This is a genomic window from Peptostreptococcus porci (assembly GCF_009695815.1).
In the GTDB taxonomy this organism is placed as follows: domain Bacteria; phylum Bacillota; class Clostridia; order Peptostreptococcales; family Peptostreptococcaceae; genus Peptostreptococcus; species Peptostreptococcus porci.
In genome coordinates this window covers 115,343-927,117 of the sequence record NZ_VUNE01000001.1, presented here as the reverse complement: position 1 = coordinate 927,117, position 811,775 = coordinate 115,343, and the positions used below count along the sequence as shown (strand labels likewise).

The 811,775-nt window shown below is 33.2% G+C and carries 720 protein-coding genes, 1 tRNA gene, 1 other RNA gene, 4 pseudogenes, 1 riboswitch and 7 other annotated features (1 of these 734 cut by a window edge); of the genes and pseudogenes, 135 read left to right on the top strand and 591 right to left on the bottom strand.

Annotated features, from left to right (window positions below):
• The 3 genes from FYJ71_RS04065 to FYJ71_RS04055 all read left to right on the top strand — a co-directional run.
• Positions 1 to 1,461, top strand: a 1,461-nt coding sequence (locus tag FYJ71_RS04065; RefSeq protein WP_195836888.1) for a cell wall-binding repeat-containing protein, incomplete at its 5' end; no start/stop codon positions are given.
• Positions 1,462 to 1,798: 337 nt separating this feature from the next.
• Positions 1,799 to 3,649 (top strand): hypothetical protein, encoded by a 1,851-nt coding sequence (locus tag FYJ71_RS04060; protein ID WP_154537499.1) that lies wholly within the window; start codon positions 1,799 to 1,801, stop codon positions 3,647 to 3,649.
• A gap of 155 nt (positions 3,650 to 3,804) precedes the next feature.
• Positions 3,805 to 4,049 (top strand) — a binding site (T-box leader).
• 71 nt (positions 4,050 to 4,120) lie between these two features.
• Positions 4,121 to 4,669, top strand: coding sequence for a tryptophan transporter (locus FYJ71_RS04055; RefSeq protein WP_154537498.1), 549 nt, complete (start codon positions 4,121 to 4,123; stop codon positions 4,667 to 4,669).
• 211 nt (positions 4,670 to 4,880) lie between these two features.
• Here FYJ71_RS04055 and FYJ71_RS04050 read toward each other — a convergent pair whose 3' ends face one another.
• Positions 4,881 to 7,058: a YhgE/Pip domain-containing protein gene (locus tag FYJ71_RS04050; RefSeq protein ID WP_195836887.1), complete on the bottom strand. Its 2,178-nt coding sequence runs from the start codon at positions 7,056 to 7,058 to the stop codon at positions 4,881 to 4,883.
• Positions 7,059 to 7,325: 267 nt separating this feature from the next.
• Here FYJ71_RS04050 and FYJ71_RS04045 point away from each other — a divergent pair, with 267 nt between their 5' ends.
• The 5 genes from FYJ71_RS04045 to trxA all read left to right on the top strand — a co-directional run bounded on the left by FYJ71_RS04045 (position 7,326) and on the right by trxA (position 13,196).
• Positions 7,326 to 8,492, top strand: a complete 1,167-nt coding sequence (locus tag FYJ71_RS04045; RefSeq protein ID WP_154537496.1) for an iron-containing alcohol dehydrogenase — start codon at positions 7,326 to 7,328, stop codon at positions 8,490 to 8,492.
• Between the two features lie 47 nt (positions 8,493 to 8,539).
• A riboswitch (Lysine riboswitch) is annotated at positions 8,540 to 8,709 on the top strand.
• Between the two features lie 89 nt (positions 8,710 to 8,798).
• Positions 8,799 to 10,559, top strand: a complete 1,761-nt coding sequence (locus FYJ71_RS04040) for a Na+/H+ antiporter NhaC family protein (RefSeq protein ID WP_154537495.1) — start codon at positions 8,799 to 8,801, stop codon at positions 10,557 to 10,559.
• Between the two features lie 349 nt (positions 10,560 to 10,908).
• Positions 10,909 to 11,580 carry a response regulator transcription factor gene (locus FYJ71_RS04035; protein WP_091993494.1) on the top strand — a complete coding sequence of 224 codons (672 nt, stop codon included), beginning with the start codon at positions 10,909 to 10,911 and terminating at the stop codon, positions 11,578 to 11,580.
• Positions 11,570 to 12,811 (top strand): sensor histidine kinase, encoded by a 1,242-nt coding sequence (locus FYJ71_RS04030; protein ID WP_154537494.1) that lies wholly within the window; start codon positions 11,570 to 11,572, stop codon positions 12,809 to 12,811. Before FYJ71_RS04035 ends, FYJ71_RS04030 begins: the two co-directional genes overlap by 11 nt.
• A gap of 67 nt (positions 12,812 to 12,878) precedes the next feature.
• Positions 12,879 to 13,196, top strand: coding sequence for a thioredoxin (gene trxA / locus FYJ71_RS04025; RefSeq protein WP_154537493.1), 318 nt, complete (start codon positions 12,879 to 12,881; stop codon positions 13,194 to 13,196).
• 264 nt (positions 13,197 to 13,460) lie between these two features.
• Here trxA and malQ read toward each other — a convergent pair whose 3' ends face one another.
• Together malQ and FYJ71_RS04015 are read right to left on the bottom strand one after the other, a co-directional pair.
• Complete coding sequence (malQ, locus tag FYJ71_RS04020; RefSeq protein WP_154537492.1) at positions 13,461 to 14,963, bottom strand: 4-alpha-glucanotransferase; 1,503 nt, start codon at positions 14,961 to 14,963, stop codon at positions 13,461 to 13,463.
• Positions 14,964 to 15,167: 204 nt separating this feature from the next.
• On the bottom strand, positions 15,168 to 17,021 hold the full coding sequence (locus FYJ71_RS04015; RefSeq protein ID WP_154537491.1) for a glycoside hydrolase family 13 protein: 1,854 nt from the start codon (positions 17,019 to 17,021) through the stop codon (positions 15,168 to 15,170).
• A gap of 238 nt (positions 17,022 to 17,259) precedes the next feature.
• On the opposite strand from FYJ71_RS04015, the gene glgB reads away from it, so the two are divergent.
• From glgB to FYJ71_RS03965, 10 genes are all read left to right on the top strand, one after another.
• Positions 17,260 to 19,191 carry a 1,4-alpha-glucan branching protein GlgB gene (glgB, locus tag FYJ71_RS04010; RefSeq protein ID WP_154537490.1) on the top strand — a complete coding sequence of 644 codons (1,932 nt, stop codon included), beginning with the start codon at positions 17,260 to 17,262 and terminating at the stop codon, positions 19,189 to 19,191.
• Between the two features lie 40 nt (positions 19,192 to 19,231).
• Positions 19,232 to 20,407, top strand: coding sequence for a glucose-1-phosphate adenylyltransferase (locus FYJ71_RS04005; RefSeq protein WP_154537489.1), 1,176 nt, complete (start codon positions 19,232 to 19,234; stop codon positions 20,405 to 20,407).
• Positions 20,408 to 20,419: 12 nt separating this feature from the next.
• Positions 20,420 to 21,526, top strand: coding sequence for a glucose-1-phosphate adenylyltransferase subunit GlgD (gene glgD / locus FYJ71_RS04000; RefSeq protein WP_154537488.1), 1,107 nt, complete (start codon positions 20,420 to 20,422; stop codon positions 21,524 to 21,526).
• A gap of 30 nt (positions 21,527 to 21,556) precedes the next feature.
• Positions 21,557 to 22,981: a glycogen synthase GlgA gene (gene glgA / locus FYJ71_RS03995; protein ID WP_154537487.1), complete on the top strand. Its 1,425-nt coding sequence runs from the start codon at positions 21,557 to 21,559 to the stop codon at positions 22,979 to 22,981.
• A 144-nt stretch (positions 22,982 to 23,125) separates the two neighbouring features.
• Complete coding sequence (locus FYJ71_RS03990) at positions 23,126 to 25,513, top strand: glycogen/starch/alpha-glucan phosphorylase (protein ID WP_154537486.1); 2,388 nt, start codon at positions 23,126 to 23,128, stop codon at positions 25,511 to 25,513.
• Between the two features lie 204 nt (positions 25,514 to 25,717).
• Positions 25,718 to 27,079 carry a GTP pyrophosphokinase gene (locus tag FYJ71_RS03985; protein ID WP_154537485.1) on the top strand — a complete coding sequence of 454 codons (1,362 nt, stop codon included), beginning with the start codon at positions 25,718 to 25,720 and terminating at the stop codon, positions 27,077 to 27,079.
• 14 nt (positions 27,080 to 27,093) lie between these two features.
• Positions 27,094 to 27,981: a radical SAM protein gene (locus FYJ71_RS03980; protein ID WP_154537484.1), complete on the top strand. Its 888-nt coding sequence runs from the start codon at positions 27,094 to 27,096 to the stop codon at positions 27,979 to 27,981.
• Positions 27,982 to 28,137: 156 nt separating this feature from the next.
• Positions 28,138 to 29,766: a Na/Pi cotransporter family protein gene (locus FYJ71_RS03975; protein WP_154537483.1), complete on the top strand. Its 1,629-nt coding sequence runs from the start codon at positions 28,138 to 28,140 to the stop codon at positions 29,764 to 29,766.
• Positions 29,767 to 29,944: 178 nt separating this feature from the next.
• Positions 29,945 to 31,012 (top strand): adenosine deaminase, encoded by a 1,068-nt coding sequence (gene add / locus FYJ71_RS03970; RefSeq protein WP_235899055.1) that lies wholly within the window; start codon positions 29,945 to 29,947, stop codon positions 31,010 to 31,012.
• Positions 31,013 to 31,047: 35 nt separating this feature from the next.
• A complete protein-coding gene (locus tag FYJ71_RS03965) occupies positions 31,048 to 31,881 on the top strand; it encodes an Mrp/NBP35 family ATP-binding protein (RefSeq protein WP_154537482.1) in 834 nt (277 codons plus the stop codon).
• A 74-nt stretch (positions 31,882 to 31,955) separates the two neighbouring features.
• On the opposite strand, the gene FYJ71_RS03960 is transcribed toward FYJ71_RS03965, so the two are convergent.
• Complete coding sequence (locus FYJ71_RS03960) at positions 31,956 to 32,231, bottom strand: hypothetical protein (RefSeq protein ID WP_154537481.1); 276 nt, start codon at positions 32,229 to 32,231, stop codon at positions 31,956 to 31,958.
• Between the two features lie 112 nt (positions 32,232 to 32,343).
• On the opposite strand from FYJ71_RS03960, the gene FYJ71_RS03955 reads away from it, so the two are divergent.
• The 8 genes from FYJ71_RS03955 to FYJ71_RS03920 all read left to right on the top strand — a co-directional run bounded on the left by FYJ71_RS03955 (position 32,344) and on the right by FYJ71_RS03920 (position 39,030).
• A complete protein-coding gene (locus tag FYJ71_RS03955; protein ID WP_154537480.1) occupies positions 32,344 to 32,955 on the top strand; it encodes an NUDIX hydrolase in 612 nt (203 codons plus the stop codon).
• Positions 32,956 to 32,981: 26 nt separating this feature from the next.
• Positions 32,982 to 33,272 (top strand): GIY-YIG nuclease family protein, encoded by a 291-nt coding sequence (locus tag FYJ71_RS03950; RefSeq protein WP_154537479.1) that lies wholly within the window; start codon positions 32,982 to 32,984, stop codon positions 33,270 to 33,272.
• 181 nt (positions 33,273 to 33,453) lie between these two features.
• Positions 33,454 to 33,885 carry a GntR family transcriptional regulator gene (locus tag FYJ71_RS03945; protein ID WP_235899053.1) on the top strand — a complete coding sequence of 144 codons (432 nt, stop codon included), beginning with the start codon at positions 33,454 to 33,456 and terminating at the stop codon, positions 33,883 to 33,885.
• The gene (locus FYJ71_RS03940) at positions 33,851 to 34,570 is read left to right on the top strand and encodes an ABC transporter ATP-binding protein (protein ID WP_154537478.1); all 720 of its coding nucleotides are present in this window, start codon (positions 33,851 to 33,853) and stop codon (positions 34,568 to 34,570) included. The genes FYJ71_RS03945 and FYJ71_RS03940 overlap by 35 nt, the downstream gene beginning before the upstream one ends.
• Positions 34,563 to 35,402 (top strand): hypothetical protein, encoded by an 840-nt coding sequence (locus tag FYJ71_RS03935; RefSeq protein WP_154537477.1) that lies wholly within the window; start codon positions 34,563 to 34,565, stop codon positions 35,400 to 35,402. Before FYJ71_RS03940 ends, FYJ71_RS03935 begins: the two co-directional genes overlap by 8 nt.
• A gap of 14 nt (positions 35,403 to 35,416) precedes the next feature.
• Positions 35,417 to 36,292, top strand: a complete 876-nt coding sequence (locus FYJ71_RS03930; RefSeq protein WP_154537476.1) for a hypothetical protein — start codon at positions 35,417 to 35,419, stop codon at positions 36,290 to 36,292.
• Entirely contained in the window at positions 36,293 to 37,774 is a 1,482-nt protein-coding gene (locus FYJ71_RS03925) for a hypothetical protein (protein WP_154537475.1), read from the top strand.
• Positions 37,775 to 37,926: 152 nt separating this feature from the next.
• Positions 37,927 to 39,030 (top strand): DUF3810 family protein, encoded by a 1,104-nt coding sequence (locus tag FYJ71_RS03920; RefSeq protein WP_195836886.1) that lies wholly within the window; start codon positions 37,927 to 37,929, stop codon positions 39,028 to 39,030.
• A 137-nt stretch (positions 39,031 to 39,167) separates the two neighbouring features.
• Here the strand turns inward: FYJ71_RS03920 and FYJ71_RS03915 are convergent, their stop codons facing one another.
• Positions 39,168 to 39,764: a chromate transporter gene (locus FYJ71_RS03915; protein ID WP_235899052.1), complete on the bottom strand. Its 597-nt coding sequence runs from the start codon at positions 39,762 to 39,764 to the stop codon at positions 39,168 to 39,170.
• Positions 39,758 to 40,324 (bottom strand): chromate transporter, encoded by a 567-nt coding sequence (locus FYJ71_RS03910; RefSeq protein WP_154537473.1) that lies wholly within the window; start codon positions 40,322 to 40,324, stop codon positions 39,758 to 39,760. Before FYJ71_RS03910 ends, FYJ71_RS03915 begins: the two co-directional genes overlap by 7 nt.
• A 156-nt stretch (positions 40,325 to 40,480) precedes the next feature.
• Between FYJ71_RS03910 and FYJ71_RS03905 the strand changes: the two genes are divergently transcribed.
• From FYJ71_RS03905 to FYJ71_RS03890, 4 genes are all read left to right on the top strand, one after another.
• Entirely contained in the window at positions 40,481 to 42,331 is a 1,851-nt protein-coding gene (locus tag FYJ71_RS03905) for an SEL1-like repeat protein (protein ID WP_154537472.1), read from the top strand.
• 21 nt (positions 42,332 to 42,352) lie between these two features.
• Complete coding sequence (locus FYJ71_RS03900) at positions 42,353 to 43,288, top strand: magnesium transporter CorA family protein (RefSeq protein ID WP_154537471.1); 936 nt, start codon at positions 42,353 to 42,355, stop codon at positions 43,286 to 43,288.
• Between the two features lie 141 nt (positions 43,289 to 43,429).
• Positions 43,430 to 44,101 carry a class I SAM-dependent methyltransferase gene (locus FYJ71_RS03895; RefSeq protein WP_154537470.1) on the top strand — a complete coding sequence of 224 codons (672 nt, stop codon included), beginning with the start codon at positions 43,430 to 43,432 and terminating at the stop codon, positions 44,099 to 44,101.
• Between the two features lie 140 nt (positions 44,102 to 44,241).
• On the top strand, positions 44,242 to 45,939 hold the full coding sequence (locus FYJ71_RS03890) for a phospho-sugar mutase (protein ID WP_154537469.1): 1,698 nt from the start codon (positions 44,242 to 44,244) through the stop codon (positions 45,937 to 45,939).
• A gap of 41 nt (positions 45,940 to 45,980) precedes the next feature.
• Here the strand turns inward: FYJ71_RS03890 and FYJ71_RS03885 are convergent, their stop codons facing one another.
• Positions 45,981 to 46,859 carry a YihY/virulence factor BrkB family protein gene (locus FYJ71_RS03885; RefSeq protein ID WP_154537468.1) on the bottom strand — a complete coding sequence of 293 codons (879 nt, stop codon included), beginning with the start codon at positions 46,857 to 46,859 and terminating at the stop codon, positions 45,981 to 45,983.
• Between the two features lie 177 nt (positions 46,860 to 47,036).
• Here FYJ71_RS03885 and FYJ71_RS03880 point away from each other — a divergent pair, with 177 nt between their 5' ends.
• From FYJ71_RS03880 to FYJ71_RS03820, 13 genes are all read left to right on the top strand, one after another.
• Entirely contained in the window at positions 47,037 to 48,512 is a 1,476-nt protein-coding gene (locus tag FYJ71_RS03880; protein WP_154537467.1) for a 3'-5' exonuclease, read from the top strand.
• Positions 48,513 to 48,628: 116 nt separating this feature from the next.
• Positions 48,629 to 49,363 (top strand): alpha/beta fold hydrolase, encoded by a 735-nt coding sequence (locus FYJ71_RS03875; RefSeq protein ID WP_154537466.1) that lies wholly within the window; start codon positions 48,629 to 48,631, stop codon positions 49,361 to 49,363.
• 108 nt (positions 49,364 to 49,471) lie between these two features.
• A complete protein-coding gene (locus FYJ71_RS03870; protein ID WP_154537465.1) occupies positions 49,472 to 49,786 on the top strand; it encodes a hypothetical protein in 315 nt (104 codons plus the stop codon).
• Between the two features lie 5 nt (positions 49,787 to 49,791).
• Entirely contained in the window at positions 49,792 to 50,448 is a 657-nt protein-coding gene (locus FYJ71_RS03865) for a TIGR04282 family arsenosugar biosynthesis glycosyltransferase (RefSeq protein ID WP_154537464.1), read from the top strand.
• A gap of 8 nt (positions 50,449 to 50,456) precedes the next feature.
• Entirely contained in the window at positions 50,457 to 51,596 is a 1,140-nt protein-coding gene (locus FYJ71_RS03860; protein WP_154537463.1) for a phosphotransferase, read from the top strand.
• Between the two features lie 29 nt (positions 51,597 to 51,625).
• Complete coding sequence (locus FYJ71_RS03855; RefSeq protein ID WP_154537462.1) at positions 51,626 to 52,339, top strand: TIGR04283 family arsenosugar biosynthesis glycosyltransferase; 714 nt, start codon at positions 51,626 to 51,628, stop codon at positions 52,337 to 52,339.
• Positions 52,340 to 52,527: 188 nt separating this feature from the next.
• On the top strand, positions 52,528 to 52,998 hold the full coding sequence (locus tag FYJ71_RS03850) for a YbaK/EbsC family protein (protein WP_154537461.1): 471 nt from the start codon (positions 52,528 to 52,530) through the stop codon (positions 52,996 to 52,998).
• A 515-nt stretch (positions 52,999 to 53,513) separates the two neighbouring features.
• Entirely contained in the window at positions 53,514 to 54,140 is a 627-nt protein-coding gene (locus FYJ71_RS03845; RefSeq protein ID WP_235899051.1) for a YitT family protein, read from the top strand.
• Between the two features lie 245 nt (positions 54,141 to 54,385).
• Complete coding sequence (locus tag FYJ71_RS03840; protein ID WP_235899050.1) at positions 54,386 to 56,992, top strand: cell wall-binding repeat-containing protein; 2,607 nt, start codon at positions 54,386 to 54,388, stop codon at positions 56,990 to 56,992.
• 259 nt (positions 56,993 to 57,251) lie between these two features.
• Positions 57,252 to 58,334 (top strand): threonine aldolase family protein, encoded by a 1,083-nt coding sequence (locus FYJ71_RS03835; protein ID WP_154537459.1) that lies wholly within the window; start codon positions 57,252 to 57,254, stop codon positions 58,332 to 58,334.
• 139 nt (positions 58,335 to 58,473) lie between these two features.
• Positions 58,474 to 59,325 carry a DegV family protein gene (locus FYJ71_RS03830; protein ID WP_154537458.1) on the top strand — a complete coding sequence of 284 codons (852 nt, stop codon included), beginning with the start codon at positions 58,474 to 58,476 and terminating at the stop codon, positions 59,323 to 59,325.
• A 263-nt stretch (positions 59,326 to 59,588) separates the two neighbouring features.
• Positions 59,589 to 60,551, top strand: a complete 963-nt coding sequence (bioB, locus tag FYJ71_RS03825) for a biotin synthase BioB (RefSeq protein WP_154537457.1) — start codon at positions 59,589 to 59,591, stop codon at positions 60,549 to 60,551.
• Between the two features lie 154 nt (positions 60,552 to 60,705).
• Entirely contained in the window at positions 60,706 to 61,047 is a 342-nt protein-coding gene (locus FYJ71_RS03820; RefSeq protein WP_207707212.1) for a DeoR family transcriptional regulator, read from the top strand.
• Positions 61,048 to 61,279: 232 nt separating this feature from the next.
• On the opposite strand, the gene FYJ71_RS03815 is transcribed toward FYJ71_RS03820, so the two are convergent.
• The 5 genes from FYJ71_RS03815 to nrdD form a co-directional block, all read right to left on the bottom strand.
• Positions 61,280 to 62,128: a hypothetical protein gene (locus FYJ71_RS03815; RefSeq protein WP_154537456.1), complete on the bottom strand. Its 849-nt coding sequence runs from the start codon at positions 62,126 to 62,128 to the stop codon at positions 61,280 to 61,282.
• Positions 62,125 to 62,889 (bottom strand): tRNA (guanosine(46)-N7)-methyltransferase TrmB, encoded by a 765-nt coding sequence (gene trmB / locus FYJ71_RS03810; protein WP_154537455.1) that lies wholly within the window; start codon positions 62,887 to 62,889, stop codon positions 62,125 to 62,127. The genes FYJ71_RS03815 and trmB overlap by 4 nt, the downstream gene beginning before the upstream one ends.
• An 80-nt stretch (positions 62,890 to 62,969) precedes the next feature.
• Complete coding sequence (locus tag FYJ71_RS03805) at positions 62,970 to 63,287, bottom strand: iron-sulfur cluster assembly accessory protein (protein WP_091993560.1); 318 nt, start codon at positions 63,285 to 63,287, stop codon at positions 62,970 to 62,972.
• 182 nt (positions 63,288 to 63,469) lie between these two features.
• On the bottom strand, positions 63,470 to 63,976 hold the full coding sequence (gene nrdG, locus FYJ71_RS03800) for an anaerobic ribonucleoside-triphosphate reductase activating protein (protein WP_154537454.1): 507 nt from the start codon (positions 63,974 to 63,976) through the stop codon (positions 63,470 to 63,472).
• A 25-nt stretch (positions 63,977 to 64,001) separates the two neighbouring features.
• The gene (gene nrdD / locus FYJ71_RS03795) at positions 64,002 to 66,122 is read right to left on the bottom strand and encodes an anaerobic ribonucleoside-triphosphate reductase (protein ID WP_154537453.1); all 2,121 of its coding nucleotides are present in this window, start codon (positions 66,120 to 66,122) and stop codon (positions 64,002 to 64,004) included.
• A 609-nt stretch (positions 66,123 to 66,731) separates the two neighbouring features.
• On the opposite strand from nrdD, the gene FYJ71_RS03790 reads away from it, so the two are divergent.
• On the top strand, positions 66,732 to 67,229 hold the full coding sequence (locus FYJ71_RS03790) for a prolyl-tRNA synthetase associated domain-containing protein (protein ID WP_154537452.1): 498 nt from the start codon (positions 66,732 to 66,734) through the stop codon (positions 67,227 to 67,229).
• 204 nt (positions 67,230 to 67,433) lie between these two features.
• Here FYJ71_RS03790 and FYJ71_RS03785 read toward each other — a convergent pair whose 3' ends face one another.
• The 21 genes from FYJ71_RS03785 to FYJ71_RS03685 form a co-directional block, all read right to left on the bottom strand.
• Entirely contained in the window at positions 67,434 to 68,183 is a 750-nt protein-coding gene (locus tag FYJ71_RS03785; RefSeq protein ID WP_154537451.1) for a 2-keto-4-pentenoate hydratase, read from the bottom strand.
• A 274-nt stretch (positions 68,184 to 68,457) separates the two neighbouring features.
• A complete protein-coding gene (locus FYJ71_RS03780) occupies positions 68,458 to 69,939 on the bottom strand; it encodes an IdeS/Mac family cysteine endopeptidase (RefSeq protein ID WP_154537450.1) in 1,482 nt (493 codons plus the stop codon).
• A 161-nt stretch (positions 69,940 to 70,100) separates the two neighbouring features.
• The gene (locus tag FYJ71_RS03775; protein ID WP_154537449.1) at positions 70,101 to 71,240 is read right to left on the bottom strand and encodes an IdeS/Mac family cysteine endopeptidase; all 1,140 of its coding nucleotides are present in this window, start codon (positions 71,238 to 71,240) and stop codon (positions 70,101 to 70,103) included.
• Positions 71,241 to 71,488: 248 nt separating this feature from the next.
• Positions 71,489 to 72,235, bottom strand: a complete 747-nt coding sequence (locus FYJ71_RS03770) for a DNA methyltransferase (protein WP_154537448.1) — start codon at positions 72,233 to 72,235, stop codon at positions 71,489 to 71,491.
• 8 nt (positions 72,236 to 72,243) lie between these two features.
• Positions 72,244 to 73,104 (bottom strand): type II restriction endonuclease, encoded by an 861-nt coding sequence (locus FYJ71_RS03765; protein WP_154537447.1) that lies wholly within the window; start codon positions 73,102 to 73,104, stop codon positions 72,244 to 72,246.
• Between the two features lie 14 nt (positions 73,105 to 73,118).
• Positions 73,119 to 73,952: a DNA adenine methylase gene (locus FYJ71_RS03760; protein WP_154537446.1), complete on the bottom strand. Its 834-nt coding sequence runs from the start codon at positions 73,950 to 73,952 to the stop codon at positions 73,119 to 73,121.
• Between the two features lie 84 nt (positions 73,953 to 74,036).
• Positions 74,037 to 75,311, bottom strand: coding sequence for a methionine gamma-lyase family protein (locus FYJ71_RS03755; RefSeq protein ID WP_154537445.1), 1,275 nt, complete (start codon positions 75,309 to 75,311; stop codon positions 74,037 to 74,039).
• A 101-nt stretch (positions 75,312 to 75,412) separates the two neighbouring features.
• Positions 75,413 to 76,345 carry a tRNA (adenosine(37)-N6)-dimethylallyltransferase MiaA gene (gene miaA, locus FYJ71_RS03750; protein ID WP_154537444.1) on the bottom strand — a complete coding sequence of 311 codons (933 nt, stop codon included), beginning with the start codon at positions 76,343 to 76,345 and terminating at the stop codon, positions 75,413 to 75,415.
• 67 nt (positions 76,346 to 76,412) lie between these two features.
• Entirely contained in the window at positions 76,413 to 78,380 is a 1,968-nt protein-coding gene (gene mutL, locus FYJ71_RS03745; RefSeq protein ID WP_154537443.1) for a DNA mismatch repair endonuclease MutL, read from the bottom strand.
• 31 nt (positions 78,381 to 78,411) lie between these two features.
• Positions 78,412 to 81,069 carry a DNA mismatch repair protein MutS gene (gene mutS / locus FYJ71_RS03740; RefSeq protein WP_154537442.1) on the bottom strand — a complete coding sequence of 886 codons (2,658 nt, stop codon included), beginning with the start codon at positions 81,067 to 81,069 and terminating at the stop codon, positions 78,412 to 78,414.
• Positions 81,070 to 81,303: 234 nt separating this feature from the next.
• Positions 81,304 to 83,505: a YSIRK-type signal peptide-containing protein gene (locus FYJ71_RS03735; protein WP_154537441.1), complete on the bottom strand. Its 2,202-nt coding sequence runs from the start codon at positions 83,503 to 83,505 to the stop codon at positions 81,304 to 81,306.
• Positions 83,506 to 84,021: 516 nt separating this feature from the next.
• Complete coding sequence (locus FYJ71_RS03730) at positions 84,022 to 84,837, bottom strand: ABC transporter ATP-binding protein (RefSeq protein WP_154537440.1); 816 nt, start codon at positions 84,835 to 84,837, stop codon at positions 84,022 to 84,024.
• Positions 84,815 to 85,828: an ABC transporter substrate-binding protein gene (locus tag FYJ71_RS03725; RefSeq protein ID WP_154537439.1), complete on the bottom strand. Its 1,014-nt coding sequence runs from the start codon at positions 85,826 to 85,828 to the stop codon at positions 84,815 to 84,817. Before FYJ71_RS03725 ends, FYJ71_RS03730 begins: the two co-directional genes overlap by 23 nt.
• Positions 85,829 to 85,996: 168 nt before the next feature.
• The gene (locus FYJ71_RS03720) at positions 85,997 to 86,770 is read right to left on the bottom strand and encodes an ABC transporter permease (RefSeq protein WP_154537438.1); all 774 of its coding nucleotides are present in this window, start codon (positions 86,768 to 86,770) and stop codon (positions 85,997 to 85,999) included.
• Positions 86,745 to 87,035, bottom strand: a complete 291-nt coding sequence (locus tag FYJ71_RS03715) for an MTH1187 family thiamine-binding protein (protein ID WP_154537437.1) — start codon at positions 87,033 to 87,035, stop codon at positions 86,745 to 86,747. Before FYJ71_RS03715 ends, FYJ71_RS03720 begins: the two co-directional genes overlap by 26 nt.
• 404 nt (positions 87,036 to 87,439) lie before the next feature.
• Positions 87,440 to 88,141, bottom strand: a complete 702-nt coding sequence (locus tag FYJ71_RS03710; protein WP_235899049.1) for an NUDIX hydrolase — start codon at positions 88,139 to 88,141, stop codon at positions 87,440 to 87,442.
• Positions 88,142 to 88,236: 95 nt separating this feature from the next.
• Positions 88,237 to 88,812 carry a recombinase family protein gene (locus tag FYJ71_RS03705; RefSeq protein ID WP_321055937.1) on the bottom strand — a complete coding sequence of 192 codons (576 nt, stop codon included), beginning with the start codon at positions 88,810 to 88,812 and terminating at the stop codon, positions 88,237 to 88,239.
• Between the two features lie 415 nt (positions 88,813 to 89,227).
• Positions 89,228 to 90,847: an ABC-F family ATP-binding cassette domain-containing protein gene (locus tag FYJ71_RS03700; RefSeq protein ID WP_154537435.1), complete on the bottom strand. Its 1,620-nt coding sequence runs from the start codon at positions 90,845 to 90,847 to the stop codon at positions 89,228 to 89,230.
• Between the two features lie 169 nt (positions 90,848 to 91,016).
• A complete protein-coding gene (locus FYJ71_RS03695) occupies positions 91,017 to 92,390 on the bottom strand; it encodes an NCS2 family permease (protein ID WP_154537434.1) in 1,374 nt (457 codons plus the stop codon).
• 18 nt (positions 92,391 to 92,408) lie between these two features.
• Positions 92,409 to 93,446 (bottom strand): sensor histidine kinase, encoded by a 1,038-nt coding sequence (locus FYJ71_RS03690; RefSeq protein WP_154537433.1) that lies wholly within the window; start codon positions 93,444 to 93,446, stop codon positions 92,409 to 92,411.
• Positions 93,439 to 94,110, bottom strand: coding sequence for a response regulator transcription factor (locus FYJ71_RS03685; protein WP_154537432.1), 672 nt, complete (start codon positions 94,108 to 94,110; stop codon positions 93,439 to 93,441). Before FYJ71_RS03685 ends, FYJ71_RS03690 begins: the two co-directional genes overlap by 8 nt.
• A gap of 335 nt (positions 94,111 to 94,445) precedes the next feature.
• On the opposite strand from FYJ71_RS03685, the gene FYJ71_RS03680 reads away from it, so the two are divergent.
• Positions 94,446 to 94,733, top strand: coding sequence for a Dabb family protein (locus FYJ71_RS03680; RefSeq protein ID WP_154537431.1), 288 nt, complete (start codon positions 94,446 to 94,448; stop codon positions 94,731 to 94,733).
• Positions 94,734 to 94,896: 163 nt separating this feature from the next.
• On the opposite strand, the gene FYJ71_RS03675 is transcribed toward FYJ71_RS03680, so the two are convergent.
• Positions 94,897 to 97,173 carry a heavy metal translocating P-type ATPase gene (locus tag FYJ71_RS03675; RefSeq protein ID WP_331468016.1) on the bottom strand — a complete coding sequence of 759 codons (2,277 nt, stop codon included), beginning with the start codon at positions 97,171 to 97,173 and terminating at the stop codon, positions 94,897 to 94,899.
• A gap of 183 nt (positions 97,174 to 97,356) precedes the next feature.
• Here FYJ71_RS03675 and FYJ71_RS03670 point away from each other — a divergent pair, with 183 nt between their 5' ends.
• Positions 97,357 to 97,560 carry a hypothetical protein gene (locus FYJ71_RS03670; RefSeq protein WP_154537429.1) on the top strand — a complete coding sequence of 68 codons (204 nt, stop codon included), beginning with the start codon at positions 97,357 to 97,359 and terminating at the stop codon, positions 97,558 to 97,560.
• Between the two features lie 145 nt (positions 97,561 to 97,705).
• Entirely contained in the window at positions 97,706 to 99,544 is a 1,839-nt protein-coding gene (gene typA, locus FYJ71_RS03665) for a translational GTPase TypA (RefSeq protein WP_320640738.1), read from the top strand.
• A gap of 244 nt (positions 99,545 to 99,788) precedes the next feature.
• On the opposite strand, the gene FYJ71_RS03660 is transcribed toward typA, so the two are convergent.
• From FYJ71_RS03660 to FYJ71_RS03650, 3 genes are all read right to left on the bottom strand, one after another.
• Positions 99,789 to 101,453, bottom strand: a complete 1,665-nt coding sequence (locus FYJ71_RS03660; RefSeq protein ID WP_154537428.1) for a glutamine--tRNA ligase/YqeY domain fusion protein — start codon at positions 101,451 to 101,453, stop codon at positions 99,789 to 99,791.
• 93 nt (positions 101,454 to 101,546) lie between these two features.
• Positions 101,547 to 102,125 (bottom strand): hypothetical protein, encoded by a 579-nt coding sequence (locus FYJ71_RS03655; protein WP_154537427.1) that lies wholly within the window; start codon positions 102,123 to 102,125, stop codon positions 101,547 to 101,549.
• A gap of 96 nt (positions 102,126 to 102,221) precedes the next feature.
• Positions 102,222 to 102,563, bottom strand: coding sequence for a helix-turn-helix domain-containing protein (locus FYJ71_RS03650; protein ID WP_154537426.1), 342 nt, complete (start codon positions 102,561 to 102,563; stop codon positions 102,222 to 102,224).
• 435 nt (positions 102,564 to 102,998) lie between these two features.
• Between FYJ71_RS03650 and miaB the strand changes: the two genes are divergently transcribed.
• Positions 102,999 to 104,447 carry a tRNA (N6-isopentenyl adenosine(37)-C2)-methylthiotransferase MiaB gene (gene miaB, locus FYJ71_RS03645; RefSeq protein ID WP_328597739.1) on the top strand — a complete coding sequence of 483 codons (1,449 nt, stop codon included), beginning with the start codon at positions 102,999 to 103,001 and terminating at the stop codon, positions 104,445 to 104,447.
• A 154-nt stretch (positions 104,448 to 104,601) separates the two neighbouring features.
• On the opposite strand, the gene FYJ71_RS09920 is transcribed toward miaB, so the two are convergent.
• From FYJ71_RS09920 to FYJ71_RS03630, 4 genes are all read right to left on the bottom strand, one after another.
• Positions 104,602 to 104,748 carry a hypothetical protein gene (locus tag FYJ71_RS09920; protein ID WP_207707211.1) on the bottom strand — a complete coding sequence of 49 codons (147 nt, stop codon included), beginning with the start codon at positions 104,746 to 104,748 and terminating at the stop codon, positions 104,602 to 104,604.
• 354 nt (positions 104,749 to 105,102) lie between these two features.
• The gene (locus tag FYJ71_RS03640) at positions 105,103 to 105,447 is read right to left on the bottom strand and encodes a type II toxin-antitoxin system HicB family antitoxin (RefSeq protein ID WP_154537425.1); all 345 of its coding nucleotides are present in this window, start codon (positions 105,445 to 105,447) and stop codon (positions 105,103 to 105,105) included.
• A 51-nt stretch (positions 105,448 to 105,498) separates the two neighbouring features.
• Entirely contained in the window at positions 105,499 to 106,365 is an 867-nt protein-coding gene (locus FYJ71_RS03635; protein WP_154537424.1) for a YitT family protein, read from the bottom strand.
• Positions 106,366 to 106,388: 23 nt separating this feature from the next.
• Positions 106,389 to 107,807, bottom strand: coding sequence for a VanW family protein (locus tag FYJ71_RS03630; RefSeq protein WP_154537423.1), 1,419 nt, complete (start codon positions 107,805 to 107,807; stop codon positions 106,389 to 106,391).
• A gap of 253 nt (positions 107,808 to 108,060) precedes the next feature.
• On the opposite strand from FYJ71_RS03630, the gene FYJ71_RS03625 reads away from it, so the two are divergent.
• On the top strand, positions 108,061 to 108,738 hold the full coding sequence (locus FYJ71_RS03625; protein ID WP_154537422.1) for a LexA family transcriptional regulator: 678 nt from the start codon (positions 108,061 to 108,063) through the stop codon (positions 108,736 to 108,738).
• A 227-nt stretch (positions 108,739 to 108,965) separates the two neighbouring features.
• On the opposite strand, the gene FYJ71_RS03620 is transcribed toward FYJ71_RS03625, so the two are convergent.
• From FYJ71_RS03620 to FYJ71_RS03585, 8 genes are all read right to left on the bottom strand, one after another.
• Positions 108,966 to 109,304, bottom strand: coding sequence for a hypothetical protein (locus FYJ71_RS03620; RefSeq protein ID WP_154537421.1), 339 nt, complete (start codon positions 109,302 to 109,304; stop codon positions 108,966 to 108,968).
• 125 nt (positions 109,305 to 109,429) lie between these two features.
• Complete coding sequence (locus FYJ71_RS03615; RefSeq protein ID WP_154537420.1) at positions 109,430 to 110,158, bottom strand: ribonuclease H1 domain-containing protein; 729 nt, start codon at positions 110,156 to 110,158, stop codon at positions 109,430 to 109,432.
• Between the two features lie 112 nt (positions 110,159 to 110,270).
• On the bottom strand, positions 110,271 to 111,023 hold the full coding sequence (locus tag FYJ71_RS03610) for a TVP38/TMEM64 family protein (protein ID WP_154537419.1): 753 nt from the start codon (positions 111,021 to 111,023) through the stop codon (positions 110,271 to 110,273).
• A gap of 117 nt (positions 111,024 to 111,140) precedes the next feature.
• A complete protein-coding gene (locus FYJ71_RS03605; RefSeq protein WP_154537418.1) occupies positions 111,141 to 111,716 on the bottom strand; it encodes a zinc dependent phospholipase C family protein in 576 nt (191 codons plus the stop codon).
• Between the two features lie 10 nt (positions 111,717 to 111,726).
• Complete coding sequence (locus FYJ71_RS03600; RefSeq protein ID WP_154537417.1) at positions 111,727 to 112,713, bottom strand: TIGR01212 family radical SAM protein; 987 nt, start codon at positions 112,711 to 112,713, stop codon at positions 111,727 to 111,729.
• Positions 112,714 to 112,813: 100 nt separating this feature from the next.
• Positions 112,814 to 113,368, bottom strand: coding sequence for a DUF308 domain-containing protein (locus FYJ71_RS03595; RefSeq protein ID WP_235899048.1), 555 nt, complete (start codon positions 113,366 to 113,368; stop codon positions 112,814 to 112,816).
• A 29-nt stretch (positions 113,369 to 113,397) separates the two neighbouring features.
• Positions 113,398 to 114,198: a Cof-type HAD-IIB family hydrolase gene (locus FYJ71_RS03590; protein ID WP_154537415.1), complete on the bottom strand. Its 801-nt coding sequence runs from the start codon at positions 114,196 to 114,198 to the stop codon at positions 113,398 to 113,400.
• A 58-nt stretch (positions 114,199 to 114,256) separates the two neighbouring features.
• The gene (locus tag FYJ71_RS03585) at positions 114,257 to 115,519 is read right to left on the bottom strand and encodes a competence/damage-inducible protein A (protein WP_154537414.1); all 1,263 of its coding nucleotides are present in this window, start codon (positions 115,517 to 115,519) and stop codon (positions 114,257 to 114,259) included.
• Between the two features lie 332 nt (positions 115,520 to 115,851).
• On the opposite strand from FYJ71_RS03585, the gene FYJ71_RS03580 reads away from it, so the two are divergent.
• Positions 115,852 to 116,748: a D-alanine--D-alanine ligase gene (locus FYJ71_RS03580; RefSeq protein ID WP_154537413.1), complete on the top strand. Its 897-nt coding sequence runs from the start codon at positions 115,852 to 115,854 to the stop codon at positions 116,746 to 116,748.
• Between the two features lie 84 nt (positions 116,749 to 116,832).
• Here the strand turns inward: FYJ71_RS03580 and FYJ71_RS03575 are convergent, their stop codons facing one another.
• From FYJ71_RS03575 to FYJ71_RS03530, 12 genes are all read right to left on the bottom strand, one after another.
• Entirely contained in the window at positions 116,833 to 119,031 is a 2,199-nt protein-coding gene (locus FYJ71_RS03575; protein WP_154537412.1) for an AMP-binding protein, read from the bottom strand.
• A 1-nt stretch (position 119,032) separates the two neighbouring features.
• On the bottom strand, positions 119,033 to 120,547 hold the full coding sequence (gene glpK, locus FYJ71_RS03570) for a glycerol kinase GlpK (RefSeq protein WP_154537411.1): 1,515 nt from the start codon (positions 120,545 to 120,547) through the stop codon (positions 119,033 to 119,035).
• A gap of 33 nt (positions 120,548 to 120,580) precedes the next feature.
• Complete coding sequence (locus tag FYJ71_RS03565; RefSeq protein WP_154537410.1) at positions 120,581 to 121,483, bottom strand: alpha/beta hydrolase; 903 nt, start codon at positions 121,481 to 121,483, stop codon at positions 120,581 to 120,583.
• A gap of 244 nt (positions 121,484 to 121,727) precedes the next feature.
• A complete protein-coding gene (asnS, locus tag FYJ71_RS03560) occupies positions 121,728 to 123,128 on the bottom strand; it encodes an asparagine--tRNA ligase (RefSeq protein WP_154537409.1) in 1,401 nt (466 codons plus the stop codon).
• A 40-nt stretch (positions 123,129 to 123,168) separates the two neighbouring features.
• Positions 123,169 to 123,391 (bottom strand) — a binding site (T-box leader).
• Between the two features lie 147 nt (positions 123,392 to 123,538).
• A complete protein-coding gene (locus tag FYJ71_RS03555) occupies positions 123,539 to 125,098 on the bottom strand; it encodes a fibronectin type III domain-containing protein (protein ID WP_154537408.1) in 1,560 nt (519 codons plus the stop codon).
• A gap of 180 nt (positions 125,099 to 125,278) precedes the next feature.
• Positions 125,279 to 125,674, bottom strand: a complete 396-nt coding sequence (locus tag FYJ71_RS10045; protein ID WP_268878332.1) for an asparagine synthase C-terminal domain-containing protein — start codon at positions 125,672 to 125,674, stop codon at positions 125,279 to 125,281.
• Positions 125,671 to 127,131, bottom strand: a complete 1,461-nt coding sequence (gene asnB / locus FYJ71_RS03550) for an asparagine synthase (glutamine-hydrolyzing) (RefSeq protein WP_268878331.1) — start codon at positions 127,129 to 127,131, stop codon at positions 125,671 to 125,673. Before asnB ends, FYJ71_RS10045 begins: the two co-directional genes overlap by 4 nt.
• A 95-nt stretch (positions 127,132 to 127,226) precedes the next feature.
• Positions 127,227 to 127,442 carry a hypothetical protein gene (locus FYJ71_RS03545; protein ID WP_154537407.1) on the bottom strand — a complete coding sequence of 72 codons (216 nt, stop codon included), beginning with the start codon at positions 127,440 to 127,442 and terminating at the stop codon, positions 127,227 to 127,229.
• A 295-nt stretch (positions 127,443 to 127,737) separates the two neighbouring features.
• Positions 127,738 to 128,439: a hypothetical protein gene (locus tag FYJ71_RS03540; protein WP_154537406.1), complete on the bottom strand. Its 702-nt coding sequence runs from the start codon at positions 128,437 to 128,439 to the stop codon at positions 127,738 to 127,740.
• A 227-nt stretch (positions 128,440 to 128,666) separates the two neighbouring features.
• Positions 128,667 to 128,795, bottom strand: a complete 129-nt coding sequence (locus tag FYJ71_RS10040) for a hypothetical protein (protein WP_268878330.1) — start codon at positions 128,793 to 128,795, stop codon at positions 128,667 to 128,669.
• A gap of 120 nt (positions 128,796 to 128,915) precedes the next feature.
• A complete protein-coding gene (gene fsa / locus FYJ71_RS03535; RefSeq protein WP_154537405.1) occupies positions 128,916 to 129,569 on the bottom strand; it encodes a fructose-6-phosphate aldolase in 654 nt (217 codons plus the stop codon).
• A 35-nt stretch (positions 129,570 to 129,604) separates the two neighbouring features.
• Positions 129,605 to 130,177: a xanthine phosphoribosyltransferase gene (locus FYJ71_RS03530; RefSeq protein ID WP_154537404.1), complete on the bottom strand. Its 573-nt coding sequence runs from the start codon at positions 130,175 to 130,177 to the stop codon at positions 129,605 to 129,607.
• Positions 130,178 to 130,348: 171 nt separating this feature from the next.
• Here FYJ71_RS03530 and FYJ71_RS03525 point away from each other — a divergent pair, with 171 nt between their 5' ends.
• A complete protein-coding gene (locus FYJ71_RS03525; RefSeq protein WP_154537403.1) occupies positions 130,349 to 131,848 on the top strand; it encodes an IMP dehydrogenase in 1,500 nt (499 codons plus the stop codon).
• A gap of 152 nt (positions 131,849 to 132,000) precedes the next feature.
• On the opposite strand, the gene FYJ71_RS03520 is transcribed toward FYJ71_RS03525, so the two are convergent.
• Positions 132,001 to 133,644 (bottom strand): M3 family oligoendopeptidase, encoded by a 1,644-nt coding sequence (locus FYJ71_RS03520; protein ID WP_154537402.1) that lies wholly within the window; start codon positions 133,642 to 133,644, stop codon positions 132,001 to 132,003.
• Positions 133,645 to 133,912: 268 nt separating this feature from the next.
• On the opposite strand from FYJ71_RS03520, the gene FYJ71_RS03515 reads away from it, so the two are divergent.
• The gene (locus FYJ71_RS03515) at positions 133,913 to 135,052 is read left to right on the top strand and encodes a PTS transporter subunit IIC (protein ID WP_154537401.1); all 1,140 of its coding nucleotides are present in this window, start codon (positions 133,913 to 133,915) and stop codon (positions 135,050 to 135,052) included.
• A 161-nt stretch (positions 135,053 to 135,213) separates the two neighbouring features.
• The gene (locus FYJ71_RS03510; protein WP_154537400.1) at positions 135,214 to 136,080 is read left to right on the top strand and encodes a class A sortase; all 867 of its coding nucleotides are present in this window, start codon (positions 135,214 to 135,216) and stop codon (positions 136,078 to 136,080) included.
• A gap of 163 nt (positions 136,081 to 136,243) precedes the next feature.
• On the opposite strand, the gene FYJ71_RS03505 is transcribed toward FYJ71_RS03510, so the two are convergent.
• From FYJ71_RS03505 to FYJ71_RS03445, 13 genes are all read right to left on the bottom strand, one after another.
• Positions 136,244 to 137,638 carry a peptide MFS transporter gene (locus FYJ71_RS03505; RefSeq protein WP_154537399.1) on the bottom strand — a complete coding sequence of 465 codons (1,395 nt, stop codon included), beginning with the start codon at positions 137,636 to 137,638 and terminating at the stop codon, positions 136,244 to 136,246.
• A gap of 243 nt (positions 137,639 to 137,881) precedes the next feature.
• Positions 137,882 to 139,111, bottom strand: a complete 1,230-nt coding sequence (locus tag FYJ71_RS03500; RefSeq protein WP_235899047.1) for a transglycosylase domain-containing protein — start codon at positions 139,109 to 139,111, stop codon at positions 137,882 to 137,884.
• 18 nt (positions 139,112 to 139,129) lie between these two features.
• Positions 139,130 to 139,669 (bottom strand): 3'-5' exonuclease, encoded by a 540-nt coding sequence (locus FYJ71_RS03495; RefSeq protein WP_154537398.1) that lies wholly within the window; start codon positions 139,667 to 139,669, stop codon positions 139,130 to 139,132.
• A 3-nt stretch (positions 139,670 to 139,672) separates the two neighbouring features.
• Positions 139,673 to 140,542, bottom strand: a complete 870-nt coding sequence (locus tag FYJ71_RS03490; RefSeq protein WP_154537397.1) for a tRNA 2-thiocytidine biosynthesis TtcA family protein — start codon at positions 140,540 to 140,542, stop codon at positions 139,673 to 139,675.
• The gene (locus FYJ71_RS03485) at positions 140,543 to 142,768 is read right to left on the bottom strand and encodes a type IA DNA topoisomerase (RefSeq protein WP_154537396.1); all 2,226 of its coding nucleotides are present in this window, start codon (positions 142,766 to 142,768) and stop codon (positions 140,543 to 140,545) included. It abuts the gene before it with no gap.
• A 310-nt stretch (positions 142,769 to 143,078) separates the two neighbouring features.
• Complete coding sequence (gene purF, locus FYJ71_RS03480; protein ID WP_154537395.1) at positions 143,079 to 144,497, bottom strand: amidophosphoribosyltransferase; 1,419 nt, start codon at positions 144,495 to 144,497, stop codon at positions 143,079 to 143,081.
• A gap of 11 nt (positions 144,498 to 144,508) precedes the next feature.
• Positions 144,509 to 145,213 carry a phosphoribosylaminoimidazolesuccinocarboxamide synthase gene (purC, locus tag FYJ71_RS03475; protein ID WP_154537394.1) on the bottom strand — a complete coding sequence of 235 codons (705 nt, stop codon included), beginning with the start codon at positions 145,211 to 145,213 and terminating at the stop codon, positions 144,509 to 144,511.
• Positions 145,214 to 145,598: 385 nt separating this feature from the next.
• Positions 145,599 to 146,759 carry an N-acetylglucosamine-6-phosphate deacetylase gene (gene nagA / locus FYJ71_RS03470; RefSeq protein ID WP_154537393.1) on the bottom strand — a complete coding sequence of 387 codons (1,161 nt, stop codon included), beginning with the start codon at positions 146,757 to 146,759 and terminating at the stop codon, positions 145,599 to 145,601.
• A gap of 58 nt (positions 146,760 to 146,817) precedes the next feature.
• Positions 146,818 to 147,654 (bottom strand): MurR/RpiR family transcriptional regulator, encoded by an 837-nt coding sequence (locus FYJ71_RS03465; RefSeq protein WP_154537392.1) that lies wholly within the window; start codon positions 147,652 to 147,654, stop codon positions 146,818 to 146,820.
• 88 nt (positions 147,655 to 147,742) lie between these two features.
• A complete protein-coding gene (locus tag FYJ71_RS03460) occupies positions 147,743 to 148,192 on the bottom strand; it encodes a YhcH/YjgK/YiaL family protein (protein WP_154537391.1) in 450 nt (149 codons plus the stop codon).
• Between the two features lie 13 nt (positions 148,193 to 148,205).
• The gene (locus FYJ71_RS03455) at positions 148,206 to 149,717 is read right to left on the bottom strand and encodes a sodium:solute symporter (RefSeq protein ID WP_154537390.1); all 1,512 of its coding nucleotides are present in this window, start codon (positions 149,715 to 149,717) and stop codon (positions 148,206 to 148,208) included.
• A 13-nt stretch (positions 149,718 to 149,730) separates the two neighbouring features.
• Positions 149,731 to 150,651 (bottom strand): dihydrodipicolinate synthase family protein, encoded by a 921-nt coding sequence (locus tag FYJ71_RS03450; RefSeq protein WP_154537389.1) that lies wholly within the window; start codon positions 150,649 to 150,651, stop codon positions 149,731 to 149,733.
• 71 nt (positions 150,652 to 150,722) lie between these two features.
• Positions 150,723 to 151,421, bottom strand: a complete 699-nt coding sequence (locus tag FYJ71_RS03445) for an N-acetylmannosamine-6-phosphate 2-epimerase (RefSeq protein WP_154537388.1) — start codon at positions 151,419 to 151,421, stop codon at positions 150,723 to 150,725.
• Positions 151,422 to 151,719: 298 nt separating this feature from the next.
• On the opposite strand from FYJ71_RS03445, the gene nagB reads away from it, so the two are divergent.
• The gene (nagB, locus tag FYJ71_RS03440) at positions 151,720 to 152,460 is read left to right on the top strand and encodes a glucosamine-6-phosphate deaminase (protein ID WP_154537387.1); all 741 of its coding nucleotides are present in this window, start codon (positions 151,720 to 151,722) and stop codon (positions 152,458 to 152,460) included.
• Positions 152,461 to 153,220: 760 nt separating this feature from the next.
• Here nagB and gltX read toward each other — a convergent pair.
• From gltX to FYJ71_RS03405, 7 genes are all read right to left on the bottom strand, one after another.
• Positions 153,221 to 154,882, bottom strand: coding sequence for a glutamate--tRNA ligase (gltX, locus tag FYJ71_RS03435; protein WP_331468014.1), 1,662 nt, complete (start codon positions 154,880 to 154,882; stop codon positions 153,221 to 153,223).
• 18 nt (positions 154,883 to 154,900) lie between these two features.
• Positions 154,901 to 155,137, bottom strand: coding sequence for a D-alanine--poly(phosphoribitol) ligase subunit 2 (gene dltC / locus FYJ71_RS03430; protein WP_091994245.1), 237 nt, complete (start codon positions 155,135 to 155,137; stop codon positions 154,901 to 154,903).
• Between the two features lie 134 nt (positions 155,138 to 155,271).
• Positions 155,272 to 156,426, bottom strand: a complete 1,155-nt coding sequence (dltB, locus tag FYJ71_RS03425; protein WP_154537386.1) for a D-alanyl-lipoteichoic acid biosynthesis protein DltB — start codon at positions 156,424 to 156,426, stop codon at positions 155,272 to 155,274.
• Positions 156,427 to 158,022, bottom strand: a complete 1,596-nt coding sequence (dltA, locus tag FYJ71_RS03420) for a D-alanine--poly(phosphoribitol) ligase subunit DltA (protein WP_154537385.1) — start codon at positions 158,020 to 158,022, stop codon at positions 156,427 to 156,429.
• Between the two features lie 121 nt (positions 158,023 to 158,143).
• On the bottom strand, positions 158,144 to 158,332 hold the full coding sequence (locus FYJ71_RS03415) for a hypothetical protein (RefSeq protein ID WP_154537384.1): 189 nt from the start codon (positions 158,330 to 158,332) through the stop codon (positions 158,144 to 158,146).
• Positions 158,333 to 158,388: 56 nt separating this feature from the next.
• Positions 158,389 to 159,588 (bottom strand): D-alanyl-lipoteichoic acid biosynthesis protein DltD, encoded by a 1,200-nt coding sequence (gene dltD / locus FYJ71_RS03410; protein WP_154537383.1) that lies wholly within the window; start codon positions 159,586 to 159,588, stop codon positions 158,389 to 158,391.
• Between the two features lie 167 nt (positions 159,589 to 159,755).
• Positions 159,756 to 161,312 (bottom strand): SH3 domain-containing protein, encoded by a 1,557-nt coding sequence (locus tag FYJ71_RS03405; RefSeq protein ID WP_408634610.1) that lies wholly within the window; start codon positions 161,310 to 161,312, stop codon positions 159,756 to 159,758.
• A gap of 298 nt (positions 161,313 to 161,610) precedes the next feature.
• Here FYJ71_RS03405 and FYJ71_RS03400 point away from each other — a divergent pair, with 298 nt between their 5' ends.
• Positions 161,611 to 162,366: an NAD-dependent protein deacylase gene (locus tag FYJ71_RS03400; RefSeq protein ID WP_154537381.1), complete on the top strand. Its 756-nt coding sequence runs from the start codon at positions 161,611 to 161,613 to the stop codon at positions 162,364 to 162,366.
• 222 nt (positions 162,367 to 162,588) lie between these two features.
• Here FYJ71_RS03400 and FYJ71_RS03395 read toward each other — a convergent pair whose 3' ends face one another.
• From FYJ71_RS03395 to FYJ71_RS03375, 5 genes are all read right to left on the bottom strand, one after another.
• Positions 162,589 to 163,029 carry a MarR family winged helix-turn-helix transcriptional regulator gene (locus FYJ71_RS03395; RefSeq protein WP_154537380.1) on the bottom strand — a complete coding sequence of 147 codons (441 nt, stop codon included), beginning with the start codon at positions 163,027 to 163,029 and terminating at the stop codon, positions 162,589 to 162,591.
• Positions 163,030 to 163,486: 457 nt separating this feature from the next.
• A complete protein-coding gene (gene scpB / locus FYJ71_RS03390; protein ID WP_154537379.1) occupies positions 163,487 to 164,008 on the bottom strand; it encodes an SMC-Scp complex subunit ScpB in 522 nt (173 codons plus the stop codon).
• Positions 164,009 to 164,399: 391 nt separating this feature from the next.
• Positions 164,400 to 165,122: a segregation and condensation protein A gene (locus tag FYJ71_RS03385; RefSeq protein WP_154537378.1), complete on the bottom strand. Its 723-nt coding sequence runs from the start codon at positions 165,120 to 165,122 to the stop codon at positions 164,400 to 164,402.
• Between the two features lie 22 nt (positions 165,123 to 165,144).
• The gene (locus tag FYJ71_RS03380) at positions 165,145 to 165,750 is read right to left on the bottom strand and encodes a site-2 protease family protein (RefSeq protein WP_154537377.1); all 606 of its coding nucleotides are present in this window, start codon (positions 165,748 to 165,750) and stop codon (positions 165,145 to 165,147) included.
• Between the two features lie 67 nt (positions 165,751 to 165,817).
• A complete protein-coding gene (locus tag FYJ71_RS03375; protein ID WP_154537376.1) occupies positions 165,818 to 167,485 on the bottom strand; it encodes a ribonuclease J in 1,668 nt (555 codons plus the stop codon).
• 161 nt (positions 167,486 to 167,646) lie between these two features.
• Between FYJ71_RS03375 and FYJ71_RS03370 the strand changes: the two genes are divergently transcribed.
• Positions 167,647 to 168,402, top strand: a complete 756-nt coding sequence (locus tag FYJ71_RS03370) for a metal-dependent hydrolase (protein WP_154537375.1) — start codon at positions 167,647 to 167,649, stop codon at positions 168,400 to 168,402.
• Between the two features lie 198 nt (positions 168,403 to 168,600).
• Here FYJ71_RS03370 and FYJ71_RS03365 read toward each other — a convergent pair whose 3' ends face one another.
• The 20 genes from FYJ71_RS03365 to FYJ71_RS03270 all read right to left on the bottom strand — a co-directional run bounded on the left by FYJ71_RS03365 (position 168,601) and on the right by FYJ71_RS03270 (position 195,730).
• Positions 168,601 to 169,038 (bottom strand): Fur family transcriptional regulator, encoded by a 438-nt coding sequence (locus tag FYJ71_RS03365; protein ID WP_091994271.1) that lies wholly within the window; start codon positions 169,036 to 169,038, stop codon positions 168,601 to 168,603.
• A 68-nt stretch (positions 169,039 to 169,106) separates the two neighbouring features.
• Complete coding sequence (ruvX, locus tag FYJ71_RS03360) at positions 169,107 to 169,529, bottom strand: Holliday junction resolvase RuvX (protein WP_154537374.1); 423 nt, start codon at positions 169,527 to 169,529, stop codon at positions 169,107 to 169,109.
• 153 nt (positions 169,530 to 169,682) lie between these two features.
• Positions 169,683 to 171,953, bottom strand: a complete 2,271-nt coding sequence (locus tag FYJ71_RS03355) for a hypothetical protein (RefSeq protein ID WP_154537373.1) — start codon at positions 171,951 to 171,953, stop codon at positions 169,683 to 169,685.
• Positions 171,954 to 171,966: 13 nt separating this feature from the next.
• A complete protein-coding gene (locus tag FYJ71_RS03350; RefSeq protein ID WP_154537372.1) occupies positions 171,967 to 172,227 on the bottom strand; it encodes an IreB family regulatory phosphoprotein in 261 nt (86 codons plus the stop codon).
• Between the two features lie 267 nt (positions 172,228 to 172,494).
• Positions 172,495 to 175,131 (bottom strand): alanine--tRNA ligase, encoded by a 2,637-nt coding sequence (alaS, locus tag FYJ71_RS03345; protein WP_154537371.1) that lies wholly within the window; start codon positions 175,129 to 175,131, stop codon positions 172,495 to 172,497.
• 65 nt (positions 175,132 to 175,196) lie between these two features.
• Positions 175,197 to 175,400, bottom strand: a binding site (T-box leader).
• A gap of 228 nt (positions 175,401 to 175,628) precedes the next feature.
• The gene (gene mnmA / locus FYJ71_RS03340; protein WP_320799137.1) at positions 175,629 to 176,720 is read right to left on the bottom strand and encodes a tRNA 2-thiouridine(34) synthase MnmA; all 1,092 of its coding nucleotides are present in this window, start codon (positions 176,718 to 176,720) and stop codon (positions 175,629 to 175,631) included.
• A 102-nt stretch (positions 176,721 to 176,822) separates the two neighbouring features.
• Positions 176,823 to 177,272 (bottom strand): RrF2 family transcriptional regulator, encoded by a 450-nt coding sequence (locus FYJ71_RS03335; RefSeq protein WP_277088015.1) that lies wholly within the window; start codon positions 177,270 to 177,272, stop codon positions 176,823 to 176,825.
• Between the two features lie 133 nt (positions 177,273 to 177,405).
• Positions 177,406 to 178,668 (bottom strand): replication-associated recombination protein A, encoded by a 1,263-nt coding sequence (locus tag FYJ71_RS03330; RefSeq protein WP_154537370.1) that lies wholly within the window; start codon positions 178,666 to 178,668, stop codon positions 177,406 to 177,408.
• 61 nt (positions 178,669 to 178,729) lie between these two features.
• Positions 178,730 to 179,509, bottom strand: a complete 780-nt coding sequence (gene codY / locus FYJ71_RS03325; RefSeq protein WP_091994284.1) for a GTP-sensing pleiotropic transcriptional regulator CodY — start codon at positions 179,507 to 179,509, stop codon at positions 178,730 to 178,732.
• Positions 179,510 to 179,831: 322 nt separating this feature from the next.
• Entirely contained in the window at positions 179,832 to 181,922 is a 2,091-nt protein-coding gene (gene topA, locus FYJ71_RS03320; protein ID WP_320797942.1) for a type I DNA topoisomerase, read from the bottom strand.
• Positions 181,923 to 181,936: 14 nt separating this feature from the next.
• The gene (gene dprA, locus FYJ71_RS03315; protein WP_154537368.1) at positions 181,937 to 183,118 is read right to left on the bottom strand and encodes a DNA-processing protein DprA; all 1,182 of its coding nucleotides are present in this window, start codon (positions 183,116 to 183,118) and stop codon (positions 181,937 to 181,939) included.
• A 264-nt stretch (positions 183,119 to 183,382) separates the two neighbouring features.
• Complete coding sequence (locus FYJ71_RS03310) at positions 183,383 to 184,981, bottom strand: YifB family Mg chelatase-like AAA ATPase (RefSeq protein WP_154537367.1); 1,599 nt, start codon at positions 184,979 to 184,981, stop codon at positions 183,383 to 183,385.
• Positions 184,978 to 185,352 carry a YraN family protein gene (locus FYJ71_RS03305; protein ID WP_154537366.1) on the bottom strand — a complete coding sequence of 125 codons (375 nt, stop codon included), beginning with the start codon at positions 185,350 to 185,352 and terminating at the stop codon, positions 184,978 to 184,980. The genes FYJ71_RS03310 and FYJ71_RS03305 overlap by 4 nt, the downstream gene beginning before the upstream one ends.
• Before the next feature lie 217 nt (positions 185,353 to 185,569).
• Positions 185,570 to 185,938, bottom strand: coding sequence for a VOC family protein (locus tag FYJ71_RS03300; RefSeq protein ID WP_154537365.1), 369 nt, complete (start codon positions 185,936 to 185,938; stop codon positions 185,570 to 185,572).
• A 19-nt stretch (positions 185,939 to 185,957) separates the two neighbouring features.
• Positions 185,958 to 186,995 (bottom strand): alpha-hydroxy-acid oxidizing protein, encoded by a 1,038-nt coding sequence (locus FYJ71_RS03295; protein ID WP_154537543.1) that lies wholly within the window; start codon positions 186,993 to 186,995, stop codon positions 185,958 to 185,960.
• A 65-nt stretch (positions 186,996 to 187,060) separates the two neighbouring features.
• On the bottom strand, positions 187,061 to 187,969 hold the full coding sequence (locus FYJ71_RS03290) for a ribonuclease HII (protein ID WP_154537364.1): 909 nt from the start codon (positions 187,967 to 187,969) through the stop codon (positions 187,061 to 187,063).
• Positions 187,970 to 188,039: 70 nt separating this feature from the next.
• Complete coding sequence (gene ylqF, locus FYJ71_RS03285; protein ID WP_154537363.1) at positions 188,040 to 188,948, bottom strand: ribosome biogenesis GTPase YlqF; 909 nt, start codon at positions 188,946 to 188,948, stop codon at positions 188,040 to 188,042.
• A 63-nt stretch (positions 188,949 to 189,011) separates the two neighbouring features.
• Positions 189,012 to 189,365, bottom strand: a complete 354-nt coding sequence (rplS, locus tag FYJ71_RS03280; RefSeq protein WP_154537362.1) for a 50S ribosomal protein L19 — start codon at positions 189,363 to 189,365, stop codon at positions 189,012 to 189,014.
• Positions 189,366 to 189,505: 140 nt separating this feature from the next.
• On the bottom strand, positions 189,506 to 194,047 hold the full coding sequence (locus FYJ71_RS03275) for a Cna B-type domain-containing protein (protein ID WP_154537361.1): 4,542 nt from the start codon (positions 194,045 to 194,047) through the stop codon (positions 189,506 to 189,508).
• Between the two features lie 243 nt (positions 194,048 to 194,290).
• Positions 194,291 to 195,730 carry a hypothetical protein gene (locus tag FYJ71_RS03270; RefSeq protein ID WP_154537360.1) on the bottom strand — a complete coding sequence of 480 codons (1,440 nt, stop codon included), beginning with the start codon at positions 195,728 to 195,730 and terminating at the stop codon, positions 194,291 to 194,293.
• Positions 195,731 to 196,042: 312 nt separating this feature from the next.
• Between FYJ71_RS03270 and tyrS the strand changes: the two genes are divergently transcribed.
• Positions 196,043 to 197,269 carry a tyrosine--tRNA ligase gene (gene tyrS, locus FYJ71_RS03265; protein ID WP_154537359.1) on the top strand — a complete coding sequence of 409 codons (1,227 nt, stop codon included), beginning with the start codon at positions 196,043 to 196,045 and terminating at the stop codon, positions 197,267 to 197,269.
• 116 nt (positions 197,270 to 197,385) lie between these two features.
• Here the strand turns inward: tyrS and trmD are convergent, their stop codons facing one another.
• From trmD to FYJ71_RS03195, 14 genes are all read right to left on the bottom strand, one after another.
• Complete coding sequence (gene trmD, locus FYJ71_RS03260) at positions 197,386 to 198,069, bottom strand: tRNA (guanosine(37)-N1)-methyltransferase TrmD (RefSeq protein ID WP_154537358.1); 684 nt, start codon at positions 198,067 to 198,069, stop codon at positions 197,386 to 197,388.
• Complete coding sequence (rimM, locus tag FYJ71_RS03255; RefSeq protein WP_154537357.1) at positions 198,069 to 198,587, bottom strand: ribosome maturation factor RimM; 519 nt, start codon at positions 198,585 to 198,587, stop codon at positions 198,069 to 198,071. Before rimM ends, trmD begins: the two co-directional genes overlap by 1 nt.
• A gap of 38 nt (positions 198,588 to 198,625) precedes the next feature.
• Positions 198,626 to 198,859, bottom strand: a complete 234-nt coding sequence (locus FYJ71_RS03250; RefSeq protein WP_154537356.1) for a KH domain-containing protein — start codon at positions 198,857 to 198,859, stop codon at positions 198,626 to 198,628.
• A 20-nt stretch (positions 198,860 to 198,879) separates the two neighbouring features.
• Positions 198,880 to 199,152 carry a 30S ribosomal protein S16 gene (rpsP, locus tag FYJ71_RS03245; RefSeq protein ID WP_091994301.1) on the bottom strand — a complete coding sequence of 91 codons (273 nt, stop codon included), beginning with the start codon at positions 199,150 to 199,152 and terminating at the stop codon, positions 198,880 to 198,882.
• Between the two features lie 69 nt (positions 199,153 to 199,221).
• Entirely contained in the window at positions 199,222 to 200,580 is a 1,359-nt protein-coding gene (ffh, locus tag FYJ71_RS03240) for a signal recognition particle protein (protein WP_154537355.1), read from the bottom strand.
• Position 200,581: 1 nt separating this feature from the next.
• On the bottom strand, positions 200,582 to 200,953 hold the full coding sequence (gene ylxM, locus FYJ71_RS03235; RefSeq protein WP_154537354.1) for a YlxM family DNA-binding protein: 372 nt from the start codon (positions 200,951 to 200,953) through the stop codon (positions 200,582 to 200,584).
• 106 nt (positions 200,954 to 201,059) lie between these two features.
• Positions 201,060 to 202,046 carry a signal recognition particle-docking protein FtsY gene (ftsY, locus tag FYJ71_RS03230; RefSeq protein ID WP_154537353.1) on the bottom strand — a complete coding sequence of 329 codons (987 nt, stop codon included), beginning with the start codon at positions 202,044 to 202,046 and terminating at the stop codon, positions 201,060 to 201,062.
• 107 nt (positions 202,047 to 202,153) lie between these two features.
• A complete protein-coding gene (gene smc, locus FYJ71_RS03225; protein ID WP_154537352.1) occupies positions 202,154 to 205,699 on the bottom strand; it encodes a chromosome segregation protein SMC in 3,546 nt (1,181 codons plus the stop codon).
• Between the two features lie 11 nt (positions 205,700 to 205,710).
• A complete protein-coding gene (locus FYJ71_RS03220; protein WP_154537351.1) occupies positions 205,711 to 206,808 on the bottom strand; it encodes an elongator complex protein 3 in 1,098 nt (365 codons plus the stop codon).
• Between the two features lie 17 nt (positions 206,809 to 206,825).
• Entirely contained in the window at positions 206,826 to 207,533 is a 708-nt protein-coding gene (gene rnc / locus FYJ71_RS03215; RefSeq protein WP_154537350.1) for a ribonuclease III, read from the bottom strand.
• A gap of 66 nt (positions 207,534 to 207,599) precedes the next feature.
• On the bottom strand, positions 207,600 to 208,160 hold the full coding sequence (gene efp, locus FYJ71_RS03210; RefSeq protein ID WP_091994312.1) for an elongation factor P: 561 nt from the start codon (positions 208,158 to 208,160) through the stop codon (positions 207,600 to 207,602).
• A gap of 83 nt (positions 208,161 to 208,243) precedes the next feature.
• Positions 208,244 to 209,458, bottom strand: a complete 1,215-nt coding sequence (locus tag FYJ71_RS03205; protein ID WP_154537349.1) for a dicarboxylate/amino acid:cation symporter — start codon at positions 209,456 to 209,458, stop codon at positions 208,244 to 208,246.
• A 228-nt stretch (positions 209,459 to 209,686) separates the two neighbouring features.
• Positions 209,687 to 213,994: a PolC-type DNA polymerase III gene (locus FYJ71_RS03200; RefSeq protein WP_154537348.1), complete on the bottom strand. Its 4,308-nt coding sequence runs from the start codon at positions 213,992 to 213,994 to the stop codon at positions 209,687 to 209,689.
• Positions 213,995 to 214,116: 122 nt separating this feature from the next.
• Complete coding sequence (locus FYJ71_RS03195; RefSeq protein WP_154537347.1) at positions 214,117 to 214,803, bottom strand: MBL fold metallo-hydrolase; 687 nt, start codon at positions 214,801 to 214,803, stop codon at positions 214,117 to 214,119.
• Positions 214,804 to 215,060: 257 nt separating this feature from the next.
• Here FYJ71_RS03195 and FYJ71_RS03190 point away from each other — a divergent pair, with 257 nt between their 5' ends.
• The gene (locus FYJ71_RS03190; RefSeq protein ID WP_154537346.1) at positions 215,061 to 216,290 is read left to right on the top strand and encodes a flavodoxin family protein; all 1,230 of its coding nucleotides are present in this window, start codon (positions 215,061 to 215,063) and stop codon (positions 216,288 to 216,290) included.
• Positions 216,291 to 216,413: 123 nt separating this feature from the next.
• Here FYJ71_RS03190 and rnfB read toward each other — a convergent pair whose 3' ends face one another.
• The 11 genes from rnfB to polA all read right to left on the bottom strand — a co-directional run bounded on the left by rnfB (position 216,414) and on the right by polA (position 228,095).
• Positions 216,414 to 217,292 (bottom strand): RnfABCDGE type electron transport complex subunit B, encoded by an 879-nt coding sequence (rnfB, locus tag FYJ71_RS03185; RefSeq protein WP_154537345.1) that lies wholly within the window; start codon positions 217,290 to 217,292, stop codon positions 216,414 to 216,416.
• Between the two features lie 15 nt (positions 217,293 to 217,307).
• Positions 217,308 to 217,883 carry an electron transport complex subunit RsxA gene (gene rsxA / locus FYJ71_RS03180; protein WP_154537344.1) on the bottom strand — a complete coding sequence of 192 codons (576 nt, stop codon included), beginning with the start codon at positions 217,881 to 217,883 and terminating at the stop codon, positions 217,308 to 217,310.
• Positions 217,884 to 217,896: 13 nt separating this feature from the next.
• Complete coding sequence (gene rsxE, locus FYJ71_RS03175) at positions 217,897 to 218,487, bottom strand: electron transport complex subunit RsxE (protein WP_154537343.1); 591 nt, start codon at positions 218,485 to 218,487, stop codon at positions 217,897 to 217,899.
• Between the two features lie 11 nt (positions 218,488 to 218,498).
• On the bottom strand, positions 218,499 to 219,065 hold the full coding sequence (locus FYJ71_RS03170) for an RnfABCDGE type electron transport complex subunit G (RefSeq protein ID WP_154537342.1): 567 nt from the start codon (positions 219,063 to 219,065) through the stop codon (positions 218,499 to 218,501).
• Complete coding sequence (locus tag FYJ71_RS03165; RefSeq protein WP_154537341.1) at positions 219,065 to 220,039, bottom strand: RnfABCDGE type electron transport complex subunit D; 975 nt, start codon at positions 220,037 to 220,039, stop codon at positions 219,065 to 219,067. Before FYJ71_RS03165 ends, FYJ71_RS03170 begins: the two co-directional genes overlap by 1 nt.
• A gap of 23 nt (positions 220,040 to 220,062) precedes the next feature.
• Positions 220,063 to 221,400 carry an electron transport complex subunit RsxC gene (rsxC, locus tag FYJ71_RS03160; protein WP_154537340.1) on the bottom strand — a complete coding sequence of 446 codons (1,338 nt, stop codon included), beginning with the start codon at positions 221,398 to 221,400 and terminating at the stop codon, positions 220,063 to 220,065.
• Between the two features lie 617 nt (positions 221,401 to 222,017).
• Complete coding sequence (locus FYJ71_RS03155; RefSeq protein ID WP_235899046.1) at positions 222,018 to 223,418, bottom strand: C40 family peptidase; 1,401 nt, start codon at positions 223,416 to 223,418, stop codon at positions 222,018 to 222,020.
• A 345-nt stretch (positions 223,419 to 223,763) separates the two neighbouring features.
• A complete protein-coding gene (locus tag FYJ71_RS03145) occupies positions 223,764 to 223,982 on the bottom strand; it encodes a heavy-metal-associated domain-containing protein (protein ID WP_154537339.1) in 219 nt (72 codons plus the stop codon).
• Positions 223,983 to 224,128: 146 nt separating this feature from the next.
• Positions 224,129 to 224,674: a lytic transglycosylase domain-containing protein gene (locus FYJ71_RS03140; RefSeq protein ID WP_154537338.1), complete on the bottom strand. Its 546-nt coding sequence runs from the start codon at positions 224,672 to 224,674 to the stop codon at positions 224,129 to 224,131.
• On the bottom strand, positions 224,661 to 225,287 hold the full coding sequence (gene coaE / locus FYJ71_RS03135; protein WP_154537337.1) for a dephospho-CoA kinase: 627 nt from the start codon (positions 225,285 to 225,287) through the stop codon (positions 224,661 to 224,663). Before coaE ends, FYJ71_RS03140 begins: the two co-directional genes overlap by 14 nt.
• Positions 225,288 to 225,446: 159 nt before the next feature.
• Entirely contained in the window at positions 225,447 to 228,095 is a 2,649-nt protein-coding gene (polA, locus tag FYJ71_RS03130) for a DNA polymerase I (RefSeq protein ID WP_154537336.1), read from the bottom strand.
• Positions 228,096 to 228,230: 135 nt separating this feature from the next.
• Here polA and FYJ71_RS03125 point away from each other — a divergent pair.
• Positions 228,231 to 228,314: transfer RNA gene (locus FYJ71_RS03125), tRNA-Leu, on the top strand.
• A 183-nt stretch (positions 228,315 to 228,497) separates the two neighbouring features.
• On the opposite strand, the gene FYJ71_RS03120 is transcribed toward FYJ71_RS03125, so the two are convergent.
• Together FYJ71_RS03120 and FYJ71_RS03115 are read right to left on the bottom strand one after the other, a co-directional pair.
• On the bottom strand, positions 228,498 to 229,691 hold the full coding sequence (locus FYJ71_RS03120; RefSeq protein ID WP_154537335.1) for an iron-containing alcohol dehydrogenase: 1,194 nt from the start codon (positions 229,689 to 229,691) through the stop codon (positions 228,498 to 228,500).
• 267 nt (positions 229,692 to 229,958) lie between these two features.
• A complete protein-coding gene (locus tag FYJ71_RS03115) occupies positions 229,959 to 231,776 on the bottom strand; it encodes a cell wall-binding repeat-containing protein (RefSeq protein WP_154537334.1) in 1,818 nt (605 codons plus the stop codon).
• Between the two features lie 326 nt (positions 231,777 to 232,102).
• Between FYJ71_RS03115 and FYJ71_RS03110 the strand changes: the two genes are divergently transcribed.
• Complete coding sequence (locus FYJ71_RS03110; protein ID WP_154537333.1) at positions 232,103 to 232,936, top strand: thymidylate synthase; 834 nt, start codon at positions 232,103 to 232,105, stop codon at positions 232,934 to 232,936.
• Positions 232,937 to 232,945: 9 nt separating this feature from the next.
• Complete coding sequence (locus tag FYJ71_RS03105) at positions 232,946 to 233,449, top strand: dihydrofolate reductase (RefSeq protein WP_154537332.1); 504 nt, start codon at positions 232,946 to 232,948, stop codon at positions 233,447 to 233,449.
• A 311-nt stretch (positions 233,450 to 233,760) separates the two neighbouring features.
• Here the strand turns inward: FYJ71_RS03105 and FYJ71_RS03100 are convergent, their stop codons facing one another.
• The 36 genes from FYJ71_RS03100 to FYJ71_RS02925 form a co-directional block, all read right to left on the bottom strand.
• Positions 233,761 to 234,840 (bottom strand): glycerol dehydrogenase, encoded by a 1,080-nt coding sequence (locus tag FYJ71_RS03100; RefSeq protein WP_154537331.1) that lies wholly within the window; start codon positions 234,838 to 234,840, stop codon positions 233,761 to 233,763.
• A gap of 249 nt (positions 234,841 to 235,089) precedes the next feature.
• Entirely contained in the window at positions 235,090 to 235,776 is a 687-nt protein-coding gene (locus tag FYJ71_RS03095) for a Crp/Fnr family transcriptional regulator (RefSeq protein ID WP_195836885.1), read from the bottom strand.
• 282 nt (positions 235,777 to 236,058) lie between these two features.
• The gene (locus tag FYJ71_RS03090) at positions 236,059 to 237,153 is read right to left on the bottom strand and encodes a YkvI family membrane protein (protein WP_154537329.1); all 1,095 of its coding nucleotides are present in this window, start codon (positions 237,151 to 237,153) and stop codon (positions 236,059 to 236,061) included.
• A gap of 48 nt (positions 237,154 to 237,201) precedes the next feature.
• Positions 237,202 to 238,497, bottom strand: a complete 1,296-nt coding sequence (locus FYJ71_RS03085; protein ID WP_154537328.1) for a glycine/betaine/sarcosine/D-proline family reductase selenoprotein B — start codon at positions 238,495 to 238,497, stop codon at positions 237,202 to 237,204.
• Between the two features lie 13 nt (positions 238,498 to 238,510).
• Positions 238,511 to 239,797 (bottom strand): glycine/sarcosine/betaine reductase component B subunit, encoded by a 1,287-nt coding sequence (locus FYJ71_RS03080; RefSeq protein WP_154537327.1) that lies wholly within the window; start codon positions 239,795 to 239,797, stop codon positions 238,511 to 238,513.
• 22 nt (positions 239,798 to 239,819) lie between these two features.
• A complete protein-coding gene (locus FYJ71_RS03075; RefSeq protein WP_154537326.1) occupies positions 239,820 to 240,197 on the bottom strand; it encodes a GrdX family protein in 378 nt (125 codons plus the stop codon).
• Between the two features lie 356 nt (positions 240,198 to 240,553).
• A complete protein-coding gene (ppdK, locus tag FYJ71_RS03070) occupies positions 240,554 to 243,199 on the bottom strand; it encodes a pyruvate, phosphate dikinase (protein WP_154537325.1) in 2,646 nt (881 codons plus the stop codon).
• A 23-nt stretch (positions 243,200 to 243,222) separates the two neighbouring features.
• Positions 243,223 to 244,062 carry a pyruvate, water dikinase regulatory protein gene (locus FYJ71_RS03065; protein WP_154537324.1) on the bottom strand — a complete coding sequence of 280 codons (840 nt, stop codon included), beginning with the start codon at positions 244,060 to 244,062 and terminating at the stop codon, positions 243,223 to 243,225.
• A gap of 45 nt (positions 244,063 to 244,107) precedes the next feature.
• Positions 244,108 to 244,746, bottom strand: coding sequence for a helix-turn-helix transcriptional regulator (locus FYJ71_RS03060; protein ID WP_277087505.1), 639 nt, complete (start codon positions 244,744 to 244,746; stop codon positions 244,108 to 244,110).
• Positions 244,747 to 244,984: 238 nt separating this feature from the next.
• Positions 244,985 to 245,884 (bottom strand): class C sortase, encoded by a 900-nt coding sequence (locus FYJ71_RS03055; RefSeq protein WP_154537323.1) that lies wholly within the window; start codon positions 245,882 to 245,884, stop codon positions 244,985 to 244,987.
• Positions 245,885 to 245,958: 74 nt separating this feature from the next.
• A complete protein-coding gene (locus FYJ71_RS03050; RefSeq protein ID WP_320640643.1) occupies positions 245,959 to 246,876 on the bottom strand; it encodes a class C sortase in 918 nt (305 codons plus the stop codon).
• Between the two features lie 6 nt (positions 246,877 to 246,882).
• Entirely contained in the window at positions 246,883 to 247,755 is an 873-nt protein-coding gene (locus tag FYJ71_RS03045) for a class C sortase (RefSeq protein ID WP_154537322.1), read from the bottom strand.
• A 17-nt stretch (positions 247,756 to 247,772) separates the two neighbouring features.
• The gene (locus FYJ71_RS03040) at positions 247,773 to 248,753 is read right to left on the bottom strand and encodes a SpaA isopeptide-forming pilin-related protein (RefSeq protein WP_154537321.1); all 981 of its coding nucleotides are present in this window, start codon (positions 248,751 to 248,753) and stop codon (positions 247,773 to 247,775) included.
• 462 nt (positions 248,754 to 249,215) lie between these two features.
• Positions 249,216 to 251,279: a glycine--tRNA ligase subunit beta gene (glyS, locus tag FYJ71_RS03035; protein ID WP_154537320.1), complete on the bottom strand. Its 2,064-nt coding sequence runs from the start codon at positions 251,277 to 251,279 to the stop codon at positions 249,216 to 249,218.
• The gene (gene glyQ, locus FYJ71_RS03030) at positions 251,272 to 252,156 is read right to left on the bottom strand and encodes a glycine--tRNA ligase subunit alpha (RefSeq protein ID WP_154537319.1); all 885 of its coding nucleotides are present in this window, start codon (positions 252,154 to 252,156) and stop codon (positions 251,272 to 251,274) included. The genes glyS and glyQ overlap by 8 nt, the downstream gene beginning before the upstream one ends.
• An 85-nt stretch (positions 252,157 to 252,241) precedes the next feature.
• Positions 252,242 to 252,823 carry a DUF4342 domain-containing protein gene (locus tag FYJ71_RS03025; protein WP_154537318.1) on the bottom strand — a complete coding sequence of 194 codons (582 nt, stop codon included), beginning with the start codon at positions 252,821 to 252,823 and terminating at the stop codon, positions 252,242 to 252,244.
• A 15-nt stretch (positions 252,824 to 252,838) separates the two neighbouring features.
• Positions 252,839 to 253,576, bottom strand: coding sequence for a DNA repair protein RecO (gene recO, locus FYJ71_RS03020; RefSeq protein WP_154537317.1), 738 nt, complete (start codon positions 253,574 to 253,576; stop codon positions 252,839 to 252,841).
• A 54-nt stretch (positions 253,577 to 253,630) separates the two neighbouring features.
• A complete protein-coding gene (gene mgtE, locus FYJ71_RS03015) occupies positions 253,631 to 255,004 on the bottom strand; it encodes a magnesium transporter (RefSeq protein WP_154537316.1) in 1,374 nt (457 codons plus the stop codon).
• Positions 255,005 to 255,021: 17 nt separating this feature from the next.
• Positions 255,022 to 255,924: a GTPase Era gene (gene era, locus FYJ71_RS03010; protein WP_154537315.1), complete on the bottom strand. Its 903-nt coding sequence runs from the start codon at positions 255,922 to 255,924 to the stop codon at positions 255,022 to 255,024.
• A 72-nt stretch (positions 255,925 to 255,996) separates the two neighbouring features.
• Complete coding sequence (locus FYJ71_RS03005) at positions 255,997 to 256,731, bottom strand: diacylglycerol kinase (RefSeq protein ID WP_154537314.1); 735 nt, start codon at positions 256,729 to 256,731, stop codon at positions 255,997 to 255,999.
• Positions 256,712 to 257,197 (bottom strand): rRNA maturation RNase YbeY, encoded by a 486-nt coding sequence (ybeY, locus tag FYJ71_RS03000; RefSeq protein ID WP_154537313.1) that lies wholly within the window; start codon positions 257,195 to 257,197, stop codon positions 256,712 to 256,714. Before ybeY ends, FYJ71_RS03005 begins: the two co-directional genes overlap by 20 nt.
• Positions 257,198 to 257,207: 10 nt before the next feature.
• Complete coding sequence (locus FYJ71_RS02995) at positions 257,208 to 258,206, bottom strand: PhoH family protein (RefSeq protein ID WP_154537312.1); 999 nt, start codon at positions 258,204 to 258,206, stop codon at positions 257,208 to 257,210.
• 199 nt (positions 258,207 to 258,405) lie between these two features.
• A complete protein-coding gene (hpf, locus tag FYJ71_RS02990; RefSeq protein WP_154537311.1) occupies positions 258,406 to 258,957 on the bottom strand; it encodes a ribosome hibernation-promoting factor, HPF/YfiA family in 552 nt (183 codons plus the stop codon).
• A 199-nt stretch (positions 258,958 to 259,156) separates the two neighbouring features.
• Positions 259,157 to 260,386 carry a TDT family transporter gene (locus FYJ71_RS02985; protein WP_154537310.1) on the bottom strand — a complete coding sequence of 410 codons (1,230 nt, stop codon included), beginning with the start codon at positions 260,384 to 260,386 and terminating at the stop codon, positions 259,157 to 259,159.
• A 247-nt stretch (positions 260,387 to 260,633) separates the two neighbouring features.
• Positions 260,634 to 261,077 carry a GatB/YqeY domain-containing protein gene (locus tag FYJ71_RS02980; protein ID WP_091992501.1) on the bottom strand — a complete coding sequence of 148 codons (444 nt, stop codon included), beginning with the start codon at positions 261,075 to 261,077 and terminating at the stop codon, positions 260,634 to 260,636.
• Positions 261,078 to 261,098: 21 nt separating this feature from the next.
• Positions 261,099 to 261,278, bottom strand: coding sequence for a 30S ribosomal protein S21 (rpsU, locus tag FYJ71_RS02975; protein ID WP_002844447.1), 180 nt, complete (start codon positions 261,276 to 261,278; stop codon positions 261,099 to 261,101).
• A gap of 115 nt (positions 261,279 to 261,393) precedes the next feature.
• Positions 261,394 to 261,738: a histidine triad nucleotide-binding protein gene (locus tag FYJ71_RS02970; RefSeq protein ID WP_154537309.1), complete on the bottom strand. Its 345-nt coding sequence runs from the start codon at positions 261,736 to 261,738 to the stop codon at positions 261,394 to 261,396.
• Positions 261,739 to 261,762: 24 nt separating this feature from the next.
• On the bottom strand, positions 261,763 to 262,083 hold the full coding sequence (locus FYJ71_RS02965; RefSeq protein ID WP_154537308.1) for a putative heavy metal-binding protein: 321 nt from the start codon (positions 262,081 to 262,083) through the stop codon (positions 261,763 to 261,765).
• Positions 262,084 to 262,232: 149 nt separating this feature from the next.
• Positions 262,233 to 262,955 carry a CPBP family glutamic-type intramembrane protease gene (locus FYJ71_RS02960; RefSeq protein ID WP_154537307.1) on the bottom strand — a complete coding sequence of 241 codons (723 nt, stop codon included), beginning with the start codon at positions 262,953 to 262,955 and terminating at the stop codon, positions 262,233 to 262,235.
• A 209-nt stretch (positions 262,956 to 263,164) separates the two neighbouring features.
• A complete protein-coding gene (gene mtaB, locus FYJ71_RS02955) occupies positions 263,165 to 264,469 on the bottom strand; it encodes a tRNA (N(6)-L-threonylcarbamoyladenosine(37)-C(2))-methylthiotransferase MtaB (RefSeq protein WP_154537306.1) in 1,305 nt (434 codons plus the stop codon).
• A 30-nt stretch (positions 264,470 to 264,499) separates the two neighbouring features.
• On the bottom strand, positions 264,500 to 265,288 hold the full coding sequence (locus tag FYJ71_RS02950; RefSeq protein ID WP_154537305.1) for a 16S rRNA (uracil(1498)-N(3))-methyltransferase: 789 nt from the start codon (positions 265,286 to 265,288) through the stop codon (positions 264,500 to 264,502).
• A 10-nt stretch (positions 265,289 to 265,298) separates the two neighbouring features.
• Entirely contained in the window at positions 265,299 to 266,243 is a 945-nt protein-coding gene (gene prmA / locus FYJ71_RS02945) for a 50S ribosomal protein L11 methyltransferase (protein ID WP_154537304.1), read from the bottom strand.
• A gap of 236 nt (positions 266,244 to 266,479) precedes the next feature.
• Complete coding sequence (gene brnQ / locus FYJ71_RS02940) at positions 266,480 to 267,781, bottom strand: branched-chain amino acid transport system II carrier protein (protein ID WP_154537303.1); 1,302 nt, start codon at positions 267,779 to 267,781, stop codon at positions 266,480 to 266,482.
• A gap of 290 nt (positions 267,782 to 268,071) precedes the next feature.
• Positions 268,072 to 270,678 (bottom strand): ATP-dependent chaperone ClpB, encoded by a 2,607-nt coding sequence (clpB, locus tag FYJ71_RS02935; protein WP_154537302.1) that lies wholly within the window; start codon positions 270,676 to 270,678, stop codon positions 268,072 to 268,074.
• A gap of 17 nt (positions 270,679 to 270,695) precedes the next feature.
• Positions 270,696 to 271,292 carry a hypothetical protein gene (locus tag FYJ71_RS02930; protein WP_154537301.1) on the bottom strand — a complete coding sequence of 199 codons (597 nt, stop codon included), beginning with the start codon at positions 271,290 to 271,292 and terminating at the stop codon, positions 270,696 to 270,698.
• Positions 271,289 to 271,708 (bottom strand): replication/maintenance protein RepL, encoded by a 420-nt coding sequence (locus FYJ71_RS02925; RefSeq protein ID WP_154537300.1) that lies wholly within the window; start codon positions 271,706 to 271,708, stop codon positions 271,289 to 271,291. The genes FYJ71_RS02930 and FYJ71_RS02925 overlap by 4 nt, the downstream gene beginning before the upstream one ends.
• A gap of 433 nt (positions 271,709 to 272,141) precedes the next feature.
• Here FYJ71_RS02925 and FYJ71_RS02920 point away from each other — a divergent pair, with 433 nt between their 5' ends.
• From FYJ71_RS02920 to ispG, 3 genes are all read left to right on the top strand, one after another.
• Entirely contained in the window at positions 272,142 to 273,320 is a 1,179-nt protein-coding gene (locus FYJ71_RS02920) for a 1-deoxy-D-xylulose-5-phosphate reductoisomerase (protein ID WP_154537299.1), read from the top strand.
• A gap of 62 nt (positions 273,321 to 273,382) precedes the next feature.
• Positions 273,383 to 274,396 carry an RIP metalloprotease RseP gene (gene rseP / locus FYJ71_RS02915; protein WP_154537298.1) on the top strand — a complete coding sequence of 338 codons (1,014 nt, stop codon included), beginning with the start codon at positions 273,383 to 273,385 and terminating at the stop codon, positions 274,394 to 274,396.
• An 18-nt stretch (positions 274,397 to 274,414) separates the two neighbouring features.
• Complete coding sequence (gene ispG, locus FYJ71_RS02910) at positions 274,415 to 275,470, top strand: flavodoxin-dependent (E)-4-hydroxy-3-methylbut-2-enyl-diphosphate synthase (protein ID WP_154537297.1); 1,056 nt, start codon at positions 274,415 to 274,417, stop codon at positions 275,468 to 275,470.
• A 124-nt stretch (positions 275,471 to 275,594) separates the two neighbouring features.
• Here ispG and FYJ71_RS02905 read toward each other — a convergent pair whose 3' ends face one another.
• The 8 genes from FYJ71_RS02905 to FYJ71_RS02870 form a co-directional block, all read right to left on the bottom strand.
• A complete protein-coding gene (locus tag FYJ71_RS02905) occupies positions 275,595 to 276,521 on the bottom strand; it encodes a DUF4846 domain-containing protein (RefSeq protein ID WP_154537296.1) in 927 nt (308 codons plus the stop codon).
• A gap of 28 nt (positions 276,522 to 276,549) precedes the next feature.
• Positions 276,550 to 277,335, bottom strand: coding sequence for a phosphatidate cytidylyltransferase (locus tag FYJ71_RS02900; protein ID WP_154537295.1), 786 nt, complete (start codon positions 277,333 to 277,335; stop codon positions 276,550 to 276,552).
• 10 nt (positions 277,336 to 277,345) lie between these two features.
• The gene (locus FYJ71_RS02895) at positions 277,346 to 278,077 is read right to left on the bottom strand and encodes an isoprenyl transferase (protein ID WP_154537294.1); all 732 of its coding nucleotides are present in this window, start codon (positions 278,075 to 278,077) and stop codon (positions 277,346 to 277,348) included.
• A 193-nt stretch (positions 278,078 to 278,270) separates the two neighbouring features.
• Positions 278,271 to 278,828: a ribosome recycling factor gene (frr, locus tag FYJ71_RS02890; protein ID WP_154537293.1), complete on the bottom strand. Its 558-nt coding sequence runs from the start codon at positions 278,826 to 278,828 to the stop codon at positions 278,271 to 278,273.
• A gap of 106 nt (positions 278,829 to 278,934) precedes the next feature.
• Entirely contained in the window at positions 278,935 to 279,639 is a 705-nt protein-coding gene (gene pyrH / locus FYJ71_RS02885; protein ID WP_154537292.1) for a UMP kinase, read from the bottom strand.
• A 68-nt stretch (positions 279,640 to 279,707) separates the two neighbouring features.
• Positions 279,708 to 280,616, bottom strand: a complete 909-nt coding sequence (gene tsf, locus FYJ71_RS02880; RefSeq protein ID WP_154537291.1) for a translation elongation factor Ts — start codon at positions 280,614 to 280,616, stop codon at positions 279,708 to 279,710.
• 99 nt (positions 280,617 to 280,715) lie between these two features.
• Positions 280,716 to 281,480: a 30S ribosomal protein S2 gene (rpsB, locus tag FYJ71_RS02875; RefSeq protein ID WP_154537290.1), complete on the bottom strand. Its 765-nt coding sequence runs from the start codon at positions 281,478 to 281,480 to the stop codon at positions 280,716 to 280,718.
• 162 nt (positions 281,481 to 281,642) lie between these two features.
• The gene (locus FYJ71_RS02870) at positions 281,643 to 282,770 is read right to left on the bottom strand and encodes a protein kinase domain-containing protein (RefSeq protein WP_328597738.1); all 1,128 of its coding nucleotides are present in this window, start codon (positions 282,768 to 282,770) and stop codon (positions 281,643 to 281,645) included.
• A 256-nt stretch (positions 282,771 to 283,026) separates the two neighbouring features.
• Between FYJ71_RS02870 and FYJ71_RS02865 the strand changes: the two genes are divergently transcribed.
• A complete protein-coding gene (locus FYJ71_RS02865; RefSeq protein WP_154537288.1) occupies positions 283,027 to 283,608 on the top strand; it encodes a hypothetical protein in 582 nt (193 codons plus the stop codon).
• A gap of 230 nt (positions 283,609 to 283,838) precedes the next feature.
• On the opposite strand, the gene FYJ71_RS02860 is transcribed toward FYJ71_RS02865, so the two are convergent.
• From FYJ71_RS02860 to FYJ71_RS02825, 8 genes are all read right to left on the bottom strand, one after another.
• The gene (locus FYJ71_RS02860) at positions 283,839 to 284,150 is read right to left on the bottom strand and encodes a hypothetical protein (RefSeq protein WP_154537287.1); all 312 of its coding nucleotides are present in this window, start codon (positions 284,148 to 284,150) and stop codon (positions 283,839 to 283,841) included.
• Between the two features lie 15 nt (positions 284,151 to 284,165).
• On the bottom strand, positions 284,166 to 285,395 hold the full coding sequence (locus tag FYJ71_RS02855) for an alanyl-tRNA editing protein (protein WP_154537286.1): 1,230 nt from the start codon (positions 285,393 to 285,395) through the stop codon (positions 284,166 to 284,168).
• 54 nt (positions 285,396 to 285,449) lie between these two features.
• A complete protein-coding gene (gene msrB, locus FYJ71_RS02850) occupies positions 285,450 to 286,391 on the bottom strand; it encodes a peptide-methionine (R)-S-oxide reductase MsrB (protein ID WP_154537285.1) in 942 nt (313 codons plus the stop codon).
• A 20-nt stretch (positions 286,392 to 286,411) separates the two neighbouring features.
• Entirely contained in the window at positions 286,412 to 287,578 is a 1,167-nt protein-coding gene (locus FYJ71_RS02845) for an AI-2E family transporter (RefSeq protein WP_154537284.1), read from the bottom strand.
• Positions 287,578 to 289,422: an ABC transporter ATP-binding protein gene (locus FYJ71_RS02840; protein ID WP_154537283.1), complete on the bottom strand. Its 1,845-nt coding sequence runs from the start codon at positions 289,420 to 289,422 to the stop codon at positions 287,578 to 287,580. Before FYJ71_RS02840 ends, FYJ71_RS02845 begins: the two co-directional genes overlap by 1 nt.
• Positions 289,409 to 291,574, bottom strand: a complete 2,166-nt coding sequence (locus FYJ71_RS02835) for an ABC transporter ATP-binding protein (protein ID WP_154537282.1) — start codon at positions 291,572 to 291,574, stop codon at positions 289,409 to 289,411. The genes FYJ71_RS02840 and FYJ71_RS02835 overlap by 14 nt, the downstream gene beginning before the upstream one ends.
• 364 nt (positions 291,575 to 291,938) lie before the next feature.
• Positions 291,939 to 292,703: a peptidylprolyl isomerase gene (locus FYJ71_RS02830; protein WP_154537281.1), complete on the bottom strand. Its 765-nt coding sequence runs from the start codon at positions 292,701 to 292,703 to the stop codon at positions 291,939 to 291,941.
• 73 nt (positions 292,704 to 292,776) lie between these two features.
• A complete protein-coding gene (locus tag FYJ71_RS02825; protein ID WP_154537280.1) occupies positions 292,777 to 293,214 on the bottom strand; it encodes a hypothetical protein in 438 nt (145 codons plus the stop codon).
• A 100-nt stretch (positions 293,215 to 293,314) separates the two neighbouring features.
• On the opposite strand from FYJ71_RS02825, the gene FYJ71_RS02820 reads away from it, so the two are divergent.
• Entirely contained in the window at positions 293,315 to 293,770 is a 456-nt protein-coding gene (locus FYJ71_RS02820) for a hypothetical protein (RefSeq protein WP_154537279.1), read from the top strand.
• A gap of 166 nt (positions 293,771 to 293,936) precedes the next feature.
• Here the strand turns inward: FYJ71_RS02820 and FYJ71_RS02815 are convergent, their stop codons facing one another.
• On the bottom strand, positions 293,937 to 294,341 hold the full coding sequence (locus FYJ71_RS02815; RefSeq protein WP_154537278.1) for a CBS domain-containing protein: 405 nt from the start codon (positions 294,339 to 294,341) through the stop codon (positions 293,937 to 293,939).
• Between the two features lie 291 nt (positions 294,342 to 294,632).
• On the bottom strand, positions 294,633 to 294,833 hold the full coding sequence (locus FYJ71_RS02810) for a cold-shock protein (RefSeq protein ID WP_154537277.1): 201 nt from the start codon (positions 294,831 to 294,833) through the stop codon (positions 294,633 to 294,635).
• Positions 294,834 to 295,028: 195 nt separating this feature from the next.
• On the opposite strand from FYJ71_RS02810, the gene FYJ71_RS02805 reads away from it, so the two are divergent.
• Positions 295,029 to 295,853: a pyridoxamine kinase gene (locus FYJ71_RS02805; protein ID WP_154537276.1), complete on the top strand. Its 825-nt coding sequence runs from the start codon at positions 295,029 to 295,031 to the stop codon at positions 295,851 to 295,853.
• 178 nt (positions 295,854 to 296,031) lie between these two features.
• On the opposite strand, the gene FYJ71_RS02800 is transcribed toward FYJ71_RS02805, so the two are convergent.
• The 3 genes from FYJ71_RS02800 to FYJ71_RS02790 all read right to left on the bottom strand — a co-directional run bounded on the left by FYJ71_RS02800 (position 296,032) and on the right by FYJ71_RS02790 (position 299,832).
• A complete protein-coding gene (locus tag FYJ71_RS02800; RefSeq protein WP_154537275.1) occupies positions 296,032 to 297,933 on the bottom strand; it encodes a type I glutamate--ammonia ligase in 1,902 nt (633 codons plus the stop codon).
• Between the two features lie 159 nt (positions 297,934 to 298,092).
• Positions 298,093 to 298,845, bottom strand: coding sequence for an exodeoxyribonuclease III (locus tag FYJ71_RS02795; protein ID WP_154537274.1), 753 nt, complete (start codon positions 298,843 to 298,845; stop codon positions 298,093 to 298,095).
• Positions 298,846 to 298,869: 24 nt separating this feature from the next.
• The gene (locus FYJ71_RS02790) at positions 298,870 to 299,832 is read right to left on the bottom strand and encodes a galactose-1-phosphate uridylyltransferase (RefSeq protein ID WP_154537273.1); all 963 of its coding nucleotides are present in this window, start codon (positions 299,830 to 299,832) and stop codon (positions 298,870 to 298,872) included.
• Between the two features lie 316 nt (positions 299,833 to 300,148).
• Here FYJ71_RS02790 and FYJ71_RS02785 point away from each other — a divergent pair, with 316 nt between their 5' ends.
• Positions 300,149 to 301,348 carry a pyridoxal phosphate-dependent aminotransferase gene (locus FYJ71_RS02785; protein WP_154537272.1) on the top strand — a complete coding sequence of 400 codons (1,200 nt, stop codon included), beginning with the start codon at positions 300,149 to 300,151 and terminating at the stop codon, positions 301,346 to 301,348.
• A gap of 107 nt (positions 301,349 to 301,455) precedes the next feature.
• Here FYJ71_RS02785 and FYJ71_RS02780 read toward each other — a convergent pair whose 3' ends face one another.
• Positions 301,456 to 301,914 carry a MarR family winged helix-turn-helix transcriptional regulator gene (locus FYJ71_RS02780; RefSeq protein ID WP_154537271.1) on the bottom strand — a complete coding sequence of 153 codons (459 nt, stop codon included), beginning with the start codon at positions 301,912 to 301,914 and terminating at the stop codon, positions 301,456 to 301,458.
• Between the two features lie 288 nt (positions 301,915 to 302,202).
• Between FYJ71_RS02780 and FYJ71_RS02775 the strand changes: the two genes are divergently transcribed.
• Complete coding sequence (locus tag FYJ71_RS02775) at positions 302,203 to 303,012, top strand: undecaprenyl-diphosphate phosphatase (RefSeq protein WP_154537270.1); 810 nt, start codon at positions 302,203 to 302,205, stop codon at positions 303,010 to 303,012.
• A gap of 202 nt (positions 303,013 to 303,214) precedes the next feature.
• Here FYJ71_RS02775 and FYJ71_RS02770 read toward each other — a convergent pair whose 3' ends face one another.
• From FYJ71_RS02770 to FYJ71_RS02625, 30 genes are all read right to left on the bottom strand, one after another.
• Positions 303,215 to 305,008, bottom strand: coding sequence for a UvrD-helicase domain-containing protein (locus FYJ71_RS02770; RefSeq protein ID WP_154537269.1), 1,794 nt, complete (start codon positions 305,006 to 305,008; stop codon positions 303,215 to 303,217).
• Between the two features lie 220 nt (positions 305,009 to 305,228).
• A complete protein-coding gene (ileS, locus tag FYJ71_RS02765; protein ID WP_154537268.1) occupies positions 305,229 to 308,354 on the bottom strand; it encodes an isoleucine--tRNA ligase in 3,126 nt (1,041 codons plus the stop codon).
• A 75-nt stretch (positions 308,355 to 308,429) separates the two neighbouring features.
• Positions 308,430 to 308,641: a binding site (T-box leader), on the bottom strand.
• Between the two features lie 126 nt (positions 308,642 to 308,767).
• Positions 308,768 to 309,418 carry a DivIVA domain-containing protein gene (locus FYJ71_RS02760; RefSeq protein ID WP_154537267.1) on the bottom strand — a complete coding sequence of 217 codons (651 nt, stop codon included), beginning with the start codon at positions 309,416 to 309,418 and terminating at the stop codon, positions 308,768 to 308,770.
• 26 nt (positions 309,419 to 309,444) lie between these two features.
• Positions 309,445 to 310,230, bottom strand: coding sequence for a YlmH family RNA-binding protein (locus tag FYJ71_RS02755; protein WP_154537266.1), 786 nt, complete (start codon positions 310,228 to 310,230; stop codon positions 309,445 to 309,447).
• A gap of 14 nt (positions 310,231 to 310,244) precedes the next feature.
• Positions 310,245 to 310,502 (bottom strand): YggT family protein, encoded by a 258-nt coding sequence (locus tag FYJ71_RS02750; RefSeq protein ID WP_154537265.1) that lies wholly within the window; start codon positions 310,500 to 310,502, stop codon positions 310,245 to 310,247.
• A gap of 27 nt (positions 310,503 to 310,529) precedes the next feature.
• A complete protein-coding gene (locus tag FYJ71_RS02745; protein WP_154537264.1) occupies positions 310,530 to 311,018 on the bottom strand; it encodes a cell division protein SepF in 489 nt (162 codons plus the stop codon).
• 56 nt (positions 311,019 to 311,074) lie between these two features.
• Entirely contained in the window at positions 311,075 to 311,773 is a 699-nt protein-coding gene (locus tag FYJ71_RS02740; RefSeq protein ID WP_154537263.1) for a YggS family pyridoxal phosphate-dependent enzyme, read from the bottom strand.
• Between the two features lie 159 nt (positions 311,774 to 311,932).
• Positions 311,933 to 312,943, bottom strand: a complete 1,011-nt coding sequence (locus tag FYJ71_RS02735) for an NAD(P)H-dependent glycerol-3-phosphate dehydrogenase (protein WP_154537262.1) — start codon at positions 312,941 to 312,943, stop codon at positions 311,933 to 311,935.
• Between the two features lie 34 nt (positions 312,944 to 312,977).
• The gene (plsY, locus tag FYJ71_RS02730; RefSeq protein ID WP_154537261.1) at positions 312,978 to 313,613 is read right to left on the bottom strand and encodes a glycerol-3-phosphate 1-O-acyltransferase PlsY; all 636 of its coding nucleotides are present in this window, start codon (positions 313,611 to 313,613) and stop codon (positions 312,978 to 312,980) included.
• 15 nt (positions 313,614 to 313,628) lie between these two features.
• On the bottom strand, positions 313,629 to 314,954 hold the full coding sequence (gene der / locus FYJ71_RS02725) for a ribosome biogenesis GTPase Der (protein WP_154537260.1): 1,326 nt from the start codon (positions 314,952 to 314,954) through the stop codon (positions 313,629 to 313,631).
• Between the two features lie 2 nt (positions 314,955 to 314,956).
• Positions 314,957 to 315,736, bottom strand: coding sequence for a peptidoglycan editing factor PgeF (gene pgeF / locus FYJ71_RS02720; protein ID WP_154537259.1), 780 nt, complete (start codon positions 315,734 to 315,736; stop codon positions 314,957 to 314,959).
• Complete coding sequence (nrdR, locus tag FYJ71_RS02715; RefSeq protein WP_091992550.1) at positions 315,726 to 316,196, bottom strand: transcriptional regulator NrdR; 471 nt, start codon at positions 316,194 to 316,196, stop codon at positions 315,726 to 315,728. The genes pgeF and nrdR overlap by 11 nt, the downstream gene beginning before the upstream one ends.
• A 75-nt stretch (positions 316,197 to 316,271) precedes the next feature.
• Positions 316,272 to 317,432 (bottom strand): cell division protein FtsZ, encoded by a 1,161-nt coding sequence (gene ftsZ / locus FYJ71_RS02710; RefSeq protein ID WP_154537258.1) that lies wholly within the window; start codon positions 317,430 to 317,432, stop codon positions 316,272 to 316,274.
• A gap of 145 nt (positions 317,433 to 317,577) precedes the next feature.
• Entirely contained in the window at positions 317,578 to 318,693 is a 1,116-nt protein-coding gene (gene murG / locus FYJ71_RS02705) for an undecaprenyldiphospho-muramoylpentapeptide beta-N-acetylglucosaminyltransferase (protein WP_154537257.1), read from the bottom strand.
• Between the two features lie 4 nt (positions 318,694 to 318,697).
• Positions 318,698 to 320,071 (bottom strand): UDP-N-acetylmuramoyl-L-alanine--D-glutamate ligase, encoded by a 1,374-nt coding sequence (gene murD / locus FYJ71_RS02700; RefSeq protein ID WP_154537256.1) that lies wholly within the window; start codon positions 320,069 to 320,071, stop codon positions 318,698 to 318,700.
• Positions 320,072 to 320,403: 332 nt separating this feature from the next.
• Positions 320,404 to 320,868 (bottom strand): hypothetical protein, encoded by a 465-nt coding sequence (locus FYJ71_RS02695; protein ID WP_154537255.1) that lies wholly within the window; start codon positions 320,866 to 320,868, stop codon positions 320,404 to 320,406.
• Positions 320,852 to 321,505, bottom strand: coding sequence for a HEAT repeat domain-containing protein (locus FYJ71_RS02690; RefSeq protein WP_154537254.1), 654 nt, complete (start codon positions 321,503 to 321,505; stop codon positions 320,852 to 320,854). Before FYJ71_RS02690 ends, FYJ71_RS02695 begins: the two co-directional genes overlap by 17 nt.
• A gap of 8 nt (positions 321,506 to 321,513) precedes the next feature.
• Positions 321,514 to 322,038, bottom strand: a complete 525-nt coding sequence (locus tag FYJ71_RS02685) for a PadR family transcriptional regulator (protein WP_154537253.1) — start codon at positions 322,036 to 322,038, stop codon at positions 321,514 to 321,516.
• Between the two features lie 346 nt (positions 322,039 to 322,384).
• Entirely contained in the window at positions 322,385 to 322,570 is a 186-nt protein-coding gene (locus FYJ71_RS02680) for a hypothetical protein (protein WP_154537252.1), read from the bottom strand.
• Between the two features lie 290 nt (positions 322,571 to 322,860).
• On the bottom strand, positions 322,861 to 323,826 hold the full coding sequence (gene mraY, locus FYJ71_RS02675; protein WP_154537251.1) for a phospho-N-acetylmuramoyl-pentapeptide-transferase: 966 nt from the start codon (positions 323,824 to 323,826) through the stop codon (positions 322,861 to 322,863).
• Positions 323,819 to 325,237 carry a UDP-N-acetylmuramoyl-tripeptide--D-alanyl-D-alanine ligase gene (locus FYJ71_RS02670; protein WP_154537250.1) on the bottom strand — a complete coding sequence of 473 codons (1,419 nt, stop codon included), beginning with the start codon at positions 325,235 to 325,237 and terminating at the stop codon, positions 323,819 to 323,821. Before FYJ71_RS02670 ends, mraY begins: the two co-directional genes overlap by 8 nt.
• Before the next feature lie 58 nt (positions 325,238 to 325,295).
• Positions 325,296 to 326,231 carry a 16S rRNA (cytosine(1402)-N(4))-methyltransferase RsmH gene (gene rsmH, locus FYJ71_RS02665; protein ID WP_154537249.1) on the bottom strand — a complete coding sequence of 312 codons (936 nt, stop codon included), beginning with the start codon at positions 326,229 to 326,231 and terminating at the stop codon, positions 325,296 to 325,298.
• Positions 326,221 to 326,958 carry a prolipoprotein diacylglyceryl transferase gene (gene lgt / locus FYJ71_RS02660; protein ID WP_154537248.1) on the bottom strand — a complete coding sequence of 246 codons (738 nt, stop codon included), beginning with the start codon at positions 326,956 to 326,958 and terminating at the stop codon, positions 326,221 to 326,223. Before lgt ends, rsmH begins: the two co-directional genes overlap by 11 nt.
• Before the next feature lie 26 nt (positions 326,959 to 326,984).
• Positions 326,985 to 328,280 (bottom strand): EF-P 5-aminopentanol modification-associated protein YfmH, encoded by a 1,296-nt coding sequence (gene yfmH, locus FYJ71_RS02655; RefSeq protein WP_154537247.1) that lies wholly within the window; start codon positions 328,278 to 328,280, stop codon positions 326,985 to 326,987.
• Positions 328,281 to 328,304: 24 nt separating this feature from the next.
• Positions 328,305 to 329,564, bottom strand: coding sequence for an EF-P 5-aminopentanol modification-associated protein YfmF (gene yfmF / locus FYJ71_RS02650; protein ID WP_154537246.1), 1,260 nt, complete (start codon positions 329,562 to 329,564; stop codon positions 328,305 to 328,307).
• 20 nt (positions 329,565 to 329,584) lie between these two features.
• Positions 329,585 to 330,037: a leucine-rich repeat domain-containing protein gene (locus tag FYJ71_RS02645; protein WP_154537245.1), complete on the bottom strand. Its 453-nt coding sequence runs from the start codon at positions 330,035 to 330,037 to the stop codon at positions 329,585 to 329,587.
• Positions 330,038 to 330,340: 303 nt separating this feature from the next.
• A complete protein-coding gene (locus FYJ71_RS02640) occupies positions 330,341 to 330,730 on the bottom strand; it encodes a hypothetical protein (RefSeq protein WP_154537244.1) in 390 nt (129 codons plus the stop codon).
• A gap of 7 nt (positions 330,731 to 330,737) precedes the next feature.
• Positions 330,738 to 331,436, bottom strand: a complete 699-nt coding sequence (locus FYJ71_RS02635) for a YdjY domain-containing protein (protein ID WP_154537243.1) — start codon at positions 331,434 to 331,436, stop codon at positions 330,738 to 330,740.
• A gap of 155 nt (positions 331,437 to 331,591) precedes the next feature.
• Positions 331,592 to 332,290 carry an ABC transporter ATP-binding protein gene (locus FYJ71_RS02630; RefSeq protein ID WP_154537242.1) on the bottom strand — a complete coding sequence of 233 codons (699 nt, stop codon included), beginning with the start codon at positions 332,288 to 332,290 and terminating at the stop codon, positions 331,592 to 331,594.
• On the bottom strand, positions 332,283 to 333,500 hold the full coding sequence (locus FYJ71_RS02625) for an ABC transporter permease (RefSeq protein ID WP_154537241.1): 1,218 nt from the start codon (positions 333,498 to 333,500) through the stop codon (positions 332,283 to 332,285). The genes FYJ71_RS02630 and FYJ71_RS02625 overlap by 8 nt, the downstream gene beginning before the upstream one ends.
• Before the next feature lie 159 nt (positions 333,501 to 333,659).
• Between FYJ71_RS02625 and FYJ71_RS02620 the strand changes: the two genes are divergently transcribed.
• On the top strand, positions 333,660 to 334,049 hold the full coding sequence (locus tag FYJ71_RS02620) for a DUF4418 family protein (protein WP_154537240.1): 390 nt from the start codon (positions 333,660 to 333,662) through the stop codon (positions 334,047 to 334,049).
• 153 nt (positions 334,050 to 334,202) lie between these two features.
• On the opposite strand, the gene FYJ71_RS02615 is transcribed toward FYJ71_RS02620, so the two are convergent.
• Entirely contained in the window at positions 334,203 to 334,997 is a 795-nt protein-coding gene (locus FYJ71_RS02615; RefSeq protein ID WP_154537239.1) for a TVP38/TMEM64 family protein, read from the bottom strand.
• A gap of 406 nt (positions 334,998 to 335,403) precedes the next feature.
• On the opposite strand from FYJ71_RS02615, the gene FYJ71_RS02610 reads away from it, so the two are divergent.
• On the top strand, positions 335,404 to 335,868 hold the full coding sequence (locus FYJ71_RS02610; RefSeq protein ID WP_154537238.1) for a hypothetical protein: 465 nt from the start codon (positions 335,404 to 335,406) through the stop codon (positions 335,866 to 335,868).
• 135 nt (positions 335,869 to 336,003) lie between these two features.
• Here the strand turns inward: FYJ71_RS02610 and FYJ71_RS02605 are convergent, their stop codons facing one another.
• The 17 genes from FYJ71_RS02605 to FYJ71_RS02525 form a co-directional block, all read right to left on the bottom strand.
• Positions 336,004 to 337,233 carry a BaiN/RdsA family NAD(P)/FAD-dependent oxidoreductase gene (locus FYJ71_RS02605; RefSeq protein ID WP_154537237.1) on the bottom strand — a complete coding sequence of 410 codons (1,230 nt, stop codon included), beginning with the start codon at positions 337,231 to 337,233 and terminating at the stop codon, positions 336,004 to 336,006.
• A gap of 75 nt (positions 337,234 to 337,308) precedes the next feature.
• The gene (locus tag FYJ71_RS02600) at positions 337,309 to 338,094 is read right to left on the bottom strand and encodes an HAD hydrolase family protein (protein WP_154537236.1); all 786 of its coding nucleotides are present in this window, start codon (positions 338,092 to 338,094) and stop codon (positions 337,309 to 337,311) included.
• Between the two features lies 1 nt (position 338,095).
• Positions 338,096 to 338,620, bottom strand: a complete 525-nt coding sequence (hpt, locus tag FYJ71_RS02595) for a hypoxanthine phosphoribosyltransferase (protein WP_154537235.1) — start codon at positions 338,618 to 338,620, stop codon at positions 338,096 to 338,098.
• 32 nt (positions 338,621 to 338,652) lie between these two features.
• Positions 338,653 to 339,657 carry an aspartate--ammonia ligase gene (gene asnA, locus FYJ71_RS02590; protein WP_154537540.1) on the bottom strand — a complete coding sequence of 335 codons (1,005 nt, stop codon included), beginning with the start codon at positions 339,655 to 339,657 and terminating at the stop codon, positions 338,653 to 338,655.
• 151 nt (positions 339,658 to 339,808) lie between these two features.
• Positions 339,809 to 340,987 (bottom strand): DUF3798 domain-containing protein, encoded by a 1,179-nt coding sequence (locus FYJ71_RS02585; RefSeq protein ID WP_154537234.1) that lies wholly within the window; start codon positions 340,985 to 340,987, stop codon positions 339,809 to 339,811.
• A 12-nt stretch (positions 340,988 to 340,999) separates the two neighbouring features.
• The gene (locus FYJ71_RS02580; protein ID WP_154537233.1) at positions 341,000 to 342,106 is read right to left on the bottom strand and encodes a DUF3798 domain-containing protein; all 1,107 of its coding nucleotides are present in this window, start codon (positions 342,104 to 342,106) and stop codon (positions 341,000 to 341,002) included.
• A 71-nt stretch (positions 342,107 to 342,177) separates the two neighbouring features.
• Positions 342,178 to 343,200 (bottom strand): UDP-glucose 4-epimerase GalE, encoded by a 1,023-nt coding sequence (gene galE, locus FYJ71_RS02575; RefSeq protein ID WP_154537232.1) that lies wholly within the window; start codon positions 343,198 to 343,200, stop codon positions 342,178 to 342,180.
• Positions 343,193 to 343,405: a hypothetical protein gene (locus FYJ71_RS02570; RefSeq protein WP_154537231.1), complete on the bottom strand. Its 213-nt coding sequence runs from the start codon at positions 343,403 to 343,405 to the stop codon at positions 343,193 to 343,195. Before FYJ71_RS02570 ends, galE begins: the two co-directional genes overlap by 8 nt.
• 8 nt (positions 343,406 to 343,413) lie before the next feature.
• Positions 343,414 to 345,402 carry a hypothetical protein gene (locus tag FYJ71_RS02565; RefSeq protein WP_154537230.1) on the bottom strand — a complete coding sequence of 663 codons (1,989 nt, stop codon included), beginning with the start codon at positions 345,400 to 345,402 and terminating at the stop codon, positions 343,414 to 343,416.
• Between the two features lie 38 nt (positions 345,403 to 345,440).
• Entirely contained in the window at positions 345,441 to 348,497 is a 3,057-nt protein-coding gene (locus tag FYJ71_RS02560; RefSeq protein WP_154537229.1) for an SPOR domain-containing protein, read from the bottom strand.
• 309 nt (positions 348,498 to 348,806) lie between these two features.
• Positions 348,807 to 349,138, bottom strand: an RNA gene (gene rnpB, locus FYJ71_RS02555) — RNase P RNA component class A.
• Positions 349,139 to 349,220: 82 nt separating this feature from the next.
• Positions 349,221 to 350,276, bottom strand: coding sequence for an ABC transporter substrate-binding protein (locus FYJ71_RS02550; protein ID WP_408634616.1), 1,056 nt, complete (start codon positions 350,274 to 350,276; stop codon positions 349,221 to 349,223).
• A 21-nt stretch (positions 350,277 to 350,297) separates the two neighbouring features.
• Positions 350,298 to 350,990 (bottom strand): ABC transporter permease, encoded by a 693-nt coding sequence (locus tag FYJ71_RS02545; RefSeq protein WP_408634615.1) that lies wholly within the window; start codon positions 350,988 to 350,990, stop codon positions 350,298 to 350,300.
• Positions 350,991 to 351,096: 106 nt separating this feature from the next.
• Complete coding sequence (locus FYJ71_RS02540) at positions 351,097 to 351,969, bottom strand: ABC transporter permease (RefSeq protein WP_154537227.1); 873 nt, start codon at positions 351,967 to 351,969, stop codon at positions 351,097 to 351,099.
• A gap of 3 nt (positions 351,970 to 351,972) precedes the next feature.
• Positions 351,973 to 353,016: a spermidine/putrescine ABC transporter ATP-binding protein gene (gene potA / locus FYJ71_RS02535; RefSeq protein ID WP_320641552.1), complete on the bottom strand. Its 1,044-nt coding sequence runs from the start codon at positions 353,014 to 353,016 to the stop codon at positions 351,973 to 351,975.
• A gap of 25 nt (positions 353,017 to 353,041) precedes the next feature.
• Positions 353,042 to 353,581, bottom strand: a complete 540-nt coding sequence (locus FYJ71_RS02530) for a helix-turn-helix domain-containing protein (protein ID WP_091992579.1) — start codon at positions 353,579 to 353,581, stop codon at positions 353,042 to 353,044.
• A 358-nt stretch (positions 353,582 to 353,939) separates the two neighbouring features.
• Positions 353,940 to 355,391, bottom strand: coding sequence for a cell wall-binding repeat-containing protein (locus FYJ71_RS02525; RefSeq protein ID WP_154537226.1), 1,452 nt, complete (start codon positions 355,389 to 355,391; stop codon positions 353,940 to 353,942).
• Between the two features lie 322 nt (positions 355,392 to 355,713).
• On the opposite strand from FYJ71_RS02525, the gene FYJ71_RS02520 reads away from it, so the two are divergent.
• Entirely contained in the window at positions 355,714 to 356,457 is a 744-nt protein-coding gene (locus tag FYJ71_RS02520) for a threonine/serine exporter family protein (RefSeq protein WP_154537537.1), read from the top strand.
• Between the two features lies 1 nt (position 356,458).
• Positions 356,459 to 357,025 carry a threonine/serine exporter family protein gene (locus FYJ71_RS02515; RefSeq protein WP_154537225.1) on the top strand — a complete coding sequence of 189 codons (567 nt, stop codon included), beginning with the start codon at positions 356,459 to 356,461 and terminating at the stop codon, positions 357,023 to 357,025.
• A gap of 123 nt (positions 357,026 to 357,148) precedes the next feature.
• Here FYJ71_RS02515 and FYJ71_RS02510 read toward each other — a convergent pair whose 3' ends face one another.
• From FYJ71_RS02510 to scfB, 13 genes are all read right to left on the bottom strand, one after another.
• The gene (locus FYJ71_RS02510; protein ID WP_154537224.1) at positions 357,149 to 357,559 is read right to left on the bottom strand and encodes a VOC family protein; all 411 of its coding nucleotides are present in this window, start codon (positions 357,557 to 357,559) and stop codon (positions 357,149 to 357,151) included.
• A 105-nt stretch (positions 357,560 to 357,664) separates the two neighbouring features.
• Positions 357,665 to 358,633: a phosphate acetyltransferase gene (gene pta, locus FYJ71_RS02505; RefSeq protein WP_154537223.1), complete on the bottom strand. Its 969-nt coding sequence runs from the start codon at positions 358,631 to 358,633 to the stop codon at positions 357,665 to 357,667.
• A gap of 91 nt (positions 358,634 to 358,724) precedes the next feature.
• A complete protein-coding gene (locus FYJ71_RS02500) occupies positions 358,725 to 359,201 on the bottom strand; it encodes a SoxR reducing system RseC family protein (RefSeq protein WP_154537222.1) in 477 nt (158 codons plus the stop codon).
• A 5-nt stretch (positions 359,202 to 359,206) separates the two neighbouring features.
• Positions 359,207 to 360,994 carry an aspartate--tRNA ligase gene (gene aspS / locus FYJ71_RS02495; protein WP_154537221.1) on the bottom strand — a complete coding sequence of 596 codons (1,788 nt, stop codon included), beginning with the start codon at positions 360,992 to 360,994 and terminating at the stop codon, positions 359,207 to 359,209.
• 107 nt (positions 360,995 to 361,101) lie between these two features.
• Entirely contained in the window at positions 361,102 to 362,364 is a 1,263-nt protein-coding gene (gene hisS, locus FYJ71_RS02490) for a histidine--tRNA ligase (protein ID WP_154537220.1), read from the bottom strand.
• Positions 362,354 to 363,946 carry a coproporphyrinogen dehydrogenase HemZ gene (gene hemZ, locus FYJ71_RS02485; RefSeq protein ID WP_154537219.1) on the bottom strand — a complete coding sequence of 531 codons (1,593 nt, stop codon included), beginning with the start codon at positions 363,944 to 363,946 and terminating at the stop codon, positions 362,354 to 362,356. Before hemZ ends, hisS begins: the two co-directional genes overlap by 11 nt.
• Positions 363,946 to 364,572, bottom strand: coding sequence for an MBL fold metallo-hydrolase (locus FYJ71_RS02480; protein WP_154537218.1), 627 nt, complete (start codon positions 364,570 to 364,572; stop codon positions 363,946 to 363,948). Before FYJ71_RS02480 ends, hemZ begins: the two co-directional genes overlap by 1 nt.
• Positions 364,573 to 364,580: 8 nt before the next feature.
• The gene (gene dtd / locus FYJ71_RS02475) at positions 364,581 to 365,030 is read right to left on the bottom strand and encodes a D-aminoacyl-tRNA deacylase (RefSeq protein WP_154537217.1); all 450 of its coding nucleotides are present in this window, start codon (positions 365,028 to 365,030) and stop codon (positions 364,581 to 364,583) included.
• 8 nt (positions 365,031 to 365,038) lie between these two features.
• The gene (locus FYJ71_RS02470; RefSeq protein WP_154537216.1) at positions 365,039 to 367,288 is read right to left on the bottom strand and encodes a RelA/SpoT family protein; all 2,250 of its coding nucleotides are present in this window, start codon (positions 367,286 to 367,288) and stop codon (positions 365,039 to 365,041) included.
• Between the two features lie 33 nt (positions 367,289 to 367,321).
• The gene (locus tag FYJ71_RS02465) at positions 367,322 to 367,843 is read right to left on the bottom strand and encodes an adenine phosphoribosyltransferase (RefSeq protein WP_154537215.1); all 522 of its coding nucleotides are present in this window, start codon (positions 367,841 to 367,843) and stop codon (positions 367,322 to 367,324) included.
• Positions 367,844 to 368,041: 198 nt separating this feature from the next.
• Positions 368,042 to 370,501, bottom strand: a complete 2,460-nt coding sequence (gene recJ / locus FYJ71_RS02460; protein ID WP_154537214.1) for a single-stranded-DNA-specific exonuclease RecJ — start codon at positions 370,499 to 370,501, stop codon at positions 368,042 to 368,044.
• 92 nt (positions 370,502 to 370,593) lie between these two features.
• Positions 370,594 to 372,258 carry an ABC1 kinase family protein gene (locus FYJ71_RS02455; protein ID WP_154537213.1) on the bottom strand — a complete coding sequence of 555 codons (1,665 nt, stop codon included), beginning with the start codon at positions 372,256 to 372,258 and terminating at the stop codon, positions 370,594 to 370,596.
• 3 nt (positions 372,259 to 372,261) lie between these two features.
• Positions 372,262 to 373,635, bottom strand: coding sequence for a thioether cross-link-forming SCIFF peptide maturase (gene scfB, locus FYJ71_RS02450; RefSeq protein ID WP_154537212.1), 1,374 nt, complete (start codon positions 373,633 to 373,635; stop codon positions 372,262 to 372,264).
• Positions 373,636 to 373,798: 163 nt separating this feature from the next.
• Here scfB and FYJ71_RS02445 point away from each other — a divergent pair, with 163 nt between their 5' ends.
• Together FYJ71_RS02445 and FYJ71_RS02440 are read left to right on the top strand one after the other, a co-directional pair.
• Entirely contained in the window at positions 373,799 to 374,794 is a 996-nt protein-coding gene (locus FYJ71_RS02445; protein WP_154537211.1) for a hypothetical protein, read from the top strand.
• Between the two features lie 275 nt (positions 374,795 to 375,069).
• Positions 375,070 to 375,543 carry a hypothetical protein gene (locus FYJ71_RS02440; protein ID WP_235899045.1) on the top strand — a complete coding sequence of 158 codons (474 nt, stop codon included), beginning with the start codon at positions 375,070 to 375,072 and terminating at the stop codon, positions 375,541 to 375,543.
• On the opposite strand, the gene FYJ71_RS02435 is transcribed toward FYJ71_RS02440, so the two are convergent.
• The 3 genes from FYJ71_RS02435 to FYJ71_RS02425 form a co-directional block, all read right to left on the bottom strand.
• Positions 375,459 to 375,752, bottom strand: a complete 294-nt coding sequence (locus tag FYJ71_RS02435) for a hypothetical protein (RefSeq protein WP_154537210.1) — start codon at positions 375,750 to 375,752, stop codon at positions 375,459 to 375,461. The two genes, FYJ71_RS02440 and FYJ71_RS02435, sit on opposite strands and share 85 nt — an antisense overlap.
• 154 nt (positions 375,753 to 375,906) lie before the next feature.
• On the bottom strand, positions 375,907 to 376,899 hold the full coding sequence (locus tag FYJ71_RS02430; RefSeq protein WP_154537209.1) for an N-acetylmuramoyl-L-alanine amidase family protein: 993 nt from the start codon (positions 376,897 to 376,899) through the stop codon (positions 375,907 to 375,909).
• A 39-nt stretch (positions 376,900 to 376,938) separates the two neighbouring features.
• Positions 376,939 to 377,727: a Cof-type HAD-IIB family hydrolase gene (locus FYJ71_RS02425; RefSeq protein WP_154537208.1), complete on the bottom strand. Its 789-nt coding sequence runs from the start codon at positions 377,725 to 377,727 to the stop codon at positions 376,939 to 376,941.
• Between the two features lie 162 nt (positions 377,728 to 377,889).
• On the opposite strand from FYJ71_RS02425, the gene FYJ71_RS02420 reads away from it, so the two are divergent.
• Complete coding sequence (locus FYJ71_RS02420) at positions 377,890 to 378,942, top strand: LCP family protein (RefSeq protein WP_154537207.1); 1,053 nt, start codon at positions 377,890 to 377,892, stop codon at positions 378,940 to 378,942.
• A gap of 217 nt (positions 378,943 to 379,159) precedes the next feature.
• Complete coding sequence (locus FYJ71_RS02415) at positions 379,160 to 380,137, top strand: LCP family protein (RefSeq protein WP_154537206.1); 978 nt, start codon at positions 379,160 to 379,162, stop codon at positions 380,135 to 380,137.
• Between the two features lie 183 nt (positions 380,138 to 380,320).
• Here the strand turns inward: FYJ71_RS02415 and FYJ71_RS02410 are convergent, their stop codons facing one another.
• From FYJ71_RS02410 to FYJ71_RS02320, 19 genes are all read right to left on the bottom strand, one after another.
• Positions 380,321 to 381,667, bottom strand: coding sequence for an alanine/glycine:cation symporter family protein (locus FYJ71_RS02410; RefSeq protein ID WP_154537205.1), 1,347 nt, complete (start codon positions 381,665 to 381,667; stop codon positions 380,321 to 380,323).
• A 90-nt stretch (positions 381,668 to 381,757) separates the two neighbouring features.
• Positions 381,758 to 383,923 (bottom strand): family 10 glycosylhydrolase, encoded by a 2,166-nt coding sequence (locus FYJ71_RS02405; protein WP_154537204.1) that lies wholly within the window; start codon positions 383,921 to 383,923, stop codon positions 381,758 to 381,760.
• 300 nt (positions 383,924 to 384,223) lie between these two features.
• Positions 384,224 to 385,714: a C40 family peptidase gene (locus tag FYJ71_RS02400; protein WP_154537203.1), complete on the bottom strand. Its 1,491-nt coding sequence runs from the start codon at positions 385,712 to 385,714 to the stop codon at positions 384,224 to 384,226.
• Between the two features lie 116 nt (positions 385,715 to 385,830).
• A complete protein-coding gene (murJ, locus tag FYJ71_RS02395) occupies positions 385,831 to 387,396 on the bottom strand; it encodes a murein biosynthesis integral membrane protein MurJ (RefSeq protein WP_154537202.1) in 1,566 nt (521 codons plus the stop codon).
• Position 387,397: 1 nt separating this feature from the next.
• Positions 387,398 to 388,855 carry a polysaccharide biosynthesis protein gene (locus tag FYJ71_RS02390; protein WP_154537201.1) on the bottom strand — a complete coding sequence of 486 codons (1,458 nt, stop codon included), beginning with the start codon at positions 388,853 to 388,855 and terminating at the stop codon, positions 387,398 to 387,400.
• A gap of 135 nt (positions 388,856 to 388,990) precedes the next feature.
• A complete protein-coding gene (locus FYJ71_RS02385; RefSeq protein ID WP_154537200.1) occupies positions 388,991 to 390,103 on the bottom strand; it encodes a glycosyltransferase in 1,113 nt (370 codons plus the stop codon).
• A 7-nt stretch (positions 390,104 to 390,110) separates the two neighbouring features.
• The gene (locus FYJ71_RS02380) at positions 390,111 to 391,406 is read right to left on the bottom strand and encodes a UDP-glucose dehydrogenase family protein (RefSeq protein WP_154537199.1); all 1,296 of its coding nucleotides are present in this window, start codon (positions 391,404 to 391,406) and stop codon (positions 390,111 to 390,113) included.
• Entirely contained in the window at positions 391,406 to 392,191 is a 786-nt protein-coding gene (locus tag FYJ71_RS02375; protein ID WP_154537198.1) for a glycosyltransferase family 2 protein, read from the bottom strand. Before FYJ71_RS02375 ends, FYJ71_RS02380 begins: the two co-directional genes overlap by 1 nt.
• Before the next feature lie 130 nt (positions 392,192 to 392,321).
• Complete coding sequence (locus tag FYJ71_RS02370) at positions 392,322 to 393,446, bottom strand: hypothetical protein (protein WP_154537197.1); 1,125 nt, start codon at positions 393,444 to 393,446, stop codon at positions 392,322 to 392,324.
• A gap of 40 nt (positions 393,447 to 393,486) precedes the next feature.
• Complete coding sequence (locus tag FYJ71_RS02365; protein ID WP_154537196.1) at positions 393,487 to 394,674, bottom strand: CDP-glycerol glycerophosphotransferase family protein; 1,188 nt, start codon at positions 394,672 to 394,674, stop codon at positions 393,487 to 393,489.
• 14 nt (positions 394,675 to 394,688) lie between these two features.
• Positions 394,689 to 395,501: a glycosyltransferase family 2 protein gene (locus FYJ71_RS02360; protein ID WP_154537195.1), complete on the bottom strand. Its 813-nt coding sequence runs from the start codon at positions 395,499 to 395,501 to the stop codon at positions 394,689 to 394,691.
• 22 nt (positions 395,502 to 395,523) lie between these two features.
• Positions 395,524 to 396,294 (bottom strand): glycosyltransferase family 2 protein, encoded by a 771-nt coding sequence (locus FYJ71_RS02355; RefSeq protein ID WP_154537194.1) that lies wholly within the window; start codon positions 396,292 to 396,294, stop codon positions 395,524 to 395,526.
• A 13-nt stretch (positions 396,295 to 396,307) separates the two neighbouring features.
• The gene (locus FYJ71_RS02350) at positions 396,308 to 396,970 is read right to left on the bottom strand and encodes a sugar transferase (RefSeq protein WP_154537193.1); all 663 of its coding nucleotides are present in this window, start codon (positions 396,968 to 396,970) and stop codon (positions 396,308 to 396,310) included.
• A 35-nt stretch (positions 396,971 to 397,005) separates the two neighbouring features.
• Positions 397,006 to 398,127, bottom strand: a complete 1,122-nt coding sequence (locus tag FYJ71_RS02345) for a cell wall-binding repeat-containing protein (RefSeq protein WP_154537192.1) — start codon at positions 398,125 to 398,127, stop codon at positions 397,006 to 397,008.
• Between the two features lie 215 nt (positions 398,128 to 398,342).
• The gene (locus tag FYJ71_RS02340; protein ID WP_195836882.1) at positions 398,343 to 400,193 is read right to left on the bottom strand and encodes an N-acetylmuramoyl-L-alanine amidase; all 1,851 of its coding nucleotides are present in this window, start codon (positions 400,191 to 400,193) and stop codon (positions 398,343 to 398,345) included.
• A gap of 96 nt (positions 400,194 to 400,289) precedes the next feature.
• Positions 400,290 to 401,612 (bottom strand): glycerophosphodiester phosphodiesterase family protein, encoded by a 1,323-nt coding sequence (locus FYJ71_RS02335; RefSeq protein ID WP_154537190.1) that lies wholly within the window; start codon positions 401,610 to 401,612, stop codon positions 400,290 to 400,292.
• A 9-nt stretch (positions 401,613 to 401,621) separates the two neighbouring features.
• Positions 401,622 to 402,983: a hypothetical protein gene (locus tag FYJ71_RS02330; protein WP_154537189.1), complete on the bottom strand. Its 1,362-nt coding sequence runs from the start codon at positions 402,981 to 402,983 to the stop codon at positions 401,622 to 401,624.
• 110 nt (positions 402,984 to 403,093) lie between these two features.
• Positions 403,094 to 405,448 (bottom strand): preprotein translocase subunit SecA, encoded by a 2,355-nt coding sequence (gene secA / locus FYJ71_RS02325; RefSeq protein ID WP_154537188.1) that lies wholly within the window; start codon positions 405,446 to 405,448, stop codon positions 403,094 to 403,096.
• A 305-nt stretch (positions 405,449 to 405,753) separates the two neighbouring features.
• Positions 405,754 to 406,305: a hypothetical protein gene (locus FYJ71_RS02320; RefSeq protein WP_154537187.1), complete on the bottom strand. Its 552-nt coding sequence runs from the start codon at positions 406,303 to 406,305 to the stop codon at positions 405,754 to 405,756.
• 596 nt (positions 406,306 to 406,901) lie between these two features.
• Between FYJ71_RS02320 and FYJ71_RS02315 the strand changes: the two genes are divergently transcribed.
• The gene (locus FYJ71_RS02315) at positions 406,902 to 408,215 is read left to right on the top strand and encodes an AAA family ATPase (protein WP_154537186.1); all 1,314 of its coding nucleotides are present in this window, start codon (positions 406,902 to 406,904) and stop codon (positions 408,213 to 408,215) included.
• Positions 408,205 to 408,966 (top strand): HEPN domain-containing protein, encoded by a 762-nt coding sequence (locus FYJ71_RS02310; protein ID WP_154537185.1) that lies wholly within the window; start codon positions 408,205 to 408,207, stop codon positions 408,964 to 408,966. The genes FYJ71_RS02315 and FYJ71_RS02310 overlap by 11 nt, the downstream gene beginning before the upstream one ends.
• A 147-nt stretch (positions 408,967 to 409,113) precedes the next feature.
• On the opposite strand, the gene FYJ71_RS02305 is transcribed toward FYJ71_RS02310, so the two are convergent.
• From FYJ71_RS02305 to pheS, 16 genes are all read right to left on the bottom strand, one after another.
• On the bottom strand, positions 409,114 to 409,962 hold the full coding sequence (locus tag FYJ71_RS02305) for a CvfB family protein (protein ID WP_154537184.1): 849 nt from the start codon (positions 409,960 to 409,962) through the stop codon (positions 409,114 to 409,116).
• Between the two features lie 2 nt (positions 409,963 to 409,964).
• Entirely contained in the window at positions 409,965 to 411,161 is a 1,197-nt protein-coding gene (locus tag FYJ71_RS02300; RefSeq protein ID WP_154537183.1) for an NAD(P)-dependent malic enzyme, read from the bottom strand.
• A gap of 53 nt (positions 411,162 to 411,214) precedes the next feature.
• Complete coding sequence (locus FYJ71_RS02295) at positions 411,215 to 411,739, bottom strand: Fe-S-containing hydro-lyase (RefSeq protein ID WP_154537182.1); 525 nt, start codon at positions 411,737 to 411,739, stop codon at positions 411,215 to 411,217.
• A gap of 47 nt (positions 411,740 to 411,786) precedes the next feature.
• Entirely contained in the window at positions 411,787 to 412,626 is an 840-nt protein-coding gene (locus tag FYJ71_RS02290; protein ID WP_154537536.1) for a fumarate hydratase, read from the bottom strand.
• A 40-nt stretch (positions 412,627 to 412,666) separates the two neighbouring features.
• Positions 412,667 to 413,152 carry a Cys-tRNA(Pro) deacylase gene (gene ybaK / locus FYJ71_RS02285; RefSeq protein ID WP_154537181.1) on the bottom strand — a complete coding sequence of 162 codons (486 nt, stop codon included), beginning with the start codon at positions 413,150 to 413,152 and terminating at the stop codon, positions 412,667 to 412,669.
• Complete coding sequence (locus FYJ71_RS02280) at positions 413,153 to 414,583, bottom strand: DUF3329 domain-containing protein (RefSeq protein ID WP_154537180.1); 1,431 nt, start codon at positions 414,581 to 414,583, stop codon at positions 413,153 to 413,155.
• 66 nt (positions 414,584 to 414,649) lie between these two features.
• The gene (locus tag FYJ71_RS02275; RefSeq protein WP_154537179.1) at positions 414,650 to 415,909 is read right to left on the bottom strand and encodes a 30S ribosomal protein S1; all 1,260 of its coding nucleotides are present in this window, start codon (positions 415,907 to 415,909) and stop codon (positions 414,650 to 414,652) included.
• Between the two features lie 183 nt (positions 415,910 to 416,092).
• Positions 416,093 to 417,595, bottom strand: a complete 1,503-nt coding sequence (locus FYJ71_RS02270) for a DUF1846 domain-containing protein (RefSeq protein ID WP_154537178.1) — start codon at positions 417,593 to 417,595, stop codon at positions 416,093 to 416,095.
• Positions 417,596 to 417,885: 290 nt separating this feature from the next.
• Positions 417,886 to 418,248, bottom strand: coding sequence for a DUF6483 family protein (locus FYJ71_RS02265; RefSeq protein ID WP_154537177.1), 363 nt, complete (start codon positions 418,246 to 418,248; stop codon positions 417,886 to 417,888).
• Between the two features lie 124 nt (positions 418,249 to 418,372).
• Entirely contained in the window at positions 418,373 to 419,368 is a 996-nt protein-coding gene (locus FYJ71_RS02260) for an SPFH domain-containing protein (RefSeq protein ID WP_154537176.1), read from the bottom strand.
• Between the two features lie 17 nt (positions 419,369 to 419,385).
• Positions 419,386 to 419,832, bottom strand: a complete 447-nt coding sequence (locus tag FYJ71_RS02255; protein WP_235899044.1) for an NfeD family protein — start codon at positions 419,830 to 419,832, stop codon at positions 419,386 to 419,388.
• Between the two features lie 54 nt (positions 419,833 to 419,886).
• A complete protein-coding gene (locus tag FYJ71_RS02250; RefSeq protein WP_154537174.1) occupies positions 419,887 to 421,431 on the bottom strand; it encodes an NAD(P)H-hydrate dehydratase in 1,545 nt (514 codons plus the stop codon).
• A gap of 17 nt (positions 421,432 to 421,448) precedes the next feature.
• Complete coding sequence (locus tag FYJ71_RS02245) at positions 421,449 to 424,016, bottom strand: U32 family peptidase (RefSeq protein WP_154537173.1); 2,568 nt, start codon at positions 424,014 to 424,016, stop codon at positions 421,449 to 421,451.
• A gap of 76 nt (positions 424,017 to 424,092) precedes the next feature.
• The gene (locus FYJ71_RS02240; protein WP_154537172.1) at positions 424,093 to 424,668 is read right to left on the bottom strand and encodes a cell division protein ZapA; all 576 of its coding nucleotides are present in this window, start codon (positions 424,666 to 424,668) and stop codon (positions 424,093 to 424,095) included.
• Positions 424,669 to 424,769: 101 nt separating this feature from the next.
• Positions 424,770 to 427,166: a phenylalanine--tRNA ligase subunit beta gene (pheT, locus tag FYJ71_RS02235; RefSeq protein ID WP_154537171.1), complete on the bottom strand. Its 2,397-nt coding sequence runs from the start codon at positions 427,164 to 427,166 to the stop codon at positions 424,770 to 424,772.
• Between the two features lie 32 nt (positions 427,167 to 427,198).
• A complete protein-coding gene (gene pheS, locus FYJ71_RS02230; RefSeq protein WP_154537170.1) occupies positions 427,199 to 428,230 on the bottom strand; it encodes a phenylalanine--tRNA ligase subunit alpha in 1,032 nt (343 codons plus the stop codon).
• Between the two features lie 45 nt (positions 428,231 to 428,275).
• Positions 428,276 to 428,499 (bottom strand) — a binding site (T-box leader).
• A 215-nt stretch (positions 428,500 to 428,714) separates the two neighbouring features.
• On the opposite strand from pheS, the gene FYJ71_RS02225 reads away from it, so the two are divergent.
• Genes FYJ71_RS02225 through FYJ71_RS02210 form a run of 4 tightly spaced genes read left to right on the top strand, consistent with a single transcriptional unit; the run spans position 428,715 to position 431,433 of the window.
• Complete coding sequence (locus FYJ71_RS02225) at positions 428,715 to 429,368, top strand: LexA family transcriptional regulator (RefSeq protein ID WP_091992644.1); 654 nt, start codon at positions 428,715 to 428,717, stop codon at positions 429,366 to 429,368.
• Positions 429,369 to 429,372: 4 nt separating this feature from the next.
• A complete protein-coding gene (locus FYJ71_RS10205; protein ID WP_154537169.1) occupies positions 429,373 to 430,785 on the top strand; it encodes a Y-family DNA polymerase in 1,413 nt (470 codons plus the stop codon).
• Positions 430,782 to 431,135 (top strand): hypothetical protein, encoded by a 354-nt coding sequence (locus FYJ71_RS02215; RefSeq protein WP_154537168.1) that lies wholly within the window; start codon positions 430,782 to 430,784, stop codon positions 431,133 to 431,135. The genes FYJ71_RS10205 and FYJ71_RS02215 overlap by 4 nt, the downstream gene beginning before the upstream one ends.
• Positions 431,128 to 431,433 (top strand): DUF5960 family protein, encoded by a 306-nt coding sequence (locus tag FYJ71_RS02210; protein WP_154537167.1) that lies wholly within the window; start codon positions 431,128 to 431,130, stop codon positions 431,431 to 431,433. Before FYJ71_RS02215 ends, FYJ71_RS02210 begins: the two co-directional genes overlap by 8 nt.
• A 144-nt stretch (positions 431,434 to 431,577) precedes the next feature.
• Here FYJ71_RS02210 and FYJ71_RS02205 read toward each other — a convergent pair whose 3' ends face one another.
• The 12 genes from FYJ71_RS02205 to ruvC form a co-directional block, all read right to left on the bottom strand.
• Positions 431,578 to 432,360 (bottom strand): TrmH family RNA methyltransferase, encoded by a 783-nt coding sequence (locus tag FYJ71_RS02205; protein ID WP_154537166.1) that lies wholly within the window; start codon positions 432,358 to 432,360, stop codon positions 431,578 to 431,580.
• Between the two features lie 11 nt (positions 432,361 to 432,371).
• Positions 432,372 to 433,040 (bottom strand): potassium channel family protein, encoded by a 669-nt coding sequence (locus FYJ71_RS02200; protein WP_154537165.1) that lies wholly within the window; start codon positions 433,038 to 433,040, stop codon positions 432,372 to 432,374.
• Between the two features lie 26 nt (positions 433,041 to 433,066).
• Positions 433,067 to 434,443, bottom strand: coding sequence for a TrkH family potassium uptake protein (locus FYJ71_RS02195; protein ID WP_154537164.1), 1,377 nt, complete (start codon positions 434,441 to 434,443; stop codon positions 433,067 to 433,069).
• A 72-nt stretch (positions 434,444 to 434,515) separates the two neighbouring features.
• Positions 434,516 to 436,504 (bottom strand): LTA synthase family protein, encoded by a 1,989-nt coding sequence (locus tag FYJ71_RS02190; RefSeq protein WP_154537163.1) that lies wholly within the window; start codon positions 436,502 to 436,504, stop codon positions 434,516 to 434,518.
• A gap of 18 nt (positions 436,505 to 436,522) precedes the next feature.
• Positions 436,523 to 437,482 (bottom strand): cell wall-binding repeat-containing protein, encoded by a 960-nt coding sequence (locus tag FYJ71_RS02185; RefSeq protein WP_154537162.1) that lies wholly within the window; start codon positions 437,480 to 437,482, stop codon positions 436,523 to 436,525.
• Between the two features lie 75 nt (positions 437,483 to 437,557).
• A complete protein-coding gene (gene scfA, locus FYJ71_RS02180) occupies positions 437,558 to 437,701 on the bottom strand; it encodes a six-cysteine ranthipeptide SCIFF (protein WP_007789995.1) in 144 nt (47 codons plus the stop codon).
• 84 nt (positions 437,702 to 437,785) lie between these two features.
• Positions 437,786 to 438,103 carry a preprotein translocase subunit YajC gene (yajC, locus tag FYJ71_RS02175; RefSeq protein WP_154537161.1) on the bottom strand — a complete coding sequence of 106 codons (318 nt, stop codon included), beginning with the start codon at positions 438,101 to 438,103 and terminating at the stop codon, positions 437,786 to 437,788.
• A gap of 96 nt (positions 438,104 to 438,199) precedes the next feature.
• Positions 438,200 to 439,318 (bottom strand): tRNA guanosine(34) transglycosylase Tgt, encoded by a 1,119-nt coding sequence (gene tgt / locus FYJ71_RS02170; protein WP_154537160.1) that lies wholly within the window; start codon positions 439,316 to 439,318, stop codon positions 438,200 to 438,202.
• A 22-nt stretch (positions 439,319 to 439,340) separates the two neighbouring features.
• Positions 439,341 to 440,366, bottom strand: coding sequence for a tRNA preQ1(34) S-adenosylmethionine ribosyltransferase-isomerase QueA (gene queA, locus FYJ71_RS02165; protein WP_154537159.1), 1,026 nt, complete (start codon positions 440,364 to 440,366; stop codon positions 439,341 to 439,343).
• A gap of 23 nt (positions 440,367 to 440,389) precedes the next feature.
• The gene (ruvB, locus tag FYJ71_RS02160; RefSeq protein WP_268878335.1) at positions 440,390 to 441,376 is read right to left on the bottom strand and encodes a Holliday junction branch migration DNA helicase RuvB; all 987 of its coding nucleotides are present in this window, start codon (positions 441,374 to 441,376) and stop codon (positions 440,390 to 440,392) included.
• A 53-nt stretch (positions 441,377 to 441,429) separates the two neighbouring features.
• Entirely contained in the window at positions 441,430 to 442,041 is a 612-nt protein-coding gene (gene ruvA, locus FYJ71_RS02155; protein WP_154537157.1) for a Holliday junction branch migration protein RuvA, read from the bottom strand.
• Positions 442,042 to 442,064: 23 nt separating this feature from the next.
• Positions 442,065 to 442,562 (bottom strand): crossover junction endodeoxyribonuclease RuvC, encoded by a 498-nt coding sequence (gene ruvC / locus FYJ71_RS02150; protein ID WP_154537156.1) that lies wholly within the window; start codon positions 442,560 to 442,562, stop codon positions 442,065 to 442,067.
• A gap of 407 nt (positions 442,563 to 442,969) precedes the next feature.
• Here ruvC and FYJ71_RS02145 point away from each other — a divergent pair, with 407 nt between their 5' ends.
• Entirely contained in the window at positions 442,970 to 443,539 is a 570-nt protein-coding gene (locus tag FYJ71_RS02145) for a helix-turn-helix domain-containing protein (protein WP_091992657.1), read from the top strand.
• Between the two features lie 235 nt (positions 443,540 to 443,774).
• Here FYJ71_RS02145 and FYJ71_RS02140 read toward each other — a convergent pair whose 3' ends face one another.
• Positions 443,775 to 444,449 carry a 3D domain-containing protein gene (locus tag FYJ71_RS02140; RefSeq protein ID WP_154537155.1) on the bottom strand — a complete coding sequence of 225 codons (675 nt, stop codon included), beginning with the start codon at positions 444,447 to 444,449 and terminating at the stop codon, positions 443,775 to 443,777.
• A gap of 480 nt (positions 444,450 to 444,929) precedes the next feature.
• On the opposite strand from FYJ71_RS02140, the gene FYJ71_RS02135 reads away from it, so the two are divergent.
• Together FYJ71_RS02135 and FYJ71_RS02130 are read left to right on the top strand one after the other, a co-directional pair.
• Complete coding sequence (locus FYJ71_RS02135) at positions 444,930 to 445,337, top strand: YtxH domain-containing protein (protein ID WP_154537154.1); 408 nt, start codon at positions 444,930 to 444,932, stop codon at positions 445,335 to 445,337.
• A 16-nt stretch (positions 445,338 to 445,353) separates the two neighbouring features.
• Positions 445,354 to 445,695 carry a hypothetical protein gene (locus tag FYJ71_RS02130; RefSeq protein ID WP_154537153.1) on the top strand — a complete coding sequence of 114 codons (342 nt, stop codon included), beginning with the start codon at positions 445,354 to 445,356 and terminating at the stop codon, positions 445,693 to 445,695.
• A 168-nt stretch (positions 445,696 to 445,863) separates the two neighbouring features.
• On the opposite strand, the gene FYJ71_RS02125 is transcribed toward FYJ71_RS02130, so the two are convergent.
• The 10 genes from FYJ71_RS02125 to FYJ71_RS02080 form a co-directional block, all read right to left on the bottom strand.
• Complete coding sequence (locus FYJ71_RS02125) at positions 445,864 to 446,520, bottom strand: TetR/AcrR family transcriptional regulator (RefSeq protein ID WP_154537152.1); 657 nt, start codon at positions 446,518 to 446,520, stop codon at positions 445,864 to 445,866.
• A 187-nt stretch (positions 446,521 to 446,707) separates the two neighbouring features.
• A complete protein-coding gene (locus FYJ71_RS02120) occupies positions 446,708 to 448,189 on the bottom strand; it encodes a glycine betaine uptake BCCT transporter (protein WP_154537151.1) in 1,482 nt (493 codons plus the stop codon).
• 25 nt (positions 448,190 to 448,214) lie between these two features.
• Entirely contained in the window at positions 448,215 to 449,522 is a 1,308-nt protein-coding gene (locus FYJ71_RS02115) for a glycine/betaine/sarcosine/D-proline family reductase selenoprotein B (RefSeq protein WP_154537150.1), read from the bottom strand.
• Positions 449,523 to 449,536: 14 nt separating this feature from the next.
• Positions 449,537 to 450,862: a glycine/sarcosine/betaine reductase component B subunit gene (locus FYJ71_RS02110; protein WP_154537149.1), complete on the bottom strand. Its 1,326-nt coding sequence runs from the start codon at positions 450,860 to 450,862 to the stop codon at positions 449,537 to 449,539.
• Positions 450,863 to 451,130: 268 nt separating this feature from the next.
• The gene (rplT, locus tag FYJ71_RS02105; RefSeq protein WP_091992662.1) at positions 451,131 to 451,484 is read right to left on the bottom strand and encodes a 50S ribosomal protein L20; all 354 of its coding nucleotides are present in this window, start codon (positions 451,482 to 451,484) and stop codon (positions 451,131 to 451,133) included.
• 24 nt (positions 451,485 to 451,508) lie between these two features.
• Positions 451,509 to 451,706: a 50S ribosomal protein L35 gene (rpmI, locus tag FYJ71_RS02100; protein WP_091992663.1), complete on the bottom strand. Its 198-nt coding sequence runs from the start codon at positions 451,704 to 451,706 to the stop codon at positions 451,509 to 451,511.
• A 26-nt stretch (positions 451,707 to 451,732) separates the two neighbouring features.
• Positions 451,733 to 452,251 (bottom strand): translation initiation factor IF-3, encoded by a 519-nt coding sequence (gene infC / locus FYJ71_RS02095; protein WP_277087735.1) that lies wholly within the window; start codon positions 452,249 to 452,251, stop codon positions 451,733 to 451,735.
• A 342-nt stretch (positions 452,252 to 452,593) separates the two neighbouring features.
• Entirely contained in the window at positions 452,594 to 453,610 is a 1,017-nt protein-coding gene (locus FYJ71_RS02090; protein ID WP_154537148.1) for an MBL fold metallo-hydrolase, read from the bottom strand.
• 146 nt (positions 453,611 to 453,756) lie between these two features.
• Positions 453,757 to 454,392, bottom strand: a complete 636-nt coding sequence (locus tag FYJ71_RS02085) for a DUF3841 domain-containing protein (RefSeq protein WP_154537147.1) — start codon at positions 454,390 to 454,392, stop codon at positions 453,757 to 453,759.
• 32 nt (positions 454,393 to 454,424) lie between these two features.
• Positions 454,425 to 455,291 (bottom strand): methionyl aminopeptidase, encoded by an 867-nt coding sequence (locus FYJ71_RS02080; protein ID WP_154537146.1) that lies wholly within the window; start codon positions 455,289 to 455,291, stop codon positions 454,425 to 454,427.
• A gap of 301 nt (positions 455,292 to 455,592) precedes the next feature.
• On the opposite strand from FYJ71_RS02080, the gene FYJ71_RS02075 reads away from it, so the two are divergent.
• Both FYJ71_RS02075 and FYJ71_RS02070 read left to right on the top strand, forming a co-directional pair.
• The gene (locus FYJ71_RS02075; RefSeq protein ID WP_154537145.1) at positions 455,593 to 456,198 is read left to right on the top strand and encodes an ECF transporter S component; all 606 of its coding nucleotides are present in this window, start codon (positions 455,593 to 455,595) and stop codon (positions 456,196 to 456,198) included.
• 293 nt (positions 456,199 to 456,491) lie between these two features.
• Positions 456,492 to 458,171 carry a MutS-related protein gene (locus FYJ71_RS02070; RefSeq protein ID WP_154537144.1) on the top strand — a complete coding sequence of 560 codons (1,680 nt, stop codon included), beginning with the start codon at positions 456,492 to 456,494 and terminating at the stop codon, positions 458,169 to 458,171.
• Positions 458,172 to 458,765: 594 nt separating this feature from the next.
• Here the strand turns inward: FYJ71_RS02070 and thrS are convergent.
• From thrS to xseA, 38 genes are all read right to left on the bottom strand, one after another.
• The gene (gene thrS / locus FYJ71_RS02065) at positions 458,766 to 460,691 is read right to left on the bottom strand and encodes a threonine--tRNA ligase (RefSeq protein ID WP_154537143.1); all 1,926 of its coding nucleotides are present in this window, start codon (positions 460,689 to 460,691) and stop codon (positions 458,766 to 458,768) included.
• 83 nt (positions 460,692 to 460,774) lie between these two features.
• Positions 460,775 to 460,991 (bottom strand) — a binding site (T-box leader).
• A gap of 64 nt (positions 460,992 to 461,055) precedes the next feature.
• Positions 461,056 to 461,664, bottom strand: a complete 609-nt coding sequence (locus FYJ71_RS02060) for a DUF445 domain-containing protein (protein ID WP_154537142.1) — start codon at positions 461,662 to 461,664, stop codon at positions 461,056 to 461,058.
• Positions 461,665 to 461,807: 143 nt separating this feature from the next.
• The gene (locus tag FYJ71_RS02055) at positions 461,808 to 462,608 is read right to left on the bottom strand and encodes a DUF6873 family GME fold protein (protein WP_154537141.1); all 801 of its coding nucleotides are present in this window, start codon (positions 462,606 to 462,608) and stop codon (positions 461,808 to 461,810) included.
• A gap of 105 nt (positions 462,609 to 462,713) precedes the next feature.
• Positions 462,714 to 463,946 (bottom strand): glycosyltransferase family 4 protein, encoded by a 1,233-nt coding sequence (locus FYJ71_RS02050; protein ID WP_195836881.1) that lies wholly within the window; start codon positions 463,944 to 463,946, stop codon positions 462,714 to 462,716.
• Positions 463,947 to 463,958: 12 nt separating this feature from the next.
• Entirely contained in the window at positions 463,959 to 464,831 is an 873-nt protein-coding gene (locus FYJ71_RS02045) for a hypothetical protein (protein WP_154537139.1), read from the bottom strand.
• Positions 464,832 to 464,852: 21 nt separating this feature from the next.
• Positions 464,853 to 465,014 carry a hypothetical protein gene (locus tag FYJ71_RS02040; RefSeq protein ID WP_207707210.1) on the bottom strand — a complete coding sequence of 54 codons (162 nt, stop codon included), beginning with the start codon at positions 465,012 to 465,014 and terminating at the stop codon, positions 464,853 to 464,855.
• A gap of 447 nt (positions 465,015 to 465,461) precedes the next feature.
• Positions 465,462 to 466,661 carry a hypothetical protein gene (locus FYJ71_RS02035; RefSeq protein WP_154537138.1) on the bottom strand — a complete coding sequence of 400 codons (1,200 nt, stop codon included), beginning with the start codon at positions 466,659 to 466,661 and terminating at the stop codon, positions 465,462 to 465,464.
• Entirely contained in the window at positions 466,658 to 467,848 is a 1,191-nt protein-coding gene (locus FYJ71_RS02030) for a hypothetical protein (RefSeq protein ID WP_154537137.1), read from the bottom strand. Before FYJ71_RS02030 ends, FYJ71_RS02035 begins: the two co-directional genes overlap by 4 nt.
• A complete protein-coding gene (locus FYJ71_RS02025; RefSeq protein WP_154537535.1) occupies positions 467,838 to 468,695 on the bottom strand; it encodes an ABC transporter ATP-binding protein in 858 nt (285 codons plus the stop codon). The genes FYJ71_RS02030 and FYJ71_RS02025 overlap by 11 nt, the downstream gene beginning before the upstream one ends.
• 358 nt (positions 468,696 to 469,053) lie before the next feature.
• Positions 469,054 to 469,659 carry a response regulator transcription factor gene (locus tag FYJ71_RS02020; protein ID WP_154537136.1) on the bottom strand — a complete coding sequence of 202 codons (606 nt, stop codon included), beginning with the start codon at positions 469,657 to 469,659 and terminating at the stop codon, positions 469,054 to 469,056.
• On the bottom strand, positions 469,631 to 471,217 hold the full coding sequence (locus tag FYJ71_RS02015) for a sensor histidine kinase (protein ID WP_154537135.1): 1,587 nt from the start codon (positions 471,215 to 471,217) through the stop codon (positions 469,631 to 469,633). The genes FYJ71_RS02020 and FYJ71_RS02015 overlap by 29 nt, the downstream gene beginning before the upstream one ends.
• A gap of 320 nt (positions 471,218 to 471,537) precedes the next feature.
• Positions 471,538 to 475,071 (bottom strand): pyruvate:ferredoxin (flavodoxin) oxidoreductase, encoded by a 3,534-nt coding sequence (gene nifJ, locus FYJ71_RS02010; RefSeq protein ID WP_154537134.1) that lies wholly within the window; start codon positions 475,069 to 475,071, stop codon positions 471,538 to 471,540.
• A gap of 325 nt (positions 475,072 to 475,396) precedes the next feature.
• The gene (locus FYJ71_RS02005) at positions 475,397 to 477,172 is read right to left on the bottom strand and encodes a SpoIIE family protein phosphatase (RefSeq protein ID WP_154537133.1); all 1,776 of its coding nucleotides are present in this window, start codon (positions 477,170 to 477,172) and stop codon (positions 475,397 to 475,399) included.
• Positions 477,173 to 477,241: 69 nt separating this feature from the next.
• Complete coding sequence (gene folK / locus FYJ71_RS02000) at positions 477,242 to 478,048, bottom strand: 2-amino-4-hydroxy-6-hydroxymethyldihydropteridine diphosphokinase (RefSeq protein ID WP_154537132.1); 807 nt, start codon at positions 478,046 to 478,048, stop codon at positions 477,242 to 477,244.
• A complete protein-coding gene (gene folP / locus FYJ71_RS01995; protein ID WP_154537131.1) occupies positions 478,036 to 478,854 on the bottom strand; it encodes a dihydropteroate synthase in 819 nt (272 codons plus the stop codon). Before folP ends, folK begins: the two co-directional genes overlap by 13 nt.
• A gap of 102 nt (positions 478,855 to 478,956) precedes the next feature.
• Positions 478,957 to 479,436, bottom strand: coding sequence for an HD domain-containing protein (locus tag FYJ71_RS01990; RefSeq protein WP_154537130.1), 480 nt, complete (start codon positions 479,434 to 479,436; stop codon positions 478,957 to 478,959).
• 39 nt (positions 479,437 to 479,475) lie between these two features.
• Positions 479,476 to 480,033 (bottom strand): GTP cyclohydrolase I FolE, encoded by a 558-nt coding sequence (gene folE, locus FYJ71_RS01985; RefSeq protein WP_154537129.1) that lies wholly within the window; start codon positions 480,031 to 480,033, stop codon positions 479,476 to 479,478.
• A gap of 30 nt (positions 480,034 to 480,063) precedes the next feature.
• Complete coding sequence (locus tag FYJ71_RS01980; protein ID WP_154537128.1) at positions 480,064 to 480,738, bottom strand: Crp/Fnr family transcriptional regulator; 675 nt, start codon at positions 480,736 to 480,738, stop codon at positions 480,064 to 480,066.
• Between the two features lie 184 nt (positions 480,739 to 480,922).
• Positions 480,923 to 481,411, bottom strand: a complete 489-nt coding sequence (locus FYJ71_RS01975) for a hypothetical protein (protein WP_154537127.1) — start codon at positions 481,409 to 481,411, stop codon at positions 480,923 to 480,925.
• Positions 481,412 to 481,460: 49 nt separating this feature from the next.
• Complete coding sequence (locus tag FYJ71_RS01970; protein ID WP_154537126.1) at positions 481,461 to 481,982, bottom strand: pilus assembly FimT family protein; 522 nt, start codon at positions 481,980 to 481,982, stop codon at positions 481,461 to 481,463.
• A gap of 94 nt (positions 481,983 to 482,076) precedes the next feature.
• Positions 482,077 to 482,613, bottom strand: coding sequence for a hypothetical protein (locus FYJ71_RS01965; protein WP_154537125.1), 537 nt, complete (start codon positions 482,611 to 482,613; stop codon positions 482,077 to 482,079).
• On the bottom strand, positions 482,597 to 482,977 hold the full coding sequence (locus FYJ71_RS01960; RefSeq protein ID WP_154537124.1) for a hypothetical protein: 381 nt from the start codon (positions 482,975 to 482,977) through the stop codon (positions 482,597 to 482,599). The genes FYJ71_RS01965 and FYJ71_RS01960 overlap by 17 nt, the downstream gene beginning before the upstream one ends.
• A gap of 124 nt (positions 482,978 to 483,101) precedes the next feature.
• Positions 483,102 to 484,340: a peptidase U32 family protein gene (locus tag FYJ71_RS01955; RefSeq protein ID WP_154537123.1), complete on the bottom strand. Its 1,239-nt coding sequence runs from the start codon at positions 484,338 to 484,340 to the stop codon at positions 483,102 to 483,104.
• 24 nt (positions 484,341 to 484,364) lie between these two features.
• Positions 484,365 to 485,018, bottom strand: a complete 654-nt coding sequence (locus tag FYJ71_RS01950) for an O-methyltransferase (RefSeq protein ID WP_154537122.1) — start codon at positions 485,016 to 485,018, stop codon at positions 484,365 to 484,367.
• A gap of 138 nt (positions 485,019 to 485,156) precedes the next feature.
• Entirely contained in the window at positions 485,157 to 486,308 is a 1,152-nt protein-coding gene (gene mltG / locus FYJ71_RS01945) for an endolytic transglycosylase MltG (protein WP_328597737.1), read from the bottom strand.
• Between the two features lie 18 nt (positions 486,309 to 486,326).
• Entirely contained in the window at positions 486,327 to 487,139 is an 813-nt protein-coding gene (locus FYJ71_RS01940; RefSeq protein WP_154537121.1) for a purine-nucleoside phosphorylase, read from the bottom strand.
• A 27-nt stretch (positions 487,140 to 487,166) separates the two neighbouring features.
• Positions 487,167 to 488,258 (bottom strand): DUF3866 family protein, encoded by a 1,092-nt coding sequence (locus FYJ71_RS01935; protein WP_154537533.1) that lies wholly within the window; start codon positions 488,256 to 488,258, stop codon positions 487,167 to 487,169.
• Positions 488,248 to 489,090: an MraY family glycosyltransferase gene (locus tag FYJ71_RS01930; RefSeq protein WP_154537120.1), complete on the bottom strand. Its 843-nt coding sequence runs from the start codon at positions 489,088 to 489,090 to the stop codon at positions 488,248 to 488,250. Before FYJ71_RS01930 ends, FYJ71_RS01935 begins: the two co-directional genes overlap by 11 nt.
• Before the next feature lies 1 nt (position 489,091).
• Positions 489,092 to 489,781 (bottom strand): glycosyltransferase family 2 protein, encoded by a 690-nt coding sequence (locus FYJ71_RS01925; protein ID WP_154537119.1) that lies wholly within the window; start codon positions 489,779 to 489,781, stop codon positions 489,092 to 489,094.
• A 27-nt stretch (positions 489,782 to 489,808) separates the two neighbouring features.
• Positions 489,809 to 490,672 (bottom strand): copper transporter, encoded by an 864-nt coding sequence (locus tag FYJ71_RS01920; RefSeq protein WP_154537118.1) that lies wholly within the window; start codon positions 490,670 to 490,672, stop codon positions 489,809 to 489,811.
• Positions 490,673 to 490,713: 41 nt separating this feature from the next.
• Positions 490,714 to 491,835 (bottom strand): putative cytokinetic ring protein SteA, encoded by a 1,122-nt coding sequence (steA, locus tag FYJ71_RS01915; RefSeq protein ID WP_154537117.1) that lies wholly within the window; start codon positions 491,833 to 491,835, stop codon positions 490,714 to 490,716.
• 20 nt (positions 491,836 to 491,855) lie between these two features.
• Positions 491,856 to 493,544: a DNA repair protein RecN gene (gene recN, locus FYJ71_RS01910; RefSeq protein WP_154537116.1), complete on the bottom strand. Its 1,689-nt coding sequence runs from the start codon at positions 493,542 to 493,544 to the stop codon at positions 491,856 to 491,858.
• A 13-nt stretch (positions 493,545 to 493,557) separates the two neighbouring features.
• Entirely contained in the window at positions 493,558 to 494,460 is a 903-nt protein-coding gene (locus FYJ71_RS01905) for a TlyA family RNA methyltransferase (RefSeq protein ID WP_154537115.1), read from the bottom strand.
• 10 nt (positions 494,461 to 494,470) lie between these two features.
• Complete coding sequence (gene dxs, locus FYJ71_RS01900) at positions 494,471 to 496,411, bottom strand: 1-deoxy-D-xylulose-5-phosphate synthase (protein ID WP_154537114.1); 1,941 nt, start codon at positions 496,409 to 496,411, stop codon at positions 494,471 to 494,473.
• Positions 496,412 to 496,427: 16 nt separating this feature from the next.
• Entirely contained in the window at positions 496,428 to 496,859 is a 432-nt protein-coding gene (locus FYJ71_RS01895; protein ID WP_154537113.1) for a divergent PAP2 family protein, read from the bottom strand.
• 23 nt (positions 496,860 to 496,882) lie between these two features.
• Positions 496,883 to 497,773, bottom strand: coding sequence for a polyprenyl synthetase family protein (locus tag FYJ71_RS01890; protein WP_320798672.1), 891 nt, complete (start codon positions 497,771 to 497,773; stop codon positions 496,883 to 496,885).
• A gap of 65 nt (positions 497,774 to 497,838) precedes the next feature.
• Positions 497,839 to 498,057, bottom strand: coding sequence for an exodeoxyribonuclease VII small subunit (xseB, locus tag FYJ71_RS01885; RefSeq protein ID WP_154537112.1), 219 nt, complete (start codon positions 498,055 to 498,057; stop codon positions 497,839 to 497,841).
• A 31-nt stretch (positions 498,058 to 498,088) separates the two neighbouring features.
• A complete protein-coding gene (gene xseA / locus FYJ71_RS01880) occupies positions 498,089 to 499,279 on the bottom strand; it encodes an exodeoxyribonuclease VII large subunit (RefSeq protein ID WP_154537111.1) in 1,191 nt (396 codons plus the stop codon).
• 293 nt (positions 499,280 to 499,572) lie between these two features.
• Here xseA and FYJ71_RS01875 point away from each other — a divergent pair, with 293 nt between their 5' ends.
• From FYJ71_RS01875 to FYJ71_RS01865, 3 genes are all read left to right on the top strand, one after another.
• Positions 499,573 to 500,031, top strand: coding sequence for a low molecular weight protein-tyrosine-phosphatase (locus FYJ71_RS01875; protein WP_154537110.1), 459 nt, complete (start codon positions 499,573 to 499,575; stop codon positions 500,029 to 500,031).
• A gap of 69 nt (positions 500,032 to 500,100) precedes the next feature.
• Positions 500,101 to 500,625: a dCTP deaminase gene (dcd, locus tag FYJ71_RS01870; RefSeq protein WP_154537109.1), complete on the top strand. Its 525-nt coding sequence runs from the start codon at positions 500,101 to 500,103 to the stop codon at positions 500,623 to 500,625.
• A gap of 235 nt (positions 500,626 to 500,860) precedes the next feature.
• On the top strand, positions 500,861 to 502,405 hold the full coding sequence (locus FYJ71_RS01865; protein ID WP_154537108.1) for an AlbA family DNA-binding domain-containing protein: 1,545 nt from the start codon (positions 500,861 to 500,863) through the stop codon (positions 502,403 to 502,405).
• Between the two features lie 148 nt (positions 502,406 to 502,553).
• Here the strand turns inward: FYJ71_RS01865 and FYJ71_RS01860 are convergent, their stop codons facing one another.
• The 4 genes from FYJ71_RS01860 to FYJ71_RS01845 form a co-directional block, all read right to left on the bottom strand.
• The gene (locus FYJ71_RS01860) at positions 502,554 to 503,561 is read right to left on the bottom strand and encodes an SH3 domain-containing protein (protein ID WP_154537107.1); all 1,008 of its coding nucleotides are present in this window, start codon (positions 503,559 to 503,561) and stop codon (positions 502,554 to 502,556) included.
• A gap of 35 nt (positions 503,562 to 503,596) precedes the next feature.
• The gene (locus FYJ71_RS01855; protein WP_154537106.1) at positions 503,597 to 504,661 is read right to left on the bottom strand and encodes an NADPH-dependent oxidoreductase; all 1,065 of its coding nucleotides are present in this window, start codon (positions 504,659 to 504,661) and stop codon (positions 503,597 to 503,599) included.
• A 64-nt stretch (positions 504,662 to 504,725) separates the two neighbouring features.
• Entirely contained in the window at positions 504,726 to 505,214 is a 489-nt protein-coding gene (locus FYJ71_RS01850; RefSeq protein WP_154537105.1) for a DUF1097 domain-containing protein, read from the bottom strand.
• A 36-nt stretch (positions 505,215 to 505,250) separates the two neighbouring features.
• Entirely contained in the window at positions 505,251 to 505,508 is a 258-nt protein-coding gene (locus tag FYJ71_RS01845) for a TM1266 family iron-only hydrogenase system putative regulator (RefSeq protein ID WP_154537104.1), read from the bottom strand.
• 155 nt (positions 505,509 to 505,663) lie between these two features.
• On the opposite strand from FYJ71_RS01845, the gene FYJ71_RS01840 reads away from it, so the two are divergent.
• Positions 505,664 to 506,149: a GAF domain-containing protein gene (locus FYJ71_RS01840; RefSeq protein ID WP_154537103.1), complete on the top strand. Its 486-nt coding sequence runs from the start codon at positions 505,664 to 505,666 to the stop codon at positions 506,147 to 506,149.
• 117 nt (positions 506,150 to 506,266) lie between these two features.
• Here FYJ71_RS01840 and FYJ71_RS01835 read toward each other — a convergent pair whose 3' ends face one another.
• A complete protein-coding gene (locus tag FYJ71_RS01835; RefSeq protein WP_320799342.1) occupies positions 506,267 to 506,689 on the bottom strand; it encodes a winged helix-turn-helix transcriptional regulator in 423 nt (140 codons plus the stop codon).
• Between the two features lie 220 nt (positions 506,690 to 506,909).
• Between FYJ71_RS01835 and FYJ71_RS01830 the strand changes: the two genes are divergently transcribed.
• From FYJ71_RS01830 to FYJ71_RS01820, 3 genes are read left to right on the top strand one after another with little or no spacing between them, the layout of a single operon-like run.
• Positions 506,910 to 507,305: a pyridoxamine 5'-phosphate oxidase family protein gene (locus FYJ71_RS01830; RefSeq protein ID WP_154537102.1), complete on the top strand. Its 396-nt coding sequence runs from the start codon at positions 506,910 to 506,912 to the stop codon at positions 507,303 to 507,305.
• A gap of 17 nt (positions 507,306 to 507,322) precedes the next feature.
• The gene (locus FYJ71_RS01825; RefSeq protein ID WP_154537101.1) at positions 507,323 to 507,736 is read left to right on the top strand and encodes a PaaI family thioesterase; all 414 of its coding nucleotides are present in this window, start codon (positions 507,323 to 507,325) and stop codon (positions 507,734 to 507,736) included.
• Between the two features lie 35 nt (positions 507,737 to 507,771).
• On the top strand, positions 507,772 to 509,034 hold the full coding sequence (locus tag FYJ71_RS01820) for an MFS transporter (RefSeq protein ID WP_154537100.1): 1,263 nt from the start codon (positions 507,772 to 507,774) through the stop codon (positions 509,032 to 509,034).
• Positions 509,035 to 509,137: 103 nt separating this feature from the next.
• Here the strand turns inward: FYJ71_RS01820 and FYJ71_RS01815 are convergent, their stop codons facing one another.
• The 3 genes from FYJ71_RS01815 to FYJ71_RS01805 form a co-directional block, all read right to left on the bottom strand.
• On the bottom strand, positions 509,138 to 510,133 hold the full coding sequence (locus FYJ71_RS01815) for an asparaginase (RefSeq protein WP_154537099.1): 996 nt from the start codon (positions 510,131 to 510,133) through the stop codon (positions 509,138 to 509,140).
• A complete protein-coding gene (locus FYJ71_RS01810; protein WP_154537098.1) occupies positions 510,134 to 510,550 on the bottom strand; it encodes a hypothetical protein in 417 nt (138 codons plus the stop codon). It lies immediately after the preceding gene.
• Positions 510,551 to 510,760: 210 nt separating this feature from the next.
• Positions 510,761 to 512,437, bottom strand: a complete 1,677-nt coding sequence (locus FYJ71_RS01805; RefSeq protein ID WP_154537097.1) for a formate--tetrahydrofolate ligase — start codon at positions 512,435 to 512,437, stop codon at positions 510,761 to 510,763.
• Between the two features lie 375 nt (positions 512,438 to 512,812).
• Between FYJ71_RS01805 and FYJ71_RS01800 the strand changes: the two genes are divergently transcribed.
• The 4 genes from FYJ71_RS01800 to FYJ71_RS10200 all read left to right on the top strand — a co-directional run bounded on the left by FYJ71_RS01800 (position 512,813) and on the right by FYJ71_RS10200 (position 514,982).
• Positions 512,813 to 513,223 carry a TnpV protein gene (locus FYJ71_RS01800; protein WP_456299527.1) on the top strand — a complete coding sequence of 137 codons (411 nt, stop codon included), beginning with the start codon at positions 512,813 to 512,815 and terminating at the stop codon, positions 513,221 to 513,223.
• Positions 513,224 to 513,363: 140 nt separating this feature from the next.
• Positions 513,364 to 513,927, top strand: coding sequence for a TetR/AcrR family transcriptional regulator (locus FYJ71_RS01795; RefSeq protein ID WP_154537096.1), 564 nt, complete (start codon positions 513,364 to 513,366; stop codon positions 513,925 to 513,927).
• Positions 513,927 to 514,670 carry a CPBP family intramembrane glutamic endopeptidase gene (locus FYJ71_RS01790; protein ID WP_154537095.1) on the top strand — a complete coding sequence of 248 codons (744 nt, stop codon included), beginning with the start codon at positions 513,927 to 513,929 and terminating at the stop codon, positions 514,668 to 514,670. Before FYJ71_RS01795 ends, FYJ71_RS01790 begins: the two co-directional genes overlap by 1 nt.
• A 9-nt stretch (positions 514,671 to 514,679) precedes the next feature.
• Complete coding sequence (locus FYJ71_RS10200) at positions 514,680 to 514,982, top strand: cysteine-rich KTR domain-containing protein (RefSeq protein ID WP_456299526.1); 303 nt, start codon at positions 514,680 to 514,682, stop codon at positions 514,980 to 514,982.
• On the opposite strand, the gene FYJ71_RS01780 is transcribed toward FYJ71_RS10200, so the two are convergent.
• Together FYJ71_RS01780 and FYJ71_RS01775 are read right to left on the bottom strand one after the other, a co-directional pair.
• Positions 514,902 to 516,338 carry a MobA/MobL family protein gene (locus FYJ71_RS01780; RefSeq protein ID WP_154537094.1) on the bottom strand — a complete coding sequence of 479 codons (1,437 nt, stop codon included), beginning with the start codon at positions 516,336 to 516,338 and terminating at the stop codon, positions 514,902 to 514,904. The genes FYJ71_RS10200 and FYJ71_RS01780 overlap by 81 nt on opposite strands.
• A 247-nt stretch (positions 516,339 to 516,585) precedes the next feature.
• A complete protein-coding gene (locus FYJ71_RS01775) occupies positions 516,586 to 516,801 on the bottom strand; it encodes a helix-turn-helix domain-containing protein (RefSeq protein WP_154537093.1) in 216 nt (71 codons plus the stop codon).
• Positions 516,802 to 516,976: 175 nt separating this feature from the next.
• On the opposite strand from FYJ71_RS01775, the gene FYJ71_RS01770 reads away from it, so the two are divergent.
• The 3 genes and pseudogenes from FYJ71_RS01770 to FYJ71_RS01760 form a co-directional block, all read left to right on the top strand.
• Entirely contained in the window at positions 516,977 to 517,663 is a 687-nt protein-coding gene (locus FYJ71_RS01770) for a helix-turn-helix domain-containing protein (RefSeq protein ID WP_195836880.1), read from the top strand.
• Positions 517,664 to 517,750: 87 nt separating this feature from the next.
• Positions 517,751 to 519,049: a tyrosine-type recombinase/integrase gene (locus FYJ71_RS01765; RefSeq protein WP_154537092.1), complete on the top strand. Its 1,299-nt coding sequence runs from the start codon at positions 517,751 to 517,753 to the stop codon at positions 519,047 to 519,049.
• A 122-nt stretch (positions 519,050 to 519,171) separates the two neighbouring features.
• Positions 519,172 to 519,303 (top strand): annotated as a pseudogene (locus FYJ71_RS01760) (helix-turn-helix domain-containing protein); the annotation flags it as partial.
• Between the two features lie 208 nt (positions 519,304 to 519,511).
• On the opposite strand, the gene FYJ71_RS01755 reads toward FYJ71_RS01760, so the two are convergent.
• Together FYJ71_RS01755 and FYJ71_RS01750 are read right to left on the bottom strand one after the other, a co-directional pair.
• Positions 519,512 to 519,940: a flavodoxin gene (locus tag FYJ71_RS01755; RefSeq protein WP_091992686.1), complete on the bottom strand. Its 429-nt coding sequence runs from the start codon at positions 519,938 to 519,940 to the stop codon at positions 519,512 to 519,514.
• Positions 519,941 to 519,954: 14 nt separating this feature from the next.
• The gene (locus FYJ71_RS01750; protein WP_154537091.1) at positions 519,955 to 520,539 is read right to left on the bottom strand and encodes a DUF3793 family protein; all 585 of its coding nucleotides are present in this window, start codon (positions 520,537 to 520,539) and stop codon (positions 519,955 to 519,957) included.
• 369 nt (positions 520,540 to 520,908) lie between these two features.
• Here FYJ71_RS01750 and FYJ71_RS01745 point away from each other — a divergent pair, with 369 nt between their 5' ends.
• Positions 520,909 to 522,135: an aspartate kinase gene (locus tag FYJ71_RS01745; RefSeq protein WP_334296320.1), complete on the top strand. Its 1,227-nt coding sequence runs from the start codon at positions 520,909 to 520,911 to the stop codon at positions 522,133 to 522,135.
• Positions 522,136 to 522,230: 95 nt separating this feature from the next.
• On the opposite strand, the gene FYJ71_RS01740 is transcribed toward FYJ71_RS01745, so the two are convergent.
• From FYJ71_RS01740 to FYJ71_RS01675, 14 genes are all read right to left on the bottom strand, one after another.
• Positions 522,231 to 524,099, bottom strand: coding sequence for a C39 family peptidase (locus tag FYJ71_RS01740; protein WP_154537089.1), 1,869 nt, complete (start codon positions 524,097 to 524,099; stop codon positions 522,231 to 522,233).
• 96 nt (positions 524,100 to 524,195) lie between these two features.
• Positions 524,196 to 524,636: an RrF2 family transcriptional regulator gene (locus FYJ71_RS01735; RefSeq protein WP_154537088.1), complete on the bottom strand. Its 441-nt coding sequence runs from the start codon at positions 524,634 to 524,636 to the stop codon at positions 524,196 to 524,198.
• A gap of 18 nt (positions 524,637 to 524,654) precedes the next feature.
• Positions 524,655 to 525,581, bottom strand: a complete 927-nt coding sequence (locus FYJ71_RS01730) for an AEC family transporter (RefSeq protein WP_154537087.1) — start codon at positions 525,579 to 525,581, stop codon at positions 524,655 to 524,657.
• Positions 525,582 to 525,831: 250 nt separating this feature from the next.
• Entirely contained in the window at positions 525,832 to 526,695 is an 864-nt protein-coding gene (locus tag FYJ71_RS01725; protein WP_195836879.1) for a sigma-70 family RNA polymerase sigma factor, read from the bottom strand.
• A 407-nt stretch (positions 526,696 to 527,102) separates the two neighbouring features.
• The gene (locus FYJ71_RS01720) at positions 527,103 to 529,322 is read right to left on the bottom strand and encodes a heavy metal translocating P-type ATPase (protein ID WP_154537085.1); all 2,220 of its coding nucleotides are present in this window, start codon (positions 529,320 to 529,322) and stop codon (positions 527,103 to 527,105) included.
• A 12-nt stretch (positions 529,323 to 529,334) separates the two neighbouring features.
• Positions 529,335 to 529,793: an ArsR/SmtB family transcription factor gene (locus FYJ71_RS01715; RefSeq protein ID WP_154537084.1), complete on the bottom strand. Its 459-nt coding sequence runs from the start codon at positions 529,791 to 529,793 to the stop codon at positions 529,335 to 529,337.
• Positions 529,794 to 530,100: 307 nt separating this feature from the next.
• Complete coding sequence (locus tag FYJ71_RS01710; RefSeq protein WP_154537083.1) at positions 530,101 to 531,858, bottom strand: ABC transporter ATP-binding protein; 1,758 nt, start codon at positions 531,856 to 531,858, stop codon at positions 530,101 to 530,103.
• Entirely contained in the window at positions 531,845 to 532,309 is a 465-nt protein-coding gene (locus FYJ71_RS01705) for a hypothetical protein (RefSeq protein ID WP_154537082.1), read from the bottom strand. Before FYJ71_RS01705 ends, FYJ71_RS01710 begins: the two co-directional genes overlap by 14 nt.
• An 11-nt stretch (positions 532,310 to 532,320) precedes the next feature.
• Positions 532,321 to 534,009 carry a phosphoenolpyruvate carboxykinase gene (locus tag FYJ71_RS01700; RefSeq protein WP_154537081.1) on the bottom strand — a complete coding sequence of 563 codons (1,689 nt, stop codon included), beginning with the start codon at positions 534,007 to 534,009 and terminating at the stop codon, positions 532,321 to 532,323.
• Positions 534,002 to 534,808: a TatD family hydrolase gene (locus FYJ71_RS01695; RefSeq protein WP_154537080.1), complete on the bottom strand. Its 807-nt coding sequence runs from the start codon at positions 534,806 to 534,808 to the stop codon at positions 534,002 to 534,004. The genes FYJ71_RS01700 and FYJ71_RS01695 overlap by 8 nt, the downstream gene beginning before the upstream one ends.
• On the bottom strand, positions 534,798 to 535,316 hold the full coding sequence (locus FYJ71_RS01690) for a transcription repressor NadR (RefSeq protein WP_154537079.1): 519 nt from the start codon (positions 535,314 to 535,316) through the stop codon (positions 534,798 to 534,800). Before FYJ71_RS01690 ends, FYJ71_RS01695 begins: the two co-directional genes overlap by 11 nt.
• Before the next feature lie 55 nt (positions 535,317 to 535,371).
• Positions 535,372 to 535,764, bottom strand: a complete 393-nt coding sequence (gene mscL / locus FYJ71_RS01685; RefSeq protein ID WP_154537078.1) for a large conductance mechanosensitive channel protein MscL — start codon at positions 535,762 to 535,764, stop codon at positions 535,372 to 535,374.
• 102 nt (positions 535,765 to 535,866) lie between these two features.
• Positions 535,867 to 537,663 (bottom strand): vWA domain-containing protein, encoded by a 1,797-nt coding sequence (locus FYJ71_RS01680; RefSeq protein WP_154537077.1) that lies wholly within the window; start codon positions 537,661 to 537,663, stop codon positions 535,867 to 535,869.
• An 18-nt stretch (positions 537,664 to 537,681) separates the two neighbouring features.
• Positions 537,682 to 538,620 (bottom strand): AAA family ATPase, encoded by a 939-nt coding sequence (locus FYJ71_RS01675; protein WP_154537076.1) that lies wholly within the window; start codon positions 538,618 to 538,620, stop codon positions 537,682 to 537,684.
• Between the two features lie 301 nt (positions 538,621 to 538,921).
• On the opposite strand from FYJ71_RS01675, the gene FYJ71_RS01670 reads away from it, so the two are divergent.
• Positions 538,922 to 540,103 (top strand): amidase domain-containing protein, encoded by a 1,182-nt coding sequence (locus FYJ71_RS01670; RefSeq protein WP_154537075.1) that lies wholly within the window; start codon positions 538,922 to 538,924, stop codon positions 540,101 to 540,103.
• A 102-nt stretch (positions 540,104 to 540,205) separates the two neighbouring features.
• Here FYJ71_RS01670 and FYJ71_RS09875 read toward each other — a convergent pair whose 3' ends face one another.
• Positions 540,206 to 540,481 carry a hypothetical protein gene (locus FYJ71_RS09875; RefSeq protein ID WP_195836877.1) on the bottom strand — a complete coding sequence of 92 codons (276 nt, stop codon included), beginning with the start codon at positions 540,479 to 540,481 and terminating at the stop codon, positions 540,206 to 540,208.
• 197 nt (positions 540,482 to 540,678) lie between these two features.
• On the opposite strand from FYJ71_RS09875, the gene FYJ71_RS01660 reads away from it, so the two are divergent.
• The gene (locus tag FYJ71_RS01660) at positions 540,679 to 541,278 is read left to right on the top strand and encodes a hypothetical protein (protein WP_154537074.1); all 600 of its coding nucleotides are present in this window, start codon (positions 540,679 to 540,681) and stop codon (positions 541,276 to 541,278) included.
• A gap of 161 nt (positions 541,279 to 541,439) precedes the next feature.
• On the opposite strand, the gene FYJ71_RS01655 is transcribed toward FYJ71_RS01660, so the two are convergent.
• Positions 541,440 to 542,564 (bottom strand): (Fe-S)-binding protein, encoded by a 1,125-nt coding sequence (locus tag FYJ71_RS01655; protein ID WP_328597736.1) that lies wholly within the window; start codon positions 542,562 to 542,564, stop codon positions 541,440 to 541,442.
• A gap of 19 nt (positions 542,565 to 542,583) precedes the next feature.
• On the bottom strand, positions 542,584 to 543,333 hold the full coding sequence (locus tag FYJ71_RS01650; RefSeq protein WP_154537073.1) for a TVP38/TMEM64 family protein: 750 nt from the start codon (positions 543,331 to 543,333) through the stop codon (positions 542,584 to 542,586).
• A gap of 540 nt (positions 543,334 to 543,873) precedes the next feature.
• Here FYJ71_RS01650 and FYJ71_RS01645 point away from each other — a divergent pair.
• Both FYJ71_RS01645 and FYJ71_RS01640 read left to right on the top strand, forming a co-directional pair.
• Positions 543,874 to 545,301: an alanine/glycine:cation symporter family protein gene (locus tag FYJ71_RS01645; RefSeq protein WP_154537072.1), complete on the top strand. Its 1,428-nt coding sequence runs from the start codon at positions 543,874 to 543,876 to the stop codon at positions 545,299 to 545,301.
• Positions 545,302 to 545,622: 321 nt separating this feature from the next.
• Entirely contained in the window at positions 545,623 to 547,662 is a 2,040-nt protein-coding gene (locus FYJ71_RS01640) for a cell wall-binding repeat-containing protein (RefSeq protein WP_154537071.1), read from the top strand.
• Between the two features lie 85 nt (positions 547,663 to 547,747).
• On the opposite strand, the gene FYJ71_RS01635 is transcribed toward FYJ71_RS01640, so the two are convergent.
• The 35 genes from FYJ71_RS01635 to FYJ71_RS01465 form a co-directional block, all read right to left on the bottom strand.
• Positions 547,748 to 549,643 (bottom strand): ABC transporter ATP-binding protein, encoded by a 1,896-nt coding sequence (locus FYJ71_RS01635; protein WP_154537070.1) that lies wholly within the window; start codon positions 549,641 to 549,643, stop codon positions 547,748 to 547,750.
• A complete protein-coding gene (locus FYJ71_RS01630; protein WP_154537527.1) occupies positions 549,603 to 551,339 on the bottom strand; it encodes an ABC transporter ATP-binding protein in 1,737 nt (578 codons plus the stop codon). The genes FYJ71_RS01635 and FYJ71_RS01630 overlap by 41 nt, the downstream gene beginning before the upstream one ends.
• A gap of 402 nt (positions 551,340 to 551,741) precedes the next feature.
• Positions 551,742 to 552,302 carry a nitroreductase family protein gene (locus tag FYJ71_RS01625; RefSeq protein WP_154537069.1) on the bottom strand — a complete coding sequence of 187 codons (561 nt, stop codon included), beginning with the start codon at positions 552,300 to 552,302 and terminating at the stop codon, positions 551,742 to 551,744.
• Between the two features lie 617 nt (positions 552,303 to 552,919).
• The gene (locus tag FYJ71_RS01620; protein WP_154537068.1) at positions 552,920 to 553,765 is read right to left on the bottom strand and encodes a pirin family protein; all 846 of its coding nucleotides are present in this window, start codon (positions 553,763 to 553,765) and stop codon (positions 552,920 to 552,922) included.
• Positions 553,766 to 554,060: 295 nt separating this feature from the next.
• Positions 554,061 to 555,110 carry a YeiH family protein gene (locus tag FYJ71_RS01615; RefSeq protein WP_235899042.1) on the bottom strand — a complete coding sequence of 350 codons (1,050 nt, stop codon included), beginning with the start codon at positions 555,108 to 555,110 and terminating at the stop codon, positions 554,061 to 554,063.
• A 273-nt stretch (positions 555,111 to 555,383) separates the two neighbouring features.
• On the bottom strand, positions 555,384 to 556,358 hold the full coding sequence (locus FYJ71_RS01610; RefSeq protein ID WP_154537067.1) for a papain-like cysteine protease family protein: 975 nt from the start codon (positions 556,356 to 556,358) through the stop codon (positions 555,384 to 555,386).
• A gap of 118 nt (positions 556,359 to 556,476) precedes the next feature.
• The gene (locus FYJ71_RS01605) at positions 556,477 to 556,917 is read right to left on the bottom strand and encodes a MarR family winged helix-turn-helix transcriptional regulator (RefSeq protein WP_154537066.1); all 441 of its coding nucleotides are present in this window, start codon (positions 556,915 to 556,917) and stop codon (positions 556,477 to 556,479) included.
• Positions 556,918 to 556,936: 19 nt separating this feature from the next.
• A complete protein-coding gene (locus FYJ71_RS01600; protein WP_154537065.1) occupies positions 556,937 to 557,476 on the bottom strand; it encodes a glutathione peroxidase in 540 nt (179 codons plus the stop codon).
• Between the two features lie 368 nt (positions 557,477 to 557,844).
• Positions 557,845 to 558,306 (bottom strand): hypothetical protein, encoded by a 462-nt coding sequence (locus tag FYJ71_RS01595; protein ID WP_195836876.1) that lies wholly within the window; start codon positions 558,304 to 558,306, stop codon positions 557,845 to 557,847.
• Between the two features lie 213 nt (positions 558,307 to 558,519).
• Positions 558,520 to 559,947 (bottom strand): sensor histidine kinase, encoded by a 1,428-nt coding sequence (locus FYJ71_RS01590; protein WP_207707209.1) that lies wholly within the window; start codon positions 559,945 to 559,947, stop codon positions 558,520 to 558,522.
• A gap of 36 nt (positions 559,948 to 559,983) precedes the next feature.
• Entirely contained in the window at positions 559,984 to 560,676 is a 693-nt protein-coding gene (locus FYJ71_RS01585) for a response regulator transcription factor (RefSeq protein WP_154537062.1), read from the bottom strand.
• A gap of 190 nt (positions 560,677 to 560,866) precedes the next feature.
• A complete protein-coding gene (locus FYJ71_RS01580; protein WP_154537061.1) occupies positions 560,867 to 563,527 on the bottom strand; it encodes a cell wall-binding repeat-containing protein in 2,661 nt (886 codons plus the stop codon).
• A 130-nt stretch (positions 563,528 to 563,657) separates the two neighbouring features.
• The gene (locus FYJ71_RS01575) at positions 563,658 to 565,409 is read right to left on the bottom strand and encodes an ABC transporter ATP-binding protein (RefSeq protein ID WP_154537060.1); all 1,752 of its coding nucleotides are present in this window, start codon (positions 565,407 to 565,409) and stop codon (positions 563,658 to 563,660) included.
• 1 nt (position 565,410) lies between these two features.
• Entirely contained in the window at positions 565,411 to 567,207 is a 1,797-nt protein-coding gene (locus tag FYJ71_RS01570; RefSeq protein WP_154537059.1) for an ABC transporter ATP-binding protein, read from the bottom strand.
• Between the two features lie 60 nt (positions 567,208 to 567,267).
• On the bottom strand, positions 567,268 to 568,047 hold the full coding sequence (locus FYJ71_RS01565; RefSeq protein WP_328597735.1) for an ABC transporter ATP-binding protein: 780 nt from the start codon (positions 568,045 to 568,047) through the stop codon (positions 567,268 to 567,270).
• Positions 568,044 to 569,069 carry a FecCD family ABC transporter permease gene (locus FYJ71_RS01560; protein ID WP_154537058.1) on the bottom strand — a complete coding sequence of 342 codons (1,026 nt, stop codon included), beginning with the start codon at positions 569,067 to 569,069 and terminating at the stop codon, positions 568,044 to 568,046. The genes FYJ71_RS01565 and FYJ71_RS01560 overlap by 4 nt, the downstream gene beginning before the upstream one ends.
• Positions 569,070 to 569,151: 82 nt before the next feature.
• On the bottom strand, positions 569,152 to 570,135 hold the full coding sequence (locus FYJ71_RS01555; RefSeq protein ID WP_154537057.1) for an ABC transporter substrate-binding protein: 984 nt from the start codon (positions 570,133 to 570,135) through the stop codon (positions 569,152 to 569,154).
• Between the two features lie 23 nt (positions 570,136 to 570,158).
• Positions 570,159 to 570,365 (bottom strand): hypothetical protein, encoded by a 207-nt coding sequence (locus FYJ71_RS01550; protein WP_154537056.1) that lies wholly within the window; start codon positions 570,363 to 570,365, stop codon positions 570,159 to 570,161.
• A gap of 222 nt (positions 570,366 to 570,587) precedes the next feature.
• Positions 570,588 to 571,139 (bottom strand): DUF2812 domain-containing protein, encoded by a 552-nt coding sequence (locus tag FYJ71_RS01545; RefSeq protein WP_154537055.1) that lies wholly within the window; start codon positions 571,137 to 571,139, stop codon positions 570,588 to 570,590.
• Complete coding sequence (locus tag FYJ71_RS01540) at positions 571,114 to 571,455, bottom strand: PadR family transcriptional regulator (protein WP_154537054.1); 342 nt, start codon at positions 571,453 to 571,455, stop codon at positions 571,114 to 571,116. Before FYJ71_RS01540 ends, FYJ71_RS01545 begins: the two co-directional genes overlap by 26 nt.
• A 225-nt stretch (positions 571,456 to 571,680) precedes the next feature.
• Entirely contained in the window at positions 571,681 to 572,736 is a 1,056-nt protein-coding gene (locus FYJ71_RS01535) for a uroporphyrinogen decarboxylase family protein (protein ID WP_154537053.1), read from the bottom strand.
• Positions 572,737 to 572,869: 133 nt separating this feature from the next.
• Positions 572,870 to 573,709: a DUF169 domain-containing protein gene (locus FYJ71_RS01530; RefSeq protein WP_154537052.1), complete on the bottom strand. Its 840-nt coding sequence runs from the start codon at positions 573,707 to 573,709 to the stop codon at positions 572,870 to 572,872.
• A gap of 14 nt (positions 573,710 to 573,723) precedes the next feature.
• Positions 573,724 to 574,473, bottom strand: a complete 750-nt coding sequence (locus FYJ71_RS01525) for an ABC transporter permease (protein WP_154537051.1) — start codon at positions 574,471 to 574,473, stop codon at positions 573,724 to 573,726.
• A gap of 10 nt (positions 574,474 to 574,483) precedes the next feature.
• The gene (locus FYJ71_RS01520; protein ID WP_154537050.1) at positions 574,484 to 575,428 is read right to left on the bottom strand and encodes an ABC transporter ATP-binding protein; all 945 of its coding nucleotides are present in this window, start codon (positions 575,426 to 575,428) and stop codon (positions 574,484 to 574,486) included.
• Positions 575,425 to 576,600 carry an ABC transporter permease gene (locus tag FYJ71_RS01515; RefSeq protein WP_154537049.1) on the bottom strand — a complete coding sequence of 392 codons (1,176 nt, stop codon included), beginning with the start codon at positions 576,598 to 576,600 and terminating at the stop codon, positions 575,425 to 575,427. Before FYJ71_RS01515 ends, FYJ71_RS01520 begins: the two co-directional genes overlap by 4 nt.
• Before the next feature lie 108 nt (positions 576,601 to 576,708).
• Positions 576,709 to 577,671, bottom strand: coding sequence for a glycine betaine ABC transporter substrate-binding protein (locus FYJ71_RS01510; protein ID WP_154537048.1), 963 nt, complete (start codon positions 577,669 to 577,671; stop codon positions 576,709 to 576,711).
• 165 nt (positions 577,672 to 577,836) lie between these two features.
• Positions 577,837 to 578,367 (bottom strand): MATE family efflux transporter, encoded by a 531-nt coding sequence (locus tag FYJ71_RS01505; RefSeq protein WP_154537047.1) that lies wholly within the window; start codon positions 578,365 to 578,367, stop codon positions 577,837 to 577,839.
• Positions 578,355 to 579,092 carry an MATE family efflux transporter gene (locus FYJ71_RS01500; protein ID WP_154537046.1) on the bottom strand — a complete coding sequence of 246 codons (738 nt, stop codon included), beginning with the start codon at positions 579,090 to 579,092 and terminating at the stop codon, positions 578,355 to 578,357. The genes FYJ71_RS01505 and FYJ71_RS01500 overlap by 13 nt, the downstream gene beginning before the upstream one ends.
• A 182-nt stretch (positions 579,093 to 579,274) precedes the next feature.
• Complete coding sequence (locus FYJ71_RS01495; protein ID WP_154537045.1) at positions 579,275 to 579,778, bottom strand: SDR family NAD(P)-dependent oxidoreductase; 504 nt, start codon at positions 579,776 to 579,778, stop codon at positions 579,275 to 579,277.
• 243 nt (positions 579,779 to 580,021) lie between these two features.
• Positions 580,022 to 580,801 carry a PhzF family phenazine biosynthesis protein gene (locus FYJ71_RS01490; RefSeq protein ID WP_154537044.1) on the bottom strand — a complete coding sequence of 260 codons (780 nt, stop codon included), beginning with the start codon at positions 580,799 to 580,801 and terminating at the stop codon, positions 580,022 to 580,024.
• 80 nt (positions 580,802 to 580,881) lie between these two features.
• Entirely contained in the window at positions 580,882 to 581,643 is a 762-nt protein-coding gene (locus tag FYJ71_RS01485) for a nuclear transport factor 2 family protein (RefSeq protein WP_154537043.1), read from the bottom strand.
• A gap of 12 nt (positions 581,644 to 581,655) precedes the next feature.
• Positions 581,656 to 583,167: an ABC transporter permease/substrate-binding protein gene (locus FYJ71_RS01480; RefSeq protein WP_328597734.1), complete on the bottom strand. Its 1,512-nt coding sequence runs from the start codon at positions 583,165 to 583,167 to the stop codon at positions 581,656 to 581,658.
• A 4-nt stretch (positions 583,168 to 583,171) separates the two neighbouring features.
• Entirely contained in the window at positions 583,172 to 583,915 is a 744-nt protein-coding gene (locus FYJ71_RS01475) for an ABC transporter ATP-binding protein (protein WP_235899041.1), read from the bottom strand.
• A 106-nt stretch (positions 583,916 to 584,021) separates the two neighbouring features.
• The gene (locus tag FYJ71_RS01470) at positions 584,022 to 584,375 is read right to left on the bottom strand and encodes an SdpI family protein (protein WP_154537042.1); all 354 of its coding nucleotides are present in this window, start codon (positions 584,373 to 584,375) and stop codon (positions 584,022 to 584,024) included.
• A gap of 74 nt (positions 584,376 to 584,449) precedes the next feature.
• Positions 584,450 to 584,947, bottom strand: coding sequence for a GNAT family N-acetyltransferase (locus tag FYJ71_RS01465; RefSeq protein WP_154537041.1), 498 nt, complete (start codon positions 584,945 to 584,947; stop codon positions 584,450 to 584,452).
• Positions 584,948 to 585,450: 503 nt separating this feature from the next.
• Here FYJ71_RS01465 and FYJ71_RS01460 point away from each other — a divergent pair.
• Both FYJ71_RS01460 and FYJ71_RS01455 read left to right on the top strand, forming a co-directional pair.
• Positions 585,451 to 585,738: a hypothetical protein gene (locus tag FYJ71_RS01460; protein WP_154537040.1), complete on the top strand. Its 288-nt coding sequence runs from the start codon at positions 585,451 to 585,453 to the stop codon at positions 585,736 to 585,738.
• A 16-nt stretch (positions 585,739 to 585,754) separates the two neighbouring features.
• Positions 585,755 to 585,907 (top strand): hypothetical protein, encoded by a 153-nt coding sequence (locus FYJ71_RS01455; protein WP_154537039.1) that lies wholly within the window; start codon positions 585,755 to 585,757, stop codon positions 585,905 to 585,907.
• Positions 585,908 to 586,069: 162 nt separating this feature from the next.
• Here FYJ71_RS01455 and FYJ71_RS01450 read toward each other — a convergent pair whose 3' ends face one another.
• From FYJ71_RS01450 to FYJ71_RS01415, 9 genes are all read right to left on the bottom strand, one after another.
• Complete coding sequence (locus tag FYJ71_RS01450) at positions 586,070 to 586,666, bottom strand: conjugal transfer protein (RefSeq protein WP_154537038.1); 597 nt, start codon at positions 586,664 to 586,666, stop codon at positions 586,070 to 586,072.
• On the bottom strand, positions 586,663 to 587,337 hold the full coding sequence (locus FYJ71_RS01445) for an ATP-binding cassette domain-containing protein (protein ID WP_154537037.1): 675 nt from the start codon (positions 587,335 to 587,337) through the stop codon (positions 586,663 to 586,665). The genes FYJ71_RS01450 and FYJ71_RS01445 overlap by 4 nt, the downstream gene beginning before the upstream one ends.
• Positions 587,338 to 589,506 (bottom strand): hypothetical protein, encoded by a 2,169-nt coding sequence (locus FYJ71_RS01440; protein ID WP_154537036.1) that lies wholly within the window; start codon positions 589,504 to 589,506, stop codon positions 587,338 to 587,340. It lies immediately after the preceding gene.
• Between the two features lie 96 nt (positions 589,507 to 589,602).
• Positions 589,603 to 589,977, bottom strand: coding sequence for a lactococcin 972 family bacteriocin (locus tag FYJ71_RS01435; protein WP_235899040.1), 375 nt, complete (start codon positions 589,975 to 589,977; stop codon positions 589,603 to 589,605).
• A gap of 291 nt (positions 589,978 to 590,268) precedes the next feature.
• A complete protein-coding gene (locus tag FYJ71_RS01430) occupies positions 590,269 to 591,354 on the bottom strand; it encodes a sensor histidine kinase (protein WP_154537034.1) in 1,086 nt (361 codons plus the stop codon).
• Positions 591,347 to 592,045, bottom strand: a complete 699-nt coding sequence (locus FYJ71_RS01425) for a response regulator transcription factor (protein WP_235899039.1) — start codon at positions 592,043 to 592,045, stop codon at positions 591,347 to 591,349. The genes FYJ71_RS01430 and FYJ71_RS01425 overlap by 8 nt, the downstream gene beginning before the upstream one ends.
• On the bottom strand, positions 592,042 to 592,182 hold the full coding sequence (locus FYJ71_RS09960; protein ID WP_456299525.1) for a hypothetical protein: 141 nt from the start codon (positions 592,180 to 592,182) through the stop codon (positions 592,042 to 592,044). Before FYJ71_RS09960 ends, FYJ71_RS01425 begins: the two co-directional genes overlap by 4 nt.
• Positions 592,183 to 592,202: 20 nt before the next feature.
• Positions 592,203 to 592,358 (bottom strand): DUF5680 domain-containing protein, encoded by a 156-nt coding sequence (locus FYJ71_RS01420; protein ID WP_235899038.1) that lies wholly within the window; start codon positions 592,356 to 592,358, stop codon positions 592,203 to 592,205.
• An 81-nt stretch (positions 592,359 to 592,439) separates the two neighbouring features.
• Positions 592,440 to 593,297: a MerR family transcriptional regulator gene (locus FYJ71_RS01415; RefSeq protein WP_154537032.1), complete on the bottom strand. Its 858-nt coding sequence runs from the start codon at positions 593,295 to 593,297 to the stop codon at positions 592,440 to 592,442.
• Between the two features lie 215 nt (positions 593,298 to 593,512).
• Here FYJ71_RS01415 and FYJ71_RS01410 point away from each other — a divergent pair, with 215 nt between their 5' ends.
• Positions 593,513 to 593,653 carry a protein phosphatase gene (locus FYJ71_RS01410; protein WP_154537031.1) on the top strand — a complete coding sequence of 47 codons (141 nt, stop codon included), beginning with the start codon at positions 593,513 to 593,515 and terminating at the stop codon, positions 593,651 to 593,653.
• Positions 593,654 to 593,756: 103 nt separating this feature from the next.
• Here the strand turns inward: FYJ71_RS01410 and FYJ71_RS01405 are convergent, their stop codons facing one another.
• The 8 genes from FYJ71_RS01405 to FYJ71_RS01365 form a co-directional block, all read right to left on the bottom strand.
• Positions 593,757 to 594,290 (bottom strand): glutathione peroxidase, encoded by a 534-nt coding sequence (locus FYJ71_RS01405; protein WP_154537030.1) that lies wholly within the window; start codon positions 594,288 to 594,290, stop codon positions 593,757 to 593,759.
• Between the two features lie 134 nt (positions 594,291 to 594,424).
• Positions 594,425 to 595,099 carry a nitroreductase family protein gene (locus FYJ71_RS01400; protein ID WP_154537029.1) on the bottom strand — a complete coding sequence of 225 codons (675 nt, stop codon included), beginning with the start codon at positions 595,097 to 595,099 and terminating at the stop codon, positions 594,425 to 594,427.
• A gap of 354 nt (positions 595,100 to 595,453) precedes the next feature.
• Entirely contained in the window at positions 595,454 to 596,011 is a 558-nt protein-coding gene (locus FYJ71_RS01395; protein ID WP_154537028.1) for a GNAT family N-acetyltransferase, read from the bottom strand.
• A 59-nt stretch (positions 596,012 to 596,070) separates the two neighbouring features.
• The gene (locus FYJ71_RS01390; RefSeq protein WP_207707208.1) at positions 596,071 to 596,250 is read right to left on the bottom strand and encodes a hypothetical protein; all 180 of its coding nucleotides are present in this window, start codon (positions 596,248 to 596,250) and stop codon (positions 596,071 to 596,073) included.
• Between the two features lie 46 nt (positions 596,251 to 596,296).
• Complete coding sequence (gene tndX, locus FYJ71_RS01385; protein ID WP_002324544.1) at positions 596,297 to 597,898, bottom strand: site-specific resolvase TndX; 1,602 nt, start codon at positions 597,896 to 597,898, stop codon at positions 596,297 to 596,299.
• Between the two features lie 96 nt (positions 597,899 to 597,994).
• Complete coding sequence (locus FYJ71_RS01380; protein ID WP_002324545.1) at positions 597,995 to 598,135, bottom strand: hypothetical protein; 141 nt, start codon at positions 598,133 to 598,135, stop codon at positions 597,995 to 597,997.
• Between the two features lie 380 nt (positions 598,136 to 598,515).
• Positions 598,516 to 598,746 carry a helix-turn-helix domain-containing protein gene (locus tag FYJ71_RS01370; protein WP_002334012.1) on the bottom strand — a complete coding sequence of 77 codons (231 nt, stop codon included), beginning with the start codon at positions 598,744 to 598,746 and terminating at the stop codon, positions 598,516 to 598,518.
• Entirely contained in the window at positions 598,743 to 599,105 is a 363-nt protein-coding gene (locus tag FYJ71_RS01365) for an RNA polymerase sigma factor (protein WP_456299524.1), read from the bottom strand. Before FYJ71_RS01365 ends, FYJ71_RS01370 begins: the two co-directional genes overlap by 4 nt.
• Before the next feature lie 564 nt (positions 599,106 to 599,669).
• On the opposite strand from FYJ71_RS01365, the gene FYJ71_RS01355 reads away from it, so the two are divergent.
• The gene (locus FYJ71_RS01355) at positions 599,670 to 600,023 is read left to right on the top strand and encodes a helix-turn-helix domain-containing protein (protein WP_002324548.1); all 354 of its coding nucleotides are present in this window, start codon (positions 599,670 to 599,672) and stop codon (positions 600,021 to 600,023) included.
• Positions 600,024 to 600,081: 58 nt separating this feature from the next.
• On the opposite strand, the gene FYJ71_RS01350 is transcribed toward FYJ71_RS01355, so the two are convergent.
• The 27 genes and pseudogenes from FYJ71_RS01350 to FYJ71_RS01220 form a co-directional block, all read right to left on the bottom strand.
• Entirely contained in the window at positions 600,082 to 600,249 is a 168-nt protein-coding gene (locus FYJ71_RS01350; protein ID WP_002319681.1) for a cysteine-rich KTR domain-containing protein, read from the bottom strand.
• Between the two features lie 122 nt (positions 600,250 to 600,371).
• Complete coding sequence (gene tet(M), locus FYJ71_RS01345; RefSeq protein ID WP_002364936.1) at positions 600,372 to 602,291, bottom strand: tetracycline resistance ribosomal protection protein Tet(M); 1,920 nt, start codon at positions 602,289 to 602,291, stop codon at positions 600,372 to 600,374.
• Between the two features lie 15 nt (positions 602,292 to 602,306).
• Positions 602,307 to 602,360 (bottom strand): annotated as a pseudogene (locus FYJ71_RS10170) (hypothetical protein); the annotation flags it as partial.
• 215 nt (positions 602,361 to 602,575) lie between these two features.
• Complete coding sequence (locus tag FYJ71_RS01335) at positions 602,576 to 603,508, bottom strand: conjugal transfer protein (RefSeq protein WP_002324550.1); 933 nt, start codon at positions 603,506 to 603,508, stop codon at positions 602,576 to 602,578.
• Positions 603,505 to 604,506 (bottom strand): bifunctional lytic transglycosylase/C40 family peptidase, encoded by a 1,002-nt coding sequence (locus FYJ71_RS01330; RefSeq protein WP_002324551.1) that lies wholly within the window; start codon positions 604,504 to 604,506, stop codon positions 603,505 to 603,507. Before FYJ71_RS01330 ends, FYJ71_RS01335 begins: the two co-directional genes overlap by 4 nt.
• Entirely contained in the window at positions 604,503 to 606,614 is a 2,112-nt protein-coding gene (locus FYJ71_RS01325) for a CD3337/EF1877 family mobilome membrane protein (protein ID WP_231300444.1), read from the bottom strand. Before FYJ71_RS01325 ends, FYJ71_RS01330 begins: the two co-directional genes overlap by 4 nt.
• Before the next feature lie 56 nt (positions 606,615 to 606,670).
• The gene (tcpF, locus tag FYJ71_RS01320) at positions 606,671 to 609,118 is read right to left on the bottom strand and encodes a conjugal transfer ATPase TcpF (RefSeq protein WP_002324553.1); all 2,448 of its coding nucleotides are present in this window, start codon (positions 609,116 to 609,118) and stop codon (positions 606,671 to 606,673) included.
• A complete protein-coding gene (locus tag FYJ71_RS01315; RefSeq protein WP_002324554.1) occupies positions 609,102 to 609,494 on the bottom strand; it encodes a conjugal transfer protein in 393 nt (130 codons plus the stop codon). Before FYJ71_RS01315 ends, tcpF begins: the two co-directional genes overlap by 17 nt.
• Positions 609,495 to 609,581: 87 nt before the next feature.
• Positions 609,582 to 610,079 carry an antirestriction protein ArdA gene (locus FYJ71_RS01310; protein ID WP_002324555.1) on the bottom strand — a complete coding sequence of 166 codons (498 nt, stop codon included), beginning with the start codon at positions 610,077 to 610,079 and terminating at the stop codon, positions 609,582 to 609,584.
• 116 nt (positions 610,080 to 610,195) lie between these two features.
• The gene (locus FYJ71_RS01305; protein WP_001009056.1) at positions 610,196 to 610,417 is read right to left on the bottom strand and encodes a hypothetical protein; all 222 of its coding nucleotides are present in this window, start codon (positions 610,415 to 610,417) and stop codon (positions 610,196 to 610,198) included.
• Positions 610,418 to 610,459: 42 nt separating this feature from the next.
• Positions 610,460 to 611,656 carry a MobT family relaxase gene (gene mobT / locus FYJ71_RS01300; protein WP_425520455.1) on the bottom strand — a complete coding sequence of 399 codons (1,197 nt, stop codon included), beginning with the start codon at positions 611,654 to 611,656 and terminating at the stop codon, positions 610,460 to 610,462.
• Between the two features lie 185 nt (positions 611,657 to 611,841).
• A complete protein-coding gene (locus tag FYJ71_RS01290; protein ID WP_002324557.1) occupies positions 611,842 to 613,227 on the bottom strand; it encodes an FtsK/SpoIIIE domain-containing protein in 1,386 nt (461 codons plus the stop codon).
• Positions 613,228 to 613,260: 33 nt separating this feature from the next.
• The gene (locus FYJ71_RS01285; RefSeq protein ID WP_025186486.1) at positions 613,261 to 613,650 is read right to left on the bottom strand and encodes a YdcP family protein; all 390 of its coding nucleotides are present in this window, start codon (positions 613,648 to 613,650) and stop codon (positions 613,261 to 613,263) included.
• Positions 613,651 to 613,668: 18 nt separating this feature from the next.
• Positions 613,669 to 613,983, bottom strand: a complete 315-nt coding sequence (locus FYJ71_RS01280) for a YdcP family protein (protein ID WP_002324559.1) — start codon at positions 613,981 to 613,983, stop codon at positions 613,669 to 613,671.
• Positions 613,984 to 614,252: 269 nt separating this feature from the next.
• Positions 614,253 to 614,975 (bottom strand): Fic family protein, encoded by a 723-nt coding sequence (locus FYJ71_RS10145; protein WP_235899037.1) that lies wholly within the window; start codon positions 614,973 to 614,975, stop codon positions 614,253 to 614,255.
• A 128-nt stretch (positions 614,976 to 615,103) separates the two neighbouring features.
• Positions 615,104 to 615,478: a DUF4180 domain-containing protein gene (locus FYJ71_RS01270; RefSeq protein ID WP_154537027.1), complete on the bottom strand. Its 375-nt coding sequence runs from the start codon at positions 615,476 to 615,478 to the stop codon at positions 615,104 to 615,106.
• Positions 615,479 to 615,529: 51 nt separating this feature from the next.
• Positions 615,530 to 616,459: a site-specific integrase gene (locus tag FYJ71_RS01265; protein WP_154537026.1), complete on the bottom strand. Its 930-nt coding sequence runs from the start codon at positions 616,457 to 616,459 to the stop codon at positions 615,530 to 615,532.
• Positions 616,460 to 616,608: 149 nt separating this feature from the next.
• Positions 616,609 to 619,830, bottom strand: a complete 3,222-nt coding sequence (locus tag FYJ71_RS10165; protein ID WP_408634613.1) for a type I restriction endonuclease subunit R — start codon at positions 619,828 to 619,830, stop codon at positions 616,609 to 616,611.
• 27 nt (positions 619,831 to 619,857) lie between these two features.
• Positions 619,858 to 620,922: pseudogene (locus tag FYJ71_RS10160) on the bottom strand (restriction endonuclease subunit S); the annotation flags it as partial.
• 243 nt (positions 620,923 to 621,165) lie between these two features.
• A complete protein-coding gene (locus tag FYJ71_RS01255; protein ID WP_154537521.1) occupies positions 621,166 to 622,395 on the bottom strand; it encodes a restriction endonuclease subunit S in 1,230 nt (409 codons plus the stop codon).
• Position 622,396: 1 nt separating this feature from the next.
• Entirely contained in the window at positions 622,397 to 624,970 is a 2,574-nt protein-coding gene (locus FYJ71_RS01250) for a type I restriction-modification system subunit M (protein ID WP_154537024.1), read from the bottom strand.
• Between the two features lie 373 nt (positions 624,971 to 625,343).
• Positions 625,344 to 625,862, bottom strand: a complete 519-nt coding sequence (locus FYJ71_RS01245; RefSeq protein WP_154537023.1) for a hypothetical protein — start codon at positions 625,860 to 625,862, stop codon at positions 625,344 to 625,346.
• A 22-nt stretch (positions 625,863 to 625,884) separates the two neighbouring features.
• A complete protein-coding gene (locus tag FYJ71_RS01240) occupies positions 625,885 to 626,763 on the bottom strand; it encodes an SPL family radical SAM protein (RefSeq protein ID WP_328597733.1) in 879 nt (292 codons plus the stop codon).
• A gap of 15 nt (positions 626,764 to 626,778) precedes the next feature.
• Positions 626,779 to 626,838: a hypothetical protein gene (locus FYJ71_RS10140; RefSeq protein WP_328597741.1), complete on the bottom strand. Its 60-nt coding sequence runs from the start codon at positions 626,836 to 626,838 to the stop codon at positions 626,779 to 626,781.
• 500 nt (positions 626,839 to 627,338) lie between these two features.
• Positions 627,339 to 627,773, bottom strand: coding sequence for a GNAT family N-acetyltransferase (locus FYJ71_RS01230; protein WP_154537022.1), 435 nt, complete (start codon positions 627,771 to 627,773; stop codon positions 627,339 to 627,341).
• A 431-nt stretch (positions 627,774 to 628,204) separates the two neighbouring features.
• Positions 628,205 to 628,390: a hypothetical protein gene (locus FYJ71_RS09870; protein WP_195836874.1), complete on the bottom strand. Its 186-nt coding sequence runs from the start codon at positions 628,388 to 628,390 to the stop codon at positions 628,205 to 628,207.
• A 202-nt stretch (positions 628,391 to 628,592) separates the two neighbouring features.
• Positions 628,593 to 628,889, bottom strand: a complete 297-nt coding sequence (locus FYJ71_RS01220; protein WP_235899036.1) for a putative DNA binding domain-containing protein — start codon at positions 628,887 to 628,889, stop codon at positions 628,593 to 628,595.
• 5 nt (positions 628,890 to 628,894) lie between these two features.
• On the opposite strand from FYJ71_RS01220, the gene FYJ71_RS01215 reads away from it, so the two are divergent.
• Positions 628,895 to 629,284, top strand: a complete 390-nt coding sequence (locus FYJ71_RS01215) for a hypothetical protein (protein WP_235899035.1) — start codon at positions 628,895 to 628,897, stop codon at positions 629,282 to 629,284.
• 53 nt (positions 629,285 to 629,337) lie between these two features.
• Here the strand turns inward: FYJ71_RS01215 and FYJ71_RS09915 are convergent, their stop codons facing one another.
• The 3 genes from FYJ71_RS09915 to FYJ71_RS01205 all read right to left on the bottom strand — a co-directional run bounded on the left by FYJ71_RS09915 (position 629,338) and on the right by FYJ71_RS01205 (position 631,478).
• On the bottom strand, positions 629,338 to 629,766 hold the full coding sequence (locus tag FYJ71_RS09915) for a hypothetical protein (protein ID WP_207707206.1): 429 nt from the start codon (positions 629,764 to 629,766) through the stop codon (positions 629,338 to 629,340).
• A 102-nt stretch (positions 629,767 to 629,868) separates the two neighbouring features.
• Complete coding sequence (locus FYJ71_RS09910; RefSeq protein ID WP_207707205.1) at positions 629,869 to 630,591, bottom strand: hypothetical protein; 723 nt, start codon at positions 630,589 to 630,591, stop codon at positions 629,869 to 629,871.
• 62 nt (positions 630,592 to 630,653) lie between these two features.
• A complete protein-coding gene (locus tag FYJ71_RS01205; RefSeq protein WP_207707204.1) occupies positions 630,654 to 631,478 on the bottom strand; it encodes a hypothetical protein in 825 nt (274 codons plus the stop codon).
• A gap of 128 nt (positions 631,479 to 631,606) precedes the next feature.
• On the opposite strand from FYJ71_RS01205, the gene FYJ71_RS01200 reads away from it, so the two are divergent.
• The gene (locus tag FYJ71_RS01200) at positions 631,607 to 633,004 is read left to right on the top strand and encodes an ISLre2 family transposase (RefSeq protein ID WP_024397229.1); all 1,398 of its coding nucleotides are present in this window, start codon (positions 631,607 to 631,609) and stop codon (positions 633,002 to 633,004) included.
• Here the strand turns inward: FYJ71_RS01200 and FYJ71_RS01195 are convergent.
• From FYJ71_RS01195 to FYJ71_RS01100, 22 genes and pseudogenes are all read right to left on the bottom strand, one after another.
• On the bottom strand, positions 633,001 to 633,420 hold the full coding sequence (locus FYJ71_RS01195) for a hypothetical protein (protein ID WP_154537021.1): 420 nt from the start codon (positions 633,418 to 633,420) through the stop codon (positions 633,001 to 633,003). The genes FYJ71_RS01200 and FYJ71_RS01195 overlap by 4 nt on opposite strands.
• Positions 633,421 to 633,798: 378 nt before the next feature.
• Entirely contained in the window at positions 633,799 to 635,757 is a 1,959-nt protein-coding gene (locus FYJ71_RS01190; protein ID WP_207707203.1) for a hypothetical protein, read from the bottom strand.
• Positions 635,754 to 636,155, bottom strand: a complete 402-nt coding sequence (locus tag FYJ71_RS01185) for a 23S rRNA methyltransferase (RefSeq protein ID WP_235899034.1) — start codon at positions 636,153 to 636,155, stop codon at positions 635,754 to 635,756. Before FYJ71_RS01185 ends, FYJ71_RS01190 begins: the two co-directional genes overlap by 4 nt.
• A 6-nt stretch (positions 636,156 to 636,161) precedes the next feature.
• Complete coding sequence (locus tag FYJ71_RS01180) at positions 636,162 to 637,916, bottom strand: DUF262 domain-containing protein (protein ID WP_154537019.1); 1,755 nt, start codon at positions 637,914 to 637,916, stop codon at positions 636,162 to 636,164.
• A 13-nt stretch (positions 637,917 to 637,929) separates the two neighbouring features.
• Positions 637,930 to 638,145: a helix-turn-helix domain-containing protein gene (locus tag FYJ71_RS01175; RefSeq protein ID WP_154537018.1), complete on the bottom strand. Its 216-nt coding sequence runs from the start codon at positions 638,143 to 638,145 to the stop codon at positions 637,930 to 637,932.
• A gap of 232 nt (positions 638,146 to 638,377) precedes the next feature.
• On the bottom strand, positions 638,378 to 639,307 hold the full coding sequence (locus tag FYJ71_RS01170; RefSeq protein ID WP_154537017.1) for a DDE-type integrase/transposase/recombinase: 930 nt from the start codon (positions 639,305 to 639,307) through the stop codon (positions 638,378 to 638,380).
• A 64-nt stretch (positions 639,308 to 639,371) separates the two neighbouring features.
• Entirely contained in the window at positions 639,372 to 640,019 is a 648-nt protein-coding gene (locus tag FYJ71_RS01165) for a hypothetical protein (protein ID WP_195836873.1), read from the bottom strand.
• Positions 640,020 to 640,064: 45 nt separating this feature from the next.
• Positions 640,065 to 640,481 carry an RES family NAD+ phosphorylase gene (locus FYJ71_RS09950; protein ID WP_235899033.1) on the bottom strand — a complete coding sequence of 139 codons (417 nt, stop codon included), beginning with the start codon at positions 640,479 to 640,481 and terminating at the stop codon, positions 640,065 to 640,067.
• Between the two features lie 66 nt (positions 640,482 to 640,547).
• Positions 640,548 to 641,048 (bottom strand): hypothetical protein, encoded by a 501-nt coding sequence (locus FYJ71_RS09945; protein ID WP_235899032.1) that lies wholly within the window; start codon positions 641,046 to 641,048, stop codon positions 640,548 to 640,550.
• Positions 641,049 to 641,347: 299 nt separating this feature from the next.
• On the bottom strand, positions 641,348 to 642,904 hold the full coding sequence (locus FYJ71_RS01155; protein WP_154537016.1) for an ApeA N-terminal domain 1-containing protein: 1,557 nt from the start codon (positions 642,902 to 642,904) through the stop codon (positions 641,348 to 641,350).
• Between the two features lie 159 nt (positions 642,905 to 643,063).
• Entirely contained in the window at positions 643,064 to 643,276 is a 213-nt protein-coding gene (locus tag FYJ71_RS01150; protein ID WP_154537015.1) for a helix-turn-helix domain-containing protein, read from the bottom strand.
• A gap of 161 nt (positions 643,277 to 643,437) precedes the next feature.
• Complete coding sequence (locus FYJ71_RS01145; protein WP_154537014.1) at positions 643,438 to 645,003, bottom strand: recombinase family protein; 1,566 nt, start codon at positions 645,001 to 645,003, stop codon at positions 643,438 to 643,440.
• Complete coding sequence (locus tag FYJ71_RS01140) at positions 644,996 to 645,457, bottom strand: recombinase family protein (protein ID WP_235899031.1); 462 nt, start codon at positions 645,455 to 645,457, stop codon at positions 644,996 to 644,998. The genes FYJ71_RS01145 and FYJ71_RS01140 overlap by 8 nt, the downstream gene beginning before the upstream one ends.
• A 53-nt stretch (positions 645,458 to 645,510) precedes the next feature.
• Positions 645,511 to 646,101, bottom strand: coding sequence for a zinc ribbon domain-containing protein (locus FYJ71_RS10110; RefSeq protein WP_331467991.1), 591 nt, complete (start codon positions 646,099 to 646,101; stop codon positions 645,511 to 645,513).
• A 39-nt stretch (positions 646,102 to 646,140) separates the two neighbouring features.
• On the bottom strand, positions 646,141 to 646,965 hold the full coding sequence (locus FYJ71_RS10105; RefSeq protein WP_331467990.1) for a recombinase family protein: 825 nt from the start codon (positions 646,963 to 646,965) through the stop codon (positions 646,141 to 646,143).
• Positions 646,966 to 647,024: 59 nt separating this feature from the next.
• Positions 647,025 to 647,252: an SHOCT domain-containing protein gene (locus tag FYJ71_RS01130; RefSeq protein ID WP_154537012.1), complete on the bottom strand. Its 228-nt coding sequence runs from the start codon at positions 647,250 to 647,252 to the stop codon at positions 647,025 to 647,027.
• Between the two features lie 53 nt (positions 647,253 to 647,305).
• Entirely contained in the window at positions 647,306 to 649,291 is a 1,986-nt protein-coding gene (locus FYJ71_RS01125) for a DNA polymerase (RefSeq protein WP_331467989.1), read from the bottom strand.
• An 80-nt stretch (positions 649,292 to 649,371) separates the two neighbouring features.
• Complete coding sequence (locus tag FYJ71_RS01120) at positions 649,372 to 649,935, bottom strand: DUF2815 family protein (protein WP_154537011.1); 564 nt, start codon at positions 649,933 to 649,935, stop codon at positions 649,372 to 649,374.
• 12 nt (positions 649,936 to 649,947) lie between these two features.
• A complete protein-coding gene (locus FYJ71_RS01115) occupies positions 649,948 to 651,069 on the bottom strand; it encodes a DUF2800 domain-containing protein (RefSeq protein ID WP_154537010.1) in 1,122 nt (373 codons plus the stop codon).
• 64 nt (positions 651,070 to 651,133) lie between these two features.
• A pseudogene (locus FYJ71_RS01110) lies at positions 651,134 to 651,889 on the bottom strand (SNF2-related protein).
• Between the two features lie 61 nt (positions 651,890 to 651,950).
• A complete protein-coding gene (locus FYJ71_RS01105) occupies positions 651,951 to 652,202 on the bottom strand; it encodes a VRR-NUC domain-containing protein (RefSeq protein WP_331467988.1) in 252 nt (83 codons plus the stop codon).
• Between the two features lie 167 nt (positions 652,203 to 652,369).
• Positions 652,370 to 653,875, bottom strand: coding sequence for a phage/plasmid primase, P4 family (locus FYJ71_RS01100; protein ID WP_328597732.1), 1,506 nt, complete (start codon positions 653,873 to 653,875; stop codon positions 652,370 to 652,372).
• Between the two features lie 178 nt (positions 653,876 to 654,053).
• Here FYJ71_RS01100 and FYJ71_RS09940 point away from each other — a divergent pair, with 178 nt between their 5' ends.
• On the top strand, positions 654,054 to 654,275 hold the full coding sequence (locus tag FYJ71_RS09940; RefSeq protein WP_235899068.1) for a hypothetical protein: 222 nt from the start codon (positions 654,054 to 654,056) through the stop codon (positions 654,273 to 654,275).
• A gap of 337 nt (positions 654,276 to 654,612) precedes the next feature.
• On the opposite strand, the gene FYJ71_RS01095 is transcribed toward FYJ71_RS09940, so the two are convergent.
• The 3 genes from FYJ71_RS01095 to FYJ71_RS01085 all read right to left on the bottom strand — a co-directional run bounded on the left by FYJ71_RS01095 (position 654,613) and on the right by FYJ71_RS01085 (position 656,426).
• On the bottom strand, positions 654,613 to 655,065 hold the full coding sequence (locus FYJ71_RS01095) for a DUF7768 domain-containing protein (RefSeq protein ID WP_154537007.1): 453 nt from the start codon (positions 655,063 to 655,065) through the stop codon (positions 654,613 to 654,615).
• Position 655,066: 1 nt separating this feature from the next.
• Positions 655,067 to 655,852, bottom strand: a complete 786-nt coding sequence (locus FYJ71_RS01090) for a phage antirepressor KilAC domain-containing protein (RefSeq protein WP_154537006.1) — start codon at positions 655,850 to 655,852, stop codon at positions 655,067 to 655,069.
• A gap of 79 nt (positions 655,853 to 655,931) precedes the next feature.
• Positions 655,932 to 656,426, bottom strand: a complete 495-nt coding sequence (locus tag FYJ71_RS01085; RefSeq protein ID WP_195836872.1) for an RNA polymerase sigma factor — start codon at positions 656,424 to 656,426, stop codon at positions 655,932 to 655,934.
• 516 nt (positions 656,427 to 656,942) lie between these two features.
• On the opposite strand from FYJ71_RS01085, the gene FYJ71_RS01080 reads away from it, so the two are divergent.
• Genes FYJ71_RS01080 through FYJ71_RS01055 form a run of 6 tightly spaced genes read left to right on the top strand, consistent with a single transcriptional unit; the run spans position 656,943 to position 662,880 of the window.
• Positions 656,943 to 657,776 (top strand): hypothetical protein, encoded by an 834-nt coding sequence (locus tag FYJ71_RS01080; protein ID WP_154537004.1) that lies wholly within the window; start codon positions 656,943 to 656,945, stop codon positions 657,774 to 657,776.
• Between the two features lie 23 nt (positions 657,777 to 657,799).
• The gene (locus FYJ71_RS09935) at positions 657,800 to 660,595 is read left to right on the top strand and encodes an ATP-dependent DNA helicase (protein ID WP_154537003.1); all 2,796 of its coding nucleotides are present in this window, start codon (positions 657,800 to 657,802) and stop codon (positions 660,593 to 660,595) included.
• Positions 660,592 to 660,795: a helix-turn-helix domain-containing protein gene (locus FYJ71_RS01070; RefSeq protein WP_154537002.1), complete on the top strand. Its 204-nt coding sequence runs from the start codon at positions 660,592 to 660,594 to the stop codon at positions 660,793 to 660,795. Before FYJ71_RS09935 ends, FYJ71_RS01070 begins: the two co-directional genes overlap by 4 nt.
• A 9-nt stretch (positions 660,796 to 660,804) precedes the next feature.
• Positions 660,805 to 661,263, top strand: a complete 459-nt coding sequence (locus FYJ71_RS01065) for an 8-oxo-dGTP diphosphatase (RefSeq protein WP_154537001.1) — start codon at positions 660,805 to 660,807, stop codon at positions 661,261 to 661,263.
• A 15-nt stretch (positions 661,264 to 661,278) separates the two neighbouring features.
• Complete coding sequence (locus FYJ71_RS01060) at positions 661,279 to 662,103, top strand: MspI family type II restriction endonuclease (protein WP_154537000.1); 825 nt, start codon at positions 661,279 to 661,281, stop codon at positions 662,101 to 662,103.
• Positions 662,104 to 662,118: 15 nt separating this feature from the next.
• Complete coding sequence (locus tag FYJ71_RS01055) at positions 662,119 to 662,880, top strand: DNA-methyltransferase (RefSeq protein ID WP_207707202.1); 762 nt, start codon at positions 662,119 to 662,121, stop codon at positions 662,878 to 662,880.
• Positions 662,881 to 662,927: 47 nt separating this feature from the next.
• Here FYJ71_RS01055 and FYJ71_RS01050 read toward each other — a convergent pair whose 3' ends face one another.
• The 20 genes from FYJ71_RS01050 to FYJ71_RS00955 all read right to left on the bottom strand — a co-directional run bounded on the left by FYJ71_RS01050 (position 662,928) and on the right by FYJ71_RS00955 (position 690,316).
• The gene (locus FYJ71_RS01050) at positions 662,928 to 664,319 is read right to left on the bottom strand and encodes a DNA cytosine methyltransferase (protein WP_195836871.1); all 1,392 of its coding nucleotides are present in this window, start codon (positions 664,317 to 664,319) and stop codon (positions 662,928 to 662,930) included.
• A complete protein-coding gene (locus FYJ71_RS01045) occupies positions 664,312 to 664,542 on the bottom strand; it encodes a helix-turn-helix domain-containing protein (protein WP_328597731.1) in 231 nt (76 codons plus the stop codon). The genes FYJ71_RS01050 and FYJ71_RS01045 overlap by 8 nt, the downstream gene beginning before the upstream one ends.
• Positions 664,543 to 664,909: 367 nt before the next feature.
• Positions 664,910 to 666,274: a 23S rRNA (uracil(1939)-C(5))-methyltransferase RlmD gene (gene rlmD, locus FYJ71_RS01040; RefSeq protein WP_154537516.1), complete on the bottom strand. Its 1,365-nt coding sequence runs from the start codon at positions 666,272 to 666,274 to the stop codon at positions 664,910 to 664,912.
• A 366-nt stretch (positions 666,275 to 666,640) separates the two neighbouring features.
• Positions 666,641 to 668,398 (bottom strand): pyruvate kinase, encoded by a 1,758-nt coding sequence (gene pyk / locus FYJ71_RS01035; RefSeq protein ID WP_154536997.1) that lies wholly within the window; start codon positions 668,396 to 668,398, stop codon positions 666,641 to 666,643.
• Positions 668,399 to 668,434: 36 nt separating this feature from the next.
• On the bottom strand, positions 668,435 to 669,406 hold the full coding sequence (pfkA, locus tag FYJ71_RS01030; protein ID WP_154536996.1) for a 6-phosphofructokinase: 972 nt from the start codon (positions 669,404 to 669,406) through the stop codon (positions 668,435 to 668,437).
• A 621-nt stretch (positions 669,407 to 670,027) separates the two neighbouring features.
• The gene (locus FYJ71_RS01025) at positions 670,028 to 673,714 is read right to left on the bottom strand and encodes a DNA polymerase III subunit alpha (RefSeq protein WP_154536995.1); all 3,687 of its coding nucleotides are present in this window, start codon (positions 673,712 to 673,714) and stop codon (positions 670,028 to 670,030) included.
• A 46-nt stretch (positions 673,715 to 673,760) separates the two neighbouring features.
• On the bottom strand, positions 673,761 to 674,726 hold the full coding sequence (gene whiA, locus FYJ71_RS01020; RefSeq protein ID WP_154537515.1) for a DNA-binding protein WhiA: 966 nt from the start codon (positions 674,724 to 674,726) through the stop codon (positions 673,761 to 673,763).
• 7 nt (positions 674,727 to 674,733) lie between these two features.
• Positions 674,734 to 675,150, bottom strand: a complete 417-nt coding sequence (locus FYJ71_RS01015; protein ID WP_154536994.1) for an NUDIX hydrolase — start codon at positions 675,148 to 675,150, stop codon at positions 674,734 to 674,736.
• A gap of 36 nt (positions 675,151 to 675,186) precedes the next feature.
• On the bottom strand, positions 675,187 to 676,338 hold the full coding sequence (locus tag FYJ71_RS01010; protein WP_154536993.1) for a gluconeogenesis factor YvcK family protein: 1,152 nt from the start codon (positions 676,336 to 676,338) through the stop codon (positions 675,187 to 675,189).
• A gap of 12 nt (positions 676,339 to 676,350) precedes the next feature.
• Positions 676,351 to 677,214 carry an RNase adapter RapZ gene (gene rapZ / locus FYJ71_RS01005; protein WP_154536992.1) on the bottom strand — a complete coding sequence of 288 codons (864 nt, stop codon included), beginning with the start codon at positions 677,212 to 677,214 and terminating at the stop codon, positions 676,351 to 676,353.
• 27 nt (positions 677,215 to 677,241) lie between these two features.
• Entirely contained in the window at positions 677,242 to 677,979 is a 738-nt protein-coding gene (locus FYJ71_RS01000; protein ID WP_154536991.1) for a PHP domain-containing protein, read from the bottom strand.
• 2 nt (positions 677,980 to 677,981) lie between these two features.
• Positions 677,982 to 678,896 (bottom strand): UDP-N-acetylmuramate dehydrogenase, encoded by a 915-nt coding sequence (gene murB, locus FYJ71_RS00995; RefSeq protein ID WP_154536990.1) that lies wholly within the window; start codon positions 678,894 to 678,896, stop codon positions 677,982 to 677,984.
• A 127-nt stretch (positions 678,897 to 679,023) separates the two neighbouring features.
• On the bottom strand, positions 679,024 to 679,965 hold the full coding sequence (gene hprK / locus FYJ71_RS00990) for an HPr(Ser) kinase/phosphatase (protein ID WP_154536989.1): 942 nt from the start codon (positions 679,963 to 679,965) through the stop codon (positions 679,024 to 679,026).
• Between the two features lie 3 nt (positions 679,966 to 679,968).
• Positions 679,969 to 681,783, bottom strand: a complete 1,815-nt coding sequence (gene uvrC, locus FYJ71_RS00985) for an excinuclease ABC subunit UvrC (protein ID WP_154536988.1) — start codon at positions 681,781 to 681,783, stop codon at positions 679,969 to 679,971.
• 1 nt (position 681,784) lies between these two features.
• Entirely contained in the window at positions 681,785 to 682,453 is a 669-nt protein-coding gene (locus FYJ71_RS00980) for a hypothetical protein (protein ID WP_154536987.1), read from the bottom strand.
• Between the two features lie 401 nt (positions 682,454 to 682,854).
• The gene (gene sstT, locus FYJ71_RS00975; RefSeq protein ID WP_154536986.1) at positions 682,855 to 684,117 is read right to left on the bottom strand and encodes a serine/threonine transporter SstT; all 1,263 of its coding nucleotides are present in this window, start codon (positions 684,115 to 684,117) and stop codon (positions 682,855 to 682,857) included.
• Between the two features lie 233 nt (positions 684,118 to 684,350).
• Entirely contained in the window at positions 684,351 to 687,176 is a 2,826-nt protein-coding gene (gene uvrA, locus FYJ71_RS00970) for an excinuclease ABC subunit UvrA (RefSeq protein ID WP_154536985.1), read from the bottom strand.
• Between the two features lie 27 nt (positions 687,177 to 687,203).
• On the bottom strand, positions 687,204 to 687,779 hold the full coding sequence (locus tag FYJ71_RS00965; RefSeq protein WP_195836869.1) for a nitroreductase family protein: 576 nt from the start codon (positions 687,777 to 687,779) through the stop codon (positions 687,204 to 687,206).
• Between the two features lie 126 nt (positions 687,780 to 687,905).
• The gene (gene uvrB, locus FYJ71_RS00960) at positions 687,906 to 689,882 is read right to left on the bottom strand and encodes an excinuclease ABC subunit UvrB (protein WP_154536983.1); all 1,977 of its coding nucleotides are present in this window, start codon (positions 689,880 to 689,882) and stop codon (positions 687,906 to 687,908) included.
• A gap of 38 nt (positions 689,883 to 689,920) precedes the next feature.
• Positions 689,921 to 690,316 (bottom strand): hypothetical protein, encoded by a 396-nt coding sequence (locus FYJ71_RS00955; RefSeq protein ID WP_154536982.1) that lies wholly within the window; start codon positions 690,314 to 690,316, stop codon positions 689,921 to 689,923.
• Positions 690,317 to 690,521: 205 nt separating this feature from the next.
• On the opposite strand from FYJ71_RS00955, the gene FYJ71_RS00950 reads away from it, so the two are divergent.
• Entirely contained in the window at positions 690,522 to 691,616 is a 1,095-nt protein-coding gene (locus FYJ71_RS00950; protein WP_154536981.1) for an AI-2E family transporter, read from the top strand.
• 447 nt (positions 691,617 to 692,063) lie between these two features.
• Here the strand turns inward: FYJ71_RS00950 and FYJ71_RS00945 are convergent, their stop codons facing one another.
• The 26 genes from FYJ71_RS00945 to FYJ71_RS00820 all read right to left on the bottom strand — a co-directional run bounded on the left by FYJ71_RS00945 (position 692,064) and on the right by FYJ71_RS00820 (position 731,312).
• The gene (locus FYJ71_RS00945) at positions 692,064 to 693,248 is read right to left on the bottom strand and encodes a pyridoxal phosphate-dependent aminotransferase (RefSeq protein WP_154536980.1); all 1,185 of its coding nucleotides are present in this window, start codon (positions 693,246 to 693,248) and stop codon (positions 692,064 to 692,066) included.
• A 250-nt stretch (positions 693,249 to 693,498) separates the two neighbouring features.
• The gene (gene brnQ, locus FYJ71_RS00940; RefSeq protein WP_154536979.1) at positions 693,499 to 694,824 is read right to left on the bottom strand and encodes a branched-chain amino acid transport system II carrier protein; all 1,326 of its coding nucleotides are present in this window, start codon (positions 694,822 to 694,824) and stop codon (positions 693,499 to 693,501) included.
• A gap of 48 nt (positions 694,825 to 694,872) precedes the next feature.
• On the bottom strand, positions 694,873 to 695,865 hold the full coding sequence (locus FYJ71_RS00935) for a 2-hydroxyacid dehydrogenase (protein WP_154536978.1): 993 nt from the start codon (positions 695,863 to 695,865) through the stop codon (positions 694,873 to 694,875).
• A 341-nt stretch (positions 695,866 to 696,206) separates the two neighbouring features.
• Positions 696,207 to 697,214, bottom strand: a complete 1,008-nt coding sequence (locus tag FYJ71_RS00930) for an electron transfer flavoprotein subunit alpha/FixB family protein (RefSeq protein WP_154536977.1) — start codon at positions 697,212 to 697,214, stop codon at positions 696,207 to 696,209.
• Positions 697,215 to 697,267: 53 nt separating this feature from the next.
• Positions 697,268 to 698,059 carry an electron transfer flavoprotein subunit beta/FixA family protein gene (locus tag FYJ71_RS00925; RefSeq protein WP_154536976.1) on the bottom strand — a complete coding sequence of 264 codons (792 nt, stop codon included), beginning with the start codon at positions 698,057 to 698,059 and terminating at the stop codon, positions 697,268 to 697,270.
• A 16-nt stretch (positions 698,060 to 698,075) separates the two neighbouring features.
• A complete protein-coding gene (locus FYJ71_RS00920; protein WP_154536975.1) occupies positions 698,076 to 699,206 on the bottom strand; it encodes an acyl-CoA dehydrogenase family protein in 1,131 nt (376 codons plus the stop codon).
• 27 nt (positions 699,207 to 699,233) lie between these two features.
• The gene (locus tag FYJ71_RS00915) at positions 699,234 to 700,352 is read right to left on the bottom strand and encodes a 2-hydroxyacyl-CoA dehydratase subunit D (RefSeq protein ID WP_154536974.1); all 1,119 of its coding nucleotides are present in this window, start codon (positions 700,350 to 700,352) and stop codon (positions 699,234 to 699,236) included.
• A complete protein-coding gene (locus FYJ71_RS00910; protein ID WP_154536973.1) occupies positions 700,352 to 701,587 on the bottom strand; it encodes a 2-hydroxyacyl-CoA dehydratase subunit D in 1,236 nt (411 codons plus the stop codon). The genes FYJ71_RS00915 and FYJ71_RS00910 overlap by 1 nt, the downstream gene beginning before the upstream one ends.
• A 13-nt stretch (positions 701,588 to 701,600) precedes the next feature.
• The gene (locus tag FYJ71_RS00905; RefSeq protein WP_154536972.1) at positions 701,601 to 702,389 is read right to left on the bottom strand and encodes an acyl-CoA dehydratase activase; all 789 of its coding nucleotides are present in this window, start codon (positions 702,387 to 702,389) and stop codon (positions 701,601 to 701,603) included.
• A 135-nt stretch (positions 702,390 to 702,524) separates the two neighbouring features.
• Positions 702,525 to 703,769 (bottom strand): CaiB/BaiF CoA transferase family protein, encoded by a 1,245-nt coding sequence (locus FYJ71_RS00900; protein WP_154536971.1) that lies wholly within the window; start codon positions 703,767 to 703,769, stop codon positions 702,525 to 702,527.
• 102 nt (positions 703,770 to 703,871) lie between these two features.
• Positions 703,872 to 705,458: a class I adenylate-forming enzyme family protein gene (locus FYJ71_RS00895; RefSeq protein ID WP_154536970.1), complete on the bottom strand. Its 1,587-nt coding sequence runs from the start codon at positions 705,456 to 705,458 to the stop codon at positions 703,872 to 703,874.
• 400 nt (positions 705,459 to 705,858) lie between these two features.
• Positions 705,859 to 706,527: a GntR family transcriptional regulator gene (locus tag FYJ71_RS00890; RefSeq protein WP_154536969.1), complete on the bottom strand. Its 669-nt coding sequence runs from the start codon at positions 706,525 to 706,527 to the stop codon at positions 705,859 to 705,861.
• Between the two features lie 227 nt (positions 706,528 to 706,754).
• On the bottom strand, positions 706,755 to 708,140 hold the full coding sequence (locus FYJ71_RS00885; RefSeq protein WP_154536968.1) for an aminopeptidase: 1,386 nt from the start codon (positions 708,138 to 708,140) through the stop codon (positions 706,755 to 706,757).
• Positions 708,141 to 708,240: 100 nt separating this feature from the next.
• A complete protein-coding gene (locus FYJ71_RS10075) occupies positions 708,241 to 709,056 on the bottom strand; it encodes a DsrE/DsrF/DrsH-like family protein (RefSeq protein WP_154536967.1) in 816 nt (271 codons plus the stop codon).
• A 17-nt stretch (positions 709,057 to 709,073) separates the two neighbouring features.
• Positions 709,074 to 710,807, bottom strand: a complete 1,734-nt coding sequence (locus tag FYJ71_RS00875; RefSeq protein WP_154536966.1) for a CoA-disulfide reductase — start codon at positions 710,805 to 710,807, stop codon at positions 709,074 to 709,076.
• A gap of 143 nt (positions 710,808 to 710,950) precedes the next feature.
• Positions 710,951 to 711,241 (bottom strand): ArsR/SmtB family transcription factor, encoded by a 291-nt coding sequence (locus FYJ71_RS00870; RefSeq protein ID WP_154536965.1) that lies wholly within the window; start codon positions 711,239 to 711,241, stop codon positions 710,951 to 710,953.
• 219 nt (positions 711,242 to 711,460) lie between these two features.
• A complete protein-coding gene (locus FYJ71_RS00865) occupies positions 711,461 to 712,303 on the bottom strand; it encodes a class C sortase (protein WP_195836868.1) in 843 nt (280 codons plus the stop codon).
• A 5-nt stretch (positions 712,304 to 712,308) separates the two neighbouring features.
• Positions 712,309 to 713,268, bottom strand: a complete 960-nt coding sequence (locus FYJ71_RS00860; protein ID WP_235899030.1) for a class C sortase — start codon at positions 713,266 to 713,268, stop codon at positions 712,309 to 712,311.
• Positions 713,269 to 713,614: 346 nt separating this feature from the next.
• Complete coding sequence (locus tag FYJ71_RS00855) at positions 713,615 to 714,469, bottom strand: class C sortase (RefSeq protein WP_154536963.1); 855 nt, start codon at positions 714,467 to 714,469, stop codon at positions 713,615 to 713,617.
• Positions 714,470 to 714,526: 57 nt separating this feature from the next.
• On the bottom strand, positions 714,527 to 715,582 hold the full coding sequence (locus FYJ71_RS00850) for a prealbumin-like fold domain-containing protein (RefSeq protein ID WP_154536962.1): 1,056 nt from the start codon (positions 715,580 to 715,582) through the stop codon (positions 714,527 to 714,529).
• Between the two features lie 26 nt (positions 715,583 to 715,608).
• Complete coding sequence (locus FYJ71_RS00845; protein ID WP_154536961.1) at positions 715,609 to 717,753, bottom strand: pilin N-terminal domain-containing protein; 2,145 nt, start codon at positions 717,751 to 717,753, stop codon at positions 715,609 to 715,611.
• A 283-nt stretch (positions 717,754 to 718,036) separates the two neighbouring features.
• Positions 718,037 to 725,974 (bottom strand): SpaA isopeptide-forming pilin-related protein, encoded by a 7,938-nt coding sequence (locus FYJ71_RS00840; protein ID WP_154536960.1) that lies wholly within the window; start codon positions 725,972 to 725,974, stop codon positions 718,037 to 718,039.
• A gap of 633 nt (positions 725,975 to 726,607) precedes the next feature.
• The gene (gene ilvB / locus FYJ71_RS00835) at positions 726,608 to 728,284 is read right to left on the bottom strand and encodes a biosynthetic-type acetolactate synthase large subunit (protein ID WP_154536959.1); all 1,677 of its coding nucleotides are present in this window, start codon (positions 728,282 to 728,284) and stop codon (positions 726,608 to 726,610) included.
• Positions 728,285 to 728,295: 11 nt separating this feature from the next.
• On the bottom strand, positions 728,296 to 729,945 hold the full coding sequence (gene ilvD, locus FYJ71_RS00830; RefSeq protein WP_154536958.1) for a dihydroxy-acid dehydratase: 1,650 nt from the start codon (positions 729,943 to 729,945) through the stop codon (positions 728,296 to 728,298).
• 12 nt (positions 729,946 to 729,957) lie between these two features.
• Positions 729,958 to 730,953, bottom strand: a complete 996-nt coding sequence (gene ilvC / locus FYJ71_RS00825) for a ketol-acid reductoisomerase (protein ID WP_154536957.1) — start codon at positions 730,951 to 730,953, stop codon at positions 729,958 to 729,960.
• A gap of 113 nt (positions 730,954 to 731,066) precedes the next feature.
• Positions 731,067 to 731,312, bottom strand: coding sequence for an ACT domain-containing protein (locus tag FYJ71_RS00820; protein WP_091993029.1), 246 nt, complete (start codon positions 731,310 to 731,312; stop codon positions 731,067 to 731,069).
• 118 nt (positions 731,313 to 731,430) lie between these two features.
• Positions 731,431 to 731,677 (bottom strand) — a binding site (T-box leader).
• Positions 731,678 to 731,910: 233 nt separating this feature from the next.
• Here FYJ71_RS00820 and hpt (FYJ71_RS00815) point away from each other — a divergent pair.
• A complete protein-coding gene (hpt, locus tag FYJ71_RS00815) occupies positions 731,911 to 732,456 on the top strand; it encodes a hypoxanthine phosphoribosyltransferase (RefSeq protein WP_154536956.1) in 546 nt (181 codons plus the stop codon).
• A 203-nt stretch (positions 732,457 to 732,659) separates the two neighbouring features.
• On the opposite strand, the gene FYJ71_RS00810 is transcribed toward hpt (FYJ71_RS00815), so the two are convergent.
• The 3 genes from FYJ71_RS00810 to pepF all read right to left on the bottom strand — a co-directional run bounded on the left by FYJ71_RS00810 (position 732,660) and on the right by pepF (position 736,093).
• Complete coding sequence (locus FYJ71_RS00810; RefSeq protein WP_277087145.1) at positions 732,660 to 733,967, bottom strand: L-cysteine desulfidase family protein; 1,308 nt, start codon at positions 733,965 to 733,967, stop codon at positions 732,660 to 732,662.
• Positions 733,968 to 733,994: 27 nt separating this feature from the next.
• The gene (locus tag FYJ71_RS09865; protein WP_177187350.1) at positions 733,995 to 734,150 is read right to left on the bottom strand and encodes a hypothetical protein; all 156 of its coding nucleotides are present in this window, start codon (positions 734,148 to 734,150) and stop codon (positions 733,995 to 733,997) included.
• Positions 734,151 to 734,305: 155 nt separating this feature from the next.
• Positions 734,306 to 736,093 carry an oligoendopeptidase F gene (gene pepF / locus FYJ71_RS00805; protein ID WP_154536955.1) on the bottom strand — a complete coding sequence of 596 codons (1,788 nt, stop codon included), beginning with the start codon at positions 736,091 to 736,093 and terminating at the stop codon, positions 734,306 to 734,308.
• 248 nt (positions 736,094 to 736,341) lie between these two features.
• On the opposite strand from pepF, the gene FYJ71_RS00800 reads away from it, so the two are divergent.
• The gene (locus FYJ71_RS00800) at positions 736,342 to 736,878 is read left to right on the top strand and encodes a Gx transporter family protein (RefSeq protein WP_154536954.1); all 537 of its coding nucleotides are present in this window, start codon (positions 736,342 to 736,344) and stop codon (positions 736,876 to 736,878) included.
• 96 nt (positions 736,879 to 736,974) lie between these two features.
• On the opposite strand, the gene FYJ71_RS00795 is transcribed toward FYJ71_RS00800, so the two are convergent.
• From FYJ71_RS00795 to FYJ71_RS00715, 17 genes are all read right to left on the bottom strand, one after another.
• The gene (locus tag FYJ71_RS00795; RefSeq protein ID WP_154536953.1) at positions 736,975 to 738,978 is read right to left on the bottom strand and encodes a cell wall-binding repeat-containing protein; all 2,004 of its coding nucleotides are present in this window, start codon (positions 738,976 to 738,978) and stop codon (positions 736,975 to 736,977) included.
• Between the two features lie 244 nt (positions 738,979 to 739,222).
• The gene (locus FYJ71_RS00790; RefSeq protein ID WP_154536952.1) at positions 739,223 to 740,299 is read right to left on the bottom strand and encodes a S1C family serine protease; all 1,077 of its coding nucleotides are present in this window, start codon (positions 740,297 to 740,299) and stop codon (positions 739,223 to 739,225) included.
• A 78-nt stretch (positions 740,300 to 740,377) separates the two neighbouring features.
• Positions 740,378 to 741,727: a glucose-6-phosphate isomerase gene (locus FYJ71_RS00785; protein ID WP_154536951.1), complete on the bottom strand. Its 1,350-nt coding sequence runs from the start codon at positions 741,725 to 741,727 to the stop codon at positions 740,378 to 740,380.
• 161 nt (positions 741,728 to 741,888) lie between these two features.
• On the bottom strand, positions 741,889 to 743,487 hold the full coding sequence (locus FYJ71_RS00780; protein ID WP_154536950.1) for an NAD(P)/FAD-dependent oxidoreductase: 1,599 nt from the start codon (positions 743,485 to 743,487) through the stop codon (positions 741,889 to 741,891).
• Between the two features lie 110 nt (positions 743,488 to 743,597).
• Positions 743,598 to 743,969 carry a hypothetical protein gene (locus FYJ71_RS00775; RefSeq protein WP_154536949.1) on the bottom strand — a complete coding sequence of 124 codons (372 nt, stop codon included), beginning with the start codon at positions 743,967 to 743,969 and terminating at the stop codon, positions 743,598 to 743,600.
• A gap of 11 nt (positions 743,970 to 743,980) precedes the next feature.
• Positions 743,981 to 745,054: an SEC-C domain-containing protein gene (locus FYJ71_RS00770; RefSeq protein ID WP_154536948.1), complete on the bottom strand. Its 1,074-nt coding sequence runs from the start codon at positions 745,052 to 745,054 to the stop codon at positions 743,981 to 743,983.
• 198 nt (positions 745,055 to 745,252) lie between these two features.
• Entirely contained in the window at positions 745,253 to 745,714 is a 462-nt protein-coding gene (locus FYJ71_RS00765; protein WP_154536947.1) for a hypothetical protein, read from the bottom strand.
• A 47-nt stretch (positions 745,715 to 745,761) separates the two neighbouring features.
• On the bottom strand, positions 745,762 to 747,267 hold the full coding sequence (locus FYJ71_RS00760) for a hypothetical protein (RefSeq protein WP_154536946.1): 1,506 nt from the start codon (positions 747,265 to 747,267) through the stop codon (positions 745,762 to 745,764).
• 82 nt (positions 747,268 to 747,349) lie between these two features.
• Complete coding sequence (locus FYJ71_RS00755) at positions 747,350 to 747,766, bottom strand: type II secretion system protein (RefSeq protein ID WP_154536945.1); 417 nt, start codon at positions 747,764 to 747,766, stop codon at positions 747,350 to 747,352.
• Between the two features lie 19 nt (positions 747,767 to 747,785).
• Positions 747,786 to 748,838 (bottom strand): type II secretion system F family protein, encoded by a 1,053-nt coding sequence (locus tag FYJ71_RS00750; protein ID WP_154536944.1) that lies wholly within the window; start codon positions 748,836 to 748,838, stop codon positions 747,786 to 747,788.
• On the bottom strand, positions 748,807 to 750,045 hold the full coding sequence (locus FYJ71_RS00745) for a GspE/PulE family protein (protein ID WP_328597730.1): 1,239 nt from the start codon (positions 750,043 to 750,045) through the stop codon (positions 748,807 to 748,809). The genes FYJ71_RS00750 and FYJ71_RS00745 overlap by 32 nt, the downstream gene beginning before the upstream one ends.
• 303 nt (positions 750,046 to 750,348) lie before the next feature.
• Positions 750,349 to 750,963 carry a ribosome biogenesis GTP-binding protein YihA/YsxC gene (yihA, locus tag FYJ71_RS00740; protein ID WP_154537511.1) on the bottom strand — a complete coding sequence of 205 codons (615 nt, stop codon included), beginning with the start codon at positions 750,961 to 750,963 and terminating at the stop codon, positions 750,349 to 750,351.
• Between the two features lie 40 nt (positions 750,964 to 751,003).
• Positions 751,004 to 753,445, bottom strand: a complete 2,442-nt coding sequence (gene lon / locus FYJ71_RS00735; RefSeq protein WP_235899059.1) for an endopeptidase La — start codon at positions 753,443 to 753,445, stop codon at positions 751,004 to 751,006.
• A gap of 392 nt (positions 753,446 to 753,837) precedes the next feature.
• Entirely contained in the window at positions 753,838 to 755,292 is a 1,455-nt protein-coding gene (locus FYJ71_RS00730; protein WP_154536942.1) for a carbon starvation CstA family protein, read from the bottom strand.
• A 270-nt stretch (positions 755,293 to 755,562) separates the two neighbouring features.
• A complete protein-coding gene (gene argS, locus FYJ71_RS00725) occupies positions 755,563 to 757,263 on the bottom strand; it encodes an arginine--tRNA ligase (RefSeq protein ID WP_154536941.1) in 1,701 nt (566 codons plus the stop codon).
• A 164-nt stretch (positions 757,264 to 757,427) separates the two neighbouring features.
• Positions 757,428 to 757,880 (bottom strand): DUF523 domain-containing protein, encoded by a 453-nt coding sequence (locus tag FYJ71_RS00720; RefSeq protein ID WP_154536940.1) that lies wholly within the window; start codon positions 757,878 to 757,880, stop codon positions 757,428 to 757,430.
• A 43-nt stretch (positions 757,881 to 757,923) separates the two neighbouring features.
• Positions 757,924 to 760,347, bottom strand: a complete 2,424-nt coding sequence (locus tag FYJ71_RS00715) for an endonuclease MutS2 (RefSeq protein ID WP_154536939.1) — start codon at positions 760,345 to 760,347, stop codon at positions 757,924 to 757,926.
• Between the two features lie 321 nt (positions 760,348 to 760,668).
• On the opposite strand from FYJ71_RS00715, the gene FYJ71_RS00710 reads away from it, so the two are divergent.
• Entirely contained in the window at positions 760,669 to 762,114 is a 1,446-nt protein-coding gene (locus FYJ71_RS00710) for an aminoacyl-histidine dipeptidase (protein ID WP_154536938.1), read from the top strand.
• Positions 762,115 to 762,195: 81 nt separating this feature from the next.
• Here FYJ71_RS00710 and FYJ71_RS00705 read toward each other — a convergent pair whose 3' ends face one another.
• From FYJ71_RS00705 to FYJ71_RS00630, 16 genes are all read right to left on the bottom strand, one after another.
• The gene (locus FYJ71_RS00705; protein ID WP_154536937.1) at positions 762,196 to 763,050 is read right to left on the bottom strand and encodes a DegV family protein; all 855 of its coding nucleotides are present in this window, start codon (positions 763,048 to 763,050) and stop codon (positions 762,196 to 762,198) included.
• A 34-nt stretch (positions 763,051 to 763,084) separates the two neighbouring features.
• Positions 763,085 to 763,555, bottom strand: a complete 471-nt coding sequence (gene trmL / locus FYJ71_RS00700) for a tRNA (uridine(34)/cytosine(34)/5-carboxymethylaminomethyluridine(34)-2'-O)-methyltransferase TrmL (protein WP_154536936.1) — start codon at positions 763,553 to 763,555, stop codon at positions 763,085 to 763,087.
• 63 nt (positions 763,556 to 763,618) lie between these two features.
• Positions 763,619 to 764,263, bottom strand: a complete 645-nt coding sequence (gene nth, locus FYJ71_RS00695; protein WP_154536935.1) for an endonuclease III — start codon at positions 764,261 to 764,263, stop codon at positions 763,619 to 763,621.
• A 33-nt stretch (positions 764,264 to 764,296) separates the two neighbouring features.
• Positions 764,297 to 765,952, bottom strand: coding sequence for a nucleoside kinase (locus FYJ71_RS00690; protein ID WP_154536934.1), 1,656 nt, complete (start codon positions 765,950 to 765,952; stop codon positions 764,297 to 764,299).
• 54 nt (positions 765,953 to 766,006) lie between these two features.
• A complete protein-coding gene (gene lepB, locus FYJ71_RS00685) occupies positions 766,007 to 766,609 on the bottom strand; it encodes a signal peptidase I (RefSeq protein WP_235899029.1) in 603 nt (200 codons plus the stop codon).
• Between the two features lie 38 nt (positions 766,610 to 766,647).
• Positions 766,648 to 768,081 carry an RsmB/NOP family class I SAM-dependent RNA methyltransferase gene (locus FYJ71_RS00680; protein ID WP_154536933.1) on the bottom strand — a complete coding sequence of 478 codons (1,434 nt, stop codon included), beginning with the start codon at positions 768,079 to 768,081 and terminating at the stop codon, positions 766,648 to 766,650.
• Positions 768,068 to 768,661: a DUF3867 family protein gene (locus FYJ71_RS00675; protein ID WP_154536932.1), complete on the bottom strand. Its 594-nt coding sequence runs from the start codon at positions 768,659 to 768,661 to the stop codon at positions 768,068 to 768,070. The genes FYJ71_RS00680 and FYJ71_RS00675 overlap by 14 nt, the downstream gene beginning before the upstream one ends.
• Positions 768,662 to 768,801: 140 nt before the next feature.
• Positions 768,802 to 769,827, bottom strand: a complete 1,026-nt coding sequence (locus tag FYJ71_RS00670) for a hypothetical protein (RefSeq protein ID WP_154536931.1) — start codon at positions 769,825 to 769,827, stop codon at positions 768,802 to 768,804.
• 20 nt (positions 769,828 to 769,847) lie between these two features.
• Positions 769,848 to 770,672 carry a carbon-nitrogen hydrolase family protein gene (locus FYJ71_RS00665; RefSeq protein ID WP_154536930.1) on the bottom strand — a complete coding sequence of 275 codons (825 nt, stop codon included), beginning with the start codon at positions 770,670 to 770,672 and terminating at the stop codon, positions 769,848 to 769,850.
• Between the two features lie 213 nt (positions 770,673 to 770,885).
• On the bottom strand, positions 770,886 to 772,310 hold the full coding sequence (gene purB, locus FYJ71_RS00660; protein ID WP_154536929.1) for an adenylosuccinate lyase: 1,425 nt from the start codon (positions 772,308 to 772,310) through the stop codon (positions 770,886 to 770,888).
• 105 nt (positions 772,311 to 772,415) lie between these two features.
• The gene (locus FYJ71_RS00655; protein ID WP_154536928.1) at positions 772,416 to 773,693 is read right to left on the bottom strand and encodes an adenylosuccinate synthase; all 1,278 of its coding nucleotides are present in this window, start codon (positions 773,691 to 773,693) and stop codon (positions 772,416 to 772,418) included.
• Positions 773,694 to 774,063: 370 nt separating this feature from the next.
• The gene (gene trxB, locus FYJ71_RS00650) at positions 774,064 to 774,990 is read right to left on the bottom strand and encodes a thioredoxin-disulfide reductase (RefSeq protein ID WP_154536927.1); all 927 of its coding nucleotides are present in this window, start codon (positions 774,988 to 774,990) and stop codon (positions 774,064 to 774,066) included.
• A 112-nt stretch (positions 774,991 to 775,102) separates the two neighbouring features.
• Positions 775,103 to 776,467: a glucose-6-phosphate dehydrogenase gene (gene zwf / locus FYJ71_RS00645; protein WP_154536926.1), complete on the bottom strand. Its 1,365-nt coding sequence runs from the start codon at positions 776,465 to 776,467 to the stop codon at positions 775,103 to 775,105.
• Positions 776,457 to 777,890: an NADP-dependent phosphogluconate dehydrogenase gene (gndA, locus tag FYJ71_RS00640; RefSeq protein ID WP_154536925.1), complete on the bottom strand. Its 1,434-nt coding sequence runs from the start codon at positions 777,888 to 777,890 to the stop codon at positions 776,457 to 776,459. The genes zwf and gndA overlap by 11 nt, the downstream gene beginning before the upstream one ends.
• Before the next feature lie 392 nt (positions 777,891 to 778,282).
• A complete protein-coding gene (locus FYJ71_RS00635; RefSeq protein WP_154536924.1) occupies positions 778,283 to 778,747 on the bottom strand; it encodes a dCTP deaminase/dUTPase family protein in 465 nt (154 codons plus the stop codon).
• A 15-nt stretch (positions 778,748 to 778,762) separates the two neighbouring features.
• Positions 778,763 to 779,965 carry an FprA family A-type flavoprotein gene (locus FYJ71_RS00630; protein WP_154536923.1) on the bottom strand — a complete coding sequence of 401 codons (1,203 nt, stop codon included), beginning with the start codon at positions 779,963 to 779,965 and terminating at the stop codon, positions 778,763 to 778,765.
• 420 nt (positions 779,966 to 780,385) lie between these two features.
• Here FYJ71_RS00630 and cbiQ point away from each other — a divergent pair, with 420 nt between their 5' ends.
• From cbiQ to FYJ71_RS00605, 5 genes are read left to right on the top strand one after another with little or no spacing between them, the layout of a single operon-like run.
• Positions 780,386 to 781,243: a cobalt ECF transporter T component CbiQ gene (gene cbiQ / locus FYJ71_RS00625; RefSeq protein ID WP_154536922.1), complete on the top strand. Its 858-nt coding sequence runs from the start codon at positions 780,386 to 780,388 to the stop codon at positions 781,241 to 781,243.
• Between the two features lie 14 nt (positions 781,244 to 781,257).
• Entirely contained in the window at positions 781,258 to 782,082 is an 825-nt protein-coding gene (locus FYJ71_RS00620) for an energy-coupling factor ABC transporter ATP-binding protein (RefSeq protein WP_154536921.1), read from the top strand.
• Between the two features lie 27 nt (positions 782,083 to 782,109).
• A complete protein-coding gene (locus FYJ71_RS00615) occupies positions 782,110 to 782,868 on the top strand; it encodes an energy-coupling factor ABC transporter permease (RefSeq protein WP_195836866.1) in 759 nt (252 codons plus the stop codon).
• Entirely contained in the window at positions 782,865 to 783,191 is a 327-nt protein-coding gene (locus FYJ71_RS00610; protein WP_154536920.1) for an energy-coupling factor ABC transporter substrate-binding protein, read from the top strand. Before FYJ71_RS00615 ends, FYJ71_RS00610 begins: the two co-directional genes overlap by 4 nt.
• A 22-nt stretch (positions 783,192 to 783,213) precedes the next feature.
• Positions 783,214 to 784,140, top strand: a complete 927-nt coding sequence (locus FYJ71_RS00605) for a diacylglycerol/lipid kinase family protein (protein WP_154536919.1) — start codon at positions 783,214 to 783,216, stop codon at positions 784,138 to 784,140.
• Between the two features lie 216 nt (positions 784,141 to 784,356).
• Here FYJ71_RS00605 and FYJ71_RS00600 read toward each other — a convergent pair whose 3' ends face one another.
• From FYJ71_RS00600 to FYJ71_RS00590, 3 genes are all read right to left on the bottom strand, one after another.
• Positions 784,357 to 785,808, bottom strand: coding sequence for a TrkH family potassium uptake protein (locus FYJ71_RS00600; RefSeq protein WP_154536918.1), 1,452 nt, complete (start codon positions 785,806 to 785,808; stop codon positions 784,357 to 784,359).
• A gap of 135 nt (positions 785,809 to 785,943) precedes the next feature.
• Complete coding sequence (gene trkA, locus FYJ71_RS00595) at positions 785,944 to 787,302, bottom strand: Trk system potassium transporter TrkA (protein WP_154536917.1); 1,359 nt, start codon at positions 787,300 to 787,302, stop codon at positions 785,944 to 785,946.
• A gap of 706 nt (positions 787,303 to 788,008) precedes the next feature.
• Complete coding sequence (locus FYJ71_RS00590; RefSeq protein WP_154536916.1) at positions 788,009 to 788,332, bottom strand: hypothetical protein; 324 nt, start codon at positions 788,330 to 788,332, stop codon at positions 788,009 to 788,011.
• A gap of 501 nt (positions 788,333 to 788,833) precedes the next feature.
• Between FYJ71_RS00590 and FYJ71_RS00585 the strand changes: the two genes are divergently transcribed.
• A complete protein-coding gene (locus FYJ71_RS00585; protein WP_154536915.1) occupies positions 788,834 to 789,571 on the top strand; it encodes a PepSY domain-containing protein in 738 nt (245 codons plus the stop codon).
• Positions 789,572 to 789,579: 8 nt separating this feature from the next.
• Positions 789,580 to 790,152: a manganese efflux pump MntP gene (locus FYJ71_RS00580; protein ID WP_154536914.1), complete on the top strand. Its 573-nt coding sequence runs from the start codon at positions 789,580 to 789,582 to the stop codon at positions 790,150 to 790,152.
• An 81-nt stretch (positions 790,153 to 790,233) separates the two neighbouring features.
• Here FYJ71_RS00580 and FYJ71_RS00575 read toward each other — a convergent pair whose 3' ends face one another.
• On the bottom strand, positions 790,234 to 790,830 hold the full coding sequence (locus tag FYJ71_RS00575; RefSeq protein WP_195836865.1) for an NfeD family protein: 597 nt from the start codon (positions 790,828 to 790,830) through the stop codon (positions 790,234 to 790,236).
• A 297-nt stretch (positions 790,831 to 791,127) separates the two neighbouring features.
• Here FYJ71_RS00575 and FYJ71_RS00570 point away from each other — a divergent pair, with 297 nt between their 5' ends.
• Both FYJ71_RS00570 and FYJ71_RS00565 read left to right on the top strand, forming a co-directional pair.
• Entirely contained in the window at positions 791,128 to 792,450 is a 1,323-nt protein-coding gene (locus tag FYJ71_RS00570) for a sensor histidine kinase (protein ID WP_154536912.1), read from the top strand.
• Positions 792,431 to 793,054, top strand: coding sequence for a response regulator transcription factor (locus FYJ71_RS00565; protein WP_154536911.1), 624 nt, complete (start codon positions 792,431 to 792,433; stop codon positions 793,052 to 793,054). The genes FYJ71_RS00570 and FYJ71_RS00565 overlap by 20 nt, the downstream gene beginning before the upstream one ends.
• A 60-nt stretch (positions 793,055 to 793,114) precedes the next feature.
• On the opposite strand, the gene FYJ71_RS00560 is transcribed toward FYJ71_RS00565, so the two are convergent.
• The 10 genes from FYJ71_RS00560 to FYJ71_RS00520 all read right to left on the bottom strand — a co-directional run bounded on the left by FYJ71_RS00560 (position 793,115) and on the right by FYJ71_RS00520 (position 801,635).
• Positions 793,115 to 794,353 (bottom strand): shikimate kinase, encoded by a 1,239-nt coding sequence (locus tag FYJ71_RS00560; protein ID WP_154536910.1) that lies wholly within the window; start codon positions 794,351 to 794,353, stop codon positions 793,115 to 793,117.
• Between the two features lie 42 nt (positions 794,354 to 794,395).
• Entirely contained in the window at positions 794,396 to 795,472 is a 1,077-nt protein-coding gene (gene aroC / locus FYJ71_RS00555) for a chorismate synthase (protein WP_154536909.1), read from the bottom strand.
• Complete coding sequence (aroA, locus tag FYJ71_RS00550; protein WP_154536908.1) at positions 795,469 to 796,701, bottom strand: 3-phosphoshikimate 1-carboxyvinyltransferase; 1,233 nt, start codon at positions 796,699 to 796,701, stop codon at positions 795,469 to 795,471. The genes aroC and aroA overlap by 4 nt, the downstream gene beginning before the upstream one ends.
• On the bottom strand, positions 796,698 to 797,513 hold the full coding sequence (locus tag FYJ71_RS00545; protein ID WP_154536907.1) for a prephenate dehydrogenase: 816 nt from the start codon (positions 797,511 to 797,513) through the stop codon (positions 796,698 to 796,700). Before FYJ71_RS00545 ends, aroA begins: the two co-directional genes overlap by 4 nt.
• 1 nt (position 797,514) lies before the next feature.
• Positions 797,515 to 798,525 (bottom strand): 3-deoxy-7-phosphoheptulonate synthase, encoded by a 1,011-nt coding sequence (gene aroF, locus FYJ71_RS00540; RefSeq protein WP_154536906.1) that lies wholly within the window; start codon positions 798,523 to 798,525, stop codon positions 797,515 to 797,517.
• Positions 798,526 to 798,597: 72 nt separating this feature from the next.
• Complete coding sequence (locus FYJ71_RS10035) at positions 798,598 to 798,729, bottom strand: hypothetical protein (RefSeq protein ID WP_268878329.1); 132 nt, start codon at positions 798,727 to 798,729, stop codon at positions 798,598 to 798,600.
• A 101-nt stretch (positions 798,730 to 798,830) separates the two neighbouring features.
• Entirely contained in the window at positions 798,831 to 799,667 is an 837-nt protein-coding gene (locus FYJ71_RS00535) for a hypothetical protein (protein WP_154536905.1), read from the bottom strand.
• The gene (gene rsmA, locus FYJ71_RS00530) at positions 799,660 to 800,541 is read right to left on the bottom strand and encodes a 16S rRNA (adenine(1518)-N(6)/adenine(1519)-N(6))-dimethyltransferase RsmA (protein ID WP_154536904.1); all 882 of its coding nucleotides are present in this window, start codon (positions 800,539 to 800,541) and stop codon (positions 799,660 to 799,662) included. The genes FYJ71_RS00535 and rsmA overlap by 8 nt, the downstream gene beginning before the upstream one ends.
• 4 nt (positions 800,542 to 800,545) lie before the next feature.
• Positions 800,546 to 801,100: a ribonuclease M5 gene (rnmV, locus tag FYJ71_RS00525; protein WP_154537508.1), complete on the bottom strand. Its 555-nt coding sequence runs from the start codon at positions 801,098 to 801,100 to the stop codon at positions 800,546 to 800,548.
• A gap of 16 nt (positions 801,101 to 801,116) precedes the next feature.
• On the bottom strand, positions 801,117 to 801,635 hold the full coding sequence (locus tag FYJ71_RS00520) for a DUF1836 domain-containing protein (protein WP_154536903.1): 519 nt from the start codon (positions 801,633 to 801,635) through the stop codon (positions 801,117 to 801,119).
• Between the two features lie 249 nt (positions 801,636 to 801,884).
• Here FYJ71_RS00520 and FYJ71_RS00515 point away from each other — a divergent pair, with 249 nt between their 5' ends.
• Together FYJ71_RS00515 and FYJ71_RS00510 are read left to right on the top strand one after the other, a co-directional pair.
• Entirely contained in the window at positions 801,885 to 802,469 is a 585-nt protein-coding gene (locus tag FYJ71_RS00515) for a TetR/AcrR family transcriptional regulator (RefSeq protein ID WP_154536902.1), read from the top strand.
• Positions 802,470 to 803,138, top strand: a complete 669-nt coding sequence (locus FYJ71_RS00510) for a hypothetical protein (protein WP_154536901.1) — start codon at positions 802,470 to 802,472, stop codon at positions 803,136 to 803,138.
• A gap of 94 nt (positions 803,139 to 803,232) precedes the next feature.
• On the opposite strand, the gene clpX is transcribed toward FYJ71_RS00510, so the two are convergent.
• From clpX to FYJ71_RS00475, 7 genes are all read right to left on the bottom strand, one after another.
• Complete coding sequence (clpX, locus tag FYJ71_RS00505; RefSeq protein WP_154536900.1) at positions 803,233 to 804,504, bottom strand: ATP-dependent Clp protease ATP-binding subunit ClpX; 1,272 nt, start codon at positions 804,502 to 804,504, stop codon at positions 803,233 to 803,235.
• Between the two features lie 26 nt (positions 804,505 to 804,530).
• Positions 804,531 to 805,115, bottom strand: a complete 585-nt coding sequence (gene clpP, locus FYJ71_RS00500) for an ATP-dependent Clp endopeptidase proteolytic subunit ClpP (RefSeq protein WP_154536899.1) — start codon at positions 805,113 to 805,115, stop codon at positions 804,531 to 804,533.
• Positions 805,116 to 805,176: 61 nt separating this feature from the next.
• Positions 805,177 to 806,460 (bottom strand): trigger factor, encoded by a 1,284-nt coding sequence (gene tig, locus FYJ71_RS00495; RefSeq protein WP_154536898.1) that lies wholly within the window; start codon positions 806,458 to 806,460, stop codon positions 805,177 to 805,179.
• 138 nt (positions 806,461 to 806,598) lie between these two features.
• Positions 806,599 to 807,090 (bottom strand): metallophosphoesterase family protein, encoded by a 492-nt coding sequence (locus FYJ71_RS00490; protein WP_154536897.1) that lies wholly within the window; start codon positions 807,088 to 807,090, stop codon positions 806,599 to 806,601.
• A 71-nt stretch (positions 807,091 to 807,161) separates the two neighbouring features.
• Positions 807,162 to 808,586, bottom strand: a complete 1,425-nt coding sequence (rph, locus tag FYJ71_RS00485) for a ribonuclease PH (protein ID WP_154536896.1) — start codon at positions 808,584 to 808,586, stop codon at positions 807,162 to 807,164.
• Positions 808,586 to 810,592, bottom strand: coding sequence for an NAD-dependent DNA ligase LigA (gene ligA, locus FYJ71_RS00480; RefSeq protein WP_408634612.1), 2,007 nt, complete (start codon positions 810,590 to 810,592; stop codon positions 808,586 to 808,588). The genes rph and ligA overlap by 1 nt, the downstream gene beginning before the upstream one ends.
• Positions 810,593 to 810,807: 215 nt before the next feature.
• Positions 810,808 to 811,775 carry the 3' portion of a glutamate synthase-related protein gene (locus FYJ71_RS00475; RefSeq protein ID WP_154536895.1) on the bottom strand. Its footprint extends 463 nt past the window's final position, so 968 of the gene's 1,431 nt are visible here — the last part of the coding sequence; its start codon lies off the right edge, out of view — the gene reads right to left on this strand; its stop codon occupies positions 810,808 to 810,810.

Below are 811,775 nucleotides of genomic sequence, written 5' to 3'. Positions count from 1 at the left end.
AAGAAATCAGATGCTGCGACAAACAATCCAGTGGCACCAGATAATAAAGTTCCAGTAAGTGATCCAAAAGCATTAACACCAGAAGAAAAGAAATCTGTAGAGGATGCAATAAAGAAAAAGAATCCAATATTGCCAGAGAACACAGAAGTATCTGTTGGAGATGACGGAACAGTGACTGTAAAATATCCAGATGGATCAACAGACACAATACCAGGAACAGACGTAGTAAAGAAATCAGATGCTGCGACAAACAATCCAGTGGCACCAGATAATAAAGTTCCAGTAAGTGATCCAAAAGCATTAACACCAGAAGAAAAGAAATCTGTAGAGGATGCAATAAAGAAAAAGAATCCAACATTGCCAGAGAATACAGAAATAACAGTTGGAAATGATGGAACAGTAACAGTTAAGTATCCAGATGGAACAACAGATACAATACCAGGAACAGACGTTGTTAGAAAATACTATTATAACCCATCAAGCTCTGGTTCTAGCTCTAATTCAAATACTAGTAATAGTGACAGACTAAATGGTAAAGATAGAGTCGAAACAGCAGTAAAGGTTAGTAGGGCTTCGTATCCGTATGGAGCGAGAGCAGTTATTCTTGCAAATAAGGACAAGTTCCCTGACGTATTGACAGCAGTTCCATTCTCAGTGCAGATAGGAGCACCAATATTGTTTACAAACACTGATTCACTTCCAAAGGAAACAATTGATGAAATAGCAAGATTAAATCCATCAATGGTTTATATAAATGGTGGAGAGCATTCTGTATCAATGTCTATTGAGCAATTGATGAAGAAACAAGGTAGATCAGTACACAGATTTAATGGTGTTGACAGATACGATACTGCTAGATTAATTGGTGAAAAGATAAGAGAAAGAGGAAATAAGAAGGTAGTAGAAATAGCTTCAGGAGAAACTTTCCCAGATGCATTATCAATATCTTCATTAGCAGTAAAAGAAAATGCACCAATCCTTCTTTCTAAAAGAAATGATTTGACAATATCTACAAAATCTGCATTGGCATCATGGGATGTTGAAAAAGTAACTATTGCAGGTCAAACTGCGACAATATCAAACGAAGTTGAGTCATCAGTGATTAATGGATTTAATACTGGTATTGCAAACACTGACAGCATATTCTCTGGCTCAAAAAACACAAGGAGAATAGGTGGAGCTGATAGATACGAAACATCTGCATTGATAGCAAAATATGCAGTTCCAGAATCAAAACTTGGTGTCTATACAAGTGGTGAAGTATTTGCTGATGCGCTTGTTGCTGGTCCATATGCAGGCTTGAAGAATGCACCAGTATTATTGGTTAGCAAAAATAATGTGCCAAGCTCAATAGCAAATTATACAAAAACATCAAAAATAGACAGAGCAGTAGTAGTTGGTGGTGCAAGCACTGTATACGACTCTACGTTTGATATGATAAAGTCTTTAATTAAAAGATAATAAGATTTATAAGTGTCAAAACTAATAAGTATAATTTTAAAAAAGAATATTTATCAAGTTAGGATATAAATATTTTTTGTTTTTCAAACAAAGAGTTGACTAAATCAAAATAAAAATAATTTCATTTTTAAGCTATAGTTTCAAGCCCATTTTGTGGTGGGCTTGGAAACTGTAGCTTATTTTTTTAAAAAAATATCTTTTCTCAATGAAGGATATCACCTTATTTTCAAGATAAAAATATCAAAATTTGTTAACAAAATATTTAATTTTTATTTATTGACTTTAATATTATATTTTGTTAGAATATCTAAATAAAATGATTTTCAGGAGGAAATATATGCTAATAAAAAAAATGAAAATAAAGAAATTGGTTGTAATATCCTTTCTATTGTCAATTTTTGCTTACGGAAGCATAGCAGATATATTCGCAGAGGAAAATGATGGAATTACAACCACAATATCAAATACTGATAATAATACTGTAGTTGAATCTTTATCAGAAAAGAAAGTGGATAATAGTGCTATATATAATAATACTTTTTTAGACAATCCAACTGAACCACAAAATAATGCTGGTTTGGAAAGTACATTAAACCTAGTGGCTACAAATAAGGAGAATCAAAGTGAAGAGACATCATCAAATGTGTCTGATAAAACAAATCCTTTTAATAAAGATCTTAATGATGGTGGACAAAGCTCTAGAGTCTCAAACTATGCAGATATTATTAATGCGGATAAGGCAGAAAATTTAAAAGAGGTGGCGGTATTTAAAAATACAACTACAAGTGATTTCAAGTTTAGCTCAATAATTGATTTTCCATTATCTTGGAACCCTAAGACTGATATAAAAGCGAATGTACCTGTTTTGTCTGGAACTGATATAAATTCAATATTCGATTTCGGGGGAAATAATAGTTCGAATTTTAGTTTTAAATATGCCCTTAGTGGAGAGAATGGATCAAACACTGTTGAAGATTGGGGGGATAGGTTTGATATTAGTAAATTGACATCAATGGTAATATCAGGAACGCTAAAACCCGACACATACTTGAAAGTAAGTGTACCATTAGATATTTCAAATGTTGAATTGGAAAACAAGAATACAATCAGGATAAGTAAAAGGATCACTTTACCTGAAAAGGCAAGTCGTCTGGATCTGTATGCTATACTAAACAAACCTTTATACTACGTTGATGATATGATATATGGAAAGTATGCAGGAGCTTATAGAGTTACAGAGAATGGTAAAAATATATACTCTGCAGTTCCAGAAAAAATACAAAAACTACTTCCAGATGTAGAAAAAGATGACTTAATTTACAATATGTTTGATTCGATGTATAGAGAAGGCAATCAAGCTGATCTAAGTGTTACCAGTGATAATGTGGCATTTAATTCAAGTATGTTTTTGATAAAGACGGAAAGAATTTTCAATGCAGTAAAAGACAATGGATATACTGTTTATGCAGACGATATTAGAGGATTGTGGAATAGTTATGCTTATACTATGACAAGTGGTCTTGTATTTACTGACTCAAATGGAAAGCCTGTAAAGTTGGGGGAAAAAAACTCCGATGGTATTTTGTTGTCTCCCTACTATGTTGAACTTCACAAAATATTTGATACTAAGGATATAGAAATTTTTGTTGGAGATAATTGGGATAAGTTTGATAATCTGACATATAGAAAAGGAATAATACCTCGTGGAAGCAACTCTGCTACAGATTTGACTGACGATCAAATAGTTGTCGAGCATAATGTTGACAACAAAAAAGTAGGGGTTTACAATGTCAAATATCTATATGAGGTTTCAACAGGAAAGTTTGTTACAATAACTGGCAAAGTAACAGTAAAAAATAGACCAAATCCTGATAAACCTACACCACCAAGTATACCAGAAATTGATGACAAACCCGTTGTCCCTAATAATCCGACTACACCGGATAAACCTGTAATACCTGATGAACCTATGATACCCGACAAGCCTAAAACTCCAGACAATCCGGCTATTCCAAGCAAGAATATTATATCAAATAAACCAGTTGTTTTAAATAATACACTACCACAAATGGGTAGTGAAATAAAGATAGTAAACAATATTATTGGTGGAATATTTGCAATAACTTCATTTGCTGTAGCAAGAACTAATAGGCGTAAAGGAAACAAAATTAAATCAAATAATAATTAGATGAGATGCAATGTTCGGATTACACTATAATAATCTGTAACATTGCTTTTTTTTATACTATAAAATAAGATTTAACGTTATTAAAAAAACTAAAAAAAAATATTAAAAATATATTGACAATAGTAAATTAATAAACTATAATTATTTTCATAAATAGAAATCCAGTGATAAGAGATAGTAACTTATATATGAATTTATAGAGAGTTGATGATGGTGGAATATCGACAAGGAGTAGTAAGTGAATGGGTCTTAGAGGAGTGAATCGAAATCGTAAGAGAGTAGTCTTCACCGTGGGCTGCACGTTATAGCGGATAGGGAATCATGTGTTCCTGAAAATGAGATGTACGATTATTTTGTCGTATAATTTAGGTGGCAACGCGGATATTACTTCGCCCTATGTATTTAGGGCGGAGTTTTTTTATTGGATTGATATTTAATAATTTATATTATTAATTTTCGGAGGAAGAAGAAATGAAAACATCAAAAACAAAAAAAATGGTATTGAATGCAATTTTATTAGGATTAGGTCTTGTACTTCACCAAATATTTCCAGCAATAGCGGGGATTACACCAGACGTTGCCTTGGTAATGCTGTTCTGTATAATGATATTGAACAAAGATGATTATAAAACTTGTTTAGTCGCTGGTATTGTTACAGGAATTTTTACAGCGATGACTACAAAGTTTCCAGGAGGACAAATTCCTAATTTAATAGATAAAGCTATAACTGTGAATGTAATGTTTCTTATTATGAGAGCTGTTTATTTATCACCAATTGAAGCAAAACTAGGAAGAAAGGCAAATTCAATAGTAGTAGCTGTGATGACTTTATTTGGAACAGTATTGAGTGGCGTAGTTTTCCTTGGGTCAGCGTCACTAATAGTGGGATTACCTGGAGAATTTTTCGCATTATTTACAGCAGTGGTATTGCCAGCTACAGCGGTTAATATAATTTTATCTGTTCTGATGATAAATGTAATAGCGTCTTCATTAAAAAAGACTAGCTTTCAAATTAGTTAATAAAGAATTATTGTAATTTTTTACATATAATAAACCATCCAAAATAAATTATAAAAAAGATATTCGTAAATTAGAAAAATTTGTGAATGTCTTTTTTATTCATTATTCCAATAATAAAAAATAATTATTAATACAAGAATAGCTACTACATAGTCAATATAATGGCTTTGTAGTAGCTAATTTTTATATACTCAATCTAGCAGTTATTTTATCAATGTCCAATAATAAAGCTATTTTCGAATATTTTCTTTAATGGCTTTGACAATCTATTAATCGGTTCTTTTAAGAAAATAGCAAATACCAACGCCACTAACATCATAATAAACAATATCACATAATCCTTTATTAAGTTTGGCATATAGATACCACCCACAGTTTCTCTACAGGCTTCAATTCCATATGTGAATGGAACGAGTGAGTTTATTGCCCTAAAAAAGCTAGGAGTCATTTCAACGGGGAAAGTACCACCAGATCCACCAATTTGAATTACGAGTAGAAAAACTCCAATACCTTTTCCGACAGTTCCAAAAATGGAGACGATGGAATAAATTATCGTTACAAAAACAATGCTACAATAAATTAGTGTCGCAGTAAATATCCATGGGTGTTTTGCTGTCACACCTAATATCAAAAAATCACCAAAGCTTATTATCATAGCTTGAATTATAGCCAGTAATATAAATAGGAAGTACTTTGAAAAATACTCATCTATGGCTCGGTCTTTATTTCCAAGATTTGTTGACAATATAGAAATTAGTATCAATCCTCCAACCCATGATGCTAGAATACTGTAAAACGGAGTCATGGCAGATCCGTAGTTTTCAATCTTATAAATTTTTTTCGCATTTATCTCTACAGGTGTTTTGAAAAAATCAACTCTATCCATAATATTTGATTTGATGACATTATTAAAATCTTTATAGTTTTCATTATTTTGAATGGCGTCTATTGCATCAATAGCATCTCTTATTTGACCTTGAAGAACATCTATTGATGATGATGTGACGCTTATAGTTGTTTTAAGACCTGTATTGATATTATTGGCACTGTTTATCAAACTATTTATATTAGGGTATATATTATCGGTTTTGCCTAGTATACTGTTAATATCATCAGTAATTTTCGCACTACCTGATGTTATTTTTTCAATTGGTTGCTTTATGTTTTCATCAAAGCTCGATAGTAGCTGAACCGATCTTCTATTTAGTTCGTTGCTTATGGATTTCATGTTACTAATGGCTACATCGGAAACTCTTTGTCCGTTATTCATAAGAGTTATCGTATCGCTTAGCATTCTGTCCAAATTATTCATGGAAGATTGATATGATTCCAAGTTTTCTATTGCGTTATTTAATAGTGGCAAATTGATGATGTTAATTCTCTTTATAACCTTAATAATGCTATCGTTTATTTTCATTGCAGTATCAATTTTTGACCTTGAATTCTTTAGTATGACAATTGAATCACTCGCAACTAAAGACATATCTCCTGAAAGCGACTCTATCATATCAGTCGACTGCATTATCAAGTTACTCATGGAATCAATGTCCTTTTTTATAGTAGGAGAGAGGTTGTTGAAATTTGAATTAGCTTCTCTCAATGTGCTACTGATATCATTACTTAGTTTTTTTGAATCATCAACAGACTGTTTTATCAATGGCAACATGCTTTTATTATTATCAAGAGTTTTTTGTATTTCTGTAATACCTTTAACTCCAGAATCTGTCAATTTTTTTGTGTTGCTTAGCTGAGTATCCAGTTTTTTCAGTGTTGATTTCATCTCTTCAAGTTTTGGATTGACATCACCTAGTGTATTTGAAATTCCACCTATTGAATATATTGAAGTTTTTGCCACCGATTCGATAAATGTTTTCGAAATATTTTCTTGTATTGTACTGGCTCCCTTGTCTGTAATTTTCGGAGCAATCGCATTTGTTTTTTCATTTACCGTATAGTTTATTTTGGCTTTTTTAACATTTTCCTTGGTTACCGATAACATATCCTTTGAAAATGTTTCAGGAATTTCAATGATTGCAAAGTATTCGCCACTCAATATACCTTTTTCTGCTCGAGACATATTGACAAATTGCCAGTCAAGTGAGTCATTTTCTTTAAGTGTATTGATGACCTTTTCTCCCAAATCTATATCCTGATTTTTGAAGGAATATCCCTTGTCATGGTTTACGACGGCAATTTTAAGATATTTTGTATTTCCGTATGGATCCCAAAATGCTTTTATATTAAACCACGCATATAGTGACGGAATTACCAATAATCCAATTATTATAACGAGTACTGGAATATTATTTTTTATTTCCTTTAAATCTTCAATAAATTTACTAAAAACATATTTCCAATCAGGAATATATTTATCGAAATTTCTCTTCATATGTATCACCTCAAACCAGTAATCTATTAATTTTAAACAGATTAACATTTAACTTGCTAATAGTAAATAATATTACTATCGACTATATGATTATATTACTTTAGTATGTATATGTAAACCCAAAATTTAAATTATTTCTAGTTTATATGTTTATATGCTTAATTTCTCATATATTGATATCTAGTTTATTGCTTATATATATGTTATCATATATATTAAATAGATATAAGATAATAAACAAAAAATTTTTGATAGGAGAATGAGATTATGTATAATTTTATTTTTAATGTGGATACAAAGGTACTATTTGGTAGAGGTCAGATTGACAAGCTTGGAGAGGAAATAAAAAAATACTCTAATAATGTGTTGTTAGTTTATGGCGGAGGAAGTATAAAGAAGAATGGAATTTACGATGCCACATTAAAGACTTTGAGTGACAATAATATTGAAGTATTTGAAATTTTAGGTGTTGATCCAAATCCAAGAATAGAAACAGTTAGAGAAGGCGTTGGTATTTGTAAGAAAAATAATATCGGTGCTGTTTTGGCTGTGGGAGGTGGAAGCTCAATTGATTGTGCGAAAGTTATTTCTGCAGGAACGAAATACGACGGTGATGCGTGGGATATTGTGCTGAACAACAAACTTATTACATCTGCTTTGCCTGTATTTTCTGTGCTGACATTATCTGCTACTGGATCAGAAATGAATGGTAATGCTGTGATATCAAATATGTCTCAAAATTTAAAGTTGGGTACAAGATCTCCTCTTTTAATACCAAAGGCATCTGTCTTGAATCCAGAATATACATTTTCAGTTCCAAAGCACCAGACATCAGCAGGTGTTGCCGATATTATGAGCCATACCTTTGAAAACTATTTTACAAATGAAAAGGGTGTTTACCTTCAAGAGCGATTTGCAGAATCTATACTAAAGACCTGTATTCACTATGGTCCTATTGCGTACAATGAGCCTGAAAACTATGATGCTCGTGCCAATATGATGTGGGCTTCATCCTGGGCGATAAATGGACTGATTTCTGCAGGATCTTCAAATAACTGGTCTGTTCACCCAATGGAGCATGAACTAAGTGCATTTTACGATATTACACATGGTGTTGGACTTGCAATTCTGACACCGGCTTGGATGAAATATGTATTAGATGATAGTACTGTTGACAAATTTGTCGAATATGGAATCAATGTCTGGGAAATAGATTCTTCGTTGGATAAGTATGAAATAGCAAATCTAGCTATAGAGAAAACAAAGAATTTTTTCTGTAATGATCTACATATACCATGCTCATTACGTGAAGTTGGAATTGATGAGGAATATCTTGACATTATGGCAAAGCAAGCTGTTAGAGGTGGTAAATTACAGGGCTACAAGGAGCTTGATGAAAATGATGTAAAAAATATTTATATTAATTGTCTATAAAGTATTGAAATATTTTTGATATTGTTATATACTTTAATGTATATTTAATAAAAGGTAGAGGCGCAGAAATTATCAGTATCTGGATTAAAGATTAAAGCATCTCCAGAGAAAGGAATTTTTGCCGAAGCGTATAACTTGCTTTAGGGTTATACTGCTGGGGGTACACAGAATATGTGTATCACTGTCACAAGTTATCTTGTGTTGGGCTATCATTGAGTTGCATTTTTTATGCCTCGGAGTCCATCCGGGGCATTTTTATTTGTCACGTTATATGATATCCATTTATTTTATAGGAGGAATTTTTTAATGAGAAGGTTTAATTTTAGGTTGGTGTTGACGACATTTGTATTGTTTATGTTGACGATAGTACCGACATTTGCGGAAGATATTGATAAGGTGGCACAGGCAAATGCTACAAAGTTTGGATTGATTACAATAATTCCGCCATTATTGGCGATTGTATTGGCTTTTATAACAAAAAATGTTGTCGTTTCATTATTTTTAGGTGTACTATCAGGTTCATTGATACTACAGCTAGGTAATGGAGAAAATATTTTTTCGGCGATAGTGTTATCATTTTTAGACTTTATATCTAGGGCATTGAATGCTCTTGCCGATCCTTGGGATGCTGGTATTATTCTTCAGGTTTTGGCAATAGGTGGTGTTATCAATCTTGTAGGTAAGATGGGTGGTGCAAAGGCAATAGCCGAAGCACTTGCAAAGAGAGCGAAAACTTCAAAGGGTGCCCAGTTGATTTCTTGGTTCTTGGGAATTTTAGTATTCTTTGATGATTATGCGAATTCTTTAATAGTTGGTCCAATTATGAGACCGGTATTTGATAAATTGAATATTTCAAGAGAAAAATTGTCGTTTGTTATTGATGCAACTGCTGCACCAATTGCAGGTTTGGCTATTATTTCAACTTGGATAGGTCTTGAAGTTGGATTGATTCATGATGCATTTGGAAGTATAAACGTTGATGTTGATGCATTTGGTGTATTTCTTCAAACAATACCTTATAGATTCTACAATATCTTGATTCTTGCTTTTATTGTACTTAGTGCAATAATGGTTAGAGAATTTGGTCCGATGAGAAAGGCAGAATATCTTTCATATAGAAATAAAAGTTCAAAGCAATTTTTGGATAATGGGGTAGAAGAGTTAGATGATATGGCTCCAAAGGATGGCGTTAAATTGAGTGTGTGGAATGCGATAATCCCGATTGGAGTATTGATATTGAGTTCATTGGCAGCTTTTTACTATAGTGGATATTCATCAATAATGGGTGGAGAAGATGCTGCATTGATTTCAGCAATTAATGCCAGTCCGTTTTCTTTTAATTCGATAAAAGAATGTTTTTCAGCATCTGATGCATCTGTTGCCCTTTTCCAATCTGCTATTTTTGCAACAATAGTTGCGATATTGATGGCAAAGATTAAGAAGATATATACAATATCAGAAGCGATAGAGGTTTGGGTAGATGGAACAAAGACACTAATGATTACAGGAGTAATCTTAATATTGGCATGGTCATTGAGCTCTGTTATCAAGGAAGTTGGTACTGCGAAGTTTATGATTAATTACTTGTCAGGTGCGATTCCGGCATTTTTATTACCATCAATAATATTTGTTTTGGGGTCAATTATATCATTCTCAACAGGTACTGCATATGGTACGATGGGAATTTTGATGCCATTAGCAATACCTTTGGCACATTCTATTAATCCTGAAATGGGATATGTTGTTGTTTCAACATCTGCTGTTCTTACTGGTGCAATTTTCGGCGATCATTGTTCTCCGATTTCGGATACAACAATTCTTTCATCAATGGGAGCTGGTTGTGATCATATTGAACACGTTAAGACTCAGATGCCTTATGCTATTTACGTTGCATCATGCACAATACTATTTGGATATATTCCTGCTGGTTTCGGATTGCCAGTGTTTATCGTCTTGCCATTGGCGATATTTGCTGTAGGATTTGGTCTTAGATTTATTGGAAAAAGAACAGATGTTGATGATCCTGCATTGGAAGCAAAACTAAAGAAAGATGGCTATGAATTTTAGAAGAGTGGTAATCTTTGAAGAACATTAGTAAACAACAAGTAAATAATGTAGAGTAGTATTAAATATATAATGCTCTGTTGAAATTTAAGAGTAATTAAAATATAAAAGACGTTAGGTAATGCAGTTATCTGTTAAACCTAACTCTTTTTATTTTTTTGTATTTAGTTTTAACTTTTATAGATAGTAACCACCCAATGACTATAAGATTTTAAACGATATAATATCACAAAACATATTGTTTTAACCTGTAACTAGTGATAATATTAAATAGAGAATAGCATTTTTTAAGGTTAATAAGTAATAATATATAGTGAAATGTTTTATATTTTTTATAAAATAGGGAGGAAATATGAAAATATTAATAGTTGAAGATAATAAAATATTGCAGGATGATATGCAAAAAGCATTGAGTAAATATTTTGAGGTGGAAACCTGTACTGATGGTGAAGATGGATTATACCAAATTTCTCAAGCTATTTACGATTTAGTAATACTAGATCTTATGCTGCCAAATATGAATGGAATTGAGATACTAAAAGAGACAAGAAAACTAGGTATTGATACTCCTATATTGATTTTAACGGCAAAGGAATCCTTAGATGACAAGATGGAGGCGTTTACATTGGGTGCAAACGACTACTTGACAAAGCCTTTTTATATGGATGAATTGATTGCGAGAGCTTTTGCGATTTTGAGAACAAACGGCCGAATAAAAGACAACAAATATCTTGAATTTAAGGATTTGAAGATAGATTCAGAAAAAAAGACAGTGTATATTTTTGATGATGAGATAGAATTACAGAACAAGCAGTTTAAGCTTTTGGAATATTTTGTTCTAAACAAGGGATCAATCTTGCTTAAAGAACAAATTTATGATAGAATCTGGGGTATTGACTCTGATGCCACTATTGAAATTGTTGAGGTGTATGTAAGCAATCTAAGGAAAAAACTTTCAAAATATGACTACGACAAATATATAAAAACCAAGAGAAAGGTCGGATATATTTTAGATGATAAATAACAATGTTTTTCATAAAACTAGATTAAAACTTATATTTATGATATTGTTGGTCGTAGAGATATTTATGATTGGAATGAGTATATTTATCTATACTTATTATAAGTCAAATACGTATAAGACTGTCGATAGATCGCTTCTTGATGAGTATCATTTTATCAGTAATCAATTTGATGGTGATTCAATTTTAGATAAGATAATTCTTCAAGATCCAAAGGACATAGTGTATATATACAAGGGTAATACTGTTAAGTACTATACTCAAAATAGGTATTTCAGCGATAAATATCCAACAAACGGAAAGATTGAAAATGGATTCTATTGGGAAAAATTTAATGGGTATAATTTCAGAACGATTTATTTTTCGGAAAATGAGTATGATTTTAGAATAATGAGAAATATTGACTCTGAAAAAGAAGGGCTGAGCCATATGGTGGCGTTGTTGATTATGACTGATATGCTTGCGATAATTCCGGGATTTTTTATCAGTAAATTTTTGTCAAATAAAGCACTAAAGCCAATTGAAAATTCATGGAATAATCAGGTGAAGTTTGTTCAGGATGCTTCTCATGAGCTGAGAACTCCGGTTTCAATTATACAGTCGAAGTTAGAATATTTATTGAAATCACCGAACTCAACGATTGAGAGTGAAGCAGAAACTGTAGCTGTGGCAATGAGAGAAACTCGACAACTTAAAAAGATGATTTCGGAGCTTCTATCTTTGACAAAAGAAGAGTCAATAGTTAAGATCAATAAAGAGCAATTTGAAATAGAATCAGTGCTTAAAGAACTTTCTGAGAGCTATACAGAGATAGCAGAATATCAGAACAAAGTATTCTCTTACGGAATTAATACGAAAAGCAAATATATCTCAACAGATAGAAATAAGCTTACTCAATTGCTTAGAATTTTTGTCGACAATGCATTCAAGTATACGAATGAAGGTGATTCAATCGATGTTTCAATCTATGATAGAGGAAGAGATAAGGTCCAGATTGTGGTTTCCGACACTGGTATTGGTATATCAGAAAAAGATCAAAAGCATATATTTGAAAGATTTTTCAGAAGTGATTCGGTAAGAGCAACTGATATTGAAGGCTCTGGTATTGGATTGTCAATATCGCAAATAATAATCAAGACAATTGGTGGAACCATCAAAGTGAAATCAAAGCTAGGTGAAGGCACAAAATTTTTTATTGAGATTCCAAAGGGGAAAATAGCAAAAAAATTATAATATGTTTAAAATGTTGTTTTATTGGTATCAATATAGTATAAATAAGAATTTTAGGAGGAAAAATAAAATGGCAAACGTAATTAATGGGCAAGAATTTGTAAAAAATGTAAAGGAAACTAATGGAGTAGCGGTAATAGACTTTTTCGCAACTTGGTGTGGACCTTGTAATATGCTAGGACCTGTATTTTCAGAGGTTGCAGATGAAATGAGTGGAGATGCATATTTTGCAAAAATCGATATAGACCAGAGTATGGAAATAGCACAGGAGTACAGAGTTACAACTGTACCAACTGTAATATTCTTCAAAGATGGTGTAGAAGTTAAGAGAGAAATTGGTTTTATGCCAAAAGAAAAGATAGTTGCAGGAGTGAATTCTGTTAAATAAATTTGATTATAAGGTTAAATATTGTTAAACAATAATATGAATACTAAAATAATTGAAATATAATAACTGTTTATGATGATGTTATAAAGAAAATGGAGGAGAACATTATTTATCAATGATAGATGTTCAACCTCCATTTTTACTTTTATTAATTATTATATTATTATTTTCTGTTTTGTTTTATCTTACCATATCTTAATCTGTGCATATTTAATCTATTCGTATATCTTATTATATTATCCTATCAAATCAAATCAAATTATCTTATCTATTTTTATATCTACCGTACAAGCCTGTAATGTAGCTGATATAATTTTCTAATTCATTTGTAAAATCACTATGCACAAGTCTGATTCTCCAGTTGTTTTCGTCTGTCGATGGAGTATTGATTCTAGCCCAACCATCAAAATCCAACCAATCCTGCATTGGTACTATTGCCATGTTTGATGCAGAGCCAACAACTGCTCTAATCAAGCCTTCAGTGTATCTTTCATAGGTATTTAGTCTTAGATATTGTTTTGCATATTCAAGAGTTTCATGTGGTGCAGTTTTTAACCATTGAGCCAAAGGCATATTATCATGAGTTCCAGTATATGACACAGTGTTTTCGACAAAGTTGTGCGGAAGATTCATATTGTCTGCATCTGTACTAAATCCAAATTGAACTATTTTCATGCCAGGGAAGCCAGTATATTCTAAAAGTTCAATAACTTCCTTTGTAATCAATCCAAGATCCTCTGCGACAATTTTGGCATCGGGAACTTCTTTTTTTATTTTATCAAAAAATTCCTTTCCAGGCGCCTTTTCCCAGTACCCGTTCATTGCGTCTTTTGTAGCTTTGTCGATACAATAATAGCTTTCAAGTCCTCTAAAATGGTCAATACGCAAAATATCATATAGCTCGAATGATTTTTTTACTCTATTTATCCACCAATCGAAGCCATTCTTTTCCAAGTATTTCCAATTGTATAATGGATTTCCCCAATATTGTCCAGTTGCTGAAAATTCATCAGGCGGAACTCCAGAAACAAGCTTTGGTTCACCATCTTGATCTGTCAAGAAAATCTCTTTGTTAAAATAGAAGTCAGAGCTATCTTGAGATATATAAATCGGTATGTCACCAAATATTTCTATTCCTCTGTCATTCGCATATGATTTCAATCTAAACCACTGGTCATAGAATAGATACTGCAAGAATTTATTGTATTCAAGTGACCATCTATACCAATTTATAATATTGCTATCCTTAGATTTTTTTACTTCCTTCTCAGTTTTGATTTTCCAGTCCCAATATGGATTATCTCCGTTGATTTCTCTCAATGCCATATAACTAGAGTAGTCATCTAACCAGTACTTGTTTTCTTTCAAGAACTCTTTATATGATTCACTTGAATTTATGTCAAATCTATTGAAAACCTCAGTGAAAATAATCCTTTTAAATCTTCTCACCTTGCCATAGTCAACATATCTAGGATCTGCATCAAATTCGGAATAGTTGATGGAATTGATGAAATTGTAATCAATATAGCCATCTGAAACTAGTAGATCTATATCTATCAAGTCATAATTACCAGAAAATGCACCATTCGATTTGTATGGTGAATATCCGTCTATTGAGCTAGTAGACGTTATAGGTAGAATCTGCCAGACGCTCTGACCAGTTCTTACTAGGAAGTCTACAAAATTGTATGCCTCGTTTCCCAAGCTTCCGATTCCATATTTTGATGGAAGTGAAAATATAGGCATTAATATACCAGATTTTCTCATAAAATACCTCTTTTCAAATTTATTTTAAATATCAACTTGCAAATTTTATATCAAGTTATATTTTAATACTAATGAATGTCTGACATATCAATTATGTCTTATTATCATTATAATATTATTTTTTGTGTTGAAATGTTATGACATAACGCCATTTGTTTATTTTGAAATATTATTTCTCAAAGCTATTCGTATGCTATTCATAAACTATTCGTTTATATTGATAGCTGTGTATGATTGTGGTCCGATGACTATTCCATAATCGGTAAAAAATGGCTTTTTATTTCCAAAAACCCACTCGCCATATGTTTTATCCTCGAATATTATCGGATCGTTACACATATTCACTATACATAATATATTGTTTCTGTAGTATGAAATAACATTTCCTTCGTGAAATGCCATGGCGAATCCAGATTTAAAGTCATGCCTGTATCTTCTTCTGAAATCGCAAAGTTTTCTGTAGTGATCCAATAGCTCAATATCTCCATTGTCCTTATCAAAACAAGCTCTGTTAAATGGATCAGAGAAGCCCTGCATTCCTATTTCGTCGCCATAGTAGATTGATGGTATGCCAGGGAGTGTAAACTGCAAAAATGATGCGAATTTTTCAAGGATTTTTGCTTTTTCATAGTCACTTTCCTCAAGCCTAAAATCCTTTTTTAAATGGTTGTCAACTAGACCGATGTCTTTTCCAAGAACTGTGATTATTCTCTCTGTGTCATGAGTGGAAAGTATATTCATTAGACAGTCGAGTGCAGGCTTTGGATAGTTATTTATCAGTGTCATCACCCTTGAAGCGAATAGGTCTGCATTCTTATTTTTCATAAAGTCTATAATCGCAAATTTCCATGGATAGTTCATAACAGAATCCAATTGATCTCCAAGTAAATATTTCCTTCTGTATCCATAAGAGAATTTGTTTGATGCATCCTCCCAAACCTCTCCAATCAAAAAAGAATCAGGATCTTTTTCCTTCATGGAGGCTCTAATTTCGTCGACAAAAATATCTGGAAGCTCGTCCACGACATCCAATCTCCATCCCTTTATTCCTTTATTTTGCCAATAATTGAGTACACCATCTTCAGGTTTACAGATGAAATCTCTAAAATCCTTATTTTCCTTGTTGACCGTTGGAAGATTATCAAATCCCCACCACGAATCGTATTTATCTGGATATTCTATAAACTTAAACCATGGATAATACTTTGATTCCAATGAATTGTATGCACCTATATCTGAGTAATGACTTTTTTTATTGAAGTATTTGCTATCAGATCCAGTGTGGCTAAACACACCATCAAGTATAATATTAATATTGCTTTTTTTAAACTCTGAACATAGATGCTCAAAAATGTCATTAGTACCCAAATATGGATCGATATTATAGTAATCTGCTGTGGAGTACCTGTGGTTCTCTGAGCTTTCAAATACGGGATTTAAATAAATCATGTCGATATTCAAAGACTCAAAATATTCCTTTTCAGAAAGAATACCATCAAGATTACCTTTGTAAAAATCTCTTGCTGCATAATTTTCTGTGTCAAATGAAGAGTTTGGAATGTCGTTCCAATTGGAATGAATAATTCTTTCATCCTCGTTGATAGTTTTCGAAGGAATATAGCTATCATCTTTTTTAAATCTATCTGGAAAAATCTGGTACATTATGCCACCTTTTACCCAGTCTGGAGTTTTGTAGCCTTTATCAAAAACTGTCAGCTGCCATGGAATTATTCTATCGCTAATCTCTGCATTGTAATCGAAGTTTGAAATATATGATACATTGTTTTCTCCAAACTTGACTTCAAAATAGTAATAGTAAATTCCAACTTCAAATTTGTCCAAATAAACTGTATATTTAATGTATGAACCGATTTCACCAACCTTTTTCATATGCGTTTTCATAATAAATGTTTCATTCTGATCACTGTATATACAAAAATTGATACCGGTTTCGTAAAGTCCTTTTCTCACTAAAACGTCTAAGACAGATGACTCACAATTGTTTATTGAGCCACTCGGAGTCTTGAACGTCAATGGATTGTATATTATATCTTTCATTTTTTACCTCTGCTTTATCAATGTTATTCAAAGTAATTATTTATATTATATAATAAAAACCAATATAATGGTAGTGATACCGCATTATTATTAAAAAAGAATTTTCTTTAAATTCAAATAAAGTTTTTATTTTATGATGGAAAATGTAGGTAAATGTGATAATATAAATATAAGATAATCATTACTTAGTTTAATGTTACTTCTTAATGAGTATTTTAATATGTAAGTGAGGTGAATTATGGTTATGGTAGACAAGAAAAATGAATTGGCAGAATATTTGTTTCATGAGGGAACAAATTTTAAGTCCTACGATTTTCTGGGTTCATTTTTGAAGGAGGGTAAGTGTACCTTTAGAGTATGGGCTCCAAATGCTCATCGAGTATATGTGACAGGAGATTTTTGTGAGTGGAATCCGACCTCTCATGAAATGAAAAAGATCACTGATGGTGGAGTTTATGAGGTTGAAATTGAGGGTGTAAAGAAATATGATTGTTACAAGTTCGTATTTGAAACCGAAAATTCGAAATTTTTATACAAATCAGACCCTTATGCCAAACATTTTGAAACTAGACCGAGTACTTCATCAAAAGTATATCCAATAGGAGAGTACGAATGGTCGGATAAAAATTGGATGAAAAAGAGGGAAATCCCTTATGAAAAACCTATGAACATATATGAGGTTCATCTTGGTTCATGGCGAAAAAAATATGATGGAAATTTTTATTCTTACAGAGAATTAGCTCAGGAGCTTGTAAAATATGTGAAGTCAATGAATTATACACATATTGAAATATTACCAATACTTGAGCACCCTTTTGATAAATCTTGGGGGTATCAGGTTACTGGATATTTTGCTCCAACGTCAAGATATGGACTTCCAGAAGATTTCATGAATTTTGTTGATGAATGCCATAAAAATGGAATAGGAGTAATATTAGACTGGGTTCCTGGACACTTTCCAAAGGATGAATCAGGGTTGTGTGAATTTGATGGTGGCTATGTGTATGAGTATTCTGATCCAAACAAAATGGAGCATAAGGAGTGGGGCACAAGAGTGTTCGACTATGGTAGAAAGGAAGTAATATCTTTTCTTGTCTCAAACGCATCGTACTGGCTTGACAAATATCATATCGATGGTCTGAGAGTAGATGCTGTTTCATCGATGCTTTATCTCGATTATGGAAGAAATGACGGACAATGGACTCCGAATAAATATGGTAAAAATGAGAATCTTGAGGTAATAGATTTCTTTAGAATACTAAATGGACATATCAAATCTAAATTCAAAGGTGCTTTTATGGTTGCCGAAGAATCAACAGCTTGGCCAAAAGTTACCCATTCCATAGAAGACGGTGGGTTGGGATTCGATTTTAAGTGGAATATGGGTTGGATGAACGATTCATTAAAATATTTAGAGTCAGATCCATTTTTTAGAAAAGATATGCATAATAACCTAACTTTTTCACTTACCTATGCATTTTCAGAAAACTACATATTGCCACTTTCACATGACGAGGTGGTACATGGAAAAAAATCTATTCTCGATAGGGCAATGGTAGAATTTGATGACAAGTTTTCAAGCTTAAAGGCGTATCTGGGATATATGTATGCTCATCCTGGAAAAAAATTGACTTTTATGGGTACTGATTTGGCTCAGGTGATTGAGTGGGATGAGTCAAAGGAGTTAGATTGGATGTTGCTTCAATATGAAAATCATTCAAACAATCAAAGATTCATTAAGGAGTTGAATAAGGTTTACAAAGATAATCCAAGTCTATGGGAAAGCGACAATGATTGGCAAGGATTCACTTGGAATACTGTCGACGATATGAGAAACAATGTGTTTGCATTTACAAGAAAATCGAAAAATGATGATAGAGTAATGGCAATATGCAATTTTTCATCTCAATTGTTGAAAGAGTATAAAATCGGTGTTGACACTGATAAACCTTTTAAAGTACTGATTAATTCAGATGCAAAGAAATACGGCGGAAGTGGTCTAATCAATAGAAATATTTTACCTGTGGATGAAGGATTCAATGGATTCAGATACCATATTTCTATTTCAATTCCACCATTTTCAGCTATTTACTTGATAAACAAAGAGAAAAAAGCCACTCTGAGCAAAGTGAAGAATAAGGTTAAAAGTAAAACGACAAATAAACGCTAGCAAAAAATATTTATAAGGTCTAAATTTTGAGAGGTGTATTATGAGATTAAAGAAAGAAATTGTAGCCATGTTATTGGCTGGTGGACAAGGAACTAGACTTCATGCTTTAACAAAGAATATGGCAAAGCCGGCAGTTCCTTTTGGTGGTAAATATAGAATTATCGATTTTCCTCTTTCAAATTGTGTGAATTCAGGTATATCGACAGTGGGTGTACTGACTCAATTTATGCCTCTGGAGTTAAATTCGTATATCGGAAATGGATCTCCTTGGGATTTGGATAGAATGGATGGCGGGCTATCAATACTTCCTCCATATACAGGTGGTGAAACAGGTGATTGGTACAAGGGCACTTCAAATGCAATATATCAGAACTTGAAATACATTGAACAATATGATCCAGAGTATGTATTAATTTTGTCTGGAGACCATATATATAAAATGAACTATAATGATATGCTTGAATTTCATAAAAAAAGAGGTGCAGATTTAACAATTGCTCACATCAATGTGACATTGGAAGAGGCGAGTAGATTTGGAATACTAAACACGCTCAATGATCTTTCTGTATCTGAATTTGTTGAAAAGCCAGCAAAACCAATTTCTACAAAGGCTTCCATGGGAATATATATTTTTAAATGGTCTGAGCTAAAAAAATATTTGTCTTTAGTTGAAGATCTTGAAAATACAAGCTATGACTTTGGTAAGGATATGATACCAATGATGCTAAATGATGGGAAGAAAATATTTGCTTATCCTTTTGAAGGATATTGGAAAGATGTCGGAACTATTGAGAGTTTATGGCAGGCAAATATGGATCTTCTTCATAATGTTGATGAGTTCAATATTTTCGATCCGCTTTGGAGAATATATTGTAGACATTATGAATCAATGCCTCAATACATTGGTGCCGATGCCAAATTATCAAATTCTATGATATCAGAGGGATCAATAGTGAATGGAAAAGTTGTAGAATCTGTAATTTCTTCTGGAGTAATTATTGAAGAAGGAGCTGAGATTTACAATAGCGTTATCATGAAAAATGCATTTGTCGGAAAAGGCGCAAAAATATACAACTCCATTGTGGCTGAAGAAGCGAAAATTGAGTCTGGTGCAAAGGTCGGTCACGAAAAAATTGTTTCTGGTAAGGATATGATTACAGTAGTTGGAAACAGCGATATTATTAATAGCAATTCTGAAGTTAAAAAACAGTTGTAGGAGGTAACCAGTATGAATGCGTTTAGTATATTATTTTCAGATATTTTTCAAAATTATGATATAGGAGGGTTTGTAAAAAACAGAACACTGGCATCGCTTCCAATAGGTTGTAGATACAGAATGGTGGATTTTATGCTTTCTTCATTGGTCAAGGCTAATATTCCAAATATAGGTATATTGGCGACAAATAATTACAATTCACTGATGGATCATGTTGGATGGGGTAAGGATTGGGATTTGAATAGAAAAAATAGTGGACTTAAAATAATTCCACCTCTTGCTATAACAGATTCAGGTGTTGCCAGAAGTAAGTTTGAAGCATTAAATCATGCACTGCCGTATATAAACTCTATGTTGCAAAAGTATTGTATCGTTGCTGATTCAAATATTATCGCAAACATCGACTTCAAAGAGATGCTTAAATTCCATGAGGCAAATAATGCAGACTTTACGGTTGTTTGTGTGAGAAGAAAGCCAAGAAATGGTGAGATTGAAATGCTTGTCGACTCGAAAAATAGAGCATATGACCTATTGTATCATCAGACAGGTGCAGACTATGAATGCGACACCTTGATAAAGGTAACGTTGATGAGCAAGGAAATGCTGATCGACATAATAAAAAAGGGAAATTCAAAAGGTTGGCAAGATATTGTAAGGGATTATATATCTAAGAATTTTAACAGACTAAATGTTTATGTTTACAAATTTGATGGGTATTGCAAAGTGATAGATAGCTTGGACAGTTATTATAATATGAATATGGATCTGCTAAATGAAGATGTGAGCAAGGAATTATTCCTATCTGATACAGAAATACTTACGAGAGTTAAGGACAGTGTGCCAACTCTTTATGGTGAAAAGGCAAAAGTCAAAAATTCGATGCTGGCTGATGGGTGCAAGATAAATGGAGAAGTTAAAAATAGTATCATATTTAGAGATGTGATTATCGAAGAAGGTGCAGAGGTCAAAAATAGTATTTTGATGTCTGGAACTGTAGTGAGAAAGGATGCAAAACTTGATTATGTGATTACAGATAAGTGTGTGTCTATAGGCGAAAAAAAGGATCTAAGAGGAGATAAAAATCGTCAGTTTACGGTGCCAAAATACATGGATATATAATGCTAAGTAAAAATATGAGGAGGTGAAAATATGAAGGTCTTATTTATTGCAGCAGAAGGTGCTCCTTTTGTTAAAACCGGTGGACTGGGAGATGTTATCGGCTCTCTTCCAAAAGAACTAAATGACGATAATGTTGATGCCAGAGTAGTATTGCCACTATACAGTAGTATAGACAGAGAAAAATACAACATCAAATTTATAAAATACATTTACATTACTTTGGGATGGAGAAACCTTTATTGTGGTATTTTTGAAACAGAATTAAAAGGTGTCAAGTACTATTTTATTGATAACGAACAATATTTTAAGAGAGGAAATGTATATGGAGAGATGGATGATGGTGAGAGATTTGCATTTTTCTCAAAGGCGGCTCTTGAAATACTTCCACATATCGATTTTAAGCCGGATATCATCAACTCCAATGATTGGCATACATCAATGTCAATAGTTTATGTGGATTTATTCAAGAAATTGGGATTCGAATTTTTTAAGGATATAAAAACTGTGTTGTCAATTCATAATATAGAATTCCAGGGAAAATTCAATCCATATATTTTAGGAAATCTATTTGGTTTGGATAATGATTATCTTCCAATCATGACCTTTGATGGGGATATCAATCTACTAAAGGCAGGAATTCAGTTGGCTGATAAGGTTAATACAGTTAGTAAAACCTATGCTGAAGAAATTCTTCAACCATATTTTTCGTTTGGACTTGATCCAGTACTCAACAATGAAAAATGGAAATTGAGGGGAATTGTAAATGGTATCGACTATGAAAAGTTTAATCCTCAAAAAGACGATGTGATATATAAAAACTATACTTATGAGACAATCGACAAAAAAGTGAAAAATAAGCTGGCTCTGCAAAAAGAATTGGCGCTTGAGGTAAATGAGGAGATTCCCCTTGTTGGAATGGTAACTAGACTAACTGATCAGAAAGGAATAGATTTAATCATAGATGTTGCAGAGGAAATTGTCAATATGGGAACTCAACTGGTAATCTTAGGAACTGGCGATCCAAGATTGGAGTCGAGTCTAAGGTGTTTGGAAAATACAAGACATGATAGAATTAGGTCCTTGATAATGTTCTCCAATGAACTATCGTCAAAAATATATTCATCATCAGATCTATATTTGATGCCTTCAAAATCAGAGCCATGTGGTCTGTCACAACTGATAGCAATGAGATACGGAACAATTCCAGTTGTCAATAGAGTTGGTGGATTAAGAGACACTGTAGTTCCATATAATCCTTTATCTGGTGAAGGAACAGGCTTTACGTTCGAGTCGTATAATGCATATGATATGCTGAATGCTGTAAGACGTGCATTGGAGGTATTTAATACAGACCAAGAAGCTTGGAAGAAAATAATGCACAATGCAATGAATTATGATTCAAGTTGGGTGAAATCATCAAAAGAATATATTGAAATGTACAAAGAAATACTGTAAAATATAACGAAAAAACACTATTGCGATAAAGCTTATCTTAGTATTAATTTTATTATTAACCATATTATTAATTTAAGTTTTATCGTTTATAGTGTTAATAGCAATAAAAAAGTGATTTGGTAGAAGTGAAGTAAGGAGAAGATAATGGTAGGATTTACTGATGAGATAGGAAGATATCTCGAAACAAAATTTGGAAACTCGATTGATGAAGCGAGTGAAAGACAAGTTTATCAGGCTTTGATGGTAAAGACAAGAGATAAACTATCTGAAAAAAGGTTTGATTACAACAAAAAATTAAAGGATTCAAAACAGAAACAGGCATTTTATATGTCTATGGAGTTTTTGGTAGGTAGAACTTTGAGAAATAATCTTTTTAATCTTGGATTGGAAAAAGAAGTAAAGGATTATTTGGAAAAAAATGGATTTACTCTTGATAAAATATATGATATAGAACCAGATCCTGGTCTTGGAAATGGTGGTTTGGGGAGATTGGCATCATGCTATATGGATGCTCTTACAAGCCAGGATTATCCAATGACTGGATTTTCAATTCTATATGAGTTTGGAATTTTTAAACAAGTTATACATGATGGATGGCAGCAAGAATATCCTGACAATTGGCTAGATTTGGGTTCATATGGGTTGGCATATAGAAGTGATGAGGAAGTTGAGATAAAGTTTTACGGTAGCACAAGAGAAGAGTGGACTGATAAAGGTTTAAAAATCACTCATAACGATTATACTTCTGTAATAGCAGAACCATATGATTTGTTGATATCTGGTTATCATAGTGAAGCTGTCAACACCTTAAGACTTTGGAGAGCAAAAGCTAACAAGGGATTCAATATGAAGCTTTTTGAAAAGGGAGAATATGCGAGATCTGTTGAATCTGATGTTATTGCGGAGTCAATTTCAAAGCTTCTGTATCCGGCAGATGACAACGATACTGGTAAAGCACTTCGAATAAAGCAACAGTACTTCTTTACAAGTGCCTCTCTACAGCAGATAGTGAGAAATCACTACGCAACTTATTCAACATTGGATAATTTGGCTGAAAAGGTGGTAATTCATATAAATGATACTCATCCAGCAATGTGTATTCCAGAGCTTATGAGAATACTATTGGATGAGTACGAATACTCATGGGAAGATGCTTGGAACATTGTTACAAAGACTTTTGCATATACAAACCATACTATAATGGCAGAAGCACTTGAAAAGTGGTCGGTAGACCTATTCAAGCCTATATTACCGAGAATATATTCTATTATCGCAGAAATAAACAACAGATTTTGTGAATGGTGTAAGAGAATTGGCGCATTGTCTGAGCTTGAAACTATGTCGATAATACATAACAACATGATAAAAATGGCAAATTTATGTATTGTAAGTAGCTACAACGTAAATGGTGTTTCAAAGCTACATTCAGATATACTTGTTGAAGATACATTCAAGTCATTTAACAGAATTTATCCGGGCAAGTTTAACAATGTAACTAATGGAATCGCTCACAGAAGATGGATAGCACAATCTAATCCTGAATTGACATCATATTTGAATGATCTATTGAAGGTGGATTTTGTAAAAGATTTATCTAAAATTGAAAAACTATATGATTATAAGGATGATAGATCTGTAATTGAAGATCTGGAAAAAATAAAATTGCTAAAGAAGGCTCAGCTTTCAAAATACATAAAGGAATCTACTGGAATAAATGTCGACAATGAATCTATTTTCGATGTACAGGTTAAGAGACTACATGAATACAAAAGACAGCTATTAAACGCACTTCATATTGTATATCTGTACAGAAAGATTAAGTTTGATGGATTAAGACCTGTACCTAGAACATTTATTTTCGGTGCAAAGGCATCATCAGGATATGCAATGGCAAAAAATATTATCAAATTTATTTGTACGTTGTCTGAGATGATTGAGGCAGATCCTGTTGTTAGAAACTATGTGAAGGTTGTATTTTTAGAAGACTACAGAGTGACCTTGGCTGAAAAGATCATTCCAGCTGCAAATGTCAGTGAACAGATTTCACAAGCCGGAAAAGAGGCTTCTGGAACTGGAAATATGAAGCTGATGTTAAACGGTGCTTTGACTTTGGGGACAATGGATGGAGCAAATGTTGAAATTCACGAGGCAGTTGGAGATAAAAATATTTTTATTTTTGGTCTATCAACGCCAGAAGTCAATGAATTAATCAAAAACGGTTACAGACCGATTGATTATTATAGAAGCTCAAGTGAAATCAGAGATACCTTGGAGTTTATAAGAACAATCAATTTGAATGGATCTAACTTCAATAATATTGTCGATTACTTGATAAATAGTGATCCATATATGTGTTTGGCTGATTTCCATAGTTATGTTGAAAAGCAAAAAGAAGTTGAAAATACATACTTGGATAAGAACAAGTGGGGATCTATGAGTCTTGTGAATATAGCGAAAGCTGGTATATTCTCAGCAGATAGATCGACAGAGGAATATGCGAAAAATATTTGGAATATTGATATTGTCAAATAAAAAATTCGTTACAAAAGGGTGTATTAAAAGATATGCAAAGAACATATAAAAGAATACACACAATAAGTTATATAAATACATGATAAAATTATTTAGAGCTGTTTCTTTTGAAATGGCTCTTTTTGCATATTCTTGTTTTTTTATTTTACAATTATATGTATTTTTTGTTATAATTAAGAGTAAACTAAATTACTGGAGGAAGCTATGAGGTTAAAAGAATTTGAGTTTATCGAAGAAGCGACATCGATACTGGCTGAACAAAGACCAGCTTTGGAAGTAATTGAAGATGAACTTGTTAAATTTTTTGCATCCATTCCACTAAATGATACTGAATTAATCGCTGTTACTTCGAGAATAAAATCTGAAAACAGCTTGAAGGAAAAGATAATACGAAATAGATACCTTAGCACATATTCTGAGCCAAAGGAATTGATATCGGATATACCAGACTTGATTGGTATTAGGATGGAATGTAAATTCACAAAGGAAGAAAAAGATATATTCTTAATTTTAAAGAAATACTTTAAATGTACTGATGACAGAAAATATTTCTATTCCAAATCTAATAAAAATATAAGGTTATATCTATATGATAAACAGCCTCTTCGACAAAAAAACGGTTTTGAAATATATAAAATTGACGGAGAATATACTTTTTTGAATAGAAGAATTAAGTTCGAACTTCAGATCAAATCACTGGTAAACGTGTTCTGGAGCGAAATCGAACACAAAATCATCTATAAAAATACGACTTATCTGTTGGAGGATGCATTCCTAAAAGACATGATGGTGTCAATAAAAAATAGTCTAACTATGATTGACGATCAGCTATTGAATATTTATACCAACTTTAAGTCTAAGGATAAAATAGATGGAAATACGGGTAGAGTTGAAATGGAAAAGATTTTTGCGAAAATACTTTATGATACGATAATGTATAAAATGAAAAAGCAATTGTATTTTTCTATTGATTTCAAAAAGCCTTGTGAAACCATCATTAGTTATTCGATGAACAAGTACAGCGACTCGCTGGAAGGATTAAGCAATTTTCTTACAGATGAATATAGCAAAATAAATGACTTTATCAACAAGGATATCGATTTTGATAATGAGATACATATGGAGAATGAGGTTGTGTTTGAGGATGAGTTTTCTCAGAATGTGGCAAACTTTTTTCTGAAAAAGATGAATTCTGAAGTTCCTTGGAATTTGTTTTTCAAGATAATTTTTGAATTAGAGCCAGAAAATAACGTGGACGATTTTATGAATTTCATTAAATTTTTCAAATCATCACTAGTTTCTGAAGAAAGTATTTATAACACTATAGAAAAATATGGAGAATATAGTAATAAGATAATTTCGGATTTATACGAATGTATATACAAAATGATCGAAAAAGTAGGAAGAATAGACATATTCTACGACAATAATATTGAAAAAATAAACAAACTGGCGTCTGAGGGATTGGATTATGTATCTTATGAATTTGATACATATTTCGATTATATGGAGATGAAAAGGGTTATTTCAAAAACCATAACTGATAGCTTGATAAAAATTTTTTAAGGAGTGGTGAATAAATGGATGACAAATTATCCTATTTAAGAGTAATATTAACCGAAGAAAGCAATTTTTCTTTGCTATATTTAAAGTCTAATGTTGGTTCAGTTGTTATTGAACAGGATAGGCAAGCGATGAAAATTGACGATTTCAAAAAAGTAATCGAGTATTTCGTTAAGCGTGGTTTGAAAAAGATAAAATTTGTTGGTGGAGAACCACTACTTTATAGGGGATTATCGGAATTAGTCGAATACTCAAGGGAGCTTGGGATTGAGGAAATTGGCATTACGACGAATGGAATTGGATTGGCTACAAGGATAATCGAGTTAAAAGCAAAAGGGCTTACAAATGTTAATATTTCATTGGACTCATTAAAAGAATACAGATATCAAGCATTGACAGATGGTGGCAATTTGAAGGAAGTGTTTTTGTCGATTGATGCTTGCATTGCTGCAGGTATCAATTTAAAAATAAACTGTGTTGCCATAAAAGGGTTCAATGATGATGAGCTACTTGATTTTATGAAAATGACAATAAACAACGATATTGATATAAGGCTAATTGAGCTTTTGCCATACGGGCTTGACAAGGGAGTTTTTGAAAGAGGATATTTGGATATTAGACAATTTCTTGAATACAACGTTGAATCAGTCTTAAAAGACAAAAAAGATGATCTTAGCATTTCTGAATATTTTAGAATTGAAGGGGCAAAGGGAAGAGTTGGAATAATCACAAAAGATTCAAGAGAACATAAGGACGATTTACGAAGAATTAATGTCAGCAATAGAGGGTACATGAATATCGGACCGGTTCAGAGGAATGAGTATTTTATAAAGAATATACTTGAAGACAAAGAGCTGCTTGATGATTTGATTTATAAAGCGGCTTCAGAAATTACTATAAAGTGACTTTAGAAATAGAATATCACAAATACTGTGAAAATAAAAACGAAAAATATTTTTTGTTTTTATTTTTATGTTTTCATGTTATTATAATATTAAGGCTTTATTTATTGATAAGAAAATATAAAAAATGTAAAAAATAATTTAAGTTGAGGTGTAAATATGGATGTAGCTGTTTACCTAGTCGGAGGGTTAGGTATGTTCCTTTATGGGATGAATGTGATGGGCGACGGTCTGCAAAAAGTTGCAGGTGAGAAACTTAAGCGTATTATAGAGATGTTGACTACCAACAGGTTGATGGGTGTTTTGGTTGGGACAATCGTAACTGCTATTATACAAAGCTCTAGTGCAACTACTGTAATGACGGTTGGTTTTGTTAATGCTGGAATAATGACATTAAAGCAAGCAGTCGGTATAATTATGGGTGCAAATATTGGTACGACGGTAACTGCACAATTGGTATCATTTAGTATTGAAAAATATGCACCGATTGCAATTGGATTGGGTATGATTATGTGGTTCTTTACAAAAAAGAAGCATGTAAAGGACTTGGCAGAAATACTTATAGGATTTGGTATCCTATTCGTCGGTATGTCGTTTATGAAGGATGCGGCTGCTCCAGTATCAGAAATGCAAAAAGTACATGATGCAATTTTGATGTTGAGTAGAAATCCGATTTTGGGAATCGTTGCTGGATTTTTGATCACAGGTACAATCCAGAGCTCAAGTGCATCAATTGGTATTTTGATAGTTTTGGCATCTCAGGGATTATTGCCAATAACTGCAGCATTGCCAATTTTATACGGTGACAATATAGGTACTTGTGTGACATCTCTATTGTCAACAATTGGTGCGAGCAGAAATGCGAGAAGAGTTGCTATTGTCCATCTTATTTTTAACGTTATGGGTACGTTGTTATTTATTGTTGTGTTGAGTAAACCAATTATCTCTCTTGTTACAACGATGGATCCTACAAATGTTCCTAGACAGATAGCAAATGCACATACTTTGTTTAACTTGGTAAATGTTTGTATTTTGTTTCCGTTTTCCAATTATCTGCTAAAGCTTGCATATAAATTGGTTCCTGTTTCAGTTGATGAGGAAGAAGAACGAATAAATACAACAAAATTCCTTGATGAAAGAATATTGGAAACACCATCAATTGCACTTTCAAATACTGTTGATGAAGTTATAAGAATGGCAAGCAGATCTACAAGATCATTAAATGCTTCTTATGAGTCAATTAAAAATAAAGATATGGATTTGGTGGCGAAATCATTTGAATATGAGAAAATTATCAATAAGCTACAAATTGATATTACGAATTTCTTGTTCAAATTGACTACAAGAAATCTTAGCGATATAGAAAGAATAAAGACTGATGTATTGTTCCATATTGTCAATGATATTGAGAGAGTTGGGGATCATGCTGAAAACCTGGCTGAAATTTCAGGATTCCTAAATGAAAAGAAGCTAAGCTTTTCTGAAGAGGCTAGCAGGGAGCTGGATATACTATTTGATATAGCTTCTAGAAACTTCTACGATAGTATTACAGCAATCAAAACATATGATGAAGAGCTAGCAAAGGAAATCATTGAAAGAGAACGTGAGTTTGGAAGACTTGAAAAAGAATATAGAAAAACTCATATGGATAGACTTCGCAGTGGAGATTGTACTGTAGAGGCAGGAATATATTTCTTGGATATTATTACGAATTTAGAAAGAATTTCCGACCATTCAATCAACATTATTGATGAAATGAATAGGATGAGGGGAAATATAACTATATAATCAATCATAAGAAAGAGGTTTGGAGCATTCAAGTCATATGAATAGGAGTGTTCCGAGCCTTTTTTGATTTAAGGAAAGTTCTGATTTAAGATTTTAAAGAGAAGCTCTGATTAAAAAGAGGAGCATTGATTTGAGAGGGGGTTTATTTTGAATAGACTGTCAAATTTTGGAGGTAATTATGAGTAAGAGAACAACCGATAAAAAAGATATGATAACAAACAAGACTGATTACAAAAAAGCTCCAAAGATAGAGCTACATTGTCATTTAGATGGCTCGTTAAGACCAGAAAGTGTGTTAGATGAATTAAAAGTAATTGAATCTGAAAATGCTGATTTGAATGTGGATAAGATAACAGAATTACTTACCGTTCCAGAAAATTGTAGTTCATTGGTTGAATACCTAAGCTGCTTTGAGCTTCCACTCATGGTAATGCAGACAAGAAGATCAATTGAGAGATTCACGTATGAGGTATTTCAAGATGCCAGCGAGGAAAATGTCAAGTATCTCGAGTTGAGGTTTGCTCCAATTCTCCACACAAAATTGGGGCTATCCTTGCACGAGGTTATAGAATCATCAATAAATGGTATGAATAGGGCAAAAGCTGATTTTGGCATCGAGGGTGGTATTATTTTATGTTGTATGAAGAATTATTCGGAAAAAGCTGCCATCGATACGATAAAAGCTGGAGAAAAATTCATAGGCAAGGGAATAGTCGGTATAGATTTGGCAGGTCCAGAGGACGAGGGCTTTGCAAAAAAATTTATTGAGGCAATGAAGCTTGCACGCACGCTCGGCTACAACATTACTGTTCACGCAGGTGAAGCAGCATCAGGAAAGAATGTATATGATGCCATTACATTGCTGGGTGCTCAGAGAATAGGTCATGGAATAAGGATAAACGATAGTCAAAATGCATATGATATCGTAAAGAAAAATAATATTTTGCTAGAAGTTTGCCCGACTAGCAATGTAGATACAAATACTATAGTAAATATTAATTTACACCCTGTAATTGACTATTTGAAGGATGGAATAGGTATTTCAATAAACACTGACAATAGAACGGTGTCAAATACGACCATGACGAAAGAATTGAATTTGATAGACTCTGTATTTGGACTTGATATGGACTCATATAAAAAAATATACTATAATACAGTGGAGAGTTCATTTGCTTCAGATGAAGTTAAGTGTCGATTAAAACGGAATTTTGAAGAATATTACCATGAGTTTTTGGGTATCTAAGTAATAAAAATCATATTAAAATTGGAGGTAGTTTTATGAGTGAAGTAAACGAAAATGCAGCTATAGGTAACAGCAGTTCACCTAATAACGGCAATTCTAATAAAATAAAAAATATCATCGGTGTAATGAGTGGTAAAGGTGGAGTGGGAAAATCGACTGTAACAACTCTAATTGCAAGAGAATTAAACAATAAGGGCTATAAAGTTGGAATACTAGATGCAGATATAACTGGACCAAGTATTCCAAGATTGATGAACATGGAGGATATTAGAGCATTCTCTTCAAACAATTCAATAATACCTGTCGTTTCAGATGAGGGAATAAAGATGATTTCTCTAAATTTTTTGATTGAAGATGAAAATTCACCAGTAATTTGGAGAGGTCCAATGATCGGCAATATAGTTCAGCAGTTTTATAACGACGTATTATGGGAGGAGCTAGACTATTTGTTGATCGATATGCCTCCTGGCACTGGAGATGTCGCATTGACAGTTATGCAATCAATACCATTGACTGGGATAGTGATGGTATCAATACCTCAGAATTTGGTTTCTATGATTGTTGCAAAGGCTGTTAATATGGCAAATCAATTAAAGGTTCCAGTAATTGGACTGGTACAAAATATGAGCTATGTTAAATGTCCTGGATGTTCAGAAAAAATTGAAATATTTGAAGCACCCGAAATGGAAGCATTCCTTAGTGAAATGAATTTGGAATTACTTGGTGAGCTTCCTATGACAAAAGAAATAATTAATTACAGCAGAACTAATGATAGTCTAAGTGAAGACGTAAGAGGTACAGTTGAAGCTATGACTGAGAAGATTGAGGTATTTTGCAAGAAAAATAAACTCAGAATGTTTTTGAGATAGAATAATTTTCTGCAGAAAATAAAAGCTATAATGGATGGTATTGACCATCCATTATAGCTAAATAGTTAACAGTACTATAGTTTTTTGATCGATTTTATCGAGCTAACAGGAATATAAAGCATTTCCTTTCTAGTATCATTTTTACCGCCGATAGCATCTTTCTTTTCCTTGTCCAAGCGTGTCACAGAAAGCGTTAGAGAGATATTATCATAATCAGCAATTACACCATAAAGCTTTGATTTTGTTAGATATGTATTCACTTCTACAAAATCATCTAAATGATCCTTGATAAATTCGTGAAATGTTACATTTGCGACTGTTTTTCTTAATTTTTGTGTTTGATTACGCATTAACGATCTCTCCCTTCAAAAACAAATAATTTCAAATAAAATATAAAACTATATATTCCTATTTCAATTATATACCCACTGGAAGAATATGTAAATAATTTAAGGAGAAAAAATGAAATCAGAAAATAAAAAAAATGAAATAATAAATGTCGAGGTCATCTTTGAATCAAAATTTCTTAATTTATTTAAGGTGATATACAAAACATACTTAGGAAATGAAAAATACTGGATAGTTGCATCAAGAAAGACTATCGATTCATATAAAAAACTTATTTTCGAGAAAGATAATTATGCATCTGATGCAGTCGTAATTGTAGGGTATGATGATGCAGAGGATAGGCTATTGCTTATTAAAGAATTTAGAATACCGATAAACGACTATATTATATCACTTCCAGCAGGCTTGGTGGATGCAGGTGAAGATATTGAAAAAGCTGCAAGAAGAGAGCTTTTTGAAGAAACGGGTCTTGAGCTTTATGATATTGATAGGGAAAGGTCATCAAAGCGAACGTATCCATCAGTGGGAATGTCTGACGAATCTATCTCGATGCTGTTTGGTAGAGTAAGAGGTGTGATAACTGAGAAAAACCAAGAAGAAAGTGAAAATATCAAACCTTTTTTTGTAACGAAAGATGAAGCAAAAAAATTGCTCTTGGAAAATCATAATTTTGATACAAAAGCATGGCTGGTACTGAGAAGCTTTGTTGATGGAAATAAGCTTTAAACAATGTTAAGGCATGGAATGTACCTATGTTTACGTATATAATAAGATGTATGGACGATTCTTTGTACTGTGGATATACAACGGATATTGATAGGAGAATAGATGAACATAAATGCTCAATCGGATCAAAGTATGTCAGAGCAAGGAAGTATAAAAAAACAGAAATTGTTTTTCAGCTCAAGTCGAAAAGTGATGCTATGAAATTGGAAAAGAGAATAAAAAAGCTAAAAAAACAGGAAAAGGAAAAGCTAATAACAGGAGATTTGTCATTGATTTCTAGCTTTGAAATTGATTTTTCTGTATACTTTTTAGGGTAGTGACAATGAGAAGTATATAACAAGTTTAGAACAAGTTTATATCGAGCTTGTCACTGATTTATAAAAAAATTTCTATAAAAAATAAAAAAACAATATTGACATTTTGAATGTACTATAGGTATAATACACTTAAAGGTGTACTACATCTATAGTACATTTTTGTTTGAGAGGAGGGAAGGTTTTGTATAAATCAATCATATTTAATAATAATTCACCTATATATTTACAAATAACTAAAAACTTTGAAGCGATGGTTTTTGTAGGCAAGCTTGTATGTGGTGACGTAATTCCTTCGAGAAGAGAGTTGGCAGCTGAGCTTAAGGTAAATCTAAATACAGTTCAAAAGGCATATTCATATATGGAGGATATTGGATTAATATGTACGGAAAAGAATAGACTCAGTAAAATTACTAGTGATCTTTCTGTAATTTCGGAATTGAAGAAACAGTATATTAAAGAACCAGTAATCGATTTTATTAGAACAATGAAATCAATAAATACAGAAAAGAAAGAAGTGATTCAATTAATAGATTATTATTATGACAATTTTGATGAAATATATGAAGGGGGAGAGATAGATGATACAAGTAAAAAACTTGACGAAAAAATATAAAAAGCCATTGATAAATAAAAGAAAATACGTCGATTATGCGCTGGATAACGTTAGCTTAAATATAGCTGAGGGCAAGATTACTGCTATTTTAGGTATTAATGGTGCTGGTAAATCGACTTTGTTAAAATGCTTGGCAGGTATAATAAAACCAAATTCTGGCTCAATAATCATTGATGACAAGCCAATCAACAGATTTGTAAATAGTCATTTAATCTTTGTTCCTGATACGGAGACACATTTTCCAGGATTTACAGTAGGACAAATGATATCGTTTTACAAGGATTTCTATCCGAGCTGGAATGATGAAAAGGCAGAGGATATGATGGAGTTTTTCAATATAAAAAGAGAGGATATTATTGACAATCTTTCAAGGGGAAATATCGCTAAAGTCAAATTAATGCTCGCTTTTTCACTTGATTTGAAGTATATACTTCTCGACGAGCCTTTTAGTGGGATAGATATATTCAAAAGGGAAGAGTTTGTAAGCTTAATAGCAAAATATATGAACGAAAACCAATCAGTTGTATTCACTACTCATGAAATAAGTGAAATAGAATCAATTGTTGACCATGTATTCATTTTAAGTGATGGAAGGATTGTCAGCAGCTTTGACGCAGAAGAAATGAGATATTTAGAGGGCAAATCGATACTTCAAAAATTGAGAGAGGTGACTTTAAATGAGTAACTTCTATAAGCTTATTGCAATTAACCTTAAAAGAGATAAAGCTTTGCTGGCATTTGCATCTATGCTGGGGTTTTTAATTTCAGGGATGTCAACCCTTATTATATGTCTTATTTCAAATCACAATATGCAAAATTTTTTGGCAAAGAGTGAGTCGCTTGCAAATGAGAAGAATGTCGGTCAACTTATTATGCCAAGTTTTTTAATTGGTTTGGTACCATTCATACTTGTATTTCTTTGTATTTTGTTTATTATTATAGCAAGCTATAATAGATTGTACAACGATGACGGATCGACATATATAATGATTCAGCTTCCTGTCAGAAGGGAATACCATTGTATTATATTCTTTTTGGAAGTTACTGCCTTTATGATAATACAATATATCGTTGCATACTTATGCTTGTTTATTTACTTTAAATATTTGATGCATCTTTTGGCACAATATGGGGCATTTTATCAATTTACATTATTTGATGATGTTTCAAACTTTGGCGATTTTGTTATGCGAATAAAAAATTACAATACAATTTTTTTCGTGCTTGAAGATTTTGCATACAGAATATTGGTAACAATACCAGCCTTGGTTGCATTTTTAATGTTTATGATGATAAATGTTTATAGATTTGGAAAAAAGTTCCTAATAGTATTGTTTATAATAATATTATTTGCCATCGTCTTTTCTCCAGTGTTAGATTTGACGAAAATAATATATTATGGCTTGGTAGTATTGGTTGAGCCTTTCAGTAGGTTGAGCCTAATAAACTCGATAGCTTTATTGATTGGATATTCGTTTTATTCAATGTATTTCTACAATAATAAACTGGATTTTTAGTAGGGGGTAATAATATGAATGAGATAATGAAGCTTTATTATTACGAATTAATGAAAAATAAAAATAAGATATTTGCTGTACTAGTAGCCGTTTTGATGTTCAACATTTTTATGGTATCGAGTGTATATTTACCGATATTTTATGAATTACCTATTGGTGAATTTAGGAATATTGTAAATATTTTTGTTAATAATACTTCAACTCCAGAGTCTTTGAAAATATTATTGGAGCAATATGCGGTCAACACTATTGATTATCAAAAGATTGGATCTATTTCATTTGTTTTGATATATTATTACGGTGGTAGCCTATTTTGCGTGTTGATGTCGATAGATATAGTAGCAAGAAGCTACAAAAAGAAAAACAAAAGCTTCTATATTGAGTATTTAATGCCAGTTAAAATAGCAAAGCTTAAAATTTCAAAAATACTGTGTGGCTTTAGCTTGTACCTATTGTTTCAAGTTCTGATGAATATTTCGGCTATTGCTATAAACTTTGTATTGGGTCAAGTGTATAAAAACACATATAACTCTAGTCTGGCGTTGTTATCAAAGGTCAACTACAATACTTTTTTCCCGACAGACTTTTCTAGGGTTATGATCGTTACATTTGTGATTATGTTTGCGAGCGTAGTCTACACGCAGACAATCACAAGCATTGTTTACATAAATGAAAACAAGAGTGCATTTAAAAACAAGATTTTATTTTGCTTGCTGTTATTGTTCTTCTGTGCAATAATGGGTGGTTTAATAGTTTTGACTGAAGACATTGGGTTTAGATTCTTTTATAATAATGAAGCTCTGATAAATTCTTTAGTTTTAGCAATTGCTGCTGTATTATTTTTCGTAGACTGTATTATGACGAAAAATAGAGTGAGGGGAGGAATTTAGATGAAAAATAAAGCATATTTAGGCTATGCGATAATCATTTCACTTATAGCAACCTTTATATTTGTGTCAGCAAAAATTTCATCGGCTTCCAACGAGATAGTAGTCGATACAATAAAGGGTGACGAAAGGATATTAGATGAGGTGAAACTAATTCATGTAAATGTTGATGATGCTCTTGAACTTTCAAAGGATAGAAATATAAAATACAACCCAACTATCTATGAAATGAGAGGAAAAAAAACATACTCAATAAATTCGCTTCAGCTTTGCTCATCTAAGCCCAAGGATTTTAAATTGGAGTATGGAAAAGATTTTATAAAGCTAAATGATAAGGAAAAATACGAGATAAAGCTTGATGATTCGTTAGAGAAGCTTTCAGATGGAAGTACGAATGCGGATAAAATAATTACATCAAATAGCAAATTCCTTATAGAAAAAAATACCGAAGAAAAAAAGGTGACAATTTCTTTATTTAGTAATGGTTATTATGATGGAATAGATCTAAAAAAAATAGATTTGGATAGTAACTCAAAGCTTTATAAGTCAATCAATCCCAAGAGGTATACATCAGAGGTTCTTGACTACAGTGTCGATGGAAATAAATTGAGTCTTGTTGTAAGCGTAAATGATTTTGAGTATAGTAATGAATACGATAAAGAAGCTTTGGAGAAAAAGGAGTATAGTAGAAATATATTCTTTATTGAGTATGATCTTGAAAAAAAATCATATTCTGAAAAAGAATTATTGAATTACAGAAGGAAATATAATGAGAAAGACGATATCTTTGCTGTCACAACATCTGAAAAGACTTTTATCTTTTCAAAGTCGAATAGTATAAAGCAAGTATTTACAGTAGATAATAAAACTACCAAAATCACTACTGAAGAAATTGGAAAAATTGACAAGAAAAAAGAAGAAAACTACCTGAAGTTTTTTGATACTATTCAGATTCGTAATGGATTTCTTGAAAAAAAATATGATGATAAAGAGAAAAAACTTACTTTGGCTGTTATCAATAACGACAACTTTCTCAATTTGCTAGAAGTTTCCTTAAAGGACGGAGAGTTTATAGTTTTGTCGAACAAAAATACTGAAATAGTATTCAATGATTTCTCGTATAAAATATCAGATAGCAATTTGAAGGTCAAGGAGATGAACAAAAAATACTATAACAGTAACGAGTATATGATTGATGACTACGGTTTTAAATACAGTATTCAAAATTATATGGATAAGAAGATGGTGATGACAATTGACGACTATCTAGTTTGTATATCAAATAATAGAATGCACGCAATAAAAGACGAAAGTTTAGGGCAAAATCCTCAAAACTTGCATAATAGCTATGTTTATTTCGATATAATAACCATATTTGATAAAAAGAAAGGAAAGATCGTCTATCAGGGGAGAATTCTCGACGGAGCAAATGAAGACCTTGGCATTTTCAGGAAATATTATTTGCTAAAAAATAAGGACAGTTAGTTTATGTTATTATAGTAAATTCGAATACTTTATTATAAATTAGTATAGTTTATTATTAATTCGTATAGTTTATTATAAATAACAAAATTATCCTTCTTCTTTAATAATCATAATATTTATGGTATAATACTATTGCCATGGAGGTGATTGTATTGTTTAAATTTAGAATATGGACTGTGTTATTGGCGATAATATCTGCAATATTGTTGGGATTATCGGCAAAATACAAGGGCATAAATGCTTTTGTTTACACAGAATTGATAAATAAATTTGTTAGAGAAAAAATGAGTGTTACTAGCAACAAAACTGCTCTTCCGATAAGTGAGATCATCCTTATAATTATCGTCATAATGTTGCTAATTGTGTTTATCAACTTTATTAGAAACTTGTTCTCGCCAAAAAAATGGATTGTGTATGTAGCTAGATTGTTTTGGGGAACGTTTAACATTTTCAGCATCTTATTATTCATATATATTGTTGTATTCGGCTTGAATTATCAGACACCAACTCTCGGTGACGAATTAGTTCAGAAATACAATACGAGATTCTCGACAAATGTGAATGTGAATATCGACAGCTCCAAAAGAATGGATTTGTTTAAACAACTATCTGAGAAAGCATCGGAGTCAAAAAAGGTGTTTGTAAGCTCAGAAAAAAAATATTTTGATAACTTGGATGAAATGTATTTGCAGGCAGAGGTTGGATACAATGTTATATCTGAGGCTTTTCCAAAACTTTCAGGTAAATACTCAAGACCAAAGGAATCACTATCCAATGATATGTTAAATTATTTTGGATTGGATGGAACGTATTCTATGCTTATGAATGAAATTGTTATCAATACATCTATACCAAAAGAATATATGCCGTTTATACTTTGCAAATACATGGCATATCAGAGAGGTGTGGCAAGAGAGGATGAGGCGTCGTTTTATGCATATCTATCGTGTATAAACAATCCGGATATCAGATTTAAATATGCAGGATATTTGGCTATGACAGAGATGATTATTGAGTCGCTGAGATCTAATGATAAAATAGATTTCAATCTATCATTCAATACCCTTGATAAGGAAATAAAGAGTGATATACTAAAGTTTGAAGCCTATAAGGGCGATTTTGGCTCAGGTAAAAAGATCACATATGGATATAAGTTCTATTTTAAAAGAATTAATGGCGACGTAAGAGTGGATTCTGTTGCAAATCAGGCGACGAATCTGGTTTCAATATATTATTCACTATTTCCGACAGTCTAACTATAAGACAGTTGATGAATGCTATATCCTATAAAGCATTGGATATAAAAAAATACTAAGATATTGGATATAAAGAAGGGGCTTGTGTCATTCATTTTGAAAAATGAGTGGTTGAGCCTCTTCTTATTCTATTTCCATTATCTTAGTATTAATCCTGCTAAAAGTCCTATTACAGCCGTTACTGCAATAATTTTTATAACGCCAAAATCTTTTTTTCTAAGGAGAAATATTCCCACACAAAATCCAATCACTCCAACAATTTTCAAATTTGATAAGGCGATAATGCTGGTCAAATTGTTTATATCATCAAACTTTGAATTTTTAAATATAGACGAAGTGAATAAATCTAGTGTTGTAACAAAAATAAGACCACAAATCGCTGGCTTAAGTCCATTTAATATATAGTCTATTGCCTTTATTTTTCTTCCACTAAATATGAGTTTTCCGAGAATCAGCATTAAAATACAGCTAGTAGTAACCTCTGCAATTGTGGCAATAATTCCACCTGGAATACCAGCGACCTTAACACCAATAAATGTTGCTGAATTAATCGCAATAGGACCCGGCGTAATCTGAGAAAGTGAGATTAAATCGTTTAGTTCCTTGATTGTCAACCAATGTGTATTATCTACAATATATTTTTTTATAAGAGGAATTACAGCATATCCACCACCAAATGCGAAGGAGCCAATTGCCAAAAAGTTAATGTATAATTTCATCAGTAAATCTAGCATATTTTATCCTCCTCAACAATTGAAAATACTATTAATCCAATCAAACCGGCAAACAATATTATCAGAACAGTTGATATCTTTGTAAAAAAGGCCAGCAAAATAGATACAATTAGAAGGCTTGCACCGAACTTTCTATGCTTTGACAAGGCTTTTTTCGACATATTGAAAACAGTAAATCCCAAAATTGCACTCATCGCACCTGCCATACACTCCATAATGGTTTGAATCAGCTTTATGTGAATAACACTTGAGTAAACATAGTACAATAATGAAATTACAATCAGACAAGGCAATACTGATGCAAATAAGCAAGTAAATGCCCCACACATTCCTCTCATTCTATATCCAGCCAAAATCGACGTATTTATTGCCATTGGACCTGGTCCAGATTGCGCTATTGCAACTATATCAATCATTTCTTCTTCAGCAATCAAATCCTTTTTCTTTGAAAATTCATCGATAATGACAGGTACAATTGTATATCCACCACCGAAAGTGAACATATTTATCTTGAAAAAAATGAAAAACAGTTCTCGCAATCTAACATCTTCATTTTTCATAGAATATCACCTCTTTTTAAATTTGTGTATTTATATATACATTTTATAACAAAAAAAAGGAAATATCAAAATTATTACGCACTTTACATAAGTTTTTAAATAATATATAATGATATAAGGAATGCTATGCAAAGATTAAAACAGGAGGTGACTCATATGCCGCAGAATCCCAAAATGGATTATCTAAAGGGAAATTTTTATGAAAAAATTGGTAAGTCTGAACTGGCTGTTGAAAAATTCATAGATGCTGCGGAAGCTGGATATGATAGGGCCCAACTAATACTTGGACAATTATATGATAGCGAAGGCGAGCTTGAAAATGCAGAGAACTGGTATAAGTCTGCGTTTAATAGTGGAATCGACTATGCAGCTTTTAATTTAGGAAATATGTACTATAACAATGAAATATATGATACGTCTTTATATTGGTACGAAAAAGCTGCTGAAAAGGGAATATTATCAGCAAAAAACAATATGGGTGTAATTTATTATATATTGGAAGATTATGATATGGCTGAACAAATGTTGGCTTCGGCAGCAGATGAAGGCTTTGCCAAATCGTTCTTCAACCTCGGTCTATTGTATAGCGAGCTTGGAAACGAAGAACAATCCAAGATAATGTACGAAAAAGGTGTTGCACTCAATGATGAGGATGCAACCTACAATATGGCTGTTATCGAAATGGAAGAAGGTAACTTTAATAGGTCTATTGAACTGTTTAAAAAATTGATAAAAAAGAAAAATATCAATGCTTGTATAAATTTGGGACTGCTGTATGAGTTGTCTGAAAACTATTTAGAAGCAGAAAAAACATATACGGTAGCCGCTGATGCTGGAAACCCAATAGCACAGTACAGATTGGCTTATTTGCTTGACAAGATGAAAAAGGAGTCTGATGCGATTCATTATTATGAGCTGGCAATTGCTCAGAATCACACACTTTCAAAATATAGATTGGCGAATTTGTACAATAGAAATAACGACACAGACAATGCCAGAGTTTACTATAAGCAGGCAGCAGATGATGGCATAAAGGAAGCAAAAAATAATCTAGCAGGAATATATTTTGAAGACAACAACTTGAAAGAAGCTGGGATTTATTTTAAGCAAGCCATTGACGACGGTTGTTACAATTCTTCAGAAAATATGGGGGATTTGTGTAGAGTTCTAAAGGACTATGATTTGGCAATTCACTATTATAAAATGATGCCGAGTAACATCACCAGTCAGATAAAGCTGGCAAATATGTACGAGAAAAAGAATGATATTGAAAACATGACTACCTGGTACAAGAAAGCTGCGGATAATGGCGATATTGAATCCTGCTTTAAACTTGGTACAATTTACGAAAAGCTTGGAAATGAAAAGGGAGCATTAAGGTATTACAAAATAGCATCTGAGTACGGTCACGATATTGCGAAAATGCACGTTGGAAAACTACTGTTTACAATTGGAGCATATGAGGAGGCATTAAAATACCTAACAGATCCTGCCGAGCTGGAAAATATATACGCCTTAAATACTATAGGAGTTATGTACGATAATTTTTTCAACGATACAAAAAAAGCAATTGAGTATTATGAAAAAGCAATAAAGCTAAATTGTACGGAATCAATGTACAATCTTGCCCAGCTATTGTTGAGAAACTACGAATATGACAATGCAGAAAAATATTTAAAAATGGGAGCTGACAAAGGCAATAAAAGATGTGAATATTTCTTGGCAGCCTTTTATTTCAGAAAGTCCTTTGAAATGTTCAAATCCTTGGCTAATATAAACTATGAAAACACACAGCAGCTCGTATATGAGATAAGAAATCTAGACTTTATCAGCGATCATTTACTTATTTCAGATTTTGATATAGAACCATTGAAATATGAGGTAATAAAGGAAGATGTTGAGCCTTTGTATATATTAGATGTAGAAGAAGATGTCACTGTTTATTTTCTAGGTAGAGAAACCAGAATGGCTGTTGATCAAGGTGAGGTAGAGAATATTGACGTATAGATAATTGGAAGGAGGGGTAAGATGATAAGATACTACAAATCAATAAACTTAAAGCTTGAAAAGTTAAATGAATACGAACGGAGTTGTTGGATAAATCTTACCGAACCCACTTCTAATGAAATAGATGAAATATGTGAGCTTTTAGAATTGGACAGGGATGTAATTACTGCTGCATTAGACGATGAGGAAAGCTCTCGTATTGAATATGATGAGGACTACACATTAATATTGATTGATATACCTTTCGATATGTCTGACTCCAGAACTTCAAACTATATAACTATCCCACTTGGCATTATACTTGCAAAGGATAGCATAATAACGATATGCTCAAAACAAACGAGAATAATGAATGACTTTATAGTTGGACATGTCAAGGATTTCTACACCTTTATGAGAACTAGATTTATCCTTCAGGTATTATACAGAAATGCAAATTATTACTTGTTGTATTTGCGAAGAATCAACAAGACTACCAATGACATAGAGCAGGAAATCTATAAATCCATGAAAAACAAAGAATTGCTTCAGTTATTGCAGCTTGAAAAATCTCTGGTATATTTTTCAACCTCACTTACTGCAAATGAAGCGACGCTAGATAGACTTTTGAAACAAAATATCGTAAAGCAATATCTGGAAGATCAGGACTTGTTAGAAGATGTAATTATTGAAAACAAACAAGCCCTACAGATGTCAAAGATTTATGGAGATATCTTGAGTCGAATTATGGATGCATTTAGTGCAATTATAAGTAATAATCAGAATAATGTCATGACATATTTGACAATCGTTACTATTATCATGGCAGTGCCAACGATTATATCAGGTCTTTGGGGCATGAACGTAGGGGGAATTCCTTTTGCAGAATCACCAATGGGATTTTGGTGGGTCGTAATACTTACTATGCTAGTAGTCATTCTGTCTACAATATATCTAATAAGACAGAAGCTGCTATAAAATAATTCAAATAAATAAAATTAAATTTATTTAAAATATTTGTTTTTTGAATATTTTATTGATATTTATTTATTAGCAATTGCTAAAAATTATTAGAAATTATTAGAAATACACTCGATAATTAGAGGAAAGAGGCATTATATGAATGAATCTTACTTTGAAAACTTATTAAGAATAGATACCTCAAAATTTGAGTACAGTGGGAATGGTTCATTTGAAACGTCCTATGAACCAACTCCTTATAATTCAATTATAAAATTGTTTAAAAAATACACCCCACTTGAGAATCCTCATTTTGTGGATTTTGGTTCTGGAAAAGGCAGGTTTTCATTTATAGTAAATTATTTTTTTGATGTTGGATGTACTGGAGTAGAGGTTCGAACAGAATATCATAAAAAATGCTTGGAAAATCTAGCCAGTTATGGAGAAAAATATACAGAGAAGGCTAAAAAAATTTTCTTTGTTAATTCAAGTGCAGAAAAATATGCGATTTCGAGTTTTGAAAATGTATTTTATTTTTATAATCCATTTTCTGCGAAGGTTTTTTACAAAGTGGTTGGAAACATACTTGATTCAGTAAAGGATTATGAAAGAAATGTCGATATAATACTGTATTTTCCAACTGATGAATTTACGTATTTTTTAGATACAAAAACACCTTTTTATCACTTACTAGAGGTTTATCCAGAGGGAAAATACTCAAATCCAAAAGATAAATTTGTGGTTTATAGATATGGAAAAACGACTGAGGTACTGACGATAGAGATGCAGACAACGTGCAAATCTTGTGTGGAAATATGCTCTTGCAAGTAGTTTAACAAGACTACCAGCAAGAGCTTTTTATTTAAATCATTGAATATTTAGATATTATTTTTTATGAGTATTTTCACATATAATTAAAAAGATATGTTATAATTGATTTAATTAATCAATTATTAATAGGTGGTGATTTTATGGGTTACATGGAAAAATATAACGAGTGGTTAAATTCTCCATATTTTGACGAAAAAACAAAACAGGAGCTATTATCTATCAAAGATAATGACAAGGAAATAGAGGACAGATTTTATAGAGAATTAGAATTTGGTACAGCTGGATTAAGAGGAATAGTTGAAGCTGGTACCAATAGAATGAATGAATACGTTGTTAGAAAGGCATCATATGGATTGGCAAAATATTTTTCAAAGCACTATTCCGATGCGAAGAGTAGGGGTATAGTAATTGCTCACGACAATAGAAATATGTCAAGAGAATTTTGCATGGTAGCAGCTCAAACAATTGCAGCTACGGGATTGAAGGTTTATTATTTCAATGATTTGAGAACGACTCCGATGTTGTCATTTTCTGTAAGAAATTTAAACTGTGTAGGTGGAATCGTTATTACAGCTAGCCATAATCCACCAAAATATAACGGTTATAAGGTATACGGTGAAAATGGTGCTCAGGTTATGCCAGATGTAGCAAAGGCAATTCTGAATGAAATCGACAATATCAACGATTTTTCTGAAATTCCAAAATACGAAGAGAAAAACTGTTCAGACCTTATGGTACTATTGGGTTCAGATATAGATGATAAATTTTTAGAAGCAGTTAAAGCAAACATAATAAGAGATGATGTAATCAATCAATTTTCGAGTGATTTTAAAGTGATCTACACACCTCTTTGTGGTACTGGTAGAGTTCCTGTACTAAGAGTTCTCAAAGATTGTGGATTTGAAAATGCTTTTGTAGTTCCAGAGGAAGAGATGCCTGATCCAAATTTTGCCGGTATAAAAACTCCAAACCCTGAAGAAAGTGTCGCACTAGCCAGAGGAATTGAATTATTGAAGGAAAAAGACGCTGATATTTTAATAGCAACTGATCCTGATTGTGATAGAGTAGGTGTGGCAGTGAAAAATTCTGCTGGGGAAATAGAATTGCTTACAGGAAATCAAATTGGTGGTCTGCTGACAGAATATATTATTTCTGGTCTTAAAGAAAAAAATAGATTGCCAGAAAATGCTTGCATGATAAAAACAGTTGTTACATCTGAATTTGGGGCGGATATAGCAAAATCATTTGATGTCGATGTTGTAAGTATTTTGACAGGGTTCAAATTTATGGGTGAAAAAATCACTCAGTACGAAAAAGATAATTCAAAATCATTTATCATGGGTTATGAAGAAAGCTATGGATATCTTGTTGGTACGCAGTGTAGAGATAAAGATGGTGTTGTTGCAACGTTATTAATCTCAGAAATGGCACTTTATTATAGAAGTAAAGGACAGACTTTGTATGAAGCTCTATTATCCCTTTATGAAAAATACGGCTATTACAGAGAAAAAACTATTTCTATAATGCTAGAAGGAAAAGAAGGTGGAGAAAAGATAGCTAGAATAATGACACATCTGAGAAATTCAAACTTGAAGGAAATATCCAACAAAAAAGTTGTTGAATTATTGGATTTTGAAAAGGGTGTTGAAGGCTTTACAAAATCAAATGTGTTAAAATATGTTTTAGAGGACGGCTCATGGGTTGCATTGAGACCATCAGGTACCGAACCAAAAATAAAAGTATATATAGGAACAAAAGATTCTGTTGATAATATGGCAATCGAGAAAGTATCAGAAATAGAAGAGTATTTCTTGAGAGAAATCAACGCAGTAAATTAGTTAATATCATTAAATAAAAAAAGCAGCTCGTATACTACTCATTAAAAAGGAGTATGCGAGCTGTTTTTAAAAGCTTCTTGAAGTGAATTCTTCTTTTGAATTAGAAAGATAATGGAATTTATTTTATAGCCGATGGTTATTGCCATACTACATAAATAAATCCAAGTCATCAAGACTATCATCGTCGAAATACTTCCGTAAATTTGATTTATTCCACTAAAATTATTTGCATAGAACGAATACAAAATGGAAAATACTATCCAAAGCATGGTAGTAATACAAGCTCCAGGTAAACCTTGTTTGGCCTTCATTCTGACACTAGGTCCAAGTGTAAACAGGCTTGTAAAAATATAAATCATATACATCACAGGAATAAAAAATCTAATCACATTGAATATAAGCTCTAATAAAAAATAGTCACTTATAATCTTTTCAATCAAAAATCCTATTTTTTTACCGTATACCAGCAGGAAAATACTCAATAAAGTCAATAGGAAGAAACCGATAGCGAACAATATGCACAGAGTATTTAGCTTTACGAAACCTCTTAACTCTGCAAATCCATAGGCTATATTTTGACCTTTAACTACAGATTTAACTGCCTTTGAAAATGTCCATGTTGCTAAAATAAAAGAGAGTATTACCAAGGCAAAGCTTCTATTTTTTACCGCTGATTCAATCAAGCTATTTATAATCATATATGCGTCATCTGGAATGATTTGCAATAAAAATTCTCCAGAGGTTACAAGATTGATACCTGGAATATAAGCCATGGCAGCAATTAGAAAAATGAGTGATGGAAACACAGAAATAGTTAGGTAAAATGCTGTTTCGGCACTTCTTGTGTACATATCTGGCACATTGAAAAAGTTTATAAATATTTTAATTGATGACACCAATTTTTTCATCTTATCCAACATAATAATTCTCCCATAAAAATAATATGCAGATTTTCTGCGACCATATTATATATAATACCATAATCTAAAAAAATTAACAAAAATATTAAATCTAATTCATTGCATATTTTGATTATTTACAGAAGAAAGTGTTATAATATTAGTAGTATCTTAAGTTTAAGGAGGATATTTTTAAATATGTCATTTATAATTGGGCCAAGCAAATTTTCTACATATTTGCCAAATAAGTATGTGGTAATTGATTTGGAGGCAACAGGAAATTCAAAATTTAACTACATAATTGAATTGTCTGCGATAAAAATTGTTAACAACGAAATAATCGACGAGTTTAATCACTTGATCAAACCACCTGATTTTAGATATATTGACGATACAAGTAAGGTTAGCTCTTTTTCTATAAAAAATGGCAAGAAGATTTTCTATATTGATTCATTTATTGAAAAACTTACAGGAATTGACAATAAAATGATTGATAATGCGATTCAGGAGTCGATTGTGATAAAAAAATTCCACAGCTTTATTCAAGACAATGTTATCGTAGGACATGGAATGGCAAACGATATAAATTTGCTCAACAAGGCATATAATAGAGTTCTCGGTATTGATTTTGTATGTTCATTTGTCGACACATTTGAATTGGCATTAATTATTGACAATGCAGAGTATTCACTTGTAAATCTATGTAATAAGTTTGGTATTGACAATAAAATTGTTCATAGAGCGAGGTCTGATGCCTATAGAACGTATCTTTGTTATGAAAAGCTGAAAAAAATTATAAACGATGACTCAGTGGCTATATTTAGAGAAGGCTTTGATAATAAAATAAATTCAATGATTGCATCGCAGAAGAATAATATGAATCGAAAAAGAATTAAAAAATTTAATGGTATGAATTGGAGTAGAGTGAAAAATTTCCTCGAATCAGTTGGAAACCTTGAAGATATTTTATATGAAGAAAATATCTTTGTGTCAAATTTCATAAACGATAGAGATAGAAAAAAAATTGAAGATATCGTCGAGTATTGTGGTGGCAATATAAGCAATACTATTGATGATAACACTGGCTTTTTTATCTCAAATTTCAACGTAGATATGGATTCTATAGATTTCTTTACTCAAGTATACCGAAATGTATTTGAATGTAATAGTTCGTCATTCGAGCATAAAGAAAAAAATATTGAATCTGAATTGAATAGTGAAATCGAAGCCAATATCGAAGCTGGCAAAATATACGACTCAAATTCACAAAAATACGATGAATTTTACCTTATTTATTCATCTATTTTGAAGCATAATAGGATAAAGGTGATGTCCTTTGAAGAAATGATAAATTCATACGATTTGGGATATAATCCTAATCTTGTATTTGATGAAAGCCTTTCAAGTATGATATATGATAATACAAATAATTTTTATCTATATCTTGATGGAATAAATGAATCAAATGTAGATATTATCAAAAAAAATATTATTGATAAGGGAGGGCATATTAAAGAGACTCTTGATGAATCGGTTGAATATATAGTTCTTGGGAAGAAAGATAACACATTTATTAATTCAAATGAGTTTATAAAATTTATTTTTCTTATTTCCACAGGAAGTAGTATTTTTATAGTCAATGAGGCACGTTTCGAAAAAAAATCAATGGAGTAAATTTTTGGATTTTTGCAAGAAAAAAAATTCTAAAACCATTATCGTCACTTGAATTGACAATTAATGTCTATAGTTGTATATTATTTTGTAGGAAAGCAAAAAAATGGAGGCTATATATGAAGATTGATACTTACGGAGATCCTAAAAATCCCGTTGCATTACTTATTCATGGTATTTTTTATCCTGGGGTAACTAGTTACAGGTCGATATTGCCAATTCTAGAAAAAAAATATTATATAATCGTACCAAATTTAGATGGGCTTTCATACCCAAAAACAGACTTTGTTTCAGCTAGAAAACAAGGTGAAAGAATTGTAGAATGGCTCAAGGAAAACAATATAAATCATATTCATTTTCTGTTGGGGTCTTCATTTGGATCATCTGTTGCCTTTGAGATACTAAAAGATGTATCTTTAAACATCGACAAGGCAGCGTTAGATTCACCAGCACTTAAAGAGAGTAAGCTACATGGTATGATTTTATATTTCGAGATGAAGAAAACGGCGAAGGACTTTAGAAAGAACGGTATTAATGCATTTAAGCATTTTGATAAATATAGATATTTCGATAACTTTGACAAGGAATACTGCTTGAAGGTTTATAATACGATGGATGACAAAACTTTGAAGGAATTAGCATTTTCATGCTACAAATATAGATTACCTTCTGAATTATATAGAGATGATACGGAAATTAAATTTATTTTTGGTGAGAAGGACAAGTCAAAAGCGAATCTACCAGAAGTTAAGGAATTGAAATCTGGAGAGATAAAGATTGTTGAAGGTATGAGTCATTTACAGTATATGTTTGAAAAACCGACGGAGTTTTTACATGAGTGTGGAGTGTTATAATCTTTCACTGTAAAAACCTTTAAAAGTCTGATATAATAGTGATATAGGTATACGTTGCGAGAGACTTTTTGTCAGTAAAATTTGTGTACAGACCAGAGGAGGTTAGTTATGAAAAAAATTTTAATAGGTGCTATTGCTGGTGCTGCAGCTATTGCAGTTGGTTATAAGTTGGTAAAAGACAACGAGGAAGAGGTAAAATCATTTATAAGTAATCACTTTGGAAATGATTTAGAGGTAGATATCGAAGATCTTGATATTGAAGAATTAGAAGAGCTTCGTAGGTATGTTGATGAAATAATAGAAGAAAAAGATATAGCCAGAAGCATTGACTACAGTGATTATGTTCCTGACTATTATACTGATGGCGAAAATAATGATTACGAAGAATATATAGATTTAAGTAATCTAAGTCCAGAGAAGTAGGAAAAGTGAAAAGAGCTTTTATCTTATTTACTAGGCTTCCCATACCAGGTCATACTAAAACAAGACTTGAAAAATATATCTCGAAGGATAAATGTGCAGATTTACACAGATCTATGCTGATGGATATAGATTTAACTTTATCTAATGTGGATGCAGATATATTCATTTTTCATACGCCAAATGGAACTTCAACTGAACTAAAGCATATTTTTAATGAAAAATATAGATATATAATCCAAAAAGGCGATGATATTTGGGAGAGAATGGCAAATGCGTTTTTGGATATATTTTCACTTGGATACGAAAGTGTGATTTTGATAGGTGCTGATATACCATCAATAGATTCTGAGCATATCAACAACTCTTTCAAGTTGCTTGAAAAATCAGATATTGTAATTACACCGACTTTTGACGATGGATATTGCTTAATAGGTATGAATTTCTTTTGCCCAGATATTTTTGATATAGAAAGCAATGTAGACTCATTAGGAGTTTTTGGAGGTACATTAAAAAAAGTTTACGAAAATAATTTGGTAGCATCCATTAATAGCAAAATTCTTGATATTGACGAGGAGGAAGATATTCTCTCGATTATATCTTTATACTATGATATGGAAAATTGCAGAAATACCATCAAATATCTAAAATCGATTGGGTACTAGGGGGTAATATGTCTGATATTTTAACAAAAGAAAACGTAGAAAAGTCAATAAATAATCGTAATTTTGTCGAAAAGCTTGCCAAGGGGAAAAATCTTCCTCTTGGCTTTGATGAATTTAGAGTAAATGTTTGTGAACTTGCAAATGGCGAATACAATTATAATTTTAAAATATCCGTCCTTTTTGTATACAATAACTCTTCTCAGATTTCCGAAGATGCTGTATTACGAATTAATTACGGAAGTCAAATGCATTTAAGCAAACAGATAGAATATGAATATCGTTCACTCGAGCTACTTAAAAACACAGGAGTCACACCTGTACCAATTTTTTTTGACGACACAAAAACGCTTTTGCGAAAGGACTATCTTGTCATGGAATTTGTAAATGGAACGCAGATGTCATACTCCGAGGATATGAAGCTTGCTGCAAATGTTCTTGCCAAAATACATTCTGAGAAAATTCCAGAAAACAACCATCTAATAAAGCCATCTAATTTGATATCGTCAATGATTGATGAGTGTAAAACTATGTATAACAAATACAAAAATAGTGAATTCTTTGATGTGAATATAGATAAGAAAGTATCCAAGCTATTTGAAAAATGTGAAATGTTGGAAAAAAATGAAATCGAAAATATCGGAAATAGTTCTAAAAAAACAGATTTTCTTGATAAAGCGAACGATTTTAACGACAAATGCATGATAAACACCGAATTAAATTCCTCAAACTTTTTAGTTGACGGAGATTTATGTTTTTTGGTAGATTGGGAAAAGCCAATCTTGGGTGAAAAAGAACAGGATTTAGGACATTTTTTGGCGCCGACGACATCTTTCTGGAAAACTGATGTAGTTTTGAATAAAAAGGAAATTGATGCTTTTTTAAGAGATTATTTGACATATTTAAATAATAACACTGGAAATAATAACATTGAAAATAACAATGAACTTGAGGTATTAAAGGAAAAGGTAAATAAATATATTATTTTGAACTGTTTAAGGGGTCTCACATGGTGTGCCATGGCATGGGTTGAGTATAATTCAGAGGATAAAGCAATATTAAATGAATTTACGTATAACAAGCTAAAGCAATATCTGGACTATAGCTTTCTGGATCAGGTGCTTGATATTTGTGGTTTAAACGATATATAGACGAGTGATAAAAATATAGTGGTGAAAGTATGAAAAAAGTTAGTGTTGTCGTTCCAATCTATAATGAGGGTAGCAATGTAAGTAAATTAATAGACATACTCCTTGAAACAGATGATATTTACGAGGTGATTTTTTCTGATGCTTCAGATGATGGTGATGCAAAAAAAATAATTGAAGCTAATGGATTCAGTTATATTAAATCACCTAAAGGAAGGTCATTTCAAATGAACGAAGGATTCAAACAATCTTCTGGAGATATTGTGTTTTTCCTTCATTGCGACAGTAAAATCGAAAAAAACTGCATATCATCAATAATTAAAGCCTCTGAAAATGGAGTTAATTTTGGATGTCTTACAATCGCATTTGACGACACAAGACTACTGATGAAAATATGTGGCTTTATGTCAAATTTCAGGGTAAATCATAGAAAAATTGCATTTGGAGATCAAGGTATGTTTTTTTCAAGAGAGTTATTTACCAAACTCAATGGATTTGCTGAAATTCCAATAATGGAAGACTATGATATTTCGATTAGAGCCAAAAAATTTGAAGCTGTAACGAAGTTGGATGATAGAATAATCACCTCATCAAGAAAATATTATAAGGGGTATGGTAGATTTAACTATGGAAAACTGAGCTTCATAGGAATATTATTAAATATGTGGGATATGCAGGTCTATCAGCATAAATTTAGAGCAGGAAGCTCATTGGAAGATATAAACAGAATGTATTATAAAAAATAAACAGAATATATTATAAAAAATAAATAGCAATTATTCATATTTTAAATAAATATAAAGGAAATAATTTTAATAATAATTTGAATAACAATTTTAGGAAAAATAGAAAATAATAGCTTAAATAGCAATAAAAAAATATTTTAAATATAAAAGTGAAAATTTGAATATAAAAGAAAGTGCTGAGGTGTATTATGAGTATAGCAAATGTAAGAGAATACTTTAGACAATATAACAAAGAAAATGATGTAATTGAATTTGAAACTAGTAGTGCTACTGTGGAGTTGGCTGCGAAAGCTGTTGGGACTGAAGAAGCCAGGATAGCCAAAACGCTTAGCTTTATGACTTCAGAAGGTCCAATTCTAATCGTTACTGCAGGAGACACAAAAATAGACAATAAATCATATAAAGCACAGTTTTCATGCAAGGCAAAGATGCTGACAATGGAAGAGGTTGAAAATCTAGTTGGACATAAAGTAGGTGGAGTTTGCCCATTTGCAATCAAAGATGGTGTAGATGTATATCTTGATAATTCAATGAAAAGATTTGAATCTGTATTTCCAGCCGCTGGTAGCTCAAATTCAGCTATCGAACTAACTTGTGAAGAGCTTGAAAAATTTTCTCAAAACTTTAAATGTTGGGTTGATGTTTGTGTAGTTAGATAATTTTTTCAAGCCTTGTTGTAGTATGACTTGGTAAGGGAAGCAGAGTAGATTACTTGTATGATTATAATAACTCCTGATAAATAAGAATTTGATTTAGATTTAATTTAGGAAAACAATATGTGAATGCTACTGCGTTCGTGTTTAGTAAAACTAAACAAATAAAAAAATTTTAAAAACATGAGTTCATTTATACTAAGAAAATATATTATATTAATAAATTTCAAGATTTTTTGTACTCGAAAATTCGTTGATATTAAGCCAAATATTCAAATTATAATTTGATATACTAAAAAACCTTAAAAATGATGTTAAAAACTTATCTAAAAAAACGCCAATTTTAAAACAGGAAAACACTGTTGAAAATTGGTTTTTTTTTAGGTATAATAACTATATCAGTTAAGCTTAACAATTAAATAGTTTATAAAACGAGGGCGCTCCAGAATAAATGATTTGGTAAACGACGATATGCCAAGTCGCAAATGAAAAGGAAGGTAATTTTTATGGACAAACGGTGTATGACTAAAAAGTTATTACAAATGGCTATTGGAACTTTAATATTATCGTTTGGTATTTACAACTTTTATTATCAAAATGGAATAACAGAAGGTGGAGTTCTGGGTTTATTGTTAATATTTAAGAATGTGTTTAACGTAGATGTTTCGTTATCGAATGTTTTTATAGATGGGCTTTTAATCCTATTGGGATTTAGATTTTTCGGAAAGAAATTCTTTGGTTATACGATTTTCTCAACAGTTGTTTTTTCAATTGTTTATGGTATTTTCGAAAAATTTGGTTTCTTAGTTACAGTAGACAATAATATCATTGCAGCTATACTAGGTGGAGTTTGCGTGGGAGTCGGCTGTGGAATTATTATTAATGCCGGTGGTGCAGCTGGTGGAGATGATATAGTGGCACTTATATTCTCAAAAATGTCAAATGTAAGTATTGGTAAAGTATATTTAATAACTGACGTTACAGTTCTTGCATTATCTTTATCATATTTGCCAGCATCTAAGATAATATATTCTATTATAGCCGTTGTCGTAAGCGGACAGGTTATAAACATCATGTATAAGTTTAATGATTCAATAGAATTAGTACCAGATTTAACTCCTGTAGCTGATGGAAAGTTAGCAGCATAAAAAACAACATATAAGAATTAATAAAATATCCTAAGTTTGCTTATAGCAACTAGGATTTTTTTTTATCAAAAAAATCAAAATTAAAGATTTTTTATGGTAATTGAATAAAAATTATGTTACAATGTATAATAATTCAAAAAAAAAAATAAGATTATATAACTATAAAATATTTTATAGAGTTTATTCTTGAATATCTCTATATGTATTTAATAAATATTTTAATAAAATCAAAAAGGAGATTAAAAATGAAAAGTATTAAAAAATTTATTTCAGTGCTACTTGTAGCAATAATGTTCATCTCCATTGTGCCTACTATTAACGTTAAAGCAGAAGGAAATTATAATGGTACTATAACAAGAGTAGGTCAATGGACAGGTGAATCAACTGTTATTAAAAATGATACTATCAATGTATCAAGTGGTTCTGATAAACTTGGTACACCCATTCCAAATTATGGATTACTTAGAGGACTTGCAAAAACTTTTTTGGGATGGTCAGACAAAGAACCAGTTGGCAATGGTGAAATAGCAGAAGGTGCAAGATTATTTTCTCCAGAAGATACAGTATCAAAAGTATTTCCAAATGGTATTGATGCAGATTCTAAGATTTATGCTGTATATTTTAGTTTAAATGATCCAAAGAGTCCTTTGCCACCTTCAAATATTCAGCTAGGTTTTGCTCTTTTAAGTGGGGTTAAAAAGATAAAAATTGATGGAAAAAAAATTGATATTGATAGAAATACTAGCAATGAGGACATATTACCGTACACTAAAAATATATCTTCAGAAAGATCTGACAATACAATATCAATAGTTGACCATTACAAAGCAGCTGACGATAGCAATTCCGTTCACGAAATCGTATTGAAATCAGAGTTTGAAATGACAGACAATATACATATGGTAACATATAAAAATCCAGGTGGATATAAACCTGTACTTTCTTATAATTATAGTGATTTGAGAAATACAGAATTTAGCAAAAAACAAAGAGAAGATATGAGTCCTCAAGAGCAATACACTTTCGTAGACCTAACTGTTGAGTTGGATCAGCAAATGAATATTCCAGAAACTCTTTATATGGACTTTAAAAGCTATCCTTGGAGACCTCTATATGTGTTAGACGAGCAAGGAAATTCGTTAAATATTATTAGTCCAGTAGATGGAAATGATTTGGGAAATGATATGAACGCTTTCAGTACACTTATCAGTAATACAAATCCTAGCACAACTTTTGGTTTTAAAACCACTGGAAAGAAAAAGTTTACAATAAGAACTATTTTAAGAGATGGAGTTAACGAAAGAATCCCTGAGAACAATGTTGTTCCTACTGGTGATAATACTATAGCTGAAGAAATAATAGAAAATATGACATTGAAGTTTCTTTCTAGTGATGAAATAATGACTTTGACTGGAAAATCAAAAGAAGAAAGTTATAAGTCTGTAGTAACTATAAAAGATTCTGTAGCTAAAAGTATTGCTGATATAACAGGTAGCCAGAAATTAAAGGCAGTTGGATCTGTAAAAGGGTTGGCAGTAGCAAATGCAGGAAGCGTTAGTTCTCCCCTTGGTCCTATTGACTTAAGATCAGCAAATAATATTAATACGCCAAGTACTGGAACTCTTAATATAGGTTATACAATTAATCCTGTGGTTACATTTGTTAAAAACTATGGAGACGAAAATGCTTCTGACTACAAAATATCTGAAGTAGAAGTCGAAAAAGATCAATCTATCAATGGTGATTCGCTTGTTAATCAAAATATGCCATCAAATCCAACAAGAAGTGGATATAGGTTTGTTGGTTGGAGTACCAATAAAGATGCAAATTCTTCAAACATTGCAAATACAAAATTTGATGGGGATACTGTAGTTTCTGATAACGTAACAGTATATGCAATTTGGGAAAAAAATTCAAATGGTGGTGGAGGTAGCAATAATCCAACACCAAACCCAGACAAAGATAAAGATAGAGTAAGTGGCAATGATAGAATTGAAACAGCAGTAAAAATATCTGAAAAGTACTTCGGTAAATCTAAAACAGTTATTGTTGTAAGGAGTGATTTATTCCCTGATTCTATGACAGCAACAGTTCTTTCTAAACAATTAAATGCACCAATACTTTTGACAAATACAAATATACTAGACCAAAAGGTAAAAGATGAAATAAAAAGGCTAGGTGCTGAAGAAGTTATTATTGTTGGAGGTCCTCATTCAGTTTCTGAAAAAGTTAGAAATGAATTAAAAGAGCTAGATAGCGACAAATATGTTGAAAGAATATCTGGTGAAGATAGATATGGTACTTCTGAAATGGTTGCTAGGAGAGTTGTTGGATTAACTGGAAAATTGAACAAGGCTGTAGTAGCAAGTGGAGAAGTATTCCCTGATGCACTTTCTGTGAGTTCATTTGCTGCACAGAATGGATATCCTATATTATTAGTAACTAAAGAAAATATCCCATCTCGTATTAAACATTCCATATCTGACTTAGATATAAGGTATACATATGTTGTTGGAGGTGTAGATACAATATCACAAAAAAATGTTACAAATCTTCCAGGTGTATTGGAAAGAATGGGTGGAGTTGATAGATACCAAACTTCCGTTGAGATCGCAAAATCAAAGTTTAAAACATCAGATACTGCATTTTTAGCAAGTGGAGAAGTGTTCTCTGATGCTCTAGTAATCGGTCCTGTTGCTGGAAAATATGCGTCACCAATCTTACTAACACCTTCTAAAAATGTTTCTAAATTTGTGGTTGATTATGTTACAAATTCAAAAATAAAAAGAATGACAATAGTAGGTGGACAACGATACATACCAGACTCTGTTGTTAATCAAATAATCAAATAATAATTTATTTTAAAAAATGGGTTGAGTATTCAAATGAATATTTAACCCATTTATTCTAAATTTAATGTATACATACTCTTATTATCACTTTTATATTTATTTAGAGCAATTGAATTAATTTACAGCGATTCATCTCAATATAATATTTGATTTATTTAAAACTTCATAATATAAATATGTTGACATTTAGTACAAAGAACTATATTATATAGTATATAAAAAATCGTTATCATAAGAATGTTTTGAAGGAGGGATATTTATGATTAGGTTTGAAAATGATTACTTAGAAGGATGTATTCCAGAAATTTTAGAAAAACTGGTCAATACTAATTACGAGCAAATGCCAGGATATCGTCTTGACGATTATTGTGAAACCGCTTCTCGTAAAATCAAAGATAGCTGTAATGCAAATTATCTAGATGTGCATTATCTTGTCGGTGGTACTCAGGCGAATATGACGGTTCTTGATGCTATTCTCAGACCACATCAGGGGGTCGTTTCAACAATATTGGGACATATTAATGTTCATGAAGTAGGGGCCATAGAAGGTCGTGGACATAAGGTTTTGGCATTATATAATACGGATTATATGGATGAAGATAATATTGAATTGGCACAGCAGTTCGATGAAGAATCTAAATTATCTCCTCAAACACTAAAAAATTATCTTGATGATTATTTCAAAAAAGATGATTGGCATACCGTTCAACCTGGAGCAGTCTATATATCACATCCGACAGAGCGTGGAGCTTTATATACGAAGGATGAATTAATTCAATTAAAGACGATATGTGATGAGTATGAAATGCCACTTTATCTTGACGGTGCGAGGCTTGCATATGCATTGGCGGCTGAAGAGAATGATATAGAGCTAGAAGATCTTGCAAAATATTGCGATATTTTCTATATTGGAGGAACAAAATGTGGAGCATTATTTGGTGAAGCAGTTTGTTTTTCTAATAAAAAATATAACAAGGACTTTAGAAATATCACAAAGCACAATGGAGCAATAATCGCCAAAGGAAGACTTTTAGGTCTACAGTTTGATGTCCTTTTTACTGATAATACATATACTGATAAATGTAGGGATGCATATATGTTTGCAATGAGGATAAAGAGAGCATTTGAAAATAAAAATATCGATTTTATCGCAAATTCGTTTACCAATCAGCAATTTCCAATACTTAGCAAAGAGCAGCAAAGCTACATAAAATCATGTGGTATCAATTTTAATTATGAAACTAAAATTGATAATGATTATGATGCTGTTAGATTTTGTACTGACTGGGCAACAAAAAAAGAAAATATTGAATATCTAGAAAGCGTAATATCAAAATTATAATATGCTATTATACAGAAAGGATAGGCAATTTAGCACACTAAATAATAACTATTTAATAATAGAAATATTGTTTTAGATAAATACTATTTTATGATATAATTAAATTGATAGAAAAGATAAATATTGTTTGGAGGAAAAAATGGGTATAAAATTAGTAGTTGATTCTTCTTCTGAAATCACTCAGGAAGAATCCAAAGAAATGGGAGTTTACTGTCTACCTCTTACAGTTTCGTTTGAGGAAGATATGTTTAGAGATGGTGTTGATTTGAGTTATGATGAATTTTATGACAAACTTAGTGAATATGAAAGTTTACCAAAAACTAGCCAAGTAACACCATACCTATATGAAGAAGCTTTTAAAGAAATACTTTCAAATGGGGATATACCAGTAGCAATCACACTGTCTTCTGAGATTTCTGGTACGTATAATAGCGCTATATTGGCTTCAAATCAATTTGATGAGGAAATTCATATCATCGATAGCCTTACAACATCATGTGCTTTAAAGCTGATTATAAAGTACGCATTGAGTATTATAGATAAATATGATGATCCGGTTGAATTTGTAAACGAAATCGAAAAAATAAAGAAAAAAGCTAAGATTTTCTATTTGTTGGATACACTTGAGTATCTATACAAAGGTGGACGCCTTTCTAAATTTTCAGCATTGGCTGGTTCAATACTATCGATTAAACCGATTATATCTTTTGACGATAGCGGTAAGGTAGTCATGGTATCAAAATCTAGAGGTTGGAAAAAAGGTATTTCTCTATTAAGTGATCTTGTCAAAGAATCAGGAGAAATTGACGAAAAATTAGGTGTGATTTTATCATATTCTGGAAAAGATTCGTCAATAGTAGACCCACTTAAACAAAAATCTGAATCTCTTTTCAGTCTTGATGTAAATGCGATTCCAGTAACGCAGATTGGTTGCACAATAGGTACACATGCCGGACCAGGAACAATTGGAATTTCTTATTTTACAAAATAAAAAAAGCATTAAAAAGCACCCGATGAGGTGCTTTTTTGTATATATGAAAATCCTCAAGTATACGTGTGTGGTGCTTTTAGCTTTATCGCAAATAAAACTTTGTTGAAATACGGTATAATATATATTCATTCTCATACATATCGTAAACCATTTTTTATATATGTTTACAATATATCTATAATATGATACTATAAAAGATATAAAATACCTTATATTATGGGAGTATGAAACTAAAAAATTATATTGGAGAGTAAATATTTGATATGAGTAAAATAAAAAATGCTGATTTAGAGATATATTTAGATAAAATTTTAAACGGTTATTTGGTAACAAAGGAAGATATTTTTTTAATAATGAATTGTGATCTAGAGAAATTAGAAGAAATGGCAAGAGCAATCAGAAATAAATTCATAGGTAAAAAATTTGACCTTTGTACAATAATAAATGGCAAGAGTGGAAAATGCTCTGAAAACTGTAAATTCTGTGCTCAGTCTTCTCATTATAGCACTGGCGTTGAAGAATATGGACTATTAGACAAGGATACAATATTAGAAAACGCCATTCAAAATTATAATAATGGAGTAAATAGATTTTCCATAGTTACTTCAGGTAGAAAGCTGAGTAAGGCTGAATTAGAGCATATATCAGAAGCCTATGATTTAATCAGAAATAACTGTGATATAAAGTTATGTTCGTCAAATGGCTTATTGGATTATGATGATTTCGTAAAGTTAAAAGAGTTCGGTGTTAGCCGATATCACAACAATTTGGAAACTTCGAGAAGTTTTTTCCCAGCGATTTGCACAAGCCATACCTATGATGATAAAATTAAAGCTATCATTGATGCGAAAAAGGCAGGCTTGGAGGTCTGCTCTGGAGGTATTTTTGGAATGGGAGAAAATCTTGAAGATAGAATTGATATGGCATTTACCTTGAGAGAGTTAAAGGTTGATTCAATTCCGTTGAATATGCTTAATCCTATAAAAAACACTCCACTGGAAAATATGCCTATAATGTCTTACTCTGAATACAGACGCTCGATTGCTTTATTTAGAATAATACTTCCTAGTACGAGTATCAGACTAGCTGGAGGAAGGGGATTACTTGAAGACAAGGGAAGAGCTGCAATCAATGCAGGTGTTGATTCCATGATATCAGGTGATATGCTAACTACTGATGGAATTAATACAAAAACTGATTTGGAAATGATTAAAGATATTATTTAAAATAAAAATTCCTTTAATATATTTACAATATCAATAGTAAATGATAGAATCAAGATAGAAATCTTTTTATTTTATATTGTAACTCTAGTTACAGCTAAGAATGCGATATTTTCTTGTTTTTTCAGAAAAATGTATTTAAGAAAGGCGACATATTATGGAAAACAGTCAATTGGAATACAAATCAGATATTCATAAAAAACCAGAGTATAAAATCTCGGATAATGGTGTAATACTAACTTTATACAACAGGAATTATATAAATGTCCCAAAGAATGTCCCAAAGAATGTCCCAAAGAAATTTACTGCTAATGAAAGACAGATATTCATTATAGAGGAAATGGAAAATAATCCAAAAGTTACGATTATGGAATTGAGCAACAAGTTTAACGTATCCGAAAAGACAGTAAAAAGAGATTTAGAAAAACTAAAAAAAGAAAATAAAATTTACAGGCAAGGAAGTTTAACTGATGGAAGCTGGATAGTTATAAAGGAATGATTTGGCAAAGTATGATTTTATACTTTCAACGTACATATTATTATTGATAACAAGCAACTATTCCCTAAATATACATTTAAAGAATAGTTACTTATTACACTATTACAAATTGATTTGTAGCAACTGAACATTATATTATCGAAATCAATATCTCGATGGCAATACTACAATACCAAAAATAGTATTAAAAAAGGAGATCCAAACAGATCCCCTCCTATTATCTAAATAAAGTTTAGGAAAAAAAGAATTCTATCACCAGCGATATTACCATTGTAAATATTGCAAATGACAAAGATACTGTAAGAAACGAAATCGTCGTTATTACTATTTTTAGGTATTCTATCATAAACATATTTCCCAAATTTAAAAATACAAAGTTTATCAAAAACACCAGTAAAAAGAATAAAAGAAATCCAGATCTGCTGTTTTTCAAATCCTCAACGCTTAAATCCATATGAGTCGTTATTGAGTAAATAATATAAACAACTATAATATAAGCGATTATATTACTTGCTTTAAATGGATTCAGCACTGAAATTATAGCAAAAACTAGGTTGACATATATATTAAACGAATCGACGATATTGTTTATATTAGACATATACACCATGTTTTTGTTAAATGTATCCTTTACGATTTCAAATTCAGATGGCATCAGTATCCACATACTTATTATCATAGACAATGTCCCAAATATTATCGGTGCAATACCAATGAAGAAATTTCCAATTCTTTGATACGGATTATTTATATTGCATCTGTGATTGACATATCCCATTATTCCGTCATATTTGCTTTTTATTGGTCTAAACAACGAAAAATCTACAATCTGATGGCCGAATATAACACAGAACAACATATGGCTAAATTCATGGACCACAGTTCCGATTACTCCGGTGATTATCAATCCAGTTCTGCCAAAAACATTATTTATAGCTCTCGAATTGATACGCTCAATCACACTGAAGAAGACTCCAAAAAAGAACAAGAGTAAAATCAAAACAACTGTATATACAAGGCTGTTTTTTAAATTAAGCATCTGGACATCAATATTTGCCAATTTATTGAAGACGCCAATCATAAGGTATAGGCCTCCAACCTATATATGGGCATTCCCAATTCCATAAATTTTTCTTCATATTCAGTCGTCACATTTTCCTTTGAAAAATCGCTTTTAACGAGATTCAAAGAAATATTTTTAAATGTCCATCTATTTTCACTCATTTCATTCAAGCTAAATTCAAATAATCTTTGATTGTCAGTTTTAAAATGAATTCCAGAGGATGGCTTTGAATTTAATTTTTTTCTATATAGCTCCAAAAATTTTTCGGAAGTTAGCCTTCTCTTGGAATTTCTCTTTTTTGGCCATGGATCACAAAAATTTATATAGATTCTGTCAAGCTCATTATCTGAGAAATAGTGCTCAAAAAACTCAACTTCTCCCCAAAGAAATTTTATATTAGAAATATTTTTGTCAAATACTTTCTCTACTCCACGTATCAAAACCTCTTCTTTTATTTCCAAAGCAATATAGTTAATATCTGGATTTTTTAAAGCCAATGTAGTGATAAATTTGCCTCTCCCACTTCCGACTTCAACATGGATTGGATTATTATTTCCAAATACTCTACTCCATTGTCCTCTGTAATTGTTTACGATATCATCGTATGTTTTGTCGCTCACGACTTCCCTATTGTCAAAGTTTGTGTGATTGGAAATATGTGTATTAATGGAATCCAATGCATTAAAAGTTGGAGGAACCTGATTTAATTTACCATTTACAACATAATTTTCATATGAAAGGAGTTTTTCATCTGAACCTTTTCTTTTTCTTCTTCTCATATAACACCTCAATTTCAAAAAAAGTGTAGTATGGATTTAAAATCCACCCTACACTTTTTAATTTTAATATTATCTCGCTATTAGTGGCATCCTGAACAACTTCCACAACCACTCTGCATATCTTTAAGCTTTTCTGGAATAACTCTAAATCCACCACCCAAGTCCTGAATCAACATATCACCAAATTGTTCATATTCTTGAGCATCCATAATAAACTCTATATCTTCAACTGAACAAGAAACATCACTTGGTTTCTTTTCATCTAAAGCCAAACCAAAAGATGGACCTGAGCAAGCAGCACCTGCAAAGTACATTCTAACAGATGTTGGTTGATCAGTCTGTTCTGATATTATTTCTCTCAATACTTCTAAAGCCGTATTAGCTGCATCTACTTTCATATTATTAACCTCACTAAAATATTTATTATTATCTGTCACATCCGACAATTGTATTATACCATATATATTTAATTAATAAAAGCATCACTTATACTCAAGCATATATAGTCTTATGCCTTATATTTACAAATTTACACTATTAAATCTATAAAAATAACTCTAATCTATATAATATAACTTACTTAGTCAACGTCAAAGGTAACAGTCGTACCAGTTTCAAGGCTTTTTAAAACATCTATAACTCTTTGATTCTTTGAACCTCTATATTTTAGCTTTATATTCCTGTTTTCCAATTCAAATTTGCCATCAATTATGACATCACAATATTTGATAATCTTGAATTTTTTTTCGTTCAAGATGGCATCTTCAAATGTATCTCCAGTCCATAACCAGATACTTTTATCTGGAAATTTCGTTTTTAACTTTTCTAGCAAATTGACCAAAGAATCATCCATAGTCTGTTGTAAAGGTTCGCCACCTAGTATATTTACACCTACAACAACTGGATTTTCCACAAATGAGATAAATTCCTTTTCAGCTTTCAAATCCCATTCAGTACCATAATCAAAGCTTTGAAGATCTTCATTGAAGCACCCCTCGCAGTTATGCGTACAGCCAGATACAAAAATCGTACTGCGTATTCCAGGACCATTTGTAACATCAAATTTTCTCATTAAACTATATTTCATAATGTTTTACATCTCCCTGGATTTTTTATAAATGTAGGACTCTATCCCCTATTTCCTGAGTACGCCCCTTGTTCCAAAAATTAGTACCAATATATCCACAAGTACGTCTCATAACTTGCATTTCATCTCTATCCTTATTTCCACAAGAAGGACAATACCATTCAAGATTTTCGTCTAATTGTATTTCTCCAGTATAACCACATTTGTAGCATACGTCAGGTTTTGTGTTGATTTCTGCATATTGAATATTGTGATAAATAAAGTTAATCAATTGCTCGACAGCCTCAATATTTTTTGTCATATCAGGCACTTCTACATAAGAAATACAACCACCTGTAGACAAGTCGTGGAATGGAGCCTCGAATTTTAGCTTTGCAAAAGCATCTATCTCTTCACATACATTTACATGGTAAGAATTCGTGTAGTACAGCTTATCTGTAACACCTTCTATTTCACCAAAACGCACCTTGTCTATTCTACAGAATCTGTAAACTAATGATTCTGCTGGAGTTCCATAAAGACTGAATCCCAATCCAGTATCATTTCTCCATCTATCGCAAGAGTCTTTCATATGCTTCATAACATCCATTGCAAATCTATGCCCTTCTGGAGTTGTATGACTAACACCAAGCATTGCATACACCATCTCAAAAATTCCTACATAGCCCAAAGACAACGTAGAATAGCCATCACGTAGAAGCTTGTCTATCGTTTCACCCTTTTCCAATCTCGCAATTGCACCATGTTGCCAGTGAATTGGAGATACATCAGATAATGTTCCCAAAAGCATATTGTGTCTACAAAGTAAAGCATCTCTACAAAGCTCTAATCTTTGATCCAGAATATTCCAAAACTGTCCCATTTTGCCCTCTGACAAAATTGCAATTTGTGGAAGATTCAAAGATACGACACCTTGATTGAATCTACCATACCATTTATATTCATCGTTTTCATCCTTCCAGGGCGATAAGTGAGATCTACAGCCCATTGGAGGAAATGCATTACCTTTGTAATTTCTTTTCATTATCTTAGAACTCTGATAATCAGGCACCAATCTCTTTGCAGTACATTCTGCTGATAATCTAGTGATATAGTCATATTTTCCACCCTCTAGACAATTGTGTTCATCAAGCAAGTAAACTAGCTTAGGGAATGCTTCACCAATATTTTGTCCTCTGTAGTTTTTCATACCTTCTAATCTCTGTCTTATCATTTCTTCACAGATTAGAGCCATTTCTCTTTCGTATTCGCTGTTTGTATCTATTTCAAGATAAATTGTGGCAAAAGGAGCCTGTCCATTTGTAGTCATTAGAGTTGAAAGCTGATATCTTATAGTCTGAACTCCATCCTTCAAATCCTTTAACATCATATCTTCAGAAATCTCTTCAGCAAGCTCTTCATTTGAATATTTTTCCAAGTAGAACTTGTAAAACTTCTCCTTAGTTTTTCTTAAATAAGGAGCCAAATGCTTGATTGTGATACTCTGCCCACCGTACTGATTGCTGGCAACCTGTGCCATAATTTGTGTCGTAACTGTACAAGCAGTTGAAAATGATTTTGGAGATTCAACCATCTTCTCATTGATTACAGTTCCGTTATCCAGCATATCTTCAATATTTATTAGACAACAATTAAATATAGGTTGTAGAGTGTAATCCATATCATGCCAGTGTATAGCACCTTCGTCATGAGCCTGTACGATATGAGGAGGTATCAGCTTTCTTCTGGCGATATCTTTTGAAACCTCACCAGCAATCAAGTCTCTTTGTGTAGAACAGATAACAGCATTCTTATTTGAATTTTCATCCATAAGATCTACATTTGCCTTTCTCATCAGTTCAAGAATAGAATCATCTGTAGTATTAACTTGTCTTTTAAACTGCTGAACAGCTCTGTAACCTTCATATGCACGAGCCGTTTCACTGTGATTATAGTGAATCAATCTATCGTAAACTATACCCTCTATTTTGTAAATGGTAGGTTTTTCATCAGTTTCCAAAAAGTGATTTTCACAATCTCTAGCAACCGCTTCAGCTATATCAGGATGGTAAATACCACTTCCGTTCTTCATAGCTTTTTCAACCGCAATTCTTATTTTGGAACGATCAAAAGGAACCTCTGTTCCGTCTCTTTTTATAATAAGCATAAATATCTCCTCTTTCTTTATTTATAAATCTAATCATATATTCCATATATACCCAATTTTTTAAGTGATAAATAAATAAAAATAATTACACATAAAGCATAGATTTCAATCCCAAAATCTATAAAATATTCACTCAAAAAATTTTAAAATATATGATAAACATAACCATTACAACAGTTTCGTCATTATTAAAAAAAATAATTCACAATACAATATATAGGGGATTAATTCGAAATCCCATACAACATATTGTATCTTCGTTATTTAGTATAAGGTATTTTGAGAAATAAAACAAGAGTAATTTTTTTATAAAAAAACATGATACTTTATGAAATAATGTAGCTATCGGTTTCAATAATATCATAACATATAGCTTTTATATTTATTACACTTATGACAATTGTAATAATTTAATAAAAGTCGCAAAATTTTTTCAAAAACTTTTTTTATTTTAGAGATTAAAAAGTAATTATGGATAAAAGTTAAATTAAAATATGTAATTTTTGATTTTTAAAGACTTTAAAAAATAGATTTTTCAAGGATTACATGGTATAATTTACATATGCAAAAGCTTGAATCAATTTCTTGTAGCATAAGGAGGATAATAATATGGAAATATTAGAAAATGAAAAGAAAGTATATGATAAACTTGATGAATTAGGTATTGAATACAGTGTTTTGGAACACGAACCACTATATACCGCAGAGCAACTAAACCAGATAAAAGATAAGACTGAAGGACTTCACTGTAAAAATCTGTTCTTGAGAAATGCAAAGGGCGATAAATACTATTTGATTACAACAAAGGATGATGCCGAAGTCGATTTAAAACTTATCAAGGACAAAATCGGATCATCTAGACTGTCATTTTCATCACCAGAAAGATTGATGAAGGTGCTTGGATTGGTTCCAGGATCTGTTAATCCATTTTCTCTTATAAATGATAACGAAAAAGAGGTAACTTTTTTCTTGGACAAAAATGTAATGACTGGAGAATTGCTTAACTTTCATCCCAATGTAAACTATAAAATGGTAACAATTTCGCTTGATGACCTAAAAAAATACCTTGATTCTATAGGTGTTGTTATAAATCCAGTTGAGATATAAAGCTAGGATTAATAAATAAGCAAATAAATTAGTAAATAAATTGATAAAAAAAATAAATTAATGAATGATGAGCAATATAAATAAACAAAAAAGTATAATAAAGAGTGAAAAAATGTAATAAAAAATAATAAAATGTAATAAAAAATGATAGTTGTATTTACTTCATGTTTAAAGGAAGTAAACACTGCTATCATTTTTTTATTGCTATATCACTTCAAGCTTTACAGAGCCAAGATTTTCATAAATTGCTTCATAGCTACCAACCTGTAATCTTTCTGGCAATACAAACGTTCCAGTAGAGATGAAAAGACCTTTACTCAATTTTTTACCCTGCTCATTTAATATCTTCGCTAGCCATTTAACTGAATTTACAGGATGGCCTAGTACCTCTGATGATTTTCCTTCTTTCACAAACTTGCCATTGAATATTAAGCTACCTTTTATATCATCTATATCATCATATGAGACTTTTTGTGGCTCCCCTATTACAACAGCACCATTTACTGCACCATCTGCCAAGATTTCATATAAATTCGTGTTCGGAAACCAGTTTTTATATCTTCCATCTGGAACCTCAATTCCAGGTGCAACCCGACATTTCTTCATTATTATCTCATCAGTATCGTCTATTTCGATATCTTCATCTACCAAAAATACAAGCTCAAGCTCCAGTAATGGTTCATTATAGTCTGAAAGCAACACCTTGTCCTTGATTGTGACATTTGTCATTCCACCGTACAGTGGAGAATCACATATAAACATATCCTGAGTTGTCTTGCTCGTCAAACTAATTTTATATCCTGCTAAATGTTCATTTAATTCTGACTTTTTTAAATCCAAAATCATATCCTGAACATTATATGCCTCTTCTTTTGTCTTAAAATCAAATTGGTTTAATTCTATAGGAGAATTGCTCCTATATGCTTCAAATAGCTTGTTTACTGCTGTTTCCATATTATCACCTCAATCAAATACTTTTAATAATTAATTAATGTGGCTATACTACAGAACTTAACAGAATCACTTAACATGATTTGTTTAAATAATATAGCAAAATAATTAATTTAAGGAATATTATAAAATATAACTCCCCATAATGCAAGCATTAATGAGGAGTTATAGAATTAATTTATTGAGTTATTTATTGAAGTGAATTTATGTTAATTTGTTACAATTGATTTTAACTTGTTTTAGCTTAATTTAGATTATCAAAATTTATCTTAGTTTGTTATCTTAGTTTGAAGTATCTATTAAATAAGCTTCTTGATATTTTAGGAATTCTTTTTTTGCCAGTAGATGGCTTTGCTATGTCTATTCTTTTTCTTATGAACGTAGATTTTAAGGCTCTAGGCTGAATTTGAGACTCTGACATTCTTATCTTTCCGCCATACTCTCTCAAGTAATTGTCCCAATCATCCGTTGCTAATGATAGAGTTTGAATATCAACGACATTTGTACCTTTTCTTTCTTCACGATATACATTATTTATCATTGGCATATCATATTTATTTTGAATTCTGTATCTCTTTAAACCAACAACTTCAATCTCACCAGAATTCTTATCTTTGTATTTTGTTTCTCCGTCGTCAGAATCAGAAACATATATTGCTACAATATTGTCGTTTTTATCTAAATCAACTCCCCATACATTGATAACATGAGCAGTTCTATATGCAGAATTATATGCGATACCAAGTGCTTTTCCAGATCTCATAGCATCCTTTATCATGTAGTTGAAAGTATCATAGCTTCTAATCCAAGTACCAGTGTAAATCTGCTTATCTTCCAATAAATCTGCGAAGAAACCACCTCTTTTGTCTTGAACCTTGTGTTCACTAGCGTTACGATATTTTTTCCAAGTATCAACATCTATTTCTCTTTTTGTATTGCCACTATATCCATTAAAAAATAATGCGCTTGTTGAATGTGCCCACACACAACCATGCGGGAAATACAGTCTATACAAATCAAATATACTACTCTTATGCTTATTAGTGTCAAATCCCTCTTGAATAAGCTCTCTTAAATCAAATCTATTTTTATATTTTCCAGTTTCTGGTATATATGCTCCCTGACCATTCGTTATTGCAACTCCGTTCATTGGATCTACTTTAAGATATTTTTCTACTTTATCTTTGTTCATATTTAACCACCAGTGGATCATATTTGCTGATACTGCGGCACTACATAGCTTATCATCTATACCATCAAATCTTTTATTTACATCATACCAGTTTTTTCCATATCTATGTGAAGCCGTCATATATTCATGAGTATCGTCTTTAAACCATGTAAAGTCTTCTATTTTTGGTCCCTCAACACCCTTGACCCACTCAGTCCTATATTCGCCACTTTTGAATTTTTGTAAAAGCTCTTTTTCGTATAGATTTTCGCCAGGTTTTTCTTCATCTTGATTCTTTTGATTATTTTTGTTTATACCATAGAAGTTATTAAAACGCTCCTGATCAGATTCACTATTGTTTCTGTTTATTCCATAGAATCTATTAAATCTTTCTCTTTCAGATAAATTATCAATGCTTGAATTACGATTATTGTTTTCAACATTGATTGCTTCATTCTTTATCGTTTCCGGATTTATTGTTTCATTGTTGTAAAAATCAGCATTTGATACAGTTGTAGCCACCGGTGCAACAACATTAACTGCGGCAGCAGTTGCAAGTGCAATATGAGCATATTTCTTTTTTGACATAGAATTCTCCCCTCAAAACAATTAAATTTTTATTATTTAATCCTCTTATTTATTTTTATTTAACCCTTATTTTTTTAATATATTCATTTTTTGTGTTTTTTAATACTTTTTTCTTTTTTTCTATATCCTTATAACTTAAATGGCATTTTTAGTTTTAAGTATTACTCATTATGTCCATTTTCTCTAAAATAATTATTCCAGTATTCAGTTCCTAATGAAAGTGTATGAATATTATTTATTTTGGCTCCATTTGAATCACTATCATAGACATTGTTAATTCTGGCTTCTCCATTTTTATTTACAATTCTATATCTCTTCATTGCAACTAATTCATTTTTACCAGATATTTTATCTCTGTATTTTGTATTGATATCATCAGAATCAGTTACATATACAGCGACTACATTACCTGATTTATCATAATCTGCACCCCACACATTGATAATATGCCCCATTCTGTACGTACTTTTATATACCATACCTATGGCTTGATCATTATCAAGAGCAGATTTTATTTTGTTGTTAAATTCATCATAGCTATTAATATAGTTAAAATAAGATATCTGATTTCCTTCAAAAACATCAGTCAGATATCCACCTCTTTTATCGACAACACCCTTACCCTCGCTACGGTATTCGTTCCACTGGTTTACATCTGTATATATGCTTTTATTGCTAAATCCATTGATGAAAAGTCCATTAGTTGAGCTTGTCCATATCCCTTTGCGAGGAAAATATAAACGATATAAATCAAATATACTACTTTTGTGCCTGTCCTTATCAAATCCGACCTTGATTAAATCTCTTAAATCAAAGCTTTTCTTTGTTTCAAGAGTTTCTGGCACTATTACGCCATTACCATCCAAGTTGACGACCCCATGCTTGTCGTTCATTTTCAGATAACGTTCGACATTATCTTTATTCATATTAAGCCACCAATGTAGCATATTTGCTGATGCTGCACCACTACAAAGGATATTATCAACACCGTCAAATCTCTTATTAGCGTCGAACCAGTTATCTCCATACCTGTGAGAAACTGTCATATATTCTTGAAAACCATCCTTGAACCATGTAAATTGATTTGTTGCAGGAGCTTGAACGCCTTTTAACCATTTTGTTTTATATTCACCATTTTCAAATTTTTTAAGTGTTTCACTCTCATATTTACTACCAGAGTTTGAGTTGATAGTTTCATTGATATATGAATCAGCATATGAAACCGTTGTTGTTACTGGAGCTACAGCATTTGTGACCGCTACAGTCGCAAGTGCAACATGAGCATATCTTCTTTTAGACATAAAATTACCCCTCCCCCTAATTTTATTAATTAAAAATCGTATTTTATGTTATTAATCAAAATAATAACGTTTCCACAAATTAATGTTAACATATTTTGTAATTAAGAGTCAATTTAGTTTACATTAAGATTTTCTAAATATTTTAAAAAAATTAATATAGTAATATAAAAAAGCGTTGAGTATAAATTTCCAAAATCATGCAATATGAAATCTAAAAATTTATATTCAACGCTAAATATTAATTGATTTTATTTCTTAAATATAAACAAATATTCGTGTGCAATTAATAAAAAATTATACTTAATACTACTAGTTTTCCAATATCCAGTTGCTTTACAGTTATGCTGCTCTTTAATAATAATTTCCTTTAACGTGAATCCATTGTCTATAAATATATTCATTACATTAAATGACATGGGTATCATAAGCCCTTTTTGCCTTGTATCTCCCATTAATACAGCACAAAATTTATCTTTTTTTAAAACTCTAAAAGATTCTTTTGCAACCTTGTCAATCTCAGCATAAAAATCTTTTATTTTTAGAAGAGATAAATCTTCTTTAATATCTTCGCTATATTTTATTATATTTGCATATGGAGGATGAGTACAGATTAGGTCTATTGATTCGCAATTAATAAATGATAAATTTCTTGCATCACCCTTTAATATTTGAACATTACCAGAATTTGGATATTCAAAATCAATTTTTTCTTTACATCTTTCTAATGCAATATCGTTTACATCTACACCTATTATATTTCTATTTAATAATTTTGCTTCAACTAGTGTCGTTCCTCCACCAACAAATTGATCAAGAATAAGATCCCCTTCATTGGAATATCTTAATATAATATTTCTTGGAATGTATGGAGACCAATTTCCTCTCCATTTTGCATCATGTGTAGCCCAATCGCCACGAATTGGAAAAGACCAATGTGTAGTCATCTCTAATTCAAAATTATCTGGCTCCCACTTTTTTATTTTCTTTTTCACCATGTCATCACCTATATGAATAGAGTTTTCATAATTCCATCTTTTAAATCATTAATATTATAAATATTTTCTGTTACATCAAATGTTTCTTCGAGATTATTTTTTGCTCTTTTCCAGCCCTTTCCATCTGTAAACCAAACAAAAGTAAACCCTTCAATTTCATCAGACTCTAAAAAAAGAGTTTTATAACTTCTTGCTGTTTCATTCAATTTTGAACCACCACTGCTATAGAAATTTGTTTCTATGGCATAAATCATGTTATCCGTTTTTATTACAAAATCAAATCTTTTCTCTGATTTTCCTTTATTTGATATTGACGATAAATCAATATTCCAATTGTTTGATACTTCACTGATATACATCTCTTTAAAATAATCAAATTTCTTATAACATTTTAGTTCCTTAATATAACTTTCAACAAGATTCTCCATCAAATGTCCACCACGATTTTTTCTAGCATTAGAGTCTAAACCTGTTTCTACACCCGTAACATAATCAAATAAATTGCTTATTTTTTTATCTTGAATCAATTTAAATAATCCAGTTTTTCTCATAAAAACAGTATATTCTTCAATTGGTAAATTCAAATTCGAAAAATTAAATATCTTATCATGATTATTATCTAGTATACTAATTTCATTACTTCTTACTGCCAGTAATATAGGAATACATTTCAGCGTTTCAGGGTATTTTATTACAATTTCTTTAAATTCATCTTCAATATTATCAGAACCAATAAGTGAATTTAATATATTTAGTTCAATCTTAATATTTTCGACATTTAAAAAAACCTTATTAAAATCGACATAATAATCATATGTTGATATACTATCTTTAAAGCTTGATAACCACACATTAAAATCTCTTTTCATTTTACCTCCAACAACTAATAGTTACAAATAATTATTTCTTCGCCTTTTCTATTACTTGAATCAGAATTAATAAATCTTTTTACTTTAACAACTTCCAGATTATATCCCTTGTTAGAATACAAGTTATTGATTAAATCTGTATTATGATTTGTTAACATACAAAAACAACCTCTTTCAGTCAATTCATCAAATAATTCAGCCAATCTAATATGCTCGTCTATTTCAAAACCTTCCTTTGTATAAGAATCAAATGACGATGTATTTAATGGCGCATATGGACTATCAAAGAAAATGAAATCCCCTTCATTAGCATCAACACAACAATCTTCAAAATCACCATTCATAATAGTTATTTTTTTCAAATACTCTGATATTTCAATAATGTTATCTCTATTAACTGATGGTTTTATACTCTTGTTATATGGCACATTGAATAATCCTTTTGAGTTAACTCTATATAATCCATTAAAACAGTGTTTGTTTAAAAAAACAAACATGGATGCTAACTCAGTATCGAAATTTTTTTCGAAAAGTTTGCTATTATACAAATCTCTTATATAGTAATAGTATTCTTTATTCCCATTAATTATTCTTGCATCTAAATCATTGATATATTCTAGAAAAAGTTCTACATTATCTCTTATTTGCGTATAAGCATTAATTAGGGATAAATTTATGTCATTAATGATTGCTCCATCTTTTTTCAATTCAAATAACAAAGCACCACCTCCGACAAATGGCTCATAATAAGTTTCAAATCTTTCTGGTAATAGTTCCTTTATTTTTGGTAGAAGTTGCCTTTTTCCACCGGCCCATTTTACAAATGGAGTAATAGTATCATTTTTCATATTTTATTTAATCCTCTTCATGTTCTATAATATTTATAGGAAATATTTCAAAAAAATAACCCAATAAATTAAAAACATCTTATTTTATAGTACACCCATTCTCTGTAGTGCCTTCAAACTACCCATCTTAGAGTGGTCATATGTCAATCCACCTTGGAAATACACATTATACGGCTCTCTGATAGGTGCGTCTGCTGATAATTCAATTGAAGACCCTTGTACAAACGCTCCTGCTGCCATGATTACCTGATCTCCATACCCTGGCATATCCCATGGTACTGGTCTTACAAATGAATCCACTGGTGCTGCTTCCTGAACACCTTCGCAGAATTTAACCACTTCGTCAGCATTTTTCAACTGAACTATCTGTATAATATCGCTCCTTTGATCGTCGTATCTAGGATTAACCTTATATCCCAACTTTTCAAACAATCTAGAGCAATATACTGCACCCATCACTGCCTGAGAAACGATATAAGGTGCTAGAAATAGACCTTGAATAATTGTTCTTGTCGTACCAAACATCAAACCACATTCTTTACCAATTCCAGGTGCTGTCAATCTATATGAAATCAATTCGATAATGTCTTTTTTTCCGACTATATAACCACCTGCAAGAGCAAGACCTCCACCAGGATTTTTGATCAAAGAGCCAGCTATTACATCAGCACCAACATCTGTCGGCTCTAATTCTTCCAAAAACTCACCATAACAGTTATCAACCATTATGATTACATCGTTTTTTACTGATTTCACAGCTTCTATTGCTTCCTTGATATCATTTATACTCAAAGATTTTCTCCAAGCGTATCCTTTGGATCTCTGAATCATTATCAGCTTCGTTTTTTCGCTGATGGCTTTCTTTGCACCATCTATATCTATATTTCCATCTGGTAGAAAATCAACCTGCTTGTATGTTATACCAAATTCTTTTAAGCTTCCTTTTTCTTCTCTTATCCCAATTACCCCTTGCAAAGTATCATAAGGGGCATTTGTTATAGAAAGAATTTCGTCACCAGGTCTTACTATACCCTGAATTGTTAGTGATAGGGCATGAGTTCCATTAACTATTTGAGGTCGCACTAATGCATCTTCAGCATTGAATACCCTTGCATATATTTCTTCGACCTTTTCTCTGCCTATATCATTGTATCCATATCCAGTAGTCCAGTTAAAATGATTATCGCTCAAATGAGATTCCTGCATGGCATTTAGAACCTTTAATTGATTAAACTCTCTTATTTCTCTAATTCTATCAAATTGACCGCTTATCTCATTATCAACTGATTTCGACAACTCTAAAATGTCGCCATCTATGCCATACATTTTGCTCAGTATCTCTTCTGTTTCCTTTAACATAACTCCTCCATTCATAAAAAAATCACAAAAAATCTTTACAGTTTTACAAATTTATCAATCGATTTAATCAGTAAATCTATAATACATATTTATCAAATAGTTTATTTTGAAAAATGCACATATTTGTCAATTATCTTAATCTGATCTTCAACTTCGCTGCATTTGTCCATATCCAACCACAGTGCATCATCATATTTTTTAAACCATGTTATCTGTCTTTTTGCGTAATTTCTTGATTTCTGTTTTATCAGATTTTTGGCAGATTCCATATCTGTTAATCCATCAAATACATCAAGTATTTCCTTGTATCCAATTCCCTTCATGGATACCAAATCTTTGGAATATCCCATATTATGTAATCGCTCTACTTCCTCAACCAACCCAGCCTCAAACATAAGGTCAACCCTCATATTTATCCTATTGTACAAAACGTTCCTATCTCTGTTTAACACCACGACTTTTACATCAAAGTCATCATTAGGTTTCAAGTCGTTTGAAAAATCTCCAAAATCTCCGCCCAATTTAAACACCTCGATAGCTCTAATCACACGCTTTGTATTATTTGGATGTATTCGTGATGCCACATCAGGAGAATATGATTTTAATATATCGTGCAAATATTCAATTCCATTTTTGTTTAAAATATCCCTCAGTTCATCTCTAATAGATTCATCTGAAAAAGTATTTCCAAAATCCATATCATAAATAAGGGAATTCAGATAAAGTCCAGTACCACCAGTTACTATCGGTAGCTTTCCCCTACTATGAATTTCTCTTATTTTTTCAGTAGCCAAAGCTTTAAACTCCGAAACTGAAAAATCCACATCTGGCTCAATAATATCGATCATATGGTGTGGAATATTCTCCATTTCTTCAGTAGTTACCTTTGCACTTCCTATATCCATATATTTGTAAATTTGCATTGAATCTGCTGAAATAATCTCTGCATCATACTTTTTTGCCAATTCAATCGATAGCTTTGTCTTTCCAACAGCAGTTGGACCAGTTAATATCAATATTGGTATTTTATTCATACTACTATACCTCTATACCTCTTTTTTTCATACAATAAATCTTTTAATATAATTCTATAATATTTTTCTATGCATTTTTTCTTTTAAACATCTTTTCTATTTCATATTTTGTTATTTTCGTCATTATAGGTCTACCATGAGGACAAGTATATGGATTTTCGCATTTTTCTAGCTGCGATACCAATTCTCTCGCTTCATTGTAGCTTATTTTGTCATTTGCCTTTATTGCAGATTTACAAGCTATTTCAGCAATATCATCATATTTTGAGTCGTAAGGATTCTCTATTTTTTCGATATTGTCAATTATCTCAAAAATAAATTTTTCGCTCTCAGGAATGCCAAAGGTATTTGGTACTCCCAAAATTCTAATATTTCTCAGACCATACTCCTCAACAATAAAGCCAAACTTTTGAAAACTATCTATATTTGTTCTGACTATGTCTATGTCATTTACTGATAATTCCATAATTATTGGGTCAATCAGCAATTGAGTATTGACGCTACTTTCCCTAAAACTTTTCATATACATTTCAAATCTAACTCTTTCATGAGCAGCGTGCTGATCCATCAGTATCATTTCACTTCCACGTTGAAAAATTATATAAGTATCAAAAATTATACCTATAATATTCAAGTTTCTGAAATCACTTAGTCTGCAATCTTCTTCATCATCGAAAAAAGATTTATTCCCTACATTGCAATCAAGCTTATCATCAATTTTTCTATTTATATCATAGCCAGTTGGAGATTCTGCTTTATCATCTTTATAACTTTCTTTATCGTCTACTTTATAACTCGCTTTATCATCAATTTTATAACTTATACTATCGCCTACTTTATAACTCGCTTTATCATCAATTTTATAACTTATACTGTCGTCTACTTTATAATCTACTTCATCATTCAGTTTATTTTCTAGTTTATCGTTCAAAGCACTTTTTGTCGTAGCGAAACTAGAATTATTTTCGTATGTGAACGAATTAAAATGCCTCATACTACTATCTTCATCATAAAGTTTTTTACTCGGTGTATATCTTCCAATCAAGCTTTTTTTCATCAACATACCACGAACATAATCGCCTATTTCATTTAATATAGCTGCTTCTTCATCAAACTTTACCTCAAGCTTGCTCGGATGAATATTGACATCTATTTTTGATGGATCAATTTCAAAGTTTAAAAAATATACCGGATATTTGTTAATAGGAATAATCGCTTTATATGATTCATTAATTATATTCATAAGGTTGGAGCTTTTTATATATCTTCCGTTTATATAAATATACTCAAAATTTCTATTCGATCTGTACACATTGTTGTTGGCTATATATCCCGAAACAGAAAAATATGGTGATTTATACGATATTTCTATTAGGTTATCAACGATATCTCTTCCTTGAATAACTCTTATCGCATTGATGGTGCTTCCGTCACCAGTTGTTTCAAATATTGTTTTTTTGTTGTTGATATACTTAAACCTAATACTCGGATTTCCGATTGCCAGCTTGTTTATTAAATCAGTAATAGCCATTGTTTCGGCTTGATTCGATTTTAGAAACTTTCTCCTCGCTGGTGTATTGTAAAATAGCGAGCTGACTATTAGCTGAGTTCCAGTATTTCCAGAGGTTGGATTTTTTGAAATGATATTACCACCATTTATGATTATTTCAGTTGCTGTCAGCTCATCAGCAGTCTTTGTTATCATCTTTACCTTTGAAACAGCAGCGATTGATGCAAGTGCTTCACCTCTAAACCCCAACGAATTTAAGGTATTTAGGTCTTCAACCCTCTCTATTTTACTCGTTGCATGTCTCATAAAAGCCTTGTTCACATCATCATGAGGAATACCTCTACCATTGTCCACAATCTTTATCAGGTCTTTTCCACCATTTTCTATTTCAATAGTAATATATGAGGAAGAGGCATCTATTGAGTTTTCAACTAATTCTTTGACAATCGAAGCAGGTCTTTCAATAACCTCTCCAGCTGCAATCTTGTTTATTGTAGAATCATCTAGTATATTTATTCTGGACATAATACCTCCTCATTAAATAAATTTTGTTCTTTTAAAAAGATTTTGCTTTTTTTTGAAGCTCATAAAGCTTGTTTACCATATCAATCGGTGTCGAATTCATCAAGTCGAAGCTAATAATATCGTCGATAAACTCCTTATATTTATTATTCAACTCTTGTGTAATGCTATCTTCTTGTATTGTATTATTTTGTAGTTCAATATTGTCTACTTGTTTAATATTATTCTCACTACTCGTCATATCAGAAGATTTTTCAATGCTATTCGAATTGTACATATGGTTTTTTTCCAACTCAAGCAGAATATTTCCAGCACGATCTATTACCTCATCTGGAAGCTTTGCGAGCTTTGCAACATAAATTCCATAACTCCTATCTGCAGCAGAAGGAATAATCTTTCTCAGGAAAATAACATCATCTCCATCTTCTTTTACCTGTATAGAATAGTTTTTTATGTTTTCATACTTGTTTTCAAGTTCAGTCAATTCATGATAATGAGTTGCAAAAAGGGTCTTTGCCTTGATATTGTCATGTATGTATTCGACTATTGACCATGCAAGGGATATTCCGTCATATGTGCTAGTACCCCTACCGATTTCATCCAATATTATCAAGCTGTCCTTTGTTGCATTCGATAAAATCAAGCTAACCTCATTCATTTCAACCATAAATGTCGACTGCCCTTGTGCCAAATCATCACTCGCACCTACTCTTGTAAATATTCTGTCCATTATAGGTATCTCTGCAAGCCTTGCTGGTACGAATGTACCAATATGTGCCATCAGACAAATAAGTGCTGTCTGACGCATATATGTAGATTTACCTGACATATTTGGACCTGTTATAATATTTATCGAATTTTCATTGTCTATATTCGTGTTGTTAGTAATAAAATTCTCAGTTCCAATAATCTGTTCAATAACAGGGTGTCTACCGTCTTCGATTGACAACCTTCCGACTTTGTTCATCATCGGCTTTACATAATCATATTTCCCAGCGACAATTGAGTGCGATAAATATACATCAAGCTCGGCGATGACGTTTGCGACATCTTGTATTCTTTTAATATTCTTGTAAATGCTATCACGAACAGATACGAAAATCTCGTACTCCAGATTTTTTATTTTATCCTCAGCGTTTACAATCTTGTCCTCTATTTCCTTTAACTCAGACGTAATAAACCTCTCAGCATTTACCAAAGTCTGCTTTCTTATGTATCTATCATCTAGCTTTGCCTGAGTCAATGCTACTTTGGTAATCTCAATATAGTATCCGAAAACCTTGTTGTAGCCTACTTTTAACGTCTTTGCACCAGTTAATTCCTTCTCTTTTTTCTCTATTTCCTGTACCAAATACGCTCCATTTGACGAAATCTCTCTCAATTCAGCCAACTCACTAGAATACTCTGACTTAATGATATTTCCATCCTTGATGTTGTTTGACGGCTCTTCTAATATGGAGCGTTCAATCAATTCCCATATATCAATTAATGGATCAAGCTTTGAAATTTTTTGCTTTAATCTATTAGAATCAGATAAATTGATTATTTCAATTACCTTTGGTATGACTTCTATACTGTTTTTTAAGTATACCAAATCCTTTGGTGTAACTCTCTCATAAGCAATCTTTGAGCATATCCTCTCCAAATCATATATCTTTGAAAAATATGACTTCAAATCAGTTCTCAATACAAAATTGTTGAATAATTCATCGACTATCGAAAGCCTATCTTCAATTATCCTAATATTCGTCAATGGCTGTTCAATGTGTTTTTTTAGCATCCTCGCCCCCATTGGAGTTGAAGTGAAATCCAACACCTTTAACAAAGAGCCTACTTTATTTCTACCTCTAATCGTTTCAGTCAATTCTAGATTTACCCTTGTGAACAAATCCAGCTTCATAAAATCACTATTTCTCTGTATATTGACGGAATTAATATTTGAGGTTTCTATCATCTGCGTTATTTTGATATAGTTTAAAACCATTGATATTGATTTAGTCAATATTTCATCATCTTTTATATTGTTTGTAGCTAGATATTCATCATCAAATCTTTCAAGCAAAATACCTTCATCCATCAAGGCATCATCAACGACATCATTCAGATAAATCCTTGCCAGCTTGGAAATCATTTCAAGATCTGAGATGATAGCTTGGCTATTTGAAATTATCTCTTTTGGACATATTTTTGATACCTCGTCCTTCAGATTAATTTTCGATATTTTAGATGCATTTAACTCACCTGTCTTGATATCGTAATATGCGACACCTATATCATCAGATTCATTGGAATATATAGACATCAAATAGCTATTTGACGATTCTCCCTCATCTGTTTCAAGTAGTGTACCAGGAGTAACGATTTTGATGACTTCTCTTCTGACCAATCCATTGGCAGTTGCCGGATCTTCAACTTGCTCGGCGATTGCGACCTTGTACCCATCCTCAACCATTTTTGCAATATATGAATCCACAGAATGGAATGGAACACCACACATTGGGGCTCTCTCTTCCAAGCCACAGGATTTTCCTGTCAATGCAATATTCAGCACCTTTGACGCAAGCAACGCATCATCAAAAAACATTTCGTAAAAATCTCCCAATCTATAGAAAAGTATACAATCTGAGTATTCTTCCTTTGTTTCAAGATATTTTTTCATCATTGGTGATAGTTTTTGTTTATCTATTTTCATAAGCACCTCCCAAATACACTCTAACACTTTATTATATCATGAAGATATGTAATATACCATACAAAGAGAGAGTATAAATTGATTAACTTTGTAATGTTATGCTTTCAAAATCATATTACGATTAGTTTTAAATATTATATTTTCAAAGAAGTAAAACTGCCACACTCATCATATGATGAATGTGACAGTTTCTTGAATTTATACTTTTTTAGAAAAAATATAATGTATCAAATTTTAGTTTTCTTCTTTACGCTTTGAAGTTCCTGCAACTCCTATAGCACCAGCTAATGCAACTGCTCCAATAGCTGCAAAGTTATTTGTATCTTCATTACCCATCTGAGGTAATTTGTCAACATTTGTTTTATTCTTTTTAACTACTTTTCTGTAGTTTTCTCTTCCACCATTATTTCCTGGAGTTCTATTGCCATTTCCATTGTTATTGGCGTTTTCATTGTTGTTTCCGTTTCCATTGTTGTTTCCATTTCCGTTGTTGTTTCCGTTTCCGTTGTTGTTTCCGTTTCCGTTGTTGTTTCCGTTTCCGTTGTTGTTTCCGTTTCCGTTATTGTTTCCGTTTCCGTTTCCGTTGTTTGGATCTGAAGTTCCTGGAATACCGCTACCTGGAACATCAGGTTTTGGTGATGGCTGTTTTTCAGCATAATAGTATACTGCTTCTTCTGATGCTGGTAAATACGAATTTATCAATTGAATAAATTGACCTCCAATCTGAACTCTATCATTACCAGTAAGGCGATTCCCCTTAAAATCGATTGGATTACCATCTTGATCTACTAACTCAAATTGTCGAATAAGCCAGTCTTTATCAGTTTGTTGATTATCGAAAAATTTAAGACTGGCACTTATAGTATTCGTAGGAGGTTGCTGGGTTTCACCCTCAATCGGAAGTTGCTTCCAAAGTCTTTTTGACTCATATGACCACGATTCTTCTCCAGTTAAAAAGTCTGGTCCACTACTAACCTTATTTGGTGCAACATCATTCGATATAAACATAAGTAAATATGGTGCATTTAAACCTTTGATTTCTTTTACTTTTTCATCATTTGAAAGTGTTGTATTGTTAATAATATCAATTATTTCATTCAATTTTAAGTCATCTGCTGTTAAATTGTCTTTTTTGTAGTAATTTTCTACATCTGTATGGTCTGGATTTAAAACGAAAGTCATAAATTTTGATGTTCCATCAGATTTTGTTATAAGCTGAACTTTTGCTAAACTCTTTGTTGGCAATGTTCTTATAGTAAATGAATCCTTTACATATGATGGAGAAAGAATACCCTCATTAACAGCGGGAGACTCTATCAAAACATATTTATCAAAATCAGCAGCACCTGGAATTGTATAGTTATCACCACTCATCCCACCACTTTGTGTATATGATGCTAACTCTTTTTCTTTTACTGTATCAGTTCCCTTCAATACATATTTTGTGACTTGATCTAATGCCTTCACTGGAATAATTGATGAAAAGTCATTAGATACAACCCCCACTCTCTCTGGTGTAACAGTGGAATATACTGTTCTGCCTAATGCACTACCTCCAACACCAGCTAAAACCTCTAAATTTCTAATAGTTGATGTTTTTCCATCCTTACCTGTAAAATTGTGTTGTCTATTTTTCATCTCATATTTAAAACTCTTGTTAGCGTCAATAGTTGATCCAGCGACAAGATTTTTTATTGTATCAAACTGGACGCTTGTTGGACTTGTTGAAGGCAACAATTCTTTTTCTTCTAATACTTTATTGTTGTCATTTTTATCTACAAGTTCTGCCAGTACTTTTCCACTATCTGTTACAACATCTGTTGAAAATCTGATGTACCAATCCTTATCAAAACGATGATTGAAAGAGCCTGTAGTTTTGTCAGTCTTATCGGCTGGTTCTTGATTTCCGGATAAACTAAGTATCAAGAAGGTTCTAAAATCTGCTTTTTCTGTCAACTTGTATCCATCTGGTGCTTTTTCTTCATTTCGTGTTATAGTTGCGTCTTTTTCTGCCGCATCTTTGTTAAGAACTGGTTCATTTTCAGTCCATTTTCCATCCGTCTTAACGTTAATTGCAGTAGCTGCTGGTTTTGCTTCAGTAGTGGCAGCCTCTGGTGCTGCAACTACTTCTGGTTTTGCCTCAGTAGTACTAGCCTCTGGTGCTGCAGTTGCTTCTGGTTTTGCTTCAGCAGTACTAGTCTCTGGTGCTGCTACACTTGCCTCTGGCTCTGCTGCAGTAGCTGCACTCTCTTCTGGTGCCTTTTCTACAATTGCAGCTGGTGCTTCTGTATTTGCTACCTCATCGGCACTTGCTACCTGGTTTCCTGCTATAAAAGCAAAGGACAACCCTAATAATACACTTACAACACCTACATTACACTTACGTATTGAAAAGCGTTGTTTACTTTCAGATGTTTTAAATCTGTTATTTCTCATATTTTTCACTCCTTTTCACTAACTTTTACTTTATGAAAAATTTTTTTGCCATATTAATATTTATAAATACTAAATCGTATTAAATATATTTATCAATTAACTTATTATAGTACTAAATCACTTTTTTTTCAAGTCATTTTTCAATTTTTTTAACTTATTTTATTTTTTTATAAATATGTCACATCTATTCGTTGAATAGGTGAAAAATTTCTGTACTTCATTAGATATAAATAATATCTATTAGCAAACACTCATAAGTATATTTCCTAGAATATACTTATTCAAACATTTTTTTATTTTTTTATATTTTTTTTACATAAAGTGAAATCATCAAAATATTTTTTAAAAAAGTTTTTTTCGATTAGACCAAGAAATAAATTAATAAAATAAGTTTTTTGTATAAAAAAACAAACTATTTGCATACGATTTTCGGTTTCTACATTATAGTTTGTTTTTTCTAGATTATTTCATATTTATTTTTCTTTATTTGAATTTTTTGAGTTTTTTTAGCTTTTGCTAATTTCTATTATCTTTGATTGTCTTCATTACTTCCTTCTTTACTGTAGACAGTTCCAAAATATCTCTACTCTTGTCATATCTACTCAAATCTATTTCTTCCAGTACTACTGTTGGCTTGTTTGATAGCACATATATTCTATCTGACATCGCTATTGCCTCATCAATATCGTGTGTTATCAGCATAACTGTCGGTTTTAGTTTTTTTCTTATCTCCAAAAACCACTCTATCAGGCTCATTTTCGTTATCGAATCCAATGCTCCGAACGGTTCATCCAAAAGCATAATATCGTTTGAGTGAACAAATGTCCTCATAAAGTTCGCTCTCTGCTTCATTCCACCTGATAATTCATTTGGATACCGATTTTCATAGCCCTCTAGTCCAAATATCTCGAAATACCCAGAGACCTCTTTATGTGCCTTCTTTTTTTTGACACCTTTGACAGTCAATGGTAGACATACATTGTCTATAATGGTTTTGTATGGTAATAACAGATTCTTTTGATACATATAGCTTATTTCGCCATATACATCGCAAATTCCAGAGTCTTGCTTTACCAAATCAGCAATTATATTGAATATCGTACTTTTTCCACATCCACTCGGACCTATCAGAGATACTATTTCTCCTTTTTCTACATATATATTGACGTCCTTCAATGCAAATTCGCCATCAAAATGTTTTGATATAGCCTTAAGGTTTAGCTTTATTTCTTTTGCTTCCTTTTTTTCTATTGGGACTGTATCATTTTTTTTTCCTATTAGGTCTATATTCTCTTTACTTGAGATTTTTTTATTTTTTTGGAAGGAATTCATTTGTAAATGCCTCTTCTACATTTAAGTCTTTTTTTATCAAACCGTTCGATTTCATAAATTTGGCATAATTTTCCCAAACCGATGACTTCATTTCTCCCCATTTTGGTGCATCTGATTGATATTCTTTTGATAGGTATTCTTGGCTTGCAATTACCAGATTTTTGTCTAACTCTGGAACAGCCTTAATCAATACTTCAGCAGATTCTTTCGGATTGCTGATGGCGAAATCATACCCCTTTGCTGTGGCTTCCATAAATTTCTTTACAAGCTCTGGATTTTCCTTTATTGTCTTGTTGTTTGTTATCAGTATAGGTGTGTAATAGTCCAATGAAGTATCAATATCTTTTATTGGTATATAGTTTATCTTTTCCTTAAGTAGCTGTGCCTGTATACCATCCCATCCGTAGAACACCCACGCAAAATCAATATTTTTCTTTGTCGCTGTAAAGAAGTCATCCTGACCGATATCTACTCTATTTAACTTGGAAAAATCTGCACCGTTTTTTTCCATCGCCAATTTTATTATTGCTTCCTCTGATGGTGATCCCCATCCGCCATATGTCTTTCCTTCAAAATCCTTTGGTGTTTTTATGTTCTTTGATTCAGGCGACGCAAATCCAGATGTATTGTGCTGGATAATTGTAGCTATTGCCTTTACAGGAAGTGGGTCTTTCTCCTTAGTCAAGGCATATGTAACGTCTTCTTGATAGCTGACGCCAAAATCTGCCTTTTCTGTTGCAACCAAGGTCGCCGAATCTCCCTCTGATGGTTGAACAATTTCAAGGTCAATTCCAAGTTCCTTGTAGAAACCCTTTTCTTTTGCCACATATATGCCAGTGTGATTTGTGTTTGGTGTGTAGTCCAACATCAAGGTTACCTTTTGAAGCTTGTCGGAGCTTGTAGTTTCACTGTTTTTCTGTGAGCAGCCTACCAATACAGAAGTAGCCAGTGCTAGAGTAAGGGAAATTGATGCAATTTTTTTTATCTTCATATTATCCTCCAATTTATTTTTGTTCTTTTTATTTATACTTTTGTATAGTTTTTATTTATATTTGTTCTAATTATTTTTTATTCCATCTATATCATTATTTTATTATTTATTTATAATGCTTTTTTATTGATATTCATTCACTATTTTTTTGCAATTTTTGCATTTTTATCAATGCTTATGATTATCTCTAACCACAATATCTCTCAAAATATTGATAACACCTACAAATATCAAACTAAACAGAACGACTAGAATAGTACAGGCAAATACCTTGTCAAGTGCGTATGAGCTTTTGGCTCTAACCATATATACTCCCAATCCAGAAGTACCTCCAAGCCATTCTGCAACTGTTGCAGCAATAAATGCATATGTGCTGGATATTTTCAGACCTGTAAAGAGATCTCCCAACGCCATCGGAAATTTCAAGTGGATGAACGTTTTCAATCTACTTGATTTCATCAGCCTGAACATATTGAGAAAGTCTGGATCAACTTTGTCTATTCCATCTGCAAAATTGACAAGAATCGGGAAAAAACAGGTCAAAACAACTAATAGAACCTTGGATTTTATTCCGAACCCAAACCAAATAACAAGCAATGGAGCAATTGTTATAGTGGGAATCATCTGTGTAACGTACATCAATGGGTATAGACATTTTTTTATTATTGTTACAAAATCCATTAGAGTTCCGATAAATAACGCCAGCAAAACTGAAATCATCAATCCTAGTAGAGTTTCAATCAGTGTCACCTTGCTATGCACCAACAATACCCGCCAATCCTCTTTAAATTCAATCAATATATCACTTGGGCTTGGAATTAAATATGATGGTATTTTGAGCATATTTATCGTCAGCTCCCAAACCAATATCAAAATCAACAGGGTCACCAATGGATAAATTCCATTTTTTATTTTTTTATCTATGGTTTTTAAGCTTTTCATCTATAGTAATTCCACCTTGTTTTTGATCTATTCTAAAAATAGTAATCACTCTCTCACAATTTAATTCAAATGGAAGTGAATGGACTCTTTTTGCCAATTCAAATACTGAATCCAAGTCACCCTCTACAGTCGTGGAATTTGCACTGATTTCGTATTTCATTCCACTTTCTTTGATAAGCTCTATACACCTATCTACTACTTTGTACATTTCCTCCTCAGAACCATATGGTCTAAGAGGCATAACGGCAATGTCAGCAATTACCATAAAATCATCTCCTTTTCATTAGTTTTTATTATGCTTATTCACTTTTTATCATGCTTATCTTTATTATACTCATTCACGTTTTATACCGATTCACATTTATCTTCCAGCTTTGTTTTTTGGTAATAAAAAAATCCCACAGCGTGGGATAAACATTTCCTACACTGGCATTATCCAATGTGTCTAAGGGTCGAAATAATTCCTCTCAGCAAAAAGCTCCCCTGTATATATTTTGTTTGTATAATTAGATTATATCACAATAAAATTTTCTGTAAAGAACTATCTAAAAAGAACTATCTAAAAAGAACTATTTAAAAATAACCATCAATGAATAACAATCTATGAATAGCCATCTATAAATAATCATCTAAATGCAACCAACTATGAATAATCATTATAAAAAACAGCTATAAATTGATTTTACTCACAAAATCTCTTATGATATATGCTGTTATCCCCCAGATTATTTCATTTTCGTATTTATAGAAAATAACCTCATTATCTACTTTAAAATCGAAATAGTCTTTTGGTATTCTCATTTCCTCAAATGGAAAATCGTCAGCTGGTTCAAAGCTCACCTTATTCATAATAACAGTCGGCTGTTCTGTCTTGAAAAATGATATTGGAACTGGAAGCAATCGCTCCACTTCATCATTTGATATTCCTAAATCTATGTCCTTCACTCTTCCTAAAAATGTGTAAATAATCCCCTTGTTTGGAGCTATATATTGATTTAGTCTTGAAATGATATCAATGCTATCCTCGCCACACATCAACTCCTCGCAAAACTCTCTAACTGCTGTATCGATTGGTCTTTCATGTGCTTCCATCTTTCCTCCAGGAAAAGATATTTCACCTGGCTGATGCTTTAGCTTATTGCCTCTAACCTCTAAAAGAATATTATCTACTCCATCGATATTTATTACCGGAATGACAACTGACGACAGCATTATCCTTTGAGAAGAAATAATATCCGGACAATGATTTGAGAATATGGCTTCCAAATCTATGTTTTTGTATCGTTCTATGTGCTTCTCAATGTTTTCATGATGATCAATATTTTTGTGACAGTCTATATTTTCATTAAAATCTATAGTTAAATTCTCCAACTCTTTACCTCATTTCTTATATATTTCTTATATTACAAAAAAAGAGCCTAATCAAAAGCTCTTTTCATTTTGCATATCCTATCTAACCATAACTATTATTTTGATAATTCCTTTTTCGCTCTAATCAGTGTACTTTTTGAAATACCTGTCTGTTCTTCTACCTTTTTGTATGAGTATAATTCCAACATTTTCAAAGCTTCTTCTATCTGACTTTGAGTATATTTCTTTGGTCTTCCTTCTTTGAACCCCTCAGTTTTCTTTGCTTTGTTCTTACCTGATTGTATTCTTTCAACAAGTAGTGCCTTTTCAAATTCGTTTATGGATAATATTGTCGAATATAGTAGCTTTCCCATTATAGAGTCATCTAATAATCCGATATCTAAAATATGGATTTTTGCACCTCTGTCAATAACTGACTGGATAATTTCACAGGCATCGCTAAGCGATCTGGCAAATCTATCCATCTTTGTAACAACAATAGTATCCCCAACCATTAATTTATTCATTATCAAATCGAAGTCTGGCTTTACATTCATATCCAGCGACGCTTCTTTTACAATAATACAACCAAAATACCGTTCAGTAATCGATTTTTCTTGTTCATCTAAATATCCATTTTCAACTTGCTTTGAAGTTGTTGCTCTACAGTAGCCATAAATCAAAAGACACACCTCCTATCATCTCATAAAAAAGTAGCAAAACTATTATCTATAAAAAAGAATAGCACCTATTCACGTTTCTAATTTTTTATACAAACATTATATCACACTAACTATTAAAAAAACAATAACTAATATTCAAAAATAAGAAAATATTTTTGGACATTATAATTGATAAGACAATTTTGTAAAAAAATGGTATCAATACCCTATTTAGAGATTGATACCATATTCAAAAATTTTATTTAAAATTAAGCTGAAATTTTCTCTGAAAAAAGGCAATATTTTTCAATTACTTTTGATATAACTTTTGGCTATGCTCTATTAATAAGACTCAAAAACCGTACTATAACTTATACCAATAAATATTCGCAATGATTTTCTTGAATTTTGTTAATAATATTGTCAGTTTTCATTTTTTTATTTCTTATGATTGAACTATTTTCTTCAATAGTTCTTGTATTTCATCACTTTCGATAAATTCTTCAAAGTCCATTTTTCTATCGACAATTCCGTTTTCTCCAATGAATATTATTCTATTTGCTATAGAGGAAATAAATTGATGGTCATGTGAGCTAAATAGTAAAACTCCTTTGAAATCTTCTAATGCCTTGTTTACGGATGTTATTGATTCTAGATCAAGGTGGTTTGTCGGATCATCCAATATTAGAACATTGGAATTTGACAACATCAGCTTGGACAACATACATCTGACCTTTTCTCCACCTGACAGTACATTTGCTTCCTTCAACGCTTGATCGCCACTAAAAAGCATTCTTCCCAAAAATCCTCTGATATAACTCTCGCTCTTTTCCTCAGAGAATTGTCTTAGCCAATCAACCAAAGATAATTCGCATCCGTCAAAATATTCATTGTGATTTTTTGGCATATAGTCATTTGATGTAGTAACGCCCCATTTGAAGCTACCTTCAAAGTTTTCATCTTTTCCTGATAGTATATCGAAAAGTGCTGTTGTTGCGATATCATCTCCCAAAAATACTACCTTATCATCGTTATCAAGTCTAAAGCTAATATCATTTAATACCTTTACTCCGTCTATTTCCTTTGTTATATTGTGTAATTCCAATACCTCGTTTCCGATTTCTCTCTCGGGCTTAAAAGCGACGTATGGGTATTTTCTTCTAGATGGCTGTATTTCTTCAATGTTAAGTTTTTCAAGCTGTTTTTTTCTAGATGTAGCCTGTTTTGCCTTTGATGCATTAGAGCTAAATCTAGCAATAAATTCCTTTAGCTGAGCGATTTTTTCTTCTGCTTTTTTGTTTTGATCCTTCATAAGCTGTAGTGCAAGCTGACTTGATTCATACCAGAAATCGTAGTTACCAGTGTAAAGCTTTATCTTACCAAAGTCGACATCGACGATATGTGTACAAATTGTGTTTAGAAAATGTCTGTCATGCGATACAACGATCACTATGGTCTCGTCTAAGTTTATTATAAATTCATTTAACCATTTTATCGAAGCATAATCCAAATGGTTTGTAGGCTCGTCTAGCAGCAATATTTCAGGTTTTCCGAACAAAGCCTGTGCAAGTAATACTTTAACCTTTTCTCCACCTGATATTTCATTCATCAAAGAATAATGTAGATCCTTTTCTATTCCCAATCCCATAAGTATTTTTTCAGCATTTGTCTCTGCATCCCAGCCGTCTAATTCTGCAAATTCGCCCTCAAGCTCTGCCGCCTTGATACCATCTTCATCGCTAAAGTCTTCTTTCATATATAGGGCATCTTTTTCCTTCATTATTTTCCACAGTCTTTCATGCCCCATTATTACTGTATCTATTACTGGAACTTGATCGTATTCAAAATGGTCCTGCTTTAGTACGGACATTCTCTCTTTATCAGTTATTGAAACGCTACCTGTATTTGGCTCAATCTCACCAGACAATATTTTCAAAAATGTACTTTTTCCAGCTCCATTTGCTCCTATTATCCCGTAGCAGTTTCCTTTTGTAAATTTGATATTTACGTCTTTATATAGTTCCTTATCTCCAAATCTTAATCCAACATCTGTTACTTGTAACATTAATTCCTTCCTTTCACTATTACTTCATAAAAAAAGGACCATTGAATTGATTATTAAACATTAATAATAATTCAATCAATAGTCCATAATGTACTATACTACTATATTAACCAAAATAGAGCAATATTTCAATATATATTATTATTTTCTTATAAAAATGCCTGTTTTCCTATAAAAATGCTAGCTTTATGAAGAATAAAATAGCCAACACGACCATTACAGGTGAAATTTTTTCCTTTTCCTGTTTTGATGCAAATAAATTGTACAATAGGTTAATCAATACATATGACATTATACCAATTGTCAAACCATCACCTATACTATAAGTAAGAGCCATTCCCACTACTGTAATAAACGCTGGTAATCCTTCTGTAACATTGTGTATATCAATATTGTGTATAGAACTCAACATCAAATATCCTACATAAATCAGTGCAGGTGCTGTTGCACAGGCTGGAATTGCTATAAATATTGGTGAGAAGAACATCGCCAAAAGGAATAGAACTCCTACTGTGATAGCTGTATAACCTGTTCTACCACCTTCCATAACACCTGTTGATGATTCTACATAAGTAGTTACAGTTGAAACACCAAGAGTAGCACCTATAGTTGTTGCAAATGCATCTGCAAGCAATGCTCTTCCGACATTTGGCACATTTCCATTTTCATCAAGCATATTTGCTTTTGATGCAACACCTACAAGAGTACCAACTGTATCGAAGAAGTCGACGAAAAGCAACGTTGCAACTACAACGAAGAAGTTACCTACATCTTTTGGATGTGCTAAAAATCCAAAATCTACCTTTCCAGCGACTGGCTTGATGGATTCGTATTTAAAAATTCCATTAGGTAAGTAAATTCCAAGCTCAGTAGCCTGCTTTGGATCAATCATTGCAAATCCCCATGCAAGTATTGACGATACAGCTATACCAGCCAAAATAGATCCCTTTAGTCCTTTTTTATCAAATACTGCTATTACTATAAGTCCGATAAACGCAAAGATTACAGTTGGTGTTATATGATTCATACTTACCAATGTCGCTTCATTGGCAGTTATCAATCCACAACCCTTTAGTCCGATAAATGCTATAAATATACCAATACCTGCTGTAACAGCGTGCTTCATATTTATAGGGATTGAGTTGACAACAGCCTCTCTAACCTTGAAAAGAGTTAGTAAAATAAATATAATACCTTCAACGAATACAGCTGTAAGAGCAACCTCCCAAGGAACTCCACCTTTTAATACAACAGTGTAAGCAAAGAATGCGTTAAGCCCCATACCTGATGCCAATGCAAAAGGTAGATTTGCCATAAAGCCCATTATAAAGCAACCAATTGCAGCTGCCAAGCAAGTTGCAGTTACCAATGCTCCAGCATCCATCCCTGCAGCAGAAAGCGTATTTGGGTTAACAGCTATGATATAAGCCATTGTCAAGAAAGTTGTCACACCAGCAACCATTTCTTTTCTTAAGTTGGTATCTTTTTCGGCTAATAAAGGAAATAGCTTTTTAATACCGCTTAATTCTTGATTTGAATTCATTTAAAACCTCCGTAAAAATTATTTTGTACATAAATTTATGTTATTAGATTCAAACTCTATCTTAAAAACTGTAGAGTTTTCTCTACTAAACATCTCATATTTGAAACCGTAGTTTTCTAGAATCTGACTGACAAAAAACAATCCAAATCCACTACCACCACTATTTCTATTTCGTGACGAATCCACTCGGTATAGTGGATCAAAAATCTTTGCCAGATGCTCTTTTGATACTGTAACTCCAGTATTTTCAACAGTTAAAACAACAGTATATCCAGAAAGAGTATGTCTTTCCTCGTTTGCTGTTATTATGACAGTGTTGTATTCTGGTGAATACATAATTGCATTGCCAATGATATTGTTTAAAACACTTTCTATATCAGTCTCATTTGCAAAAATCTTCTTTGATGTTCTAATGTTTTTTATCAATCTCATATTTTTTTTCTCATATAGAAATTTATGCTTTTCTATAGATTTTTCAATCAGTTTGTCAATCCGTATGTATTCGGAAGCCTCACGCTTGTTTAGTATTTCATTTTTGGAGATTTCCATCATTTTATCTACTAACTGCTTCATCTCTTGAGTAGCATCATAGCACTTCTTTAGATACAGATCTCTGTCCTTGAATTTTCCAACATTGTATATCATACCTTCAAGCTGACCACTTATGACTGTAATCGGTGTCTTTAAATCATGGGATATCGCTCCTATAAACTCCTTTTTCCTAGTCATTTGAAATTTGTCATAGTCAATGATTCTTATCAGTGGTTCTGTTACGATACCAGAAAGCAAGTACGAGCCTATAAGTGAAAATAATGAAATAATAACAAGCAGTCCAGGAAACAGAAATATATCCGACTTGATTTCATTTTGTAAAATCAGTAATAGGTCTGGTTGGCTTAATTTTTTTGACTCGATAATAGCCGGAATAAGCAGATAAATAGCTACAACGGTCGTAAATGCGAATATAATCTCCAGTACAAATGTCATAACAAAAATTTTCGTTCTTAATTTTTTTATATTTTTTTCTGATATATTTTCTTTCAATTTATTAAACATTTTTCTCCAGTGTGTACCCTATCCCCTTAACAGTCTTAATACATGGAACACCAATTTTTTTTCTGATATTTTTGATATGAGCATCGACTATCCTAGTATCTCCATAGAAATCATATCCCCATATACTATCCAACAAGTTTTCTCTAGTTACGATATGAGGGTATTTTTCTATCAACTCTTTCAAAATATTAAATTCCTTCAAGGTAAGCTCAACATCCCTATCTTCAACCTCGATCGAATATGTGTTAAGATTTAGCCTTAAATTATCAAAGCTTAAAAACTCTGATGATACGCTATTGCTACTCCTTCTTAGAACAGCTTCCACTCTCTTTATCAAAATATTAAATGAAAACGGCTTTGTGATATAATCATCTGCACCAATATCAAATCCGTTCATCTGATTGCTTTCCTCATTCAGTGCTGTAAGAAAAATTATCGGAACATTTGATGTATTTCTTATCATTTTACAGGTAGTATAACCATCAAGATTTGGCATCATTATGTCTAATATAATCAGGTCATAGTCCTTCTCTTTGAATTTATGCATACATTCGACACCATCAGAAACGGCATCTACGTTATAGTTATTGGCATTAAGAAATTCTACCATAAGCTCTTGTATATCCAGATCATCTTCAGCTACAAGTATATTGTATTGATTCATAATATTCCTTCTTTCGATATAATAAAGTCCATATTACACTTCGGATTTTTGCGAACATTTATTGTAATATAAATCTGATTATAACATATTTTTAATGAATTAGCAATTTTTTGATGAATTTTTTGTCTTTTTTTGTGATAATTTTATGATATATAACGAAAAATACAAACATTTTTTATTTTCATCGAGCAGAACGCATTACAATTGCCGAACAAAGCTTTTTATGATTGATTATGTTTATTAAATTATTGTATAATGGAAATGATGATAGATTTCGTACGGTGAATCGTCTTATTTGTTCTATATTGTAATATAAAAATTGATTGGAGGAAGTTATGAAACATATCGTATTATTTAAGTTTGAGGATAAATCAAATGTACAGGAAGCTGGAAGCCTGTTGAAAGAGGTTTATGAAAAGCTAAAAAATGAGCATAGAGTAATTGTAGATTACGACTTTAAAGCGAATTGTCTTGATAATGATTCGAACATGGACATAATACTTTTTGTCGAGCTTGTATCTGAGGCTGCTCTACCAGTGTATATCAACCATGATGAACACAAGTTATTCCTTGAAAGGTTTAAAGGGCTTGGATTAATCGCCAAATCCGTAATCGACATTTAATCAAATATAATACCGACTCCCAAAGGCTAGAACAAGATTCTAACGCTTGGAAAGTCGGTATTTTTTCACGTTGTACGTCGTTATTACGCACTATATATTATACATCGTATCATCTTATATACATATGTCTTTATTATACATATGTTTTTATTATGCATGTGTCTTAATATATCTTAAAATATTTTAATCTAAGAGCATTTGTAACAACACTAACAGATGAAAAACTCATAGCAGCGGCTGCTATCATCGGATTAAGAAGAGGACCACCAAAAATATGAATTATTCCTGCTGCAAAAGGTATACCTATGATATTGTATCCGAATGCCCAGAATAGATTCTGTTTAATATTTCTAATAGTTTCCTTACTCAACTTTATTGAATTGGCAACATTCATAAGGTCATTTCTCATCAATACAATGTCTGCTGATTCAATAGCCACATCAGTACCATTTCCAATCGCAATACCCAAATCTGCTTGAGCCAACGCTGGGGCATCATTGATTCCATCTCCAACCATGGCAACAAATTCGTTTTCAAATTGGAAGGATTTAACTGCATCCGACTTTTCATGAGGAAGAACCTCTGATTTGACAAGGTCAATGCCAAGCTCCATCGCTATATTGTCGGCTGTTTTCTTGTTATCTCCTGTAATCATGGCAACCTTAACTCCCATGCCATGCAATTTTTCGATAGTTTTTTTTGAACTTTCTTTGATTACATCCTCGACCTCAATCAGTGCACGTAGTTTTTTATCGATTGCAACAAACATTACTGTTTTTCCAAGCGAACTTTGTCTTTCTGCCAGATTAGATATTTCATCTGAAATTTCAATATCAAATTCATCCATCAGCTTTCTATTACCTATTGAAATTTTCATGTTGTCTATTTCAGAATAGATTCCTCTACCTATTATATTTTCAAATACGCTTACATCTACCAAATCGACGTTTTTTTCTTCGGCAAATTCCACAATAGAATCTGCAAGTGGATGCCCTGATTTTTTCTCTGATGATGCCACAAGAGTTAATAGCTCTTCCATTGAAATATCCTTCTCTATTAGCTTTATATCTGTTACTCTGGGCTTGCCCTCTGTCAAGGTTCCAGTTTTGTCAAATGCCACAAGTGTAATCTTGTGTGCCAATTCAAGAGAATCTCCTCCCTTGATAAGTATTCCATTGCTCGCTCCCATACCTGTTCCCACGAGAATTGCAGTCGGTGTGGCAAGTCCAAGTGCACATGGACAAGCAATGACAAGTACAGAAACGAAAATTGTAAGTGCAAATTCAAATGTTGACTTTCCAATAAAGTACCAACCCAAGCCTGATACAAATGCTATTGCCATGACGACTGGTACGAATACACCAGAAACTCTATCAGCCAGATTCGCAATTGGAGCTTTTTTATTCTGTGCATCTTCAACTAGCCTTATGATTTGTGCTAGTACAGTATCTTTACCAATTTTTTCTGCCTTAAATTTGATATATCCATTTTTATTTATGCTAGCTCCAGTCACTCTATTACCAATGTTCTTTTCTACCGGAATACTTTCCCCTGTCAACATTGATTCGTCAACTGACGAGTTACCCTCAATTACAATGCCATCAACGGGAATCTTTTGTCCTGGCTTCACTATAACTATGTCGCCGATATTTACATTCTCCACAGCTATTTCCTTCTCGACTCCATCAATCTCTATTATTGCAGTTTTTGCCTGTAGACTCATCAGAGATTTGATAGCATCAGAAGTTTTTGCCTTGCTTCTCGTTTCCAAATATTTTCCAAGCATTATCAGTGCAATAATCACTGCGACACTTTCGTAATATAGTGGTAGATGATTATGACTCTGCATCATACTGTGATGAAAATCATGGTCGAAACCCAATCGATATGTATTAAATGCACTGAATACAAATGCAGCCGTTGTGGAAACCGCTACAAGTGAATCCATATTTGGGCTGGCGTTGAATAATGACGTAAACCCCTTTGTATAAAACTTATTTCCAGCAATCATAACTGGTATGACCAACGCCAATTGTAACAAAGCATGGTTAAATGGATTTTCCCTGTCACTGATTATTTGTGGTAGTTTAAAACCAACCATCGGTCCCATTGAAATCAACAAAAGTAACGAGGCGAAGATTATCGCCAGCAAAAATCTATTGAATGATATACCGTTTTCGGTTTCCTCATCATAACTCTTTTCCATTTCAATTGTAAATCCAACCTTTTTTACAGCATTTTCCAAATCATCTATACCTACAAGTATTGGATCATATTCAACAATAGCTTTTTCAGTCGCTATATTTACACTTGCCGAAATGACTCCATCAACCTTTTTTAATGAACGTTCTGCTGATTTGGAGCAAGCAGCACAGCTCATTCCCTTTACCACAAAGTCAATTTGCTTGAAGCCATCACTATTGAAATTATTTTTATTCAATTTAACACCCCTCCTCAATTGAAATTTATTATATGTATAATTATACCCCATTTTTAAAAAAATATCTAAATCTAATCTTATTAATCTTTATTTGAATTATCGGCTACAATCTAATATAATATAGTTATAAAAATTATCTTTTTACTAAAGGTATCCTAGAATAGAATAATACGGGAGGAAAAAATGAGTAAAGCTACTAAAACTCTAATGATGTTTATTGCACTTTTTTCAATAGTTACTTCATCAGGAGCCTTGGCATACAAATTGGTATTTAACCCCAAAATGCCATGGTTTGTAATTATTGGTGGATTGTTTTGTGGATTGGCGCTGACATACCTTGTAAAATCATATGATTCGGATGACGATTTCATGCCAAAGAACAAATAAAAAGCTATACATATAGCTTTTTTTTTGTTATACTTATTAAGTTATATCTATATACAGAATAGTATTTATTCTCGACTTAGTTTTGAGATACTATTTCTGTAAAAAATTACTAATAAAAAAATGAAAGAATTAAGGAGCGTTTTAAGTGACAAGTACACACAATAAAATTATTAATATAGCAGTAATTGCCCACGTTGATGCTGGGAAATCTACACTTGTAGATGCATTTCTAAATCAGAGTGGAGTTTTTAGAGAAAATGAAGTTGTAAAAGACTGTGTTATGGACAGTAATGATTTGGAACAGGAAAGAGGGATTACTATTTATTCAAAGAACTGTTCTATTAGACATGGTGATTATAAAATCAACATAGTAGATACTCCAGGACATAGTGACTTCTCCTCTGAGGTTGAGAGAGTTTTGAAAACAGTTGATACAGTTATTCTACTGGTTGATGCAACTGAAGGACCAATGCCTCAAACGAGATTCGTGCTTCAAAAATCATTAGAACAAGGTCTTAGACCGATACTATTTATAAACAAAATCGACAAAAATGACCAGAGAGCCGAAGAAGTCGTTAATGAGGTTTTCGATTTATTTGTTGAGCTTAATGCGACTGATGAGCAATGCGACTTCCCTATTGTCTATGGTATTGCAAAGCAAGGAATTGCAAAATTAGAAATGGAGGATGAAAGCACTGACTTATCACCGCTTTTCGAAACAATAACAAACCATGTTGAAGCATATCCAGATTATGACGAAGAACCACTTCAGGTACAGATTTCAGCATTGGCATATGATGATTATATCGGTAGACTTGGTATAGGTAGAGTTTTCAAAGGTAGGCTTGATTCTTCTGAGCAAATAAATATTTGTTCTGAGGGTGAAGAGCCTAGAAAAGGAAAAATCTCAAAGCTTCAGGTTTATGAAGGCTTAAAAACTGTTGAAACAAAGGAAGCATCAAGTGGCGAGATGGTCGTTATTGCTGGTATTCCTGATATTTCAATTGGAGAAACAATTTGTGACTCAGATTCTAATCTGCCAATGGGTAAAATATTAATTGAAGAGCCTACTCTATCAATGAACTTTATGGTAAATGATTCTCCATTCGTTGGTAGAAGTGGAAAATTTGTAACTACAAGACATATCAAGGATAGGTTGGAAAAAGAACTTGAAGTCAATGTCGGTTTGAAAGTAGAGCCTTTGGATACGACAGATGGATACAGAGTTAGTGGACGTGGAGAGCTACATCTATCAATTCTTATCGAAAATATGAGAAGAGAGGGCTATGAGCTTGGAGTATCAAAGCCACAGGTATTGTTTAAGAAGGATGAAAATGGAAATACTATCGAACCAATCGAAAGAGTAACAGTAAGCTGCCCTGAGGAGTATTCTGGTACTATTATCAACGACTTAAATATTAGAAAAGGTATGATGGAATCTATGGATCTTATAGAGGGCTATGTAAAAATTCAGTATCTAGTGCCTACTAGAGGCTTGCTTGGATACAGAAGTGACTTTATAAACTCAACTAGAGGTGAAGGTACTCTTCTTACATCATTTGAAAGATATGAGGAATATAAGGGCGAAATACCTTCTAGATTAAACGGAGTATTGATATCACAGGCAAATGGAAAAACGATGGGATATGCACTGAATGCACTTTCATCACGTGGAGTTTTATTTGTAGATCCAGGTGTTGATGTGTACGAGGGTATGATTATCGGTATGAACTCGAGAAAAGAAGATATGGTGGTAAATCCAACAAAGAACAAAAAAATGAGTAACGTTAGAGCTTCTGGCTCAGATGACGCTATTAAGCTTTCTCCACCTAGAATATTTACCCTTGAAGAGTCTTTGGAATTTATTGAAGATGATGAATTGGTTGAAGTTACACCTGATTCAATAAGACTTAGAAAAAAAATATTGAACGAAAATGATAGAATAAAATACAATAGATCTATATCTAATAAGGTTGTAGAATAGAATACATTAGATTTATATCTAATAGCATTATAGAATAAAGTACAACAGTTCTTAATACAATATATCTATACAATATATATTACAGAATAATTGATACGGAACAATCTGGCAAAATAATTAGTCAAAAAAGGTATGTAAGAATTTTTTCCTACATACCTTTTATTACTTATTGTTTATACGTTTTTCATTGTCTGTACTTAGTTATTATTATTTACTTAGTTATTATTATGTATTTAACTTATATTTATTTATTTGGTTTAAACGAACTCTTCAAAGGCACTATTCTATTGAATACTAAATTGTCCTCTGTAGTATATTTTGAATCAACACAGTAGAATCCATTTCTGATAAACTGGAATTTGTCGTTTTTCTTTGCATTCTCAGTTGCTGAAGTTTCTACAAATCCGGTCTTTACAATCAATGAATTGCTATTTATCTGTTCTAAGAAGTGCTTGCCTTCATTTTCTGGTTCATCATCTAAAATTAATGGCTCATATAATCTAAATTCTGCAGGCTTGCAGTTGTTTGCGTCTACCCAATGGATCGTAGCTTTGACTTTTCTACCTTCAAATCCTGAACCACTCTTCGTAGCTGGGTCATAAGTACAATGAATCTCGATAACTTCTCCATTTTCGTCTTTTATTACATCGTTACATTTGACATAATATCCACCCTTTAGTCTAACTTCATTTCCAGGGAAAAGTCTAAAATATTTTTTTACTGGAACTTCCATAAAGTCATCTCTCTCAACATACAATTCTCTAGAAAAAGAAACAAATCTTTTACCCATTTCTTCATTTTTGGCGTTGTTTTCTATTTCTATAAGCTCAGATTCACCCTCAGGATAATTTGTGATAACCAGCTTTAATGGATTGATTATAGCCATTGCCAAAGGAGCCTTCATCTGAAGATCTTCTCTCAAGAAATAATCAAGCATCTGACTGTCTACAGTAGAGTCAGCCTTTGAAATTCCGATTTCAGAACAGAAGTTTCTTATCGATTCAGGAGTATATCCACGTCTTCTCAAGCCTGAAATAGTAGGCATTCGAGGATCATCCCATCCGTCAGTTATTCCTTCATCTACAAGCTGCTTTAATTTTCTTTTAGACATAACGGTATTCGTCATGTTCAATCTTGCAAATTCTATCTGTCTTGGAATTGCTTCCATTTCACATTCTCTAACAGTCCAATCATAAAACGGTCTTTGATCTTCAAATTCAAGTGTACAAATAGAGTGTGTAATCTTTTCAATTGCATCTTCAAGTGGGTGAGCAAATGCGTACATAGGATAAATACACCACTTATCACCAGTATTATGATGAGAAGAATGGGAAATTCTATATATAACAGGATCTCTTAGGTTTATATTTGGAGATGCCATATCAATTTTCGCTCTAAGAACCTTCTCTCCATCCTTAAATTCACCAGCTCTCATTCTCTTGAATAAATCTAAGTTTTCTTCTATCGTTCTATTTCTATATGGACTTTCTTTACCAGGTTCTTTTAAAGTTCCTCTATACTCTCTGATTTCATCAGCACTCAAATCATCAACATATGCCAAACCCTTCTTTATCAAAAGAACTGCCCTATCATGCATTTCTTCAAAATAGTTAGATGCAAAATGTAGTTCATCCCAACCAAAGCCCAACCATTCCACATCATTTTTTATCGATTCAACATATTCAACGTCCTCTTTAACTGGGTTTGTATCATCAAATCTCAAATTCACTCTTCCATCAAACTCCCTTGCAAGACCAAAATTTAGACATATACTCTTTGCGTGACCAATATGTAGATATCCATTTGGCTCTGGCGGAAATCTAGTTATTATACTATCATGTTTCTTATTTTCTAAATCGTCTATCACTATATTTCTAATAAAATTTGAATTTTCTCTTTCAAACGACATAGGAAACCTCCATTCTTTTTATTCTAGTAATATTTTATAGCATATTTAAGAAAAAATAAAGTATTTTCAACAACTTTAAGATTGCAATTTTATTTAAGATTGCATTATTATTTCATTGTCGAATATTTCTATTGTTTTTTTCTGAATTTCTTTAATCTGCATCAAATCATTTTCATCATACTGTCCATCTTTTCCCAATTCCAAGCCAGTTTTGATATTTGATAAGATTTCGACCATATTTTGCATATTGCTCTCAATATTTTTCTCGTTATTCTTTACTCTTTCAAAATAAGCCTTGTCATTTTTATCCTTTTTTGAAAGTTCATCCTTGTTGAATTCCATCTGCTCTATAACCTTGCTCACCTTGATATTTTTTATCTCTTCAATCTTTATTTCAATTTTATCTATCTGATTTGATACTACTTTTTCACTCACTTTGTAGTTATTATCTTTAATAGCTATCAAAAAATCACCCAAGAATTCAGAGTACCAGTTATATCCTGAATTAAGTAAACCATTGTTATAGATAGAATACTCAATCTCATTTTCTTTATTAGATCCTGTATTCATTCTTTGATCTTGATAAACCTCTTCAGCACACCCCGTCAAATATCCCGATATAAGAATTATGGATAGCAAAAGAAAAAACGACTTTTTATTTATTTTTTTCATATATAACTCCTCTAACAAATTATTGATAAATATTTCCTTAAAGCTATTATACATCATTTGACAAATTGTTTCCACAAAACAATCATTAAGTATCTATTACTTGTTTTTTTCTTCGTTGATTAACTCTCTAATTAAATTCTTTAACTCCTCGATATCTTCAATACTTTTGTTGTTTCCTTTTGTCTGATGTACAGCTATTACTTCCATATTGCTTTTTTCAATGTCTGTTCTACCTAAAAGATAATCCGTAGATACATCAAAAAAATCAGTCCAATAACTCAATAATGCTACATCAGGAATTCTTTTGCCATTTTCATACTGAGATAAGGTAGATTTATTAAAAGATGTATGAAATTTTTTATTGAACAATTCTGCTAAGTCGTCATGTGTATAATCGTATCTTCTTCTAAGTTCCCTTAATCTAGTACCAAACTTCATATATAAACACTTCCTTCGTATATTTTAAATTATACAACTTTTTTATCATATATTCAAACTAAGTTAACATTTAGATAAAATAATTTTTTTAAATATGGAAAAAAGTTATAAATAATAAGAATAAAATAATATATATCATTGTTAACTAATATATGAAAAAAGTTTTGATAAAGAAAAACAGTGTCGTTTAATATTAGCAATAACAAGTTGAAAATACAATTAACAACAATTAATAGAAAAAAGTAGTATTATGTGATAAAATAAAATAGTTAAATAGAAAAGCACTGCTGTAATCAGTGCTTTTTTGGTTAATCCAATCAAGCTTGAAAAAATTGATGTAGGAATAAACTAGTAAAGCTGTAAGTAATAAAAAAATCAGTAAAGATTCTTTACATTACAGATAGATATTAAATAGCAAAGAAGAGGAGAAATAACGTGTCAAAGAGAAAACAAGTAGAAGTACCAAAAGAGAAAATTGAAGCTCAAGAAGAATTTATTGAGCGTATACATAGAATGAATGAAGATGAATTTAATAAAACAGGCAAGAAAAAATCGTGGCTATGCCATACAATCGGATGTCAGATGAATGAGCACGACTCAGAGATGCTAATATCGATGTTAGAAGCAATGGGGTATTCTCAGGGGATTTCAGAGGAGCAAGCTGATATAGTAATATATAACACTTGTGCAGTTAGAGAAAATGCAGAATTAAAGGTTTATGGAAATCTAGGGCATCTAAAAAATATTAAAAAAAGAAATCCAGATATGAAGATTATTGTTTGTGGTTGTATGATGCAGCAACCTCATGTTGTTGAAGAAATAAAGACAAAATACAGTCATGTGGATTTAATTTTTGGGACTCACAATCTGTACAAATTTCCAGAACTTTTATCCGAAACTTTTTCTGGTGACAGTATGCTAGTCGATGTTTGGGATGTTGATGGCGAAGTCGTTGAGGGATTAAAAAGTAATAGAAAATTCTCAGTAAAAGCATTTGTAAACATTATGTATGGCTGTAACAATTTCTGTACATATTGTATTGTACCGTATACTAGAGGAAGGGAAAGAAGTCGACATTACAATGATATAATCAATGAAATAAAAGAATTGGTCGCAAGTGGTGTTAAAGAGGTAACTCTTTTGGGGCAAAATGTAAATTCTTATGGAAAGACTTTGGATGAAGACGATAGAATAGATTTTGCAACTTTGCTTAGAAAAGTGAATGAAATTGATGGATTAGAGAGAATTAGATTTATGACATCTCATCCAAAAGACATTTCTGATGAGGTTATTTATGCGATTAGAGATTGTGAAAAGGTGTGTGAATTTCTACATTTACCATTCCAATCTGGGTCAACGTCACTCCTAAAAAAAATGAACAGGCATTACTCAAAGGAAGACTATTTGAAAATAATAGAAAAGGCGAAAAAAGAAGTTCCTGATATGGCTTTTTCAACTGATATAATGATAGGATTTCCAGGAGAAACTGAGTCAGATGTAGATGATACTATAGATATCGTAGAAGCTGTGAGATATGATTCTGCGTTTACATTTATTTACTCAAAGAGACGTGGAACTCCTGCTGCGACAATGGAGAATCAAATACCAGAAGATGTTAAACATCAAAGGTTTGACAGAGTATTGGAAGCTGTGAATAGAATTTCAGGAGAGATGAATGCGAAATATATGGGTGAAATAGTTGAAGTTCTAGTAGAGGGTGCATCTAAAAAAGTGTCTGATATTTATTCTGGAAAGACTAGACAAAACAAAACTGTTAATTTCTCAGGTGGTGATGAAAGTATGATTGGGAAATTGGTAAATGTGAGAATAACCGATCCAAAATCTTTCTCATTAAATGGAGAGCTTGTCGAGGTTTTAAGATAAGGTGCGTAATGATTAACTGGTAAAAGCATATAAACCACTGTACAAATTTTACAAATAATGGCACACAAGAGAATAAATATATATTTTATATACAAACGATGCTGACATATAAGTTAGCTAATATTATGCTTAATTTAATTAAATATTTTACCCACTACATATGGGTACTGTAAAAGATTTGAGCTTTATGCTTATTAACACCACTTGTTTTCCGGTGGTGTTTTTTTATTATCTGAAAATATTTCATACACTCTCTGTGTCTTTCTCTTCCCATCAAGTTTGTCTTATGCTTTTCACTCATTCTATCATAATTTTTATACAATCCATACTTGCCCCTTTTTTATTGTAATTGTGGTTACATTACACCGTAAGGTAAATATAATTTCAACATTAATATTTCTACTTCTCTCTTTATAGCTTTATTCCTTATCTTCATCAGCATATGAGTCATTAGCAAATATTTCACAACAAAAAAGCACCTCAACTATTATTGTTAAAGTACTTTTTTTATCTATATTCTCACAACATCTTGTCATGCTACAAAATACACATTCAACATAACTTGGGCTATTTTAAGTTAGTCTTCAATGTCAAATTCCTGTTTTAAAGCATCTTGCAATAGTTGTGAAAAATTAATGCCTCTGCTCTTAGTCATTTAATTCAAATAACTTGGTATTGTTAAGGTTTTTCTTACTGTCTTTTTATCTACTTTTTTTACATAATCAACAATATCAAGACCTACAAGAGTCTTAAAACTTTTATTGGCGTTCCAATAATCTTCATCGACAATACTAATTTCTTCTATAGAAGATGCTTTTGGAAACTCTTTTTGTTCTACAAAGTAATCATAAAGTACGCACCCTAGCCAATCTTGTGCAGAACACATAGCATCATTTTCATCTTCACCTTGAGTTGCTCCCTCTTCAAAATCAGGAAAAACAACTACATAACCTTTTGAATCTATATCTTTATAAAATATTGCTGGATAAGTTACAAACATATTAAAACCTCTTAAATTAAAAGTAAGGAGAGGGCTATAAAAGCCCAGCTTCTAAATATCCTTTGATTTAAATCCACGACCTCTTACTTCATTTATCTCATTAATTGTAATAAATGCGTTAGGATCGTGTCTAAACACAATTTCCTTTATCTCTGGAATTTCATCATATGAAATTGTTGTGTATATTATCTTTTTTTCTTGTCCCGTATACGCTCCTGTAGCATGTATATACGTTACTCCTCTAATCATCTCTTTAATAATATCGTCAGCTATCACTTCTGGATGATCGGATATTATTATAAGTGACCGTTGATAATTCATGGCATCCTTTATAAAACCAAGTGCCATAGAACTAATATAGAAACCAATAAGCGTATACAGTCCTAATGTGATATTAAAAAACAAGCAACCCACCAAAACTACAACAATATTAAATGCAAGAGATGTGTTTTTAACCTCGATATTTCTCTTCATTTTTAGTATTGCAGAAATTATATCTGTACCACCAGCAGAGGCTTTTGCCCTAAATATCAATCCGATACCAAGACCGTTTAAAAAACCTCCAAATACAGTTTGTAGCAATATATCGTGTACAGGAATAATTTTACCCAAATCTTGAGTCAAACCCAAAATCAAAGAGTATATTATCATGTTGAACATACTGAACAAACAAAAATCTTTTTTCAAGTATATAAATCCAAGTATAAATATCGGAATATTTATCAAAAATGTCACAAAACCAACATTTAGACCTGTCAAGTAGTTTATTGCAGTCGCAAAACCGGTTACTCCACCACTCAACAGATGAGCTTGTCTCAAAAATCCGTTTACTCCAACGGCAGAAATAAACAACCCCAAAATCATTATCAATATTCTAAGACTCGGATGTTCTTTAAATTGATCTCTTACCTGACTCATAAATACCTCCGAGAATTATAATATTATTGCGTTGACAACGTAGAGTTTGCTCCTGTAGTACCAGTTGTCGCACCTCCAGCTGGTTTCTGTGTTGCTGGCTTCGTTACAGGTTTTGCTCCAACTCTTACAATACCCATCTTTGCTGGATAGCTACTAATTCCAATTTTTTCAGTTTTAGTAGTTTTTCCACTTGCATCTTTGTATATTCTATAAGTTGCTACTGTATATCCTGGACTGGCATATTTTTCAACTACCTTTTTTCCAGCAGGCAATGTTGGGTCTGTTATAGTTTTTGAACCAGCTCCAGTATAACCAAGCATTTGAGTTGTCACATCTATATTTGAAAAGTCTTCCTTATTTCCAAATATCTGTGAGTATATTTTTCCGTTTGCTGTAAAATTCTTAATATATATATTGTGTTTATATGGATTTTTGAATTTGAAATCTTGTCCTGGATTACCATCATAAACTGTTGCATCTCTACCTAATGCTACATAATCAGAAGGAATTGTGTGATTTCTCCTAGTAGTTATTTCCATACCTGATAGCAATGCAGCATTAAAAATTGTCGATGACGTCTGGCATACTCCACCACCAACGCCCATAGTTAACTTTCCACTTTCAATTACCGGTGCATACTTGTATCCACTACTGATAGTCTTTTCCCCTGTTAAGCCATTAAATGAAAATTCATCATTAGGCTTAAGTATGATTCCACTGGAGTCCTGAGCAGATTTTCTAATATTGAAATCTCTTCCAGGCATACCTCCATAGTTTGTAGAAAATCCTCCTAACAATGTATCAATGCCCTTTAAATCATCAGCCTTTAACTTTGCTTTTTCAAGTTTTACGACCAACGATATATCGAACTTATCATTTTTTATTTCCCCATCAATCTTCTTCTTTGACTCGGCAACGTTCATTTCTCTACCATCTTCATCTGGTACAACAGAAGTTTTTTCATCTTTATAAAGCAAGGATGCATTTTTCACTGGGGCATCTAGCTCGCCCTTTATTGATGTTAGTTTCTTTTCTAGCTTGGCGACATCATAAGTTGTAGCCAATGATATGTTAGTTTTAGATCCAAAATCAGACTTTAATGTTGTAAATATATTCGATATAAAGCCACCACTACGATTTACGTTGAAGGCATTATCGACCGTCTTTTTGAAATCTATTTTCATATCTAAATCTGAAGGAGAAATTTGCCACTTCATATCTTTGTGGTTCAATGTTATGTTGTCAAATTTTTTACTGTCTTCAAGCTTTGATATTGCCTGAGATTTCGTCAAATTCTGAATATTAATACCAGCAACATACACATTTTTTGCAATTTTGTCGGAACTGACCTGATATCCCAGTACGCTAGTCCCAACAACTAAAATCCCCAAAATTATACCCACAGGTATAACCACCTTTTTATTCTCTTTTAAAAAGCTCATAAAATATCTCCTTTTTTAATACAAAAAATAAATCCAAATTTTCTTTCATTAAAAAGCAATTTTAAGTAATTGCCTTTATTTAATATCTAATTAGAAATAAGTTCTATCAATATTATATCACAAATTATTGATTTTCAAACAAATAAATACTAACCAGAAAGAAAAAAATAAAATAAAAAATATAGGTTGCGTTTTCTAAACTATTCTGTTATAATTATCATTAGATAAGATATTTTATTGGAGGAACTAATATATGAATAAAGAACTCTTTATTAGCAGATTGAATTTTGCTATTAAAACAAGAAATTATACTCAATACTCACTTTCAAAAAAAACAGGAATAAATAAGGGATCACTGAGTTCATATATGAGTGGAAAATACCTTCCAAAACAAGATAAGATTTACATTTTGTCTGATGCTCTTGATGTTAATCCAGAATGGTTGATGTGTAGCTCGGATGATATGGAGCTAAACCTCCCAAATGAATTTGGATTCGACGAGGATTCAGAAGTCGGCTCATATCCATTTATTGAAGATTCTGTATCAGCCGGTGTACCCAACCTTATTTCTGGATATAACTATCTCAACCATATTCAGATACCTGATTTTTTTCTTGGTAGATATGCTGGAAGAAAAGATATTGTTGTATTGAAGGTTAATGGTGACAGTATGAATAAGATAATTCCTGATGATTCGATTATTGTCGTATTACAGGATGTTCCTTTATCTTCTCTATCAACTGACGATATTGTCGTTTTCAGTTATAATTATGAATATGGAGTAAAAAAGCTAATAAAGGACAAATCCAATAATAGACTTATATTTAGACCTGAAAGCCATGAGAGTTGTTTTGAAGATTTGATTGTTAATTACGGTGATACCAATCTTCAAATTATCGGTAAAGTAATTATGTATAATGTCATGCTATAAGTATAAAGCCGTCACAAAATATAAAGCAATCATATATAATGTTTGATGTAAGGCAATCATATATAATATATAATGTTAGATGTTATGTATAAGCCAATCATTTATAAGTGCTATGCTGTAGATATAAAGAAAACAGAAATAAAAAAGACACAACAAAATGTTGTGTCGAAATTTCAAAACTAAGCTTATTAAGCTGTCGTATCAGAATTTATGACGCTAGAAGTCTATTAAGATGCTCTGTGATTTGTTCTCTTTCTTCTGTTGAACTCTCTAGCTCTTTCAACTTCTTCTTCATTAAGCTTCTTGATAAGCTTTCTGTTGATAGGAACAAATAATTTATGACTGTTGTAGAAGCATATCAAAAATGAAAGTGCCAAATCGAAAACCAAGAACAACAACATATAAAATGATAATGACACAACAACGCCAGCAAAAAGATTTGCCAAAATTATTATGAAACCTACTCCAAAAGTGACCATTGTTGAAAATACGAAATATCTCAAAGATCTATTAAAGAAACTATGCAATTTTAGACCCAATTCTCTCATATTCTCACCCACTTTCATCGATATTTGGCTCCATATATTTTTGGATAATAACCAAAACTTTTTACTGTATTTCAAAAATTATACTCAACCTAAATATATAATAACAAATTATGACACTAATATCAATACAAAACGACAAATTATTATAAATTTATTTTTATCGATTTTTTTGCGAGCTCGTCTGCTAGTTCATTATACTTGTTTCCGCTGTGTGCTTTGACTTTTACAAATTTAATTTTTATCCTTTCACCATAAAAATTCGATATTTTTTTGTACTCCTGAGTTCCTTTTTTGTTTGCCTTCCATTCTCCAGTGAACCATTTTTCGATACCATTATAATCATAATAAATAGTTAAATTGTCATAATTATTGTCATAACAGTACTTCATTGCGATTATTGATGCATTTATTTCTCCTGCAACATTTCTCATACTTGTAAATTCATCATTATCACCTTTAATTGAAAATTGTTCGATTACAACATCATTCTTGAGAATTACGACACCGGAGCCATATGTGTTAAAAGTAGAATCAAAACTACCATCAACATATGCTTCAATAATGTCATTATTACCATAAATTGTATCTATATGTTGATTTCTATCAATACTTTCATCAATACTTTTATTAACACTTTCATCAATATTTTCATCAACGTTTTCATTACAATTTTCAACAAATTTCTCTCTATTTTTTATATTAACATCTCTATTAGTATTTTTTAACAGAAAATCCATTGCTTCATATGGTTCTTCAAAAGATTTGTATGAGGCATTTGAAAATCCCTGAATCATTTCTTTACAATCATTCCAATTTAAAAAAATACCATTTATCCTACCATTTAAAACTACATAGTATTTTTGTTTTTTCATACACATATCTCCTTACCAATAATATTGTTGTTTTATCAAATATTTTTTGATTTGATACTAGTCATTACTACATAATAAATTTGCCCTATTACAAAATAGGACAAAATTTATTTTACTTTTTTCTAGCTTTTAGTATATCATAGATAATTCTAAAAATCATCTTTATCAATTCTCTCATATAGTATTGCTTCACTAAAAAGTTTTTCGTTTTAGTTTCCATCATATATTTGTCTTTTATATCCTCTTTTGATGAAATGTACTTCACATATTCTTGCTTGACATTATCCTCGCTCTTTTCTAAGTCTTTCTTAAGAATATTTGCAATATAGTAAGTAGCGATTGTAATTAACGTAACCACAACAATTTTTACAGGACTATGAATAAATCCTTTAATATCACTCCCAACATAGCTTATTAGAAACATCATCAAAAATTTCCCAAACATCATAGGTGGAATAAATATCTTGTAGCTAATATTGCATAATGATGATGCAACAGTTAGCAATGAGCTAGGTAAAAAGGGGAATGTGTAAAATGCAAATATCCCCAAAAATCCTTTTTCTTCAAGAATTTTTGATGCCTTGAAAAATTTGTCTGATTCAAGTTTTTTTCTTAGCTTGGCAAACATCTCAATCTTTAATAGCTTTTTTAAAAATATAAATACGCATATTGTTCCTACTGAGGAGCCTAGCCACGTTGCAACAAATCCAGCTACTAATCCATTAACAGCTGCACTCGTAGCTACAATTGCCAACAGTGGTAGTGCAGGTATAAAACTTTCCAAAAATGCTGCAAAAAAACTAATCAGAATTGATATAATGAAATAGTCTTTTGCCAAATATAGTATATTGTTTATTAAATCCAAAATTATCACCTCTAATTATTAACTTAACTAATGATAACATAGTATCCTAAATAAACACATAATAATCAAAAAAAGAAAAACTTTATCTTAGATAAACTTATATCTAAAATAAAGCTTTTATGCCACAGAATGAGACTTTATCGTGTTATTCAAAATATTTTCAAGAATGTAGTTTGTCACTGTATTGCAAATATATGTCGAGAATCTTAAATCATTTACTTCAAAATTGCCATTTGTCTTGTACTCCTCATACAAGGTTTCAATAAATGAATCGATATCATCCAAATACTGGATTCTATTATTTTTTATCTTGAAATCCTCAGCTACTTTTGTCAAACCCTTTTCGTACTTAATATGAATAATCATACTATGCTTGAACTCCCATCTTTCACTATGAGCAACACAGAAAAAATCTGCCAAAAAGTGACAAATCACACCTATCTCTTGAGAAAATTCTTTCTTAGTAAATATTTTTTCCATTTTGTCTAAATCAAGTTTCTTTAAAAAATCTATTTTCCTTAAAATCATCTCATAGGATTCATCCATATAATGCTTTTTTAATTTATACTTTGAAATAATATCTGGTTTGACATTGCCATATATAAAATTTTTATCATCTATCAAAAACCGCTTGTTACTATCAGTGTGTTCTATTAATGAATTAGCAATTATTATATGCGTCTTCATCATCATCAAAAACCACCTACTCCCTAAAAAAATACTTGCCTTGCCAGCTATCTCGTCTTTTGAGTTCATCATCAATTGCATTTAAGACTTCCCATTTTTTCAGACTCCATAGTGGCCCCACCAATTCTTCTTTTTTCCCATCGCCGGTCAGCCTATGTATCACAATATCTTGTGGTATAATCTCCAACTGATCACATATCAATTCGATGTATTCATCAAATTCCATCAGTCTAACCATATTTTTATTATACATCTTTTCCATTGCTGTGTCACGAATTATATGTAATAGGTGTATCTTTATACCTTGAATATCCAATTTGCACACCTTTTTCACAGTATCCATCATCATTTCCTTTGTTTCACCAGGAAGCCCATTTATTATGTGAACTACTACATCTATTCCATTTTCTCTCAGACGCATCACACAATCTTCAAAAGCTTTGTAATCATGTCCTCTATTAATAAGCCTTGATGTATTATCATGAATGGTCTGTAATCCCAGCTCCACCCATAAATTTGTACGAGTGTTTAATTCTGACAAATATTCCAACACATCATCCTCGATGCAGTCTGGTCTTGTCGAAATTGACAATCCAACAACATCATCCAAACTTAATATAGTTTCATATTTTTCCCTCAATACTTCAACTGGTGCATATGTATTCGTAAATGCCTGAAAATATCCGATATATTTTGCATTTGACCACTTTTTTTCCATCATTTTTTTTATGCTATCAAATTGTGATACCAGGTTTTCCCTTGGATTCCCAGCAAAATCACCAGACCCCTCCTTGCTACAATATGTACATCCACCTGTCGATATTTTGCCATCAATATTCGGGCATGTAAAACCAGCATTTATGGAAACCTTAAAAACCTTTGAATCAAACCTTTCCCTTAGATGATAGTTCCAAGTGTGATATCTTTTGTTTTCAATTTTGTATTTAAAGGCATTTTTCTGTTCAATTTCTTTTTTAATCTTTGAATCTTTACTTTTTTTCATTCCAAATAATAAACCCCTTTTTTTAAGCATGGCATAGATTAATACCAGTTTGTGTTGAATTTTTCAGATTTCATAAACTTATTACAATTTACTGCAAATATTATCTATTGCCTTCTCTATTTATAATGTTTATTCCCACAACTATAAAATATACTCCGAAAATTATTACTATACCAGATAGTATACTCACTAAGAATCTACTCAAAAATAGTGGAGAAACTATCAATAATATTCCGACCAATAGTTTTAATACATTTGATGTACTAAAGTAAACAGTCGAAAATCTTCTGTAGTTCATATAATTTTGCAACTCTCTAACCAATAAAAATAATCCTATTGAAATTGATAGCAGCATATTTACTTGCCTCGGAAAAATGAATAATAAAATGGCGGTTACAAATAATCCCATGCACTTCATTCTGGCTTTGTTGATTTCTTTTTTGTCAGAGTATCTTGTAAGCTCGTTTAAATTTTTTAGACTTAACCAAGCACCATACAGAAAGGCAATCCCCATTCCCCATGAAAATACATTAATTCCAATATTTTTTCTCGAAATGCAATAAGTTCCTATTGCCAATAGTATAACTCCAAGCACGATAAATTTTTTGCTATTTTTACTATCAAATATTCCACTAAAATTAAAATTACTAATCATACTACCACCAACCATTCATTCAACAAATATTATTTTAAGACTGAGTTATAATCTATTATCATGTTAATCGCATCAGCAACCGATGGAGTTTCGTAAGTAGCTGAAGATTTCACAGCTTCAACAGATTTTGACATTGCGAAGCTCATTTTAACGCCACCTAGCATACTTATATCGTTTGGAGAGTCGCCAATAGTCGCTACCTCGTCCAAAGTTATATTATTCATTTTACAAACCTGTTTAATAGCATCAAACTTTGATATAAGTTTTGGTACTATATTCATAGTATACTCGCTTGAAATATAGACCTCGCACTCATGACCTATTTTCTTTTTGAAATCCTCAACTAGCATATTCAGCTTATCGCCATCTAGTGAAGAAATTCCAATATTGCCAACGTTTGAATCATAGGTTATTTTTGACATTATTTCTGGATCAATTTTGTAACCACTTTTGAAATAGCCAGATTTAGATCCATCATTTGGCATAATCACTTCACCGTCATATTTGAAATAAATAACGTCTTTATCAAAGTCTATATAATCAATTGAACTGTAAACCTCAATAATTCTTTTTATCTGCGTATCCGACAAAACCCCCTTGAATATGCACTGATTGTCCCTATCGTATATATAAGAACCATTTTCACATATAAGATATCCATTAAAGCTGATATTTTCTATAATATTCTGAGCGTGAGTATACACTCTTCCTGTTGCAATATTGAATTGAATACCCAAGCTCTCAGCAAGCTCAATAGCTCTAATATCTCTCTCAGAAATAGAATCATTATATAAAGTTCCATCTAAATCACAGAAAATATTTTTTATCATAAAGCCTCCATCATACGTTTTTTTCTGAATCTATATAATTCAAATTTTTACATAAAAGCTATTTTTTCAATAGCAGTCTAATTTCATTAAGAGCAAATTTTGTTGCTCTATTTCTTACCATATTTCTATCACCTGTAAAAATTCGTTTTATAGAATATACTTCTCCTCTATTATATACACCAAAATACACCAATCCAATCGGTTTTTCTTCACTTTCCCCATTTGGACCTGCAATTCCAGTCGTAGAAATACCAATATCGACTCCTAGAGATTTGGCTATTCCTATTGCCATCTCCATTGCAGTTTCTCTGCTCACAGCACCAAATTTGTCCAGAGTGTCCTTATTTACACCCAATCTATGAATCTTCGCCTCGTTCGAATATGTAACACATCCTTCCATTAGTGATGAAGAAATACCTGGATAACTTATTAAAGATGAAGCTATCAGTCCGCCAGTACATGATTCGGCTATTGAAATCTTTAAGCCACTTTCAACCAACATCCTTGCGACGACAGTATCTAATTCCGATTGACTATCTGAAATGCTTTCATCACCTATTAGATATATGTATTCTCCACAAATTTCTTCGACTTTGGACACTAACCCATCTATTAGCAAGTCACATTCCTCGCTCGTCTTACATTTTGCTGTTACCCTAATCAAAACTTCGCCTTCCTTTGCATATAGCGCCATAGTCGGATTGGTTTGACTATTTAGTAGATCGATTAATTTGAGCTCAAGTGACGATTCACCTATTCCAAAGAATCTAATGTATTTTGACTTTATTATTTCTTTAGATTCAGAAATCAATAACGGCAATACATTTTCTCTAAACATCGCTTTCATTTCTCTTGGTGGTCCAGGTAAAACAATTATCTTTTTACCATCCTTGGCAAAAATTGCTCCGGGCGCAGTTCCATTATTGTTTGGAATTATTGTTGATTCTTCAGGAAACATAGCTTGTCTGATATTATTAGCTGGAACCTTACTTATGTCACCACTGAACTTTGCACATTTTTCAAGAATAATTTTCCAATAGTGTTCGTTTAACCTTAGCTCTTGATTAAAATATTTTGCTGCGCCTTCCTTTGTTATATCGTCAGTTGTAGGACCTAATCCACCTGTAGTTATGACAATATCAGCCCTTCTAAATGCGAACTCAAAACAGTCAACCAACCTGTCAATATTATCACCAACAGTCATTTGTGTATACACATTCATTCCCAAATTTGCTATTTCTCTTGAGAGAAATTGAGCATTGGAGTTTAAAATATCTCCCAATAGCAGTTCTGTACCAACAGAAATTATTTCAATGTTCATAATATACTCCTTCTTTTACCCATATATTCGAGGTAAATTTTTGACATAGAAAATATCTCTACATCGAAATATTTTTTTAATTTATATACTATAATACTATCAGAAAAATAGATTTTATTCAAGGTTTACCCGCTATTTTAATCTATTTTGCTTGTTTTTATTATGCCATTTTATTTATTAGTCTTTTTTTATTAGAAAATTATGCTAAAACAATGACATTTTTCTTACAAAATAAAGTATTGAATTGTTTTTATCAGTCAATAGTATTGCAATATTGGTGTGTTTACGTGTATAATTATCATATATCATAAATGACTAAAAGGGGGTACATTATGAAAGTTGCTGTAATATATGGTGGAATCTCTTCAGAGAGAGAGGTTTCATTAAAATCAGGTAAAGCTATGGTTGAAAATCTAAAGAAAGATAAATATGATGTATTAGATTTTAAGATAGACAACAAGACTGATGTTTTCAATCTCGATAAAGACGTCGATTTGGTAATATTGGGTCTACACGGAAAATTTGGAGAAGACGGTTGTATTCAATCTATTCTTGATTCAATGGACATAAAATACTGTGGATGTAGTCCACTTACTAGTGGAATATTGATGGATAAGAATTTTACCAAGACAATAGCAAGACAAAATGACATCTTGACTGCAGATTGGCTGACAGTAAAGAGTGTAGATGAAATAAATTATGACGATATCGATAGACTTGGATATCCAGTTTTTATCAAGCCTAATTCAGGTGGTTCGAGCGTGGCTACTTTTTTTGTTAAGGATAAAGAAGATGTAGAAAATGCAGTAAGAGAAGGCTTAAAGTACGATGAGATTGTCATGATCGAAAAATATATCAAGGGTGTCGAATATACATCATTTGTATTGAATGGTGAAATATACCCAACTATCAAAATAACGTCTGAGCAAGAGTTTTTTAACTATGAAGCAAAATATTCCACTACCAATGGTGCGAAGGAAGTTGTTGTCGAATTACCAAAAGAATTGGACGAAAAGGTTTTATCGACTTCATCAAAGTGTTGGAATGCATACAATTGCAAAGGATATGTCAGAGTCGACTATATAATAACTGACGATGGAGATGTGTACTTGCTTGAATTAAATACTTTGCCAGGAATGACAGAAACAAGTCTTATTCCGAAAAGTGCTGCAGCAAGAGGCCTTTCATATTCTGATTTGCTGGATAAGCTTATTGAAACATCAATGTAGCAAGCGTCAATATAGCACATAATTTTTAAATTTATATATTAAAAGGAGCCAAATGGCTCCTTTTAATATATAAAATAACAATAACTACAACTTTGGCAGTGATTTTTTATCCACCTTTCCAATCGGTGTGACTGGCAACACACACAACCTGGCAATGTTTCGTGGAATCATATGGGGAGGTAGGTTTTCCATTAGAAAGCCTTCAACTTTTTTTTCTTCATAATAATCCTCATATGGTACAAAATAAGCGTCTAAATAGTTTTCGCCATTTTCGTCTTCCCTTTTCACCACTACACTATTTTTTATCTCTGGAATCATATTTATCATATTTTCAATTTCGAAGATCTCTATTCTTATTCCATTTATTTTTATCTGAGAATCCATTCTTCCCAAAACAGAGATGGTGCCCTCATCATCAATCCACTTCGCCAAATCACCTGTTCTATACATAATCTGAGAATTTTCGTCATGGGCAAATGGATTTTTTACGAAGGACGATTTATTTTGTTCTTCATTATTCAAGTATCCGTTTGCAATCTGAATACCAGAAAGGCACAATTCACCTGGCATACCAACGGAACAAATATTGTCATACTTATCTAAAACATATATTTCAGTATTGTACACAGCCTTTCCCACTGGAACTTGTTCATAGTATTTATCCACGTGAAACTGAGTACACAAAACAGTGAACTCTGCTGGACCATATTCGTTATAAATTTCATAGTTTCTTTTCCTATAGCCCTTAAATTTATCACCACCGACCTGTAAAACTCTCAAGGTAGGACAAGAGCAATTCATAACAAATAGCTTGCCCAATATTGAAGGCAATGCCAATATAGTGATCCCTTTAAGCATACAATAGCTTTCAAGGGAGTATTCGTCAACTCTTGAAATTTCTGGTATGACATCCACAGAAGCTCCAACCAATAAATAAGGAAATATCTGCTTCATAATGGCATCAAAACTAAAGCTCAAATATATTCCGCACTTATCTTTTTCAGTTGCTTTTATATAGTCTATTGAATAGTAGCACATATTCATTAGGCTTTCGTGCCTGATACTAATACACTTCGGTCTACCAGTAGTTCCAGAGGTAGATATTCTATAAGCCTCCCCTTTAGGATTGTATTTGTTTATTTTAAGCTCGAAATCATTGTTTCTGACTGTTTCATCATCCATACTCACAATATCATATTTCCAGCCACAGCTCTTAATTCTTTCCAACAGAGAATCACAGGTAAGTATAACCTTTGCTTGTCCATCTTCCAAAAGATACCCCAATCTCTCATCTGGATTTGCTCTATCTATTGGAAAAAAGACTGCTCCAGCCTTTATCACAGAAATTGCAGCCAAAGGAACATAAATTGTTCTCTCCTGCAAGACTGCAACCGTATCTCCTACTCCAATGCCAATATGGTTTAAATATGCTGCTATTCTATCAGTAATTTCGTCCATTTCTCTATATGTAATGCTCTTATTTATATCGCATATGGCAATATTTTCAGGTGTTTTTTCTATCTGTTCCTTCAATTTATTCAAGTAACCAACTGTCTTATCAAATTCGTATATATTGGATTCATTCGTCTTTGTAAACAAATCTCTATGCTCTTCTTTCATATTCTGAATTTCTCTCAAGCGAATTCCAGGATTCGATATAATCTGCTGAAGAATGTATTTGAAAAGATAAACCACACTTCTAGCTGTATTTTTATCGTAATAGGATTGTCTGTACATCAGCTTAATTTTTAATCCGTCATGCACACTTACCCTCATGTACATATCGAGCTTATCGAGCTGTTCATCAGAATTGCTGTTATCATCAAATACGTTGAATAGAAACGCTGTATTTATAAGCTTGTCGTTTACAGCGTTCTTAAAGGTACTGGAGCATCCAACGTAATAACTGTACTCATGAGATTCAATTGTTTGATTCATAATACTTCTACAGAAATCGATAAACCTCATATTGTAGTTATTTGTGTTGATTCTTATTGGAAGCAGATTGCTATTTTTTCCGAAAACTACGTCATCTTCATGGGTAAATTTTTGCAAAACTATTCCAAAAACAGTATCCAAAAGTGAATCCAAATTTATTGAGTTTTTCTCACAATATGACAGCATATTTCTAAACGCCGTTTTCTTAATTGATTTTTGAATCATACTAAATTTTTTTGATTCATTATTATAAAAATCATTTGGAAATCGAGCCAGCGTTATATAACCGGACAAAAGATTGTTCCAGTATTTTTCTGCCAAATTATGATGTTTATTTTTCACCATTCTAATCACTTTCCTTTTTCCAATTAAGAGATCTATTTACAGCTCTTAACCAATTATTATAATATTCCTCGTATTTTTCTCTATTTTTGTCAGGGGAATATTTTTTTTCGTCAAATAACATACTTCTTACTTCGGATAAATCATCGTATACTCCACATCCCAAGCCTGCCAATAACGCTGCTCCAAGTGCCGTACTTTCAGACAAATATGATTTTTTTACTTCAATCCCCAGTATATCGGCTTGAAACTGCATCAAAAAACTATTATTGCTGGCACCGCCATCGACCTTTAGTTTTTTTATAGGAGAATTTAAATCCTTTTGCATATCCAAAATAACATCCTTACTTTGATATGCTATAGATTCCAAACATGCTCTGATAATATGTTCCTTTGTTGCCCCTCTTGTCAAGCCCACGATTGTACCTCTTGCATACATATCCCAATATGGTGCTCCAAGCCCTGTAAAAGCTGGTACAACATAAACTCCATTGTTATCTTCAACTGCTGTGGCATATTTTTCACTCTGTTCGGAAGTTTTCAGCATTCTTAGACTATCCCTAAGCCATTGAATCAGTGATCCAGCAACAAAAATACTTCCTTCAAGAGCATATTGAACCTTGTCACCAATCCCCCATGCAATAGTAGTTATCAAGCCATTGTTAGACCTTATAATATTTTCTCCTGTATTCATCATTACGAAGCATCCAGTTCCATAGGTATTTTTCACATCACCTATATCGAGACATTTCTGCCCAAACAAGGACGCCTGCTGATCTCCTGCACAGCCTGAAATAGGAATTTGAGAGCTTGCAAGCATTTCCTTATCAGTGTGACCGAATATGGAATTAGAAGGCATTGGAGTTGGCATCATGCTTTTCGGTATTCCAAAAAGCTCTAATAGCTCGTCGTCCCATGCCAATTCATTTATATTGAACAGCATGGTTCTTGAAGCATTTGAGTAGTCAGTTACGTGTTCCCTTCCTCTCGTAAGATTCCAAATTAACCAAGTATCTATAGTTCCAAACAACAGCTCTCCATTATTTGCCTTTTCCATTGCTCCATCAACATTATCTAGTATCCATTTTATTTTGCTGGCTGAGAAATAGGCATCTATAGGAAGCCCTGTTTTTAGCCTTATCATTTCTCCAAGCCCTTTTTCTTCAAATTCCAAACACATTTGAGCAGTTCTTCTACACTGCCAAACTATGGCATTATAAATCGGTTTGCCGGTATTTTTGTCCCAGACAACAGTTGTTTCTCTTTGATTTGTTATCCCTATGCAATGAATTTCTTTCGGCGATATACCAGAGAACTCTATAACTTCTCTCATCACTCCCATCATAGTTCCCCAGATTTCAAGTGCATCATGCTCCACCCAAGCATCATCAGGATAATATTGCTTAAATTCCTTTTGTGACAATTTGTGGATTGTTCCATCTACGTTGAATAGAATCGCTCTACAGCTTGTTGTACCAGCGTCAAGTGCCATAATATATTTCTTTTTAATATCTTCCATAAAACCACCTCCAGCAAAGAGTGTATTTTTTATTTATTTTTGTGAATTAATATTTTCAATAAATTTTTGAACCTGCTCAACTACCTGATTTTGCTGTTCTTCGTTTGATATATTTGCATTGTTGTCTTTATTTAGCAATTGTATGTCTGCAAAATTGGAATTGTTTCCTCCGACAATCTCATGGAAAAATGTCTTTTCCGGCAGATTTTTCTTAAACTCATTAAACTTTGAAAAATCAAGTATTCCATCATTAGTTCCCCAAATCAACAATGATGGTTTATTTATTAGCTTTAAATCATCGCCTATCACATATGATCCTAAAAATACAGCACCTATTACCTTTTTTTCATTTGCAGCAATCTTCAGTGCCGTGTTGCCACTATCTGAATGTCCAATCACAATCCATTTTGTTATATCCTCATGCCTTTTAAATATTTCCTCTATTTTACTTTTCGAAAACATTGCGGAGTTCAATGTCAATTTTGGTACGAAAACTTGATGATTCTTCCTTGCCAGACTTTTTGAAAACCTCGCATATGACTTTTGTTCAACCCTTTCTGCAGGAATAATGATAATGCCGATATCCCCTTTATTTGAATTGTTGGTAAAAAGCAAGGCAGAGTCCTCCAATTTTTGAATATCTACACCATAACTCGAAATCATCGCATGGTTGGCATATTCATTGACCTTGTATGTCTTGTTTAACCATATTATATACCCAATACTTGAAATTATTGAAAGCACAACAACTAGAGCGAGAACAATCTTTAATGCAAATCGCTTTCTCTCTCTTTTCATTTTTTCTCTTTCTAATTCCAAGGTCTGATTTATATTTAATGTCTTTTCTAGCTCCATAGTAATATTCAAGGTATCTATACTACTATCCTTCTTATTCTTTCTAATCCTTAGTTTTGATTCTTTTATTTCCCTCAACAAATCTCACCACCATATTATATTTATAAAATTCATTATATTAATCTTATCTAATTATACCATAAATACTACTCTTAATATCTTAAAAATTCCATAACAGTGAGAATACTTAATAATCGTTAAATGTTAACAGTAAAAAAGCATTGACAACACACTTTATGCTCAAGTATCATCAATGCTTTATGTATTATTAAATTATCATTCCATTCCACAATTAATGAAAAGCAGATGGAACTATGTCTAAAACCTAGAACTCAGCATTTTTTGGTGTTCTTGGGAATGGTATCACATCTCTAATGTTAGAAACACCTGTCAAATACATTATAATTCTTTCAAATCCTAATCCAAAACCTGAATGAGTTGCTGTTCCGAATTTTCTAAGTTCAAGATACCACCAATAGTCCTCTTCCTTTAGACCCATTTCCTTTATTCTATCCATCAATACTTCATATCTTTCTTCCCTCTGAGAACCACCAATTATTTCCCCAACACCTGGTACTAAAAGATCCATGGCTCTAACTGTTTTTCCGTCATCATTGGCTCTCATGTAAAATGCCTTGATATCTTTTGGATAATCAGTTACAAACACTGGAGCATTGTATATCTGTTCTGTAATATATCTTTCATGCTCAGTCTGAAGATCACATCCCCATTCTACAGGATATTCAAAAGTATGATCTGACTTTAATAACAAATCTATAGCTTCCGTATATGTTATTCTAACAAAATCGGAGCTTACTATATTATCAAGTCTGTCTAGTAGTCCCTTATCAATGAAGCTATTGAAAAATGCCATTTCTTCAGGGCAATTTTCTAGAACAAAATTTATTATATATTTAATTAAATCTTCAGCCAATTCCATATTATCTTCCAAATCAGCAAAGCTTATTTCAGGCTCAACCATCCAAAACTCAGATGCGTGTCTGGCAGTATATGAGTTTTCAGCTCTAAAAGTAGGTCCAAAAGTGTATATATTTCTGAAAGCAAGTGCCATAATTTCACCGTTCAGCTGACCAGAAACTGTAAGATTTGCCTCTTTACCAAAGAAATCTTGGCTAAAATCAATGCTTCCGTCTTCATTTAGCGGAGGATTTGTCATATCCAAAGTCGTTATTCTAAACATTTCCCCTGCACCCTCTGCATCACTTCCTGTTATAATTGGAGTGTGTGCATAAACAAAATTTCTTTCCTGGAAAAATTTATGTATTGCATATGCAACCACTGATCTTACTCTAAATACTGCAGAGAATGTATTACTTCTCGGTCTTAGATGAGCTATTGTTCTCAAATACTCAAAGGTATGCTTTTTCTTCTGTAGTGGATATGATGAATCTGATTCTCCTTCAACCACCACTTTTGTAGCATGAATCTCTATTGGATTTTTTGCATTGTCTACCTTAACTAATTCTCCCTCTATCAATAATGATGAAGATATCGGTAGCTTTGATATTTCAGCAAAATTATCAATCTTATTTTCATCAACCACTATTTGAAGATTTTTAAAAAATGAACCATCGTTCAATTCAATAAACCCAAAACTTTTTGAAATTCTAGACGTTCTTATCCATCCAGCAACGCTTACACTTTTACCCAAATACTCATCACTATTTCTATATAGCGATTTTACTTCTAAAAATTTCTTTTGCATTTCTTATTCCTCCTCAATATAAAAAAACACACAACATCCTCAAAGGGACGATGTGTGTTAAATCGCGGTACCACCCTAATTATCGATAAATCGATCTCTTAGTCAGACTATAACGTGTCCAAACGTCAAATCCTAATAAGCAAAATGCCTTTCAGACTGAAACTCCGAGATGTTCTTCACTATTGATATTACACTAGACTCTCACCACAACTAGCTCGCTGTAAAAATTGATCAACAACTACTCTTCTCTTCACAGTAATATTGTATTTATGCTTTGTTTTTGTAGGAACCTAAAAACAGTACCTACATCTTTGAAATATACTTAATACATACACTATAGTATATCAACGAATAAAATTACTGTCAACTATAAAATATAATAAATTTGACGAAGAAAATATCTTTTTTTCTTAATCACTTAAACTTGTATACACTGGTAAGGCTTTGCTGAAATCGGACACTTGCCCCTTTGAATTAATCGCTACGACAAAGAATTCATAATTAATACTTCCATCCTTCAATTTCAATGTAACATTGTTTTTCTCAATATTTTTAGCATACAATATGTATTTTTCCTCCTGAAGCTTCTTGTTCACATAATAAACTCTGTATTTATATTTTTGCTTATTGTCAAGATGCCTCCATTTTAGATGAATTGTTTTCTTTTCAAAGTCTATATTATAGTCAAGCCCCTTGACTTTTCTATTCTGAAATTCTACATTTAGATCCTTTCCAATAGTTACAATATTGCTAGGCTTTGTTTCTTTGACACCATTATATCCCACAACATATATTTGATAGTCTTGATTTTTTTCCAACTTTAATATTGTTGAGACTCTATTTCCTACTGGAACACTTCTCTTATATGCTTTAATATTTGTAAATGCCTCAAATTCGCCATCGCCTTTTTTTAGATAAACTCTATAAGTATTTACATATTCAGAAAAGTCCCATCCGATTTCAAGTGTGCTACTATCCTTGTCATTGCTCAATCTGTATTGTAGGTTCTTTATTTCGATATTTTCAAATTCGGGCTTTACTACAGAAATAGATGTGTACGTTTTTTTATTTCCAGAATTAATTTCTACTTGGTATGTACCAATTCTATTGGCGTTGACTCTTCCGTTTGCATCAATTGTAATACCATAGCTAGTTTCTATTCCAGAATCTCCATTTATAATTCTTTTATTTTCATCATACTTCGACTGGTCAACATTGTCTAGTACAGAATATTTAACCTCTGATTTTTCATTGTTTGGAGATGTTTTAATACTTGGATTCAAATCAACACTTTGATTTTGTTCAAGCTCAAAGTATTTATCTATACTCAACTCATCGACCCTAGGATATATCTTTATTGTTTTTTGGATCTCTTTCCTATCATACCTTGAAATCAATTTTGCTTCTCCAGTTCCAACTGCTTCAACATAATCGTTCTCTATCTTTAATATTTTCGGATCTGTAGTCGAATAATTAAATTTGTACCCTTTTTCCAATTTTTTATACTCTTCAATGTCAACTACACTTTGTATTTTTGATCTATCTCCGTAATAGTTTAAATCTGATCCGAGATTGATTTTTAAATCATTTATTTTCGGATTTACTACCATTATTGTCGCTTTTCTCAAAACACGATTTTTATTCATTATTCCAATCGTGGAATAGCCCTCTCTCAATGCTTTTATCTTGTTGTTTTTCATGGTTAGTACATTTTTCTTATCCAATATTACAAACTTTAGATCGGGTTTCTTCGCAAAGGAAGGTACAACGATGTAGTCTCCTGCCGATACATTTACCTCATCTCCAACCTTAATAACGTACTTATTAAGATTTGTAATAAATGTTCCACCGATTATTCGTATATCAATACCTTTAATCATAGGCATGACATATCCATGCTTTAATCCAATCGACAATAAAATAAACAAAATAGGAAGGATAAAAATTAATATGTTACTTTTCTTCTTCATAAAAATTTCTCCTTCCTAAAATATTAATATCTTTAATTGACTAAATATTAGCCTTACTTTTTTATATTTCTTTTATTATTTTGTATTAATCTTATTTTTGTATATTAGCTTTTCTTTTTTATATTGGCTTTTCTTTTGTATATTAGCTTTTCTTTTGTATATTAGCTTTTCTTTTGTATATTAGCTTTCCTTTATAAAATATCTTTCGTACCACACCAAGAATACCAATATAGTATAAATTTTTCTGGCATTATTTGATATACCATTGTAGTGTTCATCAAGTATTTTATTTATTTTTTCTTCTTCAAAGAATTCAGCTACATATGGCTTATTGAAATAGTCTTTGACAAAATTATAATACTTTTCTTCTCTAAACCAATGCTTGATAGGCACTGGGAATCCTTTTTTCTTTCTCTTATACCATTCTTCAGGTAGCTTCTGTTCGGCAGTTTTTCTAAGAATATATTTTGTCGTACCATTCGCAATTTTTTGCTCAGTACCAATTTCTTCACCGACACGCATTACCTCTTTATCAAGGAATGGTACTCTAAGCTCTATAGAATGTGCCATACTCATCTTATCCGCTTTTTGAAGAATATCCCCTTCCATAAAAACAGCTTTATATCTATCATCTGTTTTTTTGTTACATCATCCTTGCCCTTTACCATATCGTAAATCGGTTGAGTGATTTGTCTAACAGTTCTAGAATTTTGGAATCTCGGCTTAAGTATTGATTTTGCCTCTCCTTCATCAAATATCAAAGCCTCTCCTATAAATGTTTCCTCAACAGGTCTTCCTGCTCTCAACAGCGTAGTTTTTCCTCTAAATTCAGGTAATCCCTTGGCTATTGCAGCTGCTGGCTTTAAAATAAAGTTCGGCAATTTTTTCAGTTTTTTCTGTCCGGCATCATCGTCATACCACTCATATCCACCAAATATTTCGTCAGCACCTTCTCCAGAAAGAACAACTATTACACCATTATCCCTTACAAGCTTTGATAAGAAATACAGTGGCAAAGTCGAAGGGTTTGACTGTGGCTCATCCATATGATATTGAATTGTTTCAAGATTTCCAAGACAATCATCTCCTGTAATAGTTTTTCTTATGTTCTTTATTCCCAATATTTTCGATAATTCAGCTGCATAGATTGACTCATCAAAATTTTCCTGCATAAAACCTATCGAAAAAGTAACATCTGGCATCAAACACGCTGTAACGTAACTTGAGTCTATACCTCCAGATAAAAATGAACCAAATGGAACATCAGTATGGCTGTGAAGCTTAATAGACTCTTCCATAACTGATTGAATTTTTTTGATATTTTCATCAACTGTGTGATGTTTGTCATTAAAGCTGACATCCCAATATTTTTCAATTTTCATTTCTCCATTTTCAAAGACAAAGAAATGCCCAGGTTTTAATCTTTCAACCCCCTTGAAAAATGTTTCATCAGCCTGAGATGAATATTGGAAAGTCAAATACGGTTTTAATGCCTTTTCGTTCAACTCTTTCTTAAACAATGGGTGTTCCAAGAAGCTCTTAATTTCAGAGCCAATCAACAAGCCATTTTCATTCCCATTTTTGTATTTGTAAAAATAATATGGCTTTATACCAAAGTGATCTCTGGCTCCAAAAACTCTTTTATTCTGCTTGTCCCATATACAAAAAGCAAACATACCTCTAAGTCTATTTACCAAGTCAGTTCCATATTCTGTATATCCATGAATAAGTACCTCACTATCTGTTTCACTTATAAAGTGATATCCTTTGGCTATCAAATCATCCTTAATATCCTGATAATTATATATTTCACCGTTGAATACGAGAATTTTGTTACCATCCTCACTGTACATTGGCTGAGCACCCGATTCAGATAAGTCAAGTATGCTCAATCTAACAAATCCCATTGCTGCATTATCATCTATGTACTTACCTGACATATCAGGACCTCTATGCCAAATCCTTTTATTCATATTGTCAATTATTTCATTTTTGTTTTCAACAGTATCAAAAAATGCTGTAAATCCACACATATAATTAAATTCTCCTCACTTAAATTTATTATCTTATATTTTTTATTTATTCTAAACCATACCAATTGATAAATGAAGATAAACACCATCAGTGTCTATTTTCTATTATTCATTTTCTTTATTTTTTCAAAAACTATTTCACAAAGTACAAATGTCACAATAAATAATAGCACATAGTAAACAATAGCTTTGCCAATATCTTCTTGAAATAGTTTTTCAAAATTGCCATTAGAGTTTTTTATCATGTAGTCTATCCCTGAAACTCCAACAGCAAATAGAAAAGAGTTTAAATGCTGTTTTTTATTTTTCATATCTATCTCCTTTTTCAATACTAATATTATATCACAAGAAGTTAGTTTTTCCCACACATTAACAAACATTAAGACTACAAAAAAGAATAACTCTTTAGCCAGAAACTGCTCAAAAGTTATTCTTTAATTCTATTACCATCTTCTTAATTCTATTATAATCAGTATGTCTTGATTTTATTGTTCTCTTAAAATCAAACTTATATAACTATTCATCACTCATTGAAATTTGAGATATTAATATTAACTTTCATTAAATCTTAAAATATCAATTTAAGTATCAATCTAGAGTATTTTTTTATTCATATATATCCATATATCCTGATGGATGGAAATAATACATCTCTTTTGTGTTCTTATCTACAAATACACCCATATCAGTAGGAACATCAGGTAGGTATACGTAGCCTTCATGACCTTTTTCTTTTAGAACACTAAAATCTTTTTCATCTCCCATGTAATTATAATCGACACTTGAATTTTTTGATTTAAGTGCTTCCAATGCCTGTGACTTTGTCAACGCAGTACCTTCATTATTATTTGGTACACTATCTACTGAGGAATCAATCTTTTTAGCCTCAACAGTAGCCTCCGCATTTTCATTATTGCTTTTTGAAGCCGTATTTTGGATATTCTCATTCTTTACAGAATTTTTGACATCATTTACAGCTTTTTTATCGTATTTCACATTTCTGTAAGTCTTTTTATTAGTCTTTTTTAATGTTGTTTTTTCACCCAAATCATTGTTGTTATATTCTTTATCAACCTTTTCTTCAACTTTTTGAACTACCACACTACTCTGATTATCCAATAGCTCAGGAGCTTCATTACTACTTTCTCTGCTATTGACAACATTACTATCAGATACTGTGACATACATAACATCGTCTTTAATATTTGCATTATTAAGTTTTTTATTTGTATTCACTGCCCCAGAAATAGGACTAACCAAAGCCAAACCAGTAACTAAAATTCCAATTGTAAATAACCTTTTTTTCATAATATCACATCCTTTACTTCTATATTTATATCATACCACTTTTTATAAAAAATATTGATTACAGTGGTGTTATTTAGCATTACATTTTAGTTACAAAGGTTACATATTGTAATAAGTTCACTACCTACAACTTCTGACTCCAAATAACACTGCTTTCAAAAAATATCAGATGCATCATTAAAAAATATTTAAATAATTATTCTACTATTAGAATAATTGTATTAACACTATTTTTTCATTTTTCTCAGCATTTTTATTCCATTTTTTAATACTTCTTCAAATGTTATCTCTTTAGCATATATATTTTTTCTTGAGTATGCTTGCCATCTTTTTAGAAAAGCTTCATTTGTTTTCAAATTTTCAAGCAGATCAATTATTTTGTCAATATCAAACTATCACAATTTCGTACTTCAAAATGAAAAAGGGATCGCTTCTAATTAATAATAGTTGCAATCCCTTTGTAGTGTCTTAATATTTTATTTTATATTTAAAGATGCCTTTTCAATATCCTTGTTAAATGCTTCTATACCTCTATCAGTCAGTGGGTGGTTGATCATCTGCTTGATTACCTTGTATGGTACAGTGGCGATATCAGCTCCCATTTTTGCTGCATCTATAACGTGTAGAGGATTTCTAACACTTGCAACTATTATTTCTGTATCTATAGAATTTATTGCAAAAATTTCTGTTATTTCGTCAATTAAGCTAAGTCCGTCAAATGATATATCATCTAATCTTCCTACAAATGGACTTACATAAGTTGCACCAGCTCTAGCTGCTAACAAAGCCTGACTTGCTGAGAAGATCAATGTAACATTTGTCTTAATTCCTCTCTTTGTAAACTCTTTTACAGCCTTTAAGCCTTCTTCACACATTGGAACTTTGATAACGATATTTTTGTGAATTGCTGCTAGCTTTTCACCTTCCTTAATCATTTCAGCATGATCCATGCTAAGTACTTCTGCACTTATTGGTCCATCAACTATGCCAACTATTTCATTTACAACATCAGTAAAGTCTCTTCCTTCCTTTGCTATCAATGATGGATTTGTAGTAACCCCACAAATTACACCTAATTCATTTGCTGCTTTGATTTCTTCGATATTAGCGGTATCAATAAAAAATTTCATTTTTTCCTCCTAAATAATTAATAATATATAAATTTTTATTTAAACTTTATCATTTTATTCTCCAGCGACTCAATACACGCCAAAGATTCAACTCTTATCCCCTTATCCTCTAAAAGTATGCTTCCATCCTGATATGACTTTTCTATTACTATTCCTACTCCAACGAGCTCTGCACCTGCTTGAGTAATGATGTCAATTAAGCCCATCACTGCTCCGCCTTTCGCCAAAAAATCGTCAACAATCAATATTTTCTCTCCACTAGAAATATATCTCTTTGAGACCATGACATCATATAGCTTGTTCTTTGTATATGAGAAAACCTTGGATTTATAAACATCTTCATCCAAATTACTAGACTCATTTTTCTTTGCGAAAACTACTGGAACATAATCAAAATACTGTGAGGTGGCAGTAGCAATAGCAATGCCTGATGATTCTATAGTCAAAATCTTATCTATTTCCACATCGTAGAATCTCTCTCTAAACTCTTTGCCTATCTCGTTTAAAAACTTAACATCAATTTGATGGTTTAAAAAATTGTCTACCTTTAAAATCTCGTGACTATTTACCGTACCATCTGTTAAAATTTTATGTTTTAGGGACTGCATATTAATTCCTTTCGTTTTTTATTCCATTTTTCAGTTCTATTTATAATTCATTATCCAATTATATTATAAACTATTTGAAGTTTTTTTTCTATCTTATTTTTTTATTTGAAACTAAATATAATATTTGATATAATATAGGACAACACTATTTTAAAAGGAGATGAAAATTTAATGGCTTTTTATTTTGATACACCTTCGAGAACTTTTAGTGAATACCTATTAGTTCCAGGGTATTCTTCTGCTGATTGTATACCAGCAAACGTTAGTTTAAAGACACCGGTAGTTAAATTTAAGAAGGGTGAAGAACCTACTCTTACTATGAATATACCACTAGTTTCGGCAGTTATGCAAGCCGTTTCTGATGATAGAATGGCAGTTGCTCTAGCAAAAGAAGGCGGGATTTCTTTTATATATGGCTCTCAAACAATTGAGAATCAGGCTGCCATGGTTACTAGAGTTAAAATGCACAAGGCTGGATTTGTTGTCAGTGATTCAAATTTAACACCTGAAAATACATTATATGATATTTTGGACCTAAAGGAAAGAACTGGGCACTCTACAGTTGCCATCACTGATGATGGGACAAGCACTGGAAAATTACTTGGTATAGTTGCAAGTCGTGATTACAGAGTTAGTAGGATGGATAAAAATACAAAGGTTAGCGAGTTTATGACTCCAATCGAAAAAATTGTCTATGCAAATAAAAATGTTACTCTAAAGGAAGCTAACAACATTATCTGGGATAACAAGCTGAACTCCCTTCCTGTTTTAGATGACGAAGGTAAGCTTATGTATATGGTATTTAGAAAGGACTACGATTCTCACAAGGAAAATCCTTTGGAATTGCACGACTCTCTAAAAAGATATGTAGTGGGTGCAGGTATCAATACAAGAGACTATGAAGAAAGAATACCGGCATTGGTCGATGCTGGAGTTGATATTCTATGTATAGACTCATCTGAGGGATATTCAGAGTGGCAGGCAAGAACTATAGCATGGGTAAGAGAAAAATATGGCGATACTGTGAAAATTGGAGCTGGTAATGTTGTTGACAGAGATGGCTTTAGATTTTTGGCAGAGGCTGGTGCAGATTTTATCAAGATAGGTATCGGTGGTGGATCAATATGTATCACTAGAGAACAAAAAGGTATAGGAAGAGGTCAGGCAACTTCAGTTATTGATGTAGCAAAGGCCAGAGATGAATACTTTGAAGAAACTGGTATTTATATCCCAATTTGTTCAGACGGTGGAATAGTATACGATCATCACATTACATTGGCCCTTGCCATGGGAGCAGATTTCGTAATGCTTGGAAGATATTTCTCTAGATTTGATGAATCACCTACAAACAAGGTAAATATAAATGGCGTATATATGAAGGAGTATTGGGGTGAAGGCTCTGCAAGAGCGAGAAACTGGCAAAGATACGACCTTGGTGGAGACAAAAAACTTTCTTTTGAGGAAGGTGTTGATTCATATGTTCCATATGCGGGTTCATTGAAGGATAATGTTGGCATGACTCTTTCAAAAGTTAGGTCTACAATGTGTAACTGTGGTGCATTGTCAATACCAGAGCTACAGAAAAACGCAAAGCTTACATTGGTTTCTTCGACTTCAATCGTTGAAGGTGGAGCTCATGATGTAATGCTTAAAGATAATAGAAATCTATAAAAGATAATATAACGGAAAAATGATAAAGTGATATAATCAAAAAAATAGCTAACTTCAAAAATCGAATTACTGAAGTTAGCTATTTTATCTATAATCATATTATTTACATATTATTTGTTGTTATAATATCAAATAATATTTTTAACCAAGCTCTATTCACACGTAGTCTTATAGTTTAATGGATTTTTCAATCCAGCTATTTCGACAATATCTAAAAATGAATATTTTCCTCCTACTCTACATATATCAATGTATTTTTTCCATGCTTTTTCGTAGTCTAATTTAGACAGTTCATAGAATTGCAGAGCACAAAGCTGTGCCAATACATAATCTATATAATAGAATGGATCTTTAAAGATATGTCCCTGCCTAAACCAATATCCACCATTTTCCAAAAATGCCAGATCAGAATAGTCTCTATGTGGCAAATACTTCTTTTCCAATTCTCTCCAAATACTTTTTCTTTCACTAGGACTAAGGGTTGGATTTTCATATATTATATGCTGAAAATGATCAACCAAGGTTCCATATGGTATGAATTTCAATGCGGAATCGTGATGGTATTTCTTATATTTTTCTTCGTCGTCACCAAAAAATAAATTCATCCATGGATATGTAAAAAATTCCATACTCATGGAATGTATTTCACAGCTATCTAACGTTGGAAACGCAATTTCCGGCATATCGATATCTCTAGATAAGTACATTTGTAATGCGTGTCCTATTTCATGTGTCAAAACGTCAATATCATCAACAGTTCCATTGAAGTTTCCAAAAATAAATGGATCTTTAAATTCCGACAAAAGAGTGCAATATCCACCCATGGCTTTATTTGGTCTTGGTTTGACATCGAACAATTCATTATTTACCAAATATGTATAAAATTCACTTGTCTCAGGAGAAAGTTCATTATACATTTTTGCACCATTTGAAATAATATATTTACCATTCCCAATTAATCTTGCATTTCCATCAGAAAAATGAACTCCTTCATCGTAATAATCGAATTTTTCAGAGTTTAGCCTATTTGCCTGCTCCAAATATATTGAGTTTGCCAAAGGAACATATTTTTCAATCACTAGCTTTCTTAAGTTTTCTATATCCTTCATGGAGTAATCAGTTCTCAACATTCTCATATAGCCAAGCTCAATAAAATTATCATATCCTAGCTTATTAGCCATTTCATGCCTAATTTCAACTAATTTATCGAAAATCACATCGAACCTTTCTTCGTTTTTTTCAAAAAAATCAGTATGAAGCTTAATCGCTCTCATTCTCAATTCTCTATCAGACGAGCCCATATACGGTGCCATATCAGAAAGATTACACACTCGCCCATCAAATTCAATCTTTGCAGAAGATAACAATTTTGTATATTCGCTCATAAGCGAATTTTCTATTTGCAACAGCTCAACAATTGATTCTGAAAAAGCTTTTGCTTTTAACTCAACAATAGAATAAAATTGCTTTCCAAATTCAGCAACAAGCTCCTTTTTAATATTTTTTTCAAGTAATGTCTTGTAGAAAACATTATCGAGCTTTTTAAAATATGGGTCATACTCATCCCAATAATTATTTTCCTCACAAAATAACTCATCTGTAGTATCTATTGAATACCTTATAGAAGCATATTCTTTCATAGTATCTGCATGATTCCTAATTCGATTAATCTCATTTATAAATATTAATATTTCTTCAAAATCATTGCAATGTCTTATTTTCTCAATTAATCCTAAAAATTTAAGTTCAACATCCTCATAAGACACTCTTTCATATTTAATATCAGAAAATTTCATCTCATCCTCCTAAAATACTGCTCTGTGTTTGATAATTAGCATACCGTTCAAATAAAATCCAGTATAATCATATAACTTATTTTATTGCTTTCGCCCCAAATAATCATGCTAATACTATTCTATTATACCATATTTAATTTTCATACTTGATTATTTATCATAAAAGATTTATAATATATATGTCATGACACTTGTAAATGTTTAATGTAAAGTTATTTCTTTAATATGTCAGGTCATGTTATAATATTTCAATTTAATAGGGGGAAAGATGAAAAATATTGATAAAAATAATATTGGTAAAAATGATATCGAAAATAGAATAATTGCAGAAAAATCCAAATCGCCTACTCTGAGAAAGTTTTTCCATAGGTACTTTATTCAGGCGTTAAATGGAATGGCTTTAGGATTATTTTGTACATTGATTATAGGACTTATTATTAAGCAAATAGGAATAAGCATAAGTGGACCAATTTCAACCTTTATGATCACTATTGCTACAGTCGCTATGTCCTTGACTGGAGCTGTAATAGGTATTGGCGTTGCCCATGCACTTAAATCTCCAAAGCTGGTAATTCTCGCCTCTGGAGTAAGTGGTATGGTGGGTGCATTTGGTGCTGCTTTTAATTCAGGGAAGCTGCTAAACGAAACAGGTCAGTTTGTTATTTCTGGTGCAGGTGATCCACTTGGTGCCTTTATCGCTGTCGTTATTGGTGCCGAAATAGGAAGATTAGTTTCTGGAAAAACTAAAATTGACATTATTGTCACTCCCTTTGTAACGATTATGGTTTCATCTATTGTTGCATTTACACTCGGACCAATCCTAATGAATGCTATGACAGCATTAGGTCATTTTATTATGATTTCCACAGAGCTACAGCCATTTTTAATGGGAATAATAGTATCAGTAGTTATGGGTATTGTTTTGACACTTCCAATAAGCTCAGCAGCTTTATCTATAATACTCGGTCTTTCTGGGATTGCATCTGGAGCAGCGACAATCGGATGTTGTTGCCAAATGGTTGGATTCGCTGTAATTAGCTTTAAAGAAAACGGATGGAACGGACTTTTGGCACAAGGTTTAGGTACATCAATGCTACAGGTTCCAAATATTATGCGCAAGCCTGTCATCTGGATTCCGCCAATCATTGCTAGTGCGATATTGGGACCAATATCTACAGTAGTTTTGAAGCTTCAAAATAATCCTGCTGGTGGTGGTATGGGAACATCTGGCTTGGTTGGACAACTTATGACATGGCAGACGATGTCCTCACATTCAAACAATGCCATACTTCTCGTGGAAATAATAGTCTTCCATTTTGTTTTGCCAGCAGTAATCTCATTAATCGTATCGAAATATATGAGAAGTAAAGGTATCATAAACTACGGAGATTACAAATTAGATTTATAAGATAAATTTTTTATTGATTAATCTTTTTTGTAAGTTCAGTTATGAATAAATCATGCTATTTTTGGTATAAATAAGGTAGCATGATTTTTTATGTGTAAAAGTCATTGTGAATAAAGCAATATTGTAACTAATTAATAATATAGATTCAAGGAGGAAATTTGATGGATAAAAAAAGTAATAAAAAATTGGATGGTAGAAAGAAGGCTTCTATTGCTCTGCTGATATTGGCTATTGTATTTTTTTCAATAAATCCAATAAAAACACATTTACTCAGCACAAATCTCAAGGAAAATGACTCTGATAAAATAAAAATAATAACTGAGTCCGCAAAATTAAAAAAACAAGCGAAAGTCAAAAATGTCAGCAGTACTACTAAACCAACATCTGGCAATTCAGCTCCCGCTTCAAATTCTAATCAGGAAACTTCAACTGAAAATAAAGCTACAGTAGGATCAGCTTCAAATGAAAATAACTCAAGCAATACAGGTGGTGAAAAAAACAGCTCAAACGAGCCCATAAACTTTGAAAGCGTTCAATCGCTAAATCTTGATATGGTGAGGGATGCAAAAGGTAATGTCGATTATTCATCTGCAATCGGAGCTATCTCCATACCGAATATAGATTTGCTATTACCAATTTTTAAAGGTCTTGACAATCACTATCTAACTTATGGTGCAGGAACACTAAAAGCCAACCAAAATATGGGTCAAGGAAATTACACATTGGCAGCTCATAACTATCCAGATTATCCAAAGATTTTGTTTTCGCCATTGCCAAAAATAAAATCCAACGATCGCATCTACATTACTGATTTTGGTAAAATTTATGAATACAAGACTGAATATATTAAGCTGATTGAAGCTACTGACACATTTGTAATAAATGATACTCCAAATAAGACAGAGCTAACTTTAATAACTTGTAATAACGATGGAAGCAAAAGATATCTTGTGAAAGCAAGCTACATTGGACAATCATCTTTTACTGACAATACCAATGAAACAAAATCTCTATTCCAGCTAAACTAGAGAGCTATTATGAAGTAGAATAGCTAATAAGGCAAATATTTAGATTCACATAAAAAATGAATCTATCAGATTATATCTTAAACATAAAAAGCGTTGATGGTTTTGAAACTTTTTAAAAATAGTTCATTTCCAACAACGCTTATTGTTTTTTATTAATAAAATTTTACTCTTCTTCCAATTCTTGGATTGACATCAGTTTTTCAAGTGTAGGAGTAATAAAGAACATTATTATTCCAGAAACAACCAAAACTCCACCTATTAAAATAAGTATTTTTGAGTATCCCCAAGTTCCAGTTACACCTAGTAGCTTACCTGAAGCTATACTAGAGAAGAAATAACATAAATACCAAGCACTCATTCCTAGTGATGAATACCTAACTGGTGTAAGCTTACTAAACAAAGCCATTCCAACTGGAGAAACAAGCAATTCTCCTATTGTCAAAACGAAATATGATACAAGCATAAACATAATGTTCATCTTGGCACTTCCGTCCACTACACCATTTAATGTTCTCAAGCCCATTAATAGTATGAAAAATGCAATACCTGTTATTATCATACCAGAAGCCATCTTATTTGAAACTTTCCAATCTCCTTTTGGAGATTTTGCTCTTTTCACCCAGTACATACCTAGTAATGGAGAGAAGATAATACATAAAATACCATTAAATGAAATCAACCAAGAAACAGGAATTGCGAATCCAAAAACATGAAGGTCTACTAGATCATATGCAAAAACTGTTATAGTCGACTGAGTCTGGAAATATGCTGACCAATAGAACACTACGAAAACGAATATAATTCCCATTGCGATAATTCTCTTCTTGTCAGTATTTGTAAGCTTTGCTTTTTCAGAGTTGCCTTCTTCTTTGCTTACCTTTGCCTGTGGGTATTTACCTACTTCCTTTAACCATTTTGGAGAAAAGAAAAGAATAAATAAAAATGTTAGGAACATACCGATTGCAGCCATTAAATACACATATTTGTATCCGTAAGAAACAATTGTACCATCTGCAGCAGTAACAGCCATCCATTTGTCAGAAATCAGACCACCAATTATCGGTCCAAACATTGACCCTATATTTACCGCCATATAGAAAATACTATATGCAGCATCCTTTTTTGTCAGGTCTTTGTTTGAATACAGCATACCTACTATTGCAGTGATATTATTATTCATAAAAGCACCAGCAGCAATGTTTATTGTCAAACCTACCATAATCATCGTTACGTTTGGTGCAAATAAGTAATAAAATAAATATCCTATTCCAGATAATAAAAATGATAGCAGCATTCCTTTTTGAATACCTAGATACCTATCTGTGATTACAGACCCTAGCAGTGGTATTACAGATCCAACTGAACCTGATACAGCAATAATCATACCAGCAGTTTCACGATCTAATCCCAAACCTCCCTGCTTAACACTTAATGTGTAAAACAATACGGTGAACCCAGCAATTGCATACTTCAAGTAACTACTCATTCCAGTGGCAATACTTGCTAGCAATAAGCCCTTCGGATGTCCACCAAATCCTTTTTTTTCAACCTCTGTCATTAAAAAACCCCCCTTATCATTTTTCTCAATAATTGCAAATATTTTGAGATTAATGATATTTTATCATAATGATAATTCATAATCAAGGTTAACTTTAGAAAATTAAAGATTCTATCAAACAATCTTGATTATATTTAAAAATAACGGTAAATTAATGACAGATTTTATCACAAAAAACTTTATAATAATAAAAAAACAAGCTAATATCAAAATGATTTTTAATATAATAGCTTGTTTTACATTTTATTTATCTATCTCTGATTTAAATGGCGTATCTCTATACAATTGTGCTTTATATACGTTTTCTTTTATATATCCAAGCTCGTACATCTTGTAGAGAACAATGGCCTGTCTCTTCTTTGCCTGCTCATAGTTTTGATATAAATTAGGATTGTTCGTAATACCCGCCAACATTGTCGATTGTCCGAAATTCAATTCATTTACATTTTTCCCAAAATATAATTTTGCTCCAGCTTGAACGCCGTAAGTCGATTTTCCAAGATAAATATTGTTAAGATATGCTTCCAAAATTTCATTTTTTGTCATGATTTTGTTTAACACTGTTGCATTATACATATCTTGTATTTTTCTTTTCAAAGTTTTTTCATTACTCGTCAACAAATTTTTTGATACCTGCATATCAATCGTACTTCCACCTTGAGTCATATTCCCTGTAAGGTTATTAACAAAGGATCTCACCAATGATTTATAATCAATGCCCTTATGACTATAAAATCTTTCATCTTCAATTGATATTACAGCATTTTGCAAATTTTTCGGTATTTTTGATAGTGGTACTGGTTCCTTATTTATATAGCTTTCTAGCACCATTTTCTTAGTTAACACTGGCATATCATTTATTATGCTCTTAACATAAATAAAACTGGCACTACCACCGACAACCATTATAATAAGAAGAAAGGCAATTATCTTTTTCAAAAGACGAAATCTCCACGATCTCACATCGTATTCATCATCATAATACTCTTCATCGTCATCTATGTCTTCAACATCAACAGCTCTTTTTTGTCTCCAATTATTTCGTCGGTTTTCTCTTTCTCTCTCTCTTTCGATATAGGAATTGTCCTTTTTATATGTAAATCTTTCTCCAGTCATAAAATTTCTAGATTTTTTTTCATTTTCAAAAGTTAGTGTATTAGATCCACTCGTCTGTTGCTTTTTTATTCTAATTTTAGAATTTTTATTTTCCGATTTTGTTCTCATAGATCTGGAATCACTAGGTTGATTACTTTTGTTGATATCGTAGTGTCTCATATCCGAATCGTCTTTTTTTTCTTCCATCGAAAAATTAAGAGTGTCTTTTCTATTTTCAAAAGATGCTCTTTTAAGCTTATATGTTTTTATGTCATCATAGATTTCCTCTTCAAGCCTGTTTCTGCTTCTTCCACCTATGTTATTATCATTTCTATTTCTGTTATTCGTATTATTATTGTTATCGAAAACATCAGACATAAAATCGTCCCCCTCAATTTATTTTAGTAACTGTTCCCTAATCTTTAAGAATAGCTTTGCAGTCGCCAAGGTATCCGCATCTGCTCTATGTGCATTTTCTAGAACAATATCATAAAACTCACAAGCAGTTGCCAGCTTATTGTTGTTACCAGTGTATATCTTTCTCGATTTTAATATTTTTAACATTTCCAAAGTGCAAATATAGTTGTCTATCGGAGTTAAATCATATTTTTGCAAATAAAAATTCAAAAATGACAAATCGAATTTTGCATTGTGTGCAATCAATACCCTGTCACCTATATAATCCCTAAACTTAGGCAATACTTCATCAATTTTTAATTCACCTTCAACCATCTCATTTGTAATGTTTGTGATATCTGTAATAGCTGTCGGTATTATTGAGTTCGGTTTTATCAGCCTTGAATAGTTTAAGGCAATTTTATTCTTTTTAATTTCTGTTACACCTATTTCAATAATTTCATGACCCTTATATGGACTAAGACCAGTAGTTTCAAGATCCACAACCACAAATTCATCTTTTCTCAACAAAAAATCCATCAATTACTCCTCCCATTTTTCCATAAAACTATGTTTCTCCCCATCAATTTGCCATCCCAATATTGAATCAACATTTACATTTTCGGCAGCTTTAAAAATTGATTTCTCAACGTTAACAAAATCATTCGATAAATTTTTTATTAAATCCTTAATTTCATATCTTTTATTTCCAGTTTTCTTTGCAGCCACCATACAGGCACAGTTTAGAGGCCATATTCCACTAAATGAAATCCATCTAATAATATCTTCTTCCCTTATATAGTATAGTGGTCTGATAAGCTCAATGCCTTCAAAGTTTGTAGATTTTAGCTTTGGTAACATCGTCTTAAAATTACCAGCACACAATAAATTAAGCATTGTAGTCTCTATTACATCATCGAAGTGATGCCCCAGAGCTAACTTATTACAGCCTAACTCCTCTGCCTTACCATATAGTGCCCCTCTTCTCATTCTCGCACACATATAACACGGATAGTCACTTGCTATTCTATCAGCAACTTCAAAAATCTGAGAATCAAATATTTCCAAATCGATATCTAGGTATTCACAGTTCTCCAAAAGTAGCCTTCTGATACTAGAGTGGTAGCCTGGATCCATCGCCAAATATACAACATCAAAGTTTACAGGGGAATGACGTTTCAGCTCCTGAAATAGCTTCGCCATCAATAAACTATCTTTTCCACCAGAAATTGCAACAGCTATTTTATCTCCTTCTTCCACTAGGTTATATGTCTTGATCGCTTTTATAAATTTGGACCATATTCTTTTTCTATATCTTTTAGTAATACTTTTTTCTATATCTTTTAACTCTTTTCTATCTTCTTCGGGAACTAAAGCCTTACACCCAGCACCCGCCAAATTATTATCTGACATCTATTTCTCCTGTATTTTTAATTCCAATTTTTTATCAGCATTAATAAAGTAGTTTACGGTAGCATCAAATTTTCTGTCGTTTTCGTCTTTTAGACCCTTCAACGTTGCACCTTTTCCTTTAGAAAATGCTTTAATCATAGTTTTTGTTGGCTTTTTACTGTACTTATTTAAAACTGGATCGTTTTTCCAAACAGTAAATCCACAATTACTATAGTTCTTACAAGCAAAAGCTTTTTTAGATTCTACAATATCTCCACCACATTCCGGACATTTTGAAATAATTTCAAAGCCTGTCTGATCGTCAACAATACTATTATTACTTTTTTTTGGTTTGCTTTGCTTGTCCGTTTTTTTCAGCTTTCCTTCTATACTTGTATTTTTTAGTTGACTTTCCTTGACGAATTTTTTTGTTTTTGGATTGTACACAATTTTTTCTGTATTTATATTTTTATTTGGTCCCATCTTTATATTATTAACATTGTCATAGATAAATTTGCAAATATTATTTAGATAGTCCTTTCTACTAAACTCGCCTTTTTGTATATCAAATAAATTCTTTTCCAATTTTCCGGTAAAGTCAACATCGAATAAGTTTTTTACTGGAAATATTTCAACTAGATTAATACCCAAATCAGTAATTGAATAATTTTTTCCTTTTTTCTTAACGTACCCGACCTGAGAAATTTTCTTTAATACATCTGCTCTTGTTGCAGATGTCCCAATCGAATATCCAGAAAGGACTGTCGTGTCATCTTCTGAAACATTCTTTCCGCAGTTCTTCATAGCCTTTAACAAAGTGTCTTCCGTATATGGCTTTGGTGGTGTTGTATTTTTTTCAATTGGATTAATTCCCAATACATCTACACTTTCACCTTTTTCTACGTATGGAAGCAGGTTTCCCTTTGAGTCCTTTTCATAAATTTCAAGATATCCCTTTACCGTCAAAACCTTCCCCTTAGAAATAAAGCTATACTCATCAACATCCGTTATTATTTCAGTATTTTCATACTCGGCTGGGGGCATAAAATTTGCCAGAAACCTATCCTTTATAGCATTGTATACTATCCACTCATCCTCATTCAAATTTCTTGGAATAATGTAAGTTGGAATAATGGCACTATGGCTCTCAACTTTTGATGAATCGAATACTCTCTTTGTCTTTGAAAACTTTATGTTTTTTTCAGCAGGATGACCTTTTTTTATCGTTTCAAGTGTCGATTTTACTTTATCTGCCAAGCTTTCTTCCAAAAAAACTGAATCAGTTCTCGGATATGTGATAAATCCACCACTACCCTTTCCTTCATATAGGCTTTGGCACACACTAAGTACCTTATCAGAAGTAAATCTGGAGTACTTAGAGGTTATATATCCCTGCAATGAAGTCAGTGAGAATAATTTTGGGGCATACTCCTTCGAATTTGTCACCTTCTTGTCTTTAATAGTACCCTCTTTTGAAGAAATCTTATCAACAATTAGGTTTGCCTCTTCCTTTGTATCGAATTTGCTGTTCTTACCTTTTTGATATTTTCCAGTATATTCTCCGTTTTTGCTCTCGAACTTGCCCTCTATTTCATAGTATATCTTTGGGACAAAATTTCTTATTTCCATATCTCTATCATAAACTAGCTTTACAGTTGGAAGTATTACTCTCCCAATATTTAGCATTTTTCCATTCCCATATTTTAGAGTGGCTGCACAAGTAAAATTAATCCCTATTAGCCAATCGGTAATAAGTCTTGTATATCCAGCAGCTTGGAGATTTCTCATTTCAGAATCGTCCTTCAAATTTGATAGACCTCTAGTTATGTCTTCAGGAGTCCACTCATTTACCAAAATACGTTTAACTGGTTTTTGGTTTTTCGACATCATAAATATCAGGAACGAAATTAATTCACCCTCTCTATCATTATCGGTAGCATTGATAATATACTCGACATCATCTCTTTTTATTAGATTATCAATAATATTAAATTGTTTTTTCTTATCGTCGTCTATCTTAAACCCAAATTTGCTTGATGGAATAAATGGATAATTTTCCATTTTCCAAGAGCCTGAATATTTTTCTTTGTCGTAATCCTTCATATCATAAAGCGATACCAAGTGACCAACTGCATATGTAACTATATATCCATTACCCTCATAATAGCCATCTTTCCTTGAATTTGCCTTTAAGAAAGATGCAATAGTTCTTGCAACAGACGGTTTTTCAGCCAATATCAATATCATTTTACTCATCCATTCTAAAATTAAATTCATATAAGTGATTATTGAGAATCATTCAATAACCATCATAATATTATACCACAAAACAAAGTATTTATAAATATCAAAAGAACACGTTAAAATTAATCGATTTGAAACAGTGGCTTAAGTAATAGATTGAAACAGTGTATAAAGTAATAGATGGAATAATTGATGAAAAAGTACATATACAAAAAGTATCACACATTCTATAAAAATTGTGAATGTGTGATACTTTTTGTATATGGTCAACCTTCAAGTCGACTAAAACATTAAACTAATTATTATATATTTTTTAACAGCAAGTAAAGTCCTCTGTTTCCTTTGGAATACCACCCTTGTGATTTCCTGTAAAGCAAGCATCACAGAACGACAAGCCTGGACATAACTTTGGTAAATCATCAATCTCTAAAAAACCAAGTGAGTCTGCATTTATACTCTCTCTAATTTCTTCTAATGAGTTGTTTACTGCAACCAAATTTTCTCTACTAGGAACATCTGTTCCATAATAGCATGGGAATTTAAATGGTGGTGAACTCACTCTTACATGAACTTCAAGTGCACCTGCATCTTTAAGCATCTTTACAATATTTCTAATGGTAGTTCCTCTAACTATCGAATCATCTACCATTATGACTCTTTTTCCTTTTACAACATCTCTTATCACATTCAATTTTACTTGAACTCCAGATGTTCTCTCGTTTTGTTTTGGCTTTATAAAGGTTCTTCCAACATAGCTATTCTTATAAAACGCCATTCCATATGGTATACCTGATTCCTGAGAATATCCTACTGCAGAAGCCAGTCCCGATTCTGGTACACCTACAACCAAATCTGCTTCAACTGGAAATTTCTTTGCCAATATTCCGCCTGCTTCTACCCTTGATTTGTAAACACTTACACCATCAATAAAGCTATCGGTTCTTGCAAAATATATATACTCAAATATACATCTTGCTGTTTCAATCCTTTCAGAAAATCTATCTGATATTATTTCGCCATCAGCAATTGTTACTATCTCTCCTGGCTCTACATCTCTGATAAACTCTGCTCCTATTGTATCAAGTGCAGCAGATTCAGAACTCAAGAAAAATGTATTATCCTTCCTACCGATACATAGAGGTCTAAAACCCAATGGATCTCTCGCTCCTATCAATTTCGATGGACTTCCTACCACAAGAGAAAACGCACCTTTTAGTTTTTTTGCAGCACTTTTCACTGCATCCTCAATAGAAAGTGTATGTAACCTTTCCCTCGCTATCAAGTATGCTATTACCTCTGAATCGGTTTTAGTCTGGAATATTGCACCTGTTGTAGCCAATTCATTTTTTAATTCGGATGTATTTGTCAAATTTCCATTGTGGGCCATCGACAAAATACCTTTTATGTAGTGAATAACAAAAGGCTGAGAGTTTTCTCTTCCCCAGCCACCGGCTGTTGAATATCTAACGTGACCTACACCCAAGTTACCACTTAGCGAATTTATAATATCCTTATTGAATACTTCGTTTACAAGTCCCAAATCCTTATGAAATCTAACATCATCTTTTTCGCCGAATGTATTCGTAACTGATATACCACAGCTCTCTTGACCTCTATGTTGAAGTGCAAAAAGCCCGTAATAAATATATGAGGCAACATCTTCTCCATCTATGTCATAGGCACCGAAAACGCCACATTCTTCTCCTAATCCAGTCATTACTTCTTCTCTCATATCATCTATCCTTAAAAACCTAGTCGATTTCTAACTTCAGAATATGCACCCTCAACATTTCCCAAGTCTCTTCTAAATCTATCTTTGTCTAATTTTTCGTTTGTATCCTTATCCCACAATCTACAAGTGTCTGGTGATATTTCATCTGCAAGAATTATTTCGCCATGAAATCTACCAAACTCAAGCTTGAAATCTATCAATTTAATATTTGCCTTCAAGAAGTATGTTTTTAATAATTCATTGACCTTTAGAGCCATTTCTCTAATTTGGTCAATTTCTTCCTTTGTAGCAAGCTTTAATGCAATGGCGAATGAATCGTTGATAAGAGGATCTCCCAGCTCATCATTTTTATAAGAAAACTCTGTTGTCGGCTCGTCAAATATAGTTCCTTCCTCAACGCCCAATCTCTTTGAAAAGCTTCCTGCAGCGACATTTCTAACAATAACCTCTAAAGGCACTATTTCAACCGATTTTACAACAGTATTTCTAGAATCTATCGTTTCGACAAAGTGAGTTTTCACTCCATTTTCCTCCAAATAAGCAAATAACTTATTTGACATTAGGTTGTTGATTTCTCCTTTACCCACAATTGTTCCTTTTTTCAAGCCATTAAACGCTGTAGCATCATCCTTATAGGACACAATTAGGTAGTCTTCGTTATCTGTCTTAAAAACTTTCTTTGCCTTGCCTTCATAAAGCTGTTCCAATTTTTGCATTAAAATCACTCCTTATTCATAAAAAAAATTTAAATACCATTTAATTATTCGTGTTTATCACCAAATTATCATATAAACAACAGTATTAAAGCATCAACAATACTGTAGAAAAGATAACCAACGAAATATAACGTATATTTTTATTATCTAAGTATATTTTATTCGTATTTGTGTTTTTTTGCAATAGTAAATTCGTATTTTTTTTAGTTTTTTCTGATTTTTTTTGAAAAATATCATAAATATCAAAAAATAATCATATCTTCCCCCTCTTTTTACGAACAAACAACATGAGTAAAATGATATTTTGTTCGTTTATTTATATGTTTTTATATAGCTATATCGTGCAATATTTTCCGAGTAAATATAGTATTTTCCTGAGAAAATCTTAGCAATTTAACTCAACCTTCTGACCATCCAAATAGACATCTAATATAGAAAGGGTCTTATCCAATACCAGTATGTCAGCATTTCTTCCTTCTTCGATAATTCCGCACACATTATCTATTCCAACAGACTTTGCTGGTACTTGAGTAGCCATTTGAATCGCCTCGAATGGGGTAGCAATCCCCCATCTTACAAGATTTCTTACTGCATCTACCATTTTAAGAACAGATCCTGCCAAATTTCCATTTTCAAGCCTAACAGTTTCCCCATCTAACTCAACATCAAAATCTCCAAGCTTGTATTTACCGACTGGCATTCCACCTGCCATCATACAATCACTGATCAAGGCGACGCTTTTATATCCTCTGGCTCTTACCAATACATCTGCAGCAGCTGGATGTACATGATGACCATCGCAAATTAATTCGGCAAAGACATTTCTTAATGTCATCGCAGCTCCTACCATACCGGGATTTCTGTGGTGTAATCCACTCATTCCATTATATGTATGAACAAATATATTTGCTCCAGCATCAACTACATTTTTTGCTTCTTCATAGCTTGCATCACTATGACCAAGTGCCACGTATATGCCCATCGCTCTTGCCTTTTCAGCAAAAGCCACACTTCCCTCAACCTCTGGAGCTAATCCGATTTTTTTTATCAATCCACCAGCTATATCTTGCCATTTTCTCAATTTTTCAATTTCTGGCTTCAAAAAATATTTTGGATTTTGAGCGCCCTTGTATTTTTCGGTAAAAAAGGGTCCCTCAAGGAAAATCCCCTGTATTTTTGCACCATATGTATCCTTATTTTTCTTCACAATATCCACGACCTCTATGATATCTTCCTCTGATGCAGTAAGAGTTGTAGCTAAAATAGAAGTAACTCCGGCTCTTAGAATATCCTTACATATTGATTTAAGGCCTTCTTCCGACTTATCCATAAAATCATGACCACAGAATCCGTGAACGTGAGTGTCCACAAATCCAGGACATATAATAGAATCCTTGTAATCTATTATATCCTTTCCATCTACTAAATTGTTACTATCAATTTCATCATTTCTTAGTATCTTTTTTATCCTTTTATCTTCTATCAATATTGCTGAATCCTCCAGCATACTATCCTTCAATACTATATATTTGGCTTTTAATATCATAATAACCTCCAAAAATAAATTCTAACAAAATCTTAAACCAACACTAACCACAATATGGTTAGTTTTCATCTTCCTTTTCAAATCCGTAACTCAATGCCCTGATAGTATCTCCATGCATTTTCGCCCTGTTGTTCTTATCTCTCTGTACAAAATGAGAATAAAGTATGTCGACCATTATTGAAATTGGAAACTGCGGCGATATGACATTTCCATGATTTAAATGTCTAAGAGATGGTACCAATATGACCTCTGAGCAAAACTCTCCATAGGAATCTCTTATCTGTGATGTAATCAATACGGTATTTGCATTTTTCTTATGAGCTTCTTTTAAAAAATATAGTACCTCTTCCGTTTCACCACTTATACTTACACCAAATACCAGATTTTTTTCATTCTGAAATACTGCTCTCATCTTCATTTGATCAGAATCTGTTATCGAGTCTATATCGACACCGATTCTCATAAATCGAAGCTCCATTTCACTCGCTGCCAGTCCTGATGAACCTTTTCCGCATACGAATACCTTTTCTGAGTCAATTAAATAGTTGATCACTCTTTTTAATTGATTTTCATCTACTAGACTATATGTTTTATTTAGTAGCTCTTGATATGTACTCAAAACCTGACTTACATTGTCCGCCATATCTTCTTGCTTTTCCACAAAGTTTTCACTATATTGATATATAAATTCTCTATATCCTCTAAATCCACACTTTTGAGCAAATCTTGAAAGAGATGCCTCAGACACAAAGAGCTTATTAGCCAGTTTTTTGCCTGAAAAATCTTGCTTCTTGTCATTGTGAATAAAAAAATCTGCTATATTTTTCTCAACTGTTGTAAACTTTTCATAATTTGACTCGATTATTGCAACCACAGATTTAACATAATATCCCATGATTTTCCTCCTTAACACTACCATGCCTTTGAAAACAACAAAAAGGCATATGCATATTTGCATCCTGCCTCTTTATTATAACTCAAAATTATATCTTTATCTTAAAAATTGCTTTTTTTATTTTCTGAGGTTCATTGACTGCAATTGCTGTCATATGGCCGTCTGCAGGATAACATATCAGGAAATCTCCATCATTTAACACTACAGAAGAATTTTTTTGACCCTCTAATGGCAGAAAATCATCCTTTTCGATGAATTCACCTTGCTTCATATTATCAATAAAGCTTAGGTCTATCTGTTCGCATCCATCTAGCATCAAATGTAAATCTAGATAGTTTTTGTGTGCTTCCCAAAACCTATTATCAGGGCTAGTTGTCACATACTCGACAACATTTACAAATAGTCTTTTTCCGTCAATTTCGTATGAGCCTTTTTCAAGTGATTTCAGATCGTTGCTATTATAGTAGTCAAAGCATTCTTTTATCTGTGATTCAAGAAAAGAATATTCTCCCAAATTTTTTATATTTCCAAATATCATATTTTACCCCCTACTAGTCTCTATATATAGTTGTGTTTGGTAGCGGAGCTTCATTCACTCCCTTAACCTTAGACCAAACAATTGAAGCTATAAGCCCAACAACCAAAGACACAGCAATTGATATTATTGAGTATGACCAGAATGAAATCTTTGCTGGATCGACAAAGTATTTAATATATACCATCACACATGATGCTGCTATAAATGCAAGCGTCGCACCAAACTTATTGGCAACTTTTGTAAATGCACCCAAAATAAATGTACCAACAAGTATTCCAAGAACAAGACCCATAAATCCGTTGAACCATTCATAAGCAGATTTTACTCCACCCTGTGCAAGAACCATTGCCACTACTATCGCAAATATTCCAACTATCAACGATACTCTCTGACCTATCTTTGTCTGTTTTTCAAAACTCAATTCTTTCTTGTTTATTCGAGCCTGTATATCTAAAGTCCAACTTGATGCTACAGAATTAAGTCCAGTAGAAAGAGTAGACTGAGCTGCTGCGTAAATAGCTGCAAGAAGTATACCTGTCACACCAACTGGTAATTCAAATGCTATCCATGATGCAAAAATTTGATCCTGCTGTGCTGCTGGAGGTAATACGTTCCCCTGTACCTGATAAAATACATATAGACCTGTACCTATCAAGTAGAATACTGTAGCGATAAATATAGATAGGCAACCATTTGCTATCATCATCTTATTTAACTGCTTTGTATCTGTAGTAGTTGTAAACCTTTGAACTATATCCTGACTAGACACATATGAGCCCATAGTATTTAGACCGGCACCTATTATCAACAGGAATATACTATCTCTAAAAATATTGGCATCAAATAATGGCTGGTCGGCTGCCAAAAACTTTTGGTTATTCGCCAATTGCTCCATAACGGCTCCCATTCCGCCATTGATATGAGCAATAAGATAAATCAGACCGAAAGTAACACCAATAAGGAGAACTGCCCCTTGTATAAAATCAGTCCATAATACTGATTTCAGTCCACCTGTATATGAATATATAATTGCAATAACACCCATGATTATTATTAATATATTTACGTTTACACCCATCAGCTTTGACAATACCATACATGGTAGATACATGATGATAGACATACGTCCAACCTGGTATATTATGAACATTACTGCTCCAAGTATTCTTAGTCCCTTACTGTTAAATCTTATTTCCAGATAATGGTAAGCCGTATCTATACCTAGCTTACTGTAAATAGGTAGGAAAAATCTTATTGTAAATGGTATTGCTACTAGCATACCTAGCTGTGCAAACCACATTATCCACGTTCCTGCATATGAGTTACCAGCCAGCGATAAAAATGAGATTGGACTTAGTAGCGTTGCGAATATTGATACAGAGGTTACCCACCAAGGTACTGTTCCATCTCCCTTGAAATATTCTTTTCCCTTCATCTCCTTCTTTGAGAAATGAAGACCAGCAAATAACACCGCTGATAGATATGCGATTAGTATTATTAAATCAATTTTAGTAAAACCTTGCATAGCAACCTCCCAATTATCCTACGTATTTGACTCTAGCGTCTCTTATCATTTTTGCAGCTTCTTCAACTATTTCCATATCTTCTTCGATAAGTGCCGCCAATGGTTTTCTTACACCACCAACATCAAGTCCTTCATTTATCTTTAGTATTGCCTTTATAACAGCATACATATTACCATGAGCAGAGCACATCTTGTATATTACGTCATTTACATCGTACTGGATTTCTTTAGCTAAATCTAATTTGCCAGCTTTTACATACTCATCCATCTTTAAAAATAAATCCGGCATCACACCGTATGTTCCTCCAATTCCACCTTCAGCCCCTATAACTCTACCTGATATGAACTGTTCATCTGGACCATTGAATATTATATAATCATCCCCAGCAGCCTTTTTAAACATCTGTATATCTTGAACTGGCATTGATGAATTCTTTACACCGATTACTCTTGGATTTTTTCTCATTTCTGCAAATAGACTTCCTGTTAATGCCACACCTGCCAACTGTGGTATATTGTATATTACAAAATCAGTGTTTGGAGCTGAATCTGATATGTCATTCCAATACTGAGCTATCGCATATTCAGGCAATCTAAAATAGATAGGTGGTATAGCCGCTATTGCATCTACGCCCAAGCTTTCTGCGTGTGCTGCCAGCTCCTGTGAATCCTTTGTATTGTTACAAGCAACATGTGCGATAATTGTTATCTTACCCTTTGCTTCCTTCATTACATTTTCAAGAATAATTTTTTTGTCCTCCACACTTTGGTAAATACATTCGCCTGAAGAACCATTTACATACAGCCCCTTTACACCCTTATTTATAAAATATTTAGTCAATTCTCTTACTCTTTCAGGACTGATATTTCCTTCCTGATCATAGCAAGCATAAAATGCTGGTATTACTCCTTTGTACTTTTCAAGATTTTTCATAGTTACGTTTTCCTCCATGTCACAAACAAATTTATATAATAATTTCAAATTTAAAACCTATTAATTAAACACTATTTTTCTTCCATCTTTTCAACAAAAGATCTTGTAATAAGCTGCGGTCTTGTGATTATTGAACCGACAACAACGCTATATGCGCCAAGCTCAATTACTCTTTTTGCTTTTTCTGGAGTATTGATATTGCCTTCAGCTATTACCTTATTTTTAACCTTATCGATAATTTTTCTTAAGATTTCAAAATCATTTTCTTCAATCTTATCCCCTTTTGACTGCTCAGTGTAACCTACCATTGTTGTTCCAATAAAATCAAACCCAAGCTCATCCGCATGTATCGCCTCTTCAATTGTAGAACAGTCAGCCATAAATAATTGATCAGGATATTTTGCTTTTACTTCCTTGAAAAAATCATCCAGACTCACATTATTGGGTCTAAGGTCACTAGTAGCATCCATTGCTATTATCTCCGGTCTGACCTTCATCAAATCGTCAACCTCGGACATCGTTGGAGTAATATACACCTTCGATCCATCGTAATCTTTCTTTACGATACCAATAATCGGCAAATCTACCTGCTTTTGAATTTCTTCAATATCCTCTCTTGTATTGGCTCTAATACCAACTGCCCCGCCTTCTTTGGCTGCCAATGCCATCCTCCCCATGATAAAAGAAGAATGAAGTGGCTCGTTTTCCAAAGCCTGACAGGATACAATTAGCTTTCCTTTTATAGACTCTATCTTACTTAAATCAGTCATACTCGACCTCCTTTTTCATATCGTATTCCCATGCCACTAAGTATATACCAGCGTGAATTATATTTCAATATATCTTTTTGATTCTGAAATATATTTCAATATATTGATAAGTATGATATCATTTTCCTATTTTCCCAAATAAATTAATCGTATTTTTGAAATTTATTTCAATTATTATCTTTATCCTTGAAAATATTATTTTCTCATTTATACTAATAATAAGGGATTATATTTTTAAGTAGATTCTTAAATAAAATCTAAATTGAATAATTAAACTGTTAATATGGAGGATATATTTATGATTATTTATAAAGCTGAAGATTACAAGGATATGAGTAGAAAGGCTGCAAATATTCTTTCGGCACAGGTAATAATGAAGCCAAACTGTGTTCTAGGACTTGCAACTGGTTCTTCACCACTCGGCACATACAAACAACTTATAGAATGGTACAATAAAGGAGACATAGATTTTTCCCATGTGACTACAATAAATCTTGATGAATATAAAGGCTTGTCTCCAGAAAACGAGCAAAGCTACCGTTTCTTTATGAATACAAACTTTTTTGATCATATAAACATTGACAAGAAAAGGACATTTGTACCGGATGGACTTGAGATGGATAGTGAAATTGCCACAAAAAATTACAATGAAATAATAAAAAATTCAGGTGGTGTCGACTTACAATTACTTGGACTTGGGCATAATGGACATATAGGATTTAACGAGCCTGGAGAACAGTTCGAAAGAGAAACTCATTGTGTAAATCTCGCACAAACTACTATAGAAGCCAACAGAAGATTTTTTGAATCAGAGGATCAAGTACCAAAACAAGCCTATACTATGGGAATAAAATCAATCATGCAAGCGAAAAAAATAGTTCTTATAGTATCAGGTGAAGATAAGGCTGAAATTTTGGATAGAGCATTAAATGGTCCAATTACACCAGAGCTTCCAGCAAGCATACTTCAGTTACACAATGATGTTATTGTTGTGGCTGACAAGGCTGCATTATCAAAATGGTCAAAAAAGATTTATTAATTTAAATTCTAATTCGATATTTGAGCGATTCAAAAATAAAATGTCTATGCTTCAGCATCAAAGCAATCAACTTGAGCTGTAGCATAGACATTTTAGTTTCACTAAAATTTATTTATAATCAATTTATAATTAATTTATTTTATTACTTCTCGAAGTTATTTAATTCCATTACTAAATAAATCATTGAACATTTACTAGTACAAGCCTCTTTTATACATAGAATATTTTTCATAAAACATAAAAAACAAAAATATAAAAAAGTATGGAGATAGCCCCAAAAATAAATCTACAAAAAAGTATACTGGATTACTAAAAATATCAATTACTGAAAATAACAACGGAAAAAATATAACTATAGAATATAATATAAGGCAAATGCATATATTAATAAAATTCAAATATTTTGCGATTTTTTTGTCTAAAAATAAGACCGACGCACAAAAACTAAGCACACTAATAACAAGATACGAGTACAAATCATTAACCCCATCATAATAATTTTGTTTAATTATCAAAATTATCGGCAACATTGATATCAAATAGAATACGAGCTTCAGTCTACCATTCATATCAATATTTTTTTCCAGCAAAATCATGTTTTTATATATTTCTTTCACAACAATTCCCCCCATTTCCAATATGAAAAAATATATACTTTCATATTATCATATTGTTTAGAATATTTCAATAAAAAAACTACAGTATCAATTCAAGGTTGATTTGATACTGTAGAATAAAAACTCAAATAATTTAAAATCCATTAAAGCTGCTTTAAATATTCTGCTATTCTGTTTTTTACTCTTTCTTCACCCATTATCTGCTGAATACTCCAAAGATCTGGTGATTGTTGCCTTCCAACGACTGCAACTCTTATCGCAGTAGAAACATCTGTGATATTTCCCTTGTATGCTTCAGGATTTTTCTTAAATTCCTTATTGTTTGAGGTAAATCCGTTTCCATCAGTGATAATTTTCACCTTTTCAAACCACTGTTCATTACTATCAGAATGATTATACGTTTTCAAATACTGCTCTAAAATAGCTTTTGCATCATCATTTGATACTCTTTCTGGCATTTTATCTACATATTCAAAGTCTTCATCAAAATAGTATGAAATAAATTGCATTATCTGAGTGCAATTTACTAAATCTTTTCTAGGTTTTTTACCATCTCTACCAATTGATAAGATCTTGATCAAATCATCCTTGTATTGATTCAGTAGTGAATTTGCATTTTTATCAAATTTTTCAGACCATGATAACATGAAATCCATTATCTCTTCTACAGAAAGTCTAATTAAGACATCCTTAGATATATCATTCAATTTATTTAAATCAAATAATGCTCCAGAAGAACTCATATTCTTTGTCTTAAAAGCAAATTCCTTGAACGATTTTTCTGGATTCTTCATTCTCCACTCCTCATAATTAGAGTTCATCAATGTCATCAGGTATTCTGTTACTGCCTCAGGGAAATAGCCATCTTTCATATAGTATTCAAGTGATAACTCAGGGTCCTTTCTCTTTGACAGCTTTCTCTTTTTACCATCCTCTGATTTCATCAAATGAGCAGTGTGGTTGTAATTAGGTCTTCTCCATCCCATTACGTGAAACAATTCAAGATGTATCGGAAGTGTAGAAAGCCACTCTTCTCCTCTTACTACATCAGTTATTCTCATGAAATGGTCGTCAACCACATGAGCAAAATGATATGTAGGTATACCGTTTTGCTTTAATATAACCACGTCTAGGTTATTCTGTCTAACAGTAATCTCCCCTCTAATTCCATCAATAAATTTCATAGCTATTTCAGGATCGCCTGAAGATCTAAGCCTTAATGTCCATGGTTTGCCAGCCTCAATATTTGACTTTATAGTTTCAAAGGACAAATCTCTATCTGTCGCCCATTTTCCATAATATCCAGTATTCACACCTTCTTTTTCTTGCTGATTTCTAATAGCTTCCATCTCTTCTTCAGAAACAAATGAAGGATACGCCATTCCCTTTTCAGTCAAAAATTTTGCTGCAGTCTGGTATATTTCTTTTCTTTCACTTTGTCTGTATGGACCGTATTCTCCAACCTCTCCATCTAGTGACACACCTTCGTCAAATTCAATACCAAAGAATTTTAACGAGTTGATGATAAGCTCCTCAGAGCCCTCTACACGTCTTTTGTCATCAGTATCCTCAATTCTAAGCAGCATTATACCGTCAGATAAATGTGCCATTCTTTCATCTACCAAAGCGCCATACAAGTTACCCAAATGAATAAATCCAGTTGGGCTTGGTCCTAGTCTTGTGATTTTTGATTTTTTTTCAAATTTTCTTTCTGGAAATTTTTCTTCATAATATTCTAACGTCTTATCTACGTTTGGAAATAATAATTCTGCTAATTCTCTACTCATACATTTCTGTGTAAACACACTTCCTCCCAACATATATTATAATTTTCTTTCAAGAAAATCAGTTAACTTGTTTACAGAACTCATATCGTCTCTTTCCAAATCAGTTGGTTGAAGAGATAAATCGAACTTATCTTCAATTGCCAGCAAGACCTCAATAATTGCCAACGAATCAAGTAACTCATTTTCAAATAAATCTAAATCTTGATTTTCTCTTATCTCATCTGTATCAAGAACTTCCTCAAATATTTCTATTACACCTGCTTTAATATCCATTCTTATAATCCTTTCAAATCCATTAATAATTTTTAAACACAAAATCAGCAATTGACTATGTAAAGTCCATTACTTCACTAGCTTATTAAAAAATTTTAAACACTAGATATATTATATATCAATATAAGCATATTTTAAATATAATTATTCAGATAACCAGAAAAAATAAGCATTCCGAAGCAAATAATATGGAAGGTTACAAAAATCTGTAAAAATTGGTAGTGCTTATTTTTTGCGTGCTTCTTGTGAAACTTGCTTGCCAAATAATCGTCTGTTAACGCCAATGCAATCCCTTGATATACACCATAGGCAATATAATACCATGTCAATCCATGCCAAATTCCCATAGTAGTCATAGTTATCATTTGACCAACTCTATAAACATTTTTTTTCTTTTTTCTGTACTTTTTATTTTTTAGTGTATTTAGTACAAACCTAGAAAATATGTAATCTCCAAACCATCTAGACAAGCTTATATGCCACCTAGTCCAAAACTCCTTCATGTCTTTACTCACAAATGGCTTATCAAAGTTTTCTGGAACTTTTACACCAAATAAATAGCCTGTTCCAATAGCCATGTTACTATATCCTGCAAAATCAAAAAATAGGTAAAGTGTGTAGCAATACATATACTGAACCAAGCTAAAAATACTACCATCGTTTGGAATTTCCTTTAACCAAGCTATGTAAATAAGAGATGCAAAGAAAAACTTATATGCCAATCCTACGACCATTTTTTTTATACCAATCAGTAGGTAATCATTAATATATACATCTCTTGGAATTTCAGCATTGATCTCATCGATAAATTTTCTATACCTATCTATCGGTCCAGAGCTTAGGGTTGGAAAAAACAAAACAAAGTATAAAGTATCTGTAAGCTTTATTTCATCAATATTTCCATCATATATATCTATTATTATCTGAACTGTCTTAAAGGACATATACGATATTCCCACGAATCCGATAATTCCAAAAGCTGTAAAGCCAGATATCTTATTAAAAACAAGTGGTAAAAGAGATAGTAAAACAAATAGCCTAAATCTCCATTTTTTATTTTTATCATTGACTTTTTTGTACAGCTTAATCAATGCCATCTCCCAAAGAAGAAATACTCCAATGGTAAGCATTTGATTCTCCATGCCTATAGTAAGGATAACCATAAAAATAGTCGCAAAAAAAGCATAATACTTGATTTTTATTTGCTTTATGCCCAATATTATAGCAGGCACAGAAATCAGAAGAAGGATATAAATATAAAAATAATCTTCATACTGTGAAATGGTCATCTATGCCTCCTCAACTATATCTGCATATAGCTTCTTTCTATCTATTTTTCCGTTCGTGTTCAAAGGCATTTCATCAATAAAATCAAAAGATCTAGGAATCATATATTTGGGTATCAATTTTGATAATTCACGCTTGATTTCTACAGTCTTCTTTAGCTTACTTTCATTTATTCCTTTTTTTAACACCACGATTGCCTTTAAATGAGAAACCTCGCCATTCTTATTTATTGGAAGAACTACAGCACTTGAAATCTCATTTATTTTTCTTAGATTGTTTTCTATATCTTCAATTTCAATTCTATATCCATTTAATTTAATCTGAAAGTCTTTTCTTCCAAAAAACCTGATGTTTCCATCATCATCTATAGATCCAAGATCTCCAGTTTTATATGCCCTTAGTCTTAATTTCTCATCTAATGCTGAAACTGGACTCTTTTCTTTGAATATACTCTCACCCTCAACATAGAAGCTTTTATTAGTTATTTCTGGATTTTTGTAATATCCCTTTGATACAGAAGGACCAACTATTACAATTTCGCCCTTTTCTCCTTTTGGAACTTCCTCCATTTCATCATTTACTATTTTGATAACGCTGTTTGGCATAGGAATTCCAACTGGCAGGCTTTTATTTGCATTTATATGTTCTCTATTTATAGAAACCTGACTAATTCCTACAGTGGCTTCAGTTGGACCGTATCCATTTATTATCTTTATCCTTGGAAATCTATCAAGCAATTCTTTGGCAACAGGTACAGGCAATACCTCTCCTATAAATAACATCGTTTCCAATTCAGGTAATAACTCCTGTGAGAAAGTTTCATCATTCAAGCACATATTTGCAAAAGAAGGTGTTGAAACCCACACCTTAATATTTGATTTTTTCAACTCAGCATATAGTTTTTTGAAGTCCAAAATCAAGCTATTTGGAATTGAAAACAGAGTTGCACCAAAAATTATTCCAGGATACAAAGTCGAAACACTCAAATCAAAGGAATATGATGGTTGATCTAAAACCACCATCTCACTTCCATCTATTCCTAAAACAGGCGAAATCCACTCAGAAAAGCTATCCAAATTATATGTGCTAATCTGCACGCCTTTTGGTTTCCCTGTGGTACCTGAAGTAAATAATATATATGAATTTTCATCATTGTCTACCCATTTTTCACGACTGATTTCAAAATCATAGGTATTACTCTTCTCTATCATCAAATTCATCAATGTAGCTTTATCAAGAATCTCTACATTTTTAGACACAGAACTGTCTAACATAATTTCTTTGTCAGAAAGATTAAAAATAACCTCTGGTTGAACTGTTTCAATAATGTCCTTCATCCTCTGTGCAGGTGAACTCGTATCAATTGGAACATATGCCTTACCAGATTTCAAAGAACCTATCATTGCAACTAATATCATAACATCCTTGTTCCCATATATAACCGTGGGAATGTCTGAATTAAATTTGTCTATCAAATAATTCCCCAAAATGTTAGAATATTTTTCCACATCGGCATAACTAATTGATTCTTCACCACAAATTACTGCCAATCTATCAGTTTTTGCATACTGCCTTACGCCCTCAACAATATTTAACATAAAAATCCCTCTCTTTATCATTAATAAATCGCATTATAGTCTTATCATCAATGCCCCATTATCTTTTCACAAAATGTCATCGATAGCTTTATTCTAGTATGTAGAATTATCGAACTTTATTTTAAAACTCATTGTAAATAAATGACATTTCATTAAAAGGCAAAAATGCATAAGCCAATATACATAAAATAATAGCTATTGAAATAGTAATAGAAATCTTTGTATCCCTATCCAATTTCACACTATTCATAAAACGTCTATAAAAAGATATCTTACTGCTCTTAATCACATCTTTTTTTATATCATCCATTTTTCAACCTCATCAAATCAAAATATTATCTACAAGATATTATCTTATATAAAGGATTAATTTCTATCTTCAAAAGCATTGTACAGCCTTTCGCAGATATCAACCCATCCCAAAGTACCAATATGCATTACATCACGAAGATAAAACTTTGACTTATCGTACTCTGTCAAGTCCATAAGCGATATACCGTAGCTTTTGCTTATATCTCTTATCTTTGCGTAGTATGCTTCCCTTTTTTCGGTTGTAATTCCTGTATAAGAATAGAATTCATCCATAGAAGGAGTCAATATTACTATCGGCTTTATTTTTAAATCTCTACAAGTCTTCAAAAATATATCAAGATCCTCATATTCAACAGATTTTGTCAAATCGACATCCTTATATTTATTAAGAAAAAACTTATCCTTCCCAAAGAGATTTTTTTTGTAATAGCCCTTATCAATATAAAGTTTCTTTCCACCTAGTATATGATCTTTTTTTCCGACTCTTTTTATTGCATCGTCATATGCTCTCTTACGTTCAAACTTCCAATCAAAATATTTTCCTGCCAATGAATCCTTATTTTTTCTTTGAGAGGTCATCAGCAATTCCTTATACAGCAAGCCCTTGTCCTTTAAATTGACCATAAATTTCTTGAAATTATAATATGGTTCAAATACTACGTTATTTCTTTTTTTCATATAGTCGAGTGCATACTGTCTCTCTGCTTGAAATTCATTACTTGATTTCAATAATGTCGTAACTCTTTTTGCATAAAGCATTTTTGTTTCATCACTTATTTTTTTGTTGTCCATAAATCTATAGAACTGAACAGGTGAAAATCTACCTTGAAAATGGCTATCCGTTACTCCACCCTTATCCATAAACCACTGCATTGATAAAAGTAGAACTACCTTTTTACTTGGATTATCCAAGCTTCCAAGTACTGTTGAATGCTGTAGATCTTGCGTGTACGCCTTTCCTATTGTAACAATTCCATTCTCTATTTTTCCAGTATTAAAGTAATAATCGGGATGCTGTCGAGTTGAATGACTCAATTCAGAAGAACCAAACATCAGAATATTATCTTTATTACTCAAAAAATTATTTGCAAAGTAGCCTTTATTCTTTACAACACTATCCGCATTGAATAGCACCGGATTCAAATCGTTGTTTGATAACATTCGCACAACTTCTTTTTCTAAGAACCAGTTAAGAGAAAATGCAAATGTTACACCTATAACGATTGGAACAACAATATATTTTAATTTCTTCATAAACCCCCACCAAATATTACACAAAATTATAGATACTATATAGTATCAAAAAAAGCTTAACTATTTCTAGATTAATCGATATTTCAGTTTAAAAAACAGCACAAAAAGAGTTCGAACATACCTTGCCAAATACGAATGTTCGAACCTTTTTTTAAGTATACAAAATACTAATTATACTGTGGAACTATATATCTTAAAGCACCTAAATTGCTTGAATACTTTCCAATATCTGCCATTTTATTACCGATTGCTTTTGGCCATGAAATATCACTAGCATACTGATGCCAAGTGAATCCTGTAGACCATTTCATTTCATATAATGTATTTTGATTGTATTGTGAATTATGAATATATCTCTGTGATATCCATGTAGCAGCACCATCAATACCTGCCGCAACACTTGTCCAACCATTTTTGTATGCAGTTGCCGATCCACCAGCAAGTGCATTTCCATCAACTGCACCTATTCCAAAGAAATTGTAAACAGTTTTACCATTGTACTGAACACCTGATGCAAGCTTTGATGTACCATAACCTGTCTCTATCATTGAATGAGCAACAAGATAAAGCACATTAATATTGTTCTTTTTAGCCGCATTTATAAATGCATGCCCCTGATTATGGAATACATTTCCACTCTTACAATATTTATTTAAATATGAATTAAGCTGATCAACAGTTAAATCATTACTATATGAATCCAATGCCAAAAACTGCATCATCCCTGAGTAGCTAGTATGGTTTTGAGGATTCATGTAGTAAGTCAATTCCTCAGTGCTTGCTTTCCCCCATCCATTAGAGCTATTTAAGTTAAGCGCTTTTGAAGACTGTAAATTAACATGATTACTCAAAGACATGCCCATATTTTTATAGCTGATACCACCTGCCACAGATGGCGTTGTATTTTCCTTTACATTGTTGTCATCGACAACCTCAACACTCGTATTGCCAAAGTCAGCTGAAACATCTTCTGCTGATTCGATTACATCATCAGAACTCTCCCCAGTATTCTCAAGATAGTATGAAGATACATATCCCGTTACACCGTCAACGCTAATCTTTGCCCATCCATTCTTCTCGGATATGAAATTTACTAGCTGACCTCTATTTAATGTCTTTACTCTCTCACTAGTTATTTCAGAAGACTTTCTCATATTCAATTTATTTGAAATAACACGCTTTACAACGGATGATGAATTTGATTCAGTGCTTGCACCCACAGTTGTCGTACCAACATCTTTCACTAGTCTAGACGAAACAAATCCCACTTGTCCATTAAACTCAACTTTCGTCCAACCAACTGCTTCATCAATAACCTTTAGCCTGTCACCCTTGTGAAGCACAGCCAAGATACTACTATTCGTACTCGCTCCACTTCTCAGATTCAATAGGTCGTTAGCGACTTCCTTATATTTAGCCGTTTGCTGAGGAGAAGTCTTGACATTAGATACCTGCTTCGCATCTAGTGTCACTGCATTCTTCGCTACCCACCCATCTTTATTTCCTGATTTTATGTTATACCAACCATCTTTTTCAGATAATATCTCTACTTTATCACCTTTTTTTAACACAAATTTTACACTGTTATTTATACTAGGATTAACTCTTATATTTACAAATTCAAAATTTATTACGCCAGTTTGTCCTGAAGCCATGGCTGTAGTCCCTACAAACGGTAATAACGCCAAAGCCGACATCGCCAATTTACTTTTCAAAAAATTCATCTCCTTTCGATTACTACTTATTACAGTATATCAAACCTTTACAATTTTGTAAACATTAAATGTAATAAGTTACAAACAAGTAACATGATTTTCCCTCTATAATGCTACTGCTTTAATTGAATGATATCACAAATTATGTTATTCTATTAATAATAGGATAATGAATTTAGTTCTATTTGATATTTTTGAATAAAATTTTTAAACACATATACAGCTAATTTACAATATTACAATAAATTTATTATTAAGTGATAAGCTATAGAAGCATTTTAATATGATAAACAGGAGGATTTTTAATATGGTAAACACAATTGAAAAAGACAAGATAGCGAAATTAAAGAGTATTATCGTGGAAAGTGATAATATTGTTTTCTTTGGAGGTGCTGGAGTATCAACAGAATCAAATATTCCAGATTTTAGAAGCTCGAATGGACTTTTCAACAAATCCTTAAATAAACATTTTACACCTGAACAGCTAGTTTCAAGAACATACTTCGAAAGATATCCGGATGATTTTTTTGATTTTTACAAAAAAAATCTGATCTTCAAGGATGCGAGGCCAAATCTAGCACATCATGCTTTGGTAAAGCTCGAAAAATTGGGTAAATTGAAGGCAGTAATCACTCAAAATATTGACGGATTACATCAGCTAGCCGGAAGCAAAAATGTATTCGAACTTCATGGTAGCGTTCATTCCAACACTTGTACATTTTGCAAATCAAAGTATTCCTTGGAGGAATTTTTGGCACTTGAAGGTACTACTCCCAAATGCTCTGTCTGTGGAAATACGGTAAAACCTGATGTAGTATTATATGAAGAATCACTTGATGATAGAGTTATTGCCGAATCGATAAAAATGATATCACAGGCTGATGTTTTAATTGTCGGTGGAACGTCACTCGTGGTCTATCCTGCTGCAGGTTTTTTGAATTATTTTAAGGGCAGCGAATTGGTGCTAATTAATAAAAGTTCTACAAATATGGATTCGATGGCAAGTCTTATAATAAATGATTCAATAGGAAAAATTTTATCGGAAATCGTAAATGAATTGTAATTAACTAAAAATATACACAATAAGAAACGTCTATCGAAATTATCTATCAGTAGACGTTTCTTATTGTATAAATTTTAAACTGTTTTCCCCAGGCACAAACATACTTTATACTATGCACCATTTTTGTAAATTGTTGCTTTTTTCTAATAAGTTTTCTATAACTTATAATTTTGTTTCTTTTTACTCTTTTTCAATCCCCAAACAATGTTCAACTGCAAAAAATTAATATAACTTTTCAGCAGCTTTAATCAATACATCAAGACTTTTTTCGACATTCTTTTTGAATTTGTCATCAAAACCAGACATATTGCCTACAAGTATTGCAGAAATTCTTTCTTCTTCCTCTTTAAGAATCTCTTTGCCACTTTCTGTGATTCCATAGAAAGTATTTCTTCTGTCTTTGGGATCGTCTTCCCTAAATACATATCCAGAATCGACAAGTTTGTTCAAAAGTATACATAAGCTTGAAGTCGATACGTATAAATCTTTACTTAGGTTTTTCAATTCAATTTTTTCATATTTCTTCAATTGCTCTAATGTGAAAAATTGCTTTGAAGTAAACTTCTGTACTTTTTTCGTACCAGTTCCAGTAATACTCTTAATCAAATTATCAAACACATTAAAATTTTCTAACAGAAGAAGTGCCAAATCTTTATCTTCCATAATTTTACCCCCCTTGTATGCGACTGTCCTCGCAAAATACTTAATTTGATAAAATAATATTAAATAACATTAAATTAATATAATGTTTATTATAACACATTTTAATAATAATTCTACAAAAAAATTAAATTAGTAAAAAAAATACATAATTTTTTCATATTGCTAATAGCATTGAAAAATCAGTATTAATTTTCTTCCTCTTTTATTTTTAAACTAATTTATATCTTTTAGTAAGATAAAATTGATATAATACAATAATACTTTATGTAGGACTATTATTTTAAGATTAAATTTTTATTATTTTTATAAACAATAAATTCATACAGTCTATTTAACAAACAAATTTATTTGCAACTCCAGAATTTTATTACTTAAGAAATCTATTACTTTTAGAAAAACGAAATAAATTATTTCATATCTTGCAGGATGAAACTCAAAAAATTTATAACCTAATTCCTTAAACCTGAGTAGATATACTAGGTAGCTTTTCAAGAGAATCTATTTGCAATAATTTTAAAAATTCATCAGTTGTTCTGTAAATTATCGGTTTCCCCGTTTTATTAAGTCTCCCCGCCTCATATATCAATTCGCTGTCAGTTAATGTTTTCAGCACCTTGTCGCACTTTACACCTCTTATGTTTTCCAATTCATTTTTCGTGATAGGTTGTTTATAGGCAATAATAATCAATGTTTCCAATGTAGCTTGACTGAGATATCTTTTCTTTGGATTACCAACTACGTTTTTTATATAGTCCGAAAATTCCTCATTTGAACACATCTGATATTTGTCATTTACCTTAATAATTTGAATACCTCTATTATTGTCCTTATACTCATCAATTAGCATGGTCAACATTTTTTCGATTTCCTTTGGTGAAAGCTCCTCGTTGATCGCAATATTTAGTTGTTCGATACCAACTGGCTCCGTACTAGAAAACAGTATGGCTTCGATTATATTTTTTATATCAGCTCTTCTCAAAAAAACACCTCTTTATCAACAAAAAAATTGATACAAACTTTTTCCCATTATATCAAATGAACAATCCATATATCAGATTGTTCTCGATTTTGTTCATTTCATACACTACTATTATATTATATTTTTTCGATATTGTATACCATAAAAGTTCAAAAAACGAACATTATTAATATGTTTTTCCTATATTTAATCATCATATTTGATAAATCTTGTGTATTTTCATAATAAAAACATATCAAAATTCAAATTATTATACAATATTTTGATAAAATATACAGTTTATATAATGCAATATGGGAAATATATCAATTTTTATATTATTTTTTTATTTTCTAATTGTCAATGAAGAAATACCAGCCTCCAAAAAAGTTTTTAGGCTGATATTTCTCAGCTAGTTTTTCTTTATCAATATTTTATCCAGAAATTTATCTTGAACTATTACTATCTCTTTCATCTTTATCAATTCAAGTATGGCAAGAAAATTTGCTATTTTTTCATCCTTATCACAAGATAAAAGGATTTTGTCAAAATATACACCATTTTCACTCTCAAGATATTTCCTTATACTCTGTATTTTCTCCTCTACATGAATAATCGGCTTTTTCACAATTGTTTCTAGTTTTTCATTGTTGCTTGTATTCTCTTTCTTTTTTTCCTTGGGAAATATTTTTGGAAGCAGCTCTTCTATCAATTCTATTGTAATATTTGTCAAGTCAGAGGATACATCATCATCCTCTAGTTCAAGCTCAATTTTCCTGTAGTATCTCTTGTCATATTCGTCAATACCATCTATCAGCAGTTCTGTTATCTGCTTGTACTTTTGATATTCCTCTAGCTGTCTAAAAAGTTCTTCTCTTGGGTCAGATTCCTCAGGGTTACTGTTTTTCACGTATAGTATGTATCTGGATTTTATTTCTAATAATTTTGAAGCCATAGATATAAAATCACTCGCCAACTCTAAATCTACCGCTTCCATTTCATCTACATATGATAAATACTGTTCAGTTATTTCTATAATGGAGATTTCACTTATATTTATTTTTTTCCTTGTAATTAAATCTAGTAGAAGATCCAATGGACCCTCGTATTTTTGCGTCTGTATGTTATAATCCATGACTACCTCACAAAACTATTATCTATAAAAACATTGAAACTATACCAGAAAAGAAAGAATATATTGGACTAAGTACAAAGCTTAGCACATTTGTCATAACCAATAGTATCAATATGATAAAAGAATATCTGGTATATTCATAAAGCTTATAATTTACACTACCTGGAAGAAAAGTCGATATAAAACTCCATCCGTCAAGTGGTGGTATCGGCAAAATATTAAACGAAGCAAAAGCAATATTATAAACTATCAACGATTCACATACCATTTTTAGTGAATAAATTCCAATGTATTTGTAAATCATAGCGAAAAAAATTGCTGAAGCCAAATTCATAAATATTCCTGCTAATGAAACAGTTATATTTCCGATTTTTTCATTTTTGTAGTTATACGGATTTACTGGAACTGGCTTTGCCCATCCGAACTTCGCTACAAACATCATAATCATTCCAAAAATATCTATATGAGATAATGGATTAATTGTCATTCTTCCAGCATTTTTTGCCGTATCATCACCATTTAAATGTGCAACAAAAGCGTGTCCAAACTCATGTATCGATATTGCGAAAAAAATTGCCAGTGCTGATGTCAAAAATGACGACACGCTATTTAAAAACTCAAAATTCAATATTTGATCCTCCTAGTTTTTTACTATTTTATTAAAGAGAAAAATGGGGGAAATCCCCCCATTTAAATTATACTTCCATCAAAATTGGTAATATCATAGGATTTCTCTTTGTCTTAATATACAAGTATTCCTTTAATTCATCCTTAATTGTATTTTTGATGTACGCCCATTCTCTAATTTTTCTCGTATCACAATTATCAAATACTGATTGAACAATATCCTTTGCACCTTCAATCAATCCTTCAGATTCTCTCACATATACAAATCCTCTTGATATGATATCTGGACCTGCAAGTATTCTTCCATCCTCTTTTGAAAGAGTTACCACAATTGTCATCAGACCATCTTCAGATAAATGCTTTCTATCTCTAAGGACTATATTTCCGACATCACCGACACCCAAGCCATCTATCAGAATTCTACCAGAAGGAACTCTTCCGTTTTTCCTTGCACCTCTTCTATCTACTTCAAGTACATCACCATTTGATATTATAAAGATATTTTCTTCTCTCACTCCAACTTCACAAGCAAGCTCAGCATGCTTCTTTAGCATTTTGAATTCTCCGTGAACCGGTAAGAAAAACTTTGGCTTTGCAAATGCCTGCATTAATTTCAATTCATCTCTTCTGGCATGACCGGAAACATGGATATCTGCTATATCACTTGAAACTACGTCAGCCCCTTTTTCTAGCAAGAAATTTATTACCTTTGATACGGTCTTTTCATTTCCTGGAATTGGATGAGCCGAAATAATAACCAAATCACCTTTTTTTATTTCTACTTTCTTGTGTTCAGAATTTGCCATTCTTGCCAATGCAGACATCGGTTCACCTTGAGAACCTGTCGTGATGATTACTAGCTCATTATCCTTATATTTGTGAATATCATTTAGATCAATAATGTGTTCGTCTGTCTCTAAATATCCTAATTCTTTTGCTACTCCAAGAATGTTTACCATTGATCTTCCTGAAACCGCAACCTTTCTGTTGTACATCTTTGCAACATCGGCAATTTGCTGTAGCCTATGTATATTCGATGCAAATGTTGCTACTATAATTCTACTGTCTGAGGCCTTTTTAAACAAAGTTTCCAAACCTGCTCCGACACTTTTCTCCGACATTGTACTTCCTGGCTTATCTGCGTTCGTACTATCAGCCATCATCAAAAGTATGCCCTCTTCATCGCTTATCTGACATATCCTATGAATATCCATAAGTCCGCCATCTATAGGCGTCAAATCAATCTTAAAATCTCCCGTATGATAAATTACACCTTGATTTGTATGAACAGCAATTGAATATGCATCTGGAATACTGTGGTTTACACGAATAAATTCCACACTCATGTGTTTTAGCTTCACTTGATCCCTCGAACCTACAATATTCAATTTTGCGTTATTTATCCTATGATCTTTCAATTTTACACGTATCAGCTCAATGCTCAATGCAGATCCATACACTGGTACGTTCAATTTCTTCAATAAATAAGGCATTGCCCCAATATGGTCCTCATGACCATGCGTAATAAAAATGCCCTTCACTTTATCAGCATTTTTCACCAAGTAAGAAATATCTGGAATGACAATATCTATTCCCAGAAGCTCATCCTCTGGAAAACTCAATCCAGCATCAATTACTATTATCTCGTCCTTATACTCTATAACGGTCATATTCTTCCCAATCTCATTAAGACCCCCTAGTGGTATAACTTTTATTTTTTCATTATTCTTTGCCAAATTAACTCTCCTTTTTTAATTTTTACACGAACACACAACATTATTTATAATATACCACATATTCATACATTTAAGCAAATAAAATAATTCCTTTTATCAATATCATATGTTAAAATATATAAATAAAATAAAGAGATTTACATTACAGAAAGGGGTTGACCATGAGAGGAAAATCACATCTTGCAATAGGTCTATTGACTACAGTCGAGGCTACATCTGCCATGGGTATAAGCATATCTCCAATAGGCGTATTACTATCAATTATTTTTTCGATTATCCCTGATATCGACGAGGCAAATTCATCCGCATTAAATAAATTGATCAGCAAAAGTTTCACAAAAAAACTACATAGATTGCTACTCTACTCATTACTGATACTATCGTTTTTTTTCTATTCAAAGACAAATAGCAGCCTTTACATTATATTATTCTTGTCATTGACAATGATTGGACTTGTTGAAAAAAAGGTAACCGAGAATTTTGTTAGATCAACCTTTATTTCGACGTTTTTTCTAATAATAACAGCTATCCTTATTCTTTTTAGGCTCAATATAAGTGTAATAATGCTGTCATCACTGCTGTGTATTTTCCCAGTTACAAAGCATCGTTCTCTAAGCCACACAGCTATAATGCCAATATTTATTTATTTTCTGATGAAATATTTTGAAGTGGAGTTCAATCTAAACAATATTGCAATACCATCAGCATTAGCATATTCATCTCACCTTGTTTGTGACATATGCACAAAAAGAGGAATTCCAATTTTCTCTCCGATTTATCGAAAAAACGTTAGTATTGCCAATCTCAAAGTTGGCTCTTTCCTTTGCAATTTTGTTGAAACTTTGGCAATTGTTATTCTTGTTGCCCTACTTTTATTCATGACATTTAAAGGTCTGATAAAAGTATCATTGATTTAAGACTACTGTTTTTGAATTATTAAATATAAACGAATATATGCAAAAAATATAAGTATTCATTTCAGTAACATATATTCAGTAATATAGATTCGGCAGTATTGATTCGGCAATATAAAATTAAATAAATAAGAAAACTCGCACTTCCCTTTTTATAAAAGGATATGCGAGTTTTCTTATTGAAGTAACATTAGTCAACTTCTATTTGCATTTGCTACATAAACCATAAAATTTCAAATCATGATCCTTGATTTCAAACTTATAAGTATTTTCAACTTTTTCTTCAATTGCATCCAACAAATCTTCTTTTACCTCTATTATCGTTCCACAATTTTTACAAATCAAATGATGGTGGTGATGATTTTCTTCACCTTCGAAATTGATTTCATATCTTGTGCAACCATCGTCCAAGTTAAGCTTTGATATGCCATTGATTTCATCAAGAAGTTGCATTGTTCTGTAAACAGTAGCAAGACCAATTTCAGGACAATCTACTCTTACCTTATCATAAATTTCTTCTGTACTCAAATGAGAATTTTCATTCTCAATTAATACCTCAATGATAGCTCTTCTCTGCGGAGTAATCTTGAATCCTGTAGCCTTTAACTTTTCTTTTAGTATTTCCATCGTTTTTTCCATAATTAATAATCACCTTTTTTCAATTGATAACTTACTAATAATATAGACCATATTTCATACAATGTCAATTAAAACTTTCTATAATCTAGATAATTTTGTAAAATTATTACAGCTGCCAATTTATCAATGACTTTTTTTCTATTCTTTCTACTAATATCTCCATCGATTAAAACTCTTTGCGCAGACACAGTTGTGAGTCTTTCATCCCAGAATTCAACCTTTATTTTTAGCTCAGATTCTATCAATTCGCAAAATTTCTTCACTAATTCGGCCTGAGGCCCTATTGTGCCATTCATGTTTTTAGGCAATCCTGACACAATAAGATTTACATTTTGCTCATCTATTATTTTTTTTAATTCTTCTAAATCTTTTTTTTTGCTTTTTCTATGGATAGTTGTAATACCTTGTGCCGTTATTCCCAACATATCACTAACAGCCACACCAATCGTACTATTACCAATATCCAATCCCATTATTCTTCCAGTTAGCATTAAAATCTCCTATTATGTTTCATTATTATGTTTATTAATATATACCATTTTTATTAAAGTTCATTTTTTTATCAATGTTTATTATTTATATTAATATTTATTATTTTTATTGATAATTATTAGTATTTATTATTTTTTATTTCTTTAAATATATTACTCTATGCTACTCTCTGTCTTTTCTTTGTATTCAATAACCATAATAATGACAATAGGAACAATCAAATACAAGGAATCTGTTGCTGCTGAAATTATTCCTGAATCGTTGACCAACAATGTCACAAGACATCCTACGATTATAGATAAAAATCCCTTATAAACGTATGGATATCTATTCTTTATCGCTCCGGAAAATTTACCAGGTTTGAAAACAGCTATTGATAACAGCAAAAGAGCTACCAAGAGAAAATTCACCCATATTGTAGTTTGAGCAAGCAAAATATTCATTTCAATTTTTCTTAAAAATACATTTGCTATTTCCATAGGTCCATTAACCATAATTTGCTTAACAAAATTACCCAAGTGTGAACCTATGTTTAGAGCGATATCTGCAACCGCAAATCCAGCAACCAATAGAACTGTTGCCAATAGAATCAGCACGCATTTTTTTATGTCTATTTTTACATTATTTATCAACAAAATATATACCAAGAATGCAATCATTCCTGAAATAGCACCTCCGACATTGGCTCCCATCGAAGGATATGCAGAAATAAATAACACGCCCATCAAAATTATTCCAATTATCCACTTAGGAAATTTTTTATACTCGAGGATAACAGAGAATCCCAGTATGGCACTACCAATGACAACCCCCTCATATTCATTTCCAATTCCGTAATATCTAGCTGCTACCATCGGATCGTAGCTCATAATATTACTTTCCATTAAAGGTGTTGCAAAAAAAGCGTCTAAGCATATCACAGATATCATTATCAGAGAATACATACCAATCTGCTTCATATCATCCTTTTTAAATATTATTTTAGGAACTAAATAATAAATAATGGAAAAAAACACTATCGAAAGAGAAATCATCGACTTTGAGCTAGACTGTAGCATAGGCGCACTCAAAAAAGCCAATGGCATAATCAATCCAAGCTTTGATGCCTCTTTCAGTGTGTTGATTACTCTACCTCTAAATCTTCTAGGAATTCTATTCTTTTGCCACAATGAAATAACAGCAGCAATAATAACAATCGATACCAATGAAACATAAATATTTATAACAGACATTCTTATTGAAGATATAGAAACAATTTTTTCAAAATCCTTTAGTAAATAATCAATGTTTCCATTTTTCTCCAATGAAGTGAGCTTTTTGCCTATTATCTCTTCATTTTTAAGTCCAAATCTGTTTAGTATTTCAGCTCCGAAATCTACATTTGATATTATTCCGTCTCTTCTTGTAGTAGCAGAATTCAATAGTCCAGACCCACCATCAGACATGTCAAACCTCATTATCGGAGTGAGTTTTTTGTTATTAATATATTCCAGATTACTAGGATATGAGCTCATAACATAGACAGTATCATTTTTACCTGCAATACTGAATATGTAATCCAGATAATCACTTACGTTATTGTATATAGAAAACTTCATCTTCTTATAAGTTTTCTCATTCAGATTCATTTTGTATTTATCTAGTCTATATGTATCACCTGTGTTTACATACAACAAATCAGACTCATTATAGTATTTTTGAGTTTCCTTTTTTAGTTTTTCGTAATCAGTGGCGATACCAAAAGGATAATTAGTATCTTTTTTGTTAATATCGTCAGTATTTCCACCAAATAATCGCCCCTTTGAATCCATAAATGTCAGACAAAAATCTCTATTTTTGACTAATTGACCATTTTCATAATAATCATTATTGCCGATAACAGAAATTCTTTTGCCATTTGCATTCATTGTTTCGCCAAGATATCCTATTTTAGACTTGTAGTCACCTGTTGTCAGATTGACGAAATCTATATTGTTAATATTTACTAGATTAATCGCACCTGGCTTCCATCCGGTTGCCGATTTGTATAGCTTAGCACCATCTAAAGTATCATTAAAATCAAGCTCCAAATCAGAGCTGATATTTGCTCGTGTACTTGCTCCCATGGTTGCAAAATTTCTTTTGTCATCATAGCCCTTATCACCTCTGATGTTCATCAGCGCAACGTAACCACTTGATTTCAATTTGGTTCTAATAAACTTTATATTATTAAAATTCTCCAAATTGGTTCTGATAATATCAACTATAATAACCTTTCCACTATTTTTAGCTGTATTATTGTCAGCATCCTTATCAGGACTCCCCTTAGAAATAGCTCTTTCTGTCGATAGTTGAATTTTCGTATCAGAATTAGCAAATCCTGTAATTGAAATTGAGAATATCATCATAAACGACAATATTATCGACGTTATTTTTCTTAACATTTTCTCCCTCTTATTACCTCTCAATTTTTAAATATGATGATATTACTTCTTCCAATATTTCATCTCTTTCAAATCTCTTTATCGCTGCTCTGGCATTATTGTAACTAGTAATATAGCTAGAGTCACCTGATAGAAGATATCCTATAATTTGATTTACCGGATTGTACCCTTTCTCATAAAGAGAATCATAAACATATTTAATAGTCTCTGAAACATTCATTTTATCATCATTCAAGCCTTCAAATTGCATTGTATAATCTAATTCGTTATCCATTTTTTATTCCTCCAATATCATAATTTAGAAAATACGCTTTGCATTTTCTTACAATAAATTTTACAATAAAAACAACATTTTATCAAGGAAATAAGAATATTATTATTTTCAACAGTATTGAACTTAGATTTTTACAAGTTATTCAAAAGTTTTTTATTTATATAAAAAGTAGAGGGCAATTCTGCCCTCTTACTTATCCTTTTTGTTTAATTTATGTTTCTCTTTTACGAATAATGTAACGAATCTGTTAATATTTAAGATTTCATTTTATCCAATTTGAGATTCAACTATTGATTTTGCAGCTTCAAGAGCCTCGTCAATTTTTGAAATGTCGACACCACCAGCTTGTGCCATATTAGGTCTTCCACCACCTTTGCCTCCAGTTATCTTTGCAACCTCACGAACTAGATTTCCAGCATGAACGCCCTTATCAATTGCACCTTTGCTAGCAGTTGCTACAAAACTTAATTTACCTTCATTTACACTTGATACCACAACTACTCCATTTTCAACCTTATCTCTAAGATTATCAGCAGCTTCTCTTAATGTATCGTTGTCAATTGATTCATATTTGTTTGTAATCAATGCTACACCATCAATCTCAACTTTATTTTTCAATGCTTCATTTGCACTTTCCATGCTCATTTTTGATCTTAAAGAGTGTAATTCTTTTTCCAATTCCTTGTTCTCATCTGTTAAAGAAACTGCCTTATTGTACAAATTATCTTCTCTCGTTTTAAGTACTTCGGCAACATTTTCAATCAAGGAATCTTTTTCTAAAATATAGTTATATACTGCTCTACCTGTGATAGCTTCAATTCTTCTAACACCTGCAGCAACTCCACCCTCTGACAAAATTTTAAATAGTCCAACCTCAGAAGTATTCTTCAAATGAGTCCCGCCACAAAGCTCTATTGATGCATCGCCCATTTTGACAACTCTTACAATGTCTCCATATTTTTCACCAAATAATGCTGTCGCACCCATTTCCTTGGCTTCTTCAATATTCATCTGGTAGTCAGTTATTTCCATAGAATCTAACACAAATGAATTTACTATTCTTTCTATCTCACTCAATTCTGCCTTTGAAATCGGCTCAAAATGCGTGATATCGAATCTTAATCTATCTGGCTCAACAAGAGATCCTGCCTGATTGACGTGTTCTCCCAAAACAATTTTTAACGCCTTATGAAGCAAATGTGTTGCAGAATGGTTTCTTGCAGCATCCATTCTCAAGTTCTTATTTACATGAGTAGATACACTATCACCTAACCCAAAATGTCCACTTTCGACATAACCAATATGCTTGATACTTCCATTTGCACCTTTGATAGTATCAATAACTTGGAAAATACCTTGATCAGAATCAATAACTCCCTTATCGCCAACTTGACCACCACCATTTGCATAAAAAGTAGTTTCATCCAACACTATCTCGGCTTCGCTACCTTCTTCGATATTGTCAACAAGCTGATTTTCAAATACAATTGCTTTAATTTTTGATTCTCTCGAAAGCTCATAATATCCCTTGAATTGAGAACTTGCATCTTCAAGAGAAGTAAGAGGATCTTCTTTCCAAGCGTCGCCCTCACGATTTCCTCTCGCAGCTCTAGCCCTGTCTTTTTGAGCCTGCATTTCTTTTTCAAAGCCTTCTTGATCCAGTGTTAATCCTTCATCTTCCAATATTTCCAAAGTCAAATCTATAGGGAATCCGTATGTATCATAAAGCTTAAATGCCATCTCACCAGTTATTTCATTTCCATTGTTTTTGATTACTTCCTCTGTGTATCCCTTTAGAATTTCAAGCCCTTGTCCAAGTGTTTCTGCGAACTTTTCTTCTTCTATTCCTATAACCTTTTTGATATATGATTTTTTCTCTACTAGTTCAGGATAAGCCTCGCCAGAAGTTTTCGCAACCTCTTCCATCAATTCCTGTAGAAATGGACGATCAATTCCCAAAAGCTTTCCATGTCTAGCAGCCCTTCTTAAAAGTCTTCTCAACACATATCCTCTACCCTCGTTTGACGGCAATATTCCATCTCCTACCATAAATGAAACAGATCTGATATGATCAGTTATTATCCTTATAGATTTATCGTTTGATGGGTCTTCACCATATTTCTTTCCTGCTATCTCAGTAACCTTATTCAATATCTGTTGAATTGTATCGACTTCAAATATCGTATCCACATCCTGCATAACGCACCCAATTCTTTCAAGTCCCATACCAGTATCTATATTTTTATGTTCAAGGTCTTGGTATGTACCGTCCTCTTGTCTGTCAAACTGTGTGAATACAAGATTCCAAAATTCAAGATATCTATCACAGTCACAGCCTGGTTTACAATCTTCACATCCACATCCGTACTTTTCTCCCTTATCAAAGTATATTTCTGAACATGGACCACATGGACCCAATCCTATTTCCCAGAAGTTATCGTCTTTTCCAAGTCTAACAATTTTTTCTTTTGGGAAACCAATCTCTTTTTCCCAAATTTCAAAAGCCTCATCATCACTTTCATACACAGTTACCCAAAGCTTTTCCTCTGGTATCTGAAGCCATTCAGTGATAAATTCCCAAGACCAATGAATTGCGTCGTGTTTGAAATAATCACCGAAAGAGAAATTACCCATCATTTCAAAAAAAGTTGCATGACGTGCTGTTACACCAACATTTTCAATATCACCAGTTCTTATACATTTTTGAACTGTACACATTCTATTTTTAGGTGGCTTTTCCACCCCTGAAAAATAGTTTTTCAATGGAGCCATACCAGAGTTTATCAATAGAAGTGACTTATCATTGCTAGGAACAAGTGAATGCGACTTTGCTATGTAATGTCCCTTAGTTTCAAAAAAATCCTTGTACATCTTTCTCAATTCATTAAGACCCAATTTTTTCATAATTTACCTCCAATAACATATTCATAATTTCCAATAAAATCTAATAAAAAAAGCCCCTGTATTACTACAGGGGCGTGGATACGCGGTACCACCCTGATTACCGACAAAATCGGCATCTCATTAACCTTAACGCAGCAAACGGTCTATTATACTACTATTTCAAATAGACTACTCCAAGACTGCTTCAGAAACTATTTCCAAGGTATTTCCAGCATCAACCTCTCTCTATTGGAAAATCATTACCTACTACTTCTCTTCTCAGTATTTATCATTAGATTTTCTTCGACAAATAACAAATCGCAATTTCTCACGAATTATTAAATCCATAATTATAATAGATATAATACATCATATCCGATTAATTAGCAATATTTTTTTAATAAAATTTATTATTTTTTCTTAAAATCTCATTCGTCTCGTGTACTTGATTTTTCATTTACATTAAACAAGCGATCTAATATTTCTATCAGATTTATCATATTGATATCAGATTTAACTTATTCTATTATTCCTCCACCAATCAATACATCACCATCGTAAAATACCACGCTCTGACCACTCGTAATCGCTCTCTGTGGCGTTTCAAAAACCACTGAAACTCTTCTATCGCCAATTTTCGTTACCGTCGCTTTTGAAAGCTTTGATGAATACCTGATTTTTGATTCGACCACTCTAGGTGCTTCCATTTCATCTATATTCATATCCAAAAAATTCACTTCACAGGCAATCAATTCGCTCTTGAATAGGTCTTCGTTATCCCCCAAAATGATAGAATTGTCCTCGCCATTAATACCTATCACATAGGTTGGCTTGCCGAAAGTAATTCCCAAGCCCTTTCTCTGACCAATAGTATAGCTGATTATACCATTGTGTTCACCTAATTTATTCCCATCGGAATCCAAAAATCTTCCTTTTTTAACCTTTTTTTCAGAATATGTCTTTAAAAATGCTTCATAATCTTGATCCGGCACAAAGCATATATCCTGACTATCAGGTTTATTGTATACTTCAAGACCAATTTCTTCAGCAATTTTTCTAATGACGGATTTATCATAATTTCCTATTGGGAAAAGAATTCGTGCCATCTTTTTCTGATCAAGATTATACATCATATAGGTCTGGTCTTTTTTATCTGAGCTAGCTCTTTTCAATTCATACAAGCCTTTTTCGTCATTGTATTCCATTCTTGCATAATGCCCAGTTGCAACATAATCACAATTAAGCTTGTCGGCTACTTCAAACATTTTTTCAAATTTTATATTTTTATTGCAAAATACACATGGATTTGGCGTTTTCCCCTCAAAATATTCGTCGATAAATCTCGATACAACATTCTTTTTAAAATCATCCTGAAAATCGACAATGTGATGTTCAACCCCAAGTCTGTCTGCAACTTTTTTTGCATCCACTATCGCCTGATTTTTATCATCATCTCCTGGCTCCCACAGCTTCATTGTCGCTCCGACCACCTCATATCCGTCATTTTGCAATAGATACGCCGCTACAGAGCTATCAACGCCTCCGCTCATACCAAGCAAGACTCTTTTTTTCTTATTTAAAATATCTCCACTTTCCTTCAATTCAATCACCTCATATTCTCATATATTTGTAAATTTATCTCTCATAATTTTTTTAGTAATGGTCAATTAAAGCAAAAAAGAGCATTTAAGCTCTTTTGGTTCGATAAAATATTACATTTTATTTAGGATGTCGTCTGCCCTAAAATTAAAATTAGAATTATAGTCATCTATCATATCTTGTAAAGAAATTGACATAGTCACATTTTCTATTGCTTTTTTGATTTGTTCCCACACATACCTAGTAGAACATGAATCAAAGTTTTCACACGCCTCGCTATCAAGCAGACATTCAGTAAATGCCATATCGCCTTCAAGCACTCTAAGAATATCAGCTACAGTTATATCACTGGCAGGTTTTGACAATAGATATCCACCTTGTGCACCTCTTACACTTTTTATCAACCCGGCTTTTTTTAAAGTCGAAAAAATTTGTTCAAGATATTGATCAGAAATATTCTGCATTTTTGCTATATGTTTAAGCGAAACTGGCCCATCTACGGAAGAGTTTGCCAATTCAAACATAGCTTTAAGTCCGTATTTACCCTTTGTAGATAACTTCACTAATTACCACCTCACTTCGAACCAATCCCTAGTAAATAACTCAGAATTAAATTCTAAATATATAATATTATATCCTAGTAATATTGTCAAGATTAATTTGTTAATTTATTTCTTCTTTTTTGTTTATTTTTTATTATTTTTTCTTTAGCTTTTTTAGAAAATCACTTATGGAATTTTCGAATTTATTGTTCTGAGGATCATAATAGACCCTACCTATCAAATTGTTTGGCATATACGTTTGCTCCACGTAATGATTTTCATAGTTATGGGGGTATTTGTAGGGAATATTTTCCTGATCAGATAGACTTTTTTTACTTGTCGAATCTTTTAAATAAATCGGTATATCATCGTGAACCTCTGCATCCAAATCGGAAATCGCCTTATTTATCGCAATATAGGATGAGTTCGATTTCGGTGAAGTCGCAAGCAAAATCGTAGCCTGCGAAAGTGGTATTCTAGCTTCTGGAAGCCCAAGAGATAGTGCAGCTTCAACACATGACCGAACTATAGTTATCGCATTCGGGTATGCAAGACCGATATCCTCGCACGCAATAACCTGTAATCTTCTACATATACTTTCAAGATCTCCACCCTTTATCAATCTGGCTAAATAGTATATAGATGCATCCGGATCACTTCCTCTGATTGATTTTTGAAAAGCACTCAATAAGTTATAGTGATTGTCTCCATCTCTATCAAAATTGTAATTTGTTGACAATTTCATTTTTTCTATTGATTCTATTGAAATAAAAAGCTTGCCTTCTTTATTTAGCTTTGCATTATTTAGGGAAAGCTCAAGTATGTTTATCGCAGACCTCAGATCTCCACCAGAAGCAGATGCAATCTTGTACAGTGCACTTTCCTCTACAATGGTTTCTGTTACTGATTCTTCATTTATCTTATGTAATAAATTCCTTAGTCCAATAACAATATCATCTGCCTTTAAATGCTTAAATTCAATAACCACACTTCTACTCAATATCGCATTATAGACAAAATGATATGGATTTTCCGTAGTACTAGCAATCAAGGTGATTTCACCATTTTCAATAAATTCTAGTATGGATTGCTGTTGCTTCTTATTAAAACTTTGGATCTCATCAATATACAAAATCAACCCGCTTTGAGCCTCCATAGTACCTATTTTAGAAATAACCCTTTTTACATCCTCAAGAGAAGAATTGGATGCATTTATTTTATAAAAACTTTTGTTCGCATTTTTTGATATTATTTCTGCTACAGTTGTTTTTCCAGTACCCGGTGGACCAAAAAAAATCATATTTGGAAAATTATTGTTGTCTATCATATTATTAATAAGCTTATCTTTACCAACAATATGACTTTGACCGACCACTTCATCTATAGTTTTTGGTCTATACTTATCCGCCAATGGCATATTCATCACCTCGCAATAAAGGACTGCAAAACGCAGTCCAAATTACCATTATAAAAACTTACTAGATTTTATTTTTATTTAACTCATCTAATAATTTATCGTTTAATATTTTAATATGAGTCCCTTTCATTCCCAGAGATCTAGATTCTATCACTCCAGCACTTTCAAATTTTCTAAGAGCATTTACTATTACAGATCTAGTAATACCTACCTTGTCAGCAATTTTACTCGCTACTAGTAATCCTTCGTTTCCACCTAATTCTCTAAATATATGTTCAATTGCCTCTAACTCTGAATATGATAGAGTACCTATTGCCATCTGGACAACAGTTTTCTTTCTCATATCTTCTTCCATTTCTTCACTAATCGCTCTAAGTATTTCAAGACCTACAACTGTTCCAGAGTACTCAGCCAACACCAAATCCTCATCAGTAAAAGCAGAATCGTATCTTGATAGTATCAAAGTTCCTAATCTATCTCCACCACCTAATATTGGAACAACAGTCGTATATTTTTCCAATCTATCATGCTCAAATGGGAAATAGCTCAGTATGTCCTTCCCACTTATGTTTTCCCTAGTTTCCACTATTTTTAATATATTTTGTGTATATTCGTAAGGAAATTTTTCTGTCTTTGTATCCTCGTCAAAAAGTACAGAACTATCTTCAGGTGTCTGTAGATGATATCCTAATACCTTTCCCTTAGCACTTACAATATATACGTTCGAATCTAAAACGTCACCTAGAATACTTGACAATTGATTGAATGAAAGTGAAGTACCTGCCGTAAGTTGAAGTACTTTGTTGATCCTTCTTGTTTTTGTTAGCAAATTACTAGCCATAAACACTACCTCCTATTTTTCTAGAAACAATATATTTGTTTTATTAATATTTTCCCTTAATTTGAATCACTTTTTGCAAATTAATTTTTTATCATATCTACACATTAAAAGCATCTTGTATACTAATTGCGTTCTTAATTCTAAGAGTATCATAAATATCACAATTTTTCAACATTTTTTTACAATTTTAAAAATTTTCTCAATAATATCTTAATTTGGAATTGATTCTTTTTATATACAAAAGAAAAAACGGGAATTGTTTCATTATTTAATACAAATCCCGTTTCACATTTAATTTTTTATTTCTAAAATCATGGGAATACTAATCTTTTTTGACTTTTTTCTTTGACTTTGTACTAGCATTTGTTACACATTCAGAATTAGAGCAAATACTCTTTGATTCTTTTTTGGAGTTTTTTTCCACCATATATGCTCCACATGACTCGCAAACTTCACCAGTCGGTTTATTCCATTCAACAAAATCACAGTCTGGATAATTGCTACACCCATAGAATACCCTACCAGATTTTGTTTTCCTAATAATTACATCACCATCGTTACATTTTGGACATTTTACGCCTAGTTTTTCTACAATTGGTTTTGTAAACTTACATTCAGGGTAGTTTTTACACGCCATAAATTTCCCAAATCGACCGTGTTTTATTACCATATTAGAACCACATAATTCACATTTTTCATCGACTTCAATATCCATATTGACTTTCTCAATATTTTCAAGTGCTGTCTTTATAGATGATTCCAATGGCTCATATGCCTCTTGGATAACCTTTTTCCATTGTACTTCACCATCTTCTACCTCATCAAGGAGAGTTTCTAGCTTGGCTGTGAAATCGACATCTGTAAGCATCTCAAAATTATCTTCCAAAATTTCGGTAACAATTTCTCCCAATTCAGTTGGTTTAATCGATTGCCCTTCTTTTTCAACATATCCTCTCGTCAAAATAGTACCGATTGTAGGCGCATATGTAGATGGCCTTCCAATTCCCAACTCTTCAAGTGTCTTCACCAAGCTAGCCTCGGTATATCTTGCTGGTGGCTGAGTGAAATGCTGTTTTGGAAGAATTTCAGTAATATCAAGTTTATCACCAATCTCAATTTGAGGAAGAATTTTGTCATCTCTATCAGTAAAGTTGTATACCCTTGTATAACCGTCGAAAATCTGTTTTGATCCAGTTGCTCTAAATATATAGTTATCTATCTTACATTCTATTGATACATTTTCATATATAGCATCCGCCATTTGACTGGCTACAAATCTTCTCCATATCAAATTATATAGTTTATATTGATCTTTAGACAATGACGATTTTATCTTATCCGGCTCCCTGTTTACAGATGTCGGTCTTATTGCCTCATGAGCATCTTGAGCATTCTTTTTTGTCTTTTGAGTGGATTTCTTATCTCCAATGTGGTAATTATCTCCAAACTCAGAATAAATGTATTTTTTTGATGCCTCTTTCGCCTCATCTGATATCCTTTGAGAATCTGTTCTGATATAGGAAATCAAACCAATAGTACCTTCTCCACTGATATCAATTCCTTCATAAAGCTCCTGAGCAATTCTCATGGCTTTTTTTGTAGTAAAGCCTAATCTATTTACCGCTTCCTGTTGCAGCATCGATGTCGTAAAAGGCTTGACAGCAGATCTTCGTCTTATTTTAGTGTCGATGTTCGAAACTAAAAGCTTTCTGTTTTTTATTTTTTCTATTATAGCATTTACGTCGGCTTCGTTATTCAAATCAATTTTGTCTGCATCAATACCATAAAAGCTAAAATCTACATCAGTGTTATTTACATTTGAAATAACATTTAAAGACCAGTACTCTGTAGGAACAAATTCATTTATTTCTTTTTCTCTATCACAAATTATTTTTGTCGTAACAGACTGAACTCTACCGGCACTCAGACCTCTTCTGACCTTCTGCCATAGAACCGGACTAATCTGATAGCCCAACAATCTGTCTAATACCCTTCTCGCTTGTTGTGCATCAATCAGATTATGATTTAGCTTTCTCGGTTGCTTGATAGATTTTTTTATCGTATCCTTTGTTATCTCATTAAATTCAATTCTACAGTCCGAATCGGCATCAATTCCCAAAATATAGGACAAATGCCAAGAAATCGCCTCACCTTCTCTATCGGGGTCGGTTGCAAGATATATTTTTGTCGCTTTTTTTGCTTCTTTTTTAAGTTCTTTTATTATATCTCCTTTTCCCCTAATATTAATATATTCGGGTTCAAAGTTATTTTCTATATCAACACCAAGCCTACTTTTTGGAAGATCTCTGATATGACCAACTGATGCCTTTACAGAGTAGTGGCTCTTTCCTAAAAATTTCTCGATTGTCTTTGCCTTTGCGGGGGACTCTACTATTACTAAAGCCTTTGGCACAAGGAACACCTCCATTATAATATATTGGGTGCGTATCTATTGAAGCCTTGTTCTACTACTAAGTCCAAAATCAAAAGCTTTTCTACTATATATGTAACATCACTTATGTTATATCCACTGATTAAGGAAATTTGTTCAATATCTATCGCTCCTCTTGATGATATAATGTCGAAAATAGTTCTTTCTTCAATTGAAATTACCTCTTCCGAAATATCATCAAGCAATATATTATCACAACTTGTATTAGTATTTCCACTATTTTTTAAAAATAATTTGTTTTTCTCAATAAATAATTCTTCTTTTTTTTCAAATATTTCATAGTCTTCTAAAATATTTTCGACTTTTCGAACTGACTTTGCCCCTTGTGCTATCAGTTCATTACAACCATTACTGAGGGAAGAAAAAATACTACCTGGAACTGCATACACATTTCTATCCTGCTGCAACGCACAGTCCGCCGTAATCAATGCACCACTTTTTTCCTCTGCTTCTACAACTATGACACCAGAGCAGAGTCCACTTATTATCCTGTTTCTAACAGCAAAATGGTATGCCTGAGTAGCCTCATCAAAATTATGTTCAGATAGAATCAATCCACCACTCTCAATTATTTCCGAATACAACGCTTTGTTTTCCAATGGGTATATTTTATCTATATTAGTTCCGAGTACGGCGATTGTCCTCCCTCCTGAATCTACACAATATTTGTGAGCATAATAATCTATATTTTTAGCCATACCACTCACAATGATAAATCCGCATTTCGACAACGATGATGAAAAATATTTCGTTGCATTTTTTCCATATTCTGACCCCTTTCTCGAACCAACTATTGCAATTTTTTTATGCATATCACTTATTACATTAATATCTCCCCTGTAATAAAGTACATATGGTGGATCATAGATTTGCCTCAAGCTCTCAGGATACACACTGTCGTCAATCGTGATAAAAGAAATATTTCTTTTATTCATCTCATGCTTTAAATCAACCAAATTAGATAAAAAAGAAGAGTACTTCTCGATTTTATTTTTTATTTTCGGAGGCATTCTATCATCAGTCGTTATTTTTTCCAAAAAAGCTGATATCTGACATGTATCATTGAAGCAATCATGGTAAGCGTCTCTAATATACTTCATCTGCTCACATGAAATTTTACAATAAGAATTAGCCCAAAGATAGAAATCTCTCATCATAAATACCTCCTAGTTCTACTTTATTTCATATAGATTTGTTTACTCTATTATTTACTGCATTATTTACTGCATTATTTACTGCATTATTTACTGCATTATTTACTGCATTATTTACTGCATTATTTACTTCATTATTTACTTCATTATTTACTATATTGTTTTCTCTACTGTTTTCTATATTTGCTTTCTGTATTTGCTTTCTATATTTGTTTCCTACATTTTTTCCATCAAAAAATAATCTCGATTTACCTAATACAAATTTTTTTAACCTCTTGAAAAGTATTTGTAATATGCCCTTCTATACGAAAAAGCTTCCATAATATCCTTCTCATCTACTGACTTGCTATTCCTCAAATCCGCAATTGTTCTCGATACCTTTAAAATTTTTATATACGATCTATTGCTCAGTCCATATTTTCTATAAATCATCTGGACTGTCTTTTCTGCCTTGCTCGTCAACTCACAATACTTAATAGCCTGCTCCGTAGACATCTGGGAATTTAAGTCAATACTTGTATTTATAAACCTTTTCAATTGAATTTTTCTTGCGTTCTCAATTCTATTTTTGATAGTGATAGAATCTTCTTCCTCTTTCTTCGATGATATATCTTCATAATCTATTTCACTTACCTCAGAAAAAAGATCTATCCTGTCTAAAATAGGTCCAGATATCTTCCCTCTATATTTATCAATTTCAGATTGACGACAAATACATTTTTTACTACTGTTATAAAAACCACATGGGCATGGATTCATACTCGCAATAAATATAAAATCAGATGGATAAGTTATATTGTAATTTAATCTAGATATATTTATACATCTATCTTCTAAGGGCTGTCTCAGAGCCTCGATCGTATTTCTATCAAACTCAGGCAATTCATCAAAAAACAAAATCCCCTTATGTGCCAATGTAATTTCTCCCAGCATTGCTTTTGCACCACCACCGATAATTGATATTTTTGTCGCACTGTGATGAGGCTGTCTAAATGGTCTATTTTTAACAAGTCCAATCGAATTTCGATTTAATCCAGCTGAGCTCATTATCCTAGTTATTACAATAGAATCTTCTCTATTAGGATTTGGTAGTATCCCTTTCATCGCCTTTGCTATCATGGTTTTACCTGTTCCTGGTGGTCCAATCATCAGCATATTATGACCTCCCGCAACAGAAATTTCAGCACACCTTTTTGTGACCTTGTTCCCCTTTATTTCTTCAAAATCTATATGCATTTCATTTTCCTTATTTTTTTCCAATTTTTTAAAATGGATGTGATTTTCATTAACTTGATTTTTATTTTTATTTAGTATTTCATTCTTTCTTTTTTCTATAAAATCTCTTTTTTTAGAAGCTGGCATATTGATTATATCAACACAATCTCTGACTGATTTTACTGGAATTATTTCAATGGAGTTTATCTCACTGCACTCAAGATAATTTTCAGCTGGAATATACACTCTCTCAATATTCTTTTCACACATCGACAGTACAATTGAAAAAATCCCCTCCATACCTCTTAGATTTCCGTCTAAAGATAGTTCACCTAAAAAAACGCTATTTTCGATATCGTTGTTTTTTTTATTTAAATACTCGGATAATATACCAATGCAAATGCCCAAATCTAAATAAGAACCATCCTTCTTCAAATCTGCTGGAGATAGATTCACGACTATCCTGTTCAATGGAAAGGTATACCCACTATTGATAACAGCAGATTTTACCCTCTCTTTTGATTCTTTGACCTCAGTTCCTGCAAGGCCAACTATACTAAAAATGGGCATTCCTCTAGATATATCTACTTCGATATCAATTGGGATTCCACCTATTCCATATAATATCCCTGATTTGATTTTATTTATCAATGAAAACCACCACCCATATAAGCATCTTTAATATGCTTTATTTTTCTCTGATGATACATAACCTCAAAAACATCAAATCTTATGTCTACATTGACAATTCTTTTATTTGATATATATACTTTCGCAACAGCCAATATCTTATTAATTTTTCTCCTATCGATGGCTTCCCTTGGCTCTCCAAATTTGTTAGAGGTTCTAGTTTTTACCTCGCCAAAGACTAGAGTATTGCCATCGACAAATATTATATCAATTTCTCCAAGCCTATTTCTATAATTCCTTTCCAAAACAATGTGGTTCGTCCGTTCAAGATACAATGATACGGCATCCTCACCAATTTTACCTATTTCATAATTACTTAAATGCTTTTGCATACAAACTCCTCACTCGACACGATTATTTATAGCCGAATATCGACTAAAATTCAGTTTTAAATATTTTTTTAACTATATTTATATGATTTCAATCTCCTTATGTATTATAGGCAAAAAATAAGAAAAATAGACAAAATAAAACCACCACATTTCACAAAATAATGATATTATATCAAAAATATGAAATGTGATGGCTAAACAACCTATTATTTAATTTTTAAAATCTATTCGCAGGCAATATTTCAATCCAGTATCCGTCAGGATCCACAATGAAATATATTCCCATCTTTTCGTTCTCAAATATAACGATACCCATATCTTTATGCTTCTGGTATACCTCATCGTATTTATCAGTAGTAAATGCCAGATGGAACTCGCATTCTCCAAGATTATATGGCTCGGTTCTATCCTTTAGCCAAGTCAATTCCAAAGTAAAATCAGTCTTACCATCACCAAGGTAAATCAATTTATAGGTACCATCTTCAGCTACTTTTTCCTTTACAGGCTTTAAGCCAAGGCTTTCATCGTAAAACTTCAAGCTTCTTTCTAGATCCAATACATTAAAGTTAAAATGTGAAAATCTCATAAAATCTGCCTCCTTCTCTTTAACCACAGCAACAGCAGTCATCGCCAAATAAAATACGCTTGTCTATTGATTCTAAGTTTTGACATCCAGTCAATATCATAGCTCCTTCTAAATCGGCCTTTACTCTTTCAAGATATAATTCAACACCATCAGTCTGACCTCCTAGTGATGCTGTTACAAATGGTCTCCCTATTAGACAAGCATCTGCACCAAGTGCAAGCATTTTTAAAACATCTACACCAGTTCTAATACCACCATCAACAAACACTTTTATTCTTTTGTCAACTGCTTTGGCAATACCTTCTAACACATCCGCAGTACCCGGTGTGTAATCTTGAACTCTGCCACCATGATTTGACACCACGATACCATACACTCCTGCCTCAACTGCCATCAAAGCCTCGTCCGGTGTCATAATTCCCTTCAAAATGAAAGGAAGATTTGTTGACTCAACTAATTCTTTTATTTCAGCTACAGACTTTGCCTTTACAGGTGTACCATGAATATTCAACGTAATCAAACCACAAGCATCAATGTCAACACCTACGGCAATAGCACCAGCTTTCTCTGCCGCCTTGATTTTACTTATAATATTCTCATTTTCCCAAGGTTTAATAAATACGATTCCATTGCCATCGTACTGCTCTAATACTTCGAGATTATCCAGCAAGAACTGAGGTATCGCTGTATCACCGACCATAGCTATCGTATTTTTATTTTTACATCCAGCCACAACTGGTTCAATATACTCTTTTTCAGTAACCTGACCGCCCATGTTTAGGGTAGTACCTGTGATAGGTGCTGCCATAACAGGTAAATCAAGCTTTCTACCAAAAAGCTCTATAGAGGTATCTGGATTTTCAACATTGTGAATTGTCCTCATATTTATCTTTAATCTGTCGAGAGCTTTGACGTTTTCTATAAAGGAATTTCCCGTTCCTTTTCCACCCATACCTGGTACTTCACCACGACAAGCAATACCGTCACATACACGACAAACCTTACATGATCCATTAAACTTAATTTTTGCATTTTTAAGAACTTCATCATAAGTCATAGTTATTTTTTCACTCATAATATTCACCTTCTATATATATAAAATTTACATCCAATATAATTATACTACTTTCTCACATTTTTTTCATCGAAAAATTCTGTAAAATTCTTTAGAAAACTCAATCTATGAATGTTTGTAATACCATATTTTTTTATCGCCTCATAATGACCCTCTGTTCCATAGCCCTTATTTGATGAAAAATTGTACTCTGGGAACCTTTTATCATACTCGTACATCATCCTATCTCTCGTCACTTTAGCCAAAATACTTGCTGATGCTATTGAAATTGATTTTGCATCTCCTTTTATTAGAGATTCCTGCTTCATATCCATGTTCGGTATAATAACAGCATCATTTATCAGATAGTCAGGCTTATGTTTCAATTTATCAATCGCCCTTTTCATAGCAATATATGTGGCATTTAGAATATTATGCTCGTCGATTTCATCAGGAGTAGCAATGCCAATCCCATAATCATATGCTTTCTCTTTAATGATATCAAATAGCTCTTCTCTATTTTTCTCGGAAATCTTTTTTGAATCATTTATCTTGTTTATTCTTATTGAATCTTTGAAAACAACAACTGCAGCAACCACCGGTCCTGCCAATGGACCTCGTCCTGCCTCGTCAACTCCACCAATTATCTCGAAACCATTTTGTCTCGCTTTATTCTCATATTGGTTAAGCTTATCTAGTCTATTTATTTCAGCCAGATATTTTTGTTTTTTTGTCTCAATTTTTTGAGCAATATCAATTACAGATTTTCTATCATCATCTTTTACGCAATCAGCAAATCGATCAATCAGTGCCAAATAAGCACTTGTATCATTATCGTTAATCGTATCTAAAGAAATCGAATTATACAATTCCTTAACTGCAGATACCTTAATAGATTTATACGATTTTGACTCATCATCTGAATTGAAAATATTGCTATATTCTTTTGTCAGTTCATCAAGTAGCTTCTTATCCATAATTTGCCCCACTACCTTCCATTAATTTATTCATTTAATTTGCTTGTCAACAATCTCAATATTAATTTCATTACTCAATCACTTTACCTTCGCTGAAATCGAACGGTTTTTCCAATACTATCTTTCCAATTTTTCCATCTCTAAACTCGTTTAATACTGTGGTTGCAATTCTTGTATAATCAAGCTCCTTATTTCCCATTATAAAGCCTCTTTTTCTACCTATTGCTTCCATCGTTTCAAGTGGTGTTTCAGCGACTGAATCCAATTTATATCTTTCGCAAAGTTTTTCAGGTGCAATCTTTTGCAATTTTTCAATCAGCCTCAATCCCAAAGTTTCAACGTCGAGAATTTCATCTTTTATTGCTCTCGTAAAAGCAAGATTAAGAGCGACCTCCTGATCCTCGAATTTTGGCCAAAGAATTCCTGGAGTATCCAACAACTCCATATTTCCTCTTATTTTAACCCATTGCTTCCCTTTTGTCACACCTGGTCTGTCACCAGTTTGCGTACTTCTTCTTCCAGACAATTTATTTATTAGTGAAGATTTACCAACATTTGGAACACCGACTATCATAAGTCTAATTCCTCTGGCTTTTCTTCCTTTCTCATTAAACTTTTCCATCATCTCCTTTGTTTGAACTCCACACTCAGAAATGACCTTATTTATTCCTTGTCCATTCATCGCATTAATAGGAATTGCCTTAATTCCTTGCTTCTCATAATATCTAATCCATTCATCGAGATCTTTTCTCTCACACATATCAGACTTATTCAGTAATACCACCCTAGGCTTATCCCCAACGATTTTATCTATTTCAGGATTTTTACTGCTAAATGGTATTCTCGCATCTAGTAGCTCAATTACAATATCGACTAGCTTTAAATTGTTTTGTACCAGCTCTCTAGTCTTTTTCATATGTCCTGGATACCAGTTTATATTCAAATTGTCATCTTTTAAATACTCTTCATTATAACTCATATTTTCACTTCCTCTCGAAAAAAAGGATGTCTATAAAGACACCCTAATTTACAAATATACTGATTATCTTTTGTTTCTAGCTTCTTTGATCTTAGCAGCCTTACCAACTCTACCTCTTAAGTAGTTGATCTTAGCTCTTCTAACCTTACCGAATCTAGTAACTTCAATTTTTTCTACCTTTGGTGAGTGAACTGGGAAAGTTCTTTCTACTCCAACACCGAAAGATATTTTTCTAACTGTGAAAGTTTCTCTAACTCCTCCACCTTGTCTTTTTAGTACAACACCTTCAAAAACCTGGATTCTTTCTCTCTTACCTTCGATAATCTTAACGTGTACCTTTACTGTGTCCCCTGGTCCAAAATTTGGAACATCGTTCTTAATGTGTTCTGCTTCAATAGCTTTAATTAATTCGTTCATTTTTTCCTCCTAATCATAGACGTACATAAATACTGACCATCGTAAAAGAGGTACGCCCGTACTCAATAACTACTATATTATATCTATAATACGTTCAAAAGTCAATACTTTGATAATAGTTTTTGCACAATATTTGTATATTAATTTTTTGATCTCTTTCTATCTGCAAATACTAACGCACCAGATAAAACCAATAGTGAAATCGCAATGTTTTGTTCAATATTGCTATCTCCAGTCTGAGGCAATTTACTGTTTTTACTTATATTATCCTCAGTTAACACCTGTTCTTTTGCAGATTCATCATTGGATTCCTTTTGATTTTTAGAATTATCTGAATTAGACTTTTCCTGATTTTCTTCTTTCTGCTTTGGATCATTTGGGTTTTGATTTTCTTTCTTTGGAGGCACTGTTCCTATTGTACCAGGGGTTATATTTGTTGACGTTGACGGTGTACCCGATGAAGGATTATCATCATTTGGTTTTTCAGAATTTCCTTGAGTATTATTAGTATACTTATTTGTTATCACAAAACCTTTTGATTGATCACCTGTAACTACAGAAGTATAACCATTTGGTACTTTTATTTCTTTAATAGTGTATTCAATTGGATTACCTGACTCACCATTTTTTTCTAAATCATTAAATGTATGCTTCCAGTTTCCACTTGCATCCGGAGAGATTATTATAGTCGACTTTTCTACATTATTTGAAAATAGCTTTATCTCTATGTTATTTGGTCTTTTAGTTTCGTTACCTCTGTCTTCCCATTGCTTTACTACGCTTATTGAAATTTTTTCCTTTTCATCTGACGGATTTTCAGGTGTAACTGGCTTAGTAGAATTATATGTGTTTGTTATTACATATCCATTAGCCTTATCTCCAGTAATTTCTGATTTATATTCTTTTGGCACGTCTATTTCTTTTACAGTGTAGTTTATTTCACTCTTTTCACTGTCATATTTATCTAAATTTTCGAAACTGATTTTCCAATTCCCCTCTTCATCTGCTCCAATTGTTTTTGTTTCTTTTTCAACATCATTTGCAAGAAGAGTAACCTTTATTTTAGTAGGTCTTTTATCTATTGGATTTTCTCCATGCTCCCATATCTTCTGAACTGATACCGATGTTTTTTCTACAACTGGTGGGTTATCTGGTGTAACTGGGTCAGTTGGTTCTGTCGGGTTGGTAGGATTATATGTATTAGTTATTACATATCCATTAGCCTTGTCTCCAGTAATTTCTGATTTATATTCTTTTGTTACGTCTATTTCTTTTACAAAATAGTTTATTTCTAGTCCGTTTTCATCCTTGATAGGTAATTCGCTAAATGTATATTGAAGATTAGCATTTGAAAGAACGACTGGATCACCCACATCAACTCTTTCGCCATTTACTTCCTTCTGTAGCTGTACTTTTGCTTCAGTTGGTCTATTTGCTTCCGGATTGTCTCCATGCTCCCATACTTTCCGAACTGATACTGATGTTTTTTCAACAACAGGCTCAGAAGAAGTGTACTTGTTTGTCACAACAAATCCTTCTCTCACAGCCTCTTCAGAATCACTAGATATGCTTTCTACATTTTTACTGGAAATATATCCATCAGGTAGTTCTACTTCTTCTACAGTGTATGTTATAGCTTTTTTGTTTTTGTATTTTGGTACATCTTCAAATGTTGCTATCCAAGTATTTGCATCATCTCCAGAAACATTTTGATTGGTTAATTCTTTAGATTTAACTATTTCACTACCATTTTTAAGTTTAAATATTATCTTATTAGGTCTCTTACTATCTTTATTACCTGCATCGTCCCATATTTTCTTTACAGGTATATTGATTGTTTCAGGAGTATATTTATTAATAACATTAAACCCATTTATTTCTTTTGTATAGTTTAATACATCCACTTCATCTATTGTATACACTATATCTTTTCCATTTTTAGACTTTTCAAGGTTGTCAAATATCCAACTCCAATTATCACTAGTAACTGTCTTTCTATCTTTTTCAACTCCATCAGCCTTTAAAATAATAGTGATGCTCTCTGGTCTTTTTCCATCGTTATCTTCTGCATCATCCCAAGTTTTCTTACCCTCTACCTTTATTGTTTCTTCTTTATATACGGCAAAAGTATCTAATGTATTTCTACTTTCATAATTCAAAATATCTTTGATTTCCTCTGTAGAATTTTCATGCCATGTTTTTGTAAAAGTTGAGTTATTAAAGTCATATTTTTTATCATCTGTAGGAGTATTATCTACTAAATTATACAGAGGCTTTCCATTTAAATCAGAGTTATACCAATTTAGGAATTTGTAATCCTTATCTCCAATAGTAAGTTGAGGAACTTCGCTAATAACCGTTAAATCCACTGCTGGTTCGTTATTTATAGAAACTTTAGGTGCACTATCTCCAGACTCATAAAAAGTATAAATCTGCTCTAATTTTTGACCTGCAGGAGCATTGTCAACAATTCCATTTTGTATAGTTGCCGATTCATGGTTTGTATGATAAACAAGCTTTGCTCTCTGTCCAAGAACAACGGTTTTGTTTTCTGGATTGTATACATAATCCCACAATCCAGTTCCTTCATGATCATTAAATGCAGCAATTTTTTCAGGCTCTACAGTATTTGAAACATAATGGAAATTCTTTGCATCTTCCAGATTAGGTTCATAACTTTGAGCCATTTCATCAGGAATGTAGCTTGCTTTCAAGTCTTTTGAAATCAATTCCTTCCCAACAAGATATCCGACGTGTCTGTGAGCGTCTTCTCCAAAGCCTTTACTATAGGCTCCAGTTCCCGCTGTACTTTCGGTTTCACTTATGCTTACATTTACCTGAGAATTTCTAGGTCCACTCAATATTACACTTGATTGACCGTCAATCACTCTAACATCATGCTTCGCCACTGTTGAAAAACTCGCATCAGTTCCAATTATAACATTTTGCTTTGCATAAATTGTGCCTCCAGAATGTTCACCAGGGGAATATTGATGGTTTCCACCAGAAAAGGTAGCATCATTTGTTTTCTGATTATTGTTTAAATTAGCACTATGTATATTTAAATATCCGTCATTATAGATACCACCAGCCATCTGTGTAGCAAAGTTTCCACTTAGATTGGCGTTGTCATCAAGAGTCAAACTTCCCATATTATATACAGCACCGCCGTAATTTGCTAGCATATTAGATATTGTTCCGCGCTTTATTACGACATTAGAACCTTTGCTGATATATAATCCAGCTCCAGCTGAATTGGCACCATACGTATATGCTCTCGCACCATCTAGAGTTGAGTTTTCCAAAGTTAAATCTACAGTAGTTTCACCTAATTCTTCTGATGCACCCTTTCTATGACCTACTGAAATAACTCCACCAGTATGGTCAACAGTAAATTCATTAAATTTTGTATCCTTTATATGTGCCTTGGCTGACGCACCATTTTCAAACGCAATTGCACCACCGTATTTTGCAGTACTCAACTGAGGTTTATTCCAAAGTTGTCCGTTTCCTCTTAGAGCAGAATCAAAAAGATTAAATTCTCCACTACCTACAACATCGATAAATCCACCAGCAAAAGCAACAGCTGGAACACCTTTTGACGTATCAGTATCAAACGTTGATTTTTCTACTGTCAAAAAAGAATTTTCAGTCATTATAGCTCCACCTGAAGTACCAAAATATGTCGATTCCTCAGGAGTTTGTGGTAGTTGTCCACCAACTAGCTTAAATGTCGAATTCGTTATTTTATTGTGATTTTCTTTAGTCCCAGCACCTTCAAATTTTATTGCACCTCCAGTGTCAAATCCACCCTTTACAATAAAATCCGTATTATTAATCTTTGCCGTAGAATGAGTAATTTCTATTGCGCCACCTTGCAATCCACCTACATTTGCCTCACTTTTGTAAACGTGGTTGCCATCAAATGTCGTTCTCGTATCTGAATCAATATTAATATTCAATTCGGAACCACCATCAAGTTTAATAGCCCCACCTTCTCCGTTTGTACCTTTTCCACCAACGGTAACACCAGTGTAGTTATTGATAAAACTTCCACCCTTAACATTGATGACAGATGTCGCAGAGTAAATTGCACCTCCATGACCCGCAATGCCTGGATCACCCTCTTTTTCTGGTTTTGGCGTTTCCAATTTTGTATGGTTTGAGTCAAATATCACATTGTCAAGGTTTAAAGTTGAATGTGAAAGGTAAATTGCACCACCCTGATAACGCTGTTTGTTTACATTATTTTCAAGCTTTTTCAAAAATTGCTCTGTAGAGGCATTTGAAAGCTTACTGTTTGCAATTGTGACTTCTGAATTAGATTCAACATCTAAAATTCTACCTCTTTCAGTACCATCAAAAGTCAGATTTTCAAACATTGGCTTCGCACCAGTCTTTACTACAAACATATTTTCTTCACTAAAATTAGCCGATAATTTTAGAGTTCTAGTAGTTCCATCTGATTTAATCGTGCCTGTATACGAGCTTGGAATGGTAATTGCACCCGATATCGTAATGTCATTTGACAGAACGACATTATTATTACCATTAATGGCATTTATTAATTCTTGCTCGTTAGTAACAGCCGAATCCATTGCGTTCAATTTATAATTACTATAAAAAAACAACAACGAAAAAGATACTATCAAAGAACTAAATAAAATAATAATTTTCTTCATTATGATTTCCCCTTGCAAAAATATTTTTAAATTATTTTCATTATTGTAATATTATACTATAGTATAGTTCTTTATTACAAGCATTTTAAATGTTAGAAATTTGTTTTTTTAAAAATAATTTTTTCTTAACAAAACACTCAAAAAGAGGTTCTCAATTTTACTTGAAAACCCCTTCTCTTTGTAACTGCTTTGTTTAAATCTGTTTATTTTTTGATCTGTCTTTTGACAAAAAACCATCCAATATTATTTTCTTTTTTTGAATGTCAATGCACTTGCTGCTGCCAATACAGTACCAATGGCAGTAGTTGCTCCAGCAATTGTAGAAACACCCATCTGAGGTAGTTTATTTACAGTAGATTTCTTTACAACTTTTGAATTTTCTTTTGTAGGCACATTAGGCTTTACCTCTGGCTGAGCTGGTACTTCAGGTTTTTCAGGAACAACAGGAGTATTTTCCTCTGGTTTTACCTCTGGAGTCACAGGCTTCTCATTTTCTGTACCAGGAATAGTAGGTAGTAAAGGATCTCTATCTGGATTTACTGGCACTGGTGGCTTAACAGGTTCAGGTATTCTTACTGTCAACCAAGGATTGTTGTCACTAGCAGGCTGGAAATTATCCTTTCCATCTAAATTATCATTCTGAGCCGTTTCTTGAACAGTAGTCCATTCATATTTTATTAATTTTTCTTCTTTTCCAGCAAAAACTGATGTAAATTTGCTCCAATCATAACTAGCAGCTTTTGGATTCGATGTAAATTCTCCTACTAAAGTTGATTTAACAGTATAATAACCAGGTTGTGCATATTCAGCGATTTTAACACCATTTATAAGCAAGTTAAGATCTTTAAGCTTTGCTGGTGTTCCAACAATAAATGGTGCCAAATCATAATATGTATTAATAGTAACAGCACCATCACGAGCGATATTAGGTGTGTTGTTTTTATAGTATTCACTTTCATTTTTAAAGTTTAACTGCATATATATTTTTTTATTTTCTTTAGATACATCTGATTTTTCATTATCAATATAATACCAAACTCTACCGTCTTTATCAGTTGCATCAAGCTTATAGCTATTTATATCCGTCGGGAATATAAGATTTTTATTTGGCATTATATTTAACACTAGATGCGAATTTAATTCGTTAGTTATATCGATATTTTCTCCATTTTTACCTAAAACACCATCAGCAAGCATTTCAGCAAGATTATTTGGAGTTCCTTTATTTTCAAAGTATTTAATTGCAACTTTCTTTGCATTATCAAGAGTTTCTTTGTACTGTGTTTCAACATCTTTACCATTAAGAGTCGCCTTAAAATCAAGTGTTGCACCAGCTTTTGTTTCAAACACCTTATCATGTTCAGTGTCGTAATCAGCAGTTGATCCACTTTCCTTTACAAGTATATCTCCATACAAATCAGCCTTTGGTGCGTATATACCACTTGCGCTCGTATTATTTTCTGTTACAGTACCACTGCTTGTATGTGTTGGAGTTGCGTCATTATTAGCTGTATCAGTCGCTCCAACTGGTTGTTCTGCAACTGGTGCTGCAGGTGCTGTTCCTGTTGTATCACTGTCAGCTGCAAATGAAGACACTCCTGCAGATGCAGTCAATACCAATGCCGCAATTATTGCCGACAATTTTTTTCTCAATTTTCCATTTTCTTTTCTTTTCAATACCATAGTTCCTCCACTATTTACCAATTATAAATTCATTTTGTTTTTTCATTTTCATCATTAAAAAATATTTTTTATTATAATGTAGATGTTCAATATTCTACTACATTATTACCTACTTTTCAATATTTTAAACAAAATTATTATGTTTTTTTTAATTTTTTCTAAATATTTTCTAAAGACTCTTCTTTTTTTGATAATTTTTATTGAAATTCTGCATTTTTTCACTTTTTTTTTCCCATCGTTTGGTGTATAATAATGACTAAATCTTAATTAACAAATAGTTATTTTTTTAATTTTCAGAAAGAGGTGTAGAAAATGGGAATTTACGAAGAATTAGTAGCTCGTGGATTAATTGCACAAGTTACAGACGAACCAGAAATCAAAGAACTAGTTAATACAGGTAAAGCCACTTTCTATATAGGTTTCGATCCAACTGCAGATTCATTACACGTTGGACACTTCATGGCATTATGCCTTATGAAGAGACTTCAGATGGCTGGTAACACACCTGTAGTTCTTGTGGGTGGTGGAACTGGATATATAGGAGATCCATCTGGAAGAACTGATATGAGAAACATGATGACACCGGAAACAATTCAGCACAACTGTGATTGTTTCAAGGTACAGATGGAAAAATTCATCGAGTTTGGTGAAGGAAAAGCCATAATGGTAAACAACGCTGATTGGCTTTTGGACTTGAATTATATTGAAATGCTTAGAGAAGTTGGCCCTCACTTTTCTGTAAATAACATGCTAAGAGCTGAATGTTATAAAAACAGAATGGAAAAAGGTCTTTCATTCTTGGAATTCAACTACATGATAATGCAATCATATGATTTTTATCACTTATATAAAACTTACGGATGTAATATGCAGTTTGGTGGAGACGATCAATGGTCAAATATGCTAGGTGGAACTGAGCTTATCAGAAGAAAATTAGGTGAAAATGCCTATGCAATGACTATTACCCTACTATTAAACTCTGAAGGTAAAAAAATGGGTAAAACTGCCAATGGTGCTGTTTGGCTAGACCCTAACAAAACATCTCCTTTTGAATTTTACCAATACTGGAGAAATGTTGGAGATGCTGATGTTCTAAAATGTATTAGAATGCTTACTTTTATACCACTTGAAGAAGTCGATAAGATGGACAAGTGGGAAGGTGCAGAATTGAATAAAGCAAAACAGATACTTGCTTTCGAACTTACAAAGCTAGTACATGGAGAAGAAGAAGCAGTAAAGGCAGAAACGGCTTCAAAGGCACTTTTTGCTGGTGGTACAGACGACTCAAATATGCCTACAACAGAAATTGACTCATCAAAGCTAACTGATGGTGTTATCAATATTATGGATTTGATGCTTGAATGTGACCTTGCTCCTTCAAAGAGCGAAATCAGAAGACTTATCCAACAGGGTGGTGTCTATGTAAACGATGAAAACGTGACAGATATAGACTTCAATATCACTAAAGAAATGCTTGCAGATAAAGTTATTATCAGAAAGGGTAAGAAAACTTACCACAAGGCTATAATTAAAGCATAGTGATTGCATAACTAAAAGCAAATGATTAGATAAAATCTCAATAATAAAAGCTACAGAAATAAATCAAATGTGTACTGACCACAACTTTTGACACTTTCTGTAGCTTTATTTTTATCCTATTTTTTTATTAAATCAGGTCTTCTTTCCAGTGTGATTTTTTGGGATTCCTCAGATCTCCACTCGTCTATTTTTTTATGGTTGCCAGAAAGCAACACCTCAGGAACCTCCAATCCATTAAAGCTCCTAGGTCTTGTGTACTGTGGATACTCAAGCAGGTCATTTTCAAAGCTTTCATCTTCATGACTTTCAGATCTATTCAATACTCCTGGCACCAACCGTGCAATAGAATCTATCATAACCAGCGCTGGTAACTCCCCACCTGTCAAAACATAGTCTCCAATAGATATCTCATCAGTCACAATAAGGTCGATAATTCTTTGATCAATACCCTCATAATGACCACACAAAAATATTATATCATTTTCCAAAGACAAGCTCTTTGCTATTTTTTGGTTGAAAACTCTCCCCTTTGGCGACAAATAAATAACTCTTGGATTTTCCAATTCATATTTTTCTACAATATACTCATATGTTGAAAATATCGGTTGTGGAGTCATGACCATGCCGGCACCTCCTCCAAACGGATAATCGTCAACCTTTTTATGTTTGTTTTCCGAAAAATCCCTTATATTGTATAATTCGACCTCTAATATAGAGTTTTCTACTGCTTTTTTCATCATACTTTCCCCGATATATGCTTTGAAAATATCAGGAAAAAGTGTCATAACATGTATTCTCATTAGTCTAATAACCCCGGTATTGGATCAACCACTATCTTATTTTCTTTAATGTTTATCTCTGGCACGATTTCATATGTAGCAGGAATTAGGTATTCTTTTCCTGATTCATTTTTTACCACATACACATCATTTGCTGTATACTGTAGAACATCAACCAGTTCTCCAATCGCGTCTCCGTCAACTGTCACAACACTCATCCCTAGCATATCGACAATTAACATCTCATCCTCGTCTAAAGCATAGACATCTTCTCTTGATACATATATAAATTTGTTAATAAATCGTTGTACAGATTCAATAGTATCAAAACCTTTTATTTTTAACACCACCATATTGGGCGAAAGAATACTTACTCTTTCGACATTGAACAATTCATCTCTATTATTTCCGACATAAAAAGACTTTAAATCCAAAAATCTCTCAATATTATCAGTGTGAGAGTAAACTTTTAATTCTCCTTTTAAACCTCTAGTAGTTACAAATTTACCCACTTTAAAGTAATTTACTTTTTCAGCCATATCCTACCTCTTAAACTTAATAAAAGACTAGGCAAAGCCTAGTCTTCAACTATTTCCAAAGTTACATTAACTTTTTTCTTGTTGGAAACTGATTTTAATACTGTTCTAATAGATTTTGCTATTCTACCTTTTTTTCCAATAACCTTTCCCATCTCTGAGTCGTCAACCTTTAGTTTAAGTAGAATATTTTTTCCATCTACTATTTCCTCAACAAATACTTTATCAGGATTATCAACAAGAGCTTTAGCTATACCTTCTACTAGCTCTTTCATAGAATCATCTCCTAAAAGGACTATTTAGATGCTTTTGTAGCGTCGAATTTTTCAGTTATTCCGTTTGAAACAAATAATTTCTTAACTACTTCTGTAGGCTGAGCACCTGTCAATAACCACTTGATTGCCTTTTCTTCGTCAATCTTAACCTGCTTTGGTTCTGTCAACGGATTGTAGTATCCTATTTCTTCAATAAATCTACCATTTCTTGGTGATCTTGCATCTGCTACTATCACTCTATAAAAAGGTTTCTTATGAGTTCCCATTCTTCTTAATCTTATTTTTACTGCCATTTTAAAATACCTCCAATATTTTTCTTTTATTATTTTATAATTATTTATTATATATTCCTTATCAAAGCTTTAGAACGGTAAATTAGGTAGCTTTGGGAATCCTCCCTTTTTCATTTTACCCATCATACCACCTGATTGGAACATTTTCATCATTTTTTTCATCTCATTAAACTGTTTAATGAGTCTATTAACATCCTGTACATTTGTACCACTACCTCTGGCTATTCTCTTCTTTCTCGAAGCGTTCAATATCTGAGGATTTCTTCTTTCTTCTATTGTCATCGATTGAATTATCGCTTTTGTCCTGTTGACCTCTTTGCCATTTGTATCGATATTTCCCATTTGAGATTTCATTGCTCCCATACCAGGAACTAGCTCCAGTAATTTATCTAATGGACCAAGATTTTGAATTTGCTCAAGTTGAGTAAGAAAATCTTCGAAATCCATCTCATTTTTTCTCATCTTTAGCTCTAATTCTTTTGCTTTTTCCATATCCATGGCATCTTGTGCCTTTTCTATCAGGCTAAGCATATCGCCCATTCCCAAGATTCTGGATGCCATTCTATCTGGATAAAATGGTTCAAGATTATCTAGCTTTTCTCCCATACCTACAAACTTTATAGGCTTGTTCGTAACTGCTCTAATAGATAATGCAGCACCACCTCTTGTGTCACCATCAAGCTTCGTAAGGACTACTCCATCAATTCCAAGTGCTTCATTAAAGCTTTCAGATACATTTACAGCATCTTGTCCTGTCATAGAGTCTACAACCAATAGGATTTCCTGTGGTTTTACGGATGATTGAATATCCTTTAATTCCTGCATAAGAATCTCATCCACATGCAATCTACCCGCAGTATCGATTATCACGACATCATGCTTGTTTGATTTCGCAAATTCTATTGATGCCTTCGCTATATTAACCGGAGATTGCTTATCTCCCATTTCAAAAACTGGTATTTCCAATTTTTCGCCGACAACCTTTAGCTGTGTAATTGCAGCCGGTCTATAGATATCACAGGCAACCAACAGCGGTAATTTTCCTTGCTTTTTCAAATATCCACCCAGTTTTCCAGAAGTTGTTGTTTTACCTGCCCCCTGTAAACCTACCATCATTATAATAGTCGGTGGCTGCTGAGAAAAAGTAATTTTACTCTGTACATCTCCCATCAGCTTTGTCAATTCGTCATTGACAATTTTTATTACCATCTGGGCTGGAGTAAGACTCTTCATGACATCTTCGCCAACACATCTCTCCTGAACTGTCTTTACAAAATCTTTTACAACCTTGTAGTTAACGTCCGCTTCAAGCAATGCCATCTTGACTTCTCTCATCACTGTTTTCACGTCTGATTCAGTCAATTTTCCTTTCGACCTTAATTTACTAAAGGCGTTTTGCAATTTGTCAGATAAACCTTCAAATATCATATTATATCAGCTCCTTAATTTCATCTAAAATAACTTTAAGCTGAGTTACTCGTTCAGCATCAATTTCAAGAGTCATATTTTCTTTATTTTCTTTATCAAAACAAAGACACTTTTCTATACTGTTTACAAAAATCTCTATTTGTTTCATTTTATCTATCATTCCAAGCTTACTCTCATAATCTTTGAGTGCTGTTTCAGACCTCTTCAAACTATCGTAAACACTCTGCCTTGAAATTTTTAAAATCTGACTAATTTCACCCAATGAATAATCTTCATCATAATACATCGAAATGATATCTCTTTGTTTATCAGTCAATAGGGAAGCATATTGAGAATATAAGCTTTCAATCTCCAACATTTTTTCTATATCCATAGAGCCTCCAATCTGTAAAGGTCTTAAACCTTACAGATAATATAATACTCTAAATATGAGTATATGTCAACAAATTTTTATATTTGCACTATTAGAAATTTCGTTTCTAGTCATCGCCAAAAAGAGCATCAGTAAATGATTTTGCATTGAACTGCTGTAAATCATCAACACTTTCTCCGACACCGATCAGCTTTACAGGTACATCTACTTCAGATTTTACTGCAAGTACAACTCCACCCTTTGCCGTACCATCTAATTTAGTTAGAACTATTCCTGTTATATTAGCAACTTCTTTAAAGGTTTTTGCCTGACTAACTGCATTTTGCCCTGTTGTAGCATCTACCACAAGCAATACCTCTCTTTTTGCTTCTGGAAACTCTCTTTCTATTATCTTAAAGATTTTTCCCAATTCATTCATAAGATTTGTCTTATTGTGAAGTCTACCAGCAGTATCGCAAATAAGTATATCTGCACCTCTTGCCTGTGTTGCCTTTATTGCATCAAATACAACTGCACCAGGATCAGCCCCTTCATGATGCTTTACTATGTCTACTCCAACTCTTTTTGCCCATATCTCTAGCTGCTCGGAAGCTGCTGCTCTAAAAGTATCAGCGGCTGCCAGTACAACCTTTTTACCTTGAGATTTATACTTCTGTGCCAGCTTTCCTATTGTTGTAGTTTTTCCAACGCCATTTACACCAACCATCACTATAATGGCAGGCGATGGATCTACAATAATTTCATTTTCACCTTCTGAAAGAATAGTTTCAATTATTTCCTTTAATAGATCTCTTACTTGTGACGGCTCCTTGACACCTCTTTCTTTAATCATATCTCTAAGCTCGTCAATTATCTGCATGGTTGTGTTAAGACCAACATCAGCAGTTATCAACACTTCTTCAAGCTCCTCTAATAATTCTTCGTCTATTTTAGTATACGATTTTAATATCGAATCAATCTTTCCAGTAATATTGTCTTTAGTTTTTGATAAACCTTTGAATAGTCTTGCAAAAAGACCTTCATTTTTTTTGGTAGGTTTTTCTGTTCCTTCATTTTCGATTATATTGTCTTTTTCTTCATTTGAATTAAACATAATTTCTCCTTTCCGAAAATACTACTCCACTTAAGCACAAGTATTGTTTTATCAGTGTAACCAAAATCTATATAACTACTTTATCTATATGACTACTTTCTCGAACTCTACTCTGCAATCTCTACTGCGTCATTAAGCTTCATACTGATAACGGAAGAAACTCCCTTTTCTTGCATCGTTATACCATAGATATAATCAGCAACCTCCATAGTACCTCTTCTATGAGTAATCGAAATAAATTGGGTATCTTCACTCAATTCCTTTAAATATTCTCCAAATCTGTAGACATTGACATCATCAAGCGGTGCTTCTATTTCATCTAGTATGCAAAACGGTGTCGGCTTTGAAATAAGTATACCGAAAAGAATACAAATTGCTGTCAATGCTTTTTCTCCACCAGATAATAGACTCAAGTTTTTCATTTTTTTACCAGGAGGCTGAGCTGTTATCTCAATATCACAGCCCAAAATATCTTCATCGTCTGTTATTCTCAAATTCGCATTTCCACCACCAAATAGCTTTACATATACTTTTTTGAAGTTTTCATTTATCTTATGGAAATTCTCTACAAACTCAACCTTCATATTTTCTGTTAAATCATCAATTATTTTTGTGATTGAGTCTATTGACACTTCCAGATCCTCTTTTTGCTCCTTGTAATAGTCATATCTGCTTTTAACTTCCTCGTACTCTTCAATCGAATCCAAATTTACATTCCCCAAAGCTTTAATCGATTTTTTTAACTTCTCTATCTTAACGTAATCGATCTCCACAGCATCATCTTTCAACTCCAAAGCTTGCTCAAAGCTCATCTCGTATTTTTCATTCAAAAACTCGTCCAATGAGTCCATTCCAAATATTATTCTTTCAAGCTTTGAATCAAGTTTAAACTTTTGATCCTTGTATTCGGAAAATGATCTTGTTTTCTGTCTTAGCATAGTATTTTTTTCATCTAAATCGATCTTTAATTCATCCTTTTCAATTTTATTTTCCGAAAGCTTCTCAGATAGATCATCGTGCTCTATTTGATATGTCGCCAATTTTTCATTAAGATTTGCAAACATATCATCAAGAGAATTGATTTCTTCTTCAAAAGCACTTACTTGAGAATTTAACTCGTTTTTCTTTTCCAATGAATCTTCAATGCTTGCCTTTATCCTATTCGACTCGTTAATATTCATTTCAAAAGTATTTTTGTTTCTCTCAAGTATCAAATTCTTGTCATTAAATAACTTCGTAAATTCTTCCAATTCCTTCTGATATGCTAGTATTTCAGACTCAAGCTCGGCAATAACTGTTGTATTATCGGCGTTTTTCTCGGATATGCTTTGAATAGTTTGCTCAATCTCATCGAACATTTTCTTTTCATCCTCTAAATTTTTTTCAACGGTAGATATCTCCGCCAAGTTTGAGTCTATTTTTGATACTCTAGTTTTAACTCTATCCTCTTCTACCTTTATCTCTGTGGAAAATGAAACAAAAGCTTTTTCTTTTTCATTAATCAAATCCATTTCATCTTTTTTTGTCGCTTCAGTCGATGATAATCTTTCTTTCAGCTCTGAAATCTCATTATCTAGGTTACCTATATCATTCTTATTCTTCTCTATTTTTTGCTCTAACTCAAGTATTATTCTCTTTCTCGATAGAATTGACCCTGTAGATTTCAGGCTTCCACCTGTCATTGAACCTCCAGCGTTTAATATATCGCCATCAAGAGTTACCAATCTGTATTTATGACTGGATTCCTTCGCAAAAGATATAGCACTATCCATATCCTTCATGACAATTACTCTACCAAGGATATTTTCCATTATTCCGGCATATTTTTTATCGTAGCTTAACAAATCTGAGCAAATTCCAATTGGCTTTTCTCTAAATTTCGATAAATCTAATGATAATTTATTTCCTCTCATAATGTTCACTGGCAAGAACGTAACACGTCCATAATTATTTTTCTTTAGATATTCAATTGCCGCTTTTGCAGTGCTTTCGCTATCAACTACAACATTTTGAATGCTTGCTCCCAGTGCCGCTTCAATCGCTTTTTCATAAACTGCAGAAACAGATATCAGCTCGCCTAAGGCACCGTGAATCCCTTTTATATTTTTATTCTTTAGAACTTCCTTAACGCCCTTGTTAAAGCCCTCATGTTGCGCCTCCATTTCCTTGTAGGTATTTAGTTTACTTTGGAAGGCACTGATTTCGATATTATAATTTTGAATATCTCTATTAAAGCCAGAAATCTTACTGTTAATTTCTGATATAGAATTGTCTAGTTTATCTATATTAGCTTTATTATTTTCTATTTCTATTCTAATTTTTTCAACATCTTCACGCTTTGACTTCAAAATGTCGTTTGAACTCTCTATCTCCAATTTTAAACCATCGTTCTCAGCTTCAACATCTTTTATTCTTCTATAAAAATTATCAATATTCGCATTTACAGTCGCAAAATTTCTAGAAATATTTTCCTTTTCTTCAAGTAATCTAATTGATAAATTTTTATTGTCATCGATGCTTTTCTTTGTCAAATTAACCTTATTTTCCGCCGACAGCTTATCTTCAAATATTGCTTCAAGCTCATTTTGAAGAGTATCTATGAGATAGGAGTTCTCATCGATTCTTTTTTCAGATTTTTCAAGCTCTATTCTGTCTACATTAATTTTATCATCAATCAATTTCAAATCAGATTTTTTCTGCTGAATATCATTTTCTTTATTTTTGATTTTTTCAGAGGTTACTTTAATTTCAATATTTGTATTATTAATAGAGTCGCTTATACTTGCCAATTGATCATTTATATTATCAATTATCTGTTCTATCGACTCCGATTTTATCATAGTTTTATCTATTTCTTCTTCTAATTGCGATTTTTCACTATCCAAAATGCTAATTTCTCTCTCAATGTCATTTAATGACAATTCAAAGCTATTCTTTTCTTCCTGAAATGACAGATTTTTCTTTATCGTATCATTGATTTCCATAATCTTCAATTCTTCTCTAAACTCAATAAATTTTTTCGCCTTCGCCTGCTGTCTTTCTAAAGGCTTTATCTGCCCTTCAATCTCTGAAAAAATATCAACTATCCTGGTTAAATTATCACTAGCTTTTTTTAAATTTTTCTCTGCATCATTTTTTTTGTACCTGTATTTTGCAATACCACACGCTTCATCAAAAATTTTTCTCTTCGTAGCTGGATTATTACTCAGAATTTCCTCGACCTTACCTTGCTCTATAATCGAATATCCATCTTTACCAATGCCAGTATCCATCAGTATTTCTCTTACATCCTTCAATCTACACTTATTTCTATTGATATAAAATTCCGACTCACCGTTTCTATATGCTTTTCTCTTTACTATTATTTCTTTCTCTCCGGCAATAATCCCCTCAGAATTATCTAAAATCAAGGATACTTCACATGAATTCATCTCACTTTTTGTGTCGGTTCCAGAAAAAATAACGTCCTCCATTTTTTCTCCACGTAGACTTTTCACGCTTTGTTCTCCCAAAACCCATCTAATGGCATCGGAAACATTACTTTTACCACTTCCGTTTGGTCCAACAACAGCAGTTACACCTTTTTCAAAGAATATATCGGTTTTTATAGGAAATGATTTAAACCCTTTTAGAGTAAGCCCTTTTAAATACATCTTTACTCCTTTCACCTACCTAATCCATAAACATCAAACAAACTGTCATTTATTTCTGAAATCGTAGTCTTGCAAATTATTTTATCATCTATCATTACTGTTAATATGTCGTCACCTTCATTAACACAATTTTTTTCACTTTCAATAGTTTTTAGCCTACAGCCGAATTTATCATAAAAAAACCTTACATTCGATTTTTTATTGCCGATTATTGTGGATACTAACTTTTTTGGTGCGATTACTACAATTTCATCAAAATCGTGTTTTTCATTATCTTCTATTAGTGAAACCAAATAATCCTGTACCATCCTTGAGGCAACCAATTCCTTAAAAGCGGGATGGTACGGTCCAGCCACAATATCTCTACCCACTTGTATATCGTTAGTAGACTGTAACCCCACCCTAATTACTTTTATCTTGCTTCTTTCAAAAATAACTAGTAGCTTTTTTACAATATCTATGCACTTATCAAGGTCAAATGGCTCATATCTACCATCTAAGTACGCATTTTCCAGACCTGTTTCCTTTATTACTATAGTTGGATAAATTCGCACGAAATCAGGTTTCATATCGACAAAATCAAATGCTGTCTGTATACATTTTTCCTCAGTGTCTGATGGCAAGCCCACCATCATCTGTAATCCTAATTTTATACCAAAATCCTTTATTAATTCAGAACTTTGTCGTACAATTTCACTATTATGACCTCTTAAACTATCAACCAACACATCGTTGTTCATAGATTGTACACCAAGCTCTATAATAGTAGTTCCCAACGATTTTATAAGTTCCAAAGATTTATAATCAATGCAGTCTGGTCTTGTAGACATTCTAATATCATTTATCATCCCATTTTTTTTGTATTCATACGCAACAGACAGCAATTCTTTTTGAATATTTGAATCTATCGCAGTAAAGCTTCCACCAAAAAAAGCTATCTCAATATTCGTATCATTTTGTATTGTTTTAAGAGATTCCTCGATTATGCTTCTCGTCCTCTCCGCAGTCATATCGGTCGAAACTCCAGTTATTTTTTTTTGATTACAAAAAACGCAATCATGAGGACACCCTTGATGAGGAACGAAAATTGGTATTATTTTATTTTTCAACTTATTCACCATTTATTCTACAATTGCCCCATCTTTATCAAGGCATTTTTGGCAGCCTCTTTTTCTGCTTCTTTTTTATTTTTTCCCTTACCTTCGCCGAGAACATCTCCACCAGACCTAACCTGCATTTCAAACTCTTTGTTATGATCTGGACCTTTTTCATCCACCAGCTTATATGTAAGCTTTTCGTTCTTACTTTGAATTATTTCCTGTAATATTGTTTTGTAATCTCTGAAGATATTTCCATCAATTGTATTATGAATAGTATCTCTTAGGTAAAAAAGTATAAATTCTTTTGCACATTCATACCCACCGTCAATATATATAGCAGCGATAACCGCTTCAATCGCATCTGCCAATATTGAAATCCTATTTCTTCCTCCAGATATTTTTTCTCCCTTACCTAAAAAAAGATAGTTTCCGATATTGATTTGTTTTGCAACTTTACTAAGGGATTCTTCACAAACTACAGTAGCTCTAATCTTTGTCAGCTTTCCTTCAGGGAAATTTTTCTTAACGTTAAAAATGTAGTCGCTAACTACAAGTCCCAATACCGAATCTCCCAAAAATTCAAGCCTTTCATTATACAAAAAACATTTATGCTCATTTGCAAAAGAAGAGTGAGTTAGAGCTATTTGAAGTAATTCTTTATTTTTAAAGTCATAATTTATTATTTTCTCAAATTCTAATAAGTCTTTTTTCATAGACTCCTTCAATGATGTCATTAACAATTCCTCCAATTATCAATTTAAACTGGAGAGAAAAATCCCCCCAGTTTAAAGAACAAAATATTAATTTACTCTTGATAAATATTCACTAGTTCTAGTGTCTATCTTAACCTTGTCCCCAACGTTAATAAACAATGGAACCTGAATAACTGCACCAGTCTCAACTGTAGCAGCCTTTGTAACGTTACTCGCAGTATCACCTTTTATTCCTGGTTCAGTTTCAATTACTTCCAACTCTACGAAATTAGGTCCTTCAACCTGGAAAGGCGATCCCTGATAAAATCTTATTGTTGCAACTTCATTTTCCTTTAGGAATTTAATCGCATCTTCTACCTGCTCATAATTTAGAGGTATCTGATCATATGTTTCTTCATCCATAAAGTAATATAATTCACCATCGCTGTACAAATACTGCATCTGCTTAGTTTCTATATTTGCTTTTGGGAATTTATCACTTGGATTGAATGCTTCTTCTCTAATTGCTCCCGTTATTAGGTTCTTGTATTTTGTTCTAACAAAAGCAGCCCCTTTTCCTGGCTTAACGTGTTGAAAATCAACAACTAAGCATGGCTGTCCGTCTTTTTCAAAAGTTACACCTTTTCTAAAATCACTAGCTGTTACCATTATATATCCTCCATAGACTCAAATAATTATCTCATTAATTATACCATTAAGGTGTTGATTTGTCTATATTTCTAGATATTTTGTTATAAAACTTCCTCAACTTTTTCGCCTTTGTTTTTCTTTGAATATAATTTGTCTACAAACACTGCAATAGCATTATCTCCAGATACATTGGCAGCAGTACCAAAGCTATCCTGAGTTAAATAAAGTGTAATCATTAACTGTTGCATTATTTCTGTAGAAATACCCACCATTGGTAAAAATGGAAGAGCTGACATTATCGCACCACCTGGAGCACCTGGAGCCGCTACCATCGCAATTCCAAGCATCGCTATAAATCCGAAAACTGTTGCAAAGGTGAATGGAATACCGTTCATCAACAACACTGCCACACTACAAGACGTGATTGTTATCATACTTCCAGCCAAATGTATTGTAGCACATAGTGGAATTACAAAGTTTCTGATATCTTCAGATACGCCATTTTTTTCAGCACATTTAATATTTACTGGAATTGTCGCTGCTGAGGACTGTGTACCAATCGCTGTCATATATCCGTTTACCTGATTCTTTATCAGCATAAATGGATTTTTGCCCGCATATGTCCCAGAAACAATAAACATTAGAGAAACATATATCAAGTGTAAAATGATGACAATCAAAAATACTTTCCAGAATACTGAAAGAACACTAAATACTGATCCAGTATAGCTCATATTCGAAAAATTACCAGCGATAAACAATGGTAATAACGGAATTATCACTTTGTTTAACACATTAGTTATTATAGCTTCAAAGTCATCAAACAATTCATATAAAACTTCTCCCCTATTCTTTGATCTCAACCAAGAAATGCTAAGTCCCATAATAAATGCAAATACAATTGCACTTGTTACATCCAGCATAGGTGTAAGATTAATCTTGAAATATGGAGTCAAAGGCTCAACGTTACCTTTAACCTTTTCTATCAAATCTGGTGTTATAAATTTAGGAAAAAAGTTTGTTGCCACGAAAAACGCCAAAGATCCCGCAACAAGTGTTGAACAATATGCAGTAAAAGCTGTTATACCCAACAATTTACCTGCTCCACTTGATAGCTCTGCAATTCCCTTAACCACAAAACCGATAATCATAAGCGGAATAATAAAATTCAAAAACTCACCAAATAGACTTGATAACGTTATCAAAACTCTCAAAGCACTTGGTGGTATAAATTTCATACTTCCTAAAATAATACCAACGACAATTGCAATCACTAGTTTGGAAACTAGTCCTAATTTAAATTTTTTCTTTTCCATACTCTACCTCCTTAATTTCCAAAAGTTATTATAACATAATGCATTTGAAACAACAACCATACAAACGATTTCCCTTTGATTCTTTTGAAATAATCGCAAAATAAATTATATGTATTAAACTCAGCATAAATTCCAACGATAATTATTTGTTTTATAAGGCAAATAATAATGCCCCCTAATCTCGGATATATTCCAGCTTTATAGGGGGCAAATTTTATTGTTTTCAACTTACATCTTAAATGACAATTGGTTTTCGTCACTTAAATCCTCAAGACTACCATGCTCGCTTAGCTTTTCAACCACTGTTTTTGACAATCGAGTTCTTTTTAGCAAATCCTCCTTTGAAATAAATGGTTTGCTTCTCGCATCGACAACGCTCTGAGCAGCATTCTCACCCATTCCATCAAGCGAAATCATAGGAGGCAATATCTCTCCCTTTCCGTTAATTTTAAAATCTCTGGCATCAGATTTATAAATATCAACCTTTAGGACCTTTATTCCTCTGGCGAACATCTCTACAACGACTTCTAGCAATGTATATTGTGAATTTTCTTTGGTGGTAGCGCTGTTCCCTTTTTCTCTAATTTCTTCCATTCTCGCTTGCACCGCTTCCATCCCTTTGGAAATAAGCTCAATATCAAAGTCCTCAACTTTTGTGGTAAAATACGTTGCATAAAACGCCTCTGGATAATTTATTTTGCAATAGGCAATTCTAAATGAAGTCATGACATAGGCTACGGCGTGTGCCTTTGGAAACATATATTTTATTTTTTTACATGAGTTAATATACCATTCTGGTACATCCTTATCCCTCATATCACTTTCAAACTCAGGCTTTAATCCTTTACCTTTTCTTACACTCTCCATAATCGTAAACGCAGTTTTGGGTTTCAATCCACTAAATATCAGGTAGTTCATAATATCATCTCTAGTGGAAATAACATCCTTTAATCCGACAATATTACTTCTAACCAAATCCTGAGCATTATTTAGCCATACATCTGTACCATGTGACAAACCGGCTATTCTGACCAACTCTGCAAAAGTGGTAGGCATTGTATCGACGAGCATTTGCCTCGTAAACTTTGTTCCAAACTCCGGAATTGCCAAGCTTCCTACTGGAGTACCAATGTCTTCTGGTGAAACACCCAACGCTTTTGTAGATGTGAATAATGACATTGTTTCTGGATCATCCAGTGGTATATCGGTAATTTTAATTCCTGTCATATCCTCCAACATCTTTATTATGGTCGGACCGTCGTGTCCAAGTATATCTAGCTTCAAAATTCTACCACTGATAGAGTGATAATCGAAATGAGTTGTTATTACGCTTGAATTGACATCATTTGCAGGATATTGTATCGGTGTAAAATCATGCACATCCTTATAATCAGGAACTACCATTACCCCTCCAGGATGCTGTCCAGAAGTTCTCTTAACACCTGTACATCCCTTCGACAACCAATGAATATCCGCCATTGAATAGTTCAAGTCATTCTCTTCGGAAAATTTCTTTACATACGCAAATGCTGTTTTGTCTTTGACTGTACCAATTGTTCCCGCTCTGTAAGTATATCCCTTTCCAAAAAGTTCTTCTGTATATTGATGGATAGTGGGCTGATAAACCCCTGAGAAGTTTAGATCGATATCCGGCTCTTTATCTCCTTCAAAGCCTAAGAATACTTCAAATGGAATATCATGCCCATCCTTTATATATTTCGCTCCACATTTCGGACAATGCTTATCAGGTAAATCAACACCGGATCCCCATTCACCAATCGCAAAAAATTCACTATTTTTGCACTCTTTATTCGGGCATACATAATGAGCTGGCAACGGATTAACTTCTGTAATTCCACTCATTGTCGCTGCAATAGATGAACCTACAGAGCCTCTTGATCCGACTAAATATCCATCCGATAGAGATTTGGCAACCAGTTTACTTGCAATTATATACATAACTGCATATCCATTTCCTATTATCGAATTTAACTCTCTATCCAATCTGCTCTTTACTACTTCAGGCAAAGGAGATCCATATATATCCTCTGCCTTTTCATAGCACATCCTTCTCAGTTCATCTTCTGATCCATCTATTACAGGAGGGAATGTCCCATTTGGAATAGGAACTATTTTTTCCATCATATCTGCAATTTTATTTGAATTTGTAACTACGACCTCGTATGCCTTTTCTTCGCCAAGATATGAAAATTCCTCAAGCATCTCTTCTGTTGTTCTCAGATGAAGTCGCACTGGTTTCATAAATTTACCATTGCTTCTCTGAGAATACATCAAAATAGATCTATATATACCCTCATGCTCATCCAACATATGGACATCTCCGGTAGCAACGACAGGCTTGCCGAATTTATCGCCCAAGTCACACAATTTCATATTTATGGACATCAATTCTTTTCTATCCTTTACTTCGCCTGACTCAATTAAATATTTGCAGTTTTCAATAGGCATTATTTCTATAAAATCGTACAGCTTTAGCATTTCTCCTATTTCATCAACAGATTTATTTCGCAAAACGGCATTATATACCTCTCCACTTGAGCAAGCAGTTCCAACAATCAATCCATCTCTTCTCTTCAATAGCTCACTTTTCAGAATTCTAGGGCTTGAATAGAAGTGATTAATATGAGAGTCACTTATCAATTCGTACAGATTCTTTAGACCTGCCTGTGTCTTTGCGTAAATTGTCGCATGGGTTGGTCTAATCTTTTTAAAATCCAAATTTCCATAGATTTCGTTTACATCGCACAATTTTTCTGCACCGGCTTTTTTGAACATTTCTATAAATTTCAAAAATATTTCCGCTGTGGCTTGGGCGTCATTTACCGCTCTATGATGTCCATGAAGATTGACGTTTAACTCTTTTGCTATTTTGTCCAAGGTTACTCTTCTAAGATTTGTCAATAGAACTCTCGCCAAAATAACCGTGTCTATTTTTTCAAAATCATATTTGATACCAATTTTTTTGCATTTTTCCATTATAAATCCAGTATCAAAGTCCGCATTATGAGCAACCAATACCGAACCCTTTGCAAATTCAATAAATTTAGGCAAAACAACGTCAATGGCGTCAGCTTCAGCAACCATTTCATTTGTTATGTTAGTCAATTCTTGAATTTTGTACGAAATATCCATTTTAGGGTTTACAAAGCATGAAAAATTATCTACAATTTTTCCGTTTTCGATTTTTACAGCACCGATTTCTGTAATATTATCATTGACAGGCGAAAAACCAGTGGTCTCTATATCGAATACTACAAAGCTTTGATCAAAGCTTCTGTCATTCGCATTTTGAATTATCTCCCTACTATCATCAACCAAATATGCTTCTACTCCATACAATATTTTAATATCTGATTTACTTGTGGCATTCATTGCATCTGGATATGCTTGAACCACACCATGGTCTGTAATAGCAACAGCCCTATGCCCCCATTTTTCCAATCTCTTAATAAGATCTTTTATCGGAACAGTAGAGTCCATTGCTGACATCTGCGTATGCAAATGTAATTCTACCCTCTTTTCAGGAGCATTGTCGATTCTTTCTTCTTTTTTTTCAAGCTTTATCCCAGTTATATTCATGTCATATCCCTGTGAATAAATATTGAAATAGATGTCACCCATCAATCTAAGATAACTTCCTACCTTTGTATTCGTCTCTATAATTTCCTTATTTAGGTCATTTAAATTAATATTACAGCTTATGGCACCCGTATTGTCTGTAACATAGATTGTAAGTATTGTCTTTCCATTTCTTAGCTCTCTTAAATTTACATCAAATACCTCGCCAACAATACTAACTGTTTTTGTGTTCTCATCAATGTTGGATATATCGATTATATTTGCATTCACTCTCTCGCCATATATGATATTCGGATCTTTTTCAAATTCAACCTTGTATTTATCATCCACAACACTCGGTTTTTTTTCCTCTTTAACCAAAACATCACAAAATTTTTCAATCTCCAATTGATTTTTCTTTAAAATACGTTCTACATATGTGACATCATTTTTATTTTCAACAGCACACTCAAAAATAACATCGATATCACAATTTAGCTCTTGTAGTAACATCTGTTCTATTTTTTCGTCTATTTTTTTTTCTAGTAGCCTATTGAAAATTATTCTGTTAGGGGCCTTTATTTTTAGAGTCTCCTTTAAAAACATATACTCTACCGAATCAGAATAGGCTCTTATCGATGGGCATTCCAACTTCATTAGATAAAAAATATTTTTCCAATACTGCTTTATCAAATTTTTACGATCTTTTTTTTCATTGTACTTTATCGAAACTGTAAACCCTATATCGTCTTTCTTCTGTTTTATTTTTTTTGAAACCTCATATTTTGCTTCATCTAAAAGCTCATGACTAATAACATTTTTTGAAGATAAATAAAATTTTATTTTTCCATTTTTCTTGTTAATGGAAATTTTTGTAACTGTAGCATCTTCAAAATCCTTTTTAAAACCTTTCTTGTTAATATCCAATTTTTGAAAAACATCTAACAATGATTCCATAGTATTTCTCCTTTCTAAAACGAATAAATTTTTGTATCTCGTTACAACTAAATAAACGCCGTTTATATAAATTTGACTCCATTTAATTCAAAAAATTATTCGCAAATTTCAGGACATATCTTTTATATTTCATAATAATTAGCCGTTGTCATATGAGTATCTATTATCTCAATATCTTCAATCAGTTCCTTATTATCTGCCTTAAATTTATCAATAAATTCGTATTTCTCCCATAAATGCATTGGAGCAATATATTTTGTACATGTATTTTCGATAAAATATTTCAATCCCCAATCATATCTATCTCCCTGTCTAGGATCTAACACCACCATAGCCAAGTCTATTTTTCTGCCCTTTAACAGCTTCATCTCATTGAGAAATCTCTCTGTCATACTATCATATTCATCTTGAGTTTCATATCCGTGCCACGTCCACCAATTAAGATCGCCACTATGATAAATTGTTTTTCCTTCAGTCGTAATCAGTACCGCTATACCTAAGTCTGTACTCTCAAAAGTTTCTATTTCAAGATCATCGATATAGTATTTTTTTCTACATTCCAAAAAATGAATATCTTCCCTTTCTTCAATCTCTATATCGTCCGACAATAGATATTTTACATCCTTAAATCCCTTAAATATGTCAAAAATATTCTCATTAAAATGATCTCGATGTGAATGTGTCGAAACAACATAAAGCTTTTTTTCGCTATCAATATTGGGAATATCTCCTTTATAATAATCAAATATAATGTTTTTATCTTCAAATTCAATTAAAAAACCACTGTGGTAAATATATGTTAATTTCATAAAAAACCTCTTTTCATAAAAATTCTTATATCAAAAAAATATAATTTACTGTTCTCTTTGCTACTTTTAATACCTTGTATTTTGGTTATTTTTGAACCAATTTTTAACTACACTCTTAAAGATACGCTTATGAAGCACAACTATATTATACCAAATTTTCTAGAAAAAAGTATCTTTTTTAGACACTATGTAGCTTATCTATTTTGAATAATAATGTTATAATTAGTAATATAACAATAGATTTGGAGGGATGCACAATGGAACTTATTTTACTTGAAAATGCAGAAGGTCTCAATTTTAAAAATAGCAATACAGTCGTAGTGGACTGCAAGGATATAAAACCATGTATTGGGTGTGCTGGATGTTGGGTCAAAACACCTGGAATCTGTGTTCTTCCAGATAGAGTTCAACACTACGCTGAGAACATAACAAAGTTTGACACGATAACAATAATAAGCAAATTATGCTTCGGAGGATTTTCATATCCTATAAAGAGAGTTATTGACAGATGTATTGGATACTTGGATACTTTTATGGTTAAATCCGGCAATGATATGAGGCATGGAAAAAGATATGATCATAGCTTTCATTTAAATGTTATTTTTTATGGAAATACGAGTATTGGAGAAAAGGAAGATGCAACAGAATTGGTTAAAGCCTGTTGCAAAAATTACTATATCGATTCATATAATATTGAGTTTGTAAACTCTTTTGCGACTGCATACATTCTTCTTGGTGGTGAAAAAAACGATGCAATGTATATGAATCACGATGATATAATAATTCCAAAGCACATTGATTTGAAGAAAAAGGAAAAAAGTATTGCAGTGATTAATGCCAGTCCAAGAAAGAAAAAGGCTGCTTCTGAATACTATTCAAATAAGCTCATTGAGATTTGTAATAGATTATCAAATAACGAAATGAAGATAGACAAGTATTATTGGGATTCTACAAAACCATTATCTGGGTACGAAATAATGAAATTTACGGAGTACGAATCAATAGTATTTTGTTTGGGTGTATATATAGACACTCTTCCATCACATGTTATACAGAACCTACAAAGAATTGATGAATATCTGTATCAATATCTAAAAAATCATACCTATGGTCCATTGGCTGACAATATAAGAAACACAAGAATTTATGTATTGTCAAACAATGGGTTGGCTCATGGAAATCAAAGCATTCACACAATACAATGCTTTAAGAATTTTTCGCTGAAGAACAAATTTAACTGGGTAAACGGAATGGGAATTGGTGGAGGACCGATTTACGCCAACCCAAAAACAGACTATCTTTTAAATTCCGATTCTAAAGAAGTCTATGACGCCTTTACTAAATTTTGTGACAGCATCGTAAATTACGATCAAAATGAGAGATATTCACCAATTTTTACCAACTGCCATATTCCAATTGACGACTACATAAATTCAATAAATACGTTATGGAAAAAAGCACTTACTAGAAATCTTATAGATAAGTAAATTTAATAAAGATGAATTTATAATAAGTAAAGCAAGTTAAGACAGGTAAACTAAAAATAAAGCTCACATATTCATTTACTACAATGTATAAAATGAATATATGAGCTTTTTTTAATTTACTAATTAATTATTTTCAGTTTCAGAACTTTCTTCTTTAACTTTTTCATCAGCTTCCTTTTTTTCAACTGGCTTCGGTTGAACTGCAGGTTTTTTTCTTTCCTTTGGTTTGATAACCTTTGTTGGACACTTCATGGCACACTTATTACACTGTTTACATTTATCATAATCAATCTGAGCCAATTTATTTTCAAAAATAATTGCATCAAATGGACATTCTTTAAAACAGATTCCGCACCCTATACAACCAACTGTACAGTTTTCTTTTACGTTTTTACCAAAGTCATTTGACTTACAAAGCACTGTAACTTCTTTCTTTTGAGGTTTTCTTTCAATTAATCCCTTAGGACAAACATCTATACATTTACCACAGTTTACACACTTTTCATCGTCAACAACAGCAACACCATCAATGACATGAATTGCGTCAAATGCACAAACTTGCACACAAGTACCCAAACCAAGACATCCATAAGAACATCCCTTAGGACCACCTATCAAAGATGCCGCAGCTCTACAGTCTTCGATTCCACTGTATTCATATTTATTCTTAGTAGCTTCACATGTACCCTTACATCTTACATTTGCTACTATCTTTTCTCCAGCACCAGCTTCAACACCCATTATAGCTGCAACTTTTTCAGCACAAGCAGCACCACCAACAGGACAACCATTAACTGGAGCCTCACCTTTTGCTATTGCAGCAGCCAAGCCTCCACAACCAGGGAAACCACAACCACCACAGTTTGCACCAGGAAGAGCTTCAAGAATTTCTGCTTCCTTTGGATCAACCTCTACAGCAAATTTTTTAGAAGCAAAATCAAGGATTAGACCAAAGATTAAACCTAGCACACCAAGCACTAATACCGCATATACAATAAGCATTCTTCAACCTCCTCCTTATAGCTTTATTAGACCTGTAAATCCAAGAAAAGCAATTGACATCAAGCTTGCAGAAATTAGCGCTATAGGGAATCCTTTGAACGCTTCCTGAATATCAGCCAATTCTAATTTTTCTCTGATTCCGGCAAATATTACGATTGATAATGTAAATCCTATACCAGCACCTACACCATTTATTAAAGTTTCAATAATATTGTAACCCTTAGTTATATTTACTATTGCAATACCAAGAACCGCACAGTTAGTTGTAATCAGCGGTAGGAAAACACCAAGAGCTTGATAAAGCGATGGAGAAGTCTTCTTAATAACCATCTCAACGAACTGAACAATTGATGCGATAACAAGTATAAATGCTATCGTCTGTAAATATTCTATCTTAAAGTTTACCAAAATAATTTGGATAAAATAAGTAATTATTGAAGCAAGTGCGATAACGAATGTAACAGCAACCCCCATTCCTATTGCTGTATCTGTCTTCTTAGAAACACCTAAGAACGGACAAATACCAAGGAATTGAGAAGTTATTACGTTGTTAACAAGCACTATATATAAAAATAATAGTATTAGTTTCAATCTCTACACCCCTTTACGCCTTTTTCTTAGTCAACTTGTTGAATATCGCCATCAAGAAACCTAATGTCAAGAATGCACCTGGTGGTAATATAAACAATAATGTATTCATGCTACTTGGTAGGAATACCATTCCAAATATACTTCCAGCACCTAAGATTTCTCTAACAGCACCTAGTACTCCCAAACCAACTGTAAAACCTAATCCCATTCCAAGACCATCTACAAATGATGCAACCGGTCCATTTTTACAAGCAAAGCTTTCCGCTCTTGCAAGTATCAAACAGTTAACAACTATAAGTGGTATAAATAGTCCTAGTGCCTTGTCCAAAGCTGGAACATATGCCTTTAGCATCATTTGAACTATTGTAACGAATGTAGCTATTACAACAACAAAGCAAGGTATTCTTATCTTGTCTGGAACCAACTTTCTTAGTAATGATATGGCAACGTTTGAACATGCCAAAACTACTGCTGTCGAAATCCCCATACCTATACCATTTATTGCAGAACTTGTAACTGCTAGTGTAGGACACATACCTATTACCTGAACAAATGTAGGGTTTTCATCAATAATACCGTTTTTGAATATTTTTCCTAAACTCATCTCTAACCCTCCTATTTATTTACAGCCTCAAATACCTGAATAGCCTCATTCACACCATCAGTTACCGCTCTCGATGTGATTGTAGCTCCAGATATGGCCTTTATCTGATTGTCGGCTGGTGAACCGCTCTTAATTACTTCCAATGGCTTTGCTTCTTTATCTTTATACTGTCCATTGAAGGCTGGATCAGCAGCTTTTGCTCCTAGTCCAGGTGTTTCTGTATTGTTACCAACACTTACACCCATTATCTTGCCATCTTTGTTAATTCCTATTGTTAGCTCAACAGCACCACCATAACCTGATGGGTTAGCCTTTATAGTATAACCAACAGTGTTGGAACCATCTGTACCTTCAAATACCTCTGTGACTGTAGATGCTCCAGCACTAGAATATTTAGCTGCATCTACCTGTTTAAAATCTTTCGCTACAGGTAATACCTCTTTTCTTGCTGCATTACTTGCAGCTATATTTCTCTGTTCGATTACAGGTGCAGTCAGTTGATTCGTACCAGCAAGCAACAATGCCGCTGCCGCAGAAAATGCCAATAATGTTCCACCTACTTTTATCATACTGTTCATTATTTACGCACCTCCCCAAATACTCTATTGTTTACATACTTGTCGATTAGTGGTACCAAACAGTTTGCGAATAATATCGAATATGATACACCTTCTGGATATCCTCCAAACAATCTTATACAAGTCGCTATTACAGCGGCGATTGCAGCATATATAATCTGTCCTTTTTTCGTCATAGGAGATGTAGTATAATCAGTCAACATGAAGAATCCACCAAGTAAAAGTCCTCCAGCCAAAGCCTGATACATTGCAAACTCAGCGTTGAAGCCTCCAAATATAAATGATAAAACTACTACTAATACTATATATACAGCAGGCATAATATATGAAATAATACCTTTATATATTAAATAAACACCACCCAATATTATCAATAGTGAACATGTTTCGCCTATCGTACCACCGATATTTCCCATAAACATTTGTCCAAGTGAAATACCAGCCTCGTGTATTCTTCCCACAGCATCTGCAGAAGTTCCTCCAGCAAGTTTTAAATAACTAAGTGGAGTTGCAGCTGTAACGGCGTCTGGATTTGCTCCAGGTTTCAACCAAGTTGTCATAGCAACAGGGAATGAAGCCAATAAAAATGCTCTACCTGCAAGTGCTGGGTTAAGGAAGTTAAAACCAATTCCTCCAAATACCATTTTTACAACAATTATTGCAAAAACAGAACCAAAAATACACATCCAAACTGGAAAACCAGCAGGAACGTTAAATGCCAACAATAAACCTGTCACAACTGCAGACAAGTCACCAACTGTAGATCTTTTCTTTGTTATTTTACAATACAACCATTCAGAACCTACAGCTCCTATAACACAAGCCAAGATTGTTATTAATCCTTGAACTCTGAAATAATAAATTCCAGCAGCAGTCGCAGGTAACAACGCAAGAATAACTTGTTTCATTATGTATGTAGTATCTTCATTAGTCCTAATATGAGGAGATGAAGAAACTATCAATTTCTCATTCATTATTTTTCCTCCTAACTAATTATTTACTTTTGTGCTGCAGCTTTTCTTCTCTTAGCACCTATTTCTCTCTTCGCCTGTCTTATAGAAGGTAATAACAATCTTCTAGCAGGACAAATATATGAACATGAACCACATTCGATGCAATCCATTGCCCTATGCTTTTCTGCTTCGTCAAAATTATTCTTCAACGAATATGCACTGATAAATAATGGCTGAAGGAATGCTGGACATACGTCTGTACATCTACCACATTTAATACAGTTCATTGGTTCTGGAGCTACAGACATCGCTTCGTCAAGTATCAATATTCCTGAAGAACCTTTATTTGTAGAAATATCATCAGTGTATTGCGCTAGACCCATCATAGGCCCACCAGCAATCAGTTTTCTCGCTGTAACACCTTCTTTTATGCCACCACATTGTTCTATAATTTCGCTAAATTTAGTTCCAACCTTTGTTATTAAGTTTTTAGGTTCCTTTATACATGGACCTGTAACAGTCGTAATTCTTTCAACAAGAGGCATACCTTCTCTTATTGCTCTTGCGATTGCTGCTGATGTCGCAACATTCGTAACAACTGCACCAACAGCTATAGGAAGTGCTCCAGATGGAACTTCTCTTCCAGTACAGGCATAAATAAGCTGTTTTTCAGCACCTTCTGGATATTTTACCTGAAGGCTCGCAACTTCGATTTCTGGATATGGTTCAGCAGCTTTTATCATATTTTTAATCGCTTCAGGCTTATTTACTTCTATACCAATAAAACCTTTGTCTACATTTAATGCTTTTAAAAGAGCTCTTAAACCATACACAACATCATCTGGATGTTCAACCATTAATCTATCATCAGCTGTTAAATATGGCTCACACTCTGCACCATTCAAAATCACGAATTCTGCCTTTGAATCTGGTGGTGGAGAAATTTTAACATGGTTAGGGAAAGTCGCACCACCCATACCAACTATTCCAGCCTCTTTAATGATTGCCACTATCTCTTCTTTTTCAAGAGTTTCAACATCACCCTTTGGCTTCACACTTTCATGAAGTTCTTCTTTAAAATCATTTTCGATAATTACGCACATTGCAGTACCACCTGGAACTCCACATGGTTGAATTGCTTTTACTACACCCGATACCGATGAATGAATATTAGAAGATACGAAACCTTGAGCTTCACCAATCTTTTGTCCAAGCTTCACTTCTTCTCCAACTTCTACAATGCACTTTGCCGGTGCACCGATATGTTGCTGAAGTGGGATATAAACAGTAGAAGGAGCCTTTGCTCTCTCAATTGGTTTTTTATTTGCATACTCTTTTCCATACGGAGGATGTATTCCTCCCTTAAAAGTTAAGAGTTTCATTCTGTTACCCCCTATTCTTAACTAGTATTTAATTTATTTCAATTACTAGTATACAACAACTCTAAAAAATTAGCAATAACAAGTGTTAAACGATAAAAAAAACGTTTTTGGAAAATTATTTTGAAAAATACCTTAATAATGACTTAATTTTTAAATTTTTTTTATTTTTTTTCACTTTTTCTTATAATAAATAAAAAAAAATAAAATATCATACAAATAAAAATGAAATAAAATACACATAAAATGCTAATTTAAATAATTATTCTACATATTTTCATGTCATTTGTGAACTTAATCTGATAATAATATGAATTTTCTAAACTTTTCACATCTTCAGAATATCGTGTATTTGATATACTATTTAGTTTTTTATTTTTCTCAATTGATAATTTTATATCATATATTTTTTTAAAATTGAATACTCTTCCAGAAATTGAATACTTATCAAGAAATGTATTCTTTTTCGATACTAAATTCTATGTTAAAATCGAATAAAGTAAACATGTATATATTTCACTAAAAATATACATTGCGTAAAAAAGTGAAACTAAAAAGCAGATTTTCCAATGAAACTATTCATTAAGAAAATCTGCCAATAAATCAACTATATATAATAATTATATTCTTCTAGCACCAAGTAGCTTAACCCATTTTTCAGATAGATTAGATACCTTCACGTATTCTGGATTAGTTGCAGTACCACTTGCATGGATGAACTTTCCATTTCCTAGATATATTCCAACGTGGCTAGTTGTTCCTGAGCCTGTAGTATCAAAATACAACAAATCTCCAACCTTCATACTTGAAGTACTAACTGCACTACCAACTGTTGCCTGTGCTCTAGAAACTCTTGGAATATCTACGCCAAGCGCATTCTTATATACATACTGAGTAAAACCAGAACAGTCAAATCCTGAAGTCGAACTTCCACCCCAAGTATATCTTGTTCCTAGCAAAGTCTGAGCATAATCAGCGACCTTGTTTCCTGTTGCCGACGGAGTTGTATCACCAACAGCAACCTTTGTATCTGTCTGCTTCGCAGTAGCTGATGATTTAGTGCTATCTGTAGAAGTAGTTGAAGCAGTTCTATTGATAAAACTTGCACCAACGTATCCAGTACTACCATCGCTTAGCTTAATTTTATACCATCCATTTTCTTCACCGATGATATTTACTACAGCATTGCTCTTCAATGTAGATATAACTGCATTCTTTGTTCCAGCACCTGCTCTAACATTCAAACCAACCTTGCTGTTAACAGTTCCTTGATTTGAAGAAACAGTAGTATTAGTTTCAGTAGACTTCACGTCATTGTCTGAGCCCTTAATAAATTCTGAAACATTTGATTTATCAACTTCATTAGTAAGGTTGATGTATTTTCCACTAGCCCAACCAGTTGTACCATCCTTAAGAATCACCTTATACCATCCATTAGACGATTTTGAAACAACCTTAAATATTTCACCTTTATAGATCACACCTGAAATACCATTTGAAACTGATGGACCAATTCTAACGTTAAGCGATGTAGTAGACGCTATTTTTGCATTTGATTTAACCTCTACATTGCTGCCCTGCCCAGTTTTCACATTGGCAGCGCCTAAATTTTCAAAGTTTGAATTAACTTCTACTTTTTCTGTATTTTCGTTTGTTACAACCTTATTTCCACTTTTTATCTCACTATTTGCATTAACATCATTATTTTCATTTTTATTTGCTGAATCAACATCATTAGATTGCACTTTTCCATCAGCTTCGTTTCCTGACACATAGTATCCACTGACCCAACCATTTTGACCATCCTCAGTTTGAACATTTGCCCAACCATCTTGGTTACTAATAACTGTTAATTTCGCCCCTGCTTGAAGTTCTGAGACCTTATTTGAAGTCGCACTTGGCTGTTCTCTAAGGTTGATACCGTTGGTTGCCTCTACTTGTTGTTCCATTGCACTAGCATTTGAAACAGATATGGCTACTGCAGCTGCACCTAACCCTAACACTGTTATTGCTTTTTTCATCTAAATTCTCACCTCTCATTATATTATTTATAGTCAGCAACTGCTGACACATTTGTTACAATCAATTGTTACTTTTCTCTAAAACACTCGTGAACATAGTAAAATATTACTATCGCATTCAAGCTATAAATCTATAATACATCATTTTATTACAGTTTGTAAAGTATTTTTTTACAAAAAATCATTATTTTATCGTTTTTTTGTAACTTTTGATAACCAATTTGTAACTATTAAATCGCTAAACCAACAGTTTTCTGTAACTTTTTTGTAACTTAATTTTATTTTACTTTTTTAAACAATAATCTGTTTTTTTGTCAATAGTCTGTATTTTATTATGGTAAATTTTTATAACAATTCTATTCCAACAAGCTTAAAATCTAATTCCTCAACAGCAATCTTTAGAGCTTCATCAGTTACTCCATCTTCAACATCTACATCTGCATACTTTTCCTCTAAGCTTATCCTATCGACTTTTACTCCATCGATATCCTCATTAAGAACTGCTTCAAGTCCCTTTACACAATTTGCACAATGCATTCCTTCAATAAATAGTCTTTTTTTCATTGCCAATTCCTCCATTCTTTTTTGTATTAGTTTCTACATTCATATGGTAGAATATTCATAAATCAGTTCACTGTTTTAAAAGCTTTTCAACATATCAACATATCGTTCAATATTATTGTTCTAAAGAGCATGATTTCAAATACAGCTTACTGATATATTTTCTTGTAAAGCTCATAGTTCTTCAAAACTTTTTTCGTATAACCCGAGGTTTCTTTGAATGGAATATTCTCAAGTGTCACACCATCAGAGCTATACTGGGGATTCTTGAGCCACTTTCTCACATTTCCAGATCCACCATTATATGCAGCAATCATCAAGGTCAAATTCCCATCAAACTGGCTCTCCAATTTTTTTAAATAATATGTTCCGACTCTTATATTGGTATCTGGATCAAAAACATTCATATTTTTAATCCTCAGCTCTTCATTGACCCACTCAGCCGTTATATCGGTAACCTGCATCAACCCCTTGGCATTTTTTGTAGAAACTGCATTTGGCTCGAAACTACTCTCTGTTTTGATAATACTATATATTAGATACTTGTCTATGTCGTATAGATCAGAGTAATACTCTACAATTTTTTTGTACTTTGTAGGATAAAATACCTTTGAAACTTGTTTGTTGCATATAAATATCGATAATATTGCAACCAAAACAAAAATACAAACTATTCTAGCCTTATTTTTCTTCAAACCAATTTCCCCCAATTTCTAATTTCCATATTTTTATTTGTTCCATTAGATTTTCTATACTCTTGTTTAACTCATCGATTCCTCCAGAATTATCTATGGAAAAATCAGATTTACTTACCTTAACATTTTGCGAAAGCTGACTGTCTATCCTCTTCTTTGCATCCTCACAACTTAGATTATCACGCTGAATCACTCTTTCCAGTTGGACTCTTTCGTCACAATATACAGTGATGACTTTATCGAATTTTCCCTGCATACCCGTCTCAAACAAAAGTGCTGCATCAACAACCACAATATCGGAGCGCGACGTTTCAATTCTATTGTCAATCAATTCATTTATTTTCTTATGAGTAATCGAATTTAGCTGTTTTAGCTTTTTAGAATCATCGAATACTAATTTCCCTAAGGTTTTTCTATCAACAATCATTTGATTACCTGCTATTCCAATGGCATCAGGAAAAACTTTCCTTAGTTCTTCAATGACATCTGAATGTTTGTAAATCTCTCTAGTTAAAAGGTCGGCGTCGATTACATCAATGCCAAATTCTTTAAATCTACTAGAAACTGTGCTTTTACCACATCCAATATTACCAGTTAAACCCAATACAAGCATAACATCACTTCCTCAATTATCACATTTTATTCAAAATCATTACAATCAAATTTAATTATTATAAACACAATATATAATAAATATGTATAATAAATATGTACAATAAATATTACAATAAGAAACTCTAATTATTATTTATAGTATTCATAGCTTAAATCTTTATTTCGTTTCATACCATGAATTTCCAATGTTTAAATCCACATCGAGATCAACATCTAAATAAACGGCATTTTCCATTTCTTCTTTTAAAAGAGCTTCAATTATTTCAAGTTCATCTTCAACTGCTTCCACAATCAACTCATCGTGTACTTGAAGTATTAATTTTGATTTTAAACCCTCTTCAAAAAGACGATTATGTACATTCACCATGGCAATTTTAATGATATCGGCTGCACTTCCTTGTATTGGAGCATTCATCGCCGCTCTTTTACCTCTGTTCTTATCGATAAAATTGTTTGATTTTATCTCTGGAATATATCTTCTTCTATTGAACATAGTGGTAGAATATCCTGTTCTTTCAGCATTGGCGACAATCTCATCCATAAAACCTTTTATCTTGTCGTACTTGCCAAAATAACTATTTATATAATCCTTTGCCCTTGCTAGTGAAATATTCAAATCCTTCGCCAGACCAAAATCACTCTTTCCATATATGATTCCGAAATTTACCGCCTTTGCCGCACTTCTCAACTCCGGCGTAACATCATCAAGACTAACATTAAAAACTTGAGATGCTGTTTTTCTATGTATATCCTCTCCACTTGAAAATGCTTCAATCATATTTTCATCACCACTCATATGAGCCAAAACTCTCAATTCAACCTGAGAATAATCGGCATCTACAAGCTTTCTACCATTTTCAGAAATAAATACCTTTCTAATATTTCTACCTATATTAGTTCTAACTGGTATGTTTTGAAGATTTGGATCTGTTGAAGAGATTCTTCCCGTCGAAGCAATGGTTTGATTAAATGTGGAGTGGATTCTCCCATCCTTTTCATTAATTACTGAATTCAAACCGTCAATATATGTCGATTTCAATTTTACCACTGTTCTATAATCCGAAATCAATCTTATTATTTCATGCTCATCCATCAGTTTTTCTAATACCTCAGCATTTGTTGAATATCCTGTTTTCGTCTTTTTCACTACGGGTAGACCAAGCTTTTCGAAAATTATTACACCTAGCTGTTTTGGAGAATTGATATTAAATTCCTCTCCTGCTAAAGAGAAAATCTTCTTTTCTGCATCGTATATAAGCTCTTTAATCTCCAAATCCAATTCGTTCAATACATCCTTATCTACCATAATACCAGTGTATTCCATGTCCCCTAGCACTGCTATCAGAGGCATTTCAACATCATAAAACAGCATCTCCATACCATCGTCAATAATGCTTTTTTCCATAGCTTCTATCACACCGAATACAGTATCAAAAATTCCGATAATATAGTCTTTCAAATTTTCAAAATCGACCTCTTCAAATGAAAGAGATTTCGCTCCCTTTCCCAAAAGCTCATCCTTTGTCATTACTTTTTTGTAGAGATATTTGTTCGCTATTGAATCTATATCATATGAAGACGAGGATTTCGACTCTATTACATACTCGGCAATAGAGATATCAAACTTAATATTTCCCAAATATATTCCATAAGGTCTAAGTGCAACAAAATCTTGCTTCAGCTCATACCCTATTTTTTCTATCTCTTCACTTTCCAATATCTCTTTTAAAGCAATTATCTCTTCACCATCTAAATAGTAGTATTCCTTTCCATCAATCGATAGAAATGTTTTGATAATATTCTTATCTAAAATATTTCCTTCCCTGCAAATGGTCTTTATTGATAAAACGCCTTCTTCGTTAATTTTTTCAATAAAGGTTTCAATGTCTTCCAATTTATTAATTTCTTTTTTTTCTACTTCCTTTTCTTCACAGTCTGTAAGCTCCGAAAGCTTTGAAATAAGACTATTGAATTTTAGTTTTTGAAATTCTTTAATAACAGCCTGAACATCAAAGGAGCCAAACTCCATGTCTTCAAAGCTCAAATCCAACGGAATATTTCTATCTATCGTAGCCAGCTCTTTACTCATAATGGCAGATTCCGTATTTTCTTCTACTTTCTTTTTCTGAGCACCCTTTAATTTGTCCACATTTTCAATAACGCCTTCAACACTCCCAAATTCTTGCAAAAGCTTAATACCTGTTTTTTCACCTATTCCAGGTATTCCAGGTATATTATCTGATTTATCACCCATCAAGCCCTTCAAATCAATAAATTGTGCTGGTGTCAGCCCATATCTTTCAATAACGCCCTCTGTATTATATTCCTCTACTTCTGCAACACCTTTCTTTGTTATCATAACAAGAGTTTTGTCGGATGCCAATTGAATTGCATCCTTATCTCCTGTGACTACATAAACAGAAAAATCATTTTCTTCTCCAATTCTCGATATTGTTCCAAGAATATCATCAGCCTCATAACCCTCAAGCTCTTTTCTATCTATATTCATTGAATCCAGAATATTTTTCAGTGGTTCAAGCTGCATTGCCAATTCAGAAGGCATACCTTTTCTGCCAGCCTTATAATCTGCAAAGGCTTTATGTCTAAATGTAGGAGCCTTCAAGTCAAAGGCGACAGAAATATGTGTCGGTTGTATATTTTTTATCATCTTAAACATCATTGTCAAAAATCCATAAACAGCATTTGTGTGCAATCCATCACCATTATCCATAGGAGGTAAGGCAAAAAATGCTCTATTGATTATAGAATTTCCATCAATTAGCAGTATTTTCTTTTTATTATCCATATGATTTCCTCTCATTTCTACCTGTAAGTATACATTTAATTATACCACAAAAACTACTGAAAAATTTTTATAAATTTTTCTTGTTTTTTTTTTACATCTGTGGTATTATATTATATGTACTCGAGAGAGACAGATGCCGCTGTGGCGGAATTGGCAGACGCACAGGACTCAAAATCCTGCGATAGCAATATCGTATCGGTTCGACCCCGATCAGCGGCACTCAAGCAATCATTCGTGATTGCTTTTTTTATTTTTTGTATATTGTGTGTAAATATTCCAAAAAAAATGGTAATGTATCCAGTTTTAAATATGACACACTACCATTTTTATCGATTTTTCTCGTTCTACCAAAAATCAATTTTAATTTATTTCAAAAAACAACTCTTATTTATTTCATCATCATTATAGTGATTCAGCGTATATCGCTCTGACATTTTCTCTTGTTGCCTGAACTGGTGCACAAGAAAGCAATCCATCTAATGATGGCGTTGTAAAAGCAAGCTCAGTCAATCTATCAAGATCAGCCTCTGTAAAACCTTCATCTTTCAATGTCATTGTCAATCCAACAGATTTTAGCCACTCTCTCATATTTTCACAAGCTTTTTCAGCTGTCAAATCCTCAGAATCTCCAACAAGTGGTCCGAATACATCGATTATTGTTTCCCTTCTAGCGTCAAAGCAAATCTTCACAACTGATGGAAGAAGGATACCCAAGCCTACTCCGTGAGTCAAATCTGTTTTCACAGCACTTAGTGGATGCTCCAATGCATGAGTAAAGTGAAGTAAACCATTATCAAAAGATGTACCTGCAATCATTGATGCATAAGCCAAATAGTATCTAGCCTCCAAATCATGTCCGTCCGCAAGAGCTCTCGGCAAGTACTTATGAACAAGTCTTACAGTTTCCTTACCACAAAGAATACTAAATGGATTTGCAGTAAGTGCAGTACATGCTTCAAATACGTGGTTTATAGCATCCACTGAAACAGCCATTGTCTGATATTCTGGCAATGTAACCATCAAGGCTGGATCATCTATTGCATACAATGGATATATACAATCATAAGCTATCGCAGGCTTATACTCTTTTTCTGGTATTGAAACAACAGCGAATCTATCCACCTCTGTTCCAGTACCATGAGTAAGATTGATAGCGATTACTGGAGCCGCCTTATCCGGTGTGAATTTTAATTCATAAAGCTCTGCACATTTCTTTTCAGGATATTCAAGCAAAATTGAAACAGATTTTGCAGCATCAATCGGGCTACCACCACCTATACCAATTACACAGTTTGCACCTATTGATTTACCTAATTCACATGCTTCGTCAACATCTTTATGTTCAGGATTTGGGCTAATTTTGTCGTACAAAGCATATTCGATATTGTTGTCCTTCAAAGCCTTTTCAACTACTTCCCAAGCACCTGTTTTCTTATACGCAGCTCTACCAGTCAAGATTACGACCTTGTTAAAGCCTTTTGATGAAAGCTCAGCTGCAATATCATTGAATTTCTCTATTGCTCCAACACCAAGGTAAGCAGTTGATTTAGCTCTAATTTCCTTAATTTCGTTAATGTTGATGTCTTTTTCCCACATAAGAATACCTCCTAAAAATAATGTAATCTTTTGAAAATTTTAAAAGTTTGTTAAATATTTTATTAACTTTACCTACATTATATTCCTACTTTTGGAAAAAGTAAATATTTATTGTTAAATTTTAAATACAAAAAAACACTTAAATATAATTAAATACTATTTTTTCCGAATTTTTATTCTTTTGTAGCAAAATTTAAGTAACAAAGTTTCAACCTTTTTCTTATCGTTATCCAAATACTACCTTTAATTTAGTTTATTACCACAAATTTAGTATCTTACCACAATAACAGGTGTACCAACACTAATCTTTGAGTATAATGATGAAACTTTGTTTAATGGAGTATTTATACATCCATGTGATCCGGCAAATAAATATCTAGTTCCACCAAATTTAGGCTGCCAGTATGCATCATGAATTCCAATGCTTCCATTAAACGGCATCCAATACTGTACAGGAGAAGCATATCCAGGCCCTCTAAGAACGACATTTCTCGCCTTTGATCTCAGAGTAAAAATACCTGGAGGTGTAGCCATACCTCTATTTGGATTTCCGGAAACTATTGGTGTAGAAAGAGTTACTTTTCCATTTTCATACAATTTCATATTTTGTTCTTTAATATTAACTACAACATATTTATTACCTATATTAGTGGCTTTATTAGGAATACTGGCAGTAGTATAGTATGGTGTAACTGAATAGACAGATTCCCCTTTTTTCAATAGATCAATCAATCTATCTGTTTCCTTATTTACATCTAAATTCATCCTGGATTCACTTGATATCACAACATTATTATTTTTCCAATATGCATAGCTTCCATTATTATTTGATACTGTTCCATTAAATTTAATAGATCCCAAGAAGTTCTTGATCGATTCTCTATTAAAATCTAATTGATATCCATTGGCTTTATCGATTTCTATCATCGGAAGAATATTTTTGCCAGTTAGTTTTTTTGAATTTCCCTCAAAGCTATATTCTATCTCCATATTTCTATATTTCATTATTTTATCAAATGCCATATCTGAATTTTGATTTCCTCTATTTATGATAAAATCTGCAATTTTCGATATATTTTTTTCTATCTTCACTCCACCACTTACTTGAACCAAATTGGACACCTTGCTATTTGAACCATTCAAAGCATCAAGCTGATCAAAGGTAAATCCATAATTTGAATTTATCAAAAGAACTGGTCCATAGCTCAAACTTGATCCTCCATCGGCGGAATTGATGCTCGAGATAATTCCAGCATTAATAAGAACTGAATCTATCAATTTAGAGTTATTCCCCATACCATCTTCTGCGATATAGACAGTATCAAAATCACCAAAGAACCTTTTGATTATTTTTAAGTTAGTGTCTTGTCTGTCAACACCACTAATTCTTTCCACATTTCCAACCAAGCTGTCATATTGTTCCGGTAAACCATTTGTTCCACCGATTAAATATACCTTTGATATCCCCAAACCATTTATTTCGCCACTTACATTTGCATAGGAATTATTGTCGGTAAAAATAATCGGAATATGCTGCTTGGCTGCAACTGCACCTGCTCCTGCAGCATCTGGAAGCCCAGTCACCCCGTTTACAACAAATGATTCCTCAAAATTTGTTCCCCTGACAGCTTTTATTTTCTTCGCAATGTTTATTGACGTTTCAACTCGACTATTTCCAGAAATTCTCTCAACAGCATAACCACTCCCCTTTAAACTCTCTTCGATACCAGAGCTTATTGAGTTTTCCCCTCCAATAATATAAATATTTTTGGGATGTAGTCTTGAGATTTCTTTTACCGTACTTTCAACATCAAGATTTGCTGAATTGCTCAACAAAACTGGTGCATTTATCTCACTTGCAAATGGAGCAACAGATAGGGAATCTGCAACAGCGTTTGCATTTACAATAATTACATTTTCACTTCCATTTTTCCAACCATTTTGAGAGATACTAACAGCAGTTGAAAATCTATCAGCTCCACTGATATTTTTTACAGACACATCTTGTGCAATAGATGTTGTACCAAAACCTACAGTAAGTGAGAATACTGCTAGTATCACCGATTTTTTAAGTAATCTTTTCATAATAAATCCTCCTAAAATAAAACATCCTAAATAAAAAACAAATATTATTCCTTAAGAATAGTATATATTCTTTTCAAACTTCGAACAACTACTAATACGTTACAAATACAGCCATTAATTCGATGTCCATTTATTACATTTTTGTTATAAAAAAAGTCTTTCCTTCGCATTTATGCACTCAATATAATTCATATTAACTCAGTCAAATTTTCACTCTAAAATCATATTTTTATCATTTTTACAGATTGATTAATTTTTAAGATTTCTACCGTTGAAAATATGGTAAAATATATAGTAACTCATTTAGTAAGGGAGGATAAGAATATATGACAATAGCCGATAATAATTTCAAAAAACTTTGTGAGGATATATTAAATAGCGGAAACAGTACTATTGGAGAAAAAGTACGACCTAAATATGCTGACGGTACACCTTCACACACATATTTTGTGAATCAAGTTTTTGAAAAGTATGATTTATCAAAGGGAGAGTTACCAATTGTAACTCTAAGACAGGTCGCTTGGAAATCCGGAATAAAGGAAGTTCTTTGGATTTATCAAGACCAAAGCAATGACTTGGAGCTTCTTAAAAGCAAATATGGAATAACTTGGTGGGATGAATGGGATATAGGCGACAGAACTATTGGTCAGAGATACGGAGCGACTGTAAAAAAGTATGATTTGATGAATAACCTATTAGAAAACCTAAAAAATCAGCCATTTGGTAGACGACATATCATCAACCTTTATCAGGAATCAGACCTTCAAGCTTCGAAAGGATTGTTCCCTTGTGCTATGGAAACACAATGGAGCGTTAGAGATGGCTATCTTGATATGACATTGATTCAAAGATCATCCGATGTGCCAGTTGCCAATTCAATAAACAAAATTCAATATGTGGCTTTGCAGATGATGGTAGCAAGACATGTTGGACTTGAAGCAGGAGTATTTTGTCACTATGTAAACAATGCTCACATTTACGATAGACACATCGATCAGGTAAAAGAGATAATTTCAAGAGAATCACAGCAAAATCATGAAAAGATTAGGCTTATTCTCAACCCTGAAAAAAAAGATTTCTACTCCTTTACAATCGACGATTTTGTGCTTGAGGGATATAATCCAATTAAGCCTAATCTAAAGTTTGAAATGGCGATATAGGAGGGATTGATGATAGAAAATTTGTATGCAATAGTCGCAATGACTGAAAAAACGAATGCAATAGGAAGAGCTGGCGATATGCTTTACCATCTAAAAGATGATCTAAAGTACTTCAAATCGACTACTGAAAACAATACGATAGTTTGTGGAAGAAAAACATACTTCAGCTTTCCAAAAAGACCTCTTCCAAATAGAAAAAATATCGTTTTAACTAGAGGAAATACAGCATTTGATGGAGCATATACGATGCACAGTAGAGAAGAAATTATCGAATATGCAAAAAATAACCCTGACGAAAAAATATTTATTTGTGGTGGAGACAACATTTATAAGCAATTTATGGATGACGTTTCGAAGCTATATGTCACTAGTATAATTGAAGAAAAAAAAGTCGATGCGGACAGTTTTTTCCCAGAAATTCTCGAAGAAAAATGGAAGCTTACAAGTGAATCGGAATATATATGTCCAGATAATGCACCAAAATATAAATTTTTAATATATGATAGAATTTAGTTATAGATAAAATATAGTTATAGTATAGAATATAATTATAATAGAGTTACTGATAGAATATCATAGCAAATGTTGAAAAAATAAACTCTACATAAAAAAGTATCCTGCATTCATTTTAAATTTTAAAGAACGCAGGATACTCTTTTTATAAATTTTTTGTGTGAATTTTTTTATAAAATTTTTTTATAAAACTTTTTTATATTTTTATGTTTTTCTATATATCAAAATCTATTCCTTGTATCTAATATTATTTCATTATTTAAAATAAATATTTTTGGTAGGTGCTCACTATTTCCGTTTAAAAGTACTGATTACCTTCCTAACATATCAGTTGCAATAATAGCATCATACAGCTGTTCTTTTGATACATCTCCAGCCATATTATGTATTGTTTCACCTTCTATACAAGCATTTTTTGCAATAATTCTAATTTCATCTTTGCTTGTAATACCTATTTCAGCCAGTGTTGTAGGAAGTCCAACGCTCTTACAGAATGATTGAACAGTATTAAACTCTTCCCTCGATGCCCCTTCTAATACTAATTGAACAAGTGTACCAAAAGCAACACAATTTCCATGTGGAGCACTATGACCGCCAAGTGTTGTCAATCCATTGTAAAAAGAATGTGCAACAGCCAAACCACCATTGTCAGCACCAACACCTGACAAATATACATTTGCCTCTATTACTGCTTCCAAAGCAGGGGTTACAACATTGTTTTCACACGCCACAATAGCTTCAATTCCATAGTCAAGCAATGTATTATAACATAATTCACAAAGTGCCATCGCTGACCTAGTAATTCCGCCAAACTCTAGGCTTGGAGAATCAGTACGTAGGCAAGCCCTTGCTTCAAAATATGTGCCTAGAGCGTCTCCCATACCAGCTATTAAGAATTTAACTGGCGCATTTGCAATCACGTCACTATCAACAATTACAGCCTCTGGATTTTTGGGATAGAATAAATAACTATTAAATGTTTCGTCATCATTGTAAATTACAGACAAACCAGTACACGGAGCGTCAGTCGCAACTACTGTTGGAATGATTGCAACTGGTAACTTTTCAAAATGAGCAACAGCCTTGGCAGTATCAATAGCAGAACCACCACCTACACCAACTATAACTTCAATTTCATCGTCAGAAACGATTTTTTTCATTTTTTCTATTTCACCAATGCTTGAAACTCCTCCAAAAATTTCATATCTACGAAAATCTTGTGTATTCTCAAAGCTTTTTTCTATTTTATCATGACACATTTTGTACCCACTGTTAGAGCATACAAAAAGCCATCTCCTACCTAAATGCTTCATTTCTTCGTAAAAACTTAACAACGAATTTTTTCCCTGAACATATTTTTGTGGTGCTCTCATCAATTTTAACCTAGCCATAGTATACCTCCAAAATTTAAGTTTGTTAAAAAAATACTTTTACTTGATTATAATACCATGACAAATAAAATACAATACGCAAAGATAAAATTTACAGTAATTTCAAAAAATTTTCATTTTTTTATCTAATTATAAAAAAGCTCGTGTATTCCTATTATTTCTAAACCAGAATATACGAGCGATTCAATTTGACTAAGTTTTTAACGGATTGATACCATATATTATTTCATTAATTGTAATTTCAATCTTTTAAAGTAATGATTCCAGATATTCTTTATCCAAAACTCTAATACTTTTTCTGTTAAATTGGATTATGCCATCCTTATCCAGCTGAACAAGCTCCTGATTTAAACTACTCCTGTTAACGTGAAGCATATCTGCAAGAACCTCTTGTGAATTTGGTATTTCAATTAGTTCGTCTGAATTATTCATATATATTAACCAGTAACTCAACCTTTCAACGACTCTCCTATATTGCACTCCTCTCAACAAAACCTTGCTATAGCAATTATACTTAGCAACAAATTGCAAAATATTGTGTAAAAACACAGGATCCTTGTCAATAATTTCTTTCAGTTCATCGACTGGAAGCCATACAACTCTGGATTTTTTAAGAGCCAATACATTGAAGAAATAGTTTTTTACACCACCATAAATTAAATAAAACGGAAAAGCATCTCCTGCAAAATAATATGACGAATGTTGTTCCTTCGCAAAAAAATACGATGAATTTAATTCCTTCCCAGATGATGTGTATTCGGTTGATTTTAAAACACCTTCGATAATTATTGCGAAATACTTGATTTCCTGTCCTTCTCTGATTATCATAGTATTTGAATCATAAGTCACTTCTTTTTTGTTCAATTTCTCGATAGCTTTTTTCGACTCTTCCGAAATTCCTCTAAAAATACTTCTATCCCAAAATGTATTATCCATTTCCATGCCTCCAAAAATATCTTTGTTTCATACTATTACTTGTAAAAGAGCTAAACATACCAATATCGCAAATATCTATACCTAATACCATCAAATATAGATTATCTATATTATAACATAGAAGTTAACCCATTTTCAAAATAAAAAACACTTAACACTCAACTTTATAAAAAAATGAAAAAGGCTATGACCCTTACAAAAAGTAAAAATCAAGCCTAATTCAACAAGAGTAATTATATTAAGTATTTTCAAAAGCAAGCTTTTGCTACGTCAATTCTTCTATTATATTTTCTTCCATTGAATAGATCTAAAAATCATGATAAATAATAGAACTAAACCAACATATCCATTCAGTACATATACATAATTTACTAATGTGTCAAACTTTAGCGTTAGACCTACAAGCATACCAACTACTCCAAGAACAATTGACAGCATTCTAAATTTCGGAGTCTTTTCTTCTGCAAATCTAGATACAACCGACCACAATAATGGAACAGAAGTAGTGTATATTCCGAGAAGTATTATTACTGAAAATATATTTGCAAGCATTGGATGAATTTCGCCAGCCAATATCAACGTTGGAATCTGACTTCCTTTCAATGTGCTTATTGAAAAGAAGATACCAAGCGACATTATCAAAACAGCAAGTGAAAATCCTGTTGCACCCCAAAATGCACCTAATTTACCTTCTTTATCACTATTTGCACTCGCTCCTATCTGACCTAAAAACGCAGCCAACCATAACATACAGAAGCCCACATATGATCCTGCAGACAACAGCCAATTTGGATTTGCTATCTTTATTTCCTTATTTGCCACAAGATCTCTGACAACATCATTCGCAGTGTTCATTCCATCTAAATGAGTAAATATACTTACTCCACCTACGAAAATTGCAATTACAACTATTACTGGTCCAATGTTACCGATAACTTCAACTATCCTATTCAAACCGAATATAGCTGTGATGATTACGACAACACCCATTAGTATTCCACCAATATATGGCGACCAATTGTAATGTTGTGCAGTAGTTGCTCCGGCTCCACCTATCATTACCGTATATGATAAGAAGATAAAGAATACTGAAAAGTAATCATAAAACGTTCCCAAAGCCTTTCCACAATAATATCTATAAATGTCATTCGGTGTATCAAACTTATTATTGTATCCAGCAGATATAAAGCTAAGTCCAACATATGCCAAAAGTATAAAGCAAAGTATTACTGCCAAAATGCCTTTATACCCAAGTGCTGTAAAGTACTGTAAAATTTCTTGGCCAGTTGCGAAACCAGAGCCTATTAATAGAGCAATGAATGCACCAGCGTAATTAACAACCTTTTTCGTGCTTACCTTTTCATTTTTTTTAGTCATAAAAATCACCCATTTTCATTACTTCGTCAACTTCTAATAGTCATTTAACTAGAATATTGTCGGTCCGTCAACTTCAGTTGTAAGAGCATCTAACGCCTTGCCAACAAGTGAATTTCTTAAATCCAATTCCTTTTCGCCTTTTTCTGGATTACCTACTGGGTAAGGTATCGCTATAGTAGGTACTATTCTGTTTGCTCCAACAGATTTTGATATCGTAACAATTGTTGCCATATGAACAATTGGAATTCCAAATCTTTCTATTTCTTTTACTATCGTTGCACCGCAACGTGTACAAGTACCTCACGTAGAAGTTAGGATAACACCATCTACACCAGCAGCCTTCAATTCCTCTCCCATTTCTTTACCGAATACAATTGAATTACCTATTGCAGTACCAGTACCAGTTGTAGTATAGAAATCTTTGTACACGCTTCCAATAACTCCATCCTTTTCAAGTTGTTTAAGTGAATCCAATGGAACGACTCTATCTGGGATTTCATTCGCATAAACTGGATCATATCCACCATGTATCGTGCAGAAATTGCCCTCCAATTTATCTAATTTTGATATATCATATTTCCCCCATTTCTGAGCAGATGCTGATTGAATTCTATCAGGGTTTCCCATAGGTACAATACCACCAGTAGTAACCAGTGCAATTGTCGCATTTGAAAGATCTTTTATAGCAGGAGCCGGATCTACAGTATCAAATACCGGCATTGGAAGCTCAGTAGTAAACGACTCGTCATTAAGTCTTTTCATCAGCATTTCTATTGCTCTTTGAGAGCCTGTTTTTTCAGAAAATACTGTTAACCTTTTTCCTTGTGCAAAATAGTCGTCAACATCTGGTTTAACCACTTCTCCGTTAAGTATTTTTTTGGCTACTGCGACCATCTTTGGAAGAGCTTTTCTCATTGTACCTGCTGAATCACCAGTTTTTACGACGTAAGCGACCTTTCTTGCAGAATCCAGACCTGGATTTTCTTCATACATACCTGAAACAACTGGAATACCTGCCTCTTTTTCGAAAAACTCAGCCACACCTGAACAAGCCATACCATATCTACCAGCATTGAAAGCCGGACCAGCCACAACTAAATCAGGCTTTACGTCTTCGCATACCTTCTTCAAAAATTCCAAAGACTCTTCTTTATTTTCATTGAAGAAATTATCTCCACATATAATAGTACCAACTAATGTTCCATCTTCTGATATCGATTTTGCAAATACTTCAGATGGACCAATTCCACCTTCCTTGAACATCGGAGCTATACCAGCCTTGTCTTCTCCACCAATCTGTCCAAAGAACTGATTTAGATAAAATAAAACTTTCTTTTCAGACATATCATTTTCCCCCTTAATAAAGTTCTACTGTTGCATTGTGAGTACCAATTTCAGAAGTTGCACCTATTACTGCATTTAACTCACACTTCATTGTTCCGTCTTCACTATTATAGGCACCAGCCCATCCTCCAGCTATATTTGCAACTGCTTCAGGATCACCTAATACCCTATCTGCTTTTCCAAGTTCAACAACATGAGAAACATTTCCCGTAGACACAACAGCCACTGCTTCTTTTGCTATATCAGTAAGTGGTTGACTCATTCCATCCCAGCCAGAGCATTCGTCTGTTATCAATACAGTTTTTATTCCTTGCTTTTCTAACCTTGAACAAATCATCACCAAATCTGAATCAGGATTTCCATAACCTTCTTCGGATACCACCACTCCGTCTGCTCCAAGCATCTTACAAAGCTTTGCAGTATAATCACAAGAAACGAACTTTCCATTTAAAGTTGTCATTTCAGGAACTAATACAACGCCTAGGAAATTTATTTCCTTTCCATGTAACTTATATAACTCTTTTATTACCGCATTATTTTGATGCTGGTAAGTTGTTATCTTATCACAAGCTGCAACACAGTTACCACTTATTACTGCTCCATCCAATTCTTCATTTGGAGAAATCAATGTAGGAAGTATATGTGCAGAGTCGACACCATAAATATAGCTTGCGTGAAGAAGACCCTGTGAAATTAGCATTTCAGCATATACAACCTTTGGAAGATTAGGATATTTTTCAGTTTCTTCATCATTGTCGCCCATTTCATACACTTCGACTTCATCAGAAGTTAGATCCTTTGCTGCCATACCGACAAGCTCAGAAGTTCTAAGACCAATTATTCTACAAGTTTCTTCATGTTCATGAGGCGTCAAACCATCGATGACACTTATGTCTACTACTATGTTATTTGTTTTAGAGAAAGGAGTCCACTTTGCGCCTTCACCCCACATATCTATAATGCCCTCTTGGAAACCAACTATATCACCAATTGTAACAACAGCAACTCCCTCAAGAACATTAGCAATACCATTCCCTAACTGAGCAACATCACTTGTAACACCGGCAAATCCACTAGCTCCCTCAACCTTAAATCTAGGTTGAATAACATCCTTCACTGGAATTATTCTAGTCTTTTCACCAGGCTTTGCAATATCGATTTTAATTTCTTTAACATTTGGAACTTTTTTCAGCTCTTCAATCAATGAAGCCTTATCGATAAATAAAGTAGTTCCATCAACCTTTGTCTCGTTTCCAAATTCAACATTGTTGATTTGAATTTTTCTAAGTTCTAGTTTCAAAATACTTCACCCCTTTAGTAAATTATAATATTTCACTGATAAAATCGTTTTCACTTATTGCAGACTTTATCAATTCATAATCAATAACCTCATAGTCTCTCCTATTTCTCACGTCTACATTTCTCTCTCCCATTGTTATCTTGTATTTTTCAATACTGTTTTCTATGACTTCAATGGAGTTTTCATCAATGTTCTCCAATTCCTTACTAATTAATATTGACCGAATTGGAGAATACATCATTCTGATGCTTGCGCCAAGAGGGTATGATATAAGCTCATGACCTAAATGAATATAGTTTCTCACTTCTAATAGCACATCAAAAAAATCACCTTCAACAAAAATAATATTTTCATAATTATCTTTTACAATTGTATTATTCGTAACAATCGTAAAATCCATAATGCCACCCCCTTATATTATTTTAATTGTATTTCACAGAAATATTTTAAACAATTTAGAAAATTATATTTAATATTTCATTTGCATATATTATGTACTTTGTTAAAATTATTATAATATGAATATCTATATAAACAAGTTGCCTATACAACAGTTTTCAGATTTTTTAAAATATTATATTTTTATTCTAAGTATAGATGTTTTCTATACTTTAAAATCCAAAATAAAAATACCGTCAATCAAAGGCTTTATATACCTCTGATCAACGGTAAATCTATTGCAAATTATATTTTTGTATTTTGAGTCAACTACTTGATTTCATGATAAATTTTCTGATAATTAAGTGGTAAATATGTTTATTTATCTCTTTCAATTGCTCCACTTCTCTTTTTAATTGTTGATTGAGCAACAGCTAATCTTGCAATTGGTACTCTGAACGGTGAGCAAGAAACATAATTCAAGCCTTGATTGTAGCAGAATTCAACTGATGAAGGTTCTCCACCATGTTCTCCACAAATTCCTAACTTCAATTCTGGATTAGTACCTCTTCCAAGTTTTACAGCCATTTCAACAAGCTTTCCTATACCTTTTTGATCAAGAACTTGGAATGGATCTTTTTCAAGAACACCCTTATCAACGTATTCACCCAAGAACTTACCAGCATCATCCCTAGAATATCCAAATCCCATTTGAGTCAAGTCGTTTGTTCCAAAACTGAAGAAATCGGCAACTTCTGCTATTTCATCAGCAGTAACACAAGCTCTTGGTATTTCTATCATAGTACCTACAGTGTAATCCATCTCAACGCCGGCTTTTTCAAGCTCAGAATTTACTGCTTCCTCGATAATTGGTCTAAGCATCTTTAATTCATTAACAGTTCCGATTAATGGCACCATTATTTCCGGAACTACCTTGTGTCCATCTTTCATTGCCAGTATTGCCCCCTGTGCTATTGCTCTTGCTTGCATTTCACAGATTTCTGGATACGTTACAGCCAATCTACAACCTCTATGACCAAGCATTGGGTTGAATTCGTCTAAATCCACTACTCTCTTCTTCAATTCAGTAGGTCTTATTCCCATTTGTTTTGCCAATTCTTCTATTGCAGAATCTTCATGAGGCAAGAACTCATGTAGAGGTGGATCCAATAGTCTTATATTACAAGGTCTTCCATCCATTGCCTTGAATATACCATGGAAATCTTCTCTTTGGAATGGAAGTAATTTGTCCAATGCCTTTACTCTGTCTTCAACATTATCAGCCAAGATCATTTCTCTAACTGCTGGTATTCTTTCTTCTTCAAAGAACATATGCTCAGTTCTACAAAGACCGATACCCTCAGCTCCAAACTCGATGGCTTTTTTTGCATCTCTTGGATTATCGGCGTTTGTTCTAACCTTCATATCTCTGATCTCATCAACCCAGCCCATAAATACACCGAAATTTCCTCCAACTTCAACGCTTGTCATCTCTATTGAACCAAGGTATACACAGCCAGTTGATCCATCAATTGACATGAATTGTCCTTCTTTTATAACTCTGTCGCCAACTCTTATTTCTTTTGCCGCTTCATCGACTCTTAATTCGCCACAGCCTGCAACACAGCATTTACCCATACCTCTAGCAACAACTGCCGCATGAGAAGTCATACCACCTCTGGCAGTCAATATACCTTCTGAACTTACCATACCTTCTATATCCTCTGGAGATGTTTCCTGTCTAACCAATAAAGTTTTTTCACCAAGCTTTGCATGCTCAACAACATCATCAGCATGGAAATATACCTTTCCTGAAGCTGCACCTGGAGATGCAGGAAGACCTTTTGCTAGCAATTCTGCCGACTTAAGTGCCTTCTGATCAAATGTTGGATGAAGTAACTGATCCAATTGACCTGGCTCTATTCTCATTATTGCCTCTTCCTTATCTATTACTCCAGCATTTACCAAATCAACTACCACGTTAATTGCGGCCTTTGCAGTTCTCTTACCATTTCTAGTTTGAAGTATGTAAAGCTTTCCTTTTTCAATAGTGAACTCTATATCCTGCATATCTTTATAGTGACCTTCTAGAATCTGTGTTATTTCAACAAATTGATTATACATTTCAGGCATATCGTTCTTTAATGTATCTATACTCTGAGGAGTTCTGATTCCAGCAACAACATCTTCTCCTTGTGCATTTATTAGATACTCTCCAAACAATTTGTTTTCTCCAGTTGATGGATTTCTTGTAAATGCAACACCAGTTCCACTATCAGTACCCATATTACCAAATACCATTGATTGAATGTTTACTGCAGTACCAAGATTATTTGCTATATCATTTAATTTTCTGTAAACAACTGCTCTAGGATTGTTCCATGATCTGAAAACTGCCTCAATCGCCAACAGCAATTGTTTTTTTGGATCTTGAGGGAAATCCTCTCCAACTTCTTTTTTGTAAATATTTTTGAACTCTACAACGATTTCCTTCAAATCATCAATACTTAATTCAGTATCGAATTTGTACCCTTTTTCTTCCTTTACTCTTTCTAAAACATTTTCAAATTTGTATTTTGGTACTTCCATCGCAACATCTGAGAACATTTGAATAAATCTTCTGTAGCTGTCATATGAAAATCTTTCGTTGTTAGTTGATTCTATCAACCCTTTGATACTCGTGTCATTAAGACCTAAGTTTAATATTGTATCCATCATACCTGGCATTGAGAATACTGCCCCTGATCTTACAGATACCAACAATGGATTTTGTTCAGCTCCAAGAGTTTTTCCCTGTTCTTTTTCCAATTGATCCAATTTTTCATCGATTTGATCCAATATTTCTTTTCTGATTTTGTGATCATTTTCATAATAGTCGTTGCAAGCTTCAGTAGTAATAGTGAAACCTTGAGGTACAGGAAGACCGATATTTGTCATTTCTGCCAAATTCGCTCCCTTACCACCCAATAGGCTTCTCATGTCCTTATTACCTTCATCAAAACTATAAACAAATTTTGTACTCATGTTTTTCCTCCTGTAAAAATACACTAAATATCGTAATCTTTAATTATTGACATTCCATTTTCTTTTAAAATATCCAAAATTATTCCAGCAGTTTCCTCAATAGCTTTATTTGCTACATTTATCACTGGGCATTTCAGATTCTTCATAACCTCTTCGGAGTAGTCCAACTCTTCTAATATTCTATCTAACTTCGCATAATTTGCACTGCCCGAAAGTCCCATCGACTTCAATCTCTCTACTCTGATTGTGTTCAATTTTTCAGGTGAGTTCGTCAGACCTATTATTTTTCTAGGGTCGACATTTGCAAGCTCCTTTGGAATAGGAACTTCTGGAACCAATGGTACATTAGCAACCTTAATATGTTTGTTTGCCAAATACATACTCAACGGAGTCTTTGATGTTCTAGAAATACCTACCAAAACCAAGTCAGCTTTCAGTAGGCCCCTCGGATCCTTCCCATCATCATACTTTACGGCAAACTCAATCGCTTCCACTCTTTCAAAATATGACTTGTCCATCTTTCTGATTAGCCCCGCTTCTCTAAGCGGCTTTGAGTCCGATTTGGTACTCATTTTATGAATTATACTTGATAACAAATCGACACTCTCTATTCCATTTTCCATACAGTAGTCTCCAGAATAATTTGCCAATTCCTCACTTACCAAGCTATAAAGAACAAGAGCGTCATTTTTTTTCGCCTCATCCAAAACTTCCTTCAATAATTCAGTTGAATTTATAAACGGATATCTTCTAATATCCCATTCATCTTTATTTTCAAATTGAGAAATACAGGCTCTAGCTATAGTCCTAGCCGTTTCTCCAAGTGAATCTGATATGATAAAAATCATCATTTTTTTATTCATAATACCTCCATTTCGTTAACATCTATATTTATCTTTTTAATTTGACTATTTATCCATTAATTCTAAAAAAAGTCTTGTAATAGATGTTTTTGAAATTTTTCCTACTATCTTCATCTTGTGAATATCTCCGTCTTCATACCTAACGACAGGTAAACTATCGACTTCTCTAGTAACCAGCATCCTAGCTGCATCGCCAATCGAATTGTCTTCCAAAACTGTCGCAATATTTGGCATTCTAGTCATAGCCAATCCAATCGGATCATTTTTTATATCCTTGTTACCCATTGTAGCCTTTAACAAATCTTTTCTAGACACAACTCCACAAAGGTAATCATCATCATCGATAATAAATACTCCACCGGAATCCTCTAAAAAAATATTAACTATAACATCATAAACTGTATCACTCTGCCTCGCAGTCAAAGGAACTCCCATTACATCAGAAACCTTCAATTGTTTAAAAGATGTGCTTTCATTCGAAAAATTACCTTCTCCGACATAAAAATATCCCACCTTTGGTCTGGCATCTAAAATTCCTGTCATAGTCAAGACCACTAGATCGGACCTCAAAGTCGCTCTGGTTACATTTAATTTATCAGCTATTCTTTCTCCTGTAATCGGCTCATTCGACTTGACGATATCAATAATTTTCAATTGTCTATCATTCAGTTGAATATTAATCACCTACTTTCAAATATAATATACAACTTCTTCTAAATGTGATATACCATTTCTATATAGTATATTATAATACTAAGTTTCATTTAAATCAATAGTATAAATAAAAATAATACATATTTATTTATTGTATATAATTCAAAGTCAATTTTACGTTGATTCTTTATAAAAATACTTCTTTACAACAAAAAACCGCAGATAAATCGACATCTGCGGTAAAATAACCTCAAAATTAAATAAATGGTTATACACTCCTATTCAAAAGAATTTTTTTAAATTTTAGTATTACAAAGAAAAGAAATATCCATCCAGCCAAAGTAACAATATATATAGAAATCTCAGTTACCTGAACTGTTCTATTTTTTGAAGTCGCTTTTATTATTTTAGTATCAGATTTATTCCCAGCTCTTGATAGAATCTCTTTTTCAACCCTAGTACAATTGACCAAAAGTCTATACGGACTCGGGGGTCTTTTAGGATGACATGAAAGCAACGTCAATATATCCTTGTCTTCAATCGGCTTTAATCGTTCCCACTCGGAAGGTCTGATAATTTCTGTATTGTCAACCTCATACTCCAAAATATCGCCTTGTCTATTGATATATACCTTATCTCCTTTTTTAAGCTCTCCAAGATTTAGTAGCATCACATCTCTGTACCAGCCTCTATGACCTGCAATAACACTTCTAGTACCGATACCTCCAACAGGAAGAGATGTTCCATCTATCTGAGCAACTCCATTTGCAAGATGATCATATGTGGCATCTAGTCTTATCGGTTTTTTTACATTAATGGCAGGAATCACAAGATAAGCAAAAATTTTGTCTGGATTCTTTTTATAAAAGTCATACTCCACCTTATATCCATCAGCAATAAATGGATCTACAATATTCTGATCATTATCCATGACCTTTTTATTGTAGCTTTCAATTCCACTCTTTTCATCTTCATCTAAGGTCTGTCTTTTGCTATCTTCAATATATGCCTCATATTCTCCATTTGATTTTATATTGTTTATGGTTAATGAAGTAAATGCAGAAAGTGGCAGCAGTATCCCTATAATAATCAATATATATCCGAGTATTATTTTGAATCTCTTTTTACTTATTTTGTATTTGGGCTTTTCCTCTTGTTTTTTTATCATATTTATATATCAACCCCATTCAACTTCTAGAATAACGCTATCGGTTTATAACTTTATTTAGAATTCTTTTTTATTTAACATTCTTTTTTTATATTTTCTTTTTTCTTTTTTCTACGTTTTTTTATATATCTATACACAAGGTAAAATAAAATTAATAAGCATAGCACAATCAACAATAGCTTAAGAATTCTATAAAACAGGGCTTCTGCCTCAGCCTTTTTATGCTCACTAGCAACATACGGTATCCTGTGTCCTCTTACAAGTAGTCTATGTGAATTTATCATATACGGAGTACACGTCAATAACGTACAAAAATCGTCACCCTTTGTCACCAGAACTGGTTCAAAATTGCTCGGCTCTACAGTCAAGATTCTATCAACTTTATATGCCAAAGTTTTTTCTATATTATGGACATAAAATACATCCCCTTTTTCCAATTTGTCCAGATTGGTAAATAACTGTGCTGTTGGTAATCCCCTATGTGCTGTAATAACAGTATGAGTACCTTTGCCACCGATCGGAAGAGACGTTCCCTCCAAATGCCCAGCCCCTTTTTGCAAAACTTCTTCTGACGTACCAGCATAAATGGGTAAATCTTGGTCTATCTTTGGTATTTCAATATGACCTATTTTTTCTTTAACCTCTAACATTCTAGCATATTCAGCAATACCTGCCTTTTGCTTTGAAGAAAATGCATCCACCATTTTGCTAGGATCAAGTGTCGTATTATACGCTTGAGCCAATTGAATCTTTTTCTTTATCTCAGCAGTTGGAAATTCCTCCTTTGCCTTTTCAAATTCTTGGACCTGAAAATTCGATTCGACCCTATAATACAGCTTTGAAACCAACGGATACATCAGTATTAAAAATCCAAAAAGGAACATTAAAACAAAAATCGTATTTTTCTTTTTATCCGAATATTTACCTTTTGATCCATTACCTCTACTCACGTTTGTTTTTTTTTCGTTTGTTTTTCTTTTTAATTCATCCACTTATTTTCACCTTACACTATTTTGTTTTTTTCGTTTACGAAATTTTCTCCATATCCATAAAATAAGCATTAATATTACAAGTAATACAGCAAAGCACTTTGCATAAAAAATCAAATCGTTCTTTTTCTTTTGCTCGTCATTTTTATTTGGAACATAAGGGATTCTATGTCCTCTTACTAAAAGACGATGAGTGTTGATCATTATCGGAGTACAAGTCAACAACGTCGCATAATCCCTTCCTTTTACTACAAGCAAGTCATCAAAATCAGAAGGTAGGACTGTAATTATTTGGTCGACTTTATACGCCATCGTGTATGATATATTATGAATATAAAATTCGTCGCCTATTTTTATTTTATTCAAATCTGAAAATAACTTTGCAGTAGGCAATCCAGAGTGAGCAGTTATAACAGTATGTGTATTTTTACCACCAACTGGTAAAGACGTTCCTTCCAGATGACCTGCCCCTTTTTGCAAAATATCTTCTGTCGTTCCCGCATAAATAGGAATATCTACATCTATTTTGGGAACTTCAATATGACCTATTTTTTCTTTAACTTCTAACATTCTAGCATATTCCTTGACACCCTCACTCTGTTTCTTCTTATCATAGGGATCGTCAGGAACATTGCTATTCAACGAAGAATTATATGCTCGTGCCAACTCAATTCTTTTATTTACTTCATCATCAGTTAAAGCTTTTTTCGCCTTTTCAAAATCCTCAACTTGAAAATTTGACTCTACTCGATAATACAATCTTGATACTTGAGGGTATAATAAAACAAGTAGCCCCACTATGAAAATCATAATAAAGGGCAACTGGCTTTTTTTCTTATTTTTTTTTCTAGGTTTTTTTTTATTCTTTAAAATATCTGACATTCAATCCTCCATTCGCACTAGATAAATTGTTTATCGTCACGGACTAATCTATACCCCAATAAGCACAGAACAGAACCACCTACAGTTAACAGGATTAGCATGACATCACCTGTTTTCGGAATTGTTATGGTACCACTTGATGATCTGTTTTTGGAGATACTGTCACCACTACCACCATCTGTGTTATTTCTGTTAAAAATGGAGTTAAACTTGTTTTCAATTTTTAATACATCACTAATACCCGACTTGCTATTTACCACAAATTTAATCGATTTTGACAATGGCAGGTAACCATTTGGAGATTTTGTCTCCCACAAATAATATGTTCCATAAGGAAGATCGCTGACGAAAAATTCGCCCTTGTCATTTGATGTTACGATATAATCCTTTGAATCTCTTTGAACAGCACTATAGTATCCTCCTATATTTTTCATAACTTTAAATGAAGCACCTTGCAGAGGAGTTTGAGCTCTATCATTCGCAACCTTCAAGAATTTATAGCCACCATGGTTTTCTATAGGTGGTGGTGAATAAAGCTTTGGTTTGATATCAGTTACTGTACTATCAAATGATACATTTATAATAAATGATGAAAGTATTCTTTTTTCGCCTACATTCAATAATTCTCTAACATAATAGCTACCACTTTTATCGAAATTTATTTTTATGATTCCATCGCTAGATATAGCATTTGTAATGATTGAAGCTCCATACTTTTTATACTCATCATCTAATTTTTCTGTAGAATAATTTTCAAGAGATTTTACCAATGAAACCTTGTCATTTTCATCAGTAATTTTATCTGATACTCTCCAAATCTGTAGCTTTCTACCCACTAAATTTTTTCCGCTTTCAGAATTCAAATACATTGATGTATCGAGTTTTATTTCTCTCATGCTTTCAGCATAGGAATGAGATTGAACAAATACTGCTCCTAGAACCAGTACAAATGCCATCACCCTTTTTATTCTATTAATTTTTACTTTGTTAATTTTCATTTTCATACCTCGGAATTTATAAATAAAATACAATTTTTAATTGAATGCACCTATATAAATATAAACAGAACAATGCTCCTAAAAACATTGTCTCACAAATTTACCTAAACTAATAAATACACGCAAAACATATACTTATATTATACATTTGAAGCATATATTAATCAATAGATTTTATAATTTTTTTATTTTCACTTGATTTCGATATATTATTTATATATTATTTATATATTATTTATATATTAATTTCAAATAACATTACATATTTTTATAAAACACTCAATAATCAAACACACAATAGTAAAACACTTGATATCAAATATGAGATATTGAAAATACAATGTTAAATAAAAATCGCCATATTCAATATATTAATACATGAAATATGGCGATAATTTTAAGCTAACTTAAATAATATTATTAAATAGTGTCGTTTTTTTAAAACACAAAATACTTATAACTTTATTTGTACACAATCTTTGAAAGATCGCATATTTTTAACATTGAGTTATATATAGACTTCAATAAGGCTAGTCTATTATTTCTAACACTCTCATTTTCATCCATGACCATAACGCTATCAAAGAAAGTATCTATGCTAGACTTTAATCCTGCAAATCTGTCGAGAGCTTTAGTATATTCTTTTTGTGCCATAAATATATCAATATCCTTGTCGACATCAATAAATGCACTATATAAAACTTTTTCAGATTCATCTTTTAATAACTCCGCTGAAACTTTGTCATTTTCAGCCTTTTCAGCCAATGTAGAAACTCTATTAAATGCTACCAGCATATCAGTTAGAGAATCTCTATCTATCCATTTATTGATAGACTCTGCTCTAGTAAACAAATCTAGTATATTCTTTTCATCAATTGACAGAACTGCATCTATAACATCGTATCTTATACCGAAATCTTTAAACATATTTGCCATTCTATCGTTAAAGAACGATAATATTTCAGCAGTTACTTTTTCTTTATCAAAACTTATGCCCTTATATTCATCCAATGCTTTTCCAACTAACTTTGCCAAATCTAAATTGATATTGTTTTTGATTAGTATAGTCAGTATTCCCAAACACTGTCTTCTTAGCGCAAATGGATCTGCAGAACCCGTTGGTTGAATTCCCAATGCAAAAAATCCTGAAATTGTATCGATCTTATCCAAAATAGAAAGCACTGAGCCTTCAATAGAATTCGGAACGATATCCCCACTAAATCTTGGAAGGTAATGTTCAAAAATTGCTTTTGAAACGAGCTGTTCCTCTCCGTCTATTTTTGAATACTCCATACCCATATATCCTTGTAGCTCATCAAATTCAAATACCATGCTAGTTACCAAATCAGCCTTGCATAGGAATGCAGCTCTCTGTAACGCATCATTATTTAATTCAAAATCGACTTCTATTTTTTTTGCCAAATTGTAAATTCTATCAGATTTATCCAACAATGTTCCTAGCTTTTCTTGGAATACTACGTCACTTAATTTAGCTCTATAGTGCTCCAATCTATTTCTAGTATCCTCTCTAAAGAAGAACAATGCATCGGCAAGTCTTGCTTCCAAAACTTTTTCATTCCCCTTCTTTACGTTTTCTATCATATAATCATTACCATTTCTAACAGCAATAAAGTTTGGCATTAGGTTTTCATTTTCATCCAAAACAGGGAAATATCTCTGATGTGCCTTCATAGGTGTTTTTACAACTTCCTTTGGAAGAGAAATGTATTCTTTGTCAAATTCTCCATAAAATGCAGTTGGATACTCTACTATGTAAGTTACTTCATCCAAAAGATCCTCATCCATATCAACTTTTCCATTTATGCTTTTTGCAACTTCGTTAATCTGTTCAAGAATCAATGACTTTCTTTCAGCTTGATCCAATATAACATAGTTTTCCCTTAATTTTTTCAAATAGTCGTCTAATCCACTTACCTCAATCGATTTCTTGCCCAAAAATCTATGACCTACTGTAATGTTTGAAGCGATAATACCTTCTAAATCAACTGGAACAACCTCGTCATTCAACATAGTAACCAGCCATCTTATAGGTCTTACAAATCTCATGTTTTTTCCGCCCCAACGCATTGACTTTGGAAATACAACTGATTTTACTATTTCAGGCAGTACTTCCATTAAAACAGACTTTGTATCCACTCCAACTTCTTTAATAGTCGCAAAAAGATACTCATCGTCACCAATATTTTTGAAGTATACATCAGCTTCTGACAATCCCTTTCCACGCATAAAGCCCAACGCCGCTTTTGAAAAATTACCATCTGCATCAAGCGAAATCTTTTTGGAAGGCCCCTTTACTTCTTCTTCAAAATCAGTTTGCTTCAACGCAATATCATCGACAACCAAAACAAGTCTTCTAGGCGTCGCAAATGTATTTATTTTTCCAAAACTAACTCTTTTTTCACTCAGTAGTTTTGTTAAATTGTCCTTCAACTGATCAAGCGTCGATTCAACGAATCTTGAAGGCATCTCTTCTATCCCTATTTCATATAATAGATAATTACTCATTTACTTCACCTGCCTTTAATAGTGGGAATCCAAGCTCTTCCCTCTGTTTGATGTATGTTTCTGCAATTAGCTTTGCAAGATTACGTATCTTACCTATGAACGCAGCTCTCTGACTTACAGCTATCGCACCTCTAGCATCCAAAGTGTTAAAAATGTGTGAGCATTTCAAAATGTTATCATAGCAAGGAATTACTAGACCAAGATCAGCTATTCTTATCGCCTCTGCTTCGTACATATCGAACATTTTAAATAGCATTTCGTAATCACATTCATCAAAGGCATATCTTGAATTCTCATATTCCTGTTTTTTGAATACTTCTCCATATGTGATAGTGTCGTTCCATTTCAAATCGTAAACACTGTCAACATCCTGAATGTACATGGCTATTCGCTCAAGTCCATAAGTAATTTCACCGGTTTCCAGCTCACACTCTATGTTTCCTACCTGTTGGAAATATGTGAACTGAGTAATTTCCATTCCATCCAACCATACTTCCCAACCAAGTCCCCAGGCTCCGATTGTTGCTGCTTCCCAGTTATCTTCAACAAATCGAATATCATGCTCATCAGGGTTGATGCCAATCGCTCTCAAAGACTCTAAATACAAATCCTGAATATCATCTGGAGACGGTTTTAAGATAACCTGGAACTGATGATGTTGATATAATCTATTTGGATTTTCCCCATATCTCCCATCTGCAGGTCTTCTTGAAGGTTCAACATAGCATACACTCCATGGCTCTGGTCCCAAGGATCTCAAAAACGTATTTGGATTCATTGTTCCAGCGCCTTTCTCAACATCATACGGTTGCGTCATGATACATCCATGCTTTGCCCAGAAATTCTGTAAAGCCAAAATCATGTCTTGAAAATTCATAAAATTCCTCCCAATAAAGTTATATTTTAAATAATAATCGGTAAAAATACCGATTATTATTTAATGTTTCAGATTTAGTTATTTATTACTTTTCATCTTTTTGATCTTCGTCTATCAGTTCCTCAGTAATATCACTTGATGTTTCATCCTTTTCATCTTCTTCAGGCTTGAAACCAGATTTGATGTCGTTGAAAGAATTCACAAACATTTCTTTCAATATCTCTATCTTTTCATGGTTCAATGTGCCCAAGTCTACTTCATCATTGCTCTTTTCGTCAACTATCTTAACTGAGTATTTTGCCAATACTGCTGCTGACAATCCAAATAGTGCAAATAGAGGCATTGCCGCAACACCAATTACACCTACAGTCAATGGTAAATTCAAAATACTCTTACCTTCTTTTTCAACCTTGACCCTAATTACATTACTCTTTCTAATCAATTCAGACAACTGATCTTTTAGCTTTTCTCCTTCATGACTGATTTTTTCCTCAAAATCTTCAAATTTTTCATCATCAAATGGGTCAATGTATTTTTCTTCAATAAAGATTATTGCTTCTAAAACATCTCCATTAGTCTTTTCTAATGCCTCTTTAGCTTCTTTATACGTAGCAAATGGCACTCTCTCTAGTACCGCATCTACCTTTTCTATTGATATTGTAGTCATAGTATTACCTCCTCACTATTTTAACAAATCCAAAGGCAAAAAATTTACATTTTCAAAATGTGCAACTAGATACCGCTTCAATAGGAAAAAAAGTTCCTTGACTAAAATCGGCGAAACTTTTGCCTTGTTACAATCTATTATATCATTATTTAGTATATATTGCATGAGTTCTATAGTAGTTTTATCAAGTTTGACAAAATTTTTTTCAAAATCACTACAATTTCCACAAATTACGCCACCTTTTTCCAATGAAAAATATGAATATGACGGAAATTTTTTCCCACATGAAACACAATTATTCAAATCCGGTCTATATCCCATATAATCTATGAATTTCAATAAGAAAATATCTAGCAGAAACATTCTATCCTCGACCTGCTCCGAAAATAGAAACAGAGTTTTTACAAATAACTCAAACAGCCTATTATTCGTCTGACCTTCAACGATATTATTTTCAACAAGTTTCGCTATAAAGCTAGTGTATGCGTAGCTCTCTAAATCTTGACTTATGTTATAAAAGCTTTTAATAGACTCTCCCTGACTGAGTGTAAACATATCCTTTTGTTTTTTTAAAACATAATTATTGTAAGAAAAAATCTGAGAAACCGACAAAAATCTACTTCTTTGTCTCTGTGCACCTTTTGCCAAAACCGATGCCTTGCCATATTTCCTAGAAAATATAGTTAATATCAAATCATTATCATTAAATTTTATTGTTCTCAATACTACTCCTTGAGTATTTAGAATTATCATATCTATTCTCCTAAAAAATTTCCCTCCTATCATCAAGGAGGGAAAGCAGTATTATTAAAGGATTATCGAAATCAGTAATAAATAAACGAACATCCCAATTATATCCATACAAACAGTCACTATCGGAGAAGAAATCACCGATGGGTCGGACTCCATTTTTTCCAAGATCATCGGAATCAATGTTCCAAATGTGGCTCCTAGTATTATATTTATCAGAGTGGCAATTGAAACTATCATAGTGATACCTGCATTACCTACAAATAGTGAAACTATTATCGCAACAATAATTGCAACGACTATACCATTTATAATACTACTGATTACCTCTTTTTGAATAGTAGCAAAATCCACATCACTGTCCTTGCTTGTTAAGTTGATTATTGTAACAGCAGAGGCTTGTGAGCTAGCGTTTCCACCCATAGCAATAACAATCGGTGCAAAGAAAATTAATTTATACATCTCTGTATTCATCAACTCCTTGAAGTTCATAAATATATACACAGTTGCAAATGAAAAGATTGCAGTTATTATCAACCAAAGAACTCTACCTCTTACGCAAGATAAAATTTGCTCTCTCAAAGTTGATTTTTCATTTTCAGCCACATCTCTCTCATGCTCGTTACTTCCAGCGAATTTATACATATCCTCTGTAGCTTCTTCTTCCATTACATCAAGTATGTCATCGACAGTGATTATACCTTTTAGTATGCCTTCGCTATCCACAACAGGTATCGCCACTAGATTATATTTGGAAACAAGCTTTACAGCTTCTTCTCTATCATCGTTATCACCTACGGATTTGACATTTTCTACCATTATATCTTCAACGATTGCAGAATCTCTTTCCAAAAATAAATCTCTAAGTGATAAGACTCCAACTAGCTTCTTTTCATTGTCGATTACATATATGTAATAAATAGAATCCGCATCGACAGCTTCAGCTCTAATATGCCTAATGGCTTGAGCTACGTTTAAATTTTTGTTAACAGTAACATACCCCTTCTTCATCGTAGAGCCTGAAGTTTCATCTAAATAAGCAAGTAATTCTCTTAATTCATCCTCATCTTCCTTGCTGACAAGATCCAAAATCTTCTCTCTTTCATCATCTTCCAATTCTCTCAAAATGTCAGACAAATCACCCAACGACATTTCGTCAAAAATACTCCTAGCGTGTTGTTCATCAATCATGGACACAATACTAGTGAAAAACTCAACATCACACTCCTCCAAAATCGAAGCAGCCGTATCAAGTGGAAGTATTTCAAATAGTTTTACCTTGTCGACTTCATCCAACTCAAGTAAAACATCATAAATGTCCATCTTGTGATATTCTTCAAGCATTTCTCTCAACTCAATGAGCTTATTTTCGTCCATCATTTCTTTTACATCGTTAAACAACTCTCGCGACGAGTCCTGTTTTTTGTCCATATTACCACCTTTTTAAACTAATCCCTATTTTCATTTAAACCAAAATTGTTAATATAATTGTGTGAATTTCTCCAATTTTCTTTGACCTTCACCCAAAGTTGCAAATTTACTTTTATTCCTAAAAGCAACTCTATTTCTTCTCTGGCAGACTTTCCAATACCTTTTAGCTTTCTACCATTTTTCCCGATGATTATACCTTTATGTGAATCTCTCTCACAATAAATAACTGCTGAAATATCGATAATATCGTTTGATTTTCTTGTTTTCATTTTTTCTATTTCAACGGCTACACCATGAGGAACTTCATCATTCAAGTACATCAATACTTTCTCTCTTATCAGCTCTGAGACCAAAACCCTTTCAGGCTGGTCAGTCACCATGTAATCTGGAAAATATTTTGGTCCTTCTTTTAAATTAGACTTTATTACGTCAACAAGTCGACTTACATTCGATCCTTTAAGCGCTGATGTAGGAACAATCTGCTCAAAGACCTCTAAATCGTCATACATCTTTATCAAGTCAAACAGCTCTTCCTTATCGGCAAACTTATCAACTTTGTTTATAACTAAAAAAACTGGTGTCTTTGTCTTTCTTAGATTTTCGATTATCATCGAATCCCCTTTTCCAATTTTCTTAGAATCATCAACTACGAAAATAATACAATCGACATTTTTGAATGCATCCTCCGCAGATTTTACCATCATTTCCCCAAGTTTATTCTTAGGTTTGTGAATACCTGGAGTGTCCAAAAAAACAATTTGGCAATCTTCGTCGGTAAAAACAGCTTGAATGGTATTTCTTGTAGTTTGTGGTTTATCGCTCATAATAGCGATTTTTTCTCCGACAATGCTGTTCATCAACGTTGATTTTCCAACATTTGGTCTACCTACAATACTCACAAATCCAGATTTAAATTCCATATATTTCTCCTAACTTATACTATATCTCAGTATATTATATCACAACTAATAAATACAGTAAACATATTGATATTAATAGAAAAGTCCCAACTGGAATACGACTATTGCTATTAATACGCCGAGCATCGCTCCTGCCATAGTCTCCCAAAATGTATGTATTTTACCTTCTATCCTACTCTGTGCAACCAGCACTGCCATAAGATAAGATAGGGATGATGGCTCTACTCTTTCAGTCATTAGAGTTATAGATGTTGCCAACGCAAATGCCAATGCAGAATGACCACTAGGCATTCCACCCTTCAATGGTGTTCCAGTAAATGTAATCGTCTTTACAACAACAACGGCTATAAGAACGATAACTATACATATTAGAGTTACGTGTAGCTCGGACTCTCTTATCCTAAAAACTAGATTTCCTGTCAGAGAGGTCAATTTGTTGTAAAAAAGTATATATGCAACTACGACAGAATACAGAGCCGACACCAAAACCGCCCCTGCAGCTACGTCTTTGGCAATCTTTGCAAGAATGTTATATTCAGATGTTATCAAGTCAACAGTTTTCTCAACAGCAGTGTTTATCATTTCCGTAACCACAACAAGCGTTATTGCACCTAACAATAGAATAAATTCAATCTTTGAAAAATTAAAAAATAAACTTGCCATCAATACCCCAAAAGAAGAAAAATAATGAAACTTCATATTTCTTTCACTTCTAAATGTGTACATTATTCCTTCAATAGCAGCATTTACAGATTTCACAAAGCTTTGCTTTCTCTTGTTTTTCTTTTTATTTTCTCTCTTGCTCATATTTTTGACCTCTAGTTATTCCCAGGGAATCCAATACATTTTTTTCCTTTGTGTGCATTTCCTCTGCCTCATCCTCCTGCATATGATCATATCCCAGAAGATGGAACATACTATGACATACTAGGAAACATATTTCTCTTTCAAAGCTATGGTCGTATTCTATTGCTTGCTGTTCGGCTCTATCAACAGAAATCACAATGTCACCCAAAGAATATTCTTCATATTCAATTTCAAAATCGTCATCGCTCAGCATTGGAAAAGACAAAACGTCCGTAACCTTATCTATATTTCTAAAATCTCTATTCAAGTTTTTTATTTCATCATTTGTGACAAAAGAAAGGCTTACTTCATAATCATCTGAATAATCCTCATACTCCAAGCATGCAACTATTACTTTTTCAATTTTTTTCAATAAATCTTCACTGATTTCCTTATCATCCTGTCTATTATCTAAAATAATCTTCATCAAAGTTCACCTATCTTCCCCTTTTACTTTTGTCCGATTTATTTTCTTTATATTCCATTTTCTTATCGTGCTTTGCATAAGCTTTGATAATTCTCTGTACTAACTCATGTCTGACAACATCCTTTTCAGTCAATTCCTTGTATCCGATTCCTTTTACTCCTTCAAGTATTTTTATAGCTTGCACCAATCCACTTTGCTTATTTCTCGGTAGATCTGTTTGAGTTATATCGCCAGTTACAACTGCTTTGGAGCCAAATCCTAGTCTCGTCAAAAACATTTTCATCTGCTCTGGTGTCGTGTTCTGGGCTTCATCTAAGATAATAAATGCATTATCGAGAGTTCTACCTCTCATAAATGCCAATGGAGCAACTTCTATAGTACCTCTTTCCAAAAACTTGTTAAATTTGTCGGGTCCAAACATATCAAATAAGGCATCATACAAGGGTCTTAGGTATGGATCCACCTTATCCTTCATATCACCAGGCAAAAATCCCAACGATTCGCCAGCCTCAACAGCCGGTCTAGTAAGAATTATTCTCGTCACTTCATCTTGTTTAAATGCCTTCACTGCCATGGCAACTGCCAAATATGTCTTTCCTGTACCTGCGGGTCCAATCCCAAATGTAATATCATTGTTTTCAATAATACTGACATACTCTTTTTGACCATGTGTTTTTGGCTGGACAGGATTTCCTTTTTTTGTAATCACAATAGTACCTTCAAGTTCCTTCATTCTGTCTTCACTACCAGAAAACATCAAATCTATAGTATACAGGATTTGTTGGCGGTCGATAGATTTACCACTTTGAACTATATCATGAAGCTCCTCCATCAATCTCATTGCCATTTCAAGATTTTTTTCTTCACCTATTAAGATAACCTTTCCCTCTCTCAATATTACATCTATACTTAAATTCTTTTCAATAAGCTTTACATTTTCGTCAAAATTTCCAAATAGCTCCCTTTCAAATTTTGGTTCATATATCTGAAATTGCTTTTGTGTAATCAAATTATCCACTCCTTTTTTTTATAAAAACTGTATGTTTTAATTATATCATAAATTCTATTAACCATAGTTCGTTTTGTTAAAATTATTTATTCCACGTAAGGAAAAGAGGTTGCGCATTTCTGCTACAACCTCTAAAATACTGTGAGACAATTATATTATAATTATCTCTATATATAAACCCTCTAAGGATTCAAATTTATCAATCCTGCTCAATTATACCATAGCCACCATCGCCTCTTCTATAAACCAGACAAACCTCAAATGTATCTTGATCTTTGAATAGGAAGAAGTCATGCCCCAACAAATTCATCTGCAAAACCGCCTCTTCTGGACTCATCGGTCTAAGATTAAATCTCTTTCTTCTCTCAAATACCAATTCATTTTCCTCTGGAAGCACGTCAATCTCCTCTTCAACCAATTCATTAAACTGCTCGAATCTTATGGTATCATTTCCTGTAGTTCTCGATTTGAATTTATTTTTATATTTTACTATCTGCCTATTAAGCTTATCGCAAACAATATCGATAGCAGAATATAAGTCTTCCTGGACATCTTCGGCTCTGACAATATGACCATTAATACTATCCAGAGTAACCTCCACTTTTTGCTTTTCTTTCTTATTTGCACTTACTGTAACTCTTAATTCAGCATCGTCGTTAAGTAACTTTTCAAGCTTGCTAAATTTTTTTTCGATGTATCCTGTAATACCCTCTGTAAGTTTTATTTTTTTACCAGATATAGCTATCTTCATAAAAACATCTCCCTTCGGTATCAATTCTTGATACTAATTTTGTTACTTATAATATACTATGATTTAATTTATATTAAAAGTCTTTTAATAATATTTTTTTTATGATAAAATAATGTGTAGGGTGATTTTTACACCCTACACATTATTCCAGTAACTGGTTAGGATTCAGTTCCTACCAGATATTTTTTATCCTTTTAATCTAGTCAATCAAGCTAGAAAATTTGTCCATTTCTTCTTCGTCAAAAACCTTTTTTTCTTTTTTATTAACTTGATTTTCCATTTCACGCTTACTTGTTTCTCGAATTTTTCTAGAAGACCTCGATCTTACATCTTTCTTCTCAGGCTTATCATTTTTTTCAGAATCAGATACACTATTTCGTCTTTTTTCTCTAGACAATTTTCTTTCTTTTGCTTTATTATTTGAAGAAAATATATCAGATATCGAAAATCTATTAATAGCGGCACTATTGTGGTTTGAATTTGTCAAATTCAAATGTGTTCCTTCAGTAGACGGATCGTCCAATACGTTTATTAGATATGCCAACAATACAATTGAACATATGATAAATACAACTACATACTCTACATCCAACAAATACTGGAAAAAAACATAGTTTAGCTTCTTGGAAATGAACAAGTCATTTGCAACTGAGGTCGCATACAATGTGATTGCACTACTAACAGTATAGCATGACCATCCAGGATAGAAGCCATTAAACACCTGTAGCAAACTATTTATTAAAACTACAACGAAAATTATTTGTAACAGAATCGTCATCCACAGCACCGTACTAGAGCTAACTTTTTCAGAGACAAATATATACGCAGGTATAATAATTCCTAATGGCACACTAATTAATGAAAACAATGGCTTATAAGCATTTTTTACCTTTTGTCGCTTAACAAAAATCGAAATAAGTATCGGAATTGCCAAAACCACACTAACAAAAATAATAAAGCTCAGTGTAGCTTTCCCAAAAACTATCATTCCGAAATCTCTACAGGTTATTGCTCCAATTCCAAGTCCTGTGTACACCAAAAACCAAGACGGAGTTACATTATTAAGGTTAAAGTTGACAACATACCTAATAGTAAAGATAACGAGTATTATGCTATGAAGTATTACTCCAACTACCCAAATATAAATATTTGCCTGTCCAAATACGCCCTTCATCCAAATTGATATCATCATCAACGCCATTGTGATAGACGTGAATAGCGACATTCCAACGGATGTCTTAAAGCTTTCAATTATCTTCTTCGGGTTCAACAACAGACTTGCAAATGTCAGTACAATAAGTATCAATGATGCCACCATACACAAGTCGCTCAAAAAAGTATTAACCCCTTGAAATACATTTCCTAAAATTACCCAGCCAAGAGCTAGTGATGTTATTGGCGTAGGTATTTTGGATGTAAAATCTTTCAAAAATATCACCTCTCGAATAATCTATTTTATATAGTTTTTTACAAAATACAAAAAAACACTCAAAATTGAGTAAAAACCACTTTGTGCTAATATATTTTAACATAAATATAAAATACTTGCAAATATCACAATATCAATATCATTGTATACTTTCGATAATTTACTATTTCAAGATTTAATTTCAGTTAATAATTTCAATTTTACATAAATAAAATCCCTACACCATCAAGTAGCATAGGGATTTCATTTATACAAAATTCTTTTTCACAAGTTCATTTATCTTTCTGCCATCAGCACGACCAGCAGTTTTAGGCTTAATACTAGCCATGATCTTACCCATATCCTTCATTGAAGTGGCTCCAACTTCGGCGATGGTTTCAATCACAATTTTTTCTAATTCTTCTTCGCTTAATTGTTGAGGTAGGTATTCTTTTAAAACTTGTATTTCAGATTTTGTTTCTTCAACTAGATCTTCTCTGCCAGCTTTTTCAAATTCAATTAGAGAATCATTTCTTTGTTTAAGTTGTTTTGAAATAATATCTATTATTTCAGCATCACCTAACTCGACACGATTATCTACTTCATATTGCTTGATAGCAGCTCTAACCAAAGTAATTACTGACTTTCTTAAAGTATCCTTATTTTTCATAGAAGACTTTAAATCTTCTTGCAGTTTTTCTTTAAGGGACATCCCCTTCACCTCTTCTTATTACTATCTTTTAGCGTTTTTTCTTCTAGCGGCTTCTGCCTTTTTCTTACGCTTAACACTAGGTTTGTCATAGTGTTCTCTTTTTCTAACTTCTGACATTATGCCAGACATAGCACACTGTCTCTTAAATCTTCTAAGCGCACTATCCAATGATTCGTTCTCTCTTACTCTTACTTCTGACATCTGTTTCACCTCCCTACAACTAGCGATTTATTAACCTAAAATAAATTAGTTTAATACCATAATATTATAATCTATTTTTTTAGATTAATCAATAGTTTTTGTAAATAATCAGTGATTAGTCTGTAACAAGTTTTGTCAGCTTTTTTCCAGCCAAAACGTGGTAATGAATATGAGGAACCTCCTGTCCACCATCTTTTCCACAGTTATTTATAATCCTATATCCATCCACAGCAAAACCCTCTTTATCTGAAATTTTTCTTATTGCAGCATGAATATCGGCAATTATCGACATCTCATCAAATGGAATGTCTTCCAAGCTGACATAGTGTTTCTTTGGAACAACTAAAATATGAACAGGAGCAACTGGGTTCACATCTCTAAAAGCAGCAACCTTCTCGTCCTCGTATACCAAATCTGTCGGAATTTCTCCATTGGCTAATTTACAAAATATACAATCCATAAATAAGCATCTCCTCTCGCTATCTTATCTTAATTTCACAGCAGTACCAGAACATGTAACCATCAACATAGCATTGTCAGCTCCCAATACCTCGTAATCCATTTTTACACCGATTACAGCATCAGCACCCATGCTTCTAGCTCTGTCTTCCATTTCCTTTAAAGCATTTTCTCTCGCTACCAAAAGCTCATCTTCATAGCCCTGACTTCTTCCACCGAAGAAATTTCTAAGACCTGCACCAATATCTTTTAAAATATTAATTCCAGATACAACTTCTCCGAATACTATTCCCTTGTATTCAGCTACTTCTCTTCCCTCAATACTGTTTGTAGTTGTTATTATCATAATAATCCTCCTCAAAACCATATACATCCAGAACATTCTAAGATCCAATGCCATTTCGATGTTTTACATACGTCATTTAACTAAAATAGTAAAACAAAATATGGCATTATGTTTCCTACTACTATTATATAACCTTTTTCATATCTTTTCTACAAAAAGTATGAAATAATACCCAGCCCTATTATGTCAGCAATCGTATGCGAAAATGTAAATAAAAATAAATTGTCTTTTTTAAATTTAGTGTATAGCGTATAATATATTATACCTAACACCAAGCATATACCAAGTGCTGGAAAAATCCCTTGATATGTATGAAAAGAAAATCTTATCAGCAGTGAAAATAAGAAATAATATTTTCTATGCTCTGGTTTTACTGCAAGACAAATACCTATAAAATATATTTCTTCGTAAAAGCCATTCAAAAAAGCATACAATACAGATGATAATGAAATTATATCAAGTATGCTAAAATCACTATTCGGTGACTGTGCACCCGCTGACGAACCTACTTCACTAAAGTGAAAATAAGTAAGAGAAAATAAATCCATAACTAATGCCACTAGGATAAAAATCAACACTGCACTAAATATCGTCTTTATATTGATTTCAAATTTCCACTGTGAAAAATCAAAATTTCTCAGTTTCAAATAGATAAAGACTAAAACCAACAATGAACCCTGAACCAGCATTGCATAGTAATTCTGAGCCGAAGTTATTTCCTCCATTTGAATTATCGACTTTGAGCCTGTAGCCAAAAAAGCTTCAGTCGAAGAAACTATTGCAGAGTAAAACAAAATAAACGTAATAATCAAAATATCCCACACTTTTAACTCTCTCAATTTCTCTCTGTTTTTTCCAAATAATACTCCCATAATATTATCCCCCTTGATTGTTTGTTAATAACTAATTAATATTATATTTAATATATTAAACGTAAACAATAAAGATTTTCTTAATATTTATTAATTTTTTATTAAAATATGTGAATATTTTTTGTTTTTATTAATATTCAATTGTTTTTAGAATTTAATTATTGTCAGTATTTCACTTCTTTGTTCGAATTCTTTGTTTGAATTTTTTGTTAATATTTGGAAATCAATTCGCCTATGCAGTAATCATCCATAATGTCTAATATTCTTATGTTGACAAATTCTCCCCTTATGTCGTGTTCTGACTTTACCTTTATTCTGATATAATTATCTGTTAATCCTTCATAATATCCATCGTTGTCCAATTCTTCGACAAGTATTCTCAATTCTCTATCTTTAAATTTTTCTACAAAATGTCTGAAATTTTTTGTGCATAAGCTCAACAATACACCACTCCTAAAGTTTTTGGTTTGAGAATCAATCTGATTTTCCATTATAGAAGCAGGTGTACCTTTTCTCGGAGAATATTTAAAAATATGAGTATGCATCAATTTTAATTCCTTCAAAAATCCTAAAGTCTCTAAAAACTCCTCATTGCTCTCACCAGGAAATCCGACAATCACATCAGTTGTTATCGAAACATCTGAAATTCTATCTCTCAATATTTCAACGATTCTTTTATATTCTTCAGCACTATATCTCCTGTTCATTCTCTGCAAAACTCCATCACTTCCACTTTGCAATGAAAGATGAAAATGTGGGGCTAGTTTTTCCATGCTACAGATTTCGGAAATAAATTCATTGGTAAATAATTTCGGTTCTACTGAGCTAAGTCTTATCCTCTCTATTCCATCAATATTATGAACAGCCTTCAACACTGTCAATATGTCACTACCATCTCTCAAATCTTTTCCATAGGATGCTACATGGATTCCCGTTAAGACAACCTCCTTGAACCCATTTTTTGATAAATTCTCTATTTCTTCAACTATTTCATCCATTTTTCTCGATCTTATTCTTCCTCTTGCATACGGTATTATGCAGTAGGTACAATATCTATCGCATCCATCTTGAATCTTGATAAAGGCCCTGGTCCTTCCATTTGTCTGGCTAATTTCAATCGATTCAAAATTTTTTACTTTCATTATGTCATCGACAGTACTTACCTTTGAATCGACGGTCAACTTGCCGATATTTTCTACAATCGCCTTTCTGTCATTTGTTCCCATCACTAAATTAACTTCTTCTATATCTAATATTTCCTCTGGAGAAACTTGGGAATAACATCCTACTACAGCAATTATTGCATTCGGATTTTTCTTTTTCATTCTTCTTATATACTGTCTCGACTTTCTGTCGGACATATGAGTAACCGTGCATGTATTTATAACATATACATCAGCGTATTCTTCACTATTGACACTTATATATCCATTTTTTTCAAATAGCTCTGTCATCGCTTCAGTTTCGTATTGATTCACCTTGCAACCCAAAGTGTAAAACGCAACTTTTTTCAATATATTTCCTCCTAATAACAATTTTTATTTCTAAACTCTACCCAAATCGCCAAACTCGTATTGTACGATGGCTGTAGCAACAATAGACGCAGTTTCAGTCCTAAATATCCTAGGTCCCATTTTTACAGATTTCGCTCCATTCTCTCTAATTAAAAGATTTTCCTTTTCGGTAAATCCTCCCTCCGGTCCGATAAAAATACCGATTTTAGGCTTTACATGAGGGTCTAATTTGCTCTCAATAACACTTAATACATTATCACTTCTCAAAACCTCTTTTATTCCCGATGAGTTTTCATCTTCGTATGGAGAAATATTAAGGTCATTATTTTTCATATCTTCTAGAGCATCCTTAAATGATATAACCCCTTTCAATTTCGGTATAACTCCTCTTTTACATTGCTTTGCTGATTCATAGACAATCCTTTCCCATCTCTCAAGCTTCTTATCACTCTTCTTTTCATCGATGTTTACCACCGATCTATCCGTATTAACCAAAATTATCTCTGAAACTCCGCTCTCAGTAAGCTTCTGTAAAATAATTTCCATCTTTGTATTTTTGGGCAAACCCTGATATAGCCTAATTTCAATATCGCTCTCTCTGCGAAGCTCATTCTTTTCTACAATATCCAACGAGATATTATCCTTGTTAATTTCAAGTATCTCACAAATAAACTCGTTATCTGCTCCATCACATACTTCTAATCTATCTCCTACCTTATATCTAAGGACCTTTGAAATATGTTTTACATCCTCACCTATTATTGTCATTGAATTATTTTCAAAATCTATCCATTCCTTTTTCACAAAAAATCTATCCATAATATCTCCGTTACTTGGCAATTACACAAGACCATTCGCCTTTTTTGATAACATCCACAACTTCAAATCCATTGTCCTTCAAATTTTCCAATACTTCATCTACCTTTGCCAAAATAATGCCTGATGAAATAAAAATCCCGTCATCTTTCAACAATTTTCTGACATCTCCTGACATCTTCATTATTATGTCTGCAATAATATTTGCGACAACAATATCTGCTTTCGCACCTTCTTCAATTTTATCTGTCATATTACCAGCTATTGCTGTCATAATATCCTGCACATTGTTTTTCTGAATATTTTCATTTGCTACTTTTACAGCCATTTCATCAATGTCAATCCCGACAACCTTTTTGGCACCTAGTTTTGATGCTACTATTCCAAGAATTCCACTTCCACATCCTATGTCGAATACCGTCGATTTTTCCGAAACGTATTTTTCCAAATTTTCAATACACATACTTGTTGTTTCATGATTACCAGTTCCAAACGCCATACCTGGATCCATATGAATAACCAAATCACCCTCAGATGGGCAATATTCTTCCCATTCCGGCTTTATTACTATTCTATCTCCTATTTTGGTAGGCTTGTAGTACTTTTTCCAATTATTCGCCCAGTCCTCTTCATTTACATTGTCTGTAAAAATCTCGCCTGCACCAATATCTATTCCAAAATTTCTCAGCTCAGATATTCTAATTTTTATCGATTCAATAAAAGTAACCACATCATTTTCTTCTGAAATATATGTTTTTATATACACATTTTCATCATCAGTATTAAAAACATCTTCCTCAATATAATCCCAATCGTACTCATGAGCCTTTTGAAATAAAAAATCCTTTGGATCTTCAATCATTGCCCCCTGTGCCCCATTTTCAAAAAGAATATTTGTTATTGCCTCTACTGCCTCTGTAGTTGTTTTTATCTTTATTTCCACCCAATTATTACTCATAAATTTCTCCTCTGTAAACTATCTGATCACATTTTTATGTTCAATTAATTCTATCATAAAATAGGTTCTCCTACAATATTCTTCATTATAAGGCAATTTATAGAAATTTATGCCATCAAACAGTAGTATCTGTATACCACACCATAAGAGATTTAAAATATAATTTTCTATAAAAAAGAGACAGAATCTATTTTTATAATAGAATCTGCCTCAAAAATATTTTCTAATTGTAATTATTAGGCGTTCTTTGATGGTATAAATCTACCAATTATTCCTGCAATCAAAACAGGTATTGCCCAGAAGAATCCAATATTACCACCTGGTAGCTTATCAAGTGTAGCAGCAAAATTAGCTAAAGCTGTCACGTTTGCGAAAGCCTTGATTCCAGGAAGTGTATGTAACACACCTAGTATAACAGCAACCCATATTGCACACTTAAACACATTATTATTCTTAATTTTGTCATTAATCATTCCAAGGAAGATAAATGCAACAACCGCTGGATAAATCATACCAAGAATTGGAGCTGCAATTGCGATTATCTTATCAACACCAAAGTTTGATACAACTGCTGAAAATACACAAACAACAACTACGATTACTTCATATTTTAATTTTCCTTTTGTCAACTGGCTGAAGTAATTTCCACAAGATGAAGATAGTCCAATAGCTGTTGTCAAACAAGCAAGTGCAACAATTATCGCAAGTATAACCTTACCAGTTCCACCAAGGATACCTTCTGTAATTGAAACTATCAATGCTGTTCTTTCCACAGTATTGTCATATATAGGAGATACTGTTGCTCCAAGGTAAGTCAATCCACCGTATACAAATGCCATACCTATAACAGCAACTATACCTGCAACTATTGTAGCCTTAACCATTACTTTTCTTTCTGTATATCCTTTTTGTCTAATAGAGCTTATTACGATTCCAGCAAATATACATGAAGCCATGGCATCCATTGTCTGATATCCTTCATTGATACCATTAACAGCCAAATTATCAACCAAAGTTCTTTCCAAAGGCTGTCCAAGAGGACTTACAACACCCTTAATAATCAATACAGCCAAACATATCAAAAGTGCAGGAGTCAGAAATGCACCAACTATATCAACAACCTTTGATGGCTTTATTGTAAGAACTAGTACTATAGCGAAGAATATAATTGCAAAAATGATTGGGCTTAAACCTGTTCCTATTGTAGGCTTAATACCTATTTCGTAAGTAGTAGCTGCAGTTCTCGGAATTGCAAGGAATGGTCCGATACATAAAATCATTAAACTACCGATTAGGACACCGATAAATCTCCCCGCTCTTGTAAATAATGCTTCCATGTCACCATCAGTTCTAGTAAGAGCAATAACACCAAGCAATGCCAAACCACCATCAGCAAATAGGAATGCAGCAAACGATGTAAACCACTTAGTACCTGAAACTACACCAAGTAATGGTGGGAAGATCAAGTTACCTGCTCCGAAGAACATTGCGAATAACGCAAAACCGATTACTAATGAGTCTTTAAATTTAACCTTCATTATTTTTCCTCCTCTTAAATTAAATAATTAATTATTTCTCTTTTAGTATACATTTAATTATCTGTAATGTCAAACAATTCTTTATATTCCTAATTTTATTAGTTTCGCAATTTGTTAATAAAACTGCAACAAATTAAGAAAACGTTTTATTATTTCTTATTTTCGGTGTTTTTTTGAAAAACCATTTTCAAAAAACAATAAAATAGAGATATAATAGTTTTGTTACTAAAATACCTCTATTTTTTAAATTATTAATCAAATTGTAAAGATTTAGAGCAATAATCTTATTTTTATTTGCATTTCTTGTTAATAATTAATTCTCCATCATGGTTGTCTATTAAAATAGCATCTCCATTTTCAAAATATCCCAATACTATTTTTTTTGCTATTTGCGTTTCGATACTATTATTTATGTATCTTTTTAGTGGTCTTGCACCATATACAGGGTCATAACCAACTTCGACAATATAATCTTTTGCACCATCAGTAATATTCAACTCAATATCCCTATCTGCCAATCTATTTCTCAAATCATCAAGGAATATGTCAATAATGTTCTTTATCTCTTCCTTTTCCAAAGGTTTAAACATTATTATGTCGTCGACTCTATTTAGAAACTCAGGCTTAAATCTTGATCTCATTATGTTTAAAACCGCTTCATTAACATCTATGGCATCATTTTCGTTTCTTTGTTGCTCCAAAAGCAGATGACTACCGATATTTGATGTCATAATTATCAGAGTATTCTTGAAGTCAACTGTTTTACCTTTGTTATCTGTTAATCTACCATCGTCCAAAATTTGTAGGAATATATTAAAAACATCATCATGTGCTTTTTCTATTTCATCGAAAAGGATTACCGAATATGGCTTTCTCCTAACTGCTTCAGTCAACTGCCCACCTTCTTCATATCCAACATAACCTGGAGGCGGTCCAACCAACCTTGATACACTATGCTTTTCCATATATTCAGACATATCTATCCTTACTATCGCATCCTCGCTGTCGAATAATTCTCTAGCCAAAGTTTTTGCCAGCTCAGTTTTTCCTACACCTGTAGGACCTAAGAAAATAAATGAACCAACTGGCTTCTTTGGGTCACTCAATCCAGCACGAGATCTTATAATAGCATCCGAAACAGCTTTAACAGCCTCGTCCTGCCCAACTACTCTCCTGTGAAGAATTGACTCTAGATTTATTAGCTTTTCTTTCTCAGACTCCACCAGCTTTGTGATTGGTATTCCAGTCCATTTTGAAATTATCTCTGCTATTTCATCCTCAGTAACATCCTCCTTCAGTAGTATGTTTTCTGCTTGCCTAGAGTATTCCTCTTCGTGTTTTCGAATTTGCGCCTCTAGATTTGGTATCTCTCCATATTTTACTTCTGCAGCTTTATTGAAGTCATATTCTCTTTCATATCTTTCAACCTTAGACCTTGCATCATCTAATTTCTGCTTTAAAGATTTCAAATCCATTATTTTACTCTTTTCCACCTCATATCTAGATGTCAATGAATCATTTTCTTCTCTTAAATTAGCAAGCTCGCTCTCAAGCTCTAACAGCCTATTTTTTGACTTTTCATCATCTTCCTTCAACAGAGCTTCCCTTTCTGTTTCAAGTGTAAACATTTTTCTTCTGACATCATCTAGCTCAGTAGGAAGTGAATCAATCTCACTCCTGATCATTGCACCAGCTTCGTCAATCAGATCAATGGCCTTATCCGGCAAAAACCTATCTTGAATATATCTATCAGAAAGCTTCGCAGCAGCAACTATTGCATTATCATGTATCTTTATACCATGATGAATTTCAAATCTCTCCTTTAATCCTCTAAGAATTGAAATCGTATCTTCAACTGAAGGTTCATCGACAATTACTGGCTGAAATCTTCTTTCAAGCGCCTTATCTTTCTCTATATACTTTCTATATTCATCAAATGTCGTAGCACCTATACAGTTTAGTTCACCTCTTGCAAGAATAGGCTTTATTAGATTACCTGCATCCATAGAGCCTTCTGTCTTACCAGCACCAACTATATTATGTATTTCATCAATAAAAAGAATTATTTTGCCATCTGAGCTTGTAACTTCCTTCAACACTGCTTTAAGTCTTTCCTCGAACTCACCTCTATACTTTGCACCAGCAATCAATGCTCCCATATCAAGTGAGTAAATTGTCTTATTTTTCAGACCCTCAGGAACATCTCCCTTTACAATTCGTTGAGCCAAACCCTCAACTATAGCTGTCTTACCAACACCTGGCTCACCGATAAGAACAGGATTGTTTTTAGTTCTTCTTGATAGTATTCTTATCGTTCTTCTTATCTCTTCATCTCTACCAATAACTGGATCCAACTTATTATCACGAGCCAATTTCACAAGATCAATCCCATACTTTGATAATGCATCATAAGTACCCTCGGGATCCTGAGTGTCTACTCTCTGATTACCTCTCACCTCTCTTAATACTTCCAAAAATTTAGTTTTATCTAGATTGTATTGAGCAAATATTTTCGATATATTTGTATTTTTTTCCACATCGAATATCGCAAGCATTAGGTGTTCAACACTTATGTATGAATCATTAAAATCAACGGATATACTCTCTGCCCTTACCAAAATATCATTAATTTTTCTAGTAGCTGTTATTCCCTGAGAATTTACACCTTCTCCAGTTACTCTAGGGAGCTTATTTAGCTCATTTTTTAAGGCTCCAAGAATTGATTCTGTTTTGATATTCATTTTTTCAAGAATACTCGAAATAAGACCATCCTCTTGATTAATCAAAGAATATACCAAATGAATTGAATCTACTTGCTGATTATTATTTTTAACGGCTTCCGAAAAAGCGTCGTTTAGTGCATTTTGTACTCTTAATGTCATTTTTTCTGCGTTCATAATCTTCCACATCCTTCCTAATAAATCTTACTTGTTATTATCGATTTTCTAAGATCTAACAAGCTGTCGAGTATATCCTCGCCCATTTCGGTGTCAAATCTTAGATTTAATTTGATTGTATTTTCATCATTAAAAAAAACTATATTGTTATCACTGTTTACAAGCATCAAAACATCATAATCTAGTTTTATCACATCGCCATGACTAATCCCCCTGCATATATCTACAAAATACCTATTATAGTTGATATAATAAGCACCTTCTCTGACATCATATTCATAATCTGCTACAATATTAAAAACTCTAATCACAAATCTATTTATTGTCGTAAACATATTATCGTCATTATAAAGTGTAAGCTCCTCATAAATATACTCATTAAATAATGGGTGAATATTTTTTTTCAATCTCAGTAAATATGAATCAGATATGTTAAACTCCAGCTTCCAATAGTTTGTAGAGTACTTACCCAATGATATTACTTTTCCGCCAATCATACTTTTATCGTAATCATCCAATTTGCATATAAAATTATTTATGCTAATCACGTCATTTTGACTTTGAAATAAAGAGTCAAACCATCTCATAACTTCTCTATCAATACTCAAGTTCATTTCAAACCACCATTCCCATTCTTTATTTGATTATAACTATACACCAGCTTATCTCTCTCATATTTTGATCCCTTATATGAAATTAATGGATTTATCATATATACACCATTCCTTATTTTTCGCAAAAAATCTCTTCTTTTATACTCCCCGAAGATTACCGACAAACCTGTCTTTGGATATTGAAGAAGTTCTGACAGTTCATCTAATGTCATATTAATCCTGTTATCTCTATCCATAATACTGATCAATACAATCGGAATCATAGATTTTTTTGGCATTGAATTTTCAAGTGCTTTTATATAATTTTGTGGTGAAATGTTTATAAATCTATCTATGCTTTTTCTGCTGTCCATTACCCTACTTTCGGTAAAATCTGCATTATCTTTTCGTCTTGAATTTTCCTTTATTTCAAACATCTGTATCACCTCATACTCTTTTTAAAACATCTTTCGTTTGTCAATAATATACAACGATAAAAATCCAATGTCAACACTTAATATTTACTTTATTTATCATTTTGATATACTTTTATTTATTATTTAGATATATATTATTTATTATTTTGATATATTTCGCCATATTATTTATCTATTGAGTAAATTTGTATTGGCATATTGATATTTTTCTTTGCATTGTGTGTTTATTCAAATATCAATATAGGTTGAATCAATTAATTTTTTTTCGCAAGCTTATACCAAATCCTTCACCTTTTCCACAAAAACATAATCGAAAACCTCAAAATTTTTTAATTTTTTTATTCATGTCTATTTTTTCTCTTTAAGCTACAATTTAGGTATTGAAAGTATAATTATTTTTAAAATAAGAAAAATATGAATTGGAAGTGAATAGATGAAAATTTCAATATTAGGTTCGACCGGATCAATAGGTACTCAAACACTTGATATCGTTAGAGAACATAGCGACCTATTTTCGATAGAAGGTATCACAACGAATAAAAATGTAGATTTGTTAGTAGAACAGATAGAAGAATTTAAACCTAAAAAGGTTGCAATCTTTGACAGATATAAATATGAATACTTTTTAAGCATTTTAGAATCAAAACGCAAAAATGATGTTTATCGTTCTGTATATGATAACCTAGAGGTATACTATGGAATGGATGGATTGATAAATATTGCTTCCTCAAAAACAATTGATATCCTTGTTACAGCAGTCGTTGGTATGATTGGTTTAAAACCAACTCTTGAAGCCATAAAAAAATCAACTACAATTGCTCTAGCCAACAAGGAAACGCTTGTAACTGCTGGAAAAATTGTTATGGAAGAGGCTAAAAAACACAATGCAAAAATCATTCCAGTTGATAGCGAGCATAGTGCAATTTTTCAGTGTATTACTGGCGAAAGGGACAATAGGATAGACAAAATCCTGCTAACAGCATCAGGTGGTCCTTTCAGAGGAAAAACGAAGTCAGAGCTTGAAAACGTAACAAAAAACGATGCATTAAAGCATCCCAACTGGACAATGGGTCAAAAAATAACTATAGACTCCTCTACCCTTATGAACAAGGGCTTGGAGGTAATTGAAGCGAGATGGTTATTTGACGTGTCACCAAGTGATATTGTGGTTCATGTTCATCCACAGAGCATAGTCCATTCGATGGTTCAATTTGAGGATTCTTCAATCATCGCCCAATTGGGATGTCCTGATATGAGAGTCCCAATCCAATACGCACTAACATATCCAAGCAGAATACCATCGAATTTCGAAAAACTTGATCTTTTTTCAATTGCAAATCTTTCTTTTGAAAAACCTGATTTAGATGTTTTCCCGTGCTTAAAATTAGCTTATGATGCACTTGAAAATGGAGGTACTGATTGTACTGTACTAAATGCAGCAAATGAAGTTTTGGTTTCAAAATTTTTAAATGATGAAATTGGTTTTTATGATATCCCGAAATACATTGAGCTTGCGATAAGAAAGCACAATTATATTGAAAATCCAACACTGGAGGATATTTTGTATACGGACGAATGGACAAGGAGATTTATTGAAGACTACTTGAAATAATTTTATATTTAAGATTAATGATAGTGTTATATTTTCAAATTGATGATAAGGAAGGTGAATAAATGAATATAATAGCAGCCATATTAGTATTTGGCATAATAATTTTTATACATGAATTAGGTCATTTTTATTTTGCAAAAAGAGCTGGTGTAACTATACACGAGTTTGCGATCGGAATGGGACCTACTCTCTTCAAGAAGGAAAAAAACGGCACAGTTTACTCAATCAGAGCATTACCTATTGGTGGTTTTGTCGCAATGGAAGGTGAAGATGAAGAATCAGATGATCCAAACTCATTTGGAAAAAAGACTTTAAAGGAAAGATTCTTGTCCATTGTAGCAGGACCACTAGCAAATATAATTCTTTGTGTTTTGCTATTGATACCATTTTATGCCATTGTTGGATTTCCTACGACGACATTAGACATTGTTCAAAAAAACTCTCCTGCTTATTCAGCAGGATTGCAGTCTGGCGATAAGCTGGTTTCAATCAATGGCAATAGCTTAGATTCATTTAATGATGTTAGCAAGCTAATTTCAGGATCTGACGGCAAAGAATTGACTATACGATACAAAAGAGGAAGTAAAGATAAATCCACAACAGTAATTCCAGAAAAAAGCGCTGGAAAATATGTGATTGGAATCAACCCAAAATACAAAACAGATTTGCTAAAGGCACCAAAGCAAGCAATTGTATCGACTTATCAAATTTCTAAAACTATGTTGATATTCTTGGGTCAATTAGTAACTGGACAGCTTTCCGGAAAAATAATGGACTCACTTTCTGGACCAGTCGGAGTCGTAAATATGGTTTCAAAAGCAGCTACAACTGGTATTTTGGATCTAGTTTTTATGACGGCACTGATAAGCTTGAATATTGGAATTATGAACCTGCTTCCAATACCTGCACTTGATGGCTGGAGAATCATTATGCTAATTTTTGAGGGTCTAAGAGGTGGCAAAAAAGTTCCAGCAAAAATTGAAGGTTACATAAATGGAATTGGGCTAATAGCACTTATGGGATTTATGTTATTCATAACCTATAAGGACATAGTCAGACTATTCTTTAGAAATTAATATTTAGAAAGGTAAAAAATGAATCATCTTAGAAAACATACAAAAAAAATAAGAGTTGGAGATATTTTTATAGGTGGTGACGCCCCAATAACAGTACAGTCTATGACCAATACTGATACAAGGGATTCAAAATCAACTATCAACCAAATAGCAAGGCTGGAAGATGCAGGGTGTGATATTGTAAGAATTGCTGTACCCGATTTATCAGCAGCAAAAAATATAGGTGAAATAAAAAATAACACAAATATTCCAATTGTAGCCGACATTCACTTTGATTATCGACTTGCTCTTGAAGCAGTAAATCAAGGTATTGACGCAATAAGAATAAATCCTGGAAATATCGGCGATATAGAAAGAGTAAAAATGGTTGTCGAAAGCTGTAAAAAAAGATCCATACCGATTAGAATAGGAGTAAATGGAGGTTCTCTTGAAAAAGAACTTCTTGAAAGATTTGGCTCAGCTACGCCAGAAGCGATGGTTCAATCTGCATTAGGACATATAAAAATACTGGAGGATTTGGATTTCGATGATATTGTAATATCATTAAAAAATTCCGATGTAATAAAATCAGTTCAAGCGTATAGATTAATATCATCAAAAGTAAGCTATCCACTCCATTTGGGAATAACAGAATCGGGTGGTATAAAAAAGGGAACAATAAAGTCTTCTATCGGCATAGGTGGACTTTTGGTAGATGGTATTGGTGATACCATTAGAGTTTCTTTGACAGGCGATCCAACAGAGGAAATAGGTGTTGGAAAAGAAATCCTGAGAAGTGTAGGACTGTTAAACGACAAAATAAAAATAGTTTCATGCCCTACCTGTGGAAGGTGTCAAATTGATTTGATTAATTTTGCAGGCGAAATTGAACAAAAAATAGAACATCTCGAAAAGGACATTACTGTTGCAATTATGGGATGTGCAGTAAATGGACCAGGAGAAGCAAAAGAAGCCGATATTGGAATTGCTGGTGGGAACGGTGTTGGCCTATTGTTCAAAAAAGGTGAAATAATCAAGAGAGTTCCTCAGGAAGAAATAGTAAGTACACTTCTAAAGGAAATTGATAATATATAATCTAATATATAATCTAATATATAATCTAATATAAAAAGCTCACAATACTACCTTTAGGGGTTGAAATTGCGAGCTTTTCTTTTCATGAAGTTTTATTATTGAACATCAGAATAAATTACATTAATTATTGAATATTAAACCGTCTTAACTCATCCAACTTAAATGTCCATTGTGGAGTTTTTAATATTCCACTCTCTTTTATTTCATCAATGCTATACCATGGTGAAGTGTCCTTATTGATTTTGTTGATCAATATCTGAGTCTGTTGTGCAGGCATATATGACTGTGCCAACATAACTATTTTTTTATTACCATTTACTGCCATATCGACCACCATAATAGCGTGCCCAACTCTCTTAGTTCCCGGAGTACCTCCTACTACGAACATATCGCCTATTTCTATATCATCGATATCCACCTTAAATGTATCTTCCACCAAAGAAAGAGTTCCACTATACGCATATACCACTGTCATAAACTTCTTATATACGCTTTCATTTGTTGAAGGCTCTGCCATTAGGAAATACTCTCCAGTTTCCGGATCTACTCTATATCCTCTAGTGTATTTCCCAAAATCGGCAACACCACCTGAAACAAATTTAAATCTCATCTTAGAATAATCTCCCTTTTTATATAGATAATCTCCAATAAATTTGTAACATGCATCTGCACAGTGTAGCAAATTCTTGCCTTCCAAATCTACATCAAATACGGAATCATAAACACCTTGATTTGGTTTTTTAGCACCATTATAATAGTCAGATTTTTCTCCATATGGCTTTAGCTTCTCATGTCTCAGAAAATAGGCGAAAGAATCACTATTAGCCTCCACTCTCTTATATCCAGTTGGCAACAGATATCTCGATTCAATATCCATACCAGATTTATTTAATAAGTCTGTATTTACATCTGTCTCTACATTTTTTGAAATTGATGATTTGTCATTTTCTTTTTTTGAATTCAAGCTATTCTTTTCAGAACAACCAGATAATACAGAAATAGAAATTATCGAAACCATCGATATGAGAGAAATCATCTTAAAAACTTTCATAGATACCTCCTCCAAATTAACAATCCAATTATAGCTTATGTTGGAAATATAGCAAAACCAAATACACATATGGCGCAACTAAAAGAACGCTATCAAATCTGTCTAATACACCTCCATGACCTGGTATCAATTTTCCAAAGTCCTTTATCCCAACATATCTTTTTATTGAAGATGCCAGCAAATCACCTATTTGACCAAAAACGGATCCGAAAACAGAGAGAACAAGTACCTTGCCTATATCCAGCTTAAAAATTAATGCAAATATCAAACTAAAAAGCACACAGCATACAATCCCACCTAAGCTACCTTCAACAGTTTTATTGGGACTAATATTAGGAATCAGTTTCTTTTTCCCAAAATTTTTTCCTACAAAATAAGCTCCAGTATCCGTAATAAATGCAATAATAAAAATCAACCAAACATAAATATTTCCACCATCAATATAGTCAATCGTATTAATAATATAATTAAAACAATAACATATATACATTATCCCTGAAAAAGTAATTGAAATTTCCAATACATTTCTTTTTTGCGTAAGAATATAGATCATTCCAACCATAAATACGACGAAAAGTAATAGTGAAAAAGTTTCACTCCTCCATTGATATATATTTCCGAAGAGCAATATTACAGAATAGATATATCCCAATTCCTTTACAGGGTGAATATCCAGATTTTCGAAAGCACAATAGAATTCGTGTAATGCAATACACATCAAAATCACTCCACCAATATATAGTGGTATACCTTTAATAACCAATAATATCAATAAAGGTAACAAAAACATTGCTGATACTAACCTTTGTTTCATAAGCTTCCTCCTATTTTACTGCCCCGAATCGTCTATCCCTTTTCTGGTACGAATAAATAGCCTTTTGTAAGTTCTCCTCATCAAAATCCGGCCAGTGAATATCTGTGAAATAAAACTCCGAATATGCAATCTCCCACAATAAGAAATTACTCAATCTCTGTTCACCACTCGTCCTAATAACCAAGTCAGGGTCAATTATATTTTTTGTATATAAGTGCTTGGAAATCATCTCGTCATCGATATCCTCAACACTGATTTTACCATCAGAAACATCCTTAGAAATCTCTCTGACTGCTTTTTTTATATCATCCCTCGAACCATAGTTAAGTGCAAGACTTAGTGTAACTCCCGTATTATTTTTTGTTTTTTCAATTGATTTTTCCAATTCATCAACACATACATCTGGTAATTTGGAAATATCCCCAATAGTCAGTATCTTCACATTGTTTTTATGCAATTCATCCAATTCATTTTTTAAATAGGTAACCAAAAGTCCCATTAAAGCTGATACTTCCTCTTGAGGTCTTTTCCAGTTTTCAGTAGAAAATGCATATAACGTCAGATACTTTACTCCCAAGCGTGAACATTCTTTTACTATTTTTCTTATCGTTTCAACTCCGACTTTATGTCCATATGTTCTCGGCATAAACTTTGATTTTGCCCATCTCCCATTTCCATCCATAATAATAGCAATGTGATTTGGAATTTTTTCTATATCAATATCATAATAATTCTGTTTCATAGCTAAATGTACAAAAGTACGTCCTTTCCATTATCGTTTCAAATCACTTTCAATATTAAAAAGTGTATAACTATATTATACCCCATATTCATCCCCTATGGATAGATAAAAATAAAATAATATACAACAAATAAAAAATCCCACCACAGTGATTTTACCATGGTAGGATTGAATTTTATTCTATTCTATTCTATTATACAGCCATAATATCCTTTTCTTTTTCATCTGTCAACTGATCAATTAATTTTACATACTTATCAGTCATTTTCTGAACTTCTTCAGTTGCTTTTTTAGCATCATCCTCAGTAAGCTCACTAGATTTTTCTAGTTTTTTGATCTTGTCGTTGGCATCTCTTCTTTCGTTTCTTATTCTCACTTTAAAAGCTTCAGAAGCCTTGGAAGCCTTCTTTGCAAGCTCTTTTCTTCTTTCTTCTGTAAGCTGTGGAACTACTAGTCTTATAACTGAACCGTCATTTGTTGGTGCTATACCGATATCGGATTCAGAAATTGCTTTTTCTATTGCATGAATACTAGATTTATCCCAAGGTGTTATTGTCAAAATTCTACCTTCTGATACTGCAATAGCCGCCATTTGATTAACAGGAGTAGGTGTTCCATAGTAATCTACTCTAACCTTATCTAGCATAGACTGATTTGCTCTACCAGCTCTAATCGTTCCAAATTCAAATTTTAGAGCTTCAATTGTTTTTTCCATTTGCTCTTCAAGCTGTACATGTACATCTAACTTCATAATATTTCCTCCATAAAAACATTACTGATTTTTAAAAAAATTATTGTTTATAAGATCAACTATTATATAGTTTACACCATCATATAATTTTTATTCAAGAATTAATTTATTCAACAGTCGTACCAATATCTTCTCCATATACGACTTTGATGATGTTTTCTGTTGATAATTCGAAAACCTTTATTGTTATCTTGTTATCCATACAAAGTGAAGTCGCAGTTGAATCCATAACCTTTAACTCTCTATTGATAACCTCCATATAAGAAAGATTAACGAATTTCTTTGCATCTGGATGAATTTTTGGATCCTTATCATAAACAGCATCAACATTTTTCGCCAATAAAATTACATCGGCCTCCATTTCCGCTGCTCTCAATGCTGCAGCAGTATCAGTTGAAAAATATGGATTACCAGTACCAGCACCAAAAATAACCACACGTTTTTTCTCTAAATGTCTTACCGCTCTTCTTCTAATATATGGTTCAGCAACTTGACGCATCTCTATTCCAGTTTGAACTCTTGTAGGTACTCCTATATCTTCTAGAGAATCCTGTAGTGCCATAGCATTCATAACTGTCGCCAACATACCAATATAATCAGCAGTTGTTCTATCCATTCCCTTACTAGTTCTTCCTCTCCAGAAATTACCTCCACCTACAACAACGGCGATTTCTACGCCCACATCATTTAATTCCTTTATACCTTGTGAAATCTCTCTAAGAACTTCATTATTTATTCCAAATCCAGTTCCACCAGATAGTGCTTCTCCACTTATTTTTAATAATACCCTTTTGTATACCGGTTCAGCCATTTTGTATCTCCTTAATTACATTTGTTTTTTAAAAAAGAGAACACAAAAGTGTTCTCTTAAATTTAAAATTACTTCAATTGCTTTGCAACTTCGTCAGCAAAGTTTTCTTCTCTTTTTTCCATGCCTTCTCCAACTTCATATCTAACAACCTTAGATACTTTGATAGAGCTTCCAACTGACTTTTCTACAGAAGCAACCAATTTAGAGATAGTAAGTTCTGAATCCTTTACGTATACCTGATCCATTAAACAAACTTCTTTTAGTTCTTTATTCAATCTACCAACAACCATCTTTTCAACGATTTCAGCTGGTTTTCCTTCGTTCAATGCCTGCTGAGTCAATACTTCCTTTTCATGAGCAATGTATTCTTGATCTACATCATCTCTTGATATATATTTTGGATTCATTGCAGCAACCTGCATAGCAATATCTTTTCCTAATTTTGAAACCTGTTCATCCTTAGAATCAGTGTCTAATACAACAAGAACACCAATCTTTCCACCACCGTGAATATAACCTGAGATAACACCATTAGTTGAGACTTTTTCAAATCTTCTTACATCAAGCTTTTCACCAATAGTAGCGATTCTATCATTCAATACATCCTGTAGTGCTTTTCCTTCTTTATGCTGTGCAGCAAGTAATGTAGCAACATCTGCAAAATCAGCATCCAAAACCATTTCTGTAACATCGTTAACGAAAACTTTAAAATCTTCGTTCTTCGCAACGAAGTCAGTTTCAGAGTTAACTTCAGTAATTGCAGCAACAGTATTATCTGCATTTAATTTAATTGTAACTAGACCTTCTGCAGCGATTCTATCAGCCTTCTTTGCAGCCTTAGATAATCCCTTTTCTCTCAAAATGTCTATTGCTCTTTCCATATCTCCATCAGCTTCTGTAAGAGCCTTTTTGCAGTCCATCATACCTGCGCCTGTTGATTCTCTTAATTCTTTTACCATCTGTGCAGTAATAGCCATCGTAAAATCCTCCCATAAAATAATTTTTAATTAGTTTTTATTATTTATAAAATGGTAAGGGCAAAGCCCTTACCATAAGCGTTCTCAATAATGTATTAACTACTCTACTTCTGAAGCTTCCTCTGTTGATTCAACTTCTTCAACCTCTTCTACTTCAGACACTTCATCAGCCACATCGTCAACACCTTGTCTAGCTTCGATTACAGCATTTGCCATTGCAGCAGTTATTAATTTTACAGCTCTTATAGCATCATCATTTGCTGGTATTGGGAAATCCAAATCATCAGGATCACAGTTTGTATCAACTGTTCCTATTACAGGTATTCCTAATCTGTGAGCTTCCTGTATAGCTATATTTTCTTTTCTTGGATCAACTACAAAAATTGCTGCAGGTAACTCAGGCATATCCTTAATACCACCTAGGAATTTTTCTAGCTTTTCCTTTTCAGCTCTCAATTTTATAACTTCCTTCTTAGGAAGAACATCAAATGTTCCATCTTCTTCCATAGCTTCTAGCTCTCTAAGCTTCTGGATTCTAGTTTTGATAGTCTTGTGGTTTGTCAACATACCACCCAACCATCTTTCATTTACATAGAACATTCCACATCTAATAGCCTCATCCTTGATAGCCTCTTGAGCTTGTTTCTTTGTTCCTACGAAAAGAATTGGCTTTCCTGTTTCTGCAACTTCCTGCATGAATTTGTAAGCTTCATCAATTTTCTTAACTGTCTTCTGTAAGTCGATGATGTATATTCCGTTTCTTTCTGTGAATATAAATCTCGCCATTTTTGGGTTCCATCTTCTAGTCTGATGACCGAAATGAACACCAGCTTCTAGTAATTGTTTCATTGAAATTACTGACATTATTTTTCCTCCTTAGTTTCTACATCCAGCACGCTCAACTTCCTAAAAAACCATCGGCACCTTTTAAGAATCCCGTTGCTGTGTTTATTTTATATTTTTTAAATAACCTTTATCATTTTATCATTTAAGCAAATTATTGTCAAGACAAAAAACAAAATGAATTTAAATAAGGAATGAATACAACATACTTCCTATTATTAGAAGAACAATAATCACAACTGCCAATTTTTTTAGCACACTGTTTTTCTTTTTCTTCTTCTGATTTTGTTTTTTATTACTAATCCTTTCATGATCTCTTTTGCTAATTTTTTTCTTTTCTAATTGGTTATTTCCATTACTTGATTTTTCAAGTGCCTTCTCAATATCCGTCAGACTGATTTTGCTAGTCTTGTACATTTCTTCTGGACTAATTCTTCCTGTCTTATGTAACACAGCTTCCAAATCAGGCTCAGATATATCGGCGTTTTCCAACTCCTCTTGACTCTTATACATAAAATGGCTCAAACTGAGAATTACCTCATTATAATTTTTATAGCAAAGATTATCGTTTCTCTCTAGCAATTTCTTTATTATTTCAATAAAATCTCTGTTTTGTCCACTCAAATTAATCTTTGACCAGATTACACCTTTATCAATAGCTCTCATCAGCTGTTTTTCAGTATTTGCCTGATTAAAAGGGAACTTTTTAAACGTAGATTCATATAATATTAGCCCCAAACAGTAAAGATCACTCTTTATATCAGTAAAATCAATACTAAGTTGGGATGGCGAAAGATATTTCAGGTTATCGGAGCATCTTATATTTGTCCCCCTATTTGCCTCTGTTATACCAAAGTCAGCTATTTTTATATTGTATTTATCATCAACTAGTATATCATTAGGCTTCAAAGAACCGTGATTTTTTCCCAATGAGCTATATGCCTGCAATGCCTTAACAACCTGAGTTGAAATCCTAATCAACGCTTCTAAATGCAGATATGCTCCCTTATTAAGGGTAGCTAGTGAAACTCCGTTGAAATTTTCATATACTATGTAATATAAAAGATTGTCGACAGTTCTATGCACTCCAACATCGATTATCTTCAAAATATACGGACATTTTAATTCGCTAACAACAACACTCTCATCTATCAAATTGGGAATAAAATCTAAACTTATATATCTATTATTTTCAATTATTTTTATCTTTACATCCACATTTTTTTCAGAATCATATGCATTGTAGAGTTTGTTTTCTTCTATGTAAATTGGCTTATCTGTTATCTCATATCTATTACCAATAAATATCACATTTACCCCTCCTGCTTCAGTAGATTTCATATTACTATAATATTTTATCATATTTACACAATTGTTTCTATAGAATCATTTAATTAATAAAACTCAAAATTTAATTATTTTATATGATTTAATTTCACTCTTTATAAAAAATATTATCGACTATTATCGAGTATTTTATTGACTATTTTCTTTAAATTTAATATAATGTAAGTGTTAATTTGGGTACTACATACCCTTCATTTTTATTGTAAAGGAGTTGACTTGCATGAGTGATAATTCGAAAAAGAATTCTGGAAAAACCATTAATTTTGCCGAAAGAAAAAAAACAATAAACAATAGACAGTCTCAAGCTTCTTCACATAAAAATGTTGTCAACGACAATCGTGTAATACAGTATGACATAAATAAAATGAGAGAGCAGATAAATCAACAAACCAAAAAAAAGATGAGATTTTTTAGTTCTGACAAATCACCTCTTTGGGTAAAGCTGATTTACGCTGGCATAATACTTGTCTTTGCAGTACTTGTACTAGCGAAATTCACTAATAATTTTGGTATTGTTAAAAAAAGCAATATACCATCTAGGTTTGAGTATCAATCAAAGAACCTAGATACCGAAGATACTGTAAAGTATGAGTCAATTATCGAAACCAGATTAAAGAATCTGATTTCTAGCGATGGTGATATTGAAGTCGTAACCTCTTCTCTTCACAAAAACGACAAGTATGTGTTTGCTGATGGGTACTTCACATATCCCAATGATAGTGACAAGATATTTTTTGACGCGACGATTGTATCAGATAAATTGACGTCTTTGATTATAAATGGATACAACCTGATAAAATAATGGAATATAAGTTTTTTGCTACAGTGTTAGGTCTAATTTGACTCAGCCTGTAGCATATTTTATATAACCTTAAATAGGATAATATAGATTGTATAGATAATATAGATTTAAATATAGTCTTAATTAAATATAATATAGACTGATGCAGTCTTAAATAAAAACTGATATATGAAGCCAAACATTGAGTTCCTGAATGCACTCTAGCGCACAGGAACTCAATAATACATATTTTATCTAATGTATGCAAAATATGTTCCAATTGAAGATATTATCAAGGCAATAATATTGATAATTCTGCATTTATTATAGTCTTTTTTGAAAACTATCAATGACAGGAATGATAGTATAATCGCAACAATCCCCAAATAAAAACCATGAATTACACCAGAAGCCGATCTAATAACGGAAAGAATTCCTAGAATTAAAACGTATATTCCGACAACATTCCTTACGACATAGTTTTTAGCCAGTGTATTAGATATACAACAGTACAGGAAGAACACTAGTAAAATGCCAAGAATAATTAATCCAGTCTTTGTCATAAAACACTCCTTTTCTTATTTTTCATTTTTTATACTGTTTTCTATATTCGCAAAAAATACTGAAATCTCCTCAGTTTTTTCGCAAACTCCCTGAGCCAAAAACCGTGAACCACCGCCCTTGGCTCTAACTATATGAGAGTTTTCCTTCCAAAGTTGTCCCATGTTTATCATCGGATGTTCATCGAATATAGATTTTGAACACTGTAGTAGTATTTCCATATTTTTCTCTTTTTTATTCGCAATCAAAACAATCGCTCTATTATTTTCGGTAATATATTTTGCTAAATCTTCAATAAACCACTTTTTATCATTCGAAAAAACCTTTGATATCAACGTTATTTCACCGAAAATAGTTTCACCACTACCTATAAGCTCATTTGAAATAGTTGGCAGTAGCTTGTTTTCTAGGTATTTCTTTTCCAATGCAAACTCATCCTTTTTTATTCTTTCGTTCATCAGAGCATTGATTATCGTATCTTCATTACAACTATAAAGATTCAGTATTTTTTCAAATACAAACTCTCTTTTCAATACAAAATCAATGGCTCTTTTACCAACCAAATACTCAAATCTAGTTCCGTTTCTGTTTTTATAATACCTCACTATTTTTATGAGCTTTAGATCTCTTGTATTATAAACATGAATACCACAGCAAGCGTTGATATCCAGATCTCCTATCTTAAGAATTCTGATTCCGTTGTCTGTATCTGGTAACTTCCTTCTAGTTACAATATTATCGTCCTCTGATATATAATTTTCTACTTCAATGGACTGTTGGATTATTTCATTTGCATATAGTTCGATTTCTGCTACCATTTCATCGTCAAATAGCCCTTCTATGTCAAGCTGTGAAACTGATTGTCCAATATGTAGTCCAGTAGTATTTCTACCAAAAAGTTTATAAAAACACCCAGATAATATATGCTGTCCTGAATGCTGGTGCATATTATCCTCTCTATGCTTCCAATCGATATTTACATTCACTCTGTCTCCAACATTAAAACCTGAAGAATCATCTACATAATGTAAATTTCCGCTTAACTCGTCTTCCTTTACCGAAAGTATATCGAAAATTTTATTAGAATTTCCAGTAATGCTCGCTATATCAGCCGCTTGTCCTCCACCACCGGGAAAAACAATATCTTCTTCAAGCCTCAACCCAATCTGACCATTCAAAGGTACTATTTCTTTGACAGTCGTTTCCAATGAATCTAAATATCTTTTTCTATAGTACAATTTTTCCATAATATGCTCTTTCCATTTCTTTTCTCTTTTTCTATATATTACAGATTATTTGATTTACTCAACAAATTTTTTGTATTCGGAATAGCCAAGCTCATCCATTTTCTCAACAGGAATAAATTTTAGAGAGGCTGAATTAATACAGTATCTCAGTCCTGTTGGTCCGTCATCAAACACATGCCCCAAATGGCTATTTGCTGACATACTCCTTATCTCTACTCTTTCCATGCCATGTGAAAAGTCTGTTCTCTCCATTACTGACGTATCAAGAATTGGTTTTGAAAAAGCTGGCCAACCACATCCCGAATCAAATTTATCAGTAGAACTGAATAGTGGCGTTCCATCAACAATATCAACATAAATACCTTTTTCAAATTTATCAAAATACTCATTTTCAAAAGGTATTTCTGTCATATCGTTTTGAGTAACTTCGAATTGCAAATCAGTCAGTTTTTCCTTAAGAATGTTTCTATCTTTGTTATTCCTATCCCAAAAATATTTTACAAAATTGTACCTTCCACTATTCTTGTAGTAAGTGTTGTAGTGATTTTTATTTTTCTCATAATATTTTTGATGGTAATCCTCTGCAGGATAGAATTTCTTTAACGGAAGTATTTCCGTATGGACTTTTTTCCCGTTTCCATAATTTTCTTCTATTCCCATTTTTGATTTTTCTACTATTTCTCTTTGCTCGTCAGATGTGTAAAATATTGCAGAAGAATATTGTCTCCCCCTATCTACAAATTGACCACCATCATCAAACGGATCAATCTGTTTCCAAAAAATATCCAATATTTCTTCCAACTTAATCTTACTACTATCAAATAGAATCTCGACTGCTTCGTAATGTCCAGTTTCTCCGGAGCAAACCTCATTATAAGTTGGATTTTCTGTAGAACCACCAGTATAACCACTGATAACCTCTTCTATACCCTCATATGAAGAATAAGGCTTTACCATACACCAGAAGCATCCACCTGCCAATGCTATTTTTTCCATATCTTTCCCTCCAATACACACTATCTATTCTCGTATTCTCTCTTATCCGTTGGCAGACCCTTTTTTATCAACCTGTCATTGACATTTTCTCCTACTATTGTGTGAATAATCGCAAATACTGGAACTCCCAGCACCATTCCCACAATTCCAAAAAATTTTCCAGCAAGCAATAGTGAGAACAATATCCAAAACGATGATATCCCTATTGAGCCACCTAGAATCTTCGGACCTATTACATTTCCATCTAACTGTTGAATTATCAGTATGATAATCGATAACCAAAGAGCCTTTACAGGATCTACAAATAAAACGATAAATATCGATGGAACAGCACCGATGAAAGGTCCAAAAAACGGAATCACATTTGTTACACCAATTATAAAGGTCAAAAGTATCTTATAAGGCATATTTGTTATTGATAATGCCATAAATGTAATAAAAGCAATTATGGCAGAATCTATAATCTTCCCAACGATAAATTTTCCGAGAATATCATTGGATAGCCTTACAATATACAAAATTCTATCAGTTCTTTCATCCGTAAGCATCGCAGACAAAAACTTCTTACAAAGACAATAGAAGCCCTCTTTATCTGCCAATATATAAATCGAAATGATCAATCCAAGAACTAAATTCCATACACCCTTAACAATATTCACAAAAAAGTTTGCAAAGTACGGCATGAAATTTGTTGCAAAGTCGATTGATTTCTTACCAATAATATTGACCTGAGTGTTTATTGCATCTCTGGCAGAAGGCGAAATATCAACATTGCTGATAAATTTGTCAATCTGATGGTATAAATTATTGACAATCATCGGAAAATCTCTAATCAAAATCGATATGCTCTCTGCAATTTGTGGAAGGACAAATTTGAAAAATAAAACTATAACTATAGAAACTGTAATATACGTCACCAATAGTGATAAAAATCTAACCACCTTTAGTTTCATCTTTCCGTTCGAAATTCTAGAAATATTTCTTTCAAAGAAGCTCTGAACAAAATTAAGCAAATATGCCATTGAAAAACCTATTATAAAAGGCTTTAATATTGTAAAAAAAGAATTTAACAACTCGCTTAGTTTTGTAAACTGTACAACAGCCAAGTAAAACGAAATACTTGTGCATATTACCAAAAGAGAGTATATTGCGATGGTTGTATATTTTTTATTCCAATCTATCTTCATCAATTAATTTCCTCCAAATTTTCATACTGAGAATTATACAGTGACCTGTAATAGTTCCCCATTTCCATCAATTCTTCATGAGTTCCAGACTCGACTATATTACCATCCTTTATTACCAATATTAAATCTGCATTCTTAATGGTCGATAGTCTATGGGCGATAATAAAGCTTGTCCTATTCTTAACCAGATTATCCATTGCCCTTTGTATCATCTGTTCTGTTCTAGTATCAACTGAGCTAGTGGCTTCATCCAAAATCAGTATTTTAGGATTTGAAAGAATTGCCCTCGCAATTGTCAATAACTGCTTTTGACCCTGAGATATGTTTTTTGTATCTTCTGATAATACAGTGTCATATCCGTTTTTCTGAGTCAGTATAAATCTGTCAGCATACGCCGCTTTTGCAGCTCTATACACATCCTCATCATTAGCAGACAAGTTTCCATACTTCAGATTTTCCATTATCGTTCCACTAAACAACCATGTATCTTGAAGTACCATGGCAAAATTCTTTCTATAGCTTTCTATATCTATTGAATATATGTCTTTCCCATCAAGATAGATATTTCCAGAATTGATATCGTAAAATCTCATCAACAATTTCACCAAAGTTGTCTTTCCGGCTCCAGTTGGACCTACAATTGCAATTTTTTGCCCAGGCTTTACATCCAAATTGAAATCTCTTATTATCATCTTATTCTTATCATACCCAAAATCAACATGGCTAAATTCAATATGACCCTCAAACTTATCTTCGTCTATTGTATCCGTACTTGAAAAATCCAGCTCCTTTTGATCTAAAAATTCAAACACTCTCTCTGCAGCAGCCACTGTCGACTGAAACATATTCATTATCTGAGCGATTTGGTTTAATGGTTGAGTAAAGGATCTCATATATTGGATAAATGCTTGTATATCACCAACAGCAATCTTTCCAGATATAGTCATATATCCACCCATTATAGCTATCATTACATAACCTAGGTTTCCTATAAAAACCATTACCGGCATCATTACACTAGATAGGAATTGTGACTTCCATGCAGAATTATATAGCTTATTATTTGTTTTGTTAAAGTCAAGCTGCTCAAACTTTTCGGCATTATATCCTCTTATGACATTTTGTCCTGAAAAAGACTCCTCAATTTTTGAATTTATTCTTCCCAAGTACTTCTGCTGCAACGAGAAGAAATGCTGTGATTTGCGAATTACCATAGACATCACAATCATTATCAAAGGAATCATTAACAACGAAAAAATCGTCATGACTAGGTTTATGGACAACATCATAATAAAAACACCTATAACAGTGATTACCGACGTAATAAGCATAACCAAGCTTTGATTTAGAGATTGACTCAACGTATCGACATCGTTTGTAACTCTAGAAATTATCTCGCCTCTTTCGTTGTTATCATAATACGAAATTGGTAGTCTATTAAATTTTTCTGATATTTCTTTCCTCAATCTATATGATATCTTCAGTGCGACTGAACTCATAACATATGACTGTAGGTATGAGAAAACAGAGCTTATTACATACAACAGAAGTAGAATCAATACTATTTTCAATATATATGAAAAATCTATTCCATTATTAATATTATTTATCTTTCTGATTACTCCATTGAATATCTCAGTAGTGGCATTTCCCAATATTTTGGGTCCTACAATAGTAAATACCGTTGAAATAATCGAAAATACAAAAACATAAAGCACTTTCATCCTATCTTCATCGGCGTATTTAAGCAATCTTTTCATAACTGCAAAAAATTTTACAGAGCTATTCTCGTTTTCTCTTTTTTTCTTTCTTGCTTTAGAGAAGTTTTTTCTATTGTTTTCCATTTTCAATTTCCTCCTCTGACAACTGTGATTTCGCAATTTCATAGTATATATCACAATTCTTTATCAAATCTTCATGCTTTCCCTGCCCCACTATTTTACCATCATCAAGAACGATTATTTTATCTGCATCGATAATAGTATTTATCCTTTGCGCTACTATTATTACCGTCTTGTCATATAAATTTTTCTTTAAAGATTTTCTCAATTTTCTATCAGTATTTGCATCCAGTGCAGAAAAACTGTCATCAAATACCAGTATTTCCGAATCTCTATCAATTGCTCTGGCAATAGAAACTCTTTGCTTCTGACCGCCTGATAGATTCGAACCATCTTGTGATACCAAGCTTTCAAGCCCATCATTTTTTTCATTCACAAATTCGTCACATTGAGCGATATCCGATGCTATCATCAATCGCTTGTTGTTTCTAACTGATTGGGCATACTCTATATTCGAAGCAATCGTACCACTGAAAATAACAGGTTTTTGTGGTACAATCGAAACTATATTTCTAAGAGTTTTTAAAGATATATCTTTAATATTTTCTCCATTAATAAATATTTCTCCAGATGAAGCTTCCAAAAATCTAGGGATTAGATTCACGATTGTTGATTTCCCAGACCCTGTTGAGCCAATAATACCAAGAGTTTGCCCCTTATCTATTGAAAAGCTTATATTATCCAATACACTTTTTACAGCTCCATCATACTTAAACGAAACGTCTCTAAACTCAACTGTACCTAGATTATGAACTCTAGTCAATTCTCCATCATCCTTTATCGATATCTCAGTATTTAAAACTTCACCAATTCTATTTGCACTAATCATCGCTCTAGGCAGTATCACTGACACCATAGAAATAAACAAAAATGCCATTATTATCTGCATAGAGTATTCAATAAATGCCATCATATCACCAACCTGAATGTTACCAGAATCTATCTGCTTCGATCCAATCCATATGATAAGAAGCGTTGTTCCATTCATGATAAACATCATTGCAGGCTGAAGTATCGACATCAGCCTATTCATAAATAAGTTCGATTTGGTTAAATCTGAATTAACATCATCAAATCTTTTTTCCTCAAACTTCTGAGTTCCAAAGACTCTATTTACTTCAATACCAGAAATAAATTCTCTTGTAACCAAATTTAGTTTATCTACCAAAGTTTGTATATATCTAAACTTTGGCAATGCTCTACTCATAATGATTATTATTGCTGTAATCGTCACTGCAACAGACAGGGCGATTATCCAAACCATTGATACATCAAGTTTAAATACGTTGTACAACGCACCGACTGCCATAATTGGTCCATAGAACATAAATTTCAACAGCATCACAGAGGATTGCTGTACCTGCTGAATATCATTTGTTCCTCTAGATATCAATGATGCAATCGAAAATTTGTTTAATTCATTATTAGAAAATGTAAGAACTTTTTTGTATGAGTCTTTTCTTAAGTCCCTCGAAACTGAAGCAGATACTCTTGAACTCAAATAACTCACTGCAATTGATAATCCACCTGTAACCAATGATAAAATAACCATCAATAATCCAGTTTTCCACAGATAATCTTTCTGTATTTTGTCAACATCAATACCTATTCTTTTATAAATTGATTTTACAATTTTAATACTAATCTGTTTTTTCATAAAATCTGGTAGTGATTTTACATTTTCGATTGTTGGATAACTCGTTTTTTGAGAAGATTCTACTCTTGAAGAAATATATTTTGCATAATTTACCAAAGAGTTACTCATGAATTTACCAAGAGTATCAGTATTTATCTCATTTTTTAGCACATAATAATTTGTATTGAGTCTATCATCAGGAATCATTTTTACGTTGCTATTTTCAAGCTTTATTTTATTATTCTTACTATCGTTTGATTTTGGTTGCCATAGCACATATGACTTTGCAATACTGCTCTTTTCTTTTTCCTCAGATAAGGAAAGAACCATTGCGTAAGTAGTTTCATCCATCACCTTTGGTATGGAATCTGTCAAACCATCTTGCTGTATTCCTATATTTACGATATTGGATGTATATTTAGGCAACAAAAGCTCAAATTTTACCTGAACTATCAAAACTACTATCATCAATAGTATATATAGGATATACTTCTTATAATAACTGAGTACCCTGTTCATATTTCTAAATATCCTTTCTTTTAAAAAAGCTAACGATCGGCTTTCTAAATCTAGTTATTCATCATTAAAGCATCACCATAATATATTATCAAAAAAATCTAAATATAATATTAATTTGACGCAGAATATCACTATTAATTATACCACAAATTCTATTTTAAATAATAGCTTTCCTCACATCATTTACAAATATACATACCTCATATCATTTACAAACATCGATAATCACACCTCTTACAAATATACATTTTCTCTGTGTTCACAGGCATGTACCTTCACAAAAAAAGAACTCGCATCATTCATACTTTCTAAATGAATGTGCAAGTTCTCTAAAATAACAATATTTTAAAATATTGCCCTAATACTATTCGCCTTTATTAATCACAAGAATATCTTTGTATTTATTTGTCAATTCATCTAATTTTCCTACAAATGCTTCTCCTTGCTTTTTGTATATCAAAGATGTTTCAACATCTTTTTTTGCATCTTCATACTCACTTTGCTTCTGTTCAGTTCTTTCTGTAACAAGAATCAAGTGATATCCAAACTGAGTTTTTACAGGAGAAGAAAGCTTTCCAACAGGTATAGTAAATACTACCTCTTCAAATTCAGGAACCATCTGACCTCTTCCAAAAGTACCCAAATCACCACCATTCATATTAGATGGACAAGTTGAATACTGAACTGCTGCATCTTCAAATGATATTTCTTTTTTGTTTATTTTAGATTCAACTTCCTTTGCCAAATCTTCATTGTCAACCAATATATGCTTTGCAGTAGCAGTTTCTTCTTCAACAAACTGTTCCTTGTTTTCTTCAAAGAACTTTAGTTTTTCATCTTCATCAACTGTAACAGCAGACAATAATTTGTTAATAGCATACTGCTTTAACATATTGGCTTTAATCAATTCAATCTCTTTTACGAAATTTTCGTCCTGATCTAACTTGTTTTCAATTGCATCAAGATAGAATAATTCTTGATTAATCAAATCAGCCAATATTCTCTTTCTTCCCTCTTCATTGTCAAATTGAGCTCTTTGGAATTGATCCAAACTATTTACTGCTGCCTCAATGTCTTCCTTTGTGATTATCTTATCGCCTATTTTGGCTAAAAAATTAGTATCTGTCATAATTTTCCTCCGTTATATTAACTTTTGCATATGCTCTAATAATAACATTATTTTCCAAATATGTCTATAGGTATCAATAAAAGTAGGTCAAAACCAAAAGCAGAAGCCCTGATAGCACACCCACGACCCCAATGTCATTCTCCTCAACCTTGATAAGCTTCCATGACGAAAAAATCATCAAAAAACATAGCACTATTTTTATATATAAAAAAGTAACGTCTCTTGGAACAATCATATTACTATATAACGAAACCAAGTATGCCAACGATGTAGTCAGCATAAAACCAAAATACCATTTGGTTGCTTTTGCATTTACAAAACGTTTTATAACCAAAAACACAATAAAGACCGTATCCATTATAAAATACATATTGAACAGAATTCGATTATAGTTCTGTATTGTTATGACAATCCAATCATACCAGTAAATTGGCCAAAAAACCAAGCATATAAGTCTAAAATATAATTCCAAACAAGACAAGTTCTTGATGCTTTCAAATATTTTTTTCAAGGTGTAACCTCCAAACTTTCAATATTCACTTTTAATTTTATAATATTTATGATAAAATTAATAGGGTATTTTTAATAATTATTAATGATTGGAGGCTTATATGGGCATAAGAGATAAATTCGCCGAACAGTATGCCAGACAAAAAACAATGTCTGGACCAGAAAAAAAAGCAAATGATATTATAGGAAAACTGATGATGAAAAAAGTAGCTCCTTTTTTTATTCTTCTAATAGTTTTTTTGATAATAGGTGTTGTCGTAAAAGTCCCATGGTGGGGTATATTAATAGCTGACGTTTTAGTTGCAGTAGCTGCTTACTTCTACATGAAAAAAGCAGGACAAAAATATCAAGAATTTTTGCCTTACGTTGGTAATTTAATAAGTGTAGACAAGAAAAATAAAGATGAGTACGTCTTATTGATTAAACAGGGAAAGAAACCTGTCAAATTGGATGTAAAATACGGTGGAGAAGATTTTGTAAAGGTTAAGAGAAATTCTCTAGTACAGGTATCATATAATCCTGAAGGAAAAATAGCAATTCTTGTTACAAAGCAATAATTTTTAACTAAATACATACACCAATCTTTTTGACTGGTTGAATTTTAAAAAAGGGCTGACTCATAAGAGTCCCAAATAAAAGGTATACCCACATTCTCTACGTACGAAAAATGAATGTAGGGTATACCCTTTTATTTGCGTTTTCTTTATAAGTTTTGTAGGTAGACTACTCTTCCTTTAATCTCATACAAGCATATGAAAGAACGTCTCTTCTCTTTATTATACCAATAAATATATTTGAATCGTCTATTACCGGAACAAAATTTTGACTAATCAAGGCAGTAAATAAATCCTCTACATTTGTATCGACTTTCACAGTTTCATTAGTAAGCCTTCTCGGAATTTCCATAATATTCGTATTAAGTACTGTATCGCTAAATGTTTGAGCTAATTCCAAAAACCAAAGCAAATCTCCTTCCTTCACTGTACCTAAATAATTCCCATCTTTGTTCAATATGGGTATTGAGGAGAATTTGTGACTCTTAAGCTTTCTCAATACTTCTCTTATCTCATCTGTGTCCAACACGTGTACGACCTCGCTTTTTGGTGTTAAAAAAAACAAAATATTCATACTTACTCCTTTATAAATTATCAATTTCTAAAAATGAATAAAACACTGTGATATTTTTCAGCATTTTAAGATATATCCTATAAAATGACATATTTTCTATAATCAGTATAACACAGTACCTTAACTCAAACCTTATTTTTATCATTAAAATATCAAAACTTGTTAGCAGCCTTTCATTAATATATTTTTAATATGAGAAAAGGATTGGCATAAGCCAATCCTCGCATTTGTAATCCAAAATTATTAATGTATTTATTCTATAAAATAATCTATATTATAATAAATCCAACCTTATATTCTTGTTACGTTAGCTGCCTGAGGGCCTTTTGAACCATCAACGATTTCAAATTCAACCTTCTGACCTTCTTCTAAAGACTTGAATCCGTCTCCCTGGATTGCTGAGAAATGTACGAATACATCATTTTCTCCATCAATAGATATAAATCCAAATCCTTTTTCATTGTTAAACCACTTTACTACTCCGTTTTTCATTAAATATTTCCTCCTAAAGTATAATGAGTCACCACAAAATTATGTGACTCATCTTTACTTAAGATAACACACTTTTGACAATTAGTCAACAACAATCATACAATTTAAAATTAAAATATATTGATTAAGTTGTTAAAGAGTACTTTATATGGTATCATTATCAATAGAATATGAAAAAAATATTTGGAGGTCAATATGCAGAAAAAAATAGCCTGTATCAACGATATTTCTGGAATAGGAAAATGTTCATTAACAGTTGCTTTGCCGATAATTTCTGCTCTAAAGTGCCAATGTTGCCCTTTACCTACCTCTGTCCTTTCTAGCCAAACCGGATACCCCGAATACACATTTGTAGATTTGACAGACAGCATGAAAAAATACATTGAAACTTGGAACAGCTTAGGTAAGAATTTCGATACAATTTACAGTGGATTTCTTGGATCATTAGAGCAGATCAAATCTGTTGAATATTTGATAAAGATTAATCCTAGTTCTTTTGTAATAGTAGATCCCATATTAGGAGATCTTGGAGAGATATTCCCTATTTTTTCTCAGGAAGATGTCGAGGAAATGAAAAAACTTGTTAGAATGGCAAATATGATCACACCTAATTTAACCGAAGCAAATCTATTACTCGGCAAAAAAGCTGATGAAAAATATACTTCAGATGATAGTCTATACGAAATTTGTAAAGAATTATCGAAATTAGGACCCGAAACTGTAATTATCACAGGATATATTGAAGAAGATACAATTTACAATGTTTGTTATAATGCTACAAACGAAGAATTCTTTAAAGTAGGTAACTTTTACAATAAACAGAGCTTTAGTGGAACGGGAGATATTTTTACATCAATAGTCTCAGGGTTGATTACAAGAGGCTTTGAACTAAATAAGGCTGTTACAGTAGCTACAGATTTTATAAAAAAAGCAGTAGAATATACTTCAGGGCTTGATAGCTTCGACAGAAATGATGGCATAATGTTCGAGCTTTTCTTATCAGACCTAACATCGATATAGTATACAATATCTAATTGAAAACAATATAGTCCAAAAAACTAAAACATAAAAAGGTAGAGTATCAGAATAATAGCCATCTGATACTCTACCTTTATGTATTCAACAAATATTTTCAACTAGATAATTCAGTTTTATGTATTTTTATGTATTTTTATATATTTTTATGTACTTTAATTTTTTAATAGATATTTTTTCTATAATTCACATATAGCTGCTGGATTTCTTCCATTTTTGACTTCGCAATTATCTGCAAATCAGAGGCTTCCTTAAAGTTACCGAGATCTATAGCATTTTTTATCATACCATATATCGAAGGACCTTTTAACGTGTTCTTCATCAAGTCAAATTTAATTTGAACAATTGAATCCCACATTACTTCGTCCAAAGCATCCATATTTTCGCCTGTATGAAGCTTTACGAAGGTTCTAAGCAGTCTAATGTTTCTATCTATTATTCTTGAAGAAAGCTTCTTTTTCCATTTGTCAAGAGATCCCGCCTTGAAGGAAGTTAAGATACTCTCTGTAAACACATCTCCGCAAGTCAATACCTTTAGCTTTTCTGGATAATTCTCAAAATTTAACATTGCCTCGTATACTGTTGCTGGTGGAATACCGAACATTTTATTTCTCTCTTCCAAAGTGTAGAATTCGAATACATTGTTTTCATCTCTATACTTTCTTCCCTCTTCAAGATAAAAGCCTGTTTCTTCCTCTGACTTTGATATTTCCTTTTCCAATTCCTTTGTATCGAATTTTCCATTTTCAACTACTGCTAAAATACCATCCAGCATAGTCTGGTAGCAGCCTGATATTACAAGGTACTTGTTTGACTGAGGATTTGGAGATCTTAATTCAAATCTCAAAGTTTTTGGATTCTCAATATCTCTGATAAGACCTACCAATACCGATCTGTTTCTTGACGGTATCTCATATGAATGCCCCAGAGATGTAACTGTACAAACAGGTGCTTCAAATCCAGGAACTAGTCTGTTAAATCCATCATTCGTATTTGTTACGATTGGAGCCAAAACCTCATAATTCTTTAATATACCCATCAATGCCCCATATCCGATTGGACTCAAATAATCTTCTCTAAGATTTTTTGGAGCAAATAAATTCACAAATTTACCGTTTTTTAGCTTTGCACTAACTCCAACATGAGTATGTGCCCCACTTCCAGCTACACCATGAATCGGCTTTGCCTTAAAACTTACCTCAAGTCCATGTGATTCAAATATATCGTATACTACCTCTCTAACTAACAACTCATTGTCCGCTGCCTGTAGAGGAGTGTTGAACTTCCATGAAATCTCAAGTTGCTCCATGGCGTGATTTGTCGATCCTTCATTGTTAATCGAGCTATGTATACCACCGACCTCTTTATGAGCCATCTCTGGTTCAAGTCCGTATCTTTCAAGCTCAATCAAACACATTTCCAAACAAGTTCTGATTATACCATGTGTTCTCTTCCAGTATTGCTCTTTTAGACTTTGAGAAACGAACAATTTCTCCAAATCTGCTTTGTCTTCTGGAGTATTAACCCAAAATTCCAGCTCTGTGGCAGATGTCAGCCCTATGCTTTCTATTTCTTCAGGAGAATTTATATCTGTGTTGTCTAAAACCTGAGGATATTTGTTGATAATATCTAGGATGCTTTGCTTGAAATGCTCCTCAGCTCTCTTCAATGTCGCTCTGGAGCAAACCTTCTTGTTATCATGAATAAGGAATGCTGGAATCTTTAAGGTTCCAACCGGTTTATCTGTTTCTTCGTCATAGAAGTTGTGATTATAGTCAACAAACCATGTCGCATCTTTGTCTGCCATTAAATCTACCTTGGCATTATTTAGTGTTGCTATATCATGCAATTCAACAGAAGAACCATCCGTTTGAATACTTGAATTTAAAAAAGAATCAATGTCGTCTAAAAATAAGCTAACTGGAATTTTTTCGTCAGTAGCATTCCCCCCCAAATCGACACCCATAAGAGAAACAAATTTAATATTTTTGTTGTCACTAAGAATCTTTTCTAGTGCATCAGACGAATGTTCGTCCTTTTTTATGTAATACAATAACTCCGACATACTAACCTCCTGAAATACGAATTATTTTTATAAAAAATATTTTTTTATTCGCATACATATTTTTTCTATTTATTATATAACATTACTAATCAATTTTCAATAAAAAAATATAGATATTATTGTAATATTTTTATGAATTACGATTCAATATAATAAACACTACTTTATTTTCAATTCTACTGGGCAATGATCTGACCCCATAACGTCATTGTGAATTTTAGCATCCAACAATCTATCTTCAAAATCTTTCGAAGTACAGAAATAATCAATTCTCCATCCCGCATTATTTTTTCTCGCATTAAACCTATATGACCACCAAGAATATTCGCCTTCAGCATCTGGATAGAAGTATCTGTATGTATCAATAAATCCACTTTCCAAAAACTCTGTAAATTTTTCCCTCTCCTCATCAGTAAATCCAGCATTTTTTCTATTGTTTTTTGGATTTTTTAAATCAATCTCTTTGTGGGCAACATTTAAATCTCCACAAACTACCACTGGTTTTCTCTCGTTTAAACCTAAAAGGTAATCTCTAAAATCAATCTCCCACTTCATTCTATAATCAAGCCTTTTTAGCTCTGTCTGAGAATTTGGCGTGTATACTGTTATGAAGTAATAGTCATCAAATTCACATGTAATAACTCTACCTTCTTGATCATGCTCTTCAATTCCGATTCCATAGGCTACTGTTAAAGGCTCTTTTTTTGTAAATACCGCAGTTCCTGAATATCCCTTTTTCTTTGCATAGTTCCAGTATTGATAGTAGCCTTCTATTTCAAGCTCAACTTGACCTTCTTGACACTTGGTTTCTTGAATAGCAAATATATCTGCGTCAATATCGTTAAAATATTCCAAAAATCCCTTTTGCAGGGCAGCTCTTATCCCATTTACATTCCACGAAATAAATTTCATAACTTTTCTCCTTTTACCCTTTAATTATCTTTTTAAATTAAACTTTAATTCCTTTGCTAGTTCATCTGGTTCTGAGCTACAAACAAAAATATTTGAGCTCAACTCAAATCCACCGAAATTATATATTCTCGGTATTATATGAAAGTGTGTTCTATATATATCTCTATACTTTTCGCCAACTGGAGAAGTGTGTATGATCATATTAAACGGTATTTCACCTTGATATTCTCCCCACCTTCTAAACAAATTACCAATTATAAAGGATAGTTCATCAATATAAACTTCAGACAATTCATCAAAATCAGTTTTGTCTTTTTGCACTATTCTTATTTCACCACTATATCTAGTCGCATAAGGAACAAATACTATGAAATATTTTCCATCAAATATGAGTCTATTCTCATACTCTAGCTCTTCATTTACAATATTATCGTATAATGACTCTTTGTTTTTGGCATGGTAATCCTCTGCAATATCAAGTTCCTTTTGAACTTCTGGTGGAATTATATTAAGTGATATAATCTGAGTATGAGGATGCAAAAGCGATGCACCAGAATTTTTTTGCGAATTTTTGAATATGTTGACATATTTAATATCATCCATGGTTTTAAGTTCTTTATACCTTGATACTAAAAGATTAAAAAAATCGCAAAGTTCTTCATCACTCATGTTATAAAAGCTACCGTTGTGTCTATGTGTTTCAATCAAAACTTCATGCTGACCAAAAATATCTTTTGTTGTCATATCCACTATTGGAAATTTATTGCCTACTGACCTCGCTACCCATTTTCCATTTTTTATAATTTCGCCCTTTGGAACACCACACCAAGACTCATTCCCCCTACAAAAAGGACAGTTATCAACATATTCCTCTCCTGTAGCTTCAAAAGTTGCATTTATCTTCACTTTGTCGTGTGGTCTATTATTTCTAGTTGTCGAATAAATAGATATATCCCCTGTCATTACATCTTTTCTAATTTCTTTCATAATAAAACTCCTACAATAAATACAAATACATTATTTATTACTATGATATATATATTAACATACTTTACAGATTTTAATCTAAATAAAGAAGATTTTTTTTAAAAAATTTTTTTGATTTATCAGAATTCTTGTAATAATTAAGCATTTAGCTGTATTGGGTTATTATCACTTATTAATATACTAAAAAAATCAATTGTTTTTTATTTATTTTATATTTATTTTTACAAAAAAATGTGATATATTATAAAATATGAAGGAAAAACGTTTTTTATTTTTTCTTTACTATTTTCAAAATGTTAATTTATGGAGGTATGAAATGAAATTTTCAAACAGAGTAGGTTCAATGCAGGCTTCACCAGTAAGAAAGCTTGTACCATTTGCTACAGCAGCAAAGAAAGACGGGGTTAAAGTATATCACTTAAATATCGGTCAGCCTGATATAAAGACTCCAGAAGGATTTATGAAAGCTGTCAGAGACTTCGACGAATCTGTTCTAGAATATGCCGATTCAGTAGGTTCTGATGAGTTAGTAAATGCTATGATCGAATACTATAAGGGTTATGATATCAACTATGAGTCAGGTGAAATACTGATTACAAACGGTGGTTCTGAAGCATTATTATTCGCTATGATGACTTTATGTAACCCTGGAGAAAATATATTAGTTCCTGAACCGTTCTACACTAACTACAATGGTTTTGCCACTAGTGTTGACGTTCAGATAAGACCAATAACTACAAAGGCTGAAGAAGGATTCCACCTTCCATCAAAAGAAAAAGTTCTTGCTTCACTTGACGAAAATACAAGAGCAATACTAATTTCAAATCCTGGAAATCCAACAGGTGCTATATATACAATTGAAGAAATGCAGATGTTGGCTGAAGTTGCTATAGAAAAAGACCTATGGATAATTTCTGATGAAGTTTATAGAGAATTTGTTTATGATGGATTAAAATACACTAGTTTCGGAAACTTAGAAAACGTTGCTGACAGAGTAATAATTGTTGACTCTGTTTCAAAAAGATACTCTGCATGTGGCGCTAGAATCGGATCTTTGGCTTCAAAAAACAAAGAGTTTATAGCTCAAGTGTTGAAACTTTGCCAAGGAAGACTTTGCGTTCCAACTCTAGAAATGATTGGTGCTGCTGAGCTATACAAAACACCTAAATCTTATTTAGAAGAAGTAAATAAAGAATACTGCAAGAGAAGAGATACTCTATATGAAGAAATAATGAAAATACCTGGTGTAGTTTGCGAAAAACCTACAGGTGCATTCTACATGGTAGTTAAGCTTCCAGTTGAAAATGCTGAAGATTTTGTTATCTTCATGTTGAAAGAATTCAGACATAACGGAGCTACTACAATGGCTACTCCTGCAGAAAACTTCTACGCGACTCCAGGACTTGGTAGAGATGAAGTTAGACTTGCGTATATCTTAAATTGTGACGATTTAAAAGCATCTGCTGAGTGCTTAAGATTAGGTCTTGAAGCTTATAAAGCTGCTGGAAATAAATAATAACAAAAAAAATTGAAATAAAAAATCATTTATTATATCAAAAAGCTGATCATCAATATTTCGTATTAATGGTCAGCTTATTTCTTTGAATCATAGAAAACGTAAGCTTACTGTTCATCTTTTTCAAATTTTTCCATAACCCCCATAATATTTTTTAAAGAGTCAATAAAAGAATCAAGATCATCAATATCTATTTTTCTAATTCGTTCTTCCAATGATTCCTTCAGTAATTCGATAAAATCTTCAGAAAGCAATTCACCTTTTCTAGTCAAAGCAATATTGAACTTTCGTCTGTCCTTTTTATCTCTAATTCTTACCAGATATCCCTTATCTGATAAATCGTCAATCATACTCGTCAAACTACCTTTTTCGATATTTAGCATACTGCATAAATTAGTCATGCTTATCGAACCATAGTTGTAAATAAAAGTAATCGCCCTAATTTGAGTTTTGTTAATGTCTTTGTCTTGAATAAATTGTTTGATGTACTCCAAGTAAAAATTGTTGTAGATTGTTGGTAATGATTTTACCAAAAATGAAATAGTAGTATCAACCTCAGTATACATATTTACCTCCCTATCATTCTGTATTTAGTATAATATAAAAATGATTTTTTTACAATATATATATTGCAAATTTTAAAAATTCTATTAATATATTTATCTCATTCTTTTTTATAATAACTTAATTATTAATAGTTTTACTAATAAATAAGATTTATTAATATATTAATAACAAATGATAAGTTAATTATAGACAATTATTTTGTGAAATTATGTTCATTTAAGTTGATAATCTCTTTTTTTTATGTTATATTATACTTTGATACAAAAATTTGAATTGGAGGTAAAACATTGTTAGAAATTTTAAAAGCGATAATACTCGGCATAATCCAGGGTATTACAGAATGGTTGCCTGTCAGTAGTACAGGACATATGATACTGGTAGATCAATTTCTTCATCTCGCAGGAAATAAGAAATTTGTTGATACATTTTTGGTAGTAATTCAATTTGGTTCAATTCTTGCTGTTATTTTACTTTACTTCGATAAGCTCAACCCATTTTCTAGTAGTAAAAATGCAAAAGCAAAAAAGGCAACTTGGGATTTATGGATTAAAGTTTTAATAGCCGTTATACCATCTGGTGTGATTGGCGTACTATTTGAAAAGAAAATAGATGCAGTATTTTTCAAGCCGACAGTAGTTGCTGCCGCTTTAATTATTTATGGGATAATAATGATTTGGATTGAATCAAGACATAAAAGACCAGTGATAACAAAATTCAGTAATCTATCATACAAGACTGCTTTGTTGATAGGTGTATTTCAAATATTGGCATTAGTTCCTGGCACCTCTAGATCTGGTTCAACTATAATAGGAGCCTTGCTTTTAGGAACGTCGAGATTTATTGCTGCAGAATTCTCATTTTTTCTAGCAATACCTACTATGCTAGGAGCAAGTCTTTTAAAACTTTTAAAGGCTGGGTTTGCTTTTTCAGGATTTGAATGGTTCATTATGTTTGTTGGATCTCTAACTGCTTTTGTCGTTTCTGTAGTAGTCATCAAATTTTTCATGGGCTACATAAAGAAACACGACTTTAAGGCATTTGGTGTATATAGAATAATTTTGGGAATAATTGTGTTTGCTTTTTTCCTTTTTTCATAAAAAAACATAAGCACTAGAAGTCGAAATTACAATGGTAACGCAGTTTGACAACTAGTGCTTTTATTTGTTTTTGTACTATTTTTATGTTCGTATTTTTTTATTTTAGTATCATTTTAGATTTAGTATTATTTTTCTTATATTTTATATTAAATACTTTTTATATTCAATTTTTTATTTTCTATTATTATATACCATCAATTTATTATTTTATATCCAATTCACTGTTATGTATTAGTTTAATAATATGGCTTGTTTCTGGTGTGTACGACACTATCAGACTCAATGACTCCTCAGCCCTAGTCATCGCCGTGTAAACCTTATTTAAGTCACCCACAAAATCATTCACCTGATAATCATGCTTATCGAAGTCAACATAATGATTATACAGCATTTCTAATTCACATACAACGACTGCTTTAAAGGATAGTGTTTTTACCGAATATATATTGGAAATAGTTATGCCTCTCTTGATTGTAATATCAGTAATATCTTCATCTGGTAGAATATACTCTATATTTGCATCTTCAAGGCTCTTCCTCAGCATATACTGAAAATAAATTATCTTACCATTTTTTAATTTCTTTTTATTGTAAGGGAAAATTATTGCAACATCATTGTATGAATAGCCCAAATCATTTACCAAATGCTGAACCTCCCATATTATCGAATTTATTTGATCATCCAAATCGTCCACTCTAACAATATTCACTTTTTTTGACGAGCTCCATACTGGACTAGTCTTTGTAAATACATCGGTTGCCAAATTACCTCTTATATCTGCAATAAAATTATTTGCATTCTCACAATATTTATTTATAAATTCTACAATCTCCTTTGATTGCCTATAGTTTTTGACTAATATCTTTTCATCCTCAAAATCAAGTACCTTTAACCTGCACTTGAAAATATTTAAATTATTGTTTATATTATATGCTTTACAAAAATTGACATTGAAGATTCTCTTCGTCTTATAAAGAAATTCATACACTAGCTCAATTTCCTCTTCGGTAAAGTTTTCGCCTTCGTCAACAAATATACCTTTAAACACTCTCTTATTTTTAATGCTGTTCTTAATTTGCTTCATGATATTGCTAAAAGCCTTATCATAATTCCTCTTAAATAAATTGTAGTCTATAACAAGTCCATAAATCTTTGCCAGCTTAAAGACAAATGAGCTAAGAGTATGTACCTCGATATTGTCGGAATCTACTTGTAATAATTCCAGCTGTTCCTTATATTTTACATACTGATGCTTCGTATAAGTCAACAGCAAAAACTTGTGATGTGGGTATATTTTTGATAATTTTATTACTCTTCCAAGCATAATCGAACTCTTACCAGCGCCTGATCCTCCCTGTATCAAATGATTACCATAATTTACAGAGGAAACGTCCACAATCTGCTCTTTATCCATCATAGCTATCTTATAATCTAGGTTGTCGTCAGAAAACGACAACTTTTTTAGATTTTTTGATAGATTCAGCCCCTTTGTGAATGTGAAATACTCAGTGCATACTTTAGAAATAAACATAGTTAGAAGAACCTCATCATTCTCTTGTGAAAAATATTCCCCCATACTGTCAAATGATAGCAAAGCATCTCGTGCTGACTCACCGAAAATAATATGAGAATCTACAAACTCATCTCTATTATACTTATTTTCAATAGAATCAATGTATGGCATAACAAATACATAGTTAAAATTTATTCGTGGGTAATTTTTTTTCATATTCTCAACAAGCTGGTTGTACTCTTCATTCATTATTTCTATTATTTCTTCGTCAAGAACAAAAAACAATTCTTCAGAGGTGTCCATAAATTTAATAAAAACTATTTTGTTATCCTTGATTAACAGCATATCGGTATTTATTCCCTTAAAAGGTATCGCCTTAGGAATTATAAATTCGTCTTCGCCAATATTTTCGTACAAGTGTTTTTCCATACTCTTCAGCTTTAGTGCATCCAAGTTCGAATCAATATTTATAAATCTATTCATAATAACCACCTCCTACTTATCAATATTATACCACACAATTTTCACTATAATAATAAAAAATATGCACAAACAAAAAGATGCTGAATCAATATTTCACTTCATTCAATGTCGTTATTATATCAGTGATAATATTGTCAGCAACTTCTTGTTGTTATTATTTTGTTCTTGTAAGCAATATTATAATAAAACCTTATTTACTATACAAAAGAGTAAATATTTTTTATTTTACCTTTTCAACCCTTAAACCTGTGTCGTGATCATTTAAGTTTTGAACCTCTAAATCTGAAGAATCAACTTTTTCTATTGATACCGCAAGAGTTTCTGTCTTTATATAGTCTTCGAAATCTTTCAATGCAGCCTCAACTTCACTATCGCCATTATAGTAGATCTTGATATTATCAAGAACTTCAAATCCACTGGCTTTTCTCATTTGCTGAACTTTGGATACACATTCTCTCGCAAGACCTTCTTTGATTAGCTCATCAGTCAATGTAGTATCCAATATTACGAACAGATTGTTTTCCATTGAGACATTGAAACCTTCTTTAGATTCTATATTTACTAGAACCTGTTCTTTATCAAATTCAAACTCTTTTCCAGCAACTTCAACCTTGACAGTTTCTCCAGCTTCCAACTTGTTAACTACACTATGTGCATCAAGTGATGAAAGAACTTTTGCAAATTCATTTACATTCTTACCTAAAACTGGTCCTAGAACCTTAAAGTTTGGTTTTAATGAGAAATTCATAAACTCATCAAGATTTTTCGCAAACACTACTTCCTTTACATTAAGCTCTTCCTTCATCAATTCTACCAAATCAGATATTGTATCCTCATATTTACCATCTATCAATACTTCTGCTATCGGCTGTCTAACCTTGATCTTTGAGTTTTCTCTAGCAGATCTTCCCAATGTTACCAAATTCTTTGTTAAATCCATCTTTGCTTCTAATTCTGCGTCGATTAACTCAGAATTACATTTTGGATAATCCGCACAATGTACAGAGTATTCTCCAGTTAATTTTCTATACATTTCTTCAGATAAGTATGGTGCAAATGGTGCCACCATTCTCACAAATCCATTTAATACTTCGTAAGTTGTATTGTAAACAGATTTCTTATCTTCTGTTAACTCAGTTCCCCAGAATCTTCTTCTAGATCTTCTGATATACCAGTTAGACAAATCATCATTCAAGAATTCAGTCATTCTTCTTATCGCCTTATTTACATCAAATACTTCTAGATATTCTTCGATTTCCTTTGCAAGGTTGTTGAATTTAGAAAGCATCCATCTATCCAATTCCGGTCTGTCCTTGTATTCAACAAAGAGATCAGTAGGGTTTAGATTGTCTGTATTTGCATATAGTGTGAAGAAATTATATGTATTCTTCAACGTTCCTATAAACTTAGACATTATTTCCTTCAAACCATCCTCATCAAATCTTATTGGAGTCCATGGTGGAGAAACGTATAGTAGGTACCATCTTAATGCATCAACACCATATTTATCAAACATTTCAAATGGATTTATTGTATTTCCCTTTGACTTAGACATTTTCTTACCATCTTTGTCCAATACAAGATCTGTTACAAGTACATTTTTGTATGGTGATTTTCCAGTAACGAATGTTGATACTGCGAGCAATGAATAGAACCAACCTCTAGTCTGATCTATACCTTCACAGATATAATCTGCTGGGAACAACTTGTCAAAATCATCTTTATGTTCAAACGGATAATGCCATTGTGCAAAAGGCATTGCTCCTGAATCAAACCAACAGTCTGCAACCTCAGGTATTCTTGACATTGGCTTTCCACAATCAGGACAAGTCAAATGAACTTCATCTATGTATGGTCTATGTAGTTCTATTGTTTCAGGATCTATATCTTCTATCGCCTTTTCAGCCAATTCTGCTCTGGAACCTATCGTTTCAATACATCCACATTCACATTTCCATACAGGAAGTGGAGTACCCCAATATCTTGATCTTGAAAGAGCCCAGTCCTTTAATTCTTCTAGCCAGTTTCCAAATCTACCCTGACCGACAAATTCTGGGAACCAATTTACACCGTTATTATTCGCTATTAATTTGTCTTTTAGTTTTGTCATTTCAAGGTACCAGCCAGGATTAGCATAGTATACCAAAGGAGTTCCACATCTCCAGCAGTGTGGATAATTATGCTCAACTTTTTCTTTTGAGTAAAGTTTATTCTCGCCAGCCAAGTATTTTATTATTTCGACGTCAAGTCCATCTTCCATTACAAATCTTCCCTGCCATGGTGTCGCAGTAAATTTTCCTTCAGAATCAACCGGCTGAACAAATGGAAGTGAATATGCTCTACCCATATTATAGTCATCTTCACCAAATGCTGGTGCAGAGTGAACTATACCAGTACCATCAGTAACAGTTACATAGTCTGCACAAGTCACATAAAACGCCTTACCATCAACTTCTACAAACGGCATTAGTTGTTCATATTCCATGTATTCAAGATCTTTACCTTTCAAGACTTCTAGAACCTCATATTCACCTTCACCCAAATGCTTATCTGCCAATACTTTTGCCAAATAATATACTTCGTCACCTTTTTTTGCTCTTACGTATTCAACATCAGAATTTACTGTCAAAGCCACATTCGAAGGCAATGTCCATGGAGTCGTCGTCCAAGCAAGGAAGTATTCATTTTCAGTTCCTTTCTTTTTGAACTTTGCTACCAAAGTATTGCTCTTTACTTCCTTATATCCTTGTGCTACCTCATGTGATGCAAGACCAGTACCACATCTTGGACAGTATGGAAGTATCTTGTGACCTTCATAAAGCAACCCTTCTTTATTAAACTTGTCTAGAATCCACCAAAGAGATTCGATATAATCATTGTCTAGTGTTATATATGGATCATCCAAATCAACTGAATAAGCCATTCTTTCAGACATTTCTCGCCAACTTTTTTCATATGTGAATACAGATTCTCTACATTTTGTACAAAAATCTTCTATCCCGTATTCTTCTATCGCTTTCTTACTAGAAAGTCCCAACTCTTTTTCTACCTGCAGTTCAACAGGAAGACCATGAGTATCCCAACCTGCTTTTCTTGGAACCTTATAACCACTCATAGTTTTATATCTACAAACCCAGTCTTTAAGAGTTCTCGATATTACATGGTGAATACCTGGATTACCATTTGCTGTTGGAGGTCCTTCATAAAATACATATGTAGGATCATTTTTTCCCTTTTCCAATACTCTTTCTAATATGTTGTCCTCTCTCCATCTTTTAAGAGTGTCTTCCTCTGCTTTCGATATACCACAATCATTAAGTGGCTCAAACACAAATTCTTTTTCCATACTGATTCTCCTTCTCTAAAAATAAATATATCTTAGTAACTCTTTTTTCATAAAAAAACTCGTCGCCTTGCATTTGCAAGGGACGAGTTAAAATCGCGTTACCACCCTAGTTCCTATAAATAATATAGGCTCTCTTCAGTCCATATCGGAACTACCCGGTCGGCTTACTGCTATTTTCAGCCTTCTGCTCGGAAGTGATATTCTCATATTTCATCATTTATCGGCTCACACCATACCCGACTCGCTCGAAACTATAAATATGATACTGTCTTCGTCATAGCTTTTTCTTTTGTTAGATAATATTGTATTGCAATAAATTAAAATCGTCAAGTATTTTTGATAAAATTTTTCTAAAATTTTCAAAAAATTTTAAAAATATACAAAAATTATAACTTGACGACAAGTGAATTATTCTATTTTATGTTGAAAATATCTTCGGGTGAACCTGTCATGCTAGGTACGTCATCGTCTTGTTCTAGAACCAATGTAGATTCACTAGAAACATTGTTGATTTCCTCTTTTTCCTGAACATCTTCTAAAACTTCCATTCTCATCGTTCCAGTCGCTTCAAAAGTAACAGGTGTAGTAGCTCTGTTAAAGCTATCTCCATCGATTTCTATATCACTAAAAATATCGTCCACATTTTTGATTTCATCCTGCAACAGTGACTTGAATTTTATTCTAAAAACTTTGAACTCTTTTACCAAGGATTCATATTCATTTCTTATTTCAACGACCTTATTATTCGCCTTGTCAATCATCTGCTTTGACTGCAACTCAGCCTCTTGAACTATTATTCTTGCCTTCTTATTCGCCGCATTCGTAGTATCTTCAGCTGCACTTTGAGCAGTTATAAGAGTTTCTTTTAAAGTATCTTCTATGCTAGAATATTTACTCAACTGATCCATATACATTGCAAGCTTTTCCTTCAAAGCATCATTTTCTTTAAGTATAACTTCATAGCTTTCTTTTACTTCATCAAGAAATTCATCTACTTCTGTTTCATTATATCCCCTAAAGCCTTTCTTAAATTCTTTTGTTTCTAAAATATCAGGTGTTATCATATAAACCACTTCCTAACTATAAAAATTTACAAATACTTACTAATTGATAATCTAAATTTTCCTTTTTTTGAAATTCCACCAAGCTCTTTAATCAAAAACTTTCCGTATCCCCTCACAGATACAACTGAGTTTTCCTCCACTTGAAACGACGGTTGAGTAATCTTCTCATAGTTTACCTGAATCAATTCGGAATTGACTAATTTAATAGACTCACTCCGAGAAAGGTTATATGCAGATGCAACAACGCTATCAATTCTCAGTGAAGAAACGGAAACTGAACTTTCCTTGTAATTTTGTTGAGGAATTTCAACTAATTCCCTATGTATCTCTCTAACATCAACGTTGGATTTTTTTACTTTTTTAAAGTTGTATAATAAAAAATCACAAATTTCTTCATCAACAACAATTTGACAATAGTTTTCATGAACTAAAATATCACCTATTTTTTCTCGCCTTATCCCCAAGCTCAATAAAGCTCCCATATAGTCTCTATGATTTGCAGAGCCAAATTTATCGTTATTTTTTATCTCTAAAAAACGCAACCCTGCACCAACACTATCCATATCACAATAATAAGGAAAAATATGAATAATAGCTCTTTCACAACCAGGATAACCACCATCTACAGTATATTTCAAATCAGGTTCGGAATTAATTATAGAAACTGCGGTCTTCACTTCAAAAGGATTCAGAAAGTCTGTATTTTTAGGTATGTGCTTTTTCGAAACCAAATTACACAAATCGACGATATGATACATCTTGATCTTTAGGTCCTCATCTCTGATAAAAGATGTTACTTTTTGTTTATCCATAATTAACCACTTATCTATAAGAACATATACACTAATCTAGATATTATCATTAGAACTATTATAACGACCATTGGAGTAAAATCTAGTGGCCCTGTCATAAATCGCCCAAAAATCTTCCTCACAGGTATTTCAATCGGACTGGTAAAATCATCCAATACTCTGTAAAACTTGCTATCCTGTGTTCCAGGAAACCAAGATAATATTGATTTCGCAATAACTACCCAAATTATTATGTCAATAAGTTTTATAAGTGCTATTTTTAAGACTTCCATATTATTTGTCCCCTATCTACTCACAACTTATTTCTGCCAAGGAAATGTCGCCTTACTTTCCAATTCTGTTTTCATGTTTGAGTCTACATCTACATTTTTTGGCGCCAAAATAAAAATCGACTTATTTACTCTCTGAATGTTTCCATCTAATACATAGACAGCACCATTCATAAAATTAAAAATAGATTTTTTTGTTTCTGATTGTGTCATTTTTTCCAAGTTTACGATAACAGTCTTTTTCATCTTTAAATGATCAGCTATAACAGCAGCATCATCATAAAGCTTTGGTTCAACGATGACAACTTTCATCTGATTGTGACCATGATACTCTGATATCGAGCTTGCAGAAACAGATGAATACGAACTGTCTAATGATTCATCATAATCATCATATCCATCGTCATATTCATCGTACTCATCATATCCATCATCATACGCTTCATATTCTTCCGTATTATCGTCATCGATAATCATCCAATTTTTCAGTTTTCCCATTCTATCCTTAAAACCTGCCATAATTTACCTCCCAGCAATTAATCTCTAAATTTAAATTGTATTATTTATGAATAACTCTAATATTTTCTATCTCCAAAAATCATCGATCCAACTCTAACGATTGTCGCACCTTCTTCAATGGCTATCTCAAAGTCATTGCTCATTCCCATAGATAGCTCTCTCATCTCCACATTCTCAAAATTGAGAACTGAAATATCTTCTGATAGCTTTTTCAGCTCAGAAAAAACATCTCTAATCCCAGCTTCAGATGCGTCAAATGGTGCCATCGTCATAAGACCAACTATCTTTATTCTATGATATTTTTCAGAACAGCTTCTAATAAAATCTATTGCCTCTTCCTTTGGTAAGCCATGCTTTGACTCTTCTCCAGAAATATTGACTTGAACCAGACACTCTACTTCCCTATCAATAGCAGATGCCCTCTTTTCAATTTCTTCAGCCAACACAAATCTATCCAATGAATGAATCAAATCCACCTTTTCAATAATATATTTAACTTTGTTGGTCTGTAAGGTTCCTATCTGATGCCATTTAACTATCGGTCCAATTTCATCAAATTTTCTTGTTAACTCTTGAGGCTTATTCTCACCCACAGCTACTATCCCCATAGATATAGCCTCATTGATGATATCAGTATCAACAGTTTTTGTCACAGCTAATAACAAGACTTCTTTTGAATCTCTGCCCACTCTCTTTGAAGCATTTTCAATTTTTGATTTAACATTCTCTATATTATCAAATAAATCGATATTCATCCAATCACCACACAATAGTTTATTAATATTTTATACTTTCTTCAAAAATGAAAATAAGCATAAACTCACATATATAATATTATAACAAAAACTTCTATTCTTGTATCTATTATTTTGAAAAATAATTCATATATCAGAGTTTTTTATTGAATTTTAGGGTTAAATCTTGAAAATAAATTCATTTTCGTGCTTTTTTGACCTTGTCATCAATTCCGTAACTCCAGTTTTCGGATCAATTTCTCCATTTAATACACGATAAATACATTCAGTTATCGGCATCTCAATACCAAGCTGCTTTGCTTTCTTAAAAACGGCTCTCGTAGCTGTTATACCTTCAACGACCATATTGATTTTTTCCTCGGTATCTTCAACGGTTAAGCCTTCTCCTATCAGTATACCAGCTCTTCTATTTCTAGAATGCATACTTGTACAAGTAACAATTAAATCACCTATGCCAGCAAGGCCTGAAAATGTGGATAAATCTGCGCCTAGAGCCACTCCAAATCTACTTATTTCGGTAAGCCCTCTCGTCATCAAAGCCGCCTTGGAATTATCGCCAAACTCTATACCATCTAGTATCCCTGCTCCAAAAGCGATAATATTCTTTGTCGCCCCTGCTAGCTCAACTCCAATCAAATCATCATTTGTATAAACCCTAAAAAACTCATTCATAAAGTAGTCCTGAACTCTCTGTGATATTTCGAGTTCATCTGCAGCGACTACTACGGCAGTCGGAATGTTTCTTGATACTTCCTCTGCATGAGAGGGACCCGATAACATACAATATTTGTTATTCGGCATTTCTTCCAAGCAAATTTCAGAAATCCTCTTTCCTGTATTTGATTCAATTCCTTTCGCCACGTTTACAATTATTTGCTCTCGATCAATATCATCACAAATTTTTCTACATATCTCTCTAATTTTTTGAGAAGGCACTGCCAAAACTATTAATTTTGCATCTTTTATGGCATCGAGAATATTCGTTGTGGATTTGATTTTTTCACCTAATACTATTCCATCCAGGTATTTTTCATTCGTATGTCTTATATTAATTTCGTCACACTGCTCTTCCCTTCTAGTCCATAAGCAGACATCATATCCATTCTTTTCCAAAACCATCGACAAGGCAGTCCCCCAACTACCTGCTCCAAGAACACAAACTTTTCTCATTTCAGTACCTCTCCTTCTATAAATTTAGCAGGCTTTATAATTCACCACTCTCAGTATTTTTTTTCTTAGAACCCAACCCAGCTTTCGGTTCTGTGCCGTTTATCAATCTTAGTACATTTGATTTATGTCTATATACTACCATTGCTGAAAGAATTAAGCAAACCCATAGACCACTCAGATCCTTTACAGTGAACATCAATATTGGAAATAGCATTATTGACAGCATTGACGACAACGAAACATATTTTGTTGTAAACAGCGAGATGAAAAAGAACAAACCACTTGCAACAGTCTGTAGTGGTGCAATCACCAGCATAGCACCATATGTGGTTGCAACGCCTTTCCCACCCTTGAACCTTAAAAATATCGGCCAATCATGACCACAGACCACAGAAATTGCGGCGATATATCTCGCCAAATTGGCATCAAAATTGAATCTATTGGCAAGATATGTTGAGATTAGCACAGCAATTGTTCCCTTCAAAAAATCACCTATAAAAGTTAAGAACCCTGCTCTTTTGCCAAATACTCTAAATGCATTTGTAGTTCCAGGATTTTTTGATCCCATGGTTCTTATATCCGTATTAAAAACAAACCTACTGATAAAGTAGGAGCTAGAAATATTTCCCAGCAAATACGATATTACTATAAAAGAAATATAGCCAATCATAGTTAATCCTCCTACCTATCTTCTTTTTTGCTTATACTCGATCTTTATTGATGTTCCTTCAAACCCAAAATTTTCTCTTAATCTATTTTCCAAATATCTTGTATATGAAAAATGTGTCAATTCTATATCGTTGATAAATAGAGTAAATGTTGGAGGCTTTACACCTGTTTGTGTGCCATAATATATCTTCAACCTTCTACCTTTATCAGACGGTGGCTGATTTAACATTACTGCTTCTCCAATTACTTCATTCAGTACAGAGGTAGTTACTCTTCTGTTTTGCTCATAAGATACCTCTACCACTGTTTCAAGTATCTTTTTAATCCTCTGATTTGTTACAGCAGAAACAAAAACAATCGGAGCATAACTCATGAATGGGAATTTTTCCCTTATGCTCATTTTAAAGTTACCCATAGTTTTATTGTCTTTTTCTATTAGGTCCCACTTATTGACTACAAAAACACAGCCCTTACCTTCATCATGCGCAATACCTGCAATTTTTGTATCCTGCTCAGTAACACCTTCAGTTGCATCTATTACAATCAGAACGACATCAGCTCTATCGACTGCACTCATAGATCTTATTACAGAGAATCTTTCCACATTCTCGTATACCTTGCTTTTTCTTCTTATACCAGCCGTATCTATTAAAAGAAACTTATTTTCTCCGCTTTCAAAGTACGTGTCTATCGCATCTCTAGTCGTTCCTGCTATCGGTGACACGATTACTCTGTCTTCACCTAGAATATTGTTTAATATTGAGCTTTTTCCAGCATTCGGTTTACCTGTAATAGCAACTCTTATTATATCTTCATCATATTCCGTATTTACGCCTTCTGGGAAGTTTAGCACGACTTCATCTAACAAATCGCCAAGCCCCATACTATTTGCACCGGAAATTGCAAAAGGAGTGCCCAACCCCAATTCGTAAAAATCGTAAATGTTATCAAACTGACTCATAGAATCAATCTTATTTACTACTAATATGACTGGTTTGTTTGTCTTTCTTAGAATTTCAGCTACTTCCTTATCGGCAGCAGTCAGTCCTCCCTTTCCATCTACAATAAATAGAATAACATGTGCCATGTCAATCGCTAGCAGCGCCTGATTTCTCATCTGCGATATTATTACATCATCAGATTCTGGCTCAATACCACCAGTGTCGATAATTGTAAAATACTTATTCAGCCATTCAACCTCTCCAAAAATCCTATCCCTTGTAACACCTGGAGTATCTTCAACGATAGATATTTTCTTTCCAGTCAGCTTATTAAATATAGTGGACTTTCCAACATTTGGTCTCCCAACAACAGCCACTATTGCTCTATTTTCATTATTCAATTTTACACTTCCTCTCTAATTTCAACAATTGTACCTATTCTCTTAGATGTCTTTGAATCTTTTCTATAAGAGTAGAAACCGTCATCCAAAGCAGTACAAATATTTGCCTCAAGAATATTTTCAGGATTAACCCCTCTGTTGACCAACAACAATCTGTTTACCTGAGCCAAATTCAAATAGTAAACTCCATCGACTTCGGAGTAGAATTTGTTGCCGTCATCAACAATAACTCCATTTTCTTCAAGCATCGATGAAAATTTTTCTATCAATTCATAACCGACGTTATAAGATTTTTCACTTATACATGGTCCAATTATAACCTTTAAGCTCGAAAGCTTTGAATTATAGTGCTTTATCATCTCATCAATGGCTTTAACCGCTATATTTCCATAGGTTCCTCTCCAGCCTGCGTGAGCTATTCCAGCAGAATTTTTCTCATCGATAATCACAACGGGGACACAATCTGCCGTAAAAACAACCAATGGAACATTCCTCAAATCTGTTATCAATGCATCTGCGTCTTCTATTTCAGAAATATTTGACGCATCTATTTTTCTGATTATTGAAGAATGAATTTGATTGTTATAAGTTAGCTTTTCAAAATTAAAGCCTAGCTCATCACAAACCATTTTCATATCGGCATCATTTTTCGCATCGTATTTTCTCTTGGTAATTGCCACTGAAACCCCATTTATATCTGAGTACAAATATTTTGAACTGTCATATTCCCCAGACGAGAATATATCAAAAAATCCACTGTTATTTACACTACTACTTTTCATCGTCACGACTTCTTTCCTTTAGTATGTTTTCTAACTCGTTTACAAATGTATTTAAATCCTTGAACTGTCTATATACAGATGCAAATCTAACATATGCGACTTCATCGACATCCTTCAATCTATCCATAACCATTTCACCTATCTTTGTAGTTTCAATCTCATCAATACATTTCTTGTTGATTTCTGATTCGATTTCATCAACAATTGCATCGATCTTAGAAACTGGAACTGGTCGTTTTTCACAAGATCTTATAAGTCCATATTTAATTTTATCTCTATCAAATGACTCTCTACTTCCATCTTTTTTTATAACCATAACAGGTATCAGCTCTATCTTTTCATATGTAGTAAATCTCTTTCTACACTTTTCGCATTCCCTTCTTCGTCTGATTGAGGTCGCATCTATATGTCTTGAGTCTAATACCTTTGATTCTTTACATTCACAAAACGGACAAAGCATAAATTCATCTCCTTCCAAAATCACCGAACAAAATAGGCTCAACATTAGTTGAGCCTATTTTGTTTATATAGATATTTATTTCTTTCTTCTTAAAAAAGTCGGAATAACCATATCGTCATCTCCAGCAGTGACATTGTCGTCAAAGCTGTTGGCAAAAGTTTCTTCTGCAGGAGTTACTGTCTCAACCTTAGGAGTATCACTAACTCTCGGAATTTCGTTATATTTTGGAGTAGAAGAAACCGGCTGTCTTCTCAACTGTGGAGTATTAAAAAAATCATCCGATGCATCCTGTAATCCCGTTGCAACAACAGTTATCACAATTTCGTCTCCGAAGTCATCCCTAGTTGCAGCACCGAAAATGATCATGGCATCTGGATCACATTTCTGTCTAATAATATCAGTAGCTTCACTTACTTCTAGCAAACCAAGATCGCTTCCACCAGTCACATTAATAAGAACTCCCTTGGCACCATCTATTGTAGTTTCAAGTAATGGAGACTCAATCGCCTGTTTAGCAGCAACAATTGCTCTGTCTTCCCCAGAAGCAGTACCCATACCCATATGAGCTAGTCCCTGATCTTTCATTACAGCCTCAACATCTGCAAAGTCAAGATTTATTAACGCAGCCTCTGAAATTAGACCAGAAATAGACTGTATACCTTGTTTTAGTATATCATCCGCCTTTGATAAAGCATCAGTTATAGAAGTTCTCTTTTCTATTATCTGAAGGATTTTATCATTTGGTATTGTTATCAAAGTATCAACGTTCTTTTTTAGCTCTGCTATTCCTTCTTCGGCTTTGTTCATTCTAACTCTACCTTCAAAAGAGAATGGCTTGGTCACAACAGCAACAGTCAAAGCGCCCGCATTCTTTGCAATTTGAGCGATAACTGGAGCTGCCCCAGTACCAGTTCCACCACCCATTCCGGCAGTGACAAACACCATATCTGCACCTTCAATCGCTTTTGAAATTTCATCAGCAGACTCCTCTGCCGCTTTTTTTCCTTTTTCTGGATTCGCACCAGCACCCAAACCCTTTGTCAATTTGGTTCCAATTTGTAATGTATTTTCCGCTTTAGAATTATCTAAGGCTTGTTTGTCGGTATTTACTGCTATGTACTCAACTCCTCTTACTCCAGAGCTAATCATAACATTTACAGCATTATTTCCTCCGCCTCCAACTCCAATTACCTTAATATTGGCAGAGTTTGTACTTTCCTCTACAAAGTTTAACATTTTTAAACCTCCATTCGCACTAATATATATAATCAAAAAGTCTATTATCAATTTTACTCAACAATCACTAATATACTCTTTTCAAAAAATAATATTCTATCTATTCTATAATATCCTAAAAAACACACTTATTGCAAGGTATTTTTTAATTTTTTTGCAAGAAAATGCATTCTTTTTGAATTTTTTTGTATATTAAGTCAATTGCATCTCTTTTTCCGAATAATTTGCTCGCTTGTGACATTTTTTTCAGCTTTTCATCATCGCCTAGCAATTCGAATATTTCACTATCAAGCCTGTCTGCGTTTAGCTCTGATTCAGTTATGCAGATGCCTCCACCAGCATTTTCTAGACTCCTTGCATTGTACTCCTGATGATTTTCTGCAGTGTACGCTTTTGGCACTATTATAGCCGGAACTCCAACTGCAGTCATTTCAGCCATGGAAATTGCACCAGCACTACCTATTACAATGTCGCAGGCAGCCAAATTATTTGCCATATCATCAAGATAAGGCACTATTTTTTGGTAGGATTTATATTCAATGTCCTTATGTTCATCTATAAATTTATCGTAGTATGCTTTTCCAGTGGCAATGGTGAATGCTATATCCCTTTCAACTAGCTTTGTTATCGTATTTTTCAATGCATCGTTGATTTCCTCAGAGCCTCCGCTTCCTCCAGCTACAAGCAACATCTTTTTATCAGATGGAATACCCAATATTTTTCTAGATTCATCTCTCCTTGCTGTTAGAATCTCTCCTCTAACAGGATTTCCAGTGATAAATAATTTATCTTGAGCTTCTTTTGGAAATCTTTTATGAGAATCCTCGAAACTCGTCAATACAAAATCAACATTTTTTGATAACATTTTATTTGTTATACCTGGAAAAGAGTTCTGTTCGTGAATACAGGTTTTTATTCCCATTTTGCTGGCTTTTAATACTATTGACCCACTTACATATCCACCTGTTCCTATTACCAAATCTGGTTTAAAATCCTTTATTATTTTCTTTGAATCTGTCAAGGATTTCAAAAACATAAATACTCTCTTGACATTTTCAAAGTCTATCTTTCTCTTAAAGCCCTTGACTTCAATAAATTTGATCTCGTAACCGTATTTCGGAACGATTTCTGATTCTATTCCCATCTTTGTACCTACAAAAATTATTTCTGAATCAGGGTGTTCCTCCTTGATTTTATTTGCAATGGCAATCGCTGGATAAACATGTCCACCAGTTCCGCCTCCAGATAAAATTACCTTCATCTTACTACCCTCTCAATTTTCTAACACATTCTTTAAAATCATTTCCACGTTCTTCGTAGTTGTTGTACATTCCCCAACTAGCACAAGCCGGAGATAGAAGTACAACATCCTTTTCGTTTGCTATTTCAATTGATTTCTCAACAGCTTCCTTTATTGTAGATACTCTGATAACTTCTTTTATCCCATGGTTTCTCGCCGTAGTTTCAATTAGTTCTGCAGTTTGCCCCAAGACAAGTACACTTCTCACATTTATTTTTGCAATTTCAAACAATTCATTAAAATCGCTATTTTTGTCATACCCACCTGCAATCAAAATTATTGGAGATTTGTACGATTGAACAGCCTTAATAGTAGAATCAGGATTAGTTCCCTTTGAATCATTTACAAAATCAATACCATTGATTGTATCAACATATTCTAATCTATGTTCAACGGCCTTAAAGTTTTTTAATACATCTATTATTACATCCTTTTCTATTCCAATTGCCAAAGACATACAAATCACAGCCATACAATTTTCGACATTATGTCCACCAGGTAGGCTCAAGTCTTCTGCATTCATAAAATATTCTTCACAACCGTCATCTGAGAATATTATTTCATTTTTCTCATTTAAGAATACTCCATTTTCAACTCTATTCTTTCTAGAGAAAAACATAATTTTTGAATTGTTGTCAGTAGCCATTTTCTTCGTGATGGAATCGTCATAATTTAGAACACAAATTTCATTTTTTGTCTGATTTTCAAATATCCTTGCCTTTGCACTCGCATAGTTTTCCATCGTGTGATGTCTATTCAAATGATCTTCAGTAAGATTTAAAACAGTCGAAACCACCGGCTTGAATTTTTCAATACTCTCCAACTGGAAGCTTGATAGCTCTGTCACTAGATAGGCACCTTTACCGGCATTCTTTACTGCTTCAATAGCTGGATTACCTATGTTTCCGACAACATATGTTTCCATACCTGCCGCCTTACATACTTCTCCCATAATGGAAGTTGTCGTTGTCTTTCCATTTGTTCCAGTAATACCAACAAAAGAAATATTTTTTTCCAACCCAACATTATATGCCAGCTCTATTTCACTTATTATTTTCTTTCCATTTTCCTTTGACTTAACCAAGAAATCCAGCTCCAGAGGAACGCCAGGAGATACAACGATAAAATCAACATCTCTGATTTCATCGTAATTTGGATTTCTTCCTATGATAAGCTCAATGTTTGAAAGCTTTTTTAAATCCGCCACCGTATCTGCTAATATCTCCTCAGGCTTTGAATCACATACTATTACTTTTGCTCCACATTCCAATAAATACTTGACTGAAGCAAGTCCTGATTTGGCCAAACCAACTACCAATACTTTGTTTTCTCCAAACAATTATTTCACCTCTATTTCAATTTATAAGTAAAATTCATTCAAAATTTACATATTAATTATATCATAAATACTAATTAATTTAAATCTTTCTTATATTATTGGGATTCTCGTGAAATTAAGATTAAATAATATTTAGATTTGATGATAAAAATTTCGAATCATCCGAAAAAGCAGGAAAACTAAATGAGACTGATTTATAAAAATCTGATAAAATTCTTGCTTTCTCTAAAGATATTTTTTATGTTTTGTTATCTTTCAATAGGCTTTGTATACTTCTTCACTTTCAGGTGCGATTTTTCCCGTTTACATAAAGAACTTCATTTACTTTACTTTTAATACATCTCAATCTTCCCATTATACTTATTTGCTTTATCTATTAAACTTCCCCTTGCCCCCATTGTAAAAGCAATATTACTGCTACGAATAGATAAAAGCCTATCTCCGACTTTTATTTCCAAGTCTTTCATTAACGGGGCTGAAAGATGAATAGAATTTTCTTTTAATGTAAGCCATCCATATTTTCTTCCCTTATAGGAAATGAGCTCTCCCTCCCTCAAACTTCTCTTTGCTAAACTTGGATTTTCTTCTAATATATTTTTGAGTTTTGAATTTGAAAGCAACGATTCTGTCATAACACAGAACCCGCCTGTTTGTTTGCTTCCTGAAACAATATAAATATAGGTTTCTTCTTTTAACTTATATTCTTTTACCACCATTGTTGGAAATACAATTTCTCCATTTTCTCCTATCTTTGACCAACCAAAAATATATTTCCCTCCTTTAGTCATCTGCGGCATTACTGTCACTCTCCTTTAATGCTCTTTTGGTAATACGAATTGCACCGGCACTATGAATACGAACAACAGGGTTTGTGTCATTATCTACAAACCATTGTAATTTTTCTAAATATGGTTTTACATACTGCGGTTTTCTTTTCCCCATTACTCGAAACATTTCCGGTGCTTCTATACGAACTCTCTCTCCTTTGTCTTGTATCATTTCATAAAATAAATCAAGTTTTTTACAAAACAATTCCGGAGCATTTGTTGCAATATTTTCACAAGCCCAAACGAATGCAAGTCTTACTTCATCTACATTATCTTTTCTCATTTCCATTATTTTATCTAAATATGGAACAATCAAATACTTATCTGCTCTACCTACTCTTCCAAGTGCATTTACTGAACGCTCTCTTAATTTTGGGCAATAATTATCTAAGTAACTTGCAATATCTACAACATATTTTTTTACTTCTAAGGGATGATGTAATCCCATTTCTCCAAGAAGCCATAAGACCTTTGCTTTCACATCATCAGAATGATTTTCATTCAAATAAATAGAAACTTCATCAATAGCTGTTTTCCAATTCTCCTTATTTTTCGTTATCTCTCTTAATTCCTTTAGTAGCTCTCTCTCTTCACCTATATTTACCAATTCAAAAATCACTCCTCTAAATATAGCTCTCTAAAATCATTTATCCAATCGTTCAATGCTTCTGATAGCAACGCTTGTTGGTTTAAGATAGATTTGGCACAAACAGGAATATTTTCTCTTTCCATCTCTAACTTGCTAACTGCATTTTTGTACTTGTCAATCTCTGTTTCAATATTATCTATAATATCTTTACCTTCATTTTTTGATAGCATTGCCATATTGATAATAACTGCATTAAAATCTAAAAAAACATTGACCATTTGAGTGGATATTTTCTTCATAAGCTCAAGAAAATACTTTTCTCCATCTTCCGTAATACGATAAATTGACTTTTCTGGCATATTCCCTTCTCTTGACAAATTGCCTGTTATATATCCCTTTTCTTCTAACTGAATTACTTTTTTATAAATCGATGGAGTGCTAACTTTAACCCATTTAGAAATATTTCTATACTCAACATTCTTTTGCAAATCATACGCACTTTGTTCTTTTTCTTTAATCATTCCTAAAACTATTAAATCTATTGTTGACATATCATTATTCCTCCAAATAAAAAACTACTATAAATTATATCACTATATTTTATAGTAGTCAATTTTTAATTTTATCACTTTTCCCTTACCTTTTCCAATTCCTCAAGTCCTTCTTTTGTAGATTCTTTTTTTTGCATTTCAAACTTTCCAATAAAATTTAAGTATATTTCAACTTCCTGTGTTCTTTCATAGTTACAAAATTATTTCACATGCGAAAAATCTAATTATCTAAAGATTTCTTATAAAATGGGATTTATTATTTCGCACACTTTGCGAACTCAATTGGAAAAATCTCTATAAAATAACGAGTACCCAATATCCAAATAGACATTAGCCACTTGCTATTTTAATGTTTTTTTATATTATAGAGACCTTTAAATCCAAGAATCAATCCAAGCACCATCAAAATTAATGACATAATAGTCATTGTTAATTCTCCATGATTTAATATGCCTTTAACAAAAACCACTGCTCCAAGAATACCAGTGATTATTTGTAGTATTGCCAAACTTATATTAAATTTTTTATTCATAATTGAAAATCCTTTTTTTATTTATATACTTCATAAAAATACCTCCTTACAATTACTTATAACCTGCTCAGATCAATTATACTAAGTTATTTTTAGCTTTATATATCTTTATTTGAAAGATACCATATATATAATAAAAAAACAATAGTATTTTCAGAATTCACTATTTATTTTTATATAAAAACAATTTATCAAAATAAAAAAAGCAAACCACATTCATATTACACTTACTAATGTGGTTTACTTTACAAATTTTTAACAGTCAAAATAAATATCTATAATTCTTATCTTTAAAACATCGCAACAATACCAATCCAAGCAAGTATAATTGCCACAATCCAAAATACGAAAACAACCTTTGTTTCCGGCCATCCTGACTGCTCATAATGATGATGTAAAGGAGCCATTTTAAAAATTCTCTTCTTCGTTCTCTTGTAATATCCAACCTGAATCATCACTGATAGTGCCTCAGCGAAATAAATACCTCCAACGATTGGAATGACAAGCACTGTATTTGTAAAAAGAGCAAAAGCTGCAACAGCACCACCCAGTGCCATTGAACCAGTATCTCCCATGAAAATTTTTGCAGGATTAACATTAAAACATAAAAAACCAACACAAGCACCCAAAGTAGCTGCTCCCATTTGGGAAATCTCAAAATTATTTGCAATCACTGATGCAAATAAAATAAAAAATACAGAAACCACAGATGTTATACCACTAGCCAATCCATCAAGACCATCAGTCAAATTCACAGCATTTACTGTACCTATAATCGCCACCATTACTATCGGAATATATATTATACCGATATTGATTCCAGTATTTAAGAAAGGAACAATAAACTGAGTCCCATCACCGATGGTTACATATCTATAATAAGCCAACACAAATGATAGAACAACCTGTAATACAATTTTCTGCTTTGGAGTTAGCCCCAATGATCTTTTTCGTTTAATAATTATGAAATCATCAAGAAAACCAATCAAGCCAAAACCAAACATACACAATAATGCCATCAAAATTTCATTACTAAATCCAACTCTAATCAAACTGACAAGAAGTATTGAAATAATAATCATCAATCCACCCATTGTAGGAGTTCCATTTTTCTTTAAGTGTGATTGTGGTCCATCATCTCTAACAGTCTGTCCAAATTTAAACTTGTGCAAAACTGGTATAAGCACTGGGCCAACAACAATTACAAGCAAAAATGACATAATAGATGTTACCGTCAAAACCTTTAAACTAATCATCTATTCCCTCCTTTAAGTACTCTACAATTTCTTCAAACTTCATCCCTCTTGATGCCTTTACAAGAATAACATCATCTTTTTCTAATATAGTCCTTAACTCTTCAAACAATTCCAGCTTTGATTCAAAATGGTATACATTGCTAAGATCAAAGCCTTTTTCCTTTGCCTCAATTCCAATAAACTGTGATTTGTCACCAACTGTAATCACAATATCTGCTTTTCCAATCGCTGCAAATCCAATTTTTCTATGACCAAGCTCAGCAAAATCCCCCATCTCAAGGCAATCTCCAAGAATTGCCACTCTTCTTTTATCGTCATACATTGACAATACTCTCAAGGAGGCTATCATGGAATCTGGACTGGCATTGTACACATCGTTGATTATAGTAAAGTTGTCAGTACTTAATATGTCCTGTCTGTCTTTCGTTGGAATAAAATTCTTAAATCCTTCTCTAATTTCATCAACACTCATTCCCATTTTTATACCGACAAGAATCGCAGAAAGAGCATTGTATAAATTATGTTCTCCAATAGTTGGAATAGTAAATTCCAAATCTTCCTTAATTCCCTCAATTTTTACGATAAATGTTGTGGCTTTATTCTCTAGAACCTTATATTCTTTCAAATAAATCGTATTCGTTGGCAATTTTCCAAAGGATTGAACCTCAAATTTATACTTATTTTTGTCAAGCTTGCTATCTCTATAAACATTTGACAAAAACTCATCATCACCGTTTACTATTAAAACAGATCCTTCATCAAAGTAGTTTGATATCTCCATTTTAGCCTTAAAAATTCCCTCTTGCGATCCGAGACTCTGAATATGAGATAGACCAATATTTGATATTACTGCTATTTGTGGTCTGGTAATCTCCGCCAAGTAGTCTATTTCACCAAAGCCGCACATTCCCATTTCAATAACCGCTACTTCATGCTTATTATTAATATTGAATATGGTCAGTGGTACACCAAATTGATTGTTAAAGTTTTTTTCATTCTTTATTGAACAGTATTTATTAGAAACTACAGAATAAACAAAATCTCTTGTAGTTGTTTTTCCGACACTTCCGGTAATACCTATAACTTTTACATCAAATTTACTCAAATAATATTTTGATATTTTTCCAAGAGCAAGCTCAGTGTTTTCCACCAAAATAATGTTTGAATCTTTTAATACTTTTTCAGGTAGGTTTTTCGCAGAACTTATTAGAAAAGTTCTACAACCATTTTCATGTGCTGGTTCAACAAAACAATGTCCATCAAGTGTTTCGCCAATAATAGCAACGAACATTGATTTTTCCCCTGCATCCCTACTGTCAATAACTATATTATCCAAGGTGTCAACTTCACATTGTGACATTAAATTTCCGGCGGTGGAATCGACTATCTCCGCTACAGTTAAACTCTTCATTCTTTCCTCCTAAAATTTATGGCTACCCACAATTTTTCCAAATTATATAATAACAGCTTTACAGTTTTTCCGCTACCCTTAATTTCGCACTTCTCGATCTTGGATTGATCTCAACCTCATAGTCAGAAGGGAGTATAGGCTTTTTTGTTATTATTTCTATTTCTCTTTTTTTATTGCAAACACAAAATGGCAAATCAGGCGAACATATACAATCCTGATACAAATATTTGAATTGGTTTTTCACAATCCTATCCTCCAAAGAATGAAATGTAATAATACATATTCTTCCTCCATTACGCAATAATGAAACTGCGTCCTCAATAAGAGTGTTTATAACTCCCAATTCATTATTTACCTCTATTCTTATAGCTTGAAATGTCCTCTTAGCAGGATGAGGCCCATTTTGTCTGGCTTTCTGAGGAATTGCCTTTTTTATTATGTCAACTAGTTCATAAGTAGTATCAATATTTTTTTCCTTCCTATAGTCCACAATAAATTTTGAAATTCTTTTCGACCAGTTTTCCTCACCATAATCTCTAATTATTCTGTGCAAATCCTCCTCAGAATATTCATTGACAATATTCCATGCCGAAATCGAATTTCTATCATCCATCCTCATGTCTAGTGGTGCGTCATTCATGTATGAAAAGCCTCTAATAGGCTCATCAAGTTGATGAGATGATACTCCCAAATCAGCTAAAACACCATCGATTTCAAAAATATCTATCTTTGCCAGTTCATCCTTAATGTTCTCGAAATTACTGTGAACCAATATCACTTTATCGCCAAATTCAGCCAATCGCTCTCTCGCCACATTTATTGCGTTTATATCTTGGTCAAAGCATATCAGTTTACCATCGCCAGTAATTCTCTTTGCAATTTCCCTACTATGTCCTGCCCCTCCCATAGTACAGTCAACGTAAACTCCGTCTGGCTTTATTTTTAAGTTTTCAATACATTCGTCCAATAATACAGAAACATGATTAAATTCCATCTTTGCCTCTTTTCTTTAAAATCAAATGAACAATCAATCCACAAGCTATTCCAAGTAAACTTATCACCTGAGCTACTCTAAGAGGCCCAAGCATTAATGAATCAGTCCTCAATCCTTCAATAAAGAAACGCCCCAAAGAATATAGAACTAAATAATATGCAAGCAATTGTCCATCGTATTCTTTGTTTTTCATTTTGTAAAATATCAATGCGAATATCATAAGATTCCATATCGATTCATATAAAAAAGTAGGATGAACTTTTTGACCTTCTACAATTATTCCCCATGGTAGATCTGTTGGTCCACCATGTGCCTCTTGATTAATAAAATTCCCCCATCTGCCTATCGCTTGAGCAAGTGGTAATCCCAATACTATAACATCAGAAAACTTAAGGAAATTTATTTTTTTAAGCTTCGTATATAAAAACGTGACGATTATTCCCACGATTATACCACCATGAATGGCTAGACCTCCACCTCTTGTATTAATTATCTGAGATAAATCTTGAGAGTATAAGTCCCAGTTAAATATAACATAGTACAGCCTTGCACCTATAATCGAAAGCGGGAGTAAGAAGATTGAAAGATCAACTACGCTATTCTCATCAAAACCGACTCTCTTCGCCTCTCTAGACGATATTACTATAGCCAACATCATTCCAATAGCAATCAATATCCCATACCACATGACATCTATTCCAAAAATTGAAAAAGCAACTCTATTCAAAAAAATCCCCCCACTTCATTTGCATATTATTTGCCATCTTTCTTTTGTTTTACGATCGAAATTACGCTTTGCTCTTCAATAAAAAATTCATTTAAGCGCTTTTCGACATCACTTTTTTGAACCTTGTTAAGAACATCTAAGTAATCTAAAAAGTTAATCCCTTTAAACTTATATCTCAAAAAGTTATTGGCAATAAATGGTATGGAATCAAATGACTTCAAAAATCCTCCGATTTTTTTTCTTTTATTAAGATCGAATTCTATCTCATCAATCCCATTTTTTCTTAAATCATCAATATATTCATCTATGATTTTCTTTACTCGGTAAGGATCCTTTGAAGTCCCAGTAACGACAGCATATGAATAATCCAGATTTGATGTATAACCACCATTTATTGTGCCTATTATCAAGCCACTATTATATAGATTTTCATGAAGCTGTGCACTTTCAGAAAAAATAATGTCAAAAAGTATATCAGTAACAACCTCTCTAAACAATGATTCATCAGGTAATACTATTTTGCTCGAATCCTTGTATCCAAAATAAAACATCGGCAACGACACCGTAAATTCCTGCTCAATAATTTTTTTATTTATCTCCTGTGGCTCTTCATCCATAAATCTCTTTATGTCCTTTGAAAAAAGAGCCTCAACGTTATTGGATTTTTTTACAACCTTGATTATTTTTTCAAAATCCAAATCACCTACTACAAATAATTTCATATTGGCAGGATTGTAGAATGTATTATAACATTTATATAGCTCGTCAGGAGTTATTTTATAAATACTTTCAACACTTCCAGCGATATCAATATTAGTATGATGCTTTGAATACATAGCCTTTAGACAGTTGAAATAAACATTCCATTCTGGATCATCCTCATACATCTTTATTTCCTGTGCAATAATTCCTTTTTCTTTCTCGACATTTTCATCAGTGTAGTACGGTGTTTGAACATAGCTAATCAAATGCTCCAAAGACTCATAAAAATTTTCAGTTGCCGAAAAAAGATATGCAGTCATATTGAAGCTTGTAAACGCATTTGCACTTGCTCCTAGCTTTGAAAATTTATCAAAGGCATTTTTTCCATCAGGCTGTTCAAACATCTTGTGCTCTAGAAAATGTGCAATACCTTCATTTACTCTCACTCTACTTCCATCTTCTATTGAAATAAACTCCAAGTCATTTGATCCGAAATTAACACCTAATATTGCGTATTTACTCTCGAATCCCTTCTTTGGCAGATAATAAACTTCCAATCCATTTTCTAATACCTCAGAAAACAGCTCTTCATTAATGCTATCGTTATATATTTTTTCCATATAACCTCCAATCTATATCCATCTCTATTTTAGAAAATACACAGTATCTTTCCTTATTTTATTCATGACGTTTACGATATCTTCTCTACTTGTATTTTCCACAAAATAAATTATTTCATCCAAATCAAGGTTTGTTTGGCTAATAAATTGATTGCAGAAAAATTCACTCTCTCCTGAAATAGAATCACAAGATGATTTTAGAGAATTGACAATACTCTTTTTCGCATTATCCATTTCCATATCTGTAAACTCTCCCTTGCAAACCGATTCAAATTCTCTATCTATCAATACTAGTGCTTTCTCGTAATTATCTACATCTATTCCTGAATTAACTATCATCAGTCCCTTTGATTTCTCGATGCTTGATGATACATAATAACAGATGCTTTCTTTTTCTCTCACATTGTTAAATAGCTTGGAATGTGGCCCTCCACCAAAGATACTATTTCCTACAATCAAACTATAGTACTCTTTAAAATTTTTGTAATCTACTCGTGTTCTATATCCAATTACAAGCTTTCCTTGATTAGTTCCCAAATCTTCAGAAATATATCTAACTTCTTTCGGTATAATATCAAACTTTTCTCTGTTTATGTCGACAACATTTGCTCTCTTAAAATTAAAGTTCTTCTCAACAATAGTCTTAGCGTTATCTATATCAATGTCACCCTCAACCGTAACCAGAACCTTTGATGTCGATATCAAGCTTTTGTATGTATCATACAAATCCTTTGAAGTTATTGCATCCAAATCATCAATATAACCACTTCTTTCAATCGAATAGGGTTCACCGTCACACATATTCTCTATGCATTTAATCAACGCATAGGTCTTTTTATCATTAATTTTTGATTGAATCTCATCTACAAGGTTCATTTTCTCAATCTCTAACATATCTGGATTTATCTCACCATCAATGATTAGTGGGTTAAACACAATATCATTTACAAACTCCACTACATCATTCAAAATTGGTTTCTCCAAATATCTATCTGATATACTCAAAAATTTAAAATATGAGAGAGATTTTTCTCCTATTTTATAAACACCGCTCGTCATTGACATCCCGTATAATTCATCCATTCTAGTTGAGATTTCTTTCACGCTCTTGTACTTCATGCACCCTGAAGACATGATATTGGACAAAAGCGAAACCTGTGTAACGTCATCTCTATCCAAATTTTTTATAAAATAAATAGAAATAATATTGGATTTAAATTTATTATTTTTTATAAGAGCAAGGCTAATGCCTTCACCTAACTCATAAGTGCTTAACTTTCCCATATTGTTACCCTTCCAGTTTTTTATTTTTTGACAAATCTTATATGCCTTAGAGGTAATTTGTTCTCAATAGCATTTCCTCTAATATTGATACTATCTATATTCGGTATATCATTTAATGCCATAACATCTGTTATATTATTGTATGAAATATTTAAATATTCCAGTCTTCTCAACTTTTCCAATGGCCAAATATCCGAAATTTTATTTTTGTGAAAATCCAAGATTTCCAATTTTGAACATTTTTCAAGAGGCGATATATCCTCAATATTATTATTTGCTATATATAGAAGTCTAATATTTCTTGCATACTCAATACCGCTTAAATCATCAATTTCCAAATCATTCAAATCTAGCAACTCAAATTTTTCCATCATTTCTTCTGTAACTTCATTTTCCATATAGAAAGGATCAATTTTTTCAATATAGTTTTTTAATATTCCTTGTTTTAATTTGCTACTTTTAAATTTGATCATCTTTACACCTCATATTTATTTTAAATATTTTCTAGTAGTTTACCACATGGTAAACCATAAAATAATCTTTACCTCAAATAAGCTGTCTTTACTATTATACCACAAACTAAATAATATAAAAATATATGTTGATGATTTCAAAATTTGAATATTTTGTTAAAAAAGATAGATGATTAATAAAAAAAAAGTAAAAAAAGTTACCACATTTATCGATATCTTTCCAAAATGTGATAACTATTTTTACGTAAACGACTAATCAATTATTATTTCTTACTATCAAAGTACACTAATAAACACCTAATTTTATCGCTTCTGCCTCTTACTCACTAGATAGAATACAAAAAACAGAGCATTGATAATAAAGAGTATCAATAGTGTCGGTATTTTAATATTTTCAACTCCTGTTTCCAAATAAAAAATCTCTTTTATATAGTAAAAAAACAATCCAACTTTTCCAAGCAGCATTGCTACTATTAACGTCAATATCTCAATAATAAAAAATACTGCATACCTTATCTTCTTGTAAAAGAATCCTACAACACCACCAATTAAAGAAAATGCCACAACTATCTGATTTAAATGTACTCTCATTTCCAACCAAACGCTAAGTGTAACAAGATAGTCTACCAGTATGCCTAAAAAGAATCCACAGACAAGATAAAACAGTATTCTTCCCATCTTCTCCAAATTCATCTCGATATTACTGAGCAAGTGCAAATGTCACCGCTACATATGTACCATCAGCTGGAAGCACCTCAGAGTTTCCTGAGAATGATGCCTCCATTCTCTTTTCAACTGCTCCATAAGCATATGTATGATTTGAAACTATACCAACTGGGCAACTATCCAAGCATGCAAGACAGCCTGTATTCTTGCCTTTTGCTCTTTCCTGATTGCCACCAAATCTCATATCTATTTTTTTACCATTACTATCCTTTACAACTTCATTGATATCGTAATCTTTTTCAGCCCCATCCCATGTAACAGTAACGTTGATTTTATCACCTTCAACCTGAGTTTTTTCTGCGTTTTCAGGAGTCATATTGTTACCTGGCTTTGCGCCGATTTCTATTAAACTATTATAGAATGTGTTTTGATCTGCCAACGAAATAAGAATTGGCTTGTCTCCAAATTTCCCATCTTTAAACACCAAAGCATGTCTAGTACCCTGATCGAAATATTTCCCATTTACCTTTGCCAAAACTGTAACTGTCTTTTTTTCTTTGTCGACCAAAATAGGTTTTTCTTCAGTTACACCAGCTTTTTCTACCTGAGCAACAGTTGATTTTGTTTCTGAATTAGATTCAGCATTTTCTGTCTTATTTCCACAAGCAGTTATTGAAAGACCAACTGCTAATGCAAGACCTGCACTTAAAAATAATCTTTTTAAATTTTTCATGATTACCTCCAAAGATATTAATATTAATTTTCCTCTTATTATACACCAATTTTTTACTTATTTGACAGTAATACATTCTTAATCTGGGCACCTATAGATAAAAACAATCACCGTACTAATAACAATAATTTTTATCTATACTTGTGAGAGCTTTATTATTTTCTTATCGTTCTCAACTCACCATCAATTACTTCATAAATTTCATCGCAATAGTTTTCTGCTCTTTTATCATGACTTACCATTATGATTGTTGTACCACAACTTGTCAATCTTCTTGTAAAATCGAGAACTCTATCAACCCATTTTGAGTCGAGGTCATTTGTTGGTTCATCAAGCAACATTATAGGTGAGTTTTTCGCCACTGCCATAAGTATCATCGCTCTTCTTTTTTGACCTCCGCTAAGTTTTCCTGGAAGAGTTTCCAAGTATTCTCTCAAACCAAGACTATCCACTGCATCTTCCAAATCAATTTCATCGACATTTTCATAAAAACACTCATTTCCTTTCTTGTTCTTTTTCCATAAGCATCTCATTAGGTCGATATTTTCTCTAATCGTCAACGCTTCAAGCAACACAGTTTCTTGAAAAACAAAGCTTACAAATGCCCTTCTCAATAAATCGCAATTTTCGTCATTCGATACATTACCAAATATTTTCAATTCACCACTATTTGGTTTTGAAAGTAGTCCCATAATGTTTAACAAAGTTGATTTTCCAACACCAGATTCTCCTGTAATTAAAACAAACTTTCCTTTATCGACAATTAAATCAATCTCTTGAATCACGTTCTTTATTCCATTTCCAAATGAAAAATCCTTCGAAATTTCCTTTAACTCTATAGCACTATCAGTCATTTGTCATACCTCCGTCAGAAAAAATATCCTTTGGATCATTATTTAGCAAAAAATAAATAGGAAAAATTGAAATAACAGCACTAAATACCAACGATAATATCACACCGGCAATTCCATACTGTACAAACCCAATAAAATCATAAGAATTTGTTGGAATTATCATAAATGAACTCAGGTATCCTATTATCGTGGAAGAAATTGAAATTCCAAATATACTACCAACAGCTCCTCCAACACCAACAATCAAGATAATTTCAAATAAAATTTCAACAATTAGCTCCTTATTTTCAAATCCCATAGTTTTCAAAAAACCAATTTCTTTTTTTCTCTCTCCAATCATCAGGTTAAACATACCAAATAATGATGCCAATGATATAACGATAACTCCTATTGTAAAAAAAGCCAATAACTTTCCAAAGCCATAGAACTTATTCTTCAGATTTTGAGAGCTGGCAGCAACTGAATACGCTCTTACTCCGTCAATCGAATTTTCTATATCACTGACAAATTTCTCAGCATCAATACCATTTTTTAATCTGATAAATGAGGCAGATATCAGTCTATCTGTAGCTATTCCATGAAAATAGTTTTTATTTTCTATGTCATAATACTCTCTTGCCAAATATCTTGCTTCTTTCATAGAAACAAATATCGTATCATCTATACTCGTTCCTGTTTTCTCTAGCCTGCCCTTAAACTTGTGATCCTTTCCCATTATTGATATTTCATCTTTATATTCCAGCTCTACATTTGACCCCAAAATCACATCTCGATCATCAAGATTTGGTATGCTATTTGATTTCATCCATGGCTTCATAATAAAGTCGCTTTTTTGATCAATCCCGACAACCCTATATGATTTTTCAAAGGTACAGCAGGCAAATTCTGATAATGTTTTAATAAAAAACTGGCTTGTTATTTTTTCTATCTTATCTACAGGAATATTTTTAAGTTTACTTTCTTCTAAATAGACCATTTTCGGCACTCCTGTAAACATTATTTCCTCTCCGTCAGCTTCCACAGAATCTGGAACTATGACAACATCTGCACCCAACCGTTGAGAAGAAATATCCAAAGATGTTTTTATAGAAAAAAACACCGATATGGCACTTACCAAAATGCACATTGAAATAGCAGAAACGACACCTAATAATATGGTTTTATTTCTTCTTCTCCAGACATTTAGAAAACCCAGTCTAAACAAATTCATTTTTTCACCTCTCTTCCTCAATCTATCCCTTCTTCAAGTTTTATTTTTTCTATAACACAGAATGTCGATATTGTTTTTTTCAATACTTATAAAAAATTAACAAAAAAAGCTTATTTTAATATATAATAATAGTGAAAATTTTTTACAGGAGAAAAGCATATGAAAAAGAAATTAAATCTCTTAGTTGCTCTTCTTAGCCTGTTGATGATATTGTTTGTTAAAGTCATTACTCCAGTTTGTAATCATAGCAAATCTATGTCATCAATGCCTATGAAGTGTCACTATACGAGTATCAGTATAGTATTAATTTCAATAATACTTTTTGTAATATCAATAGAATGTTGGAGAAAAGAGACTTCTCTACCATTTACAATAATAGCTATCGGATTGATACTATTTATTATTCCGTCAAACTCAGTTGTCGGAATATGCAATAACCATGCAATGGCATGTCATTCTACATCAATTTCAATAAGAGCAATCTCGTCTTTAGTTGTTATTTCGGGACTTTCGTTCTTTTTTATAAAGGATGGCAACAAAATAGTATAATTTGACAAAAATCATGTCGTTTAAACAAAAGCCATGTTATTTAGCAAAAAAACACCCTTAATATAAATTTGATTAAATAAAAGCCTGATAGATAGAGAATCTCTACTACCAAGCTTTTATTTTTTTATGAATTTTCATTGACTACTTTTTTTACTAAGCTTCCTTTGTTAATCTTTCTTCTCTCTTTTTCTGTTTATCGTTATAAATCTTTTTTATCATTCCAACTAAAATTGAAATCGCAAATAGAGAAACAAGTCCAATGAATAGCTTTTGAGCACCTCCACTCAAAACTCCACCTACATATGAATATACTATTGTAGCTGGAAGCTGGCCTATACCTGTCGCTACAAAAAACTCCCAAAATCCCATCGAAGTTAAACCTGCTGCATAGCTTACAACGTCAAATGAAACGAATGGCAACAATCTACAAATCATTATAGTGTGTTTACCATATCTCTTAAAAAACACGTCTATGCTTTCCAATGATCCCTTGGAAGTAAGTTTTTCAACAACTTCTCTACCCAATCCTCTTGCGATAAAGAAACATAATGCTGCTCCTAGCATGGCACTTGACCAAGATAATATCGCACCTTTCCACCATCCAAATATTGCGGCGTTTGACAGTGTTATTATAAATGCAGGAATTGGAGCTGCAATAGATTGAAGTATCATCAACAAACAAGAGATTACTGCTGCATAGGCTCCATAGCTTCTTATGTATCTTATCACGACTTTTAAATCAAATTGTGATAGAACCTTCACTGCATTTGATACATTCTCTCTGACTCCCGGTACAAGAAAATACACAATAGTAGAAATGACTACAACTGCAATAGCAGCATATCTGATTTTTTTCAGTTTTTGTCTATGTTGTTCTCTCTCCTCTGGTGTACTGTCATCTATATCCTTTAGTTTGATTTTTTCAGTACTTTTTTCTTTTTTAAACATAATACCTCCTGATGTTTATATTTTAATATGTTTGCCAAATTATACCAAGAATATTAAATAATTCACCAATAATTGCAACATAAATTGCTTAAAGTATATCTTATTAAACTTGCTATGTCAATAAAATCAGTATCAATACTGCTAACTATAGTTTTTTTCTAATAATACATTAATTTATATAGTTTTTTTCTATTCTTAATATTTTGTCAATAATAAAATATCTATTCATTTGTATTTGATTTTCTTGAAAAATCAATAATTAAACAGATATAACATATTTATTTTTTCTACATATCAAGATATATTTTTCATTATTTCAATTGTGATTAATTTTTATAATATTTTTACATTTTAGTTATAGATTTTTTTCTCTTTTTATTGTAGAATTAAATTGAGGGGTGGTTTTATGCTGTTTATTGAATTTGATCTTAATACACGTTATAAAATCTATGCCCAGACAAAAAAAGTATTGAGAAAATATCAAAAAGGTATTATTTCTGGCAAGCTTACATCTGAACAGTTTGTTCACTATATGATGAATGACTTTTCGTTTAAAAAAATTCTTTCGGAAAATCAAATTTCGATTTGCGATTTTGAAGAGTGTTACAAGAGCTATGTAGAAACTTTAATAGGAATACAAAATGAAAGTTTATTGAATAATAAAAGTAAATACACAGGATATTATTCAAATAAAGCACCATGTTCAAGTATTTTCAAACTCAAATCAGAGCTAGAAAATAACGGTTATGTTCTTGAAATTCCGACTCAATATTTGACAGAATGGGATATAGATTGCATTGTCAAGTATATTAACACTGGTGTTATCGATATTGGAAATGAAAAAATTTATAACTATGTAACAAAGATTTAGCGATCTAAAATAGAGACTACATTTTTCTTCTTTCTTCTATTTTTGTAGTCTCTATTTTTCTGTTTATTTTGCCTACTAATAGGCTATCCTATTTTTTAAAAGCTGTTAAGAATTATTTTGAAATAATTTACAATTCTAAATTTTAATTGAGTTTATTCCCGCTATATAACCGGTAGAGAATGCTATCTGTAGATTATAACCACCGGTATATCCATCAACATCTATCAACTCTCCAGCGAAAAAAAGACCCTCAATAATTTTTGATTCCATCGTACTAGGATTTATTTCTTTTATACTAACGCCACCTGAGGTTACTATCGCCTCATCAATTGGTCTCAGACTTTCAATGACAAGCTCCATATTTTTTATCGCATTCAAAAGCCTCTTTCTCTCCTCTTTTGTAATCTGATGAACTATTTTATCAGGCTCTATACCTGAATATTCTATTATAAAATCGATCATTTTTGCTGGTATAAGCTTCCTAAGCGTCTCTCTAAAGAACTTATTGTTCATTTCTCTAAAATCTCTTTGAATCCGATTATCAAGCTTTTTTTCATCTAATGCAGGTTTCAAATCTAGAATAATTTTATAGTCTGATCTATCTTCTCTCATATAGCAACTGGCTGATTTTACTATTGCCCCATCAATACCATAATCTCTAAACTCCAATTCTCCAAAATCCTCATATACCTTTTTACCATTTCTGTAAAGCGCAATCGATACATTTTTTAAAAGTAGACCGACCATTTCTGATTTTGGAATTGGTTTTGTATTCATTCCAACCAAAGCAGGTTTTAGCTCTGATATTGTATGACCACATTTCTTGGCAATGTCATAGCCATCTCCAGTTGAGCCTGTCAGCGGGTAACTTTTTCCACCAGTTGCCAAAATGACTGCATCGGAATATATTTTTTTACCATCTCGCAATATTACACCCTTTGCAAGCTTACCTTCAATAATAATTGATTTTACTTTTTTTCCAAATATTATTTCTATATTTTCATTGCAAATCAGTTTTTCTAGCGTATTTACTACATCAATAGCTTTATCACTCATCGGAAATACCCTTTTACCACGCTCTATCTTTACCTTTAAACCATTTTTTTCAAACAAATTTATCAGGTCGTCGTTGGTAAATGAGTATAATGAACTATACATAAAACTACCATTGTGATAAATATTAGAAATAAAATCCTCTAAATCACACGCATTGGTAATATTGCATCTTCCCTTACCAGTAATTCTCAGCTTTTTACCTAGCATTTTATTTTTTTCAATCAGTATGACTTCGGCGCCTGCCTGTGACGCAAAATATGCCGCCATTATCCCTGCAGGTCCTCCTCCAATAACAATAACCTTACTCATTTTTATCAATAAATCCTTCCTAAAAAAGGTATCGCAAATAAAATAAACTTCTATTTGCAATACCTTAATAATCAATTAATCAATCCAACCAAAATGCTTACAAGCAAATTCAATTCCGTTATCATCAGCGTCCTTCGTAACGAAGGTTGCTACCTTTTTCAATTCCTCTACAGCATTTCCCATTGCAATTGAAGTCCATTCAGGCTTGAACATCTTTATATCATTAGTATTGTCGCCAAATACCACAATATCTCTATCATCGATATTCATTCTATCTCTTATTTTTTTTATTCCTATCGATTTGTCATCATCTTCTAAAATAATATAGTTTTCTTGATATCTGGTATAGGATACATACTTTAGCGATTCAATATCCTTTTCTTGTTCTTTTCGTATATATACAAACCCTTTATAAATGTTCCGTTCAATATCTATATCCAAGTCCGGCATAGCTACAAAATCAATATAGCCTTTAACCTTTATAGAACTCTCCATCAAGGTTTGAAAATCGGGATATTTTGAGTAGCAAACCAATTCATCACTCAAGCATACTGCCCATGGAATATTTTTTTCGTCAAGCTCCATTGTCAATTGTTTTATAGGATAATATTCAAGTGGCTCAACCTCAAATTTACCGTCAAGAACAATTCCTTTTCCACCATCGGTTACCATGTTTGTAATTCCAAATTCATCTACAAATTCCTTTGTCATCGCACGCATTCTACCGGTTGCAAGACTCACAAAATGTCCTCTTTCGATGAGGGCGTTAATCGTTCTTCTGGTGGATTCGGGAATTACTCTCGGAAAATTCACAGCAATAGTACCATCTATGTCAAAGAAAAAATATTTTTTTCGAAACATTTTATATATCCTCAACTATCCCTATGTATGGAAGGTTTCTGTATTTTTCATCGTAATCAATTCCATAACCTACAATAAATTTATCCTCAATCACAAATCCTACATAGTCTACATCAATATTGACTTTTCTTCTACTAGGTTTATCAAGTAAAGTGCAAAGCCTTAGGCTTTTGGGATTTCTTGTCATCAAAGTATCATATAGATTTCTCAATGTGGCCCCAGAGTCGATAATATCCTCTACTATCAACACATTTTTACCATCAATATCTACATCCAAGTCCTTTAATATTTTCACAGTTCCAGAGGAAGTCGTCCCACTTCCATAGCTAGATACACTCATAAAATCAATATTAACATCCAATTTTATAGCTCTCATTAAATCTGCAACGAAAACACTCGCACCCTTCAAAATTCCAACCAACAAAATATCCTGCCCCTCATAATCTGACTCGATCACCTGAGCTAACTCGTTGACTTTTTGTTTAATTTCGTTTTCGCTCAATAATACACCTGATAGCTTGTACATATTTCCTCCCTTATCAAACTAAAAATCAATTATTACAATAGATGAATTCCTGCACTTGCACATTCCTTAATCATACCCTTAGGCCAAATTCCTACCTGAACCTCTCCTATATGGGCCTTTCTAAGGAAGAACATACATATTCTCGATTGTCCGATTCCTCCACCTATAGTATATGGCAAATCACCATTTAATAAATCTCTATGGTAATCCATATTTTTTCTATCTTCAGCGCCTGCTATTTCCAACTGTCTTTCCAAAGATTCTTCATCAACTCTTATTCCCATTGAAGATAGCTCGATAACATCATCTAAAACAGGATTGAAAAACAAGAAGTCACCATTTAAATCCCAGTCATCATAGTCAGGAGATCTTCCATCATGCTTTTCTCCTGATTCTAATGATTTTCCAATACCAGTCAAAAAAACCGCCCCATGTCTTTTCACTATCTCTTTTTCTCTCTGCTTTGGAGTTAAATTTGGCCATTCATTTTCCAATTCTTGAGTAGAAACAAATGTAATTTTCTCTGGCAATAGAGGTTTGAAATTTGGATACAAGGACAACATATATTCATCAGTTCTTTTAAATACTCCAAATATTTTCTCAACTATCCAAACAAGCTTTTCATACGTTCTGTCGCTTTTAGGAATGTTGTATTCCCAATCCCACTGGTCTACGTATAAAGAATGAAGGTTGTCAAGCTCTTCGTCCTTTCTAATGGCATTCATATCTGCATATATACCCTCATTTTGAGGAATATTATACTTCTTTATAGCTGTTCTCTTCCATTTCGCAAGAGACTGAACTATTTCTGCTTTCTTATTCATAAATGGTACGTTGAAGCTAACTGGAGTTTCAATTCCATTTAAATTGTCGTTTGTTCCCGTTTCTGGTAGTACAAACAGCGGAGATGATACTCTCAATAAATTAAGTTCTTTACTCAATTCATTCTGAAAAAAGTCTTTCAGTTTTTTTATAGCTTTTTGAGTTTCCAAAACATCCAACTCACTTTTGTAGTTTTTCGGTATAATCATAACCATCACAAAATCACTCCTTTTAATCTTTCTCAAAAATACATAATTTAATAAAGTATTTTTATAAGTGTCTATTATATACTAAATTTGTATTTTTTTATAGTTTTTTTTCGTTTTTTCATAATTTTTTCTAATTTATCGACAAAATCTATTTTTATTAATATGATATCTGATCTGGGATAACATATTTAAAATTACCCACACCAGATTTTTTGTTGATAAATCCCGATGAAATATTGCACCTAGTATTTGATACTTTTTCCAGATAATAGGAATTGTATGCTTTACTCACCTCTTGCTCTTTTGCATTCATGCTTATACCAAGCTCGATTGCAAATTGTAAAACAAATGGATCTTGTAAAGCCCCCATTGATCCAATATGTCTCTCTATTCCATATTTTCCTAGATAATTTATTATTTGAGTATTCATCCAGCCATAATCCTCAGAATTTCTAGATAAATGTCCAATGCCAAAATAATTCAGCATCTTTTTATCTATGTTCGGGCTTGAAAATTCAGAGATATATATTCCGTTTTTTATGACCTTACTTAGCAATATATCATCATAATCCTGATTGAAAGCGAAAATATTAATCTCTTTCCCTTTTTCAATTATCAACTCATCTATCTTATTTGATACGAACATCTTTTTGCCATATCTATCCAAATTATCTGGAACTACAATCTCCACTATTGGCATACTGTTTTCAGTAGCAGTTTTTTTCATAAGCTCTATAGTTTCCTCGATTTTTTTATCATTTTTCTGTTCTCCATCAACAAAATAACAGAATGTTTCCGCACCTAAAGACTTTGAAAAATCAACCACTCTCTTCGCTTTATTCACATTCATATTTTTGAAATTTAAATCAAAGGTATTTATTAGTTCCTCGTCATTATCAGCAAGATTTGCACTTATTGTCAATATATCTTTTCTTTTACCCTTCAAGGCTTTGACATAATTTACCAAACCACCTTCATTTGATGATGCTACTAGAACATTGATGTCCTTATCCTTTTCTATATCGGAAAAAATATTTGAAACTTCTTTTTCATTTTCGTTGTAATTTTTTGGTAGCTTAAAAAGCTTGATATCAACATTGGAATTATCCATTTTTTCACGCTGATATTCCTTACTTGCAATAACAGACTCTGCCACATCAAAATTTGTTTTATTTTCCGATTTATCCTGTATCAGCAGAGCAATTTTTGTCTTATTATCTCCACTTTCATCTAAAACCTCGGTAGTAGAATTATTTTTGTTACTACATGCTGTCAGCAAAAATGTAGTAACAAGCATCAGAGACATGCTTGTCATTATTTTCTTAAAAAACATCATATCCTCTTCCTCCTAATATATTCTCGGCACGAGATTAAGATATCTGAAATAACCAGCTGAATTTCCTATTTTTTGTGGTGCTATAGATAGATTTAAATTTCTATTACCTCTAGCCACAAGAGATACATCTCTATAGCATTCCTCAATCATAAAATTATTCTCGTACATATATTTTGCGATTTCAATTGATATCTCTATTGGTACTGATTTTTTGTCCTCAATTATCATACCCAGCTTTCCTATCAAGCCCTCTTCCTTAAGCTTTTTTGAAACAAGAACTTCAAATTCTTCTCTTTCTAAAGAAGCAAATTCTTTTTCCAGAGCAAATTCTTGTGAAAAAATGTTGCCATCATTTCCACTGTTAAGACTCGGAATTATATACTTATATTTAGAAAAATTCTTTAATAGTAACATAGAAGCATCCTCGATTGATGAATAAACAGCCGTATTTTCTATATTGCTAATTTTGCCAACAATCTCATTAAAATATTTATCATCGATCTTTTTATCGACTTTTATCTCATCGAAAATCATATTGTTTTCCTTACAGTATTCTTTCGCTTTTTCAAGATCTGTGATATCAATATCATTTGGATTATAAATATAGGCAAACTTTTTTGCATTCATCAGTATTGAATTTTTTACACCAATAAGCAGGTTGTTTGTATTAGATACAGATAATCCAACATCAATGTTGGAGTTCTTTAACAAATCGTCAAGAGAATGGTTGTTAAATTCTTCCATATCACAAGAAATTGTTATTACTCCTGGTAGCTTATCTTTAACTTTTTCGAAAACCGATGATAACCCATTATTACTTGAAGAAATGATCAAGACCTTTACATGCTTATCAATATTATTCGCAATCATATCAGCCTGTTTTTCGGTGTATTTTCCCTCAATTTTAGGCAGAAAATTAACAGCGATTTTTTTGTTTTCAATATATTTTTTGTCTAGCTGTTGTCCTTCAGGTAAATAGATAGTAATTTCAGATTTATTATTAGTTATGTCTTCCAATGACTCTTTGTCGCTGCTTGATGCCCTGTCATTCTTAGTACAAGCACCAAGAGATACTAAAACAAAGACAATGGTAAATAAATATGCTATTTTTTTTATCATTTTTTCCTCCCAGCTTGTCGACACGAATTTTTTCGCCAATATCTACAAGCCCTAATATCAATATTTAAAAATTAATCATCATAGCCATTTGGATTTTTACTTTGCCAGTTCCAAGAATCTCTACACATTTCATCAATACCTAGGCTTGCTTCCCAATTTAAAACTTCTTTTGCTTTGCTTGGATCCGCATACGACATTGCAACATCTCCATCTCTTCTCTCAACAATTTTATAAGGTATTTCCATTTGTGATGCTCTGGAGAAGGCTCTTACTAATTCCATGACACTATATCCTTTGCCGGTTCCAAGATTAAAAAATTCAACACCATTATTTACTTTCAGAAGTCTCTCAATTGCCTTGACGTGACCAATTGCCAGGTCAACCACATGAATATAATCTCTTATACCAGTTCCATCTTCTGTATCGTAATCATCACCAAATATATTCAAGAAAGGCAATTCTCCAATAGCCACCTTTGTTAAATACGGCATAATATTTGCTGGTACACCATTTGTCTGTTCACCTAGCAAACCACTTTGGTGTGCCCCAATAGGATTAAAATATCTCAACACAATACTATTGAAATTATCATCAGCATTTCCAATGTCACTTATAATTTCTTCTCCTATAAGCTTGGTATTTCCATATGGATTAGTTGCACACCTAGGATAGTCTTCTCTTGCAGGTAACATATCAACCTTAACGTCACCATACACAGTTGCCGAAGAGCTGAAAACAAATTTATTTACGTTGTATTTTTTCATTAATTTCAATGTATTTATCAAAGAACACAAATTGTTTTCATAGTAGCTCAAAGGCTCCTTTACTGAATCTCCAACTGCCTTATAAGCTGCAAAATCAACGACTACATCAATTTCATTTTCCTTAAATACAATTTCAAACTCCGAAGTTCTTGTATCTAATTCATAAAACTTTACTCTCTTTGAAGCCAGTCTTTCTATCCTCTCAATAACATTTGGATTACTGTTTGAAAAATTGTCAACGATTATTACGTCTTTATCTCTCAACAATAACTCAACTGCGGTGTGACTTCCAATATATCCTGCTCCACCAGCTAATAAAATACTACTCATCTCTTTTTACCTCTTTCTCTTCTGTTAAATCAAAACCAACTGAAAAGCCCTTATGAGACCTTGCATCCTTTAGTTCACTTTCATTTAATTTTAAATTCGCCAATATTAAATTATCTAAATCGACTTCCCTATATAGAACGCTTTTTTCTCTATCCGAAAAATTGCACAACCTGAAATCTCTATTCAAAATATCATCTATAACCATAGTATCACCTACCTGTAACCACCTGAATAGTAAAACTCACTATCTATCTTCATAGAGGAGAATTTTGCAATAGAGTATAAATCCTCTATAATATCATTTCTAATTACATTTGAATCAGCATCTATAATATACTGCTTAAAAATGTATGCATTTCTTATCCTATCTACAATCTCATTTTTCAATTCCTCATCAGATAAAACCGAGTAGTTATCATACATAGCATCATAAATCCTAAAAATATTACTCACGATTCTCGAAACATATGAAGGGAGCAAATTATAAATAAGATGGTTCAATTTGGACAACCCCATCCTGCTGAAATATGCAAGCTGATATGACTGTCCTTCGTTAATTCTATTTACAGTCGACTCTCTCAATTTTTCTGGTAAAATAAAATGATTAATATTCTCCAAGCAAGAAGAAATATCGATCAAATCTATCTTTATATCATTTCTAATATCATAGAAAACCCTCTCCAAATTTTCCATTATCGTAATATCATAGGAAAATTCATTAGAAGTAAAGTATTTTTTTTCATTATTAAAAAGTATATCAAACATACTGACAGCAGAAAAATCCACATTTTCGATTTGAAAATGAATGTCATCATATAGGTCATTCGTAAAATTAATCATGTCCTGCAAGCTTGAGCTTTCAGTTATATGAGAATACCTCCTTTTTAAATCGTAAATATGCCCAAAAAAATTATAAACAACCATATCACATACTGATTTTGTCCAATTATCGTAGACTTCTTTTCTTGGAATTGCATTTATTATTGAATTCTGATAGTCAGAAAATACCTCTGTAGAAATTTCCATCACAAATTCCCTCATTAAATTGATTTTTATAATTTTATCACCAAATCGAATTTCTGCCTCTACATAGTTTTCTCCAGCTATATTTGTTTCCTTTACCGATATATTTGATATCTCAGATTTTTTTATGTTAAAAATTTCATTTTCACCTTCATCATCGCTCGAACTTTTTATTAATATTTTATTTTCGTCGATTTTCACAACTACTGGCATAAATCTTTTTGTAAATCCCAAGTATTTGCTTTTTATCTTGCCCAATCTATCCAAGCCTATTTTCTTTAAATCTTGTAAGTCAATTGCGATACTGAAAAAATCACTTCCATCATAGAGTATATACTTTCCCCCTTCTGAGCCTAACATCATCAGGGACGACATTTCACAAAATTTCAATTCATTTTTTGATACAAAATCGTAAATAACTATCATATCAGAATGTCTTATTATCAATGCCGGAGCGTCAACATAACCAATTGAGGCTATCAATCCACTCAATTTGCAATAAGAAACAACATCTTCTGTTGGTAATACTCCTATTTTTTTATTATTATCCACTATAGAAAAAATATCATTTGGAAATTTACTTTCTATCCCATTTCCCAATAATAAAATCTTTGTTATTATATCCTTTCTGTGGACTGAATAAAAATATCCCTTAAAGTATATAATGTCATTTTTAGGCAAGTAATACTCGATATCTGTAAATGTAAATTCAAATCTAAAATTTATATTAAAAAAAATCACTTTATCAGCATTGTGTTCTATATTTCCAACAATTGCTCTCTTCTCATTATTCAGTATAATTGCATTATTTTTATATTCAAAAATATTGTTTTCAAGCTCACTTGAAATAGAGATTATCTCCTCTAAATCCAGCACCATTATTAAATCGAGTTTCAAGTCCATTTCAAAATTTTCCCTTATCATTTTGAAATTAAGACTTTCAGCAATAATATTTACGCTCTCTCTATCTATTTCAGCACCTAGTCTCGTCTGTTGATTTTCGAAACTATATCCTATATAATCTACCTCATTATCTTCTAAATAATCAACCTTGGAAATAAAAATATTTCCAAGGTTAGTAATTTGCAAGCACTTACCAGACAAATCATACCCTTCAAGACCAAGTAGACTATATCCAGACTTCATTTCAAATATAATTTTCTCATTATTTTTTAACAAAATCTGTTCCTCCTTTATTTAGTCTTTTTACAAGTAGATTATTGTTTGCTCTTTAATGCTTCGTTATATATTTCATCTAAATTCTTAATATACTGATCATTTTTTCCAGTAGATGAAATTTGATTTTTAATATCATTATAATCAGTCTTTATCTGATCAGCACTTAGATTTTTGCTTCTAATCTTAAATGCTTCTATCTTTAACTCATAATACTTGTTCTGAGTCGCAACATAGTTCTGTATTCCCTTAGAAGTTATTCTATATGATTCTGAATATGCCTGATTAACGTCAAAATACTCTCCAACCTTTAGCATATAAAATCCGCCATTTCTTACAACCTTTGAATTTACACCTCTCTTTGCAAAACTATTGGCATATGTATTTGCTGCATCCTCAGATTTCACAGCACCTACGAAAACAGTATAATATGTACCTTTTCCAGATTTATAGCTTTCAGCTTCTCTATCCAATGCACTGGCTTTCTTTTCAATTTCATCCTTTTCTTTTTCTGCCTCTGTTTTCTGTGTAATCTCAGTTGTTGATTTTGCACTGTTGCTTGCAGTACTGTCAGCTCCTGAATTGGAAGTATTTTTTGTCTTTCCAGTTGTTTGTGTCTGTTTTGCAGCACTATTTGTTTCTTCAACACTTGGTCTATTGAACCCTTTTATCATATAGATATAAGAAGCGAAGATAGCCACAAGTAAAACAACAACAATAACAAAATCTCTTATAACAACAGATTTTGGAAACATCTCACCTTCGGACTCTCTATCCTCTTTCCTCTTTCGTCTCTCATCATTTTTTTGGATCATTTTATCCTTAAAATTTCCAAACTTTCCAATGTTTCTAGAGAATAGACTTGATTCTCGTTTTTCTATATCATCAGCTTCGTTTTTGACTATGGTTTTATCCAAAATACTATGATCTGTCGTTACCGATTTTTTTTCTTCAATATGCCCTTTCTTTAATGAAGTCTTATTCAATACACGTAAATCAGAAGCGTTCATAGACTTTAGACTCTCTAGCTCTTCAAACGTATTATTGTCGCCTGCAGATTTATTTCTTTCATTTTTTTTCGAATTTATTATTTTAAACTCAGAGTCGAAAACATCTTTTTTGTCATCAATATCTTCAGATTCATTTTTTTTGCTACCTTCATTTTTAGATTTTGTTTTATCTTGAGAGCTTTGAATTATTGCTTCATTGTCACTTCTTTCATCATCATTTTTTACATCTGAAGCTTCTAATTTTTTATCATCGTTCTGTGGAGTAACTCTTCCACTGAAATCATCAAACGATATCTGTCCATCTATTTTATTTTGGAAAACTTCCTCACTTTTTGACTTGAAATTTCCGTCACTCTTTTTATAGACAACATCATTTTCTGTAAATACAATTTCACTGTTTTTAAAGCTACCAATACCAACTTTATTGATTTCTTCTGCAATCTTTCTTTCGTCCTTAAGATCCTTTATCTCGGCCTTTTGTTTTGCAAGCTCTCTTTTCTTATTTTTCTCACGTAGTTTCAAGATTGCAACTGCATTTTTATCCTGAATTGAAGATTTTTCTTCAAACTTTGAGTCAACCACTTCGTCCTCATCATCGACAAAATCATCGTATTCATTGTCAAAATCATCATCTTTATCGTAGTCCTCATAGTCATCGAATTCATCATAATCATTCCTTTTGAAGAAATTTTTAAACTTTGACATAAAGCCTGACTTACCTTTTTCATAGTCCTCCAAATCCTCATCATCGGCATAATATGAATCGTCGTTCTCATACCCATCATCATAGTCATGATATTCTTCCTCATCATACTCATCTGTTAGATCATAGGAATCATCCTTAGATTTAAGCTTTTCAGAAAAACTAAATAAGCCTTGCTTTAGCTTATTAGCGAATCCACCCTCTGTGTCAGAATAGGCTCCATCTCCAAATCTAGGCTTGCTGTATTTCATGTAATCAATACACTCTTCAACACTCATATCTTCAGTAAGATTTTCGACAATATCCAGTCTATCGTTAAGAGACAATGTTTCCTCAGCCTCTGCTTTGCTTTCTCCAAAGAAATTGTTATTTTCAAGATTAAAATCAGCCTTAACCATCTTTTGACATTCCAGCCAAGTTCTCTTATCAACAAATGTTCTCTCAATAACTATTTTATCAAATGTCTCTTCAAACTGATCCTGTGTAATATTATTGGAGATAAACATTCTAAAAATATTTTTTAATAATACTTTATTTTCAGCAGATACATAGTCCATTAAAATAACAGCACATGAAATATAATCTTTGAAATCTGGATCAAACAAGTTCGCATCAACTTCATCGATATTTTCCAACTCCACTGACGATCTAAAAACATCATTTATTCTGACAGAAATTTCAGGTGAACTTATCATTGCCACATATTTTTTGAATCCTAAGCATTTTTCTTCATCATCGATATTTCCAGCATAAAGCTTGTCCTCGTCCACCAAAGCCTCATCAGTGAATCTATCCTTTTCTCTTTCTACGCTAAAAAGTATTTCATTTATCATCGCAAATACTTCATTCATTATATCTATCTTAAGTTTTTCGATACTCATATCCAAAATCACGTTATATTTTATAGGATCTTCAGATATAACGCTTATCATCATACTAAGTATATCTTTATAAAGATTAAGTATCTTATAGTCATTTTCTACTTTTTCAATTCGCTTTAGGCCAACTGAATTGTCATAAGATACAAAAATCTTCTTATCTTTGTCGTTTAAGTATGTTCTTCCCTTTTTCATTGCGATATTCACGTATTCCTTCGACGAATTAGTAATATTCACAATACTTTTTTCAACCGACTGAGTACTGGAAATAACACCATTTTGAACCCACATCTCTATAATAACTTCCAATTTTTTTATTATAGATTTATAGAAAATAATATTATATCTCAAAAGCTCTATATATTTTTCTTCGTCTTTTCCAACTTTTATATATTTATTTTTTAATGCCTCATCCAAATTTGAGCTCAATTCTTCTCTATCTCTTATATATTTTTTATCAACATCGGATACAACCGACTTAATTGTTATTTTACCAAAATCATTCAAAACCTTCACTCCTTATAATATAGTCAAGTTTTACAAATAAACATTATTACTTACTATTATACACTAACAAGAGTAATAATGAAATAAAATATATTAAAATTTGTGACTTATATTGTAAAATCAAGCATTTGATAAAAAAATTAATCTGTTTTATGCAATATATTTTTTATTATTGACAATAAGAATAGCTGATCACGATATAACTCTGATTGTGTCATGCATTACTATAACAGATGTTTTAACAAAAAAAACGTAGGCAAGACTAACTTACCTACGAAAAAGACGATTAATATCGACTCATTTTTATGTTAATTAAGCATGGCTATAAGCGGAGTTCTGTATTAGATGATCATCTATCTAGACTTGCCGTCACCGACAAGTTCAAGCGGCCTACCATCCGGGAGATGCGAGCAACATCTCTTATTCCTATCTTGGCCTTGCACCAGGTGGGGTTTACATAGCCATATAGTCACCTATATGCTGGTGAGCTCTTACCTCGCCTTTCCATCCTTACCAAAAATTGGCGGTTTATTTCTGTTGCACTATCCTTAAGATCGCTCTCACTAGGCGTTACCTAGCACCCTGCTCTGTGGAGCTCCGACTTTCCTCGTGTTAAAACACGCGATCATCTGCCATACTTGATACCTTGTAATTCTATCATAAAGCACAAGTCAATTCAAGAAAAAATAATATAGTTTCTACAGTTGATACTATCAAAATTTTCTAATTGCTCTTTAACTCAACCCAAGCTCTATCATATTTTTTAATATTTTCCTCTAAATCTAAAAATGCTTCGCACTTTGACAATATTTCTTCATCCGGGTAAAGAGATTTATCGTATTTCACATCATCTGGAAGCTGTTCCCAGCCCTTTTTAATAGGAGTTGAATAGCCAATGTATTCCGTATTTCTCGCATTTACATCCGGATCACAAAGAAAATTGATAAACTCCTCTGCCCAATCTTGATTGTCCGAAGTTTTGGGAATACACATTGCATCTGTCCACTTGTTTGATCCCTCCTTTGGAATCACATATGCCAAATCTTCATTTTCTTCAATCATCATCGGCACATCACCGGAATAGAAAATACCCATCATAGCTTCATTTCCGACCATTCTGTCCTTTCCATCATCATTTACATATGCTAGTACCAAATCCTTCTGCTTTGTCAATAAATCCTTGGCTTTGTTGATTTCATCCTGATTTGTCGTATTCATACTGTATCCAAGCTTCTTCAAAGCAACTCCCATTGTATCTCTAACAGAATCAAACATCAGAATATTCTTCCTGTACTTTGAATTCCATAGTATATCCCATGAGTCAACCTTATCCTTAACCATTTTTTTATTATATACAATCCCCAAGGTTCCCCACATATACGGTACAGAGTACTCATTTGTTGGATCATATGCATTTTTTAGAAAATCCTTATCCACATATTTGTAATTGGGAATGTTATTGTAATTGATTTTTTTCAAAAGTCCTTCCCTACTCATCTTTTGAACCATGTAGTCTGATGGAAAAACCAAATCATACTTTGTACTACCACTCTTGACCTTTTGATACATCATTTCATTTGTATCATATGTTGAGTATTGAACCTTTATTCCAGTTTTTTCTTCAAATTCATTTATCAACTCCTCGTCGATATAGTCACCAACGTTGTAAACATTCAATACCTTCGAAGAGCTTTGACTAGTAGCACCACAGCCCGTAAATAATATTGAAGAGCTAAGTACGGCTGAAATCATTACAAATATTTTTGATTTTTTTAATATCTTATTCAAAAAATTATCCTCCTAATCAATCTCACTTCTGTTAACAGTATTTCTAATTATTGAATCTTTTCTATTGGCTAATATTATCAAAATTAGCACTGTTGTAAACATCAGAGTTGACAACGCATTTATCTCTGGTTTAATACCTCTTCTTGCCATACCGTAGATTTCTATAGATAAATTGCTCACTCCATTACCCGTATTAAAGAATGAAATTACGAAATCATCAATAGACATAGTGAATGCCATCAAAAATCCAGAAATAATACCTGGCTTAATCTGTGGAATGATGACTTTTCTAATTGCATACCAAGGTGTTGCACCCAAATCAAGTGCTGCTTCTTCAATATTTTCAGGCAATTGCCTTAACTTTGGAAGAACTGACAAAATAACATAAGGAACACAAAACATAATATGTGATATCAGCATCGTCCTAAATCCAAAATCCATCTTGAAAAACGCAAAAAGACTCATTATTGCTATACCAGTTACAATCTCTGTATTTAGAACTGGTAGGTAGTTTATATTTAACAATATCTTTTTTGGCTTATTGTTCATTTTGTATATTCCAATCGCTGTAATTGTTCCGAAAATAGTTGAAACCACTGAAGCAATCACCGCTATCGTTATCGTATAGTATAAAGCACTCAATATTGCCTCATTACTGAATAGCTGCTTGTACCAATGCAATGTGAAGCCTGTGATATGCCCCATTGATTTAGACTTATTAAAAGAGAATATAATCAATGCAGCAATAGGTGCGTACAAGAATACAAATACTAGCACCAAATAGATATTTTTAAAAATATCAAGTTTTCTACTATTTCTTTGCATTTGATTCTCCTCCTTCTACATTTCTGTCAATTTTATTCATTATCGCCATTGATATCAATATTATTATCATCATTACAATAGAAAGAGATGAACCAAAGTTCCAATCACCGACAGTAGTAAACTGTTGCTCGATTAAATCACCGACCAACATGGTTTTACCACCGCCCAAAAGTCTTGATATTGCAAAGGTAGTAACACAAGGCATAAATACCATAGTTATTCCGCTCATAACACCTGGCATACTCAAAGGAAAAACAACTTTCCTAAATACGGTAAAGCTATTTGCCCCCAAATCTCTTGCAGCGTTGATAAGATCCTTATCAATCTTTTGTAAAGTCGTATATATCGGCAAAACCATGAATGGTAGGAAATTGTACACCATCCCAAGTAAAACTGCCATACTAGTGTATAGTATTGAACTAGGATGTATACCAAATAGTCCTAGTAGATTATTCAATAGTCCATGCTTACCTAAAATCGCAATCCAAGCATACGTTCTTAACAAGAAATTCATCCACATTGGAAGAATAAATAGCAGTATCAAAATTCCGCCCTTTTTCAAATTCATCTGTGATATGATATATGCGACTGGATAGCCTATCAATATACATGCCAAAGTTGCAATCCCAGACAATAAAAATGATCTTCCAAACACCTTTAAAAACAACGGTTCAAAAACATCTCCGTAATTGCTCATAGTAAAAAACAGATTTCCATCCGCATCCTTTTGAGTCAAACTATAAAATACAACCAAAACCAGTGGAACTACTATGAAAATAAGCGACCATGCCGCATATGGATATGCCAATCTTGCTTCTTTTTTATCGACCTCAGTTGTTCTAATTCTTTTATTTTTCATCTATTATGCCTCCCTTTTATGCATAATATGAATATCTTCCGGATTTAATGACATTCCGAGCTCTGTTCCAACGCTTGCAGTTTTTGTATTATGCAAAAGCCACATTCTTCCATTTTCTTCAACCTCTAATTCATAGTGAACACCCTTGAATATTGAAGATTTAACAACACCTCTTAGCATTCCCTCTTCAGCATTCACCATCTGAATATCCTCTGGTCTTATAACTACATCTATTTTTTCGCCCTGTTCAAACCCTTTGTCAACACAGACAAATCTCCTGCCACAAAACTCTACATCAAAATCATCATGCATAATTCCGTCAACGATATTACTCTCTCCTATAAAGTTGGCGACAAATGAATTCTCAGGTTCATTATAAATATCGACAGGTGTTCCTATCTGCTGAATTTTTCCCTTGTCCAACACTACAATAGTATCGCTCATACTTAGCGCTTCCTCTTGATCATGAGTAACAAATACAAAAGTTATACCCAACTTCTTCTGAATTTTCTTTAATTCAACCTGCATTTCTTGACGCAATTTCAAATCCAATGCTCCTAATGGCTCATCCAACAAAAGCACCTTTGGCTCATTTACCAAAGCTCTTGCTATTGCTACACGCTGCTGCTGACCTCCAGACAAAGATTGCACAGTTCTCTTTTCAAAGCCTGATAAAGATACCAACGAAAGCATTGTTCTAACTTTTTCGGCAATTTCTGCTTCACTTATCTTTTTTATCCTTAGTCCAAAGGCAATATTTTCAAAAACATTCATATGTGGAAACAATGCGTACTTTTGGAAAACAGTATTTATGTTTCTCTGATATGCAGGAACATTGTTTACCTTATAGCCACCAAAATAAACATCGCCTTCATCAGCAAATTCAAATCCAGCAATAATTTTCAAAAGCGTTGTCTTTCCACATCCACTCGGTCCCAGCAAGGTTAAAAATTCATTTTCATTTATTGCCAAGCTGAACTTATCCAATACCGTATTATCATCAAAAGTTTTTGAAACATCTACTAATTCAATTAATTTATTACTCACTTCCTACACTCCTTTAATACTCAAATTAGAAAGAAGGAGGACAACTGACCCAGATAACTTCAGCCGGTGTCTTTCCTTCGTTCGATATATAGTGGTTTTCTTTTGGCTTATAATAAAAACTTTCGCCCTTTCTTACTTTAAATTTCTTATTTCCCATATAAAGGCAAATTGTCCCCTTAATTACATAGCCAAACTCCTCACCCTCGTGAGGCTTTTCCTCTTTGTACCTACCACCAGGTTTTATCTCAATAATAACCGGCTCCATATCATTTTTTTGTGAGTTTGGGACCAGCCATCTAAATGTGTATCCGTCATCAAAATCCTCAACTTCAAACATATCATCTTTTTTAAAAGTGATTTTCTCATTGACCTCATCGGCAAAAAACTCTCTTAAATTCGTTCCTAGAATTTCCAATATATCGATAAGCGTGGCAATCGATGGAGATGTAAGGTTATTTTCCAACTGTGAAATAAACCCCTTTGACAATTCACATCTATTTGCCAACTCTTCTTGGGTGAGTTGCTTTTCGCTTCTTAAACGCTTAATTTTTTCTCCAATATCCATAATAATGTGCGACCATCTTAAAATAGCCGCCTACACCTCCTAATCTATCCCTTAAATTATTTACTTTAAATAAACTATTTGTCATTTATGACTAAACAGTATGTAATCAAAAACTAAACTCAATGTTTATTATTATTAAACAATAAAGATTATATACAAAAATTAAGAAAAAATCAAGATAGTTTTAATATTTTTTTATGATTTAGTTTTTTCAATATACATCCAATGTTTTATACATAGAAAAACCGCAGGCAATATCCTTGCCTACGGTAAAAAATTCATCATGTTTTTTTGATAAAATTTAATTCTAAATATTTGGATTTCACATCTCAGATTGGATGTTTTTCTTTGCTAATTTTTAATAATTGAATATATTTTTCATGACTGAATTATATCCGCCTACTATAATGTTTGTTTTTCCTTCTATAAGCTCAGCCATATAAGTAGGATAACCAGACTTATTTATCAGTAAAAGGTTACTCGGATTAGATGCAACCAAATTCGCAGAGCTCAAAGCGTCAGGGAAATTATTTCCATTGACAACTAAATTCGAAGCATATTTTGTTTGCTTGGCAACCTGATATGAGGTTTGTACTCTATCGCCCCCATATATTCTATATACGCTCTTTCCATTGCTAATTTCCCTTAATTTATCTTCAGCCGATTGATTTACAGAGCTTTTGCCACCGATAATATACACATCCGAATAATTATCGATATTCGTCGGTACATTTGTCAAATTATTTACCAATAATATCGGAGAATTTAATTTTTTTGAAAGCGGTGTTGCTGACAATGCATCAGCAAATTTTCTTCCATCTGTCAATATCAGATGCCTAGCTGATCCAAATTCTGACAATAGCTTATTTGATGTTTCGTATCTATCAACGCCCGAAATTCTCCTAACATTCATATTTACAAGCTGCGTTTCGACATTCTTTGGCACTGAGTTTTCACCACCGACGATCAAGACGCTTTTCACTCCATACTCATTCAGAAATTTCAATCCATCAGAGCTAATTCCATTTCTTCCTGCAAACAAAATTGGATATTTATTTTTCATTGATAATGGTCCAGCAGTTAGAGCATCAGCAAAATTCTCGCCTGATGACACTATTACCGTGTCAAATTCACCCTTTTTATAGCTCTTCTTTATCGAATTTAAATTTGTCACATACCTGTCACTACCACTTATCCTATTTTCGTTTTGAGGTTCAGCAGGAGCATTTTCAGCATTATCTTTTTTCTGATATACTGTGTCAAATAAAAATGTTTTGTGAATGTCCTTTCCAGATGAATCCGTAATAGAATAAGAAACACAAATTATAAAGTGTTCATTTTCCTTTAGCTTCGTATTATCAAATCCAATTGAAAACTCTCCATTCTTACTTTGAATACTGTATTTCGTATCACTTAGGCTCATACTAGAATTTAAAACAACACTGCCTTTTGCCAAGTCTTCACTGCTTACTTTATACACAGTGACTCCAACACCATTTGCCAGCTTTCCAATAATAGTGTTTGATCCTAAATCGACAGTCTTCGGAAGCTTAATGTCTCCCCCTAAATCCCTATATAAACTATCAATTTTGTCATCAATATTCGAAATTTGAATTGAATTATTTACAGGATTTTCTGTCTTTGGTATACTAGACGAAATATCTTCTGTTTTTACATTTTCATAACTTAGTATTTCCTCAACAGAATAATTATTTGTAATTTCATCTGCCTTCACTGTATTTTCGCACAATGCTAGTGACATACCTGCGATTAAATACATAGATAAAACACACGTTATCTTCTTGTTCATAACTACCTCCTTCTTAATTTTGAAATATGATGATATATCATACTTTCAAATGTAATTATTATCCATTATAATACTAAAATTAAACTTAACTATTTTTTTATATTTTTTAACGATCATTCGATTAAAAATAAACAATTTTTCAGGAAAAAATATGTACAAAATTACTATAAAATAGTGTATATTAGTATATGTGAAAATAATGGAAGGGGGTAATAAGTTGAGCGCAAACAACGATTTTCAAAATAATGAAGAGATAAAACTGGATCCAGAGCAAGAAAGAGTAATGAAAATAACAGCCAGACTTGAAGACAAAGAATATAAGATGAGTACATTGAAATTAGCATTGTATTTAGGTGAGTTGCTCATAAAAAATGGTGCTGAAACTTATAGAGTTGAAGATAGTGTAATAAGAATATGCAAATCAAGGGGATACAATCACATTAACTGCTTTACTACTCCGACCGTTCTAATTATCTCAGATGATAAATTCGACGGACTATGTTTTATGAAAACCATAAATTCAAGAGGGATAAATTTACATAAAATAGCATTATTGAATAACTTTTCAAGAGATTTCGTAAATAAAATAGACCCTGATATCAATGAGGAAATCAAAGAGTTAAGACAAATAGACAAGGAAAAAGGATATCCGACATGGTTGTACCTTGCTGGAACGGGAATTGGCTCTGCAAGCTTTGCTGCAATTCTTGGTGGTAATCAAATACTAACCTATATTTTAACATTCTTAACATCGATATTGGCAACATATATTTATGACAAAACAATAAAATACAGCTCTATTGTAATGTTTTCCACGATACTATCATCAGTCATAATTACTTCGATAGGGGTATTTTTCCATAAAATAGGATATATTGACACACCTTCTGCTTTGATAGTCGGTTCAATTATGCCATTGATTCCTGGAGTTGCCTTTATCAAATCTATGCGTGATCTAATATCTGGAAACCTAATGGCTGGTACAGCAAGATTGTTTGAAGTATTTATGATTTTCACTGCCATCGCATTCGGTGTGGCGGTTATACTTGGAATAGGAGGAATATAAAATGGCAGATATACCACTATGGCAGCATTTTTTCTTTTCTGCAATAGCAACCTGTGGTTTTGCAGTGTTTTTCAATATTCAAAAAAAATTCCTGATTTATGATGGAATAGTCGGAGGAATCGGATGGATTGTATATTATGTACTCACATTCCACTATGACAATCCTATTATTTACTCATTTATTTCAGCAGCTACTGTATCTCTGCTTGGCGAGATTTTGGCAAGAAAATTAAAGCAGCCTGCAATAATAATTGTAATACCTGGAATACTTCCACTTATACCTGGAATCGGTCTTTACAATACAATATATAATATATTGCAAAAAAATTATATAGTAGCAGCTACAACAGGTACTCGTTCTGTAATAATAAGTATTGGAATAGCACTTGGAATACTTGTAATGGCGTCACTTTCAAGAGTATTCAACCTATATCAGCTTAAAAAAGCTATAACTACCAACGATAAGCTAAAATATGTAGCTTGGGTAAACTTAGGTAAGAATAGAACGTCAAGTAGATATGATATCAATCCATATAGAAAAATTGACGATTCAAGTAAAAAAGAATAATTAGCATTAATAATATAAGTAATGGCTGACTTATAATAGCCACAATTAAAAAGCATACCCACATTCTCCACGTATGAAAAATGAATGTAGGGTATGCTTTTTATCACTTATTCTTTTTATTACTTATACTTCTGTATTTATTTGCCATATAACCCCAAATTTATCGACGATATTTCCATAAGCGGGACTCCACGGTGTTTCTTGCAAATCCATCACCACTTCTTTTGCATCTTTCTTTAGGTTATTAAAATATTTTTTAGATGTATCGACATCATCTGAAATCAGTGCAATAGTCACATTTTCACCATATTTATACTCAAACTCAGGACTATTATCTGAAATTTGTATTCTCATACCATTGATATATAGCTGAGCATTGATTACTCTTTGTTCAAGTTCTAGTGGGCAATTCGGTACAAAGTCTTTCCAAAATGTAAGAGCTCTTACCTCAGCGTCTAGTACATCTTTATAATATTCCACTGCATCTCTACCGTTTCCATTTAATACAATATATGGACTTATTTCTTTTATCATATGTATCCTCCAAAAATTATTAACAATATGTTTTTGTTATTAATTCTATGATACCCATAACTGAACACTTTAATAATATTTTTATTTGGATACTTAAAATTTTTGTTATAAACTCTGACAAGCAGTAATTATGCTCAATTTGTACACATCCTCAGCACTACAACCACGAGAAAGGTCTGTAATAGGTTTATTTAATCCTTGAAGTATTGGACCTAAAGCTTCAAAACCTCCCAATCTCTGGGCGATCTTGTAACCTATATTTCCTGCTTCTAGAGACGGAAATACGAATACATTTGCGTATCCAGCCACTTCAGAGCCTGGTGCTTTTTGCTGACCAACTGATGGAACTATTGCCGCATCAAATTGAATTTCACCTTCTATTGGAAGCTCTGGTGCCATTTCCTTCGCAAGCTTTGTTGCCTCTTCAACTTTCGTAGCCAAATCATGCTTTGCAGATCCTTTTGTTGAAAAACTCAGCATTGCAATTTTGGGATCTATGCCGAAAATTTTCGCAGTCTTGGCACTTTCAACTGCAACACCAGCCAACCCTTCAGCATCCAATTCGATATTTATAGCGCAATCAGAGAATATATATCTTGTATCATCCTTTAGCATTACAAACGCACCACTTGTTCTAGAAACACCCGGCTTTGTCTTTACGATTTGAAGTGCAGGTCTTACAGTATCACCAGTTGAATGAACGGCACCACTAACCATTCCGTCAACCTTTCCCATATATGTAAGCATTGTTCCAAAATAATTTTCATCTAATAATATTTTTTGAGCATCTTCTTTTGTCGCCTTACCGTTTCTTCTCTCAACAAAGGAATCAACCATCATATCAAACTCTCCGTAGTTTGCTGGATCTAAGATTTCTATTCCAGATATATCAAAATTATTTTCATTTGCTACCTTTTCGACTTCTGAAACCTTTCCTACCAATACAGGCACTAGTATACCTTCTTTGTTTAATCTTGCAGCAGCTTCTAATATTCTAGGCTCAGTACCCTCTGGAAGAACAATCCTAATATTCTTCCCTTCTATTTGTGCTTTTAATCCTTCTAATAATTCCATTTTTATCCTCCTATAATTTTATCGTCAAAAATTTTTATAACGATTAATTGTTTATTGGTGTCTGTTTTTTTATTACTGTTTATTATTTTTTCTAATTAGAAAATTGATCTAAGACATTCTCTGGCTTAATATCTCCCACTATCCTTGTGACAGTTGGCATATATCTCCTGCTTTCTCTAAAAGAATTATCCTTCTTCTTGATGAAAATATATGAAATTCCCATCAATACAAGCCCAAAAACAAATGACAATATTTCCAATTTATTCCCAGTATATCCGATATTCTCAAGCAGATAAAATGATGCTACCGAGCCGATTATCAACGCTATAAGAGGTATTCCATAGACGATAAATATTGCTCTCATCACATCTATATGTTCCATTGACACCTCAACATACTGTCCCTTTTTTGCACCGATTTTGTTCTGTACTTCGACAATAATATCCTGAGATTCGCTGTTGCTAGCCCCAATACATTTCCCACAACTCGCACACGCAGACAGTCTCTGCATCTTGAACATCGCTGTATCATCACTCGTTACTTCAAGAATATAGCCTCTTTGATCCATAGTTATCACTCCTTGTCTTCTAGGGATACTCTGATACTCAATTCTTCTAGCTGATTGCTCTCCGCCTCTGTAGGTGCATTTGTCATTGTGCAAACAGCATTTTGGTTCTTTGGAAATGCTATTACTTCTCTGATATTTTCAGCTCCTGCCAACAGCATTACCAGTCTATCCAACCCAAACGCCAAACCACCATGAGGAGGTGTTCCAAATTTAAAAGCTTCTAACAAATATCCAAATTTGTTATTTGCCTCTTCATCAGAAAGCCCTAGCGCTCTGAACATTTTTTCCTGCACCTTCGCATCAGAAATTCTAATAGAACCTCCACCGATTTCGTATCCATTTAATACAATATCATACGCTCTTGCTCTTAACTTAAGCTTATCATCACCTTCTAATTTATCTATATCTTCTTCCATCGGTGACGTAAACGGATGGTGCTTTGCGATAAATCTTCCGTTTTCCTCATCCTCTTCAAATACAGGAAATTCAGTAACCCATAATAAATTAAACTTATCAGGATCTGCAAGATTCAATTTATCAGCAACAGCTATTCTAACCTGCCCCAATGAATCATAGACCACAGAATCCTTATCAGCAACAAATAGCAGAAGATCTCCCGTCTTCGCTCCCATTGCATTCTGAATATTTGTCAGCTCCTCTTCACTAAAGAATTTTGCAATTGGAGAAGTAACACCTTCATCTGTAATCTTCATCCATGCCAAGCCTTTCGCCTTATATGTTTTTGCATGATCCTCCAAATGTGTAATTGCTTTTCTTGTAAAAGTGTCCGCCTCGCCAACAACATTGATACCTCTAACCGAGTATCCCTCTTTTGCACATTCAGCAAATACTTTAAAACCACAGTTTTTCACCACATCACTAATATTCACAAATTCTAGTCCATATCTTGTATCTGGCTTATCAGATCCATACTTATCCATTGCTTGAGCGAAAGTCATTCTCGGAAAAGGAGTTACAATATCTCTATCTAATACTTCTTTGAATATTTTTTTCAGCATTCCTTCCATTATTTCCATAACATCATTCTCATCAACAAATGACATTTCACAGTCTATCTGAGTAAATTCAGGCTGTCTATCAGCTCTCAAGTCTTCATCTCTAAAGCACTTAACTATCTGGAAATATCTATCCATACCACTTACCATCAATAATTGCTTATAAAGCTGTGGGGATTGTGGTAAAGCATAAAATTTCCCAGGATTTACTCTTGAAGGTACAAGGTAATCTCTAGCACCCTCTGGAGTAGGTTTTATCAAAAATGGTGTTTCTATTTCACAAAAATCATTGTCTGTCAAATAATTTCTTACTACATTTGCAACCTTTGCTCTCAGCATCAGGTTCTTTTGCATCTTAGGTTTTCTAAGATCAAGATATCTGTATTTAAGTCTTAGAGCCTCACCTACTTCATCATCATCCTTGATGTAAATAGGTGGTGTCTGAGATTCATTTAGTACTCTTATTTCCTCAGCAAAAACCTCAATATCACCAGTAGGAATATTACTGTTCTTTGACTGTCTTTCAAAAACCTTCCCTCTGATGGCTATTACATACTCACTGCCTAATTTTTCTGCTTTTTCAAAAGCAGATTTACTGACATCATTATCAAAAACTATCTGAGCAATACCGCCTCTATCTCTTAAGTCAACGAATACCAGTCCACCTAAATTTCTTTTCTTCTGAACCCAACCCATAAGCACAACTTCTCTACCTATATCGTCAAGTCTAAGACTACCTGCATAACAAGTTCTTTTCATTCCCTTAATAGTATCCAACTTCTTTACCTCCAAGCTTTAAATCATCTATTTATTAGTTTGTATCCAGTAACTATCAGCTTAAACGAACTAATAGTTACTTTGAACATCCAAATCATTATTCAAATTTAGATTCCTTTTTTTAATTCATCAACTATTTCGCTGATTTTAATAAGTCTCTGTTCTCCGGTTTCCATATCCTTTAGGCTTGCCTCATCTTTTTCTAGTTCATCTTCGCCAATAACAATCGTAAACCTTGAATTAACCTTATTCGAGTATTTAAACTGAGCCTTTACACTTCTATCCAAATGATCTTTGTCAGCGGAGAAATGCTCTTTTCTCAATTCCTTTAGCAAACTAAATGATTTTAATTTTGCCTTTTCTCCAATAGTCACAATAAATATATCGGTTTTATTTGGGTTTTCAATTTCAATTTCATTCGCTTCAAGTGTCAATAATAATCTCTCAACACCCATGCCAAATCCTATTCCACTAAAGCCTTTTGGACCACCGATTAATTCCACAAGTCCGTCGTATCTACCACCACCACAAACAGTAGATTGCGATCCAAGGTCATTTGATATTATCTCAAAGGCAGTTCTCTTGTAATAGTCCAACCCTCTTACGATTTTCTTATCGACAGAATACCTAATATCCATCTCATCAAGATATTCTTTTAATGTTTCAAAATGCTTCTGGCAATCCTCACACAAATGATCAGCCATCAGAGGTATATCGACAATATTTGATTGACAAGTTTCATTTTTACAGTCAATAACTCTCATAGGATTTTTTTCTCTTCTATCATTACACAAATCACAAAGAACATCTGATTTCTGCAATAGGTAGTCTTTTAGGAGTCTGTTGTAGCTTTCCCTACAAACCGGACATCCAACCGAGTTTATTGAAACAGATAGATCGTTCAATCCCAATTCATTCAAAAACTGCATTGCAAGAGCAATTACCTCAGCATCAAGTGACGGAGAATCTCCCCCTATTGCCTCTACTCCAAACTGATGAAATTGCCTTTGTCTACCAGATTGCGGTCTTTCATATCTAAAGCAAGGTGTGATATAAAATAATTTGGTTGGCTGAGCATCAGCATTCATTTTATGCTCGATAAAAGCTCTCACTACACCCGCTGTACCTTCTGGTTTCAGTGTAATTTCTCTATCACCCTTATCTACAAAGGAATACATTTCCTTCTGAACTATATCAGTCGTATCCCCAACGCCTCTTTTGAATAACTCAGTATGTTCAAAAATTGGAGTCCTAATTTCTTCATAGCCGTAAATCGAACAAATCTCCTTGAATTTGTTCTCCAAAAAATTCCATTTATAAGATTCTTTAGGAGTTATGTCTTTTGTTCCTCTTGGAGCACTAATAACCATTTTTCTTTACCTCCGCATATTTTTTATCTATCATATCATCGACTCTATCAATGTAGATTTCAACATTTTTAACATCATCGACCCTTTCAATTCTATTTTCCTTCAAGTACACAAATTTTGAAACAGCACCCGCACCAATCGCATAATTAGATTGCATTTCTTCCATTATCTGCATATTGTACATACATTCTTTCCCATCCTTTGAATATCCAATATTTTCCAAATTTCCAAGCATATGCTTTTGTCTGTACAAATAATATGGGGAATATTCATACATACTCATATATTTCTGAGATATTTCAATCATACTAATCATATTTTTATAGGAACTCAAATCACTTTTATATTCCTCAATATTAATATTTAAATCAGACGCTCTCTTTAATGCAAGTGTGTGAACTGTCACATTTTCAGGATTTAATTTTACGATTTCCTTCATCGTATTTTCGACCATATCGGGCGTTTCTCCTGGAAGACCGAGTATCAAATCCATATTTATATTATCAAAGCCAAGCTCTCGTGCCAGAAAAAAACAATCAACTATATCTTGAACTGTATGATTACGCCCTATCTTGTCAAGTGTATCTTGATTCATGGTTTGAGGATTGATGCTGATTCTCGTGACATTGTTTCTTTTTAAAACTTCTAGCTTCTCTCTCGTTATACTATCAGGTCTACCAGCCTCGACAGTAAACTCCTCAAGCTGCTCTAAATCGAATATTTCAAAAAGAGATTTTATCAAAAAATCGAGCTGCTCGGCATCTAATGCAGTTGGAGTACCTCCACCAATGTAAAGAGTTTCAATGCTCTTTCCCTGCAGTTTGATTAATTCGCCAAGACCCTTTGCTTCGTATATTAATTTTTCCAAATATGAATCTCTTAGCTTACCAAATTTTGCAAGAGGATGTGATGGAAATGAACAGTACAGACATTTGGTTGGGCAAAATGGTATACTTACATACAATGAAATTTTGTCTTCATCTACTGGATAAATGTATTTTCTTTCCCTTTTTGCCACTTTCATCAACAAGTCTACCTTTTCATCAGATATCAAATAATTGTTTTTCAAAATATCGATGACATTTGCTTCAGATAAACCTTCATCCAACAATGAATGAACTATCTTTAGTGGTCTTATTCCAGTCAAAATCCCCCATGGTACGTATGCATCAAATCTATTCTTTAGAAATTCAAACATACTCTTTTGAATCAATCTCTTTGAAGCACTCTTTATTACATTATCTATTTTTTTCTCGTTATTTGCAAATTTTTTTTCAAAATCTAAATGCTCGGACAATTCTTTTTGGTATGATATTGCGTTATTACTTATGACAATGGTTTCTGAAATAATACTAATATGGTGCATGTCTCTATCAACATGCAGTCTATTGATCAAAATATCATTATCTAAATCACTCAATTCATAAATTTTTTTTGATATTGCCAGTGAGTCAAACTCATCTTCATTATTAACGTCAAAAACTTCTGAGCTCTCAAGGAATGAAAACTCAGAAGAAAATAGCTTTAAAAATTCAGACAATTCATACCTATAGTCATGTCCAATCAAAAGTATATCTATCATTATATCACCAATTTCATATAATAATTACTATTTTTTTCTCTGCCAATGGTACTGGCAGGACCGTGACCAGGGTAGATAACCAAATCATTTTCCATTTTTGATAGCTTTTTTAAGGACTTCAACATCTGGTTATAGTCGCCACCATATAAATCTGTTCTTCCAATAGACCCCATAAATAGAGTATCTCCAGTAAACATCTCCATTCCACATCTAATACACATTCCACCTTCAGTATGTCCTGGAGTATCGAAAAATGAAAAAGTATGTTCACCCATCTTTAGCTTTTCTCTATCTGAAACATAGATATCGGCTTCTATCTCCACTGGGTATGGAAAAAACTGATTGCTTAAATTCTTACTTGCATCATTTAACATTTCTTTTTCATTGATATTTGCCACTATTTTGGCATCTGTAAGCTTTTTTAGCTCCAGCACATCTCCAATATGATCTGCATGAGAATGTGTCAACATTATATATTTCACAACTAAATTATGCTTTTTTATAAAATCCTTCTGTTTATCAAAACAAAGGGCTGGATCGATCACGACAGCCTCAAGTGTATTTTCATCATAATATATATAAGTATTCTCTTGCATCATTGAGTCCACTATTACCTCTAATTTCATAAGCCCTCCTAAAAATTCTTTTTCGAATCTATCAACAATGTCACAGGACCATCGTTTATCAGCTCAACCATCATATGTGTTCTAAATTTTCCAGTTTGTACATTTATGCCATGAGCTTTTGCCTTTTCCACAAAATCAATATAGAACTCATCAGCCTTATCCGGTCTTGCTGCATCAGAAAACCCTGGGCGTCTACCTTTTCTACAATCACCGAACAAAGTAAACTGGCTTACCACCAACAACTCACCACCAACATCAAGCAATGATAAATTCAATTTTTCATTTTCATCCTCAAAAATTCTAAGATTTACGATTTTATCGACCATATAGTCGACATCCTTTATCTCATCATCCTCGCCCACACCCAATAGCACGAGCAAACCTGAGTTTATTTTTCCAACCACTTCTCCATCTACGCTGACATTTGAAGCCGTTACCTTTTGAACTACTGCTCTCATATACACCTCTATCTACTATGAACTCTGTATGTATCCTCTACACCAGGTATATTGTTTAACTTTCTCATCACGTGATTCAGTTGCTCGATCCCATTTACCTCTAGTGTCAAATCGATCGTAATGCCGATCTCTGATCCCTTTCTAGCATAAATTCCATTTAGCCCTACCTTTTCATTTGAAATCACGTGCGTTATCTCGTTTAGAATTCCTCTTCTATCATTTGCCTTCAATTGAATATCCGCCTCAAATCTCGAATCATTATCCTCAACCCATGAAACATTAATCATTTTTCCAGCATTATTTTCTTTATCTCTAATAATATTCTCGCAATCAGTTCTATGAACTGTCACACCTCTTCCCCTAGTGATATATCCAACTATATCATCACCTGGAAGCGGACTACAGCATTTTGCAAATCTTACATAAATACCATCCAATCCATCAACTTGAACACCTGTATGTCTTTTTTCTCTCTTTTTTGATTTTGCTGCAGTTTTTAGCTTTTCATTTTCCAGAGCATTATGCTTTTCAATATCTTCCTCTTGATTTATTTTTTGCTCTTTTTCCTGCTTTCTAGCATCTTTTAAAATAAAGTCTCTAACCTTTGTTACAACTTGATTGCCTGCAATTCCACCATACCCGACAGTCGCCAAAAAATCGTCATAATCTGGTTGATTAAACTTTTTAGAAACCTCTCTCAAAGCAGTTTGAACATTTTCATCATTTTTATTTAGATTCAATCGTTTGAATTCTTTTTCTAATATGGCGACACCACGCTCAATATTTTCTTCTCTTCTCTCTTTTTTAAAATACTGCCTGATTCTATTTCTCGCATTGGAGGTTTTGACCATATTGAGCCAATCCCTGCTAGGTCCCGGAGAATTTGAAGAAGTATGAATCTCGACAATATCACCATTTCTCAGCTTGTATTCAAAGGAAACTATTTTTCCATTTACCTTTGCTCCAATGCATTTGTTGCCTATATTCGAGTGAATTCTGTAGGCAAAATCTACTGGAATAGATCCATTTGGCAACTCTACTACCTCACCCTGAGGGGTAAATACATAAACCTGAGAATTAAATACATCTTCCTTCAAAGCGTCAAGAAATTCATGTGGATCGGTAACATCTTTCTCCCACTCCATCATCCTTCTAAGCCACTGTAATCTCTCATCGACACTTGAAATAGCCTCATCAGACTTGCCTTCCTTATATTTCCAGTGGGCGGCAATACCATATTCGGCAATATCATGCATTTCGTGAGTTCTAATTTGTATCTCAAGCGGTTCCCCATCGGAACCAATAACAGTAGTATGCAAAGATTGATACATATTGGGCTTTGGCATCGCTATATAATCTTTAAATCTACCTGGCATTGGTTTCCAAAGAGTATGAATAATACCTAAAACGCCATAACAGTCCTTCACAGAATCTACAATTACTCTGATTGCTATCAAATCATATATCTCGTCAAAGCTCTTATCCTTGATTTTCATTTTTCTATATATACTATAAAAATGCTTTGGTCTACCATATACATCACAAGGAATGCTTGATTTTGTAAAATTTTCTTTTAAGAGCTTTACAATATCCTCAATATATGACTCTCTCTGCTCTCTTTTCATTCTTACTTTTTTTACTAAGTTGTAGTATCCTTCTGGATCCAAATATCTTAGAGACAAATCCTCCAATTCCCATTTGATTTTGGAAATACCAAGTCGATTAGCAATACCTGCATATATATCCAAAGTTTCCTGAGCCTTATACTTGGCTTTTTGGGGATTCATATACTCTAAAGTTCTCATATTGTGAAGCCTATCCGCCAGTTTTATCAGAATAACTCTCAGGTCTTTTGCCATTGCAAGAAACATCTTTCTTAGGTTTTCAGATTGAGATTCTTCCTTAGTCATATACTTTATCTTACCAAGCTTTGTTACCCCATCAACCAAAATAGCTACGTCCTTGCCAAACATTTCTTCTATATCTTTTTCTTCATATTCAGTATCTTCAACAACGTCATGTAAAAGACCGCCACAAATCGTATCTACATCCAGCTGCATATCTGCCAATATATTTGCAACCGCTACCGGATGAATAAAATACGGCTCTCCAGATTTTCTGAACTGGTTTTCATGAGCTTTCTTGGAGAGATAATATGCCTTTACCACCTTTTCACAATCAGCATCAGGTGAATATGACAATATTTTATTTATTAATTTTTTCAAATCTTCATCATAAACTTTTTCGTTATCGCTCATAATTTCACCCCTTTCAAACTGACCGTCATCTGATTACTCTTCAGAATAATGAACTAAAGTATTTACATTATAACCATCAAGTTTTTTTCTACCATCTAAGAAGTCCAGTTCAATCAAAAATTCTATAGAAACCACTTCTCCACCAAGTTTTTCAATCAATTTTGTGGCAGCTGCAACAGTTCCACCAGTAGCCAATAAATCGTCGACTATTGCCACACGCATCCCTTTTGTTATTGCATCCTCATGTATTTCGAGAACATCTGTTCCATATTCAAGGCTATATTCATAGGATTCTACTTTTCCAGGTAATTTTCCCGGTTTTCTTATTGGCACAAAGCCCACACCTAAATTATATGCAACAGGTGTCCCTAAAATAAATCCTCTAGCCTCAGGTCCTACAATAATGTCCACATTATGCCTTCTAAGATTTTCAGATATGCAGTCAACTGTATATTTAAATGCTTCTCCATCTTTTAAAAGTGTTGTAATATCCTTAAATCCAATCCCTGGCTTTGGAAAATCCTCAATTTCTCTAATTTTTTTTGATAAGTCCATGCTTGCCTCCATAAATATTTATATATTTAGTCTATATGTATTATATTTTCTTATTTATATTGTTTAATTTATATTGTTTAATTTATATTGTTTAATTTATATTCTTTAACTTATATTACTTAATTTGATTGTTTATAGTTAAATTTCAATATGTTTAATCTAATTTTTTAAATCTCAATTAATCTAATCAAAACCTATTTAATCCAAGCCGTACATTTTAATAAATCCATCTAAATCACTAGATATCTTTTTTACGATAACATTCTCTTCAAGATTAACCTTTTTTTCAGGTTTTGGCAATATTTTAAAATTAATAGTTCCATTTTCCAGATCGATATTAAAATCTATTAAGTCCTCTGTTTTCAATATATTGATAATCAGCAATACACTAATTACTGGCACACCAGTATTTTCGACCAGCTCCCCAATATTTATCTCACCAATAGACAGATTGTTTAAATATTTGTAAATTTTAACAAACTTATTCCTGTCAAATTTCATGTTAGAAAACTTTCTCATTAAATGTACAAAATCACTTTCATTAACATTCATAATAATATCAGTATTTTCATCTTTTTCTTTAAGTAAATAATAAACTTCATCCAAATTATTTGGATAATCATACATAATAATTTTATTATATCCTTTAATATCTCTTTTATCAATATTTGATATGAAAATGAACTCTATTTTTTCATTGTTCAATATATTTATGTCGGAAAATAATCTAAACATTCCATTTAACGTATTTATAATAAACAAATTTTTCCCATCAAATAACTCAGCTATATTTTCAACTCTTTTGTTCTTACGATTGACGATGCTATCCACAATGCTGCTGTGTCTTTCTAAATCAGGGTAATGACTGTTAGCACAATCACTATTATTATCATTTATTACCCTTTCACAATAACTCAAAACATTATTAGCATACTCACCAAAAAAATTGGTATGTTTATAAACTGACTTTGTTTTATTTAATCTAATATCCTTAATTAAAAGCTGAACTTTCGTATTTCCATTAAATGTATTTTTGTCTGCCTTAAATACCAAATCTATACTATCTCCAACCTCAAATAATTCCGATAAGTGTGCCATACCAAATCCTACACACTCAAAGCTTTTTCCTTTTTCAATGCCTATTTTCAGATGGTTTTTATCCTTACCAATAAGGTATCTGCTTTTAACAATGCAGTCCCTTATCAAAAAATATGGCGTTGGATTATTTATTCCAAATGGTTCTAGGTCATGAAGGCTATCCACAAACTCTAGGTTAAGACTATCCTCAGATATTTCATATTCAATTTTAATTTCCTCGATCAAATCTTCATTTGACAAAGAATAGTCTGCAACGTGGTTTAGCTTAACTCTTAGATTTTCGATATCCTCTTCCCTTACCGTCATTCCAGCAGCTTGTTCATGCCCACCAAATTTGACCATAAATTCTTTGCATTGAAACAGTGCTGAAAACAAGTCAAATCCTTTGATAGATCTTGCAGATCCAACTGCCATACCATCTTCTATGCACAATAAAACGCAAGGCTTATAGTATTTTTCAGTTATTTTCGAAGCCACAATACCTATTATTCCATGATGCCATCCCTCAGAAGCCAAGACTAATACCTTGTCATCTTTAGAGCTATTTTTTTCAATCAACTCTTCCGCTTTGAAAAAAATATCTGATTCTATTTCTTGTCTTTTCGAGTTATTGATATCCATGATTTCGGCAATTTGTTTTGCCTCCTCTGTATCCTTTGTTGTAAATAACTTGACCCCCAGATTCGAAAAGCCTAGCCTTCCAGAGGCGTTGATTCTCGGCCCAAGTGCAAACCCCAAATGCGAGCTGTTAATCTTCGTATCTACCAATCCACATACTTCAATAAGAGCCTTCATTCCAAGATTTTCGCCCTTTCCTATTATTTCAAAGCCATTTTTTACAATAATCCTATTTTCATCTAGAACAGGCATCATATCACATATTGTAGCGAGTGAAACTATTTCCAGATACTTGTAGATATCTTTGTAAAAATCATCTCCACTCAAAGCATGAATTAATTTAAAGGCAATCCCACAGCCGCATAACCCTTTAAATGGATAATCACAATCCGGTCTTTTATGATCGATTACTGCAACCGCATTCGGAAGTTTTTCCTGACATTCATGATGATCAGTTATTATAACATCTATTCCTTTTTCTCTGGCGTATTCCACCTCGTTTACAGAAGTAATTCCGCAATCTACCGTAATTATCAAATCTGCATTATTTTCTTTTAAATAGTCAATTGCATCTGTATTAAGTCCATATCCTTCTTCTAATCTGTTCGGAATATAATAATCAACGTTTTTGTAGCCAATATTGTCGAAAAATATCATCATAATTGATGTTGAAGACACTCCATCGACATCATAATCTCCGTAAACAAATATTTTTTCATTTCTCGAAAAAGCTGAATATATTCTTTCGACCGCTTTATCCATGTCTTTAAGCAAAAATGGATTCCTTAAAAAATCTAGACTTGGATTTAAAAACATATCTAGATCATCATCTGCCACCGACCTATTTATCATTATTTGAGCAATTTCATCCGAAATTCCCTTTTCAATTGTAAACTTATTGCCACTGGGCTTAGATTTACATTTTAATGTCCATTTCTTCATAATCTATTTACCTTTATTTTAATATCTATTTATTTAATATCTATTTATTTAATATCTGATTTTTTTATCATCTATATATTTTTTTATAAATTTTATCTATTTTTATAGTTATTTTTCAAAATCATGAAAATAAGAACTATGCCTATTATAAACGACAGAATAAACCCACTTATGCTTACATATCTTATTGTGGCATTCTTTTCGATATTAGAAGATGCCAATATCAATGACGATCCAATAATACACGCAGCCAGTGTGATACTCATTGATATCAGCGTCATAAGCTTTCTGATCGACTCCTCAAGCTTTGGAGATCTAAATTCGCCTATATCAAGTTTCATATTGTTTTTTTCCAGAATTCCAAGTATCGTCTTTATTTGATTCGGAACTCTAATCAAATCATAATAATACTCATCCAAATTGTATTTGGCATTCTTTAGATTTCTTTTTAAATCAAGTTTCTCTTGTCTATAATATTTTAGGTATGAGCTGGCGATTGTCTCTACGCTAAAATCTTCATATAGCCCTCTCGCCGTACCCTCCAAAGTGATCATCGTCTTACCTAATATAACAAGCTGAGAAGGCAACGTAATCCTGTAATTTCTCATAAATCTAAAGACTTCATCCAAAATTTCAGCAATACTCAACTTGTCAAAAGGAATATCGTAATAATAGTGAATCAAAAACAACAAATCCCGTCTTAGCATTTCGTCATTGTTGTTAGCTGGCAATGCATTCATATCTGTCAAAATACGAATAATCTTGTCAATATTTTTGTTAGTAGAAGATAGAATAAGCTGATTTAAGTATGACAGAGTTCTGTCGTCGATAATTCCAATCATACCGAAATCAACATACGCGATCCTATCGTCATCCATTATAAAGATATTTCCCGGATGTGGATCTGCATGAAAAAAACCACATGTCATTACCTGTCTAAAGAAGGATTTGACTCCTCTTTCTACAATCGCCCTTTTTTCATGATCACTCTTATTATGCCTGTCAATATCAGAAAGACATATCCCTTCAATCTTTTCCATAACCAACATTTTTTTTGTCGTGTAGTCATTATATATCTCTGGAATAACTACTTCCCTACTATGCTTGAAAATGCTGCCAAGCTTCATTCCATTAACAGCTTCAAATTTGTAATCCAACTCCCTAATTAGTTGAATTTCCATTTCAGAGATAAGCTCGTAAATATCTATGTTCCAATCTTTTTTAAACATATCCAAATTGCTTGAGATTCTTTTTAATATGCTAATATCAGCTTTTATAATATTGTCAATTCCGGGTCTTTGCACCTTGATTACGACTTTTTTTCCATCTTTTAGCACACCTTCATATACCTGACCAATGGAAGCTGCTGCAATCGGCTTTGAGCTTATAAACGAAAAAACATCCTCTATGCTTGAGCCTAACTCCTCTTCAATAATTCCCATCGCAATCGTATCATCAAAAGGCTCTACGTCATCCCTCAATTTGCTAAGCTCTTCAATTATCTCATCGTCAAAGAGATCTTTTCTCGTGCTCACAATTTGACCTATTTTTATATATGTAGGTCCCAGCTCCTCAAAAGCTCGTCTCAAACGTTGACCAGTCGTCATGGCTTTGACATCGTCTTTCGGAGCCTTTGTCATAATCTTTCCCGCAACCGAATCTTTGTTTAGCTTATCAACGATAAATCCAAACCCATATTTAACAAGTACTGATGCAATTTCTCTATATCTTCCAAGATATTTATAGCTTACTCTCATATATTACTCACCCTCAGTCAATAACTTTGCCTGTATCATTATCGCACACTCTGTTCTTTTCTTTTGCATTTCACACCCTAAATCATAAGGCTTAGAAATATCACCATTAAAGTTTATCGCATTTGCGTGGCAACCACCTGAGCAATAAAACTTATTCCAACAGGTCTTGCACTTTTCTTTATTATACACATGAGCATTTTTAAACATACTCTTTACACTTTCCGGAATTAGAATTTCAGTATCATTTATATTTCCCAAAACAAATTCATCTTTACCCACAAATTGATGACATGGGAAAATATCTCCATTAGGAACGACTGAAAGATACTCATTTCCAGCACCACAACCAGTGATTCTCTTAATAACACATGGTCCCTGATTCAAATCTACCATGAAGTGAAAAAATTTAAATTTCTCACCTCTCAGTTGTCTTTTTGCAAGAATATCTGCATAGTTTTCATATTCTTCAAAGATCTTTGGTAAATCCTCTTCTCTAAGAGCAAATGGATTTGATTCATCATCAACAACTGGTTCAATTGAAGTCAATTCAAATCCCAAATCAGAGAAATGCTCAATATCCTTTGAGAAATCAAGATTATCTCTTGTGAATGTACCCCTTACATAATAAAATTTATCCTTCGGTCTCTGTCTAACAAGCTTTTGGAACTTTGGAACAATAACGTCATAGCTCCCTCTATCATTGACCGTTGGTCTCATTCCGTCATTTATTTCTTTTCTTCCGTCAAGTGACAAGACCACATTATGCATATTTTCATTGATAAAATCTATCTTCTCGTCATCCAACAGCACTCCATTTGTCGTTATCGTAAATCTGATGTTTTTATTTGCAGGAATCTCTTTTTCCCTACCATATTTAACCAATTCTTTTACAACATTCCAATTCATCAATGGTTCACCACCAAAGAAATCTATCTCGAGATTTCTTCTATTGCCACTATTTTCAATCAAAAAATCTATCGCCTTTTTTCCTATATCCAGTGGCATCAGCTCTGCTTTACCACCAAAATCACCTTGCTTTGCAAAACAATATTTGCACTTCAAGTTACAATCGTGAGCAACGTTCAGACATAGAGCCTTCACAACTGGTTTTCTATCTACAAAGCTTGGATGTAGCTCATACTCATCTTCACTGTATAACAATCCCTCTTCTACCAACTGCTTTATTTCATTATACGATTCGTCAATCTGCTCCTCTTTGTATTCACTTTGCAAAATATTCTTTATTTCATCAATAGATTTGTCCTCATAGTAATCTAATACCTTATACGTTATATCATCAACAACATGAACAGCTCCACCATTTACATCTATCACTATGTTGAGTCCATTCATGTTATATTTATGTATCATTTTCAATTTTTTTCCTCCTTGATATAATTTCCATCTGTATATTATACCATATATTTGCCACTAATTACTAGAATTCCAAAAGGTTACATTATTAGAGAAAATATTTTTTTGTATTTTCATTATGTTTTGTGATATAATGAACATAATTAGTGTATGGGAGGTGTATGTATTGAAGCTTTTTATAAAAACTCTGGCTTCATTGTTGTCTGTCTCGCTCGTTGCAACTTCACTTGCAGCTTGCTCAAAGAAAAGCACAAATGAACCAGATAAAACACAAACGACTACTACGAAAATTGAATATATAACTGAAATAACAAAGGAAAATGTTGAAGACATTGTAATTGAATACAAAGAAGTTCTTTCTTACTACAATGATTTGAAAAACAATCTTAAAATTTTGAGCGATATAAGCAAAGACCCTCAGCTTGAAAGGGATGCTATTACTGCAAAGGACTCAATAAAAAACGGAGAAACCCTATTGGGTAATCTCACTACAAAATATAAGCCTTTGTTTGATGCAAAAGAAGTATTAAAAAAGATGTATTCAGTTTCTTTGGAAATGTCGGACAGTGTTGTCAATGACTCTGCGACATATGAAAAGAAATTGAAAGAATACGATGAACTATTTAAGGATTTCAAGAAAATGATGGATCAAATAAGAACTGATATTGAAAAAATAAGAGGCAAGTCCCCTACTCAGGATGAGCCTGTAGATCCAAATGCTGAAGACAAGGACAAAAATACCGATGTAAACAAGGCGAGCGACGAAGACGACAAGGATAAGTCAAAAGACAGCACTTCGGGCAAGTCAGAAGATGATAATAATAATTCTAATAAGAACAATTCATCTTCAAGTAGCTCTGGCAAAACATCTGGATCAAATAGTCAAAATGGTGGAAGAGATCAAATAATATCAGAGGGCAGTAGCGAGTTCGTTCCAAAGGTTTCTAGTCTTAACAGCAGTATAAGAGGAGAAATCAAGAATGCAGGTTATAGTGCCGGTGCTAGCTACAAACAAAGTGGTGGAGATGCATCAAATTTACAACAAGTCGCAGCTCAAATGTTTAACGATATTGAGGGAGATAATCCAATCAATTCAAGTCAAGTATCTGAAGCTAGACAAATATTTGTAAACGCATTTATTAGTGCGTATAATTCAAATTAAACGTTAAAAAATATTAATATCGAATATTTAATTTTATGGCTGACCAAAAATTTATTTTTGGTCGGCTCTTTTTTAAAAATTTTTTTAAATTATTTTTTTATAATATGTCATAATTATTAATAAATCTACAAATAGTATATCATATTAAAACGTAATTTCATAAAATAATAGTCATTTTTGTATTTTTTTATAAAAAAGACTAGACTTATACGATAAAATATGATAATATTTTATATGGAAAAAGGTTTCCTAAAATAAAACGGAGGTACAAACTTATGTTGGGTGATGTTGTTAGATATAATTTTTTTGCTCTAGATAATGTTGACAAGGATACTTACTCTTTGGATTATGCAATTGTTTTAGATATTGATGAAAAGAATAATACAACAAAGATTTTACCAATCTCAAACAAGTTTCACAAGGAATCGATAGAATCTTTTTGTATCGGTTACATCCCAGGTTTTGTTGAAGTAAAAAATGAAGGCTACGTGAACAATAAGCAGTATGTTCATTTCAACAAAGTTATCGATGTTAATGATAATGAATTATATCCTGTTCATGAACAGGATTTATGTGGCAACATATCTAAGGATGACAATGGTTCTCCAATCAATGTCGCTTTGGATATTGAACAATTAGAAAAAATTGTTAAGAAGTATCGTATTTATGAAATTCTATCCTTTTCGATTGCAAACACACTATCCTTTATCTTTATCAGCGTATCCTCGATGCTAAGTTCTTCACCATAGGATAAATGTGAGTCTATCGATTTACTTACTCTTAATATATTGTCACCAAACTCCTCAAGCTCATTTTTTCTAAAATTTAGAAATCTATCAATTACCTCAAAATAGAAAAAACCACTCCCAGATGCAATATCAAGTATTTTTAAATTAATCAGCCCTTCTTTTTTGTAAATTTTATTTCTGATAATAGCATCAAATGTAATATCTATCATAAAATTTACAATATCAGAAGAAGTATAATATATCCCCTCAGCCTTACATTTTTTTTTGGATAAACTATCCCAAAATTTCTGTCCTGATTTGTAATGATCCACTTATTTACCTCATTTACAATTAATGCATATATTATAAGCTTTCGCATAAAATCTATCTATAATTAATTCTGTCTGCCTTTATATCACTTCTGTTTGTGTCAACAAAATCCAATATACCACTGCTAATTCCATCTGCCAGATAGCCTAATTTTTCCTTATCCTCCAAAATTGCCGAATCTGATTTATTTGTAATAAACCCAGCATGAATAATCACTGATGGCATTTCAGCGTATTTAAGAATATCATAGTTTTGATTTATCACCCCACGATCTCTCAATTTAACAAATGAAATTGTAGTCTCTTGAATTTTGATTGCCAGTTTTTTTGAAAGCTCTTCTCTCTTTTCTTCCTTTGATTCATCTACTGTAGCAGTTGCTTTCTTCGTCGTATCAGAACTGGAATTGTCGTCCTTTTTTTCTTCATTTGCATCTGAAACTATAGACGGCTTCTCCTTTGGATCTGTGTAGTATGTGTCAATCCCATTTGCATCATCACCATTAGCCTGAGCATTCAATCTGATTGATACGATGATATCCACCTTATTATCCTTTGCCAATTTGGCTCTTTCCTTGACGGGCATATCTTCATCATACTCTCTTGAGAGAATCACATTAACATCCTTATATTTTGATAGATTTGTACTTACTAATTTGGCAATATCCAAATTAATATCTTTTTCTGGAATCTTTAAATTTTTTGTCGATAGCCCTTCGTTATTTCCTCCTTTTGCAGGATCTATCATTATATTAATAACATTGTCTTTTTGTTTTTGAATTTCCTCAGCGCTCAATGTTTTAACTGTTTTCGTACTGTTATCACTCCTAAATTTACTAATAAAGCTCGATGTAACCTTGTATATGCAAAAAATCAGTATGAAAAGCACTAAAACTAAAAAAAACAGTTTTTTTATATTTAACCTTCTGGAAGGTTTGCTCTTCCTTTTCAGTTGATTTCTATTAGAATTTCTTCTACCATTTCTAACAGAGTTAGCTCTTTTTTTTCCACCTAGCTTGGTGTTTCTTTCATTATAGGTATCTTTTGCCATAATATCACCACTTAATCATTTTACTCGCACCAATAACAATTATTCAATGTCGAAAAATTCTTTCAATACAGTAATTACACCATATTCATTATTCGAAGGAGCTGTATATCTGCTTATTTGTTTTATTTCATCTACTGCATTCTCCATGGCGTAACTATAGTAAACCTGATTTAACATATCAAAATCATTCATCTGATCACCAAATGCCATGCATTCTTCTCTTGGTATCCCCAGAATTTCCTGAATTCTCTTTAAAGCAACTCCTTTGCTTGAGCCCTTTGGTACTATATCTAACCATTCAAATCCTGATGTACAAACTGTAGCCACATCAGAAAACTTATCCTGAAGCTGTTTAAAATCACTGTCGTAGCCATTTTCAGAGTATACGGAAATCTTCACAGGAGGCTCATCTATTTCAAAAAAATCCTTTACAATGGCATGCTTTGGTAAATATAGCTTCGCATTTCTAATTGACAACTCGTCATCCGAATCTATATAGGAATACTCTACTCCACAATACACTGTTTTTTTATCTGGCATACCCTTTAAAGTATTTAAAATTTGTTTTGAAAGATCTTCTTCAAACATCGAAATACAATAAGTCGTTCCATCTACATCTATCACAGTTCCATTATCAGAAATGAATACAATACCTTCCTCATACCCGGCAAATTCGCCTTTTATACTCGCCATCTGCCTGCCACTTGCAACACAAAATGTAACTCCTTTATCTTTTAAAGCATTCAAAACTTTTCCAAATTCTGGAGATTTATTCTTATTATCATCCAAGAAAGTTCCATCCATGTCAACTGCAACTAATTTAACCATCAATTACCTCCTCAATTCTTTTTCATCTAATATTATACCATACTTGTAAACACAAGATAAAATTATTCGTCTTAAATCATAAAATTTTAATATTTCTATTTACTTGATGAAAAATATAAACTATAATATTGTAGTGACTTTTACAGAAAAGAGGGTGATAAGATGTCTTGGCTAAAAAAATTCGTAATTATTTTAGCTATATTAGTTGTGATGATACCTGTAGCATTTGCTGGTATTATTTATTCAAAACTAAAGACAATGCAGGTAAACGGCGATTTTTCGATACTGGCAAATAACGACTATAAATATGATAATAGCATTACAAACATTCTGCTTATAGGCTCTGATGCCAGACCCGGAGAGACCGTATCTAGATCGGACTCCATGATGATTTTGACGGTCGATGGAAAGCATAAATCATTAAAATTGACCTCTCTAGGAAGAGACACTTATGTTAGTATTCCAAATCATGGCTATGAAAAACTCACACATGCATATGCATATGGTGAAGAGAAATTACTGATTGAAACTATTGAAAATAATTTTAAACTTGATATACAAAATTACGCAAAAGTTGATTTTTACACATTTATCGATATAGTAGACACTCTTGGTGGAGTCGAAATCGACATCCAGCAAAGCGAGATTGATGAAATGAATAAATTTATCAAGGAAGCTTATTCATGGGATAAAAAGAAAAATAAAGGTAAGATTGAATATATTACAGAATCTGGCAAACAGCATTTAAAGGGCTATCAAGCTCTTACATATGCAAGAATCAGAAAAAATGATGGAACAATGCAAAGGGACAATAGACAGAGAGTTCTAATTGAGGCAATTCTTAAAAAGGTCGAATCTACATCATTTACAAAATATCCAGAACTGCTAGATGCTGTCATGCCATATGTGAAAACGAATATGAGTCCGTCAGATATTATGCTTCTAGGAAAAGAAGTTTTGTCTATCGGAAATTTCCATATCAATACTATGCAATTTCCACTTCATCCAGAGAACGAAATCAGATTACCTGAATCTGGATATGTAATACCGTTTGAACAATATGAAGTTGAATTTTTGCACGACTTTATTTTCAACAATAAAAAGCTTGACAAGCAAAAGCTTCTTGATGCTGACAAAAATTGGGAGGCCTCTGGAAAAGAATCTCAGTATGCCGAGGACAGTGAATATACGAGATATAAATCATATGGATACTAGACTGATATACAGACACTATGGCATATAATACCTAAGATATGGTTGGCAATCACGCCTCAATAAAATAATGAATACAGAGCTGTAAGATTTTTTCGATTCGATTAAATCTTACAGCTTTTTATAATTTTACGAAAATTATCAAATTCTTAAAAATGGCCTTCAGTTATGCCTAATTTAATATTACTGGTATAGAATTAAAATAGAGAGGTGCAATTTTATGAAAAGACTAAAACAACTAACGATAATATTACTTCTAGTTTTACTAGCAACGCCTTTGGCCCTATTTGGTCTATCGGTTTCATATTTAAGTAAAATAAATTCAAACAACATCGACACGGAATCTCTTGAAAAGCATTCATATGCCCATAAAGACGGAATCAAAAATATACTTATATTGGGATCCGATGCAAGACCTGGCGAAAATGTTTCTAGAACAGATTCTATGATGATACTTACAATAGACAATGTAAATGATAGCATCAAGATAACATCGCTAGCTAGAGATGCGTTTGTAAACATTCCTGGTTATGGTTATTCAAAGCTGACTCACGCATATGCTTATGGCAAGGAAAAACTTTTAATTGATACTATCGAATCTAATTTCGAAATAGATTTGGATGATGTTGTATTAATCAACTTCCAATCGTTTATATCAATCATCGATGCTATAGGTGGTGTAACTGTTGATGTAACCGAAGATGAAATGGCCGAGATGAACAAATTTATACCAGAAACCTATAAATGGAGTGAAAATCCAGATAAGGGTGAAATGAAATTGATAACAAAGGCAGGCTCACAAAAACTAAATGGATACCAAGCACTATCCTTTGCTAGAATAAGGAAAAATGATAGCGCATTTGGTAGAGATAACAGACAGAGAATGATTGTTTCCAATCTGCTAAAGGAGATAAAAAATACATCTAAGCTAAAATACCCATTTTTGATAAAGGCAGCAGCGCCTTATATCAGTACAAATATGAGTACAACAAAAATGATAAAATATGGTATCGATGTATTGAGAATAGGTACAGGATCAATTAAACAAATGGAGTTTCCAATTGTATCATCAGAAAAATATTCAACTGGTGGAATTTACGGAGGCTACGGATGGGTCCTTCGGTTTGAGCCAGAATCGATAAAGATACTTAAAAACTTTATTTTTAATGATGTTCAATTCAACGAATCCAACAACTAAAAAACTAGTGTTTAAATATGGCTTTTTCACATACTCTAAATAACAAAATACCTTGCCACTCATTTGGCATAGGGCAAATAAAGCCTAAGTATAGAAATATTTAAAAAAAGCTTGCAACATCCATCCAAATGGATAGATATGCAAGCTTTTTTATTTGAAAACTAATAAACCCAGTAGAGGTTATTAAATTATTTTTTTAGATTCTGCGCTGTTCATAGCATCCTTTACTTTTTTAGATAAGTATACCAAACCTATAACATTCGGTATAACCATTATCGCATTGAACATATCTGCTAACTCCCATACTAGATCAACCTGTAGAGTTGTACCCAATATGATAAATATCAAAACGATCACTCTAAAAGGCATAAGTGATTTTTCACCAAACAAATATGTCATATTTGCTTCAGCGAAGAAATACCAGCCTATTATAGTTGAAAATGCAAAGAATAGTAATGCTACTGCAACAAATATCAATCCAAATGATCCGAAGCCAGTTTCAAATGCCTTCTGAGTTACTGTAATTCCCTTTTCTCCTATTCTATCTGCTCCAGTGGCAATTATTACCAATGCAGTAATATTCAAAACTATAAATGTATCAATAAACACACCCACTATTGCAACTAACCCCTGTTGAGTAGGATCGTCAACCTTTGCAACAGCATGAGCGTGTGGAGTAGATCCCATACCTGCTTCATTAGAGAATAGTCCTCTAGCAACACCATATCTAATAGCATCCTTTACTGCTACACCGGCTGCACCACCAAGAACTGCAGAAGGATTAAATGCACCAACAAATATCATTCTAATCGCATCAATTGTCTTTCCACCCATAACAATCAATATAATAACACCACCGATAATATAAAATGCCGCCATTATCGGAACTAGCTTTTCAGTGAATGATGCAATTCTTCCAATACCACCAATGAAAATAAATCCTGAAATAACCGCTAAAACGATTCCTACAATTAGTGGATTGATATTGAAAGCTGATTTGAAAGCCGTACCTATAGAATTGGCTTGTACCATGTTACCTATAAATCCAAGTGCAATTATTATTGATACTGCAAAAAGTGTTGATAAAAACTTGCTCTTCACACCATATCTCAAATAATACGCTGGACCACCCGTAACCTGTCCATTCACATCTTTTTTAAATAACTGAGCAAGAACTGCTTCGGCAAAAATAGTTGCCATTCCAAAAAACGCACTCAACCACATCCAGAAAATTGCACCTGGTCCCCCTGACACTATTGCAGTCGCTGCACCAGCAAGATTACCAGTACCAACCTGAGCTGCTATAGCAGTTGCAAGTGACTGAAAAGATGTCATACCATCCTTACCAGCTTTTTCACCTTTTAGAGAAAAACCTCCAAATGCCTGTTTGAAAGCCTTACCAAATTTTCTTACCTGTATTCCCCTTAGATTAATTGTAAAGAAAATACCACAACCTACAAGTAGAAAAAGTAAAACTTTTCCCCACAAAATACCATTTATGGCTTTGACTAATTCTAATAGTCCTTCCATAGAAAAACACCCCCCAAGGTAATATGATTTTTATATTATTTAACAAAATGTTAATTAATACCAACCTCTATACTTGGGGGGGACAATAATCTACTTCATATCTCCACCAAGTAAGCTATAGATAGTCTTATATGAATTTAAGTTAATTCCACCACCAACTTTGTACACTAGACTCGCCACTCTTTCTGAAAGAACCTGTCTCTGATAATTAGATACAGCTCTACCTACTAAAATAACCGGAGAATCTGACTTCTGTGCAAAAGCACTTACTGTTATCGCATCAATTGGAGCATCACTTCTCGTCAAGAAAGCTTTTTGAGAAAATTTGTTACTATAGAATTTCTCCAATACCTTTGTATTAGTATCTATTCTATCCTCTCCATATATTCTATATTGTGATAAATCTAATCCAATCGCATTTCCAACCTGTGAAATTACACTATCTGATAATACATTTGGTCCACCAATAAAATATATATTGCTTATACCATTATCTCTAATAGCAGCAATATTTTCATCTAAAATACTCTCGTTAGAAGAAATTAGTATCGGAGTTTTCTGCACACCAGCCTTTGATGCTATAGAAAGTGCATCCGGTAAAGCATTTTTACTTGCTACAAACACTGAATCCACAACTCTTGTTTCGCTTATTTTATCAAAAATAATCCTCGATACTTTTTCTGGATCCGAAGAGTTTATCCTGTCAATATTTATATTTGAGTTTACCCTTTTTACTGTATTTATGTCATTTTGTGTTATTGAGTTGCCATCACCGATGACTATCAATTCACTTACCTTTAATCGTTTTATCTCATTTGCTGTATTTAAGCTAATACCGCCTGCATAACTCAATAGTATCGGAGCATTTTTTTGTGATGCCAATGGACTCGAAACCACTGCATTAACCAGGTCGTTACCATTTACCAATATTGCCGTTTGAGCTCCATTTGGATAGCTCTTTTTGCTTATTTGAATAGCAGTTTCTGCTCTATCACTACCCATCATCTCATTTTGATATGGTAATCTACCTGTTGAGCTTGTACCTGGAGATGTATTGTTACCTGAGTCTGATCCAGAGTTTCCATTATATGATCCATAAAGAGATTTTAAATCATTATACACTTGACCAATATTAGCAATATCTCTTGCTGAGAAATAAATGCTACCCTTGATTTCAGGATATCTTCTATTCAAATTAATCTGTTGCTTAATTTCAGATGCAACATCCTCTCCACCATATTCACTTTGACCATGCTTGTAAATACCTTGACCAATATATAGCTTTACTCCTGTACCTCTGACTTGATCAGACCACCACTTAACAAGCGTCGCATAGTCAGCTTTAGGATGACCAATTCTCCAGTATACCTGTGGAACCACATAGTCCACTAAATTATTTTTTATCCAATATCTTGTGTCCGCATAGTGTTTGGCATATGATTCTCCACCGGAAGTATTTGAACCATTTGAATCATTACTTCTATTTCTCCAAATTCCCGCTGGGCTGACACCAAAATCAACATTTGGTTTTATTGATTTTACTGCTCTATGAACTTGATCAATCATAGTGTTTACATTTCTTCTTCTCCACTGGTCTTTGTTTCCAGAGCCATATTTTGCAAATGATTTACTATCATTGAAATCTGGAGCTGGGTAGAAATAATCATCGAAATGAACTCCATCAATGTTATAATTTCTGACAACCTCAGAAACCGTATTTACTATATAATCTCTCACTGCCGGTATACCCGGATCATAGTACCATTTATTTCCATGCTTCACAACCCAATCTCTGTGAGTATTAATCGCATTATTACTAGCAGTAGAACTAATATCCTCATAAATACTTGCTCTATATGGATTAAACCATGCGTGTACCTTTATTCCTCTCTTATGAGATTCGTCAAGTACAAACTGTAATGGATCGTAACCAGGATTCTTACCTTGAACACCAGTTAAATATCTAGACCATGGATTAATGCTAGACTTATACAATGCATCAGACTCTGGTCTAACCTGAATTACAATGGTATTAATCCCTGCTGATTTTAATTTTTCTAATAGATTAATATACTCCTGTTTTTGTCTTGCTACATTACCTTGTGACCCTTTTGATGGCCAATCGATATTAAAAACTGTCGAAACCCAAGCTGCCCTCATTTCTTGCTCTGATGCACTTGACGAAGACGGTTTCAAAATTAGTAGTACTGATGCAATTGTCAGTACAAATAGTACAATAGATAACCTTTTCTTCATTTTACCCTCCTATTGATTTTTTATTTTTGGTATACTCAATCGAAGCCATGCTAAAGAAAAAACAAAACTTGTATTTTATATGTTTTTTTATTGTACATCTTTCTAATATCAATAATATTTTATCATGATTATATAGTTAAAACAATAGCATTTTTAATCATATAACTTACTTGAAAATAATATTAATATCATATTTGTTTTTTCTTATCTTTGTTAGGCATAAAATCAAATCATACCAATTTTTTCTTTATTAATAAATTAAAAGGTGAGAAAAAACTCACCTTCTAAAAAAATTAATCTCTATTGAATTATTCTTCTCGCTGTCGTATATGATCCAAGCGTAGAAATTCTTACAGAAGTACCTGGTTCCGGAGCATGAATATACTTACCATCACCCAAATACATTCCTACGTGATGAACTGGTGAGCCCCAGAATATCAAATCACCTGGCTTTAACTCAGATCTAGAAACATATCTTCCAACCGTCGCTTGCTGCCTTGATACTCTTGGTAAGGTGATGTTTGCACCATTTTTAAAAGAGTATAGCATTAATCCAGAACAGTCGAATGAATTTGGACCAGTCGCTCCCCAAACATATGAAGAACCAATTTTTGACTTCGCAACTGCAATTACATTATTAATCTTCTTCTCGGATTCACCAATATATGATGAGCTAGGAATCCAACCTGAGATTGTACCATCAGCACTTTGTACTTTTGCAAAACTACTATTTTCTTGAAGTATTCTTACTCCATTACCTTTAATAAATCTTCCAACTACTGCTGAAGAATTATTAGATTCACGCCTTACATCGACGTCTTTTTGAATAAGCGTAGTTTTCACATTCGTGTTTAGAGATCCATCTGCATTAAAAAAGTATGTTTTTCCATCGATATATCTAATCTTGTTGGCAACCATAGTACCATCGGCTTCAAAATAGTATTTCTTTCCATTTATTGCTCTCCACATACTTTCAGCTCTATTAAGCGTGTTTAAAAAGAAATAAGTTTTATTTCCATCTTTGAACCAGCCTCTAGTTCTATTGCCATTCTCGTATTTATACCACTTTCCTTCTTCACTAAACAATCCATTCTTGACAAAATTCTTACCGTTGTTTGCAGAATCGATAAGAATTTGTTCGCCTTTTTTATATTCCTCTTGCTGTTGAGTTGAAACAACTCCGACCTTAACAGAGTTATTATTATTTATTAAGTGACCATTGCCATCAAACTGGTATTCTTTGCCATCTATTAATATCTTTTGATTTTTAATCATGACCCCATCTTTATTAAAGTAGTATTTGTATCCTTTAATATTTCTCCACATATTTTGTGGAAGGGCATATGTATTTATAATATAGTATTTTATTCCTTTATAATCTACCCATCCCTTAACTTGGACATTATTAACATAGAAACGCCATTTATTTCCATCCTTCACAAATCCATTCAGTTTTTGGGCAGCTGTTTTTATAGCTTTTCCCTCAACATTTACCTCGTAACCATCAAGTGTAGCACCCTCTTCAGTTCCACTGTTTTGTTGTTGAGCTTCATTTTGTCCAGAAACATCTTCACTCGTAGCAAATTCACCATTTTCATTCGTGTAACCATCACTACTATTTGTTGTATTGTTTTGATTTTGTGAACTTGCAGATTCTTGCTGTTCAGCACTTATACTCTCTGTCTGTTCAATAGTATTTGCAAAAGATATTTCTGTTCCAATACTAGATGTTAGAATAAACCCAGCCAAAGCCAAAGCAATTACCTTCTTATTCTGTTTTTTATACTGCATGTCTACCTCCTTTGCATCATCACTAATACAATTCTAACATAAAAGGTTACAATTTGCAAGGTAAAAATTTACAAATTGTAACCTTTATATAAATTTTCGTTATTTTTTGTTACTTTTTAATATTTTTTTGTAATCTTTTTTATTCTTACTTTAATTCCTCTTGTAAATAGATTAACCAAAATATTATACTCCTCTACTCTCATGAAGTACATTATTATTGCATAAACTAGTGCCCCCAACATGACAGAAATCCCAAGATTTGCTACCTTAAATATCAATCCTTGATTAAGATGCGGAGTCATCATACTGAAAATAAATCTTACTAATATACCCATAACAGCTGCAGATACAAAGCATTTTACAAACACGATAATATTTTTTTTAGGACTGAAGTAATTAACTTTCTTGTTCATGCTTCTAAAGAACAAGAAAAGACCTATATACGCCGATATAGACGTTGCCAACGCCAACCCCTTATACCCAAGTGGCTTTATAAATAGAAGATTCAATCCAACATTGAAAATTATCGCAATTACACCATTTGTCATCGGAGTCTTGCTGTCCTCAAGAGAATAAAAGCCTCTTGACATAACATCTCTCAACGCAAATGCGAGAACACCTGTAACATAAATAATCAATATATTCGCAGTGATTATCGTATCCTCCGCAGTAAATGCATTTCGCTGAAATAAAACTTCAACTATTGGCTTAGCTAGAACTCCACAACCTATAACTATAGGAACTAATACGATTATTATCACATTCATCGTCTGAATCATACTATCTACAAATCTCTCTATTTTGTCGCTCACAACTAAACGTGAAAACTTCGGATATACGACTGACAATATAGAAGTGATAAACAATGCTTGAACAAATTCATATAGTCTTCTGGCATACCCAAATGACGCCACAATACTCGTTCCCAATAAAGATGCCAAAGATTCATCAACAACGGAGTTTATCTGATTCGCACCAACACCTATTATAACAGGTATGACCAATATCATCATATCCTTCATAACCTGATCGTGCAAATCTATTTTTCTCGAATATTTATATCCTTCCTTATAAATGAACGGAATCTGAAATATAGTCTTTGAAGCAATTGCTATAAATGCACCAAAAATTAATACATAAAAATTAGTTCTCGTACTTAAAAGTATTGATATAATTATTATTATGCTGTAAGGAAACCCTATCAGTCCTGGTATTACAAACCTCTTTTTTATCTGAAGATAGGCTGTAAAGATATTTGCCAAACCCACAAAAATAATTGTCGGTAGCAATATTCTTGTAACCTGAACGCACAACCTAAAAGCCTCGCCTTCATAACCAACAGCGAAAATCCTTACTAGTGGACCAGCAGCCAATATACCTACCGCCGATATCACTAGACAGGCAATAACCACAATATTGATAACTGAATTTAAGAAGGATAGTGCCCTTTCCTCCGAATCTTCATTCGAGAGTTTATTATATAACGGAATTAGGCTGGTAGCCAATGCCGAGCCGATCACAGCGAATAGTACTACTGGAATTTTATTCGCAGTGTTGTACACAGCAACATACATTCCTGTACCATATGCAGACGCTAGGACACTATCTCTTGCCAATCCTATAATTTTTGAAAGAATAGTAACAACCATCAAAAAGAAGGTTGCTTTTGCAGTTTTTGACATTTTACACCTCTATATTATTGACATCCTCTGGTCTCACATATGTATCAACCAATAACCTCATCAATTCATCTACTTTCTCATCTTCTTCATTTTTTACGACTTGCTTTAGTCTTTCTATCAATGAAAATACATCCTCACGATTAAATGACTGTGGACTACCTATAAATATTTTATTATGCTCTGTTTTACCAAGACCTTCTTCTGCCATTAATAATTCCTCAAAAAGCTTTTCGCCCAATCTCAAGCCTGTATACACTATCTCAATATCTCTGTCAGGTTCAAATCCACTCAACCTTATCAAATTTCTCGCAAGGTCATCAATTCTCACCGGATCTCCCATATCCAAGACAAATATTTCTCCACCATGTGCCATCGCACCTGCTTGCATAACAAGCGTTACGGCTTCTGGTATCGTCATAAAATACCTTATTATATCCTTATGAGTAACAGTTACTGGTCCACCGGCAGCTATCTGTTTCTTAAATAACGGAACCACCGATCCACTGCTTCCCAACACATTTCCAAACCTCACTGCAACAAACTCAGTGTTGCTGATTGTATTGTATATCTGAATAATTATCTCGCATAATCTTTTTGTTGCACCCATCAAATTTGTCGGATTAACTGCTTTATCGCTGGAAATAAGTACAAATTTTTGAATCTCATATTCATCTGCCAACTTCACAAGGTTTAAAGTACCAAAAACATTGTTTTTTATTGCCTCTGTCTTGTTTGTTTCCATCAACGGAACATGCTTATGTGCAGCCGCATGAAAAACAATATCAGGTCTATATCTGTCGAAAATTTTTTCCAGCCTATTGTATTCTCTAATATTTGCGATTACAACGTCAAGATCCAAGCATTCTCCATATTTCATCTTCAATTCTTGCTGTATATTATAGGCATTATTCTCGTAGTTATCCAAAATTATCATTTTCTTTGGTCCATAGCTGGAGATTTGTCTACACAACTCCGATCCAATTGTTCCTCCACCACCTGTAACCAAGATTGTCTTTTCATTTAAGTATGATCTTATTTTTTCCATGTCAAAAAAAACCGGATCTCTCCCCAATAAATCTTCGATATCTACATCCCTTATAGCTTTAAAATTCACCTTTCCGTTAATAATCTCTGAAATACTAGGAATTGTCCTTGTGTGGCAGCCTGTAGTTCTACAAATGTCCAAAATTTCTTTTTTTCTAGAAATAGATATATTTGCGATAGAAAAAATTATTTCATCTACTTCTAGTTTATCACAAATTTGTTTTATTTCACCCGTATTTCCAAGAACCTCATGTCCACATATTTTTTTACCAACAAGATCTACATCATCATCTATTATCGCTACGACGACCCTATTCAACATGGATAGGTTCCTGTTTATTTCATTAATGACCATTTGTGCTGCCTCACCTGCACCAACAATCATCACCTTTATAATACCATAACTTTTAGTCATATTATCTCTCCATCTATAACAATCTTATTCAATTATTATTCAATTTCCATAAATAAACCTTTACTAAAAAAACTTTGTAAGCCACTTAATTTGGAAAAATTAAAACGCAGTACAAAGTTCTTACTTGTTTATAGTTTACTTATTAATCGGATACTTTTCAAGTACATCATCATAAATTTTCGATATATCCTCAAAATTGTCTTCAAATCTATAATGTTCTCTAACAAATACTCTTCCAGATTTTCCCATATCAATTCTCATTTTGTCATCAAGCATCAATTTTTCCATTGCTCTAAAAAGCTCTTCACTGGATTTTGGCTCCACGATTATTCCAGTTTTTCCGGCATCAACAGACTCTGGATGACCTCCAACATTTGTGATAATTACAGGAGTTTCACAAGCCTGAGATTCAATAGCGGATACCCCAAAGCCCTCTCTTAGTGAAGGAAATACACAGACATCACAGCTATTATATGTTCTGACAATATCTTCCGGCTGTACCCTCCCCAAAAAAGTAATAGTGTCGTTCACATCGGAATTTTGAGCTTGAAGTTCAAGTGCCTCTCTCTCCTGACCATTTCCACCAATCAAAAGTCGAAGTCTTTTTCCATCTTTTTCTCCATTATACTTTTTATACAGCTTTTCATAAGCTTCAATCAAATACTTGATTCCATATTTTTTTTCCAGACTTTTAACAATGCCAAATGTAAAAAAACCATCATCCTTTGAATTTTCTAAAGGAATAAACCTTTCCATATCCACACCAAAATATGTTATATCAACTCTTTTATCTGTATATAAATTTGCTTCTCTAGCCATATCCACACTATTTGAGAATATGTAGTCAGCCTTTCTAAAATTATGCTTTATTATTAATTTTTGAATAATTCCATTTCTCGGAAAATCATAGATATCTGTTCCCCAAACGGAAACAACAAATGGTTTGTATCCTATCAAGCTTCCCAAAAAACCATAACTACTCGCATATTGTGCATGAAAAATATCAGGTTTAATAGTGTTGACTAATCTTTTTATCTCGCCAATGTTATTTAGATATCCAAATTTTTTAGATATGCCTTTATTCCTTAATTCACCCACATTTGCATTGAAGTTATATACCTTTACTCCGTCTATTTCTCCACCATTAAGAGATATTACTGAAATATCATATCCCTTTTTCAGAAAAAAATTGCAATATTTTTTTACATGAGGATTTGAAGCGTCTGCCAAGTAACATATTTTCTTCATCAAAACACTACCTTCCTATAGAATAATACTCTATACCATTATCCTTCATTTCACTTATTTTATAACAGTTTCTACCATCAAAAACAAGAGGTCTTTTCATCAATTTTTTATAATTTGACACATCATAATTTTTGATAACCTCCCACTCCGTCATAATAAAACACATTTCAGCATCCAAAATTGCCGAATCAATGTCATTCACATACGCAATGGTATCACCAAATATTTTTTTCGCATTATCAATACCTACAGGATCAAAGGCAACTACTTTGGCGCCTCTCTCAAGCAGGTATCTTATATTTACAATAGAAGGCGCCTCTCTAAGATCATCAGTACCAGGTTTATATGTCAATCCCAAAATCGCAACCTTCAAATTATTGAACGATTCTACAAAATCGGATGATTTTTTTGCCAATTTCAATTTTTGGATTTCGTTGACTTCTATTGCAGCTTTTATCGTCTTTAACTCATATCCATTAGAATTTGATAGCCAATGAAGGGCCTTTGTGTCCTTTGGAAAGCATGAGCCTCCATATCCAACTCCAGCATTCAAAAAATTACTGCCAATCCTGTTGTCAAAACTCATACCCAGAGCTACATCTTCAATATCTGCCCCAACAATTTCACATAAGTTCGCAATATCATTCATATACGAAATCTTTAGAGCCAGAAAATCATTTGAAGCATATTTTATCATCTCAGCTGAATTTCTATTTGTTACCAATTTATGATTATCAAAGTTTTTGTATATATCTAACAAAATTTCTTTTGCCCATTCACTTTCAACTCCGATTACAATTCTAGTGGCTTCAAATGTATCTCTAACAGCCGATCCTTGAGCTAAAAATTCTGGATTTGACGCAACTTCAATTCTAATGTTTTCTTTTTTATGTTTATTAATGTATTTTTCAATTTGCTCATTGGTTCCTATCGGTACCGTTGACTTAATTATAACTAATATATCTTTTTTGGCATTTTCTGCGATAGTCTTCGCTGCCGACTTCAAATAATCTAGATTGGCAGAACCATCACTTCTCTCCGGTGTACCAACTGCAATAAACACAGCATCTGCATCGCCATATGCCGATTCAAAATCAGAAGTGAATTCAATTCTATTTAAATCGTTATTTTTTTTTATTAATTCTTCCAACCCATCTTCATATATTGGTGAAATACCGCTTTTCAGCATAGATATTTTTTCTGAATTGACATCCACACAAACGATGTGATGTCCACCTCTTTCTGCTAGGCAAACACCTGTCACCAAACCAACATAACCAGTACCAGCAACTACAATTTTCATTATCTACTCCTGTCTATTTCGTCTTTATCTCTAATTAATCTCTTTTTAACAGCATTGTAAGCATAAAAAACAAATACATACATTGCTTTTGGCAGGCTTAAATGCTCTACATTACGATAAGTATTCCAAGTTCTCTTTATGGCAGTAAACTTATTATCAGAAAGAGAACCACTAACCACTCTATACCAAACCAAATCATCATAGATTCCATATGCATAATCAGTTTTTTTCAATAATTGTAACCACGTAGCTGTATCTTGACCACGTCTTACATTTGCCATCCTAAAGTCGCCAATTATTTTTTTGTCGATCAGAACTGTTGAGCAACCAATAATCGTGTTTTTCAAAAGCCCATTGTAGTCGATTTTCTCGGGAGCTCTTGCAACCTTTGACATAGGACTGCCATCCTGCATAATGTATCTATAGGAAGTAAACACAAATCCGATATCTTTCTCTTTGATTAATTCCATTTGCTTTTCAAGCTTTTGGGCTTTCCAAATATCATCACTATCTAAAAAAGCAATATATCTACCTTTAGCCATAGCCAATCCAGTATTTCTCGTTACAGCGGCACCAGAGTTCTTATTAAGTTTTACATACCTTATTCTATTATCATTATCTGTAAATGATCTTATTAGCTCAGCAGACGAATCTGTAGAGCAATCATCTATCAACAACAACTCCCAATCACTATATGTCTGAGCTTGAACAGATTCAATTGTTTGTACAATAAATTCTTCAGCATTGTATACTGGAGTAATTATTGATACTAATCCGTCTTTCATAATTCTTCTCCCCGATAACTTTTTAAACGATACTCTAACTTCCCATTCCAAACACTTCAATTCAACATCATGCAATTGACCAAGTACATCGATCTATTTCCAAGATTTCTCTTATCTTTTTCTTATCTGTCTACTTTGTCAATTTCTTTACTTTTCTTCGTTTTAATATTCTATCTTCCAAAATATCCCAAATATTCAGCTTGTTCATTCTATACATTCCATATACAACCAATACCAAACTCATATTAGTCGATACTTCCAACATTATACTTTCAGCAAAGCAGTATATTAACACACTAGTCATAAACAATATTTCTGCTTTTTTATTCTCTTTACACAATATATACATTGTAAATGAATAAAACACAATCAGCATAACAAATACCACCAAACCCTGACTGTATAACGACCATATATATCCACTATCCAGAGGCATTCTCTGTGTGAAAAGAATCTCTCTAATATTTGAAACATATCCGAAAAGATTAACTCCTTTTGTAGGATGCATCAAATATGTTCTCCAATACACTGGTCTGTGAGACAGAATTTTGTTTATTAGGTAATTATTACTCATAAATAGTGTTATTATCAAACTCAAAAAAGTCATAAACAAAGGAAATACACCTATCAATATGCTAAAAACTTTCTTCTGAATATCTATGTTTTTCAATATAATATATGCAAAAATCGTTCCTACCGCTGTCAATAGACCTGTTCTAGTGACTGTTTGAGAATAGATAAGTGCAACCATCAATAACATCAAAATAAAATCAATATTCTTTTTACTGTCATATATTAAATAAAAAAATGACGACCACACCATAAACATACTGATAAACGCTGCATTTGGATTTCCAAATCCAAAATCATTTCTCCCCTCAATATACTCAGTTGGATTTATACCAATAAGATTTGTAATCAGGAAGATTGAGAAAAATATGGCATTGAAAATCACAAACCATTTGATCAGATATCTAAAATCCAATGCAAATAACCCCAAGCATAAATAATATGAATACAGCATTGTGATATTTTTCGACATAACAAACTGTATTGAAAGTATCACAAAAAATCCCAAATGTATTAAATTGTATTTCTTATAATTTATCAATATCAGAAGTGTCGATAATAGTAGTGACAGTATCATACAATATTTATTCAGATTAGTATAATCGAAAATAACCGAATAATACTTGAATGCAGCCAGAAACACCAACAACACTCCTAAAAAATTTTTCCACTTATTAATTTTCATCAATCTTTCCTCTTAACCTTATCTGTAAAATGTAAACAATCTAGCCAATCAAATCGATAATAGCGTTAAAAATCCTCTGAGAATTATTATTATCTCTTATATTGAAGCTTTCGTCTACTCTTTTTACATATTTATCTTTCATTTCAAAGCCATTATTGAAATATGACTCAATAGTATTTATCAAATTTTCTTCATCCAATATTACCTCTCCAAAACCATCCTCGATGTAATCAAAATACCCCTTGTTGTATTTATCATCAGGAACCTTCTGATAATAAACTAATGGTTTTTTCATATAGGCAAAATCAAACGCCACAGAAGAAATATCAGTTATCATCATCAAAGATTCCTTTAACAAGGTCTGAACATCATATTCCTCCCTATCTGCTATGACAATTCTATCGCTATTAATATCATATAGATGATTATATGGTTGCATTTCAAAATGTGGATAAAAAATCATATCAATCCCATTTGATTCAAGTAAATCAATTAGCGTCCTATTGTTTATTAACGAGTTCAATGCCTTAAAGTAATCAGAACTAGAAAAAACTTTATCGCTACCTTTGCCTTTTTTCTTATAGGATGGAGTTATTATATTCATTCTCCATGATGGCATCAATAAGATCTGTTTCTTCAAATTGAATTCATTCAAATTGTCATATCTAGCAAGCCCAGTTTGAACGACAACACCCTTGTCAAATCCGTAGTTTTTTTGACAAATTGACTCATACTCTGCCTTTGTAGTCGTTATGAACAAATCAATTTTGTTCGATGAATTATAATACTTGCTCAAATCTGATAAAATTACACCATGCTGAAGAAATACAAATTTTTTCTTATTATCTCTATCAAAAATAAGTTTAAATAATTTATAATTCCAAGGCTCTAAAAAACCTGTATGACTAGAAATCAGTACATCACTTAAAAAGAATGCAATCTTGTGTTCAAGACTTCCGTATTCGATAATATTACCAAGATCCTTCACTTTATCATAGTCTTTTTTATGGGATGAATCAATAAGAAACCATGCATTAATTTCTGGATGATTTTCTCTAAGGTATTTAAAAAAAACGTATCCATTGTCTTTTGCTTCAATACCTCTTTCAGAGATTAGCCACATATTCTTATACTTGTCTTTACCCCTATGTTTTTCTGCAATTTTTCTATACTTAGTCATTTCTAATGCCTGTCTTGACAATCGAGAAATTTTTTCCAAATAACCCATTTTTTACCTCTTATTTATAATTTAAATCTGAACTGCTCTTTTATTGCCTTTATTACGATGGAAGTATACTTTCCGTCATTATTTGATTTTATTTCACTTCTCTTTTTGATACAAAAAGCAATAAACAATATAAATCCAAAAAATCCACCGAAAAGTCGCTTGAACAAAGGACCTTTACCTATCATAGAATTTTCATCTATATAGTTCACTTTTTTGTACGGATGGTAAGCAACCACTATTGGAAAATAATACATTTTTCGCTTTCCATTGTTATATGCATCCATAATGAACACATTTTCTTCTCCAGAATTATACTTTGTCCCAATACCAAATCTTTCATCAAATCTATTTGTATGCGGATCGATACTGCTAGAGTTAAACCACATATCAAAGGTTATTTGCTTTAGTGTCTGCATCCTTGATATTCCAAGAATCTCATGCTTTGGATAATTGGCTGTGGATTTTTTTGTTATGGGATCAAAATTCTGAAAAATCGCTACATCAGGATTGTATTTTTCAAAGTGAGAATTGACTTCCTCCAATGCTGTATCTGTGTACCAACAATCGTCATCAGTAAACGTATAAATATCGCCAGTACAATACTCCATTGTAGCATTTCTACTCTTTGAACACCCAGTACCCTCAGCAACAATATGTCTGTGATCAAAGCTATATTTGCTCAATAATTTTTCAACTTCATCATGATTCGTTTGAGATCCTACAATAACCTCAAAATTTTTATAAGTTTGTCTTTCTATACTATCGAATAGAACCTCCATCTCTTTGATCCTAGTTCCATACGTTCCTATTAATAAACTTATTTTCATTTATCTTCTCCCTTTAATATTGTCACTTAGATAGGAAATGCTTGTATACATTGATTACTGCATAATTACTAAAATAATACAATGCCTTGAAAAAGCCTAATTTTTCCTCATTCCTAAGTATATTCCAAGTCCAGCAAGCTGCCCTAAACTTATTTCCAGAAAGCGAACCTCGTCTTGTTCTATATAATGCCAACAATTCATCCAAACCATGTGCTTTATGTCCTTGCTTTAATATATCAAGCCAAGCCACATAATCTTCATGATGAATTTTTTTCATACGAATTTCTTTTACAATATACCTATCGATAACCACCGTAAGACATGAAATAGCATTGTGCCTAAGCATTTTTTCATAAGTCAGCTCTGGTTTTGCATGAACAATTGTATTTAATTTTTGACTTTCTGAATCAATAAATCTGTATCCTGTAAATGTAAAACAATACCCATTCTTTTCCATAAAATCAATTTGCTTATCAATTTTTTCTGGAAGCCAAAGATCATCGCTATCTAAAAAGGCGATATATCTTCCTCTAGCATTTTCAATTCCTATATTTCTTGCATTTGCAACCCCTGCGTTTTCTGACAGCAAAATAGATTTTATATTGGAGTATTTTGATTCATATTCCTTTATTATCTCTCTTGATGAATCATTTGACATATCATCAACACATATTACTTCAATATTTTTATAAGTCTGTCCAATTATACTGTCAAGAGTTTCTCTAATATATCGTTCGGCATTATAAACAGGAACTATAACAGAAACAAGTCCATCAATAAAATCTTTACACATCGAAAATCCCCTTCTATCTTGCACCATCTCCAGTAAAAATTACTTTTGCTGTCATCAGCACAATTTTAATATCTAACATAACACTTCTATTTTTTATATAATACAAATCATATTCCAACTTTTCACCTGGTCCAATTTCGTATCCACCATTAACCTGAGCCCATCCAGTCAATCCTGGCTTAATAGCTAGTCTATAAACAAAATTAGGAAATGTTTCTTCAAACTCCTTCGTAAAAACAGATCTCTCTGGTCTTGGACCTATAATCCCCATATCACCTTTTAAAATGTTTATCAACTGAGGAATTTCATCAATTCTTGTTTTTCTGATAAACTTACCGACCTTTGTTATTCTTGGGTCATCCTTTTCCGCCCACTGTGCTCCAAATTTTTCAGCATCAGTTCTCATAGATCTCAACTTATAAACATAAAATTCTCTCCCATGCTTACCCAATCTTTCCTGTTTATACAGAATCGGTCCTCTATCCTCTATTTTTATCAGCATACCAAAAATCAATATTATTGGCACACCGATTAGCAATCCAACAAAAGACAGCAAGATGTCAAAAAATCTCTGATATAAATCGAATATCTTTCCTTTTCTGACGATACTATAATCTATTTTTTCAATATATTCTTTTAATATCGGATCTTCTCCCGAATACTCGCAAAAAGACATAATCTTCTCCCTTCAATTTTATCCCTAAGTATTTTCTATAATATTTTTTTATTTTCTTCATCACGACTATTGCGTGAAACTCTCACGACCATCATTATCGAAATCAAAATCAATACAACTGTTGTAGCATTTTTCATTCTTTCGATATTAAAGTAATTTCTTCTTTCTATTTTGAAACCTACTTGATTCAATATTTTGTATCCATTTTTTTCTACTATTTGGCTTTCTTGTGTTTCAAAATAATTATTTTCTATAAACAATAAAGGTGAGTCATTATCTGCAGCCAATGGAGAAATTGCAATTGCATTTATCAACTGTCCCGAACCGATATGGCGTTTGTGCAACAGCTCTCCACCTTTTGATATATAAACATTTCCATTATCGCTTTTTCCATAAATAGTCTTGATCAGCTTCTTATTGAAATCGTATCTGTCTTCACCTTTTATTTTCTGAATCTTCACATTTGCCAGCCTATCAAAATTAGAATTTAGATACCCCTCATTTCCAATTAAATATACCTTATTAATATTATTATTCCTGATAAGTTTTTTTATTTTTAAATAGTCATTTTGAGTATTTGATGTAACTAGTATAGGTATTTTGTTTTTCTGAGAATATGGTGAAAACGAAATTGCATTCGGAAGATCAAACTCATCACTAGTAACTACAGCAATCTCACTGATTTTATTGTCACTCATCATCATCTCTGCAATTTTAATTGAGAAATTTATTCCTCTAGACTCATTTATCCTCTCGAATTTATAACCATTTCTTTCAAGACTTCTCTCCACTGACTCAGATAATGAATTCACACCACCTACAAGAATCACTTTTTTTACACCAAGCTTTTCCATTTCATCATAGACAGGTTTTAACACCTTCTGTTTTTCAGTATAAAATACGGGAATTTTCTTGCTATAAGCATACGGTGCAGTGGATACAACTTGATCAATATATTCAGTATTTATTAGAATTGCAACATCTGATTTTTCAAATCTCTTATCTAGAACTTTATTTACAGTCGTAAATCTAGTATCATCTGTATAATCGTTAATTGTATACTGCCCCAGATACATCCTATCAAGAACCTTATCGATAGCCTTGTATAGACATAATGCCAGTGCTGCCAATATCATATATTTTAAATATTTTTTCATATCAATACTCCTAATTGTTATTGTAACTATTCTATTATACTATAAATCAAGATATATTTAAACTCTAATGAAATTTTTTTTCGAAAATTATTTAGGCGACTTGCCTACAGACACATTTTAAAATCAATGTTTTTAGATAAATACAAAAAGACTGGTCACGATTAGTTAACCAATTAAATTTGATTAATAATCTATGACCAGTCACATTTTTTGTTTTATTTAAAGGAAGCTATTATTCCCTTTGCAATTTGAACTCCCATCTTTTTCAATGCAGCCTGACTATTTAGCATGCTTACATCTCTTGAGCTAGACATAAATCCACCCTCAACTAGAACTGCAGGAGCAACAGTATTTGCTATTACATACAAGTGAGTTCCATCCTTGACCCCTCTATTTCTAAGATTAAATCCACTCAATATGCTATTCAAAATATTTTTGGCAACAGCATTTGCACTTTCTCCATCACCCTTAAATACCTCTACTCCATTACCACTCAATTCACCAGTGGCTTCATTAACGACACTTCCACCCTTATTATAATGTATACTACAGAATAGAACGGCACCGGAATTATTACTTATATCCGCTCGGTCTTGCAATGTCGGATATATGTCTGTTTTTCTTGTCATTACAACATTAGCTCCGGCTCTTGTCAAATAATCTGCACAAGCCAATGCTGTTGTCAAAGTCCAGTTTTTTTCATATGTGTTATATAAGCCACTTGCTCCTGAATCTTTTCCGCCATGCCCTGGATCAATAACTATTGTTTTTCCTTTGATGCTTCCACTGATAACATCATCAACTTGTGGTTTTGGCACATTTGGCGTAGTTTTATCAGTAGAACTATTTGAACCAGAATTCGCATCACTCTGTGAAGATGAGTTTGAACCAGGATTTTTTATCGTATTTGAAACACTTGGGCTTATACTACCGCCTATTTGATACACAGTTGCTACACTTACTTTACTCAAGAAGCTCTTTGTAACTGCAGGAACATAAGACTTATTCGTTATTAAAATCGGAGCATTGTATAATGCTGCAAAAGGACCTGCACAAACAGTGTCAATCAAGCCTTGATTGTCTGATTTAGTAACTACAAGAACAGGAATATTCTTGTCTTTATAGAACCTATTTATAACATTAACATTAGTATCATGTCTGTCAGAGCCGTAAATTCTATTGATTGAACCCGCATTATCAACTACTGTATTAATTTTATTAAGAAGAGTGTTTGAAATAGAGTTTACACCACCAATATAAAATACAGTTGATATATTATCTCTTAAATATGCAAAAGTATTTGTACTGACAGTATTTTTATCGACTACTATAACAGGATTCTTTGTGCTACCAGCCTTTGATGATATTGTCAATGCATCAGCCACTCCATTTGTTTCGCTGACTACATATGCAGTATCAACGCTTTTTATAGATGAAATCCTCTTCGCAACTGCTAATGAAACATCCTTTGAATTCGAACCAAAAATTCTCTCAATATTCGCTCCTGTTATCGACTTCACTCTATCAGAAACTGCTTTGGAAATCAAATTTCTATCTCCAATGATTATTACGTTACTTGGTTTAAGTCTAGCCAGCTCAGTTGCTACAGAAGAGTCAAGCGAACTAGCTCCTGTAATCAATATCGGTGCATTTAGCGATGTTGCAAGAGGTGTTGCAACAATCCCCATCATTGTACTTTTGCTATTTACTATTACAACAGTATCAGCAGCAGACCAACCATTTTGACTAACCTTTACAGCCGTTTTTATTCTATCTGCACCATACAATGAAGTCAGTTGAGCAGATGCTTTTGTGTAATTTACATTTAATCTATCAGTCGAACTATAGCTGTCACTTGAATCAGATATGTCACTATCTGATAATTTTCCAACGCCTAATTCAACTTTCATATTTTCGATTCCAATATCGTTTGTTTCACTTGAATTTTCATATGATGAAGTCTGAAGATTGGCATCACTAGTATCAGCATATGCACTTGAAAACGACATCAATACCAAAATAAAACTAAATATTACCCCTACGATTTTATTCCTAAAAGATCTCATACGATTCCCCCTTTTCATTATTATTCAACTATCCTCTTAAGAACTTAGTATATTATAACACAAGTGTAACATTTTTGTAACCTTTTTTTATTAATATTAATTTGTATTATTTTTTTTCTCATTTACGATGACCTTGCCATCTGAGTCTCTATTGATTTTGTCTTTTGGCAAAAAATCGGTATAAAATCCACTAACATATAAATTTCTCAGCGAGTTTACAACACTTTCATCATTGTAAGTAAACATATATAATCCAATTCCTCTGTCTACCAGCTTATCTGTTAGATCCTTAGAAAATTTAAACTTATTTACTGCAACTATTTTTATTCCATGTTCATATGAAAAATCGACAATCTTATTGACCTCAAGCTCTTCTATTCTATATGTAGTAAAAATAATCGACTTAAAATCGTAAATATTCATCAATGGCCTATACATCTGCTCATAATAAATCTGAGGAATTATCCTCTTTAAAACAGATTGATCTTCTTTTTTAGCAATTTCTACTATTTTTTTATAGCATTTTTCAACATCTTTTATATCATTATTTTTCAAGTCGATAACAATATATACATCCTTATGTTTTTTCATAAATGCAACTACATCTGAAAATTTCATAGGGGTATATTTTCCCAAAATTTTTCTCTCTAAGAACTCCTTTTCCGTTGGTGGCTTTACTGACCAAGATACCGGTAATCCTAACTGTTCCAACCCTTCTTTTTCAAATGAATGAATGAGAACGAGCTTATCATCAGAGGACAAGGAAATGTCCGTTTCCAAAACTCGAAGTCCTCTTTCATAGCTTTTTTCCATTGCCTCTTTGGAATTAGTATATGTATTACCATCGATACCACCCATAGCATGAGCGATGTATCTATTTTCCTTAACCCAGCTATAGTTGAATTTTTTCGGATAGTTATCCATGTATACGGTTCCATCACTAGATTGAACTACATTTACATCCAAAACTTTGTAGATAAAATCCAATGGAACGTATACAGTGTTTTCCATAAACACGACGACACCGTCCATTTTTAATATGTTATCATTTCCCAAAAATCTTACTTCATTTGAACCTCTCTGAAGTAGGTATGTTGATTTTCTGTATTTAAGCTCAATACCTCCATTAGGAGTAAATTTATAAGTCGCATCTGTGTTGAAATTTTTGCATAACTCCAAAAGTGGCATATATACGATACCATCCTTTATTTTGTATGGTTTACCCATATTTGCAACCTTATTATTTGTAATCAATTTTTCTCTGATATTTGTATTTTCAAATTCCGAAATCATTTTTCTTTGGCTAGAATAAGAGTAGAATAACTTAAAAAAGCCGATTATCAGCATTAAAGAAACAAAAAGTATAAGTGTCTGCTTCACAATTTCTTTGATCTGATCTTCATCAAATTTTCTTTCCATGTCTACCCCCTATAAATTTACCTTTACATCGTATCTATCCAGCAAATTAAAAAGCAATACCCATATCACTGTAATTAAAACCGAATAGACTGTAGATGAGAATTCAGTGCCAAATATCGGCAAAATAAAATCAGTAGTGAACCAGTTATTAAATGGTAACCACGTTCCAGTAAATATAGATTTTATTTTAATCATCGACAATAATTTGTGAACAATCTGGACTGTAAAAATAACGAGAATCGCATTCTTACCAATGTTTCCCAAATAATTTGCACCAAACCTAAGTTTGACAATATCACACACAACATATGCCACAACCAACAACATCGAAAAATAAAAGCAAGCAATCATAACGAAGCTGATACTAAATACATTTCTATTTACTGGAATCCAATATTTTGTCACAAAAAATAACATCAAATATATCAATGAGAACAGTAACAAATGAATTACTTTTTTTGCCTCATTGTTGAACCTATAATAATTGCTTAATAACGATTTTATCGATCTGTAGTTAATCCAGCTTTTGATATCCACAAGGAGATTTTCCTTGCTAAATCCATCATTTCTTATTTTCATCGGTCTTCTGTATCCAACATATTTTTTTTCAATATGTTTTTTATTGAGAATACATCCAAAAGAAATCCCAAAAAATCCCAATGAAATCGAACTAAAAATTGCCATTATACCTTCTGGATCAGCTAATGATATGCTCTTATATCCACCTATTAATGATATATCAGTTCTTACAAATATATTTGTGGCAGCTTCTCGTCCCCCATTGATAAAAATGACAGAAAACATCATTGCTATCAATAAACCGATGATAGCAAACACATATGTTATAACGTTATTTTTGATTCTAAGTTTTAAAAACATCATGTATGCCAAGATGCTTATTATGTAATTAATCGCTAATAGTTGAAATGGACCTGTAACTCTAACGTATTTATCAGACTCAAGAAATAAAACGCTAAATATCAATCCCAGCAACAATAACAATAATACTCTGATTAATGATTTTTTTATTATCGATGAGAGCTTGCTTCCATTTTCATGATATTTTTTTATATAAAATGGTATTGATGCACCCATAATAAGAATGAAAAAAGGCAACACAACACCTGCCAAAGTTACCCCATTCCATTCTGATATGATAAAACTCTTACTTACAGAATTCTCCAATCCTTGAGATATTATCATTATAACCAAAATTGTTAAAATACCTCTCAAAACATCTATTGATCTCACTCTCATATAGTGAAATTTTCTATCTATATTTTTCTTTTCTATCACAGAACTTCTCATTACTTCATACAGTCGTCGAAGCTGGTATCTAACTTTGTCATTAAAAGTAATCTTATCTTCCATTTGCACCACCCCTAAAAATATACTTTCATTATATCATAATTAGTGTCATAAATAAATCCAGCAAATACAACGATATGTAATGCTGGATTTATAAATTATACTCATATTTTCTATTCCATTCCTTCAAATGAAAAAACAAATTTTAGAGTTTCAAGCCTTATCTTTTTATTCAATGCTTTAAACATCTCATATGCTTCAATCGTATATTCTTTTACAGGGTCTTTTTGACCAACAGCGACCAAGCCTACACTCTGTCTCATCTGATCCATAAGATCTATATGATCCACCCAATATGTATCTACAACTCTCAACAGTATCTCTTTTTGTTCATGTGAGAAAAACTCTTCTCCCACCATCATTAACTTCAAGTTATACACATTGTTTACAATATCCATTGTAAATTGACCTATCTCTTCTGGAGTCATCTCACTCATACCCGGTATTAATATAGTTTCCGGTGGCATAAATGCCGAGTAAAGTGCCTTCATATACTTAAAGTAATTTCTTGGCTTTGTGTTAATATATTTATCGACATATTCATCAACAGTCTGCTTGGCCATATCCATTACTGTATTCTTTAGATCAATCCCCTTTAATACATTGTCTCTTTCAGCATATATAACCTTTCTCTGCTTATCAATCACATTATCATACTTTAGTACATCTTTTCTCTGTTCAAAATTTCTTCCTTCTATTCCCTTCTGCGCATTTGTTATAGCCTTTGTAAGCGACTTGCTCGAAATCGCTCCATGAGAATCAGGTTTCAATTTTTTACCCAATTTCTTTATTGAAGCACCACCATATAATTTTATTATTTCATCCTCTATACTTACGAAAAATCTTGAAGTTCCTGGATCTCCCTGTCTTCCAGATCTCCCTCTCAGCTGGTTATCAATTCTTCTCGACTCATGTCTTTCAGTACCTAAAACGTAAAGTCCACCCAATGAAATTACCTCCTCTTCCATCTTCGGATCTCCATTTCCAAGCTTTATATCAGTACCTCTACCTGCCATATTCGTCGCTATTGTAATATTTCCAAGAAGCCCCGCCTTTTCGACAATTTCAGCCTCTCTTTTATCATTTTTTGCATTTAATATCTCGTGTTTAAGATTTTTCTTATTCAAAAGTTCTGATAGGTATTCTGACTTTTCAACAGTAGCAGTCCCGACAAGTATCGGCTGTCCAGTCGAATGTATCTGCTTAATCTCTTCAACAACTGCATCAAATTTCTCCTTTTCAGTCATATATACCTTATCATCCAAATCTTTTCTAATTACAGGTTTATTTGTAGGTATCTGAACAACGTTCATATGATAAGTCTGTTCAAACTCATTTTCTTCAGTTTTTGCAGTACCAGTCATCCCTGAAATTTTCCCATACATCCTAAAGAAATTCTGATATGTAACTGTTGCCATTGTCTTATTGTCTAGCTGGATTTCTACCTTTTCCTTTGCTTCCAACGCTTGATGAAGTCCGTCTGAGAACCTACGTCCATCCATTATTCTTCCAGTATATTCATCTACAATGAATACCTCACCATCTTTCACAACATAATCATCATCTATACTCATCAATTTATGTGCTGTAAGTGCTTGATTTATATGATGATATATTGCCATATTATTCAAATTTGTAATTGTTCTGATTTTAAAGAAGTTCTCAGCCTTTCTAAAGCCTGATTCTGTCAAAGATACTGTATGTTCCTTTTTATCTAATTCAAAATCTTCTTCCCCTATAGTTCTAATGAAATCATCAGCCCTATAGTATAGTTCACTTATCGGATCCCCTTCACCAGAAATGATCAGCGGAGTTCTCGCTTCGTCGATTAATATCGAGTCAACTTCGTCTATAATACAAAACGAAAGCTTTCTTTGTACTTTTTCAGAGAACTTTTTAACCATATTGTCTCTAAGATAGTCAAATCCAAACTCGGAATTTGTACCATAAGAAAGATCACAATTATATTGTTCTCTTCTAGTATTCGGATCCTGTCCTGTTATAATTACACCAACAGTCAGTCCTAATAGATCAAACACTGGTCTAACCGTATCAGCATCTCTTTCAGCCAAATAATCATTTACAGTTATTACATGGACCCCCTCTTCTTTAAGGGCGTTCAAATAACATGGTGCCACAGACACCAAAGTCTTACCCTCACCAGTTTTCATCTCGGCTATTTTCCCTTGATGAAGAACTATTCCACCTATCATCTGAACTCTATACTGTCTCATACCAAGAGTTCTTCTTGTTGCCTCTCTTGCAACTGCAAAAGCCTCCTCAAGAAGATCATCGAGAGTTTCTCCATGCTTCAATCTTTCCTTAAATTCAATAGTTTTGTTTGAAAGCTCTTCATCTGTCAGCGCCTTCATTCCTTCTTCCAATGCATCTATTCTATCTACAATTTTATTTAGTTTACCTACTTCGCTATCGTCTTGCTTGCTAAGCAACGCATCTAATAATGACATTCTCACTACCTCTTTTCTCTGCAAATCTACACAATCTATATAATTATATCACAAAAATTATTCTATGTAATTGACAAAATGCAATAAAAGTAGATATTTAGAAAAATTTTATACTTTCTTTGTTTTAAATTTCGAAAAATAATAACATATGTTCTGTATATGATATTTTTTGTGCAAAAAATTACCATAGATTTTATCCATGGCAATTTAAGGGTTCTGGTCGGTCTCTTTTCATTTATAATGTTTATTTTAAGTGTACATAAATTAAACATCAAGTATACGATTATTAACGTCTAGCAATATATCTATATCTTATGATAAAAGATATAGATAGTATTACCTCTACAAGAAATTATATATGTTTCATCAAATAAACTACTATCTTTAACATAATTATTAACTTCCATCATACCAAACGCAGTATCTTTATTATTAAAATCCTTTTCGACTAATTTCAATAATTTTTTTTCACTACAATGTTCTTCTAAGATATGAATCGCTTCATCTTGGTCTATTTCCTTATATTTCAGTTTTTTATCTTTTATTTTCTCACTGATTTCATTGTTACTATATATATCATGAAACTTTTTTGTTATTGATTCATTTGTTTTTATTATGGTATATTTATAACCATCCGGCGGAAAATTCAGACTATTATAAACCTCCTCAGATTTATTAAAATCAACATCTAACTTTATAGATTTTAATATTTCCTTAGTTTCGTTTTCAGAAATATTTTTACTTACAAATACATCTTCTGAACTTTTTAATCCAGGAACAATATTTTTTAAAAAATAAATCCCCAGTATAGACAAAATAATTAATAAAAAAAACAATGCATTTTTTTTCTTTCTCATAATTATTCCTCCTAGAAAATATAATTTATATAAATAATTATTTATGCTTAAATATATATTTTTTTTGATTATATCAAATTCAATAAAAATAAGCAATATTTATATTATACATCGCTTAATAAATTTTTCAGTATTTACAATCATTGCGAGACAAAAAAGATAGAATGCCTGTATAATTGAAGTAACACTAAATCAAAAACAAGTTGGTATTATTTTTTTCTCTTTTAAAAAATTTACATCATTCACAAATATACAATTGGAATTAAATCATCGATATAGTTATTTTATCGTAAAAATCATTAGACTTTTTGTTAAACTTATTGTATAATATAGGTACTTAAAAAATTACATTTCTTTTAAGTATTTCTCACAGAAAAAGAGAGGTTGAATGGGTCAACCTCTCTTTTTGTTTCTAAAGAAACTCCAACTCATCTCTTAATAACAAATATAGTAATTATTAATATGTTTACCAATTCAAATTTATGATAAAATAAAGATATAAAGGTATTTCAAATAGTAATGCTTTTTCAAATATTAAAGGCATTATTTCATTATTTATATGTTAGTGATTATATAATAATCAGGGAGGTATCACAATGTTAATCGATTTTTCAGTTGAAAACTCTTTATCGTTAAAGGATGAAGTCACGTTTTCTATGATCTCTACAAATGTGAAAAACTCTAAAAAAGTGAAATTACATAAGCACTTTGATGATCTTTACATTTTACCGACAGCAGTAATTTATGGCTTTAATGCATCAGGAAAGAGCAATCTCATAAGGTCTATTGAAAATCTAAAGAATCAAATAGTTTATTCAAAAATCACAGATCTTTCTTTATTAGATGTGGATATATTCAAATTCAATCCATACAGACTTGATGATCATTACACTAACAAGCCGACAAAATATCAAATACGAATAGCTATAGGAAAATTCATCTATGATTATCAAGTGGTTCTTGACCATAATTCAATTATACTTGAAAAGCTTCTTTTAATTGATGAAAATTACGATTTCGTCGAGCTAATAAATAGAGATCTCGATTCAATGGAATTTGATTACGACATTGATAAAGAAATCATAATTAAAATGATGGGAAGCGACAAGGATAAAAAGCTATCAGTTGGATCTTTATCAATTTTCGATGAAAGGGTCAATATTTTTACTAGCTGGATTGAAAATGACTTAATTATTCTGAGCAACTCGAATTCAAAGGAAAATTTGAAAAAAACTATAGAATATCTATTAGAAAAAGATGAACTTTTTTATAACAAGATTTCAAGAATGTTGAGCGATATCAGCTATACAAATATAAGTAGGATCGTGGCAGAAAAAATTGACTCCACTTTGCAGAGAAATGATATTAATGAATCTATAAAGCGTCGACTTTACGATGAGTTGATAGAAAATAATTTTATCAATAAAAAGTCAAATGTAGAATCAAATTCAAAATATACTATCAATACTTATAAAATAGGTTTTGATACCGATGGAAACGAAAAGGATGTAGTTTTTAACCTATATGAAGAATCCGAGGGCACAATAAAGATATACTCACTATACGCATTTATTTTTGATGCTCTCAATAAAGGCAAAACACTTATTGTCGATGAAATGACATCTTTTATTCACCCTCTGATTTCAAAATATATTATAGAGCTATTCCAAAATCCTATTGAGAATATAAATGGACAACTTATCACCACAACTCATACTACGGATCTATTGGAAATAGACTCATTAAGAAAAGATGAAATCTATATAACTGATAAAAATTTCAATGAAACGAGATTGTACTCCCTTGCCGACATCATTGACGTTAGCCAAAACGAAAACTTTAGAAGTGCATATCTTTCAGGAAAATATGGTGGAATAAATTCTTTAAGGAGAGATGATCATGGCGAATAAGTATAAAAGCTCATTTAATAGACCAAAACCAAAAATAACTCCTAGAAAAACTGGCTTGGATTTAATTGATGACAACCTAAATCAGCCCATGCAAATGTTTCATTCAAACACGAAATACATCAGGCAACTAATAAATTCTGATACTGAGGATATCAATATATACAGATATTGTATAGTGCTGATCTGTGCAACTATGGATAAGTATATGCATGACATTGAAAAAGCCGTTATTCTGCAAATATTCAGAGGAAAAGCGCAACCAGGAAAGAACTTTGATAGCTTCTTAATACCGATAACTGTTTTGAATAGTTTTGACAAAAACAATTTTAACATGATTGAGAAAGAAAAAATACTTAGTGATGCTATTTATGAAGTTACATCAAATTACACAATACAAAAATCTACGTCCATAGACAGGAATATGAACTATATCTTGGATTTTAATATATGGAAGGCAATTCAGCCGAGAATGACCATGCGATTTAAACAGCTGAACAGTATCACTCAAACAAAAAAATATATAGATGAATTAGTAGATAGAAGAAATTCAATAGTTCATGAGCTTGATTTTAGACCAAATAGTAACAACAAAAATGATTTATCCAAGGATTTTGTGTCAAATGCTTTGGAAATAATTCAGTATTTTATCGAGTCTGTCAATTATCAAATTGTGCATTCGATAATAAGCTCGCCAGAAGATATTAGCTTCACATCTAGCAGTGAAAGCTTTGATGATATATCAAATACATAGCAAGCGACAAAAAATAAATGTAGAACAATAAATATTTTAGAACGAAAAACTCGCAACATCAGTCTTAATCATTAAGATTACAAAATGTGCGAGTTTTTCATATTTCCATTACTCTATATAATATTCAAGATTGTCTATTTTAAGACTCTATTTTAGCCATGTACCTTGCTCATCCTGTTTTATTAACCCTTTTTTCATCATCACGCCAAGAGTTCTCTTAAAGTTTTTCTTACTTGTGTTAAACACTACTCTCAACTCCTCTGGATCTGCCTTGTCATTAAACCTCATAAATCCATCGTTGCCCTCCATGTAGGACAATATTTCCTTTTCCAAACCTTGCATTTCCTCAGCTCTCTCTTTTCTAGCAGAAAGACCCAACCTTCCATCTTCGTAGATTTTTATGACTCTCAGATCAGTTAGATAATCTCCTTCTCTAAGAGAAGTATATACCTCCTCTTTTAGAATTATTCCATAAAAATTAGGTTCTATGCATACAAGAGCTGTCCCATTTGTCTGAAAGCCAAACACATAGCCGCTACACGTATCCCCTATTTTCAACAATCCATTCGCAGTTTCTAAATGAATATCTATATTTGTAGTAGCTGCCAATCTTCCTGTTTTATCCAAATATATGTAAAAAGGATAATAGCTGTCTACAAATAGCGGATATTTTTTTTCTCTAAAAGGTACAAGTATATCCCTGTCGAGACCAATATCTACAAAGCTACCTATTTCAGAGTTATCACAAACTCTCAATATTGCTATTTCACCAATGGTTGCCTTTGGTTTTTCCTGCGTGGCCACCAATCTCTTCTGAGAATCTCTATAAACAAAAACTTCAACCTCTTCTCCAAGCTTAATTTCTTGTGGGTTTGTTATCTTGCTCTTTGGAAGCAGTATATCATCTTTTGAATTTTTAGTTTTCCCATCTAGAAAATAACCATATTCTTTTTCTCTTTGCACCCTTAATTTATTGTATTTGCCAATTTCTATCAATTTTATACCTCAATTTTATTTACTTTCGTATCAACCGCAGCCCTTTTAACTGCTTCAGCCACTGCATCTGCAACTCCTGTCTCAAATGCATTTGGCAATATATATTCTCTACTCAATTTTTCATCTGGTATGAAATCTGCTATGGCTTTTGCCGCAGCAACCTTCATCGCCTCATTTATTTCACTCGCTCTACATTCCAGTGCCCCTTTAAAAACCCCTGGAAATGCAAGCACGTTGTTTACTTGATTTGGAAAATCACTTCTACCCGTTCCCAATACAAAAACTCCTGACTCTTTTGCCTCTCCAGGCATTATTTCCGGAATTGGATTTGCCATCGCAAAAACAATTGGGTCTTTTGCCATCGTTTTTATCATTTCTGATGTAAGCATCTTCGGTCTAGAAACACCGATAAACACATCCTTTCCCTTTACAGCATCAGCCAACGTTCCGCTTTCCTTATTCTTATTGGTGTATTTAAGCATCTCTTTTTGCGCCCAATTTATATCTCTACTGTTTTCTTCTAAAATACCATATTTGTCACACAACACAATATTTTTTACATTCATATCTAGCAACATTTTGCAAATTGCAATACCTGCTGCACCAGCACCATTTATCACTATTTCAAGCTCTTCAATTTTCTTATCACCCAACAATCTTATCGAATTTAGAATCCCAGCCGTAACAATAATTGCTGTACCGTGCTGATCATCGTGAAAAACAGGAATATCAAGCTCTTTTTTCAATCTTCGTTCAATCTCGAAGCATCTTGGAGCAGATATATCCTCCAAATTTATCCCACCAAAAACTGGCTCAATCAATTTAACAGCGTTGACGATTTCATCTACATCTTGAGTTTTCAAGCAGATAGGAAATGAATCCACACCTGCAAATTCCTTGAACAATATCGCCTTCCCCTCCATAACAGGTATAGAAGCCTCAGCACCGATATTCCCAAGTCCCAGAACAGCCGAACCATCACTCACTACAGCCACAAGATTTCCTTTAGAAGTATATTTGTACACATCTTCAACATTTTTATTGATTTCTATGCAAGGCTGGGCAACTCCCGGTGTATATGCTATTGAAAGATCATCCTTGCTTTCGACCTTCACCTTACTGACGACCTCGATTTTGCCCTTTTTATTCATATGCATCTTCAATGCTTCTTCTGAATAGTTTATATTATTTTCTGACATATCTAAGTTCCTTTCATTACTTTGAAAAATACGAAATAATTTTTTATTAACCTCTAGCGCTCATATAAATTGTTGCCTTCAGTATCAATACATACAGTCAAAATCATGTTTTCAACCTCTATTCTTCTTATAGCCTCAGTCCCCAAATCTTCATATGCTACAATTTCACTGCTCTTAATTGAGTTCGAAATGTATGCACCTGCGCCACCAATTGCAACTAGGTAAACCGCCCCATGCCTATTCATACCAGAAATAACTTCACCACTTCTCTTTCCTTTTCCAATCATTATTCTCAGACCTTTTTCCAAAAGTGGTATCGTCAAATCATCCATCCTATAGCTTGTGGTAGGACCTGCAGCACCAATAATCTCCCCTGGCTTTGTCGGAGATGGGCCAACGTAATATATTCCCTGAGCCTCAACATCAAACGGAAGCTCTTCATTAAGCCTGATTGATTCACACAATCTTTTATGAGCTGCGTCTCTTGCCGTATACAAAACTCCACTAATGCTTACAATATCTCCAGCTTTTAAATCTCTAATTCTTTCCTCTGAAAATGGCGACTTTAACTCAATCATTTCTTTTCTCCTCGTGTAAAACATTTATAGTATTATACTCCATTTTTCTACAACACAATTTTTTTGTGCCTTGATGAATGACAATTAATATTTACAACTACTGGCAAACCAGCAATATGAGTCGGAAAGGTCTCAATATTGACCGCCAGAGCAGTGGTATTTCCGCCTAATCCCTGTGGTCCTATCCCCAGTGAATTTATTTTTTCAAGCATTTCAATTTCCAAATTCTTAATATAATTTTCCGAATTGTGCTTTCCTATTTCTCTAAAAAGTGCTTTTTTGGCAATAACCGAGCATTTATCTACTGTTCCACCAATTCCAACACCTACAACAATCGGCGGACATGGATTTGGTCCTGCCTCACTTACCGTATCAAGAATAAATTGCTTTATTCCTTCAATGCCATCCGATGGCTTTAGCATTTTTAGCTTGCTCATATTTTCGCTTCCAAATCCTTTTGCTGCAAACTCAATTTCCAAGCAATCTCCATCAACTATATCATAATGAATTATCGCAGGAGTATTATCTCCAGTATTGATTCTATCTATAGGTGATACCACAGATTTCCTTAAATACCCTTCAGTATATCCCCTTCTAACGCCTTCATTTATAGCCGAAGAAATGTTCTTACCTTTTATATGTAAATCCTGCCCAACCTTTACGAAAAAAACTGCCATGCCAGTATCTTGGCAAAGAGGAATCTTTTTATCTTTAGCAATTTCAGCATTTTCAATCAGTATGTCTAAAATATTTATTGCCACGTCATTTTCTTCTCTTGATTTATTATACTCAATAGACTTTAAAACACTGTCATCAAGATTTATACAAGCATCTATACACATATCTCTAACAGCTTCCTCAATAAGTCTAGAATCTATCTCTCTCAAAACTACACCTTCTTTTATCATTATTAATTATTAAAATACTCTACCTTACTACAATATCAGACAAACTTGCCCCTGTTGCCATGATTAAATCCTCGACGCTCAATTCAACTTGATATCCGATCTTGCCAGCACTGACGATAATTTTATCGATATTTCTTGCACTCTCATCAATAAATGTTTTATACTGTTTTTTCATGCCAATAGGTGAGCATCCACCTCTAATATACCCAGTAACTTTGTTGATATCCTTGACATGAATCATCTCGATGTTTTTTTCACCACAAGACCTCGATGCCTTTTTCAAATCCAGATTTTCAGCAACTGGAATAACAAACACATAGAAACTTTTGCTATGACCTTGTACCACCAAAGTTTTGAAAACAACACTGCAATCCTTTCCGATATGATTTGCCACAGATATACCATCGACATGACCATCTATCACTGGATATGAATACTGATTATATTTTACTTTGATGCTATCCAATATTCTCATAACATTTGTCTTCGCTATTTTTTTAGACATTTACTTATTCCTCTCTTGATTTTGCAAAATAACTGATTTCACACCATAATACCTAGAAATCGCATAATTTATCCAATCGTCTTTATCGTATTTTGCATCCTCTAACCCATACGCTGCAACATATTTGTTTTCAGTGGTAACTGGTGGAATTTCGATATTTTCAACCTTGCCAAAAGTTTTACTATCTATTATTATCATTTCCCTTGCAGAATATTTCCCAAAATATTCTTTATTTGCAATCATTGCGCTTGGCACCGTATCGTAGAACATATATCCCAAAAACAACAACAGACACAATATAACACCGCTACCTGCTCTCACATTCACTCTTCCGATAACTGATAAGCTCATAACTATTGATATTAGCAATAAATATACTGTGCTAATTCCCGCTCTCAACGGAAATGTAGGTGACAACAACATAGAATAGTATGATACCAAAGCTCCAACAATAAATGCTTCCGATTCAAAATTTTTATACAGATAGAAAACTCTAGATATTATTGCAGCAACTATTGCTATTAATAGTAAAACAAAAAAATACTCAACGAACTTCTCATTCATCCCCACCATTCTATCTGATATTTTTTCAAAAAGAGTTCCACCCTTTTCAAAATAACTCGCTCTTATAAAATTCCCTGGAGCGGTTAACATAACGACAAAACCTGTTATCATGCTGATTAACATCATTACAATAAAAAGTATTCCATCGGTTTTATGTTTTTTCATGACGAGCAAATAGTAAAATATCAATACTAAAATTGCTGGAACAGAATTTTCATTGGTCCATCCCGAAAAGAAAGATAGAAGAATAAAAATCAGTGTCATTATAACATTATTCAACGGAACCTTGAGAATAGCAGTTCTTCTTACTACGAGCAAAATTGTCAAAATTATTACATTCGTCCAAAGATAATTGGCAGATCCGATCACCCATAAAAAATTTTGTCCGAAAACAGGTGTAAAATACCATAATGACAGGAAAATAAACAAAATATACAAGGTTTTGTATCCATTTCTCCCATATTTATTCTTTTGAATCAGTCTTTTGTAATTTTTTTGCTCAATATTAATACCGAAATAATCATGTAGTTTCGAATAATTATACATAATGTAAATAAACAAACAAAAAACTAGCGAGTTTAATACATTAATCAAGTATTTATCCATCATTAAAACTACTCCTGCAATGGTATGAGCCACTGTTCTTCCGTTCGTATTATTGTATCTATATTGCTGATTAGCAAAAACCTCCATTATAGAATGCACTCTATACGAATCTTGCGTAAACATATTGTTAAAATCATCAGCCACATATGGAGTATAAGAATTAAGCGTAAGCATAAAAAAGAATATCACTAAAAACACAAATATCATAGAAAAATTAATTTTTTCAAATGCAAAACTATTTTTTTTATACTCTCTTCTCATCTCATCTTTCCTTTTTAATATTTTAAAAGAGGGCTGACACAGCCCTCATTTGTATGTAAACTAAATTTATTCTTCTATTGAAGATTCACCTTTTTCCTTTAGAACATCACCTATATTACCGATAGTGTCATCTCCAACAGACATATACTGTGATAAATCTTCTTCTGGTTCTCTAGTTAATTCTCTGATTGAAAGCATCATTCTCTTTGTTTCTGGATTAAACTTGATTATTGCTGCCTTTATTCTGTCTCCGATATTAACTACATCTTCAACTTTATTTATTCTAGCTTCACTCAATTCACCAATTGGTAAATAAGCTTCTATTCCTGGTTTAACTTCAACGAAAGCACCCTTATCTATAATTCTTAAAACCTCAGCTTCAACTACTGAGTATAATTGCACTTCATCAGCTATCAATTTCCATGGATCCTTGTCTGGATCTTTTAATGCCAAAGCAATTCTCTTTGTTTCTGGATCAATGCTCTGAATGAACACATCTACCTGATCATCAACACTTAATACAGATTCAACAGACTCTATTCTATCCCAAGAAATATTGTTTATATGAGCAAGACCTTCAATTCCTCCAAGATCAATAAATGCACCATAAGGCATAATATTTGTAACCTTACCACTTCTCTTTTCACCAACAACAAGTGATTCAAACAATGCTTCTCTTTCTGCCTTTGCTTGTTCTCTTTCGGCTTTAATTCTAGCTCTTTCAGCTTCTCTTTCAGCTTTTATCTGCTCTCTCTTTTCTTTTCTTTCTTTATCAAGAATTTCCTGAGCAACTTCTCTATGAGATACAATTATTCTATTCTTTCTTGGATTTACTTCTTTTACATAACAGTCTAAATCTTGACCAACATATACACTTGTATCCTTTACAAATTTAGTGTCGATCTGAGAAATAGGCATAAACATTGTGTATGATTTATACTTAACATACAATCCTCTATCTAATGCCTTGAATGCATGAACATTTATTATTGTTCTGTTTTCCATTGCATCGATTAATTCTTTTAAATCTGCCTGTTGTTCTAATTTTAATTTAGAAATTTTGATAGTCGCATCCTTGTAACTAATATTAGTTATGATTCCAGTCACTTCGTCATCTATTTTATATACATCAGAAATAACTTGACCTTTCTCCAAATTAAGTTCACTTGCTGGTATTACACCATCAAAACCAACTTCAAGCTTTAAAACAAGCTCATCCTTGCTTATTTGCTCAATCTTTCCAGTGATTTCTTCACCAACATTAATTTTACTTAACTCTTTCTCCTGCATGTCAAGTAATTCTTGCATAGTAAAATTGTTTTCCATTATAATAACATCCTTTCGTCGCATAATATCCATATATACTATTATAACACATAGTTCTGCAATATACATAAAAATTCTAACATTTTTAAATAAATTTTTAATTATAGTATATAAAAGATTCTGAATTATAATTAAAAAAGGAAATTTTCAACAAAAGTTAATTTTATTTATGCAGAATTCATTCTATCCTTCGTAAAGATTTGTTGACTGGAACTCTGGTTCACAGGTAACATCTATCCCAAGCTTCCTAAACACCTGTTCATCATTTTTTGAAAGTATCACTGTAGAATGTGCCTGACATCCCTTTAATCCCTCTAATCTTCTCAATGCATATTGAGCTAAAGGATTTGTTACAGCACTTATACTCAATGCCATCAATACCTCTTCAGCATTCAAGGCGATATTTCTACTATTTAGTATATTTCGTTTTAAATTTATAATCGGCTCTAAAACAACTGGAGATATCAGGTGAATATCATCCTGAATTTCTGCCAACTCCTTGATTGCATTAAGTATTGCCGCAGCAGATCCATTCATTAATTCAGAAAATTTCCCAGTAATGACCTTCCCATTTTCCAATTCTAACGCCACTGCATTTCTTTCACAAAGAACACAATTTGGATCCTTGTCTTCACCATATTTTCTGGCAATGGTTACGACTTTTCTATCTTCAGGTTTTAGCTCCAATTCTTCCATTATCAATTTTATTCTTGAAACAGCATCCTTATCCAAAGTACCTTTTTTATATTCACATAATGTTTTAAAATATCTTCTAATAATTTCTTGATATGAAGCGTCTCTAACAACATCGTCATCAATTATTCCAAAACCAACTCTGTTGACTCCCATATCTGTAGGAGACTGGAACATACTTTCTTTATTTGTAATCTTTTCAATTATTTTCTTTAAAACTGGAAATAGCTCAATATCTCTATTGTAATTTACAGTTGTCTCACCATATTTTTCCAAATGGAATGAGTCTATCATATTTACATCTTTCAAATCCACAGTAGCAGCTTCATAAGCGATATTAACTGGATGCTTTAGCGGCAAATTCCAAACTGGAAATGTTTCATATTTAGAATATCCAGCAGTTTTCCCCAATCTACTTTCATGATAAAGCTGGCTAAGACAAGTCCCCAGCTTTCCACTATTAGGCCCCGGAGCAGTTACTACGACAATCGGCTTCTTAGTTTCTATGTATGGATTTGCACCAAATCCCTCTTCACTTACTATTGTGTCTACATCAGTTGGATATCCCTTCGTCGATCTATGTCTATATACCTTTATTCCACGTCTTTCCAACTTATTGATAAAAATAGTAGCAGCAGGCTGATCCTCATATCTCGTTATAACCACAGAATTTACATCTAAATTGTAACCCCTTAGGTCATCAATCAATCTCATAACTTCCATATCATACGTTATTCCCAAATCTCCACGAACCTTATTTCGCTCAATATCACCCGCATATACACAAATTACTACTTCGACCTTCTCCTTAATATGACTCAAAACTTTTATCTTGGCATTTTCATCAAAACCTGGTAATACTCTTTTTGCGTGCAAATCTCCAATCAATTTGCCTCCGAATTCGATATACAGTTTATCAAAGTTATTTACCCTTTCAAGTATATACTTAGATTGTTCCTCAAGATATTTGTTGTGATCAAAACCAATTTTCATAATTCTATTCTCCTATATTAATATTTTTTTCAGTATTTTTTCAAAAAAACATTGACACAATATTAATAGTGTGATATCATTGAATTCCATCATAAAATCAATATATCATATTAACATGCAGTAGAATATCTACTGTGTGTTTTTTTGTAAAAATTACTAAGTATTTATTATAATATTTTTTAAGGAAAACTTCAATAGTTTTTTTATCGTTTTTTAATTCTAAATTTTAATTTATTTGTCATTTCAAATCTCATAGCATTAAATGGAACCAAATCTATATATAATACTATCTATAATGTTAATATTTTTGCGTTAAATATTTTCCTAATCTCTTCTAAGCCAGCATTTATCTCTTCTCTAGAAAAATCATTCTTTTTCAATTCTTCATCACTCATATCCATCAGCATTGTATAAAACTCGCCTGCTATAAACATTACATTAATATCTTTATTTTTTTCTATATACGAAAACAATGTGTCTTCAGCCTTATTTATATTCCCCTCTATAACGAGTCTTTTTAAATCAATCAACAAAAATTCTTCCATTGTGTTGTAAAGAATATCAAAATTTTTTAGCTCGCTATATTTTTTCCCTAGAAGCTCCTTAAATACTCTTTCTCTATTTTCATTTCTAATCCTATCCACTAATCCCATATTATACCTCCAAATTAAAACGTAATTTTTTAATTTTAAGTCCGTTGACGTTATTTGACAAAGAACCTTAAAAAGACACCAACCACATAGATTGTAATTCATACGAGGCCAGTGTCTTTAATTATTATTTAATCTCTTTTGAATCAGACAAAACTTCCTTTATTCCTTTAAAAGTTCCTAGGAAATTTACTGCTTCAGATGGCAAAACAAGCTTTGATGATTCACTTTCGCCAAGTTTTACCAGTGCTTCCATTGACTTAAGAGCCAAGATATTGTCATCTACATCTGATTCCTTCATAGCGGCAAATACCTTTCTCAAACCATCTGCACTTGCTTCCTGAGTCTGCCTAATAACGACAGCTTCCCCCTCTGCTCTGGCTTCAAATGTCTGTCTAATTGCTTCAGCTTCACCTTCTGCCTGTAGAATCTTAGACTGTTTTTCACCTTCCGCTTCTCTTATCATAGCTTCCTTTTTGGCCTCTGCCTTCAATATTGCCGATTGCTTTTCACCCTCTGCAATAAGAATCTTTGACTGCTTTTCACCTTCTGCCTGCAAGATAGCTTCACGTCTCTCTCTTTCGGCTCTCATCTGTTTTTCCATAGCAGCCTGTATATCTCTAGGTGGCATTATATTTTTTAATTCCACTCTGTTTACCTTTATTCCCCAAATATCAGTCGCTTCATCAAGTATCGTTCTCATACGAGTATTGATAAGATCTCTAGATGTCAAAGTTTCATCCAAATCAAGATCCCCGATGATGTTTCTCAAAGTAGTCGCAGTCAAGTTTTCAATCGCTGAGATTGGATTTGCAATTTCAAACACATAGCTCTTTGGATCAGTAACCTTATAATACACAACTGTATCTATCTGCATTGTTACGTTATCCTTTGTAATAACCGGCTGTGGTGGGAAATCTACTACCATTTCTCTCAAATCGATCATATAAGACATAGCATCAATAAATGGAACTAATATATGAATCCCTGTCTTGGCTTCCTTGTGAAATTTACCAAGTCTCATTACAATACCCATTCTGGCCTGCTTCACTATTCTGATGCATCTAATAGCCACTATAACTATGAGAACTATCAGAACTGTCGTAAAAATTTTTCCAAACATCTTTAAATACCCCCTTATTATTTTTTCACTTTTTCAACTACTAATTTTACACCTTCAATAGATTTGACAACAATCTCTTCACCCTTGTCTATAGTTTCATACGGATCGGCTGCTACAGCAGTCCATTCCTCTCCCTTTACCTTCGCCAAACCACTTTCTTCAGGAGTTATCCTTCTAATAATAAATCCTTTCTTGTCGATAAAGGCCTCCGTATTTGTCTCTGTTGTAGACCAGAATTTATTGTTCTTATCTCTGTTCAATTTGATTAACTTTCGTGTAAAAACAAAAAGCATTACAACTGAAACCAAAGCAAAAACTAAAATCTGAATGAATACATTGTCCGTCAAAAATGCAGCTCCCATGGCGAAAATCGCTCCGACTGAAAACCATATCATAGTCAGACCAAGTGTCATAGCCTCTGCAATACCAAAGACGATGGCAATTATTAGCCATATAATTTTCATACTGATTCCAAACAATGTCAAAACCTCCTCACATAATTTAGGCTTACTTGTTTCTTAATTCTTATTATACAATATTTTCATAATATTTGGTATAATTTTTATCAGCTTTGTTGCATTAACAGTGTTATTTTTCTCAAAAACTACATCTCCACAAAGCCCATGCAAGTACACACCAATGCAGGCAGCAGTGAAATTATCGTAACCCTGCCCACATAATGATAAAATTATTCCAGTCAGTGCATCGCCCATTCCGCCGTTAGCCATTCCACGATTTCCCGTTGTATTAACCATCACTCTATCACCATCTGTAACAATGGTATTTTTCCCCTTTAATACCAAGACAACGTCATGCTCTTTTGCAAAATTCTTTGAAATCGCCATCCTGTCTGATTCAATCTCTTCCACGCTCAAATTTACCATTTGAGAAAATTCTCCTATATGTGGAGTAAATATCGTGTTGCTCTTTTTATGTAGCCAATTGAAATCTATCATTTTTAGACCATCCGCATCTATAACTTTGGGTTTATCATATTTGTCAATTAAAAAATCCAATAGCTTTTGTTTATGCTCTGTAATACCTACACCTGGTCCAAATGCGATTGCATCAGATTTTTCTAGCAAAGAGCTTACTTTTTCCCATTCATTTATATTACAAGTCATCTCTTCATCTAGCTTTTCTGACATAATGGCTTGAATGTTTTCGTCACATATTAGTGTTGTTAGCCCTGTTCCCGTTCTTGAACAAGCTCTAGTTGAAATAAATCCGGCACCTGTAAATCCTGTACTACCAGCAAATACACATACTTTTCCCATATCCCCTTTGTGAACATAACTCTCTATGCTTTTTAAATTATCGTGTATATATTCTCGATCTATAAATTCTGCATATTCTCCCTTATCAAACACTGCATTTTCGGGAACTCCTATTTTTTCAACAAATATCTCCCCTGTATATTTTTCTGCTCCATATCTCAAAAATCCTTTTTTAAAAAACTCAAAAGTTACTGTGAAGTCTGAAACTATTGAAGTCCCCATTATACTTCCATTTGTAGAATTTAGTCCAGATGGGCAATCAATCGATACCAATCTCAGTTTGCTGGAATACATGTCTCTGGCTTCGTTAATGCTTGATATTGCTGTTCTAAGATATCCGTCTATTTCTCTATTTAATCCAACACCGAATACACAATCTATCAACAGATCCTTATCCTTTGATAGCTCTATTATTTTATCATTGAGTTCAAAAATATTTTCTTCAGTCAAAAATTCAAGGTAAATATCCATATTAGATATTATTTCAAGATTAGTTCTTGTAGCTGGTGACATTTTTTTGATATCGCCGAACACGATAACATCAACATCTACTCCCATATTCTTAAAATGCCTTGCCATCGCAAACCCATCTCCACCATTATTCCCAGCTCCACAAAAGAACAATAACCTATCAAAACTTAGTTTTCCATCTTCTGACAACTGCTTAATTCTATCTACAGCCGATTTTGCTGCATTTTCCATAAGTATTATCTCTGGAATACCAATATTTTCAATACAGTACCTGTCAATATTTTTCGTAATTTCTCCATCACATATTAAAGTCATTACATCACCCCCAAAAGCTAATCAATTTCTTTAAACAAATGTCCTGTTGTAAACACTTCATCAAAATCATTGCTACCATAATATTTATAATCTGTTTTGTTGTCTTTATCCTTACTATTTACATTATATTCCAAATTGTTGATTTTTTTTACCATTCTTTCAAAATTCGATATTATTTTTTCTACTTCACTATTCGCTTCAAAATACAGTGCAATTTCAAATGAATCTACACCAGAATAATACAATTCATCTAAATACTCACATAAATTAACTACTGAATCAGAAAAAATTGTAGTCCTACAGTTTTTGTCTTGTGATAGTCTATATCTCGAATTATCTGATGATTCAAGATAGTATACAGCTTTTCTGCAATATGCATCTCTCTTATTTCTTTTACAATCCTTTGTCAAAACGCCCATTGGACAGTACTCACTTATCATCATTTCAGTTCTTCCATAAACCACATACTCTATATTTTGATACCTTGATAGATTCATATCTTTGATTTGCTTTAAGGACACTTCCTGAGACAAGCATATATTTCCCACTTTTTGTGAGCGGTAATAATTTATCGACTCTGAATTTATCACATTCATCCACGATGATATATCTATATCTTCATTTCTGTATCCCATATTCTTAAGCTGTAGTAATTCTCCATAATTCGATATTCTAAATCCACAAAATACGCCTCGTTTAGAATATAATTTCAATACATCATACATTTTATCTATTTTTTTGTATATATGCGTTTCTCCCGTTCTAATTATCCTTGGCAAGCATAGAGAAATTTTTTTACCATGCTTAAATGCTATTTCAAGAGCCTCCTCAAATGAATATATATCATTATAGTATATCTTATCGACATCAAAATCACATACAACCTCTAATTGCTCCAAATTACCACAACTGATGTTTAATTTTGCCCTTTGAGAATCTGTGCCGTCATCTATTGCAATTACTTCATCACGCTTTTCTATATTTCTATATGAGTATTTTCCATCTCTGTTTTTTTCCTCTAATATATATAAGTCCAGCTTATCATAGTTATGATTTCTACCTCTAACCTTTGCTCTGGCATCACATAACTCTTCGACAGCATTTCGTCTAATATTGTTGATTTCACTAACAGGCAGACTTATATTCTCTCCTAACGCAACCTGAATTTCATCAATAACAAATGGAGTATCTCCAAGCTTTGAAATCTGAGCTTCAACCTTTTCTGTAGTTAAAGCCACCTTTTGGGCTTTTTCTGCCAATTTTTTACCTCTAACGCTCACATGATTCCCATCTATATCTTGAAAAATCAACATCGCAGGCTTTCCCTCTTCGGCTGAAAAATCGGCACTTATTGGAATTTTTATCTGTTCCTTGCTTGTTTCGTATGTATTTTTTACTTTTTCCAACAATCTTCCATCGCTAGTTTTATATATATCCGTACCCTTTTCAATACTTCCTATATAATCTATTTCAATAGTTTCTCCAGACTCACCAATATCGTATATAGCTCCTCTTTTTATTATTCTGCCTATCGTTCCTCCACCTATGTTTATTCCGTCGCCTTTTCGAAGTGTTTTCTCAAGCTTAATCCCAAGCTTTTTCGACTTTTTATTGTATGACACGACTTTTCCAATATATAGACCTCTGTTATTTGGTTTTTCGGAATTCATAACATCTTTTCCAACTTCTCCCAAAATATAGCCTTTTGTAAATTTCCTGTTGAATATCGTATATAGGTCATCTATTCTTTCCTGATCAATCCTGGCATTTCCATTTTCCACATAATCTACTATTGCATCTCTATACGCTCCCACAACTGTCGCCACATATTCCGGTCGCTTCATTCTTCCCTCTATTTTGAGTGACAATACTCCTGAATCTATTATCTGGGAAATATTTTCAATAGAATTCAAATCTCTCGGACTTAATAGATATTCGCCGTCAGTTTCTACATATTCGTTGCTTTCATCATTAAACAGCCTATATTTTTGTCTACATGGCTGAGCACATCGCCCTCTATTACCAGACCTGCTTCCCAATTCTGAACTCATCAGGCATTGCCCTGAATAGCATACACATAATGCACCATGCACAAACACCTCTATATCGGCGCTTGTATTGTCGCAAATAGTCTTTATTTCATCAATGTTTAATTCTCTAGCCAACACTACTCTACTGAAGCCAGCTTTTTCTAGATATTTTACATCGCTCAAGGAATGAGCTGCCATTTGTGTACTTGCATGTAGCTCAAAATCTGGCAATAATTTCTTTATCAACATCGCCATACCTATATCTTGTAATATCAGTGCATCTACCATTATTTCATGCAAAAACCTAATATATTCAATAAAATCAACCTTTTCATCTTCCTTTATTATGGTGTTTACTGTAACAAACACCTTGCAGCCTCTAATATGAGCGTACTTTACCGCCAAGATAAGCTCTTCTCTACCAAAATTATTTGCACTCGCTCTTGCGCTAAATTCTTTTCCGCCCAAATACACTGCATTAGCACCATTTTGTACAGCAGCCCTCAATGCTTCAAAGCTTCCAACTGGAGCCAGTAATTCCAAATTACTATTCATTATTCCTCCCAAATTACATCGACTTTCGCCATATATGATAAAAAAGGACTACATATTTTGCAGTCCATTTTAATCTCTATTTAATGTTCTTTTTTAATTCCTCATAGTTCAACTGAATGTTATATGCTTTATTTTGGAACTCCGTAGCCATGCTTTCTGCCACAGCCACTTTATTTTCCATCTCTTTGATATATAATTCTAGTGACTTTATCTTCTTCTCATAGTCTTCATCCACGACAACAGGAGCATTAGCAGAATTATTTCTGATAATTTCATCCTTTCTACTCAGCTCATGTTCCAAGACGATCACTTTTTTGCCAAGTTCTTCAGCATTTTTTTCAGCTTCTTCCAATTTACTTAATACCGAATCAAACTCTTTTTCAACATCAATTGTCTTTGAAGAATAATTTTCAGTGATTTCTTCTATCTCTCTTTTCAACCTCTCAACTTCCAAGTTGCTGTCAAAAAGTTTGTCCGCAATATTCACAGATGTCAATATCGCAGCACTAATTTTACTAAGTGATGGTGCTGATTTACTAATCTGCTTTAGCTCTCCGTCAATGAACTTTGCAACCTTTACAATTTCGGCTTCATTTTTTTCTCCTGTAATCTGATACTCAATACCATCAATAGTTACACTAACCCTATTCATTAATTCAATACACCACCCTTCAATAAACATTTCCTGTACCTTATTATATCAAACATTTCTGATATAATAAAGTACAATAAGAAAAATGTTTATATTAATATTTACTGTTCTCTCAGTTTCGCACCCAATTTATTTTCAAGCTCTGCAAGAATTTTTTCATGTACTGGTGCAACATCAATATCCGTAAGTGTTTTTTCCAGACTTCTATATACTATAGAGTAGGCTATTGATTTATATCCCTTGCCTATCTGCTCACCTCTGTAAACATCGAATAACTTACAAGTTTCCACAAGACCTTGTCCGTTTGACATAATTATTTCATCTATATCACCAACTTCAACGTCAGCCTTAACTAATAGAGCTATATCTCTTGTCACTGCTGGGAATTTTGGAAGTGGCTTAAATACAATCGTATTATCAGCCAAGCTGTACACTGTATCTATATCTATCTCGGCAACATAAACTCTCTTGTTTATACCATAGTTGTTAAGAACTTCTGGATGAATTTCCCCCAACGTTGCTATCTTTTTATCGCCAAATACTATATTTGCACATCTACCTGGATGGAAAGTCGTGTTTGCAGATTCTGAAACATATTTTTGACCTTTCAATCCGTTTCTTTCAAATATCTTTTCAACGACACCCTTCAAAGTGAAGAAATCCACGTCTTTGCCATACATACCTATACAAAGTCTTGTTTCTTCAACTCCAGCCATTTCCTCAGGAGTAAATACGTGTCCGCTTTCGAATAGTCCGACCTCATCTATATTTCTAGAGGAGTTCGTATATATAACATCAAGCATATTTGGAATCAAGGTGCTTCTCATTATAGATGTATCTTCTCCCAATGGGTTTAACAGTTTTACTACATCTCTAAGCTTTGAATCCTGAGGAACTCTTATCTTGTCAAGCCCTCTTGGACTTACAAACGAATAAGTCAATGATTCGTATAGCCCACAGGATATAGCAGCATTCTTTACTCCATCTAAGAATTTTTGTCTATCTGTTCTAACACCTGCTGTAGTATTACCTTGCAACTGTACGGATGGCAGATTTTCAAATCCGTATATTCTTGCAATTTCCTCAAATATATCGGCTTCCTGTTCGATGTCCAATCTAAAAGATGGCACCTCTAAATGCAATTCATCTTCAGATTTTAAGTCACACACAAATTCCAATTTTCTAAGAATATCGCAAAATTCATCCATTGACAATTCGATTCCCAATCTGGCATTTATTCTACTTGGACTAACTGTAATAGTCTGTTTTTTAGCCTCATTCGTTCTATTGTCGATCACGCCCTTCATAACCTTACCAGCACCAAGTAACTCTATTAATTGTGCAGCTCTCTCAAGAGCCATCTCAGCAGTAGTCTGTGCAATTGGTTTTTCAAATCTTGAAGAAGCCTCTGTTCTAAGACCTAGCTTCTTTGATGTTTTTCTAATATTTTCTGGATTGAATAATGCCGATTCCAACATTATTTCAGTTGTGTCATCCTTGATTTCAGATTCTTCTCCACCCATTACACCTGCAACGCCTAGATATCTTTCACCATTTGTTATCATCAACATATCTGCATCAAGCTTTCTCTCTTGACCATCAAGTGTTACGAATGTATCGCCCTCATTGGCATTCTTCACAACTATTTTATTGTTTCCAATTTCTCTCATGTCGAATGCATGCATTGGCTGTCCCGTTTCAAGCATAACGTAATTCGTTATATCGACGATGTTGTTTATCGGTCTTACACCTGATTCCACCAATCTTCTCTGCATCCAGTATGGAGATTTTTCAATAACTACATCAGTTACTCTTCTAGCAAGATATCCACCACATAAGTCAGGACTTTCTATACTTACTTCAACGTCTATATTTTTTTCAGATTCTTCTTTGACACTTATTTCTGGATATTTTATCTTTTCATTTAAAGTGACAGCTGCCTCTCTAGCTATACCTAGCATACATTTGCAATCAGGCCTATTTGATGTCAATTCAAAATCTATTACAGCATCATTTAATCCCAATACATCCTTGATATCTTTTCCAGCTTCATAGCTATCCTCCATATCGAGAATGTATATGCCATTTTTCTTATACTCTTCGATATACTTTTCATCTATTCCAAGCTCCTTAGCCGAGCAAAGCATCCCGTTTGAATCAACACCTCTCAGCTTACCGTTTTTAATCGTTATTCCACCTGGAAGTGTGGCTCCATCCAATGCAACTGGTATGTAATCATTCTCTTTTATGTTTTTCGCCCCAGTTACAATTTGAACTAGTTCCTCAGCACCCACATCTACTTTAGTTATAACCAGCTTATCGGCATCTGGATGCTTTTCAATCTTAATTATCTTACCTACCACTACATTCGATATTTCTTCACCATAGTACTCAACAGTTTCTGTTTTTGTACCTGTCATTGTCATTTTGTCACCAAATGTTTTGGCATCCAAATCTATATCAACATATTCTTTTAACCATTTTAAAGAAACTAACATATTTTTCCTCCCAATATAAATTCATTATGAAACTAGAATTGATCCAAGAATCTAGCATCATTTTCAAACATCAATCTTATATCGTCAATTCCATATTTAAGCATTCCCAATCTTTCAACACCCATACCAGCAGCAAAGCCACTGTATTCGTCAGGATCTATACCACAATTTCTCAATACATTAGGATGAACCATACCAGCACCTAGTATTTCTATCCAACCTTCACCCTTACATACAGAACAGCCTTTACCACCACACTTAAAGCAAGAAACGTCAATTTCTGCACTCGGCTCTGTAAACGGGAAGTTGTGTGGTCTGAATTTCGTCTTTGTTTCAGGACCAAATAGCTTCCTTACAAATGTTTCCATTGTACCCTTAAATTCCGCAAATGTTATATCCTTTCCTACTACCAATACTTCAATCTGATGGAACATAGGTGAGTGTGTCGCATCTGGACTATCACTTCTGAAGCATCGTCCTGGAACTATTATCTTCAGAGGAAGGTCACCTGTCTTAACAGCCGCTTCCATAGTTCTTATCTGAACAGGTGAAGTCTGTGTTCTCAATAATATATCTTCTGTAATATAGAATGTATCAGACATATCTCTAGATGGATGATCCTTTGGTGCATTAAGTGCATCGAAGTTATTTCTAACCGTTTCGATTTCAGGTCCTTCTGCTATTGAGAATCCCATACCCATAAATATTTCTGTAACTTCATCTATCATTCTGCTTATGATATGCTTCTTACCAATTTTATACTCAGTACCTGGCATAGTAACATCAATAGTTTCAGCTTCTAACTTCTTATCTAAAATAACTTGCCTAACTGCTTCCTTTTTTTCATTTATGGCAGTAGTTATCATTTCTCTGACTTCATTTCCAAGTTTTCCTATAATCGGTCTTTCTTCGTTTGAAAGCCTACCCATGTCCTTCAATATTTTTGTAAGATCTCCTTTTTTACCAAGATACTCTACTCTCAATTTTTCAATTTCGTCTAAATTAACCGCTGACGCTATCTTTTCCTCAGCTTCTTTTTTCAATTGTTTTAATTTTTCCTGCATACCAATCTTCCTTTCTCTATACAAATAAAAAAGACCCTTTCCATCCATAGGGACGAAAAAGGTCTGAAATCGCGGTACCACCCTAATAGTCTGCACAAATAAATTGCAAACCACCTCAAAAGTTTAACGCACATCACGTCTTTATCTACTACTATTTCAATAAAGCTGCTCCAGAGTGAACTTCCCAACACACAGCAAAAAGTTTTTCACCAACCAACTTCTCTCTAAATCACACGTATTTTGGTACTTTTCTCCTTCATAGCATTTAGTATTAAATATTTATATTTTCTGAAAACTATGAATGTATTTTAACAAAAAAAAATACATAATGCAAGCAATTTATTAGATTTTCCTCAAAAATTTTTTTCAAACCAAATTTCAATAACAAATATATAATTTTTTAAAAAAATATTTTCAAATTATCACAAAAATGTTATACTGTTTGTAAAGTTATAACTTGACAATTTAAAAGGAGGCATAAACCATGTTTTCACATGATAACCTAAAGAAAATAAGGCTCGAGTACGGTTACTCTCAGACAAAAATTGCCAAATACATCGGTGTCACACGTTCCGCCTACTCAAGCTGGGAGGTTGGCACCTATCAGCCAAACAGCAAAAACCTAAAAAAGCTAGCCGAGTTTTACAATGTTGATATAGATTACTTTGAGTCTGACTACGAGATTGTACATAAATATCTAAGGTTAAATGAATTAAATAGATACAAGCTTATGAATTATGCAAATGAGCTATACTCATCACAGCTTACACTATACAGAGTTCATGCAGAGCTTTCAGCCGGCAAAGGTGAATGGTACGACGAGAATAGTGGATACGACACAGTATATTTCGATAAAAATATTTCACATGATATAGCCTCTTGGATAAAGGGTGACTCTATGGAGCCAAAATATAGAGATGGCGACGTCGCCCTAATAAAAAATACTGGATTTGATTTTGATGGACAGGTCTATGCTGTCGTGTACAGAGAAAATACCTACATCAAAAAGGTTTATCTGGAAAGCGAAAAAATAAGACTGGTTTCAATAAATAAAAAATATGACGACATTCTAGCCTCAATAGATGAAGTCAGAGTAGTAGGCTTGGTCGTGGATAGCTTCAGACCTATGGAGAAATAGTATCATGACAATTATTGACTATTCCAGAGAACCTCGTTCAGATATCGCTTTTGTAGATATGAAATCTTTTTATGCTAGTGTTGAGTGTGTTCAAAGAGGACTTCACCCTCTAAACACATCTCTGTGCGTAATGAGTAATTTCGACAACCACAATGGTCTAATATTAGCTAGCTCACCAATATTCAAAGAAGTATTCGGAAGAAGCAATGTAGGTAGAGCCAGAGATTTGCCATTTGATATAAACACACGCAAATTCAGCTTTGAAAATGCATCCAGACAAAATATTAATGTGACAAAAAAATACATCGAATTTGTAGAACAATGGGCAGAAAAAACCTTTATAGTACCACCTCGTATGTCGCTGTATATACAGGAAAACATAAAAATTCAAAAAATATTCCAAAACTTTGCCTCCCCAAGCGAAATTTGCCCATATTCAATCGACGAGGCATTCATAGACCTCACAACATCCATAAACTATTTTGTTGGAGACAGCACCATCAGTAGAAAAGACAAATTAGATATAGTATGTTCAAGGATTCAAAATGATATTTGGAGAGAAATAGGAATCTATTCTGCAATAGGAATGAGTAACGCCAATCCACTATTAGCAAAACTAGCCCTCGACAACGAGGCAAAAAAAACAAAAAGTATGAGGGCAAATTGGTCATACGAAGATATTGAGACAAAGGTTTGGGGAATCGATAATCTCGTAGATTTTTGGGGAATCGGAAGTAGGACAGCAAAAAGACTAAACAAAATCGGAATATACTCGATAAAAGAGCTTGCAAACTTTAACCCAGAATACCTTAAAAAGGAATTTGGTGTGATGGGTGTCCAGCTATGGTTTCATGCAAATGGTGTAGATGAGAGCAAGGTCACAGTCCCCTATAAGCCACAATCAAAGGGATTGGGTAATTCTCAGGTTCTTCCTAGAAATTATACAAAGCAATCCGAAATAGAAATAGTTCTAAAAGAGATTGCAGAACAAGTTGCCATACGCCTGAGAAGAATAGATAAAGATGCCTGTGTAGTATCAATCTATATCGGATTTAGCCATAACGACGATCATAAATCTATAAATGCGAGCAAAAAAATTAAGCCAACTCATCACACAGAAGATTTGATAAAACACGTTATAGATTTGTTTAGATGCAAGTTTAATGGTGGCTCTGTCAGAAGAATTGGAGTGAGGTATGAACAGCTTCAAAAAAGAGAATATCAGGTTTTTTCGCTTTTTGACGATCCAATTGAAATGCAAAAAAAAGAAAATCTGGAAAATGCAATAGACGGTATAAGAGACAAGTTTGGTTACCTAGCAATACAAAAAGGTACATCCTTGATGGAAGGATCCAGAGTCCGTCAAAGGAGCAAATTGATAGGTGGCCATTGCGGTGGAATGGATGGTACAAAATGATAGATAGATCTTACCTACCTTATAAGGTTGCAAGAGAATACGTTGATAGAGGTATGGCAAAATGGATGAGCTTCTTTATATCCGAACATACGACTGCTCTAACTAAATTGAAAAATGAATCCAGCTTTTCTGAGGAAATGGACCCAGAAGAAAAGATGATAATAATATACCAAATGTACCAGTACGGTGTAACTATTTTACTGTTCACGTCCGATAGAAAAGATCCTTACATAGGTACTATTTGTGATATAGACTGCGAAAAAATATACTTTAGGACAGATGATAAAACACGAAGTTTTTTGTTTTCTCAAATACTTAGATTAGATATTGCGGAGGAAGACAATGGATAAATTAGAAAAAAATAGTATTCAGTTTGACTACTTTAGTAGCAACTACAAAAAATTTGAGGATGATTTCTACAAATTTGCTGATTTTAACATTCCATTAACCTTTATTACAGATGATATACTCAAATTAATGGTTTCTACTAATAAAAGTTATTTTAGATTAAATGGTGGCAACTCCAAAGACGGGTTAGACCATTATTTTATATTTAAAGAACACCCACATAATGAAAATGAGTCTGTCAAAATGTATGAATATGTGGGTCATAGATATTCGATAAAAAACAATAGGGGTAATATATGATAATATTACAAAAAGCTCGCATAATCAATAAACCATCGTGATTCAAATCAGTATAGTCTAAATTAGTAATAGTCTAGAACAATATACTTCTAAATCACGATAAACAAAATAAAACGGATAATGCGAGCTTTATATCAATATTACTCACCTAACAATCTTATACATCAATATGGCAGAGGATATAGCCACATTTAGAGATTCTGCTTTTCCAAACATGGGAATCTTAACGAGAATATCCGAATTATCATACCAAAACTGATTTACACCATTTGCCTCATTACCAACTACCAATGCCACAGACTCATCATATGAAACCTCATCAAAATAGCTATTGGCATCAAGAGAACTGGACACTATCTGAACATTTGAATCTCTCAATTTTTTTAGTATATCATTTTCGTCATCTACTATTACGTCCATGTAAAATAGAGATCCCATTGTAGATCTGACAACTTTTGGGTTGAATATATCAACGCAACCTTTGGTCAGGATAACCAAATCAAATCCAGCGGCATCAGCAGTTCTGATTATTGTCCCAACATTTCCAGGATCTTGCACTCTATCCAAAAGAATTATTTTTTTATGAATTTCTCCATTAAAGATATTCACCGACATATCATCAATATCAAAAACAGCCAGTATTCCCTGTGTATTTTCAGTCGTGCAAATCGAGTCAAACAGCGAATCACTCACTATAAACACATTTGTCCTACTATCCAAAGTATCTATAAACGCCTTATTTTTGACATCCTGAAAAAAGCTCTCACTGATTATTGAAAATACGATATCTGCATTATGCTCAATCGCCAATTCTACAGACCTCAATCCCTCAGAAAAAAACTTTTTCTCCCTATTTCTGTACTTCGCCTTATGTAAAGATTTTACTAGCTTAATTTTTTCGTTGTCCTTGCTCTTGATAGTCTTCATAAAATTCTCCTTTAGAAACTACTCATATTAGACTCTTTAATCACCAATTTTTCAATGACATCCTTTTTACCTGCAACTACAACGATATCATCTTCTCCAAAAACCTGAATAGGATTTGCAGGAACATCAAAAATATCCTTGTTTTTGACACCGATTACAGTCAATGAATACTTTCCTCTCACATCCAAGTCTATCAAGGATTTTCCAATCCAACTGTGAGGAACCTTCATCTCAAATATGGAATGCTTGCTGTCCAATTCCATATAATCCACCAGATTGTTAATAGTCAGGGATTTTGCCACTTTTACTCCCATATCATGTTCTGGAAATACAACTCTATTCGCACCAATTTTTCTTAAAACTTCGGCTTGAAGATTATCTGTAGCTTTGCTGATAATCATCGGTATTCCAGATTCCTTTGCCAAAAGTGTAGCCATTATCGATGCTCTAAGATTTGTTCCAATCGCAATAATCGCAACATCAAAATTACTAAGTCCTATTTTTTTAATCGTATATTCATCTGAGGCGTCAGCAACTACGACATTGTCCAAAACCTCAGATAAATTTTGCACAACCTCTTTATTATTATCAACAACCAAGACATCTTGACCTGATTCGTACAAAGTCATCGCTAAAGACTTACCAAATCTTCCAGCCCCAATTACAATATATTGTTTCATATCTTACCTCTTAACCTAATTTAAATTTATCCAATCAATATTTTTTCTTCGGGATATCTAATTTTATTTTGAACAGTATCATTCATAAAATACGTGAATACAGTCAAAGATCCTACTCTCCCCAAAAACATCAGCAGCGATATAAAAACCTTGCCAAACAGGTTTAGGTTTGAAGATCCAGCCATCGATAATCCAACTGTAGCCAGTGATGATGATACCTCAAATGCACTTTGCATCAATCCAAATTTTTCATTCTGAGTTATAGTCAAAACGTATGTACCAACTACAAATATTGCTATAGCAATGAAAAACACTCCTAGTGCCTTTCTAAACGTCAATACATCGACCCTTCTCTTAAATACATTTATATCGTTCTCATTCCTTAAGAAAGATATCACAGATATAAATATTACAGCAAGCGTTGTAGTTTTAATCCCCCCTCCTGTAGATGCAGGAGAAGCTCCAATAAACATCAATACAATTAAAACAAAAAGAGTATTAGCTCTAAAGCTATTGAAGTCAATCGTTGCAAATCCTGCTGTTCTAGCAGTCATTGATTGAAAGAATGCAACCTTTAATTTGTCTACAATGCTCATTGTACCGATGCTACTCGCATTTGAAAACTCGCCACAAAATATGACCATTGTACCTATTATCAGCAATATAATAGTCGTAATTATTGCCAATTTAGAACTTAAATCATATTTTTTAAACTTAAGCTTGTTGTATTTTATGCAAATCAATACAGGAAAACCAATACCGCCCAAAATTACAAGTACCGATAAAGTTAAAACGACAATGGAATTATTATAAAACATCAGCATAGACGAAAACTCACCACTATGCCTTCCCATCAAGTCAAACCCAGCATTACAAAATGCCGATATAGAATGAAAAATGCTATATCCAATCCCATCTATCAATCCAAACTGCGGTATAAATACAATTGAAAGCAGTAAAGCTCCGACAAACTCAATGCTGACAGTAAATATAAGCACTCGTCTAATCAATCTAACAACACCTGAAAGTTGATTTTGATTTAAAGATTCTTGAAGCAAAATTCTTTTTCTAATATTTATTTTGGTTCCAAAAATGAATGAAATCAACGCTCCAATAGACATAAATCCCATTCCACCAATCTGTATTAGTAAAATAATAACCGTCTTGCCGAAAACACTCCAATGCAGACTGGTATCAAGAACAACCAGCCCAGTAACACACACAGAAGACGTTGCAGTAAAAAGACAGTCAAAAAAATTAGTTATCTCTCCACTATTTGAAGATATTGGAAGCATCAAAATAAGTGTTCCTGCCAAAATCACCCCTGCAAAGCCCAATACCATTATTTGTCCAGGTTTATATTTATATAAAAATGATTTTTTGCGTTTCTTAAAACTGTCCATTTTTCCTCCGAAAAATCAACCAAACAAAAAAATAAAGCAATAAATTTACTTTATTTTTTTGTTTGGTATGTACTAAAAATTATATTTAAACTTGTTGGACTCCTGAATTACGTTTCCTTCCTTATCTATCAGTCTCAGCATTATCTCCTTCTCTCCAGTGTAGAAGTTGTCATAAAGCTTGATAGTAGTTTCATTTTCGTAATCGGAATCAACCTTTTTTCCGTCTAAAAATACGGTTACCTGTCTGTTAAATCCAGAGCCTTTAAGATAAAATTCTCCACCTACATTTTCAACATTGTCTAGCTTCATTTCATCATTTCCTATTTTCATTACCGTATTTTTCGGCAATTCATCTGACTTTAAAAAATATTGTTTTCCAAATAGAATATCATATTGGACCATCTCCAATTTTTTCATATATTCTTTGTCATTTTTCAAATATTTATGAATTAGATTCATAGGACCTAGATTTTGTCCTGCCGTATCAAGTGTCAAGGTACTCAACTGATATGCTTGAAAATCACTTGGAACTGACTTTTTCGGAACACCGAAATTATTCACTATGGTGAAAATAGATGCGAATTTATCTATATTCGATTTCTTTTCAGTAATAACATTCAAGGCTGGCAAATGATCACCATACAATACAAGAACCGTCGGCTTTTTTAATTTATTTATTTCCTTTACCAAATCTCCCACAAATTTATCCATATTATATACCAAATTTGCATAGAAAAGAATTTGATTTTGATCTGATTTTGGCAAGGTTGATTTTGCTATGCTGATATCGTAATTACTATTTTGCATATCCTTGGTAGGATATCTACCATGTCCCTCAGTAGAAACGGTAAAAATAAAACTTGGCTTTCCGTCCTTATTTTCAATTTCTTGAGTAATATATTTTGTCAAGCCATTGTCTTTTGGCCATCCTACGGGTGTATATTCGATATTTGTCATCACTTCTAAAGGAATAAATTTACCAAAGCCCAAATGCTCTAATCCACCAGCTCTATTGTAAAAATTTTTTTCAAAATTGTGTATTGCCACAGTTTTGTACCCAATACTATCCAGATTACTCGCAATAGAAAGCGATGGCTTTTCAGATAGAAAAGTATGGTATGGAATCTCACCCTGCTGAAGGAAATCAAAATTACTTCCACTCAACACCTCATACTCAGTTCTTGCCGTTCCTCCACCTATAACTGGAACATTCATAAAACCAGATGTGTATTTTTTCATCAATTTCCTCATATTCGGCATAGGATCTTTGTCAAACGTAATTCCCTCTATTCTGGTCGGATCCATAAATGACTCCAACTGTACCATAATTATATTAGGAGTTACTTTTGAAGAAGACTCATTTTTTTTACTTTCTTTGGCGAGTCTTTCTGCCTCTGCTCTAATAGCTTTGATAGCTTCTTCACTGTATCCTTCTGGCTTTGTTCTTATGATGGACAATGTCTCATCTGCAAATGAATAAGCAAAACCATTGTTTTTAAATGATAATCCAACATCCCACGCAATGACATTTATTATCTTATTGGTCTTGAGCTGTGGAATGACGATGATCGACAACAGCACAACAGAAACGTATATAAATATATTCCTAACTCCAGTTATCCAAATACTCTTTTTATCCTGTCTGAATATCCAAACACAAATAAGCAAAAATAGAGCTATCAGTGCTACAGCCATAATCTCAACCTTGATATCAAAAAAGGCATTCGCTACATTTGCGGCCTCCTTGTAGCTCATAAAATCGTATGGAGAAAGAGGCATTCCTCTAATACTCATTAGAAAAGAGCTTACAACTGAAAGAGATATCAAAATAAACGAAATTATAAAATATGAAAATCTCTTTCTTTTGATGAACACAGTCACACCAAAAATACTCAGCAACACAAATATGTTGACTACAGCGTTAAGAGGACTCTCTATGACGAAATCAAGAAAATCCAAAACGCTCTTTCTCGAAATTATTTCAATAACTATGAAAAGTATAATAGATAAGCCCAATATGGAAATCAATTCATAGTTTTCAAATTTGTTATTTTTCTTCATTTTTCTTACTTGTCAATATTACTTATTCGCAGCCGCAACACATGCGTTAAGTACAGATGTACTTATGCCACCCAAAGATATCATTCTCTGTGCACCACTCAATACCGACTTATTGCTATATCCATTAACCAAAACGATTGGACTCAAAGACTTACCTGCCAAAGGACCTCCAGTCAACGCATCAACCAATTTATATCCATCACTCAAAAAATACTGCTGTGGTTTTTCAGAGTAAAAAGCATTGATAACCTGTGCGTTTGTTTCAAATCTATCGTTTCCGCTCAATCTATTTGCACCTATGCTTCTAATTAGGCTTGTTGAAATTGAGTTGGTACCACCTATTGCATAGACTTTACTAGTTGATTCCAAAATCTTAGAAGTAGTCGCATCAATTCTTGTGCCATCAGTAAGCAATACCGGCTCACCGTCTCTTGCAGCAACAGAAGAAATACTCATCGCATCTGCATCTCCTTTATATCCATTGGCCACAAATGCTTTTCCAACACTTCCCTTAATGCTCAAAATCATTTTGGCAACATTACTACTCGTTTCAAATCTATCTCTTCCACCAATTCTAGTAACAGAAAATCCCCCCTTTTCAGAGTCCTTTAGCTTCTGCTCCAATGAACTACTGATAGAGTTTTCAGAGCCTATAATATAGATGTTTTTTGCTATTTCAAGCCTTAATTGAGTTTCATTTGGTATGCTATTTTTGCTCACTAACAATATCGGAGCTTTTAAAACACCTGATAATCCACTCGCACTCAAACCATCTGACAATTTGTTGTTGTCAGCATTGACAAGAATAACTGAATCGTAGCTTCCCATTTCACCCGCAATTGAACTAGCCGTCGAATATCTATCTGAGCCTTTAATCTGCTGTATTTGTTGAATTGTTATGGCATTTGATGATACTCCAGTAAACACTATAGTCGTCAATGCCAACATCATCGCTATCGCTTTATTTTTTAATTTCATAAACTGCACCTCCAATAATAAAATATTATTTTTAAAAAAATAAACAGCCAAAAAAGGCTGTTTAAGTAAAGAATACTATCTTTCACACTCTTGGTTAGCAACTGTACAAGAAGTTTTACAAGCAGACTGACATGAAGTTTGACATTCACCACATCCACCCTTAGCTGCACTTTCCTTTAAAGTAGCCTTAGAAAGAGTTTTTACATGCTTCTTTTCCATCGTAATCCCCCTATTAAAAATAATATATGTTTCATTATACCACATATTGTAATATTTTGTAACAGTTTTGTCATATTAATTGATTTATTCTTCGATTTTTTCTTCCACTTCTACGACTTCATCCTTGGAAACTTTTTCTACAACCCTTCCTATAGCCCATTTTTCAAATGGTACCTTTGTTCTATTAGGTCCAAGCTCCAATATTATCTTGTCTTCTTCTACTCTGGTAACCTTTGCGATAATTCCTCCGATTGTTACTACAGTATCTCCTTTTTCGATTGAATCTCTCATTTCTCTAAGCTTTTGGTCTTTTTTCTTTTGAGGTCTAATCAATATGAAATAGAACGCTACAAAGATTACAATCCACAAGCCTATACTCATTATCACTTGATTCTTTGGCATGGCATTTCCTCCCTATTCAAATTTAAAAAATATTATGCTCAAAATAATTTATATTTTCACTAACATTATAAACTAATTCGAATTTTGTTGCAAATTTTATTTTTTATAATACTTTTTGAAAAACTCCTCCTTGAAGTCTAATAATCTGTCTTCATGTATGGCGATTCTAACATTTTCCATCAATTTTAATAGAAACCTTAAATTATGAATTGTCAGCAATCTAGCTCCCAATATCTCATTTGCCTTGATCAAATGTCTTATATATGCTTTTGTATAATTTCTACATGTATAGCAATCACATTCTGGATCCAAAGGCGAAAAATCTTCAGCATAAGTAGCATTTCTGACCACTACCTTACCTTGACTAGTCATCGCAGTTCCATTCCTTGCAATTCTTGTAGGAAGAACACAATCAAACATATCCACACCTCTAATTACTCCTTCCAAAAGATCATCAGGAGAACCAACCCCCATCAAATACCTCGGTTTATCTTCTGGCAAAAATTGCACAGTATGTCCCAAAATATCGTACATTATATCCTTTGGCTCGCCAACACTCAATCCTCCAATTGCATATCCCGGCAAATCAATCGCAGTAATCTCTCTTGCTGACTGTTCTCTCAAATCCTTGTACATTCCACCTTGAACAATTCCAAACAAAGCTTGGTTTTCTGTATTCTTATGTGCATCCTTGCACCTTTGTAACCATCTAGTGGTTCTCTCCAAAGATTTTTTTACGTAATCTCTGTCTGCCGGATATGGTGCACACTCATCAAATGCCATCATTATATCAGATCCCAATGCCGTTTGGATTTCAACAGCTTTTTCAGGAGTTATAGTATGTCTTGATCCGTCAAGATGTGATCTAAACTCAACACCCTCTTCTGTTATTTTTCTCAGTGGTCCCAAGCTAAATACCTGAAATCCTCCACTATCTGTTAATATCGGCTTGTCCCATTGCATAAATTCATGCAGTCCACCAGCCTTTTTTATCAATTCGTGACCTGGTCTCATATATAAATGATATGTATTGCTCAAAATTATCTGAGAACCAATTTCCTTTAATTCCTCTGGCGTCATTGACTTCACAGTCGCCTGAGTACCCACTGGCATAAAGATTGGAGTTTCAATAATCCCATGAGGAGTATGAAGCCTTCCCAATCTAGCTCCAGATTGTTTACATTCTTTTATTAATTCATATCTAACTGCGTACATATATCTCCTTCTTTAAAAAACATTATTCCAAAAACATGGCATCGCCAAAACTAAAAAATCTATATTTTTCCTTCACAGCTTCTTTATAGGCATTCAAAATAATTTTTCTAGATGACAAAGCACTCACCAGCATTATCAATGTCGATTCTGGCAAATGAAAATTTGTTATTAAATTATCCACAATTTTGAACTTATAACCTGGATAAATGAAAATATCAGTCCAACCAGATCCTGACATCACGTTTCCCTGATCGTCACAAGCCGATTCAATAGTTCTACAGCTCGTCGTTCCAACACAAATGACTCTGCCACCGCTTTTTTTAACTGAATTGATTAATTCTGCCGACTCATCCGATACCATATAAAATTCTGAATGCATCTTGTGATCATTGACATCATCAACCTTCACAGGTCTAAAAGTACCCAATCCCACATGAAGTGTCACAAAAGCTATATTTATACCTTTGCGTCTTATGTCATCCAATAATTCTTCAGTAAAGTGAAGTCCTGCTGTTGGAGCTGCTGCAGACCCAGAGGTTTTCGAATAAACGGTCTGATATCGTTCGTTGTCCTGCAATGTTTCTGTAATATAAGGTGGTAGTGGCATCTTACCAAGCTCGTAAAGCACCTCTTCAAAAATACCATCATAATCAAACTTTACTATTCTCTTTCCATCCTCGACAATATCTACAACCTCAGCTATCAATTTACCATTGCCAAAGGATATCTCACTTCCTATTCTAGCTTTTTTTCCTGGCTTGACCAATGTCTCCCAAGTATCGTCCTCATTTCTCTTCAAGAGCAAAAACTCAACCCTTCCACCAGTATCTTTTTTTTCGCCTATCAGTCTGGCTGGAATAACTCTGGTATCATTTAATACCAAACAATCCCCTTCCTTTAAGTACGAAACTATATTTTTAAATATATCATGCTTTATTTCACCAGTAGACTTATTTAGTACCAGCAATTTGGAGCTAGATCTGTCCTCTATTGGCACCTGAGCAATAAGCTCTTCCGGTAAATCATAATAAAAATCACTCGTTTTCATTTAAAATTCTTCCTTTGTTATTTTTACCCTTTTTTACTGTTTGCATCATAAGGTATGCCTAGATGCTCGTATGCCAATGGCATGGCTATTCTACCTCTCGGAGCTCTATTTATGAAACCAAGCTGTAACAAGTATGGCTCATATACATCCTCGATGGTATTTCTATCCTCTCCTATTGAGGCAGCAAGTGTGTCAAGACCAACCGGTCCACCTCTAAATTTTTCGATAATCGTTTGAAGTAGCTTTTTGTCAACAAAATCAAGCCCCAAAGAATCTACTCCAATCAACTCCAAGGCATCATTGGCGACTTCATCTGTAATATTGCCGTCAAATTTAACCTGTGCATAATCTCTTACTCTTTTTAACAGTCTGTTGGCAATTCTAGGCGTTCCACGTGAACGTCTCGCAATTTGAATTGCTCCATCATCCAAAATCTCTGCATTTAATATTTTCGATGATCTTTTTACAATCTTCGACAACTCGTCGACATTGTAATAATCCAACTTGCAAATAACGCCAAACCTGTCTCTTAATGGATTTGTCAGCATACCAGCCCTTGTCGTCGCACCTATAAGTGTAAACTTTGGCAAATCAAGCCTTATACTCCTAGCTGACGGACCCTTACCGATAATTATATCGAGAGAGAAATCCTCCATTGCTGGATATAGAACTTCCTCAACACTTCTATTTATTCTATGTATCTCGTCAATAAATAGAACATCATTTTCTTGTAAATTGGTCAAAATTGCAGCCAAGTCACCAGCTCTTTCAATTGCAGGTCCAGATGTTACTCTCAAATTAACACCCATTTCACTTGCTATAATTCCAGCCAAAGTCGTTTTTCCAAGACCAGGTGGTCCATACAGTAACACGTGATCAAGTGGTTCATTTCTATTCAATGCAGCATCAATAAAAATCCTAAGCTGCTCCTTCGATTTTTCCTGTCCCAAATATTCATCAAGAGATTTTGGTCGCAAATTATTCTCGATATCAAAATCTTCATCCTTCATAGTTGAGGTAATAATTCTTTCACTGTCGATATTTTCCAATTATAATCTACCCCCTAAAACTTTATTCCCGTTTTCATAATATATTCCAAGCCTTTTCTTATGACATCTTCAACACTCATCCCAGGTTGCTTCACAAAATTGACAGCACTTTCGGACTCAATTCTAGTATATCCTAATCCAATTAATGCTTCAATAGCCTCGCTAGCAACTACGTCACCAATTCTACTGTCAGTAATCTCAATAGAATCGGCTTCATCAACAACCAATTTGGATACCTTGTCTTTTAATTCTAGAACCATTCTCTCTGCTGTTTTTTTACCCACACCTGGTGCCTTTGACAGAGCAGCAATATCGGCATTTAAAATATATCCATTTATCACATTTGGAGAAGCAAATGAAAGAATCCCCAAACCTACCTTCGTTCCAATTTTTGAGACCGATGTCAAAAGCTCAAACATTTCCAACTCCTCTTTGGAATAAAATCCACAAAGACTAATATCATCTTCTCTCACTATCATTTTTGAATATATTTTATGCTTTTCTCCAATGGCAACTCTAGAAACTGTGTTCGTGGATACCAAAAGCTTGTATCCCATCCCATTATTCTCAATAACCAAGGAGTCTATTCCTATTTCTTCAATTGTTCCCTTAATATACGCAATCATAATTTTATCACTACCGTCCTTTATTAATAATACTTGCTTAGTTCTTTCCCAAGTCTATTCGCATGAGCATGGCAAATACCTACAGCTAAAGCATCAGCCACATCATCTGGTTTTGGTACAGATTTTAGTCCCAAAAAAGATGTGACCATTTTTTGAACTTGCGATTTATCAGCTCTACCATAACCACAAACCCCTTGCTTAATCTGCAAAGGAGTGTACTCAAACACAGGCTTGTTATTATGTTTGCATGATAATAGAATTACTCCTCTCGCCTGAGCAACTGTTATCGCAGTCTTAACATTTTTGTTGAAGAATAATTCTTCGATACCGACCTCATCAATGTCGTATATTTTGAATAGCTCATCCATACCCTTATAGATGAGTTCCAATCTATCAACGTTATCCATTTTGGCTGGAGTAGTAATTGCCCCATAATCTAAAGTTCTAAATCTATTATTTTTGTATTCAACAACCCCGTAACCAATTATTGCTAGTCCAGGATCAATTCCTAATATTATCATAAAAATTGTCAATCTACTCCTCAAATTTATTCATTTTATGAAATTCAACTGTTAAATAAAAATAGAATTTCATAAATCTAAAACACTGTTAAATAATTATACCATAATTTCCTTACTTTCAATAACAAAAATTTCATAAATTTAAGTTTGATAAATATTATTATAAAAAATAATTTAATATAGTAAAATAGTGCGTTATTGTTTTTTGTTGAAAAAACAATAATGCATTAAAATTAACTATTTAAATTTAAAAAATTTTACAATAATAGCTATCATTTATTATAAAAAAATGATATAATTGTTTTGCGATTAGTCATTTAACCTGTTATAATGCCAATTAATCGCATTGATTTCATTGTTTTGTTGTTTGGAAAAAAATTACTTTATGTTAGTAAGGGGGTTATTCGATGGATATTGAACAGATAGGAACACGCTTAACAAATTATAGAAAAATGAAAAATTTGACTATAAAAGATTTTTCGAAAGTCTCTGGCATTAGTACAGCTCTACTAAGTCAGCTAGAAAGAGGAATCGGAAACCCGAGTCTAAGCGTATTAGACTCGATAGCAAGAACTATGAATATTTCCATTTCTACATTATTTGAGGACCAAGTTAGTCTAGAAAAGCTTGTAAAACGAGTTGAAGATCAAGGGTATATCAAAGACTCAAGAAAAAGCAATATTGAATTTCAATTGCTGACAAAAAAGTCTACCAACCTTAGTGCCGACTTGTTTAGAATAACTTTATATCCTCACACAGAAACACCATTAGTACCATTCGGTGTAAATGAACTTGAGGAGTTAATTCTGGTAGAAAAGGGCACGTTAACAGTATGTACTGAAAACAAAGAATCCGTTGTCTTAAAAAAGGGTGATACAATAAGATTTATTCCAAGGATGAGTTATAAGCTTGAAAACAACTCAGCTCACAATGTTTCAGTGCTTTACTTCGCAAGTAATACAAAGGAAGTATTATGAAGAACAAACGTCTTATTCTATGTCTCTTGTGATAAAAGAATTAGACAATCATCATTATACAAAAATTAAATACGTACATTGTTTTAAGATTATTGAAAATCATTTCCGATAGACTCGAAGATTATTCTATTATTAATTAAATAGAGAATGTATTGTACACATAAGTGCATGCGTACAACACATTCTCTATTAATTTTAACATTCTCTATTAATGTTAAATATGTCACTGCCTAGTCTAGTCAAGAACGATTATTTCCAAATTTCTTCTACCAAAATTATTCATTTGTGATGCAGAATTCATAAATATATCTATCATCGTTCCCTTGATGATTCCACCAGTATCATTTGCTATAAATACTTTATCAAAATATGGAACATAAACCCTAGAACCAAGAGGAATTACCTTTGGATCAACAGCTATAGTTCCCCATCTTGGTCTCTGTCCTGAAGCAGTAGTAGTATCTCCTGTATAGGCACTCGCATTAGAAATATACTTCTTACCGGTACCTAACTTATTTCCCTTTTTGTCATAATAATAAGTCTTATTTCCTGTTGTGGCATAATTAGCACCATTTTGTGTTGTTTTCACAGACAGTACCCCCTTATAGACACCGTCATCAGCAAATAAATGTTGTTTTCCAGCGATTACCTGCACCCCTGTAACCATCTCACCTTTAGTACTAAAATAATACATAAGCCCATTTAGCTTATTCCAGCCTACAAGCTTTTTTCCTTTTGAATTAATATATACATATTTGTTATTTTCTTTTTTCCATCCTCTTGAAATAGTTGCTTGAGCATTGCTTGTAGTTTCAGCAAAAGAAATTGACCTTTCTGATATAAGCACTGCAATTCCCACTAACAATACAGTAAATAAAACACATACTTTCAATTTAATATTTTTAATCATATTAACCTCCATTTGATATCCAAAATGAAATTTGCTTAACGAAGATGACAAAAATGCCAAGAGCTTATTCATCCTCTTTTTCTGCAAGCTTCTCTTTTTTGGATAGTTTCTATTTTGTTACTTAAAATCAAATCCTTAGATTTTTATAGTAACATTTTTGACATTTTTATTTACAATACTTTTATATTCTATTATATTTTTTACAAAAATGCAACCTTTTTTTGACTCACTTTTTCATCACATCTAGAATCCACTGATTTTTCAACGTTTTTTGCACGCAAAAAAATTACATTTTTGTAACTTTTGTTTTTTTATATCTTCCCATTTTAACCTTCTCAATAAAATCAATCAGTGTACAGCTTTCAATTGACATACTAATCCATAAAGTATATCATTATATATAACAGTAATATTTAGAAAAAACAATTAATAAAATATGTTTTTTCAATACACAATCTGGTGAAAAGGAGATGCGTAGATATGATAATAAATGCAATTAAAAGAAAAAGGCAAGAAATTATACGTTCGAGAAGAAGAAGGAAAATTGCTAATATTGCAAAGTATTCCTTACCAGGTTTGGTCATTGGAGTGGGCTGCGGACTGCTTCTTGCACCAAAATCTGGAAAAGAAACCATCCAAAAAATTAAATCTGATGTAGGAAATACCAAAGAAAATTTAGAAAACAAATCAAAAAAAATAGTAAAAAGTGTCGGAAGCTCAATCGAGAATAAAAGAGCCAAAATAGCAGAATCAAAAAAGAGAATCAAAGAATACTTCGATAAAAATAATGATTTAATCGAAATTAAGGCCTCATTCGTAAAAGAACCAGATGAAATCGAAAAATCTAATTCGGAGCCTGATGAATCTGAATTGAAAGATAACAAATAGGAGTTGAAAGTTTAAGATGACAGTTACAGTAAATACCCAGACAATTTTATTTATATTGGCAATCCTAGGCTGTATTGCTCTAGTTTTTCTAATTATCGTGCTGAAAAAGTTGGCAAATCTAATTTCCAGCATTGATGATCTAATAGTAAGAAATAGTACAAATGTTGGTCTTACCATAGCAAAATTGCCTTCTATCGTATCAAGTGTTGATGATGTGGTAGACAATGCAAAAGATATTACAGATGTGGCAGTCGATGTTTCATCCGATGTACTGGTGGCAAAGGAAAAAATTAAAAGTGGAATAAAAACATCAATCGATGTCGCTGGAATAGTTAAGGATGTTATGAAGAAAAAATAAAAAGTACTACACTTATTCATATAATTTTATAAAAAATACCGTTGGCGAAATAGCTTCACCGACGGTATTTTAAAGTTAAAACAATTATTTTATCAATTTCTTTGATAATACTTACAAACAAAAAATGTAATATATAAGTCAATCTATTAACACCACAAAATGTTCGCTTTATTTTTCTATTAGCTTGGATTCAAGTATCGACCTTACATACTTCATAATTTGAGTTTTTCCTTCCTCAGGACTCATAAAGCCTTTATACACTCTAAACAAAATAGACTCATATGTGAACGATGTAAGATCATTGATGAAATCAATCGAGTTTTCTTCAATATAACCTTTTTTTGCAATGTCTTTTACCATAAGTATGTTTCTACTTTCTATGGAATAGTTTTTTAACATTGAGTTAATTACATCACCATAGTCTTTTTCTTCTCTAGGGAAAACACTATAATACTCGTCGACATATTCGGAAATACTTCTATTTAATTGATTGAAAAACAGAGTATAGAACACATCTACGTTTTTCATAGTATGTAGAAGAAAACACTCCCATACAGCAAAATAATTATACATTATCTCATCATCAGATTTCTTGATATAATTCTTTATATCATCTAAATACTCCTCAAACGAAAAAAGGCACACAAAAACTTTTAAATGTTCCAAGTTTTCAAAATAATTATACATTGTCGCACTGTTAAATCCAGATAAATCGCCAACTTTTCTGATTGTTATCGCATCTATACCTTCTTTTTCAAGAATTGTCCTAGCAGAATTTATCAGATTTTTCATACTCATAATCTTGTAAGAATTCAATTCTTTCATTCAAAACCTCCCATAAAATAACTTTAATAGAAATAGTATACAACGAAATCTCAAATAATTAAAGAAAAATATATTAGAAATCTTTCTACACAAATATCAAATGTTTAACATACATTAGAATATTCAAAAAAAATAAGGGTCGAAATAAATCACCCCTTATTTTTACAAAAGTATTTTGAAAACACTACTATTTTCTTTCTTCTCTAAACGCCTTAATAATACTAACACAAATAGCCAGCATAATAAATATAAATGGAAATGCCGCTGCAATAGATGCTGTCTGTAATGCTTTTAGGCCTCCAGATATCATCAGTGCAAATGCTATTAATGCCTGTAAAATCCCCCAAACCAACATTTTCTTTTTTGATGGGTTTAGGTCTCCATTTTGCGAAAACATACTAAGCACAAATGTAGCTGAATTTGCCGATGTAATGAAAAATGTACAAAGCAACACTATCGTAATAATAGAAAGAACTATTCCAAATGGGTACTTTGAAAACACCTCAAATAGTGCAGTTTCAGGCTGTCCTGACAATTGCGTTAGTTTTTCTATACCAAATACTGATCTTAAATTTAATCCCATACTTCCAAATATCGAAAACCAAATAAGTGAACCGATTGCGGGAGCCAAAGTAACACCCACTATAAATTCTCTCACCGTTCTACCCTTTGATATCCTTGCAATAAAAGTACCGACAAATGGAGCCCAAGCTATCCACCATGCCCAGTAAAATATTCTCCAACCTTGCATCCAAGCATTGTCACCAAAAGGGTTGATATTTAAACTATCTTTAAAGAATTGGTTTATATAGTCACCCGTAGTTCCAACGAATGTATCTGCCATCATAACCTTTGGTCCAACTAGCACCGCTATAAGCATACAAGAAAATGCGAGAATCAAATTAAGATTGGATATCAGGTTTATCCCCTTATCTATGCCTGATACCGCTGTCCAAGTATATATTACTGTAATAATAACTATGATAATAAGCCAAGATGTCACATTATTCGGAATTTTAAATAGATAATTTAATCCTGAATTTATCTGCATTGTTCCCATTCCCAATGATGTCGCAACACCCGCAATAGTTGCAATTACCGCAAATATATCAATAAGCTTACCAAATCCACCGCTTGCTCTTTCTTCTCCAATAAGAGGTATGAATAGACTACTGATAAGACCTGGCTTTCCTTTTCTGAATTGAATATAAGCCAACCCCAATCCTACTATCGAATATCCTGCCCAAGGGTGTACTCCCCAATGTACAAAAGACGCTCTCATTGCAAACCTTGCTGCTTCTTCACTTCCTGGTTGAATACCAGCCATCGGTGATACAAAATGCGATATCGGCTCTGCAATACCATAAAACACCAAGCCAATTCCCATTCCAGCTCCAAAAAGCATCCCAAACCAAGAAATAGTTTTAAACTCAGGCTTTGAATCATCTGAGCCCAGCTTGATACTTCCATATTTGCTAAATGCTATCGCCAAGGCAAATATAACAAACACAAGCATTGACAAAAGGTATAACCATCCAGTATTAACTGTTACCCATGACATAAGTGATTGCGCAACCTTGCCGAAGCTCTCACTCCCAAAAATCCCCCATAATGAAATTACCAGAGATATAACAACCGACACAATATATACAGTATTTTTATTCTTCATAATTATCGCAACCTTTCATTGGTAATTAAACGCTAAAAATTGTTGGTTCTTCAATCTTTTCTGCCAGAGCCTCTATCGCTTTCTTCGTTCTATTGTACCTCAAATTCCATTGAACTTCTCTTGGCGTAGAAGGATCTCCTAGAGGGTATGGAATTGAAATTGTCGGAACAATTTTATTTATACCTAATGAGCTTGAAACTGGAACTAAGTTACACATTTGTACAATCGGTAATCCTGCTCTTTCTATTACTTTTACCATCGCTGCACCGCAACGAGTACAAGTACCTCATGTGGAAGTCATAATCACACCATCTACTCCATCTGCAACTAGGTAATCCAGTATTTCTCTAGCCATTCTTTCAGCCTCTGCCTGAGTCGTTCCTGTACCTACAGTTGAGTAAAAGTAATTATGTAATGATCCGTATACACCATCTTCCAAAAGTTTATTTAGTGCATCAAGTGGAACTATTACATTAGGATCTGCATTTGCTGCTGCTGGATCAAATCCTGCGTGTATTGTTTTGAATACGCCACCTTCCAATCTTTCCATGTTAGAGATATCGTATCTTCCCCATCTAGTTGCTGAAGCAGACTGTATTCTATCAGGATTGTCGACTGGAACAATTCCCCCAGTAGTCAATATCGCAATTTTTGCTGTTTTTAAATCCTTAATAGGCTCTGCAATAGGAACGACATCTTTCTTTGGAACAGGCAACTCTGTTTCATAGGCTTCTCCATTTAATTTTTTGATCAGCATCTCAACACCCCTCTTGGCAGCAGGTTTAATCTCCTCTGGCCAATATTGATGTCTTATTCCTCTACCGTAATAGCCCTCTTCTTCTGCTGGAAGTAATGGCTCACCTGAAAAAACTTTATTTACATATTTTGCAATTGCTTTCACATCTGATCTCATACTAGCAGCAGATTTTCCACCTTTAAAAATAATCATCTCACTCTTATACATTTCTACACCTGGATTTTCTTCGTGCATAGATGAATATACCTTTACATTTTTAAAATTTTCTTGTACAGCCTTACAGATTCTTCCTGCTGCAAAGCCATATCTACCAGCTTGGAAGGTTGGTCCAGCAATAAAAATCTCAAAATCTTTATCTTTCAACATATCAATAATTCTACCGACAGCTTCATCTTCATGAGTTGCCATAAAATTATCTCCACATATTATTGTATGAGTGACATCTGCATCAAGTGCTTTTTCCAACGCCAATCCGGGTCCCACAACTCCTTCTCTGATTTCAGGCTCATAATCTGCAAGTTCTTCTCCACCTATTCCTGCAAAAAATTGATTTATATAATGAATACACTTAGTCATCGCTATTTACCTCCTTAAAACTCTCTCATGATTTTTGTAGCCCAACCAGCAACCTGATCGCCACAGAACATAGCGTTATTTTCCATAATTATAGATCCGTCTTCTCTAACAGAAGGTCCAAGTATTTCATCTCCTGACCATCCTCCAGATAAACCATCTCTAGCCAATGCCTGAAGTTCTCCAATTACTTTTTTCGCAGGTGGAAGCTCGATTAATTCAGAAACATTGCCAGTTGAAACCAAAGCTGTCGTACCTTCGTCCATAACAACTAGTGGCTGTGATTTTCCATCACGACCAGTACATTCATTGCTAATACCTACAACCTTAACACCGACTTCCTCCAATGCGCAAATACATCTTACATAATCGGCATCAGGGTTACCATACCCTTCTTCTACAACTATCGCCCCATCAGCACCCAAGGTTCTGGCCATATTTGAAACAAAAATTGCCGCTCTTTCTTTTTGCTCAAGAGATACATTTAAGTTTGACATTATTACACCAAGGAAGTTTAATGTTTTCCCATGCTCTTTATACAATTCCTTTATTATAGGGAAATTTTGCATATCGTATGTAGACCATTTCGAAGAGCATGGCATAAAGCTACCTCCAATAATAGAACCATCAAGAACTTCATTTGGATTCATAAAGCTAGGTAAATATTTATTCATATCCCATCCATATACAAGATCGTTATATCCCAGCTCTTCCATCTGAGACTGAGGCTGCATAACCAACACTACAGAAGGCAATTCATTAACAGAGTCACTTCGCTTCGTAACACCTTCAAACTCAAAAGTTTCAAGATCTTCAGGTTCAAGAGATTTAACAGTTTCTCCCAAATATTCAGCGAAATAATGACAAGCCCATCTAATGGCATGATTTTTCTTCTGTTGTTCATATCTTTCGAACTCTTCATCGGTATCTATTACCAAACAAATATTAATTAGATTTGAATAATATGAATATTTTGCCCCTTCTCCAGACATATCCACTAATCCATCACCAAAGCTTCCCCAATGCATTCCTACCCCCATTACAGAGCATCCCTTAAGAGCATGAATACGACCTTCGCCTGCTCTTCTTAGATTACCTGTAACACCTGGAAATAACGATTTTCCATCCAACCTAACTCTTGGCTCAACAGCTTCTTTGATTGGTACTATTCTAATATCTTCACCCGGTTTCGCAATTTCAATATCAATATCTGTTATATGCTCATCTTTTGCGATGAAATCAATTGCCTCATCTTTATTGATAAACAGTACTCCATCTTTAAATGAAGTTTTTTCTCCAAATTTGACATCCTTGACATAAAAATTTCCAATTTCTAATAACATGACGCACCTCCGTTTGTATTTTAATTGCATATTAGAAACAATAAATTAATATACATTATTGTTATTAATAGAAATCTTATCATATCGCGATTATCTTTGCAAGATTTTTAACTATAATAATCATGGTTATTATCTATACTTATTATATGTTTTTACAATATATGTTTAGAGATTTAAAAAACAAAATAATTCGTTTAGAACTTTAAAAAATAAAAAAACCTCGTAAATTTGAAACCAAATTTACAAGGTCAATAATCAAAATATCTAATTATAGGCTCTTCTTAGCTACATCTACTAACTGTGCAAACCCATTTGGATCAGCAATAGCTAATTCTGAAAGCATCTTTCTATTTACTTCTATTCCAGCTTTCTTTAGACCGTTCATGAACTTAGAATATGACATATCATTCATTCTACAAGCGGCATTGATTCTCTGAATCCAAAGCTTTCTGAAATCTCTCTTTTTCTGCTTTCTACCGATATAAGCATTCTTCAATGCCTTCATTACGAACTGGTTTGAAGTCTTGTAAAGCTTACTTCTTGATCCCTGGTATCCCTTTGCAAGCTTTAATACTTTTTTATGTCTCTTATGGGCGTTCATACCCTTCTTTACTCTTGCCATTTTAAATCCTCCGTATCCTTAATCTTACTTGTATGGTAATAACTGTGCTATTCTTCTTGCATCTCCATCACTAACTAATGTAGATTGTCTCAAGTTCATTTTAGTCTTAGCTGATTTTTTTGTAAGTATGTGACTCTTATAAGCCTTCGCTCTTTTCAACTTACCGCTTCCTGTTCTTTTTAATCTTTTTGCTGCACCTCTATGTGTCTTCATCTTTGGCATAACAAAGTCCTCCTCTCAATTATTATCTATTTCTTTGGATCTATTATTGCAACCATATTATTCCCTTCAAATTTTGGGGGCTTTCCTGGTTCTCCAAACTCATTTAACATTTCAATAAACTTATGCATGACTTCTTTACCAATATCTTTGTGACCTAATTCCCTACCTCTAAATCTCAGTTCAACCTTAACTTTGTCTCCCTTTTGTAGGAACTTAACAGCTTGGTTTGCCTTTGTCTTCAAATCATTGTCACCAATACCTGGTCTAAGTCTTACTTCTTTGATATTAATAGTCTTCTGTTTTTTCTTCGCTTCTTTTTCCTTCCTTGCCTGCTCATATTTGAACTTTCCATAGTCCATCATTTTACAAACAGGTGGTTCAGCATTTGGCGATATCATTGCAAGGTCCAAATTCTTTGAATTTGCGATATTCAAAGCTTCTTTCGTAGGCATAATCCCCAACTGTTCACCAGTTTCAGATAATACTCTTACTTCCTTTACATTGATTTCCTCATTGATTGCTAATTCCTTACTAATACAGAACACCTCTACTTTCTTGTCGTTTAAAATACACTTACTAAAATAAAAAAAGACGGATTATAAAATCCGCCATAAGTTCAAATTGAGCGACAAAAAAATATTGTACGCATAAACTTATTAACCTTACTAAGCATTGCCGTAAGGTGAGAACGGATTCTACTTGTTTTTCTCTACCAATCTACTATACAGTATATTATACATATATGTCAATAGTTTTTTTCGCTATTATGCGAATTTTTTATAAAATTCGTTAAACACAATGTTTTTTCAAAATATGATTTTAAAAATATCATATTTAAATAATTATAATTAAAATATCATATTAACTAAGCTACAATAACAAACTTACTATGATTGAATATTAATCTTATCTCTTATATCGTCAATATTACTCTTCTTTTTCGAAAAATATAACACTCCATTGATTTCCCTCATATTGACATATCCATAATTCACCAATAGCTCCACATGAGCCATTGTTTCACCTGAGGCAAAGTATTTCTGAGCTGGCGGAAAATCATCCCAGCTATTTGCCCTGATTCTCCATGTAATATTAGACGCAATATTCCTAATAGTGTATTCTTTTCCATCCTCTAGTGAATTAAACACCTCAGCCAATCTCTCAAAATGATGCTCTGTAATTTCATCAATTCTTACTTTATGGTCTGTCACCTGATCTCTATGTGTTGAAAAACAATAATCTACATCTAGTTTTTTCAATTTATGTATTGTATTTAGATACCTTTCTAGCATATTTTTGTACTCAAATCCCCAAAAAGTAATATTGGGGGTGATTGTGTTTAGAATAGTATCTGCACAAAATAATATCTTATGTTTTCTTTCATATAAGCCTATATGTCCCGGAGTGTGACCAACCAAATCCAGAACTTCAAAGCAATACTCTCCAATATCAATAGTATCACCCTCTTTTAGAGCTGTGTACTCAAACTGACTTGATAACTGATATTTGTATCCCGGATTATCTGTAACATCAAACTCTTCTTCTATCCCATATTTTGTTATCAAATCCAACGATTTGTTCCAATATTCTCCAGTGGCTGTAATTTCAAGCAATTTTCCATCTTCATCACTCGTATAAATATCGCAGCCTTCTTCGTAAAAATCAGATATCAAGCCTGAATGATCAGAGTGAAGATGTGTAACTATCAGTGAGACATCTTTAATCTGTAATCCAAGCTCCTTTAGACCAGCAATCATACTTTCTTTGGACTCTTTCATATTGTACCCTGTATCCAATACATAGCTACCATTTTCACCTGTTATCACGTAAATATGAATAGCCTTCAATGGGCTGTTTGGCAATACAACAGGAAAGGAATAAATATTTTTACACAATTGTTCCATTTTTAACCTCTCACATCTTCTCTAATAATCACTCTAAAATAAATTTATCTATATATTTCATCGTCCGTAGATTTAAACAAATACAGCAATAAGGCTTTAATCAAACACTACTATACAAATTATGGTATTGCATTAAATTGCCATTCCTAATCCAATATATATTCTTCAGGTATTGATTCTCCTGGTCTTACAATATGTTTAATCCACTCTTTTTTTATTTCCCAGATATTTGCTTGAACACCAAAAATATTCCAGCTATCCACATCGAATACTCTAACCCAACTATCCTTTATTCGTTTTTCTTCCAATGGGTACTGTCTGGCATAGCGACCTTGAATAAATTCAAAAGAATTTTTATATCCTTTTGCCTTGATTTCAGCCCTGTATTTTTCCAAATCATCATCGTTCGTCGGAACATAGTGTAAATTCAGAACATAGTCCCATTTCAATCCATCAAAATATATTATCTCCTCGTTCGGAACCTCAAGAACGTAGGCAACTTCACCTTCATATGGTCTCATACAATTCCTAGCGCTGACAGAGCACCAAATCTGATATTCCACATCATCAGGTTTTGAGACTCTCTCCTTTGCAGCATCAACAAACCAATCATAACACATCAGTATCAATGGAGAAATATCATCCATATGTTCCTTAATGTATATTTTTCTATTGATAAATCTTCCTTTTTCTTCCAGTACTTTTAACGATCTCTCATCTTGGCTAGTAAATAGCAATGTTTTACCGTTTCTCGAGTACGGATTAATTTTACTATAGTCCATATCAACACCTCCGATTCATTGATTAAATTCTCTTAATAAGAGATTATTTCATAACCATCCTCAGTTACCAATATCTGATGTTCCCACTGTGCAGAAAGACTTCCATCTTTTGTGTACGAAGTCCAACCATTTTTCTTATCAACATAAACCTGAGGCTTTCCGATATTTATCATCGGCTCAATCGTAAAAATCATTCCTGGAACCATCAGCATACCTGTGTCTTTCACTCCCACATGAGAAACAAAAGGTTCTTCGTGGAATTCATTACCAATTCCATGCCCACCAAACATAGTTACTACAGAGTACCCTCTAGATTCCGCATATTCTTGAATGGCAGCTCCAATATCACCTATATGTCCCCACGGCTTAACCTGTTCAATCCCTACTTCCAAACACTCTTTAGTAATATCAACTAATTTTTTCGCTTCATCAGATGCACCTTCCATTACAAACATTCTCGATGCATCGGAAAAATATCCATCCTTGATAGTCGAAACATCAACGTTAATAATATCGCCTTCCTTTAAAATAATGTTCTTGTCAGGAATACCGTGACAAACTTCATTATTAATCGAAGTACAACAACTCTTTGGAAATCCTTCATAATCAAGAGGTGCTGGAATAGCACCATTCTCAGTTGTAAAATCATAAACCAGCTTATCGATATCCTCAGTACTCATACCAACCTTTATATTTTTAGACACATGGTCCAATACACCTGTGTTTACTATAGCACTAGCCTTGATCATCTCTATTTCTCTAGGCGTTTTTATTATACCTCTATCAGGAACGATATGTCCTTTTAGCTCAAATTCTCTTATTTTTTCATCAATTTCCATGTGGCACTTCTTATACTTTTTTTCGCTGCCACACCAGCACTTATCATTTCTATTTTGCATAAACCTACCATGGTGCAACTTTACACCACATTCCCCTTCCTTTTCTCTAAGCTACATTTCTCTTATATATTTAATGATACCACATTTTGTGTGGTTCTATAACATTTTTTTTAAAGTTATGATTAGCCGAAAATTGTATCGATACGATATTGTTTTTTTCATTAAAAATACCATTATAATTGACTTTATTTGAAATAATATATAAAATTGTATCTGTATCATGAAGTAGTAATTGTTTTGTTTTTAAAAAAACACATCAACAATTATAGATTGATAATAAAAAATTGATAAGGAGGATTACATGAGAAACGAAAAACTTACTTTGATTACTCAAACAGCAATATTAGCTGCACTTTGTTTTGTGACTTTCACATTTTTGCAAATAAAGATTCCAGTTCCAGGTGGCGACGCAACTTCAATACATTTTGGAAATGTATTCTTGGTGTTGGCAGCATTATTAATAGGTGGCGTATACGGTGGTTTAGCGGGTGCTATCGGTATGACTATCGCCGATATACTAGATCCAGTATATATTATTGTTGCTCCAAAAACATTTATTTTAAAGCTTTGTATAGGACTTATTGTTGGAGCAATTGCTCATAAATACGCAAAAATAAATGAAAGCGACGACAAAAAATATATTATTAAATGGGCAATTATTGCTTCAATAGTAGGGATGAGCTTTAATGTTGTAGCAGATCCAATTGTTGGCTATTTTTACAAAGTCTACATAATAGGTCAACCAGCAGATGTGGCTACAATTTTGGCAAAATTGAGTGCAGGAGTTACATTCTTCAATGCAATAACAACAGTTGTAATAGCCAATTTGATATATGTATCATTAAGACCAATTCTAATTAAATCTAATTTGTTGGTTAACTATCAAAAAAGTAAAAAAGCAGCATAATACTTATAATTAATTATAAAAATAGGAATTATCATAAAATACTTAATTTGAAATAGAAGTACCATTATTATACCCCACTAAAAGGTTTTGTCATTTACTATAATATGATGCTTCTATTTTCATTTTTTGTTGAAATAAATAATATCTAGCATAATAATTTTTTACAGCTACCACGCTATAATACTCTATTATTTCACCTATTGTAGTATCCAGTAAATTATTATGATATAATATTCTCAGAGAATACTTTTGTTTTTTAACATATTTCTAACTGAATTATAGGAGGATATTTTATGAAAGATTTTGATTCACTTTTTGCTAATATTGATAAATTGTATGAGATTATTTTTTTCGCATTTATATTATTCATTTCCATTGCCATATACAATTTAGTCTTAAAAATACGATATTCAAACTATATAAAAAAATCTATAGATACAAATTGGGGAACAAAGAAAGAAGAGAAGGAACAGAATCGTAATGTTATTTTGTTGTCAAATTATATATCAAAAAACTCAGAAATCAATGATAAAACTTGGAATGATTTTAATATGGATTTATTACTTTCAGAAATAGATCACACCGAGTCATATTTGGGAACGGTTATGCTTAAATATCTTCTTAAGAATCCCAAATACAATATTGATGATATTGAAACAACATTTGATGAGATATGTGAAATAAAATCAAATATACCAACAGCAAAAAGAATCAAACAAAGTCTTGCAAGCATTGGAGAAAACTTAAAAACAGATATTTCACTATTTCTGGAAAATGGAATTGATCCAAGCGAATTTAATCCAAAAATATATATTTTATTAGGATCGCTTCCACTCCTTTCCATATTACTATTTTTTTTCGAAAAAGAATTTGCACTAATATTGCTAATAATTTCATTATTGACAAATATTGTACTAAGTGAAAAAATAAAAAAAGAAATCTACTCACATTTGAAAAACTTTAAAGAAATTGGAAAGATTATACAAGTCGCAAATAGAATAAAGACCTTGAAACCAGACATTCTTTGCAATAGAATAAATAAAATAACAAATACTATAGATAATATCAATAAATTAAATTCTAAACTATATAGATATGCTTCATTTGATGATATGACCTCTGAAATGTCTATGTTATCTACTTTGGTTTCAATGTTTTTTCTAAGTGAACCGATTAATTTCTTCCTTGTTAGAGATTTGGTTAATAACCATTTAAATGATATCAGGATATTGGTTGAGGAACTCGGAAAACTCGATGCTGTTTTGGGCATGGCAAGTTACCTTGATTATAACAAAAATCATTGCAAGGTTAAATGGGATAGCGACATAATTCACTACGAAAATACATACCATCCTCTCTTAAAATCACCGGTACCGAACAGTATCACTGTGCGTGACCCCAAAATAATATTATCTGGATCAAATGCCTCTGGGAAATCAACATTTCTAAAATTAATTGGCATCAATCAGATATTTGCCCAAACTTTTGGAATATGCTTTGCGGAATCAGCTAGATGTTGTATACATAAAATCACAAGTTCAATGAATAGTGAAGATGATATTTCAAGCGGCGATAGTTACTTTATGTCCGAAGCAAAAGCTGTAAAAAGAATCGTGGATTCTGTAAAAAATAATGATATTAAACACTTGATAATAATGGACGAGCTGTTTAGAGGAACAAATACTGTTGAAAGAATTAACTCGACATTTGCACTCCTTAATTACCTATCTAAACACGACACATCAATGTTTATTGCCACACATGACTTGGAGCTTATTTCTTCACTAAAGCATTTTGAAAACTATCACTTTAGTGAGCTGATTGAAAATGACGATATGAAGTTTGATTACAAGCTAAAAAAAGGTCCTGCTAGAAGCACAAATGCGCTTGAAATAATTAGAATTGTAGGATTCCCAAAAGAAATTTACTTGGAAGCACTAAGTGAGCCTGTTGTAAAATCACGAGACTATTAGAATTATTTAAAATAAAAATTGCTATATGATATACTAAAATATCATTTTTTTCAAAAAGGCAACATCCATAACACTTAATGTGCTATAGATGCTGCCTAATTTTTTATTTGTTCTAGATTTTAAAACTTTTGGGTTGTTCCCTCCATGTTTTTAGTCATTTTTGTTTTTTTGTAAGTTATGTAATTTCCAATTGTAAAAATTAGGAATAGAATTACACAAAATATTACATTATTTATATTATCACTTATAATAGTGTTATATAGAACTGTTATAAGCAACAATATTGTAGCAAGTATTTCTTTTTTTATAAAACTATTTAGCATAAACCCCTCTCAATCCTTTTTTAGATAAAAAACCCCTCTTTTTTTATTATATTTTAACGCAGGAGGAGAACGATTGTCAATAGATATTTATTTTCAATATGTATGTTATTGATAATTTTCTATTTAAATTTTCTTCTATACAGTAACAATGTCGATTATATATTTTCAATTTTTCAGAAAAAAATAGCGTCAATGGCTTTCGAATTCATCTTATAATAAATATCGAAAATTTTACCATCAACGCTAAATATTAATTTTTACATACTATATTCTATAATAAGTCAAAATTCACATTTTCTCTATCTTCTACCTGCTTATTGACCTTTTCCAAAAATTCAGCTATATTCATTGAACCTAACTCGCCCTCTTCTCTAGATCTAACAGATATTGAACCATTTTCACTTTCTTTTTCTCCTACAACTATCATATAAGGAATCTTTTCAAGCTGAGCCTCTCTAATTTTGAAACCAACCTTTTCTGCTCTATCGTCCAATTCAACTCTTATATTGTTGGCGAATAATTCCTCTCTAACTTTTTCTGCATAATCATTGTATTTATCAGAAACTGAAATCACCTTAACCTGACATGGAGCCAACCATACTGGGAATTTTCCAGCATAGTTTTCTATCAATATTCCTATAAATCTTTCAATAGATCCCAAGCATACTCTATGAATCATTACTGGTCTATGCTTTTCGCCATCTTTTCCAACGTAAGTAGCATCAAATCTCTGAGGAAGCTGCATATCCAACTGAATTGTTCCACACTGCCAAGTTCTACCTATACAGTCTCTTAGATGGAAGTCAATTTTTGGTCCATAGAAAGCACCATCGCCTTCATTTACTATATAGTCCATACCAAGCTCTTCCAAAGCACCTCTTAATCCATCCTCTGCTACTGCCCATTCTTCGTCAGTTCCCATTGAATCTTCAGGTCTAGTAGACAATTCAACATGGTAAGTAAATCCAAATTTTGTATATACCTTATCAATTAGCTTAACGACACCCTTGATTTCATCTCTTATTTGTTCAGGTAGCATGAATATATGAGCATCGTCCTGAGTAAATGCTCTAACCCTCATCAATCCATGTAATGCTCCAGATAACTCATGTCTATGTACACGACCTCTTTCAGCAACTCTCATAGGGAAATCTCTGTATGAATGAGGCTTGCTCTTGTAAAATATCATTGCACCCGGACAGTTCATCGGCTTGATAGCATAATCCTCTTCATCTATTTGAACAGTATACATATTTTCTTTATAATGGAACCAGTGACCAGAAGTTTCCCATAATTTTCTATTCAAGATAATTGGAGTTTCTATTTCCACATATCCGTCTTCTCTATGAATTTCTTCCCAATACTTCATTAGAGATTTTTTCAGCTCCATACCTCTTGGTAAAAATAGAGGGAAGCCAGGTCCTTCCTCTGGAATCATAAATAGATCTAATTCTTTACCTATTTTTCTGTGATCTCTTTTCTTTGCTTCTTCCAGCATCTTTAGATATTCTTCCAAGTCCTTGTTCTTCTCAAAAGAAGTACCATATACTCTTTGAAGCATTTTATTGTTTTCGTCACCTCTCCAGTATGCACCAGCAATACTTTGAAGCTTAAACGCCTTTATCTTCTTAGTACTCTGTAGATGTGGTCCTCTACATAGGTCAACGAATTCACCTTGTCTATACATAGATATCACTTCTCCATCTGGAAGCTCCTCTATCATCTCAACCTTGTAGTCTTCACCTTTTTCCTTCATCAATTTGATTGCTTCTTCTCTAGAAACTTCAAATCCTTCAATTGCTAGGTCTTCTTTTACAATTTTTTTCATTTCAGATTCTATTTTTTCCAAATCTTCTGGAACTAGTCTGTAATCCAAATCAAAATCGTAATAGAATCCATTTTCTATCGCTGGTCCTATCGCCAATTTTGCTTCTGGCCAAAGTCTTTTTACCGCCTGAGCAAATATATGTGCTGAAGTATGTCTAAATACTTCTTTACCTTCTGGATCATCGAATTTAAAAAAGTTTACCTTGCAGTCTTTTTCAACTTTTTTATTCAAGCTTTCAAGCTTACCATCAATAGAACCTACTAAAACACTTCTAGCAAATCCGTCACTAATTCCCTTTGCAATATCAAATAGTGAAGAGCCATCTTCTACTTCTACAAAATTGCCATCTCTTAATTCAATCTTTAACATAACCTTACCTCCATACTATATTTTATTTGTTCTAATACATTATATGTAGGGGATTTTTTTCAACAAAAAAATCGCCCCGAAAAAATTGGGACGATATACTCGCGGTTCCACCCAAGTTGGCATAATTAACATTATACCCTCTCGAAAGACTTTAAGGCAGTCAACCGGACACTTTCACTATAGCTACTAAGTCCTGCTCAAAGGTAGTTTTCAAATAGATCATACTAATGAACTTCCAGCCAAGGCCCATCTCTCTGTCAGCTGTATTCCATTCTACTTGTCCTTTTTCATAGCAAATTTTTATTTTTTATAATTCTATCACATATTTTTTTCGATTGCAATAGTTTTTTATTTAAGTTTTTTACTAAAAAGTTACCGAAATAATACCTTGAACAACACCAATAACAAACCCAAGTAACAAGCCTAGATTCTCAATGTGCTTTAATTCCTTACTTGCAATCACAAGAATTATTTTTTCCAATTCCACCAAATCTAACTCGTTGATTTTTTCCTCTACCATCTTTCCAACATCAATTCTTGAAATCGCCTTTTCCTTTGCAACTTCTAACAAAGAATCAATTCCGGAATCGAACTCACTTTCGATCACTTGATCGACAAATTCAGCCACCTTTGATCTAAATAAAAATGGAATAAAGCTAGCTTTTTCCTCGATTATCACTGCAATCCTCTCTTTTAGGACTCGCTTTAAATTTTTTTTGTCTTCTTCCTTCAACATACTGTTTATCAGCTCATCATAGTCGATTAATTGCTCCCCAACTGTAGTTCCGATGCTTTTTGCTATATCAGCTCTTCTCTTGGGAATCAACCCCACAATTTCAAAACCAAAAATAGGCATTTTGAACGGTTTTAATGGTCTAAAAAGCATCTTTACAGCCAAGACATTTGTCACATAACCAATAATACCTCCAACAACTGCCATTGTTAATATTTTTATAATTATTCTTGTATCCATATTATTAATAATTCCATTGCCATCTTTTTAGAGAAGTTTGTTTTTTATTTAGCTTATATTTTATCTAGCCCATATTTTATCTAGTTCATCATAATATAGTGGCACGAATTTCTGATTTAGTTTTCTAACAATTATTTATCTTGCTAGATATTATCAAATATATACATACTACCGTAATCAACCAAATTCCCTTTACCCAATGAAATTATTTTTTTCCCCCTTTCAGTTACAAATTCCTTTATTCTAGCGTGGTCTGGATGTTCGTCCAAATCTCCAAAGAAAAATACATACTCTTTGTAGGTTGCACTAGCACCTCCAATAAATCCGTAATCCATATCGAATAGAGATATACCACCACTAGATATCTTTAGAACATCAAAATTTTCTTCAACCAATTTTTTGTAGATTCCATTGTCTGCTGTAATAAATGATCTTTCGTCTACTGCAAGAATTGAACAATTCGCATATCCTTGTTTGACATTTATTACTTTCGAATCGCAATTTACCTTATTTATTCTATCAGAAATGGATTCATCTGTAAAATCAAAGTTTCCAATATGAACACCGCCCACGCTACAAACATTGTAAAAAACGTTGTTTGGATATTTCTCTGAGAGAGTTTTTCTTCCCATTAGCAGTGGTTTTTTTATGCCAAGCTCGATAAAAAAGCTATCGTAATAATCAAACGCCTCTGGAGCAGATATGAATACACTTCCATCATAATAAAGTGAAATATCTACATGTCCATTTATAGCATCATACACCTTATCATTCCTAAAGGATGGTATTATTTTGGAAATTCCACAATCAAATAAAGTCTGTTTTATTTTTTCATCCATTCTGTAATCCACAATACAAAATGTATTTCTATTAAAAATACCATTACTCATTATAACACCCAATTCTATAACAACTTTTTTTCGAACTACAACAACTTTTTTCAAACTACAACCACATTTTTTCAAACTACAACCACTTTTTTATAACAATTGATTGTCAGTTACTAAAAATAATATTTTACTACTAATTCTTCGTAATCAAGTCACTTATTATAACAATTGATCTTCAGTTATCAAAACCAATAATCTCTCGGACAAACCATCCCACGACAGATTGCTTATATCCAAAAACTTATCTCTGCTACTTTTTCTATAATCAACAGCTTTTTCCAATGCGAATTTCAATCTATTTTCAAAGCCTTCCACCTGTTCAAGAACTGGAGTTTGAATATCAAGCATTTCAGGTAATTCTACCAAGTCAAACATCCCACTGCGTTTAATATCATCACTCAACCATTCTTCCAGTCCATCAGTGTTGGTACAAATAACATAGCATCCACATGCCAATGCTTCAAGAATAACGAGAGGTAAACCTTCATAATACGATGGCAAAACAAAAATATCACTTGAGTTGAATAAATCCGCCAACTCTTGCTGGTCAATTTTTCCGACAAAATCAATTTTATGACATGACTTTTTTGCCAAATTTACTATTTCTTCTAATTCATCACAATCGCTGGCACCACCTGCAAAGACAATATCAATATAATCTTCTGAAATATCAATTTTGTTCAAAGCATTAATAAACGGAATCAACCCCTTGCTACAAGATATTTTACCAGCATAAGATATTTTGATGTTCCCAGATTTTTTTATCATTTTATTATTGAAAATAGAACTGTCATATCCACTTCCAATTATCTTTACCTTTGATTCATCAATTACAAATAGCTTCTCTATAGTTCTTTTCTGCTCATTATGAAGTGCAAATACGCCATCTAATTGCCCAATTTTTTCAATGACGTAATCTCTCATAAAATCATTACTCATTAATTGCCTGATACAGGTTCCATGGCAAATTGCATAGATTTTTTTATTCGGCAATAGCTCTCTTGTTATTGCGGAAATATAATATAAATGATGACATATAATCACATCTGGATTTTCCTTATCAACAGCATCCATCAATAGCTTGGAAAATTCCTCTCTCATTTTAGCTGCCTGATAACTTGTTATATCTCTATATCTGGTACTAGGATACGGCATATTATCGCTCATTCCAGGTACATTGAAATCAAGCACCTCACTATTATATTTTAATGGATATAGAGAAACCTCTCCATCGAATTTTTCTAATATTGCCTGCTCGCTATCAGCTATATCTATCCCCACTATCAATGCCTGATCTATATTTTTCTTTCTAAATCCATTTATTATTCCACTCATATAGATGCCACTTCCGGTTGAATCTGGCTTTTGAGCACTAATATGTAATACTTTCATATCAACCTCCATCTATTCCTTATCTATTTTAAACATCAGACACGTACAATCATCCATTTTTTTAAATCTTGGGATAAATCTCACCTTATCTTCATTATTTTCAAACTTTCTCAGTGCATCAAACAATGATACTATACCTCTATCAAAAGACAATTTCAACAAATCTTTCTCTTCAAAGATTCCATACTTGTCACAAATGGCATAATATCCATCACTAGCCATCAACACTTTCATATTCTCACTGATTTTACAAATTCCACATACAGCATTGTCAACAGCCTTTTCATCAAAACTTAGAATCCAATATCCGCCCTCTATATTATTTTTGAGTCTATTTTCAATTATTTGATCCATTACCCTCTCTTTGATTTCGGCAAAATTAATATAACCAAAGTCATTTAGATTTCTCATCGACTCAAAAACTTGACTATCAAAATTTGAAATTGTTTCATCAGCGATTTTAGGAATACAAGAGTTATCTGTGTAAATTCTGCAATCTCCAAGTACAAAATATTCCATATTGTCCTCATTTAGTCTTATTAAGGCAATCGAAGCTGACGGATAATCTAGTTTTAAAATATCCTCAAAGCCCAACCCATGGCTATCACTTAAATTTCGCTCAAACTCAGCTCTTATTTCTCGTATTCCTCTTTTTATCAACAATTCTAGAGAAATATTGTCTGTAATATTATCTCTCAAATATTTATCCCACCAGAGCGAATACCATCTGGCATCGGTCTCTGATGGCATAAAATTTTTCCCATTTAAACCAGTAGCACCATCGATTACCCAAGCAATATTCTCCTTGAATCCACACGCATCTTCATTGTGAATATTTGAGCCTGATGTGCATAATGCTACCAGATCCTTTATTTTATAATTCATTTTTACTCCAAACTATATTAATTAATCCAAGCTAAACAATCCTAACAGCTCATCCTTACTCAGGCTAGCAAATCCACCAGAAGAATTTTCTACAAATAAATCGCTTAACTCTTTTTTCGCATCTTGCATTTTCAATATCTTTTCTTCAATTGTATTCTTTGTTATAAAGTTGAAAACCTGCACATTATTTTCTTGACCAATTCTGGTTAATTTATAATATTCTTTCGTTCATTACGGCAAAAATATTGGGGATTATTTCATTCTCGTTTACATATTTGATTGCCAGATTACTGCCTTTGTATTGTAGCTATAACTATAATATCAAATTAATGTTTAATTGTAAATTACAACAAGAAAAAGAGAGATATCATAAAAAGAGCGAAATACTTTTCTATCATTAAAAGTTTTCGCTCATACACCATATTATTTTACACAAAATATAACTTTAGAAATCATATGTATGCAGAAATATATCACAACTAAATGTTAAATCAAATCTTTCTAATTGCCTGTAAAAAATAAGGACTTTTAGTCTTAAGATAACCTGTTACAATTATAAAAATCACACTTATAACACCCTGTATATACAAATATAGCACTGAACTATTTGGGTTACCAACATAAGTTACTTCAGTTCATTTTCGATTTTCTTAGTATAATATAATTTGACATAATAAATATAACAATGGAGACTAGGCAAATCAAATAATATGGAAGAAATACTTTGTCTCCTAAAGAATATATGGACAAACTATCCATATAACTTAAAACATTAACTCCATGTACAGGAAAAATCTGTATAATTTTACTTAATTTATACGAATTTAATAAAGAAGATTTAAGTATTATTGGAAAAACTGAAAAACAAATTGTCAGCATGAATGTACTTAAATCATTCTTAGTGATATAGTTAATTAAAATTCCAAATCCTCCTATTGCACATATAGACAAAAAAGCACCTAATATATACTTACTTATCATTTCGCCAATACTCCATAAATATATTGAAGAAAATAAATCTGGAATAACTTGAATTTGACTTTCTATCCCTTGAATACCTAAAGGAATAAGAACTATTGCAAAAATTGTAAGTGTACATAACAAAAATACCAGTAAAATATACCCATAAAACATTTTTAATTTATTGACAATGATCCTTTGTTTCACTTCTACGTTTCGTTGATTAATTATTTTATCCATTTTTGTATTTTTCTCAACAGAAAACAAACGACTTGCCATTATAATTGCCAAAAAAATTATAGCACCATAAGTAAATATCAAGCTTTTGATAATAATCGGCCATTGATCTACAAAGTCAAATCTTATAGGATTGTCATTTTTCTCTAAAAGCTCAAAGATTTTCACTTCTTCTTCAGAAGGTTGTAAAGACTCCCCAGATGCATACATCTTTGTTTTCACCTTATTCTTTTGAGCCTCTTTTAATGTTTCATTTGAATCTATATCTTTAATGGAAAAAGAGTTCTCTTCACCATATGATGAATAGGCATTTTGTAAAAAATAATACATGCCAGGATATTTTTGTTCTGTTTTCATATAGTCCGTATCGTTATCTGACGAAAATTTATTGGCATATTCAAGAATTTCTTGAATATTTTCTTGATCTATATAGCCAGATATTTTTCTTACTTGATTCTTCTTATACTTTAATCCCTCTAATCCAACAATATTCACTTCTTTTCCCGACGAATAACCATATGTCTCATAACCATTTATAAAGAAAAGAGGTAATACAATAGATATCAAAATACAAAACAAAGATAAAACTATTATGATTTGATTTTGATTGATTTTTTTGAACTCACTAATCATTTCTTCCTCCTCAAAGATTTAGCCTTAAACTGTAGAACTAAGAATATGGCAATCGATATAATAAGAGTATTCAATAATATCTTTGTTGTACGTAATACTGGAATATTTAACACTTGATATACATTTAGTGTCAGTATGTTGCTGTGGATATTGCCTCCAAATATAGGTAATGTCTCAATGAAACGACGTAATGTATAGCTAAGATTAGGGAATCTTAACACTATTACTGGTACAAATGTAATTACAATTGAAATCAACAATGTTTTAACAGTATTCTCATTAAAATAGTTAATTACTATAGTTAATAATCCTATAGACATCAGTGTCAAAAGACCTAATATTATTTCTAAAATAAGAGCTTCCCCAAAGGTCAAGTTATATATACTTGTAAAATATTCTATTTGTATTTGAGAGAAAAATCCAGAAAATCCAAAATTAACCCCAAAAATAGCAACAAGAATAAATGATGATATCAACCACTGGATCGAAATAAATAAAACTGTTGCTTTTATCTTATTATTTACTATTTGCCCTCTATTTCTAGCACTCGACATTAGAATCTTATCCATTGATATTTCTTTTTCATAGGAAAATACAGAAGAAATTTGTACTATGATGATAAATGTCATAATCATATATAGCAAACCAAAGCTTTTGTATAATAGATTCCATTGTTTCGCATAAGTAATGTTATAAGGAGTTTTTAAATTTTGTGCTTTATCCATGATAATTTGTTTTTCATCTGTCTTATAATTATCCTCATTAATTGATATTAAGCCTTTTATTTGATCTTTATTTTTCTCATAAAAATCTCTTCCTCTTGTTTTTTTAGCTTCAGCCATAAAACTTCCATCAGAAGTTGAATAAGCGTATGATAAAACTTTCAAAATCGCTGGTTCACTAATCGACAAATTAGAATAAGCTTGTTCATCACTCGGAAAATCATCTATCTTATCAATAAATGCACTAATCTTTTCAACCGTTAACTCTCCTTCAGAATTTTTATAACGCTCTTGTTCCAACTGAACAGCTTTTCTACCTTTGACTAAATTAGAACTATTAACATCCACTATCGTTGAAACTGTTGTAACAGGTATGACTCCAACAAAAATAACTACAATACAAAGTATAGCCCAAATTATTTTATTATATTTTCTTGTAAGAATTTTTTTAATTTCATATTTCATTTGTAAAACCTTCTTCTTTAAAATTATATAAATAAACGTCATTCAAAGTTGGTTTAACTTGTTTTGACCCCTCTATAATATCTTTACTATTAATATATCTAATAACATAGTAATCCTCTTGTTCATAACTTTCTGATATAGTAATATGTTTGAGTTTTGTATATACATCTTGTTTGTTGATTTTTACTTCCCAAACATTACCATCTACTCGAGAAATTAACTCCTCTTCTTTTCCTTCCATAACAAAAGATCCATTTTTTAACACATACAACTTTTTAGTTATAAATTCTAAATCACTCACTATATGAGTAGATAGCAAAATCGTTTTCTCTTGTGATTTTTCTACAAGATAATTTTTGAAATAATTCCTTTGAGATGGATCTAAGCCTGCTGTTGGTTCATCTAAAAGTATTAGATGTGGATCTGCTAAAAATGCCTGTGCTAAACCAACTCTTCGAACTTGACCACCAGATAGATTTTTTAATTTAACTTTTTTTTTATCCTCAAGTTCAAAAATCTTTAGTTGTTTATTTATGTCTGATAATATACCTTTAGATTCTTTACCCATTTTAACAAATCCCATATATTGCAAAAATTCTTGGACTGTCATCTCTGGATAACCTTCAAATTGCTGAGGCAAAAATCCAACTCGTGGTTTTTCTCCATTGAAAGAAATTTCACCTGACGTAGCTTTTATATATCCTGAGATGATATTAAAAAGAGTGCTTTTTCCTACCCCATTCGCTCCCAAAAATCCATAAATTCCGTTGCCTATCTCTGTAGAAATATTTTTTAAAACAAAATTTTCACCATATGACTTACTTAAGTTCTTGATATACATATTCATTTTTTTCACCTACTCAAACTCATATTTTTCTATATACTCTCTCAACAACTTTTCATCGTTTTCTAGTAACCTGTAATAATTAATAAATCCGTCTCCAATAACTCTTCAAGCGACTGGAGAAATATTTTCTTCGATCCCTTCTAAACTCCATTTTCTCCCCCTTTTTATTTTAAACAAAGTTACCTAAACATATAGACCTCACAAGGCAATAATAACAGATTTAAATAAAAAAATCTGCTAACTTTTGTGCATAATAAAAATACACGCTACACATTCATTTCCATGCAAGGAGAATGTGGGCGTGTATTTTATTTAGGGCTCTTATGAGTCAGCCCCTATTTATTCATCCTTTTACTAATTAAAAACTATCTATATATCCTAGTTCTCTAGCCTTCTTTGTCATTTCTTGATAATTTTTCACATCTAATTTTCTATAAATCCTATTTAAACTTACAGCCAAAGATCTAAGAGATATAAAACATTCTTTAGCTACATCTTCTCTGGTAAGTCCACTAGAATATAATCGAATGATATTTATTTCATTCGGACTTAATTCTTCTATCTTACTATAACTTATTGGAAATACCTTTTTATCATTATCAACAATAACCTCAAGTTTCTTTATTAATACCTGTGTGTCAACCTCCTTAGAGATGAATCCATAGCAGCCAATACTTTTTGCTAAATCTTGATAGTACTTTAAATTATAGCCTGTCAAAATAACTATTTTGATACCAGGATACTCTTTAATTAATCTTTCGCTAATTTCCAGCCCCTGTTCTTTTTTTGTAAGTCCTTTTAAGTTTATATCCATGAGAACTACATCAAACGCATCCTTTCTTAAGATATAGTCAAGCTCCCTAATATCTTTTAATACAAGGACCTCAAATCCTTTTGTTTTTGCCAAACTATCTTTCAAGCTATCTGCTAACAGTTTATGATCTTCGATTAATAAAATCTTCATAAATCACCTCTCTTTTCATTGGTATCTCTATTCCAATAGATACACTAGATTCCCCCTCCTCCAAAAAATTATTTGGATTCATTTTTATATCTATTTTTCCACCTAGTTTTTTAACTTCTAATTCTAGAATCCTTAGTCCAACATTTTTTATATTTTTATTAGCTTCTATATCCATATAGTCTCCATAATTAACTGAGGTTAAAAATATCTTATCTTCACTTTGATGAAGATTTATCTCAGAATAAAATCCTTTTGAATGCTTGAAAATATTAATAACTATTTCATGAATACACTTGTAAATAACTGAGGCATAAGGTTCAACTAAATCTAATGACTTATAACAATTAAAGTCAATTAAGATTTCATCATTTTTAAATCTATCTTTCAACTCATCAATTAAAGTAATATAAGTATCACACAAATATTCTCCTCCTTTAATTTTTGGCTTATATAGATTTATTTCCCCCCTAATTTTATTTATCGTTTCTTGCAATAAGTTAATAATATTTTTTCTATTTTCTATAATATTTTCCTCCTTTACTTGTCTTAGTGAAACAATTATATATTGTAAAATTTCATCATGTAAAAAACTAATAATTCTTTCATTGTACAGGTCTTCTTGTTTGTCGATAATCTCATTTAAATTGAAGTACGCAGTAGATAAATTTATAGAATCTTTATTATTTTCAACAACTCTTAATTTATTTGTCATTACGAATAATAGTACAATTTCTGTTGAGAAAATAAGAGTCATAAGCACATCTTTAGTTAACACAAATGATATTATATTTAATAACATAAACCAAAATATTATATACCATCGGCTACATTCATTTAAGTGTAAATGGTTTATTTTTTTTAAATAACTAAATTCTAAGAATAATTTAATTAATTCTAAGAAAAATAATGTCATGTATACATCAATATTTGTTGCACTAAAATCTACTATAGGTATAAAATATTGTGATATTATGATCGCTAAAAAAATCAAAACCATTATAAACAAACATTTATAGCTATATTTCCCAAACTTTTTTAATTTTTCCTTATTCTTTGTAATTATATAAATAGGAAAAATTCCAATAAAAAAATAGGTACCTTGATAAATAGTTATAAATATATTTAAAGAAAATAACTTTGAAACATATAAAAATAATGTATAAACTACTATTAACTTATAATATTTATTCAAGAATACCAAATTTTCTGTATATAGTTTCGTGTAAAACACTATTATTATCATAAATAAAAAACAATATACAATATTGATGTCCCAATTGCTAAGGCGACTGAGAATTAATATATTTGTAAAAATATAAAAGCACGATATTATACTAATAAAACTTCCTTGCTCAATAAATTTACTCCTTCTATTTGCCAAAAACAAATAATAATTCATCGCATTTCCTAAAGACATAATTATCAATGCAAAAACATAAAAATTTGTTTTAGATATATTTTGAGCAAAGTAAATAGTTGTCATTACTAAAACTATTTGTAGTAAAATATGAAGATATAATATTATATTATTTTTATTCTTTTTTATCATTTTTTTCATTGTCAAATCTCCAATAAACTTACTATCAGATAATTTATCTGCATCAAATCCTAATTTTTATCTTTTTCAAACCTTTCACTTAGTTTCAAATATAACTCTATTATCTATGTGTACTTTCATTAATAATATACTTTTAATTATATCAGAACTACAATTAAAATGGTTGTATAATTTTTACCATCAACGCTAAATATTATACAACCAATATTATGCAACCAAAATAGGCTGACCTAAAAGGTCAGCCCGTTTCTGTTAAATATTATATATTCAAGACTAGTAGAATGTCATATCAATACTCTATCCCATACAGGAACAAAATATTAATACATTTCAGCCATTCTCTTGTATCCTTCATATCTTTCCTTAGCGTTCTTTTCAGCTAAAGCGAATAATTCTTCACTTTCTTCTGGGAACATCTTAGCTATAGAAGCATATCTGTTCTGTGCCATGATAAACTCTCTGAATGATTCAGTTGGTTCCTTAGAATCAAGTGTAAATGGATTCTTTCCTTCTTCTTTCAAGCTTGGATTGAATCTGTATAGATGCCAGTATCCACTCTTAACAGCATCATCTTCATTTTCAACTGTCTTACCCATACCCTTCTTTAATCCGTGGTTGATACATGGAGCATAAGCTATTATTAATGATGGACCGTCATGCTTTTCAGCTTCTATCATTGCTTTTAAGAAGTGGTTCTTGTCAGCACCAATAGCAACCTGAGCAACATATACGTTACCGTAAGTAGCAGCCATCATACCAAGATCTTTCTTCTTAGATCTCTTACCAGCAGCAGCAAACTTAGCCATAGCAGCAACTGGAGTAGCCTTTGAAGACTGTCCACCTGTATTAGAGTAAACTTCTGTATCAAATACAAGTACATTCACATCTTCTCCTGATGCAAGAACATGGTCAAGTCCACCGTATCCGATATCATAAGCCCAACCGTCTCCACCAAGAATCCAGTGAGATCTCTTAACGAAGTAATCTTTTAATTCAACTAATTCTTTTACTAATTCAGCGAAGTTTCCTTCAGCAGCATATTTATCAACCAATGCTTCAAACGCAGCACTTGTTGCAACAGTAGTTTCACCATTCTTCATATTTTCAACGAACTCAGTAACAACTGCCTTGTCAGCTTCTGGAACAACTGCAGCTAATTCTACAGCTAGATCTCTAACCTTTTCTCTTAACTGCTTAACAGCCAAATACATACCATATCCGTATTCAGCATTGTCTTCAAATAATGAGTTTGCCCATGATGGACCCTTACCTTCGTGGTTCACTGTGTAAGGAGTTGATGGAGCTGAAGCACCCCAGATTGAAGAACAACCTGTAGCATTTGCTATCATCATTCTATCACCAAATAGCTGAGTAGCCAACTTGATATAAGCTGTTTCACCACAACCTGCACAAGCACCTGAGAATTCAAGAAGTGGCTGTTTGAACTGAGATCCCTTAATAGTTGTAGCTGGCATCACGCTTGGTTTAGCAGAAACCTTGCTGAAATCAGTTGCAAAATACCAATTAGCTTCTTGTTGCTCTTTCTGTTCTTCCATCGGCATCATAATTAATGCTTTATTCTTTGCTGGACAGATATCTGCACAGTTTCCACAACCTGTACAATCCATAGCAGAAACCTGAATTCTGTAATGTAAGCCTTCTAATCCCTTACCAACAGCCTTCTTAGTTGTAAATCCTTCTGGAGCATTCTTCAATTCTTCTTCAGTCAACAAGAATGGTCTGATTGCAGCATGAGGACATACTAATGAACACTGGTTACACTGAATACAGTTATCTATCTGCCATTCAGGAACGTCAACTGCTATACATCTCTTTTCGTACGCAGCTGTACCAGCTGGGAAGTGACCATCTTCTCTACCGTTGAAAGCTGATACTGGTAATCCATTACCTTCAACTGCAGTCATAGGTCTTAATATATTTTTGATGAATTCTGGTTCGTTGCTTGCTTCAACATTGCTATCAACAGCATCAGCCCAAGAAGCAGGAACATCTATTTTAACAAGAGCATCTATTCCCTTATCAACAGCAGCATAGTTCATGTTGATAATCTTGTCACCCTTCTTACCATAAGTCTTAACAATAGAATCTTTTAAGTACTTAACAGCATCTTCTGTTGGAATTATTTCAGCTAGCTTAAAGAAGGCAGCCTGACAAACCATATTTATTCTATTTCCTAATCCTATTTCCTTTGCTATGTTAACAGCATCTAAAGTATAGAATTTGATATCATTTCTTGCTATATATCTCTTCAATGAAGCTGGAAGATGAACATCAAGTTCTTCAGGAGACCATATTGTATTTAATACAAAAGTACCACCTTTTCTTAAGCCCTTGATTACATCATACTGGTATACATAGCTCTGCTTATGACATGCTATATAGTCAGCTTCGTCCAATAGGTATGTAGATCTGATTGGAGTATCACCAAATCTCAAGTGTGACATAGTTACACCACCAGATTTCTTTGAATCATAATCAAAGTAAGCCTGAACATACTTATCAGTGTGATCACCTATAATCTTGATAGCCTGCTTGTTAGCACCAACAGTACCATCTGAACCAAGTCCCCAGAATTTACATCTAACTGTACCTGGCTGAGCTATCTTAACTTCTTCTGTTATTTCTAGTGAATGATTAGTTACATCATCAACTATGCTTAATACAAATCTATTCTTTGGAGCATCAGAAACTAGGTTCTGGAATGCAGCATTTAGATCAGTTGGTATAGTATCTTTTGATCCTAATCCATATCTACCACCAATTATCATTGGAGCATTTTCCTGTCCGTAGTATATATCTCTAACGTCAAGGTATAGAGGTTCTCCATTTGCACCTGGTTCTTTTGTTCTATCAAGAACAACTATTCTTTCAACAGTGCTAGGCATTACTTTTAAGAAATGTTCAGTTGAGAAAGGTCTGTAAAGATGAACTTTAACTAAACCGTATTTTCCACCCTTTGCGTTTAATACATCTATTAATTCTTCAGCAGCTTCCGTAACAGAACCCATAGCTACCATTACATATTTTGCATCCTCTGCTCCATAGTAATCAAACAATGAGTGCTTTCTACCAGTAACTTCTGACATCTTATCCATGTATTTTTCAACAATTCCTATCATATCATTGTAGAATTTGTTTGAAGCTTCTCTTGTCTGGAAGTAGATATCAGGATTCTGAGCAGTACCTCTAGTTACAGGATGGTTAGGAGATAATGAATTATCTCTGAAAGATTTTACAGCATCAAAGTTTAATAGCTTTGCATAATCTTCATTTTCTAACAATTCAACCTTCTGAATTTCATGAGAAGTTCTAAATCCATCAAAGAAATGAATGAATGGAAGTCTTCCTTCAATTGCAGCATAATGAGCAACTGGAGCGATATCTGCAACTTCCTGTACTGAACCAGAAGCCAATAGACAACAACCAGTCATTCTTGCTGACATAACGTCCTGATGATCTCCAAATATAGAAAGTGCTTGAGATGCAAGAGCACGTGCAGAAACGTGGAATACACCTGGTAATAACTCACCAGCACACTTATACATATTTGGTAACATTAAAAGTAGACCCTGAGATGCTGTGTATGTAGAAGTAAGAGCACCAGCGGCTAATGAACCGTGGAATGCACCTGCAGCACCACCTTCAGATTGCATTTCAACAACTTTTACAACCTGACCGAAAATATTTTTTCTTTCCTGTGAAGCCCATTCGTCAACAACTTCAGCCATTGTTGAAGATGGAGTGATTGGATATATTGCCGCAACATCAGTAAACGCATAAGATACATGCGCTGCAGCAGTATTACCATCAACTGTTTTCATAAATTTAGCCATGACTTTATTCCTCCTTAAAGAATAACAAATATAAACTATAATTTTTATAAAATACTGAGCATCAAATCGAAACTTATTCAAAAATTAAAAACAAGCACACGACATCCTTGAATTCTTGGATTTTTCAATTGATAATACTCGATATTTGTATTAGTTCATGAAATTGGTGGAGTTATTCTCTCTTTTAAAATGAAAACCCATCAATTATCAAACTTAATTATACTAAAAAAAAACTAAAAAATCAACTTATACAAAACATATTTTTTTAATATTCTGTTTTCTTTGTTAAATCATTATCTTTATTGTGTATATGTAATTAATTTAACTAATTCTCGGTTTTATTTTTAAAAAACACAACCAAAATATCATCTTGCTTTTCACGATTTGAACTGTAATTCTGAATCTCATCTTTAATTTTTCTAATGACATTCTCCTTGTTTTTATTAATATTTTTTAACAAAAATCTTTCCAATCTTTCAAGACCAAATTCCTTGCCCAAATTATTTTTCATCTCCAAGATACCGTCTGTGAAGAAGCAAATACTCTCCTTATCATCCAAATTGATTTCTATCTCATTGTATGAAGAATTTTCTAGCACACCTACTGGCAATCCCTGCTTTCCATCCGATATGTCTACGCTTCTGCCTTTTTTATCAATGACTATAGGATAGTAATGTCCGGCATTTGAAATGGTCATTTTTTCATTGTATTTATCGAAAATTCCAACAAGAGCTGTAGCATACATTCCGATTTCATCAAATTCCTTATAGATATACTGGTTTAAATTTCTCAAAATTTCCTTTGGTGAATCAGAATATCTTATCAAAATGTTAAAAGCACCCTTTAAAAGTGCAACAATATAATTTGATGCAACCCCATGACCCATAACATCTGCTACAATGAATACGACCTTGTCACCCAAATCAATTGCATTATAGAAATCTCCACCAACAACCTTTGCCGACTCTTGATAGAAATACATTTCCTTATTGCCAAAATTCCCATCACTACAACAATCCATTATCAATTTTTGCTGCTTCTTCAATATTGACAATTCATTTTCAATATCCTTATGCTTTTCTTCAATCTTCATGTGCTCATAAGTCTGGATATTTAAGTAAATCTGCCTTGCTAATATAGAGATTGTCTTTCTATCGTCATTTGAGTATTCAGCACTGCCAATACATCCCACAACCAATTCCGTCTTTGAGTCTATGATGAACTTCTTGTATAGATAGCACTTGGCAACACCGCCATCTATCATAGAAAAATTCCCGTTATTATTTACCTCCACATTCTTTTTTGAATTCAGAATATGTGTTACCAGACTTGAAAATTCAGCCTTTTCGGAATTCGGTCTAACAACATCTATTACATTTTCTTCAATATTATCCTCTGAATCCTTTTTTACCATTCTAATGAAAGTAAACTCACTATTTAATGATTCCAAAAGCACAGAGGTCATTTTATTCAAATAGTAGTCCAAATTTTTCGTTGAATATATTTCCATTGAAGCTTTGTTAATATTATTCATGGAGCTTCTCAGCTTATCTACTAGCTTATTGATACCGTCATTTTTTTCGGTAATCGAAATGGACAGCGTCAATAATGATGCAACTTGCGAAATAAAATCTATGTCATCCTGCTCCAGTTTCTCACCCTTCATTATATAGCATGACATAAATCCGATAGTTCTATTTTCTAGTACAAATGGAAAAACTGCTCTACCAACATATTTTTCATTTAATGCCATCATTTCTTCGCCCTTTGCACCCTCGTATTCAAATATATTTTCAACGATAACTTGCTTTTTTTCTCTGACAGCTTCATGAATATACTTCGGATACAAATCGAAATCTATCTTTGATCCATACTCCTCGTTTTGAGGAAAAAGAGTAGGTATATAGTCAAGTGTTGCAGAACAAACCAGATGTGCATATGAATAATCATCGCCATAGAATAGATTGACACATGCTTTTGTAGGGTGAACAACACTCAACATTTTCTTGATTACTATATCTTTAATCTCATAGAAATTATCTGAGCCTGTTACTATCTTTGAAATTTCCACGAGGTCCTTCATCTTCTTTATATTTTCCAATCCAATCAACCCCCTTTTCAATAATCTATATAATGCCGCATACTTACTTTATAATAATTTTTCCAATTCTTATTTTATCTCCATCAGCATTTCTCTGATATATTTTTTTGACACTGGATGATAGTAGTATGGTTCAATTTCAAATAGAGGCTTTAAAACAAAATCTCTCAGATGCATCTCCACATGAGGTATTTTCAAATTTTCGTCATTAACCACTTCATCACCATATGAAATAATATCTACATCAAGAGTTCTTTCTCCCCATCTTCTCGTAGCTTTTCTTCCTGCTAATCTCTCCGTATTTTTACAAAAATCCAACAGCTCAAATGGCGTGAATATAGTCTCTACCTTTACAGCTCCATTTAAAAAATCTGGCTGATCTTCAACTCCATATGGAATAGTTTCGATAAAGCTAGATCTTTTTATCTCCTTAATGTAGCTACATTTTTGTATTTCGTCGAAAACCATGCTCAAAAAATTTTCTCTATCCCCCAGATTTGAACCTATTGCAAGATATGCGATAACTCGTTTTCTATGAATATTTATAGATACATTGGAAAACTTTGTAGGAATTGGTGCATGAGGCTTCTCAATGCTCAGCTTCAATTCACATATTTTATCGTATTTGCAGAGAATATATTTCGATAAATCATTGCACAGCACCTCTAGTAAATCATATCTATTATTTTCGCAAAACTCCCTTATATCAATTGCAACATCAGCATAATTCACTGTGTTTTCTATATCATCATAAATCCTAGAGGTATCCATAAAAAACTCACAATTAACAGAAAACATTTGACCAAGAGTTTTTTCACTTTCCAAAACTCCATGATAACCATAAAACTCAATTCCATCAATTTTTATCGAATCCATTGTCTCTCCTCCAAAACTGATTTGGTAACCTTTATTGCATCAACATTCTCGTCTACATCATGTACTCTAAAAAACGTAGCACCCTTCATCAGCCCTATTACAGTTGTTGCAAGAGTACCAGCCGTCCTATTTTCAGTTTCCTTTCCAGTCGATGCACCTATAAATCTTTTTTTAGATGTTGCAATCAATACTGGATATCCAAGCTTACATAACTCATCAGTCCTATTTACCGCAATTAAATTATGCTCATATTCCTTTTGAAATCCCACACCGGCATCCAATATTATTTTATCGTCACTGATACCATTTTTTTTCGCAATATCTATCGTCTCTTTCATATCAGAAATAAAATCATTCCAAAAATCAGTATAATCAAGTTTTTTCCTATTGTGCATTAGACAACATGGCAATCCAGTTTCAGATATCAGGCTCGCCATTTTAGGATCATACTTTAATCCCCAAATATCGTTGACAAGGTCAATATTTGTTTTCAATGCGTTTATCACATCACTTTTATAGCTATCTAGTGACACAGGAATATCAAAATTATTTTTTATTTTTTCAATGACCGGCAACACTCTGTCGATTTCTTCTTGATCCGATATCTGAATATGACCAGGTCTCGTAGATTCGCCACCAACGTCAATTATATCTACACCCGCTTCAATCATTTTCTCTACATGGAACAAAGCATTATCTACAGAATAAAACTTTCCACCATCTGAAAAAGAATCAGGGGTAACATTTAGTATCCCCATTATATAAGCACCATTTTTTATATCAAATTCTCTATTTCCTATCTTCATAGCTTCCCTCCTCTATACTCAACTACGAACAATACAATATAAGCACTCCATTATGCTACATAATATGAACGTACTCGACTTTCCAAAAGTTTTTATTTAATCCTAGTATTCAATCGTCTTATTCTTCTTCTCGTCTGACCAATAGCATTCCGCACTAGCCAAACATAAAAAACAGTTTCTGCTTTTTTTATCAGCATACTTCAGTAAGTTTGAAAGCTCATTATTGCATTCTTCATTACTGTTATGACTTCCAATAGCACTATTAATTATCTCTATTTCGTCTTTTGAAAATCCACACATCGAAAGAATTTTTTTTGATATTTCTAATCCTGCAATAGAATGTTCTGTTCCATTTTTGTACTGTTCGGCTCTTCCTATATCATGTAACAACGCAGATGCATAAATCAACTCTTTGTCCAGACCCAAGCCATTCTCTAGATTGTTTATATACATTATTCTTGCAACACTCGCTAAATGTTCTATACCATGCTTACAAAAAATACGATCCCGTTCCAATTCGGTTATCTCATTATTAATGTCCAAAAACAATCTATTGCTCAAAATCTTTTTTATTCTATCCATCTAATCTGACCCTTCCACTTGAAATTTATCGAAAACACTTTATTCCTTAACCATTCCAAGAACAGTGTTTCTTAGATCAGAATTATTTTCAAATTTACCTCTTGTAGCTACAGTGACGGTTTTACTTCCTATCTTCTTTACCCCTCTCATAGTCATACAAGTGTGCTCTCCTTCGACAATTACCATAACACCTTGTGGAGATAATTCTTCAACTATACTATCTGCAATCTGAACTGTCATCTGCTCTTGTAATTGTAGTCTCCTAGCAAAAACATCGACCAATCTTCCTAACTTACTCAAGCCAACAACCTTGTCACTAGGAATATATGCTATATGAACTTTTCCAAAAAACGGCAACAAATGATGCTCGCACATAGAATAAAATGTGATATCTTTTTCCAACACTAAATCGGATCTTTCTGAATTAAAAACTTTACTTAAATGAGTTTTTGCATCATCATTGTATCCCTGCAAAACCTCCTCGTACATCTTTGCGACTCTCTTTGGAGTTTCAATTAAACCCTCTCTGTCGGGATCTTCGCCAATAGCTTCTAACAATAGCCTAACAGCCTTCTCTGCCTTATCAAAATCCACCATATTTCCTCCTTGATAATAAACAAACGACCCTTATATTTCAAAGTCATATTCGCTTATTATTTCAAATTTGTTCTTATTATATTTTATTAATCCTTCTCTTTGCATCTTACTCAATTCATTTGACAATGCACTTCTATCAACACACAAATAGTCAGATAATTGCTGTCTATTGTATGGAATTTCAATTATTTTACTCTCTAGCTTACGAGATAAATACGATAAATATGACACAATCCTGCCTCTTATCGATTTAGACGATACATGGTATATTTTTCTGCTTAAATTTAGATTTTTAAGGGACATTATCTTCAATAAATTCGAAGCAAACTTGTCTTGATAATGAGCAGTATAGTCCTCTGAATCAAATATCTTCGACATTTTTAGAAAAACTATCTCACAGCTCTCATTTGCTACAACGTCTACCATCAATTCTTCATCATTGGCACATGCGTAGACCTCTGCAAAAACTTGACCAGAAACAACATTATCAAAGATACTCTTATTTCCCCAAACATCGTTGCTTTCAATATTTGCACTGCCTGTTAACACGATACCCATAGATGAAACTTTATCCCCAGCCATAAGGATTATGTCACCTTTTGAATATCGTCTAATCTCATAGCCCAGCCAATCAAACAATTTTTCCAAATCTTCAGCATCGATTCCTTTAAAAACCTTTATCTTCGTCAGAAATTCAAAATCCATAATATCCCCTCCAATAAATAGTATTAGATTTATTATAACACAATATCATTATCTAGTAATGATTATTCTTTATTTAAATAGTATCAATTTTTTACTAAAAAAGAGTATTATTAAGAAATAAATATAAAATAAAATCTGTATAGTTCAAAAATAACGATTAAATTTAGTTCTATTTAAAGTTGTTCTAAAAAATAATAAACCTGTGCTCAATTCTCGTTTTATTTTTTTTTAGCACTATAAAAAATTCCATATATTTGTTGGATTTTGCTACGTTTTTTTTATAATAAATCTTTTCAACATAGTTTCCTATTTGATATTTGCCGACTTGACTAATATATAGTATTCCATACTCAAGTGAAATTTTCCTTCTAACAACAGTCTCTTTGTTGTCCTTACTATAAACATCATACACAAGCTCCCTAATTTGAATATAGTCATCCTTATCCCCAACCTTAGAATGGTAAATCACTCCTACCAAATTATTCAAATCAACTCTTATCGTGTCCTCAATAGAATAGGCAATTTCTCTCAATTCCAGTTCATCTTTAAAATGATTATATTTAGATGTGCTCTCTTTTATCAGAACAGCAGAAATTGCTAATACAACTGCAATAACAGCTATGTAAATCAACATATTCAAAAGAATAAACCCACTTCTTTTTGACTTATTCATCATTTCCATCTCCAAAATATTTGATACCTACTTTTTCTATTTCTTACAATTATAATCTTGAAATAAGCCCATCAATAACCGCCTTTTTCTCCAAATAATCTTCTTCATATGATACTACTCGCCCACTCCCCAACATCATTGTTATCCTCTCTAATTTCTTGTTTTTTTCATCAAATACATATATGGTAAATCCCCTATCAGGCGCTCCAAATCTAGATGTAGAATTATAGTTTATGCTCCTTTCTCCAGATAAAATATAGATGTTTAGGGGAAATTTTTTTTCTCTTACCAACTTGTTTTTTTGATAAATTTCATAGCCATTTCTCATTAATAGGATACTATATTTATAGTATTCATCAGACGATTTTATCAGATATTCTCTTAAATCTGATTTTGTTTCAAAGACCGCAGTTTGGAATTCTTTGCTGTCAAAATTTATTCCAAGATAGGCAATTGAAAAAATTATTGCAATTAATGAAACTGCCACTATGATTTCCAAAGTACCAAATCCTTTTCTTTTGATATTTTCGCCTATATCTTTTTTGATATTATCATCAAGTATTTTTTTCATTTTTTCTCTGACGTCCTCCCTAATGTCACTAAAAACTTAGCTTATAAGCTACGAAACTTGTAAAATCTAAAAAAATACCCTAGTGTTTTCAAATCTAGTTGATAATCGTAAATAGTGATTTTATTCTATTTTCATCAAGATAGATTTTATCAGGACCATATTTTTCATATGGATTATATACTCTACACTTATGTATGCTCTGTCTTATTGTATCTCCTTCACTATAAGTCAACTTTAAATAAAATTCTGTATACCCTTTCTCTTTCCTAATAAAATTATATGGTGAATTGCTTTCTGGTATGGAAATCGAAATTTTTTTATCCGAATAATATTTTTCATCAATTACATCTTTTATACCTTCTGAATAAAAGTCCGTATAATTGGCTTCAAATTCACCTTTTGTCTTAGACCTACTAACAGAATTCTCTATTGAATAATAGAAATTTAATTTTAACATCTCCTTTGCAACAGAGGATTTAAAATCATTTTCGAGTCTTATATAATCACTTTTTTTCATTCTGCCAAAGCTTTTTATCATATTCATTGAAGAAATCACTATTGCGCAAATGATTGCAACCATAAAAATAATAAAAATAGAAATATTGCCTTTTTTTCTACTCAAAATCTTCATTTTTATCACTTTCCCCCAAAAATGATAGTATATTGAAGTTTCTATCCGCATACTCTGACTCTATTCTAATCTGACTGTTTATCATTTCAAATTTTTCATCGACCACTTTTCTAACTATGTAAACGTCTTTTTTCTCGATTTCATATACATCCATCTCTCGTAACATTGACACATCTGAAATGTTTGCCAAGTATTCCTTTTCGTTTTTAACTACACTTGACAGAACATAGTTGTCATAAGATCTTCCTTTCAACAATAAAGTGATATTTGTGATACCAAATGAAAAAACATATATTCCAATTGATAATATTATAAGTGAAATGACTGCATCAATCATTACGTAGCCAGTTCTTTTTCTTGCCATAAATGATCCACCCACCTCTATATTTAGTATTTTCGAGTATATAATTATGCAATTACCATTTAAATTATTATAGACATTCACAAAAAAAATAAACCAAAAAATTTTGGTTTATTTTTTAACTGTTTTATTCGCCTATTTCTTCAATTTGTTTTCTAAGCATAAAGTTCATACCGATATTGACAGGCAGCTTCATCTTCACTATTTGTCTTGGATGTGGTGCCTCCATTATAGCATCGCCATCCTCATTAAACATTTCCTCTATCTTCGTAACAATTGTTTCAGTATATGGACCAATTATTTCTATCTCATCGCCAACAACCATTTTGTTTCGCTGTTCAACAGTTACCAAGCCATTTTCATCAGCTGGCTTTACGACTATACCGACAAAATCATAATTTCTCACATATGAAGCAGATTCGTAGTTTTGCTCCTCGTGGTTCGGTTTTTCGTTGTAAAAGCCTGTCGTAAAATGTCTGTGACTTCCCTTTTTCAATTCATCTAGCCACATCGGATTAAATTTCCAAGAATCAGGGTTTTTATAATATTCATCTATTGCCATCCTATACGCTCTTACAACAGTTGCCACATAGTATGATGTTTTCATTCTTCCTTCAATTTTCAAGCTAGTAATTCCAGATCTAATCAATTCCGGTATGTATTCTATCATACATAAATCCTTCGAGTTAAAGAAAAAAGTTCCTCCCTCATCCTCATAGACTGGGAAATACTCTCCTGGTCTTTTTTCCTCAACCAAGCTGTATTTCCATCTACATGATTGAGCACAAGATCCTCTATTTGCATCTCTTCCCGTCATATAGTTGCTTATCAGACATCTTCCCGAGTACGAGATACACATTGCTCCATGGACAAATGCTTCAATGTCCATGCTATTTGGAGTCATTTTTCTTATTTCACTTATTTCGTCAAACGACATCTCTCTGGCGACTACTACTCTTTTTACCCCTTGCTTATACCAAAAATTAGCACTATGATAATTAGTCGTATTCGCTTGAGTACTCAAATGTATCTCCATTTTTGGAATTGTTTCTTTAATGACCTCTATAACACCGGGATCGGATGCTATCAAGGCATCTACACCAGCTTTTTCCAAATTGATCAAATAATCCTTAAATCCTATAAAATCCTCATTATGTGGAATAATATTTACCGTAACAAATACTTTTTTCCCACGCTCATGTGCAAAATCAGCACCCTCTTTAATATCCTCTATACTAAAATTCTTCGCTGCAGATCTCATACCAAAGCTTTCTCCGCCAAGATATACAGCATCAGCTCCGTATTCAAAAGCAATCTTTAGTCTTTCAAGATCGCCTGCTGGAGCAAGTAATTCAACTTTTTCCATAATCTCTCCTCTCACAGTAAAAAACTATCTATCAGACATCTTGTAAGAAATTGCAACACCATCTCCAATAGGAATTATCGACGTGTCAAGAAATTCTTGATGGCATATATAGTCCAAATAATCTCTCATTCTCTTTACAATCGTCTTCTTTCTTTTTACCACAAAATCATCACTGGCAATCATACCTTTATATAAAATATTGTCCGAAATGACAATTCCTCCATTTTTCACCTTATCAAATACGATATCAAAAAACAATTTATACTGCCCTTTTGCCGCATCGATAAACACCATATCGAAATCTCCATCAATGTCCTTCAGTGTTTCTTCAGCGTCTCCAACCAATATTTTAATTTTATCTGACAACCCTGCTTTTTTTATATTTTCATATGCTTTTTCTAGCATTATTGGATTTCTCTCTGTCGTAATTATCTCCACATCATTATTCAATACGTCTGCGAAAAAAATTGAAGAATATCCAATTGCACATCCAATTTCAAGTATTCTCTTTGGCTTGTGAATTTTCAATATGACCTTCAATAGCTCGGATACCTCTTTATGAATTATAGGAACTGAGTTATCCTCAGCATATATTTCCATCTCTTCTAGAAGACCGTTATTCATTTTTAAAGTCTTCCTAATGTAATCCTCTACTAGGTCATTCACAATATTACTCATACTATTTCCTCTCAAAATCAATAAAATTTTTCAACAGATAACCCAATTTTTCAACCTTATCCCAACAATATCTTATCCCAACAATACAGTTCCTAACAATAAATCATTAGGAACTGTATTCAATCTATTTATAATCAATTATTGTTCGTTATTCGAACTATTTGTGCTCGATGTACTAGAATCACTACTGCTCTTTGACGAATCCTTACCTTCTAAGGCATCTAGCTCTTTATGGTATTTCTTCGCATATACCATATGTTCTTCGTAGGTTTTGCTGTAATAGTTTTTGTTGTCTGTTCCTGTTACGAAGTATAGATAGTCGCTCTTTTCTGGACTGGCAGCAGCAATCAGCGATTTAATGCCAGGATTTGCTATCGGAGTAGGTGGCAATCCATCATGTAAATAAAGATTATATGGAGTCTCCACCTTTAAATCCTTATACAAAACTCTAGATTTTCTCTCTGGCAATCCATACTGCAACACAGCGTCAGATTGCAATCTCATCTTCTTTGCCAACCTGTTGTAAAATACTCCGGCAACCAAACCTCTATCTTCATCCTTTACAGTTTCCTTTTCAACAATGGAAGCCATAATAACTGTATCATAGAAGTTGTACTTATTTTTATCAGCTATGCTTTTCACACTTTTATTATAATTTTTCTCAAATTCTGATAACATTCTCTCAAAAATTTCTTTTTCAGTTATCCCTTTTTCAAAATGATATGTTACCGGATATAAGAAGCCTTCCAATGTTACGATTCTAGAATCCTTCAGAAATGAAAATTTACTTTGAAATGCCTTTGGATTTCTAAATAACTTTACAAATGTTGCTCTATCTCCAAGCTTATTTTTAACCAGCATATTTACAATATCTGTAGAAATACTTCCTTCCGGTATAGTAATTTTCGTACCATCTTGATATACCATACCATCAACCATTTTCTTTATTATAGCTTCATTGTCCATATTTTGAGACAACTTATATTTACCAGCCTTTATTTTTTCAGCTTTCTCAGAGTTTTTCGCATTCTGAACAAATACTCTCTTATCCCTAATTAAGTTTTTTTCCTTCAAAATATCAGCAATTTGAGGAACTGATGAACCATTCGGAATCTCAACGACTATGTTCTTTGTGCTATTCTCATCCACTGCTTTTGACGCTCTTTTGAAGTAAAAGCTCCCTGCAATACCTAGTATCGACACAAACAAGAAAAACACAATAATAATTCTGTAAACCCTGATCTTAGATCTCTTTTTTTTCATTTTAGAAACGTTACTATTCTTCTTCACTAACTCATCCCCTTCAAACTAAATTTTTTCTATCACTGCCTTGATAAGTGACGAAAAATCATTTTTTACCCTATTAGATGTTTCAACTACTTCTTCATGATTTAACGGCTGATTTAATATACCTGCCGCCATATTTGTAATACACGAAATTCCCAGAACATCAATTCCAGAATGATTTGAAATTATTACCTCTGGTACAGTAGACATACCCACTGCATCTGCTCCTAATAGCCTAGCCATTTTGACCTCTGATGGAGTTTCGTATGATGGCCCTGAAAAATACATATAAACCCCCTCTTTTATATTTATCTTCAGTTCGTCTGCACATTTTTTGGCAACTTCAATCAATTTCTTATTATAAGCATTACTCATATCTGGAAATCTAACTCCGAAATCATCTAAATTTTTACCGATAAGCGGATTTGATCCACTAAAATTGATATGGTCATTTATTATCATCAAATCTCCAGGATTCATTGACAGATTACATCCTCCTGCAGCATTGGTAACTATCAATTTTTTAATTCCAATTTTCTTAAAAACTCTAATTGGATACGTGATTTCCTGTTGTGTATAGCCTTCATAATAATGAAATCGTCCCTGCATGGCAAGAACATATCTTCCATTTAATTTTCCAATAACCAATTGATTTTTATGTCCTTCAACCTCTGAAACCATAAAATTCGGTATTGAGCTATATGGTATTACAACCTTATCTTCAATACAATCTGCAAGAGATCCCAGTCCCGAACCTAAAATCAGTGCAATCTCCGGACGATATTCAGTTGCGTTCAAAATAAATTCTGCACTTTTTTGTATCTTATTTTCCATATATCCACCTCTATAAAAATACACCCTTTAGTATATGATCTCATTTTTTATAAAATCACATATTTCCTTTGCAACAGTTGATGCTGCAATAAAGAACTCCTTGTCCTCCTCGAAACCTCTACCCATGCTTCTCACCTTTTGTCCAAAGTGTTCCAAGTCGTCTTCTGCCTTTTCATATGAATTGAAAATAATTCTATGTTTTTCATTTATACTATTGTCATTTAGCTGCTCCATTATCAAGTCAAGTTTTCCTTGCTCGTAGTTGTCATTAATAACGACCCTAGTAGATTTATTTGTAATTTCACTCAAAATAGTTATTGTATGATGAGATATGCCTCTGTGCCTTGGTCTTAAATCTGCAAAGCTAATTCTTGGAATGACAAAGGAAGTCCCATTCATCTTTTCGACAGCATCAATTATTGCTCCCTGATCAATCCCACTAAAGCCATACTTTGTACCAGTGCCTGCAATTCCAGGTCCCATCGATGCTATTACGCAGTCCGCCTTGCAAATTTCCTTTGCTGTGATTAGAGCCGTATAAATATTAACACATTCAAAATCTCCACCAAAAGCATTACCATACGTTATTGTGTTATCTATAAGACCAATTTTTTTTAAATTATCGACATTCTTGCTAAATGCAATTGGCAACGCCGCACCATCAGTCATAATGTAAACCAATTTTTTTTCTGGGTAATGTCTTTTAAAGGTTGCTGCAAACGGCTGTAGCATACTATGCAAGGCTCCGACAGCAACTGGTAGCTTTTCTAGGCAAATAAAATCATTGAACACATCATGGTATTCACTTCCCTGTTCTTCAACAGAATCCACCTTTATTTGCATAGGAGTATATCTTAGTTTCATTATGTGTCCACCAGGTGTAAACGTGGAATTCTTGTTATTCAGATTATACATGACAAAATGAAATCCACCAGTACCAAGGTTTAATTCAACAGCGGTTGTATTCAAAGCAACCTCATCACCAATTTTTGCAATTCCCGTAATCTGAATGTAATTATAGGCTCTTTCCAAGCTCCCATCGATATCTACGACAATGTCTTGTATTAAATTATTTTCACTTCTAATATCAACAATTTTCCCACATTTTTTACTTATCATGACCCTTGTTCCTTCCAAATTCATCAATGTAGTTTAAAATCTTGTTATTCCTGATAATCTTTGTAATAGAATATTTTTCAGCAACTAAATGTACAAGTATCAACAATATCAACACAAATATCTGCACATACATATTGAAGGAAATAACAATAAATATTCCCAGTGATATTCCCAACACGTTGGAGCCAGCATCACCCATCATCGCCATAGCTTTAATATCATAATAGAAATATGCTATCACTGCTGGAACTATTAACATCATCAATTCTCTTTCAAAAACTGAGCAAAAGAATAAACATAGAATAATTGCAAACAAATAAACTTTTATTGCTCTACCAGGTCTCAAATCTAGCAAATTCATAAAGTTAGTAGAAAGAGCAATCACTAGCATTCCCAAAATAATGCTCGAAATATCCTTTGAAATAGTTACCGAAATCAATAATCCTACAATTCCTCCTATCAAGGCCTTAAACGCCCCTGTCGTCAATTCCCCCTTAAATAAATTTGAAAAATGTCCTTTCAAGCCAGTAACATCACGATTGCCAATTGCGTCATCAATTATTCCAACAAAGCTCATCGAAATTATGCCAAGAGCAACAACAAGTATTTTTATCAGTCGTTCAGGAGCTACATTTGAAAACAAAAGCACTATTGTGTTTAAAAGCAATGGTGGAATAAATACAATTCCCATGCCCACAGGAATCATTTTGCCTCTATAATTCTGCCTAACCAACCCACAATTATCAAGCATCTGTCTTATGAATTGAATAGAAATCAAAGTCACACTTATACCCAGACTGAATAAAATCAACAACATTAAATAATCGTACAAGCTAATCCCCCCATTCTTTTTTCTTTTGTTTTACTATTTTTTTTATATGAAGGTATTGTTTTCCTCTGTGAATAAACCCCTTCAAATCTCTCCCTGTTTCGTTATGAGTCATATCGACTAAATATTCATTTACTCTATATCCCCATTTCAAAATATCTACTGTCATGCCTACTTCCACACCATAACCATCTGGCATAAAGTCAAATCGATCAATAACCTCTCTTTTAAAGGCTCTTTGCCCTGATATTGTAGAGTTTAGCTCTACGCCTGTCATTTCATATACAGAATCCTTTGCCAGCCTCTTTACAAATCCCATTCCGCCTTTTTTTGATGCTGGTCTAAATCTTGCAATGGCAACATCGCACTCATCATCTAGAACTGGTCTAATGATTTTGATTACTTCTGAGGAAGTTTTTCCAACATCTGCATCAAGAAATACAACGATATCAGCGTCTTTTCTCATAATTTCCAGCCCCTTTTCAAGAGCCTTTCCTTTTCCGTAATTTTTCGTTTGAATATAGAATTTTAGCTTTTCGATATCAATCGATTTTACCACCTGTGCAGTATTATCACTTGAACCGTCATCCACAACTACTATTTCATCAACCTCAGCCAAATCGTTTATTCCATTGATTGTGTCAACAATTCTTTCTGATTCGTTATATGCCGGTATAATCACACTAGTTATCATTCAATCACTCCTTAGTTTAGAAATGTTTTATTTTGAAATCGCCAACAAAGATGAGTTATCGTCAATCTTACCAAAGTTACCGATTAAATCTTTCTCATTTATCAAAGTTACCAAATTAATATATGACCACTGTTCGTCAACATTTGACAAAGTCGAAATTCTATATTTAGAAAAAATCTTTGCCATGTCTACTTCCGAGCTGCTTTTTTGAGCAACTATTGTATGCTTAAGGCTCTTTATTTTTCCAATAAATCCACCTTGAAATTCCTCGACATTTGTATTTTTGGCATCCATAGTATTATTCACAATTATGTTCGTCACATTATCAAAAGTATTTATAAATCCATTTATTTTAACATATCCCAAATCTTGAAGCACTGATAATCTACCATCAGTATTTGATACCTTTATTGAATCGACTATCAAGTTCTCCAAATCTTCCTTTTTTTCCAATTTTTTGTCAAGTTTTTCATTTATTTTCTGCAATGCATCCTCTTGATTTATTGAATTTTTAATAGTTATGTAAAAAGAAACCTCACCACCAGTTGATGTAATAACATTTGAAACAAGATTGCTTGTACTATCCTCATCAAACGATATTATCCCGATCTTCTTATTTGAAAGCCCTGATTGAATCAAGGTTTTATTGTTATTTGAAAGATAAGACTTAAAATCATCTATATTTTTCTGAGCCTGCTTGTTTTCAATGCTCAATTCATCATTAACGGCTTGAAGATCATTAACTTTTGAATCAATATCCTTTATGATTGACGCATTTTGTTTCTGTATAGACTCATTTGTTCCAAGCGAAGATCCTATTAATATACCTATTCCCAAAGCTATGAAAATCGAGCCTATCGATACTATGAAATATTTAAAATTTATGTGCATTTCCAATCCTCCTAACAATCTTTTAATTCTAGTGGAAATATTTACATCTTCATCAATAACCTCAATTTAATCTGAAGCAATTGAATTAAAGTCTGAACCTTTGGTGATAGTGATGCAACTATTAATATTGGGAACAAAGCAGTTATTATCAAGGCAAATATATATTTTATTTTCAGCCTGCTTTGGTATAAAATACTAACTCCTCTTGCATCGATCAATCTAGATCCTATTTTTAATCTGACAAGAAATGTAGAAGCCATTCCTTTTCTTCCTTTTTCCAAGAAATCTATCATATTTGAATGAGTTCCAAGTGCGACTATCAATTTTGCGTTATACTCATATGCAGCCAACATTGCGATATCTTCACTAGTACCTGGAGCAGAAAATACCACAGCCTCAAGCCCCAATTCTTCAACTCTTTTCAAACCAGGTGCTCTACCGTCAGTATAAGCGTGAACCACGATTTCATTCGCCGACTTTAGTGCATCATCACTGACACTATCCATATCTCCCACTATGACATCGGGCTTATATCCAAATTCTAATAATGCGTCAGCACCGCCATCAACACCTACCAAAATTGGTTTTACCTCTTCAATATATGATATCATAGCCTGCAGATCATCTTTATAATTATGACCTCTTACAACAACCAAAACATGCTTTCCATCATACTTGGTTTTCATTTTAGGAATCTCCAGATCTCCTAAAATCATGCCCTTTTCTTTTTTTGCATACTCAATTGTATTATCGATAAATCTATCTAGCTCAACTTCAATATTTTCATAGGCTTTCTTTATTTTTTCGTTGACGACAAACTTATCCATTACTTCACCAGAACCGATTAGCTCCCCATCTCTGAATATCCTTCCATCCTCAACAGCTATAAAGTCATCTTCATTTAACTTATCGAATACATCCATACCAACATTGTCTACAATCAATATATTATTGCTGACCAATATCGTAGGACCAATATTTGGATACCTTCCGCTTATGGATTCCGTCGCATTTATCACCAATCTTATCTTTGCTTCAACCAATGATTTTGCAGCCACTTCATCGATATCAATATGGTTTATTACCGCTATTTCACCATGCTCAATTCTTTTTGCAAGTTTTTTAGTTTTTTTGTCCTTTTTGAGTCTCGCCTCTACTCGCATAGCCTCCTCCTAGTAAACATCTAGTTATTCTTTATCCTTTTTGCACTTTCTATTATTTCATCTGCGTGCTCTATCGTCTTTTGCGAAATAACCTTTCCTGAAATCAACCTTGCAATTTCATTTTTCTTTTCTCCATCTCCTAGCTTAGAAATTCTAGTATACGTTCTATCATTTTCAACATTTTTTTCTATCTGGAAGTGATCATCTGCAAACGATGCAATCTGTGGAAGATGAGTTATACATATCACTTGTTTTTTTTCTGATATATTTGACAGCTTTTCACCAACTATTTGTGCTGCACGACCACTTATTCCACTATCTATCTCATCAAAAATCAAAGCCTCAATCCTATCTACATCTGACAGAATAGACTTAAACGCCAACATAAACCTCGACATCTCTCCACCTGAAGCCACCTTGCTCAGAGGATTAAGATCTTCTCCCAGATTGAAGGAAACGAAAAATTCAATATCATCGCATCCACTTTCATTATAATCCAAACTCTTGAAATTTACCTTAAATCTCGTATTTTTCATATTTAGACTATTTAATTCTTCCAATAGTCTAGTCTCCAATTCTGCTGAAACCTTGATTCTCATATTTGTCAATTCAGCTCCACTCTTCTCAAGCTCAATAAATTTCCTAGACAATTTTTCTTGCAAAGCACTTAAAACCTCATCTCTATTTTCTATATCGCTTAATCGTTTAGACATCTTTTCCATATATGAGAGTATTTCATCTACAGAATCTCCATACTTTCTTTTCATAGTGTTATAAACATCTATTCTCTCCTGAATCTCATCCAACTCATGAGGTTCAAACTCAATTGAATCTATATAATGTCTAATAGACGTTGATTTATCTTCCAATTCGTACATTATACTTTCTATTGCCTCATTGATTTCTAATATTTTATCATCGTATTTAGAAACTCCTGACAGCAGCGATACACTCTTTCCAATTAATTCCAATGCATTGAAATCACTGGAATTCAAATTCGAATAAACCTCATTTAATGCCTTGTATATCTTTTCACCATTGACAAATATATCTCTACGCTTCAACAGTTCGTCGTATTCGTTTTTGTCCAACCTAGCCTTTTCAATTTCATCTATCTGAAATTTCAACAAATCTTTTTCTCTTTGGACTTCCTTCTCACTCTTATTATCATTAATTTTTAAGATTTCACGTTTTATCTCGTTGTATTCTCTAAATACTCTTATATATTTATCATATACACCTGATATTTCTGCTTTCCCAAATAGGTCTACAAATTCAATGTGATTGTCCCTATTATACAAGGCTTGATTTTGATGCTGTCCATGCATATCTACAATCAAAGACATCAGCTTTTTCAAATCTCCAACTCTTATGTTTTTACCATTTATCTTCGTTGTACTTTTCCCATCTAAAAAAAGTTTTCTCGAAACGATAACACTACCATCCTCTTCCTTCTGAACATCAAGCTTGTCGAGCATATCAATAAATTTTGCATTGTTGGAGAAAAATAACGCCTCAACCTCTGCGAAATCACAACCTTTTCTAATATATGTCCTGTCAAATTTTCCTCCAAGACATAGATTTAGCGCTTCCAATATTATTGATTTCCCTGACCCAGTTTCTCCCGTCAAAATATTTAATTTTTCTCCAAAGTCAACTCTCAATTCTTCAACAAGAGCACAATTTTTCATATATAGATCATAAATCATAAAAACACCTACCTTATTCTAAAGAGTGTGATTGTTCAACAAGTTCCTCTATGTATTTATAATATTTTTCAACATCATTCCACCTTGCCAGCATTTTGTTTTCTCTAGCAAAGTCATTTATCAACTCTAGCTTTTCATCATCAAAATCAGATGCCGACTCAATTTTGCCAATATCGATCAATTTATCTATTTTTTCCAAGTATATCAGATACTCAATATTCCCTTCTGGTCCTTTTATCGGCGAAAAATCAAGTCCAAGAATTTTAAACCCATCGCTTATTGCAATATTGGAAACGTATTTTATTACCTCGATGTGAGTTGATTTTTCTCTGACTACACCTTTTTTTCCAACCTTCTCTCTTCCCGCTTCAAATTGTGGCTTAATCAAAGCTACTATATTGCCGCTATCCGCCATCACCTCATACGCCTTTGGGAGCACCAGTCTTAGAGAAATAAAAGACACATCTATTGAGACGAACTCAGGTTTTTCGTCCAATTTCTCTGCTTCCAAATGACGAATATTTTGCCTCTCCATGCACACGACTCTTTCATCTTGTCTAAGCTTCCACGCCAACTGACCGTACCCAACATCTACTGAATACACCTTTCTAGCACCATTCTGTAGCATACAGTCGGTAAATCCACCAGTAGACGCACCTATATCCATACAGACCTTGCCATCTAGATTAATATCGAAACTACCTATAGCTTTTTCAAGCTTCAAACCACCTCTGCTCACATAAGGGATTTGCTTGCCTTTCACCACTATCTCAGCATCAATCCTGACAGCAGTTCCTGCCTTATCAACTTTTTGATTATCTACATATACATTTCCTGCCATTATGTGTCTACGTGACTGTTCCCTACTTTGGAAATATCCCATATCAACCAATAGCAAATCTATCCTTTTTTTCATAAAACAACCTCTATATTTCTTCGAGAACTCTTTTGATACCATCAGGAGATATACCTAGCCTATCCATCAAAATGTCAGTATTTCCATGAACTACAAATTCGTCAGGTATTCCCATTATCTTTAATGGTTTATTTATTTCATTCTCTTTCATTATTTTTTCAATATTACTTCCCAGACCACCAATAATAGAATTATCCTCCAACGTAACTACTACGTCAGCCTGCTCCAAATACTCTATGTATCTCTCTTCGGACATAGGTTTTAAATATCTTGCATTTAACAGGCAAACATCCACTGAACATTTTTCTGTATTTGTCTCAAAATATTTTTCCAATGCGTTGATTGCATTAAATACCATATTTCCGATGCCAATAATTAATACCTTTTTGTTATTTTTTTCTGATGTATTGCTAAAATTATTAAAAATAACCTCAGGCTTTCCGACTGTGTAAATATCTATTGGCAATTCCTCAGTAACTTCACACTCCTTAAAGAACTTAAAGTGACATTTATCTATATAGTATTCATTACCTCTAGGATACCTTATTGCCAGAGGAGTTTCAAATCGCTCCGAAAACTTTATCATTCTTATCATCTCATCAGTATCCTTTGGTGCCATAACAGTCATATTTGGTATCAAGTTCAAATAGGAAAGGTCAAACTGCCCATGATGAGTTTCTCCATCATTTCCAACTAAGCCACCTCTATCAATCAGAAATGTAACTGGCTTGTTAGTAATACATACGTCGTGTATAAGCTGGTCATAGCCTCTTTGTAAAAAAGTCGAATACACTGCAAAATAAGGCTTCAATCCATTTTTGGCTATACCAGCCGCAAATGTAACTGCGTGTTGCTCAGCTATTCCAACATCAAAATATCTATCTGGATGAAATTTTTCAAAAAAATTTAATCCAGTGCCTGTTGGCATTGCAGCAGTAATTGCAACTATTTTTTCATTGTAATTTGCCATCTCAGAAAGTGTCATTCCAACTACTGAAGAAATTGACTTCTTGTCAGATGGCAATACTCCAACCTTGTAGTCAAATTTTCCTACTCCATGATAATTTTCCGGATTATTTTCTGCAAATCTATAGCCCTTACCTTTTACTGTCTTTACGTGAATAAACTTTGGTCCTTCGATATATTTCACATAATCAAAAATATCAATCATCTCCGAAATATTATGTCCATCTATCGGACCAATATATTTAATTCCCATTGCATCAATAAATCCACATTTTTCTGGTAAAATACTTGTAATCAGAGTATCTGTAAGCTTGTTAGCTTTTTTTGATATTTTACCTCCAACCTGTGTCATATTCATTATTCTATCAATATTATCTTTTAGCATGAGCGTTTCAGTATTTCTGATAATCTTTGACATGTACGAAGAAAATGCACCTGTATTCTTATCAATCGACATTTCATTATCATTAAATATCACTATCATATTTTTCTTCAAAAACCCAAGGTTATTAAGTGCCTCAATCGACATACCACCTGTAATTGCACCATCTCCAATAATTGAAATAACCTGATAGTTTTCTTTTTTTATATCTCTTGCAACTGCAATCCCCAACCCAGCCGAAATAGAGGTAGAGCTGTGTCCAGTATCAAAAATATCATGTTCACTTTCAGATTCTTTCGGAAAACCTGACAAACCATCAAATTGTCTAAGAGTTGAAAACTCGGCTTTTCTTCCAGTGATTATCTTATGAACATAGGATTGATGTCCAACATCCCAGATGAACTTATCCTTTGGGCTATCAAAAACTTTGTGTAATGCCAATGTCAGTTCAACAACTCCAAGATTGGATGCTAAATGACCTCCAGTTTTCGAAACATTCTTTACCAAGAACTTTCTAATATCCTTGGACAGTTCATTTAACTGATTTACATTCAATTGTTTTATATCCCTCGGAGAATTTACTCCGTCTAAAAATTTATACATATACTCACCTATAATCTTACATAACAACTCCAATGATTATTCCCAATATTGCACCGAAAAACACCTGTTTTGGAGTATGTCCAATCAATTCCTTCAGCTTTTCATTCTTTATCGGTAACCCTTTTTGCAAATCCTCTATTATTTGATTTAACATCGTCGCTTGTTTTCCAACAGCCTGTCTGACACCAGATGCATCATACATGACAATAGCAGAAAGAACTGCTGCCATTGCAAAATATGTGGAGTTAAATCCATGTCTTATTCCAATCATTGTCGCCATACATGTCACAAAAGAGCTGTGAGAGCTTGGCATACCACCTGATGTGAAAATTCTAGCGATATCAACTTTCTTTTCTCCAGTAAATATTTTTAAGACTTGTGCCAAAAAGCAAGCAAATACGCTTGTCCAAAATATATCGTTAGAAGATATTTCTTTAAAAAAATTCATAATTCCTCCGTTAATTACTTTTACTAATTACTTCTATTCAAAATAAACTCTGATAAGGAAATCAAAAACTCAACATCACTACTGTCAAAAATACCTATACTTTTCTTTGCTTTCACTATTAAATCGGTCGCTATTTGTTTTGATTCCTTCATTCCTAATAATGACGGATAAGTGGATTTCATATTATCAATATCACTTCCTACTTTTTTCCCAAGAGTTTTTTCATCACCTTCAATATCCAAAATATCATCAACTATCTGAAATGCCAATCCAATATTTTCGGCATATCTCGTCAATGCTTGAAGCTTTTCATCGCTGGCTTTGGCAAGAATTGCACCACATCTTACACTCGCAATTATCATCTTTGCAGTTTTATTAATATGAATAAAATCCAATTTATCTTTTTTTATTGCTTGTCCCTCGCTTTGAACATCGACAACCTGACCACCTATCATACCATAAATACCTGCACCTCTTGCAATTTCATACATAGCCCTTATATGTAGATCTGGTCTATCGGAATCCTTGGCATATGCCAACATCGTTTCAAATGCGTGATTTAGTAAAGCATCTCCAGCCAATATAGCCATATCTTCACCAAAAACCCTATGATTTGTAGGCTTCCCTCTTCTCAAATCATCGTTATCTAGTGCTGGAAGGTCATCATGAATCAACGAATACGTATGAATCATCTCAACAGCCACACTGTATGGAAGAAAATCTTCCCCCAATCCACCACATGCTCTGTATCCCTCCATTATCAAGATTGGTCTCAATCTCTTTCCTCCAGCATTCAAACTATAGTTCATTGCCTCAAAAATAGTCTTTTGATAGCCCACCTCTTCCGGAAGAAAAGCTTTCATTTTTTTCTCTATATAATTAATTCTATTCTTTAATTCGAGCGTAAACTCCACCTTTTTCACCTCTAATATTTCTTAGCTATAAATTTAATATATTGTCACGCAATGCTACAATACTATTAAAACTCAACCTCTTCTTGAACCTCATTGAACTTACTTACCTTAAGCTCTGCTTCCTCAAGAATTTTTGCACAATATTTGTACAAGTTAATCCCTTCTTCATATAGCTTCAAGGATTCATCTAAACTAATATTACCTCTTTCAAGTTTGTTTAAAATATTTTCCATCTTGTCATACGCATCTTCATAAGACATATTCAATGTATTTTCCACACTCATAACTAAATCTCTCCATAAAATCACTTCTAAACTATTTTTCGATAACCTCGCACTTTACCTTACCATCTGAAAAAACAACATCCAATTCGTCGCCAATTTCCAATTTTTCTCGAGATGACACAAGTCCATTTTTATTTTCTACTATCGAATAACCTCTTTCCAATACCGAAAATGGATTGAGGCTTCCAAAGCTACTCGCCAGCATATTCAACGAATTTTTTTTCGTGACAAATAGCCTTTCCATAGAGTTTTCCAGAGATAAATTTATTCTGTCTAAATCAATATATCTATCATTTATTACAACTTTTTCTAACTGTACATTATACTTGTTTTTGCTTAACTTTATCTTTTCTTTTTCAACAGAAATAATATTTTTTATAGATTTTGACATTCTCATCATCCTGTTTTTTTGAGTATATTCCAAATCAAATAAATTTGGTGTCGCAATTTCTGCAGCTGCAGATGGTGTTGGTGCTCTCATGTCTGCAACAAAATCACAAATCGTAAAATCTGTTTCATGACCAACAGCCGAAATCACAGGAATATTTGAGTTATAAATAGCCCTCGCAACTATTTCTTCATTGAATGACCATAGCTCTTCCAAGGAGCCACCACCTCTGCCGATAATTATCGTATCTATATCGCCGACATTATTTAAAAATCTAACACCTTCAACAAGAGTCTTTGCAGAGCTTACTCCTTGCACCTGTACTGGATATAGCTTAATATTAACCTTTGGATATCTTCTACTCACAACATTTATTATATCTCTAATCACTGCACCTGTTGGCGAAGTTATCACACCAATGTTTTTTGGAAATCTTGGAATTTGCTTTTTGTGAGCGACACTAAACAAACCTTCCTTGTCCAGCCTTTCCTTTAATTTCAAAAACTCATAAAATAGAGTTCCCATACCTTCAATTTCAATTGACTCAATATATAGCTGGTACACTCCATCTCTCAAATACGATGAAACATATCCAGTTGCAATAACTTTATTACCATCTTCTAATTTCAATTTATTGTTCACATTTTTCTTGTATATCATGCAGTTTATTTTAGATTTGTCGTCTTTTAGAGTTAAGTAGATGTTTCCAGAAGAATGCATTTTTAGGTTAGATATCTCTCCCTTTACTTTTACGTTGGAAAGTATTGGGTCGTCATTTAACACTCTATTAATATATTGATTTAATTCTGAAATCTCTAACGTCCTTATTTTCATTTTCACACCACCAAACTGCATAATATTCTACATTATATTATAACACAAATAAAGGTAGCTAAAAATATAAATATTTTCAGCTACCTAACATTGATATTATTTTATATACTTCATTTTTTATTATTTATTGATTAGTTTTATCATATGTTTTATCAAAAGAAATAAATTGATTTTTTGTATTGCAATTTTAAACGAAGGCATGATTAAAGATATGTAGATATCAAAATCCTTTTTTGGTATAATTACATAAAATTACTTTTTAATATAATCAAATTATTTATATGGAGGTACCTATGAAAAATATCATGTTTGTATGTCATGGAAATATTTGCCGTTCCCCTATGGCAGAGGCGCTTTTTAGAGATATGTTAAAGAAGAATAATCTTCAAAGCAAGGTTTTTGTTGACTCTTCAGCAACATCCTACGAGGAAATTGGAAACCCCGTTCATAACGGAACTAGAAAAAAACTTAAAGAATTTAACATATCTGTAGATGGATTATTTTCAACAAAACTAAAAAAATCTGATTTCGACAAGTTCGACTATATATTTGTGATGGATAACAATAATTTAAACAACATAAAAAGAGAATTTGGAGATTATGACTCAGAAAAAGTAATGAGGCTATTGGATATCACAAACTCCCCAAGAGATATCGCCGATCCATGGTACACTGGTGATTTTGATAAAACATACAACGATATCTATGAAGGCTGTTCGGTTCTACTAGAAAGAATAAAATCGGAGCTTTAAATAGTTGATAAAACATATTTGAATATGATAAAATAGTCGTATAATTACGTTTACAGGAGGGTTAAAAGAATGATACTATCTGGAAAAGAAATTCTAAGGAATGTTGAGTCAAAAAATATAATTATTGAGCCTTTTGATAAGAAAAAAATAAACCCTAATAGTTACAATCTATCTTTGTTCAACGAACTGCTTGTTTATGAAAACAATGTATTGGATATGAAAATTCCAAATCCGGTAAAAAAATTGGTAATACCTGAAGAAGGATTGCTCTTGGAACCGAATAAACTTTACCTTGGTAGAACAAATGAGTTCACAAAAACAGAAAAATTTGTACCCATGCTTGAAGGTCGTTCTTCGACTGGTAGGCTTGGTTTATTTATTCATGTTACAGCAGGTTTTGGTGATATCGGATTCGCTGGATATTGGACTTTGGAGATATTCTGCGTTCAACCTATAGTAATCTATCCAAATACTGAAATTTGCCAGATATATTATCATGATATCCACGGTGACTACGATTTATATAGTAGTGGAAAATATCAAAATAACGTTGGAATCCAGCCTTCTTTAATGTATAAAGACTTTGAAAAATAAAATTGAGATGACCAACATAAAGGTCGTCCCTAGCATAAGAAAACATCCCACACTTTATGATTCTAAAACGTGGGATGTTTTTAATTTTTTTAACAATTCTTAAGTCCTATATAAATCTTATATAAATACATTTTTTATTATTTAAATTGTTATCACAAATATTTGCTAAATCCCAAGTAAAAAAAATGAAAAAAAGACTATAATACTTTGAAATAATTTTCCAATAGGAGGCATTATGCAAATTTTAGATATAAAGAAACTGGCACATAACATTCTTGAAAACAAAAACATAGAAAGCAGTTTTATCGAGTATAAAAAGTCGGCAAACTTTAAAGATAAAATTTTAAAAACTGCCTGTGCCTTTGCCAATAACTATATGAATAATGAGATTGGACTGTTGTTCATTGGTATTGAAGAAGTTGATGATAAAGAAACAGGGGAAAAAGCAATTCCTAAAAGACCTATAGAGGGTATAAAGGAGTCCAAAATTGAAGGGATTGAAAATGAATTAAAATCACTCCTTTCCAATATCCATCCAAAAATAAACTATCACATTATTACAGATAGAATCGATGATGAATACTATCTTGTTATTGCAGTAGAAAGTAGCAGCAATGGACCTTTTCAAACAAGTGAAAGAGCGGAAAAGGACAAAGATATTAAATTAAAAACAGGAAGATATATCAGAGTAGGCAGAGATTCAAGGCTTCCAAATCCAACAGAAGAATTTGAACTATTAAAGAAGTTTTCAGGATTTTCTTTCAGTTCCAATCTCAATGATACGGCTACCATAGATGATTTAAGCTATGAATATATAAAAGAATATCTACTTCAGACAGGAGCAAAAAAAGATATTAGAGAAATGACGAAACTGGATATGGCAAAGAGTATGGGTCTTGTCAGTGAAAGTGAGTATGGGGGATATAGAGCAAAAAATTTTGCTGTGCTGATGTTTTCGGAAAAACCAAATAAGTTTATTTCAAATGCCCATGTTGAAATTATAAGAGAAATTGACGGAACGGATAAAATGGAATCAAAAAGATTTGATGGGCCGGTTTGGATACAGGCAAAACAAGTTAGCAAATATTTTGAAGATAATATTATGGCTTCATATACCATAAGAGAAGCTGATAAAATTGAGCATAAGATTATCTATAATTATCCCCTTACAGCATTTGAGGAACTTTCTACAAACGCTATTTTACACAAAGAATATGATACGCCTGAATATGTGGGAATATATATTTACAAAGATAGAATTTCTTTTGTAAATCATAACAGACCGCTTCCACCCGTAACAATCGAATCACTCAACAAAGACAGAAGCTTTGACAGAAGACAGTATATCAATAAGGAACTTAAAGATATGTTTTTTTCACTTAACTTAATAGAGTCTTACGGATCAGGTATAAGGCGAGCAAAAGATTCATTGTTAGAAAATGGATCACCTAAACTAAAATTCTATCCAGACAATATTGAAGATAACTACACGAATGCAGTTCTGTATATAAATAAAGAGTTTTTGAGAGATATCAGTACCAATACTACCCAAGAAACTACTCAAGAAACTACCCAAGAAATAAATATAGATAAATCTATACCAGATAAAATAATAGAATTTATGACAATTGAACCAAATATTACTGCAAAACAACTTGCAGATAATTTAGATATTTCATTCGATGGAGTTCGTTATCATATTAAGAAGCTAAGATCAGATGGTCGAATCGCAAGAGAAGGCTCTACTAAATCTGGTAGGTGGATAATTTTAAAAAAATAAAACATAATCTCAGCTGAATTTAATAGATTATAATAAAAAATTTCGACACAAATGTCGTCCCTAGCATAAGAAAACATCCCACATTTTATGATTCTAAAACGTGGGATGTTTTTTAAATTATTACATTAACGATTAAATTTTTTAATATTTATATACTTCCATCCAATTCATTTGATAATATCCATCCTGTCACACTAACATTTTTGGTAGAAAAATATGTTACTTTACACCACATTCTAGATGAATTTTCGATAAACGTATCTTCAACATAGACCATATCGCCTTTTTCTAGCGTGTCTGTTATCAAGGAATTTTTGTCGTGTTTTTCTCTGACATTTGCTTTTACAGCCGTAACATATTGTTCACTTCCTATAATAGACTTCGATAGTTGCAATAGCCTCTTGTTTTTCTTAGATTCTGCAACCATATTGGCACTGTCAGTCGCAACCTCTGATGAGCTTTGATTTCCATTTTTCTTATTCAGTATTTTTTCTCTGAGTGCAATCGCATAATCATTGTCTGGTAGTATATTTATCATTTTTTCAATCTGAAGAAATGCAGAGTCCAAATCATTTTTCAAGTATAATAACTCAATTTCGTTGATCCATTTATTTGCTGCATCCTCTATCAATTTATTAATATTCTTTATCAGTTTTTCGTCAGTTGTAGATATTGTCAGCAATCTTTCGATAGCATTTTCATAGTCCTGAGACATAACCATTGAATTAGCTTCTTTCAACAATTCCATATTTTCTAAGATAGACTCAATTTGCTTACATTTTTTATCATATTCAATATCACCAGTTTCATAATATAAAATTTTGTAAAGCTCCATCGCCCCCCTATAGTTTTCATTTGTCAAATATTTATTTGCATCTGCTTCCAAATGAGATATCCTTGCTGAGTATCTCATAAAAATCAGACCAAAAATGACTAACAAAACCAGCACCAAGAAAATTATTAGTGCCAAAATTTTATTTTTACTTCGCTTGACGACCTTTCTATGTTCTTCAAATTCATCCAAATCTCTTCTGGTATCTTGTTCCTTATATCTTCTGATTGCTTCGCTGTCCAGCTTTATTTCTTGAGTGTTTTGACTCAAATCTTTGCTATCGATAACTCTATGCTTATTTATATTTTTATTTTTCCATATCATTATCTTCCTCCAAACTGCTAGAAATCAATAAATTCCTACTCTTCATCAATTCTAGATTCAATCATATAAATTAGGGATTCCATCGGCATATCACCCATTTCTGCCAACAGCTCAAGTGTTACTTTTTCAAAATCAGAGCTTGCCGTAATGGTTTTTAATACATTGAATCTCGGATTTATCATCAACAAATAGTCTTTTACAAACGGGTATTTCTCAAACATTTCTTTAACTGATGAGCTAGATTTAAAGCCTAGCCTGCTTACATCAAATACTTCTTCATCGACTTCCTTCGGCAAGTTTTTATACATTCTCTTTATTTCATTTTCAGGAATATATTCAAGTGCAAATTCAAATCCCTGCTTTCTAATAGTATTCAAAATCTTTACCCTTGGTTCAATCACTCTAGAAAGCATATTAACAACATGACTACTAAAAGATTCTAATCTAAAGTTATCTTCTCTATTCTCATAGTAATCCCTCATTATGTCATCATATTTTTCTATAGCTTTACCGTAATCTTCTTCTCTTTTGTATTTGTTTTCGAATACTTTTAGTTCTAACTCCATTCTTGGTTTAATATCTGGATTTTCATCAGGATATCCAAATTCCAAGCCTAAAGCTGGAAAAGTATACTCTGGAAGATCTAACAAATCAATTAATTTTTGAGAATCGTTCAATATGCTTCCCAAAAAAACGCCGCCTAATCCCATACTTTCCAATGCTACCATAACATTTTGTGCGCTAAGTAATGCATCAGAAAAGCCTTGAAAAAATCTATCCATAGAATTACTATAATCTGTATAAACATCCTTACTTGCGGCAATCTTTGCATTTCTATAAGCATCCACAACGAATATCCACACTTCAGGTGCAACAGACACGTGTTTCTGCATACAAATATCAGATATTTCCTTCTTTAAATCACTATCGGTAATTCTTATTATACTATATCCCTGCATAGCAACACTGGAAGATGTCTGATTCGCAACATCCAACAATGTTTTTATAACTTTTGGTTCAACAGCCTTGTCCTTAAATCTTCTTATAGATCTGTGATTAAGCTGGTTCTTTATAGTTTCATTAACAATGTTATTATTCATTACAATTATCCCTCCATAGATTATTTATATGGATAATCTATACCCAAAAAACACACTATTGCTTCTATTCTTTGCCAAATTTTTTGTAAAAAAAGTTTCCTAGTGTATCACAGCTAATTGCCAATACTGCACCGCACAAGAATGAAATAATAACGTATAGAATCTCTCCACTCAATACATTTATTCCCATTGACGCCACACCGAAAGTCGTAAAGCAACCTATAAACGCTCCAGGTATAAACCACAACACTTCAGCCTTTGCCTGCCAACACATCGTCGCAGAAATCACCCCTGTCATAATAACTGAAAGTGCCATAGAATCTGGAACAAAACTTGAAACAAACATAGCTACCAATGCGGAAATCATTCCTGACATAGTCGAGAATATTGCCGTTTTTACGCCTTCTAACCCATGCTTACCAGAAGCGAAATAAGCTGTACAGCCAGCAAATCCAACCCAAGTTATCAATCCCAAAGCTTGAAATGAAGAAATTAATCCCCAAATTCCACAACAAATTCCCGTCCCTAATCCAAGGGCAAATAACATACTCATTTATCTCATACCTCCATCTTATATATTCTTAAATAATTAATCCAATTCTTTTTTAGATACTGCAGCTTTTACACTTACACTGTCGATTGCACCTATTTTACCTGTTAATTCGTTAATATCATCCATTGTTCCAATCACTGTGATACTTACAACAGAAATTCCTTCTTCTGGAAATGGAAGTCCCATTCTACCTCTAACAATATCCTTGTATTCTGACACAATGCTATTGAAATCACTCTGGCTTTTTACTGGATTATCCAATACAGCACTTATAACTGCAACTCTTTTTTCCATAAATCATTTACCCCCTTGAAAATATTTTCTCGTCTTCTATATTATACTACATTTGAGTTCGAATTCTCAAAAATATATATCAAAAAAATAAAGATTTATTGCTTTTTTTTGATACTAGTTATAAAATATAATAAATCAAAAAATGGAGGGAAAATATGTTCGATATAAAGATTTTTGATGGTCTATCCACTGAAGAAAAATATGCTTCAATGGTTATGGCTATAAGAGGACTTGTCGATACCGACGATTCTGTAGTAAGCAAATTAGCAAATGCATCTGCATTGATAAATGCGATTGTTGGAAGAATGAATTGGTGTGGATTTTATTTAGACAATGGAAAACAGCTTGAACTTGGACCTTTTCAAGGAATGCCAGCATGCACAAAAATAAATTATGAAAGTGGTGTTTGCGGAAGAGCTTTTAGCACAAAAAAGACCTTGAGAGTAGATGATGTTCACAATTTTGAAGGTCATATCGCCTGTGATGCTGCATCCAACTCTGAACTTGTAATTCCTATCATAAAAGATGGTGTTTGCAAGGGTGTATTAGATATGGATAGTGCGGAGTTTTCACGATTTGGTGAGCTAGAAGAAAAATATATAGGTGAATGTGTAAAAATTATTGAAACTTATGTATTTTAATACTACTAATTAATATATCCGCAAAATTAGTAACAAAATTAGTAATGATTTTATAAAAAACAGAAAGACATGGCTCACATTATAGTTCTCAACAAAAATTATAATGTGAGCTTATTTTTATTTGGTATTTAGACAATCTTTACAATATGATCGTATTTCGCTATGTTTTTCCATCTGAATACTACCCCATTTACCCATCTGAACTAACAAAGGAATAATACTTTTTCCATCCTCAGTCAGCGAATACTCAACTCTAGGAGGAACCTCATTATATTGAGTTCTAGTTATCATACCGGCATCCTCCAACTGTTGCAGTGATTGAGTTAGCATTGTATTCGTAATATTGCCCAACTTTCTTTTTATATTACTATTTCTATGAGGCTTTTCATCTGCCAATATACATAGAATTGAGCTTTTCCATTTACCACCTGCAATATCCATACAATATTTAATAGGGCAAAGTAGCTCCTCTCCTCTAAAATTTTCTTTTTTCGATTTTGACATTTCTTTTTTCGATCTATAGCCTACACTGTTTTTCATAATATCACCTCTAATATTATTATTTCAAGAAAAATATTATAAATAAATATATTGAAATTTCACAAAAGTATTGTTTTTAGTACCTAGTATTTTTTTTATGCGTACTTGTTATTTGTTGCTTATATGATATCATTATATCAAAGAGATAAATTTTTCTCAATATCATAACAGATAAAACTTTTATCTAGATTAGTATTTTAATTTTTATGGAGGTATAGCAATGAAAGTAATCGAATTTTTAAACAATGCAAAGGTATATTATTTGGCAACAGTCGACGGAGATCAACCACACGTTAGACCAATAGGTTTCGTGATGGATTACAAAGATCAATTAGTATTTTCAACTGATGCAAGAAAAAAAATGTGTAATCAAATTAAGAAAAACCCAAAGGTTGAAATAAGTGCAATCGATGAAAATATGAATATCCTTAGACTTACTGGAAAAGTTAGATTTATTACAGACACAGATTCTCAAACAGCAGCTATAAATGCATTCCCTCTTTTCGGTCAAATGTATACTGTTGGTGACAGCAATTTTGAAATATATACACTTGATGAGATAGAAATATCTTACACAACTATGACTGGAAAAAAATTGGACGGTATTGAGTTATAGTAAATAGGAATTGAACTATGGAAAACAAATATTACAAGCGAGTAAAGGAAAGCTTTGATAAACAAAATTTTCTTGGCTATATTGGTGCTAATCTGGAAGATGCAGATTATGGGTCAGTAATTATCTCATGTAATAATAAGCCTGAACTAACTCAGCAACAAGGATTTTTGCATGGTGGTTTAATCACAACATTGGCAGATGTATCATGTGGCTATGCCTCATTGACAACGATGCCAGATGATTGTGAAGTCCTTACTGTTGAATTCAAAATCAATATAATGAATGCAACAAAAACAGATAAACTTATTTCAAAAGGAAAAGTGATAAAAACAGGTAAAACTTTAGTGATTTCAGAAGCTGTCGTAACAGACTCAACTGGAGAAAAAATAATCGCAAAGATGTTATCAACGATGATAGTTGCAAAAAAATAATACATATTAGGTATCTGTATATAAGGAGAAATTAGATGACCAAAAATAATTCTAAAAATAGAATATTAATAGTAATTCTACTAACTATTGCTGGCGGATTTATCTACGCAATGAACTGTGGAATTAGAAACAACTATGGAATTATGTTAAAATCCATAGTGGAAAATTCTGGAACGACAATTGCATCAGTCAGCTTTGTTTTTGCAGTGGCTCAACTTACATTTGGTGTTGTTCAACCGTTGTTTGGAATACTTGCAAGTAAAAAAGGTAATTTCCTTACACTTGCAATCGGTGCAATATTGACAACGTCTGGTATGTTACTTGCTCCATACAGCAAATCAATTCTTACGCTGACAATATGTATCGGAATACTTCTTCCAGCGGGTACAGGCGCATTATCATATGGATTGATAATAGGTTCTGTCTCTACAAAAATACCACAAAAATATATGTCTACTGTTTCAGGAATAATAAATGCATCTAGTGGACTTGGCAATTCGTTAATGTCACCACTACTAAATACTTTAATAGTTGGAAGCGGGCTTGCATATGCGATGAAAATTTTTTCAATCCCTATGTTGGCAATAATTCCAGTATCGTATTTAATTTGTAAGAACAGCTCAAAAAAAGTAGATGATAAGGTAGATAATAAAGAAATAAATACAAATGCAGGTTTTGATACGCCAATTAGCAATAAAAAAATAATCTCAACTAAAGAATTATTTACATTAGCATTGACAGATCGCACATATATTTTATTGATGATTGGATTTTTCACTTGTGGATTCCATATGGCAATTATCACAAACCATTTGCCAACTGAATTTATGTCATTTGGATTCTCTTCACAGCAATCATCTTATGCTTTTTCTATTTATGGCATAACTACCATCATAGGTTCAGTAGCTGCTGGGATATTATGTGATAAATTCAAGATGAAAAATGTACTAGCATTTCTGTATGGTTTAAGACCGCTTACAATAATATTATTCTTTATTGTTCCGAAGACAATTTTCACAATTACTTTGATTGCCGGATTATTTGGCATATCCGGTGCATCAACAGTTTCTCCTGTTTCTGGAATAATTGGAAAAAACTTTGGAAGTAAATATTTGGCAACATTATTCGGATTTGTATTCTTGTTGCATCAAATTGGTGGGTTCATAAGCGCTTGGTTGGGTGGAATTCTATTCGAAATGATGAATTCTTACTCAGCAATATGGACTGCAGACATTTTACTATGTACACTTGCTGCTATTGTGAGTTACATGATTTATGAAAACAAAAAAACTGCATAATACAGTTCATTAAAAACAGCTAATTCAATATCCCCTTGATAATACTGAATTAGCTGTTTTTTTATATATTTTATCATGTTGGTTATATATTTTATCACGTCGCTTAATATACTATATCATGTGAAATTGATTCATAAAACATCTTCTCTACTTCTGAGAAAACTTTTGTTTTTGCTGTTATCCACATCAATTTGCACACTGTTGACTCTAATGTCATATTAAAGTTTTCAAGCAAATTGATACTTCCCTTTATCTCATTTCCAACTTGATACACCTCAATATTACTTCCCTCATGAGGAACTGAAGTTGTAAATACAATTATTTTTCCCTGCTGAGTCAGCTTTTGTATTGTCTTGAAAAGCGACTTTTCATCATCATAGGTTGGCAACCCTCCTACGCCAAAGCCTTCCACCACAATAACATCAGAAATTTCTCCAACAAATTCAAACACCTTATTGCTTATACCTGGAATCAATTTGATAATATTTACATTTGAATTTAACTCATCATAAAATTTCACAGGTTTGTCTATTTCTTCATTTATATAGTAAATAACTTTTTCATTAAAAATCATTGCAACAATCGGATAGTCAATACTATCGAAAGCATTGTAACTATGTGTTCTCGTTTTTCTAGCTCTAGTGCCTACAATTACCTTCGAATCAAAAACTATATGAACACCAGAAGATTTTTCATCACATACAAAAATAAATGAATCATACAAATTTTTTCTCGCATCTGTATCCTGTAGGTAAATTGATTTTTGTGATCCTGTCAAAACTATGGGCTTTGCTGAATTCTGTATCAAATACGACAATGCCGAACCTGTGTATGCCAATGTATCTGTTCCATGAGTTATTACAAAACCATCATACTTTTCATAGTTTTCCCTTATACAATTTGCTATTTTTATCCATCTTTCGGGACTCATGTTGCTACTATCTATGTTCATTAATTGTATTGTTGAAATTTTGCAAAGCTTCTCAATTTGGGGAACAAATTCAATAATTTCCTCGCTAGTAATGCTAGGAACTAGCCCTACATCAGTTGGCTTCGAAGCAATTGTGCCACCAGTGGCAATCAAAAGAATATTTTTCATCTATTTCTCTCCTCCACGCTGTATTAATTTTACGCCTATTAACAATACAAGCGCAAATATTATTAGGTATGTCAGTTTTATGCTTACAAGACCTATCTTGAACATGGGTCTATTATATGCAATTGTTCCAACTAGAACTACCAATATTATCACCATTCTATAAAACTGATGTTTTCTATTCTCTTCTTCAACTGACTGACTTTGCTTTGAGTTTCTCATCTTGTGCAAAATAATCAAAAATCCGATTATAGAGGCTAATAGTGTCATTATATCCCCATTTGTAATATAGGTATTCCACAACACAAAATCTTTATTTATTATTTTTATTATCGCTTCCACTCCACCCCTCAACAATAATAGATAACCTGTTAGCGATATTGTCGGCAGAATAGTATTTTTCACCATTAATTTATTCATAACTCCTCCAAAAATTTTTTCTGTAAATAATTATACAACATTTTTATAAAAAACAGTATTAATTTTCGTTTTTTTATAAATAAAAACATCGATACTAAAAATCCCAATTGAAATTTATTCAAGAATGAATCTATCAGTATCGATGTATCGTTTGAAATTTTCACAAGAAAAATTATTTGATAATGAATTTAAATTATCTGTAAATAATATTTAGAATAGACCTGAAATAATTCCATTCTCATCAACATCTATTCTCTCTGCCGCTGGAAGCTTTGGTAATCCAGGCATCTTCATAATAGCTCCAGTCAATACTACTATAAATCCAGCACCCGCAGAAACAGTCATATCTCTGACCATTATTCTAAATCCAGTTGGTCTACCAAGCTTTGTCTGGTCATCGGAAAGTGAGTATTGCGTTTTTGCAATACATATTGGAAGATTGCCAAAGCCTAGACTTTCTAATTCTTTCATCTGTTTAAGTGCATCTGCTGTAAAATCCACACCATCTGCACCATATATTTTCGTTGCTATTGCATCAAGTTTTTCTTTAATAGTTTGATTTTCATCATAGCAGTACTCAAAATTATTTTCGTTGCTTTCAATAAGCTTTATGACCTCTTTTGCAACTTCAATTCCACCATCTCCACCTTTTGCCCAAACTTCTGATAATGCGACATTTACTCCAAGCTCATTACATTTTTTTTCAACCAATTCTAGCTCTGCCACTGTATCAAGAGGGAATCTATTGATTGCAACTACTGCTGGTAGCTTATATACTTTTGTGATATTTTCAATATGCTTTAGCAGATTTGGTAATCCCTTTTCTAGAGCGTCTAAGTTTTCTTCGTTGAGATCTTCCTTTGCTACACCTCCATTGTATTTTAAGGCTCTTACAGTTGCAACAATTATTACGGCATCAGGTCTTATCCCTGCTTTTCTGCACTTGATATCCAAGAATTTTTCTGCTCCAAGATCAGCTCCAAATCCGGCTTCAGTAACAACATAGTCACTCATATGCATTGCCATCTTTGTCGCAATAATCGAATTACAACCATGTGCTATATTAGCAAAAGGTCCTCCATGAATAATTGCCGGTGTTCCTTCAAGAGTTTGAACTAGATTTGGCTTTAAAGCATCTTTTAATATTGCCGCCATCGCCCCATTTGCATTTAATTCTCTCGCAGTTACTGGATTTCCGTCATAAGAGTAACCTACAACTATATTACCAAGATTCTCCTTTAGTTCAGAAATATTGTTAGAAAGACAAAATGTAGCCATAACTTCCGAAGCCACAGTGATATCAAAACCGTCTTCTCTCGTAACACCATCGACCTTCTTGCCTAGACCATCTACAATATTTCTTAGTTGCCTATCGTTCATATCAACACATCTTCTCCAAACCACACGTTTTGGATTAATGTTAAGCTTGTTTCCTTGATAGATATGATTATCGACCATCGCCGCCAACAGATTATTAGCAGCTCCAATTGCGTGCATATCTCCTGTAAAATGAAGGTTGATATCTTCCATTGGGATTACTTGAGCATATCCACCTCCAGCTGCTCCGCCTTTTATTCCAAATACAGGTCCCATTGAAGGCTCTCTAAGAGCAGCGATAACATTTTTACCTAGCTTAGAAAGAGCATCCGCTACACCAATAGAAGTAGTGGTTTTACCCTCACCAGCAGGCGTTGGATTTATCGCCGTAGTTAAAATCAATTTACCATTTTTACTTTTTGTTCTCTGAAGAACATTATAATCTATCTTCGCTTTGTATTTTCCGTATAGTTCAATATCGTCTTCTGACAGTTCTATTTTCTTTGCTATATTTCTTATATCCTGTGGCTTTGCCTCTTGAGCAATTTCAATATCAGACTTAAAATTCATTACACATTCCTCCATCCATACATAATATATTAACAACATTTCAAGCACAAATAATTCGTATAAAGACGAACTATATTTTATTTTTCGTATTTATAGTATATATTATTTTTTTTTATTAGTCAATAATATCTCCATTACAAATGCGAATTTGAAAACCATAAAATTATGAGTGATTATTGCTCTCCGTAGGTTATCAATAAAATCCTCCAAAATCCTTGAAAATAAAGGATTTATCGCAATGTGTTCGCCTTATCTCTTTATATGATTTCACACAAGTTTACTCTTTCCCTGATTGCTCATAAGGGCAAATTCAAGGGCAAGAAAATCTGATAACAAGATATAACAGAGTGTGGCAATCGGAGAACTGTGACATATGTGCGAATATATTATAACGGAGGATTTTTAATGGAAAAGTATATTTATGATGAAAGCAACGGTCTGTGGTATGAACTACAAGGAGATTATTATATTCTTTGTCTTACATTACCAACCGAAAAAGAACACAAGCCTATCGGCTTATGGGGACAGCGACACAAACGCTATTTACAGGAACATAACAAAATATTTTACACTACGCTGCTCACAAGTGGTAAGTTAAATGAATATCTTGTCGATGTCGATAAACAGACGGAGGAACACTTTGAAAGGCTTGTGGAACAGATGAAACAGTCGCAGGGCATAACAGAACAGTTAAAGTCGGAAAACGCCTTAGAGTGGGTGCAGAGAACGAATAATATACAAGCGTGTGCAAGGGAGATTGTGAATAAGGAAATTATCTTCGGATAAGTAGATAAAGACGGCAGAGGGTAAAAGCTCTGCCGCTTATTTTTATTTTAGTTTCGTTACTAAACTTGACAAAAAGCTCTCTTTTAATTATAATTACTGTTATATAACTGTAATTATAAAATGATGAAGAGGTGAAAACAATGCCACCAAAGGCGAAAATTAAAAAAGAGATGATTATAGATGCGGCATTTGAGATAGCACGAAGTGAAGGAGCAGAAAAAATCAATGCACGAACTGTATCAAAAAAATTAGGCTGTTCCACTCAACCTGTTATGTATCATTTTAAAACAATAGAGGAATTGAAAAAAACTGTATATGTTAAGGCAGATGAATATCATTCCGAATATATAACTAATATTCAGAGTGAAAATCCGATGAAAAATATTGGACTGAATTATATACGCTTTGCTGAAACAGAGAAAAATTTGTTTCGGTTTCTCTTTCAAACAAATGAGTTTATAGGAAAAAACATTTCTGAGTTGATAAATTCTGAAGAATTACAGCCTATTATAGCTACACTCAGTAAAGAGGCAGGGATCAATACAGAACAAGCAAAAACTATTTTTCGCTCATTGTTTTTGATTGCACACGGATATGCAAGTATGTTTGCAAATAATGAAATAACCTATGACGAGCAGACGATTATATCTGATTTAGAGTTGGTATTTGATGGAATAATTTATTCATTAAAAGGAGGATTATAATGTATCGTTTATATAAGAAAAATGAATTAAATTTCTCATTAGTTTGGATTATTTCCTATGTTGTTTTGTTCAGTGTTGCTGACAGCTTTTCTGCTTCGCTTGGCACTGAAAAAATAATTACTGCACCCGTTGCTATCGTTTTTACATTGCTTCTTTTAGGCTTTGTGCATAAACACAACTTAAAAGAAAAAAACGGTCTGTGTTCTTTTAATGGAAGCCTTAGAAATTACTTATATTTTACTCCGCTACTTCTAATTATAAGTATTAACCTGTGGAATGGCGTTACGATGAAGTTATCTGTTTTAGAAACTGTGTTATATATTTTAAGTATGCTCTGCGTTGGATTCATTGAAGAAATTATTTTTCGTGGATTTCTGTTCAAAGCATTATACAAGGATAATATAAAGTTGGCGATTGTTATCTCAAGTGTTACTTTTGGAATTGGACATATTGTAAACTTACTAAACGGAAAAGATTTAATACCTACACTCTTACAAGTTTGTTATGCAATCGCAATAGGCATTCTTTTTACGATTATTTTTTACAAAGGAAAGAGCCTTTTGCCGTGTATTATTGCACATAGTTTTGTAAATTCTTCGAGTGTTTTTGCTGTTGAAAATTCTTCAATGAAGTTTCATATTATTTCAAGTGCAGTATTATGTATTGTTAGCGTAAGTTACGCACTGTGGATATTGAAAAAAACAAAACAATTTGATGAATATGAAAATAAAGATAGGCGGTGATGATATTATATGCTAACTATTATTTCAGAATGGATATATTGCCCTGTATGCGGCAATAAAACCCGTACTATGATACGGGAAGACACGGAATTAAAAAACTTTCCTCTCTACTGTCCAAAATGTAAGCAGGAAACAATTATCAATGTTCAGGATATGAAAATCACGCTTGCAGTTAGTAAATTTATGTATGCCGCCGCTATAGATAACACCATAACGGCGGTTTTTCAATGCCTATCGGCCATCTCTGTCAAAGGATTTTTTATGCTGTTTTTGCGGTGGTTTCTGCTTGTTGCGTTCCTGTATCTCACGTAAATGTTTTAGTACGCTCTGCTTTTCGGGCGGTCTGAGCTGTTCTTTAGCGGTGGCTATCGGTTTCCTGCTGGTTTGGCGTTCCCACTCGGCAAGGTCACGGTTGTACTGTTCCACAACGCTTTCCATTTCTCGGAAAGTACGCATAAAAATCTGAACATCGGGATAACCGTCCTCTTTGAGCGTGTCGGGGATTTTATCCAGTCTGTCGGCAATATCCGCTTCGGTTTTTTGGATTTTTACCTCCAACGCTTTTCGCTCTTTGCCTTTGAAAAGTCCCTTTGTATCGGCAAGCTGCTGTTTCAGCTGAGGCAGAACTTTATCCTGCAAGTTTTTAATTTCCCTTGCCTTGTCCTGTACCTTTATCATCAGATTTCGCATAAGACGGAACTCTGCCATATCAATATCAAGCGTAGGTTTGGGCGGCATATCCTTTTCTCGTATAAGGTTTTGCAAAAAATCTTTTGCCTTTGCCACAATTCCACGGAACAGATTAGGCAGCCAGCCTTTGTTCTTGATGGATTGGCTTGCTTTTTCGTGTATCTCGGTCTGCTTGACTTCTAAAATCTTTGCTTCGGAAATACCCGATAACAACGCCATATCCGCTGTCCTGTTCCATTCCTGCCTTGCGGTGTTGTCCGCTTCAATCTCTGCGGCTTTGGGATTGTTCTTGCCGATTTTTTTGGTGGGAAGATAAACGCTGTTCTTATCAAATACCTTTAACTGCTGTTCGGGATCAGAGATGTGGCGATTGATAAGGTCGGTGTAAATCTCCTTTACCTCCCGAAGAAAAGGCTCGCTTTTGAGTTTATCATCTTTCACGGTAAAGAGGTGGCATTCGTAAACCTCGCCCTTTTTTATGACGGTGCAGCCTTTTCGTATCTGCCCGTCCTCTCCTGTGATTTCTTTCTTGGTGCGTACCCTTTTGCCTGTTTCATCATAGAACACGCTGCGTGTGGCTATCTTGATGTCAGGTTCAGGGAGCAGTTTTCTTTCGCTGAAGATAAGATGGATATGATAGTTTGTTTTGCGTTTATTGTGATGGTGAGCAGACACACACTCTACGCCGTATTGCCTGCGGAACTCCTCCGTAAAATCTTCAAGGACTTCCTGCGGCTCATACCTTGTATAAATTTCGGGCAGGGCAATAATCAATTCCCTTGCTTCGATACATTTACCCTCTGTGCCGCTTCGCTTAAATTCCTGTTGGCTTTCCCTTGCAAGATTCTTCCAAAATTCATTGTCGGCGGTGCGGTAGGTGACATAGAGATTTTCCTGCCTTGCGTGGCTTGTGATATAGGATATTCTTCCCTTAACATTTGGTAGCTTCAACATCTGTAAAAATGAGTATCTTGCCATATACTCCTTCCTCCCGTGACGGGCATACTCTTTTTGCAACCGATAAATCGGTTGCCGCTGTTTCGGCGGCGTAAGCAGACGGACAGCGAAGAAAACAGCGGGCTGTTTTCTTCTGTATCATAGCGGCGGCGCATTGCCCGAAGCTGTGATACAGAGCCCCCTGCAAGGTCGAAATACCCAGAGTACAAATCGAAGATTTGTGCGAGGGGTGTATTTCGCTCTCAAACGCCGAGGGCTTGGAGAACGGTTATGCTACTTTGCGGACATCGTTTTCATTGAGTAGGTTTCTTCCCTGGTTGACGCTCATAAATCGCTCTAAAGTATCCCTGCGGATAATCGCTTTTCTGCCGACCTTGAGGACGGGAAGTTTGCCCCACTCTACCAACTTACGCATTGTATTTCTTCCGATACCCGTACATTCTGCTGCTTCTTCTATGGTTAAACCCATTTTGATATTGCTCATTTTATCTACCTCCTTTCAAAATACGCATTTTGCAACTATGTAACTGCAATTATACTTATTTCGCTATCTCTTGTCAACTTGTTTTGCAACTGATTAAGAAATATTTTTACCTATTATTAAATTTATGGTTGCAAAATAGGTTTTGCTATGCTATCAGCAATAGGAGGTGAAAACCTTGAGAAAAGAAATTACATTCACCGCAAAACAGGTCGGTGAACGAATGAAAGAACGCCGAACAGAATTAAACTTAACAATGCCCGAACTTGGTAAGCGTGTCGGAGTAAACAAGTCTACCATTCAAAGATATGAAGCGGGCGGTGTAGACCCGAAGCGCACAATGATTATCAACGGACTGGCAGAAGCACTCCTGACCACTCCCGAATGGCTGACGGGACTTTCCGAAGATAAGGAATACGACAGCCGCACTTTATGTGCAAGGGATATGGAGGAACATATCAAAAAATATCTTGATACGGTTTCTTCTGTGGTAAAGGGAGAACCGCACCAACAACTGCTCACTACATTCCTCGGAAAGATGATTGACCTTTATACGGTTATGACTTATCACTTTGCAGACGCTATGGCTGAGGTTGACCGTGTAGCGGAGGACGAGAGCTTAAAGCAGTCCTTACGCCGCTATGCGATTGAGTCAGGGGCGATTATGGAAAGAGTTTACCGTAAAGAAATGGAACTTCCTATCGAGGATATGAAGCAGTTTTTAGATGGGATTTTACATATCTACGATGAGGGACGCACCGCTGTAAAGATGGGCGACCTGTTCGGGATAGTGACAGCAGCCGAAAAAAGGGTTGCTGAAAAAGAAAAATTCCGTGGCTCTTTGACAAGTGAAAACGATGACTGACACTCATCGACATAAGTAACCTTATTACTTTACGCACACCATATGTCACAGTCCCGATTGCCACGGATAGAAAGGGGAAATTTGTCTATGGCAAAAGGTTCTGTAAGAAAAAAAGGTAAAAAGTGGTACGCACGCTTCTACATCGAAGATGAAAGCGGCAGAAAAGTACAGAAAGAGTTTGTGGGAACAGAAAGCAAGTCTGAAACAGAAGCCCTGCTCAGAAAAGCAATCGCTGACTATGAGGAAAAGAAATTCGTTGCGAAGTCTGAAAACATCACGGTTGGTATGCTGCTCGATCTGTGGGTGGAGGAAGAACTGAAACCCGGCAATCTCAGCAATGGTACGGTAATGTCCTATCAAGGAACGGTCAATCGTATCAAACAGCACCCGATAGGAAACCGAAAGCTGAAAACCGTAACCGCCGACCATTTACAGGCATATATAGATTTTCTCAGCTTTGGTGGTACAAATCCTGACGGAACAACCGCAAAAGCACTCAGCAAAGGGTATCTCCGATTGTTTTCGGCTGTTTTACAAGGGGCGTTCCATTTTGCAGTATTCCCGAAAAGGCTGATAACCTTTAACCCGATGCAGTATGTGGTATGGCGAGGAAAGAAAGAAGAATACGAACTGTTCTCGGACGAGGACGGAGAAACAACTTCCACACCAACGCCCAGCTACGAACAGTATCAGAGGTTAGAGGACTTTCTGAAAAAGAAAAACAATCCTGCACTTCTGCCTATACAGATAGCCTATTATTCAGGCTTGCGTATTGGAGAGGTATGTGGTCTGACTTGGCAGGACATCAACCTTGAAGAACAATACCTGACAGTACGCCGCAGTATGCGTTACAACGGGGCAAGGCACAGAACAGAAATAGGGGCAACAAAGCGTAAAAAAATCCGTACCGTGGACTTTTGCGATACGCTTGCCGCAATCCTGAAAGCTGCGAAAGCAGAACAGCATAAAAACCGTTTCCGATACGGGGAACTGTATAGCCTTAATTACTATTTGGAGGTTAAAGAAAAAGACCGCACCTATTATGAGGTTTACAGTCTGTCGAGGTCGGAGGAAGTCCCAGCAGGGTACAAGGAACTATCCTTTGTCTGCCTTAGACCTGACGGAGCATTTGAAGCACCGAGTACGGTGGGGATTATATGCAGGACAGCGAGAAAAAAGGTGGAGGGATTGGAGGATTTCCACTTCCATATGCTCAGACACACCTATACAAGCAATCTGCTTTCAAATGGAGCTGCCCCGAAAGATGTGCAGGAACTTCTCGGACACGCTGATGTCAGTACCACAATGAACATTTACGCTCACGCTACAAGGGAAGCGAAGCGTACTTCCGCAAGACTGCTGGATAAGGTAATCGGCGGAGAATAAAAAATTTCCCTTGTTTCGGCTCATAAGGGCAAAAACAAGGGAGAATACATAAGGTTTGAACATTTAATAGGCGATATGCCTTGAAAATACAAGGTTTATAGAGTATTGAATAGATAAATTAGAATTTGTCTATACTAAAAACTGGCAAAGCAAAAGCAATAAGATTTTCGACTTTGAACGATATATGCAAAGCTCTCAATTGCCAACCTGGTGATATACTGGAATACATTGATGATGACATAGATGAAGTATAATTGCCAAATTATTTCTAAAAAAGTGCTATCTCAAAAAAACTAAATTGCCGTAGGTTTTATCTACGGTAATTTTTTGCATAAAATTGTAATGTAAGCGACAAAACAAACAAAAAGGCATACCCTACATTCATTTCCATATATAGAGAATGTGGGTATACCTTCTATTTGGGACTCTTATAAGTCAGCCCCATTTTTATCTTATATATATTTAATACTGTGCGAACTTGCTACCAAATTCTTCGCATTTTTTTATCGCAGCGTCATCTGGAGTTTCATTAACTATTAAGCCTTCATCATCAAACAAGTCGGCACCTGCATCATTGACTCTGTCTTGCCAATTTCTCATCCATTCACCATCACCCCATCCGTATGATCCAAATAAGGCAACTTTCTTTCCTGAAATAGATTTTTCGGCTTCTTCAAAAAACGGCTCAAATTCTGCTTCCTCAAGAACTTCCATTCCCATTGAAGGGCAACCAAACATAAGCATTTCATAATCAGATATGCTTTTTGAATCACTCGAAATATTGACTAGATCAAACTCTACTCCAGCATTTCCCAAGCCTACACCTATAGCTTCTGCCATTTTCTCTGTGTTTCCTGTTCCACTCCAATAAAATACTCCAACTTTTTTCATGATTTAACCTCCACCTATGCAATCTGTAAATTATTTTTTGTTCGGATTAAAATATTTTCTATACATTCTCCACAATCAAGTCTTTTATTAATAATACTTTTCATATTATCATATGATTTGAAGATTCGCTTCGTCTTTTCAACATTTTTGTAGACTTTCCAATATCCACAGTACTTATAATTTTGTCCTTTATTATCGATAAAGCCCATCACATCATTTATTGGATATCCCAAAAAAAGCCCGATTTCATGCGGAAACGCACTGTTTATCATTCGCTTCTCTAATATTGACAAATTGTCCTCTAAAGTACGGTCAGTCGAATATCCAAACTCAACTAGCAATCTTCCAACTTCTTTATCCAAAAAATGCTTTTCTAGCAACGATTTCTTATAAACAAAAATCAGCACCCTATTCTCGCATTCACAAATATTTTTAAAATACAAATCATATCTATTAAATTGTGAATTATACTGCTCCAATACTATTGATATCTCAGGTATCTCTGATTTAATTATCGAAACCAAGTTAGATACTTTTTTCCCCAATAAAACAGGCGAACAGAAATTTGCAAGCATCTTTTCGAATTTAGAATTTAACATAGAAAATATCACCTCCACAAAGTTATTGATTTTTATTCTCAATAACTATCTAATATCATTATATTCAGTTTTTAATTTTTTGTCAACACAATTGAAAAATATTTTCAATTATTATTACAATCTTTTATAGTAAAATAAAAGCAGAAAGGTAGTAGATTGCTAGTGTTTTTTTAGAATATAGGTATTTACAATACCTAGTAAATTTATTATAATGTTCTATAACTATTCTTTTAGCAAATATTTTCCCAACTATTGAAAATTTTTCAATTCATACAGCTTTTTGCAGATATTTGTATTTTGTTTGACTTGATCATTTTTAATATTCGTGTGAAAGAATTCAGATTGAATAGATTATACTATTTTAGTGAGGTGATTTTATTGAGTATCATAGTTCAAAAATACGGTGGAAGTTCGTTAGCAGATACTGAGAAAATTATGCGAGTTGCCAACCGAATTGTTTCTACAAAAAAAGAAGGAAATCAGGTAGTAGCGATAGTATCCGCAATGGGTAAAACCACCGATAATCTAATCAAGCTGGCAAAAGAAATAAACGAAAATCCATCAAAGAGAGAAATGGATCAATTGCTGGCTACTGGGGAGCAAATTTCCATGTCCTTGCTAGCAATGGCAATTGACAACCTTGGAGAAAAAGCACTTTCTTTATCTGGTCCACAAGCTGGAATTAAAACAGATTCGACTCATAGCAAGGCAATGATTACAGAAATAGTTTCAGATAGACTTTTAGATGAATTGAAAAATGATAATATAATAATTGTCGCTGGTTTTCAAGGTGTCACAGAAAACCATGACATTGCCACTCTTGGAAGAGGTGGCTCTGACACATCAGCAGTTTCAATCGCAGCAGCTCTAAATGCAGATTTGTGCGAAATATTTACAGATGTAGATGGTGTATATGCTTGCGATCCTAGAATTGTACCAAATATAAAGAAGCTTTCAGCCGTTTCTTATGACGAAATGCTGGAATTGGCGAATTTAGGTGCCAAGGTTTTACATTCTAGATCGGTTGAGGTCGGAAAATCACATAATGTTACAATCCATGTAAGATCAAGTTTCAACCATAATATTGGTACAGTTGTTAAAAAGGAGGTATCATCAATGGAGCATAATGGAGTAATTACTGGCATTGCCCACGATTTTAATATAGCAAAGGTAGTTGTTTTTGGAGTACCAGATAAACCTGGTGTAGCTGCAAGAATATTCAAGGAATTAGCACTTGCAAATATAGGTATTCAGATGATTGTTCAAAGTGCTCAGACTGAAAATCAAAATGATATAGCTTTTACATGTTCACTTGATGATGCAAGAGAAGCAAAGGCTATTTTGGAAAAAATTTCTAATGATGTCGGTGCGAGAGATGTTGTTATTACTGAAAACTTGGCAAAAGTAAGCATTGTCGGTGCAGGTATGATGACTCATTCAAATATTGCTTCTAGAATGTTTGGAACACTTGGAAAAGCAGGTATAAATATCGATATGATAAGTACCTCTGAGATAACTATTTCGGTTATTGTAAACTCAGATCAATGCGAAAAAGCAGTAAGGGAGCTAGCCGAAGAATTTGATTTGATAGACTAATAAAAATTGGCGCCAGTGGTTTTTGAATATCAACTTTCGATGAAATCAAAAACCATCAACGCCAATTTTTTATGATAATATTTTAGGAACTAAATTTAATTAATATCCTGTATTATACTTGGATCCTCTGAAGAGCTACTACTGCTCGTCGTTTCATTTGACTTACTCTCTTCTTTTGAATTTGAAGATGTTGAGCTTACTCCCCAAATTTTCCTAATTTGATCCTTCAACTCATCAAATGACCAAGATTTATTCGTGTTGACTATACTATTCGGATCATTTATCAAGAAATCACCATTTTTGTTATATCCTTTAATAACAATAATATGACCTCTCTCTGTAAATATACCTGGATTCACACTAACTATTAAAATCTGTCCATCATCCAAAGCCTTCTTCATCTTTGCCTCAACAGGTACTATATCCTTAGATGTCAAACCATATTTGGATAGACCTTTCTCAAATAATGACCAGCTAGTGTAATTGTCATCGGATACATATCCGCTTTCCTGACTATATTTTGCCACATCATATGGGTTGACACCTGATGAGCTATCAAAATGTCTTATTACCATTGCCAATGATGTAGGTCCACAGCCAGATAGACCTATCATTTCTTTTCCATATTGTCTATAACCCCATCTTCTATCCCATTGTAGGAATAGTGGAACTGACCCATCGACATAATAGCTTGAGCTTATATTGCTTGATAGTGCCTTGTTATTATACTTATCTTTATCTTTATAACTATATACATAATCAACAGTTTCAGGATTTCTAGCCAACAAATTGATAAATTCATTAGGATAGCTATCTATATTTTCGATAATATAATCCAGCCTTTCTGCTTCATTTATACTAAGCTTTGGTCTAATGGCTTCAATCTTCTTGATTTTTTCTTCTTTGGTTTCTGAAGAAGCTGTCTTCGATTTGTCTGCTGTCTTTGTTGAATCAGAAGATGTCGTTGTCGTTTTTGTAGTTGTAGTGCTTTTTGAAATTTCATTCTTGTTAGAAAAAAACTTATCTATCGCAGCCGCAATAAATAAAATAATCAATAAAGCCACCACCAACACAAGCCCCATCTTTTTGAAGTTAATTCTAGGTTCGTTTTTTTGACTATTCTTTTTATACACATCATTTCTGAAACTAGCCCCCTTAATAAGAGATTCGTTTTTCAGAGCTTTTTCTTCAAGTTTTTTATCGTTTTCTTTTTTCGAATTCTTTAAGGCTTTTCTTGAAACTCTAGAAGTCTTGCCTGGCTTTTCTCCACTTTTCATTAATCTGATCAGCTCTTCGATTTCGCCTTCTCTCTTTTTTATTTCTTCCTCATAGGTTACTGCATGATCACTAACAGCATCAAATTTTTGAGTCTTTTTGTCATTGTCATAGTATGAGCTTCTTTCAAAATCGGAATATTCCTTATAAATCTCGACATTTGATTTATCCATTGCAGCTCTTTCTCTTGCAACCTCTCTAATAGTATTCCTATTGTTCAATAGTTGCTCTACATCAGTAATATCCCCCAGAGAATCAAATTCTATTGTATTTTGATTATCCAGATTTTCCAAATCAACACCAGAAGAACCGTCATCATCAAGCTTTGACTCTCTCTTCTCTCTTTTTAACTTTTCAATACTTTTCACCCTGTCAAAATCAGGAGTTATTTTGTTTGAAACAACCGGCGAAGACTTTCTAGTCGCAATTATTTGCTCATTCATTGATGCCTGTCTTCTTTTCAATGAATTTTCTTTGGCTTCCTCCGGCGTTACTGTTTTTATTGAAAACTTATCCTCTAAGCTCTGCTCTTCCGTTGTCTCTAAGTCTGATTTATGTATCTTTTTTAGACTATTTTCGTTGAAAACACCTTGTTTATCTATTAAATCTTGAAATATATTCGAATACTTATTTTCGGTCTTGCTACCTTTAAAAGTATACTTCGTCTTCATCTTATTCTTAGATACCATGTATTTCCTCCTTTCAAATTTTATACCTTAAAATTCTATAATATATACCTTAACTAAAAATTAGTTAGTAGTAGTACGCTATTCAATCGCCAATAACTATTTGCATATTTCCAATTGCTTTCTTTCTTTGATGCTCATTAATCTATGCTCTACATCTTCTAATGTTATTTCACCAAGAACAACGAGTACCTTATCGTTTAGTAATGAAAATAATTCTGTAACATATTCACCCATTCCACTTGCAATTATACATTCTGAGCTAATATCTCCAGAATGCCATCTAGTATCAATCAATGGTATATTAACTGCATCATATATATCTCTCAATGTAATTTCTTTCCCAGATTTTGAAATAATATAGCCTCCATTTACACCAGCCTTTGTTTTTACCAGACCAATTTTCTTGCATTTTGACATTACCTTTCTGATTCTAACAGGATTTGTGCATAAATTTGCAGACAATTCCTCACTGGATCTTGAACATCCATCATGTGCCAAACATACCAAAGCATGTAGAGCAATAATAAACTCACTCATAATTTACCTCCTAAAAAATCAAAGCAGTCCTGCAAAAATCGGCACTGTCAATACACTCAATATGGTTGTGATAAAAACACATTTTGAAGAAAATCCAACACTCGTGTTATACCTCTCAGCCATAATAGTTGTAAAAGCTGGGCTAGGAAGTACCGCTGTATAAAACATTATAGCATACGGCAAGTTGGAATTGACATCAATCTTAAATATTTTTATCAAAAAAAGTAAAAAAATTGGTATCGCAATCATTCTTACAAAAGTCAATCTATATGCTTCTCTATCTGTAAACATCTCTTTAAAATCGTATTTAGATAGGGAAAGCCCCACTATTATCATCGAAAGCGGAACAGTTAGGCTTGAAACGTAATTCAATAAATCAAATGCCGGCTTTGGAATCTTGAATTGGGTAAAATAAATAAGCAATCCAATTACCACAGCAAAGTTTTGTCTTGTGAATATCACGTTTCTAAAATTAACCTTATCCTTTAGATTATAATTTAATGTAATTAGCTTTATTCCTAATGAAAATATCAATAAGTTCTGAACAATATTAGCCATTACCATAATGAATAAACCATCATTACCATACAATGAATACATTAATGGATATCCAATAAATCCATTGTTTGAAAACACTATTGCAAAAATCCAACTACCCACTTTCTTTTTATCTACCTTAAAAATTCTTGTAAGAAAATATGCAAAATTTGCCATAACAATATGGAAAACAAATGCCAGTAGTATTACTTTTGTAGCATCTCCTATCAACTCCGAACTAAAGGGTCTAATCATTGAAACAACGATGGTACATGGAATACTCACATCAACCAACAAATTAGTGAAGTCGTTTATCGACGAATGTGCAATAACCTTCCTAGCACCCAATATGTATCCAATAAATAGTAAAATAAATAATATCAATACGTTTGTAAAAACAATTTGCAATTATACATGCCCCCTTTTCCGTAGATACATTTATTATAACACATTACAAGTATAAAATCTATCAAGCTGTTAAAACAGATAACGTCAGCTTCTCAGTTGTCAACACATATGTTACACTTAATGAAAAGTTTTTCAGAAAAAAAGATCCCCAAACCGTTAGTTTCTACTCTAACTCTTGGAGATCTACACATTACGACAAAAATTTCTCATATTTTCAAATATAATTAATAATTTTTGTGTTCATGAATTTCTACAATAACCCTCTTTTCATTTTTTCAATGGCTCTTTTTTTAATTTTTCCAACAGCTGGAACGGAGATGTTTAATTCCTCCGACAAATCTTTTTGCGTTCTATCGTCAATATAAATACCTTTGATAATATTGTATTCTTTTTTCGATAGCTTCTTCATTTCTTGGATAATCGAAATATATTCATAATAATCATCCATTTTTTCAAGATAGTCTCTATAAGTTTTCATGTTGTATTTTTCATAGGCTGAAACATCGCACTCAATTGAACCATCAATATTTATAGTGCAGATATTACTCCTGCTTTTTACTGCATTTATACTAAACTCAATTTTTTTCGCATCAACATGAATTTCTCTCGATAAATTCTCAATATCGTCTTTAGTGATATAATCTCCTATCAAACTAATTTTTTCGCTACATCTTTTATATATAGATCCGGCTTCTCTAGATATTGAGATTAGACCATATTGCCTATACATATTTCTGATACTAAACTTTACATTATTTGTTAAATATGTACTTACTTTTACATTTGTTCTAAAATCATACTTTTTAATCGTATCTAAAACCCCAATAATACCTGTCTGAAATAAATCGTCATCGTCTAATCCTCTTGATTTAAAAGCGATAATATCAGAATCACGGCTAGTCAATATTCTTACGTAATCCATCTTGTCCAAAATAAAGTATTCCTTAGCAACATCATTACCATTCTGTGCCTCCCACAATAAAATTCTGTCTTTCCTGTCATTAATATCTTCTACAAGTATGTGCTCAAACTCTTCCTTTTTATCCTTATTATAATTTTCATTACAATAATAAACGAAGTCATCTATTTCCTTTCTAATATTGCCGCTGCACATGCCATGTATTCCCTCCAACATATCATCAAAAAATACCTAAGAAAAATTACATCGCATTCAACCTTGAAAAATAATAATTCAAAAATAATATTACAACACATAAATTGTTGTAATTAAATATTTTCACCTCCAGTTAAGCCAATATTACAAAACATCATCAAACAAAAATCAATATATTAATCTCTCCAATCATATTATAGGCAGTAAGAAAAAAAAATAAACTTAAAACTGCAAAAAAATACTATTCTCGTTTTTTTTCACATATTTTTAAAGTATTTATTCTTTTTTTGAAAAATAATATGAGATATCTTTATCAAAATATCTCATACACTTTATTTTAATTAAATTATAACATTTTCATTTTTGTTTGTTAATATATTTTATAAAAATTTAATTTTTTAAAACCTCTACCTGTAATCCTCATTTAGCACACGCAAAGAATTTAAAACTGCCAATACAGCCACACCAACATCTGCGAATATAGCCAGCCACATATTTGCCAAACCAAACACACTTAAAAATAGAACGATTATTTTTATCCCCATGGCTAAGAAAATATTTTGCCACGAAATTTTACTTGTAAATTTGGCTATTCTTATGGCTATAGGCATTTTGGAAATCTCATCAGTCATAAATACGACATCCGATGCCTCAATCGCTGCATCTGATCCCATTCCACCCATAGATATTCCAACATCAGATCTAGCAATTACAGGTGCATCATTAATTCCATCACCAATAAATGCTACATTTCCTTTTCCACCATTTGATTCAATAATCTGCTCCAATAAATTAACCTTATCTACTGGAAGTAAATTGGCATGGTATTCATCAAGACCTGCAATATCTGAAACTTCTTTAGCAACTAGCCCTGTATCTCCAGTTAGCATTACAACTCTCTCTATTCCAATATTTTTCAACTTATCAATAGTTTCGGCTATTCCAGCTTTTATTTCATCTGATATTTCTATACGTCCTAGATACAATCCATCAACAGCCACATGAACTTTTGTGGAGGAGTTCTCGCTCTCAGAATACGAAATCCCAAATTTTTGCATCAATCTGTAGTTACCTGCAAGGATTTCCTTTCCCTCATACACCATCTTTACTCCATGAGAAGATATTTCTTCGTACTCCGTCATATTCTTCTCATCTACAATCTCATCAATCTCCAAAATACCTGAAGCATATTTCACTATTGAAATCGCAATAGGATGTGTAGATCTACTTTCTGCAATTCCAGCATATTCGAATATTTCTCTCTCTGTGACGCCATCACTTAACACAACATTTGAAACTTCAAATGTACCCTTTGTAATTGTTCCCGTCTTATCCAAAACCACTGTATTCACTTTTCTCAACGCCTCAAGATAATTACTTCCCTTCACTAGAATACCATTCTTTGATGATATTCCTATTCCGGAAAAATACGTAAGTGGTATTGATAAAACTAATGCACATGGACAAGATACAACCAAGAATACCAGCCCTCTATATGCCCACTTAGAGAATGGTTCTCCTAAAATCAATGTAGGAGCAATTGCCAGCAATAAAGCCAAGCTCACGACAATCGGTGTATAATATTTAGCAAAAACAGAAATAAAATTTTCTGTCTTTGATTTTTTTGAAGTAGCATTTTCAACCATATCAAGTATCCTTGACACCGTAGAATCCTTCATTAACTTTTCAACTTCAACTGTAACTACTGATTTTTTATTGATTACACCTGAAAGCACTCTTTCGCCTTTTTTTATGCTTTTTAATACAGACTCACCAGTAATCGCAGAAGTATCAAACATACTATTTCCCTTGATAACCTTTCCATCAAGAGGGACCTTTTCTCCAACTCTTACAACAATTATATCCCCTATATTCACACTTTCAGGACTAACTTGAACTATTTCACCATCAACTAGTAAATTTGCTACATCCGGCTTTATATTCATAAGTGACTCGATATCTTTTCTAGACTTCGAAACAGCCTGTGATTCAAGCAACTCGCCAATTGAATAAAAAACCATTACTCCAACTGCTTCCGGATATTCTCCAATTATCAACGCACCAATTGTCGCTACCGACATCAAGAAATTTTCATCCATCAGCTTACCTTTGAATATATTTCTAATAGCATCTCCCAAAACCTCGTACCCCGCCACAAGATATGCTACAACAAATAATGCATTCGCAACAATTTCATTTTCTAATACCGATTTAAATACATATGCCGACAAACTAAGAATAATAGCCACAGCAATAGATATTATTTTTAACTTTTCTTCATTCTCAACTCTAAATATACTACTATTACTTTTATCGGCTTCAGTAGAACATGATGAGCAAGAAGAAGAGCAAGAACATGATTCACTTTTTGATTCTCTATCAGAATTATTTTCAATACCTTGTCCTAATACCTCTATTTTTAACCCAGGCTCAGTTGTGTCGATAATATTTCTAATATATCCAATTTGCTCTGTAACATTTTCATTTTCCTTTATATTTGCTATTAATTTTTTGTTTACAAAATTTAAAGACGCACTATCGACGCCTTCCATTTTTTTTACTTTTTCCTCAATAATACCAGCGCAGTGTGCACAATTTAATCCACCCAAAACAAACTCAACCTTCATAAAAAACCTCCCTTAATAGTACATTTCATTGACATGAGATAATCCGAACTCGAATATCTTATTTACATGTTCATCATCCAGTGAATAGTACACAGTCTTTCCCTCTCTCCTATATTTTACCAGCCTTGCCTTTTTAAGCACTCTTAACTGATGAGATATGGCTGATTGACTCATTCCCAAAAACTTTGCTATATCACAAACACACATCTCATTATCTTTTATTGCATAAATTATCTTTATCCTTGTAATATCTCCGAATACCTTGAACAATTCTGATAAATCATCCAAAACCTCATTTCTCGGTATACTCCTCTTGATTTCTTCAACCAATTTATCGTTAGTTTTTTGAATATCACATACTTCAATATCTGTTTCGTTTTCCAAAACGCAAACCTCTATTTTATCTACATTTATTAAGTCGTTTACATCCTTATCATTTGAAATAATTCCATTTTTCAACTCACGAGCCATAGTATTCTCCCTTCAAAAAAATTATTTATAATAATATATGAATAACTGTTCATATGTTTATATATTTATTATAATGTCTTTTTTATTTTTTGTAAATACATAAATTTTAAGAACAAAAAATATAAGAGCTATAATCAGCAAAGTGGCTTTTTCATTTTTTTTAAGTTTTATTCTATTAATTTTCCTCTATATTAAAAAATTATCAAAAAATACAAGTAAAAAAAGAGATCACACATTTATCCTTTTTTGAATAAAATATGTATCTCTTTTTTTAATAACACTATATCAGATAATCTTTTTTATACATTTAATACACAATGCTGTTATTATTTCCTGATTTTGTATATAAACCATAATAGTATGATTTTTTATTCATCAGTTCTTCATGTGTTCCTCTCTCAAGTATTCCCTCACTGCTCATTACGATAATTAAGTCGGCATCTTGAATTGTCGTCAATCTATGTGCAATTGTAATCGTGGTTCTTCCTTTTGACAATTTTTCCAACGATTCTTGAACCACCAGCTCACTATTGTTATCCAAAGCAGAGGTCGCTTCATCTAGAATAAGAATAGGTGGGTTCTTTAAAAATACTCGAGCAATTGAAATTCTCTGTTTTTGACCACCAGATAGTTTGACGCCTCTTTCACCGACATATGTATCAAATCCATGCTCAAGCTCCATGATGAAATCATATGCACCTGCCATTTTTGCAGCTTCAACTATTTCTTCATCAGTTGCGTCCTGCTTTCCATAAGCAATATTTTCTTTTATTGTACCAGAAAACAGATACACATCCTGCTGCACTATACCTATATTATTTCTCAGAGATTTCATAGTAATGTCGGTAATATTTATGCCATCTAACAATATTTCACCACTAGTTACATCATAAAATCTTGGTATCAATGCACAAACAGTTGTTTTTCCACTTCCAGAAGGTCCTACTAATGCTATATTTTGACCTTTTTTTATTTTTAAATTAAAGTCCTTCAATACGTAATCAAGATTTTCTTTGTATCTAAATGATACACTATTGAACTCTATTTCGCCCTGTACCGAATCAAGCTCTATAGCATTTTCTGAATCTACTATTTCAGACTCTATAGACATAACCTCATTGAACCTTTCGATTCCAGTCATACCTTTTTGGAATTGCTCCGTAAACTCTATTATTCTTTTTACAGTTGCCAATAATGATGTTACATACATTACATAAGCCAACATATCACCTGGTTCAATCCTCTTTTTCATTATTAGAATTCCACCAAATACAATTACTATAAGATACATTAGCCCATCTATACTTCTATTAACGGTATTAAACCCAGCCATTGATTTATAGAATCTTTCCTTAATCGAAAGAAACTTATTGTTGTCTTTCTGAAATTTTTCAAACTCTATATCCTCATTAGCAAAGCTCTTCACTACTTTTATCCCAAGTAAGCTATCTTCAATACTCGAATTCAAATCTCCAATATGAACTCTTTGCTTTTTCTGTTCATTACGCATTTTATTTTTAAACTTGCTTGAGCTCATAAACATTATAGGTATCATGACGAAAATAGCAATCGTTAGCTCAACATTTATATTAACCAAAATGATGAATGAAACGAAAAGCTTTATTGCACCTATAAAATATTCTTCCGGACAATGATGAGAAAACTCTGTTATATCAAACAAATCGTTAGTCATCCTAGACATTATTTGACCAACCTTTGTCTCATTGTAGTAGTTATCCGACAATGTTTGAAGATGCGAGTACACGTCTTGTCTCATGTCGGTTTCTATTTTCGCTCCCATTATATGTCCTATTGAAGCCATATAGTAAACAGCAATGAGCTCAATTATCTTTATTACCACAAATAGCAATCCTAATCTGATAATTATTTGCACGCTTATTGATGAAGTATCCACCATACCTATATTTGCGATATATCTCAATATCAATGGCAAGACCATTTCTGATGCAGTTGTCAAAGCTGCACAAAACAAGTCTATTATCAATATGTTCTTATATCTCTTAAAATATGGTAATACACTCTTTATTAAACTAATGTTTGTCATTATTTTTCGCTTGGTCAGCTTCATCTCCTTTCAAATCCAATTGTAAAATTATTTCTCTGTTCAACACCTCAATATAGGCATATGAAATGAACAATCCCATAAAAAACACACATAATATTAAATGACAAAATTCAACACTCAGCACACCGTTTACAATAATCTTCAATTCGCCACTCATGATATCCCTTACTCCTGAAATCAAAGTTATACCCGAAATGGCACCCATCAAGAGCATCGTAAATCTACTTTTTTTATATATGTTAATATCTCTACTCAAAATATTCTTGGAATATACAAAAATTATTGAAAAGGATAAAATAATAATCGTTTGATATGGATATATCGCCCATGAAAAACCAAGCTTCGTCAAGACAAAATTGAGCAAAAACAATGGTATCATTATTATTGAGGTTTCCTTAATAATTTTTTTGTTCACACCTTTAACCTTCATATTATCAACGCCTATCTATATAATTCGTCAAGTAATTGCTTTGCAGATTCTTTGATAGCTTCACCAGAATTATTCACTCCAAGCTGAGTATATATCTCTCCAACCTTTGTGTTTGTAACAAACAAGGCTTCAAATATCTCATCTATCAACGGTTCTGTTTCCTCTTGCTTCTGTTCTGGACCAAAAGGATTTGCAAAATATGTCTTGCTGATTCCTTTTTCATCAGTCGTACCTAATGCCTTTCTCTTTCCTTCAACGAACACAGACTTTGCTTCTTGCACATTTGTAAAATAGTTAAGTCCAATTTTTTCGTCATAGTTATTGGCATAAAGGAACATATCGACCTTAACGCCCTTAACTATATCCTTGTATGTTGAAACTGGAATTACGACTCTGGCATTGGTAGATTCTGGATTGAAGAAAATACTTCTATCCATATCTCTATATGCAGCACCACTTTCAAGGTCATCCAATCTGACAAAGGCTCCTATCTCTGTACCCTTTGCATATACTTGTCCATCTTTCAAATAGAAACTTCCCATATCATCAAATACAATGTCCATATCTCTAATTTGATCATCTGATATCATCCTTAAGGCTTCTATTGTTTCGGATTTTCCCGCACCCGAGTCACCCAAAAATGCAATATTCTTTGTGCTTCCATCCATCAATGTAATACTTACCATTGCACCATGAATAGGAAGCTTCTTTTTTGATATCATGGATACATTATGAAGTGTCAAACAGGTCTTTTTGATATAACCAAAATACTCAGCCTTTTTATTGTAGGCAACCTGTCCAACATATATGTCATTTTCTTTGTCATGATAGAATTTGCAACCCTCTTTATCAGTGTTCATACCAAATAAGCAAATCAAATCTGGTTTTTTATATCTTATTTCATCTACTGTTGCCAATTCGAAAAGATTTGCCAAAGAAACACCACTAGGCATAAAATCTTTGTGGAAATATATAAATGCAAGACTTTCCCCTATTTTGGCTGGATAACAGAACCAGTTTTCCGGACTTTCATTATACTCGACCATAGGATGAGTGAATATTTCATCGAAAGTACCAACCCTCTTATTTGAGGCTGGATGAACTAATAAAGGCGAATGTAGCATTATCGTACTGATAAATGGAATTGCAGCCAGCTTTCTATATGTATCTCCTGACTGCCATTCGATATTATTTAATAGAATACAAGCATTTGAGCCTGGATTTAGTTGTCTATATACCTGATTTTGGTGCCCTTGTAGCTTCTCACCAATCGTTCTATAAAAATTCAAAACCATATTATTAAAGTGATTGTCTATCTCAATAAATCTTTTCGCTGTCAACACGCTGTTATTTAGCTCTATTACACCAAATTTAAGTCTACTCCTAAAATAAGTATAAATATCTTCAAAAGTTTTTAAAAATAAATTTTTATCCTTTAAATAATCATCCTCTATCTCATCTATTTCCAAAATAAGTATTTTCTTCAAACAAAGAATAAAATCGCTGGCTGCTTGATGCTTTGATTTTTCTCCTATCAAGAACCTCGCAATTTTTCCATTTCTCTTTTTTATTATTGAAACATAACTCAGCATCAATTTCTCCAATTCCTTGCTGTTGACAAGCTCAAAAATATCCTTGTAATATGTTTCCTTATAATTGATTATTACTGGCGACTGACTGCCCTCACTATAATTAACCATTTTTATCACCCTTTCTCAATAAAAATTCTGAATTTGTATTTACAATATCTACCATTTTCCTTGGCGAAATTCCCTTTATCTGGGCTATTTCATCTATCGTAATTTCTAGATAATATCTCAACTCATTTTCACTGACATCTTTATTATACAACCATTTTAATGCACATAAACCGTCAGTTTCAATCAATATTCTATCTAATGGAACCTTTTTTGCCAAAGTCCTTATATTTTTATCCTCCAACAAAGCTGGTCCAAAAGTAAAATAACACCCTAAGGAAATATACTCATCTATATAATTTTCACAACTATACCAATGAACAATAAATCGCAGACTGTATTTTCTTATTATATCATAAATTTCGCCTTCCATATTCTTTGTATGCAAAATAACAGGAAAATTATTTTTATACGCAAAATATAAACTTTTCTCAAAGTTTGATTTTTGAATACTTTTATCCACATTTGACCAGCACGAATCCATTCCTATTTCTCCAACAAATGACGAATATTTTGACAGATTATTATAAAATATTTCTGTTTTTTCACTCCATGGTGTACTGTCAAAAGGATGAACTCCAACACTAATGTAAAAATTATTATTTATCGATTCAGAATATTTTTCCCACTTGTCGCTTTTTTTTAAAATTTCCCACTCATGAAAATTACTAATATTTATAATGGGAATAATGTTTAAATCAAAATACGACTCCAACTCATCTATATTTTCAACATGAGTGTGAAAGTCGTATAATAAAGCTTTATTTCCTTTTTCTTTTAATATATTATTACTATTTTTCATCAATAAGAAATCCCCCCTCAACAAGTTTTTTCTCAATTAAATCAAGATCTTCCTCACTTTCTGCTTCAACAGTATGATAATGAACATTGTCTGTCAACTTGCATAGCGGCTTGTTCGCATTTCCATCAAGACACTCCAAAAAATTCTGCACATGATTTCTATTTGAAAGATCTAGCTTTGCACTTATTTTCCCATAAAGCTCATGAATAACATAGACATCCAGTATTTTACCACCAAAATCAACTATAATATTCAATTCTTCTTCAGTGCGCATTTCATCATGAGAAACCTTAAATACCCTAGTATGTTTTTTTCTCATGATATCATCTAAAATATAACCTCTATTCGTTGAAATAATATTATGCTCAGAAGCTCTTAGGAGGGCGATATCTCCAACAATAATCTGTCTACTCACACAAAATAATTCTGCCAAAAATGAAGCAGAAACAGGCTTTGTAGAATTCGACAAATGTTCAATTATCATTTTTCTTCTACTATTGTTATCCATATACGACCTCCAGAACTCCTCCAAATAGTTTAAAATACCTTATTAAAATAATTAATTATTTCTTTGCCAATAAGTCTCTAATCTCAGTCAATAATTCCAATTGTGGATCTACTGCTGGTACTTCTTCAACAGCTTCTTCTTCCTTTTTGAACTTACCAGCTGCAGTATTTATTATCTTTACAAAAACAAATACACTGAATGCTATTATCAAGAAATTGATTATAGCCTGTAAAAATGCTCCGTACTCAAGATTTGCACTTCCAACTTTGACAGCCAAACCTGATATATCAACACCACCTGCTATAATACCAACTAATGGCATTATCACTTTTTCAACCAAAGCAGTAACGATAGCACCAAATGCTGCACCGATTACAACTCCAACTGCCATGTCAAGTACATTACCTTTCATAGCAAATTCTTTAAATTCTTTCATAAATCCTTTCATATTTTCCTCCAATTCAATATTCTAAAATTATTTTTTTTATAAATTATGAAATCTATGTTAGTATATTATACCACATAAAACTTGTAAATAAACAGCTATATATTAAAAATTAATCTGTTGTAGAAAATATCCTATAGTCCTAGAAAATCTGTTTAAATCCTTGATGTATGCAAAGTCCTTGCCATAAATTTTCTTTTCATACTCCAGATCTTCCTCTTCTCCAGTAAATATTCCCAGAACATTTCTATTAAGCATTTTCAAATTAAATATTTCTTGCGCAGTATCCTTTATTGCGATGTCACCTTCATAATCCTGAGCGTCAACATTTGGAAAACTTCTTACACCAAGATTGATCTTATCATTTGGTTTTCCATCACTCAAAACAATTAGGATTTTATTTTCCTCTTCTCTTAAATTCATTTGATTAGAAATGTACTTGAATGCCAATCCATCCCTATTACTTCCAGATGCTCTAAATTTAAAAATATTTGTATTTTTTCCTCTTGGATCTTTATAATCTCTATATTGTGTCACAACCAAATAATTAAAAAAATTACAAAACCCTGCCACTCTGGTTGGTATATTTAAAGATGTCAGTGCTTCCGCAATAATATATGCCTGTGCAGCAACATACTCCTCTCTTTCCAATTGTGAAGCCGAAACATCCAAAAGAATGTCTACCGTTATAGACTCCATTTCAAAACAATTATTTTTCACGAAAATCTTGTCATCATTTAAAAATCTATTTCTCCAAACTCTTGATGGAATAAGTCTTCCACTATTTGAAAAGCTATCCTCATCCTCTTCATCAGAAATAAATTTCTTTCTAATTACTTCTTTTAATTCATTAATGGATCTTCTGAAAATCAGTTCATTATCCTTGTAATACTCATAGTTCACTTCTCTTTGATTATCAATTGCTTTGGCAAAATACGGGTCATATTTTCCCTTTAAGAAATTCCCCTCAGTAATATGAAGTTTGATTCCTTCATGGATACCTGTACTTATATCTTTTTCAATATTTTTAAGAATAAATTGTGGATAAATCGCCTCACCGTATCTTGATTCAACCATTTTTTCCATCTCACCTTTGGAATACTCTGTGCTATTGCTTTTGGATTGGCCATCATCTGCTCTCTCATCTCTTACAATTTTATCCTCGTCAATAGCTTTCGTAAATTCAGCAGATTCAATAGAAACCTCGCCTATTAAATCTTTTGGATTAAATTTTTCTATATGCTTTTTTTTCATTTTGAAGTTCAGTCTTTGCTTTTCTTTTTCAACATCTTCCTTCAATTCATTCTCAGATTTTGCTTCTTCAATTTTCAAAAGCTCAAATTCAGCATCATTCGAATTTGAATTTCTATAGTTTTTATAAAAATATTTTAGAAAACAGGCGTTAAGTACCTTTATAATTTCATCTGTATCTCTTTCATTATTTCTTTTTCTCATAAAGCCTATCATTTCATCAGTGACATCTCTGATTACAACATATTTGCCAATAATCCTTGATGAATAGACAAACTCTATTTCTTCCTCCACAGTCATTTTTTCAAAATCACAAGCGGCATACTTTTCTTCAATTTCACTATAAAATTTTTCTCTATACTCTTTGGCTCCAGGTCTGTTTCTCAACAGATTTTCCGAAAAGCAATCATCAAGATAAATTTCGACCAGCTTTAAAAATGCATTCTTTAGACCAGTTTTTGGAATAGTTATTGATAGATATTCTAGCAATTTTTCCATATTTACGTCTTTATACACCTGACCCAACAGCATCATTCTATAAAACTGAAGATCTTCATTATCATACTCATCAAATAAATTTAAAGCAGGAACAACCGAATAGTCCTCTGATACCGTCCAAACAATATTCTCATTTCTCAACTTACTATTCATAATTATCCTACCATTTCTCTAATAAAAATCAACTATTTTCTGATCAACATTCTTGAACACTTCTTTGTATGACACATCTTTTCCAAACAAAGTGTTGATGACATCTTCTACCACTTCTCTCTCATAGCTATCAAAGGTTTTATTTACCACACCCATATCAAGAGCCTGTCTTGCAGTTAATCCATGCTTCATAGTTTCAATGCTTGAAAGCAATCCTCTCATATCGACTGATTTTGATGAAATTTCTGCATTGAGTGATTTGGTTTGAAGATCCATAAATAATTTTGTGAACAAGCCTAAAAACTCTTCATTTAAATCAAACTCATTTTCCAAAATAAGCTTGAAGTTGTCCTCTGAAATAGTTGGAACATCGATAACCAAAAATCTTGAAACCAACGCCTCATTTAACTCCTTTGTACCTATATATCCATAGTTCATAGTTCCAATAAATCTAGTCGCCTCGTGCATATCAAGCTTGCTATAGCCTGGAACATCGATAATTCTTCTATAATCAAGCGCCGAGTAAATAACTGATAAAGAATCATTTTTCGCCATGTTGATTTCATCAAATACCGCAAAACCACCATATTCTGAGGCGCTATAGACAGGACCTTTTCTCAGAACAACCTCATTATTAACAAAAGTGTCACTTCCAAGAAGGCTTCCACTATCAGATGTTATATTCATAGATATATTCCACAATGGCCTACCAAAAAGAAATGCCAAATTCTCCGATAGAACATTTTTTCCAGTTGCCTTTGGACCTGTCAGCAAAATGTTATAGCCTGATAGCAATGCTGCAATTGATTTACTCAATACTTCTCCACCATAATACTTGTATCTTGGAGATGGAACTCTTCCAGCTACACTTTCATCTACTTTATAATATTTTTTAAACTGGTCTAACTCAATCAGTAATTTTTCAGGTACTCCTTGTTTTAATAAAAAATCTTTCATATCTATCCTCACATAATAATTATTTTATACATATCTATAATACCCTATTTTTAATAAATAGCAACAAAAAAATACCTGACTCATAAGAGTTATCCATACAATACAAATAATTTTCCTCACTATAATATAATGTGTCTGCGACGATTATTTGGAACACAACTAATTTCCCATTAATCATCGGCTTTCTATTAATTGAAATTACTTGACACGTCAAATAAAATATGTTATGATGAAATTGAAATAATCGCGATTAGTATTGGTTGTATTTTTAATATTAAGTACTTTGAAAGGAGTTCTAATTATGAATAAAAAGATCGTATTTTTATCAATTGTATTAGTATTTTCTATGTGTACAGGCGTACACTCCATTGATTCGAATTGTTTAGGAAAACGTATGCTTTATCATGCTGACATAGGTGAGGACAATTTAAATCTGACAGATGATATCAACTCTAAACTTAATCAGATTATTAGAAATAGCAGTGCAAATAGTAATATATATGTTGCACGAAATAAAATGAATGACATGCTATATGGTGAAGACGCAACTAACATAAGAAAATCTTTTATTAGCTTTGTTAGAGATAATGATTTAAGCGAACAAGAGGCAAAGAACTTTTTGGACTATATTTATGAAATAGGTGATTATTTTGAACCAAATTCGTATGATATTAAGATAGCTTTTAATGAATATGTAATGAATCGTTTTTTGAACGAAAACTTTGTTGATGGAATAGAAACGTTTGATGAAGCAAAAATGAAGTATATTATTCAACATTATGATGAGTTAAAACAGCAGTATTATTATTTAGAGGAGGAAGAGTATGTGGATTTGCTATACTCGTTAATGACCAGACTAAATGATTTTTCAAATAATGTAAACAGCGAACTGATATCTGATATATCTAGTAAATCTGAATATTTTAAAAAATACAATGTGGATTTAATTTCAACAAGATCCGTACCAGGTTATAATGCAAAAGGTGCTGTAGAATATGCAAAAGCAAATTTAAAAAGAACAGCACCTGGATACTATAATTTTCATCAAGATGGCGGAGATTGTGCGAATTTCATTTCACAGTGTTTGTATGAGGGCGGCGGAATGGAAATGAGAGAAGTAAATGGGGACAAGTATAATAATAGTAATTGGTACTATTATGGTAATGGAAACAGTTTCCCTTATAAATATTCAGCCTCATGGGCACAAGCAAGTAACTTTAAACATCATTGGGGAGCAAGAGCTGGAATTTCGGTACATGATGTACCTAAGGATACAAGTCGCATCTATTTTAGAACAGAGTATGGAACTCCTATTTCCATAATAAGAAAAAATACGGGACAGGCTAGACACACTATAATTGTAGGTGGTAAGAGGGGTACAAATGACTATTGGTACTACGACCATTCTGGCGGTAACTTTGATAATTCATTATTAAAAAGAGTGAGAGGCGAAAAAATAGTTCAAGAAACACTTACATTTTAAAGAACAGCTAATCAAATATCAATAATAAATAAGCTTTGCATTGATATTCTTACATAACAAATAAGCTTGATTGAATATTTTTCAAAAAATATAATAATAAAACTAAATATTTGGAACATAAATTTCTTGATTTCTTAGTACCGTGAATATAATATTTGTCATTTTCATTGCTACAACTCCTGTAACTGTACCAATTTCTTTGGCTTCGTTTATACCAACATATCCCTTGCTACATTTACAAAGTAAGTTACCAACTTCCTCAGCGGAAATAGCTAGCATATCTTCTAGTAAAGGATATTTTAACAATAGTTCCTTTGGAGTAACACCATATAATTTGGAAAATAGACTTGAGTACTCTGGAAAAACTTTGCCAAGCATGGCGACAAGCTTTCTTTTCCAGTATGAACATTCATCAACTAAGGCAAATACTATATCTAGTTAAATTTCTAATAACAAATATATTTTCATCAGAAAAATTAGATATAGAAAACTCTCCATAACATAAAAAAATAGAGAACAAAAAAGAAAAAAGTAGTATTAGCTACAACTATATTATACAGGGATGGTGTAGTATTATGAAAAAGATATTGATTACTTGTCTAGTAGTTGCTACAGTGGTAATAGTTGCAGCTGTATCAATGAATGTAGTAAAGAATTATAATAATAGAGAACATGGTAAATTGGTAAATGCAACAATCATAAATACTCAGAAATTATTTATGGATGAGTTTAAGAAACTTGAAGTTCCAGAAAAATATGACAAAGAAGAATTACTGAACTTCATTGATAAAATGGAAACTTTCTATTCTATGTTAGAAAGAATGAACTATTTTGACGGAGATATAGGAAAAGAGGAAGACGATTATAAAAAATTTTCTAATCTGATAATCGAAAATAATGCTCTTGATCCTAGTTTGAACAATATAAAAATTAACTACAATGAATATGTGATATATTCCGTTTTGAAAAAAAATAGTAACTTTGAGGTGAAAGATATTCAATATTTAATAGAAAATTTTCATATTGTTAGAGAAAGGTTGAGATATTTAAATATTAATGAAGTGAAAGATTTATATAATTCAATGATAGATACCCATATAGAAAATCAGCAGGAAAAGAAGTTGTTTATGGATAAAACAAACAAGATTTTTGATAATATTCTTATGGTAAAATAAAAATTCTAGTTTGTATTGATTTATTAGTATAAAATAAGTATGGCATACCCACATTCTCCACAGTATGAAAATGAATGTAGGGTATGCCTTTATATGGTTGTATAATATTTAGCGTTGATGGTAAATATTATACAACCTGTTTAAAACACATTCTGTATTAATTATTTAAAAGCATATTTGGCTCTATTTATTAGCGAATTGCCTGTACTATCTTCTTCAATATCTAAAATATCGCTCAAAACGTGTTTTGTCGCTATATTCTCCATTCTAAAGAAACCAACACACGTTGCACAATATGTATACAGAATCTCACCTTTTAACTGCTCTTTTATATCGGTTCTAAATCCTCTTGAAAGTTCGCCTTCTCTGGCAGAAGCACATCCACCAGCACCACAGCACTGTTCTCTAAGAACATTTATTTTTCCAACCTTATAAAATGACCTTACAACACCAAAAAATTCATTGCTTTCTCTATCCGGACATGGTCTAAAAAAAGAAAATACCTTATCATCATGCCCAACACCATTCACATCTTTATCAAATGCTTTGGGTTCATCTCCAAGTAATCCAATATCAGCATCAAGTTCAATTAGCTTCGAATAAATATCGACTATTTTTACGTTTAATTTTCCTTTTAGAAAATAGTAACAGTTTGGACATACCATAATCAATTCCTCTATACCATTTTCTTTAAGTCGTCTATTGAGTGATTCGATAATATTTTTTTCTTTGTCCTCAAACCCAAGCTCAGAAATTGGCTTACCACAACAATCAAAAATAGCACCTATTCCATACTTTCTCATCAAGTCAATCAATTTATCAGCAGTTTTGGGCAAATATGAAAGAAAATTACAGCCAGTGAAAATGGCACTTTTGCCTACCTTTGCACGCCTATAATTTTTGAACAAATAATTCTTTTTTTCCCAAATTATTCCGTTGTATCCCTTAAAATTTATCTTTCCCTTATTCGCTCTCAAATGCTTCTTTCTCATTGAAATCGCAATTTTTCTTCCATCTATATCTTTTGGACATACAATTTTGCACTTTCCACATAAGAAACAATTGTACGCCAAATCCTGTCTACTTTCAAAATCTGATAAATCCATCCCATATTTTGATAAAAATGTACAGTTTTTTGTGCATAACCCGCAATGAATACATTCCATTGAGTACCTTTTTCCTTCACTCGTTCTTTTATCATTAGTATCGGCACATTTTTCTGTAATCTCCCCAAAGCTACATCTATCTGTAATTTCGTCTAATATAATTCCTGAATTTTTTTCCACGACCATCCCTCCTTATTTATTATCTTTGATCATGTCTTTTGGTCGCATATTTTCCAAGCAAAACAGACACGACCATCAACATAATCAAAAGAATAATGGATACGACAAACTCTGGCGATTTCACATCTAATAATTTATCGCCGACATTGATGAACACAAAAGTTCCCGGTAATATACCTATCGCTGTTGCAAGAGAATAGTTTAAAAAGCTTATATTTGTCAACCCAGCAGCATAGTTAATTACATTATACGGCATAATAGGTATAAGCCTGCAAATAAAAATTATTATAAACCCTTGTCTGCCCTCTGATTCCATAAAAATCTTCCACCACTTTTCTGGCAATTTTTTCTCCAAATAGTTTCTAACCATATCCTTTGCAAGAACTTTGGCTATAATAAACATCAGTGAACTATTGATTATTGCACCAATCAATGTGAAAACAGTACCCTCTATCAACCCAAACGAAAGTCCACCGGCAAGAGCCAATACGGGAACTGGAAAGAAGAAAATTGGCAACAACGCCCAAACGAACATATATGCAATTGGAGCAAAAACTCCAAAGGTTGAAATCCATGCCCTAATATTTTGAGCCGTTATGTTACTCAAATATCTTTTATATATAATTACTAAAAATATCAATCCAATAACAATCGTAGCCTTTTTTATTAAATTTGAATTTTTAATTTTCTCCTCTGTATTTTCATTTTTTATACTTTTATCATTTATACTTTTATCCACAATTTCTACTGTTTTTTTACTTTCTTCCATAGTTTATCTCAAAACCTCTCTATATATACTTACCTCATTGTAATAACTATTCTACTCAATAATCACCTTTTATTCAATAATTATAATCTATTTCATACTATTTAAACCAATACTATAGCTTTTTTTGATAACTAGCTTCTATACATATAGAAAAAATAAATTAATAACTCCCTTACCCATTACATACCAAAATTTTTCTACTTTTTAAAATTTATTCATTTCAATTCACAATGCCATATACCGATATTTATTTCTGTTAAAAATCTAATAAAACTAAGATATATCACTATTAACTTTTTATATTAATAACATTTTGAATACAAATACCAGAAAACTATTAACTATATGCATTATTCAGAATATTTTGTTATATAGACTTCGTTTGAGAAAACGTTTATTCGAATTTATTTTTTGACTAAAATCACTCAAAATATATAGACATATATTTAAGCATATGATAAACTATTTATAGTAATCGTATTATATTTTAAGTTATTTTAAAATATACTTTATTTTTATTTGTAAAAAAGGAGAAAAAATATGTTTGAAGCAATGGACAAAATTGTGTTGGCAATCGTTGATGTTATCTATCAACCATGGTGTGTTCCTTTACTTCTAATTGCAGGAGGAATATACTTCACTTTCAGAACAGGTTTGATGCAGGTTCGTCACTTTGGTGAATCAATCAGAGTCGTAACTGAAAAACCAAGTCAAGATGGCGGAGTTTCGTCATTTGGAGCTCTAATGGTCTCTACCGCATCTAGAGTTGGTACTGGTAATATAATAGGTGTATGTACTGCTATTATACTTGGTGGTGCAGGAGCTATCTTTTGGATGTGGGTTACAGCATTTATAGGTGGTGCAACAGCCTTTGTTGAATCTACTCTAGCTCAAGTATATAAGAAGAAAAACCCAGATGGCTCAAGTTATGGTGGACCTGCATTTTATATGAGAGATGCTTTAAATGCAAGATGGCTAGGCGTAATATTCTCATGCTTTGTAATATTCACGTATGCAGTTGGTTACAATATGCTTGCAGCATATAACCTACAATCCACTTTTAAAGTATTCAGCTTCTATGGTGCTTCAACACCAGCTGTTATTGGAGCAATATTAACAATATTATTCGGTATTATTATTTTTGGTGGTGCAAAAAGACTTATTAATGTTACTGGACTTTTAGTTCCTATTATGGGTGTTATCTATGTTGCAGTATCAATCATAGTCTTAATTATGAATATTGGAAACATACCACATATGTTCGGAGCGATTTTCGCAAGTGCATTTGATTTTAAAGCAATATTTGGTGGTTTCGCTGGATCTTGCTTGATGTGGGGTCTAAAGAGAGGATTATACTCAAACGAAGCAGGTATGGGGTCTGCTCCTAATGCTGCTGCAATGGCTGATGTATCTCATCCAGTTAAGCAAGGACTTGTTCAGATGCTATCAGTGTTTATAGATACATTATTAATTTGTACTGCTACAGCTTTTATGTGTCTAAGCACTAATGTATCGCCTGCTAATTTCGTATCTTCTAGTGGTGCCGATGCTGCTGGATATGTTCAAGCATCAATAGGATCTACACTAGGAAGCTTTGGACCTATATTTATTGCTGTTGCGATGTCGCTATTTGCCTTTACTACTTTGATCGGTAACTATTCTTACTGTGAAGGTTGTTTAAGATTTATATTAAACAGAGACGTAACAAAGACTGAAACAATGATTTTTAGAGGAATTGCAACAATTTTAATATTTGTTGGTGCAGTTGCAGATGCTGGTTTCGTATGGGATACAGCCGATTTGGCTCAAGGTTTGATGGTAATAACAAACGTTCCATCAATCTTGATTCTTGGTGGTATTGCAGTGAGTGCATTGAAGGATTACGAAAAACAGAAAAAAGCTGGAAAAGATCCTCACTTTAAATCTGCTGATATCAACTTAAAGCAAGATACAGATTTCTGGAAGTAATAACTATAAGTTACTATAAACGACATATTTCTCTTGAAGTTTTACTAATCTTCAAGGTGTATAAAAAAAATGACTCGCGTATTTTCACTACATTAATGTAATGAAAATGTTGCGAGTTTTTTTATTTTACTATTCATATATAAGCATTTGTATTTATAAACATTTGCATTTTTTTAGAAATGTGTTGTAATTAAAATGCTACCATGCTAAACTAGTATAGTATTAAAAGAAGCAAAATGACTATTAATTTAATAAATATTTATTAAATATTTCATATTCGTTTTCAAAACCATTTACAGATAGAAGAAAGGAATAATAAGTATGAAGAAGAAATTTTTATCGATTGCACTCTCTAGTATTTTCATTGCCAATCTAGGCTCTACAGTTTTTGCATCTGAGCCAGTAAATTCAAGTAATGAAAATGTAATATTATCATCGGATAATTCAAATGTTGAAACAAATAATTCTGCATCAAATACTGTCAACTCTAATGCTAGTAATACGCAATCAGAAAAAATAACAGATAATTCAAATGGAAATGGAAAGGTTTATTCTTTTATTGAAAGTAATTCGATTACCGAAAGAATTGCTGGCATTGACCGAGTTCAAACTTCAATCGCCATCAGTCAATTTCAGAATGACAAATCCGAAAAAGTAATACTTGCTGATGCAAGAAATTTCCCAGATGCACTTGCTGCCTCTGGTATCACAAATGGAAAATATCCTGTCCTTTTAATTTCTGGAAATCTTCAACAAGACATTGTATCTGAAATAAAAAGACTAGAATCAAGTGAAGTGATAATATTGGGTGGGCTAAACTCAATCTCTTATGATGTGGAGCAACAGCTTGCCGGAATATCTACTGTAAAAAAAATAACGAGACTTGCTGGTGAAGATAGGTATGATACCTGCAAAAAAATATTTTATTTTAGCAAAAAAGAAAACATTGTGTTTGCTAACGGGTTGAATTTTCCCGACGCATTGGCAGCTTCTCCAATAACAAAAAATTCGGCATTGCTATTAACAAAGAAAGATCAATTACCTGATTCATTTGATAGCATATTAAGGTCAGCCAATACGTCATTTGTAAATATAGTTGGGGGTGAAAGCTCTGTATCAAGCAAAATAGTGAATGAGCTTACATCAAAATATAGTTTTGCAAGCTATGAAAGACTCTCTGGCATGGATAGATTTGCCACTAGCGTAAAAATATCTGAAAAAATAAATTCGAGAATAGTGATTATTGCATCGGGTGAATCTTTTCCAGACGCACTTGCCTCTTCATCTCTTGCCCAAAAAATAGGTGCTCCTATACTACTAGTATCGAAAAATAAGATTGATTCCTCAATTCAAGAATACTTTAAAACAAGAAAAATAGACAAGGCGATTATTTTAGGTGGAGAATCTACCATTTCAGAAAAGACAAGAAATAATATAGAGAGGCTAATCAAAGGCGAGGAAATTGTACAAGATATCAACTCACAGCCTGAAGATAAAAATGATGGAAATAATAGCCAAAGCAAGCCAAACACTCAAGAATCTACAATAAAAGGTAAAAATGCAGTTTCAAAAACTAACATATCCATATATTCTGATAAGAATCTTTCTTCAAAAATAGGAGCAGTGCCTACAAAAAAAATAGTAGATGTATTGGAACAAGATCAAAAAATGGGTACAAATCAAGCTATAATAAAAATTAAATACAATAATATTTCTGGTTGGGTCCTTGCAGAAAATTTTGAAAGCTACAATCAATTATCATTCGGTAAGGTTGTTAATCATGTTCCGTACGAATCACAGTTATACCCTATATATGCACCAAATGGTTGTGAACCAACTTCACTACTAATGGGATTAAAAGGTAAGGGCTACACTGATATCAGTTTGAGAAAATTCCTTGACAATATGCCAAAAACACAGAGCAATCCAGCAAAAGGTTATGTCGGATCTCCATATAATGTAGAACAAGGAAGATTCCAGACAATCGATCCAGAACCATTGGCAAAATATGGGCAAAAATACGGTAATGTTGTTAATATACAGGGAGCTTCAATAGATGAAATTATCAAGGAAATCCAAAACGGGAACACAGTAGTAGCATATGAAACGCTGTTTTGGAATAACTCATACTACAAGACTCTTCCGATTGACGGAGTAAGTACAAAAAGAATTTGGAATAACCATGTTGTACTACTGACTGGCTATGATCCAATAAAAATGTCTTTTTATGTTGCGGATCCTTACAATCATGAAAAAGCAGGAGGCAATAGACAAAAGCCTTTCTATTACTGGAAATCTAGATCTATCGTCGAAAAATGCTATAACTATGACAACAGAAGATTTGCTGTTGTTATAAGATAAAAAATATCCACCGAGAGTAAAAATTACTTTACCCTTGGTGGATTTCTTGTTTTGAATCATTTTTTAAATTTTTTTAAGTATTCAATCACTCCAACTCGACTTTTCCAGTATACAATTGATAATATGCTCCTTCAAGCTTTATCAATTCGTCATGTGAGCCTCTCTCTATGATTTTTCCGTGATCCAACACCATTATAGCGTCACTATTTCTAATTGTCGATAATCTATGAGCAATAACGAACACAGTTCTTCCCTTCATCAAATTATCCATCCCCTTTTGAACAATTGCTTCCGTTCTCGTGTCTATACTCGAAGTAGCTTCGTCAAGTATTAGCACTGGAGGGTTGGAAATTGCTGCTCTTGCTATGGATAGTAACTGTTTTTGCCCCTGTGATAATTCGTCTCCGGCACCTGTTAACACAGTATTATATCCATTTGGTAACATATTGATAAATCCATCAGCATGAGCTAGCTTGGCAGCAGTTATTACATCTTCATCAGTTGCATCTAATCTACCATACCTTATATTTTCCATGATGGTATCTGTAAATAAATGTGTATCCTGCAACACAATTCCAAGAGATCTTCTAAGAGATTCCTTCTTGATTTTTGATAAATTTATTCCGTCATATCTAATTTTTCCTTCATCTATATCATAAAACCTATTTATCAAATTCGTTATTGTGGTTTTCCCAGCACCTGTAGCACCTACAAAAGCTATCTTTTGACCAGGCTTTGCAAATAGGGAAATATTTTTTAATACTGGCTTTTCGGGAGTATATCCAAATGACATATTTTCGATTCTGACATCACCCGATAACTTTGTATAAGTCAAAGTACCGTCGGCATGTGGATGTTTCCATGCCCATAAACCAGTTTTTTCCTCAACTTCTCTTATTTTACCAGCTTCTTCTACAATATTTACCAAACTTACATATCCATCGTCTACCTCAGTTCCTTCATCCAACAACTCGAATATTCTACTAGCTCCAGCCAAGGCTAGATTTATTGAATTTAACTGTTGAGATATCTGCATAAAAGGTTGAGTAAAGTTTTTCGAAAACTGCATATACGCAACTAACACCCCAATAGTGACTCCTCCTATTTCATTTACTGACAACACTCCTCCTATAATTGCAGTTAAAACAAAGAATATATTACCAATATTAGAAACTATTGGCGCTACAATACTAGCATAAAGGCTTGCATTTTTCGCACTTTCAAACAACTCCTCGTTCAGTTTATTAAACTCTTCAATAGACTTTTCTTCATGATTGAAAATTTTAACCACTTTTTGACCTGAAAATCGCTCTTCAATAAATCCAGTTAGCGATGCTACGTTTTTTTGCTGCGTCATAAAAAATCTACCGCTATGCCTTGCTATCTTTCTTGTCACTGTAAGTAGAACAATCACAACTATAACTGCCAAAATAGTAAGGATTGGACTAAGAATCAACATCGAAATAAAAGTAGCAATAATTGTCATTCCACTTAACAATACCTGTGGAACTGATTGATTAATCATCTGTCTCAATGCATCAGTATCATTCGTAAACAAGCTCATAATAGAACCATTCGTATTATTATCAAAGTATCTAATCGGTAAAGTTTGAAGTTTTTCAAACATCTCATCTCTCACTTGTTTTAACACACCTTGACCTATTGTTACCATCAATCTATTGTAGACAAAGCTTGCGATAAGGCTGACAAGGAAAATGCAACCCAATACAATTAGAGACCTATAAAACGCAGAAAAATCAGGATCTGTTTTCCCTATCAGTGGAACAATATAGTCGTCTAACAATACTTTTAATGATAGTGAAATTGCCACAGTACCAAGAGAACTCAGTAGTATTCCTACTATAACAATCGAAAATTTCAACTTATTTTTACCGACGATGTACCCAAACAATCTACGCAATGTTTTTTTAGAAACATAATTATCCTTCAATTGCAACACCGCCCTTCTTTTGGAATTCATAATTTTCCTTATATATGTCATTTTCTCGCAATAGGTTTTCTGGAGTATCAAAACCAACTACATTTCCATTATCCAAAACTATTATCTTATCCGCATTTTCTATTGATGAAATTCTCTGCGCAATTATTATCTTAGTAGTATCCTTCATATCATTTTTCAAAGCATCTCTAATTCTTGAATCAGTTTTTGTATCAACGGCACTAGTCGAATCATCCAAAATCAATATTTTTGGTTTTTTAAGCAATGCTCTCGCAATACACAACCTTTGTTTCTGACCACCAGATACATTGTTTCCCCCTTCGACTATCAGTTCGTCATATTTATTCGGAAAACGCTGAATAAACTCATCTGCACAAGCCAATTTACACACATATTCCACTTCTTCAAGCGATGCATTTTCATCACCCCAGCGAATATTATCGGCAATAGTTCCAGTAAAAAGAGTATTCTTCTGTAATACCATCGATACAGAATCCCTTAGGTCTGATAGTGAATATGCTCTAACATTCTTGCCACCAACCAATATTTCTCCGTTTGTAACATCATACAATCTAGGAATCAAACTCACAAATGTAGATTTCGAGCTACCAGTACCACCTATTATTCCAATTGTTTCACCAGATTTTATTTCAAGATTTACACCTTTAAGAGCCAGTCTTTTTCCATCTTCACTGTAGCTAAAATCAACATCCTTAAATACTATGCTTCCGTCTTTAATATCTTTCTCTCCGTCTTCATTTATATCCATAGAAGGAACTTCATCAAAAACCTCACAAATTCTTTCAATAGATGTCTCGGCAATAATCAAAAGAATAAACGCAAATGAAGCTGCTATTACTGACATCAGTATCTGAATGGAATAAATGACCAAACTTGTCAATTCACCTGTAGTCATCACTGAGCTGGCAACATACTTTCCACCGATTAAAAATACGCCGATTATCACGGAATACACTACTAAAATTATCGATGGATTGAAAAGTGCTATCAATTTTTCAACATCTACAAATAAGCCAAAAATTTTTAACGATAATTTTTTGAATTTTTCATTTTCAAAATCTTCTCTAACGTAGGCTTTCACAACCCTTTGAGCATTAACATTTTCTGATACTGTATTGTTCAATACATCATATTCTTCAAACACTTTTACAAACATTGGATCTGCTTTTTTTATCAGGAAGTACATAATAGCTATCAGTATAGGGATTGCTACTAAAAATATCATAGATACCTTTGAATTTACAATAAAAGCCATCACAAGTGCCACAATCATCATAATGGGACTTCTTGCAACCATTATAATTCCCATCATATATGCCATCTGAACATTATTAATATCTGTGGTAAGCCTTGTGACCAAGCTTGCAGATGAAAATTTGTCGATATTTTTAAACGAAAATTTTTGAATTTTCTCGAATAAGTCTGATCTAATATTTTTGCTTAAACCTGTAGCTGCAATAGAAGCAAATCTAGCTCCCATAGCACCAAAAAACAGTGATAGCATCGCCATAACAAACAATATTATTCCCAACTTTACAATATAAGAAATATCTGAATTTTTAATACCCACATCAATAATTTTGGCCATCATATATGGAATCAATATTTCCATAAAAACTTCCAAAGTAATAAACATAGGTGCCAAAAAAGAATGTTTCTTAAATTCTCTAACTCTAGAGAGAATGCTCTTATACATCAAATCACTCCTTTTCATTTATCAATTCCATAGTAGTGATATTTTTTGTACAGAAATCTTTCCCATTATTTTCTTATCACTACCAATATAAATAGATTAATACCATAATATTACAATTTTACACCAATATTTATTATTTTAATAGCCATATTTTTAAAAAATCTTAAAAAAACGATACCAATTTTTCATGAATATTTGAGTGTCACTAGCAAAAAAATGCTTACTATAATTCTTTGTTATTATAAGCGACTATTGATGTTCTTATAGAAACAATATAAAAAATGTCAGTTATCGTAATATAATACTTAATACTACAATAACTGACATCTTAATAATTTATCATACCACTAGCCCTGATACAATTTTATAAAATAAAAATTTTTTTACATAACTCATAATAATTTAATCTAAACTATAGTCTTTTCCAACACCCGGCTTCACACCATCTAGTGAATTATAGAATACAGTTTCAGAAATATCTTTCTTTTGTGTATGCAATTTTGCCGGTCTAGAATTTTCTGCAGGATAACCAATAGGTATAATGGCTATAGGAACTAAAAATTCTGGAACATCAAATTCCTCACAAACTACATCAGTTTTAAAGTGACCGACGAATACTGCTCCCAAATCTAGTTGAGTAGCTTCAAGCAAAATGTGAGTAGCCACAATACCAGCGTCTATAGGACCGTAGTCAGTACGATTGTAAGTTTGCTTCCAACTTTCTCCTTTATCGTAAAATATGACAAAAGCAGTATTCACACCAAACATAAAGGGTGTACTTTTTTCTAATTTTTTTATACCCTCTTCACTGTCTACAACAAGTATTCTCTGAGGCTGAAGATTAACCGCAGTCGGAGCAATCCTTGCTGCTTCAATAAGCTTTTCAATTTTCTCTTTCTCAACTTTTTGGTCACTGTACCTTCTTACAGAATATCTTTCTCTAGCCAAATCTAAAAAATCCATATAGTCATCCTCCATTACAAATAAAAAACTCGATAATATTAAGCATTCATTGTGCAGATTTATCCTCGTTCCTATTCTACACAGCTAAAACACAGTATACTTACTCCCTTATTATACCATGTTTTTGAACCATATAATATTCATTTTTATCTGTAGATTCATTTTTAATAAATGCTCTAAATATATGTGGGATACTCTGTTAACGACCCTCTTATACTTCGCTTTAAGCTTGATTTAGTCCTTGGAGCTGATTCCAACAAAAATGACATTAAAGATAAAAACAAAATTTTTTTAATTTTTTCCATACAATTAACCCCTCTCTTAATTGATATTTAATAAACGTTTACCCAGATATATTCTACTATATATAATCTTTACTGTCAATTTATTTTTTAAAGCCAATTTAGAGAATAGTATATTTATAGTGTATTTTTTGTTAAAATATTAAAATTTACATACTTTTATTAACAAAAATACATTATTTAATATTTTTTTGATTTGTATTATATAAAATCATAAAAAACACTCGCAAATACCATAATTTTTAATAATTAACAGTGCGAGTGTTTATAATTCTATTAATATTAATAATATATTATTATATTATCGAAATATATTTATTTTTTAAAATTTATTGCATCTCGAATAAAGGTCTTGTTCCTTAAATCAGAAAATGCTTCTTGAATTTCTTTTTTTGTATTCATAACAATTGGACCAGCCCATGAAATTTCCTCGTTTAAAGCTTTTGAACTTATAAACAAAATCTGAGATGGATTGTCAGTGCTTTTCAAGGTTAATCTGTCACCATCGGTAAGCTTAACAGCGGTTTTCTCTTTTATCAATTGACCTGACACGTAAGCATCTCCAATAAGTGTAAACACCATTACTGAATCATCGGCTTCGGTTTCTATCACAAATTCCGTATTTTCATTTAAATGAATATCATAATAATCAAGTGGCAAGTGCTCACCCTTATGACCTTGAACACCTTTGTAGCTTCCCGACAATAGCCTTAAAAAACCACCATCAAATTCTATCTCTTTGATATCCTCTCTCTTAATCTTTGTATAAGTAGGTTGACTCATTTTATCTGCCTGAGGTAGATTTAACCACAATTGAACTCCCAAAAGCCTTTCAGATGCTGGGACTTGTTCTTCATGCTCAATACCGGAGCCAGAATTCATCCATTGAACCTCACCATCTCCAATCGAATCCACATTTCCCAAAGTATCTTTATGAATCATCTTCCCCTTGTAAAGATAACTAACTGTCTCTATACCTCTGTGTGGATGCATTGGAAAACCAGCTATATAATCACTTGGATTCGTACTATCAAAAGAATCCAGCATTAAAATCGGATCAAACATCTTTGCCGTTTCATTTCCCAAAACTCTTACCAGACTCACGCCTGCCCCATCAACAGCTCTGAAACCAGTAACCTTCGCCTTAATTTTTCTTTCCATAACAATCACCTTTAAAATCCTTTCTTTTATTGTCATATAAATAATGTTGTTCTTTATTTACTTTATTTACTTTATTTACTTTATTTACTTTATTTACTTTATTTACTTTATTTTCTGTTTTTAATAATTCTTTACGGCTAACATATTCCCATACAGTATCGCCATAATTTTACATTGCTTTTATAAATATATCTAGTTAGATGTATATTAAATATATATCCACTAAACTTATCTTCAAACATTATTTATAAATATTAACAATTTTAAAGAACTTAAAATCAATCGTATTATTCAATTACCATATTCCTAATAGATGTTGGACAGCAAGAGTAACTATTGTAATTCCTAGCCAGCAAGATAAACCTAGTAAAAGTGGCTTCCCTCCATTTTTTATCAGCTTCACAATGTTTGTGTTTAATCCAATAGCAGACATCGCCATAACAATAAAAAATTTCGATAATTTTTTCAATGGTTCAAAAAAAGAGCTATCTACACCAAAATATGAGCATATTGTGGTTATTAAACTTGCAAGTATAAAGTATAATATAAAAAATGGAAAAATCGATTTAATACTAACACTTTTTCCTGACGATCTATTTTCCTTTTTAGCTCTGATAAAAGCCAAAAATAATGTGATTGGAATAATCGCCAGAGTTCTTGTGAGCTTTACTGTCACAGCTTTATCAAGTGTTTGACTACCCAAATTGTAAAGTGTATCCCAAGTTGATGCTGCTGCAGTTACAGATGATGTATCATTGACAGCGGTTCCTGCAAATATACCGAACGCATCCCCAGAAGTTGTCGAAAAACCAAGCATTCCACCCAGTGTTGGAAATAGAATTGCGGCTAACACATTGAAAAAAAAGATAACCGAAATAGCTTGAGCAACTTCATCATCGTTGGCATCAATAACTGGTGCAGTTGCAGCAATTGCCGAACCACCACAAATTGAAGAGCCTACACCTATCAGCGTCGAAATATTCGCCGGCATATTTCCAAACTTATATAATAAAAATGCGATAATGAGTGACGTTGATATCGTCGTCAAAATAATCGGTAGTGATTGCTTACCTGTCTGCATTACTATTCCTAGATTCATTCCAAATCCCAATAGAATAACAGCATACTGAAGTATTTTTTTCGAAGTAAATTTGATTCCAGCTTCAAAAGCTGACTTATCACTAATTACCATCCCGATAATCATTCCAAAAACAATGGCGATGACAGCACCACCGACAATTGGAAACTTATGACCCAAAAAATCACTTGGAACTGCAATTGCCAGACAAAGAATCAATCCCTTGATATGTTTACCAATCCAGTTTTTTTCTGTAAATAATTCCAAAATTAAATCTCCTCCCCCAATAAAACTATGATATTTCACGCTTTTAAACATCATATTCTATTATTATTGTAATACATTTTCTCAATAAATAAAAGCAATATCAAAAAAACCTCTACTATCAATTTAAATCTATTGATAGCAGAGGTCTTCATTTTTCATTAAATTATTATTTTTAAACTAATTTTTTATTCTATCTATTTCCAATTTTTTTACTTTATTGTTTTAATAACATTTTATTATCTCAATATACTTTTATTATAATACAATCAATAATTACTGTTTTTCGATTACTATGTATGATTGAAGCTGCATAGGCTTGACTGCAACACTTCTGTCATGCCACATATAAAACCATCTTTCTAATGGGTATACATAGTATCCGTCTTGAGAGTGATCACTCGTATCGTAAGGATCTGCAAAAATAAGAGTGTCATCACCAATACTAGGAGTTCCATTATTATCATAGCCAATGATAGCTTGCCAATGACCATTCCAATCAGCCCATTCGACCATTACAGGTCTACCTTTTTTCAAATGTCCTGTCAACCATTTTACAAAGTAAGAATCCTTCGCATCATCAACCCATTTGTCGGTATCCGCCTTATTTTCACTTGAATACAAGCTTGTGCTTTCAAAGGTTCTCTTTGTATTCCCAACATCAGACTTTGGAACATTGTCCTTATCAGAGTAAAGCTGTTCCGGTTTTGGATCTTTTATGTAACTCGATTCAACAATTTTAACACCTTTTATTCCGCTGAAAAACTCATACATCTGCTTTACATCTGTTCCATATTCGCCAAAATTGTCAGCACTACCAGGTAGCGAGTTTGGCTTGTCTAAGTCTGTTGAAGATTTCATTGATTTTGCAATATCCATTTCTGTAAGCTTATCACTGTTTAATTTCATGTTTTCTAAAACCATAAGTGCTGTAACATTACCACAAGACCACTCTGTTGTCTGCTGCATAGTCTTGAAATTTTCGATGATAGTAAGGGTATCATCATTCTTTAAATTGTAAAAATCAGGATTTTTGTAGTATCTCGATTCCTTGTTATCGCCAGCATTAGCATATCCATCAGCACCTGACTCTGGATCGTAATCCTTTCCTGTCAACTGAGTGCTTGCATTTTTTGCTGAGGAATCTTCCTTTTTAGCATCCTTTGTTCCTTGATTTGTGCAACCTTGTAAAGTTAACGTAGCTGCTATTAAGCATACACCTAATAAAGTTTTTGAAAATTTTTTGTTCAATTCATGTTTACCTCCTTAAATAAATTAGATTAATGATACTATATTTCTAATTAATAGTCAATATTTTTATAATAAAGAGATATTTATTTTTATTATTAATTCTGAATACGTTTCTACACTACTTTTCCTGAAGTTTTAATAATAGCTTTCTTATCAGAGAATAAAGCTGAATACCTTCTTTTTCATCAAGTCCAATACATTCAATTAGTTTTGAAGGAATTTCAACAGCTTTTTCTCTTGTGATCCATCCTAATTCAGTTACCGAAACCTCAACTATTCTCTCATCTTCATCAGATCGTCTTTTCTCTACAAAACCCTTTTTTTCCAAGCTTTTAACTACTGGAGTTATTGTTCCAGAATCCAAAAGTAACTTTTCACCAAGCTCTTTTATTTTCATCGATTTATATTCCCACATAATCAGCATCACTAGATATTGTGTATACGTCAAATCAAGTTCTCTTAACAATGGTCTGTATTTTTTTATAATCTCCTTCGAACAAGCGTAGATTGGAAAACATATCTGATTTTCTAATTTTAATACATCAAATTTATCTTTCAAATTTCCACCTCAATTACATTTATAATATTTTATGGATCGATTCCTTTACTTTTTTCACAGATGTTGTCGGTTCGAATCTTTCAACAATATTCCCATTTCTGTCAATCAAAATCTTGGTGAAATTCCATTTTATATTTCCATTATTCTTGTAATCTTTATCAGCTTTTTTCGCCATTGCAGACATTGGTAGCTTCATAGGGCCTGAAAATCCTGCAAATTTTGTATTTTCTGTGATCCATTTAAACAGAGGATCCGCATTTTCTCCATTTACATCAACCTTTGAAAATTGTGGGAAAGTCGTACCGTAATTCAATGTACAAAAGCTATGTATTTCTTCATCTGTTCCTGGTGCTTGATCTCTAAATTGATTACAAGGAAAATCTAGGATCTCAAATCCAGACGAATTTAATTCATCATATATAGCTTGAAGATCTTTATATTGCGGGGTAAAACCACATCCAGTTGCAGTATTAACTACTAGTAATACCTTCCCTTTGTACTCACTCAAATCGACCATTTCACCGCTTTGAGATTTAACCTTAAAATCGTAAATATTCATAACATTCCTCTCCTTTCGCTTCTCCTAATAAAAAATTCTCTTCCTAAAATATTCCAAATTTTTCTTACAGATGTTAATATTTAACCTTAATATATCAATGCAACAATACGCAATTATATTGTACACAATTTAATTATATGCAATTATATATAATATGTCAACTCCTTTTCCATAAAAACACCTTGCAATTCGCACAGTATCTTCATCAATATACTTGAAAATAACTCACGCTTACAAGGTGTTAATATAAATATCTAATTTCTAATTCAGGCAATGGTTAGACCACTTTATTTCAATCTTGTTTTCAATTTGCATATAATGATATATCACTCTTACCATACATCTATAGATAAACCTAGCTTTTCGACTTAATACTTGATACCTTCTTCTCTGTCCAATTTTTTCAGTATCGCTTCATCTTTTGCATAAGCTTTATCTACTATTTCGTACAGTTTATCTAACTTATCTCTCAATTTAGCAGTCTGATCTGACGCCTTTTTTTCTAGTTTGTCATACTCATCATCTGACAAAGATGCCATTCTATCTTCACTACCAAAAATTTTCATATTTATTTCATCTATCTTCTTTGATATCTTGCTTATCTCGTTCCAAGTACTTTCTAATTCCAGCTCTGTTTTTAATAACTGTGCCTTTTCATCTTTTGTCAATCCTTTTAGAGAATTAATACTACTTTCAATACTAGAATTTTGAGGTTTCGATTCATTTTTAACCGCCGCAGAAGCTTGTGTCAAACCTGCCAATCCAGCACTTCCAAAAACCAATCCTGCCAATAACATTGCCTTAACTGTTTTCCTTTTCATAAATTTCATAATCCCTCACTCCTTTTCTTCAAGTTTTCAAAATAATCATCCAACATTCAATTTTTACCCAACTCAGTCGTAAAATGATTTAGGATGACTAAAAACACTTCACAAATCTCGTGTTTTATCATACTAAATTTATTTCATAGGTATTTTATTACCTGTAATCATTTTAACAAAATATCCGAGTTAAAATCTCCTAAAAAAAGTGGCAAAAAACCTTTATTTGTGGCAAAACTGCGGCAAAATAATTGTAAATTTATTTAATTCAGAATCAACTTCCACTGTGATACTACCATAGTGTTTTTTTAGAATATCTTTGGCTATAGACAATCCCAATCCAGTATTACCCCCATAACCCTTATAAAATCTATCAAAAATATGAGGTAAATCTCTCTCATCAATAAGCCTACCATCATTCGAAATTTGAATTACTACCTCAGAGCAAGCCGAGATACTTTTTTTAACTGTATATATTTTTACAATTACCTTTTGACAACAATGCCTAAATGCATTGGAGAACAAATTATCAAATACCTTTTCTATAGATTTTTCATCAACCTCAGCAATAATTTTTTCTTCCAAATCAAATTTTACCTCAATGTTTCTATCAACCGGTCTATTAAAATCACAGGATTGTAACAGTAATTGTGATAAATCGACTTTTGACAGATCGAGTTCACGCTCTTCAAATCTTGATATATATAGTATTTCTTCTACGAGCTTAGACATTTTTTCAGTCTGCATTCTTATGACATCGAGAGCTTCAGCTTTTGGTATAACACCCGACTCATAGCCCTCTCTATATCCCTGAATCGACATCAGCGGAGTTCTTAGCTGATGCGATGCGTTTTGAAAAAATTCTTGTTGTATTTTTTCCTTCCTCAAAAGACGATCATTTACCAAATCTGCAACCGTACAAATCTCTTCAAACTCCTCGTAACTAGATTCAGGCTTTTTCATATTCGACTTTTTGCTACCAATACTTTTTAAGTAATTTTGAGTTTCTACTAAATCCTTTGAAAATTTCTTTTGCTCAAAAAAATTAAAAAAGCCTGCTAATAATACTGTAATTCCGAAAATTCCCAAAAACCACAGGCTCAAGTCGATAAAAGGTTTTTTAGCCTCTGTTATGTTTACATAAGCAAAAACACGATATTTCTTTGAATTTTTTTCACTTTTTACATCTGAGTCACGTCTCGTCTCTACAATTTTATCAATGTCAAAAAAACCACTATAGCTTCTCATCTCAACAAAATAGCTCTCACCATTTATTTCAACAGTTTTTGTTTTTCCGTCAGAAAAATCTTCCTTAGATAATTTCTCATTTAATAGCTTAACCTTTTTGTTTTCCTTATCAAATAGACTGTTTGAGGAGTATACTATTTTTTTCCCACTTTCATCTGTGATAAAAATATTCGTGGGCAATCTTAGACTTTTATCATCTCTATTGACGGTATCATCTACTGAATCAGAATAATATGTGTTTTCTAACTCATATTCAAGAGATTTTTGGGCAATTTTATCAATATAGTTATTCATAACTATATTGATTCCCACCGAGCTTAAAATTGAAATAATAAACAGACTCGCAATCAAATTTCTAGTCATAGTTTTAATGATTGATTTTTTGTTTTTAATAGCAGACATCTTAGTTTCAAAAAACAAATCTACTCACCACCATTTCTAAATTTTGGAAAGCCTAAAACCAAATCCCCAGACAGTATCTATTTTGATACTTTTACTCTGAGAAATCTTTTTTCTAAGCCTTTTTACAGTATCATCTGTAACTCTTGTCTCGACCTCTACGCTATATCCCCAAATTGAATTCAATAATTCCTCTCTTGAAACAGCCTGCTCTTTTCTCTCCAATAAATATAATAGCAAATCCCACTCCGTCTTGGTCAATTTTACATTACTTCCCAAGATAGTACATTTTTTGCCTAAAACATCCATTTCCAAATCTTCAAATTTCAGTATACTTTCTCTACTATACTGCTCTGATTCCAGTTTTTGTCTCTTCAATATTGCTCCAACTCTCATCATCAGCTTTATTGGAGAAAATGGCTTGGTAAAATAATCATCACATCCAGAAGTGTACCCCATGATAAAATCTGCATCATTATCCTTTGCAGTCAAAAAAACTATGGGAACTAGCGAATTCTGTCGCAAGATATGACATATCTCATATCCATTTTTACCCGGCATCATCACATCCAAAATAACCAAATCCGCTGGCTGTCTTTCAAAAGCCTCAAGTAACAGTTCTCCATTCTCGAACACTGAGACTTTATGACCTGCCTCCTCCAAAAAACGCTTCAAAAGCTCTCTAATTTCTAATTCGTCATCTGCAACATAAATAAGTCCTCTATCTCTCATAACTCCCCCTTAACTCTCCCACATATTCTATAGTTCGCAATAGTAGCTTGTAATTATTCTTTTTTTAATGATTACTAACATTATATCATGTGGTCGTTTATTTTGCTCAAAAAAATACCGTAGGACCACCGCCTACGGTATAAAATTCATAAAACAAACTATATTTATGTTGCTTTAATAGCTATCATTTTTATTTGTTTGCAAATGCATTGACAATATCATTTATTCTTAATTCCAAAGGCTTTGACATCTTTTCAATGATATTTTCGGCTTTATTGCCAGTGTTTGATGAACTGTTAGCATCAGAGTTACCAGTTTTATCCACAACTGAAGATCCGGCTTCAGAATCATCCTCCAACTCTTCTTCGCCAATATCATCTATGTCATTCTCATTGTGGTACTCTTCTTCATCTTCTTCATCGCCCAAGTCATCGATATCATTTTCATTGTGATATTCTCCTTCGTCATCTGGGTTATCAGTTTCATTTTCGCCCTTATTTTCCCCACTGTTATCGCCTTGACCATTTTCCTTATTGTCCTTATTTGGGTTTTCATCAATCTTGCCACCCTTAACTTCGATATTGTAATAATCATAGTTAAAGTCCCTATCAATAGTCAATTCACCCTCTGTTCTTGGATTATCGATTTCAATATAGCAGATTCTATTCGCAAACTTGAAACTTTTTATCTTTACCTCTTTCCCCTCTGAATCAATTATCTTTACAGACTTAACTTCTGGTTTTTGATCACTTTCAAGATTCGCAACATATGAGAATTTGTCTCTTTTGCCCTCTACTTTTATTTCTTTTCCATCAGTTAGAGTCAAAATCAATTCTTTAAATTCTTTTTTGTATACATGTTTTTTCTGGGCTTGGAAAGTTGCACCTACAGATTTTCCTGAGTTTTTATGCTTAAAGACTAATGTGAAAAATCCATTTTCATCAATATCTATATTTCCTCTTTTTATCAGTTCGCCTTCTTTTATATTGATTTCAATGCCATGTTTTTCCAGATCTTCCATTTTGACCAAAATATTATCTTTTTTTGGATCCCAATGTCTAATCATTATTTCAAAATCTTTCATAGTAAAGTTTTCACCAAAATATACTGCAGCACTCGCTGGTCTCTTCGTGAAAACTAAGTCTTTAATATCTAGCTCTACTTTACCACCAGATGCTGCTATTTCAGCTTGTTTTAATGCATCCTGTATCGCATATACAACGCCTCTATTTGAATATGTGGCACCCGTATTTACATCAGTAAATTTTGCCGGCTCTTTTTTCAAAGCCTTTGTTAAGCTATCGATTAAGTCTGGTATTATGCCTACATCCTCTTTTATCTTGCCAATGTATCTCTGCTCAAACAAACTATATCCAGGTTTAAAACCTTCGTCATCGCCAAATTTTAGCAATTTGAAATCTACTATCTTGTTATTACTTATGGTGATTTCTACTTCCATTTTTCGCTCCGGTTTACTGTTGTGAAAACCACCGCCCAAGCCTTTCCATACACCATCTTTATATATTTTTTTCTTGTCCTTGTCTTTATCTGGATTTACTGTATCATCTTTTTTCTTATCCTTGTCTTTATCCGGCTTTACTGCATCATCTTTTTTCTTATCCTTGTCTTTATCCGGCTTTACTGCATCATCCTTTTTCTTATCCTTATCTTTATCTGGCTTTACTACATCATCCTTTTTCTTATCCTTGTCTTTATCTGGATTTACTGCATTATCCTTTTTCTTATCTTTGTCTTTATCTGGATTTACTGCATCATCCTTTTTCTTATCCTTATCTTTATTCGGATTTAATACATTACCACCATTCTTTTCTTTATCTGGCTTTGTTACTATAGGAGTTAAAACAGTCTTAGTTGTAGATTTTCCATTTTCCACCAACAATTCTCTTAGTTTATTAAATACAGTATTCTGTAAGGTTTTTTCTCCACCTATGACATAAATTGAGCTAATTTTATTATTACGAACAACTGATTCCAAGCTGCTATTTAATCTACCCTTCTCACTCAAAAGAACTGGTATACCTTCTTTCTTTGCAAGATTTACAGAAGAAAGTGAATCGACGTATTCCTCGCCACTAGCAACTATAGCCTTCTTTTCTTCACCAAAAAACTTCTCGGCAACTTTTTTTGATGTATCGTACCTATCTACACCACCAATTTGTTCAATATCCACCCCCGAAATATCTATAGAACGTTTTCCTCCGATTGCAAGACTGTTGCTTTTGTCGATATTCCCTAGAACAGATTTATATGAATTTGGAAGAGATTTTCCATCAGTCAAAATCACATTCATATTTTTCTTAGATGCTATCGCCGTCGAAACCAAAGCATCTGAGAAATTATTACCATTTACAAAAATATTTCCTTTACTTTTTCCAACCGATTCACTAAGCTTTGCAGCCTCAATAGAGGTTTCAAATCTATCAAGCCCACTCACTCTATCAACTTTGTAATCCTTTTTTAATTCATCAAGTAGAGAATCACTTATTGTATTTTTTCCGCCGACAATTTTTATGTCTTTTACTCCTAGCCTTTTTAGCTCATCAGACACTTTTTTTGGTATTTCATCCCTCTTAACCAACAAAAGAGGTGCATTATATTTTGCTGCAAGAGAACCACTTGACAAGGCATCTGGATAATTTTCTCCTGAAGTAATTATTGCCAAATTCGATTTATCAAATGATTTTCTACAAATTTCCACGCACGTTTCATACCTATCGCTTCCACTTACCCTAGAAATATTATCGCCGTCAGCATATGAGGCAGGAATATATGAACCCGCTCCACTGGCTACAATAGCACCTGCAACAAATAAACTCAATCCTTTTTTCATATAAAACCCCCTATTAATTTTTCTCGTAATCTATAATTACACTATTATTATATACCTTTTGATATTAATTATCAATAGCAAATAATTCTTTTTTTTGATTTAATTTTTTTAGGAGATTTTTATTGTAATTTTAACTGTTATTTACATCGCCAATTAACGCTCTAAAATCTTCATTATTTTCCATTAGCTCACAAAATGAGCCCTCAGCTGCACATATCCCGTCCTTTATATATACGATTCTATCTGCAGTTTTTATTGTGGATAGCCTATGAGCAATCATCAATGTAATCTTATTTCTCTTTAATTTTTCTAGTGATTGATTAATAATATTTTCATTGTTATAATCCAGATTTGCTGTCACTTCATCCATTACCAGAATCAAAGAATCTTTTAAAAAAGCCTGTGCTATTGATAACCTCTGCTTTTCCCCACCGGAAAGTCTCATCCCTCTCTCTCCTACAAAGGTTTCTACTCCGAATTTTAAGTTATCAACAAAATCAATCGCATTTGCGTTTTTTAAAGCTGTTATTATATCATCGTCTGAGGCATTTTTATTTGCTAGCCTTAAATTATCCTTGATGCTTCTATTAAAAAGATATACGTCTTGAGGAATAACTGTTATAAGCTTTCTCAGCTCTGACAAATCTATATCCTTGATATTGATATTATTAATATAAATACCGCCCTTTTCAACATCCCAAAATCGTTGCAAAAGTTTGCTACACGTCGTTTTACCACACCCAGAACTCCCTACGAGAACTACAGTTTCACCCTCCTTTACCTCGAATGACATACCTTTCAAAACATCATTTTTTTTACCAGAAGCTTTATCCTCATAGCTAAAAAAGACATTATCAAATAAAATCTTATTCTTAAAGGTATCTGCGACACAATTACATTTTATTTTTCCGTCATCGCTTACGATAGGCTGAGTTTGAAGAAAATCAAAAACTCTATTTGCTGCACCGAAAATTCTACCATAATTACTGCTCATTGACAAAGTTTCCTGCAATGGGGCATAGATTAATGTTGAAAGAGATATTAATGGTAATATCCACTGAGATGAATATTTTCCAATATGTGAAAAATAAATGATTATTAAAGTGGATGCTACCGACGAAATTCCGATTAAGAGATTAATAGTTGCAACTTCGCTGGAAGATCGCTTTGAATATTCATAAAATGATAAATTATAATCGTCATTACTCTCATACATTCTTCTAAAATATTCTTTTTGCCATTGAAATGTCACAATATCCTTTATTCCCTGTATTCCATCGATTATTATTGCATTCAAACTGCCTAATTTAGATTGTATCTTTATTCCCTGATTGTCAGATCTTTTCCTTGACATATATGGAATAGAAACCATTAGAAGAATGAATAAAAGTAGTAAAACAGAAATATATCCAGAAAAATAGCTCATTATCACCAGTGCCAATGTTGGCAAAATAATTGCCACAAAAATTTGAATGATGGAATGAGCATAAAACCATTCCAAAATCTCTATGTCTTCCAAAACAATAGACATTATATTCCCACTCTTTTCACCATCCAAACCCGCTGGTGATATTTGTGCCATTTTTTCATATGACAAATTTCTCAATTCAGTTAATATTTTATACGCAACATCGTGTGAGACCAAAATATCTAAATAATTTAGCAATGCCGTTGAAATAATCATACCCAAAACTATGAAAAAATGTCGTTCTGGATAGTGTAGATTTCCACTAAAGGCTGTTGAAATAATAAATGCCGTTTCAAATCCGAGACAAATTGGCATCATTTTATACAAGCTATGAATTACAATACAAAAAAACATCTTTGCCTTGTAATTATTAATATACTCAGAAAGTAAAAAAACATACTTTAATCGTCCCATACTAGTCTATACCTCCCAACAACCTCCTATATGAAGCGGAGTTAGCCAACAACTCTTTATGACTTCCCCTATTTATGATTTTTCCATTTTCTATATAACATATCTCATCAGCCATTTTTATGGTTGAAAGTCTATGAGCTATAATGAAAATAGCTCTATCTCCTTTTAAATTTTCAAATGCTTTTTGAATATACATCTCATTTTCTCTATCTATAGAAGATGTAGCTTCATCAAAAATCAAAACTGATGTATCTTTCAAAAATGCACGTGCTATGGCTATACGCTGTCTCTCTCCTGTCGAAAATTTACCACCTAGTTCACTAATGTTTGTGTCGTACTTATCCGGCAACGACATAATAATATCGTGGATCATGGCTTTTCTTGCAACATCATGAATTTCTTCCTGCGTTGCATTCCATCTCCCTATTCTTATATTATCGTAAATAGTTCCTGAGAACAGATGATTATTTTGCCAAACAGCAGATATGTTTTCGACAAAAAATTCAGCTGTATCATTTTCTAACACTTTGTTTCCAAGCCTTATTGATCCACTGCTTGGTCTATAAAAGCCTATAAGTAATCCAGCTAGTGTTGATTTTCCGGCTCCTGATGGTCCTACTATTGCCACTATCTTTCCTTTTTCAATATCAATCGATATGTTTTCTACTGCATTCTCACTTTCTCCCAAATACTTAAAGCATACATCATCAAATGAAATATGGTGCTCACTATTTCTTAAACTCTGTATTTTTTCTACATCATCATCTAAATCCATATACTTTTCAAGTTCATCCCGTTGCATTAGATTTTTAGATATAAATCTATTAACCATTATATCCTTGCTCTCTATCTTCAAAAACTCATCAATCGAATATGAACCGGATACGCCTTGAAATCCCAAATGCCATGCGTTAATTAGCGACAACATAGGTGAGAAAGTCGCACCTACAGAGAAAAAAGCCATGATTAACAACTCTTTTTCCACAAAACCATAGACACATCTCCAACCCAATATTGCTATTGTCAGTGCAGTTCCAACTCTGACAAAAAATTCCGAAAATGTGCCTTCAATAATAGTAATTCTAAGATGTTCCATAATTGACTTTCTATATTCTTCACCATATTCCTTAATATCATTTACATATTTTTTGTCAGCATTAAATGACTTTAAATTTATCATCCCTTGAATGCCATCTAAGCATTCACTATAATATTTTGCATGTCTATCCCACTCTTTTTCACCTTTTTCTTTCATAATTCCAAAAAACAGCATAGGTATAAACAGCATCATCAAGACAGATATAAATGCTGTCATCCCAACATAAAAATCAATATATGTCAAAAATACAATAAAAAATATCGAATTTATTACTGCACTTAGAACCACTGGCATGTACTTTGTATAATAGTTCATAAGCCACTCAACCCTTGTTGTAAAAATTGAAGTCAAAGCTCCTGTCCTTATATTGGATGAATAGCCCGGTCCCAACAAAAAAAGCTTCTGTATGATTTTTGTTCTAACATTGTCTTTTATACTTACTCCTGCACTTGTGACCAGCTTAATATTTATTTTACTCAACACTCTTGACATCAAAAGTACAGATATAATTACGAACAAAACAATTAATATATTTTGTGAGAGCATGTATTTATTGCCTATTGCTCTATTTATAAGAATACTCATGCACAGAGCATTCAATGAAGCCAAAAACGTTATCAATAACTGTGATAATACTGATTTCAAAATTTTATTTTCAGATCCCTTTGCAAATGAAATCAATGCTTTGTTAATGAACATTCAAACTACTCCCTTCAAAATCTAGTAAAAAACTGCCAATACTAAACTACCATTCAATCTTTAATAATATGAGCTAATATAATCAATTACTGTCGTATCACCATCCTCAACAATTCTTGCATTAACCCTAAATATGTCTCTTAAAACTGTCTCTGTAATCACATCTCTTGGCTTTCCTGTATCAATAACCTTTCCACCATCGATCAAAATTATTTCATCACAAAACTTCATTGCGAGATTTAGATCGTGTATAGCCGCAATAATAGTTAAACCCAATTTTCTCAGGATTTCCAATATCTTATACTGGTACCCAATATCTAAATGATTAGTTACCTCGTCAAGTACTATCAAATTACTTTTTTGAGCCAGTGCCCTTGCCAACAGCACTCTTTGCTTTTCACCTCCTGATAAAGTCTTAAAGAACCGATGCTCTCTGTCTTTTAAGCCGACCAAATCTAAATATTCTTTCATAATCAAATTATCTTCTTCATGCGGACAACCACTGCCAAAAATGCTATGATAAGGAAATCTCCCCATCAAAACAATATCTCCAACAGTGTAGTCAAAATCACTTTGATTCTCCTGTGGTAAAACAGCCATTATCTTTGCTAATTTTTTCGAATCAAAATCTCTGATGTTGCAGTCGTCTATGAATATTTTTCCTTGATTAGGTTCAATGACTCTATATATTTGCTTTAATAATGTACTTTTACCACTACCATTTGGACCTATGATACCCGTAAAAGAATCTCTTTTAAAATTTACAGTAATACCATCACATATAACCTTACTACCGATGGAAAATGTCAAATCATTTATTCTTACTTTATTCAATTTCACATCACCTGACCTCTTTTTTTCATAATGAAAAGGAAAAATGGAACGCCTATTAATGAAGTTAACACGCCAATTGGAAGATCTTTTGGAGCTACAATAATCCTTGACGTTGTGTCCGCCCAAACCAAAAATAGACCTCCTAATAGGGTCGATACAGGAATAAGCTCTTTATGATTAGCCCCAATAAATCTCCTTGCCAAATGAGGTATAATAAGTCCCACAAAGCCTACGCTACCACTTATCGATACCAGTGCTCCAACAATAATAGAAACCAACAATAGTAGTATTTTATTCAACCTATTTATTTTGACTCCAAGTATTATAGCTGTTTCTTTTCCCATCGAAATAATATTTAATTGTTCCGACAAAAAGAATGATATAGCAAACCCCGTCAAGCAAACTATTAGAGAAAATGGAATGTCTTCCCAATGAATACCTCCTAATCCTCCCATCATCCAAAATACAATACCTCTAACCTTGGAATTATCAGGGGCAAATGCTATTATTAATTGTGTTATCGCACTACATAGCATCGAAATCGAAATACCCACCAAGATTAAATTTGATCTTGAAAACGATTTGCTCCTTGAGGATATAGTATACACAGAAAGCATCACGAGCATTGCCCCCAAAAATGCCATAGTGTTTGTTCCAATAATTCCTATCGGCGACACAGAATCAAAAAAAGCGATAGAAAAAGCGGCAAACATACCCGCACCAGATTGTATTCCGAGAGTATAAGGTTCTGCCATAATATTCCCCGTCAATGCCTGCATTATGCAACCAGTCATCGCCAATCCACTTCCGACAATAACAGCTACAATCGTCCTCGGTAGCCTAATATTCCAAATAATACTATTTAATCCCATATCCTCCAACGAAGCGTTTGCAAATGGTAGATGATATTTGTAGACATCAATTACTTGACTAAAAGTTATATTTGCGGAACCTAGAAAAGTTGACAATGGTATTGATATTAAAATTAGTATAAACAGAACAATACATATTTTTTTATACTTTTTCAAGAAAACACCTCTTCTCAATTTGAATGATACTGGTCAAAATATCCAGTATCACTCAAATATATTTTTTCATTAATATGCAAACTTATTTTTCAAGCTGAATTATTTTCTCGTTTAATCTTTCAGCTGCATCAAAAACCTGCAATCCTGGGAAAACTTCCACTAATTTTACCACTACAAAGTTATTATTTTTTATTGCTGTAACATTCTCCAATGCAGGATTACTTTTCAATTTTTTTATCTTTTCTTCTACTGTTCCTGCTGTTTCTCCTTGGTCATAACTATGTACGAGAATAATATCAGGATTTCTCTTTGCTACCTCTTCCCAGCTTACCTCCTCAAACGAGTTTTGCAAATCAGAAAAAACATTTTTTCCTCCTGCCAAACTTATGATTTCGTTCTCAATACCTTTCCCACTTGTCATTACAGTTTTATCCCCACTATCAAAAGCCATTACTTTTATATCACTTTTTTTGATCTTATTCCTCAACGAATTTTCTCGCTCTTTTAGTTCGTCTACTATTTTTTTCGCTTCACTTTCTTTTCTGAAAATTTTCCCAAGGTCGTTTATATCCGTATAAATATCTGATATTGATGGCTCTTTGGAATATGTTCCATTAATACAATAAAAGTTGATTTTCTCACGTTGAAAATCTTCAACTGGTGCAACACCATGTTTACCGAAAGTATACACAGTTGCATATACAAAGTCAGGTTGTTTTGACAATAAAGTTTCAAAATTTGGCGTACCTTCAACTATTATATCGAGCTTAGATAGCTTTTCTTGATATTTTTGAAGGCAATCTTTATAGCTTCCCTCTGCAGTAGCAACGCCAACAATTTTATTTTCAAGTCCCAATGCGACCAAAATTTGCGCAGCATCATAACTAAGAGGAATTACTCTCTCAGGTGCCTTATCATATTTAGTAGTAATACCATAATTTTTTATTACCACTTCACCCGCATTACTATTTTCATTACTCTCGCTCTCTTTTTTTGAGCATCCTACCAAGCTTACAATCAATGCTATCATAATGACAAAAACTTTTAAAAATTTCTTACTATTCATATCTTCACTCCTACTTACAATTATTAGTGTGGATAAATTCCCATATACAAATCTTCGTACTCAACCTTTTGTTCGGAATACCCCATAGTATTTTGGAAAGAAATCGTTCTCTGACTAACTACAGTCAATGGAGATGCTAGTGTCTGTACCGGCGATGTCATCAGAACTCTCACAACTGGTATTCCTATTGATTCTCTCGTTAAATCAAAGTATACATTACATATCACCATTCCCCTATTAAATAAGTTTTAAAAAAAATAAGCACCAACAGCAATAAATCTACCGTTGGTACTTATAAACTACTGTTACATAAATACAATAATTTTTTCTTAAGTGATCACCAAATAAAAGAATTAATCATCGACACATATCAATGAACAAAACAGAATTAATTAACTCTGCTCAAGCATATTATATATCATTTGCATTTATTAATCAATAGTTATTCTCAATTATTTTTTATTATCATTTTTTATTTTATTCAACTTTCTTCCGCAATACCCTATAATCATAACATAGACTATGAATAATACTAGAAACATATAGTATAACGCATTACGTACAGCTCCACTATGATTATTAATACCTCTCACAACATTCGGTATAATAATTGTCAAAAACACTACTAATAACGGAATCATTCTGGTTTTGTATATATGACTAATCATATCAAGCCTTGATTCATTGTCTGAAAAGATCTCTTTTTCACTTTCATTTTCCACTAGCTTTTCTGGCTTTCTAAAATAATTCCATCCAAAACAAGAACCACAATACTCCCAACCATAATCATTAAAAATTCCTATATAGTCGCTAGAAGCTTTTTCATTCTTGAAGTCAAGCTGATAGTAAAAATTATCAGGTTCACATTCTTCAAATTTAAACAAGAATGGTGGAATAAATTTTACCAGCTTCCATCCTTTTTTATGTTGTTCTTCTAGCCATTTCTGTTCCTCTATATAGTCTGCTATTGTAAATATTCTAAACTTTGTGATTGTTTTCGCCATGATAATCATCTCCAATACTATTTTTGTACAATCTCTTTATTCTTCTCAGTTCTATATCCAATATTTCTCTTCCCAGATCTGTAATTTCATATATTTTTCTTTTTTCTACCTCGTTTATCAACATTATTAAGCCGTCCTTCTCCATTTTCGAAAGTGTTCCATACATTGTGCCAGGACTTATAACGACTTCGTTACTAGTCATTTCCTTTACAGCATTGCCAATACCGTAACCATGTTGAGGACTTTGCAGACAAAACAAAATATAAAACGCCGTTTCAGACATTGGAATATATATTCTTTTTAGCTTTAAATCCATAACCATTCTCCTATATCCTAATTCGATACATCGTATTTCGATATATAAAATTATATCGTAGCTCGATATATTTTGTCAAGTATTTTATGAAAATCGTAGCTATCAATTCATAGCTTTCATAGCTTTGCTTGGAACATCTCATCTAGTATTTTCTAATCTGCTTCTATAAACTAAAAAAGACAATAAATTATACGTTTATCGTCTTGATTAAAGTTTATATAGTTGTCAATATCTCCCAAAATCATAAACTGATTTCTTCATTGCATCCAAATTCTCCGGTTTGGTGTTAATTGGCAAATCACATGATGGCATCAAAGCAAATCCGCCTTCATTATATTTCATATCTCGAATGATTTCTCTTGACTGCTGGTATACCTGCTTTGCACTTCCATTTACCAATAAATTTGTAGATACATTCCCTCCATATATATGATATTTTCCCAGTGTTTCTGATACCAGCTTTAGTGAATTTGCTTCATCTGATGAAATAAAGCTTCTTTGTGGTAAATTAAGATCTTTGAAAAATTCAAGATTTTTGCTATGATTCCCACAAAGATGAATTCCAAAATTTTTAAGCCCCCTTGACCTTAGCTCCTCATGAATCTCCATCATTGATGGATATGCAAATCTCTCAAATATTTTAGGCGAAATAAGTCCATTTGATTCAAATGGATAGTTGGAAGAAACGGAACATCTCTCTATTCCAAACTCCTTGATATATAAATCAGCAGTTTCTAACAAATACCTTTTGGCAATCTCCAATAAATGATGAACTGCTTCTTTCTCTTTTATTACCCACCTCAACAGCAGGTCTGTTTTGACCATAGAGCCTACCATTGTAAATGGCGATCCTGCACAAATGGATACACCAAATTGTCCTTGCTTTTGAGCATACTTCAAAAACTCAATATTCAGTTTTGTAAATTTTCTCTCGCTCATCGGTGGCAATTGAAAATTCCAAGCATCCTCAATCGATTCTATTGCATATTTTTTTACCAGTGGCAAGGATACTCTTTCACCACTGCTAATAATCATTTCTCCTCCAAAATCTAACATTTCTCCACTTGGTAAATCAAAACATGGTAAATCATCATAACCATTCTCTTCAATTATTTCTTTCTGAGAATGATACGATTTTTTCACATCAAAATAAAACTCGCTTGATGAAAGTCCTTTTCTATAGCCAGAATACATTGTTGCACATGAAAGCATCGGAATTCTATCTATTTTTTCCCCACTATAAAAAAGCTTCATCCTTTCTCTCGAATCCAAATTTTCCATAATTATTATCTCAACCCTTTAATTCATCATTATTTTTTTAGATATTCTGTTATTATTTTTCCAAATTTTTATTTTTTCCAGATATTTTTTACTTTTTTAGATATTTTATCCTTAATTTTCTGAATAGCTTTTGCTAAAAATCTTTTTTCCTTAGAGTCTTTTTTCTTCGATAGCCTTTTACACCTAGCTTTGCAACTCCAATACTAGATTCATGATAATTATTTCCAAAATCGAGAACGACTTCAACATCGTTCTCCTTTGCTCTTAAATCTATATACTGCTTTTTATCATCTGGTTCAAATGTATTCAAAGTGTTTCTTAATCCATCCAAAATTGCATCAAGCATTTTTCCAGGAAAGGCAATTCCAACCTCACAATCTCTCCATTCTGATGCAAATCTTGTACCAGAGCATAAAAAGGATACATTTATATCCTGATTTTTATAGCTTCTTGCCATCAACTCTGAGCATACACCACCCATACCTGAGAAAATAATATTTTTTGCATAGCCAAAATAGTAGGTATAGCTCTGAATTATTCTCATAGCTGTATACGGCTTACAAAATATCATAACCACATCTGGAAGCTTCTCATATTTTTCCAATGGCTGAATAACCATACCATATACCGAATGATTCAAATATGGTGTACCCTCCGCAACGTATTGAGCGATTTTTTCCGAACAATACATATTTCTTTCATATTGTCGTCTTCCGGATTTAACGTCCTCATTTGGCATTGAAAATCCTAAAACCTCAGATGCTGCTGAACAATAAATATGTTTCTTTGTTACCTTCATTCCATGACCTATTGTCGCAGCCTTTACCATCATACAAAAAAACATCTGATGAGTTGCTTCATCCAAATCACAATCTTCGTATTCATTCCTTGTTTGAATAAAATCTACACCAACTATTTTTCTATCCTTTTCAAGCTCAATAAATGTTTGAATTTCTAATACCTTTTTCTTCATCACATTCTCCTGAATCACTCATTTATCGTTGTTTTGTATGAGTGCTTTTCAACCTTTCTCAATATCTGATCCATCATTATAGCTATCAGACAGATTGGAACGGTACCTTCAAAAATATAGACAGTGTTATATGTAGAGCACCCTGTTTGAATCAATAAACCGAGTCCGCCGGCTCCAGTACTAAACGCCAACGTTGCAGCACCTATACAAATAATCAGAGCCGTTCTTAATCCTGATATAATTACAGGAATTGCCAGTGGAAATTGTACTCTAAATAGTATTTGCATAGCATTCATTCCAAGACCCTTTCCAACCTCTAAATATGTATCAGAAACATTATTCAGCCCAGCTATAGTGGAAAAAACAATCGGCAATAACGATTGCAATAACAGAGCAAAAATCGCAGCCTTCATGCCAAGCCCAAATGCGATGATCCCAAACATAAGTACAGCCATAGTTGGTATAGTTTGACTTATCATAGATAGTTTCTCTATAACCAATCTGAAAGATTCACCATATTTTGTAAAACATATCACACCAAGCCCCACTCCAATGAAAGCAGACAATAAACAGGACACACCTGCTATTTGTATAAATTGTAAAGTAAGCTTTGGAAGACTATATTTTGCAACATTTCCAATCTCATATGGCCAAATCTCATACACCCATTCTTCAATATACTGAAAACCAAAAACAAAGGTAATTAGAGAAATGAGTAAAATTATTATAGCTATAATATGGCCATCAATTTTTTTCCTTTCCATATCTACATAACTATCCTTTCTTAAACATATTCACAATATCATACAGACCTACAGTTCCTATAATTGTACTATTTTCAACAACACCTATCTCATCAATACTATTCTCTATCATAATAGAAAGTGCATCTCTTAAGCTTTCGTCTGCACCAATTTTAAATCGAATATTTTTGTCAATTTCACTGCCTGCACTCTTTTTTACAATAGATTTAACGTTAAACCTGCTCAATAGTTTAATATATACTTCTCTTCCTAAAAAAGATTGTACAAACTTATTTTCCGACATCAGAATCGACTCAGTTTTTTCAAAGCCTTCTAGTTTCCCCTTCGACATAATCGCAATTTTATCACCCATCTTTATTGCTTCGTCTATATCGTGAGTGACAAAAATAACAGTTTTTTTGAGCTGTTTTTGTATTTTCAAAAACTCATTTTGCAAAATACTCCTATTCAAAGGGTCGACAGCACCAAAGGGCTCATCCATAAGTATTATTTCTGGATCAGCTGCAAGAGCTCTCGCAACACCAATTCTCTGTGCCTCTCCACCAGATAATTCTGATGGATACTTGTTGATATATGAATTTACATCCAAACCCACCAATGAAATTAACTCCTTTACTCTTGCCAAAGTCTTATCGTCACTCCATTTTAATAAATTAGGAACAATTGAAATATTTTCTCTAACATTCATATGTGGAAATAAGCCTGTATTCTGAACAACATATCCAATACTTCTTCTAAGTTCAACAGGATCGTAATCATAAATATTTTTTTGGTTTATTTCTATACTTCCAGCATCAATATCGATTAATCTATTTATCATCTTCAAGGTAGTAGATTTTCCACATCCTGATTCTCCCACAAAAACACATAACTCTCCGGAATTTATTTCTAGCGACAAATCATCCACCACTGTTTTATTTCCAAATTTTTTAGTAACATTTTTTAATGTAATCATGTCCTTATTCTTCCCTTAATTTTTCTATAATTATCTATTAATACAACTATCATTTTAAAAGTGAAATCAAAAAACAACACCATTCCCATTACTGGTAAAGTTCCCAACATCACAATATCGATTGCAAACCCATTTAAACCTTGAAGGATGAATTTTCCAAGACCACCAAACCCAATATAAGATCCTATTGTCACACCCAAAATTGTACCTGTCAGCGAAACTCTAATACCAGATACTATCACTGGCATTATTATCGGCAGTTCAATCTTGAAAAATGTCTGTAAATTTGTCATCCCCATGCCTTTTGCAACATCAACATATTGTTTATCAACAGTTCTCAATGCTCCATACATACTATTGACGATATAAAACAGCGAGTATAAAAATAATGCACAGAAAACTGGAGTTGCACCTACCCCTGCGATTCCATACTCTTTAAGTATTGGAAAGCTGTTGCTCAATAAGGATAAGGGCAACATCATAATACTTAATAAGGCTAGTGACGGAATTGACTCAATTGTATTTAAAATTGTAGTAATAATTTTTCTTGCCTTGCCATATTTGAAAACTATCCACCCCAAAGGTATTCCAAATATGACACCTGATAATACAACTTTAAAAGACATACCAATATGATTGATAAAATACATTTGGAACTCATTTTTGTATGTTGAAAACTCCTTCATCACCGATAATCCATCTAGCTTTCCAGAAACTATTGATACGGCTGCAATTAAAAAACCTATTGCAAAAACTATAAATCTTTTCCAAGATTCTTTTACATTCTCATTACACTTAGATTGCACTAAATACACCAAAAGCAAATACAGATAACAACCAACACTCATTGATATTCTTCCACCGGCATTCGGCATATCTATATAGTTGACGGATAGACCCGAAAACAACACCGTCAAACCAAAACAAATACTTGAGACAATACCTGCTATGAAATTAAGTTTTTCATTCGATTTCTTTACGATCACTATTGCTAATAGTAAAATTGTACACCCTAGTAAAATATAATAATTTCCACCAAGAGAATCCTTTGCCGAAAGTAATTCTTTTGCTCCGATTCTTGATACTGCCTTAAACATAAAGTTATTTATAGACAGTAGTTCTATCATAAAAATAACCAATGTGATTGCAGCAATATCATATTTCTTTTTCATCACTACCTCCAAATAATTCACAAAGTTTTATTTAATTCATATTTAATACAAATTTGACTCCGTTAATACCTTCTTTAATATAAACGGAGCCAATATAAACCAACATTATTATTTGACAAATCCTTTTTCCTTAAGGAATTTTGATGCTATATCAGCAGCATTTTCCCCATCGGCAGTCAATCTTTTATTCATATCTCTAATTGTGTTTTCATCGATTGCGTTGAATACTGGAGTCAATATCTCTTTTATTTCCGGATATTTTTTCAATATTTCATCAGTACAGACTGCTGAAGGGCTGTATATAGGCGAAACATATTTTGGATCTTTTATTACGTATAAATCCAAAGCCTCTAATGCACCACCTGTTGTATAGCAGTTACTAGCGATAATGCCATCTGTCCCCTTTGACACCATAGTTTGAGGATCACTTGTACCGACGATAACTTGATCTTCCTTCAATTTAAACCCATAAGTTTTTTCCCATCCAGGAATACAAGTAGGCGCAGTGGCTACATAGCTATTTTCCGTAGCAATGGCAATTTTCATCTCTCCACCATTGTTTATATATTTTGCAAAATCGTTGAAATCTTTTATATTATTCTTTTCTGCCCATTCTCTCTTAACACATATTCCATCTGAGTTATTGTAAGGGGAATAACACATCCATACCAAGCCGTTCTTTGCATCAGCTTCCTTTGTAGTGTTAAATGCTGTCTCCAAATCTGTTTGGTATAATTTTGGATCAACATCCTTAATAAACATCATTCCTCTTCCTGTATAATCTTGAACTATATCTACTTGCTTTTGCATCAATGATTGACGAGGTAATGTTGAGTTATTATATGTTCCAACACCACTTGCATCAACAGCATAATTGTTTGCCTCCAACACCTGTTTCATCAATTCGCCATAGATTTGACTTTCTTCATCCGTCATAGATGCTATTACTATAGGATCTCCTTCGTTTTTTATCTCCTTAGTAGAGCTTTCTTGTTTTTTTGAACCACAGCCAACCAAGGTAACCCCCATCAGTAATACACACATAGACAAAGTAATAAATTTACTCTTCACAATAATAACCTCCCACTATAATTTTAGTTACATAATCGAATTATAGCATAACAATATACTTGATACAATGTAATTAAAACAAGTAATCGCAATTATAATTTATTTCTATTATTAACTATATTGAATATAGAAATAATCTATATAAGTTACTTACTATTTGCATGATTAAATTCCATATATAATAATATAAAAGCCACGATACATGATAGTATATCGGCAATAACTGAGCTCCATAGCATCACAACCACACTTTTTGAAATTCTTGCTAATATAATTATTGCTGGAACAAAGAAAATTACATCTCTTGATAATGCCAATAACACTGATTTCGTGCTTGATCCCATAGACTGCAAAAGTATCAATTATCATATCTGGAAATAGTTCCAATATAATGAAAGCCATAAGCGAAATCAAACAATTTGTGAACAATATTTTTCTGCACGTTTCCTTTACTCTATCGACATTTCCTGCACCCATGTTATATCCGATAATTGGCTGACCTCCTAATGAAACACCTATCACAATTGAAATAACAATGCCAAAAACTTTCATACATATACCTATAATAGCAAGAGGTGTCACAACACCAAAGACCTCTCCTGTAGATGAGTATGTATTATAGCCATATTTTAATACAAGATTATTTGCCACCGTAATAATAACAACTATTGCCAATTGAGTGATTAGTGAAGCCAACCAAGATAAATTATTTTTTTTACTGTTTTCCCATTAATAAATAAACTTTCTTTTGATAATACAAAGTTTTTACCTATTTTCAAATAAACTATTGATATCAAAAATGTAAATATTTGACCAATTATTGTTGCAATTGCTGCTCCTCTGACTCCCATATCAAAAACAAATATAAATATCGGATCCAATACAATATTAATAATCGCACCAATTAAGGTTGAAAACATCGCATATTTTGGTGCCCCGTCCGACCTTATTGAAGCATTAAGCCCTTGTCCTATCATGTAAAAAGGAAGTCCAGTACAAATAATTAAATAGTATGACTGTGCATAACCCCACATTATTTTCTCTGCCTTATTTCCCCCAAACAAAACAAGTATTTTATCACATAAAACAAATCCAATAGCTGATAACAATACTGATATTATTATCAACAATACTAATCCATTACCAATACTTTTATTCGCACTATTACTTTCATTTGCACCACATGACAAACTAAAATTAGCTGCAGCCCCATCACCAATCAACAGTGAAATCGCCAGTGCGACTACTGTAAATGGATATACAACATTTGTAGCAGCATTGCCATTTGCACCGGCACTACTCCAACCAATAAATATTTGGTCAACAATATTGTACAATGCAGCCACAATCATACTTATAACGCATGGTACTGCAAATTTTTTTATTAATTTTCCTATTTTTTCTGTACCTAACTCATTCATAAATACTCCTCCATAAAAAAAGCGTAAGCCCAGATCAATTGGACTTACGCATATTGCTACTCATTGAATGTATATAAAATTTTACCACCACTACTATTTTATCAGAAAAAATATTTTTACGTAATCAGAAATTTTCAAATATAAAAAAATAAATATCTATGTAATTATACATTACTTTTTCATTATTTCTTTTTATTACTTCCAGCTATTTGTTGATTGTAAACAAAATCTAACATAGTCTTTTTAGAGAACATCGGTGCAAATGTCATCATTGGTTTTTGCCATCCTGGTAATCCAGATGTTATATTCAATGCACCATCTAACATTCCATCATAACCATCCTTTGCCACCTGATCTGGTGATACTGCATTTGCAAAAAGTTTTGTATCCGATAAACCTCCAGCATTATTGATTAGATAATCAACTTCCCATCCATTTTCCTTGCATACTTCATATATTCTGACTACCTCTTCACTATTTGATAAATCTGCCGCAATTGTTTCGACATTTACCTTAAATTTTTTCTCAACCTCTTTTTTCTGTCCATCAAGCTTGCTCTGGCTTCTTCCTACAAGAATTAAATCTCCACCCTTTGAAGCATGAATATTCACAAAGCAAGTTCCAAGACCTCCATAAGAACCTGTTATAAGCGCTGTTTTTCTTTCTTTAATTTTATTTTCCTCCATTTTACATATAATTAAGAATTATTTTTAATGCACTTTTGTGTACTTTTCGTATTCTTTTCGTGTACTTTTCTTTCCAACTGTTGTTGTATATCAAACCTTTGGCACTCCTGTGCTGTTATCTTATATACTTATTATATATCTTTAATTCCAAAAAAAGAACAACATATCACGCCAAAAACATATCAGTTTATGACATAAAAAAGGGCCTATATATTCTTCTTTAGAATATTAGACCCTCTATTACTACTTATTTATATTCAATTCACATATCGCAAACAATGCACCCTTACCTGCCATAAATACTTTATTTCCTTCCAACCTACAATACAGTGTTCCACCTCTGCTTGATGCTTGATAAGCAACAATCTCATTTTTATTAAGAACATTTGCCCAATAAGGAACAATGTGGCAATGACCAGATCCACATACAGGATCTTCCGACACCCCTAATTTGGGTGCGAAGCTTCTTGAAACAGTATCAATAGAATTACCTTTTGCAGTAGCGTGTTGTAAAAGTCCATCTAGCTTTTGTATTTTTTCCATATCGGGAACCATATTTCTTACTAAGTCCTCTTCGTCAAATACACATAATAAATCTCTTCCCAAATAAGCTGATAACGGTTTTGCACCAAAAGCGTCTACCATTTCATCGGTTACGTCTATTTCTTTCAAATCATATGCTGGAAACTCCAATTCATACAAATCATCGTGTCTAGTCACTATCAAATCTCCACTCAGAGTTGAAAATACCACTCTATTTTCATTTTCTAAGTAAAAATTAAACAAAACATATGCACAAGCAAGAGTTGCATGTCCACAGAGATCAATTTCTCCACCAGGAGTAAACCATCTTAAATGATATTTTTCTCCATCTTTAACTGCAAATGCAGTTTCCGAATAGTTATTTTCTTTTGTTATATCCATCATCAATTCTTCAGAAATCCATTTATCCATAATGCATATGGCAGCTTGGTTTCCATGAAATACCTCATCTGTAAATGCGTCAACAATATATTGTTTCATAATTATCACCTCATATCAAACTTAAATCATAATATTTTACTATATTTCATTCCTTCAATTTTCTTATTCGCTAAAATACTTTAAAATTTACCTAAATTGGTTAAATCATATTTATTAGGCATTACTTCCTTGTTATCCCAATGCTCTACAATCTTGCCATTCCTTAATCTATAAATATCAAATTGTGCATAGTCTTGTTTGCCTATATATACCTTCGAATACGACACCACATAATCACCTTGTCCCATAACCTTAAAAACAAAGTCATACGTTACATCATTTTCCAATAAATAATCTTTATAAGATTTGCCACCTTGAGCAATGTTTTGATTATGCTGTATCAAGCTATCATCCACATATTGTTCAAACATATCAAAGTCTTTATTCTGCATTATATCTACTAGAAACCTTCTAATCGTTTTTTTGTTATCCTGTGTTTTTTCTAAATCTGTGATGCTGAAATCCCCATATATCGGATCATTGGCTTTAATATTAACTGGATACTCATCAATCACATCCCAATGTTCAATGATTCTTCCCTCATCGTCCGATTTAAAAATATCCGCAGTTATCCACTGTGCCTCTCCATCATTTAAAAACTGATGTACATGGAGAAAAACAAAATTTTCATCCTCAATAGACCTCACTATATTCATTTTTCTTTTTAGGTATCTTTTATGAAAATCTTTAAAAAATATTTCAAAACCTTTTTTTTCATCTGGTACACCTGTACTATGTTGAGTATACGTATCCCCCATATAGTTTTCATGAACCTCTTTTATTTCTCCAACTTCAATACCTCTTATATACAGATTTCTTGCATTATCCAATTGTTTTGACATATACTACCTCTTTCAATCAATTAATTTTGCTTTCTTCAAATACTCTTTTGCCACTTCAGCTGCCGATTTTCCTTCAACATCAACCTTATAATTCATTTCACTCATTTCCTTTGAAGTTATTTTATTTGATAATTTTCCAAGAATCGACTCTAGCTTCGGATATTTTCTAAGAGTATCCTTCTTCATCAAAGGTGCCGCCTGATAAGGTGGAAACAATTGCTTATCATCTTCCAATAATTTTAGATTATGAGTTATTATCTTACTATCAGTGGAATAAACTTCAATAACATTCACATCATTATTGACCAATGCTTGATATTTTAGTGAAGGCTCCATAGTTTTTACATTTAAATTGACATTGTAAAGTGACTTCAATCCCAAGTTGCCATCTTCTCGATCGTTGAATTCAAGAGAAAATCCTGCTACTGCAGAGTGTTCCACTTTTTTCAGTTCTGAAATCTTGGTTAGTCCATTACTTTTAGCATAGCTTTCCGTCACTGCAATTGCATAAGTGTTTTGAAATTTACTTGGACTTAAATAGACCATGTCATCTTGCTCTAAAATTTTTTGTTTTGCAATTTTATATACAGTTTCCGGATCATTAGAAATATTTTCTATCTTATCATTCAATAATGTAGTAGTTATCGTACCAGTGTACTCTGGATAAATATCAATGCTTCCAGATTTCAAAGCCTCATAAAGGAAACTTGTTTTTCCAAAATTAGGTTTAATTTCCACCTTTATATCCATTTCATCTTCAATCAGTATTTTGTACATATTAATGATAATTTCTGGTTCGGCACCAAGTTTTCCTGCAATAACAATTTTCTTACTTGAGCTATTTTGTAGCGGAATAAAACTTGCTCCCAAAGAAAAAATAGCAACCAATAATGTAATCACTATTGTTTTCGGTCTTTTATCTTGCAAAAGTTTTATAAGCCAACTAAATACAACCGCAAGAATTGCTGATGAAGTAGCTCCAATCAAAATTAGTGATGAATTATTTCTATCAATTCCCAATAGAATAAATGACCCAAGACCTCCAGCTCCAACTAATGCAGCTAGAGTTGCCGTACCTATAATCATAATACTAGCCGTTCGTACACCAGACATCAAAATAGGCATTGATAAAGGTAACTGGTATTTTTTAAGCTTCTCCCATCTTGTCATTCCAAAAGCGGTGGCTGCTTCCTCTAGAGAAGAGTCAATCTCAGAAAGCCCTGTAATTGTTCCTTGTAAAATAGGAAATATTGCGTAAATAACAAGAGCAACTACAGCCGGAAGAGTACCAATTCCCATAAATGGAATAAACAAACCTAACAATGCTAATGACGGTATCGTTTGAAATATTCCTGTAATCTGTAGCATCCACTCTTTTGTCTTTTTATAGTTAGAAATTGCAATTCCAAAAGGTATTGCTATAATTATCGCTATAATCAAAGATAGTAATGATATTTGTAAATGCTCAAGGAGTGCCAGACTCCAATCAGATTTTCTTTCAATAAATGTACTAAACACATCCACGAGCCTACACCTCCTTCATACTAAAAAATTCTTTAACAAAATCATTTGCAGGATTATTCTTAATTTCTTGAGGTGTATCCAACTGAACTATTTTGCCATTTTTCATAATGCATATCCTATCTGCTAACTTTAATGCTTCATTCATATCATGAGTCACAAATACAGTCGTCATATTATACTCCTTATGAAGTTGTTTTATCAGGTCCTGTAGCTGAGTTCTACTAATAGGATCCAATGCAGAAAATGGTTCGTCCATTAATAAGACCTTTGGATTAGAAATTATTGCTCTCAAAATACCAATTCTTTGTTTTTCTCCTCCTGACAAATCCTTTGGAAGTCTCTTCAAATACTGTTCTGGCTCTAATCCAACCTTTTCTAGTAATGCCCTAGTCTTTTGTTCAATAAATGTCTTGTCCATTTTTTTCATTTCTGGAATGAGAGCAATATTTTCTTCAACCGTTAGATTTGGGAAAAGTGCTATTTGTTGTAAAACATACCCTGTTTCCAACCGCAATTCTCTAATATCAAAATTGTTCAACTTTTCATCTTGAAAGAAAATATCGCCATCTGTTTGTTCAATAAGTCTATTAATTAATTTTAACGTTGTCGTCTTACCGCTACCACTTGGTCCAATCAATACAAAAAACTCGCCTTCATCAATCTCGAAGTTAAGCCCATCAAGAATTTTCCCATTAACTGGACAAGTTAGTGATACATTATCATACTTTATCATAGTTAGTAACCTCATATTCCATTCTACATTTACAATTTCTTTTCAATTATTTTTATGATATTTATATTGTATCCATTATACTATGTAATATGTTTTGTTACAACGATGTTTCTATTATTTTTTATAAATTATTCCTTTTCAAGGCTCTCTCTGTCATAAAAATTATGGCACCAAAAGATATCAACTGTACCACAGTTACAAAAAACCCAATCCAGCCTATAATATCTTTTCGTTCATGTATAAAAAACGGCATAACAACGACTGACAAAAACAACGTTGGAAAAAACAAAATTAGAGAGTTTTTCGCACATTCTTTTTGTGCAAAATCCCAAGAATCTTGATTCTTCATTGAGCGTGGTGTCCTATATCCAATAGTGCCATTGATTTTCGAAATCTTAGGACATATATACCATATCAATAACAGTGCCAGTGGTATTAATAAAGTCATAATAAACATAAAAATCCAAAATCCCATGTAATTACCTCCCTTGTTTTTTCAATCTACGCTTTCACATATACCTCAAATGGCGGATAGTATATCTGAATACACTATTTATATCTGTAATGGACAAACATAACAGCACGAAGCTGTTTTCCACCAAAATTTTCTTCAATAAAATTGTCAGTTTCTAAAAAGCCATATTTTTTATAAAACTTTTTGGCAATGATATTGTCCTCCAATACCCACAAAAATATTTTATCATAACCTTGCTTATATAATTCATCCATTACTCTAGAAAACAATTTTTTACCGTACCCTTTTCCTATGTATTGTGGTAGCAAATAAATTGAAATTATCTCTCCATAGTTTTTATAATCTGAAAATCTTGATTCACAAAAGCTACTTGTCCCAACATATTTTCCATCCTCTACACATACGAGAGTTTGCCAACCAGGTAAATCTAAAACTGATGACCATTTACCTTCTTCTATTAAATTGAGATATTCTTCTGGCATTATATCCTTATATGCATATTTCCAGCACTCTTCATAAATTCCACTGATTGCCATCCTGTCGTCTAATGAATTAATATATCTTATTTCCATAGTATCTATCTCCTTAATAAGCCTGACATTTCCCTATTATTAAAAGCGCCTATCAGTTTCCAATATATTATCACATTAATTGCTATGAAGCAACTACAAAACTTTTCCAAATATCTCTTTCCATACTATTTTATAGCCTGATTTCATTTTCATTCTTTTGTGCTTATAGAAAAAAGAGGCTGACCCAAAAGTCCCATAAATTGCCGTAGGATTTACCTATGGTAATTTTTTGCATAAAAAAACATCTCCATGATATAATGTTAATAGGTAAAAACAAGAAAAAGGAGATGATTTTTTATGAATAACTCAAAGGTTATCTACATAGATTATAGCATGAATCAATTACAATTACCGTCTGATTGATTAGATTGGATACCAGAAAACCATATTTCAAGAATAGTTAATGAAGTCGTTGAAAATATGCATATGAAGAAAATAACGAAGGTGAATTGTTAGAAGAATATAGCGACTTAGCTGAAATTTCTTCTAATATTCTTAAATCATTGGAAGAAAAAGATTCTAGATATAAAAAGGCTGTTATTACATCTGAACAAATCGACACTATCGGAAATAAATTAAACAAAATCGAAGAAAAACTTACGGAAGAGAATGTAAGTAAGAAACATAAAATAAATCCAATAAGAAAATTGCGCAAGAAATTTACTGAAGATTTTTCTCCAATAATGAAGAAATATGAGAGATATAAAACTATACTTTCAGGTAGAAATAGCTTTTCTAAAACAGATACGGATGCCACTTTTATGTTCATACATAGATCTTATCCCTTTTAATACAATGAGATTTGAAATGACAAATAGATATAAAAAAGATATCAAATATTGGCAACATTGGGAATATGACGAGCAATATGATAGATTTATATGTCCTAACGGAAAAAATATAAAATTTAAAAATTATTCAACGAGAAAAGATAAATATGGCTCGATAGAGCCAAGTTAACCTATACAAAACTCATAAAGAGAGCACAAATAAAAATACACGCTACACATTCATTTCCATACATGGAGAATGTGGGCGTGTATTTTATTTAGGGCTCTTATGAGTCAGCCCCTTAACAAGAAATTATTATTTTTACGATTTTTACTACAAATATTGTATTTTTTAATCGTTAATTACAAGCCAACTATCTATTTTATCTTTTGGTTTTTCCCAACTTACAACAACATGTACTCCTTTCGTTTCCGTATCAGAAATACCCAAACTTCCGCCTTTTCCCAATAAATATAACGTATATTTCAAATCTGTTTTTGCCTCATACGATCCTTCAATAAAGCTTTCATCTGTCTTAGTTTCCCAAGAATCCAATCTAGGGATACTAATCTTTGTATCTGTCTTTTCAGCAGCTATATCTAAGGATATTTCTCCTTCTTTTATTGCCCTTATGCTTACTGCTTTATTGTCTTTTAACTCTATTTTCCCTGACTTTGCTATTGCCCCATTTTTAAATACTGTAAAAACAATAGCTTTATCTTCTTCTCCTGTGACTAAATCTTTTGGAAAATAAAATTGTTCTCCATTAGTTCTATTCAAAATACATTTATTTCCCACAGCAATACCTACTGTATCCAAATCTTCTTTTGTTTCATTTTTTACTGTAAATGCAACATCAATATCATCACTATTTCTGTTCATATAAAAGAATACACCAACAATGCACAATACTAGAACCGCTACTAATAAAGCAATCTTCCTTGTCATCTTAACACCTCCCTTATAGCTGACTTTTCAATAATATAATTCTTATTGGCTATTTTTTCAAAGTCCTTATCATGACTTACAACTATTATCGTCTTACCTTCATCATTTAATTTAATAAGTGTATCGATTACAATTTTTTTATTTTCATAATCAAGAGAGCCTGTCGGTTCATCTGCCAACATAATTTCAAACGGTTTTATCATGTTTCTTGCAAGAGCTACCCTTTGCTGTTCTCCTCCTGAAAGTTCATAAACCCTTGATTTTAATTTATCCGAAATACCCATTTTGCTCAATGCAACTTCTATAAACTTTTTCTTATTTTTTTCTTTATTGTATTTTGCAGCAAGTAACATATTTTCTTCAACTGTCATTTTTTCCACTAGCGCAAAATTTTGAAATAAATAAGCAATTTTTTCTCTGCGTAATAGTTCTCCCACTTTCGGATTTTTTACTGGATCTTGATTTGAAAAACAAGTTACACTACCACTATCATAATTTTCTAGTGTTCCAATTATATTTAAAAGTGTCGTTTTTCCACCTCCACTTTTTCCAAAGATACAAACAAAATCGCCTTTATAAATATCTAAACTAATATTTTCTAAAATACTGTTATTTCCATACTTTTTAGAAATATTTCTTAAGGTTATTTGCAATTCCTTTTCTTTTTGCATTTAACAACCCTCCTTTAGTCTAAGTACAATACTTCTTTCACTTTTCTTTAATTGTAAAATTTCTATACCAAAACATATAAAACTTCCACAAATACATAATATTAAACTAATCAAAAGTTTAGACATACTCCAACCATCTCTTGGTATAAATAGTCCAACATCATTTATTACTCCTGTTACCAGAATAACAATAAACAAAATGATAATACTTATGATATGACCAATTATATTTTCAATAATTTTCTTATGATGTATATCGAAAAATCCATATCCCAACAACCTAGAAACATCTATTCTTTGTCCATGATTATAAAAATATGTTTCTTTATCTATTTTTAATAAAGTTGCCAGAATAATAATAGATAAAACAAGACCAAGAACATATATGCTTACCTCCATCTTATATTCATCTATTCTTGCAACTACATCATCGTAAACTGAACTTATATAGAGTATGAACGACTCGGATTCTGTTTGTTCAATTATATCCTTCAAATTTTCATATGCCCTACTAGGGTCTCTAACATATGGATGTAACTGCCCATTTACTAAAGATGATAGTTTAATTCCGTGATCTGGGAGTAACTCTTTACCATTTACTGCTATCAAAACATAGTTTTTCAAATTCGCTTCATCAATCCTTTTGCTACTGTCAAAAGAAAACACACTTTGATTATCTTTCAACCTTACATATGTTTCTATGATTGTATCTTGTTTTTTTATGTTCTGAAAAATATGATCTTCGTGAATCTTATCTCTATCAAATTCGGTAATTTCAACATTTTCTGGAACAAAAATAATCCACTCGTTTTCATGTATTTTATATTGTTCTATTTTATTCATATCTTTATCTAAAATATTTGAAATATGTAAATAATTTTTATTTACATAGGCATAATTACCTTGAAATGCTTGTTGCCTTAGATACTCCACATCAGTATTCATTCCTTCTTTCCTAACATTTGGTGCATTAAATAATATTGCTCCCCTATCATCCAGACTATCCCATAAATCAATCAGACTTGGTATGACAATTTTATTGAACTTTTCATCATCTTTTTCATAACTCCAAGACCATGCACAAGCCATGTTTGCATAGTATTTCGAACTCTCCCAAATAGGTATATATTGTTTCATACTAAAGTAGTCAGCAAGTCCCAAGAGGCTTACAATTGAGAGATAAAAAACCATAACAATTGAACCTGTTTTTATAAAAAATGAACTTCTATGATAAATTCTTCTATAACCCTTCAATAAAGCAATTATATTAATTCCTTTTAATTTTAGATAAATCAATATAAACTCTATTGATATTAGAACTGCTGTTATAAGAGCTAATAAAATAAGTATTGTTTTCATTGATATAATAAATCCCAAAATATCAATGGGATCTACTAAATATCCTATAATTCCAATTGTTAACAAGAATCCTATTATTATTGGTACAACAAGAAGATTTAATATTTTATCAATAGCCAAAGTTAATTTGTTATATCCTAGTAAAATTGATATTGATAATTCCTTTGAAATCATCCCATTATAAATAATTAAACAAAAGACAATAGTTACAAATATAATAAAAATCGTTAGCGTATATAGAAAAGCCTGCTTCTGTGTGAATTCACTGGAAACAATAAAATCTGAATTAACTACAGCTTCTGTTTTCAATTTTTTGTTTTCATTTATTTCCTCAATAAACTTATTAATATTTACTTCTGTCCCTCTTATATGATAATCCCCATTCACCTTTTCCATGCTGATATTTTGAAAAGGAATTATGCTTATGTCTTTTGATGTCAATAAACTCATTGATTTTACATTCTCAAAATCATTTAATTTATTTTTACAATCAGCAATAGAGATATTTCTAAAAGATTTTTTGAACCACTCAGAATCATTTAGATGAATGTAAATCTTTATTCTTTGTCTATCAAATCTACTATTTTTAGGAATATATTCTTCCTTTATGAAGCTTATATCATTTCTATTGGCTATTTTCTGCAATTCATTTATTGTTTTATTGGATTTTTCTGGTTTTGTTACAATGTTTACAGTCGTATTAAAATCTTTTATAAATATATTTAAAAACATACTATCTGAATAGAAAAAATTTCCTATGCCAATCGTTATAATTAGTAAAATTGTTAATATACCCAGTGTTTTTTTCATTTCGCACCATCTCCAACTTTATGTATGAGAAATGCCACAATGCTAAAACAACAGTGTGGCACTGCTCAAACTCGTTTAACTATTTTTTATTTACTGCTATTTAACATCAGCCCAAGCCCTATTACCGCTTAATGCTTTTTCCCAAGAAGCCTCTGCTCTACTTCCCGCACTTATCCAACCCGAATAAGAGAACTTACCACCAGCCCCTTGTACTGTAGTTTTATGTGTTTTTTTACTGTGATCATATTTAGACCAAACATAGCGACTACCTACACCATGTCTCCATTTTCCACCTAAAAAATTTTTCCATCCACTATCATAACTGAACAATGTTGGCTGAGTATAATCTTCTTCAAAAACTTCCATCTCATAACCAAGTCCTTCAACATATGGCAAGTTTGTTTCTTCTGCTGCTGCAAATACCGGTACAGATGATGCTAACATCAAACCTGTTAATAATACTAATGACAACGCTTTTTTCATGATAAATTCTCCTCTCTCAAATATTTAAACTTTTTTGCGAAATATTTCTTTCGAATAAAATTATCCAAAACTTCGCTCAATCTCCGTTCCGATACCTATGAGGATTATTGTAATGCATAAAACTCCACCTCCATTTTATATATTATATAATCACAAATGATTATCCAAATTAGTAATTTTCTTCAAATATAAAAGAGCTATCCTTACTTATATTATAGAATAGCTCTTTGTTTTATACTTAACGGTATCTTTGAATAATTCTTGCGTTTTCTTTACGATTTAATTAGGTCTGTATGGAATGATTACTTTGGCACAAACTCTTTTATTCTCTTCTCCAATTTCAAAAGTTCCACCCAAGTGTTTTACAATATCATTTACAATTGTGAGTCCAAGTCCCGATCCATTGTTACTTATTCGTCTTGATAAATCTCCCCTATAGAATTTTGAAGTAGCCATTTTCCAATTCACATTTAAATTTTGAGAAACATCGTTTATAACGCTTATTTTTAACATACCATTTATCGTCTCAATATTTATATGGATATTCGTTCCTTTCACAGAATAATTGACCGCATTTGTAATAAGGTTCTCCATTATCCTTAGTAAAAGTTGTGGCTCTGTTTTGATTATACTATTTTCTAATTCTAAAAACTCTAAAATTAAAATATGATCACTTATAGATAAGCTTCTCTCTTCTTCCCACTGTCTGAAAAAAATATTTACATCTACATCCATTAAATTTAGTGGAATTTCATTTAGATTAAATTTTAAATATGAAAAAAAATCTTCGCTTAAACGATTTAGATATTTTGTATTCTCATATATAACATCAACAAATTTATTTTTTTGTTCTTCGGAAAGATTTTTTTCATCTTTTAATAGTGTTATATAGCCTATCATATTCGCAAGAGGAGTTTTTATATCATGAGCTAAATATGTTAGCAAATCTGTTTTTTCCTTGTATACCAGCTCGTGCTCCTTTTCAAGTTCCTTATGGTAATTATGAAGCTCTATAAATGAAGCTCGTTCCTTTGATAATGATTCATGAAATGGTATTAAATCCTTACTTTCATTTTTAAGATAATTCAGACCAGCCTCAAAATATTGATTATATACATAGAACCTTTTTTTTTGTATTATAAATATTCCTATAAATATAATAACAACGCCTAGCAAAATCATTATATATTTACCTATTTCAAAATAAAAGGAAGAAAATTTGTCTAATGGCAATTCTGGATTTACACTGTTAACAAAAAAAGAATCTATTGTTCTGTAAATAATAAAAAGCAAGATTGTACTTACAAATATCCATAGTATTTGGTAAATAACACCTTCCACAAAAAAACTTTTTCTCTTACCCATTGATTTTATACCCCACTCCCCAAACGGTTAATATAACTGATTTTAATCCAATCTTTTCAAACTTACTTCTAATTCTTCTTACATGAACCATAACAGGATTAACTTCATTTTCTAATACCTTATCACCCCATATTTTATAGTGTATGTCATCCATATTGTACACTTTACCTGGCTCTTCCATAAGTAACCATAAAATATCAAATTCTTTTGGTGTCAGTTCGATCTCTATGTTATCATAATAAACCTTATGTGTTTTAACACTAATCCTTAAGTTATTAATTTTTCTATCACAATCAGTTTTATTCACAATATTTTGTGTAAATACATAATTTCTTCTAAAATGAGAATTAATTCTCGCAATCAATTCAGATGGTTCAAACGGTTTTACAATATAGTCATCTGCACCTATATTCAATCCCTGTACTTTATGAATAGAATCTTCTAAGGCAGTAAGCATAATAATTGGCATTGTGGATGTTTCTCTTATCTTTTTGCATATTTCAAATCCATTTATATCAGGAAGTAAAATATCCAATAAAAGTAAATCATATTTATTTTTTTCAAGTTCCTCTAATGCCTCTTTTCCAGTGTGAAAAATGCTGATTTCCCAATTTTCTGATATTAAATACATCTTTATAAGCTCAGCCAAATTAGTATCGTCTTCTACAAGCATTATTCTCATTTCAGTCATTCATTTCCACTCTCCTTAAAACTAAATACATCATTTGGAGTACATTCTAAGTCATTACATATTTTCCCCAAATTTTTAAATGTAATTGGCTTATCTTTTCCTATTATTGCTAAAAATACACCTTTTTTTACTTTCAAATTTATTTCTGTTAATATTCCTATTTAACAGTTTCACCATGAAAATACCATTCATAGACTCTTTCGTTCTCGTAAAAAATATCTTCATACCCGCAAAACCGCTCAAAGCCCCCATCAACTTTACAATGATAGTGATAATCTCCTTTGACATATATTTCCGGTCCTCTAAAAGGCAATGAATCATATGTCCTATGGTTTTCCTTATATTTTTCAATAGCTACTTTTATTATATATCATAAAAATACGAAGTCCTAGTCTTATTCTGTTTTTTTATTAAATTTCAAGTATTCCTCATTTGCAACTAACAGCTTTTCGTAATAGTCATTATAGCTTTTGCTAAACTCTCTAATCAAAGGTATTGCAAATTCATAATACTTGTTTTCTATCATATAATCCTTTAATTTATCCTGTATATCTTTAAGGGGACTATTTTGGTAGGTATCACTTTTTTTATATAAATTATACTGTTCAACAATTTCAGTGTTTTCGTTCAGCCATTTCTTAAAATCGTCAATAGCCTCTATTTTAGAATTATTTACTGTTTTCATATTCTCAATATCAAAATCAGAGCTAATCTTTTCAATAAAATCCTGCTCCTCTACTGACAATTCAAACGAAGGCAAGTTATCTAAATATTCAATATATTTTGCATAAGCATATTCACCATCTTTATCAAGTGGTTCGTTTAAAAATGGTTGATATGCATAAAATATCATCTGTCCAAAATAACCTGGAAAAGCTCTCAATAACCTATCATATATTGATTCTTCCCTCTCAATCAACGCAACTTTTTCATTAATTATTTTCTCACTTGCTCCTTCAATAATCAGTTTAATAACTTCATTTTTTCTTTTATCGATTTCCGACTTATGTTCTCTATTTCTCAAAATTGATGGCAATACAAATCCATCAGAACGAATAATCGATTTAATTTCTGAAATATTAAAGCCAATTTTTCTGAACAAATTTACTTTTGACAAAATTTCGAAATCCTCTTCACTGTAATCTCTGTAGCCATTTTCAAGTTTTCTCGGATTAATCAGACCTTTTTTCTCATAATACTCGATTGCTTTTCTGGTTAAACCCGTTTTACTCTGTATTTCATTTCTCAACATTGATATCACCACCTTTACCAGAGTATACCATTGTCCCCAATGTACATGTCAAGATAGATGATAAAATATTTCATATTGATGTGCTTTTTTTCATTTATTCCCCTAGAAAATCTTAAAAAATTTCAAAAAACTATCGACGCTTTAAGACGTATATGCAATAATATGATTACAGTAAGATAATTCTTATTAGTAATCAATAGAAAAAGAGGAACAAAATGAATGAAGAAATGAATATAAGCGAACTGCTAAAAGAAGTAGTAGAAGAAAATCAAACTAGAAAAATTTTAGAAATTTTAAATCAAAGCAAAGATTTAGAAGAGGCTAAAGAAAATGTAAAATCCCTACTAAACAAATAGCAGGGCAAATAATAGGGTACTAAAAAATGTGCACACACATAAATTAGTACCCTATTGTAATAAATTTATTATCTAATTTTAGATTGAAAATAGAAACTTTCGATTAAAGTAGCGCTTTTATATCTGCATCTAATTCTTCAGCAGTGTATGTTGGAGAAAATCTTTCAACAACGTTGCCATCTCTATCAACCAAGAATTTTGTAAAGTTCCATTTAATTTCACTTCCTTCAAATACTTGACCGATTGAAGCAAGTTTTTCTAGAAGACCAGCTGAAGCATCATTTGTCTTATCAACAGGCTTCTGTTCTTTTAAATATTTGAAAAGTGGATCTGCATTTGGTCCATTCACTTCTACCTTTTCAAAGTTTTCAAATGTAACACCATAATTTACCATACAGAATTTTGCTGTACCGTTTCCGTCTTCTGGATTCTGATCAAGGAATTGTCCACATGGGAAACCAACAATTTCAAGTCCTTCACTATTGTATTTCTTATAAAGTTTTTCCAAACCTTCAAGTTGAGGTGTCAATCCACAACCAGTTGCGATATTTACTATTAGTAATACCTTTCCCTTGTAATTTGATAAAGAAATTTCACCATCTTCCAAACTTATTGCTTTAAAATCGTATACGCTCATTATTTTTTCCTCCTAAATCTATTTTGAAATATGTATCAACTTTTGGCACATATAACTTTTTTAACTATATATAAATATTTACCATTATTAGTATGACTTCAAACATATTTATTTGCAATATAGAACAAATTTTTTTATTTTTTCCAAACGTCTTGTCCCTTCCCTGATCCAATCTCAAAATGATATTTCACAATTCCTAAATCAATCTTTGTATAAAATCCCAAACCAGAAACTCTAAGTGCTACTTTTTCGCCATTTCTATCAAACCTAAATTTTTGTTGATTCACTGCAGTTGGCGCAAGAAGAGCTGCTTCAATTCCAGATTTATACCATTCAGGATCTCCATCCTTAAAATCACTCACGTCTGTAATCGATTTTAGCTTATGACCATCACCATTGCTTTCGCCGTATCCCAAAGCTACAACCAAGTACCTCTTTTCTCCATGTTTTTCAGTTCCTTGTGCCTTACCTTTTTTGTATGTTAGTGCAACCCAACATGAATTAATACCCAACTCCTGAGCCTTCAATACTATTCTCTCACCATAATATCCTGCTTCAATATCCTTTCCCTTAGGACCAACGATAACAAGATAATTTTTACACCCTTTAAACTGTCCATATGAAGGTTTATTTGCCTGAAAAGCCTCTGGTTCGTTTGTAATTAACTGGATATTCATCCCACTTTCTCTATTACAACTGTCGATTTCCTGTTGTAGCACCTTTACAGCCTCTTCATTCAACGGCTCATCAGTAAATCTCCTTACCGAATGTCTCTGTCTCATTAATTCCATCATTTTTACTGTTTCCATAAACTATTTCCTCCTCTAGTTTTTTATTTCTTTTTCAAGCATTTCTTTATGATCCTTTCGTCTAAGCGTTTAAACTATTATACAATAAAAATCTGAAAAATGTTCAATGGTAAAGAAAATCGATACGAATATTGTTTTTTTCTATTATTGTATTCTTTCTCAATTTAGATATTAATACTTTCTTGATACTAATACTAATTTACTTTTTGTATTAGTTTGATATTTTTTGTATAAAAAACACCTTAACATTTATTGTTAAAGTGTTTTTCTACAGTTCTGAAACTTATTACTAATTTATATTTTTTTCATTATATGCCAAAATTATTGATACATTCATTATTGATACATTCATTATTAGTACTTCTCCAATGCTATCATCTTCCAATTTTCCTTTGAAAGATACATACAATGTTGAATTCTTACCTCATTCAACAACGAACAAATTTTATTTTCTTCTGTATGGTGATACTTGAAACCACATTTTTCTTGACATCGTCTTGATTTGTCATTTCCATCAAAATAACAACACCACAATGCACTGCACCCCAAATCATCAAATGCATATTCTTGCAAGGCTTTTACTGCTTCAGGAATATATCCCTTCCCCCAAAAAGGAACACCTATCCAAAACCCGATTTCCATTTCATTTTCACCAATTTGAGCTGTATTAGATTTAGAAGCCGGAATCAAGCCAATACTACCTATTGCTCGATTGTCTTCTTTCAAGCAAACTGCATATGTTCCCTCTGCGGACAATACTCCACGAATTATTTCTAGACTGTTTTCAACACTCGTGTGTACAGGCCACCCTGCGATTGGACCCACAGATGGATCTTTGGCATATTCGAATAGACTTTCTACATCTGATTCTAACCATGGACGTAGAATTAATCTTTTTGTTGTAAATTGCATGTTTTTGTACTCCTTTCTGTATCACCATATCAAGTAATAACTTGTAGTTATCAACCACATCATATACAATCCAAAATAGACAGATATAAATCTAGTCTCTGATTCAAATATCTTGCAAACATATCTGCCATTGCTGATATATTATGTTTCATATGATATTCATCAAAGGCTTCATAATATTTCAATCGATCAGTAAACTTTATATCTATAGGCGGATATCCCGCTTTTATTAGTTCCAAATTAACTAGTAATCTTCCGGTTCTTCCATTTCCATCAGAGAATGTATCAATGAGACACTGCTAGAAACCTATAATTGATTTCTACTTTTTGAGTACGTTCTTTACCGATTCCCTCTGCTTGATACACGTAAATTGAATCAATCAGCTCACACAGCATAGAACGGTTTAACTCTGTAACATCTTTGTATTTACTAATAGTTTCAAGGAATCTATCCGTACCCTGTACTTTCTCCTCTTCGGATTTTATTTTTGACTTTAATTCTCTATAGCTTTGCACTACCTCTGCTTGTTCAGTTTCATAGTTCATAGACATTTTAGAGAATCTTTCATCAGTTATTTTCCCTAAAGCATTTTGCTCTATAAGTTTGGTAAAAATACTGTCTATTTCATCAATCCGTTTCTCTAAGGAAACTAATTCTTGGTTGAATTGATGAATCTTCTGACTTCCGCTCGTTTCACTTAGCTCTCGCATTTCTTTGATAAAATGGTCTCCTAGTTCTTCCATACTATTTACATGATTTTTAATATCATTTTGAACAATTTCATATAAAGCTTTGTATGAAATTGCGTGAGTAGTGCAAAGTTCGGTATTTCTTGCGTATGTTCTGCAACGGAATCTTGGTTCATTTCCGTTTGGATTGGAATACGCTAAATTTCTTCCACAATCTGGACACTTAACCAATCCCACAAAGATATTGGGTTTCCCTGTTTTGTTAGGCTGTTTCTTTACACTAATAAATTTTTGTACTATCTCAAAAGTTTCCTTATCGATAATAGCTTCATGAGTATTCTCAACCACTATCCAATCTTCTTTTGGCACAGGAACGATTTTCTTGTTCTTGAATGATTTGGTTTGTGATTTATGAGATACCATGTGTCCTAGATAAACTTGATTTTCCAAAATCATCTTAACATTCTTTCCAACCCAATCAGTAGGAAACGTAAATCCTTTGCTTTGCTCCAAAATCCCTTTTTTCTTTGCTCGATAGGCTCTAGGAACTAAAATTCCATCTTTACAAAGTATCCTTGCGATTTGATGTGTACTTGTACCTTGTTGTGATAATTCAAAAATCCGCTTCACAATCGGCGCTGTTTCAGGGTCAACAATCAATTTCTTTTTGTTCTCTGGGTCAACTAAATAACCATAAGGAGCAAATGCACCTGTAAAACCGCCAGTCAAAGCTGTTGTTCGTATTGAACTACGGATTTTCTTTGATATATCACGAGCATAATATTCGTTCAAGACAGATTTGAAGGGCATAATTTCGTTATCATCTTGTGCAGTATCAACCATATCATTGATAGCGATAAAGCGAACATCTAAATCTGGAAAAACTTCTTCCACATAGTACATGAATAGTGCATTGTTCCGTCCTAGACGTGACATATCCTTGACCAGAACTACATTAACTTTTCCTGCTTCAATATCTTCAAACATTCGATTCAATGCAGGTCTGTTAAAAGTTGTTCCGCTGAATCCATCATCAATGTACTCATCATATACATAAAACTTGTTTTCTTTCGCATATCGCTTCAACATTTCTCTTTGATTAGCAATGCTATTACTTTCTTTGTCCAACCCATCATCTCGTGAAAGGCGAGAGTATAATGCAACTTTTTCTTTATTATTTGCTTGCTGTTTTAACAATGTAAGCTCCTTTCCACAGCAAACAAACAACTCATATCCATTCCATTATACCACGCCCTCATAGGGGTTTCAGCTATTTATTTGACTGTTTTAGTGTCATTTAACGACCTGTCCTACCTCATTTTTTATCAATCTCTTTATAAGATGTTGAAGTGTTACAGCTCCTATAAATTTTGAAATCACATAAAATTTTGTATTATCAATACACATAGTTTTATTTTGACTATTCTCTTGCATAGCTTCACCTCACTTTGTTGCAAAGATAATCACGGTTATACTGCTTCTACATAAAACAGAAACAGCATGGAGTTTTACAAGCAATCGAACAGCTTTAGCAAAGCTCACGGGAATTTCACCCTTGCACGGTTCTCGTCCAACTGTACTCATTGCCTGCGACGCTTTGAACGCTCGGACTGTGACTGTACAGGAGTATCATTATCACGATAGGAATGTCTTCGCTGGCAATCCTGCTAAAGATTGCTTCTTGGATCATTGACTGAATCGCTCGCTATCTTTAGGGGATAGGTCATGGCGGTCAGCTCCGCTGGCTCTTTTCTTATCGAAATGTATTCGACTGCTATTATTCAGTTTTCAAGGAACAAAGAAATAGGGCAGTGTCACTCAATTTCAAATGACAGGATTTTTGTAATCAGTCTGGTTTCCATTCGTCCACGTAAAACTTCATCAACGACCATACTTTGATTGCCATACTCATCTTTCATCAGTCTAAGAGAGCGTTTTGTAATGTACCCTCTGTAATGATGAAGAATCTGGTTAATCGCTTCTGTATCGCCATCACAAGCCCTTACAATCATTGGAAACGGAATTCTGGAATATTCTTTTCTCATTCTTCATTTTCCTCCTCCATAAACTTCTTGATTAAGTCTAGTCCACTGGTTCTATGTCGATAGACAGTAGAGCGGTTCAATTTCAGTAAATCCGCTATTTCTGAATCACTCATGTCCATAAAATAGAACAGCAGTAGGATTTCACGCTTCTTGTCTGGCAATTCTTTTAGTGCTTCACTCAATAAATCATTTTCGATACCAACAGAAATATCATTGAGCGTAAAAATTTGAAAATCAGATGAATAGCTGTCTGTCGTTGCAAACTGATTGACGAGATAATCGCCAATATCCGAAAAGGACACTTCACGCTTTGCCAGCCTTGAAAGATAAAGGAAATAATTCTTCCGCTCGTCGTCCATAGCTCGCATACAGATAAAATCAAACTGATGTTCAATTCTCTCTTGAAAAGAAGATGGTTTCATGTTTCTCACCCCCTTTCTTTGGAAAGGAAGTGAGCTTTGCTCTTTTATCTCCTTTCACTCTTACTCCCAATGTGAAAGGGCGATTTGTTGCATTAAGAATTGAAAAAACATTAAAAAATATCCAGAGATACAAAAAAAGCACATAGACAGATTGATTTCTCTGTTTATATGCTTTAATTATTCTTGTTATATGATGTATAAAACCACATCGATAGACGTATTTGTCTATTGCTGGTGGATAACTTTTTTTGATAACAACCTAGGAATCAGACTATATGTAATATATCTCATGGCGACGTTTATCTCCATTAAACCGCCATTTGAAAGTGAGATTTATATTTTTACAGCACGAATAGCATTTCCAAACAACGGTTTTTTTATTGAAGTTGAGTAGTGCTTTTAAGAATGTAATTTAATAGGAACTGAAAAACTATTTAACACGTTTTTCTATACCTGTTTCAAATTCAACAGGAACAGTAAAATGTATAGAGGTGGTCTATTATGCGTAAGAAAGAAGATAAATTCGATTTTAGAGCCTTTGGTTTAGCAATCAAAGAAGCTCGAATGAAGCGAGGTTTAACTCGTGAACAAGTGGGAGCATTGATTGAGATTGACCCACGTTACCTAACTAATATTGAAAATAAAGGGCAACACCCAAGCATACAAGTCCTCTATGACCTTGTATCATTACTTGATGTGTCCGTTGATGAGTTTTTCTTACCTCATAATGATCTGACGAAAAGTACCCGAAGATTACAGGTAGAAAAACTACTGGATAACTTCACAGATAAAGAACTATCGTTGATTGAAGCCTTAGCTAGTGGTATCAATGAATCAAGAAACATCAAAAACTAATCATAATAACAATACATAAAACAGAAAGAGCCGATAAAATGAGAATGCTAATCTCAGATTATCGGCTCTGCGTCTTTGCGTCTGGCTCTGTAATCACAGTTAACTTGAACTGCTTTATATCAACTAAATTTTCCTGTCTACATTTAGGACAATAGAGAGGAAAGTTCTTCAATTCAGTATCTTCCCTTATTTTCAAACGTGTTTTATTTCCACAGATGGGACACAGTACCCACTCACAGTTTATAATAATTATCTTCTCCTTTACATTTAATTCAAATCTGTATTAAAGAATATTTCATCTCGTTTCGTTTAACAAGAAGCCACATTTATATAACAATATAAAATGTGCTAAGTTATTTTATTGAACATATATCGTACTTTATCTATCCGACTATTTGGACGACGGGGCTGACAAACAGATTCACCAGTAGTAACATAGTACCCTTTTAACTCTGTTAAACAAACGCTACGTCCATTTGTAAAGAAAGTTAAATCATTACGATATTCTTGAATACACCGAGCAGGAATTTCTCCACTAAGAATGACCTCATTATTTTTCAGTTGAGTATTTACGATATTTGCACAATATTTGGGAGCATCGTTATATGCTCGTGAAAGATATTCTTGTGGTGCATAAATTTTAAAACTAAGATATGGCTCTAACAATTCTGTTCCAGCTTTTTTTAAAACTTGTTCCAATACAATAGGAGCAAGCATCCGAAAATCTGCTGGGGTACTAACAGGGCTATAGTATAAGCCATACTTAAAACAGATTTTACAGTCCGTCACATTCCAACCATACAATCCTTGTTCACAGCCATATCGTATCCCTTCCATAACTGCATTTTGAAACGATTGATTTAAGTATCCAAGAGAAACCGAGCTCTCATACTGTACTCCGCTCCCTAATGGAAGCGGTGCTACAGAAAGACCAATGGAAGCCCAGAAGGGATTCGGTGGCACTTCGATGTGAATGGTATACTCTGCTTTTTTTAACGGTCTTTCCATATAAATGACTGTAGGCTTTTTTATTTTTACCTCCACATGATACTTTTCTTGCAATAGAGCACAAGTCACTTCCATTTGTACTTTCCCTAAGAAAGAAAGTATGATTTCATGTGTCGTAGAATCCACATAATATTGTAGAAGCGGGTCACTGTCGGAGATTTCTAAAAGTGCATCAAGTAACATTTCCCTTTGTTGAGGTTTGCTCGGTTCAACAGTTGTTTGCAGCAGAGGGAGCGGATTTTCAATTCTCTCTCTCTGTGGCAATAGCTTTGTATCTCCAAGAACACTATTTAGCTTCAAAAACTCATTTTGCAAAATAACAATTTCCCCGGAATAAGCCTTATCAATTTTACATAATTCACCATTTATTGAAGTATACATTTCTGTAATTTTTATTTTTTCCTTTTCCGATATTCTAACCGAATCCCGCAAATGCAGGATTCCGCCATAAAGGCGTACATATGCAAGACGTTGTCTTTCTTCCGAATATTCAATTTTGAAGACATTTCCGCAAAGTTCAGACTTCTTTCTGTATGTTGATGAATAAAATTTATTCGTTATCACTTCTATAAGCTGCTCAATCCCTATGTTGCTTTTTGCGCTTCCATGATAAACAGGGTACAAGGAGCAATTCTGAAATCTTATGCTTTCCTCTTGTTCGAGTTCCAATGCTTCTAATGATTTACCGGACATATATTTCTCTAAAAGGTCATCGTTTCCCTCTATTACCGTATCCCATTGTTCAGATTCGGTAAAGTTCGTCACACACATATTAGGATACAGTTCTACCTTCTGTTTGATTACAATTTCGGCAGAAAGTTTCTCTTTAATATCCTGATAAACCGTTGATAAATCAATTCCATTTTGGTCAATCTTATTGATAAAAAAGATTGTGGGAATCCCCATTTTCCTAAGTGCATGAAATAATATACGAGTTTGTGCTTGTACGCCATCTTTTGCAGAAATCAGTAGAATTGCCCCATCTAAAACTGATAATGAACGATATACTTCTGCTAAGAAATCCATATGTCCTGGCGTGTCTATGATGTTCACCTTCGTATTTTCCCACTGAAAAGAGGTTATTCCTGTCTGAATTGTAATTCCTCTCTGACGTTCTAAAAGCGTATTATCCGTCCTCGTTGTACCTTTGTCCACGCTTCCTAATTCTGTAATCGCTCCACTGTTATATAATAAGCTTTCTGTTAAGGTAGTTTTTCCTGCATCAACATGAGCTAAAACACCTATATTAATAATTTTCATGTGATTTTCCTCCATTCAAAAGCCAAAAATGCATAAAAAATCCCAGTGACAGATACTCTTATCACTGGGTACAAAAAACTAACCCCTCCTAAAAAGGGACATCTAATTATTTGTTCCCACTATCAAATTGACAGTTTATTTAAGAATACCTTGCCGCATATTTATTAACTCCTTTTATATACTTATATTAACATTAGCACATAAGAGTATATTTGTAAAGATATATCCGATTTTTTGTCAAAGGAGAACGTGGTTACAAAATAGCTATAACCATGTACTAAAAGTTATTTTATAATCTTCCAGTTATTTCCTACTTTTTCTAGCACCAAATCAAATTGAGATACTTGCGTTGCTTTGGTCTGCTGGTCGAGATACTTTACTGTCAGTGATACCGTGACTTGATTATCTTTACGATTGTAGATAGGATTCACGAGTTCTTGAAAAATATAATCTTTTCCGATAGATTTCAAAATACCATCATTCACATAGTAAGAAAGTTCACTCGCTGTTGCTGTAGGATAGAGCTTGAAGAATGTCGTTAGAAACTCAATGATTTCATTTGTCATAATGGAATCAACTGTACCATCACTTTCAATGACTTTTGGTTTATAGTCTGATTTCTTAGGTATGCTGGTAATGGTCGGGTTTTTAGTCAGTACCATATTTCCAGAACCATCTACATAGACTGTCACTTCATAAGCAGAATGGACGGTCTTTATATTTTCCCCCTCTGTAATCAACTGGTCTACACTATAGGTCACATCAAACTGGTTTTCGCCATCTGCTTTTACCATCCATATCTGAACCCCTCTTACAGAAGACGATACAGGAATATCCTTTCGGACTGTATCAATATTGAGAGCTTGAAGTTCCTCTGTCAGATAGGCTTTTAAGTTTTCCATACGATTATCAATGGACTGGTCGTTTAGTTCCCATGAATAGTAAACTTTCGCAAAGTTCTCTACAAAATTTTCTACATTATGAGTATCAACATATTCCTTTTCTATGATGGTTGTTTCGTGAATGGTGTGGGTATCAACGGCTGTAAAGTGCTTAAATATTGCAAAGCTGAAACTAAGCCCTAAAAGCACCCATAAGCCAATCACAACCTTTTTACGAGGATTGACTTTGTAGATACGAGGTTTCTTTTCCTTTGGTATCTGTTTTTCTTTATTCTGATTTTTTCTGAATTTCATCATTGAATCTTCCTTTCTCATTGTTTGATTCGTCCTGCTCCTACTAAATGCTGTTGCCAATAGGAGCTTGTTAAGTCGGCATAGCCGATAGGGTCTCCTGCGTGAAACATTCGATTATCGCCTAAATAAATCCCGATATGAGTAATATAAGAGCCAGCGTTATAGGTAGAATGAAAGAAAACCAAATCGCCAGCTTTTGCTTCGGATAGTGGGATATGTTGGGTCACATCATATTGTTGTTGTGCGGTTCGTGGTAATTTAATCCCAGCTTTGCCATACGTCCATTGTGTCAGTCCGCTACAATCAAATGAAGTAGTCGGGGAAGCTCCGCCATAGACATACTTCCAACCCTCATATTTCAGTGCTTCGTCCATGATGGCTTGTACCGTATTATCATTAAATTGAGTTGTGACAAGATACTGCGTAACAAGCTGAACATAAAACATATTGCCATAGTTATATCGCCAGCCCCCATTGATGGGTATGGCTATTGGATTGGGATAGGACACTTTTTCGCCGTCTGAATATTCCTTAGAGAAACTTTGAGCCAGTTCAAAGGTATATTTGTTTCCACGATTAGCCACATACCCTAAGAAGCCACCGCCATAATTGTAGGACTGAATAACCGATTCCAAATCCACACCGAGCCTATCTCTACTGGCTAATAATTCACTGAAATACTTCACACCTTGCTTGATAGATTCTTCTGTACTCAATGAATTGGGTGGTAGACCAAGGGATTCCGAGGACTGCATAACATCTTCGGCAGTACCGCCCGATTCCACCTGTATAATAGCAAGCAGTACATTAACGTATTCTTCAATGCCATATTCTCTAGCGTATTTTTCTACCATAGGCTTATGAGCCAGCACTTCTGCGGAAACATTCACACCGCCATAGTGAATGTTTGAAAAACCGCCATCTTGTTCATCTGAAAATAAAATGGCAACAAACAGAAGTAGTGAGAAGACCATCAAGAATAGCCCAGAACCACCAATCACTAAAGCTTTCAGTTTCATGGTTTCTTACTGCCTTTCTTGATAGTGGCGGATTTTATTGGTGGTCTATTTCTAAGGTTTTGGCTTTGAACTCTTTGAACAGTAGACGGACGCTCTTTTGTGACTGGACGTTGTGAAGCTCTGTCTGCTGGTGTAGTTGAAGTTGCTGGCTTTTGAACTGTTCTTTCTTGTGTAGTACGGTTTTGTCGTTCCGCTTTTAAACTTAAAGAATCGGACTTAACTGCTGGACGCTCCTGTTTGGCTTGTTGAGATTCCATGCGTGAAGTCTGAATAGAAGATTGTTTTGCGGTCTGTCCATCATGAGATTGTTCTTGCTTAGTAGCTGGTCTTTCATGAACGGAAGAAGCTGGCTGTTTTTTCTGTTTGACCTGTTCCATTTCAGAGCGACGCTCTGCAATGGTTTTGCGTCTTTGTTCCTGCTGTTCCTTGCGTCCGCTGGCTCTGTCTGCTCTGGTTTGAGAAATACTGGAAGTTAGGTCACGAACATTTTCTTTTGCTTTGGATTTTCCTTGATACACTGCATATCTTGCATTGGTCGGAATATCCTTAACCTGTTCTTTGAGATTACCAGCAGAATCAACGATTTTATCTTTGGTATCAGCAACTGCTCCGATTGTTTGTCCGATACGTTTTCCAAGTGTTGATTTTTCCTGTCCGTCTGGACGGGTGTGATCTGCTTGTGTCCTACCAGAACTACCCGACTGTCCTTGTTTTCCTGTAGCACTGGCAATGGCAGAGCCAGCACCTAAAGCTGTCATGGAGCGTCCAAGTTTACGCTGTAGGCGGTGCATATGAGCGTGCATAAGCATACGAGGTTTTCTCATCACACGACTTCCCACACTTTGAGAATCGTTGCTTTGAAGCGAAAACATACTCATTAAATCGCTCAGTTTGAAGTAGATTCCTGCAAAGGTCACAATCTGTAAAAAGGCAATCAAAAAGAACGGATAACCAGCCGATAAGGTATAGAGCATGGTTGAAATACTAAAGGCTGTCGTAATAATCAGCGTGATTCCAGCTCGTGTCAAAATGGTATTAAAGAGTTTGATAATGGCTCGTTTTGACATACCATCAAAGGACGGAATCATGCTTAAAATAAAGCTAACAGGTAGAAACATGGCATAGATGATAAAAAGTACCTGCGAGAAAATCATGATTCCTGTTAGTAGGAATACGAATATAGAAATCCCGATATTGAATACAAAGAGAAAGAAGACTGTACCCAAACGGTTAATAGTTTTTGTAATCGTCATGTTCACATTGTTTCTGTCTTCGATTTCTTCTGCTACAATTTTTTCTCTGTCTTCTCCATTATTACTGTCTGGACTGGTTGAAAGTAGACTTTCCACACGGTCAGCACCAATACTTTCAATGTCTGAACTGTTGTATTGAAGCAGTAGCCACGGTTGTTGAACCTGTATGGAAAATAGGCTGTCACGTATCAAGTCCACACTGTCATTTCCTTGACTGTCTGAATGGGGCATGACGATTTTCGTTCCTAATGATAAGCTGGCTTGACTGATGTCTGATGAAAAATCATTGATTTTTTTAATGTAGTCGGGAGCATAGGCAATAAAGGAAGCTGATAGGATAAATACCATGACAAAGTTCACAATGGCATGAATCGCTTTTGTAGTTTCTCTTTTTATCAGTCCTGTATAGACAACATAAACCCCAAGAACCAAAATCAAGAGTAAGAGGAATCCAACATAGAATCCCTCTGTTGATAGTCCGCTAGGCGTAACTCCTGCAAGGGTCTGCATATTCTTGCCAATGGAATCTGCTGTAGCAGAAATGAAGTCGAGGGAATAGGCTTCTTGAACTAAGTAGCCAGTCGCATTGGAAACATAAAGACTGATTGTCCAAATAAAATTGGTAATAGCATATAGTCCATACATGACCTGTTTTCCAATCCCGTCCGACCAGTTCCACGGTAGCCAGCCCCAGCTATTATCAACATAAAAATCCAGTTGATAGTTTTCAAGTGGGTATCGGCTGTATTCATTTGCTACATTGACCGTATCATCTACCAAGCCCGCAGCTTGAACCACTGTTCCCAACATTGCTAAAAGAAAAATGGCAATCACGAGTGATAAAACCACTGTCATTGCCACTTTATTTAGACGCTTCAGAGTCCAGTTTGATTTTAATTTCTGTACCATCATTACACCTCTTTTCTCACAGGCGGTCTGGTATCAAAAGCATGAAGTAATTCTTCAAAGACTGGGTGGAACTGTATCACACCGACACGACCATATAAATCACTGATAAGGCATTGTCCGTTCTCTAAGTCACGAAGTCGCTTCTGATTGTTTTCGTCCTCTGGGTCAACTCCAAAAAAAGCTAAGGTCTTTTTAATTTCGTTGATATCAGTGGAACGAAAGGCAAACTTCAAACCAAGATTATTTTTCAATTTTTCATCTAAAAGGTCATCTGTATTTTGAGTAACAAAATAGACACCTGCATTCATAGCACGTCCAGCTCTTACTAACTTCATAGATAAGGTTTTACCTTGTGCCACCTGTAAGAAACTCCATGCTTCGTCAAGGTCTACAATCTTGAAAAGGCTTCTGTCTGAATGGATAAAATCCAACGCAAAGGTGCTAATGACAATTAACATAGCAACGGATAATAGTTCCATTGTCGTGTATTCCTCAAAACTTGTTTCCTTATCAGGTAATACCAAATCCACCACCTGTATAATGTTGAGCTGTTTTTCAAGACTGATAGATTGTTCGACATAGCCATCACTGAATAAGAGATGTGCAAAATCATAATCCGTAAAGCTCTCGATATGGTCAGCGATACTGGTGCTTGTTGGTGTTCCCTCGACCCGCAATTCCTCAATGACTTTAAGAAGTCCACGCACTTCACTATTGGTTACTGCACGAATCGCTTTCCGTAGTACGGGAAAACGTTCAGAATCTCGTGAGGATATCCCTGTAAGGAATGTCAGAATATCAATAGCCAGTGATTCAGAATCTTTTGGATTTTTCATAATTACATAAGGGTCAAGCAGTCCTTTGCTTTTCTCATCAGAAGTGAGATTCACAATGTTAATCTCGTGAGCGATTTCTGGAAGCGTTTCTTTCCATCTGCCACGTTCCGCCTTTGGGTCAACAATCACTGCTTGTGCTCCATAAAGCACTGCATAATAGACGATAAGGTTATTCGCAAAGGATTTACCACCACCCAGCGAGCCAACAAAAGCCGACGCTAACGCATTGGTTACTGAACCCTTAACCCCTTGACTGGCAAGCGCTGGTTTGAGATACACATTGCGTCCTGTATCTAAGCTATAGCCAACATAAATCCCTTCATTTTCGCCCAGCATTTGCGTAGCACCAAAGCCAAGTCCAGCGAGGAAATCAGAAGTTACATATTGAATATAGTCATTCATATATCTTTTGCTTGCTGGCAGAAATTCTTCATGTAAGCCCAGCATATCGCCAAAAGGTCGAACCAGTTTCACAGACAAATCGTCGTAAAAGTCTTTCACTTCATTACAGCGACGTTTCAACTCGTCCAAATCATTAGCAGAAACCCGAACCACATAAGAGAGTTTGTACATAGATTCTTTGGATTGGTCTAAATTGGTTTCCAGCTCATTTACACTATCCAAGGCTTCTGCCACATTGGAGCTGGTTTCATTATCACTTTGCCATGCGTGATTATCTAAATCTTTCAACTCTTTCTTTTTATTGCGAACGGTGCTTAATGCTTTACAATTTGCCACGATTTCCACATTCATGGACGTGTCAATGGGAAAGGTAAATTGTTGTTGCTGGTAATAGAAAATTTCACTTGATGGAAAGTCCAGCTCTCCGACAATACTGTTAATGGTAAAATAAGCCACATAGACGGTTTCATCTTCCTGCTGGATTTTCAAGTATCGCTGTTTTTCTTCTATTAAACAGCGAGTAGGCTTGATGAGGTCATAGTATTTAATCAAGGTTTCATTATCCAGCTTCTTCTTTGATAGATGATACTCATAATCTTCATAAGCTGTACCTGTCTGTCCGTAAAGATGTTCAATCAGATAGCCGAAGTCGTCCTTATTCAGTCTGCGGATTTTGAAACGACGAGAGATTTTATTTTCCAAGAGCTTTTCCATCTTCTGAAAACGCAGGATTTCATCATTACTCATGCTGACAAAATCTCCCATTAACTTATGGTTCACATCATAGACAAAATCAGACAAAGCATTTTTGGCTTCAACGGTAAGACTTTTCATGGAAAACTCCTGATCGTTGAGAAGCAACTTAAAGCCGATAAAGAAACGGTAATCCACTTGATTTTCGCCAATCATGGATATTAAAGCGTCTGTCTGTTGGTCGATTTTGTCATAGGCAATCGCTTTGAGCTTGCCAGTGACTTCATTTTTAGAACGCTCTTGTGCTGAACGTATGCTGGATTCTGTACTGATTTGTAAGGCATGAATCTTGCCATCACGATTTTGTGCGATAAGCTGTCTGAAAGAATCATGCACTTGTATTTTCTGTTCTGGACTTAGAAATGAGTAATTGTAAGGAACAAGCTCATAATAGGCGTAACATTCGCCATCTTTATTCCAGACCAGATTATTTTCAATGTATTTAATTGGATATGCCATAAAATTCACTCCTAACTGCTGTAATGGCTTCTTGTGGCTGATTTCTGCCAAGGGTTACTTTTTTCCCTGCATAGGTCAGCTTTGGTCGCAGTGCATAAGCAATGACAGACTTTAAAAATCCATAAGGCTTTTTACCATCAAAGGTTTTTGTAGACATAAACCATGTGAAAGCGACAGGAATCCCAAAGTATTTGAGAAATGCTCCCTCAATCATGGAAAGAGGTGGCACGTTGCCAAGTATCATAACCGCAAACAGTGACACGACAAACCACGTCATTTGCGTAAAGGTTATGGGAAACGGAAGTCTAAAATCGTTTATGGAGTACAGCACTTTCTCAACAGACCAAATACTGGTATAGCTTCGTATTTTCTTCATAGAATCAATCCTTTCATAAAAATAGGGATAGCTGTTTAAGCTACCCCGCAAACAAGAAACTCTGCCAGTAGTAATGTACCGACAGACTTAATGAGTGATTTCAAAAATCCCATGATTGGTAGAAATGAATGTTCCCGAAAGTTCTAAATCACGACCATAGGATTCGTAATCAATATAGTTTTGAAGACTGGCTGGTACTTCGCCTAAAGCACCAGTTTCTTCAATGTAGTAACGGGCAACATCTTCCATATCATCACAATCCGAGTGAATAATAATATCCTCTTGATGTTCGCTTAGTTCCTCAATACTTGAAAAATGAGTGAGCAGAGCAGATAGCTCGGATTGTAGTTCCTCTGGCAACTCCGATACCATTTCCCATAGGCGATTGAGTTCGCCAATAGAAGTGTATTCGTCAACCGTAAAGGGTAACTCATAATCGTGAATGGCGTATTCCTCGTATTCATCATTCAAGCCGATTTTCTCTTTGACTTCTTCAAAATCAATGGGAAAGGTAAACCAAGCACCGACTAATTCTCCTTCATTGTATTTACCTAAGTTGGCAATATAGACTTGCATATCGTCCATGTGTTCACGTCCTTTCTGTGTAGAGATTCAAAAATCCCTACCGCACTTCGTTTGGTGTGCCATTCTTTTGCGGAACATAAGAAAACCACTTATATTCCACAAAATAACGGTTTAATTTAAGCACCGATAATGCGATTAAATAGCTCTAATAAAATGTCTTTTACTCCAGCAGCGTTGAACACCAAGCCCACCGCAATAATCGCAATGATGAGAAAGCCAATCAGTTTACTAAACTCACGCTTGAAGCCAAGATACAAGCCAATTACAACGATTGCTAAAAGTACCAGTGATTGAGCATTTGATAGAAACCAGTTATAAAGGTTTTGTCCAAAATTCATAAAAATGTTCTCCTTTCTGTATTCAGTAAATTTGTATTTAAGTTATTTTTTGTTCGTTATCACGTCCTGTTCTTTTACCGACTGTTGCTTTAAAATCTGCTTGTGTCGGTCTGTCAGTTTCGCATGGTCGAGAATGTCTTTCACAACCTGCGTCTGGTTAATTTCATCAAGTGTAATAGCAACCTTTAAGGTCGGGGCGACTTGATGAGATAGCCAGTTTAGTGTCCTTTGGAAAGAGTAAGGCTCTGGTTTTGTGGTTAGTTTTAATCGTTCACGATTGTTTCCAATAAACCATGCCCATTCTTCATTGAGTTTCCAATCGGAACGTGCTTTTGAATCGTCCTTATCCACAAAGCGGATATACCGATTGATAATCTTAAAAGCTGTATGCTCTGGATTATCATAGGCAAGTAAATCACGTACTGCATAATAGGCACGCTCATTTTTTAGTCGGATTTCAAAACGGTTTTTAACCTCTGCGTCTTCAATGGGAATATCATTTTTCTTGTACTGCTCATAGTCCTTTTCATAGATACAGAAATAGACTTCGCTTTGTAATGAACCGATATAAAGTGTGTTTCCCATACATTCCTTTTCATCTTTGCGTACCAGTTCGCCACTGCGATAGCTCTTGAAACTGCGGAACACCGAAATACACTCTTCCTGTCGGCATTTTTCCGTCAGTATGGGAATATTCAAAATCCCTGTTTTATCGTTGATGGCAAGGTCAAGGCGTTTCATCACGCCACTAGCCACCAAAGCGTCCATAAAGAACTCATACCAGCTTCTTTGTTGTGCTAAGAGATAGCTTTCAAATTGTCTGCACCCACGACCTTTCAATTCCACTAGAACCCCTTTATCCAGCTCATGAGAGCATAGGACGAAAATATTGCCTAAAGCATAATGTTCGGTATAGGAATAGAAGCCATAGTCTTCATGGAGCATATAGGAAAGTTTCAATCGTAAAACGTCCTCGACCACATGCTGTACGTCTGTTGTTGGAAACCGAATCCTTACATAGTCAAAGAGCATTTCAAGGGGAGCGTCGGGATTGAAGCGTTCCAGCGTTTCTAAAAGTGCCAGTTGTAATTCGTCTGATGGCTTGACCTTGCCAGTTTCAATGTCGCTAAGATATTGCCTTGTAATGCCTGTAGCAATAGCCAGTCGGTTTTGAGAAAGTCCATAAGATAAGCGTTTTTCCTTTAAATGCTGTACCCAAGTTTGTTCATTCAGTGAAATTCCTCCAATCAAAAAGGCGTATGTCAACTTTTAAAGCTCATTTGACATACACCGAAATTTTCTAAATCCCTTGTAACCAAAGGATTTTCTACTATTTTTTTGCCTGTTTCCTGTCGATTTGTACCCCCCTGTTAGATACGGGGGGTTAAGTGCTGGCGTGGCTGTCGCCACACCAGCCAGCAAGATTAGTCCACACCTGCGACTTCCGCTTCGCACGTCGCCTGCGTGTCCTGTTTGCTGTGGGATAACCTTTTTATTTCCTCTAAGAAATCATGTCCTTTAGGTACAAGGGGAGTATAAAATTCAGAGATGACACTTGTTCCAACATCAACATAACCACGTCCTTTAATCTGCTTTAGGAAAAAGTCTTTCTGTACGTCACTTCCAAACATCATGCCATAGCCCATTTCAGACATACGACCTAAAGCCACTCTAAAATTAAACTGGTCTCTGATTCCGTCGCCTAAATATTTTGCGTCGGGTCTTTGACAAGCCAGTATCAGAAAGAATCCAGCTTGACGACCTAACATAACAATCTGTTTGAGCTTGTTAAGCACTGCGGTATTTTCCTTTGTTCCCAGCATTTCCATAAAAGCCACATATTCATCAAAGATAAGAAAATGAGCTGGCAATCCTAAGTAAGCATAGTTTTCGCCTGTCTTGTAGTTTTCCATCTTTTTCATAACTTCACTGCGTTTCATCATTTCATCATAGAAACGGTCAATGCAGGAAAGCATATCGTCTTTCCTGTAGTAGACATTTCCCATCACAGAGCCTAAGTCTGCAAGATCAGCATTCTTTGGGTCAAGGATAGTCAGTTTTGAATTGGTATGAAGTAGAGCTTCAATCAGTGTCAAAATGAAGTAGGTCTTACCGCCACCAGTTCCCCCAGCAATCAGCATGTGAGGGAGTTTGTCATATTCCCACCAGACATTCGTCATTAAGCGTAACTTGCCATCTTTGGCTTGTACTTCATCAATGGAAAGTCGATTGGCTATGGTGTCATAGAGCAAGGTATATTCTACATAAGAATCCTTTAGCTCCTTGTCGGTCAGCTCACAGTACAAGCCACTTTCCAGCTTCTTTTCCAAGTGTAAGAGCTGGTCTTGATATTTCCCCAGCATGATTTCAACACGTATACTTATCAAGCCATCTTTAAGGCGATAATACATTTTGGGAAAGTAGGTTATCTTTTCCTTTGTCCGACTGGTACTATCCTTGAAGAAACCATCAGTTTTGACTTGTTCTGATTCATACCACTTGTTTTCAAGAATCATCTTCGCCAGCTTTTGACGGTGCTGTAGCTGTTTGAACATATCGTACTTGTATCTTCTGAATATAAAAGCACCTAACAAGCAAACAAGAATTGCGACACTGAAACTGATAACTAAATAGGGAATGTCAATCTTATCTACTTGTAGTAGGTCTAAATCCTGCCAGTTGATCTGCTGGATTGTCTTCACATGAAACAGTCCGACAACCAGCAGGAAAACAGGCAGAAGTGAAGCAATCGTAAAATGAAAGACTAAATCTTTATCCGATGGGCGAATCCTTTTACCACGCTGTTTCATGGGTAAAATCCTCCTTTCTCTCTAACGGAAGTGCTACTGTTTATCTATAACAGGTTCTTTCTTTGGTTGAGGTTGTGTTCTAAAGGAATTAGAATCCTTTGTTAGCACAATATCGTCAGCCTTGATATACCAGTCCACATCTGCCCCTTGAAAAGTAGCAGTAGCCACCGTATCAGCAACAGGATTGATAAGCTCCACTCGTGCGTTATAGTCAAACTCTTTCAGTGGAACACTGGCAGGAATACTCACTTGAATCATACGTCCTTGTCCTTTGGATTTAAGGTCATAGGTACGCTCTTTGATTTCATCTGATACCGACCCGTCTTCATTTTGGATTCTTACTTCACGTCGGAGTGCAGAGAACTTTAATTCCCCAAACGTAGCGTCTTTTTCTAAAACAATGCCATTGGCTAATCTCATAATGTTTTCCTCTCTTTCTTTCTATTCCTTAATCATGTCGTCAGCTTCTAAGATGTAGTTCGTAAAGCCACGAGTACCGATTTTGTAGCCCTCGGCAGTAATACGTGGATTGACGAGCTTTACTTTTTCTTCAAAACTGAAATGTTTTTCGCCAGCTTCAGCAGGAAGTACCACCACAATATCATCTGCTCTTTGAACATCTGAATAGAGGTTATAGCTTCTTGATAAGATAGTAAGCTGTCCGTTGATTCTTCGCTGTACGATTTTATCCTCGCCAGCAAATTCTAAGTTTCCGAATGTTTTTTCCATGTTGGGAATGACAAATTTAAGTTCCATATTTTTACCTATCCTTTCTGTTTAATGGTTTCATGAATCTAATTTGTTTGATGGTCTATTGGGTGGGGAACGACCTTGATTTTTTGCTTTCGTGGTATCACGTCCTTTCAAAATTGGGTAAAAAAATAGACGCTCCTATTTCCCATAATGGAATTAGTAAGCGTCTTGCTCCATATACATAACAAAAACCACTTGATATGAAAAATCAAATGGCTCTTTATATGTATTTATTCAATTTTAAATTTTGATATGAAGTTGTTTGCCTGCTGTTATGCGGTTCTTAGCAGGTGTCTTGATGGTACATTTCCATCAATAAAAGGATGTATACCTTCAAATTCGATATGAAAACGGGCAAGCTTAGTCACAATATCTTCCTTGCTGTTTTTATATTGTTCCAGTAATTCTTTCATCTTAGGAATAATCAAATATGGCTGTACAGGTTCATGTGCTGCCCCCATGATTCGAACAGGAACTCTTCTATATATGCCTCTATCCTCTTTTTTATCAGCCAAAACTAAATAGTGGATATCCTTTATTACCTTTTCAGATATTTGGGCATTTTCACTAACAAGCTGTCTTACATAATCAAAAGCTTCTTTGTGTCCAATTACCTCCAAATGCTCCTTCAATGATTTCTTGTCAATAGTAAGTCCTCTAAGAACCATGTCTGTCTCTCGTAAAGTCAATGTATTGCCTTCTATTGCATTTGAGTTATAGGTATATTCTGTTAGGAATTCTTCATTTAATCTCTCCGACTCTCCTTCTGTTAAAGGTCTTCTTTTTCCAAGAACTTCTAATTTATCTTCTATGATTGGAATAAGCGATTCCTTATTTTTATACCTTCCATCAGTTGGCTTTGTTGCATCGTATGGTATTTTCCAAGCCCTTCCTTCTTGATATGCACCAGAAATTTTCCCTTCTGAACATAAAATCCTTACTCTTCTATCAGAAATGCCCCATTTTTCAGCCGCTTGTTTCACTGTAATATACATAAATTATCCCTCCAGTCTTTAATATCATACCATATTTTCGGAATAAAACCAACTAAATAGGAATAACATATGTTATTTATCGGAATAATGTTATTTTATAGAACAAACTCTTATGTATGGAATAATTTCTATTTAGAATTCATATTTAACTTTTTTAATGCACTGTCTTCGCTATCAACAAAAAATATATCATTTCCTTCGTTACACTCATACATAAAGTTTTTTAACGCATTACTTTCGTACTTTGAAAAATCTCCAATAATTGCTAACTTCATTTTATAATTTATTACCTTTTGCAGAATACTACCTGCAATTTTATTACTTAGATTAAAGAAATCTTCTGTTAGGTTGTCTTTGCCTATTATAAATCTATTTTCCCCTGTTTCATAATAAACTGTCATAAATACATCTAAAAATGACTGTTCATCAGATATCATAACAGACTCGTCTTCTATCCGAACAACACCAGTTTTGTCATCTAAAGTTAATATTCTATATTTCAATTAATTTCCCTCCTATACTCAATAAAATCAACGTAAGCCATTAAATCCTTACTAATTCAATACAGATAACGAACGCATCACTAAATCTATATCTCTATTTTCCAATTCTTGAATAATATGAAGATATGTTTTTTGAGTTGTATTCATGCTTGAGTGTCCGAGTCTCCTCGCAACACTTGCAATAGATACGCCCGCAAACAATAAAATAGAGGCATGAGTATGTCTCAACCCATGAACCGAAATTACAGGTACATTCGCTTTTTTGCAATACCTGCTTAAAATGTCATTCACTGTTGAATTATACACTTTTCCTTTAATAAATATAGGTTCATTTTCCGGCAATCCTTTAATCAATTCAGAAAACTTAATCACCATTTGCCAATCAATTTGGACTTTTCTTACAGAGGATTTATTCTTTGTAGGTTGAAATCCACCGTCACCTTTATAGTTCCATGTCTTAGTTACCGAAATCGATTGATGAGAAAAATCAAAGTCTTTTGGTGTTAGAGCCAATGCCTCAGAAAATCTCAAACCAGTTTTAGCAACAAGTAGAATAAACCAATCCCATGAAATGTCAGAAGACAGATTTAATGTTGAGATAAGGGTATGTAGCTCAAACTGGTTCAAATACTTAATCTTTTTGTTTTCACTTGGAGTTTTCCCTTTGATAATCGCTTTTCTAGTCGGATCTCGTTCAATTAATCCCTCATCAACGGCATCTAAAATAGCCCCTTTTAGTTGATGATGAAAATCCATCGTTGTTTGTCTTTCATGAGTCGCTGCATAGTCGTTTAATAATTGCTGATACGAAATTCTATTGAGCTCCGATAGTTTCAGATTCGGAACGAGTTTTGTCAACCATTTTTGAGTCATCTTATACTTATTCAATGTAACGTCTCTTATCGCTCCTACCTTATATACTGAAATCCATTTTGCATAATACTCGCATAATAATTCTGTTTTTTCGTTATTTCTTTCCATTTTTTTCCTCCCTTTTATACAAAATGACTTACGTTGATCCAAAATAATAAAGTAAAAGAGCCAATGAAAATCCTTGACTCTTTTAGCAATTATTAATAAATATTAGCATATCTAACATATATTAAACTATTTGACGAATACTAAACTATTTAATCAATTTCAAAACCACCCTTTAAGACAAACTCACGAACAATTTTATCAATCCTAATATTTACTTTTGGGGGATTAAGTTTCACTCCTTCTTTTCTTTCAAAATACGCCTTAGCTTTCGATTTATCAATTGTGCTCTTTAATTCATCCAATCTCCCAAATTCATTAATATTCGCTTCTGTTAATTTCAAATCCATCATAGCCCTGAGTTTTTCTTCGTTTAAACCTATCAAGTCTGCAAAACGATGTATTTGATCATTCTTTGCTTTAAATTGATACTCAGTTATATACTCTCTTAAGGTTATTCCTTCATCTACAAAAATACTACCTCTTTGTAGATCATGTATAAAAATATTAGCATATTTTTGCTCTTCTTGATTCAGTGTTGCAAATGATTTATGTAATTCTTCTAAATATTTTTCCTTTAGTGATTCAGATATTTCATCTCCATAAAGTGCCTTTTTATATTTTTCAAAACGACTGTTCATATATTCAGCATCAATTATTCCTGTATCAATTTCTGTAATATATCCATCCAAAACATATGTAATGCCAACAGGACCTACTGGAGAATCGTCTTCTTCAGGAATCTCCTTATATCTCTGGACTAAAGTAAGATAAGTTCTTTCATCAAATTCAACTTCAATTTCGATGGCTTCACCTTCATCAGTAAACAAATTATATAATAGTTTATTCCACTTAAATCCCTGAATTTTTGCAGCGTCAAGATACATATTTAATTCTCTAAATAAAGATACAAATTTCGCAATAACTGTTTTATCTTCAGGTAGTTTGGAAAAATTTTCTATATTTGCATTTTTAAATAGATATTTAATATCTCTAAATTTTTCGTTCATCTTCATCAAGTTTTGGTATAGTTTATCTACAAATAAGCCAATAGGTTTATTTCCGGAATACAGACTTACAGCATTATTTATATTTCTTTCCATTGTATGAGGTCTTCTGTAATACCTAATCGTTCCAAATAGTTTATCGTGTCCAAATAATCTATTTGTTCTCGAAAACGCTTGAATAATATTTTCATACTCCATTGTTTTATCCATATACAAAGTATTTACCCATTTCGAGTCGAATCCTGTCAACATCTGATCCACAACAATTAGTAAATCAATTTGTCTTTCTGGATTTCTATCTATTGTTTTGTAATATTCTTTATGAGCCAACCTCAATGCTATATCTTTTTTAAATCCTGCATGAGTTCCTATAGAAAAATCTTGGTCATATCTTTTATTATAATCATCTATTATCTCAACCAATCCATCCTCTTTAAATCGGAAATTTCCACAGTTATCAATATTTGGATCAAATAAACATGTTGTCTTTAATGATGGCATTTTCTTTTTCAATAAGCGATAATACTCAATGGCCTCTGGAATACTACTTGTGGCAAAAATTGCATGGAATTTCGAACCATGACTCAAATCAATCCATCTGTCAGCTATATCCTCTACAACCATATTCTGATGTTCTTCGGTCTGATACTGAGAATTTGGAATATAATCTTCAATACCTTTAACATATTTACCATCGTTTCCAATATATCCAGCCATTTTTACTTTACTAGAATCCATATAATGATAATAAGCTTCAGTTTTCTTTGGATCTTTCAAAACTTCTTCAATCGTTTTTGACTTCGCTTTTTCAAGTGCAATTACTTTTCTCACGTCAATATCTTTAAAAGTCGAAATTTTATATGAATCAAATCCCAATACATTTTTATCTCTAATTCCATCGGCAATACTATATCTATGTAGTTCATTTCCAAAAACTGTGGTTGTTGTATTTAACTTCTTTTGATTCTCTTCTTGAATTGGAGTTCCTGTAAAACCAAAGAAAAGTGCATTTGGGAATGTATTTTTTATAGTCAGTAGCATATCTCCAAAAGTGGATCTATGTGCTTCATCTACAATAAACACAATTCTTTTAGAATTTATTTTTTCAATATCGTATGAATTTAATCCACCTTCTTCATCTTTAATTCTACTCATTTTTTGAATCGAAGTTACAATCAAAGTATCAAGATGAGAATCACTTTTTAATTTTGAAATAAGTGTATAAGTATTTTCCGTTGCTTTTACACTCGAAAGTTCATTACTAATGCCTTTTGACTCTCCAGCAAATCCACGATATTCTCCCAACGACTGAGTACCTAGTTCAATTCTATCCATCAAGAAAACAACTTTATCCGCATCTCTAGAGTCTGCAATTAACTGTGCAGACTTAAAACTTGTCATAGTTTTACCTGAGCCAGTTGTATGCCAGATATATCCACCTCTTTGATTTTTTTCATCCCATTTAGTTCTAGCAACAATATCTGAAATGGCGTTGGCGGCGAAATATTGATAGCTTCTCATAACTTTTAATACACCATCGGACTCGTCTGCAACAGTATAAAATCCTATCAACTGATGTGCCATAGGTATAGAAAGAAGTGAAGATGCGATATCCTTCCAGTAATTCAAAGGTTCATTATTAAAATCTGCCCATTGAAAATAATAATCTTGATTAAAACGACCATCTACCCCTGGATTTGCAAAATATCTTGTTTCTGTCGGTGTCATGGCTACAAAAACTTGAACAAGAGAAAAAAGACCAGTAAAAATACCTTCTTTAGAGTATTTTTCAATTTGATTATATGCTTGACTAACAGGAACTCCACTTCTTTTTAACTCAATATGAATGACCGGCATCCCATTAATCAAAAGCATTAAATCCCCACGACGATCATTTAATATTTTTGATTTTCTTGAAAATTTAGGCTGTTGAACAATTTGGTAGCGACTTTGTCCGGCTGCTATTTCTCGTCTATCATATATTTTTAAACTGATTTCCTTTCCAAAATGCTCTACATCATTTGGGTTATCTCTTTTTATTGAAACAGTTTTTCCATTGATAAAATTATTTAGCTTGATAGGTGTACGTAATGAGTTAATCTGCTCTATTATTTGATCCATTTCACCTTCTGTTAGAGGATAGTTGTTCAACCTATCAATTCCTCGATTGTTATCAAACAATATTTTTGCCCAGTTTTCCAATAAATCTTTTTCTGTAGGATGTTTTATTACTTCTTCTTCCCAGCCTTTGTTGGTAAGAACTTTTATAAGTGCATCCTCAAAGTCTGATTCATATTTGAAAGTCATATTTGGGTTCTCCTTTCTTCTTTTCTTTGTGTTTTTTTCTACAAAAAAGCTGTTTACCATTGCTTTTTTCATTTGTTTTAGTAATTTTAACTTCTGCTGATGAAGGGTGATAAGGTGGTCGAGGGTGGCGAAATAGTTACCTATTGACACTTGTTCCTGTTTCTCAGGCAGAAATAAGTCAATTTCCATAAGTGTTTCTGCATTCAGCTTAGCACGACTACCACCAACCAGTAATGATTCAATATCTGCTTGACTGATAGCAAATGCAAGAAACTTATTGTCTGCAATTTCATCCTTGCCTTGTAGCACATGAGCGTGATTATTCACCCAAATACGCCCTTTTACACACTTTACAGGATAATTTTTGAGATCATTCGCACCGTCCTCAGCAACAAGAATAAATTCGCCTTCGTGAGTATAACCGTCAACATAATCTTGTATTCCGTTTGCTCCATAATAAGGAGTAGAACCGGCAATACGAAGATTTGTAGCCACAGGAATGCGGAGATTGTCATATCTGTCTGTGACTTCTCGAACCTTACGCTGTTCCCAATCGGTTTTGTTTAATAGTGAGAAAAAACACTGTTTTATACGTTTTAGATAATGATACTTACACTGATGAAGGGTAATAAGGTTGTCGAGGTTGCGGAAACAGTCTGCAATTAGTTGCTGCTCAGCCTTACTTTTCGGATAGCACACCATAGTTTTCTGAACATTAGTCCTACTTAATGATAAAACTTTAATACCTTGCATAAGAGGTAAAAGCTGATGATGATAAGCGTCTGAATTTAAGTAATAACCGAGATAACCCAATGCCATTTTATTACGTGGACGACATACCATAGTGTGAAGTCCCGACACGACATCTAACCCTTGTGAATTGCCTATTTCACAGGCTTTTCCGGTTGTTTCATCTTCTGCTGTATCAGCAATAATAATATCGCCATCTTGTAATAATGCACCCTTGAAATCGTCGCTGCTTTTTCCTGTCGCAAAAGGTATTTCATCTTTTTGAACATCTGCAATGGAACCGTATTTTATGAGAATATCACCATAGTGAATATTCCTTACAGACCCACTATCATAATTCAGTTCTGAACGGGATAAGGTGTTGTTAGGTATAGTGCAATCAAACACTTCATCGAACTTACGCTGTTCCCAAGAATTTTTGAAATCTTATGATATTTTGCTATTTTTTCATAATAAAGCACTATTTTTTTGAAAAAAATCTTTCTTTTTTCATGATATTGTGAAAAATATTTATCAAAAATCACAAAATTTCTCCTTGAAAATCTTTATTTATACTCCTAATTCATTATTCACCAACATAATGTTATTTTTTTATCAATTTTAAGATATTACTTTAATTTTTCTTTAAATCCACCACTATATAATTTATACAAACATCTTTTCTAAGCAAGATTTTTTTATATTTTTCAATTTTTCCACCTCTCGCTGATGAAGGGTGATAAGGTGGTCGAGGTTGCGGAAATATGTTCCGATTTTGGTTTGTTCCTTAACTGATGTCGGCAACATAACATCAACTTTTCCAATTTCATCTTTATTAATTTTCATCGGAATTGCTGTTTTTAAGGTTCTATTTGCCAAACCGTTCTTTACATAATCAGATTGAATTGCATTACTCAAAAAATACGGATTTGTACTCTTATATTTTAATAATGCAAGGCTGACATAGTAAGCTTTTAAGCTATTATCAGTTATTACATTTGTTGTCCCCACATCACCAATCCTCGTCATTAAAATATCATTTTCTTGTGGGTAAACTTTATAATCTCGTTTAAAATCATCTTCAGAAATATATTTTGAAGATTGTAAAGTTGCAATGTTTTCTACTGATAAAAACATTATTCCACCGTCTTGATATTTTGGAGTTTGATGCACACCGTCATATATCCCAACAATCTCCCCCAACTTACGCTGTTCCCAAGTTTCTGTAAATCCAGAAAATCTTATTTCAGGTATGTTTTTTCCTTCACGAGGAAACATTTTTTCAAGCATAGATTTTTTCACATTAACTAACTTATCATACTTTCGCTGATGAAGGGTGATAAGGTAGTCGAGGTTTGCAAAGAATAAACCGATACGCTCTTGCTCTTCCTTGTCGGGCAGTGATATAGGCGTCTTTTTGCCACTTTCAATCGTATATGTTCCTACCGTCCCAATACCCGCCGACTCTGTTATAAAATCTTGAATTGACTTTCCTGCAAAAGAGTAAAACAAGAATTTTCCAAAAACCTTATCTTCGTTTTGAAACCATATTATATTCCCGTCTTTGAAGTATAGGGGGTCGGAATTATCCACTAAATACGGCACACCGATTGTACCGACACCTGTTACGAGCATATCTCCAATGCTAACTTTTCCCGATATTGAACTGTACTCATCGTACTTCTCTTTAGATATGTATAGGTAGTCGTCAGGCTCTTCATTTTTATAAGCGGATACAATATCTCTTGCTCGCAAAAAGCGTATTCCATAGTCTGTCCAATCTGATTGATGAATTCGCTTTACAGAAGTAACATTCATCATATCTCCCAACTTACGCTGTTCCCAATCTTCCGTAAACCCTTTAAAACGAATCGAAGGTTTTTTCATATCATTCATACTACTCACCCATCAAAAGTGACTTAAACTCACTCAAGCCTTTCATATCAAATTCATTTCCTTCTAGCTCATCAATCATGGATGACAACAGTCTTTCAGTCTCTCTTATTTCCTTTTGCACATCAAGATAAGTAGTTGCATACTTTGATTGAAGAGCCTGAATTTTAGAAACAAGATTATTTACTATTGTGTCCGGTAGTTTATTTATACATTCAATCAAATTTCCAATCCATTTTTTATCAAGCAACTCACATACTTTATCGTCTGATAAATTTTCAATAGTTTCTTTTGTAAGCATATGAAGATCGGCACTTTCCTTTTTTATTTCTTTTTTTAGATCCTTCTCTTCTTGTGATAATTTTTCATATCTGGATAGTTTATCAATAAATTCCTTAACTTCATCAGTTTGAGCTTCTTTTTTTAACTCTTTCAATTTCTTCGTTACTTCTTTTCCGACAAAGGCATCATTAGAATCATTTAATATGTCGCTTTCTTTCTCTTCCTCTGTTAAAGAATCAATAAGTTCTTCATATAGCGAAGGAATCTCTGCCAATCTGTTTTCTTTCTCAGTTAGTGCAAGATACTGTTCAGATAGTATTTCTTTTTGAACCAATTCAAATGGAATAATATGTCCAACCCATCCATCTTGTATCTCTTGCTCTTTTCCGTCTTTCTTCTTCACTATCAAATTTGGATCAACTTTTTTTGTTGAACCAAACCCTTCTGATTGTATCATTTCCAAATCTCCTGCAATCTTTCCCCATTCATTGTCTAAGAGTTGATATGCTTCATATTTATCTATTAAAGAAATATCTTCTAATCGAGCGAAAATATTTTCACTGACTTCATTCTCAGATTTACCAATTTCGACTTCAGACATTTTTTCAATCCACTCACTGTATAAGTAATTATGAAAATCTTCAAATGAACTTGCAAATGCGTTTTCAAAAGACACAACATTCTCATGATTTTTGATTGTTTGTTTAATATCTTCAACAGCAACTTCAACATAAGGAATATCACTATTAGTGAAAAGGGCATCCTTTAGTGTAGGGAATGCTTCCCAGTATTCTTTCAAATCCTCAAGCTCTGATAATGGAATACCACCAAACATTGAAGCATAAATATCCCAACTTTCTGCTGCTTCAGATGAATCTACATATCGTGGAATATTAAGATTATAATCATTATTTCTTATTTCTTCCCTTGTTACTACCTTTGAAAATTTTTCAATACTTTCACGCTTAATTATTGTATCCGCAATCTTCTTAATATCTGAAGCACGTAATTTATTGTTTTTGCCCTCCTTGATAAAACCTTTTGAGGCATCAATAATCAGAGTATCTGTGTTTTCTCTTTTCTGTTTTAATACCATTACAATTGTAGGAATACCTGTTCCAAAGAAGATATTTGCAGGTAATCCAATAATTGCATCAATATGATTATTCTCAATTAAATTTTTTCGTATAGTTCCTTCTTCTCCACCTCTGAACAACACACCATGAGGCAATACAATCGTCATTATTCCATCTGGTTTTATATGAAACAAATCATGCAATAAGAAAGCATAATCCGCCTTGCCCTTTGGTGCTATTCCAAAGCGAGAGTACCTAGGATCGTGTTCTTTATTTGAAGGATCCCAGGCTTGAGAATAAGGAGGGTTAGACACCACTGCATCTACATATAGAGGATTGTATGTATTGATTGGATCATTTTCATCAAAGAAAGGCCAGTCTTCCTCCAACGTATCACCATTTCGTGTTACAATATTATCCGGTTTAATGCCTCTCATAACCAAATTCATTCGAGTAAGATTATAAGTATTCTCTTTTAGCTCTTGAGCATAATACTTTATATTGTTTCCATCAGACATATATTTTGAAACACTTTTACCTATATTGATTAGCAAAGAACCGGATCCACTTGTTGGATCGTAAATCTTTATTTCACTCTTACCTTTTAAATGATCAGCAACAATTTCTGACATCAGTACTGAAACTTCATGAGGTGTATAGAATTCTCCTGCTTTTTTTCCAGCATTAGCGGCAAATTGACTAATCAAAAACTCATATATAAAGCCAAGTACATCATAGTCTTGTTTTCCGTCCATTGGAATATCTTTAATCAATTGCAACAAACTACTTATTGCTTTCGTTTGAGCATTGGAGCTATCCCCCAATTTGCTAAGTCCTGTCTGAAGCGTATCAAATACTTTGTCAAATACCTTTTTGTGAGTTGGATAAATCAATCTGTTAAATGCAGAAAGTGCGTCCCTTACATTTGACACATCAAAATCTTTACCCATTGTTATCCAAGTAGAGAATAGGTTTTCATAGGAAATAAAGTAACCAATATTCCTTTGTATATATTCAACTGTTTCTGAATCTTCCTCCACAAGTTCCATAATGTCATCATCAGAAAACTCTTTCTCTTTTAGAAATTTGACTTCTTGATCTGACAAATACTTATAAAATATAAATCCTAAAATATAATCCTTGTACTCGTTTGCTTCAATTTTAGAACGCATTTTATTTGCTGACTCCCAAATTTTATTTGCAAGTTGCTGTTTATTCATTACTTCTTCCCCCATTTATCGAATTAATTTTTCTGAGTCTACTATTTTTATAATGTCTTGAAAAAAGAATCATAACATATAGCATACTTTTGAAATATATTATTTTATTTCTTCTTTTTTACAAACTGTTCTTATTAAGAAATACTCACTTAATAACATTATTATACTATTGAAAATAAGTATCCTCAATATATTATTTGGAAAACCAAAGTTTTTAGTAATAAAAATCTCTGATTACAATGTAGCATATTCCATATCAATATCCACACTGAATATTTTTTCGAAAGATTACCTGTTAAAATGATTACTATATTCTCGATAGATGCTTTGTTATATTTCTAAAGATTCCAGTTTTCCTTTTTTTAATGAAAAACTACAACCTAAAAAGAGCTTTACAAAAAATGTATCCCGAATTCCACCCCTCAAAACTTTCATCATATATGACAGCAGGACTAAATTTATAAATTCCCATTTTATCTGCCGTTTGATGAAAAAAATCATCAACTAAAATTTTCTCTGGCATATTTTCTTCGATTTCAAAAATTGCTGGTTCATCTTCTGAGCTTTCAAAATAAAAATCCCATTGTTTACTAGGAATTGCCACAAATTCTCCAGCAAAAATAAATTCCAATAAATATGCGCCTTTAAGAATCAACTTTCCTTCATCATAAAAATCTGGCGTTAACTCAACACGCAATTTGTCAATATCAACACCAAAATTACTTATGAATTTTAACGTTTCTGAATTCAGTACTTTCTTAAACACATCATTTAATTCTTTATCTAATTTTTTTAATTCTTTATCACTTGATAAATCTTTTTTCGAGTAATATTCACTTGTTTTTTCTTTGTTCACTCGGATTTTCCAAGGAAATAAATCTAAAGTTTTCATATTTCAGTCACCTCTACATTAATCATACTTCATCAAAAAAACTAATCTGCTTTGAACAGTTCTTTTCCTCAAATAGCTTTAGATAGTTAAATATAGCTTCATTATCATGAACTATGTTATGCTGCTCACAAAATTCGTGAAATAAAGCCGTTAGAGTTTTGTTATTTTTGCTATTCGCCACATAACTGTTGCCATACTCTCTGATGTATCTTTCTTTTAAATTTGGGAATTGCTTGTCCAGTTGATAATAAAAATATTCTCTGTTTCCATCTCTAAGTGTAAGTCCCATACCAAAGCATATTATCCCAAACACATTTGCTTCCTTGCAATAGTTCAAAATTCCAAGAATATTCTCTTTTGTATCATTAATAAATGGAAGTATAGGAGTTAACCAAACTACTGTTGGTATTCCTTCATCACGCAAAATCTTTAAAACTTCGACTCTTTCTTTCGTTGTTGAAACGTTAGGCTCTATTTTTTTACAAAGTTCTTCATCGTATGTCGTCAAAGTCATTTGAATTACACATTTTGTTTTTGAATTTATCTCCTTCAACAAGTCCAGATCTCTTAGAACATTAGCCGACTTTGTTATAAGAGTTACACCGAATCCGTACCGGTTTATCAGTTCAAGAGCTTTTCTTGTATAATTTAGCTGTAACTCCTCACGAATATATGGATCGGTCATTGAGCCTAATCCAATCATACATTTTTTTCTTTTTCGTTTTAGACTCTCTTCCAAAAGGATGATACCATTCTCCTTTACCTCTATATCTTCAAATCTATGGTTCATCTGATAGCATTTACTTCTTGAATCACAATAAATACAACCATGAGTACAACCTCTGAACAAATTCATTCCATTCTTTGAAGATAGAATTCCTTTTACTTTTGTAAAATGCACTTTATTACCTCATTTCTACAATTTTGACTTGTCTTTTACTTCAAGCAATATATCCACAATATTTTTTGCACATATTCCTAATATAGCAGTGCTACCAATATGAGATATTTTTTTATACTTTTACTCGGCACTGACGATAATATCATTTCCCTTTCTTCTTTAAAAAACTCCATTTCCAGCTATATGCTCACAATATCTACTTTTAAAATCGTCCAAATACCTTATATTCTTTCCAAATACAAAGATTCTATAGGAAGTTTTTCCGTCTTGTTCAAAGCAAGGAACATCATTCCGTATAAAAGGAATAAACATTTCTTTGATAAGAATAATCTGTTAGAGTCGGCATGGCATAGTATCCATTCCTGGAAATCTTTCTGTGTATATTACATGCTTTCCCCTTTCATCAACTTCTAGTTTGTTTATCTATATTAACTAATACTATACCATTTTTCCACCTAGTTTTATAGGCCTAACTTGTTTTTCGGAAATAAAAAAGGAAGTATCAGCTATTCCTTTTACTTCCTTTTAGTGATCTTTTTTAATTGTTTTACTTCAACAAATCGGGAATTGATTAATCAAAAAATTTTAATAAATCTCTTTTGGGTTTTATCGCACACATATCCAATATTTTCATAGAATTTATGAGCCTCTACCCTTGTTTCTCTTGAGTTTAATCTAATAAATTTAACCGATTTTTTTTGGGCATTCACTTCTAAATGCTCCATCAATTTCTTTCCAATGCCTTTCCCTTGAAACTCTGGCAAAACAGCTAATCCTAGAATATTCAGACCGCAATCTGAGTAAAGGCTTTCATAAGTCTCAGCCTCTATAAAACCAACAACCCTATGTGAATCCTCATCCTCATAAACATAAATCCAATGATGATTTATATCATTCGACAGTTTATCAATTTGCCTAATCATTAACTCCGTAGAAACTGTATATCCTAAAGAAATATCGCAAATTTTTTGTATTGATTGGGCATCTTCTTTTTTTATATTTCTAATCATTTCAGCACCTCACAACTTCTGATTTGATAATTTTTCATCAATTTTATTATATCACTTTTCCCATATTTTATCATTCAATCAGGCTGAATAGATAATAAAGAAACTGTAAAATTTTTAAAAAAGTAACCGGAGAACACAATAAATAATTTGTTCACAAGTGAAATGTTCCGTGGACAAATCGTGAACAATTAGCGCCATTATTTAGTATATTTTTCCCTCACTAATAAAGGTTGGTTTAAATCACGCCTGCTTTCTCAAAATTCCTCAGATTATTTTATATATCCATATCATCCAACCTGCCACACCTTTTGTTATCATTTTGTTGTCAGCATTAATAAGACGGAAGACAATCTATGTGGATAAATATATTAATATAATTCCTCCATGATGCATAACATCTGTTAATCGCACCCATCTGATATTCCGTAAGCTTATCTCAGTCTGCTGCACTTAGATTCATAAGCCACGCCGGGATTCAGACTCTCAATAGTCATATGAGGATTATCTCCTGCAACTGATTCAGGCTTAACGATATCTCTGTATTTTTCATTGATAAGACGATAATAATCCAAAGTTGATACCGGTCCAAGTCCGCCAACAAGACCTAATTTTTTCATAGCTTTTCTACCTTCCTTTAATTACAATTTAAATGCATTCTTTCAGTATACCACTTTGATTATTTGTATTTCCTTCTATCGTTTGGAAAGAAAGCCTGTACTTAACCATAGTGTATCACCTCTGAACTTATTCAAATTATATCTCAAAAAAATTCATTTTTCAATAGCTTTAAGCTGATAGATAGTTTCAACTTACCACTGCTTACTTTTTCTCATTAAGTTCCCAATGTCCATTATTTCCACTACCTACATAATTCAGATTATCTATCTCTTTCAAAGCCCTTTGTATCGTTTTGACACTTACCCCTGCACCTTCTGCCATATCCTGCCTTGTAATTTTGTTATTTAATCTTACATGTGCTTTTATATATTCCATAAGTTCATTCCTATCGTGAGGGACATTCTCGCCACCCACCTTCTGCGTCGCTATCTTCTTTAGAGGAATAATCGTTCTGAAGATGTCTCCCTTATCTAATACTATCTTTGCGTTAGGGAACATTTCTCTTGAAATATCAGAAACAGCTAAAACAAAATATCACATCGATCATCAGAGCTTCTGCAGCAATTACCACTGATGGAATGATGATAAACTTATGGAACTTCAGCAGGAGCTTGTTAAAAGGGCCAACAACAAAGAAGCAAGCCTACGATGAGATAGCCGACCATATTTTTGCACTCAGAGAAAAGCCCCAATTGGCCTCAATGGATACGGTACAACGTGATGAACAACTGCAGCGCATCACAGAATTGCAGGATTTCGTTAAAGACCAACCTTCCGACCTTAAGGAGTTTGATGAGGCCCTTGTAAAACGCCGGCTTAAGCAAATCATAATCTGGCCTACCCACTGCACTGTGGAATTAAAATCAGGACTCAAGGTCGATATTGAAAGATAAGCATAGATGCACGAAACCCTCCCAGCCATGATGGTTGAGAGGATTGTTTTTATTTATTCTGCTATTCTTTCAGGAAGATAATAAATCTTTCCATCTTTTGAAATTAGTTGTACATCTTCTGCATATAGCTCTGATATATCCACAATATGTAACGATTCATGACCAGATGCCTGTACAGAAATCATCGTTGCGGTTTTCTTTTCTATTGAACGGAAATTGAAATCATCGTTAAACAGTCCCAGAATAAAATGAATCACGCCATCAAATCCAGCTCTTTTTCTACGAATTTCATCAGTTTCGATGCCTAGTCGTTGAGTTGTACTATCATGCCATGCTGTAAGTCGTTCTTGCGTATCGCTTACTTGCTTTGTGTAGGTTGGTAATAACGCAACGCACTGTTCTCTTGATACAGCACCCACGTGCAATGTGTATCTCAAATCAGATATCTTGTAAAGTACATCTAATAATGACTTCTGATACATAAACCAGTTCTGTGCATTACCTAATACCTTCTCATAAGTTTCATAATCCAGATCCGTTTTCTTTGCGAAGCCTGCGAGTGTAAGATTGGCTTGTCCAAGAAGCTACGTACATTCTTCTTCCAAACTATCAAGCTGAGCAATCTTCGAAATACGCAACTCATCATTTTCTAAAATCTCGGTTTGAAAATCAGCAATCTTCTTTACATGAGCCACGAGTGAAAATATTCTACTGCGATACTCATTATCCTGAAAATCCTGTATCTGAGAAATACCATCACTAATTTCACCTAGCTCAGCATTTATCTGTGATATGTAATACTGGCCAACAACCATTGATGCAACACCCATCGCCACTGCTACAGTATTGACAAATACCGCAGTTCCTTTTTGTGCTTCTACAGCCACAAGATTAGCATGACCATTGATGCCATCAACACCATGATAGATACCGCGTACAGCACCTTCCATTGCTTTAGAATTTGTCAGTTTGGCACCTGCAGGAATAACCGCACGATACAACACTTCGCCATTTGCTGCATTACCATCCTGAGCTAATTCCGGAACATGAGCCAGAACTTTGCTATCTGTAATTTCTACTAGCTTAGTCTCATCATCAATAGCTTCAGCTGGGAGCTTCTCCATCTGAATAACAAGTTCATTTGCCTGATGAACATTGGCAAGCTCATCTTTTCCACTTATAACTGTTGATGGCACCGACACCAAATCGTTTGATGGAATAGTTTCTCTCTTCTTTAATTTTTTATAGATGATAATGTCTGCCGCTATTGCTACAGCTATGACAATACCTATTCCTATGTATTCCATTTATTTTGAACCTCCTATTGTCTCTATAATAGGCTTTGTAATTTTCGAGAATATCAAAGATTCTAATAACAATCTATATTTGCCATCATTTCGGATTCGTATTCTGCCTTCATCTCACTTTCATAATCTGCAATTGCATCAAGCATAGAATCACACCCTTCAAGAAAGTTTATTATTGCTTTTAGATACGTATACACATTACTCAAATCCATTTTTTTGTTATCAATTCTATACTCTAAACTGTAAGATGTAGGATATCGGAAATTATCTCCGTTTTTATCTAATGAATTTATTTCATCGAGTAGCTTTTCAACGATATCTACAATTGCTAAATCTTCATCGGAATCATTCGCATATTTAACAATTACCGGTTTTACATTTTTCCATAAATCTTTTTTTATATAATGGCTTTTTCGTTTCGAGTTGAATACTTTTAACGGTACACCATTATCGACCCTACTATAAAATAATCTCTTCAAACATAACTCTATAGTATTTCGGAACATAAAAATAAGTGGATATAATTTAACTTTGTTTGATATCTGATGATTTTTATAGATATAATCAATCACTTCGGTATATCCAGTGACCTTGACATGGAAGCCTTCATCTGAGATTCTTTGCCACAAATAGCAATTTCCAAATCCATGTGAAGCAAAAACAAAGAATTCAGGTTTTAAGTTATGGTCAAATTCATCCTCTTCAGAAACAATTCCTTTCTCAATGCATTTCTTTACTAACGCAAATGCTTGTAACAAATTATTGGCAACAACCACATTGTCCAAAAACTTATCTCTGTATTTTGAAAGAAAGTCGTCTTCAAATTGAAATCTGAACATATCCGATTTTTTATCGACTTCCTCTAACGAATCTAAATAGGCTGTCAACCATTCTGTCTCTTCATTAGTCGTTAGTGTAAAATAAGTATGGAGTTTTTGGAATAAAAAAATAGAGATTACATCCTAATATGTTAAAATACAGTTAACCCAAAAAACTAAACAAAGGAGTAATCTCTATGGAAACTATTATACAACAATATTGCTTAGAATTGGTAAAAAATATAGAAAAAATATTAATATTTGATGAAGAACAGGATTTGTCATCGGTTTGTCCTAAAATTCTGGAAGAGTGCAAGAAGACATCTAAAGAATTGGTAGAAAAGCATATAGAATATATGAATGAAAAAATACGAAAAGACAAATATACTCGAAAGAGTAAAGGATTATCATTAAAAGAAAAAAATATAAGTCGTAGTATTTTGACTTGCTTAGGTCAAATAGAGTACAAAAGAGATAACTACTATGATTCAACAAATAAAAAATATATTAAGCCAATGGACGAAATTTTAGGGATAAAAGCATATGAAAGAATAAGTATTGATATAAAAGCTGCATTAGTTGATAAAGCGACAGAATATTCATATGAGAAAAGTAAAGCTCTAGTTGGAGTCGATTGTATTAGTAGACAAAGCGTAAGAAATGCGATATTAAAAAGCAAAATAGAGAATATATCAATTTGCAAAAATAGGGAACGAAAGGCTGTTAAAGAGCTACATATATTTGCAGATGAAGATCATGTGCACACTCAGAAGCCTAATAAAGAAATAGGAAGGAAAAATCAAATTGTGCCAATGGTGAGCGTGTCAGAGGGAATAAAAGCAATATCAAAATCAAGAAGGAAAACAATCAATATCCAGCATTTTGTAGATAAGGAATTTAACACAAAGGATTTATGGAGGATTGTAGATAAATACATTCAAAAAAACTATGATGTAGGGGAGTTAGAAAAATTGTATATTCATGCAGATGGGGGAATGTGGATAAAAAATGGGCTAGAAGATTATAGCCAGAGAGTCTATGTTTGCGATGGATTTCATGTAAAAAAATACTTGAATACAATAAGAAAAATTGGAGATGATAAAAAAATAGTAAAAAATCTAGAGAAATTGATAAAAGAAAACAAGAAAGAAGAAGCAAAAGTGCTATTGGAAGAATTAGTTAAGTCGTGTGAAGATGAAAGGTCAAATAAAAGATGTGAAAATGTATGTAAATACATAATAAACAACTGGGAAGGAATAGTGAATAGATATACGTTAGAAGTGCCAGGAAGCTGTACAGAGGGTCAAATAAGTCATGTATTATCAGAACGATTTAGTAGGCATCCGATGGGATGGGGAAAAGAAACACTTGGAAAATTAAGTTATTTAAGAGTATATAAGAAGAATGGGAAAAAAATAGATAAAAGAATTTTTGAGGGAGAAAAAAATAAAGAACTAGAAAATATCGTAGAGAGAAGAGAAAAAATAAATTGGGAGATCTTCGATAATCCAAAGTTCATCTTCGATGAATCTAGTCCATCACAAAAAGTAGTTAAATCAATGGGAAGAATGAAAATTAACTGTTTTGGAAATTAGGATGAAAAAACTCCATAAAAAGTTGACACTATCTCATTAGTCAAAAAGCTTTCTCTACCTGTATCTATGTATTTTTTTAACAACATAGATACATCATGACAGCAGTCTTCGAAAGAATCTTGAATATCTCTCTTCCGAGGTAATACTCGACATAGTAAAGATTTCAAGCCAAGTTCAAGACTATGACGTAACAAAAATATACCTGTTAGAAACCACATATCCGATTTAATGTTATCGTGCCCACTTTCAATCACATCTGTAAATGTTTTATAACCACACTCATAGAAATGATATGAGAGCGCTTTATAATCTTCAAAACAATTTCTACTCCACTTAATAATTACGGATGTTTCTTCATTATTTATTTTCCAAAAATCCATATCCGCTGAAGGCCAAATCCATACAGAATCCCCCATTGGTGTACCTCCTTCCATAACATCTAATCCACTGCCTGCTGTATTGCCAACAGTCGAGTTGCTGGATTAGACAACATCTAAATCACTCACTCAAATTGAGTTTGCCCCCTAGATAACATCTATCCCCGTGCCACAACAACCCACAACATCTAATCCACAACCTAACCTCTCTGACCGTTTTTACAGTAGATATGTTTCAATATAAGAAATACGGACTTTCATGAGCTACCTACTAATCTCAAAAAAGCCCGTAAATACATTACTTTTCGCTATTTATTTGTCTTTCATAGACATCAATACTACGCACTCAACTTGCTCATCATTGTCCAAACTTATCCTACAATAATACATAAAAACTGTTAAAATTCAATTTAATTATCAATCTTTCTTTTTAGGATACTTTAAGCAAAATTCTTCGTTTATCTTTATAACTATAAGAATCATAATTCGGAGAAAAATAAAATAATCCTGTTTATTTTTGTTTTCATCTACTATTTGCGTACCATGTGTATATCTATTACGAATATCTAATCCATTGTCAAATTCGGACTTATTAAATAGATAATTATAATAATCCTGTTCTGGTCTCGAAAATAATGATGAAGAAAACTCCACCAATCCCATTTTATTTAATTCCAGAATAACAGATTGATACTTTTTCATATAGCTAAAACATACTACATCATGTTGGTATAACTCATTTAGTATCAATATCTTTCCCAAATCTGGTATTATTCTTTTTTTGTCATCAATTTTTATAATATTATGTTCAATTAACCAGTCAATGCTAGGTATTTGATAATCTTCAAACATATCATAATAGACATTTTCTTTTCCTAATAAACAATAAAATGAATCATAATTATTTGGTAATTTAGGGAGGTAATGAATTATTGATTGATCCGAAAATAATAAATTACTTATCGTTTGATAATCATTTCCATATGGATAAATATATTTATTACTTACCATACTTGGTATATCTTTAATAAATATATGCTCTGTTGATATATGTAATAATTCATCATCAATTTCTACGTCTTCGCAATAAATTTTAAATCTCTTTAAAAGATTATCAAATTCAGCAGCAATATTCCTACATTTTTCAAGATATGATACAGAACGTGAAGATTTATTAAAACTAAAGCCTTTTACACTAAATTCTTCTTCTAAATAATCACAAAAAAACCATTCGATAATGTCTTCCAAATATATATTATACTTTTCTAATTCATTACAATATCCAATCGTTTGAAGTTCTGCTAACATCTGAATTTGTTGAAATACAATTCCAGTAGTATATTCTTTTCTTCCTTTAATCCCTAAATTTTTTTCTATAACACTCATTTGAGATTTCCTAGAAACATGAAGAGATCTACATTGCATATCTGTATATCCAAATAAATAAATAAAATTATTTAATAATGTTGGATAATCCAAATTTTCTTTTATCCATTTTGCACTGTACAAAACCGATAGAATTCTCTTATTATCTGTTTCAAATTTAAATTCTTCATCTATCTTATTAGAGAAAGAAACCTGTACACCATATTCAAATCCAGTTCTTTCTTTGAATAAAGTCTCAATCTCTTCATCATATTTTCTTTTTGCTTTTAGCTTTAATCTATCTGTCAAACACAGGTTATTTGTACTATTTGATTCAAAAACTAGTTTTAGATAATTAGTGTTAGGTGAGTTACTTGTTATGTACTTATCTAATATTAATGTTTTCTTTTCGTTTGATAGTTCAACTGGAAAATATAAAGATTCTATATTTCTGTCATGCTTTTCCAAGTAGTAACTCAACATAATTTCAGCGCAAAATGGATTTTTTTCCATATATGTAACTATTTCACCTGAAAACTTTTTAACTAGATTTTTACACTTCAAAACATCCTTTAAGAGAAAATGTTTATTCAAAGTTATATTTCTAAATTGCTCGACTGAAATTTTTTCATAAACCTTATACTTTTCTATAAGTTTCCAAAAGTCATCTCTATAATCATAATAGATAGCATCAAACATACTTTCTATTTTATCTATATTAATTTTCGAAAAAAATATACCTATTGCTTTTGAAAAGTTACTTACAATTTCACTATAATCTTTCAACTGTTGTTTTGTCCAATGTATAGAATAGATTCTATTTTGAAAAAACTGTTGTATATTATATAATTCAATAATTTCGTTAATATCGACTCTTTTTTTCTCAATCACAGAATCACAAACAACATCTTCAATTCTCTTCAAATAAAATCCGCAGCTTAAATCATTTGTAGAATAGTATTTTACTCTTAAACCATCCTTTGTATCCATAACTATATCAACCTTTCTCAAATCATCTGAAAATACCTAAATGCATCTTTTATTGCTTCTTCTTTTTCTATTGGGCAAATCGGTTGCTTCGAGTCATTATTTTTACGTTTGTTATAATTTTCTCTTTCTTTAATTCCATACTTTTCTTTTACTTGTGCTATATACAAATTAGATACCTTAAATCCATATTTTTCTAAAACATAATTTTGAATTTGCTTATAGGTAGCCTTACTCTCAGCACTTGTTAAGTCCATATCATCCATCGGAAGTTCCAGACTAATATATTTCTTTAAATCTAGTTTGGAAAGCAACACAATTGTCTCAACATGGCACGAGCTGATACCATAGCTTACATTGGCACATTCTGTTGATTTAATAGTTCTTGGGAACATATCACATTTATTAGTATAACAACCCATATTATCCTAAAGCAGAACTGCACTTAACTGTTTTTTTAAAAGTGCTTTTCTATCCTCTATAAACTTTGGATAATTTTCATATGAATACTCCATATCTGGCAGATAATTCACAGTCCTATACTGAATCTTATCTGTATCTGTAGGATGTTGTTCGTTAAACCACTCATCAAAATCAGTAGCAAGCTTCTCTTCATTAAGCTGTGCAGCAAGAAGCTGAAGGTTACTTATATCATTAACCGTTGCAATGTACCAATCTAATTGTTCCTCAGGAACACCCTGCTTTCGGAGATAAGTTTTTGTAAATTTGCTCTTCGGATACATATGATCTTCATGGAATTTATTACTGAAATCTAGTGATGGATATAGCAACATGAGAGTTGAAAGTGTGTCACTCTTTCCATATTTAAGTTTCAAAAGGAACTCCTCAATATCTTCATCCGTAAACTGTATGGATTTATTTGTACCTTTAAACTTGTCGATGATACTGTCTAATGGAAACTCATTTGTTCCGTTTGCTTTTAAAATCTCACGAATTGGTCTAATCACATTATCTGGTTGTCCACTGAATGTCTTCTTTAACAGAGAACGTATAAGCCACTTCTTTATTTTATCTTTATTATTCTTGTTTGCCCCTGAATCAACAAAGTTATCCGGCATACCATTAATAAAAAGGTAATATGCAATTGGAATCAGCGCATTATTTGATGTTAGTGTTTCACCTGAATAACCAAATGATGAAACCAAAAGAACCGCCTGTTTAATAGCTTTCTTTATATTATCCCAATTGTTTTCAATTTTAATCATGTTTTGTTTGTTAAAATTGTCCACCTTAAAAGCAATATCCGTAAAATCACTAAGAACCAACGCCGTCTTCAGCACAAAATCTTTATTGATTTTAAATCCTGCTCCTACTGCATTTACATCATCAACAAACTCAATAATTTCTTCTCTCGCATCATGGTTTTCCCACTGTGCAGAAGCTATGGATAGAAGCAAGTCAGAGTAACTTAGAGGTGTCCCTCCACTGTTGACTCTAATAAATATATTTAGAACTTTATCGAGTTCTACCGTCTTCTCTCTATAATAACTAATCGTGCCAACCTTATTAATAATGTTATATAGCTTAGACAGAGCATTAATAGCGAATATTGTCTGTTCTTCAGTATACTTAAACTCCTTTGAAAAACCTATATTTTTAGTAACAAACATCGCAACGTCACCATCTTGTTTCATATTAAGGATTTCACCGACTTCGAACCAGTATGTATTTTCATCATTTTGCACTTCTTTATTTGTAAGAAATTTGAACTCATACTCGTTACTACTGTCCGTAGAATTTGATAGTAAGTTTAAGTATAATTTCCTAGTTGGGTATGCCTCCTGATTTTTCTTTGCCATATATTTAAGTTTATAGGCATAGGTTCCCTTAAGCCCTATATAAATTGAGGTGAGACGTTGCTGTCCATCAAGAACAGCTGTCACGCCATCCAAACCTTTTAAATCGACTTTCTTATTATGTACACCTTTATACTCATGATAATTTCTAATAAATCCATAAAAGTCATAGTCGTTTACATATTCCTTATTAATCTCCCAGAAAAGGAATGTCCCTATCGGATAGTCCCTCATAAGAGAATCAAACAAAGCTTCAATCTGCTCGGTATCCCAAACATATTCACGCTGAATAGAAGGTAAAATATATTTATTTGCAGTAATGTCCTTCATTACCTCAGCTATTGTTAATGGTGTCTCATATGCCATAATATTATCCTCCTTAGCATTCCTTTCTCTTCACATAGGTTAGCTCAATATCATAACCTAGCTTTTCCATCATCTGTACAAAGGTTTTATTAACAACCCCATCTTTTTTCTTAATGATCCGGTTAACATACTGGCTAGTAGTGCCAATCTCTTCTGCAAGCTGCACCTGCGTCTTTCCGGCTTCAATGCATTTCACTTTTACATCCACTTCAATATTATTCTTTACCATAGAATTCACCTTCCAATAGGATGTACAAAATTATCCTTAATAGATACATTATAACAGCTAAGTCAATATCTCTACAACAACAAAAACACCTCGCCGTCTTAGTTGTAAACACATATGTTACACTAATAAGAAAGTTTTTCCAAATTTACATCTTCAATCTAAAAATTAAAGGATTCGAAGTCAAGGAGAAGAGCTGTGCGTACCTTGACTTTGATTCATTTTAATTTTTATACTAGCAAGATGTATTTTGGAAATACTCTTTTACAACTTCATTTGGACTTTTAAATTTTAAACTTGTTTTTGCTGTACTATTATATCTTTTCTCATGCTTTTCCACCTGTTTTATCAATTCTTTTTCGCTAGTAAATATTTTTCGCTTATATAGAATTTTTCCATCTTCTCTATGACTTCTTTCAACTTTTCCGTTTTGCCATGGTGAATATGGTCTTGTTCTTTTTATTGTAATACCAAGTTCATATGCAGCCTTCTCAAATGCACTTTCTTTACTTGTTTTATCAACGTCATTAACAAATTCGCAGCCGTTATCTACCTGAACAATATGGATTGGAAAGCCCATTAATCTTTCTAAATCATTTAGATATTTTTTTGTTTCATGAGTGCTTTTTTCTTTTACAATCTTCAAAACTCTTTTTCTACTGTATTCATCTATACCTGTGATTTGATAGTATTTATATCCATATGCAGGAAATTTTATACAATCGTCAGGAACATATTTTATGTCTACTTGAACTTTATCTCCTGGATACTTCCCATCTATTTTATCGTATCTTGTATAGCTTTTTCGACGTATTTCTGCTTCTTTATACCCTCTTGTTCTAATTTGCCTACACATACTTGAGAAGCTTCTAGTATATCCTTTTTTACAGCATCTAACGTAAACTTCAGCTAGACCATATACTCCATTACGTTTTAACATTTTTTTTATTAGTGTCAGTTCTTCCTCTGTATGTGCTTTGGGGCTGTTTTTTGGTCTTCTTGACCTCAAAGCTAGACTTCTTACAGTTCCATCATATTTTTTAAGTTGCCTGTACACAAATTGACGATTTGTATGATAGCGCCTTGCGGCTTTTGTAACTCCATATTTTTTAGCATATTCACATAATTTTTGACGGTAACGCATTTCTTCTGTTATAATAGACATGAGAGGACTCCTTTACATTTTGGTTTTGTACTTATTACCATTGTATCAGAGTTCCTCTCTTTTTTTATTCATTTGTGTAACATATGTTATAGCACATTACATTTCTACTGTCTTCTGCATCTGATGCAATTTGAAGTAAAGCCATCGCTTTCAACTCAGGATTTTTTATTTCCATAGCTTGGATTAATTTCTGCTGGCAACTATATGCCATTGCCAACCTATCATATTCTTGTCCCTGACGCACTTCTTCGATTGCCAATTGAACCACTTGAATTTGCTCAGCGATTTGTGCCATTTGCATCTGGGATGCATAGCTCGTCATTGCCTGTGATAGTGCTGGTGAAAGATTAACATTTTGAAGAGATATTGTTGATACAATCTTGTTGGTTTCAGGATTCACAAGATTTACCATCAATGAACCATCTTTCTTTGTCATCAATTTTAATGCACCACTTGCAATTTTTGCCTTCTGATCGTCAGTAAGAATAGCCTGAAAATCTTGTTCTGGAACACTTGCCTTCACAAGATTAATAAATGCTGGAGCAGAATAAAGCATCTGTTCTATCTTTGAAAATGCCTCTTTCGCTCCTTTCACGAGTGGTCGAGCCACCTCCGGCATATCATTAAAGTATTCTGTTAAATCCTCACTGTACTCAGAAGCATCAATAATCTCTATATCTTCTGGTGGAATATGTATTACATTATCGTCCATATTTAAAGCCTCCTCTGTAATAGGTCTTGTAATTTATGCGAATTATTAAATTCTATAGTCCTCTATATCACCATCTGGACAAGCAATTGTTTTATCAAATAACACAATATTCTTTCCAACTTTAGAGACCGTACTACCATAAACAATGCCTGAGTATCCCAAAGAAATATAGTACTGAGCCATTGTCTGAAAAGGAGCGTACATTAAGGTTTTATCATCTGTGTCACTTATAGGTACAAATATCTGCTCTGAGAGTAATTTTGTGTATGTATAAACTCCCCATTGCGTAAAGAGTTTTTTAAACTCATCTTCGCTTACATTATGTTTTGGAATAAAACCGAGGGCCTTTGCAGCTTTTATCCCTTTTTTAACTTGCTTTTGTCCATATTCCTCCAAACGAAAATTCAGCTCTTTATATGAAATATCATCAGCAATTGTCAAATCAACCAGTTTTAAATCCAAAGAACTATTCTCAAAAGAAAAATGGCAAAATCCAAATCTGTTTCCATCTTCTGCTCTACATTCTGCCTAAGAGCATTCATGTATATCAGTTTCATTTCCCAGTGCTAAATAAAGCCATTCTACTCCCGCAGGACTAAATCTGCTATCCTTTTTGATAAACATCTTTTTAGGAATAAAACGTTCATAATCCAGAACTTCATGTTCATCCAAGATAGTTCCTCTACCAATAAGCAACCCATTCAAATCTCTTATCGTTATCGTTTTGTGGTCAATTCCTGAATGTTGATGAAACAAATCATCATAAACCTTCAAAAAAGTATAGCCCTTTGCTTTTTCCACTTCATCAAAAGAAAACATTCTCTTTGCTAAAGCATCTCGAAATTCTGACCACGTTTTTTTAATTGCCGTTTCACTTTTTTCAATTTCACTAAAATCAAATATTTGTCCCACGCAAGTTCTGCCTCCCTTAACATCTATTCCACTGCCCGAAAATGCCTTTACTATCGAGTTGCCGGATTTGTTGTCAGCTTTTTCGGTTTTCAAAAATCTGCCCAAAATGCCTGACATCTAATCCACCGCCTCAATTTGCGTTATCTAATCCGAGGTCACAACCTGACACACATTTTCACAGTAGATATGTTTCCGCAGAATACAACCGAGCCATTTCGAAGGTCAGGCTTCTAATCCCAACTTCCGAAAAAGCCCGAAAATACGCCACTTTCTGGCATTTATTTATCTTTTCTTGACATCAATACCACCGTCTCACAATGGCACGAGTTGACTTTATGAATGTCAAATACCACTTTTTAGCCTTTCCCTGTTCGACCAAACATATCAAAGGCATTTTTCTCGTTTGTGGGAATATATCAATCATCACTATCCTGTTGTGCGACAGACTCTTTTTCGATAGTTTTTAACCATTCTTGCGTGTGAAGAAAAGGTCGTTCTTCTGGTTTTCTCAAAAACTGTGTCTGGAAATGTAGTCCGCTATCGAATTCGATAATTCTACGTATCAAGTCTTTCTCTATACCCATATGAGATAGGAAAATAGAAATAATGATTGCTTTCAAGACTCGTATTGAATCATTCATTTGTGAAAAATCCAATATGCCAGTTTTGTCCTTCTTATAATGAGAATAATAATTTCTGGTATCACCAAGTTTCCTGTAGAACAATTCAACAATCTGTTCATTCGTCATATCCTTGCGTTTCTCTGTATTACTCGCCAAACGTTCAATGTCTCCTGCGTTACTCCTAATAATACCAAAGTACAGATTATCCAACTCTTTTAAGCGATGAGATAAAGATTTTCTTTCCAAATAACCGGCTGCTATCCAACCAGAAATATCACCCATATTTGAAGAATTATACTTCCAATCTGGCAACACACTTTGAAACGCTTCTTCAAAAATTGGGCGGTTATCTTCTTCAAAAATCTGAGTTTTAATAACTTTTGATGCAGCCTTTAATGCTTTCTTTAATTTCTCTTCTGTTTCTGCATCACCAGATATTCTTGTATGATATCCATCTAATATTCTCATGTATTCGACGAATATTTCCTCTGCAAATATCTCTTTTCTATCATTTACAGAAAAATATATTCTCCTTAACAACGTGAACTGGTCATCAAGACAGAATTTACGCCAATTAGAAAAATACAGAATCAAATTATCTCCAAGCACATAATGGTACGTCCTTGGCCTATCCATAACATCTCGATTCATTAGATTATAGGAATAATCATGGTTAATATACAACCAGCTCTTAAGTTTCTGTCCTTCAATAGATAGCCGGATATTATCTGCTGTGGATACTTTACCAATCAACAATCCAAAGAATTGCATAATACACTCTATATCATTCTGTATTCTCTGAATATTTGCTGGCTGATTATATGTTACGCGAATTCGAGGTTCTTTTTTTATTTTAATTGCTATGTCTTCTTCAAGTGATGATATACTCTCATATGTTTCCGATTCAAAATACAGTTCAATTTGCGGGTCTGTTTCATGAATAACAATAGGCTCCAAATGCACCTCACCAGCAGCTGGTTCATCTTGGTCTGTACAACAATAAAAAACTGTTTGAATACCAAGCCATTCTGTCAATTCTCGAATAGCAAATGAAAACTCTTCTACCTTGGAAATATCTGCTCCTTTTGAAAAATCAAAATTCTGCATCAGGACATAAAACACTCTATGAGATGAAGTATAGTCTAGAATTCTGTTTTGTCCTGGTTTTGCGTATCCATTTACAAATACTTTATATCGAAATTGACCATCCTCTCCAATAAAGGTTTCTGGAAAAACAAGGCCATGAAATCGGCTATAAAACTCCAAATGATTCCCATCAATCAAAAGTTCTCCTACTTCTGATTTAGTTGAATCATTTTCTTTACACCATGTACCAATATGTCGCTCCATGCATCACCATTCCTTCCCGTTATTTATGTTCTAATATTATTTACCTGTTCCACAATGTATTGGTATTTATCCAACCCTATATTTGATGCCAAGCGGTCGTGAAATGCTTTACCAATATTAAAACTCATATCCATAGCATTTGCCTCGTCAAATCCGAACTTATCCCTCTCTTTTTACATAAATCAGTTCAACATCATACCCCAAAGCCTCAAGCATCTGTACAAAAGTCTTATTTACAACACCGTCTTGCTTTTTGATGATGCGATTGACGTACTGACCTGTTGTTCCGATTGTTTCCGCAAGCTGTGCCTGCGTAATTCCATTCTCTATGCACTTTACTTTTACATCTACTTCTATATTGTTTTTAATCATATATGTCGCTCCTATTCCTAACTCTTGTTAGTTCTAACACAAATAAGATAATTTATTATAACATACAATTTGCAAAAATACAAGACTGGCACGTGACGTACAGATGAACTTTCTACAACGAAAAAACACCCTGCAATGCTGCAAGGTACCCTAGTACTCTGTTATCTTCTAATATCTACACTAACCCCAGATTTAAATTTCATCGTGAAATAGCTATCATAAATCGTTACTTTCTCAAGTATTCTTCTAACCAGGCTTTCATCGTATTCTTCAATTTTTCCAATCTGCTCGTTTAGGAACTCCTTCATTTCTGCCACCCTCTGTTTCAAGACTTCTCGCTCAGCACTCTTTGTCATTAAATTCTGTTTTTGTTCCCTAAGCCTGTCAATTTCATCTGCAAGGTCACTGTAATCCTTATGGGCATTGGCGATCTTTAAGAGTTCTTTTTGCAGCTCTTCCATTCGCTCGTTGATACTTTCTAAAGAATTATCATCCCCAAGTGCCAGAACCGTTCTTATATTTTCTTCTAAGGTTTCGAGCATCTCATCCTTGCCACCTAAAACTTGATTGATGGCTCGAACCACTGCTGCTTTAAGTTCCTCTTCCTCGACTGTCGGTGCATCACATATATCCGGTCCTCTTTCAATTCTATTGACGCATCTCCATACATTATGCTTTTTCCCACGATTGTTCCAAGCCGTCCTTCTGTAGATATCTCCACATTTTGAGCAATAGCAAATGCTTGATAGTGCATATTTAGAACTGTAAACTCTTTTCTTTCTGTCTTTTCCACTATGAAGATTGGCTCGTCTTAATAGTTCTTCCTGAACCTGAGCATATAACTCCCTTGGAATAATTGCCTCATGGCTGTTTTCTACATAATACTGTGGCACAAGTCCGTTATTCTTTACTCGTTTTTTGGTAAGAACGTCTATGGTATAGGTCTTTTGAAGAAGTGCATCACCGATATATTTTTCATTGGTGAGTATCTTTTTAACACTTTCGGGACACCACCTTGGTTTACCTGCTGCCGTTAAAATGCCATCCCTTTCAAGTCCATCCCCGATTTGCTTAAGACTTGCCCCTTGTAGATATTCGAGATATATTCGCTTTACGATTTCTGCTTCCCTTGGCTCAATGACTAAATTTCCACCATCGTCTTTGGTATATCCCATAAAGCGATTATGGTTTACTTGTACTTCTCCATTCTGATATCGAAACTGAAGTCCAAGCTTTACATTCTTGCTTAAGGATTCTGATTCCTGTTGTGCAAGCGATGCCATAATCGTGAGCAACACCTCGCCCTTTGCATCCATTGTATTAATGTTCTCTTTCTCAAAGAAAACGGGAATGTTCTTATCCTTTAATTTTCGAATATAATTAAGACAATCCATGGTGTTTCTGGCAAATCGACTGATGGATTTTGTGATAATCATATCAATATGACCAGCCATACACTCTTCAATCATTCTGTTAAACTCGCTTCTTTTCTTTGTATTGGTACCGCTGATCCCGTCGTCTGCAAATATTCCCGCAAATTGCCATTCTTCGTTTTTTTGTATAAATGCCTTATAATGCTCTACCTGCATTTCATAGCTTGATGCTTGCTCCTCGCTATCTGTACTAACACGACAATATGCCGCAACCTTCAGCTTTGGCTTTTCTTCCTTTGCGATGGTATTTCCAACCCTTCGTTTAGGTGGAATTACTGTAACACTTCTATTCATCTGAATTCACCACACTTTCAATTTGACTATAAACATATTCAGCCTGCAAAAATTGATCTTTGTATTTCCTTTCAATCCTTGGAACCGTAAATTGGGTAGCTATAACTATTTTTTCATCTTCCTTTAGTTCTCTTACTCTGCCAAGGCTTGCTGCCTTTTTTCTTCTCATCTCCTCAGCTTTGTCAAAGGTCACCTTATCAATAATCTGTGGATAGTAATCATCACCAAGATAGTGCGTATTTCTAAGAATTCTTCCAACACTTCCATGATACATTTTAAGCCCTGCTCTTTTGACAGATTCGATAAGTCCAAGGCCCTTTGTGTATTCTTCAAATAGAGTTTTAACGCATTTTGCTTTTTCTTCATCCACCGCAGCCTTTCCATCTACAATCAAGTACCCATATGGTATATGCTTCATTTTGCCACCAACCTTTCTTTTAGTTTCAGACCGCATTTTAATTCAAGCTGAATCTCTTCTCTTGAAAGTACTAAGATTTTGTCTACAAACTATGAGAAAAAATCATCGGCAGTCATTTCTTGTGGCAGATGTTTCATCAGTTTTTCCAGCTCTCGAATTTTATCTCTGTCTCCAAGAACAGAATTCATAATGCTGTCTTTTTCAGCATTGAGCTGTCTTTCCCTTGCATTCAGCTTATTGTTTTCGCTACTTGCCATGCCTGGTTCTAATAATCCACTTGATATAAGGCTTGCCAGCACTTGACGTTCCTCTGTAACTTTCTCCAGTTGATTTTCTATCGCCTCAATATTCAGAAGTCTGTCTTTGTCATCAAATCCTTGTAAGCTGTAAAGAAGTGGTTTTAGAAGAATATCTTCTGCAAAAATCAGCTTATTTTTCATGGTAAGAATGGCAGCCTTGATAGCGTCATCAGTAATATACTTCATGGAACAAGGCTTTGTATGATTGATGTGATTATTACAGCACCAGGCAATATAATCACCGCTTGGCTTGTAGTGTTTTCTTCTTTTAAATACACCACCACATTCTGCACATATTACTTTGCTGGAAAGTGCATATCTATTTTGATATCGTTCTGTATTAATTCCATTGCCCTTTTCCTTTGCTCTTTGCAAAAGCATCGTATTTGCTTTGGAGAAGGTGTCACGGTCTATGATTGGTTAATGATGATTTTCCCATAAGTACTGCGTAAGATTCCCATCATTCCTATGTCTGTTAAATTCGCTATCCGTATAAGTCTTTTGGCATATTACATCACCAACATATTTCTCATTCTTAATAATTGCATTTACCGTTCCTGCTGACCACTTGCTCCCTTTTTTGGTTTTCACCCCTTTATCATTTAAGGCACTCGCTATGGAATGAGTGCTTTCTCCTTTAAGGATATCCTCAAAAATTTGCTTTACGATGATTGCCTGTTCTGGAATCACAGTCATCTCACCACCAACATTTTTATATCCATATGGTGGATAGGATATAACAAATGTCCCATTTTGAAATTTCTTCTGAATTGACCATTTGTTATTTTCTGAAATGGATCTTGATTCACTTTCAGCTAACCCACTTAGAATTGATAGCATGAGTTCACTTTCCATTTTGCTTGTGTCTATATTTCCCTTTTCAAAAACCACTGTAACACCTAGAGCAAGAAGTTTTCTTACAAATTCCAAACAATCGGTTGTACTTCTTGAAAGTCTGCTGATGGACTTTGTAATTATCCTGTCAATTTTTCCATCTTCACAAGCTTTTATCAATGCCATCAGTCCGTTTCTGCATTCTTTCTTGGTGCCGGTGATTCCTTCGTCATAAAATATGCCCGCATACTCCCAATCTTCATTGGATGTGATATATCTTTCATAATGTGCCTTTTGTGTATCAAGGCTAATAATCTGATCATCACTTGCAGTCGAAACTCTGCAGTAGGCTGCGACTCTAATCTTCTGCTTTTGGATAATATCTTCTTCGATCTTCGTTATCCTTTTCATCAACTCGACCTCCTTTTGCATGACCATATTCCCGTACAAATCAATATATATCAAGTTATTTAAGGCATAATCTCAGCAAGATATGGGGAGAATTTTCGCTTGTTTTTCTCAGCTAATTTGTTGAATTCGTCCGCAGTAATAAGACCTTTTTCAAGCATATCTTTTGATAATTTTTGTGCTAAGAAATAGTAATAATCCCTTTTAAGCTGCTCATCACGAATTTCTCCCTCGATCGTGCTTACCACACATATCGGTTCTTCCACTCTTGTTATTGTTTTTGCTGACATAAAAAACACCTCCTACATGGTAGCCACGGCAGGAGGTGAAATTGGACACATATTTAATCTTTTTTATAAAAATTACATTCGTAACCATCAGCACGAAGTAAAATACCATCAATCCAAGGTGTAGTTCTTCCCATCTGTTCACAGATAGCGGCAAGGCTCACTCGCTTGTCACATTCAATGATTAGTTCATCGTGAACATGACCACATATAAAGCAATGGGATAAAGTCCTCATAGCATACATCAAAATATCCTTGCTGATTGCCTGGACGATATTCTCCACGAACTTAGGACCATAGCTTTCGATTCGTTCCCACTTCTTTGTATCACCAACTCCCTCATAGGTCACTGACTCTGACCCAAACTGATTCACACCCATCTTAGGTTTTACATATGAGAGATTACGGCCACTTGGAAGTCCAATAAACAACATTCCGCTCTTATATGAAAAGCTGACAGAGCCGACCTTTGATGGCATTCTTTCCTTGACGGCTTTCTTCACAGCACGGTCAACTTCCCACCAGAACTTCACGATATTCGGATTAGCCTCTCGCCACATATCCACAAGTGGCTGAAGTTCTTCTTCTGCAAGACCCATCTCCAATGCTCCCATAGATTTCAAAGCACCAACCGAACCACCATAACCAAGTGCCAATTCCGCAATCTTGCCTTTTTGTCTAAGGTGAGCATTCTGCCCGTGCTTTTCCACAGGCACATGAAACATCTGACTTGCTGATGCACAATAGATGTCTCCACCACTTGCAAATACATCCGCTCTCCATTTTTCTCCTGCAAGATGTGAAAGAACCCTTGCTTCAATGGCAGAGAAGTCAGATACAATAAATTTCTTACCTTTTCTTGGCACAAATGCAGTTCTGATTAACTGCGACAGTGTATCCGGAATATCATCGTAAAGCATATTCATTGCATCATAGTTGCCTTGCTCCACCAGGGAACGAGCCTCTGCTAAATCAGTAATATGGTTTTGTGGAAGGTTTTGCAGTTGTATAAGTCTGCCTGCCCATCTGCCACTTCTGTTGGCCCCGTAAAATTGGAACATTCCCCTTGCTCTTCCGTACTTACACACAGCATTCTCCATTGCCTGGTACTTCTTTACCGATGATTTTGCGAGCTGCTGCCTAAGAGAAAGAACGGTTTGAAGTGGCTCCGGTGCAGTCTTTAATACTTCTGCCACTTCCTTTTTGCCAAGACTGCCCATTTTCAGCCCATTGTCAGCAAGCCACTGCTTCATCTGCTGCACAGAGTTTGGATTATCAAGTCCCGTTAATTCCTGCATTTTATCAGAGAGTACAGCCTTTGACTTTGAATCAAATAAAATGGCATTCTTTACTACAGCCATATCAAGTGCAATGCCCCTGTCATTAATTTCCTGGTCAAGATGGTATTCTTCCCATACAAATTCAGGAACAGGGAACTTTGAAAGTTTCTCCTGGATGGACATTTCCACCTCTACATCTCGCTTGTTATATTTTTTGAACATCTCCCACTTTTCTGTATCATGTAGTGGAAGATTTCTTGTTCTTCCGCCATTGACCTTCGTAGGCTTACACGGAACACAGAAATATCTGATGAGGTCTTTTCCCTCTGTTAGTTTCTGTTCAGAAAGACCTAACACAGCACCTGCTCCTGCAAGAGATAACGGCAGACCCATATAGGCTGACCATATCATGGAGCATTTCCACGATGACGGGTCAAGATAATCACCAACTGTATCTTCATTTATGCTATATGATCTAAAGTCCTTCTCGTAATATCTTCTCAGATATTCAGACAGACACACCCTCTCAAATGCTGCATTAAATGCCCACTTGATTGCACTCTCATCTGTGAGTGCCTTTACAATCTCGTTCGGAATATTTTCTCCCTGTGCAAGGTCTACTACAATAACTTCTCCACTGTCCACAGAATATCCGAATAATAATATTTCAAAGTTGTCCGACTGAGCATATTTATATACTCCACATTTCTGCAAATCCACATCACTGTATGTTTCCAAATCTATACTAATTGCTTTCATCATAATCACGCTCCTACCAAAAAGTGACAGTGCAACGAATCACACTGCCACCACCACTACTGTCACTATTGTCTTTATTTGTCTTAGCTTAAGAAGTCATCATCCACATCTGTTGCAAAATCGTCCTCTGCTCTTGACTTGCCACCAAGAAGTTCTCCGTCCTTAATCTTCTGAAGATTGTTAAGACCACAGGCAATACCCTTATTACCATTAGAGTTAAATGCATAGAGATTGATAGATGCTCTGCCATACACACCACTATAGACCTCGCTACGATCAATGATGGTATTTCTGTCTACATCTACAATGCCAGGTGCTGTTGCATAATTTGCATTGATGAAGTAGCTGTTTGCATATGCCTCATCATCCGGACGCTCCAAATCTCCGTCACGAAGAGGTGTTTTAAGTACAGAGAGTGCAGGTACTGTCTTGCCATTACCCTTAAGCTTTCCCTGACCTTCTTCGTATGCAGCCTGAATTGCCTTCTTGATTTTCTCCACTGTTACCTTATCTGACTTTGGAATGATAAGGCTGACACTGTACTTAGGTGCGCCACCGTTGATTGATTTAGGCTCCCATACATTTGCGTAGCTCCATCTTGTGTTTGGACCTGTGATTACCTTCATCGGATTACTAAAATTTGCCATAATAAATTCCTCCTAATTTTCATTAAAATCATCTTTTGCTGTATTCATTGCCGGACGCTTATCACTCTCCGGCACGAGTGTTGGTTTGCCAGGTGGCTTATATACCAAGCTGCCGAGCAGCTCTTCAAACTTCTTCTTACCGAGGAGTGCGGTCATAGCTGTAATACCTAGCAGCTTTTGTTCATATGGATTCTGTCCTGCCTTTGTAACAGTTTCTGCCACTTTCTCCTCATCGGTATATTTACGATTAGAACGACCCTCGATAACCTTAAACCCATCGTAGTGTGTTCCGCTGATAGCCTGCTGCAATGCAAATTCTTTGATGTCAGTTGCCCATGAAATAAATTCATCCACTCTTGTTAAAAGAACTGCAATTTCAGCATCTTCAAGAGTTGCAGGCATTTCAAAGTCATACTTTGCAAGTTCCATGTTGTATTCCATTCGCTTTCTGCAAGTAGCTTTTACTTTACAAAACTGGCAATGTTCTCCTTCCTTAAAATCACCCTCGCCATCAAATGCAAGTCTGGCCGTTGGTGCAAGTACAGTCTCTGCCCAGGAATAAAGTGCATCCTTTTCCATAACAAATGTACTGATATTTTCCTTGCGAGGCTGGAAGATTGTCATAGATACTTCGTTGATGTCATAAATACCGTCAAACAGATTCAAGGCTCCGAGTGCGTAACACATCATCTGAGGATTATTCTCTGCTGACACTTCCACACCTTTACCGTGCTTGTAATCAATGACATAAAGAGTTCCATCTCCGATAATCACGCAGTCCCCAGTACCAAATCCCTCTGGAACATACTTCGAAAAATCAAGTTTCTGTTCAATCAGCACAATTGGGTCTTTACAGTTTTTCTTTACTTTCTCTACAACAGAAGAACAAAATCCTGCATATTCCTCTGCACATTCTTCCATCTCGGCATCGTAGTAACTAAGACTGTTTGTGAGATTTCTGCTCTTCATCCCGATTGCCTTTTTGAGTTTATGTTCACAAAGGGTATGTGCATCTGTACCTTGAAGGGCATACTCACTTGCTTTATCTTCTTTGTCTGCACAAAGCCTGGCAGAGGGTGGACAATTTAGCCATCTGTGACTTGCCGAGGCTGACAAAATTGCGTGTGCCACCATCAAATCACCTCCACCTTCTGCAAGAGTTCCTCATACTGTGAAGGGTCAATATCAGACAGCTTTTCTACACCGAATGAAGAAATAACTGCTTTGACTTCATCTGTATGTCCATCTCTTGACTTAGCTGCAAGAACCGCTTCTTCTTTTCTTTTTCCGATAAATGCACTAAATATTTTGAATTTATCAGTTCAGGCATTTTCAAATGGTCTTTTGCTTTCATGGAAATTGTAATATCGGATATTTTTTCATATATGGCTTTCTCTGCTCCTGGCATTGGCTTATAGCTGTAAACGATAGGTCCATTCATTTTATCCGGCTTGAAATATGCCATTCTGTACTGACCGATAAATCTTCCAAGCCTTGCACCCATATCTAAGATTTTGAACTCTGCAAATAAATCCATAAGTCCGTTACTTGAAGGTGTACCCGTAAGACCTACGATTCTTTTAACTTTCGGTCTTACTTTCATCAGTGACTTAAACCTCTTAGCTTGATGATTCTTGAAAGAACTAAGTTCATCAATAACCACCATATCAAAATCAAATGGAACTCCACTTTTCTCAATCAGCCTCTGAAGATTTTCTCGGTTAATGATATAGATATCTGCTTTTTACTTTAGAGCCGACAGCCTTTCAGTTTCTGTGCCAACTGCGATAGAAAACTGTAAGTCTTTTAAGTGATCCCATTTTTCAATTTCATCTGACCAGGTATTTCTTGCTACCCTTAAAGGTGCTACTACCAGAATACGATGTGCATCAAAATAATCAAAAAGCAGGTCATTAAGTGCAGTCAGCGTGATACTTGTTTTTCCTAAACCCATATCAAGCAGGACTGCTGCAATCGGATGTGTTTCAATATAACGGGTGGCATACTTTTGATAATCATGTGGTTCGTATTTCATCAATCACACCTCCAATCTTTTCTGCATCATCAATAACATAGACTCGAAACCCCAGCCCCATCAAAATTTTATGCCTCGCTACTTGCAAAGGCCTCGGTTTCTGCCCCGATGCTTTTAATTCTGCAAAAGCAAACTTACCTCTTGGAAGAAGGATAATTCTATCAGGCATTCCGCTCATTCCAGGAGATACAAACTTCGGACAAATACCACCTCGCTTTTTGACTTCTCGCACAAGTCTTTGTTCTATTTCTTTTTCACGCATAATGTCCTCCAATCTCTTAATGGTGGAGGTCTATAAAGGTCATTTCTAAAACTTTATATAGAGTGATTTTTTACCAAAAATTCTGCCCTAAAGGGGTTTTATATAATGACTTCCTATGACCTCCACCCTTGAATGCATTAATTATCTAAAAAGTCTGATTTTAAGCGTATTCCACGGACTATCACACCCGCTTTCGTTTTCTTTCTCTCAAAACCTTCATTCTCAAGTGCCGTATAAAAATCTGTGGTACTTCTCGTATATTCTCCCGTCCTTGCACAGTAAGAACGATACTCCTGGTAGAACTCTCCCGACTTCTGTTGGAATGTCATATCCACCTCACAGCACTCGTCCACAAATGCAGAAAACCAGTCATTGTTCTCACGATACTTATTGATGGCTGCCTCGACCACCATTGGAACCTTTAATTTGTACTTGTTTTTAATAGCTTTCTCTGCTCCTTCAATAATCCAAGAAAGCACAGCACCACCAGCATTTTCATAAAGGAAATCAGCATAATTTTTTCTATCACTATTTCCTGTAATCTTTGCATTAAAAGATATAACAATAAGCCTTCGCCAGATACCATCATCATTAGCTCCCACCCTTGGGAGATGATTGGTATATAAGACGAGGGTGTGTGTCGGCACATATTTAAACGGATCCTTATATTTCTTTTCAGCAGTAACTTCATCGGTGGAACACAGCTGTTTTACAATGGAAGTATTAAGGCGCATTCCTTCTTCAAGTTCTGCGGCAATAACTAATCTCTTACCCTTGAGTTCTGCCATCTCAGGCTTTACATTACGCTTGTAACCAACTGTCAGAGCATCGGCTGAGATAGTTCCGCTGTATGTTCCAAGCACCCTTGCGATAGTATTCCAAAAGGTACTCTTACCATTGCTGCCCTCACCATATGCAATGACAAGTGCCTCAACATACACCTTGCCGATTGCTGAAAGTCCTACAATCTGCTGAACATAATCCATTAGTTCTGCATCTCCACAGAAAAAGCTATCCAAGGCAGAAAGCCACAAATCCATACCTTCATCGTCTAGCGATACAGCAGTAATCTTTGTAATTAGATCCTCTGCTGAATGTTCCTTACTGTTTCCATTTTGTAAATCAAAGGTAGCTGTCGGAGTATTCAGTAAAAACTCCTGGTTATCGAAATCTGTGATTTTCTTAAGTAACATAGGTTTTGCCGCCTGCAGTGCAGAGGTTACATACTTCATATCCCTGCGTTTCATAACGAAGGCATAATATTTTGATGCCATCACAAATTTCTTAAATGCCTTCTCACTGTTTTTATCGATGGCTTTTTCCAGTGCTTTACCTCCTGCCATAACTGCATCCTTATCAACGCCTGCATCAAGAAGTGACTTCTTTGCTTTCTCCACAGCTGCCGTAGCCTCCTTTAACTGTTCATCCAAAAATTCCTCGCAGGCACCAACGGCTAACTGCTTTGATTCCGACCAATGCGTACCGTCATAACGCATATAATCTGTGGAGTCTGTAAAGGCAAGTTCTCCTTCGTACTCTCTTGCCAGAACCTTTGCTTGGCCAATATCAGAATAATCGTCCGGTTTCAAGCTGTATCCCTTATTAAATTCTTCGGGCGATACATAGCCGACCTGCGACTGCACCTTCTTACCAAACTTAATGGCACTGCTCCAAATAAGAGCAAGTTCACTATCCTCAAGCGGTGGATTGCAAAGAGCTGCCTTTTCAAGAAAAATATCATGCGCCTTGTCTGTATTTCCGTATCTTTTTATAAGTTTCCCTGCAATATGGCTCATGGTACTGTTACGAGAACCTTCAACAATGCTCTGCGAATTATTGTCATATTCAGCAAAGTCCAGTTCATCCAAACAATCCACAATTGTTCTGCTGCCTTCGTGCCATACAATATCTGCAGGTGTATGTCCAAAGATAAATCTTGCAGCATCTAAAGCATTGTCATCAAAAAATGGGGCAATCTCCTGGAGTCTTGTTTTGATACCTGCGACCTCATCAGCTACAGTAATCGGTTCATGTGGGAAATAAATATGATGTCTTGGTCTTGCAGATTTATTTCCTTTGACCTTACCATCGTTACGGCTTGGAACAATGATGTAAGATACATCTGGGAACAGCTCCTCATACTTTTCAGGAGTAATCCAGTCTTTCGGATTGTCACTGTGGTCATTATCACAATCCATAACTTCAACATCAGAAGAAATAAAATCATCAATACTGCGATGTGCTTTCTTAAATTCTGCACATACATGATCCCTGGCAATAACCGAAATCATATCGTCTTTATTCGTGATTACTGCTTTATTGGGATAGATGGTATTTGCAGCGTTGCCCACACAGCTTGCACTAAATATAGTCAATCTCATTACTGAACCTCCTCCATTTCATTTGTAAAATAACGAATTTTCATCTTTCTCTTTTCTGCCAAAGCAATCTCTCGCTCCATACCTTTTGAGATAAAATCGCCGAACACCCACACCTCCGAGCATTTACCCATTAAAACATAATTGATAGTATGAGTTGCAAGGTATCTCTCTTCCGAATTTTCATCGTCCATAAACTGTGGATATAAAAGATGTGGAGCAAGTGGTATCGCCCCTATATCAAGTGCAAAGCGACAGAACTTACGGGCTCTTTTTACATTCTTTGTAATCGTTCCGCTGTATGGACTGCAAATATACACAAGAGGTCTATACTTTTCAGACAAGCAGAAATTGGCAGCTTTTTTGGCTGCCTTATCCTGCTTGTCGATATTCGTAAGTGCCTCATAGGTTGTTGGGTCGTTGTAACCCTCTGAGTTGTACTTATTAACCGACATATTAATCCTCCTGTTCCATCGTTGGTAAAATACCGTCAGATTTCAAAAGTTCATAGATGAACAAGCGTCCCTGCTGAGTCCAATAAGTATGAACTGCCGTATGCATTGTTCCGTCATTTCCTGGGTAGCTGTGTGTCTTGGTGTTGGTGTAACCCATCTCGGCATACTTCTGATACAAGAGCCAGATTTTATTGCCCTGCTTGTACTGCACACCCTTTTGATGAAGATACTGATTCATACGATTAGCCGACCAACCATAGTCCTTTGCAATCACAGAAATCGCAACCAGATCTTTGCAGTTAAGCACTACATCGTAGTAGCTTGCCTTCGGTTTCATCTCCACAATCTGCTGATTCTGCACTGCTACAGTTTCTTTAAGTGCCTGGTTAATCTCACGCTCTGCCTTAAGCTGTAAAAGTGCCTCAATCAGCATATCTGGATTAGCAAGAACCTCGTCTACTGCATATACTCCGTGTCTTCTGATAGTTGGAAGAACCTCAGATGTAACCCAACGCTTGAACCTGCGAGCGGTAGGTAACTTGCTTGAAAGGATTAGGCTGTAAAGTCCAGACTCATTAATTACCGTCATTTCCTGTGTTCCGCCAAGAGTGTCACATTTCGTTACTCCCTTATCTTCCTCATCAACATGGTCTGCAAGTGCCTTTCTTGAATTGCTGTAACCAAGAATTTCTGCAACATCACGTCCGACAAAATATGGCTCACCATTAATCTGTAATGTGCGGATAGAGCCAAACTCCGCATTTTTGAAAATTTGTAATTCACTCATAAGAATTACCTCCATAAAATTTATTAGAGGAACACCCTCTACTTGGTAGCCACGGCAGAGGGTGATATTGGACAGCTTTTTATAAAAACTTCAAATATTTTTTCTTAGCTCTCTGTAAACGCTTATATACCGTATCTCTTTTAAGGTCATGCATATCGGCATACTCTTCGGGAGTTACATCATCAAGTGCTGTTGCAATAAGCACATCAGCATATTCCGGGGTCAGCACCTCACGAATTTTCTGACAAAGTGCCTCGTACTCAAACTTGTAATCTCTCTTTTCTTCATCTGTGTTATCAGCAACATAATCGAGACCGTCAATTTCTTCATCGCTCTCATCGTCTGTAAAAGGTGCCCTAATCTCAGTTCTATGACGATTCTCTGTATGCCAACTGTTGTACTCACGCTTATTCATAAGGTCGAATACCTCTTGAACAGTTTCACACTTTTTCACTTGGTACTTTTTATCTTCGGGTGCCTCCGCCAAACGCTGCTGATAATCGATTTCGATCATCAAGCTGTAATCACCGTCTGGAATTTCAATTGTTGTGTACTTCTTATGCCCGTTTTTCATGTTCTCTTCGTATAAAATATTGATTTTCATGTTTGCCTCCTAACTCGAAGGGCAACCATGACAGGGTATAAAAATAGGTCTGTGTCAGAGATACACAGGCCCACAAAACGGAAAAAGAGCGCAACGAGGAAAGGGTATCTCTTCACGGCTCAATCACTGTCTTTATCACAGTGAATTGAAACCTATGAGATATCCTGCCAAGATTGCGCACTCCGGCATGATTTACTATTTTTGACTTCTGAGGGATTAGTCTTTACTTTAGTTAAAATCCATATAAGAACACATTCGAAACTGTATAGTTCTACAAAATTTCTGCGTTCGCTGATTTTTCAGACTTGAAAGTGTAGATTTTTTCTTGAATTTCCGATATAATATATACAGTTTTTATTTCATGGCCTTTTATGACGTATTTGGAAATAAAGCTATCCCTTATCACCTTTAATTATAAATGGTAGGGTCGGTAGAACTGGGTAGCCGTGGGTAGCGTTGGGTAGGCTTTGATAGGAGGGATTTGTTTTGACATTCCAAGAATTTGCTCACAAGCTAAAATCCGTCATAGGTGGATCAAGTAATACAAAGCAATTTACCAAGACACTATTTGAAACAATGCTACAAGAGGAAGATTTACCAATTATTGAAGGAATCTCGATAGAAACATATAAATCGTATTACAACGGTCATACAAGTATTAGTAACATAGCTTCAACCATACTCAGCCACATAGAACCTGAGCAATTTGTTTCCTACTTAGAGTCATTTAATGATGGCGTAGCAGAAAACTTATGTAAGGCATTTGCTGAAAATATATCGGACATTGACCTAGCAAACTTTTCTGTAAAAATCAAAGAATTATTTGTTAATATTCTTAATGAGGCGGCAAATAAGACAAGAAAAACACCGGCATCCCAAAAAGATACCGGTGCAGAATCACTTGAAATCCCAGAAGAAAATGTGACAGATGAATCACCATATTCATCTGAAGATACACAGCTACTTCATGATTTTACTTTTGATTACGATGAGATAATGGTTACGATGATTGGTGAAAATTACGGTGCTTCACTAGTTGACATGACACTTCCTATAAAAATTGATAACCTATATCAAACGAAGTGGGAGCAGAAGGCAAATAACTTCTCTGACCCTGGTCTTAAATCAAGTGTATTTGCTTTACTTTATGAACTGAATGAGCTAAGTAAGAGTTTTTCTTCAAATAGCAATGAGCCATTTTTTATGAGCCAAACAAGAGTAAAAATGCGAAACCTATATGTAAAACTCCACCCTGAACATTTTGCAGGAGCATTTCCATATGATGTATTTATTGACGATTGGAATGACGGTGAATATTAGCAATAACAGAAAGGATAATAAAGATGCCATCAGTTGATGAAACAATACGCAAAATCGATAATGCTATTTGTAGACATTTAGATAATCTCGATGGTTCAACCCGTGGTGCTATTTCTCAAGATATACTAGAACAGCTATCAAAGTTCATAAACCACGTTATGTTTAAGTTCTATTCCAATGGTAGAGATATTCCTTTTAACGAAGAAAATCTTGCTGAAGCATTGGAATACTCACAGGTGACCAGCAGATTATATACGCTATATAAATTTCATAATTTTCTTGAGGTTGTAACAACACAATACACACTTGATGAGGACGGTTCTGAAAGATTGATGCTTAAATACTATAAGTATCTCCTTGAAACCAAGAACCTTATGTGGCAACATTATGGAATTTTAGTACTGCATAATTTAGAAAAATTTCCATTACACCTAGATGATACTCTGCAGGAGTACTATGCGAAAATTTCTGAAAAACTTGAAAAGTATCCTGTGATGCTAAATGCTGTTGAAAACAACAGATACTATATTCAGAAATTAAAGCCACTATTTGTAAATGGGCGTATCTATCATGAGGTAACATTTGCACCCGTAGATGATAGAAAAAATAAAACCAAATCAAACCGTGTTATTGCATTCACAAGGTTGCCGATTATGGGTAACTATGCGTCAAAGTTTCATCTGGTTCAAGAAAGTATAGAGATACTTGGAAAAACAATGCCGATTATGATTATCGATAATTGGGAAGTATCCATACGTGACTGCGAGTTTAAGAATTTTGCTGCAATAATAAGGGGAGATAAAATAAAAGTACCATATGGTGAGCAACGTCTTATCTGTGAATTCATAACAAGAAATGGTTATCCATTAAACGCTCTTATGGACTTTTCAGATAGAGCATACAAAAAATTAACTGATGCTTGGAAGGAAAATCTGAAGTCTTCTAACTTTATCTCGGTTTTAGATCGTTGTAGAGAAATCATTCAGGGTAAGCGTTCAGGACAAAATGTGCTTCGTTATCTTCTTTACAATATGAATAATGTTATTATAAAGAATCAGTATTCGTCTGGTTTCTACAGTACCTACTATGAGGAATGGCGGAATGTTGGTAATAGCTCTCTTTCCTATTTATACTTATCAAGCAAATGCAGACCATTTGACAAGATGCCGTTTAACCAATCTCCGTGCGGCCATAATCCAAAGTTAAGTGCATTGTTCAATTGTATCCCTTGCAGAGATAAGAAACCAGAGTTGTTTGCGAGATATATCCGAAACAACACTGAAGATAAGGGACAGTTATTTACAGATGTTAATGACATCACCACCTATAAGAACATCGAAGATCTAATTGAAAAATACAACAATAGACTCTGGGAGGGTCATCGACCAAAAAGTGATTTAATGCTTGAAAATGGGCAGGTTTTTATCAACGAATACAAGATTGATACGTGTGAAATAGTTAAGAAACTGCAAGAACTATCTTCTTCAGGAATTGATAATTATTATAATGATGTTGAAACCTGGTATATGCTTGATGATTATATAATCGACTGCCCTGAGAAAAGACAAATCATAAGCAAAATTTTTTTCGAATCAAGGGTAGCTGCCATATATGGTTCCGCCGGTGTAGGAAAATCGACACTCATCAATCACGTATCACATTTTCTTAACGATGAACCTAAGCTGTATTTAACGCAAACCAACCCTGCTAAGGATAATCTGATGCGTAAAATTGACGCTGATAACACAAGTTTTTCAACCATAACAAGTTTCTTAAATCAGGGTCGTGATTTTACAAAGTATGAGCTATTAGTTATCGATGAATGCAGTACTGTCAGCAACAGTGATATGGTTGCCACACTTAATAATGCTAGTTTTAACAGGCTGCTACTTGTAGGAGACACTTATCAAATCGATGCGATTCAATTTGGCAATTGGTTCTCTGTACTAAAATCATTTTTGCCAGAAAGTGCTGTATTTGAACTTACAAGACCACATCGAACTAAAGATAAATACCTACTTGAATTATGGGATAAAGTAAGGAATATGGACGAAGCTGCAAAGGAGTACTTAGAAAAAGAAAGTTACTCTTTGAAGGTTGATTCCTCTCTTCTGTCCTCTCTTAAGGAAGGTGAGGCTATTCTCTGTTTAAATTATGATGGTTTGTATGGCATCAACAACATCAATCGATTTCTGCAGGAAAGCAATTCTAATCCGCCTGTTAGATGGGATGTACAATATTACAAAGTTGGTGATCCAATTCTTTTCTTGGAATCCGACAGATTCAGACCTGTCATATACAACAATATGAAAGGCATAATCAGAGGTATTGACATTTTAGATAGCGGCACATATGAAGAACGCATTCAATTTGATGTTGAAGTTCCAAAACAAATAGACGAATCTGAAACTGGAGGATGTGATTTTGAGCTTCTGGAAAGTAATGAAGATAAGTCTGTTATACGATTTTGTGTTCATAAAAAAGATAGTGACGATGAAGACAGAGAAGACCAAGGTCCTATGACCATTGTTCCGTTTCAGGTTGCTTATGCTGTATCTATTCATAAGGCACAAGGTCTTGAATATGAATCTGTTAAAATAGTAATCACCGATGAGGTTGAGGAGCTTGTAACTCATAGTGTCTTCTACACGGCTATTACAAGGGCTAGAAAAAGTCTGAAAATATACTGGACACCGGAAGTTGAGGAAAAGGTTTTAACAAGAATTAAGCCACGAGATATAAGCAAGGATGTAGAAATCCTGAATTACTACTTAGTGGGAAACACCCAGCAAGCAAGCAAGCGAGGAAGTATACCATGAAAATCAGTTATAACAAACTTTGGAAAATGTTAATTGATAAAGAAATGAATAAAAATGACCTTAAAGAAGCTACCGGTCTTAGTGCTGCATCCGTAGCAAAACTTGGTAAGGGTGCAAACATCACAACTGATGTACTCCTAAAAATATGCGAAACTATGGATTGCGAGCTTGAAGATATTATGGAAATAAAAAGAGATTAAGGAGATGCTATGGAACGCAAGCAAACAGCAGAATTAACCAACCTTGTCATGGTCTACGATGATAATGGCAACGTTCTCGTTGAAGAAAAGGTTGGTTCTAATTATCGTGGTCTTATATTCCCAGGAGGTCATGTTGAACCTGGGGAGGCATTCGTTGATTCTGCCATTCGTGAAATACAAGAAGAAACGGGGCTTAATATTAAAAATGTAAAACTTTGTGGAGTAAAAAACTGGGTAGAATTCGATGGTTCAAGATACATCGTATTTTTATATAAGACAAACAAATTTAGTGGTGAACTGACGTCTTCAGATGAAGGAAGAGTCTTCTGGATGCCACTCGAGAAACTAAGAAAAGCAGAGAATAAATTATGGCACATGGATCAGATGTTGGAACTCTCTTGTGGTAATACCTACTCAGAACTTTATTTCAACAGGAATGATTCTGCCATCAAACCAATTTTGAAATAACAGGAGGAAAATGCTATGAAAACACAATTATTAAATTCTCTATATGAAAGATATAATATTAACTCTTATGGTTTTGGGGCTATACATGACAAACTTGGAGATGTTTACGAGGATTATTGTAAAACTATACTGAAATCCACCACTTTCTTAAATGACATACAAAATGGAAATGTAAACACACTTGAAACACAAGTGTTATCGAACATATTAACAACCAATGGTATTACAAACTTTACTGCAATACACACTATAGAAGCCACTACACAAATTCCCCATAGAAGTACTGGTGGTAACTCAAAAACCGATATTATTGCAACTGTACATATGATAAACGGTAATTCTATAGTTTTGCCTATTAGTTGTAAGCAATCAACCGTGCCAAAAGTTGCCCTTGCCGAGTTTGATGTTGATACAATTTGTCGTGAAATGCGAATTACTAATCCTCGCTTAAAAACTCTCTTGCTTAAACATCAAGTAGATTGCTCAGCTAAAAATTTTTCAGCAACTGAAAAAAATGAACTTGTAATGCTAATGCAACCTATCGCAAGAGATTTTGTGCGATGGGTATTGACAGGTTCTCCTTCAATAAATTCTCACGATGTATGTATTCCAACATCAATCATCAAATTCAAATTAAAAAAGCCTTCAGATAGATATAACATAAATATTAATAATGGAGATTTTGATTATCTCTCTTTTGAAACGTTAACAATTGAGGAATGTATTAATAATATTATGTATAAAAGTAATGGTTCTATAAAACCAGGTGGATTTGGAACTGGATTATCATGGACTTATGCTACAGGCTCTAAAGGTCAAAAGATGCAATTTAAAGGTTAAAAGGGGGGTATTAATTTGCGTGCAAAAACAATGTATAAGGACAACTCTTCAAGAATATATCTTGCAGATACACTAACAACTACTGTTATTCCAGATGATTACATTGATTTGATTGTAACATCCCCTCCTTATAACCTGGATATTGATTATAAATCGTGTGCAGATAATCAACCATATGATGAATATTTAAAATTTACAAATAAATGGTTAAAAAAATGCTATAGATGGTTAAAACAAGATGGACGTATGTGTCTAAATATTCCACTAGATAAAAATAAAGGTGGTCATCAAAGCGTTGGTGCTGATATTACTACAATAGCAAAGGAAGTTGGTTTTAAATACCACTCCACGGTAGTGTGGAACGAGGGCAATATTTCCAAATCTTCAGCATGGGGATCCTGGATGAGTGCATCATCTCCATATGTAATTGCACCTGTTGAGCTTATTCTTTTGCTATATAAGGATTCTTGGAAAAAAACGAGCGGGTCAAGAAAATCTGATATTTTACGTGAAGAATTCATTTCTTGGACCAATGGTGTGTGGACATTTAACGGAGAAAGTAAAAGAAAAATCGGTCATCCCGCTCCATTTCCTGTTGAATTACCAAAAAGATGCATTAAATTATTTAGCTTTATAGATGATATTGTATTAGATCCATTTATGGGAAGTGGTTCAACTCTCGTAGCTGCAAGACAGCTAAGCAGAAGAGGGATTGGAATAGATTTTGAAGAGGACTATTGTAATATAGCAATAAATAGAATAAAAAACGAAACTTAAAGCAAAAAGCTGCATTCAAAGGATAACTCTTTGAACGCAGCCTTTTGTTATTTAAGTACTTTCACAAACTCTTTAGCTATTGCAAAAGCCAACAACGGTGGTATTGCATCACCTATTTGTTCATACTTATCTTGTTCTTTTGCACTATGAAATGCAACATATGGTCCCGCAAACTGATACCAATCAGGAAAACTTTGTAATCTTGCAGCCTCTCGTGGGGTAATTGCACGATTAATATATGGATGAAGAATCTCATCTAAACAGTGAGATGTAACTGTAAAACTTGGCTCATCATCCAGCAACCTTCTGTTTCTACTACCATATATAGTGTTCGGAAATAAATGCCTGTACTCATCGATTCTTCCTTCGTCACAAAGACGATTGTATGTCGATTTCATACTTTCTCTTACTTTAATAAGTGCAAGTAACTCTTGTTTTTTCTTTGTATGTCCTGGTCCTTTATGTGCACTAACACTATCATCCGAAAATAAACCCTTAGCTAATAAATATTTCGGCACATCAGCGTTTATATCTTCGCTATGGTAATTTCCCCTCATAATAGATACAAACCATTTCTGATTATCATTCGTATATTTTTCACTTTTTGTATATTTTGATGATTCTACTCCCATTCCAACTTGATCCAAGTCTAAGATAGCATCTCCAACGGTAACATATGGATTCTCACATCCGGGACCATGAGTTTTTTGAGGATAGTGAAAATCGATTTTATCTAGGTCTCTTCTTATTGCTACCAAAAACAGACGCTCTCTCGCCTGTGGTACACCGAAGTCGCATGCTTTTAACAATACTTCATTTGGATTTCTCGAAACTAATCTATAACTAGGAGTTACAGTCTCGTCTTCAAATGTATCACATATGTATTTAAAAATCGCACCTTTCACTCCATCTTTAGCTTTAGAAAACATGCCTTTTACATTTTCAAAAAGAATAGACTTTGTGTTAACAGTTCTAGCAATTCTTATAATATTGCTAAATAAATCATCTCTTTCATCTCCAGCTGTTCTTGTGCCTGCAATACTGAAACTCTCACACGGAGCACCACCCGAAACGACATCAACAGTTTCGTTTACAGAGTCAATTCCATATCTTGCATTAAGAAACTGTTTCACCATTTGACTACTCACTTGATTAATATCTCCATGAATGACAATAGATTGTGCACTTTCCTTCATGAAAGAATTTAAATAATCCTCATTCTTTCCTTTATCAGTTATATATTTAGATAATTCAAACACTTCTGCATTATGACTAGTTGAATATGTCTCAACTGTTGTATCAGTCCACTCTACAGCAATTAAAGGTAAAATACCTGCCCACTTAAATCCTGTACATAAACCTCCTGGTCCCGAAAAAAGGTCAATACTAACCAATTTGAAATTTTCGGTCTTCATTCTTTCTTGTAAACTTTTATTCATTATCAGCAATCTCTCCTTGATTAGAATTAATATTTTCTGCAATATCACAAATGTCGCACTGTAAAGCATCACATATCTTCCCTAGAATCTCTGTGTTGATATTCTGGTCTTTTGCAATCTTAGATAAAGAAGTAGTACTAATATCAGCCATTTCGCACAAGTCCTTCTTTTTCATACCTCTGTCAATCAATAATTTGAATAACTTTTTATAACATAACGCCACTACCATACCTCCTCGTTTCGCTTTGATATCTTTTGATAAGTATAACAGAAAAATCGGGCTTTGTCAATATTTATCGAGCGTTTGCGTACCTTTTTATTTGTTCGCCCGATTAATCGTAGTAACAATACAATTATTCATTTCCAATGGAAATCTCTCATCAACGTCAAAAAAAATAAGACCCCAAACAGGTCTATTCTTCACATCAATCCTATCAACTCAACTATCCCATTTTCATTCCGTCAACTCAACCCTATGAAAATTTAAACGTTGATATGTTTCCTAACACTCAAAGAAGTGGAATTTTGAGGCTCCGTTAATTTATCCCGAAGCACTCAAAATCCCTTTATTTCAAGCCTTTTCTCGCTATTTACTTCTGTACTTTTGTAAGTAAACAGACCGTCTCCACATGCACGCTATGTGGGAACATATCCACAGGCTGCACTTCTTCGCACTCATACCCTCTCTCAACCATATACTTCAAATCTCTCGCCAATGTAGCAGGATTACAGCTCACATACACGACCCTATCCGGCTGCATATTCACTATAGTATCCAACACTTTTTCATCGCATCCCTTTCTCGGAGGATCAACGACCACAACATTGGCTCTCTTCCCCTCTTTATACAATCTCGGAACAACTTCTTCTGCTTTTCCAACGTAAAATTCTGCATTTTCGATATTGTTTCTCTTCGCATTTTTCCTTGCATCTAAAATTGCCTCTTCTACTATCTCAACTCCATAAACCTGGCTTGCTTTTTTTGCCAAAAACAGTGAAATTGTACCAATCCCACAATATATATCAAAGACCACGTCGCCTTCTTCTAGCATTGCGTATTCCAATGCTTTTCCATATAAGACCTCTGTTTGTGTCGGGTTGACTTGAAAGAATGAAAGTGGTGATATCTCAAATTCCAACTCCCCTATATTGTCTATGATTTTGCCCTCACCAAAAACATTTATATTATTTCTGCCGAGTATCACATTTGTTTTTTCTTTATTTACGTTCAATACCAACGTTTTAAATCCATCTATTTTTGATTTTAGCTCTTCTACCAAAAATTCCATATTAGGTAATTTTGTATCTGTAACGACAAGTACGACCATAACGTCGCCTGTTGTATATCCAATCTTTGTCAAAATATGTCTTATCGTTCCTTTATGTGTTTTCTCATCATACGCACTTATATTGTTATCTTCCATATACTGTCTAACTATACCAACTATTTCATCGTTTTTTTCATGCTGGATAACGCATTTGTCCATATCGATGACTTCATGTGATTTCTTTTTATAAAAACCTATCTTTAGCTTTCCATCTGATTTTTGAACTGGAAATTGTGCTTTATTTCTATATCTGAATGGATTCACCATTCCCAAAGCTGGATGCACTGTAATATTTTCCAGACCTCCAATTCTTTTTAAGTCTTCTTTTACACTGTTTGTCTTTATTTCTAGCTGCTTTTTATAATCCAATTCCTGTATCTGGCATCCTCCACAGCTTCTATATTTCATTGAACATACACGGTCAACTCTATATTTTGAGGGTTCTATTATCCTTGATATCACACCTTCTGCATAATTTTTCTTGGATTTGGTTATTTTTACATCCACAACCTCTCCCAATAAAGCACCATCGACAAAAACCGTAAAGCCTTCATATTTCCCTATTCCAACTCCATTTTGTCCTATATCAACAATCTCACATCTATACTTTTTGTTTTTTTCTAGCATTACTCCTCCGTATTTTTTCAAATCATAAATATTTTCCAACTTGTAATTTATCATGAATACCTTGTCATGTCAATATGAAGGCAACACTATATTTTACACACTTCTTGGTTGTCAACACATAGGTTAGGATATTTTAGTTGTCAATCTTTGTTTTCAAAACATATATTACACCAACCATCACTACTCAAAATTTTTACCATCAACGCTAAATATTATACAACCAATATTATACAACAAAAAAAACATAGCTGTAAATCACTTAGGGTATTGCCTCAGTATTTAAAGCTATGCTTTTAAGTTTCATTATTTTATTATAACAAATAGTTATGTTGAATGTATATTAACTATGTATATTAACTATGTATATTAATTATTAATATTTTCTTCTCTAGTTACTCCTCCATATGAAGGTTCAACTATTATTTTATCGCCTGTTTTAACCTTTTTAGTCACATCTGGAACTGATACAATTACCGGTATTCCAAGATTTATTCCGACGATTGCGGCGTGTGAAGTCATGCCGCCAGTTTCAGTTACTATCGCTGCTGATTTTTCCATATAAGGTAGCATTTCTCTATCTGTTCCAACAGTTACCAAGATATCTCCCTGATTAAACTCTTCACATTTTTCGCCAGGAAGAACGACTCTAGCAGTACCTTCGACAAATGCCTTACCTATACCTACGCCTCTTCCGATAAATTCTGAAATCACACTTACTCTTATCATATTTGTTTTTCCAGTTTTTCCAACAGGTACTCCTGCTGTTACGACAACGATGTCGCTAGGCTGTACAAACCCTGCTTTTTTTGTAGCTTCTATTGATGCTTCAACTAATTCGTCAGTGCTTTCTGCCAATTCACTCTTAACTGGATATGTCCCCCAAACCAATGATAATTTTCTCATTACTTTATCGCTTTGTGTCGCTGCGATTATCGGTGCCTGAGGTCTGAATTTCGATACCATTCTAGTCGTATATCCAGAGGAAGTGCACGTTATTATCGCTTTAGCATTCAAATCCATAGCTGTCGTACAAGTTGCGTGACTTATTGCATCTGTAACCTTGATTCCACTACAAAGTGAATTTTTTTGATTTCCAACGCTATAGTCAAGTGTTTCTTCTGTTCTAATAGCTATTCTATTCATAGTTTTTACGGCTTCTATCGGATATTTTCCAGCCGCAGTTTCACCAGATAGCATTATCGCATCAGTTCCGTCATAAATCGCATTAGCTACATCTGTTACCTCTGCTCTGGTAGGTCTTGGATTTCTGATCATTGAATCCATCATCTGAGTTGCTGTAATAACAGGCTTTGCCAATTCATTACACTTCTTTATTATCATCTTCTGTACAATCGGAACCTCTTCACCAGGAATTTCAACGCCCATATCACCTCTTGCAATCATTATTCCATCAGAAACCTGAAGTATTGAGTCAATATTATCAACACCCTCTTGACTCTCTATTTTCGATATTATTTGAATATCTGAAGCATCGTTATCTTCAAGTACCTTTCTGATTTCCAAAACATCAGAGGCCTTTCTTACAAATGACGCCGCTATAAAATCTATACCTTGCTCAATACCAAACTCAATATCTGAAATATCCTTGTCAGTAATAGCCGGTAGATTGATTACAACACCTGGCAGATTTACACCCTTCTTTGATGATACCTTTCCAGAATTTTTTACAACAGTTAGAATGTCATTACCTTTTATTTCCTTGATCAGCAACTCTACCAAGCCGTCATCAATCAATATTTTATCACCAACTTTTACGTCATTGACCATATTCTTATATGAAACAGTACACCTTTCACTGTTACCGACACATTCATCCATAGTAACTGTGAATTCAGCACCTTCTTCCAAAATTACAGGTTCTTCAAAATCACCTGTTCTAATCTCAGGTCCTTTTGTATCCAACAGGATGGCAATCGGCATCTCCAATTCTTCTCTAATTCTCTTCGTTCTATCCATTCTCTCCTTATGTTCCTCATGTGAGCCATGAGAAAAATTGAATCTACATACGTTTAATCCATTCAAAGCCAACTCTCTCAATACATCATCAGAATCGGTTGCTGGTCCCATTGTACACACTATTTTCGTTTTCTTTAAACTAACCATTTTGTTCACTCCCATTAAAATAAAAAACATATACAACTATATTGATAGCACTTTGGCCATTTCGTAGCTTTCTTCGTCGAATTTCTTTTCTACAGCAAGTGCTTCATCTATATCCATATCAATAATCTCATTATTTTTGATTCCTACTACTCTACCACTTTTTCCTTCTATCAATAATTCAACAGCTTTATTCCCAAGCTTGCTGGCAAGTATTCTATCAAACGCAGATGGTGCACCACCTCTCTGAACATGTCCAAGAACTGTTATTCTAACATCTGCCTTGTCCTCATCTGTCAACGCAGCCTTTAATCCAATCGCCCCATTTTCAATGCTTGTTGCACCTTCTGCCAAAACAATTATGCTGTGCTTCTTTCCTCTTTTTTGAGTCGTCTTTAATCTCTTTACAATTTCCTCAGTCTTTATATCAATTTCAGGTACAACTATTGATTCTGCTCCACCTGCCAAGCCTGCATAAAGAGCCAAATCTCCACAATGTCTACCCATCACTTCGACAATATTCACTCTATCATGTGAAGAAGAAGTGTCCCTTATTTTCGAAATAGCATCTATTATAGTATTCATGGCAGTGTCAAATCCAATTGTATAATCAGTATATGCCAAATCGTTATCTATTGTTCCCGGAATACCTATTGTTGAAACTCCCAATTCGCATAGTTTTTTTGCTCCGTTAAAAGTTCCATCTCCACCGATTACTACCAGACTCTCAATTCCAATCTTTTCCAAAATCTTTACAGCCTTCGCTCTTCCCTCTTCCGTTCTAAATTCATCACTTCTAGAAGATTTTAGTATCGTTCCACCTCTCTGGATAATATCACCTACAGATGACAAGTCCATTTCGACAAACTCCTCATTTAACAATCCCTTGTATCCTTTTTCGATTCCATATACTTTGTAACCATAGTATATTGCTGTTCTGACAACGGCTCTAATGGCCGCATTCATTCCTGGAGCGTCTCCACCACTTGTCAAAATACCTATTGCCTTCATAATAATGCCTCCTTCTTACCATATTCACTTCACTTATTTTTTTGCATTTTATTTATACACTTATTTTTTGCATTCTATTTCTATGTGTGTCATTTTTATGTACATTGTTTTTTATTTTACCGTTTTTATTATATTATTTTATTTTCATGTGCTACTTTTCTATTTTTATATGCTTTATATATTATTTATCCCATTTATTATGCGTTAATATTCTATTTATTGATTTTTCTACAATTTATTCATTTTCTTACATTAGCACAAAATTCTCAAATTTATAAAGCTTACTTTTTTAAAATAAAGGGACTAATTTTGTCCATCACAGATATTATTATCCCATTATGGTTAAAAAATTTTGATGAAAAACATTCATCAACTGTTATTATAGCATATTGACACATTCTTGTACAATACTAAATACCAAAATATACTTCAACTAAATATTTTCACAAGAAATAGTTTTAAAACGGTTCATTACATAATCAAAAAGGCCCGTAGCATTCACTTTCAACAAAATTGAATACACGAGCCAATTGTCTAATTTCGCTAATATATGGTGTGTAGCAACTCATCAATATATTAAAAAATCACTACATTTTTCTTCAATTTATTACCATATTATTACTATTTTATTACTATGTCATTTTTTTCCAGTATTTTCTGAAGTTCCTCTTCAAATCCTTCGTCAGCATATACTCCCATACCTTTTAATTTGTACGTAATTTTACTGCCATTTGCATTTTCATCCACTGGGAATATGACTACCTCATCCGTTCCTCGATTCGTGTTTATTATTGAATAAATCTTGTTAATCAATTCCTTATTTGACATAGAATCTATTCTCAAAAACACTTTTTTTCCAGTTCCAATATTTTGAGTTATAGCAGATCGATTTGTATTATACTTCTTTTGAGTAGAAAACTCGCTTTCGTCATCAATAGCTTTTATCTCTGTAATATTCAATGACACCATATCGTCACCTCTAACACTTATTCTACCTTTTACTAGAACAAATTTATCTTCTCGCAACAAATCAGTGTATTTTTCTAGCTCATTTGGAAAAGCGACCAAATCAATCTTTCCATATAAGTCTTCCAACTCTAAAAAAGCCATCAATTGGTTTTTCTTGGTAGAAAGCACCTTCTTGGCAACAATTATCCCGCCTATTATCTGTTCAGAATTGTTAAGCTCCAATAATTTTTCCGGTTCCTCCTTTAGGGAATTAATCATCAGTGTATTTATTGAGGCTCTTTTTGTCAATATCTCCTTATATTCTGACAGAGGATGCCCAGAAACATATATTCCCAAAACTTCCTTTTCCATATCTAGTTTAATCTTGTCCTTGAGTTCTTCTCTAAAAGTCAAATTAGAACTAGTTGACATCATGCTGTCATCAACAGTATCTCCTGCAAACAAATCAAACATCGATATCTGACCTTCAATATTATTCTTTCTGGATTTCGACACACTCTCCAATACAGACTCAAAGTTATACAAAAGAGTTGCTCTGTTTTGACCGGTAGTGTCAAATGCTCCACCCTTTATCAGACTCTCGATGACTCTCTTATTTGTATATTTTGCATCAAGTCTTTTTATCATATCTGATAAATCAGTAAACTCACCATTTTTATTTCTTTCAGAAACAATGTTGTCTATTACCGATGCTCCAACATTTTTCACAGCTGCCAAACCGAATCTTATATTATCTCCATCAACAGAAAACTTTGAAAATGACTTGTTGATGTCAGGTGGCAAAACCTTAATTCCTATAGCTTCACATTCTCCTATGTATTCTACAACCTTATCTGTATTTCCCATAACAGAGGTCATCAAAGCCGCCATAAATTCCACTGGATAATGTACCTTCAAATATGCCGTTTCATAAGCCAAAACGCCATAAGCAGCTGCATGAGATTTGTTGAATGCGTATTTTGCAAAATCGATCATCTCGTCAAATATTTGATTTGCTACATCTTCAGGCACACCATTTCTAACGCATCCCGCAATTTCTATATCATCATTTTCGTCTAGCTTTCCATGAATAAAATACTGTCTTTCTTCTTCCATGACATCCATTTTCTTTTTACTCATGGCTCTTCTAACTAAGTCACTTCTACCAAAGCTATACCCACCTAGCTCTCGAACAACCTGCATAACCTGCTCCTGATACACTAAGCAACCGTATGTTACATCCAAAATAGGTTTTAGCTTTTCATGCAGATATGTAACTTCGCTCGGATTATGCTTGCAATTAACATATTTGGGAATTGATTCCATTGGACCCGGTCTATACAAAGATATTCCGGCAACAATGTCTTCAAAGCTGCTTGGCTTCAGCTGCTTCATAAAGCTTCTCATACCAGCACTTTCAAGCTGGAACACACCCATAGTATTCCCAAGCGACAGTTGCTCATACACCTTCGGATCATCGTATTCCATCCTTGAAAAATCAATTTTTTCTGTATACCCCTTAGATTCTCTATTCAGCTCTATCAAATCTAATGTATCTCTAATAACTGTAAGTGTTCTCAGACCAAGAAAGTCCATTTTTAAAAGGCCCAATTCTTCAAGTGTTGTCATAGTAAATTGAGTCGTGATTGAATCTTGATTTCTATAAAGTGGAACATACTCGTAAACAGGATTTTTAGAAATAACAACACCTGCTGCATGAGTGGACGCATGTCTTAGCATTCCCTCTAACTTCTTTGATATATCTATGATTCGCTTCACATCTCCATCATTATCGTATAATTTTTCTAGATTAGGATTTTCATCAAACGCCTTGTCTATTGTCATACCCAGTGAAAATGGTATCTCTTTTGCTATCGAGTCGACTTTATTATATGGGATATCCAAAACTCTACCTACATCTCTAATGGCAAGCTTTGCACCCATTGTACCGAAAGTGATTATCTGAGCTACGTGATCGGAGCCATATTTGTCCTTCACATACTCAATTACTTCCTCTCTTCTCTCGTAACAGAAGTCAATATCTATATCGGGCATAGTTACTCTTTCTGGATTTAAAAATCTCTCAAACAACAAATTGTACTTTATCGGATCGATATCCGTTATTTTCAATGTATAAGCAACTATTGATCCAGCCGCAGATCCTCTTCCAGGACCTACAATTATATTATTGCTCTTTGCAAAGTTTATAAAGTCCCAAACTATCAGAAAATACTCAATATAACCCATGTTTGCAATAACATCAATCTCATAGTCAAGTCTTTCCTTGATTTCATCATCCACATTGGTTCCATATCTATCCTCAAGACCAAGATAGCAAAGCTTTCTCATATAGTCCAAAGCTGTCATTCCATCTGGAACTTCAAATGAAGGTATATGATATGTATTAAAATCGAATTCCACGTTACACCTTTCAGCAATTTTTAGTGTATTGTCGATTGATTCAGGTGCAAATGAAAATAGCTCCTCCATCTCTGCTCTAGATTTTAGGTAAAACTCATCATTTGGAAATTTCATTCTCGTAGGATCATCAACTATCTTTTGCATCTGAATACATAGTAGTATATCGTGATTCTCTGAGTCCTCTCTTCTGACATAATGTGAATCATTTGTTGCAACCAATGGAATATCAAGCTCTTTTGACAGTTTCAACAAGCCAGCATTTACCTCTTTGTCCTCAAACAAATTATGATCCTGTAGCTCTAAAAAGAAATTATCCTTGCCAAAAATTCCCCTGTATTCAATTGAAAGTTTTTTTGCCAGTTCATAATCCCTAGCCATCAAAGCCTTTGGAATTTCTCCATTTAGGCATGCAGATAGACATATTATCCCATCTGAGTATTTTCTCAGTTGCTCTTTGTCAGTTCTAGGTTTGTAGTAAAAGCCTTCCGTATAAGAATCAGATACTATTTTTATCAAATTTTTGTATCCATCGTTATTTTCAGCAAGTAATATCAGGTGTGATGAGTATTTATCTATCATTGGGTCTTTTTCTGACATAGATCTTGGCGCCACATACACTTCGCAACCTATTATCGGCTTTATTCCGTTTTTCTTGCATTTTTTATAAAAATCTACAACGCCGAACATCGATCCATGATCTGTAATTGCACATGAACTCATTCCCAATTCCTTTATTCTTGGAATCAGCCAATCTAGTCTGGAAAATCCATCTAAAAGACTATATTCTGTATGCACATGAAGATGACAAAAATCTTTTTTTTCATTATTATCTATATCATCATGATGTATTTCATTGTTGTCTATATCTTGATGTATCTCATTGTATTTTTCATCGGTGTCTATATCTTGATATATTTCATTGCCCTTTTCTACATTCATACCATCACCTCCATTATTTTAAAATAGCTGATGCAAAGGCACCAGCTTAAAATAAATCTTCCAAAGATACTTCATCTCTATGTCTATTGGCAATTTCCTCTATTTTTTTGAACCTGTGATTTACACCAGATTTTCCAAGAGGGGGATGTAGCATTTCTCCCAATTCTTTCAAGCTCATATCTTCATACTCTAATCTGAGCATCGCCAACTCTTGAAGATTTTCTGGAAGTCCCCTTATGCCGATAGTTTTTTGTATAATCAATATATTTTCAACTTGCCTAACAGCCGCATCAACAGTTTTAGACAAATTGGCTGTTTCACAATTTACTATTCTATTTACATTATTTCTCATTTCTTTCATTATTTTTATGTTTTGTAATGCAAACATTGCATTTGTAGCTCCAATTATTGCCAGTAAATCTGAAATCTGCTCACTTTCCTTCAAATATACCACAAAATTATTCTTCCTAGCTACAATTTTGCTATTAAATCCCATAGAATTTATAAGCTCACTTAATTCATAAGCATAGTCTTCATTGTTTGCGACAAATTCCATGTGATAATTTTTTTCTGGATCGTTAATTGATCCACCACCCAAAAATGCACCTCTAATATAAGCGTGTGCGTCCTCTGGCTCTTTTACTATTTTGTTGGAAATATCATTTCTTGTGATAAACGTATTTTCATTATCTAATATTCCCAAGTCTACCAATAGCTTTGATGCTCCCATTTCAGGAGTAATAGTCAACACGTAACTATTATTTTTCTTTAGCATTTGATTTTTATTAACAGTGATACTAGTGTTGATTTCAAATTCTTTCTTCAATATTTTAAAAACTCTTCTAGCTATAGAATTTAACTCAGTCGTAATTTTTAGCCCTATTTGCATATTGCCCATAAAATGCAAACTTCCTGAAAGTCTTATTATAGCTGATAATTCAGCTATATCCAAAGCTCTGTTGCCAATATCCATTCTTGAAAGCTCATTTTTTGTCTCAGTTGAAAATGACATAATCTCTCTATTTTTCCTTTTCAAGCTCTTTCAAGGCGACCTTTATTATTTCTTTTTCATCAGTATATCTAGCCATATCAGCAACTCTATTTACATGAATGAATTTGGCTTCTACAAAACCTTCTTCTTTTTGTGGAACAGTATCCATATTTTTGGCACACATCAAATACCAATAAACTATCTTGTGAACGTCCTTACTATCGTCCCAATTTTCTTTATATGTATAATGTATTTCCCCCAAATACTTTCCTATTTTGGCTTTTACTCCAGTTTCTTCTCTAACTTCCCTAAGAGCAGCTTGCTTATGAGTTTCTCCCAATTCTACCTTACCCTTGGGGAGAACCCAATCACCATTGTACTTTCTCAGCAACAGTATAGAATTACCAAGAACAACAACTCCACCTGCACTTACCTCTTCTCTCATAGTATCACTCCTTAAAAAAAGAATTAATTATAATTCTTACAAATCAGTATTATAACTGTGCTTTATTGCAATCTTCATCACGACATTTGATAATAAATCAGCATCGTGCCTAATATAACCACTTCTAATCTCTATTAATTTCTGCTCCAGACAGGCAATTCCAGACAGCCCTAGACATTCCCTCTGTTTTTCATCCAATAAAATCAATTTTGCTCCGTCCTTTGCGTATCTCTCAAAAACGCCAACTGGCAACTCTTCGTTATTTACAATTACATAATCAATAAAATTCACTCCTGCATGATCAAGCAATACTTTTACATGATCTACAACATCCTTGCCATCAGTTTCTCCTGGCTGTGTCATTATATTGCAAATATAAATTTTGGGAGCAGTTGAACTAGACAAAGCATCTACCACACCATCCACCAAAATATTTGGAAGAATACTCGTATACAAACTGCCAGGACCTATTACTATCGCATCAGCTTCCTTTATAGACGTAATAACTTCATCCAAAGGCTTTGCATTTTCCTTATCTAAGGACATTTTTTTTATCTTGCTTTTTGCCCTTCTAGCAGCGCTTGGTATATTTGATTCACCTACTATTTTTTCTCCATTTTCCAACTCAGCAACTAGATTGATATCCTCCATAGTAACCGGCAATACCTTTCCTGTAATGGCAAAAATTTGACTCATCTTGTAAACAGCCGTTTCAAAATTATCGTATAATCCAGTCATCGCAGCGATAAATAAATTCCCAAAACTTTGACCTTTAAGCGCTCCATCAGAAAACCTATACTGCATTACTTCATTCATCGTAGGTTCGATGTTCGCAAGTGCCAACAGACAATTTCTAATATCTCCAGGTGGCAACATTCCAAGATCCTCTCTCAACGCACCTGATCCACCACCATCATCTGCAACAGTAACTATGGCAGTAATATTCTTTGTTGTATGCTTAAGCCCTCTCAAAAAAACAGATTGGCCTGTACCACCTCCGATTACGACTATTTTGGGTTCAAATTTATTTTTCTGAATAGTTTCAATCGTAATCTGATTCTGATCTACTGTCTTTTTGTATAATAAAATAAATCTATAGATAACATAAAATGCAATTATAAAAGAAATCACACCCAAAAATGCAAGCAATGCAAGTATCATCTCAAGTCCTGATAAGTTTATCTGCATAATATCCTCCAATTAATCCAACTTTGCATCTCTATGCTTCTTCACTACTCTATAGCCCTTGTCATTCAGATAATCAAAAGAATAGTTTGCTATTGTAACAGACCTATGTCTTCCACCTGTACAACCTATCCCAATCACTAGATGCTGCTTTCCTTCATTGATATACTGAGGTATTAGAAAATCATACAGATCAAATAGCTTTTCAACAAATGCCTTGCTCACTTCTGAGTTCATCACAAATGCCCTTACATCTTCGCTATCTCCAGTTTTTGGTCTTAAATCCAGATCATAGTATGGATTTGGCAAAAATCTTACATCAAATACCAAATCTGCATCTATTGGAAGTCCGTATTTAAATCCAAACGAAACCACAGAAATTGTGATATTTGGACTGTTTAGACCATCATCCTCATCATATATACTAGCAATTTCCTGTTTCAAATCCTTTGGCTTCATATTGCTAGTATCGATTATCATCCTTGAATATTTTTTTAGAGGCTCCATTATCACTCTTTCTTTTTTTATTCCATCAGAAATCTGAGAATTTGCCGCCAATGGATGATTTCTCCTCGTCATCTTATATCTCTTTACCAATACATCATCATCACAATCCAAATATATCATATCAAACTTAAAATTAGCAGAATCCAAATGCTCCAAGGCAGAGTTTAATTCTTGAAAGAACTCTCTTCCTCTGATGTCAATTCCCAACGCCACTTTATCTATATTTGAATTTGAATGAAAAAACAATTCTGCAAAATTCACTATTAAGGCAGGAGGTAGATTGTCGACACAGTAATACCCCATATCTTCTAATGCTCGCATTGCTTCACTTTTTCCAGAACCAGATAATCCCGTTACTATGACAAATTTCATATCAAAACCTCCTTTTTTACGCCACACTTAAATTTCAATATTTTCTATTCTACTGACGTCCAAACCGGCTTCCTCTACAATTTTAAACGCCTTTTCAAAATTCGCAACATTCTCTGGAGAATGTGCATCAGAACCGATATAGAACTTTATATTTCTATCTCCAATTTTCTTGATCATCTCCGGACTAAGCTTCCTATGATGACCGTTTATTTCAAGCCCTGTACCTGTCTTTTCAGCCATGTCAGCAACCCTCTCAATATCCACTTTCCCTTTATCTCCAGGGTGCGTTATATATAGGATATTATATTTTTGCATGGCATTTACAACGGCTCTAGTGTTATATTCCTTTGAGAATATTCCACCAAATAAAAGATTGTCTATGTTATGCAATAGAGATCTCAATGAAGTCGGCTTTGCACCATAATGATATCCTGCTAGAATATAGTCGAACTTGTCTATCAAATCCTCTTCCATGTCGATTTTTCCACTGTCATCTAGTATATTGCATTCCATCCCCATCAAAATTTCAATATCGCTGTATTTCTCGTTTAATCTATCTATTTCTTCTCTTTCTTTTAGAGCATTTTTTCTCGATAATCCGTAAAAATTATGAGAAAATCCATGCTCCGAAATTCCTATTTTCTTCAGACCCTTATCAATCGCAACCAAGACGTTTTCTTCAATCGTCCCCTTTGCGTGCCTTCTCTTTTCATTGTTTCCACAACTGAAAATCGTATGTGTATGAAAGTCTCCAATAATTTTCATAATTAATCTTCACCTAAAATCTTTACTTCCTCTTCAAGCCTTACGCCTTGTTGATCATATACAGTGCTTTTGATATGCTCAATCAAATTGATAATGTCAGTGGCTGTTGCATTGTTATAGTTTATGACAAAACCAGAGTGCTTTTCAGAAACCATCGCTCCACCCACACTCGCACCTTTTAAGTTTGAATCTTGAATCAGCTTACCAGCAAAATATCCGTCTGGTCTTTTGAATGTACTACCTGCACTCGGATATTCAAGTGGTTGCTTCGTTCTTCTCTGATATGCAAGATCCTCCATCTTTTCCTTTATCTCATCAAATTTTCCGTTTTTCAAAGATATAACTGCCGAAATTGCTATCATTTTTCTGTCTGACAGTATGCTGTGTCTGTATCCAAACTCCATTTCTTCATTTGTAAACTCGACTATTTTTCCTTTTTCATCCATCAATCTCACAGATTTAACGATATTTTTCATCTCTCCACCGTATGCGCCCGCATTCATAGCCAATGCACCACCAAGCGTTCCCGGAATCCCAGAAGCAAACTCAAACCCAGTCAAATTATTTTCCATCGCAGCCCTGCCGATTGAAGATAACAATGCACCAGTCTGAATTATCATATCGTCACCAACAATTTCAAACGAACTGAAATTATCAGCAATTTCAATCACTACACCTCTAAATCCACCGTCTTTAATCAATATATTTGAACCATTTCCTTTTACAAGGAAAGGTATATTATTATCATTTAAAAAGCTAAAAATGTCTTTTATTTCGTCTTCCGTCTTTGGTCTGACCAAAACATCTGCCGGACCTCCTACTTTGAAGGAAATATGTTTTTTCATTGACTCATCTATAAAAATTGAATTTTCATCTATAATGTCTTTAAGCATTCCATACAATTCATTCTTAGTCATTTCTTCCTCCTATTTTCAATTACATAAAACTATACCACCTTATATAATAACCAAAATATAAAAAAATAACAATACTTTGTAAAAAAATAATTAAATAATGTATGGTTTCAATCATAGCAAAATCAATTTATTTTTTTGTTACAGTTTTTTCACTTATTATTTGCTCCAATTTACTGGTAAACTCGATTGCCGAATCCATACCCAATTGTCTTTGTCTATAGTTCATAGCAGCAACCTCTAAAACCATGGCAACATTTCTTCCCGGCTTGACAGGTATTACTATTTTTTCGATTTTTTCACCCAAAATATATTCATAATCTCTATCCAATCCAAGTCTATCGTAATATTTGCCTTCTTTCCAGTTTTCCAGATATGCCACCATATCTATTTTCTTGCTGATGTTAATGCTCTTTGCACCATATAGGTTTTTGATATCTACAATACCTATCCCTCTTATTTCAAGATAATTTCTAAGGATCTCCGGCGCCTGTCCAACCAATACACCCTCGTCTATTTTTTTAATCTCCACAGCATCATCGGCAACCAATCTATTTCCATTTTGGACAAGCTCAAGTGCAGTTTCCGATTTTCCGATACTGCTCTCTCCTTTTATCAAAACCCCAACACCATTGATATCCACCAACACTCCATGTATGGTTTCCTGTGGTGCCATCTTATCATCTAGATAGGACGACATCTTATTGATAAATTTTGTAGTCTCCTTATCAGTCGTGCATACAATTTTATCGAATTTTTTTGCCCAGTAATAAAAATCTTCTCTTAGATTTAAACCTCTTGTGATTATTATTACAGGAATATCATATGAAAATAGCTTTTTTAAGGTATCTTCTCTATGCTTCATATCAAAATTCCCAAAAAAAGTATATTCTGTTTTACCAATTATCTGTATTCTCTCGGCAGTAAAGTAATCAAAATATCCTGCCAGCTGTATCCCTGGTCTATTTATTTCTTGCTCAGTAATTACCGTCAATTCCGCCTTACCCTTTGGCGATATTACTTCGGTCAATTTCAAATCATCTATTAAATTTCTAACTGTAACTTCACTCATTTTTTATCTCACTTTCTTTAAATGCTTCAAAATAGATTTTGCCAGCTCTTCATTAATCCCTTTTATGGAAACTAAATCTTCAACCTTCGAATTTTTGATAGAATCTATATCTCCAAATTTTTCCATCAGTGCTTTTTTCTTCTTTGGTCCTACACCAGAAATGTCATCTAATGCCGATTTTGTCATCTTCTTGTCTCTCAAGCTTCTATGGTATGAAACAGAATAATTATGCACCTCCTCTTGAATACTAGCGACAAACCTATATATTCCAGAGGTATTATCTAGTTCAATCTCCATCTCAGAATTTACCAAGCCCTTAGTTCTATGTCTGTTATCTTTATACATACCCCAAAGTGGTATATCTTCACCGTTTTCATCTAAAACTTTTTTTACGGCACTAACCTGACCCTTTCCACCATCTAGTAAAATCAAATCTGGTAAATTCCCATGCTTCAATCGTCTATCAAGTATTTCAGCCATAGAAGCATAATCATCAGCACCTTCAACTGTTTTTATCTTAAACCTTCTGTATTCTTTTTTATCTTTTAGCCCATTGGTGTACACTACCATTGTTCCGATAGAATCTACTCCCTGAATATTAGAAATATCATATGCCTCTATCCTATTTAGCATGGAATCCAGCCCCAACAGCTCCTTCAATTCTTCCAACGCACCCAGACTCTTTTCATACTTACGCTTCTTCAAATCACCAAATTTTGTCAAATACTCATCTGCATTTTTTCTAACCATCAATATGAGTGCTCTTTTTTCTCCTTTTTGTGGTACTCTAATGCTGACATTTGTACCTCTCTTGGAAGAAAGCATCTCTGTAACAATCTCCAAATCCATAAAGCTTTCTTCGACTATCAGCTCTTTCGGTATATATTCCTGAGACATATAAAACTGCTTGATAAATGATCCCAATATGACCTCTCTGTCACTACCTTGTACACCTTCTAGCATAAAATTTTCTCTGCCTGAAATTTTACCATTTCTAATGAAAAACACCTGAACACACGCCTCATCTTCAGTATTTGCCATAGCAATCACGTCTTGATCAGAATTATTTTGTACATTTGAAATCTTTTGTTTTTCAATTACATCATTCAGGCTCGATATCTTATCTCTAAATTTTGCGGCTTCTTCAAACATCAGATTATCAGAATAGTATTTCATCCTCTGAGTCATCGTATCAATAAGATTTTCCTGCTTACCAGATAAAAACAGTGTTATTTCATTTACCATATCCATGTATTCAGCTCTATCAACTCTTCCTGTACAAGGACCTGTACACCTTTTTATGTGATAATTTAGACATGGTCTGTTCCCTTGTCTAATCGCCTTGTCTATATCGATATTACAGGTTCTAAGCTGATATATGTTTCTTATAGCTTCCAAAGTATCATTTACAGCAGAAACATTCGAGTATGGTCCAAAATATTTTGCTCCATCCTTTAATATCCTTCTAGTTTTAATCACTCTTGGATAAGATTCGTTAACGGTAACCTTTATGTATGGGTAGGTTTTGTCATCCCTCAACAATACATTATACTTCGGCTTGTATTTTTTTATTAAATTACACTCCAGTATCAATGCTTCTAATTCAGAGTCAGTCATTATATACTCAAAGCTACTAATATTTTTTACCATCGACTTCACCTTATCAGCGTGATTTTTCGATGACTGAAAATACTGTCTTACTCTATTTTTTAGAGATACTGCTTTTCCAACGTAAATTACATTATCATATTTGTCTTTCATTATGTAGACACCCGGACTATCCGGCAAAATCTTCAAATGAGCCTTAATATCAAACAAACTACTTTCCTCCTATTACAATGTATGAGTTAAACCTTCGACCATAGTCATCTTTTTCGATAATATCTATTTTTTTATGTTTTATTAATTTAAAATCCTTATCGTATATAGAGATACTGTTCTTGGATACTAGTATCAGATTATTTTCATTATCTACGCTTATTGATTGAGGATATTCGTCTACTATAATATTTTTTGTTTGCTTTGAAACTCTATCTAAATATACTATTTCCTTTTTATTTTTAAAAAGTACCATAGTAATATCTTCCTGCAAAATAATATTATTGTTAAACAGTATCAAATCAGAAAACATATATCTATAGGAATCATTTTTAATAATTGTCTTTGATATTGCTTTCGTCTTCAGATTATACTCTATTAAATCATATTTGCCTATTTGTCCTTTTTCATCATCTTCAATAAATTTTCCTAAAACATATATCGTATCACCATCAAGATGTGTATATAGAACCTCATTAATACCTTCAAGTGTCAATTTAGATTTTTTCTTCGTATGGTTATAAAGAGTTACTTTATTTTTATCATTCATATAGTAATATAAATCCGAATTATACTCGAACATTGAAGGAGATAATGTATGATTTATTTTCTCATCAGCTATTGAAGTATTTTTTTCTTTATCATATATATTCAAATTAGCTTTACCCACTAATATTTCAATTGTATAGATATTATTTTTACCAACGAAAAAATAACTAGGGTAGCAATTCATTTTTATATCACTTTGCTTAAAATCTTTTTTATTTACTTTTTATTATAAACTAATTCATCATACAATCAACCCTTTTTATAAAAAATAGCAGCACCCAGAATACCAAGTATCCAAGATGCTGCCACATATGTTTCAGTTTTTATTCATGATCTAATTGATAACTTACTATCGAAAATCGAAATATTATCCAAGATAATATCTCATAAATATTCCGATTTTTCAATACTTATAAATCAATTTCAGTGTAGTTATATTATTATATTATTATATTATTATATTATTATTTTCAATATTTCCTTTTATGTCGACACATTTCCTCAGTCGACTTTTTCTAATAATTAATTATTTTCTACGGCTTTTGCATCGGCGATTATTGATGCATAATCTACCTTTCTGCCAGCCTTTCTTCTCTCAGCCAATTCTGCTGTTGCTGTAAATAGAACGTCTGAAGAAGAGTTAAGTCCAGTTTCACAAGAGTCCTGAATAACCCCTATTATGAAACCAACTCCAACAACCTGCATTGCTATATCGTTTGGTACACCAAATAGTGAACACGCAAGTGGTATCAATAGCAACGATCCTCCTGCAACACCTGACGCTCCACAAGCAGATACAGCAGATAATACAGAAAGAATAATTGCAGTTGGTAAATCGACCTTGATTCCCAAAGTATTAGCAGCTGCCAACGCCAACACTGCAATTGTGACAGATGCACCAGCCATGTTTATAGTTGCTCCCAAAGGAATCGAAACTGAATATGTATCCTTATCCAACCCAAGATCCTTACAAAGCTTCATATTAACAGGAATATTTGCAGCAGAACTTCTAGTAAAGAATGCATATAATCCACTATCTTTAAGCGTTCTAAAAACAAGTGGATAAGGGTTTGTTCTCGTCTGTGTCCACACTATTATAGGATTTACTACTAGTGCAACAAAGAACATACAACCAACAAGAACTAGCAGCAGTTTTCCGTAATCAGCGAAAACTCCAAGCCCATTTGTAGATACTGTACTATATACCAAGCCCAAAATACCAAACGGTGCAAAACTTATTACCCATCTAACAGCCTGTGATACTGCTTCAGAAATGTTAACCAAAAGTGACTTTGTTCCTTCAGAGGAATTTCTCAAAGCGAAACCAAAAATAATTGCCCATGTTAAAATACCGATATAATTAGCCGAAACTAATGCATTGACTGGATTGTCAACTATATTCATTAGTAACGTTTTTAATACTTCTGCGATTCCACCTGGAGCCGTCACGTCGGTTGCTCCTTCTGCCAATACCAATTCAATTGGGAAAATGAAACTAGCCAAAACTGCTACAAGTGCAGCTGAAAATGTTCCTATCAAATACAACACAATAATGTTTTTCATATTAGTTTTATGTCCTGATTTATGCTGTGAAATCGCAGCTATAACTAGGAAGAAAACCAACAATGGTGCCACTGCCTTCAATGCACCTACAAATAGAGAACCCAAAATCCCTATTCCTTCCCATTTCGGGACAACAATTCCAAGAATAGCACCGATAAACATACCAACAATAATACGCTTTACGAGACTTATGCTATTCCACTTGCTGAGTAAATCTCTCATAGTAAATACCTCCTATAAAAATTATATTAAAAATAATAACTCTACACTTAATAGAAAACACTGTGCCGCAAATTCAGAGCACAGTGTCTCATATTTATAGATATTATATAATATTTTGCAATTATTATCTATACAATATTCATTTTTTTAATAATTCTTTATATACTAAATCATAGTTCAAAATATATTAATATTAATATATGATAAATGTTTATTGTATTGATTTTTTTGCGTTATTTCATAATTTTACTTAAGTATCTACCTGTATAACTTTCCTTAAAATCACATATTTCTCTTGGTGTACCTGTGAAAATCACATTACCTCCAAGATTGCCACCCTCTTGACCAAGATCAATTATATGGTCTGCTGTTTTAATCACATCCAAATTGTGCTCAATAACAATTACCGTATTTCCTGTATCAGCAATTCTCTGCAACACTTCAATCAATTTTCTGACATCTTCTGAGTGTAAACCTGTTGTCGGCTCATCCAATATATAAACTGTTTTTCCAGTTGGTCTTTTACTCAACTCAGTTGCAAGCTTAATTCTCTGAGCCTCTCCACCTGAAAGCTGTGTAGAAGGTTGCCCCAATTTTATATATGATAAGCCTACATCCATCAAGGTTTCTAGTTTTCTTTTAATAGTAGGTATATTTTCAAAAAAGCTCAATGCTTCTTCTACATTCATATCAAGAACATCAGAAATACTTTTATCCTTGTATTTTACCTGCAAGGTTTCTCTATTATATCTCTCGCCCTTGCATACCTCACATGGAACATATACATCAGGTAAGAAGAACATCTCTATCTTCAATATTCCATCACCCTTACAGGCTTCACACCTTCCACCTTTTACGTTGAAACTAAATCTTCCTTTTTTATATCCTCTCGCCTTTGCTTCATTAGTTGATGCGAAGAGATCTCTAATCATATCAAAAACACCGGTGTATGTAGCTGGATTTGACCTAGGAGTTCTCCCAATAGGACTCTGATCGATATTTATTATTTTATCAATGTTTTCAATTCCAAGTATTTCTTTATGCTTTCCTGGCCTAGACTTCGATTTATTTATCTTTTGCGCAAGACCCTTATACAATATTTCATTTACGAGTGTCGACTTACCAGATCCCGATACCCCAGTAACACTAATAAACTTACCCAATGGAAAATCAACATTGATATTCTTAAGATTATTTTCCTCTGCTCCAATTACACGAATAAAGTTACCATTACCTTCTCTTGTAGCCTCAGGAATTGGAATACCTATCTCGCCACTCAAATATTTCCCTGTAATAGAGTTTGGATTTTTTATTATCTCCTCCACCGTACCCTGTGCCACGATTTCTCCACCATGAATACCTGCCGCCGGACCTATATCCACAATATGATCTGAGGCTCTCATCGTGTCCTCATCATGCTCAACAACGATAAGTGTATTTCCTAAGTCAGTCAGCTTTCTCAATGTCGAAATCAGCTTATCATTGTCTCTTTGATGAAGCCCAATACTAGGCTCGTCCAATACGTACAAAACACCAGTTAGGGCTGAACCTATCTGAGTCGCAAGCCTTATTCTCTGCGATTCTCCTCCAGAAAGCGTGCCTGCCTTTCTCGATAGGTTGAGATATCCCAATCCGACATTGTTCAAAAAGCTCGACCTCTCTATGATCTCTTTTAGTATATCCTTTGCTATAAATGAATTTTTTTCACTCAGCTGCAAATTTTTCATAAAGTCCACCAAATCCTCAACAGACAGTTCTGTGACTTGAATAATATCCTTGCCTCCGACTGTTACTGCCAATACTTCTGGCTTTAGCCTTTTTCCCTTACATTTTGGACACGGCTTTTCCGACATAAACTCTTCGATTCTATCTCTCATTGCATCCGAGTACGTTTCTTTATATCTTCTCTCAAGATTGACGATGACACCCTCATAATAATTTTTGTATTCCTTATAGCCACCAAATTTCGACTCAAATTCAAACGACACAATCACATTTTCATCACCGTATAGCAGTTCCTGTACAAAATCTTCTGGTAAATCTTTGAACGGCGTATCAATCGAAACATTGAACTTATCGCACAGTGCCAAAATCATCTTCGTGTAATAGGTATTGTCGTTAAGTCCATTGCTCGACCAAGCTGCAATTGCTCCTTGCTTTAAACTAAGATCTTTATTCGGAACGACTAAATCGACATCTACCTCTTTACTTTCCCCAAGTCCATTACAAACCTCGCACGCACCAAATGGTGCATTAAAAGAAAACATTCTTGGAGATAGCTCTTCAATTCCCACACCGTGATCAGGGCAGGCAAACTTTGTGGAGAAAAGTGTTTCGTCTCCGTTTAAATCCTGAATCGCAACTAATCCATCAGATAATTTTACTGCTGCTTCGATGGAATCAGCCAATCTGGCCTCAATGCCACCCTTTACAACTATTCTATCGACAACCACCTCAATAGAGTGTTTCTTGTTCTTTTCAAGCTCGATATCGTCAGTAATTTCATAGTTTTCACCATCTACTCTGACTCTTACATATCCCTCTTTTTGGATAAAATCCAAAGTCTTTTTATGAGTTCCTTTTTGACCTCTAACCATTGGAGACAAAATTTGGATTCTCGATCTTTCGTCGTATGCCATAACCTTGTCCACAATCTCTTGGATCGTCATTTGACTGATTACATTTCCACATATCGGACAATGAACTTCTCCAACTCTTGCAAACAATAGTCTAAGATAGTCATATATCTCTGTAACTGTACCAACAGTCGAACGTGGATTTTTCGAAGTAGTTTTCTGATCTATTGATATTGCTGGGGAAAGTCCCTCAATATAGTCCACGCTCGGCTTATCCATTTGCCCCAAAAACTGTCTGGCATAGGAGGACAGGCTCTCAACATACCTTCTCTGCCCCTCTGCATATATCGTGTCAAATGCCAAAGAAGACTTTCCAGAACCCGAAAGCCCTGTAAACACTATAAACTTATTTCTTGGAATTACTAGGTCTACATTTTTTAAATTGTTTTCTCTAGCTCCTTTTATTGTAATAAAATCTTTCATCAATTCTCTCTTTCATTAACTATGTTCCTATTTTACAATCAAGTCTTCAAGGACTATCTTTGGAACATGATGTACTTGCTTTTCATCTCTATAATATTTGATATCATCACCTGGCTTGATATCATCAACAACAACTTCCTCAACTGGATATCCAATCGACATAACCAAAATAACCTTGTATCTTTCTTTCTCCAAGCCTAATATGTCGATAATTGGCTCTCCCTTAAAACTCTTAAAAATACAAGCCGCCATTCCCTCAGCTCTTGCACCCAATGATATTGTCTGTGAACATATTCCAACATCCTCAGCCATTGGTTTTCCATATTCTTCGTCTGTCAAGAATACAATATATCCTGTAGGTCTTTCAGATTCTATTGGACCCGGCCATTCCTTCAAATATCCAGCCCAACCCAGATTATCATATACCTTTGCATTTGTTTCATCATCACAAACCACTGCAAATCTCAACCCTTGCTTATTAATTCCACTTGGAGTGAATCTGGCAAGCTCCACTAAATCAATCATTTCTTCTCTACTTATCTTCTTTGAAGAATCATATCTTCTGCAAGTTCTATTTGATATCACCAATTCTTTAAAATTCATAGCAACCTCCATTTTTTTATATTATTTTATAATACATTAAATAATTTTATATTATACTATATTGCTTTATATTACATTATATTGTTTTATATTGCATTACATCAAATTACATTACATTACTTTAAATTACTTCAAATTCTTTTCCAAATCTATTATCTTATCTCTAAGCTGAGCCGCTTTTTCAAATTCCAAATTCTCGGCTGCCAGCATCATCTCTGATTTCAATACTATTATTAAATCTGAAATATCGGATTGATTTTTAATCTTTGAAACATCCATATTGCTGTATACTTCAACCTCTTCAGCAACCTTTGTCGCCTCTATACTATCCCTGACATCTTTTTTGATAGTCTTCGGAACAATACCATATTTTTCATTGTATGCCATCTGAATACTTCTACGTCTTTCAGTTTCATCAATTGCTCTCTTCATAGAATCCGTTATCTTGTCAGCATACATTATTACCCTACCATTCGAATTTCTCGCAGCTCTACCGATGGTCTGGATCATCGATGTTTCAGATCTCAAAAAACCTTCCTTATCAGCATCAAGAATTGCAACTAAGGATACCTCAGGAATATCAAGTCCCTCTCTAAGCAAATTTATTCCAACCAAAACATCGAATTTTCCCAACCTCAAATCTCTGATTATCTCTGTTCTCTCCAAAGTCACGATATCTGAATGAAGGTATTTTACCTTAATTCCTAACTCTAAGAGATAGTTCGTCAAATCTTCACTCATCTTCTTGGTAAGTGTCGTTATCAGAACCCTTTCCCCTCTTTCAATATTTCTATTTATCTCAACTACTAAATCGTCAATCTGATTTTCAACGGGCCTAACACTAATTAGTGGATCCAATAGTCCAGTAGGTCGTATAATCTGTTCAGCAAAAACTTCTGAATTCTGCATTTCATACGGTCCTGGTGTAGCCGTTGTAAATAGTATTTGATTTATATTTTCCTCAAATTCTTCAAAGTTCAGCGGCCTATTGTCATATGCAGATGGAAGTCTGAATCCGTTATCTATCAACGACGTCTTCCTCGATCTATCGCCTGCATACATCCCTCTAACCTGTGGAATTGTAACATGAGATTCATCTACTATGATTAAAAAATCATCTGGGAAAAAGTCCATCAAGGTATATGGTTTCTCGCCAACTGCTCTTCCAGTAATATGTCTCGAGTAATTCTCTATTCCTTGACAGAATCCAATTTCTCTAAGCATCTCGATATCATAATTTGTTCTCTGCTCAATTCTCTGTGCCTCTAGTAGCTTATCATTGTCCTTGAAGAATTTAATCCTTTCTTCCAATTCAATTTCTATCGACTTTATAGCCGTTTCAATTCTCTCAGGAGTCGTTACATAATGGGATGCGGGAAAAATAACAACATGGTGTCTTTCACCAGATACCTTATTTGTCAAATAGTCAATTTCCGTAATTCTATCTATTTCGTCTCCAAAGAACTCAATTCTAATGGCTCTCTCGTCATTTCCAGCCGGAAAAATCTCCAACACATCTCCTCTGACCCTAAACGTACCTCTGACAAAATTCACATCATTTCTCTCATACTGTATTTCAACAAGCCTCTTGATTATATCATCTCTATCTCTTATCATACCTGGTCTGAGTGATAACATCAGTTCTTTATAGTCCTTTGGATCCCCCAAACCGTAAATACAAGAAACAGATGAAATGATTATTGTGTCTCTTCTCTCCAATATTGATGCAGTGGCTGAATGCCTCAGCTTATCTATTTCATCGTTGATACTTGCATCTTTTTCTATATATGTATCACTGTGAGCGACATATGCCTCCGGTTGATAATAGTCGTAATATGAAACGAAGTATTCTACTGCATTGTTTGGAAAAAACTCCTTAAATTCGCTGTACAGCTGTGCTGCAAGAGTTTTGTTGTGAGCCAGCACCAATGTTGGTTTATTAACTTTTTGAATTATATTTGCCATTGTAAAAGTTTTACCCGAACCGGTAACACCAATCAAAGTCTGAAATTTCTCGCCGTTTTTAATCGACTCTGAAATTTTTCCAATAGCTTCAGGTTGATCGCCGGTCGGCTTAAAATCAGAAACAAGATTAAACTCCATTTTTCCTCCTATCCACATCAAAATATATTCGACATATACTAATCCTTTTTAAAATAATCGATAAACTTCGACACTATTCCTATTTTCTCTACAGAATCTATTACGAAATAGTATTCCTTACCCCAATCAGATTTTATATATAAATATTTATCCATTTCCTTGTCAACCAAATCAATTTCTTTTATATCTTCATTAGGTATGTTTAGTTTTGTTATTTTCTTAGGCTTAACACCATGCAAACTGCTCTTGCTATATTCTGCATAAAAAGTTTTTTCAGTAAGAATCAAAGTATATAAATCAGGAACCATACCTGATGTCCTATTTTGCCCCAACAGACAATTTGCAACCATATTCGTCCCTTGACTTTTTAAATCCAGCTTTCTTTTTGTCTCCAAACTGGCGATAACTTTTTCATCATTATAAAACTCTAACATATAAATTCCTCCTTTGAAGCTTTTAGAATTGCTACCACATAACTATATTATAATTTCTTATTAATATTCTATCATATATTTTAAATATTGTATTTAGTTTTTATATAAGGTAGAATATATAGTAATCAGTGTAAGGAAACACTGAAAATAAAGTGGAACACATTCTAGAAATATTTGAGTTTTGTATTTTGTAAAGGAAGAAATAATGATTAAAAAAATTGATAAAAACATCTATAAATTAGTGATATTTATTGGAGTTATACTGGCAATCGTAATGAAGCTTGATAGTATCACAAAGCTATTATCTAAAGTATTGTCCGTATTCAGTCCTGTGATATTAGGCATAATACTCGCTTTTATTATAAGTATACTTGTTGACTTTTTAGAAAAAAAGGTACTTACCGATAGAAAAATAAAAATTAAACCACAAATTAAAAGAGGTCTAAGCATATTATTGGCACTTTTATTGATAATTCTATTTGCAATTTTAGTTTCGAGATTGATAGTACCTCAACTAAAAAACTCAATTGTAATATTTTCTAAATCATTTCCTGATTTCGTAAATACAATAAAGAAGAGCTTGGAAAGTAATTTCAGCGAATTCACATCAGTAAGCAAGGAATTATCCAAATTAAATCTTGATGCAAAGGATATAGTTCAAAAACTACTAAAAATAATCACATCATGGACTGGTGGTTTTGTATGGTTTTTGGGATCTATTTTCAACATTGCTACCAATCTCGTAATGGGCACAATTATTGCCCTATACATAGTTTCCAGCAAGGAAAAATTAAAAGGTCAATTTGATAAATTATTCAAGAAGGTTTTACCAATGTCCATAATAGACAAAGCTTACTATGTCCTTGACATAGCAAATGATACTTTCAGAGCATTCATAATAGGCCAATTTACAGAGGCAATAATACTTGGTACTCTTTGTACTGTAGGACTGGTTGTTCTTGGATTCCCATATCCTACAATGATCGGTTCAGTTGTAGGATTAACTTCATTACTTCCAATCGTTGGTGCATATATTGGAGGTGCTTTTGGATTTGTTATGATGCTGACAGTAAATCCTGTAAGAGCAGCTTTCTTTATACTGTTCTTAATAGTACTTCAACAGATTGAAGGAAATGTGATTTATCCTAAGGTTGTTGGGAATTCAGTGGGATTACCAGGACTTTGGGTAATGGTCGCAATTGTCGTTGGTGGTGGCCTTTTAGGAATAAACGGAATACTATTTGGACTACCTTTGGCAGCCACTGCTTATAAAATTTTAAAAAATTATGTAAATAAATAGTCTATGTAAATAAATGATATAAACAAACTATGTAAATAGATGACACAAACAAGCCATGTAAATAAATGATGCTTAAAATACAAATGTCTTTATGCTTACTAAAAAACAAACACCATAGGATAATCTCACTTTCCTATGGTGTTTGTTAGTGAGCTACAAGATAGCCCCCTAGTTATAAATTAATTTTTTTGATTTTCGAATTGATTTTGTTTTTTGTTGTTTTAAAATAATTTTTATCTTTTTGTATTACAATATTTTGTGTTCTTAACACTATTTTTTTTTATATTTTCTATATAATTAATCTCAAGATTTTTGCCATATACTATTGTTGTTCCTTACTTGATTGCACTTTGACATTTTTTGTCATCTACTATGCACATTTCTAAACAATATACCTGTAAAAATCTGCTATTAATCGCATGTAATTTTTCTTATTTAAAACCTAATTTACTTGTACTCTGCCATCAACTTTTCAAATACTGCAAGTGATTTTTCACACTTTTCAGTTTCAACACAATATGATAATCTCATATGTGCTTTTGATCCAAATCCTGTTCCTGGAACAACTAGCATATCATAAGCTTTTGCCTTTTCAGAGAATTTTTCTGAATCACCATCTGGAGCTTCTATGAATAGATAGAATGCACCTGCTGGCTTAGCAACTCTATATCCTAGTTTAGTAAGACCATCATACAATAAATCTCTGTTCTTTTTATAAACTGTCAAGTCAGGATCAACATCTACACATCTTTCAATTACCATCTGTAATAATGTTGGAGCACAAACGTATCCCAATACTCTCGCAGCACCAGCAACGGCTGCCATAACCATTTTATCTTCCACCTTGTTTGGAACAAGAACATATCCAATACGTTCACCTGGAAGTGACAAAGATTTTGACCATGAATAACAAACTACTGTGTTGTCATACATGTTTGGTATAAATGGAACTTCTAGACCATCTATCAATACTAATTCTCTATATGGTTCGTCAGTGATTAGGTAGATAGGATGTCCGTATTCCTTAGATTTTTCAACTAGCAATGCACAAAGCTGTTCAACCTCTTCCTTAGTGTATATAACGCCTGATGGGTTATTAGGTGAGTTTACTATAATAGCCTTTGTATTTGGAGTTAGTGCTTCTCTAATTCCTTCAACATTCAACTGCATATCATCTTTACAAGGAACTAAAACTTGCTTTGCTCCGTGACCTTCTATCCATACTGTATATTCAGGGAAGAAAGGTGCTAATACCATTATTTCATCATCATTTGAAGCTATTAAAGCCTTGAAAACGATGTTTAGTGAAGCAGCTGCACCACAAGTCATCAACAGATTATCTTTTGTGTAATCTGTTCCAAATCTCTTGTTTAAATTATTTGCAATTGCAGTTCTACAAGCATCGTGTCCAGCACCTGAACTATAGCTGTGATAAACTTTTGGTTCATTATTTTTAATTATGTCTACTATTGCATCCTGAACTTCCTTCGGAGCTGGAACACTTGGATTACCCAAACTGAAATCCAATACATTTTCAGCACCAACTACTGCAGATCTGGCTGCACCAAAAGCAGCTAATTCTCTGATAACAGACTTAGCTGTACCCAATTTAATCATGTCTTGTGAAACCATTTTTACTACCTCCCATACCGTAAAACGTTTTTTTATGACGCCCTAACGATCCCCATTCTAGGGATGGGGACGTTAAGTCGTTATCACTTTTATTTACTACCTAAAAAGGTAATCATTTCCATATTGTATATATTTATTTCCTTTGTAATCTCAAATTGTAGCCTCAAATCTCTTATAAAACACAATCTGCCCATTACAAATATTATTCAATTTATTTATATCTAATATTTTATCGAATTGCCTTATAATATTATTCTAGTGGATCGTTTATTGTTTTTCCAACTTTTCCAACCATACTTATCAATGTTAGAACTACTGAGCATACCACTGCTGGTAATAACCATTCAAAACCAAACTGTCCTAGTGGAAGTGCTCTTAAAGAATCCGCAGCACCTTGTAACATTGTGCCTCCTCTCATTACTGAAGCAAGGTTGATACTTTCAACTAATGCAACAGCAAATGCACCTATAACAGCACCTGTGTAAGTCCAGTTGTACTTAATCTTTTCATCAAATATAGACATGATGATAAGCACTATGTAAACAGGATATATTGCTGATAATATTGGAACAGCTATCGCTATCAATCCACTAACACCTATCAATGATAATGCCAATGCTATAGCAACACAAACATACACAACATTCTTATACTTTAGTTTACCATTTGAAATTGTTTCAAAATAGTTACCACAAGTAGATGAAAAACCTGAAGATGTAGTTAAACAAGCTAATGCAACAGCAACACCCATAAATACCTTACCAACATTACCAAGCATCAATTCAACCATTCCTATTAGGATTGCAGTTCTTTCGCTATCAGCATTAAAGTGACCACCTACAGTCGCACCTGCATAAGTCAATCCACCATAAACAAGGGCCAATAGTATGAAAGAAACTATACCAATTTGAACACTCGCTTTAAACTGAACTTCTTTATCCGTATATCCACGTCTAATCAAATCTGTTATAACAATACCTGCCATCAATGGAGATCCCAATGCATCCATAGTCTGGTATCCTTCAGAGAAACCTCTTGTAAACAATCCAGTTGCTTCTGTAGTTACCTTTGCATCTGGAGGATTAACTATTGCTATAATTACTATCAAAGTAAGTATTACAATCAATGCAGGAGTAAGATATTTACCTATAACATCTATAACCTTACCAGGATTCAAAGTTATATATAGTGTGATTGCAAAGAATATTATACAAGTTACCCAGTTAGGAACACTTGGGAACAATGGAGCTACAAATATTTCATGTGTTGTTGCCCCAGTTCTAGGAACCGCAAAGAAAGGTCCTATTGTCAAAATTGCTATCGTACCAATAAACTTAGAAAACTTTGGACTAACTCTTTTTCCTAGATCATCAGCTCTACCACCCAACTTGGCAGTTACAATAACACCAAGGATTGGAAGAACAGGATCTGAAAGCAAGAAAGCAAACATAGCAACATACCATCTATCCCCAGCTACTATACCAAGATATGGAGGGAATATTAGGTTACCTGCACCAAAGAAAATTGCAAATAATGCAAAACCACAAATGATTACGTCTTTTCTCTTAATTTCCATACTAATTCACCTTTTTCTTTAAAATATTCAGCTTGAAGCTGTGTGATTTTACAGACCATTAACTACATTGTTTGGTCTTTCGCCGTTCATTACCTTAACCATGTCAGAATAAGACCATTCAGACATTCTAATAAAAGCATCATCAGTTGTTCCAGCTATATGAGGAGTTATAGAAAGTCTAGCCTTACCAGCGTCAGTTAGGTTGAATAATGGATGATCTGCTGTTGGTGGTTCAGGAGCGATAACGTCAAGTCCTGCAAAAATTCTGCCATTGTTTAGTGCTTCAGCCAAATCTTCGTTATTTACGATTTCACCTCTTGCTACATTAATAATAATTGCATCCTTCTTCATCATTTCTATAGTTTCTTTGCGTACCATATCTCTTGTAGAATCAAGAACAGGAACATGGTATGAAATGATGTCACAATGTTTAAGAATTTCTTCATATGTACAGAATGTCAAATCGTTTTCCAATTCATATTCTTCTGTAGCTCTAAAAACATCATAGTACATTATTTTGCATCCAAAAGCCCTTAGCATTCTAACTGCAGCCTTACCAATTGCGCCCAAACCAACAAGTCCAATAACTCTTGAACCTAATTCATTTTGACCTTTTACCTGGTATTCTCTGAAACTTTCATTAAATCCATCAACACCTCTAGCTTTGATTTTAGCATCTGCCTCAGGCATTCTTCTCAAGCAACTGATCATATGCCCCACAGCAAGTTCTGCAACTGGAGCAGCATTTACAGCTCTGTTGTTACAAACATAGATACCTTTTTCTTTGGCAGCCTCCAAATCAATCTTATCAAAACCAACTCCTAATGAATGAATTAATTTGCAGTTGTCAAGTTGTTCGATAACTTCTCTTCTGAAATAGTCAACTGGTCCACAGAAAACTATATCAGCATCTTTACACTGCTCAACTAGTTCTTCATCAGAGCAAGGATAGTTGATGTATTTGAAATCCCAGCCTGCTGGTTTCTCAACACCAAATCTTTCAATAATGTTCTTATTGCATGTAACTCTAACCTTTACCATTTTTCCTTCCTCCTTAGATATACTTGTTATTTAATTAACTCTTTTTTTTAAAAAAATAGTAGAGAATAATTTTTTAAATTATCAGTCAATTAATTTTCAAACCGAGTCTCATAAATAACTATTAAAATACTATAATTCCTTAAAATGTAGTTATATATCTAGGAGTATCAACAGTCATCCTAGATATATTATACTACATTATTTCAGTCTTTTCTATGAATTATTAAAATAAAATGAATGTTTTTATTAATTTAAACAATTCAATAATAAATTAATACAAACTATACTTTTTGTTGAGATATTACTGTATTAATAAGTCAACAAACGGTAATTAATTCATATTATATATCTTTTTTTGACTCGTTTATTGCTTTAACCTTTTCAATAACAAGCGGTATTATCTTATGAACGTCACCAACTATTCCAAGATCTGCCACACCAAATATCGGAGCATGAGTATCTTTGTTGATCGCAATGATAAATTCAGAATCTTCCATACCAGCTAAGTGCTGAATAGCTCCTGATATACCACAAGCCATATACAAGTCAGGTCTAACTGTCTTACCAGTCTGTCCTACCTGTCTTTCTCTTCCTATCCAACCTGCATCAACGTTTGCTCTTGAAGAAGTAACCAATCCTCCCAACTCATCAGCAAGCTCTTTTAGCACGTCAAAATATTCTGCACTACCAATACCTCTACCACCAGATACCAATACCTTTGATTCAGTTATATCAACTTTTGCGTGAGTAGATTTTACAACCTCTCTTATCGTAATATTCATATCCTCTGGTGCAAAATCAACTTTGAATTCTTCAACTTCACCAGTTCTTGAAGAATCCTTTGGTAAAGCTTGCATAACTCCAGGTCTAACTGTTGCCATCTGTGGCTTATGCTCTTTACAAATGATGGTAGCCATTATGTTACCACCAAATGCCGGTCTAGTCATCAATAACAATTTAGTTTCTGGATCTATTTCTAGCTTTGTACAGTCAGCAGTAAGACCAGTATGTACTCTTGCTGAAACTCTTGGAGCCAAATCTCTACCGATTGAAGTAGCTCCATAAAGAACTATCTCAGGATTTTTTGCTTCAATTATTGCATTTAATGCCTTTGTATATGGTTCAGTTGCATATACTCCCAACATTGGATCTTCAACGTATATCACTTTTTCAGCTCCATGTTGAATTAATGTATCTGCTAACCCCTTAACTTTATCTCCTAGTAATACTGCAACTACTTTCTGTTCTAAATCTGCAGCTAGCTTTGTTGCAATACCAATTAGCTCGATGCCTACTTTTTGTACGACACCGTCTACCTGTTCAACTACTACATATATATCTCTGTTCATTAGGTAATCTTCCTTTCAATTATTCTATATTAATTTCTAAAATTCACAGTAATTTATATAAAGAACTTTTCTTGAAGTTTTGCAACTATTGCATCAGCAGCTTCTTCTGGAGTAAGTCCTTCCATTTTTATACCCTGGCCTTTAGCTTGCTTAGTGAATGATCTCTTAACGTTTGTAGGAGAACCTTTTAAACCTATGTTAGATATATCCAACTTATCTTCTATATCCTTTAATCCCCAAACCTTGATATCTTTCTTGTAAGCATTGAATATTCCACCTATAGACATATATCTAGGAGTTATTTCTTCACTTAATGTTGTAATTAGGCAAGGAGGCTTGATTTCGATTATATGATATCTGTCTTCAAACTGTCTCTTAACTATAAACTTACCATCTTCTACACGTAATTCTTCACAGTAAGAAATCTGAGGTATCTGAAGATGTTCAGCTATCTGTGGTCCAACCTGTGCAGTATCACCATCTATTGCCTGTCTACCTGCTATGATTATGTCATAATCAAGTTTTCTCAAAGCCCCAGCTATTGTTGAAGAAGTAGCCCATGTATCAGCTCCACCGAATGCTCTATCAGAAATTAGTATTCCATCGTCACAACCCATTGCCAAAGCTTCTCTTAGTGCAACTTCTGCCTGAGGTGGTCCCATTGACACAACTGTCAATGTACTTCCCGGAACTGATTCTTTTATCTGAAGTGCCAATTCTATACCAGCCTTGTCATCAGGGTTTATGATACTTGGCACACCATCACGGATAAGTGTATTTTTAACAGGGTCAAGTTTTACCTCTGTTGTATCTGGTACTTGCTTAATGCAAACTACAATTTTCATCTATTTTTACCTCCCCTTATTTCAATACGCTTGATGCTATAACCATCTTCTGAACTTCTGAAGTTCCTTCATATAATGAAGTTACTCTTATATCTCTATACATTCTTTCAACTGGATATTCTCTTATGTATCCATATCCACCATGTATCTGTAGAGCCCTGTCTATTATCCACTTAGCTTCTTCTGTAGCAAATAATTTTGCCATTGAAGCTTCCTTGTCTGCTGGTAATCCTTGATCCATCTTGAAAGCTGCATCGTAAACCAAATGACGCATTGCATTTAGTTTAGTTTCCATTTCAGCCAATACAAACTGAGTATTCTGGAACTTAGAAAGTGGTTTACCAAACTGATGTCTTGCCTTTGCATATTTAACAGCTTCATCCATTGCACCCTGTGCCAATCCTAGAGCCTGGCAAGCTATACCAAGTCTACCAACACTTAGAGTTTTCATTGCATTTATGAAACCTTTTCCTTCTTTTCCTAGCATATCAGATGCTGGAACTCTAACATTTTCAAGTACTACGTCACTTGTTGGGCAACCTATCATACCCATTTTATGCTCAGCTTTACCAAAAGACACACCTTCTGCCTTAGAATCTACAACGAATGTAGATATTCCTTTTGCACCTTCGTCGCTTGTCTTAGCAAATACGATTATATAGTCAGATACTGGAGCTCCTGTAATGAATGTTTTTCTTCCGTTTAAGATATAGTCATCTCCATCCTTAACTGCTGTAGTTAAGATAGAGGCTGCATCAGAACCAGCGCCTGGTTCAGTAAGACCGAAACAGAATAATTTTTCACCAGTTACCATTGGTCTAAGATATTTTTCTTTTTGTTCTTCTGTACCATCTCTCAATATTGGAGTTGATTGTAGTGAGTTCGGTGATGAAATCCAAATAGTAGATACACCAGATGCTTTTGATAATTCTTCCATTACTATCGCATACGATACGTGATCTCCACCAGATCCACCATATTCCTGTGGTATTTTAATTCCTAAAAACCCAGCGTCAGCCATTTTTTTGTAAATTTCCATCGGGAATTCACTTGTTTCGTCAACTTCTTCAGCAGTTGGCTTAATTTCTTTTTCAGCGAATTCTCTTGCTAGCTGACGAACTAACTCATGTTCTTTCTTGAAAATCATAGATTGCCTCCTTAAAATTATCTTTAATTAAATCATATCTGCAAATGTCTGCAATGCAGTATTTGCTTGTTCAAAGTTAGTCATTTGTTGATCCACTTCAACTAAGATGTGCATTATACCCTCTTGATTAAGTTCTTTTCTAATAATTGGATAATCAAATTCATCTGAATCACTGAATTTTGTCAACAAGTATACAACTCCATCTGCACCATGTTTTCTTACCTTATCAATTATTATTTTTCCTCTTAGCTTTTCTGGATCATACAATAATGTACTACCTTCTATATCTGAAATCCATTTAGCCAAAGCTCTTACTGGATTATCAGTACCTTCATCAACTAAATAATCAAACTGTCCAGATTCTTGATTAATATTGTCATCAACTATCGCTAGCTTATGAGTTTCAAATATCTTTAAAATCTCTGGGCTGTTTGCCAATAGGCCTGTTGTAACAACTTTCTTCCCATCAAATTTTTCTTCAGGCATATTCTTTAGTTCTTCGTTTAATGCGCCTACTATTTCCAAATGTTCGGCTTTGTCCATAAAGAATGCACTAGACATAACTCTAGATCTTAGAGCTGGAGTTATAGTATTTAGATGCTTTGAAGCAAGCTCATTGAACTCCTGTAATGCTTTTCTGTGGTTATTGTACAGAACTATAGCTTCTTCTACCTTAGAGCTTTCAATTTTTGATCCTGATATTTCTTCTAGCTGTGCTATCAATTTTATATATTGCTTTTCATTATAGTCTAGACCAGCTTTTATTTTTCTGTTCTGTCCATATCCAATATATAGTGCAGGAACATTCTTTATAGCTTTTTTCCAGTTTTGACTTAACCCCTTTAAACCATCACTTAAACCAGGGATTATCATACCAGATAGTTTATCAAGCTTACCTTCAAGACCCAAGTCCAAAAGTCTTAGAATTGGTGCGGCATAAAAAGCAGGGAAATATTCCTTTGATAGAGTAACTTCGCCCTCTGCTCCCCAAATTCCCATTGGTATCATGCCTAAAGCATATACCAACTCTTCTGGTGTATAAACGGGCGCACAACCTATCACTTTTTTTCCACCTTCAACATATTTGTCTATTTGCTCAAATGGACATACATCAAGTTTTTCCAACAATAATTCTATATTACTCATTAGTCTGCCTCCTTCATTTTAGCCGCTTTATTAGCTTCCATTACTTCTATTAGACCTTGAACTCTTGTGTCATACTGTGCTTCAGAGAAGTTTCTAGGGTCCGCTTGGTCACCATCAAATGTCGCTGTAGGAATACCAGTTCTCTCTCTTATCTCTCTTTCCATTTCGTACATTATACCACTCCACTGCTTGCAGCTTCTGTTAATATGAATCAACATACCATCAATGTTGTTTTCTTTTATAACTTTAAGTCTCATATCCAAAGCTCTTTCATATGAAATGGCATTTGGAGTTCCACAATATGCTTGCATTAATTCATTAGTATTATTGTAAATATATCCAAAGGCATCTGCGTAAACTGTTCCACAAACGTTTACCCCACTACCTTGAAGTTCTTTATATGTATGTCTTAGGTGAGGCCAGCAAGCTATACCTTCAAATAGGATTCTGTATTTTTCTTCTCCCTTAAAAGTAGATTTACCAGTCTTAACATTTTCTTCAAACTCTTCAATTAGCTTTTCAAATGCTATGGCTGATTCTTCCTTACCTCTTGCGCAAACTGCTACTGCCATGTGATTAAACACATCAAATCCACTGAATGGAGATGGAGTGTACTTGGCATAACCAGTTGCTGCCAACCATGCTCTACCAGTTCTCTGAGATGTTTCCATAACTTTTTCAAATTTCTTTTCATCCCATTTCTTGCCTGATAACTCTTCCAATTGTTTTATAGCGTGATCGAATTGTCCTTTTAGATATTCGACCCTATCTTCTCCTGCTTCGTAGTCGTTATTGTAAGGAACATCTATTAATATCAACGGAATATTGCGTTCCTTAGCAATATTTTCATACCATTTGATCATACAGTTACAAATATTGTTACAACATGCCACGAAATCTGGCTGAGGCATATTCAATTCTGGAGCATCCTGAACATCTAGATATGCCAAACTTATTCTCGCATAAGCACATATATCATTTGAATATCCTTCATTTTCAGCGACTTCACACATTCTTTGACCTCCACCTTTCGCAGAGATTGCCGCCGCCTGATTTTCTGGATAAACAACCTTGATGTCCATCGTTTCAAATATTTCCTGTGGGAAATTGGATGCACACCATCCTACTACCTCACCGTTATTCTTGGCTTCCCAAGCATCCTTATAATGCTTTGCTACTATTTCACCTAACAATACTTTTGCCGGTTTTTCTTCCACAACTACTGTATTACTCATGATAAGCTCCTTTCTAACCCTTCAGATATTCGTCATAAGCATATAACGCCGCCCCAATGGCACCAGCCATTTGAGAGTCGTCAGATATTTTAATTTCAGTTTCCAATTCCTCGCTCAACGCTCTAACTATACCAGCATTTTTAGTAACTCCACCTGTCATTGCTACTGGCTCTGAAAGACCACCTCTTTTGGCAAGCCCTGCCACTCTCGTAGCAACAGATGCATGAATTCCATTTACTATATTTGGAATCGGAATTTTTTTAGCCATACATGAAATAACCTCTGATTCAGCGAAAACTGTACAAGTTGAACTTATAGGAGTCTTTTCTGTAGCTTGAGTGTCAAGCTCTCCCAAATCAGTCAGCTTAACGTCAAGAACTCCAGCCATAACTTCTAAAAATCTTCCAGTACCTGCTGCACACTTGTCATTCATCAAGAAATTCGTAAGCTGACCTCTTTCATTAAGCTTTAGTACCTTTATATCTTGTCCACCGATGTCTATTATTGTTCTAACATCGCCGAAAATAAAAACTCCACCTCTTGCATGACAGCTCAACTCACTCATTGTTTTCTTTGCACCTTCGTAACTGTTTCTACCATATCCGGTAGAAACAATCACGTCAATGTCTTCAAATGCTAAATTTATGTTGTTTGTAACTTCTTCTATTACTCTTTCGGCACCCTTCGTACCAGCACCAAGGTTTACTACACCTTTACTAACTACTTCTTTTCCATTTTTGAGTATCACACATTTAGATGATGTTGATCCTATGTCAATACCCATTGTATATATATCACTCATCTTTTTATCCTCATATTTATATCAATTCACAAACATAATAAATAGTCAGATAGCAATACTCAACTATCTACATTTTCTAACTAAATATTACTATAATTCAATATTCAAGCCTATCCAATAACAGACCTGACTTTATTATTTTTCTTTATCTTCCCAGATATACAATGTACCTGATTCTATCATTGCCTTTATTTCGTCATCTGAGTATCCGATTTCTTTAAGAACTTCTGCACCATGTTCACCTATGAATGGTCCTCTGTTGTATGGAGTAGGTCCCATTTCATGATACTTAACAGGTTGCTTAACCAATACTCTTTCACCTTTTGGATATTTCATCTTGTAGAAGCAATCATTTGCCCAAGCCTGCTTATCTTCAAGAATTTCTTCCCAAGACTGTGCTTTTGAGAACGGGATATCAGCATCTACTAATACTTTTGCCCATTCATCATAATTTCTTTCACCAAATCTAGCCATTATTCTATCGTAAATTGTAACACCTAATCCATTTTCAGCTAACTTCTGAACAGGATACAAGTTTTCATCAGCAGCCATTTCTTCCAATCCTAAAGCTGTAGTGAATCTCTTAAAATAAGTATTGTAGTCTGGCATACAAGTCTGAACAAATCTTTCATCCTTTGTCTTCCATGCTGCATTTAGTGGGTTGTTAGCTTCTCTAATGTTTATTGGATACTTAACACCATAATCAGGATATTGAGCTGCCTGAACCATCATACCCATATTGAATATAGCACTTTCAAACAAACTAGTCTCAACCTTTTCACCTTCACCAGTTAATTTTGCATGATATAATGCAGCAAGAATACCAGCCGCCAAGTTGATACCAACATTATGATCACCTATACCAGGAACCATGTTCATAGGCACATCAGTTTTTTGTCTTAGTGATTCAAGATAACCTGCTCTTGCAAAGAATGCAGTAAAGTCAAACCCTGGAAGGTCCTTATCAGGTCCATATTCACCATATCCTGTACATATACCGTAAACTAGGCTTGGAAATCTTTCTTTTAGTGTTTCATAATCCAAACCAGCTCTCTGTAAAGCCTGAACTCTCCAGTTAGTTATCATTACATCAGCACCTTCTAAAAGTTTGAAAAATGCCTCTTTACCTGCAGGATCTTTCATGTTAATTGAAATACATCTCTTGTTTGCATTTTCCAATTCCCATGTTGTATTTTCATACATATCCAGAGGTCTACCTTCTGTAGGGGCAGTATATCTCAATGGATCTCCCTTTGAACTTTCAACCTTTATTACATCAGCTCCTAAATCTGCTAGGAATCTTCCAGTAGTTGCCGCCGCAATAAAATTTGCCAACTCAATTACTTTTACACCCTCTAATGGTCTTTTTCTTGTGCTCATTACAATACCTCCTAAAAATATTACATTTTCATTAAAATATTACAATTTATTATTTATTATCAAAATGACTCAAAGCCGTTTATCTGCTTCTTGTCAAGACAATCATACTAATTCGGCCTCTTCAACCAATTTTTTTAGCTCTCGCTCGTCAGTTTTTCCCGTTTGATTCTTTGGGAAACTGTCGATAAACAAATAGTATCTTGGTATTTTGTATTTACTTAAATTTTCACAGAGGTATTTCTTTATCTTTTCCACCAATGCATCATCTTTTTTTCCCTCGATACAAGCGACTATTTCCTCTTGAAGAACCTCCGATTTTTTACCAACTACTCTTACGTTTATTCCATTTTTTACTTCCTTTATTACTTTTTCTATTTCAGTAGGAGAAATATTTTCTCCACCTCTTATTATCAAATTCTTTCTTCTTCCAACTATGTACAAATATCCATTTCCGTCGATATAGCCCAAATCACCAGTTTTCAACCAACCATCCTTTTGCACCGCATCACAGACAATAGGCTCAGTTGTAAGGTATCCCTTTGTTATGTTGTATCCTTTTACGAATATTTCTCCAACTTCACCATTTGCACATTCTTTATTGGATTTTAAATCTACTATTCTTATTTCCACATTATCGATCACCTTTCCAGAAGATGACGCCTTCAGCTCAAGTGAATCATTATAGCCCGTAATTGACACACAAGGCGACGCCTCAGTCAATCCGTAAGACGTTTGTAGATTTATTCCATCTAATTTTTCACAAATATCGTAATAATCCTTCTCATAAATTGGAGAACCTGCTATTATACCACTTTTTAGACTACTCAAATCAAATTCTTTCATCATTGGATTGTTAATTAAAGCAAGGTACATGCTTGGGACTCCATTTAAAATTGTACATTTATCATTCTGTATAACTCTACATACATTTGTTGTCTTATATTTTTTCAGCAGCGATATTGTCATACCTCCCAAAATGCTACATAAAAGACTTACATTTACTCCAAAACAATGGAACAATGGAACAGACAGACACATAATATCATCTTCGCCCCATCTCATCTGACCTACTATCTCTCTGGCATTGTTTACCAGCGAGTAATGTGATAACATTACCCCCTTAGAATCATTAGTAGTTCCAGAAGTAAACAATATACAAGCAATATCCTGGCAATCATTTTCCAGGGTTGTCATCTTACTCATCATGGTATCATGGTTCAAGGATACATTTCGCTCAAAAAAGGAAATCCATTCTCCAAATGTTCTTTCAATATTAAAGGTTTTAATATTTCTTGTATCTGTATTTTTTCTCAACTGGCTTACAACTGATGAAATATTATCTTCATCTCCACCAATGCCAGTGTACAAGATATATTTGATGTCGGCTATTTTTATACACTTCACCAATTCCTTCTCTTTGTAGCAAGAATTTATCAAAACTGCCGTTGCTCCCAGCTTCTGTATGGCGATAAAAGAAATAATCCAACTTGGTGTATTATATCCATAAATCCCTACTTTATCATTTTTCCTTATCCCCTGCTCAAGCAAAGCATACGACAACTTTTCAGTAATATCATCAACATTTTTCCATGAGTATACATCATTTTTCGTCTTGATAAATACCTTTTCCGGAGTTTTCTCTGCCCTTTCGACAAAACATTCTTTAATTGTTTTTTCTACTAATTTCATAAATCTTCCTCCAAAACATTAAGCCTACAAGCTCACTAATGTTTTCTAACCATATTTCCGTAAGCTTCATTTTCACTCACAGAAAATGATACCTCTACTACTCTTAAAACAGAATGTTTTAAACAATGCCTCAATATAAATACTCACCCTCGAATTATATCTCTTTAATTTGCCTACTAACCAATTTTACTTTCAATTATAAATTTGGTTTTCTAGACTACTTGTATACAAGAATCATCCCACGACCCATCGCATTTTTAACACATATATCTAGCAAACAAATCCTTAATTGTAAAAAAATGCCAACTTGATAATGCACTTATTTTTGTTAAATAAAAAATAACAAAGTTTGTTAAACGCATTCGCAAAAGACTTTCTCATCTTTTGCAAATCGGAATCGCTAATTCTTTTTAAAGAAATGACTATATGTCGCACTCGCACTTACCACATCTGTAACTGTATCTATATGTTCAGACATACATGCCAAAGCACTCTTTGTGTCAGATTTTTTTATACAATCCAAAATCTTACTGTGTTCATCAATAAGCTTTGATAAATTATGCCCAGATTTTACATAGACATTTCTCCACCTATTAATATGAAGTAGATGTTCCTTTAATAAATCTAAAATATCATCATTTTGAACACTCAACATAATATATTCGTGAAACTGCTCGTCAAGAACCTTAAATTCAGTAATATATTCATCATACCCATAAAACTTCTTTTGGCTATCTATATTAGCCTCCATTTTTTTTATTATTTCAGACTTATCATCCTTTTTCATGAATCTATAAAGAACTTCCTTTTCTATAGATATCCTAATTAGCAAGGCAGTTTTTATATAGTTCAAATCTATCAATGTTACATATGTCCCTCTCTGAGGATACACATCCAAAAATCCATTTTGAACCAATCTAGCAATGGAATTTCGCACTACAGACCTTGAAACACCAAATTCCTCAGCTATTATATTCTCACTGATTTTACAACCAGGCTGAAGCTCCAAGCTTATTATTCTATCCAATAGTTCATTATATATCATTTCCGACGACGCAAGTTTTTCCATATAATCAACTCCATTTATCATCCTTTAACACTAGTATACCAGTAAAATATTTTTTTATCAATAGTGAAAATGTTTTTTTGTGTTTTTTTAATGAAAAAATGAAAAGAATTTAAAAAGATATGCAATTTTTGATAATAATCTAATTTAAGTTTGTGTTTTTTTTATTTATACAAAGAAACACAAGTACAAAAAATTCTACTTGTGTTTCTTCGCAATTTTTTAATATTTTATATGTTTAAAAATGCCCTGTATCCTTTGAAGGTCATATAAGCATCAGCTTTTGAAACTAGTTCTATTGGAGAATGCATTGACAGCATTGCTGTTCCACAATCCAGTATTTCCACACCATGTTCGGCAAGAATATACGCTATCGTACCTCCGCCACCCATATCTGTTTTTCCCATGACTGCTGTTTGCCAAAGCACTCCATTTTTATTAAATACATCTCTTACCTCAGCCAAAAATTCTGCATTTGCGTCACTAGCCATAAATTTGCCACCAGCACCAGTGTATTTATTAATTGTAATACCATAACCTAGTATGGCAGCGTTTTTATCATCTGAAACCTCTCTGAAATCTGGATCAAGTGCCGCAGTTACATCTGCAGAAAGTGCCTTAGACTTCGAAAATGCTCTTCTAACCAACAAATCTGAATAATCATCACGCATTGAATTAATTATTTCTGCAACTACATTTTCAAAGAATTTTGCTGACATTGACGTATTTCCCACTGAGCCAATTTCTTCCTTATCAACAAACAGTCCGACTATTGTTCTATCCGTATTTTTGACATCAAATATAGCCTCCAGACACGCATATGCACATACACTGTCATCATGCCCATAAGAGGCAATTAGACTTTTATCAAAGCCTACATCTCTCGCCTTCCCAGCTGGAACAGCATGAAATTCTGCAACTGCAAAATCTTCTTCAACAATAGAGTATTTTTCATTCAAATACTTCAATATCAATGTCTTTATTGGGTTCTTCTCATCGTCAGCTCCAAATGATGAATGCCCAACAACAATGTTTAACTGCTCTGCACTTATAAACTCCGATGCCGGTTTTTTAACCTGTTCTCTTGAAAAATGTGCCAAAAGATCATTTATATAAAATACTGGTTCACTCTCGTCTTCTCCAATATTCAAACTCACTTCTCTTCCTGATTTTGTTTTAACGTAACCATGTAGTGCAAGAGGAGTTGTAAGCCAAGGATATTTTTTTATGCCTCCATAATAGTGAGTCTTTAAATATGCTAATTCTGAATCTTGATAAAGAGGATTCTGTTTTATATCAAGTCTTGGGCTATCAATATGTGATCCAAGAATTGTCATCCCCTCTGTCAGGTCATCACCTATTACGAATAATACCACTGATTTATTTTTTTCATTATGGTAAATTTTATCTCCTTTTTTTACGCCATTTTCCAATGCTTCAGAAAGCGAAATAAATCCATTCTTTTTCGCCTGCTCTACAATGAAATCGACACTTTCTCTTTCATTTTTGGCAGCATTCAAGAAATTTTTATATCTCTCCCCATATGCCATTATTTCTCTATACCCGTTGTCATCAACGGATTTCCAAACTGATTTTCTATCTAGCTCTAAGCTCATAATTACCTCCCTATTTTACAGTAAATCCATTCTCTTTTTTATACCATTTTCAAAAAGAGAATGGATTTGTGAGTCTTGTGTATTTTAATTCGTTTATCGACTATATAAATAGATTCAGATTACCTTCCTCTGCTTCTGATAAATAACTTGCTACACCTGCAATTTCAACACCATCAACCAATTCCTCAGCCTTTATTCCCATGATATCCATACTCATTGAGCAAGCGACAAATTTCACACCCATCTTTTGCGCCCTCGACATCATAAAGCCTAAATCATCGACGTTTTTGTTTTTCATCACTAGCTTGATTAGCTTTGTGCCAATGCCACCCATATTCATTTTTGAAATTTTCAGCTTATCTACACCTTTTGGCATCATCATTCCGAACATTTTTTCGATTCCGTTTTTCTCAACTCTCGAGCTACTTTTTCTCAATATATTAAGCCCCCAGAATGTAAAAAACATCGTCACTTCCTTACCCATTGATGCTGCCCCAGTTGCAATGATAAATGACGCAATCGCTTTATCTAAATCTCCACTAAACACAACCATTGTTGCTTTTTTCTTGTCTTGTGGATTTATAAGCATGGAATTTGTCGAATTTATCAAGCATTCTTTTTTGATATCAGTTTTCTCATTTTTTTCAATTTGAGCTTTTATTACTCCAGATTCACTTGTCAACCCTATGAGATTGTACCCCATCCTTGCACACCAAGATGAAATATCTTTCGAAAATCCGACATCGGTTGCCATTACCTCTACTATATCACCGTAATTTGCCTTATCTAATTCTTCAAAAACTCTGGCAATAGGACCTGGACACTGCAGCCCTCTAGCATCAACAAAGATTCTCTTCGTATTTTCACTATCGTTATTGACATCTGCTCTTAAATCTTTACAGTCATTCAACTCCATAGCATCTATTTTATCGCTTAACTTTTCTTTTTTTTTAATACATCTGAATTGTCGGTGCAAGCTATACCTGATAAAGTAGGTGTATTCTCAGTCTTATCTTCTTCAACACCGAATTTCAATTGTCTATATGATTTATATCCACCATCTACATTCACTGCATTTATACCATTATTTTTCAGTATTCTAACTGCCAGATATCCTCTCAAACCAACTTGACAATTGATGTAAATATCTTTATCTTTTGGTATCTCATCCAATCTGTCTCTCAACTCGTCAAGAGGGATGTTTACAGCACCAGGCATTGAACCAGCCATAAATTCACCCACTGTTCTGACATCTATCAAATATCCGCCTTTTCCAACTATATCATCTATTTCCATAACTGATACCGTTTCAATTCCATCCAAGATATTCGATGCCACATAACCAGCCATATTAACCGGGTCTTTTGCTGAAGAAAATGGTGGAGCATATGATAGCTCTAGCTCTTGAAGATCTCTTACTGTCATTTTTGCAGCGATTGCAGTCGCAATTACATCTATTCTTTTTTCAACACCTACCTCACCAATTGCTTGTGCACCCAAAACTCGTCCAGAAGGAATTTCAAAAATCAATTTCAAATCAAGTGGTCTGGCAGTTGGATAATATCCTGCATTTGAAAGTGGATGGATATGAATAGATTTGAAATCATTTTTACCCATATTTTTAAGCTTCTTTTCATTATACCCAGTAGATGAAACTGTCAAATCAAATACCTTTGCAACCGAAGTTCCTAAAACTCCCTTATATTTACTATCTATTCCATTAATTCTATCTGCAACAATTCTTGCCTGTCTATTTGCCGGTGACGCAAGAGCAATACTAGATGCTTCTCCATAAATCAAGCCTTGAGTTTCTATCGCATCTCCAACCGCATAAATATGTGGTTTGGAAGTTTCAAAGTTTTCGTTTACTCTTATGTGACCTCTATCACCTAACTCAAGCCCTGCTGATTTTGCAAGCTCATTTTCTGGTCTTATCCCAATAGATAAAATAGTAATGTCAGAATTTATTTTCCTACCACTCTTTAATTTAACAACTCTTCCATTTTCATCAAATGAGTCTACCCCATCTCCCAAAATCAAGTCCACACCTTTTTCAACCATGTGCTTATGTACGATTTGAGCCATTTCAAAATCAATTGGAGCCATCACTTGATTAAGCATTTCAACTAAATGAACCCTAACACCTCTTTCAGCAAGGTTTTCTGCCATTTCAATACCTATAAATCCACCACCTACAACGACAGCTTCCTTTGGATTTTTTGTGTCGACAAAGCTCTTTATGGCATCAGTATCTGGTATATTTCTCAAAGTAAAAATATTATCGGCATCAGCAATACCTGTTATCGGTGGTTTGATTGGACTCGCACCAGGAGATAAAATCAATTCATCATATTTTTCCACATATGTCTCACCAGTGCTCAGATTGTTCACTGTTACTTCCATTTTTTCAGCATCTATGGATACAACTTCACTAAAGTTTCTAATGTCCAGATTAAATCTCTTTTTCATTCCTTCAACAGTCTGTACCAAAAGTGCATCTCTGTTTTCAATTACATTTCCAATATAGTATGGCAAACCACAGTTTGCAAAAGATATATATTCGCCTCTTTCGAACATTATTATCTGAGACTTTTCATCAAGTCTCCTCAAACGTGCTGCAGCAGTAGCACCACCAGCCACACCGCCGACAATAAGTATTTTTTTCATAAAACCTTACCTCCTCAAATAGTTTTTTTATCTTTCAAATATTTTTATACTGTTTTGAAGTTTTTACACTGTTTTGAAGCTTTTATGCTTCTTTAAATATTCTATGCTGATTTAAAGCAAACAGTTTTCTTATCACTATGCTATTACTTTAAATCAAATAGACATTTTATCAGCTTTTCTATTTTTTCGTTATCAACTGAATATGTGATTTCAGTTCCATTTCTTTCACCCTTAATAATACCTGCTGATTTCATCTTTGATATATGTTGAGAAATAGTTGACTGAGGTACTCCCAAACAAGAATACATATTCGTCACATTTTTGGGTCCGTTTTCAATTAACCCTTTTACTATACACAATCTAACTGGATGAGAAATAGCTTTCAAAACCTCTGCATATGCCTCATACTCTTCCATTGAACTACTATTTAACATTAATATCCTCCATATTTTTATATTTAAATACCTTATTTTTCAATTGATTGTTAGCCTTTTTTCCACGCTATAAAATATTAAAATGACAATTTTCATTTTTACTGAAGCTTGTATTCTATATTTAATTGACATAATCACAGAAAAACATTTCATAATCCGTATATTTATATATTACGATATTTAAATATTTATGTCAACTCTTTTTTAATATGATTTTTATTATTTTTTTCTTATCTCGGTCACAATTCTCCAAGCTCTATACATTATCAAGAGCCACCCTACTATTGTAACCGAATAGAAAACATATTTGGACCAAATTGGTCTTTGTTTTTCTTTATTAATTTTGTCATCAATTTGTTTTGTAATTTCTTTTTTCTCGCTCTTATCTTCCACTCTTTCACAGTTTACTAGCATCCTATATGGGCTTGGCGGTCTAATCGGATGGCATGATAATATTGTCAACATATCCTTATCTTTTATCGGCTTTAGCTTTTCCCATTGAGATGGACTTATTATTTCAATATCTTTAACCTCATACGTCAATAGATCTCCATTTCTATCAATAAACACCTTGTCGCCAGGTTTTACCTTTCCCAAATTCAAAAGCATTATTCCTCTATACCACCCTCTATGACCTGCAATCACACTTCGTCTGTCTTTTCCGCCAGTTGGTAGTGAAGTTCCGTAAATATGAGCCACACCCTTATCCAAGTTGTCATAGGTTGCATCCAATCTAATAGGATACTTAACATCTATAGATGGTATCAACAAATATCCAAAAATCTGGTCTTTTTTCCAGTCTTTTATTTGATAGTCACTCTTGTAATCATCAGCTACAAAAGGGTCTACTAAGCCATAACCATCTACGACAGATTCGTCATATTTTATAAAAGCTTTTGCGATATTGTTTTTTTCAAAGCTTTCCTTGCTATACTGCTTCTGATATTTTTTGTATTCTAATGATGATGTTAGGTCTTTTATAGTTATCTGAGTAAATGCCTGTAGTGGAATACAGATACCTACTATTATAAGTAAATGCCCTATTATTTTCTTTATCTTCATTTTCATCAAACCTCTCTTTTGACTACACTTTTATTTTTGATTTTGATATCATTGGATTTCAGCCATCTATTAAACAAATAAAGTATCAAAAGCACTAAAAAAATCATAACCACAATAAATACATATAAGTTTTTCAGCCATACAAATGGCACAACTTCATCAATAGTTTTTTTAGGTGCAACATATGGAACTCTGTGACCTGTAACCAATAGCCTATGTGAATTTATCATATAAGGTGTACAAGTAAGCAGTGTCGCATTATCACTTCCTGGAGAAACTAAAATTGGATCAAAATCAGATGGGTTAACTGTAATAACTCTATCTACCTTATATGCAAGTATATCCCTGACATTATGAATGTAGAAAATATCGCCCTTTTTTAACCTATCAATATATCTAAACATTGTTGCACTAGGAAGACCTCTATGTGCTGTTATTACCGTATGCGTACTAGAACCACCAACAGGCAAGGATGTCCCCTCCATATGCCCTGCTCCTTTCTGAAGCACTTCCTCATTAGTTCCTGCATAAATTGGCAATTTTTGCTTTATCTTTGGAATATGAACATAACCTATTTTTTCATGAACCTCAAGCATTCTGGCATATTCTGCGATGCCTTCTTTCTGCTTTTTTCTATATGGATCAGCGAAGCTCGTAGGCTTAAGCGATGAATTGTATGCCTTTGCCAGTTCAATTTTTTTGTTGATTTCTATTTCATCCAGCTTCTTTCTAGTCGTTTCAAAATCCTCTATCTCTTGAGTAGATTCAACACTATAGTACATCTGAGATATAATGGGATATATTGCTATCAAAAATCCAAATATAAAAATCACACCAAACACAATTTTTTGGTCTACCTCATACTTCCATATTTTCATCATCTTCTTTTTAGATTTATTTTTTGTTTTTCTGCTTTTTCGATTGACATTCCTTTTAACACTCATTTTTCTATTTAGAATTTTCATATTTCCATCCTACTTCCATTACTTTTACGATAAGCTACGTATATCTTTATTGCAATAAGCTTCACCTATAATCTGTCACTTTTTGATTTTTCATGTGCTCAATCGACTCCTATATAGGCTTATATAATGACAATAGTACATTATTGCAATTATATAAACCTATATAGGGCCGGTGAATTCCAGCCCTATATAATGTACTTTTTATTGATTTTCATTTATTTTGTTGTCTATGTTTATTTATTTTATTGTTTATATTTATTTATTAATTTATTGTTTTATTGACTGCATTAATTTCATAATTTATAATAAATCTATTCTATATCGATTTACATCTTAATTCACTCAGTTACCTTGCCTTCTTTTTTGTTTTTCTATATAGCCACAATGCCATTAAAAATATCAATAGAATAAATCCGGCAACCTTTAACCAGAAAATCAGCTTGTTATTCCTGTTCATAGAAACAAACTCATTTGGATTATATGGTACTCTATGCCCTCTCACCAGTAACCTGTGAGTATTTATCATTATTGGTGTACAAGTGAGAAGCGTTGCCTGATCTCTATTTGAATCTATTAGCAAATCGCTGAAGTTCGAAGGTTCAACTGTCTTTATCCGATCGACCTCGTAAGCAAGTACCTGAGATAAATTATGTATGAAAAATTTATCTCCCATCTTCAATTTTGATAGATCCGTAAAAAGCTTGGCGGTCGGAAGCCCTGAATGAGCTGTTATAACTGTATGAGTGCTAGCTCCACCGACTGGAAGAGATGTTCCTTCCAAATGACCTGCACCTTTTTGAAGAACTTCCTCATTAGTTCCCGCATAGATAGGTATATCAACATCAAGCTTAGGTATTTCTATATGTCCCATCTGCTCGTTGATTTCCAGCATACGACCGTACTCTTTTCTACCCGCCTCCAACTTTTTTTTTACATATGGATCTGTTGAGATAAGATTGATTAACGATTTGTTATAGGCACGAGCCAAATCAATTCTGTTTTTTATTTCATCTGCCGTCAGCTCTTTCTTTTTATTATCAAAAGACTTCACTTGTTGTGTAGACTCCACTCTATAATAAAAGCGTGACACCAGCGGATACGATAAAACCAACAGCCCCAATATAAATATAATTATAAAGGGCCATTGTTTTTTCTTCCTTTTTCTTGTTTTTTTTATTGTATGTTTTGTATTTTCGCTCATCTTCTTCACTTTTTCTCGAAACAACATATCAAAGTCAGCGTATCTCGATAATATATTTTAGTAGCTTTCTTTTTTATCTCTAAGAAGTAAATGACCCAATGATGCCACAAGCACGCCTCCTATGGTAAGTAATAGTAGCATTATGTCCCCTGTCTTTGGTATTGATATTTTGCCATCACTAGCACCACTGCCACTTCCATCATTTCTCGAATCATGTTGTTTACCTCCACCATAGTCTGTGTCGATTTTATTTTTAATCATTAATACATCATCTTGACTATAATCTCCACCTACTTTAAACTCTATCGGAGACGATAATTGAAGGTATCCCGTCGGAGCCTTTACCTCAAATAAGTAGTACGTGCCTTGTGTTAGTCCATCTACAATGAATTCACCATTTTCATCTGATGAAACTACATACTGCACTCCATTTTTTAAGACAGCTTTGTAAGAGTCTCCTGATTTCTCCTCAATTCTAAATATTGCACCTTTAAGACGCTTACTTGTATTTTCGAAATCAACCTTTACAAACCTATTACCTTTTGTAATTCTTGGCTTGTATACAGACTTACTGTAAATGTCTAATTCACTTGTGGAATTTCTACTTGTGACTATTACAAAGCTCGATACAATAGATTTGACTTGCTCATCAGAAATATTTTCCCTTACATAGTAGGTTGCACCTTTTTTTAATGCTTGCTTGATATGTCCATTCTTATCAGAATTATTCGATTTAAAAGGCTGACCATATTTTTCTGTCAGTTCATTATTTTTTAACTTCTCCAGCTTACTGGCAATATAAAATTTTTGTTTGTCTATTTCCTCTTTCGTACCCTCTATATGATTGTCGATCTTCCAAATAAGAAGGCTCCTATTTTCAAGCCTTCTGTATTTTTCATTTGTCGAAGCATCAGCAATAATAGTATCACCATCCGCTTTGGCTGTACTATCCAACAGCTCTTTGGCCAGATATATATTAACAATTGTTTGATCACTGTCACTACCAGCTGGCCCGTAGAGTGTTGTATTTGCAGAAGCTGAGGATAAAGTCAATACAAAGCCTAGAACAAATACGAAAGCTATCTTTATTAATTTTTTAAAATGCTTTTTCATAATATTTTCTCCGGCTTTTCTTTTGATTAATCTTCTTTAGAGTTTCTCTTTATTGCATATGCGGCAAATCCCATAAGAGCAAGACCTGCAACAGCAAATATTATAGTACCTATACCACCAGTTTGTGGAATAGTTATTTTTTTATTCTTTATTTGAGTTGCATCACCTGTATTTGCGTTTCCTTCCAACGGCTCTCCTTCTATATAGTTGATATTTCCATTTGTGTTAAATGATGTTGGAGATACTTCGAATTCTTGCGGTTCTTTTTGGTCTGCATATCCTTCAGGAGACTTTACTTCTATATATTTATACTTTCCATAGGCAAGGCCATATACACCCCATTGACCTTTCTCATTTGTGATAAATTTGTGTGCGTCATTTTCTGAATCAACCCATTTCCATTGAATAGCGGCAGTTTTTGCAGCTTCATTTCTTGCTAGTTTTAATTTTTCTATTTCCTCAGGAGATTCTGGTTTTTTTACTGCATTTTGATATTTTGTTTCTGCAAGAACTAAGGCCTGTTGGTTAGCATCAACAATTTCTTTATCAAATTTTGCCAAATACTTATTTCCCTCAGAGTTAGTTATTACGAACTCAGCACCATTTAATCTTTGCTTTCCATCTTCATTTGTCTTTACAAATTTCTTTCCACCTGTTCTTACAATCACAGGTTCTGGAGTTATTGGTTCAGGATTATCATTTTTCTTATTGACAATCACTAACTTACCATCTTCTTGTACAGCATAGTTTGGAACCCATCCTTTTACCTCTGTTTCCACAACTCTATATTGCTTATTGCCATCTAATCCTGTCCATTTTTCTGAAGTCTTACTGCTCATTAACGTTTTGGTTTGTTCTGACAAATTGTCCCACTTATTCCCAATAGGATCATATACTTGCAAATTTAACCTAATTTCAAGTCCATTAGGCCAGGAAATCTTATCATTAGATGCTAGTGGTCCGTTAGTAAATGATTTCTCTACTGTTATTTCTCCGTTCTTTGGTGTCACTGGTGGTGGATTATTGTCACCAGGTTCTGGTGTATAACCCGGATTATTACCATAGTGTAATGTGTTAGTGTTTTGCAATGGATTGCTTATAATAGCTTTGCTGTTTACATTTGCTGAATACTTTAATGTCAATGTAACCTCAATATTCTGACCTCTAATCGCCTCTCCTTGACCCTTTATTTTAAAGTTAGAATCGTTTGGAGCTGTTTTCTGAGCTAATTTTTTCAAACCTGAATCATTTAATTCGAGTATAAAACTATCATCAGTGTAAGTAATACTAAAGTCAGTGTTTTCTTCGAAACTCAACCCTTGATCTGAAGTTAGTTTTATATCCTTATTTAAGGTTAATCCATTTGATAATTTATCTGACCAAGTTAATTTGTTATATGTAGAACCAGCAGATATTTTTGATGTAACAACATAGGGAACTTTATCACCTATTTTTACAGTTTGCTTATCTACAGACTCGGTAGGAATATTATCAATATTTGCAGTACTATCTTTATCTAATTCTTTTTTATGATCTGGTTTCCCAGTTTCTGTATTTTTAGGATAAACATGAACATTTTTTTGAATTCCATTTTGGTTGACTAAAGGTAGAGTTATTTCCACAGGAACTGCTTTCATCGCAGAAAGTGTTGCTCCATCATTTCCAACATATGTAGAAAATTCTCTTACTTCCACTATTCTATATTCTGTTGGCTTATCCTGTGGTAAAATTGACACACTAAATTCAGCTCCACTACCTGTAGTCAATTTTCCAAAAGCATTTTTTACATCGTCCGTTGGTTGAAGTTTACCCTCACTTACTTCTGGATTTTCTTTACCCTTAATATACTTCCAAGTATCTCCATCCTTAAATTGCCATGCAAAATAAACATTAGCTATTTCTTTGGAATTTCCACCAAAATATCCTGTGATATTTTTTATCTCCATTCCATCATATGCAGTACCATCTATACCTTTTTTACCTGGAAACACTGCTTCATTGCCTGATTCACTTACTTTATTCATATCTGCTGTAGATTGAAGTATCTTATGAAGCGTTACTGTTTCTGTTTTCGTCGCTTTTTCCTCAGCAGCGTATAAGCTCGGAGCCAAAACTCCAACAACCATTACCAATGACAGAATCAATGATAACATCCTTTTAATTTTTTTCATTTCTTTCTCCTTTTCATCGTTCAAACATCACTATGCACTTTATATTCAGTTGCATATTTATTTCAAATCAGAGGCACATCAATTAATAATTCATTGTAAAAAGCCTATTTTTTATATGCCTTTTCCATTGAAAATTCATTTGGCTTTCTAATTTGCTTAAAAGTCTCATATTTTTTAAAAGTCTCGCACCCCAAGTTTTATTGGGGTGTCGAAACTTCGATATACAATCGCATATCAATACTTTCTTAAATAATATATATATATATATTGTATTACTTCGTAGTTAATAATCAGACTTCCTTTTTCTCAATCCATACACTGCAAGAAGCATGACTCCAAGCCCTAATCCAATATATGGAACACTTCCTATTCCGCCAGTTTGCGGGTATGTAGCTTTGAAATTTTCTACGTCCAGCTCATATGTAGGAATTGTAGTTGAAGCATTTGCGGCTGTTTTAAGAAGCTCTTTTTTTATTTGACTCGCACCGATATCAATAACTGGTATTATTGGATTTTCAGTTTTAATTCTACCTTGATCATCCAATTCTACTTTATATATCTTGTCATCCTCCACCAAGAATGGTCCAATATCTTCTGGAATTCTCGCATACTCCAACGGTGCACTGACCTCTCGTATCCAATATAGACCCTCTTCTAGTTGCTCAAACTTGGCAACTCCTTGAGCATCAGTTGTCAATATTTCTCCTACCTTGTCTTTTTCTTCCACTGGCAAATATGATCCATTTTCACTTTTTGTTGCCTTATAAAGTTCGAATTCTGCACCAGCAAGCTTCTTTTCTTTTTCATCGGCATCTATTTTAGTGACTTGAAGATCTGGCTTCTTGAAGTTTTCAATCTCTATTTCTTGATCGTTGGTAATTAGCTTACCATCTGGTCCATGAATTCCATCTTCATTTACAGTATAAGGTCCCATAAAGTAGTCTGGTTTTTGATAGCCATCTTTAGGTTCAATCTCTTTGATATAGTATTTTATCTCAGGGAACTTCTCATATCTCTGTCGCATCTTATCGAATACAATTTTACCCTCATCGTTTGTGGTTCTTGTGACAGGTGTCAAATCGTCAGTATTCTCGGCTCCGACCAGCTTTCCTTCCTTTGCAGATCTCAAATAAAGAGTTTTACCATTTTTCAACCTACCTTCTACTTCCTTAATATTTTCATCAACTTCATAATAAAGACCAAATTTAACTCCATCCAATATTTTTTTATTATCTGAATTATCTACTTTCTTAAAAACAAGTTTATTCGGACTGTTAACCACCTGTATTCCAATCGCCTTGCTTGTCGCTTCATCTCCATCTTCCACATCTACAATCTCATCGGTTTTAGTCAAATTACCTTTGTTATAAATTTCTGTTCCTGTGGTATCTTCATCACTTGCATATTTTTTAATCCATGAAATAAATGATGTTTTTTTGCCGTTTCCATCCTGAGTGGATTCTACTTTGAATGTGTAGTGACCACCGAATCTAACGTAGCCTAATGGAGCACGCTCTTCTACAATTTTGTATTCACCTTCTTTTAGCTGCTTAAATACACCATGAGAACCAGATTTATAGTATATCTCTGGATATGGATTTGGCTCACTATATGAGTTATTATCTTTCTTATATATCTTGAAAGTAGCACCTGACAATGCATCCAATCCACCATTGGAATTTTTCTCTACTTTCTTTATTCCAATCTCGGCTGTTTTTTCTTTATAGTTGGCTACATCAAGGCTTTCATTTCCACTAAGCAGTACTTTTCCATCTTCTTGAACTATTATTCTTTTTTTGTCCTTATATGGCAAATAGCCCGATGGTGCTGATATTTCTTCCAAATAGTATGTTCCTGCTCTTAATGCTCCCAACTCAATTTTACCGTCTTGCCCAGAAGTATACTCTCTATTTTGTTCTACCTCTGTATTTTCATCGTCTTTATAAAGTCTGAATTTCGCTCCTGACAGTGCCAGATTGCTATCTCCATCTATCTTTTTTAGCATTACTTCCACAATTGTCGGCTCATTTAGAATTGTTTTAAAGTCTTCTGTTATTTCTCCACCGTCTTTTTTCCTGATAACTCCATCTTCCCCTACAACAAATTCTCTAACAGGGTTTTCTGGCTTTTTGTATCCCACTGGAGGATGAAGCTCTACCAATTTATATGAACCTGGATGAAGCTTTTTAAATTCTAGTTTACCCTCAGTATCAGTATGTATTTCGCTAATAAAGCTTTCGTCATTCTTTAACAATTGGAACTTCACATTAGACAATGTTTTTCCGTTTTTCGAGTCCTTTTTTACAAAGGATATTTCGTTAATATTGTTTATAACATCTTGCTTTACTCTTTCTCTGTTGATAATTGTAGAAGAGTACCCATTTCCTTCATAGAGAATTGTATACGCCCCATCTGGATTGACTTCTAGGATTCTGTATTCATATACATTTCCGTCTTTATCAAAAGGAATAAGATTTTTGTATTCAATCTTCCAATCTGGAGCATTTACTTCCTTCGGCATCGGATTTTCAATTTGTCTTCCAAGAGCGTCATATTCTGGTACATTTTTATACTCACTATCGTCCTGCCCAACCAATTTTCTTTGTAGCTGGACTTGTACAGGCTTGGTCTTTTCTGGCACAGTTCCGTCTGCCTTCTGCCACTGCTTGGATAACTCCATAGGAACCATTGGTCCTGAAATTTTTGGTATCGGAAGCTGCCATTTTTTGTCATAATCACCATTTGGTTGCAACGTAGTCGGTCCATTAGTTTCATACATTGTTCCTTGAACATATTTCGGATTTTCTGTATTTAAATGAACCTTATATGTAAGCTCGATTTCTTGGTCTTTACCTATATTTAGATTACCTAACTCAATGCCCCTAGTTTTTATTGTGCTTCCATTTTTTTCATAGCTCATTTCTTTAATGCTTGTAGAAATCATGTTCATAATTTCTATAGGAATTTTTTTGCTACCAACATCTTTTATGGAAGTGACTATTGGCTCATTTTCTGCCAGTGTTACCATTTCTCCCATTGGGTCAATTAGCTTTCCATTGTTTACCGTCGGTGGATTCTGTTCTTCCAATTCAGTTAAAATTTGCTTCAAATATACATCCAAATAGTCTAGATTCTGAGCATCAAAGTAGTGATCCTTTGATGATGATATCCCAAACATAACCTCAAGGGCATCCAAACGTGTGGCATCTGGATTTTGAGTTCCTGTAATATTCGAACTTCCAATTTGTATACCTAATGTGTACATTTGATAGCCTTCTTTTTGAATTTGTCCACCAGATTCAATAGTTGCATATCCATGATTTTTTATAAGCTTATAGCCGTATCCATTGTTTGGTAAAGGCTCATCAACCATTACATTTCTATAACCACTTGTATCTATCCAACGACCCCAACTATCATAATATCCTGAGTTAACCCATCTATTTTCTGTGTGAGCGCTTCGTACAATGGAGTTATTTTTATAATAATATTTCGTACCATTTGATTTGGCATAATCGGCATTACTATCATATGATTTGGTCTTATCTTCAACCCAGTAGTCAGAATAATAAGCCTGTTCTGGCTGCTGATAGTTTGTAAGACCTCCACTGTTATAAGTATAAGGTTGAATAAATCTATTCCCTGTACCAGTCTTAGTTGTATCAAATACATATTTGCCATTCTCATCGATATATTTTATAAGATTCGAGTAGGTCGGCACACCATCTGTTACTGTAAGAATAACCTTGTTGTCAAAGCTTTCTTTCTTCAGTAATTCTTTTGCCTTTTCTATCGCACCCTGTGTATACGTACCACCAAGACCACTGACATTTCTTTCCGTTGGAATTTTTTGCGGAAGTTTATTAATTATATTATCTGGATTATTGGTAAATGGATTACTCTCATTATAAGTACTATATTCAGGAAATAATTCTGAACCATAGGTTACCAATGCCACTTTTGTTTCTTCATTTCCTGTCGAAACCAGCTGCTTTGTAAAATTTGAAATGGCTTGATTCGCCTGTGATAGCCTGTCTGCATTATTCGTATTCTTTCTCATAGAGTTTGAGTTATCATATACAATAACGACTCCCAGATTAGACTTCGTTCTATTCCCCTTAACTCTTACGTGAACCGTATATTCTCCTGGTTTTCCAGTTGGAACAATATATTTATTTACACCAGCAACTTCGTTAAGTGCCAAGCTTTTATAGGAACCATCAAATGTATAAAGTCCTTTTGTATCTGTTGGATTTATATACTTTTCCTTGAATCCTGTAAAATTTTCTTGTTCACCTGTGTATTCATATACTTTATCAGGTGCAGAATATAACTCTTTATGGTATTTCGAATCTATCTTTTGTATATTTACATATTCTCCAGATTCTGAATCATTTCCACCTGTAGACTCTCTCGTAACGGAATTTTCTACGTTTGCAGCTCTTACAGATTCCAAATCAGATGCTGGCATTATACCTAATAAGCTCATCGGTTTATGAAAACTATCTGTAATAAACTCCGAGCTGAGACTTCTAAATAACGAACGTCTCGCACTACCCGTTATAGCTGCCGGCTTCACGATATTATTTTCATTGCTTTTTTTATTTGTAACATCTGTTATTTTTGTAATCCCTTCTCCATCTACATAAACTTGCCAAATAGTATTTGCCTTTACATAACCAGGCGAAGGCTTTGTTTCTTCAAGTCTATAATAGCCCTCTTTTAAGTCTTTGAAAAATACTCGTCCGTCTTCCTCTGAGGTTACAGTTTGAGAAACCTCATTTGATGACCAAAACTTATCCCAATTTGACACCGGATCAACCTTATCGTTCGTTCCGCCAACCCAATATAGAGTAAAGGTAGAGCCCTTCAGAGGTTTATTACCTCCTCCATCAAGCGTTTCATCTCCTGCTCTTTTAAAGATATCAAGTTCACCCTTGTGGTTGATTCTCTTGTTTTCAATCTGCCATTTATTATCTTGGTTATCTTTTTTTACCGTATTGCTATCATTACCTAAATAATCAACACTTCCATCATAGTTTATCCTGAAAGGTCCAATTAAATCTCTCGCTTTTTCATATCCATTAGGTGATGATAATTCTTTTAGCCAATAATATGTGCTTCTGGAATTACCCTTCTTATCATCGAAGTCTCTTTGAAGGTTTTGAAAAAGAATTTCACCATCTGCATTAGTTATAAACTTTTTATTTGTCGTTATCGCCTTAGTTGAATTATTTTCTGACGACTTATAAAGCTCAAACTGTGCACCCTGCAGACCTACAGTCGCTGTTGTAAATTTGCCATCACTTCCATAGGTTCTTTTTTCCCCGACCTTCTTCATCTCCAATTTGGCATCTTCCTTAAAATTGATAACAGTAACTGCCATTTCCGTCTGCTTCCCATGAATTATGGGTCTTGCAGATGGCGATGCTAACGCCTGACGTTCTCTCTGACTATAGTTATTCAACCAAGAAAAAGAAGTGTCTCCTATTTTATAAAAAGTGCTTTTATTCAATCCATCAGCCTTATCAAAATCAAACTTGATATTATATGTCAACTTTATCCAAGCGCCTTTGTCTTTCGTTGTAAAGTTTAGATTTTCAACATTTATTTTGTCTGCATTCGCATCATAACTAATTTTTGAACCGGTTAATATTTTGTCCTTTGCAAATGGTTCCCCTCCGGAAACGAAGCTTTCACTATTCGGATTTTCGATATAGAGGAAGGAACCATCAGATGCTGTCAGTGAATAGTCCTCACGAGCAAATCCACTATCAACTCCCAAATCAACATTAAAGACATCTCCCATTTGGTCCTCAATTTTTCCACTGTTTATGGTTTGATTTGGATCCACTTTTACCATAACCTCTACTTTATAAGTATTTGCAGACAATCTATCTATAATTCTCTTACTAACAGTTCCCTTTTTTGTAGAAAGTAATCCACTATCTTTAAATTCAGCCTCATAATCTCTTGGATTTCTTACCAAATCAGAATATAGAGACTCATAAGGGTCTGGAAACTCTCCAGAAATTCTGGTATTTCCATCCGTTTTTATTTCCATCGGAAAATCTGGGCTTGTTATAAATGCCTGATCCTGCTCATCAACATTTATCGTAAATTGCCAATATGTTGATGGAGGCTTGTATCCATCAGGTGTTTTGGTTTCTTCTATAGTATAGTGTCCCTTTGGCAATTGCTTAAACTCAAAATTAGATAGATTTTCTCCATCTATCTCCCAAGTTTTTCCAGTATCACTCGTTATTTTAAATTTTGCACCTGTTAAGTTATCACCATTTTCGTTTACCTTTTTTATAGTAAAGTCTACAGGTTTATAGAGTGGGTCACCACTAAATTCAGACGAACCCAACTGATTAGAATATGATGTCACTTTGGAAAATGTTCCAGTATATCCTTGTGAATTTCTTGTGCTAAATGATGCACTCAAAGATATTGGCTTGCCCAAATCATCTATTGAACCAGTAACTTTAAGCACATATCTGTTATTATTATAAAGATAATTGCCAAAATAAGCATTCACCGCACCATTTGTAACACTTAAATTCGCCATATTATTAAGTGAATACAGGTATGCTGGCGAATATATATTCAATGAGTAAGGATAATAAGCCTCGTACAGCTCCACCTTTGTATTTTTATTTATAACAGCACTACTATTTTCATCGGTCGGTCTAATAGTTAGCGAACTCTCATATAATCCAAGTCCATTAGGATTTAAATGAATATATTGAGTAAATGTTTTGTTATCCCTATCCACATCAACCACAACCGATTTAAAAATCGTATTTCCGTTATTATCGTCAGCCCTTTCATTTGTATTAGTATAATAATCGCTATATGTTGTATTTAGATACTTTCCTGCTACTTCGAACTCGCCTACATAAACATGATCCCCAGCAGTAACATAATATGGATTTAAATTAAATGGTTGTTTCAATGTTCCTTTCACATTTCTATGGTTATCCATATATGATGTAAAAACATATGTTATAGTTCTCGTATTTTCATCATATTTTGCCTGTGCGACAACTTCTCCATCCTTTGTCTTTAGATCCAGTACATTAGAACTCTTTACAATAGATTGCGGCGATAAAACACTTGGTATTCTAATTGCAAAATAATCACCAGACTTTATACTGTTTTCAAATTGAAAAGATAAGTTCAATAGGTATGTATCACTTTCAGTGTTGGCAGTAATACTGATTCTATTGTAAGTTCCAATTGGATTATTGTTTGTAAATGTAATTTTACCACTTACGTCATCACCCGTGGCTTCGACATTTGTGGACCTAGTCGACAACATCGGAGCTGAAAATGATGACAACGCTGTGTTTGTTGAAAAAGCTCTTATAAAATCCTCTGAAATATTTCCTGAATTGGCATAGTTCATAGGATCCAAAATATCCAATTCTGACAACAGGCTTCTATTTAAACCAAAACGGTTATTAACTGTACTTCTATTTTCTTCCGGCGTATCTTTATCCGTCACTCTATCCACCGTTGGCAATTCAACCTTTTCATCATCGTCAATTTTTATATTTGTTTTCTCAATGGTATCAAAAATTATATTTATAATTTCTATGGATTTTGCATCCCCTATTTCTATATCTTCAACAGACATATTATTGTTTAAATCAAATATTTGTGATACCTTCACGGCTTCCGTTGAAGATAATTTTTCAGCTTCACTATTGAAAATATATTTAATCTGATTAGATTCACTTTCATAATGCCCCTCTGCAATCGAAATATCTTTATCATCGATAGAAACCTTTAAATCTCGGATTTCTTCCTTGTTTGCCAATAGTTTTGATATATCAACTGTTACAAAGTCACCAGCCTTTATTCCTTCTACAGTGTTAAACTCAAAAGAAAGTTCAAATCTAAAAGATTCTCCCCTGCCATTTGCAGCTAATGGCTCAAACTTATAATTTGCATATGTCAGCTTTTTATTTAAGTTTTGACCAACATCCATTTCCGCAATCGGTTCAGCTAAGTTTTCGTCACCATTTTTTATAATCGCATCATTATTACTGGCGTCTACACTTTCATCATTATTTTCTGCACCTCGATTTACTTCATAATTCCCCTCAATACTCGTGCGTATAACATCATCGGCCAACAATGAATTTATTGGAATACTAGTAAATAGAAGAATAATTGCCAAAAATAACGTTACGATTTTTTTTATTCGTTTCATATTTCTCTCCTTGTATAAATTTAGTACATTTTTTAATTTATCTTCTATTATTTTTTATCTTTTTAAATTAATAAGAATCTATAATCATAAGATTAGAAAATGCATTTATTAAATTTAATAATTACTTTGAATATCACTTTATCATATTAAAACAAAAAAGTAAATAATAAAGATTTTTTTAACCATTATTAGGTTTATATTTAAAAAATATTTATTTTTTTATTAGATTCCTATAAAAATATTAATAATTTTTTATATTTTTCATTTTAATATCCTTATATATTTTTATAACAAATTCTAACCATTTGATATTATTATGTTTTATAGTAACCCCTATTTATAGAATTTTAAAATAATTAGTTTTTCTAAATAACTAATACACTACAATAAATTGTTAAATAAATATTTTCATGCTTATATTTTTTGAAAACGTTACAAATAACTAGTTGATACCGAGAACATCATCTCAAATATTTTTCCATAAACTTATATCATAAAATAATTTAAAACAATTATCTATAAACAAAAAAGCTATTGACGAAATTCGTCAATAGCTTTTTTAGACTAATTTTATTTATTTTTTACAAGGCAATAATATTTTATGGAAAATATCATTAACTTGAGGAAGGCTTATTAACCACAAATCAAATTTTCAAGAACATCATTTGGTGGCACGATAGGGAATACATCATAGTCGGTATTCACTTCACATTCCACAAATAAAGGTCCCTCAAAATTATACTCATCAATCACTCTTTTCAACTCCACCAAATTATCTACCCTAACTGAATCAATCCCAAACGAGTTTGCCAAATTTGTATAGTCGATCGTTCTATTGATGTCGGTTTCAGAATATCTCTTATCTGAAAATAGTTTTTGCCACTGTCTAACCATTCCAAGAGTATGATTATTAAATAGTAGAATCAAAATCGGTACATTGTATTCTCTAACAGTGGCAAGCTCATTTAAATTCATTCTGAAGCTTCCATCACCAGTTACCAACACAGTTTTTTTATCTTTATTACCAACGGCAGTCCCTATCGCAGCACCAAGTCCAAATCCCATAGTACCTAGTCCACCAGATGTAATAAAGCTTCTAGTTGGTTTAAATTGCCAATGTTGTGCAGCCCACATCTGGTGCTGTCCCACATCTGTCACCAAAACATTGCTTCCTTTTAAATCGACAGACTCATTTACCACCTTCAAAATATTTTGTGGATGAAAATCATTTATGTCTATCCTATTTTTATCTTCAAAGGTTGAAATAGTATGCTTCCATTCAGAATGGTCTAAATTTGGACATACCCTTGTCAATTCCGACAAGATTTCTCTACAGTTTCCGACCAAAGATAGGTCGCATCTTATATTTTTTCCAACCTCGCTTCTATCCAACTCTATATGAATAATTTTTGCATTTGCCCCAAAGGCAGAGCATAGTCCAGTTCCTCTATCGCTAAATCTGACACCAACGCCTATTATCAAGTCAGCATTTGCTACTGCCAGATTACATTCTTTAAAGCCATGCATTCCCATCAGACCAAGAGATAACTCATCTTTTATGTCAAAGGTTCCAAGCCCCATCAACGTATTTACAACTGGAATATCACATTTTTTTGCAAACTCAAAAAGCTCACATTCGGCATTACTACTCTTCACGCCGCCACCAGAATAAATAATTGGCTTCTCGCTTTTCTCTATCAGTTTTATTGCACTGGCGATATTACCTTTTAAATTATCATCTTTTTTAAATTCAAAATTTCTATTGTCAATTTCGTCTAATCTTTCGTCATCAAATGGATCAAAATCAATTTCGCTAGTAAATAAATCTTTTGGAATATCAATTAACACCGGTCCTTTTCTACCACTTTGGGCGACTCTAAAGGCTTCCTTTATCGTAGGAGCAATATCCCGTACATTTCTCAGTAAATAATTATGCTTTGTCACTGATAGTGCTATTCCCGTTATATCTATCTCCTGAAATGAATCTCTCCCTAGCATTGTAGTACCAACTTGTCCACTTATCATAACCATCGGAGTTGAATCGAGATATGCCGTAGCCAACCCAGTGATTGCATTAGTTGCACCAGGTCCTGACGTTGTAATACACACTCCTGTTTTCCCTGTGCTTCTGGCATAGGCATCTGCTGCGTGCACCAGACCCTGTTCATGAGAAGTTCTAATGTGAAAAAAATCTGCTCTATAGTCATATAGAGCGTCGTACAGTGGTATTACTGCTCCTCCAGGATACCCAAATAGAGTATCAACTCCTTCTTTTTTTAAACATTCCAATACTAATTGTGCTCCATTCATACTCAATTCTCCTATCTACAAATCGCCCCCTCTGCTGCAGATGAAACCAGTTTAACATACTTACTCAGATATCCATCTACTTCCTTTTTCTTTGGCGAAAAATTATTTTTTCTATTATTATATTCAGCTTCGTCAATCTCTACATTTATCTCAGAGTCTTCCAAATCAATGATGACCTTATCTCCATTTTTAATCAAACCAATCATACCACCTTCATAGGCTTCAGGTGATATATGACCTATACAAAATCCCCTACTTCCACCAGAAAACCTTCCATCAGTCAATAGACATACATCTCTATCCAAATCCATCCCTGAAAGTACCGAAGTAGGAGTCAACATCTCTCTCATTCCAGGACCACCCTTTGGTCCTTCATATCTAATAACGACCACATCACCTTTTACTATCTCTTTTGATAAAATAGCACTTACTGCCTCTTCCTCAGAGTCGAATACCTTTGCAAATCCTTCAAACTTCTTTATGCTAGAATCAACTGCTGATTTCTTTATTACTGCACCATTCGGCGCCAAATTTCCTCTTAATACCTTTATGCCTCCATCTTTTGAATATGGATTATCATAATCTCTAATTACTCTGTCTGACTTCTTGTCAACCAAGGTTTCACCTAGTGATTTCCCATAAACCGTCATAACCTCTTTATTAATTACTCCAAGCTTACTCAATTCGTTCATCACAGCCTTTACTCCACCCTCTTCTTCAAGATCCTGCATATAGTGACCTCCAGCTGGACTTAGCTTACACAAGTTCGGAGTTTTTTTACTTACTTCATTTATGATATCTAAATTCAATTCTACCTTCGCTTCATGCGCTATTGCGGGCAAATGTAAAACAGTATTGGTAGAGCATCCCAAAGCCATATCTACAGCTAGTGAATTTCTAAAAGCTTTCTCTGTCATAATATCTCTAGGTTTTATATCATTTTTCAACAGTTCCATTACCTGCATACCAGCCAATTTCGCCAGTCTTTTTCTCGCTGAATAAACAGCAGGAATACTCGCATTGCCATTTAACGCCATTCCAAGTGCTTCAGTCATACAATTCATTGAATTTGCTGTAAACATTCCAGAACATGATCCACAAGTCGGACAAGCATTATTTTCAAGTCCAAGTAAATCTTCTTCGCACATTTGTCCATTTGTCACCTTTCCAACAGCTTCAAAAACTGTAGTCAAATCCACATTTTTGTCTTGATATCTACCTGCCAACATAGGTCCACCACTTATTACTATAGTGGGAATATTGACTCTCGCCGCTGCCATCAGCATACCTGGAACAACCTTATCACAACTAGGTATTAAAACTAATGCATCAAGGCTATGCGCTCTAGCCATCACCTCAATACTGTCACATATTATCTCCCTGCTGACAAGTGAATATTTCATTCCTTCATGATTCATGGAAATTCCATCGCAAACTGCAATAGAAGGAAATTCCAGAGGTGTTCCTCCAGAAATCAAAACACCTCGTTTTACTGCTTCAGTTATTTCTCTAAGATTAACGTGTCCTGGTACAATCTCATTGAAGGAATTTACTATCCCCACAAACGGTTTATTTATTTCTTCATCTGTCAGCCCACTAGCCTTTAATAAAGACCTGTGTGGAGCTTTTGTCAATCCTTGCTTTGCCAATGAACTTTTCATACTCAAAACCTCTTACTTTTTATTTAAAAAACTCATCATACTACGTAACTCTTTACCAACCTGAGTAACCTCTGAGTCCTTTGCTTCTTCTCTAAATCTATTGAAATTCACTCTACCATTTTCATTTTCTGCTATCCATTCTCTTGCAAACTTCCCATTTTGTATATCATCAAGTACTGCCCTCATAGAAGCCTTAACATGGTCATCTATTACTCTTGCTCCAGATACATAATCTCCATATTCTGCAGTATCACTGATAGAATATCTCATTCCTTCAAAACCACCTGCATACAACAAATCTATTACCAGCTTCATTTCATGAAGACATTCAAAATATGCTACTTCTTTCTGATAACCAGCTGCAACCAATGTTTCAAAGCCAGCTTTCATCAAAGCATTTACACCACCACATAGTACAGCCTGTTCTCCAAATAAATCAGTTTCAGTCTCCTCTTTAAATGTAGTTTCAAGCACTCCAGCTCTTGTTGCACCAATTCCTTTTGCATACTCCAATACGAATTTTTCTGCATTTTTACTATGGTTATTATGAACTGCAAACACTGCCGGAACTCCACTTCCAGATTCAAATACACTTCTTACCAAATGTCCTGGACCTTTTGGAGCGACCATCACAACATCTACAAAGTCAGGAGGAACTATCTGACCAAAATGGATATTGAATCCGTGAGCAAATACCAATGTCTGACCTTCTCTCAAATTCGGTTCGACATCCTTATCATAAACTGCCTTTTGCTTTTCATCAGGTAGCAGCATTACTACAACATCGCTATTTTTAACTCCATCTGCAACATTGAATACTTCGAATCCATCTTTTTCTGCCTTTTCTTTTGACTTGCTTCCCTCATATAGTGCCACACATACATTCACTCCACTATCTCTCAAATTCTGTGCATGTGCATGACCTTGACTTCCATACCCTACCACACAAACTTTTGAATTTAACATACTTTCAACATTTACATCTTTATCATAAAACAATTTTGCCATTTTTATTCTCTCCTTTATTTTTTATCAATATTTTCTTATTTTTATAAATATTCTCACTATTGTTCCTGTAATTTTTTCAGACTTTATCCTGTTCTTATTTAATATTAGTTTCGCTAATAAACTGCCGACAATACTGGTTTAACTTCAAGTGTTACGTCTGACACATCATACATTTTTTCCAGGTGGTTTAGAATTGATTTTGAGCTAGACTCATCTTCATTTACCGTCATCTGCATCATGTTATCTTCTAAGGATAAACTGATGTTTTTCAACTTAAACTCTCTTCTTCTAAGTGTCATCGACACTCTCATAAAAGAATCCATACCTTGTGTCAATCTCGCATACAATGTTGTTTCCATTTTAATACCTCCAAATACTTCAAATTTTTTAAGAAGATAGAAATATTTCTCATCGGATATTTGTGTAGGACAATTTTTTTTAATAAAAAAACTTTCGCCATAATATATCCAAAGGACATATAAGGACGAAAGCATATTCGCGGTACCACCTTACTTGTGAAATAAATTCACCTCTCATCAGATCGGATAATAGTATTATCTTAATCTTATCCCTATAACGTGGGAATACGGCTATACTTACTAATAATTGTTCGGTACAACAGCTACGAAGTGATCATTACCTATTTACATCTGTGCCATCTCTCATCATTTAGGCTTGCTGTATCAGACTACAAAAATAGCTTTGTCTTCGTCATTGCTTTTCTTATCTTCTTGTATGAAATGATTATACACACTTTAAAATATAATGTCAACAATTTTTAGAAAATTTTTATTCTTTTAAAAATAATGATAACGTTTTATTAATTTTAAGTCTTTTATGTTTATTGATTTAATTAACATAATCATTGTCTAATAAATTAAATATTTTTTTGTTTGTTCATGTAATTCCTATGTGATATAATATATAATTAATAGTAAAAAATATTTGGAGGTATAAATGGACATCGAGAAGAGAAAATGGGAAATTATGTTCGACGAGACAAAGCTTAGAGAACGTATTAATGAATTGGGAGAGCAAATAAAATTTGATTACATAGATAAAAATTTACTAATTATCTCACTTTTAAAGGGAAGCTTTATTTTCTGTGCAGATTTGGTAAGATGTATTGATATAAAAACTCTAAGAGTCAATTTCATGACTACATCTAGCTATGGTGATGCCGAAGAATCATCTGGAAAGGTAAAGGTTCAAGCAGACATTACATTATCTGATATATCAGATTATGATGTTTTGATTGTTGATGACATTGCTGATACTGCAAACACAATGGTACATGTTGTAAATCACATCAGCAAAAAAAATCCAAAAAGCTTAAAAACTTGTGTATTGCTTGATAAGCCTAGCAGAAGAGAGGTCGAATTCGTTCCTGATTATTGTGGCTTCGAAATAGAGGATAAATTCGTTGTAGGCTATGGATTTGATTTCCAGGATAGATATAGAAATGTTCCTTATATTTTTAATGTAACTGAGGAGCTTAAATAAAATGTATAGAATTATAATATATAGAATGTGCTTAAGATAAGCATAAAACATATACTAAATAGACATAAAATATATATAGCGTATATAAAATAAACATAAAACATGTTTTCAACAAAAAAGTATCCTAGCATTCATTTTTTTCAGAATGTAGGATACTTTTTCTATATAACTGACCCTAAAGTCAATCCGTATATTTTGTTATTTTATTTTACCTTATTCATTTCATTCATAACATCGAGAATTGTCTCGTCTGTCGCACTCATTCCAAGATCGCTTACTCTTCCCAAATTCCTAATAGTCTCATCAACGTTTAGTCCGACTATTCCATTTATTGACTGAGCATAGTTACCTTGTTTCGCCAACAAAGCATTTCTAACAGCTGCAGAGGCTGCCGTAGATAACTTCAACGCGCAACCAGGCTTTGCACCATCACAAATCATACCACTTAAATCAGCAATAGCATTCTTTATTGCTCCACCTATTTGCTCGATATTTTCGTCCATCAGCCATGCAATACCGGCTGTTGCTCCAGTTGCAGCAGCTACACCACAGCCACACATAGCAGAAAGACGCCCAGTAAAGTTTTTGATATAGGCTGTAGTCAAATGTGAAAGAGCCAACGCTCTACAAAGCCTTTCATCGCTCTGAGGGAATTTTTGATTATATGCTACAATCGGCAAAATAGCTGTTAAACCATGATTACCGCTTCCGTTTGAACTCATTACAGGCATATCTAGTCCAGCCATTCTGGCATCAGATGCACCAGCTGTCAACATCATTGAATTATTGATTATATCATCGCCAAGAATTCCATCTTCTATTGACTGCTTGATTCCATATCCAACTCCGATACCTATCTTGTGATCCAAGCCAGCTTCTGCCATCTCCAAATTCATTTTCACTCCATCATACAAGAATTTTATATCCTCATAATCTAAAGATTCAATATTTTTCACTATTTCTTCCAAAGTGGCATCGTCCATAACTGATGCCTTTTTAGGTGCAGCCGCTATTGAATGTGCACCATCTTCAATATTGTTTAAAAGTATATCTTCATTTTTTTGCAAGAATACAAAATTATCATGCTTTGTTCTAATTATTACCTTGGCATAATTATTTTTCCCCCAAAATTCGACCAAAATATACACTTTCTCTTTGGTATCTGCTGGTTCAATGCTCAACTTACCTTGATCCATCAGAGCCTCTGACTTCTTTATATCGTCTGATGAAGTTCCCTCTAGTACGCTAAGTCCATTTTCTGACTTTCCAGCCACTATACCTATTGCTGAGGCTATCTTAAGCCCAAGTCGCTCAGTCCCTGGTATTCCAACACACATTCCATTTTTGTAAATGCTCGGACTGACCAACATTCTGTTTTTTTCGACTTCCTCGCCCAACAGCTCTTTACATTTTGCACACGCAAGTGCCAATGCCACTGGTTCAGTACAACCAACTGCTGGTTTTACCTCATCCTTCAGCATTTGTACAAACTCATTTCTCAAATCTCTCACAACAATACCTCCACAAATTTCTTTATTCTAAAATCTATTAAATTTAGAATCGAAGCCGCTTGCCTTTATATTATCCCTTATTTCCTTCAACACCAAAAGTATTTTATTTAGTGTCAAGTGTATTGATATTAGAATAATAAATAGCATCACAACGGCTATCAATTTAAAATTAATCAAATCCATAAAATCACCAACCTGTCTCATGAATCACAACTTAATTACTCTTATTAAGAGTTTTTTATTAATTACTTCTGTATTAATTACTTCGGCGTTAATTACTTCTATATTAATCGTTTTTGTATTAATCATTTTTTACTTCTTTATTGACTAATACTTTACTAATCTCTTACCAATTTTTCTAACTCATCAACTAATTCTGAGAAAATATCCAGAGAACTATCTACAGCCTCTTTCTTCTCCATATCCACACCGGCTTTTCTCAACTGATCAAGCGGATATTCCGAACCACCACTTTTCAAAAACTCAATATATCTTTCAACTGACTCCCCGCCTTCAAGAATCTTATTGCTTAGTACGGAAGCTGCGGAAAATCCTGTCGCATATTTGTATACATAGAAATTAGAATAGAAATGTGGTATTCTAGCCCATTCAATTCCAACTAATTCATCAACTACGCATGAATTTCCATAGTATAACTGATTTAGCTCATAATATACCTTCGTAAAATCATCAGCTGTCATAGGGTTTCCTTCCTCGACCTTTTCATGGACAATTTTTTCAAACTCTGCAAATAGAGTCTGTCTAAAAACAGTTGTTCTGTACTGCTCCAGATAATAATTTAATAAGTATATCTTTTCATCTACGTCCTTCGATTTTTCCAATAAGTATTTTATCAAAAGTGTTTCATTGACAGTAGATGCAACCTCTGCTACAAAAATCTTGTATCCAGAATATATGTATGGCTGAGTTTCTCTTGATAAATAACTATGTATAGAATGACCTAGCTCATGAATCAGAGTAAAAAGCGAATTCAAATCATCCTTATAACTCATCAAGATATATGGATGCGAATCATAGCTTCCCCATGAGTAAGCCCCTCCTCTTTTACCCTCATTTTCATATACATCTATCCATCTCTCAGAAAAGGCTCTTTTTATCAGACTAATATAATACTCACCCATCGGTTTTAACGCTTCCAAAATAATGCTTTGGGCTTCCTTATAAGAAATTTCCATCTTGAAATCTCTTGCCATTGGTAAATACAAGTCATACATATGCATTTCATCCAAACCAAAATATTCTTTTCTCAATTTGTTGTATCTATCAAGTACCGGTATACTATCATGAATGGAGGCAATCAAATTATTATACACCTCTACACTAATATTGTCCGAATAAAGAGATGCAAAAATTGCCGATGGAAATTTTCTAACGCTTGAATTAAATACCTCTGCCTTTATTCCACCAAACAATGTAGAAGCAAATGTATTTGAGTATTTTTTATATGTGCTAAATTCTGCTTCAAAAGCATCCTTTCTAACTCTTCTATCCTTACTTTTAATGAATGTAGAATAATTGAAATGTGTCAATCTCACCTTTTTATCTTCTTCATCCATTATCTCTGGGAATTCCATATCTGCATATGTCAGCATTTCATATGTATTCTCTGGAGTAGAAGTCAGCTCAGAAACAGCAGCCATAATCTGTTCTTCTTTTTCGCTCAACGTATAAGGCTTATCTCTCAAAATCTCATCAATCATTTTTTTATAATGAGATATTTTTTCATCTTTTAGGAACTCATTTAGCAATTCTTCATCCATTGATATTATCTCTGGAACAATATAGGCAGTTGCCTTTCCAAGCTCCGTCGACATCATCTCACTCTTTGTTGAAATTGCCTGATTTTCATTTATTCTTGTATCTTCATGGTGTCTCATATGAGTGTATACATAGTAATGAGATAATACTCTAGAGGTGTCATCCATCAATTTCAAAACCTCATAAAATACCTCTTTTGATTCAGAAAGTCTACCCTTATACGATTCAAATATATCAAAGGATCCTTCAATAAAATCTATATCTTTCTTAATCTGTTCACTATCTTTGTACATATCATCTAAATTCCATTTATATTCTAACTGTATATCTTCCCTATTTTTTGACATAGCTTCCTCCATTTCAATCAAATATTTTTTTCTCTTATAACTTTTCTTATAACTATACTTGCTCTTTAAAAAATTAATTTTTTCACCATATATACTATTATAATACCTAATGTGCAGTATAGTAAACCAGGTTTTGATTATTTTATTAATAATTGTTTTAAACTTATTCATATATATGCATTTATTCATACTATGTTTATGAAATTTATGATATAATAATTATTATCAGTTAAAAGAAGGGATTTAATATGAAAAAAACAAATTCAAATAGTTCAAATACCAGAAAATTAATACTGCTTGGGCTGATGACTTCGTATAGCTTGGCTCTTTACTTGATAGAAACTCAAATACCAAACCCATTGTTGTTCTGGTTCCCAGGAGCAAAATTGGGACTTAGCAATATTATTACACTTTTGTGCCTTTTAAGCTTTGGGGAAAGAGATACGTTTAAAATATTAACTGTAAGAATAATTATTTCTTCAATTTTTGCAGGACCTGCCTCCACATTTTTATTCAGTGTGGCTGGAGGTTATCTAAGCTTTATAGGAATGGCAATTGCAATTAGAATCAAAGGACTATCTACAATTGGAATAAGTATTGTTGGTGCAATATTACATAATATCGGTCAGTTGATTATGGCGAGCTTTATAATAGAAAGTATATCGATAATGGGATATCTTCCATTGATGCTTGGAGCATCGTTGGCAACTGGTGTTTTTATCGGTATTGTAGTTAAGTTTTCAGAGCCACTTTTAAAAAAACAAATCTTAAAAATTGGATACTAGATCTACAATCTAAAAAAATTATCCACCGAAAGCTTTATTCTTCTGCTTTCAGTGGATATTTTTTAGCTTAATAAACTGTTTACATTAATTTTTTATCTAATGCACAAAGATATTGCCTTTATTATTTTCGGACTGCATAATTTTAGATAAATCTTTTAGTATCATTATTGGCTTTTTGTACTTAACACTTAGGTTCGACAAAACAATACCATCGATTATTCTACTGTCAGCCTTATATATAAATTGCTTAGAATTTGGGTAAAGATACTCTACTATCTTCTTTGATGTATCGTATCTATCAACACCAGCGATATTTTTAACCTTTATTTCCTTTTGCTTCAACTGATTGTACACCTTACTATCAATTGTTTTATATCCACCGATTGACAGTATGTTTGAAGCTTTATTAAATAGCTCGAAATTGCTATTAGGTATTCTATTCTTTTCAGTAAGTACAACTGGTATTTTATTTTCACAAGCATATGGAGAAATTGATGGTATATCATTGAAATTTTCGCCACTTGCTAAAATAAATTTATTGTCCTTATTTATCAACTTGGCAATTTTATTTGATGTATCGTACCTGTCTATACCGGAATAATCAAATAGCTTATATCCTTTAGATTTCAACTCATCTCTAGCCTTACTAGATATCACATTTTCACCAGATGTAATATATACGTTCTTAACGTGAAGTCTATCCAGTTCAGAAAGAACCTCCGCATCAATATTGTCTTTACTTGATAGAAATATAGGTGCATTCAAATAGCCTGCCAACGAAGCTGAGCATAAAGAATCAGGTACACTATCTTTGCCTACCAATATAGCATTCTCACTCCTAGCATGAGTATATTGAGAAGTTTTTATGGAATTGACAACAGAGCTATTTTCCGGAAACACTGGGCAAAGAGTATCAAAGACCTGAACATCAACATTTTCAGAAGAGTTCAAAATATTCATTACTTCAGCGTATACATTCGTTTTTGTCCTATAGGTATTAAAAGAATGCATATTTTTCAAGCTAGAAATTGAGAACAAATAGTATCCATCTACATATGGCTTATTAAGGATTCCAATTTGATAATTATCAGTTTCAATAATAAATGAATAGGTTTTTATTCTATCTTTACTAGTATAATAGCTATCCTTCAAAGAATCGATTTTTTCTCCCACTTTTTTCTGAACAGCTTTATCGTTTAGTATATATTTTGCTCCAAAAAAATCTCCGTATATAAATTTATTTGTTTGGTCAAATTCATTCAAAATATTGATATCTAATTTTTCTTTAGCAATGTCTCTATGCACTATTTTATTTTCATATGGACTAACAACAACAGTAATTCCATTTTCAAAGTCCACAATATATCCCAAGTTTACATTGCCATTATCATCTTTGTATACACCCAATACAGAATTTCTTATATTATTCGTTTGAGAGTAATTAATTGCAGTTTTTCTAGCCTCTTCTAAAGATATCGTTGGCTCTTTATATTCTACCGGATTAGATATCTTCATAAAACTCACAATATTTTCATTTTGTGTATCATATACAATAGTATAATTATCAAATCTGTTTGTCAAATCTCCAAGAATAGCTTTTTCAAATCTATATAGTGTGTTGCCATTAAAATAGTTATCGTCTTTTTCTTTCAAAACATATCCTTTGTTTTTAATTTTATGGGAAAGAATATCTATACTACTCTGTGAATATAAACTACTGTTTCTTATATCAGATTTTGGAACTTTATAGAAAAATGTATCTGCCTCAATTAACTCTCCATCTTTTGAAAATGAAATATAAGAATCGCCATTATATAGGACTTTGTAATATTCACTCACTCCACTATGATTATTCTTATCAGTTATTTTATATACTTTTTCTTCATAATTAGTATTTTTTATATTTAACAGTAACAATAAAGAATTGGCTTTTTTAAGAATATCAGATTTATTTGCTCCTTCTAATTCCATTGCAATTTCGCTATCATTGAAAAATGTTTTTTCTTTTTCGTTTAATGTTGATGCATAGGACTTCGAGTTAAACAAAATAATTGAACCAACAACAAAAATAAATAATACTACCTTAAAAATTTTTTTCATAAAAATCCCCTACCTTTCTAAATTAACATTATTATTTTTGTAAAATATGTAGCGAAATAAACCAATTAACTCTTGAAATTTTTTAGACTTAATTAAGTTTTTAAAAAACCTTTTCCTATATATGATATAACTATCGTTAAATATACTATATTTAATAATAATTATATCATAAACATCAAAAAAAAAAACAAAAAAGCAGGATGAAAATCTCTAAAATTTATCATCCCACTTTTATCAAATCTTTTTAAAACTCTATATTCAAGGTCTTTTCTTTTCCGTTACGTATTATTGTAATTGTGTCTTTTGAACCTTTAGAGTAAGAATATAGCTTTTTACTTATATCTCCTCTATTTTTTATCTCTTTATCACCTATTTTCACAATTATATCTCCGGCTTCAATCCCTGCCTTTTTGGCAATTGAACCGCTAACAGTTTCTTTCACTATTACACCAGATTCAACGCCCAAATCTTTTCCTGTATAACTCTTGTATGTTGCAATATCTATAACTGTTACACCAAGAAGAGGCTTTTCATAGTTGTTATCTTCAATTACTCTCTGTAATATATTTTTCGCAGTATTAATCGGAATGGAAAAACCTAGATTATCTGCATTTGCCTTCACAGTATTGATACCAATAACCTGACCCTGTTGATTTAGAAGAGGACCACCACTGTTACCAGGATTAATACTTGCATCTGTCTGAATTAATCCAGACATATTAGAGCTAGATGTTGAAACATCCCTGTTTAATCCACTGACAATCCCCTGTGTAACAGATGACATCAACTCTGTTCCAAGCGGATTTCCTATCGCAATAGCAATGTCGCCAACCTTTACGCTATCGCTATCTCCCAATTCTGCAACTGTCAAACCAGAAGTATTAACTTTTACAATAGCCAAATCCAAGCTAGTGTCATTCCAGATCACATTGCCATTTACTGTTTTATTTTTATCGATAACGACTTTTACACTCTTTGCTTGTCCATCTGATACTACATGTGAATTTGTAAGAATGTATCCTCTTTTATCAACGACAAACCCCGTTCCACTTCCCTGAACTACTTGAGAGCTACTGAAAATACTCTCTTGATTTACCGTTTCAGAAACAATCCCAACAACAGATGGCGATGCCTTTTCAGCAACAGCTTGATATACATTTTGAGCTTTTGTGCTTCCAGTTTCAACAACCTTTATACTACTAGTCGAACTGCTCGAATTATCAGCAGAATAATTATTCAAATATTTTAAAGCGAATACTCCACCACAAATTGATGAAAAAAATGCAACAAGCACTACCATAATTAATGACTTAAACTTCATTATCACACTTCCTTTCAATTTTTATATGAGTAGAGTATAAAATACTTATCTTAAAATATACTTAAAGGAAATTATTTTTTATTTCAGTCTCAATTCAAGAGCCTTTTTTTCTTCTTCATAACCTGGCTTTCCAAGTAGTGCAAACATATTTTTCTTGTATGCTTCAACTCCTGGCTGGTTAAATGGATTAACACCTAGTAGGCAACCACTAAGTCCACAGGCTTTCTCAAAGAAAAATACCAGCTGACCAAAATTGTATTCATCAAGCCTTTCAACATTTAGCACCAAGTTAGGAACCTGACCATCAGTGTGTGCCAATAAAGTACCTTCAAAAGCTTTATGGTTCACATAATCAACAGTTTTTCCTGCCAGATAATTCAATCCGTCAAGATCCTCGTTATCCAATTTTATTTCAAGATCTCTTCTTGGTTTTTCAACGTTGATTATTGTTTCAAACAAGAATCTTCTTCCATCCTGTATATATTGTCCCATTGAGTGAAGATCTGTCGAAAAGCTAACTGAAGCTGGAAAAATACCTCTATTATCCTTGCCTTCACTTTCACCAAATAATTGTTTCCACCATTCAGCGAAATATTGTAGCTGTGGCTCATAGTTTACTAGCAATTCAGTTTCTTTCCCTTTTCTTTGAAGAACTGTTCTTGCAACGGCATACTGATAAGCAATATTTTTGCTCAAATCATCAGTTGAAAATTCATCCATCGCATCCTGAGCACCTTTCATTATTTGATCAATATCAAATCCAGCAGCAGCTATAGGAAGAAGTCCGACTGCTGTCAAAACAGAAAATCTACCACCTACATCGTCAGGAATTACGAATGTTTCATAACCTTCTGCTTCTGCAAGAGTTCTCAAAGCCCCTCTTTTTGCATCAGTCGTCGCATAAATTCTCTTTGATGCTCCCTCTTTTCCATATCTCTTTTCCAAATCTTCCTTGAATATTCTAAATGCCAAAGCCGGTTCCGTTGTAGTACCTGATTTTGAAATGACATTTACAGAATAATCTCTATCCTTAACCAAGTCAAGCAAATCCAATATATATGAAGAGCTAATACTATTCCCTGCAAAATAAATTTCTGGTGCGTTTCTATCTTCCTTAGATAGGCTATTTTTAAACGCATTACCAAACATTTCTATTGCGGCTTTTGCACCCAAATATGAACCACCTATCCCTATTACTATTAAGACCTCTGAATCTGATTTGATCTTATCAGCTGCCTTTTTGATTCGATTAAATTCTTCCTTGTCGTAGCTCTTTGGAAGCTCCATCCAACCAAGATAATCATTTCCCAACACCTTTTTGTCGTGCAGTAATTTGTGAGCAACACTTACAAAAGGTTTCATTGCTTCAATTTCTCTTTTTTCAATAAAAAGCTCTGCCTTTGTTAAATCCAGTTTCAAACTACCCATATCTCTTCTCCTTTTCCAAATAATTTCATAAATTAATCACTTCTCTATTCAGTTTTTTATTATACCATATATTCAAGACTGAATGTCAAAAACTCTATATTATTTTACATTAACGTACTTATTTTACACTAACCCATACTTATTTTTGAATAACTAAAAACTTATTCCAAACTACTATATTTTTGGATTATTTTCTCTGCACACTTTATCCCGTCGACCGCTGCTGTCACAATTCCACCCGCATAGCCAGCGCCTTCTCCACATGGAAACAAATTTTCTACATTAATCGATTGTAGGGTATCAAGATTTCTCTTTATTCTGACGGGTGCCGAAGATCTAGTTTCCACACCTGTTAAAACTGCATCTCTCATTCCAAATCCTATTAATTTTTTATCCAGTAGTTGAATCGCCTCTCTCATCGCATCAACCACAAAATCCGGCAAACATAGAGATAAATCAGTCATAGTAACACCTGGCTTGTAAGATGGTTTTACCGTTCCAATTTTTTCAGATTTTACACCATCTACAAAATCGCCAACCAATTGACATGGTGCATTATAATTTCTTCCACCAACTTCAAATGCCAACCTCTCGTATTTTTCTTGAAATTCAACTCCAGCCAACGGATGCTCTGATCCAAAATCTGATGTCTCAATGTTGACAAGTAATCCACTGTTCGCATTCTCTTTATCTCTCGCATGCTCGCTCATTCCATTTGTAACCAACATGCCTTCACAGCTAGCCGATGCAATTACAGTCCCACCTGGACACATACAAAACGAATATACACTTCTTCCATTTTCAGTATGAGCCGTTAATTTGTAATCCGCAGCACCAAGCTTTTTATGATTTGAAAAAATTCCATATTGAACTTTATTTATCATATTTTGAGGGTGTTCTATTCTCGCTCCCATTGCAAATGGCTTTTGCTCCATGAAAACCCCATTTTGATTTAATGTTCTGTATGTATCCCTAGCACTGTGACCAATTGCAAGGATTATACTATCACTTTCGATTCTTTCAGAATTGTTGACCTCAATAGAAACCACCCTTCCGTTTACAATTTCTATTCCAGTCATGCAGGCTCCAAACCTTACATCTCCTCCACATCTTATGATCTCTTCCCTTAGACTTTTAATAACATTCTTCAGTATGTCTGTTCCAATATGCGGCTTGTGAGAATAGATTATCTCTTCCGGTGCACCAAAATTCACAAATTCTCTCAGCACTTTTTCCGATCTAATGTCTTTTAATCTTGTTGTCAATTTGCCATCTGAAAATGTTCCTGCACCGCCCTCACCAAATTGAACATTGGAATTTGATTTTAACACAGCATTGTTCCAAAAGTTTTCTATATCATTGGCTCGTGTGTCAACATCTTCTCCTCTTTCAATCAATATAGGCTTATAGCCTCTTTGTGCCAATAGCAATGCCGCAAATAATCCTGCTGGACCTGCTCCAACGACCAATGGCCTATTTTTCAATATCTCATTTCCCGCACTTACATCCTCATATTTGTTTGTAGATATGAAAACAATATCTGTTTTTTTTGATTTCAGGTATTTTTTTTCATTTTTCAACCTCACATCGACTGTATACACCAAAGTAATTTTATCTTTTTTTCGTGCATCAATTGATTCTTTGTAAATACTGTACTCTATTATTTCGTTGTCATTTATATTTAACTTTTTACATACCTTTTTTCTAACGAGAGATAAATCCTCATCTATATCAATCTTTATATTTGAAATTCTTAACATAACGCCTCACATTCCACATAATATATTATAGAAAAAAGCACCATCGTTCATTTTCCAGATTTAGAACGTGGTGCTATCCTGTCTTAATTCAAAACTATGGCTGACCAAAGCTAGTTTGTAATCAAGCCTCTAATAACTTTCATATTATTAAAAATTCTCTCGATAAAGTTTTCTGCTACTTCATTATCAAGTAATTTAATTTCAACATTTTCACTGTTATCTATACTTTTTTGAACGCAATAATCTTTTGCAATATTCATAATTCCTTCCTTGTCATTTTCAGAAAGTGAATATTCTTTGTAATCAACTATTATATACTGTTTAACCTCTTGAACACCGTCCTTATTGTATCCAATTTCAATATGGTAGATAACCGCAAATAGGTTTTCTAGTATTTCATCACCTCTGTATACAGGTACAGCAGGATTAGACCTGATATAATTTGTAGATACTGGTATACTTGCTCCAACTTTTAAACTCATATTTCACCTCGTTAACTTTCAGAAACCATTCCAGAAATTTCTTTGCTTCTCTTTGATAATGTGCTAACACTAACGCCAAACAGCTTTGCCACAGAGCTTTGTGTTACATTTTCTCCCAATGATTTGCTTGAATAGTAAACAATACCTGCTGCCCATCCGCTTTCGTATCCGTTAACTTTTATCTTTTCTGAAACCTCACTCAGTATTTCCAACGATTTGTTAAGCACAGCAAGGTCCTCAACAGCATCTTCTATCAGTGACTTTATTTCATTTTCAATACTTTCCTTATCATCTTCTCCCTCTATTTCATTTAGAGAATCCTCTAATTCTGAATCCTTGTAGTCACTTATCTGCAATAACTGTAGCATATATTTGTAGAAGAATAATGTATTTATCGATACAAAATACTCCATACTAGGCAATTTGTCTTTATTTTCGTTATATGCGTCAATGAATGTATTCTTTATCATATCGACCATATCTGACTGTATTCTAATCGTTAAATCTATTAGCACATATACATCATCAATTCTTACCGGTCTTCCCAAAATATGATCGCCAATTGAGAAACCGTCCAAAATTTTAGAATCCAGTGTACAATATTCTTTTTCAGTAAACACATCCTTTATCACAACTACAGTCTTGTCGATCTTTGAAATCTCAAAAAGACTTGGATATGAATTTATACAATTTTCAATAACACTCTTTTCTTGCTTTGAAAATTTTTCAGTATTTATAACATAAGATGCTGGAGTAATATTATTAGCGTTAATATAGCAATCGTATGAAAAATATGAAGAAAAGAATCTGTTTGCAGCTATATTTTTTATAACCATATTGTCAAAGAAAGTGGCTCTGATTTCTTCTTCCATCTTTGAAAAAGCCTCTTCCTTGTCTATCAATTTTTCAAGAGATTCACCTAGCTTCAAAACAGCATTCGAATACTTTTTATCTACCATATTCTTCTTTGCCAATAACTGCTCAAATTCTCTTTCATTTTTTATTTTTATGGCATCCGTATCCATACAACATTTCTTATATTTTTTACCACTTCCACAGTGACACTTATCATTTCTTTTTAACATGTTCAAAGTTGCTCCCTATTTATTTTTACATTATTTTATTCTAAATGGTATTATTACTAATTATCAATAAGACTATATTGTTAAACATAATCACACTACATTATAACAAATTTGCGACTTATTGTCTATCACTAACTTGTTTAAACTGAACACATTTCGGTTGGAAATGTTATTAGCACTATGTTGGGCTGGTGTATTTCATCTAATGTAGAGCTCGACCTCAAACTCAGAATTAGCATACTTTTTTTGTTCATCTATTGCCCCCTTTTCTTCATAGATGACCTTTTTTACAAAGAAATTATATTCCATATTCGCCAGAGAACTAATAAATTTACCGAAGCCATCTTCGCTCGCAATAAATTTTACCGTAAATAATTGACCATAATTATCCTTATTAGACCTTATTTCTTTTATATTAATACTTTTTCCAATCTTTGAAATAACCTTTACATCGTCAATCGTACTAATTTTTCTCTCATTAATCCCATCAAATATATTATCCTCAATCTGTGTTTCGACTTTATTTCCTCTTTCCAACTCAGAAATATTTTTTTTCAGTCTATCATTATCTTTTTCCAACGGATAGATGACAAAAAATTTGACAAGAATAATCGTAATAACTATTAACACTACCATTGACATGTTTTTTTTACTGTTCATGCCACCACCCTTATTATCCTGCGTATTTTTAAAATTATTGAATAATTTTACTCTATCTCTATTTCAATGTTCATTATTTTTTTTACTACTCTAATTTTTTCCGTTTCATTGGATAGCTCGTCGTCTTTTTTATTATCCTCATTTGTACTTATTATATTACCATCATCAGGATTTTGAATTTTTTCGACAGTATTTTCCTCTATTGCTTCATCAATATTTATTGAAGTTATTTTCACATTTTTCATAATATCAGAATCAAAAAACGATTGAAATTTATCAGGATCATCTATGCAAAAGGTGATGACTATCTTTGAGTTATACTCGCTCTTTATACTCAAAACTCTCCCGTTTAAATAATTGATAAAAGATATAATTTTTCCAACATCTACGCCATATATATTCTCATATCCTTTAATCTTCTTATTTGAGCTTTTATGAAGTTTCATTGTATTGTCATTTTTTGTCAAAATCAACTCTGATAATTTTATATTTTCTCTATATGCTAGTGAGAATTCTATAAATAGTAATATAAGTATAATAATTGATATGTTAATAAACACCTTATAATATATATTTTCCCTACGTTTCACCCTTTTCAGAATATTTATAGGCATTAGATTATAATTCTCATACCTTGATAATAAACTTGCTTTAACAGAATCAGTGTTACATATTGAACCCGTGTTATACATTGAATCAGTGTTACACATTGAATCCATATCATTAATTAAATCCATATCATCAATTGAAGCTGTATTTCCAACAATTGTATCGACTACTATATCCTCGCTATTCTTTAGCATTACCTTATGCTCAATTCTTTCTATGATATCGTGCCAAGCATCTCCAATCGTTCCAAAAATAATTATTCTATCCTGATCATTTATATAATTAATGATTCCATCCGAATAATTTTCAGCATCTATAACCATTGTATTTTCAACGACGCCTTCGATAATCGAATAAATTATTGAATCCGTATTTCTAATTTCCAAAATAGTCACTTCATCTTTAAACCTAGACAAATCATTCCAACATTTGCAACAACTTGTTATATATTGAATGACCTGAAAATTTAAATAAACCTCCTTACAGTAAATCTTTCCGTATTTTTCAATATATTTGATTATCTCACTGGTGTTTTTATCAAAACTGAACATACCATATTTTACATATCCGTTTTCTGTTTTTTTAATTTTGTAACTTACCAATGAACTAACCAAATCTTCACTCGCATTGGCTTCAATTTCGTTTCTGCCAACTCTCCTTATTTCCCTCTGTTTTGCAAATTTTGGAAATTCGATTGTTTTGTATGATGAATTTATATTTGATTCTACAATAGCTATGTGTTTGATTTTTATTTTATTTTTATCTTCAAATTTTTTTATATTGTCGACTATAGAAAGGGAAATATTCTTCGAGTAGCTCTCATCTCTAGTATCATAATAAAAGGGAAAGAATTCTTTTTTTCTATCGATTACATCTTTTCTTAACGTTATATAACAAATCTCGTAACCCTTCGACTCGATTGTCAAAAAAATTTTTGTTTTCATGAATTCTTCCCCTTTTCAATCAAATATCAAATCTAAAAATCAAATCAGTAGATAAATCTATCGTATCATCTATCTCAACCAACTATTCCTTTGGATATAGCTTCTTTTCTCCAAGCTTGACCTCTACATTACCATTGCTTAGTGTAATCACAAATTGCCCCTCTGCACTCTGTGGTTTTGGCTCACTAGATAAATATTTTAAGTTTACTAATTCAGCAACTGTATCAAGTTCCTCATCTGTTTTACCATCACTCTGTCCCATATATATTGCAGTTGCAATACTCGATGCATTGGCATAATCTGCATTTTCCTTTGCCCTTTTTTGAACATCTCCGTATTTCAATGCAACTATACCAGCCAAAATACCAATTATCGCCACAACCAAAAGCATTTCTATCAATGTAAAGCCTTCTCTTTTCCTAAGTTTAGATAAGCTATTTACATCATTACTACATTGCTCTGTATTAACCAATTTTTCCATCAATAAATTATTTTCCATATCATTCTCCTCAATATACTTAACGAATAGTCGAAATTAGCTCGAACATAGGAGATAGTATCGCAATTACCATTATTCCAACTATAATCCCAACTATTACAATCATCAATGGTTCTATCATCTTCACATAATATTCCAACCTCAAATCAAGTTCATTTGAATAATATTCACTGACAAGTCTAAGACTCTCTTCGAAATTTCCAGACTCTTCTCCAGATAATATCATGGATATAAACATATCCGGAAACAACCCAGTAAACTTCAGAGATTCAGATATTCCATTTCCTTGCTCTATCCTTGTTTTTGCTGAAATCAACCTTTTCTCCACATATGAATCATTTAATATTTGAACTGCCAGCTCTAATGCTTCTCCTATATACACTCCACTCGACATCAGTATAAAAAGAACTCTACTGAATTTATCAGAAATAATTAGTCTGAACAGTTCTCCTATCTTGGGAATCTCAAATTTTTTTCTATCAAACACGACTTTAAAATAATCGCTGTCAGAAACAAGCCTGTAAAGTATGAAAACAGCAGCCATTGTTGATACAAATATAAACAGTAGATTTCCACGAAGAAATTTAGATAACCAAAAGATAAACCTCGTGACTATCGGTAAACTCATTCCATCAAAATCAAAAGCCATTTCAAAATTAGGTATTACAAACAACAACATAAATAGAAATGTAAAAAACATAACGATAAGCAATACTATTGGATATACCATCGCTCCCATTAGCTTTCTTTTTAGCTTGTTTTCCTTATCATAGTAATTGCTTAATTGCTCAAATACGTAATCAATTCTCCCGCTGACTTCTCCTGCATTTATCATATAGATAAAAAATTTATTAAAAGAATTTGAATACTTAAAGGAATCTGTAATGTTTTTTCCGCTTTCTATCCCTTTCTTTACCCTCATCAAAGCCTTACTCAAATTTTCAGAGGAAGAGTTTGCAATTACTTCGAGAATATTAATGATATCACACCCCGAGTTGTACATTATTTTCATCTGTCTACACAATACCGATAATTCTTTTTCAGAAATTTTTTTCGTTGATAGAATCTTCATATGTTATCATCCCGTTCTCTAATGCCAATTTCCTTATTTCATCATCATGTTTTCCATGCTTTATTGCATATTTTATCTTTTCATCTACCACCAAAACCTCATATAACAATGTTCTGTCTTCTCCATTATAGGCTTTGGATAAGAGTTTCTTCTTGACCAATTTTTGAGAGATGACTCCTGAAAGAGCAGCATTTATCATAAAGGTTTCGACTCCCATATCCTTTAACCTCGATATCGTCGATATCGCATCTCTCGTATGAAGTGTTGCAATCACAAAATGACCTGTCACAGCAGCTCTTATGGCTATCTGAGCAGATTCCAAGTCTCTTATTTCACCCAATACAATACAATCTGGATCCTGCCTTAAAATCGCCCTTAAACCATTTTCAAAGGTTATTCCTGCCTTTATATTCACTTGAATTTGATTAACTCCATCCAATCTATATTCAACTGGATCTTCAATGGTAGTAATATTAATATTTCTTTTGTTTAGCTCATTGAGTATGGAGTAGACCGTACTCGATTTTCCGCTTCCTGTATTCCCTGACACAATAAGCATACCACTTTCTTTTGATATAATTTGGTCTATTTTCTTGTTGGCATTATCAGAAAACCCCAAATCCTTTCTATTTCTGAGAAAATTTCTATGATCTAATAATCTCATCACAATCTTTTCTCCATAAACAGTCGGAATTGTACTAACTCGAATATCTATATCGTATTTTTTAGACGATATACTAAATCTTCCATCCTGAGGAATCCTCTTTTCGGTAATATCACACAAAGCCTTTAGTTTCACTATGGTAATCAATCCATAGTAGTCCTTGATAGAAATTCTATTTTCGAATAACAATTCTCCAAAAACTCTGAATCTTATTCTTACCTCAGACTCAAATGGCTCAATATGAATATCACTTGCCATTTTTTCACATGCCTTTTCAATTATTTCATTAAACAATTCTTCATAAGAACCACCATCTACAGCTCTCTGTGAACGATAATTTTCGTCTATTAGAAACATTATCTCATCTTCCTTTTTTTCGATGATGATTACATCTCTATTCGACATTAATCTCAGCTTGTTTACGATATTTATATCAAATTTTTTCATATACACAGTCATCTTTTTATCTGAAAGCTCAACTGGAAAAACAGTGTTTTTTCTCGCAAAATCTTCGGAAATAATCGACGTCAAAATTTTTTCCACAACATTCAACTCCTTACTCACAATATATTAGTCAGATTTAGTTGTTTTATAAACCGTTTTTGATAATATTTTTTGATATTTAATTGCTCAAATCTGAACATCAAAAATATTGGAAAGCTCACAAAATTATTTGGAATAAAAAAACCGTAGGCGAGTTTTTTCACCTACGGAATAAAGATCTTTTAATCAGATCAATAAATTTTTACTTCGTACCTACCCAACATAAAGTCGGCACAAAAAATGCTATTTATATCATACATCCCCAATACCAAGTCAGTACGAAAATTGTTATTTATTACAATGTTATTCGCCATACGTTATGGTATAGCCATGCTCCTCATATTGAGATACTATCTCATCCCATAATTCATCAATTCCAATTTTTTTTGATGAAGACGTCACAATCACCTTTTCCTCCTTTGGCATTTCCAGCTTCTTTCGAATGGCACTAATATGCTTTTGATACTGTCCTCTCGAAATCTTGTCCGCTTTCGTTGCGACAACCACACAGTTGTATCCAAAGTATTTGATCCAATCATACATCATTTTATCGTCGGCAGTCGGTTCGTGTCTTACATCAACCAACAATAATATGGCACATAATTCTTCTCTATCTTCTAGATACCTTTCCATAATACTGCCCCATTTTTCTTTTTCAGTTTTTGATACTCTTGCGTATCCGTAACCAGGCAAATCGACAAAATAAAATTCATTATTTATCAAATAAAAGTTAATTGTTCTAGTTTTTCCTGGAGTCGAAGAAGTCCTGGCAAAATTCTTTCTATTTAGTAATCCATTAATTACCGAAGATTTACCAACATTTGATCTTCCTGCCAATGCTATTTCTGGTACACCTTCACTTGGATATTGTTTTTTATTGACAGCACTCATTGTAATTTCTGAGCTTCTAATTTTCATCTTTGTTTCTGACATTTTCTCTCCTACTCAACTATTGCGCTTATTTATCATCATCCGATAAACTTTCTTTTTTGCCAGAAGTCTTTTTTGATGTAGACTTACCAGCCACGTTCTTTTTTGCTCCCTTTGCTGATTTTTTTGTAGCCTTACTTGGTTTATCGCCGCTTCCATCATCCTCCATCAACGCAACCTCAAGAACTTCATTCATATGCTCAACTAGCACAAACTCTATATCATCTTTAATATTTTCTGGAATTCTATCCAAATCAGACTTGCAATCTTTTGGCAAAATTATTTTTCTGATACCCATTCTATATGCCGCTAGAACTTTTTCTCTAACCCCCCCAACAGGTAATACTCTACCTCTTAAAGTTATTTCTCCTGTCATAGCAATATTACCTGGAACAGCTCTATCAGTCAACGCAGAAATCGTAGCCAATGTCATAGTGATACCTGCTGATGGACCGTCCTTAGGTGTTGCACCTTCAGGAATATGTATATGAATATCCTTATCCTTATAGAAATCTTGATCTATATCCAAAACATCGGCAACAGACCTAATATATGAAATTCCTGTTTTAGCTGACTCCTTCATGACATCGCCCATCATCCCTGTCAAAACAATATTCCCTCTTCCTGGAACTACGTTTACTTCAACCTCGAGAGTAACTCCACCGACAGCAGTCCAAGCCAGACCATTCACTACGCCAACCTGAGGCTTCAATGCAAGAGGTTCTTCTTTAAACTTCTCTGAACCCAAATACTTTACAGCCAATTCTTTTGTGATTTTTACAGGCTCTAGCTTCGGATTTTCTACCATCTCCTTAACAACCTTTCTGCAGATTTTGCCGATTGTTCTCTCAAGCTGTCTAACTCCTGATTCTCTAGTGTACCTGCTTATCACAAATTTTATCACATCATCATCCATTGTTACGAAGTTATTTGCTAGCCCATTTTCCTTTATCTGCTTTCTAAGTATATACCTCTTTACAATTTCAAGCTTTTCTTCTTCGATATACCCTTCGATTTCAATAACTTCCATTCTATCGTAAAGAGGTCTTGGAATTGATCTCAAATCGTTGGCAGTTGTCACAAACAATACCTTTGACAAATCAAATGGCAATTCCAAATAATGATCCACAAAGTACTTGTTCTGCTCTGGATCCAAAACCTCCAACATCGCAGAGGTCGGATCTCCCTTGAAGTCATTTGACATTTTGTCTATTTCATCCAAAAGAATAACCGGATTTCTCGCCTTTGCTTCTTTCATCGCATTTATTATTCTACCAGGAATTGCACCTATATAAGTTCTTCTGTGACCTCTTATTTCAGCCTCATCTCTAACACCACCCAAAGAAATTCTGATAAATGGTCTACCCAAAGATCTTGCTACGGATTTCGCGATTGAAGTCTTACCCACACCTGGAGGTCCTGCCAAACATATAATTGGCGCCTTTAGGTTTTTCGATTGTTTTCTGACTGCCAAGTACTCCAAAATTCTTTCCTTTACATCATCCAAGCCAAAATGGTCTTCATTTAGTATCTTTTCAGATTTTTTGATATCAAATCTATTTCTAGATTCATTATTCCATGGCAGTGAAAATATCACATCCAGATAATTTTTTGAAACATTATAGTCTGGTGAGCCTATTGGAGTCCTTTCAAATTTATCAATTTCCTTTTCTATCTTTTCATAGGTTTCCTTTGACACCTTTATTTCTTTTAACTTTTCACGATATTCCCCTGTTTCATCATCACCAGCAGATTCGCCCAATTCTTTTTGGATTGCCTTCATCTGTTCTCTTAAGTAGTAATCTTTTTGAATTTTGTTCATCTGTTTTCTTACATCTTGATTAATCTTCTTGTCGATTTTAATTACTTCAATTTCTTCAAGGAGATGTTCATACAGCATCTTCATTCTGTCTTCAATGTCAAGAGTGACCAACACCTTCTGTCTATCAGAAAATTTTAGAAATAGACTTGAAGATACAATATCTGCAAGCATCGAATAGCCCTCTGCATCATTTAACTCCATCGCAGCATCTGAAGGTATATCAACTGCCAGACTTACATACTCATCAAAACCTTTTATCAGCTTTCTGGAATATGCTTCGAGTGTAAATCTCTTATCGTCTGATAATTTTTCTTCATCAAATGATATTGGAAGTATTCTTCCTATCCAAGCATCATTTTCATCTATCCACATTTCATCCAGTTTCGCTCTGCTTACACCCTCAACTAAAACTCTTATTGATGTATCAGAGGTTCTGATAACTTGTTTTATATTACATACTGTACCAATTGTATAAAGATCTTCAATTGTAGGCTCCTCAACCGCAGAATCGAATTGACTCACCAAGAATATTTTTTCATCATTAATCATAGAAAGTTCAAAGCTCTCGATAGAATTTAATCTTCCTATATCAAACGACTGTAAAATGCTTGGAGATATAGAAATACCTCTCAACGGAATCATCGGCATTTCAACTGATTCACCATAAACTATTATATCCTCTATATTTTTTTCTAGATTATTATCATCCTTAATACCTGTCATTATAACACATCCTTTCTATGTACCATTAAATGGCAAAGTACAACTTTTCTCTATCAATTATATTAAATATAATCTTAATTACTAATTTGATAATTTGTTCTATTACAATATATACCAAATTTAATTATCATTATAACACAAAATAGAATTTAATTCATTTTTTTTGCAATTTTTTGTTTCTTAATAGGATTTAAATGCAAATTTTGACTTCTTATATGAAAATATTTGCCAAAAAACAAACGACGTTGGTCAATCAGATTACTAAATCCTCTCGACCAACGTCGTATCATAATATGTTAAATTAAACTATTCAAAATTTAAGCACTTAGCCTTTCAACATTTGAAAGTGCCTTTTTACCAGTGTTAATAACCAATCCAGCATAAACTAATGCAAGTACAACACCGATTATATTTGCTATATTCTGTGGTAAACCGAAACCAATCTTAGCACCCAATAAGTATGCAGATATTATAAACATATAGAACATACCTGGTAACAAGCTTATCAAGTAAGGCTTTTTAAGTTTGTACAAGTACAATGAAATCATTGCAAATGCAAATACTGCGATTGTCTGGTTTGCCCATGCGAAATACTGCCACAAGATATTGAAACCTTGTGCATTAACCTTTGCAAACACCAATATAGCTATAACAGGAATAAATATAGCTGTTGTAAGTATAACTCTATTTCTAGCAACAGATTGATCATATCCGATTGCATCGGCAATCATCAATCTAGCAGCACGTAGAGATGTATCCCCTGATGTAATAGGCAATACGATTACACCTAGAACAGCAATGAATCCACCAATTGTTCCAAGCATATCATTTGCAACCATACCGATAACAGCTGGCTTACCTATTAATTCTGCTGGAACTCCTTTATAGTAAATTCCCATAGCAGCAGCTGCCCAAATCATAGCAATGAATCCTTCTAATATCATCATATCGTAGAATGTATGTCTACCTTCTCTCTCATCACTTACAGATCTACCAATCAACGTAGCTTGAGTTGAATGGAATCCAGAAACGATACCACAAGCAACAGTTACAAAGAACACTGGAAGAAGCGGAGAACCTGCAGGATGAACACCAGCAAAATTAGCAGCAGTTAGGTTGTCTAACTTGTATCCCTTGATAAATAAACCGAAGAATATACCAACTGCAGAAAGTAGTAAGATAGCTCCGAATATTGGATAAACTCTACCAATTATCTTATCAATTGGGAATAATGTCGCAGCCAAATAGTAAACAAATATACATCCATAAACTATCCAAACAACTGGATTGTTGACAACAGACTGTTGTTTTAAAATGTTTACAACAATCAAGTCTCCAGGTGTGTAAATAAATACTGCACCAACCAATATCATTAGGAAAATTACAAAAATATTATATACCTTGTAAACCTTTCCACCTAGATGATCTTTTATCAAAGCAGGCATCTGCTTTCCATTACTTCTAATAGAAATCATACCACTTAGATAGTCATGCATTGCTCCACCCAATACACATCCTATAGGAATAAGGATAAAAGCAATAGGTCCAAATAAAATACCCTGTATAGGTCCAAGAATTGGTCCAGTACCAGCGATATTTAATAACTCGATAAGTGCATTCTTACCTTTTTTCATAGGTACATAGTCTACACCATCATTAATACTTACAGCTGGTGTTGGTCTGTCGTCTGGTCCGAAAACTTTTTCCACAAATTTACCATACAACAATCCGCCACCAAAAAGGATAACTAACCCTATTAAGAAAGTTGCCATAATAATACCTCCAAAAAAATTATTTATTTTTATAAAAATATAAGTAGGATATCAACGTCGATCCTCCACGCATTCCATCCTACTTTAAGTATACTATATATTGTTAAATAATAATTGACTTTAATGTGAATTTTTTATGAACAAACTTAATTTCATCATCAAATCACCCTTATTCACTAACTATTTATTTTATTTTACTAATTATTTATTAGATTTTACCAATAATTTATTTCTTATATCAAGTTCTGAAATAATATATATTTGTTAAATTTACATCTTTTCAGGTGCATTTATTCCAAGTATAGCCAATGCATTCTCTAGAGATTGTCTAGTTGCTTCAACCAATGCTAATCTAGCGTTTCTAACACCATCATCTTCAACAACTATTGGATTATTGTGATAGAATTTGTTAAAAGCCTGAGCTAAATCTAGAGCGAATCTTGTTACAATATGAGGCTCATTTTTGCTCATTGCAAGAAGTATTGATTTATTGAAAGTTTCAATAACTTTTAAAACCTCTGAAGAATCTTCATCAGAAATCAAGTCGAAATTAACCTCAGGAGTTACTACTTGATTTGCCTTTCTAAGAACTGCACAACATCTTGCATGAGTATACTGAACATATGGACCAGTTTCACCTTCAAAACTCAAAGTTCTCTCCCATGAAAAAGTATAATCCTTTATTCTACTATTTGAAAGCTCTTGGAATACTACTGCTCCAACACCAACCTCTCTGGCAATCTTATCAATATCCCCTGCTTCTGGATTTTTTTCAATAATGATTTCTCTAGTCTTTTCTATCGCCTGGTTTAAGACATCTTCTAGGAATACAACTCTTCCTTTTCTAGTAGACATTGTTCCCTCTTCAAGAGCAACCATACCAAATGGAACGTGTACCATATCTTTGTACCAATCGTACCCCATTTTCTTAATTACAGCAAAATACTGTCTAAAATGAAGTTCTTGCTGTGAACCTACTACATACAAACATTTTTCGAAATCGTAAGTTTTCTTTCTGTAAAATCCTGCTGCCAAATCTCTCGTTAAATAAAGAGTAGATCCATCAGTCTTTTGAATCAGAGCAGGTGGTAAATTTTCATCAGATAAATCAACTATCATCGTACCTTCTGACTCTACAAGAAGATTCTTTTCTTTTAATTCATCAATTACAGACTGCATCTTATCTGAATAAAAGCTTTCACCAGCGTAAGAATCAAACTGTATATCTAGCAAATCGTAAACTCTTTGGAATTCCTTCAAGCTTTCTTCTCTGAACCAGCTCCATAACTCAGTGGCTTCTTCATCACCATTTTCAAGCTTTGTAAACCACGCTCTCGCTTCATCTTCCATTTCAGGCTTTTTCTCAGCCTCATCATGGAATTTTACGTAAAGTTTTAATAATTCTTTTATAGGACTAGATTCTACTACTTCCTTATTTCCCCATAGCTTGTAGGCTACAATCAGCTTTCCAAATTGAGTCCCATAGTCACCAAGGTGATTGATTCTAACTGTATTATATCCCTGTGAGGCATAAATCTTGTGCAATGCGTTTCCAATTACAGTCGTTCTAATATGTCCAATATGGAATGGTTTTGCAATATTAGGAGATGAAAAATCAATTAAAACATTCTTACCTTCACCGATATTACTCTTTCCATAATCCTTTTTTTCGCTCAAAACCTGTGTAATAACCTTTTTTGCCAAGGCTTCTTTATTCACAAAAAAATTAACATATCCACCAACATTTATTACTTTTGAAATTACTTCTCCAGTTGGAATCGACTTTGAAATTTCCTCTGCAATTGCCATTGGAGATTTTCTATATTCCTTTGCCAGCTTGAAACATGGAAATGCATAGTCTCCCATTTCTTTATTTGGTGGTACCTCTATTAGTGCCTTTATTTCATCACTTTTTAAAACATCTATGTTATTTCCCAATTTCTCGGATATCACTTCTTTAAAATCTATCATTTTTTCCTCCTACTATTTCACTCAAAATATTACAAAATACCAAACTAATACTATCATATTTGAATATGCTTTGTCAAAGTTGAAATATCAATATTTTATAAAAATTATCGTTCACTCAAGCTACAGCGACAACATATGGTCAAATGGTGTTTTTTTATCGTCGTCTAAAGCACATCATACTCACTTATTACTTCGATACCATTTTTTTCAAGCAAATGCGCACAAACGCCCTTGCCAATTATTTTTTTCCCCTCAAAATTTCCGTTATATACGTAATTTGAGCCACATGAGGGACTTCCATCCTTCAGTATTGCCAGCTTACAATTGTTTTTCTTTGCGATTTCCAAAGCCATATTCGCTCCATCAACAAAATATTTTGTAACGTCAATACCCTCTATATTCAGCACCTTCGCTTCGTACCTAAGTACTTCATCAGCAGTCTTTGAAAATTGTATCTCTGATGGCAATCTAGGCGTATTCATTTTACCCATCTCTTCGGGACAAATGACAATATAATCCTTATTTTCCAGAAATTTAACTACATTTTCATTATAATTATTACCACCGTTATATTTACAATTATTTCCTAGCAAGCATCCCGAAACTATTACTTTCATTCTTATTCTCCAATAACCATCTAATTGTAATTACTATGCAAATCTATTTAATTGTAACTATTGTCACACCCATTCCGCCTTCTCCATATTCGCCTTTTCTCATGGATTTAACGTGAGGATTTTTCTTTAATAGCTCAGTAATACCCTTTTTCAAAACACCTGTCCCAACACCATGAATTATTGTCACTTCATCATGACCAGCCATCGTCGCATCATCTAAGTATTTTTCCACTTCATAAATTGCCTCTTCAAGATTCATTCCTCTTAAATCCACTTCTCTTTTAATATTCCCAGATTTGGATTTAATTACTTTTCTTGTGGCTTTGGTCACAGTGCTTTTTTCCTTTTTTGAAATCTTTTTAAGAGATTTATATGGTAATGTCATTTTCATTACTCCGACCTGAACAACAGCTTCTTTCTTTTTATCATCAGAAGAAATAACAGTACCCTCTTGTCTAAGAGTTATGATATTTACATCCTCACCAGGCTTCAAATTTTTGATTTCACTTGATGAAAATTTCGGAACAACCATGCTTTCAACACTCGGTTGTAAGCTTCCCATAGATTGAGAAATTTCTTTTTTAATTTCATCAATTCTCCTATCCTTTTCCTTTGAGGCTCTTTCATGTTCAATTTTTCTCAATTCTTTAATCAGATTATCAGTCGTTTCCTTTGCCTGCCTGATTATTGAAAACGCCTCACTTCGAGCATTTTCCATAGCCTTAGCTTTGGATTTCTCAAACTTCTCCAACTTTCCAAAAAGCTCACTTTTCAATCTTTCGGCTTCTTCTCTACTTTGTTCGGCAATCTTGAGTTCTTCTTCAATTTTCAACCTATTTTTCTCCACACCTTGTAGAACTTCTTCCAGTTCAATATCTTCAGATGTTAGATATTTTTTTGCCTCTTCAATCGTAAATTCACTCAGACCCAATTTTTTTGAAATTTCAAATGCATTTGATTTACCTGGAACTCCGATCAATAATCTATATGTAGGCGAAAGTGATTCCATATCAAATTCAACAGCTGCATTTTCAACATCCTTTTTTGCAAGAGCATATTTCTTCAGCTCACTGTAGTGTGTGGTTGCAATACAAGAAGCTCCAACACTCCTGATTTGCTCCAAAATTGCAATAGCCAACGCAGCACCTTCCTCTGGGTCAGTACCCGCTCCCAACTCATCAAAAATAACCAAGGAATCCTCAGTTGTATTTTCCAATATATTTACGATTCTAGTCATATGTGATGAAAATGTAGAAAGATTTTGCTCGATGCTCTGGTCATCTCCAATATCTGCAAAAATATTGTCGTAAACACACATACTACTTCCATAATCAGCAGGAATATGAAGACCACATTGAGTCATCAATGCAAAGAGTCCTATCATTTTAATAGTGACTGTTTTACCACCTGTATTAGGTCCTGTTATCAGCAGAGTAGAATAATCATATCCCAATTCAACTGTATTCGCAACAACGGATTTCTTGTCTAATAGAGGATGTCTTCCCTTTACGATTTTGAATTTCTTCTCTTCATTAAGTTTCGGTTCAATACCCTTCATAGCAATAGACAGCTTACCCTTTGCAAATATAAAGTCTATTTTGGCAAGTATTTCTTGGTTACTTATCAATTCCCTGCTTACTTCGCCGACCATCGACGACAGCTCAGAAAGAATTCTCTCTATTTCCTCATTCTCAGAAAGTTTTAGTTGCCTTAGGTCATTATTCATTTCTACAATCGACATCGGCTCAATAAAAAGTGTTGCCCCAGATGATGATTGGTCATGAATGATGCCAGATACCATAGACCTATATTCAGCCTTTACCGGAACAACAAATCTATCTCCTCTCACAGAAATAATAGCATCCTGCAAGTACTTTTGATACGTTGCAGAGGAAATTATACCGTTTAATTTAGACCTTATCGATTGATTCTTCTGAACAATCCTCCTTCTGATACTCCTAAGCTCACTAGAAGCATTATCCGATATTTCAATTTCACTAACCACTGCATTTAAAATTGCATCCTCAATATCTCTATGAATATATAGAGAATTTGCCAAAGAATTCACTATTGGATATTTGTTGTCATAAGAACCCTCATCATTTGAATTTGCACCATTACCAAAATTATCTACCTTGATATCTCCACTCAATATATTTGATAGGATTCTAGTAGTCCTCATCGTATCAGCTATCATAATCAGACTCTTAGGATCTAATGTGGCACCTATCTCCGCCCTTTTTGCTTGATTGATTATATCATGAATACCTTGAATAGGTACGTGTCCTCTTTTTATCAATATGGATTGAGCCTCAGTTGTTTCCTGAAGAGCATGTTTCACATCATTGTAATCAGAAAATGGATTTAGATTTTCAATTATATTCACTCCCAAAGACGAGGATGCCTTGTCTTTAAGCATACCTAGTATTTTGTCAATTTCTAAAACTCTATAGTACTTTTTGTCCATATTCACCATCCATTCTTTTATTTGTCAATCTACATTATAACATATTTATTTTTCTTGAAATATAAGTTTTTCCAAAATTTCTATGAATATTGCAGTATTACAATCTATAAAAACAGATTCAATGTTATTTTATATAGTATAGACATAAACAATAATTACAATATAATAAATAGATTTTTACTATTGATAAAAACATAAGAATTTTTTATTATTCTTTTATTTTTAGTTGTTACTTCATCGTGTATATATTATAATTTAAGTATATACATTATTGATTAATAAAAATTTATTATATCAGAATGTTTGGAGGGGGTGTATGAATTGAAATACGTTACAAATGGACTATATCCAGAAAAGGTATTTAAAAATTTCGAAGATATTTCAAAAATTCCAAGAGGTTCTGGAAATGAAAAAGCAATTAGCGACTACATTGTTGAATTGGCTAAGAAAAACAATCTTTTCGTAAGACAAGATGAACACAACAACGTTGTAGTTAAAAAGAAAGCCACAAATGACAGCAAAAACACGGTGATGCTACAAGCTCATATAGATATGGTTACAGAAGCTGGTGAGGGATCAAATCACGACTTCCTTGTAGATCCTATCGAACTGATAATTGAAGGTAACAAATTACGTGCCAACAACACTACATTGGGAGCAGATGATGGAATAGGTGTCGCATACATGATGTCAATTATTGAAAGCTCGGACATATCACACCCAAATCTTGAATTAGTATTCACATCTGATGAAGAGGTTGGACTTGTAGGAGTTACTAAATTGGATTTTTCCGATCTTGAATCAAGTTATGTGCTTAATCTAGATTCTGAAGAAGAAGATTTTATCCTGGTAGGTTGTGCTGGTGCGGTTGACTCAATAGTTTCATTGAAAAAAGAATACAAACCATCCATACCTTCTAATATTGCTCTTGAAATTAATGTAAAGGGTCTGACTGGTGGCCACTCCGGAATGGATATAGACAAAGAAAGAGGAAACTCTAATGTAATACTAGGTAGAATTCTTAACTCGATCACATATGACTTTGACCTGTTCTCTATAAATGGTGGTTCAAAAAGAAATGTAATACCGAGAAAAAGTGAAGCAGTCATATCTGTAAGTCCTGATAATCTGGAAAATGTGGTTAAAGAAATCCAGAAAATGTCTGCAAAAATTCAAAAGGAACAGTATCCTGTAGATCCAAATCTAAAAATAGAGCTGAGAAGATCTGCACCAACATCTTTTAAGGTATTTACTGAGGACTGTAAATCAAAAATTATCGGATTGATGTTATTGATTCCAAATGGAGTAATTTCTATGTCTACTACAATAGAAAATTGCGTGGAAACATCTACTAACTTTGCCGTTATAAATGAGACTCCAACCTCAATTGAATTTTTAAACCTTACAAGAAGCTCAATGCAGTCAAAAAAAGATTATGTAACTACATTAATAGAAACTGTTGCAAAATCATTTAATGCAAATGTCGAAATCACCCCTGGATATCCAGCATGGGAGCATAATGCTAACTCAAGTCTGGAAAAATTATCTGTAGAGGTTTATAACAAATTATTCTCAAAAAAACCAGAGGTCGTAGTTATGCACTGCGGACTTGAAAGCGGAATCTTACTAAGTAAATTAAAACAAAAAGCCGAGTCAATTTCAATCGGACCTAATACATTTAATGTACATTCTCCCGATGAGTATGTAGAAATATCATCAGTTGGTAAGATGTGGGACTATCTAATTGAAATACTAAAAAATTTATAAATTTATAAAAATAAACCCTTCCTACATAAAGTATTTATAAGTCATCATAAGGCTAAATACTTTATGTTAGAAGGGTTTCTATTATTTTTTATTTTTGAATGCTATTATACCTGTAACTCCTGCACCTCCATGTGTTCCTATTCCACACCCTATTTGGAAGTATTTTATTTCTTTTGGTTTTAATTCTTGAACAACTTTTTCTTCAAGCCTATCTCTTTCCTTTATATCGTCTGTATATCCTATAAATGCAATCTGATCTGATAAATCAGTTACTCCATTTGTTTTTGCAAGCTCAACAATCTTTGAAGCTACGTTTTTCTTCCCTCTCGCATTTAAAATATTTTCAACCAAGCCATCTTTTATTATGCAAATTGGCTTTATTCCCAAAACACTACCTATAATTGCCTTTGTTGATGAAATTCTACCACCTCTAGTCAAATATTCTAAATCATCACAAGCAAAAGATACATATACATCATTTTTTATTTTCTCAATTTCTTCAACTATTTCATCAATATTTTTCCCCATTTGAACCAATTCAGCAGCTCTTATAACCATCACTGCTATTCCAAAGCACAATGAATTAGAATCGATTATCCTTATATCACCATTCTCAATTTCATTTTTTGCCATCATAGCACTTTGAATAGTTCCTGTAGATGCTGAAGATGCCGCAATATAAATTATTTTTTCACCCTTGTCAGTGTATTTTTTAAATGTTTCATAAAAATCCGAAAAAGTAATTTGAGAAGTTTTTGGAAGTATTTTATCTTCTCTTATCATTTTGTAAAATTCATCCGGTTGAATATCAACCCTATCCTTGTATTGTTTGTCACCAATTATTACATTAAGTGGAATCATTTCAATATCATATTTATCAATGTATTCCTGCGTAATATCAGAAAGACTATCACATATTATTTTTATTTTCTCCATCTAATATATCTCCTTCTATTTTTTACAGTAATGATTATACCATTTCTGGATATCCCAACTGTCTCAAAGCCTCATATACTACAATCGCAACTGAATTTGACAAATTCAAGCACCTAGCACCTTCAATTCCCAGCATAGGTATTCTCATACAGTTATCAATATTTTCTTCAATAATCTCCTTTGGCAACCCCTTTGTTTCCTTCCCGAAAACTAAAAAGCACCCGTCTTCAAACTTCACTTCAGAATGAGCCTTTTTACCTCTTATTGAAGAGTAATAGTACTTTGCATCTGGAAATTTTCTTTTCAATTCATCAAAATTATCGTAATACTGTATGTTTGCTATATCCCAATAGTCCAATCCACATCTTTTCAAATGCTTGTCGTCCAATGAAAACCCAAGTGGTTTTATCAAATGTAAAACCGCACCCGTATTAGCACAAGTTCGGATTATATTTCCAGTATTATGAGGAATCTCTGGTTCATATAAAACTATATTTAAAGCCATAACAATCTGCTCCTTTTTCACTTATAATCAATACATATTATATTAACATATTATCGTAATCATTTAAATATTACTCTTAAAAAAATTACAATATTCCGTTATATTGCAATTTTCGCACTCCGGTTTTCTAGCCTTACAGATTCTTCTTCCGTGAAAAATAAGCAAATGATGTGAATGTGTCCATCTATCCTTTGGTATTGCTTTCATCAATGCAAACTCTGTCTTTTCAGGAGTGTTTTCTTTAACTATTCCAATTCTATTACTCACTCTAAACACATGCGTATCCACAGCAATCGCGGGAACATTGAAAGCATTACTCAAAACGACACCTGCTGTTTTCCTGCCTACACCAGGTAACTTCACTAAATCATCCAAATTATCGGGAACATTTCCATCAAACTCTTCGCATATCATCAACGAAGTATCTTTAATTTTTTGTGCCTTGCTTTTATATAGTCCGCAGGTTTTTATTTCATTCTCTATAGTCTTTATTGGAAGGCTTTTAAAAGCCTCCGGAGTGTTGTATTTTTTAAACAGCTCACTGGTTACAATATTGACTCTGACATCCGTACATTGTGCTGAAAGTATAGTCGCTATAAGCAATTCGAAAGCACTACTATGTTCAAGCTCACAGTGGGCATTTGGATGCAAAAGCATTAACCTATCCAAGATTTCAATATTTTCTTTTTTTGTCTTTTTTCTAGCCATTATTAATTATCCTTTGTCATTTTTTTAGGTAAATTAAACGAGAATCCTGCTACCACCGATAAATTCTCTAATGATTGATGTTGGTCCTATGTCTCCCAAATCTGTTATCTCATCAAAATACTGAAGCATCTTTCTCAATCGCATAGCCTCTAGGTAGTTCGGACTTTCAGTATCGATGCTTTTTAAAAGATTATCCGCAATTGGCTTAAGCACCGATAGCTCATAAACACTTGCAGAGTTAAACATTATATCAGCTTCTTCTTGATATGGGAAGATATTTTTGATTTCGCCAGCTCTAACAGATGGCCAAATTTCAATGGTTTGTTCTGCATTTAATCCTCTGAATGAATTATCTCTAACCATCCTTCTCAGCAACCTTAAATCTGAAGTTGAAATTCTGTTATGGTCATCCAAATTGACCTGAGTAATAACACTGATATATATTTTATACTTAAATTCGTCCTCTATTCCCTTTGTTAAAATAGGATTTAGGCAATGAATACCTTCAAGAATTATCGGCTGTCCTTTTTTCACTGATAACTGCTCTCCAGTATAAACTCTTTTTCCTTCTATAAAATCAAACTTTATTCTTTCTATTTCTTCACCATTAATTAATTTATCGAGATCTTCATTAAATTTTTCTAAATCGATCGAATAAATCGACTCATAATCATATTTCCCATGCTCATCCAATGGTGTAAGCTTTCTATCGATAAAATAATCATCAAGTGAAATTGGTAATGGATTTACACCTATCACCTTCAGCTGAGTCGATAGTCGTTGCGCAAAGCTGGTTTTACCAGACGATGACGGAGCAGCAATCAATATTACCTTACTATTTTTTTCTACAATTTTTTCAGCTATTTCAGCTATTTTCTTCTCATGAAGAGCCTCTACTGTTCTAATCATCTCACCATAGCGACCTTCCTCAATAATCTGATTGAGATCCACCACATTGAAAATTCCTAGCGTATTTGACCATTCCTCACTTTCATTATATATTTCAGACAGTTTAACGTGTTCCTTTAACTCTGTAGTAGTTCCTTTGACTCCATTTTTAGGTCCCAATATGATAAGTCCCTTAGACATTTTTGCCACATCGATATCCGTCAAATATCCTGTTGTTGGAAACATATATCCATAAAAGTAGTCCATATATCCGTTGCATTCATAAACTCTCGTCAAATCATCCTTTCTATATTTTAGAAGCTCTGATTTTTCAATACGACCCAAATTTTCAAATAAATCAATCGCCTGATCATTTGTCATATATTTACAAACAATTGGATAATCATTTTTCACAATATTGATCATTTCCATTTTAATATTTGCTATATCATCCTCTGACAAAAGGTGACCATTTTCTATCTCGCAATACAATCCATCTCCCAATGAATGCTTTATCGACACCCTGCTTTTTCCAAATAAATTTTGGGATGCTATTACTAGCAAAAGTGACAGTCCTCTAAAATATAGCCTGGTTCCATCTTCAGTAGTTGTATCCAAAAATTTTATGCTACAGCTTTTGTATATTATTCTATTAAGGTCATACAGTCTATTATCGATGATTCCCATGCAGATATGACCTTGATAGTTTTCCTCGACAAGCATTGCCAACTCACTCAGCTTTATCTTGTCCTTATCGACCTTTATTTCTCTACCATCAATATTAAAAACTAATCCTGACATACGTTTCTCCTCTTATGAAACAAGTTCAAGACACGAAATCTTGAACTCAAAAAACTAATTTACTTTACCTATGTTACTAAATGGAAGCAACCTGATTAATACGGTTCCAACCAATCTTTCCTGTGGTACAAAACCAACCTCCTGATATCTACTATCCAAGCTCCTCATTCTATTATCACCCATGCAGAAATAATGACCTTCGGGTACTACGGTGTCAATTGTACCTTCAGTTACATTATCAGAAGACATATAACTCTCTTTTAAGGTTTCTCCATTTACCTTGACCACACCATCCTTTATCACGATATGATCTCCTCCAACAGCAATAACTCTCTTTACCAAATCTTTTGTGCTACTGTCATCCTGTAAAATAAAGTCCATAATCTTTGATACAGAAGATTTTTCAGCACTTGTCGTGTTGATAGGCATAGTACTATCAAATACTACAATTGAACCTCTTTCAACTCCAGTGTACCTACTTATTCTATTTATAATCAAATAATCATTGTTATCTAATGTCGGATACATAGACAACCCGTCTACCCTAGTCGGTCTTATAAACTGAACTATTATCATTGCAAGGACTATAGCCATAACAAACATTTTAATCAATTCAAATATTTCATGGAACAATCCCTTACTCTTTTCACTTCTCAACGACTTCTCCTCTCTTCAGAAATTTGCATTCTAAATTTTTATTTTATTATTTTTCTAAGCCCTTTCGGATACTTGTTCTTTAAAACACCACCTGATTCCTTACACCATCCAATGGAAACATCATTAACGGCAATCAACACCCAGCCTCTTGATTTTCCAGATTGAATAGATTCACCCGATATAAATTTCATTATTTCCTCACTATCATGACCAAATGATTCAAAATGTTTTACATCACTAGTTTTAAGTGCCATTGCCAACGAATGAGATGGCTCAAATCTATTCTTCTTCAGTTCTCCTAACTGCAATCCTGACCTCAGTATCTTCACAGCTTTAAGCTCTGGAACATCATCAAATTCTTTGGGGTAAAAATACAACAATGTATTTTTCTTGACAATTTTACCGTTACCTAAAATTCTAAAAAAAGACGAATCAGCTCCAATACTCTGATTTAGAAAATCTAAAAACAATTTCTCCTCATTTTTGGAAATATTTTCATATTGATTTTGGCATTTACCATTTTTCGAACCTTTTTTTCTATTTTTTAATCTGGAAGCTTGTAAATACCCATTTGTAACCTTGTCTGATGCATCATCTAATTTGACACTCTTCATCAATCTGGCACAAAAATGACCTTCTCCACGGTCTTTATGGGGCCAAATTCTATCCATGGCTAATAGCTCTGCACCAGATTCTCGAATAAAATCATCAACAATATCTTCGTTTTCTCGCCTTGTAAAGGTACAGGTTGAATATATTAAAATGCCATTAGGCTTCAGCATTTCATATCCATCTCTAATCAAATATTTTTGAATTTCAACACACTCGTCAACCTTTTGAACTGACCAGTCTTTTATTGCATATTCATCTTTCCTAAACATCCCTTGACCAGAGCAAGGTGCGTCAATAAATACTTTATCAAAATAACCTTTAAAAAACTTTAACAACTCTTTCGAGCTAGAATTAGTTATTATAGAATTAATAGCTCCAAAACGCTCCAAGTTTTCTCCAAGAGCCTTTATTCTAGTTGTATTTATTTCATTTGAAAATAAAATGCCAGTGCCATTTAGTTTGGACAATATATATGTCGATTTTCCCCCAGGTGCAGCACATAAATCAAGTATTTTCTCGCCCTCTTTTATTTCTGTATTTCCAACTACACTCATTGCAGACGGCTCTTGAATATAGTATGCACCAGCGTCATGAAAATAACACTTCCCTGGATTTTCATCTTCACTCACATAATATCCTTCATCAGACCATCCAATAGAATCATCCGATCCATACGAGTAATCGATATTGAAAAGTGAAAGCTTTTTAAACTCATCCACAGCTATTTTCAATGTATTAATTCTAATTGAATTGGTTTTATTTTCATCATATGAAGAAATAAAATCACTGTATTCATCTCCAAGCAGTGTCTTCATTTCAGCTTTAAACTCTACTGGAAGAATATCCCTAATGATACTCATACTGACTTGTCGCCTCGCAAATAGTAACCATTATAGGCTTTTCTCTTGAAGACCTATAATGAGCCAGAGCTTTATTGACGCTATCATCGCTAAAATCTATCTTTTTCTCGCTTATCAATGTCACTTTATCCTCCTCTAACAGCATTCTTATATCATTTACATCATTTTTAATAGCTAATTCCAGTATTTTATTCTCTTTTAGGTTCTTTTCATACAAATCGTAAAATCCTAGTCTGTTCAACATTGCACGATTTTTTTCTCTCTCATCCTTTTTTAATGCTCCAATGTCACCAGTAACTTCGTTATCGGTAAATAGGTGTTCTTTTATATTATCTTGTATACTGTCAATGTCCAATCCATATCTTAATAGTAGTTCCTTTTCAATCTCATCAAATTTAACAGGCGAAAAATTATTTTCATTCATATACTGATTCAATCTTCTCGAAACTTCAAACATACTTGCTTGGCCAATATTGAATTCGTACATCAAATCACTAATAAAATCCTCAAATTTGTCCACCTCAAACGAATTAACCTTTGGTTTTCTTTTACTAAAGCTTATTACCTTATCATCAGACATAATGATTCCTCCAAACTTAATTTGTCAATAATATTAAAATAATAATTCACTAAAAATAATCTTATCCTAGATTATAATTGTTACAACGATTATATATTCGTATACTTTATTATAGCTTAAATTGATCTATATCTTAACCCTCAATTATATTTACTTTTGTCATTTGGTACATCATCAATTTTATTTGCCACTTCAATATTGTGATTTTCATCCTCATCAATTTTATCTATCACTTCAATATCGTGATTTTCATCCTCATCAATTTTATCTATCACTTCAATATCGTGATTTTCATCCTCATCAATTTTATCAGTCACCTCAATATCGTAGCCTTCATCTCCAAAAACTTCACATACGTTAATTTTCCTTATGTATATTTCCTTACTAGCGTCTATTTCAAACCTTTCTCTTATTTCATCAATATTATATAATAATTTTTCATAATACACGTTTGAAAAATATGTAACTACCTCTGGAGTAATAAGTACCAAGTAAGCTACCATCAAACCGTAAAATAAGTAAATATTTCTTAACTTGTACGAGATTACAGCACAAATTATTGAAAATACAATCGACACTATGCAAATACCTAAAAACATTTTTACAATTTTGCTTTTCAGTTCTTTTGAAAGATATCTTGAAATCTTCATAGATTTTACAATACCAAGTTTTTCAAAATTAGTGCCTATAATATACGGAGAAAATACATATCTAGTGGCTATCGTAAATCCTACAAATACAGTTATAACAAATATTATAAGAAGCATTGCAACCAATGAAAATTCATCCACCGAGTTAACAACTAGCAATATTGAAATCATAAATGAAGTAACAATTAACATGACAATCCCGACGAATAACATTATCAAGCCCATTATTATTCCAAACCCAATTAGCTTCGAATAGGTTTTAAAATTAATCCCAATATCTTTAAATTTTAATTTTTGGTTGTTGCCAACCTTTAATGCACAGTTTATTACAACTGCATAGAAGTAGAATTCAATAATAATTATAGGCAATAATAATATCGCATTTATCTTTGGGTGTTGTGGCAACAGTATCATAAGATTTGTCGCCATCAACAAAAACGAATAAATATAAAATAAAATTCTATTTCCCTTAATCTGAATTCTGCTTAATTTCAATATTTTTTTTCCTGACAGCATAAACATTCCCCCACATTTTTTTATTTTATTTCTATGCCATATTTATTTCTTTTCAAATGCTTGATAAGTGGAAGTTGTTCTCTTATACTAGACAATTTTCCCCCTGAAACATTTCCATAAATAATACACTCCTCTGTCTGTGCAGACGCCAATATAGTTCCCCAAGGATCAACTATTCTGGAATTTCCATAAGAAACATATGATGCGTTTTCATCTCTTGCAGGAGATGCAGCCACCATATATACTTGATTGTCAACCGCCCTCATCCTGACTGATATTTCCCAATGAGCTGGTCCCGTAGTCATGTTAAAGGCTGCAGGCAATACTATTAGCTCGGCACCTTTTTCTGACAACACTCTAAAATATTCTGGAAATCTAATATCATAGCAAATACCAATACCAATCTTCCCAAGCTCTGTATCAAACACTGCAAAATCGTCACCTGGAGATAGTACATCGCTCTCTTTAAAATACTGACCACCTTCAATGTTAATATCAAATAAATGCATTTTTCTGTGCTTTCCTATCAATTTGCCCTGTCTATCATAAAAATAGGAAGTGTTATAAATTTTTTCACCCTCTCGTTCAGGGATAGAACCTGCTACCAAGTATATTCCACAGTTTCTAGCAACCTCCATCATGGCAATAGAGGTATATCCAGGAAATTCTTCCGCATACACAGGAAAACATCCGTTATCATACGGACTGTTAAAAATTTCTGGCAACACAACTAATGCCGCACCATTTTGGGCAGCTTCTTCAATCATTTGAACGGCTTTACTTATATTTTTTTCTTTGTTATCTGTTGTCAACATCTGACATATCGCAACTTTAAAGTCCTTCATTATAACCACCTCTCAACCTATTATCAGAATAATCATTTATCATTAACTTTATTATATTACATTTTTAATTAACAGTCACTTAGATTTTTTATTAAAAAAAATATTCTGAAAAATATCCTATATCTTCTTTCAAAACAATAAAAAACACTGATATTATTCCAATCCATCAATGAATTTTCATAATATCAGTGTGATTTTCCATCAAATAACAGACTATACAGTTATCTCTGCATCGTCAATCATTTCAATTCCGTTCAACGCCACCTTAACTTCATTTTCCAAAAATTCTACAACCTGCATTGGAGCACATCCAACATAAAGTTCTGGCTTTAACACCTGTAGTATTTCGTCCTTTGTTATTCCAAATTCTGAATCATTTGCTATTCTATCGACCAAGTCGTTTTCTTTACCTTCGACCTTTACCATTCTAGCCGCTTCCAAAGAGTGTACTCTTATCCTTTCATGAAGCTCCTGTCTATTTCCACCCCTCTTAACAGCATCCATCATTATGTTTTCAGTTGCCATAAAAGGAAGCTCCTTCATCAATCTCTGTTCGATAACCTTTGGATAGACAACTAGCCCATCACTCACATTTGAACACAGGTTTAACACTGCATCAATAGCCAAAAATGCCTCAGGCACCGATATTCTCTTATTTGCAGAATCGTCCAATGTTCTCTCGAACCATTGTCCCGAAACAGTCATAGCGGGATTTATCATGTCTGCTATTACGTATCTCGAAAGCGATGCTATTCTTTCACTTCTCATCGGATTACGCTTATATGCCATAGCTGAGGATCCAATCTGATTTTTTTCAAATGGTTCCTCGATTTCTTTCAAATGCTGTAACAATCTGATATCATTAGAGAACTTTGTTGCAGACTGAGCAATACCAGCCAATATATTCACTACCTGACTGTCTATCTTTCTAGAATATGTCTGACCAGTTACGGCAAACACATCCTCGTATCCCATCTTGTTCGCTACAGTCTTATCTAGCTTTTTAACCTTTTCAAAATCACCATCAAATAATTCCAAAAATGAAGCCTGAGTACCTGTAGTTCCCTTGGCACCTCTCAGTCTTTTTCTTTGTAAAAAATCATTCAGAGCTTCAAGATCTAGCAAGAAATCTTGAATCCATAAAGTAGCTCTTTTTCCAACAGTTGTTGGTTGAGCAGGCTGATAATGAGTAAATCCAAGTGTCGGTAATGATTTATACTCATCAGCAAATTTTGACAGTGTCAATATAACCTTTGCCAATCTCTTTCTTACCAATTCAAGAGCCTCATACATAATTATCAAATCAGTATTATCTCCTACAAAGCAAGATGTAGCTCCTAAATGTATGATTCCTGCCGCCTTTGGACACTGAACACCGTAGGCATAGACGTGACTCATGACATCATGTCTAACCTCTTTTTCTCTAGCCTTTGCTACATCATAATTTATATCGTCCTTAAAACGCTTTAGTTCATCTATCTGTTCTTGTGTAATGTCAAGACCTAGCTCCATTTCAGTTTCTGCCAATGCTATCCACAGCCTTCTCCAGGTTTTAAACTTCTTGTCAGGAGAAAACAATTCCTGCATTTCCTTACTTGCATACCTAGATGTAAGCGGTGATTCATATGTATTTTTCATCAAAAGCCTCCATAATCTACAAAACATATTTCTAAAAGATGCAGACAAAATTAAATATCTGCATCTCGTTATTTTTCTCTAATAATTTATACGTTAAGCCACTGACTAAGGCATAACTATATACTGTTCTCTTTCAGGACCAACTGAAACATATTTTATCTTACAATCTACAACCTCTTCAATATACTTGATATAGTCTATTGCCTCTTTTGGAAGATCCTCTAGCTTTCTGCAATCAGAAATATCCTTCATCCAACCTTTTCTGTATTCATAAACTGGTTCTGCTTTGAATAATTTTTCTCCAATTGGAAATTCTGATAATTTTTCTCCATTGTACGTATATCCCACACAAACAGGAATTTCTTCCAAATATGAAAGAACATCTAGTTTAGTAAGTGCTATTTCATCAGATCCTTGAGCTCTTACACCGTATCTTGATGCAAGTATATCAAATCCACCAACTCTTCTTGGTCTTCCTGTAGCAGCACCATATTCATTTCCAGCTTTTCTAAGCTCCTCTGCTTTTTCTCCAAACATCTCCGCAGTAAATGGACCTTCTCCAACACAAGTTGAATAAGCCTTCATAATACCTATTGATTTTGTAAGTTTTAAGTTTGGAACTCCAGCACCTATTGGGGCATATGGAGCGATTGTAGATGATGATGATGTAAAAGGATAAATTCCAAAATCAATGTCTCTCAATGCACCCAACTGTGCCTCGAACATTATGTTCTTTCCATTTTTATTGGCTTCATTTAGGTACACACCAGTATCACAAACAAATTTCTTCGCAATATCGCCATACTCCTTCAGATATGACCACATTTCATCAAAGCATATCGGCTCCTGACCGTAGCCTTTTTCAATCATCAAATTTTTCCATTCGATGATGCCCTTAAGTCTGGATTTTAGATCCTCCTCACTGTCAAGAAGCTCACCCATTCTCAGACCTTTTTTCATATATTTATCTCCATATACCGGAGCTATACCTCTCTTTGTAGAACCGTACTTGGCATCAGCCAATCTTTCTTCCTCTAAGCAGTCTTGCTGTACATGATAAGGCATTACTATTATTGCTCTATCACTTATTTTTAAATTATCTGGTGATATTTCAATTCCAGCATCGATAAGCTTATTCATTTCGTTTACCAAGTGCTTTATGTCAATTACAACACCATTACCTATTACATTGACAACATCTGAACGTAAAATTCCAGAAGGTAGAAGATTAAGTATAAACTTACCTCTTTCATTCACTACTGTATGACCTGCGTTGTTTCCTCCCTGATATCTAACTACAATATCATAGTCTTCTGAAAGCAGGTCTACCATTCTTCCCTTACCTTCATCTCCCCAATTTATTCCTGTAATCGCTGTTAACATGATATACGTCCTTTCCAATACCTCATGAAATCATTTTGTATCCAAATACTATGGTTCATCACGGTAATCCAATTGAAGCATAGTTATCAGTACACAAATTTAAATGATTATTTTCACTATTATTTCAAAAAAAATCGTGTCCTATATGGATATGAAATTTTATATTGCAACAAACAAAATTTCCCACAAGAACACTGCCTATTACCTATAGATTATATCACAGCAATGGCAAATTAGTAAAGAGCAAATTGCGAATAATTTTAAATATGCTAAAATATATGTTCGTATTTTAAAACTCGCACAATCTATTATAAAGAGTGTGCGAGTTTCAAAATCAATTTAGGTATTAGCAATCGAATATCAATTCTATTTATTTGTTTTCAAGTATATATTTTTCCGCCGCATGAACAGCTATAGCGCCGTCTGCAGCTGCTGTTATAACCTGTCTCAAAGATTTTTGTCTTATATCTCCAACAGCATAAATTCCTGGAACACTAGTTTCGCAATCCTCATTCGTAATTACATATCCCTGCGGATTTAATTCAACTAAATCCTTAACCAAATCAGAAGTAGGAATACCTCCTATTGCAACGAATAATCCATCAAGGTCTAATTTTCTTTCTTCTCCAGTATTTTTATCTACTGTAGTAATATATTCAAGCTTATCTTGACCTACAATTTCCTTGATTGTGCTATTTAATACTGGCTCAACACCTGATTCAAATAATCTAGTCTGTAGAGTCTTATTCGCCCTAAATTCATCTCTTCTGTGGATAATATATACCTTCGATGCGATTCTTGATAGATAAAGGGCATCTTCAACTGCAGTATCTCCGCCACCGTTTACAGCCACTACCTTATTTCTGTAGAAGCCTCCATCACATATAGCACAATATCCAACACCTCTTCCAGTCAATTTTTCTTCATTATCAATTCCCAATTTTCTAGACGTAGATCCCATCGATAAAATTACAGTTCTAGCCAAAAATTCATCATTACCAGATATCAATTTTTTTAACCCATTGTCTAGTACCTCTATTGAATCAACACCCTTATATTCTATCTCTGCACCAAATTTCTTGGCATGCTCAAGCATTTTATTCGATAGTTCTATTCCATTAGTGTCTGGTAAAGCAGGAAAGTTTTCAATTTCATTAGTTGAAACCATCTGTCCGCCATGAAAATTCTTTTCTAATATCAACGTCTTTAGCTCTGCTCTTCCACCATATATCCCAGCAGTCATTCCTCCCGGTCCACTTCCAACAATAATAATGTCGTATATTTGTCTATCACTCATTTCATTACCTCCAAAACAACTAATTTTATATTATTTAGATCAATATGTTCCATAAACTTTTATATTCTATAGTTAGATTATACCCTTTTTTTATCATATAGAACACACTTATTTACAAACTTTCGGCAGGTCCCAAGCTTCCCTGCTCATAAATGAATAACTTATTTGAGTATTTTTTATAAGCTGATACGATTTCATTTATGTATTTCCAACTCAACTCAATATGATCCCACATTGAAAACAGACTCTTATCAGAATCCATACAGGCTTTTATCAGTCTTTCATAAGCTTCAGGTGTATTCATTCTATTTTCCAATATACAACTCTGACAAAAATCCATACTTACCTCTTGAATACTGTTTTCTGTACCTGGTTTTTTAATATTAAAATCAAATTTTACCCCTTCATCAGGCTGAATTTTTATTACCAATGTATTTCCTTTTTCTCTATCGTCAATGGCTTTGAAATTTATCACTACTTCACTTTCACGTCTTTCAAGCTTTTTGCCAGTTCTTAGAATAAACGGGACTCCATTCCACCTTTCATTTTCTATTTCCAGTTTCATAGATACAAACGTTTCAGTTTTAGAATTCTTGGACACCTTTGGTTCATCTAGATAACCTTTATATTGTCCCATAACTAGTCTTTCATCGATTTTACGAGAATTAATTTTCTTCAAGGATTTAAATACTTCGCTCTGAGAGGCTTTTATTGAAGCACTAGAAAAATCAACTGGTTTTTCCATTGCCACGATCGACATTATTTGAAACAGATGGTTTTGAATCATATCTGCCAATGCTCCACTCTTGTCGTAATATCCACCTCTGCTATCCACACCAAGTATTTCATATGCGTTGATTTCAACACTTTCAATAAATTCCTTATTCCAAATACCGTAAAAAACAGCATTCGAAAATCTCAAAGTCATAATATTTATAATCATCTCTTTCCCAAGATAGTGATCTATATGAAATATGTTTTCGTCTGAAAAGCAAGTTTTTAAATTAAAATATAGCTTCTCAGCGAGTTCCAAAGTTTCTCCAAATGGTTTTTCGATCATGACCTTTGCGTCGTTCGTTAAATTCGACAATTTCAATCCATCTGTTATCGGAGCAAACAATTGAGGAGATACAGCATAGTAATAAATTAAACTGTCTGTATTGAGCTTTGATTTTCTCAAAAATTCTCCCAAGCCATCATACATATTGATATCGTTCATATCCATCTCATAATAATGTATCATATCCAAAAAAAGCTCCACTTTTTCTTCGGTATGAGCAACTCTGGAAAATTTAATAACCCAGTCCTTTATTATGTCTCTATATTGATTATTTGTGAATCCTCTTCTACCAACACCAACTATTTTAAATCCGTCCTCCAGTTGATTTAGGCTGAATAAATTAAATAGCGAAGGAAATAATTTTCTATATGCCAAATCTCCAGTCCCACCAAATATAACTATTCCTTTAGTTTTCATTATTCCATTCATTATGATATACCCCCTCCTTGTCTATTCTCTCAAAGGTATGGGCTCCAAAATAATCTCTTTGAGCCTGAATCAAATTGGCACTACTATTTCCATTTGAATAAGAATAAATATATCCCAAAGCTGAATTCATGGCATTTGCTGGAATCCCAAGAGCCACTACTCTGGACATCAAGTCTCTAAAATCATCCATTCTTTCTCTTATTTCTTCTGAGAATATATCTGTAAATATCAAATTGTCTATATCTCCATCCTTCAAAAAAGCATCAGAAATATCATTTAAAAATTTTGCCCTAATTATGCATCCACCCCTAAATATTTTTGCTATCTCAGAAAAGTTCAGCTTCCAACCATATTCCTTTTGAGCAGACAATAGTAATTTAAATCCTTGAGCATATGCAACTATCTTTGAGATGTAAAGCGAATTTTTTACAAGTCTCACAAGCAACTCTCTATCTATGGTACTCGTATCAATACTTTTGAATTGACCGTTATAAATACCAAGACTTTCTCCAAATAATTTTTCTCCAATTTTTCTCTCATCCTTCAGATTAGACATAAACCTGGCATTAAGAGCAGATGTTATTACAGAAATATCAACACCAAGATTTATGGCTTCTAAATTTGTCCACTTACCAGTTCCTTTCTGAGAAGCCTTGTCTAGAATTTTGTCAAGTAAATAGTCATCTCCGTCTTTTTCTCCAAGTATGTTTGAAGTTATCTCAATCAAATAACTCTCCAGCTCGCTCTTATTCCAAGCCTTGAAAACTTCTTGCATTTCCTTATTATCCATTCCTCCCAAATTTTTAAGAATCCAATATGCCTCACTAATAAGCTGCATATCAGCATATTCTATTCCATTATGGACCATCTTCACATAATGACCTGCTCCGTTCTCGGAAATGTATCTACAACAAGGTTCACCATAAGCCTTTGCCGAAATACGTTCAAACATTTCGCTCACGTAATCATATGCTTCTTTTTTTCCACCTGGCATAATGGCAGGTCCAAATCGTGCCCCTTCTTCTCCTCCAGATATCCCGGCTCCAATAAAATTAATACCTCTTTCGCTCAGCTCTTTCGTTCTTCTTGTAGTATCTTTAAAATATGAATTTCCACCATCGATTATTATGTCGCCCTCCTCAACATAATCTAGTAGCTGTTGAATCATAGAATCAACAGGTTGCCCAGATTTTACCATAATAAAAACCCTTCTAGGTTTTTCAAGAGAGCCTACAAACTCCTTTAGCGAATATGTTGGGTATATATTTTCTCCAGCGTATTCTCTTTTCACTGTATCAACGACTGCTATAGTTCTATTAAATATTGAAACCTTGTATCCATTATCTGCAAAATTGAATGCCAAGTTTTTTCCCATTACCGACAATCCAATTACACCTATATTATTTTTCATAATTTTTCTCCTATCTAAACAAATATTTTTTATCCATTGTTGTTATTTACATTATATCATTTTTTAAATCGTATAAAAAAACCAAAACACATTAAAAACTTTTCTCAATTATTTAATACACTTTTTTATATGCTTTCAATCATAAAACCTATTTTGCAGAGTTATTCGTTTTTTTTGAAAAAACATCATTTTTATGAAAGCATTTAAATACAAAAAGAGCCTGCAACATCCGATAATATTTTTCTCGGAATATGCACGCTTTTCTGTGTAAGCCTCCGCGTAGAAGCTTACATAATAAAGTCATCGTTCACTCTATTATATTTGTTTTTAGGCATATCATTATGAACTCAACTACATTATATCATAATTTTCATTTTATAGCAAAGTGATTGTTATTTTCTACCCGTAGATCCTACTCCACCCAATCTCGTCTCTGAAGCAGGTCTATCATCATCCACTATGAGATATTTGATGAATATACCTTGAATAACTCTCTCTCCAGCCTTTATAACTACCTCTTCGTCAGTTAAATTTCTTAACATAAAGCCAATATTCCCATCATTGTCGGGATTTGAATAATAGTCCGAATCGATAATACCTGTAGTATTAGCCAACACCAAACCTCTTTTCATACCGATTGAGCTTCTGACATGAGTTGTTAAAACTTCATCTTCCAGCATATATGACTTTATATCTGTAAATATTACACCAGAATTGCCTCTCGGAGGAATAACTATATCGACTGGTGTAACTATATCATATCCTGCCGATTTTGAAGTGCCTCTTACAGGCAATATTATTTCTAAATCTGGATGCTTTCTAAATTTATCATCCACTAATTCAAAACCTCTAACCATATTTCTACCTTCAATCTATGCTCTTAAAGCCTGAGCCATTTCTTTTGCTAGCTGTCTTAAAGCTTCAATGTCTTCATCTTTAGCAGTACCCTTTGTTTCAACTATTGTTGGTAGCACTTCAAAATTACCACCTTCAGATGCAAATTCAGAAAGCTCCTTAACAGCTCCACCGCTCCATCCATAAGAACCAAATATACCAAGTATATGATTGTTAATCTTGTTCATCTTCAATGTATACAACAGCTGATTCATATTAGGATAAACTGAGTTATTATAAGTACAGCTACCAAGAATAACTCCCTTGTATTTCCATATTTCGCTCAAAATATATGAATCATGTGTCTTTGAAACATCAAATATTTTTACGTTTTTTATACCTTCTTCAGCAAGGAATCTAGCTAAAATATCTGCCATTTTTTCAGTATTTCCATACATTGAACCATATACGACTACTACACCTTCTTCGTTTATCTGATTGGCATACTTCACATATTCTTCAATTATTCTTTCAGGATTTGTTCTCCACACAATACCATGAACAGGGCAAATCACCTTTACATCAAGATTTCTAACTTTTTCCAATGCTTTTGCAGCTTGCTTTGAGTATTTCCCGACTATATTTGAATAATATCTTCTCATTTCATCTTGGAAGAAATCAAAATTCATTTCGTCATCAAAAATTGTTCCATTCAATGCTCCAAATCCGCCGAAAATATCTTGTGAAAACAATATTTTATCATTTGGCTCATAGCTTACCATAGATTCAGGCCAGTGAACCATTGGAGTATTCACAAAAGTAAGCTTTCGTCTACCCAACTCTAACACATCTCCGTCTTTAACTTCCAAAAAATTATCTCCTATCTCTATATCAAGATAGTCGCTTATCATTCCTCTTGCTTTTTTGTTTCCAACTAAGACAACATCAGGATATAGCTCTCTAACAGTTTTAATGCATCCAGAATGATCTGGCTCCATATGATGAATCACCAAGTAATCCAACTTTTTCCCATTTAGATTATCCTTCAACGAATCAATAAATCCATCCACCTTTGTAATTTTTACAGTATCCATAAGTGCTGTTTTTTCATCTACAATCAGGTAAGAGTTGTAAGAAACACCCTGTGGAAGTGGCCACATATTTTCAAATAAATTTGTTTCTCTGTCATTTACTCCCATGTAAAATAAATCTTTTAGTATTTCTACTGAAACTGTATTCATTAATAATCTCCTTTCAATTCCATGTTCCATAACTTATGTGAATTAATAAATAAATGCGATTTCACTTAATTTACATTATACAATAGAATGAACAAATTATACAACACAAAATATAGATAATCAATATGCTTCTTACCTGCTTAAAACGTTGTAATTATAGCAATCTCAACAGTTATTCAACCACTTTTTTCTTTATTATTTACAAGTTCTATTTCATATGTTAGACTCTAAATATAAAATAAATATTTTGAGTCATATAGTCTTTATACATAAAAGTATAGGAAGTTGGGTGTAATTCCCACGCAGGACCGCTACTGTAATCACGATCGTGAAAGCCAGATACGTCTATATGACAAAAGTACGGTATATTAAATACAACTCTTCGGACTAAAGAGGTACAGCGATTAACTCGACTATGTTATGCCTTTTTTAGCTTACATAGTCTTTATTTTTTATGGATGGAGAAAATTTATGTATAAAAAATCACACAACCATAATGATCGAATAATGATAGATTACTATTCAAATTTTTCAAAAATAAGAGATTGGAACACTAATGTCAAGCTATCATTGGCAGTTTTTTCGTTGCTATTTTGCATTGGCTTTGATAGCATTATAGTTTCAATCACAACATTAATACTCACATTTTCTTTCATTGTTCTAATCAGCGGTCTAGATATAAAATCGTACATCAATGTAATGAAAATACCAATCGGTTTTCTCATCCTGAGTATTGCACCCATATTGCTCAACATTGGCTTCACTCAAGCTGGGATTATCATTGTCAAAATTGGACAAATATATATAGCCACATCTGATTCACAAATTTGGATTGCTATAAATCTTTTTTTCAAGGCATTTGGAGCAGTCAGCTGTATGCAGATGCTGATATTGACAACACCAATGCATAGAATAATAATATCGTTAAACAAATTTAAAATACCAAAATTAATAGTGGATATTATGTATTTTATGTACAGATTTATTTTTATTTTTTTTAGTACATATACGCAAATGAAACATTCAGCCAAATCAAGAAATGGATATAAGGACTTCTTTACCTCATGCAAAACGTTTGGAAATATCATGAGTAACCTATTTGTTTCATCACTGCAAAAACTTGAGCTATACAACAGATCAATGGATTCCAGATGCTATACTGGCAGATTGAATTTTTATGAAACGGAAATAAAGACAGATTTTTTACAGATAATAGTAACAGTTATGATTCTAATGCTAATATTTTTATCTGGAATCATAAGCTTATTATTAAAATAGAGAGCGAGGATAATATGCTAGGAAAAAAATTAATTGAAATGAAAAAAGTCTCCTTTTCATATAACGAAGAGGGCTTGACTCTGTCGGATATAAATATCGAAATCTTCAAAGGAGATAAAATTGCAGTACTCGGAGCAAATGGTTCTGGAAAATCAACATTTTTTATGAATCTGGCAGGAGTTTTGTTTCCTCACACTGGAGAAATAATGCTAAATGGGGATAAAATTACAAAAAAAACGATCTCCAAACTCAGAGAAAAAATTGGAATTGTTTTTCAAGAGCCAGACTATCAAATCATTGCTTCCACAGTCTGGTCTGAAGTCAGCTTTGGACCGATGAACCTTAATCTTTCAAAAGACGAGGTCTCTAGTAGAGTATGTGAAGCCTTAGAATATATGAATTTGACACAATATGCACAGAGACCACCTCACTATCTAAGTGGTGGTGAGAAGAAGAGAGTTACAATTGCAGATATTATCGCCATGAAATCAGAGATAATTATCTTTGATGAGCCTACTTCTTCACTAGATCCTGTCAATTCTCAGATGCTAGAAAATACACTATCAAGTCTTCATGACGAGGGAAAAACCTTGATAATCTCTACCCACGATGTCGATTTTGCATTTAGATGGGCTGACAGAATAGTAGTTTTTGATAACGGGCAGATAATATCAGATGATATTCCTGAAAACACGTTTGAAAACGACGAGGTCTTGAATAGATCTAACCTCAGAAAACCTATAATAATGGATATGATCGACATTTTGATCGAAAAGAATATACTTATAAAACCTGAAAAATATCCCAAAACAATTACGGAATTTTCAAGTTTATTATAAAAAAACATTTTAGAATGGAGGTAAAAAATGTATAATAGTAGAGAAAGGAAAGCAATTATTTTTACACTCGCACTGACATTTATACTGCTTATGATTCCTGATTCAAATGCAATGCACATTATGGAGGGATACCTTCCACCGATGTTTTGTATTTCATGGGGTGTTGTCTGTCTACCATTTTTGGTACTTGGATACCTCTCCATCAAAAAACAAGTTTCAGAGAATCATAAGTCAACCACGATATTGGCAATGTGTGGTGCATTTATCTTTGTAATATCATCGTTAAAAATACCTTCTGTCACAGGAAGTTGTTCTCACATGACTGGAACAGGTCTTGGCGCAATTCTGTTTGGACCAACTCCAGTAAGCATTTTGGGGGCGATAGTATTACTATTTCAAGCCATACTACTGGCACATGGTGGATTGACGACATTGGGAGCAAATATATTCTCAATGGCTATAGCCGAACCTTTTGTCACATACGGCATTTATTATATCTGCAAAAAAGCAAAAATAAATAATCATGTATCAATTTTTTTTGCAGCTGCCCTTGGCGACCTGATTACATATTGTGTAACTAGCTTCCAACTGGCAATTGCATATCCATCACCTCAAGGCGGTCTGTTTATGTCAGTCGTTAAATTCTTGTTGGTTTTTGCACCGACTCAGCTACCACTTGCAATTATAGAAGGTATTTTGACTGTAGTGATAATTATCGGACTGGAGACATACGCAAAGGATGAATTGAGTGAATTGAAATATGTTAGAAAGGCTATGAAACTATGAGCAAGAATAAAAAAACCATAATAATGCTGATTTCTATAGTGATTTTGTTGTCTATTTCCCCTCTTTTTTTGCTAAAAAATGCTGAATTTGGAGGTTCAGATGATGCTGGAAGTCAAGTAGTATCTGAAGTAACGGGAAAAGAATATGAACCATGGTTTACACCGATAATGGAAACATGGATTGGTGGTGAATTACCAGGCGAGGTAGAAAGTCTCCTGTTTTGCGTTCAAACCGGAATTGGAGTTGGAATAATTGCTTTTTTCATGGGTAGATTTGTAGAAAGGACTCATCAAAAGAAACTTTCTGAAGAAAAAACAAAATAAACATAAAGTAAGGTAGAATAACATGAAAATAAACATAGTTTCACACATAGGAGCAGGTGGAAATACAGGGAAAAAAACTCTAAAAAGCCTATTGGAATACTGCGACAAAAAGTCCATTTCGTACTCGGTAAATATTTCCGAATATAAGGGGCACACCATTGAACTGGTAAAAAAACTATCGACTGAGGATGAAAAGCTTGTGTTAATCGGTGGAGATGGCACTCTTCATGAAGCAGTTAATGCACTTAAAATAATTGGTAATAAAAAACCAATAGCATATTTACCAAGTGGCACAGGTAATGATTTTGCCAGAGAATTAAAAATAACATCCAATCCTGAAAGATTTATAGATTCACTTTTAGAGCTAGAATCTCCTGAGGAATTGGAAATAATCAAATTTACTAATCTTAATTCCGGTAATGTTGGATATTCAATAAATAGTATTGGGTTTGGTATTGATGCAATGATAATTTATCTGAGTAGCATCAATACAGGAAAAAGTATATTAAAAAAAATAGGTCTTGGCAAATTATCATATCTCCACTATATTGTGAGTGCAGTCAAAAAACACAAAAATTTTGACGTCGTCTTGGAAATTAATAATGAGGAGTATAGGTTTAACAACTGTCTACTAGCTTTAGTTACCAACCATCCATATTTTGGTGGTGGGGTTAAAATAGATCCATACTCAACAAGCAATAACAATGAGTTGGGATTTGTTGTGGCGAATGAAATAAAGTTTATTGACCTTGTTATGATTCTATATAGAATACTTAAATTTGGAGATCATTTCGAAAAATACGAAAAAATAAAGAGGATTGGTTCAACCTCGATGATTGTGAGAACAAGAGTTCCACAATATATACAATCAGATGGAGAATCACAATCACCTGAAGTGATCAGTATGAAATTCGAACTTGAGAAATATCCGTTTTGGACATGCAGATGATTTGATAAATAAAGTGGAAACAACACTATATGAAAAGTTAAAATCGACCTAAAAAATAATAAAATTATAAAAAGTCCTATACAAAAAAGTATCCAAGCATTCATTTTCTACTTTAGAATGCTGGATACTTTTTATTTAGGTCGTACCTTCAAGTCGTAAATACCCTTAAATCAAACCTATTTATTATTTATTATTTATCATTTATCAATTTATCGTCTAAAATCTTCTCTTGTATATTCTAGGGCTAAACAGTATCAGTATAGGAAATATTTCCAGCCTTCCCAATAGCATATCTATTGACAGCACAATTTTCGAAAAATCTGAAAACATTGAAAAGCTTCCAATCGGACCAACCAAGCTACCCAAGCCAGGACCAACATTGTTAATACACGTTATAACAGATGTTATTGATGTCTCAAAGTCAAATCCATTTATTGATATCAACAGGAATGAAAACAAAATAAGCATAAAATATATCATTATATATCCAGATACACTTCTGATTACATTATTTTCAACTATTTTTCCATCCACCTTTACATTTGAAACAGATCTTGGATGTATTATTTTCTTCAATTCTATTCTCATATGTTTTGCAATAATAATAATTCTTGATACCTTTACACCACCTCCAGTAGAACCAGCACAGGCTCCAACTATCATCAAAATCAAGAGAATTGACTTTGAAAATTGTGGCCATAAATTGAAATCAGTGTTCATAAATCCCGTTGTAGTGATAATTGATGCGACTTGAAATGCCGAATATCTTAGGGAATCTGAAATAGAGTTGTACATACTATATACATTAATCGATATCAGTAACGTCGACACTACTATTATCGCCAAATATACTCTCAGCTCTTCACTTCTAGCTATCCTATTAAATTTATTTAAAATTGCCAAATAAAATAAATTAAAGTTTATTCCAAATAATACCATAAAAATTGTGACAACCCAGTCTATGTATGCACTTTGATAATAACCAACACTAGCAGATTTTATTGAGAATCCTCCCGTTCCAGCTGTTGCAAAAGCATGAACAACGCTATCGTAAAGAGGCATTTTGCCTATCATCAACAATACAACTTCCAATCCTGTCAATCCAATATATATGATGTACAGTAATTTTGCTGTCTGCTTTGCTTTTGGAACTAATTTATCAACAGTTGGTCCAGGCACTTCGGCTTTCATAATACTCATTGAGTTTCTACCTGCAAGAGGAATAATCGCCATGACAAACACCAATACACCCATTCCACCTATCCAATGAGTGAATGCTCTCCAAAACAATATTCCTTTGGAAAGAGATTCTATATCTGTCAATATTGTCGATCCAGTCGTCGTAAATCCTGAAACAGTCTCAAAAAATGCATCTATAAAGCTTGGAATTGAACCTGTTACATAAAAAGGAATAGCTCCGATTATAGAGAATATTATCCAAGTTATACCTACGATTATCAATCCATCTTTTGCAAAAATATCTATTTTTCTAGGCTTTTTTCTAGTAAACACCATACCAATAAGCGCAAACGCTATTGCAACTATAGCCATTTTTCCCGCTATTTGATATTCCTTATAAATAACGGATACAAAAACGGGTATGAGCAACAAAAGCCCTTCAATTTTACATATGCTCATCAGAACATATTTCATCATCTCATAATTCATTTTTTTACCTCTACAAAATATTTATCCAAATTTCCATAAAAAACAAAATATCATAAATTCGTTTAGTTCAACATTTTTACAAATATTTTGCTACTTTGCCATTCTAAAAATACAAAAAATAGGATAAATTTTATTTTATTTGCTCACAATATCGGTAATTTCACTGATATTCAGATTTGAAGTTACTATTATGATATTGTCGCCCTCTCGTATCATATCATCCCCCTGAGGAATTATCAATGTTCCCTGTCTTACAATACACGCAATCAATAAATCATCTCTTATCTTCATGTCCTTAAGAGGTGTATTTATTATTTTACATTCTCTACTTACAGTAAATTCGAGAACCTCTACTCTGTTATTTACTATTCTGTATAAATAATTCAATTTGCTTCCATAAGAATTATTCATCGCTTTTACATATCTCAGTATAATAGCACTAGTCAAATCCTTTGGAGATACAACCGTATCTAGCTGAAAATTATTTGCCAAATCTTTGAATGTTGTATTACTAACCTTTGTAACGACCTTTGGAATATTTTTTCCATTTGCAAGCATCGAAAGAATGATATTTTCTTCATCTATTCCTGTCAACGAAATAAATGCATCAACATCATCAAACCCTTCTTCTTCCAGTAATTGTATATCTGTTCCATCCCCATGTATTACATCAACATCCGGTAATAATTCACCAATTTGTCTACATGATTCTATATCTTTTTCAATTATTTTTATCTTAATATTTATACCTTCCAGACTTTTGCACAGATAGTACGTTATCTTACTCGCACCTATAATCATTACAGTTTTTATTTTTCTTTTCAATCCACCGATTCGCTTTAAAAACAACTCCAAATCCTCGTGAGATGCTGCAATACTTATTTTGTCGCCCACCTCTAGCTCTATGTTTCCTTTTGGAATTATCACTGCATCCTTTCTCTGGATTGCACAGATAAGAAATTTGATTTTGTATTCGTTCCTTATCTCATTTAAATTTTTGCCCACAAGTGGTGAGCTTTGATAAATCTTGAATTCCAATAGCTCTATCTTACCCTTTGCAAAAGTTTCTACCTTCAGCGCTGATGGAAATCTGATAATCCTCGATATTTCATTTGCCGCCACAAATTCTGGATTTATTACCATACTCAACCCCAAATCATTTTTAATATGATTTAATTGATTGTAATAAAGTGGATTTCTAACTCTGGCAATTGTATTTTTAGCCCCAAATTTCTTTGCAAAGAGACACGAAAACATATTTATTTCATCAGAAGATGTGCATCCTATAACCAAATCCGCACTATCTATACCAGCTTCCTTCTGTACTTCGTAGTCTATAGCATTACCATTGAAACAGGCTACATCTTGAAAAGAGTTAATTTTATTAATTACATCCATATTTTGATCTATAACAGTCACATCATGCATATCTTGAGACAGCTCTTCAGAAATTTTTCTTCCGACCTTTCCTCCACCTATAACTACTATCTTCAAAACAAATCCTCCTCAAATATTTTTTAAAAAACAAATTCACAAATATTATTATTTCAATATTTATATCTAATCGTAACCATACTTAATTCTTTCATTAGTGATTATACCATGTAAAACATATGTTGTATATTAATATCTCTAAATATATTGTTATTTTGTGATTATGTCGTTTTTGAGTTTAAAATAATAAATTAATCCATGCAATTCGAAACAAAGTAAATAAAATACTTAAAAATAATCGCTTGGATTTAGAATTTTGAGACCAAAAGTATTGTTATGAAATAAATAAAATATGCTACAGATCAAACTCAAATGAGCTTGAAACCATAGCATAAAAATTATTTTATCAACGTTTTCCTATAAAGTATCTCTTTTCCAATTATATTTTATTACAACAACTATCTCTTCTTATAAAATTTATCTGATTTTTAAATACGTGATTGACTATTATAGCCATCCTTTTATCAGCATATATCTTAAGAAAATACAGTTAAAAACAAGCAAAGACAGACCTAAACATATCTTAATTTTTTTCTCTATATTAGTCAGGTAAATATATCCAAATAAGCTTGAAGCTTGCAAAATATAAATCATAAAAGCTAAACTCATGTTGTTAGTTATTTTGTTGTTAAATATTAGTGCCATCAAGATTGTAGCAATCAAATATAGTAAACCAAAAATTTTTTGAATCATAAACACCTCTTTCCTAGTAACGGCTAACTGATGTAATATATTTATCTATTCTATACACACGTCTCTTCCCTAATCTGTATCTATAACGTTTAACTGTTTCAATCCCAAACTTCAGTCCATGTTTAGAATCATTAGGAATAAATAATGAGCCACCACCCACTAGTGTACTAATAGTTCCGATTACACAACCAGCTGCCTGTGCCCCTGGAACTTTAGCTAATATTAATCCTAGAACACCCCCAACTGTTACAGTATTTCCTATAGAGTTTTTAAATTTTTTCTCATAATTTACAATCCCCCTATTATTTTTTTTATTAATAATACTGAATTTAAGCAAAGTACAAATCTAAGCCTCCCTCCTTACATTTTTTTATGTTTCTTATAAATTGCACCTCACTTAATGTATCTTAACAAAAAATCGAAAAAACTTATCTAATAACTTAATTTGAGTCAACTCTTGCTTCTTTAATCTGACTTCTATGAATTTGTTGCTCATATTATATTGATATAGCTTTTCATTTGTTTTATTATATCATTCAAAAAAATATTGGTCAATTTTTTATGGCGTTTTTTCATACTAATTATCAAAGTAGTTAATTTTCATGCTTCCTCTTTTTTATTAGGCTTATGAGTGTGTACGTAATCTTCATCTGCAAATATATAGCTCTTTAGCAGCCTTTTGCTCTCTATTTTCGCAAATTGATATATTCTATTTTCAAGGTACTATTCAAAATTTCAGCTTAATTATAAAAAAACATTGTTCAATAACATTCAATTATTTCATAATCTATTGTATAATCTTATATAGTGATAAATTTTTTTCGAGGGGGGAAGAAATATGAATATAAAAAACAAAATTTCAAATAAGGCTATAGTATTTACAGTTTGTCTATTGATTGGAGGCTCGTTGATGGGATGCTCCAGCAATAACACTGAAGAAAAGGAGGCAAACACTCCAAAACTTGAAAATTTCATGGACGTTAGAACTGCAAAGATTATTTCAATGCAATCTGCAATGCTGAAATTTACCACAGAAAACAAGGCTGGAAGTATATGCTCTGTCAAGCTTGAACCTGTAAATGGGAAGTATGTATATACGATTGATGCGATATCGAAAAAGAAAAAAAATGTAATCCTAACAATTGATGCATCAACAGGCAAGATTACGAATACAGAAGAGGCTGCATTGGATATCAGCAAAAAACGTAATTTAATAGATTTCGTTCCAGTCTTAGATCTTGATAAGGCAGCAAAATTCGCAATCTCAAAATCTAAAAACGAAAATGTACAGGTAGTATCTTACAAGCTATATTCAAAAAATGGTCTAAATCTATATGAATTTGAGCTTGCTGATGGTACTGTAAAATTCGAAAATGATACTAAAACTGAAAACAAAAATGACAATTCTGAAAAGCAAACTAAAAGCTTCGAAAAAATAACAATTGATGCTGAAACTGGAAAAGTTGCAGATCCAAGCACACTTCAGTCATCGTCTGATACATCAATAAATTCAAACACTACACAAGATTCAGGCTCTACATCTACTAGTAGTGGTACAAGCTCACAGGCTGAATAAACAACAATATGAGCTTTTTTAACTTAATCAGTATTGGAGTGGGACTAAGTATGGATGCATTTGCTGTATCCGTATGCAAAGGTCTCTGTCAAAAGAAAATGAACTGGAAAAATTCCATCATAATCGGTCTGTTTTTTGGATTTTTTCAAGCTGCAATGCCGATAATCGGATATTTTATAGGGAGTCATTTTTATTCCCTAGTCAGTGGAATAAGCAATTGGATAGCATTTATTTTGCTGACGATTATTGGGGTACAAATGCTTAGAGAGTCAAAGGAATCTGTTCAAGAGGAGGTCTGTTGCGATATTTCTGGAATTATGGAAATTGATATCAGGGATATGATAATGCTATCAGTAGCAACCAGCATAGACGCACTAGCAGTTGGATTCTCCTTTGCTCTACTAAATATTAATATTATCAAGGCAGCCTCTGTCATTGGAATACTAACATTTCTCATTTCATCTGCAGGAGTGTATATTGGACACAAATTCGGATCGAGGTACAAAAATACCTCAGAAAAACTTGGTGGGATAATTCTAATAATAATTGGAATAAAAATCTTATTGGAAGGTTTACTTTAAAAAAAATATACAAGCAAAGACAGCTCGCAATATTTATTTGGGAAATTACCCAAATTTGCGAGCTTCTCTGCTTGTAGCTTATTAATCTGCAACATCATCTTTATCATCTAATACTTCAGCGTTCACTTCTTCTACATATAGATATTTTGCCTTCAAGTCTACTATTTTGACTTTGGCTCCGTAATAAATATCCTTTTTCGAATATACCTTCACATCTTTTCCGTCAAAGCTGGCAGTTCCTTTATAGTGAAGATTTGTTTTCATTACTCCAATCTTGCCAATCATTGAAGATAGCTTCTTCCTTGAATGCCTTCCAAGCATCCTCATCAAAAAAAACAATACAATCGAAACTACATATATTGCCACCCAATGCTCGAAGATAAATGCGACAAATATCATCAGTGCAGGCAATGATGTAAAACTATTTACAACTCCCATTGTCTGAGTTTTACCAGTTATATATTCATCATCATGCTTTGCCTCTATATAAGCTATATATAGAATAACCAGCAAAATAAAACAGCAAATAATAATAAAAATTATGTTGTCGTCACTAGTAATACTTTCCTTGAACTTTTCAGGATTACTCATTTTTATTAGCCAAACTATCAATATTCCAATACCATTTGCTATAATCGCAAAGAGCATATCCATTTTTAAACTTGAGTTCGTTCTCATTCTCATCCCTCCTCTATCTCTTATCCATATTGATTAGAACGTGCCCCTTAGATTTATCATTTAGATTTACTCCTCAATAATTACTTCTTAATAACTATCTCATAATAATTTCTTCCTGATATTTTTCTTGATAATTACTTCTTTATGTTTATACATTAATTATATTCCTTTATCAATAAAAAATACATAGTACGATTGTGCATATTTTTTGCAATAAATAAGCATATTATATTTCAAAAAAGTACTATATCATTATCGCAAATATTGTTGTAGAATATAGTTATGGAGGTGATTTCATTGCTAAAGAGTACATACTGCAAAAACATAAATTCAGTGATTATATGGATACAAATACTGATTTTATCAATATCATTTTTTAATCCATCTGACAAACCAGCTATACTGATTTTTTTCTTGCCATTTTTTGCATTGTTCATGATGAATATGCTGGTATTACAGAACAAAAGTTCAAAAAAAATCATTTTTTTATTTGCGTTGTCATCTCTTTGGATGCTACCTCACTCATTTTGTAGATTTAACAACATTCAAATAAGCACCACTCTGAGCTATTCGATTTTGGTAATAATATTTATTTTTTTGCTATCACAAAAAGAAAAACATTTGTTTTTACCTAATATTGCAATAGTGGCACTTCTATCATGCTTTTTTATTTTTGCAGATCTATTAGAGGCATTTGTAATACTATTCTTAGCAACAATTTTTGTGCACAATATGAAAAAAAATATTGAAATTTCGAAATTGATGTCAGAAACGATACTTAAAAGCCAGTTTTTCAGTGCATACATTTTATTGACAATAACTGCGATAGCTTCATTAATCATATTGGGTGTGACTTCTTTTTTTGGAATATCGATTCTAGTATTCATCTTAATTGAAATTGAAGAAATAATAAAATTCAATTCCCAAATGGATTATTATAATAGCCCTGAGCTAATCCAAGAAATAGCTTTGGAAAAAATAAAAATATCTTCAAATCAAAATATGATATTATCTGAATACCTACACGACGATGTTCTACAGAATATTTTATATATAAGGAGAAAAATATATGATGTCAAAAATATTAGTGATAACACAGCCCCTGCTGAAATTGAAGATTGCATCCATGCACTGGACGATACAGTCAACTCAATAAGAAATGAGATGGACTATATATCTCCAAACATTTCAACAAATATATCACTTAAAAAGAATTTTTTACAGGCAATCAACAAAGTAAAAAAACTGTACGACAAAAATATTTTGTTAGAATTTTATTGTGATGAAAATCTATTTCTGACAAGACCCTTTGATGAAATAACCTACAGAATTATCAAAGAATTGAGTAACAACATATATAAACATACAGACTCCACCTTTGCAGAAATAAGAGTAGAGCTCATAGACGACATACTATTTATAAATTCTAGAAATGACTCCGGAAATATAGTCGATTTAGAAAACTGCCTAAAATCGAATCGAGGTCTGGGCTTTATAAAAAAGACAATAAGCGATATTAATGGAGATATGGTAATAAATAACCTTGAACCTAATGGAGTTTCCATAGATATAAAATTTAAGATTAAAAGGAGTGATTTTTTTGAAAATATTATTGATTGATGATCACGAAATTTTTGCAAGTGGACTTTCTGATTCACTTATAAAATGTGATACAAGCAATACCATTGAAAATATTTACACCATCACCAGTCAAACAAGCGTTGATTTGATTTCAGAAAAGATACTGGAAATGGGCATCGATATTCTGATAATAGATGTAAACATAAAGAAAATCGTAGAAATGGATGGTTTTGCTCTTTTCAAAAAAATAAAACAAAAAATCCCATATATAAAAACCATTATAATTACGGGCTATGATTTTCCATTATTTGAATACGAAGCGTATGAAATCGGAGCCAGTGCATTTATCCGAAAAGAAACAAACAGCACTGAAATATATAATATATTGATGAGTGTATTCAATGGAAACAGAATATTCAAAAACACCACTGAAAATCTATACCCTCTAACTGATAGGGAAAAAGAAATACTAGCCCTATATTCAAATGGTTACACTCGTAATGACATATCAAAAAAGCTGTATATATCACCAAGAACCTTGGCAAACCATCTAGCCAAAATATATGAAAAGCTAGATGTTTCAAATTATCAGGAAATGCTATTAAAAGCTGCAAAACTCGGATATATTAAAGAGCTACTATAAAAAAATATAGTCAGACTCAATAAAACTCAATTTTTGAGTCTGACTATATTTTTCATGGTATTATATTCTATTCTCACATTTTGTATAATCATATCCGTAAAAATCATCAATTATCTTTTTTGAGGCTTCCATTATCGTAATATTTTCAACCTCTTTGTCGGAAAAGCTTTGATATCTGTCCTTTCTATCCTCCCATAATCTCAAAACGCTATCAAAATCCTTTAAAAGTGGTCTGCCTTCTAGCTCAAGTTCTTCCAAATTTCTCTTTAATAGATATATTTTACCATTTTGCTTTAGACTCTCGTAATTTTCAATTTGAGTAACCACTCCTCCACCTGTGGCTATTACTAGATTATTTTTTTTCCCAAATTCTCCACACATTTCACTTTCTAGCTTCCTAAAATATGCTTCTCCATCTTCTGAAAAAATTCGTTCAATACTCTTACCAGTTTTTCTTACAATTTCCTCATCAAAATCTACCAAAATTTTATCTGTATTTTTTGAAATTATTCTTCCTATAGTAGATTTTCCAGTACTAGGCATTCCAATCAACACTATATTTCCTTCAACTGAAAGCTTTTCTATTATCCTCTTCATTTTTCTATCCTCAACCTTATTTCCACAAAATACATTATATGCCTCAGCAGCCTGTGCAACCAACATAGGAAGTCCATTGCAACATTTTATGTTCTTTTCCTTTGCGTCAAAAAGCAGCTTTGTACACATTGGATTATAAACCACGTCAATAACTCCTTTTAGATTATTGAATTCACTTATATCTATTAGCCTTTCTCCATTATTTGGATACATACCGACAGGAGTGGCATTTATCAGCAACTCGACATCTTTGTAATCCAAGTACCTTGAATAGTAGGGTTCTGTTTTTCTGGATAGCTTGGTGTACGGTATACCTCTATCATCTAGCACTGCCCCCACTGTCATAGATGTTGCACCATCTCCAAGAATTAAAGCAGATTTCACATCGCCGATTTCCAAACTATTTAGCATATACTCGAATCCAAAATAATCCGTATTGTCGCCTATTACCTTTCCATTTTTTTTAATCACTGTATTGATACATCCTATTTTCTTAGCTCTGTTGGTCATTTCATCAATATATTTCATGACTTCTATCTTGTATGGTATAGTAATATTGAAGCCCGTTATATCTCCATTAACAAATTGCTCTATTTGATCCAGCTCCTTTTCATACAGATCATAGTCGTATCTATCTATCAAATTGTGTATTTTTTTCGAAAAGCTATGACCCAGCTTTCTTCCCAATAATCCGTATTTCATATCATACCCCACATAATTACCTAAAAAATATAATCACAGCCTTTATAAAATATCTATCAAATCCAGAAGCACAATTGCACATACAGCCTCGATAACCGGCAATGCTCTAATAGCTATACATGGATCGTGTCTTCCCTCTATTTGCAAATATTTAGACTCCTTTTTTGACATAGAAAATGACCTCTGTTGCTTTCCAATTGATGCCGTTGGTTTCATAGTTACAGTAAAGTTAATCGGCATGCCGTTACTTATCCCACCGACAATTCCACCTGCATTATTAGTCATAGTTGATACTTGCTTATCTCTAATTTTAAATTCATCATTATGCTCAGAGCCTTTCATATATGCAGCCTCAACACCTAATCCAAACTCTATAGCCCTGACTCCAGGAATAGAAAAAATTCTACTCGACAAAATAGATTCAATGCCATCCTGATTTGGTTCTCCCAGACCGATTGGAATTCCGGTCGCAAAACATTCTATCTTGGCACCAATTGAGTCTTTTTCTTCCCTTATGCCTTCTAATAATTTCTCTATTCTAGCTTCGACCTTCTCTGAAATAACAGGAACATTTTTTCGATTTATTTCTTCAAGCACTTCCATATCTGGATTTGCGATATCAATTGCTTCATCAATCTCAGAGCCAACTTGCTTAAGCCTCGAAGCGATTTGTATTCCCCTCTCTTGAAGAATCTGCTTCGCAATACCACCCACAATACAAATAGGTGCTGTTAATCGCCCAGAAAACGAACCTGAACCTCTCATATCCATCAATCCATTGTATTTTATATTTGCTACATAATCGGCGTGAGATGGTCTTGGAATATCCTTGAATATTTCGTAATGAGTAGAATTGTGGTCTTTGTTCTTTATTACAGCACATATTGTATTGGAAATTATCGTACCATCTTCAACTCCAGCTATAAACTCCACGTTATCCCCTTCAACTCTCTTTGTCGTATATTTTTTTCCTGGTGCCCTTCTTCGCATAAATTCTTCAAGCTTATCCATATCTATCTTAAAGCCCAGTGGCAATCCGTCGACAACAGCTCCTATATAATGTCCATGTGATTGACCAAAAACTGTAGTTTTAATATTATTTCCAAATGTCGCACTCATATTTTACCTCCCAAATCTGCAAAATCGTCAAAAAAAGTTGGATATGACTTATTTATAGCTTTTGAATTCTTAATTACAATATCATTCTCGCTTATTGTAGAAGCTATCGCCGCAGCCATTACTATTCTATGGTCATTGTGTGAGTCAACAATACCTCCTGCCAAACCATTCGTTCCATAAATCAACAGCTCATCATCTCTTTCTTCTACCTTTCCACCAAGTGAAGTGATTAAATCAGCAGTCGACTTTATCCTGTCACTCTCTTTTAACCTCAATCTCGATGCATTATAAAATCGTGATACACCCCCATCAACACTAGCTGCCAATATCGATAATATCGGCAACATATCTGGTATATCCTTCAAATCTACATCTATTGGATTCCTATCACGTGATGCCACTATAACTTCATCAGATATGACTACTTCAGCACCAAAATCCTCTAAGATTTTTAATATTTGTTTGTCACCTTGACTACTCTCTTTATTTAATCCATTCACAGATACTTTTCCGAATGCTCCCGCTACCAATAAGAAGGAAGAATTCGACCAATCTCCTTCGACGTTATAGGATCGCGCTTTCAATTTCGATTCATTTACTAAAAAACTATTTCCTTTTTCAATTATATCTGCTCCAAAGGCTCTCATTACTTCAACCGTAATATCCACATAGCTCTTGGATTCGAGGTTTGTGTTTACAATTACTTCAGAACTTCCATTCAAATTCAAGGCGGCAAATAACAATCCAGAAACGTACTGTGAACTTACATCACCACTTATCTCATATCTACCTGGTGACAATAGACCATTTGTCTTAAACGGTAAACATTCTGAATCAAATTCCACACCTCTATGCTTCATCACATCCATCAAATCCTTTATTGGTCTATTCGGCAACCTTCCTTCACCTATGAAAATTACCTGCCCATAAATAGTAGAAGCAAGTGGCAACAAAAATCTAAAGGTAGATCCACTTTCTTTTGAATCTACGATAGGTATATTGTCTAATTTCGATATGCCCTTTACCCTAACTCCAGATTCAAATTTTTCAATTTTCGCACCTAATGTTCTAAGACAATTTATCGTCGCATCTATATCATCAGATGTTTTATCAAAGATTATTTGCGACACACCATCTGATATAGCAGCACAAATAAGAGCCCTATGAGCGAAAGATTTTGATGGTATTGCTTTGACACTGCCTTCTAATTTAGATGGTTTTACTCTCATTTCACACCTCCGGGATACATTAAAATCCTTCTTTCTTTACCTTCTCTCAACAATAATTCCAAGCCTTTTTCGTCCCTCTTTTCCAAAAGGTCGCTGTATTTTTTTAATTCATCTATTAGAAAATCTAATTCATCTTTTATATAATCATTCTCCAGCAGCAGCTCTGTCCACATGGACTCATCCAACATTGCTACTCTAGTCAAATCCTTCAGACTATCTGCTGAAAAACCATTATGCTTTAAAGCCACCTTTGATTTTACAAAAGCATTAGATACGATATGAGATAGCTGTGATGTGTATGCAATCATTCTATCATGAGTATCCGCATCACAATACTGTAGAGAAAATCCCATTTCTGAAAGGATATCAAGAATTTCATTTGGTATATTTCTCTTTGTAAGTATAATAGATGCACCTTCAAATAAATCATCAAGACTGCTTGTATATCCCCCTATCTCTCTTCCTGCCATCGGATGTGCACCAATATATTCAAAGTTATTCCTTGATGACAAATTCTCAAGCTCCTTTGAAATATTCTTTTTCACTCCACAAAGATCCATCACCCAACCTCGAATATTTTTATTTTCTTTTACAAATCTCAACGCATCCTTTGGTCTCAATGCCAAAATCACAAGATCAATATTGTGTAAGTCATCAGTATCTAGTTTAAAGTCAATGCTCTTATCCTTTAGTGCTAGGTCTACCGATTGTCCATCAATATCAAATCCAAATACCATATGATTCGTATTTTTCTTCAAAGATTTGGCAAAGGAACCTCCAATCAAACCCAAACCAATTATTCCTATATTCATACTAAACCACCATCATCGCTTCCTTTAATCTAAATATTGACCTTGCCATATCGTCAAATTCATCTGGTCTCAAAGACTGATTCCCATCACACAATGCATTTTCTGGATCATTATGAACCTCTATTATCAAGCCATCGCATGAAGCGCCAACTGATGCCAAACTAAGCGGCTTTACTAACCTCGATACTCCAGATGAATGTGATGGATCAACGATAACCGGAAGATGTGTTTTTTCATGTAGAACTGGAATGGCAGTTATATCAAGAGTATTTCTAACTCCAGTTTCAAAAGTTCTTATACCTCTCTCACACAGTATTACATTATCATTGCCCTCTGACATTATATACTCTGCAGCCATCAGCAATTCTTCATATGTTGCAGATAAGCCTCTCTTCAAAAGAACTGGCTTCGACTGTTTTCCCAGAGCCTTCAGCAAATCGAAATTCTGCATATTCCTTGCACCAACTTGTAGTATATCAACATCTTCGAAAAGAGGTAATTGTCCAATTTCCATTATTTCTGAAATTATTGGCAGACCTGTAATTTCTTTTGCTTTCAACAATAACTTCAAAGCAACTTCCCCCTTACCTTGAAAGGAGTATGGAGATGTTCTCGGTTTAAAGGCTCCTCCTCTTAATATATTTGCCCCAGAGTCCTTCACTCTTTTTGCAACCTCGATAATTTGCTCTTCTGACTCCACTGAACAAGGTCCAGCTATCAAACAAAAATTACCACCACCTATTTTCGTTCCATTTTCCAAAATTACAACAGTATCCTCTGGATGGAACTTTCTATTAGCTCTCTTGTAAGGCTCTTGAATTCTGATAATTTCATCGACAGCTTCAAACGATTTTATAATACTCGAATCAAGTCCAGATGTATCTCCTATCAATCCAAGAAGAGTTGTATTCTCACCAAAAGAACAATCCACTTCAAATCCCAAAGATTCAATAAATCCTATCAGCTTCTCAATTTGCTCAACTTTTACGTTTTTTCTAAGTTTGACTATCATACCAAAATCCCTCCATAAAAAATAATAAAAAAAAGCCTCTTGGCTAATCCAAGAGGCTAAAATACTAAAATATCAATTGTCCATTATTAAGAATAAGTCAACTGTATCTAGTTTTTGCACATCAGAAAAAGCCTTACCACTGCTAGTAAAGTTAAAATAGTAATAATAGTTGTAAGACTTTAGTTGTGCGTTTAACTTATTCATGACAATTTCTCCCTTCGTTTTTTTAGTATTGTATCATCATTAATTATCAGTGTAAAGCATAAATAAAAAAATAACCAACTTAATAGCGTTTATTTTAATTTTTATTTAAATACTTCTTTGTCCAAGTAGTTATAAAGGTCTTGGTATACCTCGTAATATGCGACATTATCGCTATTTGTTACCTGAATAAAATCCTTACCCATCGTTTGTATGTCAATTTTATTTCCATTTTTTTCTATTTTTATTGTAAAATTGGTCTTTGTTTTATGAAACTCTTTTTGTGGCTGGATCTTACCAACCTCTCTTTTGTACAAGATTTTATTAATCAAATCATCCTTCTTCCAAGGAAAAACACCTTTCTCCTCATTTCCTTTATAAACTCTTATATCTCCGACTCCATCTTTATTTTTTATGTAATCCACTGATGTATAGATCATCCTCTTATACATGCCTTGAAAATCTTCTTTAACCGAAATCGGAACCTTATAGCTCTCTTTTTTTCCATCACTCTCTACAACAAAGTAATTGAAATCTGTTTCAAACTTGACATTATTATTAGTATTACCTCTATTTTGGGGATTGAACTCGCCCTCAATAGATCTCACCTTTACAAAGGATGTCGATAATCGCTTCAAATTCTCCAGCATTTCACCTTCGATTTTTATATTTTCAACAGAATCATCAGAAATAAATAGCTTCTTACTTTGATTAAATTTCTGCAATGGCTGCATTTTGCTTTCTGCCTTGTTTCTAAGCTCGATATCTTCCTCTATTTTGCTTTTCTCACCCCTCGTATCTATAGAAACAACATCTTCTCCAGTTTTACTTTGAATATAGTTTCTAGAAAGCTTAAATGAAAAAAAGTAAATTACAAAGAACAGTATGATGATTAGTAGAAGTAACAAAGTTTTGTTTAATTTCGACAGCTTATTAAACATTACTTCCCTCCTTTACAGCTCTATTGATGTTATTAGAGAGAACTGCAAACTCGTCAAGACTAAGAGTCTCTCCTCTTCTTTTCTCGTCAATTTTTGACTCTAGCAATATCTGAGATACCACTTTTTTGTCCAAGACACCCATGCTAGAAATAGAGTTCAGAAGAGTTTTCCTCCTTTGACCGAAAGCTGCTTTGACAACCTTGAAAAACAATTCCTCATTATCAACATCGTATTTTTTTTCACCTCTAACTCTCAATGCTATCACGATTGAATCCACATTTGGTTGAGGAACAAACATATGTCTTGGCACCTTTGCAATTATCTCTGTATCACAGTAATACTGCACAGCAACTGAAAGAGCACCAAAATCTTTTCCACCAGGAGATGCATTCATCCTTTCAGCGACCTCCTTTTGAACCATGACTACTATATCTGTCACATTTATCCCTTCTTCCAAAAATCTCATGATAATTGGAGTAGTTATATAATATGGCAAATTTGCTATCAATTTCACCGGACCACCATCTAGATGCTCTTCTACCAATCCTTTAATATCAGCTTTGAGGATATCTTCATTTACAACATTGAAATTTTCATAATCCTCCATTGTGTCCTTCAAAATTGGAATAAGATTCTTATCTATTTCAACAGCCATAACCTTATCTGCTCTAGCCGCAATTTCTCTGGTTAAGGTTCCAATACCAGGACCAACTTCAATAACCTTATCTCCAACTTTCACACCAGATCCTGATATTATTTTATCTATAATATTATCGTCAATTAGAAAATTTTGACCCAGACTCTTATTAAATCTAAATTCATGCTTTTTTACAATTTCCATAGTAGCTTTATGTGACGAAAGCCTTTTATTCATTAATCTACTCACCTTCTTTATTAAATTTCAACACATCTTTTAATGCGTTTTCAAATTCTTCTCTAGTAACTCCATAATTATTTAGCCTACTCAAAAATTGCTTTGAGTTACCATATCCTATTCCCAATATTTTTCCTATTTCATCTCTCAACACTGAAGAATTTTGGGAGCCCACTAACCCATTTCTCATCAGATCTCCATTGTCAAAAGATTTCTCTTTTTTTACAACCTCAGTCCTAACTTTTGAAAGTGCTAATTTTATACTCTCTGGACTAGCATTTTCAACTCCTATATCTCCATCCTTCAATGCGCTCTCACGTGGTAAAAAAGCGTGTTTACAGCCAGGTACTTCACTGGCTATTTTTTTTCTAATTTTCTCGCCTGCAAAATCAGGATCGGTGAAAATTATGATACCTCTCTTAACACTTGCTGTTTTTATTCTCTCCATAACGCCCTTTGGAAAACCAAATCCACCTGTTGCAATCAGTTCACAGTCAACAGCTCTTTTTACCGCATCTATGTCATCTCTACCCTCGACAACAACTACTTCCTTTATCATCTTTTCCTCACTTATTTCATTCATTCTTTTCTCTATTTATTATCAGCCTTGCAGCCTCACTAAGAACATTTGAGTAATAGCACAATAATAAAACATCCATCATCTTTTCCGTTGTATCTCTATCTTCCTCTTTGTTGAAGGATTCAATATCATTTGACAAAAAATCCAAAGTCAATTTATTTAAATTTTCCTTTTTCCTTAGAAATCCCTTGTATATTTTCTCATAGTTGTCAAAATCATCAAACGCATCTTTTATCTCAGTTAGACTAATTTCCCTCTTAAGCATACAAATGATTATTATCATTAAAATATGTTCTTTATTGTATTTCTTTTTTATTGCAGGTTTAATAATACCAGCCTTTACATAGTTATTTATCATTGTCTTTGTCAAAGCTTGCTCTTGTTCATTATATGGAAAAAATTTATCAAAAATATTTAATACCTGATCCATGTAAAGATCAATATTTGGAATCTCTTCCACCTTCAAGTCCTCTTTTTCCATTATACTGTCTATTATTTCATATAGATTATACATAAAAACACTCCACTATACCTTAATTGGTATCTAATATACAGGTCAAAATACGAAAATATAAGCTTACTTTCATATCTCACACTTTGTTACCTTTATCATAAAAATTATTATATCATAAATACCAGTGAAAATACATTTTCAAGAAAATTAAATCTATCTGATTTTTATAAAAAAACTACTATTGACAAATGACACCGTGTCACTTATAATTCATATATACTTTATTAAATATTGTTGACAGAGGTTCTTATGCCAAAAAATACATTTTATAATTTACCACCTGAAAAAAGGGAGAAAATTTACGAGGCTCTTCGTGAGGAGTTCAATTCTAATCCTTTTAACAAGGCTAGTGTAAAGGATATTGTCGAAAATCTGAATATCTCAAGAGGTAGCTTTTATCAATATTTCGAGGACTTGGAGGAAAGTTATTTCACCATTCTCTTAAAGGAAACCACTGATATACACTCACTATTTATTGAAATATTGAAAAATGAGAATTTCGATTTATGTCAATCATTGGAAAAATTTGGCGACAGAATATCCAAACTAATTTTTGATGAAAGAAGATATACTCTGTACAAATACAGATTTCTTTATTGGAATGAGGATCTTGAGAAGAGATGGATTGAGTTTTACAAAAAACAAGGTATGGAATGTAAACACCATTCAAAAAATTGCATTGACAATATCGGCATAAATTACGAAAAAATAAACTTTATCAAAGCAGTAATCCATAATATCATCAAGAGGACCTTTCAAGAGAATTTTAGCAAAGAAACTTTTTTGATAAAGTATAACCAATATATTAATTGGATAATTAAAGGAGTTGATTAGATGGGTGTTTTTGAAAGTATATTTGATATTGCATACCTACTTATTGTAATATCATTGGGAATTAAATTATTAAATAACAAAAAATCAGGAGGAAGGCTTTTTGGTATAATGGCAATTCTACTGGGAGCTGGAGATGCCTTTCATTTGGTGCCTCGAATAATTTCTCATTTTACAGCAAATGGATTTGAGAAAAACGTCGTGGCTTTATCTTGGGGGCAATTTGTAACTAGTATCACGATGACAATCTTCTATGTGTTATTCTATCATTACTATAGAAACTTGAGCGGTGATACTGACGATAGAAAAAAATTTGCCATCTATATACTGGCGATTGCTAGAATAATTCTAGTCTTACTACCTCAAAACAATTGGGGAACTGCTGATGGAAATTATTTGTTTGGTATATATAGAAACATTCCATTTGCAATACTTGGACTACTCTTGATCATTTGGACGTACAAGCAAAAAAATACTACGGGTCTGAAGCATATGAGTTTACTAATTTTTCTAAGCTTTGCATTCTATATACCAGTTGTTTTATTAAGTGATTTTATTCCGGCAATCGGAGCCCTAATGTTGCCGAAAACTCTTGCATATCTTGCAATTGTATGGCTGGGATATAGCCACTTTAACTCTGGCAAAAAGACTCAATATGCCACAGTTCGATAATAATCCTGAGATGTATTTCAGCATCACAACATCGATATATAATGACATTAAAAAAACGGCTTACTCTTATATGAGTTTGCCGTTTTTTGTTTCACTATCCACCAATTGGTGTATCATTAACTATATCTCTCACATCTTTATAGATAATGAGTGGTTTTTCATCTTCGTTTTCGATACTGCCCTTAGTCACAATAACTTTTTCAATATTGTCTATCGAAGGAACCTCAAACATTGTTTCCATCAAAGAATGTTCAACGATACTTCTTAGACCTCTGGCACCAGTATTCCTTTCAATTGCCTTCTGAGCTATTGAGCGCAATGCACCCTCATCGAATTCGATTTTCACATCATCATATTCAAATAGCTTTGAATACTGCTTGACAAGAGAATTTTTTGGCTCTGTAAGTATTCTGACCAACGATTCTTCATCCAATAATTCTAAGGTAGCAATAACAGGAATTCTACCTACAAACTCTGGAATCATACCAAATTTTAGTAAATCGTCAGGAATAACTTTTGAATACAGTTTTCCCAAATCAATATCAGCCTTGCTCTCTATTTTTGCTCCAAAGCCTAAAACCTTCTGATTTCCTCTTCTCTTAATGATCTTTTCTATACCATCAAACGCTCCACCAAGAATAAACAATATATCAGTTGTATCAACCTTTAAAAATTCTTGATGTGGATGTTTTCTACCTCCTGCTGGAGGAACATTAGCAACAGTACCCTCTAATATCTTAAGCAATGCCTGTTGAACACCTTCTCCACTGACATCTCTAGTAATTGAAGGATTTTCAGATTTTCTTGATATTTTATCTATTTCATCAATATAGATTATACCCTTTTGAGCTCTTTCTATATCAAAATCTGCAGCCTGAACCAATTTCAATACAATATTCTCTACATCTTCTCCAACATACCCTGCCTCAGTTAATGTAGTGGCATCCGCTATTGCAAATGGTACATTTAGTATCTTTGCCAAAGTCTGTGCTAACAGAGTCTTACCAGAACCTGTTGGACCCAAAAGAAGTATATTACTCTTTTGAAGCTCTACATCACTCTTTTTACCCTTGGCAGAATAAATTCTCTTGTAGTGATTGTAGACTGCGACAGAAAGTGCTTTTTTAGCCTTACTCTGCCCAATAACATAATCGTCTAGTATTTCCATCATTTCCTTTGGTTTAGGCAAATTACCAGCTTGCAATTCTGCATTTTCATCTATTTCTTCTTTAATTATTTCACCACACAAATCCACGCACTCATCACAGATATATACACCAGGACCTGCTATTATTCTCTTAACTTGATCTTGGCTTTTTCCGCAAAAAGAGCACTTATATTGTTTGTTGTCATCTTGTTTTGGCAATAATTTCACCTCCTACGAAAATACTACTATTTTCTGTTTTCTATTACTTCATCAATCAAGCCAAAATTCATGGCTTCTTCTGCAGTCATAAAGTTATCACGTTCCGTATTTTCCTTTACAACTTCGATAGGTTTTCCAGTTCTTTCTGACAATATTTTGTTTAACTTTTCTTTAGTTTCAAGTAAATATCTAGTATGTATTTCTACATCTGTAGCCTGACCCCTAGATCCACCAAGAGGTTGATGTATCATGATTGTACTGTTAGGAAGAGCAAATCTCTTTCCCTTTGCTCCAGCCGCCAAAAGAAATGCGCCCATAGATGCCGCCATACCAATACATATCGTATTTACATCCGCCTTGATATACTGCATAGTATCATAAATAGCAAGACCAGCAGTTACACTTCCACCAGGAGAATTTATATACAGGTGTATATCTTTGTCTGGATCATCTGCCTCTAAAAATAGCAACTGAGCCACGACCAAGCTAGCAGTGACATCATTCACTTCATCACCCAAGAAAATAATTCTATCTTTTAGTAGTCTTGAATAAATATCATATGACCTTTCACCTCTACCGTCTTGCTCTATTACATAAGGAACTAATGCCATATTTCTACCTCCTCATTTTATTTTAGTAAAGACCACAAGAAATATTGTGGTCCTCATTTCACTATATTAAGTTTGCTTTTTCTAACAATAAATCGACTGCTTTTTCAGTTCTGATTCTGTCAGCAATATTTTCTTTTTCTGCATCTCCTATAGAAGATTTTATTTTATCAATTTCTATCTGATACATTTTTGCAAAGTTTTCTAAATCTTTTTCAATATCTTCGTCAGTAGCTTCAACCTTTTCAAGCTCAACAATCTTTTCAACTATTAGAGCATGCTTAACCATAGCCTTTGCTTCGTCTCTTCTTGCTTCTCTTATATCTTCAATTGACTGACCAGATAATTCAGCAAATTTTTCTAGTGACCAGCCTTGATAGCTTAATTGCATATTTATATCTTGTAACTGTCTATCCAATTGTGCCTCAACCATAGAATTTGGTATATCTATCTCAACACCTTCTGCAACTTTTTCAACTACTTTATTTCTCATTTCAGACTTGGCGTTCTGATCTGCCTCTTCTTGCTTCTTTGTTCTTATATCATTTTTTAATTCTTCCAAAGATTCAAATTCAGTAGTATCTTGAGCAAATGAATCATCTAGTTCAGGAAGCTCCTTAACCTTTACTTCATTTATCTTAACCTTGAATACAACAGGCTTTCCAGCTAATTCTTCAGCTGGATAATCTTCTGGGAATGTCACATTTACATCGAATTCATCTCCAGTTGACTTTCCAACCAATTGTTCTTCAAAACCTGGTATGAATGTTCCAGATCCAACCTCAAGTGAATACCCTTCAGATGTACCACCTTCAAAAGGCACTCCATCAAGTGTTCCAGCAAAATCAATTACTGCGACATTACCATTTTCTACTGGTGACTCTACAGTTACCATTCTCGATTGCTTTTCAAGAAGTGCATTAAGCTCCTCGTCGATCATTTCATCAGTAACAGTGCTATCTACCTTTTCTACATCAACTCCAAAGTAGTTTTCTATAGTAAATTCAGGCTTCACATCTACCATTACTGCTAGAACTAATCCACCATCATCTTTAATTTCTTTTATGTCTATATCCGGCTGTGAAACAACTTCAAGCTTCAATTCTTCAACTGCTACTGGATATACCTCTGGTAGTAAAATATCCAATGCATCATTGAAGAAAACTCCCTTTCCATAATTTAGTTCTATTATTTTTCTAGGAGCCTTACCTTTTCTGAACCCTGCAATATTATATCTAGATTTAGTTTTGTTGTAAGCCTTATCTATAGCTTTGTCAAATTCAACGGCATCAATAGCCATTTCAAATGTAACAGAATATCCTTCTTTTTTAATTAATTCTGATTTCATAAAATCCTCCCTGTATAATCAATTTTGTACTTATATCATCTATGCAACTTTGCACACTTTAACATAATGATTATACTACAAAATATGTTCAAATGCACGCATTTTAGTGAAATATGTACATATAGTATCACAAAAAATTTAAATTAAGCTTAATACTTTGACGTTAAAATATTCAAACGAATATGAGCCATTTTCTATTTCCATTATCACATAGCTTCCGTATAGTCCATCTCTAGGCTGAGATAAACTTCCTGGATTTAGAATTTGCACACCAGACACAACCTCATTTGCTTTTATATGTGTATGTCCGAATACTGCGATGTCAGCGCCTTTTTCTTTGGCGTGCTCAGCTAAAATACCAAGATCATACTTAACTCTATGCCTATGACCATGAGTTAGGAAAAACCTTACATTTTCAATCTCAAACTCTACTTCATCTTCGACATTTTCATAGTCACAATTTCCCGCTACGGCTATAACGGGTTTTCCACTTTTCTCAGATAAATAAACAGAATCTTTAAAATGATCACCTGCATGAATTATTAAATCAATACTTTCTTTTATCGTCGGAATGATATTATCCATATTTTTCTTTGATCCATGTGTGTCCGATAAAATAATCACCTTCATACTTCTTTTCTACCTCATTTTTATTTTTTCCCAATTTTCAAGTTATACAAATTAATAAGTTGATTTGAAAACTAGATAGTTCTTTCGTCCAAAATAGCTTTTAATTTTGTCTTCATATCCTCCAACGCTCTAGATCTATGACTCATTGAATTCTTTATTTCTGAAGATAATTCACCAAAGGTTTTTTCATGCCCTTCTGGAATGAACATACAGTCGTATCCAAATCCATTTTCACCTTTTTCCTCAAAATCTATTTTTCCTTCGACTATTCCTCTTGAAAGCATTTCCTTTCCATCAGGAAACACGACTGCTATCACACAAACGAATCTGGCAGTTCTTTTTTCAAATGGAACTCCTTCCAGCTCTGAAAACATCTTTTTTCTATTTTCTTCATCAGTTGCATTTTCTCCAGCATATCTCGCCGAGAATATTCCAGGTCGTTTTCCCAATGCATCAACTTCTATGCCACTGTCGTCTCCAATTGAAATCTTTCCAGTGGCCCTCGCAATCGTCCTAGCCTTTATCAATGCATTGTGTTCAAAGGTCTTTCCATTTTCTACTATCTCGATATCCTGTAATCCGACGTCTTTTAGGGATTTTATTTCAAAATCCAAATCCGAAACCATCGTCCTTATCTCTTCCAATTTGTGCATATTTCCAGTGGCTATTATCGCCTCTCTTTCATATTCACATCCTATTATGCTATCGGCAACTTCTCCCAACACAGCTCTTTGAAGTCTCATTAATTCTCTATTACCCTTTTCTGCGTAATCTAAAATAATTTCAAGCTCTTTTTTTGAAAAAGGTCTTTCTTCTCCGGTTCCCTGTATCTCAATAAATTCTCCTCTATTATTCATAACGACATTTGTGTCAACCTCTGCGCAGGAATCTTCCTCATAACAAACATCCAACAAAACCTCTCCATCAACTACGCCAACACTGACTGCTGAAAGAAGTGAGCTCACTGGCATTTTTTTCAGCTCACCTTTTTTATATAGAGTATAAAGAGCATCTGCCAAAGCCACAAATGCACCAGTGATTGAGGCAGTTCTAGTTCCTCCATCTGCTTGTATCACATCACAGTCAATCCAAATTGTTCTCTCTCCCAATTTTTCCAAATCTACAACCGATCTAATAGATCTACCTATCAATCTCTGTATCTCTTGGCTTCTTCCATCAACCCTGCCTTTATTTACATCTCTTTTCTTTCTTGTAAGAGTCGCACTCGGTATCATAGAATATTCTGCACTTATCCAACCGCTTCCAGTTCCTTTTATAAATGGTGGTACAGCATCATCCACAAAGGCTGTACAGATGACCTTTGTATTTCCCATCTCTATCAGAACAGAACCCTGAGCATATTTTGTGAAATTTCTAGTGATACTTACATTTCTGATTTCATCGCTCTTTCTTCCATCAAATCTCAATCTACAATCGTCTGTATCATTGCTCACTTCAACAACATTTTTTGCTTCATTACAACAAGTATCTTCCATTATTTTAATCCCTCCAAGACATCTTCTTTAGACTCATAATTGATAATTTCATTAAACTTATCTTCATCTATGACTTTTATTCCAAGTGAAACAGCCTTATCCAGCTTTGATCCAGCTTCTTCTCCAGCAAGAACAAATGTAGTCGATTTGCTAACACTTGACGTCGCCTTTCCACCTCTTGCCTCTATCATTTCTTTTGCATCATTACGCTTTAGACTTGGAAGTGTTCCAGTCAATACTATCTTCATTCCTTCGAATATTTTTGCAACCTCTGAATATTTGTTTGCATTAGATTCAAAGTTTAAACCAGCGTCTCTCAATTTCTCAATCGTTCTAAGATTTCTATCCTCATCAAAAAATTTAACAACACTGTCAGACATTATCTCTCCAAATTCGTCTATCTCTATCAAATCTTCAAATTTGGCATTTATTATCTCATCCATGTTGCTAAATCTATTGGCTAACAATTTGGCACCCTTTACACCTACGAACTTTATTCCCAAGCCGTTGATTAATCTCCACAATTCATTTGCCTTTGACTTTTCTATCGCATTCATTAAATTGGAAACAGATTTTTCTCCCATTCTGTCCAAAGTCACAATTTTTTCAAAATCCATATAATACAAATCAGAAATGTCGTTTATAATGCCATTATCAAGAAGAGTTGTTATTATTGACTCACCCATACCATCTATATTCATAGCATCCCTAGATACAAAATGAATAATGCCTCTCCTAATTTGAGCCGGACAAGAAATATTAATACACTTAACTGCCGCCTCACCTTCTAATCTAACTGTTTCCTCTCCACAGACAGGGCATTTATCTGGCATCTTGAATTTTACTTCACTGCCATCTCTGTCCTCAGTAAATACTTGTATAACCTGTGGAATTATTTCACCTGCCTTTTGAACGATTACCGTATCACCAATCCTAATATCTCTTTCATTGATATAATCCTCGTTATGCAGAGTTGCTCTACTAACTGTCGTACCAGCCAACCTTACAGGCTCCAAAATTGCAGTCGGAGTTATCGTACCAGTTCTTCCAACCTCTATCTGTATATCTAATAATTTTGTTTTTTTCTTTTCCGCTGGAAATTTATATGCTGTCGCCCATCTAGGACTTTTTGCAGTAAATCCTAGTTCATCCCTTTGTGCAAAAGAATTTACCTTTATTACCATTCCATCGATTTCATACCCAAGTGTCCCTCTATTTTCGGTCCAGTGTTCTATGTGCTTTACAACATCATCAATACTATCGAAAACTCTGAAATTCTCATTTATTTTTATACCTTGCTTACTCATATATTCGAATGATTCACTATGGTTTTTTAATCCCAAAGCCTCAGCATTTTCAAGGTTAAAAACGAATATATCCAATGGCCTTTTCGCCGTCAATTTTGAATCTAGCTGTCTAAGTGAGCCCGCAGCCAAATTTCTAGGATTTGCATAGATTTGCAAATCATGCTCCTCCTGATATCTATTGATATTTTCAAAATCTTGCTTTGAAATATACACCTCACCTCTGACAATCATTTTTTTCTTTTCTTCTATTCTCATAGGTATTGTCTTAACAGTCTTTAAATTTTCCGTCACGTTTTCGCCTACATACCCATCGCCTCTAGTCGCCCCCAAAGTGAAATATCCATCCTCATATGTAAGCCCTACAGACAATCCATCTATCTTAAATTCTACAACATACTCGACCTTTCCAGAGCAACCCTCTCTAACTCGCCTGTCAAAATCTCTCAATTCTCCTTCTGAAAATACATTTCCCAAGCTCAACATTGGTACTTCATGAGTATGCTGTTCAAATTTTTCAAGAGCAGCACCACCAACTCTTGAGGATGGTGTATCCTTCCTCTTAAGTGCTGGAAATTTGTCCTCCAAAAATATCAAAATTCTCATTAGTTCATCAAATTCCATATCACTTATCTCGGGATTATCTTCCTTATAATATTTTTCAGAATGATATTCTATAGCCTTAACAAGCTCTTCCATCATCTTATCTACATTATCTGGATCTAATTTATTATTCTCAAATAAATCCATAACCTTACTTAAATCCATATTCGTTACATCAAAGTCCATTATTATCACCAATCTATTAATTATTTTTTTTAAATCTAAACCTTCATTAAATTATATCTTAATATAAGCAAAATAATCAACCCCCACGATAAAACACAGGAGTTGACTATTTTTACTCACTAATTTAATTAAATACTAGAGCCTTGTAACCTTTGACCAGCGTGTCTTATCCCCGTATACATGGCAATATCGCTATCTGTAGTTATCAAATCATTAATATCAATACCATGAATTGAATTATGACCAGTAATTCTTGCAAACATTCTTAATTCCTCATTCGAAACATTTAAAAAATTTGCCACTCTCTGTGCTGCTACATCAATATTTAGTCGCTTTCTCAATTCTGGATCCTGAGTTGCAACACCTACAGGACAGTTTCCACTCCCGCATATTCTATACTGCTGACACGCGGCAGCAATCAAGCCTGATGTTGCAATAGCAACGGCATCTGCTCCCATAGCAATTGCTTTTGCAAAATCACCAGACACTCTCAATCCGCCAGTAATTACCAAGCTAATATCTGAGTTTATTGAATCCAAATACTTTCTGGCTCGGGAAAGTGCATATATTGTTGGAACAGAAGTCGATTCTCTTAATAAAAATGGACTGGAGCCTGTCGCACCACCTCTTCCATCAATCGTTATAAAATCTGGTTCTGCAAAAACACAATGCTCCAGATCATCCTCTATTCTTCCTGCTGCAATTTTTATTCCAATCGGTCTGCCTCCAGATTTTTCTCTAAGCATATCAACCATTTCCTTTAAGTCTTCTTTACTGTTAATTTCTGGAAATTTACTTGGACTCTGAATATCTTCTCCTGCTTTTTTTCCTCTGATAGCAGCAATCTCAGGAGTTACTTTTTCGCCAGGAAGATGCCCACCCATCCCAGGCTTAGTCCCCTGACCAATTTTTATTTCTATAGCATCTGAAGATTTTAGATTTTCATCTGTAACACTATATTTGTTTGGGATATATTCAAATATATACTTATATGCAGATTCTTTTTCATCTTGAAGAATGCCACCCTCACCACTGCACATCGCAGTCTTTGCCATTGAACTGCCCTTTGATAAAGCAATTTTTACCTCTTTTGATA

Bases quoted from the DNA above. Each gene is read 5' to 3' on its own strand.
- FYJ71_RS02615 (WP_154537239.1), bottom strand. From the start codon at position 334,997: ATGTTTAAAAAAGAAAAAAGTACTGAAAAAATCAAACTAAAGGATATA.
- FYJ71_RS03940 (WP_154537478.1), top strand. From the start codon at position 33,851: ATGATACAAGTAAAAAACTTGACGAAAAAATATAAAAAGCCATTGATA.
- FYJ71_RS01465 (WP_154537041.1), bottom strand. From the start codon at position 584,947: ATGGAAATAAGATATATTAATTCATTAGACGACAGGATGGCAATCAGT.
- FYJ71_RS01850 (WP_154537105.1), bottom strand. From the start codon at position 505,214: ATGAGTATGTTATTTGCCCTTGGATTAGGGACGGGAATTTGTTGTGGA.
- FYJ71_RS03685 (WP_154537432.1), bottom strand. From the start codon at position 94,110: ATGAATCAATACAATATACTTGTAGCTGAAGATGATCTGGATATACAA.
- FYJ71_RS03450 (WP_154537389.1), bottom strand. From the start codon at position 150,651: ATGAAAAATCTTGAAAAGTACAAAGGAGTAATACCAGCATTTTATGCT.
- FYJ71_RS02405 (WP_154537204.1), bottom strand. From the start codon at position 383,923: ATGAAGAAAAGGTTATCTATTGTACTATTTGTACTGACAATTGCATCA.
- FYJ71_RS01750 (WP_154537091.1), bottom strand. From the start codon at position 520,539: ATGTTAAATTCTAAATTCGAAAAGATGCTTGCAAATTTCTGTTCGCCT.
- FYJ71_RS02365 (WP_154537196.1), bottom strand. From the start codon at position 394,674: ATGGGTTATTTGGAAAAAATTTCTCGATTGTCAAGACAGGCATTAGAA.
- ilvB (WP_154536959.1), bottom strand. From the start codon at position 728,284: ATGAATGGAGCACAATTAGTATTGGAATGTTTAAAAAAAGAAGGAGTT.
- FYJ71_RS01675 (WP_154537076.1), bottom strand. From the start codon at position 538,620: ATGAAAGATTTTTTATTAAAACAAGGAGTACCTGAAAAATTACTGATT.
- FYJ71_RS01170 (WP_154537017.1), bottom strand. From the start codon at position 639,307: ATGTCTATTATAACAGAAGAAATGCGTTACCGTCAAAAATTATGTGAA.
- ftsZ (WP_154537258.1), bottom strand. From the start codon at position 317,432: ATGTTAAACTTTGTAGAGGAAAGTACAAACTCTGCCAATATTAAGGTA.
- FYJ71_RS02785 (WP_154537272.1), top strand. From the start codon at position 300,149: ATGAAATTTTCAAACAGAGTAGGTTCAATGCAGGCTTCACCAGTAAGA.
- FYJ71_RS03100 (WP_154537331.1), bottom strand. From the start codon at position 234,840: ATGGCTAGGTTAAAATTGATGAGAGCACCACAAAAATATGTTCAGGGA.
- FYJ71_RS03910 (WP_154537473.1), bottom strand. From the start codon at position 40,324: ATGAAAAATGAAGATGTTAGATTGCGAGAACTGTTTTTCATTTTTTTC.
- FYJ71_RS00935 (WP_154536978.1), bottom strand. From the start codon at position 695,865: ATGGTAAAGGTTAGAGTTACATGCAATAAGAACATTATTGAAAGATTT.
- rnmV (WP_154537508.1), bottom strand. From the start codon at position 801,100: ATGATAAAGGAAGTAGTTGTTGTCGAGGGTAGAGATGACATAGATGCG.
- FYJ71_RS03205 (WP_154537349.1), bottom strand. From the start codon at position 209,458: ATGGAAAAGAAAAAATTTAAATTAGGACTAGTTTCCAAACTAGTGATT.
- FYJ71_RS00860 (WP_235899030.1), bottom strand. From the start codon at position 713,268: ATGAAAATTCTAAATAGAAAAATGAGTGTTAAAAGGAATGTCAATCGA.
- FYJ71_RS02315 (WP_154537186.1), top strand. From the start codon at position 406,902: ATGTTAATCGATTTTTCAGTTGAAAACTCTTTATCGTTAAAGGATGAA.
- FYJ71_RS02050 (WP_195836881.1), bottom strand. From the start codon at position 463,946: ATGAAAGTATTACATATTAGTGCTCAAAAGCCAGATTCAACCGGAAGT.
- FYJ71_RS02525 (WP_154537226.1), bottom strand. From the start codon at position 355,391: ATGAACAAGAAGATAACGTGTGTTTTATCTATGTATTTAATCGCAGGT.
- rapZ (WP_154536992.1), bottom strand. From the start codon at position 677,214: ATGAAATTTGTCATAGTAACGGGATTATCTGGTTCTGGAAAAAGTGAA.
- rlmD (WP_154537516.1), bottom strand. From the start codon at position 666,274: ATGCTAGAAAAAAACAAAAAGTATAGATGTGAGATTGTTGATATAGGA.
- folE (WP_154537129.1), bottom strand. From the start codon at position 480,033: ATGGTGGATTTTGATAAGGCAGAGAAGGCTGTTAGGCTATTGTTAGAA.
- FYJ71_RS02570 (WP_154537231.1), bottom strand. From the start codon at position 343,405: ATGGTTATAGATGATATTTTGAATAGAGATTTCAGGTTGTGCAATTTT.
- FYJ71_RS02855 (WP_154537286.1), bottom strand. From the start codon at position 285,395: ATGGAAAAATTGTACTATAGAAAAAGATATTTAGATTCATTGGAAACG.
- FYJ71_RS01540 (WP_154537054.1), bottom strand. From the start codon at position 571,455: ATGGATTTAAAGCTAAAAAGAATATATATTCCAATGTCTGAAACGGCG.
- FYJ71_RS02205 (WP_154537166.1), bottom strand. From the start codon at position 432,360: ATGAAGACTATCAAGAGCAAGGACAACGAAAAAATTAAGCTAGTAAAA.
- FYJ71_RS03735 (WP_154537441.1), bottom strand. From the start codon at position 83,505: ATGAGAAATAACAGATTTAAAACATCTGAAAGTAAACAACGCTTTTCA.
- FYJ71_RS00905 (WP_154536972.1), bottom strand. From the start codon at position 702,389: ATGAGTGATATATATACAATGGGTATTGACATAGGATCAACATCATCT.
- FYJ71_RS02950 (WP_154537305.1), bottom strand. From the start codon at position 265,288: ATGGATAGATTTTTTGTGAAAAAGGAATGGATAGATTTTGAAAATAAT.
- FYJ71_RS09910 (WP_207707205.1), bottom strand. From the start codon at position 630,591: ATGGAATACATAGGAATAGGTATTGTCATAGCTGTAGCAATAGCGGCA.
- FYJ71_RS02420 (WP_154537207.1), top strand. From the start codon at position 377,890: ATGTCTTGGCTAAAAAAATTCGTAATTATTTTAGCTATATTAGTTGTG.
- FYJ71_RS03730 (WP_154537440.1), bottom strand. From the start codon at position 84,837: ATGAATTCCTTCCAAAAAAATAAAAAAATCTCAAGTAAAGAGAATATA.
- FYJ71_RS02380 (WP_154537199.1), bottom strand. From the start codon at position 391,406: ATGAAAATTGTAGTTGCTGGTACTGGTTATGTTGGTTTGGTGACAGGT.
- FYJ71_RS01920 (WP_154537118.1), bottom strand. From the start codon at position 490,672: ATGCACATAAATTTTAAATATTTCATAGTATCGATAGGCTCGATTTTC.
- nrdG (WP_154537454.1), bottom strand. From the start codon at position 63,976: ATGAAATATAGTTTAATGAGAAAATTTGATGTTACAAATGGTCCTGGA.
- ftsY (WP_154537353.1), bottom strand. From the start codon at position 202,046: ATGTTTAATTCAAATGAAGAAAAAGACAATATAATCGAAAATGAAGGA.
- FYJ71_RS02135 (WP_154537154.1), top strand. From the start codon at position 444,930: ATGATAATAAATGCAATTAAAAGAAAAAGGCAAGAAATTATACGTTCG.
- FYJ71_RS00750 (WP_154536944.1), bottom strand. From the start codon at position 748,838: ATGAAGATTCTATCAACGAAAAAAATTTCTGAAAAAGAATTATCGGTA.
- FYJ71_RS02355 (WP_154537194.1), bottom strand. From the start codon at position 396,294: ATGTGTAAAGATTTTATTGATGGACTTGTTTCTGTTATAGTTCCTGTT.
- ybaK (WP_154537181.1), bottom strand. From the start codon at position 413,152: ATGTCTAAAAAAATAGCGAAGACAAATGTTATGAGAATATTGGATAGC.
- FYJ71_RS01925 (WP_154537119.1), bottom strand. From the start codon at position 489,781: ATGATAACTAGTGTGATTATACCGGCATATAACGAATCAGAAAGAATT.
- FYJ71_RS02385 (WP_154537200.1), bottom strand. From the start codon at position 390,103: ATGAAGAAAATATGTTACTTGGCAGACGCTTCAAATCCTCATGTAAAA.
- FYJ71_RS00925 (WP_154536976.1), bottom strand. From the start codon at position 698,059: ATGAAAATTGTAGTTTGCATTAAGCAAGTACCAGATACAACAGAGGTA.
- FYJ71_RS02470 (WP_154537216.1), bottom strand. From the start codon at position 367,288: ATGAGCGATAACGAAAAAGTTTATGATGAAGATTTGAAAAAATTAATA.
- FYJ71_RS04055 (WP_154537498.1), top strand. From the start codon at position 4,121: ATGAAAACATCAAAAACAAAAAAAATGGTATTGAATGCAATTTTATTA.
- FYJ71_RS01595 (WP_195836876.1), bottom strand. From the start codon at position 558,306: ATGAAATTTATGAAAAGGAAAACAGTTAAGGCAATGTTATTGGCAGGA.
- rimM (WP_154537357.1), bottom strand. From the start codon at position 198,587: ATGGCTGAAAAAGTAAATTACTTTAAAGTGGGTAAATTTGTAACTACT.
- FYJ71_RS03915 (WP_235899052.1), bottom strand. From the start codon at position 39,764: ATGCTAGATTTACTGATGAAATTATACATTAACTTTTTGGCAATTGGC.
- FYJ71_RS00610 (WP_154536920.1), top strand. From the start codon at position 782,865: ATGAGCAAGAATAAAAAAACCATAATAATGCTGATTTCTATAGTGATT.
- FYJ71_RS02695 (WP_154537255.1), bottom strand. From the start codon at position 320,868: ATGCCGCAGATGACTAAAGGAGGGAAATATATTTTTGGTTGGTCAAAG.
- thrS (WP_154537143.1), bottom strand. From the start codon at position 460,691: ATGTTAAAGATTGAATTAAGAGATGGCAATTTTGTAGAAGTAGAAGAT.
- FYJ71_RS01660 (WP_154537074.1), top strand. From the start codon at position 540,679: ATGAAAAAGATATTGATTACTTGTCTAGTAGTTGCTACAGTGGTAATA.
- FYJ71_RS03780 (WP_154537450.1), bottom strand. From the start codon at position 69,939: ATGTCAAAAAAGAAATATGCTCATATTGCACTTGCAACTGCTGCCGCA.
- FYJ71_RS04015 (WP_154537491.1), bottom strand. From the start codon at position 17,021: ATGAAAGATATAATATACAATCCATTGACGTTCAAGACTCCGAGTGGC.
- purB (WP_154536929.1), bottom strand. From the start codon at position 772,310: ATGAAAAATACATATGAATCACCGCTTACATCTAGGTATGCAAGTAAG.
- FYJ71_RS02835 (WP_154537282.1), bottom strand. From the start codon at position 291,574: ATGAACAGGGTACTCAGTTATTATAAGAAGTATATCCTATATATACTA.
- mgtE (WP_154537316.1), bottom strand. From the start codon at position 255,004: ATGGACAAAAAACAGGACTCGTCGCGAGAGTTGTTTAACGATGTAAAA.
- FYJ71_RS02185 (WP_154537162.1), bottom strand. From the start codon at position 437,482: ATGAAATTAAAAAATAAAGCGATAGCGATGATGTTGGCATTGACGACT.
- FYJ71_RS02440 (WP_235899045.1), top strand. From the start codon at position 375,070: ATGTTGGGTGATGTTGTTAGATATAATTTTTTTGCTCTAGATAATGTT.
- galE (WP_154537232.1), bottom strand. From the start codon at position 343,200: ATGAGTAGTATTTTATTAGCTGGTGGAGCAGGATATATTGGAAGTCAC.
- FYJ71_RS03040 (WP_154537321.1), bottom strand. From the start codon at position 248,753: ATGAAAATTAACAAAGTAAAAATTAATAGAATAAAAAGGGTGATGGCA.
- FYJ71_RS02425 (WP_154537208.1), bottom strand. From the start codon at position 377,727: ATGGTTAAATTAGTTGCAGTTGACATGGATGGAACTTTCTTGGATGAT.
- ruvA (WP_154537157.1), bottom strand. From the start codon at position 442,041: ATGATTGCGTATATTAAGGGAACAATTGAAGAAATAGGAATAGACTCC.
- FYJ71_RS09920 (WP_207707211.1), bottom strand. From the start codon at position 104,748: ATGAGTGAAAAGCATAAGACAAACTTGATGGGAAGAGAAAGACACAGA.
- ligA (WP_408634612.1), bottom strand. From the start codon at position 810,592: ATGATGGAAGAGCTTGTTAAGGCTATAGAATATCATTCTGAAAAATAT.
- FYJ71_RS02060 (WP_154537142.1), bottom strand. From the start codon at position 461,664: ATGGATACAAGAATAATTATAAAAATATTAACAATGGCAGTTGTTGGA.
- FYJ71_RS02735 (WP_154537262.1), bottom strand. From the start codon at position 312,943: ATGAGAAAAGTTTGTGTTCTTGGAGCAGGTAGTTGGGGGACTGCCTTG.
- FYJ71_RS03525 (WP_154537403.1), top strand. From the start codon at position 130,349: ATGGCTTTTTATTTTGATACACCTTCGAGAACTTTTAGTGAATACCTA.
- FYJ71_RS04045 (WP_154537496.1), top strand. From the start codon at position 7,326: ATGTATAATTTTATTTTTAATGTGGATACAAAGGTACTATTTGGTAGA.
- FYJ71_RS03305 (WP_154537366.1), bottom strand. From the start codon at position 185,352: ATGCAAAAGCATTTAAGTAATTATGAAATAGGTAAAATTGGTGAGGAT.
- ispG (WP_154537297.1), top strand. From the start codon at position 274,415: ATGAATCATCTTAGAAAACATACAAAAAAAATAAGAGTTGGAGATATT.
- FYJ71_RS03885 (WP_154537468.1), bottom strand. From the start codon at position 46,859: ATGTTGGATAAGATGAAAAAATTGGTGTCATCAATTAAAATATTTATA.
- FYJ71_RS01355 (WP_002324548.1), top strand. From the start codon at position 599,670: ATGCGTAAGAAAGAAGATAAATTCGATTTTAGAGCCTTTGGTTTAGCA.
- FYJ71_RS02810 (WP_154537277.1), bottom strand. From the start codon at position 294,833: ATGAAAAACGGAGTAGTAAAGTGGTTTAACAATGAAAAAGGATTTGGA.
- pepF (WP_154536955.1), bottom strand. From the start codon at position 736,093: ATGTCAAAAAATAGGGAAGATATACAGTTAGAATATAAATGGAATTTA.
- FYJ71_RS02240 (WP_154537172.1), bottom strand. From the start codon at position 424,668: ATGAATAGGGTTAGTGTAACTATTGATGGTATTGAGTATCAGATTACA.
- xseB (WP_154537112.1), bottom strand. From the start codon at position 498,057: ATGAGTGTGGAAAATACATTGAATATGTCTTATGAAGATGCGTATGAC.
- rseP (WP_154537298.1), top strand. From the start codon at position 273,383: ATGAATATAATAGCAGCCATATTAGTATTTGGCATAATAATTTTTATA.
- FYJ71_RS01115 (WP_154537010.1), bottom strand. From the start codon at position 651,069: ATGGTGGCACACGCAATTTTGTCAGCCTCGGCAAGTCACAGATGGCTA.
- FYJ71_RS02330 (WP_154537189.1), bottom strand. From the start codon at position 402,983: ATGGAAGATAAGATTACTTTTAATGACAAAGTTAGATACCAGCTTCGA.
- FYJ71_RS10205 (WP_154537169.1), top strand. From the start codon at position 429,373: ATGACAATTATTGACTATTCCAGAGAACCTCGTTCAGATATCGCTTTT.
- FYJ71_RS02215 (WP_154537168.1), top strand. From the start codon at position 430,782: ATGATAGATAGATCTTACCTACCTTATAAGGTTGCAAGAGAATACGTT.
- tcpF (WP_002324553.1), bottom strand. From the start codon at position 609,118: ATGGCATATCCAATTAAATACATTGAAAATAATCTGGTCTGGAATAAA.
- lon (WP_235899059.1), bottom strand. From the start codon at position 753,445: ATGCCGATGATTCCGTTGAGAGGTATTTCTATATCTCCAAGCATTTTA.
- uvrA (WP_154536985.1), bottom strand. From the start codon at position 687,176: ATGAAAGATTTTATTACAATAAAAGGAGCTAGAGAAAACAATTTAAAA.
- nagB (WP_154537387.1), top strand. From the start codon at position 151,720: ATGATTATTTATAAAGCTGAAGATTACAAGGATATGAGTAGAAAGGCT.
- FYJ71_RS03715 (WP_154537437.1), bottom strand. From the start codon at position 87,035: ATGGTAATTGCTGACATTGCCGTTATGCCTCTTAGACCATATGGTTCT.
- rpsP (WP_091994301.1), bottom strand. From the start codon at position 199,152: ATGGCAGTAAAAATAAGATTAAGAAGAATGGGAACTCATAAGAAACCT.
- pheT (WP_154537171.1), bottom strand. From the start codon at position 427,166: ATGTTAGTTTCTTTAAAATGGTTAAAAGAATATGTTGATATAGATTTG.
- FYJ71_RS03605 (WP_154537418.1), bottom strand. From the start codon at position 111,716: ATGATGATGAAGACGCATATAATAATTGCTAATTCATTAATAGAACAC.
- FYJ71_RS04050 (WP_195836887.1), bottom strand. From the start codon at position 7,058: ATGAAGAGAAATTTCGATAAATATATTCCTGATTGGAAATATGTTTTT.
- FYJ71_RS01455 (WP_154537039.1), top strand. From the start codon at position 585,755: ATGACAAATAGATATAAAAAAGATATCAAATATTGGCAACATTGGGAA.
- FYJ71_RS03585 (WP_154537414.1), bottom strand. From the start codon at position 115,519: ATGAACATTGAAATAATTTCTGTTGGTACAGAACTGCTATTGGGAGAT.
- FYJ71_RS01590 (WP_207707209.1), bottom strand. From the start codon at position 559,947: ATGTCTGCTATTAAAAACAAAAAATCAATCATTAAAACTATGACTAGA.
- bioB (WP_154537457.1), top strand. From the start codon at position 59,589: ATGAGTAAAATAAAAAATGCTGATTTAGAGATATATTTAGATAAAATT.
- FYJ71_RS04035 (WP_091993494.1), top strand. From the start codon at position 10,909: ATGAAAATATTAATAGTTGAAGATAATAAAATATTGCAGGATGATATG.
- FYJ71_RS01410 (WP_154537031.1), top strand. From the start codon at position 593,513: ATGAATGAAGAAATGAATATAAGCGAACTGCTAAAAGAAGTAGTAGAA.
- FYJ71_RS00705 (WP_154536937.1), bottom strand. From the start codon at position 763,050: ATGGAGAAAATAAAAATAATATGTGATAGTCTTTCTGATATTACGCAG.
- FYJ71_RS01250 (WP_154537024.1), bottom strand. From the start codon at position 624,970: ATGAATAAACAGCAACTTGCAAATAAAATTTGGGAGTCAGCAAATAAA.
- FYJ71_RS01720 (WP_154537085.1), bottom strand. From the start codon at position 529,322: ATGAAGGTTGAGTTTGTTTTGGGTGGATTAAATTGTGCACACTGCGCT.
- FYJ71_RS02300 (WP_154537183.1), bottom strand. From the start codon at position 411,161: ATGTCAGAAAATAATATAAACTATTCAGAAGAAGCATTGAAGATGCAT.
- FYJ71_RS00780 (WP_154536950.1), bottom strand. From the start codon at position 743,487: ATGTTAAGAATTTCAAATATAAAGATTGATATAGATGAGGATTTATCT.
- ilvD (WP_154536958.1), bottom strand. From the start codon at position 729,945: ATGAAAAGTTCATTGGCAAAGCAAGGATTGACAAAAGCTCCACACAGG.
- FYJ71_RS00715 (WP_154536939.1), bottom strand. From the start codon at position 760,347: ATGGACAAAAAGTACTATAGAGTTTTAGAAATTGACAAAATACTAGGT.
- yfmH (WP_154537247.1), bottom strand. From the start codon at position 328,280: ATGGAAAAAATATATAACGATAGCATTAATGAAGAGCTGTTTTCTGAG.
- asnA (WP_154537540.1), bottom strand. From the start codon at position 339,657: ATGGTTATGATTATACCGAAAAACTACAAAAGTGAGTTGGATGTTTTG.
- FYJ71_RS01970 (WP_154537126.1), bottom strand. From the start codon at position 481,982: ATGAAAAAAATACTTGATGATAATATCAAAAAAGATATAGGCGAAAAT.
- FYJ71_RS03580 (WP_154537413.1), top strand. From the start codon at position 115,852: ATGAAAGTTGCTGTAATATATGGTGGAATCTCTTCAGAGAGAGAGGTT.
- FYJ71_RS00535 (WP_154536905.1), bottom strand. From the start codon at position 799,667: ATGTTTAATAAGCTGTCGAAATTAAACAAAACTTTGTTACTTCTACTA.
- FYJ71_RS02245 (WP_154537173.1), bottom strand. From the start codon at position 424,016: ATGAATAGTAATTTGGAATTACTGGCTCCAGTTGGAAGCTTTGAAGCA.
- FYJ71_RS01155 (WP_154537016.1), bottom strand. From the start codon at position 642,904: ATGGAGCGACATATTGGTACATGGTGTAAAGAAAATGATTCAACTAAA.
- FYJ71_RS02745 (WP_154537264.1), bottom strand. From the start codon at position 311,018: ATGGCAGGTTTTAAGGATAGAATGGGAAAACTGAAAAATTGGATGATT.
- FYJ71_RS02845 (WP_154537284.1), bottom strand. From the start codon at position 287,578: ATGAAGATAGATTGGAATAAAAAATATACAACCATCGCAATATACTCT.
- FYJ71_RS03755 (WP_154537445.1), bottom strand. From the start codon at position 75,311: ATGTTAAAGGAAACAGAAGAGATACTGAGCAAAATGTATGGCATAGAT.
- FYJ71_RS01380 (WP_002324545.1), bottom strand. From the start codon at position 598,135: ATGCAAGAGAATAGTCAAAATAAAACTATGTGTATTGATAATACAAAA.
- recJ (WP_154537214.1), bottom strand. From the start codon at position 370,501: ATGAAGAAATGGACATTAAAATGTAAATCTAAGCCCAGTGGCAATAAG.
- glyQ (WP_154537319.1), bottom strand. From the start codon at position 252,156: ATGAATTTTCAAGACATGATTTTGGCTTTACAGAATTTCTGGGCAAAG.
- FYJ71_RS03840 (WP_235899050.1), top strand. From the start codon at position 54,386: ATGAAAAGTATTAAAAAATTTATTTCAGTGCTACTTGTAGCAATAATG.
- FYJ71_RS01830 (WP_154537102.1), top strand. From the start codon at position 506,910: ATGAAAGTAATCGAATTTTTAAACAATGCAAAGGTATATTATTTGGCA.
- FYJ71_RS10045 (WP_268878332.1), bottom strand. From the start codon at position 125,674: ATGAGTATGGCACATTCTATAGAGCTTAGAGTACCATTCCTTGATAAA.
- brnQ (WP_154536979.1), bottom strand. From the start codon at position 694,824: ATGGAAATTAAGAGAAAAGACGTAATCATTTGTGGTTTTGCATTATTT.
- whiA (WP_154537515.1), bottom strand. From the start codon at position 674,726: ATGTCATTTTCAACTGAGACAAAAAATGAGCTTTCAAGAATGGATATT.
- FYJ71_RS03870 (WP_154537465.1), top strand. From the start codon at position 49,472: ATGAAAAAAATTTTAATAGGTGCTATTGCTGGTGCTGCAGCTATTGCA.
- pfkA (WP_154536996.1), bottom strand. From the start codon at position 669,406: ATGAAGGCAATAGGTATTTTGACAAGTGGTGGAGACGCTCCAGGAATG.
- glgD (WP_154537488.1), top strand. From the start codon at position 20,420: ATGAATGCGTTTAGTATATTATTTTCAGATATTTTTCAAAATTATGAT.
- FYJ71_RS01820 (WP_154537100.1), top strand. From the start codon at position 507,772: ATGACCAAAAATAATTCTAAAAATAGAATATTAATAGTAATTCTACTA.
- FYJ71_RS02070 (WP_154537144.1), top strand. From the start codon at position 456,492: ATGAAAGATTTTGATTCACTTTTTGCTAATATTGATAAATTGTATGAG.
- FYJ71_RS02630 (WP_154537242.1), bottom strand. From the start codon at position 332,290: ATGACTGATAGTGCTATAGAGTTAAAGGAAATTTCGAAGGATTTTTCA.
- FYJ71_RS00510 (WP_154536901.1), top strand. From the start codon at position 802,470: ATGGGTGTTTTTGAAAGTATATTTGATATTGCATACCTACTTATTGTA.
- FYJ71_RS02030 (WP_154537137.1), bottom strand. From the start codon at position 467,848: ATGAAATATGAAATTAAAAAAATTCTTACAAGAAAATATAATAAAATA.
- FYJ71_RS01955 (WP_154537123.1), bottom strand. From the start codon at position 484,340: ATGGAAAAAGTTGAATTACTTGCTCCAGCAGGCGATCTTGAAAGACTA.
- FYJ71_RS01840 (WP_154537103.1), top strand. From the start codon at position 505,664: ATGTTCGATATAAAGATTTTTGATGGTCTATCCACTGAAGAAAAATAT.
- FYJ71_RS02800 (WP_154537275.1), bottom strand. From the start codon at position 297,933: ATGTCGGAGTTATTGTATTACATAAAAAAGGACGAACATTCGTCTGAT.
- FYJ71_RS01875 (WP_154537110.1), top strand. From the start codon at position 499,573: ATGAAAAATATCATGTTTGTATGTCATGGAAATATTTGCCGTTCCCCT.
- FYJ71_RS03845 (WP_235899051.1), top strand. From the start codon at position 53,514: ATGACTAAAAAGTTATTACAAATGGCTATTGGAACTTTAATATTATCG.
- pyk (WP_154536997.1), bottom strand. From the start codon at position 668,398: ATGGTTAGTTTAAAGAAAACGAAAATAGTGTGTACAATGGGACCAGCA.
- FYJ71_RS02225 (WP_091992644.1), top strand. From the start codon at position 428,715: ATGTTTTCACATGATAACCTAAAGAAAATAAGGCTCGAGTACGGTTAC.
- FYJ71_RS00875 (WP_154536966.1), bottom strand. From the start codon at position 710,807: ATGAAAAAAATACTTATTGTCGGCGGTGTGGCTGGTGGTGCTACTGCT.
- FYJ71_RS01865 (WP_154537108.1), top strand. From the start codon at position 500,861: ATGCAAATTTTAGATATAAAGAAACTGGCACATAACATTCTTGAAAAC.
- FYJ71_RS01740 (WP_154537089.1), bottom strand. From the start codon at position 524,099: ATGGTATCTAAGAATAAGATGAAGACGAAGTATACTTTTAAAGGTAGC.
- FYJ71_RS03595 (WP_235899048.1), bottom strand. From the start codon at position 113,368: ATGATTAGTAATTTTAATTTTAGTGGAATATTTGATAGTAAAAATAGC.
- FYJ71_RS01265 (WP_154537026.1), bottom strand. From the start codon at position 616,459: ATGGAAAGAAATAACGAAAAAACAGAATTATTATGCGAGTATTATGCA.
- FYJ71_RS01620 (WP_154537068.1), bottom strand. From the start codon at position 553,765: ATGGAAAGAAAAATTAAGGCGAAGGTTACTGGTTTCAGAGCTGTTGAT.
- FYJ71_RS02500 (WP_154537222.1), bottom strand. From the start codon at position 359,201: ATGGATCAAAGAGGCTATATTCTTGAAGTAACGAGTGATGATACAGCG.
- FYJ71_RS03835 (WP_154537459.1), top strand. From the start codon at position 57,252: ATGATTAGGTTTGAAAATGATTACTTAGAAGGATGTATTCCAGAAATT.
- FYJ71_RS00890 (WP_154536969.1), bottom strand. From the start codon at position 706,527: ATGGAAAAACTTGCGTCGTCGGAAATGATATATAATGAACTATTGGAT.
- FYJ71_RS01330 (WP_002324551.1), bottom strand. From the start codon at position 604,506: ATGAAACTGAAAGCTTTAGTGATTGGTGGTTCTGGGCTATTCTTGATG.
- FYJ71_RS00580 (WP_154536914.1), top strand. From the start codon at position 789,580: ATGAGCTTTTTTAACTTAATCAGTATTGGAGTGGGACTAAGTATGGAT.
- dxs (WP_154537114.1), bottom strand. From the start codon at position 496,411: ATGTATAAATTTTTAGACGGAGTAAATTCTCCGAGGGATATAAAACAA.
- FYJ71_RS01635 (WP_154537070.1), bottom strand. From the start codon at position 549,643: ATGAATTCCAAAAGAAGGGCGGTGTTGCAATTGAAGGATAATTATGTT.
- FYJ71_RS02075 (WP_154537145.1), top strand. From the start codon at position 455,593: ATGAGAAACGAAAAACTTACTTTGATTACTCAAACAGCAATATTAGCT.
- FYJ71_RS02275 (WP_154537179.1), bottom strand. From the start codon at position 415,909: ATGGAAAACAATTTTACTATGCAAGAATTACTTGACATGCAGGAGAAA.
- FYJ71_RS02920 (WP_154537299.1), top strand. From the start codon at position 272,142: ATGAAAATTTCAATATTAGGTTCGACCGGATCAATAGGTACTCAAACA.
- aroC (WP_154536909.1), bottom strand. From the start codon at position 795,472: ATGAGTGCGACATTTGGAAATAATATTAAAACTACAGTTTTTGGTCAA.
- FYJ71_RS09940 (WP_235899068.1), top strand. From the start codon at position 654,054: ATGCTCTGCGAATTATTGTCATATTCAGCAAAGTCCAGTTCATCCAAA.
- FYJ71_RS10165 (WP_408634613.1), bottom strand. From the start codon at position 619,830: ATGGTAAACAGCTTTTTTGTAGAAAAAAACACAAAGAAAAGAAGAAAG.
- FYJ71_RS09875 (WP_195836877.1), bottom strand. From the start codon at position 540,481: ATGCTTGGCAAAGTTTTTCCAGAGTACTCAAGTCTATTTTCCAAATTA.
- yfmF (WP_154537246.1), bottom strand. From the start codon at position 329,564: ATGGGAAAGTTAAGCACTTATGAGTTAGGTGAAGGCATTAGCCTTGCT.
- FYJ71_RS03820 (WP_207707212.1), top strand. From the start codon at position 60,706: ATGGAAAACAGTCAATTGGAATACAAATCAGATATTCATAAAAAACCA.
- FYJ71_RS01450 (WP_154537038.1), bottom strand. From the start codon at position 586,666: ATGACAAGGAAGATTGCTTTATTAGTAGCGGTTCTAGTATTGTGCATT.
- steA (WP_154537117.1), bottom strand. From the start codon at position 491,835: ATGCGAGTAGAGGCGAGACTCAAAAAGGACAAAAAAACTAAAAAACTT.
- rsxC (WP_154537340.1), bottom strand. From the start codon at position 221,400: ATGAAACTCTTAACTTTTAAGGGAGGAATACATCCTCCGTATGGAAAA.
- FYJ71_RS03250 (WP_154537356.1), bottom strand. From the start codon at position 198,859: ATGAAAGAGCTAGTAGAAGGTATAGCTAAAGCTCTTGTTGATAATCCT.
- trmL (WP_154536936.1), bottom strand. From the start codon at position 763,555: ATGGCTTTAAATATAGTTTTATATGAACCAGAGATTCCTCATAATACT.
- pgeF (WP_154537259.1), bottom strand. From the start codon at position 315,736: ATGAAAAGTAGTAGTGTAAATAACAGTGGATTTTTTGATATATTCTCG.
- FYJ71_RS03405 (WP_408634610.1), bottom strand. From the start codon at position 161,312: ATGAATTTTTTGAAAAGTAAATTGGCGATGTCGGCTTTGGCGTTATTA.
- FYJ71_RS00865 (WP_195836868.1), bottom strand. From the start codon at position 712,303: ATGAAGATAAAGAAAATAATAGGGCATTTACTTATAATAGTAGGTATC.
- cbiQ (WP_154536922.1), top strand. From the start codon at position 780,386: ATGCCTTTTTTAGCTTACATAGTCTTTATTTTTTATGGATGGAGAAAA.
- FYJ71_RS01310 (WP_002324555.1), bottom strand. From the start codon at position 610,079: ATGGACGATATGCAAGTCTATATTGCCAACTTAGGTAAATACAATGAA.
- FYJ71_RS03105 (WP_154537332.1), top strand. From the start codon at position 232,946: ATGATAGAAAATTTGTATGCAATAGTCGCAATGACTGAAAAAACGAAT.
- purF (WP_154537395.1), bottom strand. From the start codon at position 144,497: ATGAGAGAAGAAGTAATGACTGGATTAGGAGAAGAATGTGGCGTTTTC.
- FYJ71_RS01965 (WP_154537125.1), bottom strand. From the start codon at position 482,613: ATGAAGATTTTGAGTAGAAAAAAAGGCAATATTTCTATTTTTATTATT.
- purC (WP_154537394.1), bottom strand. From the start codon at position 145,213: ATGCAAAAATTGGAACAGCTTTATGAAGGCAAGGCAAAGAAAGTTTTT.
- FYJ71_RS02585 (WP_154537234.1), bottom strand. From the start codon at position 340,987: ATGATGTTTTTTAAGAAAATAATGACAAGCATGTCTCTGATGCTTGTT.
- FYJ71_RS02635 (WP_154537243.1), bottom strand. From the start codon at position 331,436: ATGAAAAATTTAAAAAGATTATTTTTAAGTGCAGGTCTTGCATTAGCA.
- FYJ71_RS03195 (WP_154537347.1), bottom strand. From the start codon at position 214,803: ATGAAATTAACATATATTTACCACAGTGGTTTTTTAATTGAATTTGAA.
- recO (WP_154537317.1), bottom strand. From the start codon at position 253,576: ATGATAATTCTAAATACTCAAGGAGTAGTATTGAGAACAATAAAATTT.
- FYJ71_RS00775 (WP_154536949.1), bottom strand. From the start codon at position 743,969: ATGAGTTTAAAAGTTGGAGCAAGTATACCAGTATCTACAAATTATATC.
- FYJ71_RS02110 (WP_154537149.1), bottom strand. From the start codon at position 450,862: ATGTTATTAGAAATTGGAAATTTTTATGTCAAGGATGTCAAATTTGGA.
- FYJ71_RS02965 (WP_154537308.1), bottom strand. From the start codon at position 262,083: ATGATAATAACAACTACAAACAGTATTGAGGGAAGAGAAGTAGCTGAA.
- clpB (WP_154537302.1), bottom strand. From the start codon at position 270,678: ATGAACGCAGAAAAAATGACATTAAGAGTACAAAATGCACTAAACGAC.
- FYJ71_RS02250 (WP_154537174.1), bottom strand. From the start codon at position 421,431: ATGACTTTAATATGTGATGGAGAAATTACGAAAAATATTGACAGGTAC.
- FYJ71_RS03600 (WP_154537417.1), bottom strand. From the start codon at position 112,713: ATGAAAAAAAGTAAAGATTCAAAGATTAAAAAAGAAATTGAACAGAAA.
- FYJ71_RS02900 (WP_154537295.1), bottom strand. From the start codon at position 277,335: ATGAAACAAAGGTTAGTATCAGCAATGTTTTTGTTACCTTTATTGATA.
- FYJ71_RS01140 (WP_235899031.1), bottom strand. From the start codon at position 645,457: ATGCGGTCTGAAACTAAAAGAAAGGTTGGTGGCAAAATGAAGCATATA.
- FYJ71_RS02740 (WP_154537263.1), bottom strand. From the start codon at position 311,773: ATGAATATCGATTTATTTGATAATATAGAGAATGTTAAATCAAAAATT.
- FYJ71_RS03145 (WP_154537339.1), bottom strand. From the start codon at position 223,982: ATGAAAAAAAGACTATTTATTGAAGGAATGCATTGTGCAAATTGTGTA.
- FYJ71_RS03850 (WP_154537461.1), top strand. From the start codon at position 52,528: ATGAGTATAGCAAATGTAAGAGAATACTTTAGACAATATAACAAAGAA.
- FYJ71_RS01950 (WP_154537122.1), bottom strand. From the start codon at position 485,018: ATGAGTAATATTGTGAATGACCTAGTAGAGGATTACATTAGGAAGACT.
- FYJ71_RS01725 (WP_195836879.1), bottom strand. From the start codon at position 526,695: ATGTGCAGCGGCAATATTAGAAAGGAAATAGATGACTTCGTTTATTAT.
- FYJ71_RS03355 (WP_154537373.1), bottom strand. From the start codon at position 171,953: ATGTTAAGAAAAATAACGTCGATAATATTGTCGTTTATGATGATATTC.
- FYJ71_RS00690 (WP_154536934.1), bottom strand. From the start codon at position 765,952: ATGTCAGGATTAGTTTTTAATATTGATGGTAGAGAAATAAAGGTCGAT.
- dltC (WP_091994245.1), bottom strand. From the start codon at position 155,137: ATGGATATTAAAGCAGGTGTAATAGAAATATTTGAGGAAGTTCTTGAT.
- FYJ71_RS03090 (WP_154537329.1), bottom strand. From the start codon at position 237,153: ATGACTAAAAAAAATGAAAAGGTAAGCACGAAAAAGGTTGTTAATTAC.
- FYJ71_RS03880 (WP_154537467.1), top strand. From the start codon at position 47,037: ATGTCATTTATAATTGGGCCAAGCAAATTTTCTACATATTTGCCAAAT.
- FYJ71_RS02520 (WP_154537537.1), top strand. From the start codon at position 355,714: ATGAGTACATTGAAATTAGCATTGTATTTAGGTGAGTTGCTCATAAAA.
- FYJ71_RS00870 (WP_154536965.1), bottom strand. From the start codon at position 711,241: ATGTTAAATAGTAGTTCAATGGAAGAGTATGAGGCATATGCAGAGGTT.
- folK (WP_154537132.1), bottom strand. From the start codon at position 478,048: ATGGATTCGATAAAAATTGATGGAATTGAGTTTTATGGTTATCATGGA.
- FYJ71_RS01825 (WP_154537101.1), top strand. From the start codon at position 507,323: ATGGAAAACAAATATTACAAGCGAGTAAAGGAAAGCTTTGATAAACAA.
- FYJ71_RS03950 (WP_154537479.1), top strand. From the start codon at position 32,982: ATGTTTACGTATATAATAAGATGTATGGACGATTCTTTGTACTGTGGA.
- FYJ71_RS03935 (WP_154537477.1), top strand. From the start codon at position 34,563: ATGAGTAACTTCTATAAGCTTATTGCAATTAACCTTAAAAGAGATAAA.
- FYJ71_RS02145 (WP_091992657.1), top strand. From the start codon at position 442,970: ATGGATATTGAACAGATAGGAACACGCTTAACAAATTATAGAAAAATG.
- FYJ71_RS00765 (WP_154536947.1), bottom strand. From the start codon at position 745,714: ATGAACAGTAAAAAAAACATGTCAATGGTAGTGTTAATAGTTATTACG.
- FYJ71_RS02320 (WP_154537187.1), bottom strand. From the start codon at position 406,305: ATGAGAAAGAAAAAAAATGCATTGTTTTTTTTATTAATTATTTTGTCT.
- ylxM (WP_154537354.1), bottom strand. From the start codon at position 200,953: ATGGATATAGAAAAAATGTTGGAGATTGAAAGCTTATATTCTCAATAT.
- murG (WP_154537257.1), bottom strand. From the start codon at position 318,693: ATGAAGGTAATTTTATCTGGAGGCGGAACTGGTGGACATGTTTATCCA.
- FYJ71_RS02350 (WP_154537193.1), bottom strand. From the start codon at position 396,970: ATGTCTTTTTGCGAGTATTCGGGAGAAGATCCGATATTAAAAGAATAT.
- FYJ71_RS01670 (WP_154537075.1), top strand. From the start codon at position 538,922: ATGAATAAAAAGATCGTATTTTTATCAATTGTATTAGTATTTTCTATG.
- FYJ71_RS01765 (WP_154537092.1), top strand. From the start codon at position 517,751: ATGGCAAAAGGTTCTGTAAGAAAAAAAGGTAAAAAGTGGTACGCACGC.
- hemZ (WP_154537219.1), bottom strand. From the start codon at position 363,946: ATGATAGATATACTTTTGATTGGACATGACTATAGGTATGAATTGTCT.
- FYJ71_RS02815 (WP_154537278.1), bottom strand. From the start codon at position 294,341: ATGAATATTTTGTTTTTTTTAACACCAAAAAGCGAGGTCGTACACGTG.
- FYJ71_RS00930 (WP_154536977.1), bottom strand. From the start codon at position 697,214: ATGAACAGAGATATATATGTAGTAGTTGAACAGGTAGACGGTGTCGTA.
- FYJ71_RS02310 (WP_154537185.1), top strand. From the start codon at position 408,205: ATGGCGAATAAGTATAAAAGCTCATTTAATAGACCAAAACCAAAAATA.
- nifJ (WP_154537134.1), bottom strand. From the start codon at position 475,071: ATGGCTAAATTTATGAAAACAGTTGATGGTAATACTGCTGCAGCGCAT.
- FYJ71_RS00675 (WP_154536932.1), bottom strand. From the start codon at position 768,661: ATGTCTGATGATAAGGTAATAAGCTTTAGTAAAAGAAAACCAAAGGTT.
- rplS (WP_154537362.1), bottom strand. From the start codon at position 189,365: ATGAACGAATTAATTAAAGCTATTGAAGCAGAACACATTAAGAACGAT.
- FYJ71_RS01485 (WP_154537043.1), bottom strand. From the start codon at position 581,643: ATGTCAAAACAATTGGATAATGCAAGAAATCTGTATATAAGAGGTATT.
- FYJ71_RS03510 (WP_154537400.1), top strand. From the start codon at position 135,214: ATGGATAAAAAAAGTAATAAAAAATTGGATGGTAGAAAGAAGGCTTCT.
- FYJ71_RS00670 (WP_154536931.1), bottom strand. From the start codon at position 769,827: ATGCTGTCAGGAAAAAAAATATTGAAATTAAGCAGAATTCAGATTAAG.
- FYJ71_RS00770 (WP_154536948.1), bottom strand. From the start codon at position 745,054: ATGTTAAAAAGAAATGATAAGTGTCACTGTGGAAGTGGTAAAAAATAT.
- ruvB (WP_268878335.1), bottom strand. From the start codon at position 441,376: ATGAAGGATGAAGATTTTGATATCGAGAATAATTTGCGACCAAAATCT.
- FYJ71_RS02645 (WP_154537245.1), bottom strand. From the start codon at position 330,037: ATGATCAAATTTAAAAGTAGCAAATTAAAACAAGGAATATTAAAAAAC.
- FYJ71_RS03495 (WP_154537398.1), bottom strand. From the start codon at position 139,669: ATGGATTTTTTGTTGAGAAAAGATGAATTTGTGGTTGTGGATCTTGAA.
- rph (WP_154536896.1), bottom strand. From the start codon at position 808,586: ATGGAAGATACTTGTTGTAATGAAGCAAAAAATGTTGTTGAAGTGAGC.
- FYJ71_RS02545 (WP_408634615.1), bottom strand. From the start codon at position 350,990: ATGGGGCATATCACAGGCTTCACATTGCATTGGTACAAGCAGCTATTC.
- FYJ71_RS01645 (WP_154537072.1), top strand. From the start codon at position 543,874: ATGTTTGAAGCAATGGACAAAATTGTGTTGGCAATCGTTGATGTTATC.
- FYJ71_RS03775 (WP_154537449.1), bottom strand. From the start codon at position 71,240: ATGTCTAAAAGAAGATATGCTCATGTTGCACTTGCGACTGTAGCGGTC.
- FYJ71_RS00560 (WP_154536910.1), bottom strand. From the start codon at position 794,353: ATGAAATACGGATTATTGGGAAGAAAGCTGGGTCATAGCTTTTCGAAA.
- FYJ71_RS03590 (WP_154537415.1), bottom strand. From the start codon at position 114,198: ATGATAAAAAATATTTTCTGTGATTTAGATGGAACTTTATATAATGAT.
- FYJ71_RS03855 (WP_154537462.1), top strand. From the start codon at position 51,626: ATGAAAAAAGTTAGTGTTGTCGTTCCAATCTATAATGAGGGTAGCAAT.
- FYJ71_RS02860 (WP_154537287.1), bottom strand. From the start codon at position 284,150: ATGACAAAGACTGGATTAATTATTCTTGGCATTTTACTAGTGTTCTTC.
- FYJ71_RS01940 (WP_154537121.1), bottom strand. From the start codon at position 487,139: ATGGAAAATAAGATACAAAAAAGTGCAGAATTTATTTTGAACGCAACT.
- FYJ71_RS03485 (WP_154537396.1), bottom strand. From the start codon at position 142,768: ATGATATTGATATTGGCTGAAAAACCGTCTGTTGCAAGAACTATTGCA.
- glpK (WP_154537411.1), bottom strand. From the start codon at position 120,547: ATGGAAGATATTAAAAAGAAATATATTATGGCACTTGACGCTGGTACA.
- FYJ71_RS03460 (WP_154537391.1), bottom strand. From the start codon at position 148,192: ATGATATTTGGAAATATAAAAAATTTGGGAGAATATTCTTTTCTTGAA.
- FYJ71_RS01695 (WP_154537080.1), bottom strand. From the start codon at position 534,808: ATGAAAAATAGTAATAATATATTAAAAGAAAAAGGAAATAAAGCTTTA.
- asnB (WP_268878331.1), bottom strand. From the start codon at position 127,131: ATGTGTGGATTTACAGCATTTTTTGATACTGTTGAAAACAAAAATGAA.
- ppdK (WP_154537325.1), bottom strand. From the start codon at position 243,199: ATGAGTACAAAATTTGTTTATAGTTTTGATGAAGGTAATAAGGACATG.
- FYJ71_RS03575 (WP_154537412.1), bottom strand. From the start codon at position 119,031: ATGGTGAAAAATAAACATCATAATTTGGCAGAAAAATACTGGAACAAT.
- FYJ71_RS01230 (WP_154537022.1), bottom strand. From the start codon at position 627,773: ATGATTAGAAATATAAAAAAAGAAGATGCCCAATCAATACAAAAAATT.
- FYJ71_RS02295 (WP_154537182.1), bottom strand. From the start codon at position 411,739: ATGATTGAGTTAAAGTCGCCATTTTCAGAGGAAAGAATTAGAGATTTA.
- FYJ71_RS00630 (WP_154536923.1), bottom strand. From the start codon at position 779,965: ATGAATACAGTTTCAGTAGAAATACTAAAAGATTTATTTTACATGGGA.
- rsmA (WP_154536904.1), bottom strand. From the start codon at position 800,541: ATGAATAAAAGGCTTTCGTCACATAAAGCTACTATGGAAATTGTAAAA.
- FYJ71_RS02620 (WP_154537240.1), top strand. From the start codon at position 333,660: ATGAAAAAGAAATTAAATCTCTTAGTTGCTCTTCTTAGCCTGTTGATG.
- FYJ71_RS00665 (WP_154536930.1), bottom strand. From the start codon at position 770,672: ATGAAGGACTTTAAAGTTGCGATATGTCAGATGTTGACAACAGATAAC.
- FYJ71_RS09945 (WP_235899032.1), bottom strand. From the start codon at position 641,048: ATGTCAGGCATTTTGGGCAGATTTTTGAAAACCGAAAAAGCTGACAAC.
- FYJ71_RS02625 (WP_154537241.1), bottom strand. From the start codon at position 333,500: ATGAATTTGTTTAGACTGGGTTTTCTAAATGTCTGGAGAAGAAGAAAT.
- FYJ71_RS00850 (WP_154536962.1), bottom strand. From the start codon at position 715,582: ATGAAAAAGCATTTTAAAAAATTAATAAAGATAGCTTTCGTATTTGTT.
- tyrS (WP_154537359.1), top strand. From the start codon at position 196,043: ATGGGAATTTACGAAGAATTAGTAGCTCGTGGATTAATTGCACAAGTT.
- FYJ71_RS02260 (WP_154537176.1), bottom strand. From the start codon at position 419,368: ATGTTTGGAAAAATTTTTACGACAGTTCTGATAGTTCTCATAGTTATA.
- FYJ71_RS03165 (WP_154537341.1), bottom strand. From the start codon at position 220,039: ATGAATGAGAAATTGATAGTTTCTTCATCTCCTCATATTAGGACTAAT.
- recN (WP_154537116.1), bottom strand. From the start codon at position 493,544: ATGATTTATGATCTATATATGAAAAATTGTGCTCTTGTTGAAGAATTG.
- FYJ71_RS03025 (WP_154537318.1), bottom strand. From the start codon at position 252,823: ATGACTACAATATCAATAGAAAAGGTAGATGCGGTACTAGAGAGAGTG.
- FYJ71_RS02670 (WP_154537250.1), bottom strand. From the start codon at position 325,237: ATGAAGAGTTTAACTGTAGCGGAGATAGTCGATTCCACCGCCGGAAAT.
- FYJ71_RS03930 (WP_154537476.1), top strand. From the start codon at position 35,417: ATGAATGAGATAATGAAGCTTTATTATTACGAATTAATGAAAAATAAA.
- FYJ71_RS03290 (WP_154537364.1), bottom strand. From the start codon at position 187,969: ATGGATAAGAAGCTACTTGATGAACTGACAAAAGAATATAGCAATATT.
- FYJ71_RS03415 (WP_154537384.1), bottom strand. From the start codon at position 158,332: ATGGATGATATAAAAAAAGATGTGATTAAGAGCAGTAAGATATCTTTT.
- codY (WP_091994284.1), bottom strand. From the start codon at position 179,509: ATGGCTAGTAATTTGCTAACAAAAACAAGAAGGATCAACAAAGTACTT.
- FYJ71_RS03965 (WP_154537482.1), top strand. From the start codon at position 31,048: ATGAGTGAAGTAAACGAAAATGCAGCTATAGGTAACAGCAGTTCACCT.
- FYJ71_RS01520 (WP_154537050.1), bottom strand. From the start codon at position 575,428: ATGATTACATTAAAAAATGTTACTAAAAAATTTGGAAATAAAACAGTG.
- FYJ71_RS02435 (WP_154537210.1), bottom strand. From the start codon at position 375,752: ATGATAGATATTACATTTGATGCTATTATCAGAAATAAAATTTACAAA.
- FYJ71_RS03555 (WP_154537408.1), bottom strand. From the start codon at position 125,098: ATGAAGAAGAAAAGTAACATATTAATTTTTATCCTTCCTATTTTGTTT.
- tsf (WP_154537291.1), bottom strand. From the start codon at position 280,616: ATGGCTATTACTGCACAGATGGTAAAAGAATTAAGAGAATCAACAGGC.
- FYJ71_RS00655 (WP_154536928.1), bottom strand. From the start codon at position 773,693: ATGTTAACAGCGATTACAGGAATAAATTGGGGAGATGAAGGTAAGGGA.
- FYJ71_RS01185 (WP_235899034.1), bottom strand. From the start codon at position 636,155: ATGGGTTGTTATACTAATAAATGTGATATGTTCCCAAGAACTATTAAA.
- FYJ71_RS03520 (WP_154537402.1), bottom strand. From the start codon at position 133,644: ATGAAATTTTCTGATATTAAATATGAAAGAGTGTCTTATGAGGATGTT.
- FYJ71_RS01795 (WP_154537096.1), top strand. From the start codon at position 513,364: ATGCCACCAAAGGCGAAAATTAAAAAAGAGATGATTATAGATGCGGCA.
- FYJ71_RS02255 (WP_235899044.1), bottom strand. From the start codon at position 419,832: ATGAAAATTATATGGCTAATAATTGCCATCGTCTTTGGTATTGCAGAG.
- uvrB (WP_154536983.1), bottom strand. From the start codon at position 689,882: ATGGAGTTTAATCTTGTTTCTGATTTTAAGCCGACCGGCGATCAACCT.
- dltD (WP_154537383.1), bottom strand. From the start codon at position 159,588: ATGAAGAAATTAAAATATATTGTTGTTCCAATCGTTATAGGTGTAACA.
- FYJ71_RS03650 (WP_154537426.1), bottom strand. From the start codon at position 102,563: ATGAAGTTTGGTACTAGATTAAGGGAACTTAGAAGAAGATACGATTAT.
- FYJ71_RS01095 (WP_154537007.1), bottom strand. From the start codon at position 655,065: ATGTCGGTTAATAAGTACAACTCAGAGGGTTACAACGACCCAACAACC.
- yajC (WP_154537161.1), bottom strand. From the start codon at position 438,103: ATGCCAAAGAATCAAGTGATAATGAGTATAGGCTTGTGGATTGTAATC.
- FYJ71_RS01755 (WP_091992686.1), bottom strand. From the start codon at position 519,940: ATGAAAAAAGTTGGAGTATTTTATTGGAGTGGAACAGGAAACACAGAG.
- FYJ71_RS04005 (WP_154537489.1), top strand. From the start codon at position 19,232: ATGAGATTAAAGAAAGAAATTGTAGCCATGTTATTGGCTGGTGGACAA.
- zwf (WP_154536926.1), bottom strand. From the start codon at position 776,467: ATGAAAACTAAAGGAATAGTTATATTTGGTGGGACTGGAGATTTGGCA.
- FYJ71_RS03270 (WP_154537360.1), bottom strand. From the start codon at position 195,730: ATGGTATTGAAAAGAAAAGAAAATGGAAAATTGAGAAAAAAATTGTCG.
- folP (WP_154537131.1), bottom strand. From the start codon at position 478,854: ATGAAGATAGGAAATAGAGAATTTGATATAAAAAATGGTGCTTATATA.
- FYJ71_RS03955 (WP_154537480.1), top strand. From the start codon at position 32,344: ATGAAATCAGAAAATAAAAAAAATGAAATAATAAATGTCGAGGTCATC.
- FYJ71_RS01445 (WP_154537037.1), bottom strand. From the start codon at position 587,337: ATGCAAAAAGAAAAGGAATTGCAAATAACCTTAAGAAATATTTCTAAA.
- FYJ71_RS03190 (WP_154537346.1), top strand. From the start codon at position 215,061: ATGGAACTTATTTTACTTGAAAATGCAGAAGGTCTCAATTTTAAAAAT.
- FYJ71_RS03695 (WP_154537434.1), bottom strand. From the start codon at position 92,390: ATGAATTCAAATCAAGAATTAAGCGGTATTAAAAAGCTATTTCCTTTA.
- FYJ71_RS00795 (WP_154536953.1), bottom strand. From the start codon at position 738,978: ATGAAAAAAATTTTTAAGGTAGTATTATTTATTTTTGTTGTTGGTTCA.
- FYJ71_RS02390 (WP_154537201.1), bottom strand. From the start codon at position 388,855: ATGACTAAAAGTTATGGTATTATAAAGGTGATGATTGTTGGTGCAGGT.
- FYJ71_RS00600 (WP_154536918.1), bottom strand. From the start codon at position 785,808: ATGAATTATGAGATGATGAAATATGTTCTGATGAGCATATGTAAAATT.
- FYJ71_RS00520 (WP_154536903.1), bottom strand. From the start codon at position 801,635: ATGTATAATCTATATGAAATAATAGACAGTATAATGGAAAAAGAGGAC.
- FYJ71_RS01085 (WP_195836872.1), bottom strand. From the start codon at position 656,426: ATGAAAAACGGGCATAAGAAGTACACAACAATTGAAATTCCAGACGGT.
- FYJ71_RS01835 (WP_320799342.1), bottom strand. From the start codon at position 506,689: ATGAAAAACAGTGTAGGCTATAGATCGAAAAAAGAAATGTCAAAATCG.
- FYJ71_RS01535 (WP_154537053.1), bottom strand. From the start codon at position 572,736: ATGGAAAATTTGGATTCGAGAGAAAGGATGAAGCTTTTTTATAGTGGG.
- FYJ71_RS03725 (WP_154537439.1), bottom strand. From the start codon at position 85,828: ATGAAGATAAAAAAAATTGCATCAATTTCCCTTACTCTAGCACTGGCT.
- FYJ71_RS03790 (WP_154537452.1), top strand. From the start codon at position 66,732: ATGGAAATATTAGAAAATGAAAAGAAAGTATATGATAAACTTGATGAA.
- FYJ71_RS02020 (WP_154537136.1), bottom strand. From the start codon at position 469,659: ATGAAGATTTTATTAATCGAAGATCATAAACTGTTAGCAGATAGCTTG.
- FYJ71_RS01440 (WP_154537036.1), bottom strand. From the start codon at position 589,506: ATGAAAAAAACACTGGGTATATTAACAATTTTACTAATTATAACGATT.
- FYJ71_RS02640 (WP_154537244.1), bottom strand. From the start codon at position 330,730: ATGAATTTGGAGAAGATGGGAAGAATACTGTTTTATCTTGTCTGTGGA.
- FYJ71_RS01780 (WP_154537094.1), bottom strand. From the start codon at position 516,338: ATGGCAAGATACTCATTTTTACAGATGTTGAAGCTACCAAATGTTAAG.
- FYJ71_RS02465 (WP_154537215.1), bottom strand. From the start codon at position 367,843: ATGGACTTATCAAAAAAAATTAGAGAAATTGAGGATTTTCCAAAGCCA.
- FYJ71_RS00760 (WP_154536946.1), bottom strand. From the start codon at position 747,267: ATGAAAACAAAAATTTTTTTGACAATCGAGTCGAAGGGTTACGAGATT.
- FYJ71_RS03895 (WP_154537470.1), top strand. From the start codon at position 43,430: ATGAATGAATCTTACTTTGAAAACTTATTAAGAATAGATACCTCAAAA.
- FYJ71_RS01545 (WP_154537055.1), bottom strand. From the start codon at position 571,139: ATGGCGAAAACAATCACAAAGTTTAGAATATTTACAATAGCAGACTAT.
- xseA (WP_154537111.1), bottom strand. From the start codon at position 499,279: ATGAAAATAAGGACGTTAGAGATTTCAGAATTAAATCAATATATTAAT.
- FYJ71_RS01705 (WP_154537082.1), bottom strand. From the start codon at position 532,309: ATGAAGGTTAAAGGTGTGAACAAAAAAATTATTAAGGAAACCTCAATA.
- FYJ71_RS02530 (WP_091992579.1), bottom strand. From the start codon at position 353,581: ATGGATATTGGAGAAAAAATTAAGCGTTTAAGAAGCGAAAAGCAACTC.
- FYJ71_RS01120 (WP_154537011.1), bottom strand. From the start codon at position 649,935: ATGGCAAATTTTAGTAATCCGATGAAGGTAATCACAGGTCCAAACACA.
- FYJ71_RS01700 (WP_154537081.1), bottom strand. From the start codon at position 534,009: ATGGTTAATTATAGTGAGGGCAGTCAGTCGCCAGTAATAATCAATTAT.
- FYJ71_RS00720 (WP_154536940.1), bottom strand. From the start codon at position 757,880: ATGAAAGTAATAGTTTCGGGATGCTTGCTAGGAAATAATTGTAAATAT.
- FYJ71_RS00945 (WP_154536980.1), bottom strand. From the start codon at position 693,248: ATGGTTTCACAAGACATGATTAAATTGGGTACAGCTAAGTCTGTTATC.
- polA (WP_154537336.1), bottom strand. From the start codon at position 228,095: ATGGATAATAAAAAGAAAATACTGCTAATTGATGGAAATTCTATAATC.
- FYJ71_RS03815 (WP_154537456.1), bottom strand. From the start codon at position 62,128: ATGATTGGCGTCTTCAATAAATTGGCAAATATTGATGTCCAGATGCTT.
- dltB (WP_154537386.1), bottom strand. From the start codon at position 156,426: ATGACCATTTCACAGTATGAAGATTATTTTTATATTTATATCCTTCTT.
- FYJ71_RS00855 (WP_154536963.1), bottom strand. From the start codon at position 714,469: ATGAGCGAAAATACAAAACATACAATAAAAAAAACAAGAAAAAGGAAG.
- FYJ71_RS02580 (WP_154537233.1), bottom strand. From the start codon at position 342,106: ATGATAAAAAAAATAGCATATTTATTTACCATTGTCTTTGTTTTAGTA.
- ylqF (WP_154537363.1), bottom strand. From the start codon at position 188,948: ATGAGTTATAATGAAGAGTATTTAAAAGATGACAATTTGAATATAAAC.
- dcd (WP_154537109.1), top strand. From the start codon at position 500,101: ATGATACTATCTGGAAAAGAAATTCTAAGGAATGTTGAGTCAAAAAAT.
- FYJ71_RS00900 (WP_154536971.1), bottom strand. From the start codon at position 703,769: ATGAGCACAAGAAAAAGACCATTAGAGGGTGTAAAAGTAATTGAGTTG.
- smc (WP_154537352.1), bottom strand. From the start codon at position 205,699: ATGTATTTAAAAGGGCTTACTCTAAAAGGGTTTAAATCATTTCCTATA.
- sstT (WP_154536986.1), bottom strand. From the start codon at position 684,117: ATGAGAGATTTACTCAGCAAGTGGAATAGCATAAGTCTCGTAAAGCGT.
- FYJ71_RS03065 (WP_154537324.1), bottom strand. From the start codon at position 244,062: ATGAATAAAAAAATGATGATTTTTATCATATCAGATTCACTTGGAGAA.
- FYJ71_RS03275 (WP_154537361.1), bottom strand. From the start codon at position 194,047: ATGAAGAAAATTATTATTTTATTTAGTTCTTTGATAGTATCTTTTTCG.
- FYJ71_RS03395 (WP_154537380.1), bottom strand. From the start codon at position 163,029: ATGGAAGATAAAGATTTGGCACTTCTTCTGTTAGAAAATTTTAATGTG.
- FYJ71_RS00840 (WP_154536960.1), bottom strand. From the start codon at position 725,974: ATGAAACGAATAAAAAAAATCGTAACGTTATTTTTGGCAATTATTCTT.
- FYJ71_RS03400 (WP_154537381.1), top strand. From the start codon at position 161,611: ATGGTAAACACAATTGAAAAAGACAAGATAGCGAAATTAAAGAGTATT.
- mraY (WP_154537251.1), bottom strand. From the start codon at position 323,826: ATGATTAGTTTAAAGGTTTTGACGGTAACATCTATTATGTCATTTTTG.
- FYJ71_RS02770 (WP_154537269.1), bottom strand. From the start codon at position 305,008: ATGAATAGATTTATAAATATTGATTCGAACTTGGATGCACTAAAGCTG.
- FYJ71_RS01530 (WP_154537052.1), bottom strand. From the start codon at position 573,709: ATGAAGAAAAAGGTATTAGAAATTCAAACATTTATTGAGCTTGAAAAG.
- FYJ71_RS02750 (WP_154537265.1), bottom strand. From the start codon at position 310,502: ATGGAAGTCTTAAAAATAGCACTTATAAAACTTATTGACATAATAATT.
- trxB (WP_154536927.1), bottom strand. From the start codon at position 774,990: ATGAGTGATAGACAAATATACGACATTATTATTGTTGGAAGTGGACCG.
- nagA (WP_154537393.1), bottom strand. From the start codon at position 146,759: ATGATATTAAAAGCCAAATATATAGTATTGAAGGATAGTATGCTGGAG.
- FYJ71_RS03540 (WP_154537406.1), bottom strand. From the start codon at position 128,439: ATGAAAAAAAGGTTATTTACAATTGGAATTTTAGTTACTGGTTTGGCT.
- FYJ71_RS02760 (WP_154537267.1), bottom strand. From the start codon at position 309,418: ATGATAACACCTGATATTTTAGAAACAAAAGAATTTAAGAAAGGCTTT.
- ruvX (WP_154537374.1), bottom strand. From the start codon at position 169,529: ATGCTAACTGGAAGAATAATGGGATTGGATATTGGTAATAGTACGATT.
- FYJ71_RS10075 (WP_154536967.1), bottom strand. From the start codon at position 709,056: ATGGAGTTGAATGACTGTAAAGATTTAAGAGCAGATGTCAATAACGAT.
- ilvC (WP_154536957.1), bottom strand. From the start codon at position 730,953: ATGGCAAAATTGTTTTATGATAAAGATGTAAATGTTGAAAGTATGTTA.
- yihA (WP_154537511.1), bottom strand. From the start codon at position 750,963: ATGAAAATTAGAAGCTCAGAAATTACAATGAGTGCTGTCAATAAAAAA.
- FYJ71_RS03620 (WP_154537421.1), bottom strand. From the start codon at position 109,304: ATGAAAGTGGGTGAGAATATGAGAGAATTGGGTCTAAAATTGCATAGT.
- FYJ71_RS02375 (WP_154537198.1), bottom strand. From the start codon at position 392,191: ATGAAAGACGGATTAGTATCAATAATTACTCCAGTATACAATGCTGAA.
- FYJ71_RS01290 (WP_002324557.1), bottom strand. From the start codon at position 613,227: ATGAAACAGCGTGGTAAAAGGATTCGCCCATCGGATAAAGATTTAGTC.
- FYJ71_RS03075 (WP_154537326.1), bottom strand. From the start codon at position 240,197: ATGGATTTTACGATTGTTACGAATAATACAATTGTAAAAGATAATTAT.
- FYJ71_RS03925 (WP_154537475.1), top strand. From the start codon at position 36,293: ATGAAAAATAAAGCATATTTAGGCTATGCGATAATCATTTCACTTATA.
- FYJ71_RS03120 (WP_154537335.1), bottom strand. From the start codon at position 229,691: ATGTGGGAAAAAGACATCAACATTAACGAAATTAAGGAAATTAGAGCT.
- hpt (WP_154537235.1), bottom strand. From the start codon at position 338,620: ATGTACAAGCTATCAGGTGTATTATTGAGCGAAAACGAAATTAAACAA.
- FYJ71_RS00820 (WP_091993029.1), bottom strand. From the start codon at position 731,312: ATGGAAACAACATTGTATGCGAGATTGACACAAGGTATGGATTCTTTT.
- FYJ71_RS03785 (WP_154537451.1), bottom strand. From the start codon at position 68,183: ATGGAAACAGCAGTAAACAAGCTATTTGAAGCATATAGGAGCAATTCT.
- rpmI (WP_091992663.1), bottom strand. From the start codon at position 451,706: ATGCCAAAGATGAAGACACATAGAGGTGCAGCAAAAAGATTAAAAAGA.
- FYJ71_RS01650 (WP_154537073.1), bottom strand. From the start codon at position 543,333: ATGGAAGAAAGTAAAAAAACAGTAGAAATTGTGGATAAAAGTATAAAT.
- FYJ71_RS02685 (WP_154537253.1), bottom strand. From the start codon at position 322,038: ATGTCAACAATAGATTTAATAGTTTTAGGAATGATTAAAGAAAAAGAA.
- FYJ71_RS02200 (WP_154537165.1), bottom strand. From the start codon at position 433,040: ATGAAACAATATATTGTAATTGGGGCTGGAAGATTTGGTAAGTCTTTA.
- FYJ71_RS01150 (WP_154537015.1), bottom strand. From the start codon at position 643,276: ATGATTAAAAACAATATAGAAGTAGATGTAAAAGTAAAGTGCATAGAG.
- FYJ71_RS01990 (WP_154537130.1), bottom strand. From the start codon at position 479,436: ATGGATAGAATAAAAAAGATTTTGAGCAATAGATTGTTTTTGGACATT.
- FYJ71_RS03700 (WP_154537435.1), bottom strand. From the start codon at position 90,847: ATGTTACAAGTAACAGATGTTGGATTAAGATTTGGAGATAAGGAACTA.
- pyrH (WP_154537292.1), bottom strand. From the start codon at position 279,639: ATGGCTGAACCGGTATACAAAAGGGTATTATTAAAAATAAGTGGAGAA.
- coaE (WP_154537337.1), bottom strand. From the start codon at position 225,287: ATGCTTGTATTGGGTTTAACTGGTAATATTGGATGTGGTAAAAGCACA.
- FYJ71_RS01245 (WP_154537023.1), bottom strand. From the start codon at position 625,862: ATGAAAACTTTAGATTTATTTCCTTGGAAAATCCGAGTGAACAAAGAA.
- FYJ71_RS01195 (WP_154537021.1), bottom strand. From the start codon at position 633,420: ATGGGGGATTCTGTATGGATTTGGCCTTCAGCGGATATGGATTTTTGG.
- FYJ71_RS00920 (WP_154536975.1), bottom strand. From the start codon at position 699,206: ATGATTTTCAAGAAAGAACATGAGTTAGTTCGTCAGCTAGCAAGAGAA.
- FYJ71_RS02195 (WP_154537164.1), bottom strand. From the start codon at position 434,443: ATGGACAGTTTTAAGAAACGCAAAAAATCATTTTTATATAAATATAAA.
- FYJ71_RS01580 (WP_154537061.1), bottom strand. From the start codon at position 563,527: ATGAAAAAAGGATTGAGTTTATTTGTTGCAGGTGCTATTGTAGCCAGT.
- FYJ71_RS01400 (WP_154537029.1), bottom strand. From the start codon at position 595,099: ATGGAAACAGTAAAAATGATGGAATTAATGAGACAGAGACATTCGGTA.
- FYJ71_RS03655 (WP_154537427.1), bottom strand. From the start codon at position 102,125: ATGAAAAAAATAAATAAAAAGTCGTTTTTTCTTTTGCTATCCATAATT.
- nth (WP_154536935.1), bottom strand. From the start codon at position 764,263: ATGGCTAGAAAAAAGACAAAAAAAGAAAATATTGAAATCTTGGATAGG.
- FYJ71_RS02190 (WP_154537163.1), bottom strand. From the start codon at position 436,504: ATGAAGAAAAATAACAAATTTGAAAACTATGAATTGATTTCCATATTG.
- add (WP_235899055.1), top strand. From the start codon at position 29,945: ATGAGTAAGAGAACAACCGATAAAAAAGATATGATAACAAACAAGACT.
- FYJ71_RS01585 (WP_154537062.1), bottom strand. From the start codon at position 560,676: ATGAGAGATAGAGGACTTATTTATGTTGCAGATGACGAATTAGAAATT.
- FYJ71_RS03200 (WP_154537348.1), bottom strand. From the start codon at position 213,994: ATGGAATCATTGTTAGATGTTTTTCAAAAATTGGATATTAACAAGAAA.
- FYJ71_RS00490 (WP_154536897.1), bottom strand. From the start codon at position 807,090: ATGAAGGTGATTATTTTATCGGACACACATGGATCAAAGAAAAATATG.
- FYJ71_RS03830 (WP_154537458.1), top strand. From the start codon at position 58,474: ATGGGTATAAAATTAGTAGTTGATTCTTCTTCTGAAATCACTCAGGAA.
- FYJ71_RS01575 (WP_154537060.1), bottom strand. From the start codon at position 565,409: ATGGGACGATTAAAGTATGTTTTTTTACTTTCTGAGTATATTAATAAT.
- FYJ71_RS09865 (WP_177187350.1), bottom strand. From the start codon at position 734,150: ATGGATTTGATTAATTTTAAATTGATAGCCGTTGTGATGCTATTTATT.
- FYJ71_RS02755 (WP_154537266.1), bottom strand. From the start codon at position 310,230: ATGGATAAACAAAAAGTAACATCTTTTATCAGAGATGAGGACCTAAAG.
- scfA (WP_007789995.1), bottom strand. From the start codon at position 437,701: ATGGAAAAGAAGCATGTAAAAACTCTTTCTAAGGCTACTTTAAAGGAA.
- FYJ71_RS03625 (WP_154537422.1), top strand. From the start codon at position 108,061: ATGAATAAAGAACTCTTTATTAGCAGATTGAATTTTGCTATTAAAACA.
- FYJ71_RS03505 (WP_154537399.1), bottom strand. From the start codon at position 137,638: ATGACAGAGGTTGAAAAAAAAGGATTTGGTGGACATCCGAAGGGCTTA.
- FYJ71_RS03055 (WP_154537323.1), bottom strand. From the start codon at position 245,884: ATGATAAAAAAACAAGAGGAAAAGCCCAAATACAAAATAAGTAAAAAG.
- FYJ71_RS00585 (WP_154536915.1), top strand. From the start codon at position 788,834: ATGAATATAAAAAACAAAATTTCAAATAAGGCTATAGTATTTACAGTT.
- FYJ71_RS01165 (WP_195836873.1), bottom strand. From the start codon at position 640,019: ATGGACGATAATGTAATACATATTCCACCAGAAGATATAGAGATTATT.
- FYJ71_RS03545 (WP_154537407.1), bottom strand. From the start codon at position 127,442: ATGAAAAATAAAAAACAGCATTTAAACTCTTTTCTATTTGCTGTTGGA.
- glgB (WP_154537490.1), top strand. From the start codon at position 17,260: ATGGTTATGGTAGACAAGAAAAATGAATTGGCAGAATATTTGTTTCAT.
- FYJ71_RS04040 (WP_154537495.1), top strand. From the start codon at position 8,799: ATGAGAAGGTTTAATTTTAGGTTGGTGTTGACGACATTTGTATTGTTT.
- FYJ71_RS03890 (WP_154537469.1), top strand. From the start codon at position 44,242: ATGGGTTACATGGAAAAATATAACGAGTGGTTAAATTCTCCATATTTT.
- FYJ71_RS01280 (WP_002324559.1), bottom strand. From the start codon at position 613,983: ATGGAACTTAAATTTGTCATTCCCAACATGGAAAAAACATTCGGAAAC.
- FYJ71_RS02510 (WP_154537224.1), bottom strand. From the start codon at position 357,559: ATGATAAAAGAAATAAGTCCATATATTGTATTAAATGGAAACGGTAGA.
- argS (WP_154536941.1), bottom strand. From the start codon at position 757,263: ATGATAGATTTTAAAGAAGTGATATCCGAGAAATTGGGAAATAACATA.
- FYJ71_RS01125 (WP_331467989.1), bottom strand. From the start codon at position 649,291: ATGATGAAAGCAATTAGTATAGATTTGGAAACATACAGTGATGTGGAT.
- FYJ71_RS03985 (WP_154537485.1), top strand. From the start codon at position 25,718: ATGAGGTTAAAAGAATTTGAGTTTATCGAAGAAGCGACATCGATACTG.
- FYJ71_RS02360 (WP_154537195.1), bottom strand. From the start codon at position 395,501: ATGAAAATAAGTTTATTAATAGGAACGTATGGAACTAGGATCAAAGAG.
- FYJ71_RS01525 (WP_154537051.1), bottom strand. From the start codon at position 574,473: ATGGAAAGGAAAAAAATTGATGGCCATATTATAGCTATAATAATTTTA.
- FYJ71_RS00915 (WP_154536974.1), bottom strand. From the start codon at position 700,352: ATGAGTAATATAGAATTATTGTTGGAAAAACTTGATGTATGTCCATTT.
- FYJ71_RS03330 (WP_154537370.1), bottom strand. From the start codon at position 178,668: ATGCCATTGGCGGATAAGTATAGACCAAAAACTATAGATGAAGTGGTC.
- FYJ71_RS03635 (WP_154537424.1), bottom strand. From the start codon at position 106,365: ATGAGTCAGGTAAGAGATCAATTTAAAGAACATCCGAGTCTTAGAATA.
- trmD (WP_154537358.1), bottom strand. From the start codon at position 198,069: ATGAGAATACATGTTATGACACTTTTTCCTGATATTTTCAAAGCATAT.
- FYJ71_RS02370 (WP_154537197.1), bottom strand. From the start codon at position 393,446: ATGAAAATTAATAAGTGGAAAAATTTTTTAGGAGTGTTGTTGGTGTTT.
- FYJ71_RS01395 (WP_154537028.1), bottom strand. From the start codon at position 596,011: ATGCAATTTACAACAAAAAGATTAATTCTACGTCCATGGTTAGAATCA.
- FYJ71_RS03300 (WP_154537365.1), bottom strand. From the start codon at position 185,938: ATGAGATTTTCACATTTTAACTTTAATGTATTGGATCTAGAAAGAAGC.
- FYJ71_RS03765 (WP_154537447.1), bottom strand. From the start codon at position 73,104: ATGAAAAGAGATTTTAATGTGTGGTTATCAAGCTTTAAAGATAGTATA.
- FYJ71_RS04060 (WP_154537499.1), top strand. From the start codon at position 1,799: ATGCTAATAAAAAAAATGAAAATAAAGAAATTGGTTGTAATATCCTTT.
- FYJ71_RS01815 (WP_154537099.1), bottom strand. From the start codon at position 510,133: ATGAAAAATATTCTTTTGATTGCCACTGGTGGCACAATTGCTTCGAAG.
- rplT (WP_091992662.1), bottom strand. From the start codon at position 451,484: ATGGCAAGAGTAAAGAAGGGTATGAACGCCCATAAGAGACATAAAAAA.
- FYJ71_RS04030 (WP_154537494.1), top strand. From the start codon at position 11,570: ATGATAAATAACAATGTTTTTCATAAAACTAGATTAAAACTTATATTT.
- miaA (WP_154537444.1), bottom strand. From the start codon at position 76,345: ATGAATAAAATACCAATATTGATATTAACTGGTCCAACTGCTGTTGGA.
- dprA (WP_154537368.1), bottom strand. From the start codon at position 183,118: ATGATGAGAGATTTCTATCTTTGGGCTAATTCTTATTGTAAAATTTCA.
- FYJ71_RS03980 (WP_154537484.1), top strand. From the start codon at position 27,094: ATGGATGACAAATTATCCTATTTAAGAGTAATATTAACCGAAGAAAGC.
- FYJ71_RS03760 (WP_154537446.1), bottom strand. From the start codon at position 73,952: ATGAAAAATGATACTATTACTCCATTTGTAAAATGGGCCGGTGGAAAA.
- FYJ71_RS02345 (WP_154537192.1), bottom strand. From the start codon at position 398,127: ATGAAAAAATATTTAAAATATATGATATTGGCAGCACTGGCATTATGT.
- FYJ71_RS00950 (WP_154536981.1), top strand. From the start codon at position 690,522: ATGATTAAAAAAATTGATAAAAACATCTATAAATTAGTGATATTTATT.
- FYJ71_RS02210 (WP_154537167.1), top strand. From the start codon at position 431,128: ATGGATAAATTAGAAAAAAATAGTATTCAGTTTGACTACTTTAGTAGC.
- FYJ71_RS01415 (WP_154537032.1), bottom strand. From the start codon at position 593,297: ATGTTGAGAAATGAAATACAGAGTAAAACGGGTTTAACCAGAAAAGCA.
- FYJ71_RS03170 (WP_154537342.1), bottom strand. From the start codon at position 219,065: ATGAACAGTATGATAAAAGTAGGTGGAACATTATTGGCATTTTCTGCG.
- FYJ71_RS03370 (WP_154537375.1), top strand. From the start codon at position 167,647: ATGAGAGGAAAATCACATCTTGCAATAGGTCTATTGACTACAGTCGAG.
- murJ (WP_154537202.1), bottom strand. From the start codon at position 387,396: ATGTCAAAAACTGCAAAAGCAACCTTCTTTTTGATGGTTGTTACTATT.
- FYJ71_RS02400 (WP_154537203.1), bottom strand. From the start codon at position 385,714: ATGCAGTATAAAAAACAGAATAAGAAGGTAATTGCTTTGGCTTTGGCT.
- asnS (WP_154537409.1), bottom strand. From the start codon at position 123,128: ATGCAAAAGAAATTTTTAGAAGTAAAATCGCTATATAGAAATAGTGAT.
- FYJ71_RS01600 (WP_154537065.1), bottom strand. From the start codon at position 557,476: ATGAATATTTACGATTTTAAGGTTAAATCTCAAAGCGGTGAAATGGTC.
- FYJ71_RS02265 (WP_154537177.1), bottom strand. From the start codon at position 418,248: ATGGGATTAGTGGATAGGATTAGAAATGAAAATAGAGAAAGAGTATTT.
- FYJ71_RS01715 (WP_154537084.1), bottom strand. From the start codon at position 529,793: ATGGCTCGTGAGTTGAAAAATGGAATTATTTCAAATGATAAGGATGTA.
- FYJ71_RS01430 (WP_154537034.1), bottom strand. From the start codon at position 591,354: ATGGGTAAGAGAAAAAGTTTTTTTGTGGAAGGTGTTATTTACCAAATA.
- FYJ71_RS03960 (WP_154537481.1), bottom strand. From the start codon at position 32,231: ATGCGTAATCAAACACAAAAATTAAGAAAAACAGTCGCAAATGTAACA.
- FYJ71_RS01090 (WP_154537006.1), bottom strand. From the start codon at position 655,852: ATGAGTGAATTACAAATTTTCAAAAATGCGGAGTTTGGCTCTATCCGC.
- FYJ71_RS02805 (WP_154537276.1), top strand. From the start codon at position 295,029: ATGCAGAAAAAAATAGCCTGTATCAACGATATTTCTGGAATAGGAAAA.
- plsY (WP_154537261.1), bottom strand. From the start codon at position 313,613: ATGATTGGCTATATTTCTTTTATAGTAATATCGTATTTGCTGGGAAAT.
- FYJ71_RS02025 (WP_154537535.1), bottom strand. From the start codon at position 468,695: ATGAATATGTATATCAAGAACTTAAGTAAGTCATATGGTGAAAATTTT.
- FYJ71_RS02515 (WP_154537225.1), top strand. From the start codon at position 356,459: ATGGCAGATATACCACTATGGCAGCATTTTTTCTTTTCTGCAATAGCA.
- rsmH (WP_154537249.1), bottom strand. From the start codon at position 326,231: ATGGAATTTAATCATGTTTCTGTATTATTGGACGAATGTATTGAAAAC.
- FYJ71_RS01855 (WP_154537106.1), bottom strand. From the start codon at position 504,661: ATGAATAATAACATTGTTAATGAAACTATAAAGAACCAGCTTAATCAC.
- FYJ71_RS10145 (WP_235899037.1), bottom strand. From the start codon at position 614,975: ATGTATATTACAGTGAAACAAGCGGCTGAAAAATGGGGCATTTCTGAT.
- FYJ71_RS03295 (WP_154537543.1), bottom strand. From the start codon at position 186,995: ATGACTTATGATGAAGTTCTTAAAAATGCAAAAATTAAGTTTAATGGA.
- FYJ71_RS01935 (WP_154537533.1), bottom strand. From the start codon at position 488,258: ATGATAAGTAAAAAATGTGGGAAAATTGTTGATATTAGAAGTGAAAAT.
- FYJ71_RS03615 (WP_154537420.1), bottom strand. From the start codon at position 110,158: ATGAAAAAACAAAAATACTATGTAGTTTTAAATGGTAGGATAAATGGT.
- FYJ71_RS01805 (WP_154537097.1), bottom strand. From the start codon at position 512,437: ATGAATTTTAAGTCTGATATTGAAATTGCTCAAGAGGCAAAGCCACAG.
- FYJ71_RS02820 (WP_154537279.1), top strand. From the start codon at position 293,315: ATGGGCATAAGAGATAAATTCGCCGAACAGTATGCCAGACAAAAAACA.
- FYJ71_RS00575 (WP_195836865.1), bottom strand. From the start codon at position 790,830: ATGAGAACGAACTCAAGTTTAAAAATGGATATGCTCTTTGCGATTATA.
- FYJ71_RS03660 (WP_154537428.1), bottom strand. From the start codon at position 101,453: ATGTCGTTTGAAAGAGAAAATTCAAATTTTATTAGAAATATAGTGATA.
- FYJ71_RS03515 (WP_154537401.1), top strand. From the start codon at position 133,913: ATGAAAAATATTGATAAAAATAATATTGGTAAAAATGATATCGAAAAT.
- FYJ71_RS01305 (WP_001009056.1), bottom strand. From the start codon at position 610,417: ATGAATTTTGGACAAAACCTTTATAACTGGTTTCTATCAAATGCTCAA.
- FYJ71_RS01060 (WP_154537000.1), top strand. From the start codon at position 661,279: ATGAAAACACAATTATTAAATTCTCTATATGAAAGATATAATATTAAC.
- FYJ71_RS01000 (WP_154536991.1), bottom strand. From the start codon at position 677,979: ATGAAAATTATTGGAGACTTTCATACACATACGATTTTCAGTTGTGGA.
- FYJ71_RS01490 (WP_154537044.1), bottom strand. From the start codon at position 580,801: ATGAAACAATATATTGTTGACGCATTTACAGATGAGGTATTTCATGGA.
- hpf (WP_154537311.1), bottom strand. From the start codon at position 258,957: ATGAAGATAGCTATATCTGGTAAAAAAATAAAACTTACAGAGGGTATT.
- FYJ71_RS09870 (WP_195836874.1), bottom strand. From the start codon at position 628,390: ATGAAAAAATTAGGTCTTGTTGGCGGACTTGGACCGGTATCAACTTTG.
- FYJ71_RS01570 (WP_154537059.1), bottom strand. From the start codon at position 567,207: ATGTTCATTAACAAAGCATTGATTTCATTTGCAAAGGGATCTGAAAAT.
- msrB (WP_154537285.1), bottom strand. From the start codon at position 286,391: ATGGAAAAAATAGCATTGGCAGGTGGATGCTTCTGGTGTATGGTAAAG.
- FYJ71_RS03670 (WP_154537429.1), top strand. From the start codon at position 97,357: ATGAGTAAAGCTACTAAAACTCTAATGATGTTTATTGCACTTTTTTCA.
- FYJ71_RS03530 (WP_154537404.1), bottom strand. From the start codon at position 130,177: ATGCAGTCCCTAAAACATAAAATTTTAACAGATGGTACGGTAAATAGT.
- hisS (WP_154537220.1), bottom strand. From the start codon at position 362,364: ATGGTTATTAGTGCTCCAAGAGGAACAAAAGACATAACTCCTAAAGAA.
- FYJ71_RS01475 (WP_235899041.1), bottom strand. From the start codon at position 583,915: ATGAGGTTACTAACTATGATAAAGTATGATAATGTATCACTAACTTGT.
- FYJ71_RS01515 (WP_154537049.1), bottom strand. From the start codon at position 576,600: ATGAAAAAGAAATATGATATTGCTGCAATCACATTGGTTATTTTTATG.
- tgt (WP_154537160.1), bottom strand. From the start codon at position 439,318: ATGTACGCAGTTAGATATGAATTAATAAAAGAATGTAAACAATCTGGA.
- FYJ71_RS01015 (WP_154536994.1), bottom strand. From the start codon at position 675,150: ATGAGAGAAGAGGTAAGTGCAGGTGGAGTTGTTGTTCTTGGTAATTCT.
- FYJ71_RS02430 (WP_154537209.1), bottom strand. From the start codon at position 376,899: ATGGCAAAAGATACCTATAATGAAAGAAACACCAAGCTAGGTGGAAAA.
- malQ (WP_154537492.1), bottom strand. From the start codon at position 14,963: ATGAGAAAATCTGGTATATTAATGCCTATATTTTCACTTCCATCAAAA.
- FYJ71_RS02085 (WP_154537147.1), bottom strand. From the start codon at position 454,392: ATGGACTATAGTAAAATTAATCCGTACTCGAGAAACGGTAAAACATTG.
- FYJ71_RS03900 (WP_154537471.1), top strand. From the start codon at position 42,353: ATGATAAGATACTACAAATCAATAAACTTAAAGCTTGAAAAGTTAAAT.
- rsxE (WP_154537343.1), bottom strand. From the start codon at position 218,487: ATGAGTTTAGGAAAAATATTCAAAAACGGTATTATTGATGAAAACCCT.
- FYJ71_RS02140 (WP_154537155.1), bottom strand. From the start codon at position 444,449: ATGATTAAAAATATTAAATTGAAAGTATGTGTTTTATTTACTGTATTG.
- ybeY (WP_154537313.1), bottom strand. From the start codon at position 257,197: ATGAAGATTATTTTAGATAATAGACAGGATGATAAGGAAATCAGTGAA.
- glyS (WP_154537320.1), bottom strand. From the start codon at position 251,279: ATGAGTAATTATCTATTATATGAAATAGGGATAGAAGAGATGCCTTCA.
- ileS (WP_154537268.1), bottom strand. From the start codon at position 308,354: ATGGAAAAAGAATTTGTGTTTGAGCCACTTAATGATTGTGGTATATCG.
- FYJ71_RS02980 (WP_091992501.1), bottom strand. From the start codon at position 261,077: ATGTCCCTTAAAGAAAAACTGCAAGAAGATTTAAAGTCTTCTATGAAA.
- FYJ71_RS03630 (WP_154537423.1), bottom strand. From the start codon at position 107,807: ATGAGCTTTTTAAAAGAGAATAAAAAGGTGGTTATACCTGTGGGTATA.
- rnc (WP_154537350.1), bottom strand. From the start codon at position 207,533: ATGACATCATTGAAGGAGTCTATGAAAAAAGACTTATTAGAATTTGAG.
- FYJ71_RS03690 (WP_154537433.1), bottom strand. From the start codon at position 93,446: ATGTTTAATAAATTGAAAGAAAATATATCAGAAAAAAATATAAAAAAA.
- FYJ71_RS03155 (WP_235899046.1), bottom strand. From the start codon at position 223,418: ATGAAAAAAGCAATAACAGTGTTAGGGTTAGGTGCAGCTGCAGTAGCC.
- FYJ71_RS02960 (WP_154537307.1), bottom strand. From the start codon at position 262,955: ATGGGAGTATTATTTGGAAAAAACAGAGAGAAATTGAGAGAGTTAAAA.
- FYJ71_RS02680 (WP_154537252.1), bottom strand. From the start codon at position 322,570: ATGAATAAAAAATTTAATATAAGTTTGGCAATACTACAAATAATCACT.
- ruvC (WP_154537156.1), bottom strand. From the start codon at position 442,562: ATGATAATATTAGGAATTGATCCTGGACTAGCAATAATTGGTTACGGG.
- FYJ71_RS01710 (WP_154537083.1), bottom strand. From the start codon at position 531,858: ATGACAAACATTAGTTTAATAAAGAGTGTATTACCATATTTTAAGAGA.
- pta (WP_154537223.1), bottom strand. From the start codon at position 358,633: ATGGAATTATTAGAAGGATTAAAAGCACAAATAGAAGGGAAGAATATT.
- FYJ71_RS02080 (WP_154537146.1), bottom strand. From the start codon at position 455,291: ATGCAAAATAGAAATGATAAGTGCTGGTGTGGCAGCGAAAAAAAGTAT.
- FYJ71_RS01065 (WP_154537001.1), top strand. From the start codon at position 660,805: ATGGAACGCAAGCAAACAGCAGAATTAACCAACCTTGTCATGGTCTAC.
- FYJ71_RS02270 (WP_154537178.1), bottom strand. From the start codon at position 417,595: ATGAAAATTGGTTTTGATCACAACAAATATCTTGAGGAACAATCTAAG.
- FYJ71_RS02830 (WP_154537281.1), bottom strand. From the start codon at position 292,703: ATGACAGATACTAATTTTTTAGCCAAAATAGGCGATAAGATAATCACA.
- FYJ71_RS10200 (WP_456299526.1), top strand. From the start codon at position 514,680: ATGCTAACTATTATTTCAGAATGGATATATTGCCCTGTATGCGGCAAT.
- FYJ71_RS03860 (WP_154537463.1), top strand. From the start codon at position 50,457: ATGTCTGATATTTTAACAAAAGAAAACGTAGAAAAGTCAATAAATAAT.
- FYJ71_RS02125 (WP_154537152.1), bottom strand. From the start codon at position 446,520: ATGAAAGAATTGAATTCTTACAAGATTATGAGTATGAAAAATCTGATA.
- FYJ71_RS00605 (WP_154536919.1), top strand. From the start codon at position 783,214: ATGAAAATAAACATAGTTTCACACATAGGAGCAGGTGGAAATACAGGG.
- FYJ71_RS01810 (WP_154537098.1), bottom strand. From the start codon at position 510,550: ATGAATAAATTAATGGTGAAAAATACTATTCTGCCGACAATATCGCTA.
- FYJ71_RS00895 (WP_154536970.1), bottom strand. From the start codon at position 705,458: ATGAAATTAGTAGAAAAAACAATTAAAGAATGTTTTGTCGAAAGGGCA.
- FYJ71_RS02840 (WP_154537283.1), bottom strand. From the start codon at position 289,422: ATGGAAAACAATAGAAAAAACTTCTCTAAAGCAAGAAAGAAAAAAAGA.
- FYJ71_RS02925 (WP_154537300.1), bottom strand. From the start codon at position 271,708: ATGTTTGAAATAAAGGAAAATTCAAGACGAAAAGATAATGCAGATTTT.
- FYJ71_RS01405 (WP_154537030.1), bottom strand. From the start codon at position 594,290: ATGAGCGTATACGATTTTAAAGCAATAAGTTTGGAAGATGGTGAAATT.
- gndA (WP_154536925.1), bottom strand. From the start codon at position 777,890: ATGAAAAATAATATAGGTGTAATTGGATTGTCGGTAATGGGAAAAAAC.
- FYJ71_RS01175 (WP_154537018.1), bottom strand. From the start codon at position 638,145: ATGGTAAAGAATAATATTGAAGTGGATGTAAAAGTGAAATGCATTGAA.
- FYJ71_RS01010 (WP_154536993.1), bottom strand. From the start codon at position 676,338: ATGCAGATAAACTTATCAGGACTTGAGATGATACTTGCATTGCTTGCA.
- FYJ71_RS03445 (WP_154537388.1), bottom strand. From the start codon at position 151,421: ATGACTGATTTAAGTAAGATAGAGTCTATAAAAGGAAAGCTAATTGTA.
- FYJ71_RS00955 (WP_154536982.1), bottom strand. From the start codon at position 690,316: ATGTTAGAGTTTTATAATGATGAAAAAGTTATCGCCAGTTTGGAGACA.
- FYJ71_RS03365 (WP_091994271.1), bottom strand. From the start codon at position 169,038: ATGGAAAAAACGATGGAAATACTAAAAGAAAAGTTAAAGGCTACAGGA.
- hprK (WP_154536989.1), bottom strand. From the start codon at position 679,965: ATGAGTGAAGTTACAGTTAGAAATTTAATAGATGATTTGAAATTGACC.
- trmB (WP_154537455.1), bottom strand. From the start codon at position 62,889: ATGAGAAGAAGAAAAAGAAAAGGTTCAGATGAAAAACTCCTTTCATAT.
- FYJ71_RS01070 (WP_154537002.1), top strand. From the start codon at position 660,592: ATGAAAATCAGTTATAACAAACTTTGGAAAATGTTAATTGATAAAGAA.
- FYJ71_RS09915 (WP_207707206.1), bottom strand. From the start codon at position 629,766: ATGTATCAGAAGTCATTATTAGATGTACTTTACAAGATATCTGATTTG.
- FYJ71_RS03975 (WP_154537483.1), top strand. From the start codon at position 28,138: ATGGATGTAGCTGTTTACCTAGTCGGAGGGTTAGGTATGTTCCTTTAT.
- frr (WP_154537293.1), bottom strand. From the start codon at position 278,828: ATGAAGTTAGATGTACATGTACAGCTTGAAGAGCAAATGGAAAAAACA.
- FYJ71_RS01860 (WP_154537107.1), bottom strand. From the start codon at position 503,561: ATGATATGGAAAAATAAAAATATAAATAAGCATAGAGTTATCGATAGC.
- clpP (WP_154536899.1), bottom strand. From the start codon at position 805,115: ATGGCATTAGTTCCTTATGTAATAGAGCAAGACGGTAGAGGTGAAAGG.
- FYJ71_RS00845 (WP_154536961.1), bottom strand. From the start codon at position 717,753: ATGAAAAAAATTAAAAGGATGTTATCATTGATTCTGTCATTGGTAATG.
- FYJ71_RS03005 (WP_154537314.1), bottom strand. From the start codon at position 256,731: ATGAGCAAGAGAGAAAATAAAAAGAAAAACAAGAGAAAGCAAAGCTTT.
- queA (WP_154537159.1), bottom strand. From the start codon at position 440,366: ATGAAAACGAGTGATTTTTATTATGATTTACCGGAAGAGCTTATTGCT.
- FYJ71_RS01630 (WP_154537527.1), bottom strand. From the start codon at position 551,339: ATGTATAAGAGCATTCTCTCTAGAGTTAGAGAATTTAAGAAACATTCT.
- FYJ71_RS01495 (WP_154537045.1), bottom strand. From the start codon at position 579,778: ATGGAGGAAAATAAAATTAAAGAAAGAAAAACAGCGCTTATAACAGGT.
- pheS (WP_154537170.1), bottom strand. From the start codon at position 428,230: ATGCAGGAAAAATTAAAACAATTGAAAAAAGAAGCTGAGGAAAAGATA.
- prmA (WP_154537304.1), bottom strand. From the start codon at position 266,243: ATGAGTAATAATTGGGTGGAAATAAAGATAAAAACAACTACAGAGGCA.
- FYJ71_RS00965 (WP_195836869.1), bottom strand. From the start codon at position 687,779: ATGAATTTTAAAGAATTGGTGATATCAAATAGAACTTGCAGAAGATAT.
- dltA (WP_154537385.1), bottom strand. From the start codon at position 158,022: ATGTTAAATATTGTTGAGGGCGTAAGGCAGTATGCAAAAACTGATAGA.
- rnfB (WP_154537345.1), bottom strand. From the start codon at position 217,292: ATGCTTATTGTATATGCGGTATTAGTGCTTGGTGTGCTAGGTTTAATC.
- FYJ71_RS03110 (WP_154537333.1), top strand. From the start codon at position 232,103: ATGACAATAGCCGATAATAATTTCAAAAAACTTTGTGAGGATATATTA.
- FYJ71_RS02335 (WP_154537190.1), bottom strand. From the start codon at position 401,612: ATGGAAAGAAAATTTGATGAAGATCAGATCAAAGAAATTGTGAAGCAG.
- FYJ71_RS02480 (WP_154537218.1), bottom strand. From the start codon at position 364,572: ATGAAATTAGAGGTAATAGTGGACTCAATGATGCAAGAGAATACTTAT.
- FYJ71_RS03385 (WP_154537378.1), bottom strand. From the start codon at position 165,122: ATGGATTATAACATACAGACGCAAAAATACGAGGGTCCATTGGATCTT.
- FYJ71_RS02340 (WP_195836882.1), bottom strand. From the start codon at position 400,193: ATGAGATCTTTTAGGAATAAAATCGTAGGGGTAATATTTAGTTTTATT.
- FYJ71_RS00730 (WP_154536942.1), bottom strand. From the start codon at position 755,292: ATGGCAACTTTCTTAATAGGGTTAGTTATCCTTTTTGGTGGCGGATTG.
- FYJ71_RS09935 (WP_154537003.1), top strand. From the start codon at position 657,800: ATGCCATCAGTTGATGAAACAATACGCAAAATCGATAATGCTATTTGT.
- aroF (WP_154536906.1), bottom strand. From the start codon at position 798,525: ATGATAGTCAAACTTAGAAAAAACGTAAAAGTTGAGCAAATTGAGAAG.
- FYJ71_RS02605 (WP_154537237.1), bottom strand. From the start codon at position 337,233: ATGAGTAAGGTTATTGTTATTGGAGGAGGACCTGCAGGGATAATGGCG.
- FYJ71_RS10110 (WP_331467991.1), bottom strand. From the start codon at position 646,101: ATGCTTTTGCAAAGAGCAAAGGAAAAGGGCAATGGAATTAATACAGAA.
- FYJ71_RS01470 (WP_154537042.1), bottom strand. From the start codon at position 584,375: ATGGGATTTTGGATTTTTATGTTTATTATGACTTTATTAATACCACTG.
- FYJ71_RS00800 (WP_154536954.1), top strand. From the start codon at position 736,342: ATGAAAAAAACAAATTCAAATAGTTCAAATACCAGAAAATTAATACTG.
- FYJ71_RS02895 (WP_154537294.1), bottom strand. From the start codon at position 278,077: ATGAAACAGAATTATTATGATATTGATATAGAAAAAATTCCAAATCAC.
- FYJ71_RS00635 (WP_154536924.1), bottom strand. From the start codon at position 778,747: ATGGTTAGAGGTTTTGAATTAGTGGATGATAAATTTAGAAAGCATCCA.
- FYJ71_RS00680 (WP_154536933.1), bottom strand. From the start codon at position 768,081: ATGAGTATCATTAGGGATATTCTTCCAGTAGAGTTTAAAGCTGAAATG.
- FYJ71_RS01365 (WP_456299524.1), bottom strand. From the start codon at position 599,105: ATGGACGACGAGCGGAAGAATTATTTCCTTTATCTTTCAAGGCTGGCA.
- FYJ71_RS02415 (WP_154537206.1), top strand. From the start codon at position 379,160: ATGAAAAGACTAAAACAACTAACGATAATATTACTTCTAGTTTTACTA.
- FYJ71_RS03680 (WP_154537431.1), top strand. From the start codon at position 94,446: ATGAAACATATCGTATTATTTAAGTTTGAGGATAAATCAAATGTACAG.
- FYJ71_RS02120 (WP_154537151.1), bottom strand. From the start codon at position 448,189: ATGAAGAATAAAAATACTGTATATATTGTGTCGGTTGTTATATCTCTG.
- trxA (WP_154537493.1), top strand. From the start codon at position 12,879: ATGGCAAACGTAATTAATGGGCAAGAATTTGTAAAAAATGTAAAGGAA.
- FYJ71_RS02035 (WP_154537138.1), bottom strand. From the start codon at position 466,661: ATGATTAGTGAGTTCAAAAAAATCAATCAAAATCAAATCATAATAGTT.
- FYJ71_RS02280 (WP_154537180.1), bottom strand. From the start codon at position 414,583: ATGAGAAGAGAGTATAAAAAAAATAGTTTTGCATTTGAAAAAATTAAT.
- FYJ71_RS00785 (WP_154536951.1), bottom strand. From the start codon at position 741,727: ATGGGTAGTTTGAAACTGGATTTAACAAAGGCAGAGCTTTTTATTGAA.
- FYJ71_RS02090 (WP_154537148.1), bottom strand. From the start codon at position 453,610: ATGGAACAATTGTGTAAAAATATTTATTCCTTTCCTGTTGTATTGCCA.
- FYJ71_RS02540 (WP_154537227.1), bottom strand. From the start codon at position 351,969: ATGAAAAATAAAAGAATTAGAACAACTGAGGTCGATAAAAAAGAAGCA.
- FYJ71_RS03455 (WP_154537390.1), bottom strand. From the start codon at position 149,717: ATGCAAGGTTTTACTAAAATTGATTTAATAATACTAATCGCATATCTA.
- FYJ71_RS10035 (WP_268878329.1), bottom strand. From the start codon at position 798,729: ATGAATAAGTTAAACGCACAACTAAAGTCTTACAACTATTATTACTAT.
- FYJ71_RS03875 (WP_154537466.1), top strand. From the start codon at position 48,629: ATGAAGATTGATACTTACGGAGATCCTAAAAATCCCGTTGCATTACTT.
- FYJ71_RS01500 (WP_154537046.1), bottom strand. From the start codon at position 579,092: ATGAATGAGTTAGGTACAGAAAAAATAGGAAAATTAATAAAAAAATTT.
- FYJ71_RS03720 (WP_154537438.1), bottom strand. From the start codon at position 86,770: ATGAAAAGCTTAAAAACCATAGATAAAAAAATAAAAAATGGAATTTAT.
- FYJ71_RS01425 (WP_235899039.1), bottom strand. From the start codon at position 592,045: ATGACTGAAATGAGAATAATGCTTGTAGAAGACGATACTAATTTGGCT.
- FYJ71_RS01255 (WP_154537521.1), bottom strand. From the start codon at position 622,395: ATGAATGATATGAAAAAACCTTCGATTCGTTTTAAAGGGTTTACGGAA.
- FYJ71_RS00620 (WP_154536921.1), top strand. From the start codon at position 781,258: ATGCTAGGAAAAAAATTAATTGAAATGAAAAAAGTCTCCTTTTCATAT.
- FYJ71_RS03905 (WP_154537472.1), top strand. From the start codon at position 40,481: ATGCCGCAGAATCCCAAAATGGATTATCTAAAGGGAAATTTTTATGAA.
- FYJ71_RS02865 (WP_154537288.1), top strand. From the start codon at position 283,027: ATGAGTGATAATTCGAAAAAGAATTCTGGAAAAACCATTAATTTTGCC.
- FYJ71_RS01845 (WP_154537104.1), bottom strand. From the start codon at position 505,508: ATGGAAAAAAGAGTTGCAGTTATAAGTGCTGTATTGGATAATCCAGTA.
- FYJ71_RS02790 (WP_154537273.1), bottom strand. From the start codon at position 299,832: ATGAAAGAAATTAGAAAAGATGTAATGACAGGGGATATATCTATTTAT.
- FYJ71_RS02455 (WP_154537213.1), bottom strand. From the start codon at position 372,258: ATGAGAGTAAGCTATAAATATCTTGGAAGATATAGAGAAATTGCATCA.
- FYJ71_RS00615 (WP_195836866.1), top strand. From the start codon at position 782,110: ATGTATAATAGTAGAGAAAGGAAAGCAATTATTTTTACACTCGCACTG.
- efp (WP_091994312.1), bottom strand. From the start codon at position 208,160: ATGGTAACAGCTAGTGATTTTAGAAAAGGTGTAACTTTTGAAAAAGAC.
- FYJ71_RS01690 (WP_154537079.1), bottom strand. From the start codon at position 535,316: ATGGATAACAATAGTAGAAGAAAAATGATAATTGAACATTTGTCGAAT.
- FYJ71_RS01790 (WP_154537095.1), top strand. From the start codon at position 513,927: ATGTATCGTTTATATAAGAAAAATGAATTAAATTTCTCATTAGTTTGG.
- FYJ71_RS02015 (WP_154537135.1), bottom strand. From the start codon at position 471,217: ATGAAAAAAATGATAAAAAAGAATAAAAATAATATAATATTATATCTT.
- FYJ71_RS03805 (WP_091993560.1), bottom strand. From the start codon at position 63,287: ATGAAAGTAGATGCAGCTAATACGGCTTTAGAAGTATTGAGAGAAATA.
- FYJ71_RS00515 (WP_154536902.1), top strand. From the start codon at position 801,885: ATGCCAAAAAATACATTTTATAATTTACCACCTGAAAAAAGGGAGAAA.
- FYJ71_RS01550 (WP_154537056.1), bottom strand. From the start codon at position 570,365: ATGGTGATATGTAATGTATACTTTGATTTAACGAGAGAATCAATAGGA.
- FYJ71_RS01180 (WP_154537019.1), bottom strand. From the start codon at position 637,916: ATGGCATATGAGACACCATTAACAATAGCTGAGGTAATGAAGGACATT.
- FYJ71_RS02795 (WP_154537274.1), bottom strand. From the start codon at position 298,845: ATGAAATTTATTTCGTGGAATGTAAATGGGATAAGAGCTGCCCTGCAA.
- FYJ71_RS02970 (WP_154537309.1), bottom strand. From the start codon at position 261,738: ATGGATTGTATATTTTGTAAATTAGCCAATGGAGAAATTCCGACAGAT.
- dtd (WP_154537217.1), bottom strand. From the start codon at position 365,030: ATGAGAGCAGTAGTTCAAAAGGTAACGGCTTCAAATGTCAGCGTAGAT.
- FYJ71_RS01315 (WP_002324554.1), bottom strand. From the start codon at position 609,494: ATGAAGAAAATACGAAGCTATACCAGTATTTGGTCTGTTGAGAAAGTG.
- FYJ71_RS02045 (WP_154537139.1), bottom strand. From the start codon at position 464,831: ATGAATTATAAAATAAAGGATCTGGTAGCATTATGCACATCAGGCTCA.
- FYJ71_RS02905 (WP_154537296.1), bottom strand. From the start codon at position 276,521: ATGAAAGTTTTTAAGATGATTTCTCTCATATCGATGGTTTCGATAATT.
- FYJ71_RS02930 (WP_154537301.1), bottom strand. From the start codon at position 271,292: ATGAACTTGAGTATTGATAGAGAAGTTATGAGATGGTTTGACTCTTTA.
- mutL (WP_154537443.1), bottom strand. From the start codon at position 78,380: ATGTCCAGAATAAATATACTAGATGATTCTACAATAAACAAGATTGCA.
- FYJ71_RS01775 (WP_154537093.1), bottom strand. From the start codon at position 516,801: ATGAGCAATATCAAAATGGGTTTAACCATAGAAGAAGCAGCAGAATGT.
- FYJ71_RS03115 (WP_154537334.1), bottom strand. From the start codon at position 231,776: ATGAAAAGATTACTTAAAAAATCGGTGATACTAGCAGTATTCTCACTT.
- FYJ71_RS01025 (WP_154536995.1), bottom strand. From the start codon at position 673,714: ATGAATGTAGAAAAGGGCAATGAAATATATCAAGATATAGACACCGAT.
- FYJ71_RS01220 (WP_235899036.1), bottom strand. From the start codon at position 628,889: ATGTTCCCTAACGCAAAGATAGTATTAGATAAGGGAGACATCTTCAGA.
- FYJ71_RS01335 (WP_002324550.1), bottom strand. From the start codon at position 603,508: ATGAGAAAGGAAGATTCAATGATGAAATTCAGAAAAAATCAGAATAAA.
- FYJ71_RS01050 (WP_195836871.1), bottom strand. From the start codon at position 664,319: ATGAATAAAAGTTTACAAGAAAGAATGAAGACCGAAAATTTCAAATTG.
- FYJ71_RS02600 (WP_154537236.1), bottom strand. From the start codon at position 338,094: ATGTTTCGAAAAAAATATTTTTTCTTTGACATAGATGGTACTATTGCT.
- FYJ71_RS01370 (WP_002334012.1), bottom strand. From the start codon at position 598,746: ATGAGAAAAGAATATTCCAGAATTCCGTTTCCAATGATTGTAAGGGCT.
- FYJ71_RS00755 (WP_154536945.1), bottom strand. From the start codon at position 747,766: ATGGAAAATAATTTATTGATGGAAAAATTGGTTAATACAGAGCAATGT.
- FYJ71_RS03045 (WP_154537322.1), bottom strand. From the start codon at position 247,755: ATGTCAGATATTTTAAAGAATAAAAAAAAACCTAGAAAAAAAAATAAG.
- FYJ71_RS01325 (WP_231300444.1), bottom strand. From the start codon at position 606,614: ATGACAGTGGTTTTATCACTCGTGATTGCCATTTTTCTTTTAGCAATG.
- rpsB (WP_154537290.1), bottom strand. From the start codon at position 281,480: ATGTCAGTAATTTCAATGAAACAATTACTAGAAGCTGGTGTTCATTTC.
- FYJ71_RS01735 (WP_154537088.1), bottom strand. From the start codon at position 524,636: ATGAGTGAGTTTATTATTGCTCTACATGCTTTGGTATGTTTGGCACAT.
- FYJ71_RS03465 (WP_154537392.1), bottom strand. From the start codon at position 147,654: ATGGGATATTATGTTAAATCTGTGGTTGCAATAATCGAGTCAAATTAT.
- fsa (WP_154537405.1), bottom strand. From the start codon at position 129,569: ATGAAATTTTTTATTGATACCGCTAATATCGAAGAAATCAAAGCAGCA.
- hpt (WP_154536956.1), top strand. From the start codon at position 731,911: ATGGACATCGAGAAGAGAAAATGGGAAATTATGTTCGACGAGACAAAG.
- FYJ71_RS01960 (WP_154537124.1), bottom strand. From the start codon at position 482,977: ATGGCAAGAAAAAGAACTGGCTACGTAATGATTGATGCAGTCATTTCA.
- mscL (WP_154537078.1), bottom strand. From the start codon at position 535,764: ATGAAAGGATTTATGAAAGAATTTAAAGAATTTGCTATGAAAGGTAAT.
- FYJ71_RS03500 (WP_235899047.1), bottom strand. From the start codon at position 139,111: ATGTCTGATGTTTTCGATAACAATAATAATACGAATAACAGAAATAGA.
- FYJ71_RS01145 (WP_154537014.1), bottom strand. From the start codon at position 645,003: ATGAATAGAAGTGTTACAGTAATTCCACCTAAACGAAGGGTTGGAAAT.
- FYJ71_RS00885 (WP_154536968.1), bottom strand. From the start codon at position 708,140: ATGAGCTTAGAGCTAGATAGAAAATCAGTTTGGAAATCCGTTGATGAC.
- FYJ71_RS01200 (WP_024397229.1), top strand. From the start codon at position 631,607: ATGGAAACTATTATACAACAATATTGCTTAGAATTGGTAAAAAATATA.
- FYJ71_RS03490 (WP_154537397.1), bottom strand. From the start codon at position 140,542: ATGTCAGATAATAATTTGGCGGGTGCTGGGTGTAAGGCTTTAGTTCCC.
- alaS (WP_154537371.1), bottom strand. From the start codon at position 175,131: ATGAAAAAATTGGGTCTTAATGAATTGAGAAAGATGTACAAGGATTTT.
- FYJ71_RS01130 (WP_154537012.1), bottom strand. From the start codon at position 647,252: ATGTCAGCAAAAACAATAACAAGAGTGGAAGAACCGATATGTGTGGTA.
- ffh (WP_154537355.1), bottom strand. From the start codon at position 200,580: ATGATATTTGAAGGTTTATCTGACAAATTGCAAAACGCCTTTAGTAAA.
- FYJ71_RS01625 (WP_154537069.1), bottom strand. From the start codon at position 552,302: ATGGATTTTTTAGATTTGGCTAGAGAAAGATATTCTGTAAGAAGGTAC.
- FYJ71_RS01980 (WP_154537128.1), bottom strand. From the start codon at position 480,738: ATGGATTTTGAATTTCTGACGAAGATAAAGGTTTTTAAAGGAATCGAT.
- FYJ71_RS01905 (WP_154537115.1), bottom strand. From the start codon at position 494,460: ATGAAAAAAAGGATAGATTTGCTATTGGTTGATATGGGATATTTCCAA.
- FYJ71_RS02130 (WP_154537153.1), top strand. From the start codon at position 445,354: ATGACAGTTACAGTAAATACCCAGACAATTTTATTTATATTGGCAATC.
- FYJ71_RS01680 (WP_154537077.1), bottom strand. From the start codon at position 537,663: ATGAATAGTAAGTTGAGAAATGAGAATATTGTTTGGACGGTATCAGAG.
- brnQ (WP_154537303.1), bottom strand. From the start codon at position 267,781: ATGAAGGTTAAATTTAAAGACTCATTAGTAATCGGTTTTGCGTTATTC.
- FYJ71_RS00790 (WP_154536952.1), bottom strand. From the start codon at position 740,299: ATGAAGTTTAAGTCATTAATTATGGTAGTGCTTGTTGCATTTTTTTCA.
- FYJ71_RS02780 (WP_154537271.1), bottom strand. From the start codon at position 301,914: ATGTATACTGAGGTTGATACTACTATTTCATTTTTGGTAAAATCATTA.
- FYJ71_RS00910 (WP_154536973.1), bottom strand. From the start codon at position 701,587: ATGAGTAATACAGTAGTTGTGGAAGAAAAACCGGCAAAAGTATTGTTA.
- secA (WP_154537188.1), bottom strand. From the start codon at position 405,448: ATGTCATTATTAGATGCGTTGCTTAGCAAGCAAGACGATAGCGAAGTA.
- FYJ71_RS02410 (WP_154537205.1), bottom strand. From the start codon at position 381,667: ATGGAAGGACTATTAGAATTAGTCAAAGCCATAAATGGTATTTTGTGG.
- glgA (WP_154537487.1), top strand. From the start codon at position 21,557: ATGAAGGTCTTATTTATTGCAGCAGAAGGTGCTCCTTTTGTTAAAACC.
- nrdR (WP_091992550.1), bottom strand. From the start codon at position 316,196: ATGCTTTGTCCGTTTTGTGAATGTAAAGAATCAAAGGTATTAGACTCA.
- murB (WP_154536990.1), bottom strand. From the start codon at position 678,896: ATGACTAAGAATGAATTGTATGGAATGCTTAAAGACATTATAGATGAA.
- FYJ71_RS01555 (WP_154537057.1), bottom strand. From the start codon at position 570,135: ATGAATAGTAAGAAATTTTTAAAAGTTTTTGTCATTATGATAGCATTG.
- FYJ71_RS00545 (WP_154536907.1), bottom strand. From the start codon at position 797,513: ATGAATATAGGAATAATTGGTTTGGGTTTGATTGGAGGTTCCTTTGCC.
- FYJ71_RS03095 (WP_195836885.1), bottom strand. From the start codon at position 235,776: ATGGATAATACATTTTGGGATAGAAGTATTTTTAGAGGAATTTCGGAA.
- aroA (WP_154536908.1), bottom strand. From the start codon at position 796,701: ATGAGAGTAAAACCATCTAAATTAGAAGGCAGTGTCAAAGCAATACCA.
- FYJ71_RS01640 (WP_154537071.1), top strand. From the start codon at position 545,623: ATGAAGAAGAAATTTTTATCGATTGCACTCTCTAGTATTTTCATTGCC.
- era (WP_154537315.1), bottom strand. From the start codon at position 255,924: ATGGAATTTAAATCTGGATTTGTGAGTATTGTAGGTAGACCAAATGTT.
- FYJ71_RS01895 (WP_154537113.1), bottom strand. From the start codon at position 496,859: ATGAATTTTTTTAAAGAAATATCTTCTAACGATATATTTTGGACAAGC.
- FYJ71_RS02610 (WP_154537238.1), top strand. From the start codon at position 335,404: ATGCTGTTTATTGAATTTGATCTTAATACACGTTATAAAATCTATGCC.
- FYJ71_RS03770 (WP_154537448.1), bottom strand. From the start codon at position 72,235: ATGGTGAAAAAGAAAATAAAAAAGTGGGAGCCAGATAATTTTGAATTA.
- FYJ71_RS03990 (WP_154537486.1), top strand. From the start codon at position 23,126: ATGGTAGGATTTACTGATGAGATAGGAAGATATCTCGAAACAAAATTT.
- FYJ71_RS03640 (WP_154537425.1), bottom strand. From the start codon at position 105,447: ATGTTTGTAACTTATCCAGCAATATTTTATAAAGATATAGATTCAAAA.
- rpsU (WP_002844447.1), bottom strand. From the start codon at position 261,278: ATGTCAGAAGTAAGAGTAAGAGAGAACGAATCATTGGATAGTGCGCTT.
- FYJ71_RS10105 (WP_331467990.1), bottom strand. From the start codon at position 646,965: ATGAAAAGGATAACGAAGATCGAAGAAGATATTATCCAAAAGCAGAAG.
- FYJ71_RS01975 (WP_154537127.1), bottom strand. From the start codon at position 481,411: ATGAATAAGTCAAAAAGAAGTGGGTTTATTCTTTTGAATATGTTGATT.
- mutS (WP_154537442.1), bottom strand. From the start codon at position 81,069: ATGAAAATAGATAAACAAAAACTATCACCAATGATGAAAAAATATCTT.
- FYJ71_RS03350 (WP_154537372.1), bottom strand. From the start codon at position 172,227: ATGGATAACGAATTAGATTATACAATGCAATTTGAAGGCTTGAATGAT.
- nrdD (WP_154537453.1), bottom strand. From the start codon at position 66,122: ATGCTTATTATAAAAAGAGACGGAACAGAGGTTCCTTTTGATCGTTCC.
- tig (WP_154536898.1), bottom strand. From the start codon at position 806,460: ATGAAATCAGAATTAATTAAAAAAGAAGGATATTCTGTTACATTTGAA.